Below are 916,702 nucleotides of genomic sequence, written 5' to 3' on the forward strand. Positions count from 1 at the left end.
CAATAAGAGGGCCTGGCTGGGTATTACCGCCAATCCCGCCGGATGCCAGCCACAGCATGGCGATCACCGCCACGCCGCCGATTAACACCATCAGCGCCTGCGAGAAGGCCGTCAGTTCCGACTGGCGGCGCTGGGCTTCATGCCAGTTCAGCTCCGTACTTTCCATTCGGGTACGGTAGCGCTTGCTGGCACCAAAAATGGTCAGCTCCGCCTGGCCCTGAAGCCAGGAGGTCAGCTGCTGGCGGTAATCCCCGCGCAGCCGCGTCAGGTTTTCCCCGGTGGATTTCCCGGCGCGATAAAACAGCGGCGGCAGAATGATAAGCGTCAGCAGCATGATCCCGCCCAGCGTCAGCGCAACGGGAACATCCAGAACGGACAGCCCCAGCGTAACTACCACAATCACCACAAACGCGCCCACTATCGGGGAGATCACCCGCAGGTAAAGGTGGTCCAGCGTGTCGACATCCGCAACGACACGGTTCAGTAATTCGCCCTGGCGAAAACGCGCCAGCCCGGCAGGGGAGAGGGGAAGCAGTTTGCTGAAGGTGTAAATGCGCAGGTGCTGCAGGACGCGGAACGTCGCGTCGTGGCTGACCAGCCGCTCGAAATAGCGTCCGGCAGTACGGGTAATGGCGGTACCCCGCACGCCTGCCGCCGGCAGCATATAGTTGAAGCTGTATAATCCGGCGAACCCGGCTACGGCGGAGGCCGACAGGAACCAGCCGGAAAGCGTGAGCAGGCCGATGCTGGCAAGCAGCGTGACAATCGCCAGCACGATCCCCAGCGTCAGCATCCACTTGTGGCGTTTATAGAGCGCAAGATAAGGCAGCAGAGCGCGCATCAGATGTCCTCCTGACGGTTCGCCAGCAGGGCGGCGAACGGCCCCTGCGCGGCAACAAGAGCGGCGTAATTGCCTTGCTCAACAATATGACCGTTTTCCATCACCCAGATCTCATCCCAGTCAGCAATGCCTTCCAGCTGATGGGTAACCATCAGGGTGGTTTGCTGCAGGGAAGCGGCGCTCAGGGCCGCCATGACGCGCTGCTCGCTGTGTGAATCCAGGCTGGCAGCAGGCTCATCCAGCAGCATCAGCTGGCACGGGTTCAGCAGCGCACGGGCGACGGCCACGCGCTGTGCCTGGCCGACAGACAGCCCGGCAGACTGATCGCCTACCACGGTATCGACACCCTGCGGGAGCAGCGGCAGAAATTCACTGACCCACGCGCGGTCGAGAACGGACTGGAGTTCATCTTCACGAGCATCCGGGCGTGCCAGGAGCACGTTTTCGCGCAGCGTGGAAGCAGGAAGCTGCGGGTTTTGTCCGACCCAACTGAGCTGCTTACGCCAGGCGTCGGGATCGAGATTACGCAGTTCAGTTTTGTTTATCCGCAGCGAACCGGTGTAGGCCATAAAACCGGATAACGCATTCAGCAGAGAACTCTTCCCTGAACCGCTGGTGCCGACCAGCACCACGCGTTTCCCAGCGGGCAGGCTAAAGTTCAGCGGGCCAGCCAGTACTTTTCCTTCCGGCGAGAGAATGCAGAAATCGCTCGCGTCGACGGTTACCGGCTCTTTAGCGTTCAGCGCCACGTCACCACGCTCCGGGTGCGCCAGCGGCGTCTCCAGGAAGGTTTTCAGGCTGTCGGCCGCGCCAACGGCCTGCGCTTTGGCATGATAGAAGGTCCCCAGGTCGCGAAGCGGCTGGAAAAACTCCGGAGCCAGGATGAGCGCGAGGAAACCGGCAGAAAGGGTCACCGCTGTGCCGTAGTGGCCGAAATCCAGCGCGCCGAGATAGGAGAAACCGAAATAAACCGCCACGAGGGCAATCGACAGCGAGGTAAAGAATTCCAGCACGCCGGATGAGAGGAACGCCAGGCGTAACACTTCCATCGTGCGCTGGCGGAAGTCCTGTGATGCCAGGCGAATGTTCTCGGTTTCCGCTTCACCGCGACCAAAAATACGCAGGGTTTCCATCCCGCGCAGACGATCGAGGAAATGTCCGCTCAGCCGGCCCAGCGCCAGGAAATTGCGGCGGTTGGCATCAGCCGCACCCATGCCGACCATCGCCATAAACAGCGGGATCAGCGGGGCGGTCCCCAGCAGGATCAGCGCCGCCACCCAGTTAACCGGGAAGATGGCAATAACAATCAACAGCGGCACAAAAACCGCCAGCGCCATCTGCGGAAGATAGCGCGCGTAGTAATCGTGCATATCGTCGATCTGCTCAAGGATCAGCGTCGCCCAGCTTCCGGCCGGTTTACCCTGGATCCACGCGGGCCCGGCTTCCTGCAGGCGGTCGAGCACCTGACGACGGATCTCGTAGCGGATATGCTGTCCGGCGTGGAAGCCGACACGTTCACGCAGCCACACCACCCAGGCGCGCAGGACAAAAACCAGGATCAGAACAATAAAGGGCAGCAGGAGCGCTTCGCGGGGAATGTTCTCCATGATCATGTGATTAAGAATGCGGGCCAGCAGCCATGCCTGGGCAACAATCAACAGACCGCTAACGAACCCCAGAAGACGGGAGATCGTAAGCCAGCGGCGGGAAATAACGCTTTGCTGTTTCAGCCAGCGTGTTAACTCTTGTTGACGGGTTTTTTCCATTGCGTATTTTGCAGGTGACGTTATAAGAAATTAGACATCTGCATGTTACACGCGAGCAAAAATAAAGGCGACCTGTGGCCGCCTTTATTTACGTTTGTTACTGACTTGTAAAGATTATTTACCTTGTTCAGCCAGTCCATCGAGGTAGCGTTCAGCGTCCAGCGCGGCCATACAGCCGGTGCCCGCAGAGGTGATCGCCTGACGATAAATATGGTCCATCACGTCACCGGCAGCGAACACGCCCGGGATGCTGGTCTGGGTTGCGTTACCGTGAATGCCGGACTGCACTTTGATATAGCCGTTTTCCAGCTCCAGCTGGCCTTCGAAGATTGCGGTGTTTGGGCTGTGGCCGATTGCGACAAACAGGCCCGCCACTTCCAGCGTTTCGACGTTATCGGTGTTCTGGGTATCACGAATGCGCAGACCCGCAACGCCCATCTGATCGCCGGTGACTTCTTCCAGGGTACGGTTGGTGTGCAGCACGATGTTGCCGCTCGCTACTTTATCCATCAGGCGCTTAATGAGGATCTTCTCGGCGCGGAAGGTGTCACGACGGTGGATCAGATGCACCTCAGAGGCAATGTTCGCCAGGTACAGCGCTTCTTCCACCGCGGTATTACCGCCGCCGATAACCGCGACTTTCTGGTTACGGTAGAAGAAACCGTCGCAGGTCGCACAGGCAGAGACGCCGCGGCCTTTGAACGCTTCTTCAGACGGCAGGCCGAGATAACGGGCAGAGGCGCCGGTGGCAATGATTAGCGCATCGCAGGTGTATTCACCGCTGTCACCCGTCAGGCGGAACGGACGGTTCTGCAAATCCACTTTATTAATGTGGTCGAACAGGATTTCGGTTTCGAATTTGGCGGCATGCTCATGCATGCGTTCCATCAGCAGCGGCCCGGTCAGATCGTTCGGGTCGCCCGGCCAGTTTTCCACTTCCGTGGTGGTGGTCAACTGACCGCCTTTTTCCATGCCGGTGATCAGTACCGGCTGCAGGTTTGCGCGTGCAGCATAGACCGCCGCGGTATATCCCGCAGGTCCAGAACCAAGGATTAACAACTTACTGTGTTTGGTCGTGCCCATGAGATCCCCATTGTTGTTGGCAGGCAATGGGCTGGATTGTAGGGAATTTGTTGCCGTAAAAAAAGAGCACTGGGATTTTGCTTTCGATATATGCAATAGCTGCGCCCGATGAATCCCGTGCCGTTACGTCACGTTTTCTACTGAAAACCGCTCGTTTATAAAGCAGTAAAATGAGGATTAATACCCCCCCGTAATGAATATCCGGCATCTTGTACTAAAAAACGATGTTTTGCTTTGACAATCCCCTGCGCATTTGCGAAAACATTCAAGGAAGAAAAAAAACCGCGTTAACCGTATGCCGCATAGGCATGCACGTAAATGCCATTTTTACCGTGTCAGTGAAATCTACGCATGGCGTGGACAGACGCCATACGTGATGTCGGTGACAGCCTTCGGGCAGCGGTCTTCTTACCAACAGAACCCGAATCCGCATCGCGTCTAATACATAAACAGGCGATGTGATGACTAACGGGTACAGGCTCTGAACAGTGATGTGCACAGGGTCCAGGCAGGAGTAGGGAAGGAATACAGAGAGACAATAATAATGGTAGATAGCAAGAAGCGCCCTGGCAAAGATCTCGACCGTATCGATCGTAACATTCTTAATGAATTGCAAAAGGATGGGCGTATTTCCAACGTCGAGCTTTCAAAACGTGTGGGACTTTCCCCGACGCCGTGCCTTGAGCGTGTGCGCCGACTGGAAAGACAGGGTTTTATTCAGGGCTATACGGCTCTGCTGAACCCGCATTATCTGGATGCCTCACTTCTGGTATTTGTTGAGATTACTCTGAATCGTGGTGCGCCGGATGTGTTTGAGCAATTTAACGCCGCTGTACAAAAACTTGAAGAAATTCAAGAGTGTCATCTGGTGTCCGGTGATTTCGACTACCTGTTGAAAACCCGTGTGCCTGATATGTCCGCCTACCGTAAGCTGCTGGGGGAAACCCTGCTGCGTCTGCCAGGCGTGAACGACACCCGTACCTATGTGGTGATGGAAGAGGTCAAACAGAGCAATCGTCTGGTTATTAAGACGCGCTAACACGGAACAGGTGCAAAATCAGCGTAGTTTGATTACACTCCTGTTAATCCATACAGCAACAGTGCCGGGGAGCCCCGGCGCTGTTGTCCGTTTTAGCAAACAGGCAGGATATGCCTGATACCTGGAGAGCCTTTCTTGAGCCAGGAATACACTGAAGACAAAGAAGTCACACTATCGAAGCTAAGCAGCGGACGTCGTCTCCTCGAGGCTTTGCTGATCGTTATTGCCCTTTTTGCCGTCTGGCTGATGGCAGCCTTACTCAGTTTCAACCCCTCCGATCCCAGCTGGTCGCAAACCGCGTGGCATGAGCCTATCCATAATTTAGGCGGCGTACCCGGAGCCTGGCTTGCGGACACGCTCTTTTTCATTTTCGGTGTGATGGCCTACACTATTCCCGTCATAATCATTGGTGGATGCTGGTTTGCATGGCGTCATCGTCAGAACGATGATTACATCGACTATTTTGCAGTTTCCCTGCGCCTGATTGGCGCCCTGGCGCTGATCCTCACCTCCTGCGGGCTGGCGGCGATTAATGCCGATGATATCTGGTACTTCGCCTCCGGTGGGGTGATTGGCAGCCTGCTGAGCTCTGCGCTACAGCCGATGCTTCACAGCAGCGGCGGTACGCTGGCGCTGCTCTGCATCTGGGCGGCCGGGCTGACGCTGTTTACCGGCTGGTCATGGGTGAGCATTGCCGAGAAAATCGGCAGCTTTATTCTGACGATCCTGACCTTTGCGAGCAACCGTACCCGCCGCGACGACACGTGGGTCGATGAAGAAGAATATGAAGATGAGTACGAAGAGGAAGACGATGCGCCGGTGCAACGTCGTGAATCTCGTCGTGCTCGTATTCTGCGCGGTGCCCTGGCGCGTCGCCAGCGCGTTGCTGAAAAATTTGCCAACCCGCTTGGACGTAAAACCGACGCGGCGCTCTTCTCCGGTAAGCGTATGGATGAAGACGAGCAGGTGGAGTACCGCGCGGCGGGTAGTACAGTCGATCCTGATGATGTGCTTTTCTCCGGCAACCGTGCGATGCCGGGTGATTTCGATGAATACGATCCGCTGCTTAACGGCCATACCGTTACCGCGCCGGTTGCCGCGGCCGCAGCCGCAACGACAGCATCACAGGCGTATGCCGCGCCTGTCGAAGCCGTGATGCCATCCGCGCCGGTTCCGCCTCCGGAATCCGCTATTCAGCAGCCTCAGGTTGCCTGGCAGACCGCGCCGGGTGTCCACACGCCGGAGCCTGTTATCGCGCCGGAACCAGAGAGCTATATCCCCGTGCAGCAGGAGCAGTGGCAGCAGCCTTATCAGCCGCCGCAACCTGAGTATGAACAGCAGCACTATGAGCAGCCTGTGGCCCAGCCTTATCAGGAGTACGTGCCTGAACCGGTTGAACCTGTGCAGCCTTATGTCGAGCCTCAGCCTGAACCTGAGGTGGTGGAAGAGGTGAAACCGTCTCGTCCGCCAATGTACTATTTTGAAGAAGTTGAAGAACGCCGTGCTCGTGAGCGCGAACAGCTGGCGGCATGGTATCAGCCTGTGCCTGAACCGGTGCAGGAACCTGCGCCAAAAGCCCCGTCGGTTTCGGTTCCACCGGTCGACCCGACGCCTGCTGTTGCCCCCGTAGCGGAAAGCGTGAAGCAGGCTACCGCAGCCGCAGCGGCGGCGGCACCTGTCTTTAGCCTGGCAACGGGCGGTGCGCCGCGTCCGCAGGTGAAAGAGGGAATTGGTCCGCAACTGCCTCGCCCTAACCGCGTCCGCGTTCCAACTCGTCGTGAGCTTGCCTCCTATGGGATCAAGCTGCCTTCCCAGCGGATGGCCGAAGAGAAAGCGCGTGGGACGGACTACGAAGATGATGCTGATGAAATGCAGCAGGACGAGCTGGCGCGCCAGTTCGCCGCGCAGCAGAATCAGCGCTACGGCGAAGACTATCAGCATGATGAACCTATGCTGGAAGACGAAGATGACGCGGCTGAAGCCGAATTAGCGCGTCAGTTTGCGGCAACCCAGCAGCAGCGTTACTCAGGTGAACAGCCAGCTGGTGCGAACCCGTTCTCATTATCGGATTTCGAGTTTTCGCCGATGAAAGATCTGGTGGATGATGGCCCGAGCGAGCCACTGTTCACCCCGAGCGTGATGCCTGAAGCAGAGCCTGTGCGCCAGCAGCCAGCGCCGCAGGCACAGACTTACGCGCAGCCGCAGCAACCTGTTCAGCAGCCGTATGCGCAACCGCAGCAGCCACAACAGCAGCCGCCGCAGTACCAGCAGCCAGCACCGCAGCCGCAGGAGAGCCTGATTCACCCGCTGCTGATGCGTAACGGAGATAGCCGTCCGCTGCAGCGTCCGAGCACGCCGCTGCCTTCGCTGGATTTGTTGACGCCGCCACCGGCTGAAGTCGAACCGGTTGATACGTTTGCCCTGGAGCAGATGGCCCGTCTGGTGGAAGCCCGTCTGGCAGACTTCCGCATCAAGGCGGACGTGGTGAACTACTCACCGGGTCCGGTGATCACCCGTTTCGAGCTGAACCTGGCGCCGGGCGTCAAAGCCGCGCGTATTTCTAACCTCTCCCGCGACCTGGCGCGTTCTCTGTCGACCGTGGCGGTACGTGTGGTGGAAGTGATTCCGGGTAAACCGTACGTTGGCCTTGAGCTGCCGAACAAGAAACGTCAGACCGTTTACCTGCGTGAAGTGCTGGATAACACCAAGTTCCGCGATAACCCATCTCCGCTGACCGTGGTGTTGGGTAAAGATATCGCCGGCGACCCGGTAGTGGCAGACCTCGCGAAAATGCCTCACCTGCTGGTAGCGGGTACCACCGGTTCCGGTAAATCGGTCGGCGTGAACGCCATGATCCTGAGCATGCTCTACAAAGCGCAGCCTGAAGACGTGCGTTTCATCATGATCGACCCGAAAATGCTCGAACTGTCGGTCTACGAAGGCATTCCGCACCTGCTGACGGAAGTGGTCACCGACATGAAGGACGCCGCCAACGCCCTGCGCTGGAGCGTCAATGAAATGGAGCGTCGCTACAAGCTGATGTCGGCGCTGGGCGTGCGTAACCTGGCCGGTTATAACGAGAAGATCGCCGAGGCGGCGCGCATGGGTCGTCCGATTCCGGACCCATACTGGAAGCCGGGTGACAGCATGGATGCCCAGCATCCTGTGCTGGAGAAACTGCCTTATATCGTCGTGCTGGTGGATGAATTCGCCGACCTGATGATGACCGTCGGGAAGAAAGTGGAAGAGCTGATCGCGCGTCTGGCACAGAAAGCGCGTGCGGCAGGTATTCACCTGGTGCTGGCGACCCAGCGTCCGTCCGTGGACGTTATCACCGGTCTGATTAAGGCGAATATTCCGACCCGTATTGCGTTTACCGTTTCGAGCAAAATCGACTCCCGTACCATTCTTGACCAGGGCGGCGCTGAGTCGCTGCTGGGAATGGGTGACATGCTGTACTCCGGCCCGAACTCCACCTCTCCGGTGCGCGTACACGGCGCGTTTGTTCGCGACCAGGAAGTACACGCCGTGGTGCAGGACTGGAAGGCGCGCGGACGTCCGCAGTACGTTGACGGCATTACCTCCGACAGCGAAAGCGAAGGCGGCGGTGGTGGCTTTGACGGTGGCGAAGAGCTGGATCCGTTATTCGACCAGGCGGTTAATTTCGTTACTGAAAAACGCAAAGCATCCATCTCTGGCGTGCAGCGTCAGTTCCGCATTGGCTATAACCGCGCGGCGCGCATCATCGAGCAGATGGAAGCGCAGGGCATTGTGAGCGAGCAGGGGCACAACGGTAACCGTGAGGTGCTGGCTCCGCCGCCGTTTGATTAACCTTCAGCGATTGCAAAGAAGGGTAAATCAGCAAAAATTAAGCATATTCTTCTGTCGCCTGCCTTCTGGCAGGTCCAGAATAGAAACGGAAACCCCATTTCGGGAAGACGTATTTTAAGGAATAACAATGAAAAAAATCGCCATCGCCTGTGCATTACTCACCAGTTTTGTAGCCAGCAGCGTCTGGGCTGATGCAGCCAGCGACCTTAAAAGCCGACTGGATAAAGTAAGCAGCTTCCACGCCAGCTTCACGCAAAAAGTGACGGACGGCAGCGGCAACGCGGTGCAGGAAGGACAGGGTGATTTGTGGGTGAAACGCCCCAATCTGTTTAACTGGCATATGACCCAGCCGGATGAGAGCATCCTGGTTTCTGACGGTAAAACCCTGTGGTTCTTCAACCCGTTTGTTGAGCAGGCCACTGCGACCTGGCTGAAAGACGCGACCAGCAATACGCCGTTTATGCTGATCGCCCGCAACCAGACCAGCGACTGGCAGCAGTACAACATTAAACAGAACGGTGATGAGTTTGTCCTGACGCCGAAAGGCAGCAACGGCAATCTGAAGCAGTTCACCATCAACGTAAGCACCAACGGTACCATTAATCAGTTCGGCGCGGTTGAGCAGGACGATCAGCGCAGCAGCTACCAGCTTAAGTCTCAGCAAAACGGCGCCGTTGACGCATCGAAATTCACCTTTACCCCGCCGCAGGGCGTAACGGTGGACGACCAACGCAATAAGTAAGAGGCGTGAGTGAGCAACCTGTCGCTCGATTTTTCAGATAATGCGTTTCAACCTCTGGCCGCCCGTATGCGGCCAGAAAATTTAGCGCAGTACATCGGTCAGCAGCATCTGCTGGCTGCGGGGAAACCCTTGCCGCGCGCTATTGAGGCGGGGCATCTGCACTCCATGATCCTCTGGGGGCCGCCCGGCACCGGAAAAACCACGCTCGCTGAAGTGATCGCCCGCTATGCCAACGCGGACGTTGAGCGTATCTCGGCGGTAACGTCTGGCGTGAAGGAGATCCGCGAGGCGATCGAGCGCGCGCGTCAGAACCGTAATGCCGGACGCCGCACCATTCTCTTTGTCGATGAAGTCCACCGCTTCAACAAGAGCCAGCAGGATGCTTTCCTGCCGCACATTGAGGACGGGACGATCTTCTTCATTGGTGCGACCACCGAAAACCCGTCGTTTGAACTCAACTCGGCGCTGCTGTCCCGCGCCCGCGTCTACCTGCTTAAATCCCTGACCACGGAAGATATCGAAAAGGTTCTGACCCAGGCAATGGACGACAAAGCGCGGGGTTACGGCGGGCAGGATATCGTTCTGCCTGACGAAACGCGACGTGCGATTGCGGAGCTGGTCAACGGCGATGCGCGCCGCGCGCTGAACACGCTCGAAATGATGGCCGATATGGCCGAAGTGGACGATGCGGGCAAGCGCGTATTGAAGCCTGAACTGCTCACGGAAATTGCCGGCGAGCGCAGCGCGCGTTTCGATAATAAAGGCGACCGTTTCTACGACCTGATCTCGGCGCTGCATAAGTCGGTGCGCGGCAGCGCGCCGGATGCGGCGCTCTACTGGTACGCACGTATCATTACCGCAGGTGGCGATCCGCTATACGTTGCGCGCCGCTGTCTGGCGATTGCGTCAGAAGATGTTGGCAATGCTGACCCGCGCTCCATGCAGGTTGCGCTTTCAGCCTGGGACTGCTTCACCCGCGTAGGCCCGGCGGAAGGCGAACGCGCCATTGCGCAGGCAATTGTCTATCTGGCCTGCGCACCGAAAAGCAATGCAGTGTATACCGCCTTCAAAGCGGCGATGTCGGATGCGCGCGAGCGCCCGGACTACGATGTGCCGGTTCATCTGCGCAATGCGCCAACCAAACTGATGAAAGAGATGGGTTACGGGCAGGAGTATCGCTACGCCCATGATGAGCCTAACGCCTACGCCGCTGGAGAGGAATATTTCCCGCAGGAGATGGCACAAACGCGCTATTATCATCCCACAAACAGAGGTCTTGAAGGCAAGATTGGTGAAAAGCTCACCTGGCTCGCCGGACAGGATCAAAATAGCCCTATAAAACGCTACCGTTAGTTCAATCGTTGCGGTAATGTTGGCAATTGTATCCTTGTGACCGCAGGCTGTGGTCACATTTCCTATTTTAATTCGATAAGCACAGGATAAGCATGCTCGATCCCAATCTGCTGCGTAATGAGCCAGACGCAGTCGCTGAAAAACTGGCACGCCGGGGCTTTAAGCTGGATGTAGATAAGCTGCGCGCTCTTGAAGAGCGTCGTAAAGTACTGCAGGTACAAACTGAAAATCTGCAGGCAGAGCGTAACTCTCGATCGAAATCCATTGGCCAGGCGAAAGCGCGCGGGGAAGATATTGAGCCATTACGCCTGGAAGTGAACAAGCTGGGTGAAGAGCTGGATCAGGCGAAAGCGGAGCTGGACGTTCTTCAGGCCGAAATTCGTGACATCGCTCTGGCTATCCCGAACATTCCTGACGACAGCGTGCCTGTCGGCAAAGACGAGAACGACAACGTTGAAGTGAAGCGCTGGGGTACGCCTCGCGAGTTTGACTTCGAAGTGCGCGATCACGTGACGCTGGGCGAAATGCACGCGGGCCTGGACTTTGCGGCAGCGGTTAAGCTGACCGGTTCTCGCTTCGTGGTGATGAAAGGCCAGATTGCCCATCTGCACCGCGCGCTGGCGCAGTTCATGCTGGATCTGCACACCGAGCAGCATGGCTACAGCGAAACCTACGTGCCGTATCTGGTCAACCACGATACGCTGTACGGTACGGGCCAGCTGCCGAAATTTGCCGGCGATCTGTTCCATACCCGTCCGCTGGATGAAGAAGCAGACAGCAGCAACTACGCGCTAATCCCAACCGCGGAAGTGCCGCTGACTAACCTCGTGCGTGATGAGATCATTGACGAAGACGATCTGCCAATCAAGCTGACGGCACACTCTCCGTGCTTCCGTTCAGAAGCCGGTTCTTACGGTCGCGACACCCGTGGTCTGATCCGTATGCACCAGTTCGACAAAGTCGAGATGGTGCAGATTGTCCGTCCGGAAGAATCCATGGACGCGCTGGAAGAGATGACTGGCCATGCGGAAAAAGTGCTGGAGCTGCTGGGCCTGCCGTATCGCCGCATGGCGCTGTGCACCGGTGACATGGGCTTTGGTGCCTGCAAAACCTTCGACCTGGAAGTCTGGGTGCCTGCACAGAACACCTACCGTGAAATCTCCTCCTGCTCTAACGTCTGGGATTTCCAGGCACGCCGCATGCAGGCACGCTGCCGCAGCAAATCTGACAAGAAAACCCGTTTGGTGCATACCCTGAACGGTTCTGGTCTGGCTGTTGGCCGTACGCTGGTTGCCGTGCTGGAAAACTACCAGCAGGCAGATGGCCGCATCGAGATCCCTGAAGTGCTGCGTCCATACATGAAAGGCCAGCAGTACATCGGCTAATTCTTTGCCTCACAACAAAAAAGCGCCTTCGGGCGCTTTTTTTATGCCTCTGAATTGACACGACGCAATACCCCCTCCCTCTAAAGTAGTAATACTCCTCCGAATGAAAGTCAGCATAAGACGCTGATAACGAAGAAATTCGTTATTTACAAAACTATATAGCGGTTCGTGCCGCCTCTCTTTTCTTTGTGAGCAACCAAAGTGAGTCTCTATGAAAATCAAAGCGCCTGAAGCGTTAATGGCTGCCGAGGTCACTCGCCGTGGGTTGATGAAAACCACGGCAATAGGCGGCCTGGCTGTAGCCAGCAGCGCCTTCACGCTCCCTTTTACCCGGCTGGCGTCGGCGGCGGACGCACTATCCGCAGCCGCAGCTCCGGAAAAAGTGGTGTGGAGTGCGTGTACCGTAAACTGCGGTAGCCGTTGTCCGCTGCGTATGCATGTGGTGGATGGCGAAATTAAGTATGTCGAAACCGACAACACCGGGGACGATAACTACGAAGGGTTACACCAGGTTCGCGCCTGCCTGCGCGGTCGCTCCATGCGTCGCCGCGTCTACAACCCGGATCGTCTGAAATACCCAATGAAGCGTGTCGGTAAGCGTGGGGAAGGGAAGTTTGAGCGCATTAGCTGGGACGAAGCCTACGACATTATCGCCACCAACATGCAGCGCCTGATCAAAGAGTACGGCAACGAGTCCATCTATCTGAACTATGGCACCGGGACGCTGGGCGGCACGCTGACCCGCTCCTGGCCACCGGGTAAAACGCTGGTCGCGCGTCTGATGAACTGCTGCGGCGGTTATCTTAACCACTACGGCGACTACTCTTCCGCACAGATTGCCGCAGGTCTGAACTATACCTACGGCGGCTGGGCCGACGGCAACAGCCCGTCCGATATCGAAAACAGTAAGCTAGTCGTCCTGTTCGGTAACAACCCGGGCGAAACCCGCATGAGCGGCGGCGGGGTGACGTACTACCTCGAACAGGCCCGCGCCAAATCTAATGCCCGCATGATCATTATCGATCCGCGCTATACCGACACCGGTGCCGGGCGCGAAGATGAGTGGATCCCCATTCGTCCCGGTACCGATGCGGCTCTGGTTTCCGCGCTGGCGTGGGTGATGATTACTGAAAACCTCGTCGATCAGCCGTTCCTAGATAAATACTGCGTCGGTTATGACGAGAAAACGCTGCCAGCCAGTGCCCCTGCCAATGGTCACTACAAGGCATATATTCTCGGCCAGGGCAGCGACGGCGTAGCGAAAACGCCGGAGTGGGCCTCCACCATCACCGGTATTCCGGTCGAGCGCATTGTTCAGCTGGCGCGTGAGATAGGTTCAGCTAAACCGGCCTATATCAGCCAGGGCTGGGGACCGCAGCGTCATGCGAACGGTGAAATCGCCACCCGCGCTATCTCCATGCTTTCAATTCTGACCGGCAACGTCGGCGTTCATGGCGGTAACACCGGCGCGCGCGAAGGTTCTTATGAAGTGCCGTTTGAGCGGATGCCGACGCTGGATAACCCGGTACAGACCAGCATCTCCATGTTTATGTGGACTGACGCGATCGAGCGCGGTCCGGAAATGACCGCGCTGCGTGACGGCGTTCGGGGTAAAGACAAGCTGGATGTGCCGATCAAGATGATCTGGAACTATGCCGGCAACTGCCTTATCAACCAGCACTCGGAAATCAACCGCACCCATGAAATTCTGCAGGACGACAAGAAGTGCGAGATGATTGTGGTGATCGACTGCCACATGACCTCCTCGGCAAAATATGCCGATATTCTGCTGCCGGACTGCACCGCGTCTGAGCAGATGGATTTCGCGCTGGACGCTTCCTGCGGCAACATGTCCTACGTGATCTTTACCGACCAGGCCATCAAGCCGCGCTTCGAGTGCAAAACCATCTATGAGATGACCTCCGAACTGGCGAAGCGATTGGGCGTCGAACAGCAGTTTACCGAAGGGCGTACTCAGGAAGGGTGGATGCGCCATCTGCACGAGCTCTCTCGTAAAGCAATTCCCGATCTGCCGGACTTCGACACCTTCCGCAAGCAGGGCATGTACAAGCAGCGTGACCCGGAAGGGCATCACGTGGCGTATAAAGCGTTCCGTGAAGATCCGCAGGCGAATCCGCTGACCACGCCGTCGGGCAAAATCGAAATCTACTCCGAAGCGCTGGCAAAAATCGCGTCTACCTGGGAGCTGCCGGAAGGAGATGTTATCGATCCGCTGCCGATCTACACGCCGGGGTTCGAAAACTATAACGATCCGCTGACGGCGAAATTCCCGCTGCAGCTGACCGGTTTCCACTACAAGGCGCGCGTGCACTCCACCTACGGTAACGTTGACGTACTGAAGGCCGCCTGCCGCCAGGAGATGTGGATCAACCCGATGGATGCCAAAGCACGTGGTATCCGTAACGGGGATCGCGTGCGTATCTTTAACGGTCGCGGCGAGGTACACATTGAAGCCAAAGTGACACCGCGCATGATGCCTGGCGTAGTGGCACTGGGGGAAGGGGCCTGGTACAGCCCGGATGCCAACCGCATCGACCAGGCAGGCAGTATTAACGTCCTGACCACGCAGCGTCCGTCGCCGCTGGCGAAAGGCAACCCGTCTCACACAAACCTTGTCCAGGTTGAAAAGGTTTAAGGAGTAACCGATGACAACCCAGTATGGATTTTTCATTGATTCCAGCCGTTGCACCGGGTGCAAAACCTGCGAGCTGGCCTGTAAAGATTATAAAGATCTCACCCCGGACGTGAGTTTCCGCCGCATTTACGAATACGCCGGGGGCGACTGGCAGGAAGATAACGGCGTCTGGCATCAGAACGTCTTTGCCTATTACCTGTCGATTGCCTGTAACCACTGTGAAGATCCGGCCTGCACCAAGGTGTGCCCGAGCGGGGCGATGCACAAGCGGGAGGACGGTTTTGTGGTGGTGGATGAAGATGTCTGCATTGGCTGTCGCTACTGCCATATGGCGTGCCCGTACGGCGCGCCGCAGTACAACGCCGCCAAAGGACATATGACCAAGTGCGACGGCTGCCACAGCCGTGTAGCGGACGGCAAAAAGCCAATCTGCGTCGAGTCCTGCCCGCTGCGCGCGCTGGATTTTGGTCCGATAGAAGAGCTGCGTCAGAAACACGGTAAGCTTGCCGCTGTGGCACCGCTGCCGTCAGCGCACTTCACCAAGCCGAGTATTGTCATTAAACCTAACGCCAACAGCCGTCCGACGGGTGACACCACCGGCTACCTGGCAAATCCGAAGGAGGTGTGAGATGGGAAGTGGATGGCATGAATGGCCGCTGATGATCTTCACGGTCTTTGGGCAGTGCGTAGTGGGCGGCTTTATTGTTCTGGCGCTGGCGCTGTTAAAAGGGAACCTCAATGCCGAACAGCAGCAGCGTTTAGTGTTGAGCATGTTTGGCCTGTGGGTGCTGATGGGGATTGGATTTATCGCCTCTACGCTGCACCTGGGCTCACCGATGCGCGCGTTCAACTCCCTGAACCGCGTGGGGGCGTCGTCGCTCAGTAACGAAATTGCCAGCGGGGCAATCTTCTTTGCCGTCGGCGGGCTGGGGTGGCTGCTGGCTGCGTTGAAGAAATTGCCTGCGGGCCTGCGCAGCCTGTGGCTGATCGTCACCATGGTACTGGGCGTGGTGTTCGTGTGGATGATGGTGCGCGTCTATAACACCATCGATACCGTTCCAACCTGGTACAGCGTCTGGACGCCGATGAGCTTCTTCCTGACGATGTTTATCGGCGGGCCGCTGCTGGGCTACCTGCTGCTGCGCGTGGCGGGGGTAAACGGTTGGGCAATGCGTCTGCTGCCAGCCGTTTCGCTGCTGGCGCTGGTGGTGAGCACGATGGTCGCCCTGATGCAGGGGGCCGAGCTGGCAACCATTCACAGCTCTATCCAGCAGGCTTCTGCGCTGGTGCCGGACTACGGTTCGCTGATGGCCTGGCGCGTGGTGTTGCTGGCAGCTGCGCTGGCGTGCTGGATCGCCCCTCAGCTTAAAGGTTATCAGCCTGCACTGCCGCTCCTGTCACTGGCTTTTGTGCTGGTGCTGGCAGGGGAGTTAATTGGTCGCGGTGTGTTTTACGGCCTGCATATGACGGTCGGTATGGCTATCGCCAGCTAATTTCATTTTTCGTTATAAAAAGCCGGGACATAGCGCCCGGCTTTTCTTTTTTCATTCATGAAATTTTTCGACTGTCGTTTTGTTTTAATTTCGGTCATTGATAAATAAAAACAGACACATAATTAATATCTATAGCAGGCGCTGCATTAGCAGGATAAGTTTTTTAAATCGACAGGGAACATATTGTGCGAGCCGGTTAAATCTGTGGATTGACTTTGTTTTTGCCAGTGGCATGATGCGCACGAAATCTGAACTTCCTCACGGTTTTTAATCCATGACCACCTATACCCGGCCAGTGCTCCTGTTGCTCTGTGGCCTGCTTCTGTTGACCCTGGCGATCGCCGTGTTAAACACGCTCGTCCCGCTGTGGCTCGCCCATGAAAACTTACCGACCTGGCAGGTGGGTATGGTCAGCTCGTCCTTTTTCACCGGGAACCTGTTGGGCACATTATTAACCGGTAGCCTGATTAAGCGTTTTGGCTTTAATCGCAGCTATTATCTGGCCTCGCTGATTTTCGCTGCCGGGTGCGCCGGTCTGGGTCTGATGGTGGGCTTCTGGAGCTGGATGGCATGGCGCTTTATCGCCGGCGTCGGCTGCGCGATGATTTGGGTGGTGGTTGAAAGCGCGCTGATGTGTAGCGGTACCTCCCGCAACCGCGGACGTCTGTTGGCGGCCTATATGATGGTTTACTACGTCGGTACCGTTCTGGGTCAACTGATGGTCAGCAAACTGCCAACCGACCTGATGAGCGTGCTGCCGTGGGTAACCGGCATGGTGCTGGCCGCTATCCTGCCGCTGCTCTTTACGCGCATTGTTAACCAGAACAGCGAACATCAGGAAGCGACCCACGTCTGGCCGATGTTGAGACTCCGTCAGGCGCGTCTGGGCGTAAATGGTTGTATTATCTCGGGAATTGTACTGGGCTCGCTCTATGGCCTGATGCCGCTCTACCTGAATCATCAGGGCGTCAGCGATTCCGGAATTGGTTTCTGGATGGCGGTGATGGTCAGTGCGGGTATTGTGGGGCAATGGCCGATTGGCCGCCTGGCGGACCGTTTTGGTCGTCTGCTGGTGCTGCGCGTTCAGGTCTTCGTGGTGATCATGGGATGCCTTGCGATGCTCAGCAACGCCGCGATGGCGCCTGCACTGTTTATTCTCGGGGCCGCAGGATTCACGCTTTACCCCGTCGCGATGGCGTGGGCCTGTGAGAAAGTAGAACATCACCAGCTCGTGGCAATGAACCAGGCGCTATTATTAAGCTATACCATCGGTAGCTTGCTGGGACCGACATTTACCGCGATGCTGATGCAGAATTATTCCGATAATTTGCTGTTTATCATGATTGCCAGCGTGTCGTTTATTTATCTCCTGATGCTGCTGCGCAAAGCGGGCGAGCATCCAACCCCTGTGGCGCACGCCTGATTAAATAAAAGCCTGTCGATGACAGGCTTTTTTGTCCCTGTCACATATAAGACTTTTACGCATTGTTTGTTTTCCCCGCCTGGCGATAATTCAAATGAGTTCTACCACAAAAGGCAACAATCATGTCTATACGTCGTTTTTCCACTACCGCACTTGCCGTAGTGTTGTCTTTAACGTTTGCAACGGCTCCGGTCATGGCTAATCCTGGAAACGGGAATGGCGGTGGTCATGGAAACAGTGGCGGACAAGGTAATGGCGGCAATCATGGTAACGGGAATTCTGGTAATTCCGGTAACCATGGTAATAAGCAAAATAGCGGAAAGGAAAACCCTGGAAAATCGGATAAGAGCTTCAAAAACAGCAAAGATGTCGGTAATGACGTCGACGCTCGCGTGAGCTTCGATCATGCCCGCCACCTGGCACTGAATTATGGCTTAACGGGCTATGAGTCTCTGCCTCCGGGGATTGCGAAAAACCTCGCACGCGGTAAACCGCTTCCTCCGGGCATTGCGAAGAAGACCGTACCAGCCTCTATGCTCGGCCAGCTTCCTTCCTACCCGGGCTATGAATGGCGCGTGGTCGGGGACGACCTGGTCTTAATTGCGCTGAGTACGGCAATTGTGACCTCCGTAATTAACGGCGTCTTTAAATAGAATATAAAAAGGCCCGGTTCTTACCGGGCCTTCTCTTTAATACATGACCTTGTGACCGTACTGCTCAAGAATACCTTTCACGCGTTCCATCGTCTCTTTTTTCGGCGGCTTCACGCCATCAAGCTTGTACTCTTCGCCCATCGCCACCCATTTATGTTTACCCAGCTCGTGATAGGGCAGAAGCTCAATTTTCTCGACGTTGCCCATGTCGCGGGTAAATTCACCCAGGCGATGCGCGGAGTCATCGTCATCTGACCAGCCGGGAACAACAACGTAGCGGATCCAGGTTTTGATGCCTTTATCGGCGATGTATTTGGCAAACTCCAGCGTACGGTGGTTAGAAACACCAACCAGATTCTGGTGGATCTCATCGTTCATCTGTTTGAGATCGAGCATCACCAGATCGGTCACGTCGAGCAGTTCATCAATGACCGGATCGTAGCGGCGCACAAAGCCGTTGGTGTCGAGACAGGTATGAATGCCTTCTTTATGGCAGGCGCGGAACCAGTCGCGGACAAACTCAGCCTGAAGAATAGCTTCACCGCCGGACGCGGTCACGCCACCGCCGGATGCGTTCATAAAGTGGCGGTAGGTCACCACCTCTTTCATCAGATCTTCCACGGTGACTTCTTTACCGCCGTGCGTGTCCCAGGTGTCGCGGTTATGGCAGTACAGGCAGCGCATCAGGCAGCCCTGGAAAAAGGTAATAAAGCGGATCCCCGGGCCATCGACGGTGCCACAGGATTCAAAGGAGTGAATGCGACCAATAGTTGACATTGCGGTGATATCTCCGAATTTGGCCCATCCGGGGGCCTGTGTAGTTGCACAGCTCAAAGGCTATGTCGAGTCTGTTTTGGCTGTTATCCATAAAGTATAGATAGCGGACAAAAGAGACTGGTGAAGCGAGGGTGTTAAAAAGGCCCCACTTGCGTGGAGCCTTTATTGTACGCTTTTTAACGCGTGATTTCAGTCAATTCCACTTACATGGACTGAGTGAAAGTACGGGTAATAACGTCCTGCTGCTGTTCTTTCGTCAGGGAATTAAAACGTACTGCGTAGCCAGATACGCGGATGGTCAGCTGAGGATATTTCTCAGGATGTTCCATCGCGTCGAGCAGCATTTCACGGTTCATTACGTTCACGTTCAGGTGCTGACCACCTTCGATGGACGCTTCGTGGTGGAAGTAACCATCCATCAGACCCGCGAGGTTAGTTTTACGCACTTCGTCGTCTTTACCCAGCGCGTTTGGCACGATAGAGAAGGTGTAAGAGATACCATCTTTCGCGTAAGCAAACGGCAGTTTAGCAACGGAGGTCAGAGAAGCTACAGCACCTTTCTGGTCACGACCGTGCATTGGGTTAGCACCTGGGCCAAATGGCGCGCCAGCACGACGACCGTCTGGGGTGTTACCGGTTTTCTTACCATACACAACGTTAGAGGTGATGGTCAGAACAGACTGAGTCGGGATAGCGTTACGGTAGGTAGTGAGTTTCTGAATTTTCTTCATGAAACGTTCTACCAGGTCAACCGCCATGTCATCAACGCGAGCGTCGTTGTTACCAAACTGCGGGTATTCGCCTTCGATTTCGAAGTCTACGGCCAGGCCGTCTTCGTCACGAATTGGTTTAACTTTCGCGTATTTGATTGCAGACAGGGAGTCAGCCGCAACGGACAGACCTGCGATACCACACGCCATGGTGCGGATAACGTCACGGTCGTGCAGCGCCATCAGAGAGGCTTCGTAGCTGTACTTGTCGTGCATGTAGTGGATAACGTTCAGCGCGGTCACGTACTGCTTAGCCAGCCAGTCCATGAAGTGGTCCATGCGCTCCATGACTTCGTCATAGTTCAGCACGTCGCCTTTGATTGGCTCAGACTTAGGACCAACCTGCATTTTCAGTTTTTCATCAACGCCGCCGTTGATAGCGTACAGCATGGTTTTCGCCAGGTTTGCACGCGCACCGAAGAACTGCATTTGTTTACCAACAACCATTGGGCTCACGCAGCAAGCGATAGCGTAGTCGTCGTTGTTGAAGTCCGGACGCATCAGGTCATCGTTCTCGTACTGCAGAGAAGAGGTGTCGATGGACACTTTAGCGGCGAATTTCTTGAAGTTCAGAGGCAGTTTTTCAGACCACAGAACGGTGATGTTCGGCTCCGGAGAAGGACCCATGGTGTACAGGGTGTTCAGGAAGCGGAAGCTGTTTTTGGTAACCAGCGTACGGCCGTCAACGCCCATACCACCGATTGATTCGGTTGCCCAGATTGGGTCACCAGAGAACAGTTCATCATATTCTGGGGTACGCAGGAAGCGAACCATACGCAGTTTCATGACCAGGTGGTCAATCATTTCCTGAGCGTCTTGCTCGGTGATTTTACCTGCTTTCAGGTCACGTTCGATGTACGCATCCAGGAAGGTGGATACGCGGCCGAAGGACATTGCTGCACCGTTCTGAGACTTAACAGCGGCCAGGTAGCCGAAGTAGGTCCACTGAATAGCTTCCTGAGCGTTGGTCGCAGGACCAGAGATATCACAGCCATATTTAGCCGCCATCTCTTTGATCTGACCCAGCGCGCGGTGCTGTTCAGCAATTTCTTCACGCAGACGGATAGTCGCTTCCAGGTTTACGCCGTTTTCCAGGTCAGACTGCAGGGAAACGAACTGCGCGTATTTGTCTTTCATCAGGAAGTCGATACCGTACAGCGCAACGCGACGGTAGTCACCGATGATACGGCCACGGCCATAGGCATCTGGCAGACCGGTCAGAACGCCAGATTTACGGCAGTTCAGAATGTCTTTGGTATAAACATCGAATACGCCCTGGTTATGGGTTTTGCGGTATTCGGTGAAGATTTTTTTCAGCATTGGATCCAGCTCGCGGTTATACGCTTTGCAGGAACCTTCAACCATTTTGATACCACCGAACGGGATGATGGCGCGTTTCAGTGGTGCTTCAGTCTGCAGACCAACAATTTTCTCAAGGGCTTTGTTGATGTAACCAGCATCGTGAGAAGTGATGGTGGATGCAACGGAGGTGTCAAAATCAACTGGCGCGTGAGTGCGGTTTTCCAGTTTAACGCCTTCCATTACGCTGTCCCACAGCTTGGTGGTCGCGTCAGTTGCGCCAGCCAGGAAGGATTCGTCACCTTCATACGGGGTATAGTTTTTCTGAATGAAGTCACGGACGTTGACTTCATTCTGCCAGTCACCTTTCGCAAAACCTTCCCAGGCTGTGGCTAACTTTTCATTAAGCTCGGACATGTAACACCTACCTTCTTAAGTGGATTTTTTATTTACTGCCTGAGACAACCATTAATGATGGTCGCCGCCACGCAGGTAAATGACCCAGTATGTCAACCCAACTAACAGACCCCCACCGATAATGTTCCCGATAGTGACGGGGATCAGGTTATCAGTAATGAAATTCATAATAGTCAGGTGAGAGAAACTTTCCGGGGATGAACCAACTGCGGTCCAGAACTCCGGGCTTGCAAAGTTGCGGATAACAATCCCCATCGGGATCATGAACATATTCGCAATACTGTGCTCGAAGCCGCTGGCAACAAACATCGCAACCGGCAGAACCATAATCATGGCTTTATCCATCAGGCTACGGCCAGAGTAGCTCATCCAGACCGCCAGGCAGACCATCAGGTTTGCGAGGATGCCGAGAGCAACGGCTTCGATAAATGTGTGATGCATTTTGTGGTCAGCGGTTTGCAGGACATTAAGCCCCCAGCCACCGTTGGCGGTCATATACTCGCCAGAGAGCCACATCAACAGAACAAAGAGCAGACAGCCAATCAGGTTACCAACGTAGACGTTAAGCCAGTTGCGCGCCAGTTGACCCCAGGTAATTCTTCCGCTGGCTTTCGCCACAACAATCAGCACCGTTGAGGTGAAGAGGTCGGCGCCGCAAATGACGCAGAGAATCAGACCCAGTGAGAAGCAAATGCCGCCAATCAGTTTGGCCATGCCGAAAGGCATTCCGGCAGTACCGGTGGTGGCGGTGATGTAGAAGACGAAAGCGATAGAGATGAACACACCAGCGGTGATCGCCAGATAGAACGTCTTCATCGGGTGTTTCGTTGCTTTATAGACACCCGCTTCTTCGGCAACTTTTGCCATCGCGGCGGGGAGTAAAAGATCAAAAGGGTTGTCAGCTTTCACACTAACTCTCTCTTTATTAAGTCGGCGACGAGATACTAACAAAGCATTATAGAAGAGAAATTGATATAGATCATATCTCGCCTGGCTTATAGGCCCGCAGTATGTATGGTTTTACAACAAATGCGGTGTAAGTATTTGATTATCCGTATAAAAATAAATTTTAAAAGTTATGAAAAGAGTTGAATTTTTTCGTTCGGCCCCCTTCGAAACAGTTAATTAATATGGAGTATTTACCATAAAAAGTAACAATAAAGCCCAGGCAAATATTATTATATTTACCCGTGTTTAACTTTATTATTACAATCAACAATCATTGCCGAAGAGAATAAAAAACGGGGCAATGAAATTGCCCCGTAATATAGCCCAGACGATTGAATACGCCTACTGCCGTTAATGTTATATGCGCTTATTTTGACCAGTAAGCGGCTTTTGCTCTCTGCAGCTTTTCATAGGCCTTCAGCAGAGACTGATGCGCCGGGAAGGCTTTCAGATCGCTGTCAACCGCCTGCAGACCGTAGAACGGCTCTTCACCGCTCAGCGCCGCGCTGGCGGCTTCAACCGCTTCAGCACCGTACATACGTACAAAAGCGTTCAGGTACTGCAGTGGCTCGCGATCGTCTTCCTGCGCAAGCAGCAGCAGGGTTTGCAGGCAGCGGTAATAGTTGGTGCGCTCGGCGGAGAAGACCGACTGGTTAAACTCCATGGTCCATTCTGTCCAGGCCAGAGCCTGATCCAGATCGCCGCCCGCGAGGGCCAGCATCGCTTTCAGTTCACCGATGCGCAGCGTGTACCAGCCGTTGTCTTTCCCGGTCGCCAGACCCAGCAACTCGCGCACGCGGGTAAAGTCATCGTGGCCTTCATCGTCCAGTTGGGCTATCAGGTTGAGATAATCTTCTTTTTCCCACTCGCTGCCCGGCAGGGAGAGTAGGGTTTCACGCAGGTGCGCGCCCATGCTGTTGTTTGCGAGCCACAGATCTTCCGCCGGGTAGATATCGGACATGCCAGGTACGATGATGCGGCACGCGTAAACGCCCAGGTGTTCGTAGTCGGCAATGTAGACTTCCTGATCTTCGGCGTCGAAGATTGCCATCAATGTAGCGAACTCTTCTTCGGTGGTACCGGCAAAGCTCCAGTCCACGAACGGATAGTCCGCGTCCTGCTTGAACATATCCCAGGAGATCAAACCGCTGGAGTCGATGAAGTGGGTTTCGAGGTTGGTGTGCTCGGCTACTTCTTCATCGTCAAACGTTGGCGGGGTGAATACGTCGAGATCTTTCAGGCTACGGCCCTGCAGCAGCTCGGTCACGGTACGCTCCAGCGCCACGCCGAAGTCAGGATGCGCGCCAAAGGAGGCGAAGCAGGTTCCGTTAGTCGGGTTAAACAGCACGACGCAGATAACCGGATATTTACCGCCCAGCGAGCCGTCATACGCAAAGATTGGGAAACCTTCCGCTTCCAGTTTGGCGATGGATTCCACCACGCCCGGGTAGCGCGCCAGCACGTCTGCCGGAATTTCAGGCAGGCTGATGGATTCGGCAATAATGCGGTTTTTGATATGACGCTCGAAGACTTCAGAGAGACCCTGTACGCGCGCTTCATTGCGGGTGTTACCGGCGGACATACCGTTAGACACATACAGGTTGCCGACGATGTTCATCGGGATATAGACGGTCTGCTCGTCAGACTGACGGGTGAACGGCAGGGCGCAGATCCCACGCTCTTCATTCCCAGACTGCAGATCGATCAGCATGCTGGCGGTCAGTTCGTTTTCCGGATCGTAGAAGGCACGCAGACGGCCATCCAGAATGCCTTCCGGCAGTTCATCGTCTTCGGTCAGCGGGAACCATTTTTCGTTCGGATAGTGAACGAACGGGCCGTTGGCGATGGTTTCACCCAGCCAGAAGTCAGCGAAGAAGTAGTTGGTGGACAGACGCTCAAAATACTCACCCAGCGCAGAGGCCAGTGCCGCTTTTTTCGTCGCACCTTTACCGTTGGTAAAGCAGAGCGCGCAGTCTTTGTCGCGAATGTGCACGGACCAGACGTGAGGCACCGGGTTCAGCCAGGAGGCTTCTTCGATGTTAAAGCCCAGGTCGGTCAGTTTCTGCTGGAAGCGAGCGATGGAATCTTCCAGAGCGGCGTCTTTGCCGGGGATAAACGTTTGAGTCATGGCGTTCACTTTTATCGTACGTAAAGCGCGCAATGATACGGGTTTTGCGTGACGGGTGCTATCTCCGACGAAAATAAATGGCTGAGCTATGCTTAGTAGCAGTAACTGACTGTTAAGGCATAGAAAAATGAAAGCATTTGATCTCCAGCGGATGGCGTTTGATAAAGTTCCACCTGAATTTCTGGGCGAAGTGGCGCTGCGCAGCCTGTATACCTTCGTACTCGTCTTCCTGTTTCTCAAAATTACCGGTCGTCGTGGCGTTCGTCAGATGTCTCTGTTTGAAGTGCTGATCATCCTGACGCTGGGCTCGGCGGCGGGGGACGTCGCGTTTTATGACGACGTGCCGATGGTGCCGGTGTTTATCGTTTTTGTTTCCCTCGCCTTGCTTTACCGGCTGGTGATGTGGCTGATGTCAAAAAGTGAAAAGCTGGAAGATCTGCTTGAAGGGAAACCGGTCGTTATTGTCGAGGACGGTCAGCTGGCCTGGGAAAATGTGCAAAGCGCCAATATGACCGAGTTTGAGTTCTTTATGGAGCTGCGCCTGAATAGCGTTGAACAGCTCGGACAGGTGCGGCTGGCGATCATGGAAACCAATGGGCAAATCAGCGTCTATTACTATGCTGACGACGACGTTAAGCCCGGCCTGTGTATCCTGCCGGATATGTTAGTAGAACGGTTCAGGGTGATACCTGAAACCGGGGAGTATGCATGTATAAAATGTAGTCATGTTGTGGGGATGCATGCGGGCGATCATCAATTATGCCCTCGTTGTGCAAATCCGGAATGGACAAAGGTTAGCCGGGCTAAACGCCTCGTCTGACAGCGATTTTGTCGGTTTTGTGACGACGAGGCGGCAGATTGTTTTGTGTGACGAAGGGCACATTTCCCCGGTCATAAGTTTTAGACATTGCGGCGCGTGTCACTGAATGATAAAACCGATATCCACAGTTATAACTTATGGCTTTTAGCGTGGTGAGGGGAAATGGCTCAAGTCTTTAATTTCAGTTCAGGTCCGGCAATGTTACCGGCAGACGTACTCAAACAGGCTCAACAGGAGCTGTGTGACTGGAACGGTCTGGGTACGTCGGTGATGGAAATCAGCCACCGGGGTAAAGCGTTTATTCAGGTGGCGGAAGAGGCAGAAAAGGATTTTCGCGATCTGCTGAACATTCCCTCGAACTACAAAGTATTGTTCTGCCATGGCGGTGGACGCGGTCAGTTTGCGGGCATCCCGCTCAATCTGCTGGGCGACAAAACCACCGCTGATTACGTCGATGCCGGCTATTGGGCAGCCAGTGCGTTAAAAGAAGCGCACAAATACTGCACGCCGAACGTTATCGACGCCAAAGTGACCGTTGACGGTCTGCGCGCCGTGAAGCCGATGAGCGAGTGGCAGCTGTCTGACAACGCCGCGTATCTCCACTACTGCCCGAACGAAACCATCGACGGCATCGCCATTCACGAAGAGCCAGGCTTTGGCGACAATGTCATTGTGACGGCGGACTTCTCTTCAACCATTCTGTCCACTCCGCTGGACGTCAGCCGCTACGGCGTCATTTACGCAGGTGCTCAGAAAAACATCGGTCCTGCTGGGCTGACTATTGTCATCGTCCGTGAAGACCTGCTGGGGAAAGCCCATAAGTCCTGCCCGTCAATTCTTGATTACACCGTCCTGAATGACAACGACTCCATGTTCAACACCCCACCTACGTTTGCCTGGTATCTCTCCGGCCTGGTCTTCAAATGGCTGAAGCAAAACGGCGGCGTGGCGCAGATGGACAAGATCAATCAGCAGAAAGCCGAACTGCTGTACGGCACGATCGACAAGAGCGATTTCTACCGTAACGATGTGGCGAAAGCGAACCGTTCGCGCATGAACGTACCGTTCCAGCTGGCAGACAGCAGCCTGGACAGCGTGTTCCTGGAAGAGTCGTTCGCGGCGGGTCTGCACGCGCTGAAAGGCCATCGTGTGGTGGGCGGGATGCGTGCTTCCATTTATAACGCCATGCCGCTGGAAGGGGTTAAAGCCCTGACCGATTTCATGATCGACTTCGAACGTCGTCACGGTTAATTTGCTGTTTTTCACCCCCGCAGCTTTGCTGCGGGGTTTTTATTATGTTGAGTTGAGAGTTTAGTTTTCATGGAATCCCTGACGTTACAACCTATCGCGCGGGTAGATGGCACCATCAATCTGCCTGGTTCAAAAAGTGTCTCGAACCGCGCTCTGCTGCTGGCAGCTCTGGCAAACGGCACCACCGTCCTCACCAACCTGCTGGACAGCGATGACGTGCGCCATATGCTCAATGCGCTGAAAGCGTTGGGCGTTCATTACACACTCTCTGACGATCGCACCCGCTGCGAAGTGACCGGCAACGGCGGCGCGCTGCAGGCGAGTGAGGAGCTTGAGCTGTTTCTGGGTAACGCGGGTACCGCGATGCGTCCGCTGGCGGCGGCCCTGTGCCTCGGGAGCAATAACATCGTGCTGACCGGCGAGCCGCGCATGAAGGAGCGTCCGATCGGCCATCTGGTAGATGCCCTGCGTCAGGGCGGCGCGCAGATTGAGTATCTGGAGCAGGAAAATTACCCGCCACTGCGTCTGCGCGGGGGCTTTACCGGCGGTACCGTCGAGGTTGACGGCAGCGTCTCCAGCCAGTTCCTGACGGCGCTGCTGATGACCGCGCCGCTGGCCCCGCAGGATACGGTTATCACGATTAAAGGTGAGCTGGTCTCCAAACCGTATATTGATATTACGCTGCATCTGATGAAAACCTTCGGCGTTGAGGTTGAAAACCAGTCTTATCAGCGCTTTGTCGTGCGTGGGGCGCAGCAGTACCAGTCGCCGGGCAACTACCTGGTTGAAGGCGATGCTTCATCCGCATCCTATTTCCTTGCCGCTGGCGCGATTAAAGGCGGTACGGTAAAAGTGACCGGCATTGGCCGCAACAGCGTGCAGGGCGATATTCGTTTTGCTGACGTGCTGGAAAAAATGGGCGCGGTTGTCACCTGGGGGGATGATTTCATCTCCTGTACCCACGGTGAGCTGAACGCCATCGACATGGACATGAACCATATCCCGGATGCGGCGATGACCATTGCCACGGCGGCGCTGTTTGCCAAAGGCACCACCACGCTGCGCAACATTTATAACTGGCGCGTAAAAGAGACGGACCGCCTGTTCGCGATGGCAACCGAGCTGCGTAAAGTCGGCGCTGAGGTAGAAGAGGGCGAAGATTACATTCGCGTTACCCCTCCGGCAAAACTGAACTTTGCTGAAATCGGGACCTATAACGATCACCGTATGGCGATGTGTTTCTCGCTGGTGGCGCTGTCCGATACCCCTGTGACCATTCTCGATCCGAAATGTACGGCGAAAACCTTCCCGGACTATTTCGAACAGCTGGCGCGCATTAGCACCCTGGCATGATGAAGTCTTGCCGCATCACCTGATGCGGCATTTCCTTACGCTTCCTGACGATCTTTCCCGCTCATTTCTTCTACACTCTGCTTCTATCATTCCGTAATTTGCACGCAAAGGTAACAGTTGCGCACGTTGGCGCGTATAATGCGCGGCGTTCATGTTAACGGTATGCCTTATTTAAGGAGAAAAAGATGACGGCAGTTGCCCCGGTAATCACCATTGATGGGCCGAGTGGCGCAGGGAAAGGTACTCTGTGCAAAGCGATGGCGGAAGCATTGCAATGGCATCTTTTAGATTCGGGAGCAATCTATCGCGTGCTGGCGCTGGCTGCGCTGCATCATCACGTGGATGTCGCCTCTGAAGAAGCGCTGGTACCGCTGGCTGCGCATCTGGATGTGCGTTTTGTTTCTACCGATGGCAACCTGGAAGTGATCCTGGAAGGGGAAGATGTGAGCGGTGAAATCCGTACGCAGGAAGTCGCTAATGCGGCCTCCCAGGTGGCGGCTTTCCCACGCGTTCGCGAGGCGTTGCTGCGTCGCCAGCGAGCGTTTCGTGAAGCCCCGGGTCTGATCGCTGATGGACGCGACATGGGAACCGTAGTCTTCCCTGATGCGCCAGTAAAAATCTTCCTTGACGCCTCTTCGGAAGAACGTGCTCAACGCCGTATGCTTCAGTTGCAGGAAAAGGGGTTTAGTGTTAACTTTGATCGCCTTTTATCCGAGATAAAAGAGCGCGATGACCGCGATCGTAACCGCGCCGTCGCACCGCTTGTTCCTGCAGAAGATGCATTAGTTCTGGATTCAACCAGTTTAACTATTGAGCAAGTGATTGAAAAAGCGCTACAATATGCGCGCCAAAAACTGGCACTCGCGTAATCGCGACCGATTTAGCAGTACCCCCGCTGCAATGGATTGACGGCGGGTATGTGAAACAACCCCATCCGGCACGGAGCCAGGTGGACGTTAATATTAACCTGAAGATTAAACATGACTGAATCTTTTGCTCAACTGTTTGAAGAATCCTTAAAAGAAATCGAAACCCGTCCGGGTTCCATCGTTCGCGGTGTTGTTGTTGCTATCGACAAAGACGTAGTACTGGTTGACGCCGGTCTGAAATCTGAGTCCGCCATTCCGGCTGAGCAGTTCAAAAACGCCCAGGGCGAGCTGGAAATCCAGGTTGGTGACGAAGTTGACGTTGCTCTGGACGCAGTAGAAGACGGCTTCGGCGAAACCCTGCTGTCTCGTGAGAAAGCTAAACGTCACGAAGCATGGATCACGCTGGAGAAAGCTTACGAAGAAGCTGAAACTGTGGTCGGTGTTATCAACGGCAAAGTTAAAGGTGGCTTCACTGTTGAGCTGAATGGTATTCGTGCGTTCCTGCCAGGTTCACTGGTAGACGTTCGTCCAGTCCGTGACACCCTGCACCTCGAAGGCAAAGAGCTTGAGTTCAAAGTAATCAAGCTGGACCAGAAGCGTAACAACGTTGTTGTTTCCCGTCGTGCCGTTATCGAATCCGAAAACAGCGCAGAACGCGATCAGCTGCTGGAAAACCTGCAGGAAGGCATGGAAGTCAAAGGTATCGTTAAGAACCTCACTGACTACGGCGCATTCGTTGACCTGGGCGGCGTTGATGGCCTGCTGCACATCACCGACATGGCGTGGAAACGCGTTAAGCACCCAAGCGAAATCGTGAACGTGGGCGACGAAATCACTGTTAAAGTGCTGAAGTTCGACCGCGAGCGTACTCGTGTATCCCTCGGCCTGAAACAGCTGGGCGAAGATCCATGGGTAGCTATCGCTAAGCGTTACCCAGAAGGTACTAAACTGACTGGTCGCGTAACCAACCTGACCGACTACGGCTGCTTCGTTGAAATCGAAGAAGGCGTTGAAGGCCTGGTGCACGTTTCCGAAATGGACTGGACCAACAAAAACATCCACCCATCCAAAGTTGTTAACGTTGGTGATGTAGTGGAAGTGATGGTTCTGGATATCGACGAAGAACGTCGTCGTATCTCCCTGGGCCTGAAGCAGTGCAAAAACAACCCATGGCAGCAGTTCGCGGAAACCCACAACAAGGGCGACCGTGTTGAAGGTAAAATCAAGTCTATCACTGACTTCGGTATCTTCATCGGCCTGGACGGCGGCATCGATGGCCTGGTTCACCTGTCTGACATCTCCTGGAACGTTGCAGGCGAAGAAGCAGTTCGTGAATACAAAAAAGGCGACGAAATCGCTGCAGTTGTTCTGCAGGTTGACGCAGAGCGTGAGCGTATCTCCCTGGGCGTTAAACAGCTCGCAGAAGATCCGTTCAACAACTGGGTTGCACTGAACAAGAAAGGCGCAATCGTAAACGGTAAAGTGACTGCAGTTGACGCTAAAGGCGCAACCGTAGAACTGGCTGACGGCGTTGAAGGTTACCTGCGCGCTTCTGAAGCTTCACGTGACCGCGTTGAAGATGCCACTCTGGTTCTGAACGTAGGCGACGACGTTGAAGCTAAGTTCACCGGTGTTGACCGTAAGAACCGTGCAATCAGCCTGTCTGTACGTGCTAAAGATGAAGCTGATGAGAAAGATGCAATCGCAACTGTTAACAAACAGGAAGATGCAAACTTCTCTAACAACGCAATGGCTGAAGCTTTCAAAGCAGCTAAAGGCGAGTAATATCAGGTTCTCAGCATCATTTGAGCTGTAACGCATTTACAGCGCGAAGGATGATGAGCAGACTTGACAGATTGCAGGATTCGTCCTGTAATCAATAACAAAGGGCGGCTACGGCCGCCCTTGTTTAATGAGCTGTTCAGCTAATTGGTTTGAAAGGAACCGGAGGAATCATGACCAAGTCAGAATTGATTGAAAGACTTGCCAGTCAGCAACCGCATATCCCTGCCAAGGCAGTGGAAGATGCCGTAAAAGAGATGCTGGAGCATATGGCCTCCACTCTTGCCCAGGGCGAGCGCATTGAAATCCGCGGTTTCGGTAGTTTTTCTCTGCACTATCGTGCTCCACGTACCGGGCGTAACCCGAAAACTGGTGATAAAGTCGAGCTGGAAGGGAAGTACGTTCCACACTTTAAGCCGGGTAAAGAACTGCGCGATCGCGCCAATATTTACGGCAACTGAGTTTAGCCAGCCGGTTAAACTGGGTTCGAAAGAAAGCACCTGCGGGTGCTTTTTTTGTTTCCGTCACTTTCATTCTGAAGGTGTCTCGCATTTTAAGTTGCGTTTTCTGCAACGCGCTAAAAACCTTGCAGCGCTTGCTGTAGATTGCATTTTTCACACCTGACACCCCGCTCGATCTGCCCGCATACTGCCACCCAGAAACAGGGAGGTAGCAATGGGAATTCCCGCTTTAGGTATCTGCGCCATTCTGGCGATAGCCCCGTTACTCTGGTTACCTGAACTGCCATCGCGTTATACCATCTGGATAATGATGGCTGGCGGAGTTGCACTGGCCGCACGCCAAAACGTACGGCTGAAGTATGTGGGGATGACGCTGTTATTTTGCGTGTGGGGCATTCTGGCCGCGCAAGAGAGCGTCTGGCCGATGCAGCATTTAACCGCAGGTGCCGTACAGGCGGAGGTGGAGATCGCCGCGACTGATGGTGCCACTGTGCATCAGGGAAAAATACTCACCGTTGATGGCCAGCGCTGGTGGGCGTCAACAGGCGTAACGCTTTATGGTCATTATCTGCCGCAGAAAGCGTGTGCCGGTCAGCGCTGGGCGATGACGCTCCGGCTCAGGCCTGTACACGGCGAACTGAACGACGGAGGGTATGACCCCCAGCGCAGCGCTATTGCCCGCCATCAAACGCTAAGTGGGCGTTTTACCCATGCAGAACTCATCGATGGACGCTGCAGCTTGCGAGCGCAATACCTGACATCGCTGCAAAACCGACTTTCAGTTTATCGCTGGGGCGCGGTTATCCTCGGGCTGGGCATGGGAGAACGTCTGGATGTCCCCAGGGAAATAAAAGACCTGATGCGTGAAACCGGCACGCTGCATCTGATGGCGATTTCTGGTCTGCATATCGCGCTGGCGGCCTCCATCGTCTGGTTTCTTGTGCGCGGGCTTCAGTTTTTATTACCTTGCCATCAGGTCAACTGGCAGATGCCTCTGCTGGCAGGGGTATTCTTTGCTGCTTTCTACGCCTGGCTGACCGGTCTGCAACCGCCCGCGCTACGCACGGTCATCGCACTTTCTGTGCTGGCGGCGCTGCGGATCGGTTCCCGGCAATGGTCTCCATGGCATGTGTGGATCTGCTGTGTCGCGGCGATCCTGATAAGCGATCCCTTAGCCATACTTTCGCAGAGTCTGCTTTTGTCTGCATTTGCCGTCGCCGCGCTGATTTTCTGGTTTCAGTGGTTGCCGCTTCCTCACTGGCAGTGGGCTCGCCGGATACGTCCGCTGCTGAACCTTGTCTATCTGCAGGTCGGCATGCTGTTACTTCTCATGCCGCTACAGGTTCTGATTTTCCATGGCTTTAGCATTTCATCGTTGATCGCCAATTTCTTTGCCGTGCCGTTGGTGACGTTTGTCTGCGTACCGCTGATTTTACTCGGCATGCTGCTCCATCTGCTGCCGCTGGAGGGGCTGGAAAGCGGCATCTGGTATGCAGCCGATAAGACGCTTGCCGGGTTGTTCTGGTTGCTGATGCGCCTGCCAGACGGCTGGCAGAGTGTGGACCAGCGCTGGCAGTACATGACGTTACTGCCGTGGCTTATCCTCATCGGCTGGCGTTTCCGTGCCTGGAAAACCGTTCCTGCCGTTTGTCTGGCGGGAAGTGTCTTGCTGGCTTCTCCCCTCTGGCGGACGGCGAAAAGCGACGCCTGGACGCTCCATATGCTGGACGTGGGGCAGGGGCTGGCAATGGTTATTGAACGACAGGGAAAAGCCATTCTTTACGATACCGGGCTTGCCTGGCCGGGCGGGGATAGTGCACAGCGGTTAATTATTCCATGGCTGCGCTGGCATCATCTGCAGCCGGAAGGCGTTATTCTCAGCCATGAGCATCTCGACCATGCGGGAGGCCTTGTATCGCTGCAAAAAACATGGCCTGAAATGTGGGTAAGAAGTCCGTTGCACCAGACCGGGCATCGTCCCTGCTTTCGCGGGCAAAGATGGCAATGGCAGGGGTTAACGTTCACCGTCCACTGGCCCACTGAAAATTATCCGGCTCAGGGTAACAATCACTCCTGCGTAGTAAAAATTGACGACGGCGAGCAGAGCGTTCTGCTGACGGGAGACATTGAAGCACAGGCAGAACAGGCTATGCTTAGCCATTACTGGCAGCATCTGACGTCCACCCTCATACAGGTACCTCATCACGGCAGCAATACCTCGTCGTCATTGCCGCTGGTACAGCGGGTTGAGGGGCTGATAGCTCTGGATTCAGCGGCCCGCTATAACGCATGGCGATTCCCGTCTGCTAAAGTAGTCCGGCGCTATCGAAAAGAGGGATATATCTGGCACGATACCCCCCATTCCGGGCAAATATCGGTGACATTTTCGCACCATCGCTGGCAAATCCGGCGCGTGCGGGATCAATTTTTACCCCCCTGGTATCATCAGTGGTTTGGCGCGCCCGTAGATAACGGGTAGAATATGCGGCTATTTCAACAAATGCTGGTTTTTTGAATGCATAACGACAAAGATCTCTCCACGTGGCAAACCTTCCGCCGACTCTGGCCGATGATTGCTCCCTTTAAAGCAGGCCTGATCGTGGCGGGTGTAGCGTTAATCCTCAACGCAGCCAGCGATACTTTTATGTTATCGCTCCTCAAACCGTTACTGGACGACGGTTTTGGTAAAACGGATCGCTCAGTGTTGCTATGGATGCCTCTGGTGGTTATCGGGCTGATGATCTTACGTGGTATCACCAGCTATATCTCCAGCTACTGCATTTCCTGGGTTTCCGGGAAAGTGGTTATGACCATGCGCCGTCGTCTGTTCAGCCACATGATGGGCATGCCGGTCTCATTCTTTGACAAGCAATCCACCGGGACGCTGCTGTCTCGTATTACCTACGATTCAGAGCAGGTTGCCTCCTCCTCTTCAAGTGCGCTGATTACCGTCGTGCGCGAAGGAGCGTCGATCATCGGTCTGTTTGCAATGATGTTCTATTACAGCTGGCAGCTGTCGCTGATCCTTATCGTGCTGGCACCGGTCGTGTCCATTGCTATCCGCGTCGTCTCAAAGCGCTTCCGCAATATCAGTAAGAATATGCAGAACACCATGGGGCAGGTGACGACCAGCGCAGAACAGATGCTGAAAGGGCACAAAGAAGTGTTGATCTTCGGCGGTCAGGAAGTTGAAACCAAACGCTTTGACAAAGTCAGCAACAAAATGCGTCTGCAGGGGATGAAGATGGTCTCGGCCTCTTCCATCTCTGACCCGATCATTCAGCTGATTGCCTCACTGGCGCTGGCGTTCGTTCTTTATGCGGCAAGCTTCCCGAGCGTAATGGAAACGCTGACGGCGGGTACTATCACCGTAGTCTTCTCCTCGATGATTGCCCTGATGCGCCCGCTGAAATCCCTGACCAACGTGAACGCCCAGTTCCAGCGCGGGATGGCCGCCTGCCAGACGCTGTTCAGCATTCTGGATTCTGAACAGGAAAAAGACGAAGGTACACGCGAGGTAGAGCGCGCCCGTGGCGACGTGGAGTTCCGCAACGTGACCTTCACCTATCCAGGCCGCGAAACGCCGGCTCTGCGCAATATCAACCTGACGATTCCGGCAGGTAAAACCGTTGCGCTGGTAGGCCGCTCCGGCTCCGGTAAATCCACCATTGCGAGCCTCATCACTCGTTTCTACGATATTAACGAAGGTGAGATCCTGCTGGATGGTCACGATCTGCGGGAGTACACCCTGCAGTCGCTGCGTAACCAGGTTGCGCTGGTTTCTCAGAACGTGCATCTCTTCAACGATACGGTTGCCAACAACATTGCTTATGCACGCACTGACGAGTACAGCCGCGAGCAGATTGAGAACGCCGCGCGTATGGCGTATGCAATGGACTTTATCAACAAGATGGATAACGGTCTGGACACGATAATCGGTGAAAACGGGGTACTGCTCTCCGGCGGTCAGCGCCAGCGTATCGCCATTGCGCGCGCGCTGCTGCGCGATAGCCCGATACTGATCCTGGACGAAGCAACCTCTGCACTGGATACGGAATCTGAACGCGCGATTCAGTCGGCGCTGGATGAACTGCAAAAGAACCGTACTTCGCTGGTGATTGCGCACCGTCTGTCCACTATTGAGCAGGCAGATGAGATCGTCGTGGTTGAGGACGGCATCATTGTTGAACGCGGAAGCCATGCCGATCTGCTGGAACATCGTGGCGTTTACGCCCAGCTTCATAAGATGCAGTTCGGCGAATGATTGCACGCATCTGGTCCGGTGAATCCCCGCTGTGGCTGCTGCTTTTGCCGCTCTCCTGGCTGTACGGTTTGGTGAGCGGCATTATTCGCCTGTTTTACCGTCTGGGGATCAAGCGTGCCTGGCGCGCGCCGGTTCCGGTAGTCGTGGTGGGTAACCTCACGGCGGGCGGCAACGGCAAAACGCCAGTGGTGATCTGGCTGGTGGAGCAGTTGCAAAAACGCGGCATCCGCCCCGGCGTGGTGTCGCGTGGGTATGGTGGTAAAGCGGCGCACTACCCATTGCTGCTGTCGGCGGAAACCACGACCGCAGAAGCGGGTGATGAGCCAGTATTGATTTTCCAGCGTACCGGTGCGCCGGTTGCGGTCTCCCCGGTGCGCAGCGACGCCGTGCAGGCCCTGCTTGCTGAACACGCGGCACAAATCATCATCACTGACGACGGCCTGCAGCATTACGCTCTGGCGCGTGATAAAGAGATTGTAGTTATCGACGGCGTGCGTCGTTTCGGCAACGGCTGGTGGCTGCCCGCTGGCCCCATGCGTGAACGGGCTTCGCGTCTGAAGTCCGTTGATGCGGTGATTGTTAACGGCGGTGAAGCCGAGGCGGGTGAAATTCCTATGCGTCTGTTACCGGGAATGGCGGTCAACCTGGTGACGGGTGAACGCCGGGCGGTTGCAGAACTGCCTTCGCTGGTGGCAATGGCGGGTATTGGTCATCCGCCGCGCTTCTTCGCGACGCTGGAACAGTGTGGCGCCCGGCTGGAAAAACGCGTTCCGCTGGCTGACCATCAGGCGCTGGTGGCAGAGCAGGTTGAGGCGCTTACCGCGCCTGGCCAGACGCTCATTATGACCGAAAAAGATGCGGTGAAATGCCGTGCCTTTGCGAAAGAAAACTGGTGGTATCTGCCGGTTGACGCTGAACTCAGCGGCGAACAGCCGGAACAATTGCTTAAGGAACTGATTGCGTTGGTGCAGTAGAGGCTTACGCGGTTCTGGTGGCGCTTTGACTGACAGGAAAACGCATGTCTTTACCGCAACTCTCGCTTTCAGCCGCACGTCATTTACACCTTGCCGCGCAGGGGCTGCTCAAAAAGCCCCCTCGCCGCGCGCAGCCTGCCGATATCCTCTCTACCGTCCAGCGCATGTCGCTGCTCCAAATCGACACCATTAACATTGTCGCCCGTAGCCCTTACCTGGTGCTATTTAGCCGCCTGGGGAGTTATCCTCCGCAGTGGCTGGATGAGGCGCTCTCCAAAGGGGAGCTGATGGAGTACTGGGCTCACGAAGCCTGCTTCCTGCCCCGTAGCGATTTCGCCCTGGTGCGTCACCGTATGCTTGCTCCGGAAAAGATGGGATGGAAATACCGGCAGGCGTGGATGGAGGAGCATGAGGCTGAAATAGAGCAGCTTATCAGCCATATTCAGGAAAACGGCCCCGTTCGATCCGCCGATTTTGAACATCCGCGCAAAGGTGCAGGCGGATGGTGGGAGTGGAAGCCGCACAAGCGTCATCTTGAAGGGTTGTTCACGTCAGGCAAAGTCATGGTCATTGAACGGCGTAATTTTCAGCGCGTTTATGATCTGACGCATCGCGTGATGCCTCACTGGGACGACGAGCGGGATCTGCTTACCCAGGAGGTGGCCGAGGCCATCATGCTGGAGAACAGCGCCCGCAGCCTGGGCATTTTCCGTCCGCAATGGCTGGCAGACTATTACCGCCTCCGTCAGCCTGCGCTGAAGCCTCTGCTGGAGATGTGGCAGCGTGAACAGCGAGTTATTCCCGTTATGGTGGAAACGCTGGGAGAAATGTGGCTGCATGCGGATCTTGTCCCTCTGCTGCCCGAGGCTCTGGAGGGGAAACTCCGGGCGACCCACAGCGCGGTGTTGTCACCTTTCGATCCGGTGGTTTGGGACAGAAAACGCGCCGAGCAGCTGTTTGACTTCAGCTACCGGCTGGAATGCTATACCCCGGCGCCAAAGCGGCAATACGGCTACTTTGTTTTACCGCTGCTGCACAAGGGACAACTGGTCGGGCGCATGGATGCCAAAATGCACCGCAAGACCGGCACGCTTGAAGTCATTGCCCTTTATCTGCAAGAAGGCATCAGGGTCACGGCGAGCCTGGAAAAAGGGTTATCGTCCGCCATTAGCGAGTTCGCGCGCTGGCAGGAGGCTCGCGACGTAACGCTTGGCCGGGTACCTGACGGGTTATTCACATCCTGTCGAAGTGGCTGGGAAACAGGCACGCCCTGAAAAGGGAATGTGTTAAGCTTTAGCGATTACCCATACGGAGGAACTATGGATCACCGTTTACTTGAAATTATTGCCTGCCCGGTATGCAACGGCAAACTTTACTACAGCCAGGACAAACAGGAGCTGATCTGCAAGCTGGACAGTCTGGCCTTCCCGCTGCGTGACGGCATTCCGGTACTGCTGGAAAATGAAGCCCGTTCCCTGGTGGCAGAAGAGAGCAAACCATGAGTTTTGTTGTCATTATTCCTGCACGTTATGCCTCAACGCGTCTGCCGGGTAAACCGCTGGTAGATATCAACGGCAAGCCGATGATTGTGCATGTCCTTGAGCGGGCGCGTGAGTCCGGTGCCGACCGCATTATCGTTGCAACCGATCATCCTGATGTCGCCCGTGCGGTTGAGGCCGCAGGCGGTGAGGTGTGCATGACCCGCGCCGATCACCAGTCCGGCACCGAGCGTCTGGCTGAAGTGGTTGAGAAATGTGGTTTCAGTGACGATACGGTCATCGTAAACGTGCAGGGCGACGAGCCGATGATCCCGGCCGTTATTATCCGTCAGGTGGCGGAAAACCTGGCGCAGCGTCAGGTCGGTATGGCGACGCTCGCGGTGCCTATTCACCACGCTGAAGAGGTATTCAATCCGAATGCGGTGAAGGTGGTGATGGATGCCGAAGGCTATGCGCTCTATTTCTCCCGCGCTACGATTCCGTGGGATCGCGATCGCTTTGCGCTCTCTAAAGAGACCATCGGTGATTCTTTCCTGCGTCATATTGGGATCTACGGCTATCGCGCCGGCTTTATTCGCCGCTATGTAGCCTGGGCGCCGAGCCCGCTGGAGCATATCGAAATGCTGGAGCAGCTTCGCGTGCTCTGGTATGGCGAAAAAATCCACGTTGCCGTTGCCCGCGAAGTACCGGGAACGGGCGTTGATACGCCGGAAGATCTTGAGCGCGTCCGCGCCGAGTTGCGTTAATCCCGCCTGCATCCCTCCTTTCGGAGGGATGTCCTCTCCCCGCAAATTCCCCTTTCTTTACCCTAATTGATCTCTTCCGGGTGACATCTTCACGCTGTGCGCTCATTATAAAAGCAGTAGTCTTAATGGGGGTAATCTCATATGGAACAGCTGCGTGCCGAACTTAGCCATCTGCTGGGTGAGAAGTTAAGCCGGGTCGAATGCGTGAGTGAAAAGGTCGATACCGCGCTCTGGTCGTTGTATGACGGCCAGGGCAACCCGATGCCGCTGATGGCACGAAGCTTCTCGTCGCCGGGCGTCGCCAGACAGCTTGCCTGGAAAATGTCGATGCTGGCACGGGAGGGAACCGTCCGTATGCCGACCGTGTACGGCGTGATGACCCACGAGGAACATCCCGGCCCGGACGTACTGCTGATTGAGCGTTTACGCGGTGTGCCGGTTGAAGCGCCCGCGCGTACGCCGGAACGCTGGGAACAGCTGAAAGACCAGATTGTTGAGGCGCTGCTGGCCTGGCACCGACAGGATAGCCGCGGGCTTGTTGGTCCGGTTGACAGCACCCAGGAAAACCTGTGGCCGCTGTGGTATCGCCAGCGGGTGGAAGTGCTGTGGGGGACGCTTAACCAGTTCAACAATACCGGCTTGACCATGCAGGACAAACGTATTCTGTTTCGCACCCGCGAGTGCTTACCGGCGCTGTTCGACGGCTTTAACGACAACTGCGTGCTGATCCACGGCAATTTTACTCTGCGCAGTATGCTCAAAGACTCCCGCAGCGATCAGCTCCTGGCGATGCTAGGGCCGGGGATCATGCTCTGGGCACCGCGGGAATATGAGCTGTTCAGGCTCAGCGACAGCGGGGCGGCGGAAGGTTTACTGTGGCACTACCTTCAACGCGCGCCCGTTGCAGAGGCGTTTCTCTGGCGTCGCTGGCTTTATTTGCTCTGGGACGAAGTGGCGCAGCTGGTCAACACCGGACGTTTCAATCGCGCCAACTTCGATCTGGCGGCTAAATCACTCTTGCCCTGGCTCGCCTGACGAGCCTTTCAGCCACTGCCAGAGGCGTCCGAGCGTCTCGTAGCCGACGCGATCGCTATGCATCAACCACATCGGAGAGGGGATCACCCGTTCCCATGGGTTGAGCGGCGCGCTGATGGCCATCTGGTTTGCCGGTGCGGGAAGCGGGTGCAAACCTTGCTTCTCGAAGAAAATCATCGCTCTTGGCAGGTGCGAGGCGGAGGTCACCAGTAAGAACGGAACATCGCCAATCGCCTGCTTCACCGCGGCAGCCTCTTCCTCGGTATCCTTTGGGCTGTCCAGCGTGATGATAGAGGAACGCGGTACGCCGAGCGATTCCGCGATTCTGGCCCCCGCTTCAGCCGTACTCACCGGGTTGGTTTTGGCCGCTGCGCCGGTGAAGATCATTTTTGATCCCGGATTCGCCAGCCACAGGCGAATACCTTCGTTTAGCCGTGGCAGGCTGTTGTTGATCAGGTTCGAACTGGGGGCCCAGTCAGGGTCCCAGGTATACCCGCCGCCCAGCACAACGATGTAATCAACTTTCTGGTTTCCCTGCCACGTAGGGTACCTGTTTTCGATGGGGCGCAGCAGTCCATCCGCCACCGGCTGCAGGCTCAGCAGCAGCAGGACCAGCCAGCCGAACGTAATAAGCGTTTTGCCACTCTTCTGAAAGCGACTAAACCACACCAGCGCCAGCCCCAGCGCGATGATGATAAGCAGCAGCGGAAGGGGAAGCATCATCCCTCCAACGTATTTCTTAAGGGTAAAAAGCATCCTTTTTGGTTCCTTTTTTGACCATACAGCAGATGATTACCGGTGATATTACACCAGAGAGGTTCATTCTCCGCGCGGGTGTGACAAAATAGCGGTTTTGCAGTTAGCGAGTGGAACTCTCCCAATGCGGGATCGCAATTTTGATGACATCGCGGAAAAGTTTTCGCGCAACATTTATGGCACCACGAAAGGGCAGCTCCGTCAGACGATCCTCTGGCAGGATCTGGATACCATTCTGGCGGGCTTTGGCGGCCAAACGTTGCGCGTGCTGGACGCCGGAGGTGGTGAAGGGCAGACGGCGATAAAAATGGCTGAACGCGGTCATCACGTCACGCTTTGCGATCTTTCTGCTGAAATGGTCGCCCGCGCGACGCGTGCGGCAGAAGAGAAAGGTGTGAGCGACAACATGCATTTTATACAATGCGCCGCTCAGGACATCGCGCAGCATTTGGAAACCCAGGTTGATCTGATATTGTTTCATGCGGTGCTGGAGTGGGTTGCCGATCCGCAAAGCGTGTTACAAACCCTGTGGTCAATGTTACGTCCGGGCGGTACGCTGTCGCTGATGTTCTACAATGCTAACGGCTTCCTGATGCACAACATGGTGGCAGGGAACTTCGACTATGTTCAGGTCGGGATGCCGAAAAAGAAAAAACGCACGCTTTCCCCGGACTATCCGCGCGATCCGCAGCAGGTTTACGGCTGGCTGGAAGAGATTGGCTGGCAGATCGTCGGGAAGACGGGCGTCAGGGTGTTTCATGATTATCTGCGTGAAAAACACAAACAGCGTGACTGTTTTGACACCTTAACAGAATTAGAAACGCGGTATTGCCGCCAGGAGCCGTTCGTCAGCCTTGGCCGCTATATTCACGTCACCGCGCACAAGCCGCAGATGCAAGGATAACCTATGAGTGAATTTTCCCAGACAGTCCCCGAACTGGTTGCCTGGGCCAGGAAAAACGATTTCTCCATCTCGCTGCCGGTAGACAGACTCTCTTTCCTGCTGGCGGTTGCCACGCTGAACGGCGAACGGCTGGATGGTGAAATGAGCGAGGGTGAACTGGTGGATGCGTTCCGCCACGTCAGTGATGCGTTTGAGCAAACCAGCGAAACCATTAGCGTGCGTGCCAATAACGCAATCAACGATATGGTGCGTCAACGTCTGCTGAACCGCTTTACCAGCGAGCAGGCGGAAGGAAACGCCATCTATCGCCTGACCCCGCTGGGCATCGGCATCACCGACTACTACATTCGCCAGCGCGAATTTTCCACGCTGCGTCTCTCCATGCAGCTCTCGATCGTGGCGGGTGAGCTTAAACGTGCCGCCGACGCAGCCGATGAAAACGGTGACGAATTCCACTGGCATCGCAACGTTTACGCGCCGCTGAAATACTCGGTGGCCGAGATTTTCGACAGTATCGATCTCACTCAGCGTCTGATGGACGAGCAGCAGCAGCAGGTGAAAGACGATATCGCGCAGCTGCTGAACAAGGACTGGCGTGCGGCCATTTCCAGCTGTGAACTTTTGTTGTCAGAAACCTCCGGTACGCTGCGTGAGCTGCAGGATACGCTGGAGGCCGCAGGGGACAAGCTGCAGGCCAACCTGCTGCGCATCCAGGACGCGACCCTGGCGCACGACGATCTGCATTTTATCGACCGTCTGGTGTTTGATCTGCAGAGCAAACTTGACCGCATTATCAGCTGGGGCCAGCAGTCGATCGATCTGTGGATCGGCTATGACCGCCACGTGCATAAATTTATCCGTACCGCGATTGATATGGATAAAAACCGCGTCTTTGCTCAGCGTCTTCGTCAGTCGGTACAGACCTACTTTGATGCACCGTGGGCGCTGACCTATGCCAATGCCGATCGTCTGTTGGATATGCGCGACGAAGAGATGGCGCTGCGCGATGAAGAGGTCACCGGTGAACTGCCGCCGGATCTGGAGTACGAAGAATTCAACGAAATTCGTGAGCAACTTGCGGCGATGATCGAAGAACAGCTCGCCGTCTACAAAACCAGACAAGCGCCGCTGGATCTTGGGCTCGTGGTGCGCGACTATCTGGCGCAATATCCGCGCGCGCGCCACTTCGACGTTGCCCGCATTGTGGTAGACCAGGCGGTGCGCCTGGGTATCGCGCAAGCAGACTTCACCGGACTGCCGCCGAAGTGGCAGCCAATTAACGATTACGGAGCCAAGGTACAGGCGCATGTCATTGACAAATATTGAACAAGTGATGCCAGTTAAGCTGGCACAGGCGCTGGCGAATCCGTTATTTCCGGCGCTGGACAGCCAGCTGCGTGCCGGTCGTCACATTGGCCTGGACGAGCTGGATAATCACGCCTTTTTGATGGACTTCCAGGAGTACCTGGAAGAGTTTTACGCCCGCTATAACGTGGAGCTTATCCGCGCGCCGGAAGGCTTTTTCTATCTGCGCCCGCGTTCCACGACCCTGATCCCGCGCTCCGTGCTCTCCGAGCTGGACATGATGGTTGGCAAAATTCTTTGTTATCTCTACCTCAGCCCGGAACGCCTGGCAAATGAAGGCATCTTCACCCAGCAGGAGCTGTACGATGAACTGCTGACGCTGGCGGATGAGAGCAAGCTGCTTAAGCTGGTGAATAACCGTTCGACGGGGTCGGATCTTGACCGTCAAAAATTACAGGAAAAGGTTCGCTCTTCCCTGAACCGTCTGCGCCGTCTGGGGATGGTCTGGTTTATGGGCCACGACAGCAGCAAATTCCGCATCACGGAATCGGTCTTCCGCTTCGGCGCCGACGTGCGTGCGGGCGATGATGCGCGTGAAGCGCAGCTTCGCATGATCCGCGACGGTGAAGCGATGCCGGTGGAAAACCATTTGCAGCTCAATGATGAGCATGAAGAGAATCTGCCGGATAGCGGGGAGGAAGAGTAATGATTGAACGCGGTAAATTTCGCTCACTGACGCTGATTAACTGGAACGGCTTCTTTGCCCGAACCTTCGATCTGGATGAGCTGGTCACGACGCTCTCCGGTGGTAACGGGGCGGGTAAATCCACCACCATGGCGGCGTTTGTAACGGCGCTGATCCCCGACCTGACGCTGCTTCACTTCCGTAACACCACCGAAGCGGGCGCGACAAGCGGCTCCCGCGATAAAGGCCTGCACGGTAAGCTGAAAGCGGGCGTCTGTTATTCCGTGCTGGACGTCATCAACTCCCGTCACCAGCGCGTGGTGGTGGGCGTACGTCTGCAACAGGTTGCCGGCCGCGACCGTAAAGTGGATATCAAACCGTTCGCCATTCAGGGGCTGCCAACCTCCGTACAGCCGACCGCGCTGCTGACGGAAACGCTGAATGAACGCCAGGCGCGCGTCCTGACGCTGCAGGAGCTGAAGGACAAGCTTGAAGCCATCGAAGGGGTGCAGTTTAAGCAGTTCAACTCTATTACCGACTATCACTCCCTGATGTTCGATCTGGGCGTGGTGGCGCGCCGTCTGCGCACCGCTTCAGACCGTAGTAAATACTACCGTCTGATCGAAGCGTCCCTGTACGGCGGTATCTCCAGCGCCATTACCCGTTCCCTGCGTGACTACCTGCTGCCGGAAAACAGCGGCGTGCGTAAGGCCTTCCAGGATATGGAGGCGGCACTGCGTGAAAACCGCATGACGCTGGAAGCGATTCGCGTTACCCAGTCTGACCGCGACCTGTTTAAACATCTGATCAGCGAAGCGACCAACTACGTGGCGGCGGACTATATGCGCCACGCCAACGAGCGCCGCGTCCATCTCGATCAGGCATTAGAATATCGCCGCGAGCTGTTTACCTCCCGTAAACAGCTGGTGGCCGAGCAGTACAAGCACGTCGAAATGGCGCGCGAGCTGGGTGAGCACAACGGTGCCGAGGGCGACCTGGAAGCCGACTACCAGGCCGCCAGCGATCACCTGAACCTGGTGCAGACCGCGCTGCGTCAGCAGGAAAAGATCGAACGCTACGAAGCGGACCTCGATGAGCTGCAAATTCGTCTCGAAGAGCAGAATGAAGTGGTGGCCGAAGCCGCCGAGATGCAGGAAGAGAACGAAGCCCGCGCCGAAGCCGCCGAGCTGGAAGTGGACGAGCTTAAAAGCCAGCTTGCGGACTACCAGCAGGCTCTGGACGTGCAGCAGACGCGTGCGATTCAGTACAACCAGGCGCTGCAGGCGCTACAGCGTGCGAAAGAGCTGTGCCATCTGCCAGACCTGACGCCGGAAAGTGCCGACGAATGGCTGGACACCTTCCAGGCCAAAGAGCAGGAAGCCACCGAGAAACTGCTCTCGCTTGAACAGAAAATGAGCGTCGCGCAAACGGCGCACAGCCAGTTTGAACAGGCTTATCAGCTGGTAGTTGCCATTAACGGCCCGCTGGCGCGTAGCGAAGCCTGGGACGTTGCCCGTGAACTGCTGCGCGACGGCGTCAACCAGCGCCATCTGGCCGAGCAGGTGCAGCCGCTGCGTATGCGCCTGAACGAGCTGGAACAGCGCCTGCGCGAGCAGCAGGAAGCCGAACGTCTGCTGGCCGAGTTCTGCAAGCGTCAGGGTAAACATTACGATTTCGACGAGCTTGAGGCCCTGCATCAGGAGCTGGAAGCGCGTATTGCGGCCCTGTCCGATACCGTATCAAATGCCAGCGAACAGCGTATGACGCTGCGTCAGGAGCTGGAGCAGCTTCAGTCCCGTTCGAAGGCGCTCCTGCAGCGTGCGCCGGTCTGGCTGGCAGCGCAAAGCAGCCTGAACCAGCTCAGCGAACAGTGCGGCGAGCAGTTCGAATCCAGCCAGCAGGTGACCGAATACCTGCAACAGCTGCTGGAGCGCGAGCGCGAAGCCATTGTTGAACGTGACGAAGTGGGTGCCCGCAAGCGTGACGTCGATGAAGAAATCGAGCGCTTAAGCCAGCCCGGCGGGTCAGAAGATCCGCGTCTGAACGCCTTAGCCGAGCGTTTTGGCGGCGTACTGCTGTCTGAGATTTACGATGACGTTGGCCTGGACGATGCGCCGTACTTCTCCGCGCTGTACGGTCCATCCCGCAACGCAATTGTGGTGCCGGATCTGTCGCTGATTTCTGAGCAGCTCGCAGGGCTGGAAGATTGCCCGGAAGATCTCTATCTGATCGAAGGGGATCCGCAGTCGTTCGATGACAGCGTCTTCAGCGTTGACGAGCTGGAAAAAGCGGTGGTGGTGAAAATCGCCGATCGCCAGTGGCGTTACTCCCGCTTCCCGGAGCTGCCGCTGTTTGGCCGCGCCGCGCGCGAAAGCCGCATCGAGAGCCTCCACGCCGAGCGTGAAACGCTGTCTGAACGCTTTGCCACCCTGTCGTTTGACGTACAGAAAACCCAGCGTCTGCACCAGGCGTTCAGCCGCTTTATCGGCAGCCATCTGGGCGTGGCGTTTGAAGCCGACCCGGAAGCGGAAATCCGCAAGCTCAACACCCGCCGTGGCGAGCTGGAGCGCGCGATTGCCAGTCATGAAAGTGACAACCAGCAGAGCCGCGTCCAGTTCGAACAGGCGAAAGAGGGCGTCGCTGCCCTTAACCGCATTCTGCCGCGCCTGAACCTGCTGGCGGATGACACGCTGGCCGACCGCGTGGATGAGATCCAGGAACGTCTGGATGAAGCCCAGGAAGCCGCGCGCTTCGTGCAGCAGCACGGCAACCAGCTGGCGAAGCTGGAGCCCGTCGTGTCTGTACTGCAGAGCGACCCGGAACAGTTCGAGCAGTTAAAAGAAGATTACGCCTGGTCGCAGCAGGTGCAGCGCGAAGCGCGTCAGCAGGCGTTTGCCCTGACGGAAGTGGTGCAGCGTCGTGCGCACTTCGGCTACTCCGATTCGGCTGAAATGCTGAGCGGTAACAGCGACCTGAATGAAAAACTGCGCCAGCGCCTTGAGCAGGCGGAAGCGGAACGTACCCGCGCTCGCGAAGCGATGCGCAGCCACTCCGCTCAGCTGAACCAGTACAACCAGGTACTGGCTTCGCTGAAAAGCTCCTTCGACACCAAGAAAGAGCTGTTAAACGACCTGCAGAAAGAGCTGCAAGACATTGGCGTTCGTGCCGACAGCGGGGCGGAAGAGCGCGCGCGCATTCGTCGTGATGAGCTGCATAGCCAGCTCAGCAATAACCGCGCGCGTCGTAATCAGCTGGAAAAAGCGCTCACCTTCTGCGAAGCGGAAATGGATAACCTGACCCGCCGCCTGCGCAAGCTGGAGCGCGACTATCATGAAATGCGCGAGCAGGTCGTGACGGCGAAAGCGGGCTGGTGCGCCGTGATGCGGATGGTGAAAGATAACAACGTTGAACGTCGCCTGCACCGTCGCGAGCTGGCATACCTTTCTGCCGATGAGCTGCGTTCGATGTCGGATAAGGCGCTGGGTGCGCTGCGTCTGGCGGTGGCGGATAACGAACACCTGCGCGATGTGCTGCGCATGTCAGAGGATCCGAAACGTCCTGAACGTAAAATTCAGTTCTTCGTTGCGGTTTATCAGCACCTGCGCGAGCGTATTCGTCAGGACATTATCCGTACCGACGATCCGGTCGAAGCCATCGAACAGATGGAAATTGAGCTGGGCCGCCTGACGGAAGAGCTGACCTCCCGCGAGCAGAAGCTGGCGATCAGCTCCCGCAGCGTGGCGAATATCATTCGCAAAACCATTCAGCGCGAGCAGAACCGTATCCGCCAGCTGAACCAGGGGCTGCAGAGCGTCTCGTTTGGTCAGGTCAACAGCGTGCGTCTTAACGTCAACGTGCGGGAAGCCCACGCTACGTTGCTGGACGTGCTCTCTGAGCAGCACGAGCAGCATCAGGATCTGTTCAACAGCAACCGTCTGACCTTCTCCGAAGCGCTGGCGAAGCTGTATCAGCGCCTGAATCCGCAGATTGATATGGGCCAGCGTACGCCGCAAACCATCGGTGAAGAGCTGCTGGACTATCGTAACTACCTGGAAATGGAAGTTGAGGTAAACCGTGGTTCAGACGGCTGGCTGCGTGCGGAATCCGGAGCGCTGTCGACCGGTGAAGCGATTGGTACCGGGATGTCGATTCTGGTGATGGTGGTGCAGAGCTGGGAAGATGAAGCGCGCCGCCTGCGCGGGAAAGACATCTCCCCATGCCGACTGCTGTTCCTCGATGAAGCGGCGCGTCTTGATGCCCGCTCGATTGCCACGCTGTTTGAGCTTTGCGAACGTCTCGATATGCAGCTCATCATTGCGGCACCGGAAAACATCAGCCCTGAAAAAGGCACCACCTATAAGCTGGTGCGTAAAGTGTTCCAGAACAGCGAACACGTGCACGTTGTCGGGCTGCGTGGCTTTGCGCCGCAGCCGCCGGAATCATTGCCGGAAACCACGGCGGACGCTTCCTGAGGCGTTTTGTTACAAAGAGCGGCGCAGAAGCGCCGCTTTTTTTATTCTCTTAACTTGTGTTCAGGGCTGCGTTATCTTTAAACTTCTTTACATAAGGTAAGGCAACAGAGTTGTCGTCTACCTATAATAAAAGAAAGCCCCACCGTGATGGGCATGTCGTGAAAACAGGGGGCAAGGGATGTTGCTAAAGAAAGAATGTGGTCGTCAGCTGTCAGCGCTGAGTTTATGTCTGGCAGTGATGTTTGCTCCACTGTTAACCGCCCAGGCCGACGAGCCTGAAATTGTGCCGACTGACAGCACCGCAACGACAGGCGCGCAGCCGACGTCATTATCTCAGCCGCTGGAACAGTCTACGGCAACGGCCATCATGGCCGGGATTAAGCCGCTGCCGGAAGGCATCGACGTTGAATCGCTCAGCCAGCAGCTCCAGACAGGCCTGCCTTCAGGCTACACGCCTGCCTATATCAATCAGCTCACGCTGCTTTATGCTGCCCGCGATATGAAACCCATGTGGGAAAATCGTGAAGCCGTGCGCGCCTTCCAGCAACAGCTGGCGGAAGTGGCCATTGCGGGATTCCAGCCGCAGTTTACGAAGTGGGTTGAGCTGTTAACCGATCCTGCCGTCACCGGTCAGGCGCGGGACGTGGTCCTTTCCGATGCCATGATGGGTTACCTGCAGTTTGTGGCGGGTATTCCGGTCAATGGCAACCGCTGGCTGTATAGCGATAGGCCCTATAAGCTGGCGACGCCAGCCCTGTCGGTGATTAACCAGTGGCAATTAGCGCTGGATAATGGCGACCTGCCGCGCTTCATTGCCAGCCTCGCGCCGGCGCATCCACAGTATGCCACGATGCACCAGTCGCTCCTCGCGCTGGTGGGGGACTCGCGTCCATGGCCGCAAATACGGGGGACCGCAACGCTGCGTCCGGGTCAGTGGAGCAGCGATGTGCCAGCCCTGCGCGAGATCCTTAAACGCTCCGGTATTCTTGATGGCGGGCCGAAGATTGCCCTGCCGGGCGACGATCCGCAAAGCGCGGTGGTCAGCCCGTCAGCGCCCATAAAAGAGAACAAGGCCACTACCCTGAGCAATAAGCCCGAGGCTTACGATCGCGAGCTGGTTGCCGCGGTTAAACAGTTCCAGGCCGCTCAAGGGCTGGGAGCCGATGGCGTCATTGGACCCTCAACGCGTGACTGGCTTAACGTATCACCTGCGCAGCGGGCCGGGGTGCTGGCGCTTAATATTCAGCGTTTGCGTTTGCTGCCGGGCACGCTGTCTACCGGCATTATGGTCAACATCCCGGCCTATTCACTGGTTTATTATCAGAATGGTAGCGAGAAGCTGGCCTCGCGCGTGATTGTCGGGCGTCCGGATCGCAAAACGCCGATGATGAGCAGCGCGTTAAATAACGTGGTGGTTAACCCGCCGTGGAACGTGCCGCCGACGCTGGCGCGTAAGGACATTCTGCCTAAGGTCTGGAACGATCCGGGTTATCTGGAACGTCACGGCTATACGGTCATGCGTGGCTGGAACAGTAAAGAGGCGATCGATCCTTACATGGTCGACTGGTCGACGATCACGGCCTCCAACCTACCGTTCCGCTTCCAGCAGGCTCCCGGAGCGCATAACTCGCTGGGGCGCTACAAATTCAACATGCCAAGTTCAGATGCTATCTATCTGCACGATACGCCGAACCACAATCTGTTCCAGAAAGATACCCGGGCACTGAGTTCAGGCTGCGTGCGCGTGAATAAAGCCTCGGAGTTGGCCAACATGCTGCTGCAGGATGCGGGCTGGAACGATACGCGTATTTCTGACGCCCTGAAGCAGGGTGATACGCGCTACGTGAATATTCGCCACAACATTCCGGTTAATCTTTATTATCTGACAGCGTTTGTGGGTGAAGACGGTCGCACGCAGTACCGTACAGATATTTACAATTATGATCTCACCGCGCGATCCGGCGCACAAATTTTGCCAAAAGCGGAACAATTAATCAGGTAAATGAAGTAGTTCGGGAAAAATGATTGTCGTAAGTTATGGTGAATCGGGGCCAATATCGCTGTAAGCCGCGTATTCACTGGGGTTGGGCGCCTTGACGTACCCTGTTTTGCCAGTTAAGGTGCCCTTCGTGCGCTAAGCATATTACGATTTCCTTGACCTGTAGACCTGATTATCATGGACAAATTTGACGCTAATCGCCGCAAGCTGCTGGCGTTAGGTGGTGTTGCGCTTGGCGCAGCGGCCATCTTACCGACGCCAGCATTTGCCACCCTCTCGACACCTCGTCCGCGCGTTTTAACGCTCAGCAATCTTCACACCGGTGAGTCGCTAAAAGCGGAGTTTTTCGATGGCAGAGGCTATATTCAGGATGAATTAGCAAGACTCAACCATTTTTTCCGTGATTTCCGCGCGAATAAAGTAAAAGCCATCGACCCAGGACTGTTTGATCAGCTTTTCCGCCTTCAGGGCCTGCTGGGCACCAGCAAGCCGGTGCAGCTTATTTCTGGTTATCGCTCAATTGATACCAACAATGAACTGCGCGCCCATAGCCGTGGGGTAGCGAAAAAAAGCTACCACACGAAGGGACAGGCAATGGATTTCCACATTGAAGGCGTTTCGTTAGCCAATATTCGCAAAGCCGCGTTATCTATGCGCGCGGGTGGTGTAGGATATTACCCACGTAGCAACTTTGTGCATATTGATACCGGGCCGGTTCGGCACTGGTAATAACGAAACACAGGAGCAGTATGAACTATCGTATTATTCCGGTTACCGCGTTCTCCCAGAACTGTTCATTAATCTGGTGCGAGCAAACCAAACTGGCCGCGCTTGTCGATCCCGGCGGTGACGCTGAGAAAATCAAGCAGGACGTTGCCGACAGCGGCGTGACGCTGATGCAGATTTTACTGACGCATGGTCACCTCGACCACGTAGGCGCAGCGGCTGAACTGGCTAAACACTACGGTGTGCCGATTATTGGCCCGGAAAAAGAAGATGAGTTCTGGCTGCAGGGGTTACCCGCCCAAAGCCGCATGTTTGGCCTTGATGAGTGTCTGCCATTGACGCCCGATCGCTGGCTGAACGAAGGAGAGCGCGTTAACGTAGGGAATGTGACTTTACAGGTGTTGCATTGTCCTGGGCATACGCCAGGCCATATCGTCTTCTTTGACGACCAGTCCCGTCTGCTGATTTCCGGCGATGTGATTTTCAAAGGTGGCGTAGGACGCAGCGATTTTCCGCGCGGCGATCACGGGCAGCTGATTCAGTCGATTAAACAGAAGTTATTGCCGCTGGGTGATGACGTAACGTTTATCCCTGGACACGGTCCGATATCGACGCTGGGCTATGAACGGCTCCATAACCCGTTCCTTCAGGATGAAATGCCTGTCTGGTAACCGGCATAAAAAAAGCCTGCTTAACGCAGGCTTTTTTGTGGGCGCAAATTACAGGACGGCGACAATAGCTTCGCACAGTGGCGCCATGTTGTCAGGGGTCATGCCTGCAACGTTTACGCGGCCAGAGGCTACGGCGTATACGCCAAACTCTTCACGCAGACGCAGAACCTGCTCTTTGGTCAGGCCGCTGAACGAGAACATACCGTTCTGTTTGATGATGAAGCTGAAGTCGCGGTCAGCGCCTTTCTCAGCCAGGGTGTTCACAAACAGCAGGCGCATGCGCTGGATACGCTGACGCATATCGTTCAGCTCTTGTTCCCAAATCGCGCGCAGCGCATCGTTGCTCAGAATGGTCGCAACAACAGACGCACCGTGTGCCGGCGGGTTAGAGTAGTTTGCGCGGATAACGGACTTCATCTGGCTGAAAGCGCGATCGGCGGTCTCATCGTTAGCCGCAACCAGCGTACAGGCGCCTACACGCTCATTGTACAGACCGAAGTTCTTGGAGTAGGAGCTTGCAACGATCAGCTCCTGATGTACGGCTGCGAACGCGCGCAGGCCTTCAGCATCTTCTTCCAGACCGCGGGCGAAGCCCTGGTAGGCAAAGTCAAACAGCGGCAGCCAGCCTTTTTCTACGGACAGCTTCGCCAGGTGTTCCCACTGCTCAAGCGTTGGATCGATACCGGTTGGGTTGTGGCAGCAGCCGTGGAACAGCACCACGTCACCCGCCTGCGCTTCGCTCAGGCTTGAGAGCAGGCCGTCAAAGTCCAGAGAGTGATTGGCCGCGTCGTAGTAAGCATATTCACGCACTTCCAGGCCCGCAGAGTTAAAGACACTCTTATGGTTCGGCCAGCTTGGATTGCTCACCCATACGCGCTTCACAGAGGTGTTTTTCGCAAGGAAATCCGCCGCCACGCGCAGCGCGCCGGTACCGCCAGGGGTCTGCGCCGTGCGGGCACGTTTGTCACTCACAATTGCGCTGCCTTTACCGAACAGCAGCTCCTGGGTGCAGCGACCAAATTCAGGGATACCATCAATACCGAGGTAGTTTTTGGTGGTTTCGTTTTCCAGCAGATACTGCTCAGCTTTCTTAACGCTGGTCAGTACCGGAGTTTTGCCGGTTTCATCTTTATATACACCAATACCCAGGTTGATTTTGCCAGGGCGGTCGTCGGCACGAAACAGATCGGCCAGGCCCAGAATAGGGTCGGCAGGAGCGGCGGTAATGTTCTCAAACATGACGAAGTTCCATTGTGATTACAGAAGTGAAATCCGCTATCAGGTTAACGGTAGATTTACAAAATGCCAACCGTTTGCGACGAAAAGCGTGCGGCTTTTCAAAAGTCGCCATTATTTTCTGTCAGGCATAAAAAAACAGGGCCGAAGCCCTGTTCATTATGCATATAACAAAGTGGTGTTCTGATTAGAACTGGTAGGTTACACCCACAGCAGCCATATCGTCGTTGCCGTTCAGACCGCCAACAGCTTTCGCGTAGTCGGTGTCTTTATCCAGCAGGTTGATGTAGTAGTCAGCCCACACGTTGAAGTTTTTGTTGAAGTAGTAAGTGGTACCAACCTGGATGAATTTAGCCAGGTCTGCATCGCCACCGCTGAAGCCGCCGACGGCAGCCAGGTCTTTACCTTTGGTCTGCACGTAGGAGATTGCTGGACGCAGGCCGAAGTCGAACTGGTACTGAGCAACCACTTCGAAGTTCTGAGTTTTGTTAGCAAAACCTGCATCACCGCTAGAACCGGTACGGGTGGTGTTACGGGTTTCTGCATAGGTAGTTGCCAGGTAGAGGTTGTTAGCGTCGTATTTCAGACCCACGCCCCATGCTTCAGCTTTATCACCCTGGCCATCAGCTTTCTGGTTCAGAGTACGGTTAGCGTTGCTGTAAGATGCGATTGCACCGAAGCCTTCGCCGAAGTCGTAACCCAGAGAGTAACCTACGCCGTCGCCGTTAGAGGTTTTAACGTCAGCACGGTCATTTTTACCCTGGTACTGTACGCCCAGGCTCAGACCGTCAACCAGACCGAAGAAATCGCTGTTACGGTAGGTCAGCAGGCCGGTGCTGCGGCTGGTCATAAAGTTATCAACGTAGTTACCGCCCCAGGTCATACCGGAGAAGGACGGCGCCATATCGGTGTATGACTCAACGTCGTATACGATACCGTAGTTACGACCGTAGTCGATGCTGCCAGCGTCGCCCGCTTTCAGACCAGCAAAGGCCAGACGGTTTTTGTTAGCCTGAGCGGTGTTCTCAGCCTGGTTAGCCATGAAGCGGTATTCCCACTGGCCGTAACCGGTCAGCTGGTCGTTGATCTGAGTTTCGCCTTTGAAACCGATCTGCGCGTAGGTAGCGTCGTTATTGTTAGTGTCATCGCCGGAGGTCACGAAATCGTGCTCGGCGTTAACTTTACCGTAGAAGTCCAGTTTGTTGCCGTTCTTGTTATAGATTTCTGCAGCGTTAGCTGCACCGGCTACCAGCAGGGCAGGGATTACCACTGCCAGAATATTGCGCTTCATCATTATTTATTACCCTCATTGGTTTTTTTATGACACTCGCCACTGCCGTCAATAAATTCTGTCAATAAATATTTCCGGAACTATTGATGAGAGTTTGGTGTCTTTATGTATCTGACAGGCATCTTTCCATTCACCGAAGCGTTTCGCTAGCCTGAAAGTGCTACAATTCTCAAGATTGAGTTACAGAAAGAAAATATGTGTAACTAAATGTGTATTTTTGGGAACTTTGTGAACCATCTCAAATTTCAGAACCCCCTGGCGAATTAAGCATCGGTTTGTTTCCTATATATATGAATTCCTTATGATTAATTTGGATAAAGGCAATTCCTATAAGCGAATGTTAAACGACTCGTTTTTTCTTATGACCCTAAAAAGACTTCTGGATGGCTGAAAAATTGGTTGAAATTTGTGCTATTACTTCAGAATGTAATAATCGCAATAAGAATGAGGTTAATTTTTTGTGGCTGGATATTTCGCGGAAACAAAACGTAACAGGTAGCGGTTGTGACGGGGTAGTGGTTTAAAAACGCTGACTTTACGCTGACAAAAACTGACAGGGCAGAATAAAATAATGGCCAGCAAATGCTGGCCATTGTCTGTTGCGTTGCTTAGAAGCTGGCGTTGCGTGGTGTACGCGGGAACGGAATTACGTCACGCACGTTCTGAACACCAGTAACGTAGGCGATCAGACGCTCGAAGCCCAGACCGAACCCAGCGTGCGGAACGGTGCCATAACGGCGCAGATCGCGATACCAGCTGTAGTCCGCAGGGTTGAGACCCATCTCTTCCATGCGCGCGTCAAGCACGTCAAGACGCTCTTCACGCTGAGAACCACCAATGATTTCACCGATGCCCGGCGCCAGTACGTCCATCGCTGCCACGGTTTTCCCGTCTTCGTTAAGGCGCATATAGAAGGCCTTAATGTCTTTCGGGTAGTTTTTAACGACAACCGGCGCTTTGAAATGTTTCTCGGCGAGATAGCGTTCGTGCTCAGACGCCAGATCGACGCCCCAGTAAACCGGGTTCTCAAACTTCTCACCGCATTTCTCGAGGATCGCTACCGCGTCGGTATAGTCCACCTGCGCAAAGTCGGCAGAGACGAAACGCTCCAGACGTGCCACAGCATCGCTGTCTACGCGTTCGGCGAAGAACTTCATGTCGTCAGGACGCTCTTCCAGCACCGCTTTGAAGACGTATTTCAGCATCGCTTCTGCGAGACCTGCTACGTCATTCAGATCGGCAAACGCCACTTCCGGCTCCAGCATCCAGAACTCCGCCAGGTGGCGGCTGGTGTTGGAGTTTTCGGCGCGGAAGGTTGGGCCGAAGGTATAGATCTTAGACAGCGCACAGGCGTAGGTTTCGCCGTTGAGCTGGCCGGATACCGTCAGGAAGGCTTCTTTACCAAAGAAGTCTTTGTCGTAGTCGACTTTACCTTCCGGCGTGCGCGGCAGGTTTTCCATGTCCAGCGTCGAGACGCGGAACATTTCGCCTGCGCCTTCCGTATCGGACGCGGTGATCAGCGGGGTAGACACCCAGAAATAACCCTGCTCATCGAAGAAGCGATGCAGCGCCTGGGCCAGCGTATGACGCACGCGAGCCACCGCACCAATCAGGTTGGTACGCGGACGCAGGTGTGCGACTTCACGCAGGTATTCAATGCTGTGACGTTTTGCCGCCATCGGGTAGGTGTCCGGATCTTCAACCCAGCCGGTCACTTCAATGGCAGAAGCCTGGATCTCGAAACTCTGGCCCTGGCCCGGGGATGCCACAACCACACCGGTGACGATAACGGAACAACCCGTTGTCAGGCGCAGAACGTCATCATTGTAATTGGGCAGAGAATTATTAATGACGGCCTGTACAGGATCAAAGCAGGAACCGTCATAGACGGCAAGGAAGGAGATGCCAGCTTTAGAATCTCGGCGAGTACGCACCCATCCGCGCACGGTGACCTCCTGGTCAACGGCGACACGGCCCTGGAGTACGTCGGCTACAGGCACAACGCTCATAATATTCTCTCTGTTAATAGTCGGAAAAAATAAACACTTGTCCACCCCAAGACGGGGGGATATCTATGTTACCTGCCAACCGCTATCAGACAAGTAAATTTCGCAGTCAAAAGAGAAGAATTGAGAAATAAATAAGGGAAGGGAGCCCTGAAGGCTCCCGTAAGCGCTTAACTGGCTTTTTTGATCTGGGGGAGATCGAACGCTTTGCGCAATGCGCGAACAAACGCTTTGTCATGGCAGATGGTTTTACCCGGGCTGTCGGAGAGCTTTGCCACCGGCTTGCCGTTACATTCCACCAGCTTTATCACGATATTCAGAGGTTTTACCTGAGGAATGTCGCAGGTCAACCGGGTACCGATCCCGAAGCCCAGATTAATTCTGGCATTGAAATGACGATACAGTTCGACGGCTTTCGCCAGGTCGAGATTATCGGAGAAGACCAGTACCTTGCTCATCGGGTCAATGCCGAGTTTTTGGTAATGGGCAATCGCCTTTTCGCCCCATTCAACCGGATCCCCTGAGTCGTGGCGTAACCCCTGGTAACGCTCAGCAAACTCGGGACCAAAGTCGCGCAGGAAGGCATCCATCGTAATACAGTCGGTCAGGGCGATCCCGAGTTGATTCGGGTACTCTTCAAGCCACGCAGCCAGCGCCGCACGCTGGCTGTTAGCCAGGTCCGGGCTAATTTGCTGATGCGCCTGGAACCACTCGTGCGCCTGAGTGCCCATTGGCGTCAGGTTGAGGCGACGCGCCAAATCGTAGTTGCTGGTACCCACGAACCACGGCTCCTGCTGCAGACGTTCAACGATAGCCTGCTGAACCTCGCGAGAGAAGCGGCGACGGGTGCCGAAATCCATCAGGCGGAAGCGGGACATATCCAGCCCTTCGGTCAGCGTTGAGAATGCCTCAAGTTTGTTCTCCAGCGAGGCGACCGCCTGTTCGACGCCCGTTTCAGGCGAACGGTAGCGGTGAGCCAGCTCGCTGATGACGGCCAGAAGCGGCACTTCCCACATGATCACTTCCCGCCACGGACCTTCAAGACGAATATCCAGCTTGCCGTTCTCGTTGGTCACGGTGACCTGTTCAGGCTTATAGCGGAAGTCGCGCAGCCAGTTCAGATAGTCCGCTTTAAAGAAAGGCAGGCCAGAAAGCCACTGATATTCGTCATCGGTGAGCGCCAGATGCTGCATCGCATCGACCTGTTCACGAATGGAGTCTGCGTAGATACCGAGCAAGTCGTCACCACGGCAGCGGAATTCCGCCGCGACGTGAACGTCATAGTAATGGTGGAAAACGGCTTGCTGCATATGCAGTTTATACGCGTCGGTATCCAGCAACGTATGCAGAACCGGAGAAGCGAATTGAGTCATAGGTGCGCTGTAGCATCCTCTCACGGGGGCGTTTAGTACAATAAACAACTCCGGAGTATACCTTGTTTAGTGATTTATTGAACCCCGATCACAACATAAGCACACTTTATGGTCGAGAGCATTTCGTGCCCCGTGTTATACAAATGTAGCGAAAAAGGTGTTTAAGCCTGAAAAGATGAACATTCTGCATAGCGCGTTTTACGCAACAGGAATATATTGAAACGTTACTCGACAAACGATGCATAAGGTTTTCTATGACACAACAGCCACAAGCCAAATACCGCCACGACTACCGTGCGCCGGAATACCTGATTAGCGATATCGACCTGACTTTTGACCTGGATGCCACAAAAACCGTTGTAACTGCGGTAAGCCAGGTGACGCGCCACAGCGCGACTGCCGTACCGCTGCGTCTGGATGGCGAAGACCTGACGCTGGTCTCCCTGCACATTAACGATGAAGCCTGGTCAGATTATAAAGAAGAAGGCAACCAGCTGGTCATCGACAACCTGCCGGAACGCTTTACGCTGCGCATCGTGAATGAAATCAGCCCTGCCGCCAACACGGCGCTGGAAGGGCTCTACCAGTCAGGCGTGGCCCTGTGTACCCAGTGTGAAGCCGAAGGCTTCCGCCACATTACCTGGTACCTGGACCGCCCGGACGTGCTGGCGCGCTTTACCACCAAAATCATTGCCGATAAAACCCTCTATCCGTTCCTGCTCTCCAACGGTAACCGCGTGGGTGAGGGCGAGCTGGAAAATGGCCGTCACTGGGTGCAGTGGCAGGATCCGTTCCCGAAACCGTGCTACCTGTTTGCGCTGGTGGCGGGTGATTTCGACGTGCTGCGCGATACCTTCAAAACCCGCTCTGGCCGCGAAGTGGCGCTGGAGCTGTTCGTTGACCGCGGCAACCTTGACCGCGCGCCGTGGGCGATGACTTCACTCATTAACTCCATGAAGTGGGATGAAGAGCGTTTCGGCCTCGAATACGATCTCGACATCTATATGATCGTCGCCGTCGACTTCTTCAACATGGGCGCGATGGAGAATAAAGGCCTTAACATCTTTAACTCCAAGTACGTGCTGGCGCGTACCGATACCGCCACCGATAAAGACTACCTCGATATCGAACGCGTTATCGGCCACGAGTATTTCCATAACTGGACCGGTAACCGCGTCACCTGCCGCGACTGGTTCCAGCTGAGCCTGAAAGAGGGGCTGACCGTCTTCCGCGATCAGGAGTTCAGCTCCGATCTGGGCTCGCGGGCGGTCAACCGCATCAACAACGTGCGCACCATGCGCGGCCTGCAGTTTGCGGAAGATGCCAGCCCAATGGCGCACCCGATCCGTCCGGATAAAGTCATTGAGATGAATAACTTTTACACCCTGACGGTGTACGAGAAGGGCGCTGAAATTATCCGCATGATCCACACCCTGCTGGGTGAAGAGAATTTCCAGAAAGGGATGCAGCTTTACTTCGAACGTCACGACGGCAGCGCGGCTACCTGCGACGACTTTGTGCAGGCGATGGAAGACGCGTCTAACGTTGATCTTTCTCACTTCCGCCGCTGGTACAGCCAGGCCGGGACCCCGATTGTCACCGTTAAGGACGACTACAACCCGGAAACCGAGCAGTACACTCTGACCATCAGCCAGCGCACGCCGCCAACCGCGGAGCAGGAAGAAAAATATCCGCTGCACATTCCGTTCAGCATTGAGCTGTACGACAACGAAGGCAACGTTATCCCGCTACAGAAGGGCGGCCACCCGGTGCACCACGTGCTGAACGTGACCCAGGCAGAGCAGACCTTTATCTTCGATAACGTCTACTTCCAGCCGGTGCCTGCGCTGCTGTGCGAGTTCTCCGCGCCGGTGAAGCTGGAGTACAAGTGGAGCGACCAGCAGCTGACGTTCCTGATGCGTCACGCCCGCAACGATTTCTCCCGCTGGGACGCGGCGCAGAGCCTGCTGGCAACCTACATCAAGCTTAACGTGAACCGCTACCAGCAGGGCCAGCCGCTGACGCTGCCGGTGCATGTGGCAGACGCGTTCCGCGCTATCCTGCTGGACGAGAAGATTGACCCGGCGCTGGCGGCTGAAATTCTGACGCTGCCGTCCGCGACTGAAATTGCGGAGCTGTTCGACATCATCGACCCGATTGCCATCGTGGCGGTGCGCGAAGCGCTGACCCGCACGCTGGCGACCGAACTGGCGGATGAATTCCTGGCGCTCTACAACGCTAACAAGCTTGACGCGTATCGCGTGGAGCATGCGGATATCGGCAAGCGTACCCTGCGCAATACCTGCCTGCGCTATCTTGCGTTTGGTGAGGCCGAACTGGCGAACGCGCTGGTGAGCAAGCAGTATCACGAAGCGGATAACATGACTGATGCGCTCGCGGCCCTGGCAGCAAGCGTTGCCGCTGAACTGCCGTGCCGCGATGCGCTGATGCAGGAGTATGACGACAAGTGGCACCAGGATGGTCTGGTGATGGACAAGTGGTTTATTCTGCAGGCGACCAGCCCGGCGGCCGATGCGCTTAGCAAAGTTCGCAGCCTGCTGAAGCACCGTTCGTTCACCATGAGCAACCCGAACCGCGTTCGCTCGCTGATTGGCGCATTTGCCAGCAGTAACCCGGCCGCGTTCCACGCCGAAGACGGCAGCGGATACCAGTTTATGGTGGAAATGCTCACCGAGCTGAACAGCCGTAACCCGCAGGTTGCATCACGTCTGATTGAGCCGCTGATCCGCCTGAAACGCTATGATGCGCAGCGCCAGGCGAAGATGCGCGCCGCGCTTGAGCAGCTGAAAGGGCTGGAAAATCTGTCTGGCGATCTGTACGAGAAGATTGCTAAGGCGCTGGCCTGATGTAAAAAGCCCGGTGGCGCTACGCTAACCGGGCCTACGTGGGGGCGCGGGGCATCGGTTTTCTCCCTCTCCCTGTGGGAGAGGGCATCAGGCATTGGCCTTTATCCGCTGAATCTCCGCTTCCCCACGTTTCATCACCCGATTCAGCACTTCGGCTTCCAGCTCCGCCAGTCTCGCCGAGCCCACGCGACGAGGGCGCGGGATGTCCACCGTCAGATCCAAACCGATTTTCCCGTTTTCTATAAGCAATACCCGGTCCGCCATCGCCACGGCTTCGCTCACGTCATGCGTCACCAGCAGTACCGTAAAGCCGTGCGCCTGCCAGAGGGATTCAATCAGATCCTGCATTTCTATCCGCGTCAGGGCATCAAGAGCGCCGAGCGGCTCATCAAGCAGCAGCAGGCCGGGACGGTGAATCAACGCTCGCGCCAGCGCCACGCGCTGCTTCTGGCCGCCCGACAGCGCCGCAGGCCATTCACCTGCACGGTTTTCCAGCCCGACGGCGGCCAGCGCCTGACGGGCTTCATCCCGCCAGTTGCCTTTGAGCCCCAGCCCGACGTTATCAATCACCGTTTTCCACGGCAGCAGGCGCGCATCCTGAAACATCATGCGCGTATCGTCCTGAATATTGGCCAGCGGCGTGGTTCCTGCCAGAATCTCTCCACCGTTGGGGGCCTCCAGCCCGGCTAAAAGACGCAGGAGTGTGCTTTTCCCGCCGCCGCTGCGCCCGACTACAGCCACAAACTGGCCGGCGGGAATGTGCAGATCCAGCCCGTTAAGGATGGTGTTTTCGCCGTAGCGTTTGGTTACGCCGTTCAGCAGCAGCGGCGTGCCCAGATTTAGTCGTGCGGTATTCATGCTTTCGCCTCCTGAAGGGTATAGGCCGGGTTCCAGCGCAGCCAGCTGCGCTCCAGCCACTGTGCGCTGACGTCGGCGAGTTTGCCGAGCAGTGCATACAGAATGATGGCGACCACCACCACGTCCGTTTGCAGGAATTCGCGGGCGTTCATCGCCAGGTAGCCAATACCGGAGTTGGCTGAGATGGTTTCCGCCACAATCAGCGTCAGCCACATCAGGCCGAGCGCAAAGCGCACCCCGACCATAATGGAGGGCAGGGCGCCCGGCAGAATCACGTGAGCAAAGAGGGAAAAACCCGATAAGCCGTAGCTGCGCGCCATCTCCACCAGACCGCGATCGATATTGCGGATGCCGTGCCAGGTGTTGATGTATATCGGGAACAGCGTGCCCAGCGCCACGAGGAAGATTTTGGCGCTCTCATCGATCCCAAACCACAAAATGACCAGCGGGATCAGCGCCAGATGCGGCACGTTGCGCAGCATCTGGATGGAGGTATCCAGCAGCCTTTCCCCCCAGCGTGAAAGGCCGCTGATCAGACCCAGCACCAGACCGATGCTGCCGCCGATGGAAAACCCAATCACCGCGCGCCAGGAGCTGATCGCCAGATGTTGCCACAGCTCTCCGCTGACGCTCAGCGACCAGAACGCTTCGATAACGCCCTCCGGAGAGGGCAAAATGCGGCTCGACAGCCAGCCGGTAGACGATGCGAGCTGCCAGAGCGCCACAATGCCGACGGGTAAAAACCACGGCGCGGCGCGCAGCAGCCATTTTTGTGAGGTGGCAGACATGGTCACTCCTTAGCTCTGTGCGGCTTTACGGGGAATGAATTCGTTCGCCACGGCTTCGCCCTGCAGCTGGAGCCGCTGCGGCTGCGGAACCTCCGGAATGGCGACATCCAGGTGCGGGAACAGCAGTTCGCCCACCTTGTACGCCTCTTCCAGGTGCGGGTAACCGGAGAGAATGAAGCTGTCGATGCCCAGCTCGGCGTATTCATTGATGCGCGCGGCCACGGTCGGCCCGTCGCCCACCAGCGCCGTGCCCGCACCGCCGCGCACCAGGCCGACGCCTGCCCACAGGTTCGGGCTGATCTCCAGATTCTCGCGCTTGCCGTTGTGCAGGGAGGCCATCCGGTGCTGTCCGACGGAGTCGGTTTTGGCAAACGCAGCCTGCGCCTTTGCGATGGTCTCGTCGTCCAGATGGGAAATCAGGCGGTCTGCGGCCTGCCAGGCTTCTTCATTGGTTTCGCGCACAATCACGTGCAGGCGAATCCCGAAGCGCACTTTGCGGCCATGGGCGGCGGCTTTGGCGCGGACCTGGGCAATTTTCTCTTTCACCAGCTCGGGCGGCTCGCCCCAGGTCAGATAGAGATCGACCTGCTCGGCGGCCAGATCCTGGGCCACATCCGACGATCCGCCAAAATAGAGCGGAGGGCGCGGCTGCTGCACCGGCGGGAAGTAGAGCTTCGCGTCGCGAACGTGAATATGCTTACCTTCAAAGGTGACGGTTTCGCCTTCCAGCAGGCGTCGCCAGACGCGGGTAAATTCGGCGGAGGCTTCATAGCGCTCGGTATGGTCGAGGAACACGCCGTCACCCGCCAGCTCCTGCGGATCGCTGCCCGTCACCAGGTTAAACAGAGCGCGGCCGTTGGAGAGCCTGTCCAGCGTTGCTGCCTGACGCGCCGCCACGGTGGGTGAAACGACGCTCGGGCGCAATGCAACCAGGAATTTAAGGCGCTGGGTGACCGGGATCATCGACGCGGCCACCAGCCAGGCATCCTCGCACGAGCGTCCGGTCGGGATCAGCACGCCGGTAAAACCGATTCGGTCCGCCGCCTGGGCAATCTGCTGAAGATAGCCATGGTCAACCGGGCGCGAGCCCTCTTCTGTACCAAGATAGTGTCCATCACCGTGGGTGGGTAAAAACCAGAAAAGATTCAGACTCATGATTTAGCTCCTTCTTTGCCAGCGGGCTGCCAGATGCGTTCGCGAATATCGACCTGTTTTGGTACCAGGCGGTTTTGATAGAAGAGGTCAGCAGTCTGTTGCTGAAGCGCGGCGACGTGCGCGTCGACAGGCGCAATGGTGGTGGGCGGACGGTGGCTGAGGTAGCTCGCGATCACCGGCTCAGGTAAGCCCATGGTTTTTGCCAGCAGGGCGATGCTCGCCTGACGCTGACTCTGGGTCAGGGCATCTGCCTGCGTAAAGGTATCCAGTACGCCCTGAATAAACGCGCCGTTTTTTTCGGCGTAAGGGCGTGAGGCGAGGTAGAACGAACCGGTTTGCTTCAGCGTGGTACCGTCTTTCAGCACCCGTACGCCACCCTGCAGTAATGCCGCAGAGTAGTACGGATCCCAGATAGCCCAGGCATCAACGTTCTTCTGCTGGAACGCGGCGCGCGCGTCGGCGGGCGTCAGGTAAACGGGCTGAATGTCGGTGAACTTGAGCCCGGCTTCCTGTAAGGCGCGCAGCAGCAGGTTGTGCGAGCTGGAACCTTTCTGGAAAGCGACCTTACGCCCTTTAAGGTCGGAGACGCTTTTAATGTCACTGTTTTCAAGTACCAGGATGACTTCGGCTTTCGGCTTAGCGGGTTCTACACCGACGTATACCAGGTCTGCCCCGGCAGCCTGAGCGAAAATAGGCGGGATGTCGCCCGTACTGCCCAGATCGATACTGCCGACGTTCAGGGCTTCAAGCATCTGCGGCCCTGCCGGGAATTCCACCCATGAGAATTTGGTGTCCGGGAAGCGTTTTTCCAGCAGTTGGTGGCTTTTTGCCAGCACCATACTGACGCTGCCTTTTTGGTAGCCAATCCGTAAACTGTCCGGTGCGGTTTCTGCGGCATGTGCCAGCGCGGTAAACGCCATCAGGCCAGCCAGTCCGAGGCGGGTTAAGGTTTTAAACATGTGCGACTCCCTGCAGCGGATTAAAAGAAGGAACCTGGATATCCCGGCGATGCAGCGCGTGCCAGAAAGTTTCCAGCGAGGCATCAAGGCGCGTTTGCAGATTCGGCGTGAAGTGCGGCTTATGCTGGTAGTCAATGACCTGCGAATCATCCGCGAAAACGCCGTGAAGGATCTCCTGCGCCTTCAGGGCGTTCAGCACCGGCTTCAGGGCGTAATCTACCGCCAGTAAATGGGCCACCGTGCCGCCCGTTGCCAGCGGCAGAACTACTTTGCCGTCCAGTGCGCGCTCGGGGAGAAGATCGAGCAGCGTTTTCAGCGCGCCCGAAAAAGAGGCTTTATAAATCGGGGTCGCAACGATGAGGCCGTCCGCTTCCTTGAGCTGCTCAGTGAGGGTTTTCAGCGCGGGGCTGTCGAAGCGGGCATACAGCAAATCTTCAGGTTCGAAGTTATGCAGATTCCAGTGGCACACTTCCACGTCCAGGGCATTGAGCTTGTCGCGGGCATATTCCAGCAGGGCGCTGGAACGCGAAGGGAATCGTGGACTTCCGGCCAGGGTAATGACGCGCATACTTCCTCCTTATAACTAATTGTTTGCTTTTATCTAACATTCATAACAATTTTCAGGAGTGTGACACCGCGCGGTTATTCCACTAAATGATTTATCCGCAATTAAACTGCGAAAAACTGCATAAGAAAGAGAGGGGGGAGGTAAACGATTGCGTTTTACGCCGATTTTTTTGCCGCAGGTCAATTCCCTTTCGTGACGGGATCGCCCATAATCCCCTCCCGGTTTGCACACCGGGAATCCAGGAGAGTTCATGTACTACCCCTTCGTTCGTAAAGCCCTTTTCCAGCTCGACCCCGAGCGCGCTCATGAATTTACATTCCAGCAATTACGTCGTATTACAGGAACGCCTCTGGCGGCCCTGGTGCGTCAAAACGTGCCGGAAAAGCCTGTGCAATGCATGGGGCTGACCTTTAAAAATCCATTGGGTCTGGCGGCCGGTCTGGACAAAAATGGCGAGTGCATTGATGCCCTGGGTGCGATGGGCTTTGGCTCCATCGAAATTGGTACCGTCACGCCGCGCCCGCAGCCGGGAAATGACAAGCCGCGCCTGTTCCGCCTGGTCGAAGCCGAAGGGTTGATCAACCGCATGGGCTTTAATAACCTCGGCGTTGATCATTTGGTAGAGAACGTGAAGAAAGCCCATTTTGATGGGGTGTTAGGCATCAATATTGGCAAGAATAAAGATACGCCGGTTGAGCAGGGTAAAGATGACTACCTGATTTGTATGGAAAAAGTCTACGCCTATGCCGGGTATATCGCGGTGAATATTTCCTCGCCCAATACCCCGGGGCTGCGCTCCTTACAATATGGCGAAGCGCTGGACGATCTTCTGAGTGCCATTAAAAATAAACAAAATGAACTCCAGGCGATCCACCATAAATATGTTCCGGTCGCGGTGAAGATCGCGCCGGATCTTTCTGTCGAAGAATTGATCCAGGTTGCCGACAGTTTGGTTCGCCATAATATTGACGGGGTGATTGCAACGAATACCACGCTCGATCGTTCGCTCGTTCAGGGAATGAAAAACTGTGACGAAGCGGGTGGGTTAAGTGGCCGTCCGGTACAATTAAAAAGCACCGAAATTATTCGCGCGCTGTCTGCGGAATTAAAAGGCCGTTTACCGATTATTGGCGTCGGCGGTATCGACTCGGTGATTGCTGCGCGCGAGAAGATGGCGGCCGGTGCGTCACTGGTGCAAATCTATTCCGGCTTTATTTTTAAAGGCCCGCCTTTGATTAAAGAAATCGTTACGCATATCTAATCTTTTTTCTTAATCAGACAACCAGGGCTTTATTTCCAGCCCTGGTTGTTTTATATTCCGTCACTGTTGCTTATTTAGACATTATCGTCTTTTATTACTAGTGTTATAAACGAAGCGGCGAACAGGACATTTTTAGTACAGGACGTTTGGGGACGGGAGAGACACATGCGAATTAAACCTGACGATAACTGGCGCTGGTATTTTTGCGACGAGCATGACCGTATGATGCTCGATTTAGCCAATGGCATGTTGTTTCGTTCTCGTTTTGCCCGCCGAATGTTAACCCCGGACGCGTTTTCTCCATCGGGCTTTTGCGTTGACGATGCGGCGCTTTATTTCTCCTTTGAAGAAAAATGCCGCGACCTGATGCTCTCTAAAGAGCAGCGTGCCGAACTGGTATTAAATGCGCTGGTGGCTATCCGTTTCCTGAAACCGCAAATGCCGAAAAGCTGGCATTTCCTGCCTCATGGCATGGACTGGACGCCAGCAACGGGCGATGCGGCCAGCGTTAACCTGAGCGATACCGCCGAAGAGGTGAGTTTGTTAGTGGTTGAACCGGGCGAAAACGCCGCACTCTGTCTGCTGGCGCAGCCCGGCGTAACGATTGCCGGGCGCGTAATGCAGTTAGGTGATGCGATCAAAGTCATGAATGACAGGCTGAAACCACAGCTGCGCGTCGATGCCTTCAGCCTCGAACAAGCGGTTTAAGCTTCCAGTTGTACCGACGTTTTCGGTACGCAGCTACAGCACAGGATTGTGCCGTCATTTCCAATTGCAGATTTTTTCAGCGCACTCACTTCTCCCTCCAGCAGCTTGATGCGGCAGCATCCGCAAATTCCCGCGCGGCAGGAATACGGTACGCGAATACCGGCTTGCTCCAGCTGCTCCAGTAAAACCTGCTGATTATTGCCACGAATAACCTTGCCCTGCCAGTGAATATCTACCGCAGTGGCGACATTCGTCTCAACCTCGACCATTTCTTCTTCCTGGCCTGAGCCGTACACTCGCGCCGGCCCGCGGGCGAGAATTTCAACCTCATCACCTACGCGGATTGCGCCGCTGGATCGCGGGATCAGGTTCTGGCCGAAATCGACATCGCCGTTATCCTGCGCGGTACGGAACGATTGCAGCGTTTTCAGCGGCTCGCCGGAAGGATGCTTTTGGCCTTTCTCAGGGCTTACCGTGGTGAAAATGCAGCGGCTGCAGGGTTTGACGACATCAAAGATGACGCTGCCGATGCGGATGACTTTCCAGGTATCTTCATCCCAGGCGTCCGCTCCGGTCACGACCAGATTCGGGCGGAACTGTTCCATCTGTACGCTGGCTTTACAGCGATTCTGTAAATCACGCAGAGAGGCTTCGTTGGTGAGCAGGAACGGGAAGCCATCCGCGAAGGAGAGGGGAACGGCGTCGTGGCGCTTTACGCGACGCGTCAGTTCCGGCCCAACCCACCGCAGCTGCACGTCGCGGGAGAAGAAGCCGCTCAGCCAGCGGTTAATTTCATCCGGCGCGATGCGTGCGGTAAAATGGTTGCCCCATACTTCCGTTGGCGCGTCGACAGCCGCAAAATCCGCAAAGCGAATCACCGCGCTGGAACCGTCCGGCGCGGTAAGGTGCAAACCGTCGTGAAGCGGGGAAGGGGTAAAGCGAACCATCTGAGGGAACTGGCGTGCGGTGATAAACGTACCGTCAGGCTCGGTGACCATAAAAATACGATCGAAGGCGAACCCGCTCATGTCTGCCAGCGCGTGAGTGACGCCGATGCCGCGCATGGATTTCACCGGATGAATAAAAAGCCTGGATAACGTCGCCACTGCACACTCCCTCGAATGAAAATAAGCCTTCAACTTTATGACATACACGCCATATTAGCTATAATGCGCGACAATTTTCTAAGAGTAAAAGTGACGATATGAATTCTCTGTTTGCCAGTACGGCCCGTGGGCTGGAAGAGCTGTTAAAAACTGAACTGGAAGCCCTGGGCGCGCAAGAGTGCCAGGTGGTTCAGGGTGGTGTCCATTTTGAGGGCGACACGCGGCTTATTTACCAGAGCCTGATGTGGAGCCGTCTGGCGTCGCGCATCATGCTGCCGATGAAGGAATGCAAGGTCTATAGCGACCTGGATCTCTACACCGGCGTACAGATGATCGACTGGACAGAGATCTTCACGCCTAACGCCACCTTCGCGGTGCATTTCAACGGCGTGAACGACGAGATCCGCAACAGCCAGTACGGCGCCCTGCGCGTAAAAGACGCCATTGTGGACTGCTTCACGCGTAAAAATAAGGAACGTCCGAACGTCGATCGCGAAAACCCGGACCTGCGTATCAACGTCTGGCTGAACGGCGACACGGCGAGCATCTCCCTCGATCTGAGCGGCGCGGGTCTGCACCTGCGTGGCTACCGCGATCGCACCGGTATGGCACCGATCAAAGAAACCCTGGCCGCCGCCATCGTGATGCGCTCCGGCTGGCAACCGGGCACGCCGCTGCTCGACCCAATGTGTGGCTCCGGTACGCTGCTGATTGAGGCCGCAATGCTGGCAACCGACCGTGCGCCGGGGCTGCACCGCGGCCACTGGGGCTTCAAAGGCTGGGCGCAGCACGACGAAGCGCTCTGGAAAGAGGTTAAAGACGACGCGCAGACCCGCGCGCGTAAGGGCCTGGCGGAGTATACCTCTCACTTTTACGGTTCGGATAGCGACCCGCGCGTAATAGAACGCGCGCGCAGCAACGCCCGTCGCGCCGGTATCGGCGAGCTGGTCACCTTCGAGGTGAAAGACGTAGCGAACCTGACCAACCCGCTGCCGAAGGGCCCGTACGGGACCGTAATCAGCAACCCGCCATACGGCGAGCGTCTGGACAGCGAGCCTGCGCTGATTGCCCTGCACAGCCTGCTGGGCCGCAATATGAAGGACTACTTCGGCGGCTGGAACCTGTCTCTGTTCAGCGCCTCGCCGGAGCTGCTGAGCTGCCTGCAGCTGCGAGCCGATCGCCAGTTTAAAGCGAAAAACGGCCCGCTGGACTGCGTGCAGAAAAACTATCATCTGGCAGAGAAAGCGGCGGACAGCAAGCCAACCGGCGTGGCAGATGATTACGCCAACCGCCTGCGCAAAAACCTGAAGAAATTTGAAAAATGGGCGAAGCAGGAAGGGATCGAGTGCTATCGCCTGTACGATGCCGACCTGCCGGAGTACAACGTAGCGGTTGACCGCTATGCGGACTGGGTGGTGATTCAGGAATATGCTCCGCCGAAAACCATCGATGCGCAAAAAGCGCGCCAGCGCATGCTGGACGTCATTGCGGCCACCATTGCCGTGCTGGGGATTGCGCCGAACAAGCTGGTGCTGAAAACCCGCGAGCGTCAGAAGGGTAAAAACCAGTACCAGAAGATGGGCGAAAAGGGCGATTTTATCGAAGTGGGCGAATACAACGCTCGCCTGTGGGTGAACCTGACCGACTATCTTGATACCGGCCTGTTCCTCGACCACCGCATTGCCCGCCGCATGCTCGGCCAGATGAGCAAGGGCAAAGATTTCCTCAACCTGTTTTCCTACACCGGCAGCGCCAGCGTGCATGCCGGTCTCGGCGGCGCGCGCAGCACTACCACGGTGGATATGTCCCGCACCTATCTGGAGTGGGCCGAGCGTAACCTGCGTCTGAACGGCTTAACCGGACGTCAGCATCGCCTGATGCAGGCCGACGTGCTGGGCTGGCTGCGCGATACCGACGAGCAGTTCGACCTGATCTTTATCGATCCGCCGACCTTCTCTAACTCCAAGCGCATGGAGGATAGCTTTGACGTTCAACGCGATCACCTGCGCCTGATGACCGACCTGAAGCGCCTGCTGCGCAAAGGCGGCACCATTATGTTCTCGAACAACAAACGCGGCTTCCGTATGGATCATGACGGCCTGGCAGCCCTGGGACTGAAAGCACAAGAAATCAGTCAAAAAACGCTGTCTCAGGACTTCGCCCGTAACCGTCAAATTCATAACTGCTGGTTGATTACCGCGGTCTGAAAGGAAAAATAAATGTCATTAATTAGTATGCACGGCGCGTGGCTCTCTTTCAGCGACTCACCGCTTCTCGATAATGCGGAACTGCATATCGAAGATAACGAGCGCGTCTGTCTGGTGGGCCGTAACGGCGCGGGTAAATCCACGCTGATGAAAATCCTCAACCGCGAGCAGGGGCTGGATGACGGCCGCATCGTATACGAGCAGGATCTGATCGTCTCCCGCCTCCAGCAGGATCCGCCGCGTCATGTGATCGGCAGCGTGTACGATTTCGTGGCGGAAGGCATCTCCGAGCAGGCGGAGTACCTGAAGCGCTATCACGAGATTTCGCATCTGGTGATGACCGACCCGAGCGACAAGAATCTCAACGAACTGGCGAAAGTGCAGGAGATGCTCGATCACCACGGTTTGTGGCAGCTGGAAAACCGCATTAACGAGGTGCTGGCGCAGCTCGGGCTGGAACCCGACATGGAGCTGTCGGCGCTCTCCGGCGGCTGGCTGCGTAAAGCGGCGCTGGGGCGCGCGCTGGTCAGCGGCCCTAAGGTACTGCTGCTGGACGAACCAACGAACCACCTGGACATCGAAGCGATTGACTGGCTGGAAGGGTTCCTGAAAACCTTCAGCGGCACCATCATCTTCATCTCGCACGACCGTTCGTTTATTCGCAATATGGCGACGCGCATTGTCGATCTCGACCGCGGCAAGCTGGTCACCTATCCCGGCGATTACGACACCTATCTGCTGGAGAAAGAAGAAAACCTGCGCGTGGAAGAGCTGCAGAACGCCGAGTTCGACCGCAAGCTGGCGCAGGAGGAAGTCTGGATCCGCCAGGGCATCAAAGCCCGCCGTACCCGTAACGAAGGCCGCGTGCGTGCCCTGAAGGCGATGCGTCGCGAGCGCAGCGAGCGCCGCGAAGTCATGGGCAGCGCCAAAATGCAGGTGGAAGAGGCGTCCCGTTCCGGCAAGATTGTCTTCGAAATGGAAAACGTTAACTACCAGGTTGACGGCAAGGTGCTGGTGAAAGATTTCTCTGCGCAGGTTCAGCGCGGGGACAAAATTGCGCTCATCGGCCCGAACGGCTGCGGCAAAACCACGCTGCTGAAGCTGATGCTGGGCCAACTGCAGGCCGACAGCGGCCGCATTCACTGTGGCACCAAGCTGGAAGTGGCCTACTTCGATCAGCACCGCGCGGAGCTGGATCCGGACCGCACGGTGATGGACAACCTCGCCGAAGGTAAACAGGAAGTGATGGTAAACGGCAAGCCGCGTCACGTTCTGGGCTACCTGCAGGACTTCCTGTTCCACCCGAAACGCGCCATGACACCGGTGCGCGCGCTGTCCGGCGGGGAGCGTAACCGTCTTCTGCTGGCCCGTCTGTTCCTGAAGCCAAGTAATCTGTTGATCCTCGATGAACCGACGAACGATTTGGATGTCGAAACGCTGGAATTACTCGAAGAGCTGATCGATGGGTATCAGGGAACCGTGATGCTGGTTAGCCACGATCGTCAGTTCGTGGATAACACCGTGACCGAGTGCTGGATCTTCGAAGGTGAAGGGCGAATTGGCCAGTACGTGGGCGGTTATCACGACGCAAAAGGGCAGCAGTCGCAGTCTCTGGCGCAGAAACAGTCGAAGTCCAGAACAAGTTCTGAACCTGCTGTAACAAAAGCAGAAACTGTCAAGAAAACCTCGGCTAAACTAAGCTATAACCTGCAGCGCGAACTGGAGGGGCTACCTCAGCGTCTTGAAGAGCTGGAGGCCGCGCTTGAGGAGCTGCAAGCGCAGGTTGCTGATGCCTCATTCTTTACCCAATCGCATGACTATACTCAGAAAGTACTGGCTGAAATGTCCGCGGCTGAAAAAGCCCTGGAAGAAGCATTTGAGCGCTGGGAGTACCTTGAGTCTCTGAAAAACGGCGCATAACAGGGATTAAATATGTGTGACCAGCACCATGCCGACAGGCATATATTATGCTCGCAATGCGATATGCTCGTGGCGTTGCCAGAGCTTGGTCACGGACATAAAGCCCAGTGTCCACGCTGTGGCGCGACGTTGACAACCGAGTGGGACGCGCCGCGGCAGCGTCCCACCGCTTACGCGCTGGCAGCACTGTTCATGCTGCTGCTCTCCAATCTCTTCCCCTTCGTCTATATGAAGGTGGGCGGGATGACAAGCCAGGTGGATCTGCTTGAAATCCCGGGCGTGATGTTCTCGGAAGATTACGCCAGCCTCGGCACCTTTTTTCTGCTATTCGTCCAGATAGTCCCGGCGTTTTGCCTGGTCATCATCCTGCTGCTGGTTAACCGCGTCAGGATGCCGTCACCGCTGAAAATCCGGCTCGCGCGCATCCTTTTTCAGCTCAAAAGCTGGGGGATGGCCGAGATCTTTCTCGCAGGGATACTGGTCAGTTTCGTGAAGCTGATGGCGTACGGCGACGTGGGGATAGGCAGCAGCTTTATTCCCTGGTGTCTGTACTGTGTCCTGCAGCTGCGTGCTTTCCAGTGCGTGGACAGGCGCTGGGCCTGGGACGATATCGCCCCGGCTCCGACGCTCGCGCAGACGGTGAAGGTCGGCGTGCCGGGTATCCGCCAGGGGCTCCGTTCTTGTCCGTGCTGTACCGCCGTGCTGCCCGCCGATCTTGAGGTTTGTCCGCGCTGCGAAACGAAGGGCCATGTTCGCCGTAAAAATAGCCTGCAGTGGACGATGGCACTGCTGGTCACGTCCGTCATGCTGTATCTGCCCGCTAATATTCTGCCGATTATGATCACCGATTTGCTCGGCGATAAAATGCCCTCGACGATCCTCGCCGGGGTCATACTGCTGTGGAGCGAAGGATCCTATCCTGTCGCCGGCGTGATTTTCATCGCCAGTATCATGGTGCCCACTTTAAAAATGATCGCCATTGCCTGGCTCTGTTGGGATGCAAAAGGCCACGGAAAACGCGACAGTGAACGCATGCATCTGATTTACGAAGTGGTCGAATTTGTCGGTCGTTGGTCAATGATCGACGTGTTTGTGATTGCCGTTCTCTCTGCGCTGGTGCGGATGGGCGGTTTGATGAGTATTTATCCCGCGATGGGGGCTTTAATGTTTGCACTGGTGGTGATTATGACCATGTTTGCGGCCATGACCTTCGACCCTCGTTTATCGTGGGATCGTGAGCCTGAATCAAGCCATGAGGAAGAGTAAGAGCATGGAAAATAAGAGTGGAGAGGCGAAAGTGCAGAAGGTCAAAAACTGGTCGCCGGTGTGGATTTTCCCCATCGTGACCGCGCTGATCGGTGCATGGATCCTGTTTTATCACTACAGCCATCAGGGACCGGAAGTGACGCTGATTACCACCAATGCCGAAGGAATTGAGGGCGGTAAAACGACCATCAAAAGCCGCAGCGTGGATGTGGGCGTGGTGGAAAGCGCAACCCTGACCGACGATTTAACCCATGTGGAGATTAAGGCGCGTCTTAATGCCGGCATGGAAAAACTCCTGCACGGCGATTCTGTTTTCTGGGTGGTTAAACCGCAGGTGGGACGTGAAGGGATCAGCGGCTTAGGAACGCTGCTCTCAGGTGCCTACATCGAACTGCAGCCGGGTGCAAAAGGCAGCCAGCCGGCGCAGTACCAGCTTCTGGATTCACCGCCGCTAGCACCGCCTGATGCAAAAGGTATCCGCGTGATCCTCGACAGTAAAAAAGCGGGCCAGCTCACGGCGGGCGACCCGGTACTTTTCCGCGGCTATCGCGTGGGTTCGGTGGAGAAGAGCACCTTCGATCCTCAGAAAAGATCCATCAGCTATCAGCTGTTCATCAATGCGCCTAACGATCGTCTGGTTACCAGCAACGTCCGTTTCTGGAAAGACAGCGGCATCGCGGTGGATCTGACCTCGGCGGGCATGCGTGTAGAAATGGGCTCGCTGACAACACTGTTTGGCGGCGGCGTGAGTTTTGACGTACCCGAAGGTCTGGACCTGGGACAGCCGGTTGCGGAGAACACCGCTTTCCGCCTGTTCGACGATCAAAAAAGCATTCAGGATGCACTCTATACCGATCACATCGACTACCTGATGTTCTTTAAGGATTCTGTTCGCGGCCTGCAGCCTGGGGCGCCCGTTGAGTTCCGCGGTATTCGTCTGGGGACGGTGGGACAAGTGCCTTACTTTGTTCCAGGCCTTAAGCAGATGCTTGATGATGATTACCGTATTCCGGTGCTGATCCGCATTGAGCCTGAGCGCCTGATCAACCAGATTGGTGAGAATCAGGATATCGGCGAGCACATCACCGACCTGATGAATCGCGGTCTGCGCGGCTCGTTGAAAACCGGTAACCTGGTGACCGGCGCACTGTATGTCGATATGGACTTCTATCCAAAAGCGCCGCCGATTACCGGTATGCGTGAATTTGGTGGTTACAAGATCATCCCAACGGTAAGCAGCGGTCTGGCCCAGATCCAGCAGCGTCTCATGGAAACGCTGGATAAAATTAACAATCTGCCGCTGAACCCGATGATTGAGGCGGCGACAGGTTCGTTACATCAAAGCCAGGCGACAATGCAGCGCCTGCAGACCACGCTGGATAACATCAACAAGATTACTGCAAACCAGAGTATGCAGCAGCTGCCGCAGGATATGCAGAAAACGCTGCGCGAGCTGAACCGCAGTATGCAGGGCTTCCAGCCTGGCTCGGCGGCGTACAACAAGATGGTGGCAGATATGCAGCGTCTCGATCAGGTCTTGCGTGAACTGCAGCCGGTTCTGAAAACGCTCAACGAGAAGAGCAACGCGCTGGTGTTCGAAGCGAAAGATAAAAAGGATCCTGAGCCGAAGAGGGCGAAACAATGAAAAAATGGCTAGCGATTGCAGGAGCGATGGTACTCACGGCCTGTAGCTCCGGGAGCGAAACGAAAAGCTACTACCAACTGCCTCTGGTGACGCAGGCGGTTACGCAAAGTTCCGCCTCGCAGGGCAACCGTCTGCTGTGGGTTGAGCAGGTCGCCGTGCCGGATTACCTGGCCGGCAACGGGGTGGTCTATCAGACCAGCGATGTACAGTACGTTATCGCCAACAACAACCTGTGGGCCAGCCCGCTGGACCAGCAGTTACGCAATACGCTGGTGGCGAATCTGGGCAGCCAGCTTCCGGGCTGGGTTGTTGCCTCCCAGCCTTTGGGAAGCGATCAGGACACGCTGAACGTCACGGTAACGGGCTTCCACGGCCGTTATGACGGTGCCGTTGTCATCAGCGGCGAGTGGCTGTTGAATCATCAGGGACAGCTGATTAAGCGTCCTTTCCATCTGGAGCTGAAGCAGCAGAAGGATGGCTATGATGAAATGGTGAAAGTGCTGGCTCAGGGTTGGGCGCAGGAGTCAGCCAGTATCGCCAGGGAAATTTCCCGACTGCCATAAGTAAAATTCATCGTCAAAAACCGCAATCGGCCTGGTGCTGATTGCGGTTTTTTTTTCGTTTTTGCGTCAGGTTGTTACTTGTGCCGGGTCACATTTTTTGTACAAATGATCTTCTGGCTAGCTCACAAATATGACACCCGTATGAATTTTGAACATTGACGCTGGGACTAATTCGGGGTATTCGTTATCTGTGCCTGCGCATCTGGCGCGGACACTGTTTTCTTTCCACCAGACAAAAGAATGAGGGAAACGAGGCATGAAGAGACAGAAACGAGATCGCCTGGAACGGGCTCATCAACGTGGTTATCAGGCCGGCATCGCTGGACGTTCGAAAGAAATGTGTCCTTATCAGACGATAAATCAAAGGTCACAATGGCTTGGAGGCTGGCGAGAAGCCATCGGCGACAGGGCACTTATAGCCTGATAACGTCTCTTTAAAAAAAGAAACCTCCGCACTGCGGAGGTTTCGCCTTTCCGGGGTCGCTTAAAGCGATATCAGAACGCGGAAGTGTCCTGGAACAGACCCACTTTCAGGTCGTTCGCGGTATAGATCAGACGACCGTCTACCAGCACTTCGCCATCCGCCAGGCCCATAATCAGGCGACGGTTAACGATGCGCTTGAAGTGAATACGATAGGTGACTTTCTTCGCCGTAGGCAGAACCTGACCAGTGAATTTCACTTCGCCCACGCCCAGCGCGCGGCCTTTACCTTCACCACCCAGCCAGCCCAGATAGAAGCCAACCAGCTGCCACATGGCATCCAGGCCCAGGCAGCCAGGCATTACCGGATCGCCAATGAAGTGGCAACCGAAGAACCACAGGTCCGGGTTGATATCGAGTTCTGCTTCTACGTAACCCTTATCGAAGTTGCCGCCGGTTTCGGTCATTTTCACGACACGGTCCATCATCAGCATGTTCGGGGCCGGTAACTGTGGGCCTTTCGCGCCAAACAGTTCTCCGCGACCAGAGGCAAGAAGATCTTCTTTTGTATAGGATTCGCGTTTATCTACCATGTTCTCAGTAAGCCTTATTTTAGTGAAGGACGCAGGATAGCTAACACGTGTACGCTGAACAAGTCCGATCAGTTCGAACTGAACCAGCCCAGCCAGCGTAACGGCCATGGATAACGATGGCGAGCATCCTGCTGCGTCGCCTGAGCAATGCGCTCCTGGATAGTCTGCATCAAAGTTGTCTGACCTTCGCCATCCCAAACCAGGTTTGTCAGTAAGGGTAGTGCATCCTCAATCCCTTCGATGGCCCAGATGGCGAATTGTTCCTGTTCAACCGCGTCCAGAATATCCTGGCACAGGCTGAGATGGCGTACGTTAGGCGCCGGAATAATCACACCCTGTTTGCCGTTTAAACCGCGCTGCTGACAGACAGAGAAGAAGCCTTCAATTTTTTCGTTCAGACCGCCAACGGGCTGAGCACGACCAAATTGATCGACCGAACCGGTAATAGCAATGTTCTGGTTGATCGGCACGTCCGCCAGGGCGCTGATTAAGGCGCACAGCTCCGCCATTGAGGCACTATCGCCATCCACTTCGCTGTAGGACTGCTCAAACGTCAGCGAGGCGGAGAAGGGGATTTGCTGCTCAAGCTGCAGCTCAGACATCAAAAATGCCTGCATGATCATCATGCCTTTGGCGTGAATGTTGCCGCCCAGTTCGGCCTTGCGTTCAATATCGGTAAACTCGCCGTCGCCAATATGCACAACGCAGCTGATTCGCGAGGGTTCACCGAACGCGCGCGGATGGCCAGGAAACTCGATCACCGAGAGGGCGTTGATCTGCCCAACGCGTTCGCCTTCTGTCTCGACCAGAATTTGTTCCAGCAGAATTTCATCCTGCATGCGGTCAGCAAGATAGCCTTCGCGCCACTCTCGCTGCGCCAGCATCTGCGTGAGCTGTTCGCCAGTAAACGCACCGTTACCGCTGATCGTACCGACTTCACGCAGCTGCTTGCCGATCCAGAGCGGGCAGAGCGGCAAGGTTTCCTGGTCACCGGTATAGCGAACGGCTTCGCGGATTAAACCCGGCCACGCGTCGGCGGCAGGCGCTGGCAATGCAAAACGTTCCGCCACGGCCATCACCCACTGACACCACTGCGCCATGTCGTCCGCATCGGCAATCTGAATGTTGTCTTCGTATTCGCTGTAAACTGCCTGTTCGGCCAGTTCCGGCTCCATCTCCTGGAAGTCCGCCAGCGATTCGCGGTCACCCATCAACACGACGGTCAGCGACAGCGGCATTGACGGCACGGAGACAGGAAGAGGACGAGACTCGTCGTAACCGACCCAGTCAAAGCGCTGTTGGGTCACAACGGTTTTCAGACGCATCCACAGCAGCGGCTGCGAGAGCAAAGTGCGCAGAGAGATGATGAGCACGCCGCCGTTTGCACGATGCACCAGCCCCGGCTGCAGGGAAAGCTCGCCGTTAAACTGGCGCAGACAGCCAAACAGCTGTTCAGCCTCGACCCAATTAGCGGTAATTACCTCGCCGTTAGCAGCAAAACGACCGTCGGCCTGGTCCGCCGGTCCGAAGGTAATATTATGCCCCGCGATACGATACTGGCCGCCAAATACCGCAGTGGTGTCTGGCCGCAGCTGGCGCGTGGCATCCCCAAGCAGCGACAGATATTCCGCTTCTTCCGGGGCTTTCAGCAGCATGAAGGGCGATGTCGCCCACGGGCTTAACGTCTGCTCCAGCGCATAATGTAAGCGTGGTTGCGTATCGCTAAGGATGAATTCGTGTTCTTTTGCGAGATCGGGCTGTGCAAACAGTTCCTGATAGCTCTCGGCATCCGGAACAAGGTCACGCCATGCTAGTTTCGTAATGGTCAAAGTTGATGTTTTTTAGTCAGATGTAAAAGAGTGGAGTATACCGTAAGCGGGGGGCTCTACCCAAGCAGGATTGGTGTTTCAGCAGGCGGATTGGCTGCAGTCACTCACAGGATATGATTTCTTTTCAGCAGATTGCTAAAAAACTGATATTCTGAACAGAGTTACGTGGTAACACTGAGATCGCAATGAAATATCAACAACTGGAAAATCTCGAAAGCGGCTGGAAATGGAAGTACCTGGTCAAAAAGCACCGTGAAGGGGAGCTGATCACCTGCTACATCGAAGCCAGCGCTGCGCAAGAAGCCGTGGATATTTTGCTGACCCTCGAAAATGAACCGGTACAGGTCAATGGCTGGATTGAGAAGCACATTAATCCTGCGTTGTTAAACCGGATGAAGCAAACTATCCGCGCGCGACGTAAACGGCATTTTAATGCTGAGCATCAGCATACCCGGAAAAAATCCATCGACCTGGAGTTCGTGGTCTGGCAGCGTCTGGCCGGGCTGGCACAACGGCGTGGTAAGACCCTGTCGGAAACCATCGTGCAGCTGATTGAGGATGCCGAACATAAAGAGAAGTACGCCAACCAGATGTCGTCGCTGAAAAACGACCTTCAGGCGTTGTTGGGCAAAAAATAGATTTTAGTTTTCTTCAGACAATAAAAAACCCCGCATGGCGGGGTTTTTTTATAAGACGATAACTTATGCCGCTGGCTGAGTTACAACGTCTTTAACGCCTTTAACTTCGATCTCTACGCGACGATCTGGTGCCAGGCAGTCGATCAGTGCAGCGCGAGCTTTAACGTTGTCACAGGTGTTGCCAGTAACTGGGTTAGATTCGCCCATACCACGTGGGGAGATCTTGTTAGCTGGGATACCTTTAGAGATCAGGTAATCAACAACAGACTGAGCACGTTTCTCAGACAGTTTCTGGTTGTAAGCGTCAGAACCGATGCGGTCGGTGAAGCCCAGAACCACTACAGAACCGTCTTTAGGATCCAGGTTGCTCAGCTGGGTGTACAGCTGATCCAGTGCCTGCTGACCTTCTGGTTTCAGGGTCGCTTTGTTGAAGTTGAACAGAACGTCAGACTTCAGAGTGAAGTGCTTGGTCTGTACTTCTGGAGCTGGAGCCGGCGCTGGAGCAACAACTGGTGCTGCATCTTCCTGCTGGCCGAAACGGTAGGAAACACCTACGCTCAGCATGCCGTTGTCTGGACGAACGCCAACGGTAGCACCGTCACCGATGTTGTTAACCCACTGGTATTCCAGACGGGTAGCGATGTCACGGGTCATAGCCCACTCAACGCCACCAGCGAATACTGGGGAAACGCCAGTGTCATGGTCGTCGCCAGCGATGTTGTTGCTGGAGTCTGCACGCCATACCATGCCGCCCAGACGGGTGTACACGTCCAGATCGTCAGTTACTGGGTAACCCAGTTTAGCGGTCAGCTGAACGCCCTGAGCTTTGAAAGCGCCATTGATGGTGTCGCCTTTGTATGGCATACGACCTAACCAGTCGTAACCCATTTCAAAGCCAACATACGGGTTAACCTGATAGCCACCGAACGCACCTGCACCAAGCTGGCTCTCGTGAGTAGGGCCATCGTTGTTCAGGCTGCTGTTGTACCAGCCAGTGTCATGGAACTGAGACCAGCCCAGTTTACCACCTGCATACCAGGTATTATCTTTCGGAGCGGCCTGCGCTACGGTAGCGAAGCCAGCCAGTGCCACTGCAATCGCGATAGCTGTCTTTTTCATTTTTTGCGCCTCGTTATCATCCAAAATTCGCCATGAAGGTCTCAAGAGAGAATCACGGTTAAATCCTTCACCGGGGGGCGTGGTCAAATATAAATCTACCGATATCTTCGGCTTAGGCCGAGCACCCCTGGCGATGTAAAGTCTACAACGTAGCTGAAAACTTACAAGTGTGAAGTCTGTCAGGCATATGAAAAAAAAAGTTCCGTATACCTATTATTTAACATTTTTAGAACGAATTTTGTGCAATAAAATTAAGGAGAACCGCACCAGACAAGCCTTGCCGCAATTTTGAGGCCGGGAACTAAAACCGCATCCTGCGGTCAAAAAAAATTCCAGGAAAAATCTTAATTTCACTCAATGATACAAATTTGAGTGAATTTTTAGCCCAGAAAGTTGTCCTCTGCGATAAGAATCTGGACGAACCGGGCGCATGATAAACCCGATCGCATTCCCTTCTTCAGCCGCTTCGGTCAGACGAAAATGTTCCTCTTCCGTCAATTCTTCCGGTAACCACCCGATCACCACGCTGTAATTTCCGGTGCGTAACGCGCGAATCATCGATTCGACGGTATCGCAGGGAGAAAGCTGGTTGATCTGCATAACCTTTGCCAGCGGCAGGCCTGCAGACTGCACCCATTGGCGGCTCAGTTTCTGCTGTGGCGACAGCCAGAGCTGCCAGCGTGATTGCTGACCAAGCTGCTGTAATAACGGAAGCAGCAGGAGTTGGGTCAACAGAGGCTGGTCTTCACGGTAAACCACTTCACTAATAAGCCCCGTCGAAGCACCCCCAACGGTGTTCTGCGCGACAGTGCCCGCGGTAGAGGAGAGATAAGTTGAGCGATTTGCATAGCCTGAAGTGTACATATTCATTCCAGCCCTGTAGTTACTGTATGGATATACAGTAACCCCTGTATGCATAAAGATCAACCTCATTTTCGGAAAGCGACTCGCAAAATTCATTCAATGTTGATGCCCTTCGAAAAATCATCTTGCTCAACGACGCTAAGTTGCCTATTTTCCTGCTAACGGATCCGCTAGTAAGAAATTTCGTTGTTACTTTATGATTTTGAAGGGAAATATCATGAAAAAGATATCTTATGAACGGATTTATAAATCCCAGGAATACCTGTCACCGCTGGGTGAAATTCATCATCGCGCGCTGTTCGGCGGCTATACCCTGGCAGTGGATGATGCGGTTTTTGCCATGGTGTCAGAAGGTGAGCTCTACCTCCGTGCCTGTGAAGAAAGTGCGAAATACTGTGTGAAAAATGCCGCGTCTTTTTTGACCCTGATGAAGCGGGGCCGTCCGGTGCTTCTCAACTATTACCGGGTGGATGAGGGGCTATGGCAGGACAGGGAGCGTCTGCTTCAGCTCTCCACTTTCGCACTTAATGCGGCAAGAAAAGAGCGTTACCAGCGGCATCAGCGCAATCGACTTAAGGACCTGCCAAACCTGACCTTTCAGCTGGAAGTGTTGCTCTTTGAAGCGGGCATCACCAACGAAGAAACACTGCGGGCGCTTGGCGCAAGGGAGAGCTGGCTGAAGATGCGGGCGAAAAATAAAGCGCTGAGTATCAAAGTGCTATTCGCGCTGGAAGGAGCGATCGAGGGGCTGCATGAGGCGGCACTCCCGGCCGGCATTCGCCGGGAGTTGACGGAGTGGTTTAATGCGCTGCCTGAGCCACTGGAGAATCACTCCTCCAGGTAGCGATTTGCTGTTGCAGCCGGCAAATTTCTGGCAGCAGGGCGATGAGCAGGCCAATCTGCTGCAACACCAGAGGCGCTTTGCTGTCGTTTCCAGGCTCAAGATGCGCAATACGTTGGGTAAGTTCATCCAGCGCCTGTCTCACGCGCGGTTCATCGGCTGGCCGGTGATGCAGTGCATCATCGACATAACAGACCGCGTCATCCAGCAGGTTGAGGATGCCCGGGTTGGTGAGTTTTTCGCGGTGGGCGCCCAGCGTGGAAATATAGCTGGTGAAGGTATGGTTCAGGCAGAGCAGCCGGAAAGCCGTCTCACGAATCTCGGCCGTGGCGCGAGGCTCCGTTGACATGTTAGAGACCACCGAGGCCAGTTCCGCATCGCTGTTGTGCGCATCGCGGCGCGCTATCCGGTAAGCCAGGCGGTTATCGCGGCCCTGATGATACTGCTCAAGGATGGCGTCCAGGTATCGGCAGTTGGCGTTCATAGCCCTGTCTAACACGCGCGGTAGATTACGGAAACGCCAGTCCGGCCAGATAAAGCTGACGGCGGCCCAGGCGATAGCGCAGCCAATCAGGGTATCGAGTACGCGGGGCAGGGCGACCTCGAACCCTTCACCCAGCAGGTTAAAGCAGAGCAGAACCAGCAGCGTGATGAACATTGTGGCATGGGCGTACTGCACGTTGCGAAACGCGAAGAACAGCACGCCGGTGATCACTATCAGGATCAGCTGTCCTTCAATGGACGGCACGAAATAGAGCACCGGAAGGCCAATGGCGACGCCGACCAGGGTGCCGATAATACGCAATGCCAGGCGGTGTCGGGTGGCGTTATAGTTCGGCTGACAGACAAACAGGCTGGTCAGCAGGATCCAGTAGCCGTGGTGCAAACCGGTTATCTGGATAAAAGCATACCCCACGCATAAGACCAGGGACATTCGCACCGCGTGACGAAACAGCGCCGACTCCGGCGTGAAGTTGCGGCTCAGCCTTAGCCACATATCGCTCACGCTGTGCACGCTGTCATCTGCAAGCTGGTTATCCATCTCGCTGCCCGGCAGTGCCATTGCCTGCTCGGACTCAATCGTCGCCAACTGAGCATCAATCGCCCGCAGGTTGTTGAGCAGAAAACCCAGCGCTTTGATCTGTTCCGGTGACGTTCCGCTGGCCTGCACGCGGTCGAGCGCCGCATCAAGATGGCTAAACACGCGTTCGAAGCGGGAGTCGTGCTGATAGGGCGTGCGCAAAAGAATGGAGCGCGCGAGCTGCTGGCATGCCTGTGACTGCATGGACAGCAGGCGCTGAAAGCGGAACATGACGTCGCTGTAGCGGAACTTCTCGCGCAGGGCGGCATACTGAACGTGTGAGGAGCTGGCGCGCTCATGAATGTCCTGAGCGGCAAAATAGTAGTGCAAGGTTCTGCGCGTGCCGCGCTGGCCGCGATCGCCGCGCAGACGGGTAAGCAGCGAGGCTTTCGTCTGGTTAAGGGTGGCGACCAGCTGGCCGTTTGCCAGCGCCAGATCGTAAAGCGGCGCCTGGCTTTCTTCCTCAATATCCGGGTCGAACAGCCGGGATTTCAGTTCCAGATAATGGGCTAGCTGCTCATAGCTGCGGGCAAGGTTATCCTGCAGAGGACGAACCGGGAAGATTAGGTGGCCGGTTAACGTCAGCAGGTTATACCAGATGGCGCCCAACAGCAGCAGCACAGGCTGCTGATACCACTGGTCGTACAGGGAAACGCCCAGCATGGTGTAGATGGCGATCAGCAGGGCCCCAAAGGCGATAGTGGCATAGCGCTGCCCCAGACCGCCCAGCAAAATAAACCCGCTGGTGGAGAGGGTAAGGCCAAGGGCAAACAGCCACGGCCAGGGGAAAAGTAACTCAACGGACGCGGAGGCGATAAAAAAACAGACGAGCGTAATAACCAGATTCCGCAAACGCCCAGCCAGGCGATCGTCCAGATCCGCCAGCGCTCCGGCCACCACCCCCAGCGTGAGGGGGATGGTGAGCTTGACATCATTCAGCCACCACGGCAGGGCAGCCGTGCCGCAAAGCGCGATAAATATCCTGACGTTGTAGAGCCAGGCGCTGTTCCAGGTATAACGGCGAAGCAGTGGACTTAGCATAAACGCGGCCAGCCCTTATTTACTGAAAACGACGACGTGCGTTCGCTTCACGCGCCGCCTGGGCCACTTCGACCGGAACCACCCTGCGCCCGACGGGCCAAAGGGCGATGGCGGCGATCTTAAAGTTCGCGAGCCCGACCGGAATACCAATTATTGAGATGCACTGCGCAATACCGGCAAAAATATGCATGATGCACAGCCACCAGCCGAAGAAAATCAGCCACAGAATGTTCAGCAAAGTTCCCCCCGTATTCATCAGGGCGCTTTTGCTTTCCGGGTTCAGCTCGTTAACGTGGATAGCTTCATTACCGTAGGGGATGAACGAGAGTTTCGTGATTTCCCAGCAGGAACGGGTCAGGGGAAGGGTGAAGATCAGGACGATGCTCACCAGCGTGGCAAAAAGCCAGGAAAGGGTGGTGGCAAAACCGCCCAGCACAAAATTCAACACATTCAGAACGGTACGCATAAACCCTCACTTCCTTTCGATAAAATTAACGCCCAATGATTGTAACGTTTTTTTAGGCTGGAGCACCTTAAAACTGGCAGTTAAACTGTCAGGTAAATTATCTCTTCGTGGATTTGGCGGGACATGGAACTGAAAGCAACTTCTTTAGGCAAACGCCTGGCGCAACACCCCTATGACAGAGTTGTTCTGCTCAACGCCGGGGTTAAAGTCTCCGGAGAACGCCACGAATACCTTATTCCGTTTAATCAGCTTCTGGCTATTCACTGCAAGCGCGGGCTGGTGTGGGGCGAGCTCGAGTTCGTTCTGCCTGACGACAAAGTCGTGCGCCTTCACGGTACCGAGTGGGCGGAAACCCAGCGTTTCCACCATCACCTGAACGCGCTCTGGCAGCAGTGGAGCCACGACATGAGCGTGATTGCCGCTCAGGTGCTGCAGCAGGTGCTGGACGATATCGCGCAAAGCAACGCGCAGCAAACGTGGCTGACGCGCCAGCAGACCGCCGGTCTGCAGCAAAAGATTCGACAGGCACTTTCGGCGCTGCCGCTCTCCGTGACGCGTCTTGATGAGTTCGACAATTGTCGCGATGCCTGGCGTCAGTGCCAGGCCTGGCTGAACGATATGGATAAAAGCCGGCTGGCGCATAACCAGGCCTGGACGGACGCCATGCTCACCCAATACGCCGACTTTTTCAGTACGGTGGAGTCTTCACCGCTCAACCCTGCTCAGGCGCGCGCGGTGGTGAACGGCGAGCAGTCGCTGCTGGTGTTGGCGGGGGCCGGAAGCGGTAAAACGTCGGTGCTGGTGGCGCGTGCGGGCTGGCTTCTCACCACCGGGGAGGCCGTTGCCGATCAGATCCTGCTTCTGGCTTTTGGCCGTAAGGCGGCACAGGAGATGGACGAACGCATCCAGGAACGGCTGCACACCCGGGATATTACCGCCAGAACCTTCCATGCCCTCGCGCTGCATATCATTCAGCAGGGCAGTAAAAAAGTGCCAGCCATCAGTAAACTGGAAAACGACGCGCAGGCGCGACAGGCGTTGTTTATTAAAACGTGGCGTCAGCAGTGCAGTGAGAAAAAGGCGCAGGCGAAAGGGTGGCGTCAATGGCTGGAAGAGGAACTCAACTGGGAGGTGCCGGAGGGCAGCTTCTGGCAGGATGAAAAACTGGCGCGTCGGCTCGGCTCGCGTCTTGACCGCTGGGTCAGCCTGATGCGGATGCACGGCGGCTCGCAGGCAGAGATGATTGAAAGCGCGCCGGAGGCGATCCGCGATCTGTTTTCAAAACGGGTCAAGCTGATGGCTCCGCTATTGAAAGCCTGGAAAACCGCGCTGAAAGAGGAAAATGCCGTTGATTTCTCCGGTCTTATCCATCAGGCGATCGTCATTCTGGAGAAGGGGCGCTTTGTCAGCCCGTGGAAGCATATTCTGGTGGATGAGTTCCAGGATATCTCACCCCAGCGTGCGGCACTGCTCTCGGCGCTGCGGGCGCAAAATAAACATACCTCGCTGTTCGCGGTGGGGGACGACTGGCAGGCCATCTACCGCTTCAGCGGGGCGCAGCTTTCACTGACGACCGCCTTCCACCACTATTTTGGCGAAGGCGACCGCAGCGATCTGGACACGACATACCGCTTCAATTCACGGATTGGTGAGATCGCCAACCGCTTTATCCAGCAGAACCCGCACCAGCTGGCCAAGCCGCTAAACAGCCTGCGGGCAGGGGATAAAAAAGCGGTCACCCTGCTGGCGGATGACCAGCTGGAGCCGCTGCTGGACAAGCTCAGCGGCTATGCGAAACCCGATGAACGTATCCTGGTGCTGGCGCGTTATCATCATCTTAAGCCTGCTGCGCTGGAAAAAGCCGCTACCCGCTGGCCGAAACTGCAGCTTGAATTTATGACCATTCACGCCAGCAAAGGGCAGCAGGCCGATTATGTGATTGTGGTGGGGCTGAAGGAGGGCAGCGACGGATTCCCGGCTCCGGCCCGCGAGTCGGTCATGGAAGAGGCCCTGCTGCCGGTGCCGGAAGACTTCCCGGATGCCGAAGAACGGCGTTTGCTGTACGTGGCCATCACCCGCGCGCGTCACCGCGTGTGGCTGCTGTTCAATAAAGAGGAGCCATCCGTGTTTGTCGATATATTGAAGTGTATTGATGTGCCGGTGGCGCGGAAGCCATAACGACCAAGGCAACGAGGGGGAGGCCGGGTAAGACGTAGCCGCTACCCGGCAAAAAAGCTACTTCAGTCTCTCGGAAAGATAGCGCTGATAGTCCGGAATAAGGATCTCAACCGGCGAGTTAAACTGCGGTGATTCAATGATAAAATCCGCCGTCGACAGGTTCGTCGCCACCGGAATATTCCACACCGTTGCCAGACGCAGCAGCGCTTTGACATCCGGATCGTGCGGAACCGCATTCAGCGGATCCCAGAAGAAGATCAGCACATCAATTTTCCCTTCGGAAATCTGCGCCCCGACCTGCTGATCGCCGCCCATCGGGCCGCTCAGCATCGCATTCACCTCCAGACCCGTTTCGCGCTGGATCAGGTTACCGGTAGTGCCGGTCGCCGAGAGGGCATGCTTTTCCAGCAGCGGCTGATGGCGGCGAACCCAGTTAAGCAGCATTTGTTTACAGTGATCGTGCGCCACCAGCGCAATGTGTTTGCGTTCAGGCAGCGTGCGTGTTGTCAGTTCCATAATCATATCCATCAGGTTAACTGACTACACGATGACGGGAACCGTCTGACGCTGCAAGAGAAAGGCGTAAAAAATGTGGCTTAAGATGAAGGTTGTTGCTTTGCCCACTGTAAAAACCGGGCCCGCGTGTCGGGATCGGCCTGCTGGAACCAGAATTTAAGGCGCTGTTCCGTCAGGCTCTGGGACTGCGGCGGAATGACGTCCAGTTCCGAGACGCCGGATAGCAGCGTACTGTCGTCCGCCATCATGGTGGCAAACTGCGGAAGGGAGGCGCGTTTGCCGGCTTTGTTATAGACCTGCGTTGCGGCCTCGTAGTCCGGGCTTTTTGTGGCGCTGGTCAACGCCAGAATATCCAGCTTGACCGAGATCGGCATTGCATTCCCGTCCAGCAGCTCAACGCGCGGCGAGGCGTCGAAGGCCGCTGATTCCTTCTCCGTTTCAAGGCGAGGCAGGGTAATGTTCACCTGGCTGATTTGCCGGGTATTAAAGCTGACAATCAGCGGCGGAGAGATGTACATCCGCTGCTCATGGTTAGTCAGGCCGATCGCTTTTTCGACCCGGAACACCAGCTGATGCGGCCCGTTATCTAACTCAATGCTGTCAGCCCCGCGCAATAACGAGCTGGAGACCTTTTTCCCGTCCAGAACCAGGAGATCAATGTCGCCAGAGAGCCGAAGCGTGGTGGCAAAAACGCAAACCGGCATCGCTAACGCAATCAGAGCAGTGGCAAAACCGGTTTTCATAGAAGGCTCCCGTCAGAGATACTGTCGCCGCATTAATGTATCTAAATCTTTCGATAATCACGTTTACTAACATATAGACATATTTTGCCGTTTTGCCCTCATACATCTGTATGGGATGGATGGTTGAGATGTGCGCTTTGGCGTACACTTTTAAAAAAGCCAGGAGAAAAACCATGAAAGAGAACGATATTGCCGAGATTCTGACATCCACGCGTACCATTGCGCTGGTGGGCGCGAGCGATAAACCCGACCGTCCCAGCTATCGGGTGATGAAATACCTTCTCGATCAGGGCTATCACGTCATCCCGGTGTCGCCAAAAGTGGCGGGGAAAACCTTACTGGGCCAGCAGGGTTATGCCACGCTCGCTGACGTGCCGGAAAAAATTGATATGGTCGATGTCTTCCGTAATTCCGAGGCGGCGTGGGAAGTGGCGCAGGATGCGATTGCCGTCGGGGCGAAAACATTGTGGATGCAGCTGGGTGTGATTAACGAGCAGGCTGCCGTGCTGGCGCGGGATGCGGGATTGAAGGTGGTTATGGATCGCTGTCCGGCGATCGATATCCCCCGTCTGGGGCTGGCGAAGTAATAAAAAAAAGCCCGTTCATCGGGCTTTTTTTACACGCTTAGTTCCGCAGGCGCGGAGCCTGTAACTGTTTGCGGATAGTCTGAGCAAGTTCATCCATCGTGGGTTGTTCCGGATGCTCTTCCTGCAGCTCGCTACTTAGCTGCGCTTCGGCAAGGTAGGTATGTACGGGTTGTCCGTCGTCACCTTCCATCACCACATGGTACCAGGGTGCAGCGCGAAGCTCTGCGTTCACCGCCAGTTCGTCTGCTGACGGTTCATCAAGGGAATACTCCGGGTCGATATCCACGACCACACCCAAATACCCAAGCAAAGTGTGGCGGACCTGCTGGCCGATACCGAATTTGCTGGCAATCATAGTCACCTCCCGGGAAATACGACTTACACATTAAGTGCGGGCAATATTTCTCTTTTCAAGTTACATGACGCGACAGGCAAACCCTTTCAGATACAGTCCTTCCGGGTAGGTAGCAATCACGGGGTGATCGGCTGCCTGACGGAACTGCTCTATAAATTGTACATCACGACCAGCATCTATTGCGGCATCGGCGATGATTTTTTGGAATAAATCGGTGGTCATCAGCCCGGAGCAGGAGAAGGTGAGCAGCACCCCGCCCGGGTTCAGCAGCTGGATCGCCAGCATGTTGATATCCTTATACCCACGGCAGGCGCCCATCAGCTGGCTTTTGTTTTCCACAAACTTTGGCGGATCCATCACGATGACGTCGAACTTCTCGCCCTGATCGCGATATTTACGCAGCAGCTTGAAGACGTCGTCGCGTATAAATTCGGCTTTGCTCAAGTCCAGTTTGTTCAGCTCGACGTTCTGTTTTGCCACGTCCAGCGCTTCCTGCGAGGTATCCACGCTGACCACCTGGGCACAACCGCCCATCAGCACCGAAACGGCAAAACCGCCGGTGTAGGAGAAGCAGTTCAGCACGCGTTTGTCGGCAACGTACTGACGCGTAGCCAGGCGGCTGTCGCGCTGGTCAAGGTAGTAACCCGTTTTGTGCCCGCCCTGAATATCCACCAGCAGCTTCATACCGTGCTCTTCAATCGGCAGCAGGGCAGGCGGCAGCTCACCCGTGACCGGGCCCTGCGTCAGCTCCATGCCCTCTTTTTTGCGTACCGCCACGTCGCTGCGGTCGTAAATAGCGCATTCCGGGAACAGGGTTTGCAGCGCGCTAATCAGCGCGGCACGCTGGTATTCCGCCCCGGCGCTCAGCAGCTGCAGCACCAGGAAATTGCCGAAGCGATCGATGGTTACGCCCGGCAGGCCGTCGGACTCACCGGCAATCAGGCGATAGCTGTCCAGCCCGTCGCGCTTTGCCAGCCACTCGCGCCACTGCTGCGCCTGCTGCAGGCGGCGGACAAAGAAGTCGATGTCGATGGTTTCGTCTTTATCGAAGGTCCAGACGCGCGCGCGGATCTGGGAGGCTGGCGAGTAAGCGCCTCGCGCTAACCATTTCCCCTGATGGTCAACAATATCAATGGTTTCACCGAGGCTGGCTTTGCCTTCCATACGGGCAACCGCGCCGGAAAAGACCCAGGGATGACGGCGCAGTAATGATTTCTCGCGCCCTTTGGCTAACACTAAACGTACACTCATAATTTGCTGTTCTGTCGATTTCAGGGAAATGGCGCGTAGAGTAGCACATTCAGCCAGGCGCAATCATCTGCGGATGTCGTTGAGCGTTTCGGCAGATCGTGGAGGAGGTGAGAATGGCCGTGGCGCTGTCACAGTTACAGTCGACTCGCTTACCGATCGGTGAAATCGCAGTACAATGTGGGTATCTTTCCAGCTCTCGTTTCACCGCCCGTTTCCGGCAGCACTATGGCTGTTTACCGAAAACGCTACGTTAAGGAGAAGAAAAATGTCAAAAGTCTGCACCATTGCCTGGGTCCACGGCCTTGTTCAGGGCGTCGGGTTCCGCTACAGCACCCAGCGCGAAGCGATGACGCTTGGGCTAACGGGATACGCGCGAAATATGGACGACGGCAGCGTTGAGGTGGTCGCCTGCGGCGACGCGGAGCAGGTTGAAAAACTGATGGCGTGGCTGAAAGCAGGCGGGCCGCGCAGCGCCCGGGTTGATAAGGTCTTAACGGAACCGCATCAACCCGGCAGGGAATATGTGAACTTCGGTATTCGGTATTAAATACACTTCACCGGTTTAGGAAGGCCGGCAATTTTGGTGGCCTGTTTTGCCGGGCCCTTCGGGAACAGGCGATACAGATAGCGGCTGTTGCCTTTTTCTTCGCCAAATTTGTTGGCCATCGCCTTGACCAGCATGCGGATGGCCGGAGAGGTGTTGAACTCGAGATAAAACTCGCGCACAAAACGGACCACCTCCCAGTGTTCGGGGGAGAGGGCGATACCTTCGTTTTCGGCGATTTTCTCCGCCAGCGGCTCGCTCCATAGCGTGGTGTCTTTCAGATAGCCTTCGCTATCGGTCTCAATTTCCTGGCCTGCAAAAATGAACATAGTGCTCTGTCGATAAAGTAAAAACCGCCCCTAGTCTAGCAAATAAGGGGCGGCGTGAGAAACCTCGACCTACAGAAGAAGCTGGAGCAGAATGTTGGCATTAAGCTTTTTCAGCGCGTTGCATTTATACGTCGATACCTGTTTTTCGCTCATCTGCGTCATATGCGCGACATGCTGTACCGATTGTCCGTTCACCAGCCTGTGCAAAACCATTCGCTATAAAAGCGGAGCAGAAAAATGAAAATGAGACTTCTGTTCGCCGCGGGCGGTGCGCTTGTCGGCGGCGCGCTGGCGCTTTTCATCTATTCGGGCGGCCTGTATAAACGCGATGCGCTGGCCTGCAGTACGGAATTTAACTTTACGCGCAACGAGGGAAAAGCGAATGAGAACCGGGTCAATACCGTGGCCCAGTTCTATTTTCATCGGGACAGGACCGGCTCTTTCCCACCTATATTTGCCGCGGTGACTAGGGCATAAAAAAAAGGAGAATGCCTGAGGCATTCTCCTTTTTGTTTCAGCAGGTCTGCTTAATCGCGGCTGGCGAAGCCCAGGATGCTCAGCAGGCTGACGAAGATGTTGTACAGCGACACATAGAGGCTCACGGTCGCGCGGATGTAGTTGGTCTCACCGCCGTGAATGATGTTGCTGGTTTCATACAGGATCGCGCCGGATGACAGCAGGATAAACACCGCGCTAATCGCCAGGTGCAGGGCAGGCAGCTGCAGGAAGATGTTTGCCACCATACCAATCAGCACCACTACGATACCCGCCATCAGCATACCGCCGAGGAAGGACATATCCTTGCGCGTGGTCAGCACGTAGGCCGAGCAGCAGAAGAACACCAGCGCGGTACCGCCCAGCGCCATGCCAATCACGTCACCCATACCGGCAGACAGGTACGCGTTCAGGATCGGCCCCAGGATATACCCCAGGAAGCCGGTGAAGGCGAACGCGGAAAGAATACCGACCGGTTTATCAGCGGTTTTGTAGGTCAGGAACATCAGACCGTACATCCCCACCAGCGTCAGGATCAGGCCCGGAGACGGTAGCATCAGCACGGTACTGGCGGTAGCGGTGATCGCTGAAAACGCCAGCGTCAGGCTGAGCATGAAATAGGTATTGCGCAGCACCTTGTGGGTGCTGAGTAGCGATGTGCGGTCGCGTGAGGAAGTAATTATACGATCCATGAGTCACTCTCTTATGACAGATGTAATTAACGGAAAGAATAGGAAACGGCGCGCCAGTCTCAAAGTGGTTTTACCCATCTTTACTCAGCACGTTAGCGCTGAAGGTGGTCATTTCTTCTGCAAAAGCATGTGTAACCAGTATGAACGGCGGTTTAAAAGTATTTACCAGATCAACCTCTTATAGGTTACTGAAAAATATTGCGTTATTGCCTTTCGGGCGCTAAGAGTTATCTCCGGATCGTCATAAAACAGACAATAAGGCGAAGGAAATGAAACCACAAACACGCACGCGCTTTACGCTCTCTTTACTCACCGCCGGGATCCTGTGCGCCAGCACGGTGACCTGGGCGGCTAACGTGCCAGCAGGAACAGCGCTGGCCGAAAAACAGGAACTGGTCAGAAACAATGGCAGCGAACCGGCCTCGCTCGACCCGCATAAAGTCGAAAGCGATGTCGAATTCAATATTATCAGCGATTTATTCGAAGGGCTGGTGAGCGTCTCCCCGTCAGGAGAAATCCAACCCCGGTTGGCTGAAAAATGGGAGAACAAGGACAACACCGTCTGGACGTTCCACTTACGTCCGGGCATCACCTGGAGCGACGGGACGGCCATTACCGCAGAGGATGTGGTCTGGAGCTGGCAGCGCCTGGTTGATCCAAAAACCGTTTCACCGTACGCCAGCTATCCCGGCAACATGCATATCGTCAACGCGGCCGATATCGCTCAGGGGAAAAAATCCCCCGACACGCTGGGCGTAAAAGCAATTAACGATACCACGCTGGAAGTGACGCTCACCCAGCCCAACGCGGCGTTCCTGGCGATGCTGGCGCACCCGTCGCTGGTGCCGGTGGATAAAGTGCTGATTGGCCGCTTCGGTGAAAAGTGGACCAAACCGGAGCATTTCGTCAGCAGCGGAGCGTATAAGCTGTCCCAGTGGGTGGTCAACGAACGCATTGTGGCGGAGCGTAACCCGCGCTACTGGGATAACGCGCATACCGTTATTAACAAAGTCACCTATCTGCCGATCACCTCCGAGGCCTCGGATGTGAACCGCTATAAAGCGGGCGAAATTGATATTGTTTATACGGTACCCATTAACCAGTTTGCTCAGCTGAAGAAAACGCTGGGCAGCCAGCTGGACGTCTCCCCGCAGCTGGCGACCTATTACTACGAATTCAACACCACCCGTCCGCCGTTCAACGATGCCCGCGTGCGCAAGGCGCTGAACATGGCGCTGGATAAAGACATCATCGCTGAGAAGGTGATGGGGCAGGGGCAGCGCCCGGCGTGGCTGATTAGCCAGCCGGACATCGGCGGGGTCAAGCTGCAGAATCCGGATTACGCCAGCTGGCCGCTGGACAAGCGTATTGCTGAGGCGAAAAAACTGCTCAACGAGGCCGGGTATAACGAAAGCCATCCTCTGAGCTTCAACCTGCTCTATAACACCTCTGAATCGCACCAGCGCATCGCGATTGCGGCCAGCTCTATGTGGAAGAAAAACCTCGGCGTAGACGCGAAGCTGCAAAATCAGGAGTGGAAAACTATGCTGGATACCATGCACACCCACAACTTTGACGCGGTGCGCTACGCCTGGATTGCCGACTACGACGACGCGGCGACCTTCCTGAACAACTTCCGTACCGGCGACAGTGAAAACACCAGCCAGTACAGCAACCCGGACTACGATCAAGCCTTGATCAACGCCGCAAAGGCCAAAACGCCGGCAGAGCGGGGTAAGTTCTACCAGCAGGCGGAAGACCTGTTGGGCCGTGATGTGCCTGCCATTCCGGTTTATCACTACGTCCGTACGCACCTGGTGAAACCGTGGGTGGGTGGCTTTACGCCGGATAAGCTGGGGTACTATTTCACAAAAGATATGTACATCAAAAAGCACTAAGCGAGAGGGCTGGATTTTATGCTGATAAAATCGCCGATGTGTTGTCAGTTCAACCGATTAAGCACATTTTGGCTAATTTTAAAGCGAACGATTGCAGCCACTCTTTACAGCATGCGGTGAGGTGTTTATAGTTCGCCTCACTCAGGAAGTGTGGCCGAGCGGTTGAAGGCACCGGTCTTGAAAACCGGCGACCCGAAAGGGTTCCAGAGTTCGAATCTCTGCGCTTCCGCCAGATATAAACCCCAGCTTACTCGTTAAGCTGGGGTTTTTCTTTTTGCGCGTATCTGTAAACCTGACGTCTATGAGCGGATAAAGGCCAGAATGTCCGCGTTAATGGTATCCGCGTGGGTGGTATGCATCCCGTGCGGGAAGCCCGGATAGATTTTCAGCACGCTATTCGCCAGCAGCTGGTCCTGCAGAAGGGCGGCATTCTTATAAGGCACGACCTGATCGTCATCCCCCTGCATCACCAGAACGGGAACCGTAATGGTTTTCAAATCCTCTGTCTGATCGGTTTCTGAAAACGCCTTAATTCCCTCATAGTGGGCTTTGGCGCTGCCGATCATGCCCTGACGCCACCAGTTCTGAATGGTGCCCTGTGAAACCTCGGCCCCCGCCCGGTTAAACCCATAAAAAGGACCGCTGGCGACGTCGAGATAAAACTGGGCGCGATTCGCGGCCAGCGCTTTACGGAAGCCGTCGAAAACCTCTACAGGTGTCCCGCCAGGGTTGTTTTCTGTTTTCACCATCAACGGTGGAACGGCGCTCACGAGCACCGCTTTGGCAACGCGCCCCTGCGGCTGGCCGTACTTCGCAACATAGCGGGCCACCTGGCCACCGCCGGTAGAGTGGCCGACGTGCACCGCATTGTGCAGATCCAGGCTTTCAACCACGGCCGACGCGTCAGCCGCATAATGATCCATATCGTGCCCTTCGCTGACCTGGTCCGAACGCCCGTGACCACGGCGGTCGATTGCGATAACGCGATAGCCTTCCGCAAGGAAGAAGAGCATCTGGTTATCCCAGTCATCGGCACTCAATGGCCAGCCGTGATGGAAAACAATGGGCTGAGCCTCTTTCGGACCCCAGTCTTTGTAGTAAATATTGACGCCGTCTTTCGTTGTTACGAATGCCATACCGCAGACTCCTCTGTTAAAGACGCAACGATCGCTGGCTGAGCGCAGAGCGAACCATTATTGTCTTCATGATGTTGGCTTGTTTAGTTTCCCGTACCGACAGTACCCCTAAAGTGTAGGAGAAATAGTAAAACCGGTGGGTTTCATTCGTGTGAATGGTATCCAGAAGGGGAAAGCGAATGATGGGCTCTGGAGGGAGTCCCAGAGCCATCAGAGGAGGGGGCGTTAACGGTTCTCTTCAATATAACGGGCGAGATCGGCCGGGGTTTTCAGCACCGTCGCCACGTCGGTAGGCGGGATCATACAGCCGTAAACGTCCTGCACCTCCAGCACCATGTCGACTGCCAGAATGGAGTCGAGAATGTCGGATTCAATCAGCTCATCGTGAAAGCCAACCTTGCGGGATAACACTTTTTCAAACAGGGCGAGAATATCGTGTTCCATCATTTTTCCTGGAATAATTAATGTGTGCGGGCGTAAGCGTCCAGCAGCTTGCGGTCAATTTTGCCGTTAGGATTTAGCGGCAAAGCGTCTTTTACGATAATTTGTGAAGGCACCATGTAGTGGGGCACCACGTTTGCCAGCGAGGTTTTGATTGCCTCCGGTGCCAGCTCCGTCACGCAGAACGCGGCGATGCGCAGCACGCTGCCGCAGGGTTTCATCAGCGGCATCACCACCGCTTCGCTGATGCCGGACATGGCCAGCAGGCGGTTTTCAATCTCGCCGATCTCGATGCGGTAGCCATTCAGCTTGACCTGGCTGTCGTTGCGGCCCTGGCAGTAGATGAGCCCGTCTTCATAACCCAGATCGCCGGTCCGGTAGCCGCGGAACGCATCATTTTCCCGACGCAGCAGTTTTGCCGCGTTCTCCTGCGGCAGGCCTAAATAGCCGCGCATGACGTTTTTGCCCCAGATAATCAGCTCGCCCTCGGCGGAAATTTCCATTCTGCTGTCCGGCATCATCACGCCCACCGGCAGCACCGCGCTGTCGCTGTTGAGGATCTCATCCGTGATCTCAACCACGGTTGTCGCAATGGTCGCTTCCGTTGGGCCATAGGAGTTGATGATTTTGGCCTGCGGGAAACGGCGGCGGAGCTGTTTCACCAGCGCTTTATTGAGCACTTCACCAATGAAGATAAAGACGTTGAGTGCAGGCAAATACTCGCTGTTAAAGTGCGGAGAAAGCAGTTGCTGGTAGGCAAAAGAGGGGGTGGAAACCCAGGCGGAGACCGCGTTGCTTTGCAGTCGCTCGAGCCAGTTCTCTTTCTGGATATCCTCTTTGGCATTCAGCACGATGTGGCCTCCCATCGCCAGGTTCGCCAGCAGAGGGATCAGGGAGAGGTCAAAGCTGAACACCGCGTGGTTCATCAGCACCGGTTTTTCCGGCAGCGAAAAGTCCTGGCTGACCCACTTCATGAAGTGCCATACGCTTTCACGTCCAATCTGCACGCCTTTCGGTTTTCCAGTGCTGCCTGAGGTAAACATGATATAGGCCAGATCCTGCTCCTCCAGCACCTTGCCCGCCTCGCCGGTGGCGATGAACTGCCGCGTCGCCACGTCGTAGTAGTAAGGGGCGCCGGTCAGGTTGCAGATCTCGCGAAGCCGCTCCTGCGGGTAGATGCAGTCCACCGGGATGTACGGAATGTTGTGCAGCAGGCAGCTATAGATTGCCACGGCAAACTCGGCCTGCTGATGGCCGTACAGCACGATCGGCGTACCGTCTGCGGGCTGGCATCGTCGATAACGCTCTGCCCAGTTCGTCACGGCAGAGGAAAGCTGGAGCCAGCTTAAGGTTTCGTCGCTGCCGCTGATGGCCAGCTGCTGCGGGGAGGCGGGATCGCGCAGTGCCGCACGCAAGAAATCCTGCAGTTCCTGAAGATCGGAGTGATTTTTCATAGAGGTGACATTCCACTGAAGATGTAAAGGGATCCTGCGGCGCTTCCCAGCGTCAGAATTCGTCCCAAAAACGCAACGGCCGGATACTGCAATCCGCGGTGTAACGTTGGGCTGCGTTTGGCTGACCACAGCAGCATGTTGTGCGCGACGGAAATCGCGCCAAACAGCGCGCCGCTGATGACGTAATGGCGTTCCAGGCCATTCCACGCCCCCATGCAGAACAGGGTGCAAAAAATACCGATATTTTGCGCCAGCGTTTTGTTCTGGCGGAAAAAGTTAGACTTCATCAGATTCATATAGACGGGCATAAAGACCACGTCGCGCAGCCATTCGGACAGGCTGATGTGGAAGCGGCGCCAGAAATCCTGCGGGTTCTTCGCAAGAAGCGGCATGTTGAAGTTTGCCGGAATATTCAGCCCAAACAGCCGACCCGCGCCGATGGCCATATTGCTGTAGCCCGCAAAATCGAAGTACAGATAGGCGCTGTAGGCAATCGACATCACCACGCCCACGGTCAGGGTAAACGGCTTATGGCTCCAGGGCTGCACGACGAGCGAATCGATCAGCATGGCAAACAGGAACTTCTGAATGATGCCGGTAATAATTTGCTCCAGCGCCGTTAAAAACTGCTCGCGGTTCAGGACAAATGCCGGCTTATTCACATCGCTCATCCATGTCCGCCAGCGATACATCGGGCCGGCCAGAATAATAAAGGGCATAAAGAGATAGCAGAAATAGTGCAGGAAATTCTGGCCCTCTTTTTTACTGCGATACAGCAGTACATCCACAGCGCGGAAGGTCATAAAAGAGAGACCGATTGTGCCGAGGTGATAATTAAAATGTAATTTCACCAGAACCAGAGGCAGCAGCGTTAAAACGACCGCCTGCCAGGTTTTTAATCTGCCTTTTTCTTTTAACGTGGCGACAAGATAAAACCAGCAAAAGACGGCTACGGGAACACCGTAATTGCCCTGAAAAATATAACTCCAGCCTAATGCTGTCACCACGGATAAGGAAACTAGCCAGGTCAGACGGTGGCGTAAAACACGATTAACCATCGCAAACGCCAGCGCGGATGAAAATAAACAGACAAAAAATATTCCTGAGCTGTACATCATTTCGCCTCAGAATTTTTGATATTCAAAATGCAGCTGCATACTCATGCTGTCATCGACAGCGGTCCATGCAACGACGGTGATCGCCAGCAGTAAATAAAGGCAAAAAAGACGGATCGCGATTTTCATTATTTAAAACTCTGTGCAATAAAGCGAAGCATTGGCACCCAGGCCAGTTCGGTAGGGTGCAGACGATCCCAGTTCCAGCCGTTCTGATACGGCATGGCGTACATATCCAAATACGGGATCTGGTTCTCTTTCAGAATGGTTTGAATCTGCTTATCGAACGGGCGGAAGGTGTCGGTATTGTAAAGCGCCCAGGGGTTAACCGGGTCGACGATAGCAATCACCTGCACGTGATGCGCTTTCAAAAGCTGAACGGTTTTCCTGAACGCGGCGAACTGCCCCGGCACCACCGGCGTGTCATCCCACTGCTGCGGCTTACCGTCCTCGTCGTAAATCGTTTTGTCCATCCACAGCGTGGCCGCGCTCTGATGGCGCTTTTTATTCAACTCGCGGGCATTCGCCAGCGCTTTATCCCAGTCAGGGGAAAGACGGGCGGTTGGCTGCTGAGGCCAGGGCTGCGCCGTCTGTGGCCTGATGTTGAGCAGCGACAGCCAGTCGTTTTTAATCAGGGTGCAGAAGTTTGCAAACTGAAAACTCAGCTCGTCCCATACCAGCGCCGGATGCCAGCCATACACACGCATTTGCCCGAAGGTTAAATGGCTTATCTCTTTCGCATCAATATGCTTCAGGTAATTAACCAGGAACGGGCGCGCCTGCGGATCCTTCATCAGGGGATTAAAAATCGAGCCCGGAAAATTATCCGCATAGATAGCGGGCGGCAGGCCTTTTGAATAAAAGCCGTCAGGCGCCAGAAGCAGCACCACTTTGCTGTTTGCGTTAAGGCTATCTTTAAAACGCGAGAGAAGTAAAAATTGCGTTTCGTCATCGACAAACGCATCGCCATAGGCCACGACGGGCTGGTGCAATTGCTTATTAAAATAATTAAATACGGCGTAATGTTCCTCTTCTGAGGTGGCGACCTCAGACGCACCAAGGAAGAAAATAGCATTCCCTTCTAAAGCATGGGAAATTGTGGCTATTTTTTCCGCCTGTTCTTTTGTCGTCCCTGCCATAGACTTGATCAGCGGCTGGAATTTAAGCGGCGGATCAAAGCTTGTCACCAGCGGGTGAAAACTCAGGACTAAAATGGCCAAAACGGCCATCAGGATATGTAAGCAAAACGTATTTTTGATTTTCATCATCAACCAGTAAGGCGCTATGACAGTAATGCGTTAAAACCCGCATTACCCGGATTTATTACCATTACAAAACACATGGCCGTCTATTTTTTTTGGCATTCTATACCACGGTGATTTAAAAGGATGAGCGTTGCTGTGTAACGGTATGTACAAGGGGGGAAGGGGGGAGGGCAGGAAAGCGTCCGGGTGACTTTTTGCGCAGTCAAACGCCTGCAGGCAAAAATAGAAAAATTCCTGCTTTACAAGGCGCTAATAGATGTTTATAGTGCGCCTCACTTTGGAAGCGTGGCCGAGCGGTTGAAGGCACCGGTCTTGAAAACCGGCGACCCGAAAGGGTTCTAGAGTTCGAATCTCTACGCTTCCGCCAAATTCGAAAACCCTGCGATAGCAATATCGCAGGGTTTTTTCGTTTTACAGCGCAATTACCAGCTCCCCGGAGTGACTCCGCGAACAGCAGAGCGCCACCTGCTGGTCAGCCGCGCTTTTTTCTGCCTCCGACTGCACGCTATCCCTGTGGTCCACCACGCCGTCAATCACCGGCGTCAGGCAGGCGCCGCAGATCCCCATTTCGCAGGACAGCGGCACGTCCACGCCGTTTTCCTGTAATACCTGAGCGATGGTCTTATCCGCAGGCACCGGCCAGCGCTCGCCGGTAGAAGCAAGTTTGACCGTAAAGATCTCACCTGCGACGCCGCTTGTGACAGGGGGAGCGGGCTGAAACGCCTCGCTGTGGATATGGGCGTCATTCCATCCCTTCGCCGCCGCCACATCGCGCGCTTTCTCCATAAACCCCGCAGGTCCGCACACCCACGCGTGCAGCCCCGCTTCAGGTGCAGGGAAATGCTCCGCCAGCGTGGTTCGTGGGGTGGTGGTATGAATAATGCAGTCACCGCACTGCGAGAGTTCGCGCGCAAACGCCGCGCTTTCCCGGTTTCTGACGTAATAGTGCAGCGTAAACGGCGTTCCGGTCGCTTTCAGCTGCAATGCCATCGCATACAGCGGCGTAATGCCAATCCCTGCTGCCAGCAGCAATACCCGCTCAGCCTGATGCAGCGAAAACAGATTGCGCGGGGCCGAGATTGAAAGCCTCTGGCCCGGACGCAGCGTTTCATGAACGTAGCGCGACCCGCCGCGCGAGGCGGCTTCTCGCCCCACGCAGATAAGATAGCTCTCGTCGCCACATGCCCCGGTCAGAGAGTACTGGCGGACCACGCCGCAGGGCAGGTGGACATCAATGTGCGCGCCGGGTTGCCACGCCGGTAGCGCGTCGCCGTTTTCGGCCACCAGCCTGACGGCGAGGCTTTTATCCCCCTCGCGCCACAGCCCGTCAACGATCACGTTCAGCATATTGGCCTCCGTCATACCAGGAAAAATTCGCCAAAGCCCATCTTCTTCAGTCCCCGACGGTAGGCAATCGAACTCTTATCTGCCGGAATATGGGCTTCCAGAGTGAGATCCAGCGGCAGACTTTCCGGGCGCTGGGTTTCGACCATCAGGCGATCCTCTTCAAAAATGCGCAGGTTAAAGGCATGCACGTCCTCCACCGGAATATGCAGATCAAAGTTGCGCGCGATGGGCGCGAACATGCGGGTCACCCGTGACGAGACGGGCGAGGCGGCGTTCATAATCACCAGCCGTGATTCACCCGGAAAATGAATCGTCAGGGTGGCGGTAAAAGGCAGATGCATTTCAAAATGGCGCAGCCACTGGAACCCTTCTGGCGCCTGCACGGGTGAACTGGCGGGATAGTTGCTCACGGAACTCCAGTAATCGGCCACGAAACCGAAGGCCGTCTCCTGCGGCTGATAGCTAGGGACAAGCTGATTATTGGGATCGGCAAAGGTATCGGTATGGATCCACGCAAAGTGGGCAACATCCAGAAACCCTTCCACCTGGCGCCCGGCGAAGCCGTTCACCTCAAACGCCGGGCAGTTGATCTGCTGAAATCCGTCGTCGCTCCAGTGCGGCATGGTGGGCAGCGGCACGGGATTGTCCGGGTCAAACGCCAGGCAGGTCCAGATCAGGCCGAAGCGCTCTTCCACCGCGTAGTTAATCAGGTTCAGCTTCGCCGGAACGGGCTGGTCGGGGCTGGACGGAATGCGGTTGCAGCGGCCGTCTTCACCAAAGCGTAAGCCGTGGTAGGGGCAGATAATCCCGTGATCGTCGTGAAAGCCGAGCGTCAGCGGCACGCCGCGGTGCGGACACACGTCCCGGGCAACCACGACCCGGTCGTTAATTCGGTAAATCACCAGCTGTTCATCCAGCAGGGTGGCCTTGACGGGGGCCGGGCCGACGTCGCAGGCGCGCGCAACCGGATGCCAGCATTTCGCCAGGCGCAGCCAGTCCTCTGGCTCAAACGTGCAGTGGGCGGGTGGTGTCGGTTCTCTTTTCATCGTTGTCCCTCTTGTTCAGCCTAACGGGCCGCCCTGAATGGTCTCGCACAGACCGTTGATAATGCGTTCCCCGGTCTCCTCTTTGAGTTCCTGATACCAGGCCTGCGTCAACGCCATATCTTTCCCGTGGGTGACGTCGCAGCGTTTACGCGCTTTCAGCACCAGGTCACGCACCCGGTCGCAGCGCAGGGCTTCGTACTGCCGCAGCGCCAGCGTAATGTTGTGGTTTTCACGCAGGCATTCGCCCAGCACCACGGCGTCCTCCATGGCCGCGCAGCCGCCCTGGCCGATATCCGGCGTGGTGCTGTGCCCGGCATCGCCGAGCAGCGCGACGTTGCCGCGAACCAGGCTGTCGAACGGCTCGATGTCATGGATTTCAATGCGGTTGGTGGTATCGGGATCCAGCGCGGCGATAAGCTTCTGCACCGGCGGCGCCCAGCCGCGGAAGTAGCCCGTGAGATCGGCGCGCAGGGTGGTGCGATCCTCCGCCAGGCCCGCGGGCAGCGGCACGTCAAAAAAGAAATAGAAGCGTCCGTTGGAGACGGGCATCAGCGACACGCGTTTACCCTCGCCAACGAAAGTGGTCCACTGGTGCGCCGGGGCAATCTCTTCATCAATCTTCACCAGCCCGTTCCAGTTCACGTAGCCGGCGTAGCGGCGCTCCGGGGTATAGCCCAGCACGTACGGACGAACCGCCGAGTGGCTGCCGTCGGCGGCAATCACAAAATCGCCTGTTGCCGTGGTGCCATCGGTAAAGGTCACGCTTACGCCCGCGTCGTCTTCGTGGACGTGTTCCACGCGCTTGCCGAACTGCACCTTGTCGCGCCCCCAGAAGTCCAGCATTTCGCGCTGGAGTTCAGCGCGCGAGACGGGGCAGGGGCGCCCGCCGGTACGCTCAACCAGCGGGGCGAGGCTGAAGCGGGTCAGGGTGTCGCCGCGCCGGTAATCCTTGTAGGCCATAAAACGCATCGGACCGCCGTAGGTTTCGATAATGTCGCCCATGCCGAGGTGCTGCATACACTTCACGCCGTTAGGCCAGATGGAGATGGCCGCCCCGACGGGCCGGATCTCTTTTACGGCTTCGAACACGGTACAGTCGATGCCCGCTTTCTTTAGCGCGACGGCAGCGCTCAGGCCGCCAATACCCGCGCCAATGACGATTGCTTTCATGCTTCTCTCCTTTTGCAGGGTGTAAAAACATTCAGCAATTTGCGTACCAGGCTGCAGAGTGGCGAAAACGGCGTTGTGGGAGGTGAGTTTGCACTGCTAAGGTGCGCAAACACGGTGAATATGCCTTTTTATGAATCAATAATTTCCTGTCCAGCCATACAGAATCGACTGTTTCACATCGGCGACAAGAGTGGCGTGGTTTGTGCAACAACCCGGAGGAGGACAATAAAGGAGACACTATGATCGCACTGCACGACTTCAATCATCTTCCTGAGAAAGAGGCTCTCGCGCTGCTCACCCCCTGCGTGGCGCTCCCCGGCTGGGCTGAGGCGCTGGTTTATGGACGGCCTTACCCGAGCCGGAGTGAATTGACGATCGCGGCGCAGGCGCTGATGCAGCGCTGGGATGAGGCGTCGTTAGCGCAAGCCCTGAGCGCGCACCCGCGCATCGGGGAAAAGCCCGCGGGTGAAGAGGTGGAGGCGGCGCTGTCGCGTCAGGAGCAGGGCGCGGTGAATGACCGTGACGCGGCGCTTGCGCAGGCGCTGCGCGAGGGTAACGCCCGCTACGAGGCCCGCTTTGGGCGCGTATTTCTGATCCGCGCGAAGGGCCGCAGCGGCGAGGAGATATTACAAGCCCTGCGCGCGCGGCTGGAAAACAGCGACGCGCAGGAAATCCATGCTGCGCTGGAACAGCTGCGGGAAATTACGCTGCTGCGGCTGGAAGGAGTGATTAGCGAATGAGCACGCTCAGCACCCATATTCTCGATATTTCAACGGGCAAACCCGCCGCGGGCGTGACGGTTCACCTAGAACGGGAGGGCGAAATCATGGCGACGGGCGTTACCAACGTTAATGGTCGCATCACCGAATTTGTCCCTTTCCTGCCCGCAGGCCACTATCGGCTGGTGGCGGAGATCGGCGGGTGGTTTCGCGCAACCGGCCGGGAGACGATTTACCCCTGCGCGCAAATTGATTTTGTGACGGGAGAAGCGGCAGACGAGCACTTCCATCTGCCGTTTGTGATTGCACCTGGCGGGTGGTCAACCTACCGGGGCAGTTGACCATACCCGCTCGCCGTTGACCCAGGTCTCGCTGATGTTGCGCTCGTCGCCCAGGGTCATCAGCACAAATAGCTGCTCGTAGATATCCTGACAGCGGCGATTGCGCAGGCGCTGCAGCGGCGTGACGTTGGGGTCGATAACCACGAAATCCGCCTCTTTGCCTGCCGCGAAGTTGCCAATCTTATCGTCCAGCCTGAGGGCGTGCGCGCCGCCCAGCGTGGCGTGATAAAACGCCTCGCTGGCACGCAGGCGGTAGCTCTGAAGCTGGCCGACCTTGTAGGCTTCTCCCAGGGTGCGCAGCATGCTGAAGGTCGTCCCCGCGCCGACGTCGGTGCCGATGCCCATCCGCACCTTGTGCTGCCAGCAGGCGGGCAGGCGAAACAGCCCGCTGCCGAGAAACAGGTTCGAGGTGGGGCAAAATGCCACCGCCGAACCGGTGTCGTGCAGGCACTGCCACTCGCTGTGGTGCAGATGAATCGCGTGGGCAAACACGCTGCGCTCGCCGGTCAGGCCGTAGTGGTGATACACGTCCAGATAGCGCTCGTGCTCCGGCCAGAGATCGTTCACCCAGGCCACTTCGTTTGGGTTTTCGCTGAGATGGGTCTGCAGCCAGGTATCCGGAAACTCCTCTCTGAGCAGGCTGACCGCCGCAAGCAGCTCGGGGGATGAGGTCGGCGCAAAGCGCGGCGTAATGGCGTACCCCAGCCGCCCCCGATGGTGCCAGCGCTGGATCAGCGCCCGCGTCTGCCGGTAGCTCTGCTTCGCGTCTTCGCTCAGGTAGTCCGGCGCGTGCCGGTCCATCATCACCTTTCCGGCTATAAGGCGCATGTTGAGGCGCAGGGCTTCGGTAAACAGCGCTTCGACCGATTGCGGATGCAGCGTGCAAAACACCAGCGCGGTGGTGGTGCCGTTGCTCACCAGTTGGTTAATGAAAAATTCGGCGATCTCTTTCGCGTAGGCTTCATCGGCAAACTGGCTCTCCACCGGGAAGGTGTAGGTGGTCAGCCACTCCAGCAGCTGTTCGCCAAAGGCGCCGATCATCTCCGTTTGTGGATAATGAACGTGGGTGTCGACAAAACCGGGCAGCAGCAGCCTGCCTCGCAGGTCCGTGTAGCCTTTGTGAGGGTCGAGATACTGCTCGCCCTCCTGCCACGCCATGTGCGCCAGAATTTTTCCGTTCTGGATAAACAGCAGCCCGTCCTCAAGGTAGCGGGCGTGTTGGGCAATCGCGTCTGCGCTGTCGCAGACCCGGCCAATATCAAAAAATGCACCGCGTATCGCAGTCTGGTATTCCATCGTGGGTCCTGCCTTAGTGTTTGCGTAGCGGGGTGAAAAAGCTCAGCAAGAACGATGCCAGAATGAACGGGCCGCAGATAAACTGCGGCCGGAGGGAGGGGTTACTCTTTTTGCGTCGCCACGCGGGAGCTGAACGAGGCCGCGCCTGCCGTCTCGCGCTCTTCCCGCGCCAGCCAGCGGTAGGTCACGCCGCCGAGGAAGACGCCGATAAACCAGCTGAAGTTTGCCACTTCATGCAGGGCCGGGATAAAGCCAATCACCAGACCTACAGCAACGGATGGGATCAGCGCGCCAATGGCCTTCGGGTTAAAGCCGTTGCGGTACCAGTATTTGCCCTTTGGCGTGTCGTCGAACAGATCGTCTACCGACACCTTGCCGCGCTTAATCAGGTAGAAATCGGCAATCAGAATGCCGAACAGCGGGCCGATAAACGCCCCGAGCACGTCCAGGGTGTAATGGATGAGCTCCGGCGAGTTGAACAGGTTCCACGGGGTGAGCAGGATCGAGCCGACGGCGGCAATCATGCCCCCGGTGCGGAAGCTGATCTTCTGCGGCGAGCAGTTAGAGAAATCAAACGCCGGTGAGACAAAGTTCGCGACGATGTTGATCCCGATGGTGGCGGTGATCATCGTCAGCAGGCCAATTGCCACGGCCAGATCGTTACCTACGCGGCTGACGGTTTCGATCGGGTCGGTGATCATGCGGCCAAACAGCGACTGGGTGCCGGAGACAATCACCACGGTGACGATGGAGAATAGCAGGAAGTTAAACGGTAGCCCCCAGCGGTTGCCGCGGCGGATCTCACCCATGCTTTTGCCGTAGCGGGAGAAGTCGCCAAAGTTGAGCAGCGGGCCGGAGAAGTAGGAGACCACCAGCGCGGTCGCGGTGATCATCTGCCAGGTCTGCTCGCCCGCGCTCAGGGATTTGCTGGCGAGGGTGAAAGAGATCCCGTCAAAACCGGTCTTGTATACAATCCAACCCGCAAGGGCCAGCATCACCACATAGACCGCCGGACCGGCGATATCAATAAAGCGCTTAATGGCGTTCATGCCGTGCCAGAAGACCATCGCCTGGAGAACCCACATGATGGCAAAGCAGATCCAGCCCAGCGGCGACAGGCCCAGGAAGGCACCGGTGGTAAGACTTGCCAGAGAAGGCCAGAACTTCAGCACCACCAGCATCAGCGCGTTGGCGGCAAGCCAGGTCTGAATGCCGTACCACGCAAAGGCGATAAGCCCGCGGATCACCGCCGGAATATTGGCCCCGAAGACGCCAAACGCCTGACGGCTGATCACCGCATAGGGCACGCCCGCCATCTGGCTCGGTTTGGCTACCAGGTTGGCGCACAGCTGCACAATGCAGATCCCCACCAGCAGGCAGAGCAGCACCTGCCAGCTTGCCAGCCCGAGCGTAAAGAAGCTCGCGGCAACAACGTAACCCCCCATGCTGTGAACGTCGGACATCCAGAAAGAAAAGATGTTGTACCAGCTCCAGTTCTGGTCACGCGTCGGTGCCAGATCCTCATTGCAAAGACGTGGGCTGTAAACCGCACCGGAATCAGCGGCCGTACCCTGCTGTGCGTTTTGACTGTTTGGCATGAAACCTGCTCCTGTGAATGAAAACCCGTTGAGTGGGAGTGCAAACGGTGTTGCAGGATCCAGGCCAAAATAATAAATCTTGTATGCAATATTTTATTTTTATGTATACGATTCGATAACGGAAAGTAAAATTCGGAGTGGTGAATGAACAACATAAACGCCCTGCAGACCGCGCCAGACCTGCATGACAAAGACGAAACCATCTTCCAGGCGCTGATGACCGCGATTGTCGAACATCAGCTGCTGCCGGGGAGCAAATTGCCGGAAGAGGCGCTGGCCGAGGTGTTTGGCGTGAGCCGCACGGGCATCCGCAAGGTGCTTCAACGACTCGCCGCTGTGCAAATGGTCACCCTGACGCCCAAACGTGGTGCACACGTCGCCAGTCCGGCGGTGGAAGAGGCGCGGCACATCTTCCGCACCCGCGCGCTGCTGGAGGTCGCTAACCTGCCGGACGTGCTGGCGCACTGTCAGCCGCCGCACCTTGCCGCGCTGGAGGCCATTATTCGTCAGGAGCAGCAGGCGCACGAGGCGTACGACGGCCCGGCGGCAATCCGACATTCCGCCAGTTTCCACATACAACTGCAGGCCATCTCCGGTAACCAGGTGCTGACGGAGATGGTGACAAGCCTGAGCCAGCGCTCCTCGCTGGTGATTGCTACCTGGGGTGCGCCGTGGCGTCAGGGCTGCCGCTGCAACGATCACGAACAGCTTGTGGATCTGTTGCGTCAGAAGGCGCTGCAGCCGCTAAGCGATGCCCTCATGCACCATTTTGAACACATCGTTGCCAGCCTTTGCTTCGAGCGGGCGGGCGAGTGCCTGCCTGATTTTGCCCGGCTGTTTGCCGGCCACAAGGAGTCGTAATGTCTGTCTGTATACAAGTGATCAACCCCAACACCAGCCTCGCGATGACGGAAACCATCGGCGCGGCGGCCCGCGCGGTGGCGGCACCGGGAACGGAGATCCTCGCGGTTTGCCCGGGCGCGGGCGTGCCGTCTATCGAGGGCCACTTTGATGAGGCCATCGCCGCCGTTGGTGTCCTGGAACAGATCAAAAAAGGCAGGGAGCAGGGCGTGGACGGTCACGTGATTGCCTGCTTTGGCGATCCGGGACTGCTGGCGGCGCGCGAGCTGGCGCAGGGGCCGGTTATCGGTATCGCCGAAGCTGCCATGCATATGGCGACGCTGGTCGCGACGCGCTTTTCGGTGGTCACCACGCTGCCGCGCACGCTGATTATTGCCCGCCATCTTCTGCACCAGTATGGCTTTCAGGACAAGTGCGCGGCGCTGCACGCTATCGATCTCCCGGTGCTGGCGCTGGAAGACGGCAGCGGTCTGGCGCAGGAGAAGGTGCGCGCGCGCTGTATACAGGCGCTGAAGGAGGATGGCTGCGGCGCCATCGTGCTGGGCTGCGGCGGCATGGCGACGCTGGCGCAGGAGCTGACCCGCGAGCTGCGCGTGCCGGTGATCGACGGCGTCAGCGCGGCGGTGAAGATGGTGGAATCGCTGGTGGCGCTGGGGCTCACGACCAGCAAGCATGGGGATCTGGCCTTCCCGGAGAGCAAACCGTTAAGCGGGCATTTTCAGGCATTGAATCCATTTTAACTTTTGGGGGTGGTATGGGGCTTTTCGAACAGGATTATCCGCGGGATCTGCGCGGCTACGCGGGCAACCCGCCGCACGCGCGGTGGCCGAATGAGGCGCGCATCGCGGTGCAGTTTGTGCTCAATTATGAAGAAGGGGCGGAAAACCACGTTCTGCACGGCGATGCCGGGTCCGAGCAGTTCCTGTCGGACATCATCGGCGCGGCCAGCTATCCGGACAAACACATGTCGATGGACTCCCTTTACGAATACGGCAGCCGCGCCGGGTTCTGGCGGATCCACAGTGAATTTCAAAAACGCGGCCTGCCGCTGACGGTCTTTGGCGTGGCGATGGCGCTGGCGCGTCACCCGGAGATTGTTGAGGCGATTAAAGCCGCGGATTACGACGTGGTCAGCCACGGCTGGCGCTGGATCCACTATCAGAACATGGACATCAGCCAGGAGCGCGACCACCTGCATAAGGCGGTGCAGGTTCTTACCGACCTGTTCGGCAAGCCGCCAACCGGCTGGTACACCGGGCGCGACAGCCCCAACACCCGCCAGCTGGTGGTGGAGCACGGCGGCTTTGACTACGACAGCGACTACTACGGCGATGACCTGCCCTTCTGGACGGAAGTGACCTGCGGCGACGGCACCCAAAAGCCGCACCTGATCGTGCCCTATACGCTGGATGCGAACGACATGCGCTTCGCGACCGCGCAGGGGTTTAACACCGCCGAGCAGTTTTATACGTACCTGAAGGACAGCTTTGACGTGCTGTACGAGGAGGGGGAGAGCGCGCCAAAGATGATGTCCATCGGCATGCACTGCCGCCTGCTGGGAAGGCCGGGGCGTTTTCGCGCGCTGCAACGGTTTCTGGATTACGTGCAGCAGCACGATCGGGTGTGGGTCTGTACCCGCCAGCAGATTGCTGACCACTGGCGGGAAGTGCATCCGTTTCAGAAGTAATTGTGCGATGTTTTGCCGGGTGGGGGCTGCGCCTTACCCGGTCTATACCATCAAACTCACCTGCGCCGCAACAATGCGCCACACGTAGGCAAACCGCACCTACGGAAACCTAAAAGATCGGCCTGACGTTGGATGCTCCGCTAGCCATTTTTAGGTGTACCCATTATGTGGGTATTAGGTTTTTTTGCCTGAATGATAGACTTTTCGTCACTTCAGCCGGAAAATCCCTCCACTTTAAAGGGAAAAGGGACGGAACCGGATGTTCACGCTCTACATGAGATGGGAAGCCCAGCGAATACTGGCGCCGGATAATATTCAGTTCATCCTCACGCCACGTGAAGCGCTGGAGATGGCGAGCATATTCTACGAACTGGATTACCTGGATTACGACTATCAATGTAATCTCCTTCACCGTAATAGCGTCCCGAAACGGCGGCAAGGTGTTCACCATCGCCACGCGGCGCAGCCCTACAGACGCAAGCAGCGTTCCGAATATGACGGACTTTATGATGAAGTGAGATGGAATCTTGAGCACGGCTGGATGGTCGGCGTGGACACGGGGGAAAAGTGGAATAAGTTCCGCAATCCATTCTCCTTTGATGGCGAAGGTAATCTGGTTTACGACTGCTTCATGGATACCTACAGCGAGAGCTTCCCGCAGGTTGTGCGTCAAATCTACGAGTACGCCCTTAACGAACACCAGGGCAGGAAGCCGCCTCCGACCGTTAAGGAGCACTATTTCGATGCCCCGATACAGCACGCTCAGGCCACAAAAACCATAAACAGCAAAGCCGCGGGAAGGCTTCTTGCGGCGGGTGGCATCTACAACGGCAACATAGAGGGGTTTCATAAGACCGCACAGCAACTAGGCGCCGATGCTCCAGCAGGTTACGATCAGGTTATGGGCAACAAAGGGTTAATCATTGCTGGCGCTTCTGTTGCTGCGGGTCTTGGTCTTGTTCGATTAGGGGCTGCTGGTGAGATAAACGATCTCCACGTTCTGGGAAAAGTTGAGGGTGAATATTCGATGATAAAGCCCGGACCATTACCTAAAGAGCTAGCAGAAACCTTTTCCAGTGGTACATACAAAGAGATCTCTCTATCAACAGATACACGTTTTTATAGAGGTGGTGTTGAGGGGCGACCATTAGGTCAATTTTTCGGATATGAACAACCTCTGGGTGTACTTCAAACCAGGGTAGATAAGGCGCTACTACCCAAATGGCCCAATGGAAGTGAATCTCCTCTTGATAGCTATCATGAGATTCAAATACCCGCAGGAACAAAAGTATATGTTGGAAAGGTAGGTTATCAAACAGACCTTTATTCCGGTGGAACTGAGCAAGTTATAGTACCTACCCCCTGGAAAATACCTGGCATTAAGATACTTGGACGTGGCGGTTTAAAATGAAAAATGAAATAAAGAAAACGGTAATTGATATCATCACCATACTGTCCTCAAATGATGAGGACTCATGGGCAAAAACATTTGAAAAACTGGGCTTCGAGCTCGATGTTGATTATGAGTCATCCATTTACTCATTGAAAAAACTCTACGGTGGAATGGGATCATTTAACGATATTGTTCTTCATAAAAATGGAATACCTCTCATTCGAGAAAATGACGAGTTAGAAAATTTGAGACACAAACTCTACAAGCAACTCGATCATGCCATCGGCTTGTTAAAAGCAGGTTAATTAGCATAACTGCTTACAACGCGCATCGCTAAAACAGCGCTCAGGGCGATTTCCCGCCCTGAGCAGCAAATCATTACACCATCAAACTCACCTGCGCCGCAACAATGCGCCACCCGTAGGCAAACCTTACCCACGTCTGCTGCTGGCGGCCAATCCGCTCCGTACCTTCACGGGTAAACTCGGTGCTGCACACGGCATAATCCTCCCCGAAGGTGGTAATCACGGTGTGGCGCAGCGTCCGCTGAAGCCCGGCAGACGGGCGCGCCGCCCTAAAGGCGCGGATTTCATCGATCCCGTACAGGTTTTCACCCGCCCCCAGCCGCACCGTGTTTTTGTCGTGCCAGAACAGCTCGTCCAGCACGGCAATGTTGTTACTCACCAGCGCGTCTTCATAGCGATAAAACGCGGCGGTCACCTCGGCAACCACCCACGGCAGGTTAATGTCATCGTGATTGATCATGCTGCAACCTCCGCCGGGCGGGCATCGGTGATGCCGCTCTCTTCCAGCACGCGCGCGACGCGCAGGCAGGCCTGCTCGTTTAACGGCGCGGCAATCAGCTGCAGGCCAATCGGCGCGCCATGTGCGGTGCGCAGCGGAACGGTGGTCACGGGCAGGCCCAAAAATGAAATCGGCTGGGTCAGCATCCCCATGCTGGCGCGGATGGGGAGCGGCTGACCGTTAATCTCCATGGTTTGCTCGCCGATCCGCGTGGCGCTGCGCGGCGTCGCGGGTGCGATCAGCACGTCGGCCTGGGCAAACAGCGCGTGAAACGCCTGCCGCGCCTGCGCGCGGAACCGCTGGGCCTGAATATACCAGGCGGAGGGGATCATCGCGCCTGCCAGCAGTCGCTCCCGTGAGTGCGGCTCAAAGCGCTCGGGCTCGCGGCGAAGCGCGGGCAGGTACTGATTTCCCCCTTCGGAGGCGCTGATGATAAACGCCGCGGAGCGCGCCAGCTCGGCGTCCGGAAACTGCAGCTCATCCTGCACGTCGAGCGCCTTCGCCACCCGCGCCACGGCGTCTCTGGCCTGTGCGTCGCACCAGGTGGTGAAGTAGCCGCCGAGCACCGCGCAGCGCAGGCCGTCAAGCCCGCGGTCTAGCAGGGGGCGCGTTTGCTCGCGCGAGCTCTCTGCCTGAAAACGGTCGCTGCTGTCCCGGCCCTGCAGCGCGTCGTACACGGACGCCAGGTCGCACACCCGGCGGGCGAAGGGGCCGATATGATCCAGGCTCGCGACAAACGGATGGCTGCCGGATCGTGACAGGCGGCCAAAGGTGGGCTTGAGGCCATAGATGCCGCACAGCGAGGCCGGAACGCGAATCGACCCGTTGGTGTCGGTGCCGAGCGAAAAGTGCACCAGCCCGGCGGCTACGGCGGCGGCTGAACCGCCAGAGGACCCGCCCGCAATGCGCGTCAGGTCGTGCGGGTTACGCGTCGCGCCGTAGTGGCTGTTCTCGGTGGTAAAGCCGTAGGCGTAGGCGTCCATATTCACCATCCCGGACAGCAGCCCGCCCGCGCTGCGCAGCTGGCGCACGGCGAAGCTGTCAACGGCCGCAGCGGGACGCTGGCTGAACAGCCCGGCGCCCGCGAGGGTGGTGTGTCCGGCAACGTCGAACAGGTTTTTCACCGCGTAGGGCACGCCTGCCAGCGGCGGCAGGGGGCGCTTTTCGCGGCGCAGGGTGTCGATGTTCTCGGCCTCGGCGAGCATGCGTGCTTCCGTCACGGTGGTCCAGGCATTGATCTGCGGATTAACGCGCCCAATCGCCTCCAGCGTCTGGCGGGCAATCTCATGGGCGCTCAGCTCGCCCGCGCTCAGCGCCTGTTGAATGTCGCTGATACTCATCTCGTGTAGCGTCATGCTTTATACACTCCTGCGATCTCCAGACGGTCGTCGAGCGGCAGCGCCATCAGCGGGGCGGCCATGCTGGCAATGCGGCTGAACTGCAACTGCAGCTCGGCGCGGCGGGCATCGTCCAGCGTCACGCCGAGCACGGACTCCATTTGCGCAAGATACGCCTGCCAGTCGGGTTGTTGTGTCGTCATTGTTTTCTCCTCAGTATCCGGCGGCCGCGCCGTTGCTGCGCGGGTCAAACGCCCCTTCATACAGCCCGTTGGGGTGCCGGACAATCGCGCCCGCGTGGCCCATCGCTTCGCTAAAGTCCGGGAAGCGTTCGACCTCATGCCCCCGCGCCCGCAGTTCAGCGACCGTCTCAGCGCTAAAGCGTCCTTCCAGTTTTAAGGTGTCTGAGGTTTGTCCCCAGGTGCGCCCCAGCAGCCAGCGCGGGCGGGAAATGCTTTCCTGCAAGGGCACGCCCTGAACCACGTAGCGGGTAAAGAGCGCGGCCTGGGTTTGCGGCTGTCCGTCACCGCCCATCGATCCGTAGACCATTACGCGCCCGTCCTTAAGACGCGCCGCCGCCGGGTTCAGGGTATGGAAAGGCTGTTTGCCCGGCGCGAGGGCCAGAAGATGAGCGGGGTCGAGGCTGAACGACGCCCCCCGGTTCTGCCAGACGATGCCGGTATCGGGCAACACCACGCCGCTGCCGAACTCGTGATAAATACTCTGGATAAACGACACGGCAAGCCCGCTGTTATCCATCACCCCCATCCACACCGTATCGCCGGGACCTTTTCCGGTTCCCCACGGCGCGGCGTGGCCGTCGTCAACCCTGTCGGCAAGCGCCTGCAGGGCGGCGGGATCCAGCAGTTTCTGAATCTCGGTTTTCAGCTCACGCGGGTCGGTAATGTGGGCATCGCGCAGGCCAAAGGCCAGCTTGGTGGCTTCAACGATGCGGTGAATGGTGTCCGCGTCGTCGGCCTCCGCCATATTCAGGCGGTCGGTGATGCCGAGTATCGCCAGCGAGACCAGCCCCTGCGTCGGCGGGGCGTGGTTAAAGATCTCCCCCTGCTGATGCTGCAACTTCAGCGGCGCGGTGCGCCGGGCAACGTGCGCGTTAAGATCGGCCAGCGTCACGGGCATTCCCAGCGTCTCCAAGCCGTGCGCCAGCACGTTCGCCAGCGGGCCGCGATAAAAGCTGTCCAGACCGTCCTCCGCCAGGCGCGTCAGGGTTGAGGCCATGGCGGGCTGGTAAAAACGGCTCCCGACCTGGGGCGGCTTACCGTTCACCAGCCACGTTTCCGCGAAGCCGGGGATGGCCTTAAGCTCGTCGAATTTACTGGCCGTGGCATGGGCCTGTGAGGCCGTGACCGGGGTGCCGTTCTGCGCATAGTCAATAGCGTCGGCCAGCAGGCGGGCCAGCGGCAGCGACTTGCCGGTCATCTCGCGGGAGACCTTCAGCGCCTCGTCCCAGCCGCTCACCGTGCCGGCGACGGTCAGCGCCGCCTGCGGTCCGCGATGGGGAATGTGCGTGAGCCCGTCGTAGGCGGCAAGCGTCGCGCGCGATCCCGCCGCGCCGCTGGCATCAATGGCGATGGGGTCGCCTTCTGGCGGCACGATAAGCCAGAAGCCATCGCCGCCCAGCCCGTTCATGTGGGGGTAAACCACGGCGATGGTGGCCGCCGCCGCGACCATCGCTTCAATCGCGCTGCCGCCTTCGCGCAGCACCGCCAGCGCGCTCTGGCTGGCAAGATGGTGGGGCGCAACGGCCATGCCGTGCGTGGAGACGTTGCTTTGCATGAGAAGTCCTCGTAACACTGAAAGTCACAAGGCGCTGCAAAAGCTGTTCCAGTTCTGAAAGAAAAGTTTCAGTAAACTGGCACGTATAATGAATACGTATAAAGAAAGGTATAATGTGATGAAACAAAAGTTACAGAGGCGCTATGGAACAACTGGATGAACGTCTGAAAGCACAATACCCGTCGCTGTCGCCGCAGGAGCAGCGGGTGGCAGACTTTATATTCGACCATTTTGACGACCTGATCAGCTACAACAGCGCCGAGCTGGCGCAGCTGAGCGGGGTGTCGAAAGCCACGGTCAGCCGCCTGTTTAAGCGTCTGGGCTATGAGAAATATAAGGATATGCGCGACGAGCTGCGCACCCTGCGCCAGAGCGGGATGCCGCTCACCGATAACCGCGACGCGGTGCAGGGCAACACGCTGCTGGCGCGCCACTACAAGCAGGAGATGGCGAACCTGACCCAGTGGGTCAATGCCCTTGACGCGCAGCAGTTTGCCGACGCCATGGCCTGCATGGTCAAGGCGCGGCGCATCGTCATTATCGGCATGCGTAACGCTTATCCGGCGGCGCTCCACCTGCGCCAGCAGCTACTGCAGGCGCGCGGTCAGGTGCTGGTCCTGCCGCAGCCGGGCCAGAGCCTGAGCGAGGAGCTGGTGGACTTAACGCCGGACGATCTGGTGGTGATGATGGCTTTCCGCCGCCGCCCGCGCATCATCCGTCCGCTGATGCAGCAGCTTCAGAGTCGCGGTATTCCGGTGCTGCTGATGTGCGAGCCGCAGGCCCACAGCTTATTTCCGCTGGCGAGCTGGCATCTCTGCGCCCCGCTGGACAGCGTCTCCGCCTATGACAGCTACTCCTCGGTCAACAGCCTGATCAACCTGCTGGCGAACGCCTTCCTGCATGACATTCTCGATAAAGGCCGTCCGCGCATTCACGAGATTGCCTCCCTCTACCAGCAGCTGGACGAACTCGAACAACGATAATGGGGCATCAGACTGGTGCTTTGCATTGAAATGGTGCAATTGAACGGGGCGAAAATAGAGAGTATTTTCGCCCCGTCCGCGTTTTATCAGGCTTTAAGAGAAAATTCCCCGCTTCGCCTTATCTGGCACATTAGTTGCAAAATCACATTCAAAGAATATTTTGTTTCATGTTAACGTTACGGGGAAGCACCATGAAAAAACTGTTAATTGCACTGGCCGGGGCCGCCTGTCTCTTCACTCAGATGCCCGCAAAGGCTGACCAGCTTCAGGATATCGAGAAGCGCGGCACCATTCGTATTGCCGTTCCGCAGGATTTCCCGCCGTTTGGCTCGGTAGGGACCGATCTGCAGCCGCAGGGCTACGACATCGATATGGCGCGCTATCTGGCGAAACAGATGAAGCTCAAGCTGCAGCTGGTGCCGGTGACCAGCGCCAACCGCGTGCCGTACCTGCAAACCGATAAGGTGGACCTGGTCATTTCCAGCCTCGGTAAAAACCCGGAGCGCGAGAAGGTGATCGACTTCAGCCGCGCCTACGCGCCGTTCTTCCTCGGCGTGTTTGGCCCGAAAGGGGCCGAGCTGAAGGACGCCGCCGCGCTGAGCGGAAAAACCATCGGCGTGACGCGCGGGGCGGTGGAGGACATGGTGCTGACCGGCCTGGCACCGAAAGACGCCAACGTGAAACGCTACGAAGACAACAACACCACGCTTTCGGCCTATCTCTCCGGCCAGGTGCAGTACGTGGCGACCGGCAACCTCGTGGTGGCGGCCATTTCGCGCCAGAACGCGGATAAAGCCCCGGTGCCGAGCTTTATGCTGAAAGACTCACCGTGCTTTATCGGCCTGAAGAAGAACGAACCGGCCCTGAAGGCAAAAGTGGATGCGCTGATTGAGCAGGGCATCAAGGACGGCACGCTGAACGGCCTGTCCGAGCAATGGCTGAAGGCCCCGCTGCCGGCAAACCTTGGCGCCTGAGCCGATGACGGAGCAACTTGATTTTTCAGCCCTCTGGCCGCACTGGCCGGAGCTGCTGGCGGGGCTGTGGGTCACCATTCAGCTGACGGTAATGGCAACCGTCGGCGGGCTGGCAATCGGGATTTTCGGCGCGGCGATCCGCAGCGGACGCACCACCTGGTACAGCCGGATCTGGGGCGGCTACGTGGAGATCATCCGCAACACGCCGTTTGTGGTGCAGCTGTTTTTCATCGTCTTCGGCCTGCCGAATCTTGGCCTGAAGATGACGGCGGGGGAGGCGGCGCTGCTGGCAATGGTGGTGAACCTGGGCGCGTACAGCACCGAAATTATCCGCGCGGGCATTCAGGTCACGCCGAAAGGACAGTGGGAGGCCGGGCGCGTGCTGGGGCTGACCCGTCTGCAGACGTTTATTCGCGTGGTGCTGCCGCCCGCGCTGCAGCGCATTTATCCGGCGCTGGTGAGCCAGTGCATCATCGTGATGCTCGGCTCGTCGGTGGTGTCGCAGGTCTCGTATGAAGAGCTGACCTTCGCCGCCAACCTGATCCAGTCCAGAACGTTTTTGAGCTTTGAGGTCTATCTGGTGACAACCGGGATTTACTTAGCGCTGTCGATTACCCTGCGCCAGCTGATGATGGCGGCAGGACGCAAATGGCTGGGGGTGCAGGCATGATGACCACCTTTACCGACTGGGACATTATTCGCAACCTGCTGCTGGCCGGACGCTGGACGGTACTGCTGTCGCTGGTGGCGTTTGTCGGCGGGGCAGTGGTAACGCTGCCGCTCCTGCTGCTGCGCCTGACGGGCGGGTGCACGGTGAAGCGCATTATCCGCGGCTATATCGAGCTGTTTCAGGGCACCCCGCTGCTGATGCAGCTGTTCCTGGCCTTCTTTGGCGTGGCGCTGTTCGGCATCGACGTTTCGCCGTGGACCGCCGCCTCGCTGGCGTTAACCTTCTACACCAGCGCATTTCTGCTCGATATCTGGTGCGGCAGCATTCGCGCCCTGCCGAAGGGGCAGTGGGAAGCCTCGCGCTGCCTGGGCCTGACCTTCGGCCAGACCCTGTTTCGCGTGGTCGCTCCGCAGGCGCTGCGCATCGGCATCGCCCCGACGGTGGGCTTTGCGGTGCAGGTGATCAAAGGTACCGCGCTGGCGTCGATTATCGGCTTCATCGAGCTGACCAAGGCCGGCACCATGCTGACCAACGTGACCTATCAGCCGTTTAAGGTCTTTGCGCTGGTGGCGCTGGGCTACTTTATTCTGTGTTATCCGCTGTCGCGCTACAGCCGCTATCTGGAGACCAAATTCAATGCCTCTCATCACCATTAATCAGGTGCAGAAGTACTACGGCGATAACCACGTGCTCAAGGGCGTCGATCTGGATATCGATATGGGCCAGGTGATCTCCATTATCGGGCGCAGCGGATCGGGCAAAAGCACGCTGCTGCGCTGCATCAACGGCCTGGAAGGGTATCAGGACGGGAGCATCAAGCTGGGCGGCATGACCATTACCGACCGGGATTCTCAGGCGCGCGAAATCAGCCGCTCGGTCGGGATGGTGTTCCAGAGCTTCAACCTGTTCCCGCACATGACGGCGCTGGAGAACGTGATGCTCGCCCCGCGTCGGGTGCTGAAGAAAAGCGCCGCCGAATGCCGCGAACTAGCCCAGCGCATGCTGGAGAAAGTGGGGCTTGGCGATCGTCTGGATTACTACCCGTCGAGCCTCTCCGGCGGCCAGCAGCAGCGCGTGGCGATTGCCCGCGCGCTGGCGATGTCGCCGAAAGTTTTACTCTGCGACGAGATCACCTCCGCGCTCGACCCGGAGCTGGTGGGCGAAGTGCTCAAGGTGCTGGAGCAGCTGGCGGCCGAGGGGATGACCCTGATTCTCGTGACCCATGAAATGAATTTTGCCCGCGAAGTGGGCGACCGCGTGGTGTTTATGCACCAGGGGAAAGTCTGGGAGCAGGGCGACAGCAAAACGCTGTTCGCCAACCCGCAGACCACGGAACTGAAGCAGTTCATCTCCTCCGTGCGCGGCCTCAACTGATAAGGACTTAACAATGGATATCGCACACTTTCCGCAAATCAACCCGCCCCAGCGCCTGCTGATGGGGCCGGGGCCGATCAACGCCGACCCGCGCGTGCTGCGCGCCATGTCGAGCCAGCTGATTGGCCAGTACGATCCGGCCATGACCCACTACATGAACGAGGTGATGGCGCTCTATCGCGGCGTGTTTCGCACCGAGAACCGCTGGACGATGCTGGTGGACGGCACCTCCCGCGCGGGGATTGAAGCCATTCTGGTCTCCGCCATCCGCCCCGGAGATAAAGTGCTGGTGCCGGTCTTTGGCCGCTTTGGACACCTGCTGTGCGAAATTGCCCGCCGCTGCCGCGCGGAGGTGCACACCATCGAGGTGCCGTGGGGCGAGGTGTTTACCCCGGACCAGGTGGAGGATGCGATTAAGCGTATTCGTCCGCGCCTGCTGCTGACCGTGCAGGGTGACACCTCCACCACCATGCTGCAGCCGCTCGCCGAGCTCGGCGCCATCTGCCGCCGCTACGACGTGCTGTTTTACACCGATGCCACCGCGTCGCTCGGCGGCAACGCGCTGGAGACCGACGCATGGGGGCTGGACGCCGTCTCGGCCGGGATGCAGAAGTGCCTCGGCGGCCCGTCGGGCACGTCGCCGATCACCCTGAGCGCGCGCATGGAGGAGGCGATCCGCCGCCGCAAATGCGTTGAGGAGGGCATTCGCACCGACGCCCACCGCGACGGCGATGAGGAGATGATCTACTCCAACTACTTCGATCTCGGCATGGTGATGGACTACTGGGGGCCGGAGCGCCTGAACCACCACACCGAAGCGACCACCGCGCTGTTTGGCGCCCGCGAGTGCGCGCGTCTGATCCTGCAGGAAGGGCTGGATAACGGCATCGCCCGCCACAGGCTGCACGGCGATGCGCTGCTGAAGGGCATTCAGGCGATGGGGCTGGAGACCTTTGGCGATCTGAAGCACAAGATGAACAACGTGCTGGGCGTGGTCATCCCGCAGGGCGTTAACGGCGACCAGGTGCGTAAGCTGATGCTGGAGGATTTCGGGATTGAAATCGGCACCTCGTTTGGCCCGCTGCACGGCAAGGTGTGGCGCATCGGCACCATGGGCTACAACGCGCGCAAGGACTGCGTGATGACCACCCTGAGCGCGCTGGAGTCGGTGCTGAACTACCTGAAATTCACCACCACGCAGGGTGCGGCGATGCAGGCCGCGTGGGACCACTATCGCCGCGAGACGCCGCAATGAGCCCGGCGGCAGAACGGGTGATGGCCCGCGCCGACGCGCTGGCCACCATCAGCGAAACCCCGGATGCGCTGACCCGGGTCTATCTCTCCACGCAGCATCAGCAGGCCAATCAGCTGGTGGGGCAGTGGATGAGCCAGGCGGGCATGACCGTCTGGCAGGACAGCGTGGGCAACATCTGCGGACGCTATGAGGGGGCGCAGGAAGGGGCGCAGGCGGTGCTGCTCGGATCGCATCTGGATACCGTGCGCAACGCGGGACGCTACGACGGTATGCTTGGGGTGCTCACGGCCATTGAAGTGGTGGACAGCCTGCATCAGCAGGGTATGCATCTGGCGCAGGCCATCGAGATTGTCGGCTTTTGCGATGAAGAGGGCACCCGCTTCGGCATTACGCTGTTAGGCAGCCGGGGGCTGACGGGCAGCTGGCCGCAGGGCTGGCTGGAAAAAACTGACGCCAGCGGCATCAGCGTGGCGCAGGCGATGACCCAGACGGGGCTCGATCCTGCCCGCGTGTCGCATGCCGCAAGGCGTCAGGAAGATTTCAGCGCCTATCTCGAGCTGCATATTGAGCAGGGGCCGTGCCTTGAGCAGGAGGCACTCGCGCTTGGCGTGGTGGAAGCCATTAACGGCGCCCGTCGCCTGAACTGTCGCTTCACCGGCGAGGCCGGACATGCGGGAACCGTGCCGATGCACCACCGCAGGGACGCGCTGGCCGCCGCCGCCGAGTGGATGGTTATCATTGAAAACGCTACCCGACAGCAGGGCGGCAACCTGGTGGCGACGGTAGGGGAATTGCGCTGTCTGCCGGGAGCGGTCAACGTGATCCCCGGTGAGGTTCAGCTCTCGCTCGATATTCGCGGCCCGCAGGATGCACCGCTGGACAGGTTGCTCAACGACCTGCTGGAACATGCCCGGGCAATCGCATCGCGCCGCGGGCTGGCATTTAGCGCCGAGGAGTTTTACCGCATTGCCGCCACGCCGTGCGATCTGCACCTGCAGAACGTGCTGGGGGAGGCCGTAAAATCGGTACAGGGACGCTCGCTGTCGCTGCCCAGCGGCGCGGGCCACGATGCGATTGCCATCGCGGAACGCTGGCCGGTGGGCATGCTGTTCGTGCGCTGCAGGGGCGGAGTCAGCCACCACCCGGCGGAATCGGTGATGGCTGAGGATGTTGCGCTGGCGATTGAGGCGTTTTCGCGTGCGGTGATTCAGCTGGCGGATCGCGTTACTCCAGCCCCAGCGTATACTGCGCGATCTTAAAGTAGATAATCAGCCCGGTACCGTCGATAAGCGTCGCGATAAACGGCGCGGAGACGACCGCCGGGTCAATGCCGCAGCGCTTGAGCACCATCGGGATCACTGACGACACAATCGCGCTCCAGAGCGTAATGCATACCAGCGTCAGGCTGACGATAAGCGTGATTTCCAGCCCGATACCCATCATCCAGGCGCGGATGCACCCGGCAATACCGAGCGTCACGGCAATCATCAGCGAGGTGGTCATCTCTTTGCGCAGCACGCGGCCTACGTCGCGCAAATGCACTTCACCCAGCGCCATGGCGCGCACCAGCGTGGAGGTGATCTGCGTTCCGCTGTTGCCACCCGTGCCGATCAGCAGCGGAATAAAGAACGCCAGCGCGATGGCAGACTCCAGCGCCTCTTCGAAGTGCTGGATCACCGAGCTGGTGTAGGCTTCCGCGACAAACAGCAGCAGCAGCCAGACGGAGCGTTTCTTCCACAGGCTGAAGGCGCTGGTTTCCAGATAGGGCTTCTCCAGCGGCAGCGTCGCCCCCTGAAGCTGGGCGTCTTCGGTGACGTCATCTTCCAGCAGATGGGCGATTTCGCGCTCGGTCAGGCAGCCGACGAGCTTGCCGTGGGTCACCACCGGCACGACGTCCGCGTCGCCGTGGGCCAGAAGTCCGGCGACATCGGCTCGTTCATCTTCCGGTTTGACCTGCAAAAACTGTGAAATCATCAGGCTTTTAATTGGCTGCACGGTATCCGTGACCTGCAATAATTTGCGTACCGCAATCATGCCCGCGAGGCGTCCATGGTCTTCAATAAAAATATGCGACGGAATATCATCGTCTTTTAATTTTTCGAAGAATTGCTCGCGCGCCAGCGCCACGCATAATGAAACGTCGAGGACAATAAAATCGGTATTCATATATTGCGCGACCGCGCTGTCATTGAATGCCAGGTTGTGGTTGTGAATAGCGTAAGACATAGTGAATTCCCTTTGAATAATAAAATCTCTCAGGGGCGAGCAAGACAGGGCATGTCGGAAAGGAGATCCCCACGTCCTGGGTTCAGCACTGTACACCGTATCCCGCTAGGGAAGTTATACTGACAAAGCCTTGATTCGACAGTGCCTGTTTTACCCTGTGCCGGTTCTCTCGAACCCACCAGAGCGATAACGTGTATTTGTACAGGAGCCTCGCCATAACGAGATCGTTGTAAAGCGTGAGGAATAATACGCTTGTTTAAATTTATCGCTCAGGAAATTAAATAATGTTTAAGGAAGGTTTAGGTAAATCTTATTAATAGAATGTTGAGGGTTTATTTAAGGTTATTCCTTTTAAATGGAGGATTAATTAACGGGGGAAGGAAAATGGCGTGGTTTGATAATCTGCTGAATCATTTTGCGCTTTATCCGGCACATCTGTTCGCGCTGTTATTCGTAATGGCGCTGAGCAAGTCCACGGTGCTGATCTCCTCCGTGCTGCCACCCGCCTCGGTGATGCTGCTGGCGGGCATCGGCGTCAGCCAGGGGAGCATGCACCCGGCGCTGGCGTGGCTCGCCGTGGTGCTGGGGGCAACGGCGGGTTCGGTGCTGAACTACCATATCGGCCAGTTGATGGGGCACACCCGGCTTGTCGCGCGCTTTACGGCGAAGCATGCCGCTACGTTTTTACGGGTTCAGCATCAGCTGCAAAAAAACGGTGTCATCGTACTGTTTACGTCGCGCTTTCTGGCGGTGTTGCGTTATGTCGTGCCGCTGGCGGCGGGGATGCTCAGGCTGAACGCCGTCAAAGTTTACGTCGTCAGCCTGCTTTCCGCCTGTGCATGGGCGGCGCTGTATCTCGGTGCGGTCACCGGCATCAGCGCCTTTTGAATTACAGACTCCCCATTCCGCCGTCCACCAGCAGCTCCGTTCCTACCGTGTAGCTCGACTCGTCGGACGCCAGATAGAGCGCGGCTTTTGCCAGCTCCGTCGTCGAGCCCATTCTGCCGAGCGGCACCAGCTTGATGATCTCCGCCATCATCGCGTTAAGCGTCTCTTCGCTTAAGCCCGTCTTCGTAAATGCCGGCGTTTCCACCGGACCGGGGCTCAACCCGTTGACGCGGATCCCGCGCGGCAGCAGCTCCGCCGACAGCGTGCGCGCCAGCGACAGGAGGGCGGCCTTGCTCGCGGCATACACGCTGCTGGTGGGCAGGCCGATGCGTGCGCTCACGGAGCCGCAGAGGATCACCGACGACGGGTTATTCAGCAGCGGCAGCAGCGCCTGAATTAAAAAGAACGGGCCCTTCAGGTTGATGCCCATCAGGCGGTCCCACGCATCCTCCTGCCAGGCTTCCAGCGGCGCGTGCGTCACGTCGCCAGCGTTGAGAAACACTGCGTCCAGGCGTGGCCAGCGAGCGGCGAGAGTTTCCGCCAGCGCTTTTTGCGACGCGATATCGCCTGCGTCGGTTGGAATCACCCAGGCCTTATCGCCCAGAATGCGCTCTGCTTCGGCGAGGGTGTCCGGGTTGCGTCCGGTCACGGCGACGCGCGCCCCTTCGGCGATAAACGCCTGCGCGGTGGCAAGACCAATGCCGCTGGTACCGCCGGTAATCAGCGTATATTTATCGGTTAAACGACCCATGTTCTTCTCCTGAAATGTCACTGGAGAAAGCACTATAGAAACGTTAGTATCGAAAGGAAACCAGGTACCAAATGGATACTAACGAGGCAAGAGGTGTGCTATGGCAGAAATGCTGGAGGTGTGCTGCGAAAAAAAATCTGAGGCGTATACCTGCCCGATGACGCAGTTTGTCAACCTGATATCCGGTAAATGGGCGATCCCCATTCTCTATCGCCTGATTGTGTTCAACACGCCTGTACGCTTTGGCGATCTGCTGCGTGCCGCTGCCCCCATCACGCAGAAAGAGCTGACGAAGCAGCTCCGCCTGTTTGAGCAGCGCGGGCTGGTGACGCGGACGGTCTACCCGGAGATCCCCCCGCGCGTGGAGTATCAAATTACCGAGCTGGGGTTAACCCTCCAGGATGCGCTCTCGCCGCTGGCCGCCTGGATGAGCGAGTACGGCGACCAGCTTGAGCGTTAGGCTACTGTTTCACGTAGCGCGGTGCCGGAACCCCGGTGCGCGCGCTGTTAAACAGCTCAAGGCGTGCCGCTTCGTAGCGATCCCACAGGGCGGCGTCATGCATCGGCGGAATAGTGATCTGTTCGCCCTGATCCAGACCCGCCAGTGACGCATCGACCATATCGTCGGTGGTCATCACCGACCCTTCCGGCAGATCGTTCACCGTAACCCCTGAATGGCTCCAGATCTCCGTCGCCGTCGCGGCGGGCAGCACGGCCTGAATGTGCACGCTGCTATCGGCAAATTCTTCCTGCAGTCCGCGGGTAAAGCTCAGTACCCAGGCTTTGGTGGCGCTGTACAGCGCGCTGCCCGCACGGACATGGAGCGATAACACCGAGGCGATATTGATCAGCGTCCCGCGATTGTTCTGCGCCAGGCGGGGCAGGATGGCGTAGGTCAGACGCATCAGCGCCGTGGTGTTGAGGGTGTTGATGGCCTGATGCTGCGCCACATCGCCCGCGAGGAACGGGGCCATCTGCGCGGTGCCCGCGTTGTTTACCAGCGTATCGATGGCGGTATTGTGACGCAGTTCATTTTCCACGGCGCGGATCCCGGCTTCATCGCTGAGATCGGCCACCAGTATAGCGACGGCCACGCCATAGCGCGCGCGCAGGTCGGCGGCGAGGGTTTTCAGGCGATCCTCGCGGCGGGCGACCAGGACCAGGTTAGCGCCGCGCGCGGCCAGGCGATCGGCATAGACGGCCCCGATCCCGGAAGAGGCGCCGGTAATTAAGGCGGTGGTGATTTGCGTAGTCATCATGTGTTATCTCAAAGCAAAGTGGGTTATTTGGTTTCAATATGAAACTGAATTAACTCTCTGCTATTTGGTTTTATAATGCAACTATTTTGCCGGGCATTTTGTGCTTTTGCCGTTGGGAACGATCAGGAGGGGAGTTTAGCCACGATCTCTTCAGGCGTCAGTTCGCGCCCATCGTCGGCGATAAGCGCCAGTTTACGCAGGGGTTTGCGCTGTTCGCTATCGACGAGAACGGTGCCGCATTCGTTTTCCGCGAACAAAAATTCATTGCCCCACTGGGAGAGAGCAACCAGCACCGTCTGGAGCGCGCGTCCCTTGTCGGTCAGAACGTATTCCTGCCAGGCGCTGCCGTCGGAGGCGGGCTGAAGCCGGAGGATGCCTTCATCGACCAGCAGCTTCAGCCGCGAGGTGAGCATGTTTTTTGCGATACCGAGGCTTTTCTGAAACTCGCCGAAGCGTTTAATCCCGCGCAGCGCGTCGCGAACGATCAGCAGCGACCACCAGTCGCCAATGATATCCAGCGAACGGGCGACGGGGCAGGTGCTCTCTTCAAGGCGGGTGCGTTTCACGGTCAGGTCTCCGGTGGGGTATGGTTTTATTATAAAACTAATTAGCGCCCACCGTAAGCACGTTAATCATCAGTTTGAGAAATGCTTCCCGAAAAAACTGTCACGAATCTGTCACACTCCCTGGAACATTAAAAAAACGTGAGGAACGAGGGATGAGAAAAGCACTACTCGCAGTGGCCGTGGCAGGTACCCTTTCAATGACCTTTGGGGCACAGGCGCAGGAGACGCCGAAAGGCTATCAGCTAGAGCAGGTGTTAATCATGAGCCGTCACAACCTGCGCGCGCCGCTCGCTAACAACGGCAGCGTGCTGGAGCAGTCCACGCCGAAGCAGTGGCCGGAGTGGGACGTGCCGGGCGGTCAGCTCACCACCAAAGGCGGCGTGCTGGAAGTCTATATGGGCCATTACATGCGCGAGTGGCTGGCAGAGCAGGGGATGGTGAAGACGGGAGAGTGTCCGCCAGCGGATAGCGTTTATGCTTACGCCAACAGCCTGCAGCGTACTGTCGCCACCGCGCAGTTCTTTATCACCGGCGCGTTCCCGGGCTGCGACGTACCCGTGCATCATCAGGAAAAAATGGGCACCATGGATCCGACCTTTAATCCGGTGATTACCGATAACTCGCCGGAATTCCGCGAAAAAGCACTCAAGGCGATGGAGTCCGAGCGGCAGAAAATGCAGCTTGGTGAAAGCTATAAGCTGCTGGAGCAGATGACGAACTACGCTGACTCTCCGTCCTGCAAAGAGAAAAAGGTCTGCTCGCTGGCAGACGCGAAAGATACCTTTAGCGCCGACTATGAAAAAGAGCCTGGCGTATCCGGGCCGCTGAAGGTGGGTAACTCGCTGGTGGATGCGTTCACGCTGCAGTATTACGAAGGGTTTCCGGCCGACCAGGTGGCCTGGGGTGAAATCAAGACCGACCAGCAGTGGCGCGTGCTGTCGAAGCTGAAGAACGGCTATCAGGACTCGCTGTTTACCTCCACCGAGGTGGCGCAAAACGTGGCGAAGCCGCTGGTGAAATATATTGATAAAACGCTGGTCACCGAACAGGCGAAAGCACCTAAGATTACTCTGCTGGTAGGGCACGATTCGAACATCGCTTCACTGCTCACCGCGCTGGATTTCAAGCCGTATCAGCTGCATGACCAGCAGGAACGGACCCCGATCGGCGGCAAGATTGTCTTCCAGCGTTGGCACGACAAAAACAGCAATCAGGAGCTGATGAAAATTGAGTATGTCTACCAGAGCGCGGAGCAGCTGCGCAACGCCAGCGTGCTGTCATTGCAGTCACCCGCGCAGCGCGTGACGCTGGAGCTGAAGGGCTGTCCGGTGGACGCGAACGGCTTCTGTCCGGTTGATAAATTCAATGCGGTCATGAATAACGCGGCGAAGTAAAAGAGAACCCCCCGCTGCGGCGGGGGGAAACGCTTAGACGTTTTTACGTTCGATGGTTTGCTCGCCCCAGAAGAGCGAGTCTTTGTCCGTTTTTTCGAAGGCGCGAATCAGCACTTCATCGTTGCCTTCTTCCCAAATCTGCTCGGCCAGCTTTTCGTCGTAGTTCGCGACTTCAAAGATGGCTTCGGCAATCTCCGGAGAGGTGTTGCGTAAACTTGCCCATTCGCCCACGTGGTGAGCTTTGGATTCCTGTGTTGGCATACTTTTCCTCCTGTTGGGTTAGCCGTTCAGTTTTTTAGCGAGACCCGCGACGTATTCACCCTGATAGCGGGCGATGGAGAGTTCTTCATTGCTTGGCTGACGTGAGCCATCCCCACCGGCAATGGTGGTTGCGCCGTACGGCGTCCCGCCGCGCACCTGGGAAACGTCAAACAGCTCCTGCGCGCCGTAGCCAATTGGCACAATCACCATCCCATGATGAGCAAGGGTAGTCCAGGTTGAGGTAATCGTCTGCTCCTGGCCGCCGCCGGTACCGGTAGAGCTGAATACGCTGGCGAGTTTGCCGTACAGCGCCCCGGATGCCCAGAGCCCGCCGGTTTGATCGAGGAAGGTACGCATCTGGCCTGACATATTGCCGAAGCGGGTCGGGGTGCCGAAGATAATGGCATCATACTCCGCCAGCTCCTGCGGGGTGGCGACCGGGGCATTTTGTGTTTTTCCCCCGGCTTTGGCGAACGCTTCCGCCTGCATGGTTTCCGGTACGCGTTTTACCACAACCTCAACGCCGTCCACTCTGTTTGCACCTTCTGCTACCGCGTGAGCCATGGTTTCAATGTGTCCATACATGGAATAATAGAGCACCAGAACTTTTGCCATTTTGCATCACTCCTCGTTGGTTTTTCTGACAGCGGATCGCTGCGTTCATTTAAAGATATGACATCACGGCCAGACTGCAAAAATGAACGGCATTTCTTTGATTTATAACAACATGGTTACAATAAGGTGCTGTAGCAAAATGAAACAACTTTCTGGTCGTCGAATTTTAAAATGATAAGAAAGGCTTATGGATTTCCGTCGCGTTATCTGACCCGAAAGACGGATATCATGTTGCAGAATATTACCTTTGGCTTGCCGGATAGCCTCAGTCCACTAAGCTTAGTTTCACGCGGCACAGATAAAGGCCCTGTCCTTTAGCCGCGAGGTGAAAGAATCCTCTTTTACTGAATGCAATATGATGTCTAATGTTTCACACTCTGGAGGTTAGAGATGGCAAACCATCGTGGTGGTTCAGGTAATTTCGCTGAAGACCGTGAAAGAGCATCAGAAGCAGGTCGTAAAGGTGGCCAGTCTAGCGGGGGTAACTTCAAGAACGACCCTCAGCGCGCATCAGAGGCTGGTAAAAAAGGGGGTAAAAATAGCCACGGCAGCAATAAGTAGTACGCCGGGTTGACTCCCTGCCGCCGGGTTTCCCGGCGGTTTTTTTATGTCTGCAACATTGAACTGTAACCAAAGGCAACGCACACTACAGAATTGATCTCACTTGTTGGTGTCGCATGTCCGTCTCACGCTTTAAATTCTCCATAAAACCGCAGGAAGCCATCCTTATTCTCATCACCATGTTCTGGGGCGGGACCTTTCTTGCCGTCCAGTACGCGGTGACCCTCAGCGATCCGTTCTTTTTTGTCGGCCTGCGCTTTGCGACGGCGGCGATAGCCGTGGGGCTGATCTCCCTTAAAACGCTGCGGGGTCTGTCGCTGAAGGAACTCAAGGCCGGCGTGGCGATTGGAGTTGCGATAGCGATGGGCTACAGCCTGCAGACGTGGGGATTGCAGACCATCTCCAGCAGCAAATCCGCTTTTATTACCGCCATGTACGTGCCGCTGGTGCCGCTGCTGCAATGGTTATGCCTCGGGCGGCTACCGGGGCTGATGTCCTGCATTGGCATCGTGCTGGCGTTTATCGGCCTGATTTTATTAGCCGGGCCGGAAAATAACCTGCTGGCGCTGGGGCCGGGCGAGATCATTACCCTCGTCGGGGCCATTGCCATCGCGGCGGAAATTATTCTGATCAGCGCCTGGGCTGGGAAAGTGGACGTCAAGCGCGTGACGGTGGTGCAGCTCGCAACGGCGTCGCTGGTGGCCTTCGCGACGATGGTGCCAGCCGGGGAATCCGTGCCGCCGATGTCCACGGGGCTGGTGGTGGTCGCGCTGGGGCTTGGCATCTTCAGCGCCATTATCCAGGTGACCATGAACTGGGCGCAGCGCAGCGTATCGCCAACGCGAGCGACGGTGATCTACACCGGTGAACCGGTCTGGGCGGGGATTTTCGGACGACTGGCCGGCGAGCGTTTACCGCTGCTGGCGCTGGTGGGCGCGGCGTTTATTGTCGCCGGGGTGCTGGTGAGCGAACTAAAGCTCAGAAAGCGGGGGCGTGAAGCGAGTCATTTGACTGCTGAAAAAGGTTTAGATTGAAAAAAAGCGCAACGTTACTTAGGATATGTACGGATTAAAACCGTACACGGTGATGTAAACCATGCCAGCACTTAAAAAACAGCGTATCGATCTTCGCTTAACGGACGAAGACAAAACAATGATTGAAGAAGCGGCGGCGATGACGAATCAAACGATCACCCAGTTTATGGTGAACAGTGCGTCAGAGCGTGCTGCAGAGGTCATCGAGCAGCACCGTCGTCTCGTGTTAAACGAAGCCTCCTGGAATGCGGTGATGGATGCTATCGACAATCCGCCAGAGCCAAATGAACGCCTCAAGCGAGCGGCAAAACGTCTTCGAAACATGGAGTGAAGCGTCTTGGCAAATCTCACGATTGAAATGTTTTCAGAGGGAACCGACTATGATTTCGGGGATTTTGATTGTGGTGAACCCTCGCTAAATGCCTTCCTGAGAGAACACCTGGTACGCCAGCACAATGGACGTATTCTACGAGCCTACCTGCTTAAAGAGCGCGACCATCCGCGCGTGCTGGGCTATTACACGCTATCGGGAAGTTGCTTTGAGAGAGCGATGCTTCCTTCTAAGACCCAGCAGCGTCGGATCCCTTATCTCAACGTACCCAGCGTGACGCTGGGACGTCTGGCTATTCATAAAGAACTACAGGGAAACGAGTGGGGAACAACGCTTGTTGCACACGCTATGCGGGTGGTTTACCTGGCGTCGCAGGCTGTGGGAGTACATGGAATATTTGTTGATGCCCTTAGCGAGCAGGCTAAACGATTTTATCTGAAGCTGGGGTTCATCCCGCTGGCAGGCGAAAACAGCCATTCTTTGTTCTTCCCGACAAAAGCTATCGAACGACTGTTTGAGCAGGCGTGATCGCTCTTAAGGAGCATGCAGGTCGGGTAAGGCGTAGCCGTCACCCGACATATCGATTTCACGAATCCTGATGCGCCGCGGCGGCCTGCGGCGCGGCAGCCATCCGGCGGCTCAGCAGGGCGTTAAGCAGGATCGCGCCGAAGGTCGCCGTACCAATCCCGCCAATCGTAAACCCGCCCAGCGTCAGGGCAAAATCGCCCGCGCCCAGCACCAGCGTGACGGCCACCATGATCAGGTTGCTGTTCTGGCTAAGGTCAACCCGATGCTGCACCCAAATGCGCGCTCCGGCCACGGCGATCAGCCCGAACACCACAATCGACGCGCCGCCGATGACCGGTGACGGAATGGTGTGAATCAGCGCGCCGAACTTCGGTGAGAAACCAAGAAGGATCGCCATTACCGCCGCCGCCACGAAGACCAGCGTTGAGTAGACCTTGGTCACCGCCATCACGCCGATGTTTTCCGCGTAGGTGGTCACGCCGCTGCCGCCCACGGAGCCTGAGAGCATGGTCGCCAGCCCGTCGCCGACGAACGCGCGGCCCATGAACGGATCCATGCTGCGCCCGGTCATTCCCGCGACCGCCTTCAGGTGCCCTAAGTTTTCCGCCACCAGGATCACCGCCACCGGGGCGATAAGCATCATCGCCTGCGTGTTAAAGGTGGGCGAGGTCACCTGCGGCAGACCGAACCAGGCGGCCTGATGAAGCAGGGTAAAATCGACCGGCTTGCCCATGCCGAACACGTTCGCCAGCAGGGCGTAGATCAGACAGGCGACAATCAGCCCGACCAGGATCAGCAGACGCTGGATCATCCCGCGCGTAAAGACTGCCACCAGGCCGATGCACAGCACCGTGATCACCGCCATCCAGCTTTCAAACGGCGAAGCGGAGACGCTTTTCACCGCAATCGGCGCGAGGTTCAGGCCTATCGCCATCACCACCGCGCCGGTGACGACGGGGGGCATCATCCGTTCGATCCAGCGCGTGCCGATCTTCATCACAACGAGACCAATCAGGGTATAGACCAGCCCGCAGGCGATGATGCCGCCGAGGGCCACGCTCAGGTTGGGGTTGATCCCCTGGCCGTTAAAACCGGTAGTGGCGATCACCACGCCGACAAAAGCGGCACTGGAGCCCAGATAGCTGGGCACGCGCCCGCCGGTAACAAAAAAGAACAGCAGGGTGCCGATTCCCGACATCAGAATAGACAGGTTGGGATCGAGCCCCATCAGCATCGGCATCAATACCGTCGCGCCAAACATCGCGACTGCATGCTGGACGCCCATCACCATGGTTTGCCCGAGCGGGAGGCGTTCATCCGGCGCGACCACGCCTGCTTCAGTGGAGGTCGATTTCAACTGCCAGTGGGGAAATCCGAACATGGTCTGTCTCCTTAAAGCGCCTTAGCAGGCGGGTCGCATAAGCGCGTGGTAGCTGCGGTCAAACCACACCAGACCTTGCGGTGCGGGGTGGCGAATAATCGATACGATGTCGCAAAACAGAATGTCGTGGGTACCGACGCTGACCACCTGGCTGATGCGGCAGTCAAACGAGGCCAGCGCATCCTCCAGACGCGGGCAGCCCGTGTCGCCCGTCTGCCAGCGGGCGGCGGTAAAGCGTTCCGCCATCGGCGTTTTGCCGCCAAACAGATTGGATAAAGGCTCCTGTCCGGCACTCAGGGTATTCACGCACAAGGTGCGGTTTTCGCTGAACGTGGGCCAGACCGACGCGCCGCGGTTCAGGCACACCAGCAGGGTGGGAGGGGAATCCGTGACGCTGCATACCGCGCTGGCGGTGAAGCCCGCCATCCCCGCCGGGCCGTCGGTGGTGATGATGTTGACCGCCGCGCCGACGCAGGCCATGGCGTCGCGAAAGGTTTGTTTATCGGGTGTCATCACGATCGCTCCTTACGCCAGTCCGCAGGCATCGTCGAAGGTCAGGCGCGGCAGGCGCCCGTAAAGTTTGCGCGTATCGCCATAGCCAATGTTGATCAGCAGGTTGCTTTTAAGCGTTGTGCCGGTGAAAAAGGCCTCGTCGACCTTTTGTCGGTCAAAGCCCGACATCGGCCCGGTGTCCAGGCCGAGTGCGCGGCAGGCGAAAATCAGATACGCGGCCTGCATTGAGCTGTTGCGAAAGGCCGTCTCTTCCGCCAGCGCGGGGCTTGCGGTAAACCAGCTTCTGGCATCGCCGTGCGGGAACAGCTCGGGCAGGCGCTCGTAGAATTCCCCGTCCCAGGCAACAATCGCTGTCACCGGGGCGGTAAGCGTTTTCTCGAGGTTGCCGCTGGAGAGCGCCGGGCGCAGCTTCTCTTTTCCCTCTGCGCTTCGCACAAAGACAATGCGCGCCGGTGAGCAGTTGGCAGACGTTGGGCCCCATTTCATCAGGTCATACATCTCGCGCAGCGTCTCGTCGCTGACCGGCATATCCAGCCAGCCGTTGTGGGTGCGGGCACCGGTGAACAGCGTTTCCAGCGCGGCGGGGGTAATGGCTTCGCTCATTAAAGCTCCTTATAAAGCGGGTTCAGGGCTGTGCAGCAGGCTGGCAAGCCCGTTCAGCAGCAGGGTGTTAAAGGTGTCCGGCTCGGTGACGTTGCAGGCATGTCCGCCCTGGCGCATGACCGTTTTGTGGGCGTGCGGGAGGGCGGCGTGCAGTTCAGCGGAACAGACGGACGGCACCAGCACGTCGTCGGCGGAACAGATAATGTGAACCGGGCAGCGAATGCGTGCGGACTGGCGGCGGAAGTCGGCTTTTTTCAGGGCGCTGAGCCTGCGCAGCAGGTTGGTTTTACCCTGGAAATGGGCCAGCGCCAGCGCTTCTTCGGCCTCCAGACGCGGCGCGCGGGCGGCCATCCAGTCTGCCGGGTAGAGAAACAGCGGCTGCGCCTCGACCCACGCCTGCGCGCCGCCGGAATGCAGCAGCCGCTCGCGAACGTCAAAACAGCGGCGGGTGTGGGCATTGAGGGTCAGCCAGCCGTTGACGCACACCAGCGCGGTGAGGGCGTCGGGCCTGTCGAGGGCCAGTTGCAGGCCGACCAGCGCGCCGAGCGCGTGCCCGACGACGCTGTAGCGCGCAATGCCTGCGTCAGCCAGCGCCTGGGCGAGCTCGTCTGCCATCTGCGCAAGGCTGTAACCCTCCGGCAGGGTGTCGGGGTTATTGCCCGTTCCCCGCTGGTCATAGCACACCACCTGATACTCCGGCTCCAGCGCGGCCTGCTGGGGCAGCCAGTAGCTGCCGCTGCCGCCGAGACCGGAAATAAAGACCACCACGGGCGCACCCTCGTACGGCGGCGGCGAGACGGAAAGTTTCATGCCTGCCTCACTTCGCGATGTGCGCAACGGTGGCGATCTCAACCAGCGCGTCCGGTTTTACCAGCCCGCACTGAATGCAGAACCGCGCCGGTTTATCGCCGGGGAAGAACTCGGCGTATATTTCGTTAATCGCGGCGTAGTTTTTCCAGTCGGTGATAAAGATGCTGTTGAAGGTCACATCCTCCATCGTGCCACCTGCCGTTTCGATCACGGTTTTGATCGTCTCCAGCACGTGGCGGGTTTGCGCCTTTGGGTCGTTGATAAATACCACGTTGTTGTCTTTATCAAACGGCAGCGTGCCGGAGACATACACCACGTTGTCGGCGAGGGTGCCGGGGACGAACGGGGCGATGGGCGTGCTGGTGCCAGGCGGGATGATTACGGATTTCGGCATCGTGTGTCTCCTCAGGCGATACGGGCGAGCGGAGGATTCAGGGCGTCGCAGAAATCCGCAACGTTACTGACCCAGCCAAAAAAGGTTTCGATATTGAACAAAGCTGCCTTTTGGGCGAATTCCGGCCCGGCCTGATGGGTCGCGTCTTCCAGCACCACGCCGAAATACTCGAGGAAAAAGCCGTCGCGCAGTGTCGATTCCACGCAGACGTTGGTGGCAATGCCGGTGAACACCAGGTGGCGAATGCCCCGGCTGCGCAGCAGGCTGTCGAGCGGGGTGTTGAAAAAGCCGCTGTAGCGCGGTTTCGGCAGGACGATATCGCCCGCCTGCGGGACCAACTCATCCACCAGCTGATAATCCCAGCCGCCTTTGGCCAGCAGCTTGCCCTGCAGTTCGGGCCGCTTGCGCATGGTTTTCAGGGCGTTCGACTTGTGGAAGTTGGGCGAGCCGGGGCCGCCTGCCTCGACGTACTGGTCATCCCAGCCGTTCTGGAACCAGATGATGAGCATTCCCGCCGCGCGCGCGGCGGCGACGGCGGTTTTGATGTTCTCGATCACCGGCCTTGTGGCGGAGACGTCGAACCCCGCCAGATCCAGATAACCGCCCTGGCTGGCATAGGCGTTTTGCATGTCCACCACGATCAGCGCGCTCTGCTGCGGCGCAAAGGTGATGGCTTCCGGGCGAGCGTTTAAGGTCGTCATTACGCCACCTCCTTCGTGACGGCAGGGATATGGGCGCGGCACTGCATCAGCGGCTGGATGCGCTCGCCGAAGGTTTCCACGCCGGTGAGGAAATCATCGAAGGTCAGCAGGACGCCCTCCGCCCCTGGAACGGCTGCCACTTCGTCGAGCATCCTGGCAACGCTGGCGTACGAGCCAACCAGCGTGCCCATGTTGATATTGACGGCGGAGGTCGGGTCGGCCATCTGACGCACGTTGGTGTCTGCGCCGGAACGGGTGTCTTTCTGGCTCTGCTCGGTAAGCCAGCTCAGGGCTTCGTCGTCAGCGCCGTCCTTATACCGCTCCCATTTGGCGCGTGCGGCGTCGTCGGTTTCGTCGGCAATGACCATGAACAGCACGTACGAGCCCACGTCGCGCCCGGTTTTGTCGGCGGCCTCCTTCATGCGTGCCGCGGTCGGGGCAAAGGCGGCAGGGGTGTTAACGCCTTTGCCGAAGCAGAAGTTGAAGTCAGCATATTTCGCGGAGAATTCCATGCCCGCGTCGCTCTGCCCGGCGCAAATCACCTTCATCGGTACCGACGGCTGCGGGCTGACGCGGCAGTCGTTCATGGTAAAGAAGTCGCCTTTGAAGTCGCTTTTGCCGGTGCCCCACAGATCGCGCAGGACCTGCACGTATTCGGTCAGGTAGTCGTAGCGACGGGAGAAGTAATCGTCGCCCGGCCAGAGTCCCATCTGCTCGTACTCCGGTTTTTGCCAGCCGGTGACCAGGTTAACGCCAAAGCGCCCGCCGGAGATGGAGTCGATGGTGGAGGCCATGCGTGCCACGATCGCGGGCGGAAGGGTGAGGGTGGCCGCGGTGGCGTAGATCTGGATCCGCGAGGTAACCGCTGCCAGCCCGGCCATCAGTGTGAAGGACTCCAGGTTGTGATCCCAGAATTCCGTTTTGCCGCCAAAGCCGCGCAGCTTGATCATCGAAAGCGCAAAGTCGAAATGGTAGTGCTCCGCTTTCTGCACGATGGCTTTGTTCAGCTCAAAGGTCGGCATGTACTGCGGTGCAGTGGTCGAGATAAGCCAGCCGTTGTTGCCGATGGGTACAAATACGCCAATTTTCATCACGAACCTCTCTTCATTACGTCGCAGGTGTAACGGTGGTTTTGCAAAGGCAATGCCAGTTTTGAAAACGCTTGTGTTATTAATGTGTTAATCAAAGGTTGGAGGATTGATGCCGCTAAATGTGGACTAAATGGTCAAAAACATTGCACAGAAAACAGGCACTCATGCGCGATGGGAGTGCAGAAGGTCGTGGCGAGGCGGGGGTTTTGCTATGCTGAGCGCAGGAAAGAAAATGGAGAGCGGAAATGACACAAGGCGCAGTGAAAACACCCGGAAAACGTTCGCAGGCGGTGAGCGCCAAGAAGCAGGCGATCCTCAGCGCCGCGCTGGAGACCTTTTCACAGTTTGGCATCCACGGCACGCGCCTGGAGCAGGTGGCGGAGCAGTCCGGGGTGTCTAAAACCAATCTGCTCTACTATTACCCGTCGAAAGAGGCGCTGTATGTGGCGGTGATGCAGCAGATCCTCGATATCTGGCTGGCGCCGCTCAAGGCATTTCGCGAAGAGCTGGCCCCGCTGGTGGCTATCGAGGAGTACATTCGCCTGAAGCTCGAGGTGTCGCGCGATTACCCGCAGGCGTCAAGGCTGTTTTGTCTTGAGATGCTGCAGGGCGCGCCGCTGCTACAGGCGGAGCTGACGGGGGATTTAAAGCAGCTGGTGGACGATAAGTCGGCGATTATCGCCGGATGGGTTGCCAGCGGTAAGCTGGCCCCGGTCGACCCGCAGCACCTGATCTTTATGATCTGGGCCGCTACCCAGCATTACGCTGACTTTGCGGCCCAGGTTGAGGCGGTGACCGGTAAAACGCTCCAGGACGAGGCGTTTTTCCAGAGCACACTCGAAAACGTGCAGCGGATGATTACCGAAGGGATCCGCGTGCGTTAATTGCCCGGCGGGAGAGGGCAGCTTAAGTCACCCTCTTCACACTGCATCAGCGAGGCCAGAAACGCCTCGCGCTCCACGGTTTTTTCCGCCAGGCACTGGTTAACAATCATTGGCTGGACGCTCCCGCCTTCCGTCCCCGAACCGATAAACGCGCAGTCCGCGTCGCGCAGGGTAATCCACGCCTGCTGCGCTTTTTTCAGCAGGTCGCGCTGGGGGGCCGCCGCGCGTTTGATGGCGGCCTGATAGGTCTGGTTGAGTTTTTTATCGGCTGCCTGGTACTGCTGCGCGCTACAGGTATTCAGTTCAAGCTGCGTAGTGGCGTTGTCGCACTCGTTGGCAAGCGCGCTGGTGCTGAGCAGCAGTGCCGCACCGGCGATAAGATATCGTTTCATATACTCCCCAATAAAATAAGGCTCCGTCTCCGGAGCCTTATTAGCACAGCGTTAGCCGATTGTCATCAGGCTGGCGTTACCGCCCGCCGCTGCAGTGTTGACGCTGAGCGAGCGCTCCACGTACAGACGCTCCAGCAGCAGGTTGGTTTCCCCGCGGGCGAAGCCCTGCACGGAAACAATCGCCCCGCTGCGGGCCGCCACCTGCTCGCACAGCTCGCGCAGCTGGTCGGAATCACCGTGGTAGATCACCGCGTCAAACGGCTGGGTCAGCAGGGCATCGGCCTTCGCAAAGCGAATGCGGGCCGAGACCGCTTTCGGCAGCTGTTTGGCGAGATCGCGATGCAGCGCATCGTCCGGCCACAGCACTTCACACCCGGTGGCCATCGCCGCGGCTAGCTGTACCAGCGCGTCCTGCTCGTTATCCGCCACGCACAGTACGCGTTCGCGCGGCATCAGCGTCCAGGTGTTGCGCTCGCCGGTTGGCCCCGGCAGCAGACGCTGGGTACCGGCCTGCGCCAGCTCGCCGTACTGCTGCGCAATCGCACGCAGTTCAGGACGGTTATCAGCCCACTTAATCAGCGCCTCCAGCGGCTGGGTCAGCACGGTTTTCAGCTGCGCATCCACCTGATACTCCGCATCCTGACGCGCCAGGGTGACTCCCAGTGCGTTCTCAGGACGGTTCGCCAGCAGACGATACAGGTAGAGCGGGCCGCCCGCTTTCGGACCCGTACCGGAGAGGCCTTCGCCGCCGAACGGCTGCACGCCCACGACCGCGCCAACCATGTTGCGGTTGACGTACAGGTTGCCGACTTTGGCCGTGCCGGTGACCTGCGCAATGGTCTCGTCGATTCGGGTATGCACGCCGAGCGTCAGGCCGTAGCCGGAGGCGTTGATCTGGTCGATAAGCGCGTTGAGGTTGTTACGGTTGTAACGCACCACGTGCAGCACCGGGCCGAAGACCTCTTTTTTCAGCTCGTCGAAGCTTGCCAGCTCAATCAGCGTAGGCGGCACGAAGGTGCCAGTCTGCCACTCGCGGGCATCTTCGCTGTTCTCGCGCACCGCCTGGAACACCGGACGGCCTTTGGCGCGCATGGCCTGAATATGGTTTTCAATGTTGGCTTTGGCTTCCGCGTCGATCACCGGCCCGATGTCGGTGGTGAGACGGCCCGGGTTGCCCATGCGGCATTCCGCCATCGCGCCGCGCAGCATCTTCAGCGTGTGGTCAGCCACGTCATCCTGTAAGCACAGCACGCGCAGGGCGGAGCAGCGCTGACCAGCGCTGTCGAAGGCGGAGGCCAGCACGTCAACCACCACCTGCTCGGTGAGGGCGGAGGAGTCAACGATCATGGCGTTCATGCCGCCGGTTTCGGCGATAAGTGGGGTAGGACGACCCTGCGCATCCAGACGGGTGGCGATGTTGCGTTGCAGCAGGGAGGCCACTTCGGTCGAACCGGTAAACATCACGCCGCGCACGCGGTTATCGGAGGTGAGTTTGGCGCCCACCGTTTCACCGCGCCCTGGCAGCAGTTGCACCACGCCCGCCGGAACGCCTGCTTCAAGAAGAATGTTGATGCCCTGGGCGGCAATCAGCGGGGTTTGCTCTGCCGGTTTCGCCAGCACGCTGTTGCCTGCGGCAAGGGCGGCGGCAATCTGGCCGGTGAAGATCGCCAGCGGGAAGTTCCACGGGCTGATACAGACCACCGGACCGAGCGGACGGTGCGTTTCGTTGTCGAAATCATCGCGCACCTGACCGGCGTAGTAGTGCAGGAAGTCGACCGCCTCACGCACTTCGGCGATGGCGTTGCTGAAGGTTTTCCCCGCCTCACGCACCAGAATGCCGATGAGCTGCTGCATCTGATCTTCCATCAGCACCGCGGCACGTTCCAGAATGGCGGCACGCTCCTGCGGCGGGGTGGCGAACCAGATTGGCGCGTTATTCACCGCGCTCTCCAGCGCCTGGTCCACTTCCGCTTCGGTTGCTTCACGCGCGTAGCCGACGATGTCCTTCGGCTCTGCCGGGTTGATCACCGGCTGCATTTCACCGTCCTCAACGGACTGCTCAAGGATCGGTTTAGCCTGCCATTTCTGCAATGCGCTGTTGAGCAGGGCAGAGGAGAGCGACGCCAGACGGTGTTCGTTCGCCAGATCCAGGCCCGCTGAGTTGACGCGGCCCGCGCCGTACAGCTCGCGCGGCAGGGCAATTTTCGGATGCGGCAGACCAATCTGGCCTTCCTGCGCCGCCAGCTTCTCAACGGCCTGCACCGGATCGGCCACCAGCTCGTCGAGCGGCAGGGTGGTGTCGGCGATACGGTTAACGAAGGAGGTGTTCGCCCCGTTCTCCAGCAGACGACGCACCAGGTACGCCAGCAGGGTTTCGTGGGTGCCCACCGGGGCATAGATGCGGCACGGGCGGTTCAGCTTGCCGTCCGCCACTTTACCGGTGACCTGCTCGTACAGCGGTTCGCCCATGCCGTGCAGGCACTGGAACTCGTACTGGCCCGGATAGTAGTTCTGCCCGGCCAGGCTGTAGATCGCCGCCAGGGTATGGGCGTTGTGGGTCGCGAACTGCGGATAAATCAGGTTCGGCACGCCGAGCAGTTTTTTCGCGCACGCGAGGTAAGAGACATCGGTGTAGACCTTGCGGGTATAAACCGGATAGCCTTCCAGACCTTCCATCTGGGCGCGTTTGATTTCGCTGTCCCAGTAGGCGCCTTTCACCAGGCGGATCATCAGGCGGCGACGGCTGCGGCTGGCCAGGTCAATCAGGTAATCAATGACGAACGGACAGCGTTTCTGGTAGGCCTGAATAACGAAACCAATCCCGTTCCAGCCTGCCAGTTCCGGCTCGAAGCACAATTTTTCCAGCAGATCGAGGGAGATCTCCAGACGGTCAGCCTCTTCGGCGTCGATGTTGATGCCGATGTCATACTGGCGCGCCAGCAGGGTCAGGGACTTCAGGCGCGGATAGAGCTCTTCCATCACCCGGTCGTACTGCGCGCGGCTGTAGCGCGGGTGCAGTGCGGAGAGCTTAATAGAGATGCCCGGGCCTTCATAAATACCGCGACCGTTGGACGCTTTACCGATGGCGTGGATCGCCTGCTGGTAAGAGACCATGTAGGCCTGCGCGTCGGCGGCGGTGAGCGCCGCTTCACCCAGCATGTCGTAGGAGTAGCGGAAACCTTTGTCTTCCAGCTTGCGGGCATTCGCCAGCGCTTCGGCAATGGTTTCCCCGGTGACGAACTGCTCGCCCATCAGGCGCATCGCCATGTCCACGCCCTTGCGGATCAGCGGCTCGCCGCTCTTGCCGATAATGCGGTTCAGAGAGCGTGACAGGTTGGCTTCGTTATGGGTGGAGACCAGCTTGCCGGTAAACAGCAGACCCCAGGTGGCGGCGTTGACGAACAGCGACGGGCTGCGGCCAATGTGGGAGTGCCAGTTGCCGTTGCTGATCTTGTCGCGGATCAGCGCATCGCGGGTAGCTTTATCCGGAATACGCAGCAGCGCTTCCGCCAGGCACATCAGCGCCACGCCTTCCTGCGAGGAGAGGGAGAACTCCTGCAACAGGCCCTGCACCATCCCGGCGCGGCCGGTGGCGGTTTTCTGGTTGCGCAGCTTGTCGGCTAACTGATATGCCAGGCTGTGCGCCTGGGCGGCAATGGCTTCCGGCAGGCGGGCCTGCTCCAGCAGCATTGGCACGGCGTCGGTTTCGGCGCGGCGGTAAGCCCCGGTAATGGCGGCGCGGCTGACGGACTGCGGCAGGATCTGCTCGGCAAATTCGAGGAACGGCTGGTGGTTTTCTTCCACCGCCGTCGCGGCGTCTTCGCTTTCGTTCGCTGCGCCCGTCAGCAGGGCAGGCAGCTCAGGCAGGCCGTCTTCACTCTCCAGCCTTTCCAGATAGTTAAAAATCGCCTGCTTGATTAACCAGTGCGGTGTGCGGTCAATGCGGGTTGCTGCGGTCTTAATCCGTTCGCGGGTCGCGTCATCCAGCTTAACCCCCATGGTGGTCATCCCCATGCCAAAACTCCTGTTGTTCTGTAATAGCGTTCTGTTGATAGCGTGAAATATCCACCATGTTGCAACTTTGTGCAACCGTGTTAAATGTGACCTGGTTTGCAAGCTGGAAAATGAATGGATTGTTAACGAATGGTTAGCTGGAAAAAAGCGCTGGCTTCTGCATGCGAAGCCTGTTTTTATGCGGTGCTTAACACTTTTCAAAGGTGCAACCCGTATAAATGTGAGCGAGTGCAACCTATAGGAAAGACGTATAAAACCAGGGATGAAATTCATGTAAATGCAGTGTTAAATCGTTTGTCAGTGGGAAGCGTATACGGCAGGATAGCGCGCCCAACGGAAACACATACACACATCACTACGTTCCGGTGATGACATAACAAGGCAACCCGGACGGTTGTCGCTCGACATTTTGGAGAATTTGAATGGCTATTAGCACACCGATGCTGGTGACATTTCTCGTTTATATTTTTGGCATGATCCTGATAGGGTTTTTGGCATGGCGTTCCACTAAAAACTTTGACGACTACATCCTTGGCGGGCGCAGCTTAGGCCCAATGGTCACCGCGCTCTCTGCGGGCGCATCCGACATGAGCGGCTGGCTGCTGATGGGGCTGCCGGGCGCGATTTTCATCTCTGGTATTTCCGAAAGCTGGATCGCCATCGGCCTGACCGTCGGCGCGTGGATCAACTGGAAGCTGGTGGCAGGCCGTCTGCGCGTGCATACCGAAGCCAACAACAACGCCCTGACGCTGCCGGATTACTTCACCGGACGCTTTGAAGATAACAGCCGCATTCTGCGCATTATCTCCGCGGTGGTGATCCTGCTGTTCTTCACCATCTACTGCGCCTCCGGCATCGTGGCGGGTGCGCGACTGTTCGAAAGCACCTTCGGCATGAGCTATGAAACCGCCCTGTGGGCCGGTGCCGCGGCAACCATCCTCTATACCTTCGTGGGCGGGTTCCTGGCAGTAAGCTGGACCGACACCGTGCAGGCGAGCCTGATGATCTTCGCCCTGATCCTGACCCCGTTGATTGTGATTTTCACCGTTGGCGGCTTTGGCGATTCACTGGAAGTGATCAAGCAGAAGAGCATCGAAAACGTCGATATGCTGAAAGGGCTGAATTTCGTTGCCATCGTCTCCCTGATGGGCTGGGGCCTGGGCTACTTCGGTCAGCCGCACATTCTGGCGCGCTTTATGGCGGCGGATTCTCATCACACCATCGTTCACGCGCGTCGCATCAGCATGACGTGGATGATCCTGTGTCTGGCGGGCGCGTGTGCGGTCGGCTTCTTCGGTATCGCCTACTTCAGCAATAACCCGGCGCAGGCGGGCGCGGTGAACCAGAACGCCGAGCGCGTGTTCATTGAGCTGGCGCAGATCCTGTTTAACCCTTGGATTGCCGGTATTTTGCTCTCCGCGATCCTGGCTGCGGTGATGTCCACCCTGAGCTGCCAGCTGCTGGTTTGCTCCAGTGCAATCACCGAAGACCTCTACAAGGCCTTCCTGCGTAAAAATGCGAGCCAGAAAGAGCTGGTGTGGGTAGGGCGCTTTATGGTGCTGGTGGTGGCGCTGGTAGCCATTGCGCTGGCAGCCAACCCGGAAAACCGCGTGCTGGGTCTCGTGAGCTACGCGTGGGCGGGCTTCGGTGCCGCGTTTGGGCCGGTGGTGCTGTTCTCCGTCATGTGGTCACGCATGACCCGCAACGGCGCGCTGGCGGGGATGATCATCGGTGCGGCGACCGTCATCGTCTGGAAGCAGTTCGCGTGGCTGGGCCTGTACGAAATCATTCCGGGCTTCATCTTCGGCAGCATCGGTATTGTGGTGTTCAGCCTGCTGGGTAAAGCGCCGTCTGCCTCTATGCAGAAGCGCTTTGCGGAAGCGGATGCGCACTACCACACTGCGCCGCCGACTAAGCTTCAGGCAGAATAATTTTCCCCTCACCCTAACCCTCTCCCAGAATGGGAGAGGGGACAGACCGTTCACCAGTTCGAGATGATAAATGATGATTAAAACAGGGTTAATGGTGGCAGCATTAATGCTGCTGGCGGGCTGCAACGCACCATCGCAACACGCGGCGGTGGAGACCTGCAAAGCGGATAACCAGATGCAGCAGACCACGCTCTATTTTGGCTTGAATCGCCCGGCAGGGGCGCAGATTACCGGCAGCGAATGGCAGCAGTTTGTTGATCAGGACGTGACGCCGCGTTTTCGCGATGGCTTAACGGTGTTTGATGCGCGCGGGCAGTGGCTGGGGAACGACGGGAAAGTGGCGCGTGAATCCAGCAAAGCGTTAATGCTTATCCACGGTAAAGATGCGCAAAGCGAGAAGAACATCGAAGCATTGCGCGGGATCTATAAGTCTCGTTTCGCGCAGGAATCGGTGATGCGGGTCGACCAGCCGGTGTGCGTACAGTTTTAACAAAAACGGCGGGATAACCCGCCGTTGTTGTTTTGTAGCAAAGCTATTTACAGCACTAATCCCGCAAAGCTCGCCGACAGCAGGCTCACCAGCGTCGCACCGTATACCAGGCGCAGACCAAACCGCGACACCACGTTGCCCTGCTGCTCGTTCAGCCCCTTAATCGCCCCGGCGACGATGCCGATGGAGGCGAAGTTGGCAAACGAGACGAGGAAGACGGACAAAATACCCAGCCCGCGCGGTGACATTTCATGAGCAATTTTTTGCAGCTCAATCATCGCCACAAATTCATTCGCCACCAGCTTGGTTGCCATAATGCTGCCCGCGTTTAACGCATCGCTGAGCGGAATCCCGATAAGCCACGCCAGCGGATAAAACACATAGCCCAGGATCTGCTGGAAGCTCATGCCGAATACGCTGGAGAAGAGGGCGTTAACGGCGCTGATGAGGGCGATAAACCCAATCAGCATCGCCAGAATAATCATCGCCACCTTAAAACCGGCCAGAATATACTCGCCCAGCATTTCAAAGAAGCTCTGGGATTCGTGCAGTTTTTCCAGCTTGATATCCGGCTCGGCTTCCGGACGTACCGGGTTAATGACCGAGAGAATAATAAAGGTGCTGAACATATTCAGGATCAGCGCGGCAACGACAAATTTGGCGTCGAGCATGGTCATATAGGCACCGACAATCGACAGGGAGACCGTCGACATGGCCGTGGCCGCCATGGTGAACAGACGACGCGAGGAGAGATCCCCCAGCACGCCTTTATAGGCAATGAAGTTTTCCGACTGGCCGAGGATCAGCGAGCTCACCGCGTTGAACGATTCCAGCTTGCCCATGCCGTTCAGCTTTGACAGCAGCGTCCCGATGATTCGAATAAAAATCGGCAGGATCCGCCAGTGCTGGAGAATACCAATCAGTGCGGAAATAAAAATAATCGGACACAGCACGCCGAGGAAAATAAACGCCAGCCCTTTTTCACCCATTCCGCCAAAGACGAAATTCGTCCCTTCCGAGGCAAATTTCAGCAGTGACTCAAAGAAGCCGGAAACGTATTTAATCAGGAATAGCCCGCTTTCGGCGTGCAGGAAAAAGAACGCCAGAGCAATTTCAATAACAATCAGCTGTAAAACATAACGAATGCGAATTTTTCGGCGGTCGAAACTCACCAGCCAGGCAAGCGCAAGAATAATCACCAGCGCCAGCAGGAAATGGACAATCTTAAACATGGGATATTTTCGGTTGGTTTTTGAGGCGGATATTTAGCCACAGCACTGGTTAACCGTAAATGGGCATTTTTATTATAACTTATAAACTTAACGGTAACGGCGGCAACTATTAACAGGCTTTACGTTTACAACTCGTCATCAAATCACCACACATTTCGCTTGTGTTTCCTTTCGCCGTAATGATAATCACTATCACAAGAATTTACCTTTCTTTGCATCAGTTGACCGCGATAAACATTTAAGGTGTCGGCATGTTTGTTCCATTTCTCATTATGTTACGTGAAGGCCTTGAAGCGGCCCTGATTGTCAGCCTTATCGCCAGCTATCTGAAGCGCACCCAGCGTGGGCGCTGGATTGGCGTGATGTGGGTTGGCGTCTTCCTTGCCGCGGCGCTCTGCCTGGGCTTAGGTATCCTCATCAATGAAACCACCGGCGAATTCCCGCAGAAAGAGCAGGAGCTGTTTGAAGGTATCGTCGCCGTGATTGCGGTGTTCATCCTGACGTGGATGGTCTTCTGGATGCGCAAAGTTTCCCGCAACGTGAAGGTGCAGCTGGAGCAGGCGGTGGATAACGCCCTGCAGAAGGGGAATCACCACGGCTGGGCGCTGATTATGATGGTCTTTTTCGCCGTGGCACGCGAGGGTCTGGAATCGGTTTTCTTCCTGCTGGCGGCATTCCAGCAGGATGTGGGCATCTGGCCGCCGCTGGGTGCCATGCTCGGTCTGGCAACGGCGGTGGTGCTGGGCTTTCTGCTCTACTGGGGCGGCATTCGCCTCAACCTGGGCGCCTTCTTTAAGTGGACCAGCCTGTTCATTCTGCTGGTGGCCGCGGGGCTGGCAGCAGGGGCGATCCGCGCCTTCCACGAGGCGGGCCTGTGGAACCACTTCCAGGACGTGGCGTTCGATCTTAGCAACGTTCTCTCCACCCATTCACTGACCGGCACCCTGCTCGAAGGCATCTTCGGCTACCAGGAAACGCCGAGCGTCAGCGAAGTGGCGATGTACTTTATCTATCTGGTTCCGGCGCTGGTGCTGTTCGCGATGCCGCCGCGTACCGGTTCGCAGGCGTCGCGCGTTGCGCCGTAATTATTGTTTTAGTTACAACATACTTTTTAAGGGAAGAGTCATGGCAATTCAGTTTCGTCGTAGTGCATTGTGCGCAGGCATTGCCGCGCTGTTCGCTTCTGCATTCGCTGCGCAGGCTGCGGATATTCCGCAGGTAAAAGTCACCGTTAACGATAAGCAGTGCGAGCCGATGACCATCACGGTTAACAGCGGTAAAACCCAGTTTATCATTCAGAACCACAGCCAGAAGGCGCTGGAGTGGGAGATCCTCAAAGGCGTGATGGTGGTGGAAGAGCGCGAGAACATCGCGCCAGGCTTCAGTCAGAAGATGACCGCCAACCTGCAGCCGGGTGAATACGACATGACCTGCGGCCTGCTGACCAACCCTAAAGGCAAGCTGATCGTCAAAGGTGCAGCGACGGCGGACGCGGCCAAAGGCACGGCCCTGCTGAGCCTGGGCGACGCTATCACCGCCTATAAAGCCTACGTCACCAAAGAGACGGCGGACCTGGTCACGGGTACCAAAGCCTTCACCGACGCCGTGAAAGCGGGCGATATCGAAAAAGCGAAATCCCTGTACGCGCCAACCCGTCAGCACTACGAGCGCATCGAGCCGATTGCCGAGCTGTTCTCTGACCTCGACGGCAGCATTGATGCCCGCGAAGATGACTACGAGCAGAAGGCCGCCGATCCGAAATTCACCGGCTTCCACCGTCTGGAAAAAGCCCTGTTTGGCGATAACTCCACCAAAGGAATGGAGAAATACGCCGGGCAGCTGAACACCGACGTGCTGGAGCTGCAAAAGCGCATCAGCGAGCTTGCCTTCCCGCCGTCGAAGGTGGTGGGCGGCGCGGCCGGTCTGATTGAAGAAGTGGCCGCGAGCAAAATCAGCGGTGAAGAAGATCGCTACAGCCACACTGACCTGTGGGACTTCCAGGCCAACGTCGACGGTGCGCAGAAGATTGTCGAGCTGCTGCGTCCTCAGCTGCAGAAAGAGAACGGCGAACTGCTGGCGAAAGTAGATGCCAACTTCAAAAAGGTCGATACCATCCTGGCGAAGTACCGTACCAAAGACGGGTTCGAAACCTACGACAAGCTGACCGACGCCGACCGTAACGCGCTGAAAGGCCCGATTACGACGCTGGCGGAAGATCTCTCCCTGCTGCGCGGCGTACTGGGTCTGGACTAAGCACGATGAACAAGCATGACGAGTACGACGTCGCTGAACCTTCACGGCGTCGGTTGTTAAAAGGGGTAGGGGCGCTGGGCGGCGCGTTTGCCCTGGCGGGAGGTTGCCCGGTGGCGCATGCGGCGAAACCGCAGAGCGCACCCGGTACGCTCTCGCCGGATGCCCGCATGGAGACCCAGCCGTTTTATGGCGCGCACCAGGCGGGTATTCTCACGCCGCAGCAGGCTTCCATGATGCTGGTGGCCTTTGATTCGCTGGCCAGCGATAAGGCGGATCTGGAGCGTCTGTTCCGCCTGCTGACGGCGCGCATCGCGTTTCTTACCGCGGGCGGGCCGGCACCGGATACGCCGAACCCGCGTCTGCCGCCGATGGATTCCGGTATCCTCGGGGCGTTTATCGCGCCGGATAACCTGACCATTACCGTGTCGGTAGGGGAGTCGCTGTTTGACGGCCGCTACGGCCTGGCAAAACAGAAGCCGAACGCGCTGCAGAAGATGACGCGCTTCCCGAATGACTCCCTCGACGCGGCGCTGTGCCACGGCGATCTGCTCCTGCAGATTTGTGCCAATACACAGGACACGGTGATCCACGCCCTGCGCGATATCATCAAGCACACGCCGGATCTGCTGAGCGTGCGCTGGAAGCGGGAAGGGTTTATCTCTGACCACGCCGCCCGCAGCAAAGGCAAAGAGACGCCGGTTAACCTGCTGGGCTTTAAGGACGGCACGGCCAACCCGGACAGCAGCGATGCGGCGCTGATGAAAGACGTGGTGTGGGTGACGGCAGATCAGGGGGAACCCGCATGGGCGGTGGGCGGCAGCTACCAGGCTGTGCGCATTATTCAGTTCCACGTGGAGTTCTGGGACCGCACGCCGTTGAAAGAGCAGCAGACGATTTTTGGCCGCGACAAGCAGAGCGGGGCGCCGCTGGGCATGAAGCACGAGCATGATGTGCCGGACTACGCGAACGACCCGGATGGCGACGTTATCGCGCTCGACAGCCATATTCGCCTTGCCAACCCGCGCACCAAAGAGACGCAGTTCAGCCTGATGATGCGCCGTGGCTACAGCTATTCGCTGGGCGTGACCAATTCCGGCCAGCTTGATATGGGGCTGCTGTTCGTCTGCTATCAGCACGATCTGGAGAAAGGCTTCCTGACCGTGCAGAAGCGGTTAAACGGCGAAGCGCTGGAAGAGTACATTAAGCCCATCGGCGGCGGCTATTTCTTTGCCCTGCCCGGCGCGCGCGATGCTGGCGCGTATCTCGCACAAGGTCTGATGGAAGCCTGATAATCGTCCCTGCGATAGTTCGCGGGGACATTATTTTTTCATATGACTATCTTATTGTTATATTTCTGTAATATTCATATATAAGACTGATTCCGCTGCAGGAACAGTCTTAAAAGTTGCATTCAGGTAAAATAAATGTTGCATTTATGATAACTCCTGATGTACTTAAGATAAGACAGCGGTAGTTCCCGGCAGTGATGCTGAATCACTATGGAGATCGCGAATGGTTGCGTCCTGTACTGGACAAGGTAAACATAACAACCGCAGCACCCGGCGCGGAGGCTCAGACTCCGGCAGCGATTTCCTCACCACTAAATTCTCCCCCACACCTCAAGAATCTGATTCGACCGACGTGCAGACCGGTGCGCGTAGCCGCTCTGTATCGTCATCTGATAAAGCAAGCAATGGCTTACAAGGAAGCCAACCCTCTGATGTTCGTGCGCATAATCGTGCCGAAGCTGGCGCGTGTGATGAATACCAACAACTCAAGGTGCTATCCATGGGAAGACAAAAAGCAGTGATCAAAGCTCGTCGCGAAGCAAAACGTGTGCTGAGACGGGACTCACGTAGCCATAAACAGCGTGAAGAAGAATCGGTCACCTCGCTTGTGCAGATGAGTGGCGTAGAAGCAATTGGCATGGCCAGAGACAGCCGTGATAATTCTCCAATTGTGGCGCGCAATGAGGCTCAGGCGCACTACCTGAATGCTATCGAGAGTAAACAGCTCATCTTTGCAACCGGTGAAGCCGGATGCGGGAAAACCTGGATCAGTGCAGCCAAAGCAGCGGAAGCGCTGATCCATAAGGACGTGGAGCGCATTATTGTTACCCGTCCTGTACTGCAAGCTGATGAAGATCTCGGCTTCCTGCCCGGCGATATTTCGGAGAAGTTTGCTCCGTACTTCAGGCCCGTCTATGACGTGCTGGTGAAGCGACTGGGTGCATCCTTTATGCAGTACTGCCTGCGACCAGAGATTGGCAAGGTGGAAATCGCGCCGTTCGCCTATATGCGCGGACGTACATTTGAAAATGCGGTCGTTATTCTCGACGAGGCTCAGAACGTGACCGCTGCGCAAATGAAGATGTTTTTAACGCGCCTCGGGGAGAACGTGACGGTTATCGTTAACGGCGATATTACCCAGTGTGACCTGCCGTCGGGCGTGAAGTCCGGCCTCAGCGACGCCATGTCACGTTTTGAGGAAGATGAGATGATTGGGGTGGTACGCTTCACCAAAGAGGACTGCGTGCGTTCGGCGCTCTGTCAACGGACGCTGCAAGCGTATTACTGAGTGTGCTGTTGCGTTCAAGGCCCGGGAAACCGGGCTTTGTTTTATGTGCAGGCATAAAGAGCGCAGGGAGTCTCAAGGTTCGAATCCCCAGGTGCGATCCAAAAGAAAAAAGCCCGTACTTTCGTACGAGCTCTCATCTCAAATATGGCGGTAAGGGGGGGGATTGACTCGCTTCGCTCGCCCTGCGGGCAGCCTGTTCGCTTTGCTCACAGTCTGTCCAACTGGCTGCGCCAGTTGTCGAACCCCGGTCGGGGGTTCTCATCCCCCGCAAAAAAAAAGCCCGCATTTTCATGCGAGCTCTTCTTAAAATATGGCGGTGAGGGGGGGATTCGAACCCCCGATACGTTGCCGTATACACACTTTCCAGGCGTGCTCCTTCAGCCACTCGGACACCTCACCATATTGTTTTGCTGCCTGACCGCTTGGGGGGCAACGGGGCGCTACTATAGGGAGTTGCGCGAAAGCGGTCAAGCAGATTTTCTGCATTCGTGCTTGTTCGGTTAAGCCTTAATCAGCTTATGTCGCACAGCGCAGGATTAACGCTGCGAATCGAGCACTTCGCTGTTTTTCACCACCTCCTGCGCTTTGCCGTAGCTTTCGATCAGCAGCTGGTAGGCCGGGAAGATGTGGGTGTATACCTCAGCCCATTCAGCCGCATCTTCACGGTTCCAGGTTCGCTGGATCTCAGAGGCCACAGCGGCGGTATCCATCGGCACCACGCCTGCCTGGACCACGCGGGCCAGGGTGATCTCCTGCGCCATTTTGCTGTAGGTGCCGGAGGCATCAATCACCGCAAACACTTTATATCCGTCCGCCACCGCGCTGATGGACGGGAAGGCCATGCAGACGCTGGTGATCGTGCCTGCAATAATTAACGTCTTGCGACCGGTAGCTTTTACCGCCGCCACGAATTCCGGGTTATCCCAGGCGTTGATCTCACCTTTGCGGGCCACATACTGCGCATGCGGCGCGTTGGCGTGGATCTCCGGGATAAGCGGGCCGTTCGGTCCCTGTGGAACGGAGGCGGTGGTGATCACCGGGATCTTCGCCAGCGTGGCGATCTTTGCCAGCGCCGCCGCACGGGCGCGCAGCTCCGGCATGGGCATGTCGCCGACGGTCTGGAACAGACCGCTCTGGTGGTCGATAAGCAGCATGACGGCATCATTTACGTCAATGACGGGACGTGCACCGTTGAAGTTTGCAGGGGTAGACATATTGCGCTCCTTAATTACGTTCAGATCTGGCCAAAGCGGCCGGAGTTGAAATCACGGATGGCTTCCGCGATCTCGGTTTTACTGTTCATCACAAACGGGCCGTAGCCCACAATCGGTTCATTCAGCGGCTCACCGGCCATCAGCAGCAATTTCGCGTCGCTGTTCGCTTCCAGATGCAGCTTTTCACCGCTCTGACTTAGCACAACCAGCTGCGCTTCACCCGCTGGCGTGGTGCCGTTCACCGTTACGCTGCCCTCAAGTACCACCAGCGCCGTGCTCCAGCCTTCGGGCTGGTTGAGCGTCAGATGGCTGCCCTGGTTAAGCGCGATGTCCCAGACGTTCAGCGGTGAGAAGGTATGGGCCGGGCCCGTCACGTCCTCAAGGCGACCGGCGATGACCCGCAGCGTGCCGCTGTTATCCGGCAGCGTGACCACCGGGATATCCGCTTTGGTGATGCTCTGGTAGCCGGGCGTCGCCATTTTGTCTTTGGCGGGCAGGTTGACCCACAGCTGCATCATTTTTAGTTCACCGCCTTTCTGCGCGAAGGCGCTGGAGTGGAACTCCTCGTGCAGGATGCCTGCGCCCGCCGTCATCCACTGCACGTCGCCGGGGCCAATAATGCCGCCTCTGCCGGTGGAGTCGCGATGCTCCACTTCGCCGGCGTAAACGATGGTCACCGTTTCAAAGCCGCGATGAGGATGCTCGCCCACGCCGCGTTTCGCGCCGTCCGCCGGGAAGGTGTACGGTCCGGCATAGTCCAGCAGCAGAAACGGGCTCAGCGGCTCGCCGTGCGTCTGGTAAGAAAACATTGAACGAACCGGGAAACCGTCACCGACCCAGTGCGGACGAGGTGCGGTATAAACGCCTGTTACGTTTTTCATGATGAACTCCTGATGTTCTGTTGATGTAATTAGCTTATATTCAGGGTTAATATCCCGGTAGATAGTGAAAATGACATTCACTGTTCTGAATATGGAACGATGAGGGCGTATGCAGGATCTCAATGATTTCGCGTGGTTTGTGAAGGTGGTGGACCATGGTGGATTTGCGGCGGCGGGTCGGGCGCTCGATCAGCCCAAGTCAAAACTGAGCCGCCGGATTGCCCTGCTGGAAGAGCGCCTTGGCGTGCGGTTGATCCAGCGCACCACCCGGCAGTTTACGGTGACGGAAGTGGGGCTGACGTTCTATCAGCACTGTAAAGCCATGCTGGTAGAGGCCGAAGCTGCGGAAGAGGCGGTGGCGGCGTTGCAGGCCGAGCCACGCGGCGTGGTCAGGATCACCTGTCCGGTCACCTTGCTGCACGTGCACGTGGGGCCCATGCTGGCGCGGTTTATGGCGCGCTATCCGGGGATCAATCTTCAGCTTGAGGCCACCAACCGACGGGTTGATCTGGTGGGTGAGGGCATCGACGTGGCGATCCGCGTTCGTCCACGTCCGTTTGATGACAGCGACCTGGTGTTAAGAGTGCTGGCAGACAGGGGACACTGCCTGGTGGCGAGCCCTGCGCTGATTGCGCGGATGGGTCACCCTGCCGTGCCCTCTGAGCTGAGCGAGTGGCCGGGTTTGAGCATGGGGGTGGGAAAGCAGCTGCACAGATGGGAACTGAGCGGGCCGGAAGGAGCGAAAGCCGCGATTCATTACACGCCGCGCTTTATTACCACCGACATGCTGGCGCTGCGTGAAGCGGCGATGGCGGGGGTGGGCGTGGTGCAGCTGCCGATTTTGATGGTCAAGGATCAGCTGGCATCCGGGGAACTGGTAAGGGTGCTGGATGCATGGGAACCCCGACGGGAAGTGATTCACGCTGTTTATCCTTCCAGGCGAGGTTTGCTGCCGTCCGTCAGAACGCTGGTGGATTTTCTTACTGAAGAGTATGCGCGGATGGTGGAGGAGTAACGATCCCCTCGCCGCTTTGGGGAGAGGGTTAGGGTGAGGCGCTCAGGCTGCACCGAGCTGAATATAGCACCGGGGGGGATTGACTCGCTTCGCTCGCCCTGCGGGCAGCCTGTTCGCTTCGCTCTCAGTCTGTCCAACTGGCTGCGCCAGTTGTCGAGCCCCGGTCGGGGGTTCTCATCCCCCCACAGACTTTCGTACGAGCTCTCATCTTGAATATGGCGGTGAGGGGGGGATTCGAACCCCCGATACGTTGCCGTATACACACTTTCCAGGCGTGCTCCTTCAGCCACTCGGACACCTCACCATATTGTCATCCCGTTGTTGCTGGGACGGGCGCTAATGTAAGGAAAAGCCGAACTGCCGTCAACCCACTTTTTCAGTAATTTAGCGCGTTTAGACAAACTTCAGGCAACATGATTCTTAAATGTGCTGAAAGCGTCTTTTTTATCAACAACACGATCACGCAATAAATTTGCTATGCTGACCGTCCAGTTAAAAAGCAAAATAAATCAGCGCAATAAAAGGCAGGATTGACTATGGATATACTCTTCTATCACCCCACTTTTGATACGGCTTACTGGATTAAGGCACTTTCTGCGGCACTGCCGGGCGCTCGCGTTCGTGAGTGGAAGCGGGGCGATAACGAACATGCTGACTACGCGCTGGTCTGGCATCCGCCGGTAGAAATGCTCCAGGGCCGTAAGCTGAAGGCCGTGTTTGCGCTTGGAGCCGGCGTGGATTCCATTCTGAGCAAGCTGAAAGCACACCCTGAAATGCTGCCGGAAGATATTCCTCTGTTCCGCCTGGAAGATACCGGTATGGGCCAGCAAATGCAGGAATATGCCGTCAGCCAGGTGCTGCACTGGTTCCGCCGCTTTGATGACTATCAGGCGCTTAAGCAGCAATCCCGCTGGGAGCCGCTGCCTGAATATCCGCGCGAAGCGTTTACCGTTGGTATCCTCGGCGCAGGCGTGCTGGGTTCGAAAGTGGCTGAAGCGCTCGCGCCGTGGGGCTTCCCGCTGCGCTGCTGGAGCCGCAGCCGTAAAGACTATCCGGGCGTTGAGAGCTTTGCCGGAACGGATGAGCTTCCGGCCTTCCTGAACGGCACGCGTGTGCTGATTAACCTGCTGCCCAATACGGCGGAAACGGTGGGGATTATCAATGAAGGCCTGCTCAACCAACTGGACGACCAGAGCTACCTGATGAACCTGGCGCGCGGCGTGCATCTGGTCGAGCCGGATCTGCTGAAGGCGCTGGATAGCGGGAAGCTTAAAGGCGCCATGCTGGATGTCTACAGCCGTGAGCCGCTGCCGGAGGAAAGCCCGCTGTGGCGACACCCGCGCGTGGCAATGACTCCGCACGTTGCCGCCGTGACGCGACCTGCCGAGGCGGTGGCCTATATCTCGCACACGATCGGTGAAATAGAGAAGGGTAACCCGGTCACCGGACAGGTCGACCGACAGCGCGGCTACTGAGAGAAACCCGGCGTTCGCCGGGTTTTTGCTAATATTCGCCGCTGATAACTGCTATCCTTTGGAAAAAACGCAGAGGAGAGAAAGATGTATCCCGTTGACCTGCATATGCACACCGTCGCCAGCACCCACGCGTATAGCAACCTCCATGATTATATCGCCCAGGCGAAGCTTAAGGGCATCAAGCTGTTCGCGATAACCGATCACGGCCCGGATATGGCGGATGCGCCGCACTACTGGCATTTTGTGAATATGCGTATCTGGCCACGTCTGGTGGACGGCATTGGGATACTGCGCGGCATTGAGGCGAACATCAAAAACACCGACGGTGAAATTGACTGTACCGGCCCGATGCTGACCTCCTTAGATCTGATCCTTGCCGGCTTCCATGAGCCGGTTTTCCCGCCGCAGGATAAAGAGACCAATACCGCGGCGATGATTGCCACTATTGCCAGCGGCAATGTGCACATCATCAGCCATCCGGGCAATCCGAAATACCCGATTGATATTCAGGCCGTGGCGCAGGCCGCGGCGAAACACCGCGTGGCGCTGGAGATTAATAACTCCTCGTTCGTGCACTCGCGTAAAGGCAGTGAAGCCAACTGTCGCGAAGTGGCTGCCGCCGTGCGTGATGCGGGTGGCATGGTGGCGCTGGGCTCTGATTCGCACACGGCCTTCACGCTGGGGGATTTTAGCGAGTGCCTGAAAATATTGCAGGATGTGGATTTCCCGGAAGAGCGCATCCTGAACGTCACGCCGCGTCGTATGCTTGATTTCCTCGAGTCGCGCGGCATGGCGCCGATTGATGAATTTGCCGATCTTTAATTGAATAACGGAATAAAACAATGAATGAATTTTCCATCCTTTGCCGCGTGCTGGGCTCCCTGTATTACCGCCAGCCGCAGGACCCGCTGCTGGTGCCGCTGTTTACGCTGATTCGAGAAGGTAAACTGGCGCAGAACTGGCCGCTGGAACAGGATGAGTTACTGGAGCGCCTGCAGAAAAGCTGCGATATGCAGCAGATCTCAACGGACTACAATGCTCTGTTCGTGGGCGAAGAGTGCCGCGTGTCGCCGTATCGTTCCGCCTGGCAGGAAGGCGCGACCGAAGCGGAAGTGCGGGCATTCCTTTCAGAACGCGGGATGCCCCTGAGCGATACCCCAGCCGATCATATCGGTACGCTGCTGCTGGCCGCGTCCTGGATCGAAGACAACGCTGGCGACGATGAAAATGAAGCCATCGGGATCCTTTTCGAAACGTATCTGCTGCCGTGGGTGGGGACCTTCCTGGGTAAAGTGGAAGCTCATGCCACCTCTCCGTTCTGGCGAACGCTGGCCCCGCTGACGCGTGACGCCATTGCAGCAATGTGGGATGAGCTGGAAGAAGAGAACGAGGAGTGATGTAAATCACAAAAATCCTGCAACGATACATTTCAACTTGCACATAATGTGCTTCTGATCGCATTTCTATGGCGCGCTTCTGCTAAGATGCGCGCCATGAACATATTACTTTGTATTGCAATCACGACGGGCATCCTCTCCGGTATTTGGGGATGGGTAGCGGTGTCTCTCGGTCTGTTAAGCTGGGCTGGCTTCCTGGGTTGCACGGCCTATTTCGCCTGTCCTCAGGGCGGGCTGAAAGGGCTCTTTATCTCAGGCTGCACGCTGATGAGCGGCGTTATCTGGGCGCTGGTCATCATGAAAGGCAGCGCGCTGGCGCCGCATCTGGAGATGCTGGGGTACGTCATGACGGGTGTCGTCGCCTTCCTGATGTGTATCCAGGCGAAGCATCTGCTGCTGTCGTTTGTGCCGGGAACCTTTATGGGGGCCTGCGCAACCTTTGCCGGGCAGGGGGACTGGAAGCTGGTGGTTCCTTCCCTGGCGCTGGGGCTGCTGTTTGGCTACGCCATGAAGAACAGCGGTCTTTGGCTGGCGGCGCGACGGGAAAAAACGCAAAACATCACCGCGGTGAGTGAATAAAAAAAAGGCGAGATAATCATCTCGCCTTTTTTATGCGCTGCCCGTCAGGATTCCGGAGGCACCGACATATCACGGTATTTCACCAGGATCGGGTTCTGCACCTCCGCTTTGTTTTGCAGATCCCACAGCCCGCGATCGATACCATCGTTGATTAAGAAGATCACGCCGGTTTCAATGGCTGACATCAGACACATCATGACCGGTTCGTTAGAGGTGTAGCCAATTTCTCCCTCCAGCAGGCGCTGGTAATCAATAAAGCGGAATACCCCAGCCTGAACTTCATAAGACAATATCGTTTTGCTGGTGTTGACCGAAGAGAGCACTTCACCGGTACTGACGTTCACGACGCGCAGGTTAACCGCAATTTGGTCGAGCTGGTACTGGGTATCTGCGCCGATACCGAAGTAGCGCGCGCCCACGCCACCCGATTTCACGTTGCTCTCGTAACCGATAATCGACCCTTCAATCATCACGTTTGCGGCGGCCAGAGACTGCAGAGGCATCCGGTTATTGTCCGCAACGGTGCCATTCTCCTGCGCGGCACGAATGATTTTTCGTTCATTTAACAGGTTCTGAAGCCCCTGGCGTTCCAGCGGAATAAACCAGTGCGAATCTTTAAGTGCAGTCACCAGCATGGCGGTGGCGCTTTGCGGCACCGCGGTGGAGAAGTTACTTGCCGGATAAGGCTTAAATTGTCCGGTTTCATCCTGAATGTTGTATACCGAGACAAATATCTTGCCCGTAGGTGAAGGCAAATGGGTTAAATCACGGTAACTCTGGGCCCGCGGCATTAATGTGGGTTTTGCAGCTTCTTTAGGCGGAGCAGTTAAACAACCGCTCAATAAGCACACTGCAACAAATATCAGGAAGCGCTGCATGGTCGTTGTCCTTATTTAGCTATTGTTTAAAAGTCAGTTGAATTATTTTGCAGGCCGGAAACCTCTATGGTGGAAGTTTTTCCGGTTTTACGATCGGTCACATTCAACTGGAGCTGTCCGTCCCTGTTGGCGATGTCGACGATAAAGTCGTTGGTCATCATTCGGCCGGGTTTGCCGGTATTAATGTTGGTCAGCAATCCCCCTAAAATCTGCGACTGGATAGCCTGGGTGAAGTTATCCAGTGCGGAAGGGGTATCAACGGTAAAATCCTGAAAGCTCGGATCTTTATAGGAGTTTTGTGCCTGAGCTTGATTCAGCAGAAAGGCACCGTTGTTAGGGTTACCGCCAAAGTTAGGGTTACGGAACTGGAAGGTCATATTTCCGGCCCAGCTCAGGGGAGCAATAAGCATGATCGAAACAACTGCATATGCAATACGCATGACAGCCTCCGCATATCGGTTCGCTAGAACTCATCTTTTGCTAAATCGCTGGTGCTTAATAGGGCTTTATCTATTTGCAGGCGATTAATAGCGTCTTCAGTTTGAGCCAGTGCTAAGGCTACGTTTTTTTCGAAGTCTGTTTTCGAGGGGAATAAAAACGTTTGATAAATAACGTCCTGATTGGCCGTTATGGTTATCCAGCTTCCCCATCGTGCACTGGGCCGCTCGTTGATTGTTAAATTACCCGTGTAGGGACTGTCCCATTTATCGCTGAAGGCCCGGTAAAAACTGTGCCCGATCGATGAGACAGTGTGGTCAGTTAACAATCCGGGAACTTCGACCTCAACGGCCTGCAGGTTCCCTGCAGCGAGCAGGAGACTCGCTGCGGCGATCCAACTCAACGTGCGCTTCATGTGATTAACGCCTGAGGTTATCGTTTGCCCATGAAACCGCCTGAGTTCGGTTTTTAACAGCTATCTTCTTGAAAAGATTATAAAGGTGCGTCTTTACCGTATTTTCGCTGATAAATAACGAACGGGCGATTTCAATATTTGAAGCACCAATGCGTAATTTGTTCAGGATCTCTTTCTCACGGTGGGTGAGCAGCGCTGATTCCGAACTGTTATAGCGGTAATTTCCGGAGTGCGTGATGAGGTAGCTGGCCAGCTTTTGCGAGAAATAGCATTCGCCGCGCAATATGCCTTGCAGACCATCTACCACCCGAACCTCTTCTTCAGTGACGTAGAACACGCCATTGATATGCGGCCAGCTTTCAATATCTCTGAAAGGATATTCATCAGGCGTATTCAATAATAACACGCGGATATTATTGTTTTTCCTGCTTAAGTTATCTTGCCAGTAATGGATAAGCTTTTTATCGGCTTCCATCATATCAAACAGAATGATGCTGCCAGGCGCAATATCATCAAAAGAACGTTGAATATTATGCAATTTCCCGTTCAGTGATAGAGATTGCTTTAAATGTTGTAATAAAGCTGTCGCTTGCAGAGAAGGTTTTGTGATCAACAGTAATGTATGACCATGTAAACTATGGACTTCATTATACATGATGAAACCCCACTTATTTTTGGCACCTGACAGCCGCCCTCTCTGTAAAGAATAGGGCACCAGAAGTACTGACAGATGTTGCACTGCTGTGTGTAGAATCAGAACATAACCTCCACAGGGAGGTAAATATAAAACCAATTTCGTACATCTAATTTCAATCTAGCTTTTACGAATTTTAAAGCAAGTGTTAATCATGTAACAGGATGTAAAAATCAATATTAATTTGTGAAAATTGCAGATTTTGAATGTTGCTATTTGATATGAAAGTTGTACATGGAAATAGTAGTGCATAGATTTTAAAAATCATACAAATATAATTAACTAGTTAATATTTATAAGTATTTATTATTTTATTTAGTTTGTACCCAGGTATGAGTAACTGATACTTTCTAAGTCATGCCGTTCTGGTTTTTCTGGCTTAAGAAAACTCGCCTTGTGTCACGCCCTGAAGAAAATGTCATCCTGGCGTTACGCTTAAACAACGCGGGAAGGAGCATGGACGGCTTTCTCGCCGTTGTACAACATGTCGCGCATAAATATTTCATAAAAAATAAAAACGGCCTGTGTCATGCCTTTTATGGTGCAAATTACAACTTTGTGGTGACCTGAAAAATAAAAATAAGCCACGCGGGTGAGATATTTAAAATGTTTCAGCGGACATACTCTTCACCGTAACGACGCGTTAACAAAAACGAGTCGTTTAATACGAAATACGATCAGGGTGTTTTCAGGTAGCCGGGTCCAGGGTGACAACATGAAAAACACATCGTTATTTTTGATGTTTACATTACTGGGTGCGCCTGGATTTGTAACCGCCGCGAATTCAGATTTAGCAAACGCTGAATATAATTTTGCGGTTAATGAATTAAGTTATTCATCATTAAATCAGGCAGCCATTATTGGTCAACAGGGCGTATTTAATGACGCTCAGCTTCGCCAGGAAGGATCGAAACTCTTGTCCGTCATTTCTCAGGATGGGGCAGGCAACAGAGCGAGAGTTGATCAATCAGGGACTTACAATATTGCCTGGATCGATCAGAGCGGTAACGGGAACGATGCAGGTATTACGCAGGATGGATATGGTAATAGTGCGAAAATTATCCAGAAAGGGTCGGGTAATAGAGCAAATATTACGCAGTACGGTACGCAGAAAACCGCAGTTGTAGTGCAGAAACAGTCGCAGATGGCAATTCGCGTTATTCAGCGCTAGCTATTTCGCGACGACGTTAATCAATCCGATGGGGGTTTACCATGAAATTTATCAAAGTGGCAGCACTTGCAGCAATCGTCGTTTCTGGTAGTGCTATGGCTGGTATGATTAATCAGGGCGGATGGGGTCATGGACACGGTCATGGCGGAAACAGTGGTCCAAATTCAACCCTGAATATTTATCAGAACGGTGGCGGTAACTCCGCGCTGGCGTTGCAGACAGATGCCAGAAATTCCGTTCTTAATATTAGCCAGACCGGTGGCGGTAACGGGGCTGATGTCGGTCAGGGTTCTGACGACAGCAAAATCAACCTGACCCAGAACGGCTTTGGCAACAGTGCGACACTCGATCAGTGGAACAGCAAAAAATCCGTTATGAATGTTAGCCAGTACGGCGGCCTTAACGGTGCGCTCGTAGACCAGACGGCGTCTAACTCCACCGTCAACGTTACCCAGATCGGCTTTGGTAACCACGCGACAGCGCATCAGTACTGATACTGAAATCTGTACTACAAAAAAACAGGGCCGATGCCCTGTTTTTTTTCGGGAGTTCCTCATGAATACCTTCATTCTCCTTGCCGCGCTTTCCGGCCAGATAACCTTTCAAACGTCACAGCAGGGAAATATGACGACCATTATTCCGCAGGTCATTTTGACGGAACCGTGTGATTGTCAGGTTCAGATCCTCTCTTTGAAGGAAGGGCAGAGTGGGCAAAGTGCTTCGCGACAGCAAAATACCCTTTTTATTCCCGCTAATCAGCCGATTGATTTAACGCGGTTGAGTTTAACTATTTCTGCGGAAGACACGATCAACATCGTTGTCACCGTCACGGATGGAAAAGCGCTTCATTTATCACAGCAGTGGTCGCCAGCCGGGGGTGCGCTGTAAATATTCATGAAATCAATGCATTGTGAATATTTGCCGTTGAACTAAGCTGTTATCAGGAACTGCGTTGTTAGGTTCCGTAACGTCAGCCTTCGTTTGCATAATGAAGCGCGTTTGCCCCTCATGGACGATTTTCATTGAGGAGTACATATCGTGACCCACTCGTTTGCACATCTTATTTCAGGTCTGGGCCTGCTTGTTTCGGCATTTATCGCTCCAGCTTATTCGGCCACGCTCGCGCAGGGCGGCGTTATTCACTTTCGCGGCGCAATCGTTGCTGACCCTTGCGAAGTTACCCAGCGGCAGCGGCAGCTGGCGGTGTCGTGTCCGGAAAAAAATCGTATGCAAACGCGTATGGTGAGTTACGGCGACGCGCTGAACGGCAAGGCGACGGCTTCCGGCCTGGCGACAGTGAATATGACGTACCTGAATCCTGAAAAAACGCTCGCGGTTGTTCAGATCCAGTACCGTTAATACCCGTGCGCGCCCGTCGGCGGGCGCGGTTTTATGCCTATCGTTTTTCTCAATAACCCCTCTGCGATACACTTATAAAAAAGGCGGGCAGCAGAGGGGCTTTATGAAACCGCAAATTGAAGTTATTCATGGCGATATTACGACAGTTCATGTCGACGTCATCGTCAATGCGGCCAATCCTTCCCTGATGGGGGGAGGAGGCGTAGACGGCGCTATTCACCGGGCTGCCGGACCGCAGTTACTGGAAGCCTGTAAAATCGTGCGTCAGCAACAGGGTGAATGCCCACCGGGCCATGCGGTGATTACGCTGGCGGGCAACCTTCCTGCTAAAGCGGTGATTCATGCTGTCGGGCCCGTGTGGCACGGCGGAGACCAGCATGAAGCGAGCCTTCTGGAGGAGGCATACCGAAACTGTCTGCGGCTTGCCGCCGACAACGGCTATAAAACGATGGCGTTCCCGGCCATCAGCACCGGCGTGTATGGATATCCTAAGGCGGCAGCGGCGACCATCGCCGTCGAAACGGTTTACCGCTATTTGTCGCTTAAACCGCTGCCAGAGAAGGTGATTTTTGTCTGCTTCGATGAAGACACCACGCATCTTTATCAGCGGCTTCTGACTCAGCGCAGACAAGAGCTGGAGAGCTGAAGTGAAGGCGGCGCACCGTGAGTGCGCCGCGCTGCTCAGGCGGCTTTCGGCTGAGGTTTTCCTGAAAACAGGAAGCGCAGAAGAGGGATCCGCAGATGGATCTCGTAGAGTACGACGGCAATCCCCACCACAAACACCAGCCCGGTAAAGAAGCCCAGCGTGTTGGATGCGATATGCGGCGTGATGTATGCCCCGAAGAACAGCGTCAACGGGTGGTGCACCAGATAGATAAACAGTGAGGCATTGACGAAGTAGGTCACGCGGCTGGACTTAAAGTTCAGCAAACGGTGGCCGAGCGCGAACACTACGTTCACCATCCACAAGCCCAACAGCATGGTGATCACGCTTTCCGTTTCATACATCCAGGCGTCGCCGCTCCCGTAGCGCTGGTTCAGCAGGTAGGCCGCAAACGCGATGGCCGCACCCACCGCGCACCACGGTGACGGGGTGGTAAACAGCGCTTTAAGCCTCGGATGAATAAAGGCCAGCGCGCCAATTAAAAAGAACGGAATGTAGAACAGCGACTGCATCACCACAAAATTGAACAGGCCGTCGCTCAGTATTGGTGGATAGACGATAAACAACGTGCGTCGCACCGCGGCATAGGCGATCCCCAGCAGTAAAAAGAGCACCGACAGTTTGCCCAGCGTGACGTTAGCGAAGAAAGAGTCTGCTGTCGTGCTGAGATGACGGCGCAGGCGGCTGAAAATCACCAGACTGACCGTGGTCAGCACCACCAGAACCAGCAGGAACCAGAGGTGAGACACGAGCTCCCAGACCAGCGTGTTGTACTTTTCATACAGCGAGAGATTCGGCCAGTTCTCCGCCTTGCCTTTAACGTATTGCAGCATAATGAACTGCGGCAGCGTCAGGAGCGGTATGGCGGTTAACATGGGAATACCTACGCGCTCCACGCGCACTTTCCACCAGCGCTTAAGCGGATAGCGTAAAAAAAGCATGTACGAGAAATAGCCGGAGATGACAAAAAACACCTGCATGCGGAAGGCGTGAATAAAGTCATTAAACAGCGTCAGCCACCAGGAGGGCATCTGGCTATTAACATGCCACGTGTGGCTGGAGTAAATCAGTGAAATATGAAAGGGGATCCCCAATAGCATCAGCCATGCCCGGATCGAGTCGAGGAAATATTCCCGTTGTATCGGTGTTGTGCTCATATAACGTTGCGCATTCTCAGACTTTTCGCCTTATCCCTAAGGCTCATAATGGTTACATTCGACGCCAACCCTACACCAAGACCGACACACTGTCTCCAGGATAAGCACGCAAAGTGAATAACGGGTTCTTTCATTTGCTTAATCCATGAGCCAGCAGCTGAACAAAGCAGTGATTATGTTGTCGGATTGCCTGAGTTTCCATTAAAATGGATCGGATCGATATAAGCACACAAAGGGGGAAGTGCTTACTTATTATGAAACATAAACCACAGATGATGAAAATGCGTTGGTTGGGTGTTGCGGTGGTGTTATCACTGTATACCTCATCGGCACTGGCCTTTAACATCGACGATGTCGCAAAACAGGCAAAATCGATGGCAGGCAAGAGCTACGAAGCGCCGAAAAGTAACCTGCCCTCCGTTTTCCGCGACATGAAGTATGCGGACTATCAGCAGATCCAGTTCAACCACGATAAAGCGTACTGGAACAACGTTAAAACCCCGTTCAAGCTTGAATTTTATCATCAGGGTATGTACTTCGACACGCCTGTTGCCATCAATGAAGTGACGGCGACCGCGGTACGTAAGATCAAGTACAGCCCGGATTACTTCAATTTTGGCAATGTGCAGCACGACAAAGATACGGTGAAAGACCTGGGCTTCGCAGGCTTCAAGGTGCTTTACCCGATCAACAGCAAAGATAAAAACGACGAAATCGTTAGCATGCTTGGCGCCAGCTACTTCCGCGTGATTGGCGCGGGGCAGGTGTACGGGCTTTCTGCGCGCGGTCTGGCTATTGATACCGCGCTGCCATCAGGTGAAGAGTTCCCGCGTTTCCGCGAGTTCTGGATTGAGCGTCCAAAACCAACGGACAAACGTCTGACTATTTATGCGCTGCTGGATTCCCCACGCGCAACCGGTGCCTATCGCTTTGTGATTATGCCAGGTCGTGACACGGTCGTTGACGTGCAGTCTAAGGTTTACCTGCGTGACAAAGTGGGCAAACTGGGCGTCGCTCCGCTGACCAGTATGTTCCTGTTTGGGCCGAACCAGCCGTCACCGGCAACCAACTTCCGTCCGGAACTGCATGACTCCAACGGTCTGTCTATTCATGCCGGTAACGGTGAGTGGATCTGGCGTCCGCTGAATAACCCGAAACATCTGGCGGTCAGCAGCTTTGCGATGGAAAACCCGCAGGGCTTTGGCCTGCTGCAACGTGGCCGTCAGTTCTCTCGCTTTGAAGATCTCGACGACCGCTATGACCTGCGTCCAAGCGCCTGGGTTACGCCGAAAGGCGACTGGGGTAAAGGCAAGGTAGAGCTGGTTGAAATTCCAACCAACGACGAAACCAACGACAACATCGTCGCATACTGGACGCCGGATCAGCTGCCGGAAGCCGGTAAAGAGATGAACTTCAAGTACACCATTACCTTCAGCCGCGACGAAGATAAGCTGCATGCGCCGGATAACGCGTATGTGACGCAGACTCGCCGCTCTACGGGTGACGTGAAGCAGTCTAACCTGATCCGTCAGCCTGACGGTACGGTAGCGTTTGTCGTGGACTTCACCGGCCAGGATATGAAGAAACTGTCTCCTGATACTGCGGTGTCGGCCCAGGCCAGCATCGGTGACAACGGTGAAATCGTAGAGAACACCGTGCGTTACAACCCGGTAACCAAAGGCTGGCGTCTGACCCTGCGCGTGAAAGTGAAAGATCCGAAACAGACCACTGAAATGCGTGCTGCGCTGGTCAGTGAAGATCAGCCGCTGAGTGAAACCTGGAGCTACCAGCTACCTGCCAATGAATAATACATCTGAATATATTGATGCCATGCCGCTGACGGATATCGAAAAAGCGGCGCTGCCTAAGAGCGACATCCGCGCGGTTCATACCGCGCTGGATGGCGAACATCGTCAGTTTTCCCGTGATGATGATACGCCGCTGGGGTCAGTCAAGGCGCGTCTGGAGCAGGCCTGGCCGGACTCGCTGGCAGAAGGGCAGTTGATTAAAGACGACGAAGGACGCGATCAGCTTCAGGCGATGCCGAAAGCGACGCGTTCCTCAATGTTCCCCGATCCATGGCGCACCAACCCGGTTGGCCGCTTCTGGGATCGCCTGCGCGGGCGTGACGTCACGCCGCGCTATCTGTCGCGCCTGACGAAAGAAGAGCAGGCCTCCGAACAGAAATGGCGTACCGTGGGGACAATTCGCCGTTATATCCTGCTGCTTCTGACGCTGGCGCAGACGGTTGTCGCGACCTGGTATATGAAAACCATTCTGCCTTACCAGGGCTGGGCGTTTATCAACCCGACGGACATGATGGGCCAGGATCTCTGGGTCTCCTTCATGCAACTGCTGCCGTATATCCTGCAGAGCGGCATCCTCCTGCTGTTCGCGGTCCTCTTCTGCTGGGTCTCGGCCGGTTTCTGGACCGCGCTGATGGGCTTCCTGCAGCTGCTGATGGGACGGGACAAGTACAGCATTTCGGCGTCAACGGTCGGGGATGAACCCCTCAATCCCGAGCACCGTACCGCACTGATTATGCCTATCTGTAACGAAGACGTTGACCGCGTATTTGCGGGGCTGCGTGCAACCTGGGAGTCCGTAAAGGCAACCGGTAATGCGGCGCATTTCGACGTTTACATCCTGAGCGACAGTTACAACCCGGATATCTGCGTGGCAGAGCAAAAAGCCTGGATGGAGCTGATTGCGGAAGTGCAGGGCGAAGGGCAGATCTTCTACCGCCGCCGCCGCCGTCGCGTGAAGCGTAAAAGCGGCAACATCGATGACTTCTGCCGCCGCTGGGGTAACCAGTACAGCTACATGGTCGTGCTGGATGCTGACTCCGTCATGAGCGGTGACTGCCTGAGCGGTCTGGTACGTCTGATGGAAGCCAACCCGAATGCGGGGATCATTCAGTCTTCGCCAAAAGCATCCGGCATGGACACCCTGTACGCGCGCTGCCAGCAGTTCGCCACCCGTGTTTACGGCCCGCTGTTTACCGCAGGTCTGCACTTCTGGCAGTTGGGTGAGTCGCACTACTGGGGCCACAACGCCATTATCCGCGTGAAGCCGTTCATCGAACACTGTGCGCTGGCGCCGCTGCCGGGCGAGGGTTCGTTTGCCGGTTCGATTCTGTCGCATGACTTCGTGGAAGCGGCGCTGATGCGTCGTGCTGGCTGGGGCGTCTGGATTGCCTACGACCTGCCGGGATCGTACGAAGAGCTGCCGCCGAACCTGCTGGACGAGCTCAAGCGCGACCGCCGCTGGTGTCACGGTAACCTGATGAACTTCCGCCTGTTCCTCGTAAAAGGGATGCACCCGGTTCACCGTGCGGTGTTCCTGACGGGCGTGATGTCTTATCTCTCTGCTCCGCTGTGGTTTATGTTCCTCGCGCTCTCCACTGCGCTGCAGGTCGTCCATGCCCTGACGGAGCCGCAATACTTCCTGCAACCGCGCCAGCTGTTCCCGGTGTGGCCGCAGTGGCGTCCGGAGCTGGCGATTGCGCTCTTTGCTTCCACCATGGTGCTGCTGTTCCTGCCTAAGCTGCTCAGTATCATCCTGATCTGGTGCAAAGGCTCGAAAGAGTACGGCGGATTCTTCCGCGTAACCCTTTCGCTGCTGCTGGAAGTGCTGTTCTCCGTGCTGCTTGCGCCGGTGCGTATGCTGTTCCACACCGTGTTTGTGGTCAGCGCGTTCCTGGGCTGGGAAGTGGTCTGGAACTCACCGCAGCGTGATGACGACTCCACGCCGTGGAGTGAAGCCTTCATGCGCCACGGCTCTCAGTTGCTGCTGGGCCTGGTGTGGGCGGCCGGGATGGCCTGGCTGGATCTGCGCTTCCTGTTCTGGCTGGCGCCGATTGTCTTCTCGCTGATCCTGTCGCCGTTTGTGTCCGTGATCTCCAGCCGTTCAACGGTAGGGCTGCGTACCAAACGCTGGAAACTGTTCCTGATCCCGGAAGAGTATTCTCCGCCGCAGGTACTGGTGGATACCGATACCTATCTGGAGCAGAACCGTAACCGCACGCTGGACGATGGCTTTATGCACGCCGTGTTTAATCCGTCATTCAACGCTCTGGCGACGGCAATGGCCACCGCGCGCCACCGCGCAAGCCAGGTGCTGGAGATTGCCCGCGATCGTCACGTTGAGCAGGCGCTTAACGAGACCCCGGAAAAACTCAATCGCGACCGTCGTCTGGTGCTGCTGAGCGATCCGGTCACGATGGCAAGACTCCACTATCGCGTATGGTCCGCTCCGGAGAAGTACTCTTCGTGGGTGAACTACTACAAAGAGCTGAAGCTGAACCCGCTGGCGCTGAAGGCGAAGTAAGCGGTTAAGCAAGGCGGGTAAGCAAAGCGCCACCCGCCAGATAAAATACCGGCTGTGAGGCCGGTATTTTTTTAGAGGTTACTGATGAAAATAATCATCGTCGTCATGATGGCATGCCTGCTGAGCGGCTGCGGCAGCATCATCAGCCGCACCATTCCAGGTCAGGGCCATGGCAACCAGTACTACCCGGGCGTAAAATGGGATGTCCGTGATTCCGCATGGCGCTACCTGACGGTGCTCGATCTGCCGTTCTCGCTGATTTTCGACACGCTGTTGCTGCCCATCGATGCCAGCCACGGCCCGTACGAGTAGCGTAAATTAACGCTCGTCCCATTCATCGGCTGCGGTTTGACCTTCTTCCGTATCCAGCGGTGGCTCGAGCTGAAATTCGCCCTCATCCCACTCGTGCAGCGTATTCTCCTCCAGCCATTCCTGGCGTAACTCGATTTCATCATAGTCGCCATCAAACACGGCCTGCGCACCTGCACCGCTCAGGACCGGCAAACATTCTCCTTCTTCGCCTTCATCGGCAAAGAATTCGGCCTGCCACATAATATCCCCATCCTGCAGAACATATTTTTGGATATTAAGTTGTTGCACGTCAGCATCTTCTTCCTCAACGCCGGGATTATCGGCAAGGAACTCTTCACGAGCGGCATCAATAGCTTCTTCCAGCGTGGCGTACATGGTCATTGGTGTCTCCCTGTTTTCCAGAAGGTTTCAGGGAAAGAATAGCTGAATATCAGATTCTGCAAGTATGAATGCGAAAATAAGCCGTCAGGCGTTCTTCTTATTCCGTCACCGGCCGTAACGCGCGGGATAAACTGAACCACGAGTAAATCGCGTTGAACAGCACCACGCCTGCCGTCACGATAAAGACGGCGCGAAAACCGAAGCTGGCGGAAATACCCGCCCCGAGAAGCGGCCCGGTGACGTTACCGATATCGCGAAACGACTGGTTATAGCTAAAGATACGCCCGGCAATCTGGTTCGTGGAGTTGTAGACCAGCAGGGTCTGTACGGCGGGCAGCAACGCCCCGTCGGCGGCGCCCAGCAAAAAGCGAAGCACGCCCAGCTGCCACGGAGAGTGCACCATCGACATGGGGATAAGCAGCAGGACGGAAATGATCAGTGCGCAGATCAGGATCTTTTCCGGGCCGACCCGGTCACCCAATTTTCCCAGTCTCGGTGCGCTAACCAGCGCCGCCACGCCGGGCACAGAGGCAATCAGTCCGCTGATAAACGCAATATTGCTGACGTTACCCGCCAGGTCGCGAACGTATAGGGTGAGAATAGGAGCGATCGATCCGGTTGCCACCTGAATGATCAATGTCGTTACGAACAGGCTCAGCACCAGCCTGGGATTTTTAAGCGAGGTCAGCACGTCTCTGGCGTGAAGCATCTCTTTTTTGGCGACGGGCGTAAATTTTTCACGGATGCAGACCAGGGTGACGATAAAGCACAGGAACAACACGCTGGCGGTGATGAAAAAGACCGGGCGCAGGCCGTAGTTATCCGCCAGTAATCCCCCCGCCAGCGGCCCAAGCAGGGCGCCGCTCACGCCACCGGTTGAGAGCGTGCCAAGCGCCCAGCCGCTCTTATGGCGAGGAATTTGCGTGGCGATCAGGGCGTTCGCGTTGGGAATAAATCCGCCCAATAAGCCCAGCAATGCGCGCAATATCAGGAACTGCCAGACGTTCTGCGCCACGCCCATCAGCGCCATGATAATCGCCATCCCCAGCGCCGAACGCAGCAGCATGATTTTACGTCCCTTGCGGTCGGCAAGGCCGCCCCAGAAGGGCGAGGCGATGGCGGAAAAGAGAAACGTGATGCTGAATACCAGGCCAGACCACATGTTGAGTGCGCTATGGCCCGTCACGCCCAGCTGTTCGACGTAGAGCGGCAGGAAAGGCATGACCAGGCTAAACGCCGCGCCGGTAAGAAAACAGCCAAGCCACGCAACCGTGAGGTTACGCTTCCAGTTTATGGGGGCATCTGAGGGTGTCATAACAATCCGCATAGTGAGGTGCAGAGCACCTGAGGCATGAAGTAATAAGCCTGCTAATTATGCGCCTGGGTTATGATTGCCGCAATGAGGGGGAGCTTTTAAAGCTAAAATAGCATGCGGCCCTGAGGGCCGCATGAGGATCAATAGCGGGAAGGCGTGCCTTCTGGCCGCGTTTTAAAGCGTCGATGCAGCCACATGTACTGCTCGGGTGCCAGCATGATGCACTTCTCCACAACGGCGTTCATCCAGCGCGCGGTGGTTTCCGCATCTTCCAGCGGCGGCGCGAGTTCCGGCTCAAGCATCATCAGTTCGTAGCCTGAGCCATCCGGCATACGGCGGGGAACAAAGGGAACGATGGCGGCTTTGGACATCCGCGCCAGCATCCAGGTGCCGGTCGTGGTAGCGGCCTCATCAACGGCGAAGAAGGGGACAAAGACGCTGGCCTGGGGGCCATAGTCGTGATCGGGGGCATACCAGACCACTTCACCGGCCTTCAGCGCGCGAATCATGCCCTTCAGATCCTTACGGTCGATCATGCTTTTGTTGGAGCGCATGCGGCCGTTGGTCTGGATGAGATCGATCACCGGGTTGTCGTTAGGACGATAAACCCCGATGCCGGGCGCCTGCATGCCAAACATACGCGCCCCGATTTCGAGCGTCAGGAAATGGACGCCGATCAGCAGCACGCCGGTCTGATTGGCCTGAAGCGTATGCACCGGCTCCATGCCGGTGCCTGTAACCTTGCTCCAGCGGGCCATACGTTTGTCCGACCAGAACCACGCCATTCCGGTCTCCATGAGACCCATGCCGACGGATTCGAAATTCTTCGAGACCATATCATGGCGCTCCGCCTCGCTCATCTGCGGAAAGCACAGCTCAAGGTTACGATACGCGATGCGGGCGCGGCGCTTCATAAGCGTTTGCGCGAGTCGGCCTAATGATGTACCTAACCGGAAGATAACAGGGTAGGGAAGCTGTACCAGTAGCCATAAAAAGCCAATGCCAAGCCAGGTCATCCAATAGCGGGGGTGCAAAAGGGCGACGGTAAATTTTGGTAACTGGGTCATGTCTTTCCTGTGTTCAAACGTCCTGTTTCGCTATTGTCGCATTTTTTGAGACGTAGCCAAAATATCTGCCGTCGAACCTGCACGACGACGGCGATTGTTAAGCCTGATTCATCAGGGTGTGTGAAATGTAGCGTAAATTGTGTGGATGTAAATTGGTTTTTTTTGCTATATGATGCCGACCGATTTTTCATTCTCTCTGACGATTGCAGGACTTGTACACCATGCCAGTGTTACACAACCGCGTTTCGAATGAGATGTTAAAGGCGCGCATGTTGGCTGAAACCGAACCGCGCACGACCATCTCCTTCTACAAATACTTCACTATCGACGATCCGCAGGCGACCCGCGATGCGCTTTATCAGGCCTTCACGGCGCTGAACGTATTCGGCCGCGTCTACCTTGCCCGCGAAGGGATTAACGCGCAGATCAGCGTGCCGGAAAGCAAAGTGAATGCGTTCCGCGACGCGCTTTATAGCTTCGATCCTGCCCTCAACGGCTTACGCCTGAACATTGCCCTGGATGACGATGGAAAATCGTTCTGGGTGCTGCGCATGAAGGTGCGTGAACGCATCGTGGCGGACGGTATTGACGATCCTGAGTTTAACCCGGCGGACGTCGGCGAATATCTGAAGGCCGCGGAAGTGAATGCGATGCTGGACGATCCGGATGCCGTGTTCATTGATATGCGTAACCACTACGAGTACGAAGTGGGGCATTTCGAAAACGCGATGGAGATTCCGGCCGATACCTTCCGCGAGCAGCTGCCTAAAGCGGTGGAGATGATGCAGGAGCATAAGGATAAAAAAATCGTTATGTACTGCACCGGCGGTATCCGCTGCGAGAAGGCCAGCGCGTGGATGAAGCACAATGGGTTCAACAAGGTCTGGCACATTGAAGGCGGTATTATTGAGTACGCCCGCCGCGCCCGTGAGCAGGGCTTACCGGTACGCTTTATCGGTAAAAACTTCGTCTTTGACGAGCGCATGGGCGAGCGCATTTCAGAAGATGTGATTGCCCAGTGCCACCAGTGCGGCGCGCCGTGCGATACCCACACCAACTGCAAAAACGACGGTTGCCACCTGCTATTTATTCAGTGCCCGGCCTGTGCCGAGAAGTTTAACGGCTGCTGTAGCGAGCTGTGCAGCGAAGAGAGCGTCCTGCCGGAAGAAGAGCAGCGTCGTCGTCGCGCGGGGCGTGAAAACGGTAATAAGATTTTTAATAAATCACGCGGCCGTCTGAATACCAAACTGGGTATTCCTGACCCGGAATGATAATAACGCCCGGCACGGCGAAAGCCTGCCGGGCGAATCTATTACGACTTCTGCTGCACACCTTCAACGGAAATAACCAGCTCAACGTCCTGCGACGCCGGGCCTAAATCCGTTGTGATATTAAAATCTTTCAGGTGAATTTTACCCGCCGCTTCAAAACCTGCGCGTTTTCCGCCCCACGGATCGTCGCCCTGACCGATCAACTTCGCATCCAGAGTAACGGGTTTGGTTACGCCATTCAGCGTCAGATTCCCGGTAATAGCCAATTTATCACCGTCTTTCTTAACTTCCGTGGAGGTGAAGGTGGCCTGTGGGAATTTTGTGACGTTGAGGAACTCTGCGCTGCGCAGGTGTTTATCGCGCTCAGCATGGTTCGTGTCGACGCTGTTCGTATTAATGGTCACATTGACTTTATCTGCCGCAGGATTTTTCTCGTCAAAAGTAAATGTGCCGTCGAAATCTTTAAAGGTGCCGTACAGCCAGCTGTATCCCAGGTGCTGAATGCGGAAATTGACGAAAGCGTGCTGGCCCTCTTTATCAATTTTATAGTCAGCCGCTACGGCAGAACCGGTGGTGAATAACAGAGAACCGAGGGCAATACCCAGCAGGTGTTTTTTCATTTTATGCTCCAGAGTCAACTGACGAGCGGCCAAGCATGCGCTTAAGCGTATCGTCTTTATCAATAAAATGGTGTTTAAGGGCGGCGAGCCCGTGCAGTACGGACAGGATCACCACGCTCCAGGCAAGCCAGAGGTGAACGACGCCTGCCGTATCGGCCTGAGCCCCGGCATCGCTGAGCGTTGCCGGAACCTCGAACAGGCCAAAAACGCTAATCGGTTTGCCGTCTGCCGTTGAAATGAGATAGCCGCTGATCAGAATGGCGAAGAGCAGCGCGTAGAGCGCAATATGCGCGGCAACGGCGCTGACGCGGGTTATTTTTCCATATGTCTTTAGTGGCGCGGGCGGTGGGGAAATATGTCGCCAGATGGCGCGAAATACCAGCCCCAGCATCAGCAGAACCCCGATGCTTTTATGCAGCTCGGGTGCCTGATGATACCAGCCATCGTAATAGCTGAGCGTGACCATCCAGAGTCCAAGTCCGAACATACCATAGACGGCAATGGCAAATATCCAGTGCAAACTTATGGATATTATTCCGTAGCGCCGGGAGGAGTTACGCAATTGCATCAGAATGTCCATTTTCAAATTAACCGAAAGGTAAAAATGAACGGGAAGACGCGATATTGCAACTGAAATAATTGACTATTGATTTTTATTTTATTTATTTCAGCGATTTTGAAAAGAAACGGCGAGATTAATTCAATGGCTTCGTGCAAGACGTATTTAGCAGAAGAAAAAATCTTAAATAAACATAAAGTAACGTCAGTTAACGTCAATTGTCACTTTCAATAAAACACAATGTATATAACATCAACGATAGCGAGCAGCGCCCACAATAAGATATAGAGCATAAAGTGTTCGCGAATGTTATTGATGAGGAAATCCACTATCCTGCGCATAACGCCCCACAATTGAGTACGAAGAAAACGGGCCCCGATACCGCCGGAGCCCGTGGCCGATTATCCGTTAAAACGCGAGAGTGAGAACGGCGTCAGATCAAACTGCGGCGTGATACCCTGGGCAAACTGCGCGGCGATTTCACCCAACACCGAAGCGAACTTAAAGCCGTGGCCACTCAGCCCGGTAATCAGCAGGGTGTTGTCATGTCCCGGCAGCGTATCAATGATAAAGTCTTCATCCGGCGTGTTGTCATAGGTGCAGGCCGCGCCATAAAGCAGGCCACCGACGCCCGGGAGAATATTGCGCAGGAACGAGAAGGCTTCTGAGCCGTCCTGCGGGCAGGCGCCAAACGGCTTGCGCTCCTCAGGTGAGGAGATGACCTGCCCGCCGTTGTGTTTTCCAATCTTGAGAGCGTCCTTCTCGGAAGGGAAACCGTAGAACTGATCGCCGTTGGGTAACTCGCCGGTAAACGCCGGGAATTTATTTTGCGCGCTGTAACGCCCGTCCGACTGGAACCAGGAGAAGACCTTGCGTACCGGCTGGATCGGCAGGTCCGGGAGCAGGCGGGTAACCCAGGTTCCTGCGCTAATAAGCAGGCGGGAAGCCGAATTTTCCCCGTCTACGGTTTTCACCGTAACGCCGTTTGCATCATGCGTGATGGCCTCTACGGGGCAATTGAACAGCTGCGCACAGCCCGCTTTGGCGGCAAGATCGACCCAGGTTTTGATCGCCGTTTCACAGTGCAGCACACCGGAGTTGGCTTCAAAGAGGCCGATATAATCCTCCGGGACGGTAATTTCAGGCCAGCGCGAGGTAATGGCCGCCGCGTCCAGCTTCTCAACGTCAAGATTAAAGGCTTTCGCGCTGCGTTCGACGTTGGCGAGAAATTCTGAACGGGCCGGACCGAGGTTGATGATCCCTGTGCGTTCGAAAATGCGCTCTTCAGTCTGTTTCGCCAGCTCGTCCCACAGCGTCTGGGCGCGAAGCACCAGCGGAACGTAGCGCTCCCCCTCGCCATAGGCATGGCGAATGAGACGGGTGTCGCCATGATGGCTACCTTCGCTATGCGGCGGCAGGTGGGCGTCAATCATCAGGACGTTTAGCCCTGCCTGCGTTGCGTAATAACCGGCGGCCGATCCAACGGAGCCGCTACCAATAATGATTAAGTCGTATCTCATATGCATCTCGTAAACTTACGGTTTGTTAGCAGAGTAATTAACAACGCGGGCGTAAACAAGCGGGAAATAAATAAGGCACCGCGAGGGTGCCTGTTGAGTGAAAAGTGGGCATAAGGTTAGTGCCGTTTATACTCATTTTCCTGATAGTCGCCAGATTCTATTTTTGCAATGCCTGCCTCTAAAATAGAAATAAACTGACGGGCGACGTCTGTTGTTAGCCACAGCGTCTGTCCCACTTCCGCTTCGTCACGGTTGAGTTGATTTGGGGTCTGGTAGTGCAAACGCAGCATCAGTGCATCGTAGCTATCTACGGTACTGATATCCCAGCCTACAAGCGGATGGGTCTGGATGACTTCGTTATTCTTTTCCATTATAACCCCCTTAATGCGTGTTAGAAGACAACGGCTCTGAGGTTCAATGCATGTTTTTCTGAAAGCTTCTTCAGTATACCAAGTAATAAGGGTTCCAACGGGAAAAATAAACAGGTAGCAACACATTTTTCTGCTTTTTAGGATTGTTCGAACAATAAAACACCATCTCGTTCACGATTTTTTAAGAACACGCTGAATTAATTTGAACTTTCGAAATTACAGGCAAAAAAAAGCCGGGGCGACCCGGCAAAAAACACAATGAGGGAGCAGTGTTAATCGGTTATGAACCAGTCGTCTGCGCTTTCCCACGTTTCCTGCAGGATTTCGCTAATGCGATCTTTATCTTCTTTTGCGGCACCCATGACGGAGAGGTTGTTCGCTGCGGCGTAACGCACCGTTACGGCACCCGAGTTGTCGGGAAAGGTGTTGTTAATACGACGGGATAATTCGCCTGCCAGAGCGTCAAGCGCGCCGGCAGGCAGAACGGTAGTTTTGGCTATGGTGACTTCAATACGCATAAATGCCCCCTGTGTAATATACTGTTTATTTATACAGGCATATTGTCGGTTTGACAACAAGGGGCGTTGATTTTTTAGCGTTTTACCGTCCAGCTTACGGTTTCACCTGCCAGGAAGGGGATCAGCGTGTCATCCGTCAGCGCGATAGACTCCTCAACCTGGCTCGCTTTGCGCTCCAGCTCAATGAAGGTGTCATTGACCGGCAGGCCGTAGAAGCGCGGGCCGTTGAGGGAGCAGAACGCTTCGAAATGTTCCAGCGCGTTCATCTCTTCAAATACGGTTGCGTAGCTGGCAAGCGCCGTTGGGGCGTTGAAACAGCCCGCGCAGCCGCAGCTTGCCTCTTTGCGATGGCGGGCGTGAGGCGCGGAGTCTGTGCCCAGGAACGCACGAGTGAATCCGCTGGCGACCAGCTCGCGCAGCGCCTGCTGGTGAACGTTGCGCTTGAGGATCGGCAGGCAGTACAGGTGAGGGCGCACTCCGCCCACCAGCATATGGTTACGGTTAAACATCAGATGCTGCGGGGTGATAGTCGCAGCGATCAGTTCGTTACCGTCGCGAACATACTCTGCCGCGTCTTTGGTGGTGATATGCTCAAAGACCACCTTAAGCGCCGGCAGGCGCTGGCGCAGGGGCTCCATCACGGTTTCGATAAAACGGGCTTCACGGTCGAAGATGTCAATCTCCGCATGCGTTACTTCACCGTGTACCAGCAGCGGCATGCCCAGTTTCTGCATGCGCTCCAGCACCGGCATGATGGCATCAATACTGGTGACGCCGTGGCTGGAGTTGGTGGTGGCGTTCGCAGGGTAGAGTTTCGCCGCCGTAAATACGCCTTCGTTAAACCCGCGTTCCACTTCGTTCGGATCCAGTGAATCGGTCAGGTAGCAGGTCATCAATGGAGTGAAATCATGTCCCGCCGGAACGGCATCCAGAATGCGCTGACGGTAGGCAATGGCGGCATCGACGGTGGTGACTGGCGGAACCAGGTTTGGCATGACAATCGCGCGGCCATAAATTTCACTGGTATAGGGCACGACGGTTTTCAGCATATCGCCATCGCGCAGATGGATATGCCAGTCGTCTGGGCGGCGGATTTTAAGAACCTGGGGTTGTGCAGTCATGGAAGCTCCGGCTTGTCAGGAATCAGTCATAAGGATGGCTGTTTTTGCCGGACACAAATCATAAGCGGAAACGTTTTCGTTTGCACACTTTTCCGTAAAAAAAAGGGCGCCGCAGCGCCCTTCAGGTTAATCGGTGAAAGGAATAACGATCTCTCCCGGTTTCACCTCTATCCCTTTTGCGTATTTCTTCGCGAGAGCTTCACCCTGGCTGTTGTCTTCGCTTAAGACGTACGCCGGCTGCTGGTTAAAGTAGTTTCGCAGCGACTGGTTCAGATAGGGCATCAGGGTTTGCAGTACCGGCGCCATTTTGTCCGGCGAAACCTGTGCATCGACCACTTCCATCTCCTGCAGGAATATCGCCCCTTTCTCTTTGTTGAAAACGGGGAGCGCCTTCAGCTTGAGCTTGATGTTGGCTTTCTGATTGCCAAAAAGGGACGTCATATCAAGCGCGGCATCGCCTGCGAGAGTGACTTTATTCGGCTCTTCGCGACCAATCTGGCTGGTGAGATTGGTGAGCACGATGTGGGCATCGGCCAGCCCCGGCACGCCAATGTCTTTAGAGAAATTGTTATGTTTTTCCAGCGCCTGATTAATTTCCTGCTCACTGACGGTATATTGCGTAAGCTGGTTACAGCCCACCAGCAGACCGCTGACAACGAATGCCGCGGCTAAGACAATTTTCTTCATAGTGCTCCTCAACGAAAAATCGGCGCTTCTGTCCTGTTACGCCAGTATGTCAGCGTGAATGGGCAGAAACCAGCAGAAAAAACTGAGAAGTGGGGCGGGAGAGGCTCCCGCCCGAGGGAAAGGCTACGCGCCAGGCTCCAGCATGCCGCTCGCGCTGCGCTTCTGGCTGAACTGCCACCACAGGGCGAGAAGCGTCATGACGCCCACCACGCCGAGCATCATCCAGGGGAGTTCCGGCTGGTTCAGCGCTTTGCCGGCATCGAACAGCCAGCCGCCGCCGGCGTAACCCAGCGCACCGCCAAAGGCCAGACCCAGGCGGCTGAAGCCCATATAGCTGCCGCGCGCACGCGCATCCGCAAGCGAGGCGCTCAGCGTTTCGCGGGCGGGCTCGGCGATGATGGAGCCGATATAGAAGGTGCAGATCAGCGTAAAAAGCTGCTGAAGCGTGTTTACCAGACCGATCGGCATCATGCTCAGCGTCATCAGAAATAGCCCGGCCATCAGGCGATGCTCCAGGCGAAAACGCCGTTCACTCCAGCGGGCAATCGGATAAAGCAGCGTTAATGACAGGCAGGCTTCGATGGCGTACATCCATTTTACGGCAGCAGGCGTGCCCGCAATATCGTTCACCATGATTGGCAGCATCAGCATCACCCTGTACGGCGAGCATGTAATAGCCGGTCAGGGTCAACACGTAGGTGACAAAACGCCTGTCGCGCAGGACGCGTCCTAGCCCCTCGCGCACTGGGGCTTTTACCGTCGACAGCTTCCAGGCCGGAAGGTAGAGGCCGTTAAACAGGGCGCACAGAATAAACAGCACCGCCCCGGCCGCGCAAACCAGACGGAAATCGTACTGCAGCAGCCAGCTGCCCAGCAGGGCGCCAACAACCGCCCCGGCGCTGTCCTGCATCATCAGAATGGAGAAGAAGCGGCCGCGGTGCTGAGGACGAATCAGCTTGACCACCAGCGCGGTGCGCGGCGGGTCAAACAGCGTGCCACCGATACCGGAGAGAAAGCAGGAGAACCACAGCAGCCAGGGCTCGTGGGCGATCGCCATCGTGGCAAAGCCTGCCGCGCGGAGCAGCATACCGGTCACGATCATCGGTTTAGCGCCAAAGCGGTCGGCAATAGCCCCGCCAAAGACGCCCAGCCCCTGCTGGACAAACTGGCGTAACCCCAGGGCAATCCCAACCATTAATGCCGCCCAGCCCATTTGATCGACAAAGCGGATCGAGATGAGGGGGAACACGACAAAAAAGCCGAGCACGACCAGCAAGTTATCGACGAGCAGGAAATATTTACCCAGGCTCCTGGCCTGTGATACGCGGGACATTTTCCCTCCAGGGAAAATAAGAAGGTGAGCACGCTAACATTCTGCGGTGTCGCCGCGTTTTTTCCCACCCCCGGGCGCGACAATATTTTTTTATCAAAACGGTGCTTTGATAGAGAGTTCTCATCGAAAAATGTGAAAAGAGGTCAAAATGGTATGTCACTGTTTTCACAGACGGCACGGGCGCAGGTATAGTAAAGCTAATGGGTAAGCTGAAGTGACGGGAAGGAGTGGTATTGATGTTTGGCTATCGCAGTAATGTGCCAAAAGTGCGTCTGACAACGGACAGGCTGGTCGTTCGTCTTGTGCATGAGCGTGATGCCTGGCGTCTGGCGGATTATTACGCCGAGAATCGCCAGTTTTTAAAACCCTGGGAACCCGTTCGGGATGAGAGCCATTGTTACCCCTCCGGCTGGCAGGCACGCCTCAGCATGATCGCTGAATTTCATAAGCAGGGCAGCGCGTTTTATTTCGCGCTGCTGGATCCAGAAGAGAAAGAGATTATCGGGATCGCCAATTTTTCAAATGTGGTGCGGGGATCGTTTCACGCCTGCTACCTTGGCTATTCCATCGGCCAGAAATGGCAGGGGCAGGGGCTGATGTACGAGGCGTTAACGGTAGCCATCCGCTATATGCAACGCACGCAGCATATCCATCGCATTATGGCGAACTACATGCCGCATAATCAGCGCAGCGGGAATTTGCTGGCGCGTTTAGGGTTTGAGAAAGAGGGTTATGCCAAAGACTATCTGCTGATAGACGGAGAGTGGCGCGACCACGTTCTGACGGCATTAACCACCCGTGACTGGACCGCAGGTCGTTAAGGAGAAAAGATGAAGTATCAGCTAAACGGTACGGAAGCGCGCGTGATTGGGTGCTTACTCGAAAAACAGGTCACCACGCCGGAGCAGTATCCGCTCTCTGTTAACGCCGTGACCATGGCCTGCAACCAGAAGACCAACCGCGAGCCGGTGATGAATCTCAGCGAGCATGAGGTTCAGGACGTGCTGGATGCGCTGGTGAAGCGCCACTATCTGCGCACCGTCAGCGGCTTCGGCAACCGCGTGACCAAATACGAGCAGCGCTTCTGTAACTCCGAATTTGGCGATCTGAAGCTGAACAGCGCGGAAGTGGCGGTTATTACCACGCTGCTGCTGCGCGGGGCGCAAACGCCGGGGGAACTGCGAACGCGCGCTTCCCGAATGCATGAGTTCAGCGACATGCAGGAAGTCGAGCAGACCCTGGAAGGGCTGGCCGCGCGTGAGGATGGCCCTTACGTGGTGCGCCTGGCCCGTGAGCCGGGTAAACGTGAGAGCCGCTACATGCATCTCTTCAGCGGCGACGTTGACGCCGCAAGCGTGGCGACGGAATCGAGCCCTGCAACCCGTGACGACCTTGCCGCGCGCGTAGAGGCGCTGGAAGACGAGGTGGCCGGGCTGAAACAGCGTCTGGATGCATTGCTGGCACATTTGGGAGACTAACGGTGAAAAAATTACGCATTGGCGTGGTGGGGCTGGGCGGTATTGCGCAGAAAGCCTGGCTGCCCGTATTGGGCGCTGCGTCAGACTGGACGCTGCAAGGGGCATGGTCACCCACCCGAGAAAAGGCAGCACGTATCTGTGAAACCTGGCGTATCCCGTATGCGGCATCGCTCCAGGATCTGGCCCGCGAGTGCGATGCGGTCTTTGTGCATACCTCAACGGCAACCCACTATCAGGTGGTGAGCGAGTTGCTCAATGCGGGGGTTCACGTCTGCGTGGATAAACCGCTGGCGGAAAATGTTCAGGACGCTGAACGGCTGATTGAGCTGGCGGCACGTAAAAAACTGACGCTGATGGTCGGTTTCAACCGCCGCTTCGCGCCGCTTTACCAGCAGCTGAAGGCGCAGTCCGGCAATATCGCCTCGCTGCGCATGGATAAGCACCGCACCGACAGCGTGGGTCCAAACGATCTGCGCTTTACCCTTCTCGATGACTACCTCCACGTAGTGGACACCGCGCTGTGGCTGACTAACGGCGAAGCGCTGCTGAAAAGCGGCACTCTTGTCACCAACGAACAGGGGCAGATGGTCTATGCGGAACACCATTTTGCCGTTGAGCATCTTCAGGTCACCACCAGCATGCACCGCCGCGCAGGCAGCCAGCGGGAATCCGTGCAGGCGGTAACCGACGGCGCGCTGTACGACGTTACCGACATGCGTGAATGGCGGGAAGAGAAGGGCGGCGGCGTGGTGATGCAGCCGGTCCCCGGCTGGCAAAGCACTCTGGAGCAACGAGGTTTCGCTGGATGTGCCCGCCACTTTATCACCTGCGTGCAAAATCAGACGGTTCCTGAAACGTCCGGCGAGCAGGCCATTCTGGCTCAGCGCATTGTGGAACGGCTCTGGCGCGAGGCCATGAGTGAATAACTCGCTGTAACATCTGCGGATAGTAATTCGTTGAAATCGGGTTAGACTAAGCGCCGCTTGTTGGCTTTGCCGGGTGGCGCTTGTGCGTTCCCGGTCTATAAATCCGTATGGTTCTGGAAATTCACGTTAATGAACTTATTAAAATCGCTGGCTGCCGTCAGCTCGATGACCATGTTCTCTCGCGTTCTCGGTTTTGCGCGCGATGCCATTGTGGCAAGGGTCTTTGGTGCAGGGATGGCAACGGACGCCTTTTTCGTGGCGTTCAAACTGCCGAACCTGCTGCGTCGCATTTTTGCTGAAGGGGCGTTCTCCCAGGCGTTTGTGCCCATTCTGGCGGAATATAAAAGCAAGCAGGGTGAAGACGCGACGCGCGTGTTTGTCTCTTATGTCTCCGGGTTGCTGACGCTGGCGCTGGCCGTGGTGACGGTAGTCGGTATGCTGGCCGCGCCCTGGGTCATTATGGTGACCGCGCCCGGCTTTGCCGACACGGCGGATAAATTTGCCCTGACCTCGCAGCTTCTGCGCATTACCTTCCCCTATATTCTGCTGATCTCGCTGGCCTCGCTGGTGGGGGCGATCCTGAACACCTGGAACCGCTTCTCCGTTCCGGCGTTTGCGCCGACGTTTCTCAACGTCAGCATGATCGGTTTTGCGCTGTTCGCCGCGCCGCACTTCAACCCGCCGGTGCTGGCCCTGGCCTGGGCGGTCACCGTGGGCGGCGTGCTGCAGCTGGCTTATCAGCTGCCGCATCTGAAGAAAATCGGCATGCTGGTGCTGCCGCGCATCAACCTCAAAGATGCCGGGGCGATGCGGGTGATTAAGCAGATGGGGCCCGCCATTCTTGGCGTCTCCGTCAGCCAGATCTCGCTGATTATCAACACCATCTTTGCCTCTTTCCTGGTGTCGGGTTCCGTCTCGTGGATGTACTACGCTGACCGCCTGATGGAGTTCCCCTCCGGCGTGCTGGGCGTGGCGCTGGGGACCATCCTGCTGCCGTCGCTGTCGAAAAGCTTTGCCAGCGGCAACCATGACGAATACTGCCGCCTGATGGACTGGGGCCTGCGTCTTTGCTTCCTGCTGGCCCTGCCAAGCGCGGTAGCGCTGGGGATCCTCGCCAAGCCGCTGACGGTGTCGCTGTTCCAGTACGGGAAATTCACTGCGTTTGACGCCGCGATGACCCAGCGCGCGCTGGTCGCTTACTCGGTGGGATTGATGGGGCTGATTGTCGTCAAAGTGCTGGCGCCGGGCTTTTACTCGCGTCAGGACATCAAAACGCCGGTGAAAATTGCCATTGTAACGCTGATTATGACGCAGCTGATGAACCTGGCATTTATCGGCCCGCTGAAGCATGCCGGCCTGTCGCTGTCTATTGGTCTGGCGGCCTGTCTGAATGCCGGGCTGCTTTACTGGCAGCTGCGCAAGCAGGATATCTTTACGCCGCAGCCGGGGTGGGCAAGTTTCCTCGTGCGTTTGGTCGTGGCGGTACTGGTGATGTCTGCGGCACTCATCGGGATGATGTACGTCATGCCGGAGTGGTCTCTGGGCACAATGCCTTATCGTCTGATGCGGCTGATGGCCGTGGTGGGCGTTGGGGTGGTAGCGTATTTTGCCACGCTCGCCGTGCTGGGCTTCAAAGTGAAAGAGTTTACCCGCCGGACGGCATAAACGCCAAAAGGGGAGTTCACCTCAGGGTGCTCCCCACTGCAAGATTTGTCGCTTACGCGTCAAATCGAAATCTTTTTTACACCCGCAATACGTGCCGTCGCTGTCTGACCATCCGCGCCGTACAGTCCGGTTTCTTTATGCGGCTTCAGCACCTCAAGCGCCTGCTGATTACGCTCTATCTGGCCTTCAAGCAGCCAGCCGTTATGCTGGTTGAGATCGCGCAGATGCTGGGTTTTTTCGGTAATGGTCTGCCAGCGCTCGGCAATATCGTCATTGGCGCTGCGCTTCGAGTCCTGCTCGGCGCGGCGCTGCTGCTCCAGATAATCCAGCGTGGCCAGCAGCGAACTCTTATCTTCAGTAATACGCTGCAGCGCGCTGCCGTTAATGTGACCGGAAGAGAGATGCTGTTGTTCAGCATCCATTACCGTTTTCAGGTCGTTCAGGACAACCGTCATTTGATCCAGTATTTCTGACAGTCGACTCATACGGTTAGTTACTCTGTAAGAAACTCTGTGCTTCCTGAATCAGGGCATCAGCGATTTTGCTGGTGTCCATTTTCAGCTCACCGTTGCGAATAGCCGTTTTCAGCGCTTCAACACGTTCCATATTGATATCGTTGCTGCCTGGCTGCATCAGTTTTGCCTGGGCATCGCTCAGGGTCACGCTGGTGCTGTTAGACGTTGACGGTTTTTCCAGACGCGTTTTCTGAGGGGTAGCGTCGTTCGTTTCGCGAGGCTGTACAGCGCTTACCGGCTTCAGGGCTGATGTACGATCAATGCTCATAGTGTTGTCCTCATCGAGGGTTCGCGGCGTTTGCGCCTGACATCATCATTAGTGGAATATTTATCGGCACGCGCCGCGAAATCTTTAAAAAGATTATAGGTTAATCAGAATATTCCCATCAGAATCGACGGTTCCGCTCACCACCTGGCCTGAGGACATTCTGACGCGGGCGTTTTGCGCTACCGCGGCATTGTTTAACGCTTTCCCTTCACTGTTGATGCTAAAGCCGTCTCCGTTGGCAACGACCATCACCTGCTGTCCCGCTTTGACACGCCACGCCTGGCGCAGCATGGAGAGCTGAATCGCTTGGCCCGGCGCGACATCGCGCAGGCTGACGGCGTCCTGTGCCTGGTTAATGTCCAGCATTGTCCGCGGCGGGAGCTGATCCAGACGCCCGCGCTTTAACGTCACGCTGTTTGCCTGCAGCGCGCTGCCACGCACAATGGGTACGGCGGCGACAACATAATTGCCCGTCGCCTGAACTGCAACCTGTAAATAGCGTTTTTCATTGGCGCAGCGTGCCAGGACGTTCACATTGCCCCACAGCTTCGTGGTCCCCGTCACGCTGAAGGACGGTTGCTCGCAGGTCGGATACAGATTCGGCGGCGTGCGGATGGTCACGTTAACGTCATCGCTAAAGCCCGCCAGCTTCTGGGCAAAAAAATTCGTCAGCGCATCCTGTAAATCCCCGGCATTCACCAGAGGGCTAAACAGCAAGAAGGTTGCCATCAGGCCACGTTTTAACGTTTGCATCGCAAGTTCCACCGTTTCCAGAGTTGGATGAATTCTACCTGCAGTGGTTTTGCATCAACGGAATAAATAGCGACGCATTTTGTGCTTATTCCGTCGATAGGGGAGACCGGGTGAGATTTAAGCTGTGAACTGAAATTTTGCCATCAGCGGAGGAGACATGCTCGATAAACTCGACGCCGCGTTACGTTTTCAGCAGGAAGCGCTCAATTTACGCGCCCAGCGGCAGGAGATTTTAGCCGCCAACATCGCTAACGCCGATACACCCGGGTATCAGGCGCGCGATATTGATTTTTCCAGTGAGCTCAAAAAGGTGATGGAGCGTGGACGTGCCGAAGGAACGGGTGTTGCACTCGCCATGACATCCTCTCGCCATATTCCCGCTCAGGCGATGACCGCGCCAGCGACCGATTTACTTTATCGCATCCCTGACCAGCCTTCACTCGACGGTAACACCGTGGATATGGACCGGGAGCGTACGCAGTTTGCCGATAACAGCCTGAAATACCAGACGGGCCTGACCGTACTCGGCGGACAAATCAAAGGCATGATGAACGTCCTGCAGGGGGGCAACTGATAAATGGCCTTGCTGAATATTTTTGATATCGCCGGCTCGGCGTTAACCGCCCAGTCCAAACGTCTGAACGTGGCCGCCAGTAACCTGGCGAACGCCGACAGCGTGACCGGACCTGACGGACAGCCTTATCGTGCCAAACAGGTTGTGTTTCAGGTCGACGCTGCGCCAGGCGCGGCAACGGGCGGCGTGAAGGTGTCTGACGTGGTTGAGAGCCAGGCGCCGGACAAGCTGGTGTATGAGCCAGGTAACCCGCTCGCGGACGCTAACGGATACGTGAAGATGCCAAACGTGGATGTGGTGGGTGAGATGGTGAACTCCATGTCGGCGTCCCGTAGCTACCAGGCGAACGTCGAAGTGCTTAATACCGTGAAGAGCATGATGCTCAAAACACTCACTCTCGGCCAGTAAAGGAGACATGCATGTCCATCGCCGTAAATGTGAATGATCCGACGAACACGGGTGTTAACAACACCAAAAGTTCGACAAGCTCCAGCTCCCTGACGGGAAGCAATGCCTCCGATTTGCAGAGCAGTTTTCTGACGCTGCTGGTGGCGCAGCTTAAGAACCAGGATCCGACTAACCCAATGCAGAACAACGAACTGACTACGCAGCTTGCGCAGATCAGTACCGTGAGCGGCATTGAGAAACTGAATACCACCCTCGGTTCCGTCTCCGGTCAGATTAACAGCGCTCAGTCCCTGCAGGCGGCAAGCCTGATTGGTCACGGCGTGATGATCCCGGGGACCACGATCCTGGCGGGCACCAGCACCACCGACGGTACATCGACCACCACCACTACGCCGTTCGGCGTTGAATTGCAGCAGGCGGCTGACAAAGTGACGGCGACGATCACCGACTCAACCGGCGCCGTGGTTCGCACCATCGACATCGGCGAGCTGAAAGCGGGCGTTCACACCTTTACCTGGGACGGCAGCCTGACCGACGGCACGAAAGCACCAAATGGCTCCTACAAAGTCGCGATTAGCGCCAGCAACGGGACGACCCAGCTGGTGGCGCAGCCGCTGCAGTTCGCGCTGGTTCAGGGCGTGATTAAAGGGGGCGACGGCAACAAACTGGATTTGGGTACCTCCGGTACCACCACACTCGACGAAGTTCGGCAGATTATCTAAGCCTTAACACTTATCAGGAGTAAGTCATGGCCTTTTCTCAAGCGGTCAGCGGCCTGAATGCTGCGGCCACCAACCTGGACGTCATTGGCAACAACATCGCCAACTCCGCGACCTATGGTTTCAAATCCGGTTCTGCGTCTTTTGCAGATATGTTTGCCGGTTCCAAAGTGGGTCTGGGCGTAAAAGTTGCGGGCATCACTCAGGACTTTACCGACGGTACCACCACCAACACCGGTCGTGGCCTGGACGTTGCCATCAGCCAGAACGGTTTCTTCCGTATGGTCGATGCAAACGGCTCGGTGTTCTACAGCCGTAACGGCCAGTTCAAGCTGGACGAAAACCGTAACCTGGTGAACATGCAGGGGATGCAATTAACGGGATATCCGGTTGCCGGAACGCCATCAACGGTTCAGACCGGTGCGAATCCGCAGGCGATTAATATCCCGACCACGCTGATGGCCGCGAAGTCCACCACCACGGCTTCCCAGCAGATTAACCTCAACTCCACCGATGCCGCACCAACCGCCGCCTTCGATCCGGCCAACCCGGATACCTACAACAAAAAAGGTACGGTAACCGTCTTTGATAGCCAGGGTAATGCGCACAACATGAACCTGTTTTACGTCAAAGATGCGACCCCGGCTAACTCCTGGAAAGTGTATGCCCAGGACGGCAGCGTGGCAGGCAGCGCGGCGGCAGTGGCCACGACCTTGACCTTCGATAATAACGGTACGTTGATCGGGGGTGGAAACATCAACATCACTACCGCGACTATCCCAGGTGCGGACCCGGCGACCTTCGCGATGAGTTTTGCTAACTCCATGCAGCAGAACACCGGTGCGAACAATATCGTGGCGACCAACCAGAACGGCTTCAAGCCGGGCGATCTGGTCAGCTATCAGATTAATGATGACGGCACCGTCGTCGGGAACTACTCCAACGAGCAGACTCAGGTGCTGGGCCAGATCGTGCTGGCAAACTTCGCCAACAACGAAGGCCTGAAGTCCGAAGGGGATAACGTCTGGTCTGCCACGCAGTCTTCCGGTGTTGCCCTGCTGGGCACCGCGGGCTCCGGTAACTTCGGCACGCTGACCAACGGCGCGCTGGAAGCCTCTAACGTGGACCTGAGTAAAGAACTGGTGAACATGATTGTCGCACAGCGTAACTATCAGTCGAATGCGCAGACCATCAAGACCCAGGATCAGATCCTCAACACGCTGGTTAACCTGCGTTAAGCGGCTAACAGGAAAGCGCAATGGATCACGCAATATATACCGCGATGGGCGCGGCAAGTCAGACGCTCAGCCAGCAGGCCGTTACCGCCAGCAACCTGGCAAATGCCTCTACGCCGGGCTTTCGCGCGCAGCTGAATGCGCTGCGCGCAGTGCCGGTGGAGGGGCTCTCCCTGCCGACCCGTACGCTGGTGGCGGCATCCACCCCGGGCGCAGACATGACGCCAGGGCAGATGGATTACACCTCACGCCCGCTGGACGTTGCTCTGCAGCAGGACGGCTGGCTGGCGGTGCAAACGGCGGACGGTGGCGAAGGCTATACCCGTAACGGGAATATCCAGGTCAGCGCGACCGGCCAGCTGACGATTCAGGGGCATCCGGTGATGGGTGAAGCGGGCCCGCTGACCGTGCCGGAAGGCTCTGAGCTGACCATCGCCGCGGACGGCACCATCTCGGCGCTGAACCCGGGCGATCCGGCCAACACCATTGCCCCCGTCGGGCGTCTGAAGCTGGTCAAAGCGGAAGGCAAAGAGGTGCAGCGCGGCGACGACGGCATGTTCCGTCTGACCCAGGCAGCTCAGGCTACCCGTGGTGCCACATTACAGGCCGATCCGAGCATCCGCGTGATGTCCGGCGTTCTGGAAGGCAGCAACGTTAAGCCGGTAGCCGCTATGAGCGACATGATCGCCAGCGCCCGTCGTTTTGAAATGCAGATGAAAATTATCAGCAGCGTGGACGAAAACGCGGGCAAGGCTAACCAACTTCTGTCGATGAGTTAACAGGACTCTTTATGATCAGTTCTTTATGGATCGCGAAAACTGGCCTGGACGCGCAGCAAACCAACATGGATGTGATTGCCAACAACCTGGCAAACGTGAGCACCAATGGTTTCAAGCGTCAGCGCGCCGTTTTCGAAGATTTGCTTTATCAAACCATCCGCCAGCCGGGCGCGCAGTCTTCTGAACAGACGACGCTGCCGTCAGGCCTGCAGATCGGCACCGGCGTTCGCCCGGTGGCGACCGAGCGTCTGCACAGCCAGGGCAACCTGTCTCAGACCAACAACAGCAAAGACGTGGCGATAAAAGGCCAGGGCTTCTTCCAGGTGCAGCTGCCTGACGGGACCTCTGCCTACACCCGTGACGGTTCCTTCCAGGTCGATCAGAACGGCCAGCTGGTAACGGCGGGTGGTTTCCAGGTTCAGCCTGCGATCACCATTCCGGCGAACGCCCTGAGCATTACCATCGGCCGCGACGGCATTGTGAGCGTGACCCAGCAGGGGCAGGCCGCGCCGGTCCAGGTCGGACAGCTCAACCTGACCACCTTCATGAACGATACCGGTCTGGAAAGCATTGGTGAGAACCTCTACACCGAAACGCAATCCTCCGGTACGCCAAATGAAAGTACGCCAGGCCTGAACGGTGCCGGTCTGCTGTATCAGGGGTATGTCGAAACCTCCAACGTGAACGTGGCGGAAGAGCTGGTGAATATGATCCAGGTCCAGCGCGCGTATGAAATTAACAGTAAAGCAGTCTCTACGACCGATCAGATGCTGCAGAAACTGACGCAACTCTAAGGTGTAGCCCGGTGCGGTAAACCCCGCACCGGCTCCCTGTTTTCGAAGATGAAGGCAATGCAAAAAAACGCGGCGTTTCGTTATCCGATACTGACTGTTCTGGCCGTCACCCTCAGCGGGTGCGCTTTGATCCCGTCTAAACCATTGGTCCAGGGTGCGACGACTGCCCAACCCGTTCCTGGCCCTGCGCCAGTTGTAAACGGCTCCATTTTCCAGACCGCGCAGCCGATTAACTACGGCTATCAGCCGCTGTTTGAAGATCGCCGCCCGCGTAATGTCGGCGATACATTGACCATTGTGCTGCAGGAAAACGTCAGCGCGAGCAAGAGCTCGTCGGCGAACGCCAGCCGCGATGGCAAAACCAATTTTGGCTTTGACACCGTTCCACGCTATCTGCAGGGCCTGTTCGGCAATGCCCGTGCGGATGTTGAGGCCTCCGGCGGCAACACCTTTAACGGTAAAGGTGGCGCGAACGCCAGCAACACCTTCAGCGGTACGCTGACGGTCACGGTTGACCAGGTGCTGGTTAACGGCAATTTACACGTCGTGGGTGAAAAACAGATCGCCATTAACCAGGGCACTGAATTCATTCGCTTCTCGGGCGTGGTGAATCCACGCACCATCAGCGGCACCAACACCGTTCCGTCCACCCAGGTGGCGGATGCGCGCATTGAGTACGTCGGCAACGGCTACATTAATGAAGCGCAGAATATGGGTTGGCTGCAGCGCTTCTTCCTTAATTTATCGCCGATGTAAGCGAGGTGACCCATGTTTAAATCGATCTTCGCCGCGGCGCTGGTTCTTGTCGCAACGTTTGCCCAGGCCGATCGCATTCGCGATCTCACCAGCGTTCAGGGCGTCCGCGGGAACTCGCTGATTGGCTATGGCCTGGTGGTGGGGCTGGACGGTACCGGTGACCAGACCACCCAGACGCCGTTTACTACCCAAAGCTTAAACAACATGCTTTCCCAGCTCGGCATTACCGTGCCGGCGGGAACCAACATGCAGCTGAAAAACGTGGCCGCGGTAATGGTCACTGCCTCCTACCCGGCGTTTGCGCGCCAGGGGCAGACCATTGACGTGGTGGTCTCCTCAATGGGTAACGCCAAAAGCCTGCGCGGCGGTACGCTGCTGATGACCCCGCTGAAAGGCGTCGACAGCCAGGTCTACGCGCTGGCGCAGGGGAACATCCTGGTCGGCGGGGCAGGCGCATCCGCTGGCGGAAGCAGCGTCCAGGTGAACCAGTTGAACGGCGGGCGCATCACCAACGGTGCGATCATCGAGCGTGAACTGCCGACCCAGTTTGGCGCGGGCAACACCATCAACCTGCAGCTGAATAATGAAGACTTCACGATGGCGCAGCAGATTGCCGACACCATCAACCGCAGCTATGGCAATGCCACGGCACTGGATGCGCGTACCGTGCAGATCCGCACCTCCACCGGCAGCAGCAACCAGGTGCGCATGCTGGCGGATATCCAGAATCTGGAAGTGAACGTGCCGGTGCAGGATGCCAAAGTGATCATCAACTCCCGTACGGGCTCCGTGGTGATGAACCGGGAAGTGTCGCTGGATAGCTGTGCCGTGGCGCAGGGTAACCTGTCGGTGACGGTTAACCGTTCCGCCAACGTCAGCCAGCCGGATACACCATTTGGTGGCGGCCAGACGGTAGTGACGCCGCAAACGCAGATTGATTTACGCCAGAGCGGCGGTTCCCTGCAGAGCGTGCGCTCCAGCGCCAACCTGAACAGCGTGGTGCGTGCCCTGAACGCCCTGGGCGCGACGCCGATGGATCTGATGTCCATTCTGCAATCGATGCAAAGCGCTGGCTGCCTGCGCGCCAAACTGGAAATCATCTGATGCTGACCGATAGCAAACTGTTGACCAGTGCCGCCTGGGACGCCCAGTCGCTCAACGAACTGAAAGCCAAAGCAGGTAAAGACCCGGCGGCGAATATCCGCCCGGTCGCCCGCCAGGTGGAAGGGATGTTTGTACAGATGATGCTGAAGAGCATGCGCGAAACCCTGCCGAAAGACGGGATGTTCAGCAGCGATTCAACGCGTCTTTATACCAGCATGTACGACCAGCAGATTGCGCAGCAGATGACCGCCGGTAAAGGCCTCGGTCTGGCTGACATGATTGTCAAACAGACCGCCGCCGCACAGGGTGTTCAGCCAGAAGAGCAGCCGCCGCAGGTGCCGATGAAGTTCGACCTTGAAACGGTGACCAGTTATCAGAATCAGGCGCTGACGCAGATAGTGCGTAAAGCGATACCGAAGGCAACGGGCAGCGGCGACGAGGCGCTCTCCGGTGACAGCAAAGACTTCCTGGCGCAGCTTTCTCTGCCGGCACGGCTTGCCAGTGAACAGAGCGGCGTGCCTCACCACCTGATTCTGGCCCAGGCCGCGCTGGAGTCGGGCTGGGGCCAGCGCCAGATCCGCAAGGAAAACGGCGATCCGAGCTTCAACATCTTCGGCGTGAAGGCCACCTCCAGCTGGAAGGGGCCGACCACGGAGATCACGACTACGGAATACGAGAACGGCGCGGCGGTGAAGGTGAAAGCCAAATTCCGCGTTTACAGCTCTTATCTGGAAGCGTTGTCTGACTATGTGGGTCTGCTGAGCCGAAATCCGCGCTATACCGCCGTTACGCAGGCGGCTACGGCGGAGCAGGGCGCTCAGGCCCTGCAAAACGCGGGCTACGCGACCGACCCGAACTATGCACGTAAGCTCACCAGCATGATCCAGCAGCTGAAATCCATGGGCGAGAAGGTCAGCAAAGCCTATAGCACAGATATCGAAAATCTGTTCTGAAAGTTCTCAAGTCCCGGTGGAGGTTGCCGATAACCTTCATCAGGACTCGTGTCTGAACGTATAAAAGGAACCCCCATGTCCAGTTTGATTAACAGCGCCATGAGTGGCCTCAGTGCCGCGCAGTCGGCACTCAATACCGTCAGTAATAATATTTCAAGCTATAACGTGGCAGGTTACACCCGCCAGACGACGGTTCTGGGTGCATCTAACAGCACGCTGACCGGCGGTGGCTGGGTGGGTAACGGGGTGTATGTCTCCGGTGTCCAGCGTGAATATGACGCTTTCATCACCAACCAGCTGCGCGCCGCGCAGACCCAGAGCAGCGGCCTGACCACGCGCTATCAGCAGATGTCAAAAATTGACGATGTGCTCTCCGATACCACCAACTCGCTTTCCACCACCCTGCAGGATTTCTTTAAGAGCCTGCAAACGCTGGTGAGCAACGCGGAAGACCCGGCTGCGCGTCAGACGGTGCTGGGAAAAGCGGGCGGCCTGGTCAATCAGTTCAAAACCAACGATCAGTATCTCCGCGATCAGGATACGCAGGTGAATACCGCGATCGGGACCAGCGTTTCGCAAATCAACAACTATGCCAAACAGATTGCCAATCTGAACGATCAGATTTCCCGCCTCACCGGCGTCGGCGCGGGCGCATCGCCTAACGATCTGCTCGACCAGCGCGATCAGCTCGTCAACGAGCTGAACAAAATCGTGGGTGTGGAAGTTTCGGTTCAGGATAGCGGCACGTTTAACATCTCTTTCGGCAACGGCTACAGCCTGGTGCAGGGCAGCAAAGCTAACCAGCTGGCTGCCGTGAAGTCCAGCGCCGATCCTTCCCGCACCACTATCGCCTACGTCGATGAAGTTGCGGGTAATGTCGAGATCCCGGAAAAGATGATCACTACCGGTTCGTTAGGCGGTTTGCTGACCTTCCGCGCGGAAGATCTGGATAAGGCTCGTAATAACCTGAACCAGATGGCGCTGGCGTTTGCCGACGCGATGAACAAGCAGCACGAGGCCGGCTTTGATGCCAACGGCGATGCGGGCGGCAAGCTGTTCGGCTTCGGTTCTCCGGCTGTGCTTTCCAACAGCAAAAATAGCGGCACGGCGGTCGTCAATGCCACCGTTGCGGACAGCACCAAAGTTCAGGCAACGGACTATAAGCTGCAGTTTAACGGCACCGACTGGACCATCACCCGCACGTCGGACAAGACCAGCTTTACCATGAGCCCGGATGCCAGCGGCAATCTGTCGTTTGATGGTCTCAACGTGAACGTCAGCGGTTCGGCCAACGCCAAAGACAGCTTTACCGTGAAGCCCGTCTCTGACGTCATCATGAATATGGAACTGTCCATCAGTGACGAATCCAAACTGGCCATGGCCGCGGTGCAGAACGGCGGTGAGAGCGATAACCGCAACGGGCAGAAAATGCTCGATCTGCAAAACAGCAAAGTGGTTGGCGGGAACAAAACCTTTAACGATGCCTATGCCTCACTGGTGAGCACCGTAGGGAGCACCACCGCTTCACTGAAAGTCAGTAGCCAGACGAAAGCCAATGTGGAAACGCAGTTAATTAAGCAGCAGCAGACCATCTCTGGGGTAAACCTCGACGAAGAGTATGGCAACCTGCAGCGTTATCAGCAGTATTACCTCGCCAACGCGCAGGTGCTTCAGACTGCCAGTACGCTCTTCGATGCAATTATCAACATTCGTTAAGGTTGAGGTGAAAAATGCGTATTAGCACCCAGATGATGTACGAACAGAACATGCGCGGGATCACCGATTCCCAGAGCAGATGGCTGAGCTACGGTGAGCAAATGTCCACCGGCAAGCGCGTTAACCGTCCGTCGGACGATCCTATCGCGGCTTCGCAGTCTATTGTGCTGTCACAGTCTCAGTCTCAAAACAGCCAGTTCGCGTTAGCGCGCACCTTTGCCACGCAAAAAGTGTCGCTGGAAGATAACGTGCTGACCCAGGTGAACACCGCGTTATCAAGCGTGCGTGAGAAGCTGGTCTACGCGTCAAACGGCACCTTAAGCGATGACGACCGTCTCTCTCTGGCGACCGATATCCAGGGGATCCGCGACCAGCTGATGAACCTGGCTAACACGACGGATGGCAATGGTCGCTTTATCTTTGCGGGATACAAAACCGAGAGTGCACCGTTTGATGCCGCAACCGGCACCTACAATGGTGGTACTGAGGCGATCACTCAGCAGGTCGATACGGCGCGAAACATGGCGATCAGCCATACCGGCCAGCAGATCTTTGAGAGCATTACCAGCAATGCACAAGAGCTGCCGGGCGGTGGGTATGGCGATACCAACATGTTTAAAATCCTTGATTCCGCCATTGCTTCGTTGAAAACGCCGATTGAGAACGATCCGGCCGCGGCCGCCGCGCAAGGCCAGGTGATTTCCAACGCGCAGATCGGTATTAAAAACGCTCAGAACAACGTCCTGACGGTCGTTGCGGATGTGGGTACTAAACTGAACGAACTGGAAAAACTCGATACCCTGGGTGACGACCGCGCGCTGGGTCAGACTAAGCAGATGAGCGACCTGGTGGACGTGGACTGGAACGAAGCGATTTCCTCTTACACCATGCAGCAGGCGGCCCTGCAGGCTTCTTATAAAGCGTTTAGCGATATGCAGGGCATGTCTCTGTTCCAGCTGAACAAATAACATCTTGACCTCTTGGAACATGTCTTGAAACTGGGCATGTTTTACTGCCCAATCCGTCTGGATTGGGCATTTTTTTTATGCCATTTCTGCTGGTGCCGAGGCGACCCGCGCGCTTTCAATCATACGGATTGCCAGCGCAATGATGCCGCAAACCGTTGCCAGCGCAACCACGCCCGTCCAGCCAGCCAGCGTGTAAATATTGCTGCCTAACGCGGAACCCAACGCCATACCGATAAAGATCACGGTAAAGAGCAGGGCGTTCAGACGACCCCGCGCCTGTGGCTCAAGGCTGTAAACCAGATTCTGGTGCGCGACCAGGCTGGACTGCAGGCCCAGATCGAACCCGATAGCAGAGACGGCAATCAGAATCAGCTGTCCGTGAACTCCCAGGGCGGGCATCAGGAACATCAGGGCAAACGAGACGGTCACAAGGACGGCACCAAGCTGCGTGACTTTCCCGGCACCCAGTTTATCCGCCAGGCCGCCTGCCAGCGGGGCTGCCAACGCACCGGCTGCACCTGCGATACCAAAACCACCGGCGACGGCACTCCCGAGGTGATAGCGTTCCAGCAGCATGACCGCAAGCGTAGACCAGAAGGCGCTAAAGGCTATCGACAGAAAACCCTGGGCCAGCGCGGCACGGCGCAGAGCGGGATAACGACGCCACAGATGCTCCATCGAGCGCAGCAGAGCGGGATAGCTCAGCGTGGAGTGAACGGCGAAACGAGGGAGTACGGCCCACATCACCACGCCGATAAACGCAATACTTGCCGCAGCCAGTTGATACATCACGCGCCAGCCAAACGCTTCGCCCACCACGCCGCTGACGGTTCGGGAGAGCAAAATGCCCAGCAGCAGACCGGTCATCACCGTACCCACGGTTTTCCCCTGTTTGCCTTCCGGCGCAAGGATCGCCGCAGCCGGGACAATATCCTGCGCCATGGTGGCGGCCATGCCGATGAGCAGGCTTGCCAACAGCAGGGAGTGGATCTGTCCGGTCAGGCTACAGCCCAGCAGGAACAGCGCCAGGGCTGCGCTCTTTATCAGGATTAACGTTCTGCGGTCGTGGCGATCGCCGAGCGGCAGCAGGAACAGGATCCCTAAGGCATATCCCGCCTGGGTGAGGGTCGGGACCAGGCCCATTCCTTCGATACTCAGGTGAAGGTCGGCGCCCATCAGAGGCAGCAGAGGCTGGGCATAATAGATGGATGCCACGCTGAAGCCTGCACCGAGCGCCAGCATTAAGATTACCCAGCGGCTTACGGCATGGGCGCCGGTTGTTGTATTCATAAGACGTTCCTCATTCATCGTGTGAGGCTATTTTTCATCAGTACGCCTTGCGGCGGTAGCGGGCGCGGTGGTAAAACGCTTATACGTTGAACGTATAGATGAAAAGTAAATGAAAAGAGCTGAGCGTATAGACAGGGTAGAGCTGATGCGGACGTTTGTCCGCATTGTGGAGGCGGGTTCCCTTTCTGCGGCGGCACGGCAGCTGGACACCACCCAGGCCACGGTGAGCCGGCGGCTGCAGTCGCTTGAGACTATGCTGGGCGTGCGTCTGATGTTGCGCACCACCCACACGACGCGGTTGACGGATGACGGGGAGCGCTGCTATCAGCATGCCCGCCGGGTAATTGACAGCTGGCTGGCGCTGGAAGATGAGGTGGGGCAGACGGAAGATGAACCTGTAGGCGTGCTGCGGGTGCGGGCGCCGCATGCGTTTGGTCAGGATCAGCTCCTGAAACCACTAACCGAATTTCTACAGCGTTATCCGCAGCTTTCTATTGAATGGATGCTCAACGATCGGTCGGCTGATTTTCTGGGCGACAACCTTGACTGCGCTATTCGGGTGGGAATGGAAGTCGACCCGGCGACCGTGTCCGTGCTGCTGGCCGAAGTGCCGCGCTCGGTGGTGGCTTCTCCGGCATTGCTGGACCGCTTTCCGACGGTTAACGCCCCGGAGGATGTGCAGCAGCTTCCCTGGATTGCCATCAGCTCTTTCTACCAGCGCCATGTGGAGCTTTTTCACGAGGCATCATTCGCCACCGCGCGCGTGATAATTACCCCACGCCTGAGCACCGACAGTCTGTATGTCGCACGCAATACGGCACTCACCGGCCTTGGCGTGGCGGTAGTATCCAGCTGGACGGTACAGGATGATATCCGGGAAGGTCGGCTGGTACATTTGCTGCCAGAGTGGCAGCCGGCGGCGTTACCGGTGCATCTGGTTTACCCCTGGTCCCGGTATTATCCTGCGCGCTTGCGGCGATTTCTGGAGCTAATGCGGCAGATCATGCCGGAGGTCACCGGGATGAGAAAGCCCGTGCAGCAGCCATAAAAAAAGCCGACCCGAAGGTCGGCTTTTTACTTTCTGCGTCGTTATTCTACAGACTGCGGACGCGTCGCTGGTGCCGTCGCCTGATGCGTTGCACTGTGGCCGCCTGCAGCGCCTTTACCGTCAAAGCTGAACGCCGGGCGAACCCAGTCGCTGTGACGCGGTGCTTCAGGCACATACTCTGGTGCCGGAGCGCGCGTCATCGGCGCTGTCGCAACGTGAGCAGGCACAGGAGCGGCGGCAACCTTAACCGGCTCTGGCTCCACTTCAGGCGCTTTCGCTTCTTCAACAACCGGTTCAACCTGAATCTCAACGTCCTGAACGATTTCTTCAGTGGTGGTTTCGACGAGGGTATCAGCGGCTTCTTCCACTGCGGCTACAGGTTCAGCCTCTTCAGCGACTTCCTCTGCCACCACGACATCTTCTTCGGCGATAATCTGCGGTGCGGCATCAACCGGCGCGGCAATCACTTCAGGATGGGTGGTTTCGACGTCCACTGCGTGTGGTTTTGCCGCTTCAACAACCTGAGGTTCAACCACGGTTGCTGCTTCGGTCATAGCATCTTCAACCGCGGCTACAGGAGCAATCACCTCTTCGGTCACAGCCTGCTCTTCAACAGCCTGCTCCAGGCGAGCGACCGGATAACGGATCCAGACTTTGCCGGATGCCATTTCTGGTGACGCGCACGCCACGGTCAACGGCATTGGAGACTGAGTCGGATAACGCTCGTCACGGTAGCGACGACGACGCTGGCCACTCACGCGCAGATGACGCGGAGAACGGCGGGAGCGACGCGGCATACCTGCGTTGTCACGGTTTTCACCGTTTTCATCTTGCTCAACGTTATTGTCCACGACGGCTGGCAGGTCAACTTTTGCAACCTGCGTGCCTGTTGCGGTTTCTGCCGCTTCAGCTGCAACTACGGTGGTTTCTTCTACCGGAGCCGCACCAACGCGCACTTTCTGTGACAGCTGGCGCTGCTTACGACGAGGCATCACCTGAGTACGTTCTTCCTGCTCGCCGTCCTGCTGCTCAGCGGGCTCTTCGCGGTTCAGGTTTTTAACTTCCTGCTGCGCCTGACGCTTCTCGTCGTTACGACGACGGTTACGTTCGCGGCGTGGCTGCTGCTCGTCGCGCTGTTTGCTCTTCTCAGACTCATCGCCCGCCTGCTGGCGAATTTCACGATCTTCAACATTCTGCTGCTGTTTCTCGCGACGGTTGCGACGGTTGTCTTCGCGCTGCTCACGGCCTTCGTTATTGTCTGAGCGGCTGTCACGACGCTCGTTACGGTCGCTGCGGTCGTTACGATCGCGGCGGTTGTTCTGACGCTTGCGACGGTCCTGCTGACGTTCAGGTTTGGCTGCTTTAGGTTCTTCTTTCGGCTGCTCTGGCTGAACTTCTTCACCCGCAAACATCTTCTTCAGCGCGCCTAAGAAGCGGCTCAGCAGACCCGGTTGCGCCGGCTGGGCTTTCACTGCCGTTGCTTCTGGTTTCTGCGCCGCCGGTTTGGCTGCCGTTTTTTCCAGCGCCGCTTCCGGTGGTGCTTCAGGCATAATGAAGGTCGCTAACGCAGGCTGCTCTGGCAGTTTGCGCTCGGCAGGTTCTTCATCGGAAGGCAGCGCCATCTCTTCTTCATGCAGCTTCGGCAGCAGGTAGCTGAGGGTGCTGGTCTCTTCGCCCTTACGGACACGCAGCACGTGATAGTGCGGGGTTTCCATCTGGTCGTTTGGCACGATGATGCAGCGAACGCCGCCCTGACGCGCTTCGATTGCGCTAACCGCTGCACGTTTTTCGTTCAGCAGGTAGGAGGCAATCGGCACAGGCACAATGGCGTGAACCTCTTTGGTGTTCTCTTTCAGCGCTTCTTCTTCAATCAGACGCAGGATAGAGAGAGACAGAGATTCGTTATCACGCACGGTACCAGTGCCGGAGCAGCGCGGGCAGACGTGATGGCTGGACTCACCCAGCGACGGGCTCAGACGCTGGCGGGACATCTCCAGCAGGCCGAAGCGCGAGATGTGGCTAATCTGGATACGCGCGCGATCCTGACGCACCGCTTCACGCAGGCGGTTTTCAACCGCGCGCTGGTGGCGAACAGGGGTCATGTCGATGAAGTCGATAACAATCAGACCGCCCAGGTCGCGCAGGCGGAGCTGGCGGGCGATTTCATCAGCGGCTTCAAGGTTGGTGTTGAAGGCCGTCTCTTCGATGTCCCCGCCACGGGTTGCACGCGCGGAGTTGATGTCGATAGCGGTCAGCGCTTCTGTGGTATCGATAACGATAGAACCGCCAGACGGCAGGCGCACTTCACGCTGGAAGGCGGACTCGATCTGGGATTCGATCTGATAGTGGCTGAACAGCGGGATTTCACCGGTGTACAGTTTAATTTTGCTGGTGAAATCCGGACGACCCAGCGCGGCGATGTGCTGGCGAGCCAGCTCAAGCACTTTCGGGTTATCGATCAGAATCTCACCGATGTCCTGACGCAGGTAATCACGGAAGGCACGCACGATAACGTTGCTTTCCTGGTGGATCAGGAACGGAGCAGGGCGGCTTTCTGCGGCTTTCTGGATAGCTTCCCAGTGCTTCAGACGGAAGCTCAGGTCCCACTGCAGCGCTTCGGCAGATTTGCCCACGCCCGCGGTACGCACGATAAGCCCCATGCCATCCGGCAGCTCAAGGCTTGCCAGCGCTTCTTTCAGCTCGGTACGGTCATCACCTTCGATACGGCGAGAGATGCCCCCCGCGCGCGGGTTGTTTGGCATCAGCACCAGATAGCTCCCCGCCAGGCTGATAAAGGTGGTCAGTGCGGCACCCTTGTTGCCGCGCTCTTCTTTATCAATCTGAACGATAACTTCCTGACCTTCACGCAGAACATCTTTGATGTTTGGGCGGCCATGGGCGTTGTAGTTTGCAGGGAAATATTCGCGGGCGATTTCTTTCAGAGGGAGGAAACCATGACGCTCAGCACCGTAATCGACAAATGCAGCTTCAAGGCTTGGTTCAATGCGGGTGATTTTACCTTTGTAAATGTTCGCTTTTTTCTGTTCGTGTCCAGGACTTTCGATATCCAGATCGTACAGGCGCTGCCCATCCACAAGGGCGACACGCAACTCTTCTTGCTGAGTTGCGTTGATTAACATTCTTTTCATCGTAACTTACTCGTTATTCTTACATTGACGACAAAGCTGCGGGCAAGGTGACGCTTTCCGGGGTATGAACCGATGGCCTCGTGTCTGTTCACGTCGCCAACCTCACGGTTGTCGCTCGCTTAAGAGGCGCAGAGTGTCGGTTGCCTGTATTTCATACGGAAACACAGCGCAATTATCAGGGGAATTGCCTGGGTAGAACTCTCCAGAGAACAATCCTTATACCGGGAAGTACTGCAACCCGCAGCCCGCTAACTGCCTGAAAGATCAATACGTCTTACGCCATTGCTGCGTGGATGATCGGTCAGACAAAATTGGTCATTCCGTCGACATCCTTACAAAACCCGGATTTAACGCGGAAAACAGCCCCATTATTCCACTGCTCGCCGGGTTATAGCAAGATGACTTTTACCAATTATCACCCGGTTACTCACAGTTTCTTCACCTCAAGGTGGTGATTGGTTTAATAACCACCAAATCGATTGCGTGAAACGGGGCGCAGGCCGGATAAAAGTAAATATAAGCATAGAAAAATGAGTGGCGCTAATGGCTGACGATATTTAGAATCGCCAACCATGAAAACAGAGACTCCAGCCGTAAAAATGGTTGCTATCGCGGATGACTACGCGGGGCAACGCATCGATAACTTCTTGCGCACCCAACTGAAGGGCGTGCCAAAGAGTATGATTTACCGCATCCTGCGTAAGGGCGAGGTGCGGGTGAATAAAAAACGCGTGAAGCCTGAGTATAAGCTCGAAGCCGGTGATGAAGTGCGTATTCCACCGGTTCGCGTGGCTGAACGTGAAGAAGAGGTGGTGTCGCCGAAGCTGCAAAAAGTCGCGGCCCTGAGCGATGTCATCCTTTATGAGGACGATCATATTCTGGTGCTGAATAAGCCATCGGGTACCGCGGTCCACGGTGGTAGCGGTCTGAGCTTCGGCGTGATTGAAGGGTTACGTGCGCTGCGTCCGGAAGCCCGTTTCCTCGAACTGGTTCACCGCCTGGACCGTGATACCTCAGGCGTGCTGCTGGTAGCGAAAAAGCGTTCAGCGCTGCGTTCCCTGCACGAGCAGCTGCGCGAGAAGGGCATGCAGAAAGATTATCTGGCGCTGGTGCGCGGTCAGTGGCAGTCCCACGTGAAGGTGGTGCAGGCCCCGCTGCTGAAGAACATTCTGCAAAGCGGCGAGCGCATTGTGCGCGTGAGCCAGGAAGGGAAACCGTCGGAGACGCGCTTTAAGGTTGAAGAGCGCTACGAGTTTGCCACGCTGGTGCGCTGCAGCCCGGTGACGGGACGTACCCACCAGATTCGCGTGCATACCCAGTTTGCGGGCCATCCGATTGCGTTTGATGACCGCTACGGCGATCGCGAGTTCGATAAGCAACTGGCGGGCACGGGCCTGTCGCGTCTGTTCCTGCATGCGGCAGCGCTGAAGTTTACCCATCCTAATACCGGGGAAGTTATCCGTATTGAAGCGCCGCTGGACGAGCAGTTGAAACGCTGCCTGAAGGTTCTGCGCGGCTGATTATGTGCCGGGTGGCGCTGCGCTTACCCGGCCTACGAAACCCGTAGGCCCATGCAAGCGAAGCGCCGCTGGGCATAACTTACACGATCAGCGGATTACACTCTTCTCGCCGTAACATCTGACACAAGGCAATCAGCGGCAATCCCACCAATGTGTTCGGATCCCGCCCATCCAGTTTGTCGAACAGCGCAATCCCCAGTCCTTCACTCTTAAAGCTTCCTGCGCAGTTCAGCGGACGTTCCCGGCGCACGTAGTCCATAATCTCCTGCTCGCTAAGATGGCGGAAGTGCACGTCGAACGGCTCGCATTCGGTTTGCAGATGGCCGGAGGCGGAGTTATAGAGCGCCAGGCCCGTGTAAAAGGTCACGATAGTGCCCCGCGCACGCAGAAGCTGCTGGCAGGCATTCTCCTCCGTATGGGGCTTGCCGGTGATTTCACCGTCCAGCACGCAAACCTGATCGGAGCCTATAATCAAATGTGCAGGATAACGTGCGGCCAGCGATTGCGCTTTCTCCTTAGCGAGACGCGTTACCAGATGACGCGGTGATTCACCCGGCTGCGGCGTCTCATCAACGTCCGGCGCGGCGCATTCAAACGGGATCCCGAGCTTTTCCAGCAGCGTTCGACGGTAGGGAGAAGTGGAAGCAAGGACGAGATTTGGCATATTTTTATCACCAGATATAGCGTATCGATGCCAGCCATTTTAAACTACAGGCCGCAATGTGTGCGAATAATTGGCAAAAGGCAGCTCTGGTTGCCTTTTTCTTTGACTCTATGACGTTACAAAGTTAATATGCGCGCCCTATGCAAAAGGTAAAATTACCCCTGACTCTTGATCCGGTTCGTACGGCTCAAAAACGCCTTGATTACGAAGGTATCTATACTTCCGATCAGGCCGAGCGTATTGCCGAATCTGTAGTCAGTGTGGACAGTGATGTAGAATGCTCCATGTCGTTCGCTATCGACAACCAGCGTCTCGCCGTTTTAACCGGTGATGCAAAGGTAACGGTAACGCTCGAGTGTCAGCGTTGCGGGAAACCGTTTGTACAGCATGTTCACACAACGTATTGTTTCAGTCCGGTTCGTTCTGACGAACAGGCTGAAGCACTCCCGGAAGCGTATGAGCCGATTGAGGTTAACGAATTCGGTGAAATCGATCTTCTGGCTCTGGTTGAAGATGAAATCATCCTCTCCTTGCCAGTCGTTCCGGTGCATGATTCTGAACACTGTGAAGTGTCCGAGGCGGACATGGTCTTTGGGGAACTGCCTGATGAAGCGCAAAAACCAAACCCATTTGCCGTATTAGCCAGCTTAAAGCGTAAGTAATTGAGGAGTAAGGTCCATGGCCGTACAACAGAATAAACCAACCCGTTCCAAACGTGGCATGCGTCGTTCCCATGACGCGCTGACTGCAGTTACCAGCCTGTCTGTAGACAAGACTTCTGGTGAGAAACACCTGCGTCACCACATCACCGCTGACGGTTTCTACCGCGGCCGCAAGGTTATCACTAAGTAATCGCGCGAAAGCGTGATTAGGCTTAGTGAGGATTTCCCCGTGCAAACGGGGAAGTTACCGAACCAGGCTGCGACGATACCTTGACACGTCTAACCCTGGCGTTAGATGTCATGGGGGGAGATTTTGGCCCTTCCGTGACAGTGCCTGCAGCATTGCAGGCACTGAATTCTAATTCGCAACTCACACTTCTTTTAGTCGGCAATCCCGACACAATCACGCCATTACTTGCAAAAGCTGACTTTGAACAACGTTCGCGTCTGCAGATTATTCCTGCGCAGTCAGTTATTGCCAGTGATGCACGCCCCTCACAGGCGATTCGTAATAGCCGTGGCAGCTCTATGCGCATGGCGCTGGAGCTGGTAAAAGAAGGACGAGCGCAGGCTTGCGTCAGCGCCGGCAATACCGGTGCGCTGATGGGGCTGTCGAAATTACTGCTCAAGCCGATTGAGGGCATTGAGCGCCCGGCGCTGGTGACGGTGTTACCGCATCAGCAGAAGGGGAAAACGGTGGTGCTCGATTTGGGCGCTAACGTGGATTGTGATAGTACCATGCTGGCTCAGTTCGCCGTGATGGGGTCGGTGCTGGCAGAAGACGTGGTCGGGATCAACAATCCCCGCGTTGCGTTATTGAATATTGGTGAAGAAGAGACCAAAGGCCTGGACAGCATTCGCGACGCTGCTGAAATGCTCAAACAGGTTCCCTCCATCAACTATATTGGTTATCTCGAAGCCAATGAGTTGCTGACGGGAAAAACGGATGTTCTGGTGTGCGATGGCTTCACCGGAAACGTAACGTTGAAGACCATGGAAGGGGTCGTGCGCATGTTCCTTTCTCTGCTGAAATCTCAGGGAGAAGGCAAAAAAAGCGCCTGGTGGTTGATTTTATTGAAGCGTTGGTTACAAAAGAGCCTGACGCGGCGATTCAGTCACCTCAACCCCGACCAGTATAATGGCGCCTGTCTGTTAGGATTGCGCGGCATCGTGATTAAGAGTCATGGCGCCGCCAATCAGCGAGCATTTTCTGTCGCCATTGAACAGGCAGTGCAGGCGGTGCAGCGACAAGTCCCTCAGCGGATTGCCGCTCGCCTGGAATCTGTATTAGCTAAAAGTGACTGAGCGTACATGTATACGAAGATTTTAGGTACCGGCAGCTACCTGCCAAAACAAGTGCGTACCAACGCCGATCTGGAAAAAATGGTAGATACGTCTGACGAGTGGATTGTCACGCGCACAGGTATCCGTGAACGTCGTATCGCCGCGCCAGACGAAACCGTGTCCACCATGGGTTACGAAGCCGCACAGCGCGCTATCGAAATGGCGGGTATCGATAAAGAAGAGATTGGCTTGATCGTGGTTGCCACGACGTCTGCCACGCATGCTTTCCCAAGCGCGGCGTGTCAGGTGCAGAACATGCTCGGTATTAAAGGCTGCCCGGCGTTTGACGTTGCCGCCGCGTGCGCAGGTTTCACCTACGCGCTGAGCATTGCCGATCAGTATGTTAAATCTGGCTCCGTCAAATATGCGCTGGTTATCGGTGCTGACGTTTTGGCGCGTACCTGCGATCCAACCGATCGCGGAACGATCATTATTTTCGGTGATGGTGCCGGTGCGGTGCTGCTGGGGCAGTCCGAAGAGCCGGGTATCATCTCCACGCATCTGCATGCCGATGGCCGCTACGGCGAGCTGTTAACGCTGCCTAACGCCGATCGCGTTAATCCGGACAGCTCCATCTACCTGACCATGGCGGGTAACGAGGTGTTCAAGGTGGCGGTGACCGAGCTTGCGCACATTGTCGATGAGACGCTGGAAGCAAATAACCTTGAACGCACCGCGCTCGACTGGCTGGTGCCGCATCAGGCGAACCTGCGTATCATCAGCGCCACCGCTAAAAAGCTGGGCATGTCGATGGATAACGTTGTGGTGACGCTGGATCGTCACGGCAACACCTCTGCGGCGTCGGTACCGTGCGCATTTGATGAAGCGGTACGCGACGGACGAATCAAACGGGGCCAGCTGGTCTTGCTTGAAGCCTTCGGTGGCGGGTTCACCTGGGGTTCCGCGCTGGTTCGTTTCTAGTATAAGGAATAAAAAATGACGCAATTTGCTTTTGTGTTCCCGGGCCAGGGTTCTCAAACCGTTGGGATGTTGTCTGAAATGGCAGCAAACTACCCGGTCATTGAAGAGACTTTTCGTGAAGCTTCTGATGCGCTGGGTTATGATCTATGGGCGCTGACCCAACAGGGTCCGGCCGAAGAGCTGAACAAAACCTGGCAAACTCAGCCAGCGTTGCTGACTGCGTCCGTTGCGCTGTGGCGCGTATGGCAGCAGCAGGGCGGTAAAGCGCCAGCGCTGCTCGCGGGCCATAGCCTGGGTGAATACTCTGCGCTGGTGTGCGCCGGTGTGATTGCGTTTGCTGACGCGGTGCGCCTGGTAGAACTGCGCGGTAAATTCATGCAGGAAGCGGTGCCAGAAGGAACGGGTGGCATGTCTGCCATTATTGGTCTGGATGATGCCGCGATTGCAAAAGCGTGTGAAGAATCTGCTGAAGGGCAGGTGGTTTCTCCGGTTAACTTCAACTCGCCGGGCCAGGTTGTTATTGCTGGTCATAAAGAGGCCGTTGAACGTGCCGGTGCTGCCTGTAAAGCCGCGGGCGCCAAACGCGCACTGCCGCTGCCGGTCAGCGTACCGTCTCACTGCGCACTGATGAAGCCCGCAGCCGAGAAACTGGCGGCTGAGCTGGAAAAAATTACCTTTAACGCACCGACGATTTCCGTTGTGAACAACGTCGATGTGAAATGCGAAACCGCGCCGGAGGCTATCCGTGACGCACTGGTTCGCCAGCTCTATAGCCCGGTACAGTGGACCAAAACCGTTGAGTTTATGGCCTCTCAGGGCGTTGAGCACCTTTATGAAGTCGGTCCTGGTAAAGTCCTCACCGGTCTGACGAAACGTATTGTTGACACCCTGACTGCCTCGGCGATTAACGAGCCGGAAGCGATGTCAGCGGCACTCTCGCAATAAAAGAGGAATACCATGAGTTTTGAAGGAAAAATTGCCCTGGTTACTGGCGCAAGCCGCGGTATCGGGCGTGCAATTGCTGAAACACTGGTCGCGCGCGGCGCGAAGGTGATTGGTACAGCAACCAGCGAGAATGGCGCTCAGGCCATCAGCGAGTATCTGGGTGCGAACGGTAAAGGTCTGGTACTGAATGTGACCGAACCTGCATCTATCGAATCTGTTCTGGAAAATATTCGCGCAGAGTTTGGTGAAGTGGATATTCTGGTCAATAATGCCGGGATCACTCGCGACAACCTGCTGATGCGAATGAAAGATGATGAGTGGAACGATATTATCGAAACCAACCTGTCATCTGTATTCCGTCTGTCAAAAGCGGTAATGCGCGCTATGATGAAAAAGCGTCATGGTCGTATTATCACTGTTGGTTCTGTGGTTGGTACCATGGGAAATGCTGGTCAGGCTAACTACGCTGCGGCGAAAGCAGGTCTGATCGGTTTCAGTAAGTCGCTGGCGCGTGAAGTCGCGTCCCGCGGGATTACTGTAAACGTTGTTGCTCCGGGCTTTATTGAAACGGACATGACGCGTGCGCTGACTGATGATCAGCGTGCGGGTACGCTGGCGGCAGTTCCGGCGGGTCGTCTTGGCGACCCTAAAGAAATCGCCAGTGCGGTTGCATTTTTAGCCTCTGACGAAGCGGGTTACATCACTGGTGAGACCCTCCACGTCAACGGCGGGATGTACATGGTTTAATCACGATCGAAAATATTTGCGTTATTAGGGCAAATGGCCTCAAAATAACGTAAAATCGTGGTAAGACCTGCCGGGATTTAGTTGCAAATTTTTCAACATTTTATACACTACGAAAACCATCGCGAAAGCGAGTTTTGATAGGAAATTTAAGAGTATGAGCACTATCGAAGAACGCGTTAAGAAAATTATCGGCGAACAGCTGGGCGTTAAGCAGGAAGAAGTTGTGAACTCCGCTTCCTTCGTTGAAGACCTGGGCGCAGATTCTCTTGACACCGTTGAGCTGGTAATGGCTCTGGAAGAAGAGTTTGATACTGAGATTCCGGACGAAGAAGCTGAGAAAATCACCACCGTTCAGGCTGCCATTGATTACATCAACGGCCACCAGGCGTAAGTGAACATCTCCAGGCGGTCATTCGACCGCCTGAGTTTTATCTTTTTTAGTCCCACGTATCTCTTTTTTTATCCCTCCCTGGAGGACAAACGTGTCTAAGCGTCGTGTAGTTGTGACCGGACTTGGCATGTTGTCTCCTGTCGGCAATACCGTAGAGTCCACCTGGAAAGCTCTCCTTGCCGGTCAGAGCGGCATCAGCCTAATCGACCATTTCGATACTAGCGCCTATGCAACGAAATTTGCTGGCTTAGTAAAGGATTTTAACTGTGAAGAGATCATCTCGCGCAAAGAACAGCGCAAGATGGATGCCTTCATTCAATATGGAATTGTCGCTGGCGTTCAGGCCATGCAGGATTCTGGCCTTGAGATTACGGAAGAGAACGCAACCCGTATCGGCGCCGCTATCGGCTCCGGGATTGGTGGTCTTGGCCTGATCGAGGAAAACCATACATCGCTGATGAATGGCGGACCGCGTAAGATCAGCCCGTTCTTCGTTCCGTCCACGATTGTTAACATGGTGGCAGGTCACCTGACCATTATGTTCGGCCTGCGTGGGCCAAGCATCTCTATCGCTACCGCGTGTACGTCTGGCGTACATAACATCGGCCAGGCCGCGCGTATCATTGCGTACGGCGATGCAGATGCTATGGTTGCGGGCGGTGCTGAAAAAGCCAGTACCCCACTGGGTGTTGGTGGTTTCGGCGCAGCGCGTGCGCTCTCAACCCGTAACGATAACCCTCAGGCGGCGAGCCGTCCGTGGGATAAAGACCGCGATGGTTTCGTGCTGGGTGACGGCGCAGGTATGCTCGTACTGGAAGAGTACGAACATGCGAAAAAACGTGGCGCGAAAATTTATGCTGAAGTCGTTGGCTTCGGGATGAGCAGCGATGCGTATCACATGACGTCTCCTCCGGAGAACGGCGCGGGTGCTGCGCTGGCGATGGAAAATGCGATCCGTGATGCGGGTATTACCCCTGCACAGATTGGCTACGTTAACGCACACGGCACTTCTACTCCTGCAGGCGATAAAGCAGAAGCGCAGGCGGTTAAGTCTATCTTCGGCGAGGCTGCCAGCCGCGTAATGGTCAGCTCCACGAAATCCATGACCGGTCACCTGCTGGGTGCGGCGGGTGCAGTAGAGTCAATCTACTCTATCCTTGCGCTGCGCGATCAGGCTGTGCCGCCAACCATCAACCTGGATAACCCGGATGAAGGTTGCGATCTGGACTTCGTTCCGCACGAAGCGCGTCAGGTTAGCGGTATGGAGTACACCCTGTGTAACTCCTTCGGCTTTGGCGGCACGAATGGTTCTCTGATCTTCAAAAAGGTCTGAGCCTGACTGCCTGAAAGCTATAAAAAAAGGTCCGCTTGGCGGGCCTTTTTTATTAGGGAAAATCCCCTTGTCCGGCTTTTAACATCCTGCCAGACTGAGCCTCCACGCATAAGGAGCCACCATGTTTTTAATTAATGGCCTTGAGCAAGAAACGCTGCCGGCAAGCGACAGGGCAATCCAGTTTGGCGATGGTTGTTTCACCACTGCGCGTATTCTTGACGGTGAGGTGAGCCTGCTTGACGCCCATATCCGTCGTTTACAAAAAGCCTGCGAGAAATTGCTGATTCCCTTCATGCAGTGGGACATTCTCGAGCGCGAGATGCGCCGGCTGGCGTCAGGTAATACAAACGGCGTTTTAAAAGTTATTCTTAGCCGCGGCAGCGGCGGGCGAGGGTACAGCGGTTCCGCCTGTCAGCATCCCACGCGTATTCTTTCCGTGTCAGCGTATCCTGCTCACTATGCGCGCTGGCGTGAGGAGGGGGTAACGCTGACGCTGAGCCCGGTACGGCTGGGGCGAAACCCTATGCTCGCCGGAATAAAACATCTTAACCGCCTTGAACAGGTGCTTATTCGTACTCATCTTGAACAGACGGACGCCGATGAGGCGCTAGTCCTTGACAGCGAAGGGTTCATTACGGAATGCTGTGCGGCTAATTTACTCTGGCGGAAGGGCCGTGAGGTCTTCACCCCTTCGCTGGAGCAGGCTGGGGTTAACGGCATCATGCGCCAGTTTTGTTTGCAACAGCTGGCACATGCAGGCTTTCGCGTTGTCGAAGTAAACGCGAAGGAAGAGGCGCTGCTGTCCGCCGATGAAGTTGTGATCTGCAATGCGCTGATGCCTGTTATACCCGTTCGGGCGTATGGTCAACAGCGCTGGTCTTCGCGAGAGCTCTTTACGTTTTTAGCCCCGATATGTGAGCAAATCAAAAAGTCATGAAGAAAATGTTGCGCTTTGTCCTTCTCCTGATTGTTGCGCTGGGTATTGCCGGCGGAGCGGGAGTATGGAAGGTTCGCCAGCTGGCGGACAGTAAAATCCTGATTAAAGACGAGACGATTTTTACCCTGAAAGCCGGTACCGGGCGGATGGCGCTGGGCGAGCAGCTTTACGGGGATAAAATCATCAACCGTCCACGCGTGTTCCAGTGGTTATTGCGTATCGAGCCTGAACTGTCTCACTTCAAGGCTGGTACCTATCGCTTTACGCCCGGCATGACCGTCAGAGAGATGCTGCAGCTGCTTGAAAGCGGTAAAGAGGCACAGTTCCCGCTGCGCTTTGTTGAAGGGATGCGCTTAAGCGATTACCTCAAGCAGCTGCGTGATGCGCCTTACATCAAGCACACGCTAAAAGACGATCGCTATGAGACGGTCGCCGAGGTGCTGAAATTTGAACATCCTGAGTGGGTGGAAGGCTGGTTCTGGCCAGACACCTGGATGTATACGGCGGGCACGACCGATGTGGCGATTCTTAAACGGGCACACAAAAAGATGGTTGAGGCAGTTGATTCCGCCTGGGAAGGGCGCATGGACGGTCTGCCTTATCAAGATCAAAACCAGTTTGTGACAATGGCCTCGATCATTGAGAAAGAGACGGCCGTGGCGGCCGAGCGCGACCGGGTCGCGTCGGTATTTATCAACCGCCTGCGCATCGGCATGCGTCTGCAAACCGACCCGACCGTTATCTACGGCATGGGCGAGAGCTATGCCGGTAAGATCTCCAGAAAAGATCTGGAGACGCCAACCGCGTATAATACCTACGTGATTAACGGCTTACCGCCGGGCCCGATAGCCACGCCGAGCGAGGCTTCGCTCAAAGCCGCCGCGCACCCGGCCAAAACACCGTACCTCTATTTTGTGGCTGATGGAAAAGGGGGACATACCTTTAACACCAACCTTGCCAGCCATAATCGCTCTGTTCAGGACTATCTGAAGGCACTTAAGGAAAAAAATGCGCAGTAAATACATTGTCATTGAGGGACTCGAAGGGGCGGGTAAAACCACCGCCCGTAACGTGGTAGTGGATACGCTGAAATCGCTTGGCGTCGCTGACATGGTCTTTACCCGTGAGCCGGGCGGTACTCAGCTGGCGGAGAAACTGCGCAGTCTGGTGCTGGATATTAAATCCGTTGGCGACGAGGTTATTACTGACAAAGCCGAAGTGCTGATGTTCTATGCGGCGCGCGTCCAGCTGGTTGAGACCGTGATTAAACCTGCGCTGGCCGACGGCAAGTGGGTGATCGGTGACCGTCACGATCTGTCGACTCAGGCCTATCAGGGTGGCGGACGCGGTATTGACCAGGCGATGCTGGCAACCCTTCGCGATGCCGTACTGGGGGATTTTCGCCCGGACCTGACCCTCTACCTGGATGTGACCCCGGAAGTGGGCCTCAGGCGCGCCCGCGCGCGCGGCGAACTGGACCGCATTGAGCAAGAGTCATTCGATTTCTTTAACCGCACGCGCGCGCGCTATCTTGAGCTGGCCGCACGGGACAGCGCAATTCGTACCATTGACGCCACGCAATCTCTGGACGACGTCACGCGCGATATTCAACAGACCGTTACGCAGTGGCTACAGGAGCAGCAGGCATGAAATGGTATCCATGGTTGCGCCCGCACTTTGAACAGCTGATCGCCAGCTATCAGGCCGGTCGGGGGCATCATGCGTTACTGATTCAGGCGTTGCCGGGAATGGGGGATGATGCGTTGATCTACGCCATCACTCGTTTTCTGATGTGCCAGCAGCCGGAAGGGCATAAAAGCTGCGGTAAATGCCGCGGCTGCCAGCTGATGCAGGCTGGCACGCATCCTGACTATTACACGCTTGAGCCTGAGAAGGGCAAAAGCGCGCTTGGCATTGATGCCGTGCGTGAAGTCAGCGAGAAACTGTACGAACATGCGCGTCTGGGCGGGGCAAAAGTGGTCTGGCTCAACGACGCTGCGTGGCTTACCGAGGCGGCGGCGAACGCGCTGCTTAAAACCCTGGAAGAGCCGCCGGAAAAGACGTGGTTTTTCCTTTCCTGCCGGGACCCGGGACGTTTACTGGCGACGCTGCGCAGCCGTTGTCGTCTTCATCATCTCGCGGTGCCTCAGGAATCGTGGGCGTTGAGCTGGCTTGAGCGAGAGGTGACAACGTCACAAGAGAGTGCGTTGTCTGCGCTGCGCCTCAGCAGCGGCGCCCCCGCGGCGGCGCTGGCATTACTACAGCCTGACGTCTGGTCGCAGCGAGAAACGCTCTGCCGGGCCGTTGAGGCTTCACTTAACAACCAGGACTGGCTGAGTTTACTGCCTGCGCTGAATAGCGATCGGGCCGTCGAGCGTCTGCACTGGCTGGCCTCCTTATTGCTCGATGCGCTAAAAATCCAGCAAGGAGCTACGCTGCTGACTAACCCGGACGCGTGGCCCCTGGTGAACATGCTGGCGAGCCGCCTTACAGGCGCGTCTCTGCACGCTATCCTTCATGATGTTTGCGAGAGCCGCGAACAGCTTTTAACCGTGACGGGTCTTAATCGCGAGCTTTTGCTGACCGACCAGTTACTGCGTATTGAACACTACCTGCAACCGGGCGTTACGCCGCCTGTTTCCCATCTCTGAGAGAGACATTATGTTTTTAGTCGACTCACACTGCCATCTTGATGGCCTGGATTATCAATCCCTGCACAACGACGTGGATGACGTGCTGGCAAAAGCCGCTGCCCGCGATGTGAAATTTTGTCTTGCGGTGGCGACGACGCTGCCGGGGTATCGCTCAATGCGTGAGCTGGTGGGCGTTCGCGATAACGTGGTGTTCTCCTGCGGCGTTCATCCGCTGAACCAGGATGAAGAGTATGACGTAGAAGAGCTGCGCCGACTGGCAGCAGAAGCGGGCGTCGTGGCGATGGGTGAAACCGGGCTGGACTATTTTTACACGCCGGAAACGAAAGCGCGCCAGCAGGCGTCTTTCCGCAACCATATTCGCATCGGCCGCGAACTGAATAAACCGATCATCGTACATACGCGCGATGCGCGCGCCGATACGCTGGCGATCCTCCGGGAAGAAAACGTGACGGATTGCGGTGGCGTACTACACTGTTTCACAGAAGACAGAGAAACGGCGGGTAAACTGCTTGATTTGGGGTTTTATATTTCGTTTTCCGGGATCGTGACGTTCCGTAACGCTGAGCAGCTCCGTGATGCTGCGCGCTATGTCCCGCTCGATCGCATTCTGGTGGAAACAGACTCTCCGTATCTGGCGCCGGTACCGCATCGCGGTAAAGAGAACCAGCCGGCCATGACGCGAGACGTCGCAGAGTACATGGCCGTGCTTAAAGGCGTCAGTATCGAAGAGCTGGCCCGCGTCACGACGCAAAACTTCTCTGCGCTGTTCCATATCGACCCCGCCCGCCTGCAATCCGTCTGATAAGCCTGTTTTTTTTAGGCTCGTAATTAATAAATAAAACGAGTAAAGTTCACCGCCTCATTTGGGGCGGTGACGGTGTTCTTAGAAACATCCAGACATGCTTTTTGTAAATTACTGAAAGTTTTTCGACCGTCTTAAGCTGAAACGTGATAGCCGTCAAACAAACTCAGAGGGAATTATTTTACTCTGTGTAATAAATAAAGGGCGCTTAGATGTCCTGTCCACGGCACGGTACTCCCCCCGGGCCAATGCGTGAAAGCGTAAAAAAAGCACAAATACTCAGGAGCACTCTCAATTATGTTTAAGAATGCATTTGCTAACCTGCAAAAGGTCGGTAAATCGCTGATGCTGCCAGTATCCGTACTGCCTATCGCAGGTATCCTGCTGGGTGTCGGTTCTGCTAACTTCAGCTGGCTGCCAGCCGTAGTTTCCCATGTGATGGCTGAAGCAGGCGGTTCCGTCTTTGCTAACATGCCTCTGATCTTCGCTATCGGTGTGGCGCTGGGCTTCACCAATAACGACGGCGTTTCTGCGCTGGCTGCAGTGGTTGCTTACGGCATCATGGTGAAAACCATGGCTGTGGTTGCGCCGCTGGTTCTGCATTTACCTGCAGAAGAGATTGCCGCGAAACACCTGGCAGATACCGGTGTTCTGGGCGGTATCATCTCCGGTGCGATTGCAGCGTATATGTTCAACCGCTTCTATCGCATCAAGCTGCCTGAGTATCTGGGCTTCTTCGCGGGCAAGCGTTTTGTTCCGATCATTTCTGGTCTGGCAGCGATTTTCACTGGCGTGATCCTGTCCTTCATCTGGCCACCAATCGGTTCCGCTATCCAGACCTTCTCTCAGTGGGCTGCTTACCAGAACCCGGTTGTCGCGTTCGGTATCTACGGCTTCATCGAGCGTTGCCTGGTGCCATTCGGTCTGCACCACATCTGGAACGTTCCATTCCAGATGCAGATTGGTGAATTCACCAACGCAGCAGGTCAGGTGTTCCACGGCGATATCCCACGTTACATGGCGGGTGACCCAACTGCAGGTAAACTGTCTGGTGGCTTCCTGTTCAAAATGTACGGCCTGCCGGCTGCTGCGATTGCAATCTGGCACTCTGCTAAGCCAGAAAACCGTGCAAAAGTGGGCGGTATCATGATCTCTGCAGCGCTGACCTCGTTCCTGACCGGTATCACCGAGCCGATCGAGTTCTCCTTCATGTTCGTTGCGCCAATCCTGTACATCATCCACGCTGTACTGGCTGGCCTGGCGTTCCCAATCTGTATCCTGCTGGGTATGCGTGACGGTACGTCCTTCTCTCACGGCCTGATCGACTTTATCGTTCTGTCCGGTAACAGCAGCAAGCTGTGGCTGTTCCCAATCGTGGGTGCGTGCTACGCCGTTGTTTACTACACCATCTTCCGCGTGCTGATCAAAGCACTGGACCTGAAAACTCCGGGTCGTGAAGATGCAACTGAAGACAGCAAAGCAGGCGCGACCAGCGAAATGGCTCCGGCACTGGTTGCTGCGTTCGGCGGTAAAGAGAACATCACTAACCTGGACGCGTGCATCACTCGTCTGCGTGTGAGCGTTGCCGACGTTGCGAAAGTGGACCAGCCGGGTCTGAAAAAACTGGGTGCAGCGGGCGTGGTTGTTGCAGGTTCGGGCGTTCAGGCTATCTTCGGTACTAAATCCGATAACCTGAAAACCGAAATGGATGAGTACATCCGCAACAGCTAAGCTGTGACCTGGGGAGACTAAGGCAGCCGAATGGCTGCCTTTTTTATTGCTGTGGTTTGTTGTGCCAACACTCAGAAGTCGTAGCTTGCGCTCACTGAAACGTTCAGCGGTGCGCCATAAACCACGTAAGAGCCGACGTAATCGTAATACTCTTTGTCGAACAGGTTGTTGACGTTCGCCTGAATAGCAAAATCTTTGGTGACCTGATAGCGGCTGAACAGGTTAACCAGTCCGTAGCTGCCTTGCTCTGCGCGGGATTGTCCCGCCGGGCCACCGTCCACATCCGTCCACACTTTGTTCTGCCAGTTTACGCCACCGCCCACCGTCAGCGCCGGCAGCATTGGCAGTTGATAACGGGTAAACAGCTTCATTGTCGTGCGCGGCTGATCGGAACTGACAGCGCTGCCGTTCTTATCTTCCGCAATGTAGCGGGTCGCGCCGAACGTCAGCTGCCAGTTATCGGTCAGGGCGCCGTTCAGCTCGAACTCAATCCCTTTGCTGACCACGCCGTCCAGCGATTCATAAATCGACTCACCGCTCGGCATGTAGGTATAGGTGTTGCTCGCCACGTTATCCTGCTCGATGCGGAAAATCGCCAGCGAGGTGGTCAGACGGGTATTAAACCAGTCTGCTTTAACACCGGCTTCGTAGCTTTTGCCCGTGGTTGGATCGAGATAACGTCCGCTGGCGTCGCGCTTGTCCTGCGGCTGGAAGATGGAGGTATAGCTGACGTAGGTCGACCAGTCTTCGTTGATATCGTAGACCAGGCCCGCGTAAGGCGTTACGTCATCTTCAGTGCTTTCCAGACGGGTGTCAGGAGAGCCCGCCGGGTTATAGCGAATGTTGTAGTTGGTGTAGCGCGCCCCGAGGATCAGGTGCAGCGGGTCAGCCAGCGAGAAGCGGGCGGAGGTGTACGCTGAGGACTGGCGAATGTCATCCTGGCTGTAGAGCTTCCAGGGCGTCCACTGCGGATCGGCGATATTTCCGTTCCAGTTTTTGAAATTCCCCACGTCCACCATGCCGTACAGCGCATCCGGCATTCTGTTGTCATAGTGGTTGCGCTGTCGGCTGAAGCTGCCGCCAAACATCATCTCATGCTGGCGGCCGAAAAGATCGAAGCCGCCGCGCAGGAAGGCATCAACCGCATCCTGTTTGCGTTCACCTCTGTTCCAGCCGCCGTAGCCAACCATGCCCGCCCCGGTCTCTTTTTCCGGATAGCCGGACATATACATCAGCTTGCTGTCGAAGTTGGTCTCCGCGTGCATGCCGTTGACGTGCGCTTCCCAGCCGTTGTCGAAACGCTGGGTCAGGTTAGCGAAGATGCGGGTGCTATCCTTGTCTGAGTAGGCCCAGTCAGGCGCGACGGTCTGGCTGCGATTGTAGTCGGTTTTACTCCCGTCGCTGTACCAGGTCGGCAATCCGCCCCAGGTTGGATCGGCGGTGTGGCTTTCCTGATATTCATACCCTACAGAGAGGGTGGTGCTGTCGGTGACGTCCGCATCCACCACGCCGTAGAGGAACTTTTTCCGGTAGTGGTAGTTATCAACGAAGCTGTCGTTGTCCTGATAGCCCGTAATCAGGCGTCCTCGTACCTTCCCGGACTCTACCAGCGGTGCCTGGAGATCCAGCACGTAGCGCTGTTTGTCCCAGCTGCCGTAGCTGGCCGAGACATTGCCTTTGAACTCATTGCTGTCCGCATGCTTACGCACCATATTGACGTACGCCGCCGGGTTACCGGTGCCGGACATCAGCCCGGTCGCGCCGCGAACCACTTCGATACGGTCGTAAATCGCGGTATCGGCGGCGGTGTCGCCGAAGTTCCACACTTCGCTGATGGAGGTTGGCAGGTCGTCAAAAGCGTAGTTACTGACGAAAAATCCGCGCGAGTAAAATACGGTACGATCGCTGTCCTGCACCTGCGCTGTTACGCCAGTCGTGTTGGTTAACACCTGGCCGATAGACTGCAGGTTCTGATCCGCCATGCGCTGTTGGCTAATGACGCTAACGGACTGTGGGATATCACGGGGAACCAGCAACAGCTTTGTGCCGGTGGTGGTGGTTTTTACGCTGTAATCCCGGTCCTGACTTGCGGAAGGATCCTGCGTATTGTCAAAACCTCCATCCACGACGACGGTGTCTTCGGTTGCTGATGCAGCGAAAGCGGTGGCTGGCGTCAATGCCATAGCAATACAGGCTGCCAGCAACGAAGGCGTTGCGACAGGCTGACGTTGCCCATCCCTGGTATGATCAATGAAAGACATTATCAAACCCTTATGAACGGTGAAGAGTGTTTGCGTCAGTCCCACAAATACGGTCTGACGTCGTTTTCTATGTTAAAAATGCGCATGAAAATGCAAATGCGAAATATACGCATTGCCATTAATGCTGTAAACAGATGTGTCGTGCGAAACTGAAATAATGTTTCAGCCCGTTAAGGCACGCGAGCGGTCACTCTTCAGTCAGCTGATGAATATTCAGCAAAGAATTCGGGGGAGAAGGTTGAAAGGACAGGAGAAACTCGCTCATACTCTTGAATTGTGTCACACAGTCCTCCAGAGAGTGTGTTAACAGCGGACGCACCTAACAAAAAAGGAAAAGGTCATGGCTGAAGAAACGATTTTCAGTAAAATTATTCGCCGCGAAATCCCGTCGGATATCGTCTATCAGGATGAACTGGTAACGGCTTTCCGGGACATTTCCCCTCAGGCACCGACACACATCCTTATCATTCCTAATATTCTGATTCCGACCGTAAACGACGTAAAAACCGAGCACGAAGTGGCGTTAGGTCGTATGCTGACGGTGGCGGCGAAAATTGCCGAGCAGGAAGGCATAGCGGAAGACGGTTATCGTCTGATCATGAACTGTAATCGTCATGGCGGCCAGGAAGTTTATCATATTCACATGCATCTGCTGGGTGGACGTCCGCTGGGACCGATGCTGGCTCACAAAGGTCTGTAACATGTTTAAAGGGCGTATTGCAGCGCTGGTAATGACGATGATGGTTGTGGGGTGCAGCACGCGTCCGGCGATCCCCGTCAGCGATGAACAGACGCTGGTGATGGAATCCTCCGTGCTGGCTGCGGGCATCACGGCGCAACAGCCCGCACTGACCATCAGTGAAATTAAATCTTCTGCCTCCTCTACGCTCTATAACGAAAGAAATGAACCGGTGACGGTCCACTACCGTTTTTTCTGGTATGACGTAAGAGGTCTTGAGATGCACCCGCTGGAGGCGCCGCGCAGCGTCACTCTTCCGGCAAGGTCGTCGGTAACGCTCTATGACAGCGCCAGCTATCTGGGTGCGCATAAGGTGAGACTTTATCTTTATCTCTAAGGGGTGAACCTTGATTAAAAATATGAGCCGTTATGCGCTCGTGACCGCATTCGCGCTGTTCCTCGCAGGGTGTGTGACCCGTACAGAACAGCCAGCACCTGTGGAAGAGGCAAAGCCGGGTACCGAGCAGCCGACACCGCCAACGCAGACCCAGCCAACCGTGCCGTCTGTACCGTCTATTCCGTCACAGCCTGGCCCGATTGAACATCAGGACCAGACGTCACAACCTGCGCCGCGCGTGCGCCATTACGACTGGAATGGTGCGATGCAGCCGATGGTCGGTAAAATGCTGCAGGCTCAGGGCGTGACGGCAGGCAGCGTGCTGCTGGTCGATAGCGTGAACAACCGTACCAACGGTTCGCTGAACGCGGGCGAAGCGACAGAAACGCTGCGCAATGCACTGGCAAACAACGGTAAGTTTACGCTGGTCTCTGCTCAGCAGCTCGCGTTAGCCAAACAGCAGCTGGGCCTGTCGCCGCAGGATAGCCTCGGCACCCGCAGCAAGGCGATTGGCATTGCCCGCAACGTTGGCGCCCAGTATGTGCTGTACTCTAATGCGACCGGTAACGTGAATACCCCAGCCCTGCAGATGCAGCTGATGCTGGTTCAGACAGGCGAAATTATCTGGTCAGGTAAAGGTGCGGTTACGCAACAATGACACCACGCGTGAAGAGATTCTGACGCGTTATTTTCCACAGTACCGCCTTATCGCGCCGCAGGCCCACTCCGGGCTTAGCGGCGCGAGTTGCATTATAGCGCGGGGCGCGCACCGTCTGGTCTTGCGGCAGAACCATGATCCCTTCGCCCCGGCTTTCCAGTTTCGCCGTCAGTTTCGCGCCCTCAAACGCCTTCCGTCGGATCTCGTGCCTGAACCCCGATTTTTCAGCAAGGGCTGGATGGCCGTCGACTATCTGGAGGGGGAGGTGAAAAGCGCGCTGCCGGACACCCCAGCGCTTGCGGCGATGCTGTATCATCTGCACCAGCAACAGCGTCTGGGATGGCGAATCGCCTTACTTCCACTGCTGGAAAACTACTGGCAACAAGCCTCTCCAGCAAGACGTACCCCAGTGTGGCTTGCGCATCTCAAACGGCTGCGTAAAGCGGGCGAGCCGCAACCGATTCGGCTCTCGCCGTTACATATGGATGTGCACGCCGGGAACATCGTGCATACGCCACAGGGCGCCAGGCTTATCGACTGGGAATATGCCGGAGACGGCGATGTGGCGCTGGAGCTGGCCGCGGTCTGGACGGAAAGTGAAGCCGCGCGGCAGAAACTCATCAGAGAGTATGCCAGCGTTGCGCACTTTAACGCCGATGCGCTGGCATACCAGGTGAGACGCTGGCGGCCCTGGGTCATCATGCTGATGGCGGGCTGGTTTGAGATGCGTTTGCAGCAGTCCAGAGATAAACAATTTATTGCGCTGGCAGACGATGCCTGGCGCCAGTTACAAACGAAAGGATAAGAGAGGTGAGTGTGGGTCCAGTCATGTTGGATGTAGAAGGGTTTGAGCTGGATGCGGAGGAGCGTGAAATTCTGGCGCATCCGCTGGTGGGCGGCCTGATCCTGTTTACCCGCAACTATCACGATCCGGCGCAACTGCGTGAACTGGTGCGCCAGATCCGCGCCGCGTCGCGCAATCATCTGGTGGTGGCCGTCGATCAGGAAGGCGGCCGCGTGCAGCGTTTTCGCGACGGTTTTACCCGCCTGCCGGCAGCCCAGTCTTTCGCCGCGCTGCTCGGCACGGAAGAGGGTGGGAAACTGGCGCAGGAAGCCGGCTGGCTGATGGCCAGCGAAATGATTGCCATGGATATCGACATCAGCTTTGCCCCGGTGCTGGATGTGGGCCATATCAGCGCCGCGATTGGCGAGCGCTCCTACCATGAAGATCCGCGTATTGCGCTGGAAATTGCGACCCGGTTTATCGACGGGATGCACGAGGCGGGAATGAAAACCACCGGGAAACACTTCCCGGGCCACGGGGCGGTGACGGCGGATTCCCACAAAGAGACCCCGCGCGACCCGCGTCCGGAAGCGGAAATTCGCGCCAAAGATATGTCGGTGTTCCGCTCGCTTATCACCGATAACAAGCTGGACGCCATTATGCCAGCACACGTGATTTACAGCGACGTTGATCCGCGTCCTGCCAGCGGCTCCCCGCACTGGCTGAAAACCGTTCTGCGCCAGGAGCTGGGTTTCAACGGCGTCATTTTCTCCGACGATCTGTCGATGGAAGGGGCGGCAATCATGGGCAGCTATGCTGAGCGCGGTCAGGCCTCGCTGGAAGCAGGTTGCGATATGATCCTGGTCTGCAATAATCGTAAAGGTGCCGTTAGCGTGTTGGATAACCTGTCACCGATCAATGCAGAGCGTGTTACGCATTTGTATCATAAAGGTTCATTTAGCCGTCAGGAGCTGATGGATTCGGCGCGCTGGAAGTCGGTCAACGCCCGGCTTGAAGACCTGAATGAGCGCTGGCAGGCACATAAAGCCAGCCTGTAAACCCTCCCGGAAGGCGTAGCGTGGTGAGAAGACAATGATCATCTATTTACACGGTTTTGACTCAAACAGTCCTGGTAATCATGAGAAGGTGCTACAGCTGCAGTTTATCGATCCCGATGTACGGCTGATTAGCTACAGCACGCGCCATCCGAAGCATGATATGCAGCATCTGCTCAAAGAGGTGGACAAGATGCTGCAGCTTAACGTCGACGATCGCCCGTTGATTTGCGGCGTGGGGCTGGGCGGCTACTGGGCGGAGCGGATTGGCTTCCTGTGCGACATCCGCCAGGTGGTCTTCAATCCTAACCTTTTCCCGAATGAGAACATGGAAGGCAAAATTGACCGCCCGGAAGAGTATGTCGATATTGCGACCAAGTGCGTGAGCAACTTCCGTGAGAAAAACCGCGATCGCTGTCTGGTGATCCTCTCGCGTAATGATGAAGCACTGAACAGCCATCGGGCCGCAGAGCTGCTGCATCACTATTACGAGATCGTCTGGGACGAAGAGCAGACCCACAAGTTCAAGAACATCTCCCCGCACCTCCAGCGCATCAAAGCCTTTAAAACGCTGGGCTAAACCACAGCCTGCCACTTCAGAAACCCGGTCGCGAACGCGCACCGGGTTTCTTTTTGTCCAGAATTGTCTACTTTTAAGCCATCAAAACTTGATGCATATCAATTTTGGTATGACCAATGCGCCTGACGTGTTATTCTCAATGCACCTGAATGGTTTCAGTGCTGTAACCTGTTGTTAATTAAGGGTTATTTTCATAACTTTTAATTAACAATTGGTTAATAATTTGAGGGGGTCACGTTGACTACGCCATTGAAAAAGATAGTGATTGTAGGCGGTGGTGCTGGCGGGCTGGAGCTGGCCACACAGTTAGGCAAGAAGCTGGGGCGCGGTAAAAAAGCCAAAATCACGCTGGTGGATCGTAACCACAGCCACCTGTGGAAACCGCTGCTGCACGAAGTGGCGACCGGCTCACTGGATGAGGGCGTGGACGCGCTGAGCTATCTGGCGCACGCGCGCAACCATCATTTCCAGTTCCAGCTGGGCTCGGTGGTTGACATCAACCGTGAGAGCAAAACCATTACACTGGCCGAGCTGCGTGATGAAAAAGGCGAGCTGCTGGTCCCCGAGCGCAAGCTGGCGTATGACACGCTGGTGATGGCGCTCGGCAGTACCTCCAACGACTTCAACACGCCGGGCGTTAAAGAGCACTGTATCTTCCTCGATAACCCGCACCAGGCGCGTCGTTTCCATCAGGAAATGCTGAACCTGTTCCTGAAGTACACCAGCAATCTGGGTGCGAATGGCAAGGTTAACATTGCCATTGTCGGCGGCGGCGCGACAGGCGTTGAGCTGTCCGCAGAGCTACACAATGCGGTTAAACAGCTGCACAGCTACGGTTACAAAGGGTTAACGAACGATGCGCTGAACGTCACGCTGGTTGAAGCCGGTGAACGCATTCTGCCTGCGCTGCCTCCGCGTATTTCCGGTGCGGCGCACAATGAACTCACCAAGCTGGGCGTGCGGGTGCTGACGCAGACCATGGTGACCAGCGCCGACGAAGGCGGCCTGCACACCAAAGACGGCGAGTATATCAAAGCGGATCTGATGGTCTGGGCGGCCGGTATCAAAGCGCCTGACTTTATGAAAGATATCGGCGGCCTGGAAACCAACCGCATTAACCAGCTGGTCACCGAGCCGACGCTGCAAACCACGCGCGACCCTGAAATCTTCGCTATTGGTGACTGTGCTTCCTGCGCGCGTCCTGAAGGGGGCTTCGTGCCGCCGCGCGCTCAGGCCGCGCACCAGATGGCAAGCCTGGTGCTGCACAACATCCTGGCGCAGTACAAAGGCAAGCCAATGAAGGCGTATGTCTATAAAGACCACGGTTCGCTGGTATCGCTGTCAAACTTCTCTACCGTCGGTAGCCTGATGGGTAACCTGATGCGTGGCTCGATGATGGTGGAAGGGCGCATTGCACGCTTCGTGTATATCTCCCTGTACCGTATGCACCAGATCGCGCTGCACGGCTACTTTAAAACGGGCCTGATGATGCTGGTGGGCAGAATCAACCGCGTCATTCGTCCACGTCTGAAGCTGCACTAATCTTTCACTCCCTCCGGGCCATCCGGAGGGATTTTTTAGCATATCATGCTGCTCGTCGTGGATTAGGTGCCTAAGAGTTCTCCTAAACGCGATATATCTCTCCCCGATGTCCACTTTTTGATCCTTTGTCTTATTGGCGAAGCCGCGCCTCCATAGCAGAATTGTTACCAATAGCAACAAAGGAGGAAGTCCCGTGAATAAATCAATGTTGGCGGGTATAGGGATCGGCGTCGCAGCTGCGTTAGGTGTGGCTGCTGTTGCCAGTCTCAACGTTTTAGATCGCGGCCCGCAGTATGCGCAGGTGGTTTCTGCAACGCCTATTAAAGAAACCGTAAAAACCCCACGTCAGGAGTGCCGTAACGTCTCCGTAACCCACCGTCGTCCGGTACAGGATGAAAACCGTATTGCCGGCTCTGTTCTGGGTGCGGTAGCGGGTGGGGTGATTGGTCACCAGTTTGGCGGTGGCCGGGGTAAAGATGTCGCGACCGTGGTCGGCGCGCTGGGTGGCGGCTATGCCGGTAACCAGGTGCAGGGCGCAATGCAGGATAACGATACTTACACCACGACCCAGCAGCGCTGTAAAACCGTCTATGACAAGTCGGAAAAAATGCTGGGCTATGACGTGACCTACAAAATTGGCGATCAGCAGGGCAAAATCCGCATGGATAAAGACCCGGGCACCCAAATTCCACTGGATGGAAACGGCCAGCTGGTACTGAATAACAAAGCGTAAAAAAGATGTTCTCTGAACTTAGCTCCTCAAGCGCTCAGGCTGAGGAGCTTTTTTTTTGCGTCAGATTTTGAGCAGTTCAGGCCACAGGCGCAGCGTGGTGTCGGAAATGTTCTGCAGTTTTTCCAGCGTCGCCCCTTCACGGGCGCTGATCGACATTCCCTGTAAAATACAGCTCAGGTATTGCGCCAGCATCTGAGGCTGGCAGTGCGCGGGAATTTCACCGCGCTGCTGGCGCTGAGCCAGAAATGCGCTGAGCGTCTCCTCCTGCATCGCATGACGCGATTTCACCGTATTGGCGATCTCTTTTGATGCTGCCGCCAGGGTGGCAGAGGTGTTAATCATAAAGCAGCCCGCGGGCGTATCTTTACTGGTGAAGCAGGTGGCAACGGCGGTGAAGTAATCCCGTAGCGCCTGTTCAACGCTTTTCTCTTCACAAAATAGCTGGGCTTCGTGTTTCGCCGCAAAGCGCGAAATGTACCTGTCCAGCACCGCCCTGAACAGCCCCTCTTTATTGGTAAATTCAGCATAAAGCGTCGGCGCTTTAGCTCCGGTGGCTTCTACCAGATCGGAAAGCGAGGTCGCTTCATACCCATGTTGCCAGAAGAGAGTCATGGCCTTATCAAGCGCTGCATCCCTGTCAAACACTTTTGGTCGGCCACGGCTTTTCTTCACACAACTCGTGACGTCGGTTGTCATTTGCCGTTGGTCCTCTGTTGGTTTGTTGAATAACCATTATAAAAATAAACGCAACCCACCACCAGTGCAGAATGCTTAAAAATAAATTAATCATATATGTATGAAAAATAACAAGTTTAAAAATTAATTAATACTCGTTATAAAAATATGTTGACGCGTGAGCTGGATCACATTTATTATTTACCTATCGATCGTTAACTAAATAGATAACGACCAAAAAATTCATCTGCCAAAGGTAAACATTATGAAAAACGTAAAAACCCTCATCGCTGCTGCTGTACTGAGTTCACTCTCTTTCGCAAGCTTTGCTGCTGTACAGGTACAATCCACTCCAGCCGATCAGCATAAAGTCGGGACGATTTCTGCGTCTGCCGGGACTAACCTGGGCTCTCTGGAAGATCAGCTAGCACAAAAAGCGGAAGCAATGGGTGCAAAATCTTACCGCATCACCTCTGTGACCGGTCCTAACACCCTGCACGGCACCGCTGTCATCTACAAATAAGCCGGGCATAAACCCTCATTTATGCCACTGCAATAAAAAACGCCCTGCTTAGCAGGGCGTTTTACTTTCCGTCTTACATGGACTGCTGGACGACATCGTGATGCCGGGTGACATCGGTCGGCATGCCTGACCGCGCTTCCATCGCGCGCTCCATCACCAGGCTATCGGTATTCGCATTCGTTTTGAAGCTCACCATCGCGGCATTCAGGTTAATGGGTAACGTCTGGGGATCGTCGCCGATATTTTTTGATAGCGGCTGGTGAATCTCAACCAGCCGCACGCCGCCTGGCTCTTCAGAGACCTTAATCGGCGTATTGATAATATTCACCTTCGTTCCCGGCGTAACGACGTTAAACAGCGTTTTGATATCGTCATCGCGCAGACGAATGCAGCCGGAGCTGACGCGCATGCCGATGCCAAAATCCGCGTTCGTACCGTGCAGCAGGTACACACCGCCATATGCGGCAAGGCGGATCGCGTGATGACCCATCGGGTTATCCGGGCCTGCCGGAACCACGGCAGGAAGATCGATGCCCTGGGCCTTATAGCGGGCGCGAATGTTGGCCGTCGGCGTCCAGGTTGGGTTGGCGCGTTTATCCGAGACGGTGGTGACCATCGTCGGCGTCAGCGTATCGCCGCCCAGTTGACCAATACCGATAGGGTAGACGGTAACCTCATTTTTACCCGGCGGGTAATAGTACAAACGCAACTCCGCCAGGTTGATCACGATCCCCTCCCGCGGAGCGTCCGGCAGGATAGTCTGTAACGGAATGGTCAGTACGCTGCCCGCGCGCGGGACGTACGGATCGACGCCGGGGTTCGCCTGCAGCAGGGCCAGAAAACCGACGTTATATTTTTTGGCTATCGCTTCAAGAGAGCCACCATTGTTTTCAACCACATGAAAACGGTTTTCGCCCACCACCTTGCTGCCGGGCGGGGGAAGGGGCCAGGTGTTTGCCCGAGCAGGAAGCGCAACCGCGACGGTGGCTGCCAGCGCAAACAGGGTTATCCAGCGGGTAAAACGCGAAGAGGTCATCATCACCATAATCCATAAAAATGATAAGGTTATTGTTTTATAAGGGGTTAAAGATAATTATGGCGAATGGGTGTGTCGGGAAGATCGGGTGAAGTGCAAAGAGTTTGTAAATTGTCCCCCCGCCAGCACTGCGCTAACGGGGGGAAGGGCGAGTTACGCGACAGCGTTCTCTTCCAGCTGTTGCATAAAGTTACGCACCCAGTCCATGCGCGTTTTGCGCTCCGTCAGCTCCTGGGTAAATTTCAGTCGCGTCGGGCCATCAAGACGGAAGTGCTGCGGCTGTTTTTGCAGCAGGCCGATCAGCCACATCGGGTTGACGTGGTTCTTCTCGGCAAATTCAATGACGCCGCCTTTTTCGTTGCCCTCAAGCTTGCGAATGCCCAGCTTCTGCGCCTGCTGGCGCAGGCGCGCGATATCCAGCAGGTTACGCGCAGCATCTGGCAGCAGGCCGAAGCGGTCGATCAGCTCAACCTTAATTTCTTCCAGCTCGTTTTCCGTCTTCGCGCTGGCGATGCGCTTGTAGAACGACAGGCGGGTATTCACGTCCGGAATGAAATCGTCCGGCAGCAGGGAAGGCATTCGCAGCTCGACCTCGGTTTGCTGGCTGGTCAAATCTTCCAGAGACGGCTCGCGCCCGGCCTTCAGGGCGTCCACCGCGTTTTCCAGCAGCTCCATATAGAGCGAGAAGCCGATGGTCTCCATGGAGCCGCTCTGGTCCTCACCCAGCAGTTCACCCGCGCCGCGGATCTCCAGGTCGTGCGTGGCAAGCGCGAAGCCTGCGCCGAGGTCTTCCAGCGAGGCGATAGCTTCCAGGCGCTTTTGCGCGTCGGTGGTCATCGCTTTCGGATGCGGTGTCAGCAGCCAGGCGTAGGCCTGATGGTGCGAACGCCCGACGCGGCCGCGCAGCTGGTGAAGCTGGGCCAGGCCGAAGTGATCCGCGCGTTCGATGATAATCGTGTTCGCCGTTGGAATGTCGATCCCGGTTTCGATGATGGTGGTACACACCAGCACGTTAAAGCGCTGGTGGTGGAAGTCGTTCATCACCCGCTCCAGCTCGCGTTCGCGCATCTGTCCGTGACCGATGGCAACACGCGCTTCCGGTACCAGTTCCGCCAGCCTGTCGGCGGCTTTCTGGATATTTTCCACGTCGTTATACAGGTAATAGACCTGACCCCCACGCAGCACTTCACGCAGAATGGCCTCACGCACCACCAGATTGTCGTACTCGCGGACAAAGGTTTTTACCGCCAGACGACGCGCCGGCGGCGTGGCGATAATCGACAGATCGCGCATACCGCTCATCGCCATGTTCAGCGTGCGCGGGATCGGCGTGGCGGTCAGGGTCAGGATGTCGACGTCCGCGCGCATCGCTTTGATGCGCTCTTTATGGCGCACCCCGAAGCGGTGCTCTTCGTCGACGATCAGCAGCCCCAAATCTTTCCACTTCACGTCGCTTTGCAGCAGCTTGTGGGTGCCGATCAGAATATCGATCTTGCCTTCGCTTGCCTGCTCCAGGATCTGCGTCTGCTCTTTGGTGCTGCGAAAACGCGACAGCATCTCGATGCGTACCGGCCAGTTGGCGAAGCGGTCGCGGAAGTTGTCGAAGTGCTGCTGGGCGAGCAGGGTGGTCGGCACCAGCACCGCCACCTGCTTGTTGTTTTCCACCGCAAGGAAGGCGGCGCGCATTGCCACTTCGGTTTTGCCGAAGCCGACGTCGCCGCAGACTAAGCGGTCCATTGCCAGCGGCTGGCACATGTCGCTCAGCACGGCATTAATGGCCTGGGCCTGATCCGGCGTAGTTTCAAACGGGAAGCTGTCGCAGAACAACTGGTACTGTTCTTTGTCGTGCTTAAAGGCGAAGCCCTCTTTGGCCGCGCGCTGGGCGTAGATATCCAGCAGTTCGGCCGCCACGTCGCGCACTTTTTCCGCCGCTTTCTGGCGTGCACGCGCCCAGGCGTCGCCGCCCAGCTTGTGCAGCGGCGCATTTTCCTCCGCGCCGCCCGCATAGCGGCTGATCAGGTGCAGCGACGAGACCGGTACATAGAGTTTGGCGTCGTTGGCGTAGGTCAGCATCAGGTACTCACCTTTGATACCGCCCGCTTCCAGCGTGGTCATCCCCTGATAGCGGCCAACGCCGTGCTCCAGGTGAACAATCGGCTGGCCTGGATGCAGCTCGGCCAGGTTGCGGATCAGCGTGTCCGGGTTGATGGTCCGACGGCTGTCCTGACGGCGGCGCGCGACGCGCTCGCCCAGCAGGTCGCTTTCGCAAATCAGCGCCAGGTTGTTGAGCGTGTCAATGAACCCGTGCTCGGCGGCGCCAATCATCAGGTAACGACCGTTTCCGGTCGCTTCGCTCAGGCGAAGAATGCGCTTCGGCGCCACCTTAATGCGTCCCAGCAGCTCACCGAGCGCCTCGCGGCGGCCTTCACTCTCAACGGAGAACACCACCGGCCCGGTAAAGGATTCCAGGAACTTGCGCAGATTATCCAGCGGCGATTTCTGCTGAGCTTGAACGGCCAGCTCCGGCAGCGTGCGGAAGGCGAGGTTGGTGTTGGCGGCCTTATCGGCAAGCGAATCGGTTTTCAGCTGCATGCGCGGCCAGCGCTTCAGCTCGGCGTTGAGTTCGTCGGTGCGCAGCCACAGCGCTTCCGGTGGCAGGAGCGGACGCATCGGGTCAACGCCCCGGTTTTCGAAGCGCGCGCGGGTTTCGCTTTCAAAGCGGCTGGCGCTGGCGTCGATATCGCCGGTGTTCACAATCAGGGTATTCGCCGGGAAGTAGCTGAACAGGGCGGGCAGCGGCTCGCTGAAGAACAGCGGCTGCCAGTATTCGATTCCGGCCGGGAGCGTGCCTTTGCTGACCTGCTGATAGATATGTTCTGCATCACGCTTTACGTCGAACCTGTCGCGCCACTGGCTGCGGAACAGCTCGATGGCGGTTTTGTCCGTCGGGAATTCGTGGGCAGGCAGTAAATTGATGGATTCCACCTCTTCCAGCGTGCGCTGGGTGTCGGCATCGAACACGCGCAGGCTGTCGATTTCATCATCAAAGAAATCCAGACGATACGGCTGGTCGCTGCCCATCGGGTAAAGGTCGAGCAGCGCGCCGCGGGTGGCATATTCCCCGTGCTCCATGACCTGATCGACATGGCGATATCCGGCACCGTCAAGCTGGTCTCGCAGGGTGTCGCGAGACAGGCGCTGGCCTTTTTTCATCACCAGCGCGTGGCCGTGCAGATAGCTGTGCGGGCAGACGCGCTGCATCAGGGTATTCACCGGCACAATCAGCACGCCGCGCTGCATGGTCGGGAGTTGATATAGTGTCGACAGGCGCGAGGAGATGATCTCCTGATGCGGGGAGAAACTGTCATACGGCAGCGTTTCCCAGTCGGCCAGGCTGAACACCAGGCTATCGGTGAACTGGCGGATTTCATCGTGCAGGCGCAGGGCGTTTTGCATATCCGGGGCAACCAGCACCACCGGGCCAGGGTGCCGCTCAGCGATTTCTGCCACCAGCGTGGCGCAGGCCGCGCCCGTGAGTTCACCCAGCTGGCGCTGGTCGCCCGCTTTGACGGGCAAGGAATAACGATAGTGTTCAGGCATGGCTATGTCAGAGTCTCTTATGGATATACCAACAGTATTGGGGCATATCACTGATACGCAATGTCTTTATTATCCTCGATCGTTTTACATAAGCAAATTGTAACCGCACGGCAGGGCTAAACGCCCCCAAAACGGGGGCGGAGAGGGCATTAACGGGTGGCAGGTGACAGGCTCCGCGCAGACGGAGGAGAGAAGAAAAGGTCCCCGAACAGCGCGGTGGAAATTTTACGCACCCCGAGCCCGGCAAGGGTACAGATCAGCAGGCTGGCAAACGGGTAGATCAGAATTAAGCACAGCTCTGCCCAGACCGGCCAGTAAGCGGCATTCATCTCGCCGATCAGGATCAGGCTGAAGGCCTCAATTAAGATGCGGTGGGTGGTATAGATCGCAATGGTGTTTGAGCCAATCACGTTCAGCAGGTTGTTGGGATGTACGGCATAGCGCTGCTCAAGGCTGTAGAACAGCTTCATGATCAACACGATCGACAGCAGAGAAAGCAGGAGAGGAACGTTAGCAAACCACAGCACCACGGAGACGGCCGCGAAAGCGCCAGTAGCCAGCCAGGTGCGGCGCAGGTTGAAGCTTTTCATCCACGCCATCAGCTCGGCGCCATACCACGCCCCCAGGCTGTAGTAGATCATGTTGCGTACCACGCTGTTCATTCCCCACCACGGCAGCGGCAGGAAGTTGATCGCGATGCTCGCCAGCGCAAGCAGTCCGAGTACCGGCAGCTTCCAGCGGCTCAGCAGTTTACACAGCGTGAAGTAGACCACCAGAGCATACAGATACCACAGGCTGGTGCTGGCGGTGAGCATGCCCCGCACAAATCCTGCCAGGGAATCGGCGTAGGCCGCGTTCGACGAGGTGGCAAGCTCGCGATCGGGCGCCAGCCAGGCGTTCAGGTGGGTCAGCGCCTGCCATTGCAGGATCCCCCACAGCGCCAGAACCCAGACAATGCTCCAGATCCGCTTGTCGAGGCTGGTGCGCCAGTCTACCTCATCAATATAACGACGGATCAGATAGCCGGAGATAAAGAAGAAAACCGGCATCCGGAACGGGGCGAGATAGAGGTTAAAATAGACCCAGCATTTGGCGAGGAGACCGGAGAGCGGATGCTGTAGCCCGCTGAGATGAGGATAAAAGGTGATAACCGAGTGGTAAATCACCACCAGACAGATGCACAGCCCTTTTATCTGGTTTATCCATAATGCTTTTTGCTTCATTGTTCGCAACTACCTTATTGCCATAGACGAACGAGCAATTGTTGTTAAACGAAACCGTGATGTAATGGGTAACAGTCTGTATCAGGAGGTTTTTCGGAAAAGGTGGAGGTTGCGAGGCGCGGTTTCAGACATTAGTACCCTGATTTATCTGAATTTTTCGGAAAAATGATTACCAAAGCTTACGGTTTCAGTCATTTACCCTTAACGGATTCGCTTATATACTCGTGGGTCTGCTATCAGCAAACAGACGGACTTCATGTATCAACCTGTCGCACTCTTCATAGGCTTACGTTACATGCGTGGGCGCGCCGCGGACCGCTTCGGTCGCTTTGTCTCCTGGCTTTCGACTATTGGCATTACGCTCGGCGTGATGGCTCTGGTGACGGTGCTTTCCGTCATGAATGGCTTCGAGCGCGAGCTGCAAAACAACATCCTGGGGCTGATGCCGCAGGCCGTTCTCTCATCGAATAACGGTTCCGTTAACCCGCAACAGCTGCCGGAAAGCGCGGCGAAGTTACAGGGTGTCACGCGCGTTGCGCCCTTAACCACTGGCGATGTGGTGCTGCAAAGCGCCCGCAGCGTGGCGGTCGGCGTGATGCTGGGGATTGACCCGGCGCAAAAAGACCCGCTGACGCCGTTCCTGGTTAACGTGAAGCAAACCGATCTGGAAGCCGGAAAATACAACGTGATTCTGGGTGAGCAGCTTGCCGGGCAGCTTGGCGTCAACCGCGGCGATCAGCTGCGCGTGATGGTGCCGTCCGCCAGCCAGTTTACGCCAATGGGGCGCCTGCCGAGCCAGCGCCTGTTTAACGTGATTGGTACTTTTGCCGCCAACAGCGAAGTTGACGGCTATCAGATGCTGGTGAACATTCAGGATGCGTCACGCCTGATGCGCTACCCGGCGGGAAATATCACCGGCTGGCGCCTGTGGCTCGATCAGCCCCTGAAGGTCGATACCCTCAGCCAGCAAAAACTGCCGGACGGCACCAAATGGCAGGACTGGCGCGAGCGTAAAGGCGAGCTGTTCCAGGCCGTGCGCATGGAAAAAAACATGATGGGGCTGCTGCTGAGCCTGATCGTCGCCGTGGCTGCATTTAACATCATCACCTCGCTGGGCCTGATGGTGATGGAGAAGCAGGGCGAAGTCGCCATCCTGCAAACCCAGGGGCTGACGCCGCGCCAGATCATGGCGGTCTTTATGGTGCAGGGGGCCAGTGCAGGCATTATCGGCGCGCTGCTGGGCGCCGTGCTCGGCGCGCTGCTTGCCAGCCAGCTTAATAACTTAATGCCGATCATCGGCGCGCTCCTTGACGGCGCGGCGCTGCCGGTGGCTATCGAGCCGCTGCAGGTGGTCGGAATTGCGCTGGCCGCGATGGCCATTGCGCTGCTTTCTACGCTTTATCCTTCCTGGCGCGCTGCCGCCACTCAACCCGCTGAGGCTTTACGTTATGAATAAGATCCTGTTGCAATGCGACAACCTGTCCAAACGCTATCAGGAAGGCACTGTGCAGACTGACGTGCTGCACAATGTGAGCTTCAGCGTGGGCGAGGGCGAGATGATGGCGATTGTCGGCAGCTCCGGCTCGGGCAAAAGTACGCTGCTGCATCTGCTGGGCGGGCTGGACACGCCAACCAATGGCGACGTGATCTTCTCCGGTCAGCCGATGAGCAAAATGTCCTCTGCGGCGAAGGCCGAGCTGCGTAACCGCGAGCTGGGCTTTATCTACCAGTTCCACCACCTGCTGCCGGATTTCACGGCGCTGGAAAACGTGGCGATGCCGCTGCTGATTGGCAAAAAGAAACCGGCAGAGATTAACGCCCGCGCCAGCGACATGCTGAAAGCGGTAGGGCTGGGCCATCGCGGAAACCACCGTCCGTCGGAGCTGTCCGGCGGCGAGCGCCAGCGCGTGGCAATTGCCCGTGCGCTGGTCAACAACCCGCGTCTGGTGCTGGCGGATGAGCCTACCGGTAACCTCGACGCGCGCAACGCGGACAGTATTTTCCAGCTTCTCGGCGAGCTAAACGCCTCGCAGGGCACCGCGTTTCTGGTGGTGACCCACGACCTGCAGCTGGCAAAACGCATGGGACGCCAGCTTGAGATGCGCGACGGCCATCTGAACGCGGAACTGACCCTGATGGGAGCAGAGTAATGGCGTCACCGTTATCCTTACTCATTGGTTTACGCTTTAGCCGCGGCCGCCGACGCGGCGGCATGGTGTCGCTGATCTCCGTGATCTCCACCATCGGTATTGCGCTGGGCGTGGCGGTGCTGATTGTCGGCCTGAGCGCCATGAACGGCTTCGAGCGCGAGCTGAATAACCGCATTCTGGCGGTGGTGCCGCACGGGGAGATTGAGCCGGTTAACCAGCCGTGGACGAACTGGAGCGATGCGCTCGCCAAAGTGGAAAAAGTGCCGGGCATTGCCGCGGCCGCGCCATACATTAACTTTACCGGGCTGGTGGAGAGCGGGGTTAACCTGCGCGCCATCCAGGTTAAAGGGGTCAACCCGGCCCAGGAAGCGCGGCTCAGCGCGCTGCCGAAATATGTGCAGAACGGCGCGTGGGCGAACTTTAAGGCCGGCGAGCAGCAGATCATTATGGGTAAAGGCGTTGCCGATGCCCTGAAGGTGAAGCAGGGCGACTGGGTGTCAATCATGATCCCGAATGCCAGCGCCGATCACAAACTGCAGCAGCCAAAACGCGTGCGCCTGCACGTCACCGGTATTCTTCAGCTGAGCGGCCAGCTTGACCATAGCTTTGCGATGGTTCCGCTGGAAGATGCGCGCCAGTATCTCGACATGGGCGACAGCGTGACGGGCATTGCCATTAAGGTGAACGACGTCTTTAACGCCAACAAACTGGTGCGTGATGCCGGCAGCGTGACCAATAACTATGTCTACATCAAAAGCTGGATCGGCACTTACGGCTATATGTACCGTGATATCCAGATGATCCGTGCGATCATGTATCTGGCGATGGTGCTGGTGATTGGCGTGGCGTGCTTTAATATCGTCTCGACGCTGGTAATGGCGGTTAAGGACAAGAGCGGCGACATCGCCGTGTTGCGTACCCTCGGGGCAAAAGACGGTCTTATTCGCGCCATCTTCGTCTGGTACGGTTTGCTGGCAGGGCTGTTCGGCAGCCTTTGCGGCGTGGTGATTGGCGTGGTGGTTTCTCTGCAGCTGACGCCGATTATCAACGGGATTGAAAAGCTTATTGGTCACCAGTTCCTGTCCGGTGACATCTATTTTATTGACTTCCTGCCGTCTGAACTGCACTGGCTGGACGTTTTTTATGTGCTGGTTACAGCACTTTTACTGAGTCTGCTGGCAAGCTGGTATCCGGCGCGTCGCGCAAGCCGAATTGATCCGGCGAGGGTATTAAGTGGCCAGTAATTACGTCATGGTGTAGCGGTCCTGAGGCCGCTATGTCAGAAAGAGGAATGCGTTATGTATTATGGATTTGATATTGGCGGCACCAAGATTGCGCTCGGCGTGTTTGATAAAGACCTCAAACTGCAGTGGGAAACCCGCGTTCCCACGCCGCGCGAAAGCTACGATGAATTTTTAACCGCCATTGCCGCGCTGGTGGCGCAGGCGGATGAACGATTTGGCGTGAAAGGCAGCGTCGGCATTGGTATTCCGGGCATGCCCGAAACCGACGACGGTACGCTGTACGCGGCCAACGTGCCTGCCGCCAGCGGTAAACCGCTCCGCGCCGACCTATCGGCCCTCCTAGAACGCGACGTGCGTTTAGATAACGATGCCAACTGCTTTGCCCTCTCTGAAGCCTGGGACGATGAATTCCGCCGCTATCCGCTGGTGATGGGGCTGATCCTCGGTACCGGCGTAGGCGGGGGGATTGTCATCAACGGCAAGCCGATTACCGGGCGCAGCTACATCACCGGGGAGTTTGGTCATATCCGTCTCCCGGTGGATGCGCTGGAGGTGGTAGGGCGTGATTTCCCGCTCACCCGCTGCGGCTGCGGCCAGCACGGCTGTATCGAGAACTCTCTCTCAGGACGCGGGTTTGCATGGCTTTACGAACACTTCTATCATCAGAAACTTGAGGCCCCTCAAATCATTACCCTGTGGGAGCAGGGGGATGCGCAGGCGCGTGAGCACGTCGAGCGCTATCTGGATCTGCTGGCGGTGTGCCTGGGAAATATTCTCACCATCGTCGACCCGGATCTGCTGGTGATCGGGGGAGGGCTGTCAAACTTTACTGCGATTACGGAACGGTTGTCCGGGCGTCTGCCCCGACATTTATTGCCGGTCGCCCGCGTGCCGCGCATTGAACGCGCGCGACACGGGGACGCGGGAGGCATGCGCGGAGCCGCATTCCTTCATCTCACCGATTAGTTTACGAGGTCTTTATGCTGTCGCGTCGCCAGGGTCGACTCAGCCGTTTTCGCAAAAACAAACGCCGCTTACGAGAGCGCTTGCGCCAGCGGATCTTTTTCAGAGACAGAATCATGCCAGAAGCGATGGATAAACCCAGAGTGGTGGTACTGACCGGGGCGGGGATTTCCGCCGAGTCAGGAATTCAAACCTTCCGTGCGGCAGACGGGCTGTGGGAAGAGCACCGCGTCGAGGACGTGGCGACGCCTGAAGGCTTTGCCCGCGATCCGGATCTCGTGCAGGCGTTTTACAACGCTCGCCGTCGGCAGCTTCAGCAGCCTGAGATTGCGCCGAACGCGGCGCATCTGGCGCTGGCGAAGCTGGAAGAGGCGCTCGGGGATCGTTTTCTGCTGGTGACGCAGAATATCGACAACCTGCACGAGCGGGCCGGTAACAAGAACATCATCCACATGCATGGCGAGCTGCTTAAAGTTCGCTGCGCCTGGAGCGGCCAGGTGCTGGACTGGAAAGAGGACGTGCTGCCAGAGGACAAGTGCCACTGCTGCCAGTTCCCGTCGCGCCTGCGTCCGCACGTGGTCTGGTTTGGCGAAATGCCGCTGGGGATGGATGAGATCTACAGCGCGCTGGCGATGGCGGACGTGTTTATCGCTATTGGCACATCAGGGCACGTTTACCCGGCGGCGGGGTTTGTTCACGAAGCGCGACTGCACGGGGCGCATACGGTGGAGCTCAATCTGGAGCCGAGCCAGGTGGGCAGCGAGTTTGAAGAGAAGCAATATGGCCTGGCGAGCGAGGTGGTGCCAGCGTTTGTAGATAAGCTTCTGAAGGCGCTGTAAGAGTAACGGGCGACGTTGCGTCGCCCGTTATGTATTGCATTAACGACCTGCTTTTAACTTCTGATAATACTCTTCGTAAAGGCGGCTCGCGTCGCCTACATCGTTCTGCCATTCTCCTTTGCTGATGGTTTCGGCATCCGGATAGAGTGACTTATCGTTAGCCACGTCAGGCTTCAGCAGCTTGCGGGCGGCCAGGTTTGGCGTCGGGTAGCCAATCGTCTCGGCTACCTGTTTCGCCACGTCCGGACGCAGCAGGAAATTAATCAGCTTCAGCGCACCGTCCACGTTCTTCGCGTTGGCCGGGATCGCGAGGCTATCCATCCAGAAGATCCCGCCTTCCTTCGGCCAGACCACCTCCAGCGGCGTCCCGGCCTGACGGGCAACATACGCAGAGCCGTTCCACACCATCCCCAGGTTTACTTCGCCTTCCATATACGGGTTTGCCGGGTTATCAGAGTTGAATGCCGCCACGTTAGGCATCAGCTTTTTCAGCTCGTTGTAAGCCGCGTCGATCTCTTTCGGATCGGTGGTGTTACCGGAATAGCCAAGTTTACGCAGCGCGATCTGGAACACTTCACGCGCGTCATCGGTTAACAGCAGGCTGCCTTTGTATTCCGGTTTCCACAGATCCGCCCAGCCGGTGACCGTTTTCGGATCGATGGCCTCGCTGTTCACGCCAATCGCCGTCGCGCCCCAGATGTACGGAATGGAGTAGTCGTTATTCGGGTCGAAAGGCTTGTTGAGCATCTCAGGATCGAGGTTTGAAAAATTAGTTAGCTTCGTTTTGTCGATCTTCTGGATCATGCCCTCTTTGCGCATTTTGTCGACAAAGTAGGTGGAAGGAACCACCAGATCGTAGGCGCCGTCCTTGTAGGTTTTGAGCTTGGCGTACATGGTTTCATTCGACTCGTAGGTCGAATAGATAACCTTGATGCCCGTCTCCTTTGTGAACTGCTCCAGCAGGCCCGGCGGCACGTATTCCGTCCAGTTGTAGAAGTAGAGCGTTTTGCTGTCATCAGCGTGCGCGGCACCCATGCCAAGCACCAGCGCCGCAGCGGCGAGCATTTTTTTCATTTCATTGTCCCCTGAGATTTTGTTTTATCACGAGCAAGAACCTGGCTGGCGATCACCAGAACCAGCGAAAACAGCAGCAGTATGGTCGCCAGCGCGTTCACCTCCGGTGAGACGCCAACTTTTACCATCGAATAGATCTTCAACGGCAGAATTTCGTAGCTCGGCCCGGTCACGAAGGAGGAAACCACGACGTCATCCATCGACAGGGTAAAGCTGAGCAGCCATCCGGCGGCGACGGCAGGCATCGCCAGCGGCAGGATGATTTTGCGCAGGATGATCATCTCGCTGGCACCCAGATCTTTCGCCGCTTCCAGCATGCGCACGTCGAACCCTTTCAGACGCGCGTAGACGGTGACCACCACAAACGGCAGGCAGAAGGTGATATGGGAAAACAGCAGCGACCAGAAGCCAAGCTGTACGCCCAGCAGCATAAACAGCACCAGCAGCGAAATCGCCATCACGATGTCCGGCGACATCATCACTACAAACAGCATGCCGCTGACGAACGGCTTGCCGCGAAAACGGTAGCGATACAGCGCCACGGCGGTCAGCGAGCCAATCAGCGTGGCGAAGGTGGCGGAGACGATCGCCATCGTCAGCGAGTGCTGTGCGGCCTGCAGCAGGCTGTCATTGTTCATCAGCAGGCTGTACCAGTTGGTGGTAAACCCCTGCCAGTTAATCCCGAACCGCGAGCTGTTAAATGAGTTCACGATCAAAATGATAATCGGGATATAAAGGTAAGCGTAAATGGCGGTCATAAAACCGCCGCGAAGCTGTCGACCGATCATTCGAGTTCCACCTTCTTGTTGAGCAGGCGAGAAGCGCGCCAGTAGACCAGCAGCATCAGCCCCATCACCACCGTGAGCGTAATGCTGGTCGCGGAGCCGAACGGCCAGTCGCGGATGTTCAGGAACTGGCTCTTAATCACGTTGCCGATAAGCAGGTTTTTCGCCCCGCCCATCAGGTCAGACACGTAGAACAGGCCCATCGCCGGGAGCATCACCAGCAGACAGCCTGCAATAATACCGGGCATGGTCAGCGGAATGATAATGCGGATAAAGGTCTGCAGCTTGCTGGCCCCCAGATCTTTTGCCGCTTCCAGCAGCGGTTTATCGAGCTTCTCAATGCTGGAGTAGAGCGGCATCACCATAAACGGCAGCAGGATATAGACCAGGCCAATGATTACCGCACCTGGGGTAAACATGATGCGCACTGGCGTATCAATCACGCCCAGCCACAGCAGAAACGCGTTGAGGTAGCCTTTGGTGCTGAGGAAGATTTTCAGCCCGTAGATGCGAATCAGCGAGTTGGTCCAGAACGGCACAATCAGCAGAAACAGCAGCAGCGGGCGCACCTTTTGCGGCAGTCCCGCCAGGAACCATGCGAAAGGGTACCCCAGCAGCAGGCAGGCCACGGTGGCAATCAGCGCCATATTGAGCGAGTGCAACAGCACGTCGAAATAGAGCGGATCGAGCAGGCGCGCGTAGTTGTCCAGCGTAAAGACCAGCGAAACGAAGTTTGCATCGTCGCGGGTCAGGAAGCTGGTGGCGATGATCATCAGGTTGGGTAAAAAGACAAATAACACAAGCCAACCGACGATAGTGGCAATAACCACCTTCTGGAACTTACTTGTGTTCTTCATCAGCCAGCACAACCTCCCAGCTTTCTACCCAGTTGATAACCATTTTCTGGTCAAGAGAGTGGTCAAAGTCAGGATCGTCCTCGTTAAAGAATTCGCTGACCATCACCATTTTGCCGTTCTCCAGTTCCACAACGGACTCGAGGGTCATCCCTTTATAGTTACGTTCGCGCACGTAACCGATCAGACCTTCGACGTCGGCCGTGTCGTGGATCTCATCAACGCGGAGATCTTCCGGGCGCAGCAGGACGTTGAGTTTTTGTCCTTTCTCGACGGCAAAGTTCACGGTGATAATGCAGTCGCGCCCCTCGACGTTCGCGCGAACGCGCTGTGCATCCAGACGCTCAAGCACGGTGGCGTTGAAGATATTGATCTCGCCAATAAAGCTGGCGACAAACAGGTTTTTCGGCTCTTCGTATATTTCACGCGGCGTACCGTCCTGTTCAATCTTACCGTCACGCATTACCACGATACGGTCTGACATGGTCAGCGCCTCTTCCTGATCGTGGGTGACGAAGACAAAGGTGATACCGAGCTTGCGCTGTAGCGCTTTCAACTCGTTCTGCATCTGCTTGCGCAGCTTGTAATCCAGCGCGGAGAGGGATTCATCCAGCAGAAGCAGGCGCGGTTTATTGACGACCGCGCGGGCAATGGCCACGCGCTGCTGCTGACCGCCGGAGAGCTGGTGGGGCTTTCGCTGGGCAAACGTCTCCAGCTGAACCATGCGCAGGGCTTCGGTGACGCGCGGTTCGATCTCATTAGCCGGGGTTTTTTGCATCCGCAGGCCAAACGCCACGTTCTCAAACACGGTCATGTGCGGGAACAGGGCGTAGCTCTGAAAAACGGTATTGACGTGGCGATCTTCGGCAGGAACCTGGGTTATGTCCTGGTTCTCAAGATGGATGCGGCCATTATCAACGCTTTCCAGCCCGGCGATAAGGCGCAGTACGGTGGTTTTGCCGCAGCCGGAAGGGCCAAGCAGCGTAAGAAACTCACCATCATTGATGGTCAGGTTGAGGTCGGAAATGACGTCTTTGCCATCAAAGCTTTTACGAATTCGTTCCAGTTGCACTAGCGGTGAACGAGAACGGGATTGTGTATTCAATTTTTGCGCTGTCCCATATAGACGCCTCAGGCAGCAGACTGAAGCGGGGTTTGTGTGTAACCACCTTGGTGACTCGTAATGAGGGCGGACATTCTACGGCAATCCCCCGTAATCGCCAATCCTTGTCACTGATTCATAAGCTACATTTATTAACGCATAAAGATATAAACGTAAAAAGTTCTCGTTTGCGGGATAAAAGTGACCTGACGCAATATTTGCGTTTTGATGCTTACTGATAATGTTGTCACAAAAAGTGAGGGTGACTGCATGGATAAATTACTTGAGCGTTTTTTACAGTATGTTTCGCTGGATACCCAATCTAAGCCGGGTGTCCGCCAGGTGCCAAGCACCGAAGGCCAGTGGAAGTTGTTAAACCTGCTTAAAGAGCAGCTTGAGGCCATGGGGCTGGTCAACGTCACGTTAAGCGAAAAAGGCACTGTGATGGGAACGCTGCCGGCGAATGTGCCGGGTGATATTCCGGCGATTGGCTTTATTTCTCATGTCGATACCTCACCTGATTTTAGCGGCAAACACGTGAACCCGCAGATCGTGGAAAACTACCGCGGCGGTGATATCGCGCTGGGGATTGGCGACGAAGTGCTCTCTCCGGTGATGTTCCCCGTGCTGCACCAGCTGCTCGGGCAGACGCTGATCACCACCGACGGCAAAACGCTGCTTGGGGCGGATGACAAGGCGGGCATCGCGGAAATCATGACGGCGCTGGCGGTGCTGAAAGGTAAAAACATCCCGCACGGGGACATCCGCGTTGCTTTTACCCCAGATGAAGAGGTGGGTAAGGGCGCGAAGCACTTCGACGTGGACGCTTTTAACGCGCAGTGGGCGTATACCGTCGACGGCGGTGGCGTGGGCGAGCTGGAGTATGAAAACTTCAACGCGGCGTCGGTGACCATAAAAATTGTCGGAAACAACGTTCACCCAGGATCTGCCAAAGGGGTGATGGTGAACGCGCTGTCGCTGGCGTCGCGTATTCATGCGGAAGTCCCGGCGGAAGAGAGCCCTGAACAGACAGAGGGGTACGAGGGCTTTTATCACCTCACCAGCATCAAAGGCACCGTGGACAGCGCGCAGATGCACTACATCATCCGCGATTTTGACCGTAAAGCTTTTGAGGCGCGCAAGCGCAAAATGATGGAGATCGCCAAGAAGGTTGGGAAGGGATTGCATCCTGACTGCTATATTGAGCTGATCATTGAAGACAGCTATTACAATATGCGCGACAAGGTGATGGCCCATCCGCACATTCTGGATATCGCCCAGCAGGCGATGCGAGACTGCGATATTGAACCGGTCTTAAAACCGATTCGCGGCGGAACTGACGGCTCGCAGCTATCGTTTATGGGGCTGCCGTGCCCGAACCTGTTTACCGGGGGCTATAACTACCACGGCAAGCATGAGTTTGTGACGCTGGAAGGGATGGAAAAGGCGGTGAAGGTGATTGTGCGCATAGCCGAGTTAACCGCTAAACGCTAAAAAAATGCCCGGTGGCGCTGCGCCACCGGGCATTGTCACAACTCAGTCCTCAAAGAACCAGTACCCGCTGTTGACCAGCGCGGCCAGCATCGCGAGGAAGGATGGGTCTTCCAGCGCGTCGCCAAAGGTTTCTGCAGTCAGTACCATATGGCTGGCAATGGCTTCCAGCGCCGGGCGGTGCGGGGAGTCGAGCTTCTCACCGTTGACGAAGACCTCTTCACCAATGCGCAGCACGCGTAATCCGCCCAGACGAACCAGCTTGTCACCCTGCTGCAGCGCATCATAGATCTCATCTGCCTGATACGGCGGCTCCGGCGGTGCAACGTCCAGCTCGTGGCGTGACTGACTGATAAATTCGCCAAACCACTGCCTGAAATGTTCCGGCTCGTTGATCAGATCCAGCATCATGCCGCGCAGCTTATCCAGCTCTTCTGGCACGATGTCTGCCGGATGCTCGCGTGCAGGCACATCCGGATCGCTGTAGCGATAGCTGCCCAGCTCGCGCTGCAGGACATAGTCGGCAAAGCCGCTGATCATTTCGCGGCCGCTCGGCGCGCGGAACCCGACAGAGTAGTTCAGCGAGTTCTCCAGGGAGTAACCTTCGTGAGGGAATCCTGGCGGAATGTAGAGAATATCGCCTGGCTCCAGCTCTTCGTCGATAATGCCTTCGAACGGATCCACCTGAAGCAGATCCGGGTGCGGGCAGTGCTGCTTCATCGGCACTTTTTCGCCCACGCGCCAGCGGCGGCGGCCCGTGCCCTGAATGATAAACACGTCGTACTGGTCCAGATGCGGACCCACGCCGCCGCCAGGTACGGAGAAGGAGATCATCAGATCGTCCATTCGCCAGTCTGGCAGGGCGCGGAACGGGCGCATTAGCGCGGCAGTCGGCTCGTGCCAGTGGTTAACCGCCTGCACCAGCAGCGACCAGTTGCTTTCGCCGAGATGATCGTAGCTTTCGAAAGGACCGTGGCTGACCTGCCATTTCCCGTCCTGGTGGCTGACCAGACGGCTGTCGACTTCGTTTTCCATGGCCAGACCGGCCAGCTCGTCAGGTGAGATAGGGTCGACAAAGTTGCTGAACCCGCGTTTCAGAACCACCGGGCGCTTTTGCCAGTAACGTTCAATAAACTCGGGCCAGTTAAGTGTTAAGTGATAATCCATATTTTTTTATCCGCAGGCTCTTACTGACTCGGATTATAACGGAAGCTCAGCCCCCCGGCTGCGAGATCCTCGCATTTTTCACATAACGGGTTAACTATCGTCCGATGTGGGCTGCTGACGACCAAAAATCACTTCCATTCTGGCCCCGCCGAGCAAGCTTTCGCTGGTTTCGATTTTTCCGTCATACTGGTCGACAATCTCGCGGGCGACGGCTAAACCCACGCCCTGACCGGGGCGCAGCGTATCCGCTCGCTGACCGCGATCGAACACCACATCACGTTTATTAAGCGGGATCCCGGGGCCATCATCCTCAACGATAATGTGTAACTCGTTATCCGTCTGGCGCGCCGATACTTCAACAAACTCCAGGCAGTATTTACAGGCGTTATCCAGCAGGTTGCCCATCACTTCCATAAAGTCATTTTTTTCGCCTACAAAGCTAATTTCAGGCGAAATATCGAGGCTGATGTTGACCCCTTTACGCTGATACACCTTGTTAAGGGCGGACGTGAGATTATCCAGCAGCGGGGCCACCGGGTGCAGCTCGCGGCTCAGGAGCGCGCTGCCGGAACGCATGCTGGCGCGGTGCAGATAGTAGCCAATTTGCTGCGAGATTCGGCTGATTTGTTCCAGCATCACCGGCTCGGCATCGTCGACGCTCAGCCTTGAGCTGCGCATGGAACGCAGGGTGCTTTGCATTACGGCCAGCGGCGTTTTCAGGCTGTGGGTGAGGTCGGTCAGGGTCGTACGGTACTTATCATAGCGTTCACGCTCGCTTTTCAGCAGGCGATTGAGGTTACGCACCAGACTGGTCAGCTCACGGGTGGTTTCCGGATTGAGCTTTTCACGATGATGTTCCTCAAGCTCGCGCACCTCTCGCGCCAGGGACTCAATAGGGCGTAAGCTCCACCACGCCGCCACCCAAAGCAGCGGGATCACCAGCAGCAGGTTTGCGGCCAGAACATAAACGAACCAGCCCCAGACCTTATAGGAACGTTTTAGCTCAACCGGAATGGTGTCGATCACCACAATAGTTAACTGCGGCATGTTCATGGTCGCCGGGTAGATATTGATCGCCACCGAATGCGTCATTTCCGTCTCGGCATCGTCAGCCCGGATTTCATTGAGCTTTTGCTGCATCGAGCGATCTTCGCGAATCAGCGTGCTGGTGGTATTGAGATCGGCTTCTATCTCATGAAACCCGTTGGTTTTGAGCCACTCCGGACGAATGCTTTTCGCCAGCCACGGAATATCGCGTTGCGCCCAAAGCAACTTTCCCTTTTCATTGTAAATCAGGGCTAAAGTAGGACTCTGTTGATCCAGGTTCTCCGGCATTTCAACGGTGATGTGGTTGTCTTCCCATGTGGCCAGGGTATAAAACAGATTACTTTCGCCGCGTAACAGTCGAAAGGTCGTTTTATCGAAGCTGACGCTGTAGCCCACCAGGGCGACCAGACCGTAGGAGAGCGACAGCACCAGCACCACCGCGGCTGTTGCCAGTAAAAAACGAACCCGCAGCGAGAGGGGCAGAATGTGGCGCAAAATCCGTCTCATTTAGCGTAATTCGAACAGGTAGCCCTGGCCGCGGACGGTCGTAATCACGTCCTGCGGATACTGCGCCTGAATTTTCTTACGCAAACGGCCCATCAGCACGTCTATGGTGTGACTCTCGCGCAGCTCAGCGTCAGGGTAGAGCTGGAGCATTAAGGAGTCTTTGCTCACTACTTTTCCGCTGTTACGGATCAGCGTTTCCATAATGGTGTATTCGAACGCGGTGAGCTTGATCACTTCATCGTTAATCGACAGCTCGCGACGGGAGAGATCCACCTGGAAAGGCGGAATGGAGATAACCTGTGAAGCCAGCCCGCTGTTGCGGCGTAACAGCGCCTGCATGCGCGCCGCCACTTCTTCAATGTGAAACGGTTTGGTGACGTAATCATCCGCACCGGCGCTGAGCACTTCAACTTTGTCCTGCCAGCCTTCGCGGGCGGTGAGAACCAGAACCGGCAGGGAAACGTCATGGCTGCGCCAGCGACGAATTAACGACAGGCCGTCTTCATCAGGCAGGCCTAAATCGACAATGGCGATGTCCGGCAGGTGTTCATTGAGATAATAATCGGCTTCTTTTGCATCTTCAGCATCATCCACCTGATGTCCCATCTCCTGAAGCTGAACCTTCAGGTGGTGGCGTAGCAATGCGTTATCCTCAACAACCAGTACGCGCATCATCTTTTCTCCCAGAATAAATAGTATGAATAGTTTAACGCTGATTATGTTGCTGTGGGGATAAACATTCAGTAAACCGGGGAAAAGCAACCCCCTTTCCGGGCGGAAAGGGGGGGAAGGAACGTTACTTCAGCTCATCAACCATGGTGATGGCGCGGCCAATGTAATTCGCCGGAGTCATGGCCTTCAGGCGGGTTTTCTCTTCTTCCGGCAGTGCCAGACCGTCGATAAACTGTTTCATGCCTTCGGCATCGACGCGTTTACCGCGTGTCAGCTCTTTCAGCTTCTCGTACGGTTTTTCGATACCGTAGCGGCGCATCACGGTCTGAATCGGCTCTGCCAATACTTCCCAGTTGTGATCCAGCTCGTCAAGAAGACGATCACGGTTCACTTCGAGCTTGCTCACGCCCTTCAGGGTGGACTGATACGCGATCAGCGCGTAGCCAATGCCCACGCCCAGGTTACGCAGCACGGTGGAGTCGGTCAGGTCGCGCTGCCAGCGGGAAACCGGCAGCTTGCTCGCCATATGCTGCAGCACGGCATTCGCCAGGCCCAGGTTGCCTTCGGAGTTTTCGAAGTCGATTGGGTTCACTTTGTGCGGCATGGTGGAGGAGCCAATTTCTCCGGCGATGGTCTTCTGCTTGAAGTGGTTCAGCGCGATGTAGCCCCACACGTCGCGATCGAAGTCGATCAGGATGGTGTTGAAGCGCGCGATGCAGTCAAACAGCTCTGCAATGTAGTCGTGCGGCTCAATCTGGGTGGTGTACGGGTTCCACTGGATCCCCAGAGAGGTCACGAACTCTTCGCTGAACTGATGCCAGTCCACTTCCGGGTACGCGGCAATGTGGGCATTGTAGTTACCGACCGCGCCGTTGATTTTACCCAGAATTTCAACCTGCTCCAGCTGACGATACTGGCGCTCCATACGGTACGCCACGTTCGCCATCTCTTTACCCATCGTGGATGGGGTGGCTGGCTGGCCGTGAGTACGGGAAAGCAGCGGAATGTCACGGTATTCCACGGACAGCGCTTTCACCGCGTCGATGATTTTACGCCAGTAAGGCAGCACCACTTCTTTACGCGCGGTGGAGAGCATCAGCGCGTGAGACAGGTTGTTGATATCTTCGGACGTACAGGCGAAGTGAATGAATTCGGATACCGCATGCAGGGCCGGGACGCTTTCCACTTTCTCTTTCAGGAAGTACTCAACCGCTTTCACGTCGTGGTTGGTGGTGCGTTCAATGGTCTTGATGCGCGCGGCATCTTCTTCGCTAAACTCAGCAACGATTTTATCAAGGTAATCGTTTGCCTTTTCGTCAAAAGCAGGAACTTCCTTGATTGCTGCCTGGGCGGCCAGCTTCTGCAGCCAGCGTACTTCAACCTGAACACGGAACTTCAGCAAACCATATTCGCTGAAGATCCCGCGCAGCGCGCTGACTTTATCGCCGTAGCGTCCATCGACAGGGGATACGGCGGTCAGTGAGGATAATTCCATAATTCGCAACTCCGGGAGGTTAACAATGAGCAAGAATTTGTTTTGCCTGAGTGGTCAGGCGATTACGAGAAAACATTAACTGCAGGCGGCCACCGCCAACCTGATGCCACAGCACGGCGGCGCGGATCCCAGCCAGCAGGGAAGCGCGTACCTTCGCCTGCACCTGCGGGCTTTGCAGTACGGCAGGGGAGCCGGTGACCTGAATGCGCGGGCCCAGCGGGCTGATGACGTCAACGTAAATGCCCGCCATGGCGCTCAGCAGCGTTTCAGACTGCAGGTCAAAATGGTCGAGCTGACGCTGTAGCCCGGCAATGCGATCGCCCAGGGTATTGAGCGCGCCTTTTGCCGCGCTCAGCTTACGCTCAAGCACCATCAGGCTTAAGGTGTAGCGGGTCAGTTCCGCGTTTAACCCCTGACGGCTACTGGCGTTAAGCACGCCAAGCAGGGTTTCAAGACCGAGACGAAGATTGGTTTCGCTGCCGCCGAACACGCCCAGGGTTGAACCGGGGTTGAGGTCGATAACGCTGTTGAGCGAAACGTGCAGGGCATCAGCGTCACAGTGACCCTGATGCGCCAGCTGTTGCACCAGACGAGCAGACTGGCAAATTCCTGCCAGCGCCAGGGTGATGTCATAATAATTCTTCGCCACACGGTCTCCTTTATGTGTGCAATCGGTTAAACAGCGGGCAGCGGAAGGCGCTGTTCAATAATCCCGCCGCCCAGGCAGATTTCGCCGCTGTAGAAGACAGCAGACTGGCCCGGGGTAACGGCGGCGACCGGCTCGTCGAAACGGACGTCAATACGGTCGTCATCAAGCGCGGTGATGGTGCAAGGAATATCGGTCTGGCGGTAGCGCGTTTTCACCGTGCAGCGCAGCGTGCCTTTCAGGGGCTCGCGATCGACCCAGTGCAACTGCTGTGCGATAAGGCCAATGGACATCAGACGCGGGTGGTCGTGACCCTGAGCCACCACCAGAATATTGTTTTCGACGTCTTTGTCGACCACGTACCACGGATCTTCGCTGCCTTCTTTCGTCCCACCAATACCCAGGCCTTTACGCTGGCCTAAGGTGTGGTACATCAGCCCCTGATGCTGACCAATCTCGTCGCCATCAACGGTGACAATTTTACCTGGCTGTGCAGGCAGGTAGCGGCCCAGGAAATCACGGAATTTGCGCTCGCCGATAAAGCAGATACCGGTGGAGTCTTTTTTCTTCGCGGTGATCAGGTCCAGCTCTTCGGCAATTTTACGCACTTCCGGCTTTTCCAGTTCGCCGACCGGGAACAGGCTTTGCGCAATCTGTTCGTGGCTCAGCGTATAAAGGAAGTAGCTCTGATCTTTATTGCCGTCGAGGCCGCGCAGCAGCTGGCTTTTGCCATTCACGTCCGCACGACGCACGTAGTGACCGGTCGCAATGTAGTCAGCGCCCAGATCTTCCGCGGCGAATTCCAGGAAGGCTTTAAATTTGATCTCTTTGTTGCACAGAATATCCGGGTTCGGGGTACGGCCCGCTTTGTACTCTTCAAGGAACAGTTCAAAGACGTTGTCCCAGTACTCTGCGGCAAAGTTAACGGTGTGCAGTTCAATGCCGAGCTTGTCGCATACGGCCTGCGCGTCGGCGAGATCCGCTGCGGCAGTGCAGTATTCCTCGCCATCGTCTTCCTCCCAGTTCTTCATGAACAGGCCCTCCACCTTATAGCCCTGTTGCTGCAACAGGTAGGCGGAAACGGAGGAATCGACACCGCCGGACATGCCGACGATCACTTTTTTCTGGCTGTTATCTGACATGGAATACTCACGACATTGAACTTCAAGGCGGCGTATTCTATCACGCCCCCCCACCGTTGACACCCTCTGTAAACGGCCAGTTAAATTCTCCGATGACACCCAGCGGCAGGCGTGCGCCTGACTGCCAGCAGCGGATGCTTTCCGCAACCAGCGGCGAGCGCAGGTTTGGCGCGTTCAGGATCTCCTCGGCGGTGACCCACAGGCAGCGATCGATATCGTCATCATGCGGTTCTGTGGCGCACGTTTCGCTAAGCTCAACGGCGAATAAAAAGCGCAGGAATGGGGTGCTGTCGGGCGCAATCCACTGGTGCATGCGAATGAAGTGCTGGGGCTCAGCGCGAATGCCGGTCTCTTCCCAGAGCTCGCGCTTCGCGGCCTGCAGCAACGTTTCATTGGCTTCAAGATGCCCGGCAGGCTGATTCCACAGCGCCCTGCCGTTGATGCTCTCTTCCACAACGAGGAATTTTCCCTGCGCGTGCACCACGCAGGCGACCGTAACATGAGGTTTAAACATCGTTTCTCCTTAAGGGGCAGCGTCGCGCCATTCGCCGTTTGCCAGCGTATCCAGCGTGTAGCTGCCCATGGCGTAGCGAATCAGACGTAGGGTAGGGAAGCCGACGTGCGCGGTCATTCGCCTCACCTGGCGGTTGCGGCCTTCATACAGGGTGATTTTGAGCCAGCTTGTCGGGATGGATTTGCGCTCGCGAATGGGCGGGTTACGCGGCCACAGCCACTCCGGCTCATTCACGCGTTCAATACCGGCGGGCAGGGTGGGACCGTCGTTCAGCATCACCCCGCTGCGCAGTTTCGCCAGCGTCTCTTCGTCCGGCTCGCCTTCAACCTGCACAAAGTAAATTTTGCCGGTGCGTTTGCCCGGCTGCGTAAGCTTTGCCTGTAGGGCGCCGTCGTTGGTTAGGACCAAAAGTCCTTCGCTGTCCCGGTCCAGGCGACCAGCGGCGTAGACGCCCTGAACGGGGATGTAATCCTTCAGCGTGCTGCGTCCGGCCTCATCGGTAAACTGCGGCAAAACATCGTAGGGTTTATTGAACAGAATAACCCGCTTTGGCTGGGTTTCTTGCGGTCGTCTGGCGGCTTGTCGCGAGCTGAATCGCTCAACCCGGTGTTTTGTAAAAGAAGTTTTCTTCATGGTATTTTCAGGCGTTATCAATTGCCGCATTATAGCCTAATAACGAAGACCTTTCATGGCGCAGGACAATCAGGTACTATCGAAGGGCTCATTACAATTTATTAACATAAGATCAGTAACAACCAGAAGCGCTCGAAGGAGAGGTTAATGGAAAGCAAAGTAGTTGTTCCGGCGGAAGGTAAAAAGATCACCCTGCAAAACGGCAAGATTAACGTTCCTCACAATCCGATTATTCCGTTCATCGAAGGCGACGGTATCGGTGTAGACGTTACCCCGGCAATGCTGAAAGTGGTTGATGCCGCTGTTGAGAAAGCCTACAAAGGCGAGCGTAAAATTTCCTGGATGGAAATTTACACCGGTGAGAAATCAACGCAAGTTTATGGCCAGGACGTCTGGCTGCCAGCGGAAACGCTGGACCTGATCCGCGACTACCGCGTTGCTATTAAAGGCCCACTGACCACTCCGGTCGGCGGCGGCATCCGTTCTCTGAACGTGGCGCTGCGTCAGGAGCTGGACCTGTACGTGTGTCTGCGTCCGGTTCGTTACTATCAGGGCACCCCAAGCCCGGTTAAGCACCCTGAACTGACCGACATGGTTATCTTCCGCGAAAACTCAGAAGACATCTACGCGGGTATCGAGTGGAAAGCGGACTCTGCTGATGCAGAAAAAGTGATTAAATTCCTGCGCGAAGAGATGGGCGTGAAGAAAATTCGCTTCCCTGAGCACTGCGGTATCGGCATTAAGCCGTGCTCTGAAGAAGGGACCAAGCGCCTGGTGCGTGCGGCCATCGAATACGCGATCACCAACGACCGTGATTCTGTGACCCTGGTTCACAAGGGCAACATCATGAAGTTCACCGAAGGCGCGTTCAAAGACTGGGGCTACCAGCTGGCGACCGAAGAGTTCGGCGGTGAGCTGATCGACGGCGGCCCGTGGCAGAAGATCAAGAACCCGAACACCGGCAAAGAGATCATCATTAAAGATGTGATCGCCGATGCGTTCCTGCAGCAGATCCTGCTGCGTCCTGCTGAATACGACGTGATCGCCTGTATGAACCTGAACGGTGACTACATTTCTGACGCCCTGGCGGCACAGGTTGGCGGTATCGGTATCGCCCCTGGCGCGAACATCGGCGACGAGTGCGCCCTGTTCGAAGCAACCCACGGTACTGCACCAAAATACGCAGGCCAGGACAAAGTGAACCCAGGCTCTATCATCCTCTCCGCAGAGATGATGCTGCGTCATATGGAATGGTTCGAAGCCGCAGACCTGATCGTTAAGGGTATGGAAGGCGCGATCAACGCGAAAACCGTAACTTACGATTTCGAACGTCTGATGGAAGGCGCTAAGCTGCTGAAATGCTCAGAGTTTGGCGACGCGATTATCGCGAATATGTAATCCAGATTCTGGGTTAAACAAGAGCGGGGGCCTGAGGGTTCCCGTTTTTTTTGCCTCTGCCTACGGGAAATAACACGATGCTCGCTACTGTTCTTATCGCTGTCGTTGCATTCATCCATATCTACATTCTTGTGCTGGAAATGTTCCTGTGGAACACCAGAACGGGGCACAAGGCCTTTAATCTGCGTCCCGATTTTGCGCGCGACACCCGCGTGCTGGCCGCGAATCAGGGGCTGTATAATGGTTTTCTGGCTGCGGGTCTGCTCTGGAGCCTCTGGCTTGGTGAAAAGGGTATATCTTTGGCCATCTTCTTCCTGACCTGCGTGTTGATTGCCGGACTCTTTGGCGCAGCGACCGCCAGCCGAAAGATACTGTACGTTCAGGCCATACCTGCTCTTGCAGCCCTGCTTGCCCTGCTTATCTGACGCAACGCGTTGGTTAACCGTACGTCGTCGGATATACTTGTGGCTTCACCCTCAAAGGTTAACGCTGTTATGAATAACGAAATCCCACTGAAGTATTATGACATCGTCGAAGAGTACGCGACGGAAGCCACAAAGCCCGTGAGTGAGTCAGAGCAGGACTCGCTGGCGCATTATTTCCAGCTGCTTCTCACGCGTTTGTCGAATAATGAGGAGATCGATGAGGAAGCTCAGCAGGAGATGGCGCGTGAAGCCGGGGTTCGTGCCGAACGTATTGATGATATTGCGAACTTTCTCAATCAGTGGGGAAACGAGTAACCTACCGCGCGATCCCAGCGAGTCGCTTCGCAAGCTCGCTTCGGGTGACGGATTTTGAGAAATACCATCCCTGAATCAGCGCCTCGGGGTATCTTTCAGCAATAAAGCGATACTGTATTTCGCTCTCTACGCCTTCGAAAACAAGCGTTTTATTCAGTTTTGCGAGGGCGTCGCTAAAAATGACAAAAATGTTCTGCTTGTAATGTTCACTGATGCCATCGACCAGCGACTTGTCGATTTTGATCTCATCATATTCAAGCAGCGAAAGCCTTGCCAGGTTTGAGTTTTGCACCCCGAAGTCATCAATGGATATTCTCACGCCAAGGTTTTTTAAATCCTTGCAGAAATCTTCCAGAATATTCCCCGTTGAAATGGCTTTTTCAGAAAGCTCGATTTTGATCAGAGAGAGCGGAATGTTATTAGCTAAACAGCTACGGCGCAAAATGCTGATAAACTGTCCGTCTTCAATTTCCGTTCGGCCAACATTGAGCGAAACAACCAGATGATATTTAATAATAAGTGGCGCGATATCCGAAAGGGATTTTTGGAGAATATTAATATAGTAATTTTTATACAGGCCAATTTTTTTGATTAATGGAATAAACAGTTCCGGGGAGACGTCACCGTATCTTGCGTCACGCCATCTCGACAAGACCTCCACACCTACAATTTTTTTATCCTCAATCCGAACAATGGGCTGGTAATGAACGCCGATAGTATTAGTGATAACAGCTTTGACCAGCGTCCGCTCCAGGGAGAACCGGTCCTCGTTGAGTCGAAAGAAAAAGAGCGTTATCGCAATCCAGATAAAACATAAAATGACCGCGAGAACGATAAATAGAACGGGAGATAACGAGGCCAGTCCCGCGTTGTGATGCTTCACAATGACGCACAAATCCCACGTGGTGCTGCACCGGGTGAGGGTCAGGGTAAACAAGGAGGAATTCAGTTCGCTCTGTTGGTTTAATTCAGGCGTAGCCGAAAAAAACGTTCTGCTTAAGTCCCTGGTGGTGGTGCTCAGAGAATAGCTCTCCGTAACCGGGGTGAATTTATCGTAAGCATAGCGGGAGGTGAAGATAATGTGATTATTATAGATGGCCGCATTGCCGGTAAAAAAATCCTTTCTCGAAAATTGCGCGAGGAGAAATCCTCTGGGCGTTTCATGGAGCTCTTCAGGAAGCGGGACAGGATTAACGAGTTTACCCCAAAAAGCGGTACAGACTATTTTTCCCTTTTCAATAAAACCGACGTCAGCGACATAGCGGCTTTCGAGCTTGACCTGCCGGTAGCGATCGAGGCTGTCTCTGTCGCATCCCTGTGTGGTCAGGTTTTTGAGCGTCTGCGCCATGCTCTGGGTCAGACTTTCTGAATGCTGTAAAAGGGTTCGGGAAATCTCAAGCTGTTTGCTTTTCTGCTGGCTCCCGATAACTGCATTAACCGCAAAAAGAGACAGGAAGACCAGAAACGCTGAAACGATAGTAACGGCAATGATCTTTTTCATTTTCCAGATACCCTGTCCGCTCCCTCATCTCTCAAATCTTATCACAGGCAGTGCAAGCTACAAGCCTGATAATAACGGCAGCCGTTATGCTTAAGTGCAATTTGTTTTCCTCTTAACCTGAGCTTTGTTACAGTGACAAGAGTTGTCAGCCAGGGATGCCAGGCGTGATAAGGTGGAAAAGCTCGTGCATGTGAAAAATACTTTTTACACAACAACCATTACCGTCATCATTGTCTCATTGATTGTTTCATTGTCGCTTGCCGTCCAGATTGCCACGTCCCGACAGCAGTCAATCCAGCAAATCAATACCAGCGTTGCCAACCTGAGCCATACCCTTAACGTCTACACGGAAGGGATCATTCGCCAAAGTGAAATGTTGATTACCACCGTTTCCGACACAATTGAAATTTATGGTATGACCCCCCAACAGGCGATCAATATTCAGCGAATGATAAGCAATCAGGATAATCTTCTTACTCAGATTAATAATGTGGTTGTCTATGATGCGCATGGGGATATCTTCACTGCATTGCACAAAAATTTTGCGGGCCCCCATAATGGCGCGGACAGGGCATTTTTTGTCTATCACAAGGAAAATAAAAGTCAGCAGATTTATATTGGTGAGCCGGTGATAAGCAGAACCAATGGTAAATGGGTTATTACTCTTAGCCGACGCCTTGAAACACACACCGGTGCATTTAACGGTGTTGTGGTGGTGACGCTGGGTATCGAAAATTTTCTGGCGCTTTATGGACAGATTAATATTGGTCACGCGGGCGTTATTGGTTTAACGACGCAAGCAGGCGTTTTACTGATTCGTTATCCCTTTAAAAATAACTATATCGGTACGATTTTTTCTGACTCACCTCTCTTCAGAAAATACCTCAAGGTACAAAATACAGGGATAGCCAGCTCTGTCTCCAGGTTTGATAAAATCGAACGCATTTATGCCTATGAGAAAAACAGGCGCTACGGACTGGTTACGACGGTAGCGGTAAGCATTGATGAAGCCCTTTCACCGTGGCGCAAGCAGGCGATTCAGCTTGCCGCACTTATTTTGGTGTTTACCGCGACGCTCATCGTGGCGTCCTGTTTCCTCTATTCCGACTTATCCAGAAAAGCACGGGATAACAAAGTGCTAAAGATTATTGCCTCGGAGGATGCGCTGACAGGGCTTTATAACAGGCGCATCTTTGATGAAAAAATCGTCTCGGAAATTGCGGCGTGTGCGGCAAAGGACGCGCCGGTTTCGCTGCTCCTTGTGGATGTGGACTACTTCAAAAAGTACAACGATAACTACGGTCATCCGGAAGGGGACAGATGCCTGGCGTTGCTGGGAAACTGCCTCAGGGAAAGTCTCACCCACGACAACCAGATTGTGGCGCGCTATGGCGGGGAGGAGTTTGCGCTGATTTTGCCTGAAACGGATATCCAGGAGGCGCTCCGCCTTGCGCAGACGATTATTCGCTATGTTTTCTCTCAGCAAATTGAACACGCGTTTAGCCCCTTCGGGCGGGTCACGGTAAGCGTAGGGGTCTCCAGTGCGCGTGCTGTCAACATCGCGGGTAGCCAGCAGAATATTATTAATGCTGCCGACCAGGCGCTCTATCAGGCAAAACGCGGCGGGCGCAACCGGCACGCTTTCGTTGGGGCTTGATCAAAAAAAAGCCCACTCATGAGTGGGCAAGAAATGAAGAATGTGAGCAATGTCGTACTGAATACCTGAGTGTTTATCTCAATTATTCAGTGTTGAGAAAGATAATCTTTCTCAACAAAAGATGCAACCCCACAGTTCTTGTGGAAGGGCATGTTGATGAAGAAATGCGCAGACTCTCTCTGTGAGGCTTATCACAAATTTCCTTTCTCAGATCCTGTGCTATCCTTTTTGTGTCGTTGATTTAATGACAAAAACCATACAGAGAGGAAAGTTATGGGAATTTTATCCTGGATTATCTTTGGGCTTATTGCGGGTATTCTGGCGAAGTGGATCATGCCGGGCAAAGATGGCGGTGGGTTTATCGTCACCATAATACTGGGTATTGTCGGCGCGGTAGTCGGCGGTTGGATCAGTACGCTGTTCGGTTTTGGTAAAGTCGATGGCTTTAACTTCGGCAGTTTCGCGGTCGCGGTGATCGGCGCGCTGGTTGTGCTGTTTATCTACAGAAAGATCAAAAGCTAATACTGAAGCGTTAAAAAGGCTGCCATATGGCGGCCTTTTTACGTAACGGGTTTACCACCAGCCAAACTGCGTGCCGGCAAACGCCACGACGGCAACGATCAACATAATGAGGGTGGTTTTTCTCATTTATGCCCCCGGAGCAGCGTAACCACCGACAAAAAACCACGCCAGAAATACCACCGCCGTTATAAAAATAACGACCGGGAAGAGGATCCCTATTCTCATATCATCACCTGTTTCGGTTTTTATAACACCGTAGAGTGTACGGGGTTAATCCATCGCGAGAAAGCCTGTTTTGCTTTTTCCTTTCTTATCCTGATACATCGCGATATCTGCGGCACGTAACGCACTGTCCGGATCGGTTACGCCGGGATCCACTTCGATAACGCCGAGGCTGGCGCCAGGATAAATGATGCTGATGCTACCCAGCCAGTATTCCCCCGCAATTCGGGCGCTGAGGCGCGTTCTGAGAAGGTGGATTTGCTCCTCATTCTCGACGTTGCTCAGAGTGGCCACCAGGAACTCATCGCCGCCCAGCCGGCCGATGATATCGTCCTGCTGTTTTTCTGCGGTCAAACGTTTGCCCACTTCAATCAGGAACTGGTCGCCTGCTTCATGCCCGTATCGATCGTTAATCAGTTTAAAATCATCCAGATCGATAAAGGCAATGATGGCGTTACGTTTCAGATGCCGCGCCAGCGAAAACAGGGTGGTCAGATCCTCAAAAATGGCGCGACGGTTGGGTAACCCTGTAAGGGCATCTGTGTAGGAGTGGGCGATAAGCGCCGCGTTGGCTTCACGGAGCTGGGTCACCAGAGACTCTTTCTGAATGTACTGACTAATCAACCCGGCGAAGAGTTTTAGCATCTGCTCGCCGCGCGCGCTGAGCGGTTTTTTTGCCGTGCTGGTGGCGCAGAGCGTACCGTAAAGTGAGCCATCGGCAAGATGAACGGGGATGCTCATATATGTGGTGATGCCGAGAGCTTTCGCCGCTTCACACTCCGGCCAACGTTCGGGGACATCGTTACTGAATAATGTGTCGCTATCCAGCGCGCGCTTACACAGCGTTTCATCCCATGGCACGCTTAACCCTTCCGGGATAGTCATCTGCTTGCTGTTTCGGGCATAGAGGATATGCTGCAGCCGGGCTGTTATATCCACCTTCGTCAGATACGTCGACTCCATGTCGGTGACGATTTCCAGCATCTCCAGCAGCTGACGAACGAGGCTTTCAAGGGATTGCTCGGTGGCAAGGGTTTCTGAAACGCGAGCGAGGATAAGATCCGACATGACGTAGAATGACTCCCAGGCAGAAGACGTCTGCATCTGCATGTTATGCTGAATTTTTAGGCTTCCGGCATAGTAAAACATGAATATAGAAAATTTAATATATGGAGAGGTAGGCAGCAGGCGGGAAAAAAAGCCCCGTTGTTGAGAACGGGGCAAAGACATCTTGATTACGGAATGATGTTCTCTGGTCAAAGTGAGAACATGCCAGACTGTAGCGTTGAAAAGTGCAGTTAGAATGGAGAAATCATGGAGAAAGCGGCGACAAGCCGTTACCCTTAGCCAATGATGATGTCAAAAGGATCAACAAGATGAGATTTCTGCTACTGGCGCTGGCGCTTCCCCTGGTTGCCTGCACCGCAAAAACAACCCCACCCGATGCCCCGAAACCGCCGCACGCCGTGGGCATGGCGAACCCGGCTTCCGTTTACTGCCTGGAAAAGGGCGGGGAACAGGTCCCGATTCAAAGCCCGCAGGGGGTCCGCACAGAGTGCAAGCTGCCCGGTGGCGAAGTGATCGACGAATGGACGCTCTATCGTCGCGATCATCCGCAACCTGCCAGGTGACAGAGGGACAGTAGCTGCGATACACTTCTCTTTAGGATTATTCTTAGCCAATTTCTGGCTACCGTTACCGCGAGAGAAGTATGTTTCAGCTTAAACCGGGCAGCGTGGCGATGATCGTCGGTGCCCGCACGGCGTCAGGCCGTCGCAATATTGGTAAATCTGTGGAGCTATTTGGTCTCTGCCAGCCCGGCCAGCGTTTCGTTAACCCGGTCAACGGCGTGATGACGCAGTTACCCGCAAGCGCGGACCGCGCGCTCTGGCTGGTGACGGGAGACGTCTACGCCTTTGATAATCAGCACGGCTTTGCGTTTGTTCGCGCCGAACACCTGATGCCGCTCACCCCGGACGAAGCTCCGCAAATTCAGGATGAGCTGACGGTCGGCTGATCACAGATGGCGCAGCCAGTCGGCTAAGACCAGAGCGTGATTCTGCTTCGTGTCCTTCGCGCCGTAGAGCAGTGTTACGGTCTGCTTTTTCGCCAGCGCCGCCAGACGCTCTCCTTCGTCCTTATGCTGCGCCAGCTCTTCCTTGTAGGCTTTAGTGAAGGCCGCGAAATCAATCGCTTCGCTATGAAAGTCCTTGCGTAACGCGCTGGACGGTGTGAGCGTTTTACACCATTCGTCATATGCGAGGTCTGTTTTTTTCACCCCACGGGGCCAGAGCCTGTCCACCAGAACCCGATAGCCATCGCCCGGGCTCGCCTGTTCATAGACGCGTTTGCACTGAATCATGATTCCACCCTCCCAATTTAAGGTATTGTGATAATTGCAGAAGATCGGTAGTCTGAGGTTCCTTATGTTATCTGATAATACTCTGGCATAAGGAACCTTTCATGGAACACCTCCCGGTTAAAACGACGCTGCGCATTGCGCTGGTTGGCGATTACAATCCTGATGTTATTGCACACAAGGCGATCCCGCTGGCCATTGACGACGCCGCCGCGGTCCTTGACCTCACCGCCGATTACGACTGGCTTGCCACCACGGAATTAACCAGTTCTGAGGATCTGGTGGGCTACGATGCCATCTGGCTGGTTCCCGCAAGCCCCTATAAAAATACCGAGGCGGCCTTTATTGCCGCACGCTACGCGCGTGAAAACAGCATTCCGTTCCTGGGCACCTGCGGTGGGTTCCAGCATGCGTTAATTGAGTATGCCCGTAACGTGCTGGGCTGGAGCGACGCGGCACATGCTGAGACGGATACCGAAGGTACGATGGTGATTGCGCCGCTGACCTGCTCGCTGGTGGAGAAAACCGATGCCATTGAGCTGCGCAATAATACGTTGATCGCGAAGGCCTACGGAAAGCCGGAAATCGTAGAGGGTTATCACTGTAACTATGGCGTATCGGCGGCGTTTGCTCAGGAACTGGAGAGCGGTGATATGCGCGTGACGGGCTGGGACGAGCAGGGGGAAATTCGCGCTGCGGAGCTGGTGACCCATCCGTTCTTTGTGATCACCTTATTCCAGCACGAGCGTGCTGCGCTGGAAGGGCGTCCGGTGGTGCTGGTGCAGGCAATGCTGCGCGCGGCGCGCGGGTAAAAAAGGCAGACCCGATGGTCTGCCACTGTGTTTATCGGGGCGCGATTTCCCGGTCGCGCCCGGCAAGTACGCCGCAGATGGCCATGACGACAGCGGCCAGCGCGCAGGCGAGAAGCGGGATCCGCCAGTCTCCAGCCGAATCGTGAATTTTACCCATCAGCGGCGGACCGCAGGCGGCGAGCAGATAACCAATAGACTGTGCCATACCGGACAACGCTGCCGCCTGGTGTGCGGAGCTGGCGCGCAGGCCGATGAACGTCAGGCCGAGGATCATCGTTGCCCCGGTACCAAAGCCAAACACCAGCGTCCACATCACCGCCATCTCAGGCATAAACCACAAACCCGCCGCGCTAACCGCGCACATCAGCCCAACCGCTCCGGCGATGGTTCGCTGATCCTTCAGGCGCTGGAGGACGAGCGGAACGGCAAGCCCCGGCACGGCCGTGGCAAGCTGTAAAAGACCGTGCACCGAGCCGGCCTGCGCTTCGCTAAAGCCATGGCTGAGTAATATGGCCGGCAGCCAGCCGATGATGACGTAATAAATCAGCGAGTTAATCCCCAGAAAGAGCGTCACCTGCCAGGCGAGTGCCGAGCGCCAGATCGCGCGGTTATGCAGCGCGCCTGCGCCCGTTACCGTTGCGACGTGTTTCTGACGCCACTGCGGCAGCCAGAGCAGCAGCGCGATCAGCGGAAACGCCATCAGCATCAGCAGCGCGCCATGCCAGCCCGCATCACCCTGAGCCAAAGGTACGATCAGCGCCGAGCCTAACGCGGCAGAGACACCCATCGTCAGGGAATAGGCGCCCGTGAGTTTTGCCACCTGACCCGGAAAGTCACGCTTAATTAAGCCGGGCAACAGCACATTCCCCAGCGCGATCCCGCAACCAATCACCGCCGTTCCGATGAAAAGCAGGGTAGCGGAAGGCAGGGAGCGAACCGCAATCCCGATGCAAATCAGCATCAGGGCGATAAACAGGCTGCGCTCCATGCCGATACGCCGGGCAACGCCTGCCGCGAGCGGGGAGACAAGAGCAAAGGCCAGCAGGGGCAGGGTGGTCAGCAGACCGGTTTGCGCCGTGCTTAAGCCATAATCAAGGCGAATAGTATCGAGCAGCGGCGCTGCGCCGGTAAAGGTGACGCGAAGCGTGGTGGCAATCATCAGAATGCCTGCGATCAACAGCGCGCCCTGTTTTCCTGAGGTGCGAAGAGCAGTAGTCATTGTGTTCTCATACGTTCAAGCGAGCGCACACAATACCGATTTTCTCAGCGGTTGAAATCAGGCTAAAATGACAGTTTATCGCTAATATCGGACAACCTGATGATTGGTCTGGGACTGGACGGCTACGATCCTGATAGCCAGCACGATGCGACCGTCGCGTTTCGCATCCGCGTGGTGACGGAAGAACAATATATTCCGCAGCATCAACACCGTAAGGGGCAGCTGATTCTGGCCCTTGGCGGCGCGATCACCTGCGAAGTGGAAAATGCGATGCTGATGGTACCGCCCCAGTATGCCGTCTGGATCCCAGGCCAAATGCCGCACAGCAACAGGGCCACGCCGGGGGCGCAGCTCTGCTTTTTGTTTATTGAGCCTGGTGCCGCCAGCCTGCCCGACCGCTGCTGCACCCTGAAAATCTCTCCCCTGGTGCGGGAGCTGATTTTATCCCTGGCGGAGAAATCACGTGAACAGCTGCATCTAGCGGCCACATCGCGTCTGGTGGACGTCTTGTTTGACGAGCTGCCGCTCCAGCGCCAGGAGCATCTGCAGCTGCCCGTCTCTCCCCACCCTAAAATCCGGCTGATGAGCGAGAAGATGGCGGAAGAGCCCGCCGCCTGGCAGACGCTGGCACAGTGGGCGAGCCATTTCGCGATGAGTGAACGCAACCTGGCGCGGCTGGTGGTCAAAGAGACCGGTTTAAGCTTTCGCCGCTGGCGTCACCAGCTTCAGCTGATCGTGGCGTTACAGCATTTGATTAGCGGGAAATCGGTGCAGCAGGTGGCACAGTCTCTGGGCTATGACTCTACCACCGCGTTTATCACCATGTTCAAAAAGGGGTTGGGCCAGACGCCGGCGCGTTACATGGCCAGCCTGACTATGACTTCCCGATAAACAGGGACACCAGCCCTGCCGCAATCAGCGGGCCTACCGGCACGCCGCGGAAAAGCGCCACGCCGAGTACCGTGCCCACCAGCAGGCCCGCCACCAGCGAGGGCTGGCTGCTCATCAGCGTAACGCCGCGTCCGCCCAGCCACGAAACAAAAATCCCCACCGCGATCGCCACCAGAGATTTCCAGTTCACAAACGAGTGCAGCAGCGTTGAGGCGGGAAGGGTGCCGCTGGCGATGGGAGCCATCACCCCGATGGTTAAAATGATGATCCCGATGGTGAGGCCTTGTTTTTCTATCCATGGGAAAAAGGTATTTAACGGGGTCACGCGCACAATAATCAGCACCAGAATCGAGATGGCGACGGTGGTGTTATGACTGATAAAGCCGAGCGCGGCGAGCGCCAGAAGAATGAGCAGAGTCGGGTCAAACATGGGGGGATCCTTGCCAGAATAATTATCCTGCTTACTGTACGCGCAAACGCGGCGGAGGACAGCGTTTAAAAGATTTTATCGCTGTCATTACCCTGTCATTTACGCGGATTAAAACGAAGGCAGGTATCGCAAAGGGATCGCCATCATGAACGATCACATGTTTGTTGAAACGCTCATTATCTCCTCATCGTTTTTCGCTATTGCCGTGATTCTCGTCGCCTCCGTGCTGTTTCTGGAAAGAAGAGGCTAGCGCCGTCACGACGACGCCTTATGGAAATTTACAAGCTCAGGACGGGCGATGCGCAGGTAATCCTGGGTGTCCATGATCACGGATTTCTCCAGTAAACCGGCGTTAAAGGCAATTTCGTCGAAACGCTCGAACAGCAGCGGGTCGGCCACCAGCGCCAAATCAGGATGGAAGCTAAAGGGCGGGATCGCGCCAAAAACGCAGGCGGTAAGGGTATCGACCTCGGCCGGGCTGGCGAGGGAGGCTTTAAGCCCGCCAAAATGGCTGGCAAGCTGGCTCAGATCGGCCTGCAGGTCGGCGGCCAGAATCGCCAGTACGTGTTTTTTAACGCCGTTGCCCTTCACCTTGCAGACCAGGGCTTTTGCCCCCTGGCGCAGATCGGTCCCGCGAATTTCACTCACCGCTTCGCATTTCCCCACCGCCTCGTGCTCCATGACGCGAAAACGCGCGCCCTGCTCGGTGAGTAAGGTAATCAGCTGATGGTGGGTACTTGTCCCCATAACGTCGTCAGTCATCACAATTTTCCCGGTGATAATCCAGTATGCAGCTTGCTACATTAGCACGGGATAAACGGGGTCGAAAGAAAACAGCCAGCGGATTCGCTGGCTGTTGGGTTATGCGTTGCTGGTAGCAGATTGCTTGTGGAACAGCTCCCTGAACACAGGATAAATATCATCCTGATCGCGGATATGCTGCATGGCAAAGTTATCGAACATGGACTGCAGATGTTCATATTCCCGCCACAGGGTTTGGTGGGCACGACGGGTGATTTCGATATAGCTGTAGTAACGCACCACCGGCAGAATTTTCTTCGCCAGGATCTCGTGACATAGCGGTGAGTCGTCGGCCCAGTTGTCGCCATCCGATGCCTGCGCCGCATAAATGTTCCACTGCGCCGGGTCGTAACGCTCTTTCACTACTTCATCCATCAGCTTCAGGGCGCTTGATACGATGGTCCCCCCGGTCTCCTGGGAGTAGAAGAACTCATGTTCATCCACCTCTTTGGCCTGGGTGTGATGGCGGATATAGACCACTTCCACGTTCTTATAGGTTCTGCTCAGGAACAGGTAGAGCAGGATGTAGAAACGCTTCGCCATATCCTTGGTGGCCTGATCCATCGAGCCGGAGACGTCCATCAGACAGAACATGACCGCCTGGCTGGAGGGTTCAGGACGTTTTTCGTAGTTCTTGTAGCGCAGGTCGAAGGTATCGATAAACGGCACGCGGTCGATCTTCGCTCTTAGCTCGGCAATCTCTTTACGCAGGCGCTCCTCTTCCAGCAGCTGCGCCGGCTCCGTGTTTTCCACGACCTTCAGGCTGCTCTCCAGCTCGCGCAGTTCGCGACGTTTGCCTGCCGTCATGGCCGTGCGGCGCGCCAGAGAATTCTGCAACGAACGCACAACGCTGATATTGGCGGGCACGCCGTTAGCGGTATAGCCCGCGCGATGGGTTTTATACTCGTTAAGCTGACGATGCTGATTCTTTTTCAGATTCGGCAGCGCAAGGTCCTCAAACAGCAGGTCGAGATATTCATCTTTCGAAATCTGGAAAACGAACTCATCCTGGCCTTCACCGTCCTGGCTGGCCTGCCCCTGACCGCTTCCTGAACCACCGCCGCCGCCCTGAGGGCGCTCAATCCTGTCGTTCTGAACGAAGTGGTCGTTACCTGGATGAACGCGATGGCGCAGGCCGCCACGCCCCTGATGAAACATCGGTTCGCTGATGTCATCGGTAGGGATGGAGACAGACTCGCCGCTGTCGACGTCGGTCACCGAGCGTTTGTTGATGGCCTCGGAGATCGACTGTTTAATTTGCGCTTTATAACGGCGCAAGAAGCGCTGGCGGTTCACCGTGCTCTTGTTTTTGCCGTTAAGACGCCGGTCAATAAACCAGGTCATATACCCCCCGTACTGCATTTGCCAACTTGCGTTTTTGTTGGCCCGGCAGGCGCAGGCGCTACCGGGCACTTGTTTTAGGACGATTTACGCACGCGCAGATACCATTCGCAGAGCAGGCGAACCTGTTTGCGGGTGTAGCCTTTTTCCATCATACGGTCGACAAAATCGTCGTGTTTCTTCTGCTCGTCGGTTGAGGTTTTGGTGTTAAACGAGATCACCGGCAGCAGCTCTTCGGTATTGGAGAACATTTTCTTCTCAATAACCGTGCGCAGCTTCTCGTAGCTGGTCCAGTTCGGATTGCGCCCGTTATTATGCGCTCTGGCGCGCAGAACGAAGTTCACAATCTCATTACGGAAGTCTTTCGGGTTGCTGATCCCGGCAGGCTTCTCGATTTTTTCCAGCTCCGCGTTCAGGGATTCACGATCAAACAGCTGGCCGGTATCCGGGTCGCGGTACTCCTGATCCTGGATCCAGAAGTCAGCATAGGTGACATAGCGGTCGAAAATGTTCTGCCCGTATTCTGAATAGGATTCCAGATAGGCCGTCTGGATCTCTTTGCCAATGAACTCGGCGTATTTCGGGATCAGGTAGCCTTTCAGGAACTCAAGGTAGCGTTCAGCCTGCTCCTGCGGGAACTGCTCGCGCTCGATTTGCTGCTCCAGGACGTAGAACAGATGAACCGGGTTGGCCGCCACTTCCGCGTGGTCGAAGTTAAAGACCCGGGAAAGGATCTTAAACGCGAAACGCGTGGAGAGGCCGTTCATCCCTTCATCAACCCCGGCGTAATCGCGGTATTCCTGGTACGATTTCGCTTTCGGGTCGGTATCTTTCAGGCTTTCACCGTCGTAGACGCGCATTTTCGAATAGATGCTGGAGTTTTCCGGCTCTTTCAGACGCGACAGGATGGAGAAGCGCGAGAGCGTTTCCAGCGTGCCCGGAGCGCATGGCGCATGCACCAGCTCACTGTGGTTAAGCAGTTTTTCGTAAATTTTGATCTCTTCGGAGATCCGCAGGCAATAAGGCACCTTGACGATGTACACGCGGTCAAGGAAGGCCTCATTGTTTTTGTTATTACGGAAGGTCACCCATTCCGATTCGTTCGAGTGGGCGAGAATAATCCCGTTAAACGGCAGGGCGGAGATACCTTCCGTCCCGTTGTAGTTCCCTTCCTGGGTCGCCGTCAGCAGAGGATGCAGCACTTTGATCGGTGCTTTAAACATCTCGACGAATTCCATAATCCCCTGGTTGGCGCGGCACAGCGCACCGGAATAGCCATAGGCATCCGGGTCGTTTTGTGCGAAGTTTTCCAGCTTACGGATATCGACTTTACCCACCAGCGCCGAGATATCCTGGTTGTTCTCATCACCCGGTTCCGTTTTTGCGATAGCGATCTGCTCCAGTATGGATGGCCACACTTTCACGACGCGGAATTTGGTGATATCACCGCCAAATTCGTGCAGGCGTTTTGCCGCCCACGGCGACATAATGGTGCCGAGGTAGCGACGCGGGATGCCAAACTCTTTATCCAGAATTTGCGCATCTTCCTGCGGGTTAAACAGGCACAGCGGATGGTCGTTCACCGGGCTGCGTTCGCCGTTGGCGCTCAGCACATAAATCGGTACGCGCTGCATCAGCGACTTCAGGCGTTCAGCCAGCGAGGATTTACCGCCGCCGACGGGGCCGAGTAAATAGAGGATCTGTTTCTTCTCTTCCAGACCCTGGGCGGCATGCTTAAGATAGGAGACAATCTGTTCAATGGCATCTTCCATACCATAGAACTCTTCGAACGCCGGATATCGGGCGACCACCCGATTCGAAAATAGACGGGAAAGCCGTGGCTCCAGGGCAGTATCAACCATGTTTGGCTCACCGATAGCCATCAATAGCCGTTCTGCCGCATTGGCATAGGCACTGCGATCTTGCCGACAAATGGTAAGAAACTCCTGCAGTGTGAACTCTTCGTCCTTGGCAGCTTCGTAGCGCTGGCGATAGTGATCGAATATATTCATGGCATGCCGTCCTTTCGTTTTTTAGCACAGGATAAGAGCCGTTCGTATGAGTAGTGGAGGCTCCCGGAAGAGAATCTCTCGCACCCCACTGCCAGAGCAGCAACCTGTGTGCCAGGTCAGACGCTAAGAACCGCAGGTGTTCAGGAAAACTCTTCTTAAATTTAAGCGTAGATGGCATTTGCCAAACTTGCATGCTGAGAAAAACTAATTTCAATGACATATCAATAACTCATCCAAAAATTTCCACCCTGGTTATAAGGCTTAAGCACGTTTTTCATTCAGCGGTCATATAAATGAAAGCGGGTTGTCATCTGAAAAGTTAAAAATAATGGGTTAATCAGACTGATTAGCAGGCAAAAAATTTTGGGATGTACGGGAATGGCGGTTACACTTCACCCGCTGATTATTTGACTACAGGAAAGAATGGATTGTGACCAAACTCAAACTTCTGGCATTGGGCATCCTTGCCGCGACCGCAGTTAGCACCGCTCAGGCGGAAAGTCAGTGGACGGTGGGTGCGGGCGTTGGCGTCATTAACAGCCCATACAAACAGTATGACCGCGATGTTTATCCTGTACCCGTTATCACCTATGAAGGCGATAACTTCTGGTTCCGCGGTCTCGGCGGCGGCTACTATCTGTGGAACGATACGGCCGATAAGCTTTCTATCATGGCCTACTACGATCCAACGCACTTCAAGCCAGGCGACAGCGACAGCCACGCGCTTCGCCAGCTCGACAAGCGCAAAAGCTCCATGATGGCCGGGCTTTCATACGTGCATAACACCCAGTACGGCTTCCTCCGTACGGCCCTGGCGGGTGATACGTTGGATAACAGCAACGGCTTTATCTGGGATCTGGCGTGGTTGTATCGCTATACCAATGGTGGGCTCACCCTGACGCCGGGTATCGGCGTGCAGTACAACAGTGAAAACTACAACGACTATTACTACGGCGTCTCTAAAAACGAGTCCCGCCGCAGTGGGCTGAAAAGCTACAGCGCCGATGATGGCTGGGATCCTTACCTGGAGCTGACCGCGAGCTATAACTTCCTTGGCGACTGGAACGTCTACGGTACCGGCCGTTACGAGCGTCTGAGCGACGAAGTGAAGGATAGCCCGATGGTTGATAAGTCCTGGGCTGGCATCTTCTCGGTGGGTGTGACCTACAAGTTCTGATTGTGCATTATCGCGGTGCAATCATTGCATCAAAACGGGGCGCTTGCGCCCCGTTTGCTTTGGTGTGGTGCAGCGACCTTATCGCTTAACGATGCGAATTGTCTGCCCTAAACGAGACGGCTTTTCCTCGCTTGCTTTCTGCGGGGTGGTTACGCAGGCCGTTTCCACGCAGACGAACGTTTTGTAACCGTCATCAGGGATGTCGGCCATGCTGATGGAGAGTGCAGGCCCCGGGTTCCAGCCCACCACGTTGCTGTGATGGTGATGAACCACCTCAATGCCGCGGTTCAGAGCACCGTCGTGGATCACGCTGCACGCTTCCGGATGCAGATAGACGCGGTCAGTACGGTCAGGGAACGCCTGAACGCCGTCGCTCAGCTTACCTTCCTTCGCGTTATCAACTTTGTCGATAAAGGTATCGCCCAGGCCGCTCACCTTCACTGCATTGATGTCACCCACGTTGAAGTAGGTATGCAGGGCAGATGTGGTCTCGAACTCGCCATGAGCTTCCAGCTCAATCTCGCAGCTCTGACCCAGTTTGAAGCGGGCATACAGGGTGAAATCATGCGGCCACAGGGCGCGAGTTTCATCATTAGCCTGCAGCTCAAAGGTCAGCACTGCGCCGTTGTCATCTTCGTTATGCGCTTTCAGCGTCCACTGCTGGTTACGGGCGAAACCGTGAGAAGGCAAACCCGGCTGTGCGGACGGGCCAAACCACGGCCAGCAGATCGGTACGCCGCCGCGAATCGCATCCCCTTTTTTGAACGAGGTGGCGTCACTCAGCCACAGCGCTTCCGCTTCGCCTTCCGGTTTCCAGGAGAGCAGGTGCGCGCCGTTCAGCGCCACGGAGGCTTTAACGCGCGGGTGGTCAACGACGATAACGTCAGCACCGTCAATCTGACGGCGGGAGAGCACAGGGGTAAGTTGTTCGACTACCGGAAGTGCAAAAATTTTATTTATCATTAAGCAATCCTCTGTCTAAAAAACAATAAAAAAGGCGACCGAAGTCGCCTTTATGGATCAATCACTCATCTCAACTTATTTGGAGATGTGAGCGATCAGGTCCAGTACTTTGTTAGAGTAGCCGGTTTCGTTGTCGTACCAGGAAACCAGTTTCACGAAGTTGTCGTTCAGTGCGATACCTGCTTTAGCATCGAACACGGAAGTGCACACTTCGCCGTTGAAATCGGTAGATACAACGTCGTCTTCGGTGTAACCCAGAACGCCTTTCATTGGGCCTTCGGAAGCAGCTTTGATTGCTTTCTTAATTTCTTCATAAGAAGCAGCTTTTTCCAGACGAACGGTCAGGTCAACAACGGATACGTTAGGAGTTGGAACGCGGAACGCCATACCAGTCAGTTTGCCATTCAGTTCTGGCAGTACTTTACCTACAGCTTTAGCAGCACCGGTAGAGGATGGGATGATGTTCTGAGCCGCGCCACGGCCGCCGCGCCAGTCTTTGTGAGAAGGGCCGTCAACGGTTTTCTGAGTAGCGGTGGTCGCGTGAACGGTAGTCATCAGACCTTCGATGATGCCGAAGTTGTCGTTGATCACTTTAGCCAGCGGTGCCAGGCAGTTGGTGGTGCAGGATGCGTTAGAAACGATGTCCTGGCCAGCGTAAGTTTCGAAGTTTGCACCGCGAACGAACATTGGGGTGTTGTCTTTGGAAGGGCCAGTCAGAACAACTTTCTTCGCACCCGCAGTGATGTGTTTACGTGCAGTTTCGTCGGTCAGGAAGATACCGGTTGCTTCAGCAACAACGTCAACACCGATTTCGTTCCATTTCAGGTTAGCTGGGTCTTTCTCAGCAGTAACGCGGATGGTTTTGCCGTTAACAACCAGGTGGCCGTCTTTCACTTCAACGGTGCCGTCGAAACGACCGTGAGTTGAGTCGTACTTCAGCATGTACGCCATGTATTCAGCGTCCAGGAGATCGTTGATACCAACGATTTCGATGTCAGAACGTTTCTGAGCAGCACGGAAAACAATACGGCCGATACGGCCAAAACCGTTGATACCTACTTTGATAGTCATATATTCCACCAGCTATTTGTTAGTGAATAAAAGGTTGCCTGTAAAATTACAAAAACCTTACGCAGCGTCAAGCGGAATCGTGTCAATCATTGCGACAAATCAATCCTGTGACTAACGTTTGTGCGACTGACTCGCCTCACTTTCCCTTTGAGCTTGCAACCACATGGGGGCTGCGCCCGGAATTTTAAAGTCCTCGCAGGATAAAAATGTGAACGTGATCACAATTGCCTGACCGCCTTTTCGCGACACATAAGTTTAGAACAAAAGTGCACGCAAGGGTGTTAATGTTTTGTTAGAATCCGGGTTAAAAGATGTCTGTTTCTACAGCGAGATGTAAGCATATGTCGAACCAACATAACCCTGACGATTTGAAAAAAAACCTCACCGAAATGCAGTTTTACGTGACCCAGAATCACGGCACGGAGCCGCCATTTACCGGGCGATTACTGCACAACAAGCGAGACGGTGTCTATCACTGTCTGGTCTGCGATGCCCCGCTGTTCAATTCACAAACGAAATACGACTCCGGCTGCGGCTGGCCGAGCTTTTACGAGCCGGTGAGCGATGACGCAATCCGCTATCTGACCGACTCGTCGCACGGTATGGTGCGCACGGAAATTCGCTGCGGTAACTGCGACGCGCACCTGGGGCACGTCTTCCCGGACGGTCCTCAGCCAACGGGTGAGCGTTTCTGCGTGAATTCAGCCTCAATGAGCTTCACCGATGATGAAAACGGCGACCAGATTAAGGGTTGAAAAAACGATTCAGCAAATTATTCCTTTGAAAGGGAGAGATCGTGAATATTGAGGACATGATTAACGGGATGACCCCGGAAGTTTATCAGCGTCTGGTGACCGCCGTTGAGCTGGGAAAATGGCCGGACGGTGTGGCGCTCACGCCTGAGCAAAAAGAGAACAGTTTGCAGCTGGTGATGCTGTGGCAGGCGCGCAATAACACCGATGCGCAACACATGACTATCGACACTAACGGTCAGATGGTGATGAAGAGCAAGCGCGAGCTGAAGGAAGATTTTGGCATCACGCCGAAGCCGATTGCGACAATCAAAATGCAATAACGGTGCGGGTTGATGCTCTCACCAGGCCCTCTCTCTGTGGGAGAGGGCCTGGTGTCTTACTACTTATGCGGGATCCCGAGCGACTCCGCCAGCTGTTTCGCTAACTGATTATTGTCGTCCGCTCCGTACTCCCAGAACATCGCCCCGGCGAGACCTTTCTCTTTGATGTAGTCCGCCTTGATCGCGACAGAACGCGGATTCTCATACGAAATCGCAAACAGCGCGTTGCCATCGGCACCCTTTACCGAGAGCCACGGTACCTTCGCCCGGTCGTCCCAGTGCTCGGTAAAACGTTTCTGCGGATCGTTCAGCAGCTTCTTCACGATATCGTTGTACTTCACGTAGGTATCTTTAGTCAGGTCATAGCCGAGCGACTTAAACAGGGCGATCTCCTGCGGTCCAAAGTAGGGCTGTGTGACCGGATTTTTTTGCGCGTCCGGCTTGCTCCAGTCAATCCCCGGTTCAACCGCACGTTTCGGTACGCGGCCGTAAAAACCGATCCCGAGGTTCATCTGCTTCGGCTTAAGTCCGGCGGCCAGATAGTTGTTCACCACAAAATCGACGCTGTATTTGTCGGCGGCAGCCACCGTTGGCCAGGCGCTGGAGTCATACAGGTTCGCGTTGAAGTACTGTGTCCCGTACGCCATGTCGTAGGTCATCAGGTTGATGTAGTCGAGGAGCGGGGCGATGGCTTTGACATCCACCCAGCTTTTCGGACTTTCCGCATTCGCGCCCACCGCAATGGTCACCAGCTTTTTCTGCCCGAACGCGTCGCGCATCTCTTTCAGCAGGGCGGTGAAGTTATCTCTGTCGGCGGGCTGGCTTGCAACCAGCCCCCACGCGCCGTTGACTGGATATTCCCAGTCGAGATCGATCCCGTCCAGACCGTATTTCTCAACAATTTCCTTCGCGGAGCGGATAAACACCGCGCGACTCTCCTGGGTTGCCGCTGCGCCAGAGAAACCGCGTGCCCCCCAGCCGCCAACGGAGAGCAGGACTTTCAGGTTAGGGTTTTGCTTACGCAGAGTGGGGATTAAGGCCAGATCGGACGCCACTTTTGGCGACAGCCAGATTTGATGCAGCTTCGCCGGATCTTTCAGCGCGGGGTTGGTCTCGTCTTTCTCGTTGTTATAAACAAGCCCAAACGAGTAGTTCAGATGGGTGATCTGACGAACGTCCAGTTTATTGATATCGCCACCCGGTCCGGCGGTGACGTCGCCACCCCCGTTAAAGTAGCCCACGGACATCAGAGGTGCGGCGGAAGCAAGCGACGCGCAAAGCAAGGGTAATGCTGCCAGCAGGGGCAAACGTTTCATACAAGTTCCTCTTTGACTTAATAAAATAACCACGCCACAGAAAAGGCGTGGCGAAAAAACAGCCTGAAGAGAATAGCATTGCCGCTTCGCTGAGGATGCGAGGGAGTTCACTTTATGGGGATTGGGGAGGGGTTTTGCCGGGTAAGCGTCAGCGCCACCCGGCTTAAAAGGCTACGCCTGCGTTTCCTGCCAGTCTGCCAGCGTATACAGCGTGGCACCTTCGGCGGCCATATCCATAAATGCCTGAGCGCTGTCCTGTGGTTGGATGTTCACCCCGCGACAGCCGTCGGTGATGACGCTAACGGTATAACCCAGCTGGAGCGCGTCCAGCACGGTAAACTTCACGCAGTAATCCGTCGCCAGACCCAGCACGATCAGCTCCGTGATTTCATGGTGACGTAACCACGCGTCCAGCGCCGTCTTCTGGCGATGCCCGTTATCGAAAAATGCGCTGTAGCTGTCGATAGCCGGATTTTCACCTTTATGAAACACCGCGTCGATGGCCTTCTGATTCAGGAGCGGGTGCAGCTCCGCTCCTTCGGTCTGCTGTACGCAGTGATCCGGCCAGAAGGTTTGCGCCAGACCGTCGAGTTCACCCTGGGTGAAAGGCTCAACGTTGTGCTGGCTGGCAAAGCTGCCGTGGTTCGCCGGGTGCCAGTCCTGGCTGGCGACAACCGCTTCACCACGGGCTTTGCACCAGTCAATCAGGGTATTTGCCACGTCAACGGTGCTGTCACCTTCGGCGACGGCCAGCGCGCCGCCCGCGCAGAAATCATTTTGCAAATCGACCAGTAGCAGGGCGCGTTGCTTCATGAGAGCTCCTTATTCGTCCGGGGTCAGCTCGCCGCGAAGGTTTTGCATCATTGCGCGGCGAATGGACTGAATGTCCAGATCCTGACTCAGTAAATAGTGAAGTTTAGTCAGCGTCGCCTCAACGGTCATATCGAAGCCGCTGATCACCCCCGCGTGCGCCAGCGCGTTGCCGGTGGCATAGCCGCCCATATTGACCTTGCCAGACATGCACTGGGTCAGGTTTACCACCACAATTCCGCGCTCGCTGGCTTCCTGAAGCTCCTTCAGAAATTCGCCGTTCTGCGGAGCGTTGCCGACGCCATAGGAACGGAGGATCAGCGCTTTCACCGGCTGGCGCAGGAAGTTGCGCACCACGTCCGCGGAGATGCCCGGATAAATGGTGACCACGCCAATCGGCTGCGGGGTAATCGGATGCACAATCAGCTCGCCGGCGGTGTTCGGTGCCGGAGGCGTTCCCAGACGACGGATATGAATACCCGCTTCCAGCAGCGGCTGCAGGTTAGGGGAGGCAAAGGCATCAAAACCGTCGGCATGGGCTTTGGTGGTGCGGTTGCCGCGATACAGGCGATTGTTAAAGAACAGCGACACTTCGTTGATCGGGTAATTCGCCGCCACGTACAGGGAGTTCAGCAGGTTGATCTGCCCGTCCGAGCGCAGCTCCGCCAGCGGTATTTGCGACCCGGTGACGATCACCGGCTTGCTCAGGTTCTCCAGCATGAAGGAGAGCGCCGAAGCGGTGAACGCCATGGTGTCGGTGCCGTGCAGGATCACGAAGCCGTCGTACTGGTCGTAATGGGCTTTAATGTCATCCGCGATGTGCTGCCAGTCTTCCGGCGTCATATCGGAGGAGTCCATCAGCGGCTCGTATTCATGGATGGTGAAGTCAGGCATTTCCGGACGGTGGAATTCAGGCATCAGCGCAAGCTGACGCTGCAGATGGCCGGAGACGGGGATATAGCCATTTTCAGAGCGCTGCATACCGATGGTACCGCCAGTGTAGGCTACATAAATCGATTTCTTCTGCATGGTAGTGAGTTCTTGTTCTTCAAAAGAAAAAAATCCCCTCTTCACGGGAAGAGGGGATGGTTTTTAACGGACGTTCGCGCAGGTCAGGCAAAACGCGTAACGACTTTGTGGATCGTTAAAGGCCGCAAGCTTATCGCTTTCCGCCTTCATCGCTTTCGCAGCCGTGGTCACCGGGGCCGGCAGGTACGCCTGCAGCGCCTCCGGCAGCATGGCGCGTACGGAGACGGACATGCTGTCCATCACCATATCGAAGAACGACGGTTCGTCCTGATAATACTCAACGTGCCACTGCTTGAGCTTCGCCAGTTCGGCGGCTTTCTTCACCGCGTCGTCGAAGTCGCCCAGGCTGTCGACCAGACCGTTACTCTTCGCATCCTGTCCGGTCCAGACGTGGCCCTGAGCAATCTGGTCGATCTGTTCCGGCGTCTTCTTACGCGAGTCGGCAACCAGCGTGATAAAGCGTTTATAGCCGTTCTCAATGCTCAGCTGCATCATCTCTGAAACTTCCGGCGGCAGAGATTTGGTCATCGACACATCCGCCAGCGGCGACGTGGAAACACCATCGGTATGCACGCCCAGATAATCCAGGCTGTTTTCCACGGTGTTAATCACCCCGAAGATGCCAATCGAGCCGGTCAGCGTGCTTGGGTTCGCCACAATATAGTTGGCAGGCGTGGAGATCCAGTACCCACCAGACGCGGCCATGCCGCCCATGGATACGACGACCGGCTTGCCAGCGGCACGCGCTGCGGCCAGCTCGGCGCGGATCACTTCGGAAGCGCTAACGCTGCCGCCAGGGCTGTTCACCCGCAGGACAATCGCTTTCACTTTCGGGTCAAGGCGTGCATCGCGAATTTGCGACGCGGTAGTATCACCCCCAACGTTCCCCGGGGTTTCCTGACCGTCCATGATAGCGCCGTTAGCAAACACCACGGCTACGCTGTCGCCGCTGTCGTCCGGCTTTTTCGCAGCATAGTCATACATGCTGATGGCGCTGTAGTTTTTGTCCTCTTTGCTCCAGCCAAACTGTTTGGTCAGGGCTTTTTCGATATCTGCACTGGTGCCCAGCGCGTCAACCAGCTTGTTGTCGAGCGCATATTTCGCGGTATCTCCGTCGACCTTGCGCAGTCCATCCAGCACGCCGCGAGCGCCAGGGAACACCTGCTCAGCGGTAATTTGACGGTTAGCGGCAACGGTACCCAGATAGTTCTGCCACAGCTCGCCAATCCAACGGCTGTCCGCTTCACGGGCGGCAGGGGACATATCGTCGCGGATAAACGGCTCCACGGCAGATTTATAGGTGCCGACGCGGAAGACGTGGGTGGTGACCTTCAGCTTATCGAGCAGCGATTTGTAGTACAGGCCGTTGGTGGCAAAACCGTGCAGATCGACCGTTCCCTGTGGCGAAAGCCAGATCTTATTGGCGAAGCTTGCCAGATAATATTGCCCCTGGCTGTAGCTGTCGCCCACGGCAATCACCGGCTTGCCGCTGTCGCGGAATTCGCGCAGCGCTTTACCGATGTACTGCATAGAAGGCTGGTCGCCGCCGGCAAAATCTTTCAGATCCAGAACGATCCCGGTGATGTTTCGGTCGTCTTTGGCCTGACGGATAGTATCGACGATATCGAACAGGGAGTTCTCCTGCAGGCGGTCTGACGTCGCGCCAAACAGCTGGCGGCCGATCACCCCCAGACGGTTGCTGGTGGACGGTTTATCAACGATCACGCCGGTGATATCGAGTAACAGGGCCCCACGAGTCGAATGCTGCGCCTGATTCGCGTTGCTGATATGCATCCAGATGCCCGCGCAAACCAGAACCAGCAGGATGAAGAAGATGTTCATCACCAGGTTGCGGACGAAGTTGAGCAGTCGCCACGTCCATTTAAAGAAACCGGCAAAGATTCGCCAAAGGGTTCGCATGTATTCTCCCTAACCAGAAAATGACTGTTTCCGTCGCCACTGGACGGTAATGTTGGGTTATCGTAATGACCCAACCGCCACTTGTCAGCAGGAATCGCCTGCCAGGCTGTAACAAAATCTGCCGTCGTGTTAATTTTGTGAGTAAATTTCAAGAAAGGAGTTAACCAATGGATGCACTCGAACTGCTTGTTAACCGTCGTAGCGCGTCACGTCTGGCCGAACCCGCCCCTGCGGGCGAGCAGCTGGAAAACATTCTGCGTGCCGGTATGCGTGCGCCGGATCATGGCACGCTGCAGCCGTGGCACTTCTTTGTGATTGAAGGCGAAGGCCGCGATCGCTTCAGTCAGCTGCTGGAGCAGGGGGCAGTTGCCGCCGGGCAGGATGAGAAAGGTATCGACAAGGCGCGTAACGCGCCGTTCCGCGCCCCGATGATTATCGCTGTCGTGGCGAAATGCCAGGCCGACCATAAGGTGCCGGTCTGGGAGCAGGAAATGTCTGCCGGCTGTGCGGTGATGGCGATGCAGATGGCCGCCGTTGCGCAGGGCTTTAACGGTATCTGGCGCACCGGGCCGCTGACCGAGAGCGCCGCAGTGCGGGCAGGATTCTCCTGCGGTGAGCACGACAAAATTGTCGGTTTCCTTTACCTCGGCACCCCGCAGCTTAAAGCCTCCAGCACCATTAGCGTGCCGGACACCACGCCTTTCGTCAGCCGTTTTTAATTACACGCGCTAAACTGTCTGGATTCTGAGCATCCGCCGCAGAATTCAGACAGTCATACTTACCTCTTTATGGAATGAGCGCTACCATAGCGCGATTGAGATGACAGGAGACGTCCATGAGCGAGCAAACCATTCGTTTAACGCAGTACAGCCACGGAGCCGGTTGCGGTTGTAAAATTTCCCCGAAAGTGCTGGAGACCATTCTGCACAGTGAACAGGCGAAGTTTGTCGACCCGAACCTGCTTGTCGGCAACGAAACGCGTGACGATGCGGCGGTTTATGACTTAGGTAACGGCACCAGCATTATCAGTACCACTGACTTCTTTATGCCGATTGTTGATAACCCGTTCGACTTCGGGCGCATCGCGGCCACCAACGCCATCAGCGATATCTTCGCCATGGGCGGTAAGCCGATCATGGCCATCGCCATTCTGGGCTGGCCGATCAACACCATTCCACCGGAAATCGCCCGCGAGGTGATTGATGGCGGGCGTTTCGCCTGCCAGCAGGCGGGGATTGCGCTGGCCGGCGGCCACTCGATTGATGCGCCAGAGCCGATCTTCGGCCTGGCCGTTACCGGCGTGGTGCCGACCGAGCGCGTGAAGCGCAACAGCACCGCGCAGGCGGGCTGCAAGCTGTTCCTCACCAAGCCGCTGGGCATTGGTGTGCTCACCACCGCTGAGAAAAAATCCCTGCTCAAACCGGAGCACAAAGGTCTGGCGACGGAAGTCATGTGCCAGATGAACCTCGCCGGCGCGGCGTTCGCCAATATCGACGGCGTAAAGGCGATGACCGACGTCACCGGTTTTGGCCTGCTGGGGCACCTCTCTGAAGTCTGTCAGGGCGCGGGCGTGCAGGCGCAGGTCTGGTATCAGGACGTGCCGAAGCTGCCTGGCGTGGAAGAGTACATTGCCCAGGGCGCGGTTCCGGGCGGTACCCAGCGCAACTTCGCCAGCTACGGGCACCTGATGGGCGAAATGCCTGAGGCGTGGCGCAACCTGCTGTGCGATCCACAAACCTCCGGCGGCCTGCTGCTGGCCGTCACGCCGGAATCCGAAGCCGAGGTTCAGGCAACCGCCGCCGAGTTTGGCATCACCCTGATGGCGATCGGCGAACTGGTGACCGCCCGCGGCGGCCGACCGATGATTGAGATCCGTTAATTCGATGCGGTTGTTTATTGCCGAAAAGCCGAGCCTGGCCCGTGCCATCGCCGACGTGCTGCCTAAACCGCATCGTAAAGGCGACGGCTTTATCGAATGCGGTAACGGGCAGGTGGTCACCTGGTGTATCGGCCACCTGCTTGAACAGGCGCAGCCGGACGTCTACGACAGCCGCTACGCCCGCTGGAACCTCAACGATCTGCCCATCGTGCCGGAAAAGTGGCGTCTTCAGCCTCGTCCGTCCGTCACCAAACAGCTCAACGTCATTAAGCGCTTCCTGCATGAGGCGACGGAAGTGGTCCACGCAGGTGACCCGGACAGGGAAGGGCAGCTGCTGGTGGACGAAGTGCTGGACTATCTTGAGCTGGCGCCGGAAAAGCGTCAGCAGGTGCAGCGCTGCCTGATCAACGACCTCAACCCGCAGGCCGTTGAGCGAGCGATCTCGCGCCTGCGTTCCAACAGCGAGTTTATTCCGCTGTGCGTCTCTGCTTTAGCGCGCGCCCGCGCCGACTGGCTGTACGGCATCAACATGACCCGCGCCTACACTATCCTCGGGCGTAACGCGGGCTATCAGGGCGTACTCTCCGTGGGCCGCGTGCAGACGCCGGTGCTGGGGCTGGTGGTGCGTCGCGACGAAGAGATCGAGAACTTCGTCGCCAAAGATTTCTTTGAAGTGAAAGCGCATATCGTCACCCCGAAAGACGAGCGCTTCACCGCGGTCTGGCAGCCGAGCGACGCTTGCGAGTCGTACCAGGATGAAGAGGGGCGTTTGCTGCATCGTCCGCTGGCGGAGCATGTGGTTAACCGTATTACCGGCCAGCCGGCCATCGTTACCAGCTATAACGATAAACGGGAATCAGAACCCGCGCCGCTGCCGTTCTCCCTTTCTGCTCTGCAGATTGAGGCCGCGAAGCGCTTTGGCCTCAGCGCGCAGAACGTGCTGGATATCTGCCAGAAACTCTACGAAACCCACAAGCTGATCACCTACCCGCGTTCGGACAGCCGCTATCTGCCGGAAGAGCACTTTGCCGGACGCCACTCGGTGATGAATGCCATCGGCGTCCACGCGCCGGATCTGCTCCCGCAGTCCGTCGTTAACCCGGACACCCATAACCGCTGCTGGGATGACAAAAAGGTCGATGCCCACCACGCGATTATCCCGACGGCGCGCGCCAGCAGCGTCAACCTGACCGACAACGAAGCGAAGGTCTATAACCTGATCGCCCGTCAGTACCTGATGCAGTTCTGCCCGGACGCGGTGTTCCGCAAGTGCGTCATCGAGCTGGAAATTGCCAAAGGCAAGTTTATCGCTAAAGCGCGTTTCCTGGCGGAAGCGGGCTGGCGCACGCTCCTCGGTAACAAAGAGCGCGATGAGGAGAACGACGGCACGCCGCTGCCGGTGGTCGCTAAAGACGACGAACTGCTGTGCGAGAAGGGCGAAGTGGTTGAACGTCAGACCCAACCGCCGCGGCACTTCACCGATGCGACGCTGCTGTCAGCCATGACCGGGATCGCCCGCTTTGTGCAGGATAAAGATCTCAAGAAGATCCTGCGCGCCACCGATGGACTGGGTACGGAAGCAACCCGCGCGGGGATCATCGAGCTGCTCTTTAAGCGAGGTTTTCTTGAGAAAAAGGGGCGCTACATCCACTCAACGGAACCGGGCCGGGCGCTCATACACTCCCTGCCGGAGCTGGCCGCAAGGCCGGACATGACCGCGCACTGGGAATCCGTGCTGACGCAAATCAGCGAAAAGCAGTGCCGCTATCAGGACTTTATGCAGCCGCTGGTGGGGACGCTTTACCAGCTGATCGATCAGGCGCGCAGCACGCCGGTGAAGCGGTTCAGAGGCATGGTTGCACCCGGTGGTGGCGCGAAGAAACCGTTCAAAAAGAAAAAGAGCGCGGCCTGATACGCCCTGTTTTCTCCCTCTCCCTGTGGGTGTACAGTCCGGGGACATGGTAGACAGGTGTTCGGGGACATGGTGAACACTTTTTAACATCCTTTACCCATGGTGATCGACTTTTTCTTCAGGTCGATCACCCCCACTTTCGTGCTGTACCACCACACTTCATAGCAGCCGTCATCCTGCGTCTCCCTCAGCCCGACCCGTTCTCCCCTGAACGCCTTGCCTGCGCTCAGACTGACACCCTGTATGCTCAGCTTTCCGCTGACATCCACTTTCCTGACCTTCACCCCTTCATCGTATTCAGGTGGCGTTACGCTGCCGCTGTACTGCCGGGCAGACGGCTGATAACGCGAGGCCGGTACCGCCATATCCAGCGCCTCGTGCGGGCGTTCAAGGTTGTACACCGTGCGCCAGTGATCGAAAGCGCGTTGCAGCTCTCCGCTGTCGCGAACCATTTTCCCTGCAGCACTTCCGCCTTCAGGCTGCGGTGAAAACGCTCCAGCTTGCCCTGCGTCTGCGGATGATAAGGCCGGGAGTGCCCCACCCGGATACCGTGGCGCATCAGCCACAGCTCCAGCGCCGTCCAGGTGCCGGTGGTGTCGCCCCACGGTGAGCCGTTGTCCATCGTCATCCTGTCCGGCAGGCCGTAGCGTTCAAACGCGCTGACCAGCTGCTGCTGCACGGTCTCGCGCCGTTCATCGGTACAGTGCGCCAGGCACAGGGAAAAACGGGAGTGGTCGTCCAGCAGGGTGAGCGGATGGCAGCGGCCACCGCCAAAGGGAAAGTGGCCCTTAAAATCCATCTGCCAGAGCCGGTTCGGCGCGTCATGTTCGAAGCGTCCCGTAGCCGGAACGCCCGGTGATGCGCCCGGCAGCAGACCGTGACGGGCCATCAGATTATGGACGGTGCTGAAGGCGGGCATACGGTGCCCCTGGTCTTCAAGCCAGCGCTTAATCTTGCGGGCGCCCCAGCGTTGATGACGGTCATGCGCCATGCGCAGCAGGGCCGTGATGTCGTCAGATGAGCGGTTCGGGGAATGATGAGGTGCGCGAGAGCGGTCCTGAAGACCGGAGGCACCTTCCTCAGCCCAGCGCTGAAGCCACTTGTAGCCGGTGGCAGGAGAAATGCCGAACTGACGGCAGAGGAAACGGATGTTCGCCCCGTCCTGCGAGGCGAACAGCACAAACTCGGTACGTAATGACATGGTATCTCTCGCATCCCAGGGCATAAGCGACTCCATAAACGGGTTCTTATGCCTCATTTGTAAGTGTCTACCATGTCCCCGAACAAGTGTTCACTATGTCCCCGGACCGTACAGTGGGAGAGGGCCGGGGTGAGGGCACCCGGCACCCGGCCGCACGATATAAACCTTAAATCACACCCTGCCCAATCATCGCATCCGCCACCTTCACGAACCCGGCGATATTCGCCCCGCGCACGTAGTTGGTTTGCGATGCCTCGCCGCCGTACTCGACGCAGGCATGGTGAATATCCAGCATGATGTGGTGCAAACGGGCATCCACTTTCTCCGCCTTCCAGCCGAGCCGCGCCGCGTTTTGCGCCATCTCCAGGCCGGAGGTCGCCACGCCGCCCGCGTTCGCCGCCTTGCCTGGCGCAAACAGCACGCCCGCCTCCAGGAACAGATCCGTTGCCTCGATAGTGGTCGGCATATTCGCCCCTTCCGCTACCGCCTTCACGCCGTTGCTAATTAGCGTGCGCGCGGCGTCCGCGTCCAGTTCGTTTTGCGTGGCGCACGGCAGGGCGATATCCACCGGCACGCCCCACGGCTGTTTGCCTTCCAGATACGTCAGGCCAAACTCCGCGGCATAATCGACAAGTCGGCCATCGCGGCTGGCTTTGATTTCGCACAGGCGCGCCAGCTTCTCCGCCGTAAAGCCCGCTTCGTCCACTACCGTCCCTTTAGAGTCGGAGGCAGTCACCACGCGGGCACCAAACTGCATCGCTTTTTCGATAGCGTACTGCGCCACGTTACCGGAGCCGGAGACCGCCACGCGCATCCCCTCAAAACCTAAGCCGTGACGCTTGAGCATTGCCTCGGTGAAGTAAACCAGGCCGTAGCCGGTCGCCTCCGGGCGGATCAGGCTGCCGCCAAACGATAACCCTTTGCCGGTAAAGACGCAGGCGCTGTTGTTGGAGAGTTTTTTCATCATCCCGGCCATAAAGCCCACTTCGCGGGCTCCCACGCCGATATCCCCCGCCGGTACGTCGGTGTCCGGGCCGAGGTGGCGGTAGAGCTCGGTCATTAGCGCCTGACAGAAACGCATCACTTCACCTTCGCTTTTGCCTTTCGGGTCGAAATCGCTCCCGCCTTTACCGCCGCCCATTGGCAGGGTGGTGAGTGCGTTTTTAAACGTCTGCTCAAAGCCAAGGAATTTCAGAATCGACAGGTTCACGGAAGGGTGGAAGCGCATGCCGCCCTTAAACGGGCCGATGGCGGAGTTAAACTGCACGCGCCAGGCACGGTTGACCTGTACCTGGTTGCGGTCATCCACCCAGGTCACGCGGAACTGGATCACACGCTCGGGTTCAACCAGACGTTCCAGCAGCGACAGTTGACGATAGCGCGGGTTTTCTTCAAGGAACGGCCAGAGGGTAGTCATTACTTCACGAACGGCCTGAGCAAATTCGCTTTGATGCGGGTCGCGCTGCTGAACATAGGCAAGGAAACTTTCCAGAGAGCGTGTCTGATCCATAGATATAAGAACCTCTTATAGTCATTAATGTATGTTGCTTATGCGATTTGTGTTGTTTTTTTGACTATACCACCCGTACCGCTTTGTGAAGCAAGCAGAAATGTGGACCGAAAGGGAAATTAATGACCCGGGCCGCGTCATAACAAAAAGCGATGGCGCGCTAAATTAAAGATTCTGTCCGATTTACCGTTATAGTCATTATCAGGACACAACAGGAAGAGAAGTCTATGAACCGTTACGTGATGGCCGCGTTATCATTGATGTTGACCGCAGGCGCGCAGGCTGACCGCATTCGCCCGGATGTAGAAGTGAACGTGCCGCCGGAGGTGTTTAGCTCCAGCGGCCAGCGCGCGCAGCCGTGTAACCAGTGCTGCATCTACCAGGATCAAAACTATTCTGAAGGGGCCGTCGTGAAGGCGGATGGCGTGCTGCTGCAGTGCCAGCGCGATGAACGTACCATCAGCACGAATCCGCTGGTCTGGCGTCGCGTAAAAGAATAAACGCCTCCAGCAGCGGAATATCCGCCGGAGCTAACGCATAACTGAAAGCCTCTTCCGGCGTACACCACGCCAACGCGCTGTGGTAGTGCGCCGTTAACTCTCCGCTGAAGCGGGTTACGTGCCAGGCGTGCAGGTTGATTAAGCGCTGTGATACCTCGCGCTGATGGCTCGCCACGTACTGCTCAGGCTGAGCCTCGATACCCAGCTCTTCACGCAGCTCGCGGATAAGCGCCTCAGGCTGGGTTTCTCCGGCCTCCACTTTGCCGCCAGCGAACTCCCACATTCCCGGCTGGTCGGCGTGAGCAGGGCGCTGTGCCAGTAAAATTTTGTCGTCTTTTTCGATGATGGCCGCAACGACATCGACTGTTTTTAGCATGGTCGTCAATACTTGATAGCGAAAAACGCCATATTATCGTGCCCTTTCAAAGAGTCCAGCCATCAGGAGAATCAGGTGAAAGAGACGTCCACCTGGGTAGAGCCCATCCCAACCCTTCCGGCGAGCGTAAAACCTATTGCCGCCATGCAGCAAAAACACTTCGGTGCCATGCTGAACCCCACGCGCTGGTGGGGACGCATGCCGCGTCTGTTCTGGCTGGTCGCTTTGTTTGTGGGGTTTCTGGAGCGCAGAAAAGCGCGCCTGACGCCAGTGCTGCGCTCGCTGCTTATGACGCGCGTATCGCAGCTGTGCCACTGTGCGTTCTGCATTGACGCCAACAGCCTGCGCCTGGCCGAGCGCTGCGGCGCGCTGGATAAAGTCCAGGCCGTAAGCGGCTGGGCTGATTCTGACGTGTTCAGTGAACAGGAGCGCGCGGCGCTGGCCTATGCGGAGGCGGTGACCGCCACGCCGCCCCGGGTGGATGAAGCAATCAAAACGGCGATGCAACGCCACTTTACGGATGATGCCATCACTGAAATGACGGCGCTCATTGCCTTTCAGAATCTCTCGGCCCGGTTTAATGCCGCGCTGGATATACCGGCACAGGGGCTGTGCGCCACGTTTAAAGGGAAGCCTGATGCTTGACCGTCACCTGCACCCGCGGGTAAAGCCCGCTCTGGACTGTCTGGTATCCGTGCTGGATAAGCCGGGCGTTACGCCCGACGGATTAACGCTTGCCGGGTTTGCCATCGGCCTGCTGGCGTTGCCGTTTCTGGCCCTCGGCTGGTATTCGGCGGCGCTGGCCGCCATCGTCCTGAACCGCCTGCTTGATGGTCTGGACGGCGCGCTGGCGCGTCGGAGAGGGCTGACGGATGCGGGAGGATTTCTCGATATCGCCCTCGATTTTCTGTTCTATGCGCTGGTGCCGTTTGGCTTTGCGCTGGCTGCACCCGTAGAGAATGCGCTGGCGGCGGCCTGGCTGTTGTTTGCGTTTATCGGCACCGGCAGCAGTTTTCTCGCCTTTGCCGCGCTGGCGGCGAAGCACGATATCGACAACCCCGGCTATGCGCATAAGTCGTTTTACTATATCGGCGGGTTAACGGAAGGGACGGAGACCATCGCGCTGTTCGTGCTGTGCTGCCTGTTTCCGGCACAGTTTACGCTGTTCGCGTGGATATTCGGCGCGCTGTGCTGGCTGACCACCACAACGCGCATCTGGAGCGGCTACGTGACGCTGAAGTCACTCACCCATTAGAGAGCACTCTCTGGTCCGCGCTCTCCGGCGGTGACCGGGTTCTGCGGGTGACTGCTCCATTCGTACCAGCCGCCGTCATAGACGGCGATATTTTTCCAGCCCATCGCCCGGGCGTACATAAAGGCTTCGGACGCCCGCCAGCCGGTGCCGCAGTAAAACGCGACCTGCTGTTCCGGCAGAATATTCCAGCGCTTCCACTGGGCGGTGATGTCGTCAGCGCTGCGCATGGTGCCATCCGGGTTATGGAAATCCTCCATGTGGGTGGCATCGCTGCCCGCGTGACCCCAGCGGGCACCGGCAATTTCACCTTTTGGCTTGATGTAGCTGTAGCCGCTGGTTTCGCCGATAAACTCCGGCCACGAACGAATGCTGACCAGGGAGGCATCCTGACGGTGCAGCATGCCGCGCGCCTGTTCCATATCCACCATCAGCTGCGGCTGGCCGGGGATCGGCGCGCCAAAATCAGGGGCAGGAGCCACTTTGCCGGGCGTACCGCGCTCAACCGGCAGACCGGCATCTGACCACGCCTTCCAGCCGCCATCGAGAAGGCGCACATCCTTCACGCCCGCGTAGAGCATGATCTGCGCCACGCGCGCGGCGGCATACACGTCGCGCCCGTACAGAATGACGGTGGTATCGTGACGGATCCCGTGCTTTGCCAGCATTGCTTTCAGCCTGTCGTCGGAGACTTTGTTCCACAGCGGCTCGCTTTCCACCTCGTTGGTGTCAATGTAGCCCGCGCCGGGAATGTGGTTAAGCAGGTAAAACTTCGGCGCGCCCCAGGCCGCTTCTATGACTTTCCATTCGCCCGCCGGCGCGGAGGTCACCGGTTTGCCCTGCTGAAGCCGGTGGATCCACTGCGGGTAGACGAGCTGTTCAAAGTGGGGCAGGCGCTGAAGGCGGTCGGGCGTCCGCAGAGCATCGCTGAGCAGCGAAACGTGGCGGTAACCAGCTTTCTCCAGACGGGCTTTCACCGCCTGGTTATCGTTCTCGTCGCCATACAGCGCGATGGACGTCGCAGGGGTAAGCTGATGCTGTTTTGCCCAAAGTGCAATCTGCTCGTCGCTCATGGCGCTAAGCCAGGCGGCTGCCAGGTTGAGCGCAGCGGGTTCGTGCCCGGAAGGACCGCTGAGGGTCTGCGGCCAGCCGTTATAGAAGGCGCTGGGGCGGGTGTCGATTGCCGCGCCGTGCTGCGCCTGAAGCTGAGACAGCGTCATCGCGTTGGCCATATCAGCAGCCTGAGAGGAAAAAGAGGCGAGGCCGCAGATCAGGGCCAGCGCGGTCAGTTGAGAAACACGTTTCATCGAATAACCTGACGTCAGTAAAAGAGGGGGGCATTGTCGTCTCTCCCGAAACGGAAAACATTGCGTTAGCACATTATTGCCAGCGAGAAATCTCAATCACCTCGCCGCCGGGCGGAATATCGTCCTCGTCATGGGTGACCAGCACCACCGGAATATTGCGCGCGCGGACGGCGTCAAATACCCATGCCCGGAACGTCGTGCGTAACGCTTTATCAAGGCGGCTGAACGGTTCGTCCAGCAGCAGCGCCTGCGGCTCTGCGAGCAGGGCGCGCAGCAGGCTCACCCGGGCGCGCTCTCCGCCGGAAAGGGTGGCCGGATCGCTGGCGTAATGACCGCCAAGCCCGGCGGAATCCAGCGCCTGCTCGACCGCTTCCCGCCGTGCGCGTCCCGCGATCCGCTCAGGCAAGGCCAGCAGCAAATTTTGCCCAACGCTGAAAGGGTCGAACAGCAGCGCGTCCTGAAAAAGAATCCCCAGACCGCGGGATTCGACGGGCAAACCGTCGCAGCGGCGTTCGCCGATCCACAGCTCGCCCCGCGCCTGAAAATCCTCTGACAGCGCGCCGACCATCCAGGCAAAGAGGGTCGATTTGCCGCTGCCGGACGGCCCCATCAGGGTGACTATCTCCCCGCGGGGTACGCAAAAATTGACCTTGCGGAAAAGCGGTTCGATGGTGAGATCGTTGACCTTCAGCATTAACGTAATCCTTGACGGTAGCGGCCCGCGAGCCGGGATAACAGCGCAGCAAGACCGAATACGACGCCCGTGACCATCAGTAATCCCAGGGCACGGTTAGCGAGAACCGGGATGCTGCCTCCGCTGCTGAGCGCGACGGTCTCGGTGGTCAGCGTGGCGAAACGTCCCGCGCCCAGCCACAGGGTCGGCATATATTGGGCCATGCTGACGGAAAAACCGGTGGCAAAGGCCAGCAGCGCAGGACGCACCAGCAGGGGACATTTCAGCAGGCAGAAAATTTTTGCCCGCCGCCAGCCGAGCGTTCTGGCGGTAAGGATAAGCCGGGGATCGATCCGCCGCCAGGCGGGCTGCAGCACCAGCAGCATCCACGGTAGCACCCACAGCAGATGGCTCCAGAGGACGGCGATAAAGCCTCCGTCGAGACCCAGATGCAAAGCAATCGCGTATTGCCCGGTGACGAGCGGGAGTGCCGGAAGGGCGAGCGGTAGCCACACCCATGCCGCGCCGCGCTGCGGCCCCCATTCCAGCCAGAGAAAAATGACGATCAGGGCGATAAGGCTCGAAAGCAGACCGAAGGAGAAGCTGGTTCCCATGGGACCTACGTCGTCCCGCTGCGCCAGCATCAACAGCACGGCGGCGCAAAGGAGGCCGCATGCGGGCAAAAAGCCGCTGAATGCGCGTTCAGGCAGGACGAGATGCAACCTGCGGCGCGTCCCGCTCAGGTCCGGAATCGCGCGACGCCAGACTTTCCACAGGCCGTACCCCAGCGCGGCAAGCGCGGCCAGCAAAAGAAGGAGCACCAGACACAGCAGCGTTCCTTTCACCTGCTGCTGCGCGTCGCCCTGGCTCAGCCACTGCCAGGCCAGCACGGCCAGCGTGGGCGGGTTGCCGGGCCCGAGAACGATCGCCACGTCCACAACCGACAGCGACCACGCCAGCACCGCCAGCATCACCGCCCCGAGGACGGGCGCGATCGCCGGAAGGATCAGCCAGCTGAGCGTCTGAAAACGTCCGTAGCCAAAGGTTTGCAGGACGATCTTCTGCTGCGCGAGCCCTTTTTCCGGCAGCACGGCGTAAATGGCCCACAGCACGAATGCGCTCTCTTTGACCGCGAGCGTCAGGCCCAGCCCTACGCCGTAGCGGTCAAACGGCGGCGAACAGACGGTACAAACCTGATAAAACAGTCCGCCCTCGGCAAACAGCAGTAGCGCGCTGGTGGCGAAGGCCACGTGGGGGATCGCCAGCAGCCACGGCAGGCGCGTGCTGAGGCGCCGCCAGCGGGTGCCGGGCCAGAAAAGAGCCACGAGGGAAAGGGCGATAAACAAGGTCCCCAGCGTAGCGATAAGCGTTGAGACCAGCGTGGCAACGGCTGCCTGCGGCAACTGAGGATCGTTTAGCAGCCGCTGCCAGTTCGTCACGGAAAAGGCCGGCGCGAACAGCACGGTGCCAGCGGGCAGGATCGGCAGATAAATCACCGTCATCGCCAGCCAGACAAGCCAGCCTAAAGGGTGCCGTAACGACGCAGCCATTCCTGCTCCAGCGCGTTCACCCACGCGGACTGCGGCTCCGGGAGCACCTTCGGCAGCCCCTGAGGCGTGTGGGCCTGCAGCTGTTTCGCTTCACCTTCGGGCAGCGTTTTCGCATCCAGCACGCTCGGATCCCCCCAAATGGCCGGGTCGGCCTTGCGGATCTGCGCCTGCGGCGACAGCAGGAAATTGGCGACCACTTTCGCCCCCGCGCTCGCGCTGGCATTAGCCGGAATAGCGACAAAATGCACGTTGCCGAGCATCCCGTCGCGAAAACCAAAGCTATAGCTGTCGGCAGGCAGTTCGCCGCTCGCCACTTTTTGCTGCGCATGCGCCGGGTTAAAGGTCAGCGACAGGTTCAGACTTCCGCTGGCGAGCAGGGCATCCATCCGGGCGGGTGAGGGAGGGAAGTCTTTTCCTTCACGCCACAGCAGCGGGTGCAGTTTATCGAGGTAGGCCCAGAGCGGCGCCGTAACCTGGGCAAACGTATCATCAGGCGCTTTTTGTAACGCCTCGGGATTCGCCGTAAGCGTCAGCAGCAGCTGCTCAAGAAAGGCCGTGCCGGTAAAATCGGGTGGGCGAGGATAGCTCACCTTGCCCGGGTGCTGCTGCGCGTACGCCAGCAGCGCCTGCGGATCCTCCGGCGGCATTGGCATGCTGGCTTTGCGGGCGATAAAAGTCAGCTGCGCGCCGCCCCACGGCGATTCCGCCCCGTCGGTTGGAATCGCAAAATCTTCCGTAACGGGTTTACGGGTATCGACATAGCGCCAGTTGGGCAGACCCTGCGCCCACCCGGTTTGCAGCAGGTTCGCCTCTTTTAGCGTGCGGAAGTTCTCGCCGTTCACCCACAGGAGGTCGACCGAGCCGTTGGTCTTACGCCCTGCGGCGGCTTCCGTCTGAATACGTTTGACCGCATCGGCGGCATCCGCCAGCGGGACGATTTTTAGGGCGATGGCATAGTGCGTTTGCATCTCACCGCTGACCCACTCAAGGTAGCGGTTAACCGCCGGATCGCCGCCCCAGGCGTTAAACCAGACGGTCTGGCCTTTGGCCTGCTGTTGAATAGCTTGCCAGCCGTCGGCGGCATAGAGGGGGGCTGCCAGCAGCAGACCGGTCAGAAACGTGCAAAAACGCACACGGCGCATAATGCCTCACTTTTTATCAGCAGGGAGATAGCGGGAAAACAGCCGGCGCGTAACCAGCGGTAATAACCCCAGTAGTGTAAAGGCGAATACCACGCCCGGCGACAAAATATCGCGCAGCGATGCCACTTTTCCCAGTTCCCGCCCGGCGTTCAGAAAGATAACCGTCGCGGGCAGCATGGCGAGCTGGCTGACCCACCAGTAGCGCCGGACCGTGATGCGGGTCAGCCCCATCAGTAAATTCACCAGGAAAAACGGGAACAGCGGCATCAGGCGCAGGGCAAAAAGATAGCCCGCGCCGTCGCGCGCCATGCCCGCATTTACCGTTGCCATCTGTCGGGCAAACCGCCGCTGCACCCAGTCGCGCAGCAGGTAACGGCTGGCGAGCATCGCCAGCGTGGCCCCGAGCGTGGAGGCAAACGAAACCAGCACGGTGCCTTCCCACAGCGTAAATAACGCCCCGCCCAGCAGGGTCAGAACCGCCGCGCCGGGTATCGAGAGAGCGGAAACCGCCACGTAAAGCGCAAAGAAGATCAGCGCGCTACGCAGCGGCGCGTGGTCGACATGGGAGAGTAGCGTCTGCTGGTGGGTTTTAATTCCTGCCAGAGAGAGCGTGTCAGGCGGCAGAATGACAAATGTCATAAGAAATGCGCCCAGAAGGGCGCACAGGAAGAGTATTTTTCGTATATTCACGCGCGATTACAGCTTGAATTTAGCCCATACCGGCGCGTGGTCCGACGGTTTTTCCATGCTGCGGATGTCGTAGTCGATGCCGGTTTCGATGCAGCGCTCCGCCAGCGGCGTACTCGCCAGCAGCAGATCGATACGCAGGCCGCGGTTGTCGTCAAAGCCCTTCGAGCGGTAGTCAAACCACGAGAAGCGGTCCTGCGTTTCCGGGTTGGCATTGCGGAAGGTATCCACCAGGCCCCAGCCCAGCAGGCGCTCCATCCACTCACGCTCTTCCGGCAGGAAAGAACATTTGCCGGTGCGCAGCCAGCGCTTGCGGTTTTCTTCGCCGATGCCGATATCCAGATCCGTCGGGCTGATGTTCATGTCGCCCATGATCAGCACCGGATTCTCTTTTTTCAGTTCGGTCGTCAGATAGTTCTGCAGATCCTGATAAAACTTCGCTTTGGCCGGGAATTTTGTCTCGTGATCGCGGCTCTCACCCTGCGGGAAATAGCCGTTAATGACCGTAATATTCCCGAGCGCGGAAGGCACTTCCGCCATGATGATGCGGCGCTGGGCTTCTTCACCGTCGCCGGGGAAGCCGCGGCGCACGGAAACCGGCGTGTCTTTGGTGAGCAGCGCGACGCCATAGTGACCTTTCTGACCGTGGTAAAAGACGTTGTAGCCGAGTTTCGCCACCTCTTCGAGGGGGAACATGTCGTCGTGAACCTTGGTCTCCTGCAGGCCGATCACATCTGGCTGATGTTGCTCAACGATGGCTTCTAGCTGATGAGGGCGGGCGCGCAGGCCGTTGATATTAAAAGAGACAAATTTCATAGTCGCTGCCAGTGCAAGGTGAATAGTGCATGGATGGTAGCAGAATTTGCGTCAACTGTTACCGGGTTCGACCAATAACTGCGACAGATATTGCCGGTGGTGCAATATTTGCACCATTCTGACGCGCTTCGCCCTCAAACAGGGCGTAAAGGGCCGATAAATTTCGCGAGCGATCACAATTCCAGAATTATATTTGGCCTGTGCATACTCTTTCTGATTTTCATGCGGCAAAGCGCCGCTTGTCGTAAAAATATTCACTTTTTATGCACTAACAGTGAATAACTCCATATTGTAACCTATTGATATTCTGTTACCTCACCCCGTTTATGCATTTTTATCGCTGGCTGGCACGAAGGCTGCAATCTACATTCACAGTGCAAACACTCAATTATTTAACATTCAAATAACTTTTTATTTACCGGATGAGGTCGCTATGTCTCTGTCAATTACGCGTGAAAATTTCGATGAATGGATGATGCCGGTTTACGCTCCGGCGGCTTTTATTCCGGTTCGCGGGGAAGGCTCACGCCTGTGGGATCAGCAGGGTAAAGAGTATATCGACTTTGCCGGGGGGATTGCGGTGAATGCGCTGGGTCATGCCCACCCGGCGCTGCGTCAGGCGCTGAACGACCAGGCGGCGAAGTTCTGGCATACCGGCAACGGCTTTACCAACGAGCCCGCACTGCGCCTGGCGAAAAAGCTGATTGACGCGACCTTCGCTGAAAAAGTCTTTTTCTGTAACTCCGGCGCGGAAGCCAACGAAGCGGCGCTGAAGCTGGCGCGCAAATATGCCCACGACAAGTTTGGGGCGCACAAGAGCGGGATTGTGGCGTTTAAAAATGCCTTCCACGGGCGCACGCTCTTTACCGTGAGCGCGGGCGGCCAGCCTTCTTATTCGCAGGATTTCGCTCCGCTGCCGCCGGATATTCGCCACGGCATTTATAACGATCTGCAGTCCGCCAGCGAGCTGATTAACGACACCACCTGCGCGGTGATTGTCGAACCGATGCAGGGCGAGGGTGGCGTACTTCCGGCGCAAAAGGCATTCCTGCAGGGGCTGCGCGAGCTGTGCGACCGTCACGACGCGGTCCTGATTTTCGACGAAGTGCAGACCGGCGTGGGCCGCACCGGCGAGCTGTATGCCTACATGCACTACGGCGTGACGCCGGACGTTCTCTCTACCGCCAAAGCGCTGGGCGGCGGCTTCCCGATTGGCGCGACGCTGACCACTGATAAATTCGCCAGCGTGATGACCGTGGGCACCCACGGCACCACCTACGGCGGCAACCCGCTGGCAACCGCCGTCGCCGGACAGGTTCTCGACATCATTAACACCCCTGAGGTGCTGAAGGGCGTTAAGCAGCGTCACGAGTGGTTCGTTGAGCGCCTGAACGCCATTAACGGCAAGCTTGGCCTGTTTAAAGAAATTCGCGGCCTGGGGCTGTTGATCGGCTGCGAGCTCACGGCTGAGTTTGCCGGAAAAGCGAAGCTTATTTCACAGGAAGCGGCAAAAGCGGGCGTGATGGTGCTGATTGCCGGTGCCAACGTGGTGCGTTTTGCCCCTGCGCTGATTGTCAGCGAGGAAGAGGTGCAAACCGGTCTGGATCGTTTTGCGCTGGCGTGTGAGAAGGTGAAATCCGGGGTGTCATCATGATGGTCATCCGTCCCGTTGAGCGCGGCGATATTGCAGGGCTCATGCAGCTTGCCGGTAAGACGGGAGGCGGGCTGACCTCGCTTCCTGCCGATGAAAAAACGCTGTCGGCGCGCATTGAGCGCGCCCTGCAAACCTGGCAGGGGACGTTGCCAAAAAGCGAACAGGGTTACGTGTTCGTGCTGGAAGACACCGAAACGGGGAGCGTGGCCGGGATCTGCGCCATTGAAGTGGCCGTCGGGCTTAACGACCCGTGGTACAACTACCGCGTCGGCACCATGGTTCACGCCTCGAAAGAGTTGAACGTCTATAACGCGCTGCCCACGCTGTTTCTTTGCAATGACCACACGGGCGCCAGCGAGCTCTGTACGCTGTTCCTCGACCCGGCGTGGCGCAAAGAGGGCAACGGCTATCTGCTCTCCAAATCGCGCTTTATGTTTATGGCCGCTTTTCGCGATCGCTTTAACGAAAAAGTGGTGGCAGAGATGCGCGGCGTGATCGACGACAAAGGCTACTCGCCCTTCTGGGAGAGCCTGGGCGAGCGCTTCTTCTCGATGGAGTTCAGCCGGGCGGACTATCTCTGCGGCACCGGCCAGAAGGCATTTATCGCGGAGTTGATGCCTAAACATCCTATCTATACCCATTTCTTAACGCCGGAAGCGCAGGCGGTAATTGGCGAAGTGCATCCGCAAACCGCGCCTGCCCGCGCGGTGCTGGAGAAAGAGGGCTTCCGCTACCGTAACTATGTCGACATCTTTGACGGCGGGCCAACGCTTGAGTGCGATATCGACCGCGTGCGCGCCATCCGTAAAAGCCGCCTGGTTGAGGTATCCGAAGGCCAGCCCGCGCCGGGTGACTGGCCGGCATGCCTGGTGGCGAACGAAAATTACGCCAACTTCCGCGCCATGCTGGTGCGGACCAACCCGAAATGTGAACGTCTGGTGCTGACGGCTGCAGAGCTGGATGCCCTGAAATGTAACGCCGGCGATACGGTTCGCCTGGTGCGTCTCTGCCCTGAGGAGAAAACAGCATGACATTATGGATTAACGGTGACTGGGTAACGGGCGAAGGCGAACAGCGCGTAAAAACCAATCCAGTTGGAAAAGAGGTGCTGTGGAAGGGAAATGACGCCAGCGTCGCGCAGGTCGAGCAGGCCTGCCGTTCCGCACGACACGCGTTTCCCGCGTGGGCAAAACGGCCATTCGCCGAGCGCCAGGCGCTTATTGAAAAATTTGCCGGACTGCTGGAGGCCAACAAGGCCGAGCTGACGCGCATCATCGCGTCCGAAACCAGCAAACCGCGCTGGGAAGCGGCGACCGAAGTGACGGCGATGATCAATAAAATCGCTATTTCGATTAAGGCGTACCACACCCGCACCGGCGAGCAGCATACTGAGATGCCGGACGGCGCGGCCACGCTGCGCCACCGTCCGCACGGCGTGCTGGCGGTGTTTGGCCCGTATAACTTCCCTGGGCATCTGCCGAATGGTCACATTGTCCCCGCGCTGCTGGCGGGCAATACCGTCATCTTCAAACCGAGCGAGCTTACGCCGTTAACCGGCGAGGCGGTGGTGAAACTGTGGGAGCAGGCCGGGCTGCCGCCGGGCGTGCTGAACCTCGTGCAGGGCGGGAGGGAAACCGGTCAGGCGCTGAGCGCGCTGAGCGATATCGACGGCCTGCTGTTTACCGGCAGCGCCGGAACGGGCTATCAGCTGCACCGCCAGCTGGCGGGGCAGCCGGAGAAAATTCTGGCGCTGGAGATGGGCGGCAACAACCCGCTGATTGTCGAAGATCCTGACGATATCGATGCCGCGGTGCACCTGACGATCCAGTCCGCCTTTATTACCGCCGGACAGCGCTGCACCTGCGCCCGTCGCCTGCTGGTCAAGCGCGGCGCGCAGGGGGATGCCTTCCTGAAGCGTCTGGTAGAGGTGAGCGCGGGGCTGGTGCCTGCCACGTGGGATGCCGACCCGCAGCCGTTTATCGGCGGGTTGATCTCCGAACAGGCCGCGCTGAACGTGCTCAACGCCTGGCAGGACCACGTTGCACGCGGGGCGAAAACCCTGCTGGAGCCGAAGCAGGTTCAGCCGGGTACCTCGCTGCTGACGCCGGGCATCGTAGAGATGAGCGGTGCGAGCAGCGTGCCGGATGAAGAGGTGTTTGGCCCGCTGCTGTGCGTCTGGCGTTACGACGATTTTGATGCGGCCATTGCGATGGCGAATAACACCCGCTACGGCCTGTCGAGCGGGCTGATATCGCCGCATCGCGAGAAGTTTGAACAACTGCTGCTGGAAGCGCGTGCCGGGATCGTCAACTGGAATAAACCGCTGACCGGGGCGGCGAGCACCGCGCCGTTCGGCGGCGTGGGCGCCTCGGGCAACCATCGCGCCAGCGCCTGGTATGCCGCCGATTACTGCGCGTGGCCGATGGCGAGTCTGGAAACCCCGGCGCTGACGCTGCCGGAGACGCTTAACCCGGGGCTCGATTTTACGAAGGGAGAAGGCCATGAAAGCGCGTGAAGTCAACTTTGACGGGCTGGTGGGGCTGACGCACCACTATGCCGGTCTCTCCTTTGGTAATGAAGCCTCGACGAAGCACCGCTTTCAGGTCTCCAACCCGAAGCTGGCGGCGAAGCAGGGGCTGCTAAAAATGAAGGCGCTCGCGGATGCCGGCTTCCCGCAGGCCGTGATCCCGCCGCAGGAACGCCCTAACGTGGCGGTGCTGCGCCAGCTAGGATTTAGCGGTACGGACGAGCAGGTCGTCGAAAAAGCGGGTACGCAGACGCCGCATTTGCTCTCTGCGGCAAGCTCTGCCTCTTCAATGTGGGTGGCAAACGCGGCCACCGTCGCGCCGTCAGCCGATACGCTGGATGGTAAAGTCCATCTGACGGTGGCGAACCTGAATAATAAGTTTCATCGCGCCACCGAAGCGGACACCACCGAGCGCGTGCTGCGCGCTATTTTCAAGCATGACGCCCATTTTGAGATCCATCAGGCCCTGCCGCAGGTGGCGATGTTTGGCGACGAAGGCGCGGCCAACCATAACCGGCTGGGTGGCGATTACGGCGATCCCGCCGTGCAGCTGTTTATCTACGGGCGGGAAGAGGGCGGCCACGCCGCGCCAACCCGTTATCCAGCGCGTCAGACGCTCGCGGCCAGCCAGGCGGTTGCGCGCCTGAACCAGGTCAATCCTTCCCAGGTGATTTTTGCCCAGCAGAACCCGCACGTGATCGACCAGGGCGTGTTCCATAACGACGTGATTGCCGTGTCCAACCGCCAGGTGCTGTTCTGCCATGAGCAGGCCTTTGCCCATCAGGATAAGCTGCTCGCCACGCTGCACGAACGCGTGCCCGGCTTTATGCCGATCCAGGTGCCAACGCAGGCGGTCAGCGTGCAGGACGCGGTCGAAACCTATCTGTTCAACAGCCAGCTGCTGAGCCGCGATGACGGCAGCATGATGCTGGTGCTGCCGCAGGAGTCCCGGGATCATCGGGGCGTGTGGCGCTACCTCACCGAACTGGTGAAGGCTGATAACCCGATTGACGAGCTGCGCGTGTTTGACCTGCGCGAAAGCATGGCTAACGGCGGTGGTCCCGCCTGTCTGCGCCTGCGGGTCGTGTTAACGCCAAATGAAATACAGGCCGTTAACCCCGCAGTCATGATGAATGAGACGCTCTTTAACACCCTGAACGACTGGGTGGACCGCTACTATCGCGACCGGTTGACGCAGGCCGATCTGGTTGACCCGCAGCTGCTGCGCGAAGGGCGCGAGGCGCTGGACGCGTTATCGTCAATCCTGCAGCTGGGCTCGGTTTACCCGTTCCAGCGCTAAAGGAGTGGATATGGAAAATTTACTGGCGCTGACCCTGGCCGATGAAACGCCGGACCAGAGTGAGGGGGAAGGCCCCTCATTCCGCTGGCGGTGGCTGGGGCGCGGGGTGCTTGAGCTGACGCCGAAGTCCAGCAGTGCGTTATCGCTGCTGCTTTCCTCGGGGATCCATGGGAATGAAACCGCACCCGTTGAGATCGTCGATGGGCTGCTGCGCGCACTGTATCGCGGCGAGATATCCCTTGCGTGCCGCGTGCTGGTGGTGCTTGGCAATCCGCCTGCGCTGGCGCAAAACAAACGGTACCTGGTTAGCGACATTAACCGCATGTTCGGCGGTCGCTGGTCGCAGTTTCCGCAGAGTGACGAAACGGCGCGCGCGCAGTGGCTGGAGAACGTCGTGACGACGTTTTTTGCCGTGGCGGGACCGGCGCGCTGGCATCTGGATCTGCATACGGCGATCCGCGCCTCTTACCATGTCAGATTCGGCGTTCTGCCGCAGCGCAATCAGCCGTGGGATGAAGCGTTTCTGAGCTGGTTGGGGGATGCCGGGCTGGAGGCGCTGGTGTTTCATCAGTCGCCGGGTGGGACCTTTACTCACTTCACTTGCGAACGGTTTGGCGCGCTGTCCTGTACGCTGGAGCTGGGAAAAGCGCTACCGTTCGGACAGAACGATCTCACGCGCTTTGCGCCTACGGAGCTCGCGCTTCGGGCGCTGCTCGGTGGGACGGCTACCGAGCACGCACATCAGCCCGTTGAGCGTTACCGGGTCGTACAGCAGATCACCCGCCGCAGCGAGGCTTTCCAGCTTCACATGGCCGCGCACACTCTGAACTTCACGCCGTTTCGCAAAGGGGCTCTGCTGGCGGAAGATGGCGAAGAGCGTTACGAGGTGCAGAAAACCACCGAATATGTGCTGTTCCCCAACCCCTCCGTAGCGTTTGGCCTGCGGGCCGGTCTGATGCTGGAAAAACTCACCTGAACCTTTCCCCTCTCACCATCCGGGAGGGGAAGTAAATATGTTTTCTTAGCGATTAAAGCGCTCTGATTTCTTTTACGGAATATTCCTGGCGAATTGCTTTATTATTCACCGTCACTTCGTTATACTTCTGCTAAATAGCTTTAAAATCATCGTATTGAATATTTCTTGTTGCAACTCTCCACGCTTTATCCTTATTTCCTCCACATTTGGCGAAAAATTGTTTTTTACACTTTCATTGTTTTACCGTTGCTCTGATTAATTGACGATAAACCCCGTAAAGTTAATCTCGTCAACACGGCATAGCGCCGAAGAATAACTGAAAGAAAGGAAATAAATTATGCGTAAGTTTACTGCACTGTTTGTTGCTTCTACCCTGGCTCTGGGCGCTACCAGCATGGCGTTCGCCGCAGATACCGCAACCACCACCGCCGCGCCAGCTGAAGGCAAAATGATGATGCATCATAAAGGCAAGCCGGGTATGCACCACGAGATGATGATGTTCAAAGATTTGAACCTGACGGACGCGCAGAAGCAGCAGATCCGCGACATCATGAAAAGCCAGCGTGACCAGATGAAGCGTCCTCCGCTGGAAGAGCGCCGCGCAATGCATGACATTATTGCCAGCGACAGCTTCGATAAGGCGAAAGCCGAAGCGCAGATCGACAAAATGGCCGAGCAGCACAAAGCCCGCATGCTGGCCCACATGGAAACCCAGAACAAGATCTACAACATTCTGACCCCGGAACAGAAAAAACAGTTTAATGCCAATTTTGAGAAGCGTCTGACAGAACGTCCGGCGATGGAAGGTAAAATGCCAGCACCAACCGAATAATCGGTTCACTCTCTTAAGACCGCCGGGATCCTGTCCACAAAAGCGAAATCGCTGTGGACAGGACCGGCGGTTTTTCTATTCTGCCCTCTTGCCTGCCGCCGCCAGCGCGGTATTCTCCTGTAGTCGCTTCAGAGAATGTCTGTAGAGTCATGGCGTTAGCATTTTTATTAACGTTCCGCTAAGGCCTGCCCGCTCTGCTGCCGATACTGTGTCTGTGAATACCTAACGATAACAAACAAGACTGCAGGGGTAGCGATATCCTTGCCCTGGCACGGGTTGTGCCATTCAGGAGTGGTGATGGAGTTCTTTGATATTCGTAAGATGCCGGTCAGCCTCTGGCGCAATGGTGCCGGCGAAACGCGAGAAATTTGCTGTATCCCTCCCGCGACGCGCGATTTTTTCTGGCGTGCCAGTATCGCGACCATCGCCAGCAACGGCGAATTCTCCTCGTTTCCCGGTGTCGACCGGGTCATTACCCTGCTGGAAGGCGGGGAGGTGACGCTGGATGCCGGTCAGGCGTTCTGCCATACCCTTAAACAGTATCAGCCTTACAGTTTTGCTGGCGATTTGCCGGTGAAGGCGCTGCTTTCCGATGGCAGGATGGCGATGGATTTCAACATCATGACCCGGCGCGATTGCTGTCAGGCGAAGGTGCGGGTTGCCGATCGTACTTTTACCACCTTTGGCTCGCGCGGGGGCGTGGTGTTTGTATTAAGCGGTGCGTGGCAGCTGGGTGATAAATTGCTGACGGCCGATCAGGGCGCCAGCTGGCAGGAGGGGACCCATACTCTGCGTCTGCTGGAGTCTCAGGGCACCCTGCTGTTCAGTGAAATTAATTGGCTGCCGGGTCACTGAGTGCGATGATCTCGAACTTGCCCGCTAATACGGGCTTGCAGAGGATTTTGTAGCCGTCGTGGTCGAATCCCGCGGGTGTGCGCAGCAGGGTTGCCGCGTCGCTTAAATCATCGACAGCCCCCAGCCAGAGCCAGTTATTGACGATGTGATACTGCGTCATGGTTTCACCCACTTCTTTTAGCGCAACGGCGCCGTCCCACGGCCAGCAGTTGACGCTGATCCCGGCCAGTCCCGCGAGGAGCCGGGCGTGATGCGCCTCAACGCTCTCTTTTCCGCAGCAGGCGCCCGCGCAGCGCTTCAGAGCGGAGCGGAAACAGGCGCGGCCCCGCGTGGTGCCCTCTAGCCCTAAAAGGCTATAGCAAAGCTGCAGCTCGTCCGCGAGCGCCTGCAGAGACTGCAGGGCGGCACGCTTGTTTGCGAACAGCCCGAAGAGATTCGGGGCGTGGGAGAAATCGACCTCGCGGGCGTAGACGACCTGCGGCTTGCCGTCGGCGATCTGCAGGGAGCAGAGCTGGCGGTTGCGCCGCAGGCGCTTATTGAAGAGCGGCTGCTGCTCTTTTATCAGCCGGGCTTCCAGCAACAGCGCGCCCATTTCTCCCGCCGTCTGGAACCAGGTAATGCGTCGCGACTGGCGCAGCATGGCGGCCTCGTCCGGGGTGCGCAGGTGGGATAACACCCGGCTGCGAATGTTAACGCTTTTGCCGATGTAGAGCGGCAGGGTCTCGCTTTCACCGTGAAAGATGTACACACCCGGCTGTTTGGGCAGCGCCTCAAGCCAGGGGCGAAGATGTTCGGGATATTCATAGATAGCCGCCGCTTCAAACTCAAGACGCGGGGCTGATTGACGCCTGCTCACATACTGCTCCATATACTGTTCAGGTATACAGTGTAGCAGGTATGCTGTGGTTAAAAAAGAGCCGGGTGGCGGCTACGCCTCACCCGGCCATGACGTGCGGCCTGATGCCCTCACCCCAACCCTCTCCCACGGGAGAGGGCGCAAACACAAAAAACGGTAACCTGGGTTACCGTTTTGCGTTTATTTCCAGAAATCGTCAAACACCGTAATTGGCGTGTGGCGCTTGTGCTCGGTTTTCAGGTACCAGCCCTCGATAATTTTCGCGGTACCTTCATCCAGCGTTTTGCCTTCCAGATAATCATCAATGTTGTCATAGGTGACGCCAAGGGCCGCTTCATCCGGCAGGGAAGGGCGATCGTCTTCCAGATCCGCGGTTGGCGCTTTCTTGTACAGGTGCTCAGGGCAGCCCAGCGCGGCGAGCAGCTGCTTGCCCTGACGCTTGTTGAGACGGAAAATCGGGTTGATGTCGGTGCCGCCATCGCCGTATTTGGTGAAGAAACCGGTGATCGCTTCTGCCGCATGGTCGGTGCCTACCACAACGCCTTTGGTCATCCCGGCGATGCTGTACTGGGCTTTCATGCGCTCGCGCGCTTTCTCGTTGCCGCGCACAAAATCACTCAATTCAATGCCCGCTTCGCGCAGCGCCTGCTCGCTTGCCAGCACCGAGCCTTTGATATTGACGGTAAGCACGCGATCGGGCTGGATGAACGCGATGGCGTCCTGGCAGTCCTGTTCGTCCGCCTGAACCCCGTAAGGCAGACGCACGGCGATAAACTGCAGCGCTTCGTCGCCCGTCTCTTCACGAAGCTCTGAAATCGCCATCTGGCAGAGTTTACCCGTCAGGGTAGAGTCCTGCCCGCCGCTGATGCCCAGCACCAGGGATTTCAGGAAAGCGTTCTTTTTTAAGTACGACTTTAAAAAATCCACGCTGCGGCGGATCTCTTCCTGTGCATCTATCGCAGGCTTAGCGCCCAGCGCCTGAATAATCTCTTGTTGCAGAGCCATCATGCCCTCCGTATGCAGAACATAAACAGAATGTGTTAACTGTTAAAACTAACCCTTTGGGCGGAAAACGACAAGGATCACAGTTTCGAGTGCGTTAATTTGCGGCGATTTAGCAGCTTATCGTTGTTTTATTAGAATTTTCCGAAATTCGTCTGGCGTAAATCACAAAGTTGAACAATAGTACTTTTTATCCCATGCTTAGATAACACGCTGATAAACAAGAGGACGGAATATGAACAAGAACGTAGCAGGAATTCTTAGCGCAGCGGCGGTACTGACGATGCTGGCAGGGTGTACGGCTTACGATCGCACCAAGGATCAGTTTACCCAGCCCGTGGTTAAAGACGTTAAAAAAGGGATGACACGTTCGCAGGTGGCTGCGATCGCCGGCAAGCCTTCTTCTGAAGTGACCATGATTCACGCGCGCGGTACGTGTCAGACTTATATCCTGGGTCAACGTGATGGTAAGGCAGAAACCTACTTCGTCGCGCTGGATGATACCGGACATGTGATTAACTCCGGCTATCAGACCTGTGCTGAATACGACACCGATCCGCAGGCACCTAAGGCGCAGTAACCCTGCTTGCCTGAAGATGTTAACAAACCGGCCTCTGGGCCGGTTTTTTTATTCATACGTTAATCTTATTTCTTTGCGCGAATTATTTGCCTGAAATGTGAAGGTAGTCAACAAGCCAGGTCAATGAGAGACAATTTAGGCCTATCCAGAATTATCTCCCCTCTGTACCATTGCGTATACTCACTTCAACGATAAACAACAGTACGCAAGCTACCTGTCTGCCGGGACAGCGAGTCGAGTGATAGCGCGACGGCAGGTAGTCATACAAGAGGGAAATTATGATGGAAAAGAAACATATCTACCTGTTCTGCTCAGCGGGCATGTCAACCTCGCTTCTGGTGTCAAAGATGCGCGCGCAGGCTGAAAAGTATGAAGTTCCTGTGGTGATTGAAGCGTTTCCGGAAACGCTGGCGGGCGAAAAAGGCCAGAAAGCCGATGTTGTGTTACTGGGGCCGCAAATTGCCTATATGTTGCCCGAAATTCAACGACTGCTACCGAATAAACCGGTCGAGGTGATCGACTCGGGGCTGTACGGCAAGATCGATGGTTTAGGTGTACTTAAAGCTGCTGTGGCAGCCATTAAAAAAGCTGCTAATTAATTTTTATTTTTCCCGTCAAAGAGTTATTTCACACACAATTACGCCGTAACATGCGTTACGGCATTTAAGGGTATTTTCCTATGAGTAAAGTCATCGCTTCACTTGAAAAGGTACTCCTTCCTTTTGCTGTTAAAATAGGAAAGCAGCCTCACGTTAATGCCATCAAAAACGGTTTTATTAAATTAATGCCGTTGACGCTGGCCGGGGCCATGTTCGTTTTAATTAACAACGTTTTTCTGAGCTTTGGTGAAGGTTCCTTCTTTTATTCATTAGGAATTCGGTTAGACGCTTCCACTATTGAAACCCTTAACGGTTTTAAAGCCATCGGCGGCAACGTATATAACGGTACGTTGGGTATTATGTCGCTGATGGCGCCTTTCTTTATTGGGATGGCGCTGGCTGAAGAGCGGAAAGTGGATCCGCTGGCCGCCGGATTATTATCCGTTGCCGCGTTTATGACCGTCACGCCTTACAGCGTGGGTGAAGCCTACGCCGTTGGCGCAAACTGGCTGGGCGGAGCCAACATCATCTCCGGTATTGTTATCGGCCTGGTGGTGGCAGAAATGTTCACCTTTATTATCCGTCGCAACTGGGTTATCCGCCTGCCGGATAGCGTGCCGGCCTCCGTTTCTCGTTCATTTTCCGCGTTGATCCCAGGCTTCATTATCCTCTCCATCATGGGGATTATCGCCTGGGCGCTCTCTCACTGGGGCACGAACTTCCACCAGATCATCATGGACTCTATCTCTACGCCGCTGGCGTCGATGGGTGGCGTGGTCGGTTGGGCGTATGTGATTTTTACCTCTCTGCTGTGGTTCTTCGGCGTGCATGGTTCACTGGCACTGGCCGCGCTGGACAGCGGAATTATGACCCCATGGGCACTGGAAAACGTTGCGCTTTACCAGCAGTACGGTTCCGTTGACGCGGCGCTGGCGGCAGGTAAAACCTTCCATGTGTGGGCGAAGCCGATGCTTGACTCCTATATCTTCCTGGGTGGTACCGGGGCGACCCTGGGTCTGATCATCGCGGTCTTTATTGTCTCTCGTCGCGCTGACTATCGTCAGGTGGCGAAACTGGCCCTGCCATCAGGCATCTTCCAGATTAACGAGCCGATTCTGTTCGGTCTGCCAATCATCATGAACCCGGTAATGTTTATCCCGTTCATCCTGGTGCAGCCGCTGCTGGCAGCGATCACCCTGACGGCCTACTACATGGGTATTATTCCACCGATCACCAACATCGCTCCGTGGACCATGCCGGCAGGTCTGGGTGCCTTCTTTAACACCAACGGTAGCGTCGCGGCCTTCCTGCTGGCGATATTCAACCTCGGGATTGCCACCCTGCTGTACATGCCGTTCGTGGCGATTGCGAACAAAGCTGCCACCATCATTGATGAAGAAGAGAGCGAAGAGGAAATTGCCCTCTCACTGAAATTCTAAGATTGACCGGCGCGGGGAAGCCCGCGCCAGCCACAAGGAGCTAAAACATGTTAGATTTGGATAGTATCGTCGCAGACGAAGCCGCAGAGAACGATCTCGAAGAAGTGGTGATGGGCCTCATCATCAACTCCGGGCAGGCGCGCAGCCTGGCGTATGCCGCACTGAAGCAGGCCAAGCAGGGCGATTTCGCCGCCGCGAAAACCATGATGGAGCAGTCCCGCACGGCGCTGAACGAAGCGCACCTGGTGCAGACAAAGCTGATTGAAAGCGACCAGGGCGAAGGGAAGATGAAGGTCAGCCTGGTGCTGGTACACGCTCAGGATCACCTGATGACGTCCATGCTGGCGCGTGAGCTGGTGGCGGAGTTGATTGAGCTTCACGAGAAAATGCACTAGGTCGGATTGAGCAGCAGGAGGTCAGCACGATGGAAATCAAAACCGCATTTGAACAGCAACTGTTTAATGGCAAAAATTTTCACGTGGTTATCTACAACAAGACGGAGAGCGCCAGCGGTCTGCACCAGCATGACTACTATGAGTTCACGATTGTTCTGACCGGCCGCTACTACCAGGAGATCAACGGTAAGCGCGTCCTGCTGGAGCGAGGGGATTTTGTCTTCCTGCCGATGGGTTCCTATCACCAGAGCTTTTACGAATTTGGCGCGACCCGCATTCTGAACGTGGGCGTCAGCAGACGCTTCTTTGAGAAGCACTATCTGCCGCTGGTGCCGTTCTGCTTTGTGGCGTCCCAGGTATATCGTGTGAAAAACGAGTTCATGACCTGGATTGAAACGGTCATCGCCTCGCTTAACTTCCGCGACAATGAGTTTGATGAATTTATTGAAACGGTGACCTTCTACGTGATGAACCGGTTGCGGCATCACCGTGAAGAGCAGCAGGTGACGGATGATGTTCCACAGTGGCTGCGCAGCACCGTGGAACTGATGCACGATAAAGGCCAGTTCAGCGAAAATGCGCTGGAAAATATGGTATCCCTCTCGGGGAAATCCCAGGAATATCTGACCCGCGCAACGCAGCGTTATTATCGTAAAACGCCGGTGCAAATAATTAATGAAATCCGCATTAATTTTGCCAAAAAACAGCTGGAGATTACCAACTATTCTGTCACCGATATTGCCTATGAGTCAGGATATAGCAGTCCCAGCCTGTTTATTAAAACTTTTAAGAAGTTGACCTCATTCACACCGAACAGCTACCGGAAGAATTTAACGGTAATTAATTAACTTTCGGCGGATTACCCGCCATAAATATTGCTTTAATGGCTTGCCCAAATAGCGGGAAGAGTACGCTATACCTTGCAGGCGATTAACCTGATACGCTAAGGGAGATATTATGCAAAAGAAATTAAAAGTCGTAACCATTGGTGGCGGCAGCAGCTATACCCCGGAATTACTCGAAGGTTTTCTGAAACGTTATCATGAATTACCGGTCAGCGAATTATGGCTGGTGGACGTTGAGGAAGGTCAGGAGAAGCTGGATATTATTTTCGACCTGTGCAAGCGCATGGTTGAGAAAGCGGGCGTGCCTATGACCGTGCATAAATCCCTCGATCGTCGCCTGGCGCTGAAAGATGCGGATTTCGTTACCACTCAGCTGCGCGTCGGCCAGCTAAAAGCGCGCGAGCTGGACGAGCGTATTCCGCTGAGCCACGGCTACCTGGGGCAGGAGACCAACGGCGCGGGCGGCCTGTTCAAAGGCCTGCGTACCATTCCGGTGATTTTTGACATCGTCAAAGATGTGCAAGAGATCTGCCCGAACGCGTGGGTGATTAACTTCACTAACCCGGCCGGAATGGTGACCGAGGCGGTTTATCGTCATACCAATTTCAAACGCTTTATCGGCGTCTGTAATATCCCGATCGGCATGAAGATGTTTATCCGCGACGTGCTGGAGCTGACCGACAGTGACGATCTCTCAATCGATCTGTTCGGCCTGAACCACATGGTGTTCATTAAAGACGTCATCGTGAACGGAAAATCGCGCTTTGCCGAACTGCTCGACGGCGTGGCTTCCGGTCGCCTGACCGCGGCCTCCGTGAAGAACATCTTTGACCTGCCGTTCAGCGAAGGGCTGATCCGCTCGCTGAATCTGCTGCCGTGCTCGTACCTGCTTTACTACTTCAAGCAGAAAGAGATGCTGGCTATCGAAATGGGCGAGTACTATAAGGGCGGCGCGCGTGCGCAAATCGTTCAGAAAGTTGAGAAGCAGCTGTTCGATTTATATAAAGATCCGAACCTGAACGTCAAACCGAAAGCGCTTGAGCAGCGCGGTGGGGCCTATTACTCCGATGCAGCGTGTGAAGTGATCAACGCCATCTACAACGACAAGCAGGCGGAGCATTATGTTAACGTGCCGCATCACGGCCATATCGACAATATCCCGGCGGACTGGGCCGTCGAGATGACCTGCATTCTCGGGCGCGAGGGGGCTAAACTGCATCCACGTATCACCCACTTCGACGACAAAGTTATGGGCCTGATCCACACCATCAAAGGCTTTGAAGTGGCGGCGAGCAACGCGGCGCTGAGCGGTGAACTCAATGACGTGCTTCTGGCGCTGAACCTCAGCCCGCTGGTGCATTCCGACCGCGATGCGGAGCAGCTGGCCAGCGAGATGATCCTGGCGCATGAAAAATGGTTGCCGAACTTTGCCGCCACGATTGAGAAGCTGAAGTTCAAACAACACTGAGAGGACGCACAATGGAAAACCTGCTGATCGTTAATGCTGATGACTTTGGCCTTTCGAAAGGCCAGAACTACGGCATTATTGAAGCCTGTCGCCGGGGGGTAGTGACCTCTACAACGGCACTGGTGAACGGTGAAGCGGTTGAACACGCGGCGCAGTTGAGCCGCGAGGTGCCAGAGCTGGGTGTCGGCATGCATTTTGTGCTGACGCTCGGGATGCCGCTTTCGCCCATGCCGGGCCTGACGCGTGACGGTCTGCTGGGCAAATGGATTTGGGATCTGGCGGAGCAGGACGCTCTGCCGCTCGAAGAGATTGCCCGTGAGCTGGACTGCCAGTACAACCGCTTTGTTGATCTTTTTGGCAAGGCGCCGACGCACATCGACAGCCACCATCATGTGCACATGATCCCGGCGATTTTCCCGATTGTTGCGGCGTTTGCCCAACGCAAAGGCGTGGCGATGCGCGTGGATCGTGAGGCGCAGGGCGTGCTGGACTGTGCCGTGACAACAACAGAGGGGTTCAGCAGCGCCTTTTACGGCGACGAGATCGACGAAGCGCTGTTCCTGAAGGTGCTGGAGGATTCCGCCGCGCGGGGGGAACGGTCGCTGGAGGTCATGGCGCATCCTGCATTTGTCGATAACACCGTGCGTAAGAGCGCCTACTGCTGGCCGCGCCTGGCGGAGCTGGATGTCCTGACGTCGCCGTCGCTGAAATACGCCATTGCCAAGCGTGGGTATCGGTTGGGGACGTTTGGGGATCTGTAAGAAGTGCCGGGTGGCGAGGTAAAAGCAAAACGGTAACCTGGGTTACCGTTTTTATTGTTTTCTCCCTCTCCCGTGGGTGAGGGCATCAGGCCGCACAACCGGGAATGGTTTTTACGCCGGAATCTGATCGATCTTACTGCTGCGCGACCAGACGCGGTGCGCGGCGAGCAAATCAAACAACTTCGTCATAAAGGCATCGTCAACGCTATCGCCCTCGACAATGCCGTCCTCACCCTGATCGGCTACCTTCAGCTGTGCTTTAAACTGTCGTCCGTCGCCGGACAGCGCAATGGGCTTCAGGTGCTTATAGGCTTCCAGCAGATAATAGACGGCGTCGCCGTTGGTCAGCAGGCTGGCAATATCCCCGCACGGCACGATCACCGCATCGACGGTCAGCGATGGCGCACCGGCAAAGGTCGCCGCGACCGGCAGCACAGAACCATCGTCGGCGGTCACTTCACCCATGCGGGAATAGAGCAGTTTGGCGTGTACGCCCTGGGTTTTTAGCGCCTGCATAATCCCCAGCACGTCGCTGGCGCGGGTTTTGTCGTTCAGCAGGATGGCGACCACGCGGCCTTTAATTGAACCCCCCGGCACCGCATACAGGCTCAGCGATGGATCTTTCTTCACGCCGTTAACCTCTTTCGGTGGCGCAAGGTTGCGCTGTTCGTCCGTTAGTGTGATACCAAGGTTATCCGCCACGCTCTGGGCAAGCTGAATATCAATGTGCGCCAGCTGATCGACCACGCGCTCGCGGATGTAGGTGCGCACCACTTTGCTCAGTTCGAAGCTAAAGCCGCCGATGATGTGCTGTTGCTCAATCGGCGTCTGGCTGTTCCAGAACAGGCGAGGGTGGGCGTAATACTCACCGAACGAGGGGCTGCGCTCGCGAATTTTGTTGCCGTCGATACGCTCCTGGTACGATTCGAATCCGCCGCGTTTCGGCCCCGGCGGGGTTTCTCGCGGCCAGTTGTCGTTGATGGAGTTCGGCTCATAGTTTGCCGGGTTGGTATCAATATCCTGACGGTGCATCCCGTCGCGCTGGAAGTTATGGTACGGGCAGGTTGGGCGGTTAATCGGGATCTCGTGGAAGTTCGGCCCACCAAGACGGCTAATCTGCGTATCGGTATACGAGAACAGACGTCCCTGTAAGAGCGGATCGTTGGTGAAATCCAGTCCGGGGACGATGTGGCCCGGGTGGAATGCGGCCTGCTCGTTTTCGGCAAAGAAATTATCCGGGTTGCGGTTAAGCACCATTTTCCCCACCAGCTGAACGGGCACCAGCTCCTCAGGGATGAGTTTTGTCGGGTCAAGCAGGTCGAAATCGAACTTAAACTCGTCTTCTTCCGGGATCAGCTGTAAGCCCAGTTCATATTCCGGGAAGTCACCCGCTTCAATGGATTCCCACAGTTCGCGGCGATGGAAGTCCGGATCGCGTCCGGTGAGCTTCTGCGCCTCATCCCATACCAGCGAGGCTTTGCCCGCTACCGGCTTCCAGTGGAAGCGCACAAACGTGGCTTTTCCTTCCGCGTTGATCATGCGGAAGGTATGAATACCGAACCCTTCCATCGTGCGATAGCTGCGCGGGATCCCACGGTCGGACATCGCCCACATCACGTTGTGTAAGGTTTCAGGCTGCAGGGAGACATAGTCCCAGAAGGTATCGTGCGCACTTTGTCCCTGGGGTATGGCCCAGTGGGGCTCCGGTTTTACCGCATGGACAAAGTCAGGAAATTTATGCGCATCCTGAATGAAAAACACCGGGGTGTTATTGCCCACCAGATCGAAAATACCCTCTTCGGTATAAAACTTGGTGGCAAAGCCGCGGATATCACGCACCGTATCTGCCGAACCTGCGCCACCCTGCACGGTGGAGAAACGCACAAAGACCGGCGTGATTTTATCCGGGTCGGAGAGGAAATCCGCTTTGGTGATCGCTTTCAGGCTTTTATAGGGCTTGAAGTAGCCGTGCGCCGCAGAACCGCGCGCGTGAACGATGCGTTCCGGAATTCGCTCATGGTCAAAATGGGTAATTTTTTCCCGCAGGATGAAATCTTCCAGCAGGGTCGGTCCGCGCGCGCCTGCGCGAAGGGAGTTTTGATCGTCAGCAATGCGCACGCCCTGATTGGTGGTGAGTGCAAAACCTTCGCCGCCTTTACGGTGTGGCTCAAGCGATTTCAGCTTCTCGTTTCCGGTGTCCGGCGATTTCATGCTTCCCGGCGCGGATGGTTGTTCGCCAGGGGCTGATGGGCCCGGCGAGGGGCGGTGAGAGCCGTCAGCAGGGGCGAGAGAATCCATACCCGGTTGAGATTCTTCAGTGCCATGAATCGGTGATTGCTGTGATTTATCTTTGTTCGACATTGCACGCTTCTCCTTTATCCATTGCTAAAAACCCTATTAAGGATAGAACAATGTCGTGAGATAGCTCGCTAACTAAGCGTTTTTCACATGACGTTATTAACGAAAGGAGCCATCTCACCCACTCGGAGCGCGACGTAAGGCAGCAGGATCGGCTATCATAGAATTTTCCTGCTTCAAGAATTTGCTTTAGTGAATCCGTCGCTTATGAAACCTCTTCGTCAACAAAACCGCCAGGTTATTAGCTATGTGCCCCGCGTTGAGCCCGCGCCGCCTGACCATGCCCTGAAAGTGGATGGTTTTCGTGATGTCTGGCTGCTTCGCGGTAAATATGTGGCTTTTGTCCTGGTGGGGGAACATTTCCGCCGGTCGCCGGCGTTTTCCGTGCCGGAGTCAGCCCAGCGATGGGCGACGCAAATCCGCCAGGATGAAGAGGTTGAAGAATAACAGCCATAAAAAAACCGCCATCAGGCGGTTTTTTTATTTCTATCGAGATTAACGGTGCGCCAGCTCGGCGTCGTCTTCACTTTCCAGAATGGTTTTGTCGGTCTGCTTCAGCCACTGGCTGGTCAGCGTACCGGCAGTCATGGAGCCGCTCACGTTCAGCGCGGTACGGCCCATATCGATCAGCGGTTCAACGGAGATCAGCAGGGCGACCAGCGTGACGGGCAGGCCCAGCGCGGGCAGCACAATCAGCGCGGCGAAGGTTGCACCGCCGCCGACACCTGCAACGCCGGCGGAGCTGATGGTAACAATCCCGACTAGCGTGGCGATCCAGACCGGATCCAGCGGGTTGATACCCACGGTTGGGGCAACCATCACCGCCAGCATCGCCGGGTAGAGACCCGCGCAGCCGTTCTGACCGATGGTAGCACCAAAGGAGGCAGAGAAGCTGGCGATAGATTCCGGCACGCCCAGACGACGGGTCTGTGCTTCAACGTTCAGCGGAATAGACGCTGCGCTGGAACGGCTGGTGAAGGCAAAGGTCAGTACCGGCCATACTTTGCGGAAGTATTTCAGCGGGCTGACGCCGTTCACGCCCAGCAGGATACCGTGCACCACGAACATAATGCCCAGGCCCAGATAAGAGGCGACTACGAAGCTGCCCAGCTTAATGATGTCCTGCAGGTTAGAGCCGGCTACCACTTTGGTCATCAGTGCCAGAACGCCGTATGGCGTCAGCTGCATGACCAGACGGACCAGCTTCATCACCCAGCTTTGCAGGGTATCAATCGCCGTCAGCACGCGTTCGCCTTTCGGCACGTCGTCTTTCAGCAGCTTAAGCGCAGCCACGCCCAGGAATGCCGCGAAGATCACCACGCTGATGATAGAGGTTGGGCTTGCACCGGTCAGGTCAGCAAACGGGTTCTTCGGAATGAAGGAGAGGACCATCTGCGGAACCGTCAGATCAGCCACTTTACCCACGTAGTTGGTTTGAATTGCGGTCAGACGCGCCGTTTCAGCGGTACCCTGAACCAGACCTTCGGCCGTCAGGCCAAACAGGTTGGTGACCAGCACCCCCACCAGCGCGGCAATCAGCGTGGTAAAGAGCAGCGTACCAATGGTCAGAAAGCTGATTTTACCCAGCTGAGTTGCGTTGTGCAGACGGGCTACGGCGCTCAGAATAGAGGCGAACACCAGCGGCATAACGATCATCTGCAGCAGTTGGACGTAGCCGTTACCGACAATGTTGAACCACTGAATGGACTCTTTCAGTACCGGATTATCGGAGCCGTAGACGGCGTGTAAGGCCAGACCAAACGCCACACCCATGACCAGACCGACCAGTACTTTTTTCGCCAGGCTCCACTGTTTGTGGCGCGCCTGCGCGAGAAGCAATAGTAATACGACGAACACGACTATGTTCGCGATGAGTGGAAAATTCATCCCCGTTCTCCTGATTTATTATGTGGGATCGGTTTTTCCCGATCCTGTTGGCGGAAGGTTAGCAGAAGTGTGATGTGGCGCTTATATCCAAATGGAATGGTTTATGACAAATGGAATGATTTTGTTGGTTTACTGTTCAATCTGGTGATGAATAAAACGATTGAACTGAAATTGCAGCGAATTGATCATCTGGGAAGACCAGCGCACTGCACTGTTTTCGGGCAAAGTTTGCGGCATCCAGACGGCGTAGGCGAACAGCGCCATGCACAGCACGCGTTCAAGCTGATTCCCTTTCTGCGGCGCAAGGATCGGAAAACGGAAACGCCAGCGGCAGGGCCAAAGCAACGGCACGCCCGCGGGCGTCAGCATATCGGCGAGGATATGGCTTAAATAACCCAGCACCATGCCCTGAATGGCATCGCCCGGCACTATCCAGCTTTCAGGGACTTTTAAATAGAAAAGCGTGAGCAGGCCAAAAACGGCCAGCAGGCTGTGGGTAAACCCGCGGTGGCCGAACGCGCGGGCGATGGGCTTCGACACCCACTTCAGGCGCTGTCCGAGGAAGGATTTTGGGTGGTCAATATCGGGCAGCAGACAAGTTAAAACGGCGGAAGGGACAATATGCCACCAGTCTCCCTGTGCAAGCACGGGAGTAAGTTCTGCGTTTTTGGCAAATACTGCGCACGCAATTGAAAAAAGCAGGTGGCCTTCCGCCGTCATGATAAAACCCACGAAACTGTCAATTTATACAGTATAGGGTTTTTATACAGTGGACGAAAGAGGTGACGGTGTAACTGTTTGTCACAAACGCGCCTCAGCGCGCCAGCCAGCCGCCGTCGACGGCTAAGGTGTGACCATTCACGTAATCTGATGCGGGGGAGGCTAAAAAGACGACCGGCCCCTGAAGGTCATCCGGTACTCCCCATCGACCCGCCGGGATGCGGTCAAGGATCTCCGCGTTACGCTGTTCGTTATCGCGCAGCTGCTGCGTGTTGTTCGTCGCCATGTAGCCCGGCGCGATGGCATTCACGTTGATGCCATGTAGCGCCCACTCATTTGCCAGCAGGCGCGTGATCCCCAGTACGCCGCTTTTCGAGGCGGTATACGACGGCACGCGAATGCCGCCCTGAAAGGAGAGCATAGAGGCGATATTGATAATTTTGCCGCCCTGGCCCTGGGTGATAAATCGCTTAGCGACCGCCTGAGAGAGGAAAAAGAGCGACTTGAGATTCAGGTTCATAACGTCATCCCAGTCTTTTTCGCTGAACGTCAGGGCCTCCTCCCGGCGAATCGTCCCGGCATTGTTCACCAGAATATCAATTCGTCCCATCTCCGCCACGGCGGTGTCCACGACGTACTGAAGATTTTCCTGCTGGCTCAGATCGGCCCGAATAGCCACAAAACGTCTTCCCAGGGCGGTGACGGCGCTGGCCGTTTTCTCTGGAGCTTTGCGATTTACCCCAACGATATCGCAACCTGCCTGCGCCAGCGCAATAGCCATACCTTGCCCCAGCCCGGTATCGCACCCGGTGATGAGGGCTACTTTGCCTGAAAGAGTAAAGGTGTCCAGTATCATACGCGCCTCAGAAGCTGGTTATCGTCGTGTTGACGTTAAAGATAGGAGGCCGGGATGAGAAAAGCAAACAAAATGAAACTGTGTTTTGTTTTTATCAGGCAGCATGACGCTGCCTGTAGGAGGGGCGCTATTCGCCGCGCAGGTGTTGTACCGTCAGTTCAGCCAGCGAATTCAGCTTAACGTCGGCAAGAGCATACCGCGGATCGTGGCGGTTTTCTTCATCGGGAACCACAATGGAGCGCATACGCGCGGCTTTGGAGGCCACCATGCCGTTTACTGAATCTTCCAGCGCGACGCAGGTAAGCGGATCAAGACCCAGCTTCGCGGCGCAGTCCATATAGACCTGCGGATGTGGCTTGCTGTAGGGCAGTTTTTCCGCAGACGCCAGGGCGTCAAAACTGTCGCGCAGCTCAAACATGATCAGCACTTTTTCCAGCATATGCAGCGGTGAAGCGGAAGCCAGGCCAACCTTCAGCCCCTGAGACTTGCACAGCGCGACAGCCTCATGTACGCCCGGCAAGAGCGGCTTGTTCTCCTCCACCAGCGCGATGGCGCGGCTGATAATACGCGAGGTGACTTCGTCGCGATCGGGCCCAACCCACGGCTGTTGGGCGTACCACAGGTCAACGACCATATCAATACGCAGGCCCAGCGTGTCGGGAAGTTCATTACGGCGACTGATATCAACGCCCAGGCTGGCCATCACGTCCAGCTCGGCGCGATCCCACAACGGCTCGGAATCAATCAGTAATCCATCCATGTCAAAAATAGCGGCAAGTATCTGGCGCGGTGTCGACATCACAACGTCTCCTTATCCAGGTGTTCGACAGACGATAAGTGCTAAGCACAGTCTGCAATTTAGCATATTGCTTTTAAAGAGCGGGCGAAATTGATGTCCAGCAGGTAGACTTAGGCTCAAATCACGCGTCTTTATGAAGAGGAACTGATGACGTATCAACAAGCTGGACGCATTGCTGTCTTAAAACGTATTGCAGGCTGGGTGATTTTTATTCCCGCCGTCATTTCTACGCTGATATCCGTGCTGAAGTTTATGTACGATCACAGCGAAAAACAGCCGGGCATTAATGCGGTAATGCTTGATTTTGCGCATGTCATGATTGAGATGGTGCGGTTTAATACCCCGTTCCTGAACGTCTTCTGGTTCAACTCGCCAACGCCGGACTTTCACCAGCAGCTGAATGTTGGGTTCTGGATTATCTATGCGCTGATTTTTATTGCGATGGCGCTGCAGGCATCGGGCGCACGAATGAGTCGCCAGACCCGTTTTTTACGCGAAGGGGTGGAAGATCAGCTTATCCTTGAGAAGGCGAAAGGTCCTGAAGGAATGAGCCGGGAGCAGATTGAATCCCGCATTGTGGTGCCTCGTCACACCATTTTCCTGCAAATTTTCCCGCTCTATATCCTGCCGGTTATCATCATCGTGGCGGGATATTTCTTCTTCTCACTGCTCGGTTTTCTGTAACGAATTAGGGTGGCGGCAAGGCCACCCGTTTTGTCTTTAAGCCGCAAGCACGCGTTCAAGCGCACGCTGGACGTTGACCAGATGTTGCCCGCCAAAAAGAATGGCTCGGTTCATCAGCGTATAGAGCTGATACACGGGCTGGCGCTCAAGGAAGTCCGGCGGCAGAGGGGAGACAGACTGATAGCCATCGTATATTTGCGGCGGTTGTTCGGGATGCAGGGGCAACATGGCCAAATCGCACTCTCTGTCGCCCCAGTAGCAGGCCGGGTCGAAGATATACGGGCCGTTGGGGCCCAGCGCGCAGTTATCGGACCATAAATCACCGTGCAGTAAAGACGCCTGAGGCTGGTGGGAGGCCAGGCGCTGTTGCACATGCTCGACGATGGCATCAATGTTGCCAAATTCCAGCCCTTTCTCTGCGGCCAGCTCAAGCTGCCATCCGATGCGCTGCTCGGCAAAGAACGTCGACCAGCGGCGTTGCCAGGCATTGGGCTGCGGCGTGGTGGAAAGGTCGTTGTCGAAGTCGAGACCAAACTGGGGCTGGTCGCTCCACTGGTGCAGGCGCGCTAACTGTTGCCCGAGAATAAAGGCATTATGGGCGTCCAACGGGCGGGCAGGGAGATAGTCCATCACCAGAAAGCTGTAGTCCCGGTCACTGCCCACGGCCAGCACCTCAGGTACCGTCACCGTTTTACTGCGGGACAACAGTTCAAGCTGATCGGCTTCAGCGGTAAAAATCGGGAGCAGCTCTCGCTCGTCGCATTTAACGAACAAATCGCGTCCTGCGTAGCGTAAATGCCACGCGGCGTGAATTTCCCCGCCCGGCAGCTCGTTACGCAGTTCAATTTCACCTTCACCCAATTGCTCATGTAAAAGATGACTGATAGCCTGCCACATGTTGACTCTCCCATGTTGTCTGCCAGATCATAAAGTTAGCGCATAACTGCGGTAAAAAAATACGAACTAACGCACACCTGAGCGGATTAATTTCATGCAGGGCACTTATTGTTCTTTTTTCTGCCAGCGTTCCCACGTCTCCACGGTGATGTCGGCAGGCTTGTCGGTCACGCTTTCCACCAGGCTGGCGGCCAGCGCATGTACCTCTTCTTCACTCAGGGCTGCGATCAGGCCAAACGCCAGGGTGCCTAAATCATGAATATGACCTTCGTCATCCGTTAGCGTGAGCAGGAAATTCGCCCGTGTAAAGGCATTGTTGAGCTCGTTAAGCTCGGTCAGCGATGCTTCATGAAGGCTGATGGTCACGACGTAGCGGGTGATATCACCACTGCTCATAATTCACCTCGTTGTTATCCTGAAAGTTTTTTTAGCATAGTCGATACGCCATATTTGGCGACTTCCACCGATATATCCCCCTCCGTCAGGAGGGGGATATATCGGTTAGCTTCGTGACAGGTAATCGACGATTTTCTGCGTATCGGCAAGCGAACACAGGCGCGTTCCCTGATTGATGGTGGCGGCACTCCCCGCCGCGACGCCATAGCGCGTCATCTCCAGAAGTGATGCGCCCTGCGCCAGCTTCAGCGCCATCGCGCCGACCATACTGTCGCCTGCGCCGACGGTGCTCTGGCTCTTCATTGGGGGCGGAACAACCTGCACAAAGCCCGTCCTGTCGACGGCCAGCGCACCCTGAGGACCGAGAGAGACGACAACGCGGTGCGCTTTGCCGCTGCGAACCAGTTCTTCTGCGGCAGTACGCACGTCATCCGGCTGGCTAAGTTCGCGATTAACAAGCGCACTCAGCTCTTTCTGGTTAGGCTTAACGAGCTCAAGCTGTCCGGGTTCTAATGCCGCCTGCAGGGCTTCGCCTGAACTGTCGACAATGCAGCGAATGCCGCGCTGAAGTACGGCATCAACCAGTGCTGTCAGCTTTTCTGTTTTGACACCTGGCGGCAGGCTACCGCTGATGACCAGCAGCGAGCCGCTTTCAATGGTTAGCACCTTCTCTTCCAGCTGACGAAACTCATCGTCACTCAGCCTGGCGCCTGGCATAACGAAACGATACTGTTCCCCGCTGGACTCAACGTGGACATGCAGGTTCTGCCGGGTCCAGTCTTTGGCGTCTACGGTATCCACGGCAACCTGTTCATCGGCCAGCAAGGTAACAAGATGCTCCCCCGTGGCACCACCGGCCGGAAAGATGGCAGTCGCTTTACCGCCGAGGTGGGTAATCGCGCGCGCAACGTTAATCCCGCCGCCGCCCGGCTCAAATACGGGTGCGCTACAGCGTAGTTTACCTTCCGGGTAAATCTGCGGCGTTATGGTCGCGGAGTCGAGGGAAGGGGAGAGCGTCAGCGTATAAATAGAAGCCATCATAACCTCCTTTTAGCATGGGTTCTTTTAAGCCTGGCACCGATCGACAGGAAGGCAATGTAAATAACAGTATGATTTTAAAAATGAATGCTGACATAAATGCGATGAGGGATATATAAAATAAAACGCGTTTTGAGATCGTTCTTATTCAAAAAATGAAATAAGAAAATATTGCTATGTTATTTGCGCCTTTTTATAATTTGTTACCTTTCTCTGGACGCCTTGTCATTGATCCTCAAGAAAGTTTCCGAGACCGTGGTGGTCTCTTTTTTTGTTGTACGGACTCCTTAAATAAAATGAAGCTTTTGAAGACAGTACCCGCAGCACTGATGCTGGCGGGTGGCGTTTTTGCATCACTGAATGCAGCCGCCGATGACACCGTTTTTACTGTCATGGACGATCCCTCCACTGCCAAAAAACCGTTTGAAGGTAACCTGAACGCCGGGTATCTCGCCCAATCGGGTAATACGAAAAGCTCTTCTCTGACGGCGGACAGCACCCTGACCTGGTACGGCAATACCACTGCATGGTCGCTGTGGGGGAATGCCAGCAACACGTCCGCTAACGATGAACGCTCATCCGAGAAATACGCGGTGGGTGGACGTAGCCGTTACAACATGACCGACTATGACTACATCTTTGGTCAGGCAAGTTGGTTAACCGACCGCTTCAACGGCTATCGCCAGCGCGATGTGTTCACCGCCGGTTATGGTCGTCAGTTCCTGAATGGTCCGGTACACAGCCTCCGTTTCGAATTCGGTCCTGGTGTCCGCTATGACGAGTACACCAATGGCGAAAATGAAACCCAGCCGCTGGGCTATGCTTCCGGCACGTATGCCTGGCAGATGACCGACAACACCAAATTTACGCAGGGTGTTTCTGTGTTTGGTGCCGAGGATACGACGCTGAATTCCGAAAGTGCTTTGAATGTGGCTATCAATGAACACTTCGGTTTGAAATTGGCCTACAACGTGACCTGGAACTCTTCACCGCCAGAAACGGCACCGGATCATACCGATCGCAGAACCACGATTTCGCTGGGCTATAAAATGTAATCATAGCGGGCCGATGAAAGTGTCGGCCCGTTTTCATTATTATGGTTAACCCGCGCCAATAAATTCTCATCACGCGCAACGGCATTTATTTTTATTTGTACTTAGCCCCAAATCATTGCCGCCCACCGAAATAACAGCATTGCACCGCAGATGGCAACCAGCACCAGCACCATTTTCCAGTGTTTTACGGCAAATCGTTTTGTTGGCATAACTTAATCCTTGTTCGTTGATACGCATAGTCTATCAAACGGGGCCAAAAGATGCGCCTTCCCGGGAGCGATCGAGTTATGCCAACAAGGGGTCGGCTTAGAACCAGTGGAATCGTTCGGCGAGGATCAACACTAGACCTGTTGCGGAAAGGATGTTCAAAATCACAACCGTTCTACTGGATACATTCATGGTATGCACCTGTTGATATAAAAGGCATGTTCAAGAGTAGCCCAGCATGTCTGAAATGCGAGCGCCGGAGAGATGCAATCTGCAAATTTACGCTACGTGCCAGCCCATCATTCTGGCTGCAGAGGGTGCAATCTCCTTGCTGATAGTGTTAACATTACGTCGCTTGCCGTAAATCCGCATTAATCTGAATTCGGCAGGTGCATGATGACGAACCAATTTGACGATTGTTGGTCAGATGGTGTCGTAATCTATTGTCAAATCACGATTATTTTCTTTGTATATGCTCTTATGTGTGGGGCATCACTGCAAATAAGGATATAAAATGCCTGTAATTACTCTTCCTGATGGCAGCCAACGCCATTTCGACCACGCTGTTAGCCCTATGGATGTCGCCCTGGACATCGGTCCTGGCCTCGCGAAAGCGACCATCGCCGGCCGTGTGAACGGTGAGCTGGTTGATGCGTCCGATCTGATTGAAAACGATGCGACGCTTGCAATCATCACCGCGAAAGACGAAGAAGGTCTGGAGATCATTCGTCACTCCTGCGCACACCTGTTGGGTCATGCTATCAAGCAGCTGTGGCCAAACACCAAAATGGCGATCGGTCCGGTTATCGACAACGGTTTCTACTACGACGTTGATCTTGACCACACCCTGACCCAGGAAGATATCGACGCGCTCGAAAAACGTATGCACGAGCTCGCCGAGACCAACTATGACGTCATCAAGAAGAAAGTCAGCTGGCACGAAGCGCGTGAAACCTTCGTCAAGCGTGGCGAGAGCTATAAAGTCTCTATTCTCGATGAAAACATTGCTCATGATGACAAGCCTGGCTTGTACCATCACGAAGAATACGTCGACATGTGCCGTGGACCGCACGTGCCGAACATGCGCTTCTGTCATCATTTCAAACTGATGAAGATCGCCGGCGCCTACTGGCGTGGCGACAGCAACAACAAGATGTTGCAGCGTATCTATGGTACCGCATGGGCGGATAAGAAAGCCCTGAACGCGTACCTGCAGCGCCTGGAAGAGGCCGCGAAGCGTGACCACCGTAAAATCGGTAAGCAGCTTGACCTGTACCACATGCAGGAAGAAGCGCCGGGTATGGTGTTCTGGCATAACGATGGCTGGACTATCTTCCGTGAACTGGAAACGTTCGTACGTTCCAAGCTGAAAGAGTACCAGTATCAGGAAGTGAAAGGCCCGTTCATGATGGACCGTGTGCTGTGGGAAAAAACCGGCCACTGGGACAACTACAAAGATGCGATGTTCACCACCTCGTCCGAGAACCGTGAATACTGCATCAAGCCAATGAACTGCCCGGGCCACGTTCAGATCTTCAACCAGGGTCTGAAATCCTACCGCGACCTGCCGCTGCGTATGGCGGAATTCGGTAGCTGCCACCGTAACGAGCCATCAGGTGCGCTGCACGGTCTGATGCGCGTGCGTGGCTTTACGCAGGATGATGCGCATATCTTCTGTACTGAAGATCAGGTTCGTGATGAAGTTAACGCCTGTATTCGTATGGTCTACGATATGTACAGCACCTTTGGCTTCGAGAAGATCGTGGTCAAACTCTCAACGCGTCCGGAAAAACGTATCGGTAGCGATGAGACCTGGGATCGCGCAGAAGCGGATCTCGCCGTAGCGCTGGAAGAGAACGGTATTCCGTTCGAATACCAGCTGGGCGAGGGTGCATTCTACGGTCCGAAAATTGAATTTACCCTGTATGACTGCCTCGATCGCGCATGGCAGTGCGGTACTGTACAGCTGGACTTCTCCCTGCCGCAGCGTTTAAGCGCCTCTTATGTTGGCGAAGACAACGAGCGTCAGGTACCGGTCATGATTCACCGTGCTATTCTCGGTTCTCTGGAGCGCTTCATCGGCATCCTGACCGAAGAGTTCGCGGGCTTCTTCCCAACCTGGCTTGCGCCAGTGCAGGTCGTGGTGATGAACATTACCGATTCTCAGGCAGATTACGTTAAAGAATTGACGCAGAAACTACAAAATGCGGGCATTCGCGTAAAAGCAGACTTGAGAAATGAGAAGATTGGCTTTAAAATCCGCGAGCACACTTTACGTCGTGTCCCGTATATGTTGGTCTGTGGTGATAAAGAGGTGGAAGCAGGCAAAGTTGCCGTTCGCACCCGCCGTGGTAAAGACCTGGGCAGCCTGGACGTAAGTGAAGTGATTGAGAAGCTGCAACAAGAGATTCGCAGCCGCAGTCTTCAACAACTGGAGGAATAAGGTATTAAAGGCGGAAAACGAGTTCAAACGGCACGTCCGAATCGTATCAATGGCGAGATTCGCGCCCAGGAAGTTCGCTTAACAGGTCTGGAAGGCGAGCAGCTGGGGATTGTGAGTCTGAGAGAAGCGATCGAAAAGGCTGAAGAAGCTGGAGTAGATTTAGTTGAAATCAGCCCTAACGCCGAACCGCCAGTTTGTCGTATCATGGACTACGGCAAGTTCCTTTATGAAAAGAGTAAGTCTTCTAAGGAACAGAAGAAGAAGCAAAAAGTTATCCAGGTTAAGGAAATCAAATTCCGTCCTGGTACCGACGATGGCGATTATCAGGTAAAACTCCGCAGCCTGATTCGCTTTCTGGAAGATGGCGATAAGGCCAAGATCACGCTGCGTTTCCGCGGTCGTGAGATGGCCCACCAACAGATTGGTATGGAAGTGCTTAACCGCGTCCGTGACGATCTGAGTGAACTGGCAGTAGTCGAATCCTTCCCTACGAAGATCGAAGGCCGCCAGATGATCATGGTGCTCGCTCCTAAGAAGAAACAGTAAGGCCTTCAAGCAGCAAAATCTGTGGAGCCTTCGGGTTTCATAGGTTTTGTTCGCCTATGTTTCGTTTATTTAACAATGCGAAGTGGAAGTTATTAAGATGCCAAAAATTAAGACCGTACGCGGTGCTGCTAAGCGCTTCAAAAAAACCGGTGGTGGTGGATTTAAGCGTAAGCACGCAAACCTGCGTCATATTCTGACCAAAAAATCTACTAAGCGTAAACGTCACCTGCGTCCAAAAGGCCTTGTTTCTAAAGGCGATCTGGGTCTGGTTATCGCGTGCCTGCCGTACGCATAAGCCGTTAACGTTTAATTTTTTACTAAGAATATAGATACAGGAGAGCACATATGGCTCGCGTAAAACGTGGTGTAATTGCACGTGCACGTCACAAGAAAATTTTGAAACAAGCTAAAGGCTACTACGGTGCGCGTTCACGCGTATACCGCGTTGCCTTCCAGGCTGTTATCAAAGCAGGTCAGTACGCTTACCGTGACCGTCGTCAGCGTAAGCGTCAGTTCCGTCAACTGTGGATTGCGCGTATCAACGCAGCAGCACGTCAGAACGGTATTTCTTACAGCAAATTCATCAACGGCCTGAAAAAAGCCTCTGTTGAAATCGACCGTAAGATCCTGGCTGACATCGCAGTATTCGACAAAGTAGCGTTCACCGCTCTGGTCGAAAAAGCGAAAGCAGCACTGGCATAAGCCAGTTGAGAGAGGGGGCCTGGCTCCCTCTTTTCATTTAACACCATCAGAAGATTGACATTTATCCGTGCAGGCTTTTCAATAAGGTCTTACCGGTTTTTACCCAACAAGGTAACGCAAGCATGAATGCTGCTATTTTCCGCTTCTTCTTTTACTTTAGCACCTGACTCCAGGAGGCTAGCGCGTGAAAGATGAAACGAAAAACAGCGCCAGATAAGCCTCCCGATGGAGGCTTTTTTTGTGCCTGAATTTGAGAGAATAACTCCACCAAATCGGTGTCTGCACCGACATAATGAGGAAAATCATGTCACATCTCGCAGAGCTGGTTGCCAGTGCAACAGCCGCCATTAATCAGGCCTCAGATGTTGCCGCGTTAGACAATGTCCGCGTCGAATATCTTGGGAAGAAAGGGCACCTGACCCTTCAAATGACAACCCTGCGTGAACTGCCGCCAGAAGAACGCCCGGCAGCGGGTGCGGTGATTAACGAAGCCAAAGAGCAGGTTCAGCAGGCGCTGAACGCGCGTAAGGCCGAGCTGGAGAGCGCGGTACTAAACGCGCGTCTTGCGGCAGAAACCATCGACGTTTCTCTGCCGGGTCGCCGTATTGAAAACGGTGGTCTGCATCCGGTTACCCGTACTATCGATCGTATTGAAAGTTTCTTCGGTGAGCTCGGCTTTACCGTGGCGACTGGCCCGGAAATCGAAGATGATTACCACAACTTCGACGCCCTGAACATTCCTGGCCATCATCCGGCACGCGCTGACCACGACACTTTCTGGTTTGACGCGACGCGTCTGCTGCGTACCCAGACCTCTGGCGTTCAGATCCGTACCATGAAGGATCAGGAACCACCAATCCGCATCATCGCGCCGGGCCGCGTCTATCGTAACGACTACGATCAGACCCACACCCCAATGTTCCACCAGATGGAAGGTCTGATTGTTGATAAAAACATCAGCTTCACCAACCTGAAGGGCACGCTGCACGATTTCCTGAACAACTTCTTTGAGGAAGATTTGCAGGTTCGTTTCCGTCCGTCCTACTTCCCGTTCACTGAACCGTCTGCGGAAGTTGACGTGATGGGTAAAAACGGCAAATGGCTGGAAGTGCTGGGCTGCGGCATGGTGCATCCAAACGTGCTGCGCAACGTGGGTATCGATCCGGAAGTATACTCCGGCTTTGCCTTCGGCATGGGCATGGAGCGTTTGACCATGCTGCGCTACGGCGTGACCGACTTACGTGCATTCTTCGAAAACGATCTGCGTTTCCTCAAACAGTTTAAATAAGGGCAGGACAGAACAATGAAATTCAGTGAACTGTGGTTACGCGAATGGGTTAACACCACGCTGGACAGCGAAGCGCTTTCAAACCAGATCACCATGGCGGGCCTGGAAGTTGACGGCGTTGAGCCGGTTTCCGGTGCCTTCAACGGCGTCGTGGTGGGTGAAGTGGTCGAGTGCGGCCAGCACCCTAATGCTGACAAACTGCGCGTGACAAAAGTGAACGTAGGCGGCGACCGTCTGCTGGACATCGTCTGCGGTGCGCCAAACTGCCGTCAGGGCCTGAAGGTGGCCGTGGCGACCGTCGGTGCCGTACTGCCGGGTGATTTCAAAATCAAAGCGGCCAAGCTGCGCGGTGAGCCGTCTGAAGGCATGCTGTGCTCTTTCTCCGAGCTGGGTATTTCCGACGACCACAACGGCATCATCGAGCTGCCGCTGGATGCGCCAGTGGGCACCGATATCCGTGAATACCTGAAGCTTGATGACAATACTATCGAAATCAGCGTCACGCCAAACCGTGCCGACTGCTTAGGTATCATCGGCGTGGCGCGCGACGTTGCCGTACTGAACCAGACCGAGCTCAACGCGCCGGAGATTGTGCCGGTTGAAGCGACCATCAGTGACGTGCTGCCGATTCAGGTTGACGCTGCTGATGCCTGCCCGCGCTACCTCGGTCGCGTGGTAAAAGGCATTAACGTTAAAGCGCCAACCCCGCTTTGGATGAAAGAGAAACTGCGCCGCTGCGGTATCCGCTCAATCGACGCCGTGGTTGACGTCACTAACTACGTTCTGCTGGAGCTGGGCCAGCCGATGCACGCGTTCGATAAAGATCGTATCGACGGCGGCATCGTTGTGCGCATGGCGAAAGAGGGGGAAACCCTGGTGCTGCTGGACGGCACAGAAGCCAAACTGAACGCCGACACCCTGGTGATAGCTGACCACAGCAAAGCGCTGGCGATGGGCGGTATCTTTGGTGGCGAACACTCTGGCGTCAACGACGAAACGCAAAACGTCCTGCTGGAATGTGCGTTCTTCAGCCCGCTCTCCATCACCGGCCGCGCGCGCCGTCACGGCCTGCACACCGATGCGTCTCACCGCTACGAGCGCGGCGTTGATCCGGCGCTGCAGTACAAAGCGATGGAGCGTGCAACCCGCCTGCTGATCGACATCTGCGGCGGCGAAGCCGGCCCGGTTATCGACGTCACCAACGAAGCGACCCTGCCGAAGCGTGCGACCATTACCCTGCGCCGCAGCAAGCTGGATCGCCTGATTGGTCACCACGTTGCCGACGCGCAGGTGACCGACATCCTGACGCGCCTGGGCTGCGAAGTGACCGAAGGTCAGGACGAGTGGAAGGCCGTTGCGCCGTCATGGCGTTTCGACATGGAAATTGAAGAAGATCTGGTGGAAGAAGTGGCCCGTGTTTACGGCTACAACAACATCCCTGACGAGCCTGTGCAGGCGGGTCTGGTGATGGGCACCCACCGTGAAGCCGACCTTTCCCTGAAGCGTGTGAAAACCATGCTGAACGACAAAGGCTACCAGGAAGTGATCACCTACAGCTTCGTTGATCCTAAGCTGCAGCAGCTGATCCACCCGGGTCAGGAAGCGCTGATCCTGCCAAGCCCAATCTCCAGCGAAATGTCTGCGATGCGTCTGTCCCTGTGGACGGGCCTGCTGGGGACTATCGTTTACAACCAGAACCGCCAGCAAAACCGCGTGCGCATTTTCGAAAGCGGTTTGCGCTTTGTGCCGGATAATCAGGCAAATTTAGGCATCCGTCAGGATCTCATGCTGGCTGGTGCCATCAGCGGTAGCCGCTACGAAGAGCACTGGGACCTGGCAAAAGGTACGGTTGATTTCTACGATATGAAGGGCGATCTGGAAGCGATTCTGGATCTGACCGGTAAATTATCTGAAATTGAATTCCGCGCGGAAGCGATTCCTGCGCTCCATCCGGGCCAGAGCGCGGCGATTTATTTAGACGGCAAACGCGTTGGTTTCATTGGCGTTGTCCACCCGGAGCTGGAGCGTAAGCTGGACCTGAACGGCCGTACCATTGTGTTCGAGCTGGAGTGGAGCCCGGTTGCAGACCGCGTCATTCCTCAGGCGCAGGACGTCTCCCGCTTCCCGGCGAACCGCCGTGATATCGCGGTTGTGGTCGCTGAAAACGTGCCCGCAGCAGATATTTTGGCCGAATGTAAGAAAGTTGGCGTAAATCAGGTAGTTGGCGTAAACTTATTTGACGTGTACCGCGGCAAGGGCGTAGCAGAAGGTTTCAAGAGCCTCGCTATCAGCCTTATCCTTCAGGATACCAGCCGTACACTCGAAGAAGAGGAGATTGCCGCTACCGTCGCCAAATGTGTAGAGGCATTAAAAGAGCGATTCCAGGCATCATTGAGGGATTGAACCTATGGCGCTTACAAAAGCTGAAATGTCAGAATATCTGTTTGATAAGCTTGGGCTTAGCAAACGGGATGCCAAAGAGCTGGTAGAGCTGTTTTTCGAAGAGATCCGTCGTGCTCTGGAAAATGGTGAGCAGGTAAAACTCTCCGGTTTTGGCAATTTTGATTTGCGAGACAAAAACCAACGTCCGGGCCGTAACCCGAAGACGGGGGAAGATATTCCCATTACAGCCCGCCGCGTGGTGACCTTCAGACCCGGCCAGAAGTTAAAGAGCCGCGTCGAAAACGCAACGCCTAAAGCAGAGTAATATGAACTAACCAAAAAGGCCGCCCACGCGGCCTTTTTTCTTTGCGCTCTCCGGCAAACACGCCGTAAAATCAATTACATCACTCGCTAACAAACCGTACACATGCTTGATTATGCTCATCGCCAGCACCGTTCCGATCGGCGTCGCCTGCTTCTGCTGGTGCTGCTGCTTATTCTTGCCGCGGGTATTAGCCTCTGCGCAGGCGACAGCTGGATCGGGCCTGAAAGCTGGCTGGGGCCTGACGGTCAGCTCTTCGTCTGGCAAATTCGCCTGCCGCGCACCGTCGCGGTGATCCTGGTCGGCGCCGCGCTGGCGCTGTCTGGCACTATTATGCAGGCACTGTTCGAAAACCCGCTGGCGGAGCCCGGCCTGCTGGGGGTGTCGAACGGTGCAGGCGTCGGGCTGATTGCGGCGGTGATGCTGGGCGGGGGAGGACTCTCCGGCTGGAGCATTAGCCTGAGCGCCATTCTCGGCGCATTGCTGATCACAGTCATTCTTCTTCGCTTCGCCAGACGTCACCTGTCGACCAGCCGGCTGCTGCTTGCCGGCGTCGCGCTGGGGATCATCTGTAGCGCGCTGATGACCTGGGCGGTCTACTTCTCGACCTCCTTTGACCTGCGTCAGCTCATGTACTGGATGATGGGCGGCTTTGGCGGCGTTGACTGGCACCAGGGTTGGCTAATGGCGTTGCTGGTACCGGTCATCGCGTGGGCTGCGCTGCAGGCCCAGCCGCTGAATCGGCTCGCGCTGGGGGAAATCTCTGCCCGCCAGCTCGGCATGCCGATTGGTTTCTGGCGTAACGTACTGGTCATTGCCATTGGCTGGCTGGTAGGCGTGAGCGTGGCCCTGGCGGGGGCGATTGGCTTTATCGGGCTGGTCATTCCGCACATGCTGCGTCTTTGCGGCTTCACGGATCATCGAACCTTGCTTCCGGCCTCGGCGGTTGCCGGGGCTGCCACGCTGCTGGTGGCCGACATCATCGCCCGTCTCGCCCTGACGGCCGCAGAATTGCCTGTTGGCGTGGTGACCGCAACGCTGGGCGCGCCAGTCTTTATCTGGCTACTATTAAAAGCTGGACGTTAAATCGACAACCTGAGGAAATGCTATGCAGTCAGATATCCTGAATACCGAAGTGACCACCATTGATGGGGATAACACCACGCTGGAAAGCTACAAAGGCAAGGTGTTGCTCATCGTCAACGTGGCATCGAAATGCGGCCTGACGCCGCAGTACGAGCAGCTGGAGAATATTCAGAAGGCCTGGGAGAAAGACGGTTTTACCGTGCTGGGCTTCCCGTGCAACCAGTTCCTGGGCCAGGAGCCGGGCAGCGAAGAAGAGATCAAAACCTTCTGCAGCACCACTTATGGCGTGACGTTCCCGATGTTCAGCAAAATTGACGTCAACGGTGAAGACCGCCATCCGCTGTATGCGAAGCTGATTGCCGCCGCGCCGAAGGCCGTTGCGCCGGAAGAGAGCGGTTTTTACGAGCGCATGGCCAGCAAAGGCCGCGCGCCGCTCTATCCGGACGATATTCTGTGGAACTTCGAAAAATTCCTGATTGGCCGTGACGGCCAGGTCGTTCAGCGTTTTTCGCCGGATATGACGCCTGAGGACCCGATCGTCATGGAATCTATTAAGTTGGCGCTGGCGAAATAATGTCGCTGCTGATGCAGCTCACGGACGTCGCCGAGAAGGGGCGTCTGGAGCCGGTAACCTGCGACATCAATTCGGGTGAAATCCTGCATCTCGTCGGGCCAAACGGCGCGGGTAAAAGCACGCTGCTGGCGCGGATGGCGGGGCTAACCACCGGGCCAGGGCAGATTACGCTGCTGGAACATGCTTTGGTCGACTGGTCACCCGCCTCGCTGGCCCACCGGCGTAGCTACCTGGTGCAGCAGCAGGTACCGCCTTTTGCGATGCCGGTCTGGCATTATCTGATGCTGCATCTGCACGACAAACAGCATACGGCACTGCTGGAGGAAGTGGCTGCGGCGTTAGGGCTGGAAGATAAACTGTCCCGGCTTGCCAGCCAGCTTTCCGGGGGGGAATGGCAGCGGGTGCGTCTGGCGGCGGTCATTCTGCAGATCCATCCCGCGGGCAATCCTCACGGGAGGATGCTGCTGCTGGATGAACCGATGAGCGGTCTGGATGTTGCCCAGCAGGCGGCGCTGGATAGCCTGCTAAGCGCTCTGAGCAGAAAAGGTATCGCCGTAGTGATGAGCAGCCACGATCTTAACCATACGTTACGTCACGCCCATCGCGTGTGGCTCCTGTCGCGCGGCAGGATGATCGCCAGCGGTACGCGGGATCGGGTCCTTACGCCGCCAAATCTTGCCCGCGCCTACAACATGTCGTTCCGCAGGCTGGATATAGAGGGACATAAGATGCTGATTTCTACCGGGCAGGAGTAACCGTTTCTTGCCTGTTAACACAATTGCACGCTAAATTACCAAAAGAACAATAAAAGCAGAGGATTCGTCTGAAAATGCGATTCTGGTTTCTCTTCGTGGCGGCACTCTTTCTTGCGGGATGCAGCAGCCATCGTGCACCGCCGCCTAATCCGCGGCTATCGGATTCTATCACCGTTATTGCCAGCCTTAACGATCAGCTGAGCAACTGGCGCGGCACGCCTTATCGCTACGGCGGCATGAGCCGCGGTGGGGTGGACTGCTCAGGCTTTGTCCTGATGACGTTTCGTGACAAGTTTGATTTACAGCTTCCGCGAGACACGCGCAAGCAGGCGGAAATAGGCACTGAAATTGATAAAGACGATCTCCTTCCCGGTGACCTGGTCTTTTTCAAAACCGGCTCGGGAGAAAGCGGCCTGCATGTTGGGATATATGATACAGACAATCAGTTTATTCATGCCTCTACCAGCCGCGGCGTGATGCGCTCTTCTCTCGATAACGTGTACTGGCGTAAAAATTTCTGGCAGGCGCGACGTATTTAGACTGCCCGAACACGTTTCTTATGTCGGCATGGTAACTATTAAACCATGCCGTTTTTCTCAAATAAGCTGATTAAAGTTAAATTTACCTAAATTAGCAACATCCTTATGTGTCTGTTTTATCTAAAACTGGCTATTATTCAGTAACCAGGATAAGATTATTTTAGATTCAGGGATAAATCTGAAAATTAATACGGAACTAATGAAATTAAACTTATTAAAATCAAGACAGTGGAATTGTGTCAGCAATTGCTCCAGGATGTCCTCTCTCATCTTTAATGCGGGGCGAGTGCAATGATTATTACGCTAGATAATGCTTACCAGTCTGAACTGATGCTTCTGCCTGCCCGTAATAGCGCAGGCGAGCTAAAAGGTTTAGAAATACTGGTTAACTTTACTGGCGTCGGCACCGATGTGAGGATCCCCACTGAGCTCGTTATCCCTCGGCTTTCAGCGGCAGAGGAGTTAGCGCTGTTTAACGAAAAACTGCAATTGCTTGATACCTGTAAACTGTTTTTTATTCAGCATCAGTTAATTGCATGGATCAATATTACACCAGCAATTGTTGAGTTTTTATTAAGTAATGGGAATGCTGTTTCAATTCTTGAGCGTTATCCGTTTCTTGAGTTTACTGTTAATGAGAACTATCCAGGTTTAAATAACGGAAAGGACGATCTGCAGCTGGCAAGAATGGCGATCCATTTTCCGCTGGTGCTGGCAAACTTTGGAGCCGGTGCTGCATCGCTCAAGGCCGTCTATGATGGATTATTTAAACGGGTTATTCTTGATAAAGGATTCATTCAGCAGCGTGCTTCTGAGCTTTCTTTCGAGCCTTTTATGCGCGCGATCCTCTGGCAAATAACGCCGCACTGCCAGTCGGTGATCGTCTCCGGCATTGACGACCACGGTTTGCTGCAGCGCGTTCTGTCCTTCAATTTTGGTGCCATGCAGGGTGCGCTCTGGCCAGCCGTCTCGGCGGAGCACGTCACGACGCTGGTTCAGCAGCGATAACCCTGCCTTTCGCCCGTGTTTAAGTCCGGGTAAACCCTCTACACTAAAGGCAGGAGGACTTATGACCCTGTCTTTTACTGCTCACTGGCATGACGAGTTGCCTGGCTTTTACACCGCACTCAAACCAACACCGTTACATAATTCACGTCTTATCTGGCATAACGATCGGCTGGCCGATGAGCTGGCCATTCCGCCCGATCTGTTTCAGCGTTCAGACAGTGCTGGCGTCTGGGGAGGCGAGACGCTTCTCCCCGGTATGCAGCCTCTGGCTCAGGTCTATAGCGGACACCAGTTTGGCGTCTGGGCGGGGCAGCTGGGTGACGGCAGGGGGATCCTGCTCGGCGAACAACGGCTTCCCAACGGGGAGACGGTTGACTGGCATCTGAAAGGCGCAGGTCTTACCCCTTACTCACGAATGGGCGACGGGCGCGCGGTATTGCGGTCAACGATACGCGAAAGTCTGGCATCCGAAGCGATGCATGCGCTGGGGATTCCCACCACCCGCGCGCTGTCGATCGTCACCAGCGACACGCCGGTGACGCGCGAAACGGTGGAAAAGGGGGCGATGCTGATGCGCATTGCGCAAAGCCATCTCCGCTTTGGTCATTTTGAGCACTTTTACTATCGCCGCGAGCCGGACAAGGTTCGCCAGCTCGCGGACTTCGCCATTCGCCACCACTGGGCGCATCTGCAGGATGAGGCGGATAAATACGTTCTCTGGTTCCGGGACGTGGTTGCCCGTACCGCCACGATGATTGCGCGCTGGCAAACGGTGGGCTTTGCTCACGGGGTGATGAACACGGACAATATGTCGATTCTCGGCCTGACCTTTGATTACGGTCCGTTTGGTTTCCTGGACGATTATCAGCCGGGGTATATCTGCAACCATTCCGACTATCAGGGGCGTTACAGCTTTGATAATCAGCCGGCGGTTGGGCTGTGGAACCTCCAGCGGCTTGCACAAACCTTATCGCCGTTTATCGACGTTGATGCCCTGAACGATGCGCTCGACAGCTATCAGGACCTTTTGCTGCGGGAATACGGCACGCTGATGCGTAACAAGCTGGGGCTGATGACCCAGGAGAAGGGCGACAACGACATCCTCAACGGCCTGTTTGCCCTGATGGCGCGTGAGGGAAGCGATTACACCCGCACCTTCCGAATGCTGGGCCAGACGGAGCAGCACAGCGCCGCCTCGCCGCTGCGCGACGAGTTTATTGACCGTCAGGCGTTTGACGACTGGTTTGCACAATACCGCATGCGGCTGCAGCAGGAGCAGGTAGACGACGCTACCCGTCAGGCGCAGATGAACGCAGCGAATCCCGCGATGGTATTACGCAACTGGCTGGCGCAGCGGGCGATTGAGCAGGCAGAGCAGGGTGAGTACGACGAGTTACACCGGCTGCATCTGGCGTTGCGCACGCCGTTTGCCGACCGGGATGATGACTACGTCAGCCGCCCGCCCGACTGGGGCAAGCGGCTGGAGGTCAGCTGCTCAAGCTAGCGATTTTAGCCGGGCGGCGACGTTGCCTTACCCGGCCTGTTCATCACTGAGCAACCCAGCCGCCATCCATATTCCACGCAGCGCCGCGAACGTTCACGGCGCCGTCGCTGCACAAAAACAGCGCCAGCTCGCCCAGCTGTTCCGGGGTAACAAATTCCCCTGAAGGCTGTTTCTCCGCCAGAAGCTGTTTGCGAGCCTGCTCCGGCGGTACGCCATCCGCGATACGTTTGTCGATTTGCTGCTGCACCAGCGGGGTCAGTACCCAGCCGGGGCAAATCGTATTGGCGGTAATACCCGTGCGGGCGGTTTCCAGCGCCAGGGATTTGGTAAAGCCCACCACGCCGTGCTTGGCCGCAACGTAGGCCGATTTCTCTTTCGACGCGACCAGCCCGTGAACGGAGGCGATATTGATGACGCGCCCCCAGTTTTTATCCCGCATGGTCGGCAGCGCCAGCCGGCTGGTGTGAAACACCGCGGAAAGATTAATGGCGATAATGTCGTTCCATTTCTCCACCGGGAAGGCGTCAACCGGGGCCACGTGCTGGATCCCGGCGTTGTTCACAAGAATGTCCACGCCGCCAAACTGCGATTCGGCGTAGCGCATCATGGCCTCAATCTGCAATACGTCCCGCAGATCCGCATCGTGATAGCCCGGCTTTTTGCCCAGTTGCGCAATCTCTTCCCGTGCCGATCCGCTGTCGCCGAAGCCGTTGAGGATCAGCTGCGCGCCCGCCTTCGCCAGCACGCGGGCGATCCCCAGACCAATGCCGCTGGTTGAGCCGGTGACCAGGGCGGTTTTACCGTTCAGATTCATTTTTCTCTCCTTACACAATGCCGGTCAGATAGAACACGGCAATGACAAAAAGTACTGCCAGACTTTTAATGATGGTGATAGCGAAAATGCCGCCGTAGGCCTGGCGATGGCTCAGGCCGGTGATAGCCAGCAGGGTAATCACCGCGCCGTTATGGGGAAGGGTATCCATCCCGCCGCTCGCCATCGAGGCCACGCGGTGCAGCACCTCAAGCGGGATATTGGCCGCATGGGCGGCGGCGACAAACGAGTCGGACATGGCGGCAAGGGCAATACTCATCCCGCCGGACGCCGAACCGGTGATCCCCGCGAGCACGGTCACGCTGATGGCCTCATTTAGCAGCGGATTCGGAATGGCAGCCAGCGCTTTGGATAACACCAGGAACCCAGGCAGCGCCGCGATAACCGCGCCGAAACCGTATTCCGAGGCGGTATTCATCGCCGCCAGAATGGCTCCGCTCACCGCCGTTCGGCTGCCTTCAGCCAGACGCTCCCGGATATTGCGAAAGCCAAAAATAAGCACCAGCACGATACCGGCGATCAGCGCCGCCTCCACGGCCCAGATGGCGGTGATCTTGCCCACCTCGGTCACAATCGGTTTCGCCAGGCCAGGCAGGGTAAGCTCGTGACTCACGCCGTACCAGCCGGGGATCCAGCGGGTAAACAGCAGGTTCAGTATGCCCACCACCAGCAGCGGGGAGATAGCAATCAGCGGATGCGGGAGATTAATGTTATCCGGCGTCTCGGGTTCATTTTTCAGATCCGTGCCGTAACCCTCGTTGTTGCGGAGCGCCTTCCGGCGCTGGCGCTCCAGCCAGAGCAGGCCAAAGATGATAATAAACAGAGAGCCGATAAGCCCCAGCCATGGGGCCGCCCAGGCGTTCGTGCCGAAGAAGCTGGTGGGGATGATATTCTGGATCTGCGGCGTGCCGGGCAGGGCGTCCATGGTAAACGAGAATGCCCCCAGCGCCACGGTGGCCGGGATCAGCCGCTTAGGGATGCCGCTCTGGCGAAACAGCTCGGCGGCAAACGGGTACACCGCAAACGCCACCACGAACAGCGAAACGCCGCCGTAGGTTAACAGCGCGCATACCAGGACAATCACCGGGATGGCGTGTCGACGCCCGAGGATCTGGATTGCGGCGGCGACGATGGAGCGTGAGAAGCCGGAAAGCTCAATCAGCTTGCCAAACACCGCACCCAGCAGGAACACCGGGAAGTAGAGCTTGACGAAGCCCACCATCTTTTCCATAAACAGGCCGGTAAACGTCGGGCCGACGGCACCCGGATCGGTCAGCAGCACGGCACCGAGCGCCGCGATCGGCGCAAACAAAATAACGCTGTATCCGCGGTAGGCCGCCAGCATCAGCAGAGCCAGCGCCGCCAGGGCTATTAACACACTCATTATGACTCCTCACTTTACTTATTATTCGGGTACCAACGAGAGGTTTAACGCTCGACGGTCAGGGCAATGCCTTGTCCGCCGCCTACGCACAGGGTGACGAGCCCTTTTTTAACGTCACGGCGCTGCATTTCGTACAGCAGGGTCACGAGGATTCGGCAGCCGGAAGCACCAATCGGATGGCCCAGGGCGATGGCACCGCCGTTAACGTTGACCTTGTGCTCATCCCAGCCGAGCTGCTGGCCCACCGCCAGCGCCTGGGCGGCAAAGGCTTCATTGGCTTCAATGAGGTCCACCTCGTCGAGCGTCCAGCCCGCCCGCGCCAGCGCCGTCCGGCAGGCGCTGACCGGGCCCATGCCCATTACTGACGGGTCAACGCCCGTCACGGCGTAACTCACGATGCGGCCAAGGACAGGCAATCCGCTCTCCCGCGCCTTTTCCTCGCTCATCAGCAGCACCGCGGCGGCACCGTCGTTGAGCGTGGAGGCATTCCCCGCCGTGACGGTGCCTTCCTCGTGCAAAAAGGCGGGACGCAACTGCGCAAGCTGCTCTGCGGTAGTGCCTGGTCGGGGCTGTTCGTCACGATCAATAACCAGCGGCGGCTTTTTACCCTGTTTCACCGTCACCGGCGCTATCTCGGCGTCAAGCCGGCCGGACTCAATGGCGGACGCCGCTTTTTGCTGCGAGCGGGCGGCGAAGGCGTCCTGCTGCTCGCGGGAAATGTCATACTCGCGGGCGACGTTTTCAGCGGTGATCCCCATGTGGTAATTGTTGAATGCGTCCCACAGGCCGTCGGTAATCATGCAGTCCTTGAGGCCCGCATGCCCGAAACGCAGCCCGGCACGTGCGCCGTCCAGCAGATATGGGGCGTTGCTCATGCTCTCCTGACCGCCGGCGATAACCACCTCCGCGTCGCCGCAGCGGATCGCCTGGGCGGCGAGCTGGACCGCTTTTAAGCCCGCGCCGCACACCAGGTTGACGGTGGTCGCCGGCGTGCTGACGGGCAACCCGGCGCCGATGGCCGTCTGGCGGGCGGGGTTTTGCCCGCATCCGGCCGTCAGAACCTGGCCGAAAATCAGTTCGTCTACCTGTTCGGCGCTGAGACCACTGTTCTCCAGCAGGTGCCGTACCGTGACGGCCCCAAGCTCAACCGCAGAAAGGGACGAGAGCGATCCGCGAAAACTGCCAATGGGGGTTCGCGTTGCCCCGACAATCATGACCTTTTTCATGCTGTCCCCTCAGGTGAAGCGCATCTCGCGCACGTCGTCCGCCACAATGATTTTCCCTGCCGTTTTACGCACGATTTCGTCAATACTGACGCCCGGGGCGTATTCCCGCAGGATGAACGCGCCGTCCTGAATTTCCAGCAGCGCGAGATCGGTCAGGACCCGACGGATACAGCCCGCGCCCGTGAGCGGCAGCGTGCAGCGCGGCAGCAGCTTCGACTCACCGCTCTTTGAGGCGTGGGTCATCACCACAATGATGTTCTGCGCCCCGGCAACGAGATCCATCGCGCCGCCCATGCCCTTCACCATCTTTCCGGGGATCATCCACGAGGCGATGTTGCCCTCCACGTCCACTTCAAATGCGCCCAGCACGGTCAGATCCACGTGGCCGCCGCGGATCATGGCAAACGACTGGGCCGAGTCGAAAATGGCCGCGCCGGTCCGCGCGGTCACGGTCTGTTTACCGGCGTTGATCATGTCGGCATCAAGGCTCTGCTCGTCTGGAAAAGCCCCCATCCCCAGCAGGCCGTTTTCCGACTGCAGCATCACGTCCATCCCGTCCGGAATGTAGTTCGCCACCAGGGTAGGGATGCCGATCCCCAGGTTGACGTAATAACCGTCGCGCAGCTCGCGGGCGACGCGCATGGCCATCTGTTCACGGGTTAACATCGTCACACTCCTTGCGCGCGCAAGGTGCGCTGCTCAATGCGTTTTTCAAACTGGCCGACAATCAGCCTGTCGACGTAAATTCCCGGGGTGTGAATAGCCGACGGGGGCAGTTCACCCGGCGGAACAATCTCTTCCACCTCCACCACCGTGATCCGGCCCGCCGTTGCCATCAGCGGATTAAAGTTTTGCGCGGTATGGCGATAGATGACGTTGCCGTACCAGTCCGCTTTCCACCCCTTGATCAGCGCGAAATCGCCGACGATCGCCTCCTCGAGGATGTAGTGCTTCCCCGCGAACTGGCGCACGTCCTTGCCGGTCGCCACGGGCGTGCCGTAGCCGGTGGCCGTATAAAACGCCGGAATACCGGCTCCGCCCGCGCGCACCTTTTCCGCCAGCGTGCCCTGCGGCGTAAGCTCAATTTCCAGCTCGCCACTCAGCACCTGCTGCTCAAACAGCGCGTTCTCGCCGACGTAAGAGGCCACCACTTTGCGAACCTGCCGCGTTTCGAGCAGTATCCCCAGGCCGAATCCATCCACGCCGCAGTTGTTTGACACCACGGTCAAATCTCTCACCTGACGGCGCCGGACCTCCGCAATCAGGTTCTCCGGAATGCCGCACAGGCCGAAGCCGCCCGCCAGCAAGGTCATTCCGTCCGTCAGCCCGTCCAGCGCCTGCGCATAGCTGCCGACGCGCTTATCCAGTCCTGCCATAGTCATCCCTCCCGTTAACCGTGCCGGTATCATTAGGGGCGGCGACTCATTTGTTAATTTTGAATTTGTGACCCACTCATTTGGTTTTCTTATTAATTTCCTGTTAACTAATTCTTTTCAATTAGTTAACAGGATGAAAAATGAGAATGAGTGTCAAACAGTTACGCGCGTTTTTAGCGGTAGCTCACACTCTCAATTTCGCGCACGCCAGCGAACGCTTAAATCTCTCCCAGCCGGCCCTGAGCCTGACGATTAAAAGTCTGGAAGACGCGCTCGGCGGCCCGCTGCTGCAGCGGAGCACGCGCAAGGTTGCCCTCACGCAGGAAGGGGAGACGTTTCTGCCGATGGCGCGGCAGCTGCTTGCCGACTGGGATAATGTGGAGGAGGCGATGCACCAGTGCTTTACCCTGCAGCGCGGCAAAATCTCGGTCGCGGCGATGCCGTCATTTGCCGCCAACGTTTTACCGGAGGTGCTCAAGGCGTTTCGTGATCGCCACGCCGGGATCAACGTCACCGTGCATGACGTCATTAACGAGCAGGTGATTGAGATGGTGCGGGAAGGGCGGGTTGAGATGGGGATCGCCTTTGAGCCGGCCCCCACGCACAACCTGCTGTTTACGCCGCTGGGGCTCGACAGGTTTGTCGCCATTGTGCCGAAGGACTCCGCGCTGGCGGGCAAAAAGCGGCTGGCCTGGGAAGAGCTACTGACGCTGGATTTTATTACCCTGCAGCGCCCGTCGGCGGTACGTCTGATGATGGAGGAGGAGCTGGCCCGAAGCGGCAGAAAGCTGGACGTGGCGCTGGAGAGTCATCAACTGGTGACGGTAGGTCGCATGGTCGCCAGCGGGCTGGGAGGCAGTGCCGTACCGGCGCTCTGCGAAGCGCAGATGACGGCGCTGGGCGCGGTCTGTATACCGCTGGATAACCCGCCCATTGAAAAGTGCATCGGAGCAATCCATCCGGGGCACACGCAGCTCTCTAAAGCGGCGCATGCCCTGCTGGAAACGCTGAAGGATTTTTACCAGCCCGCTCACGGGGCGAGAAATACCTGCGGTACGGGGTGATCCGGATGGCTGCCGACGCGCACCTGTGCGCCGTACCAGCGCGCCAGCGTCCCGGCCTGCAGCACGTCCTCCGGTGTGCCACTGGAGACCAGCCTGCCGTTGTGCAACAGCAGAATGCGATCCGCCCACAGCGCCGCCAGATTGAGATCGTGCAGCACCACGCACACGTGGAGATGACCCCGACGGGTCAGGGATTTCATCAGGCGCAGCAGATGCTGCTGGTGGTAGAGATCCAGCGCGGAGGTGGGCTCATCAAGAAACAGCCAGCCGCGCGGGGCTCCGTCGCACCAGAGCTGGGCCAGCGCGCGGGCGAGCTGGATCCGCTGCTGCTCGCCGCCGGAGAGCGTTGAATAGCGTCTGCCCGCCAGCGGTAGAGAGCCCGTTATCGCCATCACTTCCTCAACTACCGACGCTTCAGGGGAGCGAGTCCAGGGCGCGCGTCCCATACCGACCACCGCGTCCACCGGCCAGTCGAATCCGGGCTGTGTATTCTGGCGCATCACCGCCCGGTAGCGGGCGAGGGTATCCGGCGGCCAGTCCGCAAGCGGCGTCCCGGCCAGAGTGCAGCGTCCGCTTGCGGGCTTGAGATAGCCGGTAAGCAGCCGCAATAACGTCGATTTCCCGGCACCGTTGGGGCCAATCAGGGCGACCAGCTCACCCTGAGAGAGGGTAAGCGACACATCGTCGATCAGCGTCCGCTGCCCGGCGTGAAAGAAGATTTTCTCTGCACAATAGCGTTCAGCCATGCGTACCTCCGCGACGAAAGATAAGCCACAGGAACCACGGCGCGCCGAGAAGGCTGGTCAATAACCCGACGGGCATCTCCGCCGGAGAGACCAGGGTGCGCGCCAGCGTGTCGGCAACCAGCAGCAGCAGCGCACCGGCCAGCACCGAGCCGGGTACGACGGCCCGGTGGTCGGCCCCCAGCCACATGCGCATCAGGTGCGGCACCACAAGGCCAATAAAGCCGATCACGCCGCTGACGGCTACCGCCGCGGCAACCAGCAGGGCGCTGCACAGCAGCAGGATCCGCTGTACCATCGCGACATCCACCCCGAGATAGTGCGCCTCTTCATCGCCCAGCAGCAGCAGGTTGAGCGGGGCGGCCAGCCGCCAGATAATCAGCACCGCGGGCACCATCAGCGACGTTATAGCCAGCAGGGTGGACCACTGCGCCTGCCCGAGGCTGCCCATTCCCCAGAGGGAAAGCTGGCGAAGCTGGGCATCATTGCTGAGCCATGAGAGCACCCCGACGGCCGCGCCGCACAGGGCGTTGATGGCGATCCCCACAAGCAGCAGGCGGGACAGGGAGCCGTGACGCTGCTGGCTGAGCAGGAAGATAATAACGGTTGCGGCCAGCGCGCCGAGGAACGCCGCGAGCATCGGGGCATACAGCATCAGCAGGGCAGGTAACGCGGCGGGAATGACCACCCACAGCGCCACCGCCAGCGCCGCGCCGCTGCTGATCCCCAGCAGACCCGGGTCTGCCAGCGGGTTGCGGAACAGCCCCTGCATCACACAGCCGGCCAGCGCCAGCGCTCCGCCAATCACCAGCGCCAGCAGTACGCGGGGCAGGCGAATGGTAAGCCAGATCTGACGCATGGCCTCATCGCTGCCGCTCCACAGCAGGCTGACCGGCAGGTGCAGTGCCCCAAACCCGGTCGCGGTGAGCGTCATGATGCTCAGGATCGCGGCCAGCATCCACAACGACAAGGCGATCCGCCGGGACATCAGGGCAGTTGCTCCGCTTTGGCGCGCAGCTGCTGGATGGCATCCGGCGTTCGCACGCTGAAGCCCAGCAGCGCCATATCATCAATCGCCAGCACCTGCCTGTTCCGTCCCGCCGGGGTTTGCGCCAGACCGGGCAGCTTCCACAGGTTTTCTTCGCCGCCCAGCGCGTTCACGCCGTCCTGCGAAATCACCACCAGATCGGGCTGGCTGGCAATGACCCCTTCCTGAGACAGCGGCTGATAGCGGGTGAATCCCTGCATCGCGTTCTGCAGCCCGGCGGCACGGATGGCGGCGTCTGCGCCGGTCTGCTGCCCGGCGGCCATTGCGGTCATTCCCCCGTGGTTGAGGATAAACAGCACCCGCTTGTTGAGGGGCGCGGAGGGCAGGGCCGCCAGCGCCTGACGCAGCGTGTGGCGCAGGGCTTCCCCCTCGGCTTCATGGTGCGTAGCGTTGGCAATCACCCGAACCTTTTCGTCAATGACGCTCAGATCGTTGCGGCCGGGAACGGTTACTACCCTGACGTGACTTTGTTCGACCTGCTTCAACGCCAGAGACGGCTGCGCCTGGTCGCTGGCCAGCACCAGCGTGGGGCGCATGGACAAAATGCCTTCGGCGTTAAGCTGGCGTAAATATCCCACGTCAGGCAGATCGTTTGCCGCCTGCGGCCACTGGCTGGTGCTGTCGCGCGCGACCAGCGAAGACTGCGCGCCAAGCGCGTAGACAATCTCCGTCACGTCGCCGCCAAGGGCGACAATTTTCTCCTGCGCGGCGGCAAACGCCACCAGAGGCAGGGCGCTCAGCAGGGCTAACCACGTTTTCATGCGGCCAGCCCTTTTGGCGTCAGGGCGTCAATCTGGCTGCGCCACTGGCTCTGCTCCGGCTCACCTTCGGTACGCTGGCCGTAAAGCTGGGCGATTTGCGTGCCGTCGGCGGCAAACAGCTCCAGGCTGGTGACGTGGCCGTCAGCCGTGGGCTTGCGCGTCACCCAGCTCTCTGCGATCGTCTCCTCCAGCAGATGCAGGGTAAAGGCAGGGTTAAAGACGTTCAGCCAGCCTTTCATCGGCACGACTTTTTCCACCGCGCCGGTGAAGATCTGCACGCAGCCGCGGTTGCCGACGAAGACCATGATTTCGTTGCCGTCCCGACGTGCCGCTTCCAGCAGCTGTGCCAGCGCGCTGTTCTCCACCTTACAGGCCAGGTCGTCGCCCACCAGGCGAAATGCCTGCTGACGGCTGAGATTGTGGCGTTTGAGCAGGCTGAAGAACTGATGCACGTCGGTCATGGCGCGCCACTCCTTGTCCACGAGAGCGGCATCCGCGTTTTCGGCGTGAGCCGGGACATCCCCAGCGCTCAGCTCAAGCGGCGGGTTATCGGCAAAGATAAAGCGGGTCAGCACGTCGCCCCAGGCGGCGAGGTCGGTGTTGTCCGTGGTGTAGACCTTCAGCACCGCATCGCCCTGACGATCGAAGAACTGAATGCTCTGTCGCTCGCCGCGGGCGGTGGTTTCGCTGAGGTGAAACGCGCTCGCCCACTGGTTGAGGAACAGGCGCAGATCCAGCGCGCGCGGGTTCAGCACCAGCCCGGCGTGGCCGTTCAGGTGCTGGTTGGTGAAGCTGCCCACCTGCTCGTGAACGGCATACTCGTTGCGGCAGATGCACTTGGTTTCACCCACGGCTTCCAGCGCGCCCAGGATATCGCGGATTTCGCCGCGCAGTCGCCAGGCGTCATGGCCCACGCGGGAAAAGGTCAGCTCCGCTTCGCTGATGTTCATTAACCCTGCGATGTCTCGCGCATACTTACCCGGATTTTCTTCTTTTAGCTCAAGCCAGCGTGCGTAGTGATGCATTGTCTTATCCTTCTGAAGAGTGGCCCCGAAGGGAATTACCACTGATAGCTTACGAAAATCTTGCCGTTACGACCGTCCTGCGGAATACCCTGCGGAGACCAGTACTCCTTATCGAAGGCGTTGCCGAGCACCAGCGTGGTGGTGACGCCCTTGAGCTGCTCCTGGCCCTTATAGCTGACGTAGAAATCGTTAACCGCATAGCCCGGCTGCTTGCTGTAGCTGCTGCTGACGTGGGTTGAGCGATCGGCAAAGGTGCCGATCCAGCCCACGGAGAAACCGCTTTGCGCCACCGGAACGTCCAGCTTGCTGGTGACGGTATCCGGGTTAATGCTGGAGATGTACTCGCCCGTATCGGTGTCTTTCCCGCGCGTGCGGTTATAGGCCACGTCGAGGCTAAACAGATCGGCCGAGTATTTTGCCATCATGTCCCAGCCCCAGATTTTGGCGTTCGGAACGTTGTACGACATGGTGGTCGCCGCGGCAAAATCGACGGTTGTGGAGATATAGTCTTTGGCTTTGGTATCGAAATAGCTGGCCTTAAACTCCAGCGCATCGTTGGCAAGCATCAGATCGTCAAAGCGCAGGCCAAAACCAAACTCCTGCGTTTCGTTGGTTTCCGGGCGCAGGTTCGGGTTCGGCACCCAGTAGTTGGTGTAGAAGCGGCCAATGGAGAAGTGTTTGGCGTCGTTATACATCTCACCCATGGTCGGCGCGCGGAAGGCCTGCGCGTAAGATCCGAACAGCATCAGCCAGTCGGTGGGGCTGACGGTTAACCCGGCACGGGAGGACCATTTATCGGCATCGACATCGTCGTAGCCATTGCTGCTGCCGCGGTAGTTGTCATACCGCGTGCCGCCCAGCAAGGTGATCGGCAGATCGCGCAGGGTGATTTCATCCTGCAGCCAGCCGGAGCTGAAGTCGATTTTCGCCTCCGGGAAGCCGGTCGTGGACCCGCCCGGACGCTGCTCCTGACGATAATATTCTCCGCCGTAGGTCAGAAGGTGAGAGGCAAAGGAATCGCTGAACAGGCGGGTACGGTTTTCCACCTTGCCGCCTTTGGTGGTCTGCTTGCGGAACTCGCCGGTGCTGTCGATGTTCTGGGCATTAATGCGCGCTTCGGACCAGTAAACCTTCGCATCGGCGTTCAGCCAGTCGTATCCTTCCGGCGCAATGTGGTAGCCAACCTGCGCATCGCGCTGGATGGTGGAGCGGTCAGTCATCGGGTTGCTGCTATTGGCATCAGAGGTTTGCGGGTTTTTCGGCTCCTGCGCGGCGTTGTTGTAATAGCGCAGGGCGCCGCTCAGGGTCTGGGCCTGGTCGATTTTCCAGCTGCCTTTCGCCAGCATGTTATTGATGGATTCGTCGTTCGGCGCCGTCGCACCGTCGCTCTGGCGGATATCGCCGCGGTCGCGGCTGGACCACGATACCAGGCCGTCCAGGGTATCGGTACGGCCATAGGCGCTGGCCCCCAGGCCGAGGCTGTGGTCCCCCGTTGCGCCAGTACCAAACACGCGATAACCGCTGTTTTTGCCCGGTTCCAGCAGATCTTTGGCGTCAACGGTGTCATAGGAGATGACGCCACCCAGCGCGCCGCTGCCGTAGAGCAGCGCAGACGGACCGCGCACCACTTCAATACGTTTAATCAGCGCCGGATCGAGGAACGTGCTGTTGAGGTGCCCGGTGTCGGTACCCTGGCGCACGCCGTCGACCAGCACCAGAACGCCGCGGCGGTCATAGCCGCGCAGGTTAACGTCCTGACCGTTGGTGCGGCCGGTGCCGTCCAGCGTCAGACCGGGCACGTTGCGCAGCAGGTCGGCGGCAGAGCTGGCGGTCTGTTTTTCCGGGGCGGTGGCGTCAACCACGCTCACCATCATCGGGGCTTCGAAGGCGCTACGGGCATTGCCTGTGGCGGTGACGGTTATTTCATCTGCGGCAGCAAACGCGGCGCCCGGCAGGGTGCTGACAATCGCCAGCGCCAGAAGGGACGGGCGTAAACGTTCGGTATGCAGGTGTAGCATAGCAACTCTCCATAAAGTATCGAAAGCGCTGGCTGCCTGGGGATCACCTGGGTGGCTGGCGAAAGTTTTGGTTTATTTTGTGAGGATCAGTTTTCCGGCATTCGTCTGGCGCAGCAGATACTGCTGGCCGTCATGCTCGATAATCACCCGGCCTTCCTCACCCAACAGGCTTTTGCTGTCGATGCGGCGATCGGTGGAAGCAGGGGATGGCGCTGTGTGTGTTTTTACTGGCGTTGCCGCGCTGTTATCGGTCGGTGACATAATGTTTATAAATAACAATCAATGTAACAATGATAATCATTATCAATAAACTGCAAATTCACGGCAAGCGTTTTTGTGAAAATTGTGTGACGGGATCAAATTCAGGGGAAGGCGATGCGGCCTGATGCCCTCACCCCAACCCTCTCCCACCGGGAGAGGGAGAAGGGCGAGAACCGTAGGTCGGGTAAGCGCAGCGCCACCCGACAATAACATCAGAAGCGAGAATCAACCGCAGCTGCCAGCTTCTCCAGCAGCAGCTCGCTGTCTTCCCAGCTCAGGCATGGGTCGGTGATCGACTGGCCGTATACCATCTGCTGGCCGGCAACGATTTTCTGCGTGCCTTCTTTGATAAAGCTTTCGGCCATGATCCCGGCAACGGCGGTCGAGCCGCTGCGGATCTGCTGACAGACCTCATCGCAGACGTCAAGCTGGCGGCGATGCTGCTTCTGGCAGTTGCCGTGGCTGAAATCCACCACCAGATGTTCCGGCAGGTCGAATTCGGCCAGCGTTTCACAGGCGGCAGCGATGTCTTGTGCATGGTAATTAGGCTTCTTCCCGCCGCGCATAATGATATGCCCATACGGGTTACCGCTGGTCTGGTAGATGGTCATATGGCCGTTCTTGTCCGGCGACAGGAACATATGGCTGGCACGCGAGGCGCGGATCGCATCGACCGCAATCCGGGTGTTGCCGTCGGTCCCGTTTTTGAAGCCGACCGGACAGGAGAGGGCTGAGGCCATCTCGCGGTGGATTTGGCTTTCGGTAGTGCGCGCGCCAATCGCGCCCCAGCTGATCAGATCGGCGATAAACTGCCCGGTCACCATGTCGAGAAACTCGGTGGCCGTCGGCACGCCCAGCTCGTTGACCTGCAACAGCAGCTTGCGCGCCAGCTCGATGCCGTGGTTTACGCGATAGCTGCCGTTAAGGTCAGGGTCGGAAATCAGCCCTTTCCAGCCCACCACGGTACGCGGTTTTTCAAAGTAGGTGCGCATCACAATCTCAAGGCGATGCTGGTATTTTTCCCGCAGCCCCTGAAGCCGTTTTGCATAATCCATCGCGGCATCCAGATCGTGGATGGAGCAGGGCCCAATCACCACCAGAAGACGCTTGTCTTCACCATTGAGGATTTTTTCAATGCGGCGGCGGGAGGCCGTCACATGTTCCGCGACCGCGGCGGAAACGGGGTGCCGCTCGGCCAGTTCAGCCGGGGTGACCAGGCTGTCTATGCGCGCCGTGCGGAGTTCATCGGTTTTATTCATGACTTGTCTCAGAAAATTTTTGCTTCATCGGCAGACTACCGGGAAGTGATGGGCATCACATTAAACCAATCCCTGCTGATTTCAAGTTCGGGGCGACACCGCCCCGCTGTTGAAAAGGATGATACATGAATCTGAGCTAATGTACTAGCTTATTAGTACATGCGGCGGTTAAGCCCCATGATGTCGAGAATTTTGGTGGCGATCTCTTCTACCGAATAGTTCGTACTGTTCAGCCACGGGATCTGGTTTTTGCGGTACAGGGCTTCCACTTCGGAGACCTCCATGCGGCACTGGCGCATCGAGGCGTAGCGGCTGTTCTCGCGGCGCTCTTCGCGGATCGCCGCGAGACGTTCCGGGTTAATCGTCAGGCCAAACAGCTTGTGCTGCAGCGGCTTGAGCGCAGCGGGCAGCACCAGGTTATCCATATCGTCGGCAATAAAGGGGTAGTTTGCGGCGCGGATGCCGAACTGCATCGCCAGATAGAGGCTGGTCGGCGTTTTGCCGCAGCGCGACACGCCGAGCAAAATCACCTGCGCCTGGTCGAGGTTGCGCAGCGAGATCCCATCGTCGTGCGCCAGGGTGTAGTCGATGGCGGCAATACGCGCGTCATATTTGGTCAGGTTGCCGGGGTTCAGCCCGTGGGTGCGGTGCGCGATAGGCGTCGGGTCAAGCTTCAGTTCGCTCTGGAGCGGGGCCACCAGCGCCTGCACGATATCCTGGCAAAAGCCTTCACTTTGCAAAATGATGTGGCGAATCTCAGGAATAACGATGGAGTAGAACACCAGCGGGCGCACGCCGGTCTGCTGGAAGATGGCGTCAATCTGGTCCTTCACCGCTTTGGCACGGCTCTCATTTTCCACAAACGGCAGCGTGATGCTGTTAATCGAAACGGGGAATTGCGACATCACCGCGTGGCCCAGCACCTCGGCGGTGATCGCCGTACCATCAGAAATATAAAAAACGTGACGATCGACAGCATTATCCATTTTACCCACCCTGAATATCATACCTAATTGTCTGAAAGCATAAATTAAAAAAGTTAATTGCACAGCAAAGAAGTTATCTGAATTTAAAATGAAATGATGTTTTTGATTTTCCTGAAAAGCGGATTTCATTTTTCAAATAGCGACTTTATTTTTGTGGTTTCTGGCTGAATATAGAGGAATCATCAGCTTATTGGCTGGTGGGAAACTATCCGAAAAGTTGAAAATTTAAATTGCTTACACGATTCACCGTTTTTTTAGCGCAAATAATTATGCCAGTATAAATACGTAGTCAGGTGTTACTTACTCCGATCAAATATCACAAAAGGATTGTTTCGATGTCCAACAATGGCTCGTCACCGCTGGTGCTTTGGTATAACCAACTCGGCATGAATGATGTAGACAGAGTTGGGGGCAAAAATGCCTCCCTGGGTGAAATGATTACAAATCTGTCCGGTATGGGTGTCTCCGTACCAAACGGGTTTGCCACGACCGCCGACGCGTTTAACCTGTTTTTAGACCAGAGCGGTGTAAACCAGCGCATTTACGACCTGCTGGATAAAACGGATATTGATGACGTCACCGAGCTTGCCAAAGCCGGGGCGCAGATCCGCCAGTGGATCATCGACACACCTTTCCAGCCGGAACTGGAAAAAGCTATCCATGACGCGTACAACCAGCTCTCCGCTGACGACGCGCAGGCCTCCTTTGCCGTACGTTCTTCCGCGACCGCAGAAGACATGCCGGACGCGTCGTTTGCCGGACAGCAGGAAACCTTCCTGAACGTTCAGGGCTACGATGCGGTACTGGTGGCGGTGAAGCACGTATTTGCTTCCCTGTTCAACGACCGCGCCATCTCCTATCGCGTGCACCAGGGCTATGACCATCGCGGCGTGGCGCTCTCCGCGGGCGTGCAGCGCATGGTGCGCTCGGACGTGGGTTCCTCCGGTGTGATGTTCTCCATTGATACCGAATCCGGCTTCGACCAGGTGGTGTTCATCACCTCCGCGTGGGGCCTGGGTGAGATGGTCGTGCAGGGCGCGGTGAACCCTGACGAATTCTACGTACACAAGCCTACGCTTGCCGCGGGCCGTCCGGCGGTGGTGCGCCGCACCATGGGCTCGAAAAAAATCCGCATGATTTATGCCCCAACCCAGGAGCATGGCAAGCAGGTTAAGATTGAAGATGTGCCGCAGGAGCAGCGCGACCGCTTCTCCCTGACCGACGCCGAAGTGCAGGAGCTGGCGAAGCAGGCGGTGCAGATTGAGAAACACTATGGCCGTCCGATGGATATCGAATGGGCGAAAGACGGGAACACCGGCAAGCTGTTTATCGTTCAGGCGCGCCCGGAAACCGTTCGCTCTCGCGGCCAGGTGATGGAGCGTTATACGCTGCACGCGCAGGGTAAAATCGTGGCGGAAGGCCGCGCCATCGGTCACCGCATCGGTGCCGGTCCGGTCAAAGTGATCCACGACATCAGCGAGATGAACCGTATTGAGCCAGGCGACGTGCTGGTGACCGACATGACCGACCCGGACTGGGAACCTATCATGAAGAAAGCGTCGGCCATCGTCACCAACCGCGGCGGCCGTACCTGCCACGCGGCGATCATTGCCCGCGAGCTGGGGATCCCGGCGGTTGTCGGCTGCGGTGACGCCACCGAGCGCATGAAGGACGGGCAGAACGTGACCGTCTCCTGTGCCGAAGGCGACACCGGCTACGTCTACGCCGATATCCTTGACTTCAGCGTGAAGAGCTCCAGCGTGGATACCATGCCGGATCTGCCGCTGAAGATCATGATGAACGTGGGTAACCCGGACCGCGCGTTTGACTTCGCCTGCCTGCCGAACGAAGGCGTTGGCCTGGCGCGTCTGGAATTCATCATTAACCGCATGATCGGCGTTCACCCGCGCGCGCTGCTGGAGTTTGACGACCAGGACGCGAAGCTGCAGAACGAAATCCGCGAGATGATGAAAGGTTACGACTCGCCGAAAGAGTTCTACGTCGGCCGTCTGACCGAAGGGATCGCCACGCTGGGTGCAGCGTTCTACCCGAAACGCGTGATCGTGCGTCTGTCTGACTTTAAGTCTAACGAATACGCTAACCTGGTGGGCGGCGAGCGCTACGAGCCGGAAGAAGAGAACCCGATGCTGGGCTTCCGCGGGGCCGGACGCTACGTGTCCGACAGCTTCCGCGACTGCTTCGCGCTGGAGTGCGAGGCGGTGAAACGCGTGCGCAACGACATGGGGCTGACCAACGTCGAAATCATGATCCCGTTCGTGCGTACCGTGGATCAGGCGAAAGCGGTGGTGGACGAGCTGGCGCGTCAGGGCCTGAAGCGCGGCGAAAACGGGCTGAAGATCATCATGATGTGTGAGATCCCGTCCAACGCCTTGCTGGCCGAGCAGTTCCTGGAGCACTTCGACGGCTTCTCTATCGGCTCGAACGACATGACTCAGCTGACGCTGGGCCTGGACCGCGACTCCGGCGTGGTTTCCGAGCTGTTCGACGAGCGTAACGAGGCGGTGAAAGCGCTGCTTTCCATGTCCATCCGCGCGGCGAAGAAGCAGGGTAAATACGTCGGGATTTGCGGTCAGGGTCCATCCGACCATGAAGACTTTGCCGCCTGGCTGATGGAAGAGGGGATTGACAGCCTCTCCCTGAACCCGGACACGGTAGTGCAAACCTGGCTGAGCCTGGCGGAACTGAACAAGTAACGGCAACACGATCGCAAAAAGGCGAGGATTTTATTCCTCGCCTTTTTTATTTCACCTCTAATTTGCTCCCCATCACAAATAATCTAAAAAACCAAATATCATAATTTGTCTGTTAATTAAGACAATTGTTAGTGCGCAACGCGTTGCTAATACTTGAGCCTTACTGCGCATTTCCCTTCAGATGATGCGCAACTGGTTGAAATACGTTTTAACCTGATAAAAAGGCAAATAACAATGACACTTTCCTCTGTATTGCGTACCAAAGATAAAATAGGTTATGGCTTAGGTGATATGGCCAGCGCGCTGGTCTGGCAAACGGCCACATTATTTCTTGCTTATTTCTATACCGACGTTTTTGGTTTGCCTGCCGCAATCATGGGTACCATGTTTTTAGTGGTGCGCGTGGTTGATGCGTTTGTCGACCCGTGTATTGGCGCGCTGGTTGACCGCACGCAGACGCGTCACGGCCGTTTCCGTCCCTGGCTGCTGTGGTTTGCTATTCCCTTTGGCGTAAGCTGCCTTATTACCTTCTACGTACCGGACGTCGGGCCGACGGCAAAAATTGTTTATGCCTGCGTGACCTACGCGATTTTAAGTCTGATTTACTCCGCCATTAACGTGCCTTACTGCGCCATGCCGGGCGCGCTGACGCTGGATCCGCGCGAGCGTCACTCCCTGCAGTCCTGGCGTTTTGGCCTGTCATTTATTGGCGGGTTGATCGTAACGGTTATCGCTCTGCCGCTGGTCTCATTGTTGGGCCAGGGCAACGTGCAGAAAGGCTATTTCTTTGCCATGAGCCTGATGGGGCTGCTGGGAATTGTGCTGTTCTTTTGCTGTTTCCTGATGACCCGTGAGCGTTATTCCCCGCGCAATGATACCTCCGGCTCCATGCTCACCGATTTAAAACTGCTGGCCGGTAACAGCCAGTGGCGCATTGTGTTTGTGTTTAATATTTTGCTGTTAACGGCGGTGGTGACGCGCGGCTCTGCCACCATGTATTACGTCAACTATGTACTGTTGCGCCCGGAGCTGGTTTTTGCCTTTATTGTTTCTGGCATGGTGTCCTCGTTAAGCGGCGCGTTATTATCTGAACGCCTGCTGGGGAAATTTGACCGCGTGCGCGCTTATCAGTGGACGATAATGTCCTTCGTCATTTTCGGCGCGCTGATTTTCTTCCTGCCGCCTTCGCAGGTGTGGCTAATCTTTGGCCTTAATATCGTCTTTAGCTTTATTCAAAACCTCACCACGCCGCTCCAGTGGACCATGTTCTCTGATGTGGTCGACTACGAAGAGCATCGCAGCGGCCGCCGTCTGGACGGGCTGATCTTCTCTACCGCGCTGTTCGCCATCAAGTTTGGCCTTGCGCTGGGCGGGGCGGTGGTCGGCTGGGTGCTCGGCATGGTGGATTACGCCCCTGGCCAGGCAGCCCAGGCGCCGCACGTGCTTTCCACCATCAACGCGCTGTTCACCCTTATTCCGTGCGCGCTGTTCCTCTGCATGGTGGCGCTGCTTTCCATCTACAAGCTCAACAGCAGGCTGGTGGATTCCATCGCCCGGGAGCTGGCCAGCAAGCGTGAGGTAAGACCCGACGCGGGGCAGCTCAGCCCGGCAACCCCTTCCGCACTACAGGAGTAAAATATGACTGCTATCTATAAGGACGCGGGACGTCCCGTGCACGAGCGCGTCGCTGATTTACTGGCGCGCATGACCCCCGAAGAGAAGTTCGCCCAGATGCACGCCTACTGGCTGATCCTTGATGAAAACGGCAACCACCGGGAGCGCAGCGATTTGAGCGACGAATTCGCCGGCGTCAGCGAGCAGGCGGCGCTGAGCGAACGGCTAAAACTGGGCGTCGGGCAGATCACCCGTCCGCTCGGCACCCACATCGTTGACGCGAAAACCGGGGTGCGCGCGGCTAACCGCCTGCAGCGCATGATGATGGAAGAGACGCGGCTTGGCATTCCGGCGTTGTTCCACGAGGAGTGCCTGGTGGGGCTGCTGTGCAAAGACGCCACGCTGTTCCCGTCCTCGCTCAACTACGGCTCGACCTGGGACCCGGAGCTGGTGCAGCGCGCGGCAGAGCAGATCGGTAAAGAGGCGCGTTCCGTCGGTTGCCAGCAGGGGCTGGCCCCGGTGCTGGACGTTTCCCGCGACGTCCGCTGGGGGCGAACCGAAGAGACCTTCGGGGAAGATCCCTGGCTGGTGGGCGTGATGGCAACCGCCTGGGTGAAAGGGTTACAGGGCGACAAGCGCGATCTGCTGGCGACGCTCAAACATTACGTGGGCCACTCGTTCAGCGAAGGGGCGCGCAACCACGCCCCGGTGCATCTTGGTTTTAGCGAGCTGAACGACACCTTCCTGCTGCCGTTTGAAATGGCGGTCAAGCTGGCAAATGCCGGTTCGGTCATGCCCGCCTACCACGACATCGATAACCAGCCGGGGCACAGCGACAGCTTCCTGTTGACCACCGTCCTGCGCGAACAGTGGGGCTTCGACGGCATTATTGTGGCGGACTACGGCGGCGTCAGCCTGCTGCACCAGCACCACGGGATTTCCCACGACGCAGCGGAGTCCGCCGCGCTGGCGTTTAACGCCGGGCTCGACGTCGAGCTGCCGAAAGATGACTGCGCACGCCATCTTGCGGAAGCGGTAGAGCGCGGGCTGATTTCCATGGCGAAAGTCGATGAGATCGTGGCGCGTACGCTGACCGAAAAATTCCGTCTCGGCCTGTTTGAGAACCCGTATGCCGATGAAAACGGCATCGATCTGCAAAATGAGAGGACCCGCCAGGTGGCGCGGGAGGTGGCGACAAAATCGGTCACGCTGCTGGAAAACAACGGCATTCTGCCGCTGAACGGTAAACCCCGCGTGGCGGTAGTTGGGCCGACGGCAGACGATCCGCTGGCGTTACTCAGCGGGTATAGCTTCCCGGTCCATCTGATCATCAGCGATATGGTTGAGGAAACCTCGCAGGTGACGACCCCGCGCGCGGCGCTGGAGCAGTACCTGGGTGCATCGAACGTGCGCTACGCGAAAGGGTGCCACATTATCGAAAAACGGATGGCGGGCGCGCCGGTCTTCCCGGGCGACAGCGGCGGCAAGCCAATGCAGCAGTCTCCGGTGTCGCAAAGTACCGCACTTATCCCCGAGGCGGTCAGCGCCGCACAGGAGAGTGACGTGGTGGTGGCCTGCGTGGGCGATCTCGCCGGGCTGTTCCAGAGCGGCACCGTGGGGGAAGGCTCCGATACTGACTCCCTGAATCTGCCGGGCGTGCAGCAACAGCTGCTGGAGGCGCTGGTGGCGACGGGCAAACCGGTGATCGTCGTGATGACCGGCGGGCGTCCGTACAACCTTCAGGGGCTGGAGGAGAAGATTGCCGCGCTGATGATGGCCTGGGCGCCGGGACAGGAAGGGGGCTGGGCGATTGCCGATGTGTTAACCGGTCGCGCGGAGCCGCAGGGCCGGCTGGTGGTCAGCGTGCCGAAAAGCGCCGGGGCGATGCCGTTCTACTATAACCACAAGCTGAAAAGCGGCGGCACGCCGTTCGCGTTCCATTTCGGTGCGCGTTACCCGTTTGGTTTCGGCCTCGGCTGGACGCAGTTTAGCTGGGGCACTGCCCGCGTCGCTGAAAGCAGCGTGCCGGTCGACGGTGAGGTGACGCTGAGCGTGGATATCACCAATACCGGCGAGCGCAGCGGCAGCGAGGTGGTGCAGGTCTACGTGCGGGACAAGGTCGCCACCCAGGTGCGCCCGCTTCAGGAGCTTAAGGCCTTCCAGCGCGTCACGCTCTCGCCGGGCGAAACCGCCACGCTCACCTTCACGCTGCCAGTTGAGATGTTCAACTTCACCCGCCGTGACGGCAAGCGCATCGTTGAGCCGGGCGAGTTTGAACTCCAGATTGGCGCATCGTCGGCGGATATCCACCAGGCGGTGACGGTCAATGTGACGGGGGAAACGCGGGTGCTGCCTGATGAGTGGCGGATGCTCAGTACCTGTGAGGTTACGCGCGCGTAGTCAGGATAAAAAAAGCCCATCGTGGGAGATGGGCAAATTTTCTTTGTATAAACAAGAGGGTGAAGCACTCCCAGCTTAGAGCCAATGTTCATACGGGTTTATCATGAAACTCTTGATTCATGAGGCTTAGCAATGTCTACACAAGTAATACACACTGCATACATTGATAGAATGGCGTCAACGTTATGCAGGTTTTGAGCTTTCAATCAGTCTCAAATCCAAAGATGAAAAGGAAACTGCTCACGTAGCGGGGCTATGTCTATTCGCTTCACGCAGCTTGAACAGCAAGCTGTTCCTTTTACATCCATGATAGAAACCCCTAGAGCTTATTGTGATGATCTTTACAGAATGGCTAAGCTTGCTTTCCTGAACATGATGATGAATCTCGTAGAGGGAAATCCCGCTTTACTTTCCCAAGGCCAAAATTTTGACTCTGGGAATTCAATTGCTCAGATTCCAGCAGTTATCACAACTTCATCAGAAGCTCTGCAAGAACCTATAAGCATTCAACCAATGAATACCATAACCAACACTCTAAAGTGCTTGTAGCTACCGTACAGAAAGAAGATGAGTCTGGATATATAGGGTCAAATCCAATAGCTGGCGTAATTAAAATTATTGTACAGGAATGTACATTACTTTCTAAAAATACATTGGTAATTAAAATGAGTAAGATTTTTAAAGTTGCTAAGGTAGCAATTGCTATCTCTGTTCTATGTGCAGGCGTTGGTTACACTGGTAATAAGTGGAGGGAGGAAGGATATCAATCAGGGGCTTCTATTCAGATTGAAAATGACTCAATCAATAAGCAGGGTGATCTTTGGCATAGGGATAATAAGATTATAGATGGTACATACTCTGTTATTGATGGTTCAGGAACTACGTTTAGTAATATTCCTGTAGGCACATCTAACAAAGGTTTGATTAAACATTTTCGGTCTAAAGATGAATACAAAAATCATAAATTTTTCCCTGAGAAATATACTACTATTAAATGGGCTGATCTAGCTGATGGTAATCCTGCTAGCAAATGGACTAAAGATGTTGGTAGTGATAAAGGCTGTGTTCCTTTTCAGTATTATGTTGATAATAATAATTGGTCTGTTCGTTATGATGGGTTAGAGAAAACTAGGAGTGATTATATCAAAGCTTGTGGATGGAATGATTTTGTAAACATGTCCTATAAAGTTTCTGAAGGAATAATGTTTAAATTTAAAGCTTCTCATTATCTTTGTTTTGCATGGTTCGGGCTAGTGGCTCTGTTTGCTTGTATCCCTGCTGCATGGATTTTATTTTCCGTGGTATTGGTAAAGCATACCGTTCAGCACGTAATGAAATTAAAGGTGATAAACAATGAAACGTATAGCCCTTGTATCTCTGTTAGCCCTTGCTAATGCTAATGCTAATGCTAATGCTAATGCTAATGCTAATGCTAATGCTAATGCTATTGCTGATAGCTCTTATACATGTTCAGGGCATGGAGTAACTAACATGGTGGAATTTAGCCCTTATGATTCATATATTAAAATTAATGGGATTGAATTTAAACCTTCTGGATCTGGTAAGGATGTTGGTAATGGTCAAACACAAGTCGATTTAGTGTCGGTCTATGCTGCGTTAGATGGTAATCATCAGATTATAGAGATATATAAAAAGGATTTTAAACATCCTTTGATTTTAGCTAATACTGACACTATCACTCCTGTTAATGGTACTTTCATGAGGGATGATTTAATCAGTGTTTCTACTGATTGTCCTGCTAACCATGATAAGCCAGTGGTACACCATAAGCCAAAGAAGCTACCGACAGTTAATTTAGATGACTTAGTAGATGGTGGATATGTTAAGAAGAATCAAGCACAAGAGGTTACTGATCCTAAACTTCTTAAAAAACTAAATGAAAAGGATGCTAGTCAATGGTAATTAAAAAAGTATTAGTTTTTATTTTAATGTTCTTCTGCGCTACTGCCCGCCCTAGCGGGAAACTCATCTACAGTGGTTACGGTAATCACCATACAGGAGGCTATTGCAGTTACTAACATGGGAATATTATCACTATTGAAGTTGTGGAAAGCTGAAACAATCACCCTCTATCCTTGTGCTATTGACGATGAGGAAAGCTGGAAAACGAGCTACAAGGGAGATAGTTATTATGTTACTGACTATCATAATGATATTAATGATGTAGTTTTCAAGTGGTTCCTTGTTAGTAACTCTGGTAAGAGGATTTATATAGATCGTATTAATAATCTCCACTATATGAAAGCTTGCTCTAATGAAAAGGGAATATTAATTAGATTGAAAGTTATTCATTATACTTGATGAAATTTGCAATGCTATATTTTATCATTTAAATCAAAAGTTTACTCATTATAAGCAATAATTGTTAATATACCAATGATACATAACTAATACACTAAGCCCCTACAGAAAACCCGTGATCATTGATTTATAAGCAAAAAAGAGCCCATCGTGGGAGATGGGCAAAAAGGATACTTGCCCTCTTTTAAGGGCAACATCTAAAGCTAAGAAGTCTGTAATGGCGATGCTTACAATGAATCCATAGTAACCTCGGGGTTTAGTGATGAGCACACAGTTTGCACACTTAATGCACACAGACAAGAAAGGCTACTTTTGGAAGAAGCGTTACGATAAGAGCATGAATGAAATCGTACAGCATACCAAAACACAGGGATTAGCCACGCCCAGAGCAGCAGCATTAACAATTCGACTCATGGAACTTGAAGTGCTTGCTGCTCCTTTCCAATCCATGCGGGAAACACTGAAAGACTACAGAGACAATCTAATCAAAAAAAGCATTCTTGTAGCCCTGCTAATAATAAAATGCATGAGCAGGGCTTACAGTTTGTTTAATGGCATTTGCAGGGAATAGAAATGAATAAGAGTATTTTGGTTTTATTAATGGCTATGTCAACAGCAGCTACAGCTTCTGATTTCTGCCGCGTCGTTACTTTTAATGACTGGACCGTAAGTAATGCTAAGGGTGTCAGTAAGGAGGATTTGCATAAAAACATATCCGCTGAGATTTTCATGAAAACAAATGGCAAGCTTTTTTATGAGCCAGTTAACCCTGTAGACCATACAATGTTAATGGGAATCACTTATCTGGGTGCTATGCCTGACTCTCATATTATTAACACTGTGGATTCAAGTAACTCTAATACATTCACCTTTGAGCCTCACACCAATAGCTTCTACGAAGCTGATGTATTTATACCTAATGAAGAGCAACGTGAGAAAGGATTTCATTCTAGTGCCCAGATAATCAAAGGGAGTTATAAGGGTTGCTCAGATAAACAGAAAATGCGCTTACGTGCAGATTTTGATAAGTTCATCAAAGACTTTCCTTTTGTTGTTGAGGGTTAAGATGAAGCATTTTATTATTGCCGCCATACTCCTTGCTTCCTTTGGTGCTAACGCTTCTGCTTATGTCTGTAAGGATATGAACGGTAATAAAGCAACTATTAAAAATGGAGTTGCTAAACAGGGTGAATTTATGGGGTACGCTGGAAAGCAATACTATCACTCTGGAACCGCTGAGGATGGTAGTAGCGTCTTTACCTTTGATGAACAGAATAGACTTTATGTCCATTGGGTGAATGATGGTTTAACTATTGTCACTGTGTTTGGTCCTTTTATGCCTAAGATTAATGAATTTGAATGCAGGGGAACTTTCTAGACAATGGAAGAGCGGGAGTTCAAAGAAATTTAGAAGCCTCCATTTTTTGGGGGCTTGTTGTGTTTGTCACACAACCAAAAACAATGTGTGCATAGCGTAAGCTATTGATATTTTATAAGAACAAGAATGGTTGCGCTTTTTATTCTTCACACAGTTTGCATACTAAAACCCTGCACAGCACCGTAAGTTACTGAAAAAAAAGCCCATCGTGGGAGATGGGCAAAGACTACACACAGCAATTCGTTGTTTCACTCAGGGGATTTCCATGCTTATAAATCAAGGTGTTGATTTATAACCGTGAGCTAATAGTAGGCATTGTAATTTTTAGCGTCGATCAGATTCGTCTCAATAGTTAAAGAGACGTAAAGATTTCTTGAGAATAATAGCGGACTTAGTGCTGAAATGGCGGGTCTGACCAGTGTGCAACGAATAAATACTTTAGCAGTGTTAAAGTATTGTGCGGGATAATGTAGGCCGGGTAAGCGTAAGCGCCACCCGGCAACAAGGCTTAATGGGTATTCTTTTCTTCCAGCTCTTCCAGCTCGCTCAGAATCACGTCCGGGTCGGTTCCAGGCGGTGGCACTTCATGAACCCAGGCGGAGAACAGACGCCAGGTAACGGCGAGCAGCACCGGGCCAATGAACAGACCGATCATCCCGAAAGCAATCAACCCGCCGATAACCCCGGAGAGGATCAGGATCAGCGGCAGGTCTGCGCCCATGCGGATGAGGATGGGGCGAATCACGTTATCCATGGTGCCAACCACGCAGCTCCAGACCAGCAGAACCGTTCCCCACGTGGTATCACCCGTCCAGTAAAGCCAGATAATGCTCGGAACCAGTACCAGCAGCGGCCCCAGTTGCGCAAGGCAAGTCATCAGCATGACTACGGTAAAGACGGTGGCGTACGGTACGCCGGAAATCGCCAGGCCGATACCGCCCAGCACCGCCTGCACCAGCGCCGTCACCACGACGCCCAGGGCGACCGCGCGCACGGCCTGCGCGGCCAGCAGCACCGCGGCGTCACCCCGTTTTCCCGCCAGGCGGGTGGCAAAGTGACGAACGCCTAAAGCCACCTGCTCACCGCGCCAGTAAAGCAGGGCGCTGAAGACCAGCATCAGGGTACAGTGCATCATAAAGCGGCCGATATGTGCGGCCTGACCGACAAACCAGGTGGTGGTGGTGCCAATATACGGACGCACTTTCGCCATCAGCGCGCTGCCGCCCATCTCCAGCAGGCTATGCCAGCCGCTGTAAAGCTTAGCGCCCACGACCGGAATGCTGTTCAGCCAGCCGAGGTCCGGCAGCGTCAGGTCGCCGCTTGTCACGGCGCGGATCACCGGGCCGCTGGAGTCGACAAGGCTGTTTACCAGCAGCGCAATTGGAATAATAAACAGCAGGAACAGCAGCAGCGTCATCACCAGCACGGCCAGTCCGCGGCGGCCAAACAGCAGTTTCTGCAAGCGCAGCAGCAAAGGCCACGTGGCGACGACAACGGTCGCAGCCCAGGCGAAGCCGAGAATAAAGGGTTGAACAATCCACAGACACGCAATAATCATGAGGGCCAGGAACAGCACCGACAGCAGAATTTGCGCAACATCTCTGGGCTGGCGAAGATTGACCATAAATGAAACTTTCCTTAAAAGAACGCCAGTACCACTGGCGGGAATGGAAAACCGCGTCTCTCTTATCATTAGCGATCGCAGCGGTTTTTGACAGGCGAATTCTGCCTGTAATTCAGCAGAGATTATAAGAAAAAAATGTGATAAAACTTTTAAGATACACGCAAACGATTCCCACAACTCTAATTAGGGTCGACAGTAATGATCCCACAGATTTCTCAGGCACCTGGCGTCGTTCAGCTGGTGCTTAATTTTTTGCAGGCACTGGAGCAACAGGGTTTTACAGGTGATACCGCCACGAACTATGCCGACAGGCTGACGATGGCAACCGATAACAGTATCTACCAGCTTCTTCCCGATGCGGTCGTTTTCCCTCGTTCCACGGCCGACGTGGCGCTTATCGCCCGGCTGGCAACGCAGGAGCGGTTTGCCTCTCTGGTCTTCACGCCGCGCGGCGGTGGCACCGGAACTAACGGTCAGGCGCTGAACCAGGGCATCATTATTGATATGTCGCGCTATATGAACCGCATCATTGAGATCAACCCCGAAGAGGGATGGGTGCGGGTTGAGGCGGGCGTTATCAAAGATCAGCTTAATCAGTACCTCAAGCCTTACGGCTACTTTTTTGCCCCTGAACTCTCCACCAGCAACCGCGCAACCATCGGGGGGATGATCAACACCGATGCCTCCGGGCAGGGGTCGCTGGTCTACGGTAAAACCTCCGATCACGTGATGGGCGTGCGGGCAGTATTGTTAGGCGGAGATATCCTTGATACCCAGCCGATGCCGGTCGAACTGGCGGAAACGCTGGGTAAAGATAACACCACCAGCGGGCGCATCTACCGCACCGTGCTGGAGCGCTGCCGCGACAACCGCCAGCTTATTCTCGACAAATTCCCCAAACTGAACCGCTTCTTAACGGGCTACGACCTGCGCCACGTGTTTAACGACGACCTGACGCAGTTTGATTTAACCCGCGTGCTGACCGGCTCCGAAGGAACGCTGGCGTTTATTACCGAGGCGCGGCTGGATATCACCCGCCTGCCGAAGGTGCGTCGCCTGGTGAACGTCAAATATGACTCCTTCGACTCCGCGCTGCGCAATGCGCCGTTTATGGTGGAAGCGCAGGCGCTGTCGGTGGAAACCGTCGACTCTAAGGTGCTGAATCTGGCGCGGGAAGATATCGTCTGGCACTCCGTGCGCGAGCTGATTACCGACGTGCCGGACAAAGAGATGCTTGGCCTCAACATCGTGGAATTTGCCGGTGATGACGCGGAGCTGATTGAAAGCCAGGTGACGACGCTCTGCCAGCGCCTGGATGAGCTGATTGCTCATGGCGAAGGCGGCGTGATTGGCTGGCAGCTTTGTCACGATCTGGCCGGTATCGAGCGTATTTACGCCATGCGTAAAAAAGCCGTGGGTCTGCTTGGCAATGCGAAAGGGGCGGCGAAGCCGATTCCGTTTGCCGAAGACACCTGCGTGCCGCCCGAGCATCTGGCGGATTATATCGTCGAGTTTCGCGCCCTGCTGGACGGCCACGGCCTGAGCTACGGCATGTTCGGCCACGTGGATGCCGGGGTGCTTCACGTGCGTCCGGCGCTGGACATGTGCGACCCGCAGCAGGAGATCCTGATGAAGCAGATCTCCGACGACGTCGTGGCCTTGACCGCCAAATACGGCGGTCTGCTGTGGGGGGAGCACGGGAAAGGGTTCCGCGCGGAATACAGCCCGGCGTTCTTCGGGGAGCAGCTTTACGCGGAGCTGCGCAAGGTCAAAGCGGCGTTCGACCCGGATAACCGCCTCAATCCGGGGAAAATCTGCCCGCCTGAAGGGGTGGACGCGCCGATGCTCCAGGTGGATGCCGTTAAGCGCGGTACGTATGACAGACAGATCCCGATTGCGGTGCGCTCGTCCTGGCGCGGCGCGATGGAGTGTAACGGCAACGGCCTGTGCTTTAACTTTGACGTGAAAAGCCCGATGTGCCCGTCAATGAAAATCACCAGCAACCGCATTCACTCGCCGAAAGGGCGTGCGACGCTGGTGCGCGAGTGGCTGCGTCTGCTGGCGGACCGCGGCGTCGATCCCCTGAAGCTGGAGCAGGAGCTGCCGGAAAAACGGGCCAGCCTGCGCTCGCTGATTGAGCGCACCCGCAACAGCTGGCATGCCAATAAGGGCGAGTATGATTTCTCCCATGAGGTGAAAGAGGCGATGTCCGGCTGTCTGGCCTGTAAAGCCTGCTCTACCCAGTGCCCGATTAAAATCGACGTGCCGGAATTCCGCTCGCGTTTCCTGCAGCTCTACCACACCCGCTATCTGCGCCCGGTGCGCGATCATCTGGTGGCGACGGTGGAAAGCTACGCGCCACTGATGGCGCGCGCGCCGAAGACCTTTAACTTCTTTATCAATCAGCCGCTGGTGCGCAAGCTTTCCGAAAAGCATATCGGCATGGTCGATCTGCCGTTGTTGTCGGTGCCGTCGCTGCAGCGCCAGCTCGTCGGCCACCGCTCGGCGAACATGACCCTGGAACAGCTCGAAGCGCTTACTCCTGAGCAAAAAGCGAAGGTGGTGCTGGTGGTCCAGGATCCGTTCACCAGCTACTACGACGCGCAGGTGGTCGCTGACTTCATCCGCCTGGTTGAAAAACTGGGCTATCAGCCTGTAGTGCTGCCGTTCTCGCCAAACGGCAAGGCGCAGCACATTAAAGGCTTCCTGAACCGCTTTGCGAAAACGGCGCAAAAAACCGCTGATTTTCTCAACCGGATCGCCGAACTTGGGATGCCGATGGTCGGCGTCGATCCGGCGCTGGTGCTTTGCTATCGCGATGAATACAAGCAGACGCTGGGTGATAAGCGCGGCGATTTCCACGTCATGCTGGTGCACGAGTGGCTGCCGGCAGCCCTGGAAGAGAAGGCCATTCAGGAGGCGGGCGGTGAACCGTGGTATCTGTTCGGACACTGTACGGAAGTGACGGCGCTGCCCGGCGCCCCGGCGCAATGGGCGTCTATTTTTGCGCGTTTCGGCGCGCAGCTGGAGAGCGTCAGCGTGGGCTGCTGCGGCATGGCGGGCACCTACGGCCACGAGGTGAAAAACCACGCCAACTCGCTCGGCATTTATGAGCTGTCGTGGCATCAGGCGATGCAGCGATTGCCAAGAAACCGCTGCCTGGCGACGGGCTACTCCTGCCGCAGCCAGGTGAAACGGGTTGAGGGTAACGGCGTACGCCACCCATTACAGGCTTTACTGGAGATAATTGGATGATCTGGAAACGTGCCGTCACGCTGCAGGCGCTAAACGCCATGGGCGAGGGGAATATGGTGGGGCTACTGGATATCCAGTTCACCCGCATTGGGGAAGACAATCTGGAGGCGACGATGCCTGTCGATAGTCGCACCCATCAGCCGTTTGGCCTGTTGCACGGCGGGGCTTCCGTCGTGCTGGCGGAAACCCTGGGCTCCGTCGCGGGATATCTCTGCACCGAAGGCGAACAGAAGGTGGTCGGGCTTGAGGTGAATGCCAACCACATTCGCTCGGTGCGCAGCGGGCGCGTGCGCGGTATCTGCCGCGCGCTGCATGCTGGTAGCCGCCACCAGGTGTGGCAGATTGATATTCTCGACGAGCAGGATCGCCTGTGCTGCTCGTCGCGTCTGACGACGGCGGTCGTGTAAAGTTTTCAGATGAATTGCCTTTGGTCAAAAACTAGCCAGCATGTTGTGATATACTGGTCAGGATTTGTACATAAGCGAGGACATCATGGATACTGAAATAACCCCAACACAGCTGGCAATTGAATATTTACGTCGCGATAAGAGCAACCTGTCTCCGGCGCAGTACCTGAAAAAGCTGAAACAGCTTGAGCTGGAGTTCACGGATCTGCTGGCGCTCTCTTCGAATGAACTGAAAGAAGAGATCTACTTTGCCTGGCGGTTGGGCGTTCACGTCCATTGAGTGAGTGTTGTTGAACAGGCCGCGAGTGCGGCCTTTTTTGTGTCTGACATTCAGTATTTAGCGGGGAGCTTGTTGATTTTAATAAGCCTGCCTTCTTCCATTTCGATAAATCCGCCGGTTTTTAAATCCGCCAGAATGCGCATTACGCCGCTGCGGGAGAGCTGGGTTTTCTCCCGAATATACCTTTCCGCCGTTACGCTGCTGCGATAACTTTCATCTTCCTCCATCAGCTTTATCAGCTGCTGGCGAATCATCTCATATGCCGTCGGTGCGCCCTGCGGCATCACGTTGTTATAAAGCCGGCTATAGACAAACATCAGTTGTTTTGAGAGCAGGCCCCATAGCGCCTTTTCCTTGATAATCTCATTCACCCGCTCGGTGGTGAGTGTTCCTATCAGGCACGGGCTAACGGTCTTCAGGTAATCATTGAAATAGATATCTGTCAGATTAGCGAGACCGAAAAGGGCGGGGCTGCGGGCCGTGGAGAGCATCATGTCGTCGCTTCTTCTGTAGATAGCGACCGTCCCCTCAAGAATTAAATAGCACATTCCCTGACCGTTGATCTGAAGATCGAGCCGCTCACCGCGAGCGGTGCGTCGCGTTGTGCAATCAGGCAGTAAGTGAGAAATAAGCTCTTGTGCGTAGGGCGAGCCACGGTGAGACTTTTCTGGAAGGGACATGGTAGCCGGTAACCTTAAAAATAACCTGGCTAATTATAGCGTTTCTCGCCGGGACAGGCACGGTGGCAATCAATATTTGCGTGGCAGATGGTGAATTTCAAGCAGCACGCCGCGCTCCATGGTGATGTACTTGCCGGTCCGCAGTTCCGACAGAATACGCATAATTCCGCTACGTGAAAGATACGTCCGGCTTTTGATGTAGGCTGCCGCCGTTGTATTTTGCCGTATGGCGTCCGGCTCTTGCATCAGCTCAACAAGCTGGAAGCGGATGATATCGTAAGCAGACATTTGCGATATTTGTGCACAATGTTCGTATACCCGCGAGGCGGTATAAATAAGCAGTTTTGAGAAGTGCTCCCATAAATCGTACTGGGACACTATTTGATTGAAACTCTCCAGCGAGACGCGCGCGATCTCGGCAGTCTCCAGTGCCCTGACGTACAGGTGCTCAGAGGAAAACTGGCTGCTGACGCCCAGAATAAAAGGCGCAGATTCAGAATTTAACACAATACCGTCGCCGCGACGATGAAGCGCCACGCTGCCCTGGATTAACAAAAAACACTGCCGGACATTATCTTTATAATAATGTATCGTCTCCCCCCGACCGATGATCATTCTGCTGGCGGCTGGCAGCACATGTTTAATCAGGGTGTCTATATCGGCGAAGGGCTTTAAATCCAGAACTGAGGATTGATAATTATTCAGTGGGGTGGTTAAACGTGTATTCATAAGATACCTCACATCGACTTCTTGTGTGATCAATTTTTGATCTGCAGAGGGAATTATCTTAAAAACGAAGAACTCAGGGAATATTCTGGTGAGGTCTAAAAGTAGACCGGGAGTCCTTATGGGGCTAACTGGTTGAATGTAAATAAAAAATGCGCAAGGTCTAATAATAGACTTCTGCAATATAAGATAAGATTTTGCTGACGTAAATGTTGAGTTTTCGTTAAATCAGAGTCTACAGCTAGACCATCTAAAAGTTGTACTCATTAAAATGATTATATAAATTTTGACCAGTCAGTCAGGAAGACCTTAAGCCATTCAGCGAAAAATAAAAGAACCCTTAGCGATTCTTTTATCGGTCTTCTGTTGCTTGAATTTCAATAATAAATAAAGTTATCCCGTGAACAGGAAAATGAACATTATGAAAAAGAGTATTATTTTAGCGATGGTTGCGACGGGTTCAGCCTTAATGATGGGCAATGTTCTCGCCGCCGCAGGAACCGTTAATTTTTATGGTAACATCCTGGATTCAGCCTGCGACGTGGCTGTTGCTTCTCAAAACCAAGTGGTCGTATTAGGCGATTATTATAAAACAGAATTCCCGACAACGGGTTCCAGAACGGCGGCAACGAAATTCGATATTATTCTGAAGAACTGCCCGGTTACGGTCACCAGTGCCAAAGTTCGTTTTGACGGTACGCCTGACCTGACCAACGCCGATCTGCTGGCGATTGATACCTCTGTCGCCGGGGCGGCAACGGGTGTTGCCATTAATTTGATGACCGCTGATAAAGCCGATCTGCCATTGCACGGCAGCAACGGCTACAACTATGTACTGAGCAGCACCGCAGACAATACGCTGAATTTCTATGCACAGTATATTTCAACGGCGGCATCGGTAACGGCGGGTCCTGCCAACTCCGTCGCTAACTTCTCCGTTGTTTACAACTAGTCATTAAGCAGAACAAGAGTCAGCTCCGCGAGGCGCTGCGCGGGGGCATAAACTGCCCCCTTGTTTTAAGAGGTCCAAAATGAATTTTATTAGCAAAACCCTGCTGAGTGCGGCGGTTATTACTGTATCTGTTTCGCATGCTTATGCCGGGGTTATTATTGGTGGTACCCGCGTAATTTTTGATGGCGGGAAAAAAGAGGCATCCATCAGTGTAAACAATGCGGATGCCGCCCCTTATTTAATCCAGTCCTGGGTCGACATGCCAGAGGGTAATGCTAATAAAGCACCTTTTATCGTCACGCCACCTTTGTACAGACTGAACGGCGGCCAGCAAAATATTGAACGGATTTTAATTTCCGGCTCACTGCCGCAGGATATAGAAAGCCTCTTCTGGTTAAATATTAAAGCGATACCTTCAGCGAGCAAACAGGCAAACTCGTTACAAATTGCCGTTAAAACACGTATTAAGCTTATTTATCGCCCGACAAGCCTGAAGGCGTCAACACCGGAAGAACAGGCGAATAAATTAACCTGGTCCCGGAGCGGAAACAACCTTCAGGTCACAAATCCTACACCGTATGTGATCAACTTTAATGAAATAAGCGTCGGCGGTAAAAAGCTGGAGGATGTTTCCTGGGTTGCACCTGGCGCAGTGGCAGCATTTCGCTTACCGCCAGGCGTTAATGGCAATCAGATCGTATTTAAAGTGATTAACGATTATGGCAGCCCGGGAATAATACATCAGGCCAGCTTTTAGTTCCTGAGAAAAGTGGCATCCGCAATATCGAGTCAGGTTTATGATGATGGTAACAAGCAATATAAAAATGCAGCCCGCGCGTCTGGCAATGTGTATTGCCTTCGCGCTGGCGAATGCAGTCCCCGTGGTTAACGCCCGTGATTCCTTTAACGCCGAACTGGTGGAGTTGGATAATCCGGGAATGGCTAAAGCCGATTTATCTGCATTTGAATCAGGTTCGCAGGCACCAGGGAAATACCATGTTGACATCATCCTCGACGATCAGCTTATTGAGACCAGCGATATTGATTTTGTTGCCCGGAAAGATGGGCAGGAAAACGATAGCCTGCAGCCCTGCCTGAGCATGGATCAGCTAAAAAAATGGGGCGTTAAAACGGCGCTGTTCCCCAACCTGGCGGTTGAAAGCACCTCCTGCGTCAACCTCCAGGCAATTCCTCACGCCACTACGGATTTTCAGTTTGGTGCACAGCGGCTTGTTATCAGCATTCCCCAGGCCGCGATCGACCTGCCTGCGAGAGGGTATGTCCCGCCAGAACAGTGGGACGAGGGGATCGCCGCTGCGATGCTCAACTACAGCCTGAGCGGAGCCAACAGCTGGGCGAAACAGAGCGAGAGTAAAAACAGCAGCAGTCAGTACGCCAATTTACGTCCAGGCCTCAACGTTGGGCCATGGCGACTGCGCAACTACACCACCTGGTCGCGTGATGAGAACGGTCAGGACAAATGGGATACCGTCTACACCTATGCACAGCGGGCGATTATTCCGCTCAAGGCGGAGCTCACGCTGGGCGATAGCTCCGCGCCCGCCGACGTGTTCGACAGTATACCGTTTCGCGGCGGACAGCTGGCTTCCGATGATGACATGCTCCCGGATTCGCTCAAAGGCTACGCGCCTGTCGTGCGTGGGATTGCGCGTACGAATGCTCAGGTCATTGTTCGCCAGAATGGCTATCAGATTTACCAGACCTATGTCGCGCCCGGCGCCTTTGAAATTACCGATATGTATCCCACCGGCGGGGCAGGCGATCTGGACGTCACCATTAAGGAAGCTGACGGCAGCGAGCAGCATTTCACCCTGCCTTATGCCTCACTACCGGTTTTGCAGCGCGAAGGGCGCCTTAAGTATGCGGTGACCGGAGGGCAGTATCGTTCTTACAGCAGCAGCGTGGATAAGACCCCGTTTGGCCAAATCACGGGGATTTATGGTCTGCCATATGGCCTCACGCTCTATGGCGGGCTGCAGGAGTCGAGCAAATATCAGTCGATCGCCACTGGGATCGGGAAAAACATGGGGGATTTCGGCGCGATTTCAGCGGACATGACCCAGGCCTGGTCAACCCCGCAGGGGGAAGAAAAATCCAACGGGCAGTCCTGGCGTGCGCGTTACAGCAAGAACTTTGTCGGGACAGGGACCCAATTTTCGATTGCGGGCTACCGCTATTCGACCAGCGGTTACTACGGCATGCAGGAGATCCTTGATTCCTGGGGAGACAGCTCTGCGCTCCAGGACCGTCGTCGTAACCGTGCCGAGCTCACGATGAGCCAGACGTTGGGCAGCAATCTTGGCTCGCTGACGCTGAGCGCGGTCCGTGAAGATTACTGGAATTCGGGCAAAAGGATGGCGTCTTACAGCCTGGGTTACAACAACTACTGGCACAACATTAGCTACGGACTCACCTGGACTTACAGTAAAAACGGCAGCGCGGGTTCATATGACGGCAATAAACGCTACGACAACGATCAGCTGCTGGCCTTTAACGTCAGCATTCCGCTTGAAAAATTCCTGCCGCAGACCTGGGCTAACTATAGCGTGAGCGCCAGCAAGAATAACGGCACCACGCAGAACATTGGTCTGAACGGCGTGGCGCTGGAAAACCATGGGCTGAACTGGAACGTGCAGCAAGGGTATGGGTCGGACGGCGTTAGCTATACGGGCAACATGAACGGGGATTACAGGGGCACGTACGGCGAAGTGACGGCGGGCTATAGCTACGACAAAAACAGCGAGCGTCTTAACTATGGTTTGCAGGGGGGCATTCTTGCTCACAGAGAGGGGATTACGCTTTCTCAGCCTCTGGGGGAGACTAATGTTCTGATTAGCGCACCGGGCGCGCATGACGTAGATATTCGTAATCAGCCGGGGGCAAAAACAGATTTCCGGGGATATACGGTGGTCAGTAACCTTTCCGCGTACCGTAAAAATGACATCACGCTTGCCCCGGAAAGTATGCCGGATGACGTTGAGCTGGATATTAATACCCGCACGGTAACGCCGACGCGCGGTGCAATTGTCCTGGCCGACTATAAGGCGAAAGTGGGAAGGCGGGCATTATTCACGTTAATGCATAACGGCCATTTTGTTCCTTTTGGCGCAATCGTGAGCCTGAAAGGCAGCGACAACAGCAGCTTTATTGTTGGCGACAAAGGGCAAGTCTATCTCACTGGCCTGGATTCGGAGGGGACAGTATTCGTTACGTGGGGAGTGGAGAGCGATCGGCAGTGCCGCGCACCGTTCCGGCTTTCACAGCAATCTTCGGCAGGCGGAATTACTGAAATTAACGTCACTTGTATCTAGGGTTTTTAAAATGCGCATACTTAACATCCTGTTCCTGCTGTGTATCACCGCTGCCTGGAATAGTGCTCATGCAGGAACCTGCACAACGATTACGCCACAGGAATCCACTTTGTCCATCGGCACAATTACGGTGCAGCGTGATGTCGCGGTTGGCACGGTATTATTTTCAAAAAATGCGTCGGTCACCGGGTCCTATTTAAGCGGCTGTACCAATCCGTTAATGCTCGGGTTTAGCATGCGGTACCTTAATGCAACGCCGAGTAGTTACGGTAATCACGTTTATAACACCAATCTAAGCGGTATTGGCGTGCGCTTTTCATCAGGTAATTATTTTGAAAACCCGACCTATACCTTTTCTTATAACGCGCAGACAAGTTATGTCGAATGGTGGGGCGGTAAAATAGAACTTGTCGTTACCGGCCCCGTTGCCTCTGGCTCGCTGACGCCCGGCGTACTGGGTGTCGTTATGCTGCAGGGGAGCGATGGTGTGTATCGCGATGGCCTTACGACGACGCTTCTGGACGGGACCATCAACGTGCTGGCCTGCAGCATAACGACGCCGCAGCTGACGTTTCCCATCGGCGATATTTCTGCCGCGACGTTTGGCTCAACGGTCGGAACCACGCCGACGGGCGCTCAGAATACGCAAAACCTGGGTCTGAACTGCGACCCGGGGGCAAACGTCAACGTTTCGCTCAGTGGCATTCAGAACCCGGACGTAGCAACAACGAGCGTGCTCGCGCTGACGGGGCAGGGTAATACCGGCACGGCGAAAGGGGTTGGCGTTCAGCTCCTCTATAACGGTACGCCTCTCTCGTTAAATACCCGTCTGCCGTTAAATGCCGCCGCGGGTGGGCAGCAGGCATTTCCATTAACAGCGCGTTATTACCAGACCCAAACGACGGTTGAACCCGGTACTGCCAATGCGTCTGCAACCTTAAATTTGACGTATCAGTAAAGGATAAATGATGAATATTCTGCGCACGGCAGCGCTTGCCACCATATTAGTAAGCTGCAATACCTTTGCGACGGACAGCGTTAGCGTCAGCGTTACCGGAAATATTGTGGCCTCTCCCTGTATCTTTAATGGGGGAAATAACAGTCTGGATATCAACCTTGGCAATATTCAGGCATCCAATATGGCTACGCCGGGGTCATCGTCCGATCCTGTGCCGTTTAACCTGCTGTTTACCCAGTGTCCGACAGGGACGCGCAGCGTGACGGTCTTCTTTACCGGAAACCCCGATCCGGTCGCCGGGGCGGATTACTACATGAACAGCGGTTCGGCCACGAACGTCGCGATTGCGATGAGTGAGGCCGCAACGGGTGCAATGAAGGGAACCGGAACAAGTATTACACAAACTATTGCAGCAGACAGAACCGCAACGATGGCCATGCTGGCATCGGTCAGATCTTCCACGGGCGGCGCAACGCCGGGGAGCATCAGTGCCGTCGTCGTCATGACGATGCAGTACAACTAATCAGTACATGGGTTGATATTTCTTAATGATTGACAGATGTCGGTAACGGTAATGTTGAATATTCTGATAAAAGAGACAGATTCATTTTTTCGAGATGGCCTAAAGCGTTTTCTGGGGGAGTTCTTCTTTCATAATTTCAGACACCAGCTTCATTTTGAGGTTGAACTTACGCCGGAAAATGTCAGCGTTGCGGATATCATTTTTCTCTCTTTATGCCAGGGGGAAACGTTGACCTGTTATCCCGAGCTACAGGCGCGGAAAAAAGGGATTGTGATCGGCCTGGTTGATGATGAGCAGCGTTTCTCGGCATTTCCCTCCTGTTTTCAGGATATGATTTTTATCTCTCGCCGGGCCTCGCTCGATCGGATCGGTGAGGCGCTCTTTATCGCATGGTATCGCACGCAATTACCGGGCTATCGCTGGAAGAATAAAAGCTGCTACGAATGCCAGCACAAAATATTATCGCCGCAGCAGATTCGCGTTATGGTCAATTTCTACCGCGGGTTATCGGTAGGGCAGATTGCGAATAAACTAAACACCAGTGATAAAACCATTTTTACGCATAAATATCTGCTGATGCAGAAATTCGATCTGCGCAGCGATTTTGAACTTATGGCCTTGATTCACCGGATGGTAGAGAAAAATGCCTGTCCGAACCGGCTGCGTGACTATCTGATTAACAGCTTATAACCAGCAATAACGCTAAAGCGTGGCGCTGTTGCCGGGTGGTGCTGACGCCACCCGGCAGGAGCATCAGACGTTCACGGCATTGATCAATCGCGCTTTCATCGTCTGGTAAGACGACGCAGCAAATTCCTCCGCCCAGCGCTGATCCTCAATCGCCTCCAGCTGCACCGCGCAGTACTTCGTTTCCGGGGTTTTCGATATGGGGTCGAGATTATCCTGCGTCAGCTCGTTGCAGGCCCCGATCCACCATTGATAGGTCATATAAACCGCCCCGGCGTTGATGCGCTCGCTAATGCTGGCGCGGGTGATCACTTTACCCCGGCGCGAACGTACCCAGACCAGTTGACCGTCGCTAATACCTAGTCTGTCCGCATCGGCAGGATTCACCTGCACCCGTCCCGGCTCATCGGCGAGGCTTTGCAGCGCGGCGCAGTTACCCGTCATCGAGCGGCAGGAGTAGTGCCCAACTTCGCGTACCGTGCAGAGTACCAGCGGATAATCATCATCGGGCGTCTCGGCCGGCGCGCGCCACGGTGCGGCAAAGAGCTGCCCTTTACCGCTCGGGGTATCGAACTGATTATCTTTGTAGAGGTACGGCGTGCCGGGGTGATCGAGCGTCGGGCACGGCCACTGCACGTGGCCCATCTCGCCCATTTTTTCATACGTCACGCCGTAGAAGAGCGGGCACAGCTCGCGCATTTCATCCCAGATCTGCTGGTTATCGTCGTAATGCATCGGATAGCCCATCTCGGTGGCGAGCAGGCTGATGATCTCCCAGTCGCGCTTCACGTTGCCTTTGGCCTCAATAGCCTGGCCAAAACGCTGGAAACCCCGGTCGGCGCAGGTAAAGACGCCGCCGTGTTCGCCCCATGAGGTGGCAGGGAGCAGAACGTCCGCCACTTCCGCCGTTTTGGTCATAAAGATGTCCTGAACCACCACGAAGTCAAGCGCCTCGAAACCGCTGCGGACCAGGCCGAGATCGGCTTCCGTCTGCAGCGGATCTTCCCCCATGATGTAATAGGCTTTGACCTTGCCTTCCAGCGCAAGGTGAGGCACTTCGGTAATGCGCGTTCCGACGCGATCGTCCATGTTATTGACGTCAATCCCCCAGGCATCGGCGAACTTCTGCCGGACAGCCGGATCGGTCACATCCTGATAGCCGGGGAACATATTCGGCAGAACGCCCATATCGCAGGCGCCCTGAACATTGTTTTGCCCGCGCACGGGACCGACACCGACGGCAGGGCGGCCGAGGTTGCCGGTCAGCAGTGCCAGGCTGGAAAGCCCTTTGACGACATCGACGGCCTGGCCAAACTGGGTCACGCCCATTCCCCACATTACGGTGGCGGAAGGGGCCGCCGCGAAGGTGCGCATTGCCTGACGAACGTCGCGGGCGGGGATGCCGGTGAGGTGTTCTACGCGCTCTGGGGCATACTCTTTCACCGTCTGCCGATAGGCCTCAAGTCCTTCGGTAAACCGCGCGACGTAGTTCTTGTCGTACAGCTCCTCTTCCAGAAGCACATAGCCAAAGGCGTTCACCAGCGCCATGTTGCTACCGTTCTTCAATTGCAGATGCTGATCGGCAATGCGCGCCGTTTCGATACGGCGCGGGTCGCAGACGATGATTTTCGCGCCGTTTTCACGGGCTTTTAGCACGCGCCGGGCGACGATAGGGTGGGAGTCTGCGCAGTTATAGCCAAATACAAGCAGGCATTTGGAGTGTTCAATATCGTTGATAGAGTTGCTCATTGCACCGTTGCCGAGGGTCTCCTGAAGTCCGGCGACGGAAGGACCGTGACAAACGCGCGCGCAGCAGTCGACATTGTTGGTGTGCAGCACCGCGCGGGCAAATTTTTGCATCACGTAGTTGGTTTCATTCCCGGTACCGCGCGACGACCCGGTGGTCATAATCGAACGCGGGCCGAACTGGGCTTTAATGCTGCTGAGCTTCCGGGCGGTGTAGCGGATAGCCTCTTCCCAGGTCACGGGAGTGAATGTCTCTCCCTTGCGGTAGCGGATCATCGGCTGGGTCAGGCGTGGGGTGAGCAGGCGGGTATCGTTAAGGAAATCCCATCCGTAAAATCCTTTCAGGCATAGCGTGCCCTGGTTTGTGGCCCCCTCTGCCGCTTCGGCACGGATGATACGGTTATTCTCAACGACAAGGTTTAGTTTGCAGCCTGCACCACAGTAAGGGCAGACGCTGGCGATTTTTTTCATCAATAACAGACCTGTTAAGAAATGAAGCAAAATGACTGGTAAGCCCAGTCCCGTAACAGGGAGTAAGCAGAAACCATGCCATCTTTATAACGCTTCTTTACAGGGGGTTATGAAAGGAGGGGGGTGTCATCGTCAGCCTGTTCGACAATTCTGACGATGACACGATCGCTGAATGGCAGGGCGTTTAAACGTCATCCATGGTGTAGCCCACAACGATCTCAAGCGTCTTACGAATAACATCCGCCTGCACAACGTCTCTGGTAGCTTCCAGCGTCTGAATGAGCCACAGGATGATCGCTTTATTGGAAATATGACCTTCAGAGGCCAAAACACAGCGTACTGCAGTAGAAAAAATAGCGGACTCTTCAGCAAAACGATCGCCTGCGTGACGGAAATATTCCGCCAGCGCACTGTCTAAAAAAGCAGAGTGGTATTCGGGTTGAAGCTGAATATTTTGTCTCATTTGTTCTCACCGTAGCTGTTAAAATGCAGTCAATGTATTTTTTTGGGATCGGACGGCTTTCCCTTTCCAAACAACGACACTACATTGCCTCTGTTATCATTGAGAGGTCCCTCTCTGCTCATTCGTCCTTGCGCGGTTCTGCGACGTTTTAATCCGAGGCTTTTTGATCCGATATCGGCAATCGCCTTCGCCAGTGTCTCCCGCCGCCGGGGATTCTTTTCATGTGTTTTCATCTGCCGCAGACGCTGAACCAGAGCTTCAGTTGTAACGGGGCCACGCTCTCTCAAAAGAGAAAGAACGGCTTCGCCAATCAGCTGATCGGTCAGTTTGTCTGCGTCACTGCTGTTCATCACGTTATCGTTCGAAGAGCAAGCCAAGCAGCATATGGTAATGCTGTTCCTCTTCGGGGCCCTCGGCCCTTTCAAGGCGACTTAACAGTTTGGTACAGAGCGATTTGCGATTGAGATTTCGCCCGTCGCTAAGGATCTCAACAACGACCTGACCCAGCGTTTCCTGTTGGGTGGGAAGCGTGGCTTTTTCGAAGTACTGTGCGATTGCTGCTGCGGAATCTGCGACGTAACCTTTCTGCTGCATGTTTCGCTCCTGTAAAATTTTGTAATCAGTAACGTTACATTTAAGGTATACACTTTTTCTAAATCTGTACATTAAAAATGTACAGATTTTTAATAAAATCAGGATATATTTTATAAATACTCTATTTTTCAATTAGTTGTTTGTTGTTCATGAAACGGTAATGCTACAGAATATATTGTACAAATCGCACAGCCGCTGTTAAGTTGTACAACACTTGTGAGAGTGCCATTAACGGGCGTAAATGATTGAGATGTAAATTATTTGTGAGGCAATTAATGTGCTATAAGAGAAGTCTCTCCACATGTTTTTGTGGTCAAAACCCTTAACCCCCAGGAATCGCATGCTTACAACCATCATTTACCGCAGTCATATCTGCGAGGACGTTCCAGTGAAAGCACTGGAAGCTATGGTCGCTGCTGCAAATAATAAAAACCGGCAAGCCAACGTCACGGGGATCTTGCTGTTTAACGGCACACATTTTTTTCAGTTGCTTGAGGGGCCAGTGGAGCATGTTTCTGCTATTTATGAGGAGATCTGCAACGACCCGCGACACCATAACGTAGTCGAGCTGATGCGCGATCACGGCCCCGTCCGGCGTTTTGGCAAGGTGGGGATGGAGCTTTTTGATTTGCGCCAGTTCGACAGGAACGAGGTGCTGCAACAGGTGCTGAACAAGGGAACAACACGCTATCAGCTGACTTACAATGACCGTCCGCTGCAGTTTTTCCGTACCTTTGTCGAGGCCACGGAAAAAGCGAACTATTTTGAACTGCCGCCTGCGGATTCCTGGGAGTTCGTTCGCGAAGAAACACGCTTGTCAGCGCAACCCGAGGTAGTCGCGAAAGGAGCGGATTGCAGCTTTGCTTTCCAGCCGATAGTCGATCCGTTTATGCAGCAGGTTGTCTCCTGGGAGGCGCTTCTCCGCACGCCTGACGGCGGCGCTCCGGGGATCTACTTCGCCAATCTGCCGCGTGACGACGTGTATACCTCTGATTTGCACAGCAAGCAGGTGGCACTCTCAATGGCCAGCGCACTCGGGTTGCAGAACCAGACGTTATCCCTCAACCTGCTGCCTATGACGTTGGTTAACATTCCTAACGCCGTTGATTTCCTGCTCACCGCGATTGGAGCAAACGGTTTTGTTCCTGAGCAAATTGTGGTGGAGTTTACCGAAAGTGAAGCCATTTCCCGTTTTGACGAGTTCACGGATTCAGTCAGACAGCTAAAAAGTGCAGGCATCAGCGTGACGATCGATCACTTTGGTGCCGGCTTTGCGGGACTACAGCTACTGGCCCAATTCCAGCCCGACAGAATTAAGATTAATCGCGATCTCGTCGCGAACGTGCATAAAAGTGGCCCTCGACAGGCCATCATTCAGGCGATTATCAAATGCTGTTCCTCGCTTGAAATTCAGTTCTGCGCGGTCGGCGTGGAGAAGGCAGAAGAGTGGATGTGGCTGGAATCTGCGGGCATTTCCCAGTTCCAGGGCCATCTGTTTGCAAGCCCCCGGCATGGCGGAATTCCGGCGATTGCATGGCCGGAGAAGAAATTCGATTTTTGATAAAGCTGTACAAAATTCGGCGTACTTAGCTGTACGAGAAGCAAACTTTAGACAACAATGTATTAACAGGTGAAGGGAGAACGACCCCTTTCACCTGAGCAAAATGCGGTCTTAGTTATACAAATGGTTTGTACAATCTGATAAGGTTGGTGTAGTTAGGTATGGAAGTTCTGAGCGTGAGGGAGTTAATGGCCTATTACAGTATCGGCGAAGTGGCCGAACGATGCGGTATCAACCCCGTTACGCTGCGTGCCTGGCAGCGACGTTATGGATTGTTGAAGCCGCAGCGCAGCGAAGGGGGTCATCGTCAGTTTGACGATGAAGATATCCTGCGTATTGAAGAGATCAAACGCCTGATGAAAAGCGGCGTTTCGGTCGGAAAAGTAAAAGCCTTGCTGGAAAATAAAGAAGTCCTGACTCAGGGTAACTGGGTCTCGTTCCAGGAAGAGATGATGACCGTTCTGCGTTATGCCAGCCCGGCAAAGCTGCGCGCCAAAATCGGTGAGTTCCGCCGGGATCACGCCATGGATGCGCTGATTGATAACATCATTTCCCCCGTCCGCCAGCGAATGAATCAGGATCAAAATACTGTACGCCACATGGCGAGCATGCTTGACGGCGTCCTGATTGAATTCGCGGTTCTAAGCCTGGCGGAGTCGCGCAAGAAAGCGGGTAAAGATGCGTTGCTTATCGGCTGGGAATGCGATGACCGTACCCATCTTTGGCTTGAAGCCGCGCGGCTGGCGCAGCAAGGCTGGCACATTGACGTGCTGGCGGACCCGATTGATTCTCCGCGTCCTGAACTTTTCCCGGGGCAAAAAATCTTCGTCTGGACGGGAAAAACGCCAACACCGCGTCAGCAGGAACAGCTGGATCACTGGCGTGAGCAGGGTTTTAGCGTTTCATTTCACCAATAATAATCAGAGGCCTTGAGGGCCTTTTATTGTTTTAGACACTTCCAGAACAAAAGCTATCTCAAAAATAGGCATTTCCGATACATATTTTACTTTTCCTCTCTTCGCTGTTTTCTCCAACAGATAATCCATTAATTTTCAAAGTATTGAACAATTAAATCCATCCCGCCCGCATCTTCTGACAGGGTCTATGCTTAATAAAAGTAGACAAAAAGGGCGGTTTAGCCGAATGCCCCTGCTGACAGAGGGTTGAAGTGATAATCGTTATCACTAACATGGTGTTATGCCCTGATGGCTAATCAGATGAGGTGGACCTATGGAACTGCATTCAGAAACCTTCAATCCTGCCGATTTTGCCTGGCGAGGATTAACGCTCACGCCTGCGGCGGCGGCGCATATCCACGAGCTGGTGGCAAAAAATCCCGACATTCTCGGCGTGCGCTTAGGCGTTAAGCAGACCGGCTGCGCGGGCTTTGGCTACGTGCTGGATACCGTCACCGCACCGGAAAAAGATGACCTGGTGTTTGAAACCGACGGCGCAAAGCTGTACGTCGCGCTGCAGGCTATGCCGTTTATCGATGGAACCGAAGTGGATTACGTGCGGGAAGGTTTAAACCAGTTATTCAAATTTCATAACCCGAAAGCCCAGAACGAATGCGGCTGCGGCGAAAGCTTTGGGGTATAGGCGGTACTATGTCTCGTAATACTGAAGCAACGAGTGATGTAAACACCTGGAGCGGCGGACACCTCAACTATAAAGAGGGTTTTTTCACGCAGCTGCAGACCGACGAGCTGGCGAAAGGCATTAATGAAGATGTGGTGCGCGCCATTTCGGCTAAACGTAACGAGCCCGAGTGGATGCTCGAATTTCGCCTGAGCGCATTCCGCGCCTGGCTGGAGATGGAAGAGCCGCACTGGCTGAAAGCCCACTACGACAAGCTGAACTATCAGGATTACAGCTACTACTCCGCACCCTCCTGCGGCAGCTGTGACGATACCTGCGCCTCGCAGCCCGGCGCGGTCCAGCAGACCGGTGCCGAGAACAGCTTCCTGAGCAAAGAGGTTGAAGAGGCGTTTAACCAGCTGGGCGTGCCCGTGCGCGAGGGGAGAGAGGTGGCGGTGGACGCCATTTTCGACTCCGTCTCGGTGGCGACCACTTACCGTGAAAAGCTGGCCGAGCAGGGGATCATTTTCTGCTCCTTTGGCGAAGCCATTCATGACCATCCCGATCTGGTGAAAAAGTACATCGGCACCGTGGTACCGAGCAACGATAACTTCTTCGCCGCGCTGAATGCCGCGGTAGCCTCTGACGGCACCTTTATCTACGTGCCGAAAGGCGTACGCTGCCCGATGGAGCTCTCCACCTATTTCCGCATCAACGCCGAAAAAACCGGACAGTTTGAACGCACCATTCTGGTAGCGGACGAAGGCAGCTACGTCAGCTATATCGAAGGGTGCTCCGCCCCGGTACGCGACAGCTACCAGCTGCACGCGGCGGTGGTAGAGGTCATCATTCACAAAGACGCCGAGGTGAAATACTCCACGGTGCAGAACTGGTTCCCCGGCGACGGCAATACCGGCGGTATCCTGAACTTCGTCACCAAGCGCGCGCTGTGCGAAGGCGAAAACAGCAAAATGTCCTGGACGCAGTCGGAAACCGGCTCCGCTATTACCTGGAAATACCCGAGCTGTATTCTGCGCGGGGATAACTCCATCGGTGAGTTTTACTCGGTGGCGCTGACCAGCGGGCATCAGCAGGCCGATACCGGCACCAAGATGATCCACATTGGGAAAAATACCAAATCGACGATTATCTCGAAGGGGATCTCTGCCGGGCATAGCCAGAACAGCTATCGCGGGCTGGTGAAAATCATGCCGACGGCCACCAACGCGCGTAACTTCACCCAGTGTGATTCAATGCTGATCGGTGCCGACTGCGGGGCGCATACCTTCCCGTACGTCGAGTGTCGCAACAACACGGCTCAGCTGGAGCACGAGGCGACCACGTCGCGCATTGGGGAAGATCAGCTCTTCTACTGTCTGCAGCGGGGCATCAGCGAAGAAGATGCCATTTCGATGATTGTGAACGGCTTCTGTAAGGACGTGTTCTCTGAACTGCCGCTGGAATTCGCCGTTGAAGCACAAAAACTCCTCTCCATTAGTCTTGAACACAGCGTCGGTTAAGGAAAGCACATGTTAAGCATTAAAGATTTACAGGTTAGCGTGGAAGAGAAAGCGATCCTGCGCGGTCTCAATTTTGACGTCAAGCCGGGTGAAGTTCACGCCATCATGGGGCCGAACGGCTCCGGGAAAAGTACGCTTTCAGCGACGCTGGCGGGACGCGAAGATTACGAAGTGACAGGCGGCTCGGTCGAATTTAACGGCAAAGATCTTCTGGAGATGTCGCCGGAAGACCGCGCGGGCGAGGGCATCTTTATGGCCTTCCAGTACCCGGTGGAAATTCCGGGCGTCAGCAACCAGTTTTTCCTCCAGACGGCGCTGAATGCGGTGCGCAAGTATCGCGGCCAGGAGGCGCTGGATCGCTTCGACTTCCAGGATCTAATGGAAGAGAAGATCAAACTGCTGAAAATGCCAGAAGACCTGCTGACCCGCTCGGTCAACGTCGGCTTTTCCGGCGGCGAGAAAAAGCGTAACGATATCCTGCAGATGGCGGTGCTGGAGCCCGAGCTGTGCATTCTTGATGAGACCGACTCCGGTCTGGATATCGACGCCCTGAAGATTGTCGCCGACGGGGTGAATTCCCTGCGCGACGGCAAGCGCTCGTTCATTATTGTCACCCACTACCAGCGCATTCTGGACTACATCAAGCCGGACTACGTCCACGTGCTTTACCAGGGACGTATTGTGAAATCCGGTGATTTTACGCTGGTTAAACAACTGGAGGAGCAGGGTTATGGCTGGCTTACCGAACAGCAGTAATGCGCTCCAGCAGTGGCACCGGCTGTTTGAGGAGCAGGGTAATACGCGCTCCGAGCAGGCGCAGCAGCACCTGCAGCAGATGCTGCGCCTCGGCCTGCCGACGCGGAAGCATGAGAACTGGAAATACACCCCACTCGACGGCCTGCTGAACGGCGAGTTTGTGACGCGTCTGGCGGAGATTGACCCGGCCCGGCGCGACGATCTGGCGCTAACGGTGGATGCGGTGCGTCTGGTCTTTGTCGACGGCGTCTGGCGTCCAGAACTGAGTGACGACGCCCGGGATAGCGGGTTCGATATCGTCATTAACGACGACCGCCAGAGCCTGAGCGCCCCGGTTCAGCCGGAAGTCTTCCTCCACCTGACCGAGAGCCTGGCCCGCAGCGTGACGCATATTCAGGTCAAGCGTAACCAGCGTCCGGCAAAACCGCTGCTGCTGATGCACATCACACAGGGCGTGGAGGGCGATGAGATCAACACCGCACACTATCGCCATCACCTTGAGCTGGCGGAGGGGGCGGAGGCCACGGTAATCGAACATTACGTCAGCCTCAACGAGACCCGCCACTTTACCGGGTCGCGGCTGACGATGAACGTTGCCGCCAATGCGCAGCTTCACCATATTAAGCTGGCGTTTGAGAATCCGCAGAGCCACCATTTTGCCCATAACGATCTTCTGCTGGGCCAGGATGCCGCGGCGTACAGCCACAGCTTCCTGCTCGGCGGCGCGGTGCTGCGCCACAACACCAGCACGCAGCTTAACGGTGAAAACACTACGCTGCGGATCAACAGCCTGGCGATGCCGGTGAAGGCAGAAGTGTGCGACACGCGCACCTGGCTTGAGCACAACAAAGGCTACTGCAACAGCCGCCAGCTGCACAAAACCATCGTCAGCGATAAAGGGCGGGCGGTGTTTAACGGCCTGATTAACGTGGCCCAGCACGCCATCAAAACCGACGGGCAGATGACCAACAACAATCTGCTGCTGGGGCGCCTGGCGGAAGTGGACACCAAGCCGCAGCTGGAGATCTACGCCGACGACGTAAAATGCAGTCACGGCGCGACGGTCGGTCGGATCGACGACGAGCAGATGTTCTACCTGCGCTCGCGCGGCATCGACCAGCAGGCGGCGCAGAAAATGATCATCTACGCCTTTGCGGCGGAGCTTACGGAAGCGCTGCACGATGGCGTATTGAAGCAGCAGGTGCTGGCCCGCATTGGTCAGCGTCTGCCCGGAGGCGAAGCATGAGTTTTCCCGTAGAGAAAGTGCGGGCCGATTTCCCGGTTCTGACCCGTGAAGTGAACGGCCTGCCGCTGGCCTATCTCGACAGCGCGGCCAGCGCGCAGAAGCCGAATCAGGTGGTGGATGCGGAAGCCGAGTTCTACCGCCACGGCTACGCCGCCGTGCATCGCGGTATTCATACCCTGAGCGCCGAGGCGACCCAGCGCATGGAAAACGTGCGCACGCAAATTGCAGCCTTCCTCAATGCACGCCTGCCGGAAGAGCTGGTATTTGTGCGCGGCACAACCGAGGGGATTAACCTTGTCGCCAACAGCTGGGGCAACGCCCAGGTGCGCGCGGGGGATAACATCATCATCACCCAGATGGAGCACCACGCCAATATTGTGCCGTGGCAGATGCTCTGCGAGCGTGTCGGCGCACAGCTGCGGGTCGTTCCGTTGAACGACGATGGCACGCTGCAGCTGGAGCAGCTTGACGCCCTGCTGGACGATAAAACGCGGCTGGTGGCGGTCACCCAGGTCTCTAACGTGCTGGGCACCGAAAACCCGGTGACAGAGATTATAGCAAAAGCCCATCAGGCCGGCGCGAAGGTGCTGATTGACGGCGCGCAGGCGGTAATGCACCACGCGGTGGACGTGCAGGCGCTGGACTGCGATTTCTACGTATTCTCCGGGCATAAGCTCTATGGCCCGACCGGGATTGGCGTGCTGTATGTGAAAGAGGACATCCTGCAGGCGATGCCGCCGTGGGAAGGGGGCGGATCGATGATCGCCACCGTCAGCCTGACGGAAGGGACGACCTACGCACGTGCGCCCTGGCGCTTCGAGGCGGGCACCCCCAACACCGGCGGGATTATCGGCCTGGGGGCGGCGGTGTCTTACGTCTCCGCAATCGGCCTCGACGCCATCCAGGAGTACGAACAGCTGCTGATGCACTACGCGCTGCAGGAGCTTGCCAGCGTGCCGGACCTTACCCTGTATGGCCCGGCTGACCGACAGGGCGTGATTGCCTTTAACCTGGGGAAACACCACGCCTATGACGTGGGCAGCTTCCTCGATAATTACGGCGTGGCCGTCCGTACCGGCCACCACTGCGCCATGCCGCTGATGGCTTTTTACCAGGTGCCGGCAATGTGCCGCGCATCGCTGGTGATGTATAACACAATGGAAGAGGTCGACAGGCTGGTGGCGGGGCTTAAGCGCATTCACCAGCTGCTGGGCTAAGAAGAGGCAAAAGATGGCAGAACTGCCGGACAGAGACAAATTGCTGCGCAACTTTGGGCGCTGTGCAAACTGGGAAGAGAAGTACCTTTATATCATCGAGCTGGGGCAGCGTCTGCCGCCGCTCGGAGAAGAGGCGCATAACCCGGAAAACATTATTCAGGGCTGCCAGAGCCAGGTGTGGATTGTGATGGAGCAGTCTGACGACGGCACTATCGCCCTGCACGGCGACAGCGATGCGGCCATTGTAAAAGGACTGATTGCGGTCGTCTTTATTCTTTACCACCGGATGTCGGCGCAGGATATCGTCGCGTTCGATGTCCGCCCGTGGTTTGAAAAAATGGCCCTGACCCAACACCTCACCCCGTCCCGCTCCCAGGGGCTGGAAGCGATGATTCGCGCCATTCGCGCCAAAGCTGCAATCCTTAGCTAGACTTACAGAACAGCATTCATTCTGTTTCGCGAGGTGGTTCCCGCCTCGCTGGTTTTTCAGCTTTCTGGCATCCTGCCAGTGAATAAGGAATCTCAGCATGAAGCGCGCGTCTCTAATAACTCTATTACTCCTCAGTTCGCTCGGTACGTTTAATTCGGCCCGCGCGATGGACTATCCGTTGCCGCCCGCAGGCAGCCGTCTGATTGGGCAAAATCAAACCTACACGATACAGGAAGGGGATAATAAGCTTCAGACTATCGCCCGTCGGTTTAATACGGCGGCGCAGGTGATCCTTGAAACGAACAATACCATTGCGCCAGTAAACCCGGCACCGGGTACCGTTATCACGATCCCGTCGCAGATGTTGCTGCCGGATACCCCGCGCGAAGGCATTGTGGTTAACCTGGCCGAGCTTCGGCTCTACTACTTCCCGCCGGGAGAAAATATTGTCCAGGTCTTCCCGCTCGGCATCGGACAGCTGGGGCTGGAAACGCCGGTGAGCACCACCCGCGTCAGCCAAAAAATCCCTAATCCAACCTGGACGCCAACGGCGGGCATCAGAGCGCGTTCCCTGGCCCAGGGAATTAAATTGCCACCCGTCGTCCCGGCAGGGCCAAATAACCCGCTGGGGCGCTATGCGCTGCGTCTGGGAATTGGTAATGGGGAATATCTTATTCACGGTACCAGCGCGCCGGACAGCGTAGGTCTGCGCGTCAGTTCCGGCTGTATGCGAATGAACGCCCCGGATATTAAAGCCCTGTTTGAACAGGTGCGGGTCGGCACGCGGGTACAGATCATCAACGAGCCGGTGAAATTCTCGGTTGAGCCGGACGGTAAGCGCTATATTGAGGTCCACCGTCCGCTGGCGCAGGTGGAGGGCGAGAACCCGCAGATTTCGCCCATTACCCACTCGGCAGACTTTGCCACCTTTGTTTCTCAGGCCGGAAGCGATAAGGCGTTAATTGATAAAGCCCTGGCGCGCCGTGCCGGGATCCCGGTTGTCGTATCCGCGGGTAGCGGCCCGTCGGCCAGCAATAGCGTGTTGTCAGTGCAGAACAGCCGGGTGTCTGCTGCGGTAGCAGAAGAGGAAGGGGAAAAGGTAACGCAGTAGCAGTTTGACGCAGGCAAAAAAAATGGCGCACAATGTGCGCCATTTTATTAACAGGTACTATTACTTACGGTATTTAGTAGCCTGGTTGTCCAGACGCTGGTTAGCGCGAGCTGCGTCGTCTTTAGCAGCCTGAACGTCGGAACGCATTGCGTTCACGTCGTTGCTCAGCTGGTCAACTTTAGCGTTCAGAGTCTGAACGTCAGAAGACAGCTGATCGATTTTAGCGTTGCTGGAGCAACCAGCCAGCAGAGTAGAACCCAGGATTACCGCGCCCAGTACCAGTTTAGTACGATTCATTATTAATACCCTCTAGATTGAGTTAATCTCCATGTAGCGTTACAAGTATTACACAAACTTTTTTGGGTTGAGAATATTTTTTTGATGGGAATACGCCTATTTTTGATCGTTCGCTCAAAGAAGCATCGAATCAGTGCGTTTTGAGTAAAAAGCTATGTAAAAAAAGGCATTTTTCATCGGATTCATCTTAGATAAATCGCATTTAAATAGAAAAACCCGATTTGCTTTTTGAATGAATTTGGCTAATGCCGGGAATAAAAAAAGCGCCCATTGGGCGCTTTTTATCAAATTTAATTCGTTCGTGAATTATTACAGCACGTGAACGGAGGCAGTATTGGTTGTTCCGCTTGGTACCAGAGCACCAGAAACCATTACAACCACGTCGCCCTTCTGCGCCAGACCGCTTTCCAGAGCCATTGCTTTACCCTGAATGTAGAAATCGTCAGTAGAGGCGATCTCTTTGACCAGGTGCGCAACCACGCCTTTGCTCAGCACCAGCTGACGTGCGGTGGTTTCGTTGGTGGTCAGGGCCAGGATGGTGGCATCCGGGAAGTATTTACGCACTGCGCGCGCAGATTTACCGCCCTGGGTCGCAACAACAATCAGTGGCGCTTCCAGTTTCTCAGCGGTTTCTACCGCACCGCGGCATACTGCTTCAGTGATGCGCAGCTTGCGGCTGTCGTTGTTGAAGTCCAGACGGCTGGTCATCACGCGGTCAGTACGTTCGCAGATGGTCGCCATGATGCCGACCGCTTCCAGAGGGTATTTCCCTTTCGCGGATTCACCGGACAGCATTACTGCATCGGTACCGTCGAGGATGGCGTTCGCCACGTCGCCTGCTTCAGCGCGGGTAGGGCGTGGGTTTTTGATCATGGAGTCCAGCATCTGCGTGGCGGTGATAACCACTTTACGCGCGCGAACACATTTCTCGATCATCATCTTCTGCGCGAAGATCACTTCTTCAACCGGGATTTCAACGCCCAGGTCGCCACGAGCAACCATGATGCCGTCAGACGCTTCGAGGATTTCGTCGAAGTTGTTCAGGCCTTCCTGGTTTTCGATTTTGGAGATGATCTGGATCTTCTCGCCGCCGTGGGCTTTCAGGTGCTCACGGATTTCAACTACGTCGGAACGCTTACGGATGAAGGACGCCGCAACGAAATCAACGCCTTGTTCGCAGCCGAAGATCAGGTCCTGTTTGTCTTTCTCCGCCAGTGCTGGCAGCGCGATAGAAACGCCCGGCAGGTTAACACCTTTGTTTTCGCCCAGGTCGCCGTTGTTCAGCACTTTACAGATAACTTTGTTACCTTCGATAGCGGTGACTTCCATACCGATCAGACCATCGTCGACCAGCACGGTGTTACCCACGGACAGATCGCTGGTGAAGCCTTCATAGGTGACCGCAACGATTTCGCTGTTACCAACAACGGATTTGTCGGTAGTGAAGGTGAAGGTCTGGCCCGCTTTCAGAGAGACGTCGTTACCGCCCTCCAGTTTGATGGTACGGATTTCCGGACCCTTGGTATCGAGCAGGATCGCCGCTTTTTTACCGGTCTTGCTCATCACGTTGCGCAAGTTCTGGATACGCTGACCGTGTTCTGCGTAGTCACCGTGGGAAAAGTTCAGACGCATCACGTTCATGCCGGCGTCCAGCATTTTGCTCAGCATCTCTTCGGATTCGGTTTTCGGGCCGATAGTACAAACAATTTTCGTCTTTTTCATGACAGTCTTAGTCTTTAAGTTGGGAAGGATATGGAAATCTCGCTCCGGGGGCGCACCGCCGCGGAGTCAAACCTGTGTTGCAAAAGAGTATATGACACGCACTAAGGATAGGAGACATCAAATGAGCGTGCAGAAGAAAGTGTGCCTGAGTGACAGCCCAACGAAGGAGAGGAGAAGTTGTACGTTGTTTTTTGTATTCCAAGCGCTGAAACCATTCACCAGGGATTTGGCGCGCATTATACGCTAATTTTAAGATAAAAGGAAAATGGAAACGGTGTTTCAGAATTAATCAATGCCGTTTCACATAATATTGTTATCAAGGCGTTAAGCCATGATGACAACTTTTGGCGGCAGGTGAGCGACCTGCCTCCGTTTGCTTATTTTTGCAGCGCCTGGCTGAGGTCGGCAATCAGGTCTTTCGGATCTTCAATCCCCACCGACAGGCGGATCAGCTGCGGCACAATGCCGTTTGCCAGCCGTTGTTCCAGCGGAATCGAGGCGTGCGTCATGCTGTAAGGCTGGCTCACCAGGCTCTCCACGCCGCCCAGGCTTTCCGCGAGGGTGAACAGCTTCAGGTTGCGAATCACCTCGCTGGCGCGTTGCGCATCGCCTTTCACCACGACGGAAATCATGCCACCGGGGAGCGCCATCTGGGTGCGGGCTAGCTGGTACTGCGGATGCGATTCCAGGCCGGGATAGAACACTTTTTCGACCAGAGGATGCTGCGCCAGCCATTGCGCAATCTCCAGCGCGTTGCTGCTGTGCTTTTCTACCCTCAGCGCAAGCGTGCGGATACCGCGCAGGGTCAGGAAGCTGCTGAACGGATCCAGGACACCACCGACCGCATTTTGCAGATAGCCAAGCTGGTCCGCCAGCGCCGGATTATCTCCCACCACTGCCAGCCCGGCCACCACGTCAGAGTGCCCGTTAAGGTATTTGGTGGCGGAGTGCACCACGATATCGAAACCGGACGCCAGCGGGCGGTGGATCACCGGCGATGCGAACGTGTTATCCGCCACGCTGATGACGTTATGACGACGGGCGATCGCCGCAATGGCCGTCAGATCCGCCAGCTTCAGCAGCGGGTTGGTCGGCGTTTCGACCCACACCATGCGGGTCTCCGGGCGAATGGCGGCCTCAAGCCCGGCTAAGTCGTCCGGCTTAACCCAGCTGACCTGCAGGCCCGTACTGCGTTTGCGCACGTTTTCAATCAGGCGATACGTCCCGCCGTAAACGTCATCAATGGCGACGATATGGCTGTCTTTATCCAGCAGTTCGAGCACCGTGGAGATGGCCGCCAGACCGGAAGCAAAGGCGTAGCCGCGCGTGCCGCCCTCCAGTTCGGCGATGGCGGTTTCCAGCGCATGGCGCGTTGGGTTGCCGCTGCGGGAATATTCATAGCCGGTATGCTCGCCCGGTGACGGTTGCGCAAACGTCGACGTGGCGTAAATCGGCGGCATGACGGCGCCGTGCGGGTCGTTGAATGCGCCGCTGTGGACGCTCAGGGTTGCCAGGTTTTTCATCGTTTAATCCTTTATTGCTGTAGACGATTGCGCCACGCGGTCAGGACGTCGCTGCGCGTAATCAGGCCGAGAAAATGGTCATTGTCGTTAATCACGGCCACCAGACCGCGGTCGAAGATGGCGTGCAGGGCGCTCTCCGGGGCACGTTTATCAAGAAATTCCACCTGACGGGTCATGGCCGCCGTGACCGGCAGGGTAAAGCGGTCGCCGTCGCCGCCGATATGCCGCAGCAGATCCCACTCGTCGATAATGCCCACCACCTTGCCGTTCTCCAGGACCGGCAGCTGAGAGATGTCATACAGGCGCATGCGTGCCAGCACGGTGGAAAGCGTATCGTCCGGCGCGGCGGTGACGGTAGCGCCTTCATCATGGCGCAGGGCAATGTAGTCGGAGAGATCCCCCGCCTGAGGGCGCGTGATAAGCCCCTGCTGGCGCATCCAGTCGTCGTTAAACATCTTCGATAGATACTTATTGCCGCTGTCACAGGCAAAGGTCACCACGCGCTTCGGCGTGGTCTGCGCCTGGCAATACTTCAGCGCCGCCGCCAGCAGCGTGCCGCTGGAGGAGCCCGCCAGAATGCCTTCCGTTTTCAGCAGCTCGCGCGCGGTGGCGAACGCTTCGCGGTCGGAGATGCGCCAGGCGCGATTCACCCCTTCGATGTGGGCCAGCGGGGGAATAAAGTCTTCGCCAATGCCCTCTACCAGCCAGGAGCCCGCGTCGCGGTAGCGTCCGGTTTCCACCTGGTCAGCGAGAACGGATCCGGCCGGGTCAGCCAGGACAAACTCCGTGTGCGGAGAGTGCTCGGCGAACCACGCCTGCAGGCCGCCCAGCGTGCCGCCTGAGCCGACGCCGACCACGATGGCGTCAATTCTGCCGTCAAGCTGCTCGTACAGCTCCGGTGCCGTGGTGGTGCGGTGCGCCAGCGGGTTGGCCACGTTATTAAACTGGTCGATGTAAAACGCGCCGGGCAGCTCGTTAGCCAGACGCCGGGCGTAATCCTGGTAATAGGCGGGGTGGCCCTTATTCACGTCCGAGCGGGTCAGCACCACCTGGGCACCCAGCGCGCGCAGGTGGAAAATCTTCTCGCGGCTCATTTTGTCGGGCACTACGAGGATCAGCGAGTAGCCTTTCTGGGCGGCGATCAGGGCCAGGCCGAGGCCGGTATTGCCCGCCGTGGCCTCAATAATCGTGCCGCCCGGCTGCAGCTGGCCGGTGCGTTCCGCTTCGTTAATCATCGACAGCGCAACGCGGTCTTTAATCGAGCCGCCGGGGTTCTGGTTCTCCAGCTTCAGAAACAGCGAGCAGGGACCGGTATCAAGCTTATGCAGCTGGATCAGCGGCGTGCGGCCAATCAGTTCGGTGACAGAGTGGTAAATCGTCATGATGTTTTCCTTTCGGGATGTCATGACGGGATGATAGGGCGGTGAAATTTTCTCAATAAAGAACCATTCACTGCCGTTTAGAACAGAAAGGAATATAAATGCCGTTTTTGGATGTCAGGACAGCAAGACGTAAAGTTGTCTGGATGTGGGGATGGCTATATCGGGATAAAATGCTGCAAAAATGACCATTTTTTGCGCGCGTCCGCCAGCAGATATGCATCCTGCAGATAATCATTGCTGAAATTGGTCTAAATGCTTCCCACCCGGTAAATCCGCTGTTTATTTCCGAAAGTTATAACACATTCTTTTTTGTTCATTTAAAAGCTGATAACGCCTGTTTACTATCGTTTGGACATCCATACTGCTAAACCGCCGAGGGCGGCACGGATAACGAATAAGAATGATTGTACTGAGCAATATTTCGAAGATTTTTGACAACGGAAAGGTGGCACTCACAGCCGTTGATAACGTCAATTTGACGATAGAGCAGGGACAGATTTACGGAATTATCGGTTACAGCGGCGCCGGGAAAAGCACGCTGATTCGCCTGCTGAACGGTCTGGAGAAACCCAGCGCCGGGAGCGTCACCATTAACGGGCAGGATATCTCCGCCGCAAAAGGTGAAGCACTGCGCCAGGCGCGTCTGAAGATAAGCATGGTGTTTCAGCACTTCAACCTGCTGTGGTCGCGCACGGTGAGTGAGAACATTGCTTTCTCTATGCAAATTGCCGGTGTGCCAAAAGCGAAGATTAAGGCGCGCGTCGCCGAACTGGTTGAGCTGGTTGGCCTGAAGGGACGCGAAAATGCGTATCCGTCGCAGCTGAGCGGCGGGCAAAAGCAGCGCGTGGGGATTGCGCGCGCGCTGGCCAACAACCCCGATGTGCTGCTCTGCGATGAGGCTACGTCCGCGCTCGACCCGCAGACCACCGATCAGATCCTCGATCTGCTGCTGGACATTAACCGCCGCTTCAAACTCACCATCGTGCTGATCACTCACGAGATGCACGTGGTGCGCAAAATCTGCGACCGCGTGGCGGTGATGGAGAACGGCAAAGTGGTGGAAGAGGGCGACGTGCTGAGCGTCTTTACCCATCCACAGCAGCCGATTACGCAGCAGTTTGTCCGCCAGGTGAGCCAGTACGCCGAGGAAGAGACCTTCAACACCGAACTGGCAAGCGATCTGGAAGGCACGGTGATCAGGCTGACCTTTACCGGACACAGCACGCACAAGCCGATTGTCGGGGAACTCACCCTGCGCTACGGCCTGCCGTTTAACATCCTGCACGGAAAAATGACGCAGACCGCCCACGGTGTTTTCGGGCAGCTCTGGGTCCACGTGGCGGCATCCGATGAACAACTGAACAATATCCTCGCCGACCTGCAGCACAGCGATATTGAAGGCAAGGTAATTAAACATGTTTGAGAATCTCTTTCCGCATCTCAAGTGGGATCAGCTCTGGGCTGCAACGCTGGAGACGCTGTACATGACCGCGCTGTCCGGCGTGGCGACCTTTGTTCTGGGCATCGTGCTGGGGCTGGCGCTGTTTTTAACTGCGCGCGGTGGCTTGTTCCACAACCGCACGGTCTACAGCGTCATTTCGATTGTGGTGAACGTGTTCCGCTCTATTCCGTTCATCATTCTCATCGTTCTGCTGATCCCGTTCACCAAGACCGTCGTCGGCACCATCCTTGGCGCTAACGCGGCGCTGCCGGCCCTGATTGTCGGTGCCGCGCCGTTCTACGCGCGTCTGGTGGAGATCGCCCTGCGCGAAGTGGACAAAGGGGTCATTGAAGCAACGCGCTCGATGGGCGCACGACTGAGCACGCTCGTGTTTCGGGTTTTACTGCCGGAATCATCACCTGCACTGGTATCAGGTATTACGGTGACGCTGATTGCGCTGGTGAGCTACAGCGCCATGGCGGGGGTGATTGGCGCCGGTGGTTTGGGAAATCTGGCTTATCTGGAAGGATTCCAGCGCAACCATGGTGACGTCACGCTGGTGGCAACGGTGACCATTTTAATCATCGTTTTCATTATCCAGTTCTGCGGCGATGTCATTACTTCACTGTTAGATAAACGCTAATAAATACACACAGGAACCACATCATGAAAAAGACACTGACACTGATCGCCGCCGCAACCCTGAGCGCCCTGAGCTTCGCCTCCTGGGCCGACACCCTGACCGTGGGCGCATCCAACACGCCGCACGCCGAAATTCTGGAGCAGGCCAAGCCGATTCTGGCGAAGCAGGGTATCGACCTGGAGATTAAACCGTTCCAGGACTACATTCTGCCGAACACTGCGCTGGCGGGTCATGACATCGACGCGAACTATTTCCAGCACATTCCTTACCTGAACAGCGTGCTGAAAGATCATGCTGGCGATAAAGACTACGATTTTATCAGTGCGGGCGCGATCCACATTGAGCCAATCGGCATCTACTCAAAAAAATACAAATCCCTGAAGGACCTGCCGGAAGGCGGCAAGATCATCATGCGTGATGCGGTTTCCGAGGAAGGCCGTATTCTCTCCATCTTCGAAAAAGAGGGCGTGATCAAGCTGAAGCCGGGCATCGACAAAGTGACGGCGCGCATCAGCGATATCGTTGAGAACCCGAAAAAACTGAAGTTCACGCCGAACGTGGAAGCGTCCCTGCTGCCGCAGATGTACAACAACGACGAAGGCGACGCGGTGGTGATTAACGCCAACTATGCGATAGACGCCGGTCTGGATCCGGTTCACGACCCGATTGCGGTAGAGAGCGGTGAAAACAACCCGTACGCCAACATCATTACCGTGCATCGCGGCGACGAGAAAAAGAAAGACATCGTCGCGCTGGTGAACGTGCTGCACTCCAAAGAGATTCAGGACTGGATCCGCACCAAATACAAAGGCGCGGTCATTCCAGTAAACAACTAATTATTTGATTTTCCAGATGAAGCCCGGCGAGATCCTCGCCGGGCTTCTTTTTTGTATCCGGCGGGAGAATCATTTAAGCTCAACGTTTAACAGGCAATGGAGTGATGACGATGGGTAACGTGACCAAAGATGAAGCGCTGTACCAGGAGATGTGCCGGGTGGTCGGAAAGGTGGTGCTGGAGATGCGTGATTTAGGGCAGGAGCCGAAGCATATTGTCATTGCGGGCGTGCTGCGCACGGCGCTGGCGAACCAGCGCATCAAGCGCAGCGCACTGACAACCGAAGCGATGGAAACGGTGGTTAAGGCGCTGGCCGGCTAACGCGCCAGCGTTTCGCGACCTGTTCAAGCGAGCAGCAGAGCAGGTAATAGACCGCACCCGTAAAGATAAAGATGGCCGCCGGGTAGATTTGCACCCGGTTGTTGACCTGTCCCGCCACCGTGGTTAGCTCCGGGACGTTGACGATGAATGCCAGCGACGTATCCTTCAGCAGGCTGATAAAAATTCCCACCAGCGACGGCAAAATATTTCTCAGCGTCTGCGGCAGCAGCACGCGCCACAGGGTTTGCTGCGTGCTGAACCCCTGAGACAGCGCGGCCTCGTTTTGACCCGCTGGGAGCGCCCTGAGCCCGGCAAAAACCGAATGCATCACCGATGCCGCCGTAAACCAGGCCAGCGCCAGCGTCACGGTCAGCGCCCCCGGCAGATCCCCGCCGGTGATCAGCGGCAACAGGTACCACATCCAGAAAATCACAAAAATCAGGGGAATACCGCGAATCAACTCCGCCCACAGAAAAAGCCCCCTGCGCACCAGCCCAGGATAGCGCCAGGCGAGGCACGCCAGCGCCACGCCGCCGGGAAGCGCAAGCAGGACGGCCCCTGCGGCCATCAGCAGCGAAAGCAGTACGCCGCCGGGTTCACCCGCTGCCGTTCGTCCCCACAGCAGATAATCCAGGTTTTCGACAATAACGTTAAATCCTGCAATCATCTTTCTTCCTCCCTGAATGCGGACCGACGCGCACCAGCACCATCCCCGTGACAATGCCGGTAAGCAAATAGAGCACCGTACCGACGATAAACGCCTCCATGGCGTGGGCGTTGTAACTTTCAATCTGCCGGACCTGGTAGGTTAGCTCAGCGAAGCCAATCCCGCTGGCGAGCGAGGAGAGCTTCATCAAGTTGAGGTACTGGCCGACAACGGGCTGCCAGGCGTTGGCGAGCCCCTGCGGCAGAAGGATGTAGCGAAATAAACGCCACGACGAGAACCCTTGCGCCAGTGCCGCCTCCTGCTGTCCGGCAGGAACAGAACGCAGCCCCGATGCCGCTTCCTCAATTAAAAACGCCGAGGTAAAAACGCCCAACCCCCAGGCAGAACATAAAAACTCAGGGGTAAACCACCAGACGTCGCCGGGCAGAATTGACCAGCTGTGATCCGCATTCACCGCGTCTCGAAAGCCCTGCGGTAATCCGTTCCAGGCGGCGAAATACCAGAACAGCAGCTGCACCAACAGCGGCGTATTGCGAAACAGCGATACCCAGCCGCTGACGACCGCATTCCCGATGCGTCCACCGGAAAGACGCAGGAGCAAAAAGGTCGGTGCAAGCAGGCTGGCGATCAGGCCCCCCGCCAGCGTCACCCACAGGGTGGTGAGAAATCCGGAGAGTATCCACTGCAGAGGCTGTCCGGCCAGCCCGCCCTGCCAGTCGAGGGCGGGCATCAGAGGTGCTCCTGGTGCAGCGGGTTCAGCACTTTTTGCAGGAAACGCTGCGCCCGGGGATGCGACGGTTGACGGAAAAATTGCCCCGGCGGCGCGGTTTCAAGAATCTGCCCGCCGTCGATAAAGACAATCCGGTCGGCAATTTCCCGGGCGAACTGCATCTCATGAGTCACGACAATCATGGTGATCCCGCTATGGGCAAGGGCTTTCATGACGAATAACACTTCGCCAATCATCTCCGGATCGAGCGCCGACGTCGGCTCGTCGAAGAGGATGATCTGCGGCGACGAGGCCAGGGCGCGGGCAATCGCCACGCGCTGCTGCTGGCCGCCGGAAAGCTCCGCGGGGAAGTGGTGAGCCTTTTCCTGCATTCCGACCTTCTCCAGCAGCGCCAGCGCGCGCTCCTGAGCTGGCTTTGGCTTCCAGCCGTGCACATGCTCCAGCGCCAGGGTGATGTTCTGGCTGGCGGTGAGGTGGGCATACAGATTGAACTGCTGAAACACAAATCCAACGCGGCTGCGCAGCTGACGCAGCCTGCTGCCGGAAAGCTGCCCGGTCGGCTTGCTGTCGACCAGAATTTCCCCGCCGCTCAGGGTTTCAAGCTGATTGATAAGACGGATCAGCGTTGATTTACCCGAACCGGAAGGGCCGAGAATAGCAACCACTTCACCGGGCGTAATGGTGAGGTTAATGTCGCGTAAAACCTGATGGTCGCCGTAGCGTTTGTCCACGTGACGAAACTCAACGCTGGCCTGTTCCAGATGTGAAAAATCCGCGGCACCGGCCGCGGAGTGGGAAAATAAACCTGAGAGCATAATTACCTGGCTTCTATTTTAAAGGCGCGAGGCTGTGGAGCGGGCGTGTTTGGGCCAAACCAGACGTCATAGATTTTTGCCGCCTGACCGTTCTTCTCGAGATTAACCAGCTCATCGTTGACGGCTTTCAGCAGCGCCGTTTCACCTTTCTTCACCCCGACGCCAATTTCTTCTTTACTGAGCAGATCGGGCAGGATTTTAAAGTTCGCTTTATCCGGGGCCTGTGCCAGCAGGCCTGCAAGAATTGTGCTGTCCTGGGTAATGGCCTGCACGTTGCCGTTGCGCAGCGCCGTCAGCGCCAGAGGAATGTCGTCATAAGCCAGTACGCGGGACTGGGGGAAACGCTGGTGGAGCGCCTGTTCACCCGTGGTGCCTTTGACCGCGCCAATGCGCGCCCGGCTGTATTCATCCAGCTTATCGGGCGATTTGGCGGGAACCAGGAACTGTTGTCCGGTCACGAAATAGGGGGTGGAGAAGTCAATCACCTGCGCGCGTTCCGGGGTGATGGTGATATCCGCTACGATCAGATCTGCTTTACCGGACTGAAGCAGCGGAATTCGGTTGGCCGGATTGGTGGCAACCAGTTCAAGCTTCACGCCGAGTGATTTTGCCAGTGCTTTGGCAAAGTCCACGTCGTAACCCACGATCTCGTGCGTTTTTGCATCAATTGAGCCAAACGGTGGGTTGGCGTCAAACGTGGCGACTTTCACCACCCCCGCGGCCTTAATATCCTCCAGCCGATCGGCCAGCGCCTGCGCTGAAAACAGGCTCCCGGCGGCCAGTAATCCCAGAACTGCCGTCCCTTTTTTAAACCTTTTCATCTTTGCTGCCATAGTCATCGTTCGTCCCGTTGTTTTTGTTTTGCACCGTTACGCTCCCATAAGCAAAAGCTATCGCCAAATAAGAAAATGTTCTTTGCTCTATACAAAAAAGCATTAGTGAACAGTGTGTTACCGGCAGGTAAATGTAAGGAGCTATTTGCGCGTCCTGCACATCGACTGCCGGAATTGATATTTCCGCGGCCAGGAAACGCGTGCTTAACTCAAGGCTGGTGAAGCGAGAGGGGTAAAGGCAATGAAAAAATGGATCGGCACGCTACGGCGGTTTTTTGCGACCCGGCCAGCGAATGCGGAGAACAGCGCGCAGCGTGTTCTGGAGTCAATACTGCCTGTTGCCAGCCTGTATGGCGTGGACGTCGCTAACATCGACCCGGAGTGGTTCCATGATAAAACGTCACGCTGAACTTCGCCGCACGCGCGAAACGTACTGGAATGAGCTGTGCGTGATCCGTGTAAAGCAGGGATGAACGGAAAAATACGCGGGCAAATCCTCGGTAAACCCTGGCCGTTTTGATACCAATATCTCCTTTCTCAGAAGGAGATGATAATGAAACGGACAGTATTAACCCCGGCACTTTCTGCCACCGCACTACTGATTGCCATGCAGGCGGCGCATGCTGCGCCACAGGCGCACGTCGTCTGCGGTTACTCCCACACGCTCGGCGACGATGCCATTATGATGCACGGCATGCCCAACGAGGCCATGCTGCACGATTTTTTTGGCAACGTGCAAACGGATGCCTTCTCCAGCCGTGAATCGCTGCGTAAAGATGAAAAGACCACCTGCGATAACAAAGCAGACAGCTCGGCCTACTGGGCACCCTCTCTGAAATTGCCTGACGGAACGGTGGTCAAACCCGCCTATCAAAAAACCTATTATCAGGCATCGAACGTCGACGCCTGGCCGCTGCACCCGTTCCCGGCGGGGCTGTCGCTGCTGGCGGGCGATCATCACGGCACCGCGCCGAATCCACATATCACCTTCCTGTGCGCTAACGGCAAGGGCTACACCACCAAAACGGGTGAGGTCTGCGGCTTACGCAAGGCGAACGATGCCGTGCAGTTTAATATTGGCATTCAGTTTCCGAACTGCTGGGACGGGGTAAATCTTCAGCCCGCTCACGGTCTGGCCAACGCCACCTACGACACCAAAGGGCAGTGCCCGTCCGACTTCCCGGTGAAAATTCCCACCGTGAACATGAACATTGCGTACGTGCTCCCGACGATTAGCTCGCTTGATACCAGCAAAGCGCAGCTTTCCCTCGATCCCATCATGCACGGCAACGAGCGTGAAGAGCGGTGGGGGAGCCTGTATACGGCGCATGCTGATTTTATGAACGGCTGGACGGAAGACGCCGCGCGCTTTATGACCGACCTGTGCATGAACCGCGGTCTGGACTGCGGCACCACCGTTCCGTATGGTTATTCAAAAGCGAAGGCCAACGTCTGGCTCAGCAGCCTGGAGCCCGCGCTTACCCAGCCAGAGCCCCAGGTCCTGCTGGTGCAGGATAACTGGCAGAACGGCGGGCGCACCAAAAACAGCGAAACGCTGTCGCTGGTGAAGTTTCACATTCCCCCGCTGCCTGCCGGACAGGATCCTTCGCAGTTTAAATACCGCGTGCGGATTTATGGCGGGAAAGTGGAAACCAACGGCGCGGATCAAATTTTCTTCTATCCGGCAAGCAACGACTGGGATCCGGCCAGCGTGAGCTGGCAGTCGCGGCCAGCCTGTAACTACCGCTCGGATGCGGTGCTTTACCTTAACCACTCCCGCGAATACCGGATGGTGGATGTGGATAAAGCGGTGCGCAAGGCGCTGGCAGAAGGGAAAACCGAGATTTCGTGGTACATCGGCGGCGATCGTCAGGGAAATCACTACCAGTTTGAGACGGCGTCTTCCCCGCAAAGCCTGATCCTGATGCTGACCGGCTTTAGCAAAACGCCTGAGATCTGATTACGCCCGCGTTTTTTTGTTCTCATCAACGTTAACTGGTAATGTCGACAGCCTGAATGACGGGCCAGTTAACGCGATGAGCATAAAAAAGATGATAAAGCGCAGCATCGCTGCGTGGGTGGTGGTCTGCCTGATAAGCGGCGTGCTGTTGTATGCGGAACAGATACGCCGCCAGTTCTGGGAGCGCGATCGCGAGTTTACGGCGCTGTATTCGGGGATCGGCGCCGTGCTGACGCAAAACGAGTCGGTACTTCCGCTTCTCACCGGCGATGAAGACCTCACCGCGTTACGCAAAAAATTCCCCCACATTAAGGCTCTGGAAAAAACCACCGGTCGCGCGCTGGACGCCGCCCGCGTGGAGCCTTTTCGTGGCGTTCAGTACTGGCTATACAACCCGTGGCGGCAGATCCGCATCCTGATCGACTTAAGCGCGCTGCTTGCGCCGATCCATAGCTTTGCAGAGCTGCATCTGAATCTCTCGAATGACGATCGTCCGCGGTCAACGGGCGCTTTCTGGCACTGGCAGCGCACCTTCCCGCAGCATACTCAGCCCTTTATTCTCACTGCCGCGGCAGATCCGGACTGGTTCAGGGTCTCCTGGCTGGCGTATCCGCTGCTGTTTCTGATTTGGGGGATAGTGATTGCGGGCGCGGGAACCGTGCTCTGGCAGCGCAAACAGCGCCAGCAGGCCGAACAGCGTGCGCTCTATTATCAACACGCCAGGCTTAACACGCTGGGAGAGATCACCGCGGGCATTGTCCATGAAATCAACCAGCCGCTGACCGCCGTGCAAACCTGGATCCAGGGGGCGCAGCGACAGCAGCAGGATAATCCGCAGGCCGTGTCGCAGGCGCTCGCGGCCGCGCTGCTGCAAACGCAGCGTATCAGCGCCTTGCTGACCCGGTTTCGCGAGCATGTGGTACAGGAAAAGGTGACCCTGCGCGAAACCGATCTGGTGCAGTGCTGGCAGCAGGTGGAGAATTTACTGGAGCACGAGCGTAAATCCCGACGTATCGCAGTTATTCATGCGTTTGCTGTGGGTGCTACGACTGTAATGGCGGACCGACTCTGGCTGGAGCAGATCCTGCATAATCTGCTCAGCAATGCGATTCAGGCGCAGCAGGAGAGCGCGGACGGCTGGGTGCGAATCGACAGTCAGAAAAATGAGAAGGGCATTCTGGTTACCCTGACCGACGGCGGGCCCGGGTTTAGCCCGGATGCCCTGCAGAACGCATTTATGCCATTCTTCAGCGGACGCCCCGGCGGAATTGGGCTGGGAATGACGTTAACGGAAACGCTGATGACGCGCATGAACGGCTCGATCGCCCTGGGCAATGCCCCGCAGGGTGGGGCGCAGATCCGCTTGCAGCTGGCAGCAGGAAAGGAGTTAAAACATGGATAAGGTGGTCTGGCTCATTGATGACGACGAGTCCATCAGAGAATCCCTGTCGTTTTTACTGTCGGGGATGGGCTGGCAGGTTAAGACGTTTGCGAGCGTCGAGGCTTTTACTCAGGCGCAGAGCGGTGAATCGGCGCTTGTCGGCTGTCTGCTGCTGGATATGCGCATGCCGGGTAAAGGCGGGCTGGCGTGGCTGGAAGAGGGCGAATGGCCGTGGCCGCTGCTGCCGGTCGTTGTCATGACCGGACACGGAACGATCGATGCCTGCCGTCGCGCGTTTCGCAACGGCGTATTTGAGTTTTTCACCAAGCCGTTAGACGCCGATAAGCTCATCGAAACGGTTGGGCTGGCCTTTGAGGAGAGCCAGCGACGGTCTGCTGCCTGGCAGGATATTTCGCAGATCAAAGCACGCTTTGAACAGCTAACCGCGCGGGAGCACGAGGTACTGACCGTACTGATGGAAGGGTGCAGTAATAAAGAGGTGGCTGCACGCCTGAATCTTTCCCCGAGAACCGTGGAAGCGCACCGTGCGGCGGCGTTTGCCAAGCTCGGCGTCACCAGTCTGGTACAGGCGAGCCGGGCGTACGACAAATTGCAATCCGTATAACTACCAGGTGGAGTGCGTAATCAACCGAATTACGTTTCATCGCGCCGTTAAGTAACCTCCGGGATGTCTAACAACACGCGAGGAAGTGCGATGAAAAAAGTCATGATGGTTGCGGCACTGGTCGCAGGTAGCGTAAGTCTGGCCGCACAGGCCGAGACGTTGACCCAAAAAAATCTCTCTCTGACGCAGGCTAACGCACTGGCAACATCCGCCATTCAGTCCTGTGCAGCGAAAAATTACCAGGTCGCGGTCACGGTGGTTGACCGTGCGGGCGTGGTAAAAGCGGTGCAGCGTATGGATAACGCCGGTCCTCACACGGTTAAAGCCAGCGAAATGAAAGCGTTTACGGCGCTCAGCGCAAAGAATGCGTCAGGCAAAGTGATGGAAGCGGCGCAGAGCAATGCGGGCGCACAGAACATGCGTGATATCCCTGGCTACTTGCTGCTGGCAGGTGGTCTGCCGGTAAAAGAAGGCGATGAGGTGATTGGGGCGATCGGCATCGGCGGCGCGCCGGGCGGTCATCTTGATGAAGCCTGCGCTCAGGCGGCCATTGACGGGCTGAAAAAGTAATATAAAAAAAGCACCGGTTTACCGGTGCTTTTTTTATCAAATCTTGCAGGCATCACCGCAGTCGTCGTCGGCAACAATCGCCTGCGCTTTTTTATCCGCGTCGTCCAGACGTTCCGCGTTACGCTCTTCCGCTTCATCCAGACCGTTAAAAACTAAGTTATCGAGATCAATTTCCATGTTGCACCTGCTCTGTTCGGTTTTTGATACTGGCACAGTATAGGGTAAAAAACGTCGGCAATGTACCTCGCAGCACATAAGGATAATCCCTGCCATACTCAGTGCTTTATCACCGAGGAGCGCTCATGATTACACTCTGTAAAACCTGCGGTACCTCCTATGATGGAAAGCCGGAGAGATGTCCGATTTGCGAGGATGAACGCCAGTATGTCCCGGTCAGCGGTCAGGCGTGGATTGATTACGCGACGGTGACGGCCACGCACGTGAATAAATGGCAGCAGCTGGAGCCCGCGCTGTTCAGTATCAAAACGGTTCCCGCTTTTGCGATTAACCAGAGGGCGCTGCTTCTGCGCACCCCGCACGGCAATATTCTTTGGGACTGCATTGCCAACCTTGACCCGGCAACCCAAACGCTCATCGCCGCGCTCGGTGGCCTTCACGCCATTGCGATTTCGCATCCGCACTATTACACCACGATGCAGGAGTGGGCCGCGGCTTTCGATGCGCCGGTCTACCTGCACGCCAGCGACCGCGAATGGGTGATGCGCAACAGCCCGGCGATTCATTTCTGGGAGGGGGAGGCGCTGGAGATTTGGCCGTCCGTCACGTTGCTACGTCTCGGCGGCCATTTTGCGGGCGGAACGGTACTGCACTGGCAGGAGGGTGAGGGCGTTTTGCTGGCGGGGGATATTTTGCAGGTCACCCCGGGGAAAGATGCGGTGTCGTTTATGTGGAGCTACCCGAATATGCTCCCGCTGCCTGCCCGTACGGTTGAGGACGTTACCCGGCGCCTGGCGGGAAAATCGTTCGCTCGTCTCTACGGCGCATTCGAAGGGCAAAACATCCCGGCGAACGCCGACAACATTGTGCAGCGGTCGGGCCAGAAATATATTGCTTGTCTCAGGTAAAGTACGGTGGGTAAACTTTACGAGTGTGATCGCGATCATACCTAAACGAAAACAGATAAAAGAGAAATTGCTATGCAACATATCATTGAAGGTTTTCTCAGCTTTCAAAAAGAGATTTTCCCGCAACGTAAAGAGCTCTTTCGCAGTTTAGCGTCCAGCCAGAATCCCAAAGCGCTGTTCATCTCCTGCTCCGACAGCCGTCTGGTTCCTGAACTGGTCACCCAGCAAGAGCCGGGACAGCTTTTTGTCATTCGTAATGCTGGCAACATTGTCCCGCCTTTCGGGCCGGAGCCGGGCGGCGTATCTGCAACTATCGAGTACGCGGTGGTGGCGCTGGGCGTGACGGATATCGTGATCTGTGGCCACTCCAACTGCGGCGCGATGAAGGCGATTGCCGATAACGCCAACCTGGAGCCAATGCCAGCCGTATCGCACTGGCTGCGCTATTCCGACGCGGCGAAAGCCGTGGTAGAGAAGAAAAGCTGGGACAAGCCTATCGATAAAGTGAATGCGATGGTGCAGGAGAACGTGTTTGCGCAGCTGAGCAACATCAAGACCCATCCGTCCGTCGCGGTGGGCCTGCGTAATAACTCACTTCGTCTGCACGGTTGGGTGTATGACATTGAAAGCGGCAAAATCCTTGCCCTGGATAAGAACACCAAAACGTTCGTATCGCTGTCGGAAAACCCGGAGGTCTTCTTCGAGTAATCACCGATAGCAGGGCATGGAAGCCCTGTCAGTTCTCCACGTACGGTAACCGACGCCGTCTCCCCGAGGCAGGTTTTTCAGCCGCCTTCGCCATCGCCTCTGCAATCTCCGCACACTCCGCCAGCCCCTGAACGAAGGGACTATCGTGCATCAGCCACGGTATCGCACCGAAAGCAATGCGCCCGCGAACCGTTTCAGGCGCTTTAAGCGTGTAATCCTCACCAATGTCGGGTATCTCGTCGCCCGTCTCTGCCAGCTGTTTACGCAGCGTCGGGAAAGGCAAGTCCTTTGTTTTGAGCGGCTTTTGTCCGCGCGCGTCAATAAACACGTCGAAACGATAAACGCTCTCTTTGGTGGTAATTACCGTCCGATCGCTGCCGGCATCGAGCGTGTAATCATCGCCAAGCGCCGCCACGCTAATGATGCCGGCCTCGCGAAGCGCAAGCAGCCTGCGGATAGACTGCGGCGGAATGGCGGCATAGTTGTCGATAAACACGCGGGCGAGGCCCTGCTTAAAGCGCTCTCTGTCCTCTTCGTTGAGGTGGGGCACAATCTCCTGAACCACCTCATGCAGTCGAAGGACGGTATAGCGCCAGGCCACGGTGCGCCGTTCGCGTTTGTTGCGTTCAACCTCACTGAGGTTCTCTTCCGCCCAGGTAAAGGGCCCGTGCCGTTTACGGTCCTCAAACCATGCCTCACGAAGGCTGTCGGCATCCTGGTTACGCAGAGAAATTTTCTCGCACCACGCCGGGTCAGCGAGCTCGAGCTCTTTCACCATCAGGGAAAATATGCGGTCAAGCAGGCCGTCCGATCCTTTGGCTATCTCGTGTTCAACCACAAATTCGGTCAATACCGACAGCGGTTCGTAAGGGATTGGACAGTAAAAATCGGCTTCCGGCAGAATGCCCGTGCGGGACATCAGCGTAATGTTTAACCCTTCACTGCCCTTGTCGAGGAGGAATTTACCGTCACGAAACTCACCGTGCTGCATTACCACCGCCATAGCCGCGTCCAGACCGCTCAACGACGTTCCCATAATGCCCACGCGGCAAGGGGGAATGCTGGCGTCCATCAACCCCGACCACGGGCTGGGGAAGAACGTGCGCGTGGCTTCCTCCTCATCTGGCCAGACGTGGCCGGTGGCGATAACCGCCAGGTCAAACCGATCGGGCAAAGTGGTGTCGTTGACGGAAAGCGTTACGCCGGTTGTCGAGGGGATGATGTCCGTTACCTTCGCGGATTCATGGACCGTAACCTGGAACCCCAGCTTTTTTGCCTCTTTCACGATTGAACGCAAGCTGTCGCGAAAATACTCTCCCAACAGGAGTCTGGGCAGGAACTGCCGGTCATGCAGGCTGGCTTTATCAACCTTAAAGCGCGCCAGATGGGTGTCGCTCTGTTCCTTGAGCCAGTCGAGGTAGGTCATAAAAATGGGCGGAATTTCTATGCCTCGCAATGTTCGCCAGCATCAGCCGGGAATTATTGTCGTCGTTATAGGGCATGCCCACGCCGGCTTCATCGGCCTGTTCGAAGACGGATACGGAGAGCGGGGTGCTGTTATTAAGCAGATGATAAAAGGTGTAAATCCCTGTAGGGCCGGAGCCGATAATCGCGATATTCTTCATTGACGCGCTTCCTGTATTTATTCCATAAGAAAAGCGTAGCAGGAGAATAATGATGAAAATAAGCGATTAAGAAAATTCAGGGTAAAAGGAGAGAATTTGCACCATTTCAGGACTGAAATGGTGCGTCCGAGTGGACTCGAACCACCGACCCCCACCATGTCAAGGTGGTGCTCTAACCAACTGAGCTACGGACGCAGAATGGTGCGTTCAATTGGACTCGAACCAACGACCCCCACCATGTCAAGGTGGTGCTCTAACCAACTGAGCTATGAACGCAACGTGTTGTCGGTGACAACGGGGACGAATATTAGCGGCACAGCATCAAGGAGGCAAGAGGGAAAACGCATTTTTCTCTCTGATTTCACGCGATTGCTTCATTACCGCGCAAAGTGAAGAGAAAGTAGCCGCCAGCTGGCGGCTACTGCGTAGTTAACGCGCAGCGCGCTGCAAAATTACCGTTGACGGCTGGCGCTGCAGGAAGCGCATGCGCATCATCATCATGATCGCCGCCGACGTCAGTCCGATGATAAAGCCCATCCAGAATCCGGCTGGCCCCATGCGATCAACGACCAGATCGGTCAGCGCCAACACGTAGCCAGTAGGCAGACCCAGCACCCAGTAGGCGATAAAGGTAATAAAGAAGATCGAACGCGTGTCTTTATATCCGCGCAATACGCCACTGCCAATCACCTGGATGGAGTCAGAAATCTGATACACCGCAGCCAACAGCATCAGGTGCGAAGCCAGCGCCACCACGTCCGGGTTGTCGTTATAGAGCAGGGCGATCTGCTCGCGCAGCGCCACCGTAAACAGCGCCGTACAGATGGCCATGCAAACACCGACGCCGAGCCCGGTGCGCGCGGCCGTTTGCGCATCCAGGGTGGAGCCCTGTCCCAGGCGGAAGCCAACGCGAATCGTCACCGCCGCCGCCAGCGACATCGGCAGGACGAACATCAGGGAGCTGAAGTTGAGCGCGATCTGGTGTCCGGCCACGTTAACAATCCCCAGCGGGGAGACCAGCAGGGCAACCACGGCAAAGAGCGTCACCTCAAAGAACAAGGCCAGCGCAATCGGCAAGCCTAGCTGCACCAGGCGCGTCATGATGCTCCAGTCCGGCGTGCTGAATCTGTTCTCGTTACGAATATCGCGCATTGAACGGGCGCGTTTCACATAAGCGATCATACTGAAGAACATTACCCAGTAAACCGCAGCCGTCGCCACGCCACAGCCGACGCCGCCCAGCTCCGGCATGCCGAAATGGCCGTAGATAAAGATGTAGTTCACCGGAATATTCACCAGCAGGCCGATAAAGCCCATCACCATTCCGGGCTTGGTTTTCGCCAGCCCTTCACACTGGTTACGGGCGACCTGGAAAAAGAGGTAGCCGGGCGCACCCCAGAGCAGGGCGCGCAGATAGCCCACGGCTTTGTCTGCCAGCGCCGGGTCAATATTATGCATGGCGCGGATGATATGACCCGCGTTCCAGAGCACGACCATAATCAGTACGGAGACAAACCCTGCCAGCCAGAAACCCTGACGGACCTGATGGGCAATACGCTCGCGACGACCCGAGCCATTAAGCTGAGCGATAACCGGGGTGAGGGCGAGCAGCAGACCGTGGCCGAACAGGATGGCCGGCAGCCAGATTGACGTGCCGATAGCAACGGCCGCCATATCGGTGGCGCTGTAGCCACCCGCCATTACCGTATCCACAAATCCCATTGCGGTCTGGGCCACCTGCGCGACGATCACTGGTATAGCCAGTGCCAATAGCTGGCGCGCTTCATTCATGTACTTCTGCACGTGAACACCTTTATTTTGTAGTTATATGAGAGACTAAAAAAGCCGCCGAAACGGGCAGCAAGAAGAAAATGCAGGGGGGTGCCAGCTATTGTAGCGGGCTTTAGCTATTTATCTAGTGAAAAAATCGCCAGAAAATGCGCTCCGCTGGCAACCTGTTTTTCCAACTGTTATTGTGGTGGGATTAAACGGTGTCACCACCGTCCGGAAAAAACAGGAGTTGTAAGCATGTTTACTGGTATTGTGCAGGGCACCGCCAAAGTGGTGTCCATTGATGAAAAACCTAATTTTCGTACTCATGTTGTAGAGCTGCCGGAATATATGCTCGACGGCATCGAAACCGGCGCCTCGGTTGCCCATAACGGCTGCTGCCTGACCGTCACCGAAATTAATGGCAACCAGATTAGCTTTGATTTAATGAAAGAGACGCTGCGTATTACCAACCTGGGCGAGCTGGTGGTGGGGGACACCGTCAACGTTGAGCGCGCGGCGAAGTTCAGCGACGAGATTGGCGGCCATCTGATGTCCGGGCACATCATGACCACCGCCGAAGTGGCGAAAATCGTTACATCAGAAAATAACCGTCAAATCTGGTTTAAAGTGCAGGACCCGTCATTAATGAAATACATCCTCTATAAAGGGTTTATTGGCATTGATGGGATTAGTCTGACGGTGGGAGAAGTTACTCCGACGCGTTTTTGCGTGCATTTAATTCCCGAGACGCTGCAGCGCACCACGCTGGGTTCGAAAAAACTGGGGCATCGCGTGAATATCGAAATCGATCCGCAAACCCAGGCGGTTGTAGATACCGTTGAGCGCGTGCTGGCCGCAAAAGAAGCCGCAATAATTAAAGCTGTAGAAGAAGAATAAAAAATAACCCCGGCTGGCCGGGGTTATTTTTCTAGCGTGCGACCCGCAAGCCGTGTTCAATCCCACGGCTAAAAACAACCTGCCAGAGCTGAATATCTCGCGCGCGAAACGCCCCCGCGCAGGCATTCAGATAATAGCTAAACATCCGCTTGAATCGTTCAGAATAGTTGCCCGCAATTTCAGGCCAGGCTTCCTGAAAACGTGCATGCCACGCCATTAACGTGGTGTCGTAATCCGCGCCGAAGTTATGCCAGTCTTCCATCACGAAATGGGATTCGCTGGCGTTGGCAATCTGGCGTACGGACGGTAAACAGCCATTCGGAAAGATGTATTTGTTGATCCACGGGTCAACGTTATTGTCGGTCCGCTTAGAGCCGATGGTGTGCAGCAGGAAAATACCGTCCGGTTTCAGATTACGGTCCACCACCTCGAAATAGGTGTCGTAATTTTTCGGCCCGACGTGCTCGAACATGCCCACGGAAACGACCCGGTCAAACTGTTCGTTCAGGTCCCGGTAATCCTGCAGGCGGATATCCACATCAAGCCCCAGGCACCGCTCCTGCGCCATTTTTTGCTGTTCAGCGGAAATGGTGACGCCGACCACGCTGACGCCGTAGTGCTTCGCCATAAAATACGCCAGCCCGCCCCAGCCGCAGCCAATATCCAGCACGCGCATACCGGGCTGCAACTGCAATTTCTCGCTAATCAGGCGCAGCTTGGCCTGCTGAGCCTCTTCAAGCGTCGACGCCTCTTTCCAGTAGGCGCAGGAGTATTGCATGAAGGGGTCCAGCATGCGGCTGAACAGATCGTTGCCGAGATCGTAATGCTCTTTGCCGACGATCCAGGCACGCTTTTTACTTTGCAGGTTAAAGAGACGGGCAGAGGCGACACGCAGGGTGTCTTTAAGATTACGGGGGAGCTGTTTTTCCAGACCAGCACGCAGCACGCTGGCGAAAAAAGTGTCCAGCCGTTCGCATTCCCACCAGCCGTCCATATAGCTTTCCCCCAGGCCTAGCGACCCCTCGCGCAACACGCGTTTAAAAAAATCGGGATGTTTAACCTGAGGATCCGATGGGGATGATCCGTTGATAGTGATGCCTGCCCGACCTAACAGTTCACTGACGATCCGGGACCAGTTATCGTCCGGAACGCTGACTTCTTCTATACACGATGAACTCATAGCTTCTCCATCACCCTACTGTGATCAGAACCTTAAAACAGCGTAGACGCTTTTTTGGTTTGTGAGAAATCTCACGGTAAATACCGCGAGGCTAGTATCCGACGTAGAACAGAGGAAGGGAGATAACCCTTGCCGAAATGCCTTCCATGGTAAAACGGGAGCACTCCGGCTCCCGTTAACACATAATATTTATCGTATTTAATCGAACCAAATTTAGTATAGGCCTCAAAATTTGGTGATTCAATAGAAAATTCTTAGCAACCTAATCACTGAAAATTAACATAGTTTCTGGCGCGATTAGGCATGCGAGGTTTCTACCTGCGTGCTCTCATCCTGCGCGGAAGCCTGCATGCGATAGCCTATGACGGCCAGCGCAACGGTAGCCAGCATCACGCTGGTTGTCGTCAGCAGCGGCGTGGCAATCAGCGCGGAGACCACCAGGCTTGCCAGGAAGCACAGCCCCAGCTGCAGGGTGTTCTGCAGCGCAGCCGCACGGCCTGTCGCCTGCGGGAACGGACGCAGCGCCTGCGCCACAACGATAGGGTAGATCGCCCCGTTCGCGATGGCCATCACGCAGAATGGAATCAATATTTCGGCCAGACCCGCGCCCGGAATAAACCCAACGGCCCAGGTGCCAATGACGCTCAGCGCATAGAGCACCAGCAGCCACGGCAGCATCTGCTGGCCTTCCCATTTTTGCAGCGCCGCGCGACAGCCGTACCCGCCCACCAGGAACGCGATGGTCTGCGGAACGTAGCTCAGGCCAATGGCCGCCGGGCTATAGCCCATATCGTGCAGAATAAACGGCGAGCCGGTCAGCCACGCGAAGAAGCTCGCCGAGCAGGCGGCATAGATCAGAACGTTGCCGCGATACGCTTTCGCGCTCAGCAGGGAGGTGAAGGTAATCGGCTTCGCGTCTGCGTGCGCCTCTTTTTTATGCGCGGGCTTGAGGGCGAACGCCGGCAGCATCAGCACCAGCGTGATGGCAAACAGTGTGGCAAAGATGGCCTGCCAGTCAAAGTGCGCGAGGATCCAGCTTCCCAGCAGCGGGGCGAGGGCCGGTGAGAGCCCTACCAGCGGCATGATGGTGGCGAAAATACGGTTAGTGCGGTTCGCCGGATAGTAATCGGTGACCAGCGCCTGCCAGGTCACGGCCGCGGCACAGACGCCGACCGCCTGAACAAACCGCAGCACCAGCAGCCAGGTGGCATCGCGCACCCATAGCATCCCCAGGCAGCCCACGGCAAAAATGGCCAGCCCCAGCAGCAGCACCGGTTTACGCCCAAAGCGATCCGAAAGCGGTCCCCAGAGCAGCTGCGCGAAGGCAAAACCGGCCAGGAACAGGCTCAGGCTGGCGCTGATGGCGGCAGCAGGGGTTTGCAAATCTTCCTGCATGGCGGCAAACGCCGGCAGGTACATATCGGTGGCCAAAAAGCCCAGCACGCTTAAGCCGCCGAGCCAGACTAAAAAACCTTTCCTGGGTTGCACTGTTTTATTCTCCTGAGGAGGCAGGTATATGTTGGCGCTGAGTGTAGGGAGTGCAAAGCCGCTTGTGAAACGCTAATATTTGGCGGGTGCATTCAAATTTTTTGCAGGCAGAAAATGTGGTCCGATTATTCTCTTGAAGTGGTCGATGCTGTCGCGCGTAACGGCAGCTTTAGCGGAGCGGCGCAGGAGTTGCACCGCGTCCCTTCAGCCATCAGCTATACGGTGCGACAGCTTGAGGAGTGGCTGGCGGTACCGCTGTTTGAACGGCGGCATCGTGATGTTGAATTAACGCCCGCAGGGGCGTGGTTTTTGAAGGAAGGACGTTCTGTTATCAAAAAAATGCAGATCACCCGCGAGCAGTGCCAGCAGATCGCGAACGGCTGGCGGGGGCACCTTTCCATTGCGGTGGATAATATCGTTAAGCCCGAGCGCACCCGGCAGATGATTGTCGATTTTTATCGGCATTTCTCTGACGTAGAACTGCGGGTCTCGCAGGAGGTGTTCAACGGCGTCTGGGATGCGCTGGCGGACGGCAGGGTAGAGATGGCGATTGGCGCGACCCAGGCGATCCCGGTCGGGGGACGTTACGCCTTTCGCGATATGGGGATGCTGAGCTGGAAATGCGTGGTGGCAAGCGATCATCCGCTGGCGGCGACGGAAGTGCCGCTGAGCGATGATACGCTGCGCAGCTGGCCGTCGCTGGTGCTGGAAGATACCTCCCGCTCGCTGCCGAAGCGAATTACCTGGCTGCTGGACAACCAGCGGCGGGTTGTCGCCCCTGACTGGGGATCGTCGGCGACGTGCCTCAGCGCCGGGCTCTGCGTAGGCATGGTGCCCGCCCATTTTGCACGTCCGCGAATCGACACCGGTGAGTGGGTTGAGCTAACGCTGGAGAATCCGTTCCCGGATGCGGCCTGCTGCCTCACCTGGCAACAAAATGATGTCTCGCCGGCGATGGCCTGGCTGCTGGACTATCTGGGGGACAGCGAAACGCTTAACCGGGAGTGGCTGCGGGAGCCAGACTGACTGGCTCCGCAATGAGATTAACGACGGTAGTCGCGGAACGGGCCATCCGCAACGGAACGGCGTTCGATGAGGCGAGGATGAACTTCAATGGACTGCGACTCTTCACGCTTGTTGACGATCCTGTCCAGCAGCATATTGAAGGCGGTTTCACCCAGCGAATCTTTCGGCTGGTGAATGGTGGTCAACGCTGGCGTGAAGAAGCGCGCGTTGCGCACGTTGTCATACCCGATCACGGAGATGTCCTGCGGTACGCGCAGACCCAGCTCGTCGGCCGCACAGAGGGCGCCCATCGCCATGATATCGCCCCCGCAGAAAACGGCGGTTGGACGGTGCGGCTGGGAGACGATCTGCTGCATCGCGCGGTAGCCTGATTCCGGCTCAAAGTCGCCCTGCACGATCCAGTTTTCCGGCACGGTGATTAGCGCTTCTTCCATCGCTTTCATAAAACCGGCCAGGCGGCCCGCGCCGGTGTTGCGTTCCAGCGGACCCGGGATCACGCCAATCTCGCGGTGGCCGCGTTCGATCAGATAACGGCCCGCCATGTAACCGCCTTCGAAGGCGTTATCGATAACGGAGTCGGTGAAGTCGGCGCGCGCTTCGCCCCAGTCCATCACCACCATAGGGATATGGCGATACTCTTCCAGCATCGACAGCACGGATTCCGGGTACTCTGAACACATCACCAGCAGGCCGTCCACGCGCTTTTGCGCCATCATCGACAGGTAGGCGCGCTGTTTTTCAATGCTGTTCCAGGCGTTGCCGAGAATCAGGGTATAGCCTTTCTGGAAGCAGTTTTTTTCTACCGCTTCAATGATCTCGGCAAAATAGGCCGCTTCGCTGCTGGTCGCCAGCAGACCAATAGACTTGGTGTGATTAACCTTGAGGCTGCGCGCAACCGCGCTTGGCGAGTAGTGCAGCTCTTTGATCGCTGCCCAGACGGCGTTGCGCGTCTCTTCCGCCACAAAACGGGTTTTGTTAATTACATGTGATACGGTTGTAGTGGAAACGTTTGCGCGTTTTGCTACGTCTTTAATTGTTGCCATTAAATGTCACTCCAGACCATATCCTAAACTCCTGAAAAACTTGAAGGTAAACGTTTGCCTTCTCTCACCCTTATCACGCAATTTTGAATTGCGGCACGCCGGGAAAACGACACGGGACGTCAGGAGGGGGTCAATGGCCGGTACGCTAATAAATTTAGCGTGGAATTTTGGCCTATCTTGATGAAAAGGGGAAGAGGTAAAGTGTTTATCAGCTTAAATCCAGGAAGATTTTTGACGTAAACTGTGCAAAAATGAGCAAGCTCACTTTTCGTGGGGGGATTAAAAGGAGAAAAATTGATGAGTTCCGATCTGAAGTTTTCGCTGTTCACCACCGTTATTGTGCTGGCGCTGATTGTGGCGGCTGGCCTGACGGCTGCGCTGCATTGATTTACGCGGGGGGAGAGCCTTCTCCCTCCCGAACGCTCCGATTGTTACTTCTCTGGCAAAAATCTTTTGCCATTTTGTTAACTTCTCATTTTTTGTGATTGATGTCATGCTTTCCGCTTCTTTGTTCTGTGTCACCACATGACACGGCATCCGGAGTTGACGCATGAAAATCAATTTTCCCCTGCTGGCCCTGGCGATTGGCGCTTTTGGGATTGGCACCACTGAATTCTCCTCGATGGGGTTACTGCCCGTTATCGCCCGGGGCGTGGACGTCTCGATCCCGGCCGCCGGGATGTTAATCAGCGCCTACGCCATCGGCGTGATGGTAGGAGCGCCGCTGATGACGCTTCTGCTTTCGCACCGTGCGCGCCGCAATGCGCTGATTTTCCTGATGGCGATTTTCACCCTGGGCAACGTGCTTTCGGCCATTTCGCCGGATTACACCACTCTGATGCTGTCGCGCATTCTGACCAGCCTCAACCACGGTGCCTTCTTTGGTCTGGGCTCGGTCGTGGCCGCAAGCGTGGTGCCAAAACACAAGCAGGCCAGCGCCGTGGCCACCATGTTTATGGGGCTGACCATCGCTAACATCGGCGGTGTTCCTGCGGCAACCTGGCTGGGCGAGGTCATTGGCTGGCGGATGTCCTTCCTGGCGACGGCCGGACTGGGCGTGGTCGCGATGGTGGCGTTATTCTTCTCCCTGCCAAAAGGCAGTGCGGGTGAACGCCCTGATGTACGCAGAGAGCTGTCGGTGCTGATGCGCCCGAAGGTACTCTCCGCGCTGCTGACCACCGTGCTGGGGGCAGGAGCGATGTTTACCCTCTACACCTATATTTCGCCGGTCTTACACGACATTACCCACGCAACGCCACTCTTTGTTACCGCGATGCTGGTGCTGATTGGCGTCGGCTTCTCGATTGGCAACTATCTCGGCGGGAAATTTGCTGACCGTTCCGTGAGCGGCACGCTGAAGGGCTTTTTAACCCTGCTGATTGTCATTATGGTCGCGATCCCGTGGCTGGCGCAGAATGAATTCGGCGCGGCGATTGCGATGGTTGTCTGGGGCGCTGCCACCTTTGCCGTGGTGCCGCCGCTGCAGATGCGCGTGATGCGTGTCGCCCATGAGGCGCCGGGTCTCTCGTCTTCCGTGAATATCGGGGCGTTCAACCTCGGCAATGCGCTGGGTGCCGCCGCCGGAGGCGCCGTGATTTCAGGCGGTCTGGGGTACAGTTTTGTGCCGGTGATGGGGGCGATTATTGCCGCGCTCGGCCTGCTGCTGGTGATGATGTCCGGCCGAAAACAGCCTGAAGCGGTTTGCACGGCTGAATAAGCAAAAACGCAGAAGGGTTACCCCTTCTGCGTGTCTCTTACGCGGCGAAGTTCTTCGCGACAAAGTCCCAGTTAACCAGAGCCCAGAAGTGCTCCAGGTAGTTCGGGCGCGCATTGCGGTAATCAATGTAGTAAGCATGTTCCCACACGTCCACGGTCATCAGCGGCGTAGCGCTGGTGGTCAGCGGGGTGCCCGCGTTAGACGTGGACACGATAGCCAGTTTGCCATCCGCCTCTTTTACCAGCCACGTCCAGCCAGAACCGAAGTTCTTAATGGCGGCATCGGTAAACTTCGCTTTAAACTCAGCAAAGCTGCCAAAGGCGGCGTTGATGGCGGCTGCCAGTTCACCGGCAGGTTCGCCACCGGCATTCGGTGCCAGGCAGTGCCAGTAGAAAGTGTGGTTCCACACCTGAGCCGCGTTGTTAAAAACGCCACCCTCTGAGCTGCGAACGATCTCTTCCAGCGTTTTGCCTTCAAAATCGGTGCCCTTGATGAGGTTGTTCAGGTTAGTGACGTACGTCTGATGATGCTTGCCGTAGTGGTATTCCAGGGTTTCCGCAGAAATGTGCGGTGCCAGGGCGTCTTTTGCATACGGTAGTGCAGGTAATTCGAACGACATTGCTTCTCTCCTTATTGTATTTTGTGTTGCCAATAACCCTACAGACAACAAGGACAGGTTAGCAAATTGAAAGGGTATGCAAAAGAGGAACTTAACCTGCCGCAGATGCGGCAGGGCAGGGATTAACGAATGGTTTTTGGCGTCATGACGCGACGCGCGCCGACGTAATGACGTACCCAGTAATCTTCGCTGAGCGAGGTGATCTGAATGTCCTGACCGCTGCGCGGAGACTGGATGAATTTCCCGTTGCCGACGTAGACGCCCACGTGGTCAGCCGTACCGCGACCCTGCGTGCGGAAGAAGACCAGGTCGCCGTTTTCCAGCTCACCCCGGTTAACCGGTGACGCATCGCGCAGGTGATACATCTCATTGGCGGTACGTGGAATACGGAATTTAACCAGATCTTTATAGGCGTAATAGACGAGGCCGCTGCAGTCGAAACCGGTACGCGGCGAACTGCCGCCCCAACGATAAGGTTTGCCAATCTGCCCCATCAGTTTATTCATCGCGGTTTTTTGCGCTTTTTGCACACGCACTTTATGCACATCCGCCAGCTTTGTTACCTTCGTGCATTTTGCTTTATGGCCTTTACGGGTAATGCATTTTTCTGTAACGAGGTTAGCGGCGGTCTGCGAAGCTTTATTTTTGGCGGTGCGGGTAGTGCGGGAAGATTTTGTTTTCGTCTTGCTGGAAGCGGTTTGTTTAGTCTGAGCGGTGGTTTTTTTCTTGTCGTTCTTGTTGCTGGTTTTTTTCTTACGTTCTGTGGCTTTAACCAGATGGCTTTTTTGTACAGCAGATTGCCGCGCCTGCTGAGAGGCGTTTGCCGCTGGCGTTAACGTGAGTGATGTAAACAGTAAAGCACAGAGCGTGATCGAGATTTTAGTTATCCGCGCCACTGGGCAGTCCCCTGATATATGCAGGTCATCAATAATACCCGCGTGTGATTTACAAAGCCCGTCGATTCTAATCCATAAAAACCCGAGAAGTTAATAGCATTTTTCAATCTAAAAACGTGTTTCGTTAGCAAGTGCAAAAAAATTCATCGTTCTGACGCACAATTGTTCACTCCCTAAGCAAAACCCTGACGGGCGAAGGGGTAAACACCATTTGCAATGCAACTTTTGTGGAGTCGGGGTAAAATATATAAACGTGACGAAAATGTTATTTTCCGATGCCAGCCTGACCCGCTACAATGTCAGACTATTGCCGTAACAGAAGTTAAAGGAAGCAAGACATGAGCACCACTATTGAAAAAATCCAGCGCCAGATCGCTGAAAACCCGATTCTGCTGTATATGAAAGGTTCTCCGAAGCTGCCAAGCTGCGGCTTCTCCGCGCAAGCGGTTCAGGCGCTGTCAGCCTGTGGTGAGCGTTTTGCTTACGTTGATATCCTGCAGAACCCGGACATCCGCGCTGAGCTGCCAAAATACGCTAACTGGCCGACCTTCCCGCAGCTGTGGGTAGACGGCGAGCTGGTGGGCGGCTGCGATATCCTGATTGAGATGTATCAGCGCGGCGAACTGCAGCAGCTGATCAAAGAGACGGCGGCGAAGTACAAAACGGAAGAACCGGACGCTGAATAATTTTCTGCGTTAATAAAAAAGCGACCTGAAGAGGTCGCTTTTTTTTATTCTTCACTGTCGCCCATCGGCAGCGGCCAGCCGCCCAGACGCTTCCAGCGGTTGACGATCTCACAGAATAGCTCTGCGGTGCGCTCCGTATCGTATAAGGCGGAGTGCGCCTGGGTACCGTCAAACGGTATACCCGCCGTAATGCAGGCTTTGGATAAAACCGTTTGTCCCAGCGCCAGGCCGCTTAGCGCGGCGGTGTCGAAGGTCACGAAAGGGTGGAAAGGGTTGCGTTTGAGCGATGCGCGTTCGGCTGCGGCCATGGTAAAGCTGTGATCAAAGGTGGCGTTATGGGCTACCATGATGGCGCGGCTGCAGTTGCTCTCTTTAATGCCTTTACGCACCATTTTAAATATGGCGTGCAGCGCATCATATTCACTGACTGCACCACGCAGCGGGTTATGCGGATCGATACCGTTAAACGCCAGCGCCTCCGGCTGTAAGTTTGCCCCTTCGAAAGGTTCAATGTGGAAATGCAGCGTGGTGTCCGGTGTAAGCCAGCCCTGTTCATCCATCTTCAGCGTGATGGCGGCAATTTCGAGCAGCGCATCGGTTTTAGCGTTAAATCCGGCTGTTTCTACATCAATGACAACGGGATAAAAACCACGAAAACGGTCGCACAGACCGCTAAATTGAGCGTTATCGGACATCAGGGTCTCTTACAAGGGGAAAAAGCAGTGCGCATTATGGCAAATTTTGCAGGGTGATGCAGTAAAACTACGGGCGCATGTTGCGCCCTGAAGGATCAGTTGCCCAGACCGCGACCCGCGTCTTTGGCTTCAATCAGCTCGATCTTGTAACCGTCCGGATCTTCTACAAAGGCAATAACGGTGGTGCCGCCTTTTACCGGGCCGGCTTCGCGCGTGACGTTACCGCCGTTGCTGCGAATGCGTTCACACGCCTCGGCCGCGTTATCCACTTCCAGCGCGATATGGCCGTAGGCGGTGCCCAGCTCATAGCTGTCCACGCCCCAGTTGTAGGTCAGTTCAATGACCGCTTCATCCGTTTCCGGGCCGTAACCCACGAACGCCAGCGAGTATTTATATTCCGGGTTTTCGCTGGTGCGCAGCAGCTTCATGCCCAGGACGTTAGTGTAGAAATCGATAGAACGTTGCAGATCGCCAACGCGCAGCATGGTGTGAAGTAGGCGCATAATTTCCTCATTAACCAATGGAATAGACTATTTTTTTGAACAGAAACGATGTTTTAGTATAGCGGCGAAGTGTCGCCGCTATCAATGAACAATGGCGAGATTACAGAGAAGGGTAGTCGGTGTAGCCTTCGGCGCCGCCGCCGTAGAAGCTCTCAGGACGCTGCGGGTTCAGGGCCGCTTTCTGCTGCAGTCGAGCAACCAGATCCGGGTTGGCAATATAGTCGCGGCCAAACGCCACGGCGTCGATCAGCCCTTTATTAATCAGATCTTCGGCTTTCTCAGGGGTATAAGCACCCGCACCGATGATCACCCCGTGGAAGCGCTCGCGCACTTTCTGACGGAAGGCTTCCGTATAAGGCTTACCGCCGGCCCAGTCCGGCTCGGACATGTGCAGATAGGCAATGCCGCGCTTCGCCAGCTCTTCAATCAGATACAGCGCGTCCGCTTCTTCATTCGGACCGTTGTCGACGTTCTGGAACGTACCGATTGGGGAGACGCGGATACCGATGCGGTCCGGGTTCCACTCCTGACAAACGGCATCAACCACTTCCAGCACCAGGCGGGCGCGGTTTTCGACGCTGCCGCCGTACTGGTCGGTGCGATGGTTAGACGACGGTGACAGGAACTGGTGCAGCAGGTAACCGTGCGCGGAGTGCAGCTCAACCAGGTCAAAACCGGCTTCGCGGGCGTTAGCAACGGCCTGGCGGAAGTCGTTCACGATACCCGGGATCTCATCCAACTCCAGCGCGCGTGGCGTAGAGGTGTCGACGCGGATCGCGTTGCCGTTTTCATCGCGCAGGGAGGTGCGGGTGTTCGCGTTCAGGGCAGACGCTGAAACCGGCGCCTGACCGCCAGGCTGAATGCTGCTGTGGGAGATACGACCGGTATGCCACAGTTGGACCGCAATGCGACCGTCTTCAGCGTGAACACCCGCGGTGATTTTCTGCCATGCGGCGATCTGCTCCGGGCTGTGCAGCCCCGGCGCACCCGCATATCCCTTGGCCTGAGCAGAAATCTGCGTGGCTTCAGTGATGATCAGGCCAGAGCTGGCGCGCTGACGATAGTATTCACCCATCAGTGGGGTTGGGATATCACCCGGCTCAATGCTGCGCAGACGGGTAAGCGGAGCCATAAACACGCGGTTTGGCGCGGTGACGGCACCCACTTTTAAGGGGGTAAATAATTTTTCAGCTGACATAACGACTCCTGAGTAGACCAGTCGACTAGTAATAACGTAAATAAAAACGCCTGCTAAGCGCCAGGCGCAGTAATCGTACTTATCACATGTGCCAGCGCGCTTTCGAGCGGCACGGCACTGCGAGAAATTTTAGCCTGCAGGTTGGCGCCTAACCAGAGGGAGTAGAGCACCTGAGCCTGCGTTAAGGGATCCCCTGGGAAGGCGAGCGTATTTTCTTCGCGCCCCTTCGCCAGCGCCTGCGCCAGCAGGGCGATAACGCCGCTGGCGCCTTTATCCATTGCAGTGCGCATATCTTCTGAGAGATCGCACACTTCGGCAGAGAGTTTAACCGTCAGGCATCCGCTGATAATGCCCTGCTGACAGAACTGGTTCAGCGTTTCCTGGTAGTAGTTCAGAACACGATCCCGATAGTTACCTTCCCCCGTGGCGAAGTGGGTCGCGAGGCGCTGGTGGTAAGCAGCATAGTGCCGCTCCAGCATCGCCACGCCAAAGGCCTCTTTGGACCGAAAGTAGTGATAGAACGACCCTTTCGGTACCTCAGCGGTTTTTAATAGCTCGCTCAACCCCATACCGGTGAAGCCGCGGTGCATGCACAGCCGCTCGCCGGTCGCCAGGAGATGTTCGCGCGTGTCGTGTTCAGTATTTCTGCTCATGGATTCACTCTAATAGACCGTTCGGTCTAATGCAAGCGCTGTTATCGGCGACACGCATTCAGAATGTCCAACTGTTGCTGATAAACACTTGATTTAACGTCCATCATGCCCAGCACCGTCGAGAATAAATTGTCCTGCGAAACCGCATTTTTTGCTGCGTGGTCGCGTAAACACTGCGCGTTGATGCCAAAGTTTTTCGCATAGTCCGGGGACAGCCAGAACATAAACGGAATGTGCGTCTGCTGCTCCGGCGCCAGCATGTACGGCGTGCCGTGCAGATAAATACCGCTTTCACCGAGCGATTCCCCGTGATCCGAGAGGTAAATCAGCGCGGTGTTCATGTTCGCCTGACGGGCTTTCAGCGCATCAATGGTTTTGCTGACCATGCTGTCGGTATACAGGATGGTATTGTCATAGGTGTTCATCAGCGCCTGATGGTCGCAATCCTGAATTTCGTTGGTGTCGCAGGTGGGGGTGAATTTACGGAAATTATCCGGGTAACGGCGATAGTACGCCGGGCCGTGGCTGCCCATCAGGTGGATAACCAGCACCGTGTCCTGCTTCAGACCGTCCAGCACGTTGTCCAGGCGGTAGAAATTCACGTCATCAATACAGGACTGGTCTTTGCAGAACTGATCCAGCTTCCACTGCGTCATGTCGGTATGGGGAATACGATCGCAGGCACCTTTACAGCCACCGTCGTTGTCGCGCCACAGGAGGTTGATACCCGCATGGTTGAGCACGTCGAGCAGCCCTTCCTGATGGTGCGCCAGGTCGGCATCGTATTTGCTGCGCGTCATACCGGAGAACATGCACGGAACGGATACAGCGGTTTCAGTGCCGCACGAGGAGGCCTGCGGGAAGTTAATCACATCCTGCTTTTTCAGCTCGGGGTTGGTTTCACGCCCGTAGCCATTGAGGGAGTAGTTCGCCGCGCGCGACGCTTCGCCGATGACCAGCACCAGAACGGTTTTCTTCTGCTGACCCGTAATCAGCGCGCCTTTGTGCGCATCTTCGCCAATCCGCACCAGCGTTTTATCGCCGGCAAACCAGCGCATCTTGCTGTATTTCACCACGGCGCTGACGTAGTTCGCCGGAGTGACCATTTTGACGATGCTTTTGTTATTGCGGAACAGCGACGCGTAATCTTTATAAAACACCGCGGCGATAAGAATAATCACCAGCAGGGCACCGAGCATCGCGGCAACACGCGTCAGCAGGGCGTACCACCATTTGCCGGTACGAATGCGGGTCAGCGCCAGCACCAGGGATGGAACAAGACCGGCTATGACAATCCACAGAATCATCTGCGGGGTCACCAGCGCGGTGGCTTCCTGGGAGTTAGTTTCGAACACGTTCACAATCATGTTCTGATCGATGACCGCGCCGTAGGTAAACATAAAGTAAGTTGCCGCAGCGCACCCGACAGTTAAGACGATCATCAGCGGCTTACGGATATACGGGATATTGAGCAGGCTAAATACAATGACCCAGCCACAAAACAGCACCACCGGCACGGATGCGGCGAAGAGAATATCGTGCAGATGCGCAGGGGCAATAATGGCCCAGCTGCGCTGGATAAACAGCCCGTTAAGCAGCGTAAAAAAGAGTGCACAGCCCAGAGTAAATTTTATGTCGTTACATTGTAACTTTTTACTTAACCACATCGATCGTAAAACCTGTCATTGTCATGATGTGGCGAGTATAAAGAGGGAAGATTAGTGAAACCTTAATGCCACAAAACTGTGGTAAAGCCCTTGCACGCGGCGCTTTTAGCGTCTTCACTGTAGGTGAGAGAGGTTAACCGGAGGTGAGTGTGGCAGAGCAACTGGAGTTTTTCCCCATCCAGAGCCCGTGCCGGGGGATTTGTCAGTCAGATGAACGCGGTTATTGCCGCGGGTGCATGCGTACCCGTGACGAGCGTTTTAACTGGCAAAACTTCAGCGACACGCAAAAGCAGGATGTGCTGCGCCTCTGCAGACAGCGACTTCTGCGCAAAATCCGCGCAAACAAAGCCTCTGAGACCGAAGAACCCCAGCAACCTTCACTGTTTTAATGCGGTAATTGCGTATACTCATGACATCACGTCCTTGAGGAAAATGTTATGGTTCAGCGTATTACCCTTGCCCCCCAGGGGCCAGAATTCTCCCGTTTTGTGATGGGCTACTGGCGCCTGATGGACTGGAATATGTCCCCCCTCCAGCTGGCAAGCTTTATTGAAGAGCATATCGATTTAGGGGTAACAACCGTCGATCATGCGGATATTTACGGTGGCTATCAGTGTGAAGCCGCCTTTGGCGAGGCGCTTAAGCTGGTTCCGGCACTCCGGGAGCGCATGGAGATCGTTACCAAATGCGGTATTGCCACCACGGCCAAACCGGAGCATGCCCTCGGCCACTACATCACCGACAGCGCCCATATCATCAAGAGCGCCGAGCAGTCGCTGGTCAATCTGGCAACCGATCATATCGACCTGCTGCTGATTCACCGTCCGGACCCGCTGATGGATGCCGACGAGGTGGCGGAAGCCTTCCTGAGTCTGCATCAGAGTGGGAAGGTGCGTCACTTCGGCGTCTCCAACTTTACCCCGGCCCAGTTTGCCCTGCTTCAGTCTCGTCTGCCGTTTACGCTCGCCACTAACCAGGTTGAGATCTCCCCGGTGCATCAGCCGCTGCTGCTGGATGGCACGCTCGACCAGCTGCAGCAGCAGCGCATTCGCCCGATGGCCTGGTCGTGCCTCGGCGGTGGACGCCTGTTTAATGATGATGCGTTCCAGCCGCTGCGCAATGAGCTGGAAACCATCGCCCTCGAGCTGAACGCCCAGAGCATAGAGCAGGTGGTTTACGCCTGGATCCTGCGTCTGCCGTCAAAACCGCTGCCGATTATTGGCTCCGGGAAAATTGAACGCGTCCGTTCCGCGCTGGCCGCCGAAGAGCTGCAGATGACCCGCCAGCAGTGGTTCCGCATCCGCAAGGCCGCGCTGGGTTACGACGTGCCTTAAACCGCAAGAAGGTGACTTTCCGGTGAAATCTGTGCCCCTGGTATACACTTAAGGGGCAAAAAATAACCAGCGGAGGTCATATGAAGCGTTTTACTCTGGCATTGGTCACGCTGGTTGTTTGCGCAGGGGCGCAGGCAGCCAGCGACGAAGTAGAAATGAATCTCGTCACCTCACAGGGTGTGGGTCAGTCCATCGGGACGGTGAAAATCACCGAGACCGATAAAGGGCTGGAATTCGCACCCGATCTTAAAGCACTCCCGCCGGGCGAACACGGCTTCCATGTTCATGCCAAAGGGAGCTGTCAGCCAGCCATGAAAGAGGGTAAACCGTCGGCAGCGGAAGCAGCAGGGGGCCACCTTGACCCGCAGAATTCAGGTAAACATGAAGGGCCTGATGGTATGGGACACCTGGGCGACTTGCCGGTGCTGGTGGTTAACAATGACGGTAAAGCCACGGATCCGGTCGTGGCCCCGCGGCTGAAAAAGCTGGATGAGGTCAAAGGCAAAGCGCTGATGATCCATGTGGGCGGCGATAACATGTCCGATCAGCCTAAACCGCTTGGCGGCGGCGGGGCGCGCTATGCCTGCGGCGTAATCTGATCCCCAATCGTTCCCGGCGGTGGCGCCTGTTCCAGCTGCGACAGCGAGCAGTGCAGGCGCCAGATTATCGAGGCCAAATCGCGGGCTGCGGGAAGATGATGCCGGGCAAGGGTGTCGCAGATCCGCTGCAGTTCAGCCAGTGTGGCCTCCAGAGGCCGCTGCTGAACGCCGCGCTCGCTCATCACATCGCGTAGCAGAGAGATACACACATCACGTACCTGCGACAGCGGATCGGAGCGCGTTTCCCATGCGCGAAGCTGCCAGACCACGTGCGAGCAGTTCAACAGCACCACCCCCCAGCGCAGCAGCCAGCGTCGGGACAGCGCGTCCTGGCTGTTATTTAACTGGCTAACGTGGTGATAAACCAGCGATTCATACTCGCTTTCTTGCAGATGCGGCTTGCGGCTGAGCTGGTCGACAAACCCTCTGCGCAATTCACGGATATGTCGACGGCTTTTGCGTGCGTCAGAGCCGGGACGCAACACCGCGAAGGCCAGCCACGCCAGCCCGACGCCAAGGATCTTTGCCAGGTTGTCATTCAGAAAAGCGGCGTAATCATACACCGGCGGATTCGTCACGGAGATAAACGAGCCCATAAAGACAATCAGCTGCCCCCACAGACCCGCCAGTTTCGGCATTTGCAGCTTAAGGAGCTGCATCGTAGTTAACAGCGGAAACAGGAACAGCAGAAACTGCCAGAGATCGCTTATCTGCACCATCAGGCCAAACTTCACCACAAAACTGAACAGTGATAGCAAAACAAGCGTTCGCAGCAGCAGTGTAAGCGAGTTAAACGGCGAGGCCGCGACGGAGTAAAGCACGCAGCTGATAGCGGCAAGCGTTAACGCCGCAGAACCTGACTCCCACTGCGTGGTAATGCTCCACGCCCCCACCAGCATCAGTGCGCTGAAGGTGCGAAAACCGCTCCACAGCGCTTCCAGATAATCGGTGTGACGTGCGAGAGCCGGGCTGCCGGGAACGGCGAACTCCGTGACCGGGGTAGCATTCTCTACCGCCTTAATCCAGCGGCTGCTGCGCAAGTATAGCCGACAAAAGTAATTCAGCCGCTGCCAGAAGGCGCGATGGCGATAATCAAATTCATCCATCGGGGCGAGCGGGGCGATGATCTTCGCGACGGTATAGATGTCCGCATCCGGTCGCGCGAGCGCCGCGAGCAGGGTTTCGATTACCGCGCGGGTGTTTTCTGGCGGTGTCGGCCAGTTGAGCAGCATTCGGCGCAGGCTGGAGATAGCGCTGGTCATACGCAGCTGCTGGTGCAGTAAATAGTTAAGCAGCGTGTTCTGACGGCGAAAACGGTAATGGCTCCAGAACGCCTGAATTCGCAACAGATTCATGGTCAGGATCTGCCCGATAACCTTTTCATGCGCGAGGCGGATGTCATCGCTGGTATCCGGTTGCCACAGCAGGCTCGCATGTTCCAGCAGCCGGGTATGCATGGTTTTCAGCGCAGTGATAAGCGCAGTGCCGTCAGAGGTGCTGGGCAGGATCATCATCATAAATCCGCCGCAGAGGATCCCGACAATGACTTCGCAGACGCGCGCCTGTGCGATATCCCATAGCTCGGTGGTGTCGAGCACGTTGACGACCGGGAAGGCGATAATGGCGGCGGTATAGCCCGCCAGCTGGAAAGCATAGGCCACGTTATTGGTGAAATGGGCGCAGGCCCAGGTACAGCAACCCAGCCATGCCGCCATGCTCAGCAGGAACAACCACGGATCGTTCAGCGTGTGGCCCGCGATAATTAACGCCGCGGTGGCGCCCAGCAGGCTACCTGCGATACGGCCAAGGCTTTTGCTGATCACCCCGCCAACGGTGGGGAAGCTTACCACCGCCGCGGAGGTCATCGCCCAGTAGGGTTCATCCAGGTTCAGATAATAGGCAACAGTCAGCGCCAGGCACATGGCAATGCCGTTACGCAGCGCGTAGCGCCACTGGGGGCGCGTCGCTTTCATCCATGGCGTGTTTTGCCAGGAGAGCGCCTGCAGCTTCATTAACGGGTTCCGATAGAGACAGTGCAGGTGGTGCCGGAAACCAGCGTGATGTCCTCGGGTAAACGGTCAAACTCCACGCGCACAGGCACGCGTTGAGCCAGGCGCACCCACGGTACGTTCGGCTTGATGTCCGGCACCAGCCCGGAATCCGTTTCAACGCTTTGATCATAAATGGCGCGGCCAATGCTGGAAACGTGACCCTGTAACTTTTGCGGGCCACTATACAGCGTTATGGCGGCGGGTGCGCCTTCATGTATATGACGAAGCTTAGTCTCCTCGAAATAGCCCACGACGTAAAATGAGTGGCTGTCGACGAGAGCAAAAACCGGCTGACCGGCGGAGGCATAATTTCCCACCCGGGCGGAGAGGTTGGTCACCCATCCGTCGACGGGGGCGGTGACCACGGTTTGGGTTAACTCCCACTGCGCCTGCTTCAGCGTGGCCTCAGCCACGTTGACGCTCGCCTGCATGGCCTTGACGTTGATATTGGCGGTATCTAAATCTTCCGCGGAGATGTAGTTTTTCGACAGGTGACGGCGGCGATTGGCCTCATTATTGGCCTTTGCAAGGTCAGACTGGGCTTTTGCCAGCTGCGCCTGGGCGTTCAGAATTGCAATGTGATACGGGGTGTCGTCGATGCGGAATAACACCTCTCCCTTTTTAACGTACTGGTTATCCTTAACCAGCAGCGTTGTGATACTTCCCGAGACCTGGGGGGTGATGCTGACCTGCTCAGCGCGAACTTTGCCGTCACGGGTCCAGGGGGACTGCATATAATAATTCCACAACCACCAGCCAGCAGCCAGGGCGAGGACAAGAACGAACAGGGTGGAAAAGTACTTCAGCGTTTTCAGAGGCATATTCACCACACGATCAGAACAGCAAGGCCCAGGCATACGGAGAGGGCAAACAGGGAGAGATCCATCAGCATGGGGTGCCAGATTTCGCCGGAGTACATCCAGTCGCGAAGCAGGCGATGCGCGATGAGCCAGAGAACAAAGCCCACCAGCACGGCTTTAAACAGGGGAGGAAAGTAGACTGACGCACCGAAGATCAGGTCCTGAAGGGGTAAACCTTCTGAGCGATGAAAAAAGATCACAGGCAGAAATCCTTTGCAGTGAACAGAATGCCGCGTTGGCTTGTCTGAGTATGAAGAAGCATCATAATTCAGTGTAAGTCATACTTTTGAGTCCGATGAATGCAGTATTGCATTTGTTTTGCCAATACAAATGCTGCACACTATTCTAAAATCAGTATAATAACTTAGCAAGCTAATTATAAGGAGATGAAATTGGAATCGCCATTAGGTTCTGATCTGGCAAGGTTGGTACGCGTCTGGCGTGCTCTGATTGACCATCGCCTGAAACCTCTGGAACTGACGCAGACGCATTGGGTCACGTTGCACAACATTCATCAGCTGCCGCCCGACCAGTCGCAAATTCAACTGGCTAAAGCGATAGGCATTGAGCAACCGTCGCTGGTGCGCACGCTTGACCAACTGGAAGAGAAGGGACTGATCTCCCGGCAAACCTGCGCCAGCGATCGTCGCGTCAAGCGCATTAAGCTGACGGAGAAAGCGGCGCCTATCATCACTGAAATGGAAGCGGTGATCACCAAAACGCGCGGTGAAATCCTTTCAGGCGTTTCACCGACGGAGCTGGAAATGCTCATCAGCCTCATTGCGCGCCTTGAGCAAAACATTCACGAGCTACAGTCTCGCGACTGACCAGACAACAGGGCCTTGCATCTGCAAGGCCTTGTTTTTACTTAAAGACAACGACGCGGTTACGGCCCGTCTCTTTCGCTTCATACATCGCCTTATCGGCACTTTCCACGCACGCTTCTGCGCTTACCGACGAAGAGGTTGCCGTAAACACCCCCATGCTGATGGTAATCGGCTCTGGTAACTGACCCTCGCTGCTAATTTTATCAAAACCGCTTAGCTTCAACCGAATGCGCTCCGCCACCTGATATGCGTCTTCTGCGGAGGTGTTTGCCAGCATCAGGACAAACTCTTCGCCGCCGATTCGCGCTGCGATATCCTGCGGACGTACGGAGTCCATCAGCAGATTGGCGACAAACTGCAGGACTTTATCTCCCTGCAGGTGACCGTAGTTGTCGTTGATACGCTTGAAACGATCGAGATCGCTGACGATAACCGAAACCGGACGGCTGGGTTTGGCGATGCCCAGCGCCTGGTTTAACGATTCATAAAAATAGCTGCGGTTATAAAGGCGCGTGAGCGGATCGCGAATCGAATTTTGATACGACTGCTGATACTTCAAATGGGAGTCACGATACAACCTGAAGACATCATAGAGCAGCACAAAAATAATAATCAGCGTCGCGACGGTTTCAAATAATCGGGCGCGATACCAGGATATATCTTCTGCATGTCCGCCTACCAACAGCATAGAGAGCGTGACGACATAGCAGACACACAGAAAATTACCGCCTACCCAGAACAGATTACGCACGCGCGTAATAAACATCAGCGTGGCTAGTGTCACGACCCAGAGAACGATTAATGAAATATTAATGCTGTGGCTCCAGAGAACCATAAACTGCCGCGTTTCATTATCAACCAGATCGAGGGATAGAAACGGGGAATGGCTGGAATACATCCAGGCCAGAATCACCATACATGCGGTAAAAAGAAATGAACCGCTAACGATGATGATATGCGCCAACCGTGAAAGGGGCAGATTGCGCGTGGGATAAAGTAATGCCGAAACGATCATCAGCACCGCCATTAAGAGGTGGCGGAACATATAGTAGATCATCGCATCGTTGTAGTTCACAACGTTGAATTGATAGAGATCCAGCCACGCCGGAAAGCTGGTCAATGTTCCGACCATCAGCAAGGCCGAACCGGCAAAGGCAAATGAGATGGCAATCAGATAGAGCCGCCGCTTATCACACCAGTATTTCATTGCCATAAAACAGGCAATAAACAGGTGAAACACGAGTAAAAAAATGGTGAGTGTGGGGAACAAAAGAGGCGAAAAGGATGGAACCCAGTCAACCAGTTTTGAAAATAAAGCCTGTAATATTCCGATGACGACAAAGCAACCGAAACAGAACGAGATATAACGACCTTTTACAGAACGACTATTCGCAAGCATATAAAGTTTTACAAATTAAAATAATTATGAAGAGATGATTGCGAAGAGTTTAATCAATTAGCACGCTAAATACTTTGCGCAGAAACAATATATGGCGCGTTTAATAATGTGTGGGGTGAATGTATTCTGTAAATATATTTGTGAGGGTGATATATATTGTAAATGGATGTGGCCTGATGACCACATCCATTTTTAATTAACGCGGAGAAACGGTAACCTGGCTGCCATTGCTCGCCAGCACGACGCGTTGACCCGCAGAGAAGCGGGTGTTGCCCTGCTTCTGAACAACCATAATGGTGCTGCCGTCGTCTTTACGAATTTCCAACTCTACGCCCTGGGTTTTGTTCATCGCGCCCTGAACGCCCTGACCCGCGACACCACCCGCTACAGCGCCCGCTGCGGTTGCCAGAGAACGGCCCGTGCCGCCGCCAACGGTATTACCCAGGAAACCACCCAGTACAGCACCGCCGATTGCGCCCATCACGTTGTTTTCATCACCACCCTGAATTTGTACAGGACGGGCGTTAACAACGGTACCGTAAGTCACGCTCTGAACCTGTTTTGCTTCAGAAGCGCTGTAAACGTCGCCAGACAGCGAGCTGTCGTTCACACAGCCAGCCAGGGTTAAACCAATCAGCGAAACGCCCAGTACACGTACAATCATTTGAATCTCCTGTTCACCAAAAACGCCCATCTGGAGGCATCCGTTATGGCTAAATTATATGGCATAAAGAGCCATAGTTCATATCTTTGCACTAACAATAAGAAAATTGTACTTGAATTTGACTTAACGAGACATAAACAGGAGCCACTCGCCATACCGGCAAGACATTGTTAAAAAATATTATCGTCGGATGGCAAAGGAGCGCTGTTTATGGTTGAGTGGATATCCTTAGCCCACGCAACGTAAGGAAAGCGCATGAAATCGGGTCGCTACATTGGTGTGATGTCGGGCACCAGTCTGGATGGGGTAGATGTCGTTCTGGCCGCCATTGACGAACATATGGTGGCACAGCAGGCGAGCCTGACCTGGCCAATCCCCCTTTCGCTGAAAGAGGACATTCTGAGCATCTGTCAGGGGCAGCAGTTAACCCTCTCCCAGCTTGGTCAACTTGATGTTCGGCTGGGGGCGCTGTTTGCGGATGCGGTGCAGGCGTTAATGCAAAAAGAACACCTTCGTCCCCAGGATGTGGTCGCCATCGGGTGTCACGGACAAACCGTCTGGCATGAGCCGACTGGCGACGCGCCGCATACGTTGCAAATCGGCGATAACAACCAGATTGTGGCGAAGACGGGCGTAACGGTCGTCGGGGATTTTCGTCGCCGCGATATTGCCCTTGGCGGCCAGGGCGCGCCGCTGGTGCCTGCCTTCCATCAGGCGTTGCTGGCGCACCCTACAGAACGCCGCATGGTGCTCAACATAGGCGGGATTGCTAACCTCTCGATGCTTATTCCGGGGCAGCCCGTTCGCGGCTACGATACCGGCCCGGGGAATATGTTAATGGATGCCTGGATCTGGCGGCAGTGCGGTCAACCGTACGATAAAAACGCCGAGTGGGCGAGCGAGGGTAAAGTGGTTCTCCCGCTGCTGCAGTCCATGCTCAGCGACCCTTATTTTGCCTTACCGGCGCCGAAAAGCACGGGACGAGAATACTTCAACTTTGGCTGGCTCGAGCGCCAGCTTGCGCTGTTCCCGGCACTCGCCCCGCAGGATGTCCAGGCGACGCTTGCCGAATTAACGGCCGTGTCGATCTCTGAGCAAGTGCTGCTCAGCGGCGGCTGCGAACGCCTGCTGGTGTGCGGCGGGGGAAGCCGAAACCCGCTGGTGATGGCGCGTCTTGCCGGGCTGCTGCCGGGCACTGAGGTGACCACGACGGACGAGGCCGGCATCAGCGGAGATGATATGGAAGCGCTGGCTTTCGCCTGGCTTGCCTGGCGCACTATCGCAGGGCTGCCAGGGAATTTGCCGTCGGTAACCGGCGCGCGCGAGGCCAGCGTCCTCGGAGCGATTTTCCCTGCAAATCCTCGTCATAATCAGAGTTAACTGAAATTCAGCGCGGCGCCTCGTCGTTAGAATGGAATAAAACAGGGGGCAGCCATGCCCTCCAGGACCAGGAAAGTCTTCGGAATACGCCCATGAAAAAACTTCTTCTTATTGCCGCGCCTTTATTGCTGTCAGGATGCAGCGTCTATAATCAGTTCCTTGAGCGCATGCAGACCGATACGCTGGAGTATCGCTGCGATGAAAAACCGCTGACCGTGAAGCTGAATAACCCGCGTCAGGAAGCCAGCTTCGTTTACGATAACAAGCTGCTAACCCTTAAACAGGGTATCTCGGCCTCCGGGGCGCGTTATTCGGACGGCATCTATGTCTTCTGGTCGAAAGGCGACAGCGCCACGGTCTACAAACGCGACCGCATTGTGCTGAACAACTGCCAGCTTGAAAATCCGAAGCGTTGAGATTTTTACAGGGGCGGCGCACAATAGCGCCACCCAATCTCAAGATCAGCTAACGCCATGTCAGATAACGACGAACTACAGCAAATTGCGCATCTGCGCCGTGAATACACCAAAGGCGGCCTGCGTCGCCAGGATCTTCCCGCTGAACCCCTCGTGCTTTTTGAGCGCTGGCTGAAACAGGCCTGCGACGCGAAGCTGGCCGACCCAACGGCCATGGTCGTCGCGACGGTAGATGAAAACGGTCAACCGTATCAGCGCATCGTCTTGCTTAAGCATTACGACGAGAAAGGGCTGGTGTTCTATACCAATCTGGGCAGCCGCAAGGCGCACCACTTAGAAAACAACCCGCGCATCAGCCTGCTGTTCCCGTGGCACATGCTGGAACGTCAGGTGATGGTCACCGGTAAAGCGGAACGTCTCTCGACCCTTGAGGTGGTGAAGTATTTCCACAGCCGCCCGCGCGACAGCCAGATTGGCGCCTGGGTATCAAAACAGTCCAGCCGGATCTCTGCCCGCGGCGTGCTGGAAAGTAAATTCCTGGAGCTGAAACAGAAGTTCCAGCAGGGGGAAATTCCGCTGCCAAGCTTCTGGGGCGGCTTCCGCATTCCGATTGAGCAGATGGAATTCTGGCAGGGCGGTGAGCATCGCCTGCATGACCGCTTTTTATACCAGCGCGAGAATGGCGGCTGGAAAATCGACAGACTGGCCCCGTAATCCCCGAAATTTGTTGATTTAAGCGCTAGCGCACACCGCGCTTGCGCTTTATTCTATGGTCCTTTCGCATCAGGCGAAAAGTCGTGTACCGGCAAAGGTGCAGTCGTTTATACATGGAGAATTTGATGGCAAGCAGTAACTTGATTAAACAATTGCAAGAGCGGGGCCTAGTGGCCCAGGTGACGGACGAGGAAGCGTTAGCAGAGCGACTGGCGCAAGGCCCGATCGCGCTCTATTGCGGCTTCGATCCCACCGCTGACAGCTTGCATTTGGGGCATCTTGTTCCATTGTTATGCCTGAAACGCTTCCAGATGGCGGGCCATAAGCCTGTTGCCCTGGTGGGCGGCGCGACCGGTCTGATTGGTGACCCGAGCTTTAAAGCCGCGGAGCGTAAGCTGAATACCGAAGATACCGTGCAGGAGTGGGTGGATAAGATCCGCAAACAGGTTGCACCGTTCCTCGACTTCAACTGTGGTGATAACTCTGCCATTGCTGCTAACAACTACGACTGGTTTGGCGGCATGAACGTGCTGACCTTCCTGCGTGACATCGGCAAGCACTTCTCTGTTAACCAGATGATTAACAAAGAAGCGGTTAAGCAGCGTCTGAACCGTGACGATCAGGGTATCTCCTTTACCGAGTTCTCCTACAACCTGCTGCAGGGCTATGACTTTGCCTGCCTGAACAAGCTGCACGGCGTCTCTCTGCAGATCGGCGGCTCTGACCAGTGGGGGAACATCACCTCCGGTATCGACCTGACCCGTCGTCTGCATCAGAACCAGGTCTTCGGCCTGACCGTTCCACTGATCACCAAAGCAGACGGCACCAAATTCGGTAAAACCGAAGGCGGCGCGGTGTGGCTCGATCCGAAGAAAACCAGCCCGTACAAATTCTATCAGTTCTGGATCAACACGGCGGACGCCGATGTTTACCGCTTCCTGAAGTTCTTCACCTTCATGGACATTGCAGAGATCAATGCGCTGGAAGAGGAAGATAAGAACAGCGGTAAAGCGCCGCGTGCCCAGTACGTGCTGGCGGACGAAGTGACCAAACTGGTTCATGGTGAAGAGGGCCTGGCTGCGGCAAAACGCATCACCGCAAGCCTGTTCAACGGTACGCTGAGCGATCTGAGCGAAGCGGACTTCGAACAGCTGGCGCAGGACGGCGTGCCGATGGTTGAGATGGAAAAAGGGGCTGACCTGATGCAGGCGCTGGTGGACTCTGAGCTCCAGCCTTCCCGTGGTCAGGCGCGTAAAACCATCGCCTCCAACGCTATCACCATCAACGGTGAAAAGCAGGCTGATCCGGAATACACCTTCGTTGACGGCGATCGTCTGTATGGCCGCTACACGCTGCTGCGCCGCGGTAAGAAAAACTACTGTCTGGTCTGCTGGAAGTAAGTAAAAGTCTCGAGGGGCGTGGGAAACCACGCCCTTTTTGTTTGTTCAGGGTTTGGTAAGAAAAAGATGAAGAACATCCTCGCCATTCAGTCCCACGTTGTGTTTGGACATGCTGGCAATAGCGCAGCGGAATTCCCGATGCGCCGCCTCGGTGCCAACGTCTGGCCTCTCAATACCGTGCAGTTCTCTAACCACACGCAATACGGCAAATGGACCGGCTGCGTGATGCCGCCTTCGCACCTCACAGAGGTTGTGCAGGGTATTGCGGATATCGACCAGCTCAAGCGCTGCGACGCCGTTCTGAGCGGCTACCTCGGCTCAGCGGAGCAGGGGGAACACATCCTCGGCATCGTGCGTCAGGTGAAAGCGGCAAACCCGGCGGCAAAATACTTCTGCGACCCCGTCATGGGACACCCGGAGAAAGGCTGCATTGTGGCGCCTGGCGTAGCGGAATTTCACGTTCGCCATGCGCTGCCCGCCAGCGATATCATTGCGCCCAACCTGATTGAGCTGGAAATCCTCTGCGAGCATCCGGTTAACAGCGTAGAAGAGGCTGTACGCGCGTCTCGCGAGCTGATAGCCCAGGGGCCGGAGATTGTGCTGGTAAAACATCTCGCCCGCGCAGGGCTGACCCAGGAGCGTTTTGAGATGCTGCTGGTGACGAAAGATGACGCATGGCATATCAGCCGTCCGCTGGTGGATTTCGGCACGCGTCAGCCGGTGGGCGTGGGTGATGTGACCAGCGGGCTACTGCTGGTGAAACTGTTGCAGGGTGCAACGGTGAGAGACGCGCTGGAGCACGTGACGGCAGCGGTGTACGAAATCATGATTGCGACGAAACAGATGCAGGAATATGAACTGCAGGTGGTCGCGGCACAGGATCGTATCGCGAAGCCGGAGCACTATTTCAGCGCCACACGGCTATAATCGTCCAGAGTTCGTAGGCCGGGTGAGCGTCAGCGCCACCCGGCAACACAGACGGCTCGCTTAATTCAACCCTTCCGCTTTTAGCGCAGCGGCCACTGCTGGACGCTCCGCCACGCGCGCCATATACGATGCGATATGGTCCAACCCTTCCAGGTTCAGCTTAACCGCACGCGCCCAGCGCAGTACGGTAAACAGGTACGCGTCGGCAATGGTGAAGCGTGAACCACAAATCCACTGATCGTCTTTCAGCGATTCGTTAACATACTGCAGCTTTTTCTCCAGCAGAGCTCGCACGGTCGGCTTGTACTCTTCCGGCGTATCCGGGCGGAAGAGGGGGGTAAAACCTTTGTGCAGCTCGGTGGCGATATAGTTCAACCACTCCAGCGTTTTATAACGTGCGACGCTGCCGGTAGGGGCAAGGAGCTGGCGATCCGGTACGTTGTCCGCCAGGAACTGCATAATCGCCACGCCTTCGGTCAGCAGAGTTCCGTCATCCAGCAGCAGGGCCGGAACCTGCCCTTTTGGGTTAATCGCAAAAAAGTCATCCCCGTTTTCCAGGCGCTTTTTCATCAGATCAACGCCATCCAGCGTGAAATCTTTGCCGCTCTCGCGCAGGGTGATATGGGAAGCAAGAGAGCACGCGCCCGGTTTGTAGAACAGTTTCATCGGTAACTCCTTTTTGCTGAGGTTTCAGCTATGTTAGTGCGCGAAGGGACAAAAAAAAAGCCGCTAATCTCTTAGCGGCTTCTGTTCTGTCGTTTCTCTCAGATATCACGCGGTAGCGGTTTTGTTCGCTTCCGCCGTCTTGTCGTCGTCCTGAGTCATTCGATTCAGTTTCGGCGCGGTCAGCAGCATCAGCGCCGCGATAACCGCCGTAGCGATACCAATCTGCATGAACACGGTACCGTAGACGTTCAGGGAGAGCAGCGGATCGGTCACGTTTTCTGGCACAGCCATCAGGTTCGCGATCTTACCGGCGATGATCGCCGCACCAGCAGTGGTCAGGAACCAGCTACCCATAATGAAGCCCATCAGACGCTGTGGAACCAGCTGTGCAACCATCGCCAGACCCAGACCGGAGATCATCAGTTCGCCGATAGACTGCAGCGCGTAGCTCAGGATCAGCCAGTTAACGGACACGATACCGGCGTCGGACGCAAACTTAGTCCCCAGCGGCAGCACCAGGAACGCACCAGAACAGAGCACCATACCCACCGCGAACTTGTGCGGCATTGGCAGACGATCGCCCATCTTGTTATAGATTGCGGCCAGAATCGGGGAACCGATCATGATCCAGAAGGGGTTCAGCGCCTGGAACTGCTCGGGTTCGAATGCGATACCCAGGATAGAGTGCTCAACGTTACGAATAGCGAAGAAGTTCAGAGAGGTTGGCATCTGGCTGTACAGCACGAAGAAGATAATCGCTTCCAGCATCAGAATGAACGCCACAATCATCTTACGACGGGCTGCACCCTTCATAGCGAACGCTTCTTTTGCGAAGATGACCACGATGCCCAGCGCAACTACGCCCAGAACGGCACGAGCGATACCCTGGTTGTGCAGCAGCCAGGTGGCGATCGCCGCCAGGACGACAACGCCCACGATGGTAGCCAGCAGCTTGCCCATGTGGACAGGCTCGAAGTCAGGTTTTGAACCGTAGTCTTTCACCCAGTTGCGGCAGAACAGGAAGTTTACCACGGTGATCAGCATACCCACGAAGCTCAGCGCAAACGCCACGCTCCAGCCGAATTTCGCGGCCAGCCATGGGGTTGCCAGCATGGAAAAGAAGGAACCGATGTTGATGGACATGTAGTACATGGTAAATGCACCGTCCAGACGTGGGTCATCTTTGCTGTAGCAGGTTGAGAGCAGGGAAGACGGGTTCGCTTTGAACAGGCCGTTACCCACGGCGATGGTTGCCATGCCCATGTAGACCACAGCCGCATCATGTCCTGACCATGCAACCAGACCATAGCCAATAGCCAGAACAATGGCACCCAGCATAATGACGCGCTTAGTACCGAGAACTTTATCACCCAGCCAGCCGCCGATAGCAACCAGACCGTAAACGAGGGCACTAAAGGAGGAGAACAGCGTGATGGAATCGGCTTCGGACATACCCAGCTGTTTAACCAGGTAAACCGCCATGATCCCTTGCAGGCCGTAGTAACCAAAACGCTCCCATAACTCGATAGAGAAGATGAGATAAAACGCTTTCGGTTGTTTAAAAGCGTTCAGACTCACGCTTTCATCTGTTGGTTTATTGTTTGCAGTCGACACATATACCTCTTTTTTTACATCCCATATTAACGGGGGTGTTCATAGCGTGATGGCCGTAGCCCATCCGCCTTATAGTTATATTGGGAGGAGAAACGGCGGGTAATGTTCACTATCCTGCCCCGTCTGGCAATACGTTTGTAATAATCTGTTACATATATCTTGAGCGGTATAATTGTCGGCTTCTACAAATGTTATTTAGCGTTAAATTTTATACGATAACTAAAGGTAGTTTTTTCGACTGGTATACACCCATTGCGATGGGGTTTTGGCGATATGTTCTGCTATTTGCCGCTTGTTGTAGTGATATAGCCCATATTCTGAAAAATAGCTGGTCTGATCTTCCGGGTAAACGCATTTAAATCTTGCCCGGCAAAGGGTTTGCGATGACTTTGACTACAAAAAATCAACATGACGTTATCAGAGTGATCGCGATCACAGATGTATAGAAATTTTTGGCTATGAAAAAAGTATTAACCTGTTTGAGCGTTATAGAGCCGAACAAGTGACAAGTCAGAAGAAAGTAAGAGCGGACAAATAACGGCCAAAAGAAGAACGAACGGTAGTCCTTCTTTTGGTAGGGGATTATGACGATCAGGGATAGACTTTTTCTTTATATTCGCAAAGATCTTCAATAACGCAGGAGCCGCAGCGCGGCTTTCGGGCTATGCAGGTATAACGACCGTGCAAAATCAGCCAGTGGTGGCAGTCAACCTTGAATTCGGCAGGAACCACTTTTAACAGCTTCTCTTCTACCTGCTCGACATTTTTCCCTGGGGCGAAATTTGTCCGGTTTGAGACGCGGAATATATGCGTATCAACGGCGATGGTCGGCCAGCCAAACGCGGTATTGAGCACAACGTTCGCGGTTTTACGCCCCACGCCCGGCAAGGCTTCCAGCGCGGCGCGATCTTCCGGTACTTCGCCTCCGTGCTGTTCCAGCAGGATCCGACAGGTCTTAATCACGTTCTCGGCTTTGCTGTTAAACAGGCCGATGGTTTTGATATAGGACTTCACGCCTTCCACGCCCAGCTCCAGCATGGCCTTCGGCGTATTGGCGACCGGATAGAGCAGGGCAGTGGCTTTATTGACGCTCACGTCGGTCGCCTGCGCAGAGAGCAACACCGCGATCAGCAGCTCAAACGGGGAGGTAAAATTCAGCTCCGTCGTCGGGTGCGGGTTCTCGTCCCGCAGACGGGTCAGGATCGCAATGCGCTTTTCTTTATTCATGAGGCCTTCTCGGGTGTCCCTTCCAGAACGCTGCGCTCAGCCGCGCGGCGCTTACGTTTCTCATCAATCAGGTATTTTATTGCCAGCATCATGCCGAGGCCAATAAACGCGCCGGGCGGCAGCATCGCCAGCAGGAACGGCGTATCGGTGTGAAACACCTCAACGCGCAGCGCTTTAGCCCAGCCGCCCAGCAGCGCATCTGCGCCGTCGAACAGCGTACCGTTGCCGAGGATTTCACGCAGCGAGCCCAGCACGAACATGGCGCACGTGGCGCCCATGCCAATGGAAAAACCATCCAGCGCCGACATGGCCGGGCTGTTTTTCACCGCGAACGCTTCCGCACGCCCGACCACGATACAGTTGGTGACGATAAGAGGAATGAAGATCCCGAGCGACTGGTACAGACCAAACGCGTAGGCGTTAATCAGCATCTGGACAATACTGACCACCGACGCAATGATCATGACGTAAATCGGAATACGAATTTCCGACGGCGTCCAGCGTCGCAGGGCAGAGATGGAGAGGTTGGTCAGGGTCAATACCAGCGTGGTTGCCAGACCCAGACCGAGCGCGTTAGTGGCGGTGGATGTCACCGCCAGCAGGGGGCACATGCCCAGAAGCTGTACCAGCGCGGAGTTGTTTTTCCACAATCCCTGGACAATAACCTCTTTAACCTGGCTCATGATTACTCCTCACAGGCCGGAAGATTGTTGATCTGCGCGGGCAGCGTTTCAGCGTACAGCCCGGCTCGTTTTACAGCGTTTACCACCGCCCGCGGGGTGATGGTTGCGCCCGTGAACTGGTCAAACTCGCCGCCGTCTTTCTTCACCGCAAACGCGGTGTCATCTTCACCATGGATCACTTTACCGGCAAAGTGCAAAATCCAGTCGCTCAGACGGGTTTCGATTTTATCGCCCAGGCCCGGCGTTTCATGATGTTCCGTCACGCGGGTGCCCAGGATGGTACCGGAGAAATCGCTGCCCACGAGCAGCTGAATGGCGCCGGAATAGCCGTCAGGCGCGGTCGCTTCCATCACCGCGCCGACGGGTTTATCCCCTTTGCGGGCGATAAAGAGGCGGTGCGGGCCTTTCCCAAGCTGCGGCGCGTCTACCACAAAGCAGCTTTTTTGCAGGTCATTATCGTAGAAATCGGACGGGATCACCTGATCGAACAGCGCCTTTTGCTGCTTCGAGGCCTGTTCTTCGATGGTCGTTTTGGTCAGCGCATTAACCAGTGCCGTCAGCCCCGTCAGGACCGCGGCGAAGACAGCCAGCGTGACGCCGTGTTTTTGCATCGTTTTTAACATGGCGAAACCCTTAGCGATGGCCGTACACGCGCGGACGCGTGTAATAGTCGATGAGCGGAACGGTAATATTGGCGAGCAGGACGGCAAAGGCCACGCCGTCCGGGTAGCCACCGAAGCTGCGGATGAGCCAAACCAGCAGGCCAGCCAGCGCGCCGAAGATCAGGCGTCCGCGGTTAGTCGTTGAGGCCGTCACCGGATCCGTCAGGATAAAGAAGGCACCCAGCATGGTCGCGCCGGAGAGCAGGTGCATCTGCGGGCTGGCCAGGGATTCAGGAGAGAATACCCAGCCCAGCGTGGCACAGACCGCCAGCGTCACGAGGAAGCTGACCGGAATATGCCAGCGGATGGCCTTCTGCTGCAACAGGAACAGGCCGCCCAGCAGATACGCCAGGTTGACCCACTGCCAGCCGGCTCCCGCCAGCACGCCGCTGTAGATGGCGGACTTCATGATTTGCTCAACGCTGTGCCCGGCGTGCAGGGACGTTTTAAACGTATCGAGCGGCGTCGCCTGGCTGATACCGTCCACGCCCATACGCAGCGCGTTCATATCAGCACCCAGCGCCGTATGGCCGGTAAAGATCACCTGCAGAGCATCCATAAAGCCGGGAACCGTGGCTGCAATCTCGTGCGGTGGCAGCCAGCTGGTCATCTGTACCGGGAAGGAGATCAGCAGCACCACGTAGCCAATCATCGCCGGGTTAAACGGGTTATGACCGAGGCCGCCATAGAGCTGTTTGGCAATAATCACGGCAAACACGGTGCCGAGCACCACCATCCACCACGGGGCAAGCGGGGGAATGCTGATGGCCAGCAGCAGGCCGGTCAGCAGAGCGGAGTTGTCCGCCAGGATGCGGGAAACCGCCATCTTGCGCAGCTTCAGCACGAGGGCTTCCGCGGCGACGGCGCTGGCGCATCCAAGAGCTATCTGGAACAGAGTTCCCCAGCCGAAAAACCAGCACTGAACGGCAATGCCCGGCAGCGCGGCCAGGCAGACCAGCATCATGATGCGCGAGGTCTGGCGCTGATTGTGGGTGTAAGGGGAACTTGCGATTCTGAAAACCATTTAATCCTCGTTTACGGCTTGCTGTGCGGCTTTCTTTGCCTGAACGCGCGCAATGGCGGCGGCGACGGCGGCCTTGCGCGGGTCATCGTTGGCGGCCTGCGGCTGCTCTTCCTGCTGTGCTGCTTTGCGCGCTTTGGCGCGGGCTATCGCCGCTTCAACGGCGGCTTTGCGTGGGTCGACCGGTGCTTCAGGTTCTGCGGCTGGCGCCTGCTGCGCTGCTTTGCGCGCTTTGGCGCGGGCAATCGCCGCTTCGACGGCGGCTTTACGCGGATCGACCGGTTCCTGTTCAACCACCACTGGCTGCTCCCCAGCCTTGCGCGCTTTGGCACGGGCAATCGCCGCTTCGACGGCGGCTTTGCGTGGATCGATTTCAGCTTCCGGCTGCGCCGCTTGCGCTTTTTCCGCCTGACGGGCGCGGGCCGCAGCTTTACGCGCTTCGCGGGCGGCAATCGCTTCGCTGTTATCCGGTTTTTCACCGGCCTGGATCACCAGCGTCTGGGCGGCACTGGCTTTTTTCTCGCGAACGCGCGCCAGTGCGGCGTTGATTGCATCCTGATCCTTCCCGGCAGGCTGAACGGCGGCCTGCTTATGTCGCTCCTGACGAGCCATCTTCTCACGTTCGAGACGCGCCTGACGCGCTTCGAAACGTGCCTTGGCTTCCGCGGCGCGTTTTTCTTCCATGGAGATGGCATTAATCTCGGCCTTCTCCTGGCGGAAGTACTGCACCAGCGGAATGTTGCTTGGGCAGACCCAGGCGCAGGCGCCGCATTCGATGCAGTCGGCCAGGTTATGGGCTTTGGCTTTATCGTGCTGCTGGCCTTTGCTGTACCAGTACAGCTGCTGCGGGAGGAGATCCGCCGGGCAGGCATCGGCACAGGCGCTGCAGCGGATGCAGCCTTTCTCTTCCTGCTCCTCCCCCATTTCGGTTGGGGAAGGGGCGAGCAGGCAGTTGGTGATTTTCACTACCGGAACGTCGAGCCACGGCAGGGTAAAGCCCATCAGCGGACCGCCCATGATCACCATCTGGTCGCTGGCAGGGCAAAAATCAGCCTGTTCCAGCAGATGGCGCACCGGCGTGCCGAGGCGCGCCCAGACGTTACCCGGACGAGAGACAGACTCTCCGGTCAGCGTTACCACGCGCTCGGTCAACGGCTCGCCGTCAATCACCGCACGCTTGACGGCGTAAGCGGTGCCGACGTTTTGCATCAGCACGCCGATATCCGAAGAGCGTCCGCCGTGCGGGACCTGCTTACCGGTGAGGATTTGCGTCAGCTGCTTTGCGCCGCCAGAGGGGTACTTGGTCGGAATAACGCGCAGGGCGATATCATGGCTACCGGCCAGTACGGCGCGCAGCATTGAAATAGCCTGCGGTTTATTGTCTTCGATACCGATCAGCACTTCCCGCGGCTGCAGAATATGCGCGAGGATGCGGATGCCTTCCACCACCTGGGCGGCGCAGTCCTGCATCAGACGATCGTCGGCGGTGATGTACGGTTCGCACTCGGCGGCGTTGATAATCAGCGTCTGAATCTTATCGCCACCACCGCGCAGCTTGACGCCGGTCGGGAAGCCCGCGCCGCCAAGCCCCGCGACGCCGAACTGATGAATACGCTCAATGAGCGCTTCGCGGCTCTGGCTGCGGTAGTCGCTCCAGCCGTCACGGTCAATCCAGCGATCTTCGCCGTCGGCTTCAATAATCACGCTCAGTTCCGACAACGCGGACGGATGCGCCACCGTATGAGGGGCAATTGCCACCACTTTCCCGGAAGTAGGGGCGTGTACCGGCAGCATACGTCCGCGTCCGAAGGTCAGCGGCTGACCGCGCAGCACCGTATCGCCTTCTTTCACGCACAGCTCGCCCTCAGCGCCAATATGCTGCTTGAGCGGCATGACGTAACGCGTCGCCAGCGGAATTTGACGCAGCGGCGTGCCGTTGGACTGGGTTTTCATCTCTGGCGGATGGATACCGCCGTCAAAGTCCCAGATCTTCTCTTTTCTGAAAGCAGAAAATAACTTAAGCATGTTGTTCCACAGGAATATTACGAACCGGAATGGTTTGAAGATCCCACTTCCAGCTTTCGGTAGTCGTTTCAACCGGGCGCAGCTCTATACATTGCGTCGGGCAGGGGGCCACGCAGAGGTTACAGCCGGTGCAGAGATCCGCCACAACGGTGTGCATGGCGCGCGTTGCGCCAACAATGGCGTCGACCGGACAGGCCTGAATACATTTGGTGCAGCCGATGCAGTTTGCTTCGTCGATCACCGCGAGGGCACGGACCGGCTCCTGGACTTCCGCATCGCCATCAACGGGCTGCGGATCGACGTTAAGCAGGGCGGCAATTTTCAGCATCACCGCTTCGCCGCCGGGCGCACAGCGGTTAATTTTTTCACCCTGAATGCCTACCGCTTCAGCGTAAGGGCGGCAGCCTGGGTAGCCGCACTGTCCACACTGACTTTGCGGCAAAAGCTCATCAATTTTTTCAACAACAGGATCGTCCTCTACCGCGAAACGGCGGGAGGCGTAGCCCAGGATAAGGCCAAACACCAACCCCAGGACGCTGATAGAGGCGATGGCAATCCAGATAGCACTCATTACAACTTCACCAGACCACTAAAGCCCATAAAGGCCAGAGACATTAAACCCGCGGTCACCAGCGCAATGGCATTACCGCGAAATGGCGCAGGGATATCCGCTGCTGCCAGACGTTCGCGAATCGACGCGAACAGCACCATAACAAATGAGAAACCGACAGCGGCGGAGAAGCCGTACAGCGCCGACTGCATGAAGTTATGGCCAAGGTTGATGTTCAGCAGCGCCACGCCAAGCACCGCACAGTTGGTGGTGATCAGCGGCAGGAAGATACCCAGCAGGCGATAGAGCGCCGGGCTGGTTTTGCGTACCACCATTTCGGTAAATTGCACCACCACCGCGATAACCAGAATAAAGGCCAGCGTACGGAGATAGGTTAACCCCAGCGGGATGAGGATCCAGGTATCAATCCACCACGCGCAGATGGACGCCAGCGTCATGACGAAGGTCGTCGCCAGCCCCATGCCCATCGCTGTTTCCAGCTTTTTGGAAACGCCCATAAACGGGCACAGGCCAAGGAACTTCACCAGAACGAAGTTGTTAACCAGCACGGTGCCGACAAAGAGCAGTAAGTAATCGGTCATTATTTAGCCTGAAATAAAAAAGCCGCCTATTATCGGACAAACCGGGGCAGGCGACAACAGGTTATCTGTAAGGTTATTACGGGTTCACGAAGGTGTTTTTCACACGCGTTGAACGTTTGAAATAGGGCACCAGCAGCGCCGCGGCCAGTAACGGGAAAAGCAGCTGGCGGACAGCAAGCGCGTCAGACACGGGCGAGAAAGCAAACGCTTTAACCGCCAGCAGGACCGAGACCAGCAGCCAGATAATGTAGTGCTTAGGCACACTCTTGCGGCGCTTAAAGAAGGCGATAGTCAGCCACAGGGTGTAGTACCACATCCCAATCGCGAAAACGAACGACACAAACCACATCGCTATATTCAGCACGCTTTGCGACATCAGGGTCTGAATAGCGTGAGGGGTAATCAATGCGGTGGTATAAAGCAGCAGCGCAAGCGATGCGCTTAATAAGGCAACCAGCAGCCATGCCAGTGGGGCGATTAACCAGCCTCCGATGCGTTCTCCAGGCGTTGCGGTCATGAACTCTCCCATTATCTGCGCGAAATGTTGTACAGCCAGTTTGCAGGGCGGAGAGTATATAACATTTCGCGCGGATGGCTACTTTCTTATAAAACGTAACGCCATACGGACTTCGGCACCTCGCCGACGTTAAACAAGCGTCCGCCGGAGACCAGCTCCGCACGGCGATGGTCAGCGGCGCGATACATATTGATAATGTCCTGATTATCCGACAGGGTGTAGTTCAGATGGTCAAACAGTTTTTCCAGGCTCTCAAGCGAATTGATCTTGCGAAATTTTAATAAATAGTCCTGAACTGTCATATTAATAATTTTCCATATAAAAGTGAGTAATACCAGTTAAGGTAATTCGGTCAAATAATAAACGGATTAATACAGACGTAAACAGCCCACTCAGATAACGCGACGAAATTAGGAGTTTTCTTTGCTGAAATTCAGGCACCGAAGGTGATGCCTGGAAGAGAAGGTTAACCGCGTTCACCAGGGCTGGCAATACGAAACTGACACATTATGTCACTCTTTAAAGCAGCAACCGGTTACTTAGGATGGGTGACGGCAGCAGGCTCCGGCGGCTGGTAGTTATCAATATGGCTGGCTACGCCGAGCAAAATGACCGAAACCCCAAGAACAATCCATCCCGCTAATTCAATGATTCGATTAATAATTGATGCCATGATTCACTGTTGTAATTTATCCATAAATACAGGTCGCAAATGTTACAGCGCTGTTTCTCTGACGGCAAGCGCTTTGGGAACGATTCCCTTAAACAAAATCAGAAGGTTAATACTATGTAACAAAAATAGCCGGTACAGCCTGCTATTTTAAGCGCCATGGCTCATTATTAATGAGGACAATGCCAGAAAAGCCAGTATGAAATAAGAAATGCAAAAAGAGGACAACACGATGAGTGATAACATCCGCGTCGGGCTTATAGGCTACGGGTACGCGAGCAAAACGTTTCATGCGCCTCTGATAGCCGGAACGCCGGGAATGGCGCTGGCGGCGGTATCCAGCAGCGACGCCGCCAAAGTCCACGCTGACTGGCCCGCAGTGCCGGTTGTCTCCGAGCCTAAACACCTTTTCAACGATCCGAATATCGATTTAATTGTTATTCCCACCCCGAACGACACGCACTTCCCGCTGGCGAAAGCCGCGCTGGAAGCCGGGAAGCACGTCGTTGTTGACAAACCCTTCACCGTGACGTTGTCACAGGCGCGTGAGCTGGAGGCGCTGGCAAAAAGCCTGGGCAGAGTGCTGTCCGTTTTCCATAACCGCCGCTGGGATAGCGACTTCCTGACGGTAAAAACGCTTCTCGGGGAAGGCACGTTAGGAGAGATTGTTTTTTTTGAATCACATTTTGACCGCTTCCGTCCGCAGGTGAGAAACCGCTGGCGCGAGCAGGCCGGTCCGGGCAGCGGCATCTGGTACGATTTAGCCCCGCATCTGCTGGACCAGGCCGTGAATCTGTTTGGGCTGCCGGTGAGCATGACGGTCGATCTGGCCCAGCTGAGGCCCGGTGCGCAGACAACGGATTACTTCCACGCGGTGTTGAGTTACCCGCAGCGGCGGATTGTGCTGCACGGCACGATGGTCGCGGCCGCGGAATCTGCCCGCTATATCATCCACGGCACGCGCGGGAGCTACGTGAAGTTTGGCCTCGATCCGCAGGAAGACCGCCTCAAAAACGGTGAACGTCTGCCGCAGGAAGACTGGGGCTATGATATGCGCGACGGCGTCGTGACACGGACGGAAGGTGAGGAGCTGGTTGAGGAAACCCTGTTAACGATCCCGGGTAACTATCCGGCTTATTATGCTGCCATCCGCGATGCGCTTAACGGCACGGGGGAGAACCCTGTTCCGGCCAGCCAGGCGATTCAGATTATGGAGCTGATTGAGCTGGGGATCGAATCTGCCAAACATCGCGCCACGCTCTGTCTGGCATAAGTTTTGACGTTGTTGTAGGCCGGGTAAGGCGTAGCCGCCACCCGGCAAAAGGGTTTACGCGGTTGCCACCTTATCCCGCAGCGCCTGCTTCTCTGCAGGCGTAAGGAAGGCGATCTCCAGCCCGTTGATCTGCGCCTGGCGGATCTGCTCGCGGCTCAGGCCCGCCTGCGGTGCGGCGATGTTGTACTCGTGGATGATATCCACGCCCTGAACCGCCGGGTCGTCCGTGTTCAGCGAGGCCAGCACGCCGTGCTCAAGGAACGTTTTCAGCGGGTGCTGCGCCAGCGTTGCCACGGTGCTGGTCTGAATGTTGGACGTCAGGCACGACTCAATGCCGATGCGCTGCTCCGCCAGGAAATCCATCAGCGCGCGGTCTTCTACCGCCTTCACGCCGTGGCCGATACGCTCGGCGCCCAGCTCGCGGATGGCCTGCCAGATGCTTTCCGGGCCCGCTGCTTCACCCGCATGGACGGTAATGTGCCAGCCGGCATCGCGCGCGCGGTTGAAGTGGGAGAGGAACAGGCTGCCGGGGAAGCCCAGCTCATCGCCGGCGAGGTCGACGGCGGTGATGGCATCGCGGTGCGCCAGCAGCGCTTCGAGCTCCTGCAGGCAGGCGGCTTCGCCGAACGTGCGGCTCATAATGCCGATCAGGCGGGCCTGAACGTCGAACGTTTTACACCCTTCGCGGACGCCTTCAATGACGGCCTCCACCACGCCTGCAACGGGCAGGCTGTGGGTCATCGCCATATAGCCCGGCGAGAAGCGCAGCTCAACGTAGTGCAGGCCGTTACGGGCCGCGTCTTCAATGTTCTCAAACGCCACGCGGCGGCAGGCATCCAGCGAGGCCAGCATCTTCACGCCCCAGTCGAGTTTGCTCAGGAAACTGACCAGGTCCGGTTCATTGGAGGTGACCTGTACGTGTGGGATCAACGACTCAAGCGTCTGAGCGGGAAGCGTTAAGTTGAACTGGCGGCCAAGATCGAGGATGGTTTGGGCACGAATGTTACCGTCAAGGTGACGATGAATATCAGTTAAGGGCAGGCGTGTATCAATCATGGTCGCACTCTTTTCGGGTTAAAGTGCGCCATATTATAAAAACAAAACGGGGTAAAAAGCTATTTGCGCAAGGGAATATTCCGTTGCGCAAACAAATTACAGGAGCGTGTTGATCCCGGCGATGAGGCGCTGCACCCCTTGTTCCAGCTTGCTGCGTGGGCAGCCGGCGTTAAGGCGCACGAAGCCGTTACCCTCGTTTCCGTACGTGTATCCCGGCATGATGGCGACTTTTTGCTGCTCGATCAGCACTTTTTGCAGTGCCCTGTCGTCAATGTTCTGCGGGCGCAGGTCAATCCAGGCCAGATAGGTTGCTTCCGGCGGCTGCCAGTTCAGTTTCGGAAAAGCACTGTTTAATTCCTGTGCGATATACAACAGATTCTCTTCCAGATAACGACGCAGGGCATCAAGCCACGGCTCTCCCTGCTGATAGGCGGCGATATGGGCCGTCAGCGCCAGCACGGAAGGGGAAGATAGCCCATCCCGTCCTTTTAGCGCGCTGAGATAGCCGTTACGGCTCTCTTCATCGCCGATCAGGCCGTATGCGCCCGTCAGTGCCGGAATATTAAAGCTTTTCGAGCCGGAGGTGAGAAGCGCCCATTTGCCGCGCGCTACCGCATTCCACGGGGTGTGGCGATGCGCCCCCCACACCATGTCCATATGAATTTCATCGCTGATAACCGCCACGTCATAGCGTGCGCAAAGCTCTGCCATATGGGTCAATTCTTCAAGAGTCCATACTTTTCCGGTCGGGTTCTGCGGGCTGCACAGCAGCAGAATTTTGTTTTCCGGTTTCGCCAGGGCCGCTTCAAGCGCCGCTATATTGCCCTGCCAGCCAGTCGCCTGCTTTTCCATCTCAACAGCCACTACCTGACGCGCATTGCCTCCAATGGCGTTGTAAAACGCATCGTACGCCGGGGTGTGAACCACCACGCCGTCACCGGGCTTTGACCAGAGGCGGATCAGCTCTGACACCATGTAGATGACGGAAGGGCCATAAACGATGGTTTCTTTATCAATGCGGCTGTTAAAGCGCTGCCGAAACCAGTGCTCAACAGCGGCAAGAAACTCGTCGTTTTTCCAGCGGCTGTAGCCCAGCACGCCGTGGTTGATGCGCTGATGCAGCGCGTCGGTAATGCAGGGGGCGGTGGCGAAGTCCATATCCGAGATGGTGAAGGGCAGCAGATCCGCCGCGCCAAAGCGGTCGGCGACGTAGTCCCACTGCGTACACCAGGTGCCGTGACGATCCACGACGGTAGAAAAATCAAACATGACGTTAATCCTTAAAGTAAAACCCCCTCATGAGAGGGGGTTGAGGCATCAGGCTTCTACTGTTCGCATCAGGGTTGCCAGCTCATCTTTCACCGACTGAACCTGCGGGCCGATAACCACCTGCAAATTGTGCTGATTTAACTGTACCACGCCGATGGCCCGGTTGGCTTTCAGGGCGTTGGTATCTACTTTTGACATATCCGCCACCGACAGACGCAGGCGGGTGATGCAGTTATCCAGCGAGGTAATGTTATCCGCACCGCCCAGCGCAGCCAGAATGGCAGGGGTGTTATACCCGGATTTGCCCACAGTACCGGCCACCGCCTGCTCAACGCTGGTGGCGGTATCGGTATCGCGGCCCGGCGTTTTCAGGTTAAAGCGGGTGATGGCGAAGCGGAAGATACCGTAGTACACCGCGAACCAGATAGCCGCCACGACCGGCACCAGATACCACTTGGTTGACAGGCCGTGCAGGATCCCGAACACCACGAAGTCAATCACGTTGCCGTCGGTGTTGCCGATGGTGACGCCCAGCACCGCCATCACGGTAAAGCCGAGGCCGGTCAGCAGCGCGTGGATGAGATACAGCACCGGCGCAACAAACAGGAACAGGAATTCGATAGGCTCGGTGGTGCCGCCCACGACGCAGGCAATCACGCCGGAGATCAGCAGCCCTTTAATTTTATGTCGGTTTTCCGGGCGCGCGCAGTGATACATCGCCAGCGCGGCACCCGGCAGGCCGCCGAGGAAGGCCGGCATTTTACCCTGAGACAGGAAGCGGGTGGCGCTTTCAGAGAAGCCGTGGGTAGTCGGACAGCTCAGCTGCGCCTGGAAGATGGTCAGCGCACCGCTCACGTCGTGACCGCACACCTCCATGGTACCGCCCGCTTCGGTGAAGCGAATCAGGGCCACCAGGATATGCTGCAGGCCGAACGGCAGCAGCAGACGCTCGCCGGTGCCGAAGATCATCGGACCAAAATCTCCCGCGCCGTTGATGATGCGGCCAATGCCGTTGATGCCCATCGCAAAGACCGGCCAGATCAGCGGAATGATCAGGCCGAACAGACCCATGACCACCAGGGTGACAATCGGCACGAAGCGGGTACCGCCGAAGAAGGCCAGGGCATCCGGCAGGCGGATATTGTGGAAGCGCTCGTGCAGCATCCAGATAATGACCCCGGCGATCACCGCTCCGAGGATCCCGGTATCAATAGACTGAATACCAATCACGCTCTGAATGTTGTTGGCCTTCAGCACGGCAGCATCGGTCGTCGGCAGAATGCCTTTCGCGGTCAGCCAGAAGTTAACCGCCAGGTTCATCACGGCGTAACCCACAAACCCGGCAAACGCCGCGACACCTTTATTCTCGCGGGCCAGGCCCAGCGGGATGGCGATGCAGAACATCACGGGCAGGAAGCTAAACGCGAAGGAGCCGACCTTACTCATCCAGATAAAGATCGCCTGCAGCACGGGAGTACCGAGGAACGGGATCAGCGTGATGACGTCTTTACTGCTCAGCGAACTGCCGATCCCGAGCATGATCCCGCAGAACGAGAGGAGCGCCACGGGCAGCATAAAGGTTTTACCCAGTTGCTGGAAAAACTCCCACAGCGATATTTTTTGTGCTGTTTTCGCCGTCATAAAACGACTCCTTTATAGTTAAAATCAGTTTGCCTGCTTCAATGCTGCGAGAAGATAAAACGTTTTATCAAAGTTTAGTGCGCGCTAAATCACATTCTCAGGCTTTGACTGGTAGTATAAAGATAACGTATTGATAAAACGTTTTACCGATCTCATTTCAGGGAGTCACGCTGACACATGGCTGTAGCGAAAAAAGTCACCATCAACGATGTCGCGCTGGCGGCGGGGGTTTCCGTCAGCACCGTTTCTCTCGTGCTCAGTGGTAAAGGGCGCATCTCGCCCGCAACCGGTCAGAGGGTGAACGAGGCGGTTGAACAGCTGGGCTTTGTGCGTAACCGTCAGGCGTCGGCGCTGCGCGGCGGGCAAAGCGGGGTGATTGGCCTGATTGTCCGTGACCTGACGTCACCTTTTTATGCGGAGCTGACCGCCGGGTTAACCGAAGCGCTGGAAGCGCAGGGGCGGATGGTCTTTCTGCTGCACGGCGGGCGCGAGGCCGGGCAGCTTCTCTCCCGTCTCGATATGCTGCTGACCCAGGGGGTTGACGGAGTGATCGTCGCCGGAGCGTCGGGCGTGGGTAGCGAACTGTGCGAGCGTGCCGCCGAAAAAGGCGTGCCGCTGGTGTTCGCCTCGCGCGCCAGCTATCTGGACGAGGCCGATACGCTGCGCCCGGATAACATGCAGGCCGCGCAAATGTTGACCGAACATCTTATTCGCCGCGGGCATCAGCGCATTGCCTGGCTGGGAGGGAAAAGCTCCTCCCTGACGCGCGCCGAGCGGGTCGGCGGCTACTGCGCGACGCTGATTAAATACGGCCTGCCGTTCCACAGCGAATGGGTCGTGGAGTGTGAATCCAGCCAGAAGAAAGCGGCGGAAGCGATAGGCGCGCTGCTGCGAAGCAATCCGACGATCAGCGCCGTGATTTGCTACAACGATGTGATTGCCATGGGGGCCTGGTTTGGCCTGATCCGCGCCGGGCGTCAGAGCGGCGAGGGCGGGGTGGAAACCTTCTTCGGCCATCAGGTGGCGTTAGGGGCGTTCGCCGACGTTGGTGAAAACGCGCTGGACGATCTCCCCATCGTCTGGGCTACCACCCCTGCGCGGGAGATGGGCTACACGCTGGCAGACAGAATTATGCAGCGCATCGACAACATGGATGTCCAGTCCGGGCACCAGATTGTGGCGGCGCGGCTGGTGACGGTGAAATAACTCAGCTCTGCTGCGTAAGCGGGTTGAGCGTCAGATGTGTCTCCAGGGCTTCTACAAATTTTCGTACTTTTGCCGGGATCAGCCGGGAGGTCGGGTAAACCGCCCAAATGGCCAGCGATTCCGGCTGAGCATCTTCCAGGACGATCCGCACGAGTTTACGCTCAGCAATGGCAGGCTCTACGTACCAGCGAGATAAATTTGCGATGCCGAGTCCCCCCAGACAAGCCTCGAAAATCGCCTCAATAGAGTTAGCCGAGAATCGGCCTGACACCTTTTGTTTGTAGCGCTGTTCACCCTTTTCAAATGACCAGTGTGTCGTATCTGAGGTGGTCAGGCAGCTATGTCCAGCCAGATCGTTAAGCAATTTCGGTGAACCGTACGCGGCGAGATACTCCGCGCTGGCGCAAAGCTCGCGGGGGTTATCACAGATGCGGTGTGCGACTAACCGGTTATCGCGCAGCGGTGCAATGCGTAACGCCACGTCTATGCCTTTCCCGACAATATCAATTTGCTCATCGGTTGCCAGCAGGTCGACCTGCAGGGCAGGATGTTGCTGCATAAACAGCGGCAACATCGGTGCAACGATCTTGCGTCCAAACGCCGCTGAGGCGGTAATGCGAAGGCGTCCGGACAGGTGCGTACCATCAGGAAACAGATCGGCCAGCGCGTTATTTTTATCTTCCAGCAACGCCTGCGCATGAGGCAAAAAAACGTCACCATCGCTGGTGGGTGAAAGGGATCGCGTGGTGCGATGCACCAGCCTGACCCCCAGCTCAGCCTCAAGATTGTTAAGAGAGCGTGACGCCGCCATGGCACTCATTGAGAGCCGACGCGCGGCGCCCGCCAGGCTACCCGCCTTAATCGCTTCGACAAACACTTCAACGTCTTCCAGTTTCATTGTATCGCTTTTCGTTATGCTGCCTTATCAAAGTACATATCTACAGTATTTATCGTTACGCTGCCATAGTCTCTTCACAACCTGAAAAATATCAATCTGGAGTGAAGATGAAAAAGTTGAAAACGGTTCTGGCATTCAGCAGCCTGTTACTGGTAAGTGCCGCCTGGGCTGACGCACCTGCGCAGGTGAAGCAGCAGGTCCCCGGATATTATCGTCTGGCGGTAGGGGAATATGAGGTCACGGCGCTGTTCGACGGCTATAACGACCTTTCGCCGTCATTACTCCACGGTCTTTCAGACGACAAGGTTCGTAAACTGCTGGCTCAGCATAAAATCGATGCCGAACGCATGCCGACCGCTTTTAACGCTTTCCTGGTTAATACCGGTAAACATCTGGTCATGATTGACAGCGGAGCGGGGCACTGCGTGCCGGAAACGGCCGGCCAGCTGGTTAACAATATGAAAGCATCAGGCTATCGTCCCGAGCAGGTTGATACCATTTTCCTGACTCACCTGCATCTTGACCACGTGTGTGGCCTGAGCGATGCAGACGGTAAAGCGTTGTTCCCCAATGCCACCGTCTATGTACCGCAGGGGGAGGCCGACTACTGGCTTGATCCTGCAAAAGAAGCGAGCGCGCCGGCTAATGCGAAAGAGTATTTTGCTATCGCCCGAAAAGCATTGTCTGAGTATAAAGCCTCCGGACATCTTAAAACCTTCGTTCCGCCAGCTTCGCCGATCCCGGAAGTCCAGACGGCCTATGCCGTTGGCCATACGCCCGGCAGTACCGTTTATCGCTTTGCGTCGCAGGGGACGGCTATTAACTTCATTGGGGATCTGATTCATGCGCCAGCCGTCCAGTTCCCGCATCCTGAAGTGTCTATTCGCTTTGATGTCGATTCGAAAAAAGCCATCTCGTCCCGGGCGCAGGAATTTAACGCCCTGGCGAAAGACGGCGAGTGGATGGCCGCTGCGCATCTGCCTTTCCCCGGTATTGGGCATATCACCGCCTGGCAGCAGGGCTATAGCTGGAACCCTGTAAATTACGGTCCTTATCAACGTGCGGCCAACGTGCCTCTGCTGAAATAAAGTAAGGTTATGAATATGAAAAGTTACACCGTAACGGCAAACGGCATTCGCCAGTTTGTGGTTGAAGAGGGTGAAGGCGCGCCGGTTATTCTTCTGCACGGTTTTCCTGAAACAAACTATGCCTGGCGCTACCAGATACCTGTATTGTCCCGGCACTACCGCGTCATCGCGCCGGATTTGCGAGGATATGGCGAAACGGATAAACCGGCTTCTGGCTATGATAAACGGAACATGGCCCGGGACATCCGTGAGCTGATGCGTGCGCTGGGGTTACAGAAGGTGGTGCTGGTGGGGCACGATCGCGGGGCGCGCGTCGCGACGCGGTTTGCAAAAGATTACCCTGAGCTGGTGGATCGTCTGGTGGTCATGGATAACGTGCCAACGCGTATAGTGGCGCGCGATTTGAATGCGTCCATAGCCCGCGCATACTGGTTCTTCCTGTTCCATCTTGTGCCCGATCTGCCGGAAGCGCTGATTGCAGGACGTGAAAATATCTGGCTGCGCCACTTTTTCTCAGACTGGACCTACGATCCGTCAACCATCAGCGGCGAGGCGTTTGACACCTATGTTCGCGCGTATCAGGCGCCCGGAGCCGTGCGAGGCGCGATGGCTGACTATCGCGCCAACGCGGAAGACGTGGCGCAGGATCTTGCCGACGCTGACGTGAAAATCGCCTGTCCGGTAATGTCGCTGTGGGGCAATGATTTTCACGCGGTCGGAAAGCTCTTCGATATGCAAAGCGTCTGGGCTGAAATGGCGGATAACCTGCGGGCGCACGGTATCGACGAGTGCGGCCATCTTCCTCAGGAGGAACAGCCTGAGAAAGTTAACGCCTTGCTGCTGGATTTCCTGGAGGGATGGAAAGGTTAAGGGCAATAAAAAACCCCTCTTGCGAGGGGTTTTGAGGTTTACTGCTGCGGTGCCGCCGGTACGGCTGGCGCTGCGGGTTCAGCCGGTTCCGGCATTCCCAGCGTCGGCATACCAAACATGCCAACAAACTCTTCCAGCGGCATTTTGTCGCCGTTCAGCGTTACCTGGCCGTTGGCATATTGCAGGCTGGTGGAAATGGTGTTGTCTTCCACTTTGGTGATGCGGAACATCTGACCCATCGCCGCCAGACCTTTCACCTGCTGGTTCGCCAGCTTGCCGGCATCTTCATCGCCGTAGCCTTCCAGCTTCGCAATCTGGGTCATAAACTCGGTCGCCATATCCATCGGGATGGTCAGCTTGCTGTCGAGCGACTTCACGCTGCGATCCACTTCCTGCGCCAGCGTCTGCGGTTCACCCGTGGCGGCTGCAGGATCTTTCAGGAACAGCGACAGGTTAAAGCTGGTTTCGCCTTTGCTGTTTTTCCAGCTCAGCGGCGCAACGGTGACCACCGGCTGGCCTTTCAGCAGGATTGGCAGGTTATTGAAAAGCACCGCCATCGCCTGCTGCTGGTACACTTCCGGGTTCTGCTGCAGCGCGGCGTCGGTCAGCAGCGCCTGGCTCTCTTTGCTGTATTTCTGGCTAAATTCGTGCCATGCCTGGCCGTCGATATTGCCGATCTTCAGCGACAGCTTGCCGGTGCCCAGATCCTGATTCTGCACTTTCAGGCTCTTCAGCGTGTAATCCAGCTGGGTATTGATGCTCTTACCGTCTTTGGATACGTCGGATTGACCGTTAACGTCCATGCCTTCCAGCACGGCCATCTCTTTTCCTTCAATTGCGATAGCAATCTTATCCACGGAGAGCTTCTGATCGCCGATACGCTCTTTAAAGTCGGTCATACGGCTGTTGCCGTCGGCTTTCAGGTTGTTGAAGGTGAGCTGAACTTTTTGGTTATATTCGTTCACGGCGTTGACCAGGCCGCTTTCCGCTTCACCCGTCATGGAGAAGACGTTGCCGTCCCGATCCGCATCAAGTTTGAAATGGCCACCGCTGAAGGCGACTTTTTCGTTCTCTTTCTCGTAGTTCAGCGGTTTCAGCGCGATATCAGAGCTGGTATCACCGGAGTAGCTAATACGGGTGTTAATGTCGAAAGGTGATTCATTCTTCGCCAGGTCAAACAGCGGTTTAGTGACGTCGTTATTCACCAGTACGGTATGAACGGACGCCATGGACGGGATCAGGTTAAACGACTTTAGCTGCGCCAGCGGCAGCGGACCGTGGCTTACCACTTCATCCAGCACCACGCTCTGTCCCGGCTTCAGCCAGCCGTTTGCCGCACCGGCCACCGGCTTCACCACCAGCTGCATGCGGCTGGTGAACACGCCGCGCTGATAGTTCTGGTAGCTCAGCTCCAGACCCGCCTCCGGCGCGCTGCGCTTAATTTCTCCGTTAGCCTGCGCCACCATCTCAGCCAGACGGCCTTCCAGCTGTTTCCCGGTAAACCAGGAGGCACCCGTCCAGACCACGCCTAACGCTACAATCACTCCAACCGCTACGACCGATTTTTTCATTGCGACTATCCCTAAAATGAAACCAGGCGGTAAAAACCGCCCGGAGATATTAAGCCTTCAACTAGCTTAGCAAGAGTTGTTAAAAAATTCAGTAAGTGCTTAAAGCTTATTAAAAACGCGCGCCAGGCGACCGGTGCCGCTTACGCTGACCGGGGACTCATTGGCTGCAACGAATGCTGACTCGCCAGGCTGGAGAACCAGACGCTGCTCGCCTTTGCGCAGCGTTGCTTCGCCCTCGACGCAGAACAGGATCGCCGCGCTTTCCTGTGCGATTGTCGTTTCCGTCTGATTGAGGTCGTGCAGGGAGAACGCAAAATCCTCAACCGGAATCGGGAAGTCCAGCTCTGCACCGTTTTTCACCGGCTGAGTCAGCAGCTCCGCGGCAGGCTTCGCTACAAACTTCACGTTGGCAACCAGCTCAGGGATGTCGATATATTTCGGCGTCAGGCCCGCGCGCAACACGTTGTCAGAGTTGGCCATCACCTCCAGCGCTACGCCCTGCAGGTAGGCGTGCGGGGTTTCCGCGAACAGGAACATCGCTTCGCCCGGGTTCAGCTTCACCACGTTCAGCAGCAGAGGGGAGAACAGGCCGCTGTCGTCAGGGTAAAACTCGGAAATCAGGCGGATGGTCTCCCACGGTTCCCCTTGCTGGCTGTTCAGGGCCGCTTTCAGCACCGCCAGCGCGTGAGATTTCTCTTCACCCTGCATATTCAGCAGGCTGGCAAACAGCTGGCTGAGCGCGTCCGCGTTTGGGTTTTCGAGGAAGTGGGCAATAGCCTTGTTGGCACCCGCGACCGGCTGCAGCAGGGAGATAATCTCTGAAAACTCGCGGAAGGCGTTCATCGCCAGGAACGGGGTCAGCGCAAAAACCAGCTCCGGCTTGTGGTTAGGATCTTTGTAGTTACGCTCGGCGGCGTCCAGCGGGATGCCCGCCGCGTTCTCTTTGGCAAAGCCGATTTCAGACGCTTTTTTGTTCGGGTGAACCTGGATGGAGAGCGGCTGGTCGGCGCACAGCACCTTAAACAGGAACGGCAGTTCGCCAAAGCGCTGAGCCACCTTGTCGCCCAGCAGTGCGGCTTTATCGGCATCAATCACGTCACGCAGGCTGCGTACCTGGCCGCTGGCGTCTTCAATTTTTGAGCTGCTCTTCGGGTGCGCCCCCATCCACAGTTCCGCCATCGGCAGGTTGTTCGGGTTCGCGATACCGTAGAGATCCGTTAACGCAGTTTTACTTCCCCAGGCGTAGTTTTGCACTGAGTTAATGAGTTTTTGCATTATCAAGCCCTGATTCAAATGTGGAATTAACTCCGGGTATTAAAGCAATAAACTACGTGGAAGTAACCTGTGGATGTAAAAAGTCGTACTAGTCTCAGTTTTTGTTAAAAAATTGTGTAGGATAAGCTGACTCGCTTTTAAGCCGGGCAGCGGAACATCTGCCCTGAATAAACAGACCGAAGCAGTAAGTGAGAGAACAATGTCGAATAAACCCTTCCATTATCAGGATCCTTTCCCCCTCAGTAAGGATCAGACCGAGTATTACCTGTTAACCCGCGATCACGTCTCCGTCTCTGAGTTTGAAGGACAAGAGATCCTCAAGGTGGATCCGCAGGCGCTGACGCTGCTGGCGCAGCACGCTTTCCACGATGCCTCCTTTATGCTCCGCCCCGCGCATCAGCAGCAGGTTGCCGATATTCTGAGCGACCCGGAAGCCAGCGAAAACGACAAGTACGTTGCCCTGCAGTTCCTGCGTAACTCCGATATCGCGGCGAAAGGCATTCTGCCTACGTGCCAGGACACCGGCACGGCGATCATCGTCGGTAAAAAAGGCCAGCGCGTCTGGACCGGCGGTGGTGACGAAGCGGCGCTGGCGCACGGCGTCTACAACACCTACACCGAAGACAACCTGCGCTACTCGCAAAACGCGGCGCTCGATATGTACAAAGAGGTCAACACCGGCACCAACCTGCCCGCGCAGATTGACCTCTACAGCGTCGACGGTGACGAGTACAAATTCCTCTGCATCGCCAAAGGCGGCGGTTCAGCCAACAAAACCTATCTCTACCAGGAAACCAAAGCGCTGCTCACTCCGGGCAAGCTGAAAAATTACCTGGTTGAGAAGATGCGTACCCTCGGCACCGCGGCGTGCCCGCCGTACCATATCGCCTTCGTGATTGGCGGAACCTCGGCTGAAAGCACGCTGAAAACCGTCAAGCTGGCCTCAACCAAATACTACGACGGACTGCCTACTGAAGGTAACGAGCACGGTCAGGCGTTCCGCGACGTGCAGCTTGAGCAGGAGCTGCTGGAAGAGGCGCGTAATCTGGGCCTCGGGGCGCAGTTTGGCGGCAAATACTTTGCCCACGACGTGCGCGTGATCCGTCTTCCGCGCCACGGTGCCTCCTGTCCGGTCGGGATGGGCGTCTCCTGCTCTGCGGATCGCAACATCAAGGCCAAGATCAACCGCGAAGGCGTGTGGATCGAAAAGCTGGAAAATAACCCGGGCAAATACATCCCGGAAGCGCTGCGTAAAGCGGGTGAGGGTGAAGCGGTTCGCGTTGACCTGAACCGTCCGATGAAAGAGATTCTGGCGCAGCTTTCTCAGTATCCGGTCTCGACCCGTCTCTCCCTGAACGGCACGATCATCGTGGGCCGCGACATTGCGCACGCGAAGCTGAAGGAGCGTCTGGACAACGGCGAAGGGCTGCCGCAGTACATTAAAGATCACCCGATCTACTACGCGGGCCCGGCGAAAACGCCTGAAGGCTATGCCTCCGGCTCGTTAGGCCCCACCACGGCAGGGCGTATGGACTCGTACGTTGATCAGTTGCAGGCCAACGGCGGCAGCATGATCATGCTCGCTAAAGGCAACCGCAGCCAGCAGGTGACGGACGCGTGCCACAAGCACGGCGGCTTCTACCTCGGCAGCATCGGCGGCCCGGCGGCGGTTCTGGCGCAGGGCAGCATCAAGAGCCTGGAGTGCGTGGAATACCCGGAGCTGGGTATGGAAGCGATCTGGAAAATCGAAGTGGAAGACTTCCCGGCGTTTATCCTGGTGGATGACAAAGGCAACGACTTCTTCAAGCAGATCCAGTCGTCCCAGTGTTCGGCGTGCGTGAAGTAAATTGAAAAAACCGGGTGGCGCCGCCGCCACCCGACATCAAAAAGAGCGCACAAAGCGCCATACCGTTTCTCAGAAGTCATCAATACTTATCCCTTAAGCATGTGAGCAATCCCTCTTTTGCTATCAAGGAGAAAGTAATGACCACGGTACGCCATGAGAAAGACTCGATGGGCGCCATCGACGTCCCGGCCGACAAGCTATGGGGCGCGCAAACCCAGCGTTCGCTGGAGCACTTCCGTATTTCGACCGAAAAAATGCCCGTCTCGCTGATTCAGGCGCTGGCGCTGACCAAACGCGCCGCCGCGAAAGTGAACCAGGATTTGGGCCTGCTGGACGCCGATAAAGCCACCGCCATTATCAACGCCGCAGACGAAGTGCTGGCGGGCAAGCATCCTGACGAATTTCCCCTCGCTATCTGGCAGACCGGTTCCGGTACCCAGAGCAACATGAACATGAACGAAGTGCTGGCGAACCGGGCGAGCGAGCTGCTGGGCGGCGTGCGCGGCATGGAACGTAAGGTCCACCCGAACGATGACGTCAACAAAAGCCAGAGCTCTAACGACGTCTTCCCGACGGCGATGCACGTGGCGGCGGTAATCGCCATTCGCGAGCAGCTTATTCCGCAGCTCAACGTGCTCAAATCCACGCTTAACGAGAAAGCGCAGGCCTTCCGCGACATCGTCAAGATTGGCCGTACGCACCTGCAGGACGCCACGCCCTTGACGCTCGGCCAGGAGATTTCCGGCTGGGTGGCGATGCTGGAACACAACCTGAAGCATATCGAGAACAGCCTGCCGCACCTGGCGGAGCTGGCGCTCGGTGGGACGGCGGTCGGTACCGGGTTAAACACCCATCCAGAATACGCGGTGCGCGTGGCGGAGGAGCTTGCTGCCATCACCGGACAGCCGTTCGTCACGGCGCCCAATAAGTTCGAAGCGCTGGCGACCTGCGATGCGCTGGTCCACACCCACGGCGCGCTGAAGGGACTGGCGGCCTCGCTGATGAAAATTGCTAACGACGTGCGCTGGCTGGCCTCGGGCCCGCGCTGCGGCATCGGTGAAATCAGCATCCCGGAAAACGAGCCGGGCAGCTCCATCATGCCGGGTAAAGTGAACCCGACCCAGTGCGAAGCCATGACCATGCTCTGCTGCCAGGTGATGGGCAACGACGTGGCCGTCAACATGGGCGGTGCGTCCGGCAACTTCGAGCTGAACGTCTATCGCCCGATGGTGATCCACAATGTGCTGCAATCTGTTCGTCTGCTGGCGGACGGGATGGAGAGCTTTAACGAGCATTGCGCGGTGGGGATTGAGCCCAATCGCGAACGCATCAGCCAGCTGCTCAATGAATCTCTGATGCTGGTCACCGCGCTCAATACCCATATTGGCTACGACAAGGCCGCCGAGATCGCCAAAAAAGCCCATAAAGAGGGGCTGACGCTGAAAGCCTCCGCCCTGGCGCTGGGCTATCTCACGGAGGCGGAGTTTGACGCCTGGGTTCGCCCGGAAGCGATGGTCGGTAGCCTGAAATAATCATCCCGCCACGTACAGGTGCAGCCGAGGAATAATCAGCTGTAGCGGCTGCGCCTGAGGTCTGTAACGGTGCTGAACATTGTCAGCATCGTAATTCAGCAGTTCCCCGATATCGGGTACTACCGCGCCCTGATCGGCATCGTAAAGCGCAATCAGCGGCGTCGGGCAGGCATACTGCACCTGCTTTTGCTGACCGGAATACCAGACGCGAGCGATAGGCTGCACCTTCACCGGGCGCTTTATCTTCAGGCGCGCATCCACCGGCAGCGAGGCGATGCTGTGGTACTCCTGCTCCAGGCGCTCAATCCACTGCTCCCGCGACCAAGGCGCGACGGTGCGCGGCGTCTTCAGGCTTTTTTCCAGCTGGGCCAGAATCTCATCCCGGGTGAAGTTTTTAATGATGTGCTTATTCGCCCAGCCGAAGCGCAGCGTAGCGGGGTGACGCAGTACCGTCAGCGTCCGATAGGCATTCAGGGTAATCAGCCCCGGAAGCTGTCGGTGCACCCACTCAAACCGCGCGGCAGGGGCGAGGCCGGACTCTTCGGTGATGATCTTTTCAAAGGCCGCTTTCAGGGTGTTGATATGCGCAATCTGGCTTTCCAGCGCTTCGCGCGATGTCGCATCGGTTTGCAGGCAGATGACCCCCGGCAGGCGCACGGCGGCCTTGCTGCTGCGGTTTTCTGACTGCTGCTGGATAAACAGGCGACGATAGTGTTTTAGCGCCAGCTCAAGGGCCGCGCTGCCGATGTGCTGTTCGACCTCGATGGTGTCCAGCGGATCGTGCTCGGCTCCCTTAGCCACTTCCGGCAGGGTAAAGACGCGCGCGGCCAGCAGGCGGCAGGCCTGCAAACGCTCGGTCAGGGTCAGGAGTTCGTGTTCTATTTCCCGAAACGTGCCGTTAAGCCGTTCGATGAGATCGTAGTTCGCCATAAACACTCTCATTAGTTACAACATACTTATCATATAGCACAGCACGCCGGGTCCGGCCAGCGTGCGGTTGAGGTCAGACAGGAACGGGAAGGGCGATGTTATGGTACACCGGCCAGCTAAAGCAGAAGCGCGCGCCGCCGAGCTCGCTCTCCTCGCAATGCACCGTGCCGCCCATCGCCTGCGCGATAGAGTAGACAATCGCCAACCCCAGGCCGCATCCGCCGGTGGCGCGATCGCGGCTGGGATCGAGGCGGACAAACGGTTCAAACACGGTCTCTCGCGCTTCCGGGGCAATTCCCGGTCCGTCGTCCTCCACCGTCAGGCTGGCCCGGTTGCCCTGCAAATCCAGGCCAATCTGGAGCGTACTTTCACTGTAGCGCATGGCGTTGTTCATCAGGTTGTCCAGCACGCGCTCCATCAGGCGCATATCGAGCGCGCCGTAGTCACCCGGCGTGACGCGCGTCAACAGCGTGCGCTGCGGGTTTACGCTCTGAACGTCATCAATATGGGTTTGCAGCCAGGCGGGCAGATCCGGCGTGGTGAGGTTCAGCTCGTTTTGCGGGCGGTCGAGACGCGCGTAGGTCAGCAGCTCCTCAATCAGCGCTTCAAGCTGGCCAATGTCGCGGTTAAGCGCCTGATTCTCTGCCTCGGTCAGATTTTCGCTCATCTCCAGACGGTAGCGCAGGCGAACCAGCGGCGTGCGCAGCTCGTGCGCAATTCCGTCGATCAGCTGCTTCTTACTGGCGATCAGGGCGTTGATGTTATCGGCCATCTGGTTAAAGGCCACGCCCAGACGCTCAAAGCTGGAACCGCTGTCGAAGTGAATGCGTTCAGTAAAATGCCCCTCGCCAAAACGCTGCGCGGCGGATTCCAGCTTCAGCATGTCTTGCCAGTGGGGCCGCATCCAGATAAAGACCGGAAATGCGAGCGAAATGGCGATAAAGGCCATCAGCGCCATGTCCAGCAGGCGCATCTGATGGAGATAATAGAGATAGGGCACCGGCCCGACGGCCAGCACATAATGGCTGCGAGGAATGCGCTGGATAAAGGTGTATTTCTCATCCAGCGCGACGATGTCCCCGTCGCGCAGACGCTGCATGGCGGGCGGATCCAGCTCAAAATCTTTCAACGGCTCAATGCGTAAATCGAATGACAGATTAAGATCCAGCTCTTTCAGGGTTTTCGCCCAGTCGTGTGGCGGGATCTCTCTTAGCTCGCTGCGCATCAAATAGAGCGAGCTTTTCATCAGATCGTCCAGCGACTGCCGGCCCGCACGTTCGGCGGTGAATTTATAGACCAGCCCGACCAGCATGGTCATCACCAGGAAGCAGACAAACAGTAAAAGATAAAACTGCACAAACAGCTTTTTCATTAAATATCACCGGGACATCAAGTAATTAACTACTTTGTTTTTACCTTCAGGGGCACTATAGGGGCATTTGCATATCCGCCAAAGCGCTGATTCAAAAATGGTACATGATCGCTATCGAGAACATTTATCCTCGCAGAGTATACATGGAAGACCATCTCTGCATTCTCATCACCCATCTGATTCGCTATAAAAGCAGGATTAGCACCTGCCGACAACATCCAGCACGCGTATGTATGACGCAGCTGATAGGGGCGTCTGCGGCGAATGCCCGATCGTTTTATCGTTCGGTAGGCCTGTCTTCTCTTTGAGTTTTGAAGCAATTTCTCGGCTGAACAAGCTTGATCATATTATTAATACCGAAACGAAAGAGGTTAGTCATTGCGCCAGCAAAATGGGCCGGTGGGAAGCTGGTGGTAGGAAACAATTTCTTCATGTGGCTCGTGAGTGGGTGTAGAGCGCAGTTCAGATTTATTTGCCAGGCTTCAAATAAGTATTCACAGAGAGCCATTTTCACAACGGCTCCCGGATAAAATTACTTCCTGTAAAGGTCGCCTTGACCGGACCTTGCTCTTTCCCAGATTTCATCATCAGAGAGTGTAGTTTCTATGAGTTCAATCGGTGCGCCATTGTCATTAATCATGGCAACAAAGAAACCGTCAATGGGCTCATAGGGACCAAGAATTACTTCTTCATCTTCGATAGCTCTTAGCAGGTTGTCCACTTTGAAGGCGACGTGAGGCACAGTTTTTATCAGATTGTGGAGTGGAGAACTGTCTTTAAATCTATGCCACTGCACACGAAACTGACCTGGATTATCAACTGTATACATCCCGGCTTTTTCGCTGTATGCACCTTCAAAAACGCCATCCTGTAACGGGATGCCGAAGTGATGAAAAGTATACTTTACATTTGATTTCATTCTTATCTCGCTAACTAATTAATGACAATGTAATTGAGCATAGGATGTAACTACTGTGGGCAATGTACTAAATATAAACAACTAAAGAATACCATACATGAAATTCTTCCAACACGAGCGCATTTGTAAGTGGATTTAAAAGGGATATCCCTACAGCGGATAAATCACCTGCTATTCCCTTGAGTGGATAAATAGACGTTCAAGACTTACATCGACAGATGCATTAAACCTGTAAGGGAATCGATTTAACTGCTGGTAATTTTGAAATGATCAATCTGATGCGAGCGTTTGTTTCTGAAGGTGTTGAATTTTTTACAAACTTATGCAGCAAGCGGTTTGGTTCAGTTTGTACGGGGGCATTACTCCTGGCGCTCACCGGAAAGCTAAATGGAAAAAGAGTGACCACGCATTGGGCATGTGCGAAAACCCTTTCCGCCAGGCATCCCCAAATAATCGTAGAGGCAGATGCGTTGTAACGAGCCGTTAATAGCTTTGCGAACGGGAGAGAAGCTATAGCCTTTCCAGTAAATTGCAGGTTTTCTGCACACTAAACTGCACAAACAGCTTTTTCATTGGATCTCACCGAAAAAACGCTATGTGCAGAATATACATGAAAACCCTTCGGGTTTTTCACGTCTGTTGAGCGTGTTATATGGCTTTCGCGCTGTTTTTTACCTTGGCGATGAGTTTTTCGGTCACGGCCAGGCCTTCCGCAATGTGCGTATCAATCACATCCGCCCCGTATTCGCTGATGAGATCCAGCAGTATTTCGTAAGACTGGATGAGTTCCAGCAGGTCAAAGAGCGCTTTTTGATCGGTGCGTGAGGGTGAGGTGTGGTTAAGGGTTGCCTGATTAACAATCCACTCAAGATTGGTTTTTATCGCTTCTACCTGATCGTAGCTATACATAATTCATGGGCTTAAATCCTCATTTCAAGATTTCTGGGAGCGATGTCGTGAAAGCTTCACGGCGAAAATGAGTAAAACGATCGCAAGAGCGGGATGAGCTGAAGAAAGGAGAGTCGAGAAGCTAATTATGGAATAGTTTGCGTGCTTAGCAAGTTAAATGTTGCGCAAACGTAAAAATAAATGCGCGAAAGGAGGGCGTTTTCGCGCAATGCCTTCAATTCGCGCAGATTATCCTATCCGACGATCAGGTTTCCCAGGCGTGTGGGGCGAACAGATAACCCTTGTTACGCACGGTTTTAATGCGGTAGGGCTCGGTGGCGTTATCCTGCAGTTTTTTGCGTAATCGCGAAATCGCCACGTCAACGCTGCGATCCATACCGTCATAGCTCACGCCACGGAGGTTTTTCAGCAGCGCGTCGCGGTCCATGATTTGCCCGGCATGCGTGGCCAGCTCCCAGAGCAGGTCAAAGTCTGCGGTAGAAAGGGCGATAAGCTCGCCGGAAAGCAGGACCTGGCGGTTAACCGGGTCAATAGACAGCGTACCGAAGCGCAACGCTTTGTGCGGCGTCAGGGACGGCGCGGGCGCTTCGCGTTCGATGCTGGCGTGCTGGCGCAAATGCAGGCGCAGGCGGGCCAGCAGGACGGCAGGCGGTGTGGTTTTCAGAATGTAATCATTGGCGCCCATCTCCAGCGACAGAATATGGTTCATATCGCTGTCCAGTGAGGTAAGCAGAACGATAGGACCATCCCAGCGGGCGCGCAGGTCCCGGCAGAGCGTCATGCCGTCTTTGCCTGGCAGCATGATGTCCAGCAGCACTAAATCCGGGTTTTCACGGACGACCACCTCTTCGGCACGATCGCCGCGAGGCTCAACAATGACGTCCATATCATGTTTACCCAGATAGGCGGCGATCAATTGCCCGACTTCGGGTTCGTCTTCAACATATACAATCTTATTCATACAGCGTCTGTTTTCGTGAAAAAAGCCAAAATACACCGCGGAACCTTAACCTTCCATTAATCTTTCAAAATTAACGCCGCTTCCGTTATTCTGACGTTTCTTGTTATTTGATTGTTATAGGAAAAAATATGGGGCTGGTGATCAAAGCCGCGCTGGGGGCGCTGGTGGTGTTACTGATTGGCATTCTGGCAAAAACCAAAAACTACTATATTGCCGGGCTGATCCCGCTATTCCCGACCTTTGCGCTGATTGCCCACTATATTGTGGCCTCTGAGCGGGGTACGGAAGCGCTACGCACGACCATCGTGTTTGGCATGTGGTCAATCATTCCGTACTTTCTCTACCTGCTTTCCCTGTGGTATTTCACCGGTTTTCTGCGGCTTCCCCTGGCGCTGGGCGGGGCAGTGGTCTGCTGGGGGCTCAGCGCCTGGGTGTTAATCTTCTTCTGGAGCCGCTTTCATTAGCGCAGCGGGCGGCCGCCGTCCACGGCAAAGGTTCTGCCGGTGACGTAGCAGCTGGTGAGCAGGTAATCCACCAGGTCGATCACCTCTTTCTCACCGGGCGCTATTTTCATGAGCGACTTATTCAGCGCCTGCTGGCGATACTCCGCATCATCGTGTTCGTTAAACAAAATCATCGCCGGGGCGATGGCGTTCACCTTTACCTCGGGCGCGAGCTTGCGGGCAAAGGAGCGCGTCATGTTATCCAGCGCGGCTTTGCTGGCCGCGTAGGCGATATGCTTGTCGCTGCCGCGCTCCACCACATAATCGGTAAAGTGAATAATGTCGCCCGCCGCATGCCCGTGGCCGCGCAGCAGATCCTGCAGCGCGTGATTAAGCAGATAAGGGGCGTTAACGTGGATCTGCAGCATGGCGGAGAGCGTATCGCTGAGGGACGTGCCGGGCTTCTCGGCACACCATGCGCTGGCGTTATGGATCACAGCGCGCAAACCCGTCGCGGTGGATTTAACCTGTTCGGCAAAGGCCAGAATGCCTTCGTCGGTGGAAAAATCAGCCTGAATGCAGATCGCTCCGGCTTTGCGCAGCCCCTCAATCGACGGGTATTCCGTACGGTAGCTGACAATGACCGGATGGCGAAGGTTGAGAAAGTGATGGGCGAGGGCGAGGCCGATACGGCGGCCTCCACCGGTGATCAGTATTGGGCGAAGCGGTGCATTTCCCATCGTATTCTCCTTTACAGTTCAACAATGGGAAAGACAGTGCTATCCCATTAACATCCAGGTTGCCGGTACGGCAGCAACCAGTAACAGCCCGATTAAGGCCATTTCACGGCGTTTCAGCGCGTTCTCCAGCTGATGCGTGCGGCGGGCATAGATAAACACCAGCAGACCCGGCGCATACAGCACAACCGACAGCAGCAGATGCATCGGCCCGGAAGCATACAACAACCACAGGCCGTAAATACAGGCCCCTACGCCCACAACATAGTGCGCCGGACGCGTGGCGATTTTTAACAAATACGCACCCACTAAGAAATAGGGTACCAGAATCATCTCCGAGGCGATGGTCAGCAGGGTGTTATAGTCTGAACCTGTGAGCCAGATCAGCACCAGACAGACCTGAACGCTGATGTTGGTCAGCCAGAGTGAGGCTGATGGCGCATTATTTTGGTTTTGACGGGCAAACAAGCGTGGAAACGCCTTGTGCGTCGCGGCCAGGAACGGCACTTCAGCCGCCATGATGGTCCAGCTCAAATAAGCGCCGCAGACGGAGACGATCAGCCCTGCGGCAATCACCACGTCGCCCCACGGGCCGAGCATTTTCACCATCAGTCCTGCCATGGACGGGTTACGCATTTCGGCCAGTTCAGGACGCGCTACCACGCCCAGCGAAAGCAGGGTCACCAGCAGATACACGCCCAGCGCCGCCAGGACGGCCAGCAGCGTGGCGCGGCCCACATCGCGCTTATTGCGCGCGCGGGCAGAAACCACGACGGCACCCTCAACGCCGATAAATACCCACAGGGTAATCAGCATCGTGTTTTTCACCTGCTCCCAGACCGGAACGCCCAGCGCAATGCCGCTGAAATCAAGCGAAAACACGTCAAGACGAAACGCGATAAAGGCCAGCACGATAAACAGGCCAAGCGGCACCAGCTTCGCCAGCGTCGCCACCAGGTTGATGCTGGCGGCGGTCTGGACACCGCGCAAAATCAGCCAGTGAACAATCCACAGCAGCACCGAGGCGCCGACGATAGACTGCCAGGTATTGCCGTCGCCAAACAGGCGCAGCTCAGGGGTATCGGTAAAGAAACTGAGCGCCGAGAAGACAATCACCAGATAAGAGACGTTGGCGATGACCGCGCACAGCCAGTAGCCCCAGGCGGAACAGAAGCCGATCAGCTCGCCGAAACCTTCACGTGCATAGGTGAAAATGCCGCCGTCCAGATCCGGGCGAATGCGCGTCAGCAACAGCATGGCAAACGCCAGCAGCAATATCCCGACACCGGTAATGCCCCAGCCAATGAGCAGGGCGGCAGGGCTTGCGACGGCCGCCATGTTCTGCGGTAAACTGAATACGCCCGCGCCCAGCATTGAGCTCAATACAAGTGCAGTTAAAGCACTCAGGCCAAGTTTCTTTTCCATTGGCTTCCTGTTATGAAAAGTCCCAATCCAGAATAATTATTTCGCTAAGGCGCATAAAAATGGTGGATCACACTAAGGCGCGGGATTTTACGGAGTGTAACGAAAGCATGCAATGATGTGTGGCAGATTTTCAAAAAAAGTAACAAAAAAGGCGGCATTGCGCCGCCTTTCATCAACGGTTTTGTTACTTGTACAGATCGGCGCTGATGGTCACGTTGTTACCACGTTCCTGCCACTGGCGGGTGATGTGGTAATACTTCGCCCCTTTCTTCGCCGCACGCTTCGCGACCTGATAAGAGACTTCCGTCATATTGCCGTAGTTGCCGGTAAACTTGATGCTGTCGAACGGCACCATCTGCGCGGCAGTGGCTTTGTTCAGCTCTTCAATTTTGGTGCCGTCCGGCAGCGTCACGGAGTAACGGCCACCTTTCGTGGACTGCGTTTCAAAGAAACGGCCCACTTCAGCGCTTGGCGCCGCAGAGGTCGCTACGCCCGGAATTTCAACTTTCTTCGCTTCTTCGCCGCCTTTGGCTATCGCCGCGCGACCCGCTTCAGAATCCGCAGGGATGGCATCCGGGCTCTGCAGAACGCGTTTTTTCGCATCTTCTTTGTAGATGAATGCGGTAATGCGCTGGTTGCCGCCCTGGTTAGCATCCACCTGACGCACGATATAGAAAGAGTAGGCACCTTTTTCTTTCGCGGCTTTGGTGATGGCATCGTTCACTTCTGGCTGGCTGCGATAGAAGCCCTGAACGGTAACGGTGTCGTAAGGTTCCAGCTCAATGGCCTGGTCTTTCGGCAGCTCAACGATACCGTTGATCACGCGATTTTTCGGCGCGTCAGCCTTTGGTGCATTATCTTTATACAGCGCAATGGTCACGCGCTGGTTACCGCTGTTGCCGTAATCGGACTGGTCAACTACGTAAAACGAGGCCGCCCCGTTTTTATCCGCGGCTTTTGATGCGGCGGCGACGGCATCGCCAATAGAATTATAACGACCCACAATGACCGTATGGTCAAAAGGTTTTAACGCTGCCGCTTGCTCTGGCGTTAACTCTGTTGCGGCATTCGCAGACAGGGCGGTCGCACAGAGAAGTGCGGACGCCAGGAGTGTGTTCTTAAGCTTCATAAAAATAATCCTTCGCCTTGCGCAAACCATGTACTGGTATTGTTGTTAATTTGAGACGGCCCCGATTATGGCATTTAAAACCCGTCGCTGTCTGCGCCATTTTTCACTGCCTGTGCTCACTCAATTACCGAATTCGATAACATTTAGTGATATGTTGAAAAAACAGGCGTTTGACAAGCAAAACTGATAAAGCATATGACTTTTACAAGTTAATTTAATGTTAATAACTTGTTCTCTTATGGCGCTATATCATGTTTTTACCGCTTCGTTTGCGCGATTTATCGGTTCTGGCGATGAATTTAAGGTAAATATCACTGTCAGTGACGCCGATCGCTTATTTTTCACAGATAAAGTAAGAAATAGTGTTTTCTGGCGGTAGATCACAAGCGCTATTTTCAGTAGGTTATAGACAGTTTGTTACTGTTTTATTTTGCGGGGTTACTCATTTCTCGTCGCTATCATGCTGGCGAAAATTGATACAAACCGCGGGCATTTATCGACAAACCATCATCAAAAACCGATGGAAGGGAAAACTATGCGTATTGGGGTACCAAAAGAACGGTTAGCCAATGAAACCCGCGTAGCGGCAACACCGAAAACGGTGGAGCAACTGCTTAAGCTGGGTTTTACCGTCGCGGTTGAAAGCGGCGCAGGCAAGCTGGCGAGTTTCGATGACGAAGCCTTTATTCAGGCTGGCGCGGAAGTGGTGGACGGTGCTGAAGTCTGGCAGTCGCCCGTGATTCTGAAGGTCAACGCGCCGGAAGAGAGTGAGATTGCGCTGCTGAATCCAGGCACCACGCTGGTGAGCTTCGTCTGGCCTGCACAAAATCCTGAACTGATGGAGAAGCTGGCGGCCCGTGGCGTGACCGTGATGGCGATGGACTCCGTGCCGCGTATTTCGCGCGCGCAGTCGCTGGATGCGCTGAGCTCCATGGCAAACATTGCCGGCTACCGCGCCATTGTTGAAGCAGCCCACGAATTTGGACGCTTCTTTACCGGCCAGATCACCGCGGCGGGGAAAGTCCCACCGGCGAAAGTGATGGTGATTGGCGCGGGCGTGGCGGGTCTTGCCGCAATCGGTGCGGCAAACAGCCTGGGCGCTATCGTGCGCGCGTTCGACACCCGTCCCGAAGTGAAGGAACAGGTTCAGAGCATGGGGGCCGAGTTCCTTGAGCTGGACTTTAAGGAAGAAGCGGGCAGCGGTGATGGTTACGCGAAGGTGATGTCCGAAGCCTTTATCAAAGCCGAAATGGAACTCTTCGCCGCGCAGGCAAAAGACGTCGACATTATTGTTACCACCGCGCTTATTCCGGGTAAACCGGCGCCGAAGCTGATCACCCGCGAGATGGTCGACTCCATGAAGCCGGGCAGCGTGATTGTCGACCTGGCGGCGCAAAACGGCGGTAACTGCGAGTATACCGTTGCCAATCAGGTGACCACGACCGCTAACGGCGTGAAGGTGATCGGCTATACCGACCTGCCTGGCCGCCTGCCAACCCAGTCGTCTCAGCTGTACGGCACCAACCTGGTTAACCTGCTGAAGCTGCTCTGCAAAGAGAAAGACGGCAACATCACCGTCGATTTTGACGATGTGGTGGTGCGCGGCGTCACCGTCGTTCGCGAAGGTGAAATTACCTGGCCTGCGCCGCCTATTCAGGTTTCAGCCCAGCCCCAGGCTGCGCCAAAAGCGGCACCCGAGCCAAAAGAACCGGCAAAACCGGCCTCTCCGTGGCGCAAATACGCCATTATGGCGCTGGTCATTATTCTGTTTGGCTGGCTGGCTGACGTCGCGCCGAAAGAGTTCCTCGGCCACTTTACCGTCTTCGCACTCTCGTGCGTTGTGGGTTACTACGTGGTGTGGAACGTCTCCCATGCGCTGCATACGCCGCTGATGTCGGTGACCAACGCTATCTCCGGGATCATCGTGGTAGGGGCGTTGCTGCAGATTGGACACGGCGGCTGGATCAGCTTCCTGAGCTTTATCGCGGTGCTGATCGCCAGTATCAATATTTTCGGTGGCTTCACCGTGACTCAGCGCATGCTGAAAATGTTTCGTAAAGGCTAAGGGGTAGCATATGTCTGGAGGATTAGTGACAGCCGCATACATTGTTGCTGCAATCCTGTTTATTTTCAGTCTGGCGGGGCTTTCCAAACACGAAACGTCTCAGCAGGGAAATAACTTTGGTATCGCCGGGATGGCGATTGCGCTGATTGCCACCATCTTCGGGCCGGATACCGGCAACGTGGCGTGGATCCTGGTGGCGATGATCATCGGCGGCGCGATTGGTATTCGCCTGGCGAAGCGCGTTGAAATGACCGAGATGCCGGAGCTGGTGGCGATTCTGCACAGCTTCGTGGGCCTGGCAGCGGTGCTGGTGGGCTTCAACAGCTACCTGTATCACGAACCGGGCATGGAGCCGATTCTGGTCAACATTCATCTGACCGAAGTGTTCCTCGGTATCTTCATCGGTGCAGTAACCTTCACCGGTTCTATCGTAGCGTTCGGCAAGCTGCGCGGTAAGATCTCTTCTAAACCGCTGATGCTGCCTAACCGTCACAAGCTGAACCTGGCGGCGCTGGTGGTGTCGTTTGTGCTCCTGGTGGTCTTCGTGCGTACCGAAAGCGTGGGCCTGCAGGTACTGGCGTTGCTGGTGATGACCATCATCGCGCTGGCGTTTGGCTGGCATCTGGTGGCGTCCATCGGCGGTGCGGATATGCCGGTGGTTGTCTCGATGCTGAACTCCTACTCCGGTTGGGCAGCGGCGGCTGCGGGCTTTATGCTGAGCAACGACCTGCTGATCGTCACCGGTGCGCTGGTCGGTTCTTCCGGTGCCATCCTGTCTTACATCATGTGTAAGGCGATGAACCGTTCGTTCATCAGCGTTATCGCCGGTGGCTTCGGTTCTGACGGTTCTTCTACCGGCACTGACGAAGAAGTGGGTGAACACCGTGAGATCAGCGCGGAAGACACCGCGGAAATGCTGAAAAACTCGCATTCTGTGATCATCACCCCAGGCTACGGTATGGCGGTGGCGCAGGCGCAGTATCCGGTGGCGGAAATCACCGAGAAGCTGCGCGCGCGCGGTATCAAAGTTCGCTTTGGTATTCACCCGGTGGCCGGACGTCTGCCGGGCCACATGAACGTACTGCTGGCGGAAGCGAAGGTGCCATACGACATCGTGCTGGAGATGGACGAGATTAATGATGATTTCGCCGACACCGACACCGTGCTGGTTATTGGTGCTAACGACACCGTTAACCCGGCGGCACAGGACGATCCGCGCAGCCCAATCGCCGGGATGCCGGTTCTGGAAGTGTGGAAGGCGCAGAACGTCATTGTCTTCAAACGCTCGATGAACACCGGCTATGCTGGCGTGCAGAACCCGCTGTTCTTCAAAGAGAATACCCATATGCTGTTTGGCGACGCCAAAGCCAGCGTGGATGCGATTCTGAAAGCGCTGTAATTCGCTTTCTCCTGACAAACCGCCCTTTCGGGGCGGTTTTCCTATTTCTGCGGCCAGCGTTTCTCCTCTGTCTATACTTTACCCTTTGTGTAATACGAGGAGGTGTAATGCAATTTCTGTCCCGCTTCGACATCATCGCGCTGATGATGACGCCGACATTCTGGATAGGCGCCGCCACGGTTGTCTTTGTGACGCTGCTGGTGTACTGGCTGCTAACGCGCCTGATCGCATTCGTTAAGAAAGGCATCACCACCTGGGGCGACAAGCACCCGACCACCAACCGGATGCGTTTTATCCTGACCGATATGCTTAACCGCACCAGCCGCTTCCTGCTGTTTGTGGTGGCGCTGCTCTTCAGCCTGCGTTTCGTTGACTTGCCGGATCATCTCTTTGGCACCGTGAGCCACGCCTGGTTCCTGGTTTTCGCCATCCAGGTGGCGCTGTGGATGGATCAGGGGGTGGTGTCGTGGCTTCGTCACGTCATGCTGGCGCCCGGAAGCCATAAAAACCCGGTCACGCTGGTGATCACGGGGCTTATTCTCCGTGCCATCGTCTGGTCAGTGATGCTGCTGTCTATCCTTGCTAACGCGGGCGTCAACATCACTGCTCTGGTTGCCAGCCTTGGGGTAGGGGGTATTGCCATCGCCCTCGCCGTACAAACGATCCTCAGCGACGTGTTTGCCTCGCTCTCTATCGGCTTTGATAAGCCGTTTGAAATTGGCGATTTTGTGGTGTTCAACGACGTGGCGGGGACGGTAGAGCACATTGGCCTGAAAACGACCCGCATCCGCAGCCTGAGCGGGGAGCAGATCGTCTGCGGTAACGCCATTTTGCTTCAGCAGACGCTTCACAACTACAAACGCATGCAGACGCGTCGCATCGTCTTTACCTTTGGCGTTGCCAGCGACACGCCGCCCGATAAGTTGCGCTACGTGGGGGATATGGTCAGGCAGATCATTACCGATGTCGGCGAGACAAAATTCGATCGTGCCCATTTTCTGGGATTCGACCGCGACCGCCTGACGTTTGAAGTCGTCCATATTGTTAATACCGCGGATTACAATAAATACATGGACATCCAGCAGGAGATCAATATCCGTATTCTTGAAGGGCTGAACGCCCAGGAGATTAAGCTGGCGCTGCCCAGCATGGTATTGCACGCGCCGTGGATGCAGGATGAGTCAGGTGAACAGCCGAAGCCGGTAATGGAGAGCTGATGAGAAAAGCCCGCCGGAGCGGCGGGCTTTGATGTTTACGTTAATCGTCTTCCGGGTCGTCCAGCTCAATCGGCGTCTGATACTCATCCGGCTTGATGACCAGCAGGTCGCAGCGCAGATGGTCGATCACCTGTTCGGCGGTATTGCCGAGGAAGGCAGCAGAGATACCGGTCCGGCCAATGGTGCCCAGCACCACAATCCCGGCCTGCAGATGTTCGGCTAAATCCGGGATCACCTCTTCAGGCAGCCCTTTTTCCACGTGCGTCATGTTCTCGTCAATGCTGAACTTCTGGCGCAGCGCTTTCATCGCCAGCAGGTGCTGACCGCGGATCGCGTCGTTATAGACGCTAGGGTCAAATTCCGGCAGCTCAATGGCGATATTGATCGGGGTAACCGGATAGGCGCCCACCAAATGCACTTCGGTATGGTTAACCTGATCGGCAAGCTGGATGGTCTCCTTCACCAGCTTCTCGTTGAGCGAATTGTGATAATCCTCTTCGCTCGCGAGATTCACCGCCACAACGGCTTTCCCGCCTTCAGGCCACGGCTGGTCTTTCACCATCCAGACCGGGCAAGGGCATTTACGCAACAGATGCCAGTCGGTCGGAGTGAAGATTACGGACTCCAGCTTGTCGTGCTGGTGCGCCATCTTCAGCAGCAGGTCGTGCCCACCGGCAACCACTTCCTGGATAATGGCCTCAAAAGGTCGGTTATGCCAGACCACTTTAATATCAATAGGCACGCCCGCTTCCAGGTAATACTTCGCCTGTTCACGGATCCACGCGGTACGCTGGCTGATGACGCCCTGACGCATAGCGGTGCGCTCGTCAGGCGACAGAAGGGTGGTCATCTCATACGAGAAGTCATAGATCGGCAAAAACGCTTTGATTTTGCCACCAATCCGTTGATGTAAATACACAGCACGTCGTAATGCCGGCTGATCGTCCTGATTCGGATCGATAGCTACCAGCATGTTTTGATACTTGGCCATACAGGTCTCCTTACTACTGTCACCACAGTCTGTAATTAAAAGAGTAACCTATATATCCTGAATGAAACAGAGGGGAGCTTTTGCCAGATCAATAATTCATGAAAATTTATCAGAGGAAAAGCACGGTGGATGTCACCGCGATAAACGCAATGAACAGCAGCACCATCACAGCTATCGCAAAGGTCGTGGAATCCTGAACGTAGGTTTTTTCCTCCCCCTTCATCGGACCGACAAGCATGATCCAGATGAATATAAAGGTCACTGAGGCGATCACGACTGAAACGAAAAACAAACTTTCTCTCAATTCATAACCTCAACGACAACCTTTCAGGCGCTGTGTGGGGACGTGCTACGGTGAAAATGTCTTAAAGCGGAAGCGATGATACCAGACCAATAAATCACGTGTATTTATCAGTCTGGTTATCAAAAGGCGGAGAGTTACGCCACGTTGCGGGCGTGTCCGGCAAGAACGGCCAGCGCTTCGCCGTTTTCAATAGTGATGTATTTACCCTTAACGGCCAGCATTCCGCTCTTCTGGAAACGACCCAGCAGACGGCTGATGGTCTCAACGGTCAGGCCCAGGTAGTTACCGATATCGCCACGGGTCATGGTCAGACGGAACTCACGCGGCGAGAAACCGCGCTCGGCGAAGCGGCGGGAGAGGTTGTAGATAAACGCGGCCAGGCGCTCTTCTGCGTTCTTTTTGGAAAGCAGCAGAATCATGTCCTGATCGCCTTTGATCTCGCCGCTCATCAGACGCATCATCTGCTGACGCAGGTTAGGCATCTTACCGGACAGATCGTCCAGGGTTTCAAACGGAATTTCGCAAACCATTGAGGTTTCGAGTGCCTGAGCAAAGCTCGGGTGGTGACCAGTACCGATGGCATCAAAGCCCACCAGATCGCCTGCCAGGTGGAAGCCGGTGATCTGCTCGTCACCCTGTTCGGTGATGGTGTAGCTCTTGATGGTGCCAGAGCGGATAGCATAGAGCGATTTCAGTTCGTCTCCCGCTTTAAACAGCGTCTGCCCTTTCTGAATCGGCTTTTTGCGCTCGATGATATTATCAAGCTGATCGAGTTCATGCTCATTCAGGGTAAACGGGATACAGAGCTGGCTGATGCTGCAATCCTGGCAATGGATAGCACAACCGCCAGACTGAATGCGTCGTATAATTCGCTTTTCCGGGATCATAGGTTTGCTCAAGCCTTAATTGATATTGGTCAATTTTAACATCTTTTTGGTAAGTACGTAAGCCTGACAAACCCTCAATAAGGACAAGAGACGGCAACGTGTTGCCATCTTCTTGAAATTCCACAGCTTGATTATGGATTTTTAGCCTAACCGGTAGAAAATTAAGCACAAAAAGCCTGGGATCTACAGCAAGAGATACCCTTCGTGACGCAGTAACCACTCCTTGCGCTGCACGCCGCCGGCATAGCCGGTCATGGTGCCGTTACGGCCAATGACCCGATGGCAGGGCACCACAATGCTGACCGGATTAGAGCCATTGGCGGCACCCACCGCGCGTGCGGCGCCTGCGCGGCCTAGCTGCTCCGCGAGCTGGCCGTAATGCATGACCTGCCCGCACGGAATCGACCGCAGCGCCTGCCACACTTCGCGCTGAAAAGGGGTACCTGCCGTGGCGGTTGGCAGAGTGTCAATGATGCTGAGATCGCCTTCAAAATACGCCGCCAGTTTGTCGCTCAGCCCGCCCGGGTTGGTGGCGCTGATGCGTTCATAACCCTGTGCGCGGTAATGAATATCAAGCAGTTCCTCCATGCGGTCGCTGTGCTCTTCCCACTCAACGGCGCGCAGGCAGAACTGCTCGTCCGCGATCACCCACAGCGGCCCGAGCGGCGTCGCAATTTTATCTTCGAGTAATCTCAGCATTTTCAATCCCTTAATTTTGCCTCGGGTATATCCCCGGCCCAATCGGCAGGCCGACAAGATACCATGCCACCAGCATCACCAGCCATACCCCTAAAAAGATAAGCGGGTAGGGTAAAACCAGCGAATAGTAGGTACCCAGTCTGGCCTCGGGCTTATAGCGCTGCAGGAAGCCTAAAAACAGCGGAACGAAAGGTGAGACGGGCGCCAGCGGGATCACTGAGGAGTCCGCGATGCGGAACAGGATCTGGGCAAACGCCGGGTGGAACCCGAGCATCATGAACATCGGCACGAAGATCGGCGCCAGAATTGACCAGATGGCGGAGCCGCTGGCAATAAACATGCACAGCAGGGATGACAGCAGCGCCAGCCCGACAAACGCCGGTACGCCGCTTAATCCGGCAGCCTCCAGCGCGTCGGTCAGGCCCACGGCCATAAACTTGCCCATGTTGCTCCAGTTAAACATCGCCACAAACTGCGCCAGCGGGAATACCATCACGATAAAGCCCGCCATCTCTTTCATCGGCTCGATCATCAGTTGCGGCAGATCGCCCTGACGGCGGATTTTGCCGGTAGCGATACCGTAGGCGAGCGAAACGACAAAGAAGAAGAGAATAATCAGCGGCACGATGCCCTGAATAAACGGCGACGGCAGGACGGTATGCTTAACCGGATCGCGCAGTATGCCGTTTTCCGGCACCACCATCAGCGCCACCAGCGCGATAAACGCCAGCGAGACCAGCCCGGCCACGCGCAGGCCGAAGCGCTGCTCTTTGCTTAGCGTCTCCAGCTTTTCATCGCTACGGCCTTCCCATTTGCCCAGACGCGGCTCGACGATCTTATCGGTAATCAGCCCGCCGACAATCGTCAGGACAATCACCGAGCTGGCCATAAAGTACCAGTTGTCGATCACGCTGACGTGCATGGCCGCATCAATGGTTTTCGCCGCCTCCGTGCTGATGCCCGAGAGCAGCACGTCGGTGGTGACGATCAGCAGGTTGGCGGTAAACCCGCAGCCCACGCCCGCAATGGCCGACAGCAGACCCGCCACGGGATGGCGCCCGACGGCGAGGAAGATCAGCGCCCCCATTGGCGGCATAATCACCAGCGCGGCATCGGATGAAATGTGGCTGAAGAAGGCGATAAACAGCACCATGTAGCTGGCATAGCGCGCGCTGACGTGGGACGCCATTTTTACCATCAGTGCGGGTAACAAGCCCACGCGTTCAGCCAGCCCGGCGCCCAGTACCAGCGCCAGAATGGCCCCCAGCGGAGCGAAACCGCTGAAGTTTTTGATGACGTTCGGTAAAAACCAGTGCAGCCCGTCAACGCTAAGCAGGTTTTTCACCGCCACCAGGCTGCCGTCTGCCGGGCTGCGCACGCTGACGTCAAAGGCCGAGAGCACGGCGGTGGCAACCATCAAAATCACAATCAGATAGATAAACAGCAGGAAAGGGTGCGGCACTTTATTGCCGATCCTTTCAACCCAGCCATAGAGCTTACCGGATGGGGAATGCGAAGGTATGGATGACATACTCATGGGCGTTCCTCGGGAGTGTTGTGTTGTTGTGTTGTGTTTTTTTATTTTAAAGGTGACGGTGTCACGCCCGGTGGGATCGGACACGCGTACGGTTTTTCTTCTATTTGTTGTTCGAACTCTTCACGGCATGTTTTCAGCAGGTCTGCATCCTGCAGCAGATTGAGCGCGGTTGCGCCCATCACTTTCCCGGCCAGCAGCATGCCTTTGTGGGCGATGGAGGTTCGTCCTTGCGCCACCAGTTGCCAGGTGTGCAGCGGCGTGCCGACGGTAAAGCAGGGGCTGAAGCACTGGGCGACCGGCATTTTCCAGCTGACGTCACCCACGTCCGTTGAACCCGCCAGCACGTTATCGGTGATGGCATAGGGCGCGACTTCATCCACCAGCAGCGTCTCCTGATGGCGGCGGGCAAAGGCTTTGCCTGCTTCTCCCCCCGTGGCGGCAATGTTTTTCAGGCTGTTCTGCAGATCGTTTGGCGTCAGCGTGGCGCGGATTTCGCGGGCAAAGTCGCGCTCTTCATCGGTCCACTCCGGCGTGCCGTAGTGCTGCAACGCGCGGTACATCGCAGCCTCAAGCGTGCGGTTCGGCAGGTAGCTGGAGCAGGCCTTATCAAAGCGGCATTCCACGGTGGTTTCGGTCATCATTGCCGCGCCCTGGGCAATTTTTTCGATGCGTTGGTAGATCTGCTGCGCGTCGGCCATCTCCGGGGCGCGGATCAGGTACAGCACTTCAGCCTGCGCCTGCACCACGTTGGGCGAAATCCCGCCGGTGTCGGTGATGGCGTAATGGACGCGCGCTTTCTCTATGATGTGCTCGTTAAGGAAGTTGGTGCCGGTAGTCATCAGCGTCACGGCGTCCAGCGCGCTGCGCCCTAAATGGGGCGAGTTGGCTGCATGTGCCGCCACGCCGTGAAAACGCCAGGCCGCCTGAATGTTGGCGAGTGTGCTGACGTTAAACATCCCGGCAAAGGCCTCCGGGTGCCAGGTGACAGCGGCATCAACGTCATCAAACAGACCTTCACGTACCATAAAGGTTTTCCCGGAGCCGCCTTCCTCACCGGGACAGCCGTAAAAACGCACCGTTCCGCTGCCGCCGTGCTGCTCCAGCCAGCTTTTTACCGCCACCGCGCCCGCAAGCGCCGCGGTACCCAGCAGGTTATGCCCGCAGCCGTGGCCGTTCGCCCCCGGCGTGGCGGATTGCGCCGTCGCGCAGTGCGCCTGCTGGCTTAGCCCGGCCAGCGCGTCGTACTCGCCCAGCAGAGCGATAACCGGTTTTCCGCTGCCGAAGCTGGCGATAAACGCGTTGGGGATACCGCCTGCCTCGCGGGTCAGCGTAAAGCCCTCGGCTTCCAGCTCGTCAGCGAGCCGTCTGGAGGACCAGAACTCTTCAAAGCGAGTTTCGGGATGATCCCAAATTGCGTCGGCAATATCGGTTAGCGTCTGACATCGCGTATCGATTGCATCGGCAATAAAAGCGTAGTTCTCCTGCATTACACACCTCGCGTCCACGGGAAATTGAGCGCAGTTCGCGCCAGCGTTTCAATGGCGACAGCCATGACCTGCTCATCGAAGTCGAATTTTTCGTTGTGATGTCCGGCGCTCAAATCCGTGCCGAACACCATATACGACGCCATGCCGCCGTTCTGCTGCACGCGGGCCATCATCAGCGTGGCGTCTTCAGAGCCTGCTGGCGCTTTCACCTTATCGATTGCGTGCACAATTCCGGAAACCTGGCTCGCCTGTTCACGCAGGTAATCAACCCAGGCCGGCGTCGGTGCGCTGGAGGTGGCGGCCCCCATCAGGCGCATCTCCGCGCTCACGCCATAGAGCGCGGCCGCGCCGGTAATGACAGCCTGCGCGCGTTCAAAGACATACTGGTTTATTGCTTCGCTTTCGCCGCGGGTTTCAACCTTAATCAGTGCATTTGCGGGCACCACGTTGCGGCCGCTACCCGCCTGCATCACGCCGACGTTGACGCGGGAAGCGCCTTCGCTGTGCGGGGCGATGCTGTGCAGGGCGAGGGCGGCCTGCGCGGCGGCAAGCAGGGCGTTACGTCCATCCTCCGGTTTGCCGCCCGCGTGTGCGGCAACGCCGGTAAAGTTCACGTCGAACTTGGTGGTTGCCATAAAGTTATCGCTGCCGCAGATCGCCGTTCCGGCGGGGACGCCGGTACCAATATGGATGGCGGTAAAATAGTCCACGCCGTCCAGCGCCCCGGCGGCGACCATGGCGCGCGCGCCGCGGGTGCCTTCTTCGGCAGGCTGGAAAATCAGCTTGACGGTACCGTTGAGCTGCGCTTCGTTCTGCTTAAGCACCTTTGCCAGCCCCAGGCCAATGGTGGTGTGGCCGTCGTGCGCGCAGGCGTGCATCATTCCCGCGTTGCAGGAGGCAAAACCGTCGCGGAACGGGCGATGGCTGTCGTCGAGCGCTTCGCTTAAATCAAGGGCATCCATGTCGACGCGAAACGCCAGCGTCGGGCCCGGTCGTCCGGTATTCAGGGTCGCCACAATGCCGGTAAATCCGCCTTCAAACGGTGCCAGCCATTTCTCAGGCGCGCCCTGTGACCGCGCACGGGCAAACTCTCGCGAAAGGGTGGCGTCATCGGGCAGCCCCATACGGCTTTCGGCATCGATCACGTCGCGACCCATCGCCAGTTCGTAGCCCAGGGAGTCAAGGATTTCCGCGACCTTTGAGGCGGTACGGAACTCTACCCAGCCGGATTCCGCAAAATGGTGAAAATCGCGACGCCATGCGATCATCTGGGGGGCTAATGTCTGGATGTACTGCGCCAGTGTGTCCATATCTGTTCCTGTCATCATTAAAAAATGTGAACTGCTTCACGTCATGATAGTTTTTACTTATCACTAACCGTTTTTTCACAGTTTTAACCGTTCAGGAATTACCCTCGCACATCCCTTTCCATTAAAGTAGATGACAGTTTCTTTACTCTGATAAACAACGGTTATCGGTTGGGCTATGTCATTTCAGATTAAATTTCATCAAATCCGGGCGTTTGTTGAAGTGGCGCGTCAGGGCAGCATTCGCGGTGCCAGCCGGACGCTGAATCTCTCGCAGCCGGCGCTGACCAAATCCATCAAAGAGCTGGAGGAGGGCATGGCGGCGCAGCTTTTTGTTCGCCGGAGTAAAGGCGTTGCGCTGACGGAGTGCGGGGAAGGGTTTTACCAGCGCGCCAGGCTGATTCTGGAAGAGCTGCGTGCGGCGCAGGATGACATTCGCCAGCGGCAGGGAGATCTGGCCGGGCAGATCAATATCGGGATGGGGGCCAGCGTGTCACGCAGCCTGATGCCCGCCGTCATCACCCGTTTTCACGCCCAGCACCCGCAGGTTAAAGTGCGAATTATGGAAGGGCAGCTGGTGTCGATGATCAATGAATTACGCCAGGGCGAACTGGACTTCACCATTAACACCTATTATCAGGGGCCTTACGACCATGAATTTACGTTTGAAAAACTCTTCGAAAAACCGTTTGCGGTATTTTGCCGGGAAGGGCATCCGGCGACAGGGGCAACATCCATTAACGATCTGCTGCATTATAACTGGACAATGCCAACGCCGCGGGGAAGTTATTATAAACAATTAGAAGATCTATTTAGCCACCGCTCGCAAATACCGCGGATTGGCGTAGTGTGCGAAACCTTTTCTTCCTGCATTAGCCTTGTTGCACAAAGTGATTTTTTAAGTATCCTTCCGCAGGAGTTAGGCTGTGATCCGCTGCTGGCGCACCGTCTGGTCATTCTTCCGGTTGCCGAGTCGCTTCCAAAAGCCGCATATTATTTAATTCAGCGCCGGGATTCTCGTCAAACTCCGCTTGCCGAATCATTAATTACGCAATTCAGAAGGGAGGCGAGGAAAATAGTTTCAGAGTGAATGTCGCATAATAAAAAAACAGAGTCTGCCCGACATCAGACAGACCCTATAGTACACACAGCAGTGCGTCCTTTCGCAAGTCCTGGGTATTATATCCATGAGGCAGGTAAATTTAGTTATAACACCTTTCCCGAAAAATGAAAGGAAGGTGAATGACTGATTTTAGAAAAATTTAACGCAAATCACCTATTTTACTGTTGTTGGGGTTTTAGTTAAGTCAGGTTTAAGTACATTTTATAATGACTATATATATTCATCGGGTTAATATTTATCTCGTGCCTCATCTTCTAAGGGTTATTGAGACACCTGTCTGGCGCAGGTATAGTACAAGCCCAGATGTAGCCGGAGGATTTCCATGAACCCTGACGACAAATCCCTTTTTCTTGACGCCATGGAGGATGTCCAGCCCCTGAAACGCTGCACCGATATCCACTGGCAGCAAAGCCGTAATACCCGGGCTCGCCAGGACATCGATACCGAACAGCTCGACAACTTTCTGACCCTGGGTTTCCTTGAGCTATTGCCGCTTGACGAGCCGCTGGCGTTCCAGCGCGAAGGCGTCCAGCAGGGCGTTATTGATAAGCTGCGTTCGGGTAAATACTCCCGACAGGCCAGCTTAAATCTGTTGCGTCAGCCCGCTGAACGCTGCCGCCAGATGCTGTATTCCTTTATTCGCCAGGCCAGTCGTGACGGATTACGTAACCTCATCATCATCCACGGGAAAGGGCGCGAGCAAAATTCGCATCCTAATGTGGTGCGTAGCTATCTGGCACGCTGGTTAACCGAGTTCGAGGAAGTGCAGGCGTTCTGCGTGGCGCTGCCGCATCACGGCGGCAGCGGGGCTTGCTATGTTTCCCTGCGAAAATCCGACGACGCGAAGCAGGAGAACTGGGAACGGCACGCCAAGCGTAGCCGTTAGCGGGCGATATCTTCGCCCGCCTGAGGCTTAGAAGGTTTCCCAGTTACTGTCGGGGGTGGCGTTAGCCGTTGCCGGACGCAGCAGCTGCGGTGTTTTAACGTTGGCCGGGCGCGGGGCGGTGGCGTTTGCTTTACCGTTCAGACGAAACGCGGCCACGGCCTGACGCAGCTGTTCGGACTGATCTTCCAGCGCCGCTGCCGCCGTGGCGGACTGCTGCACCAGCGCGGCGTTTTGCTGCGTTACGCTGTCCATCTGCGACACGGCCAGGCTCACCTGCTCAATTCCGCGGCTCTGTTCATCCGATGCGGACGAAATCTCGCCCATGATATCGGTGACGCGGGTGACGGCGGCGACAATCTCCTTCATGGTCGCGCCCGCTTCGCTGACCTGCTCAGAACCGGTGTTCACCCGGCTGACGGAGTTCTCAATAAGCCCTTTGATCTCTTTGGCCGCCTGCGCGCTGCGGCTGGCCAGCGTACGAACTTCACCGGCGACAACCGCAAACCCGCGGCCTTGCTCGCCTGCGCGCGCGGCTTCCACCGCGGCGTTAAGCGCCAGAATGTTGGTCTGGAACGCAATGCTGTCAATCACGCCGGTAATATGAGCGATTTGCTGCGAACTGTCGGCAATTTCGTTCATGGTGCGCACCACGTTATCCACGACGTGGCCGCCGCGAGCCGCTGTTTCAGAGGCATTCTTCGCCAGCAGCGTCGCCTGACGGGCGTTATCGGAGTTCTGTTTAACCGTTGCGGTCAGCTCTTCCATGCTGGCGGCTGTCTCTTCGAGCGAGGAGGCCTGCTCTTCGGTGCGGGCGGAGAGATCGTTGCTCCCTGCGGCAATTTCACCCGCGCCGGTGTAGATGGAGTCGGTGCTGCCGCGTACGGCGCTGACGGTCGTCACCAGCGACTGCTGCATCTCGTGCAGGCCAGCCGCCAGTTGGCCCATCTCATTGCGGCCAGAGAGGGTGATATCCTGCGTCAGATCGCCTCCCGCAATGGCGCGAATATGGTTCATGATGGCGTTGAGCGGTTTTAACAGCAGGTGCTGTAAACCCTGCCAGATCACCACCAGCACGGCGATAACGGCCAGGAAAATGGCTGCCAGCGTCCACTGCATCTGCGTGAAGCTGCTTTGGTTCTCTTCGGTTGCCGCCTTCAGCAGCGTGTTGTTTTCGGCGCGCCAGCGGTTATAGACCGCTTCCATGTCGTCCTGGGCCTGCTGAGCGTCCAGATCGCCATAGGCCTGGTAGTTGTCGGCACGCAGATACTCAATCGACAAACGCATCACCTCGTGCATCTGATTCCATGACTTCTGCATCTCGTCGGTTAACGCCGCATTCTGGCCGTTAACCTGCGGCATTTTCTGCCATTCTTTGTTATAGGCTTCAGCTTTAGCCAGCGAGTCGCCTGCGGTGCCGAGCAGTTTGTTAATCGCGGCAAGGGATGCCGGGTCGCGCTGGTTCTTCAGGTAGCGGATTGCCACGCGGGTGACGGTAACGCGCGTTTTCACCAGCGTGTTCACGCTGTCGCTCAGGCTTTCCTGCTGGGCATTCAGCACGCCGGAGTTCTGGAAGTTATGGCGATCGTTGCTGACGGCAGAGTAGAACAACCCTCCCGTGACAACTTGCAGCAGACAGAATATGGTGAGGGCAAAGATAATTCCGGTAATCACGTGCAGATTTTTCAGCATAGCGGTCGTCCGTTAGAAAAGATGCAGAGGTACACCCATACTATCGTCGTATAGAATTTAAACTTTAATTTAACTCGCGCTTAACTTAGGGCTTCGGTCAGGAACCTGTTGTAAATCCGGATCATTTTATGAGGAAGGTTAACATGAGCAGCATTGATAAAAGCGGGACGTACGCGCTAGGAACGCGAACGGTTAAACGACTGGGCTACGGGGCAATGCAGCTTGCCGGGCCGGGCGTATTTGGCCCGCCGAAGGATAAACAGGCCGCGCTGGACGTGCTGCGCGAAGCCGTGGCGGCGGGTGTGAATCATATCGATACCAGCGATTTTTACGGCCCGCATGTGACGAACCAGCTGATCCGCGAGGCGCTTCATCCTTACCGGGACGATCTTACCCTCGTCACCAAGATCGGTGCCCGTCGCGATGACAAAGGGGCCTGGCTGCCGGCCTTTTCCGCGCAGGAGCTGACCCAGGCGGTGCATGACAACCTGCGCAACCTGAAGCTGGATGTGCTGGACGTGGTGAACCTGCGGATCATGTTTAGCGCACACGGCCCGGCAGAAGGATCGATTGCTGAACCGCTTTCCACCCTCGCAGAATTACAGCAGCAGGGGCTGGTACGCCACATTGGTCTGAGCAACGTCACGGCCACGCAGGTGGCGGAAGCGCGGAAGATGGTGCAGGTCGTCTGCGTGCAGAACATGTACAACATTGTGAACCGTGGCGACGATGCGCTGGTGGATTTACTGGCGCAGCAGGGGATTGCGTATGTGCCGTTCTTCCCGTTGGGAGGCTTCACGCCACTGCAGTCCACCGGCCTGCAGGCCGTCGCGGATTCCCTGGGCGCAACGGCGATGCAGGTTGCGCTGGCATGGCTGCTGCAACGGTCGCCGAACATCCTGCTGATCCCCGGCACGTCATCCGTGGCGCATCTGCGGCAAAACCTCGCGGCGGGAGAGGTGCAATTGCCGCCTGAAGCACTTGAAAAACTGAATGCGCTGATGGGTTAATCACAGCATGGGCAAAGCCGGAAGGACACTTCCAGGCTTTGCCTGCTCAGACTCCGCATTGACTTTTTTGTCTGTGAAGCGCTAACGCTTCTGCCACAATTTCCTGCTTGCTTTTTCGCGTCTCAAAGGCGGTGATTCTGATGTATTCCATCAGGTCAGGCTCAATGCGGGCGCTCAACATCCTGAGATCGGCCTCCTTTGCTAAACCGCGGGCAACTCGCTTGTCGGGATAGTCACGGGCTGGCATAGAAAACGTCCTCCAAAAGTCTTGATAATTCGTGCCCTAAAATATGCGTCATTCTGATATCGAAGTCAATTAATAGTGTTTGCATAGTGATTTTATGATCTTTTTTCACATAAAGTGATTTTGAAGTGTTTTCTAATGACTTTTTTATGACTTTTGGTTGGCCCATCTGCGATCGCCAGCAGGAGAGGTTGCTAAATTAAATCCGCTCAAACTTCAACGCGTTTGCGGTCTTTGTCGGAAATGACCTTGATCCTGTGCCGTAATCCGTAATACTGTGTTTATATACAGTATCTGGCGGGAAAGGCATTTATGGACACTCTCTTTTCTTATCATCCAAAGCAACTTATTGAATTACCTTTATATCTTGAGCGTGTTGCCTGTGGCTTTCCAAGCCCTGCGCAGGATTATGTGGAGGATCGTCTCGATCTTAACCGGCTGGCGGTCAGGCACCCCAGTGCGACCTACTTTATCAAAGTGAGCGGGGACTCCATGATCGGCGCAGGGATTAGCGACGGCGATCTGCTGGTGGTAGACCGCTCGTTAAATGCCGAGCACGGGGACATTGTTGTGGCGTCGGTCGGCGGCGAGTTTACGGTGAAAGAGCTACAGACCCGCCCGGTTCTGCGGCTGCTGCCGCGTAATGCCCGCTATCAGCCGATCGCCTTTCAGTCCGAAGAGGAGCTGCAAATCTTCGGTGTCGTCACTCATACGCTCAAAACGCATAAACATGTTCGCGCTGGTTGATGTGAATAGCTTCTATGCCTCCTGCGAGAGGGTGTTTCGCCCCGATCTGGTGGGTAAGCCCATCGTGGTGGTGTCCAATAACGACGGCTGTATTATTTCGCTGTCGCGGGAGGCAAAGCAGTTCGGCATAAAAATGGGGGAGCCCTATTTTAAATTCAAAGAGAAGGGGTATCCGTCGCGGGTTTACGTCTTTAGCTCCAACTATGCGCTGTATGCCGATCTCAGCAGCCGGGTGATGCAGACGCTGACCGATCTCGCGCCGGCCATTGAGATCTACTCCATCGATGAAGCATTTGTGAACGTTTCGGGTGTCAGCAACTGCATCTCGCTGGAAGCATTCGGTCATCAGATGCGTACGCAGGTCTTTAAAAACACAGGCTTAAGCGTGGGCGTCGGGATTGCGCCGACTAAAACGCTGGCGAAGCTGGCCAACTATGCGGCGAAGCGGTGGTCAGCCACCGGTGGCGTGGTCGATCTCTCGGATCGTGGACGGCAGCGTAAGCTGCTGGCAAAGGTTCCGGTGGAGGAGGTGTGGGGCGTAGGACGACGCATCACGAAAAAGCTTAACGCGATGGGGATAACCACGGCGCTGGAGCTGGCGGAAGCGTCATCCTGGGTCATCCGCAAACATTTTAACGTGGTAATGGAGCGCACGGCGCGCGAGCTTCGAGGTGAGCCCTGCCTCGATCTGGAAGAGTTTACTCCCACGAAGCAGCAAATTATCTGTAGTCGTTCGTTTGGACACCGTATTACGCAGTACGAGGAGATGCATCAGGCCATTTGCGCCTATGCAGAACGTGCTGCGGAAAAACTGCGTGGCGAGCATCAGTATTGCCGCTTTATCAGCGTGTTTGTGCGCACCAGCCCGCATGCCGACAACGAAATTTATTACGGGAATCAGGCTTCCGTCACCCTGATGACGCCCACCAATGATTCGCGCGATATCATTCGTGCCGCCACTGAGGCGCTGGGTCGTATCTGGCTTGACGGATATCGCTATATGAAAGCGGGGGTGATGCTGGCAGACTTTTTCAGCAGCGGCGTTGCCCAGCTGAATTTGTTTGACGATAACCGCCCGAGCGCCAACAGCGCCGCGCTGATGCAAACCATCGACAGCTTAAATCATTCCGGCAAAGGGAAAATATGGTTTGCCGGGCAGGGGATTGAGAAAGCCTGGGCGATGAAGCGGGAGATGCTGTCACCGGCCTATACGACGCGGTACGCGGATTTGCCGGTAGCGAGATGAAAGGCGGCTATGTGTGACAAAGAGCCGAAGACGGTTTACGGACGCCGCTCCTGTGCAGCGTCCATAGCATCAGGGTTAAGGGCTTACTCAACCGTTAACGCATCGACAACCTCGACCACGCTTCTCACGCTGCGGATATTCCCGATCCCCGTGCCGAGCGCGATATAACCTTCATCGGTGTTATTTTCCAGCATGCCCAGGCGCAGGCCCCGCAATCCTCCCATCGCCTTGCCCAGCGCTTCATTGCTTGCGCCAGCTTTATCCATCGCCGCCAGTTTATCCGCCAGCTTGCCGGGGAGAGAACAATAGTAGTGAGGGACGGTGCGGAAAAGCAGCAGGTCCAGGCCGTTGGCGGCAACAATTTTCTCTTTGACCTCCTGCGGCACGCGGCTTTCTACGGTACTGATAAAGACCGAACCGGCAAACACGCCTTCCGCACCTAACGCATGCGCCGCTCTGGCGGTGCGGCGATCGGTAATACCGCCCGCCGCCATCACCGGAACATGCTTCACGGCATCGGCAATCAGCGGCACGATGGAAAAGGTACCCAGCGCCGTTGCGGGTAGCGTCCCGCCCTCGTCAAAACCGGTGGCGACGATAATGTCTGCTCCCATTTTTTCAGCCAGAAGGGTGTTCTCCGGCGTGGGATTGATGTCGCGGTAGATAATGGCGATACCCGCCTCTTTTAACTCATTGAACAGCGCAGGAATAATGCTGCCTTCACCATAGCCCGTATACACCACGGCCCTGACGCCTTCCTCTTTTATCACCTTAAGAATTGGCCCGGTCCAGACGTCGTTAACGGCGGTGGGGATCAGGTTCACGCCGAAGGGTTTTTCGGTCAGCCGTTTGGTTTTGCGAATTTCTTCCCGCATTTTTTCGGCGGTTTCTTCCGGCGTGGAGACCGCGGTATCGGCGGTTAACCCTGCGTTGGGGCCGAGCACGCCGAGTCCTCCTGCATTGCTGACCGCGGCCACTAAACGGGCATCAGTAAGCCAGGATAACGGTCCCTGAATAACAGGCTTTTCGATCCCCAGGATCTGACAGATACGGTTATTTTTCATAGCAGAACATTCCTCACGTTTGAATGGAGGAGAGTGTAGGGCGGAAGATTGTTAGGAAAAATAGCCAAAAAGATTCATCACTGTTATAAAATAAGTAACAATCCTGACATTCCTGTGACGGCAAAAGAGACAACCAATGCAACTAAATCTCTTTGAATCGATTAGAGTTTTCATTGAAATTGTCGAGTCGGGCAGCCTGACCCAGGCGGCGGAAAATCTGCAGATCCACCGTCCGGCGGTCACCAAAGCGTTACAGCATCTGGAGCAGCACAGCGGCACGCGTTTGCTGCAGAGAACAACGCGGCGGATTAGCCTGACGCCGGACGGCGAGGCGTTTTATCGCCGAAGTAAACCCCTGCTGGCGCAGGCGGACGATTTACTGGAGTCGTTTGGCACTGGCCGGGCAATACACGGTCAGTTGCGGGTGGATATGCCCATCGCTTTTGCGGCGCTGAGGGTCATACCCAACCTGCCGGATTTTTATCGGCAGCATCCTGAAATCGACATCATACTGAGCAGCTCTGACCGCCGTCGGGATATGCTGCGCGATGGCCTGGACTGCGTGCTGCGAGTGGGGGAGCTGGACGATGGTGACTATGTCGCGCGCAAAATCGGGAACATTAAAATCACGACCTGTGCCAGCCCGGCCTGGCTGGCAAAACACGGTACGCCAGAAACGCTGGATGATTTATACAAACATCAGGCCATCAACTGGATTAATAACAACAGCAGAAAAATTCAACCCTGGACGTTTACTACGCCAGAAGGCATTGCGGAAATAACGCTGCCCGGCAAGCTGGTCGTGGATAACTCCGAAGCCTACATCGCGGCGGGCCTGGCCGGGTTAGGGTTAATACAGGGGATGAATCTTTTTCTGCAGCCCTATATTGACCGCGGCCAACTGGTTGAAGTGTTACCGGAGCATCGCTCCCCGGATCGTAAATTGTCGCTTCTCTATCCACACCGCCATCTCTCCCGCAAGGTGCGGGCCTTTACCGAGTGGCTGGAAAGTTTAGTGTAAAACCGCCACCGGAGAGGAGCCCGCCAGTTCATGACACCGCGCGCCAGTCTGTTTCATGGCATTCAGCAGGTGAGGCGTGGGTTCGTTTGCGCAGTTTAGCCGCAGCAGCTGACGGAGGATGAGATCCCCCGGATCCTGAGGAACCGTTTTGCGCTGACTGCTGTGTAATCTGCCGGGGAACGATTGAGCCTCAGCTCACCTTTCTTCTGCGGCTTTGCGCTGACTCCCCCACTGTAACAGCAGGCTAAACGACGCGGGTAATACGGTCAGCGTTACCAGCGTCGCGACCAGCAGCCCGCCGATAATCGCATAGGCCATTGGCCCCCAGAATACCTGATGAGAGATCGGAATCATGCCCAGAATGGCGGCGCAGGCGGTCAGACAGATGGGTCTGGCCCGATGCTCCGCGGCCGCCACAATCGCGGCATCGTTTGCCATCCCTTGAGTAAGATTACTGTCTACCTCGCTAATCAGTATCACCGCGTTACGCACGATCATCCCCGCCAGGGCGATGACGCCCAGCAGCGCGACAAATCCCATCGGCGTGCCGCCGGGCAGCATAGCCAGCACGATCCCCGGTAAACCAAACGGGGCCATCAGAAGCGCCAGCAGCATCCGGGAATATCGGCGCAACTGAAGCATCAGCAGCATCAACATGATGACAAGCGTCACCGGAAGAACGCTAAAAACGGAGCTGTTCCCCTTATCTGATTCGGCAACCGCGCCGCCTTCTTCTATGCTGTAACCGGCAGGCAGCTCCGCGCGCAGCGTGTCGATCGCCGGACGCAGCGCCGCCGATACCGCTTCGGCCCTCAGCCCCGGCGCGAGGTCAGTTTGCACCGTAATAAAAGGCAACCGCTGTCGACGCCAGATGACCGGATCGTCCACGTTCCAGACCAGCGTCGCGACGGCGCTGAGCGGAATTTTTTTACCGTCATTCCCCTGAACGGTCAGCGAGGAGAGGGTGGCGGTGCTGTGACGTTCATTGTCCGTGGCCCGTAGCACCACGTCGACAAGGCGATCGTTATCCCTGACCGAGGTGACAACGCTGCCGGACCAGAGGGTATTCAAGGTGCGGGCGAGAGCTTCTGACGATATTCCTGCCGCCCTGGCCGCCGTCTGATTCACCTTCAGAGTAATGATCCTCTCCGGCTCTCCGGCCGTCTGGTTAACCTCGCGCGACAGCGGCGATTGGCCAATCGCGTCGGCCAGACGGTTCGCAAGCGCCCGGACCTGCCGATAATCAGGCCCGCTCACCCGGTATTTGATTGGCCAGCCGACGGGCGGCCCAAGCTCCAGGGGCGACACGCGCGTGATGATGTCGCTAAACTGCGCCGCCAGCAGCCTGTTCAACTGCCCATGCAGACGATCCCGCGCCTGAAGATCCTTCGCCACCACCACAATCTGGGCGATGTTTTCATTTTCCAGCAGCACGTCCATCGGCAGGTAAAAACGGATGGCTCCTGACCCGACGTACGTCGAGTAGCGCTCGATATTGCTGTTGCCGGCCAGCGCGTGTTCCAGCTTTTCCACCTCTCTTAACGTTTCGGGCTGCGACGCGTTGGCCGGAAGCGTCAGGCTGACCAGCAGCTCAGGCCGGTCCGACGCGGGGAAGAACTCACCCTGCATAAACGTCGTGCCGTACACGGACAGCCCCAGCGCGGAAAGCGCAATCAGCACGGTGGCGAGCCGGTGACGTAGCGCCAGCCCTAAAAGCCGCCCGTACCCGCGCGCGATCCTTCCAGGGCCTGCCGCGCGATGTCTGACCTTCTCCGGCAGCAGCCACGTACCCGTCAGCGGCGAAAACAGGATCGCGACAACCCAGGAGCAGAGCAGGGCAATCAGCACTACCGCAAACAGGGAAAAACAATATTCACCGGCGCTGGAGGCCGCAAAACCAACGGGAATAAACCCGGCAATCATCACCAGGGTTCCGGTGAGCATCGGGAAGGCCGTCGTTTTGAATGCATGGGTGGCCGCATGCCGACGGGAATCTCCGGCTTCCAGACGGGAGACCATCGTTTCGACGGCGATCATGGCGTCATCCACCAGCAGACCCAGCGCAATGATCAGCGCCCCAAGCGAGATACGCTGAAGCCCGATGCCGGCGAGCATCATGCCGGCAAATGTCATGGCGAGCACCAGCGGAATGGCCGCAGCCACCACCAGCCCCGCCCGCAAACCCAGCGAGACAAATGAAACCGCCAGCACGATAACAACAGCTTCAATAAGCACCCGGACAAAACCACTTACCGCGTCACTGACCACCGCCGACTGATCGGCAACTTTCACCATCTCAATACCGTGCGGCAGCCCGGCGCTGAGGACTGTCATTCTGGCGTTCAGCGCGGCGCCAAAACGCAGCATGTTGCCCGTTGGCGCCATTGACACCGCCAGCCCGATGGCCGGTTTGCCGTTTACCCGGTACGCGGGGGCCGGTGGCTCGGCGGCTTCCCGGGTGACAGTGGCGATATCGGTCAGCGGAATATAGCGATTGTTAATGTGCAGCGTGACGGCGCGTAAACTCTCTTCGGACGTGAGCGCCCCGCTGACCTTGATCGCGATGTTCTCCTGCCCGGTACGCATAACGCCAGCTGGGACAACCGCGTTTTGCGCCCGCAGCGCATCGGCGACCGCCTGAATATCCAGTCCCATACCCGCCAGACGGGCCGGAGAAAAGGCGAGAACCATCTGATCCTGCTGTTCGCCCAGCAGGGTGGTTTTGCCGATATCTGGCAAGGAGGCGAGCTCACGACGTATTGTCTCAACGCGATCCCGCACTTCCCGTAAGGTATAGCCGTCGGGAATAAAGCCGTAAATCGTGCCGAACGTATCGTCAAATTCGTCGTTCACGGCCGGGCCCTGAACGCCTTCCGGTAAAGACGGCGCGATGTCCTGCATTTTTTTGCGGATCTGATACCAGATGTCCTGCACCTTTTGCGGTGGGGTATTGTCACGGAGATTCAAATGGATAACCGTGCTCCCGGCACGGGTTTCACTTTCGAGATAATCAAGCCAGGGCGTTTCCTGCAGCTTTTTTTCAAGCGTATCGGTCAGCAGACGGGTGGTGTCCGTTACGGACGCGCCCGGCCACTGCGCGGAGACGACCGCCGTTTTAATGGTAAAAACCGGATCTTCATTACGCGGCAGTTTTTCATAGCAGAACACGCCCATCGCCACGATCAGCAGCATGAAGAAACTGACCATCTGCTGATGGTTAAGCGCCCATGCGGACAGGTTAAATTTCGCTTCCGGTTTCGTGTTCATGGCTGAACCTCCCCGGGTACCACCGGCTCTCCGGAACGGAGTTTGCTCACGCCAGCCGTAATCACCCGGTCGTCTGGCTCAAGGCCGGAGGCGATAATCACCGAGGAGGCCGTATAGCAGGCAGGCACCACCGCGCGCAGCTGCGCCTGCGAATGCGGGTTAATCACGAACACCGCCGGTCTATCTCCTGTTCGGCTCAGCGCCGATGCGGGAATGACGTAACCTCGCGGGCCAGTCGAGGGCAGGGTGACGGTGACGCTGGCACCCAGCGCTAGCGCCGCTGGCGGGTTTATCAGGGTGGCTCTGACGCGCCAGGTGCGGGTCTGAGGATCGGCCTGCGGGGTGATATCCCGCAGCACGGCAGATGCCTGTATCGACGGGGCGCTGAGCAGGGAAACCCGCAATTCCGCCTTATCCAGCGGCGGTATCGCATCGGGCGTGGCGATATCAAACGCTACGTCGCGGGCTTCGCCGGTTGCCAGCGTAAGCACCGTCTGTCCCGCGCTGACAACCTGGCCCGCAGAGGCGCTCACCTCGGTGATCGTGCCGGTTTGTGGAGCGATAAGGCGCGTCCAGCCAAGGCTTTCGCGGGCGTTACGCCACGCGGCCTCGCTACTTTTTAATCGCGCGCGGGCGACAAGCCAGTCCGCGCGGGCGCTGTCGAGTTGCGTGCGGGCTATTGCGCCCGTCGGCATGAGCTTTTGCATTCGGCTGACGTTAAGCGCGGCAACCTGCGCTGAGGCTGTGGCCCCTTCATAGTCGGCCGTTGCGCTGTCGAGCTGATTTTGTCCGGTGGTATTTTCAAGTGTGGCCAGCAGCTGTCCGGCATTAACCCGATCGCCAATATCAACGCTGCGCGTCAGTATTCGCCCCCCGGTTTGAAAGCTCAGCGTCGTTTCATCGCGGGCATGGATCTCACCGGTCCTTTCCAGCGCGGGGAGGGTTTGGGCTGTACGTACGACGACGTAGCGCACCTTACGCACTGGGGCAGGCTTATTTTCCTGTTTGTCACCGCAGCCGGTGAGCGGAAAAATCACCAGCGCGAGCAGGACCAGAGGGAGAAAATTTACCCAGGAAAGAGTGCGCGCCACGCCGTACAGATGGTGCAGGCAGTGGCGGAGGGAGAGAACAAATTCGTCTGACATAACGCCGCTCCATAAAGATGAGGGCGTTATTAAATGTGCGCTACGTCGAGAAAGATTCGATGTTCTGTCAAGGGTTTATCAAGAGTGGATATTTTTATTACCGGACGGCTGCCAGGGTAACAAAATACGCACAGCAAGGCCGCCCGTTTCCGGTAATGAGGCCTCGATCGTGCCCCTATGTGCCTGACAAATCGCCCGGGCGATAGACAAACCGAGGCCGCTGCCGCCGGAATGCCGCGCGCGGGACTGCTCCTCACGGCTAAAGCGCTTAAACATGTCCGGTAAGAACTGGGGGGATACGCCCGGTCCGTCATCGTGAAATTCAATGGCGTAATGCCTGCTGGCGTAGTGCAGCGCCACCTCAAGATGGCCGCCTTCGCGCCCGTAGCGTAGTGCATTTTCAATAAGGATAGTAAATACCTGCCCCATGCGGAACGCATCGCCTCTGAACGGGCACGTACGCGGGTTACGCAGCGTAATCGTAAAATGATGCGCTTCGGCCTGCGGCATGATCCAGGCCGCCCGCTCCTGAATAAGCTCATCCAGAGAAAAGGCCTGCTCTTCCAGCACCAGATTTCCCGCGTCCGCTAACGAGAGAAGGTGAAGCTCATCGGTCAGGCGATTAAGATGCTGAAGCTGTTTCATCACCATTTCCAGCTGCATCGGGCTGGCATCAAACACACCGTCCAACATGCCCTGCAGACGACCAATGGCGGCCGTCAGGGGCGAACGCAGCTCGTGCGCCATCGCGACGTGCGAGGCGCGGAGCTCTTTTTCATAGCGGGCGAGTTGCCCCGTCATGGAGTTAAAGTCGTTTGCAAAGCTGACCATTTCCGCTGGCGCATCCTTGACCAGTTCAGCCTGACGGCCAAACTGCCCGTCGGCGACATCTTTGGCGGCATCGCGAAGACGGCTGAACTGCAGCGCCAGCGGTCGGGCGTGTTTTAACCCCATCACCACAATAAACGGGATCATCACCAGCACCAGCAGGGCCACCGTAACCCAGTCCGCAGAGGCGATGGATGGCGTGGAATAACTCAGCCCCCACCAGGTATCCACAATGCTGTGGAAGCGGGCCGGATCGGCCTGTGGGTTCTGGCTGAGCGTCAGAAATTCCTGCCGGACCGCCGCTGGCATTCTGCCCATTATCCAGTAGTTCTGTACCGCATAACGTAGCCACATGCAGGTGGCAATGACGATCACGCTGCCGATGGCCAGTGCCAGGATACGCGCGCAAATCCAGCGCCAGAGAGAGGAGTGCCGGTTTTTTATCATGGTTGTCTGAACCTGTATCCCACGCCGCGAACGTTAATCAACACGCCGGAAATACCCGCCGCTTCGAGTTTTTTACGCAGGTTATAAATATGGGTGTCCACCACGCGCTCCAGCGCCTCGCTTTCCGGCAGACAGTGTTCCAGCAGGTACTGACGGGAAAAGGGGCGTGCGGGAGAGCGCAGCAGCGTTGCCAGAAGCGAGAATTCCGTTGGCGTAAGATCGAGCATCACGGGCGCGTCGCCGCCGTTATCCACGCTCGCCACAATGGCGGCCACATCCACCTCCAGCGTTTGCCAGCGAAGGATCTCGTCGTCTGTCTCTTTTTTACTGCTGCGTCGCAGCACCGCCTGTACGCGAGCCACGACTTCTCCCGGATGATAGGGTTTCACAACATAATCATCGGCACCGTACCGCAGGGCACCAATGCGATCGGGGGTGTCGCCCATGGCGGTGACCATGATCACCGGTACATCGCTTTTACGACGCAGTCCGGCCAGCACTTCGGTGCCGTTAAGCCCGGGCAGCATCACGTCCAGCAGGATGAGGTCGGGTTTCCACCGCTGCGCCATATCCAGCCCGGAAAGACCGTCTCCGGTAATGGTGACATCGTAATTTTCACGACGTAAATAGGCTTCAAGCACGCCAGCCGCATCGGCGTCATCTTCAATAATCAGCACTCTTCTGGACAACATCCGTTCACCTTGACCGTTTCTTAACACTATCCCGACGATTCATTGATTTAGCCAAACCATACTGCGCCAACATTGTGTGGCAGACCCTGAATCAGCAGACGCCAGCGTCTGCGTGGAGAACAGTATGATAGCGATAAAAAAAGGCCTGTATATGACCGTTCCGCTTCTGATGGCCGTTGCCTCAGGTGTGCAGGCGGATGATGACGCCGCTTCCGGCTCTTTAACCGTCGGGCTGGGCGGTCACTATGCCCCCCGTTATTCAGGCTCAGACAAGCAGGTGTGGCAGGTGGTTCCTGTGCTGCAGGGGCGCAAGGGTGCTTTCTTTATTGATGCACAAAAAGGAGTGGGATATGACCTGCAAAACGACAGCGGTTGGTACCTGGAACATACGCTGGGTTACGACCTCGGGAGGGCAGAGAAAAATTCTGGCTGGCGTGAGGGCGCAAACAATCTGAAGGGGATGGGGGACATTGATGCCACCCTGAATACCGGCCTGGCCGTCGGCTGGCAGGCTGCGTCCTGGCTAAGCGTTGAGGGTAAGGCGACGCTACCGTTAACGGACAGCCAGGGCGTAAGTTATCAGGCGTCCGTTACGTTGATTCCCCTACAAAACAGCGAGGACACGATCGCCCTTCAGTCTGCGGCTCTGTTTGGCGACAGCCGTTATCTGAATACCTGGTATGGGGTCAGCGAGCAGCAGAGCCGCCGCACCGGCTATCGCCGCTATTCAGCGCCGGGGGGATTTTATGGCGTCGACACCAGCCTGACCTGGAGCCATCAGTTCGATGCTCACTGGGGAACGGTCCTGAGCGCGGACTATACCTGGCTTGGCGACCATGCGAATGAAAGCCCAATAGTGATGCGGCGTAATGAGGGGTCTGCAACCGCCGCTATCACCTGGACATTTTAAAATCGCGGAGCACGAGCGGACGAGAAGATTATTTCTTCTTATCCATCATCGTTTTTAAATCGGCAAACGGGTTAAACGTGGCGACACCCACGTCTTTTTGCGCGTCTTCACCGGCGACTACGGTGGTGCCGTACTGATCCGCTTCGGTGTATTTTGAATGCTCGTGATCGTGGCAAAACAGGCACAACAGCTCCCAGTTGCTGCCATCTTCCGGGTTGTTAGTATGGTCATGATCGATATGGTGAACCGTCAATTCACGCAGGTTGGAATAGACGAACTCCCGCGAGCAGCGTCCGCAGACCCAGGGATAGATTTTTAATGCTTTCTCGCGATAGCCGCTTTCCAGTCGCGCGTAGTTTTTAGGGATCAGAGCCATTGCCGGTTTTACCTGCCATGAAAAAAGTGGGGGATATTATATCCATTATGGAGCGGAATGACGAACCCCGCTATTCCGTCAATTTATTTGATGCTTTCCGTTAAATAAACGGCATTTATTCTTACCGGGTAATGCGTAAAGTGGACAGAACGCAACGCATTATCAGGACACAGGGTTATGAAAAAGATCGGTTTTTTATCGTTTGGTCACTGGACGCCTTCTCCGCAGTCCGGCACGCGCTCGGCGGCAGACACGCTGCTGCAGTCCATCGACCTGGCCGTGGCCGCTGAAGAACTGGGCGCGGACGGTGCCTATTTCCGCGTGCACCACTTCGCCCGTCAGCTTAGCTCGCCGTTCCCTCTGCTGGCGGCAATAGGTGCGAAAACGAAAACCATTGAAATCGGTACGGGCGTGATTGATATGCGCTATGAAAACCCGATGTATATGGCCGAGGATGCGGGCGCGGCGGACCTGATTTCCGGCGGCCGTTTGCAGCTTGGCATCAGCCGCGGCTCTCCGGAGCAGGTCATTGATGGCTGGCGTCATTTCGGCTATGTCCCGCAGGAAGGGGAAAACGAAGCGGACATGGCGCGCCGTCATACCGAGGTGCTGCTTGAGGTGCTGCGCGGCGAAGGGTTTGCAAAGCCGAATCCACAGCCGATGTTCCCCAATCCGCCTGGGCTGCTGCGCCTGGAACCGTATTCTGAAGGGCTGCGGGAGCGTATCTGGTGGGGCGCCGGTTCAAATGCGACGGCGGTATGGGCCGCTAAGCTCGGCATGAACCTGCAAAGCTCAACCCTGAAAGACGACGAAACCGGCGAACCGTTCCATATTCAGCAGGCAAAACAGATCCGCGCGTACCGTCAGGCGTGGAAAGAGGCAGGGCATGCGCGCGAGCCGCGCGTCTCGGTCAGCCGCAGTATTTTTGTCCTGATGGACGACCGCGACCGGATGTACTTCGGCGCCAGCCGCAACGACAGCGATAGCGTTGGGTATCTTGATGAAAAAACGCGCGCGATCTTCGGGCGCAGCTATGCCGCGGAGCCGGACAAGCTGGTTGAACAGCTGAAGAAGGACGAGGCGATTGCCGAGGCTGATACGTTATTACTGACCGTACCGAACCAGCTCGGTGTGGATTACAATGCGCACGTGATTGAGTCCATTCTCAAACATGTCGCACCGGCAATGGGCTGGCGCGATTAAGTATTCCGCCGTCAGCCGTGAGATCGTAATGGAAAATCTGGCCCTCTGGTATCGCCGTTTTGGCGAGCCAGAATCTGTTCTGCAACCTGAAACTGCGCCGCCGGGCGCGCTTGCGCCAGGATACCTCCGTGTGCAAATGCTGTATGCGCCGGTGAACGCGTCCGATCTCATTCCCATTACCGGCGCTTACCGTCACAGAACCCCGCTGCCCGCCGTCGCGGGGTATGAAGGCGTCGGCGTTGTCATTCAGGCGCCCGCGTCTTTTGCGCATCTGCCGGGTAAACGCGTTCTGCCGCTGCGCGGGCAGGGCACCTGGCAGCGCTATGCGGATTGCCCGGCAGAGTATGCGATCCCCGTGCCTGATGATGTCGATTCACGCCTGGCCGCGCGGGCCTATATCAACCCGCTGGCGGCGCAGATGATGTTGAGCCACTATCCACCGCGGGGAAAGCGGGTGCTGCTCACGGCCGCCGGTTCGGATTGCGCCATCCTGCTCGGGCAGTGGGCGCGTCTGGCGGGGGCAGAGGCGGTGTACGGTATTCATCGTTCGCCCGTTCACGCTGAACGGCTGGCGGCGATGGGGATCGTTCCTGTCGCACAGCATGACATGCAGCGGATTCTCTCCGTTGCCGCGCGTGCCGACGTCGTTTACGATGCAACCGGCGGGGCGCTGGCGGAAGCGATCCTGAGCGTGCTGCCGGAGCAGGGCATATTTGTCTGCTACGGGCTGCTCTCCGGGCAGACCTTCCGCCAGCAGCGGCCCCTGCCGCGCGTGGCGTGGTTCCATATTCGTAACTATCTGGATGGGCTCAGCGCAGAGGCGTGGCGCGCGGAGTTCGATCAAATCTGGCCCCGGATGCGCGCCAGTGAATACAGCCCCGGAACGGTGTACCCTCTGACGGACTGGCAGAGGGCGCTCAGGGCTTACCGTGAAGGAGGAAGGGCAAGCAAGCCCCTCATGTCGATGGCGGAATGACGGCTATTGATGGCTCATATCGTTCAGCAGCACGGCGATGCTTTGCCCGCCCGCCGTCTGTTCCAGACCAATCTTCACGATGATGGTCAGCGGAACGGAGAGCAGCATGCCTACGGGACCGAGCAGCCAGCCCCAGAAAATCAGGGACAAAAAGACGACCAGCGTCGAAAGCCCCAGCCCACGCCCCATCATTCGTGGTTCAAGAATATTCCCGAATACCAGGTTAATCGCCAGATAGCCGGCCAGCAGAATCAGCGCATCATAAAATCCACTGAACACCAGCACCTGAAGAATAGGGGGGATTGCCGCCAGCACGGAGCCGATGTTAGGAATGTAATTGAGCGCAAATGCCAGTAACCCCCAGACGAACGCAAAGCGGACGTCCAGCGCCACCAGCATTCCCCAGACCACCACCCCGGTGACCAGGCTGATGACGGTTTTCAGTACCAGATAGCGTGAAACGCTGTCCAGCGCGCGCTGAATAGCTCCCATTCCTTCAACCGGACGAACCATGATTTGCTGTAACTTTGCGGGCAGCTGTGGCACCTCCAGCAGCATGAACACCACCGTTAAAAACAGCAGGAAAATGGAGGTCATGGCATTGGAAAGCTGCGTCAGCAGGCCTGTGACGATGGTCATGGCCGCATTAGGGTCGATATATTTAAGAAGCTCCTCAACCGAAACTTCTATTCCCGCGCGCTGAAGCCAGGGCTCAAGCTGCAGCAGCGGTATCGCCAGCGAGGAACGGTATTTCGGCAGCGTTCGCGCCAGTTCGTTCAGCGAGGTACCCAGATACGCAACCAGTAACACCATGGCGAAAATAATGATGCTAATTAGCAGGGTAATTGCCAGCACGCGCGGGATGCGCAGCCGCGTCATGCGCCGGACCAGTGGGTTAAGGATCACCGCAACAAACAAGGCCAGAATAAAGGGCACAATGATGTCGGCGGCAAAACGAACGCCCGTGAGTATGATCACCAGCATGCCCAGCATGATGACAATTTTTAACCCGTTGAGGGTAATAATGGGTTTAGCCATGGTGACTCCAAAAAATGCTTTTTATTTATAATAGAGGGTAAACGTCCTGCAATAAACTAACCAAAATCAAACGGGATGGGTAAAGAATTGAAAAGACTTTGAGTAAAATTTTCAGTTATGGTACAAATTTGGCGTGTTCAACTACCGAGGACAATTTTCATCCGCAAAGACGAGAAGCAACAACGCGGATAATTGTAATTTTATGGACAATTTGTTCAGGACCTATTCTTCAAACAACGCTGCTCTATTTTCTACCTCCTTCTGCCTGATTGCTGGTGAGCAACACTGGCGCACCGCACTATAGTCATCTCTTCTGCCTGAGCTGGCGCTACGCGCTTAGCTGTCTGATTTAATTTCATATTTTTTTGGTTTGCTGCATGCAGCGGGCCACGATGGATTATATTCTCAAGCAGGAGAAAAACATGTTTTACTGGATCTTATTAGCCCTGGCTATCCTCGCTGAAATTACCGGCACGCTGTCAATGAAATGGGCAAGCGTCAGCGAGGGCAATACCGGTTTTATTTTAATGCTGGTGATGATATCCCTTTCCTATATTTTCCTCTCATTTGCGGTGAAGAAAATTGCGCTGGGTGTGGCCTATGCGCTGTGGGAAGGGATCGGTATTTTATTGATTACGCTGTTCAGCGTTCTGATATTCGACGAAACATTAACAACAATGAAGGTCGCCGGGTTAACGACGCTGGTCGCGGGTATCGTGCTGATTAAATCAGGTACCCGTAAACCGACAAAACAGCAGAAGGAGCAGAACCATGCAACAGTTTGAATGGGTTCATGCGGCCTGGCTGGGCTTCGCCATCGTGCTGGAAATTCTGGCGAACGTTCTGCTGAAATTCTCTGACGGTTTTCGCCGTAAGGTTTATGGCCTGATGTCGATTGCCGCAGTGCTGGGGGCGTTCAGCGCCCTGTCACAGGCGGTCAAAGGTATCGATCTGTCTGTGGCCTATGCGCTGTGGGGCGGTTTTGGTATCGCCGCCACCCTGGCCGCAGGGTGGGTGCTTTTCGGGCAGCGTTTAAATAATAAAGGCTGGATAGGACTGATTTTGCTGCTGGCGGGCATGATCATGATAAAACTCGCCTGATCAATCGGTAACCCTGATTCACAGACAGCCGCGCTGGCTTACTCTTTAGCCAGCGCTTCCAGCTTATCGCGAAAACCGGTGACGGATAAGGCCCGGTTATCGGCTCGCCAGCGGTCTTTCGCCGCCGGGGCGGAGCTTTGAACCCCAATCAACTGCCAGCCGTTATCGGTTTTCAGCATCAGCGGTGAACCGCTGTCGCCCGGCAACGTATCGCACTGATGGGAAAGCACGCTGGTCTGCGCCCAGCCTGTCACGATACAGTCCGTGTGGGTGTAAAGCGAATCCAGATGATCGACCGGGTAGCCTGACTGCGTTACCTTGCGGTCGGCGGCTTTCAGCGCGGCGGTGAGCGCCGCTTTATCGCCATCAAATAACGGCAGCGGCGTAATGCCCGAAGGCGGGTAGCGCAAAATAATCAGGCCAAAATCCCATGAGGCTGCCGCGGGCGGCACAATCCAGCCGTCTCCATCCGGTTTAAGACGCTTCCCAAGAGAAGCATCAACCCGGCCTTCAATGCCGTGGATTTCATAGCGCCAGATCCCTTTTTGCGACACAAATCGTAAGACAACCGCTTTGTCTGGCTTACCGTTGGGTGGCGTCAACAGGCAGTGGCCCGCCGTCAGCGCTAATTGCGGGGTGATTAACGTCGCGGTACACAGGTTGCCGCTAGCGGTTTCCAGTTGGCCTATAGCATCCCAGGGAGCCTGGGTAGGATCGGTGACGCGAGTACGATCGTCATGACCGAAAAAAAGCGTCTTTAGCTCTTTCGCGCTAATGGCGTTATCACCGCCATCATCCGCCTGTGAAAATCCAGAAAAAAGGCCAAACGTTCCCAGCAACAACACAACAGATTTACGCATATCACACTCTGGTGGGGGTAATTATGATTATTAAAAGTGAACCCTATGAAAATACTATAGACGGGACGGCGCTAAAGTGGGAGTAAAATCAGCGTGCTACAGTCAGGAAAGATAAAAGCGGCTTGCGATGAGCGCGCATAAAATAAGCAGGATAAGAATCAGCTCAAACCGATAGCGTCGCAGCATACGCCCTCCGGATAAAAAAAACGGCGCAGAACCTTTTCCGGTTCAGCGCCGGTTTACCAACGTGCCCCGCAGGGCCCGGTTAAGCTTGTACGCTTACGCAGCTGGCTGTGCAGCTGGTTTAGCAGCTTCGTGTTTTACTGCTTTTTTGTGATGCTTTTTCGCAGCCTGGGCTTTCTGCTCTACGGCTGGTTTAGCGGCTTTCTTGTGGTGCTTTTTCGCAGCCTGAGCCTTCTGCTCTACGGCTGGTTTAGCGGCTTTTTTGTGGTGCTTTTTCGCAGCCTGCGCTTTTTGCTCTGCAGCCGGTTTAGCGGCTTTGTGGTGTTTCTTGTGATGTACGGTTTTTGCTGGTGCCGCGGTGGTCGTTGCAGCAGGCGCCGCAGCAGCTGGTGCAGCAGTGGTTTCAGCAGCAAACGCAGCAGAAGACAGACCCATAGCAGCGGCAACAACCAGAGCTAATACTTTTTTCATGTTCATACCCTCGAATTTGGTTTTTCATTTAACCCCACTGCGGGGCCGTTGAAATAACTATATCCCTGTAAATTCGGGGTTTCCGTGAGTGATTGGTATCCGCGTGTAACCATATGTACAAGGCCGGGGAAGAACCCCGGCCTTATCATTACAGGTAGCGTGAGGTCAGGTGTTCGCGGAAGTAGCGGATATTCAGATCTTCCCCCGTCGCCTGGGTGATTAACTGCGATGTGCTAAAGCGGCTACCGTGCTGCCAGATGTTCTGACGCAGCCACTCAAAGAGGGCGGAAAAATCCCCTTCAGCGATGGAGGGCGCCAGTCCCGGAAGCGCGGTCTTTGCAGCATGGAACAGCTGCGCGGCATACATCGCGCCCAGCGTGTACGACGGGAAGTAACCAAACCCGCCGTCGGTCCAGTGGATATCCTGCATGCAGCCGTTGCGGTAGTTATCTTTGGTGGATAATCCGAGCCAGGCCTGCATTTTCTCGTCCCACAGGGCGGGGATATCGTCCACCTCAATCTCGCCGTTGATCAGCGCCCGCTCAATCTCATAGCGCAGCACCACGTGTGCCGGGTAGCTCACTTCGTCCGCATCGACGCGGATATAGCCCGGCTTCACGCGCTGGTTCCAGGCGATAAAGTTCTCTTCGCTGAACGCCGCCTGGCTGCCAAAGCGGGCGTGCACCGCAGGGAGAAGATGCTTGAGGAAGGCTTCACTGCGTCCCAGCTGCATCTCAAAGAACAGACTCTGGGATTCGTGGATCGCGGTTGAGCGGGCCAGGGCAATAGGCTGTCCTGCCCACGCGCGCGGCAGGTTTTGTTCGTAGCGCGCGTGTCCGGTTTCGTGGATCACGCCAAACAGCGCGCTGAGCAGCTCGTCCTCATCATAGCGCGTGGTGATGCGCACATCTTCCGGTACGCCGCCGCAGAACGGGTGCGCACTTACGTCGAGGCGACCGCCGTTAAAATCGAAGCCGAGCATCTTCATGGCTTCCAGACCCAGTTCGCGCTGGGTTGCCGTCGGGAAGGGGCCCTGCGGCGGAACGAACGACCGCTGAGCCTGTTTCTCCACCGCGCTTGCCAGCAGGTCCGGCAGCCAGGTTTTCATATCACCAAACAGCACGTCCAGGCGCGCGCTGGTCATGTCCGGTTCAAAAATATCCAGCAGCGCGTCGTACGGCGTACAGCCTTTGGCTTCTGCGCGCAGGCGGGCTTCTTCACGGCTGAGTTTCACCACTTCTTTCAGGTTGGCGGAAAAGCCCTGCCAGTCGTTGGCGGGACGCTGCGTACGCCAGGCGTGCTCGCACCTGCTGCCCGCCAGGGATTTGGCTTCCACCAGCGATTCCGGCAGCAGGGTAGCCTGCTGATACTGTCGCGTCATTTCCCGCAGGTTGGCCTGTTCGACGTCATTCAGATCTTCCCCTGCTGCGGCCGCTAACAGGTCGCCGACTTTTTTATCGGTCAGGATCTGATGTTGCAGGACGCTCATCTCTGCCAGCGCTTCACCGCGCGCGGCGCTGCCGCCGGGCGGCATCATGGTGAACATGTCCCAGCTGGCGATGGAGGAGAGGTGCGAGAAGCGTGAGAGGCGCTGGAAGGTTTTCACAAGTGACTGATAGGCTGATGTTTTTTGCAATTCTTATTTCCTCATGCCGGGGATGTGTTTCAGGGAGCATACAATGAAACAGACCAAATTCCCCAACATTTCCCACATGGAGGAAATCTGTGCCGATCTCCTCCGTTGAAACCGTCCCCGGCATTCCGGGTGACGGTTTTCGGTGGGCACTCAGGACTTATCACGCATAACCTGTTGCAGGATCGCCAGTGCCTGGTTGAACTGGGCATCCGGAATGGTCAGCGGATAAAGGAAGCGGATCACGTTGCCGTACTGGCCGCAGATCAATAACAGCAGGCCCTGGGCGAGCGCCTTTTGCTGTATCGCCTGCGCGATGGCGGCCGAAGGCTCACGGCTCTCGGGATCAAAAAACTCCGCCGCAATCATCGATCCTCTTCCCCTTATCGCCACGAGCGCAGGGAAGGTGCCCTGAATCTCCTCCAGTGTGGCTTTCAGTCGATCCCCCAGATGGCAGGCGCGGGCGCACAGTGACTCGTTGTCGATAATCTTCAGCACCGCGTGCGCGGCGGCCACCGCAAGCGGGTTGCCTGCATAGGTCCCCCCCAGACCGCCGGGCGCCGGCGCGTCCATGATTTCGGCGCGACCCACCACGCCAGACAGCGGCATTCCGCCTGCCAGGCTTTTCGCCATCGTCATCAGGTCGGGCTTGTCCACGTAGTGTTCCATGGCAAACAGTTTACCCGTACGGGCGAAGCCGCTCTGCACTTCGTCGGCAATCATCACGATCCCGTGCTCATCACAGATTCGGCGGATGGCGGCCACCAGCTCTGGCGGGGCGACGTTGAATCCGCCTTCACCCTGAATGGGTTCAAAAATAATCGCCGCCACCTGTTTCGCCTCAATATCCGCTTTGAACAGGCGTTCTATCGCCGTGATGGCATCCTGCGTCGTGATGCCGTGCAGCTCTGAGGGATACGGCACGTGATAAACCGACCCCGGGAAGGGGCCAAATCCCAGCTTATAAGGCGCGACCTTGCCGGTTAAGGCCATGGTCATATAGGTTCGGCCGTGGAAGCCTCCGCCGAAGGCAATCACGCCCGGTCTGCCGGTGTGAGCCCGGGCGATTTTAATGGCGTTTTCCACCGCTTCCGCGCCCGTGGTGAAGAACGCCGTTTTGGCCGGGCCCTGCACCGGGGCCAGCTCGTTAAGTTTCTCGGCTAATGAAACATAGCTTTCATACGGCACAATCTGGTAGGCCGTGTGGGTGAACTGGTGAAGCTGTTTTTCCACTGCGGCCACCAGTTCAGGATGACGATGGCCTGTATTCAGCACCGCGATCCCGGCGGCGAAATCAATATAGTCGTTGCCTTCCACGTCGGTGAGGGTGGCATTCTCCGCCGTGCGGGCAAAGAAATTACACATTACGCCTACGCCGCGCGGGGTGGCAGAAAGTCTGCGCTGATGAAATTCCTGGTTACTCATGTCAGATACCCTTTTGTCGAAACGATCATACGCCAAGACGATCGCGCAGGCTGTAGTACGCCGCGCCCATCGCCGTGAATGGAATCCGCAGGCTGCGGCCGCCCGGGAAGGGGTAGTGCGGGAGGTTGGCAAACGCATCAAAGCGCTCAGCGTCACCGCGCAACAGTTCCGAGATCAGCCGCCCGGCCAGATGGGTGCAGGTCACGCCGTGGCCGCTGTAGCCCTGCATGTAATAGATGTTTTTATCCAGACGACCAAACTGCGGCATACGGGACAGGGTCAGCAGGAAGTTGCCCGTCCAGCGGTAGTCGATTTTGACGCCTGCCAGTTGAGGGAAGGTTTTCAGCAGCTTTGGCATCACCAGGCGCTCGACATCGTCCGGATCGCGCGCGCCATAGACGACGCCACCGCCGTACAGCAGGCGGTTGTCGGCGGTGAGGCGGTAGTAATCCAGCAGATAATTGCAATCTTCCACGCAGTAGTTATTGGGGATCAGCGTGCGGGCGACCTCTTCCGGCAGCGGAGCGGTGGTCACCACCTGGGTGCCGCAGGGCATGCTGCGTTTTGCCAGCTCCGGTTCTATCTTATCGCCCAGATAGGCATTCCCGGCGACGATCACGTAGCGGGCCGTGACCTGGCCATGCTGCGTGCTTACTACTGCTGGGCTGGTGTGCTGAATGGCGGTCACCGGAGACTGTTCATATACACGCCCACCGTTCAGGCGAATGGCGTCCGCTTCGCCGATCGCCAGGTTCAGCGGATGAATGTGCCCCCCGCTGCGGTCCAGCAGCGCGCCGGTATAGCGGTCGCTGTCGACTTCCCGGCGGATGGCGCTGGCGTCCAGCAACTCCAGCTGCGTGTTGCCGTAGCGTTCCCAGTTGGCTTTTTGCTCCTCCAGCGTCTCCAGCTGCTTATGGTTTAGCGCCACAAACAGCCCGCCGGGACGATAGTCGCACTGGATCTGATAGCGCTGGATACGCTCCCGAATAATTTCCCCGCCTTCAAACATCATGCTCCCGAGCACTTTGGCGGCATCGGGCCCGTAGTTTTTCTCGATCACGTCGATATCGCGGCTGTAGGAGTTAACCAGTTGGCCGCCGTTGCGTCCGCTGGCGCCGAAGCCGATGCGCGCACCTTCAAGGAGCACCACGTCGTAGCCCATTTCGGCGAGATGCAGCGCGGAGGAGAGGCCGGTATAGCCGCCGCCCACCACGCACACGTCACAGCTGATCGACTCGTTAAGCGTCGGGAAAGGTTCATAAGCATTCGCGCTGGCCGCGTAGTAGCTGGTGGTATGTTCGGTCATGATTGAGGCTCCAGGGCAATCCAGATGGTTTTCAGTTCGGTAAATTTTTCCAGCGCGTGCAGGGACTTATCGCGACCGTTGCCGCTCTGCTTATAGCCGCCAAAGGGGACGGTCATATCACCGTCGTTGTAGTTATTGACGAAGACCGAGCCGGCTTTCAGGCGGCGGCTCATGCGGTGCGCCCGGGAGAGATCGCGGGTCCATACCGCCGCGCCAAGCCCGTATTCACTGTCGTTGGCCAGCGTTAAGGCTTCCTCTTCGGTTTTAAAACGGGTGACGACCAGCACCGGCCCGAAAATCTCTTCCCGGCACAGCGGGGAGGCAGGGTCGATGTCGACAAAAATGGTGGGACCGACTGCGGAAGGCCATGATTGTTCCCGCCCGTCCAGCAGCAGCGTACCTTTCCGGGTTCCCTCGCGAATAAACGTGTGGACGGTATCGGCGTGCGCAGCGTCGATGAGCATGCCCATCGTGCTGTCGGGGTCGAGCGGATCGCCCGGCTGCCAGTGGCGGGCCTGCGCTTTCAGCCTTGCCAGAAAATCATCGGCGATGCTGTCTTCGAGCAGCAGGCGGGTACCGGCGATACAGACTTGCCCCTGGTTGTAAAAAATCCCGGCGGCGGTCGCGCTCACGGCCTTGTCCATGTCCGGACAGTCGGCAAAGATAATGTTGGCGCTCTTGCCGCCGGCCTCCAGCCAGACGCGCTTCATGTTGCTTTCTCCCGCGTCCTTCAACAGCTGCTTGCCGGTACGGGTAGAGCCGGTAAACGTCAGCACTTCGACCTCCGGATGCAGTGCCAGCGCCTGGCCCGCTTCATGGCCGTAACCGCTTATCACATTCAGCACGCCGTCCGGCAGGCCCGCCTCTTTCGCCAGCCCGGCCAGGCGCAGGGCGGTGAGCGGTGATTTCTCCGACGGTTTTAATACCACGCTATTGCCCGCGATCAGCGCCGGGCCCAGCTTCCAGCAGGCCAGCAGCAGCGGGAAGTTCCAGGGGACGATGGCCGCGACAACCCCGATCGGCTCGCGCACGATCATCGCCAGCTCGCCCGGACCCGTAGGCGCCACTTCGCCGTAGACTTTATCCGCCGCTTCGGCGTACCAGCGAATGGCGCGAGCCGCGCCGGGAATATCGTCGCGCAGGCTGTGGCGGATGGGTTTACCGGTGTCCAGCGTTTCCAGTAAGGCCAGCTCTTCGCCGTGGCGCTCCATCAAATCGGCGAGCTTATTCAGCACGGCCTTGCGCTGCGCCGGAGACGCCTGTGACCAGTCGCCGCGCTCAAATACCTCACGCGCGGTCTGAACCGCGCGGTCCACGTCCGCCTGCTTGCCACGGGCCACGTTCGCCAGCGTCTGTTGGGTAGCGGGATTGACGGTTTCAAACGTGGCATTATCGGCGGCGTCACAATAGGCACCGTTAATAAATAACCGGGTCTCAATGGCGCTGTTTTTTGCTTTATCCTGCCAGTAAGTCAGGTGCTGAAAATGCATATTCACTCCTTTCTTTCGCAATCAGATAAATAAAGGCATGGCCGTTTCAGGCAATACGAAGCCGTGGGGCATCCCGGGAATTAACCCGTTGAATGCCGACATTGATCGTTTTTATTTGTCCCGGCGTAAGCGCGCTTACGCCGGGACTGAGTGGTAATTAGAACGTGGTGGGGGTGTGGGCACTGATAATGCGGCAGATGCCTGCCGAGGTATTGCTGAAGCTGTGCGGTATGCCGGTATTGATGGCATAGCTCTGCCCTGCAACCAGGTGATAAGGCTGGCCATTAATGGTCAGCACTATTTCACCTTCCAGTATCGTACCGATCTCCTCACCCTGATGTTTGATCCTCTCTCCGGTCGTGGTTCCAGGCTGGTAAGTTTCAAAAATCATCGCCAGCGTACGGTTCGGATTTCCGTTATGAACCAGCTTCATCGAAACCCCCTGACTGCCTATTTCGATAAGGTCTTCCTGATTAATAACCACCTGCGGTTCATCAGGTTTTTCCGGTTCCGAAAAGAATTCCGAGAGCGACAGCCCATAGACTTTCAGCAGCTTTTGCAGCGTACTGATGGCAGGACTCACTTTGTCCTGCTCAATGGTGCTGATGGCACTGTGTGTTAACCCAGACAGTTCGGCGGCACGCCGCTGCGAGAGACCCAATTGCTGGCGGATCTCAGACAGACGTTTCCCTGGCGCCAGTCCGTCATCGCTCATAGTTGCATTTCCTTTACGGTAGTGGTCAAAGCCGTTGCTTCTCGGCAATGTGGCTTTGACAGGCGGTGATAAAACCATCAAACAACATACGTGAGAGGGCGTACTCGCTGCTGTTCCATTCGGGGTGCCATTGCACGCCGAGGGCAAAAGGGTGGTCATGAACGCTGACCGCTTCCACCAGCCCGTCCGTCGAACGGGCCTCCACGCGAAGCCGTGGTCCTAACGTTCGTGCACCTTGCCCGTGTAACGAGTTTACCCAAAATGTGTTACAGCCAGGTATTAATTGAGACAGCAGTCCTCCCTCCTGAACCTGAACCTCATGAGAAGGGGCGTATTGTAGCTCAACCGGCAGTTCAGGATCTTCCCGGTGTTCAAGCAGGTCGTTCTGCTCGAACAGGCGGCGATACAGCGTTCCTCCCGTCGCAACAACCAGTTCCTGCAGCCCCCGGCAGATGGCGAAAATGGGGATGCGCCTTTCGAGCGCGGCGGCAATCAGCGCCATACTCAGAAGATCTCGCCCGGGATCGGCGTCAGGCTCATCGCCGTTTTCACCATAAAGGTGCGGCTGCACGTTACTTGGGCTGCCCGGCAGGTAAATCCCGTCCAGTTGGCAGCAGAGCGGTAAGTAGCTCTGGCTCTGCCAGCGCATGGGGTAAGGCAATCGGTAAGCCCCCCGCGTTAATAATGGCATTCAGGTACTTTTCTTGCAGGGTCTGGGTCTCATGACCCTTAAGCCTGTTTCTGCACATCACTACGCCAATAACTGGCTTGTTCATTATATTTTCCATGATCGCCCTCACAAAGTGGACTAAATTTAGGCCATTCTCGCCTGTGAAACGGCCTTTTCGTTCAATATTTTCTCAATCTAGCAACGGGATCTGCCTTTTGCAAACTTAATTTAACATTTGACAAACAATTTGTTTGCATACAGATTCGATAGGGTGGACATTATATTTGACAGTCCAGAGCAGCGAACGCAAATCCCAAAAACGGTGGTAAATCATGGAAACCAATATCGTAGAAGTTGAGAACTTTGTGCAGCACACGGATGAGAGGCGGGGCAGCGCCTTTACGCAGGAAGTGAAGCGCTATTTAGAAAAGTATCCTGACACCCAATTTATTGATGTCCTTCTGACCGACCTGAACGGCTGTTTTCGCGGCAAGCGCATCCCGGTTGCCGGACTGAGCAAGCTTGAAAAAGGCTGCTATTTCCCGGCATCGGTTTTCGCCATGGACATTTTGGGTAACGTCGTGGAAGAGGCGGGCCTGGGGCAGGAGCTCGGCGAGCCGGACTGTATCTGCGTGCCGGTGCCGGGTACCCTGACGCCGTCCGCCGCCGACCCGGAATACATTGGTCAGGTGCAGCTCACCATGGTTGATGAAGATGGCGCTCCCTTTGACGTTGAGCCGCGGAACGTACTCAACCGACTCTGGCAGCAGCTGCGCCAGCGCGGTCTGTTCCCCGTGGTAGCGGTAGAGCTGGAGTTCTATTTACTTGACCGTAAACGCGATGCCGACGGCTATCTGCAGCCCCCCTGCGCGCCGGGCACCGACGTGCGCAACACGCAGAGCCAGGTCTACTCGGTTGATAATCTGAACCACTTTGCTGACGTGCTGAACGACATTGACGAACTGGCGCAGCTGCAGCTGATCCCCGCCGACGGGGCCGTGGCTGAGGCCTCCCCGGGCCAGTTTGAAATTAACCTGCATCATACGGAAAACGTGCTCGACGCCTGCGATGATGCGCTGGCGCTAAAACGTCTCGTCAGGCAGATGGCGGAAAAACATAAGATGCACGCCACGTTTATGGCAAAGCCGTATGAAGAGCATGCAGGCAGCGGGATGCATATTCACATCAGCATGCAAAACAACCGAGGCGAAAACGTGCTCGCAGACGCCAGCGGCGAGGATTCCGCGCTGCTGAAACGCGCGCTGGCCGGAATGATCGATCTGATGCCCGCGTCCATGGCGCTGCTGGCGCCGAACGTCAACTCCTACCGCCGCTTCCAGCCGGGAATGTACGTACCGACGCAGGCGTCATGGGGACACAATAATCGCACCGTTGCCCTGCGTATCCCCTGCGGCGATCGCCATAACCATCGGGTCGAGTACCGCGTGGCGGGAGCAGACGCGAACCCGTATCTGGTGATGGCGGCGATTTTTGCCGGCATTCTGCACGGGCTGGATAACGATTTACCCCTGCAGGAAGAAGTGGAAGGCAATGGTCTGGAGCAGGACGGACTGCCGTTCCCGATTCGTCAGAGCGATGCGCTGTGGGAATTTATGCAAAACGATCATCTTCGCGAGCGGCTGGGCGAACGTTTCTGCCACGTCTATCACGCCTGCAAAAATGATGAATTGCTGCAGTTTGAACGCCTGATTACCGAAACAGAAATTGAGTGGATGCTGAAAAACGCCTGATGACGTGCCCCGGTTAGGGGCCGCTTTGTTTCACCGCATACGTATCACCAAACGGCCTGCGCGGAGCCTGGCCGAAACGTTCGCTGGCACGCCAGCTATCTCCCGGGAGTCGCGTTATGGAGCGCAGGCGGCACAGGGACTTTCTTAACGACACTGTGTGACGAGGTAGGAAATGATGCAGATGTTCAACTATCCGCAGGGCGAAGGGGGCCAGTCAGGCGCCTGCTGTGAGTGCGAGCGAGAGACGCTGCGCTGGTACGATCGCGTATGTTCTTTACAACTTCCCCCTTTGCTAAGCAGGTTTGCGTTACGGTCAGCGCGATTGCAAACCACGGTAAGCATGGGGGGGATGGTTTATGGCGACTAATACCTCTCTTGACTCGCCGCGCATGGCCGGAAGAACCCGGCTGCGCAGTTCCCTCAAGCTCTGGCAGGTTGTCATGATGGGGCTGGCTTACCTCACTCCCATGACCGTGTTTGATACCTTCGGCATTGTGTCCGGAATCAGCAACGGCCACGTGCCCGCCTCGTATCTGCTGGCGCTGGCGGGCGTCATGTTTACCGCCATCAGCTACGGCAAACTGGTGCGGCAGTTCCCGGAAGCGGGCTCCGCGTATACCTACACGCAGAAATCGATCGGCCCCCACTTAGGCTTTATGGTCGGCTGGTCATCGCTGCTGGACTATCTCTTCCTGCCGATGATCAACGTGCTGCTGGCGAAGATCTACCTTTCCGCGTTGTTCCCTGAAGTCCCGCCCTGGGTCTGGGTGGTGGGGTTTGTGACGATCCTGACGCTGGCGAACCTGAAAAGCGTTAACCTGGTCGCCAACTTTAACACCCTGTTTGTGCTGGTGCAGGTCGCCATCATGGTGGTGTTTGTCATACTCGTAGTGCATGGCCTGCACAAGGGTGAGGGGGTCGGCACCGTCTGGTCGCTCCAGCCGTTTATCAGCGAGAACGCGCACCTGCTTCCTATCATTACCGGCGCGACTATCGTCTGCTTCTCTTTCCTCGGCTTTGACGCGGTCACCACGCTGTCGGAAGAGACGCCAAACGCGGCGCGGGTGATCCCCAAAGCCATTTTCCTGACCGCACTGTATGGCGGGCTGATATTTATTGTTGCCTCGTTTTTCATGCAGCTCTTTTTCCCGACGATCGCGCGCTTCAAGAACCCGGACGCCGCGCTGCCGGAAATTGCGCTGTACGTGGGCGGCAAGCTCTTCCAGTCGGTGTTTCTGTGCACCACGTTTGTGAATACGCTCGCTTCAGGCCTGGCCTCGCACGCCAGCGTCTCACGCTTATTGTACGTGATGGGGCGTGACAACGTCTTTCCTGAGCGGGTGTTTGGCTACGTGCATCCGAAGTGGCGCACTCCGGCCCTGAACGTGATTATGGTAGGGATAGTGGCGCTGTCGGCCCTGTACTTTGATCTGGTGACCGCGACGGCGCTGATCAACTTTGGCGCGCTGGTGGCGTTTACGTTTGTTAATCTCTCGGTGTACAACCATTTCTGGCGGCGTAAGGGGCTGAACAAAACGTGGAAAGATCGGCTCCACTATTTCCTGCTGCCACTCATTGGTGCCGCAACGGTCGGCGTGCTCTGGATCAACCTCGAAGCGACGTCCCTGACGCTTGGCCTCATCTGGGCGGCACTGGGTGTCCTTTACCTGACCTGGCTCACGCGCCGCTTCCGAAAACCGCCTCCACAGTTTGAAGCCGGTAAGATAGAGCAGGCCTGGGATTCCTGAACGTGAAACGGCACCAGTAAGCTGGTGCCGTTTATCTGGATCGGGCATCAGCCCGCAGGATGATTATCTCAGGCGTTTATGAAGGCTTGCGCCCACCAGCAGTGCGGCACAGAGCATCAGCGCGATAAACCCGCCCACGCCGTTCCAGCCGTAGTGATGCCAGAACACGCCGCCCAGCGTCCCGGCGATGCTTGAGCCCAGATAATAGCTAAACAGATACAGCGACGATGCCTGGCCTTTGGCGCGACGCGCGCGCGGGCCAATCCAGCTGCTGGCGACGGAGTGAGCGGCGAAGAACCCTGCGGAGAAGAGCAGCATCCCGGCAAAGATAAGCCACAGGGAAGAGAAGAGCGTCAGCAGCAGGCCGAGCAGCATCACTGCGGTAAACACCAGCATCACCGGCCCGCGGCCAAAGCGTGCCGTCATCGCCCCGGCTTTCGGCGAACTCCACGTACCGGTGAGATAGGCCACGGAAAGCAAACCCACAACGGCCTGATTCAGATGCCACGGCGAGAGCATCAGGCGGTAGCCAATATAGTTAAACAGCGTCACGAAGGAACCCATCAGCAGGAATCCCATCAGAAACAGTCGCGGTAAACCTTTGTCACGCCAGTGCAGGCGGAAGTTGATAAACAGCGTTTTCGGGCGCAGAGACGTCGGGCGAAAATGGCGCGATTCCGGCAGGATTTTCCAGAACATCAGGGCCGATGCCAGCGCAAAACACCCGATCACCGCCAGCGCAATGCGCCAGCTAAAGAAGTCCGTGAATACCCCGCTCAGCAGACGCCCGCTCATGCCGCCAATCGAGTTCCCGCTGATGTACAGCCCCATCGAAAAGGCAACAAAGCTCGGGTGGATCTCCTCGCTGAGATAGGTCATCCCGACTGCCGCCACGCCGCTGAGCGATAGCCCGATCAGCGCGCGCATCATCAAAATGCCGTGCCAGCTGGTCATCATGGTCGAGAGTAACGTACAGACCGAGGCCAGCATCAGGGCGGTTACCATCACCTGTTTACGGCCAACGGCGTCGGAGAGCGGGCCGGTAAAAAGCAGGCCAATTGCCAGCATCCCGGTTGAAATGGAAAGCGAAACGCTGCTGCTGGCGGGCGATACGCCAAACTCATGGGAGAGAACGGGCAGAATCGGCTGAACGCAGTAGAGCAGGGCAAACGTTGCCAGACCGGCGGAAAAGAGCGCCAGCGTGACGCGCATAAACTGGGGGGTACCACGTTTGATGAACTGAACCGGCTGCGATGCTACAGGCAAATCATTAATATCTCTGGCCGGCTCGATATCAATGGTAGATGTACGACTCACACAGTTTCCTTGCTTAAACATCCCCGTGATTTCTGGTGACGGGTATGACCACACCTTCAGGGTAGGAAAATGTAAATATTCTGTCTAATATATTAATAATCTCAAATGATACTTTAAAAATATGAATATCGAGCTGCGTCATCTTCGCTACTTTGTCGCCGTCGCCGAAGAGCTGCATTTTGGCCGCGCGGCGGCACGACTGAACATTTCTCAGCCGCCCTTAAGCCAGCAGATTCAAATCCTCGAACAGCAGGTCGGGGCGCGTCTTCTGGCCCGCACCAACCGCAGCGTGAGCCTGACGGCAGCGGGTAAGCAGTTTCTGATCGACAGCCGACAAATTCTGAGCATGGTCGACGACGCCGCTGCCCGGGCGGAACGGCTCTATCTTGGGGAAGCCGGGGAGCTGCGGATCGGGTTTACCTCGTCCGCGCCGTTTATCAGCGCCGTCTCGCAGACGCTTTCGTCATTCCGCCGTCATTTTCCGGACGTGCATATTCAGACGCGCGAAATTAATACCCGCGAGCAGATTGCGCCGCTGAACGAAGGTGCGCTCGATCTGGGGCTGATGCGTAATACCCAGCTGCCGGACACGCTGGCGTGGGAGGTTATCCTGCGCGAACCGCTGATGGCCATGATCCCGAACGATCACCCGCTGGCGTCGCGTCCGATGGTTTCGCTGGCAGAGCTGGCAAAAGAGCCGTTTGTCTTTTTTGACCCGCAGGTCGGGACGGGCCTGTATGACGATATTCTGGGGCTGATGCGCCGCTACGATCTGGCGCCGGTCATTACCCAGGAAGTGGGAGAGGCGATGACCATTATCGGCCTGGTCGCCGCCGGGCTGGGCGTGTCGATACTCCCGGCCTCCTTTAAGCGGGTACAGCTACGCGAGATGCGCTGGGTTGCTATCGCCGAGGAGGATGCCGTTTCGGAGATGTGGCTGGTGTGGTCAAAACATCGCGAACAGAGTCATGCTGCCCAGCGCTTCAAACAGCGGTTAATCCAGGCTTCCGCGGTCTGATATTTCCCTGGAAAACGGGTAAAAATGTGCGGTAAATCACAAGGCTAAGTAAATATTTGACGACACCCATGGAAGTGCTTCACCATAGCCAACAGTTTATTTCGAAGCTCGAAAATAAGGGAGTACGAGGTGGTTGCTGATAGTCAGCCAGGGCATATTGATCAGATTAAGCAGACCAACGCTGGCGCGGTGTATCGCCTGATTGATCAGCTTGGTCCGGTTTCGCGTATCGATCTGTCGCGCCTGGCACAGCTGGCACCTGCCAGTATCACCAAAATTGTCCGCGAAATGCTGGAAGCGCACCTGGTCCAGGAGACGGAAATTCAGGAGCCGGGCAGCCGTGGTCGTCCGGCGGTCGGTCTGGTGGTCGAGACGGAAGCCTGGCACTACCTCTCGCTGCGCATCAGCCGCGGAGAGATCTTCCTTGCACTACGCGATCTCAGCAGCAAGCTGGTGGTGGAAGACCGGCTTGAGCTGCCGCTCAACGCCGAGGAACCGCTTCTCGATGCGATTGTCTCCCATATCGATCGCTTCTTTATTCGCCATCAGCAGCGGCTTGAACGCTTAACGGCGATTGCCATCACCATGCCCGGCATTATTGATACCGAAAATGGTATTGTTCACCGCATGCCGTTTTACGACGATGTTAAAGAGATGCCGCTGGGCGAAGTGCTGGAAAACCATACCGGCGTCCCGGTCTATATTCAGCACGACATCAGCGCCTGGACGATGGCGGAAGCGCTGTTCGGCGCGTCGCGCGGTGCGCGGGATGTCATTCAGGTGGTCATCGACCATAACGTCGGGGCGGGGGTGATCACCGACGGACGGCTTCTCCACGCCGGGAGCAGCAGCCTGGTGGAAATTGGCCATACCCAGGTCGACCCGTACGGTAAACGCTGCTACTGCGGGAACCATGGCTGTCTGGAGACGATCGCCAGCGTGGAAAGCGTGCTCGAACTGGCGCAGGTGAGGCTCAGTCAGTCCATGAGTTCCTCGCTGCACGGCCAACCCTTAACGGTGGATTCCCTTTGCGCCGCCGCGCGTCAGGGGGATCTGCTGGCGAAGGACATTATTACCGGGGTGGGTAATAACGTAGGCCGCATTCTGGCGATTATGGTGAACCTCTTCAATCCGCAAAAAATCCTGATCGGCTCACCGCTCAGCCAGGCGGCGGAGATCCTTTTTCCGGCGATTACGGCCTGTATTCAGCAGCAGTCGCTTCCCGCCTACAGCAGAAATATTGCGGTAGAAAGTACCCAGTTTTCCAACCAGGGCACGATGGCCGGCGCGGCGCTGGTCAAAGATGCCATGTACAATGGCTCGCTGCTTATCCGCCTGTTACAGGGTTAACTCTTTTCCGCAGATGTAAGAAAAATTGCGCTATCTCAAGCCGGGTAGCGCACGCATCCCGTAGACTTCCTCCACTGAATTATTTACCTGGTTGATATTTTCGAAGCATACCCAAGAGGTGGAGTGAGTCATGCTTAAGCGTTTCTTTGTTACTGGTACAGATACCTCTGTCGGCAAGACCGTTGTATCCCGCGCATTGCTGCAGGCTCTGACAGCAAGCGGTAAACGCGTCGCTGGGTACAAACCGGTCGCAAAAGGGAGTAAAGAGACGCCAGAGGGATTGCGAAATAAAGACGCCCTGGTGCTGCAAAGCGTCTCGTCACTGGAACTGCCTTACCACGCGGTCAATCCTATTGCGTTAAGCGAAGATGAAAGCAGCGTGGCGCACAGCGGCCCGATCAATTATTCCCTGTTATCCGACGGGCTGGCGAACCTGAGTGAGCAGGTCGATCACGTAGTCGTCGAAGGAACGGGCGGCTGGCGCAGCCTGATGAATGATTTACGCCCGCTGTCTGAATGGGTCGTGCAGGAACAGCTGCCGGTAGTGATGGTAGTGGGGATCCAGGAAGGGTGTATCAACCACGCGCTGCTGACGGCGCAGGCGATTGCCAATGACGGCCTGCCGCTGGCTGGCTGGGTGGCAAACCGTATTAATCCAGGCCTCGCGCACTACGCGGAGATCATCGACGTACTGAGCACCAAACTGCCTGGCCCGCTGGTGGGCGAGCTGCCTTATCTGCCTCGCGCCGAGCAGCGCGAGCTAGCGCAGTACATCGATCTCTCTGCCCTCGGTGGCGTGTTGACCGTAGATCGAGTCGTGGCGTAACGTCCGCGACAGTACGGACGCTATCACGCAGGCGACCAGTAAACCGGGCAGTAAAAAATACTGCCCGGTCATTTCACAGACCATCAGCGCCGACATAATGGGTGCATGCGTGGTCGCAGCGAGCAGCGTTGCCATCCCGGCCAGCCCCAGCAACATGGCCGTCTCAGAACCCGGCAGCCACAGCGCGAAAAGCTGCGCGAACAGCATCCCCGTAGCCATACCGACAAACAGCGTAGGCGTAAATACCCCGCCCGGCGCACCCGAACCGCTGCTTGCCAGCACCGCCAGCAATTTACAGATGAACACGCCAGCAATCACCGACAGCAGCGGCGGGGCGAGCAGAAAAGCCTGAACCACGCTGTAGCCGTTTCCCCAAACCTTCGGCGTCAAAAGAGAAAGCAGTCCAACAATCAAGCCGCCGAGCGCCAGCTGCCACGGCGGCGAAAGCCTGAGGCGCAGGAACAGCCCGTGGCTGAACGCCATCAGCCACATCAGCAGCGGTCCGCAGAGACCTGCCAGCAGCCCCATCGCGACCAGCAGGGCATAATCTGCCGCGGTGAGAATGCCGCTCAGATGGACCTCGTAGAGCGTACCGGCACCCGGTGCCAGGAGTTGCGTCGTAAGAAGCGCCACCACCGCCGCAATCACCACGGGGCCGAGCGAGGCCAGCATCAGCGTGCCAAACAGAATCTCTGCAATGAACAGGCTTCCCGCTAACGGAGCATGGTAGGCGCTGGCCATCCCGGCGGCGGCGCCACAGGCGATCCAAAGCTTCCATTCCGATTTGGGCGTAAAGCGCCGGGCAAAAAAGGAGGCGGCGAGGGCGGCAAGCAGGATCATGGCCCCTTCGCGGCCGATGGCGCTTCCGCTGGCAACGACCAGCAGCGAAGCAAGAGATTTAACGAGGCTCGCGCCGTAATCAAACTGACCGTCGCCGGTCTCCAGCGCTTCCATATAATCGGTGGGGGCATGAGGCCGCTGGGCGGTCAGGCGCTGCCATCCCCAGAGCAACAGCCCGGCAGCCAGCCCGCCCAGCGCGGGCGTCAGCGCGCGCCTCCAGGGGGAGAGCGACGCGGCGGCATTCACCAGGCTGCCGCTGTCGTTGCTCAGAAGCAGCCACTCCAGCAGGTACATGCTGTGGCGGAACACCGCAACGGCCAGCGCGGCCAGCACGCCGGTGACGGTGGCAATCAGGAGTCGGCGAAACATCGCACGGATGTCGGGGTACGTATGAAGACGTTGCATGGGTCGCGATTAAACGGGGACGATACAATATTGTGGCGGGAAATCGTGGGGTTAGCAAAAGGTATGCGTGCGAAAAAGCCGGGCGATGCCCGGCCGGAAAAATTAGCTCTCGCTATGAATATTCAGCGCCCGGCGCGTACGCCCTGAACTCAGATACTCGGCAATATAATCCTGCGAAATCTCGCCGTTGTAGCGCCCGTCCTCATCCACGATCGGCATCCAGCTGGTGTTGCTCTCATACAGGCGTGACAGCACCACGCGCAGGTTGTCTTCGGCTTTGCCGGTCATGCGGAACGGATGCAGGATGTCGGCGCAGGTCCCGCTGGCGTTACGCGCTTCGCGACGCTTCACAAAGCCCAGCGGCTTGCCGTGCTCGTCAACCACGGTAATCGCGCGAATATCGTTATCATCCATGGTTGCAAAGGCTTCCGGGAGCGGAGTCGAACCGCGTACCGTAATGGTCGGCTGCTGGTCGGTGACGTCGCCGGCGGAGACCAGCAGCAGGCGCTTCAGCGTGCGATCCTGACCGACAAACGAGCCGACAAACTCGTTCGCCGGTTTCGCCAGCAGTTCATCCGGGCTGGCACACTGGACGATTTTTCCCTGACGGAATACCGCAATGCGGTCGCCGAGCTTAAGGGCTTCGTCGATATCGTGGCTCACCAGCATGACGGTTTTTTTCAGCTTGCGCTGCATCTCGAGGAACTGGTTCTGGATCACCTCACGGTTGATCGGGTCCACCGCGCCGAACGGTTCATCCATCAGCAGTACCGGAGGATCCGCCGCCAGGGCGCGAATAACGCCAATACGCTGCTGCTGGCCGCCGGACATCTCGCGCGGATAGCGGTGGAGGAACTTGTGCGGATCCATTGCCACCATATCCATCAGCTCTTCGGCGCGGGCTTTGCAGCGCGCTTTATCCCAGCCCAGCATGCGCGGCACGACGGTGATGTTCTCTTCAATGGTCATGTTCGGGAACAGGCCAATCTGCTGGATCACATAGCCGATGTTGCGGCGCAGGGTGACGGTGTCCATCCCGTTGGTGTCCTCGCCATTAATCAGGATGTTTCCGCTGCTTGGGGTGATGAGGCGGTTAATCATCTTCAGGGTGGTGGTCTTTCCGCAGCCAGACGGGCCGAGCAGGACGCACATTTCTCCTTCGGGCACGTTCAGGTTGACGTTATCGACGGCCTTAAAGGTCTGGCCGTGCTTCTGTGAAAATTGTTTGGTGAGGTTTTCCAGTTTTATCATTATCGAATCCCCTTTGGAGTCAGAACCACCTGCAGACGGTGCAGCAGCCAGTCGAGCACAATCGCTAAAAGACAGATCATCAGCGCGCCCGCAATCAACATACGAATATCGCTTCCGCCGATGCCGTTAAGCAGCAGAAGGCCAAGTCCGCCCGCGCCAATCACGGCGGCAATCGCCATCACGCCGATGTTCATCACCACGGCGGTGCGGATCCCGCCGAAAATCACTGGCAGCGCCATCGGAATTTCCACCCAGCGCAGACGCTGCCAGAACGTCATGCCGATGCCGCGTCCGGCTTCGCGCAGGCCCGGCGGCAGGCTGTCGAGCGCCGTGTGGGTGTTACGCACGATCGGCAGCAGCGAGTAGAGAAACACCGCCGTGATTGCGGGCAGGGCGCCAATCCCCTGACCGATCAGCGAAAACAGCGGGATCATCAGGCCAAACAGGGCAATGGACGGGATGGTCAACACAATGGTGGCAATCCCCAGCACCGGCGTCGCCAGCCACTTGTGACGGACAATCAGAATGCCCAGCGGGACGCCGATGATAATCGCTAAGCCCACGGCCAGCGCCACCAGCCACAGATGCTGCAGCGTCAGGGTTAACAGATAGTCCCAGTTGTCCAGAATGTAGTGAACGGTATCCATAGCGCCTCCTACAGCAGCTGTTTGCTACGCAGGAAATCGCGGGCGACCTGCTGCGGTGACTGATGGTCAATATCCACCTTCTTGTTCAGCTCGGTGATAACGTCGTTGTTGAGCTGGGCCGAGAGGGTATTAAGCGCCTCTTCCAGACCGGGATTGGCCTCCAGGGTGTCCTTGCGCACCACCGGGGTGACCGCGTAGCTCGGGAAGAAGCCTTTATCATCTTCCAGCACTTTGAGATCAAAGCCCTTCACGCGCCCGTCGGTGGTATAAACCAGCCCGGCGTCGACGAAGCCGTCGCGCACAGCGTTATAGACCAGACCCGGGTCCATCTGGCGGATTTGCGGACGGTCCAGATCCATCTTATAGGCCTCCTGCAGTGGCTTCATGCCGTCGCTGCGCCCGGCAAATTCAAGGTCTAAGCCCAGCAGCCAGTTTTTGTCCGGGTTGGTTTTGCGAACCTGTTCAATTTTCGCCACCATCTCCGACATGGTGTTGATATGCTCCGCCTCGGCGCGCTTGCGCTGCATGGCGAAGGCGTAGGTGTTGTTCATGTCGGCGGGTTTGAGCCACACCAGACCGTGCTTCGCATCCAGGCGCTTCACCGTCTCCCAGGACTCCTGCGGGGACATGCGCTTGTTGATGTGGTTGAAGATGATCAGCGACGTGCCGGTGTACTCCCAGGTCATATCAATCTGCTTGTTGATCATCGCGTTGCGGGAGATCACCGTGGCAATATTGGTTTTTGGCTGAACCTGAAAACCTTTCTTTTGCAGGTACTGTACGGTCATCGCCGAGAGAATGTGCTGCTCGGTAAAGCTCTTGGTCGCCAGGATCAGCGGGGCTGCCATCGCCTGGCCGGTGAACAGCGCCGCGGCACACAGCGCCGCCAGGCTGGATATCAGTCTCATAAAAGCTCCTTGTTATTGTTATCGAGCGAGATGGGGACTCATCACGCGACCCAGCGCCGCCAGCAGGGTGTCGAGGATCAGGGCGAACAGGGCGGTGGCCGCCGCGCCGAGGATCAGGGTTGGGAAATCGTTCAGGTAAATGCCCGGGAAAATCAGCTCGCCGTAGCTGCTGGCGCCAATCAGAAACGCCAGCGGCGCGGTACCGACGTTAATGGCGGTGGCGATGCGGATCCCCGAGAGCATAACCGGCCAGGCGTTGGGCAGCTCAACCTGGCACAGGCGCTGCCATTTGGTCATCCCAATCCCGTTTGCCGCTTCCAGCAGCGACGACGGGACCGAGCACAGCCCGGCGTAGGTATTGCGCACAATCGGCAGCAGCGAGGCGAGGAACAGGGCGATGATGGCGGGCGTATCGCCGATACCAATCACCACCATCGCCAGCGCCAGCACGGCCAGCGGCGGCAGGGTGTTGCCGACATTAAAGATTTGCATCACGTATTCGGCGACGCCCCGCGCGGCCGGACGGCTCAGCAGAATACCGGCCGGAATGCCCACCAGCAGGGCAAAAAACATCGACGAGAAAACCAGAATCATGTGCTGTTGCCCGAGGTAGACCAGGTCAACCTGGCGCGCCTTGATTGTCTCAAGCCCGATTCCCCAGACGAGGAGGGCTAGGACCACGAGAATGGCGCCGACAAACAGCAGCGAGCGTTTGAGTAATGGGTGCATTGCGGTGTGTCTCCCTGTGCGCATGCGTTATAGCAACCACCGGTTGCCTGTTGTTATGCCATGTTTCGGCAGGGGTAATTGACCTATAGCAAGCGTTTGGGAAGGGTTCCAGCGAAGGGGGAAAATCAGTAACCCTATGAAATTAGTGACAACCTTAATTAAAGCCTTATGGCGTAAGGGCTGGTTGCGTGCCGGGCAGAATAGTCCTAAAGCGAATTTTCAATAGTGACAGTGTCACATATCAAAGGGCGCCCTTACGCCGAGAGTCGTTGGTTATTTAGATAGAGGCACGAACCCGGCGAACGCGAACCGAGATGCTAATGATAGAAAAAATGGCAACAATCGCGAGCATCAGCCCAAGCGCCAGCATGGCGTTAAATCCAATCCATCTGAACAGCAGCAGCCCAGCAATCCCTCCGCTCATAAACGAGAAAATAGTGGTTAAGTGAGTTTTCAGCTGACTTTTTTGTGCCGCGGTATCCTTCGAGTAATCCCTGCGAAGCATCGCCACCAGCACGGAGGCCAGTGATATGCCTGCATCCGTTAGCGTGCCGGTAATGTGCGTCGATCTCACCCGCCCTCCGGAGAGCTGCGTGGAGGTTGAATTATGAATGCCCATCAGGCCGCACAGAAAAATAATAATCTCGCGGTTGCTCGTGAGGGCGTGGAAATACATCTCGTAGAGAGAGATGCCGGTCAATAGTACCCCCTCGACGAAAAGGATTTGGCAAAAAACCAGCCTGATATTGTGGATAATGCCCCAGAGTACAATAAGACGGGCAAGGATGGCGCCGGTGACAAAAGAGAGAATAATCGAGCCAAAGAAAATCATATCGCTCAGATCGGTGGAGGAGACTTCGCTGGATAATTGTGAGGTATTGCCGGTCATGTGAGAGGGGAAAAAGCCAAATGCCCCAAGGGCGATGGCGTTAAGCAAACCTGCCGAGGTCGCCAGCCAGAGGGCAAGCCGACGATCCTCCTTATGCGTTCGTTCTTTCTTGAGTCTAATCAGCAAGAATACCTCCGGGTTGAGCTTTGCCTGAATAGTCAGGCTAGCAAAGCGGTGCAACGGGCTGTCCAGGATATGGCTTAATTATTATTCCCTCTGACGCCAATCAGGGTTTAGTAATTAAATAAAATATCCTTGCTCAAGGTGGGGGCGTAAATAATTTATATCATGCCGTTATTGCCGTGACGCAAAAACGCCGGGCGCTGGTTGAGGCGCTCATACCAGGTCTCAATCGCCGGCACGTGGGGCTTGTCAAACGGCGTCATCTTCCAGCGATTCACTGACAGCCCAAGCACCACGTCCGCAAGGGTAAACGTCTCGCCCGCCGCAAAGGCCCCGGTGCGCTGCAGCTGGTTTTCCAGAATGGTGATGCAGTGATTCCACTCTTTTATTCCCGCCGCAATGCGCGCAGGGTCGTTAAAGTCCGGGTTTTTTCGTCCCAGCGCCGGGAAGACATAGCGCCAGGCGTTATTGAATTCAGTTGCCTGCCAGTCCATCCAGCGCTCAACGTTGGCGCAGGCCTGCGGCTCTGCAGGCAGCAGATCGTGACGTCCGGCCTTGCGCACCAGATAGCGGCAGATGGCGTTGGACTCCCACAGCACGAAATCGTCATCCATCAGCACCGGCACCATGGCGTTGGGGTTCAGCGCGCGGAAATCATCCGTTTCTGTTGAGGCAAAACCGCTGCCGTAGTCTTCCTGCAGGTAAGGGATGCCCGCTTCTTCACAGGTCCAGAGCACTTTACGAACGTTGATGGAGCTGGTTTTACCGAGGATGTTAATCATGACGCCGCTTCTCTTCAGGGGGATTAATCATTTAAAAACAATACACCCTTTGCGCGAAGAGGGAGGGATAATATTGAGTGAGGAGTGCTCTGTACGGGCAGGTCAGCGCGTTTTAAGCGGAAACGTTACGTCTTCAGGGGGCGTAATGGCGGTTATTCCGCGCCGTTTTCTCCAGAGGCGCCTGCTTGCTTAATGCCTGGAAAAAATTTAGGCTAGCCTCAGAGATATGCTTGCTCATTAAAGGCTTAGAAATGGAAAAAATAACCCCTGAATATACGTCCGTTGACTTATCTCGTTGGGCAAGGAAGGAACATTTTGAGATTTTTCAGGGGTTCGCTCAGTCGACGTTTAACCAGACGGTTTTAATCGATATTACTGCGCTGTTAAAACATATCAAAGCGGTCGGCTGGAAATTTTACCCGACTATTATTTTTCTCATTTCGAAAATCGTCAACAGTCATCCGGAGTTCCGTATGGCCATGAAGGACAATGAGCTTATTATATGGAACGAAATTCATCCAAACTATACCATTTTCCATAATGAAACAGAGACCTTTTCATCATTATGGAGCCATTATGATGGCAATATTCAGCACTTCCAGAAGACCTACGCTGAAGACATTGCGCGCTACGGTAATAATTTTTCTTATTGGCCTAAAGAAGAATCCCGGGAAAATATTTTTTTCATATCGGGTATTCCCTGGGTGAGCTTTACCAGCTTTAACGTCAACGTTGCGCACATGAAGAACTTTTTTGCCCCTATGTTTACGCTTGGAAAATACTATGAACAAGATGGCAAAGTATTATTGCCCCTTGCCGTTCAGGTTCATCATTCCGTGTGCGATGGTTTCCATGTGGCAAGACTGTACAATGAATTACAAGAGATGATTGATGCCTTGCCGCAATCCGGCGCGTGACGTTAATAAAAAGCCGCAAGCAGCATGCTGCTTGCGGCGTCAGGCTCGGTGACGATGTGGCAATCAGGCAGCTTTTACCGCTCTGATTTTTTTACTGTCAGCCGCAGGGGCATCGAGAGCAGGGAGCTTGCTGGTGCGCAGAATATGCTGCACGGTCTCTTTCTGCTCGGCGAGATACAGACCTAGATTTTCAGCCTGCGTTTCATCCATCTGCATTCCGCTTTGCAACAGCCAGTCGGTGAACGCGTCTGCCATATCGAGCAGCTTGTCGTGAGCGTCAGCCTCTTTCTTACTGGCAAATGTCATTTTCTCTTCACCTTTTCTTACGACAACATATTTTATTTCAACAGCCATCACGCACCTCTCATACTGTATTTATATACAGTATAACAGCTTCGGGATGATGTTGCAGTAAAAAGTGAGCTACTGGTGCATCGGCTGCGTTTCACGGCCGCCGATACTGCGTCGCCATGCGCCAGGTGCCTGACCGAATTGGCGCTTAAAGCTGCGGTTGAACGACTGCTGAGAGTCAAACCCGAGCGCGATTGCCACGTTCAGGATGGGCTCATCGCTGTGGGCTAAGCGCTCAACCGATTTTTGCAGCTTTTGCGCGCGAATATAGCCGGCAAGGGGATAGCCCGTATGCTCTTTAAACAGGCGCTGGAGGTGCCATTTCGAGTAGCCGGAGCGCCTGGAGACGGTCTCAATGTCCAGGCGACTGTCGAGGTTGTTATCAATCCAGTCGAGTAAATCATGCATAAATGCGCCAGTGTTCATCAGGTTTCCCCCACGCAGCGATAGAAAGGTATCTTTGTCTGTTGCATTTTAAGGTGGCCTGGTTTCGCGATAATTGCAAGTTTTATTGTTGCATTTAAATCCTTGCCCGAAACGGGCCTTTTAACGCCGCCTCAAATAGCACATAAAGTGCAACAATTATTCTTGCACTTAGTTAGGCGCATTCCTACAATCGCCGCGATAGTGTATTCGAAACTGTTACAGTTTTGTGGCGATGAACGACACAAATGGCCTTAAGCCAGCCCGGACAAAGGAAGTGGCGCGGCACCTCCCGCTGCGTCTTGCCCGGCGGCTACAATTACCGGAATAAAAATAATGAGCCTGCAAAAAACCTGGGGAAACTATCATCTGAATGCGCTGGGAGCGATGATGCTCTCCGTGCTGCTCGTCGGATGTGATGACAGCGTCGCGCAAAACGCCGCGCCGCCCGCGCCCGCCGTTAATGCTGCAGACGTGGTTGTGAAATCCATTAGCCAGTGGGATAGCTTTAACGGACGGATTGAAGCCGTGGAAAGCGTGCAGCTTCGTCCCCGTGTCTCTGGCTACATCGACAAAGTGAATTTCACCGACGGCCAGGAGGTGAAAAAGGGTGAGGTGCTGTTCACGATTGATGACCGAACCTATCGCGCCGCGCTGGAGCAGGCGCAGGCGACGCTGGAGAGAGCCAAAACGCAGGCCAGCCTGGCGCGAAGCGAGGCTAACCGTACCGATAAACTCATCAATACCAACCTGGTATCCCGTGAAGAGTGGGAGCAGCGCCGTTCGGCCGCCATTCAGGCGCAGGCCGATATTCGCGCAGCCCAGGCTGCGGTAGACGCCGCGCAGCTGAATCTCGACTTCACCAAAGTGACGGCTCCTATTGATGGCCGCGCCAGCCGGGCGTTAATCACCAGCGGCAATCTGGTCTCCGCGGGCGACAGCGCCAGCGTGCTCACCACCCTGGTCTCGCAGAAGACGGTTTACGTCTACTTTGACGTAGATGAGTCAACCTATCTTCACTATCAAAATCTCGCCCGCAACGGGCAGGGGGCGTCCAGCCACCATACGGCGCTACCGGTTGAGATTGGCCTTGCCGGCGAGGAGGGCTACCCCCATCAGGGCAAAGTGGATTTCCTTGATAATCAGCTCACGCCGAGTACCGGTACGATCCGCATGCGCGCGCTGCTGGATAACGCGCAGCGTCAGTTCACGCCGGGACTCTTTGCCCGCGTGCGCCTGCCGGGCAGCGCGGAATTCCAGGCCATGCTTATTGACGACAAAGCGGTACTGACCGATCAGGATCGCAAGTATGTCTATATCGTGGATAAAGAGGGTAAAGCGCAGCGTCGCGATATTACGCCGGGGCGTCTGGCCGACGGTTTACGCATCGTGCAGCAGGGGCTGAAACCTGGCGATAAGGTCATCGTTGACGGTCTACAGAAAGTGTTCATGCCGGGTATGCCGGTGAACGCGAAAACCGTCGCCATGACCGCCAGCACCGCCCTCAACTGATCACTTGACCTGAGAATCCTTCCCATGGACTTTTCCCGCTTTTTCATCGACAGGCCGATTTTCGCTGCCGTACTGTCGATTCTGATTTTTATCACAGGATTAATCGCCATCCCGCTTCTGCCGGTGAGTGAATATCCTGACGTCGTACCGCCAAGCGTACAGGTGCGCGCGGAGTATCCGGGCGCCAACCCGAAAGTGATTGCAGAGACCGTGGCGACGCCGCTGGAAGAGGCGATCAACGGCGTCGAGAACATGATGTACATGAAATCCGTTGCCGGCTCGGACGGCGTGCTGGTTACTACCGTCACGTTCCGTCCGGGTACCGATCCGGATCAGGCGCAGGTGCAGGTGCAAAACCGCGTAGCGCAGGCCGAGGCGCGTCTGCCGGAAGACGTGCGGCGCCTGGGCATCACGACGCAGAAGCAGTCGCCAACGCTGACGCTGGTGGTGCATCTGTTCTCGCCCAACGGCAAGTACGATTCACTGTATATGCGCAACTACGCCACGCTGAAGGTGAAGGACGAGCTGGCGCGTCTGCCCGGCGTCGGCCAGATTCAGATTTTCGGCTCCGGTGAATACGCGATGCGCATCTGGCTGGATCCGAACAAGGTCGCGGCCCGCGGGCTGACCGCCTCGGACGTGGTCACGGCAATGCAGGAGCAGAACGTGCAGGTCTCTGCCGGGCAGCTTGGCGCCGAGCCGCTGCCGAAAGAGAGCGATTTCCTGATCTCCATTAACGCCCAGGGTCGTCTGCATACCGAAGAAGAGTTTGGCAACATTGTCCTGAAAACGTCGGAGGACGGTTCGGTCGTCCGCCTGCGTGATGTGGCGCGTATCGAAATGGGTTCCGGCAGCTATGCGCTGCGTTCCCAGCTTAACAATAAAGACGCGGTCGGGATTGGTATCTTCCAGTCACCGGGGGCGAACGCCATCGATTTGTCTAACGCGGTGCGCGCCAAAATGGACGAGTTGTCCACCCGTTTCCCGGAAGATATGAAGTGGGCGGCACCTTACGATCCGACGGTTTTCGTGCGCGACTCCATCCGTGCGGTGGTGCAAACCCTGCTGGAAGCGGTGGTGCTGGTTGTACTGGTGGTGATCCTGTTCCTGCAAACCTGGCGCGCGTCGATCATTCCGCTGATCGCGGTGCCGGTGTCGGTGGTGGGGACGTTCAGCATTCTCTATCTGCTGGGCTTTTCGCTTAACACCCTGAGTTTATTCGGGCTGGTGCTGGCGATTGGTATCGTGGTGGACGATGCCATCGTGGTGGTGGAAAACGTCGAGCGAAACATTGAAGAGGGGCTTGCGCCGCTTGCGGCGGCGCATCAGGCGATGCGTGAAGTCTCCGGGCCCATTATCGCGATTGCGCTGGTGCTGTGCGCGGTGTTCGTGCCGATGGCGTTCCTCTCCGGCGTAACCGGTCAGTTCTACAAGCAGTTTGCGGTGACGATAGCGATTTCCACGGTGATCTCCGCCATCAACTCGCTAACGCTCTCTCCGGCGCTGGCCGCGCTGTTGTTAAAACCGCACGGCGCGCCGAAAGACTTCCCGACCCGGCTTATCGATCGCCTGTTCGGCTGGATTTTCCGTCCGTTTAACCGCTTTTTCCATCGTAGCTCTAACGGCTATCAGGGGCTGGTGGGCAAAACGCTTGGCCGACGCGGCGCGGTGTTTGTGGTGTATCTGCTACTGCTGTGTGCCGCGGGCGTCATGTTTAAAGCGGTACCCGGCGGGTTTATTCCGACACAGGATAAGCTCTACCTGATTGGCGGCGTGAAGATGCCGGAAGGCTCGTCGCTGGCGCGCACCGACGCGGTGATCCGCAAAATGAGCGAAATCGGCATGAATACCGAAGGCGTGGACTACGCGGTAGCTTTCCCGGGGCTGAACGCGCTGCAGTTTACCAACACGCCGAATACCGGGACGGTGTTTTTTGGCCTGAAGCCGTTCGACCAGCGTAAACATTCCGCGGCGGAAATTAACGCGGAAATTAACGCGAAAATCGCGCAAATCCAGCAGGGCTTTGGTTTTTCCATTCTGCCGCCGCCGATTCTGGGGCTGGGTCAGGGGTCTGGCTACTCGCTGTATATTCAGGATCGCGCGGGTCTGGGCTATGGCGCGCTGCAAAACGCGGTGAACACCATGTCTGGTGCGATTATGCAGACGCCGGGAATGCACTTCCCGATCTCAACCTATCAGGCTAACGTTCCGCAGCTGGACGTGCAGGTTGACCGCGATAAGGCGAAAGCGCAGGGCGTGTCGCTGACCGATCTGTTCGGTACGCTGCAAACCTATCTGGGCTCGTCGTACGTGAACGACTTCAACCAGTTCGGGCGCACCTGGCGCGTGATGGCGCAGGCAGACGGGCAGTTCCGCGACAGCGTGGAAGATATTGCGAATTTACGCACCCGGAATAGCCAGGGCGAAATGGTGCCGATTGGCAGTATGGTGAAAATCACGACCACCTACGGACCGGATCCGGTTATCCGCTACAATGGCTACCCGGCGGCGGATCTGATTGGCGATGCCGACCCGCGCGTACTCTCGTCCGCGCAGGCGATGACGCAGCTGGACGCGATGTCTAAGCAGATCCTGCCGAACGGAATGAACATTGAATGGACGGATCTGAGCTTCCAGCAGGCCACGCAGGGCAATACGGCGCTGATCGTCTTCCCGGTCGCGGTACTGCTGGCGTTCCTGGTGCTGGCGGCGCTGTATGAGAGCTGGACGCTGCCGCTGGCGGTGATCCTCATCGTTCCGATGACCATGCTTTCCGCGCTGTTTGGCGTCTGGCTGACCGGGGGCGATAACAACGTCTTCGTGCAGGTGGGGCTGGTGGTGCTGATGGGGCTGGCCTGTAAAAATGCGATTCTTATCGTGGAGTTTGCCCGCGAGCTGGAAATTCAGGGTAAAGGCATCATGGAAGCAGCGCTGGAAGCGTGCCGCCTGCGTTTACGTCCGATTGTGATGACCTCCATTGCCTTTATCGCCGGGACCATTCCGCTGATCCTCGGCCACGGCGCGGGCGCAGAAGTGCGCGGCGTCACCGGGATTACGGTCTTCTCCGGGATGCTGGGCGTGACGCTGTTTGGTCTGTTCCTGACGCCGGTCTTTTACGTGACGCTGCGTAAGTTCGTGACGCGCGGCAAAGAGGAAAGAGAGGTTCTGCCTGCGTAGGGATATCGCAGATAACAAAAAACCGCACTCACTATGAGGGCGGTTTTTTTTTGCGTAAATTACTAGGCTTTTTTGTACTGGGCAATCAGTTCAGGTAAAGGATCGCACCCGCTGGTATCGGCTTTTTTGACCTCGTCCAGCGCGCTTGCCACGGTGTGGCGCGCTAATACCGCGAGCGAGGCCTGCTCTGCTTCTTCGGAAATAGATTTGAAGTACCAGCAGGCGTTCGCGCTGACCACGCAGCGGGCCGGCACATCCGGGCGCGACGCCCAGAGTTTTTTATCTTCGGTGACTGAAAGGTAGATATCGCGCAGGGTAATCTCTTCCGGCGGACGTCCAAGATGAATTGAGCCGTTGCGGCCAAGCGTTGAGACGATAATGCCGTCACGCGTGAGTGGAACCATCAATTTGCGGATAAAGCTCGGGTTGGCTTCCAGGCCGTAGGCCAGAATCGCACTCGTCGAACGTTCACCTAGTTGCTCCGCCATCGCTACGCTGAGAACCATCTGCAAAGCTGTCGGGAAGCGGTAATCTAACATTTCTCTTTCCTGGGTTGCGGTGAATCTTGTTCTTTTTGGCACCGCAGAGGTGAATAAGCAATAAACAACAATATAACAAATACGGTAATTTTTTTGAAGCAATCTGCGGCATTTGCGATCAAACACCCTGTTCCGGTTTAGCTATACGTGCGGTTCGGGAAGTCAACCGTCACCAGCAGGCCACCTTCTGCGGAAGTACTCAGGTTTACGCTGCTGCCGTGCTGCTGTGCAACGGCTTTGACAATGGCAAGCCCCAGTCCGCTCCCGCTTTGCAGCTGATTGGGGTCGCGGAAAAACCGGTCGAATACGCGCTCGCGCAATTCAACCGGGATACCCGGCCCTCGATCGGAGACGCGTAGCTGGGCTGATTTATCTGCTGAGCGTACCTCTACCTGAATCCGCCCGCCCTCAGGACTGTACTTCACGGCGTTTTCAATGAGATTGTCTATAAGCGACATCAGACGCTCCCTGACGCCAGCGATCCAAATCTCATCCTCAGCGAAGAATTCCAGCTCAATCTTGCGCCCGGACGCTAGCGGCTCCAGCGCAGCCATCCGCTCTTGTATGAGCGAGGTTAGCGGCACGGGCTCCATCGCGGTGTCAATGCGCGCTTCACTGTGCATCATCAGCAGCAGCTGGTTGACGAGACGGGCCGCCCGGCTATTGCTGCGCACAATCCCTGCGAGCAGTTGCCGCTGGCTCTCGCTGCTCACCCAGGACTGCAGCGCCTCCACGTTGATGCGCATCGCGGCCAGCGGCGTACGCAGTTCGTGCGCGGCGTCCGCAATGAAAACCCGTTCGCGTTCCGCGCTTTCCCGCACTCTGGCAAGAAAGTCATTAATCGCGTCCACCATCTGGCGGAGTTCCTTATGCCCAGGAACAGCCTTTAAAGGGGAGAGATCGTCAGGCGAACGTAATGAGATCTCATTAACCACCTTGCTCCAGGGGCGCATCGCAATGCGGATTGACAGCCACGCAGGAAACAGAAGAAAAGGAATGCACACCAGCAACGGCATAATGTAGTAGCCCCGCGAGTTCAGGTAGATAAAGAAGTTCCAGCTTCCGGCAGGGGTGAAAAGGGTAACCTCCACGTCGGAGTGGGGGGATTTAAGCGTGCGGCTCGTCCAGGCGTGGCCTTCACTCTGAACGCGCTGCAATTCGCCCAGTCTGGTGTTTTTTACCCCCGTAGGTGCACCATCAGAAGAAAAAATAACCTCGTTGTTTTCGCGAACGAGCAGGTTAATCGACAGCTCCGGATCTTCACCGCCGCCATAGCCTTCCCGCAACGCTTTGCTGAATGCTTCCAGGACGTCATTACGATCCTGCGGGCGCTCGTCACTGAGATCAACCAGAGTAAAAATGGTTTCGTAAGTTTTACTTCCCGTGAGTATCGGAGGGCTACGCAGGTCTTCCAATAATATAAAGGTTAAAAAAAGACACCACAGCAGGGTAAGCAGCAGCATCTGGGCGATGATAATTCGCCGTACCAGCGTTGGGCGCCTCAGTTGGTGCCAGACATTTCGCATTAATCTGTCACCTTCTGGATAGCGACGGTATCAATGACATACCCGACGCCCCGCACCGTTCGTACATAGCCGTCACCAATTTTTCGCCGCAAATTCCCCATATGCACGTCGAGGGCATTGCTGAGATTTTCCTTCGCGCCAAATATCCTCTCTTCCAGGAACCGCCGCGTGATCACCCGGTCAGCGCGCAGCATCAACGTTTCAAGCAGCGCATATTCACTGGCCGTCAAATCAACGTGACGCGCGTTCACCGTTACGCGACGCGTCGGGATATGAAGCGATAAGCTCCTGATTTCTATCGCTTCATTTTCAAAACCGTAGCTGCGTCGCGCAAGGGCTCTGACTCGCGCCAGCAGTTCAGCGAGAACGAAGGGTTTGACAAGATAGTCGTCTGCGCCAGCATCCAGCCCGCACAGGCGATCCTGCAGGGTGCCTCGCGCCGTCAGGATAATGACGGGGATCCCCTTAAGCTGCTGGCGCAAACGCGTCATCAGGCTCATGCCGTCGCCGTCGGGCAGCCCCAGGTCGAGAAGAATAAGTTCCGGCACGCCGACCTCAAGCTGATGCAGCGCATCCTCTTTACGGCGAACCCATATGACATCAAATCCTTGATCTGAAAGGGCGATACGTACGCCATTGCCGAGATCCAGGTCGTCTTCGATTAGTAAGATTTTCACATTGGTAACTGTATCAACAGTGAATGAAGAACAACTTAAGAAAAAAACGGTAGCAGGAAATCCGTTCGGTTGACAGCGCCCGCACGCGCTTCAGCCTTTCTTCATTTTCGGCTCATAAGAACCTCAGGGTGAGTATTCAGAATGAGTGCTCTGGCGTGTAAACCGCTTGCATTGCAATCATTTGAATCCAAAGGACTTCTTCAATGAGTAACATCGAACTGCGTCATACTATCCCCTATTTACTTCCGAGCCGCAGACTGAAAAACATCGTGCCGGGCGTTATTCTGGCGTTACTGGCTACCCCGGTACTGGCGGCAGAGCAGAAACAGGGCAATGTCTTAACCCTGGGGGGAGGCGTGGACGTCGCGCCACGCTACTCGGGTTCGGATAAAAGCCGGGTCTCGGCAGTTCAGGTAGTAGATTATTCCATGGCAAATGGTTTCTTTATCAGCACCACGCGGGGTATCGGTTACGGAAACAACATTGGCAACCTGGATTACAACGCCGCAGTGAGCTACCGAACAGGCCGTAAAGATAAAGACGTGAGCAGTGATTCGATCAGCTCCGGCAGCGACTACCTGCGGGGGATGGGCGATATCAAAGGTTCCGCTATCGTGGTGCCGGGGCTGGGGTATAAGGTGACCGACTGGCTCAATCTGCAGCTGCAGGCTGAGATCCCGGTTTCTGAGAGAGACAACGGTGAGGCGGTGCATTTCGGCATTTCCAGCCCGCTCTACACATCGTCGAAAAATGCGGTGACGCTGGGGCTGACGGGCAGCTGGGGTTCCGGCAAGTACATGCAAACGTACTATGGGGTTAATGCTGCCCAGTCCGCCGCATCGGGGTTTGCCCGACATGACGCCGGAGCGGGAATTTACGCCTGGTCGATAAACCTTGACTGGACCTACAGGCTCACTTCGCGCTGGAGCGTTCTCACCTCCGCGGGCGTAACGCAGTTGACGGGGGATGCGGGTGATAGCCCGATCGTGCAACGTAAAACGTCGCCAACGGGAAGCCTGAAGGTGACATACAGTTTCTGATTGCGGGTTGCTTATAAATATGAGCGCGCAATAGCGACGAATTTGAACCGCCCCGGAAAGATGATGGGGCGGTAGTTTTTAAATGATGTTTAACAGCAGTTAGAATAATGAGTTGACTGACGTTTTATTAAGAACTGAGAGGCATCGACCTGACTCCGGAGCATTTGGAAACCAGAACCTCACTGAGAAGTGTGCCAATATTACGTGGCTATCATCCCTGTCCGGAGAATAAAGTGCTCGGAAAATTATTGTTAAAGTACATGCCAGGGTTACAAAATTTGTTAGCCTACGATAAAAGCTGGCTAAAACATGATGTTAAAGCTGGATTATCCGTTGCGGCTGTAGCGCTACCCGTTGCTATTGCTTATGCTGAATTGGCGGGTGTTGGGGCAATCGTGGGGCTCTATTCCTGCGTTTTACCGATGATAGCTTATGCACTGTTTGGTTCTTCACGTCAGCTTATTGTTGGCCCTGATGCAACGACCTGCGCCGTGATTGCAGCCGTCGTGTTTCCTCTTTCTGCAGGCAATCCTGAACTGCACTGGCAACTGACGATCGTCATGACATTGATGATGGGCGGGTGGTGCCTGCTTGCCAGTAAATTCCATCTGGGTGCACTTGCCGATCTCCTTTCTCATCCCATTCTTACAGGGTTGCTTAATGGCGTAGCCGTAACGATTATTGTCGGGCAATTAGGCAAGGTTTTGGGGATCAAGCTCGATGAAGCGCAGGTTATTGAGAAAATACTGGCCTTGCCAGGCCGACTTTTAGACAGCCATGTATTAACAATAGGGATATCACTTTTAACGTTAATTATTTTAATGGTTATCAAAACGTATCGCAGCCACTGGCCAGCACCTCTGATTGCCATTGTGATAACAACGATACTGGTATGGGGAACATCTGCGCAACAGTATGGTATTGCCACGATTGGGGGGGATGGCTTCCAGCCTGGTTTACCCGTCGTTAACTGGGGGGCGTTCCAGCCCGGTCCGATGCGAGAATTAGTGATCCCGGCGCTGAACCTGGCTTTAGTAAGTTTTGTCAGTCTGATGCTGACCGCTCGCAGTTTCGCCGCGAAAAATGGCTATGAAATTAATGCTGATGCAGAGTTCCGGGCACTGGGTATTGCGAACATTATGTCTGGGCTATCTCAGGGATTTGCCATCAGTGGGGCCGATTCCCGGACCGCGGTTAATGATTCCGTTGGGGGGAAAAGTCAGCTGGTTTCCATAGTCGCAGCCTTACTGATAGGTTTAGTGGTGGTATTTTTCACGCAGCCATTACAATTTATTCCGGTATCTGCATTAGGTATTGTTCTAATGTATGCATCGTGGTCATTAATTGATTTACGTGGGTTATGGAACCTGAGGCGAAGAAATAAACAGGCATTTCGCCTGGCCTTCTTTACGTTTGGCTGTGTTTTAATCATCGGTGTAATTCAGGGGATCGGCCTTGCGGTGTTGCTTGGCCTGTTACAGTTCCTGCGTACGGTATTTCGTCCCTCTGAGCACTTACTGGGGACTGACGAAAATGGAATGATCCACTCATTAGGGAATACAACCGATATTAAAATGGTCCCGGGCGTGCTGATGTATCGATTTAACTCACCGTTGACCTATTTTAATGTGGCTTATTTTAAACGTCGGGTATTGAACCTGGTTGATGGTGCAGCAGTACAACCTAAATGGGTGGTTATTGATGCCGTGGCTTGCTTCACCTATTCAGATATCAGTGTCCTGGCAACCATTAATGAGTTAAAGCGTGACCTGAAAGCCCGACAGATTATGTTAATCCTTGCGGGCAGGAAAACGGAATTAACACGTTGGTTTAAAGAAAGTCGGCCAACGATGAATGATGATGACATGATTCTGGCGCCAGACCTCTATTTGGCACTCCGGTTCATTCAAAGCAAAGAGAGTGTGAGTGAATCAGGTGGTGATGCACAACCAAACCCTGGTTAAAGGCTTGCTCGCCACCCGCGAGCAAGCCATATCCCTTAGCGGTACAGCGTCTTTTCCGCAACCGGAACAACCAACGCCGATCGCCAGTCCGCCAGTGTCAGCTGCGCAAGCCTGCCGAGCGCGATATAGAACGGATGCCCGGCGTTGTCGACAAACACCGACAGAAAGCGGGTGCTCCACGGCAGCAGATGCCACGCCAGAAGCCGATCGCACTCAGATTCGCGGCCATTCTCGGCCAGCCATGCCGCCAGCAGCAGCAGGGTGCCGAAATGATCTTCCGGTTCATTTTGCTGCATCTGAAACGCGATATTGTTTTCCCGCATCCACTGGCGCAGCGCGAGGGTCGAATCGCCAAACAGCACGGATTCACGGTCCAGCCAGACGGAACTCCACGGCGGAGCGGGCAGGGCATAAGGACCAATAAACAGCCGTTGCCAGGCATCCATCAGCGGCTCATCGGAAGATGAAGCAAAGGTTTCGGCAACGGGCAGCAGCGTTTCCGGCGGCAGGGGCCAGTCCTCTATCCATTCGCCAGCGGTAAGTGCCTGCACCAGCGGGGCTGTCTGCTCGCTGTCAGGCGCGAAGTAAAACAGCGCGCCCAGTACGCGAGCGCTGAACGCGAACGAGTTACGGTGTGAGACGTCTTTCATTAAACCTTCCTTGCTCGCGCGGTTATGTCCGCGCGACGTGATTAACCATTAATACAGACCAAAGCATAAACCAGGGTCATAGAATTCACCTTTTACACCTTCTCAATCTGTACCAGATTGGTGTGCTGCGGGTTGCCTTTTGCCAGCGGTGACGGGCGGTGCGTGGTCAGGGTGTTGATACACGAGCCGTGGTCGATACGATCGCCATTCATATTGGCATCGTGCCAGGCTCCCTGGCCCATAGCGCTTACGCCTGGCATGATGCGCGGCGTGACTTTCGCTTCTATTCTCACCTCACCGCGATCGTTAAAGACGCGCACCGTATCGCCGTTTTTAATGCCACGCTTCGCGGCATCAACGGGATTCAGCCAGACCTCCTGGCGGCAGGCCGCTTGCAGCACGTCGACGTTACCGTAACTCGAGTGGGTGCGGGCTTTAAAATGGAAGCCAAACAGCTGCAGCGGGAACTGCGCGCGCTCGGGCGCATCCCAGCCGTCAAAGGTGGATGCATAGACGGGCAGCGGGCTGATGGTCTCATCTTTTGCCAGCTCCCAGGTCGCCGCAATATCAGCCAGCTTGCTGGAATAAATTTCAATCTTGCCTGAGGGCGTTTTAAGCGGGTTGGCTTCCGGGTTCTCGCGGAATTTTTTATAGGCCACAAAGTGTCCGTTCGGATCTTTGCGCTTATAGATGCCCATTTTTTTCAGCTCGTCATAGGACGGCAGTGTGGGATCTTTTGCGAGCATTTTGGCATACAGATACTGCAGCCACTCTTCCTGCGTTCGCCCTTCGGTAAATTTCTGATGGATATCCGGTCCGAGGCGTTTCGCCACTTCGCTCATGATCCAGTAGATAGGCTTGCGCTCAAACTTCGGCGCGGTCACGGGCTGGAGAAAAATCAGGTAACCCATGTTCCCGGCGTAATCGTTAGGGATAATGTCTTCCTGCTCGACGGTCATTAAATCTGGCAGCAGGATATCGGCGTATTTCGCCGATGAGGTCATAAAGTTGTCGATCACCACGATGGTTTCGCACTTGCTTTCGTCCTGCAGAATATCGTGGGTTTTATTGATATCGGAGTGCTGGTTAATAATGGTGTTGCCCGCGTAGTTCCAGATGAACTTAATTGGCACGTCCAGCTTATCTTTACCGCGCACCCCGTCGCGCAGAGCGGTCATTTCCGGGCCGCGGGCGATGGCGTCCGTCCAGCTGAAGCAGGAAATTTGCGTTTTGACCGGGTTTTCCGGCAGCGGCATACGTTCGATAGTGATGGTGTAGGTCGACTCACGGGCGCCGCTGTTGCCGCCGTTGATCCCCACGTTGCCGGTCAGAATCGGCAGCATCGCGATGGCGCGGGAGGTCAGTTCACCGTTCGCCTGACGCTGTGGTCCCCAGCCCTGGCAGATATAGGCCGGCTTCGCGGATCCAATCTCGCGGGCCAGTTTAATGATGCGGTCTGCAGGAATGCCGGTGATGCGCGAGGCCCACTCCGGCGTTTTCGCCGTGTTGTCCTCACCCTGGCCGAGAATATACGCTTTATAGTGACCATTCGCGGGGGCACCTTCCGGCAGCGTTTTTTCATCGTAGCCAACGCAGTATTTGTCCAGGAACGGCTTGTCAACCAGGTTTTCGTCGATCAATACCCAGGCAATCCCCGCCACCAGGGCGGCATCGGTACCCGGACGGATCGGGATCCACTCGTCTTCGCGTCCGGCTGCCGTATCGGTGTAGCGCGGGTCGATGACAATCATGCGTGCGTTAGAACGCTCGCGGGCCTGCTCCAGATAGTAAGTAATCCCGCCGCCGCTCATGCGCGTTTCCGCCGGGTTATTGCCGAACATCACCACCAGTTTGGTATTTTCGATATCCGAGGTGCTGTTGCCGTCATTGCTGCCGTAGGTATAAGGCATCGCGCAGGCGATTTGCGCCGTGCTGTAGGTGCCGTAGTGGCTCAGGAAACCGCCGTAGCAGTTCATCAGGCGCGCCACCAGCGAAGCGTAAGGGGAGGAGCGGGTGATATTGCCGCCGACAATCCCGGAGGAGTAATTAATATACACCGCTTCGTTGCCGTACTTACTGACCACGTCTTTCAGGCTGGCGGTGATGGCGCTCAGCGCTTCGTCCCAGCTGATGCGCTCGAACTTGCCTTCACCCCGCTTACCCACGCGTTTCATCGGGTAGTTCAGACGGTCAGGGTGGTTGATGCGGCGGCGAATGGAGCGCCCGCGCAGGCAGGCCCGCACCTGGTGATTGCCGTAGATATCCTCACCGGTGTTATCCGTTTCGACCCAGTACACTTCGTCATCGCGGACGTGCAGACGCAGCGCACAGCGGCTGCCGCAGTTGACCGAACAGGCGCCCCAGACCACTTTATCTTCTGCCGGTTTCATTGCATTTTGTACCGCGGCTGCGGCGCTTTTCAGTCCAAAAGGCAACGAAATTCCGCCAGCGGCAAGCGCCAGAGAACCTATCGCCGTAGATTTCACGAGTGTTCGACGGCTAATCCCGCCGTGATGTTCGATATCGGACATGGCTCACCCCACCATTGTGATTACATATTATTTTTCCCGAAACGATAACCGGGCTAATGATGGGGTGAGTGTTACTTATTTGGAGGTATTAAATATTAATCCTTGTCAAATCAAAGGGGATTGACGGTGATTTACTGAGGTTCAGCCGGTGCATTATCCTGATTGCCGGCCACCGCCCCGCTGCCCGTACGGGTGTACAAAATTTTAAAGGTGTCGTTGGCACAGTGGCCCACCACCTGAGCGTCCGGCTGGTCAGCCTGATCGTTCGGCACAATGTTCAGCGTAAAACCTGACTCCGGCACGCCGTTGTTGATGATCTTCTGCTGAATGTCGCTTTTCACGCGCTCGCAGGAGTCCGGTGCCGCCAGCGCGGCCGTTGAGGCACTCATTAACAGCAGGGCGGTAATCCAGGGTAACCGTTTCATCTGTAGCTCCTTTTCTCTGTGTAGAGATTAATTTTAGCAGGCTTCGTGTAAACAACTGTATTTGCTAATATGATTGGGAATAATCTCTCTGTATTGGTAAAGAATGTGAAGAAATATGCAGCGATAACGCTCCTGGCAGCTACTCTCGCAGGGTGTGATAACAACTCCGCGCCGCTGTCGTTTACGCCCGAGATGGCGAGTTTTTCGAACGAATTTGATTTCGACCCTCTTCGCGGCCCGGTCAAGGATTTTACCCAGACGCTGTTCAACGAGAAGGGTGAAGTGTCCAAACGAGTCACCGGCACTGTGTCGGCGGAAGGGTGTTTCGATACGCTGGAGCTGCACGACCTGGAGGCTAACACGGGCGTAGCGCTGGTGCTGGATGCCAACTACTACATCGATGCAGAAACCCAGCAGCGTAAGGTGAAGCTGCAGGGCAAATGCCAGCTGGCCGAACTGCCGTCAGCTGGGGTGACGTGGGATACCGACGACAACGGCTTCGTGGTGGCCGCACATGGTAAAGAGATGGAGGTGAAGTACCGCTACGATGCGGATGGCTACCCGCTGGGCAAAACCACCGTCTCCGGGGATCAGCATTTATCGGTACAGTCGACGCCGTCTAAGGATCTGCGCAAAAGAATGGATTACTCGGCCGTGAGCCTGTTAAACGATAAGCCGCTGGGCAACGTGACGCAGAGCTGCGACTACGATCGCCACAATAACCCGGTGAGCTGCGATCTGACGATCACGGACGACAGCGTCAAACCCGCCGTTGAGCGCAAGTACACCATCAAAAACACGATTGAGTATTACTGAGAATGAAACCGCGCAGGCTACTGCGCGGTTGGTTTCAGCAGGCTGGCACCTGACGGCTTGTGACCGGCCAGATGCTGATGCTGGAAAATGCACATGCGGATGGTATTCCGGTATTCACCATTGATAAAGAACTCATGAATCAGCTCGCCTTCTACCATAAAGCCCAGCTTGCGGTAGATATGGATCGCTTTTTCGTTCTCTTTATCCACGATCAGATAAAGCTTGTAGAGATTAAGGACGTTGAATCCGTAATCCATCGCCAGCTTCGCCGCCCGGGAGGCCAGGCCTTTCCCCTGGTGCTCCGGCGAAATAATGATCTGGAACTCCGCCCGGCGGTGAACATGGTTGATCTCAACCAGCTCCACCAGCCCGGCTTTGTCGCCTTCACACTCCACCACAAAACGACGCTCGCTCTGATCGTGAATGTGCTTGTCGTAAAGATCCGACAGCTCGACAAAGGCCTCGTACGGCTCTTCGAACCAGTAGCGCATCACGCTGGCGTTATTGTCGAGCTGGTGGACAAAGCGCAGGTCTTCACGCTCCAGCGGCCGGAGTTTTACGTCACAGGGCGCCGACATTATGGGGCTACCGTACGACCAGTGCGGCGATCCAGGCAGCGCAGGGTGTTCGGCTCCCAGTAGGCATTGACGTTCGCACTTTGCTGACACTTATCGCGTGCGTCAAAGGCGACATCTTCTTTGTCCCATTCTTTTTCAGCACGTTTGTTGACCTTCTGACGAAGGCTGCGGGTGTCATTCCATTGTTCTTTGTCCATCGCGGCGTTCTGGCGGCTTTGCGCGCTGTCACCAGACTCAATAATGAGCTTGCTGGTTTCCGCTGTCGCAGAGGCGGCAAAGGCGAACGATGACAGCGCCAGCAGGGCTGTCAGACAAAGGCGTTTGCTTAATGTAGTCATAGCGTTTCCTTTTAAATGGGTGCAGATGAGCAAGTTTCCCCGTTCAGATTCTACACCAAAGAGCAATAACGGCATACCCGCGACACGGGTATGGAAAAGTAAAAGATATCTTCAGGTACGCTGCCTAAATGAATCGTCACCTGAAGTGAAACAGGCACAAAATGATGGGTTTTAGGGGGACGAGCAGGCGACCGTTTTTGTGATCGTTAGCCGATTTTATGATCATCATACTTGTATGGTAGTTATATGAGTGGGTAAATTTCCGTCATCACAACGAACGATGTAAGGAAAGGAATTATGAAGATTGTCGCGGCTGACGTGTTTGTTACCTGCCCGGGGCGGAACTTTGTCACCCTTAAAATCACTACCGATGAAGGGATCGTTGGCCTCGGTGACGCCACGCTGAACGGGCGTGAGCTCTCCGTTGCTTCCTACCTGAAAGATCACCTCTGCCCGCAGCTGATTGGCCGCGACGCGCACCGTATCGAAGATATCTGGCAATTCTTCTATAAGGGCGCCTACTGGCGCCGCGGGCCGGTCACCATGTCGGCAATTTCCGCCGTGGATATGGCGCTCTGGGACATCAAAGCCAAAGCGGCCAATATGCCGCTCTATCAGCTGCTGGGCGGCGCATCCCGTGAGGGCGTAATGGTCTACTGCCACACCACCGGGCACACCATTGACGACGTGCTGGAAGATTACGCCCGCCATAAGGAGATGGGCTTTAAGGCGATCCGCGTCCAGTGCGGCGTGCCGGGTATGAAAACCACCTACGGCATGGCTAAAGGGAAGGGGTTGGCCTACGAGCCCGCCACCAAAGGCGACTGGCCGGAAGAGCAGCTCTGGTCCACCGAGAAATACCTCGATTTCACGCCAAAACTGTTTGACGCGGTGCGCAGTAAATTTGGCTTCAATGAGCATCTCCTGCATGACATGCACCACCGCCTGACGCCCATCGAAGCGGCGCGCTTCGGCAAGAGTATCGAAGCGTTCCGCATGTTCTGGATGGAAGACCCAACGCCTGCGGAAAACCAGGAGTGCTTCCGCCTGATCCGCCAGCATACCGTCACGCCAATTGCGGTGGGCGAGGTGTTCAACAGCATCTGGGACTGCAAGCAGCTTATTGAAGAGCAGCTTATCGACTATATCCGCACCACTATCACCCATGCGGGGGGGATCACCGGGATGCGCCGCATCGCGGACTTCGCGTCGCTCTATCAGGTGCGTACCGGCTCGCACGGCCCGTCCGATCTGTCGCCGATCTGCCACGCGGCCGCGCTGCATTTCGACCTGTGGGTGCCGAACTTCGGCGTGCAGGAATATATGGGATACTCCGAACAGATGCTGGAAGTCTTCCCGCACAGCTGGCGCTTTGATAACGGCTATATGCACCCGGGCGAGAAGCCGGGGCTGGGCATTGAGTTTGATGAAAAGCTGGCGGCGAAATACCCGTACGATCCGGCCTATCTGCCGGTGGCCCGTCTCGAAGACGGCACGCTGTGGAACTGGTAACCGAGGAGCGAACGATGAAAAGCGTAGTGATTCAACAGCCGAACCAGCTGGTGATTGAAGAGCGTCCGCGCCCGGAGCCAGGCGCAGGGGAAGTCCGCGTCAAAATCAAGCTGGCCGGGATCTGCGGGTCAGACAGCCACATCTACCGCGGGCATAATCCGTTTGCAAAATATCCGCGCGTGATTGGCCACGAGTTTTTTGGCACGATCGACGCCGTGGGCGAGGGCGTAGAACCGTCCCGGTTAGGGGAGCGCGTTTCGGTGGATCCGGTGATCAGCTGCGGGCACTGCTACCCGTGCTCCGTCGGCAAGCCTAACGTCTGCACCTCGCTGGTGGTGCTGGGCGTCCACCGCGACGGCGGATTCAGCGAATATGCCGCCGTGCCCGCTAAAAATGCCTGGCGCATCCCGGATGCGATCCCGGATAAACACGCCGTGATGGTTGAACCTTTCACCATTGCCGCCAACGTGACGGGGCAGGCTAGCCCTACCGAACAGGACGTTGCGCTGATCTACGGTGCAGGGCCGATGGGACTGGTCACCGTACAGGCACTGAAGGGCGTCTACAACGTGAAGCAGGTTATCGTCGTCGACAGAATCAATGAGCGTCTGGCCATGGCCCAGCGCAGCGGCGCGGACTGGGTCTTTAATAACGGCGAAACGTCGCTGCAGGCCGCGCTGGACGAAAAAGGCATCAAGCCGACGCTGATTATTGATGCCGCCTGTCATCCGTCGATTTTGCAGGAGGCGGTCACCCTGGCTTCCCCGGCGGCGCGCATCGTGCTGATGGGCTTCTCCAGCGAGCCGAGCCAGATAGCCCAGCAGGGGATTACCGGTAAAGAGTTGGCGATCTTCTCCTCGCGCCTCAATGCCAACAAATTCCCGGTCGTCATCGACTGGCTTGAAAAAGGGCTGATCGACCCGGAAAAACTGATCACCCATACCTTTGACTATCACCATGTAACAGACGCCATCGAACTGTTTGAAAAAGACCAGCGGCAGTGCTGCAAGGTTTTACTGACGTTCGGGCAATAACCCTACACGCGGTTAAGAGCCCGCGAAGACGGGCTCTCAGTGGTACGCATCTTACCTTTTAGAGATAGCCATTATGACGCAAGCACAACCTCAAAGAACCACCTCAGATCTGGTGAAAGCCGCCGTCTCCGGCTGGCTGGGCACCGCGCTGGAGTTTATGGATTTCCAGCTCTACTCGCTGGGGGCGGCGCTGGTATTTCATGAAATCTTCTTCCCGGAACAGTCGGCCGCGATGGCGCTGATTCTGGCGATGGGAACCTACGGCGCGGGCTACATCGCGCGTATCGTCGGGGCCTTTATCTTCGGCAGAATGGGCGACAGCATTGGCCGTAAAAAGGTGCTGTTTATCACCATCACCATGATGGGGATCTGCACCACGCTGATTGGCGTGCTGCCGACCTACGCGCAGATCGGCATTTTTGCGCCCGTACTGCTGGTGACGCTGCGTATCATTCAGGGGCTGGGCGCCGGGGCGGAGATCTCCGGGGCCGGGACCATGCTGGCGGAGTACGCCCCGAAAGGGAAACGCGGCATCATCTCCTCGCTGGTGGCGATGGGGACTAACTGCGGGACGCTGAGCGCCACGGCGATCTGGGCCATTATGTTCTTCGCCCTCGATCGTGAACAACTGCTCGCCTGGGGCTGGCGCGTGCCGTTCCTTGCCAGCGTCGTGGTGATGATCTTTGCCATCTGGCTGCGAATGAACCTCAAGGAGAGCCCGGTCTTTGAGAAAGTAAACGATGCAGAAACCGTGCAGCCGGACACCTCGCTGGGTTCAATGGTGAAAAGTAAATCCTTCTGGCTGGCGACCGGCCTGCGTTTCGGTCAGGCGGGCAACTCGGGGCTGATCCAGACCTTCCTCGCGGGCTATCTGGTCCAGACGCTGCTGTTCGATAAAGCGATTCCTACCGACGCGCTGATGATAAGTTCCATTCTCGGGTTTATCTCCATCCCGCTGCTGGGCTGGCTTTCCGACAAAGTGGGGCGCAGGCTGCCGTACATTATCCTCAATTTCTCCGCCATTATTCTGGCGTACCCGATGCTGTCGATTATCGTCGATAAGAGCTATGCGCCGGGGACAATCATGCTCTCGATCATCGTTATCCATAACTTCGCCGTGCTGGGGCTGTTTGCGCTGGAAAATATCACCATGGCGGAGATGTTTGGCTCGCGAAATCGCTTTACCCGTATGGCTATCTCCAAGGAGGCGGGCGGTCTGGTGGCGGTGGGCTTTGGCCCGGTACTGGCGGGGATTTTCTGCAATATGACGGGTTCCTGGTGGCCGATTGTAGCCATGCTGGTGGCTTATTCCGTGATTGGGCTGGTTTCGGCGTTCCTGATGCCGGAAGTCCGCGACCGCGACCTCAGCGCGGCTGAAGATGCCGCCGAGGCCGCGCCGAAAGAGCGCGTGGGTTACGGCGCGGTTTCCACGCGACGCTAGCGGTTTATATCTTTCGTGACTTATCACACAACTTTTTGTTTATGTCACACCACCTGAGCAAAAGTTAATATAAATCAAAAACTCAAACGGCAGTATCAGTATGGTTGATGGCAGTAATTTTTTACCCCGACTGCCATTCTAGTTGGTGTAGTCAGCAGGCGCTGCCGCTCTGGACTGGGGGCGGCAGCGATCCACAGCTTTCTAATTAGCGAGTCTTAATCATGGAAAACACCTTATTACAGGCCAATGCGACGCTGCCTCAGTACGATCGCGACAGCCTTAAAGCACGCATTGTACATTTAGGCTTCGGCGCATTTCACCGCGCGCATCAGGCGGTGTATGCGGACATCCTCGCGGCTGAACACGGCAGCGACTGGGGCTATTGTGAGGTTAACCTGATTGGCGGCGAGCAGCAGATTGCCGACCTGAAGGTGCAGGATAACCTCTACACCGTAGCGGAAATGTCTGCCGATGCCTGGACGTCCCGCGTGGTTGGCGTAGTCAAAAAGGCCCTGCACGCGCAGGTCGACGGGCTGGAAAGCGTGCTGGCGGCAATGTGTGAACCGCAGGTGGCGATTGTCTCGCTGACCATCACCGAAAAAGGCTACTGCCACTCTCCGGCAACCGGGCAACTGATGCTCGATCATCCTTTCATCGTTGCCGACCTGCAAAACCCGCATCAGCCGAAATCTGCGCCGGGCGTGGTGGTGGAAGCGCTGGCGCGCCGTAAAGCGGCAGGGCTGCCCGCGTTTAGCGTGATGTCCTGCGACAACATGCCGGAGAACGGTCACGTGATGCGCAACGTCACCTGCGCGTACGCCCGGGCGGTAGACGGCGAGCTGGCGGACTGGATCGAGGCTAACGTTACCTTCCCGTCAACCATGGTGGACCGCATCGTACCGGCGGTCACACCCGATACGCTGGATAAAATCGCGCAGCTGACCGGCGTACGCGATCCGGCGGCGGTGGCCTGCGAGCCGTTCCGCCAGTGGGTTATCGAGGATAACTTTGTGGCCGGGCGTCCGGAATGGGAAAAAGCCGGAGCCGAACTGGTTTCAGACGTGATCCCGTTTGAAGAGATGAAGCTGCGCATGCTCAACGGCAGCCACTCTTTCCTGGCCTACCTGGGCTATCTGGCGGGTTATCAGCACATCAATGAGTGTATGGAAGACGAACACTATCGCGTCGCCGCGCACGCGCTGATGCTCAACGAGCAGGCGCCGACCCTGAAAGTGAAGGGCGTCGATTTAGAACGCTACGCTGACCTGCTGATCGCCCGTTACAGTAACCCGGCCCTGCGCCACCGTACCTGGCAAATTGCGATGGACGGCAGCCAGAAGCTTCCGCAGCGGATGCTGGATCCCGCGCGCTGGCACCTGGTGCACCAGACGCCTTTCCCACTGCTGGCGCTGGGCGTGGCTGGGTGGATGCGCTATGTCGGCGGCGTGGACGAGCAGGGTAACGCCATCGACGTGAGCGATCCGCAGCTGGCGGTGATTCAGGCGGCGGTGAAGGGAAGTGCCGAAGGGGAAAGCCGGGTTAACGCGCTGCTCGGCATTGAGGCCATTTTTGGGAAAGAGTTGCCGCGAGAAAAAGCCTTTACAGATGCCGTGATGAGCGCGTATCAGACGCTGCTGCAGAAGGGGGCAAAGACCACGGTGGCGGAGTACGTGTCCCACCTGTAATTCAACACATGCCGCCGTTCGCGGCGGCATGTTGGCGCACAATTTAGTGCATACCCAGACGAATCAGTTCAATTGGTTCGAACTTACCTTCGCATCCTTCCACTTCCACCGTTTTGCCACGGCGCACCTGCGCGGCATCCAGCCCGTCGCTGTGGATCGCCTTAATCACGCCGGTTTTGCCGGTGCCGCTAATCATGACGCGGCTGCCGGTGGTGATTGCATTGCGGTTACGGTCGTATGTCATCATGGTATTTTCTCCTCTCTAAACTATCCGTTACGGCGCTATTTCAGGTTTTGCCGTTCACGGGGCACTATAAATACGCCTGTCTGCCAGTCATGTTTTTGTTTTTGATCAAACTCACACTTTTTTCTTTATTACATGGGGCATTGACGCTTCACGACGGCAATTTACAAAGCAGACCGTAATTTTCACTTATTGATAGTTTCTACGGGGAAGCGTTGAGGATTGGTTTATATTCCCGATGCCATTCTGGTTGCAGGAAATAACCCTTCATCGGAATAAGGAGTCAGGCTTATGTATAAGAAGATTTTGATGCCTGTTGACGTGTTTGAAATGGATTTAAGCGACAAAGCGGTTCGCCACGCGGCTAACCTCGCGAAGGCCGAGGGCGCGTCGATTACCCTGGTCAATATTCTGCCTGCCAGCAGTCGGTCTCTGCTGCGCGGATTCAACGCCGATATTAAAAAGTTTGAAGAGTATATGAGCGCAGAATCCGGGAAGAAAATGAACGAGTTAAAACGACTGTTCGATATCTCCCCGGAGAATATTCACACTCTGGTTCGTTTTGGCAGCGTCCGCGATGAAATTATCAAGCTGAGCAAAGAAGGGGAATATGACGTGATTGTCATCGGGTCAAAAAAACCGGGCATCACCACTCATCTGCTGGGGTCAAATGCGGAATCTATTCTGCGCTACGCCACAATTCCGGTGTTAGTCGTTCGCTAATTACGGCGCCGCCCGCGAAAAGGGCGGCAAATATCACTCTTCGCTAAACCACTCGCTATTTTCCTGACGAATAAGCTGCACGGATTCGCCTATCTCCTGCAGATGCAGGGTCATCGCTTTTTCCACGCCGTCCGGGTCGCGTTTTTCCAGCGCGCTGAAAATATCGTGATGCTGGCGGAGCAGCATTTCCGGCGGGGAGACGTGATCGAGGCTCATGTAGCGCACCCGGTCAATGGTGGCCTTGATATTCTCGATGGTATCCCAGGCCAGCTGGCAGTCTGCAATTTGCGCCAGCTTCTGGTGAAACTCATCATCAAGCTGGAAGAAATCGTTGAGCTGTTTACGGTCAATCGCAATGCGCTGCTGATGCAGGTTTTGCTCCAGCAGGTAACACTGGTTGTCATTAATGAGCGTCGCGGCACGGCGCACCACAGCGCATTCAATCGCCTGGCGTACGAAACAGCCGTTGCGCACCTGTGAGAGTGAAATTTTGTTCACGTAGCTGCCGCGCTGCGGGCGGATCTGAATCAGGCCGTTCTCCGCAAGCTTAATAAACGCTTCACGCACCGGCTGACGGGACACGTCAAAACGCACGGAGACCTCTTTTTCAGAAAGCGGCGTTCCCGGTGGGATCAGGCAATGGACAATATCACGTCGCAAAATGCGATAGATTTGCTGGTTTACGGGCTGGGTGGGATTGAGTTGCGATTCAGCGGCCATGAGTTGTCATTTCTCAGAGAGTTAGCCCGAACATACTACCATTCTTTTATGACCCGAAACAGACCCGGCCCGCGGGCCGGGAAGGGCTTATTTAGCCACGATGGACGCTAAGTCCGGCAAAACTCTGGCTGACCGGCATCATTTCCACGGTATTGATGTTGACGTGTTTTGGCAGCGTTGCGACCCACCAGACCGTTTCGGTGACGTCTTCCGGCGTCAGGGCGTTGGCGTTTTCGTAGGTTTTATCCGCTTTCGCATCATCGCCCTTGAAGCGCACGTTGGAGAATTCGGTGCCGCCTACCAGCCCCGGCTCGATATCGGTGACGCGAATGGCGGTACCGTGCAGGTCGGTGCGCAGGTTCAGGCTGAACTGGCGCACAAACGCTTTGGTCGCGCCGTAGACATTACCGCCCGCGTAAGGCCAGCTCCCGGCGGTAGAACCGATGTTGATAATGTGGCCGCGGTTGCGCTCGACCATGCCCGGCAGCACCGCGCGGGTCATGTAGACCAGCCCTTTGTTGTTGGTGTCGATCATGTTTTCCCAGTCTTCAACGCTGGCTTTGTGGGCAGGCTCCATGCCCAGCGCCAGACCGGCGTTGTTGACCAGCACGTCGATGGCACGCCACTCTGCCGGCAGGCTGGCAATCATCTCTTCAATGGCCGCACGGTTACGCACGTCCAGCTGCGCGGTCAGGATGCTGTCACCTAAATCGTCCTTCAGCTCCTGCAGGCGCTCCTGACGACGGCCCGTTGCAATCACCTTATGCCCGTTGGCGACGAAGCGACGCGTGATGCTTTCACCAAAACCTGCCGTTGCCCCGGTAACTAAAATAATCATCTCACTGTTCCTCAACGCTTTTTGTGTGGTACTAACATAGCACGCCCGCAGAGGGTGCGTTAAGGCAACATTTGTATGACGGCGTTGCAGGCGATGGCGGCCTGGCCTACTCTGGGAAGATATTCGTTCGGAGGAGTGAAAGATGACGGCCACCAACCCCTTTTTTGACATCAGCCTGCTGCCTTACCAGGCTCCCCATTTTGATACCATCAAAGACGAGCATTATCGTCCGGCCTTCGATGAAGCGCTTCGCCAGAAGCGGGCGGACATAGAGGCGATAGTCTCTCACACCGCTGCGCCAGACTTCACTAACACCGTGCTGGCGCTGGAGAAAAGCGGCGTCATGCTTGCGCGCGTCAGCAGCGTTTTCTTCGCCATGACCTCCGCGCACACTAATGCGTACCTGCAGGAACTGGAGGAGCAACTCTCCACCGAACTTGCCGCGCTGGCGAACGACATCTGGCTGAACGACACTCTTTTCGCCCGCGTCGAGAGCGTCTGGCAGGACCGCGCCGCGCTGGATGCCGAATCCCGTCGGCTGGTCGAGGAGACGTACCAGCGCTTTATTCTGGCCGGCGCGCGCCTGAATGAAGCGGAAAAAGCCGAGCTGAAGGCGCTGAATACCGAGGCCGCGTCCCTGACCAGCCAGTTTAACCAGCGCCTGCTGGCCGCTAACAACGCGGGCGGGCTGGTGGTGGATTACGCGCACCAGCTTGAAGGCCTTAGCGCCGAAGAGATTGCCGCCGCGGCGCAGGCCGCCGCGGAAAAAGGGCTTAACGACCGCTGGCTGATCCCGCTCCTGAATACGACACAGCAGCCTGCGCTAGCCGCGCTGCGCAATCGGCAGACGCGCGAAAACCTGTTCAACGCCGGCTGGACGCGCACCCAGAAAGGGGATGAAAACGACACCCGCACGCTGATCCTGCGCCTTACGGCGCTGCGGGCGCGCCAGGCCCGTCTGCTCGGCTTTGAGGATTACGCCAGCTGGAGCATCGCCGACCAGATGGCGAAAACCCCGGCCGCCGCGCTGGAATTTATGCGCGGGATTGTGCCCGCCGCGCGTGCCCGCGCGGAACGCGAGCAGGCCGATATTCAGAAGGTCATTGATGACGAGCAGGGTGGCTTCACCGTGCAGGCCTGGGACTGGGCCTTTTATGCCGAGCGCGTGCGTCAGGCGAAATATGCCCTCGATGAATCGCAAATTCGACCCTATTTTGCGCTCAATACCGTATTGCAGGATGGCGTATTCTGGGCGGCCAGCCAGCTGTTTGGCATTCGTTTTGTGGAGCGTTTCGACATTCCGGTTTATCACCCTGACGTCCGCGTATGGGAAATTTTTGACCATACCGGTGAGGGCATGGCGCTGTTTTACGGCGACTTCTTCGCCCGCGATTCCAAGCAGGGCGGGGCCTGGATGGGCAATTTCATCGAGCAGTCCTTTGAGTTTGCTGCCCGCCCGGTGATCTACAACGTCTGCAACTACCAAAAGCCGGGTAACGGCGGCGTCGCGCTTCTCTCCTGGGATGACGTGATAACCCTGTTCCACGAGTTTGGCCATACCCTGCACGGTCTGTTTGCCAGCCAGCGCTTCGCCACGCTGTCCGGTACCAATACGCCGCGTGATTTCGTTGAATTCCCGTCGCAAATTAATGAGCACTGGGCCAGCCATCCTCAGGTGTTTAGCCACTATTCCCGTCATTACGAAACCGGTGACCCCATGCCGGACGCGCTGCGGGAAAGCATGCTCAACGCAACCCATTTCAACAAGGGTTATGACATGACGGAGCTGCTGAGTGCGGCGCTGCTGGACATGAACTGGCACGGCATCAGCGAGGCCGTGTCGAGCGTTGAAGAATTCGAAGCCGCGGCGTTGAAAAAAGAGGGGCTGGATCTGCCCGCTGTACCGCCGCGCTATCGCAGCAGCTACTTTGCCCATATCTTCGGCGGCGGCTACGCGGCGGGGTATTACGCCTACCTGTGGACGCAAATGCTGGCGGACGATGGCTATCAGTGGTTCGTGGAGCAGGGTGGATTGACGCGTGAAAACGGGCAGAAATTCCGTGAGGCGATTTTGTCTCGCGGCAACAGCGCTGATTTAGCCGAACTTTATCGAAACTGGCGCGGACACGATCCGAAGATTGAACCGATGCTGGAGAATCGCGGGCTGAGCGCATAAAGTCACTTTTAGCTAAGAAGATAACCGGGCCTCGCGCCCGGTTTTTTTATAGGTCTGAAAGCCCAAAAATGGTCAAAAAAAGAACTAAAATTTACATTTATTAATGCTTTGAAATATATTTATATTAAATGTGCTTAAATTTAGGCGCTTTTACCAATCTCAATTTTATAATGCTCGCAAGTTTATTTAATTATTTATGCTGACTGAAACATGGCCGTTAATTGCATATAAGAATCATCGCAAAAAGATGATTATTATATTTTTATCTCAGCCTAAAGTATTAATTTTCTCTGCCGATTAGCATGGGTGTGGTCGTGGTGGAAACCCATTTCCATTAACCACAAAAAATAAGCCGTTATTAAAATTCATCTCCAGAAGATGAACCTATGCTAATTATTAAGGAAGAGTCATGTTTAAAAATCTCAACATCGGCACCCGGCTTACCATAGCATTTGGCGCAATTGTGGTTTTAATGTCAGTCGTCTGCGGGCTGCTCTATTTGAGCTTTGACAGAGTGACGGCCGTCAGCAAGCTCAACGTTCATAGCTATAAAGTGGTCGATAACCTTCGCTCCGTAACCGAAAACCTGATCAACATGGAAACCGGCATTCGCGGTTTTGCGCTCACCGGTAATCAGGACGTTCTTCAACCCTTCACGCAGGGGGATGAGAGGTTTAAAAGCAAAGTTGACGAAATTGCAGGGCTTACGCGTGATAACCCGTCGCAGCAGCAAAAATTAACCACCCTCTCCAGGCTTGAAGAAGAATGGAAAAGGTCATTTGCGCTGCCGTTAATCCAGCGAAGAGAGAGTGTATCCCGCGGGGGCGAAGAGATGGATGCGTTCATCAGTAGCCTGGAGCGTAATACCGGAAAAGAGCAAATGGACGCCATGCGGGGTGTTATTCAGCAAGCGCTGAACGACGAGTACCGCATTATGGCTGAACGTCAAACCCGACTGGCTGAAGAACGCTTCCGTACGCGCATGATGATAATCCTGGGAATGATTGCGGCGGTTGTCACCGCGCTGCTGACGGGCATTTTGCTGTCGCGCAGTATTCTCCGACCGCTAAAGCAGGCCGTGAATACGGCGAACACCATTGCCGCCGGCGATCTCACCTCAACCATACGTATTACCCGGATGGATGAAACCGGCACGCTGCTTGCGGCTCTGGACAACATGCAGACCCAGTTGAAAACCCTTGTCACTGAAATCAAAGAGGCCGCGACGTCGGTGGATCTGGCTGCCGGTGAGATCGAGCAGGGCAATATGGAGTTATCGTCTCGTACCGAGGAGCAGGCCGCGGCGTTGCAGCAGACTGCCGCCAGCATGGAACAGCTGACGATGACCGTTCGGAACAATACCGAGGTCGCGGAGCATACGGCAACGTCAGCAAGAAAGACGGAAGCACTGGCACGTGAAGGTGAGTCTGCCGTGGGCGAAATGAGCGAAACGATGCAGAATATCTCGGCTAACGCCCTGAAGATAAAGGAAATCACCAGCGTTATAGAAGGGATTGCTTTCCAGACTAATATTCTGGCGCTGAATGCGGCGGTCGAGGCTGCACGTGCCGGTGAGCATGGTCGTGGCTTCGCCGTGGTGGCGACGGAAGTCAGAAATCTCGCTCAGCGCAGCGCAACGGCGTCCAAAGAAATTGGGGCGCTGATTGAGCATGCCGTTGAGGATGTCGATAACGGTGTGTCGGTGGCATCCAGAACGGCAGAGACGATTTTGCGGGCTGCGAGCAACGTGGCTACGCTTGCTGAAACTATGGACAGTCTTTCAATGGCCTCGGTTGAGCAAATGCAGGGCATCATGCAAATCAGCGCAGCTGTCACCCAGATGGATGGCGTGACGCAGGGTAATGCGGCGCTCGTTGAGCAGTCCGCAGCGGCATCGCAGGCGCTGACCGAGCAGTCCAGGGCACTGAAGCAGATGACGGAAAACTTTGCTATTTGAGCAGCAAAAGCATAATCAAAAGGTAAAGCTCCGGCGTTTTAAACGCGAATTTTAATCAAACCAGCAACGGGGGCGCTAATAAAAAGGGGCGTCCCCGTGAATAATGAAGAAAATAGCCGAGCGTCAGTGACAAATTAAAAATACTGACTACGATTTCGTAATACGAAAATTTAAAAGGAGTTTCTGATGGCGATTGCTGTGGTGACAGTTTTACTCTTCCTGTTGATGTTCCCGGCGGCTATTCACATTTTGCTACAGCTCGTTGGAGGCTGGTGTGACGCGTAGCTTCCCTGGTTAATCCGGTCTTTTGGGCCGTCATCTGATTTTCAATAAGCAGCGCTACGCTACATTTTTAATTTTATTGTACGATCGTCTGGACGCGGGTCATCGCGAAACGCGAGCCGGATAATTTACAGGCAGGAAGTATGTCTCTTCGTTCGCTGCGGGCGTTATGCCTGACAAGTTTTTTCATTGCGGATGTCCGTGATGGCCTTGGTCCTTTTCTCGGTATCTTTCTGACAGAACGCCACTGGAGTCCCGATGATATCGGCATCCTGATGACTGCCGGTGGGCTGGCGGGATTGCTGGCTACGCTCCCGGCGGGGGTAATTACTGACACTTCGCGGAACAAACGCGCCGTACTGGCGCTGCTCTGCACTTTGATCACTCTCAGCACGCTGCTGCTCTGGTTTAGCCAGCAGACCAGCGTTGTTGCCGTCTCACAAATGGTCACCGGCATCTGCGCGGCGTTTGTCGGGCCGCTCATCGCCGGGATTACGCTGGGCCTGACCGGCCAGCGCGGGTTCAGCGTGCAGATGGGCAAAAACGAGGCGTTCAATCACGGCGGTAATTTTGTCACCGCAGTGATAGCAGGCGGTATTGCCTGGTACTGGGGCGTCGGGGGGATTTTCCTGCTGATGACCAGCACGACGCTGCTGACGCTCTGCGCGCTGCTTGCCATCCGCAATGGGGACATTGATAACGATGCGGCGCGAGGGCTTTCATCCTCAGGTAGCGTTCCTGTCCCCGGCTTCGCGGTGCTGATTAAAAACCGTGCGCTGTTTGTGACCGGGCTGACGCTACTGCTGTTCCACCTGGCGAATGCCGCACTGCTGCCGATGCTGAGCATGAGGGTGGCCGCGGCACCCGCCTCGATCAACCCTGGCCTGTACGCGGCAGGCACCGTCATCATCTCGCAGGCGGTGATGATCCCCGTTGCCATCTGGGTTGCAGGCCGAATAGAACGCTACGGCTACTGGCGCTTGATTATGCTGGCGCTGCTGGTTATGCCGGTGCGCGCGGCGCTGGCGGCATCGACCGACGCGCCGTTAATGATGATCCCGGTACAAATTCTCGACGGTCTCGCCGCCGGGATCCTGGGTGTCGTCGTACCGTCGTTTATTGTGGTGCTGCTGCGCGGAAGCGGGCACGTAAATGCCGGGCAGAGTGTGGTGATGCTGATGCAGGGAGTGGGGGCAGCCATGAGCCCGGCGTTAACCGGCACGATCGCCGGTCATTACTCGTTTGCGACGGCATTCAGTGTCCTGAGCGCGATTGCGCTGGCCGCCGTCCTGCTCTGGTGGCGCGTTGCTCACCGAAGCTGGGAAACAAACGCGCCGGATGAAGCTTAGCCCCACCCGGCGTAGCATTTAAGCCAGTTCGTTAGGGCACGGTTCACCCTTTTCTAACTGCTGAAGATTCCCCAGCGTGGTTTCCGAAATGCTGATCAGCGCTTCGGCAGTCAGAAACGCCTGGTGGCCGGTAAACAGGACGTTATGGCAGGCAGACAGACGGCGGAACACGTCGTCCTGGATCACATCGTTGGACTTGTCTTCAAAGAACAGATCGCGCTCGTTCTCATACACGTCCATCCCCAGCGCGCCAATTTTCTGGGTTTTCAGCGCTTCGATAGCAGCCTGAGAGTCAACCAGACCGCCGCGGCTGGTGTTGATGATCATCACGCCGTCTTTCATCTGGTCAAACGCCGCCTGGTTAAGCAGGTGGTAGTTTTCCGGCGTCAGCGGGCAGTGCAGGGAGATCACGTCGGACTGCGAGAACAGCGTTGGCAGGTCGACGTACTCCACGCCCAGATCCAGCGCTGCGGCGCTCGGGTACGGATCGAATGCCAGCAGACGCATGCCGAAGCCTTTCAGAATGCGCAGGGCAGCCACGCCAATTTTACCGGTGCCGATCACGCCCGCGGTTTTGCCGTACATGGTAAAGCCGGTCAGCCCTTCCAGCGAGAAGTTGGCGTCACGCGTACGCTGATAAGCGCGGTGAATACGACGGTTGAGCGACATCATCATGCCAATCGCATGTTCTGCTACCGCTTCCGGGGAGTACGCCGGGACGCGAACCACCTTCAGACCCAGCTCTTTTGCCGCGTCGAGATCCACGTTGTTAAAGCCGGCGCAGCGCAGGGCGATATACTTCACTCCCTGCTTTTTCAACTCTTCCAGCACCGGACGACTGCCGTCATCGTTAACAAAAATGCAGACGCCTTCACAGCCGTGCGCCGTTTTGGCGGTTTTTTCGGACAGCAGAAAGTCGAAAAATTCAAGCTCAAACCCGTAAGCTTCGTTAACATGTTGCAGATACTTTTTGTCGTACTGCTTTGTGCTATATACCGCGAGTTTCATAAGACTTTCTCCAGTGATTTTGCATTCACGTTAGCATGATTAAAATTATCTTACAATTTCTAAAATATTATTGAATTCAATAAGTTCTATCAATTATTCTAGAGCATATATACACCCTAACTCCATGATATTCTTAGTACGAGAAATCTTCGGCGCGACTCGGTTCAAATTAGGTTGGGCAAAACGGAGTGGGTAACGGGTGCGAAAAACGCATATCGGTATTACTTGAAAGAATGGCAATAGGGTATGAAAACTGCAATCCTTCCGGATGTGATGGGACGATATTAGGAACCGGATGAGTTTCTGAAAAGAGGGAGAATGATGCATGTCGCAACAAGTGGAGTTATCCTTATCTGCGCCGATGTTGCCTGTTTTGTACTATTTTATAGCATCTATTGCGGTTTTCTTCTTACTGTTGATTGGAAAACTCAAGGTCAATAGGCTCCGTAAATATCCATTGTTCATTGCCTATACGCTGTTTGTGATAGCGATTGCAGCCATCCAGATTAATGTTTTTGCCAACGGCTATGAGTTTGTTCGCGGTTTTTTACATATCGATTTTGATCCATGGCGGTACGATTCAGTGTATTGGGGGTCGTTGATATTTGCCATGCTCTACCTATTGGCAATGCCCAGGAACAGGTATTAGTTACGCAGTGTTTTCCCGTTTTTACGTCTGAGATAATGCGTAACCCACTGAATCTAAAATGTGTTCTTTAGGTTACGCATAGCAAAAAGTTTTCTCATACTCTTTACAGCATCTATCCTTTATCTTGTGGTTAACTTCAACTCAACCGCCAAACATGCGACAATATTCGGCATTGCCGGCTTAATTCTTTCGAAAAATCAGGACATTAACTGCCCATGAAGGGTAAATACAAAGCCGCCATTGCGGTTTTACTGCTGTTGATTTTGGTGCCGCTGACGCTGCTGATGACGCTCGCCCAGTGGGTGCCGACGCTCGCCGGGATCTGGCTCCCCGTCGGGACGCGCATTGCTTTCGAAGAAAGCCCAAAACTGACTCGCCACGCGCTGGTGATCCCCGATCTTCTCTATCTGGTGGAAGACTGCGAAATTGCCCGCATCGATAACGTGACACTGTCACATCCTAGCCGCTGGAAACTGGATATCGGCGCGCTGGATCTTAACACCGTCTGCCTGAGCAAAATTCCCCAGTCTGCACCCTCAACGGTCGCCCCCAAAACGCTGGCACAATGGCAGGCTGTGTTGCCCAATACCTGGCTCACCATTCACCGTCTGACGCTCTCGCCCTGGCAGCAGTGGCAGGGCGAGCTCAATGCGTCACTGACGCCCTCCAGCCAGGAGATCGCTTACCGAGGCGAACAGGTCAGCATCAAAGGCACGCTTCGCGGCCAGACGCTCTCGGTCAGCCAGTTTGATGTTCAGCTCCCTGACCAGCCGCAGCCGATTAAGCTGGTGGGCGAGTTCATTTTGCCGCTGGTGCCGGACGGCGTGCCGGTGAAAGGCCATGCGGTCGCGACCTTTAACGTGCCACAGTTAACGTCTCTGGTCGATGCCGATCTCGACTGGGAAGACAATCAGGGACAGCTGGTGGTGATGGCGCGGGATAACCCCGATCCGCTTCTCGACCTGCCGTGGCAGATCACGGCGGAACAGCTGAACATCAGCGACGGGCGCTGGAACTGGGATCTTTCGGGTATGCCGCTGAGCGGGCGCGTGTCCCTTCGCGCCGACAACTGGCAGCAGGGGCTGGAGAAAGCCACCCTGACCGGACGACTGAACGTGTTGACGCAAGGCGATGCGGGTAAAGGTAACGCGGTACTGAACATTGGGCCCGGCAGGCTCAGCATGGAAAACAGCAACATGCCGCTGCATCTGAGCGGCGAGGCGAAGCAAAACGATCTCATTCTTTACGCCAAATTGCCCGCCACACTGACCGGCAGCCTGTATGAACCGCAGCTTGCTTTTGAGCCCGGCGCGCTGCTCCGCTCGCGCGGGCGCATTATTGACTCACTCGATATCGATGAAATCCGCTGGCCGCTGGCGGGCGTGAAGCTCACCCAGAAGGGCGTGGACGGGCGTCTGCAGGCTATTCTGCGTGCCCATGAAAACGAGATGGGCGGTTTTGAACTCCACCTGGACGGTCAGGCCAACGACTTTTTACCTGATAACGGCCTGTGGCAGTGGCGCTACTGGGGAAAAGGCGGCTTTACGCCGATGCATGCCCGCTGGGATGTCGCCGGGAAAGGCGAGTGGCGCGACAACCTTATTGAACTGACGGCGCTCTCCACCGGTTTTGACAAGCTTCAGTACGGCACCATGGAGGTCAGCAAGCCGCGTCTGGTGCTGGATCGGCCTGTACGCTGGCTGCGCGATGCCGAAAAACCTGCATTCAGCGGCGCGCTGTCGCTGAATGCCGGGCAAACCCGGTTCTCCGGCGGCAGCGTATTGCCGCCCTCGGTCCTGACCTTCAGCGTCGACGGTACCGACCCGACTGTTTTTCAGTTTAAGGGCGACCTCCATGCGGACAACATCGGCCCGGTACAGGTGAACGGACGCTGGGATGGCGTGCGCCTTCGCGGGCAGGCCTGGTGGCCGAAACAGTCGCTCACCGTCTTCCAGCCGCTGGTTCCGCCGGACTGGAAAATGACGCTGCGTGATGGACAACTCTATGCGCAGGTTGCCTTCTCGGCGGCCCCCGATCAGGGCTTTGAGGCGGGCGGACACGGCGTGCTGAAATCCGGCAGCGCCTGGATGCCGGACAACCAGATCAACGGCGTCGATTTTGTGCTGCCGTTTCGCTTCAGCGAGGGGACCTGGTCCCTGGGCACGCGCGGCCCGGTCACGTTGCGCATTGGCGAAGTGGAAAACCTGGTGACCGCGCGCAACATTACCGCGGACCTGCAGGGGAATTACCCCTGGACGGAGGACAACCCGCTGCTGCTCACCAACGTTAAGGTGGAAACGCTCGGCGGGAAGATCACCATGCAGCAACTGCGGATGCCGCAGCACGATCCGGCCCTGCTGCGCGTGGACAATATCTCCTCAAGCGAGCTGATCAGCGCCGTCAACCCGAAGCAGTTTACCCTGTCGGGCCCGGTGAGCGGGGCGCTGCCGTTCTGGCTGGACAATGAAAAATGGATCATTAAAGATGGCTGGCTGACCAACCCGGGGCCAATGACGCTGCGCATCGACAAAGATACGGCAGACGCCATCGTGAAGGATAATATGGTCGCGGGCGCAGCGATTAACTGGCTCCGCTACATGGAAATTTCGCAGTCGTGGACGAGAATCAATTTAGATAACCTGGGTGAATTAACCATGCAGGCGACCATCAAGGGGACCAGCCGCGTGGACGGCAAAAGCAGCTCCGTCAATCTGAACTACACCCATGACGAGAATGTCTTTACCCTGTGGCGCAGCCTGCGTTTTGGCGACAACCTGCAAACCTGGTTTGAGCAACACGCGGCGATTCCCGGTCTCCGCAGTTCGACTGGCAAGGAAAGTGAGGAACAACAATGAAAAAGATGGCTGGTGCGCTCACCGTTGCCGCGCTACTGACTGGCTGTACGCCGCGCATTGAAGTCGCTGCGCCAAAGGAGCCGATTACCATCAATATGAATGTCAAAATCGAACACGAGATCCACATCAAGGTCGATAAAGACGTTGAAGCCCTGCTGAAATCGCGCAGCGATCTGTTCTGAGGATGCCATGAAACGATTAGCGTTGATTTTACTGGCCCTGAGTATAAACGTGCAGGCGGCTGCGCTGACCTTAAACGATGCCCGCGCGCAGGGGCGCGTGGGTGAAACCCTGAGCGGCTATCTTGCTCCGATCCAACAGGATGCCGAAACGCTGGAGCTGGTGAATCGCATTAACGCAGCGCGCACGGAGAGCTATCAGAAGCTGGCCGACAGCAATAATTTGCCGGTTGATGAAGTGGCGAAAATGGCGGGGCAAAAGCTGGTGGCCCGCGCGCAGCCGGGCGAGTACGTGAAGGGCATTAACGGTAAGTGGCTGAAAAAATAGCTAGCGGTAGCGCTTGCGGTATTCACCCGGCGAGACGCCAAAACGCTGCTTAAAGGCCGTTGAAAAGTGGCTATGGTCGGTGAATCCCCAGCTGTAGCCAATGCCCGCCAGCTTTTCATCGTCGCCGGTTGACTGCAATTCCTGCGCGCAGAGATCCAGACGACGGTTTTTAATGTACTGCGCTACCACCAGCCCCTTCTCGGCAAACATGCGGTAGAGGCTGCGTACGGACATTCCGCTCTCGGCGGCAATCCATTCCGGACGCAGCGATTCAGACTGAATATGGTTGTCAATCAGCGCCACAACGTGCTGAAACTGGCGCTCCTTGCGCGGCTGAATCACGTCGCGCTGCTGGAACGCGGGGCGCAGCAGGCAGACCATCGCCTCAAGCGCCGCTTCACTCTCCCGGTCACTCAGGTCGGGGTTGTTCATACTCTCCATCAGCAGGCGATGGCTCAGCTGTACCGTGGGTAAGGTGCGGGAAAGGGCGAGCGCGCAGCTTACCTCCTGAAAGCGGCACTGCTGCTCGATAATCTGACGGGGAACCAGCAGCGAAATCTGGCGGGACTTTTCCAGCCAGTTGATCGAGCAGGGACGAGAGGCGTCAATCAGCGTGATATCCCCGGTTCTGAGCACCGCGCGACGCTCATCCTGCTCAATTTGCGCGCTGCCTTCAAGCTGGAAGACGGTGTAGAACCAGGCATCATTACTCTGTGCGATCTCCCGTCGGGAGCGGAACAGGTTAACGCCGCCGGCGGTGACGGTACTGAGCTTCAGGCTGCGCGCGTAGCTGGTCTCCAGTTCGCCGAAGAATTTGCCTTCGGTGGGCTGGGCGTTGAAACGCCCGCAAACCTGGTTAATTTGCGCCAGCCACTGCTGGTACTGTTCCTGCTCGCTTGCACACGCCATCGTTTCTCTCGCTGCACCGTCAACGTTTTCGCATTGTTGCATTTGTGTTGCATTTTGTCAGAGCTATGAGGCTGACTATAGGAAAGAACACTCACCGGTAACAGCGATATAAGCGGCGATTATCGCGATTTGCGGCACCTGTCACAGGTGGCAAAGCGAATGTCACAGAGACAAAAGCGAGAATGCAAAACCCCACATAGACTGGATGAACACCCTGCGAAGAATAACGAAGGAGTATCCTATGTCTGAATCACAGGTGGCTGTTCTGCCTGCCGTGCAGCAGTTTTTAGACCGACACCACGGCCTGTGGATTGAAGGGCGTCAGGCCGCGTCGGACAGTGAAAAGCGGCTGAATGTCTACAATCCGGCCACGGGCGAGGTGATTGCCTCGACCGCCGATGCCAGCGTCGATGACGTTGACCGGGCCGTTATGTCCGGCTGGCGCGCCTTTGTCGCCCGCAGCTGGGCCGGAAAATTACCGGCGGAGCGCGAGCGGATCCTGCTCCATTTCGCCGATCTGGTCGAACAGCACGGCGAGGAGCTGGCCCAGCTTGAAACGCTGGAGCAGGGCAAATCAATTAACATCTCCCGGGCTTTTGAAGTGGGCTGCACCCTCAACTGGATGCGCTATACCGCCGGGCTGACCACCAAAATTGCGGGCAAAACCCTCGATCTTTCCATCCCGCTGCCGCAGGGTGCGCGCTACCAGGCGTGGACGCGTAAGGAGCCGGTTGGTGTGGTGGCCGGGATTGTGCCCTGGAACTTCCCGCTGATGATCGGGATGTGGAAAGTGATGCCAGCGCTGGCCGCGGGCTGCTCTATCGTCATTAAGCCGTCTGAAACCACGCCGCTAACCATGCTGCGCGTGGCGGAGCTGGCCAGCGAAGCGGGCATCCCTGACGGGGTGTTCAACGTGGTAACCGGGAGCGGCGCGGTGTGTGGCGCAGCGCTGACCTCGCACCCGCATATTGCAAAGGTGAGCTTTACCGGCTCGACGGCAACGGGTAAGCAAATTGCCCGCGCGGCGGCGGACACGCTAACCGGAGTGACCCTGGAGCTGGGCGGGAAAAACCCGGCAATTGTACTCAAGGATGCGGACCCGGCGTGGGTGATCGAAGGACTGATGACCGGCAGCTTCCTGAACCAGGGGCAGGTGTGCGCGGCGAGCTCGCGCATCTACATTGAAGCGCCGCTGTTTGACACGCTGGTGAGCGGGTTCGAACAGGCGGTGAAATCCCTGAGCGTCGGGCCGGGCATGTCGCCGGAGGCGTTTATCAACCCGCTGGTGTCGCGCGCCCACTGCGATAAGGTGCAGACCTTCCTCGACGAGGCGACGTCGCGCAATGCGGAGCTGATCGTCGGTAATCGCGGCCCGGAGGGCAAAGGCTATTACGTGTCGCCTACGCTGGTGGTGAACCCGGATGCCGCGCTGCGGTTAACCCGAGAAGAGGTGTTTGGTCCGGTGGTCAACCTGGTGCGGGTATCCGACGGAGAAGAGGCGCTCCAGCTGGCAAACGACACCGAATATGGCCTGACGGCCAGCGTCTGGACGCAGAATATCAGCAAGGCGCTGGAGTACACCGACCGGCTGCAGGCGGGTACCGTGTGGGTGAACAGCCATACGCTGATTGACGCCAACCTGCCGTTCGGCGGGATGAAGCAGTCCGGTACAGGACGTGATTTTGGCCCGGACTGGCTGGACGGCTGGTGCGAAACCAAGTCGGTTTGCGTGCGGTATTAAAAAACAAGCCGGGTAAGGCGTAGCCGCCACCCGGCTTTATTTACAGCGACCACCGATCCCGCCCGGCCTCTTTCGCCCGGTACAGCGCCGCATCGGCGCGGGCAATAATCTCGGTACCCGCAAGCCCCTCGACCATGCCCGCAATCCCCATACTCACGGTGACACGATCGCTGACGGATGACGCGCTGTGCGGTATCGACTCCGCGCGCAGGCCGTCCTGAATGCGTACCGCAACTTTTTCCGCGATATTTTCCGGGCAGTTAAACAGGATCACCACAAACTCCTCGCCGCCGTAACGTGACACCACATCGTCAGGCGTTCGCACTGACTGCTTCAATACCCGCGCCACGCGCGTCAGACAGTCGTCACCCGCCTGGTGACCGTAGGTGTCGTTGTAGCGTTTGAAATAGTCAATATCCAGCATAATCAGCGAGAACGGTTTCTTCTGCTCAACCGCGTTCTCCAGCACCACTTCCATCTTCCGGCGGTTGGCGGTTGTGGTTAACGGATCCTGATGCGCCAGCGCATCCAGTCGTGAGATCAGCAGCTGGTTTTGCTGGTTACGTCGCCAGGCCTCGTCAAACCAGCTTAAGAGGATGAAGCGCCCGCAGATCAGGATCAGCGAAAAGACGCTCCAGATGATAACGAAGTGAAGATTAAGGCCATCATTCAGTGCCCAGCTTGCAATCGGCAGGGTTATCCAGAGCGGGAGCACGAAGGCGAGCAACCCCACAGGGTAAAAGTAGAGGGCCGTTAACCCAGCGAGTAATAAAATAACGCACAGCGGCCAGACGTGGGGCAGCAGTAAATCGGTGATAAACCAGAAGCATGATATCGACCAGATAGCGCTACAGATACACAGCACTACGCTGATACCGGCGATGCGCCGCCAGCCCATAAGGATCAGTGCAGCCGAGAGGATAATAATGCCGAGCATCGAAGCGTCGACCATTTTCATCATATGCGGCAAGTGGGGATAAAGGGGATCGCTGGCGTTAAGCAGAACATGGCGCAGCAGAATCATCACGGCGAAGCTGATGTTGACGAAAGCCAGCCAGGGCAGGTTCATCGCCAGCCCGTGCATAACCATGGCGTGGCGCGTCGGCCAGGTTGCTCGTTCCAGCGTCGGTTTTTTTCTTTTTTCCATAAAGCCCTTTCCCGTCCGGGGGAAAAATCATGCAGGTGAGATATCAGTAACTATAAGCAAGCCAGGACGATCCTCAAACGCCAGGGCAAAAAAAACCGGGCAATTGCCCGGCGGATGGTTATTTTTCGTCTTTTTTCTTCCCGAGCGTTGGCGTCTCGTCGAAGAAGTTCCACGGTTTAAGCAGGGTATGCACCCATTCCGTCGGCATGATCGGCCACTCTTCCGCGCGTGCGACGTGGGTGGTGCCAGTGGTCATCCACACCACGTCGTCCTGGTCGTTGAGCGACTCGTTATCCTTGCTGTACTGGCCCAGACCCGTATCGTGGATGGAGCGGTTAGGGAATTTCCCTTCCGGATACAGCTCGTCCGGGTGGTAACGCGTCACCCACAGCTGTTTATCCATAAAGCTCAGACGATGGTAGATCCACTCGTCCGGCGCAAATTTCGCGCCGGTCGCCACCGGATGGGTACCGCCCGCGTAAGGGATAATCTGGTACGAGACCGGGTTGCCCATGCGGTTCTCCTTGCTGGTGTTGCTCAGCAGTCGGATGGTGCCCGGGTCAAACTTCTGTGCCGCCTGCTGTTCGGTATCAATATCGTACTGATTGACCTGCATGGTGCTGGTGCGCGGGCCGCCGGCGGTATTCGGCTTCACTTCCGGGTCCATCGCCACCAGCTTGTTGTTGATGCCGTCCACGTCCATATCAAGACGGAAGTTATAGATGTGCTGGTGCGTGGTGCCCACGATATTATGACCGATCAGCGTGCCGTACTTTGTGTCGTCTTTGGCGGTGGCATCATGCATGGTTTTCGCCTGCACGCCTTTCACCGCCTCGATACCCGTTGCACCGGCGTCAATGCCGATGGTGCCGTTTTCGTGGAACACCCAGTCGAAGATGTAATCGTAGTTGCCCACGGTACTCACCCAGCGCACCACCAGCTCGCGGCGTTCGGCGCTGACGTTCGGCTTGCCCATCTCCTGATGTTTATATTCTGGCCCCGCGTAGCGTTCGAAAATGGCGATCGCGCGCGGGATCTCCATCGGCGTGCCGGTGTAGTCCGGGATGGTTTCGTTGAGCATCACGGCGTTGGACGGCACATCTTTACCGCGCACCAGCGGCGAGGTCAGGGTGCCCATGCCGTAGTCGCCGGAGTCGAGATAGGCCTTGAAGTACCAGCCCACTTCCGGATCGCCGTAAGGGACAATCATGCCGCCGAGCGATCCCTGATACATCACCTGACGCTTTTTCCCGTTGTCGTTATACGTGACGGTCGAAATCATCGGGCCGACGCGGGAATCCAGGCTCAGGTGGAAATCCCAGTTCTGCCAGTGCACCATGTCGCCGGTAATGGTGTAGTTCTTGCCTTCCGGCTCAATGATGTCGAGCGGCTTTTTCGGCGTCTCGACACGGTCGCGGCCGTCATAGGGGCGCGGAGTCATCGGAACCGACACAACAGCACCTTCTTCAATCTTCTGGATTTTTTTCTGCTCAAGATCGACCACGGCCACGAGGTTCTCGATCGGGTGCGCCCAGTAGTTGCCGTCGCCGACGTCCAGATAGCTCACCACCTTAAGCAGGCGGTCTTCCTGCTTCAGGCCGTCTTTACCGTCGAAGTAGCCGACGGTAAGCGGCGTGGTGATCACTTTTTTCGGGTCGGTGATGCCGTGTTTTTTAAGCACCTCGGCAAACTCCGGGCTCTCGTTAATGATCTGCTGAACCGCGGTGAAATCATCCAGCAGCACCATGCCATGCGCGTCCTTCACCGGCTCCCAGCGCAGGATTTTTTTATCCTTCAGGTCCACTACGCTTTCGATAACGTGCTTGCCGTCGAGCATGACGATCTTCGCCTGGCGAGGGGCGTCCACTGCCGTACCGTTGAGCACAAAGTCCCACACTTTGGCTTTCTCTGGTTCCGCAAGGGCGATCTGAGTAAAGCGGGTATTGGGTTTAAAATCCGCAGAGGCTTTCACAACCCCGACAGCCTGCTTAATTTCGTCCGCCGTGAGCGCGTTTAGCGGGTGAGGACGTTTTTCAACCTGGAAGGTCTGGTCAAGACCAGACTGGAAAACATCGTTGATGAAGGTCTCTGAGATAAAGGCTTTTTTGTCCTTCATCACTACCGGCACTTCAAGCTTGAGGGGGTGACCGTTGACGATGGCCGTCTTTGCGCCCGGTTTGACCTTCACGAAGGCGCCGTCTTTCGCAATGGTGAACATCTGTGCGTAATCATCCCACTGAACGTCCGCGCCAAAATCCTGCAGTGTTTTGTCCATCGGGACCATATGCGCCTCGCTGCCGTGGGCGAAAGCAGGGGATTGCCAGGCGCAACAGAGCGCAACGGCCATGGCCAGTGCCGTTCTACGGGCAGAAAAAGAAGAATTGCTTCCCATCGTAGACCTCATCTTGTTGTGTTTTTAGGGTTTATTGTGTTGTGACAGCCTTATCCTGACAGGCGCCTGAGAAAAGCGTTTGCCTGCATCTGCCAGGTTATTTGTTGGTCTTGCCAGGTTAAAAAAGGCGCTGAGATAAATCACAGGTCGTGCAGAGCGATCTCCTCTCCCCGTTGGGGAGAGGGGCAGGATGAGGGCGAACGTTAGCTGAAATCACCCCGCTGGCGCGCCACCAGCGTCAGAATGGAGTAGAGCGCCACGGCCTGCTGGTGCTGGTTGAAAATCTCTACCGCCCATTCCACCACGCCGGTCGGTTTTTCCTCGGCAGTACGCTGTTTCTTCAGCGTTTTGCGCTTGCAGGTCAGACGCACCTGGATGGTGTCGCCCGGCTTGACCGGCTCGATAAAGCGCAGGTTTTCCATGCCGTAGTTGGCAATCACCGGCCCGACGCCTGCATCAACGAACAGTCCCGCCGCGGCGGAGATCAGGAAGTAGCCGTGAACCACGCGCTCGCCAAAGATCGACTCTGCCGCCCCGATCTTGTCCATATGGGCGTAGAAGTGGTCACCGCTCAGGCAGGCAAAATTGACGATGTCCGCCTCCGTCAGCGTGCGGCGCGGCGTCAGCAGGCTGTCGCCCGGCTGCAGTTCCTCAAAGTATTTACGGAACGGATGGACGCGATCTTCCTGCACCGCTGCGCCACGCACCCACTGTTTGCCGATGGCGGCCAGCATCGTCGGGCTACCCTGAATTGCGGTGCGCTGCAGGTAGTGCTTCACCGCGCGCAGGCCGCCCAGCTCTTCGCCGCCGCCCGCGCGGCCAGGGCCGCCGTGCATTAGCTGAGGAAGCGGGGAGCCGTGGCCGGTAGACTCTTTTGATGATTCTTCGTTAAGGATCTGAATACGCCCATGGGCGCGCGCCGCGCCGGCAATAAACTGGCGGGCAATGTTCAGGTCTGCGGTGACAAGCGTCCCCGCCAGGCTGCCGCCGCCCGCGCGGGCAAGCTGCATGGCGTGCTCTGCACTGCGATACGGCATCAGCGTGGCGACCGGGCCGAAGGCTTCAGTATCGTGCACCGCCGGGGTTTCATCCGGCTGCGGGCAGAACAGCAGGGTCGGCGGGAAGAACGCCCCCGCGGCCTGCAAATCCGCTTTGCCGCCCAGACGGATCTGGCAGCCTGCGGCGACCAGCCGATCCACTTTCTCCTGCACGTCTGCGCGCTGTTCAGCGTTGACCAGTGCTCCCATCTTCACTCCTTCCTGCGCCGGGTCGCCCATTACCACCTTTTCCAGACGGGCAATCAGCGCCTGGCTCACGGCATCAACCTGGCTTTGCGGGACGATAATCCGGCGAATGGCGGTACATTTCTGCCCGGCCTTGGCGGTCATTTCGCGGACCACCTCCCGAATGAACAGGGCAAACTCCGGCTGCTCCGGCGTGACGTCTTCACCCAACACGCAGCAGTTCAGGGAGTCGGCTTCCATGGTGAACGGAATCGAATTCGCCACAATATTCGGGTGCACGCGCAGGCTTTGCCCGGTGCTGGCGGAGCCGGTAAAGGTCACCACGTCCTGGCTGTCGAGCTGGTCGAGCAGATCGCCCGCGCCGCCGCAAATCAGGCTGATGGCGCCGTCCGGCACCAGTCCGCTGTCCACGATGGATTTGACCATCGCCTGCGTCACCTGCGCGGTAGCGGTGGCGGGCTTGATGATGGCGGGCATCCCGGCAAGCCAGGTCGGCGCGAGTTTTTCCAGCATTCCCCAGCAGGGGAAGTTGAAGGCGTTGATGTGTACCGCCACGCCGGATTTCGAGGTCAGAACGTGGCGCGCCGCAAAGCCGCCTTCTTTCGACAGGGTGATTAGCTCATCTTCCGGCCACAGCGTGTCGTCCGGCAGCTCGCGGCTGCCCAGGCTGGCGTAAGTGAAGAGGGTGCCGATGCCGCCTTCAATATCGACCCAGCTGTCCGCCTTCGTCGCGCCCGTCTGGGCGGACAGGGCATAAAACGCCTCTTTTTCGTCGAGCAGGTGTTTCGCCACCGCTTTCAGCATGGCGGCACGTTCAATAAAGGTCATGGCGCGCAATGCCTCGCCCCCATGCTCAATGGCATAGCGACGGGCGGCCGCCATGTCCAGCCCTTCGCTGGTCACTTCCCAGAGTGCTTCGCCGCTGATGGCGTGATGAATCGCGCGTTCGCGGCCCCGGCCAGACTGCCAGGTACCGGACAAGAAGCTGGCTAACTGCTGCATCGCTTATCTCCAAATGTTTCGTGATTTCACTATTAATAGTTTGATCGCGAATCATAAAAATCAAGCTGTGTTTTTAATGAATTGTTAACGTTGTGATCTAGCTGGACGAATCGCGTCGCGTAAAGGCGCTTTGTAAAAGGCATGGCGTAAAAGCCTTGCGAGCAGCATCACAAAACCGGGAAACAATTCTTGGGGTTATATTTAACCTTTGTGTAACTTTTAAAAAACAAAGTGATTCAACATTTCGCTTTAATTTGCAAACTAACGAATCATAAAGGTGATGACGTGACGCAAGAACAACGGTTTGAGCAGCGCATAGCGCAGGAGACGGCGATTGAGCCTCAGGACTGGATGCCGGAAGCCTACCGTAAAACGCTGATCCGCCAGATTGGTCAGCACGCGCACTCCGAAATTGTCGGCATGCTCCCGGAAGGGAACTGGATTGCCCGCGCGCCGACGCTGCGCCGAAAAGCGATCCTGCTGGCGAAAGTGCAGGACGAAGCCGGACACGGGCTTTACCTCTACAGCGCGGCGGAAACGCTGGGCTGCGCGCGGGAAGACATCTACCTGAAGATGCTCGACGGCAAGATGAAATACTCCTCCATCTTCAACTATCCGACCCTGAGCTGGGCTGATATCGGCGTGATCGGCTGGCTGGTGGACGGCGCGGCCATCGTCAACCAGGTGGCGCTGTGCCGAACCTCCTACGGCCCGTATGCACGGGCGATGGTGAAAATCTGTAAAGAAGAGAGCTTCCACCAGCGTCAGGGTTTTGAAGCCTGCATGGCGCTGGCGCAGGGCAGTGAGGCTCAGCGTCAGATGCTGCAGGACGCCATCAACCGCTTCTGGTGGCCGGCGCTGATGATGTTCGGGCCGAACGACGACAACTCGCCGAACAGTGCCCGCAGCCTGGCCTGGAAAATCAAACGCTTCGGTAACGACGAGCTGCGCCAGCGCTTTGTCGACAACACGGTTCCGCAGGTGGAGATGCTCGGCATGACGGTGCCGGATCCGGACCTGCGTTTCGATGAAGAGAGCGGACACTACCGCTTCGGCGAGATCGACTGGCAGGAGTTTGACGAGGTCATTAACGGGCGTGGCATCTGTAACCACGAACGTCTGGCCGCGAAACGCAAAGCCTGGGACGACGGGGCGTGGGTGCGGGAAGCCGCGCTGGCGCACGCCGAAAAACAACGTACCCGTCAGGCCGCATAAGAGGAAATAACCATGAGCAATGTCTACTGGCCGCTGTACGAAGTGTTCGTACGCAGCAAACAAGGGTTATCCCACCGTCATGTGGGCAGCCTGCATGCCGCCGACGATCGCATGGCGCTGGAAAATGCCCGTGATGCCTACACCCGCCGCAGCGAAGGGGGTTCTATCTGGGTGGTGAAGGCGAGTGAAATTGTGGCCTCCCAGCCAGAAGAGAGCGGCGAGTTCTTCGACCCGGCGGAAAGCAAGGTTTACCGCCATCCAACGTTCTACACCATCCCCGACGGCATCGAGCATATGTGAGGCAAAGAATGAACTCAGTGACTGCCTATGCCCTGCGTCTGGGCGACAACGGTCTGGTGCTCTCCCAGCGTCTCGGCGCCTGGTGCGGCCACGCGCCGGAGCTGGAAATCGACCTCGCGCTCGCCAATATCGGCCTCGACCTGCTGGGGCAGGCGCGCAATTTTCTGACCTATGCCGCGGAATTAGAAGGCCAGGGCGATGAAGACACGCTGGCGTTTGGCCGCGACGAGCGCCAGTTCCGCAACGTCCTGCTGGTGGAGCAGCCGAACGGCAGCTTCGCCGACACGATTGCCCGTCAGTACCTGATGGATGCCTGGAACGTGGCGCTGTACGAACGCCTGACTCAGAGCAGCGACGGCCAGCTTGCTGCCATCGCCGCCAAAGCCATTAAAGAGGCACGCTACCATCTGCGCTTCAGCCGCGGCTGGCTGGTGCGGCTGGGCGACGGGACCGAAACCTCCGCGCAAAAAATGCAGCAGGCCATCGACAGCCTGTGGCGGTTTACGGCGGAGCTGTTTGACGCCGATGAGGTCGAGCTTGAGCTGATTGACGCCGGCGTGGCGGTGGATCCGCGAACCCTGCGCCAGCCGTGGGAAAGCGAAGTGTTTGCTGGTCTGAAAGAAGCCTGTCTGCAGGTTCCCGCAGAGGTGGCGTACCGCACCGGGGGCAAGAAGGGGCTTCATACCGAACATCTGGGTCCGATGCTGGCGGAAATGCAGTATCTCCAGCGCGCGTATCCCGGTCAGCAGTGGTAAAGGAGAACGCTATGCAACGCCTCGTCGACATCGCGCCTGCGCAAATCCCGCAGATCTGGTCGCTGTTAAGCCAGATCCCCGATCCGGAAGTGCCGGTGTTAACCATCACCGATTTAGGCATGGTGCGCAGCGTGAAGGCGCAGGGGGAAGGCTGGGTGATTGGCTTCACGCCAACCTACTCGGGCTGCCCGGCAACGGAACACCTGCTGGGGGCGATCCGCGAGGCGATGACCGCGCATGGCTTCACTCCCGTGCACATCGTGCTCCAGCTTGAACCCGCCTGGACCACCGACTGGATGACCGCCGACGCGCGCGAGCGCCTGCGGGCGTACGGCATCAGCCCACCCGTGGGGCATAGCTGCCACGCGCACGCCCCGGCAGAGGTGAGCTGCCCGCGCTGTGCCAGCACCGACACCTCCCTTATCAGTGAATTTGGCTCGACGGCCTGCAAAGCGCTCTACCGCTGCAATACCTGCCGCGAGCCCTTCGACTATTTCAAATGTATTTGAGGCTGCCATGACAACGTTTCATTCATTAACAGTGGCAAAAGTGGAACCCGAAACCCGCGACGCGGTAACCATCACCTTCGCGGTGCCGCAGGCGTTGCAGGAGGCCTACCGCTTCCGCCCCGGCCAGCACCTGACCCTGAAAACGACGCTGGGCGAAGACGAGCTGCGCCGCTGCTACTCCATCTGCCGCAGCACCGCGTCGGGTGAGATCAGCGTGGCGGTCAAAGCCATCGACGGTGGGCGCTTTTCCCGCTATGCCCGGGATGAGATCAAAGCGGGCATGGCGCTGGAGGTGATGGTTCCTCAAGGGCAGTTTGGCTACCAGCCGCAGCCTGAACGTGAAGGCCACTACCTGGCAATTGCCGCAGGCTCCGGGATCACCCCGATGCTGGCGATTATCTCCGCCACGCTTTCGATCGAATCCAACAGCCATTTCACCCTGATCTACGGCAACCGCAGCAGCCAGAGCATGATGTTCCGCCAGGCGCTGGCGGACCTGAAGGACAAATACCCGCAGCGGCTGCAGCTGGTCTCCATCTTCAGCCAGGAGCGGCTGGACAGCGACCTGCTCTTTGGCCGCATCGACGGGGAAAAGCTGCAGGCGCTGGCGAAAACCCTGATCAACTTCTGCCAGTACGACGAGGCATTTATCTGCGGCCCGTCGGCGATGATGGACGACGCCGAAGCGACGCTGAAGGCGCTGGGGATGCCGGAAAAATCCATTCACCTTGAGCGCTTTAACACCTCCGGAATCACCGTTAAGCGCGCGGTGCACGTGCAGGCGGAAGGTCAAAAAGTGACCGTGCGCCAGGACGGGCGCGACCGTGAAATCACCCTGACGGCGGACGACGAAAGCATTCTTGATGCCGCCCTGCGGCAGGGGGCAGATCTTCCGTATGCCTGCAAGGGCGGCGTGTGCGCCACCTGCAAATGCAAAGTGCTGCGCGGCAAGGTGGACATGGCAACCAACTACAGCCTGGAGCCGGACGAGCTGGCCGCCGGGTACGTACTGAGCTGTCAGTCGCTGCCGTTAACCGCCGACGTGATTGTCGACTTTGACGCGAAGGGGATGGCATGAGCGAGCTGATTGTTACCCGTCATGGCCGCGTGCTGCAGCTGACGCTGAACCGTCCGGCGGCGCGCAACGCCCTTAACAACGCGCTGCTGGCGCAGCTTGCGGAACAGCTTGAGGCTGCCGCCGTGGATGCCGATATCGCCGTCTGCGTAATTTACGGTAGCGAGCGCTGCTTTGCCGCCGGGGCCGATCTCAACGAAATGGCGGAGAAGGACCTGCCCGCCACCCTGAACGATATCCGCCCGCAGCTATGGGCGCGCATTAACGCGTTTAACAAACCGCTGATTGCCGCCGTGAACGGCTTCGCGCTGGGCGCAGGCTGCGAGCTGGCGTTGCTGTGCGACGTGATCATTGCTGGCGATAACGCCCGTTTCGGCCTGCCGGAAATCACGCTGGGCATCATGCCCGGCGCGGGCGGCACCCAGCGTCTTATCCGCAGCGTCGGTAAATCCCTTGCCAGCAAAATGGTGCTGACCGGCGAGAGCATTACCGCAGAGCAGGCGCTGGGCGCCGGGCTGGTGAGCGATCTCTTCCCGGCGTCTCTGACACTGGAGTACGCCCTGAAGCAGGCGGCGCTGATGGCGCGCCACTCTCCGCTGGCGCTGCAGGCGGCGAAGCAGGCGCTGCGCCAGTCTCAGGAGGTGCCGCTCCAGGCCGGGCTCGCCCAGGAGCGCCAGCTGTTTACGCTGCTTTCCGCCACCGAAGACCGCCGGGAAGGTATCGACGCCTTCTTACAAAAACGCACCCCCGACTTTAAAGGACGCTAATTGTGGAATTTATTCTCAGTCACGTAGAACAGGGCGTAATGACCATTACGCTGAACCGTCCGGAGCGTCTGAACAGCTTTAACGACGTGATGCACCAGCAGCTTGCCGAGTGCCTGAAGCAGGCCGAACGCGATGATGCCATCCGCTGCCTGCTGATCACCGGGGCAGGACGCGGGTTCTGCGCCGGTCAGGATCTGAACGACCGTAACGTCGACCCCAACGGCCCGGCGCCGGATCTGGGGATGTCCGTGGAAACCTTCTACAACCCGCTGGTGCGCCGCCTGGCAAAGCTGCCGAAGCCGGTCATCTGCGCGGTTAACGGGGTGGCGGCTGGCGCGGGAGCTACGCTGGCGCTCGGCTGTGACATGGTGATTGCCGCCCGGTCGGCCAACTTCGTGATGGCCTTCAGCAAGCTCGGCCTGGTGCCGGACTGCGGCGGCACGTGGCTGCTGCCGCGCGTGGCCGGACGCGCCCGCGCCATGGGGCTGGCGCTGCTCGGGGACAAACTCAGCGCCGAGCAGGCGCAGGCGTGGGGGATGATCTGGCAGGTGGTGGACGACGACCAGCTCTCCGCCACGGCGCAGCAGATGGCGCTGCACTTTGCCTCGCAGCCGACCTTCGGCCTGGGCCTGATCAAGCTGGCGATCAATGCTGCGGAAACCAACACCCTCGACGCGCAGCTTGACCTGGAGCGCGACTATCAGCGTCTGGCCGGTCGCAGCGACGACTACCGCGAGGGCGTCAGCGCTTTCCTCGCGAAGCGCGCGCCTAACTTTACGGGGAAATAAGATGCTCAACATACGGACTGTCGCCGTGATTGGCAGCGGCACGATGGGCGCGGGGATTGCAGAAGTGGCGGCCAGCCACGGGCATCAGGTGCTGCTCTACGATATTTCCAGCGATGCGATATCCCGCGCTATCGACGGGATCCGCCAGCGTCTGGCCTCCCGGGTGACGCGAGGAAAACTTTCCGCCGATGCCGGGAGCCAGATCCTCGCCCGGCTGCTTCCCGTCACGGATATCGACGCGCTCTCCGCGGCCGAACTGGTGATTGAAGCGGCCTCGGAACGGCTGGAGGTTAAAAAGGCGCTGTTTTCGCAGCTGGCGGAAATCTGCCCGCCGCAGACGGTGCTGACGAGCAATACCTCTTCGATCTCCGTCACGGCGATTGCTGCGGACATCCACCATCCGGAGCGCGTCGCCGGGCTGCACTTCTTCAACCCGGCGCCGGTTATGAAGCTGGTGGAGGTGGTCAGCGGGCTGGCGACCTCCCCGGAAGTGGCCGACGCGCTGTGCGAGCTGGCGCTGAACTGGGGCAAGCAGCCCGTGCGCTGCCAGTCGACGCCGGGGTTCATCGTCAACCGCGTCGCCCGTCCGTTCTATTCCGAGGCCTGGCGCGCGCTGGAAGAGCAGGTGGCCGCGCCGGAGGTGATTGACGCCGCCCTGCGCGAAGGCGGCGGCTTCCCGATGGGGCCGCTGGAGCTGACCGACATGATTGGTCAGGACGTTAACTTCGCGGTGACCTGCTCGGTATTTAACGCCTTCTGGCAGGAGCGTCGTTTTCTGCCCTCGCTGGTGCAGCAGGAGCTGGTGCTGGCGGGCAGGCTGGGCAAAAAAAGCGGGAAGGGCGTTTATGACTGGCAGGGCGACAGGCCCGGGGTGCGCTGGGCTGATACCGTGAACGACAGCTACAGCCCGATGCGCGTGGAAAAAAGACGTGACGGTGTCACGGAAATTGATGATGTGTACCTGATTGAAACGCAGGGCGAAACCGCGCAGGCCCTGGCGCTGCGGCTTAACGGCCCGGTGGTGGTGGTGGACCGCATCGAGCGCGATGTCGCGGTCATCGCCGCAGCCGCCAGCAACCCGCATACGGCGACGCAAAAGACCATCCGCTTCCTGCAGCAGCAGGGGCTTCGGGTGGTGCAGATTGCCGATTATCCCGGCCTGCTGGTCTGGCGCACGGTGGCGATGATTGCCAACGAAGCGCTGGATGCTCTGCAAAAAGGGGTCGCCAGCGAGAAGGACATCGATACCGCCATGCGCCTGGGCGTCAACTACCCGAGCGGGCCGATCGCCTGGGGCGAGCGTCTGGGCTGGCAGCGCCTGCTGACGCTGCTGGAGAACCTGCAGCGCCATTACGGCGAAGAACGCTATCGCCCCTGTTCCCTGCTGCGCCAGCGCGCGCTTCTGGAGAGTAGCTATGAGTCATAACGCCTGGCACAACGCCCGCGCCATGTACGAACGGGACGCCTGCGCGCAGGCGATGGGGATGGACATTGTCGATATGGACGACGGCTACGCGGTGGTGTCCATGACCATCACCCCGCAGATGCTCAACGGCCACCAAACCTGCCACGGCGGACAGCTGTTTTCGCTGGCAGACACCGCCTTTGCCTACGCCTGCAACAGTCAGGGGCTGGCGGCGGTGGCCTCCGGCTGTTCGATTGATTTTCTGCGTCCGGGCTTTGCCGGGGACACGCTCACCGCCACCGCGCGGGTGAAGCATCAGGGCAGGCTGACCGGCGTGTACGACATTGAAATTCAGAACCAGCAACAGAAAACCGTCGCCCTTTTTCGCGGAAAATCTCACCGCATCGGCGGCAATGTGACAGGAGAGGCCTGATGCGTGACGCATTTATTTGTGATGGCGTTCGAACCCCGGTGGGGCGCTACGGCGGGGCGCTTTCCGCCGTTCGGACTGACGATCTTGGCGCCGTGCCGCTGCGCGCGCTGCTGGCCCGCTATCCGCAGCTCGATCTGGAGCGGATTGACGACGTGATCTTCGGCTGCGCGAACCAGGCGGGTGAAGATAACCGCAACGTGGCGCGTATGTCGTCGCTGCTGGCCGGGCTGCCGCAGACGGTGTCCGGAACCACCATTAACCGCCTGTGCGGGTCGGGGCTGGACGCAATTGGTTTTGCCGCACGCGCCATTATGGCGGGCGACGGCGACCTGCTGATTGCGGGCGGCGTGGAGTCCATGTCCCGCGCGCCGTTTGTGATGGGCAAAGCCACCGCCGCGTTCCAGCGACAGGCGGAGATCTTTGATACCACCATCGGCTGGCGATTTGTGAATCCGCTCATGCATCAGCAATTTGGAACTGACAGCATGCCGGAAACGGCAGAGAATGTAGCGGAATTGTTAAATATCAGCCGTGCCGATCAGGACGCGTTCGCGCTGCGCAGCCAGCAGCGTACCGCGCAGGCGCAGCAGAACGGCATTCTGGCGCAGGAGATTGTGTCGGTGCAGGTGCCGGGGAAAAAAGGGGCGGTCAACGAGTTCAGCGAGGATGAACATCCCCGCGCGGACACCACGCTTGAGCAGCTTGCCGGGCTAAAAACGCCGTTCCGCAGGAACGGGGTGGTCACGGCGGGAAATGCCTCCGGCGTCAACGACGGCGCAGCGGCGCTGATCGTCGCCAGCGAGCAGATGGCGCTGGCGCAGGGGCTGGTCCCGCGCACGCGTATCGTGGCGATGGCGACGGCAGGCGTGGAGCCACGTCTGATGGGACTCGGCCCGGTACCGGCCACGCGCAAGGTGCTGGAGCGCGCCGGACTCAGCATTAACGAGATGGACGTGATCGAGCTTAACGAAGCTTTCGCCGCGCAGGCGCTGGGCGTGCTGCGTCAGCTGGGATTGCCGGATGATGCCGCACACGTCAACCCGAACGGTGGCGCGATAGCGATTGGTCACCCGCTGGGGATGAGCGGCGCCAGACTGGCGCTGGCCGCGAGTAATGAACTGCACCGACGCGGCGGGCGCTACGCGCTGTGTACGATGTGCATCGGTGTGGGTCAGGGCATTGCCATGATCCTTGAGCGTGTTTGAGCATAAAAACAATGTGAGTACCCTACAATGACAAATACAACAAAGCTTGATCCGATCGAAACTGCGTCCCTTGACGAACTGCAGGCGCTGCAGACCGCGCGTCTGAAATGGACGCTGCACCACGCCTATAACAACGTGCCGATGTACAAACGCAAGTTTGACGCCGCGGGCGTTCACCCTGACGATTTCAACGAGCTGGCGGATATCCGCAAATTCCCGTGCACCACCAAGCAGGACCTGCGGGATAACTACCCGTTTGATACCTTTGCCGTGCCGATGGAGCAGGTGGTGCGCATTCACGCGTCATCCGGCACCACCGGCAAGCCGACGGTTGTCGGCTACACGCAGGGCGACATCGACAACTGGGCCAACCTGGTGGCGCGCTCCCTGCGCGCGGCGGGCGGCAGCGCGAAGGACAAAATTCACGTGGCCTATGGCTATGGCCTGTTTACCGGCGGGCTGGGCGCGCACTACGGCGCCGAGCGTTTGGGGGCGACGGTGATCCCGATGTCCGGCGGCCAGACAGAGAAACAGGCGCAGCTGATCCGTGATTTCCAGCCGGACATGATCATGGTGACACCGTCCTACTGCCTCAACCTGATTGAGGAGCTGGAGCGCCAGATGGGCGGCGACGCCAGCACCTGCTCCCTGCGCGTTGGCGTTTTCGGCGCGGAGCCGTGGACGCAGGCCATGCGTCGCGAAATCGAAAAACGCTTAGGCATTACGGCGCTGGACATCTATGGCCTCTCCGAGGTGATGGGGCCGGGTGTGGCGATGGAGTGTATCGAAACCGCCGACGGCCCAACCATCTGGGAAGATCATTTCTACCCGGAGATCGTCAACCCGAACGACGGCACGCCGCTGGATGACGGCCAGCAGGGCGAACTGCTGTTCACCACGCTGACCAAAGAGGCGCTGCCGGTGATCCGCTACCGCACCCGCGACCTGACGCGTCTGCTGCCGGCAACCGCGCGCAGTATGCGCCGTATGGACCGGATCGGCGGCCGCAGCGACGATATGCTGATCATCCGCGGCGTCAACGTTTTCCCGTCGCAGCTGGAAGAGGAGATCGTGAAGTTCGAACACCTTTCTCCGCACTATCAGCTGGAGGTGAACCGTCGTGGGCATCTTGATTCACTTTCCGTGAAGGTGGAGCTGAAAGAGAGCAGCTTAACGCTGACGCACGAGCAGCGTTGCCAGGTGTGCCACCAGCTGCGCCACCGCATAAAGTCGATGGTCGGGATTTCCACCGACGTGATGATTGTGAACTGCGGCAGCATCCCGCGCTCGGAGGGAAAAGCCTGCCGGGTGTTTGATCTGCGTAAAGTTGCGGCCAACGGTTAAAACACCTGGCCTTCTCCCCTTTGGGGAGAGGGCCAGGATGAGGGGCTTATGCTATGATTCATCCAGGACAAAAATAACAACAGAATGAATCACATGAATAAACTCGACGCCTTTATCCAGCACGCGGTCAGCTCGGTTCCCGTCAGCGGAACGTCGCTTATCTCCTCGTTATACGGTGACGCGCTTTCCCACCGCGGCGGCGAGATTTGGCTCGGCAGCCTGGCCGCCTTACTGGAAGGCATGGGATTTGGCGAGCGCTTCGTGCGCACCGCGCTGTTTCGCCTCAACAAAGAGGGCTGGCTGGACGTCTCCCGCATCGGGCGGCGCAGCTTTTACCGCCTGAGCGATAAGGGGCTGCGGCTGACGCGTCGCGCGGAGAATAAGATTTATCGCGCAGAGCTGCCCGCCTGGGACGGCAAATGGCTGCTGCTGCTTTCCGAAGGGCTGGATAAAACTACGCTCGCGGATGTGAAAAAACAGCTCATCTGGCAAGGATTTGGCACGCTGGCACCGAGCCTGATGGCCTCGCCGTCGCAGCATCTGGCGGACGTGCAGTCCCTGCTTCACGATGCCGGCGTGGCGGAAAACGTGATCTTCTTCGAAGCCCACTCGCCGCTGGCGCTCTCCCGCGCAGCGCTGCGTTCGCGGGTGGAAGAGTGCTGGCAGTTAACCGAGCAAAACGCGATGTACGAGTCGTTTATCAACTCGTTCCGCCCGCTGCTGCCTCTGCTGAAGGAGGCCGCGCCGGAGGAGCTGACGCCGGAGCGCTGCTTCCAGATCCAGCTGCTGCTGATTCACTTTTATCGCCGCGTGGTGCTGAAAGACCCACTGTTGCCGGAGGAGTTACTGCCCGCGCACTGGGCGGGGCAAAGCGCCCGACAGCTCTGCATTAATATCTATCAGCGTGTCGCGCCGGGGGCGCTGACGTTTGTCAGCGAGAAGGGCGAAACCTCCGTGGGCGAACTGCCCGTGCCCGGCACGCTCTACTATCAACGCTTTGGTGGTCTTACAAGCGCATAAGGAGTGAAGATGCCAGTTTATCAAATTGACGGTCTGACGCCGGTGGTACCTGACGAGAGCTATGTTCATCCAACGGCGGTGCTGATTGGCGACGTAATTCTGGGTAAAGGCGTTTATGTTGGCCCTAATGCCAGCCTGCGCGGTGATTTTGGCCGTATCGTGGTGAAAGATGGCGCGAACATTCAGGATAATTGCGTGATGCACGGTTTCCCGGAGCAGGACACGGTGGTAGAGGAGGAGGGGCATATCGGCCACAGCGCCATCCTGCACGGCTGCATCATCCGCCGCAACGCGCTGGTGGGTATGAACGCGGTGGTGATGGACGGGGCAGTGATTGGTGAAAACAGCATCGTCGGCGCGGCGGCGTTCGTGAAGGCGAAAGCGGAGATGCCTGCCAACCACTTGATTATCGGCAGCCCGGCGAAAGCGATTCGCGAGCTGAGCGAGCAGGAGATGGCGTGGAAGCGGCAGGGCACGCGGGAGTATCAAGTGCTGGTGGAGCGCTGCAAGCTAACTATGCACCAGGTTGAGCCGCTGCGCGAGGCTGAGCCTGACCGGAAACGGCTGGCGTTTGACGAGAACTTAAGGCCGAAGTCGGCGATGTAGGGGTAAGGCCGTCTTTTTTCGCCATATCCATCAGTAGCGCGATGCCAATATAGTTGCTCCAGTTAAAGATATTTTGCAGCACCACCACCGCATTGCCTTTCTTTTTGTCATAGCCGATGAAGCTGGAGTAGCCGCCGATATAGCCGACCTGATAAGTGATTTTTTCCAGACCGATAAAGTCGGTGGTCCAGGCAATGCCCTGCACCCCGTCGGGGCGTTGAATATCGGTATTTCTGACTTCGTCAAAGACGCTGTCCAGCAAGGAATTGTGGGTCGTAGAGACGTGATAGCGAGCATAGGCCGCCAGATCTTCGGCGTTACTGTACAGGCTTGCCGCCGCCACCATGTTGTTGGAAAAATGCCAGTCTGGCGTAAGCTGCCCGCGCGGGATGAATTTTGGCTGATCGCCCGCGTGGCCGAGCGCCCGCTGGGGGTATCCTTTGAGCTTCTGGGGCGTAAAGCTGCTGTTAACCATGTGCAGCGGACGGAAAATATAGCGCGAGGCTAAACTCTGAATATCTTCGCCGGTTTTGTGCTTCAGGATATAGCCAATCAGGGCGTAGCCGGTATTCGAGTATTGCGGCGTTTTATCTCTCGGCGCGCGCCAGTTCGCCAGATAACGCAGCACGTTATCGCTGTCCAGTTCACCGTAGAAATTATCACCCGTGCCTAAGTAGCGGATGAATTTTCCGAGCATCGGAACGTCCATATTCTGGCGCGGAAGGCCGGAGGTGTGGGTTACCAGCTCCAGCAGGGTGATTTTTTGTGCATCCTTACTTAGCGGCGTTCCCGGCGGTAGCAATGTCGCCAGGCTGTCGTCCCAGTTCAGTTGCCCCTCACTCACCAGACAGGCCACCACTTCCGCCGTGATCCCTTTGCTGAGCGAGCCGAGCGCAAACAGGGTATCGGGCCTGACCGGGTAGCGGTTGACCGCATCGGTAACGCCCCAGGTGTAAAACTGAGGCGAGCCGTGATTATGGATTACCGCGACCGTCATTCCTGGAACAGACTTTTGCGCCATGTAGTGACGCACCACGCTGTCAACGTCGCCATCCAGCGATTCATGGGTGAGGAGTTCCTGGGTACCTTCCGGGGAGGACATTTGCGAGAGCGTGCCACAACCGCTGAGGAATGGGATAGCAAGCAGAAGCCAGCGAATTTTTTTTGTGATGTTCTGCATACCTGATAGCGAGTGTGGTGGTCATTGGCGCGGCGGGAATGTATCACACTTAGCCTGTTTGAATGTAAACTTTCTGTACGGAGGCCGCCGCGTGGGTGGTCATAGCAGCTTTTCGGCCTGCTTTGAGGATTTCAGCATGACACGCTTTCATCAGCTTACCGCCACCCGCCTGGATGGCAGTCTTATCTCAATGGCCGACTATGCGGGGAAGGTGGTTTTGGTCGTCAATACCGCCAGCCAGTGCGGCTTTACGCCCCAGTATGCGGGTCTCGAAGCGCTATACAAGAAATACGCCGAGCAAGGGTTAGTGGTGCTGGGCTTCCCCTGCAACCAGTTTGGTAAGCAGGAACCCGGCGACGCCGATGAAATCTCAAAGACCTGTTACATTAACTACGGCGTCAGTTTTCCCATGTTCGGGAAAGTTGAGGTCAATGGCGCCGCAGCACATCCGATTTTTCGTTATCTGAAAAGCGAATTGCCTGGCGTGCTGGGTGGGCGGATCAAGTGGAACTTTACTAAGTTTCTGATCGGACGCGACGGTAAGCCGCTCAAGCGTTTTGCACCGATGACGACGCCAGAGAAAATGGAGGGGGCAATTGTTGCGGCACTGGGAAGATGAGTGTTTTTGTCGCCAGAGCCATCCATTTGCCGGGTATAGCCGAAATTCATTATGTCCGCTCTGTGCCAGGAGCGGACGTTGGTACAGGTAGCCCAGTAGTCGCCGCGATGGATGGGGTTACTGGAGCAGCATCGCCAGTAGCACCAGGCACAGCAGTATTACATAGATTCGTGCGTGCCATATGTCAGGTAAAGCAGGTATAACCCGACGGCTAAAAACTATTCCAGCCCAGCCCGTCAGTACCAACAGGCCTAAAATTTTCAGGCTGATAAAACCGAGAAATCCGCTTACCGGAATATTTTGCCAACCAATGACTGCATACGTCACGGCACCACACAGCGCGACAGGCAGAGAAAGCGGGTTAGAAGCGCTAATACATTCACCCATCGCATAGCCGTGTCGCCGTAATAATGGCACTGTCATCACGCTGCCACCCACGCCCAGCAATGCGGCTATCATGCCGATGATCACTCCGCCGCCCGTTACCACAGAAAGTGACAAGCGACGCGGGGAACTGCAGCTAAAAAAACCTTTGCGCAACAAACAATCGCCAATGGTTACCAGCATATAAAGAATGAACAGTGCGCGAACAATATTCTCGCTGAAGACTCCCGCCAGACAGGAACCCACGACAGCCCCGATGGCGATAAACCATAATAATGGGAACAATGTCTGCGCTGAAAGTTTGCCGGCGCGCCAGTTTCGATAGCTGACCCAGCCCGCGTTAAATATCATCACCGCCGTTGAGGTAGCAACCGCGATATGCATGGCGTTTCCTGCCAGCTCAGACTGCCGCAGCATCAGTTGATAAACAAATGGCACCACGACAAAACCGCCCCCAAAACCAAATAGCACCGTGGTGATACCGGTAGTAAAGCCTGCCAGTGCAATAATTGCGATATCGTTCAAGAGATTATCCCCGACCAGAAAATGAGCGAGCAGCTTATACCGGTAGCATCCTGCTTCCCATTTGCGCAGCGCTCAATTACCTTTGTAAATCGTTCAGACGGAGACCGGTGTGCGCAACGTAAAAATTGAAGATGTCGATAAGCTCGATCGTGAAGTGGTGGCGTTAGGCAATGACTATGCGCAGGGATTTATACTGCCACAACACCAACATCGCCGCGCGCAGCTGCTGTATGGCGCAACGGGTCTCATGTACGTCTCAACCTGTAACGGAGAGTGGGTTGTTCCCCCACAACATGCAGTATGGATCCCACCCGAAACCCCTCACGCTGTCCGGTTTGTAGGCGTGACCACGCGTAGCTTATATATTGAACCAACATGCGTGACGGGATCGATTAAGTATCGACACTGTAAGGTGATCAGCGTATCGCCATTGTTACGTCAGTTGTTGCTTGATGCCGTGGATTTGCCGCTGATGTATGACAGCGCACGCGACCGTGCGCTGGTAAATCTGCTGTTACTGGAACTGGCGGAAATGCCGGTTCGCGAATTCGATATTCCGCTGCCACAACATCCGGCACTGTTGGCTCTTTGTCAGGCGTTTTTACTCAACCCCTCAATCCATGACCCTGCTGAGCGCTGGGCCAGTACGCTGTTTATGAGCGCCAGTACCTTTCGTCGACTTTTCTTACGGCAAACCGGCATGTCATTTTCTGCATGGCGACAGCGAGCCTGTGTCGTCAGTGCACTGACGTTGCTGATAACAGGTAAACCGGTGAATGAAGTGGCACTCACTCTCGGATACGACAATGCATCATCTTTCGCCACGATGTTCCGCCGTGTCACGGGACAGCCGCCTTCGTATTATAGGCTTGATTTCAAAAGCTTCACAGGGCACCGTTCATAACGTCAGTTATGTGACCACAGCGGACGTTCTGAGCTATGTTAGCGTTAATCAGGTTATCTTGTGCTGAGTGCAAGTTTAGCCGCAAAGCACAAAAACAATCCTCCTGTAGCTCTGTCCATTCCCCTGACAACACTGCTTTTCTTCAGTATGGCTGATGCAAAGTGCGTGGATAAAATGAGCGTGACTGACCACATTGTCCCTATTGCGACATGAATGCTGACAAGTATAAAAGTCCATACAAAAGGGGAATGCCCGGCAGGTATGAATTGAGGTAAAAAAGAGACATAGAAAATACCCATTTTAGGATTGAGTACATTTCCCAGCATTCCTTTTATAAACCAGTTCCCCGCTGAAGGATTAACGCCATCGCCGTGATTGAAAGATGAACGTGGCCGCCTCAGCAGTTGTAAACCCAGCCAGCAAAGGTAAGTCGCACCACAAATTTTCAGCATGGTATAAGCGAGCTCTGACACCGCCAGCAGCGCTCCCAGTCCCAGCGCAACAAGTGCGCCCCAGATAAAACAGCCAGTATCAATTCCAAGAGCTGCCTGAAAAGCCTTCTTTCCACCTTCAGCACATGCCGTTCGTAGAATGAGTGCCGTATCCAGGCCCGGAGTGAGGGTGAGCAGTAGTGCAGCGAGAGAGAAGGCAAGGAGAGAATCAGTAACAGACATTTTCTTTATCCGAAAGAGTGGATGTTACCCCCTTACTTTGCGCCAATCAATTAGACAAAGGCAGTTATGTGAATAAATTGTAAATTGCTTTAATGAGACAAGCCCTGCTGGCATACCGGGCTACAACTCAGGACGCTTTCTCATGCACTGTCATGATGAATACCAATGGGTTCTTCTCCCGGTTTTCATAGAAATGAGGAACGTCCGTTCTGGCAGTTGCCGAACAGCCAGTTTTTATCTGATACACGTGATCCTGTACGCCGAGTGTGAGCGTGCCCGACTGAACATAAAACAGTTCAAGCGTTCCTTCCGCGTGGCCGGGTGACGCAAACTTTTCCCCGGGCTGCATTTCCCACATCCAGAGCTCGGTCATATCAGGGCCACCCGATCCTGCGAGCAATCTTGCTCTCCCGCCTGTTTCACCTTGCCACAATTCTGGGATCTCATCTTCAGCAATGAGATGCACGGTCGGTTTGGCACTGACATCCACAAAATCAGCCACCGAAACCCCCATCGCGGCAGCCAGGCGACATAACAGGGCAATGCTGGGATTCGCCCGGCATCCCTCTATCTCAACCAACGCTCCCTTACTTACACCCGCCTGACGCGAGAGTTCATCCAGGGAGATTTTCTTTTGCTTACGATACAGTTTAATTCGCTGCGAAACGGCTTCATTCACGGAGCTGGCGATCGAATTTGCATCGGTCATTAAATTGACTTTTTTGGTCATTGGTCATTATCATGGAATAAATTGGTCATTACAGGATTATCACGTGTTAACAGTATCTCCGTCAATTTCTCCTGAAATTTATCGTATTGCTCCCGGTTTTCGGGCGCTCAGTATCCGCGTAAAAGCTGCGCCAGTGCTTAATCCCGGCACTGGAGAAACGGCGCTGCGAGAAGCCTGTGAGGCGGTTCTGGCCGGTGAGCCTGCCTGGGCGGAATCTCATCTGGCGGCATGGGCCGACGTTTTTCAAAAATTTGGGGCTAAACCTAAACGCACCCCTTGCTCAGCGGATGCGTTACGCAAGCGCGTCTTACGTGACGGAACGATGCCAGCGCTCGATCCTGTCGTTGATCTTTATAATGCCGTCAGTCTCCGCTATGCCGTTCCGGTTGGTGGAGAGGATCTCTCTGCCTATCAGGGGGCGCCGCGTCTGACTGTGGCAAAAGGAACAGAACCTTTTGATACGGTCAAAGAGGGAGAGACCACCGTTGAGTATCCTTCACAAGGTGAGGTTATCTGGTGTGATGATATCGGCGTGACCTGCCGTCGCTGGAACTGGCGACAGGGGATCAGAACCCGCTTAGGCGTGGAAGCGCAGCAAATGTGGTTCATTCTGGAGAGTCTCCCGCAGATGCCGCTGGAGACGCTTCACGAAGCCGGAAAAATGCTGACCGACGGCCTGGAAAAAATGATGCCCGGTCTGTGGTTTGACGTTGCTCTCATCGAAGAACAACAGCAGTAATATCCTTCAGGAGAAACATGTATGTTTACCGGCTTGTCGGCATTTCCATTAACCCCAGTCACCGCCAGCGGCGTGGATGAAAAGGGTTTCAGCCATATCCTTTCCCGTCTTACAGACGCTCGGGTTGATTCTATGGGCATCCTGGGGTCAACCGGAAGCTACGCCTATCTGACCCGGGAGCAGCGCAAGCGCGTAGCAACGCTGGCCAAACAGCATGCAGGCAACATCCCCATGATGGTGTGTGTGGGAGCGGTCAGTACCGATGCCATTCTGCATCTGGCAGATGATGCACAGGCCGCTGGTGCAAATGCGCTGTTACTCCCGGCGGTCAGCTACCAGCCACTCCGTGACGAAGAAGTCTTCTCACTCTTTGAGACCGTTACCCGGCACGTGTCTGTACCGGTGTGTATCTATGATAATCCGGGCACGACGCATTTTACCTTTACGGATGAACTCCACGGTCGTCTCTCATCACTTGAGGGGGTTCGCTCGGTCAAGATCCCTGGCGTCCCGAATAGCCCCGCTGCAGCGACTGAGCGGGTAAAGGCGTTACGTCAACATCTGCATCCTGGCGTAACAATCGGTATCAGTGGCGACGCTTATGCGGGACTGGGATTAAACGCCGGTTGTGAAGTGTGGTATTCCGTGTGTGGCGGTCTGTTCCCTGAGATGGCGAAACAAATCACTGAAGCTGCGGCGGCAAACGATCGTCAACGCGTTACAGCCCTGACAACCCGCCTTGAGCCATTGTGGTCGCTGTTCCGTAAACATGGCGGAAGTATTCGCGTTATTGCTGCTGCGGCTGGCGTGCTTGGTCTTACCGACATGGATTGCCTGCCTCGACCTCTGCAACCATTGTCGGCTGGCGACATCGCGGATATTTCCCATGTAATAAGCATGCTGGAACTGAAGTGATCTCCGCAGGACTGGGTGTCTACCGGTCCTTACCGAAAAATTTTATTATTGAAGTGACTCTTCTTCGCCTGATACCTTATCTGCATCAGGAGAATAATGCTGGCAAACGCACGCCAGTTTATGTCCGTCAGGATCGCGCAGATAGGCAACATAAAAGTCGGGGCCGTAGGCGGTTCGTATACCGGGTACGCCTTCATTTTTCCCACCCGCACGGAGGCCCGCTGCATGGAAGCGTCTGACAATGTCCGCGTTATCTGCTCTGAAAGCGAACATTGTCCCGTTTCCCGCCGTCGCGGGTTGCTGGTCAAAAGGAGGACAAATGCAGAAGCTAAATTCGTCATCCGGATGATTTTCGTTTCCCCACATTGCCCAGCTATCAGTCCAGGCGGGCAGACGTGTATAGCCCAGCACGTTAAAAATAGCGTCATAAAAGTTCACGGCGCGCTGAAAGTCATTTGTCCCAATCGTGATATAAGCCAGCACTTTAAACATCCTCTTTTCCGTCAGTCTGAACAGAGATTATCTCAAAGTAGCTATCCTCATCACCACCCAGGCCAGGATCATCGGCATGCCTCAGCAGGAAGCCTCGGCGATAAAAAATGTTGGCTGACGTCATCATGTGCCGATAATACAAAAACTGTATGATTACACCTTCCAAAAAGGGAATGTATGTCTTTACCGCCACTGTATGCGCTGCGCGCGTTCGAAGTTGCCGCACGGCTGAACTCGTTCAGCAAAGCGGCTGAAGTCCTGAATATCACGCCGGGGGCGGTCAGCAGGCATGTCCGCACGCTTGAGATGTGGTTCGACTGCGAGCTGTTTAAACGGCAGGGACCGAGAGTGGAGGTCAGCGACGCCGGGCGTATTCTGGCCGGGCAGCTTAGCGAAAGTTTCTCGAATATTGAGTGGGCCTGTCGCGCATTCAAAAGTGAAAACCATCTTCTGCGCCTCAAGGCCCCCAGCACACTGACGATGCGATGGCTTCTCAATGTGCTTAAATCCTTTCGGGAGAATCATGCGAAGCCGAAAATCGAAATCGCCAGCGTCTGGATGGACTTCGACACGGTTGACTTCAGCCGCGAGCCCTACGATTGTGCGATCCTCCTCGGTAACGGCTATTTCGGCGAGTCAACGGAGAGCAGGCTACTGTTCAGTGAATGGCTTATTCCGGTTTGTACGCCGTCTTTGCTGGAGCCTGCCCGGTATCAGCTTCCTGAGTGCGATCTTATTCATCCGTCACCGGACCGACGGGACTGGAAGCGCTGGCTGAAAAGGACGGGCTTATTCCCCGGCCTCGACATGAGCGGCGGGATCGTGTTCGACACCCTGGAGCAGGGAAGCCTTGCGGCCATGCACGGACACGGCGTGGCGATGGCCGATCTCCGGCTCACGCTCGACGCGCTGAAAAGCGGCCTGCTCGCGCTGCCCTTCCGGGAGGCGATAGCAACAGGGGACGGTTACTATCTTGTCTGGCCGAAAAATTCGCTCAGAGGACAGAGTATTGAACGGTTGCTGGCCTGGCTTAACCTCAATTCGCCGGTCGTTCCTTCGCTGGATATCGTCTGTCTTGAGTATAATGAAAAGCGGCTGTCTTAAATCAAACAGGATATTCCTTACGGACTATCCTGTTTAATAAGTTTACGCGTAGGGTATATTCGCCATCTTTTTATATCTTTCCGGCAGTGCGCTATTCAGGTTAAGTAATTTATCCAGAATATAAAGCGCTGGCGTCCCCTTTGCGCGCTCTTCGTCGATCAGCGAAGAACGTAGCACATTGGCAGCCGAGGTCATTTTACGAAAATACTCTTCTGATTCCGGCGTCTGTACTTCACCGGACTCGGCGTAACGCACCCGTGGCCAGTCCGCGAAGTCAGGCTGGGGGAAGAGTCCGACGTCTTTTGTAATATGTGCTGAGAGTAGCTCCTCGGCATTGCCAGGAGCGTTCTGGGCAAATGAGAGCAGGTGCAGTCGATGTATAAATGGCGAAAGCGCTTCTGAACGATGACTTTCTGAGGAAAGTAAGGTGATTAGCGCAGGTATTTTTTCATCAGCGGTGCTTTTTTCTGGTGAGAGGGTTTTCAATAAATGGAATAAAACATCGAGTGTCATAGGTGCTCCATATCCGCACATTATTATTTATTGTTTTTACGTCGCTATCTGTTTTTGACAGCGGTATACCAGGGGTAAATGGATGGTATTTCAGTGCGGTTATGTTTGAAAAACGATAAATAGTTGGCATTAATGTGAGTTTTACTCAATGTGGCGCTCTGGGCTCCAACATTGCAGATCCTCTCACGGCAGCGTTTTGTTTCACAAATGCCTTAGCTTATCGGCTTTTCAGGATGGTATAACGTCGTGCAGCAATCGGCTTGCCGTTAATCGCCACATTCTCAAAGGCTTATATGAAACAAATTACTTTTAGTGACCTGCAGCAGCAAAGCGAGCAGGCCGCACATTCTCCTCGCTTACGCGCACACCGTAATTTACACCCTGACCTGAGCGACCCGGTGCAGCGCCTGGCCATTGCAATGGAACCCGGTACCTATGTCCGCCCCCATCGCCATCCGCACACGTTTGAACTGCTGACGGCGCTGAGCGGCCGCTTTCTGGTGCTGAATTTTGACGACAGCGGAAACGTGACCCGGCGCGTGGTGTTAGGCGAAGAGTGTAAAGTCCTGGAGATGGATGCCGGAACCTGGCATGCCGTGCTGTCGCTGGATAAAGGCGGCGTCATTTTTGAGGTAAAACACGGGGCGTATCAGCCCGTGCCTGAGCACGATACCGCCCCGTGGTCGCCTGCTCAGAACGCGCCAGGTACTGTAGAGTTGATGAAATGGTACGCCCAGGCGCAGGTGGGTGATAGGCGTTTTACCCTGTAATTTTCCTGTAGTGTTCCCGGCGCGCAGAAAAGCGCGCCAGCACCGTATGGTTTACTGGATGTCGCCGAGTCTTTGCAGGAATTCCTCAACCTGCTCAGGCGTAGCCGTGTCTGCCTGGTAAAGGATTTCGAGCTTAACGTTCTTCAACCCGCAGAAGCCAAATACCCCTTCGATTATCTGCGTCTGAATCGCCGTCGAATAGCCGTGTTTGTCGAAGCCGGTAAGATCGCTACCGCCGGTGGCAATCAGGCGGACGGGAACATCACGTAAGTTGCCCACAATCCGGCCGTCGTCGGCCACCTTATACGCCCAGTTCAGGGTTAACACGCGATCGAACCAGCCTTTCAACAGCGCGGGAACCGACCACCAGTACACCGGGAAGACGAATACCAGCATATCCGCGCGCTCGACGCGCTTTTGCTCGCGCAGAATATCGTCGGGAAGGGCGCTCGGATCGCCGTGATACAAATCGAGATCGGCGCGGGTCATCGCCGGATTAAACCCTTCAGAATGCAGATCGGCGATCTCAACCTGCGTACCTTCCTCGCGTAATTTCCCGGCAATACGGGCTGCCAGCGTATGGGATAACGAATTGTCGATCGGGTGTGCCGTCACGATCAGCGCGTTTTTAATGGCATGGGTTGCAGACATAGCGACCTCCAGATGGGGGAGAAGTGATGCCTATATTACTATTGGTAACTTAGGTGTCAATCCGCCCCCGGCGATCATTTTGTGCTATTCGCGTAGGTCTCCAGCACCCCGGTCATGGCGCCGCAGAGCATATCTTCTGCCACATTCCGGGCGAGCACGCCGTTGCCAGCCGAGGTGCTGAGCGCCTCCGCCGCGCCAATGATGGCCGTCAGTACCGCTTCTCCCTGAACGCCTTTTAAGACGATAAAAGGAGAAAGCGCGGTGCGCAGGCAGTCGGCGCATTCGGCCACGCATGCTTCCCGAAACGTCTGCAGCGCGCGAGAACCAGACAGCGCCGCGGCGATTGGCCCGGTTTCAGGTCCGGCGGCAATGGCACAGTCGATATAGGCGGCGCTGAAAAAGCGGATCGTCTTCTCCAGCGTTTTGCTGTCCACCGCCAGCGTCTCCCTGAATTTCGCCAGCTGCCGATCGCTATAGTCCTGATACAGTGCCATCAGCAGCCCCTCACGATCGCCAAAGTGGTCGTAGGGGATAGGCTTGGTCACGTTGGCCCGTTCTGCCAGATAGCCAAGGGTCAACGCCTCCGTGCCTTGCTGACGCACGATCCCTCGCGCAACCTCCAGCAGCTGCACGCGGCGGTCCTCTTTTCTTAAGCGCTTAACAACCATGCTTTCCTCGGTTTTATTATCTACTCATGGTAGTTTACACGTTTTCGGCAGGCTGCTGCACCCGTTGTTCCACAGAGCGGATCCGGCACTTTATAGCCCCAGATCGCTCAGAGAAGGGTGATCGTCCGGGCGTCTGCCCAGCGGCCAGTGGAACAGGCGTTCAGATTCTTTTATCGGTATATCGTTAACGCAGGCAAAACGGCGCTTCATCAGTCCGTCCGGTTCAAACTCCCAGTTTTCATTGCCGTACGAGCGGAACCAGTTGCCGGAATCATCATGCCATTCATAGGCATAGCGCACCGCGATCCGGTTGCCCGTAAATGCCCAGAGCTCTTTAATCAGACGATAGTCGAGTTCTTTTTTCCATTTCCGCGCCAGAAACGCCTGGGCTTCTTCACGGCCATTGGCGAATTCCGCACGGTTGCGCCATTGGGTATCCAGCGAATAGGCCAGCGCGACTTTCGCCGGATCCCGACTGTTCCAGCCATCTTCTGCCAGTCTGACCTTTTCGATCGCGCTTTCACGGGTGAAGGGCGGTAAGGGTGGGCGTGTGTTCATGGCGATTACCTCTGTATGATGGAGTAGACAGGTCTGTCTACTTGCGCTAATCTATGCCTGAAAAATAACGCTGTCAACATCCGTTTTGAGGCTACCGAAAAGTGAAAACCGAGCACGCAGGCAACGAAGCAAAAATCAGCGTCAGGGATAAAATATTACTGACGGCGCACGATCTTTTTTATTCCAATGGCTTCAGGGCGACGGGGGTGGATACGCTGATTAAAGAGGCGAAGGTGACCAAGGTGACGTTTTATCGCCATTTTCCGAGTAAAAGTTTACTGATTCTCGCCTACCTGCACTATCGACATGAAATATGGATTAACTGGTTTGAGACCACGCTGCGTCGACATCTTGATGAAGGCGAAATACCTTCTGATGCGATATCTGCAACCCTTTATGAATGGTTTATTTCGCCCGAGTTCCACGGCTGCGCGTTTATTAATGCCAGCGCAGAAGCCAAATCCGAAGATATAGAAAGCGAAATAAAAGCGATATGCCGCGGTCATAAAATCGAAACTAAGAATATGATTGCGTTGCTGACGAAGATCGCTGATGAGCGCGTCGTCAATGAAATCATGCTGCTTATTGACGGCGCCATTATTCATGCACAGATGGGCATGGATTCAGAGACGGTAATAAATGTGCTAAAAAGGGGATTAGAGGCGTTGACCGGTCAGAAATAAGTCCTGAATCTGCCGCAAGTATTACGGTAGCTGGAATATCGACTCACCGAATCGGTAAGCTATTTATCCAAAGGAAACGAAAAATATGAGAACGCAGAAACGATGCCTGGGATGCGTGGCTATCGTGGTTGATGACTACGATCGCGCCATTGAATACTACACCGACAGGCTGGGTTTTACCCTCGTAGAGGATACGCCCCAACCGGGGAAACGCTGGGTCGTCGTCTCACCCAACCCGGAAAGCGACTGCAATATCCTGCTGGCTCGTGCCTCCAACGAAAGGCAGGAAGGTTTTATCGGTAATCAAAGCGGTGGAAGAGTTTTCCTGTTCCTTCAGACGGATGACTTTTGGCGCGATTACCATGCCATGAAAGCAAAAGGCGTTCATTTCTGCGAAGAACCGCGTGAGGAAGAGTACGGTACGGTGGTGGTGTTTGAAGATATTTACGGCAACCGCTGGGATCTTTATCAGAATGCGCAACCGTGAATATCACCATAAATGATGTGTCATTCGCCTTTCGTCGTGCACGCTTCCCAGCAGAGCGTACTCAACATTATGGGGACGTCTGGCTCTCGTCCCGCTGTGCAAGCGACAGCGCGCTGGCGCTGGCAGGATCGAACAGCGATATGCTCTCAATCTGATTAAGCAAAATCACCTTGCGGAATGACATGGCGCTGCGGGGTTCAGAGTCGAGCGTAATGTCATGCTCCGCATACCACCTGCTGTAATTATTCTCGATACGCAGATTCATCGTCTTCGCATCCCGGTACCCGCTCAACATTGGGATCAGCACGATATTGGCCGTTTTTTCATATTCCAGCGTCGCGGTGTGGATCATGCCGACGTAAATCCGCCGCGACCGGAGTGTGACCTGCGCCAGCTCGCCTTGCTCCATACACTGATAGAGCAGTTGTTCAATCCCGCTCGCCTGCGCAAGCCGTTTGTAGAGCTTTTTCCGGCTCTCGCCGTCCAGCCTGGCGCTGCCTGCCCAGTTAGAGCGGTAGAGGCAAAACAGGATAGCAAACGCCAGCATCACGACCACCGGAGCCTGAATGCCTAAAAAACTCCAGTTCATAAAGTCGATTTGCCAGTCGGTGTATTTCGGTGAGGCAAAGTGAAAAGCGTTGTTGGCGGCGGAAAGGGCGAACAGCAGCAGCCAGAGCAATCCCGTGGCGATTACGCCCTGCAGAACGAAAATACAGCCGTAAAGCGCGACGAGAAAATAGACGTCCCAGCCAAAGGAACGCTTGATTTTAAAGCGGGTCGACAGGTCGCGGCTGGTGTACCAGTACCCGCAGACCATCAGCACCATAAATATCGCCGTTCCCATATCAGGCCCTCTTCAGCGTGTTGACGTGACGCAGAAAGTCCTGCCGCACCTCGTTGCTCTTGTAGTTAACCGAGGCGTTCCCGTCCTGGTCGATAATGATGCGATCGCCATCTTCCACGGCTTCAATAATTTCCTGCTGACTCATCACCTGCAGTAAGGATTCCGGGCTTGAGAATAGGGAGAGAAAGAAACGTTTCATGTCAGGCATCCTTATGAATAAAAAGGATAAGCCTGGAAGATGACGGCTGAATTTGCCTTAAGGATAACCTGAAAGTGAAAGCCGGGTGGCGGCTACACCTTACCCGGCCTACAAAAGCGTCAAATGATCGAGTTTTCAAATTGTTGATATTTATGGGTAATAAAAAATAAACTTGCACAAACTTGGACAAATAACGTTAATTGTGTAAGTTTTAATTATGCGATTACGCCACGTTGTTTACAGCCAGGATGTGACCCATGAGCACTTTGCCCTCTGTCGTGAGTCGGTTTATTGAGTACTACGCCGCACTGGATAGTCAGCCGCCGACCGCGCTGGTCGGGCTTTACCATTCGAATGCCACTCTTATCGATCCGTTCGGGGAGCACAACGGTATTTTCGCGCTTCAGCGCTATTTCACCCATCTGCTGGCAAACGTCGAGAAATGCCGTTTTGTCATCGATCCGCCGCTGTGCAGCGGGAACCGGTTTGTTGTCACCTGGGTAATGCACTGGTCGCATCCGCGCATTGCCGGAGGCGAGCCGCTTGAACTGCCCGGATGTTCGGTGGTGGACACCGAAAACAATCTCATCACCCGTCAGCGGGACTTCTACGATGCGGGAGAGATGATCTACGAACACCTCCCTCTGCTGGGCTGGGCGGTACGCGGCGTGAAGCGGAGGGTCAAATCATGAAGACGGTGCTGATTACCGGCGCAAGCTCGGGCATCGGCGCGGGGCTGGCGAAGTCCTTTGCCGCTGACGGCTACCACGTGATTGCCTGCGGGCGCGATCCTGCGAGGCTTGAAGCGCTACATCAGACCTGCCCCAATCTCACCGTTCGCCTGTTCGATATGACAGACAGGGACGCCTGTCGCCAGGCGCTCAGCAGCGTTTACGCCGATCTGGTTATTCTCTGCGCCGGTACCTGCGAATATCTCGACGGCGGCGTGGTGGATGCGGCGCTGGTGGAGCGGGTCATGACCACCAATTTTCTCGGGCCGGTGAACTGCCTGGCCGCGCTGCAGCCGCAGCTGGTTGCCGGTAACCGCGTGGTGCTGGTGAGCTCGATGGCCCACTGGCTTCCCTTCCCGCGGGCAGAGGCCTACGGCGCGTCCAAAGCGGCGCTGAGCTGGTTTGCCGACAGTCTGCGTCTGGACTGGGAGCCAAAGGGGATTGCCGTGACGGTCGTCTCTCCGGGATTTGTCGATACCCCGCTGACGCGGAAAAACGATTTTGCCATGCCGGGCAGGGTGAGCGTTGACGAAGCGGTCAAGGCGATCCGTACCGGGCTGGCGAAGGGCAAAATGCATATCGCGTTTCCGGCCGGGTTTGGCCTTATTTTGCGGCTGCTCTCCGGGCTGCCCGCGTTTTTGCAGCGCACGCTGCTGCGCAGGATGGTGCGCTCATGAACATTGCAATTATCGGCAGCGGCATCGCCGGGTTGACCTGCGCCTGGCGGCTGGCAGGGCATCATCAGGTAACCCTGTTTGAAGCGGGCACCACGCCCGGCGGCCATACCGCGACGGTTGACGTCTCAACGCCGCAGGGCACATACGCGATCGATACCGGGTTTATTGTCTACAACGACCGCACCTACCCGCGCTTTATGGGCCTGCTCAGCGAGCTCGGCATCAGCGGGCAAAAAACACAGATGAGCTTTTCAGTACACAACCCCGAGACGGGGCTTGAGTACAACGGCCACACGCTGACATCGCTGTTTGCCCAGCGCCGAAACCTGGTAAATCCGGCATTCTGGCGGCTGCTCGGTGACATCGTCCGCTTTAACCGCCTGGCGAAACAGGCCCTTGAAGGGGAAGTCGATCCGAACGCCACGCTGCAGACGTTTCTGGACCAGCACGGCTTCACGCCGTTTTTTGCGCGCCACTACATTCTGCCGATGGGGGCCGCGATCTGGTCGTCGTCGCTGCAGGAGATGAAGCGTTTCCCGCTGCCGCTCTTCCTGCGCTTCTTTCACCATCACGGCCTGCTGGATATCACCCAGCGTCCGCAGTGGTACGTGGTGCCGGGCGGCTCGCGGGAGTATATCCGCGCCATGCTGGAAAAACTGGGCGACCGCCTGACGCTGCGCCTGAACGCGCCTGTTCTGCGGGCGAGCCGCCACGCGCACGGGGTCACGCTCCAGCTTGAAAACGGCAGCCACACCTTCGACCAGGTGATATTTGCCTGCCACTCCGCCCAGGCGCTGGCCATGCTTGACGACCCAACCGCCTCAGAGCGCGAAGTGCTGGGCGATATCGGCTGGCAGCGCAACGAGGTTGTTTTGCACAGCGATCCGCGCTGGCTGCCGGTGCGGCAGCGCGCCTGGGCCAGCTGGAACTACCGCCTGAGCGCGCAGGAGCAGGCCAGCGCCTGCGTCACCTACAACATGAACATTCTGCAGGGTCTGCCTGCGGGCAGCCCACTGTTCTGCGTCACCCTGAACCCGGACGAGCCGGTGGATGAACGCTTCGTCCTGCAACGCTTTGTCTATGAGCATCCGCTGTTTAACCCGCAAAGCTGGCGTGCGCAGGCGCGCCGTGGGGAGATCAACGGTCATCACCGGAGCTGGTTCTGCGGCGCTTACTGGTACAACGGTTTTCATGAAGACGGCGTGCGCAGCGCGCTGGACGTGGTCAATGAAATAGCCGCCGGGGAGGGGAACTGACATGAACAGCTGCCTCTATCACGGCGTATTGCGCCACCGCCGCCTTCAGCCGAAAACGCATGAATTCAGCTACGGCGTTTTTATGGCCTGGCTGGATCTTGATGAACTGCCGCTGCTGGCGTCCGTCGGCGTGCGGCGCAACCGCTTTGCCGCCGCCGCGTTCCATGACGCGGACTATCCGCTCGGCACGCCGCTTAAAGAGAACGTGCTGAACAGGCTGGAGAGCCTGACCGGGGAACGTCCCGCAGGGCGGGTCATGCTTCTGACGCAGCTGCGCTACTTCGGGTTTCATTTCAATCCGGTCAATTTTTACTACTGCTATGACCAGGAAAACACGCTTCGCTGGGTGCTGGCGGAGGTGCGCAATACGCCGTGGAACGAGCGCCATTATTACGCGGTCGACGGGCAAAATGCCCGGCCCACGGAAAAAGCGTTTCACGTTTCCCCCTTCAACCCGATGGACATGGTCTACCACTGGCGCTTCAACAACCCGGACAACACGCTGCATATGCACATTGAAAATCATCAGGAGGCGAAGGTCTTTGACGCCACGCTGGCCCTGCGCCGGGAGCCTCTGACCCGTCCGGCGCTGCGCGCGCTGCTGCTGCGCATCCCGCTGATGACTCTGAAAACCGTTTTCGCCATTTACTGGCAGGCGCTGAGGCTGTGGCTCAAGCGCGTGCCGCTGTATAACCATCCCGTCAGCAGGAGTGAACGCTCATGACCGATCCCGTCTTTGCGCTAGAACCCGATATCCCGCGCAACGTCCGCATCGCGCGATGGCTGCTGTTTCGTCTGTTAAGCGGCATTCGCGGCGGCTCACTCACCCTGCGTGAAGGGGCGCAGACCTTCCATTTTGGCGAGACATCCTCCGCGCTGCACGCCGACGTGCAGATCCTCACGTCCGGCGTCTACTGGCGCGTCTTAACGGGCGGGAGCCTTGCCGCCGCAGAAGCCTGGATGGACGGCGAATGGGAGACCGCGCAGCTTACGCCGCTTCTGCAAATCCTGGCCCTCAACGGCGAGGTGCTTGGTCGTCTGGAGAACGGGTTCCGGCTGCTTGGCCGACCGCTGGAGCGGCTGCGCCACTGGACGCGGCGCAACTCCCGCGCCCAGGCCCGCGAAAATATTGCCGCCCATTACGATCTGGGCAACGCTTTCTATGCCCATTTTCTGGATAAGGAACTGCTTTACTCCAGCGCACTGTTTACCGCGGACGAGCAGGATCTGACGGCGGCTCAGCAGGCCAAAATGGCGCGCCTGTGTGAGCAGCTGGCGCTAAACCCGGGTGATCACCTGCTGGAAATTGGCACCGGCTGGGGGGCGATGGCGGAATACGCCGCCCGTCACTACGGCTGTCGGGTGACCACCACCACGCTGTCGCAGGAGCAATATATCTGGGCGACCGAGCGCATTGCCCGCGCCGGGCTGCAGGATCGGGTTGAGGTACTGCTCTGCGACTATCGCGACCTCACCGGGCAGTACGACAAGCTGGTCTCGATAGAGATGATTGAAGCCGTCGGGCAACGCTATCTGCCCACGTTCTTCCGTACCTGTCAGGCGCGGCTGCGCCCCGGTGGACGGATGGCGATTCAGGCCATCACCATTCAGGACCAGCGCTACCGCGACTACAGCAAAAGCGTCGATTTTATCCAACGCTACATTTTCCCCGGCGGCTTCCTGCCGAGCATTACGGCGATGAACGAACTGATGACGCGCCACACCGATTTCGTGGTGCGCAATCTCTTCGACATGGGACCGGACTACGCCCGCACGCTGGCCCACTGGCGGCAGCGCTTTGTCCACGCCTGGCAGGAGATTGAAAAGCTTGGCTTTGATGAACGGTTCCGCCGCATGTGGCTGTACTACTTCGGCTACTGCGAAGCCGGGTTTAACGCCCGCACCATCAGCGTGGTGCAGCTGACCGCCGAGCGCGTATGAGACGCTACCTTCAGGTCTTTCTGCTGGCCGTCGCGTTCGATCTCTACTGGGCGCTGGTAGTACTGTTTCGCGAACAGGGCCTGATTATCTGGCTCGGGCTGGCGATCCTGGCGTGCCTGCTCTTGCCGTCAGCATACCGTCTTTACGCCATTGGGCTGGCCGCGGCGGGCAGCCTGCTGGATGCGCTCTGGGCGCTGACGGGGCTGATTGCCTTCACGGGCGACTCCCTGATGCCACTCTGGATGGTGGCATTGTGGTTGATGTTCGCCGTGGTCTGGACGCAGCTTGCGCGTACCACCACGTTACCCGGCTGGCTGCTGACCCTGCTGGCGGCCGTGGGAGGCCCGGTAGCCTACCTGATTGGCGAGCGGTTGGGCGCCATCACGTTTCTGGAGCCAACCTTTATCGTCGTCAGCTGGATGGCGCCGGGCTGGCTGGTGCTGATGCTGTTTTTCCACCTGCTGATGGGGAGACAAAAATGAGGACTGCGATTCTGCTGTTTTGGCTCATGCTGGTTGTTCCTGGTGCTCAGGCCGCCGACTGGCTGGCCTGGCGCAAGGTGGGCGACGCCACGCTGACCTGGGGGCCGTTCACGGTCTATACCTCTCAGCTCCGCACGCCGGATGGCCGTTACAGCCGGGACGATCAGGATCAGGCGCTGATTATTACCTACGCGCGCGACATAGATCGCGATGAACTGGTTGAGGCGACCCGTGACCAGTGGCAGGCGCAGGGGATCCTGACGCAGGAACCGCAAAGTGAAGCCTGGCTAAGGATGCTCCAGTCCCTGTGGCCGGATGTCCGGCCGGGTTCACAGCTGGCGTTTGTTCTCAACGATAAGCAGGGGCAGTTCTGGTACCGCGCGTCGTCGGCGCAAAAATCCTTTATTCCGCTCGGTCCGCGCCAGTCAGAAGCGTTCAGCACCCGCTTTCTGGCCATCTGGCTCGATCCCCGCACGCAATATCCTGAGCTGCGTCAGCAGCTAATCGGAGGTAAAAAATGAAACGAATCCTGACGCTGGCGCTGGCGCTGGCATTCACGATGCTGCTGGCCGGCTGCAGTACGGAGGTGTCCGAGTATCGTCAGCAGCAGCCGCGGCTTGATATCTTCCACTACTTCCAGGGCAAAACCGAAGCGTGGGGCATGGTGCAGGATCGCAGCGGCAAGCAGATCCGCCGCTTTCACGTTGAGATTGCCGGGGACGTCATCGGCGATACGCTGACGCTGAACGAGCGCTTCGTTTACGACGACGGCGAGAAGCAGCAGCGGGTATGGCACATTCGCCGCGTGGGGAACGACCGCTACGAGGGAACGGCAGGTGATATTGAAGGGGTTGCCACCGGGCAGGCCGCAGGGAACGCCTTTAACTGGCATTACAGCATGAACGTGAAGGCCAACGGCAAAACGTGGCTGCTGAACTTTGATGACTGGATGTACCTGCAGGATGAGACGCATCTGTTCAATAAAACAGAGATGAAGAAATTTGGCGTCACCGTCGCCACGGTGACGCTGTTCTTTACCCGGAATACGGAAGCTTAGTCGCGAACATCGCCGGTTTTGCTGCTGGAGTAAATGAAGTACAGGGCAATCCCCAGGCACACCACCGCGCCCAGACGGCTCGGTGAAAACGGAATAGCGGGATTGTTCAACCAGCCAAAGTTATCTATCAGCATGCTCATGGCGAGCTGGCCGAATATCACCGCCACCGTGGCGACGGCGGTGCCGATGCGCTGCACGGCGAGCACCATGATCACAATGTAGGGCACGCCGAACATCGCCCCGAGAAGCTGCCATTTCGGCACGTCCAGCAGCGTGACCGTCTGCTTAGGCTCAAAGAAGAAAATGAGCAGGGCGGTCACCAGCGCGCCGACGGAAAACGTCAGAAACGCGCTCTTGAAAACGCCCACGCTGCTGCCGAGCTGTCCGTTAATTGCGGCCTGTATGCTCAGCGTCGCGCCGCCGCAGATGGCCAGAATTATCATCATCAGTGTCATGTGCTTACCCCTTTGCGACCAGTACCAGTGCGGCAATAATAAAAACCAGCGCCACGATGCGTCTTGCGTTTATCTTCCTGTGCGGCGTACCCAGCAGGCCAAAGTGGTCAATGATCAGGCTTTTAAAAACCTGACCTGCCAGAATGCCGATCATCGTCAGAGCGATGCCGATAGCGGGGGTGGCGATAGTCAGAATGATAACGTAAACAGGACCCAGCACGCCGCCGAGCAGCTGCCAGCCGGGCTGTGCGAAAAACGACGGACCGTTGCGCGGGCTAAAAAACAGCATCAGCAGAAAGGTCAGCGCGGCGCCGACCCCGAAAATGCTGAACGTGGCCCATAAATCGCCTACTTCTCCCCCTAACGGCCCCAGCAAACCCGCCTCGACGGAGAGGCCCATCCCGCCGGCAATCACCAGTAAAATCAATACAAACTGCATTATGCTTCCTCCATTATCAGGCGAAGAAGATTACGTCGGTAGACATGTGAGAAAAATGCCATAATGCAGGAAACACCTTTGCAGGAAATGCATTAATGTCAGATGCCGGAAGCATGAACCTTCGCTCACTGCTGCTGTTTATTGCCGTCTATGAAACGCAGAACTTTTCCGTCGTTGCGCGACGGGAGGGAATTTCTGCCTCGCAGGTGTCGCGGATTATTCATCAGCTTGAGGACGCGCTCGGCCAGCAGCTGTTCTATCGCAATACCCGGGCGGTGATCCCCACGGAAAACGGGCATCTTTTTATCCGCTATGCCCGGGCGATGGTGGATAACTTCGAAGAGGCGCGTCGGGAGCTGGATGAACGTTCGACCGAACCCTCCGGCACGGTACGCATTAACGGGCCGGTATTTTTTGGACAGAGGCACGTTGCACCCGGCCTGGCAGGCCTGGCCGAGCGTTATCCACGGTTAACCATAGAGCTGACGCTGACCGATGACTTTATCGACCCGCACCGGGATGCCGCCGACCTCATTTTTCGCATCGGCACGCTGACGGACTCGACGTTCCACGCCCGCATCTTCGGGCAGCAGCGCTACCATCTTGCCGCGTCGCCCGCGTATCTGCGTCAACACGGCGTACCGGCCGACCCGGCCGAGCTGAGCCAGCATAAATGCCTGGTGTATCGCGGTTCGTCTGGCCCTAATCGCTGGCTTGTGCGACGCAAGGGGGAGAATTGGGTGCACTATCCCGTCGCGCCGCTGATGACGTCCAATAATGCGGAGTCGCTGCTCATTGCCGCGCTGGGTGGAATGGGGATCGTCCTGTTTCCGGACTGGCTGATTGGCGACAGGCTGCAGCGGGGGGAGCTGGTCGCTCTTATGCCGGAAATGGCGTGCGCTATCAATACGGAGCCGCTGAATATTGCGGCGATCTATCCTCACGCACGTCATCCGCCCCTGAACGTCAGGGCGGTGATTGATTATTACGTGGCGTTTTTCGGCTCGCCGCCGTACTGGCAAACGTAAGGCAATTACGCGCCGAGCTCCTTGCGGATAATTTCTGCGCCGGCGCTGAGCGCTTTCAGCTTACCGTTAGCCACCTGACGGGAGAGGGGAGCCATGCCGCAGTTGGTTGAGGGGTAAAGCTTGTCGGCGTCGACGAACTGCAGCGCTTTACGCAGGGTGTCGGCGACCTCTTCTGGCGTTTCGACGGTGTTGGTTGCCACGTCAATCGCCCCAACCATCACCTTTTTACCGCGAATCAGCTCCAGCAGATCCATCGGTACGCGGGAGTTGTGGCACTCCAGGGAAATGATGTCGATGTTAGAGGTTTGCAGCTTAGGGAAGGCCTCTTCATACTGGCGCCATTCTGAGCCGAGCGTCTTTTTCCAGTCGGTATTGGCCTTGATGCCGTAGCCGTAGCAGATGTGTACCGCGGTTTCGCATTTCAGACCCTCAATGGCGCGCTCGAGTGCGGCGATACCCCAGTCGTTGACCTCATCAAAAAAGACGTTAAACGCCGGCTCGTCGAACTGGATAATATCCACGCCCGCGGCTTCTAATTCGCGCGCCTCCTGGTTGAGGATTTTGGCGAATTCCCAGGCCAGCTTTTCGCGGCTTTTATAATGCGCGTCGTAAAGGGTGTCGATCATGGTCATTGGCCCAGGCAGGGCCCATTTGATCGGCTTGTCCGTGAGCTGGCGCAGGTATTTTGCATCGTCCACGAATACCGGCTTCTGACGCGCAACGGCAGAAACCACGGTCGGCACGCTGGCGTCGTAGCGGTTACGAATGCGCACGGTTTGGCGATTTTCAAAATCGACGCCGCTCAGGTGTTCAATAAAGGTGGTGACGAAGTGCTGACGGGTCTGTTCCCCGTCGCTGACAATATCGATTCCCGCACGGATCTGCTCGTCAAGGGACAGGCGCAGTGCATCCTGTTTACCTGCCAGTAATTCCTGATCCTGCAATTTCCACGGAGACCAGAGCGTTTCAGGTTGCGCAAGCCAGGTCGGCTTAGGCAGGCTGCCAGCCGTAGACGTCGGGAGCAATGTTTTCATAATAAAAGACCTTTTTTGATGAATTAAAGCGTGTAGTTATCAGACCACTGCTCGAGAATGTGTTTATAAGGCTTAATGAAATATTCTTCGGTAAATCGACCCTGTTCAATCGCCAACCGGCTTCGCTCTTCGCGGTCATAAACAATTTTGGTTAATGAATGATCCTGCTGGTTCAGGTCCGGGCGATAAAACAGTCCCGCCGCCGAGTTCGCGTTATAAATTTCCGGGCGATAGATTTTCTGGAACGTTTCCATCGTGCTGATGGTGCCGATCAGTTCCAGATCGGTGTAATCGCTCAGCAAGTCTCCGGTAAAGAAGAACGCGAAAGGCGCCACGCTGTTCTCAGGCATGAAGTAGCGGACCTTCAGGCCCATTTTGGCGAAGTACAGTTCCGTTAACGATTCGCCATCCGGCGCGTACTCAATACCCAGAACAGGGTGCTGGTTACCGGTGCGGCGATAGGTGTCTTTGCTCGAGACGCTCAGGCAGATCACCGGGCCCTTTCTGAAGTTCTCTTTGTATTCCGGCGAGTTCACAAAATGGCGGAAAATATTGCCGTGCAGTTCGCCAAACTTTTCCGGAATACTGAAGTGCTGCTGGTTCTTGTTGTGCTCCAGCAGCAGGACGCTGAAATCATAATCCCGCACGTAAGAGGAGAAGTTATTCCCGACAATGCCTGCGATACGCTGGTTATTTTTTTTGTCGACAATATACGTCTGCAAAATCTCGATGGCCGGGAACGGCTTTTCCGCGCCAATGTTCAAATCGACAGAGATGATTTCAAGCTCAACCGCGTAGCGATCGGCGGTCGGGTTATCCCAACGCGCCAGGGCGTTAAAGCGGTTGTTGATCATCACCAGCGTATTGCGCAGGTTTTCCTGACGTTTTTCCCCACGCGCCAGGTTGGCAAAGTTGGTGGTTGTACGCGTATTTTCTGACGGGTTGTAATTCTCATCGAAGCAACTGCGCTTAAGGGTATATGTGAAAGCTTTGCTCATTGTGGTTATGCATCCTAAGTTCATGTTGCTAAGAAGTTACTAATGCATAATTTATGCCTGAGCCCGCGGCGTAGGGGAAGTGACTTAATTTCAATGCAACATGAGCGAAGTTCATGAAGTGTAATGCTCGCGGTGTTGCTGCCTTTCTTGCCGGGTGGCGCTGCGCTTACACGGCCTACGATTCTCCTAATGTCGCACTCTTTACTCAATTCCCGCTATAATCCCCAAAATTTCCAACCGGTTTAGAAACGATCATGACAAAACTCACCTTACAAGAGCAGATGCTGAAAGCGGGCCTGGTCAGCAGCAAGAAAGCGGCGAAAGTGCAGCGCACGGCAAAGAAATCACGCGTTCAGGCACGTGAGGCTCGGGAAGCGGTAGAAGAGAACAAGAAGGCGCAGATCGAGCGAGACAAGCTGCTGAGCGAGCAGCAGAAGCAGGCCGTACTCGCTAAAGAGTTTAAAGCGCAGGTGAAGCAGCTGATCGAGATGAACCGCATCACCGTGGCGAAGGGTAACATCACCTTTAACTTCACCGACGGTAATCTGATCAAAAAAATTGAGGTCGACAAGCAGACGCAAACCCAGCTGATCAACGGCCGTCTGGCCATTGCGCGCCTGGTGCTCAATGCAAACGGCGATTGTGAATACGCGATCATTCCGGCGGTGGTGGCTGATAAAATTGCCCAGCGCGATGCCGACAGCATCGTGTTAAACAGCGCGCTCAGTCAGGAAGAGCACGACGAAGACGATCCGTACGCGGACTTCAAAATTCCTGACGATTTGATGTGGTAAACCGCGTTCAAAACAGGGCGGCGTGGCGGGCGTTAACCGGCTCTCCGCTCACGGGATGAATAAAATTCAGCTCGCTGGCATGCAGCATCAGCCGGGGCGTTTCCTTAGCCCCCGGCGCGTCAAGACCGCCATACAGATCGCAGCCCAGAATAGGGTGCCCCAGCTGTTGGCAGTGGATGCGCAGCTGGTGGGTTCGCCCGGTTTCCGGCGTCAGTTCCACCCGCGTTAACGGCACTCCTGTTCCCCGATAAAAACGTTCCACCACCCGATAGCGGGAACGGGCGGGTTTACCGTTGATGGCGCAGATCGACATCAGCGGGAACAGCGCCGGGTCTTTGGCAATGGGCGCGTCTATTATTCCCTCGTCGTTTCCCAGATGTCCATAAAGCAGGGCGCTGTAGACTTTCTCCACGCTGCGCTGGCTGAACTGCTGGCAAAGCGCCGCATTGATGGCCTTATTGCGCGCAACCACCATCAGCCCGGACGTGCCGAAATCCAGACGGTGCACCAGCGTGCAGCCGGGGAACGTCTGGACCAGACGATAATGGACAGAATCGAGGTTTTGCGGGTTTTTGCCCGAGAGGCTGAGCAGGCCAGAAGGCTTATTAATCAGCAGCAGATGTTCATCCTGCCAGAGGATCTCAATGTCGTCGTGACACGGTGGGGCAATAAAAGAATCGATAATCGCAGACATCAGGCCGTCCGGCTGGAGAGTGGAAGCGGATGATAGCGAAATGCGGGGAAAAGAAAAACCCTCCCACCGGGCGGTGAGAGGGGGAAATCTTACGCGGCTACCAGGCTGTCGATGGCGGCTTTCGCGTCGGACTGTGCTTTGGTCGCCACTTCCGGACCGTAAGCGATACCTTCCGCGAACACAAAGTTCACGTCGGTAATGCCGATGAAGCCCAGGAACAGGCTCAGGTACGGCGCAACCAGGTCAGTTGGGGTATCTTTATGGATACCGCCACGGCTGGTCAGGACGATCGCACGCTTGCCTTTTACCAGACCTTCCGGGCCGTTCTCGGTGTAGCGGAAGGTTACGCCAGCGCGCGCCACCAGGTCGAAGTAGTTCTTCAGCTGGGTAGGAATGTTGAAGTTGTACATTGGGGCGTTGATGACGATAACGTCGTGCGCCTGCAGCTCAGCAATCAGCTCGTCGGACAGGGCCAGGGCTTCCTGCTGACGCGGGGACAGTGGCGCATCGCTTGGGCGCAGCGCGCCAACCAGCTCGCCGTCCAGGACAGGAATGGGGTTTGCTGCCAGGTCACGCACGGTGATTTCGTCTGCAGAATGCTGTTCACGCCACTGTTCAACGAAGTAATCAGACAGCTGACCAGACTGAGAGTACCCTGCCAGAATACTGGATTTCAAAACTAATACTTTGCTCATGGGTGATTCCTGTTGTTGCATTTGATTGAAGGGGGGTGCCCCGTTGCTTGTTGACACTTTATTCACAATCCTGCCACAGAGATAGCGCAATATATCGAAGTCTATGTTCGAATTTTTTGAATAAGGCGCTAAAAGCGTCAATGTGGTACTCTATAGCAATCATTAAAAAGAGATTTTATCCGGCAGAGCACTGCCCGTTAACGCTATGACAGAACAACAAAAATTCACCTTCCCGATGCTCCTGCAACAGCTCGATTCTCTGACGCTGCGCGATAAACAGCGCTTCGCCCGCCGTCTGCACGGCGTGAAGAAGGTTAAAAATCCTGATGCACAACAGGCCATTTACCAGGAGATGGCCAAAGAGATTGAACAGGCGGCAGGGAAGGTTGTGCTGCGCGAAGCCGCGCGTCCGGCGATCACCTACCCGGAAAACCTGCCCGTCAGCCAGAAGAAACAGGACATCCTTGAGGCCGTCCGCGATCATCAGGTGGTGATTGTCGCGGGGGAAACCGGTTCAGGCAAAACCACCCAGTTGCCGAAAATCTGCATGGAGCTGGGCCGCGGGGTGAAGGGGCTGATTGGCCACACCCAGCCGCGTCGTCTGGCGGCGCGCACCGTGGCGAACCGTATTGCCGAAGAGCTGCAGACGGAGCCGGGCGGCTGCATCGGCTACAAGGTGCGATTCAGCGACCACGTCAGCGACAACACCATGGTCAAGCTGATGACGGACGGTATCCTGCTGGCGGAAATACAGCAGGACCGCCTGCTGATGCAGTACGACACCATCATCATTGACGAAGCGCACGAGCGCAGCCTGAACATTGACTTCCTGCTTGGCTATCTTAAAGAGTTGCTGCCACGTCGCCCTGATCTGAAAATCATCATCACCTCCGCGACCATCGACCCGGAGCGTTTCTCAAAACACTTCAACAATGCGCCGATTATTGAAGTGTCGGGCCGCACCTATCCGGTGGAAGTGCGCTATCGCCCGATTGTGGAAGAGGCGGACGATACCGAGCGCGATCAGCTGCAGGCCATCTTCGACGCCGTTGACGAGCTGGGCAACGAGAGCGCGGGCGACATCCTGATCTTCATGAGCGGCGAGCGCGAAATTCGCTATACTGCCGATGCGCTCAGCAAGCGCGACCTGCGCCACACCGAGATCCTGCCGCTGTATGCCCGCCTGTCCAACAGCGAACAGAACCGCGTCTTCCAGCCACACAGCGGACGCCGCATCGTGCTGGCGACCAACGTGGCGGAGACCTCGCTGACCGTACCGGGGATTAAATACGTGATCGACCCGGGCACGGCGCGCATCAGCCGCTACAGCTACCGCACCAAGGTTCAGCGCCTGCCGATTGAGCCGGTCTCCCAGGCGTCTGCTAACCAGCGTAAGGGCCGCTGCGGCCGCGTGTCGGAAGGGATCTGTATTCGTCTTTATTCCGAAGACGATTTCCTGTCGCGCCCGGAGTTTACCGACCCGGAAATTCTGCGCACCAACCTGGCGTCCGTAATCCTGCAGATGACGGCCCTGGGGCTGGGCGACATCGCGGCGTTTCCGTTTGTCGAAGCGCCGGATAAGCGCAACATTCAGGACGGCGTGCGTCTGCTGGAAGAGCTCGGAGCGATTACCACCGACGAGCAGGCAACGGTCTATAAGCTGACGCCGCTGGGCCGCCAGCTCAGCCAGCTGCCGGTCGACCCGCGCCTGGCGCGCATGGTGCTGGAAGCGCAAAAGCACGGTTGCGTGCGCGAGGCGATGATCATCACCTCGGCGCTCTCCATTCAGGACCCGCGCGAGCGTCCGATGGACAAACAGCAGGCGTCGGACGAAAAGCACCGTCGCTTCCACGACAAAGAGTCCGATTTCCTCGCCTTTGTGAACCTGTGGAACTACCTCGGCGAGCAGCAGAAAGCGCTCTCCTCGAACCAGTTCCGCCGCCAGTGCCGCGTGGATTTCCTTAATTATCTGCGCGTGCGTGAATGGCAGGATATCTACACCCAGCTGCGCCAGGTGGTGAAAGAGCTGGGCATTCCGGTGAACAGTGAACCGGCGGAGTACCGCGAAATTCATATCGCGCTGCTGACTGGCCTGCTGTCCCATATCGGGATGAAGGATGCGGATAAGCAGGAATATACCGGCGCGCGTAACGCGCGTTTCTCCATCTTCCCGGGTTCCGGCTTGTTCAAGAAGCCGCCGAAGTGGACCATGGTCGCGGAGCTTGTGGAAACCAGCCGCCTGTGGGGGCGCATTGCCGCGCGCATCGACCCGGAATGGGTTGAGCCGGTGGCTCAGCACCTGCTGAAACGCTCGTACAGCGAGCCGCACTGGGAGCGCGCGCAGGGCGCGGTGATGGCGACCGAAAAAGTGACCGTTTACGGCCTGCCGGTGGTCGCCGCGCGTAAGGTCAACTACAGCCAGATCGATCCGGCGCTCAGCCGCGAGCTGTTTATCCGCCACGCGCTGGTGGAGGGGGACTGGCAGACGCGCCACGCGTTCTTCCGTGAAAACCTGAAGCTGCGCGCCGAGGTGGAAGAGCTTGAGCACAAGTCCCGACGCCGCGACATTCTGGTGGACGATGAGGCGCTGTTTGAGTTTTACGACCAGCGCATCAGCCATGATGTTATCTCCGCCCGCCACTTTGACAGCTGGTGGAAGAAGGCCAGCAAAGCGACGCCGGACCTGCTCAACTTCGAAAAGAGCATGCTGATTAAAGAGGGGGCGGAGTCGGTCAGCAAGCTCGACTACCCGAACTTCTGGCATCAGGGCAACCTCAAGCTGCGTCTGACCTACCAGTTTGAACCGGGCACCGACGCGGACGGCGTAACCGTCCACATTCCGCTGCCGCTGTTAAACCAGGTCGACGAGAGCGGGTTTGAGTGGCAAATTCCCGGCCTGCGCCGCGAGCTGGTGATTGCGCTGATCAAATCCCTGCCGAAACCGGTGCGGCGCAATTTTGTGCCAGCACCAAACTATGCGGAAGCGTTTCTGGGCCGCGTCACGCCGCTGGAACTGCCGCTGCTGGACGCGCTGGAGCGTGAGTTCCGCCGCATGACCGGCACCACTATCGACCGCGAAGACTGGAACTGGGATCAGGTGCCCGATCACCTGAAAATCAGCTTCCGCGTGGTGGATGATAAAAACAAAAAGCTGCTGGAAGGGCGTTCTCTCAGCGAGCTGAAAGAGGCGCTGAAAGGAAAAGTTCAGGAGACGCTTTCTGCGGTGGCGGACGACGGCATCGAGCAGAGCGGGCTGCATATCTGGAGCTTTGGCCAGCTTCCGGAAAGCTACGAGCAGAAGCGCGGCAACTATAAGGTCAAAGCCTGGCCGGCGCTGGTGGACGAACGTGACAGCGTGGCGATCAAACTTTTTGATAACCCGCAGGAACAGCAGCAGATGATGTGGCGCGGGCTGCGCCGCCTGCTGCTGCTCAACATCCCGTCGCCGATCAAGTATCTGCACGAGAAGCTGCCGAACAAAGCCAAGCTGGGGCTCTACTTTAACCCGTACGGCAAAGTGCTGGATCTGATTGACGACTGCATCTCCTGCGGCGTGGACAAGCTGATCCACGAGGCGGGCGGCCCGGTCTGGACGGAAGAAGGTTTTGCGAAGCTGCATGACAAGGTGCGCGCCGAGCTGAACGACACCGTGGTGGAGATTGCCAAACAGGTCGAGCAGATCCTCACCGCCGTGTTCAACATCAACAAGCGCCTGAAGGGGCGCGTGGATATGACCATGGCGCTGGGGCTGTCGGACGTGAAGGCGCAGATGGCGGGACTGGTGTACCGCGGCTTTGTCACCGGCAACGGCTTTAAGCGTCTGGGCGATACGCTGCGCTATCTGCAGGCGATTGAAAAACGGCTGGAGAAAATGTCGATCGATCCGCACCGCGATCGCGCGCAGATGCTGAAGGTCGAAAGCGTGCAGCAGGCGTGGCAGCAGTGGTTAAACAAGCTGCCGCCGGCGCGCCGCGACGATGAAGATGTGCAGGAGATCCGCTGGATGATCGAGGAGCTGCGCGTCAGCTTCTTTGCTCAGCAGCTCGGTACGCCGTATCCGATTTCGGATAAACGTATATTGCAGGCGATGGAGCAGATTTCCGCTTAACGTCCTTGCCCGGTTTTCTCCCTCTCCCACAGGGAGAGGGTCGGGCTGATGCCTTCACCCATTCACAATCGCCAGCGTAAACCCATCCCATCCCTTAACCCCCACCGTTTGCAGCGCGGTGGCGGTTAAGCGCGGGTTATCCCCCGTCATCTCGATAAAACGCCGCACGCCCAGCACGCGCGCGTCGTCGCTTTGCCCGTTAATGACCTCGCCGTCGCGGACCACGTTATCGCCGATGATCACCGTGCCGGGACGGGAATAGTGCAGCGCCCACTCCAGATAGCCGGGATTGTTTGGCTTATCGGCATCAATAAAGATCAGGTCGAACGGTGGAACGTCACCGAAATTCTCCAGCGAGTTCAGTGCCGGGCCTTCAATTAATTCAATACGATCGTTCAGCCCCGCGAGGCGAATATTCTGGCGGGCAACATCGGCATGCGTTGGGTCCGCCTCGAGCGTAATCAGCTTTCCGTCCGGCGGCAGGGCGCGCGCCATCCAGATAGAGCTATAGGCACCCAGCGTACCGATCTCAAGAATGCGTCTTGCCTGCGTCATGCGCACGAACAGCGCCAGCAGCTGTCCCTGATTGGCCGCAACATCGTGTTCGGGTAGCCCGGCGCGTTTATTGTTCTCAAGAACCTTCTGTAGAACCTCATCCTCAGGGATAAGCGAAGAAATCATGTAATTATCTACTGCAGACCATTGTTGTTGCATAGATTGACTCCTTAAGAGGGATTGCCGGGTGGCGGCTACGCCTTACCCGGCCTACGGGTGCGAAATGCAGGTCCGGTAAGCAAAGCGCCACCGGGCAGGTTTTCAGGCACTGACCCATCCTCCGCCCAGTGCTTTATACAAATCAATCTGCGCCAGCAGCAGGTTATTTTTGACCTGCACCACGCTGGTCTGGACCGAGTACAGCGTGCGCTGCGCGTCCAGCACGTCAAGATAGGATGAATAACCGTTGCGATAGCGGTTCTGCGCAATGCGCAGCGTCTCCCGGGCCACATCCTGCTGGGCAAGCAGCTCCGTCAGCTGTTCCTGATAGCGCGTAATGGCATCAAGGCTGTTGTTCACTTCGGCAAACGCGTTACGCACGGTTTTTTCATACGCATACAGCGCCTGGTTACGCTGGGACTGGGAAATATCCACCTGCGCGTTCAGCGCCTGGCGGTTCAGCAGCGGGGCGAGAATGCTGCCGCCTGCGCTCCAGAGCTGGAGCGGGTTGTCCAGCAGGCCGGAAAGGGTGCGATCCTGGATCGATCCGGTTGCGGTCAGGTTGATCGACGGCAGCAGGCTGGCGCGTGACGCGGCAAGCGAGGCGTCAGCCGCGACCAGCTGTCGCTCGGCCTGCACGATATCTGGCCGACGATTCAGGAGCGTGGAGGGCAGCTGTGACGGCAGCGTGAGCGGCGTCAGCGCCGCAAAGCTTTCGCTACGCGCTACCGCACCGGGATTGCTTCCCAGCAGCAGGCTCAGGGCATTCTCCTGCTGCGCAATCTGATGCCGCAGCACGGGCACCTGCGCTCGCGTTGAGCGAAGCTCGGAATCCGACTGCATCAGCTCCAGGCGCGAACTGTAGCCCGTCTCAAGCTGGCGTTTGGCAAGATTAAACGCCTCTTCGCGCGATTTCAGCGTGGATTCGGTCACGCGCAGCTGTTCATCAAGCGAGAGCAGGGTGACGTACCCGGAGGCAACGGACGAGGCGACGGTGAGATCCGCAGCCGCGGCGGCGGCTTTTTGCGCCTCCAGCGAGGCTTCGGCGGCATTGGCCACGCTGCGGTTGACGCCCCAGATATCAACGTCATAGCTCGCCGTCAGGCTGCCTCTGTACAGCGTGCTGTAAACCGGAAGCCCAGTGGCGGCGGATTGAGAACGGGCGCGCGTCCCGGTTACGCCCGCGTCGAGCGAAGGAAACAGGCTGCCGTCGGCGGCAAAGACCCGCGCCTGATATTCGTTTATCCGCTCGCGGGCAATCAGCACATCGCTGTTATTTTTTAGCGCCTGGTCCACATAGCGGTTGAGGTTGTTGTCATGAAAATTGCGCCACCAGAGCTGTTCCGTCGGGCTGGTTGGCCCTGAGACGGCGCGCCATTGAGCCGGAATTTGCAGGGTCGGCTGCGCCGGCTTGACGTCAACGGACTGGCATCCGGCCAGCATGAGCGCCCCCACCAGCGCGGCTATCGGGCGAAGGATCATGGCTTCGCCTCCCGCGTATCAATCGTCACCTGTACCGACATACCCGGACGCAGCAGCGCAGACTCTTCAGGCTTACCGAGCACCTCAATGCGCACCGGAATACGCTGGGCGATTTTGACAAAGTTGCCGGTGGCGTTGTCCGGCGTGATAGCGCTGAATTCAACCCCGGTCGCCGGCGAGATGCTCTCTACGCGGCCCTGATACGCTTTGTTGTTTAAGGCATCGACGGTAAACTTCACCGGCTGACCGACGCGCAGCTCCGCCAGCTGGGTCTCTTTGATGTTGGCAATCACCCAGTGCTGCGGCGGTACCAGCGTAGTGAGGTGCGTTCCGGCAGTCACGTACGCGCCGAGACGCACGGCAATCTGGCCGAGCTGGCCGTCCCGCGGGGCGATAATGCGGGTGTTTTGCAGGTCAATCTGCGCCAGCTCCAGCGCCGCTTTGGCGTTTTCAACATCTGCCTCCAGCGCGCCGCGGTTCACAATCACCGTCTGCAGATCCTGACGCGACATCTCAAGCGTGGCTTTCGCCTGGTCGATATCCGCGCTGCCCTGAGCCGCACTGGCCAGCGCGGCATCGCGCTCGCGAATGGAAAGCGACCCATCCGCCGTCAGATCCTTCACGCGCTTTAAATCCGCCTGGGTTTTCAGGCTCTGGGCGCGGGCATTTTTCAGCGCGGCTTCATTTTTGGCAATGGTCGCTTCGGCGCTTTTCCGCTGCTGCAGGTTGTTATTCAGCGCGGCAATTTTCATCGCCAGCTGCGCCTCGGCCTGATGCACGCGCTGACGATAGATGCGGTCATCGATCTGCAACAGCAGATCGCCTTTTTTAACCTGCACAAAGTCCTGAACCTTCACCTCGGTGATATAGCCGTTAACCTGGGGGCTAATGAACGTCGTCTGGCCGCGCACGTAGGCGTTGTCGGTAAACTGCGCGTGGCGGGTAAACGGCGGCAGCTGCCAGGCGTAAAGAATGACCAGCACGCCGACAATACCGATGGCAGCGGCGGTGAAAACGGAAACAATGCGCACATTTTTGCGGGTGTTGGCCTGCTCTTTGGCGGCATCCTGCTGACTCATAAACTCTCCAGAAATATTACAATTATTTGTTGCCGGTGGCGTTCTTCAGCGCCATACGGGCAGTAATGCGCAGGCGCAGCAAGCGCCATAAAATCCAGACCAGCGTGGCGGCAGCGATGCTTGCCGTCAGCAGATAAGTATCGTTATAGGCCAGAATATTTGCCTCAAGGGTGGTCACCGTCTGTAGCTGGGTAATGGCCTGCGTTCCCAGCAGCGTACTGTCGCCAATCAGGCTTTTATACATCTGGGTATAAAGCTGAATCCGCTCGTTGACCAGCGGGTTAAGCGTGGTGAGCTGATCCGCCAGCAGGCTGGAGTGGTATTTCTCGCGCCAGGTCTGGAAGGTGCCGAGAATCGCCGATCCCAGCAGGCCGCCGAGGTTCTGGCTCATGCCAAACATGACCGAAAAGCTGACCAGGTTACGCGGGTCGGCAATTACCCCGCCAATGGCGGCCAGCATGGCGGGCGCCAGGAAGAAGGCGCTGCCGAAGCCCAGCAGGAACTGGCTGACCATCAGCTGATCCGGGCGGGTCAGATTATTGGACTGGCTGTCCAGCAGCGAGGCAACAATCATCAGCGCCAGAGAGGTGATAATCGGCCACGCCAGCTTTGTGGGCTTGATGGTGAGGCAGCTGGTGACGATCCCGCAGACGATCCCGGCGAAAATGGACCACGCCAGATGGGTCATCTGCTCATTCTGTAACCCCACGTACTGCAGCCAGCCGATGACGCCGGTATTTTGCTCCGCCAGCACGATGCGGATCAGCAGCATGATCAGCCCCAGGCGAACGATGCTGCCGCTCGACAGCCAGCGGGTGTTCAGCAGTGGGTTGGCGCGGTTATGTTCAAACACGATGGCGGAAACAATCAGCACCAGCGATAGCGCCAGCGACCAGCCGATCCACGGCGCCTCGAACCACCAGTCCAGACGGCCTAAAGAGAGCACGGCGCAGAGCAGGGCCATTCCGGGAGCCAGTAAAAAGAAGGTGACAAAGTCTTTCTTCTCGAAGACCTTGCGTCGGTCACCCGGCGGCAGTTTTAAGGCGATTACGCAGGCCAGGGAGATCAGCGCCAGCCCCAGTTCAAAGAAATAGAGCCCGCGCCACTCGTCCAGCTGGAGAAGCTCAGTGGAAAACAGACGCGCCAGCGGAATAGCGAGCGACGATCCGGTGATCCCGATGGTAAGCGCCTTCAGGCGATGCTTCGCAGGCCAGGCCTGGATTTGGTAGTAAATCCCCAGCGAGCTGAGCGCGGCGGCCACCATCCCGTGCGCGGCGCGTACCATCAGCGCGGAGCTGAGGTCGTTAACGAACAGGTGGAAAAAGGTGACCAGCACGTAGAGCACCAGAAAACCTTCCGTAAAGGCGCGCAGGCCGTACTGTTGACGAAATTTGACCAGCAGCAGGTTAATGGAGATGTTGGTCATCACATAGACTGCGGGCAGCCAGGCGATTTCGGTCGACCAGGCCCCGAAGGTTCCCTGCAGGTTTTGCAGGTTGGCGGTGACCACCGCATTGCCCAGTGCCCCCGTCAGGCAAACCAGCAGCCCAACGACGCCATAGGCGACGCGTTTTGGCGTACTGTGCTCGGGGGTGGAAGGCGAACCCAGCAGGGCGGGTTTCTCATGGGGCTGCCACTCGCGAGGAGCATAAGGGTCGCGTTCGGGCAGGCGCATAACGTCATTACCTTAGAAATGATTGAATAATTAGCGGGCTAGCGATTCTACGTCTGCCGCAAATGATAATTCAAGTGAATATGATTTGCGCATGTTAATCAAATGTACGAAAGAAATTTAAGGAAAAAGAGCGGCCCGATGTCGCCGTTGTGTTGAGAACCTGAAGTCGCTACCCTGAAGGGATAGCGAGAAGGAGTTCATCATGGAACAGACCCATTTTCCCATCCTGCCGGATGCCACGCTGGCGGCCATTAATACTGTCGGTGAATGGCTGGCGCAGGACGACCTGAGCGGCAGCCGCCTGCACCCGGACGTCGATGCGGTAATTCTGGCAGGGAACGCGGTGATCCCGACCATTGAGGCAGCCTGCCGTATTGCCGCTCAGCGAGAAATCCCGCTCCTGATTAGCGGCGGTATTGGTCATTCAACCGCGTTTTTATATTCAGCTATCGGCAATCATCCGCGTTATCACACCTTACAAGTCGAAGGGCGGGCCGAAGCGAGCATTCTTGCCGACGTTGCGCGGGCGTTCTGGCAGATCCCCGAGGCGCGCCTGTGGGTTGAAGATCGCTCCACCAACTGCGGTGAAAACGCGCGCTTTAGCTGGAACATGCTGAAAGAGCGTCAGCGGACAAGCGGGCGCGTGCTGGTGGTGCAGGACCCAACGATGCAGCGCCGCACGATGGCGACGTTTGCCCGCGTGTGCCGCGATGAACCCGCATCACCGCAGTGGATCAGCCATCCCGGGTTTACGCCAGTGCTGCAAAACGGCACAGAGGGCGTGGAGTTTAGTGGGGGCAATGCCGGGCTGTGGCCCGTTGACCGTTATCTTTCACTGGTTATGGGGGAACTGCCGCGCCTGTATGATGACGTTAACGGCTATGGCCCGGCCGGGCGGGATTTTATCGCCCACGTTGAATTCCCTGAAACCGTCACCGCCGCATGGAGACAGCTTCAACAGGACCCAGTCCTGAAGGTGGCGCGTAAAATCATCTGAGCACGGAACAATCCCCTCGCCCCATTGGGGAGAGGGTTAGGGTGCGGGGAAAATCATAGCGCCGCAAACTTATCCAGCGTCCGCACCAGCTGCGTCACAAACCCATACTCATTGTCATACCAGGCAACGGCTTTCACCAGCTGCAGATCTCCCGCTTCTGACACCTCCGTCTGCGTGGCGTCAAACACCGAACCATAGTGCGAGCCAATCACATCTGACGACACAATCTCGTCATCGGTATACCCGAACGATTTATTCCCCTGGGTCGCCTTTTTCAGCGCGGCGTTGATCTCCTCGACCGTCACTTTTTTACCCAGAATCGCTACCAGCTCGGTTACCGATCCGGTTTTCACCGGCACGCGCTGGGCGTGACCCTTTAGTTTGCCGCTGAGCGCGGGGATCACCAGGCCGATGGCTTTCGCCGCACCGGTGGTATTCGGAATAATATTTTCTGCCGCCGCCCGCGAGGCGCGCAAATCTTTCCCGCGTGGGCCATCCACCAGCGCCTGGGTGCCGGTATAGGCATGAATGGTGGTCATGGTGCCCACTTTAATTTCAAACGCGTCGTTCAGGGCTTTTGCCAGCGGGGCGAGGCAGTTGGTGGTGCAGGACGCGACGGAAATAATGGTATCACTGGCGTCAATGGTATCGTCATTCACGCTATAGACGATGGTCTTCATCTCACCCGCGGGCGCCGAAATCAGCACTTTCTTCGCACCGGCGTCCAGGTGCGCCCGCGATTTTTCTTCTGAGGTATAAAAGCCGGTGCACTCCACGACGATATCCACGCCCGCGGCTTTCCACGGAATGTGCTTTGCCTCTTTTTCGGCGTACACCGCGATGGTTTTACCGTCGACAATCAGCGCATCCTCGGTGAAGTCCACGCTCCAGGGGAAGCCACCGTAGTTGGAATCATGCCTGAGCAGGTAGGCCAGGACTTTCGGGGAGGTGAGGTCGTTGATGGCGACGACGGTATTACTGTCCTGGGTTTCAAGAAGGCGGCGCAGCACAAGGCGTCCAATGCGTCCAAATCCGTTAATGCCAATTTTACTCATGGTGTTCTCCTGTGAACGTGTCGATACGACAGTTTGAACTCATCCAGGCTTAGACCATCACGGGCAGGGCAGCAATTGAAGATGCTTCATGCGAGGGGAAGTATTTGAAAAACCATACAGAAAAGTTAATGAATTTTTAAGGAAAGGAGATTATGTTGGCGCGGTGACTGTTTTATTTCAGGAAATCCCATGCGCACTAAATATACAAGCCTGCAAATCACGATTCACTGGCTGGTGTTTTTGTTAATCGTCGTCGCTTACTGCGCGATGGAATTCAGGGGCTTTTTCCCGCGTTCCGACCGACCGCTTATTAACATGATCCACGTCTCCTGCGGCATCTCGGTTCTGGTGCTGATGGTGGCGAGATTGCTGATCCGCCTGAAGTTTCCCGCACCGCCCATTCAACCTAAACCTAAAGCGATGATTACCGGTATGTCCCACCTTGGGCATCTGATCGTCTATCTGCTGTTTATTGCGCTGCCGCTGATTGGCATTGTAATGATGTATAACCGTGGAAACGACTGGTTCGCCTTTGGTCTGACGATGCCTCACGCGGCGGAGGGGAATTTTGACCTGGTGGATGTGCTGAAGGAGTGGCACGTTACGCTGGCAAACCTGGGCTATTTCGTGATTGGTCTGCACGCCTTTGCGGCGCTGATGCACCACTATTTCTGGAAAGATAATACTCTTTTGCGCATGATGCCGAATAAGCGTCAGTAGTCTTTAACTCTTGCCGGGCGGCGCAGCGCCACCCGGCTTGTTTTTTAACCCAGAAGAACACGCTCTTCATCAGTTAACGCCAGCGTCTGCGTTGACCCCGTCTCTGACGATTTCACCGCCGCTTCCAGAACAGCCATGACCGCTAACGCCTCGACAGGATGAACGGGATTGGCGATCTTCCCGAGCATCGCATCCCGCACGTTGATGTAGTACTGCCGCTGATCGCCCTTTGGCGTGGCAATCGTTTGGGGTTCACCATCAACTCCGAAGAACACCATGCTGTCGTCGTCTTCGCCCCAGGCGTCGCTGCCGGGGATTACGCCAGCCAGCAGCTGCGCTTCCTGCTGATCGATTCTGGCTTTCACCACGCTGCCTTTGTCCCCGTGAACGGTAAAGCGCGCCGTACCGCCAGCCACCAGCATGCTGGCGTGCAGAACCACCTTATGAGCCGGGTAATTGAGGACCACGTGCGCCCAGTCGTTAACCTCTGCGCCGTCGCGCAGCGTGGCGATATTTCCCTGAACAGACTCTGGCAGGCCAAACAGCTGAAGCGTCTGGTCGATCAGGTGAGGGCCCAGGTCAAACCACAGGCCGCTGCCGGGACCGTTCTGCTCGCGCCAGCGCACGCGCACTTCCGGGCGGAAGCGGTCAATATGCGACTCCAGATGTTTAACCTTGCCAACCGTGCCTTGCTCAATAATCTGCTTAATGCCGAGGAAATCGCTGTCCCAGCGGCGGTTGTGGAAAACCGAGAGCAGAAGCTGCTTTTCATCCGCCAGGGCAATCAGGTCCCGGGCTTCCTGCATATCCAGAGTGAAAGGCTTATCCACGACCACGTGTTTTCCCGAGTTCAGGGCCAGCGTCGCCAGCGGCGCGTGGGTGGCGTTAGGGGAGGCAATGACCACCAGGTCGACATCAGGATGTTGAATGGCTTCTTCGGGCGTGGCTACCACCAGCACATCCGGAAGATCGCGCTTCACTTTCTCTTCATCACGGGAAGAGACCACCGCCAGCTTGAGCCCGTCCACGGACTGGATCAGCGGGGCATGGAAGGTTTTACCGACAAAACCGTACCCGATCAGCGCAATGTTGATTGTTTGAACTTTACTCATGACCTTCTCCACGTTATTGCGCGCACACCGTGACCCGTAATGCGCCAGGGTCCCCAAGCTCAGGCCAGGGACGATCTAAAAAGAGTTGATGAATATCGGTGAGCCCGGAGACCAGATACGGCTCGCAGCGGTTAACTTTCAGGTGATCGGCAACAATCCAGTGCGCATGGCTTGCGGCGAGCATCGCGCGTTTCACCTCGGCATCCGCTTCTTTACCGGCACTCAGACCGAGTTCGGCATGAAGGGCGCACGCACCGAGAATGGCGATATCGGCCCGATAGCGTGACAGCAGGGACAACGTGGCGCTGCCGGCAAACAGGCGCTGCTTCGGGTCCCATTTTCCACCGAGCAGAATAAGCTCAATGTCTTCCCGGTCGCTAAAATGCTGGGCGATATCCAGCGAGGTAGTGATCACGGTGTGAGGTCCCTGCAGAAAAGTAGCGACGGCCATCACCGTACTGCCGGCATCCAGAAACAAGGTGGAACCCGGCGGAACCGCCTGCGCAACCTGTTTCCCCAGACGCTGCTTGGTTTCCGGCAACAGGGTATTGCGGCCCTGACGATTCATGGCCGAAAGATTCAGAGCAATAGCCCCGCCGTGATTCTTCTGGGCAAGCCCCTGATTTTCCAGATCGGTCAGATCCCGACGAACGGTATCCGCCGAAACCTGCAGCTTTTCTGCCAGCTCGGTGATGCTGGCCTGACCTTGTTCACTGAGAATATCAAGGACATAGCGTTGACGTGCGGTTTTGTGCATGGGCAGCAATCCTGCAAAATGTCGCAATAAATCGCATAATACAGCATTTTGACGCAGAAGGAAGGAGTATCGTAAACCAGGTTGATGTTTAATTATTGGAATTATATTAAGCGGATATCATTAAGCCGTTCTGAATGTTAACCACAGTGTTAATGTTATGTTTTAATCAACGATTTGGGTTATGTAACCAACGCATTGTCATTAACTGGTGGAATATGCTGATATGTAATTAAAATAAAGCATTTAATGTCTGATTTATGTTTTTTATTAGAATTATTTTTCAACAAATCGATGGCTCTTACTTAAGTTGACACTTCTTTGAAAATCTTTGTGTCTGACCCGCTCAGAAATTAACGCAAAAATGTGCGCAGAGGAGATTAAGAATTTTCCTTAAATTACAGTGTGTTTTGATGTTTCATCTGAAAGGCTATTTTCGGAGTTTTGTCCAGAAACCCCATGTTTTTTCTTATATGTAACACTGCATTAACATTGTGGGTGTAGTGGCCTATACCACATTTTGTTATGCTGCAAATCAACTTATGAAATAAGTAATTTCTTAAATTTAATAAGACAAAGGCGGATCTCATCTCCATCGGAAATGGGTATGGGGAGCTTTACCTGAAATTTAGCGAGGAAGTTAAATAAGATATTTGTCTAATTATCTGTACCTCTTTTTGGGTAATTGCTTGAGTATCACTCAGAGTCAGGGAGATAAAATGACGATATTACGCAAGCCTGTTTCACGCCAATTTATAGCTACGCTGGCGTTAATTTCATTAGCCCTAAATACGGCTTATGCCAATAGTGGCGCGGTAGGTATTGCCCCGATGGCAACGACGACCTTAAAGGAAAGTATTCTTTTCGCTATCGATCGCGATCCGTCAATTAGCCAGCAGGCCGCGCAGTTAGGTATTGGTCAGGCGCAAATAGACGAGGCGCGCAGCGGCTGGATGCCGCAAATAGCGTTGAACGGGAGTACGGGGCATAGCCAGACCACCGATTCCAGCGGTTCGCTGAAGAACTCTGCGGCCTGGGGGGTGAGCCTGACCCAGCTGATATACGATTTTGGCAAGACCAACAACAGCATCAGCCAGTCTTCCGCCCAGCGCGATAGCTACCGCTACCAGCTGATGAGCACGCTTTCTGACGTGGCGGAAAAAACGGCGCTCGGCTACGTGGAGGTCAAACGTTATTCCGACCTGCTACAGGCGGCAAAAGAGAATGTTCAGGCACTGAAAAACGTGGAGCAGCTGGCCAAGCTGCGCGCCGATGCGGGCGTGAGTTCCACCTCCGATGAACTCCAGACCCGCACGCGTATTGCCGGCATGCAGGCGACGGTGGCGCAGTATAACGCCGCATTGAACAGCGCCCGCGCAAGGCTCGCGGTATTAACCGGAATGCAGGCAGATCATTATTCGCCGGTCCCCGCAAACCTCGCCGTTGAGCCGGATTCGCTTAACCGCATTGATTATTCGTTAATACCGGCGGTAATGGCCGCGCAGAATATGGAACGTTCGGCCCAGTATGGCGTTGAAACGGCGAAGTCCCAGCACTGGCCAACCCTGAGCCTGAAGGGGGGACGCACGCGTTACGAATCGGACAACCGCTCATACTGGGACGACCAGATCCAGCTCAATATTGACGCACCGCTTTATCAGGGCGGCGCGGTATCCGCACGCGTGCGTCAGGCTGAGGGTGCACGAGCGATGGCGTCCTCTCAGGTCGATCAGGCGCGTTTCGACGTGCTGCAAAAGGCCTCCGTCGCGCAAGCTGACTGGACCGGCGCACGGGGAAGAATGGAGGCCGGGAAGCGGCAGCTGGAAAATGCGCTGCGGGCCCGCGAGGTTTATAAAAATGAATACACCCTGAGCAAGCGGAGCATTAATGATTTGCTCAGCGTTGAGCAGGATGTCTGGCAGGCCACGTCGGCGAAAATAATCGCCGAGTATGATGGCTGGAGTTCGGCAATTAATTATGCTTCCGCGGTTGATAATTTAATGCCGCTTATTGGAATAGAGAAAAACGCTGCCGCAAAATTACCCGATTTGAGTTAACAAAAGCCACGCATAGCTGCACGAAATAAGTCTGAAAATAATGGGTGTTTTTTCCCAGGGATAGCTACATCCGTCTGGTGGATATATCCACAGGGATCCGTACACCTGCAAGGAGAGGAATATGAGTAACGTAAAGGTTGTTGATGTCATCATTCGCAAAACGGCGGAGAAAACGAAATTAACCGGCGAAGGGAATCTGTCGGTCTCTATTTCATCGCCGAGCGTGCTTGAAATTCAGGGCTCTGCTCAGGACGTGGTGCGTTATGTCCGCCAGGGTAAAGACCTTCTCATTTATATGAAGGACGGCAGCGTTATTCGCTGCAATAACTATTTTGTTGAAGATCCTGAAACCCAACATCAGTCAGAGCTGGTGTTCAACGACGGGCAGGAACTGACTCATCTCTCTTTTGCCGATGCCGGGGAAGCATCAGGCGTTGCCGCTACTGAATTAACCGCGCAGGCCACACCCATTAGCAGCATTGAACCCTTCCTGGAGCAGGGAAGCGCCCTGAGCGATGCCCCGTGGGGCTGGATTGCAGGGGCGGCGTTAGGCGGCGGTGCTATCGGCGCACTGCTGGCCCACGGCGGTGACGGCGAAACCAAAACGAAAGTCATTGATAACACAAAAGAAGTGGAAAGCGCCACGCCGACCTTCCTGCTGTCGGACAAGGTGGGCGACAAGCAGGGAGTGCTGAGCGCAAACGCCCTCACGGACGATAACGCGCCGACCTTCAGCGGTACCGGTCAGCCGGGCGCGACCATCCAGATTAAAGACGGCAGCGGCAGCACCATCGCCAGCGCGATGGTCGGTAAAGACGGCACCTGGACGGTAAAACTCCCGACCCAGGCCGACGGAGAGCACACCTGGTCGGTGGTGCAGATCGACGGCAGTAAAACCACGTCAGCGGGCAACATCACCGTGACCGTTTCTACGTCCGAGGCCACGCTTACGCTGGCGACAACGGCGGGTGACAACGTGATTAACGCCAGCGAACAGTCCGCAGGCTTTACGCTGTCCGGCAGCAGCCAGCATCTGGCGCAGGGAACCGACGTTTCCGTAACGCTGAACGGCAAAGCCTACACCGCTCAGGTGGGAGCAGACGGCGCGTGGAGCGTTAACGTGCCTGCGGCAGACGCGCAGGCGCTCAGCGACGGTACCTGGACCGTCAGCGTCAGCGGCAAAGACGCGGCGGGTAACACCGTGAGCGGAAGCCAGACGATTGGCGTGGATACCGCTGCGCCAACGCTCTCCGTCGATACGCTCGCGCAGGACAACATCATTAATGCCGCTGAGCACAACCAGCCGCTGACGCTGAGTGGTAAAACCAACGCGGAAGCCGGGCAGATTGTGACGGTGACGCTGAACGGCAAAAATTATAACGCCACGGTGGGCAGCGACGGCACCTGGTCCGTCACGCTGGCGGCCAGCGAGGTGCATGCCCTTAATGAGGGTCACCACACCCTGACGGTGAACGTCAGCGACAAAGCAGGCAACGGCTCGTCCGTGACCGCGGATTTCACGGTAGATACCAACGCGCCGGTCGTCACCATCAACACCGTCGCGGGCGACGATATCCTCAACACCAGCGAGCAGGGACAGGCGCAGATTATTTCCGGGCAGGCGAGCGGCGCGGCGGCAGGCGATGTCGTCACCGTGACCGTTGGCGGCCAGACCTTCACCGGCGTCGTACAGGTAGACGGCAGCTGGAGCGTGGGCGTTCCTGCCTCCGTCGTCGGCGCGCTGGGTGAGGGCAACCACACCATTGCCGTCTCCGTCACCGACGCAGCGGGGAACACCGGTAGCGCCATGCACGGCATTGCGCTGAGCGGCAACCCGCCGGAATTTACGATTGACGCCATCAGCCAGGACAACGTGCTGAATGCCCGGGAGGCAATGCAGCCGCTGAGCCTGAGCGGCACCAGCAATCTGCCGGACGGCAGCGCCGTTACCGTGACGCTGAACAACGTCAGCTATCAGGCGACCGTCGAAAACGGTATCTGGACGGTTCAGGTGCCGGTATCCGACGTCCTGAATCTGGCGAACACCCTCTATAGCGTCAGCGTCAGCGGCACCGACAGCGTGGGTAACAGCGGCTCCGCAGAGGCGAATCTGCTGGTCGATACCGTGCTGCCGAAGGTGATCATTAACACCTTTGCGGGGGATAACCTGGTTAATAACGCCGAAGCGGGAGTGGACCAAACCCTCAGTGGCCGCGTTACCGGCGCGGCGGCGGGCGATACGGTGTCTGTTACCGTTGGCGGTAAGAGTTACAGCGCCACGGTGGGCAGCGATCTGACCTGGAACGTCACGATCCCTTCAGCGGATCTTCAGGCGTTCGGCGACGGGGATTTGACCTTTACCGCCTCCGTGACCAACGGGCACGGTAATACCGGCACCGGCGAGCGCGATATCAATATCAACGCGGAACTGCCGGGTCTGCGCGTAAATACCATTTCCGGCGATGATGTGATCAACGCCATCGAGCAACAGCAGGATCTGACCGTCACCGGCGCCAGCACCCATCTGGCCGCAGGTACGCCGATTGTCGTCACCATCAACAACGTCGACTATCAGGCCGTGGTGACCGCCAGCGGCGGCTGGAGCATTGGCGTTCCTGCTGCGGATCTGCAAGCCTGGACGGCCGGAGGTATGACGGTCAGCGTCAGCGCGGAAGATGCCTGGGGCAACACCGTTGCGGCTGAACACCCGATTGAACTCGATCTCAACGCCGTGGCGGTCACCATTGATACCGTCTCCGGTGATGACCTGCTGAACGCGGCAGAAAAAGGGAGCGACTTAACCCTCTCCGGCCAGACGCAGGGCGTGGAGGCGGGGCAAACCGTGGTGGTGAAATTTGCCGACCAGACTTTTACCGCGCAGGTGCAGCAGGATGGCTCCTGGAGCCTGACCGTCCCGGCGAACGCCATGGAAACGCTGATTGACGGGCGGGCGCAGGTAAGCGTCAGCGTGACTAACGTCAGCGGCAACAGCGCGGACGCCTCACGCGTGGTAACCGTCGATACGCAGCCGCCCGCCATTACGCTCGATAATCTGACCGACGACAACATCATCAATGCGGCAGAAGCGCAGCAGGATCTGGTGCTCAGCGGCAGCACAACAGCTGAAACGGGGCAGACGGTCACCGTGACGCTGAACGGCAAAAACTATCAAACTACCGTGCAAGCTGACGGCACCTGGACGCTGAACGTGCCTGCCGCCGACGTTGGCGCGCTGGCAGACGGCACTGTCACCGTGACGGCCTCCGTCAGCGACGTGGCAGGTAACAGCAGCAGTACGGACCGCGTTGGGCTGGTGGATGCCACCGTGCCGCAGGTGACCATTAATGACTTTGTCACCGACACCAACACCGTTAACCAGCTGGCCCATTCTCAGGCGCAGATCCTGAGCGGCTCCGTCACTGGCGCGGCGGCGGGCGATTTGGTCACCATCACTATTAATAACGTGGACTACACCACCGCGGTGGACGCGGCGGGCAACTGGAGCCTCGGCCTGCCTGCATCCGTCGTTCAGGGGCTGACGGACGGCACATGGACCATTAACGTCTCCGTGACCGATCGCTCCGGCAACACCGGCAGCAGTTCTCTGGATGTGGTGGTGAATACCGTGACGCCTGTTATCGGTATTAACACCCTGGCCGTAGATGACGTGATCAATGCGGCAGAGAAGGGTGAAGATCTGCTGCTTTCCGGTACCAGCAACCAGCCGGAAGGGACCACCATCACTGTAAACCTGAACGGTATCAACTACACCACCACCACTAACGCTAGCGGCAGCTGGAGCGTCACCGTGCCTGCCTCTGCGGTGAGCGCGCTGGGCGAAGCCAATTACACCGTGACGGCGAGCGTTACCGATAATGTGGGCAACAGCGCCTCAACCTCGCACGATGTGCTGGTGGACAGCGCGTTGCCGGTCGTCACTATCAACACTTTCGCGACCGACAATATCGTCAACGCGGCGGAAGTCACCGCAGGGCAAACCCTGACCGGGAAGGTCTCTAACGCGGCATCGGGCGATACCGTCACGATTATCCTCGGTGGTCAGACATACACCGCTACCGTGCAGGACGATCTCTCATGGAGCCTGCCGTTAACCGAGAGCCAGTTAACCGCGCTCGGCAACGGCGAACTGGCCGTATCGGCCAGCGTCACCAACGCGCACGGCAACACCGGTTCGACTTCGCTGGACTTCACCATCGACGCCCAACTGCCGGGCCTGCGTATTGATACCGTGGCGGGTGATGATGTCATTAACGTCATTGAGCACGCTCAGAACCTGATTGTTTCCGGTTCAAGCACCGATCTGGCAGCGGGCAGCACCGTCACGGTGACCATTAACGGCAAGATCTATTCCGCAACCGTACTGGCGGACGGTACCTGGCAGGCGGCGGTTCCGGCAGCGGACGTGTCCCAGTGGGCGGACGGTTCGCTGGATATCAAGGCAAGCGCGCAGGACCCTTCCGGCAACCCGGTGACTATCGGCACCGTCGTGGACGTCGATCTCGCGCCGGTCGCCGTCAGCATCAACAGCGTGACCGCGGACAACGTGCTCAACGCGGCAGAAAAAGGTCAGGATCTGGTGCTTTCCGGCTCCTCCGCGAACGTAGAAGCGGGCCAGACCGTCACCATCACCTTTGCGGGTAAAACCTACACCACGACGGTGAACGCCAACGGCGACTGGACGTACACCGTACCGGCAGCCGATTTGAGCGGCCTGAAGGACGGCGACGCCAGCGTGCAGGTCAGCGTGAGCAACCTGAACGGCAACGCGGCGTCGTCTGCGCAGGAGTTCAGCATCGATACCGCCGCGCCAACGGTGACCATCAATACCATCAGCGGCGACAACATGCTGAACGCGGCTGAGGCAGCGCAGGATCTGACCCTGAGCGGAACGTCCACTGCCGAAGCGGGCCAGACGGTTACCGTAACCTTCAACGGCAACCAGTACACCGCGCAGGTGCAGGCCGACGGCAGCTGGACGCTGGTCGTGCCGGCAGCCGATCTGGCGGGCATCACCGACGGCAGCGCGGCGGTCACGGCGACCGTGTCCGACAAAGCCGGCAACCCGGCCAGCGCGGATGCCTCCGTGCTGGTGGATACCACCGTACCGCAGATTAGTTTCAACATCGTCGCGGGCGACGACATTGTGAATATTGCCGAGCACGGCCAGGCGCTGATCGTCTCCGGCAAGGTCACGGGCGCGCAGGCGGGTGACGTCATTACCGTCACCCTGAACGGCAAAGACTACACCGCGATGCTGGACGCGTCCGGAAGCTGGAGCGTGGGCGTTCCGGCGGCAGACGTGGGCACGCTGGCTAACGGCGAGCAGACGATCTCCGCGACCCTCACCGACAAAGCGGGTAACAGCACCACCGCCACGCATGAATTTGACGTCTCCCTGGCCGCGCCGGAGATTGCCATCAATACCCTGGCGCTTGACGACGTGATTAACGCGGTCGAGAAAGGCCAGGATCTGCTGATTTCGGGCACCAGCAACCAGCCGGAAGGTACAGCCATTACGGTGATCCTGAACGGCATCAGCTACGCCGCGACCACCAACGCCAGCGGCGGCTGGAGCGTAACCGTTCCGGCGGCGAACGTCTCTGCGCTGGGCGAAGCGAGCTATACCGTCACGGCAGGCGTGACCGATAGCGCAGGCAACGGCGCGAACGCCAGCCATAGCGTGCTGGTCGACAGCGCGCTGCCACAGGTTACCATTAACGTAATCGCCATCGATGACGTGATTAACGCGGCGGAAGTCGCTTCCGGACAAACCCTGAGCGGGAAGGTGAGCGGCGCGGCGAGCGGTGACACTGTCACCCTTTCAATCGGCGGCAATACGTATACCGCGACGGTTCAGGACGATCTGAGCTGGTCGGTCAACGTGCCGTCCGCGGTCTTAACCGCCATCGGTAATGGCGATCTGACGGTGTCAGCCAGCGTCACTAACGGCCACTGCAACACCGGCTTCGGCGAGCGCGAGATCACCATCGACGCCAATCTGCCGGGCCTGCGCGTCGATACCGTGGCGGGCGACGACGTGATTAACAGCATTGAGCATGCGCAGAACCTGATTATTACCGGCTCCAGCGACGGCCTGGCAGCGGGCGCGGCGCTGAGCGTGATCGTCAACGGCAAAACCTACGCGGCCACGGTGCTGGCAGACGGTACCTGGACGGCGGCCATTCCGGCGGCAGACGTCAGCGCGCTCGGCGCAGGCACGGTCACCGTGAAGGTCGAGGGAAATAGCGCGGCAGGCAACCCGGTCTCCATCAGCCACGACGTGAAGGTCGATCTGGCGACGGTTGCTATCAGCATTGACGCGATTGCGACCGACGATGTGATTAATGCGGCAGAAAAAGGCGCAGATCTGGTGCTTTCAGGTTCTACCAGCAACGTGGAAGAGAACCAGACGGTTTACATCACGTTCGGCGGCAAGTCCTACACGGCGAAAGTGGATGCCAGCGGCAACTGGACGGCGACCGTGCCGTCGGCAGATCTGGCTGGCCTGAAGGATGGCGACGCCAGCGTGCAGGTGAGCGTCACCAACGTGAACGGCAACAGCGCCTCGGCGGGACGCGAATACGGCGTGGACGCCACCGCGCCGACGGTCTCCATCGAAATCGTCAGCGACAACAACATCATCAATGCCGCCGAAGCGCAGCAGGATCTGGTCGTCAACGGCGTCTCTAACGCCGAAGCGGGCCAGACCGTGACCGTCACGCTGAACGGCGTGGATTACACCACCACCGTGCAGGCAAACGGCAGCTGGAGCGTGACCGTGCCTTCTGCTGATGTGGGCGCGATTACCGACGGGAACTATACCGTCAGCGCCGCCGTGTCGGACAAAGCGGGCAACCCGGCCTCCGCGGCTCGCGATGTGCTGGTCGATACCACCGTGCCACAGCTGACCATCAACACCGTTTCCGATGACGACGTGATCAACAGCGCCGAGCACGGGCAGGCTCTGATCGTTACCGGCTCAGTGACCGGCGCGGCGGCGGGCGACGTGGTGACCGTCACCATCAATAACAAAGATTACACGGCGACGCTGGATGCGTCCGGCAACTGGAGCGTGGGCGTGCCTGCGGCGGACGTCGGTGCCCTGACCGCCGGGGATTACACCATCACCGCGGCGCTGACCGACAAAGCCGGAAACAGCAACAGCGCGACGCGCGAGGTGGAAGTCAACCTGAGCGCGCCAGTGCTGACCATCGACACCGTCTCCGGTGACGATGTGATCAACAGCAGCGAGAAAACGCAGGATCTGACCATCACCGGTACGGCTTCCGGACTGGCGGCGGGCGCGGTGGTGAACGTGATGCTCAACGGCAAAGCCTACAGCGCCACGGTTGAGGCCAACGGCCAATGGTCCACGACGGTTCCGGCGAGCGAAGTGGGGCAACTGGGTGAAGCGCTTTACACCGTCACTGCCTCCGCAACGGACAGCGTCGGCAACGGCACCAGCACCTCGCACACCGTCAACGTGGAGTCCGTTCTGCCGGGCGTCACGATCAACACCGTGGCAGGCGATGACGTCATCAACGCGGCGGAGCTGGCTGCCGGCCAGACCATTAGCGGTAAGGTGGTGAATGCCGAGGCGGGCAACACCGTGACCGTAACGATTGGCGGCAACAGCTACACCGCAACGGTGCAGAGCGATCTGACCTGGTCCGTCGATGTACCGGAATCGGTCCTGACGGCGCTGGGCAACGGCGATCTGACTGTAACCGCCAGCGTGACGAACGGCGTGGGCAACAGCGGCAGCGGCGAGCGTGAGATCGCGATAGACGCCAGCCTGCCGGGCCTGCGCGTGGACACCGTGGCGGGCGACGACGTGATCAACAGCATCGAACACGGACAGAACCTGATTATTACCGGTTCCAGCAATGGCCTGAGCGCAGGCACGGCGCTGACCGTTACCGTCAACGGCAAAACCTATCCCGCGACGGTACTGGCGGATGGTACATGGAGCGCGGCTCTCCCTTCTGCGGACGTAAGTGCCCTGGCAGCGGGCACGGTCACCGTGACCGTTGAAGGCCAGAGCAGCGCGGGCAATCCGGTTTCCATCAGCCACGATGTGACGGTGGATCTGGCGAACGTCGCTATCAGCATCGACGCCATTGCCACCGATGACGTGATTAACGCGGCGGAGAAAGGGGCGGATCTGGAGCTCTCCGGCACCACCTCAAACGTGGAGGAAAATCAAACCGTCACCATCACCTTCGGCGGCAAGAACTACACCGCCACGGTGGACGCTGAGGGTAAGTGGACCGCCACGGTGCCAGCGGCAGATCTGGCGGGCCTGAAGGACGGTGACGCCAGCGTGCAGGTAAGCGTCACCAACGTCAACGGCAACAGCGCCTCTGCGGGCCGCGAGTACAGCGTGGATGCCACCGCGCCATCCGTCACCATTAATACTATTGCGACCGATGACATTCTGAACGCCACGGAAGCGCAGTCTGACCTGGCGATTTCCGGCAGCAGCACCGCCGAAGCGGGCCAGACCGTGACTGTGTCGCTGAACGGCAAAGACTACACCTCAACCGTCAGCGCGGACGGCAGCTGGACGCTGAACGTTCCGTCGGCGGATCTGGCGGCGCTTAATGACGGCAGCGTCACCGTTACCGCATCGGTCAGCGACAAGGCGGGCAACCCGGCATCCGTAAACCATAACCTGACGGTGGACGTGACCGTCCCTGCAGTCACCATCAACGCCGTGGCGGGCGACGACGTGATTAACGTCGCCGAGCACGGTCAGGCGCAGATTATCAGCGGCACCGCCACCGGCGCGGCAGCGGGCGATAAGGTCACCGTGACTATCGGCGGCCAGACTTACACCACCGTACTGGACGCGGCGGGTAACTGGAGCGTGGGCGTTCCGGCGAGCGTGATTTCCGGCCTCAGCGACGGCACCGTGACCGTCACTGCGTCTGTTACCGACGCGGCGGGCAACACCGGCAGCGGCACCCATAACGTGACCGTCGATACCGGTCTGCCATCGGTCAACTTCAACGCCATCAGCGGCGATAACGTTCTGAATGCGGTGGAAAAAGGTCAGGATCTGAGCGTCAGCGGCACCAGCGCCAACCTGGCGGAAGGCACCGTGGTGACCGTGACCCTCAACGGTAAAAACTACACCGCAACGACCGCTGCGGACGGCACCTGGAGCCTGACGGTTCCGGCTGCGGATCTGGCCGGTCTCGGTCAGGCAAGTTACACCCTCAATGCGACCGCCACCAACGGCGTGGGCAACAGCGTGAGCAGCGCTGCGAACCTGCTGGTCGACACCGCGCTGCCGACCGTCACCATCAACACCGTGGCGGGCGATAACGTTATCAACGCGGCGGAAGTGGCGGCAGGCCAGACCCTGAGCGGTACCGTGGCGAATGCCGAAGCGGGCAACACCGTAACCGTGACCATTGGCGGCAACAGCTATACCGCAACGGTGCAGAACGATCTGAGCTGGTCCGTGAACGTGCCGTCTGATGTGCTGACCGCACTCGGCAACGGCAGCCTGAGCGTGACGGCAACCGTCACCAACGGCCACGGCAACACCGGCAGCGGCGAGCGTGAGATCGCGATAGACGCTAACCTGCCGGGCCTGCGCGTGAACACCGTGGCGGGCGACGACGTGGTCAACAGCATTGAGCATGCGCAGAACCTGATCGTCACCGGCTCCAGCGACGGGCTGGCGGCGGGCACTACGCTGACCGTTACCGTGAACGGCAAAGACTATGCGGCGACGGTGCTGGCGGACGGCACCTGGAGCGCGGCGGTTCCGTCTGCGGACGTGAGCGCGTGGCCGGAAGGCACAGTAAAAATCAGCGTCACTGGCGACAGCGCGGCGGGTAACCCGATTACCATCAGTCACGATGTGACCGTCGATCTGGCCTCTGTTGCCATCAGCATCAACGCCATTGCCACCGACGACGTGATCAACGCTGCGGAGAAAGGGGCGGATCTGGTGCTGTCCGGCGCGACCACCAACGTGGAAGCCGGGCAGACCGTCACCCTGAGCCTGAACGGTAAAATCTACACCACTACCGTAGAAGCAGACGGCAACTGGACCTATACCGTGCCGGCTGCGGATCTGGCGGGCCTCAAGGACGGCGACGCCAGCCTGCAGGTGAGCGTCACCAACGTGAACGGCAACAGCGCCTCGGCGGGCCGCGAGTACAGCGTGGATGCCACCGCGCCATCCGTCACCATCAATAAGATGGCGACTGACGACATCCTGAACGCCACGGAAGCGCAGTCTGACCTGACGGTTTCCGGCACCAGCACCGCCGAAGCGGGCCAGACCGTGACCGTGTCGCTGAACGGCAAAGACTACACCACAACCGTCGGCGCGGACGGTAGCTGGACGCTGAACGTTCCGGCAGCGGATCTGGCGTCGCTCAGCGACGGCAGCGTCACCGTGACCGCGAGCGTAAGCGACAAGGCGGGCAACCCGGCATCCGTAAACCATAACCTGACGGTGGACGTGACCGTGCCTGCGGTGACCATCAACACCGTGGCGGGCGATGACGTGATCAACCTCGCCGAGCACGCGCAGGCGCAAATCATCAGCGGCACCGCCACCGGCGCAGCAGCGGGCGATAAGGTCACCGTCACGATTGGCGGCCAGACGTACACTACCGTGCTGGACGCGGCGGGGAACTGGAGCGTGGGCGTTCCGGCCAGCGTGATTTCCGGTCTCAGCGACGGCACCGTGACCGTCACTGCATCTGTTACCGACGCGGCGGGCAACACCGGCAGCGGCAGCCATAACGTCACCGTGGACACCGGGCTGCCGTCCGTGGGCTTTAACGCCATCAGCGGCGATAACGTCCTGAACGCGGTGGAAAAAGGTCAGGAACTAAGCGTCAGCGGCACCAGCGCCAACCTGGCGGAAGGCACCGTGGTGACCGTGGCCCTCAACGGTAAAAACTACACCGCAACGACCGCCGCAGACGGCACCTGGAGCCTGACGGTTCCGGCGGCGGATCTGGCGGGTCTGGGCGAAGCGAATTACACCCTGAGCGCAGCCGCGACCAACGGCGTGGGCAATAGCGTCAGCAATACGGCGAACCTGCTGGTCGACACCGCGCTGCCGACCGTCACCATCAACACCGTGGCGGGTGATAACGTCATCAACGCGGCAGAAGTGGCGGCAGGCCAGACCATCACCGGTAAGGTGGCGAACGCGGAAGCCGGTAACACGGTGACGATGAACATTGGCGGCAACAGCTACACCGCGACGGTGCAGAGCGACCTGACCTGGTCCGTGAGCGTGCCGGAGTCCGTCCTGACGGCCTTGGGCAACGGCGATTTGACCGTGTCGGCGACCGTCACCAACGGCCACGGCAATACCGGCGCGGGCGAGCGCGAAATCGTTATAGACGCCAGCCTGCCGGGTCTGCGTATCAATACCGTGGCGGGCGATGATGTGATCAACAGCATCGAGCACGGACAGAACCTGATCGTCACCGGTTCCAGCGACGGGCTGGCGGCGGGCACCACGCTCACCGTGACCGTTAACGGCAAAACTTATGCGGCCTCCGTGCTGGCGAACGGTACCTGGAGCGCGGCGATCCCGGCCGCAGACGTGGGTGCCCTGGCAGCAGGCGCGGTGACCGTCACCGTGGCAGGCCAGAGCAGCGCGGGTAACCCGGTCTCCATCAGTCACGACGTCACCGTCGATCTGGCGGCCGTGGCGATCAGCATCGATGCGATCGCCACCGACGACGTGATTAACGCGGCGGAGAAAGGCGCGGATCTGGTGCTCTCGGGCAGCACCTCGAACGTGGAGGAAAACCAGACCGTCACAATCGCCTTCGGCGGCAAAACCTACACCGCGAAAGTGGATGCCGACGGCAACTGGACGGCCACCGTGCCTTCCGCGGATCTCGCGGGCCTGAAGGACGGCGACGCCAGCGTGCAGGTGAGCGTCACCAACGTGCACGGCAACAGCGCGACGGCAGGCCGCGAGTACAGCGTGGACGCGACCGCGCCGACCGTGACGATTGATACGGTGGCAGGTGATAACGTGATTAACGGCAGCGAAGCGGCTGCGGGCGTGACCATCTCCGGCACCACCACGGCGGAAGCCGGGCAGACGGTCACCGTGACGCTGGGCGGCAAGAGCTATAGCGCTCAGGTGCAGCAGGGCGGTATCTGGAGCGTCAACGTGCCGGGCACCGACCTCTCCGCACTGGCCGATAACGGTTACACCCTGCAGGTCAGCGTGAGCGACGCCGCGGGTAACCCGGGCAGCGCGGGCAAAGCGATTACGCTTGATACCACACCGCCGTCCGTCAGCTTTAAGGCTGTGGCGGGCGATGACGTCATCAACAGCGTGGAGCACGGGCAGGCGCAGATCGTGAGCGGAACGGCAACCGGCGCGAGCGTCGGCGATAAGCTGGTCATCACCATCGGTTCGAACCAGTACACCACCACCGTTGACGCCAGCGGCAACTGGAGCGTGGGCGTTCCGGCCAGCGTGATTTCTGCCCTGACCGACGGCACCGTGACCATTAGCGCGACCATTACCGACAGCGCGGGCAACAGCAGCACCCAGACTCACGATGTGGTGGTGAACACGGCTTCCGTGGCGCTGACGGTGAACACCCTCAGCGGTGACGACGTCATCAACGCGACAGAAGCGGGTAGTTCGCTGGTGATTAACGGCTCCAGCGCCCAGTTCGCCAGCGGGACGCAGGTCACCGTGACGCTGAACGGCAAGACCTATACGGCCACCATCCAGAACGACGGCAGCTGGACGACCACCGTTCCGGCCGCAGACGTGGGTGCCCTGGCCGATGGCGCGAGCTATCAGGTATCCGTGTCGGCGCAGGACAGCGCGGGCAACAGCGCCTCGGCGACGCACGGCATCAGCGTGGATACCACCGCGCCTGTCGTGAGCATTGCGACGCTGTCGGGTGACGACATGCTGAACGCGCTGGAAGCGCAGCAGCCGCTGACGGTACACGGGTCGTCCAGCGCGGAGGCGGGCCAGACCGTCACCGTGACGCTGGGCGGCAAAACCTACACTGCGCTTGTGGGCAGCGACGGCACCTGGACGCTCGATGTGCCGGCGGCAGATCTGGCTATCCTGAGCCAGGGGGCGCTGACGGTCACCGCTTCGGTCAACGACAAAGCCGGTAACGGCGGCCAGACCACGCACACCTTAACGGTGGATACCGCTGCGCCGACCGTGACCATCAGCACCGTGGCGGATGACGATATCGTCAACAACGCGGAGCAGTTGGCGGGTCAGACCATCCGCGGCACCACCACGGCAGAACAGGGCCAGACGGTGACCGTTTCCTTCAGCGGGCACAGCTATCAGGCGACCGTCGGGGCGGACGGAACGTGGTCGGTCTTCGTGCCGGGGCGTGATTTCCTCGGCCTGAGCGACGGGGATTACACCATTACCGCGTCGGTAAGCGACAGGGCGGGCAATCCGGGTAGCGCAACGCATGACGTGACGCTGAACGGCGATGTCCCAACCATCACCATTAACACCTTTGCGCAGGACGATGTCGTCAACGCGGCCGAACACGGTACGCCGCTGGTCGTCAGCGGCACCACCGACGCGCCTGCGGGCCAGACGGTGACCATCACCCTGAACGGCAAAACCTACGCGGCGACCGTGCAGAATGACGGCACCTGGAGCTACACGGTGGGCAGCGCAGACGTCACCGCGCTGGCAGACGGCGGTTCGTACGTGATTAAGGCGCAGGTCAGCAACGCCATCGGCAACAGCGGCAGCGATAACCACACCGTCACCGTCGATCTCACCGCGCCGTCGATGGGCATCAGCATTGATTCGCTGCAAAACGACACCGGCCTGAGCGCGACGGATTTCATCACCAACGATAAGCAGGTAGTGGTCAACGGCTCCCTGACCGCGCAGCTCGGTAATAACGAGAAGGCGCAGATCAGCCTCGACGGCGGCACCACTTGGATTGACCTGACGGTGACCGGCACCACGTGGCGCTACACCGATGGCCGCACCCTGACGGACGGTACGTATCAGTACCAGGTACGGGTGATCGATAGCGCGGGCAACGTGGGGGCAACGGACAGCCAGGACGTGGTAATTGACCTGACGAAGCCTGCGGCAACGACCATTACCGTGGATTCCGTCACCCAGGATACCGGCCTGTCCGGCAGCGACTTTATCACCAGCGACAACCAGATCAGCCTGAAAGGGACGCTCGGCGCGGCGCTGGGCAGCGGCGACCACGCGCAGATCAGCCTCGACGGCGGCGTCACCTGGACCGACGTCAGCGTGAGCGGCCTGACCTGGACCTACGTGGACGGTCGTACGCTGGCCGACGGGGATTACAACTACCAGCTGCGCGTGATTGACGACGCGGGCAATATCAGCGCCACCGCCAGCCAGGTCGTGACGATTGATACGGTTGCGCCGGACGCCAGCAAAACGATCGCTATCGACAGCATCAGCGACGATACCGGCCTGAGCAGCAGCGACTTTATCACCAACGATACGTCCCTGACGCTGCACGGCTCGCTCGGCGCGACGCTGGCCGACGGCGAGTATGCCCAGATCAGCATCGACGGCGGCGTCACCTGGCAGAACGTGATTGTCACCGGCAACAGCTGGTACTACGTGGACGGACGTACGCTGGGTAACCAGACCTATGACTACTACGTGCGCGTGGTGGATGCGGCGGGCAACGTGGGCGCCAGCGCCCATCAGCAGGTGACCGTCGATACGGTCGCCCCGGATGCGGCGATTACGGTGACGGTGGATAACATCACCGTGGATACCGGCTTCGACAATAACGACTTCCTGACCAGTTCGACCTCGTACACCCTGCATGGCACGCTTGGCGCAGAGTTAGGAGCGGGTGAGTACGTGCAGGTGAGCATGGACGGCGGCAGCACCTGGGTGTATGCCACGGTAAGCGGTACCCAGTGGCGCTATAACGACACGCGCACCCTGGCCGACGGCGATTACAGCTATCAGGTGCGGGTAGTCGATCAGGCGGGCAACGTCGGTGCCACTACCACCCAGACCGTGACGGTGGATACCCAGGCGCCGCAGTACGGCATCACCATCGACAGCATCAGCGATGATACCGGGCAGTCCGGGAGTGATTTCATCACTATGGACACCACCCTGACCATCAACGGCTCGCTGGGCAGCGCGCTGGCGAGCGACGAACGGGTGCAGATCAGCCTCGACGGCGGGAATACCTGGTCAGACGCTACCGTCACTAACCAGCGCTGGAGCTATACGGATACCCGCAATCTGGCGGACGGGGATTACACCTACCAGGTGCGGATCATCGACCAGGCGGGCAACGTCGGCTCCACCGCCTCTCAGGTGGTGACGGTGGACACCACGCCGCCAGCTACGGTAGGCACGGTGGTCAGCTATACCGACGGGGAAGGCGAGCGTCAGGGCACCTTTGGTAGCGCGGTGGCAACGGACGATAACGCACCGCTGATCAACGGTACGCTCAACCGCGCCCCTGAAGACGGCGAGATCGTCCAGCTATACCGCGACGGCGTTCTGCTCGGTCAGGTGACCATGAACGGCAGCGCAAGCTGGTCCTTCCAGGATAACGGCCTGAGCGATGGCAACCACACGTACATCGTGCGTGTGACCGACAAAGCCGGTAACTACACGGAATCGGACGGCTTCGTGCTGAACGTTGATACCAGTATCCCGACCACCACGGCGGCGATTACCGCCCAGACCACCTCGGATACCACCCCAATCGTCAGCGGTACCGTCTCCGCCGACCTGGTGAACGGTGAATACCTGGTGGTGACGGTGAACGGGAAAACCTACACCTCCCAGACGGGTGGTGCCGTAGTAGTCGACCCGGATCACAATACCTGGTACCTGCAGATCCCGGACGGCGATGCCCTGAGCGTGGCGGGCTACAGCGTGACGGCGCAGGTGAAGAGCAGCGCGGGTAACGGCAATACCACCGGTACGGCGACCGGCAGCCTGGTGATTGATACCACCTCGGTGAATACCGACTGGGCAACCACGGCGGGGAACAGCAACAACTCCACCATGACCCTCGGCATGAACAGCAGCGGTCTGTGGAATATCATTGCGAACACTCAGGCTTACTCCAGTAGCGATAGCTCGACCTATGCCGGCAATACGCTGACCAACACCCGCGGCTACTACGTGGTGAGCCAGACCGCCGCCGACTTTGACCGTAACGGCACGCAGGATATCTTCGCGACCGAGAATACCTACGCCGGGTCTACTCAGGTGATGTGGACCTACGATGGCAGCACCTATAACGCCAGCCAGCTGGCGATGGGGACCACCATCTGGTACGGCGGCGTGATTGCGTACGATAAAACCGGCGATGGCTATCTGGATCTGGCTTACGGCGATGCCGGTATGGACTCACTGACCTACCTGGTGAACAACAACGGCGTTCTGTCGCCGGACGGCACCGGCGGGGAGGGCGGTTTCTACGGTCATTTCGACTCCGGGCGTGAAATCTCCGGCGTCGACCTGAACAACGACGGTACGGTGGATATCGTTCAGCACACCAACCGCAGCGGCGCGTACTCGCTCACCGTGATCAACAACAATGGCAACGGCACGCTCTCCATCGGCCAGAACCTGACCAACGTGTTTGTGGTAAACGCCGCGAATACCACCACGGCGGCGTCTATGACGTGGGCGGATTTCAACGGTGATGGCTACATGGATCTGTACCTGGGCAGCAGCTACAACAACAACGGCGGGGTGATCTACTACAACGACGGTACCGGGAAGCTCTCAACCACCAAGAGCGCGGTGGAAGCCTCTAACGCCACGGCGGGGTATCTCTCGGTGGCGGTGGACTGGAACGGGCGGGCAGATGGACATCGTCAAGCTCAGCACCTACGGCGGTTCACAGACGGCAACCCTGTTCACCAACAACGGCTACGGTTCCAGCTGGACCGCCAGCCTGCTTAAAACTGGCCTGGCCTACGCCACCGGCGTGGCGGCAGTGGACTACAACTGGGACGGCGCGAAGGATCTGCTGGTGTCGCAGCAGAACGGCAAGGTGGTGCTGGTGCAAAACAGCGCCAAAATTGCTGACGGTACCGCGATGCACCTGCACATTGTCGACAGCGAGGGCATCAATGCCTTCTACGGCAACACGGTCAATCTGTACAACGCCGCGGGCGTGTTGGTGGCTTCGCAGATCATTAACGCCCAGTCTGGTATTGGTTCGAACGATACCTCTGCGCTGGTGAGCTTCTACGGGCTGGATCCGAATGAAACCTATTCGGCCGAGATCCTGAAGATCACCAACGGCGTGTCGGATAACGTCACCTGGAGCGGTCTGGAAGCGGGCAACGGCAAAGAGGGCTACGTCCTGACGGCCGAAGCGGCCACCGGCGGCCACAGCGGGACCCTCACCGGGACCGGGTATAACGACACCTTTATCGCAGAGGATGGCACCTATACCTACAACGGCTCCGGCGGCTGGAATACCCATTCCGACTACGACACCTGGAGCAACACCGGCGGGATGGACGTGGTGGATTACCGCAATGCGACTTCCGGCGTAACCGTTGATTTGCGTCTCTCTACCGCGCAGGACACCGGGTTCGGTACGTCACGACTGCTCAACATTGAGGGCATCAACGGCTCGAACTTCGACGACGTCATTACCGGCAACAGCGGTGATAACCAGTTCGAAGGCCGAGGCGGGAACGACACCTTCAATATCGGCAGCGGCGGTCACGATACGTTGCTCTACAAGCTGATCAACGCGTCGGACGCGACGGGCGGTAACGGTCACGACGTGGTGAACGGCTTCACCGTCGGCACCTGGGAAGGGACCGCGGACACGGATCGTATTGACCTGCGCGATCTGCTCTCTGGCAGCGGCTATACCGGCACGGGCTCGGCGAGCTATGTGAACGGCGTGGCCACGCTGGACAGCAGCGCGGGCAACATCACCGATTACGTCCGCGTGGTGCAGAACGGCAGCAATACCGAAATCCAGGTGGATCTGGACGGTACCGGCGGCCAGTTCTCGCCAACCACCCTGGTGACGCTGAACGGCGTGCAGACGGACCTGGCGACGCTGCTGGCGAATCATCAGCTGTTAATTGCGTAAACCAACGCCGCGGGGAGTAATCCTCGCGGCCTTTTGGCGTTTCTTTACACGAATGGCGTTAACCCGGAGATTATGAAGACACATCCACAGTACGAACCCTGGCTGCAGGGCATGCTCATCATCGCGAAGCACTACCGGCTGGACTTTTCGGTGGAGCACGTTCGGGTCACGATTAACCATGAAAGTCAGTCTCCGCGCCAGCTGGTGCTGGAGGAGATGGCGCGCCAGCTAGGGCTGGGAATGCGCGTGGCGACGGATGCAACATCTCTCGATCCGTGGCGCCTGCCGCTGCTGGCGGAATTCACTGGCGGTCAAATCGCGGTCATTAACCGCATGGACAACGAAGGCAACGTCAGCCTGCAGTTCAGCGGCGACGGCGGGCTGGAGACGACGCTAACGCGGGACGCGCTCGGCTCACGGTTGAAAACGCTGCTGGTGCTGCGCCCGCTAGAGTCCACGCCGGATGCCCGCGTGGACGACTACATCAAACCGTATGAGAAAAACTGGTTCTGGCAGCTGGCGCTGAAGGATTGGCGCCGCTACAGCGACATCATGCTGGTGGCGCTGGTCGCTAACGTGCTGGCGCTCTCCGGCATGGTTTTCTCCATGCAGGTGTACGACAGGGTGGTGCCGTCGCAGTCGGAGGCCACGCTGTGGGTGCTGTTTGGCGGCGTCATGCTCGCCATCGTGTTTGAATTCATCATGCGCATGCTGCGCGTGCATATTTCGGACGTGGTGGGGAAACGCGCCGACCTGCGCATCTCAGAACGCGTCTTTGCTCACGCGCTGCGAATTAAAAACGGGGCGCGCTCCAAATCAACCGGATCGTTTATCGCCCAGATCCGCGAGCTGGAGTCGGTGCGCGAGCTCATCACCTCGACCACCATTGCGGCGATCTCCGACCTGCCGTTCTTCCTGCTGTTCGTCTTTATTCTGTGGATGATTGGCGGCCCACTGGTGCTGGTAGTCCTGCTCGCCGTGCCGCTGCTGCTTATTCCGGGCCTGCTGGTGCAGCGCCCGCTGGGGAAACTCTCCAGCGAAGGGATGCGTGAATCCGCCATTCGTAACGCGACGCTGGTGGAGGCGGTGCAGGGCATTGAAGACATCAAGCTGATGCGCGCCGAGCAGCGTTTCCAGAACCAGTGGAACAACACCAACGACGTGGCCGCCAGCGTCGGCATGAAGCAGCGCTGGCTGACGGGGCTGCTGTTGACCTGGACCCAGGAGGTGCAGTCCATCGTCTATGCGGTGGTCCTGCTGGTGGGCTGTTACCTGGTCATCAGCGGCGACATGACCACCGGTGCGCTGGTGGGAACCTCGATTCTTGCGTCTCGCACCATCGCGCCGCTGTCGCAGATTTCTGGCGTGCTGTCGCGCTGGCAGTCGGCAAAGGTGGCCCGAAAGGGGCTGGACGACCTGATGCAGCGCCCGATTGACGATCCGCAGCACGGGAAGAAGGTGCATAAAGCGCACCTGCGCGGGGATTACCGGCTGGAAGACGTCGGCTTCTACTATGACGAGGAAGAGAAACTCACCGTGCTGAACATCGGCAAACTGCACATTCGCGCCGGTGAGCGCGTGGCGGTGCTCGGGCGTAACGGCTCCGGTAAAAGCACGCTGCTGCAGCTTCTGGCGGGCATGCAGGAGCCGCAGCAGGGGAGCATTCTGCTGGACGATATTGCTCTCAATCATCTGGACCCGGCCGACCTGCGTCGCGACATGCAGCTGCTTAGCCAGCAGGCGCGGCTGTTCTTTGGCTCCGTGCGGGACAATATCCTGATGGGGAACCCGCTCGCCACCGACGATGAAATTCATCAGGCGCTGGTCAATAGCGGCGCGCTGGAGTATGTGCGTAAGCAGAAAATGGGGCTGAACACCATCATCAACGAGGGCGGAACGGGCCTCTCCGGCGGACAGCGTCAGGCGCTGCTGCTGGCGCGCGCGCTGATCACTGCCCCGAATATCCTGCTGCTGGATGAGCCTACCGCCTGGCTGGACGAGATGAGCGAGAAGCAGTTTATTCAGCATCTTCACAAATGGCTGGGTAAGCGCCGGACGCTGGTGGTAGCAACCCATCGCCTGCCGATTCTGGATTTGGTCGACCGCATTATTGTGCTGGAAAACGGCAAGGTGGTGATGGACGGTCCACGCGACGCGATCCTGCATCAGCACGGGCTGGCGCCGCAAAAGGCGGCACAGCGCACCGTGACCATGAAGCCGGCGGCTGTTGCAGAGGAGGGGGCGGCATGAACGATTTCTCCCGTTATAACAGCCGTCTGAAAGAGCCGCTCCTGCCGCGATCCTCGCTGGTGGCATGGTCGCTGTTCGCCCTGCTGGCGGTGTTTATCGCCTGGGCGAGCCTGTTCCAGCTGGACGAAGTCACGACCGGCAGCGGCAAGGTGATCCCGTCCTCCCATGAGCAGGTGATTCAGTCCCTGGAAGGGGGGATTATCCATAGCCTGCTGGTTCGCGAAGGCGATATCGTTGAGCGCGGTCAGCAGCTGGCACAGCTTGACCGGACTAAGACCGAGTCCAGCGTGCTGGAGAGCGAGTCTCGTCTGAACGCGGCGCTGGCAACGGCTGCGCGACTGAAGGCCGAAGTTAACGACACGGAACTCGCGTTTCCCGAGGAACTGGACGATGACGTTGAGCTGGTCAAACAGGAAACGGCGCTCTATCAGTCCCGTCGCGAGAGCCTTGAAAAAGGGCTGGCCGGCTTACGTCAGGGCGCCGAGCTGGTGCAGCGCGAGCTGTCGTTGACCCGTCCGCTGGTGACCCAGGGGGCGGCCAGCAAGGTTGAGGTGTTACGTCTTGAGCGTCAAAAAAATGAGCTTGAGAATAAAATCACCGAGATGAAAAATCAGTATTACGTCCGCGCCCGTGAAGAGCTGGCGAAAGCCAACGCGGAGATTGAAGCCCAGCGTTCGGTGATGAAAGGGCGTGAGGACTCCCTGACCCGGCTGACCTTCAACGCGCCGGTACGTGGGATTGTGAAGGATATTGACGTGACGACCGTGGGCGGCGTTATTCCCCCGAACGGCAAGCTGATGAGCCTGGTCCCGCTGGACGACCAGATGGTGGTTGAGGCGAAAATCTCGCCGCGCGATGTCGCGTTTATCCACCCCGGCCAGAAAGCGCTGGTGAAAATTACGGCCTATGACTACTCCATCTATGGCGGGCTGGAGGGCGAGGTGACCATGATTTCGCCGGACACCCTGCAGGACGAGGTGAAAAGAGATGTCTACTACTACCGCGTCTATATCCGCACCGACAGTAACCACCTGACCAATAAGCAGGGCAAAGACTTTCCGGTCTTTCCAGGGATGATTGCAACGGTAGATATTAAAACCGGCAGCAAAACCATCCTGGATTATCTGTTGAAACCGCTGAACAAGGCAAAAGAGGCGCTGCGCGAAAGATAAAGATTGGCGTTCGGGATACCGAACGCCATTTGTATTATACCGTTGACGTTACGTTGTTTGGGTGGCGTCGCTCCTTCGGCACCACGTTAATGTAATGAGTAACATAGGCGAAATATAATCCGGCATAGTTTTCGACCAGTTCGAAAAACGCCGGATACACCGACAGGCGACCGTCACCACGATCTTTAAGATAACCTGCCTCATGCGCCGATTTGATAATCCGGTTGACGTGGATCCGGGAGACAAAGAATTCTTTAGCGAGCGTGCTGGCGGAGTATTGAATAACCGCGCCGTGGGCGGATTTGTTTTTTATGGCCTGCAGGTAAAGATACAGCATAATCATGCGGCCTCCATCCTTATCAATAAATAACCCCACTTCCGGTAAAACTTTTCTGAACGTTAATCCCCGAAAAAGATATTCTGCCGCGCGGCGGAAGAAATTATTTCTCAATGTGTCATTATCCAGCAGGTTTACATCAATATTAAACGTCGGGTAAAGAATGCTGACGGGTAAAAATGCACCGGACATATAGCGTTTGAGTTCATTCAATCCTTTTTCGGTTGGGGCAATTCTCGTTTTTCGCCGGTCTTCCGTACAGCGCCAGGTCCTGATGCGTCCCGTGGTTCTGAGTAACGTAATGATCGCAATAACGCTGTTGGGGCTGGCTATTTTATAGCGGGAACATAACTCTTTTATCTCTGAGACGGATTCGGCCTGATTGCCAAATATAAAACAACACATGGAAAGAATAATGTTAAACCGTGATTCCTGAAGCATTGTCTTGTAGAACAAGGGTTGTTTTTTGTAGATGGCGTCATTGATTGTGTAGTGCTCTAATATTGCCTCACTAAACCGCGGGTTGCTTTTTATAACATCCCTTCGATGTAGCAAGGCCCTGGATGAGATGTGATTATCCATAGCATTTTTCTCGTATTTGATGAGCCGATAGATGAAGTATCCAGCCTTCTTTTTCGGAATTTTCATTATACCTGAGAAAAAGTGGCTTGCGGTCGGTATTTTAAAAGAAATATAGAGTTATATTTATGCGTGGAAAAGGGTGATTAACGCAAAGATGTTACAGTGCATGGCGTTGATAACAGTATCTTAACCTGATGGTGTATTGTAAAATTATTATACACACCGCTGTTGGTTTACATACTCATAATAATAATGGCGCTTTCGTGCCCAGGAGCAGGTTATGACCCACCCAATTTCTCTCAGGAATGATGCGCGCAACGAGCAAAGATTTGTCATTTCAACCTGCGGCTTTACGTTTCAGGGATATCACCTGCTGCTCAAAAAGTATGGCATAGAGACTGCGCATATTCACTTTGATGGAGATGCGTTATCTGATCCTGACAAGGAAAATATCCTTATTCATCAAAACGCTCACATCGTAGTGTTCCTGGGAAAAGGTACGGTAGCTCTCCTGGAGAGCCTGACGCGACTGGCATCCGTACTCAATGCACTTCCTGTTATTCGTCGTGTTACCCTGTATGGTGATATACCGGACAGCTGGCTGTATCGAACCCTGGGTAGTCTTCTAAATAACAGTCATCAATTATCATTGATTCGCATAGCCAGCGTATCTGATGTAATAACCTGTTTCCACACCCACAATAATGGCTTTAAGGACCGCTCGCGCTTATTACGCGATTACTATCTGGACTGTTCTTCGTCAGAAAAGCTCAAATGGCTGACAAGAAGAGAGGTTGATGTTTTATTGAACTTCTATCGCGGCATGTCTATAAAAGACCTGTGCGACAAACTGAGGCTTTCTAATAAAACGGTTTACACCCATCGTAAAGAAGGTCTGCAGAAATTACATTGTATCAAGCGATGGTTGAATGAACCGCGCAATGTAAAAGTGGAAAGGCGGATTAAAAGCCAAAATCAAAGAGTGGACTTCACGGATAAAGAAGCGGAAGTTTTTAATGCGCTGGTGAAAAGGGAGATATTTCCCGCCTACCAGATCATTACCGATCGTGACAAGAAAGGAGTGGGGTTTGAGATACTTATTCGCTGGAATAAGAACGGTAAAATAGTCAAGCCAGCCCGTTTTCTGAATGATATCGCTAATTATGAAGTATGGTTAAAGATTACGGCTATGGTGATCCACGCCGCCGTGTCCGGGATTAATAAATATAACGGTAAATTCTATTTTTCCGTTAATATTCCGCCTCGCCTGGCGTCCGGGAACGCGTTGCCAGAGATGGCCAGGAAAGCCATCGGCATGCTGCTTAACCCCCAGTGGGCAGAAAAGCTGGTCTTTGAATTCGCGGAAGATATTGATGTAACGAAAGATAAAAGCATCCCAGAAACCATGCGGCACCTGCGTAAAACGGGGTGCAGACTGTTTCTTGACGACTGCTTCTCAAGCCATCATGCCATGTTCCCCGTGAGGCAGGTGCATTTTGATGGGCTGAAACTGGATCGGGACATCGTCGATCATTTTGTGGCGAACGACAACGATTATAATCTGATTAAAGCGATACAGATTTACAGCGATATGACCGGAACAGCTTGCATTGCAGAGGGCGTTGACAGTGAGGAGAAGTTTGAAAAATTAGTCGAGCTGGGTGTGAAAAACTTTCAGGGATATTATCTCTCGCGCGCCGTGAAAGAGGAGGAATTAGACCGCATGGTGAGATTGTTCAGCTAAAAAATAAAGCCCCGAAGGGCCTTGTTTATTTGCGTCCCAGCAACAGGCCAAGCACAATACCAACCGCACCCGCGGCGATAAGACCGGTGAGCGGGTTATTTCTGACCGCTTCAGTCACGTCAGAGACAGCATCGCTGGCCTGTGCGGCATATTTTTTCGCAGCGCCTTTTACCTGATGCTTCGGTGAATCAACGAATTCACCGAACTGCTGCTGGGCTGAACCTGAAAGTTCATCAAATTTATTTTTTGCTTTGTCTTCTGCAAACTGGGTGTTTTTATCAGTACCGAAATCAGACATTTTTGCCTCCTTTTGTTGATAGTTAAAGGATAGCCTCTCTTTGAAAAGATGAGAGGCGGAACGCTAAATTTCGGAGGGAATTGGCCGGTTTTCGGATATATCTACACCAGAAGAGGCCGTTATTTTTCGTTCTCATCATGGCCGTAATACAGTTTGCCAATGCGGATAAGCGGGCGGCCCTGAGACTTGCGGTGCAGGTTGCTGTCCCGAAGGGAATACACGCAGCCGCAATATTCCTGCTGGTAAAACTGTTCCCGCTTGCTGATCTCAATCATGCGTGATGAGCCGCCCTGTTTGCGCCAGTTGTAGTCCCAGTAGACCATCCCGGGATAGCGCGCTGCCGCACGCTGGCCGCAGTCATTGATCTGCTGCATATTCTTCCAGCGAGAGATCCCCAGCGAGCTGCTGATTACGCTGAAACCATTTTCCGCCGCGTAGAGCGCCGTACGCTCGAAGCGCATATCGAAGCACATGGTGCAGCGGACGCCGCGCTCGGGCTCCCACTCCATGCCTTTTGCACGCTCGAACCAGTTATCGGTATCGTAATCGGCATCAACAAACGGCACGCCGTGTTTTTCTGCAAAACGAATGTTTTCTTCCTTACGGATGAGGTATTCCTTTTGCGGATGGATATTGGGGTTATAGAAGAAAATGGTGTAGTCAATGCCCGAGGCCTGAATAGCTTCCATGACTTCACCGGAGCAGGGGGCGCAGCAGGAGTGCAGCAGAAGTTTATCGGCGCCGTTTGGCAGGGTGAGCTGCGGGCGGATGAAGGGGGTTGTACTCATGTTGTTCTACAATATGTTAATGAAATTTATGGAATTGTAGCACAAGTTATTAATGTCTTCAGACTGTACTGGCGGGAATCGAGGATCCGCCTGGTCGGGATCCTCGCGCTGAGCGGTGCCGCTATTCGGCAAATTTGAGCAGCGCTTCGCCGTCAAGACGGTAGCGCACCCATTCGGACTGCGGCAGCGCGCCAATGCTCAGATAAAAATCGATGGCGGGCTGGTTCCAGTCCAGCACGCTCCATTCAAGGCGGCCACATTGCCGTTTTACCGCGAGTTGAGCGATATGTTTCAGCAGCGCTCTGCCTGCGCCTTTACCGCGGTAGTCCGGGGAAATGTACAGGTCTTCCATATAAATCCCGTTGCGTCCAAGCCAGGTCGAATAGCTGGTGAAGAACACGGCATAGCCGGCGATCCTGCCGTCAAACTCAGCGATCAACGCCTCGGTTTTACTGCCCGCACCAAAGAGGGTTTCCCGGATCTCGTCCGGCGTGGTTACGACCTCTTCGGGGGCTTTTTCATATACCGCCAGCTCATAGATCATGGCGTAAATAGCCGCTGCATCTTCGGGACGGGCCTGACGAAGGGTTATGCTCATTGTTTTTCCTGTTATTTGCACGGTTCGCGATTGATGGCGTTAAGCATACGGAGTATTGTCCGAAGAATTAAGTGCAATGAACTCAACAAATGATGAATATTATGCATCTGGCGCTGAGACGTCTTGATTTAAACCTGCTGCCCGTTTTTGACGCCATTTACCGCCACCGTTCCGTTCGCCTCGCAGCCGACGAGCTGGCGATGAGCACCTCGGCGCTGAGCCATGCGCTGTCGCGTCTGCGCACGGCCCTTAACGATCCGCTCTTTTTTCGGGAAGGGCATCGTATGTCCCCCAGCGTGTACGCCTCTCAGCTTGCGCCTTCTATTGCTTCCGCATTGTCGTTCCTTAATCAGGAGCTGACCCCGCAGCCGGAGTTTGACGCCGGCAGCAGTACCGAAAGCTTGCAAATTGGGATTACGGATTTTACCGCGCTATGTATTTTTCCCGCCCTGATGCACAAGCTGCAGACTGCTGCCCCGGGCTTGCGTTTCGAATTGCGCTATCTGCCGCACAGCCCGGCGCTGACGGAGCTGCTGGCGGGCGAGGTGGATCTGGCGCTCGGTTTCAGCACCGAGGACGATATCCGCCATCCGGAACTGGAAGAGATCGGCTGGTTTGAGGATGAGTATGTGGTTATCAGCAACGCAAGCCGGACCCGGCTGACGCTGGAGGATTACCTCGCTGCCCGACACCTGGTGGTGACGCCGTGGAATGAAAAGCAGGGCGTCCTGGACGTGCGGCTCGAGCAACTGGGCTATACGCGGCACATTGCGATCAAAACGCCGTCGATGCTGAGCGCGCCATTTATCGTTGCGGAAAGCGACCTGCTGATGGCCATTCCTCGTTACGCCGCCGAGAAGCTGGTTGCGGCGGCGGAACTGAGGATTTTTGCCTTGCCGTTCTCTATTCCCAAATTTGAGGTGAAAATTTACTCGCATAAGCGCAGCGGCCAGCGGGGGGCGACCCGATGGCTTCAGGAGGAGCTGCAAATGCTGGCGCAAGATGGCAGGGGGATGAGTGCCGGATAAGCTCAGCCCGATCTAGATTTCACGTTAAAAGTAAGTTTACATATGTAAGATAACTCATATACCATACCCCCCTATAGTATCAGGAGGGCATATGCCGCACTCACCCGAAGATAAAAAACGTATTCTGACGCGCGTCCGCCGCATTCGGGGCCAGGTTGATGCCCTTGAACGCGCGCTGGAGTCGGGCGACCCCTGTCTGGCCATCCTGCAGCAAATTGCCGCCGTGCGCGGCGCTGCCAATGGCCTGATGGGCGAAATGGTTGAAATACATCTCAAAGACGAGCTGGTGACGGGAGACACAACGCCGGATCAGCGAGCCGTACGCATGGCGGAAGTCGGCCATTTGCTGCGCTCTTATCTAAAATAAATCCACACACCTGACAAAAAGGGAAGACATGATGAAATCTCGCGCAGCTGTTGCATTTGGCCCCGGCCAGCCGCTGAAAATCGTCGACATCGACGTCGCACCGCCGAAAAAAGGCGAAGTGCTGATCAAAATCACCCATACCGGCGTGTGCCATACCGATGCGTTTACCCTCTCCGGTGACGATCCGGAAGGCGTCTTCCCGGCTGTGCTGGGTCATGAAGGCGGCGGGATTGTGGTGGAAGTGGGCGAGGGCGTGACCAGCCTGAAGCCAGGCGATCACGTTATCCCGCTGTACACGGCGGAATGCGGAGAGTGTAAGTTCTGTAAATCCGGCAAAACTAACCTCTGCCAGGCCGTGCGCGCCACTCAGGGGAAAGGGCTGATGCCGGACGGCACCACCCGTTTCTCCTACAACGGTGAGCCAATTTATCACTACATGGGTACCAGCACCTTCAGCGAATACACCGTTTGCGCGGAGATCTCGCTGGCGAAGGTCAACCCGCAGGCGCCGCTGGATAAAGTCTGCCTGCTGGGCTGTGGCGTAACTACCGGCATTGGCGCGGTGCATAACACGGCAAAAGTCAAAGAGGGCGACACCGTGGCGGTGTTTGGTCTCGGCGGCATTGGTCTGGCAGTGATTCAGGGTGCGGTGCAGGCGAAGGCCGGGCGTATCATCGCGGTCGATACCAACCCGGAAAAATTCAAGCTGGCGGGTGAAATGGGCGCGACCGATTTCGTGAACCCGAAAGATCACGAGAAACCGATTCAGGACGTCATCGTTGAGATGACCGACGGCGGCGTGGACTTCAGCTTCGAGTGTATCGGCAACGTCAACGTAATGCGTTCTGCGCTGGAATGCTGCCACAAGGGCTGGGGTGAGAGTATCATCATCGGCGTGGCCGGGGCAGGCCAGGAGATCAAAACCCGTCCATTCCAGCTGGTGACCGGACGCGTCTGGCGCGGCTCCGCGTTTGGCGGCGTGAAGGGGCGTACCCAGCTTCCCGGCATGGTGGAAGACGCGATGGTCGGTAAAATTCGGCTCGACCCGTTCATTACCCACCGTTTACCGCTGGAACAGATCAACGAGGCGTTCGATCTGATGCACGAAGGAAAATCCATCCGTACCGTCATTCATTTCGGCGACAAGTAACTCTTCTGCCAGCGGTTTTTAGCCGCTGGCATTTCTTTAATAATCTTCTCTAAAGTGTGACCAGTGCGGCGTTTTTAGCCGTAATCTAAATCTCTGCCGTGCCGATGACTATCTAACAGGCGTGTTTTTGCGCATCTTACCTATAAGAGAGTCGACGGTCATGGACAACACTTCTTCGATGCAGGCGCAGCGCAAGCTGAGCTTCCTGCATCACATCAGGCTGGTTCCGCTGTTTTCCTCCATTCTCGGTGGCATTATTCTGCTGTTTGCCTTGAGTTCGGGTCTGGCGGGGTATTTCCTGCTACAGGCCGACAACGATCAGCAGGACGTTACGTCCGAAATTCAGGTGCGTATGGGGCTGTCGAACAGCTCAAACCATCTGCGCACCGCGCGTATCAATATGATCCACGCCGGCGCGGCAAGCCGTATCGCGGAGATGGAGGCCATGAAGCAGAACATCCGTGAGGCGGAAACTCGCATTAAACAGTCCCAGGATAGCTTTACCGCCTATATGCATCGTTCCGTGCGCAGCGCTGCGGACGAAGCGCTGGATGCAGACCTGAAGGCACGCTACGACGCCTATATTGCGGGCCTCCAGCCGATGGTCAAATTTGCCAAAAACGGCATGTTCGAGGCGATCATCAACCACGAAAATGAGACCGCGCGCCCGCTGGACGACGCTTACAACGCCGTTCTGCTGAAGGCGATTAAGATCCGCACCGACCGCGCCAATGCGCTGACGGCGCAGGCGCACAGCCGCACGCAACTGGGCCTGATGTTTATGGTGGGCGCGTTTGCGCTGGCGCTGGTGCTGACCGCGATGACCTTCGTTGTGCTGCGCCGCACGGTCATTAATCCGCTGCAGCGTGCAGCGAAACGTATCGAGAATATCGCCAAAGGCGACCTGACGATGCCGGACGACGTGGCCGGACGCAGCGAAATTGGCCGCCTGACGCGCGATCTGCAAACCATGCAGCACTCCCTTGAAACAACGGTCGGAACCGTCCGTCAGGGAGCGGAGGAGATCTACCGGGGTACCAGCGAGATCTCTGCCGGTAACACCGATCTCTCATCACGAACCGAGCAGCAGGCCGCGGCGATTGAGCAGACTGCCGCCAGCATGGAGCAGCTGACCGCGACGGTGAAGCAGAACGCCGATAACGCCCATCATGCCAGCAAGCTGGCGGAAGATGCCTCCGGGAAAGCCAGCCGCGGCGGCCAGATGGTCTCCGGTGTGGTCAAAACTATGGGCAATATCTCAAGCAGTTCGAAGAAAATCTCTGAGATTACCGCGGTGATCAACAGCATCGCCTTCCAGACCAATATCCTGGCGCTTAACGCGGCGGTGGAAGCGGCGCGGGCGGGCGAGCAGGGACGCGGGTTCGCCGTGGTGGCCAGCGAAGTCCGTACCCTGGCAAGCCGCAGCGCCAACGCCGCAAAAGAGATCGAAAGCCTGATCAACGAATCGGTCTCGCTGATAGATCAGGGTTCCGGTGAGGTCGTTGCCGCAGGCAATACCATGAATGAGATCGTCGAGGCGGTGAAGCGCGTCACCGACATCATGCTGGAGATTGCCGCCGCGTCTGACGAGCAGAGCCGCGGTATCGTGCAGGTCAGCCAGGCTATTTCGGAGATGGATAAAGTGACTCAGCAGAACGCCTCGCTGGTGGAAGAGGCCTCCGCGGCGGCGGCGTCGCTGGAAGAACAGGGCGCGCGTCTGACAGAGGCGGTCGGGGCGTTTCGTCTGAGCGGCAAGGCTCAGGGGCGTACTCAACAGCAGAACTCTGCGGCAGTAAAACCTGCCGCACTACGTCCGGCGGTAGCGAATAACGGTGATAACTGGGAAACGTTCTGAGTCGCCGGCCGTGTCGGGTGGCGCTTCGCTTTCCCGACCGACAAAAAAGGGACCTTTCGGTCCCTTTTTTCATCCGTTACTGCTTATCGGGTAACGCGTACGCGATAACGTAATCACCACGATCCGGCGACTGGCGAGCGCCCCCGGCGTTAATGACGATGTACTGCTTACCGGTTTTCGGCGAGACGTAGGTCATCGGGCCGGACTGGCTGCCGACCGGCAGGCGGTCCTTCCAGATCTCTTTCCCGGTGGCGGTATCAAACGCGCGCAGGTAGAAATCCTGGGTACCGGCGAAGAACAGCAGGCCGGACTGGGTTGACAGCGACGCGCCCAGCGTTGGCATCCCGATTGGGATTGGCATGTGCATGCGAATGCCCAGCGGGCCGGTATCTTCCACGGTACCAACCGGTACCTGCCACACCAGCTTGCCGGTTTTCAGGTCAACGGCCGACATGGTTCCGAACGGCGGCTTCTGGCACGGAATGCCCAGCGGCGACAGGAAGCGCTCGCGCATTGCGCCGAACGGCGTGCCGTCCATCGGGACAATCCCCATCTCAATGCCGCTGGCGTTTTTCGCGACGTTCGCGCGCGGCACCATGTAGTTTGCCAGCCCCAGACGCATATCGTTGACGAACATCAGGCTGTTGTTCGGGTCAACGGAGACGCTGCCCCAGTTCATTCCGCCGAGCGAGCCGGGGAACTGCAGGGAACGGTCGAGACCCGGCGGGGTGAAGACGCCCTGATGACGCATCTCTTTAAACTGAATGCGGCACAGAAGCAGGTCGACAGGCGTCGCCCCCCACATGTCGGACTCGGTTAACGTCTGGTTGCCAATCATCGGCATGCCCACGGAGTACGGCTGGGTCGGAGAGTAGCGTTCACCTTCAACGTTACCCGCCGGAACTGGACGTTCCTCCACCTTCGCCACCGGCTTGCCGGTTTCACGGTTGAGCATAAAGATCATGCCCTGCTTGCTGGTCTGCACCAGTACAGGCGTGGTGCCGCCTTTGCCGTCCGGCAGGTCGTACAGCAGCGGCTGGGAAGGCAGGTCGAAGTCCCACAGGTCGTGGTGGGTGGTCTGGAAATGCCAGCGCACCTGTCCGGTGGCGGCGTCGACCGCGACGATGGAGGAACTGTACTTATCGTCCAGCGCGGTACGCTCGCCTGCCCAGAAGTCTGGCGTGGCGTTGCCGGTTGGCAGGTAGATCAGGTTCAGCTTAGCGTCGTAAGACATCGCAGACCAGACGTTCGGCGTGCCGCGGGTATAAGTCTGGCCTTCCGGCGGCAGGCCGGTCAGGTTCGGATTACCTGGATCCCACGCCCAGGCCAGTTTACCGGTGTGAACGTCGTAGGCGCGCACCACGCCCGGCGGCTCGCCGGTGGAGAAGTTATCCGCGACGCGACCGCCGACAACAACGACGTTCCCGGCAACCAGCGGCGTGGAGGTCTGCTGATAATAGCCCGGCTTGATTTCGCCCATGCCAACGCTCAGGTCAACGGTGCCATGGTCACCAAAGTCATCGCAAACCTTGCCATTATCCGCATTGATGGCAATCAGACGGGCGTCGGTGGTCGGCAGGAACAGGCGGCGAGGGCATGCCGCTGGCGACGTCCCGGTCTGTGACGCTGTCACGTTTGCATGATCTTCAAAGTAGCCCAGACCACGGCAACGCTGCCAGTTCGGCGCGGTGGCTTTCGAATCATAACGCCATTTTTCTTTACCTGAATCCACGTCCAGCGCCAGCACTTTACTGTACGGGGTACAGACATAGAGCGTGTCGCCAATCTGCAGCGGCGTGTTCTGATCTTCCGCACCGGAGCCGTTGCTCTGCGGAATATCCCCGGTGTGCGCCACCCAGGCGACTTTCAGATCGCTGATGTTTTGCTTGTTAATCTGGTCCAGCGCGGCGAAGCGGTCGCCGTGGGTGGTGTTGCCCCAGTGTTCCCAGTTTTTCTGCTGTTCGCCGGGAGCAACGGGTTTCACCGGAACGGGCTCGTTCGCCGCCACGAGGGTTTGAGGCTTAAACATCCAGCCGAGGCTGACCAGCATCGCCAGTGCGAGAACCGCCGCAACGCCATAAGCCGGGGCTTTATTCGCTGCGCCGCGGTTGGCCGCGCGCAGGAAAGGCCAGACGATGGCGCAGAGGAAGGCCAGTACGGCGAAGGTGAACAGGCGCGAGAAGAGCGGCCAGAAATCCCAGCCCGCATCGCTTACCGCCCAGAACAGCGAGGCAATAAACGCGATGCCGTAAAGCACGATCCCGCTGCTGCGATTGAGGAAAATCAGGAGCGCGGCAATGACCATCACCACGCCCATTATCACGAAGTAAAAACTTCCGCCTACGGCGGCGAGCTTGAAGCCCAACCCGCCAACCGCCAGACCGATGAGCAACATCAGTCCGGCAAGGAGCCACTGCAAAATACGAGGTATCCCGCGCGGCGCGCTGCCAAATGCCATTTCTGTCTCCTTTGAATCTCTCCGCATTGCCGGGTGTGTACCATCTGGGTAATAAGTGCGGGGAGAGTAATGATTAAAACGAGTGAATTATTGTTTATGTAACGATTCGCGAACCAAATGGTGAATTCGCCGTTATGATAAAACTGTTAATTTGTTTTACGCAATTGTTAATGAATCATTCCGCATTATTTGATTAACGCACAGCCCAGTTCCCTCTCCCACAGGGAGAGGGAACTGGGTGAGGGGGGAAGGGAATCAGACAGGCATAGATTTACGGATAGCGCTCAATAGCGTTTGTGCGCCCGTGGAAAGGGGAGTATCCACCCGGGTCAAAATACCGATGGGTTCACCCGCACCCGGGGAGGCGATCGGCAGGGTGGTCAGCGTGCACTGACGCAAATCATCTTTTACCGCACCGGATGGGACGAACCAGACGTAGTCATAATCCAGGGTAAGCTGGCGCGAAAGAGAAGCCGAAAGCGTTTCGATGCACCCTGAGGGTAGCGTACACCCCTGCATCTGCAGCAAGGTTTCGGCGGCCTGGCGCGGTACGGTCCCTTTCGGGCAAACCACCACCGGCCACTCCATCACCCGGCTTAACGTCACCGTGTCCTGCAGCAGAGGATGATCGGGTCGAACCACCAGCTTCAGGGATTCCAGGAACAGCAGTTCATAATTGAGACCGCCCATCAGCTCGGGGTCGGACATTCGACCGATACCAAGATCAAGCTCACCCGATTTCAACCCCGCGAGCAGCATGGTGTTATTCATGGTGGCAACCTGAATAGTGGTATTTCGCTGCTGCTTGTGGAACTGACCAATAACGGGCGGTAGGATCCCCAGCGCCGCGGTTGGCAGGGCGCCGACGCGCACCACCTCGCTGGTCTGCTCTTCTTTTCGGTGCAGGGACTGGCCTGCGGTGTTGAGCGCATCCAGCACCTTCACGGCGTGCGTCAGGAACTGTTCGCCCACCAGAGTCAGCTGTGCCCCCAGCCGACCGCGGTCAAATAGACGGGCACCGGTCAGCTGTTCCAGCTCGTTAAGGGTTTTTGAGAGCGCGGGCTGGCTCAGGTTAAGAGTTTCAGCCGCGCGCCCCAGCGTTCCCTGTTGAGCGACGGCCACAAATGTATGCAAATGGCGCAAGCGTATGCGCTGACTGAACAGACCATTTTTTTCCATAGGCGATGTTAAAAACAGAGCGATGCGGGTGACAAGTTAAGTTGTTTAATTTTGATAACTTGATAGCAAAATATTTTTAACATTTGATCTGTTTGAGTTACAACATGTTTTTTCAGGCGAGGTGGGTGATGAACGTCCTTGTTCATTTATTGCTCACTGCGGAGGGATAAACTACAAACCGGTTTAGATCACGCCGTCGCCGCCGTCAGAGCACCATACCTGACCGGAGGTAAAGGAACACTCATCCGAGGCCAGCGTGACGTACAGCGGGGCAATCTCGACGGGCTGTCCCGGACGACCCAGCGGGGTATCACCCCCGAACTCCTTCACTTTCTCCATCGGCTGGCCGCCGCTGGACTGGAGTACCGTCCAGTACGGGCCGGGGGCGACCGCGTTGACGCGAATGCCTTTCGGACCCAGCTGTTTGGCTAAGGATTTGGTAAACACCGCCAGACAGGCCTTCGTCTGGGCGTAATCCAGCAGTACGGGGCTGGGCTTCACCGCCTGAACGGAGGAAGTGTTAATGATCACGGACGACGCTTTCAGGTGGCGCAGGGCGGCCTTGGTGATCCAGAAGGGGGCGTAAACGTTGGTTTTAAACGTCGCGTCAAAATCTTCAGTGGTCAGCTCTTCAAGGGATTCCCGGAACTGCTGGCGGCCTGCGTTGTTGACCAGAATATCCAGCCCGCCCAGCTTCGAAACGGCTTCTTCGACCAGATTCTGGCAAAAGGTCTCGTCCCGGACGTCTCCGGGCAGCGCGATGGCCTTGCGGCCTTCCGCTTTGATCAGGTCGATGACCTCGGCGGCATCTTTCTCTTCTTCAGGCAGATAGTTGATGGCGACGTCTGCCCCTTCACGGGCGTAGGCGATAGCCACTGCGCGTCCAATCCCGGAGTCACCACCGGTGATCAGCGCTTTTTTGCCGGCAAGGCGGCCATGCCCTTTATAGCTTGTTTCACCGTGGTCGGGTACAGGCTGCATTTCAGACGCCAGTCCCGGCGGCGTTTGCGGCTGTTCCGGGAACGGGGGTTTCGGGTAAGCGTTCGTACGTTGTGTAGTATCACTCATAGCTGACTCCTTAAGCCAAGGGGTGAGATTTGATGGATAGTTGCAGCGTTAACGCTTCGCTGAATTATTTCTGCAAACGATCAACACGAACGACGGCAGGCGATGATTTTTTATCAAGCGAACCGTTGATACTGATCATCTGATCGGGTTTTACCGTTCTGCCGTCGAAGACTGCCTGGGGAATAATAACGTCGATTTTTCCGGTTTTATCCTGGAATACAAACTTATCGCCGCTACCGTCAATAAGATTACCGCGCAATGAAATTGTCGCGCCATCGTGCAATTGTTTTGCCTGATCGATGGTCATAATACGCGCGTCATCGGTTCCACGATATCCGCTGTCCAGCGCGTGGGGCGGTGGCGGTGCTTCACCTTTTTGTAACCCTCCGTTATTATCTGCCCATGCAACTGGAACCAGAAATATCAAAAAAGCGGAAATAAGTGATAATTTCATCTGATATCCTTCATTTTTGAGTGTCTTGACATATTAAGTATTGTTGCTATTCCTTTATGTGGCAAATGTGATAAGTCTTAAAAAGATTTTCTTTGGAAATCAAAACTATCTTGAAATAAGCGAAACGGTGACAACGACTATGAAGCATGAAAATGAAAAGTTACCCGGGATAGATGAGAGTTATCGCTTGTTGAGGTTTGAATATTCATTTCGCCAGGTGGGTTTTGTGGTCCTCCTGGCTATTATCATCGCAGCGGTTGCTGGTCTGTTTTCCAGCGGGGTAGTGAGCGATACGGCCAAAACCAATTCCGCTAACTCATTGAGCATAAACTATGAACGCTTCGGCCGGCGGGAGACGGAGTCAAGAATGCAGGTCACCTTCCCGGTGAAGACGGAGGGCAGCTATACCCTCAGCCTGACCACCGACAGCAGCGACGTGTACGAGCCCGGCAGCGTCTGGCCGCAGCCAGACAAAATGTATAGCCACGGCAAAACCCTCTATTTGGTCTATGACGAACTGCAAAAATCAGACAACTTCTCTGTTTTATACTTCACGACACCTTCCAGAGCCGGTAAATGGAACACCGTCATCCGCGTCAACAACGAGCCGGAGATTAACCTCTGGCAATTTATTTACCCCTAGGAGGCTGATATGGATATGGTCTTTCGCGCGCTGGCGATTTATCTGTTTCTCGTGGTGGTATTTAAAGTGGCAGGGCGACGGGCGCTGCTGCAGATGACCAGCTTTGATCTCATCCTCCTCTTAATTATTAGTGAGGCGACGCAACAGGCGCTTTTGGGGCAGGATTTCTCGGTTACCGGTGCAATGATTACCATTACCACGCTGGTGGTTGTTGACATTATATTTGGCCTGATGAAGAAATATTTTTCCCCGGTGGAGAATATTCTTGATGGGACCCCTGTGATTCTGGTTGAGAATGGCGTTCCATTAGCGGATAAGCTAAAAAAAGTCGACGTATCTTGTGATGATATTCTGGTGTCAGCGCGTCAAAATAATGGCATTACAGAACTTGGCGAAATTAAATATGCCATACTTGAGCGCAATGGACATATTTCAATCATTCCTGTTGAAAAATAAGAGGCGGCAAGATGAGCAATCTTTTACACGACAGTCATTATACCGTGAGTGAACTCACCAAAAAGCTGGCGAGTAAATTAACCGATGCCGGGCTGCGCTTAACCACCGCGGAATCCTGCACGGGAGGAAAGCTCTCGGTGGCGCTGTGTGCAGAGGAAAACACGGCCGATTTTTATGACGTCGGGCTGGTTGTGTTCAGCGATGAAGCCAAATCGCGGATCCTCGGCGTGCGTCCGGAGACGCTGGCGCGCTATACCGCCGTCAGTGAACAGACGGTGACCGAGATGGCCGCCAGCATCCGCGACATTGCCCAGGCGGATATCAGCATCGCCATCAGCGGCTACGCGGGTCCGGAAGGGGGCGATGACGGCACGGCGGCGGGAACGGTCTGCTTTGCCTGGAATATCTGCGGTGAGACGAAAACCCGCACCGTCCTTTTCTCCGGCGACTGCCAGGATGTGGTGGAAAAAGCGGTGCAATTTTCGCTCGCTGAACTGGTGACAACATTGTCGGACGGCAATAACGGCTAAATTCACGCGGAGGTTCTATGGCGGTCATAGTGATTACCGGCGGGACGGCGGGCGTGGGAAAAGCCACGGCGCTGAAATTTGCAAAGGCAGGTTACGATGTGGGGCTTATCGCCCGCGATGAAGCCAGCCTGCACTCCACCCAGGAAGAGCTGCGCCGCTTCGGCGTTAATGCCCACGCGGTGCAGGCGGACGTCGCCGACAGCCAGGCGGTGGTGGATGCGGCTAACGAGATCGAGTATCGCCTCGGGGCGATTGATGTCTGGGTCAACAATGCGATGGGGGCCGTACTGGCGCCGTTTCGTACCCTGACGCCGGATGAGTTTCGTCGCGTGACAGATGTTACCTATCTCGGTTTTGTTAACGGCACCCGCGCCGCGCTGGAGCTGATGGTGCCCCGAGACAGGGGGGTGATTATTCAGGTGGGGTCCGCGCTGGCCTACCGTTCCATCCCTTTGCAGTCGGCCTACTGCGGGGCCAAAGCGGCGATCCGCGGGTTCACCGATGCGGTGCGCACGGAGCTGATGCACGAGAACAGCCGGGTTCAGCTTTCCATGGTGCAGATGCCGGGGCTCAATACGCCGCAGTTCGAATGGGCAAGGAATAAGTTCGCCTGGGCGATGCGACCGGTGCCGCCGGTCTTTGAGCCTGAAGTGGCCGCCAGCGCCATCTTTAAGGTTGCGCAGAAACCGGTGCGCGAGCTGTGGGTGGGCAGCAGCACTATCCAGTCCATCGTCGGGCAATTCTTCTTTCCGGGCTACCTTGACCGTCTGATGGTAAAAAAAGCCTGGGAAGGCCAGATGACCGACGATCTGAACGCAGCGGATCGGCGGGACTATCTCGACCAGCCGATTGACGACCTGCACAAAATCCATGGTCGTTTTACCGACGAAGCGAAGAACCGCGCTACGTCCGTCACCTCCGGTATGCCGGGCAAGGTGGCGCTGGGGGCCCTCGCGGTGGCGGGGATTATGCTGACGCGTCTGATAACCCGCCGGAAACGCTAATCAGCGCAGCGCGCTGCGGTGCGTCCAGAACCAGCGGTAGCCGTAGGCGCCAATACTGAGTTCGACGGTTTTGCCGCAAACCAGCGCGTCGTCGTAGCGTTTGTCCGCGAGGCAGGCGGTCCAGGTGGCGTTGCGGATCCCTCTGGCGGTGAACTGCACCGGCTGGTCGCTGAAGTTAACGAAGGTCAGAATGCTGCGCTCGTCGGTCTCGTAATAGATCCCCAGCACCGCGTCATGATTGAGGGTGATGAGGCGAAAGGGCGCCACGGCAATTTCGGGGAACTCCGAGCGGGTATTGGCAATATCAATAATCCGGTGGAGGAGCGAGTTGCGGTGGAGCAGCGAATCGGCGACGTTGATTTTCTGATAGCGGTAGGGGCCGTGGTCGATTATCGGCGCAATAAATTTTTCAGGATCGGCCGCCGAAAAACCACCGCCCTGTGAACCTGCCCACTGCATTGGGGTGCGGACGGCGTAGCGCTCCTCCAGTTCAAGGTCGTCACCCATGCCGATCTCATCCCCGTAGCGCATCACCGGGACGCCCGGCAGGGAAAAGAGCACCGCGTGGCAGAACGCCAGCCGCTTTGGATCGCCATTCAGCATCGGAGCCAGACGTCGGCGGATCCCACGCTGGTAGACGTTCATCTCCTCGTCAGGGGCGAAGGTGTCGAGCACGAACTGTTTATCTTTCTGGCTAATCCCTTCCAGATCCAGCTCGTCATGGTTGCGCAGCCAGTTGGCAAAACAGCATGAATCTGGCGGGACGATCATTTTCTTCACCGCGTTGCGCAGCGGGCGGGCGCTTTTTCTGGCCAGGCTGACGTAGAAATACTTGTTGAGCCAGAAGTTGAGCACCAGATGCAGGCGGTCGTTATTGCCGAAATAGTCTTTATAAACCTCAACGTCTACGTCCACTTCGCCGAGCAGGATCGCGTCCGGATTACGCTGCTCGATAAGACGGCGCATGTGCTCCAGGATCCACAGGCCCTTTTTCTCGTCACCGCTGCCCGCCTGCTTCGTGAGGTGTGATGCGGCATCCAGTCGAAATCCCGATACCCCCAGTTTGAGCCAGAAGAGGATAATATTCTCAATCTCCTTAAGCACGGCGGGCGAGGTCAGGTTCAGGTCCGGCTCGTGGCGGTAGAACATGTGCCGGTAATACTGTCCCGCCTCGTCGTCCCAGCTCCAGACGCTCTTTTCCACGCCGGGAAACATGGGGGGCGTATCGTCGTCGTCGTTATCCGACCAGATATAGTAATCGCGATAGGGCGAGGCGGGGCTGCGTCGGGCCTGCTGGAACCAGGGATGGGCGTCCGAGGTGTGCTGGATCAGCAGCTCAATAATAACCTGCATGCCCAGCTCCCGGGCCTGTTCGATAAAGGCGATGATATCGGCCAGTTTTCCGAAGCGGGGATCCACCTGCAGATGGTCGCTGACGTCGTAGCCCTCATCGAGAAAGGGCGTGAGGTAAAACGGGGTGATCCAGATAACCGTCGCCCCCATGCGGCGAATATAGCGCAGCTTGGCCGCGATCCCGGCGATGTCCCCGCAGCCATCGCCGTTCATATCGTAAAAAAGCGCGGTATCAATCTGGTAGATAATGGCCCGTGTATGCCAGTCCGTCATAGCGTTCCTCAGTGATAGCCTTCAGTATCCGAAACTTTGCCCCGGAAGACGTAGTAGCTCCAGGCGGTGTACACCAGAATCACAGGAATTATCAGCAGGGTCCCGACCAGCATAAACAGCTGGCTGGCGGGGGGCGCCGCGGCTTCCCACAGGGTGATGCGCGGCGGAATAATGTTTGGCCACAGGCTGATACCCAGGCCGCTAAATCCGAGGAAGATCAGACCCAGCGTCAGCAGGAAGGGGCGCGAGTGGCTGGCCGGGTTGCGGGTCAGCCGCCAGATCAGCACGCTAAACAGGCCTACCAGCAGGGGAACCGGCAGGAACCAGAAGAAGTTGGGCAGGGTAAACCAACGGTCGGCCACGTACTGCCAGCCGAGCGGCGTCCAGACGCTGACAACCGCGATCACCACCATCAGGGCCAGCAGCACGTGGCGGGTTAGCTCGCGCATGCGGCGTTGCAGGGCGCCTTCACTTTTCATGATAAGCCAGGTGGTGCCCAGCAGCGTGTAGGCGACCACCAGGCCGATACCGCAGAAAAGGTTAAAGGGCGTCAGCCAGTCAAGCGGCGAGCCCGCAAAGCGTCTTCCCTCTACCTCAAAGCCGTTGATCACCGCCCCCACAACGATCCCCTGGCTGAAGGTGGCGAGCAGAGAGCCACCGGCGAAGGAGTAGTCCCAGAACTTGCGGTGCGAAGGCGTCGCTTTAAAACGAAACTCAAAGGCGACGCCGCGAAAGATGAGACCGATCAGCATCGCTGTAAGGGGGATAGTGAGCGCATCAATGATCACCGCGTAAGCCAGCGGGAACGCGCCGAACAGCCCCGCGCCGCCGAGCACCAGCCAGGTCTCGTTGCCGTCCCATACGGGCGCTACGCTGTTGACCATCACATCGCGCTCTTTCGCATCGCCCACGAAGTTAAACAGCAGGCCGATGCCCAAATCAAAGCCATCCATAATGATGTACATCAGCGTGGCAAAGACGATGATGGCAAACCAGATAACAGAGATATCGACGCCCATCAGTTTCTCTCCTGTTCCGGAACAGACTCCGCGGCAGACAGCGGACGGGCGGGGGTGCCCGACGTGTTTGACGTCAGCGTATCGACGGGCTGCGGGCCTTTCTTAATCAGCCGGATGAGGTACACATAGCCCACGCCAAACACCGACGAGTAGACAACGAAGAACGCCAGCAGGCTGATGCTCATCTGCAGGGTGCTGTGCAGGGAGACCGCGTCAATCGTGCGCAGATAACCGTAAACCACCCACGGCTGGCGGCCCACTTCGGTGGTCACCCAGCCGGCGAGCAGCGCCACCAGACCCGCGGGCCCCATGCAGAGGGCAAACCACTGGAACGGACGCGAGTGGTAGAGCCGATGGCGATAGCGGAGCCAGAGGCTGACCAGACCGAGGGTAATCATCAGCAGGCCCATTCCGACCATGATGCGAAACGACCAGAAGACGATGGTCGAGTTTGGGCGATCCTCTTTCGGGAAGTCCTTCAGCGCTGGGACCTGCTTATCGAGGCTGTGCGTCAGGATAAGGCTGCCGAGCGCGGGGATCTCAAGACCGTATTTGGTGCGCTCCTCGTCCATATCGGGCAGGCCAAACAGCAGCAGCGGCGTGGCCTCGCCGGGCGGATTTTCCCAGTGCCCCTCAATGGCGGCAATTTTGGCTGGCTGATGCTCAAGCGTGTTCAGGCCGTGCATATCGCCCACGACGGCCTGAATGGGGGCAACCAGCAGCGCCATCCACATCGCCATGGAGAACATGGTGCGTATGGCAGGGGTATCGTTACCGCGCAGCAGGTGCCATGCGCCCGACGCGCCGACAAACAGCGCGCTGCTCAGAAATGCGGCGATGGCCATATGAATCAGGCGGTAAGGGAAGGAGGGGTTAAAGATAATCGCCAGCCAGTCCTGCGGAATGACCTGCCCGTTCTCGATAGTAAAACCCTGCGGGGTGTGCATCCAGCTGTTTGAGGCAAGGATCCAGAAGGTCGACATCAGCGTGCCGAGCGCCACCATGCAGGTTGAAAAGAAGTGCAGCCCAGGGCCAACCTTGTTCCAGCCGAACATCATTACGCCAAGAAAGCCGGCTTCCAGGAAGAAGGCGGTTAACACCTCGTAGGTCAGCAGGGGACCGGTAATACTGCCTGCGAACTGGGAGAACCCGCTCCAGTTGGTGCCGAACTGATACGCCATGACCAGTCCGGAAACGACACCCATCCCGAAGTTAACGGCAAATATCTTGAGCCAGAAGTGGTACAGCGAGCGCCAGACGTCGTTTTTGGTGCGCAGCCACATGCCTTCAAGCACGACCAGATAGCTGGCAAGACCGATGGTGATCGCCGGGAAAAGAATGTGAAACGAGACGGTAAAAGCGAACTGAATTCTGGCGAGATGAAATGCATCAAGTTCGAACATGGTCCGTACCTCTGAAGCGATGGGGCACGAGAATTGCCGGGCAGGTCAGGATGCCCGGCAAAACCGATTACGGTTTACTCTTTCCGGCACCCAGCTCGGCACCGGTCAGCGGGTCGGAATGGGGATCGGACTTGGTGCGGGCAGACATCGCCTTAATCAGGGTTGCCTGTTCAGCTGTGAGCGTCACGCTGGCGCTACCGTCTCCGCCATCAACCGCAGGCTGGGGGGACTCAACGTAATCAAAGTGCTTATCGCTGTTCCAGCTTCCGCGAACCTCTCCACCTTCAGACATATTGTAGTACTTGTTGGTGAATTCCTCGATTGGCGGCAGTTTTCCCGGCGGGAAATTATTACGAATGGACTGCAGCGCCTTCTCAAAGGAGAGCTGATGCGCCGCCTCACGCGTCATCAGAAACGCCAGCGCATCCTTCACTCCGGGATCGTCAGTGACGTTAATCAGCCGTTCATAGATGATTTTCGCCCTGGCCTCTGCCGCCACGTTCGAGCGCAGATCCGCCGTCGGCTCGCCGATGGTATCGACGTAGGCTGCCGTCCAGGGCACGCCCGCGGAGTTAGTGAGCGGGGTACCGCCGCCGTAGAGCAGGGAGGTGATGTGGCTGTCGTTACCGTTTTCGGTCATGGACCGATACAGTTCAGCCTCATTTTCCACCCCTTCCGCCAGCGCGCCTTTGGCACCTTTGTTCAGCATACCAACCAGCGTACCGATGATTTCGAGGTGGCTTAGCTCCTCGGTGGCGATATCCATCAGCATATCCTTGCGGCCCGGATCGTCATCGCTCAGGCCCTGAGTGAAGTAACGGCAGGCGGCAGCCAGTTCGCCCTGCGGCCCGCCAAACTGTTCCAGTAAAAGGTTAGCAAGACCGGGGTTGGGTTCGGCGACGCGAACCGTATATTGAAGCTGTTTGACGTGTCGAAACATAGGCACTCTCCTGTGGATTATTTTTTCGCTTCGACACCGTCTGCGTCTGAACGCAGCAGGAACTGTTCCGTCGTTTGCGGGATATGGCGAATCAGCCAGTCGGCCATTTCGCGCTCTTCTGCGAGGATCGTCTCAATGGCAGGCACGGAGGCGGTATCGCCCGCTTTTTTCGCCGCAGCGAGCAGGGAGGTGTAGCAGGCGATTTCAAACTGTTCGAAGACATAGCCGCTGATCGAGCCCTTAACGATCTCATCGGACGGGAACATACCGCCGATGGATTGACCCAGGGCCGCCATTTTGCTCATCGAGTCTTTTAAGACCGAACGAGAAATATCATTACGGTCGAGGATTTCCTCCAGCAATGTAATTTGCCGTTTTGTCTCATTAATATGTTGCTCAATTCTGGCGCGAACATCAGGATAATTATCAATACGGCTGGCCATGGACTCCAGCATAGATTCGGCTTGCTTTTCCATTGCATGGGCATCGCGTAGCCAGTCATGGTAGTGTTCTACGTGATTCATCATTGTATCCTCATTAGGGGTTCGCTTATTTGGTCTCACTTTCAGCAGCCTGATCGGCACGTGCGGCACTGTAGCCAGATAAGTGGCCGACAATATTGGCGTAAATGCTGATGATAATGACCCATAGTACGCTATTCTTCCACCATATTACGGAAGGGATAGCGAGAATGAACCATATTATTGCTGCCGCTAAATGGCACCGTTTAATTGTCCTGGGACTGATGCTCATTTTATTTAACCTGTCTTATCGCGTCATTTCTGCGCTTTTTGGTTAATATTGCCAACGGCCAGGTCGGTGAGTTTAAGGTCGGTCTCTTTCTCTTCTTCCAGCGTTTCGGCAAGAAGTTTAACGGCTTTTTTGTAGCCCAGTTGTTCTGCGAGGGTCGCAAGGGTACCGTAGCTGGCTATTTCGTAATGCTCCACTTTTTGCGCAGCGGCAATTAACGCGGCATCACGCACTTCATTTTTTTCCGTACTTTCGATAACTTCGTTGGCTTCTTCAATTAAGCCTTCCATTGCCACGCACTTCATGCGCTTGAGCTTAATACCGTCTTCCTGTTCGACGATCTGGTCAATACGTTCAATCTGACCCTGCGTCTCCTCCAGGTGCGCGGTGAAGGCGGCGCTCAGCTTCTCGCTGGAGGCGGCGCGAGCGAGTTTGCTTAACGCTCGGGTAAGTTGTTTTTCAGCGCTGTAGGTATCGGACAGAAGATGAATAAATACATCCTCAACACTTTTCATATTCATAATAATTACGCTCCGGTAAAATAAGGAAAGGGTACTGCGAGCTTTTCAGCCCGCAGCATGCTCTCAGGTTTTATTAAAAGAGTACTAAATAAGATCAGGAGTTATCAGATTTACGGCCTCCGCCGTGACTGTTCTGTCCCCCTTTCTTACCCGCTTCAGATGCGCGTTGCGGATCGTTTTTGAAATTACCACCGCTGTGCTGGCCGCCTTTACGTCCAGCTTCTGATGCTCTTTCACGGTCTTCAGCGAAATTACCGGAACCACCACGATGCTCTGCCATATTAAACCTCATAGTCATATATTGGTTATGTCAGTACGATACGAAAATATTCCGTATCACTCGTCGTTCGAGTAATAACTCTAGTCGCTATGAGGCATACGTCAAATTCGTTTCGCCATTAGCGGTTGCGTTATATTTAATTATTGCTGCGTTTGCGCTTCGCTTGGTTTGGAAATATGGAAGTGTGGGAAGGACTTGTAAACAAATGTTCGGATTAGTCCTAAGTTTCATTTAAAAATCGGAAGGTTGAGGCCAATAATAATGGCGTAGCAAAAACGAATAATTTGCAAGCGGTGATTAGGAGAAAATTACCCCTTAAGGGCTAGAAAAAAATAGCCGCTACGAATCATAAGGAAAATCCTGGAAAAAGATGACGAGGCGGCTAACAGGGGTCGGTAGCACACGGTTTAACCACTGGCGTCTTAAGATCACAAATCAGAAATTCTTCCCCCCGGAAGGAACGGCCTTCTCTACACTCCAGGTAATATTCACTGGAGGCATGACATCATGGCGAACACCATCACGGCTGATGATATTCGGGAACATTTTTCGCAGGCTATGTCGGCGATGTACCAGCAGGAAGTTCCGCAGTACGGCACCTTGCTTGAGCTGGTCGCGGACGTAAACCTGGCGGTTCTGGAAAATAATCCACTATTACATGAACAACTGGCGAACGCCGACGAGCTGGCACGCCTGAACGTGGAGCGTCACGGGGCGATCCGCGTCGGTACGGCACAAGAGCTTTCCACCCTGCGTCGCATGTTTGCCATCATGGGCATGTTCCCGGTCAGCTATTACGATCTTTCTCAGGCGGGGGTACCGGTCCACTCAACGGCGTTTCGTCCGGTTGACGATGCGGCGCTGTGCCGCAATCCGTTTCGTATCTTTACCTCACTGCTGCGCCTTGAGCTGATTGAAAACGTGGCGTTACGCGAGCGGGCGGCAGAAATTCTTTCTCAGCGGAACATCTTTACGCCGCGCTGTCTGGAACTTATTGACCTCCATGAGTCGGAAGGGCACTTTACCGAAGCGCAGGCGCACGAGTTTGTGCAGGAAGCGTTAGAAACCTTCCGCTGGCACCGTCATGCAACGGTCGACCAGGAGACCTACCTGGCGTTGAGTAACGAGCACCGCCTGATAGCTGACGTGGTCTGCTTCCCGGGGTGCCATATCAACCACCTCACGCCGCGCACGCTGGACATTGACCGTGTGCAGGAGCTGATGCCGAAGTACGGGATTGAGCCCAAAATTCTGATCGAAGGGCCGCCGCGTCGTGAAGTGCCGATCCTGCTGCGTCAGACCAGCTTTAAAGCCCTCGAAGAGCCGGTGCTTTTCGCCGGGGAACATAAAGGCACCCACACCGCGCGCTTCGGTGAAATTGAACAGCGCGGCGTGGCACTGACCCCGAAAGGCCGTGAACTGTACGATAGCCTGCTGGCCCAGGCCGGAACCGGAAAAGATAACCTCACGCACCAGCTGCATTTGCGGGAGATTTTCAGCGCCTTCCCGGACAGCGAAATGTTCCTGCGCCGTCAGGAGCTGGCGTATTTTCGCTATCGCCTGACCCCGGCGGGAGAAGCCCATCGTCACGCGTTTCGTCCGGGGGATGACCCGCAGCCGCTGATCGAGCGCGGGTGGGTGGTGGCCCAGCCGATAATTTACGAAGATTTCCTTCCGGTCAGCGCGGCGGGGATTTTCCAGTCCAATCTCGGGAATGAAACCCAGGCGCGCAGCCACGGGAATGCCAGCCGCAATGCGTTTGAAGCCGCGCTCGGCTGCCCGGTGTATGACGAATTTACGCTCTACGAGGAGGCGGAAACGCGCAGCAAACAGCGTTGCGGTTTGCTCTGAAATCGTTACTCTTCAGGGGTGTGATGGAAAAAATAAGGTCGTTATGCAAAATCCTTCCGCCCCTGTGGTTGAAACGCGCCAGGGCGCACTGTCTGGTTTAACCGATGAAAACGTTCACCTCTGGCGCGGTATTCCTTATGCCGCACCGCCCGTTGGCGACTGGCGCTGGCGCTCACCCCGGCCGCCGGAACGCTGGGATGGCGTGCATGCAGCTACCGACTTTTCGCCCTCAAGCTGGCAAAGCACTGAATATTGTCAGGAGCTGGGCGGGGGCGATCCCGGCCAGTTTTCTGAAGACTGCCTCTATCTGAACGTCTGGTCCCCTATCGACCGTACCGGGCCGCTGCCGGTCATGGTCTGGCTGCACGGGGGGGGGTTTACGATCGGCGCCGGAAGCCTGCCGCCGTATAACGGCAAAGCCCTGGCATCCCGCGGGGTGGTTGTCGTCACGATTAACTACCGTCTCGGCCATCTCGGCTTCTTCGCCCATCCCGCTCTGGAAGGTGAAGAGGAGCGGGTGGTGCATAATTTTGCCCTGCTGGACCAGATCGCCGCGCTCGAATGGGTGAGGGATAATATTGCCGCGTTTGGTGGCGACCCGAATAACGTGACCCTGTTTGGTGAATCCGCCGGCGCGCGCAGCGTGCTGTCGCTGCTGGCCTCGCCGTTGGCGAAAGGACTATTCCATAAGGCGATAGTGCAAAGCGGGTACACCTTGCCGGACACGCCGCGCGCGCAGGCCCTGCAAAAAGGGGAAGCGCTGGCCGCCCACTTCGGGCTGGAAAATGCGACGGCAGAGCAGCTGCGCGCGATCCCGCCCGAGGCGTTCTGGCCGCTGACCGCGCCGCTGAACGTCGCCCCGGCCCCTATCGTTGGGGATTGCGTTCTGCCGGAAGCGATGCTGGACGTCTTTTTCGCCGCCCGCCAGCATCCCGTGCCGGTGATGATTGGCTCCAACAGCGATGAAGCCAGCGTGATGGCGGTGTTTGGTGTCGATCTCGCCGGGCAGATCCAGAAGCTTCGCCGGGAGCGCCGCTTCGGGCTGGGGCTCATCAAGCTGCTTTATCCGGGCGTGAAGGGCGACGAGGAGCTCGGCAGGCAGGTGTGCCGCGACATGGCCTTCACCACTATGGGCTACGTGGTGATGCAGGCCCAGCAGCGTGTCGGCGGGCTTTGCTGGCGCTACTGGTTTGACTATGTGGCCGAAGCGGAACACGCCACCTATATCAACGGTGCCTGGCACGGCAATGAGGTGCCGTACGCGTTCGATACCCTCGGGCAGGTGGAGCCTTCGCGCCAGTACGTTAACGAACGGGATCTGGCGTTTGCCGCCCAGGTGGCTGATTACTGGGTGAGTTTTGCGCGCGATGCCGGAACGCATGACACCCTTCACGGGCCGACGCGCTGGCCCGCCTGCCGCAAAGGACGGGACGTGCTGTTACGTATTGGTGTGAATAAACATGCAGGTTTCAGGCTTGAAAACCGCTTTATGCGCGCCCGCATGAGCCTCTTCAAGCGCGTGATGAAGCACCACGTCAGCCTCGATTAAGCAAACAGGCGCGAAACGCCGCCAGACCATTCTCCTGACAAGGCGTTTCGCGCAGCACCAGCCGGTAGCTCGCGCCGGTTTTAATGCTGGTCTCATAGGGCCGCATTAGCCTTCCGGCGCGGATATCTTCTGCCACCAGCGTTTCGTCGGCAATGGCTATGCCCAGCCCCTGAATGGCGGCGGTAATGGCGAGATCCATCGTATCGAAGTGTTGATTTTTGTGCATAGCAAAGCCCGGACCTTCCTGATTCGCCAGCCACAGTGACCAGTCTGTCTTATCCCTTGTCGGATGAAGAAACGTCAGCGAACCCAGCGCGGCACCCGCTCGCACGGGGCTGAACACCGGCGTCAGCGCCTCTTCGAACAGCAGATCGCCTGCGCTCATGTGCGTGCCGAAGACGATGGCGGCATCGTAAGATTCGGTTTTGAAATTGACGTTATGATCGGTCGTGGTGGTGAGCGCGATCTGCAGATCCGGCTGCTCGCGCTCCACTTCCAGCAGGCGCGGCACCAGCCAGCGCATCGCGCAGGTGGGGGCCTTGAGGCGGATCACCGTGTGCTGGCTGCGGGCCTGGTCGGCCACGCTCAGCAGCTGTTCGAAGGAGGACTGCAGTTCGGGAAGCAGTGCGCTGCCCTGCGGGGAGAGGCGCAACCCGCGCGCGTGGCGCTCAAACAGCGGAAAGCCAAACCAGGCTTCAAGGGAGGCAATCTTACGGCTCACGGCCCCCTGCGTCAGGCAGAGTTCCGCGGCGGCGTGGGTAAGATTCAGATGACGCGCGGTGACTAAAAATGCGTCGATGGCATTGAGCGGGAGCGAACGGCGTGACATTGAAACACCTCAGCTATGCATTTTTCTCATGGCTATTATGACAACAATTCGATTGTCCCGGCAACGGAGTTGTTGTTTGAATAGTTATGCAATATCCATGAGAAGGGAAAGAGGATGACTTTACGAACGCCGGTGCAAACGCGCTCCAAGCTGCCAGACGTGGGGACCACCATTTTTACCGTTATCGGCCAGCTTTCGGCCCAGCATAACGCCATCAACCTTTCTCAGGGGGCACCGAATTTTTCCTGCGACCCGAAGCTGATCGCCGGCGTTACCCGCGCGATGGAGGCAGGGCATAACCAGTATGCGTCGATGACCGGCCTGCAGCCGCTCAAAGAACGCATCGCCGATAAGATTGCCGCGCTCTACGGCACGCAGTATAACCCTGCCAGCGAGGTGCTGGTCACCGCCAGCGCCAGCGAAGGGCTCTATTCGGCGATAAGCGGGCTGGTGCACCCTGGCGATGAGGTGATCTACTTTGAGCCGTCGTTTGACAGCTACGCGCCGATTGTTCGTCTGCAGGGGGCAACGCCTGTCGCCATCAAGCTCACGGTGCCGGATTTTGCCGTCAACTGGGATGAGGTCCGTGCGGCAATCACCCCGCGCACGCGCATGATCATCATCAATACGCCGCACAACCCGAGCGGCCAGGTCTTCTCCGCTAATGACCTGCAGCATCTGGCAGCGCTGACGCGCAATACCGACATCATTATTTTGTCTGACGAAGTGTACGAACACGTCGTGTTTGATGGGGAACCGCACCACGGGATGGCCACGCACCCGCAGCTGGCGGAGCGTAGCGTGATTATTTCTTCTTTCGGAAAAACCTATCACGTCACCGGCTGGCGCGTGGGTTATTGTGTGGCGCCAGCAGAGCTGATGGACGAGATATGTAAAGTCCATCAATTTTTGATGTTCTCTGCCGATACGCCAATGCAATACGCGTTTGCAGAACACATGACCGATCCGCAAACCTGGCTGTCGCTGTCGGCGTTTTACCAGCGTAAGCGCGATCTGCTGCACGGCCTGCTGGCCGATTCGCCGTTTACCCTGCTGCCGAGCGCCGGGTCGTTCTTTATGCTGGCGGACTACAGCCAGTTCAGCGACGAGCGCGACAGCGAGCTGGTGAAGCGGTTGATTGTTGAGTACGGTGTTGCCACCATTCCGCTGTCGGCGTTTTATGCCGACGGCACGGATAATAAATTGATTCGTCTCTCTTTTGCGAAAGATGAGGCGACGTTACGGGCAGGTGCTCAAGCCCTGTGTCGGGTTAAACCACGCTGAGCCTATCCCATTAGGCTATTTTATTCGCCATTTTGGCACCGGGCAGTGCTCGAAATCCTCACGTACTACATGTACGTTCCGGTTTCTGTGCGCTGTCCGGTACCAAACTGTCTTCAACAATTACGCCTACTGGGATAGGCTCTGAGGAGTATGAGATGAAATTACGCGCGTTAGTTGTCGGCATGGGATTGCTGTGTACCTTTTCCTCCTTCGCGGCCACCGAGCTGCGCTACGGTCTGGAAGCGGAATATCCGCCGTTTGAAAGCCGTAATGCGGCAGGCGAACTGGAAGGGTTTGACGTTGAGCTGGGAAATGCCATCTGCAAAGCGGCAGCGCTGAAGTGCAGCTGGGTCGAAACCTCGTTTGACGCGCTGATCCCGGGGCTGGTGGCGAAGAAGTTTGACGCCATCAATTCGGCGATGAACATTACCGAGCAGCGCCGCAAGAGCATCGATTTTACCCAGCCGATCTACCGCATTCCGTCTCAGCTGGTGGGCAAGGCCGGTACGGCGGTCGAAGCAACGCCTGAAGGGCTGAAGGGGAAAACCATCGGCGTGCTGCAGGGGTCGATTCAGGAAACCTATGCCAAAGAGCACTGGGAAAAGCAGGGTGTCACCGTGGTGTCGTATAAAGATCAAAATATGGCCTGGGGTGACCTGCTGAATGGCCGCATTGACGCCTCGCTGGTCATGTCCGCGGCCGGGCAGGCGGGTTTCCTCAGCAAGCCGCAGGGAAAAGGGTTTGGCTTCATCGGCAAACCGGTGTCTGACGACACTATCCTCGGCAGTGGGATCGGCTTTGGGTTGCGCAAAGGTGACGAGGCCACCAAAAAGCAGCTTGATGCCGCCATTGATAAAGTACGTGCCGACGGCACGATCGCCAAACTCGCTGATAAGTACTTCCCGGGTATCGATGTCAGCGTAAAATAACCGCCTCATTGGCCCCGTCAGCTGATGTCCTGACGGGGCATTTTTCTACACATTTTCCAGGCTTTCTTTACACCACTTTCGGGCCGTTCTGGTCGACAGAAAATATTTCTCACTTTGTTCAGATAATCACCGGCCAACAATTGGATTCTTAACCATTTTTGTTTAGGCTGTGCGTTCTTTCTTGCCGTCATTTCGCCGAGCGCGAAACACATTCACACGACCATAAGGACGTTTTTCCAGGCATGAATCGCAGACGTTTTCTAAAAGGCTCGCTGGCTGTGGCAGCCCTGAGCGGCACCTCCGGCCTTGCTTCCCTGTTTTCCAAAGCGGCATATGCGGCTGACTCTGACATCGCTGACGGTCAGAGCCGTCGGTTTGACTTCTCCGTACTGCAATCCATGGCGCATGACCTGGCGAAAACCCCGTGGGGTGGCGCGCCGCGTCCGCTGCCGGAGACGCTGGCGACCATGACGCCGCAGGCGTATAACGCCATCCGCTACGATGAAAAACAGTCTCTGTGGAACAACATTGAAGGGCGTCAGCTGGACGTGCAGTTCTTCCATATGGGAATGGGGTTCCGCCGCCGCGTGCGGATGTTCTCGCTGGACCAGTCTACCTCTATGGCGCGCGAGATCCACTTCCGCCCTGAGCTGTTCAGCTACGGTGACACGGGTGTCGATACCAAACAGCTGGAAGGGCAAAGCGACCTCGGCTTTGCGGGCTTCCGCGCCTTTAAAGCGCCTGAGCTGGCGCGCCGCGATATCGTCTCTTTCCTCGGGGCGAGCTATTTCCGCGCGGTGGACGACACCTACCAGTACGGGCTTTCCGCGCGCGGTCTGGCGGTAGATACCTTTACCGACACCCCGGAAGAGTTCCCGGACTTCACCTCCTTCTGGTTTGAAACCGTCAAGCCTGGCGATACCACCTTTACCGTCTATACGCTGCTGGACAGCCCGAGCGTCACCGGTGCCTATAAATTCGTGATCCACTGCGAGAAGAGCCAGGTGATCATGGAGGTGGAAAACCATCTCTACGCGCGTAAGGACATTAAGCAGCTGGGCATCGCGCCGATGACCAGCATGTTCAGCTGCGGCAACAACGAACGCCGCATGTGCGACACCATTCACCCGCAAATCCACGACTCCGACCGCCTGGCAATGTGGCGCGGCAACGGGGAGTGGATCTGCCGTCCGCTCAATAACCCGCAGAAGCTGCAGTTTAATGCCTATCTGGACAAAAACCCGAAAGGGTTCGGCCTGCTGCAGCTCGATCGCGATTTCTCCCACTATCAGGACGTGATGGGCTGGTATAACAAGCGCCCGAGCCTGTGGGTTGAGCCGCGCAATGACTGGGGGAAAGGATCTATCGCGCTGATGGAGATCCCAACCACCGGTGAAACGCTGGATAACGTGGTCTGCTTCTGGCAGCCGGAAAAACCGGTGAAAGCGGGCGACGAGCTGGACTTTAAATATCGTCTCTACTGGAGCGCGCAGCCGCCGGTGCGTTCCCCGCTGGCCAACGTTTACGCGACCCGCACCGGCATGGGCGGCTTCCCGGAGGGCTGGGCGCCGGGCGAACACTATCCGAAAGTGTGGGCCCGTCGCTTTGCGATTGATTTCGTTGGCGGCGACCTGAAGGCCGCTGCGCCGAAGGGCATCGAACCGGTGATTACGCTCTCCAGCGGTGAAGCGAAGCAGGTTGAGATCCTTTACGTTGAGCCGTTTGACGGGTATCGCATTCTGTTTGACTGGTACCCAACGTCGGATTCGACGGAGCCGGTGGATATGCGCCTGTTCCTGCGCTGCCAGGGCGATGCCATCAGCGAAACCTGGCTGTATCAGTATTTCCCGCCAGCGCCAGATAAACGTCATTACGTTGATGACCGGGTAATGCGTTAACGATCGATTCCCTCTCCCTGTGGGAGAGGGTTAGGGTGAGGGGCAATGACCGCAACACAATCCGAAACTATTCCCGTATCTGACGCGCTCGAGCTTCGCGCCGTCGAAGAGCGTTACACCGCCGAACTGCATAACCTCGTCGTCAAAAACAGAGCCTATCTGCAAACCGCCTTTGACTGGGCGCAGCACGTGGGCAGCGAGGACGATACCCGACGCAACGTGCAGAGTAACCAGTTGCTGCACCAGCGCGGCTACGCCAAAATGTTTTTGATCTTCAGGGAGGATGCGCTGGTCGGCGTCCTGTCGTTCAATGCGATTGAGCCTGCCAACAAAGCCGCGTATATCGGCTACTGGCTGGATGAAGCACATCAGGGGCAGGGGATCCTCTCGCAGTCGCTGCAGGCGTTTATGGGCTACTACGCTGAGCGCGGTGAGATCCGCCGTTTTGTGATCAAGTGTCGGGTGGCGAATCAGCACAGCAACAGCGTGGCCCTGCGCAACGGTTTTACGCTGGAAGGGTGCCTGCGGGAAGCGGAATACCTCAATGGCGCCTATGACGATGTGAACATCTACGGCAAAATTTATACCCTATAGCGCCCCCAGCAGCGGCGTGCGGGTGATGCGCTGGTCGCCGTTGATCACCTTTTCACCGCGCAGGTGAATGCTCTCACCAGCAAAGGCCTCTATCACCGCATCGTCGGTGATTTCTACCCGATGCTCAATCAGCACGTCGCCGCTGATCCGCGCGCGTCCCTGAATCACCACTTTATCATCCAGCATGATCGGCCCGCCGCGCAGCCATGCCTGACCGCCGATCAGGACGTGGTGCTTGATGATGCAGTTTCCTTCCACCACGGCGTTCTCGGCAATCTGAGAGCTGTAGCGCACGGTAGGGATGGCGTCATCGTCGAAACCGGCTATCACGCGGGCGTTGCCGTACACTTTGGCGCAGTCGCACACCCAGACGTTGTTGAGTTCGTTACCTTCGAGGATCGCGCAGTCGAACACTTCGGCGCGGTGCTCAACAAACGCGTTATTCACCATCGCCTCGCCGTATATTTGTGCCTGATGCACAATGCGCGATCGGCTTACCGTCGCCTTGCCGTAGATTTGCAGGATCTGGTCGTGGTCCGGCGTGAGGCCTTTAGCGGCAATGATGACGCTGTTGTGCAGGACGCGTGCGTCGCCGTAAAGATGGCACTCACCCCGTACGCAGGAGTGCTGAATAGTGACGTTGTCACTTATTCGCGCCCCGTGGCTGACCTCTGCGGCGTCAAGCCAGCAGTTATCGCCGATATGCGCGTCATGGCTGACGGTGCACGGCAGGGTCAGGCGCGCGTTGCCGGACACGGTTGCGCCAGCGAATACCACGCTGTTTTCATCGTAGATCCAGCAGTCTCCGTCCTGCGCAAGGGCGCGCTCATCGTCAATCCAGCCGCCTTTCGTGCCGGCCTTCACATCGTTAAAGTCCACCGTAGCGATAATCTGCCGCAGCGTCGTTGAGTGGGATGTTTCGCCATTTTTCCATTGCCAGAGCCGGGTTTCATCGTTGAGCCGATACTTATTCATCGTGGGGTCCCTGATATGCGTCTTCACTAAACGTAGCAAACTTTCGGCTTTCCGTTGTGCTGGCATCCGTTGCTGAAACTCCTTAAAATGGCATTTAAAATACATTTTAAAAATTCAAATTAATGAATAAATTAAACAAACCTGAACAGGCGCTTAACCTTCCCGCAGGCTATTTTGGCATGGTGCTGGGCATCATCGGCATGGGTTTCGCCTGGCGATACGCCAGCACCCTGTGGCCGGTGACGCGCTGGCCGGGTGAGATTCTGGTCGCTCTCGCAGTTGCCTGCTGGTTTTTACTGACGACGGCGTTTATTACCCGTGCGATCCGTTTCCCGCACAGCGTGCTGGCAGAGATGCGCCACCCGGTAATGAGCAGCTTCGTCAGCCTTTTTCCGGCGACCACCATGCTGGTCGCCATCGGTTTTGTGCCCTGGTTCCGCCCGGTATCGCTGGCGCTGTTCGGCGTGGGTGTGGTGTTACAGCTTGCTTATTCCGCCTGGCAAAGCGCCGGGCTCTGGCGAGGCAGGCACCCGCAGGAGGCCACCACGCCCGGATTGTATCTGCCGACGGTGGCGAATAATTTCATCAGCGCGATGGCGTGCGGTGCTCTGGGGTTCAACGATGCAGGGCTCGTTTTTCTCGGCGCGGGCGTCTTTTCCTGGCTCAGCCTGGAGCCGGTGATCCTCCAGCGTCTTCGCAGCGCCGGGGAGCTTCCCACCGCGCAGCGCACCGCTTTAGGCATTCAGCTGGCGCCCGCGCTGGTGGCGTGCAGCGCCTGGTTTAGCGTCAACGGTGGGGAAGCCGACACCTTCGCCAAAATGCTGTTCGGCTACGGCCTGTTGCAGTTGCTCTTTATGCTGCGCCTGCTGCCGTGGTATGTGTCTCAGCCGTTTAACGCCTCCTTCTGGAGTTTCTCGTTTGGCGTGTCGGCTCTGGCTACCACCGGGCTGCATCTGGGTCACGGCAGTTCGTCTGGATTCTTCCACGCCATTGCCGTGCCGCTGTTTATCTTTACCAATCTCATCATTGGGATGCTGTTGGTCCGTACGTTTATTCTGCTGATTCAGGGCAAACTTCTGGTGCGCACTGATAAGGCACTGCTTATGCAATCTGAGGAAAAATAATGGCTGTCGATGAAAATTACTTCACAGAGAAATATGGCTTAACCCGTACGCATTCAGAGGTGCTGTACAGCGCGGGGATCGTAAAGCCCGGCAAGACATTGGATCTGGGCTGCGGAAATGGCCGCAACAGCCTTTACCTGGCGGCCAACGGCCACGAGGTGACCGCCTGGGATAAAAACCCGATGAGCGTTGATAACATTGAGCGTATCAAGGCGGCAGAAGGGATTGAGAATCTGCACACTGCCGTCAAAGATCTTAACAGCCTGAGCTTTGACGGCGAGTACGACTTTATTCTCTCCACCGTGGTGCTGATGTTCCTGGAGGCGAAAACCATTCCGGGCCTTATCGCCAACATGCAGCGCTGCACCAAACCCGGCGGCTACAACCTGATCGTTGCCGCGATGGACACGGCGGATTACCCGTGCACCGTCGGCTTCCCGTTTGCGTTCAAAAGCGGTGAGCTGAGCAGCTACTACGAAGGCTGGGAGCTGCTCAAATACAACGAAGAGGTTGGCGAACTGCACCGCACCGATGAAAACGGCAACCGCATCAAGCTGCGCTTTGCCACCATGCTGGCGCGCAAGACCGCTTAACGGGCGGCCAGCAGGCAGATCTGCAGGGCAGTCTTGTAAGACGCCTCGAACGACGACAGCGGCAGGAACTCAAACTTCGAGTGGAAATTATGCGCGCCGGTGAAGAAGTTCGGGGTGAGTAGCCCTTTTGCCGACAGCGCCGCACCGTCCGTGCCGCCGCGCATAGGGATCGGTTTTGGGGTGATGCCGAGCGATTCCATCGCCTCAAACATCAGGTCGATGGCGCGCCGGTCTTCACCAATCGCATTGCTGATATTGCTGTAGGTATCTTCAATGCGATAGTCGACCTTCGCCGTCGGGTGTTGGGCGGCAATCAGCGCGGCGACGTCCGCAATCTGCTGCTTGCGGGCGTCAAAGCTGGCTTTATCAAAATCGCGAATATTAGCCTTTAGCACGGCGTCGTTCTGTCCGGCCTGAATGCCGTTAAACCAGATATAGCCCTCGCGGCCCTCGGTGCACTCCGGGGTTTGCTGGCGGTCGAAATGGCTAATGAAGTCGGTCGCCATCAATAACGGGTTCACCAGTACCCCTTTGGCGGACATCGGGTGCGCCGTCACGCCGGTGAAGTGGATCTCTGCCGCTGCCGCGTTAAAATTCTCGTAAACAATTTCTCCCAGCTCACAGCAGTCGATGGTCCAGGCAAAGTCCACGTCGAAGCGTTTCAGATCCAACGCCTTGGCGCCGTTCAGGCCAATCTCCTCGTCGGGCACAAACGCGACCACAATGTCGCCATGCTGATGCGCAGCGGTGAGGTTTTCCAGTACGGTCATTACCACCGTCACCGCCGCTTTATTGTCTGCGCCCAATACGCTGGTACCGTCGCTGAAAATAATCTCCTCATTCGGATAAGCCAGAATTTCCGGGTGCTCGTTCACGCGCAGCCAGATGTCTTTTTCCTTATTCAGACAGAGATCTTCACCATTAAACGTTAATATTTGCGGATGAATATTCGGTGATAAACCGACGTCTACGGTATCAATGTGGGTAATAAAGCCGATGCGCGGCGCGCCGGGCACGTTGCCTTTTTTCACTGCCGTCACGGTCGCGAATTCGTCAATCACGATGTCGTCTAATCCCAGCTGCGCCAGCTCCTGTGCCAGCTCGCGCGCCATGTCGTGCTGGCCCGGCGTCGAGGGCAGAGTTTTCACTTTCGGATCGCTCTGGCTGGTAATCGCAAGATAGCGGAAAAAACGGTGCGTTAATTGTCTGGAAAGCGGCGAGCCCATAGTGTTTTCTTCCTTATTTATTTTTCGGGTGTTTGCCACTTCACTTTAATGTTATTTATGAAATGGCAAAAGAATTAATTAGCCGTCGAATTAAAAAGACAGGAATAAATGATGACAAGCAAACGCACAACGTTAACGCTGGCACTCGCTGCGCTCACGGTCAGTTCCACCGTAGCCGCGAAAACGCTGGTGTATTGCTCCGAAGGGTCACCGGAAAACTTTAATCCCCAGTTATACACCTCGGGCACCAGCGTGGATGCCAGCGCAGTGCCGGTCTACAACCGGTTGGTCGATTTCAAACCCGGCACCACGGAGCTGGTGCCGAGCCTGGCAGAGCGCTGGGAGGTGAGCGACGACGGCAAGGTTTATACCTTCCATCTGCGTAAAGGAGTGAAGTTTCAGAGCAATAAATTCTTCACGCCGACCCGCGATTTTAACGCCGATGACGTGATCTTCTCGTTTATGCGCCAGAAGGACGTGAACCATCCCTATCACAACGTCTCAAACGGCAGCTATTCCAACTTCGAAAGCCTGGAGTTTGGCAGCCTGATTACCGCTATTGATAAAGTCGATGACCACACGGTGCGCTTTACCCTGGCGCACCCTGAAGCGCCGTTTGTTGCGGATCTGGCATGGTATTTTGCCTCGATCCTCTCCGCGGAGTATGCCGATGCAATGTTGAAAGCGGGCACGCCGGAGAAGGTGGATATGCAGCCCATTGGCACCGGGCCGTTTAAGCTGGCGCAGTATCAGAAGGATTCCCGCATTCTGTTTACGGCGTTTGCCGACTACTGGCAGGGGAAATCAAAGCTGGACAGGCTGGTCTTTACCATCACCCCGGATCCCTCCGTGCGTTTTGCCAAAATTGAGAAAAACGAATGCCAGGTGATGCCGTTCCCGAACCCGGCGGATCTGCCGCGTATGAAGGCTAATAAAGATATTACGCTGATGAGCAAGGCCGGGCTGAACACGGGTTTCCTGGCGTTTAATACCCAAAAACCGCCGCTGGATAACGTGAAGGTCCGTCAGGCGCTGGCGATGGCCATCAACAAACCGGCCATTATTGACGCGGTGTTCCACGGTACCGGCACCGCGGCGAAAAACCTGCTGCCGCCGGGCGTCTGGAGTGCTGACAGCGAGCTGAAGGATTACGATTACGATCCTGAAAAAGCGAAAGCGTTACTGAAAGAGGCCGGTTTAGCCGGCGGCATGAGTATTGACCTGTGGGCGATGCCCGTCCAGCGGCCCTATAACCCGAACGCCAGACGGATGGCGGAGATGATTCAGGCTGACTGGGCGAAGGTGGGGGTGCAGACCAAAATTGTCACCTACGAATGGGGCGAATATCTCAAGCGCGTGAAGGACGGTGAACATCAGGCTGCCCTGATGGGCTGGACGACGGCCACCGGCGATCCGGACAACTTCTTTGGCCCGCTGTTTACCTGCACCTCGGCCAACGGCGGTTCGAATTCGGCGAAGTGGTGCTATAAGCCGTTTGATAAAATTATCGCGGAAGCAAAATCAACTACCGATCGCGACAAGCGCGTAGCGCTGTATAAAGAGGCGCAGCAGATCATGCATGACCAGATGCCGGCGGTCATGATTGCGCATTCAACGATCTTCGAACCGGTGCGCAAAGAGGTGACAGGTTACGAAATCGATCCGTTTGGCAAACATTTGTTCTGGCAGGTGGATATTAATCAGTAATTTTCTCTGCCCGGTACGCTGCCGGGCACTCTTTTCGCAATTTGTGCTCCCCACGTCATTTTTTGTCACAACAAACTCACCGAACTTTTGCTATAACTTCAAATGCATACTTGCAGATTACATGGAAAACTATCATGCGTACTCAAACTTTTTTTAAAGTTGCAGTGCTTACGGGTTTATTGGCAGTGGCGGGCTGTTCTTCAAAAGTCGCGGCTCCAGAACAATATTCAGGCTTTTTAAAAGATTATTCCGGCTTGCAGCAGACGACGTCTGCAACGGGTAAACCAACGCTGCGTTGGGTTGACCCTTCCTATAACGAAGCCAACTATGACAGCATTATCTGGACGCCAATCACCTATTATCCAACGCCAAAACCGACGACTCAGATCGGGAAACAAACCCTTGATGAGCTGCTGAATTACACCAATAACAAAATGAAAACGGCTATTGGTACCCGTAAGCCGATTGTGACCACGCCGGGTAAACACAGCCTGATTTTCCGCGGTGCTATCACCGGGGTGAGTTCGCAGAAAGAAGGACTGCAGTTCTATGAAGTGGTGCCGGTCGCGCTGGTAGTAGCAGGTACGCAGATGGCTACCGGCCATCGCACCATGGATACCCATCTCTACTTTGAAGGTGAGCTGATCGACGCGGCCACCAATAAACCGGTGATGAAGGTGGTTCGTAAAGGTGAAGGTAAAGAGCTGAATAACGAAAGTACGCCGATGACCTTTGCGACGCTGAAGCAGGTTGTTGACGACATGGCGACGGACGCCACCATGTTTGACGTGCATAAAACAGCGAAATAACGTTAAGCGGCCTGCATTGCGCAGGCCGTTTTTTTTTACGCCGTACGCAGGCGCCTGAACCAGGTCTCTGGTTTCGTGAACATCACCATATTCCCGCCCAGAATCAGCAGCAAACCGACGATACCGTTGATGTGCCAGACGTAGCCTTCATACACCGTTGAGATAGAGAGCGCCACCAGCGGGAAGAGCAGCGTACTGTAGGCCGCTTTCCCGGGGCCGATACGTCCCACCAGCGTGAAGTAGGCACCAAAGGCAATCACCGAGCCGAAGAGGGCCAGATAGAGCAGCGCGCCCATATAGGTGACCGTCCATTCCGGGGTAAAACTGTCGCCTCTGAAGAGCGCAATACCCCCCATCACCAGCGTGCCGTAAAGCATAGCCCAGGCGTTGGTGGTCATGGTTTCCAGACCTCTGCGCTGATGGCGCATGCTGATCATATTGCCCAGTGAGAAGCCGTACGTGCCGAGGGCGGAAAGGCCAATGCCCGTCAGGAGCGATACGCTCCAGCCGCTGGCCAGCAGGTCGTCCCAGAAAAGGGTCACGATCCCCACAAGACCTAGCGCCGCCGCCGTCCAGAAACGCGCGGGCGGGCGCTGTCCAAAGAAAATAAAACAGTTAATGGCGTTGTAGAGCACCGCCATGGAGAAGATCACCGATTCCAGCCCGGTGTTGATGTGTGCCGCCGCGGTATAAAAACACCAGAAGTTAAAGCAGAAGACGCAGCATCCCTGAAGCATGCAGAACAGATGATCCCGCAGCGCCAGCTTACGCAACCGGCGCAGGGCAAGTAACACCACCATCATCGTGGCGCTGGCCACCGCGAAACGCCAGAAAATAGAGACGGGGGCGGGTACGGGACCCTGCTGCAGGAAAATGGCAATCCAGGTGGTTCCCCAGATGATCACCACCAGTCCGTATAATAACGCGTTCATATTTTTTCTCTTCTCAAACCACGGAAGCCCGCAGTATGGCGCTGTCCTCGGTCTGGGGCTTTCACCGGCTTGCGGTAGACTTGCAAAATCTTGCGCTTTTTTCTTTTCCGGGGGCTGGCAACGGGGGACAACAGTTCTTAGACTGACAGTTCACTCAATAACGCGCTAACGGTTATGTCTCACGCTTACGATACCTTTGAAACGCTTCGCCAGCAGAATGCGGTCCTGCGGGAAACGGTCGCGCTCAATTCCGGCATTCAGCTGGCGGCGTGGTACAACAAGCACGATACGATAACGGTTAAAAGCAATCATCATACCCTTAGTCTGTACGTCGCCGACGGTTATGAGAGCTATCAAAAGACGCCGGGCGGCTGGAAGAACGGCGGGGGACCGGACCGTTTCTGTCTGATGCCGAAAGAGAGCGAATCGACGTGGGATATCCGCGATGACCTGTCGTTTGTCCATCTCTACTGCACCGATGAACACCTGCGCGATGTGGGCGAAAAAATCTGGGATAAACGGCCCCTGTCGCTGACTCTGGACGAGCGCATTTTTGGCAGCGACCCGAAGATCACCGCGCTGTACCGCCAGTTTCTGCTCGGCTGCGACTGGCAGCAGCAGGCCAACCAGCTCACCCTGAGCACGGCCTCTACGCTGCTGTTGACCCACCTGCTGCAAAACTACGCCAACGTTCAGTGGAAGCTCCCGGTCGTTACCGGCGGGCTATCGCCGTTTGTTCTGCGCAACGTGCTGGCTTTTATTGAAGAAAACCTCGGACAGCCCCTGACGCTGGCCGATCTGGCGGCGCAGGCCGCACTCAGCGAATACCATTTTGCCCGCATGTTCCGCCAGTCGACGGGGCTGGCGCCGCATCAGTACGTTATGCAACGGCGCATGGAAAAAGCGAAAAACCTGGTGCAGCATACCTCGACGCCGCTGACGGATATCGCGCTGGCCTGCGGGTTTAACTCCGCCAGCCACTTCAGTAACCGTTTTCGCAGCGTCATGGGCATCACGCCGTCACAGTTGCGCGCGGCGAGCGCGTGAAAACAGGGCATAGCTTACGCCGCCCAGCACCAGCCCCCAGAATGCCGAGCCGATGCCCAGGATCGTGACGCCGCTTGCGGTCATCAGAAACGTGACGATAGCCGCGTCGCGCTCCGCTTCATGATTCAGCGCCTGATATAAACTCCCGCTGATGGTACCCAGCAGCGCCAGACCGGCCAGCGTCTGGATCCAGCTGAGCGGCAGCGCAGCCATTATCCCGGTGATGGATCCGCCGAACACTCCCGCCAGCAGATAAAACCCGCCGGCCGCGATGGCCGCCAGCCAGCGTTTACCGGCATCGGGGTGGGCATCCGGGCTTTGACAGATAGCGGCGGTAATGGCGGCTATGCAGATGGAAAAGACGCCGAAGGGGGACAGCAGCAGCGCCAGCCCGCCCGTAAAAATAATGAGCGGTGAGACCGCCAGCGGATAGCCGGACGCTTTCATGGTCGCGAAACCGGGCGCATTTTGCGAGGCCATGGTCACCAGGAAGAAGGGCAAGCCGATGCTCACCAGGCTGGTGAAGGTGAACGTGGGCGCAATAAACTCAGGTGTCACGAAGGAAATGGTGATTTTATCCGTGACAACGTCACCTCCCGCCCACGCCACGATCCCGCCCACCAGCAGCGTAACGACGATTGCATAGCGCGGTGCCAGCGCTTTCGCCAGCAGCCACGCGGCAATCATGCTGCCGCACAGCAGAAAGTGCCCGTCCAGATGGGCAAACGCATGCAGCCCAAACTGCAGGAGTACGCCTGCCAGCATGGCCGCAGCCAGTGAGTGTGGGATCAGCTTCATCAGGCGGGCGAAAAGCCCGGTCATGCCGCAGAGTAAAATGAGCGCGTTGGCGAAGATAAACACGCCGATTGTCTCGGCCAGCGTCACGCCGTGCAGGCTGGTGGCGAGTAGCGCCGCGCCGGGCGTAGACCAGGCGGTCAGCACCGGAGCTTTATACCACCAGGAGAGCGCCAGCGTGCTGACGCCCATCCCAACCCCCAGCGCGGTCATCCAGCCCGCAATCTGCTGCGCGCTGGCGCCTGCCGCCGCGGCGGCCTGCCAGATGATGGCTGCCGAACTGGCGTAACCGACCAGAACGGCGACAAATCCAGCCAGTACGACTGGAACGAGATGAGAGGTAGGGCGCATAGAAACTCCGCTGTGCGTTATAACGTCCGAGATAAGGTAACACTGTGCGCTATAGCGTACAAGTGGTATGCTCAGGGCCATCAGGAGGGAGCATGGACATTACACAACATCTTGCAGCAACGCTGAAAACGCTGCGCCAGGCGCGCGGCTGGAGTTTGTCGAAGCTGGCGGACGAAACGGGCGTGTCGAAAGCGATGCTCGGGCAAATCGAGCGCAATGAGTCCAGCCCGACGGTGTCGACGCTGTGGAAAATTGCCACCGGGCTGAACGTCCCGTTTTCCGCTTTCATTACGCCCGAGGCGGACAGGCCGGCTGTGTTTGATTCACAGCAGCAGGCGATGGTGGTCAAACCGCTCTTTCCCTGGGATGAGACGCTCCGGTTCGATCATTTCTCCATCACGCTGGCACCGGGTGCCCTGAGCGAGTCCACGCCGCATGAGGCAGGCGTGATTGAACATGTGGTGGTCATCAGCGGCGAGCTGGAGATGAACATCAACGGTGAGTGGCAGACGGTGCATGCCGATTCGGGCGTCCGTTTTGCCGGTGATAAACCGCACGCCTACCGCAACAGCAGCGACAGGCCGGTGCATTTTCACTCTCTGATCCATTATCCCCGCTGAGGCTACGCAAAACTGTTTCGCTGGCGCATACTTCTGACTACAATAGCCGCCATTTTGACCATAACGGATAACGACGAAGTATGCGCCTGCAATCCCATCATCTTGAACTTTTAAGCCCGGCCCGCGACGCCGCCATTGCCCGTGAAGCGATCCTTCATGGCGCTGACGCCGTCTACATCGGCGGCCCTGGCTTCGGTGCCCGCCATAACGCCAGCAACAGCCTGCGCGATATTGCCGATCTGGTGCCGTTCGCCCACCGTTTCGGGGCGAAAGTGTTCGTGACCCTGAACACCATTCTTCATGATGATGAGCTGGAGCCCGCGCAGCGTCTGATTACCGATCTCTACCAGACCGGCGTCGATGCCCTGATTGTTCAGGATATGGGCGTGCTTGAGCTGGATATTCCGCCTATCGAACTGCATGCCAGCACCCAGTGCGATATCCGCACGGTTGAGAAGGCGAAGTTTCTCTCCGACGTGGGTTTTTCGCAGATCGTTCTGGCCCGCGAGCTGAACCTCAATCAGATCCGCGATATTCACCAGGCAACCGACGCGACGATTGAATTCTTTATCCACGGCGCGCTGTGCGTGGCCTATTCCGGCCAGTGCAACATTTCCCACGCCCAGACGGGCCGCAGCGCCAACCGCGGCGACTGCTCGCAGGCCTGCCGTCTTCCGTATACCCTGAAAGACGATCAAGGTCGCGTGGTGGCGTTCGAAAAACACCTGCTTTCCATGAAGGATAATGATCAGACCGCCAACCTGGGCGCGCTGATCGACGCGGGCGTGCGTTCCTTCAAGATTGAAGGACGTTACAAAGATATGAGCTACGTGAAGAACATCACCGCGCACTATCGCCAGATGCTGGACGCCATCATCGAAGATCGCGGTGACCTGGCGCGCGCCTCGGCCGGTCGTACCGAACATTTCTTTATTCCGTCAACGGACAAAACCTTCCACCGCGGCAGCACGGACTATTTCGTGAACGCCCGCAAAGGGGATATTGGCGCGTTTGACTCACCGAAGTTTATCGGTTTACCGGTCGGTGAAGTGCTGAAAGTGGCGAAAGATCACCTGGACGTTGAAGTGGCCGAGCCGCTGGCGAACGGCGACGGCCTGAACGTGATGATTAAGCGTGAAGTGGTGGGCTTCCGCGCCAACACGGTCGAAAAAACCGGCGAGAACCGCTACCGCGTCTGGCCGAATGAAATGCCTGCCGATCTCTACAAGGCAAGGCCGAACGCGCCGCTCAACCGTAACCTGGATCATAACTGGCAGCAGGCGTTGCTGAAAACCTCCAGTGAGCGTCGCATCGCGGTGGACATTGAGCTGGGCGGCTGGGAAGAGCAGCTGATCCTGACCATGACCTGCGAAGACGGCATCAGCGTAACGCATACCCTTGATGGTCTGTTCGAGGTGGCAAACAACGCGGAGAAAGCGCTTAACAGCCTGAAGGACGGCGTAGCGAAGCTGGGCCAGACGATTTACTACGCGCGCGCCATCGAGGTTAATCTGCCGGACGCGCTGTTCGTGCCGAACAGCCTGCTGAATCAGTTCCGCCGCGAAACGGCAGAGATGCTGGATGCCGCACGCCTGGCGCAGTATCCGCGCGGCAGCCGTAAGGCCGAATCCGTTCCTGCGCCTGTGTATCCGGACACCCATTTATCGTTCCTGGCCAACGTTTACAACCATAAAGCGCGTGAATTTTATCATCGCCACGGCGTGCAGCTTATCGACGCGGCCTATGAAGCGCACGAAGAGAAGGGCGATGTGCCGGTGATGATCACCAAGCACTGCCTGCGCTTTGCTTTTAACCTGTGCCCGAAACAGGCGAAAGGGAATATTAAAAGCTGGAAGGCCACCCCCATGCAGCTGGTCAACGGTGACGAAGTTCTGACCCTGAAGTTTGACTGCCGTCCTTGTGAAATGCATGTTATCGGCAAAATGAAAAACCACATTTTCAAAATGCCACCGCCGGGCAGCATCGTTGCGTCCGTGAGCCCGGACGATCTGATGAAAACTCTTCCGAAACGCAAAGGCAGTTAATTACCTTACGTGCGTGTCCGGTTTGCGCGATTTCTGCCACAGGTGGTGTTCGCGCAAACCCTCCGCTGACTCTTCCGCTACACTGCGTAACTCGTCACTGTCGGCCTCATGCCGCAGCTGATGCTCCACATTCTTTACCCAAACATATTCATGGCCTTTGTGCCCGGCCATCAGCTGGCCAGAAAAGAGGGCACAAATAAGCATGATAAAAGATAGCCCTTTTTTGAACATAAATTCACCCAATAAGAACAGCGCGGGTTAATCATGCCAATTATTGTTTGGGGTTATTATTCAATATTTCAAAATAGCGCAAAGAAAATGTCAAATAACGTGGGTTCATAATACCGATTAGGATTTTTCTTAAAATATATGTGCGTTTTTGTAAACCTCCTATTTCTGGTCCATAGTTGGATGTTCGCTTTAAGGATAAATCCTATATAATAGTGAATCTCTGGCTAAGGAATGGGTCATTCATAAATGAAAAAAATAATAGCGTTTTCGCTTCTGGCTGTTGCGGTAGGTGCCGTTGCAGCGATTCGTTATGCAGGTAATGACGAACCAGAATATATTCAGTCCGCTGAAATTCGCGTTGGTTCCTATTTAACCAGCGACTATGGACGCGTAGCCTGCACTAGTAAAAGAGTAAATGAACAGCGCTGGGAATTAGACTGCACCCATCCGGCACGGGGAAAAACATTCCAGTTTGCGGTATATCCCTCTGAAAAGGCTCCCTATGGCGTATCGCGATCGTTTTATCTCGAGGCCCTTAACGATGATGCCAGGCAGAGCGCTGAGCAGGGCCTGATGCGCTATTTGCAAATCAACACCAGCGCGAGTTAACTAGGCTGTTTAGCTTTCGTTGAGACAGCCAGTGTTAGTTTGTATGAGATCCGCTGCCCGACCATGGAGCGTCGGGGACGTAGAGACCAAAATACAAATCTATCCATGCAAGCATTTACCGCCAGATAATGGCGGTTTTTTTTGGCGCTTTTGCCGCTAGCGGGCAGTATCAGAACGTGAAAATTGTTTGCGATACTGAGCCGGGGAAAGCGCAAACTGCTGACGAAAATGATGACGCAGCGTCGACGCCTGACCAAACCCGGTCTGTTCCGCGATGCTGTCGATGCTTAAACGGCTGCTCTCCAGATAATCTTTTGCTCTCAGCAGGCGTTCATTAAGCAGCCAGCGAGCAGGCGTCGTGCCCGTTGCCGCCTCGAAGCGACGAAGAAAGGTGCGCTGGCTCATGCCGACCCGACGAGCCAGGGAGTCGACGCTGTGCGGCTCGACAAGATGCGTGTGCAGAAAATCAAACAGCTGGCCCAGGCGCTGGCTCTCACGCAGCTGCGCCACCGGGCGACTCAGCTGCTGCGGCTGTGAACCATCCCGGTGAGGGGGGATCACCAGCCGACGCGCCACGCTGTTGGCGGTTTCCAGCCCATAATCCCTTCGTACAACATGAAGGCAGAGATCGATCCCCGCCGCGCTGCCCGCGGAGGTCAGGATATCGCCCTCGTCCTGGTAGAGCACATCCTCAACCACCTCGATGTGAGGGTAGCGGACCTTAAGCGCGTCAATGTAGCGCCAGTGCGTCGTGGCTTTACGTCCGTTCAGCAGCCCCGTAGCGGCCAGCACGAACACGCCCGAGCAGATGGACAGCAGCTGACATCCGCGCGCGCTGGCCTGGCGCAGCGCCTCGCAGAGCGCCGGAGGAACCGGTGAGTCCAGCCCCCGCCAGCCGGGAACCACGATCAGGTCCGCCGACGCAAGCAGGCTCAAGTCCCCATCGGTAACGATGCGGATCCCGCCGGTCGCCCGCAATTCTCCGCTATCCACGCTCGCCACCGCAAAACGATACCAGTCGTCGCCCAGCTCCGGACGCGGCAGGCCAAAAATCTCAACCGCCACGCCAAACTCAAAGGTACATAGCCCGTCATACGCCAGCACCACCACCTGCGGGCGGGTAACCTGTCTTAAGTTTGTCATCTTTTTGCTGTTTTCTGGCATAAGCGAGCGCATTCACGGGCTGAATTTGTGGATAGAGTAGTGTTAACACAAACGCCAAAGATGAGGAAGGATCATGAGCTATGTTACTGAATTTCCGGCTGCCGAGCCGCAGGAAGCCGTTACCCATTTTCTGCGTCGCCTGAGCGTCGAAACCGACTGCGCCGACGTGCATCACGCCATCGCCAATAATGAGCAGGACTTCGTGCTGCTGCACGTGGTGGGGAGCCCGGAACAGTTTGCCCGCCGCCACGTACCGGGCGCACTGCATATGCCCTGGAGCCAGATGACCGCTGAGCGGATGTCTCAATGGCCGGAAGGGACGCTGTTTGTCGTCTACTGTGCGGGGCCACACTGTAACGGCGCGGACAGGGCGGCGCTGAAGTTGGCGCGTCTCGGGCTGCCGGTCAAAATCATGCTCGGCGGCATCACCGGCTGGGAAGATGAACGCTACGCCTTTGCCAGCCAGGCGCACGCTGACGCGCTGTGAAGATGAATTTTTTTCAACACCCGTGAAATTTTCTCGTTTGCCGGAAACGGTCAGGTATGACATCTTTTTTGGACATTTAGACATCCAGAAGTCTAAAGATTCAAATAATGAATTATCACTGCGGGCAATTAATACCGGCAGACTGAGGAGATTTCCATGCAACGACAGCACGCCCCATACCGCGCCGACGTAGTCGGCAGCTTTTTACGCCCGGATGCCATCAAGCAGGCTCGCCTGAAGTTCGCCAGCGGCGAGATTGATGCCGGACAGCTTCGCGCGGTGGAGGACGAGGCTATTCGCCACGTCGTCGAGCAGCAGTGCGCGTGCGGCCTGCATGTGGTGACCGACGGTGAATTTCGCCGTGCCTGGTGGCACTTCGATTTCTTCGACGGTCTTCAGGGCGTTGAGCGTTACGATTCCCAGCAGGGGATTCAGTTCAACGGAGTACAAACCAAAGCCCACGGCGTGCGCGTGACCGGCAAGCTGGGCTTTGGCGACCACCCGATGCTGGAAGACTTCCGCTATCTGAAAAGCATCAGCGGCAATGCCCAGCCGAAGATGACCATTCCCAGCCCAAGCGTGCTCCATTTCCGCGGCGGGCGCAAAGACATCGACGCGACGGTGTATCCGGATCTGAACGACTATTTCGACGATCTGGCAACCACCTGGCGCGACGCCATCCGCGCATTCTACGACGCGGGCTGCCGTTATCTGCAGCTGGACGACACCGTCTGGGCCTATCTCTGCTCGGACGACCAGCGTCGTCAGATCCGCGAGCGCGGCGACGATGCCGATGAGCTGGCGCAAATCTATGCCCGCGTACTGAACAAGGCCCTGGAAGGCAAGCCGGAGGATCTGACCATCGGGCTGCACGTCTGCCGCGGTAACTTCCGTTCAACCTGGATTTCCGAAGGCGGCTACGAGCCGGTGGCGGAAGTGCTGTTCGGGACGGTCAACGTTGACGCATTCTTCCTGGAATACGATAACGACCGCAGCGGGGATTTCGCGCCGCTGCGCTTCGTTCGCCCGGGCAAGCAGCAGGTGGTGCTGGGCCTGATTACCACGAAAAACGGTGAGCTGGAGAACCCGGAAGGCGTGAAGGCCCGTCTGGAAGAGGCGGCGAAATACGTGGCGAAAGAGCAAATCTGCCTCAGCCCGCAGTGCGGTTTTGCCTCCACCGAAGAGGGCAACAGCCTGAGCGAGTCCCAGCAGTGGGATAAGGTCCGTCTGGTGACGCAGATCGCCAGCGAAGTCTGGTAAAAGCGCTTCCTCAGCGCTGCATTATAAAAGTGCAGCGCTGTGCCATTCTGAGTCGTTCTCTTTACATCCTGCCGTCTGTCTCCTGCAATAGCGCTTCCTCCATTCTGGCATCCTTTTTGCTCCTGCTTCGCTGACACCTTTATTTCCGCGTCCATGCCGTAACGGACGTTTTCGCACAGCGTTCTTTTTCAGGAGTGAAAATATGCAGCGTCGTACCTTATTAAAAGCCTTTGCGTTATCCGCGTCCGTCGTGGCGATGGGAATGAGTTTTGGCGTGCAGGCGGCCGACACCATCAAAGTGGGGATCATGCACTCTCTGTCCGGCACGATGGCCATCTCCGAAACCCCGCTGAAGGACGTCGCCCTGATGACCATCGACGAGATCAACGCCAAAGGCGGCGTGCTGGGTAAGAAACTGGAGCCGGTGGTGGTGGATCCAGCCTCAAACTGGCCGCTGTTTGCCGAGAAGGCACGCCAGCTGCTGAGCCAGGATAAAGTGGCAGTGGTGTTCGGCTGCTGGACGTCGGTTTCGCGCAAATCCGTGCTGCCGGTGTTTGAGGAGCTGAACGGCCTGCTGTTCTATCCGGTGCAGTATGAAGGCGAAGAGATGTCGCCAAACGTCTTCTATACCGGCGCGGCGCCGAACCAGCAGGCCATCCCGGCGGTGGAATACCTGATGAGCGAGGACGGCGGCGGGGCGAAGCGCTTCTTCCTGCTGGGTACCGACTACGTTTACCCGCGCACCACCAACAAGATCCTGCGCGCGTTCCTGCATTCGAAAGGGGTTGAGGATAAGGACATCGAAGAGGTTTACACCCCGTTTGGTCACAGCGACTACCAGACCATCGTCGCCAGCATCAAGAAATTCTCCGCAGGCGGCAAAACCGCCGTGGTGTCGACCATCAACGGCGACTCCAACGTGCCGTTCTACAAAGAGCTGGCTAACCAGGGGCTGAAGGCCACCGACGTGCCGGTGGTGGCGTTCTCCGTCGGCGAAGAAGAGCTGCGCGGGATCGACACCAAACCGCTGGTGGGTAACCTGGCGGCGTGGAACTACTTTGAGTCCGTGGATAATCCAACCAACCAGGCGTTCGTCGCGGATTACAAAGCCTATGCGAAGGCGCACAAGCTGCCGAATGCCGATACCGTGGTGACCAACGACCCGATGGAAGCGACTTACGTGGGGATCCATATGTGGGCACAGGCGGTGGAAAAAGCGGGCACCACCGACGTGGATAAGGTGCGCGCGGCGATGGCCGGTCAGTCATTTAAGGCGCCGTCTGGCTTTACGCTCACCATGGATGCTACCAACCATCATCTGCATAAGCCGGTCATGATCGGTGAAATTGAAGGCAACGGCCAGTTCAACGTGGTCTGGCAGACGGAACAGCCGGTGCGCGCCCAGCCGTGGAGTCCGTTCATCGCCGGGAATGACAAAAAGCCCGACCAGCCGATGAAAACCGCCAGCAACTAGGCCATTGCCTCAGGGAGAAACGTCATGAACGCCATGCGCATGTTCATCGCTCTTGTATGGCTTTCCGGACTGCTGCCAGGGATGGCGCAGGCATCGGATGCCGATCGTTTTGTTGCCGCCAGCCGCGGCCAGCAGGCGGAGCTCCTCACGCAGTGGGCCGCCGCGCCGGATGCCGCCAGGCTTCCGCTGCTTCAGTCCCTGCAAAAGGAAAACCTGTATACCGACAGCCAAAAGCACGCCTTTGCGAAGCGTAATGGCGAAATGGTTTCGCTCGGTGACGCCCGCGCGGCAGTAGGGCAAACCAAAGCCGTACGCCTGACAAACCGGCTGCGCGTGCTGGCTGCAACGGCCATTGCCACGCATCAGCTTGTTAGTGACAGTGTCACCGAAAGGCGGGCGGCAGCCCGGCAGCTGCAGCGGGATGCTCAGCTCGACATGCTCGCTTTTCTGGAAAAGCGCGCCGGGGATGAAGCGGACGCTGTGGCGCGGCAGGCGCTCCTGCTGGCGGTAGCGAATCTCCAGCTGGCGAGCCCGCAGCCGGAGGTGCGCCGCAGGGCCGTCGAACTGCTGGGCCAGTCAGACGATCCGGACGTACAGTCCAGACTCACGCCGTTTACCCAGGCGCAGACCGAGCCGGACGCCGGCGTGCGCGCGGCCGCAGAAGAGAGCCTTAGCCAGATTACGCATCGCCTGATGTGGGGCGATCTGCTGGGCCAGGCGTTTATGGGGCTTTCTCTGGGGTCGGTGTTGCTGCTGGCCGCGCTGGGGCTCGCGATCACCTACGGCCTGCTGGGCGTCATTAACATGGCCCACGGCGAGATGCTGATGCTGGGGGCGTACGCCACGTGGATGGTGCAGCAGGCAATGGCCGGGCTTGCCCCTCAGTGGCTGGCGCTCTATCCCGTTATCGCCTTGCCGGTGGCATTCTGCCTGACTGCGGGCATTGGAATGGTGCTGGAGCGCACCGTGATACGTCACCTGTACGGTCGTCCGCTGGAAACGCTGCTGGCGACCTGGGGGATCAGCCTGATGCTCATCCAGCTGGTGCGCATGACCTTTGGTGCCCAGAACCTGGAGGTGGCAAACCCGGCATGGCTTTCCGGCGGGGTGCAGGTTTTTGCAAACCTGACCCTGCCGTGGAACCGCATTGTGGTGCTGGGCTTCGTGCTGCTGGTGCTGTTCTTCACCTGGCTGATTCTGAATAAAACCCGTCTTGGTCTGAACGTGCGCGCGGTGACGCAAAACCGCAGCATGGCCGCCTGCTGCGGGGTACCGACCGGGCGCGTCGATATGCTGGCGTTTGGGCTGGGCTCAGGGATCGCCGGGTTAGGCGGCGTGGCGTTATCCCAGCTTGGTAACGTCGGGCCGGAGCTTGGTCAGGGGTACATCATCGACTCGTTCCTCGTAGTCGTTCTCGGTGGCGTAGGCCAGCTGGCAGGCAGCGTGGCCGCCGCGTTCGGGCTGGGCATTTTCAATAAAATCCTTGAGCCGCAGATGGGGGCGGTGCTGGGCAAGATCGTGATTCTGGTGGCGATCGTCCTGTTTATCCAGAAGCGCCCTCAGGGGCTGTTTGCGCTAAAAGGGAGGGTGATTGACTGATGAGCCAGCCGCTGACCTTAACGCTGGCGCGTAAAGCGCCGCGAACGACACAGATTGCAGGCAGCCTGCTGGTGGCGTGTTTGCTGATTTTACCGTTTTTCGCCTTGCTGCCCGCGACGCATCCGCTGGCGCTGTCGACCTGGATGCTGACGCTCATTGGCAAGATCCTCTGCTATGCCATCGTTGCGGTGGCGCTGGATCTGGTGTGGGGCTACGCCGGCATGCTCTCTCTTGGACACGGCATCTTCTTCGCCCTGGGCGGCTATGCGATGGGCATGTACCTGATGCGCCAGGCGTCAGGCGACGGCCTGCCCGCGTTTATGTCGTTTCTCTCCTGGAGCGAGCTGCCGTGGTTCTGGTGGGGCACCCAGCACTTTGCCTGGGCGCTGGTGCTGATCGTGATGGTGCCGGGTTTGCTGGCGCTGGTGTTTGGCTGGTTTGCCTTCCGCTCGAAGATCAAAGGGGTTTACTTCTCGATTATGACCCAGGCGCTGACCTACGCGGGCATGCTGCTGTTCTTTCGTAACGAAACCGGCTTTGGCGGCAATAACGGCTTCACCGGTTTTACCACGCTGCTTGGGTTTTCGGTGACGGAAACGACCACCCGCATCGCGCTGTTCCTGGCGACGGTGCTGTTGCTGCTTCTGGCGTTGGGCACCGGATTTGCGCTGGCGAAGAGCAAGTTTGGCCGCATCCTGACCGCCGTGCGCGACGCGGAAAACCGCCTGACGTTCTGCGGGTACGATCCGCGCGGGTTCAAGCTGCTGGTGTGGACGCTCTCCGCCGTGCTGTGCGGCCTGGCGGGGGCGCTGTACGTTCCGCAGGTGGGCATCATTAACCCCGGTGAAATGTCGCCGACCAACTCGATAGAAGCCGCCATCTGGGTGGCGCTGGGCGGGCGCGGCACCCTGGTGGGGCCGGTGATTGGCGCGGCGCTGGTGAACGGGGCGAAAAGCTTCTTTACCGTTGCCATGCCGGAGTACTGGCAGCTGTTTCTGGGGCTGATTTTTATCGCCGTCACGCTGTTCCTGCCGCGCGGCGTCTACGGTCTGTTGCGTAAGGGAGAGAAATAATGCAGCCAACGGAAGAGTTATTTACCCGCCAGTTGCCCGGCGATCGCTACCGGGACCAGACTGACCCGGTGCTTCAGCTTGAGGCCATTAACGTCAGTTTCGACGGCTTCCAGGCGCTGACCGATCTCACCCTGAATATCGGCGTGGGCGAGTTGCGCTGCGTGATTGGCCCCAACGGGGCGGGTAAAACCACGCTGATGGACGTGATTACCGGCAAAACCCGGCCCAAAAGCGGGAGAGCGATTTACGACCAGTCTATCGACCTGACCGGGCTGGAGCCTGCGGCCATTGCCCGTCAGGGGATTGGCCGAAAATTCCAGAAACCCACGGTCTTTGAAGCGCTGACGGTGTGGGAAAACCTTGAGATCGCCATGAAAACCGATAAATCCGTCTGGGCGAGCCTGTGGGCAAAACTCAACGGCGAGCAGCGGGACCGCATTGACGAGATGCTGGTTCTTCTGCGTCTTGGTAGCGAGCGGGACCGTCGCGCCGGGCTGCTTTCGCACGGGCAGAAACAGTTCCTGGAGATCGGCATGCTGTTGGTGCAGGACCCGCACCTGCTGCTGCTGGATGAACCCGCCGCCGGGATGACCGATGCGGAAACGGAATACACCGCCGAGCTGTTCAAAACCCTGGCGGGCAAGCATTCGCTGATGGTGGTGGAGCACGACATGGGCTTTGTTGAAACGATTGCCGACCACGTCACGGTGCTGCATCAGGGGCGCGTGCTGGCGGAAGGCTCGCTTCGCGAGGTGCAGGCCAACGAGCAGGTGATTGAGGTCTATCTGGGCCGCTAAGGAGCGATGATGTTACAGGTTAACGAACTGAATCAGTACTACGGCGGCAGCCATATCCTGCGCGGCGTGAGCTTTGAAGCCGCTGCCGGCGAAGTCACCTGTCTGCTGGGGCGCAACGGCGTCGGGAAAACCACGCTGCTGAAGTGCCTGATGGGGTTGATCCCGGCGAAAACCGGGGAGGTCATTTGGCAGGGTAAAACGATCACCCACAGCAGGCCGCACCAGCGGGTGCAGTCCGGCGTGGCGTATGTCCCGCAGGGTCGCGAGATTTTCCCGCGCCTGACCGTGGAAGAGAACCTTCTGCTCGGGCTGTCGCGTTTTTCCGCCCGCGAGGCGAAGCAGGTTCCTGACGAGATCTGGCAGCTGTTTCCGGTTCTCAAAGAGATGAAGCACCGCCGCGGGGGCGATCTCTCCGGCGGGCAGCAGCAGCAGCTGGCGATTGGTCGCGCGCTGGCGAGCCGTCCGCAGCTGTTGATTCTGGACGAACCGACGGAAGGCATACAGCCTTCCGTCATCAAAGAGATTGGCCAGGTGATCCGCACCCTGGCAAACAGAGGCGACATGGCAATCCTGCTCGTCGAGCAGTTTTACGACTTTGCCGCCGAGCTGGCCGACAGCTATCTCCTGATGTCCCGCGGCACTATCATTCAGCGCGGGAGGGGCGAAAATATGGAGCAGGAGGGCGTTCGCGGGCTGGTTGCGATCTGAAATGTTATAATATAACATCCTCATTCTTATAAAACGGAATGAGGGCGTTACTTTGGCTGCACATATTGGAAAATTTGCCATGACTCTGGGGGCGCTGCTGGTCAGTGGCCAGCTGTTTGCTCACTCGCACGGCCATCAGATGACCGAAGCGGAACAGAAAGCGGCGAACGGCGTGTTTGAGGATAAAGACGTGAAGGACAGAACGCTGTCCGACTGGGATGGCACCTGGCAGTCGGTGTATCCGTTCCTGCTGGACGGTTCGCTGGATCCGGTCTTCAAACAGAAAGCGCAGAAGGATAAAAGCAAAACCTTTGACGAGGTGAAAGCGTACTACCGCAAGGGATATGCCACGGACGTGGATGCCATCGGTATTGAAAATAACGTAATGGAATTCCACAGAGGCAAGGCGGTCAGCAGCTGTCAGTATGACTACAGTGGCTACAAAATTCTGACCTACGCATCGGGCAAAAAAGGCGTTCGCTATCTGTTTGAGTGTAAGGATGCCGACAGCAAGGCGCCGAAGTTCGTGCAGTTCAGCGACCACATCATCGGGCCGAAAGCCTCATCGCACTTCCATATTTTTATGGGCAATACCTCCCACGAGGCGCTGCTGAAAGAGATGGACAACTGGCCAACCTATTATCCAAACGAGATGTACAAAGAGCAGGTGGTGGAGGAGATGCTGCACCACTGATGCGTTATTGCCGGGGGGCGGCTTCGCCTTACCCGGCCACTATTTTTTACGCCGCTTTGGGGGATTCGTTCCACGCCTTCACGCTCATTCCCCGCAAAATCATCAGCCAGGCAACGACGATGGCAACCATCATGATTGCAAACAGCGACCAGTGCGGCAGGTTGGTCAGGATAATGCCGGTGATCATCGGGTTTGCCGCCGCGCCGAGCCAGCCCAGCGCCTGCGCGGAAAAATAGCTCGCCTTCATCCCCGGCGGGGCGATGTTGTCGATCAGCATGTATTCACCCGGTGCGTAGATAATCTCACCCAGCGTAAAGATGGCGGCGGCGATGCCCCAGTAAATCAGGTTCTCCCCGGAGAGCATAAAGCCTCCCAGACCCAGGATAAAAAACAGCGTTGCGGCGGTCATTAAAGGCCGAATATTGCTGGCGGAGATCTTCCGCCCCAGCGCGTACTGCAGCGTCACCACCACGGCGGCGTTAACGGGCAGCACCACGGCGACCACCTTCTGGGCAAAATCGCTGTCGGCATTGGCGGCCAGTACGTATTGCGAAATGCAGCTGGCGAACGATCCGCCCACGTAAGACGCGAGCAGGCCGGAGAGGGTGAACCAGAACAGGGCGCGATCTTTCAGCAGCACCGACGGCTGCCAGGGCATCTTCTCCTCGGCGGTATCCAGCGCGACGCTTTTTTGCACGAAGAAATGTATAAACCCGAGCGGCAGCGCTGCGCAGAAGGCCGCCAGCCAGAACGGCAGCTGCAGGCTGTACATCACCAGCAGGGTGCCAATCGGCGGCCCTATCGTCCAGCCAATGTTCAGGAAGCTGTAGTTGAGCGAGAAGACGCGCGCTTTCTGGCTGGAGGTCAGCACGTCCGAGAACCAGGCTTTCAGCACCGTCGAAAAGACGGAATAGGCGCAGTTGATCAGGGAAAAGAACAGCACTACCAGGGTGACGTTATCCACCAGCGGAATCGCGACAAAACCGGCGATAAAAGCCACGATCGCGATCAGCATATAGCGTTTTTTATCAAACTTATCGGCCAGAATGCCAAATCCCAGGCTGAACACCACGCCAACGGTCAGCGCAATCGTCAGGGCATAACCAATATTCTCGACGCTCATATTAAACACGCGCGTGAGATAAATGGTCATGAACGGCAGCGTTGCCCCCCGACCGATGGTTAATAACAATGACGATGCCAGCAGCGCTGCGGTTGAGCGCCTGAGAGATGGTTTCATATTCCTTCCCGACGGTTGCTTATGCTTTTTTTAGACGAGTGTTAACAGGATTACCATGACATAAGGGGCTTGTATAGCACCCGATTTATCCCTAAGTGCTTCAGCTGCCTGCCAGAAATAATGATCTTCTCGCGGCACACTTTTTTCTGTTACCTTGAAGTGTTAACAAATTATTAATAATTCAGGGGCAGGGTATGACGCGTAAAGACGGACTGCTGGCGTTGCTGGTGGTCGTGGTATGGGGGCTCAATTTTGTGGTCATCAAGCTGGGATTGCACAACATGCCCCCGCTGATGCTGGCCGGTTTGCGTTTTATGCTGGTGGCGTTCCCGGCGCTCTTTTTCGTCGCCCGTCCGAAAATCCCGTTAAAACTGCTGCTGGGCTACGGTCTGACCATCAGCTTTGGCCAGTTCGCGTTTCTCTTCTGCGCCATCAAGTTCGGCATGCCGGCCGGTCTGGCCTCGCTGGTTTTACAGGCGCAGGCGTTCTTTACCATTATTCTCGGCGCATTTGTGTTTGGCGAACGCCTGCAGGGCAAGCAGCTGGCGGGGATAACGCTGGCGGTATTTGGCGTGCTGGTGCTGATTGAAGCCAGCCTGAACGGTCAGGATGTGGCGCTGCTCGGGTTTATGCTCACGCTGGCGGCGGGGCTGAGCTGGGCGTGCGGCAATATTTTCAACAAGCTGATTATGCAGCACGAGGCGAGGCCTCAGGTGATGTCCCTGGTGGTCTGGAGCGCATTGATTCCGATAATCCCGTTTCTGGTGGCGTCGTTTATTCTGGATGGCCCGGAGGTGATGCTGAACAGCCTGGTCGAGATCGATCTGACCACGATCCTTTCTCTCATCTATCTGGCGTTTGTCGCCACCATCGTGGGCTACGGGATCTGGGGTTCGCTGCTGGGGCGCTATGAGACCTGGCGCGTCGCGCCGCTGTCTTTGCTGGTTCCGGTAGTGGGGCTTGCCAGTGCGGCGATACTGCTGGATGAAACGCTGAGCGCGCTGCAGCTGCTCGGTGCCGTGCTGATCATGGCCGGGCTGTACATCAACGTGTTTGGCCTGCGGGTTCGCCGGGCGGCGCGGGTAAGGGGATAGGGCATAAAAAAGCCCCGCGGCTGCGGGGCAAAAACGAATCAGAGGCCGTGCTGATTATAATAAGGCACGCCTAATTCGTCGGATTTGTCGCTACCAGCACCCATGTGGTTGAAATCATAAGGCGACTGGTCATGTGCTGACGGCAAAATCATCGTGTCATGATTATTTTGCTGCGTTGCACCTGGGGTTTGCTCCGCGAAGGTCTGGCTGGAAAACAGCACCAGCAAGGCGAGGGCGGCGGAGGCGGTAACTTTCATTTTTTCCTCGGTTACGTCTTTTACAGGCGATGATTAACTACAGTGTTTTAACGGATACAGGTAACGGGATTCACCCGGCACGCTGGTAATTCGGTACTTATGAGGCGGCACGTCAAAATAGTTCTTGAACGTACGCGTGAGGGTTTGCTGTGATTCAAATCCGTAACGCTCCGCCAGATAAAGGATCGGTTCATTGCTTTCTTTCAGTTTCTGGGCAATTTCCGTCAGCTTGCGGCTGCGAATATATTGACCTAATGAATGACCGGTCTCTTTTTTGAACATCCGTTGCAGGTGCCATTTGGAGTAACCTGAACGCTCAGACACTTTTTCAAGGGAGAGCGGCGATTCCAGGTTATCTTCGATCCAGTCCAAAATGCTATGAATAGTGATAGCGTCAGTATTGCGTCTGGACATCGTCATACCTCTTTTTCTGTTTACGGCAGTATTTTCTTCAGCAAAAGCTCAAGGGTAGCCACTTCATCTGCCGTTAAGTTTTTTGTTAGTTCCTGATGCAGTGTTTGTCCTACTAATTGATGACATTGCTCGCACATAGCCGCACCATCGCTGGTGAGCCTGACCAGTACGCCGCGTTTGTCATTCGGGTTAGGGCTTCGTTCTACCCATCCTTTGCAGACGAGACGATCGAGCATGCGGGTTAACGCACCCAGATCGACAGAGAGCACCTTTTTCAGCTCAACCGGCGTGATACACACTTCGCAGCGAATGGAACACAGCACTTTGAACTGTGTTGCGGTGATATCCAGCGGTGACAGGTAGTCATTGAGCAGGCGATCTTTTTTCTGGTTAACCATATGAATAAGACGACCCAGCGGAACAACGTCGTTAAAGATATCACTGGTGCTTTTCACAATGGTTGCCCTGGCAAGTAGTTTAATCACGGCAGATATTATTGCTCAGGCAAGTATAAGTCAACTGAATGAATCAGCCGATGCCACGAATTGCTAAAACGTTTCATGAACGTTTTTTGCAACCTTTCAAATCAGGAAGATAACAAACGGGTATCGTTCCCAAAGGAAAACTATCGTTACGTTGCGCCGATGGCTGAACGTCACACTTTCACCCTATAATTGCGATGTTAAATGTGGATAAGGACAACGACGCACTATGTTGGATTTGATTAAAGCAATTGGTCTCGGGCTGGTGGTACTGCTGCCGTTAGCTAACCCGTTAACGACGGTGGCGCTGTTCCTGGGGCTGGCAGGGAATATGAACAGCGCCGAGCGCAACCATCAGTCGATGATGGCTTCGGTGTATGTGTTTGCCATTATGATGGTGGCCTACTACGCCGGACAGCTGGTGATGAACACCTTCGGGATTTCAATTCCCGGGCTGCGTATAGCGGGCGGGCTGATTGTGGCCTTTATCGGCTTCCGCATGCTGTTCCCGGCGCAAAAAGCGCACGAGTCTCCGGAGGCAACCAGCAAATCTGAAGAGCTGGAGTCCGAACCGAGCGCGAATATTGCTTTTGTACCGCTGGCCATGCCGAGTACGGCCGGGCCGGGTACCATCGCGATGATCATCAGTTCTGCATCGACGGTGCGCGACAGCTCTACCTTCCCGGACTGGGTACTGACCGTTGCGCCACCGCTAATTTTTGCACTTATTGGGGTTATCGTGTGGGCGTCTCTGCGCAGTTCCGGTGCGATCATGCGCTGGGTGGGCAAGGGCGGAATCGAGGCGATTTCCCGTCTGATGGGCTTCTTACTGGTCTGTATGGGCGTGCAGTTTATTATTAACGGCGTGCTGGAGATTATTAAGACCTACCACTGATGTCAGTGCCGGGTGGCGGATTACCCTTACCCGGTATGTAAAGTATTTATTAAATGAATACAAATAAATTCCGGAAAAATACTTTTTTAATTCAAACCGGGTTAAATGAGCATAGCCAGACTTGTCGCTCGTTAGTTCTTAAAGTAATGTACTGCACTCATTTCTTTTCAGGATAGTGTCATGCGTGCAAAATATTCTTTTATCGTACTCAGTACGTTGCTGTTTTCATTTACTGCCACTGCAGGCTTGTTCGATTCTGCGCCCGAATTTAAATGTGGTCGTGAGGATGCCGTTGCTGCTATGCAAGCAAAAATCAGAGATGATGCAATGAGTAAATTGCAGGAAACGTATCTGGCAACGCCTTCGCAATTTTATGGAAAACCACTTAAATCATACCAGGAAAAAGCAAATCAAATAGCCATTCATCTGGAGAATGTTACAACTAAACCATTTGATAAAAATGATTCAAACCGCAGTTGCTCCGCTAAGGTCACGCTCGCCATACCTACGGAAATCCTTGGGTTTATTGCAGCCTATCCTCAGAAACTAGAGCGGATAAATCAAGGTGGTGGCAAGGTGCTTAATAACAGTGTTCAATGGGATAATTTTGTATATATATTATCCCTGGCGGACAATGAGAAAGACATTTCAGCATCCTATGAATATTCTGACAGAGATTATGTCTCCCAATCATTGGTCGATATGACTATGCTGGCCATGAATAAATCCGAATTTGAGAAAGCCGATCTCAACAACAAATTAAACGATGCAGTGCTGGCCTATTCTGAGAACGATAGTCAACTCAATAATCTCTGGAAATCTCTTCCAGAGTCAGTCAGGGCCTCTATGAAAAAAGAACAGAATCTCTGGATTAACGAGAAAGCTAAAAAATGCGGGAAGATCAGTGATGCGTCTTCCACTGCCACGCCTGTTGAAACAAGAATTAATATCTATCAGTGCCAGGCTGACATAACCCATGAAAGATATGTCTATCTGGGTGGAGAGGAAGAAAGACAGTATTAATACTTATACTGTGGGTCAATCCGACCTGCTGATGTTGTCGATACGGTTATGCCACGCAAGTAATTTCCCCATGCAGTATGGCATCGTACGGGCGTCCTGATTTCAGGACGCCATGCGCCACCCGGCATAAATAAACCTCACCCGTGCTGCCCTTGTTCCTCCAGCGCCACCGGCCACTTGCGGAAGATGAGTACCGACCAGACGAGCGCGACGAGCGCCGGAATCGCCCCCAGATAGCCAATCGCCGACATCGATACGTGCAGGCTAATCTGATTGCCCACCAGCGCCCCCGCGCCAATCCCCAGATTGAAAATCCCCGAGAACAGCGACATCGCCACGTCCGTGGCATCCGGCGCCAGGGCCAGGACTTTCACCTGCATGCCGAGACCAATAATCATGATCGCCACGCCCCAGAACAGGCTCAGGATCGCCAGCTGGCTTTCGCTGCCTGACGCAGGCAGCAGCAGCACCAGGCACGCCAGCAGCAGGCCGATGGCGCTGCTCACCAGCAAGGAGGCATGCTGGTTACCCAGTTTACCAAACAGCACGCTGCCAATAATGCCCGCGCCGCCGAGAATGAGCAGTAAGAGGGTGGCAAAGTTTGCGCTAAAGCCCGCGACCACCTGCACAAACGGTTCAATGTAGCTGTACGCCGTGTAGTGCGCGGTAACCACGATAACGGTAAGCAGGTAGATACTCAGCAGCGCCGGGCGACGCATCAGCAGCGGCAGGCTTTTCAGCGAGCCGGAGTGTTCGCTTGGCAGCGCGGGCAGCAGCTTAATCAGACACACCAGCGTCACCAGCGCGCCCATGCCGATGGCAAAGAAGGTGGTACGCCAGCCGAAGTACTGTCCTACGATGCGGCCAATGGGCAGCCCCAGCACCATCGCCAGCGCGGTACCGGTGGCAATCAGGCTCAAGGCCTGGGCGCGTTTACCCGCCGGCGCGAGCCGAATAGCCAGCGACGCGGTGATCGACCAGAATACCGCGTGGGCAAAGGCAATGCCGATGCGGCTAATGACCAGCACCGTAAAATTCCACGCCATAAACGACAGGACATGGCTGGCAATGAACAGGGCAAACAGGCCGATCAACAGCCTGCGCCGCTCCATCTGGCTGGTCAGCAACATAAACGGCAAAGACATCAGAGCCACCACCCAGGCGTAGATAGTTAACATAATCCCCACCTGCGCCGTTTCCATCCGGAAGCTTTCTGCTATGTCAGACAACAGCCCAACCGGAACAAATTCTGTGGTGTTAAAAATAAATGCGGCAATGGCCAGCGTGACCACGCGTAGCCACGCGACCCTGCGGGAAACTGTGTTCGTTGTCATAGGGATGTCGGAGATTCGTTGCTGGAAAGATGAGAAGGCGATCTTAAAACGTCATACGGCGAAAACTCAACCATTATGTGACGCAGATCTCAATATTTACCTTATGAAAGCGGTAGCCGGGGGCGTTGTTTTCATTGAATATAAAAGTACGACACAGCAAAGACAGGCGGTAAGACAATGCAGGAGATTGATTTTTATCTGGTAGATGCATTCAGCAATACCTCGTTCGGCGGCAATCCGGCAGCGGTTTGCCCGCTGAACGAATGGCTGCCGGATGAGACGTTACTGAAAATGGCGCAGCAGCATAATCAGTCGGAAACCGCATTTTTCGTCTGCACTAAGGGCGGCATTGAGCTACGCTGGTTTACCACGCTCACTGAAGTCAATCTCTGCGGTCACGCCACCCTGGCCGCCGCGTACGTTCTGTTTAATGAACTCGATTACCCCGACTCGCGGATCCACTTTGATACCGCCTCTGGCCGACTGACGGTCAGCCGGGAGGGAGAGTGGATGACGCTGGACTTCCCGGCGTGCCCGACCCGTGAAGAGACGCCGCCGCCGGAGATGCTCGCGGCGCTCGGTATCCGCCATTACGTTGAAGCCCGTAAAGGCCGCGCCTGGGTGATTGTGCTGGAAAATCCCCGGCAGGTTGAAGCGCTTGCGCCGCGCTTTTCGGCAATGACGCCGGGCGAGCATAAAGTGAGCGTGACGGCACCGGGTGAAGGGGAATATGACTTTGTCAGCCGCTTCTTCTCACCGGGCGTTGCCGTTCCGGAAGATCCGGTGACTGGATCCGCGCACACGATGCTGATCCCCTACTGGAGCGAAAAGCTGGGGAAAACGGCAATGTTTGCCCGTCAGGTTTCGGCGCGCGGCGGGGATGTGCGCTGCGAGCTGAAAGGGGAGCGCGTATTGATGAGCGGTCAGGCGTCGTGCTACCTGAAAGGCACTGTGTATCTGCGCTAAAACTGATAACAAAAGAGGAAGAGACAATGCGGGAAATTGATTTTTATCTGGTGGATGCCTTCAGCGACAAAACCTTTGGCGGCAACGCGGCAGCGGTATGTCCTCTGGAAGAGTGGCTGCCGGACGAGACGCTTCTCAAGATGGCACAGCAGCATAACCAGTCGGAAACCGCGTTTTTAGTGCGAACCGACGGCGGATTTGAACTGCGCTGGTTCACCACGCTGCATGAAATTAACCTCTGCGGCCATGCGACCCTCGCGGCATCACACGTCATTTTTGAGTATCTGGACTATCCGCATACGGAAATCCACTTTACCACGCGCTTCGTAGGGGAGCTGACGGTCAAACGCAGCGGCGACTGGCTGACGCTGGATTTCCCCGCATGGTCCACGGAGGTTGTCGATAACCCACCGCCTGCACTGTTTAGCGCGCTGGGCATCCCGGCGGCAAAAGAGGTGCGCGTCGGGCGAGACTACTGCGTGGTGCTGGAGAGCCAGCAGCAGGTGGAGGCATTAATGCCGGATATTGGCGCGATGGTTCCGCTGGGCAAAATGGTCTGCGTAACCGCGCCGGGCGAAGGGGAATATGACTTCGTCAGCCGCTTTTTCTGCCCGGGCGAAGGGGTGCCGGAGGATCCGGTTACCGGGTCCACGCACAGCATGCTGATCCCCTACTGGAGTGAAAGGCTGGGTAAGACGTCGCTTAACGCCCGCCAGGTGTCGTACCGCGGCGGGGATCTTCGCTGCGAGCTGAAGGGCGACCGCGTACTCATTGCTGGTCAGGCCACCCTGTACCTGAAAGGGCGGATCTTTTTACGCTAGCGGCTGCGCGATAAGTTAATACTATGAAGTAGCCTGGCAGGCCTGCGCTATGTTGACATTGAGTTTCACAAATAAAGCAAGGAGCCTGCCATGTATTCCATTACCTCTGAATCTGCACGTCACCCGGACATTCTTATGCTGATTGCGGCCCTCGACCGTTATCAGAGCGAACTCTATCCCGCCGAAAGCAACCATCTGCTCGATCTTTCAGAACTGCCCGCGACATCCCTTATCCTGATGATCGTCCGCGACCCGCAGCTTCAGGCCGTTGGCTGTGGAGCTATCGTGCTCAACGGCGACGGAACGGGGGAGATGAAGCGGGTTTATATCGATCCGGCCCATCGCGGGCAACATCTGGCTGAGAAGCTGCTGGCCGCGCTGGAAGATGAGGCCCTGAGCCGTCACTGCCATACCGTACGGCTGGAAACGGGCATCAAACAGCATGCCGCGATTCGTCTTTATGAACGAAGCGGCTACGATCGGCGTCCGGCGTTTGCCCCATATGTGGACGATCCGCTCAGCCTGTTTATGGAGAAGGCGCTGGTTGAAGACGTTCGTTTAGCAGCGCTATAAAGGCTTCCAGCTGGCGGGTCATCGCCCCGCGTCGCCACACCAGCCAGGTAGTGAGCCAGCGCCAGTTTTCCGCCAGCGGCCAGGCTTCAACCTGATGGTGGCCCGGCATACTTTCCAGCATTGAGCGCGGCATCAGCGCGATGCCCGCGCCCGCGATGACGCAGGCGAGCATGCCGTGATAGGACTCCATCTCATGAATGCGTCCCGGCGCGGCTCTGTCTGCATGAAACCAGCTCTCCAGGTGTCGGCGATACGAGCAGTTTGCGCGAAAGGCATAAACATCGCTGCCGCTCACCTGCGCAGCGCGCGTTACCTCCGTCTGCCCGGCAGGGGTGACCAGCATCATCTCTTCCCGGTAGACCGGCATCCCCTCCAGCTCCGGGTGCGACAGCGGCCCGTCGACAAAGGCGGCGCTCAGGGTTCCCTCCAGTACGCCATCAATCATCGTCCCGGACGGCCCGGTAGACAGGGCAAACTGGATGCGCGGATAGCGCTGGTTAAACTGCGCCAGCGTCTCAGGGATGCGCACGGCGGCGGTGCTCTCCAGCGCGCCGAGGGCAAACAGCCCCTGCGGCTCATCGCCCGCGACGACCATGCGCGCTTCATCCACCAGCGCCATGATCTGCCTGCTGTAGCGCAGGAAGTTATGCCCGGCGGGAGATAAGCGTAAACGCTGGTTCTCACGAATAAACAGCTCCACGCCAAGATCGGCCTCTAGCTGGCGGATGCGGGTCGTCAGATTCGAAGGAACGCGATGCACCTTCTGCGCCGCCTGGGTGATGCTGCCCGTCAGCGCGACGGCGTTGAACATTTCAAGCTGGGTTAAGTCCATAGCATTCTCGTTTCGTGAATAAGGTGGTCAGTATTATTCATTTTTAAGAAATAGCAGAGTGAGCCACACTTAATCAACCGAAATGCGTGGAGAACATCATGAAATATTCATCTGCTACACATGCTCTGTCCGTTAACCCTGCAACGGGCGAAACGCTCGCCTCGTATCCGTGGGCGACGCAGGAAGAGGTTGAACGTGCCATCGCGCTGGCTGATGCGGGCTTTCGTCACTGGCGGTGCGAAAGCGTAGCCCACCGGGCGCAGAAGCTGCGCGATCTCGGCACCGCGCTGCGCGGTCGCGCGGAAGAGATGGCCCGGATGATGTCCCGCGAGATGGGAAAACCCATTCAGCAGGCGCGGGCGGAAGTGGCGAAATCAGCGGGCCTTTGCGACTGGTATGCCGAACATGGCCCGGCGATGCTGAATGCTGAACCCACGCAGGTCGAGAATGACAACGCGGTCATCGAGTATCGTCCGCTGGGGCCAATTCTGGCGGTGATGCCATGGAACTTCCCGCTCTGGCAGGTGCTGCGCGGCGCGGTGCCGATCCTGCTGGCAGGTAACAGCTATCTGCTCAAACACGCGCCCAACGTGCTCGGCTCGGCGGAACTTATCGCGCAGATTTTTGCGGACGCCGGCTTCCCTGAAGGGGTATTCGGCTGGGTGAACGCCACCAATGACGGCGTAAGCCAGGCGATTAACGATCGTCGCATTGCGGCGGTAACCGTCACCGGCAGCGTGCGCGCCGGGGCAGCCATTGGCGCGCAGGCGGGGGCGGCTCTGAAAAAATGCGTTCTTGAGCTGGGGGGTTCTGACCCGTTCATCGTTCTCAACGATGCCGACCTGGATCTTGCCGTGAAGGCGGCGGTAGCAGGGCGCTACCAGAATACCGGGCAGGTGTGCGCGGCGGCCAAACGGTTCATTGTGGAAGAGGGTATTGCAGACACCTTTACCCGACGCTTCGTTGACGCCGTCTCCGCGTTAAAGATGGGCTCGCCGGATGAAGAAGAGAACTACCTTGGCCCGATGGCGCGCTATGATCTGCGCGATGAACTGCATCAGCAGGTGCAGGCGAGCCTGGCAGAAGGGGCAACGCTGCTGCTGGGGGGAGAGAAAATCAGCGGTGAGGGGAATTATTACGCGCCAACCGTGCTGGCGAACGTCACCCCGTCGATGACGGCCTTCCGCCAGGAGCTGTTTGGTCCGGTCGCGGCCATTACCGTTGCGAAAGACGCGGCGCACGCCCTGACGCTTGCCAATGACAGCGACTTTGGCCTGTCTGCCACGGTCTTCACCGCCGACGCAGCGCTTGCGGATAAATTCTCTCGCGAGCTGGAGTGCGGCGGGGTGTTTATCAACGGATACAGCGCCAGCGACGCGCGCGTGGCCTTTGGTGGCGTGAAGAAAAGTGGCTTTGGCCGCGAGCTTTCCCATTTTGGTTTGCACGAGTTCTGTAATGTGCAGACGGTGTGGAAGGATCGCGTGTAATTTATTCGGCCCTCATCACGAGGGCCGTTGTCATTTATCTGCAATGGTTCTGTCATTTTCGTTTCGTAGACTCGCACGCGTCTAACGTCTTGTTACTGAAGAAAATTATGAACCTAACGCAAATTTTTCGCCGTATTGCGCAGCGTCTTATCCCTCGCCAGTTTGGCCTGCTGACGGGTATCTTTTGTATTATTGGCCTTTTCTCCGCGCTGCAGCTCTCCTCATCCTTTCTGCTGAACGCCTCCCTGAAGGAAGCTCAGCGCAATGAACGGCAAAACCTGCTGGCGTATCAGCAGCAGAGCAAGCTGGATCTGGCGCGCGTCTCCCTGCTGGCGGCGAGCGATCTGCTCAACCGCTCCGGCGTCTGGTTTATGCAGGATAAAGAAACCGGCTCGGAAGGAAGCTGGCACAGCCTGATGGACGACGCACAAAAGTCGCTGGCGGTTTCTCAGCAGGCATGGAAAGCCTGGCTGGCGCTCAGCCCGCCAAAAGATGAGGCGCTGATTAACAGTTACCAGCTTTTCTACGATGCCATTAAGGAGCAATCGGAAGCGCTTGTCAGAACCAACTCGATTGATGCCTTTTTTGCCGTGCCGGCACAGGCGTTTCAGACCGACTTTAACGACAACTACGCGCGCTATCAGCAGGCCAGCGAGACGCAGGCCATGCAGGGGCGTCAGGCTTTAATGGCGCAGCTCTCCGGTCTGCAAACGTTGTTCCTGCTGGCGCCGGTTCTGCTGCTCGCCATCGCCGCAGCCGTCTGGTTCGGTATGTCCAGGTGGGTGATTACGCCGTTGCGTCGGCTTATTGCACATATTAACCGGCTGGCCGCTGGAGATCTCTCCGGCACGCCGCCGGACGTGATGCGCTTTAACCGGGAGACGGGACAGCTTAGCGACAGCGTTGCCACCATGCAGCGCGGCTTGCAGCAGCTGGTGACGCAGGTCAGCCACGCCACAGCCACGATGGTGGAGAACATTGGCTCCCTCGCCGAGGGAAACCAGAAGCTGTACCAGCAGTCGGCGCGTCAGGCAAAGGAGCTGGAGGAGGTCACAGCGCATATCGCGGCGCTGGAAACCCACGTGGAAGGGAATACCGGCTATGCCCGCCTCGCCAGCTCGCGCGCGGATGAAGCGCGTCAGGCTGCCGTAGGAGGCGACCAGATGATGTCGACCGTGAATGCCTCCATGCAGGCGATCGTCGAGCGATCGTCAGAGATGCGCGGGATCGTGGCGATGATCGACAGCGTGGCGTTTCAGACTAACATTCTGGCGCTCAACGCCGCCATTGAGGCCGCCCATGCCGGAAACCAGGGGCGCGGGTTTGCCGTCGTCGCCCGGGAAGTCGGGCTCCTGGCGAGAAAGAGCAGCCACTCGACGCAGACCATTCAGGAGTTGATCAACCGCTCCGTGCAGGGCATTGAAGACGGCTCCCGCGCCGTGAATCTGATGGAAGAGAACCTGCAGCAGGTCACCGGTCTGGTGGGCAATTTAAGCAGTTTGCTGAATGAAATCTCGACCGCCACGCTCAGTCAGGGAGAAAGTATTCACCAGATGACGCGCCAGCTTCAGGCGCTGAATCAGGTCTCGCGCCAGACGGATCTGCTGGTTTCTGACGCCTCGGAGGCCTCTGAACGCCTGCAAAAGCAGTCCGATCTTTTATTGCAGGCCGTTTCGCGTTTTCGTCTTAGCGCCTGACGCAATACATTAGCCTCTGTTATACTCGCAGCCCGTTTTAGCCTGAGGGCAAGGAGCAAAGAGTGGCTGCGGTCATCCATAATGAGATGCTGGACGAGATTCTGGCGCAGGTTCGTCCGTTATTGGGAAAGGGGAAGGTGGCCGACTACATTCCGGCCCTTGCCTCGGTGAGCGGGAATAAGCTGGGCATCGCTATCTGTACCATAGACGGACAGCGATACCAGGCAGGCGATGCCACTGAACGCTTTTCTATTCAGTCTATTTCTAAAGTGCTGAGTCTGGTCGCGGCGATGCGCCAGTATGAGGAAGAAGAGATCTGGCAGCGCGTGGGAAAAGATCCGTCCGGTCAGCCCTTTAACTCACTGCTTCAGCTCGAAATCGAGCAGGGTAAACCGCGTAACCCCTTTATCAACGCCGGGGCGCTGGTGGTCTGCGATATGCTGCAAAGCCGCCTCAGCGCACCGCGTCAGCGAATGCTTGAGATTGTTCGTCAGCTTTCTGGCGTGGACGACATTGCCTATGATTCGGTGGTGGCGCGCTCGGAGTTTGAACACTCTGCCCGCAACGCGGCTATCGCCTGGCTGATGAAATCCTTCGGTAACTTCCACAACGACGTGGCGACCGTGCTGCAAAACTACTTCCATTACTGCGCCCTGAAGATGAACTGCGTTGAGCTGGCCCAGACGTTTCTGTTCCTTGCGCACCAGGGGCACGCGCCGCATCTCGATCAGGAGGTGGTTTCCCCGCTTCAGGCGCGTCAGGTTAACGCCCTGATGGCTACCAGCGGCATGTATCAGAACGCCGGGGAGTTTGCCTGGCGGGTTGGCCTTCCGGCCAAATCGGGCGTTGGCGGCGGGGTGGTGGCGATTGTGCCGCATGAAATGGCGATTGCCGTCTGGAGCCCGGAGCTGGATGAAACGGGAAATTCACTTGCCGGCGTGGCGGTTCTGGAGAAGCTGACCCAGCGCCTGGGACGTTCTGTATACTGATGTCTGACCTGGATCCCCTTTTTTCCCGCCTGGCGCGATCAACGTTTCGCTCGCGCTTCCGCTTGGGCAATAAGGAACGACAGTACTGCTGGGACAAAGGCCCCGAAACCATTGACCAGCATGCCGCCGATTTTGTCGCTAAACGCCTTGCACCCGCGCAACCCGCAAACGACGGCAAGCAGACGCCCATGCGTGGCCACCCGGTGTTTATCGCCCAGCATGCCACCGCGACCTGCTGCCGGGGCTGTCTGGCAAAATGGCATAACATTCCCCAGGGCGTGCAGCTGAGCGCGCAGCAGCAACATTATATCGTCAGCGTGATCCACCGCTGGCTGGTGATACAGATGAACGCCCAAAAATGATATTTAATGCGTTCTGCGCTTACCGCCTGCAGCCTCGTACCCGGCTGGCGGACGAGCAAATCGTCATAACGCATTGACGTGAAATGGATAGCGGCTTAACAGGACGTCGAACGCTGACAATGTCTCGGTTTAAGCTACGCTTTGAGTAACGCTTTACGTCAGGAGACATTATGAAAGCACCTGCAACACCTGAAAATGAAATTGACAGACTTAACGCGCTGCGCGAATCGGGTCTGCTTGAGATTGACAGTTCCCCGGCGTTTGACCGCTTAACGCGTCTGGCAAAACGCTTTTTCCAGGTACCGCTGGCCATGGTCAACCTTATTGATGAGCATACGCTGATCGTTAAGTCGGCGGATGGGCAGGCACCCGATTCCGTTCCGCGCAACATCTCTTTTTGTGGCCATACCATCCTCACCGAAGCACCGCTGATCGTCGGGGATATGCTTCAGGACGATCGTTTTGCGGATAACCCGCTGGTGGCCGGCGAACCTCGCGTGCGGTTTTACGCAGGCTTTCCGCTGCGCTTACGCAACGGCGCAAGCGTTGGCTCGCTTTGCCTGATTGACTACGCACCGCGGGAGTTCTCAGCGACCGATCTCGCCGTGTTGGGGGATTTGGGCGCGCTGGCTGAAGATGAGTTTGCGGCAATCAGCGCGGCGACCACGGATGAATTGACCGGATTATTCAACCGACGGGGCTTTAACCAGCTCGTGCGGTTCACGCTCTCCATCGCCCGACGCCGGGCTGAGCCGTTAACGCTCGGCTGGCTGGATCTGGATCGTTTCAAGGAGATTAACGATCGCTACGGGCACGAAGAGGGGGATAAGGCGTTAAAGACCATGGCGCAGCTGATGCGCGCTTCTTTCCGCGAAGCGGATATGCTGGTTCGTTTTGGTGGCGATGAGTTTGCCGTGCTGTTTGCTGATACGGATGAGAAGGGCGCGTGGATAGCCATGCAGTATCTCGCCGAGCAGGTCGAAAACTACAATGCACGCAAGCTACATCCGTGGTCGCTTCTGTTCTCCTGGGGGCTGAGCGAATTCGATCATAACGGCAACGACCTGCAGCAGTGGCTCAAAGATGCCGATGAAAAAATGTATGCCATGAAGCAGCAGCGGCAGCGGGCCAGATGACATAACAAAAGCATATGACTGTTCCGTTTGCGTTAATAAAATGTTAAATGCAAAGTGAGGGTATTCAACGTAAGGACAAAAAAATGAATACCTCACTGCAAATCAAAAACCTCACCCGCGACGACATTCTCACTCATCTTGATGCGCTGGCCGGGATCCTCGAAAACTGCGTAAACGGCGGCGCATCCGTCAGCTTTATGCTGCCCTTTAACCTGGAGAAGGCCCGTTCATTCTGGCTCGGCATAGCTGACAGCGTAGGGCGCAACGAGCGCGTGGTGCTGGCCAGTATTGATCCGCAGGAGGGCGTCATCGGCACGGTGCAACTGATTACCGACCAGCCGGAAAACCAGCCGCACCGTGCGGACGTGGCAAAGCTGCTGGTTCATGAAAAAGCGCGTCGAAAAGGGGCCGCAATGGCGCTGATGGAAGCGCTGGAAGCTGAGGCCCGGGCCAGAAACATTTCGGTTCTGGTGCTCGATACCTCCACCGGCAGCGGCGCCGAAACCTTCTACCAGCGTGCCGGCTGGCAAAAGGTCGGTGAGATCCCGCGCTACGCCCTGATGCCGGACGGCGCTATGACGGCCACGTCGGTGTTCTATAAATTCTTATAATTTTTACACAACCACGCCGGGGATTGATCGAAACAGGGTTTCTGGTCGTAAAGTTTTGATAAGTTATCGTACCAATCTTATCAGGCTGTATGACTAATCATAAAAGGAACCCTCTTGTGAACACGCTCAACCGTCGTGATTTTCCCGGTGCGCAGTATCCCGAACGCATTATTCAGTTTGGCGAAGGCAATTTCCTGCGTGCGTTTGTCGACTGGCAAATTGACCTTTTGAATGAACATACCGATCTCAACGCCGGTGTGGTTATCGTTCGTCCTATTCAGAGCGACTTCCCGCCGTCGCTGAACACGCAAGATGGGTTATACACCACCATTATTCGTGGCCTGAATGAGCAGGGCGAAGAGGTGAGCGAAGCCCGACTTATCCGCTCTGTTAACCGTGAAATCAGCGTCTACGACGATTACGACGCCTTTCTGAAACTGGCACACAGCCCGGATATGCGCTTTGTTTTCTCGAACACCACCGAAGCCGGAATCAGCTATCACGCGGAGGATAAGTTCGACGATGCGCCTGCCGTCAGCTACCCGGCGAAGCTAACGCGCCTGCTGTTTGAGCGCTTTAGCCACTTTAACGGCGCGCCTGACAAGGGCTGGGTTATCATTCCGTGTGAACTGATTGACTACAACGGTGACGCATTGCGTGAACTTGTGTTGCGCTATGCCCAGGAGTGGGCGCTGCCTGCCGCCTTTATCCAGTGGCTGAACGAGGCAAACCACTTCTGCTCAACGCTGGTTGACCGTATCGTAACCGGTTACCCGCGCGATGAAGTGGACACGCTTGAGGCCGGGCTGGGTTATCACGATGGGTTCCTGGACACGGCTGAACACTTTTATCTGTTTGTAATTCAGGGGCCAGCCTCGCTGGCTGGTGAACTGCGCCTGGATAAGTACCCGTTAAACGTGTTGATTGTCGACGACATCAAGCCCTATAAAGAGCGTAAAGTCGCCATTCTTAACGGTGCGCACACGGCGCTGGTACCGGTGGCCTATCAGGCCGGGCTGGACACGGTTGGCGAGGCGATGAATGATGAAGACGTGTGCGCTTTCGTCGAAAAAGCAATTTATGAGGAAATTATTCCGGTTCTCGATTTGCCCCGCGACGAACTGGAGTCGTTCGCCAGCGCGGTAACAGGGCGTTTTCGAAATCCCTACATCAGACACCAGCTGCTTTCCATCGCGCTCAACGGCATGACCAAGTATCGCACGCGTATTCTTCCGCAGCTGCTGGCAGGGCAGAAGGCCTCAGGTCAACTGCCAGCGCGTCTGACGTTTGCGTTAGCGGCACTGATCGCATTTTATCGCGCGGAGCGTAACGGAGAGAACTATCCGGTGCAGGATGATGCGTTCTGGCTGGAACGTTATCAACAGCTATGGGCGCAGCATCGCGATAATCAGCTCGCTACCCGCGAACTGGTGCACGCCGTGCTGAGCGTAGAAGCGCACTGGGAGCAGGACCTGACGAAGGTGGACGGTCTGGTTGACCAGGTGACGCGGGATCTTGATGCCATTCTGCTGAAGGGCATACGCGCAGCGGTGAAGCCGCTTTGCTAATTACGTGACCCGGCTTCGGCCGGGTTTAAACAGGCATTATTTTAGTTACAACATACTATTTACCCTGTTTTTAAAATCAAATGCAGCACCGTGCGGTTTTCATTCTTCAGGTGAGAGAGTGCAATGTTCCGTTAACATGCTTGCAACCGTGATGGGGATCACGTTTAATAGCCACGCTCTTTTCTTGCCTGAAACTCACTATGATTGTTCGTCCTAAACAGCACTGGCTACAACTGATTTTTGTCTGGCACGGTTCGGTACTCCCCAAAATCTATACCCGACTGCTGCTCAACTTCCTGCTTTCTATCGCCGTTATCCTGATGCTGCCGTGGTATACCTCGCTGGGCATCAAATTTACCGTGGCGCCATTTAGCATTCTCGGCGTGGCGATCGCAATCTTTCTTGGTTTCAGAAACAACGCCTGCTATTCACGCTACGTTGAGGCTCGCCAGCTGTGGGGGCAACTGATGATAGCGGCACGCTCGCTGTTTCGCGAGGTAAAAAACACCTTGCCGGACGATAAGCACCTGGGGGAATTTGTCCGCCTGCAGATCGCCTTTGCCAACTGCCTGCGCATGACCCTGCGCCGGGAAATGAACGCTGACCAGCTCTCTCGCTATCTTGCCCCGGACGTTTTAGCTCAGGTAATGGGCGCCAACTCGCCGGCGAACCGTATTTTGCTGGTCATGGGGGAGTGGCTGGCCGTGCGGCGGCGTAACGGGCAGCTTTCGGACATCCTGTTCCACAGCCTGAACAACCGCCTGAACGATATGTCCATCGTCCTTTCCGGCTGTGAACGGATTGCGACAACGCCAGTGCCGTTTGCCTATACGCTGATTTTGCACCGCACGGTGTATCTGTTCTGCATCATGCTGCCGTTCGCGCTGGTTGTGGATCTGCACTACATGACGCCGTTTGTCTCGGCGCTGATCTCATACACCTTTATCTCGCTGGACACCCTGGCGGAAGAGCTGGAAGACCCGTTTGGCACAGAAGATAACGACCTTCCGCTGGACGCCATCTGCAACATGATGGAACGCGATCTGCTGCAGATGAACGATGAAGAGAACATTCCGGAAAGGCTGATGCCGGATAAGCACTATCAGCTGACCTGATGGGCGTTCCACTCGTCGCGGGTGATCTCCCACAGTTCGGAGTCCAATATCCCGCTGACGTAGGCTTTCTTTTCCGTTCTGATGAGCCGCATGCCGCTGCTGTCTGAAATACGACGGGAGCGGCTGTTCGCGGCGGCCTTCGGCGCCCGCAAAACGGGTTTGTTGAGCGTATTAAACCAGTAATCCGTCGCGGCAATGCTGGCCTCACGCATATATCCCTGTCCCTGAAACTCCGGCGCCAGCCAGAATCCGCGGTTATTATCGTCAACATCGTACAGACAGATAATCCCCATCAACGCATCCGGCACCTCACGACGGCGGATGCTCCAGATCCAGGCTATCCCTTTTGCCATATCCGGCAGCGCGACATTATTCACATAGTTTTCCGCGCCATTATCCGGGTAGGGCCAGGGCACGGAAGAGACCAAATAGCGAACGATCTCCCAGCGCGGATACAGCTTTTGAATCTGAACCGCATCTTCGGCGACCAGCGGTTTCAGCAGGAGACGTTCTGTCGTGAGGGTCGGTATTGTCATCTGCGGATCTCCTTATTTAAGCGTTATGTTTTTGTTTGCGTTCTGGTATTTTCATCTCTATCACATTCTGGTGAGGCGTGCTGTGGTTATTCACTACCAAAAATGGGCAACGTCTCTTTCATGGCGAAATATTGAAGAGGTGATATGACGTTACGAACTGCTCATCCACAGGAAGCCGAAATACTCTGGAATATACGCAATCAGGCGATTCGTCACGGCTGCAAAACCAGCTACGACGCTGACGTGATTGCACGCTGGACGCCGGATCTTATGCCCGAGCATTACCGTCAAATGGTCATTGAATACCCTTTTTACGTGGTGGAAGACGAGAAGGGCGTCATTGCGGCTACCGGCTATCTGGATCTCGATACCCATTGCCTGGAGGCCATATTCACCTTGCCTTCAGCCACCGGAAAAGGCATGGCGACCCGAATTATCGAGGCGCTTACACACGAGGCGCGCAGCCGGGGGATAACCCGCCTGAGGCTGGATGCAACGCCTAACGCCCACGCCTTTTATCAGAAGCTGGGGTTTGTGACGCTGCGCGAAAACTATCATCACTCGCGTATGGCGGGGGCTGATTTACGCTGTTTTGAAATGGCAATCGACTTGTAATGTGAGGAACGCATGGCTGTCACGGTAAGACCTCTACGCGAAGATGACTATCCCCAGTGGCGACCGCTGTGGGATGGCTATACCCATTTTTATGATTGCTACCTCGAGGAGTCCGTTACCGCATCGACATGGGAAAGGGCGCTTTCAGCGCATTCACCGATGTTCTGCCGCGTGGTAGAGAAAGACGCAAAGGTCATCGGTTTCGCAATGTGTGTTCTGCACGAAGGAACCTGGTCAACCGCGCCCATCTGCTACCTGGAAGATCTGTTTGTTGATGCAGCCGAGCGCGGCGCGGGAGCGGGTAAGGCGCTTATTGATGCCTTGATAGCGGAAGGCAAGCGCGAAGGGTGGTCAAAGCTCTACTGGGTTACCCGGGAGAACAATCCGGCACGTAAACTCTACGATCGATACGGTGACGCTGACGATTACGTCCGCTATCGTCTCTCCCTTTAAGGCAACAGCGCCTGTGTTTGTATCACACTGTATCCGTGTTCCAGATACATACACAGGCTTGCAATAAACGCGTTTCCGCACATATCCGCTATACATTGAACTGTTGTTATATCCCCGTGAATTGTACTCAACCGGAGATACCAACATGTTCAGCAAACTCGCTTATTCAACGCTTGCTCTCACCGTTTCCCTTGGCACCGTCATGTCATGTCAGGCCGAAGTCACCGGCACTAACTTAGCGGCGGCTTTCGATCGTCCACAGCAAATTAACGCCGGCGATCTTAACGTCGGGTATGTCGACATTGGTCCTAAAGACGGCCAACCGGTCATTTTGTTACACGGCTGGCCCTACGATATTCACAGCTACGCTGAAGTCGCGCCTGCGCTGGCGGCAAAAGGCTATCGCGTGATCGTGCCTTCTCTGCGCGGCTACGGTACTACGCGCTTCCTGTCGGCAAAAACGCCGCGCAACGGCCAGCCTTCCGCGATGGCGAAAGATATCGTGAACCTGATGGACGCCCTGAATATCAAGCAGGCTGTGTTTGCAGGCTATGACTGGGGTGCCCGTACGGCCGATATCGTTGCGGCGCTGTGGCCAGAGCGCGTTAAGTCGCTCGTTTCGGTAAGCGGTTATCTCATCAGCAGCCAGCAGATTGGCAAACAGCCGTTGCCGCCAAAAGCGGAGCAGCAGTGGTGGTATCAGTTCTATTTCGCTACCGAGCGCGGCGCTGAAGGCTATGCCAAAAACACGCATGACTTCGCCCGTTTGATCTGGTCTCAGGCCTCACCTGACTGGAAATTTAGCGACGCTGTCTTTAACGCCAGCGCCAAATCCCTTGATAACCCGGATCACGTTGCGGTAACGCTCAGCAACTATCGCTGGCGCTTAGGGCTGGAAAAAGGCGAGCGCAAATACGACGCCTACGAGCAAAAACTGGCCACGCTGCCGAATATCACCGTTCCGACGATCACCATCGAAGGCGGAAACAACGGGGCGCCGCATCCGGCACCGCAGGCCTACGCGGGTAAATTCACCGGTAAGTATGAACACCGTACCTTCGGCGCAACCGTGGGGCACAATCCGCCTCAGGAAGATCCGCAGGATTTCGTCAAGGCAGTAGTTGACGCTGACAAACTCTGAAATGTGCTATTTTCAGTACGTTACCCTTCGGTCTGGAGATTTCGGTGGAGCATATTGATCATATCCTTGTCGTCGATGACGACAGGGATATTCGTGAACTGATTATCGACTATCTCGTTAAGTCCGGTTATCGCGCCTCCGGCGCGGCAAACGGCAAAGAGATGCGCGTCGTGCTGGACAAGCAGCATATCGACCTGGTGGTGCTGGACGTTATGATGCCCGGCGACGACGGGCTTACGCTGTGTCGGCAATTACGCGTCGGGAAATATAAAGATCTGCCCATCCTAATGCTGACGGCGCGCAACGAGGAGACGGACAGGATCCTGGGTCTGGAAATGGGAGCCGACGATTACGTCGTAAAGCCTTTCGTCGCGCGAGAATTACTGGCGCGTATCAAAGCGATTTTACGCCGTTTTCGCACGATGCCGCCCAATTTACAGGTGACGGAAGCAGGGCGGCTGGTGACGTTCGGCGAATGGCAGCTCGATACCGTTGCCCGCCACCTGATCGACCCGGAAGGGGTGATTGTGGCGCTCAGCGGGGCGGAGTATCGCCTGCTGCGCGTTTTCCTTGACCACCCGCAGCGGGTGCTGACCCGCGATCAGCTGCTCAACCTGACGCAGGGGCGTGACGCCGAGCTGTTTGAACGCTCAATCGACCTGCTGGTTAGCCGGGTTCGCCAGCGTCTGAATGAAGATGCCCGCACGCCCGCGTATATCAAAACCGTGCGCAGCGAGGGATATGTGTTTACCATGCCGGTCACCATCATAGAGGCTAACGAATGACGCTCTGGCCTCGCTCGCTGCTGGCCCGCTTGCTGATCGTCGTGCTGCCCGGCCTGTTGCTCGCCAATGCCCTGAGCCTGACGCTGGTCATGATAGAGCGAATGCACAGCGCCCGAACGGTAATGCTCGGTAATCTGGAATACGATGTCGCGACCAGCGTGGCTATTTTAGACCGCTTACCCGCCAGCGAGCGCGCGGCCTGGTTGCCGCGCCTTGAACGGGGTAACTACCGCTATATTCTGGGGCCGGGAGATCCTGGCAACGCGCCGACGGACAAGCGTTCCCGGGACGCCATCCGAACCTTAAAAGCGACGCTTGCAGCACAGTACCCGCTCAGCTTCACCGCCGTTCCCGGCGCCATTTCACATATCCAGGCGCATCTCACGCTACATGATGGCGCGCCGCTGACCATTGACCTGATCCCTCGGATGCCGCCGGTCGCCAGCTGGCTGCCCGTTGTTCTTATTCTGCAGTTGCTCGTGCTGGCTGCCTGCTCCTGGATCGCCGTACGCCAGGTGATACGGCCTTTTTCACAGTTTACCCGCGCGGTAGACACCCTGGACCCGGCCGCCAACACGCCAATGACGGAAAAGGGGCCGGTCGAGGTGCAGCGGGCAGCACATGCCTTCAACGCGATGCAGGCGCGCATTCAGTCCTATCTCAGGGAGCGGGCGCAGATCCTGGCATCCATATCGCACGATCTCCAGACGCCCATTACCCGCATGAAGCTTCGTGTTGAAATGGCGGATCAGCCTGACCTGCGCGACAAGCTCTTAAACGACCTTGATAATATGTCTCGTCTGGTGCGTGAGGGTATTGCGTATGCCCGGTCATCAGAATCACTGGAAGAGACCTCGCTGAAGCTGGAGCTGAACGCCTGGATAAACAGCATCGCCTGCGATTACCAGGACATCGGTAAAAACGTGCAGTTTCAGGCAGGCGAAAACCGTTTGCCCATCGTCACGCGTCCACAGGCGCTGCGCCGGGTGATGACCAACCTGCTGGATAACGCCCTGAAATTTGGCGACTATGCCACCATTAGCATTGATGACTCGACTGCCGGAGAGGTGGTGATTCACATCATAGACGGCGGGCCTGGGATACCGGATGCCGAGCTGGAGGCGGTATTACAGCCGTTTTATCGGGTTGAAACATCACGCAACCGCGACACCGGCGGGACAGGACTCGGCCTGGCGATCGCAGCGCAGCTCACCGCTCAGCTGGACGGAAAGCTAAAGCTGGAGAACCGCGCAGAGGGCGGGCTGGACGTTTCGATTACTCTCCCGCGCCTTTAATTGTACGGTTCTGTATCTCCCTGCGTGGCCGATACAGAGCCAGACAAAAACCCACGCTTTTACACATATCCTGAACACATCCGCACGATGAAATAGCCTCACTGCAGCATCGCAGGACTTGTATTGTGAGGTGTCTATGTTTCTGATAATTGCTTTCCTGGGCGGGATGATAAGCTTGCTCAGTCCATGTACGCTCCCGGTAATTCCTCTCCTGTTCGCCGGTTTTCAGGGGCAGCGGCGACATATTCTGGCGCTGCTCGCGGGGATGATCGTCATGTTCACCCTGGTGGCGATGGTCGTCACCGTCGCCAGCGAGTGGATAGCAGAGGCAACTATCGTCGGGCGCTGGATCGCGCTTATCGTCCTGGCCACGGCCGCGCTGGCCTTAATTTTTCCGGCCTTTGCCCAGCGTATCGCCGGGCCGGCAGTCATCGCGGGAAATGTCCTCAACACCCGAAGCGGGCAAACGCGTGGTATGGCATCGGCTTTTCTGGCCGGGCTTGCCGTCGGGCTGCTCTGGTCTCCCTGCGCGGGACCGATTCTGGGCGCCATTTTCAGCATCAATATTGCCGGACACTCGGCCATTGCCACAGGAGCCTTGCTGGCCGCCTATGGTAGCGGCTGCGCGCTGATGCTGGGCCTGCTCGTTTTCGGAGGCCGCACGCTGATGACGCCGCTGAGAGCAAGATCGGCGCTGATGGAAAAATTACGTCAGGGGGCAGGCGTGGTGATGTTAGCGGCAGTCGTCTTCAACGCAACGGGGATGACGTCTGTTCTGCAAGGCGCAAACGGCGTCGCGAATCGTCTTGAAACCGCGCTGCTGAATCTGGCAAAGCCCGCCGCGCAACCGGCGAAGCTTCAACCGGTCGTCATGACCGAGCCCAGCAGCCAGCTGCCTTCATTAAGCGGTGGGACAGGGTGGGTAAATGGTGACCCTGTCACGTCTGAATCGTTGCGCGGGAAGGTGGTTCTGATCGATTTCTGGACCTGGGACTGCATTAACTGCCAGCATACGCTTCCGCACGTGCGCGACTGGGCAACAAAATACCAGTCTCAGGGCCTGGTCGTCATAGGGGTACACACGCCTGAATACCCCTGGGAGAAACCGATCGCCTCGGTGAAAAACGCGGTAAATAAATGGCAACTGCCGTACCGGGTTGTGACGGACAACAACTATCAGATCTGGAACGCTTTCGGCAACCAGTACTGGCCCGCGCACTACTATTTCGATGCTAAAGGTCAGCTACGCTATACCTCGTTTGGCGAAGGCAATTATGAGCATCAGGAAAAGGTTATCCAGCAGCTGCTCAAAGAGGCCCGTTCATAGCGCCGTTCAGGGCTGACGCTGGGCAACCATAAACAGTCGAGGAAAAGCCAGCAGTATCTGCCCGTTTTCCTGGAGCGGATACTGCTCTTCCAGCAGTTCATGGTAGCGTTTCAGGAAACGTTGCTGCTCGCTCTCGTTCAGTTCCTGAAGCCACGGGCGTAAACCGGTCGCGCTGACCCAGTCAATAATGGCCTGGTGCGAACTCATTTTATGGAAATAGGTTGTCCGCCAGATATCCACATCGCAGCCGGCCTCCGACAGGATATCGTAATACGCATGCACGCCAGGCAGCGGCTCGCGGCCACGGTCCGGGTAGCCTTGCTCCAGCGCCACTTCACGCATCGCTACATGCGTGGGCTCAAGCCAGTTATCCGGCATCTGGATCGCCAGCACGCCATTGAGCGCGAGCAGTGACGCCAGATGCGGCAGGAGATCGTAATGGTCAGGTATCCACTGTAGGGATGCGTTCGCATAGATGAGGTTCAACGGCTGGCCTGGCCTGAACTGGCGGATATCGGCCTCAACGAACTGACAGTCGGGCAGTGCGCTGCGAGCCTCTTCCAGCATAGCCGGTGAGTTATCGACGCCGACAATCTGCGCTTTTGGCCAGCGATGCTGCAACAGCGCGGTGCTGTTTCCCGGCCCGCAGCCCAAATCGGCAATGGTGGCAACGTCACTCAGGGGAATTCTGGCAAGCAGCTCGGCGGCAGGGCGCGTTCGTTCAGCGCCGTATTGCAGATAAAGCGAAGGGTTCCAGTCGGCCATCTTTAGATCTCCGTTTTGCGTGTTTCAGCAAGGATAGCACAGGCCGACACCTGCACCGGGACAGGCGTCGGACGAGCGGCAGGTTACAGAATGCCTTTCAGTGCAATATGGTAGAGCAGCATGATGGTTTTTCCGTCGACGATTTTGCCCGTATCAATTCCCCGCAATGCCTCTTCAAAGGGCATTTCCAGCACGTCGATATCTTCTCCCTCCGCTTTGATACCGCCGCCTGCGCTGGTTTTGTCCTTCGGCTGATACTCGGCAAGATAGAAATAGAGTTTCTCCGTGACGGAGCCTGGGCTCATGTAGGCTTCAAAGATTTTCTGCACGCTCGACACGTTAAACCCGGTCTCTTCTTCCGCCTCTGCTTTAATGCGGCTTTCCGGATCCATGTTATCAAGCAGACCGGCCGCCGCCTCAATCAGATTGTCCTTATGGCCATTTATGAAGACTGGGAAGCGGAACTGGCGGGTCAGAATCACCGTTTTTTGGTCACGGTTGTAGAGCAGGATCGTGGCGCCGTTCCCCCGGTCATATACTTCACGCGTTTGCCGCTGCCATTCGCCATCGCGTCTTTGCAGGTCAAAGGTATATTTTTTAAGTAAGTACCAGTTATCGGACAGGGTTTCACTGTCAATGATGCGCACATCTGCACGTTTTGATTGCACGTTTTGTCCTCCTTACGTAGAGTAACTATCAATATCAGCATTATCGTGCATTTTCAAGATTAAACATGCAACATCAGGAATACATCATGCTCACCAGTCAGCGAAAACAGTTGATCCTTGAAAAGCTCGGCGCCGAAGGACAGGTCCAGTCTAAAGCACTTAGCGTTCTCTTCGACGTCTCTGAAGACACCATCCGACGCGATTTGCGCGAGTTGGCGGCAGAAGGGCGTTTACAGCGGGTTCACGGCGGCGCGCTGCCGTCGTCTTCCGCTACTGTGCCTTTCGCGGAACGACAGTCCGTTAAAATGGATGCCAAAAGAAAGGTGGCGCAGAAGGGGGCACAGCTGATTTCTTCGGGCCAGGTGGTGATCGTTGACGGTGGAACGACCACCTCAGAATTGATCGCTTTTTTACCGCGTGACCTTCGTATTACCGTGGTGACGCACAGTCCGAGCATTGCCCTGGGGCTTGTTAATCATCCTTTTATTGAGGTGATTCTGATCGGCGGCCGTTTGTATAAACACTCGATTGTCGCCGTCGGCGCGGCGGCCATCGAAGGAATCGAAAACATTCATGCGGATCTGTTCTTTATGGGCGTGACCGGTATCCATCCGGAAGCAGGGCTGACGACCGGAGATTTCGAAGAGGCGTGCATCAAACGTGCATTTTCCGGCAGAGCCGCCGAGACGGTTGTCCTGGCGTCGCCGGAAAAAATAAATACGGCGTCATCATTTGTTATTGGCGATGTGGCGCTGGCGAATACGATTGTCGTCGAAGGCGATACCGACCGCGGCTGGGTCAATGCTTTATCGGAAAAAGGGGTATCGGTCGTATTGGCCTGAGCGTGAGCCAGCCAGAAAACTGGCTGGCGCGGGTTATCTTTCTTCGGGGGCATGGCATACCGCTTCGATATTATGACCATCAGGCGCAATGACAAATGCGGCATAGTAATTTTTACCGTAGGAGCGCAATCCCGGTGCGCCATTGTCGCGTCCGCCTGCGCGCAGCGCGGCATGGTAAAAGTCATCAACCTGCTGGCGTGTCGTGGCCACAAAGGCCAGATGAAGCGGAGCGGGTTTATCATTCGACTGAAAAAGGCAAAGAGAAACATCGCCGGAACTCATTTCGACGCCATAGTAAGGAGAGCCTTCATCGACGAGTTCGACACCGAGCGGTTGAAGCGACATGAGGAAGAAGGTTTTACTTTTCTCATAATCGCTGACGCCGAATTTTACATGATCAAACATTATGGACTCCTCAAAAGTGATGGTGAAATGAGAAGTATAGAAAGAGAGTGGAGTCCAACACGATCAAGGGGTTGCGAATGTGACCGATATCAATACTCGCTACACAGCAGACCGTTTACTCCCTACGAATGTCCAACGCAGATAATCATAGAGCCAGTTAAAAAGCATCGTGTATGGCAGGAAAAACAGTACAAGGCCAATCTCAACAAAAAATGCCTCCGCGATCGTTAAATTCAGCATGAACATGGCCACAGGGATTAAGGAGATGATAAGGCCCGTTTCAAACCCAACTGCATGGATGGCGCGAACGAGAAACGTTCGTTGAAACTGATGTTTTTTCTGAAGGGCGTCAAAGAGCTTATTGAAGAAAAAATTCCAGACCGTTGCGGTAAGTGCAGATATCACCGACAACGAACCCGACTGGAGTACCGAAACGTTCATCAGCCACGCAAGAGACAGAGCGATGATAACGTTGGCCGTCACTTCAAAAATGACAGCGTGGAAAATCCTTTCTTTAAAGCTTTTATTGAGTTCGATTTCCATAGTCTACAGCAGCGGTGGTCAAAGCCAGGAGTATATCAAACGTCTTTTAACATTGGATAAACGTAGAGGTTGGGATTTGACAAGCTTTCAATGAACCGGGGCAATCACGACCGTAGAAAGGCAGATTTTGACTGGCATTACATTGGTGCGCATAATGTATATTATGTTAAATAAGAATGTTGCCGTGCCTCAGGAGGTATCCCTCCTCAGTCTTGAGGATTCACCGTTGGCCACGCAGTTTGTATGTAAAACCCACTGACGATTACGCCCATCTGTGAAAAAAACTCATAACACCATTCGATGGCGCATGCTGGTTCCCTTCATGTCAGTGCAATACCCTTTCACATACAGAATTGCTGGCAATAAAAGAAGGAACACAGAATGAAGTATGTGAATCTGGGTCGTAGCGGTTTGCAAGTCTCCCGTCTTTGTCTCGGTTGTATGAGCTATGGTGAACCTGAACGCTTGCCTCAACCCTGGTCCCTGGATGAAAAGGCGTCACGTCCGCTCATTCGTCAGGCGCTTGAAGCGGGCATTAATTTTTTTGATACCGCGAATATCTACTCGGGCGGAAGTTCTGAAGAGATCACTGGAAAAGCGCTGAGAGAAATGGCCAGACGCGATGAGATCGTTGTGGCGACAAAGACCTTCTTTCCGTGGCGCAACTCCCCCAATACCGGGTTTCTTTCCCGCAAGGCCATTTTTCAGTCTATTGACGATAGCCTGATGCGCTTAGGCATGGATTACGTGGATCTCTTTCAGATTCACCGCTTTGACCACTCCACGCCTGTTGAAGAGACCATGGAGGCTCTGCATGACCTCGTTAAATCAGGAAAAGTACGTTACATCGGCGCATCATCTATGGAAGCCTGGCGCTTTGCAAAAATGCAGCATACGGCAGAGCGTAACGGCTGGACCCGATTTATTACGATGCAACCGCAATACAACCTGCTTTACCGGGAAGAAGAGCGCGAGATGCTGCCCCTGTGTGAAGACCAGGGCGTTGGTGTGATCCCCTGGAGTCCGATGGCACGCGGCAGGCTCACGCGCGACTGGAGTGTCACGTCCCGACGAACGCAAAACGATGCCTTTGCGTTAAAAATGTATGAGAACGCAGCCCTTCTGGATAAGCCCGTTATAGATGTTGTTGCCAGCATTGCTGAAAAGCACCATGTGCCAAGAGCCCATGTTGCAATTGCCTGGTTGCTATCAAAAACAGTCATCACAGCACCGATCATCGGCGCGACGAAACCAGAACATCTTTCCACGGCTATCAGCGCACTGGACTTTTCACTTAGCGATGCCGAAATCATGGAACTCGAGGCACGCTATCTGCCGCACCCCGTCGACGGGATCATTCCTCCGCTTCCGGATACGCCACCTTCACTCACGCCGCCTTCAGCAATACAGGACTGTTAATGCCCTACCCTGGCCCGGCGTTGGTTCGGGCCCGCTGTTGGTGACAATGAACAACTCTTGATGTCCGGGTCGGATCGCCAGACAGGGAGACTTTACCTACAGTCTCCCTGTGACAGTAAGTATAAAGGTGGCCATCACCGTTTAACTTTTATCAAACTGACTTTCGGTAAACGGATCTGCGCGACCACCCTGCAATGGGATCCTGGCAAGCGCTGCATCGATTTCGCGTAACTCGCTGTCCGTCAACCGGACTTGCGGTGCACCGCTATTTTCTATCAGGTGCGGATATTGCGTCGTACCCGGGATGGGGACAATCCATGGCCGTTGTGCCATCACCCAGGCCAGCGCGAACTGAACCGGAGTGGTGTTTTTGCGGCGGGCCCACGATTGCGCAAATTCAAGCAGTACCATGTTTTTGGCCAGGGCATCGGGCTGGAAGCGTGGCAGGTTATGCCGCCGATCTGTGCTGTCGAACCGCTGATCTGGATTGACTGCCCCGGCAAGGAAACTCCGGGCGGTCGGGCAGTAAGGTACAAAGCCGATACCCAGCTCTTCGAGCGTTGGAAATATCCGCGTCTCCGGTTCACGCCACCACATGGCATACTCACTCTGTACTGCAGTCACAGGGAGTACCGCATGTGCGCGGCGGATTGTCCTGGCACTCGCTTCCGACAATCCCCAGTGTTTCACTTTACCCTCCTGGATCAACGCCTTCACGGTTTCCGCCACATCCTCAATCGGCACATTCGGATCGGGGCGATGCTGATAAAGAAGATCGATATGGTCCGTTTTCAGACGCTTCAGCGAGCCCTCTACGGCACGGCGAATATGGTCAGGATGGCTGTTGAGTGAGGTTGGCTTCCCCTCCTCCACGCCGAAACCGAACTTAGTGGCAATCACCACACGATCGCGAACGGGGGCCAGTGCTTCCCCGACAAATTCTTCACTGAGATGGGGGCCATACACCTCGGCAGTATCAAAGAACGTAATGCCTTGTTCGAAGGCGGCCCGGATGAGCGAAACCATGGCTTTACGATCGCGCGGACCACCGCCGTAATACCCCACCATAGGCAGACACCCGAGTCCCATGCTTGAAACCTCCAGCGAGCCGAGTTTACGCGTGGTTAAGGTCTCCTTCTGGACGGGAACAGCACCCGAAGGGGCGCCCGACGTGTCCTGACCAGCCGGTTTAGCCATCACTGCTCCGCTCCTGCCAAGGGTGGTGGCGGCCAACGCCAGACCGGCGCCGGCGATCAGAAAATTGCGACGATCCCGGGAAGCGGGTACGGAAGCAGAATGCTGGTCATGCATCATCTTGCTCATAAACTGGAACTCCCTATAGCGAAGAAAGGATTCATTAATTTGGTCATTACCAGGCATAAGCCTGGGGCGCTTCTCCCCCGGGTCCGGGCCAGATTTCGTCGAGACAGCTCATGGTGTCGTCTGATAGCGTGATTGTCGTTGCGTGAAGCGCCTCCCGGAGTTGCTCGACCGTACGAGGCCCGATAAGTGGCGCAGTAACGACAGGATTCTGCAGGAGCCACGCAAGCGCCACATCGGAAGGGGTTTCGCCGAGGTCCTCACATAATCCTTCGTAGGCTTCCAGCTGCGGACGATACTGTTCGATTAGACGGGCAAACGCGGGCCTCGCACGGCGCCCGCTGGCCATCTTTTTCAGTACGCCGCCAAGCAACCCTCCGGCAAGTGGACTCCAGGGAATCAGTCCCAGGCCAAAATGACGGCATGCGGGAATGACCTCCAGCTCAACAGTTCGGGCAGTCAGATTGTAGAGACTTTGCTCAGCAACCAGGCCCAGGAAATGGCGGGCCGTGGCCACTGACTGCGCAGTCGCAATGTCCCAGCCTGCGAAATTGCTGCTACCGATATAAAGCACTTTTCCCTGCTGAACAAGGAGCTCCATGGCCTGCCAGACCTCTTCCCATGGTGTATAACGATCGATGTGATGCATCTGATAGATGTCAATATGGTCGGTCTTAAGCCGTCGCAAACTGTCCTCGCAGGCCTTGCGAATATGATAAGCAGAAAGACGGCGATCGTTCGGACCCGGTCCCATAGGCTGATAGGCTTTCGTCGCCAGAACGATACGGTCACGGTGGCCACCCTGCTGGAGCCAGCGACCAATAATCTCTTCAGACAGCCCCGAACCTTGCTGGATATCGGGTGATTGCTCGGTGCCATACACGTCTGCTGTATCAATGAAATTGATACCCGCCTCAAGCGCTTCATCCAGAATGCGGGCGCTGGTTTTCTCGTCGGTGACGTCACCAAAATTCATGGTTCCGAGACAAAGGCGGCTGACTTTCAGGCCGGTGCGGCCAAGATGCGTATAGTTCATACACGGCTCCGTTAGGTGAATGTTCCGCCCTGACTGACGGCCAGAGCGCATAATTTTCAAGAATAACGAAGCACAATGTGTTCAGTGAGAGGCGATGGGTGGATGGACTTGTGAAAAAAATTCAGCAACGGATTAGCCCTGGTCGGTCTATGGTGTATATCATTTCCGTATCAACGCATTCGGCCTTAACGCACAAGGAAAACGATTCTGTATGCAAATAAGCAGAGCTGATGTCGCCGATCTCATTTATTTCATGGCTATTGCACGTCATCGCAGTTTCAGCCGTGCGGCGATTGAATTAGGTGTCAGTGCATCAGCGCTTAGTCATGCCCTGAAGGGACTGGAAACCCGGCTCGGGGTTCGCCTCCTTAATCGCACGACCAAGAGCGTTACCCCTACGGCTGCAGGTGAAGAACTGGTTCAGTCTGTTCTTCAGCCTTTCGACAAGATAGAAGGCGCGCTTGAATCGCTTAACCGGTATCGTAATACGCCTACCGGGCGTATCCGCATCAATGCAGCCGTTGAAGCGGCCAATCTTTTGCTTGCGCCGGTTATGCCCGCGTTTATGGATCGCTATCCCGATATTGAAATCGATATTGTGGCCAGCAACCGTATGGTTGACGTCACTGATGCGGGCTTCGATGCCGGTATCCGCTATGGTGGCACCGTCCCGGAAGACATGGTTGCCCGGCGTTTATCTGCCGATATTCGCTGGGTTATCGCCGCATCCCCCGACTACCTTGAACGTTACGGAACGCCTGAACATACGGATGATTTGTTACACCATCGCTGTATAAGCAATCGTCTCGGCGACGATCGGATTTATCGCTGGGAACTTGAGCGAGATGGCGAAACGTACCAAATCACTGTGCCTGGCTCAGTGACGGTCAACCAGGCTGAAACGGGTCTTGTGGCCGTATTAGGCGGGGCCGGCCTGATGTATTTTCCGGAGCCTCTTGTTGCACCCTATGTGAAGGATGGACGGCTCCGCCTGGTGCTTACGGAATGGTCCCCGCTGGAGGAAGGTTTTTATATCTATTATTCAAGCCGCCGGCAACTGCCAACCGGGCTTCGCCTTCTGATTGAGTTCATACAGGAGGCCAGGCCGCTGGGGTTGTGAAATAGCGCTTCCATACGGGACGATGCGTTATCGTCTTTATCGCCCCGTAGCGGATATCAGAAAATCAATCAGGGCCTTCACTCTTTTCGTTTTACCCGCGTTTTTGGGATAATAGAGATACACTGGCGGGTAGGTTTTCCAGTAGCTCTCCATCACGGGTATAAAGCGCTCCCTGTCCGGCTGTAACTGCCAGATGGGTTCAAACAAACGTCCAATTCCCAGGCCGTTACGGATCCCGTCTGCCATAACGTCAATATCGTTGCTGATTAACTGTCCGGGCATCTCAACCGTCAACTGCTCTCCGCGATCGTTCAGAATCAACGGAAGGATGCGGTTGTTAGTAATAAAACGGTAGCCAATCAGCTTGTGTTGACTGAGATCTGACGGCACCTCAGGCGTTCCATGCTCGCTGAGATAGGCTGAGGATGCATATAACCCTTCACGAAAGGGTTTCATTAACGGCCGCGCTACCACCCCACCCTCGAGGATATCGCCAAAACGGATCCCAAGATCAAAACGCTCTTCGATAACATTCACAGTACCGTCGTAAACCGAAATTTCCAGCTGTATACCCGGATATTGCTGACAGAATTTCGCCATTGCAGGCTTAAGAATTAACAGATAGGCAAAACGCGAGAGCGTGATTCGCACGATACCAGAGGGCTCCTGATTCTGGTCGCGAATGCTTTCAAGCGAATTTTCCAGCGACTCCACCGCCGCAGCGGTCTGTTCCAGCAACAGCTGCCCGGTTTCCGTCAGCTCAATACGGCGGGTCGTACGCACAAAAAGCGGATGGCCAATATGATCTTCCAGCAGCTTAAGCGCATTGCTGACGGAGGGAGGCGTAATTTCCAGTTTTCTTGCGGCTGCCGAAATATTGCCCTCACGTGCAATGCTCTGAAAGATCCGTATCTGGTTATACAGGGCGTTATTCATAATGTGTTCCTTAAGCAATTACTGCTTAATTATTAACTACAGCCTAAAGATGCTTAAGTCAATAATATCCCTTTAGTTCGTTTTTACTGATGCTGCGATCCACTGTTAACCACGTATTTTGAAATACACCTGTACTCATTCAGATGACATTCACGGCACAGAATGGATTAAGGTATTTATGTTTTTTTACTTTTGTTTAGTGCGGGATAGTCAGTGTAGCCCACCGCATCGTTCTGTCCCGGCGCATAGAAGGTTGCAGGGTCCGGAACGTTAAGATCGCTGCCGCACGCAAATCTTGCGGGTAAATCGGGATTGGCAATAAATGGAACACCATAGGCGATGAGATCGGCCTCACCCTTGTTAATTGCATCCTCACCGGTCTGAGCATCATATCCACCATTCAGAATAAATGTTCGCGAGAAACACTGACGAAGATAAGGTGCAATTCGCTGTGAACCTGCCACCGGAGCATCGGGCCCGGCAATACCTTCGGTTACGTGAAGGTAGGCGATGCCAATAGCGTCGAGTTGAGTCGCTAAATAACTGAATGTTTCAACCGGCGAAGAATCAGACATACCATGTAGCGACATGTTTGGACCAACCCTGAAACCAACGCGATCGGCGCCGAGCACTTCGCTCACTGCACTGACGACTTCCAGAGGAAAACGTGCACGGTTTATAATAGTCCCACCATAATGATCTTCTCGTTTGTTAGAACCGTCACGAAGGAACTGGTCAAGGAGATATCCTGAACTACCATGTATTTCTACTCCATCGAAACCGGCTTCAGAAGCTTTTTCAGCACCCTGACGAAACTGTGAGACGACATCGGCGATTTCACTTGTTAAAAGCGCGCGAGGGACAGGAGTTTGTGCTATTCCATTAGACGTAAAAACGTCTGCCTCTGCATTAATTGCAGATGGGGCAACCGGAAGGACACCATCATGGAACTCAGGATGCGAAACGCGTCCGACATGCCACAGTTGCGCAAAAATAATTCCCCCGGCTTCATGAACTGCATCTGTTACGCGACGCCATGCCTCAACCTGAGCGAGGGAATATATTCCCGGTGTTCTTATATATCCGGTACCTTGACGGCTAACCTGCGTAGCTTCAGATATTATCAACCCTGCCTGCGCCCGCTGCGCATAGTAAACAGGAGCCAGAGGAGCCGGGATCCATTTGTTACGGCTGATGTTATCGGGCGCATTTGATAAATATCCCCACCTGCAGGTAATCAGTGGCCACTGGGGGGAGATGCTACCCTTCTGGCTGCAGCGTCTTGATGACAGCCTTCCGCTGGCTGCAACGGGTCTGTCACGCACGCTAACGAGAACCTTCCAGGAACACGTTTACGTTACCCCGTCAGGTATGCTGACACTGCCGCACTTCCAGTTTATCTACGCGTTAATGGGGGCAGACAGGATCCTGTTCTCCGTTGATTACCCCTATCAGACCCTCGACGGTGTAAAAACATTTATCGACAGTCTGCCCGTCAACAAGGCTGAAAAAGAGGCCATCGCGTTTCGCAATGCGGAACGTTTACTGGGCATCATGGCGTAGTTCACGGGTTCATGATGACCGGGCACAATGAGAACAGTCGACCATTATTAGTTTTTGTCTAAAAGTGAATGAGCCTTTACTGCTCTAAAAAAAATAATGGTGTCACTCTATACTGGACTAAAAATTCACCAGCCTCTTTAACGTATTGAAATGAAAAATATCCTTGTTATTTCAGGTCATCCTGAGCTGAACCATTCCGTCGCTAACGCCACTATCCTTGATGAAGTGGCGACCGCCCTTCCCGATGCTGAAATTCGTCGTCTGGACTGGCTCTATCCGGACGGCAAATTCAATATCGCGGCGGAGCAGGAAAGTCTGCTCAGGGCCGATGTGATTGTCTGGCAGTTTCCTTTTTCCTGGTATGGGCTGCCCGGGTTAATGAAACAATGGCTGGACGAGGTCTTTGTCCACGGCTTCGCGCATGGCTCAGCGGCGAAACTGGGCGGTAAAAAGCTGCTCCTCTCCTTCACTACAGGGGCGCCACAGGCGCTCTATACCGCTGACGGTTTCTTTGGCCATGCCATTGAAGAGTATCTTATTCCGTTCGAGACCACGGCAAGACTGTGCAATCTTGAGCTGCTGGCGCCGGTTTATACCTGCGGTATCAGCTATGCAGACCGGGATGTCGACAAAATCGCGCAGCAAAAAACGCTTGCCCGGGAACACGCTTCAAGGCTTGTCGATCTGCTCAATTCCGTCGTGAATAATCCAGAGGGAGAATAACGATGCAGTATACCCGGCTCGGTAAAAGTGACTTACTGGTCTCCCGCATCTGTATGGGATGTATGGGGTTTGGCGACCCGTTAACGGGCCAGCATCGCTGGACGCTGGACGAAACAGCAAGCCGGGACATCATCCGCTACGGTCTCGAAAAGGGTATCAATTTTTACGATACCGCCATCGCCTATCAGAACGGCTCCAGCGAGCGATACGTTGGCCGGGCGCTGCGGGAGATGGCAAAACGCGAGGACGTGGTGCTGGCCACCAAGTTTCTGCCACGAACCGCCGCGCAAATTGCCGCGGGGATCGGCGGAAAAGAGGCAATAGCCCGATCGCTCGACCAGAGCCTGCAGAATCTTGGGATGGACTACATCGACCTCTACATCTACCACATCTGGGATTACAACACGCCAGTTATTGAGGTGCTTGAAGCGCTGCATGCCGCCGTTACTGCGGGCAAAGTGCGCGCTATTGGTATTTCCAATTGCTATGCCTGGCAGCTGGCGAAAGCGAACGCGCTTGCCGAACGCGAAGGGCTGACGCCCTTTGTTTCCGTGCAAAGCCACTACAACCTGATTATGCGTGAAGATGAACGAGAGCTCTTCGGTCTGTGCGCTGAAGATGATATCGCCATGACCCCCTATAGCGCGCTGGCCAGCGGTCGTCTCGCCCGGAAAGAAGGCCACACGCGGCGAGCCGCGGAGGATGATTATGCGCGCGGGAAGTATGACAGCACGGCTGAACAGGATCGGATCATTATCGAGCGCGTCGCCGAACTTGCTGAACGACATCAGGTGTCCATGACGGAAATCTCACTCGCCTGGCTGCTGACAAAGGTCACGTCACCTGTCGTAGGGGCCACAAAAAAAGATCACGTTGATGGCGCGGTAAACGCCGTAAATCTTCAACTGAGCCTTGAGGAAATCCGGTTTCTGGAAGAAACCTACCAGCCGCACGTTCTGACGGGGATTATGGCGCAAAACACGCCGCAAACGAAAGACGTTAAGCAGGTCTGGACGCGGTAGCAAACAGTCATTTCAGTAAAAGGATCAACGTGAAAAAGCCCCTTATGCTTTTAATTTGCATGCTAATAAGCACCTCTGTCTTTGCAACAAAACCGGACGCACCGGATAAGGTAGTGATGAATATCTTTGAGCTCGGCGTCAGACCCGATCGGGACAAAGAGTTTGAAGACGTGGCCAGGCAGACGATTTCCGCTTCGGTTGATCATGAAGCAGGTACGCTGGCGATGTACGCCCTGCAACGAAGCGACAATCCACGTAAGGCATTCATGGTCGAACTCTATGAAAACGAGAGTGCTTACCGCAAACATCTGAATGCCGAACCATACAAGGCATTCGCTGCCCGGGCACCTGACATTATCGATCGGAAAAATAAAATCACTCTGGAGCCACAGTTTCTGGGCGACAAACACATCATACCGAATGAGCGAACCATTAATAATCTGGTGATCGTCGAGGTAAAGCCTGAATTTCAGACCGAATTTAAAAACATCGTCCTTCCTGAAATGGCCGAGTCGCTCAAAGTAGAGAAAGGCGTGTTAGCCATGTATGCCGCTACAGACTCACAGAGTCCGAACCGCTGGTATTTCTATGAGATTTACGCCAGTGAGGAGGATTATCAACTGCACCGACAAACGCCGCACTTCCTGGACTATCTCAGGCAAACGGCGCATATGAGCGCCAGGAAGGACGCTATCCCGGTAAAACCGGTATTTCTTCGTAACAAAGGCGGAATCAAACAGGATCCGCACCGTTGACCAGTGAGGATTAACATGAAAAGCGTAATTGCAGCGGCGGCCATGTCGCTTGTTATTTCTGATTTTGCTAATGCTGAGGAAACAAGAGGTAAAGCGATGATGAAAATTGAACCTTCAGCGATTCCTGAAGCTGATATTCGTTCTGTCTCACCGGCTCTTGCGCGCTTTGGTCGAGAAGCGATTACTGAAGATCTGTGGACACGCGATGCCCTCTCGCCCAGAGATCGTAGTATGGTGACCGTCGCCATGCTGATTGCCCGTAACCAGCCTGCCGAGCTTAAGCACTATATTGACGTCGCTCTCGATAGCGGCGTGACGCCAGCGGAATTATCAGAAATCATTACCCATCTGGCGTTCTACTCAGGTTGGCCAAATGCCATGTCAGCCGTCAGCGTGACCAAAGCAGTATTTGAAACTCGTGGCGTCACGGCAGATGCACTTCCTGAAGCTTCTCCGGACCTGCTTCCTCTCAATCATGAAGCAGAAAAGCAGCGTTCAGAGACAGTGGAAAAAAATGTAGGCCCAATATCTCCAGGCCTGGTTAAATTTACTGCTGACCCACTGTTCCTGGATCTCTGGCAAAGACCCGCGCTGAAACCCCGCGACAGAAGCCTGATTACGGTCAGCGCGTTAATCGCATCCGGGCAGAGTGCGCAGATTGGCTATCACCTCAACAGAGCGATGGATAATGGACTTTCTGCTGAGGAAGCTGGGGAGATCGTTACCCAAGCCGCGTTTTACGCTGGCTGGCCAAACGCATTTACCGCTGCTCCTGTTGTCGGAGAGGTATTAAGCAATCGCTCATCGAGTAAAAGGTAATATTACTGAACACTAAAACCTGACGCACATCACAAAATTAGAACGAACAGTTCATGAACCAACAGGCGTAACATCGAGTGATTTATGGACAGCGTTTAACACAGTTATGAACCAAAACTGAGTTCATAACTGTGAGTTTGAATCGCCATTTGATTAATATCCATTTAAAACAGTTTGTTATACTGTTTCTGGTGCTGAAGTAAATTATGTATATCCCTCAAACCCAGAATAATTAAATGAGATATTGATGCCACATATCTTTCCTTGCCTATAACCAACATGTCATCAATTCCTGCCCTCTTGCTGCAACCTGCTAAAAATCCCAGCATACCCAGGCGGGATTCAAGTCCATTATCCCAGACGTGATATCCTCGACCTCGCCTCGTCAAGATGTGCGCGTAACGCCGTCATGCATGGTGTAAAGCTGGCAGAGAAACGTTCGCAACCGCTGACTAAAGCAAAAAAGCGTTCAGCCAGTTCCAGAGCTTCATGCCAGATCTCTCCCTCTATCGCATTAAGTAGCGATGCCGGACGAAGCGTATTCACAATCTCACCACCTGACTTAGGCGCGAATCCCATGGGCAAAATGTCATAGGCCGGCGCAAGATGATATGGACGACCATGCGCACTGATAAAGGACAGATTACCGTGGTGCATGTCGGTATTACCGATCAGCATACCAAACGCCCAGAGCCGTGCCGTTCCGGTCACTGCATCAGGGTGAACGCAGCCCTGCTTTACCAGCTCATTAACCAGAACAGGCCACGCCTCTCTCGCACGGCCTACAAACTCCGCCTCGAGAGCTCGCAAAGAAAAAAGCCCCTTACGCCCAAGCAGTCCTGTGCGATCGAAGCGCGGAATTTCAAGAAAACGCCGTCCACCGAAATCAAATACCTCTGTTTCGACACCAAGCACGTTTAAAGCAAGATGTTCGGCGAGTAACAAATCTCGCCAGCGCTCACTGACGGGATTTTCGTCCGCGGCTGTAAATTTGACTATGACGTGGCCACGTTCTGTATAGGTGCAAAATTTTGGTTGCTCGCCGCCAGCAGACGAACCCGGAACATCTCCGGAACTTACGGCCAGAGCCAAAGACGGGTATGCCGTGGCCCTGTCCACTGCAACAGGCAACGGCATCTCCACGAAATGATTTCGTGCCTGTTCTCCAATTAACAGATTTCCAACCGCATCGTGCCCATGCGCCAGCAAGGCCCTGATAACATCAGAGTCACTCCAGATCTCTGGATTTGCCGGCAGGCCAAGTTCGGATGAGAATCGGGATGCATACGCGCGGCCAAGATATCCCTGAGGCCGCATATCAAACAACCACCACGGCAGCCCATCGCTATGGAGACAAACATTGTCCGTTTGTTCCATCACAAATCCATCGGGATAAACCGGAATGAGCCGTCCAAGCGGTTTGACCTGCCCCTCTTCAGTTATGCGATATATGGGTGCCGAACTGAACCCACGAAACGGGTCTCGCAGCACATAGTGAATAGATGGACCTGAGCCAATGCGTACAACCTCATCACCCAGTGTTTTTATCGCTCTGGAGATGGTTGGCTGACTAATCCCCATAACATCAGTAAGTTGCCTTACTGATGTTGGGCCTTGTCTCAGCAACTGTCGTATCGTCTCGGACCGGTTTGTCATGAAGATGAATCACTTTATGAATAGGTAATTGAATAGCTAATTTATCAGCTAATGTTTACCCTGTCATCTTCAGTAAATGCTGTCATTTTTCTCTGCCTGCGCAACCAAATTAACTTATACGCCGCAGGAATAATAAACAGCGATAGCAGCGGCGCCGTGATCATCCCACCTATCATGGGCGCGGCTATCCGGCTCATAACTTCCGACCCAGCCCCCGTCCCCCAGAGTATCGGCAACAGGCCCGCAATAATCACTGCCACGGTCATCGCTTTTGGCCGCACGCGCAGCACGGCACCATGATAAAGCGCGTCATCAAGACGCTTTTCTGTGAACGTTTGCGGGCACGACAGCGCCGACTGTGCTTCAATGGCATGACGTAAATACATGAGCATGACGACGCCAAACTCAGTCGCCACTCCGGCAAGGGCGATAAATCCGGTGCCGGTCGCGACAGACATATGGAAGCCCTGCCAGTACAGGAACCAGATGCCGCCGACCAGGGCAAACGGCAGACTCATCAGGATCAGCAACGCCTCATCCACGCGCCAGAACGCCAGAAAAAGCAGAATGAAGATGATCATCAGCGTCATTGGCACCATCAGCTTCAGCTTCTTATTGGCGTGTTCGAGCAGTTCAAACTGCCCGGAGAATGTGACGCTGGTACCCGGTCTTAACTTCACGTTTTGGCCGATGGCCGTCTTAATGTCGTTCACCACTGAGACCATATCCCTGCCCCGTGCATCGATGTAAATCCAGCTGGCAGGACGCGCATTCTCCGTTTTCAACATGGTCGGACCAGATACGACCTTAATATCAGCCACATCGCCCAGCGTGATTTGCTGCTTCATCGGCGTAAGAATCGGCATCTCTCTCAGCGTCTGCGGGCTGTTCCGGTAGTCCTGAGGATAGCGAATGTTTATCGGGTACCGGGCAACGCCCTCTACCGTTTCCCCCACCGTCGCGCCGCCGATGGCCGAGGAGACAAACAGCTGCACGTCACCCACCGTCATCCCATAGCGGGAGGCTTTTTCCCGATTAATATCAATATCAATGTAGCGACCGCCCTCCAGACGTTCAGCCAGGGCTGACACCACGCCGGGCACGGTTTTCGCTACCGCCTCGATGCTTTGCGCCGTCGCGTCGATATCAGACAAAACGGTACCGGACACCTTGATACCTATCGGGCTTTTGATCCCGGTTGAGAGCATATCAATGCGGTTACGTATGGGCGGCACCCAGAGGTTAGCCAGGCCGGGCAAACGAACGGTTTTGTCCAGTTCGTCAACGATCTTGTCCATCGTCATGCCTGGCCGCCACTGATCCTCAGACTTAAGCTGAATGGTGGTTTCCACCATTTCGAGCGGCGCAGAATCCGTTGCCGTTTCAGCCTTACCGGTCTTACCAAAAACTGACGCCACCTCAGGCACGGTTTTGATTAATTTGTCCGTTGTCTGTAACAGTGCCGCCGCTTCTGCCGGCGACACGCCGGGCAGCGTGGACGGCATATAGAGCAGATCCCCCTCGTTGATCTTCGGCAGAAACTCGCCGCCCACCTGACTCAAAGGCCAAATAACAGTAAAGATGGACAAGACGGCAACGATCAGCGTTGTTTTTGGCCAGTGCAGCACCCGAACCAGAAGCGGGTGATAGGCTTTAATCAGCAGTCTGTTCAGTGGGTTACTGGTCTCGGCGGGGATTTTACCCCGGATCCAGAATCCCATCAGAATAGGGATAACAATGATGGCCAGCGCGGCTGCACCTGCCATGGAGTACGTTTTGGTAAAGGCCAGTGGACCAAACAGCCGCCCTTCCTGCCCCTCCAGGGTAAAGATGGGAATGAACGACAAGGTAATAATCAGCAGGCTGATAAACAGCGCTGGCCCCACTTCCACAGAGGCGTTGGTGATCACCTTCCAGCGAGTCGCATTATCAATCTGCTCTCGCGGATGCTGATGATCCCACTCCTCCAGCCGTTTGTGCGCGTTTTCAATCATCACGATGGCGGCATCCACCATCGCGCCGACAGCAATCGCAATCCCGCCCAGCGACATGATATTGGCGTTCAGGCCCTGGAAGTGCATGACGATAAAGGCAATACACAGGCCCAGCGGCAGAGAGACAATCGCCACCAGCGCGGATCGGACGTGCCAGAGGAACAGCGCGCAGACGATGGCCACCACAATAAACTCTTCGAGGAGCTTATAGCTCAGGTTATTAATAGAACGATCAATTAACTGGCTGCGATCGTAAGTGGTCACGATCTCAACGCCATCCGGCAGGCTGGCCTTGAGGGTCTCCAGCTTATCTTTCACCGCGGTGATAACGTCGCGTGCGTTTTTGCCCGAACGCAGGATCACCACGCCGCCCGCAACTTCCCCCTGCCCGTTCAGCTCGGCAATACCGCGCCGCATTTCCGGCCCCGTCTGTACGCGGGCAACATCACGAAGGTAAATCGGTACCCCGTTCTCGCCGGTTTTCAGGACAATGTTATTGAAATCATCCAGCGTCTGCAGATACCCGCTGGCGCGGACCATATACTCCGCTTCCGCCATTTCAACCGACGATCCCCCTGCTTCCTGGTTCGACGATTCAAGCGCCTGCTTAACCTCCGGCAGGCTAATGCCGTACTGAGCCAGTTTTAACGGATTGACCTGGATCTGATACTGCTTAACCACGCCGCCCACCGACGCGACCTCGGCCACGTTCGGGATAGTTTTCAGCTCAAATTTCAGGAACCAGTCCTGCAATGAACGCAATTCGGCGAGATCGTGTTTTCCGCTGCGATCCACCAGCGCATACTCAAATATCCAGCCCACGCCCGTGGCATCAGGGCCGATTTCAGAGCTCACCCCGGCAGGCACTTTGCCCTGAACCTGATTCAGGTACTCCATCACGCGAGACCGGGCCCAGTAGAGATCGGTGCCATCTTCAAAAATGACGTACACATACGAATCGCCAAACTGAGAAAAACCGCGCACGGTCTTTGCGCCGGGAACCGACAGCATGGTGGTCGTGAGCGGATAAGTCACCTGGTTTTCAACAATCTGCGGAGCCTGGCCGGGATAGCTTGTTTTGATAATCACCTGAACATCAGACAGATCGGGCAAGGCATCGACCGGCGTGTTGATGATGGTCCATGTCCCCCAGACACTGAGGAACAGCGCCCCCAGCATGACCAGGAAACGGTTGGCGACCGATCGCCGGATAATCCATTCAATCATCATCGTCTCCTTAATGGCCGGAATGCGCGTCGTCAGTGGTTTCAGCCTGACGCATGCGCTCCAGCGCGCCGGTAATATTGGCCTCCGAGTCAATCATGAACAGGCCGCTGACCACCACCGACTCCCCCTCTTCCAGTCCGCTACCAATGCCGGACTGCTGCTGAGATTCATGCAGTACGTGGATCGGTTTCGGCACAAAGCGCCCGTCTTCATCAACGGTAATAACGCGCTGTTCTTTTCCGGTATCAATCACGGCCTGAGAGGGGATCAGCAGCATCTCCTGACTTTGTGTATTCAGCTTCAGGTACGCATTCATGCCCGGCTTCAGCAGCTCGTCCTTGTTAGAAACCTGCAGGCGAACCTGCACCGTGCGGGTGGTCTGGTCCACGCTCGGCAGGATGTTCCATTTTTCAACCGGGAAGGTTTTATCCGGATAAGCCGGTATCGAAACAGCAAATTGTGAGGTGTCTTTCAAAAGATAAGCGATGGATTCAGGTACCGACGCGCCGATCCAGGCCGGATCCATCCCCTGTATTTGCGCTACCACCTTATCTTTGGAAATATTCATGCCGGTACGCAGGTCAAAGGCCGTAATGACCCCGTCGATGGGGGCCCTGATGGTAAACCGGGTCTGTATAGTACGGCTCGCGCGCAGCCTCTGGATATCCTCATCCGGCATACCCGCCAGCCGCAGCCGCTCAAGCACCCCTTTTATTTGCCTCGGCGTTCCGCCAGTGCCGGATAACAGCAAAAATTCACTCTGTGCCTCGACCCAGTCAGGAATAGTAATATCAATCAGCGGCGCGCCTTTCTTCACGCGATCGCCGGTGGTCAATGAGTATACTTTTTCAACGAACCCTTCCGCGCGCGCCTGCACAATTACAAACTGATAGTCGTTATAGCTGACGTTAGCCGGGATCGTCTGGGCATAATTCAGCGTTCCGCGCGTCACTTTTTGCGTTTTTATTCCCAGGTTCTGAACCTGAGCCGGGTCGATACGTATACCGGCACTGCTGTTATCCTCGTTTTCATCCGCATATTTCGGCACCAGATCCATATCCATAAATGGCGATTTACCGGGCTTATCGAATTTAACGTCGGGTTTCATCGGGTCATACCAGAAAAGCACCTCTCTTTCCGACGCGTTATTTGCCGTTTTTTCAGATGAATGAAGAGCCTGCCATGCCGTCACGGATATCAGCCCTCCTGCAATAAGGCTGCTGACTACCATGGCAGCATATTTTATTTTTAATGAGGCCATGCCGTATCTCGCTATTTAATGCTTTTGAGTAAAGAGATATTGCCCTGCTGAACAAATGAAAAATCAACCTGACTACCGGGCTTTAGTGCGTCAATACTCTCGTCAGCATTGGTAAAGGTGAAACGCATGGTCATCGCGGGCCAGCCAATAGCCGGAATAGCGTCATGAGAAATGGTGATTTTTTTATTCGTCAGATCAACCGCTTTCACAACGCCCTTACCGTGGATAATTTGCTCTGATGCTGCGTCACTGGCGGCGTTCATTGCATCGTGCTGATGAGCCTCAGCCTGGAGGCTGGCAGAAAAAACAACGGAGATCGCACCGAATAAAACGGCTTTGAGTGAATTACGCATTTTTATTTTCCTCTATGATTAAATTATTCGACCCAACCACCGCCCAGCGCGGTGAAGAGATTAATTTCATTCACCTGCCGGGCGTAAATAAGGTCGAGAATGGTTTGCTGCGTGGAAAAAAGAGAACGTTCCGCGTCGAGCACCTCGATATAGTTGACCGCACCGCTGGCATATAATCCTCTGGCACGCTGCAGGGTGACTTGCAGCGAAGCAAGATAATGCTGCTGCGCTTCAATTTGCTGGTTAATACTGCCCCGCAGCGCGAGCGCGTCGGCAACCTGTTTAAAGGCGGACTGAATTTTTTGTTCGTAATTAACAACCGACTGCTGCTGGCGAATTTCGGCCAGCGTCAGGTTGGCCTTATTCCTGCCAGCATTAAAAATGGGAAGTTCAATTTTAGGAATAAAACTCCATATTCCGCTGCCCGAGCTGAACAGGCTGGACAACTCCGTACTGCCTGCTGAAAGCTCGCTGGTCAGCGAAATGGACGGGAAAAAGGCAGCACGCGCCGCGCCGATATCCGCATCGGCCGCCTTAAGCTGATACTCCGCCTCCATAATATCCGGGCGCTGCAGCAGTATCGCCGATGAAAGATGGGAAGGCAGTTTCACCGGCGCAACGTCGCTGCCGTTCATGCCGCTGCCGCCCGGCAGTGCGCGATACGTGCCGAGGACCAGCTGCAATGCATTATTGGCCTGCGCCAGTTCCCCCTCTCTTTTGGCAATCTCTGCCTGCGTGCTGTCGATCTGTCCCCGGGCCTGTTCCAGCGCCAGGACGTTCGTGCTGCCCGTCACCAGCTGCTGCTCAACGAACGCATATGACTGCCGGTAATTCGCCAGCGTATCCCGCGCAATACGCAGCTGTTTATACGCCAGCTGCTGGTTGAAATAGCTCTGCGCCACGTTAGAGACAAGCAGGATATGCACCGCGCGGCGGGCTTCCTCGCTGGCGAAATAGCGCTGTCGGTCGGCCTCGCTCATGTTTCTGAGTTTGCCGAAAAAGTCGAGATCGTAGCTAAGTCCAAGCCCCGCGTCGTACTGCTGTGAGGTGGGTTTATCACCTTTCAGCCCACCGCTGTAGGTGATACCCGAATCTGCATTCAACTGAGGATAACGGTCCGCATCCGTCACGTTGAACTGCGCCCGGGCTTCTTCAACCTTCAGGGCGGCCATTTTAATATCGCGGTTGTTCTTCAGGGCTTCCGCAATCAGCCCGGCAACCTGAGGAGCGACAAAAAAGCGGCGCCAGCCGGTGTCCTGATACCCCGGCATCGCTGGCGTCAGGCCGTTACGCGAGAGCGAAAACTGCTGGGGTACCGGCAACGCGGGCCGCTGGTATTCAGGCGCCAGCGAGACGCAGCCCGCCAGGATAAATACCGTACTGATGCTTAGTCGTTTTAACAGGAACATAACGCTTCTCGTCCAGAGTTTGACGAGGGCTACTCTACGGAACGCATCCTGTTTGCCGGGTGACAGGATAATGACAATGTTGTCATTTTTAACGTAAGTCATTGTTAACGTCGGTACGCTCACTAGAATGTCATCAGCAGCCAGTCAGGGGGAGCACGATGAAAATACTGATCGTTGAAGACGAAATGAAAACCGGTGAGTACCTCAGCAAAGGGCTGACTGAAGCGGGGTATGTCGTGGACCACGCTGACAATGGCCTGTCCGGATACCATCTCGCCATGACCGCCGAATACGATCTGCTGATCCTGGATATCATGCTGCCCGATGTGAACGGCTGGGATATTGTCCGCATGCTCCGCTCGGCCGGTAAAGGGATGCCGATACTGTTACTCACGGCGCTCGGCACGATTGAGCACCGGGTTAAAGGGCTTGAGCTGGGCGCGGATGATTATCTCATCAAGCCTTTCGCCTTTGCTGAGCTGCTCGCCCGAGTAAGGACGCTGCTAAGACGCGGGAATACGGTGATCGCGGAAAGCCAGCTTCATACTGCCGACCTGACGGTTGACCTCGTGTCGCGAAAGGTGAGCCGGGCCGGAAACCGCATTTTACTGACCAGCAAAGAGTTCATCCTGCTGGAGTTTTTCCTGCGTCATCAGGGAGAGGTGCTGCCCCGCTCCCTGATTGCCTCCCAGGTGTGGGACATGAATTTTGACAGCGACACGAACGCGATTGACGTGGCGGTTAAGCGGCTGCGGGCGAAAATCGATAACGATTATGAACCGAAGCTGATCCAGACGGTGCGCGGCGTGGGCTATATGCTGGAGGCGCCCGATGCGCGCTAAGCCCTTCAGACGCCCTTTTTCGCTTGCCCTGCGACTGACCTTTTTTATCAGCCTCTCCACGATACTGGCCTTTTTCGCCTTCACGTGGTTTATGCTGCATTCCGTTGAAAAACATTTCGCCGAGCAGGACATCAGCGACCTGCAGCAGATCAGCACCGCGATGCACCGCATCCTGCAGTCCCCGGCCGATCCCGACCAAAAGAAAATCAGCAAGCTTAAAGAGTCGATTGCCAGCTACCGCAACGTGGCCGTTCTGCTTCTGGATCCGCAGGGAAAGACCCTGTTCAGCTCGGCGCAAGGGGCGGCGTTACGCCCTGCAATGAACGCGGCAGACTTTAGCGCACACCGTCGCGCGCAGGATGTTTTTCTCTGGACGGTTGAAGACCCTGCCGCCCCCATGCACGCCGGGCCCGACATGAAAAGGGAAACGTACCGGATTATCGCCTCTTCGGGCACGGCGACGCTGCAGGGTGAAGCCCGGAACTACGTTATGCTGATCGGCCTTTCCATTAATTTTCATCTGCACTACCTGGAAGCACTGAAGAAGAATCTGTTTGCCATTGCCGCGGTAATCAGCCTGCTGATTATTCTCATTATTCGCATCGCGGTGCGCCAGGGTCACCTGCCCCTGCGTAACGTCAGCAACGCCATTAAAAATATCACCTCAGAAAACCTGGACGCGCGGCTGGAACCCTCCCGCGTGCCCGTTGAGCTGGAGCAGCTGGTTATCTCCTTCAATCATATGATCGAAAAGATTGAAGACGTCTTTACCCGGCAGGCGAATTTTTCCGCCGACATCGCGCATGAAATAAGAACCCCCATCACCAACCTGGTAACGCAAACCGAAATTGCGCTGAGCCAGAACCGCTCTCCTAAGGAGCTGGAAGATGTGCTGTACTCCAGCCTTGAAGAGTACAACCGGATGACCCGGATGGTCAGCGACATGCTATTCCTGGCGCAGGCGGATAATAATCAGCTGATCCCGGACCGGGTGATGTTTGATTTGCGTGGCGAGGTCGTGAAAGTGTTCGATTTCTTCGAAGCCTGGGCGGAAGAACGTAACATCACGCTGAACGTTAACGGGCAGCCCTGCCTGACGGAAGGCGATCCGCAGATGTTCAGAAGAGCGATTAACAATCTGCTCTCCAATGCCCTGCGCTATACGCCGGAAGGAAACGCGGTGACCGTCTCGCTCAGTGAACAGGAAAACGATGTTGAACTGGTGGTTGAAAACCCCGGCACGCCGATCCCGCAAGAACATCTGCCGAGGCTGTTTGACCGTTTTTATCGGGTGGATCCTTCCAGGCAGCGCAAAGGCGAAGGGAGCGGAATTGGGCTTGCCATCGTGAAGTCCATCGTCGCTGCGCATCACGGAAAAGTTCGCGTGGAATCGGATGCGGTATCGACGCGCTTCATTCTCTCCGTGCCGAAAAAAGTGGCCTGAGCCGTCAGCGTACAGCGCGGCACACCTCCAGCACCTTTTCCCTGAGCCAGCGATGCGCCGGGTCCTTTTCCATGCGCGGATGCCACATCTGTGACACCGTAATGCTCCGGGTTTTAAACGGCAGTTCAAAGACGTGCACGCGCTCGGTCATTGGCTGATTGAGCAGATAGAGCGCCGGCACCATGGCAACGAGATCGGAGACCATCGCCACCGATAACGCCGTCGGGAACCCTGGCACCACGCTGGCAATTTTGCGCTTCATCCCGCGTTCCGCCAGCGCCTCATCGACAAACCCGTGTAACGAGCCGTCGGGCGAGGCCACCACGTGCCCCCAGGCGACATAATCCTCCAGGCTGACTGACGACAGCGAGGCCAGCGGATGCCCCTGGCGCACCGCGCCAACAAACCGGTCCTGAAAGAGCCGTTGCAGACGAATTTCAGGCCCCATATTGCTCTGCACGCCGATCTCCAGGTCAACCAGCCCCTCACGCAGATAGCGCGACGTTTTCTCAGGTTTCGGCGAAAAGCGAATGCAGACGTCGGGCGCCACCGCCGCCACTGCGGCAATGAGCAGTGGCCCAAACGCCACCACAAAGCCGTCGTTGGCTCGGATGGTGAACAGGCGCTCCATACGCTCAACATTCAGCGTTTCCGTGGAGGGTTGCAGTACCGCCCTTGCCTCATGCACGGCGCTTCTGGCCCGGTCCCGGGTGGCTTCGGCCCAGGGCGTCAGCACCATCTGCCGACCGGCCCGCACCAGGATAGGATCGCCTGTCACCTCCCGCAGCCTGCTCAGGGTGCGGCTCATGGCGGAGGTGCTCAGGTTTAAGCGCCGCGCCGCGCCAGCCACGCTGGCTTCGGCCAGCAGAACGTCGAGCGCAACCAGAAGGTTAAAGTCAGGATCGGACACGATGGCTCCTCCAATAAGGCGTTATATGCAACGATAAAGTGCAAGCGCTGCGTCTTCCGCCCTGTATACCCCATGATTATAGTTTCGTCATCACTATTCTTATGCGGAGTAACGACGATGACGCTCTTTTCAAACCAGCCCGGCGATGAAGGCTTACCCGGTCATGAACGCGCCCGGGTGATGGCCGCCGTCATGACCACCACGCTGATGGGCGTCTTTGACGGCACCATGATCAACATCGCGCTGCCCTCCATGGCAAGGGCGATGCAGGTCCCCGCGAACGTTGCGGTGTGGTTTGCCAACGGTTATCTACTATCGGCGGCAATGACGCTGGCCATCTTCGCGGCGCTGGCGGCGCGTGTGGGCTTTCGACCGGTTTTTCTTGCCGGGCTTGCCACCTTTACGCTCACCTCGCTCGGCTGCGCGCTGGCGAAAACGCCCGACATGCTGATCGGGATGCGTATTCTGCAGGGCATCGGCGGCGCGGCTACCCTGAGTATCGCCCCGGCGATCCTGCGTTCCGTTTTTCCGGGGCGACTGCTTGGGCGCATTCTGGGGCTGCACGCCCTGCTTATTGCTTCCAGCACGGCGATTGCCCCTGTGCTGGGGGGAACGATACTGGACGCGCTGAGCTGGCAGTGGCTTTTCGCCATTAACCTTGTTCCGGGCAGTATTGCCCTGTTTCTGGCATGGCGGGCGTTGCCGCGCCAGTCGGACGTTGACCGCTCCCCCTTTGATGCGCCGGGCGCCGCGCTCTCCGCCGTGCTGTTAGGTTCTGCAATCATGCTGGCCGACAGCCTTCAGCACATCACGCAAGGCATTAACCCGGCAGCCGCAGGCTGGGGGCTTCTCACGCTGGTCAGCGCTATCGCCTTCGTCTGGCGTATTCGGCGCGCGCGCAGTCCCATACTGCCGCCCGTTATGTTCAGAAATGGACGCTTCACCCTCGCCGCCCTGACCTCGCTGGCCTCGTTTGTCAGCCAGGGGATCACCTTTGTCGCGCTGCCGTTCCTGTTTCAGAGCGTGTATGGCTTCAGCCCGGTGGTTTCGGCGCTGCTGTTCACCCCGTGGCCAATGGGCATCGTGCTGATCGCACCGCATGCGGGGCGCTGGGCAGATACCCTTTCCGCGCCGCTGATCTCGACTATCGGCCTGATGATTTTTGTCGGTGGGCTGGTCCTGCTGGCGACGTTGCCGGAAAATCCGTCCGTATGGAATATCTGCCTGCGCAGTCTGGTTTGCGGGATTGGGTTTGGCTGCTTCCAGAGCCCCAATAACCGGGAAATGCTCTCTAATGTGGCACGGGAATATGCCAGCTATGCCTCAGGGGTGTTGTCTATCGTCAGGACGTTCGGGCAATGTCTGGGGGCCGCCACCGTGGGGGTGCTGCTTGCGACGACCGGATCAGACCACGATCGGGCCGTGCATCTGGCACTGTGGATCGCGGTCATCGCCTCGACGGGATCGGTTTTGTTTAGCCTGAGCAGGCTGCGCCCTGCGGTTCGGGCATCAGCCTGAATCGCCCGGCGGCGCTACGTTTGTACGGGACAACGGCCGGGTAAGGCATAGCCGCCACCCGGCAAAAATGACAACTCGTTCGTTTACTCCAGCGCCAGCAACGCAAAGCTCGCCAGCCAGTGCCCGCCGCTGTAGTGGCTGCCCACCACGTGCCCGACGCTTGCCGCCAGGTGTTTTGCCACGGCATCACGCAAGGCCTGCTGGGCCGGGTGGTTTACCGGAAGCGCCCTGGCAATATGCTTCATACACCAGGCGCGGCTGAGGTTTAACCCATCCAGATGGGCAATTTTCGGGTCGGTACGGTCGCTCACTTGCGCCGGGTTCATCAGCGCCGCAATGGAGCCGATATCCGGCAGAAACGCGTCAAACCAGGCCGGGAAATTCTCTGCGACCTTGCTCATCAGCAGCGCTTCCGTCAGCGCACCAGAGATGTACTCATCGCCACCCGGCTCGTAATGGGCCGGGTAGCGCGTGTCGGCGAGATAAAACCGCTCCGCCGCCGTCACAATCGCCTGCTCAAGCGCGCTATCTTCCACGGCTCGGGCGTAGTCCAGCCCCAGCGCGAGGGCAAACGCCGTGTTGTAGTGCGTTCCGACGCGGATCGGATAGGTTAGCTTGCTGAGGTAACCCACCAGTCGGTTGCGAATATCCTGGGTGAGCGGCTCCAGCGTCTGGTACCAGCCTGCGGCCTGCGGCAGCGACGATTGTTTCAGTTCCTGGGCCAGCGCCAGCAGCCATCCGTAGCCATACGGCCGCTCAAACGAGGCGCGGAACGGCGCGGTGAAATAGTCTAGCTCCTTCGCCACGTTCTCGTCGGTCAGGTGCTCGTCGAAAAGCGCGACGATGTCATTCCGACACGGTAGATCAGGATAGAGGCGCACGCAGCGCAGCAGCAGCCAGTAGCCGTGCACCGCCGAGTGCCAGTCGAAACAGCCGTAGAAAATCGGGTGCAGCTCGCGAGGCGGCAGAACGTCACCGTCATCATTCAGCAGATGCATGATGTGGTTCGGGTATTCCTGGCGCAAATAGGTCAAAGGCATGCGGGCAAACGCGTCAGCCTGATGTTGCGTCAATTCCATAACAGCTCCTTAGCGAAACACGAGGAAATACATGAGGAACACGTTCACCACCAGCAGGGTTAACGCGGTCGGGATCTGGATCTTGATCACCTGATATTTGTCTTTCAGCTCCAGCAGCGCGGCGGGAACGATATTGAAGTTCGCGGCCATCGGCGTCATCAGCGTGCCGCAGTAGCCCGCGTACATGCCGATCGCCAGCAGCGGCGCCGGGTTGCCGTGATGCACGTTGATCAGGAACGGCAAGGCGATCCCCGCGCTCAGCACCGGGAAGGCCGCAAAGGCGTTACCCATGATCATGGTAAACAGCGCCATCCCCACGCAGTAAATGACCACCAGCATGAAGCGGCTGTCCGGGTTCACGAACAGGCTCACCACCTTCTGCACCGAATCACCGGTATTGGCCGCCACGAACACGCCGCCGAGCATGGCCAGCATCTGCGGCAGGATCACCGCCCAGCCGATGGTATCGACAAGACGACGGGACTGGCGAATGGCGTGCAGCGGCGTGCCTTTGGTCAGCCACCAGCCGGTGAGGATCGCCGCGACGCAGGCCACGCACAGCGCCGCCAGAGTGAGCTGTTTCTGGTCGAGAAGGTAAACGCCGCCAATCGACACCCCCTTCAGGAACAGCGTCCCGATTACCGTCACCACCGGGATCATCAGCGCGGGCAGGAACAGCCAGTTTTTAAGGCGGTTTGACGAGGCAATGCGCTCCTCGTCGGAGGCCATTTTATAGTGGCCTTTCCCGACCAGGCCAAAACCCGCCAGCAGCGCGATAGCGATAACGCAACCGCCAACGATCCGGTACGCCAGCGATTTGCCCAGCTCCTGAACCATCAGGTCACCGAACAGGAAGATACCGCCGAATAAAAACCAGAACAGCGCGGTGGTAAAACGCTTCGGATTAGCGCGGTCGCGCAGGGTCATGACAACCAGCAGCATCACAACAAAGCCGATCAGGTAATACACGCGGTTAATGGTGATAAGCGTCATCATTGCGCGGCCCCCTGCGTACCCTGCTCTGCACGCCAGGCCATGACGTCGCGGCGGATGCTGGCATCCAGGCGCAGCAGGCGCGTCATATGAATAATCAATGCCGCAATGGCGGTGGGAATGGCCCACAGGCCGATGTGCAGCGGCTCGATCCCTTCGATCCCGTTTTCCTTCAGAAACGCGTCAATCAGCAGCACCGCACCGAAGGCGATAAAGATATCTTCCCCAAAGAAGACCGCGATGTTGTCGCACGCCGCGGCATGGGCCTTGATTTTGTCGCGAATGTGCTGCGGCAGTTCGCCGTATTCGTTCAGCGCTGCCCCTTCGGCCATCGGGGCCAGCAGCGGGCGTACCGTCTGGGCATGGCCGCCCAGCGACATCAGCCCCAGCGCGGCGGTGCCTTCACGCGCCACGAAGTAGAGCATCAGAATACGCGCCGAGGTGGCGCTGGCGATCTTCGCCACCCAGGCCTGGGCGCGCTCTTTAAGCCCGTAATATTCCAGCAGACCAATTACCGGCAGGATCAGGATGAAGGTCGCCAGCGATCGGCTATTGACGAACTTCTCGCCAAAGGTCTCCAGCAGCATCCCGAAATCCATCCCGACCAGCAGGCCCGTTGCCAGCCCCGCCACCACGACGACCAGCAGCGGGTTGAAGCGCAGTGCAAAACCAATGACCACGATCGGTATCCCGATCAGCGGCAACAGCGTAGTACCGTCCATAACGTTTACCCTATCGAAAGTGAGCGTTGCGCGCCGACGGCTATTTTTTTAATTTGCGGCGAGCGATGTTGTGTTTTTCGTCAGGCTTCACAAAACCTGCGCTAAAAAGCTATATCTGAACCTCAAAAACATGTAAACAAATTATCAATAAAATGTTCTTATTTTATCGACGAGTTTACATTTCTGGCTAAGGAACGTTATGACCTCGAAAAAGAGTGCTTCACCCGATTGCAACGATATCAACGATGGCCGGATCGTCTCCTCCCGCCATCTGGTGTCGGAGCGCTGCGCGGAACTGTCAGAGCTGGAGTACGCGCTGATCATGACCGGCAACGCGTTTAACAAGTGGATGGTGCGCTGCATGGCCGCAGCCGGAGAGCCGGATATGGGCGCTTTTGACGTCTCGCTGCTGCATCACGTGAACCACCGCGACCGCAAGAAAAAGCTGGCCGATATCTGCTTTGTTCTCAACGTGGAAGATACGCATGTAGTGACATATGCCCTGAAAAAGCTGGTTAAAGCGGGCTACGTGACGAGCGAGAAAGCGGGTAAAGAGCTCTTTTTCTCCACCACGGAGGAAGGGAAAGCGTTGTGCATGAAGTACCGAGACGTGCGCGAAGCGTGTCTGATCGCCATTCATGCGGAGAGCGGCATTTCCGGGAAATCCATCGGCGAAACCGCGCAGCTGCTACGCGCGATCTCCTCCCTGTATGACACCGCCGCCCGCGCGGCGGCATCACTCTGAATTACGGACGTCTGAACAGGGTAATGCTGCGTCCGGCCAGTTCGTACTCTACGGTTTCGGTGAACGCTGTTCCGGCGGCAGCGTCATCCGCCGTAGACAGCTCCAGCACCCATCCCCCTTCGCCAAACTGCGGGATCTGGAACGGCACGGTACCTTCAAACGGATTGAACAGCATCAGCACGTCGTGCCAGATGCCGTCCTCCTGCTGAAGATCCGGCCTGCTGATGGAGACCCCGAGCGTTGAGCCTTCATCCCACTGCTCGGCCTGCTGCGGACCGCCTCCGGCATTGAACCAGCGGATCTCCAGCCCGTCGCGCCAGCTCTCACGACGCAACAGCGGCTGCTGCGCGCGCAGGGCAATGAGCCGGCGGGTGAACTCGCGCAGCGCCGCGTCGTTTTCGGACAGCCCCTTCCAGTCGATCCATGAGATCTCGCTGTCCTGGCAGTAGCCGTTGTTGTTGCCCTTCTGCGTGCGGCCAAACTCGTCCCCCGCCAGCAGCATCGGCGTACCGTGGGAGAAAAGCAGCGTGGTCAGGAAATTACGCTTCTGCCGTTCGCGGGTGGCGATAATGTCCGGGTTCTCCGTCGGCCCTTCTTCGCCATAGTTGTACGACCGGTTATCGTTATGCCCGTCGTTATTGTCCTCGCCGTTGTCGGCGTTGTGCTTCTCGTTGTACGACACCAGGTCATTCAGCGTAAAGCCGTCGTGGGCGGTGATAAAGTTGACGCTGGCCCACGGGCGACGCCCGCGCAGGTCGTACAGATCCCCGGAGCCCAGCAGACGCGCGGCAAAGTCCGTCGAGACGTTGTCCCCCTTCCAGTACTCGCGCACGGTATCGCGGTATTTGTCGTTCCACTCTCCCCAGCCTGGCGGGAAGCCACCGACCTGATAGCCGCCGGGGCCAATATCCCAGGGCTCGCCAATCAGCTTGAGCTTAGAGAGCACCGGATCCTGGGTAACGGCGTCGAAAAAGCCCCCGCGCGGATCGAACCCCTCAGGCTCGCGGCCCAGAATCGTCCCCAGGTCGAAACGAAAACCGTCAATGTGCATGGATTCGGCCCAGTAGCGCAAGGAATCCATCACCATCTGCAGCACGCGCGGGTGCGAGGTATTCACCGTGTTCCCCGTCCCGGTGTCGTTAATGTAATACCGGTGCTGGTCCGGCAGCGTGCGATAGTAGCTGTAGTTATCAATGCCCTTGAATGAAAGCGTCGGCCCCAGCTCGTTACCTTCCGCCGTGTGGTTGTAGACCACGTCCAGAATCACCTCGATGCCCGCGTCATGATAGGCGCGCACCATGTCGCGAAAGCCCTGGATCCCCGCCGGGCCGTAGTAGCGTGACGCCGGAGCAAAAAAGCCGAGCGTGTTATAGCCCCAGAAGTTCTTCAGGCCACGGTCGAGCAGATGCTGGTCGTCCGGGAACCAGTGAACGGGCAGCAGCTCCACCGAGGTAATGCCCAGACTCTTGATGTAGTCGACCGAGGCTTTGTGTCCCATCCCCTCGAAGGTCCCGCGCAGCTCGGGCGGGATGGCCGGGTTCATCTGGGTGAAACCCTTTACGTGGCTCTCATAGACGACGGTATGTGGCCAGGGCACGTTTGGCCGGTTGTTGTCCTGCCAGTCAAAAGCGTTCGGGTCGATAACCTTGCATTTCGGCGTGAACGGCGCGCTGTCCCGCGTATCGAAGCTAAGATCCAGTTCGTCGTGCCCCAGCTCATAGCCGAAATGGGCGTCGTTCCAGTCGATATCGCCCACCAGTTCACGGGCATACGGGTCAATAAGCAGCTTATGCGGGTTAAAGCGGTGACCGTTTTCCGGATCGTAGGGGCCGTAGACGCGATAGCCGTACAGCGCACCGGGTTTCAGGTCAGGCACATAGCCGTGCCAGACCTCATGGGTATACTCCGGCAGTTCCAGCCGGGCGATTTCTGTTTTCCCGGACGGGTCAAACAGACAGAGCTCCACCCGCTCCGCGTGCGCGGAGAACAGCGCGAAGTTAACGCCCTTCCCGTCATAATTCGCACCCAACTGCTGGCCATGACCGGCCCGAATTTCAAACGTAGTTTCCTTTGCCATTTTCGTTCTCCACGATTATTCGCAGGTAAGCAGAACCAGTACACATCCCTTTTCTGACGTTAAATCCAGCGTCTCTTGCAGAATGCGGCTTTCACCGCTGAACAGATCCCGATAGCGCTTCCCGGCCAGTTCGTCGGGTATCGCTACCGTGGTATTGACCCACAGCTGATGATTATCGGTGATGCCAAAAACCAGACGCGGCACGGCAACTATCAGCGCCTCCTCGTCTTTAACGCGCGCATAGACAATCAGGTTCTCCTCGCGCTCGCCGGAAACCTTGAGCGGCAGCCAGTCGCCGTAGCGGAAAAGCGCGTCGTAATGCGGTCGAAGCCGCAGCAGCGTGGCGGTGACAAACTGCTTTACCCTGCCGTCCCGCCAGCACGCCGGGTTTTCAAACACTGGAGCATCCGCCGCGCTGAGGTTTTGCACCAGCGCGTTGAAGTCCGGCTCCCGCCGGTTATCCGGGTCGACGAGGCTAAAGTTGAGCGCCTCGCTGCCCTGATAGATATCCGGCACGCCGGGCGCCGTCAGCTTGATGACCGTCTGGCTGAGGCTGTTCATCAGCCCGGCGCGGATAAAGGGCTGCATCGCCTCGCTGAAATCATGCAGGAACGGGGCGTTATCCGGGGAAAGCAGATGCCGCGCATAGCTCAGTACCACGCTCTCATAGCTCTCGTTGCTGTCGATCCAGTCGGTGCGCTGCTTCGCCTCGCGAAGCGCTTTCTCAAGGAAGCCGAGGAAACGCGTCTCCAGCGATGCAAGCCCTTCGGCATCGTCAGGCGACAGCGTGGCGGGCCAGACGCCCGCCAGCGCCTGATAGATCATCCACGTATCTGCGGCGTTCGGCGCGGTGCCGTCGTTGAGAAAACGCACCTGAGTCTGGTTCATCTGCCGCCAGCGGGCGAGATTTTCTCCCCAGCGTTCCGGCGCCTCCGTCAGGGTGTAGAGCCGCGCCCGGGCGTCTTCTCCGCGCTTGGTATCGTGCGTGGAGGTGCCCAGCAGCGCGTCGGGCTGACGGGCGAGACGAATGCGCATCTCCTGGTGAAAGCGGGATAACGAGAACGCGCGCGGCGTCGGGTCAGCGCCCACTTCATTGAGCGCAAGCTCAAGGTTCAGACGGAAAAACAGCGTATCTTCCACCGACTTCGCCATCAGCGGCCCGGTCAGCTGCTGGAAGCGGGTTCTGAAAAGCGCGGCGCAGTCGCGGCAATCTTCCGGCAGATCGCCGGTAAGAATGCGCACAATCAGGCTGAGCGCCGCTTCCGACGTCTCCACGCTGGCGACTACGCAGTTAAGCAGCGCCACGTCAGGCGGGGTTAGTCCCTCGCGAGTGCCGTAGGTGCGGTACACCGGAAAAGCGATAAGCAACTCGCGCAGCGCGTGGCGGATCTCCTCGCGCGGCAGCGCAACGTCATTGCGGCGGGCCAGATCGTCCGCAAGGTTTAGCAGCGTGGTGAACTCGCCCTCAAAATTACGATCGGTCATCAGACCCTTGGCATCGCGCAGTTCGGCGTGGCGATCGACCGTGACGCCCAGCGTCTCGTCGTGGATTGTCTCCAGGCGCGAGAGGTTATCGTCGTCGACCAGCACCTCTGCCAGCGAGGCGATAAACTCGTAGCCGGTGGTGCCGGAAACCGGCCAGTCGGTGGGGAGCTGCTCTCCCTTCGCGAGAATTTTTTCGACCGTGATGTAACAGTCAGGTCCGGCTGCCTGCCGCAGCTTCTGCAAATAACCCAGCGGATCGGCCAGGCCGTCAATATGGTCAATGCGCAGGCCGTCAACCACGCCCGCGTGAACCAGCTCAAGAATGAGACGGTGCGTATCGTCGAAGACCGCCTCGTCTTCAACTCGTACACCTACAAGACCGGTGATCTCGAAGAAGCGCCGCCATGAGAGCTGCTTCGGCGCTTCCCGCCAGGACATAAGCCGCCAGCTCTGCAGCTCATGCAGTTCGGCGATACTTTTGTCCTCGCTGTACGTGCCCGGATTAAGCGGGTACGCCGTGTCGTAATAGACCAGAGAGACTTTATTCGTGACAGTGTCACGTTTTAACGTAATGGCACCCTTCTCCAGCTCCGCCTCAAAGGTGTCTCCGAGAAACGGCAGCGTAAGCGGGCGCGACGCGTCGATATCGAAATAGCGGAAATAGCGGCTCTGCTGGCCATATTCAATCACGTCCCGCCACCAGGCGTTTTCCAGCGAGGTGGACATATGGTTCGGGACAATATCCAGAATCAGCCCCATGCCAGCCTGCCTGAGCGCCGCGGCCATGCGGTCAAACCCTGCCCGACCGCCAATCGCGGGGTCAATTTCATTCGGGTTGGTCACGTCATAGCCGTGGGTGGAACCCGTTGTAGCGGTAAACACGGGCGAGGCGTAGAGGTGGCTGATGCCGAGGTCTTTCAGATACGGCACCAGCTCGACAGCGCGGTCAAACGTCATGCCGTTGCGGAACTGAATACGGTACGTGGCGGAAGGGATCATAACGATGCGTCTCCATCAGCAAAGCGAACGACAATACTGTTCGGCGGCAAAACGTCGTTTACCTCCGGCCAGGCGAAGCGCGTCTCCCCTGCAAGCGCGGGCACGTCGACAGGCTTATGGCCGATATTGAGCGCCAGAGAGAGCGTCCCGGACGGGAAGCGCCAGCTCACCGTCACCATGCCGGGCGCGGTCTCGATCGCCTTGCCTTCAACGATGCCACCCTGATGCAGAAGCGGAACGATATAGCGATGGCGCAACGTCAGCAGGTGGCGGGTGAAGCGCAGCCACGTTTTCCCTTCGTCGGTAGCAATCTTATGCCAGTCGAGCTTTGAGCGAACGAAGGTGTTAACGTCGTTCGGATCCGGGACGGCTTCATCGTGCCCGGCGTGGCCGGTAAACTCTTTCGCGCGCCCTTCCCGCACCGCTTTTGCCAGGTCGCCGTGAAAATCGGTGAAGAACAGGAAAGGATGCGTTTCACCGAACTCCTCGCCCATAAACAGCAGCGGGATATGGGGAGAGAGCAGCAGCGCGGCAAGCAGCACCCGCGTCCTGTCGGCCCCCGCGAGGGTGATGAGCCGCTCCCCCTGGGCGCGATTCCCGGTCTGATCGTGGTTTTGAATGAAATCGACGAAGAACTGCGGCGGCTGGGTACGGCACTCCACCCCGCGAGATTCTCCGGTTTGCAGCGAAATCTCGCCCTGGTAGACAAACCCTTCCGCCAGCGCACGGGCGAACTTTTTCTCCGGCTCACACGCAAAATCCTGGTAGTAGGCGTGCGTTTCGCCGGTGGCAAACACGTGGGCAGCATTGTGGAAGTCATCATTCCACTCGGCGGTGAACAGCGGCGTGTTGCCCTCTTCATCGCGCGGATGCAGGAAAATCACGTTGCGGCTGTCTTCCGTTGTCAGGTGAACGTGACGATGCGGGATCGCCTCGCGGATCTTCGCGGCAATCTCCTCCAGAATGTGCGTCCCGGAGCTGTCTTTAATCTGGTCGATGGCATCAAAGCGCAGGCCGTCCAGACGGTACTCCGTCAGCCAGTAGAGCGGTGCGTCGGTGATGTACTGCCTCACCGGCTCGCGCTCGTAAGCGATGCCGTTGCCCCACGGCGTCATTCGATCCGCATCAAAAAACGCGGGCGACAGCAGAGGGAGATAATTCCCCTCCGGGCCGAAGTGGTTGAGCACGATATCCAGCACCACGGAAAGCCCGAGCCCGTGCGCGGCGTCGATAAACGCGTGAAACTCCTCCGGCGTGCCGTAGGCCACGTGCGGGGCATACAGCAGCACGCCGTCGTAGCCCCAGCCGCGGGTTCCTCCAAACTGGGAAACGGGCATCACTTCAAGCTGGGTGATACCGAGCTCCGCCAGATAGGGCAGCTTGTCGATGGCCGCCCGGAAGGTGCCCTCCGGGGTAAAGGTGCCGACGTGCAGCTCGTAAATGACCGTCTCTTCCCACGGCCGCCCTGCCCAGTCCCGGTTAACCGGCTGATAGCGTCGGGGATTGATAACAACCGATGGCCCGTTAACGTCGCCCTTTTGCGCGCGCGATGCCGGGTCGGGTACCGCCATGCCGTCCTGCAGGACAAACTGATACTCTGCACCGTGCGTGACGCCAGAAACGTCTGCCTGGAACCAGCCGTGCCCCACCGCCGTCATCGGCACGTCGGTGGCGGCCAGACGTAGCGTAAGTTCTTTCTGTCCTTCTGCCCAGACGCGAAAACGTACCACGTCATCGGAAATAAACTCAGCACCCCACTGCTTTTGAAATGTCCTGAATTCCATTCATTGTCCTCGAATGACCCACATTTTACGCGGAACGAAGTACAAGCTTAGTTCAGGATCACAAGTGCGTGAGCTCAGCGGATTTAACCGCGTCGTCTATTCTTTATGAAATAACTCACTATCGGGAATACTATGCAGATTCGAAAAGGATTAAATACGGACCTCGTCCGTCTTGAATGTTGTGACTTTTCTTTCACCATTAGCCACATTGCGCGAGAGCCCTTTATCCATTGTGATTTGCATATTGAAGCCGTCGCCGAGCCCTGGATAAAAACCTACGAACTCGACATCCAAACGCTTGAAAACCATTGCGTTAATCCGGACGCCATATTTCTTGTTGCGGAAACCGATGACGGTGAATTAGCCGGATTTATTACCGCGTCAATCGGCTGGAATAAATTTATTTCAGTGGATTATATTGCCGTTGATCGCACCAGACGCAGAACCGGCGCCGCGCAAAAATTAATGGCTGCCGCGCACGTGTGGGCCCGCAGCGTAAACGCGCCGGGATTACGGCTTGAAACACAAAATGTGAACGTCTCTGCCTGTCTGTTTTACCGTAACTACGGGTTCACCCTGGGCGGGTACGATCGGTATCTCTACAACGCCTTACCGGAAAAAGACGAGGTTGCCCTGTTCTGGTATTACATGCTGGTGTAGCGCCGCAGCCTTCATATTTCTGTCATTGAACTTCATTACGCTTTCGGGATTTTAACCACGGTGTTGAGGAAAGAAGTGTGAATTCAATGGCTAAGGCATTACTGCTGGCATTACCCGTTTTGAGTGCAGCGGCGACGGCCGCTGAGCGCGAGCTGTGTGAACCCAAAGCGTACGAAATGGCGCTGCGCTATCAGCAGAAATCGGCAGAGATTCTGGCCCTTCAGCTGCAGACGTATCGGTTTGCCACCGAGCGTTTCGACGAAAAATTAAAAGATCTAAAAACACCTGAAAATTACGCCGTGGTGATGGACCTGGATGAAACGGTGCTTGATAACACCCCTCTGCTGGTGCGCGACATGGCGCAGTGTCACGACTATACGAAATGGGATACCTGGAGCGACTGGGAAAAACAGGGAAAGCCCGGCTTAATCCCGGGAGCGAAGGCGTTTCTTGACCATGTGAATCAAAGCAAGGTCCGCATCTATTATGTTTCGGACCGTATGCAGGAAAACAAAGCCGACACGCTGAAGACGTTAAACGCTCTCGGCCTGCCGCAGGTGTCTGACGAAAGCGTGCTGCTGGATACGGTCAGCAAGGAAGAGCGCCGTCAGAGCATCCTCAAAAAGCAGCAGATCGTGATGCTGTTCGGCGACAGCCTGCCGGACTTCGCCGTGCAGTTTAAAAACAAAAAGCCGAGCGAACAGCAGCGTGAACTGGTTGAGGCCAGCGCGGAACACTTCGGCAACGACTGGATTGTGCTCCCAAATGCCGCTTATGGTGCCTGGTCCAGGGCCACGCTGGATAGCTGGAACGCACCGCTGAAAAAATAACGCTTTACGGGCCGGGAAAGGCTTCACCACCACCCGGCTGTTGCGCTGTGCTATTTATCTCGTTTATAGGTCCTATCATTTCTGAGCAGGTTCTTATAATTTTACGGAGCAGTAAGATGAGCACTTTCAAAGGAGACTCGTATGCTTACCGTGAAAAAACTTGCTCTTTCCACGCTGATTTCCAGTTCATTGCTGTTCTACCCTGCGCTGCAGGCCTCGGCAGAAACGCCGCAGCACGTCGTTAAACAACCGGCGGGCGGTTACAGCGTGCAGGTCGGTGACGTTCTGGTAACGTCGTTTACGGACGGGACCGTTGCGCAGGATCTGCACAAGCTGCTGCGCCGGACAACGCCGCAAAACATTGATGCACTGCTCGCGAAAAACTTTCAGACCAACCCGGCGGAAGTGTCCATCAACGCGTTCCTGATTGCGATGCCCGGACACAAAATCCTGGTGGACACCGGTTCCGGTCAGCTCTTTGGCCCCGGCAACGGCGGACGTCTGATTGAGAGCCTCGCCACCCAGGGAATCAAACCCGAGGACATCACTGAAGTTCTCCTGACCCACGCCCACTCCGACCACGCGGGTGGCCTGGTGAAAGACGGCAAGGTGGTGTTCAGCAACGCGCGCGTTTTCGTTGGCAAACCGGACATCGACTTTTTCTTTAACGACGACAATCAGAAGAAAACCGGCTACGGCAAGAGCTACTTCGATGTCGCACAGAAGACCTTAAAACCCTATCTTGACGCGGGTAAAGTGGTGCCGTTTAGCGGCACATCGGAGATTATTCCGGGACTGACCGGCACGGTTCATCCCGGACACACGCCGGGTTCAGCCTTCTACACGCTGACAAGTAAAGGCGAGAAGATCACCTTTGTCGGCGACATCATTCACGCAGCGGCGGTCCAGTTCCCGCAGCCTGCGGTGACCATCACCTACGATGAAGATGAGAACAAAGCGGCAAGCGTACGCGAGCATGCGTTCGCTGACTTTGTGAAAAATAAAGACCTTATTGCCGCGCCCCATCTGCCTTTCCCGGGCATCGGCTATGTGACGAAAGGTGAGAAAGGCGGCTATGCCTGGGTCCCTGTTACCTATACCAACCGGGACGCCAGCGGCGCGAAGTAGAGTGATGTCGCGTATATCTGACATGGACATCGACCTGCTCCTGGCGCTGGACGCCCTGCTTCAGGACAGGAACATTACTCATGCGGCCACGCGGCTGGGCATCAGCCAGCCCGCGCTCTCTGCCCGTCTCGCGCGTCTGCGCACGCTGTTTGGCGAGCCGCTGTTTATTCCCTCCCCACATGGACGTGGGGTATTACCCACGCCGAGAGCGGAGGCGTTGAGGCCACAGGTTGAAAGCGTGCTACGCGGCATCCGCGCGATGTTTGCCCCCACCGCGTTTGAGGCGCACACCAGCAGCCGGACATTTGTTATCGCGCTACATGAAAACCCGGCGCTGATGCTCGGCACCGCGCTGCTTAACCAGGTGAGTACCGATGCCCCCGGCATCCGCCTGCGCTTCGCCCTGCCGGAGATGGTAGACCTGCCGCAGCAGTTGGAAAACGGTGATGTGGATATCTACATCGGCGTGAGCGCGGGCGCCCATGACGGATGGGTGAGGCGCAAACTTCTCGAAGACGCGTTTGCCACCGCCCAGCGCAAAGCTCATCCGCGTGGAACAGGTTCGTTAGATTTGGAAAGTTACTGCGCGCTTTCCCATCTGGTGGTGTCGTCGGCGGGAGATCCCTTTACCGGATTTATCGACCAAACCCTCGCCGGGCTGGGCTATCAGCGACACGTTGCCATGTCCACCCAGAGCTACGCTATGGCGCCTGCGCTGGTTGCCGGTACCGACCTGGTATGTACCCTGCCGGAACGGATGCTGAAGCAGTTTGCCAGCACGCTGGATATTTTCCCACCGCCGCTGCCGCTCCAGCCGATAACCATCAACATGTACTGGCACCCGAAAAACAGCCAGGATCCGGCGAACGCCTGGCTGCGCGGGCAGCTGCTGCGGGCTGCCGGACGTCAGGTGTGATCGAGCGTGACCAGAAACTTTTTAAGCACTTCTGAACGAATAATCCGGTGGCAAACCAGGGTGAGTTCGCTCTCCCGCAACCGGTCGAGGATGTCCACGTAGACGACATTCTCAACGCTCACTGCCTTTGCCGACGCGGGCAGCAGCGCCAGCCCAAATCCGGCCGCAACAAGGCTTATCACCGTGGGCACGTCGGTCGCATTTTGCACCACGTCCGGCTGAAAGCCCGCCCCGCTGCAGGCGTCATAGAAGTACTGCTCCAGCCCCATTCCCTCCGGATCGCGCAGCGAGATCCATTTTTCGTCTTTCACCGACGAAAGCGTCAGCGCGGATGATCCGGCGAGCGGATGCTGACGAGAGAGCGCCAGCACCGTTTTCTCCGAGGTGAACGGCCGGCTTTGCAGATCGTCAGGCAGCGACGGCAGCGGCGCGCGGATGATGGCCACGTCCAGCTGGTTGCTCTGCACGGCGGCGTAGAGCGTCTGCACATTTCCCGTCATCAGGGACATGGTAATGGCCGGCCAGCGGCTGTGCATCTGGCGCAGCGCGGCGGGTAGCCTGCCGTCAAACATCGCACTCGACACGCACCCCAGGTTTAACTCCCCCTGCTCGCCCCGTGCCGTTTGTCTGGCATCCAGCACCGCCTGCTCGGTCAACGAGATGGCAAGCCGGGCTTTGACCAGAAACGCTTCGCCCGCGGGCGTCAGGGTTAAGCGGCGGTTCGCACGGCTGAAAAGCGTGACGCCTAAACGTTCTTCCAGCGCCTTTATCTGCTGGCTCAGCGCCGGTTGGGCGATGTTCAGACGCTCGGCGGCCCGGTGCATGTGGAGCTCTTCGGCTACGACAATGAAGTGGCGCATCTGACGAAACTGCACGAGACGTCTTCCTGTATTGATATAAATTTACTTATCAATTTAACAGAAATGATGAAATTGATGCTATTGGTCTTTGCCATAAAAATGGAGGTATTCAACCGAGGGAGAAAAATATGGAAAACCAAGTCAACGATCTCCGCAGCGCCATCGCCTTACTGCAGCGCCACGAAGGGCAGTATATTGAAACCGATCATCCGGTCGATCCCAACGCGGAACTTGCGGGTGTCTATCGCCATATCGGCGCAGGCGGCACGGTCAAACGTCCGACCCGCACGGGTCCGGCCATGATGTTCAACAGCGTTAAGGGCTATCCGGGCTCCCGCATTCTGGTGGGCATGCACGCCAGCCGCGAGCGCGCGGCGCTGCTGTTAGGCTGCGAACCGTCTGAACTGGCAAAACACGTTGGCCATGCGGTGAAAAAGCCGGTCGCACCGGTTGTCATTCCGGCCTCGCAGGCCCCCTGCCAGGAACAGGTCTTCTACGCTGACGATCCTGACTTCGATCTTCGCAAATTGCTTCCGGCACCGACCAATACGCCAATTGATGCCGGTCCGTTTTTCTGCCTGGGACTGGTGCTGGCAAGCGATCCGGAAGACAGCTCGCTGACGGATGTCACCATTCACCGCCTCTGCGTGCAGGAGCGCGACGAGCTTTCCATGTTCCTTGCCGCCGGGCGACATATCGAAGTCTTCCGTAAAAAAGCGGAGGATGCCGGAAAACCGCTGCCGGTGACGATCAACATGGGTCTCGACCCGGCCATCTATATCGGCGCATGCTTTGAGGCCCCTACCACGCCATTTGGCTACAACGAGCTGGGCGTCGCCGGGGCGCTGCGCCAGCAGCCGGTCGAGCTGGTGCAGGGCGTGGCGGTCAAAGAGAAAGCCATCGCACGGGCGGAAATCATCATCGAAGGCGAACTGCTTCCGGGCGTGCGCGTAAGAGAGGATCAGCATACCAACACTGGCCACGCGATGCCGGAGTTCCCGGGCTACTGCGGTGAGGCGAATCCCTCCCTGCCGGTGATCAAAGTGAAAGCCGTGACCATGCGCAACCACGCGATCCTGCAGACGCTGGTGGGACCGGGGGAAGAACATACCACGCTGGCCGGACTGCCGACCGAGGCCAGCATCCGTAATGCCGTTGAAGAGGCAATTCCGGGCTTCCTGCAAAACGTCTATGCCCATACCGCGGGCGGCGGTAAGTTCCTCGGCATATTGCAGGTGAAAAAACGCCAGCCGTCAGACGAAGGACGCCAGGGCCAGGCGGCGCTCATCGCCTTAGCCACCTATTCGGAGCTGAAAAACATTATTCTTGTCGACGAAGATGTGGATATTTTCGACAGCGACGACATCCTGTGGGCGATGACGACGCGCATGCAGGGCGATGTGAGCATCACCAATATTCCGGGGATCCGCGGCCACCAGCTGGATCCGTCCCAGTCGCCGGATTACAGCACCTCGATTCGCGGCAACGGCATTTCCTGCAAGACGATCTTCGACTGCACGGTGCCGTGGGCGCTGAAGGACCGCTTCGAGCGCGCGCCGTTTATGGAAGTGGATCCACGTCCGTGGGCGCCGGAGCTGTTTGCCAATAAGAAATAAAATCACGCGCGTATGGCCCGCAGATCATACACGTATTTTCTTTCCAAGCGTGGCGATATTTTCACCCGCCACGCGTTCAACAGTGAAACGATCGACGCTCAGCAATATGAGCATCAGCCCCCTGCCGCTCTCCAGCAGCGGCGACATTTCGCAGAAACGGTCTCGCCGGGCGATCTCAAGACGCTCCTGCGGGAACGCGTCACCCGCGTCGGTAAAAACAAGGCAGACGTCATTGCCGCGGATGGCGAACTGTACGCTAAAGACGCTCGAATTATCCTCATGAAGCGCGTAGCGGATGATATTCGTTGCCACTTCACAAACGGCGAGATCGAAGGCGAAACGCCACTCGTCATCGACGGGAAGCGCGCTCAGCCTGTCTCTCAGCCAGTCGGACAGCGGCGTCAGGGACGCGATCGCCGCCGGAAATTCAGCATGCTCTGGCCTCTGCATCTACTGCCCCAGCTGTGCAAGCGCGCTATGTTTATCCGGATAGATACGGAAGATGCGATCCATTCGGGTCAGGGTGAACATGTTCATGATCCCGGGGTTCAGAGAGCACAGCGCCATGTCGCCTTTCCCGTTCATCAGCTTAAACAACGACACCAGCATCCCCAGCCCGCTGCTGTCGATGAAATCCACTTTGCTAAAGTCGACGATTAAGGCTTTATGATCGCTGCCGATTTCCTCCGTCACGGACGCTTTAAACGTCGCAGCAACGGAGGCGTCCAGCCGTCGGACCGCAGGCGTGAGAATGTTGGCATGCGGTAATCGTTCGGTGTTAATTATCATTCTGTTCTCCCTGACGCTCAATCACGAGCAGTGACACGTCATCGGTTAAGGCGATCGGTTCATCACGATTTGCATTGCGCCAGCCGGTCAGGTGGTCACCGAACCGTGGCAGGAGCTGGTCAACGGGGAGCCGGGCATGCTCATGAAGCCAGCGTTCGAGACGTTGCGTGCCAAACTGCTCGCCGCTGACGTTCTCACACTCGGTAATACCGTCACTGAATAAGCATAAGCGATCCCCCGGATGGAGGGTAAACGCGACGTCTTCCCAGCTCAGATCCGGGATTAGCCCGACCGGCGGTCCGCCATCACCCACGGACGTGACGGCGCTGTCCGCATTTACAATGAAGGGAGTAGGATGCCCGGCCTGGCACAGCCACCCTTCACCAGTCTCTGGATCGATCACGCCGTAAATGAGCGTGAAATAACTGGTGATGTCGCTCTCTTCACTGCAAAAGCGGCTGTTCAACATCCTGACAACCTCCGCAGGTGACTGAATCCCCCCCTCTTCGGTAAACAGAAAGCGATCCACCACCCGGCCATGTAAAAACTGGCGAGCCACCGCGAGGGACATCATCGCGGCCCCCACGCCGTGACCCGAGACATCAACGCAATAGAATCCCAGATGTGAATCCAGAGGGAAAATATTGAACACATCGCCCGAAACCCAGGCTGACGGCAGGAAAAGCCAGTCGGAGAAGTAGTCGCCATAGCGTAAGCGGCGTGAAGGCAGCACCGAGTGCTGAACGCGCGCAGCCAGTTCCAGATCTTTTTCAATCTGATGCAACGCTTCACTCAGGCGCTTGTTGTGCGCCGCGAGGGTCGCCTCCAGCGTCAGAATACGGACCCCGGCATGGAGCCGCGCCCGCAGTTCAGCCTGCTCAACGGGCTTACTCAAAAAATCATCCGCTCCGGCATCAAACCCCTGCGTCACGTCCCCGGCATTCTCGCGGGCCGTCAACAGGATGATATACACGTAGCGGCCAAACTGACGGTTGCGGATGGTCTGACACAGCGTCAGTCCGTCCATTTCCGGCATTTCCCAGTCGCTTATCACCATGCTGACCGGCTGGCTGGACAAGATTTCCAGCGCGTCGACACCATTTTCCGCCTCGCTCACGATATATCCCCACTGGGTGAGCATTCGGGAGAGTAACCGACGATAAATCAGCGAATCTTCAACGATTAACACGTGCAGCGCCGACATACATCCCTCCTAAAGCGGTAAGAACCAGATGAGGCTCACGGTCCCTTCCCTGAATTTTGCATTCCCGTTGCCGTGCCCCGGATAGCGCGTTCCCGCATAGTTCGCGTACTGGATGGAGAACGAACCCGGCGTATAGCCGGCATAACCGAAGCTGTAGCTGTAATCGCCGTTCCAGGGCTGCTGCTGGCTGCTGTCCGGGAACCAGAATGCCGTCGCGCGAACGAAGAAATGTTGTTTGAAGGTGTAGCCGCAGCCGCCGAGCATGACGTTTTTATTTTTGCGGATGTCATCGCTGCTGAGGTCGTAGTAGCGCGGTACCCAGCTGTACCCGACCTGGCAAATGATGGAATCCCCTTTATTAATCAGGAGCGTGTTTTCAACCGGTTTCGGTAGTGAAAACTTATAGGCCAGCGTGAAGGCGCCCTGTTCGAAATAGGTGTGTCGTCGGCTGCCCGATGTCCAGAAATGGTTATCGCCGTAGTTGCTGTAAACCAGACTCACGGTGTTGGCGTGCCAGTCATCGTAGCCGAAGCTGTAGCGAAAATCGGCGGAATAGCGGCTGGTGTCTCTGACCGGCAGTCGGGACGTAATGTTGGCAAACCAGAAGCTGTAGGGGGAATACTGAAGGCTGAGATTCAGCGTCTGGTTAATCTTTTTCTTTTCCGTGGCGGTGTCTGAACTGTTAGGAATGCTCATCCACTGCTCTTTCAGTCCCGAGCTAAAGCTCAGCGCACCTGAGAATTTCTTGTCGTTACCCGAGAACAGGCGCCCCCAACGGCTGGTAAAAACGCCTGCCTGAACGGGTTCACCGTTCTTATCGCGCAGGGTTTCTTTATCACTGCTTTGCGCCGCCTCCGCGGCGGGTATCGCGGCAAGCAGCACGCCCGCCAGAAGCCATTTTTCGCGCATAACCGCCATCCTTAGTTAGGTATCCAGCGTGCGCCGACGTCGTATTTTGCCATCAGCCACAAAATACCCAGTGCCGCCGCATGCACTAACGTGTTCTCTATCCAGGCGTGACGCCATAAATCGAAGGTGATGAACTGACTCACCAGCAGCACCACGTAAACATGCAAAATAAAGGTATAGAGCGAGTGCTGCCCTAGCGGGATGAGGAACCATCCCAGCAGGCGGTTGAGCGGCGTCCAGCAATACGTCAGCACCAGGTAGACGGTGACCATCAGGGCGATATCGTTCAATACCCGCACCGGGCCCAGCCCATTCTTCGCCGCCCAGGTGTGATAAAACGAATTGAAGCTGTCAGGCGGGATGACGTGCATCAGCAGCGCGGGCGGCATAAACGGGTTGGTATGGTTCTGGGCAACAAATCCCAGCACCAGTGACACCATGACCAGCGCCACCACCACCCCTTTGCCCGGGGGCGTCCGGGCGAACGAGAGCAGTTCGGCTTTATACCAGCCGCTGGCCATGCCCAGCACAAAGATGAACTGCCAGGCGAGCAGCGGGAAGGCAAATTCGAATTCCGACGGCGTCAGCCGAAGCGGCCACCGCTGCCACAGGCTGTACACCAGCAGCGACATCCCTAACAGCCACCAGACTTTTCCTTTCTGCAGCATCCCTAAAAATAGCGGGCTGAGTAGCAGCAAAAAGATATACAGTCCGAGAATTTGCGTCTGGTGGGGGCCGATCTGCAAATAGAGAATAATGTTGAACCAGGTCTCTTTAATTTGCGGCGTCACAGGATAAAGCGACCAGCTTTGACCTGAAAATCGGTCGGTAAAATGGGTGACCTCGAAAACGTTAATATGTGGGATATAGGCCAGCAGAATAAACGACACTATGATAATGATATTTACGCGATATATTTTCCATGCCCTGAGATAAAGCCCCCAGGAAACCGTAAGCAAAACCACTTTTTGCAGACGCGCGCGATTCAGCATTCCCAGCATAAACCCGGAGAGAATGACAAAGCCTTCTGCACCTGTTGTTAACCCAAAACGCTCCCAGGAGAATATATTAAATATCGACATCACCTCCGTATGCGCCACGACCATCATGACGAGGGCAATGCCGCGCATAAAGTCAATTCTCAGGTCACGGGCACCTGCAACGGAATACCTCCATGTTATTGATTTAGCGTCATCTTCTTGCGCAATCGACGGCGCAACATGGCTCATAGGGTGTCCTTTGCCTGAAAACGAAAATTAAGGTCTAAATAAAGTAGATAGTCTAAAGGAATAGTAACTGCAATTTATCACCGGCAGATGAAACATATTAAGCAGAATTAAATCCAAATTAATCACCACTTCATATTAATAAAAACGACGCTGGACACTTTTATTCGGCGTTCTACACTTATCTTAAATCTTGTTTACTCGCTATTTTCTTTCGCTTTTGGGCAACTGTCTGCGCAGCAGAATGGGTCTGCATTTTCACGGAATCAGGAACGCCGGAACTATGGATTTTTATTTTTCCCGTTTTGAACATCGTCGTCCTCCGGAACCGTTAACAACACCGCGTTGGGTCATGATGACCTGGCAGGTATTAGCGGTCGCGGCGCTTATTCTGGGTGCAAATTATATTTACTGGCGCTGGACCGCCTCCCTGAATACTGACGCACTATGGTATGCCATACCGCTGGTCCTCGCCGAAACGCTGGCGTGGATAGGGACCGTGCTGTTTACCATCAACTTATGGAAAGAACAGGATCCCCCCCAGTGTCCGCCCCCCGGCGAAATCAACGAATGCCTGTTTCCGGAAGAGGCCGTAGAACCTCGTCCTGTTAAAGTGGATTTGTTCATTGCCACCTACTCGGAAGACACCGAGCTGGTCAGGCTGTCCATTCGCGACGCCCTGAAGATGGCCTACCCGTACCCGATTGACTACCGGATCCACGTGCTTGATGACGGCCGCCGCCCGGAGATGAAAGCCGTCTGCGACGAGGAAGGCGTTAACTATATCAGCCGCCAGACCAACATCGGCTTTAAGGCCGGCAACCTGCGCAACGGTCTTGAGCAAACCGACGGTGATTTCATTGTTATCTGCGACGCCGATACCCGCGTATTTCCCACCCTGCTCAGCCATACGCTGGGCTATTTTCGCGATCCGGACGTGGCCTGGGTGCAGACGCCGCAGTGGTTCTTCGACCTTCCGGAAGGAGAAAATCTTTCACGCTGGGGCCAGCGAAAAGCCGGAAAAGTGGGCTACGGTCTGGGCTGGCTGATTCAAAAGTGTGTTGGCCCGGTGACCGTAGGCCGCGACCCGTTTTTTAACGATCCGCGCATGTTCTATGACGTGATCCTGCGGCGGCGCAACTGGGCGAACGCGGCTTTCTGCTGCGGCGCGGCCTCCATCCACCGGCGCGAGGCGGTCATGCAGGCCGCGCTGAGAAGCTACGTCTGGTCCGTCGAAGAGGAGATCCATCGCCATACCCGCGACATCCGCGATGAAGAAACCCGCGAAGCGCTGCAGGAGGCGATGCGCCCGCACGTGGCGTTTGACACCGAGCTCACCCCCTACAAATTTCACGTCTCCGAAGATATTTACACCTCGGTGCTGCTGCACGGTGACGCCGCGCGACGCTGGCGCTCGGTCATGCATCCGCGGGTGGAGTCGAAGATGCTCTCTCCGCAGGATATGCTGACCTGGATGATCCAGCGCTTTAAATACGCCGCCGGCTCGCTGGATATTTTGTTCCATGACAATATCTTCAGCCGTCGCCGCTTCCGGCTTTCCCTCCCCCAGACGCTGATGTATGCCACCACCTTCTGGTCTTACATGGCCTGCGTGTGGAACACGGTATTTTTGATTTCGCCCATTATCTATCTGTTCACCGGCATTCCGCCGGTATCCGCATGGTCGACGCCGTTCTATCTCCACTTTCTCCCCTTTTTTATCTTCTCTGAACTGGCGTTTATGTTCGGGACATGGGGGATCTCGGCCTGGGACGGCAGGGCCTCTTACCTCTCCTTCTTTTCCATGAACCTGCGCGCGCTCAATACCGTGCTGCGGGGCGAGCAGATCAAATTTCACGTCACGCCAAAAGAGCGGCAGACGGGCCGTTTTCTCTACCTGGTGAAGCCGCAGATTGCCATTGTGGTGCTGACCCTCGCAGGGCTTATCTGGGGCGGTATTCAGGTGGCGCGTGGACAGGTGGACGACCCCTCCGGCTACGTCATCAATATTTTCTGGGGAGGGGTGAACATCGCCGCCATGCTGCCGCTGATTTTCGCGGCCATGTGGACGCCCGCCGAAGAGGATGAGGTCACCCAATGAGGATACGTGATGCCCTGCTGCCCGCGCGCAGCTACCTCACCATTTTGCTCGGGTTCCTGCTCGGCTTTGCCATTGTGGTCTGGGTGGAGAAACAGCTGCCCACGCGCGTGGAAAGCAGCGGCGGCATCGCGCTCAGCAAAGACTTCCCGCCGCTGCCTGCGAAACGCGCCCTGACCTATGACGAAGCCATCTGGGCGCGGGTCGCCTGGCAATACTACGTGAATAATACCCAGCCAAACGGGCTGGCGAATGCCAGCGACGGTGAACCCTGGCTGAGCCTATGGAGCGTGGGAAGCTACCTGTTGGCGACCGCTGCCGCAGAGCAGCTCAACATTATTTCCGCCGATGAGTTCGACGAGAGGATCGGTACGGCCCTGTTCGCGCTGGGGCAGCTGCCGCTCAACGAGCGAGGCCTCCCAGCCGCGTATTACCATGCCGACACCCTGAAAATCCTCGGCAAACCCGACGCCTCGGCAATTGGGCTGAGCCGCCTGCTGACGGCGCTTCAGACCCTCCTGTGGCGCTATCCTCAGCACGCGGCGGCTATCCACGATCTCTTCAGCCTCTGGAACACCGGCGCTCTGATTGAACATAACGTCCAAAGCCAGGCGGCCGTGCCGCTCCATCATTGGACGCTGACCGATGACGAACAGCGAGACAGCTTTGGCTACCGTCTCTATGCCAGCCATACGCTGCGCCTGATTGACAGCGCTGCAGGCCTCGCGGTGACCAACCCGCCTGAAGGGCAAAAGATGATCGATCTGGACGGCGTGATGGTGCCGGATGAAGGGCTACGCACGCCCTGGGGCAAGCAAACCTCCCTGATCAGTCTCCCCTACCTGTTAACCGGCCTTGAGCTGGGCTTTGACGCGCAGAGCGCTGAGATTGCGTGGCGGATTATGCAGATCCAGCAGCGGCGTCATAGCCTGCGCAGCCCAAAACAGCCTGTCAGCACGGATTACGCCGAACCGGCGCCGGATTACGTCAACGATCTGCCGAACAGGCAGCCGGTACAGGCGCGCAACCTGCGCGACGAGGTGCCGGAGAAAGTGGCAATTACCTCCACCCGCACCGCGTTTGCCTGGTATGCCCTGTTCCGCAACAGCTGGAGCGAAGCGCTGCGCCAGCAGGTTCTGCCGCTTCAGGTACCGGGTAAAGGCTGGCAGCGCGGATTAAATCTTAACAACAGCGTCAATGCCGTCGTGGACGCCGATACCAATGCCATTGTGCTGGAAAGTCTGTCTTACATCGCGCATGGTCAGATGCTCTGTCTGGCCTGCCTCTACACTTCCCCCTCAGCAGGAGCAACGCCATGAAGCCACGATCCCCGATCCTTTTCCACCTGCTCACGGGAATAACGATCTGCTGGCTGGCGTTATCGACCGTGCGTGCGGACACCGAGCTTCCTGCATCAGGTTACTCCCCGCGCAGCGGCGAGCTGACGGTCCGAGAGATGACCATCGCGAAAAACGCCTGGCAGTATTTCGTCACCAACTATCAGCCCACGACGGGCCTGGTGAATGCGGTCAACAAATTTCCCTCCACCACCATGTGGGACAGCGCCTCCTATCTGGCCGCCCTGACGGCGGCGCGCGAGCTCGGGATCATTGATAAAGCGGAATTTGACCGCCGGATGCTGAAATTTCTCGCCACGTTAAACACCCTGGTACTGTTCCGCAACGAGCTACCCAACAAGGCCTATAACACCATCAGCGCCCAGAAGGTGGACTACACCAACAAGCCCGGCGAAATTGGCTTCTCGGCGCTGGATATCGGGCGAATGCTGGTCTGGCTGAAAATCGTCAAAGAGCGCTATCCGGAATACGGCAACAGCATTGATAACGTGGTGCTCGGCTGGGATTTCAGCCACGCGATCGACCCCTGCGGCACGCTGTACGGGGCCTATCTCGAGAACGGCCAGCCGAAGTACGTTCAGGAAGGTCGGCTGGGCTATGAAGAGTACGGCGCGGCCGGGTTCCAGCTTTGGGGGTTTAATACCTGTAAAGCCAGCCGTCCGCAGCCTTATGAGCTGGCCGAAATCTACTGCGTGCTGGTCCCGTACGATACGCGCGACCCGCGCAACACGTCGCAGCATAACTACGTGGTGACGGAATCCTACCTGCTCTACGGGCTGGAGTTCGGCTTTGATAAACCGACCGACCGGGATAACGCCCCGCGCGACTACTCCCTGACGTGGATGAAAAACTTTGCTGACCGCGTTTATCAGGCTCAGGAGAACCGCTATACCATTACCGGCGTCCTCACCGCGCGCTCCGAGCACCAGCTCGATAAGGCTCCTTACTTCGTCTATGACACCGTCTTCAGCGACGGATACAACTGGAACACCATTACCGATAAAGGCCAGTTCGTCCCCAACGCTGCCGCGATATCGCTGAAGGCGGCGCTGGGCATGTGGGTGTTGTGGAACTCCCCCTATACCGACCGCCTGCTGAATACGATTGAGAATGCCAACGAAGAGGGAAAAGGCTACTACGAAGGGCTGTATGAAAACGGTGACGGCCCGATCAAAGAGTTCACCGCGAATAATAACGGCATCATGCTGGAAGCCCTGCTGTTCAAGAAAGAGGGAAAACTGCTGGCCTTCAACACCGACAACCCAAAGAGCAAGGATTTTGCCCCGTCGCTGTGGGATCGCAAGCTGCTCGATCAGTTTGAAGAGAACAACGCGCTGCGCAGCCGTCCGTTCCTTAGCAGCACACCGGCCGTAAAAAGCTGGTGCGACCGGACCGGCGTCACGCAGCGTACCAAACCCGCCTGTCAGGCCTGTCAGTGCGCGTCATGCAGCGTGGACGAGCCCGTTAAACTGCCTCCGGTGACTGCGCAATGCTTAAAACCTTAGCCAGAGGGCTCGCGGGAATACTCCTTGCAGGCGGGGTCATCTATGCCCTGTTTGGCCATCAGGGAGCAGGCTGGCGCTGGCTAATCCACGGCGGCTGGCACTCCAGCGCGCGTATCGCCGCCCTGACGCCGGAAGAGCAGACGTGGGCGACGATCGCCTGGCGCTATTTCGTCAATAATACCCAGCCGCAAACGGGCCTGGTCAACGGGAGCGACAAACAGCCTCGCGTCACGCTCTGGCAAATGGGCGATACGCTTATCGCCCTGCTGGCGGCAAAAGAGCTGGGGCTGATTGAGGACGCCGAGTATGACGCTCGCTTAACCCGTCTCATGGGCACTCTAAACCGCCTGATGCTGACCGATGCCCGAACGCCGGGTCGACTCTATTCCAGCCAGACGGCGACGCCAGTCGACTTTAGCGGCAAGCCCAGCAAAAACGGCTGGTCCGCGCGCGACATGGCGCGTCTGATGCTCGCCCTGCGCCTTACCGCACAGCGGGAGCCGCAGTACAGCGAATACCTGGATAAAATTATCCTGCGCTGGAATTTCTGCCCGGTCATCGATAGCGAAGGCGAACTGTGGTCCTCTTCCCTGCAAAACGGTCAGCCGGTCGTGCGGGAGGAACTGCGGCTGGGCGAAAGTGAATATGCCGCGACGGCGTTTCAGCTGTGGGGATTTTCCCCGGATAAAGCGTTTACGCCCCCGGCGCACCACGTCATCATCGCCCAGCGGCGTCTGGCCGTCGATGCCCGCGATCCGCGCACCACGTGGCAGCCCTCTCTGATTACCACCCTTCCCTATATGCTGCCGGGCCTGGAGTTTGGCTGGGAACCAGAAGGCGTTGCGGCCGATCTGCAACAGCGTCTGCGCAAGCAGGCCGAAAACGTCTGGCTGAGCCAGAAGACCCGCTGGGAGACCGACAAAATCCTGACGGCCAGGGCAGATTTCACGCTCTCTCAGGCGCCCTGGCATATCCAGGATACCGTCTGGGGAAATGGCTATGCCTGGAACTCTGTCGGAGACGATGGCCGGGACTACACCCGTTTCGCGCAGGTATCGACCAAAGCGGTTTTTGCCCTGTGGGCCCTGTGGGACACCCCGTACACCGACGTGCTGATGACGGTCACCAAACACCTTAACGATCCGCAGAAAGGCTGGTATGAAGGCCGTCAGGAAGCCACGGGCGATACCAACGCTGCCTTAACCCTCTCGACCAACGCCACGGTGCTGGAAGCCCTCTTCTTTAAACACAACGCCGGGCCTCTGTTTGACGTGCGTCGGTCGAAGAAAGAGAGCTACTTCTCACGCCGTCTGGCAGAGCAATACACGCCCATCGGGCACTGTCTGCCGGGCGAAAGCACCATAAGGAGGACGCCGTGAAGTTCTATCGCGATCTGTTTGAATCCAGTCTGAACCGCGTCTTTCCGAATAATGAAAAAACCGCGTTTTTTCAGACGTTCTATGACGCCTTCGTCCATATGTCACCCGAAACCGAGGCACATTTTTCTCGTCTGCCGGATCGGGAGGGCCAGCAGACCCTGTTTAAAAGCTTCTTCGCCATGCTTGCGGTCGACGGCGCCCTGATCGTCCCTGATTTTCTCGAGCGCCTGGCGCGTGAGCAAAGCGACGACGGCCTCCACCTTCCCCCGCGGTTTTTTGCCCTTTGGCGCGAAGCGATGTTGAACGCGGTGAGCCTGCGCGATCCGCAGTGCGACGATGAGATCCTCACCGCCTGGGCCATGGCGATCGCGCCCGGGCTGGAATACCTTCGCCGACAGGCAGAACTGCACTACCGCGCGTAGGGGGAATCACGATGAGTTCATTCACGTACGATCTTAACGCGCTGCCGGCCGCCGTCATGATTTATGACCGCGAGGAACGCCTTCAGGCCTGGAATCACAACGTGGCCCTGTTTTATCCGGTCATTACCCCGTGGCTGACGGTGGGAACGACTCTTGAAGCGCTGGCGGAACGCTTTATCGACGCCGTTTACAACGTCGACCCCGGCCTGCGGCAGACGCTGCGCGAGTCGATCGTGCGCAACTGTCGGCAGGATAAACACTGCGAGGTGCGCCAGGCGGGCCAGCGGCGGATCTTCGTCCAGCATCAGCGGCTTGCGGACGGCGGTATTGTCAGCCTGCACAGCGATGTTACAGAGCTGGATGAAGCGCAGCGCGCGCGCCACCAGCTGCATGACGACTTTCTGCTGACGGCGGAATCCATTCATATCGGGATTTGGGACTGGCAGGTTTCCGGCGACACACTCCAGGTCAACGATACCCTGCTTGCCATGCTGGGCCAGTCGCGCACACAGTGGCGATATCCGGTGCGTTTTCTCCTCAATCAGGTCCACGAGGACGATCGCGCAGCGCTACGCAAGGCGCTGCACGCTTCGAAGCAGGATCATCGTCCGGTCTTTGAATGTGAAATTCGCGTGCATCACCCTACCGAAGGACTGCGCTGGATGCTGCTGTCCGGCCAGGTGGTTACGCTCTCCATTGAGGGGAACGCCGAGCGCGTCATTGGTACGCTGCAGGATATAACGCGGCGCAAAGAGGCTGAAATTCAGGCTTTCGCCTCGGCCATTGAGGCACAAAAAGCCAATGAGGCAAAAAGCGCGTTCCTGGCGAATATGAGCCATGAAATTCGTACCCCGATGAACGGCATTATTGGCATGACCCAGCTGTGCCTGGATACGTCTCTGAGTGCCGATCAGCGTGACTATCTGACCCTGGTGATGAGCTCCGCCCAGTCGCTTCTGCATATCATCAACGATATTCTCGACTTTTCCCGAATTGAAGCCGGAAAAGTGGAGCTGGAGTCGGAACCCGTACCTGTCCGCCCCTTTATTCAGTCGCTCATTCGCCCGCACATGCCGGGGGCGAGCGAAAAAGGCATCGAGCTGCTGGTTGATATTGCGCCCGACGTTCCCGACGTGCTGCTGGTTGACGGCGCGCGGCTGCGCCAAATCCTGACCAATCTGCTGGGCAACGCGCTGAAATTTACCCATCAGGGAGAAGTTATCCTGGTGGTTGAGCCCGGCGATAGCGCGGGCAGATGGCGTTTTCGCGTGCGCGACAGCGGCATTGGCATACCGGCAGATAAGCAGAAGGCCATTTTTGAAGCCTTCAGCCAGGCGGACAACTCAACCACCCGCCGCTACGGCGGTACGGGGCTCGGGCTAACCATCTCGGCAAGACTGGTTGCGGCCATGGGGGGCGAATTAACGGTCTCCAGCGAGCCGGGAAAAGGAAGCGAATTTTCGTTCTCGCTGCCGCTGGCAGCGCAGACCCTTGCGTCCGGAGAGCGCCCACATAGCCAGCGCTTTAACGGTGAATCCGTACTGGTGGTTGATGATAACGCGACCAACCTGCGGCTGCTGTCCGCGATGCTCAGCCAGATGGGACTGAAACCCACCTGCGTTAACAACGCCAGCGAGGCCATTGATCGGGTTAGAACGGGAACAGCGTGGCCCCTGATCCTGCTGGACGCGCAGATGCCGGATATGGACGGCGTGTCTCTGGCCCTTGAGCTTTCGGTTCTGCCGCAGGTTGCTGAAAGTCATATCATCATGCTGAGCTCCATGAGCCGACATTTTGATATCAATATGCTGAAGCGGATCGGAATCAAGAACTATCTGCATAAGCCTATCGCCCAGGATGAATTACATCAGGCGATTGCCGCCGCGTTTGAACGTTCGCCAGCACCCGTGGGTGAAAGCACGCCCGCGCCTGTCGCCTCGCCTGCAGCCACGGGCCTGCGGATCCTGCTGGCTGAAGATAATCTGGTCAACCAGAAGGTCGCCGCGCGCCTGCTCGAGCGGCTCGGTCATAGCTGTCAGATCGTCGACAATGGCGTCGCGCTGCTTGAACGCTGGCGCGCGGATACGTGGGACGTTTTACTGATCGACCTTCAGATGCCAGAGATGGACGGTGAGACCGCCATTCGCCTGCTTCGTGAAGAAGAGCAGTCTCGGCCCGGACCGCCTCAACCCACCGTCGCCATGACCGCACACGCCATGCAGGGGGATAAAGAGCGCTGCCTGAACATGGGGTTCGACGGCTACATTGCCAAACCCATCAGCCAGGAGCGTCTCGCTGAAGAGATTGCCCGCGTGCTCCAGCACCACGAAGACGCCTCCGGTTTTCCGGATGAAGCACGCCTGCTGAAGCAGTGCGCTGACGATCCCGCCCTGGTGCAGGAGCTGCTGGCCCTGTTTGGCGAAGGGCTAAATGAAGCAATCAAGACCATTACCCAGGCGATCGACAGCAACGACCGCGAGGCGCTGCGACGCGCGGCCCACAAGCTGCGCGGAGAAGCCGTCACCCTGGACTTCAGCACGCTCGCACAGCAGCTGCAGGTGCTGGAAAGCGACGCGCATGCGCTGGATGGGCACCAGCTTGCGGCCCTGAATGAACATCTTCGCCAGGAATCGCTGCGCCTGATGGCGTGGCTCAACGCGCGGGGGGTAAACGAATGAACGCTCGCAACTGCACCCTGCTCGTTGCCCTGTTGACCACCCACGCGGTGGCGAACTCTGCGCCGGTCAGCTGGTCTCTGGCCGGAGAATGGCAGGTACAGGATGCCAATGACAGCGCACATCCTGCCGCATCAGGTTGGCACCCGCTTCAGGTTCCTGCCAACTGGTACAGCGCCGGGTACGATCATCAGGGCGCGCTGTGGTACAAGCACGCGTTTTCCCTGCCCGTGCAGGCCCCCGACGTGATGAGTACCCTGGTGTTTGACGGCGTCGATTACTTGGCAGAGGTGACCCTGAACGGCCAGCCGCTGGGCAAGCATGAGGGCTACTTTCAGCGCTTTTCGCTGGACGCCAGCCCGGCGTTACAACGTCACAATAGGCTCGTCGTCAGGGTAGACAGCCCCTACGAAGATCCGCACAAGATCTGGCCTTTGCATAAAACGGTCATGAAGGGGGTTCTGAATCAGCATGACACGCGTCCCGGTGGCGCCTGGTCGCCGGAAGGACAGGATGCTAACTCGGGCGGCATCTGGGCCCCGGTCCGGCTGCACCTTAGCCGGGGCGCCACCCTTGATGAGACCATCCTGCGGCCCGACTGGTCGCAGGGGCTGACTCGCCCGACGCTAAAAGCGGATATTCGCTATCGCGCGCTCGATCAGGGCCCGGCGACCGTGCGGCTCACCGCCACGCCCGCCAACTTCAGCGGCAGGCCCTATCAGGCTGACTTTCCGGTTACTCTCGAAAGCGGTGCCCATTCCGTGCAGGTGACGCTGCCCATGCCGAAGGCAAAGCTGTGGTGGCCGATCGGCACGGGGAAACCCCACCTGTATACCGTTCGCGTGGCGTTGCGAGATGCAAACGGCTTAATGGACACGGCGGTAACCCGCACCGGGCTGCGCAAAATAGTCGAGCAGCCCGACAATAAGGGCTGGCTCATAAACGACAGGCGCCTTTTTATTAAGGGCAGCAATTACATCGGTTCCCCCTGGCTCGGCACCATGACGCGGAAAAAATACCGACGCGACCTTCGTCTGGTGGAAGCCATGAACGCCAACGCCATACGCGTGCACGGACACGTTGCCGGACGTGCGTTGTATGACGTGGCCGATGAGATGGGCATGATGATCTGGCAGGATGTTCCGCTGCAGTGGGGCTACAATAACAGTGCGGCTTTCACGGAAAATGCGGTTCGACAGACGCGGGAGATGATCGAACAGTTTGGCAATTCCCCCGCCATCATCGTCTGGGGCGGGCATAACGAACCGCCGTGGAATTCGCCGTGGATGGAAAAACGCTTCCCGGACTGGAATAAAGATCTGAATCGCGAGCTCACGCAAAAGGTGGCGGATACGCTTGCCGAAGATACCTCCCGCATCGTGCACCGCTTCTCCGCCGTTGAGGAGCATTACTGGGCGGGCTGGTACTTCGGTACCGTGCGCGACCTGCTGGCCCCAGCCAAAACGGGGATCATCACCGAGTTCGGCGCGCAGGCGCTTCCCCGCCTGTCAACGCTAAAAACCATCATCCCGGCGGCGTCGCTCTGGCCAAAAACGACCGCCGCCGACGATCCCGGCTGGACCGTCTGGAAATACCATAATTTTCAGCCCTTCCAGACCTTTAAGTTCGCCGGTATTTCGCGCGGAAAGAATATTCAGACGATGATACGCAATACCCAGGCGTACCAGTCTCAGCTGGTGGCCACGGCGGCCGAAAGCTATCGCCGACAGCGATACCAGCCGGTGACGGCCCTGTTCCACTTTATGTTTGTGGAAACCTGGCCCTCCATCAACTGGGGCGTAGTGGACTACCTTCGTAAACCTAAAGCCGGGTTTTACGCACTCCAGCGCGCGTACCAGCCTGTTTTGCCGTCCATCGAACCGGTCACCGCGCAGTGGCAATCCGGCGCGGCGGCGACCGTGCGCCTCTGGGCCATCAACGACACCTGGAAACCGTGCAGCGAATGCCGCCTGACCTGGCGTATCACGCAGCGCGACAAGGTGCTGGCTAAAGGCACGACGACGATGATGATCGCAGCAGACTCGGGAACGATGGTCAAAACGCTGACGGCTACGCCCGTGGGCCAGGACGACGTGTCGATTCGGTTTACGATTGAAAACAGCGCGGGAAAAATTGTCGGTGAAAATCAGCGCACGGAGTCCGTCATAAAGTGAGCGAGGGGAAAAGGAAAATTGCCGCTTCCCCTGCTTTCTTGTACCCTTTCAGCGTTTAACCCAATCCCCAAAAAATCGAGACATCCGGACGCCTATGACTGCACACATTTCCAAAGATCCTTTACATGGCGTAACGCTGGAGATGATGGTCAACGCCCTGGTGGCGAAGTATGGCTGGAGCGAATTGGGCGACCGCATCAAAATTAACTGTTTCAGAAAAGATCCCAGCGTTAAATCGAGCCTGAAATTCCTGCGCCGCACCCCGTGGGCGCGCGCGGAAGTTGAAGCCCTGTATCTGGATTCCCTCAACGATGAGGAAAGCGCAGAACAGGCGGCGCCCGCCTTTAATCCCTGGGCTAACAGTCGGATTATCAAGAGCTAATACGCAAATGACGCGACACGTAAAACGGATCGGTGCGCTGGCTGCCTGCGCGCTTTTACTTGTAAGCTGCTCCTCAAAACCACCTAAATCACTGGTTACCCCTCTTCCCACCGCCAGCAAACCGACGCAGCAGGCAAACGAGCCGATGCGCGGGGTCTGGCTGGCGACCGTCTCTCGTCTCGACTGGCCGCCGGTGGCCTCGGTGAACGGCCGCAGCGCCGACCAGCGTATCACCATGCAAAAGCAGGCGCTGATCGGCAAGCTCGACAACCTTAAGCGCCTCGGGATTAACACCGTATTTTTCCAGGTGAAGCCGGACAGCACCGCGCTCTGGTCATCAAAAATTCTACCGTGGTCAGATATGCTGACGGGCAACATCGGCGAATACCCGGGTTACGACCCGCTGCAGTTTATGCTGGATGAAGCGCACAAGCGCGGCATGAAGGTTCATGCCTGGTTCAACCCTTACCGCGTGTCGACCAATACTAAGCCCTCAACCATCGCCGCCCTGAACCGGACTTCATATCTGACCCCGTCCAGCGTCTATGTTCAGCACCCGGAATGGGTACGCGTCTCCGGCGATCGTTTTGTTCTCGACCCGGGCATTCCCGAAGTGCGCGACTGGATAACCAAAGTGGTGACCGAAGTGGTGGCAAACTACCCGGTAGACGGCGTGCAGTTTGATGATTACTTTTACGCTGAATCCCCGGGATCCGCGCTCAACGACGCGCAAACCTGGCGGCAGTACGGCCAGGGATTTGCCTCAAAAGCCGACTGGCGCAGACACAATACGCAGCAGCTGATCGTGCAGGTGTCCCGCGCGATCAAGCAGACCAGGCCCAACGTGGAGTTTGGCGTCAGCCCGGCGGGCGTGTGGCGGAACCGCTCCTTTGACCCGGCGGGTTCGGACACGCGCGGCGCCGCGGCCTACGATGAATCCTACGCCGATACGCGTCAGTGGGTGCAGCAGGGCCTGCTGGACTACATTGCCCCGCAGATATACTGGCCCTTCGCCCGTGATGCCGCGCGCTACGACGTGCTGACCAAATGGTGGGCCGACGTCGTCAAGCCGACCCACACCCGCCTGTATATCGGCATTGCGTTCTACAAGGTGGGCGAACCGTCGAAGAATGAGCCGGACTGGACGGTACAGGGCGGCGTGCCGGAGCTGAAAAAGCAGCTCGATCTCAACGATTCGCTGCCCAACGTGAACGGCACCATCCTGTTCCGGGAAGATTACCTGAACCAGCCGCAGACCCAGCAGGCGGTGAACTACCTCAAAGGACGCTGGGGTAGCTAAGTGACTATCAGGCAGAAACACCCCGTTTCTGCCTGATTTCTTACGGCTTCGGCCCGAACATTGCCTCAAGCTGCTGCGCGTCCGGCATACCGACCACCTGCTGCAGCTCGTTTTCCGCATTCAGATAGTAAATGGCTGGCGTGGCGTTTGCGCCCAGGCTGTCCATCAGCGCCTGGTGTTTCTGCAGGATCGCTACCGTTTCGCGGGATGCGTCCCCTTCAGGTTTTGGCAATTTTTTCCCACCGGAAAGCTCGTATTCGCGCCAGGCCGAAACCGGATCTTTCGCATTCAGGATCGCAGAGGCGTTGCGCCCGCTGTTGGGGTTAAGAAACGCCACCAGCAGCGTGTTGAGCTGAACCTTGCCCGCCTTCACCCACGGCTGCGCTTCGGCCCAGAACTGCTTGCAGTACGGGCAGAACGGATCGGCGAAGACGAAGACCTTACGCGGGGCGTTATCTGCCCCTTCCTTCAGGGGATGCGCCGCGTTGAGATTCTTCCACATCTCGCGTCCCATCGGAGCGTAGATCTCTTTCTGGAAATAGCCTTCGCTGAGGTTATTTCCTTTGTCATCGTACAGATAGCCCGAGATGACGTGCTTGCCGTCCGGCGTTAAAAACAGCGTCACGCCCATGTCCTGATATTGCCCCAGCCAGGCCGGTGCGCCGCCGGGGGCATCCAGTTTCTTAATGATTTTGATCTGCTGCTGCTCGCTGAACTGCTTCACCACATCCGGTATGGCATCAGCGGCCTGGGCCAGCCCTGAGGTCGCCAGCGCCGAAAGTAACAGTAATTTTTTCATTTCCCTCTCCGGTTTGTCGGGGGCATTCCGCCCCCTTCAGGTTAGCGGTTTTTCAGTGCGTCACTGACCATTTCGTCGAACTGTTCAAAAGGAACCCAGCCGGGCAGCAGCCCTTCGCCGATAAGCGTGGCGGGCGTGCCCTGAATTCCCATTTTTTCCGCGACGATCAGGCTGCGTTTGATCGACACCATGCTCTCATCATCAGGCGCGGTGACGCTCACCCCCGCGCGCTTTTGCGCCTCCTAAATGCTGGCGTCATCGTGGTATCCCTTTTTGGCCATCAGGGTATGGTTAAATTTCATAAACTGCTCGGGATGCGCGCGCCAGACGGTTAACGCGTCGCGCGCGGCGGTCAATGAACTTTCCGAGCGGAAAGGTAAAAACTTAAAGACCACCGCCACATCAGGGTGTTTTTCGACGATCTTCTCCAGGTAAGGATCGAATTTCTTACAGTACGGGCAGTTATAGTCGGTAAACACCACCAGGGTAAGCTTTGGATTTTTCGCGCCAATACGCGGCGAATCCGGATCGTTAAACAGGAAATCAGCGATCATCTTCTGCGCGCGCTGCTCCTGGTCCGGCGTCAGCTGCTGGGCTGCCATCACCTGAGTCGAGGCCAGCAGGAGCATAAGCGTAATAAGGAATTTTTTCATAATGCATTAGCCTTTTGCGTTATTCAGGGTGGTGACCAGGGTGCGCTTGTCCAGCAGCGGCGAGAGGATTTCGCCATCAGGCGTGCCGGGGCCATAGACCTCATTAAACGGAATGGCGTAGCGGTTTCGCTTCGCGAGAAACTCCGCGATAAGCGCGGAGGGCTGGCTCCAGTCTCCGCGCAGGGCCACCACGTCCGGCTGACTCAGCGCGGCAATAACGTCCGGCTGACGCAGTACCCGGTGCTCGTTAACTTTGCAGGTCACGCACCAGTCCGCCGAGATATCCACAAACACCCGTTTCCCCTGCGCCAGCGCCTGCTCAATGGCCTCCTCGCTGAGCGGCTGCCACGGGATGGTCTGTGCGACGCTTTGCGTGGTGGCGTCAGACGGTGAGTTGAGCAACCCGCGCAGCTGATACCCGCCGAACACCGACAGCGCGATGACCACGACCCAGAATAACGGCGAGGAGGTTTGCCCCTTCTTCGCGAACAGCGCCAGCCCGATAGCGATCAGCACCAGCATCACGATCTGGCTGACCGCCTCGCCGAGATGCAGGCTCAGCAGCGTGACCAGCCAGAGGCTGGAGGCCAGCATCATCAGGCCCAGGATCGTTTTGAGCGTGTTCATCCAGCGGCCGGGTTTTGGCAGCAGCATGGCCGTTTTCGGCACCAGGGCCACAAACAGCCACGGCAGGCTCATGCCCACGCCCAGCATCAGGAAGATAAGCCACAGGGCGTGCAGCGGCGCGCCAAGGGCAAAGGCAACCGCCGTGCCGAGGAACGGCGCGGAGCACGGCGTGGCAAGCAGCGTGGCGAACATCCCTTCGCAGAAGCTGCCGCCAAGCCCTGTGCCCCCTGCCATTGCCAGCCGCCCGGCGGCAGCAGAAGGGAGCAGCATCTCAAACGCCCCAAACAGGTTCAGCGCAAAGAGGAAGGTGACGGCGACCATCAGGCCGATAAACCACGGGTTCTGGAACTGAATGCCCCACCCCAGCGACGCTCCGGTCAGCTTAAGCGCGGTCACCATCGCGGCCAGCAGCGCAAAGGAGGTGAGGATCCCGGCGCTGGTGGCCAGGAAGCGCAGCCTGATGGCGCGCCTGTCCGATCCCGCCTGCAGGATGCTGTTAAGCTTCATGCCCATTACCGGCAGCACGCAGGGCATCAGGTTCAGGATCAATCCGCCAAGCAGGGCAAAAAGCACCATTTTACCCGTTCCTTCAGGCGCGGAAGGCTCTGCGGGAGTTGCCCCAACGGTCATGGTGGTTTGCTGCGCGTTACCGCCATTGGTCAGCACAAACGACAGCCTCTTGCCTTCCAGCGAGGCGGGTTTATCGCCCCATTCGTCGGTCACGGGTACCGTCACCCGAAGCCTGTTGCCGTCGTGCTTAATGGCCGGCTCGCCGGGGAGAATGTCACCCTCCAGCGGGTCAAAGTAGATCCCCGGATTGTCCCACTTCCCGTCCGTCGTGCCGGTAATCACCAGCTTGTCGCCAGCGAGCCATGCGGAGAGATCCGTGGATACGCCAGACGTGCCCGGAACGGCGCGCATCGCTTGCTCGAAGGCGGCCTGGAAGCCGTCATCCACCGGCTGGGTAAAATTGAGATGCAGCGGGTAGTCCGTCAGCAGGCAGACGTTGCTGCAGGTGGAGAGCGTGAGCGTTCCATTGAGCGCGTCGCTCTTCACCCCGTCGAGAACGATCGGAATCGTGACCTTATCGTGATACCCCTGCGTGGTCATGCCGGAGATATCGAAGCGCGAAGGAACCGGCCAGGACCAGCTATCCGTTACGCCTTCCGGCCAGCTGATTTTTGGCGCGACGCCGCCCTCGCCCGGAGATCGCCAGTAGGTTTTCCAGCCGGGCTTTAGCTCAACGGTGAGCAGGCCTTTAATGTGCGTTTGTTCCCTTTCCGCCTGAAAGCGGATGCGGGCGTGATCGTTTTGAGGGGAGACCAGCCAGCCGGTGTCTGCCGCATGGGCAACGCCGATGCAGGACAGCCACAGGAAGACGAATCCCCTGAAGAGATTAACCATGTATTACTCCGTGAACAGTGAAAAATTATCGTGTGGTGACGATGATTTTCATTCACGGAAAACGCAGTTTTTAAGGTGTATTCGGGGAGGCGGTGCCTGAACCGGCTGTTCCGCGGGAGCGAATGCCCGCCCTTGCGTCAGCAGCTGTAACAGCGCGAAGAAGATAATGATAGCCGGCAGCGCGCCGTCGAAGAACAGAGGCTGGGCACAAAGAAGCGACTGGGCGCCCAGCTGGCAGGGCGATGGCCCGGACTGCTCGGTGCTGCTTTGGGTTGGGGCATCTGCACTCAGTGAAATCTGCGGATCCAGTCCCTGTAAAAAATGGTTGAGCATCACCGCACGCTGCACGAGGCAAATCGCCATCGCGAGACAGGTGATGATCAGAAGCCATTTTCCGAGGAGCTGACGGTTGCGCATAATATTCCAGAGTAACAAGACGCCCCGATCATAAACGATAGTGATGAATCTACAAGTGCCGGAAGTGTAAGGTTTTGTCTGTCGCCGCTATTCCCCCGTCAGCGCGTCGTAAATATCCCGCAGCCGCGTGCGCAGAAACAGCACCGCCTTGTGCTTGCGGGATAGAAGCGCCTGCTCGCTGGCCCCCGTCTCCTCTGCCAGCATTTTAATGCTGTACCCGTGCAGCTCGGTCTTTTCAAACACTTCGCGCTGCGGTGGCGACAGTTCAGACAGCGCCTGCCCCAGCTCTTCCCACAGCAGCGTTTTGAGATACTCCTCCTCCGGCGTTTGCGGTACGCCGAACAGGGTTTCGGCCAGCTCGTCCTCGGGAAAACCCTCTTCGTCTTCGCCCGTAAAATAGCCGGAGAGCGGCACCTCGCGCTTTTTACGCGCCCGGTCTGTCATCTCGTTACGCGCCGCGCGGAACAGCCAGGCCGCGACGTTTTCGACCGGCTGCTCCACTTTCATCAGCTGATACGTGACTTCCTGCAAAATGTCGTCGGCATCATCGCGAACGGACGTCCGTCCGCGAATGAAGGCTTTCAGCCGGGCGCGGCAGGCGTTGAGCGCCGATATCAGCATGGATCCGCCCGCCTCCCCGGCTTTCATTTCGCTCACTCTGCTTCCGGCGTTTTGGGCGCGGCGTCATCGCGCTTATCGTCACGATGACCGTGCCAGCCGCAGTGACCGCGACCGTGACGACCAAAGCCTTCGCGACGTTGCTGAATAAACGCCTCGCGCTGCTCGGGCGTCATTTTCATCCAGCGCTCGTGCATCCGCCGGTGCGCGCCAAACATCCCCGGGCGGAAACCTAACCCGCCAAACAGAATGCGGCTCAGCACCAGAATCCCCAGCGCCTGCCAGAAACCAATGGCCTTCACGCCGAGGATCGCCGGGAGCAAGGCGTTCCACAGGGACATCACCAGCAGACCGAGCACGATGAAAATCACCGCGCCGATGACTAAGCCCTTGCCCATACGGTGGCGCCCGAATCCGCGCCCGTGACCTCTGCCGTGCATTTCAAAATCTCTCATGGTGTTTACCTCGTTTACCGTAACTGATTATGGCTTGTGATGAGGTAGACGGATGAGGAAGGGAAATATTGCTGGGGTGAATGAAATAATTACTCTGGCCGCACATTCGCGGTTATTGCCCGGTGGCGCTGACGCTTGCACGGGCCTGCAGGTTTCGTAGGCCGGGTAAGCGTCAGCGCCACCCGGCACGTGTCAAAGACTTACGCCTGCACCGGCAACCTAAAACTCGCAATACTCCGCGAAAGCTGCTGCGCCTGCTCTTCCAGCGAGGCAGCTGCCGCCGCGGACTGCTGCACCAGCGCGGCGTTCTGCTGGGTCACACCATCCATCTCGGTTACCGCCTGCCCGACCTGGCCGATCCCGCGGCTCTGCTCTTCGGAGGCGACGGAGATTTGCTCCATCAGCGTATTCACCTTATTCACCGACGAAATAATCGAATCAATCACCTCGCCCGAGCGGCTCACCAGCTCCGCACCGTTTTTGACGCTGGAGACCGACTGCGCAATCAGGCTCTCGATGTCTTTAGCCGCCACCGCGCTTTTCTGCGCGAGAGTACGCACTTCGCTGGCCACCACTGCAAAGCCGCGGCCCTGCGTACCGGCGCGCGCCGCTTCAACCGCCGCGTTAAGTGCCAGAATGTTGGTCTGGAAGGCGATGCTGTTGATCACGCTGGTGATGTCTTCAATGCGCTTCGAGTTCGCCGCGATGGTGTTCATCGTGTCGATGACTTCGCGGGTCACCGCTTCCCCGGTGTGGGCATTGTTCACCGCGTCCTGCACCAGTTTTCCGGCCTGATAGACATTATCGGTATTGTTCGCCACCGTCGCGCTCAGCTCCTCCATGCTCGCCGCCGTCTGGGTCAACGCGGAAGCCTGCTGCTCGGTACGCGAAGCCAGATCGATATTCCCGGCGGCAATCTCCTGCGCCGCGTGCGTCACGGTATGGCTCGCATCGCGCACCTGGGCGATGGTCGCCAGCAGCGCCTGACGCATCTGCTCCATCGAGCCCATCAGGTGGTCGATTTCGTTGCTTGAACTCCCCTTCACCGGCACCGGAACATCCAGCTTGCCCGCCGCAATCTGGCTGCAGTGCTCGCGCGCCAGGTTGACCGGGGCAAAGACAAAGCGCTTCATGAAGATGCTGACTGCAACGATCACCACCACAAACAGGCAGGCAATAACGGCAATCATCACCAGGCCGGAGACGAAATTGCTGCTCGCATCCTCGTTCAGGCTTTTGGCGTATTTCTGGTGGACCGAAAGCACCTGGTCGAGAATGATTTCGTACTGACGATCGAGACGGGAAACTTCCGGGATCAGCGCGTCAAACTTGGCGACATCGTGCGCCGCTGCGGCATCGATCAGCGGCGCCAGTCCCTGGTTGCGGTAGTTTTGCCAGGCGTCCTGATAGGCACTCACCATCGGTGCTTCATCCGTCAGACGCGGCGAAGCCATAAACGCCGCAAAGGCATTGTCCGCTTTGGTCAGCGCCTCTTTCACTGCGGCAAGCTTTGCAGACTCGTCCGCCGCGTTGCCCGCTTCCACCATCTTCACGTACTCCATCACCCGCACGCGCAGCGTACGGCTGTGGTTGATGGGGTCAATAATCGACAGCACCACCTGGATCTCTTTGTTGACGTTATCCAGCGAGTTATTACTTTTAATGATGAGGCCAACGCTCGTCACGGTGCTGACGATAAAGAACAAAAGCAGCGAGAACAGGACAATCAGGGACGACTTTTTCAACGACATAAACCAATACCTCAAGGAGAATTATTCCTTATGGTTATCGGCGCTTCCAAAACTTAAATTAATTAAAGTTATTGATGTATCGCCTGGGGCTATACCGCTGACTTATAGCGCCGCTGCAGGGTGGCATCCAGCTTGCGCTGCAATGGCTGCGGCGTCTCCCCTTCGATCAATTTGCCAATCAGATCAAAGCAGTGCCACGCCAGCTGGCGGTTGTCCTGACGAATGGTATCCACCGGGATCGTCAGTGAATCGTAGAGATAGTGATCGTCAAAGCTGGCTAATCTGATATCGCTTTGCAACAGGTTATGCTGGCCCATATAGCGCAGCACCCCTTCCAGCAGCCCGCAGGCGGCGGTGAAAAGCGCTTTTGGCGGACGCCCCAGGCGGGCGCAGAGTTCGGCAAACATCTCGTATCCGGAGCTCGGGTGATAGTTACCGTGAATGATCCACTCGGGGCGAAGCTCCACGCCGGCCTCTCGCAGACCTTGCTTAAAACCGTCCAGACGGTCGCGCGTCGGAGACAGGCGCGGCTGGCCGCCGAGGAAGTAGAATTCATTCGGATGCTGGCGCGCAATGTCCGCTACCAGCGCCGCTGTCGGGGAAATGGAGTCGGTGATCACCAGCGGCAGTGCGCTGTCGTTCATGTGCCGGTCAAAAAGCACCACGGGCAGCTGCTCGCTGAGCTTCAGGTAGTCCGCATCGTTCAGCATGCTGGAGGCCACAATCAGCCCGTCCACCTGACGCGCCACCATATTGTTCACCACCACCGTCTCCTGCCCCGGATTTTCATCGCTGCAGGAGATAAGCAGCTGAACGCCGGCCTCGCGGCACAGCGTTTCCAGCTCGTGAGAAAAGACGGCGAAACCGTAGTTGGTAATCTCAGGAACGACAAGTCCAATGGTGTGGCTGCGGTTATCGCGCAGCGAGCGGGCGTGAATGCTGGGCTGATAGTGGTGCTCTTTTGCAATCGCCAGCACGCGCTCGCGCGTCTCTTCCGCCACGCGAAGCTCTTTGCTGCGCCCGTTCAGGACCAGGCTGGCGGTGGCTTTTGACACACCCGCCAGCTCCGCGATGTCTTTTATGGTGACGCGTTTTGTTTTTCTCACAACGACTTAGATCCGGCTGCCAAAACCCTCATTCTATCATGCAGGCGCGCAGCGACCAGTAGCGTAATGTGATGTCGGACGCACCTTCGAATCGCACCCGGGCCGGATGGTCAGGAAAATAGCGGCTGCTCATCACCCCTTCACCGTGGTTGATGAAAATTTCAACGCTTGAGCAGTCGCACAGAACGCGTAAATGACGAACCTCACTCTGCCAGTAGCGGGTCAACGTTTCACCGGTTTTCAGGCTCGCGCGTTCAAGGCGTAAACCCTGCTCATCGACCGTGAGGCGCAGCGCGCCTGCGAAATCGACATTCACCTGCGATGCGCCCAGCTCAAACTCCAGGCGCGTCGCGTCCAGTTCCGGCGCCTCGCTGGCGCGCCCCTGCCAGTGCTGCTCATCTTCACGCAGCGCCGCCAGCTCGCGCGCCGGGGTCTGCCAGAGCCTGCCGTCACGATAGCGTAATTCACGCGGGCAGGTCATCTGGTGCATCCAGCCGTGCGTCCGCGTCGGCTGAAGCATCTCTTCCCCGTCCGGTACGCCCATCCAGCCGATCAGAATGCGGCGTCCGTCTTCCGCCAGCGTGGTTTGCGGGGCGTAGAACTCAAAGCCCGCGTCCAGCTCGTGAAGCTCGCCGTGATCGAATGCGGCGCTGGCATAGTCAAACGCCCCGCTCATCCAGGTGGCCGGATAGGTATTGAGGTAGCGATGCGGCTCGCGCGCCAGCCCCTGCGGGCAGCAGATCAGGACGTGCGTTCCGTCGAGGGCGAACAGGTCCGGGCACTCCCACATATACCCCGCTTCCGTCAGGCCGTTGACGCCGTGACCAGCGATCTCCCCGCAGGACGTCCAGGCATGCAAATCGGCTGATTTAAACAGCAGCACTTTGCCGCGCTTTTGCACATCCTGCGCACCCAGCACCATGTACCACTCCCCGCCGTGCTGCCATACCTTCGGGTCACGCACGTGGCCGGTGTAGCCTTCCGGCAGCGCCAGCACCGGCCCCAGCTTCGTAAAGGTTCCGTCCGGCTGCTCCACGGCGAGGCACTGCCAGGCGGTGCGGCTACCGTCATCAAACTTAACGTTGCCGGTGTAGCACAGCGTGAGAACGCCGTGGTTGTCCACGGCGCTACCGGAGTAGCAGCCGTTGCGGTCATACTCTTCGTCGGGCATCAGCGCCAGCGGCTCATGCTGCCAGTGTACCAGGTCTGCAGAGCTCCAGTGCCCCCAGCATTTAAAGCGATGCTCGCAGGCCAGCGGGTTCCACTGATAAAACAGATGGTAGCGTCCTGCAAACCAGATAAACCCGTTCGGGTCGTTCATCAGCCCCGTCACCGGCGCGGGGTGCCACTGCGGATAATGGCTGTCTGCCAGCGCCCGCGGCTGCCCTTTCATAACGGCCTGCAGGATCGCAGGCCAGCGGGAAAGTTGCGTCATTATTCAGAGTCCGTTTTATATTTCAGCAGCAGCGAGACGGTAAACGCCACGCCGAAGGCAATCACCATGCCGATAATATAGTTAAGGAGCGAGCTCGCCTGAACGATAGCCATGCCCGGAATAGCGGTCAGCCCGACGGCGGTCATGTAGACATGCACTGACACCACCCAGGCTCCGCCCGCCGCGCCGCCGATCAGCGCCGCGATAAACGGCTTCACGAAGCGCAGGTTGATACCAAAAATGGCCGCTTCGGTAATGCCCAGCATCGCAGAAAACGCCGACGGTAAGGTAATGGCTTTGATTTTCGCGTCTTTGGTTTTAAACCACACCGCCAGACAGGCGCCGCCCTGCGCCACGTTCGCCATGGCCCAGATCGGCAGCAGGAAGTTTACGCCAATCGACGGGTTACCCAGCAGCCCGGCTTCAATCGCGTGGAAGCTGTGGTGAATACCGGTGATCACAATCACCGAGTACAGCCCGCCGAACAGCAGCCCGGCCAGCCAGCCCGCGTGTTCAATCAGCGTGCTCAGAATAAAGGAGATGCCGTCGCCCAGCGCGCGCCCTGCCGGGCCGATAACCAGCAAGGCGATGAAGCCAGAGATAACGACGGTAAGGAACGGCGTCAAAATCAGATCCAGCGCGTCCGGGATCGCGCGGCGCAGGTTTTTCTCGACGATGCTCATAAACCAGACGGCCAGCAGCACCGGGAATACCGTGCCCTGGTAGCCAATCATCGCGATCTCAAGGCCGAAGAAGTTCATGGTGTGGAAGCCGGAGGCCACGCCCCAGGCGTTGGTCAGTGCCGGGTGGGTCAGAATGCCGCCCAGCGTCGCGCCCAGATACGGGTTCCCGCCAAATTCCCGCGCCGCGGTAAAGCCGATCAGGATTGGCAGAATGATAAACGCCGCTGAGCTGCACATGTCCAGCATGATGTAGAGGGCGTTATCCGCATTGACCCAGCCATAGGTTTTCACCATGCCGAGCAGGCCCATCAGCAGGCCGGACGCCACAATGGCGGGAATGATCGGGACAAAGATATTGGAAAGCAAACGCGCAATGCGCTGGAACGGGTTCAGCTTGCGCGCCGCGATATCCGCCGCTTCAGACTTGCTGGACTCGCTAATCCCCGCCGCCTGAATAAACGCGGCGTAGACCTTATTCACCACGCCCGTGCCGAAAATGACCTGCATCTGCCCGGCGTTATGAAAACAGCCCTTCACGCCCTCGACCTTGCCAATCGCCTGCCGATCGGCAAGCGCGTCGTCGACCAGCACCAGACGAAGACGCGTAGCGCAGTGCGCAGCGCTGGCGATATTTTCCTTGCCGCCCAGCAGCGGAATAAGCTCGCGGGCGATTTGATTAACATCCATAGATACCTCTGCCTGACTTCTTTTTATGATGTGCGAAACGCTCCCGCCGGGCGGGAGCGTGATGGGTTAAAACCAGGTTTCCATCTGGACCCCAAAGTTCCATTCCCCGCCAGCGTTGAAGCCGCTGCTGCCAAAGGCATCATCGCTGGCGTAATTATCCAGTTTGCTGCTCCAGTCCATCCAGGTGGCAAACAGGCGCAGCTCCGGGCGGCTGAAGAAATCGCCGATTTTGCTCGCTTTTAACGTTGGCGCAAAGGTCAGCTTGTAGAAACTGCCGTTAACGGCGTTCCGGTCCTTATAGCCTTCCGGATGTAAATCCATGTACTGATAGCTTCCCTCAAACGCCAGCGCGAAGTTCTGGGTCACCTCTTTAATCAGGCGGGTGTTGAGCGTCACCCACTCATAGCTGTCGCCCTTGACGTAGCGATCTTTGCTGCTCTGCGCCAGCACGGCAGGCGCGATACTCCAGCCACCGCCAACAGGCGTGACACCGTAACTTGCGAAGCGCCAGGTATCGGCATCAGACAGCAGCGCCCCGTCGGAACCGATGCTCTTAACTTCTGCGCCCAGGCCGTGACCGTACAGCAGCGCCGTTTTGGCACTCCCTTCCCGCAGGCCATAGAAGCTCTCGTTGTGCAGCCCCACCAGGGCATGAACGCCGTTATTGGCCGCGTCGGTTTTGATGAGATCGCCGTTAGCGTCTTTACGGTCGTCGTTATCCTTCGCCCGCAGGCCGCTCACCATCACCTGCAGCGGGCCGGCGAAGTGGTTCATGCTGAGGATGTAGTTCTGAACGTTATTGTCGGTCTGCTCCACGCTGCCGAAGTTGCGGCCGTAGATCGAGAAGTTGCTGCGCAGCGAGTCGTTCCACTTCACGTCGTAGACGCCGCCGCCGGTACCGGCCAGGAATACCACGTCGGAATCCAGCCAGTGAATGTCAAAGTTGTCGCGGTCGAAGCGTTTACCCGCCCAGAAGGTGCTGCCCTTTAGCGCGCCGGTAAAATCAGGCAGGTTACCCAGCTCCGCAAAGGCCTGGCGAATATTGAGATCGCTGGTATCGGCTGACCAGTCGTTATAGGTTCGCTGACCGTCGGCCAGCATCGCCTTGAAGCGCGTGGTCGCCCCGTTATCCAGGGTTTGCTTGTGCTCCAGGTTCAGCTCGACGTAGGTGTCGGCTTCGTTACCCAGACGCCCTACCGCACCGCCGGTTTCCCCGGCTGGCGTCAGGTACGGGCCGCTTTTGCTGCTGGAGGCCGCGTCGTTCATCAGCAGGCCGGAGCGGGCGTAGCCGTGGAACTCAAATCCGCTGCTCTGATCCGCTTTTTTCTCCAGCGCGGCGGTACGCTGCGCCACCGCCTGGGTTGTGGTTTGCGTCTGCTGCTGGGCGGCGACCAGCTGCTGCGTTTTTTGTTCGGCTTCGGTGGCGCGTTTTTCAGCGACCTGCGCACGCGCTTCAGCAGCCTGAAGGCGCTGCTCCATCGCGGCAAGGCGCGCTTCGATACTTGTCATATCCGTCTGGGCAAAAACAGAGGTACTGCCGGCCAGCATGCCTATCATCACGGCAAGTCTGCGTTTTTTATACATTTTGTCGCATCCCTAAAAGTATTAATCGAACGTGCTAAATTGCTAAACCGGTTTAGGCTGCTGATACTAAACCCGGGAATTTTGGATCGGCAATCTTTTTTGCTAAACCGATTTAGTAAGTGTGATCGAGGCGACAATTCAGGCCGCCGGACGGCGGCCAGTGGAGGAAGGATTACAGGTCGTGCTGCCAGGGCAACGCGGTCATCGCCCCCTTTGCCGTGGTGGCTAACGCGCCGCAGCGCTGGGCTAAGGCGATTGCCGGGACCAGCTCCTGACCGGCGGCCAGCCCGTAGAGCAGCCCGGCGACAAAGGCATCGCCCGCGCCAGTGGTATCGACACATTGCACAGGAGTAGCCGGATAGTGTTTCACCGCGCCCTGATCCCAGGCGATAACGCCCTCTTTTCCCTGGGTGACCAGCACCAGGCGCGCCGGGCAGCGCTGCATCAGCGTGTTCAGACCTTCTCTTACATCCGCATCGCCGGTTAAAAATGCCAGTTCCTCAATGGAGAGCTTGACCACGTCGGCGCTTTGCAGGGCCTGTTCCAGGCAGCGACGCAGCGCGTTCTCATCCGGCCAGAGATCCGGGCGAATATTGGGGTCAAAGCTGACGTAGCCTCCCGCCTTCCGGATGGCGTCCATCGCCTGAAAAGTCGCCGTGCAGCTCGGCTCTGCGCTTAGCGCGATGGAACAGACGTGCAGCCACTCGCCCGCGCTGAAGGTCGGCAGGTCGGCGGGTTCCAGAAACAGATCGGCGCTCGGGCGCACCATGAAGGTAAACGAGCGTTCGCCGTGGTCATCCAGATCCACCACTACCGTAGAGGTACGGTGGGCCGGGTCAAGGCGCATATGCTTCACGTCGACCCGCTCGTCAGCGAGCGTTTTCGCCATAAAGCGCCCGAAAGGATCGTCGCCAACCCTGCCGATAAACGCGCTTTTGCCCCCCAGCCGGGCAATGCCCACCGCGACGTTTGCCGGTGCGCCACCGGGGCACTGCAGTAATTTCCCTTCGCCATCGGGCAATAAATCCACCACCGCATCGCCAAGTACCCAGATTTTTTCCATGTGATCCTCTTAGCTAAACTATGTTAACCCGTTTTAGCTATTTAAGCACAGGCAGGGAAAAGGGGAAATAACGCGGGAGGAAAATTGCCTAACGCTTCAGATGCGGCCAGCGAATATCGCCAACACCGTTTAGCTGCGGACGGGCAAACAGGAAGCCCTGGAAGCGGCGGATCCCGGCAGATTCTAACCAGCACCACTCCTCTATTTTCTCGATCCCTTCGGCCACCAGGGTAATTTCAAGATCGGAGCAGCAGCTGATGATGGAGCGCACAATCGCCTGCTTCGGGCCGCTGAGATGGATATCGCTAATGATTTCGCGGTCGATTTTGATTTTATCCGGCTGGAAGCGGGTCAACAGCGAAAGACCGGCATAGCCCGAGCCAAAATCATCGATCGCCAGGCCAACCCCCTCACCACGAAGCCGCTTGATGGCGCTGTTAAACTGGTTGAACCCGGAGATCATCTCGTTTTCAGTGACTTCAATGACCACCTGCTCCGGCTGAAGGCCATGTTTTTTAATCTCATCGACCAGAAATTCCACCGCGCCAGGGACATTCACCAGCGACATGGGCAGCAGGTTTACCGCGATTTTATGGCTACCAATGCCCAGCTTTTCCGCCAGCGCGAAGGCATACGCTTTCGTCTGGAGATCGACTTCATAGATTTTCGCCGGGTCCAGGGAGCTGAAGAAATGTTCCGGGCTGCCGCCGTCATTGCTACGGATAAGCGCCTCAAGGGAGCTGATTTTCCCTTCCGAGGGCTCGACAATTGGCTGCAGCGCAAACTGGCAGGTTTGCCCGGCAATCAGGCCCAGATGTTCGCCAAAGGGTAGCGCTTCGGTCGAGAGCGTCCATTTGTCCGAGGTGTAACGCGTCCCCGACGGGGCCGGACGTTTACCGGTTATAAAGGTCTGAATAAATTTGAACACCCGGTCATCAGATGTCAGATAGCTGTCCAGCTTGCTGTAGCGCAGCACCGACTGCAGCACCTCTTTCGGCGACTGCGTTTGCAGGTCGAACAGCAGCATACCGACGTTTTCGAAGCGTCTGCGCGGACCATAGTCCCGCAGCAGTTCAACCACCCCACTGTGACGCTTGTCCTCACGGATGGTGTGGAACAGTTTGACCACACTCTCTTCCGACCCTTCGAGGATCTGCAGAACGTCATTCCCTTTTGCCAGGAGGACGCCGGTAATATCCAGTTTTGTGTTGCGGCCCCTGGCGCGCTCCACCAGCTCCCGCAGTTCTGTGGACGGGCGGGATAAATTCAATTGGCTTCGGTAGATCAGCGTCGTCAGCACAAAAAGGGGTTCCAATGATGATGAGAGGTGCCTTGAAGCTACTATGTAACATACTTAATCAATGCGACCTAACATATTCACGCCACAAGGGAACATTACTTTTCCCCATCGCCAATCCTGCTGTCGATCCTCTCCTGCATATAGTCGTAAAACGGGTTCGAGGTGACCCGCATCAGCGCCTCTTTTCCGACGCTCAACACGGACGTTTCTCCCCACAGCGCAATTGTCCCCAGGCTTATCCCGTAGCGGTTTTTCACCCCAGGCTCACGGCCATAGAGATCGTCATCCGGCGGGAACGGCACGGCGATATGCGACAAGGAATAGACATCCTGCGGCCAGGTCTGCACAAGCGGCACAACCGTCTCCCGCGTGCTGCCTGCTGGCGTTGTTTTCGCCACCGTCGAGAAGCTGTGTGCGTCCGCATTGGTAATAATCGTGACACCGTAACGCCTCTGCGCAACCGGCAGCAGCGCCGAGGTTGCCGTCCACGACGACGGCTTGAACAGCGGGCGGAAGCTCGCCGCCTGGTTGATGTCAAACACCACGAGCTCGCTGCCGTTTGCCGGAAGCTGGTCAAACAGGCCGGTCACCACCGCGCGGGTGCTGACCGTAGAATCCATCACCGACTGGAACGCCAGGATCGGCGGCAAATTCGCCAGCCTGTTCTCCCGCGCCTCGCGGCCAATCTGCTCCTGCAGGGCCTTCGTCAGCAGCCACGACTGGCGGGCGGCGTTCACCGGGAACGAGTTGTATTTATACGGGTTATATTCCGGAGAGATATTCAACCACGCCGCTTTGGCAAACGCCGGCAGCAGCGCGGGTAGCCCTGCAAAACCGGCAAAGCGCGCAAAGGCCGTCACGCCGATCATCGGTGAGAGCAGGATTACCTGCTGCGGCCGACGAAGCGCAGAGGAATCCAGCGCATCGAGAGCATATTTCATCGCCAGCGCCCCGCCGTTAGAGTACCCCACCAGATGCAGCGGCACGTTATCCCCCGTCAGGCGCGTGGCTTCCCGCACGGCAAGACGCGTCGCCGCGAGCCACATCTCCCAGTCAACGTCCGTCAGCGCGCCGGGCGCGGTGCCGTGTCCGGGCAGGCGCGGAACCACGGCCACGAAGCCATGCTGTTGATAATTTTCGGCAAGGTGCCTGACGCTGTAAGGCGAGTCCGTCAGTCCGTGCAGCAATACCACCGCGCCACGGGGTTTTCCTGCTGGCATCAGCACAAACGAACGGTTGGCATCGGGCGTGAACTGTCCCGGCCAAACCAGGCTCTGGCGATAATAGCGGTTTAGCGGCGTTTGTTCCTCGCCCGCTGTTTTCGCCGTCACCGCCCTACCAAGCTCGGCGAAAATGGCGTTTTCCCGGGCAACATACCCGGCAAAGTTGGTGTTATCGAGTTCACGGACGGACATCTCGTCCGCCCGCCAGGTGTGCCAGAGGTGCAGGTCCGGCCCCTGCTGCGAGAGATAGACCCGCACCGCCAGCAGGACGACCAGGACGATCCCCACGACCATCCCTGTTTTCTTTGCCAGCGCCGCCAGGCGCACGCTGATTCGCCAGGGCAAATTCGCCATGCCGGGATCCCTTTTATGTTCACTGTCCTTTTATCTTATCAAAAATGTGAACGGACTGACGTATTCATCAAATTCATACCTGCCGCGTCAGCCGCTGCACCAAAAGTGAACTACGCTGCACAAATGTTGATCATTGGTTAACTAAATATTGCGTGAAATTAACAGCACGGCGGGTTTTTACCTCACCGTGAACATGGCACGCGTCGTGCATTGTTAACCCGGTAACACAAATCCAGCTTTTGACAGCCAGTTAACAGCGAGGCGGTATGACGACGAAACCCGAGATGTTGAGCCGTATCGAAGCGACGTTCAGCCAGCTCACTCCCAGCGAAAAGCGGGTCGGGAGCTGGCTGCTGGCGCACGCCGCACAAATCCCGTTTGAAACCGCTGAGAGCGTCGGTCTGGCGAGCGGGACCAGCGGGATCACCGTCGGACGCTTCCTGCGCAAGCTGGGGTATCGCAACCTGGAAGATGTCAAAAAGAGCCTGCGCGATCCGTATCAGCCCTGGGGCATGAACGAGCGGCTGGACTCCTGGCAGCAGCAGCGTCCCCTCCCCAACCGCCTTCAGCATGCCCTCTCGCTGGAGGTGGACGCCATTACGCAGGTGTATCAGCTGGCGCAAACGGATGCCTTCCGTCAGGTGGTGCACAACCTGGCTCACGCCGACGCGGTGTTTGTGCTGGGGATCCAGTCCACGCGCGGGATCGCCAACGCCTTCTTCAGCCACCTCGAGTACCTTCGCCCGCGCGTGAGCTATTCCGAAGGCGCGTCCGGCAGCTGGGTGGAATCACTCAACTCCGGGTTTTCGCACCCTTACGTTGTGCTGACCGATACGCGCACCTACTCCACGATGGCCCGCCAGTACTGCCGCGTGGCGAGCGAAAAAGGGATCCCGCTGGCCTTAATCACCGACATCTGGTGCCCGTGGGCACGGGATTACCCGATGGATTTACTGCAGGTGAAAACCGATACCGGTCATTTCTGGGATTCGCTTGCCCCCGTGAGCTGTCTGTTCAACCTGCTGCTGTCGGGCGTAGTGGAAGCGCTGGGTGATGCGCTCCCGGCGCGTCTGGCGGAAAACCGACAATTACAACAAGAGTTTGGTCAATTCGAACGCTAAAGGAGCGGAGCTATGCCCGATGAGAGTGAACTGATTAACGTGGCGAAGACGTTTCCCTCGCTGCATATCGATCTGAAGTACGCCACCGCCGACAACATCACCGGCAGGCCGATCTATCAGGAGGCGCTGTGCCTGCTGCATACCGACGCCGCCACCGCGCTGGCAAAAGCCATCAGCATTGCCGCCCTGGCCGGGCTGAAGCTGGTGGTGTATGACGCCTACCGGCCGCAGCAGGCGCAGGCCCAGCTGTGGGACGCCTGCCCGAACCCGGAGTATGTGGTCGATGTGGCAATTGGCTCCAATCACAGCCGCGGTACGGCCATCGACGTCACCCTGATGGACGAGCATAACAGCGTGCTGGATATGGGCGCCGGCTTTGACGAAATGCATGACCGTTCGCATCCCTATCACCCTTCCGTACCCCCGCACGCCCAGCGCAACCGTCTGCTGCTGAATGCCATCATGTTCGGCGGCGGTTTTGTGGGGATTAGCAGCGAATGGTGGCACTTCGAACTGCCGAACGCCGCCAGCTACCCGCTGCTTGAAGACCGTTTTGCCTGTTTTCCCCTGACGCACACCTCTCTTTAACCTGGAGCACTGCCATGAAAACATCGCTTCTCACGACTCTGATTGCCGCCACGCTGGCGTTGAGCGCCCCGCTGGCGCTGGCCGCCGTCCCGAAAGACATGCTGGCGATCGGTAAAGCCGCCGACCCGCAAACGCTCGACCCTGCCATCACCATCGATAACAACGACTGGACCGTCACCTATCCGTCCTACCAGCGTCTGGTCAAGTACAAGCCCGGCTCTACCGAGGTGGAGGGCGATCTGTCGACGGGCTGGAAGGCGTCCGACGACCAGAAAGAGTGGACCTTTACCCTGACGGATAACGCCAAATTCTCCGACGGCACGCCGGTCACCGCCGAAGCGGTCAAACTCTCCTTTGAGCGCCTGCTGAAGCTCGGCCAGGGGCCGTCTGAAGCCTTCCCGAAAGATCTGAAAATTGATGCCGTCGATGACCACACGGTGAAATTCACCCTCAGCCAGCCGTTCGCGCCTTTCCTCTACACGCTGGCAAACGACGGGGCGTCCATCATTAACCCGGCGGTGCTGAAGGCCAATGCCTCGGACGACGCGCGCGGTTTTCTGGCGCAAAATACCGCCGGTTCCGGGCCGTTTATGCTGAAGAGCTGGCAGAAAGGCCAGCAGCTGATCCTGGTGCCGAACCCTCACTGGCCGGGCGACAAGCCGCACTTTAAGCGCGTCTCGGTGAAAATTATCGGTGAAAGCGCCTCGCGCCGACTGCAGCTTTCCCGCGGCGATCTGGACATTGCCGACTCCCTGCCGGTCGATCAGCTTGCGGCCCTGAAGCAGGAAGGCAAAGTCGCCGTCGCGGAATACCCCTCCCTGCGCGTGACCTATCTCTATCTCAACAACAGCAAACCGCCGCTCAATCAGGTGGATTTACGCCGGGCCATCTCCTGGGCGACAGACTATCAGGGAATGGTAAAAGGCATTCTGAGCGGCAACGGCAAGCAGATGCGCGGCCCGATCCCGGAAGGCATGTGGGGCTTTGACGCCGCGGCAATGCAGTACAGCTTCGACGAGGCCAAAGCCAAAGCGGCGCTGGAGAAGGTCAAAGACAAGCCCGCCAGCCTGACCTTCCTATACTCGGACAACGATCCGAACTGGGAGCCTATCGCCCTCTCCACTCAGGCGAGCCTTGGCAAGATCGGCATTAACGTCAAGCTGGAAAAACTGGCCAATGCCACCATGCGCGACCGCGTCGGCAAAGGCGATTACGACATTGCCATCGGCAACTGGAGCCCGGACTTTGCCGACCCGTACATGTTCATGAACTACTGGTTCGAATCGGACAAAAAAGGGCTGCCGGGCAACCGCTCGTTCTATGAGAACAAAGAGGTGGATTCGCTGCTGCAGGCCGCGCTGAAAACCACCGACCAGGCGGAACGCACCAAAGATTACCAGCAGGCGCAAAAGGTGGTGATTGACGAAGCGGCCTACGTCTATCTGTTCCAGAAGAACTACCAGCTGGCGATGAACAAAGAGGTCAAAGGCTTCACTTTTAATCCGATGCTCGAGCAGGTGTTCAACATCGCCACCATGAGTAAATAACGGTTCTCGTCGGGGGAAAGCGTATGACGTTCTGGAGCATCGTGCGCCAGCGCTGCTGGGGGTTACTCCTGGTGGTGGCCGGTGTCTGTATTATTACCTTTATTATTTCACACATGATCCCCGGCGACCCGGCGCGTTTGCTGGCGGGCGATCGCGCCAGCGACGAAATCGTGCAGAACATTCGCCAGCAGCTGGGGCTGGATCGGCCGCTGTATGTGCAGTTTGGCCGCTACGTGGACGCCCTGGCCCACGGTGATTTAGGCACATCCATCCGTACCGGACGCCCGGTTGCGGAAGACCTGAAGGCCTTTTTCCCCGCCACGCTGGAGCTGGCCTTTTGTTCTTTGCTGCTGGCGCTGGTTATCGGCGTGCCGCTGGGGATTTTGTCGGCGGTGTACCGCAACCGCTGGCTGGATCACCTGGTGCGTTTAATGGCGATGACCGGGATTTCCACGCCTGCATTCTGGCTTGGGCTGGGCGTGATTGTCCTGTTCTACGGGCATCTGCAGATTCTGCCGGGCGGCGGCAGGCTGGACGACTGGCTCGATCCGCCGACGCACGTCACCGGGTTTTATCTGCTGGACGCCCTGCTGGAAGGCAACGGTGAAGTCTTTTTCAACGCGCTGCAGCACCTGATTTTACCCTCGCTGACGCTGGCGTTTGTTCACCTGGGCATCGTGGCGCGCCAGGTGCGCTCGGCGATGCTGGAGCAGCTTAGCGAGGACTACATCCGCACCGCACGCGCCAGCGGGCTGCCCGGCTGGTACATCGTCCTGCGCTACGCCCTGCCAAATGCGATGATCCCGTCCATTACCGTGCTCGGGCTGGCGCTGGGTGACCTGCTTTACGGCGCCGTCCTGACAGAAACCGTCTTTGCCTGGCCGGGTATGGGCGCCTGGGTGGTGACGTCCATTCAGGCGCTGGACTTCCCGGCGGTGATGGGCTTTGCCGTCGTCGTTTCGCTGGCCTACGTGCTGGTTAATCTGGTGGTCGATCTGCTTTACCTGTGGATTGACCCGCGAATCGGGCGCGGAGGTGCCGAATGATGTTAACGCAGGAAACACCCGTCCCGGTGAAAACCACCAGACAACGCATCAACTGGGCAAAGCTGTTCTGGATGCTGCGCCAAAGCCCGCTCACGATCGTCGGCGGCGTCATTATGATCGCGATGCTTTTGCTGATGGTGACCTCGCCGTGGATAGTGCCGCATGACCCGAACGCGCTGGATCTCACCGCCCGCCTGCAGGCACCCTCTGCGCAACACTGGTTTGGCACCGATGAGGTGGGACGCGACCTGTTCAGCCGCGTGCTGACGGGCAGCCAGCAGTCGATTACCGCCGGGCTGGCGGTGGTGGTGATTGCGGGCGGCATTGGCTCGCTGCTGGGCTGTTTGTCCGGCGTCCTGGGCGGGCGCGGCGACGCCGTCATCATGCGGGTGATGGACATTATGCTCTCCATTCCTTCTCTGGTGCTGACCATGGCGCTGGCCGCCGCGCTCGGTCCGAGCCTGTTTAACGCCATGCTGGCGATTGCGATTGTCCGCATACCGTTCTACGTGCGGCTGGCGCGCGGGCAAACCCTGGTGGTGCGACAGTTCACCTACGTTCAGGCCGCCCGCACCTTTGGCGCCTCCCGCTGGCATTTGATCCGCTGGCATATCCTGCGCAACGCCCTGCCGCCGCTGATCGTGCAGGCGTCGCTGGATATCGGCAGCGCCATTCTGATGGCCGCCACGCTGGGGTTTATTGGCCTGGGGGCGCAGCAGCCCACCGCCGAATGGGGCGCGATGGTGGCCGTGGGCCGTAACTACGTCCTGGACCAGTGGTGGTACTGCGCCTTTCCCGGTGCGGCGATTTTGATTACCGCCGTGGGCTTTAATCTGTTTGGCGACGGTATCCGCGATCTGCTGGATCCGAAGTCAGGAGGCAAACAGTAATGACCGAACCGGTACTCAATATTGAAGACCTGCATCTGAGCTTCCCGGTTTTTCGCGGGGAGGTTCATGCGCTGAACCACGTTTCGCTTGAGATCGGCAGGGGCGAAATTGTCGGCGTGGTGGGCGAATCAGGGTCGGGCAAATCCGTTACCGCCATGCTCGCCATGCGCCTGCTGCCGGAGGGCAGCTACCGTATTCATCACGGTCAGGTGAGATTACTCGGTGAAAACGTCCTGACGGCGTCCGAGAAACAGCTTCGCCAGTGGCGCGGTGCTAAAGTGGCGATGATTTTTCAGGAGCCCATGACCGCCCTCAACCCGACGCGGCGGATTGGCAAACAGATGGTGGAGGTGATCCGCCAGCATCAGCCGCTTTCCCGGCGCGAGGCGCAGCAGAAGGCGATCGCCCTGCTGGAAGAGATGCAAATTCCGGACGCGAAGCAGGTCATGGCGCGTTATCCGTTTGAACTCTCCGGCGGCATGCGCCAGCGGGTGATGATCGCCCTTGCCTTTTCCTGCGAGCCGGAGCTGATCATCGCCGACGAGCCAACCACCGCGCTGGACGTTACCGTCCAGCTCCAGGTGCTGCGTTTACTGAAGCATAAGGCGAAGGCCAGCGGCACCTCGGTGCTGTTTATCAGCCATGATATGGCCGTGGTATCCCAGCTCTGCGACAGAATGTACGTAATGTATGCGGGCAGCGTGATAGAGAGCGGTGCCACGCAAACGCTGATCCACCACCCTGTGCATCCCTATTCTATCGGCCTGCTGCGGTGCGCGCCGGAAAACGGCCAGCCGCGCGACCTGCTTCCCGCCATCCCCGGCACTGTGCCCAACCTCAGCCAGCTTCCGCAGGGGTGCGCGTTCCGCGAGCGCTGCTTTGCCGCGGGGGCGAAATGCAGCGAAACGCCGCGCCTGCAGCCCCAAGGCGCAGAGGGCCAACAGGCTGCCTGCTGGTATCCACAACGGGAGAAACACCATGTCTGATGTACTGCTGGAACTGGATAGCGTGCACGTGAACTTTGCGTCGCGCAAAAACTGGCTGGGCCGCGTGACTGAACGGGTCCATGCGCTCAACGGGCTGGATCTCCAGATCCGTCGGGGCGAAACGCTGGGCGTTGTCGGGGAATCCGGCTGTGGGAAAAGCACGCTGGCGCAGCTGCTGATGGGGATGCTTAAACCCAGCACCGGCGCATGCCAGCGTGCCCACCACGCCGGTGGCATGCAGATGGTGTTTCAGGATCCGCTCTCCTCGCTCGACCCGCGATTGCCGGTCTGGCGCATCATTACCGAGCCGGTGTGGGTGCAAAAACGCAGCAGCGAGCGCGAGCGCCGCCAGCTGGCGGCGGATCTGGCGCTGCAGGTGGGCATTCGCCCGGAATATCTCGACCGCCTTCCACACGCCTTCTCCGGCGGGCAGCGCCAGCGCATTGCCATCGCCCGGGCGCTTTCGTCCGACCCGGATATCATCGTGCTCGATGAACCCACCAGCGCGCTGGATATCTCCGTGCAGGCGCAAATCCTCAACCTGCTGGTGACGCTACAGCAGCAGCGTAATCTGACCTACGTACTGATCTCGCATAACGTCTCGGTGGTCAGACACATGAGCGACCGCGTGGCGGTGATGTATCTCGGACAGATTGTGGAGCTGGGCAGCGCCGCGCAGGTACTTGGCGAGCCGCGCCACCCCTATACCCGCCTGCTGCTCGATTCGGTTCCCCGCACCGGAGAGCCGCTGGATGAAACGCTGGCGTTACGCAAAACGGAGCTGCCCGGCAACCGTCATCTGCCCGAAGGCTGTTTTTTCCGCGACCGCTGCCCGATGGCCGCGCAGGGGTGCGAACGTCCTCAGCCGCTACAGCCCTCTCGCGAGGGCCGTCACGTTCGCTGCTGGCGCAGCCTGGATTAAATTTGCGCCATCCCGCCGTCCACAAACAGCTCGGTGGCGTTGATAAAGCTGGCCGCGTCGGAGGCCAGAAACGCCACCGCTTTACCCACCTCGCCCGGCGCGCCTAAACGTCCGAGCGGCACCTGCGCGGCCAGCGCGTCGTACAGCCCCTGGCGATGTTCTTCCGGCACCAGATCCCCTAAACCTGGCGTTTTGATCGGGCCCGGGCTTACGACATTGACGCGGATCCCACGGCCCTGCAAATCCAGCGCCCAGGAGCGGGCAAAGTTACGCACCGCGGCCTTACTGGCGCTGTAGACGCTGAAATTGGCCGTCCCCTTAATCGACACCGTCGAGCCGGTCAGAATGATCGACGAGCCGGTTGATAACAGCGGCAGCGCCTTCTGCACCGTGAACAGCACCCCGCGAACGTTGGTGCCAAAAATCCGGTCAAACTGTTCTTCGGTGATCGCGCCCAGCGGCAGCATATCGCCGCCACCCGCATTGGCGAACAGAATATCAAGACGGCCTTCTTCTTTTGCTATCCGGGCATAAACCGCATCCAGATCGGCAAGCTTAGAGACGTCCGCGCGAATGCCCACTGCGTCAGAAGCAATCTCTGCTACCGCGGCGTCAAGTTCGGCCTGACGACGCCCGGTGATGTACACCTTCGCGCCCTGTGCCGCCAGCTCCTGCGCCGTGGCAAGACCAATACCGGTGCTGCCGCCGGTGACCAGTGCAATTTTTCCTGAGAGAGTCGTATTCATGTCATTTACCTTTTTGTGTTTGCGTTGGACAGACTTTATCCCTTGCGGCATTTATGAAAAATGGGCAAAAATGAAAATGACTATTCACCTATGGAAATAATCAGAGGTCATCATGGATCAGCTAATGGCGATGCGCGCCTTCACGCGGGTGGTGGAATCCGGCAGTTTTACCCGCGCGGCGGACTCGCTGAATATGCCGATCGCCACGCTGAGCAAACTGGTTAAATCCCTTGAGGCGCACCTGGCGATACGTCTCCTTCACCGGACGACTCGTCGGGTGGTCACGACGCCTGAAGGGCTGGAATACTATGAAAAAGCGCGCCGGGTGCTGATTGATATCGAAGATATCGACACCTCGTTTCGCGTTTCCCGCGCGACGCCCAAGGGACATTTGCGGGTTGACGTGGGCGGTTCCACCGCACGGGACGTGCTCATCCCCCTGCTGCCGGATTTTATGCAGCGCTACCCGGATATCCGTATCGATCTTGGCGTGGCCGATCGTCCGGTCGATCTTATCAGCGGTAACGTAGACTGCGTGATCCGCGGCGGCCCGCTGAACGATTCAACGCTTATCGCCCGTCATCTCGGTGACGCTCAGATGGTCACCTGCGCGACGCCGGGTTACCTTAAAAACCACGGCGTTCCGGCTTATCCGCAGGAGCTGCGCAACGGCCACAAGCTTGTTAGTTATCTCTCTCCCGTCACCGGGCGGCCGTTTCCGTTTCGCTTCCGGCAGAACGGCGAGGCGCTGGAAATCACTCTTCCGCACTATCTCGGCGTCAATGAAAGTAACGCTCATCTGGCGGCTGCCGCGGCGGGTCTGGGGATCGTTCAAACCTTTGAGTATTCAGCAAAGACCTATTTGCAGACGGGAGCGCTGGTGGCGATTCTGGGTGACTGGCAGCCTGCCGCGTACCCGTTTCACGTGGTCTACCCGCAGAACCGGCATTTAACGCACAGACTGAAGGTGTTTATCGCCTGGCTGGCGGAGGTGTTCCCCGCCGCGCTGAAGGGATAGCCGGGCACAAACCCGGCTGTGATTTAGTTAAGCTTATAGTCCAGGGTAATTTCGGCCTTGAGCAACTGCGACACCGGGCAGCCCGCTTTGGCTTTCTGAATAATGCCGTCAAACTGCTGTGGCGCAATGCCCGGTACGGTGACCTTACTTTGCAGCGCAACCTTAGTGATGGCAAAGCCGCCGTCGGTTTTATCCAGAGAGACGTCCGCGGTCGTATCAATCGAATCAGCGGTATAGCCCGCTTCACCCAGCATCAGCGACAGCGCCATGGAAAAACAAGCCGCATGTGCCGCGCCGATCAGCTCTTCCGGGTTGGTCCCCTTTTCACCCTCAAAGCGGGTGTTAAAGCCGTAAGGCTGTTGGTTGAGAACGCCGCTCTCGGTGGAAACCGTTCCTTTCCCGCGCTTAATGTCGCCAGACCAGTGTGCCGAACCGTGCTTATGAATCGTCATTCTTGCTCTCCTTTTGGCTTACAAAGGGTTAAGTATAGACTACGCATCTGACACGCCCTGGAACACAGACGATTCCGTGTCTTTCACCTGCTGTACCGACAACAAGGATAATGATATGACGCTAAAAATCAGGATGGCCGTCGCGGTAGCCACGCTGGCTCTCTCTCTTTCTTCACTGGCCAAAACGCCGGAAAACTTTATCTATACCAGCTCAGGCGATCTCGACGCGGCGCTCCCGCTGGTTGCGCGTGGCGACATCGGCGGCGTGCAGATCGTGTACAACTGGCGCCAGCTTGAACCCGAGAAGGACAGCTATGACTTCTCGCGGATTGAGCAGGATCTGGCGCGTCTTAAGGCCGCCCGGAAAAAACTCTTTATTCAGATCCAGGATCGTTTCTTTGAGCGGGACGCCCGCTACGTTCCGGACTATCTGATGCACGATAAGCAATACAGCGGCGGGATTGCGCCGCAGTTTGATAACCCCGGCGAGGGCAAGCCTGTCGGCGCGGGATGGGTAGCGCGTCAGTGGGACCCCACGGTGCGCCAGCGCTACCAGGCACTGCTGGCAGCGCTCGCAAAACGCTTTGATGGCGAGGTGTATGGCGTAAACCTGCCTGAAACCGCGATTGATATTGACGAGAAAAATCCGCCAGCGGGCTTCACCTGCGACAGCTATTTCGCGGGTGAGATGGAAAATCTGGCCTTTGCGCGCAAGGTTTTTCAGAAATCACATGTGGTGCAGTACGTGAACTTCTGGCCGTGCGAGTGGGATAACGACCACAACTATATGGGGCGTCTTTTTGCGTATGCCAGCGCCAACAATATCGGCCTGGGCGGGCCGGACATTGTGCCCAACCGCAAGGCGCACATGAAGAATGCCTATCCCTTCTTCCATAAAAATAAACAGGCGCTGCCGCTCATTGCCATGGCGGTTCAGGAGCCGACTCTGACCTATAAGGATCCTCAGACCGGAAAACCGTTCACCAAAGCCGAGTTTGTCCGCTTCGGCGAAAATTATCTCGGGGCCGATATTATTTTCTGGAGCACGGCCTCTCCCTGGCTAAAGGCAAAATAATCGCCCCTCAGGCAAGGTGGCGGGACAGTTCGTCAAGAAACACGCGCAGCGCGGCAGGCTGGTATTCCCGTGACTGATAAATGCCGTGGATGGCAAGCGGTTTCGGCTCCAGCGACGCCAGTACCGGCACCAGTAATCCCTGCTCCAGCGCGGCGCGCGCTTCGCGCTCCGGCAGCATGGCGATGCCGCAGTGCTCGATCGCCGCGTTCATGAGCAGTGAAGAGATACTGGCGCTCAGGTTGCCGCTGACGGCCACGCTCAGGCTTTCGCCTTCCGGCGTCAGGAAGTGCCAGGACTGCCCGGCGAAAAAGCTGTAGTGCAGGCAGTTATGCTGCGCCAGTTCTTCGGGGCTGACGGGCGTGCCATGCTGTGCCAGATACGCTGGCGAGGCGCAGAGCACCGATCGACACTCCCCCAGCCTGCGGGCGATCATGCCGGGCTCCGGGTTATCGGTAATGCGCACCGCGACATCAATGCGCTCTCCCACCAGGCTGACCGGATGGTTGTTCACGTCCAGCTCAATGCGCAGCTGCGGATAGCGCGAGAGCAGGCCGGGCAGGACCGGCGCAATCAGGTGCATGGCGGTAAAGTGCGCGCAGGCTACCCGCAGCGTGCCGGACGGCAGATCTTTTTCCGACTGACCTTCGATTTCCTGCGAGATCTGCGAGAGCGTCCGCGTTTTTTGCAGCACCTTTTCCCCTGCCGCCGTCAGCGTCAACTTGCGCGTGGAGCGGTTTACCAGCCGCGTCCCCGCCCACTTCTCCATTTGTTCAAGGTAACGGCTCACCATCGGCCGGGAAATGCCCAGCGCGCGGGCCGCCGCGCTCAGGCTTCCCAGCTCGCATATCCGGTTATAGACCTGAGCGGCAATAACGCGATCCATATAAGCTCCATCTGCTCGATTTATGAAACTAAGCATGTCTTGTTTCAGGAATTCTGGCAAATGAGAATATCCGTACAATAGAGGCATTCCTGAACAACAGAGACAACAGCATGAAACTCACTCATATTGCCCTGCTTTCCACCCTTTTCGCTCCGGCCGTTTTTGCCGCGCCGTTGACGATTGATACCTATAACCCGCAGGAAAAAGGCATTTTCGCGGTCTCCTCCACGCTCGTTTCCGGCCCGAAAGAGGCGGTGCTGTTTGACGCCCAGTTCAGCGTGAAGGATGGCGAAGCGCTGGTAGAGAAAATTCGCCGCAGCGGTAAAACGCTGAATAAGATTGTGATCACCTCCGGCGATCCGGATTTCTATTTTGGCCTGCAGCCGCTGGTGAAAGCCTTCCCGAATGCCAAAGTGGTGGCCACGCAGCAGGTGGTTGACCATATTAAGGCCACCAAAGACGCCAAGCTCGCCTTCTGGGGCCCGCAGATGAAAGACGGCGCGCCAACGGAACTGGTGGTGCCGCAGGTGCTCGCCTCCACCACCTTTATGATTGACGGGGAAAAGGTCGATATCGAGCAGCCGGACAGCTACGCGGCCTACGTGTGGATCCCGTCCGTGAAAACCATCCTCGGCGGCACCGGGGTCTCCTGGGGGATTCACGTCTGGACGGCTGATACCCAGACGCCGGCTCGGCGTCAACAGTGGCAGCAGACCCTGGACAACATGGCCGCGCACAAGCCGGAACGCGTGATCCCAGGCCACTATCTGGGCACACCACCGTCCGGAACCGGGGCTATTGATTTTACCCGTGGCTATCTGCAGCATTTTGAACAGGCGTTGTCGGCACATAAAAACTCTGCGGGCGTCATCGGTGCACTGAAAAAACAGTATCCGGATCTGGCAGAAGAGAGTTCTCTGGAATTAAGCGCCAAAGTGAATACCGGCGAAATGAAGTGGTAATTTAAAAACGGCTCCTGCTATATTCCCGCGATAGCAGGAGCACCGCCATAATATCCGCACTGCCTCACGCCAATATATCCCTCCGTTTTAAAAGCACATAAAAGCATGTACTTATGTCATTTTTATTTCTAAGATGAATCTGAGACACAACCGGGGAAATATTTGCCATTCTGTTTGTGAATTAAATTTTTGCGAGCCGTACCATTAAACAGACAACGACACGGAGGCAGCATGTTTACTTATTACCCGGCTAATACCGCAGCAGCACAACCTGAACTCGTTAACGCGATTGCACAGGGACTTCACGCCGAGCACGGTGCTGTGACTGAAGATGACATTTTGATGGAACTGACCAAGTGGGTGGAATCCACGGATAATGACATCCTCAGTGACATCTACCAGCAGACCATTAACTACGTCGTCAGCGGACAAAACGCACCCTTGTAAAAACCTGCTAAGCTGGATCTGCAACCTAAGGGGTTACATTTCGTTTGCGTAAGCAAACTGGTCCTTAAAACTATCAACAGGATTGAGGAGTTAATATGAAATCGAACCGTCAGGCACGCCATATTCTGGGACTGAACTACAAGCTTTCAAATCAGCGCAAAGTGGTGATTGAAGGCGACCATGAAACACAAGTCACTCACGCCACCGGCAGAAAACGCCACGCAGGCAAGTAAGTTCCAGACTGAGATCCAGAACACCATCGGTAATCCCGATGGTGTTTTTATTTATGTGTTGCGGTAATTCATATTTAGCTCCTTTATAATACCGCCGGACCGCACCCCATCGCACAGGCCAGAAAGATGACAAACAGCAGTGTCAGGGACGGATCTTCATAAAAAGAGTGAGTGACATGGACAACAAACTGAAAAAACATCGTTCCTTATACATCCCATACGCCGGACCGGTTTTACTCGAATTCCCCCTGCTCAACAAAGGCAGCGCCTTCAGCATGGAAGAGCGCAGCAGCTTTAACCTGCTTGGCCTGCTGCCGGAAGTGGTTGAAACCATTGAAGAGCAGGCAGAGCGCGCGTGGATCCAGTATCAGGGCTTCAAAACCGAGATCGACAAACACATCTACCTGCGCAACATCCAGGACACCAACGAAACCCTCTTCTATCGCCTGGTGCAAAACCATCTCGAAGAGATGATGCCGGTGATCTACACCCCAACGGTGGGTGCGGCGTGCGAACGCTTCTCTGAGATCTACCGTCGCTCACGCGGCGTCTTTATCTCTTATCAGAATCGTCACAACATGGACGACATTCTGCAGAACGTGCCGAACCACAATATTAAAGTGATTGTGGTGACAGACGGGGAACGTATTCTTGGCCTCGGCGACCAGGGCATTGGCGGGATGGGGATCCCAATCGGTAAACTCTCTCTCTACACCGCCTGCGGCGGCATCAGCCCGGCGTACACCCTGCCGGTGGTGCTGGATGTCGGCACCAACAACCAGCAACTGTTGAACGATCCGCTGTACATGGGCTGGCGTCATCCGCGCATTACCGACGACGAGTACTATCAGTTTGTCGACGATTTCATTCAGGCCGTGAAGCACCGCTGGCCGGACGTTCTGCTGCAGTTTGAAGACTTTGCGCAGAAAAACGCGATGCCGCTGCTGAACCGCTATCGTGATGAGATCTGCTCCTTTAACGACGACATCCAGGGCACCGCAGCGGTGACCGTGGGCACGCTTATCGCCGCCAGCCGCGCAGCCGGCAGCCAGCTGAGCTACCAGAAAATCGTCTTCCTGGGCGCAGGCTCTGCGGGCTGCGGCATCGCCGAGCAGATTATTGCCCAGACGCAGCGCGAAGGCTTAAGCGAAGAGCTGGCCCGCTCCCGCGTCTTTATGGTTGACCGTTTCGGCCTGCTGACCGACGGTATGCCGAACCTGCTGCCGTTCCAGACCAAGCTGGTGCAGAAGCGCGAGAACCTGAAGAACTGGGACACCGACAACGAAGTGCTCTCCCTGCTGGACGTGGTGCGCAACGTGAAGCCGGATATTCTGATCGGCGTTTCCGGGCAAACCGGTCTCTTCACCGAAGAGATTATTCGCGAGATGCACAAGCACTGCGAGCGCCCTATCGTGATGCCGCTGTCTAACCCAACCTCCCGCGTGGAAGCGACGCCGCAGGACATCATCGCCTGGACCGAAGGTAACGCGCTGGTTGCCACCGGCAGCCCGTTCGATCCGGTGGTGTGGAAGGATAAAACCTATCCGATCGCCCAGTGCAACAACTCCTATATCTTCCCGGGCATTGGTCTGGGCGTGATCGCCTCCGGCGCATCCCGCATTACCGATGAAATGCTGATGTCGGCGAGCGAAACCCTTGCGGGCTATTCGCCGCTGGTCAACAACGGCGAAGGGCTGGTGCTGCCGGAACTGAAGGACATTCACAAGGTGTCGCGCGCTATCGCGTTTGCGGTGGGTAAAATGGCGCAGCAGCAGGGCGTGGCGGTGAAAACCTCTGCCGACGCGCTGCAGCAGGCTATTGATGATAACTTCTGGATGCCTGAATACCGCAGCTATCGCCGTACCTCGATTTAATTCTGCGCCCGAACCGTTCCCTCTCCTCATTGGGGAGAGGGTTACGATGAGGGGCAACAGACCGCACCATCGAATACCCACTAGCCAAACCCCCTTTCCCCCGCTACACTCCTTTCATCCATTAACCCACTGAATATATAAGGAGGCCAATTATGCTGTATCGTGAAATTTTCAATGTTTCACATACATTTGGTGATCGCACCAGCTCAAGCGTTATCGGTATCGTGCTGCGATAACTTCTGCTTGAGCGAAGACACCAACCCCTGAAATCCCTTCTCTCGGGCTTACTGAGTTATCGTCAGCGATGTTTGACGAGGCATAAACATGCCTTTAACTCTTGGGTAAGCAACAATGAGCACTTTACTCACTGCACAATCTTTACGCGTTGATACGGCGTTTGGCACGCTCTTCGACTCACTCTCCTTTACGCTGAAAAAAGGCGACCGCATCGGCCTGCTGGGCGACAACGGCTGCGGCAAAAGTACGCTTTTAAAGGTGCTGGACGGAACAGATATCCCAGCCGCCGGAACGGTAGCGCTGGCCGGGCACTGCCTGATGGCGCGCGTGGAGCAACATCTCCCGGACGCCATTTTCCCGCTGACCATGCTGGATGCCGTACTCGCGCAACTGCCTTTAGCTGAGCACGACAGTCTGCGCTGGAAAGCTGAAACGCTGCTGGCGAGCATGGGCTTCACGCCGCAGGATATGACGCTGCAATCCGCCACCCTGAGTGGCGGACAGCACACCCGCCTGCTGCTGGCGCGGGCGTTGATTCACGAGCCGGATCTGCTCCTGCTGGATGAACCCAGCAACCACCTGGATCTGCCGACCATGCTCTGGCTGGAACACTTTTTACAGAACTGGTCAGGCAGCTTCGTGCTGGTTTCGCACGACAGACAGCTGCTGGATGCCGTCACAAACGGCAGCTGGATCCTGCGTGATAAGACGCTGCACTACTTTGCCCTTCCCTGCACGGCCGCCCGTAAAGCGCTTGCAGCAAAAGACGAAAGCGATGCGCAGCGCCACAAGGCGGAGCAAAAGGAGATCGACCGCGTGACCGCCAGCGCAAAGCGGCTGGCGACCTGGGGTAAGGTTTACGACAACGAAGACCTGGCCCGCAAAGCCAAGCAGATGGAAAAACAGGTCGAACGACTCAAAGAGAGCCAGACTGCGCTCACGGCGGGCAGTCCATGGACGCTAACCCTGCGCGGCGACGCGCTGCGGGCGGACCGTCTGCTGGAGATGGAAAACCTCAGCGTCCCGCCTGCGCCCGGGCTACCGCCGCTGTTTAACATCGAAACGGCGCGGCTGAAAAGCGGCGATCGCGTGGCAATTGTCGGTCGTAACGGCTGCGGTAAATCGTCGCTGATGAAGCTTATCTGGCGACATTTTGTGGATGAACCGACGGACAGCGGGCTGAAAATCCATCCGCGCGTCTCGCCGGGCTACTACGACCAGACGCTGCATCAGCTGCCGGATGAGGCCACGCTGCTCGACGCGCTGGAACCTTTCGCCCCCGATCCGCAGCACAGGAAGATGGCGCTCATCAGCGCCGGGTTCCCGTGGGCGAGACACGGGCAAAAAGTCAGCACGCTCAGCGGCGGCGAGCGCTCTCGCCTGCTGTTCGTCGGGCTGACGCTTGCCCGCTACAGCCTGCTGATGCTGGATGAGCCCACCAACCATCTCGACATGGAAGGCAAAGAGGCACTGGCGGAAACGCTGCAACAGTTCGAAGGCGGCGTGCTGCTGGTCAGCCACGATCGCCAGTTAATTAGCCAAAGCTGTAACCGCTTCTGGCTGATTGAGGACGGCTGGCTGAGCGAGTGGCACGATGCTGAAGCCGTGTTTGAGCGGCTGCGTGAAAGCGTGGGGCTCGGGACATCCGGCGCGCCCGTTGTCAGTGCTGGGGAAGTTCACCCCTCGCCGTACGATGATCTGCTTGAGCGGCTGATCGCGCTGGAAACGCTGCTGGAAGACGATCTGGCGCGTAAGCCGAAACATCAGAAGCCGCAGCTGCAGGCGCAATGGCGTAGAGAAATTGAGGAGATTGAAGCCCAGCTGTAAATCTGCGCCCGGCGAGCACCTCGCCGGGCCAGCATTTTCCCCCTTAATTATTAGAGGATCGCCGTATTCTTAATCCGAAATCGAATCAAATGATGACATTATGTTGCCGCAGCCTTGCATTACCAGGCTAATGTATTAATCCTTAAGGGGTACTACACCTGCTATGCAGATTCTTATTATGAACAAGGAGATACACATGAAGGCTGCTGTTGTTACTCAGGATCATCAGGTCAATGTCACTGAAAAAACCTTACGCCCGCTTAAGCATGGGGAAGCCCTGCTGAAAATGGAGTGCTGTGGTGTATGCCATACCGACCTCCACGTGAAGAACGGTGATTTTGGCGATAAAACCGGGGTAATCCTGGGCCATGAAGGTATTGGTATCGTGAAAGAAGTCGGCCCTGGCGTGACGTCGCTGAAAGTCGGCGACCGCGCAAGCGTGGCCTGGTTCTTTGAAGGATGCGGTCACTGCGAATACTGTAATACCGGTAACGAAACCCTGTGCCGTGACGTGAAAAACGCCGGTTACTCCGTTGACGGCGGCATGGCGGAAGAGTGCATCGTCACCGCGGATTACGCGGTAAAAGTGCCGGATGGTCTGGATTCGGCGGCGGCCAGCAGCATCACTTGCGCCGGTGTCACCACCTACAAAGCGGTGAAAATCTCCGGTATAAAACCGGGCCAGTGGATCGCGATTTACGGTCTGGGCGGGCTGGGCAACCTCGCGCTGCAGTACGCCAAAAACGTGTTTAATGCCAAAGTCATCGCTCTGGACGTTAACGATGAACAACTGAAGCTGGCGGCAAGCATGGGTGCGGATTTAACCATCAACTCACGCAGCGAAGATGCCGCTAAGATTGTTCAGGAAAAAACCGGCGGCGCGCATGCCGCAGTCGTCACCGCCGTCGCAAAAGCGGCCTTCAACTCGGCGGTGGATGCCGTGCGTGCCGGTGGCCGCGTGGTCGCCGTTGGCCTGCCGCCGGAAGCGATGAGCCTGGACATTCCGCGCCTGGTGCTGGACGGTATTCAGGTGGTAGGTTCGCTGGTTGGCACCCGTCAGGATCTGCAGGAAGCCTTCCAGTTTGCGGCCGAGGGCAAAGTGGTGCCGAAAGTAACAATGCGTCCTATCGAGGACATCAACGCCATTTTTAAAGAGATGGAACAGGGCCAGATCCGTGGCCGTATGGTGATCGACTTACGCTCGTAAACACCTTTTGCCGGGTAGTGGCTACGCCTTACCCGGCTCATTGCTACGACGAACGACGAACTGAAATCCACTCCTGAACCTCAATCTGGAAGGTGTCCGGCGCTTTTCGGTACATTTTACGCGCCAGGTCGAGAATAGTATGACGCGCGAGCTCCTCTTCCATCCGCTGCTGGGCGCTATCCATGACTGAACGTACTCCGCACGGGCCGTCGCAGACCCAGGCAGGCGGAGCTTCATCAAACACGGCCAGCCGCTGGCGCACTTCACGACATTCGAACATGTTTTTCTCGCCGTCAATGGCATGCGCCACATCCAGCACGCTGATCAGCTCCGCCGGACGCGCCAGCTTAAAGCCCCCGCCCTTACCTTCCGTACTGATGACCAGCCCGGCACGTGACAGGCGTGTGAAGATTTTGCCGAGGTAGTCATACGGCACGCCCTGCAAGGCAGCCATCTCCCGGACGCTCATCTCACGCTCGTTGCCCTTCGCATCCACCATACACATCAGGCTGTGAATGCCGTATTCCACACCGGAACTGTAAAACGCCATGGTTAACTCCGAATTAGTGTTCGGAGCATTATAACGATTTTTAACTCAGAAAGAAGTTGTCGGAGTTAACTCCGACAAGTATAGTGGCAGTTATGTCAGGCATGAAGCCTGGCGGGAGAAAGGATCGAATATGAAAAAGCAGATTTTAATCGTAGGCAGTGGTTTTGCGGGTATGTGGGCAGCCGTGAGCGCGGCACGTCTCTCTGAGCAGCAGGGTAATAACAGTCTGGAAATTGCGGTTCTGGCCCCCTTACCCGAACTGCGCGTTCGGCCACGCTTCTATGAGGAGAAGGTGTCAACGCTGGTTGCCCCGTTGACTGACCTGTTTGCCGAGCTTGATATCACATTCATTGCCGGACACGCGGAACAAATTGATACCACGGCGAAAACCGTTTTATACCGGATGTCCAATGGCGCGCATGCTACGGCTTCCTACGATAGGCTGATCCTCGCTACGGGCAGCCAGACCAAACGCCCAGCGATTGCTGGCCTGGCTGACTGCGCCTTTGATATCGACCAGCTGGAATCCGCACAGGTATTTGAGCGTCACCTTGATTCACTGGCGTTACGTCCCTCCACGCCCGAGCGCAACACCGTGGTAGTCTGCGGAGGCGGCTTTACCGGCATCGAGCTGGCAACGGAGCTACCTGCCCGACTGCGTGCCCGTTTTGGTGACAATACGGAGATTAAAATAGTCGTAGTTGAGAGAGGGCCAGTCATTGGCGGCCGTTATAGCGACGCATTGCGTAAAACAATTGCAGAGGCGAGTGAGGCGCTGGGCGTTGAATGGCGGCTGAAGAGTGAAGTTGAAGCCATTGATGCTCACGGCGTCACGCTGAAAAACGGTGAACGTATTGCTGCTGCGACCGTCGTCTGGACCGCAGGCGTCGAGGCAAATCCCCTCAGCCTGCAGATAGACGGTGAACGCGATAGCCAGGGCCGCCTGGTTGTGACAGAGACGTTGCAGGTCCCCGCACATCCTGACGTCTATGCCACCGGCGATATGGCTCACGCCAAAACAGACGATGCGGGCAACACGGCGCTGATGACCTGCCAGCATGCGATCCAGCTAGGGAAATTTGCCGGTCATAACGCTGCCGCCAGCCTGCTGAACGTTGCTCCTTACCCTTATCGTCAGGTGAACTATGTTACCTGCCTGGATTTAGGCGCGTGGGGCGCGGTCTATACCGAGGGCTGGGAACAGGCCGTCAAATCCGTCCGCGACGAGGCGAAGAAGATCAAAATCGCCATCACGAATGAGCTGATCTATCCGCCATTAGCAGACAAAACGGTCGCCTTTGCCGCCGCCGACCCGCTGGCGAAATTCGTTTAGGTCCCCGCCATCGCCCCGCTAACGGGGCGTTTTTATTTTCAGTTTCCGGCAATCCTTATCTTAATTCCTTTGTTCCCTTGTTTTCCCCCGCGCCCGATGATGAATCCGACTCTAACAAGAAGATAACAAAGGAATTCACCATGCAAACCCCATTTCGTCTGCCGCTGCTGACGGCGCTGATTCTGACGACAACTGCAGCCTGGTCCGCCGATGCGCCGGTCAAAGGCGGCACGCTGATTTATCTTGAACAACAGGCGCACACCAACCTCTATCCGCCTGCCGGCGGCTTCTACCCGAACGGCGGCATCCTGAACCAGATCACCGACAAACTGACGTGGCAAAATCCAAAGACGCTGCAGGTCGAACCGTGGGTGGCCGAAAGCTGGACCACCAACGCTGATAAAACTGAATACACCTTTAAACTGCGTCCCGGTATTACCTTCTCCGACGGCACGCCGCTGGACGCCAACGCCGTAGCAAAAAACTTTGATACCTACGGTTTGGGCAATAAGGCGCAGCGCCTGCCGGTGTCAGAAGTGATCAATAACTACGATCGCAGCGAAGTGATCGACCCGCTGACCGTGAAGTTTTACTTCAAAAAACCGTCGCCGGGGTTCCTGCAGGGCACCGCCACGATTGGCTCGGGTCTGGTCTCGCTCAGCACGCTGAAGCGCAACTTTGAAGAGCTGGGGGATGCCCGGCATATCATTGGCTCCGGCCCGTTTGTGGTGAAGGACGAGAAGCTGGGCCGCGAAGTGACGCTCGAAGCCCGTAAGGACTACCAGTGGGGGCCCAAAAGCCTGACGCAACAGGGTCCAGCCAATCTGGATGGCATCAAGTTTATCGTCACCCAGGAAGACAGCGTGCGCGTCGGTGCCCTTCTGGCCGGTCAGGCTGACTTTATTCGCCAGGTGCAGGCGTATGACGAAAAGCAGGCGACAGACCAGGGCTATAAAATCTACGCTGCCCCAACGCGCGGGGTGAACGACAGCATTAGCTTCCGCCCGGATAACCCGCTGGTCTCCGATATTCGCGTGCGCCAGGCGCTGCTGCATGCCACGAATGCAAAGCAGGTGGTCGAGACCCTCTTCTCGGCCAACTATCCGCAGGCGAAGTCGGTGATTGCCGATTCCGCCGCAGGCTTTGTCGATCTCAGCGACAAATTGACCTTTGATCCGGCAAAAGCCAACCAGCTGCTGGACGAGGCGGGCTGGAAAGCGGGCAGCGACGGGATCCGCGCCAAAGACGGCCAGCGGCTGGCGCTGACGGTATATGAATCCCTGCCGCAGCCGCAAAATAAAGAGGTGCTGCAGCTGGTTGCCCAGCAGTGGCGTCAGGTGGGCGTAGTGCTGAACGTAAAAGCCGGTGACGCTGGCAGCCGCACGCTGGATAACCTTGATCCACAGAAAACCCCGTTAACCGTCTCCGAAGTGGGCCGCGCCGATCCGGACGTGGTGAAAAGCATGTTCTACCCGGCTAACCGCGACGCGCTGCTGCAAAAAGGCGGCTCCAGCGACAAGGTCAAAAACTTCCGTGACGACAAGCTGAATGCGCTGCTGGTAAATATCTCCTCAGAGGTCGATCCGCAAAAACGCCTGCAGCTGACCGGCGATGCCCAGCGCTACCTGCTGGATAACGCCTACGTCATTCCGATTTTCGAGGAGCCGCAGGTCTTTGCTGGTGCGCCGTGGCTGAAAGGCGTCAATTTTGAAGCGGTCGGCCGCCCGTCGTTCTACGGCGCGTGGATTGAGAAACACTAAGGAGCTGACGATGCGCCACGCACTTCTTCAACGTCTTGGGCACGGGCTGCTGGTGCTGTGGGCCGCCTTTACCCTCTCGTTCGTGTTGCTCCAGGTGCTGCCTGGCGACGCGGTGCTGATTAAATTTCAGAACCCGGACCTGGGCCTAAGCCCGGCGCAAATCGAGGAGATGCGCGTGGCCTACGGCGCGGACAGCCCGCTGTGGCAGCAATACGGCCACACGCTGCTGGCGATGCTGCGCGGAGATTTCGGCTATTCATTACAGGCAGGGGTGCCGGTCAGCGAGCTGATTGCCAGCAATCTGCCGGATACCCTGAGCCTCGCCCTGCCCGCTTTTTTACTCGCGGTCCTGCTGGCGTTTGCGCTGGCCTTTGCGTCGCGTCTGCCGGGTCTGCGCTGGCTGAGTAATACCCTCCAGTCTCTGCCGGTTCTGTTTATCTCCTTACCCACGTTCTGGCTGGGGATTGCCCTCATTCAGCTTTTTTCTTTTCAGTTGCGGCTGATCCCGGTGATTAATCCGACGCCGCTGCAGGGGCTGATCCTGCCGATCGTGACCGTCGCGATCCCGATCTCCGCCCCGCTGGCGCAAATTCTGATGCGCAGCCTGGACCAGGTGGCGACGCAGCCGTTTGTCGCCGTCGCCCGCGCCAAAGGGCTGAGTGAAACCGCCGTCCTGTGGCGTCACGTCACCGGCAACGCGCTGCTGCCGGTACTCAATATTGCCGGGCTACTTCTGGGCGAACTGATTGCCGGAGCGCTGATCACCGAAACCGTATTTGGCCGCAGCGGGCTCGGGCAGCTGACCCAGCAGGCGGTGAACAACCAGGACATCGCCGTGCTTCAGGCGGTGGTCATGATTTCCGCTCTCGGCTTTGTCCTGATCAATCTGCTGGTGGACCTGCTGATGCCGCTGCTGGATCCCCGTCTGCAAACCGTTACCGGAGGTGCATCATGAGCCTGGTCGATTACGCTGCCGCCGCGCGAAAACGCGTTCCCGGCTGGCAGGGCGTCGCGTGGCAGCCGGGACTGTGGCTGGCGTGGGCGGTGATTATTCTCGCGATTTTTGCTGCCGTAGCCCCCGGCCTGTTAACCCACTACAGCCCGATTGAGGGCATCGCCGGAGCGCAACGTCTGGCACCGCAGGCGGGCCACTGGCTCGGCACCGATCAGCTTGGCCGCGATGTTTACGCGCGTATTGTGTATGGTGCGTCCCACTCCCTGAGCGCAGCGCTCGCTGCCGTCACGATGGGACTGGTGGTGGGCACCGGTCTGGGGGTTGTCGCCGGGGCGTTCGCGGGACGCGTCGAGTCTTTCCTGATGCGTTTTGTCGACGTGCTGCTGTCCATTCCGTCTCTGCTGCTCTCGCTGACGGTCATTATTCTGCTCGGGTTTGGCACCGTTAACGCCGCCATTGCCGTCGGCGTGGCCTCCATCGCCAGCTTCGCCCGCCTCGCGCGCGGTGAAGTGGTGCGCATCCGCCATACGGATTATGTCGAGGCGGCGTTTGGCAGCGGTGGGACGTTCCTGGCGGTCCTGTGGCGACACATCCTGCCCAACGCCTTAACCGCCGTCCTCGCCTTTGCCACGCTGCAGTTTGGTCAGGCCATTCTGGCGCTTTCCACGCTGAGCTTTCTCGGCTACGGCACCCCGCCGCCCGTTCCGGAATGGGGCTTATTGATTGCCGAAGGCCGTAACTATCTCTCTACCGCCTGGTGGTTAACTACCTTCCCCGGCGTGGTCGTCATCGCCGTCGTGCTTGCCACCAACCGTATCAGCCAACAGTTCAGCGGAGGCCTGAAATGACCGTACTCTCGGTAGAAAACCTGACCATCAGCTACCGTACCGCGCGCCAGTGGCGCGAGGTGGTGCATAACGTCAGCTTCACCCTCCGTCGGGGGGAAATGCTGGCCTTTGTCGGCGAATCCGGCTCAGGCAAAACCACCACGGCACAGGCGATTATCGGTCTGCTGGCGGATAACGCCCGACGCGATGCCGGGAAAATCGTGCTCAACGGCGAGGAGATTAGCCGGTGGTCAGCGAAGCGTCTCGATACCCTTCGCGGCGCGCGAATCAGCCTGGTTCCGCAGGATCCGGGTAATTCACTCAACCCGGTTAAGACGATCGGCGTACAGGTCGGGGAAATTATTCAGCAGCACCAAAAGGTAACGGCACTCCAGCGCGACGCGCAGGTGCTCGCCCTGCTGAAAAAGGTCGGCCTGAGCCATCCCGAACAGCGCATGAAGCAGTATCCGCATCAGCTCTCCGGCGGGATGAAACAGCGCGTGCTGATTGCCATCGCCATTGCCCTGCGCCCGGACGTGATCGTCGCCGATGAGCCCACCAGCGCGCTGGACGTGACGGTGCAAAAACGCATTCTCGATCTGCTGGATATCCTGCGCCGGGAATCGGGTACTGCGGTTCTGTTTGTCACTCACGATCTGGCGCTGGCCGCGCAGCGCGCGGACAGGCTGCTGGTGTTTCGCAACGGTGAGGTTCAGGAGCACGGCGACACCGCCGACATTGTCCGCACCCCGCAGCACGCCTACACCCGCCAGCTGTTGAGCGATCTCCTGGGCCAGCGCCTGACCATCGCCCCGGTAGCTGGCCTTCCGCTGGCGTCACCGGCCATTCGCGCCCGCGCCATCAGCAAACGGTTCTCGCTGGGCAAAGGTCATCACCTTCAGGCGCTGGATCGGGTGACGTTTGACGTCAGGCGCGGCAGCACGCATGCGCTGGTCGGGGAATCCGGCTCCGGGAAAACCACCCTCGCCCGTATTTTGCTGGGTTTTGAACAGGCGGACAGCGGACAGGTCATTATTGATGATATTGATGCCACCGACCTCAGCCGCGAGGCCCGCCGCCAGCTGCGCCAGAAGATCCAGTTTGTCTACCAGAACCCGTTCGCCTCTCTCGACCCGCGTCAAACCCTGTTTGACATCATCGAAGAGCCGCTGAAGAACTTTGCTCGCCTCAGCAAGGCGGAGCGCAAGGTCCGGGTGGAGACCGTGGCGCAGCGGGTTGCCCTGCCCGTCGAACTCCTGACCCGCACCGCAAGGGAGCTTTCAGGCGGGCAGCGCCAGCGCGTAGCCATCACCCGGGCGCTGATCCTGGAGCCGACTATTCTGGTGCTGGACGAGGCCACCTCCGCGCTGGACGTCACCGTACAGGCGCAGATTCTGGCTCTGCTTCAGCAGCTGCAGCAGCAACTGGGATTAACCTACCTGTTCATCACGCACGATCTCTCTACCGTTCGCTGTATCGCCCACAGCGTCACGGTGCTGCGCAGCGGTCAGGTAGTCGAACATGGTGACGTCGAGACCTTATTCACGTCGCCGCAGAACGACTATACCCGCGAGCTGATTGCCGCCATTCCCCATTTTTCACCCGCTACGGAGGAGTTCGCATGACGCGAAAACGCCTGGGATTTTTCACCCGCCTGCTTGACGACGCCACGCCGAAGGAACGCTATCGTCTGGCAACCGAACAGATCCGCCACGCCGAACGCCACGGTTTTGACAGCGCCTGGATCGCGCAGCACCACTTCCACGAAAGTGAAGGCGGCCTGCCGTCGCCGCTGCTGTTTCTGGCCCACGTTGCGGCGCATACCGAAACCATCCGCCTGGGGACGGCCATCATTACCCTGCCGATGGAAAACCCGCTGCGCGTGGCGGAAGATGCGGCGGTGCTGGATTTACTCGCCGATGGACGTCTCGAAGTCGGTTTTGGTTCGGGCGGCACGCCGACCTCTTTCCTGCCGTTCGGACTGACGTTTGAACAGCGCGGCGCGGCCTTTGCTGACCATTTGCATGTGATTCAGAGCGCCTGGCGCGGGGATTCGCTCACCCATCCGGATAATCACCTTTACCCGCCAGCGCCACAGCTGGCTGAACGGATCTGGATTGCCACCTTTTCCGTCGACGGTGCCGTTCGCGCCGCGCGGGCCGGACACGGTTTGATGCTCTCCCGCACGCAGCCGCGCCCGGCAGACCAGTTGGATTTGACGCTCGACGCGATCCAGAACCCGATTGTGGATGCCTACCTTGAGGCACTGCCTGCGGGCATTGCGCCGCGTATTCTGGCCTCCCGCACGGCGTTCGTCGCCGACAGCGATGACTACGCGCTGAAGGTCGCCACGCCGGGTCTTACCAGGCAGGCCCAGCAGCATCGCGCTACCGGACACGCGGTTAAAGGTGACACCGTCACAGATTTTCGTCGCCAGTTCGACGCCCATATCGGTTCGCCAGATACGGTGCTGCGTTCACTGCATGCGGACTCCGTTCTCAGGCGCGCCACGGATATCTCGTTCCAGGTTCATTCGGTCGAGCCCACCCATCGCGACACGCTGCGATCCATCGAACTGATCGCCGAACATATTGCCCCCTATATACGTTGAGGAGATACCTATGTCATTAAGTAAGGACATTCTCGCCGAGCTGGCGGAAATTAAACCCGGTTCCCCTCTGGCAGAGGCGCGCGCCACGCGGGACGCCGCCACGCGCCACGCACAGGGCAGCTACGAAATCTTATTTACCCAGCAGGATAGCGATTTTGCGCTCGACGAGCGCTTCGCCGTCGCGGCAAAAGTCGCCAGGTGGCACAACGCGGAGGCGCTGGCCGCGCACTATGCGGGGTTTGGCCTGGCCGACCCAACATCCGAACGCCTGACCCCTGCGCTGCACTTCGCGCGCCTGCTGACGTTCTCTCCCGTCGAAGCCACGCCGTCCGCGTTGACGGCGCTGACCCGGGCGGGCTGGAGCAAGGAAGGCATTGTTACCCTGGCGCAGCTTGTTGCGTTTGTCAGCTTTCAGAGCCGACTCGTCGCCGGGCTGCGGCTGCTAAATGACAAGCCGGTGGTGGCAAGCGATGCGCCGGTGGCGGCAGGCATCTGGCATACAACCGCAACCACGGTCTCCGGGAAGACGGCTCCCGTCGCGTTCACCCAGCAGGAGCTGGGCTGGGAGCCGTGGATCGACGCCAAACCGCTGGCTGATTTTCGTGATGACGAGATTGCGATCCTGGCGAAGTTTGGCCACACCGATTCCGACTATTTCCGCCTGCTGGGGCGCAACCTGCCGGTGCTTGAACAGCGCACGCTAACGGATAAAGGAATTTTTTATACACCGGGGGGATTACCGCGCGCCGAGCGCGAGCTGGCCGCAACGGTAGCCAGTAAAATCAACGGCTGCATCTACTGCGCCTCTGTCCATGCGCGTAAAGCCAGCCAGCTGTCAAAGGATGATGCTGCGGTAGAGGCTCTGCTGGCCGTGCGTCCGGGACGATCCCTGAGTGAGGGGCAATCTGCGCGCTGGCAGGCGGAAATTAATTTTGCGGCGGCGCTGTCGGTTACCCCGCCTGCCGCCACGCCGCTGAACCTTGCCGCTCTGGAAAAAGAGGGGCTGGACACCTTAGCCCAGCTGGACCTGGTGCAGTCCGCCGCGTTCTTCGCCTGGGCCAACCGCCTGATGCTGACGCTGGGTGAGCCCTGGCTTGCCTGAATGCAATCAGGCTAGCGCGCGAGCGTTAGCCTGAGCCTGTCTGGCCCGCAGGTAACCGTAGATCAACAATGCACTCATGGCCGAGAACGAGAGGAACGCCGCAGGCAGTGTGACGTAGCGCCAGCTAAAGCCGAGGGTAATCATCATCCCACCAAAGTACGCCCCGATCGCGCTGCCGAGATTAAACGCCATCTGCCCTCCGGCCGCCCCCAGCATCTCACCGCCCTTCGCATTTTGCAGAAGCAAAATTTGCAGCGGTGCAGAGAGCGCAAACAGCCCGGCACAGCAGATAAAGCCCATCACCAGCGAGGCCGTTTTCAGTTCGCCCAGGGCGAAAAGCAGCAGCAGCGAGGCGACAATCACCATATCGGTGATGGCCGCAATGCGCAGCGGGCTAAAGCGCCCCGAGAGTTTGCCGCTCAGCAGATTGCCCAAGACCATGCCAAGGCCCATCAGCATCATGATGGCCGTCATCATCCCTTCGGAAAAGCCAGAAACGTTGACCATAAACGGCTTAACGAAGCTGAACCACGCGAACACGCCAGCATTGCCAAACATGGTGGCGGCAAAAATCAGCCAGGGTTCCGGTTTCTTCAGGAAGTGGAACTGCTCGGACAATTTGATTTCTGATTTGTCATGGATATCCGGCACCCAGAGCAGAACCGAGAGGATAACCAGCGCGTCGAACGCAGCAATCAGGAAAAAGGTATAGCGCCAGCTGAACTGGTGCCCCAGCCAGGTGCCGAGCGGGACGCCCACCAGGTTGGCCACGGTCATCCCGGCGATCATCCCGGCCACCGCGACCGTCACCTTCCCGGGTGGCGCAATTTTAGAGAGGATAATCGCCCCGACGCCAAAAATGGCCCCGTGCGGAAAACCGGAGATCAAACGCCCCAGCGCTAGCCAGAAATACGACGTAGAAAACGTAAACAGGGCATTTCCGACTGCGCACATGGCAACCAGAAACAGCAGCGTCGTTTTTAACGAGAACTTGCCGGAGAACAGCGCCACAATCGGCGCGCCAATCACCACGCCGAACGCATAAAACGAGATCATATTCCCGGCGGAGGGAATCGAAATACCGGTGTCATGCGCCAGCTCGGTTAACACCCCCATAATGCCAAATTCAGCCATACCCAGGCCAAATGTGCCAAGCGCCAACGAAAATATTGTCTTTTTCATGCCTCAACCACCGGTTAATCAATCGCGAGGGCATTATTAAATAATCTTGTATGGTGAGCCAGTTCAAATCAGCTGGCTGACACATTAATCCATTAATTCAGGAGTTTTCTCCAACCGCGACACGGGGGAATGGAAAACAAAAAGCCCTGGCAGGTGTCAGAGCTTTAAAGGGTTTAAGGTCTGGCTTTTACGGTGTGCTTTCTTCCGCTGCTTTAGCGCGTGTAATAGCGCCAGCATTGAATATTGGGTGCTCGTAATTGTTCGTTACGTCACGAACGCGATAGATTTTCCATGCATCATCTTCACGACGAAGAAATACCTCAAGGTGGATGCTTCTCCCGTTACCCACCCCTTCAATAACCTGGACAACTTCACCGTTTAAAAATGGCCTGGCGTTTTCCACTCGTAACGCCGGTATCCATTCACGAGAGTAATCTTGGGTATACGTAAAATAGTCAGACTCTATTAACTCTTGTTCAAAGATTTCCTGAATAGCATTGATGCGAGCAATAGTATCAGCAGAAACATATTTGCGCAGTTCATCGGCAGGATAAGGCCTGGCTTCATCGCTGCCGAATGCAGAAAGATAGGATTTATAAAATGATACAGTAGCGTCTTGTGCGCTACGTCCTTGATTGGCAGCCGAACTACAGCTCACCAGCAACATAACGAATGATAAAAATATCCTTTTCATCTATGCATCCATAGCACGTTCATTACGAGAGCGCCCCAGAGCATGTGAGCGGAGATACGAAACCGCAGCGTCTTTATTCCAACTCATTCTTAGTTCCTTTTAGTAAATAAGAATGAATCATTACATTAACCACACACAAACAGTGGTATTAAAAATGCTTTTATTACATCCGCGGCGTTCTAATAGTGGAACGGGTGCTAAGCACCTGCGTAAATACCTCAGTAACTTCTTAAAAAAGCATTGTGATAAAAACAATACGCATAATAACAAGTGGATTACACTTCATAGTGCGGCCTCGCTTTTTCCACGCCGGACAACCTGAGGATGACAATCATGGGAAGCAAAAAGAAAACCCCTGTCGCTGTTGATGTCGCATCGAATGCCCCCCTTAAGACCAAAGAGTATGAAAAAGAGCTCCGCCGCCTGCACGTCGAACTGGTTAAGCTCCAGCAGTGGGTCGTCGCCAAAGGGTTAAAAGTGTGTATTGTTTTTGAAGGACGCGATGGTGCCGGCAAAGGCGGCACCATTAAAGCGATCACCGAGCGCGTCAGCCCCCGCGTGTTTCGCGTTGTTGCGCTTCCTGCCCCAACGGATAAAGAGAAAAGCCAGCTCTACTTCCAGCGCTATGTGCCTCACCTGCCCTCGGCGGGCGAAATCGTGATCTTCGATCGCAGCTGGTACAACCGCGCGGGCGTGGAGCGGGTGATGGGGTTCTGCACGGAGGAACAGGCGGAGAAATTTTTGGACGGCGCGCCGGTTATGGAAAAAGCGATGGTTGATGCCGGGATTATCTTGCTGAAGTACTGGCTGGAGGTGACGCCGAAAGAGCAGGAGCGGCGCCTGCGCGACCGCATTAACGATGGGCGTAAGATCTGGAAGCTGTCGCCGATGGATATTAAATCCTTTAACCTCTGGGACGAGTACACCCGCGCGCGCGACGCCATGTTTGAAGCCACTGACACCGCCTGGGCACCGTGGTTTGTCGCGCGTTCTGAAGATAAAAAACGCGTGCGTCTGAATATTATTTCGCATCTGCTTTCGCAGATCCCGTATAAAGAAATTCACGTCGACAAGGTGGATTTACCGAAGCGCAAAATCGGCAAAGTTAAACCCACAAAATACCCGTTCCGGTATGTAGAGGAGCGATTCTGATATAATTGGAAGGCGGCTCGCAGAATATAGATTACCAGGGGATACAGTATTGTTTTTTGTTGGCGGCGGTTGAAAATGACCGCACCAACAAAGGAGATAACGATGAAACATACCACAGAAGCAGAGCTGGGCCAGAACATCACATCGCGTAAGCCCTTGTGTCATGCAGAACAAAACTCAACCAGGCGGCGGCAGCCATCAGAAGAGGATCGTGCATTTATACGGGCAATGAATGATTTTGTGGAGAAACACGGAACCATCACTGATGATGAGTTTTTCAGGGTGCTTTAATGCTGAGACAATTTAATGTTTACCGTAATACATCTGCGGCTACACGGGACAAACTTCCCTATTATATGCTCATTCAGGATGATTGTTATGATGATCTTGCCACACGCGTAATTGTACCGCTCGCGAGAAATAATAAGTTGCCGTTATGGCAAAGCCATCTGGCTCCGGGGATAAATATCGACTTTGAAACGTTTCTGATTTATTCACCGATGATAACAAACATTAACAACAATAAAATCAACCCTAAAGACTTTGTTTGTAATTTACGCAACGCACGTCATGACGTTATAGCGGCAATTGATCGTTTATTGACTAACACATGAAGGCCCGCGCAAGCGCAGCGCCGCCGGGCAGAGCCGACGGCGCAGGTCTTACTTCATCCCTTCCGTACTTTCCTGTTTCGCCTCCAGCCGTTCCACATCACGATACCAGCGCGGGTGATGTTTCTGCGCCCAGCGGCGGCTCACCTTCCCTTCAATCATCCCTTTGATCGACCCTTTTACCCAGAACGCCATATACATATGGATCAGGATGGCATGAATCAGGATGATGGCAGACGTCGCGTGAATTAGCAGCGCGTAACGCACCACCTGGATCGGGAAGTACTGTGCAAAATACGGACGCCAGATCATCACCCCGGTCACCAGCAGCACAAAAATCATGCTCATGATGGTCCAGAACATCATCTTCTGTCCGGCATTGTATTTCCCCACCTTCGCGACTTTATGCTCGTTACCCTTCAGGACTTCGACAATCCCTTTCACCCACGGAATGTCCTGCTTGTCTGGGATGTTGTGGTGCACGAAACGCACGAACATAAACATCAGCACCACGAAAATCAGCACGCCGAAGAACGGGTGCAGAATGCGCCCCATTTGTGGCGTCCCGAAGGTTTCCGTAAGCCACTGTAGCGTCGGGAAAAAGAACGAAATGCCGGATACCGCCACCAGGAAGAAGCAAATGACCACCGTCCAGTGACAGGCGCGATCGACAAATTTGGTGCGCACTATCATTTTCGACTTACTCATGATGCTCCTCCTCGTCGTCATCCGCCTCTTTATTCGGGCCGATACCGATGTAGTGATAAATCAGCCCCGCAAAGGTCGCGATAAAGCCCGCCGCTGAGAGCGGTTTAAGCGCCCCTTTCCACAGGTTGATGGAGGTATCGATCGCCGGATCTTTCGGCAGGTTGTGATACAGCTCCGGCTGGTCGTTGTGATGCAGCACATACATCACGTGCGTGCCACCCACGCCCTGCGGGTTGTAAATGCCCGCCTTGTCGTAGCCGCGCGCTTTCAGCTTATCCACGCGCTCTTGCGCCACGTCGAGCATCTCTTTTTTGCTGCCGAAGTGGATAGCCCCGGTCGGACAGGTTTTCACACAGGCAGGCTCCTGCCCGACGCTGACGCGGTCCACGCACAGGGTGCATTTGTATACCCGGTTATCCTCTTTATTGAGGCGCGGGATATTAAACGGACAGCCCGCGATGCAGTAGCCGCAGCCGATACAGTTGTCCTGCTGGAAGTCGACGATGCCGTTGGCGTACTGAATTATCGCACCGGCAGACGGACACGCCTTCAGGCAGCCCGGATCTTCACAGTGCATACAGCCGTCCTTGCGGATCAGCCACTCCAGCCTGCCGTTCTGGTCGGTTTCGCTAAAGCGCATCACCGTCCAGGATTTGGCGCTCAGATCCGCCGGGTTATCGTAAACCCCGACGCAGTGCCCCACCTCGTCGCGGATATCGTTCCACTCCGAACAGGCCACCTGGCAGGCCTTACAGCCCACGCAGGAGGAGACGTCGATAAGCTTGGCGACTTCAGCCTTGTAGTCCCGCGCGCGAGGCGCGGGAGTGATCGGGTTAGTCGCGGAGCGTTTAATAATGTCTTGTGTTTCCATCGCCATTTAATCGCTCCTTACGCTTTCTCGATGTTGACCAGAAACGCTTTGTACTCCGGCGTTTGCGAGTTGGAATCGCCGACGTTTGGCGTCAGGGTATTGGCGATATAACCTTTCTGCGCCACCCCTTCAAAGCCCCAGTGCAGCGGAATACCGACGGTTTCCACCTGCTGGCCGTGCACGTTCAGACTTTGCAAACGACGGGTCACCACCGCCACGGCGCGAATAAAGCCGCGCTTGCTGCTCACCTTGACGCGATCGCCGTTGGCAATGCCTTTCGCCTTCGCCAGCGTTTCGCTTATCTCCACAAACTGTTCCGGCTGCGCGATGGCGTTAAGCCGCGCGTGCTTGGTCCAGGTATGGAAATGCTCGGTCAGGCGGTAGGTCGTCCCCACGTACGGGAATTTGTCCTTTTTGCCTAAGCGCAGCACGTCCTCTTCGTAGATGCGCACCACCGGGCTTGAGACCACGTTCGGGTGCAGCGGGTTGGTCCCCAGCGGCGTTTCCATCGGCTCGTAGTGTTCCGGGAACGGCCCTTCTGCCAGCTTGTTGAGGGCGAACAGGCGCCCCAGCCCTTCCGGCTGCATGATGAATGGCCCGGTGTTGCTGCCCGGCGCGGCGGTGTTGTAGTCCGGAATGTCGTTCCCCGTCCACTTCGCCCCGTTCCACTGGATCAGCATCCGTTTCGGATCCCACGGCTTACCGTTCACGTCGGCGGACGCGCGGTTGTACAGCACGCGACGGTTCAGCGGCCACGCCCATGCCCAGCCCAGCGTGTTGCCCAGGCCTGACGGGTCAGCGTTATCGCGGTTCGCCATCTGGTTACCCTGCTCCGTCCAGCTGCCGGTGTAGATCCAGCAGGACGATGCCGTGGTACCGTCGTCACGCAGCAGCGCAAAGCTGTTCAGCAGCTGGCCTTTCTTCGCCACCAGGCTACCGTTGGCGTCGTAGAGATCCGCCAGCGCCACGCCGTTGTTCTCTTTCGCGACTTCCTCAGACTCAGGACGATCCGGCTGCTTGTAGTGCCAGCTCATCTTCAGCAGCGGCTCAGCGCCTTTGCCGCCTTCGGTGCGGTACATTTCGCGCAGACGATGATAAATGCCGGCCAGGATTTCGCCGTCGTTACGCGCTTCGCCCGGTGCGTCCTGCCCTTTCCAGTGCCACTGCAGCCAGCGGCCGGAGTTGGCAATAGAGCCGTCTTCTTCTGCAAAGCAGGTGGACGGCAGGCGGAACACTTCGGTCTGAATCGACGCCGGATCGACATCGTTAGATTCCCCGTGGTTCTGCCAGAAGGTGGAGGTCTCGGTCACCAGCGGATCGATAACCACCATGTACTTCAGCTTGCTCAGGCTGCGCACGACTTTGTTTTTATCCGGGAATGACGCCACCGGGTTAAAGCCCTGGCAGATATAACCGGTGACGTCGCCCTTATCCATCATGTTGAAATACTTAATGACGTCGTAAGCCTGGTCCCACTTGGGCAGCCACTCAAAGCCCCAGTCGTTCTCCTTCTGCGCCGCGTCGCCGTAGAAGGATTTCATCAGGCTGACGTAGAACTTCGGATAGTTGCTCCAGTAGTTCACCTGGTCCGGCAGCGTTGCTTTTGGCGTATTAGCTTCAAGATACGCTTGCAGACTGGCCTGCTTTTCCGACGGCAGCGTCAGGTAGCCCGGCAGGCTGGTGGAGAGCAGACCGAGATCGGTTAAGCCCTGAATGTTAGAGTGGCCTCGAAGAGCGTTCACGCCGCCGCCGGCCATGCCCATGTTGCCGAGCAGCAGCTGGATCATTGCCATGGTGCGGATGTTCTGCGCCCCAACGGTGTGCTGTGTCCAGCCCAGCGCATACAGGAACGTGGTGGTTCTGTCAGCGGCGCTGGTGGAAGCCAGCACTTCACACACCTTCAGGAAATCGGCTTTTGGCGTTCCGCAGATGTTTTCAACAACGTCCGGCGTGTAGCGGGAAACGTGCTGCTTCAGCAAATTCCACACGCAGCGCGGATCGGTCAGGGTGTCGTCGCGTTTCGCGTAGCCGTTTTCGTCGAACTGGTAGTTCCAGGACGATTTATCGTACTGACGTTTTTCCGCGTCATAGCCGCTGAACAGGCCATCTTCAAAGGCGAAATCATCCCGCACCAACAGGCTGGCGTTGGTGTAGTGCTTAACGTATTCCGCGTTGATTTTGTTGTTTTCAATCAGGTACAGCAGCACGCCGGAAAGGAACGTAATGTCCGTACCGGAGCGGATCGGCGCATAGATATCGGCCACCGATGCCGTACGCGTAAAGCGCGGATCGACGACGATAAGCGTCGCATCGTTGTTGTTTTTCGCTTCCATCGCCCAGCGGAATCCCACCGGATGGGCTTCAGCGGCGTTACCGCCCATCACCACCACGACGTTTGCGTTTTTAATATCAACCCAGTGGTTGGTCATCGCACCGCGACCAAATGTTGGAGCAAGACTTGCTACCGTTGGTCCGTGTCAGACGCGCGCCTGGTTGTCTACCGCCAGCATGCCGAGAGAGCGCACAAATTTTTGCGTCAGCATGCCGGTTTCATTGCTTGCCGCAGATGCACACAGCATCCCGGTAGAGAGCCAGCGGTTGACCGTCACGCCCTGCTCGTTCTTTTCAATAAAGTTGGCGTCACGGTCAGCTTTCATCAGTTTTGCAATACGGGAGAACGCCTCATCCCAGGAGATACGCTGCCATTTGTCGGAGCCCGGCGCGCGGTATTCCGGGTAGCGGAGGCGGTTTTCGCTGTGGACATAGTCCAGCAGTCCCGCCCCTTTCGGGCACAGCGCCCCACGGCTCACCGGATGATCCGGATCCCCTTCAATATGGTAAATCGCTTCTCTGGCGTTCTTCGCGCCATCGCCCAGGCTATACATCAATAGCCCACAACCCACGGAGCAGTATGTGCAGGTGTTACGGATCTCTTTCGCACGCAGCAGCTTATAGTTGCGTGCCTGAGCCAGCGCCATTTTGGGAGCAAATCCCAGCATTGCGGCTGTGGTTCCGGCCATACCGCCCGCGCAGATTTTGAAAAATTGTCTGCGGCTGACGTCCATTGTTGTCCTCGTTATCTGATAAGACTTCGCGCCGCAAACTAACATTAAAGCCCCTGTTTTTTTTGCGTCAAATCAAGGTCGCCTGACGTCGCCCCCTTAATAGTCACCGCTGCCGCGTTTGAATACCCCTTAAGGGTTAAACACGTAAGAGAATAATTCGCGACAGGGTCAGAATTAATGCTATACATTTTCCCTTTGATTTTATTAGCGATGAAAACGTAATGGACAGAAAGAGAGCAACGCTCACGGGACTGGCGGCGATACTGCTATGGAGCACAATGGTGGGCCTGATTCGCAGCGTAAGCGAGGGGCTGGGGCCCGTCGGCGGCGCGGCGATGATTTACACCCTCAGTGGGTTATTGTGCCTGGTAACGGTAGGATTTCCTGATATTAAACGTTTTTCACCCGGGTATCTTATTGCAGGCAGCGTACTGTTTGTCAGTTATGAAATTTGTCTGGCGCTGTCGTTAGGCTATGCCGCCACGCGAGCGCAGGCCATAGAAGTCGGTATGGTTAATTATCTCTGGCCGAGCCTGACGATCGTCTTTGCTATTTTATTCAACGGACAGAAATCAACGCTGTGGGTCGTCCCCGGTTTAGCTATCGCTCTGCTCGGCGTGTGTTGGGTATTAGGAGGTGAGCAAGGATTACACATTGATGAAATAATCCGCAATGTCGTCTCTAATCCCCTTAGCTATACGCTTGCTTTTGCCGGAGCATTTATCTGGGCCGCCTACTGCACCGTAACCGCCAAATTTGCCAAAGGGCAAAACGGTATTACCCTCTTTGTTTTGCTCACTGCGCTGAGCCTGTGGGTGAAATATACCATTAGCGATCAGCCAGAAATGGTGTTCAGCTTTCCGGTTATCGTGAAGCTCGTTATGTGCGGCATTGCGCTTGGGTTTGGCTATGCGGCATGGAATATTGGCATTCTGCACGGTAACGTCACGGTGCTGGCTGCCGTATCCTATTTTACTCCCGTGCTCTCCGCCGCGCTTGCAGCCGTGCTGCTAAGCTCGCCCCTCTCTTTTTCGTTCTGGCAGGGCGCGCTGATGGTCTGCGCCGGGTCATTGCTCTGCTGGTACGCTACACGAAAATAGGGTTCAGATTTATGCCGGGTTCGATTAAATCCGGCAGAAAAATTAACATAAATTTAATATGTGATCACATCGTAATATATTAATCAGAACATTAGTGCATTTGTTGATGTTCTGTTTATATTAGCTTCCTTCGTCAATTCCCCCGACATCAAATTGACATAACCTGACACCGCTGCGTAACTACTTCCCTGCGAATATTACCGCTGTTAATAACACGAAATGCAATAATATTCGCCATCATGGTTGCCAAAAAAATAAACTCACCCTGATTAAATAATCGCCACAACATTTTATTCAGCCGTCATTAACCCGATCTCGATCACACTAAATGAAATTATTACTCATATTTTGAAACTTATTATTGAAAGACAACTACAAGATTTTTAAAAATAGCACGCCGTTGACGAACAGCCTCGTTTAGAAATCGTTCGCGATGGTTCAGGAAATACTGAAAAAAATTATAAGGAATATTTAAGATGAAACTTAAATTAGTTGCAGTGGCAGTCACTTCCATGTTGGCAGCAGGCGTTGTAAACGCAGCTGAGATTTATAACAAAGACGGTAACAAGCTGGATCTGTACGGTAAAGTGACAGGTCTGCACTATTTCTCTGATGACGCAGGCGCAGACGGCGATAAAACCTACATGCGTATCGGCTTCAAGGGTGAAACCCAGGTTAACGACCAGCTGTCCGGTTACGGCCAGTGGGAATACCAGATTCAGGGTAACAAGGACGAAGGCGACAACCAGTCCTGGACCCGTGTGGCCTTCGCAGGTCTGAAGTTCGCTGAAGCCGGTTCATTCGATTACGGTCGTAACTACGGCGTGATTTACGACGTGACCTCCTGGACCGACGTTCTGCCAGAATTCGGCGGTGACACCTACGGTGCCGACAACTTCCTGCAGTCTCGTGCAAACGGCGTGGCAACTTACCGTAACCAGGACTTCTTCGGTCTGGTTGACGGCCTGAACTTTGCCCTGCAGTACCAGGGTAAAAACGGCAGCGTAAGCGGTGAAAACACCAGCGGCCGCAGCCTGCTGAACCAGAACGGCGACGGCTACGGCGCGTCCCTGACTTACGATCTGGGTGAAGGCTTCAGCGTCGGTGGTGCAATGTCTTCCTCTCGCCGTACCGCTGACCAGAATGCGGCTGGCGTATACGGTGAAGGCGACCGCGCTGAAGTGTACAGCGGCGGCGTGAAGTACGACGCGAACAACGTTTACCTCGCGGCGCAGTACTCTCAGACCTATAACGCAACCCGTTTCGGCACCTCTAACGGTAACCGCAGCGACATCTACGGCTTTGCAAACAAGGCGCAAAACTTCGAAGTTGTGGCTCAGTATCAGTTCGACTTTGGCCTGCGTCCATCCATCGCCTACCTGCAGTCTAAAGGTAAAGACATCGAGAACTTCGGCGACCAGGATCTGGTTAAATACATTGATGTCGGCACCACCTACTATTTTAACAAAAACATGTCCACCTACGTGGATTACAAAATCAACCTGCTGGACGACAACCAGTTCACTCGCCAGGCAGGTATCGGTACCGACAACATCGTTGCGCTGGGTCTGACCTACCAGTTCTAAGATTTGTCAGTACAAAAGCCAGCGTAACACGCTGGCTTTTTTTATCTTCCGCTTTTACCCGACAGACAACTCCCCGCCTGCCGCCCGACGCAGCCAGGTTTGCAGCAGCTTGCCGTCTTCGGTCATTTCTGAATCTGAGCGCACGCAGAGGTAATAATCGCGCCCGTCATCAATCGGTAAGTCAAATATCTTGACCAGCTCGCCGCTCTCAAGATATGGCGCAATCAGCGGCTCACGCATGAGCGCACATCCCAGCCCTGCCTGAACGCCCGCCAGCGTCAACAGCCCGTCTTCAAACAGCGGGCCGCTGCGCCGGAGTGGACGTTTTACCCCCTGCAACAAAAACCACTGCGTCCAGCTCGTACGCTCTTCATCGTGCAGCAGCGGCATTTGCAGCAGCTGTTCAGGCGTGTCGATATGGCCATGTACGCGCAAAAACGCGCGGCTGCACACCGGCACCATCTGGCCGGAAATCAGCTTTTCACTCTGATACCCCGCCCACTGCCCGTTACCAAAACGAATCGACATATCCGACGCGTCGCTCAGATAGTTACGGTGATTGGCATACACCACATTGATCTCGGTTTGCGGATTGGCGCGCATGAACGCAGGCAAGCGCGGGATAAACCACCCCATACCAAAAAGCGGAATCAGGCTGATGGTGACCTGACGCGTTTGCGCCTGCTCCGCCAGGTGCTCCGTCGCCTGGCGCAACACGTTAAAGGCCGCTCGGATCGAGCGGTAATATTCCCGCCCGTGCTGGCTCAGCACCAGCCTGCGTCCCTGACGTTCCGTGAGCGGCATTTGCAGGTATCCTTCGAGTACCTTGAGCTGATGGCTGACGGCCGACGGAGAGATATCCAGCTCCTGCGCGGCCAGCGTGACGCTCCCCAGCCTGGCGATGGCCTCGAATGCACGTACGGCCCGAAGCGGCGGATCGTTTGCCAGGCGGCTCTCTGCAAACGCCGTCAGGCTCACCAATTGTTCTGTTTTATTCATATGTTGATTTCTTTAGGCTTTTTACCCAAAAGCAGGCATTAACTATTTTCATTTAAATCATAAACATAAAACAATATTTATTTATCATAAGAAATAATAGATGCGTATTTTACAATTTTATTCATTTATTGGATGGTAGCCGCAGAACGAGCACTTTGCGGGAACAGACGTTGGATACACTCATACAACAACTGATCAACGGTGTGATGCTGGGAAGCATCTACGCGCTGATCGCGCTGGGCTATACCATGGTGTATGGCATTTTGCGCATTATTAACTTTGCCCACGGCGATATTCTGATGGTCGGCGCGCTCACCACGCTCTCCGCCATTAACGCCCTGAATACCACCTTCCTGCATATGCCGCTGCTGTTGCAGCTCGGCGTTGCCCTGATGATTGCCATGGCCGTGTGCGCCCTACTGGCCATGGCCGTGGAGCGCTTTGCCTACCGTCGACTGCGCAACGCTCCGCGCCTGGCGCCGCTGATCTCGGGTATCGGCGTCTCCGTCCTGCTGCAAACCGTGGCGATGATTATCTGGACGCGCAACCCGCTGATGTTTCCGCAGATCTTGCCCATGGATCCGATTACCGTGACGTCAGGAAGTGAAATGCACCCTCCCGCCATCGTGACCGTTACCGGTATTGTCACCGTGGCGCTGGCGCTGGCGGTGATGACCGGGCTCTGGCTGCTGGTGGAATACACCCGCCTGGGGCGCGGCATGCGCGCCGTGGCGGAAAACCCGCGCGTGGCCACGCTGATGGGGGTTAACCCAAACGCCATTATCACCCTGACGTTTGCCATTGGCGGGGCGTTTGCCGCGCTGGCAGGCGTAATGATGGCCAGCAACTACGGTAACGCCAGCTTCTCGATGGGCTTTTTACCCGGGATCAAGGCCTTTACCGCCGCCGTGCTGGGGGGCATTGGCAACATTCGGGGTGCCATGATTGGCGGCATCCTGCTCGGCATTATCGAAGCGTTGGGCGCAGGCTACCTGGGTGAACTGACCCACGGTGTATTTGGCAGCAACTATCAGGATGTCTTTGCCTTTATGGTGCTGATCCTGGTGCTGGTCTTCCGTCCGGCTGGCCTGCTGGGCGAGCGCGTAGCGCACAGGGCGTAAGGAATACCATGACAACACTTCAAATTCAGGCCCCGGCGACGACGCGCAAATTCTGGTCAGGTATGAGCCTGTTCTGCCTCGCGCTGCTGATTGCACCCGTGGTGGCCACGCAGCTCGGCGGCAACTACTGGGTGCGCGTTATCGACTTCGCCCTGCTCTACATCATGCTGGCGCTCGGGCTCAATATTGTGGTCGGCTATACCGGCCTGCTGGACATGGGCTTTATCGCCTTTTACGCCGTCGGCGCCTACCTCGCGGCACTGATGGCCTCCCCACACCTGCTGGAGGTGTTTCCGATCCTCAGCGTCTGGTTCCCGGACGGGCTGCACACCTCGTATCTGCTTATTATTCCGCTGGCGGCCCTCGTGGCGGCAGTCTGCGGGATTTTACTCGGTGCGCCCACGCTGAAGCTGCGCGGGGACTACCTGGCGATAGTGACCCTCGGCTTTGGCGAAATTATCCGCATCCTGATGCGCAACCTCGACCGTCCGGTAAACATCACCAACGGCGCAAAGGGCATTACCGGGGTGGATACGCTGAACCTGTTCGGCCTGAAGTTTAGCGGCGTCTACCACTGGTTTGGTTTCAAAGTGCCCGCCCTGTGGCTGTGGTACTACCTGCTGATGCTGGTGATTGTAGCGATTATTTTTGTCTGCCTGCGCCTGCAGCATTCCCGTATTGGCCGCGCCTGGCACGCCATCCGCGAGGATGAAGACGTGGCCCGCGCGATGGGCATCAACGTGCGTAACTATAAGCTGCTCGCCTTTGCGATGGGTGCCTCCTTTGGCGGCATAGCAGGTGCGCTTTTCGGCGCGTTTCAGGGCTTTGTCTCCCCGGAATCCTTCACGCTGCAGGAGTCCATTGCCGTACTGGCGATGGTGGTGCTGGGCGGTATGGGGCACATACCGGGCGTGATCCTGGGCGCGGTACTGCTTACCGCCCTGCCGGAACTGCTGCGCAGCCAGGCAGCGCCGGTTCAGCAGGCGCTGTTCGGTACGGTACTGATTGACCCGGAAGTGCTGCGCCAGCTGTTTTACGGTCTGGCACTGGTGCTGGTCATGCTGCTGCGCCCGTCAGGCCTCTGGCCGGTACGCCACAAGGGGATGAAGGCATGAGCCTGTTAACCGTACGCAACATGTCAAAACGCTTCGGCGGGCTGACTGCCGTAGATGACGTTTCGATTACCGTGAACAGAGGGGAAATCTACGGGCTGATTGGCCCCAACGGCGCGGGAAAAACCACCTGCTTTAACCTGATCACCGGGCTTTATCCGGCGGACAGCGGTGAGTTTTCGATTGCCGATAAGCCCTACTTCCCAAAGCACATAGAGAAAGTCACCGCCGCCGGGATTGCCCGCACCTTTCAGAACGTGCGCCTCTTCAACGAGATGTCGGTGCTGGAAAACGTGATGGTGGGCCGCCACGTGCGCACCCGTAACGGCCTGTGGGCCGCGCTGAGCCGCCATAAACGCGCCCGCGACGAAGAGAAGCAGACCCGCGAGCTGGCCTGGCACTGGCTGGACTATACCGGCATTGCGCAGTTCGCCCACTATCGCGCCTGCGATCTGGCCTATGGTCATCAGCGTCGCCTTGAAATCGCCCGCGCGCTGGCGACGGATCCGCTGCTGCTGGCGCTGGACGAGCCCGCCGCAGGAATGAACGCGGCGGAAAAAGTGGCGCTCGGCGAGCTGCTCATCCGCATCCGCGATGACGGCAAAACCCTGCTGATGATTGAACATGACGTCAAGCTGGTGATGGGCATCTGCGATCGCCTGACGGTGCTTGATTACGGTAAAACGCTCGCCAGCGGTACGCCGGAAAGCGTGCGGCGCGACCCGGCAGTGATCGCCGCCTGGCTTGGAGGTAACGCCCATGACTGAATTACTGAAGGTAGAACGTCTGGACGTGCATTACGGCGGCATTCAGGCCGTACGCGATGTCTCCTTTACCCTGCACGAGGGCGAACAGGCTACGCTGATCGGCGCTAACGGCGCGGGGAAAAGCTCCACCGTGCGCGCCATTACCGGGCTGGAAAGCTTTAGCGGCAGTATTGAATTCAACGGTAAGCCGGTCCGTAAACAGAGCCCGGAGACCCTGCTTCGTGACGGGCTGGTCATGGTCCCGGAGGGCCGCGGGATCTTCTCCCGCATGACGGTACTGGAAAACCTGCAGATGGGCGCCTGGCTAAGACGTGACACTGTCACCATTAAGCGCGAGATGAACGAGATTTTCGAACGTTTCCCGCGTCTGGGCGAGCGCCAGCATCAGCTTGCCGGGCTGCTGTCCGGCGGCGAGCAACAGCTGCTGGCCCTTAACCGCGCCCTCCTCAGCCGCCCGCGCCTGCTGATCCTCGACGAGCCGTCGATGGGCCTTGCCCCGAAGATGGTCGAGAACATATTTGCCGTTATCGCCGGGCTGCGCGAGCGCGGCGTCGCCCTGCTGCTGATCGAACAAAACGCCCGGCTCGCGCTGGAAGTGACCGACAGCGCATGGGTGATGGACAGCGGCAGCATTGTTCATCATGGCGAATCGACAGCACTGCTTCACGACGACCAGATTGCACACATTTATTTGGGCGAAATGCCCGTTTAACCACATCAGCCAACATCAGGGAAATACAATGAAAACAGTAAAAATCAGTGCGCTCAGCGCCGCTATTCTGCTCGGCGGTCTTGCCTCAACGTCCTCGTGGGCCGCCGACGGCGAAACCGTGGTTATCGGTCTGGCAGGCCCGCTCACCGGCCCGTCCGCCCGTATCGGGAAAGATCTGCAGAACGGCGCGCAGCTGGCCATCGACGACATTAACAAGCAGCAGCCGACCATCGGCGGCAAAGCGGTCACCTTCAAACTGCAGTCCGAAGACGATCAGTCTGACCCGCGCACTGCCGTAGCCGTCGCGCAGCGTCTGGTGGACAGCGATGTGGCGGGCGTGGTCGGCCACTGGAACACCGGCACCAGCATTCCAGCGGCCCGCGTTTATCACGATGCCGGCATCGCCCAGGTGGCACCGGTCGCGACCGGTCACGCCTATACGCAACAAGGTTTTGATACCAGCTTCCGCGTGATGGGACACGACGATGACGGCGGCCAGCTCGCCGGTCAGTACGCGGTTAACACCCTGAAAGCCAAACGCATTGCGGTAATCGACGACCGTACCGCCTTCGGTCAGGGGCTTGCAGACCAGTTTATTAAATCGCTGGAAGCCCAGGGCGTGAAAATTGTCGACCGTCAGTACGTGGATGACAAAACGGTCGATTTCAGCGCCGTGCTGACCGCCATCCGCAGTAAAAACGCCGATCTGATCTTCTTCGGCGGCGTCGACAGCCAGGCCGCACCGCTGGCTCGCCGCATTAAACAGCTGGGCATGAATGCCACGCTGATGGGCGCAGGCGGATTCGTCAGCCAGACGTTCCTGAAGCTGGCGCAGAAAGAAGGCGAAGGCGTTGTGGCGCTGGAGCCGGGCCTGCCCGTTGACCAGATGCCGGGTGGAAAGGCATTCGAACAGGCCTACCAGGCCCGCTACCACACCCATATCGAACTGCACGCCCCGTTCGCCTATGACGCCACCCGCGTGCTGGTTGCGGCGATGGAAAAAGCAGACTCCGTTGAGCCATCAGACTATCTGCCCGCCCTGCGCGCCATCAGCTATTCCGGCGTTACCGGACAGATCGCGTTTGATAAAGAGGGCAACCTGAAATCGCCGTCGTTCACGGTCTATAAGGTTGTCGACGGCAAATGGCAGCCGCAGACCGTGCTGGGCGGCGCAAAAGCGAAGTAACGCAGCGAGGCAATGTGATGAGTGATAATAATGAGCTGGGCATTCTCGCCCGCCGCAAAATTGAAGCTGAAATTATTAAGCCAATTTATGAAATCCTGGTGCGCGAGATAGGGAAAGCCCGCGCCCAGGCGGTGATTGGCGAAGCCATTGAGCAGGCCGCGATTGATGCTGGTAAAGGGTTTGCCAGCAAAGAACCCAACGGCGCGAACATCAAGAGCTTTATCGCCCTGCAGTATCTGTGGGAGAAAGATAACGCCCTGGACGTGAAGGTGATCGACGCTGACGACCAGCAGTACAACTACAACGTAACCCGCTGTCGCTACGCGGAGATGTACCACGAGATGGGGCTGGGCGAGATTGGTCATCTGCTCTCCTGCGCGCGCGATGAGAAATTCATCGTTGGCTATGCGCCGGACGTAGAGCTAACCCGCACCACGACCATTATGCAGGGCGGTGCGTGCTGTGATTTCCGCTACCGCAGCGGTAAGGACAAGCCATGATCCGCGTCAACGCCGAACGGCTGTGGTCAACGCTTGAGATGATGGCGCAGATCGGCGGCACGCCCGCCGGTGGCGTCACCCGTCTGGCACTGAGCGAGGAAGATCGTATTGCGCGTAACCTGCTGCGCGACTGGGCGCTGGACGCCGGTTTTACCTGTGACGTCGACAGCATGGGCAATATGTTTATCCGCCGCGCGGGGAAAAACCCGCAACTCGCGCCGGTCATGACCGGTTCGCACGTGGATACCCAGCCGCTGGGAGGGAACTACGACGGGGTTTACGGCGTGCTGGCCGGGCTGGAGCTGCTGCGCACCCTCAATGACCATCACCTTGAGACGGAGCGTGACATCGTGCTGGTCAACTGGACCAACGAAGAAGGCGCGCGCTTTGCGCCAGCCATGCTCGCTTCAGGGGTCTGGACGGGGCAATTTAGCGAAGCATACGCCCACGCCCGCGCGGATAGCGACGGTATCAGCGTGGGTGAAGCGCTGGAAAGCATCGGCTACCGGGGTGAAGCCCCTGCCCGCGCGTTTCCGGTTCACGCCTGCTACGAGCTGCACATCGAACAGGGCCCGATTCTGGAAGACGAAGCCCTGGATATCGGGTTAGTCCGCGCGGCAATGGGCCAGCGCTGGTTTACCCTGACGCTGGACGGGTTTGCCGCCCACGCGGGCACTACGCCGATGCACAGCCGACGCGATGCGCTGACCGCGTTCTCGGAGCTGGCGCTGAAGGTGGAGGAGATTGGCTATCGGCACGCGCCGGACGGACGTGCGACCATCGGTATGGCGCAGGTTACGCCAAACTCGCGCAACGTCGTGCCGTCTCGGGTGGTCTGCAGCGTGGAGTTTCGTCATCCGGCGCTGACGGCACTGGAAGCCATGGAGGCGGCGCTGCATAAGGTGGCTGAAAGCCTGAGCCTGCGCGGGGTGGCGGCTGTCGTTGAACGCATTTTTGACTACGCCCCCATCGCTTTTGATGCCGAATGTCTGGCCCGCACGGAGAAGGCCGTGGCGGAACTGGGCTACTCGGCGAAACCGATGGTCTCCGGCGCGGGACATGACGCCTGCTATGTCAGTAAAATTGCCCCTGCCAGCATGATTTTTATCCCCTGCGTGAAGGGCATCAGCCATAACGAAGCGGAAAGGATCCTGCCAGAGTGGTCGGAGAAAGGGGCGAACGTGCTGTTGCACAGCGTCCTGTCCGCGGCCCAGGAAAAATAAACCGGGTGGCGCGGCTCGGACAACCGCGCCCGTAGGCCCGGTAAGCGCAGCGCCACCGGGCGTGTTTTAAGGCTTCGGCACCTTCGCCAGGCTAAACCAGATCCCCACTGCCAGCAACAGCAGCATTCCGCCCGCACTCCCCAGCGCCACGCTGTGGGAGGTAATAAACGCACTTTTCGCCGCCTCAATCACCGGCTCCGCGAGGGACGGCGTCAGCTCCTGCGCCACCTTCATCGCTTCACCAATGGATGACGAGGCTTTATCGACGAGCGAGGCATTCAGCCCCTGCGGCAGGTCAATGGACGCCGAGAAGCTGCGGGTCAACAGCAGACCGAAAATGGCGATCCCCAGCCCGGCGCCCAGTTCATAGGACATGGTTTCAATCGCTCCTGCGGCAGCGGCTTTCTCCTTCGGCGCGGCAGCCATAATGGCGGAGGTCGAGGCCAGCAGCGCGCTTGCGGCGCTAAAGCCAAGCAGCACCATCAGCCCCCACGCCTGCCACTGCTGCGTACTGAAGTCGAGCATCGACAGGCCGATGAAGCTGACGGCGCTGAGCCCCATCCCCCCGGCAGCGACAATGCGCAGCCCCAGGCGGCCCACCAGCACACCGGCAATCGGCCCGCTGAATCCGCTTGCCACCATCACCGGGAGCATAAACATGCCCGCCTCGAACGGCGTAAAGCCGTGGACAAACTGTAGCTCCTGCGCCATCAGCAGCTCAAACCCGACCAGGGCAATCATGGCGGTCATCGCCATTACCACGCCGCTCAGAATGATGCGATGGCAGAACAGGCGCATATCGATCATCGGCACGCGGGCGCGCAGCTGGATGCGCACAAAAATAAACAGCATTACGGCACCCGTGAGCAAGGTACACGCCACCAGCCACGGCGACATAACGCCTTTTAGCGCGGTTTTGGCACTGTAGACCAGCAGCAAAATCGCCACAATCAGCATGATGGCATGACTGATATTCAGCGGCTGCTCCGGTCGGCCCTGCTGACGGGGCACAAAACGCGCGGCCAGCGACACCACTACCAGCACAATCGGCACGTTGATTAAAAACACCGATCCCCAGTAAAAATGCTCGAGCAACATACCGCCAATCAGCGGACCAAACGCCGCCCCGCCGGAACCCACTGCCGCCCAGACGCCGAGCGCGATGTTGCGATCTTTCGCGTCGGTAAACAGCGTGCGGATCCCCGCAAGCGTAGCCGGAATGATCATTGCCGCACCGATCGCCAGCGAGGCGCGCGCCGCTATCAGCCACCCTGCCGACGGTGCAAACGCGGCCGCCAGGGACGACAGGCCAAACAGCGTGCTGCCGATCATCAGCAAGCGTTTAAAGCCAATGCGGTCACCCAGGGCACCCATCGGCAGCACCATCCCCGCCATCACCAGCGAGTAAATATCAATGATCCACAACAATTCGTTACCGCTGGCACCCAGCGTCATGCTCAATGTCGGCGCCGCCACGTGCAGCACCGTCGCGTCAATCGCCACCGGGATGTACACCAGCACGATAATTACTAACGCTAACCACTGACGAAACATAAATTTCCTTTTCATTTTAAACATGGACACATGTCCAGAATCCGATCCTACGTAAAGTTGAACGACTGTCCAGCTTTTTGTTACACTCGTTTCGGTCTTATTGAGAGTAGAGAAAAAATGCGCTATTTGAGCAAGGAAGAGCGGCGGGAAGCGATCTTACAGGCCGCGATGCGCGTGGCGCTGGCCGAGGGGCTGGCAGCCATGACGGTACGGCGCATTGCCGCAGAAGCGGGCGTCGCGACCGGGCAGGTCCACCACCACTTTGCCTCCGGCGGCGAGTTAAAATCGCTGGCGTTTGTGCGCGTGATCCGCGAGCTGCTGGATGCCGACGTGGTGGGTGAAAACGCGGGCTGGCGGGAACGGTTGCACAGCATGCTCGGCAGTGACGACGGTGGGCTTGAACCTTACATTCGCCTTTGGCGGGAAGCCCAAATTCTCGCCAGCCGTGATCCCGAGATCAAAGCGGCTTATGTCCTGACCATGGAGATGTGGCATCAGGAAACCGTGGCGATTATCCGCGCCGGGGCTGATGCCAACGCGTTCACGCTTACCGATCGAGCGGAAAATATCGCATGGCGTTTAATAGGGCTGGTTTGTGGCCTGGATGGGATCACCGTATTAAATATGCCTGAAATGGACGATGCGGCATTTAATAAACATCTCGACAAACTTATCACGCTGGAATTGTTTTAATACTCCTTCAGGAGTATAAATTACGCAAAATGTTACAATTAGTAACACATTAAGCGAGCCCTTATTTTCATTCTAATCTCGGGGGTTCGCTTTTTTATCTATCCTTTCAGATGTATCCCAAAGCATCCCAAAAAACCAATAACACTTCTTTAATCATCTTTTTGTTTTTACTTCATTTTTCTCTCAAACATGGTAAGCAAGAGGGCGATATGTCGCAACAAAGTGATAAAAGTAATCCCCATCTGTTGAGTAACTGGAAACCTGAAAACGCGCAATTTTGGGAGAATAAAGGAAAACATATCGCACGAAGAAACCTATGGATTTCTGTAGCTTGCCTGCTATTAGCGTTTTGCGTGTGGATGTTATTTAGCGCCGTTGCGGTCAATCTGAATAAAGTCGGATTTAATTTCACCACCGATCAGCTTTTTATGCTAACGGCATTACCTTCACTCTCTGGCGCGATATTGCGCGTGCCCTACTCGTTTATGGTGCCAATATTTGGCGGACGCTACTGGACGGTATTGAGCACCGTTATCCTGATTATCCCCTGCGTCTGGCTGGGGATAGCCATTCAGGACACCGCGACACCTTACTGGGTCTTTATCGTGATTGCCCTGCTCTGCGGTTTTGCCGGGGCCAACTTTGCCTCCAGCATGGGTAACATCAGCTTCTTCTTCCCGAAGGCCAGACAGGGCAGCGCGCTGGGCATCAACGGCGGGCTGGGAAATCTGGGCGTCAGCGTGATGCAGCTGTTTGCTCCGCTGGTGATTTTCCTGCCAATGTTTACCTTCCTCGGCGTGCACGGCGTACCGCAGGAGGATGGCTCAACGATGTGGCTGGCCAATGCGGCCTGGGTCTGGGCGCCGCTGCTGCTGCTGGCAACCCTTGCGGCGTTTTTTGGCATGAACGATATCGCCAGCTCTAAAGCCTCTATCGCCAGCCAGCTGCCGGTACTGAAGCGCTTTCACCTCTGGCTGCTGAGCCTGCTTTATCTTGCTACCTTCGGCTCGTTTATCGGCTTCTCGGCGGGCTTTGCCATGCTGTCGAAAACCCAGTTCCCGGACGTGAACATCCTTCACCTCGCTTTCTTTGGCCCCCTGATCGGCGCACTGGCGCGTTCGGCGGGCGGGATGGTCTCTGACAGGCTGGGCGGCGTGCGCGTCACGCTGATTAACTTCGTCTTTATGGCTATCTTCAGCGCCCTGATCTTCCTGACGCTCCCCGGCTCTGGCTCCGGCAGCTTTATCGCCTTCTACCTGGTCTTTATGGGCCTGTTCCTCACCGCCGGGCTGGGCAGCGGTTCGACCTTCCAGATGATCGCGATTATCTTTCGCCAAATCACCCTCGACCGCGTCAAAAAGCAGGGCGGCACGGAGGAGCAGGCGCAGCATGAAGCGGTGACGGAGACCGCCGCCGCGCTGGGCTTTATCTCCGCCATCGGTGCCGTTGGCGGGTTCTTTATCCCTAAGGCGTTCGGCACATCGCTGGCAATGACCGGTTCGCCGGTTGGGGCCATGAAGGTCTTCCTCGTGTTTTACATCGTCTGCGTGTTCGTCACCTGGCTGGTGTATGGCCGTAAATCCTCAAAAAAATAAAAACTACATCTTCGCCGGAGCGTGATGCATCGCACTCCGGCCATGCTATCGAAGCAGGAGAAATGTCATGAGCAAACTGCTGGACCGCTTCCGTTACTTCAAAACAAAAGGCGACAGTTTCGCCGATGGGCACGGGCAGGTGTATCACACCAACCGCGACTGGGAGGACAGCTACCGCCAGCGCTGGCAGTTCGACAAGATTGTGCGATCCACCCACGGGGTAAACTGTACCGGCTCCTGTAGCTGGAAGATTTATGTCAAAAACGGCCTGGTGACCTGGGAAACCCAGCAGACCGACTACCCCCGCACCCGCCCTGACCTGCCCAATCACGAGCCGCGCGGCTGCCCGCGAGGCGCAAGCTACTCCTGGTACCTCTACAGCGCCAACCGCCTTAAGTACCCGCTGGTGCGCCGCAGGCTGATTGAGCTCTGGCGCGAGGCGCTGGCGCAGCATACCGATCCGGTTCTGGCCTGGGATGCCATCCAGAACGATCCGCAAAAGGCGCAAAGCTACAGGAAGGCGCGGGGTAAAGGCGGGTTTATCCGCTCAAACTGGAAAGAGCTGAACCAGCTGATCGCCGCCGCTAACGTCTGGACCATCAAAAACTACGGCCCGGACCGCGTGGCCGGTTTTTCGCCTATTCCGGCGATGTCGATGGTCTCCTACGCTGCCGGAACGCGCTATCTTTCCCTGCTGGGCGGCACCTGCCTGAGCTTCTACGACTGGTACTGCGACCTGCCGCCGGCGTCGCCGATGACCTGGGGCGAGCAGACCGACGTGCCGGAGTCCGCCGACTGGTACAACTCCAGCTATATCATTGCCTGGGGCTCGAACGTGCCGCAGACGCGTACTCCGGACGCCCACTTCTTTACCGAGGTGCGCTACAAAGGCACCAAGACCGTTGCGATTACGCCGGACTTCTCGGAGGTCGCCAAGCTCAGCGACCAGTGGCTGTCCCCCAAACAAGGCACCGACAGCGCCCTCGCCATGGCGATGGGCCACGTCATCCTCAAAGAGTTCCACCTCGATAACCCGAGCGATTACTTCCTTAACTACTGCCGCCGCTACACCGACATGCCGATGCTCGTGCTGCTGGACGAGCAGGCTGACGGCCGCGTGGTGCCTGGGCGTATGCTGCGCGCCTCGGACCTTGTCGACGGGCTGGGGGAAGCCAATAACCCAGAGTGGAAGACCGTCGCCTTCGATATCGCCGGTAACCTGGTGGTGCCAAATGGCTCGATCGGCTTCCGCTGGGGGGAAAAAGGCAAATGGAACCTGGAGCCTCAGGCTGCGGGCCATGAAACAGAACTCACACTCTCCCTGCTGATTACCCACGACAGCGTGGCGGACGTCGCCTTCCCCTACTTTGGCGGCAACGAAAACCCGCATTTTCGCAGCGTGAAGCAGGAGCCGGTGCTGACGCGCCGCGTGCCGAGCAAAACCCTGACGCTCGCCGACGGCAGCCAGAAACGAGTGGTCAGCGTTTACGATCTGGTGCTGGCGAACTACGGTCTCGATCGCGGCCTGGAAGACAGTAACGCCGCAGACAGCTATGACCAGATCAAAGCCTACACGCCCGCCTGGGGCGAGCAGATCACCGGCGTGCCCGCGTACCTGATCGAAAAAATTGCCCGCGAGTTCGCCGACACGGCGCACAAAACGCACGGTCGCTCGATGATCATTCTGGGTGCCGGGGTAAACCACTGGTACCACATGGACATGAACTACCGTGGGATGATCAATATGCTGGTCTTCTGCGGTTGCGTCGGGCAGAGCGGCGGCGGCTGGTCCCACTATGTCGGCCAGGAGAAGCTGCGCCCGCAAACCGGCTGGCTGCCGCTGGCCTTCGCGCTGGACTGGAACCGCCCGCCGCGCCAGATGAACAGCACCTCGTTCTTCTACAACCACGCCAGCCAGTGGCGCTACGAGAAGCTCACCGCGCAGGAGCTGCTCTCCCCGCTGGCGGACGCGTCGAAGTTCACCGGACATCTGATCGACTTTAACGTTCGCGCCGAGCGCATGGGCTGGCTGCCGTCGGCCCCGCAGCTCAACCTCAACCCGCTGCACGTCAAGGCGCGTGCGGACGCGGCGGGCATGACGCCGCAGGAGTACACCGTTCAGGCGTTGAAATCGGGCGATATCCGCTTCGCCTGCGAACAGCCGGACAACGGCAAGAACCACCCGCGCAACCTGTTCGTCTGGCGCTCTAACCTGCTCGGCTCGTCCGGGAAAGGCCACGAGTACATGCTGAAATACCTGCTCGGCACCGAGAGCGGCATTCAGGGTGAAGATTTAGGCTCAACGGATGACGTGAAGCCTGAAGAGGTGGAGTGGCAAACCGCCGCCATCGAGGGCAAACTCGACCTGCTGGTGACGCTCGATTTTCGCATGTCCAGCACCTGCCTGTTCTCCGATATCGTCCTGCCGACCGCCACCTGGTATGAAAAGGACGACATGAATACCTCGGACATGCACCCGTTTATTCATCCGCTTTCCGCCGCCGTTGACCCGGCGTGGGAATCGCGCAGCGACTGGGAGATCTACAAAGGCATCGCCAAAGTCTTCTCCGAGGTGTGCGTTGGCCATCTGGGCACAGAAACCGACGTGGTGCTCCAGCCGCTGCAGCATGACTCCCCGGCGGAGCTGTCGCAGCCGTTTGATATTCAGGACTGGCACAAAGGGGAATGTGACCTGATCCCTGGCAAAACGGCGCCGAACATCGCGGTGGTGGAGCGTAACTACCCGGAAACTTACGAACGCTTCACCGCCCTCGGCCCGCTGATGGACAAGCTCGGCAACGGCGGGAAAGGCATTTCGTGGAATACGCAGAACGAGGTCGATTTCCTCGGCAAGCTGAACTACGTCAAGCTCGACGGCCCGGCGAAAGGCCGCCCGCGCATTGAAACCGCCATTGACGCCTCGGAGGTGATCCTCGCCCTCGCCCCGGAAACTAATGGACAGGTGGCGGTGAAGGCCTGGGAAGCGCTCGGGGAACTGACCGGGCGCGACCACACCCATCTGGCGCTGAACAAGGAAGATGAGAAAATCCGCTTCCGCGACATTCAGGCGCAGCCGCGCAAAATCATCTCCAGCCCGACGTGGTCCGGCCTTGAGAGCGAGCACGTCTCCTATAACGCGGGCTATACCAACGTCCACGAGCTGATCCCGTGGCGCACGCTGTCTGGTCGCCAGCAGCTGTATCAGGATCATCCGTGGATGCGCGCCTCGGGGAGAGCCTGGTGGCTATCGCCCACCGATTGATACCCGCAGCGTGACCCACATGCGCGAGATCCCGCCGAACGGCTTCCCGGAAAAAGCGCTGAACTTCCTGACGCCGCACCAGAAATGGGGCATCCACTCCACCTACAGCGAAAACCTGCTGATGCAGACCCTGTCGCGCGGGGGGCCCATCGTCTGGATCAGCGAAACCGACGCCCGCGAGCTAGGCATAGAGGACAACGACTGGATCGAAGCCTTCAACGCCAACGGCGCCCTCACCGCCCGCGCGGTGGTCAGCCAGCGCGTGCCGCCAGGCATGACCATGATGTACCACGCCCAGGAGCGCATCCTGAACATTCCGGGGTCAGAAGTGACCGGACGGCGCGGCGGGATCCACAACTCGGTCACCCGCGTCTGCCCAAAACCGACGCACATGATCGGCGGCTATGCCCAGCTGGCGTACAGCTTCAACTATTACGGCACGGTCGGCTCGAACCGCGACGAGTTCATCATGATCCGCAAAATGAAAAACATTAACTGGCTGGATGGCGAAGGTCGGGATCAGGTACAGGAGGCGAAAAAATGAAAATACGCTCACAGGTTGGCATGGTTCTGAATCTCGATAAATGCATCGGCTGCCATACCTGCTCGGTCACCTGCAAGAACGTCTGGACCGGGCGCGAAGGGATGGAGTATGCGTGGTTTAACAACGTGGAGACCAAACCGGGGATTGGCTACCCGAAAAACTGGGAGGATCAGGAGGAGTGGCAAGGCGGATGGATCCGCGGCATACACGGCAAGCTGACGCCGCGCCTCGGCGGCAAAATGGGCGTGCTGTCGAAGATTTTCGCCAACCCCGTCCTGCCGCAGATTGACGATTATTACGAACCCTTCACCTTTGACTATCAGGATCTGCACCGCGCGCCGGAGGGGGATCACCTCCCTACCGCGCGCCCCCGCTCGCTGATCGACGGTAAGCGGATGGACAAAATCGTCTGGGGGCCAAACTGGGAGGAACTGCTGGGCGGCGAGTTCGAAAAGCGCGCCCGCGACCGCAACTTCCAGAAGATCCAGAAGGAGATGTACGGCCAGTTTGAAAACACCTTCATGATGTATCTGCCGCGCCTGTGCGAGCACTGCCTGAACCCGAGCTGCGTGGCCACCTGCCCGAGCGGCGCGATCTACAAGCGCGAAGAGGACGGCATTGTGCTGATCGACCAGGATAAATGTCGCGGCTGGCGCCTGTGCATCAGCGGATGCCCGTACAAGAAAATTTACTTCAACTGGAAAAGCGGCAAGTCAGAAAAATGCATCTTCTGCTACCCGCGCATTGAGTCCGGCCAGCCGACTGTCTGCTCGGAAACCTGCGTCGGACGCATCCGTTATCTCGGCGTGCTGCTCTACGACGCGGACCGTATTGAAGAGGCCGCCAGCACCGAGCATGAAACCGATCTGTACGAGCGCCAGTGCGACGTGTTCCTCAACCCAAACGATCCGGCGGTGATTGAGGAAGCGCTGAAACAGGGCATTCCACAGAACGTGATTGATGCCGCCCAGCGTTCGCCAGTCTACAAGATGGCGATGGACTGGAAGCTGGCCCTGCCGCTGCATCCGGAATACCGCACCCTGCCGATGGTCTGGTACGTGCCGCCGCTGTCGCCGATTCAGTCCTACGCGGATGCGGGCGGCCTGCCGCAGAGTGACGGCGTCCTGCCTGCCGTGGAAAGCCTGCGCATTCCGGTGCAGTACCTGGCAAACATGCTCAGCGCGGGCGATACCGGCCCGGTGCTGCGTGCCCTGAAGCGCATGATGGCGATGCGTCACTATAAACGCTCCCAGACCGTGGAAGGCGTGACCGATACCCGCGCCATTGAGGAAGTGGGCCTGACCGAAGCGCAGGTTGAGGAGATGTACCGCTATCTCGCCATCGCTAACTACGAAGACCGCTTCGTGATCCCGACCAGCCACCGCGAAATGGCGCGCGACGCCTTCCCGGAGAAAAACGGCTGCGGCTTCACCTTTGGCGACGGCTGCCACGGCTCCGACACCAAATTCAACCTCTTCAACAGCAGCCGCATCGACGCGATTAACATCACCGAGGTGCGCGAACACGGGGAGGGAGAATAATGCAGATCCTTAAAATCATCGCGCTGCTGATTGAGTATCCCGATGAGCTGCTGTGGGAAAACCGCGATGAGGCGCTTTCCCTGGTTGAGCAGGACGCGCCCATGCTGCTGCCGTTTGCCCGGCAGCACCTGAGCGCCCCGCTGCTGGATAAACAGGCCGAATGGTGCGAAGTGTTTGAACGCGGGCGCGCAACGTCGCTGCTGCTGTTCGAGCACGTTCACGCCGAGTCCCGCGATCGTGGTCAGGCGATGGTCGATCTGATGAGCCAGTATGAGAAAGCCGGGCTGGAGCTGGACTGCCGCGAGCTGCCCGACTATCTGCCGCTCTACCTGGAATACCTAAGCCTCGTCACCGACGACGAGGCGCGTGAAGGATTGCAAAATGTCGCGCCGATCCTTGCGCTGATTGGTGGTCGCCTCAAGCAGCGCGGCGTGGCGCATTACCAGCTGTTTGACGCCCTGCTGACGATGGCCGGTACACGGCTTTCCAGCGACAGCGTGGCGAAGCAGGTGTCCGGTGAAAAACGGGATGATACCCGTCAGGCCCTGGACGCCGTATGGGAAGAGGAACAGGTGAAGTTTATCGAAGACAACGCCACATCGTGCGACAGTTCGCCGATGCAGCAATATCAACGACGCTTTAGCCAGGACGTTGCGCCGCAGTACGTAGACGTCAGCGCCGGAGGCCCAAAATGACGTATTACCTGAACGTGTTTTTCTATGATATTTACCCGTATATCTGTGCTACCGTTTTTTTCCTCGGCAGCTGGCTGCGCTACGACTACGGGCAGTACACCTGGCGGGCCTCATCGAGCCAGATGCTCAGCAAGCGCGGGATGAACTGGGCCTCTAACCTGTTTCATATCGGGATTCTGGGGATCTTCTTCGGGCACCTGTTCGGCATGTTAACCCCGCACTGGATGTACGCCTGGTTTTTACCCGTCGCGGTTAAACAGCAGTTGGCCATGATTGCGGGAGGCATTTGCGGCGTACTGACGCTGATTGGTGGGTCAATGCTGCTGATCCGCCGCCTCTTCAACCAGCGGGTACGCGCCACGTCCACCACGCCGGATATTATCATCATGAGTATCCTGCTGCTTCAGTGCATCCTGGGGCTGTCGACCATTCCTTTCTCCGCGCAATATCCTGACGGAAGCGAGATGATGAAGCTGGTCGGCTGGGCGCAGGGGATCGTAACGTTTAAGGGGGGCTCGTCGGAGATGTTGAGCGGCGTCGCGCCGATCTTCCGCGTGCATCTGGTGCTGGGGATGACGATCTTCCTCATCTTCCCGTTCACCCGTCTGGTACACGTGTGGAGCGCGCCGTTTGAGTACTTTACCCGTCGGTATCAGGTGGTGAGATCGCGCCGTTGATTTTGTCGGGTGGCGGCTTCGCCTTACCCGACCTACGTTCACACTCCCGTAGGCCCGGTAAGGCGTAGCCGTCACCGGGCTATTTCCCTGCCTGCGGATGCGTATCAAACCCCGCCATCACTGCCGTCAGCTCGGCCAGTGTAAAGCCGTGCTTCGGATCATCAACGCCAAGGCCAAACCGCTCCTGCATCAGCTTATACAGCGCCTCCGCATCCGGCAAATGGATCTGCTCCTCCACGTGACCGTTCTGCCAGTGGGTAAAGTTGAAGTTAGTCAGCGTCAGCTTGCCGCCGTCCGGCAGGTGGCGACACATCAGCAGATGATGACGAAAATGGGACTGCGGCCAGTGCGCCGACCAGAAGTTCCCCATCACGTAATCGCTGAAATACTGCGTCGTCAGGTCAAAGTGGTACATCGACTGCCAGTGCTCGTGGTGACGGAACTGTAATACCCAGTCGTTACCCTCGCTCAGAAGACGGTACATGCCGTGCGGGGTTTCCTGTTCCTCGTTGGCGAGCAGGCGAATCGGCGCCGTCAGCGTCTGTCCACCAAACCCCACGTCGGCAATCCAGCGCTCGCCGTTCAGCTCAACCAGCAGCAGGCGGTGCGTGCGCGGCGGCATCTGCGATGGATTTGCCAGTACGACCCGCCCCAGCACGCTGCGCACGTTAAACCCGACTTCACGCAACACGCGCTCGAAAAGGCCGTTTTGCTCAAAGCAATATCCTCCGCGTCGCGCCGTCACCAGCTTGTCGACCAGACATTGATCGTCAAGATGGATTTCGCGCGGCAGGACGACATCAATATTTTCGAACGGGATCGCACAGTTGTGGTGTAAATGCAGCGCGCGCAGGGTTTCGATATCAACCCGTGTCGGTTGCGCCCACCCAATGCGGGCAAAATAGTCAGTCAGAAAGGGGGACATACATCATTTTCCTTTGATTGTGATGTTCTGTTTATAAACTAATTTTACGCACTCACTTTGATTTACGTGCTTTTTCGTCATACTCATCGTTACAGATGAGGAGATCCTATGAGCCACTTTCGCCCTGTTGAATTACGTCATGCCAGCCGTCTGCTGAACCACGGCCCTACCGTGCTGATCACCAGCCGCGATGAAACCCTGGACAGACGTAACGTTATGGCCGCCGCATGGTCAATGCCCGTTGAGTTTGAACCGCCGCGCATCGCGATTGTGGTGGATAAAAGTACCTGGTCACGTGAGCTGATTGAGCACAGCGGGAAGTTTGGCATCGTCATCCCCGGCGTGGCGGCAGCTAACTGGACATACGCTGTCGGCAGCGTCAGCGGGCGCGACGAGGACAAATTCAACTGCTACGGGATCCCGGTCGTGAACGGCCCTGAGCTCGGGCTGCCGGTGATTGAAGAAAAATGTCTGGCGTGGATGGAGTGCCGATTACTTCCCGTCACCTCTGCGGCAGAGAAATACGACACGCTGTTTGGAGAAGTGGTTTCAGCGGCAGCCGATGAGCGCGCGTTTGTCGCCGGGCGCTGGCAGTTTGACGGGGATAAGTTGAATACCCTGCATCATTTAGGGGCTGGGACGTTTGTGGCGAGCGGAAAGATGGTGAAGGCGCTGGATTGATTTCCTAAATTATATCCTACTGAATTATAGCGAATTTCTATGGCATTTTATGTTTACTATTGCGTTCTAAAACGGAGGATATTTCCTGAGTTGCAGCATTAGCACTCTCGCGTTAAGGAAATATCAATGACATGGAATAAAGATGGCGCAATCTCATATGCTAAATCACACGCCCAACCGAAGAGCACGGGGTATTGTGCTCACTACGTCTTTTTCCTTCTTGCCCTGTCTCCGCTCGCGGTCGCTGAAAGCGCCAATGCCCCAGGGCTGGCAGCGCTAAAATTCAATCAGTGGTATATGGCTCAGCTAAATGAGGACAAACCGCCCGTTCTGAATCCAGACATCATGAATGAATACGTTGCGTCAGGGACAATTAATGCAATTAAAGAAATGTACTCAGGAGAAAGTAACGAAAAAGACATGCCCGATACGGATATGTTCATCAAATCACAGGATTGGGATGAGGACTGGAATCAGATAACCATCCTGCACTCTGATTTTGACGCCGTTTGCACAACCGTTTATATCGCGTTTGGTAAGAAGCAAGATCACGTTGTTGCAGATTGTCTTATTGAAGAACAAGGGAAATGGAAAGTCCGCTCGGCAACGCTAATTAAATAACATGGGTAATCTCCGTGTCGTAAAAAAAGCACATGGTAGCCCACCGACTACCATGTGCAATTAATTAACTACTTCGCACGCCGCGCAATAATCTCATCCGCCACATTTCGCGGTGCCTCTGCAAAATGATGGAACTCCATCGTGTACGTCGCGCGTCCCTGGGACATCGAGCGCAGCGTGGTGGCGTAGCCAAACATCTCGGCCAGCGGCACATCGGCGCGGATAATCTGGCTTCCGTACTGCTCCGCCATTCCCTGCACCATGCCGCGGCGGGAAGAGAGATCGCCCATGATGTTCCCGGCGTACTCTTCCGGCGTTTCCACTTCCACGTGCATGATCGGCTCAAGGATCACCGGATCCGCCCTGCGAGCGCCCTCCTTGAAGCCGAGGATCGCCGCCATGCGGAACGCCATCTCCGAGGAGTCGACGTCGTGATACGAGCCAAACGTCAGCGTCGCCTTAACATCGACGACCGGATAGCCCGCCAGCACGCCGCTGTTCATCGCTTCCCGCAGCCCTTTCTCCACGGACGGGATATACTCGCGCGGCACCACACCGCCCTTGGTGGCATCTTCAAATACAAAGCCACTTCCGGGCTCCAGCGGCTCCAGGCTCAGGACCACATGACCGTACTGCCCTTTCCCGCCGGACTGTCGGACAAATTTCCCTTCAATATCCTTCACCGCCTTGCGCAGGGTTTCCCGGTAGGTTACCTGCGGACGACCAATGTTCGCCTCGACGCCAAACTCACGCTTCATGCGGTCGACGATAATCTCGAGGTGTAGCTCACCCATCCCGGAGATAATGGTCTGACCGGACTCCTCGTCAGTGTGCAGGCGGAAAGACGGGTCTTCCGCCGCCAGACGCTGCAGCGCAATGCCCATTTTCTCCTGATCGCCTTTGGTTTTCGGCTCAATCGCCAGCGAGATCACCGGATCCGGGAACTCCATGCGCTCAAGCGTAATGACGGCGTTCGGATCGGTGAGCGTGTCACCGGTGGTCACGTCCTTCAGCCCCACGCAGGCCGCGATATCGCCCGCGCGCAGTTCGTCCACCTCATGGCGATCGTTGGCATGCATCAGCACGATGCGCCCGATGCGCTCTTTCTTCTCTTTCACCGGGTTATAGACCGCGTCGCCTTTGCGCAGCACGCCAGAGTAGACCCGGATAAAGGTCAGCTGCCCGACGTACGGGTCGCTCATCAGCTTGAACGCCAGCGCCGAGAACGGCTCATCATCACTCGGATGACGCTCCGCGTGCTGCCCTTTTTCATCCACGCCGTCAATGGCTGGCACGTCAAGCGGCGACGGCATCAGCTCAATCACCGCATCCAGCATGCGCTGCACGCCTTTGTTTTTAAAGGCGCTGCCGCACAGCATCGGCTGGATTTCGCCCGAGATAGTGCGAATGCGCAGCCCCTGGATAATTTCCGCCTCCGTCAGGTCGCCCGTTTCCAGGTATTTGTCCATCAGTTCATCGCTGGCTTCCGCCGCCGCGGAGACCATTTTTTCCCGCCACTCCTGGGCGGTACTGACTAAATCGTCCGGCACGGGGGCATAGGTAAACACCATACCCTGCGTCGCATCGTCCCACAGAATGGTGCGCATCTTGATGAGATCCACCACGCCGGTGAAATGATCTTCGGCACCCACCGGGATGACAATCGGCACCGGATTGGCCTTCAGGCGCTCCTGCATCATCCGCACGACGCGGAAGAAATCGGCACCCGGACGGTCCATTTTGTTGACGAAGGCCAGACGCGGTACGTGATATTTATTGGCCTGACGCCAGACGGTTTCCGACTGCGGCTGCACGCCACCCACGGAGTCATACACCATCACCGCGCCGTCGAGCACGCGCATGGAACGCTCCACCTCGATGGTGAAGTCCACGTGCCCCGGGGTGTCGATGATGTTGATCCGGTGCGGCTCAAAGCCTCTGTCCATGCCTGGCCAGAAGCAGCTGACCGCCGCGGACGTAATGGTGATCCCGCGCTCTTGCTCCTGCGCCATCCAGTCGGTGGTTGCCGCGCCATCGTGTACTTCACCTAACTTGTGGCTCATCCCGGTATAAAACAGGATGCGCTCAGTGGTGGTGGTTTTACCGGCATCGATATGCGCGGAGATACCGATGTTGCGATAACGTTCGAGAGGAATGGGTCGGGGCATGATATTTCCTTAGTCACTATGACGTGTTTGTGACGACCGGGATGGTCGTGCATTGGTTCGTTTGCTATAATAGTCCTATTGTACGAGTATTATCGAACTATTTTTTAAGGGTTGACCTATTGTTGATATAGCTCAATCTGACATCACGCGCAGGAAAACGATGATCCCTAACCACCCTGAAACTGAACAAATACTGCTGGAAAATGTGCTGTTTGCCCTCGGCAACCCGCTCCGGCTATCGATTATTCGCCGGCTCGCCGACGGCAGCGAACTCAGCTGTAACGCGCTGCGCCCGGAAGATGTGGTGAAGTCCACGATGACCCACCACTGGCGCGTGTTGCGCGACAGTGGGGTCATCTGGCAGCGTCCGCAGGGACGAGAAAATATGATTTCACTGCGTCGGGAGGATCTGGATGCCCGTTTTCCCGGGCTGATGGAAATACTGCTAAAGGTCAAAAGCGCTGCCGGAAACTAGCTCCAGCAGCCTTTTGCGTGGCGTTTTAGTGCTGCATGCCCGACTGCTGCGAGAATTCATCGTCGGTTAAGCCAGCCCGAGGGGGCGCGGAGATTTTTTTACGGGCATATCTGTCCGGCACGCCCTCAGGACGCGTCTTGAAACGACGGTGCAGCCACATATACTGCTCCGGCGCCATCAGCACCGCGCGCTCGATCGCCCGGTTCATCTGGGTTGCAACAGACTCTTTATCCGCACCCTGCAATGACGCGCTGATATCTTCAAGAATAATCAGCTCGTACCCTGTACCGTCCTCTCTGCGGCGTGGCACAAACGGAATAACCGCAGGCTTAGCGCTTTTGACCAGCATATAGCTGCCCGCCGTCGTGGCGGCATCCGGGACGGCGAAGAATGGCGCAAACACGCTGTTGGCTTTGCCATAGTCATGATCCGGCGCGTACCAGAGAATTTCATTCTGCTTCAGGGCACGGATCATGCCTTTTAAATCATGACGATCCAGCATGGTTTTATTCGAACGCAGACGACCGCGCGTTTGTAGCCAGTCCAGGAGCGCATTATTGTTGGGACGATAAACCCCAATACCGGGGTTAAGCATGCCAAATATCCGCGCGCCCAGCTCAAGCGTCAGAAAATGCATGCCAACCAGCACCACGCCCTTTCCCTGCGCCCTGGCCTGCTCCATATGTTCGTAACCGCGCACGGTAAAGCATTTACGCACCCGCCATTCAGGCCAGAACCACGCCATGCCGGTTTCGATAACCCCCATTCCCACGGATTCAAAATTTCGCTGCAGCAAAGATTCACGCGCTTGTGCTTCCATCTGCGGGAAGCACAGTTCCAGATTACGGCGGGCAATCTCGACACGGCGCGGTAGAAGGCGCATGGCTAAACGGCCCAGAGCGTGTCCGAGTCTGAACAACAGCGGGTAAGGCAGCAGCATGATAAGCCACAGGGCGGCGATGCCTGTCCAGCTTAGCCAGTATCGCGGGTGGAAAAAAGCAGGTGAAAACCGGGGTAATTTTGTCATGAGAAAATTATCCTTTAATGTGACTGTCCTTAATTGATTCTGTTGTCGATCTTTCCTAAGGATTGATTAAATGTCGGTCATGAACGTTAAGTGTAACGGATCAGATAAAACTTAGTTTTATCGTTTTTTGCGAAAAGAAGGCGTAAGCGGCAGGAGAAACCGGGTAAGACGATGACCTCACCCGGCGAAAGATTACATTGAATACCCGGGCTTTTTAATCAACTCGTCCAGCTTCGGTCCGATTTCGGTATCCCAGACCTGTGCCTTCCAGTCTTCCGGGTTTACCTGGTTCAACGCCACCGATACTGAACCGTCTTTGCTGTTGAAATGGCGAATTATCACCTCGGCGATATCTGCCGCCAGCGCGTTTTTTTGCTCGTCGTTAAGATCGCGGGGAAAACATTTGATATCTACGTGTGGCATATGCAGGCTTCCTGTTATGTGTGAGCAATCCACGTTATCAGATAATGTTGTTTGCCTTTAACACCTTGTGCAGTTCCGGCAGCTGACACACGGTATCCGCAATCGCCGTAAGCTTCGGCGTATTTGTCGCAAACCACTCATGGCGAGGCCCCCAGGTGCGCGCCACCGCAATATACACATCCAGCAGCGTCAGCCGTTCACCCAGCGCAAACGGCGCGGCCTTAAGCTGATTTTCAAACCACAGATAGAGGGATTTCCGGTACTCAATGCAGTTTTTCTGCAGCTGTTCCGGCGCATCAGGCACCCAGCGTTCGGGATAATCGGCATAGGTAAAGGTGGGATAGACGTTCGCCACAAACCAGATAAGCAGACGCTGAAACTGCTGACGCTCGGCCTGCCCCACGGGCGGGGCGAGATCGGGACAACGGTCGAGCACCATCAGAGCAATCGCCGCCGTTTCGGTCATGATGGCGCCATTTTCCAGCTCCAGCGTGGGCACCTGGCACAGCGGGTTGAGTTTTTGCAGCAGTTCACGCTGCGGGCCGGGCTGGTCAAACCCGTCAACGTTCACAAATTGATAAGGGATATCAGCCAGGGTCAGCATCACTTCACTGATTGCCGAGCCCCAGCCGGGTACGCCATAGAGTTTCATCATGTTGCCCCCTCAGGAGTGAAAATCCTAAGTGTAGAGCACCATTAGTAGGTTATCCCAGGCGGGTTGACCTCCGATTGCGCCACCGCTTCGCCCTGTTCGCCCCAGCGCGCCAGCACTTTCTGGTACTCTCCGCGCTCAATCGCCCCGTTCAGCGCGGCCTGCAGCGCGTACACCAGCCCATTGCCTTTTTTGGTCGTGGTGGCGACATAAGCTTTTTTCGGACCTAAACCGACCACGCGGGTTTTGCCGGTGAGCGCCGCTTTGTAAGCTGAAACCGACTGAGGGCCAAAGAACACGTCCGCCCTGCCGGACTGGATATAGAGATTGCCCGAGGCATCGTCGTGGAGATAGACCGGCAGCGCAGGCGCTCGCCCCGCCTTTTTATTCTCTTCGTTCCAGCCCAGCAGGATGCGCTCCTGATTGGTGCCCGAGCCGACAATCACCTTTTTTCCGGCCAGATCTTCCGCGCTTTTGATTGATTGAATCTCGCTGGTGGACTTCACTGAAAACGCCAACGAATCGACGCGGTAGGTCGCAAAATCAAACTTCTCTTTACGCTGTTCGGTCACCGCAATGTTCACCAGCGCCACGTCGTAGCGCCCGGAAGCGATGCCCAGCGGCCAGTCTTCCCACGCCGTTGGCACCAGCTTTAGCTTCAGCCCCAGGCTGCCCGCCAGCAGGCGGGCGATATCCGGGTCGCTGCCAATCCGCGTGCGGTTATCGCTGGCCAGCAGCGCCAGCGGCGGGGAGTTCAGCATCGAGACGGCGACCGTCAGCGTACCCGGCTCAACGAATTTATAACCGGCGGGGATCTTCGCCACGGCCTGCCGATCCACCGTCACCGGCAGCGGCTGCTCGTTGGCTTTCAGATCGATGCTGGCGTGGCTTGCCGTTGTGAAGACCAGCCCCGCCAGAAGTCCGTATTTCATCTGCGCTCCTTACAGCACTTTTGACAGGAACTGGCGCGTTCGCGCATGCGACGGACGGTTCAATACCGCGTCGCTGCTGCCCTGCTCCACGATTTTCCCGTCGACCATAAACACCACCTGATCCGCCACCTCGCGGGCAAAGCCGATCTCGTGGGTGACCACCACCAGCGTAGTGCCGGACCGGGCCAGTTTTTTGATCACGTCCAGCACCTCTCCCACCAGCTCCGGATCCAGCGCCGAGGTAGGTTCATCAAACAGCATCACGCGGGGGCGTAACGCCAGCGCGCGGGCAATCGCAATGCGCTGCTGCTGCCCGCCGGAGAGATGGCGAGACCAGGCATCGGCTTTATCCCGTAGCCCAACCACGTCCAGCAGGCTGTACGCTCTTTCCACCGCCTCTTTTTTGCTGAGCTTCTTATGCGCGATGGGCGCCTCAATCAGGTTTTCCAGCACCGTAAGGTGAGGAAAGAGATTGAAGTTCTGAAACACATAGCCCACGTTGACGCGCTGCTTGAGGATCTCTTTCTCCTTCAGCTCATAGAGCTTGTCGCCCTGACGACGGTAGCCAATGTAGTCCCCGTCGATCTGAATAAAGCCTTCGTCGACGCGCTCCAGATGGTTAATGGTGCGCAGCAGCGTCGATTTGCCCGAGCCTGAGGGCCCGAGAATGACCGTCACGGAACCGGGCGGGATCTCAAGCGAAACGTTGTCGAGCGCCTTATGGCGACCAAAATACTTGCTGACGCCGGTAATCGAGATATGTCCTTCAGGAGAGGCTTGCATGGATAGGCTCCTGTGATGGCGTGGTGGTGACGGAACGGGTGCGACGGGCGGCGCGGTTCTGATTAACCGCAGAGCGGCGTTCGCTGCGGGCGAGTGCGCGTTCAACACCGTACTGAATAGCGGACAAGACGGTGGTAATCACCAGGTACCACGCGGCACCGACCATCAGCAACGGGATCACCTCCTGCGTGCGGTTGTAGATCATCTGGATGGTATAGAACAGCTCCGGCATTGCCAGGACATAGACCATCGCCGTCCCCTTGGCGAGGCTGATAATTTCATTGAACCCGGACGGCAGAATGGTACGCAGCGCCTGAGGCAAAATGATGCGCACCGTACGTCGCCAGGCCGGCAGGCCAAGCGCGGCGGCCGCTTCATACTGGCCGTGATCCACCCCGAGGAAACCCCCGCGAATAATCTCTGCGGTGTAGGCGCTCTGCACCAGCGTCAGCCCCACCACGGCGGTGGAGAACTGCCCGAGCACGTTAATGGTCTCAAAACTGCCCCAGCTAATGCTGGTGAACGGCACGCCGAGGGAGAGCGTGTCGTAGAGATAGGAAAAGTTGTAGAGAATGATCAGCACCACGATCAGCGGCAGCGAGCGAAACAGCCAGATATAGCCCCACGCCAGGCTGCTCAGCAGCCATGACGAGGAGAGTCTCGCCAGCGCCAGCATGCCGCCCAACACCACGCTCAGCGCGGTACCGATCAGGGTAAGCAGCAGAGTCTGCCCTACGCCTTCGAGAATAACCGGGTCGAAGAACCAGCGGGCAAACACCGCCCACTCCCAGCGCGGGTTGAAAGCGACGGACTGGATCACGATCGCCAGGACAAACAGCGCCACCGCGGCGCCGACGGTCCGCAGCGGATAACGCGCCGGGACCACCTTAATGGTTTCAACGTTGCTCATCGTCATTCCTCATGCGGTTTTACTGAACGCTTCGCGTACCAGCGTTTTAGTGAAGCGCAGCCGACCATCAAACGGCGGCTGGCTGTACTCTTCCGGATCCCGGTTCAGATCAAACTGTGGCTGGTAGCCCTGGCTGAGATAGAGCCTGACCGCTTCCGGCTGGCGAAAACCGGTTGTCAGGTAGATCTGGCTGTAACCTGCCAGCACCGCCCTGCGCTCCAGCTCCTGCACTACGCGTCCGGCAAGCCCCTGCTGACGCAGGGTTTTGTCCGTCCAGATGCGCTTGATTTCCGCGGTGCGTTCGTCGAAGGGTTTGTACGCACCGGTGGCGATGATTTTTCCGTCACGCTCCAGGACGATAAACAGCCCCTGCGGCGCTAAATACCACTCGGTGAGTTCCACTTCCGCGTCTTTAGAGAAGTAGTCACCGTAGCGGGCGGCATATTCACCGAACAGCCCCTCGATAATGGGCTGAAGTTCGGCATCTTCCGGTGAAACGTCACGAAATTGTTCACGCATAGCGCCTCCTTAATCACCCAGGCCATCAGGATTCACTTCTGACTGCGGAATACGCTCAACGCCTTCCCCCCAGCGGTTCAGCACTTTGTCGTAATCGCCGTTTTTGATGACGCCGTTCAGCGCGGTTTGCACCGGCTCAACCAGCCCGCTGCCTTTCTTCAGCGTCACCGCAATGTGCGCCGCCTTCGGCCAGCCGCCGTCGACGCTACCCACCAGTTTGGTTTTCCCGTTCAGCGCCGCCTTCCATGCGCCAATCACGTTCGGGCCAAAGTAGGCATCCGCGCGCCCGGACTGGAGCGCCAGCGTTTGCGCCGCATCGTCTTTAGTGTAGATCGGCGTAAACGGTTTCAGCCCCTTCTTCAGGTTTTCAGCATTCCATGCCAGCAGGATGGCCTCCTGGTTGGTGCCGGAGCCGACGATAATCCGCAGCCCGGCGATGTCCTCAGCCTTCTGAAGCGATTCGATCGGGCTGGTCGATTTCACGTAGAAGCCGAGGGAGTCCTTACGGTAGGTAGCGAAATCAAACTTCTCTTTGCGCGCTTTGGTAACGGTAATGTTGCTGATGGCGGCATCGTATTTTCCGGACGCCACACCCAGCGGCCAGTCTTCCCACGACGTTGGCACCACGTTCAATTCAAGCCCGAGGCTGTCGGCCACCAGACGGGCGACGTCAACTTCACTCCCGAGCAGCGTTTTGTTGTCGTCGGAAAATACCGTCAGCGGCGGTTGATTGAGGCCCGCCACCGCCACGGTAAATTTCCCCGGCACGGCGAAGCGATAATCTTTCGGCAGCTGCGCCACTGCATCGCTGTTTTTGGCGGTATTGATCGGCGTTTTATTGGCCTCGATGCTCACGCCGGTGCCGTTAATGTTCACATTCTCTGCCCAGACGGCAGGGGTAAAGGCCAGCGCGAGCGCCAGAATAAGCGATGTTTTTTGCATAGCGGAGTTCTCTTTTATTGTTGTGTGAACTGGTTTTTCGGTTGGTCTAAGCCAAGGCTTTCGCGCAGCGTGGTTCCCGGGTAGTCGGTGCGGAACAGGCCGCGGGCCTGTAAAACGGGCACCACCTGGTCAACAAAGCGCGGAAAGGTATCCGGCGTACCGCCCTGGATGATGAAGCCGTCTGCGGCATAGCCTTCAAACCAGGCCTGCAGACCGTCGGCGACCTCCTCCGGCGTGCCGGAAAAGCGCGGGCGCGGCGATGCGGCCTCAAGCGCCACCTGGCGCAGGGTTAAGTTGCGCTCGCGGGCATTTCGCTTAATTTCATCGGTGGTGCTGCGGAAGCTGTTTTTGCCTAAGTCACCGATATCCGGGAACGGCTCGTCGAGCGGATACTGGCTGAAATCGTGATGTTCAAAATAACGCCCGAGGTAATTGAGGGCATCGGTAACCGACACCAGCGCCGCCGTGGTTTGATACTGGTTTTCTACGTCATCGGCGTCTTTACCGACAATCACGCTGACGCCCTGGAAGATATGTAAATCTGACGCGCGGCGGCCGTTTGTTTCCAGCTGCTGCTTCACGTCGCGGTAAAACGCTTTTGCCTCGTCGAGCGTTTCGTGATGAGTGAAAATGGCGTCGGCATGTTTTGCCGCCAGCTTTTTCCCGTCGTCCGACGCGCCCGCCTGAAAAACAATCGGACGCCCTTGCGGGGTGCGACCAATATTCAGCGGACCGGCGACCTGGAAGAAGTCACCGTGGTGATCGAGCGTATGCAGCCTGGCCGGGTCAAAAAACTGACCGTTCTCTTTGTTGCGGATAAACGCGTCGCCTTCCCAGGAGTCCCACAGCCCTTTCACCACGTCGAGATACTCATCCGCAATGCGATAGCGCAGCGCATGCTCGGGGTGTTTTTCGCGCGAGAAGTTCTTTGCCGACCCTTCCAGCGGCGAAGTCACCACGTTCCAGCCCGCACGTCCGTTGCTCAGATGATCGAGGCTGGCGAACTGGCGCGCTGTGGTAAAGGGTTCGCTGTAGGAGGTGGATAATGTTCCCACCAGCCCCAGCCGCGTGGTGATGCTTGCCAGCGCGGATAATACCGTTAACGGCTCAAAGCGGTTTAAAAAATGCGGAATGGATTTCTCATTTATATAAAGACCGTCGGCAACGAATAAAAAATCGAGTTTGCCCTCCTCCGCTTTTAACGCCGTCTCTTTTACAAATTCAAAATTAATGCTGGCATCCGCGACCGCCGCCGGATGACGCCAGGCGGACATATTGCCCGATGCACCATGCAAAATGGTCCCAAGCCGCAGTTGACGATTTGCAGACATATTTACCTCTCCAGAATTAAACGTGTTGCAGGGCTTTTTCCGCCAGCTGTGCAAAATAGCGGGCTGCGGGCTCAATCAGGGCTTCGTCAGGATTAAACGCCGGGTGATGTAAACCATACGGGCTGTTGCTGCCGATGCTGACAAACGCGCCGGGAACAGACTGCAGGTAGACCGCAAAATCTTCCCCGCCCATATGCAGTTCCGCGTGCCGGGTTTCATAACCGGCCTCACGCGCGACCGAGGTGGCGAAGTCGGCCCAGCGCTCGTCGTTCACCAGCGCGGTGGGCCCGGCATACCAGGTGATGTCGATCTGCGCGCTGAAGGCGCTGGCAAACCCGGCGGCGATTTCGCCCACGCGGGCCTTCACGTTCTGCTGCACCTCCGTGCGGTGGGTGCGAAGCGTGCCCTCCAGCTCGACGCTTTCGGGCAGCACGTTCCAGGTGTTACCCCCTGCGATGCGCGTCACGCTCAGCACCACCGAATCCAGCGTGTTGACGTTGCGGCTGGCGACGCTTTGCAGCGCCGTCACCAGCTGGCTCGCCAGCACAATGGCGTCGTTGCCTTCGTGCGGGCGGGCCGCATGTGCGCCCTTGCCGGTGATGCGGATCACGAAGCGATCGACGTTGGCATAAAACGGTCCGCCGCGGGTGGCGAACTCACCGACCGGCAGGCCGGGCTCGTTGTGCATGCCGAAAATGGCGCTGACGTCACGCAGGGCACCGGCACGCACCATGCTCTTCGCACCGCCAAAGTTCTCTTCGGCAGGTTGAAACAGGATACGCACCCGGCCGTTAAGTGAGGCTTCCCGCTCTTTGAGCTTTAACGCGGCGCCGAGGATCACGCTGGTGTGGATATCGTGTCCGCAGGCGTGCATCACGCCTGCATGCTGCGAGCTAAACGGCACGCCGCTGCGCTCTTCAATTGGCAGGGCATCAATGTCTGCCCGCAGCGCAATCAGCTTGCTACCGGTTCCAATTTCCGCCACCAGCCCGGTCGGCAGATCGTAAGGCTGTGGGGGAATACCGGCATTCGTCAGCCACTGGCGCAGGCGCGCGGTGGTCTCCACTTCCTGGCCGGACAGCTCCGGGTTCCGGTGCAGCTCACGACGCCAGGCAATCAGTTGTTCGCCGAAGCTCATACGGTGACCTCCCTGTTAAGACGCGCCTCAGCCAGCAGACGCAGAGACGCGACGCGCGTTGCCCCCTCCGCGACCGGCGTGTCGATGATAAATTCGTCAATGCCCCACTGTTCGTGCAGCGCGTTAAGCTGTTCCAGCACCGACTCAGCCGTGCCCGCCAGCAGCGACTGGGCCCGACGGGCAATGCGCACCGGCTCGCTCCCCGCCTGACGGGCAAAGGCGTAGGCCTGCTCCTCGCTGGCGACGGTTACGCGCTGGCCGTTTGCCAGCTCAACGCCCCACACTTCGACCTTCTGCGCCAGCGCGTCCGCTTCGGCCTGGGTCGGCGCGACAATCGCCTGCACCGCCACAATCACCTCCCGCGCGCTGTTCTTCCGCCAGATCGATACCACCTCGCGCAGCAGCTCCGGATCGCCGTTCAGGTGCGCGGCAAAGACGAAGTGCCAGTCGAGCGATGCGGCGAGCAGCGCGCTTTCGGTGCTGGCCCCCAGCAGGAAACCTTGTGCAGGGACCGGCGGCAACGGCGTGGCGCGAACGGCCTCTTCCGCCGACTGGTTTTCAGGGCGGATCCAGCGATCGAGCTGGGTCAGCTGTTCGGCAAAGCTGCCTTTTTCCTGTGGATGCAAGCCAGGCTGCAGCGCGCGGGTCGAGAGCGGTAGCCCACCGGGGGCTTTCCCGACGCCCAGATCCACGCGACCCGGCGCCAGCGCGGCCAGCACGTTGAAGTTCTCGGCGACTTTATAAGGGCTGTAGTGTTGAAGCATTACGCCGCCGGATCCGACGCGAATGCGCTTGGTTTGCCCGAGGATCCAGGCAATCAGCAGCTCCGGCGAAGGGCTAGCAAGATGGGGAGTGTTGTGGTGTTCGGCAATCCAGAAGCGGTGATAGCCCAGATTTTCTGCCTGTTGCGCCAGCGCTAACGTCCGCGCCAGCGCATCGGCAGCCGTTTCATTTTCAGCGATGGGGCTTTTATCCAGAATGCTGATTCGCCATGACATGTTGCGTTCTCGTTTGACTTAACATGTCGACATTATTAAAGGCGTATTTCACCACTGAGAAACAATTAATTTACATTTGGTTTGCCGGAAATCAGATATATAAAACCCTACTAAGAATAAGATTTTAAGGCGGCAATCAGCGTTTCCGCCTGCCCGCGGCGGGTAATATGGACGAAGCGGATATGCCCATATTGCGGGTTTTGCAGATCGGCTTCATAACGCGTGCGGTTGTTACGCCACGTTTTCATCGTCCAGATGAGAATCGACTCTTTACTGAAGAACGCGCGCCGGAAACTCTCTTTGTTCCCGGTTCCGGGCCAAAGCTCGTGTTTATGCCAGGCCCGTTTGATTGCCCTGTTGACGGCCTGCCAGAGGGTGCGGACAAACCCATAATCCACCCACACGACAACGTCTACATTACGCCATTTAACGGGCCGCGTGCGGTTATAGTTGCCGTCGAGTACCCAGTCTGGCGACGCCTGTAGCACCTGCTCAAGCTTTTCCTGAAACTCATCGTCCGGCGTTCCCTGCCATTCGGGTCGCCAGTAGAGTCTGTCCATCTCGATATAGGGAATAGCCAGTTCGGTCGCAATCTGCTTCGCCAGCGTGCTTTTTCCACTTCCGCTGGTTCCGATCACGTTAATTTTCACCTCAGCCTCCCTGTATTTACGAAAATGAGACCGAATCATAACGTTTTCATTCTGTTAACGAAATGCTTCCTGGTATTACCGCGGCGGTGTTATTCTCCTGTCTGGCAGTCTATTTATTCCCTGAGAAACGTCTGCAGCTGGCCAGTCTGGTGCTGCTGTTTGATCAACCGCGCCTGCAGCAGGCGATTGCCGTTTTTGGCGGTTAGCCGTTCGGGTACTGTTCGTCGGTCACTTTTTCCAGCCACGTTACCGGGCTGCCGTTTACCGCTTCGGCGATGGCGATATGCGTCATCGCCGTTTGCGCACTTGCGCCGTGCCAGTGCTTCACGCCGGGTGGGATCCAGGCGATATCGCCCTGATTCAGGATTTCCGCCTCTTCGCCCCACGCCTGTAACCAGCCGCGCCCCTGCGTCACAATCAGCGTTTGTCCCAGGGGATGCGTATGCCAGGCCGTGCGCGCCCCCGGCTCAAAGGTCACGGTTGCCCCGCCGACGCTGGCAGGTTCGCTCGCCTGAAAGGGCGCGTCAATGCGAACAGCGCCGGTAAACCAGGCCTCCGGGCCCGTTGCTGAAGGTAATGAACCGCTGCGGATAATTTTCATCTTTTGCTCCTTGTTGACTGTTGCGTTAACAGTAGCGCAAAGCATTCTGGAGCATTAGGGTACATAATGAGATAGAACACATGACTGAAATTCATAAATAGAACCGCAATGCTAAAAGATAATTTCAACGACCTGCTCTCCTTTATGGTAGTGGCCCGCGAGCGCAGCTTTACGCGCGCAGCGGCGCAGCTGGGCGTCTCGCAATCGGCACTGAGTCATGCGATGCGCAAGCTTGAAGCGCGATTAGACGTTCGCCTGTTAACCCGCACAACCCGCAGCGTGGTTCCGACACCCGCGGGTGAGCAGCTCTTTTCGCGCCTCAGCCCGCATCTGCAGGAGATCGAACAGGAACTCACGGCGCTTTGCAGCACCCGCGACAAACCCGCAGGCGCTATCCGCATCGTCGCCGGCGAGCACGCGATGGACGCCGTGCTCTGGCCGGCACTGAAGGCTTTTATGCTGCAGTATCCTGAAATCAACGTCGAAGTGATGGTCGACAACGGCCTGACAGATATCGTCGATGGCCGCTTCGACGCGGGGGTACGCCTGGGTGAACAGGTGGCAAAAGATATGATTGCGGTGCGGATAGCGCCGGACATGCGCATGGCGGTCGTCGGCTCCCCGGATTACCTGGCTCGTTTTGGCGTGCCGCTCGTGCCGGAGCAGCTGGGTGAACACCGCTGTATCAATCTCCGCCTGCCCACCCGAGGGGCAGTGTATGACTGGGAGTTTGAGCGCGACGGGCGCGAGCTTCGGGTGCGGGTTGAAGGACAGCTTACACTGAGTAATCTGTCGCAGCGCATCGACGCGGCGGAGAGTGGCCTCGGATTAGCCTACGTGCCCGAGTCCTCGGTCCTGGACGCCCTTCAGTACGGACGGCTCGTCAGGGTCCTTGAGTCCTGGTGCCCCACGTTTGAAGGATATCACCTGTATTATCCAAGCCGTCGACAGCACACAACCGCGTTCAGGTTGCTTCTCGATGCCCTGCGGCAGTAAAAATTTATACCATCTGGTAATAATTAAGGGAATCTGATGATTAAATAAACAACGTCGCGATTGTTTTGACTAAAAACTCATCACGATTCAGCGCGTTGTAAACCTTGTCTGCTCTGACCACACGATTTCCTTCGACGTGCATCACTTTCGGCACGGTTATATTTTGCGTCGCTTATCAATTGCAGGTAGGATGCCTCGCCATGTTTCGCCTTATCCATACGCAGAATGACTGGGAAGGCGGCATGTGTTTGCGCAGAAGCAATCGTTTGTATTGCGCTCTGCCAGGCAGGACTATCACGATAATGGTTCAGACAGGCAAACAGGTAACTCAATGAAAACAAGCAATAAAAGCGCAGCCGATCATCACGCTGCGAAACGTCGCTGGTTGAACTCCCACGAAGAGGGCTACCACAAAGCGATGGGCAACCGTCAGGTTCAAATGATCGCCATCGGCGGCGCTATCGGAACGGGTCTATTTTTAGGTGCTGGCGCGCGTCTGCAGATGGCGGGCCCGGCTCTCGCCCTGGTCTATCTGGTGTGCGGGATCTTCTCTTTCTTCATTCTTCGCGCGCTGGGTGAACTGGTACTGCATCGCCCTTCCAGCGGAAGCTTCGTCTCTTACGCCCGAGAATTCCTCGGTGAAAAAGCCGCCTACGTGGCAGGCTGGATGTACTTCGTCAACTGGGCGATGACCGGTATCGTCGATATCACCGCCGTTGCGCTGTATATGCACTACTGGGGCGCGTTCGGTGATGTGCCGCAGTGGGTCTTTGCCCTTGGCGCGCTGGCGATCGTCGGCACCATGAACATGATCGGCGTGAAGTGGTTCGCCGAGATGGAGTTTTGGTTTGCGCTGGTCAAAGTGCTCGCTATTGTGATTTTCCTTGTGGTCGGTACCGTCTTCCTCGGCAGCGGCAAGCCGCTGGATGGCAATGCTACCGGCTTCCACCTGATAACCGATAACGGCGGTTTCTTCCCGCACGGTCTGCTGCCTGCGCTGGTTCTGGTGCAGGGCGTGGTCTTTGCCTTTGCCTCTATTGAGCTGGTCGGTACCGCTGCGGGCGAATGTAAAGACCCACAAACGATGGTGCCAAAAGCGATTAACAGCGTGATCTGGCGTATCGGTCTGTTCTACGTCGGCTCCGTGGTGCTGCTGGTTCTGTTGCTGCCGTGGAACGCCTATCAGGCCGGCCAGAGCCCGTTCGTCACCTTCTTCTCGAAGCTCGGCGTGCCTTACGTGGGCAGTATCATGAACATCGTGGTGCTGACGGCGGCGCTCTCCAGCCTGAACTCCGGTCTTTACTCTACCGGGCGTATCCTGCGCTCCATGTCGATGGGCGGTTCAGCGCCGAAGTTCATGTCGAAGATGAGCAAGCAGCACGTGCCTTACGCGGGCATTCTGGCCACGCTGGTGGTGTACGTCTTCGGCGTATTCCTGAACTATCTGGTGCCGTCTCAGGTCTTTGAGATCGTTCTGAACGTGGCCGCACTCGGCATTATCGCTTCCTGGGCCTTTATCGTGGTCTGCCAGATGCGTCTGCGTAAAGCCATTAAAGAAGGCAAAGCCGCAGATATCAGCTTCAAGCTGCCGGGCGCACCTGTGACCTCCTGGCTCACCCTGCTCTTCCTGTTCAGCGTGCTGGTGCTGATGGCGTTCGACTACCCGAACGGCACCTATACCATCGCCACCATCCCGCTGCTGGCCGTGCTGCTGATCGCTGGCTGGTTCGGCGTGCGTAAGCGCGTTCACGAAATTCACAGCACCGCACCGGTTCATCCAGACGATGAAAAACACGACGCGCCGCTGGTGGAAGAGACCTCGCGTTAAGCATCACACAGGCATTAAAAAGGGAAGGCATATGCCTTCCCTTTTTTTTTATTACAGCGCGATACGAATCACATCGTCAGGCTGGGTCGCTTCCTGCTGGCGGGTAGATTTTTGCTTCACCGTCACGTAAAGCGTTTTGCCATCCGCAGAGAGCGCCAGGCTGTTCGGGTAGACCGGCGTATCGAACGTTTTCGTCACTTTGTAGGTCTTCGCGTCAATCACGCTCACCTTGCCGGCCTCACGGTGCGTCACGTAGGCTTCATTGCGAGCCGGATTAAACAGAACGGCCAGGGATTCAGGCGCGGCGATTTTCTCGATCACGCTGCCGTCTTTCAGGCTCACCGCCAGCACTTCCGGCTGTTTTGAATCGGTCAGGAACGCGCGCTGACCGGCGGTGTCCAGGCTCAGGTTCAGATAGAAGTGCTCTTTTCCGTCGTCCTGCACTTTTTTGCGGCTCAGGATTTTGTTGGTGGCGGTATCAATGGTGACCAGCTCACCGTCTGCATTGGTGGTGTACAGGCGTTTCGCCTTTGCATCCAGCGCCAGACCGGTACTGTATGTGCCGGTATTGGCAATGGTCTCTTTCAGCTTCAGCGTTGCGCCATCCACGACCCAAATCACGCTCTCTTTGCCGACACCGGTGATGTAAATCGTGTTGCTCGCGTCATCCGCCACCAGCTGGCGCGGCTGCAGCGGCTTGACGGTTTCACTGCGCTGGCGGCTATCAAGCACCAGTCGGCCTTTCACGTCGCCCGTTTTCGCATCAATGGCCGTCACCGCGCCGTTGATCGTATTACCCAGCCACAGGGTTTGCGTCGCGCCGTCAAGGGTGGCGCCAAACGGTTTGAGATCGCTATGAATGGCCTGCGTCACCTCCAGCGTAGCAGGATCGAGGCGATAGATAACGCCACCCTTGTCGAGTTTACGGCTTTGCGACGTCGCAACCCACAGCGCGTTCTCCTGCTGGCTGACCGCCATTTCATAGGCACCTTTACCCACCGCTTTACGCAGCATCTCTTCGGCGGCATGCGCCTGGAAGGTTCCGGCAAACAGTAAAGCGGCAGACAGCAGAGACGTACTCAGGCGTGGCGAGCACAGATGGCGTAAAGACATAACAATTCCTTTTTTGAAAATTGGGGGTACTGCAGACATCGCTTCCGGCTGGCAACGTCATGGCATTGCCGTTTTGATAATGAGAATAGTAATCATTAATAAGTTAAAAGTGGAGTTTTTCTTTTCCCTATTGCCTTTCATTAACGCAATGTGCGGTTATAGTTTTCAAAACATTTACAAAACCTTTAACATGTATGGACATGTTCCATTTGGTTCGTTTATACATCACAACCGGTTTTACTCATGAAAATCATATCTGCCCGTAAGGCATCTCTCCCGCTGCTGCTGGTTCCCGTTGTTTTTGCGCCTCTAAGCGCGATGAGCGCAGAGGAACAGACCATGATCGTCAGCGCCACGCCGCAAACCGTATCAGAGCTTGATACTCCGGCGGCGGTCAGCGTCGTGAATGGCGAGGATATGCGCCACGCTGCGCCGCGCATTAATCTCTCCGAATCGCTTGGCAGCGTTCCGGGACTACAGATTCAGAACCGTCAGAACTATGCTCAGGATCTCCAGCTTTCGATGCGCGGGTTTGGTGCCCGCTCAACGTTTGGCGTGCGCGGCATTCGCATGTACGTCGACGGTATTCCAGCCACCATGCCGGACGGACAGGGCCAGACCTCCAACATCGATCTCTCCAGCATTGACAGCGTTGAGGTGCTGCGCGGTCCCTTCTCCGCCCTGTATGGCAACGCCTCTGGCGGCGTGATTAACATCAATACGCAAACCGGGCAGCAGCCGCCGACCATCGAGGCAAGCAGCTATTACGGCAGTTACGGGACTTGGCGCTACGGCATGAAAGCCACCGGCGCAATGGGCGATGGTACCCATGCCGGCGACGTGGATTACACCGTATCCACCACTCGCTTCACCACTAAAGGCTACCGCGACCACAGCGGCGCGCGGAAGAATCTCGCTAATGCCAAACTGGGCGTACGCATTGACGATGCCAGCAAGCTAACGCTGATTTTTAACAGCGTGGACATGAAAGCCAACGATCCGGGCGGGCTGAGCTATCAGGAGTGGCAGGATAACCCGCGTCAGTCCCCGCGCGGCGATCAGTACAACACGCGCAAGACCATCAAGCAGACTCAGGCGGGGCTGCGTTACGACCGCCAGCTTAGCGCTCAGGACGATCTCAGCGTGATGATGTACGCCGGCGAGCGTGAAATGACCCAGTACCAGTCGATTCCCTACCAGCCGCAGCTGAGGCCTTCTCACTCCGGCGGCGTGATCGATATGCAGCGTCATTATCAGGGGGTTGATACCCGCTGGACGCACCGCGGCGAGCTGCTGGTGCCGGTCACCTTCACCACCGGTCTGAACTATGAAAACATGAGTGAAGATCGTCGCGGGTACGAGAACTTCGTGATGAACAACGGCGTGCCGGACTACGGCGTGAAGGGTGATAAACGCCGGAACGAACGTAACCTGATGTGGAACGTCGACCCTTACCTGCAGACCAGCTGGCAGCTGACGCAGAAACTGTCCGTGGATGCGGGCGTGCGTTATAGCTCGGTCTGGTTTGATTCTAACGACCATTACGTTACGCCGGGCAACGGCGACGACAGCGGTGACGCGAGCTATCACAAGTGGCTCCCGGCGGGCTCCGTGAAGTATGCGGTGACGGACGCGTGGAACCTCTACGCTGCCGCAGGGCGTGGGTTCGAAACGCCAACCATCAACGAGCTTTCGTATCGCGCCGATAACCAGGGCGGCCTGAATATCGGCCTGCAGCCTTCCACGAACAACACGTATGAGGTGGGCAGCAAAACCCGCATTGGCAATGGCCTGCTGACGGCAGCGCTGTTCCGCACCGATACGGATGACGAGATCGTGGTGGATGCCAGCTCTGGTGGCCGCACAAGCTATAAAAATGCCGGAAAGACCCGCCGTCAGGGAGTCGAAGTGTCTCTCGATCAGCAGTTTGCTGAGAACTGGAAGCTGAAAATGGCGTGGACCTACCTTGATGCCACCTACCGGACCAACGTCTGCGGCGACGCGGACTGTAACGGTAACCGTATGCCGGGCATTGCCCGCAATATGGGCTATGCGTCCTTTGGCTGGCAGCCTGAAGAGGGCTGGTACGCGGGCTCGGACGTGCGCTACATGAGCGATATCATGGCCGACGACGAGAACACGGCGAAAGCGCCATCGTACACGGTGGTCGGGCTGAATACCGGGTATAAATTCAACTACGGCAACTGGGGGATGGACGTCTTTGGCCGCGTAGATAACCTGTTCGACAAAGAGTACGTTGGCTCGGTTATTGTCAACGAATCCAACGGGCGTTATTACGAGCCAGCGCCTGGCCGTAACTACGGTGTGGGTCTGTCGGTGTCTTATCGATTCGAGTAACAAATAAGTAAAGTTTATTTTATACCGAAAATAACGATCCTGATGGCAAAATGCCATCAGGAGTTATTCACCAGATAAATAAATAGACGCGGTATATAGTCGCTCTGTTAAATTATCTCTCAGTTAAAATATTGTCGCTGTAAAAGCGTATTCGCTTCATCAATCGATTTTTCAATCGCCTTCTGGCTGGCGTCGACATCCCGGCGTTCCAGGGCTGAAAGCAGTTCGTCATAGTGATACGTCGCTTCCTTAATGTCATTAAGCTCCTGGTGCAGATAGTTAATGCAAGGCCCGATGCGCACCCATAGCTGTTCAATTAATGCATTCAGCGTGGGCATTTCCGCGTACTGATAAAGCGTAAAGCGGAAGATGCGATTTGCCTGCAATGCCTGCTGAACGTTCCCGTTGCGCATGGCCTCATGAAACGCTTCCGACAATTTGCGCAACGTCTCGATCTTTTGGTCAGACATATTCTGACAGGCTGCGGCAACCGCCATGGGTTCAAGCTGCTTGCGAATAGCGTTGATTTCGTTATAACGGTCCAGCGTCACCTCCGGCACCAGAAATGCCTGTGCCGGCGTGGCATGTAATGCCCCTGCTGACACCAGACGCAGTAGCGCCTCGCGCACTGGGGTAATGCTGGTTCCTAATTTATCGGCGATCTCTTTCGTAATCAGTCGTGCACCCGGTTTAAGGGAGCCTGTAATTAACGCTCCTTTCAAACTGAGTTCAACTTGCATGGTAAGACTGATCCTTTGGGCTTTTTCTAAGTGATCCAAATCAAGCATGTTCAATTCCTGTAGCTAAAACTTAATGCTATTTTTAAACGCCAGTTTTAATAAAACGACGCTGGTCCGATATATCCTGTATCGTCATGCCTGGTGGTGGGAAGTACATAAAACAGCAAAAAATGCAAAATGTGTTTTTTTTATCGGTTTCGGGCTCATCCGGGATGATGGCGCGAAAAGCCATGTCCGTTAATTAAAGACAATATATCGTATCTTCACAAATAAATATGGCGGGAAACCCCGCCATAGTGCCTTTTATTTATTGTCACCCGCGACGCGAATCACGACTTTACCGAAGTTTTTTCCTTCCAGCAGGCCAATCAGCGCTTCAGGCGCGTTTTCCAGCCCGTCCGTCACCTGTTCACGATAGTGAATTTTACCCTCCTGCACCCAGCGCCCCATCTCTTCCTGAAACTCATGAATGCGATGGCCGTAGTCCTGGGCAATGATAAAGCCCTGCATCCGGATGCGTTTCTTCAGAATAGTGCCCATCAGAAGCGGCAAACGGTCCGGTCCGTCAGGCAGCCCCGTTGCATTGTAGCCGCTCACCAGGCCACACACCGGCACGCGCGCGGAGGTATTCAGCAGCGGCAGCACGGCGTCAAACACTTTCCCGCCGACGTTTTCAAAGTAGACATCAATGCCTTTCGGGCAGGCGCGTTTCAGCTGCTCAGCGAAATCCGCCGCGTGGTGATCGAGACACACGTCAAACCCAAGAACCTCAACGGCGTGGCGGCATTTTTCTGCCCCACCGGCTACCCCGACCACGCGACAGCCTTTAATTTTACCGATCTGCCCGACGGTCGCCCCAACCGGGCCCGTCGCGGCGGCGACCACCAGCGTTTCACCCGCTTTCGGTTGTCCGATATCCAGCAACCCCATATAGGCGGTAAAGCCCGGCATCCCAAGAATGCCCAGCGCCCAGGAGGGATGGGTGGGATTATCGCCCAGTTTGACCAGGCCGCTGCCGTCCGAAAGCGCGTACTCCTGCCAGCCGCTGTAGCTCAGCACCCATTCACCCGCTTTAAAGTCGGGGTGGTTTGACTGCTCAACGCGGCTAACTGTTCCCCCTACCATCACCGCACCAATCTCAACCGGCGGAGAATAGGATGGCGCATCGCTCATGCGGCCCCGCATGTAAGGGTCCAGCGACAGCCAGACGGTGCGAAGCAGCAGCTGCCCCGCCTGAGGGGCAGGAACGGGCTGCTCTTCCAGACGAAAATTCTCCGCCACCGGCGCGCCCTGTGGGCGAGAGGCCAGCACCCAGCGGCGGTTTTGCGAAACAGATTGATTCATCGGATTCTCCTTCTGGTACAAATGTCATTACAGCCTGGCTCACGATCGGCATTATCGCCTTAACATTACGAGGCAGACTGGTTAAGCCGGACCACAAGATAGATGCAGGTTTCGTTCGTCTCGTTGATAAAACGGCAGTCGTTTGGCGGCCCCAGCTCCAGACAGTCTCCGGCCTTCATCTCGTGGCGAGTATCGCCCTCCTGAAATACCAGCTCGCCGGACTGCAGCCAGATCAGCTGCCGCGCGAGCGCGTAGGAGGACGCCGGCATCGGGACGTCGCTCCCCGCGGGTAACTCAATCTGAACGAGGTCGATAGGCAGATCGGTACGGGGAGAAACGTGGCGACGAAGGTAGTGGGTTTGCGGATCGCGCCAGACGGGCTGGTTCGCCAGGCGCAGGAGTTTTCCCTCCTGCATCTCGGCTCTGGCAATCAGGGTCGACATGCTGATCCCAAACGCGCCTGACAGGCGGGCAAGCAAGGTTGCCGTCGGGCTGCTGTCGCCGCGCTCTATCTTGTGGATCATGGCGCGAGATACGCCTGCCCGCTCGGCCAGCTCGCTAAGAGACCAGCCGCGTGATTCACGTTCGAGGCGAATTCTGGCGCTAATACGCTGATTCATTGTGTCTGTTATTGTGTTCATAACGTCATACTAAAGCGTATGAAGGCCGTTTCAATGGGGCTCATAATCATTCTCACGTAGCGCTCTGACGATACAGTTGTGTAATATCATATCTATAGCGTAATACTATAGTAAACAACATACAGAGGTTTAATCATGATCGTTCGTCACGCCTGTAAAGAAGACTGCGCTGCGATAGGAGAGATCTATAACCATGCGGTGCTGCATACTGCCGCGATCTGGAACGATAAAACCGTTGATACCGATAACCGAATCGCCTGGTTCGAGGCCCGCACGCTCGCGGGTTACCCGGTTCTGGTGGCTGAGGAAAATGGTGTGGTTACCGGGTACGCCTCTTTCGGCGACTGGCGCGCCTTCGACGGCTTTCGTCACACGGTTGAGCATTCGGTGTATGTCCATCCGGAGCATCAGGGTAAAGGCATTGGCCGCACGTTAATGAAAGCGCTGATCAACGAGGCCCGCGCCATCGGCAAACACGTGATGGTGGCCGGCATTGAAGCGCAAAATAAGGCCTCGATTCACCTTCACGAAACGCTCGGTTTTGTGACCACGGGGCAGATGCCGCAGGTGGGAACCAAGTTTGGCCGCTGGCTGGACTTAACTTTTATGCAGCTGCAGCTGGACGAGCGCAGCGACCCGGACGCAATCCCATGAATCAGTCGCTGACGCTGGCGTTCCTGGTGGCGGCGGGGATCGGTCTGGTGGTGCAAAACACCTTAATGGTGCGTATCACCCAGTCCTCCTCCACCATTCTTATCGCAATGCTGCTCAACTCCCTGGTCGGCATTGTGCTGTTTGTCAGCATTCTGCTGCTGAAGCAGGGCTTCGCCGGGTTCAGTGAGCTGGCCGCAACGGTGCGCTGGTGGACGCTGATCCCGGGGCTGCTGGGGTCGTTTTTTGTGTTTGCCAGCATCAGCGGCTACCAGAACGTGGGCGCGGCAACGACCATCGCGGTGCTGGTCGCAAGCCAGCTGATTGGCGGGCTGGTCCTTGACGTGCTGAGAAGCCATGGCATTCCCCTGCGCGCGCTGATCGGCCCGGTATGCGGCGCGGTGATGCTGGTCGTCGGGGCCTGGCTGGTAGCGCGACGCCAGTTTTGATTACAGTATGGTGCCGCCCTTGGTCAGCTGTTCCTGGCGTGCGTCCATCTCCTCTTTGTGCTGCTTACCGTGGTGCGAAATCGCGGTACGCAGACGCTGCTGTTGGGCGTAACGGTCTTCACGGCTGAGATCGGCATCATCGCTCAATGCAATCAGCAGTTCGTTCATATGGGCGATGACGCTCTCTTCGATGGCGGCATCCACGCGGGCGATAACTTCGTTTAAATGTGACATTGTCACTCCTTGTTTTTGCCGGGTGGTGGCTTACGCCTCACCCGGCAATAAATGCTTAGTTCAGCTTCGCTTTAGAGAAATCGCTGCCCATCAGGCTCACGCTGTATCCGGTCACGTTGCTGCGGCTTGCAAAGAACGTTTTGCCGTTTGCCAGCGCGATCCACGGTGCCTGCTGGTAGAAAATCTCCTGCGCCTGGCCGTACAGTTTCGCACGCTCGGCCGGATCGCTGGTCAGCTTCGCTTTTTGCACCAGGGCATCATAACCCTTATCGCACCAGCGCGCGGCGTTTGACCCGGTTTTAATGCTGTTGCAGCCCAGCAGCACATCGGCAAAGTTGTCCGGGTCACCGTTATCGGACATCCAGCCGAACAGCGCGGAGTCGTGCTCGCCTTTGCGCATCCCGGAGAGGTATTCGCCCCACTCATAGGAGACAATTTTGGCCTTCACGCCGACTTTCGCCCAGTCGCTCTGGATCATCTCCGCGATACGACGCGAGTTAGGGTTATACGGACGCTGAACCGGCATTGACCACAGCGTGACCTCTGCGCCCTTCTCCAGCCCGGCCTGCTTCAGCAGCGCTTTTGCTTTATCAGGATCGTAGCTGTAGTCCTGCAGATCTTTATTAAAGCCCAGCATATTTGGCGGGATCGGCGATTTTGCCACCGTACCGGAGCCCATAAAGACCGCATTAACGATAGCCTTCTTGTCGGTCGCGTAGTTCAGGGCCTGACGCACCAGCACGTTATCGAACGGCTTTTTCTCGGTGTTAAACGCCAGATAGCCGACGTTCAGCGCATCGACAGAGTGCAGCGTCAGGTCTTTGTTCTTTTTAATCACGTCAAACTGAACCGGAGACGGCGCAGGAATAATCTGACACTCGTTGGTCTGCAATTTCGCCAGGCGGGTTTCCACGTTTGGCGTGATGGAGAAGATAAGATGTTTGGTCGGCACCTCGCCATCCCAGTAGTTCGGATTAGCGACGTAGCGGATCAGCGAGTCCACCTTGTACTGCTGGAGCACATAGGGCCCGGTACCGATCGGCCAGGTATCTACGTTCTCAGGCGTGCCTTTTTTCAGCATCTCATCGGCGTATTCGGCGGAGAGGATCGACGCGAAATCCATTCCCCAGTCGGCCAGGAACGCGGCGTTGGGTTCACTCAGGGTGAACTGGACGTGATAATCGTCGACCTTTTTAACGTCCTGAATCAGCTTATCGAGCCCGACATCGTTGAAGTATTCGTAGTTGCCCTGGGACACATTATGGTATGGGTGTTTAGGGTCTTTCTGACGCATCACCGAGAAAATAACGTCATCGGCGTTAAAGTCGCGCGTCGGCTTGAAGTATTTGTTGCTGTTGAACTTCACCCCTTTGCGCAGGGTAAAGGTATAGGTCTTGCCGTCCGGTGAAATCGTCCAGGATTCCGCCAGTGACGGGACCGGGGTATTTTTCACCGGGTCGAAATTGATCAGGCGGTTGTACAGAACCTGAGAGCTGGCCACGAACGACGGGCCGGAGCTGGCGATTTGCGGGTTGAACGACTCTGGCGATGCCTCGGAGCAGTAAATAAGGGTGTCGTTGTTTGCCGCCCATGCGGCACCGGCTGGTAAAAGAGCGCTCAGCGCAAGGGCGAGAAGCGTTTTCCCTGTAGACATAGTTATAACCCTGACAGTTTTATTATATAGGTCAGTAATAACAGCACAGCCCTTATCACCTGGCAAATAACGAAACACTATCAGGTTATTCTAAAGCCGCGTTTTTTGCCGGTTTTGCCGCCAGTGCAAAAAAAGGTGATTTGCCTTAAGTGACGTTATTCGTCAAGCACAACCGTCACGATCTATGCCGCAAGAAATCGGCGCTTTTAGCGTCTCTTCCTCCGTTTGTTTGCTTCCTCGTTTCGTTAAAGTAACGGTGTGAAGAAGTATATGGGATCAAATCGTGGCAAAAACTCTTTTACGCAGCGGTAATCTGGATGATTTTCAGGCCGTTGGCGGCGGCGGACAGGCCGTTTTTGAATCAGCGTTACAAATCCGGGAAGCGCTTCGATTGCGCAAACAGCAGGCCATAGTGGACTGTCTGGCTATTCCTCAGGTCAACGACAGTGGCGACCGCGTGGACTGGTATTCCCCCGTTGAGGGAAGCGTCACCAGCTGGAAGGCGGCCAGTGAAGACGACCGCTACCGCGCCCTGCGCTATCTGGAAAACACGCTTGCCAGCGTTGAGTCGTTAAGCAAGAAATGCCTCCAGTCGCCCAAAACCGCGCAGCAGCTTTTCGGCTCGCTGCTGTCGAAAGCGTTTCAGTTTCCCGGCGAGAATTTTGTTTTCCTGGTCGCAGGAAAGCCGATTATTTGCTTCTGGGGTTTTGTAAACCTGAACGAAAATGCGCGCGACGATGTCCTCGACTGCCTGCGTGAAGCGTTGATACCCGAGCCTGCCCCCGTTGTGATTGAAGAGCCCGAGCCAGAACCCGCGCCCGAACCGTCCATCACCTTTGAAAAAGCAGACGAGCCGCTGATTGCGCCCGTCGCCGCCGTGCGTATTACGCCGGAAGAACTGTATGAGCCGGAACCCGCGCAGGTTGTTGCGCAACCCGTTCAGGAACCTGCGCCTGTTGCCGTCACGAAAAAACGTCGCGTTCCCCTGTGGACCCTGCCGGTTGCCGCCGTGATTGTGGCAGCCATTGCCGCGCCGCTGCTGTGGCCAAAACAGGCCCCTTCGGCAGAGCCCGCTCCGGCACCGGCTCCGGAGCCCGTGGCTATTGCACCGCAGCCGATCAAAGCGGTAGAGCCGCTGGCTATGAATCTCCCCCTGCATCAGGCTGAGGTCGTCGCCAGTAAAGAAAAAGAACCCGCTCCTGCACCTGAAGCCGCACCGGTGGTAATTGTTCCGATCCCGAAAGATGCCATGGTGATGGAAGCCGGTCAGGTGAAAGCCGGGTCGACGCGCTTCCTGAACGGTACCTGGCGCGCGGTTCTCGACGTGAAAGATCCGGTCACCGGCAAGCCGCCGTCAATGCGCTATCAAATCCAGAACAATAAAGGTTTCGCCCGCGTCGTGCACGGCGACAACATTGTCTGCCGCGCGGAGATTTTCTCCGGGCTGCACAGCAATGGCGAGCTGATGATTAAAAGTCGCGGCAATGCCCGCTGCACCGACGGTTCCCGCTATCCGATGCCGGAAGTCGCCTGTAAAGCCGGGGCCAGCGATATCGCAGAATGTCGCGCTCGCTACGATGCCAACACCGTCGTCCCACTGACGTTCAAGAAAGCAGGTGCCTGATTCTATGCTGGTAAATCTTTGCGACTATAAACAAAGCGTCACGCTTATTGCCAACAGCGGCGTGCAGTTCCTGGATTTCGGCCTGACGCCGCAGGACACCGCCAGCAACGGGCGCTTCGTTCGTAAAACCGCGAACGGCCCCCTTTTGCGACTCGATTTCGACCTGGTGAACGGGCGCTATACCCTGCCGGGGACGAACGGCGGTCAGCCTGAAGTGGTTAAACCGGAAACCACCATTCCGCTGCATCAGTCCCTTGCCGTGCTGGACGGCGTCTGGCTTCCCGTGCCGTTCCTGCGCTTCAATCCGCCGCGGACCTTTGTGGAAGGACCGGATAACTGGGCGCGCGTTCAGGTGCGCAAGCTCGAGAAGCCCGACACGGCAGGCAACTCGCACCGCGTCACCCTCGCGCTCGACAGCCAGATCGCGGAGCATGCCACCTCCGCCCTGTCGCCGGTTGAAAACGATATTCTGAATGGAACCCGCTTTGCGCTGGCGTGGCGCGATAGTGAGGTAGAAAGTTTCCTCGACCAGACCTGGATTGACGGCTGGCTGCGTGAGGCATTTACCCAGTATGCCGACGGCGTGGAAAACCGCTCTGAACGCGACCTGCAGCAGGCGATGCGCAGCTTCGAATACCAGGCCCACTGGCTCAACCTGCTGACCATGCTCGGTGAACAGATCACCATTCCGGAAGTGAAATTTGTCACCCATACGCTCAGCACGCCTGCCATTCCTGTCGACCTGATCCTAGACGTGGGCAACACCCATACCTGCGGCGTCATTATCGAAGACCACGGTGATGCAAACGACGGGCTTCGGCAGACCGCCGAGTTGCAGGTTCGTTCGTTAAGCGAGCCGCAGTTCCTGAACGAGCCTCTCTTTACCAGCCGTCTTGAATTTTCCGAAGCGCGCTTTGGCAAACAGCACTTCTCGGTAGAAAGCGGTCGCGAAGATGCGTTTGTCTGGCCGTCGATTGTTCGCGTGGGCGATGAAGCCCGCAAGCTGGCGATGCAGCGCCTGGGAACCGAAGGTAACAGCGGCATCTCCAGCCCGCGCCGCTATCTGTGGGATGAAACGCCTGTCGTGCAGGACTGGCGCTTTAGCCAGATGAACGGCAAAACCCAGCGTGAACCGCTCGCCACGGCGTTTCCGCTGATGAACCTGATGAACGATGACGGTGAGCCGCTGTTTACGCTGCCGCAGGACGAGCGGCTGCCGGTCTTTTCGCCGCAGTACAGCCGCAGCACGCTGATGACGCACATGCTGTGCGAGCTGCTGGCGCAGGCGCTGGGCCAGATCAACAGCGTCGCCACCCGCCTGCGCCTGGGCTTCCCGGCCTCGCCGCGCCAGCTGCGCACCCTGATCCTGACCCTGCCCTCGGCCATGCCGAAGCAGGAGCGCGAGATTTTCCGTCGCCGCATGTTTGAAGCCATTGCCATCGTCTGGAAAGCGATGGGCTGGCACCCGCAGGATGAAGATTTTGCCACCCGCAAGCAGCAGGAAAAAAGCGTGGTGCCGGTCCCTGAGATTCAGATGGAGTGGGATGAAGCCAGCTGCGGTCAGTTGGTCTGGCTGTATAACGAAGCGATTTCCCGTTTTGGCGGCCAGACGGAAGCCTTTTTCGCCTCCCTCGCCCGCACGGATCGTGAACCTGAGCCAGGCGTGCAGCCGGGCCGCGCATTACGCGTCGCGTCTATCGACATCGGCGGTGGCACCACGGATATGGCAATAACCCACTACCAGCTTGATGACGGCTCCGGTAATAACGTCAAAATCACCCCGCAACTGCTGTTCCGCGAAGGGTTCAAGGTGGCGGGCGACGATACCCTGCTGGACGTGATTCAGCGCTATGTCCTGCCCGCCCTGCAAACGCAGCTGCAGAAATCCGGCATTGCGGACGCCTCACTGCTGATGGCGTCGCTGTTCGGCGACTCCGGGCGTATTGATACCCAGGCGGTACTGCGCCAGCAAACGGCGCTTCAGCTCTTTATGCCGATTGGCCACGCCATTCTTTCCGCGTGGGAAGCCAGCGACATTGACGATCCGCTGGCGGGCCTGCATGCCACCTTTGGCGAGCTCCTTGCGCAGAAACCAACCCGCAACGTGATGAACTATCTTCAGCAGGCAATCGATCATGCCCTGCCGGCGGGCTCAGAGGCGTTCGACCTGTTCGCCGTGCCGCTGCACGTGAACTTCCGCGAAATGCAGGATGCAATGCTGGCCGGTCAGTTTACGCTGACCTCGCCGCTCCACGCGGTGTGTGAAGCGATTTCCCATTACAGCTGCGATATTCTGCTCATCACCGGGCGCCCGGGCTGCCTGCCGGGCGTTCAGGCGCTGATTCGGCATCTGCAGCCGGTGCCGGTCAACCGCATCGTCTGGCTGGATAAATATCAGGTTCACGAGTGGTATCCCTTCAGCCAGCAGGGGCGCATAGGCAATCCGAAATCGACCGCCGCGGTGGGGGCCATGCTCTGCAGCCTGGCGCTCGATCTGCGTCTGCCGCGCTTTAACTTTAAGGCCGCGGACATTGGCGCGTATTCAACCGTGCGTTATCTCGGCGTGCTGGATAACACCGTCAATACGCTGCGCGAGGAGAACGTCTGGTATCAGGATATAGACCTGGATAAGCCGGGAGCGAAGCTCGACGCCCGTCTGCACTTCCCGCTGCGCGGTAACGTTACCCTCGGCTTCCGCCAGCTGGCGAACGCGCGCTGGCCCGCCACGCCGCTTTATACGCTCAGCATCAATTCGGCTGAACTGGCAAAAGCGATTGCCGGCGACGGCGTGCTTAACGTGAGGCTTAAGCTCTGCGGCGGCAGCAAATTAGAGGGCCCTGAGTCCTTCGAGCTCAGCGATGCCTGGCTGCAGGACGGCACGCCGGTTGCGCCTGACGCGTTAACCTTCAAACTGAATACCCTGGCCGATCGCCGACACAGCGGTAGCCACTACTGGATCGACAGCGGGAGCGTATACCTGAAATGACAGCGACCACGACCACCACCCAGGCCTTGATCGGGTGGATTAATGAGACGCGCCTGAACGCCCCTGTGCTGGATAACGATGCTGATGCCCTGCTTGCTCGTATCAACGCGGCGCAGGCGCGGGAGCAGGCCATTGAACGCGCCCTGACCCGCCGGAGCAGCATTGGGCTTTACGGCCATTCTCAGAGCGCCAAAGCGCACCTGCTGCTGTCGCTATGCGGCAGCGGTAACGGGCGCCTGAACGTGATGCCGGGCCAGCGCACCTTTGACTATTTTTCGCATATTAACCCAGGGCATGCCCTGACCAACATGGCCGTGCGCTTCACCCGAGACACCCCGGAGGTAGCGGATGAGGCGTTTCCGCTGCGTCTGAGCCTGGTCACCGAGGCCGAACTGGTACAACTGTTTATTGCCCGCACGACGCTGCACCCGCAGATGCGCGCGGTGGATAAGGCGGTCATTGAGACGCGTCTGGAGAAATGGCGCGGCCTTCGCCAGCCGCAGAGCGTGCCCGGCATCACGGCGCAGGATGTGGGTGCGATTTCGCGTTTCTGGCAAAGCACGGTACCCGCCGCGAGACAGCAAATTGATGACGCCCTGTGGCATGAGTTTGCCCAGCTGGTGCCATCGCTCGATCTCAGCACCCGCGCCAGCGTCTGGTCGCTGCTGTGGGGCGAGCAACAGGAGTTAACCCAGCAGTGGCTGAAGCTTGCCCACGTGCTGCATCAGACCAGCCATGCGAGCGAGCTGGCTGCGCCGCTGAGCCTGCTGGTGGACAGCTTTGGTCTGCCTGGTGAAGGGTTCCTGACGCACGGCACCTTAACCCAGCAGGAAACTCAGGAGACGCTGCTTCATCCGCTGAACAACGGTGAAATGCTCAACGCCATCAGCATCCCGGTCGACGTGCTTGCTTTCCTTACCCGCGAGCTGGTCTTGCCGGTTGAGAATGGCGCGCTGGATAACGTTGATATCATTGATATTCCGGTCTTTGAAGACGGCAGCGCCGATCCTTTAGTACAGGCTAAATGCCAGTGGCTGCTTGAACATTACCGCCAGCAGCTCCAGCCGGATGTGCTGGTTATCTGCAACGCGACAGCGCGGCACGAGCAGACGGCCCAAAAAGCAAAAGTGTTAATTAACTGGATTAAAGAGACCCAGCCTGCCGAGGAGTCTGCCCTGCCGGGGCTGGTGTGGGCGATCACACCGCATGACGCTCGTTTCACTACCCGACAGAATCTCGATGAAGCCGTACAGCATCTGCTGGGCAAGCCAGGCCTGCGCTGGGGAACTCTGCAGGCGCTGGACAGCCACAGCATGCAGCGCGTCATTGAGTGGTTGTCTCAGGCGACGCTCCCGGCACAGCGGCAGAAGCGCCTTGGCACGCTGAAAAACCTGCTGCGGCAGGAGATCGCGTCGCTGATGCAAAGCTATCTGGCGCCGCTGGTTGAGGAACCGGGTACACGACGTGCTCAGGCCGAAAACATGGTGCGCACGCTGCAAAGCAGCGCCGCCCGTCACGGCGAGCTGCTTGAGGGCCTGCTGCCGCCGCTAAAAGCCTTTGAAACGCTGCTCGCCGTTCAGCAACCGCGCGAGGAGCAGGTGAACGGGCTGTTCACGGACACCATCGATCTGTTCGCCGATAACGCCCAGGAAAGCGCAGGACGATTCCAGACAAAAGACAAAGCGCGCCTGGCGCACAGAGTATGGATAAATCATCTGCGCCAGTGGAGCCGCAATGAAGCTACCGCCGCCCGTCTTGGTCTGGAGCCCGCGGTGCTGCAGCAAATCGCGGATGTGCTGGTGGTAACCAGCTACCGGCTTAATCTCCCGCAACAGCTTCAGCGAATTGTCGACGCGGATAAAAGCAGCGCGGCGCAGCTGCATGCGGTGATAGGGAATTTCGTTGGCTGGCTGGGTTACGACCAGACCCCGTCAGCAGAACGCCCCGCAAGCCGCATTCGCAAAGGTCAGGCAATCTTTGTTACGCCCGTCGTCAGCAGTGCCGCACCGCGCCTGACGCGTCTGGGGGAGCAGCCTGTTCATGCGGCCACCGCGTACGTTTACGACTGGCTGGTTGCCCTCTATAGCCGGGCAATCGAAAACATTAATTATCAGCACCCGCATGATGTTCAGCCTGACGCACGTCGGGCACTGCGGGCTTTAATCCTGTAGCGGCCTTTCTTGCCGGGTAGCGCTGCGCTTACCCGGCCTGTATTCCGCGACGATAATTACGCCGCCATACACTCCGCTAACGCCTGCGCCAGTGCCGACGGGTTTTCCCACGACATGGAGTGCCCCGCCGCAGGGATGATTTTGACCTCAACGCCCTTCAGCTTCAGATTATCCACATCGTCATCCGGCAGTGAGAGCTCACCAAAAATCAACGTCACCGGGCAAGGCAGCGACAGAAATTGCGCTTCCCAGTCCGGCTCAACACCGGCGACCAGGCTTGATGCGCCGCGCCAGACGGCATAGGGTGCATTGCTTTGCAGGCACCCGGCCCAGGCGGTGGTCTCTTTACGGAGCATGGCATTATAGCCCTGCGCCACAAACTGGTGTTCGGTTTGCGCCGCAATAGCGCGGCTAAACATCCCCCCACCGGCGTGAAAATTGGGCTCCGACACTATCAGTCCCTTCACGCGCGGTGCCAGCAGCCCCGCCGTTTCTATAGCAATGCTGCCGCCCATGCTGTGACCGTATAACCAGAAAGCATCCAGCTGAAGATGGTCAATCAACTCCGCCACGACGCGCGCCTGTTCAGTCGTTTTATAGCTGTAATGTTCAGGCTTATCGCTGTAACCGCTGCCGGGTAAATCGATGAGAATAGCTCTGCGCCCGCCAAACTGAGGGTCTCGGACGACGCGAGGATATTCATAGGAAGAGGCGCAGCCCAATCCGTGGATAAAGACTACGGGATCGCCAGAGCCGGGCAAATCATGCCAGCGCACGGTGCAACCCGCATGCTGCGAGTAAAAACTGTTCATAAGCACTCCTTTTACGATGCACTGTGTATTTATACAGCCATCGTAACTGGAATGCTATGTTCATCTTTCGAACTTGGAAGGATGCTTCAGAAAAGAGAAATCAGCAGCGCAACGGGGAAACTCATCGGCCAGGTCGACCCGACCAGAAACGCGCTAAGCAGGCGGATGCGCTTGCGGTCTTTAGAAAGGAACCAGGTAATTAATGCACAGATGGAAGCCATCACTGCGTAAAAAACCAACATCTTTTGATACAACGTCATTCTGTATACCAGAGCCGAAAAAATAACCGCACGCAATATGCGTCATATGTTGATACAGATCAAGTTTTTTCATTACATAATAACCACTTAAATATTAAGGCTAATAACAACTGAGTATTTTGTATTACAAACAGGGGGAGCCACCCATTATCTTTATTGATAACATGCAACTTAAATGCACTTTTTGATAAATCCTCTCTTCCGCAAAGGCGTCTAATAAATGCAGACATACATGGGAGGCAATATGCTACGCATTCCGCAAAGCTGTATTCATACCCGCTCTACCCCTTTCTGGAATAAAGAAACCGCCCCCGCCGGGATCTTTCAGCGTCATCTCGATACGGGTACCCGTCCGGGCGTTTATCCACGCCTGTCCGTTATGCAGGGTGCCGTCCGCTACCTGGGTTATGCTGATGAACATGCCCCTGAGCCTGACAGCACACTGATTATCAGGGCCGGCCACTTCGGTGTTTTTCCCCCTGAGAAATGGCATCACATCGAGGTGATGAGCGACGACACGCTGTTTAATATTGAATTTTTCGTCGAACCAGAGGTGTTGAAGTCGCTTTAAGCGGCTTTTATTTACGAGGTAACCTTTATGCTACGTATCCCTGAGAATTTTGTTCATACCCGCTCCACGCCATTCTGGAACAAAGACACCGCGCCAAAAGCCCTTTTCACCCACCATAATACGAAAGCCAGCGTATATGGCCGTTTGTCGGTGATGCAGGGTGCGGTGCGCTATTTTGGTTTCCCGAACGCTGACGCGACCGAACCGGATCTGGAACTGGTGATTGAAGCCGGATCGTTTGGCATCTCGCCGCCAGAGAAATGGCACCGCATCGAGCTATTGACCGACGATACCTATTTCAATATCGACTTTTTTGCCGATCCTGACGTTACGCTTCAGGGCGCGGGCATCGGCAAAGTGGTCAATACACATAAGGAGTAACCGCGTGGGTAAAGCAACGTACACAGTGACCGTGACCAACAACAGCAACGGCGTCTCGGTGGATTACGAAACAGAGGCCCCCATGGAGTTGCTCATCCCCGACGTCGCCGCAGACGTAGTAAAAGATCTGGTGAATACCGTCCGCGCTTACGACACGGAAAATGAGCACGAGGTGTGTGGCTGGTAAAGCAAACGCCCGGCGATGCAGACCGCCGGGCATGATTTTCTAGTGTTTAATCATAACGTGCCGGACAACCGTATAATCCTCAAGCCCGTACACCGACATATCCTTTCCATAGCCAGACAATTTCATGCCGCCGTGCGGCATTTCGCTCACCAGCATAAAGTGGGTATTGACCCAGGTGCAGCCGTACTGCAGGCGCGCGCTCAGGCGATGGGCGCGTCCCACGTCTTTCGTCCAGACCGACGACGCCAGGCCGTATTGCGAATCGTTCGCCCAGGCCAGGACCTGCGCTTCATCGTCGAATTCGGTGACGCTCACCACAGGTCCAAACACTTCTCGCTGAACGATGGCATCCTCCTGTTTCGCCCCGGCCAGCAACGTTGGCTGGAAGTAGTAGCCCGCCCCCTCTTTTTTGCTCCCGCCCGTCACCACGCGGATATGGCCGAGGGCTTTCGCCTCGTCAACCGCCTGACAGACGCGTGAAAGATGGGCAGCCGAGCTGAGCGGACCGAGTTCAGTAGACTCATCCTCCGGGGCACCCATTTTGAGGCTGGCCACCGCGGCACCGAGCTTTTCCACCAGCCGGGTGTAGATCCCCTTCTGGGCATAGATACGGCAGGCCGCCGTACAGTCCTGCCCGGCATTGTAGAAACCAAACGTCCGCACGCCTTCTACAACCGCATCCAGGTCGGCGTCATCGAACACGATAACCGGCGCTTTACCGCCCAGCTCCATGTGGGTGCGCTTAATGGAGGACGCCGTGTGGCCGATGATATGCTCCCCGGTGGCAATCGAACCGGTCAGCGACACCATGCGCACTTTTTCATGTCCGGTGAGCGGGTCGCCCACCGTTTTTCCACGGCCAAACAGCACGTTGAGAACGCCAGCCGGGAAGATATCTTTCGCCAGCTCCGCCAGCTTTAACGCCGTTAGCGGCGTGATTTCAGACGGCTTGATGACCACACAGTTACCGGCCGCCAGCGCAGGCGCCAGCTTCCATGCCGCCATCATTAGCGGGTAGTTCCACGGCGCGATAGAGGCAACCACGCCCACCGGGTCGCGGCGGATCATCGACGTGTGGCCGTCAAGATACTCACCCGCGGCCAGCCCGTTCAGGCAGCGGGCCGCCCCGGCGAAGAAACGGAAAACGTCGACCACTGCGGGAATTTCATCGCCCAGCGCACAGTGCAGCGGCTTGCCGCAGTTGAGGGATTCGAGCCGGGCAAACTCTTCGCCATGCGCTTCAATCGCATCCGCGAGCTTCAGCAGGCACTCGGCGCGGGTTTTCGGCGTCGTTTGTCCCCACGCCTCAAAAGCACGGTCGGCGGCCTGAACCGCCGCGTCGACCTGTGCCGCTGACGCTTCAGCAATCTCCAGCAGCACCTCTCCGGTGGCCGGGTTATAGACAGGCTGTTTCTCTCCCTCTCCGGCAACCAGTTCACCCTTTATCAGCAGATGTGTTTGCATAGCATTGTCCTGTTCAAATCAATGTTATTTCCCGCCGCCGGCGATGTTTTCGCCGTCGCGGGTTAGCCACCAGGCTCCCAGAATGGGGATGGTTGTTACCAGCATCACCAGCAGTGCAACGACGTTGGTGACCGGCACGTCGCGCGGACGGCCTAGCTGATTGAGCAACCACAGCGGTAACGTGCGTTCGTGTCCCGCCGTAAAGGTTGTGACGATAATTTCGTCAAACGACAGGGCAAACGCCAGCATTCCCCCGGCCAGCAGCGCGGAGCCCAGGTTGGGCAGCACCACATAGCGGAAGGTTTGCCATCCGTCGGCCCCGAGATCCATCGACGCTTCCACCAGACTCCAGGAGGTGCGTCTGAACCGGGCAATCACGTTATTGAAGACCACCACCACGCAAAACGTGGCGTGCCCAACCACAATGGTGAAAAACCCCGGCTCAAGGTTGATTGTTTTGAACGCTGTCAGCAGCGCCAGGCCGGTGATGATCCCCGGCAACGCAATCGGCAGCAGCAGCAATAGCGAGATCGCGTTCTTGCCAAAAAACTCGCTTCGCCAGAGCGCCGCTGCAGCAAGCGTGCCAAGCACAAGGGCTATCGCGGTGGATAGCGCGGCAACCTGAAGTGACAACGTCACCGATTCGATGATATCCCCGCGCCCCGCCGCCGCAGTAAACCACTTCAGCGTCAGCCCCTGAGGCGGAAAGCTGTAGGCAGCATCTTCGGTATTAAAGGCATAGACTGCGATAATCAGCAGCGGGAAGTGCAGGAAGATGACGCCTCCCCACGCTGCCACTTTCAGGAACAGCGGTGCGCGTTCAGAGTGCATCGAATGCTCCCAGACGCTTCACGAACGCCAGATAGAGTGAAATCAGCACGATGGGAACCAGCGTGAACGCGGCGGCCATGGGCATATTGCCGATCGCCCCCTGCTGGGAGTAGACCATGTTACCGATGAAAAACCCCGGCGGCCCGACCAGCTGCGGTACGATGAAATCCCCCAGCGTCAGGGAAAAGGTGAAGATTGAGCCCGCGGCAATGCCCGGGATAGCCAGCGGCAGAACGACATAGCGGAAGGTCTGGCGCGGGCGGGCGCCGAGATCGGCAGAGGCCTGCAGCAGCGAAGCCGGCAGCCGTTCCAGCGCCGCCTGAACGGGCAGGATCATAAACGGCAGCCAGATATAAACGAAGACCAGAAACCGTCCCAGCCCGGAGGTGGATAAGGTGTTGCCACCTACCGCGGGGAGCGTAAGGATCGAGGTCAGGAGCGGCTCCAGCCCCAGGTGGTTGAGGAACCATTGTGCCACGCCGTCCTTCGCCAGCAGCAGCGTCCAGGCGTAGGCTTTGACGATGTAGCTCGCCCACATTGGCAGCATCACGGCGATATAGAAAAACGCTTTCCACTTGCCGCGGGTGTATCTCGCCATGTACCAGGCCATCGGGAACGCCAGAATTGCGCTGGCAATCGTCACCGCAATCGCCATCGTTAACGTGCGCAGGATGATGTCGTAGTTTGCCGGGTTGAAGAGCGCCAGAATGTTCGCCAGGGTCAGATCCGGCGTGACCGCCATGGTGAAATCGTCAAAAGTGTAAAAACCCTGCCACAAAAGGGTCAGCAGCGATCCTAAATAGACAATGCCAAACCACATCAGCGGTGCAAGCAGAAGCAGGAACAGTCCGAGCGACGGTTTACGCCAGAACAGTGCGGTCATGCGGCTTATGCGGCCGCGCGGGGCGGGAGGGTGCGCGACACTCATAGCCATTTCACCTCTCCTCCTGCAGGCGAATCATCGCCTCGCGCGACCACGACGCCGTGACGGCCTGCCCCGGCGCAATGCCGCTTAGCGGCGAGAAATCGCTGAGATTGGCCTGGCTCACCAGCAGTTTGGCACCGTCGGCGAGCCTGATCTCAAGGCGCGTGGCAGCCCCCTGATACTGAACGGCCTGGACGACGCCCTGCACCTGAACCTCACCGCCCTCATTCAGGCGGATATGTTCCGGACGCAGGGAATAGCTGCCCTCCATGCCGCAGACTTTATGCGCAAGGCCTGCATCGAAGACGTTCGAGGTGCCGACAAAACCGGCGACAAACGGCGTGCGCGGGCGCATGTAGAGATCGCGCGGGGTATCGACCTGCTCGATGCGCCCATTATTGAACACCGCCACCCGGTCCGACATGGAGAGGGCTTCACCCTGATCGTGGGTGACGAAAATAAAGGTGATGCCGAGTTCCTGCTGAAGTTTCTTCAGCTCGAACTGCATCTGCTCCCGCAGCTTGAGATCGAGCGCGCCTAACGGCTCGTCGAGCAGCAGGACGCGCGGTTCATTCACCAGCGCCCGCGCGATGGCCACACGCTGGCGCTGGCCTCCGGAAAGCTGCGAAGGCTTGCGGGCGACGGCAAAGCTTAAGCCCACTTTTTCCAGCGCGTCGCGAGCCTGCGCGTGGCGTTTTTTCTTGTCGACGCCTTTCACCATCAGCCCGTAGGCGACGTTATCGAGGATCGACATATGCGGGAACAGCGCGTAATCCTGGAATACGGTGTTCACGTCCCGCTCCCACGGCGGCAGCGCGCTCGCCTCTTTGCCAAAGATAGATATCGTGCCGCCAGACAGCTGCTCAAAGCCGGCAATCAGACGCAGGCAGGTGGTTTTGCCGGAGCCCGAAGGCCCCAGCATGGAGAAGAATTCTCCGTCACGAACGGCAATGGTGACCCCATCCACCGCCCGCACGTCGCCGTACAGACGGGAAACGTCATTAAACTCTACCGCGTACGTCATGTTCTGCTCCCGGATGATTAACGGCCACCCATGATGGCGATGTAATCCTGCGTCCAGCGGCTGTAAGGCACATATTTTCCGCCTTCTGCGATGGGGGTTTTCCAGAACATGATTTTGTCAAAATAGTTATAGCCGTTGGTTTCACAGCCCTTGTCACCCAGCAGCGTGCTGGCCTTACACCCTTCAGGCACGACGGGCAGCGAGCCAAACCATGCCGCCAGATCGCCCTGCACTTTCGGCGTGAGCGACCAGTTCATCCACTTGTAAGCGCACATCGGGTGTTTTGCCTGTGCATGCAGCATGGTGGTATCCGCCCAGCCGGTCACCCCCTCTTTCGGGAAGACGGTGGCAACGGGCTGGTTCTCGCCCTTCAGGGCATTCGCCTGATACGGCCAGGCGCTGGAGGCCACGACGCCTTCATTTTTGAAGTCGCTCATCTGGACGGTGGTGTCATGCCAGTAGCGGTGGATCAGGGCATGCTGGTCGCGAAGTACCTTGAGCACGGCGGCATACTGTTCTTCAGTGAGCTGATACGGGTCGCTAATACCCAGCTGCGGCTGCGTGGCTTTGACGAACAGCGCCGCATCGGCGATATAAATCGGGCCGTCGTATGCCTGCACGCGTCCCTGATTGGTTTTGCCGTCCGGCAGATCCTGCTTCGTAAAGACCACGCTCCAGCTGTCCGGCGGCGTCGGGAAGGTTTTGGTGTTGTACATCAGCAGGTTTGGCCCCCACTGGTACGGCGTGCCGTAGACCTTGCCGCCCACGTTAAACCACTCGCCCTTGACGATGCGCGGGTCAAGGGTTTTCCAGTTGGGGATCAGTTCCGGGTTAATCGGCTGAACGCGTTTTCCCATAATCAGGCGGAGCGAGGCATCACCTGACGCGGTGACAAGGTCGTAACCTCCCTTCGCCATCAGGCTGACCATTTCATCGGACGTGGCCGCCGTTTTAACGTTGACCGCGCAGCCGGTCTCTTTTTCAAACTGGGTAACCCAGTCATAATTTTTATCCGTCTGTCCGCGTTCGATGTACCCCGGCCAGGCGATAATATCCAGTCGGCCTTCCCCGTCGCCAATGGCCTTTGGTGGTTCTGCGGCTTGCGCGGTCATGATAGTCATGCCGAGCGCGCACAGGCTGCTGCGGGCAAATTTTTTGCTCATAAGAGTTACTCCTGTCGCAATGAAATTTAGCGGCAGCCGTGCCGTAAAAATATCTCCCTTATTAAACGTAGACCGCGCAAATGCGCCGCACCGTTCGGCTTAAGGAAATTTCATCAAGGTGTGACCGAGGACGCATTCCCCGTTAACTGGATTATAGACAAGGAGTTAGCCGCGAAAGCCGGTATGCAGATTTCATATGATACGGCACCGCAAAATATTTGCCGTGCCGTCGTCAGGATAAGAAATGATTATTTAAATAAAGGGGAAAAGTTATTCCATCATTGTGCTAATTAATTTACCTAACTGAATGACCGCCTGCTCTTCCCGCTCGCCCCACGCCCAGGACGTATTAAACCGGAAGAACGGCGTCCACGCGTCAGAGGTGGAAAACATCTTTCCGGGCGCAATGCTGATGTGGTGCGTTAAGGCCTTTTCGCTCAGCAGCCCCGCGTCCAGGCGCGCAGGTAGCTCCAGCCATAAAAAGTAGCCGCTGTCGCTGTGATGAATTTTGACGCCAGCGGGCATATGGCGCAGAAGCGACTGCCACGCCTGCTGTTTTCGCTCTGCGAGGGTTCGTCGCAGGCGGCGCAGATGGGCGTCGTAGCGTTTTGTCGCCAGATAGTCCACCAGCGCCAGCTGCATGGGGGAACTGGTTGAAAGCGTGCTCATCAGCTGCAGCTGCTGAATGCGGCGCGCGTGTTTTCCTGCCGCCACCCAGCCGATGCGAAACCCCGCCACCAGGCATTTTGAAAAGGAAGAGCAGTGAAGCGTCATATCTACCCGGTCCCAGGCTTTGGCCGGAAGAGGTTTTTCTCGACCAAAATAGAGCTCGCTGTAGACATCGTCCTCGATCAAGGTGACGTTGTGCTCCGTCAGGAGCGCGACCAGACGCGCTTTTTTTTCCGCACTCAGCGTGAAGCCAAGCGGGTTTTGGCCGTTGGTCATGAGCCAGCAGGCTTTTACGGGGTAGTCGTTCAGCGCCTGCTCCAGCGCATTCAGATCGATCCCCTCCCGAACGTCTGTGGCGACCGACAGCGCTTTTAGCTTCAGACGCTCCAGCGCCTGCAGCGCGCCGTAAAAACACGGGTTTTCAACAATCACCCAGTCTCCTGGCTCCGTCACCGCCTGCAAACTCAGGTTGAGGGCCTCAAGGGCGCCTGCGGTAATGACGATCTCGTCCGGCGAGATGTTCATCCCCTGCTGCGCATAACGGCGCGCAATGGCGTGACGGAGTTCAGCGTTACCGGGCGGCAGGTTCTCAATCACGCTCATTGCGGTAGCGGTTTTACTGACGTTTGCCAGCGAGCGGTTGAGCTGCTGAAGCGGGAAAAGCCGGGGGTCGGGAAACGCGGAGGCGAAAGGAACAACGGACGGATCGCGGCTGGCCTGTAAGACCTCGAAGATATAGGTGTTGATATCTACCGCTTCATCACGCATTACCTGGGCAGGCGGCGCAGGCTGTTGTGCGGTCGGGCGCGAGGCAACGTAATAGCCCGACTGCGGCCTGGCGACAATGCGCCCCTGACTTTCCAGCATCTGATACGCGTGGCCAACGGTCATAAAGCTCATGCCGCTGCTTGCCACCTGCTCTCGGAGGGAAGGCAGCTTATCGCCCGGCAGCCAAACGCCAAGCTCAATCTGCGAGATAATTTGTTGCGCCAGACGCTGGTATTTTTTCATCAGATTCTCCTTATTGCCGACAGTGTATATCAGCAGGAGAAAAAGAGAAGATTTTGCTAACTGTTATAGTTTAAGTAAAAATTACTTACGGTACTCGGTAACGTGGCTTTGCGCCTGACGCGCAGCGGCCAGGTGATCGAGCGTAATCATTGACGATTTGCAAAAGATGCATTTCGCACCGAGCGGGTTTTTCTCAGATACATCAAAGACTGAGGTACGGTACTGCGAGCCATGACAGCATGGGCAGCGGAAATGGATATAAGAAGTCATAGGATTCTCCTGTGAACGTAAAAACGTAAATTACTCATGAGCCGATCAGGCAATAATGGTTTTAAACAAAACTAATCGGAATGTAGATAAAGACCCAAGGGAGGCTGCGGAGAGGCACAACGTGATGAGAACTGCTTTATGAAACTACGTCAGATATTTTTTTGGACTCAAAACCAGAAGACCATTAACGCACGGCGATGACGACAAAGCAAGCGGTTTAATGCGGAAAATTCATAAAAAGAATATTTTTATTCCTCGTTGGCGAGGTATATCTGATAGCTAAAGCATACGTTTTATGCCAACTGTTATGGTTAAAAATCACTTTTCTGCGTCTGAAAGTCCGAACGTTGCCCCTATAGCATAACAGTACACCGTTTGACATTGAGGCTGTGCATGTTTGGTTTAGATGCTTTTCACCTTGCGCGGATACAGTTTGCCTTTACCGTATCCTTTCACATTATTTTCCCGGCCATCACCATCGGCCTGGCCAGCTATCTTGCCGTGCTCGAAGGGCTGTGGCTGAAAACGAAAAATCCAGTCTGGCGCTCGCTGTACCATTTCTGGTCGAAAATTTTCGCCGTCAACTTTGGTATGGGCGTGGTCTCCGGGCTGGTGATGGCCTACCAGTTTGGCACCAACTGGAGCGGCTTTTCGCAGTTTGCAGGCAGCATTACCGGCCCGCTGCTGACCTATGAAGTGCTTACCGCCTTCTTCCTCGAAGCCGGGTTCCTTGGCGTGATGCTGTTCGGCTGGAATAAAGTGGGGCCAGGGCTGCACTTCTTCTCCACCTGCATGGTGGCGCTGGGCACCATTATCTCAACCTTCTGGATCCTCTCCTCGAACAGCTGGATGCAGACCCCGCAAGGCTACGAGATCGTCAACGGGCAGGTGGTACCGGTGGACTGGTTCGCCGTGGTATTTAACCCCTCCTTCCCCTACCGCCTGCTGCATATGTCGATTGCGGCATTCCTGAGTAGCGCCCTGTTTGTCGGTGCATCCGCGGCATGGCATCTGCTGCGCGGGAATAATACCCCTGCCATTCGGGCGATGTTTTCGATGGCGCTGTGGATGACGCTGATTGTTGCCCCCATCCAGGCCCTGGTTGGCGATATGCACGGGTTGAACACCTTAAAGCATCAGCCCGCCAAGATTGCCGCTATTGAAGGCCATTGGGAAAATCCGCCGGGCGAGCCTACCCCACTGCTGCTGTTTGGCTGGCCTGACATGGAGCAGGAACGCACCCGCTTTGGAGTGGCGATCCCGGCGCTGGGTAGCCTCATCCTGACGCACAGCCTGGATAAACAGGTTCCTGCGCTAAAAGAGTTTCCAAAGGAAGACCGTCCTAATTCCACCATCGTCTTCTGGTCGTTCCGCATTATGGCGGGTTTAGGGATGCTGATGCTGCTGCTTGGGGTAGTGGCGCTTTGGCTGCGTTATAAAAAGCGGGTTTATTCTTCGCGTCCGTTCCTGTGGTTTGCCCTGCTGATGGGGCCATCCGGGCTGATTGCCATTCTGGCCGGATGGGTCACCACCGAAGTCGGCCGCCAGCCGTGGGTGGTCTACGGACTCCAGCGAACGAAGGATGCAGTTTCAGCCCATGGTGACCTTCATATGAGCGTGAGCCTGCTGGCCTTCTTCGTCGTCTATAGCTCGGTATTTGGCGTGGGCTACAGCTATATGGTGCGCCTCATCCGAAAAGGCCCGCAGCCGCATGAATCGTTCGCCACCGAGTCCGATGGTCGCCCGGCGCGACCGCTTTCTGCCGTCACAGCTGAACATAAGGAGCAGCCATAATGGGTATCGATCTTTCCATTATCTGGTTTGTCATCATCGTCTTTGCCACGCTGATGTATATCGTCATGGACGGGTTTGATCTGGGAATCGGTATTCTGTTCCCGGCAACACAAAACGCTGACGATCGCGACGTGATGGTCAACAGCGTCGCACCGGTCTGGGACGGCAATGAGACCTGGTTGGTGCTGGGTGGTGCCGCCCTGTTCGGTGCATTCCCACTGGCCTATGCGGTGATTATCGATGCTCTGACCATTCCGCTGACATTAATGCTGATCGGACTTATATTCCGCGGCGTGGCGTTTGAATTTCGCTTTAAAGCCACGCCGGCCCACCGTCCTTTCTGGGATAAGGCGTTTATTGGCGGTTCCGTTCTGGCGACCTTTACCCAGGGCGTGACGGTAGGTGCCGTCATTAACGGCTTTAGCGTCACTGGCAGAACGTATACCGGCGGACCGTTTGACTGGTTTACCGCGTTTAACCTGTTCTGCGGCGCGGGTCTGGTGGTGGCCTACGCGCTGTTAGGCTCAACCTGGCTGGTGATGAAAAGCGAAAATGCGCTGCAGCAGCGGATGCGTGAGGTGTCGAAAACGCTGTTAATCGTGCTGCTGGCATTTATCGCAGCGATCAGCCTCTGGACGCCGCTGGCGCACCCGGCCATCGCGGCGCGCTGGTTTACGCTGCCGAATCTGTTTTATCTGCTGCCAGTCCCTGCCCTGGTCGTCATGTTTAGCTTCTACCAGTGGCGCTGCCTGAGTAATCCTGAGAGCCATGCTCGGCCGTTTATTCTGACGCTGGGGCTAATATTTCTCGGCTTTAGCGGGCTTGGGATCAGCATCTGGCCGCATATCATACCGCCGTCGATCACCCTGTGGCAGGCCGCCGCGCCGACGCAAAGCCAGGGCTTTATGCTGGTGGGCGCGCTGTTGATCATTCCCGTTATTCTGGTCTACACCTTCTGGAGCTACTACGTATTTCGCGGCAAAGTTCAGCCTGGGGAGGGTTATCACTGATGCAACAACCTGTCTGGAAAAGATTGCTGTGGCTGGCCATTATCTGGGGCGGCAGCGTACTTGCGCTGGCAGCAGTCAGCATGCTCTTTCGCATGCTGATGACGGCTGCCGGGTTTAAATCGCATTAAACTTCATTCCGGGCAGCCCTGCGCTGCCCGGCACCACCCCGCACTTTCAGATAAACCCCATTAACGCACCGCAGAGTATCGTTACACTGGTAAAAGATTCACAGAATTTATTATTTGAGAAGAAAAATGAAAAAGCTCATCGCGTTAAGTGTTATCAGCCTTGTCCTCAGCGGCTGCGTTAATCCGGGCAAAGCATCCGTTCAGCCGGATCAGCTGAAGAGCCACCGTTTTGTTCTGGAAAACGTGGACGGCAAATCCGTGAAGGGCATGACAACGCAGCCTGAGATCGCTTTTAACGCGCTTCCCGACATTAGCCTCATTGATAACATTAGCGTTTCGGGCCAGATGTGTAACCGCTTCAACGGGCAGGGAAAGCTGTCCGAAGGTGAGCTGAAAGTGAAAACGCTGGCGATGACCCGCAAACTTTGTACCGAACCACAGCTTAACGAGCTGGATCAGGCCATCGGCGACATGCTGCGCAAAGGGGCGCAGGTCGACCTGACTGAAGACCAGCTGACGCTGGCGACGGCCGATAAGACGCTGATGTTTAAGCGAGCAGAATAATCAGTAGCTACCGCAGCTTCCAACGGCAAGCGACTGTTCACTGCAGCGTTTGCCGTTTGGCAAGGCGCACATCCCAATAGCCGAACCATCAAGCTGGCGGGCAACAGACAGCGAGCCGCCAATCATGGCGCAGTTGGCCTGGCCTGAACTGGACATTGCCGCTTTCATTCCCGGCGCCACGTGGGCCGCCGTGGCCTGCTGCACAGGTTCACTGCTACATGCCGACAACAATAACGCGGCACACCCTACCCAAAATGCTGAACGCATGCTCTCTTCCCCGTAATTAGTGCGAAACCTAAGCATAATAGGCATCACATCCCGTGTCGTCGAGAGCGGAAGTGCGTATTTATGCGCCGCTGAAACAATTTCTCGCAATTTTTTCGCCCTAAGTTTGATCTAACCATTGATGGTGGGAATACCGAGGACACAAAAGCGAAAATCGTAAAACCCCCTGTTTGCTAGACTACACAGATAATATTCAGGGTTTGTCGCCTTATGACAGCCCCCTATTTTTTGCGCAATGTAAGGGTGTCGTCCTATGCAAACTATTGACGGTAATGGTGCAGTTGCCTCAGTCGCGTTTCGCACCAGTGAAGTTATCGCCATCTATCCGATCACGCCAAGTTCAACTATGGCCGAGCAGGCGGATGCCTGGGCGGGAAACGGGTTAAAAAACGTCTGGGGCGATGTCCCGAGAGTGGTTGAAATGCAGTCTGAAGCGGGTGCGATTGCTACGGTCCACGGTGCGCTGCAGACTGGCGCGCTTTCCACGTCGTTCACCTCCTCTCAGGGATTGCTGTTGATGATCCCAACGCTGTACAAACTCGCGGGACAACTGACCCCCTTCGTCCTGCACGTCGCGGCGCGTACCGTGGCCACCCACGCACTCTCAATTTTTGGCGATCACTCAGACGTGATGGCCGTGCGCCAGACCGGGTGCGCGATGCTGTGCGCCAGTAGCGTTCAGGAAGCGCAGGACTTTGCCTTAATTTCGCATATCGCCACGCTTAAAAGTCGCGTGCCGTTTATTCACTTCTTTGATGGTTTCCGCACCTCTCACGAAATCAACAAAATCGTCCCGCTGGCGGACGAGACTATCCTTGAGCTTCTGCCGCAGGCGGAAATCGACGCGCATCGCGCCCGCGCCCTTAACCCGGAACATCCGGTAATTCGAGGGACATCGGCAAACCCGGATACTTATTTCCAGTCACGCGAGGCCACAAACCCGTGGTACAACGCGGTTTATGACCACGTCGAGCAGGCAATGAATGACTTTGCCGCCGCAACCGGACGCGAGTACAAGCCGTTCGAATACTACGGCCATCCGCAGGCCGAGCGCGTGATTGTGCTGATGGGATCTGCTATCGGCACCTGTGAAGAGGTGGTCGACGAGCTGCTGACCCGCGGCGAAAAGGTCGGCGTGCTTAAAGTGCGTCTTTACCGCCCGTTCTCGGCTAAACATCTGCTCTCTGCCCTGCCGGAAAGCGCGCGTACCGTGGCGGTGCTCGATCGAACCAAAGAGCCTGGCGCACACGCGGAACCGCTGTATCTTGACGTGATGACCGCCCTCGCTGAAGCCTTTAATAACGGCGAACGTGAAACGCTACCGCGCGTTATCGGCGGTCGCTATGGCCTGTCTTCCAAAGAGTTTGGCCCGGACTGCGTGCTGGCCGTGTTTAACGAGCTAAGGGAAGCGAAACCTAAGCCGCGTTTCACGGTCGGCATTTATGATGACGTAACGAATCTTTCCCTGCCTTTACCGGAAAATACCCTGCCTGCGACAGCCAAACTTGAAGCGCTGTTCTACGGCCTGGGCAGCGACGGCAGCGTCTCGGCCACCAAAAACAACATCAAGATCATCGGCAATTCAACCCCGTGGTACGCGCAGGGTTACTTCGTCTACGACTCCAAGAAAGCCGGCGGTCTGACCGTTTCTCACCTGCGCGTCAGCGAGCAGCCCATCCGCTCGGCCTACCTTATTTCTCAGGCCGACTTTGTTGGCTGCCATCAGCTGCAGTTTATCGACAAGTACCAGATGGCTGAGCGCCTGAAGCCCGGCGGTATTTTCCTCCTTAATACGCCATACAATGCGGATGAGGTCTGGGCACGCCTGCCGCAGGAAGTACAGACGGTGCTGAATCAGAAAAAAGCCCGATTCTATGTGGTTAACGCGGCGAAAATTGCCCGCGAATGTGGCCTGGCCGCGCGTATTAATACCGTCATGCAAATGGCCTTCTTCCATCTGACCAATATCCTGCCGGGCGACAGCGCGCTGGTGGAACTTCAGGGCGCCATCGCCAAAAGCTACAGCAGCAAGGGGCAGGAGCTGGTAGAGCGAAACTGGCAGGCGCTGGCGCTGGCGCGCGAGTCCCTGTTCGAGGTGCCGCTGCAGCCGGTCAATGACGCCAGCCCGAATCGCCCTCCGGTGGTCTCGGATTCCGCACCTGATTTCGTGAAGACCGTCACGGCCGCCATGCTGGCCGGGCTGGGTGACGCCCTGCCCGTCTCTGCGCTGCCGCCGGACGGAACCTGGCCGATGGGCACCACCCGCTGGGAAAAACGCAACATCGCCGAAGCGATCCCCATCTGGAAAGAAGAACTCTGTACCCAGTGTAACCACTGCGTCGCGGCCTGCCCGCACTCAGCCATTCGCGCCAAAGTGGTGTCACCGGAAGCAATGGAAGAGGCCCCGGCCAGCCTGCACTCTCTGGATGTAAAATCCCGCGACATGCGCGGCCAGAAATACGTTCTGCAGGTCGCACCGGAAGACTGCACCGGGTGTAACCTGTGCGTTGAGGTCTGCCCGGCAAAAGATCGCCAGAACCCGGACATCAAAGCCATCAATATGATGTCGCGCCTTGAACACGTTGAAGAAGAAAAATTGAATTATGACTTCTTCCTGAACCTGCCGGAAATCGATCGCAGCAAGCTGGAACGCATTGATATTCGTACCTCGCAGCTGATCACGCCGCTGTTCGAGTACTCCGGCGCCTGCTCCGGCTGCGGTGAAACGCCGTACATCAAACTGCTTACCCAGCTGTATGGTGACAGGATGCTGATTGCCAACGCCACCGGCTGCTCGTCTATCTATGGCGGTAACCTGCCCTCCACGCCGTACACCACCGATGCGAATGGGCGCGGTCCGGCATGGGCAAACTCCCTGTTCGAGGATAATGCCGAGTTTGGCCTGGGCTTCCGACTCACCGTTGACCAGCACCGCGCGCGTGTGATGCGCCTGCTTGAACAATTTGCCGATAAGATCCCGGCTGAACTTAACGCGGCGCTACACGCAGAAGCCACGCCAGAGGTTCGTCGCGAGCAAGTAGCTGCACTTCGCAGCGCACTCAAGGGAACTGACGGCGCTGAACAGCTTCTGACCGACGCTGACGCCCTGGTCGAAAAATCGATCTGGCTGATTGGCGGTGACGGCTGGGCTTACGACATCGGCTTTGGCGGGCTGGATCATGTGTTAAGCCTGACCGAAAACGTCAACATTCTGGTTCTGGATACGCAATGTTATTCCAATACCGGTGGGCAGGCATCGAAAGCCACGCCGCTGGGCGCCGTCACGAAATTTGGTGAACACGGTAAACGCAAGGCACGTAAGGATCTCGGCGTGAGCATGATGATGTACGGCCACGTTTACGTCGCGCAAATCTCGCTGGGGGCGCAGCTTAACCAGACGGTGAAAGCCATTCAGGAGGCTGAAGCGTATCCGGGGCCGTCGCTGATCATTGCCTACAGCCCGTGCGAAGAGCATGGCTACGACCTGGCCCTCAGCCACGATCAGATGCGTCAGCTGACGGCCACCGGCTTCTGGCCGCTCTACCGGTTCGATCCGCGCCGTGCGGACGAGGGCAAATTACCGCTGGCGCTGGATTCACGTCCGCCGTCAGATGCCCTGGCAGAGACGCTGATGCAGGAACAGCGCTTCCGCCGTCTGAATGCGCAACAGCCTGAGGTGGCAGAACAGCTCTGGAAAGACGCCGCCGAAGATCTGCAAAAACGGTATGACTTCCTGGCACAAATGGCGGGTAAAGCCGAAAAATCAACCAGCGACTAACTCCACTGCCCGGCTTGTCCGGGCATTTTTTTGCCATAAAAAAAGCCCGATGTCTTCACATCGGGCTAATCCAGATAATTAATGAATCTCTCTTTAGTTTCCCAAATGACATTCACGATAATTATGGATAAATAATCTTAAAGGCATATAACGGGGCAGAGATTACCTGATTCAACCGCTGATTAATAATTTTTATTTAATATGAATCATTTTCAATCATTCACCACAACAATGATCATTTCCGCGGATTTATTCATTTGAGATTTTACTCAATTAGTAACAATTATATTTTATTACTCTTTCGCAGGAGTGATTTAGCATGAGACAACTTTCTTATCCGGGAAGTTCAACAGGTAATCAAATAAAAACAACTGCAAAGGAATATCACGATGCAAAGAAAAGTACTGGCTCTGATGATTCCAGCTCTGTTAATGGCTGGTGCCGCGCATGCGGCAGAAATTTATAATAAAGACGGCAACAAATTAGATCTGTACGGAAAGGTAGATGGTCTGCACTATTTCTCCGACGATGCCTCTAAAGACGGCGATCAGACCTACATGCGTCTGGGTTTCAAAGGTGAAACGCAGATTAACGACATGATGACCGGCTACGCGCAGTGGGAATATAACATTCAGGCGAATAACACCGAAGGGTCTGATAATCAGTCCTGGACGCGTCTGGCCTTCGCGGGTGTCAAAGTGGGTGACTACGGTTCCTTCGATTATGGTCGTAACTATGGCGTGCTGTACGACGTGGAAGGCTGGACCGATATGCTGCCTGAGTTCGGCGGCGACTCTTACACCTATGCGGATAACTTTATGACCGGCCGCGCCAACGGCGTGGCAACCTACCGCAACACTGACTTCTATGGTCTGGTGCAGGGTCTGAACTTCGCGCTGCAGTATCAGGGCAACAATGAAGATGCCAGCAACAATCAGGAAGGCACCAACAACGGCCGCGACATGCGTTATGAGAATGGCGACGGCTTCGGTATTTCAACCACCTATGATTTCGGCATGGGGTTCAGTGCCGGTGCCGCCTACGCCTCATCTGACCGTACAAATGACCAGGTAAGCGCAGGTACTGGCGCTGCGTCTCAATATGCGGGTGGTGATAAAGCGGATGCCTGGACTGCAGGCCTCAAATATGACGCAAATAATATCTACCTGGCGGCGATGTATTCTGAAACCCGTAATATGACGCCGTACGGTTCAGGTGATAGCAAATCAGGCGGTGGTATTGCCAACAAAACTCAGAACTTCGAAGTGACCGCACAGTACCAGTTCGATTTCGGTCTGCGTCCGGCCATTTCTTACCTGCAGTCTAAAGGGAAAGACCTGGGCAACGGTCAGGGCGATCAGGACCTGGTTAAATATGCGGACGTAGGCGCGACCTACTATTTCAACAAGAACATGTCCACCTATGTTGATTATAAAATCAACCTGCTGGATGAAGATGACAGCTTCTACAAAAACAACGGTATCAGCACCGACGATGTCGTTGCATTAGGCCTGGTTTACCAGTTCTGATGGTCAGAGCCCGCAGCGTCATGCGGGCTCTCCTTTTTTTGATGTTTGTCTCACAACAGCGCTTTATCGCGATATTGTTGAGGATAAGTTGAAAGAAAGCGGGTTAGACTGCGCCGATATCCCCCTCTTCATTAAGGATACCTGCGTTGTTTGGTCGTATATCCGTTACCATTCTGACACTTTTAGCATGCTTGTGGATGGCGTTAATCTTTGATTTTCGAGATATTGTCGGGCATCTCGGCACGCTGCTAAACCATCTGGATCACCATTAACAGTGATTCCCAGAAAAAAGCCACCAGCAGTGCCGGTGGCGGTCATACGCATTTCGAGCGTTATTTTTTCACGGGTTGAGGTTTTTTATCCCCTGATTCCGGGGCCTCACGCGGATCGTCTTTTTCTACACAGAGCATAATTTCTCCTGTTTTAGAAACCCACTTCCCACTATAGCCAGGCTGTTAAAAAAAAGGCCAGGCGGTAATTAATCTTGATTGGTCTCTTTTTTGCGAAACGAGAGATAGCCAAAAACGCCGCTTTCGCCGTCGCTCGGATGGTTTACGCCATCCATCACCGTCACTTCAGGGAAATCAAACGGCGACACATTTTTAAAACAGGCCACATTGACACCGTATTCATTTGGGTTAGAGCGACGCTGATGGAACGTGTAAATCCCGCAGACCGAGCAGAAGAAATGGCGCGCCGTCCCCGTGTTGAACCGGTACTCCGTCAGCTTATCCTCACCTCTGGTCACGGTGATACCCGACAGCGGTGCAGAGACCACAACCGCGCCCCGCATACGGCAAAAAGAGCAGCTGCAGCGCCGCGCGGTATTCAAGCCGTCAGTCAGTTCGACGGTAAAAGCCACCGCACCACAGTGGCACTGTGCATGACGAATGTCAGCCATTGGCTATACCCCTTTTCTTACCAGTTCGGCAGCTTTGAGAAAAACCTCATCTTCTACACCATCGCCTTTCTGCCTGCCCAGCCTGACAAGTTCGTTGACAATGCTGTCACGATCGATCGTTTTTTGCGATGAAACCAGCCCTATAACGGCGGCCCCAATCGCCAACCCCACTAATCCTGTTTGTTCGTCTTTGTTCTTCATACTCATGCTCCTGATACAACAAACAAGCGTAGCAGGATTTTTCAGACCGTTTTCAGGCGTTTTACTATTTCGCCTGGATCGCTGTTATTCCGACACGCTGGCCGTATGAGAGCTCTAAGGTATTACCATCAGGATCGGCAAAAAAGACATAATAGCCGACGGGATCACCCAGATCTTCCGGCGCTTTCCTCAACACCCCTTCTTTAGCGGCCATCGCAGTTTTTCTGTCAATTTCTTCGCGCGTGGCGCAGGCAATCCCAAGGTGGCCAAAATGCCCCAGCGGCGTATCGGTCACGGTGTCCGCCTGCACCAGAACCAGCGCAAAAGGACGCGTATGGTCAGTTAGCCACGCCACTTTACGGGCAGTTGGAAGATCGGGCTCACGCGAATGGATGACGTCCATCCCGGCATATCGGCGATAGAAAGCAAGGCTCTTCTCCAGATCCCTGACCATAAACGCAACATGAGTGAATCCTACATCAATGTCTTTCATTTTAAGATGTTACTCCTGTATCAACATGTCGTAGCCATCTTAAAAGCTCAAGTTAACTTGAGGTCAACGGTGAATTTGTGCGGTCCTGATGATGTTCATAAAAGAATAAAGGGACAGAAATGATAAAGCGCCGCCGTGGCTGAAATATTCACAACGATGCTCAGCAAAAACCAGGTTTTGAAGGGTTGCTTCTGCGTTTTATGGCGAAAGAGCTGTTGGCCCAATATGGCGCCTGGCCACCCTCCCACAGTACCAAACGTCAGTAAAGTGACCTCCGGTATCCTGCGCATCGCTTTTCGTGCCGCCGTTTTGTCGACACCATAAATCGCTATCGTCAGCATATTAATCAGCAGAAACCACATGGCAAAAGGATACGAGGAAAAAAAGCTGCCGATCGCAGCGAAGATCAGCAGAACAAAACAAAAGCGATTTAATGTCATAGGGTCAGTCACGGAATATGTAAGCGTATGTCGGGAAAGCATTATACGCTATCTTACGCATTATCCGGTCAGGTGCTATCAGCCCGCTTTTGCATGCGGCCTCAAAATGAATGACCTCTTCGACGCACCGAATTGCATTTTGTGAAGCTTCGCATACGCGCCATCATGAGCAAGCAGTACCTTATGGCTTCCGCGTTCAACGATAACGCCAGTTTGTTTTGGTCCCCCCCTCCCGGATGGCGAACAGAAAGCCGACTACGCTTTATTAGCTATTGCGCAGAGTGTAAAACGTGCTGGCATTCGCCGCCGGAATCCGTACCATACGCGGCATACTTTTGCCTGCTGGCTATTATCTGCCGGCGCTAACCCGTCTTTCGCCGCTACTGGCTCCGAAGGTAGTAATAAATGCAAGAAAATCAATCAAATACAAAGAAAGAACAATACAACCTGAATAAGCTACGCTGATTTTTCCAACCCATTGATATCATTTATTTTATCATTTAATTCAATTAGTTATAGCATAATAGCTTCTCCCTAAAGCTACCCAGAACTACATTTTTAGTGCCCTTTTTTTGCCCCTATTTCGCATTTTTGCCCCTAAATTTGCCCCCAAATAACCTTCTTTTGCGTAGCTCCTTCCAGTTTCGCAACACCCCCCTTTACGCTTACCAAGCTGATCAGCATAATCGCCACGAATCCGTTTGTAAGACTTAACCAGCGCGCTACTTTCTCTCCCTGCCCTATACTTCAGTCAAGGTCATGACTGGAGGTTTCTATGTGTGGACGTTTTGCACAAGCCCAAACCCGTGAAGAATATCTGGCATACTTGGCCGATGAAGCCGATCGTGACATTGCGTTTGATCCGGAACCGATTGGTCGTTACAACGTGGCGCCAGGAACCAAAGTGCTGCTATTGAGCGAACGCGACGAACAACTGCACCTCGATCCGGTATTCTGGGGCTACGCGCCCGGGTGGTGGGATAAGCCGCCATTGATTAACGCGCGCGTCGAAACTGCGGCCACCAGTCGAATGTTTAAACCTTTGTGGCAGCATGGCCGGGCGATCTGCTTTGCGGATGGATGGTTCGAATGGAAGAAGGAAGGCGACAAGAAACAGCCGTATTTCATCCACCGTGCCGACGGCCAGCCAATATTCATGGCGGCGATCGGCAGCACGCCATTCGAGCGCGGCGATGAAGCGGAAGGCTTTCTGATAGTGACGTCTGCAGCCGACAAAGGCCTGGTCGACATTCACGACCGCAGGCCGCTGGTCCTGTCACCTGAAGCGGCGAGGGAGTGGATGCGGCAGGATGTAAGCGGCAAAGAAGCTGAGGAGATAGCGGCCGACGGAGCTGTGCCAGCCGACAAGTTTATCTGGCACGCCGTGACACGCGCCGTGGGCAATGTAAAAAACCAGGGTCCGGAGCTAACTGAGGCATCACAATAGTAAGGTCAAAAGAGACCTGTCACGTCCGAAATGAGCGAGGTGCGGACGTCTCATCCCAGGAAGAAAGTAAAAAAAACCGCCTCACGGCGGCTTAAGTGTCCAGTCAGGAAGTTGCGCTTGCGAGTCTTGCGGCAAATCCAATGAAGAACATCCCTACCAGCGCGTTTCCGATTGCAGAAAGACGTCGGTTGCCTTTAAGACGGCTAAGCAGATAAGAGCCGCAGAAAACGAGAAAGCCGAAATAAACGAGAGTAATTGCGAACATTACTGCTGCCAGAATGATAAAAGCCATCCAGGAGTGTTCAGCCTGAACATTAATGAACTGGGCGAAGAAGGATATATAGAACAGCAGCGTCTTTGGATTCAATAGCGTAACCAGCATTCCGCGTCCGATGATCCCCCCGGTATCAGATGAAGATTTCTTTTCCTCACTCGTTTCGACAGCCGGCTTAAAGATAGCGCGTATTGTCTGGACACCGAGATAGAAAAGATAAGCAGCGCCTGCGTACTTGATGGCGTTAAATAAGGCAGGGGTTGAGCTTATGACCGCCGCCAGCCCACACCATGCCAGAAGAACCAGAATAACGTCGCTAAGCAGAATGGAAAATATTGCAGCAAAGCCCCGCTTGATGCCGCTGGTAATGCTCGTTTTAATCACGAACATGGTTTCAGGGCCTGGCACAAGGACTATCAGCGTCGCACCAAGCAGGTACGTCCAGAAATTCACGACACCAAAATCAGCAAACATTTTCACTCCAGTTCTCTCGTTTTCAACGAGGCTATTCTAATGGAACCAGCGAAGATGAAAACACATCACGGCTACTTTCTTGTTAAGCCAATGTCTGCTGTTGGCACAGAGCGGACCAAGACATCAGGAAAATTTATCGGACTCTAAGCAGATCTGAGTATCTCGTCGTATACCGCGGCGAAAGCATTTCTCGCTTCATCTGCCACTGCTGTTGTATGCCCTGCCCGGCAAAGTAGAGCGTGCCTTTTCCATCTTTAGCGTTCAGGTGATCGAGCACTTCCATCAACCTTTCGCTACCTGCCCGCGGTGCGTTTTCGTCGAACAAGTTTAGCTGTGCCACGCCCTGGCTGAAGAAATCACCCAGCATAATGCCGGCTTTCTGGTACCGGTGACCATCCTTCCAGATTTTGTCGAGACATTTTACGGCCGCATTGATGATGTCGCGGCTGTCTTGAGTTGGTGTCAGTAATTTTATCGACGAACTGTTGCCGTAATATGGCTCGTTCAGTGCAAACGGCGACGTCTTAACGAAAGCAGAAATAAAACGGCAATACTGGTGCTCGCCGCGTAGTTTTTCAGCCCCACGCGCTGCGTAGCTGCAGATAGCCTGCCTCATTTCTTCATAGTCAGTGATACGGCTACCGAAAGATCGTGAACAGACGATTTCCTGTTTTGCGGGCGCGAACTCCTCCAGATCGAGACATGGCTCGCCGCGCAACTCCCGGACCGTTCGCTCGAGTACCACGTTAAAATGTTTACGGATAATCCATGTGCTTTGTTCTGAGAGATCCAGAGCCGTTTTGATGCCCATGGCGTTCAGCTTCTTACTGATGCGCCTGCCGACGCCCCAGACGTCCTCCACCGGAACCAGAGCAAGCAGTCGGCGCTGGCGATCGAGATTGGATATGTCCACTACCCCACCCGTTTGCCGCTGCCATTTTTTGGCGGCATGGTTTGCGAGCTTAGCGAGGGTTTTGGTCTGCGCGATGCCGACCCCAACTGTCAGGTGCGTACGCTTTAGAACCGTAGAACGGATTTCTTTGCCGAAGTCAGTCAGGTCCCGGCAGTTGCGAACACCAGTCAGATCGCAAAAGGCCTCGTCAATGCTGTAAATTTCTACTCTGGGGCTCATTTCTTCGAGCGTCGTCATTACACGGTTCGACATGTCCGCATAAAGCTCGTAGTTACTGCTGAAGCAAACAACGCCAGCACGCCGGAAAAGCTCTCTTTGTTTGAAGAAAGGCTCTCCCATGGTAATTCCAGCGGCCTTGGCCTCGGCGCTGCGCGCGATTACGCAGCCGTCATTATTCGAGAGAACAACTACTGGCCGCCCTCTCAAATCGGGCCGAAACACCGTCTCGCATGATGCGTAGAACGAATTCACATCACAGAGCGCAAACATACTCAGCTCGCCGATTTAACAATGAAAGTCACGACGCCGAATACGTCGAGCGTGTCCTCACTCCCGACAATAATTGGCGAGTATGCGCTGTTCATCGGTATGAGTTGGACGGTTGGACGAAGCTGCAGACGTTTAACAGTGAACTCCCCTTCTACTGCGGCAATGACAATGTCACCATGCTCAGCAGTCCTGGAGCTGTCCACCACCAGCAGATCACCGTCGCTTATCCCGGCTTCGATCATTGAATCACCCGCGGCTTTGACGAAATATGTAGAGCTCGGATGAGCGACAAGTAACTCATTGAGATCGATACGCTGTTCAACATAATCAGCTGCGGGGCTTGGGAAACCACATTGTACTAAGTCACTGAAAAGCGGAAGAGCGATAATTTCTCGCAGTTCTGTTGGCCTGATGAATTCCATTGCACACACCTCAAATACTGTTTTTATATACAGTAGTTTTATTTGTAAGTGTCCGCAAGATACAGGCACTATCGTCACTGCTTAAAGCTTCGCCGTTTCGTTTCTAAGTTTCTATGTCGCTTCGAATTATGAGTTTTGTAAATTTTATGGCAGTAACTCTTAATGAGCAGATTTAAGCCGCCGCAAATTCTTGCATGCGATGTCCGGCGTTTTACTTATTAGATGCCTGAGTAATGTTTACAAACCTGACTGGCTAGGCTTAGTGGCTTCTTTGACCACGTTGATTACATCACGTGCTTTTTCCGGATCGATAAGTACCAGTTCCACCAGGGTAAAAAGTTCTTTGATTGCTTCGGTGTGGTATGCTGCAGACACGCCTGATGTGTCGAGAAATTTGAAATTCTCAATCACAGTGCCATCACTGAATTCACGATCTCCATATGTCTTAACGGCATCCGGACACCAATTTTCTACATCCTGGGCAATAAGTCCTACACCCCGACCACCATCCTGAACGTCATACGTGACACCCCGCATGGATAGTACGGCGGCGAGTGGGGTCGACACCGGCTTTATATTGGACTTGTGGCGCTCGTCAGAACCATTAACCCAGGCCCCCTGAGAAGTGGCGGAACCATCATAATTGAAGCTCCATCGTTTATCCCCTGTACCATAAGATGCACCGTTATAGTAAATCGAATACGTCAGCGTGTTAGTTCCTGAACCACGGGTAATCCCTGTAATCCAGCCATCGGTATACCAGTTATACTGGAATGCACCTACATATCCCGTCGCGCCTGTATCACCATCTCCAGATACCACCAGTATATTATTGTTTTTGCCCGCCCCCTGCTGCACTCTTCCTCTTAACGCTAGTCCTTTTGCTAAATCAACATCAAGACCACCATTTGCAACAATAACCGAGTTACCGTCTGCCACAAGCGGTGCACTTACCAAATCCAGTTGTCCTGTAAGTTTCCCGCCAGTTTTTTGAAGGGCACCAGTGATGCGAGAATCATCGCCAGCAGCTACGGTACCAGTTACCGTCCCAACACTCCTGGTGGCGCTGTTTCCCAAACCGAGGTTTGTGCGAGCGTCTGCATCATTCGTTGCGCCGGTTCCGCCGTCTGCGACAGCAAGCGCACCGTTGCTCCCTTTCTGTGCCAGTTTACCGATGCCAGGGATGGTTACGGAGGTGCCGTTGATGGTTACAGTGATGCTCTGATTGGCTGAGGTTGTGGCGAACGTCTCCCACGCGCCAATATTCTCGTCATACTCTTTGATGAGCTGCGACATTGCCTGTGCCAGTCCGTCGACAGAGATATTGTCGGACACCAGGATTCCATACTTCTGGCCACTAAGTGCCGGAGCGGCGGCAGGTGTAACCGTCATCGAGGTGGAACTGTCCACGGATGAAATCTGGAACATCTGAACCGGGTTAGACATGACGATAATCGTCTGGCCAGCGCGAACCTGGCTGGCCGGTGCCGTCCAGTTCGTGCCCGTGCCGGTGGCGGTGTTTCCGTTAATGGCGATGGTGCCAGTGTTATAAAGCATATTTTCTCCAGGCAATAAAAAACCCCGCCGAGGCGAGGTTTGCATTCAAAGTCGTGAGTTATTTACATGTCGTGCTTGTGAATGTGTTCGCACTTACCCAACGCCAGTTGAAGGGATATCCGGCCCGGTATTGAGTCTGGTTGTTTTGTTTTCGAACGCCGTAAATCATAACGGTATTCTCATGGTCACCCATATATGCCGTGCCGCTGCAAATAGGTTCCTGTTTCTCAAGTACACCAGCACAACCAGACAGCATTAAAGCGATCGCCATGCTGATAATTAGCCTTTTCATTTTGAAAGTATCCAGAGGAATTCAGTAGGTTCGAAGATATCAATACAAAATCGATGGGTATAATTGATTATGTAGATCAATTATTTGTTATTGATCGCTCAAAACGATCAATCAGTCATAGGCTGCGGTGTTGATGGCCGTCAATGCTATTCCTGTGGTTGTCCCTCCCGCTGCAGAACCAGTAGCTGTTGTCGAAGGCGCGGCATTTATCCTGGTCGACGAACCGTTAAAGCGGCAGCCTGCATAGGCTGTTATATTCACGATTGTTGGAGGCCTGGTATTGTTGTTCTGTACGATTTGTGAGCCCAGAATTGCAGGTGCTACCGCATAACTACCCTGCAACGTAACATCAATGTTAATCCCTCCCGTTGAGGCTCCTGGTGTTCCGACAGTAACGAGGTCAGTAAGCACGCGGCTTTCGTTTGTCAGTACCAGCTTTCCAGCTTCATCCCAGACAGCAAATCCCCAGTCGGGCAACGTTTGTGGAAAGATGGCAAAGATGTACGCCGTCAGAGTGTGTGACTGACCATAAGCGTTGCTTGAACCAACAAGAATGTTTCCTCCTGACCGGGTTGCCCCGACTGTAGTGGGCTGGGCTGTATTACTCGTTTTGCAAAAAACCATCGCCGGATAAGAAGCATCCAGAGCTACCGTCGCAGAAGCACCGTGGTATGCCCCATTTGCCACTGAGTTAACCACTACCTTTCTGTACAGACAAAACGGCGTTGACTGAGGAGTAATAAACGGATTTCCGCTTTCCAGCGCAATCAGTGCACCATAATCTGCCATCATGCATTCTCCACGAAGACCACCAGTTCACATTCCGAGGCCGGATAATTACCAATACCAACTTCGCTGGCAGTGCTGAGAGTGATGGTGTTCCCGTTAGCGATAATGCGTCGACCCACCGAGACCGCGCCTTTATCAAGGGACACCGCAAATCCGACCTTCATCCCCGCCGGAATGGTAAAGGACCAGTTGCCCGAGGTTTGCCCCTCGGAAAGCTGAATACGCCCTACCACTGATACGGGTTTGATACCGTAGTTGTTCGGGATGCCGTTGGCGTCCCAGGTCTGAATACCCCAGGCCATTAAAACACTCCTGTAAGTTTGCCTATCTGAACACGGAGCCTGTTAGCATCCCGAATGCTGATGGTGACGTTAGTCTGCTTCATGCCTCCGGAACTGTCGCTCCCGTAGTTCTGCATCGTTCCGTCTTTACCCCAGCGCCAGCCAGCGCTTCCGGCAACATAATTATTAGACTGCAGAGAATCCGTAATTTTGCCGAACTGGATACTCGCATCACGGAAGAACGCATCATTGATGAATGTCTGCCCGTTCTGGATAACAAATGGCAAAGAAACAGTGCTGCCAGCTTGGGAGGTAACAGCAAAACGGTCGGCCAGGAAGATAACCTGTGACTGCATCCCTGATGGCGTATTCTCCACCCCGATCCCCATGCCTGCGGCGTAATACTGGCCATTACTCGTTACCCCAACTTTGATGTTGTACATCGCGCTGAGTTGGCCGTTTACGTTCGCAATGGCCTGGGCATTCGTTGTTATCGAGGCCGTATGCCCATTGACGGTCGCAGTGATGGCATTTATCTGCGTCGCCGTGGCCTGCTGATAATTCGAAACCGTCTGGCTCAGACTATTGATCGATGCCGTATTACCGTTGACGTTCGTTTGCAGGCTCAGCAATGCGCGTGCCGTTGCCTCCCTGTCAGTGACAATCACCTCATCAATACGGTCCAGATTCGCGCTGTTGCCGGCGACCGATGCAGACAGGGTTTTACGCGCTGCCACCTGCGCCAGCCCGTTCTGGATAATGGCAATGGCTGAGTTCTTCACCCCGCCCGTCATGCCGTCCATAGACACAGAAATCTCGTCGATCTTCATTTCAGCCTGCGCCAGCCCGTCAGCGTTCTCCTGGATGTCTTTCGCCTGCCGCTCGAGTTCGTCGGCATGCTTTTTGATGTCATCTGCCATGCCTGCAACTTTTTCGTTGCTGTCCACCACGTTCTCGATCAGGTCTTTGAACGTATCGGAGCCTTTCATGTCCTCCAGGATTGCATCGGTGATATCGGAAACATCGATGCTGGCCTGACCGCGCACCCATTCTGTGTAACCTGATTCGTTGCCGCTGCGGTCCACCAGCTGCGCGCGGTACCAGAAAATCTGCCCAGCCTTAAGGCCCATCTGCTGATATTTGCGCTGCGGGTAAGGCACATCGGCCAGCAGCATCGCATCGTCTTCGGTACCGGTCAGGCTGTACTGAATTTCCGTCTTCAGCGTGTCGTCGGTATTCGCGGGGAATCCCCAGTTCAGTTCGATACCGAATACCACGTTTTCAGAAGCGATGAAGCCAACCGGCTTCGGTGGGTTGCCCACTTTACCCGTCAGCGTTTTCTCTTCTGAATAGCCCCATCCGGACGAGATTTCTGCAGCATTGATTGCGCGTACGCGCACCAGGTAGCGCCCGGCATAAATCCCGGGGACGTCGAATGACGTGGTGGAGCTGCGCGGCACGTTAACCCAGTTACCGTAGTTGCGGCGCCATTGCGCTTCATAGGCGATGGCATTTTGTGCCTGGCCCCAGCTTACGCGCATGGTTTCGACGCTGATATTTTGCTGAATCACCGAAAACGAGCTGATCGCGATGTTGACTGGCGGCGACTGATTACCTGGAGGGATGACACTTACCGGCCGCTGATCTATAACGGCACCTGTATCGATACGGGCATATTTATCCGGATCGTGATTTGCCCCCGTGATGGTATATGTCCCGTCATTGTTATCGGTGACACTAATTACCCTGTACTGCTGCGCATAAAGTTCATCAGATTCAATAACCCATACAGCCTCAGTCTGCGGAAATTCGCTAAAGGCGGTTGTCACGGTAACCATTCCACCTGACAGGGACTGAATCGTCCGGGATTGGGTAATACCCGACGGCAGGTTTACCATTATCCTGTCACCGGCCTTAGCACTTGGCACCCGGTCAAGTTTGAGTACACGACCATTAACCGCGGATAATCGACCGCCTAAATCTCGACCAGAGAGATTGCGATCAGAAACAGCAATTATGTAGCCCGGCTGAGGAATATTACCGTCCAGACCAACGTCAAACGTTACAATCCTATCTTTATTGTTGGTCAGGATTCCCCAGCGCCCTTTTCTGTTAGCCTCAGACTGCCGGGTGCAACCGATGGCGGTGATCTCAAGCTGGTTGAAACCATAGCGCGCCACCAAAGCCTGCTCGAAGACGGGCTCCATTGCATCAGCATAGCCATTTGCCGGATCTGACCAGGAAACAAGAGCATTTGTGTAGCGACTTTTGGTTGTGCTGCTGGAATAAACAAATTTGCCGTCGACTACGTTAGCGTGCGTGTAGGTAAAATCGACATCTCTGGGCATGTCTGCAAGGGCAACAATCTGCTCGTCTCCCCAGTAGGTCATGCCTCGAAAAATGGCAGCAAAGTCACGCAGGACAGTGTAAGCGTCATTTCGATCCTGAATGTAAACGTTGCAGGTGTAACGCGGTTCAGTTCCGCTACCACCCTTACCGTCCGGTACCGATTGATCACAATATTGAGCGACCTGATAAAGAGTCCATTTGTCGATGTTGGCTGCCGTTAGCCGATTACCAAGGCCGAAGCGGTCAGTGACCACCAGATCGTAAAATATCCACGCAGGGTTATCCGTCCATGCCCACTTAAATGCGCCCGTCCAGGTGCCGCTGTACGTTCGTGTTTCCGGGTCATAGGTATCGGGCACACGAATAACACGTCCGCGAGGCTCGCAGGAAATTTGCGGAATTGAGCCATTGAACTGGCTCGAGTCAAATTCAATGTACAAAAGCGCAGTGTTCGGATATCGAAGTTTGGCGTCGATTACTTCTGTGAAGCTTTGCAGCGTCATCGTGTCGCCAATCTTCGCGCTATTGGCATCGGCTGTAATTTTGCGCAGCCTGATGGTCCAGGTGCTGCCCGCCTGAGGTAAATCAATACGGTGGCTGCGCTCATAACCTGACGTCGTTTTCCCGGTCACGCTGGTATTCAGCACTGTCTGCCAGGAGCCGCCATCTGTCTGCAGGTCAATTGCATAGTTGACCGAATAGCCAACCAGATCGCCATCATCCTCCTGTTTGAAGAGAGAAGGCCATTTTAGACGCAGGCGAACAGCTGAAAGTTGCGTATTAGTGAACGTGCGCGTCCACGCTGTAGAGCTGGAAACTTCGGAGCCTACATTGATTTCATTTTCGGTACCCGGGATCCCTTGAATGTATTTTTGCGCCTGAGTTCCAGAACGAAACTCCCACGCCACACCGCTGAAGTTCTGTGAACCATCTGCGTTCTCAAGTGCGGTGCCATCGAGATAAATATCGCGCGCAGTAAGGCCACCAGCAAACTCCCCCTCTCCCAGCGCGAGAAGGATTTTTGCCTTGGCTACTGACTGCAGATCGTCTGGCTGTTCTGTAGGAGTTCTTGAGCTTGAACTGCCGCCCTTGCGGCCTTTAATAGCGGTTGCTATAGCCATATTGCGCCCATAAAAAAAGCCACCCGGAGGTGGCCATAATTAGAACAATGTTGAATTAAATATTATTTGATAAGCAAACCAAAATAATAGTGCTCATCGAAAATACGGAGAAAGCGAATTGCACAATTACGAACGTACTCTAATTGTTCCGAACGAGGAATGTCACCGTGTCGCGGATAGTTCAGGTAATAATACCCAACCTCATATTCATAATTATTTGTAAAATCATCATGCAATGCGCTCCAGTACGTCATTACTCTATATAAAAGGCCATTTGGCAAGTCATACCATTTAGCAAAAGTTCTAGTTAATTCACTCCAGACATCATCCTCAAGTTCAGAATAGGCGAGCTTTTTGAATGTTAGTCGCATTGCCAATATGAACGCGACTCGTTCAGTAGGCAACACTTCCCCAATCTCATCAACGTAGCCATCAAAGTAGCGAAATACCTCATCTTTCGAGATTTCCTTATCTAATCCCAAAGATGCCAAAATCAAAAGATTTGAAGACTCATTGCCAGCAGAAATCTGGTTTTCAGCCCAGTCTGTGAACGCCCTTCTGTCCAAACCAGGCTCGTTTAATTTTCTTAATCCAAGTAAATCTTGAAAGTCTATAGCATAACCATCCATAAGCATTTCCAGTCTTATAATGCGTTCTTTCAAGAAGATACTCTTAGCTTGGCACTATAGCTACTGCTGATCGTCAACATAAATGCCAGCAGAAATGATCGCACCACCGATTCGTCGCTTGCCGTAAAGAAGCGGTACCGGATTTCCCTGGGCTGTCGTATTGGTTACTCCACCAAATGCGTAGCTGGCCTTGTTGTCTGCCGATTGCTTGTTGGCAAGTCCGGTTGTCTGTGGAGAAAGCATTTGTACGACACCGCCAAGGGCCATCGCAGCGCCAAATTGGATTAGAGGAACGCCGACAGCACCACCGCCAAAGTATGACGCCACAGCACCAACTGCGACCAAAGCCACGCCTAAGATGGTCTGGAATACTCCACCACGTTTACTCCCGAGGATAACCGGCGCAATACGGATATCAGCACTACTCTGATCCATAGAGAGTTCGTCATCGTTCAGGTTACGCTTACCGCTGAAAACAGCGTAGGTTAGGCCGCGCTGCTTGCTGGTATTCAAAAAACGCTCGAAGCCTGGCACGATAACGCACAATGCGCGGATGGCTTCTTTTGGTGAGGCTACCGAAAGTTGGAATTCGCGGCCAAACGTAGTACCCAAAACACCATATAGACGAACAGTACGGACGGATTCGCACATTATCCCTCCTGCATGATTAGGCTTTTATGCCTGACAATTTTCATGGTTCTCTCCATCCAGTAACCTCCATATGGGACACGTTGACTGAGGTGACCATAAAGATGATGGAGAAGCATGTTCCCCTCCAGCAAGATCCCTGAATGGTTCCACTTATTCGATTCCACCTGCATGATGATCAAATCGCCCGGCATTGGTGATCCACTGAATTCTCGGAACCCACATTCGTACCAGCAATCCTGATAGAAATTATCCGGATAGGAGTCCTCCCACCACGGATAATCAACACGGTAATCCTGAAGTTCGACATCATGCTCCTGCCGGAAATAGCTCATCACCAGCCCCCAACAGTCGTAGTGTCCGAGCACAAACGGGCGCCCGAGCAACGGCAATTCACCTCGGGGAGTAATGGTACGAAAGTCTCCTTCAGGCCAACTGACAATATGCCAGGGCAGCAACGTTGCATCGCATTGAGCCTTGTCCAGTTCGCTTGGTTGGGTCGTCGCGTCAGGGTGACTATGTACGATTCCCGTTATCGTCCCCCAGTCTTCAGCAGCGGCGTAATCCTCTGGTGAAAGGTGAAACTGTTCCGTTGGTTCAGCAGCCAGATTACGGCATGGGAAATAGCGTTCCACCCGGCTTTTCTGCGCTATCACACCACAGCATTCGCGGGGATATTCTTTCGCAGCATGCGCCAGGATGGCCTGAATCGTTTTCTGACGCATATTAGCTCCTGATCAAAGATGTTCCCGGAAAACCACCGAAAGGAAGTTCATTGTGTTCACCAAACCGAAGCTTGCAGGCGGTGAGCGTGCCGTTGCATTGATCCAATGAGGGATCGCTTACCGGATTGTTGTTTTTGTCGAAGTAAAGCGTGCCGGCATAATCGCACCCATCGCCGGTGCGGTACCTATTCCGGATGCACCATGTGCAAAGGGAATGCAGCTGCCTGGTCGGGATCATTAACCCCTGCAGATCCATCGGGCTGGTAAGAACAAACTCGATACTTTCATCGGGAAGCTCGCTATTTTTACCGTCGATATAGAAAACCCGCTTTCTCACCTGCAAGGGATCTGCTGTTGGATTTCCATCCGGGAAATTGCGCGCATCCAGGTAATGCGCAAAAGTGTCATGAATCGTAACTTTGGCCTGCAGCATATCGTCATAGGCCAGACAGAGCGCAGTGATCGAGCTGTCAATGTTGGCAACGGTGAGCGTCGGCTGGGCGCTACTGCCATCGGTTGAAGCTTCAAGTCCCTCGAGCTTATATGGCCAGGCACCATACTCTTCGCCCTGCCACCAGATACTCTTCGCCTTTAACTTTGATTCGTCGCCACCAGCAGCAGCAATATCTTCTTCAGTATGCGGGAGGTTATAAGCGTGAAAACGCAGAACGTCGTCCAGACCGAA

General features: G+C 56.6%; 869 protein-coding genes, 6 tRNA genes, 1 other RNA gene, 14 pseudogenes, 1 riboswitch and 1 other annotated feature (2 of these 892 only partly in view). Of the genes and pseudogenes, 468 read left to right on the forward strand and 422 right to left on the reverse strand.

The genetic code is table 11. The annotated features are described in order from the left end of the window. From cydC to trxB, 3 genes are all read right to left on the reverse strand, one after another. A protein-coding gene (gene cydC / locus DG357_RS07760) for a heme ABC transporter ATP-binding protein/permease CydC (RefSeq protein ID WP_088204938.1) crosses the window boundary here: on the reverse strand, positions 1-841 show its 5' portion. Its footprint begins 881 nt before the window's first position; only the first 841 of its 1,722 coding nucleotides appear in the window; the start codon lies at positions 839-841; its stop codon lies beyond the left edge, outside the window. Further along, positions 841-2,607 carry a heme ABC transporter permease/ATP-binding protein CydD gene (cydD, locus tag DG357_RS07765; RefSeq protein ID WP_028012554.1) on the reverse strand — a complete coding sequence of 589 codons (1,767 nt, stop codon included), beginning with the start codon at positions 2,605-2,607 and terminating at the stop codon, positions 841-843. Before cydD ends, cydC begins: the two co-directional genes overlap by 1 nt. Before the next feature lie 114 nt (positions 2,608-2,721). Then, positions 2,722-3,690: a thioredoxin-disulfide reductase gene (gene trxB, locus DG357_RS07770; RefSeq protein ID WP_028012555.1), complete on the reverse strand. Its 969-nt coding sequence runs from the start codon at positions 3,688-3,690 to the stop codon at positions 2,722-2,724. Positions 3,691-4,234: 544 nt separating this feature from the next. On the opposite strand from trxB, the gene lrp reads away from it, so the two are divergent. From lrp to DG357_RS07825, 10 genes are all read left to right on the forward strand, one after another. Continuing rightward, positions 4,235-4,729: a leucine-responsive transcriptional regulator Lrp gene (gene lrp, locus DG357_RS07780; RefSeq protein ID WP_000228469.1), complete on the forward strand. Its 495-nt coding sequence runs from the start codon at positions 4,235-4,237 to the stop codon at positions 4,727-4,729. Positions 4,730-4,864: 135 nt separating this feature from the next. Further along, a complete protein-coding gene (locus tag DG357_RS07785; protein WP_049136503.1) occupies positions 4,865-8,560 on the forward strand; it encodes a DNA translocase FtsK 4TM domain-containing protein in 3,696 nt (1,231 codons plus the stop codon). Between the two features lie 127 nt (positions 8,561-8,687). After that, positions 8,688-9,302, forward strand: coding sequence for an outer membrane lipoprotein chaperone LolA (gene lolA / locus DG357_RS07790; RefSeq protein WP_028012557.1), 615 nt, complete (start codon positions 8,688-8,690; stop codon positions 9,300-9,302). A gap of 9 nt (positions 9,303-9,311) precedes the next feature. Then, positions 9,312-10,655, forward strand: a complete 1,344-nt coding sequence (gene rarA, locus DG357_RS07795) for a replication-associated recombination protein RarA (protein WP_088204939.1) — start codon at positions 9,312-9,314, stop codon at positions 10,653-10,655. Between the two features lie 92 nt (positions 10,656-10,747). Beyond that, the gene (serS, locus tag DG357_RS07800) at positions 10,748-12,040 is read left to right on the forward strand and encodes a serine--tRNA ligase (RefSeq protein WP_008499983.1); all 1,293 of its coding nucleotides are present in this window, start codon (positions 10,748-10,750) and stop codon (positions 12,038-12,040) included. A 211-nt stretch (positions 12,041-12,251) separates the two neighbouring features. Next, positions 12,252-14,696 carry a dimethylsulfoxide reductase subunit A gene (gene dmsA / locus DG357_RS07805; protein ID WP_028012559.1) on the forward strand — a complete coding sequence of 815 codons (2,445 nt, stop codon included), beginning with the start codon at positions 12,252-12,254 and terminating at the stop codon, positions 14,694-14,696. Between the two features lie 10 nt (positions 14,697-14,706). Further along, positions 14,707-15,324 (forward strand): DMSO/selenate family reductase complex B subunit, encoded by a 618-nt coding sequence (locus DG357_RS07810; RefSeq protein WP_088204940.1) that lies wholly within the window; start codon positions 14,707-14,709, stop codon positions 15,322-15,324. Between the two features lies 1 nt (position 15,325). Then, positions 15,326-16,189 carry a dimethyl sulfoxide reductase anchor subunit family protein gene (locus DG357_RS07815; protein WP_088204941.1) on the forward strand — a complete coding sequence of 288 codons (864 nt, stop codon included), beginning with the start codon at positions 15,326-15,328 and terminating at the stop codon, positions 16,187-16,189. Positions 16,190-16,463: 274 nt separating this feature from the next. Continuing rightward, the gene (locus DG357_RS07820) at positions 16,464-17,612 is read left to right on the forward strand and encodes an MFS transporter (protein ID WP_045261768.1); all 1,149 of its coding nucleotides are present in this window, start codon (positions 16,464-16,466) and stop codon (positions 17,610-17,612) included. A 122-nt stretch (positions 17,613-17,734) separates the two neighbouring features. Further along, positions 17,735-18,265, forward strand: a complete 531-nt coding sequence (locus tag DG357_RS07825) for an anti-virulence regulator CigR family protein (protein WP_047368209.1) — start codon at positions 17,735-17,737, stop codon at positions 18,263-18,265. 36 nt (positions 18,266-18,301) lie between these two features. On the opposite strand, the gene pflA is transcribed toward DG357_RS07825, so the two are convergent. The 4 genes from pflA to ycaO form a co-directional block, all read right to left on the reverse strand. Continuing rightward, a complete protein-coding gene (pflA, locus tag DG357_RS07830; protein ID WP_028012563.1) occupies positions 18,302-19,042 on the reverse strand; it encodes a pyruvate formate lyase 1-activating protein in 741 nt (246 codons plus the stop codon). A 203-nt stretch (positions 19,043-19,245) separates the two neighbouring features. Further along, positions 19,246-21,528, reverse strand: coding sequence for a formate C-acetyltransferase (gene pflB / locus DG357_RS07835; RefSeq protein WP_023338210.1), 2,283 nt, complete (start codon positions 21,526-21,528; stop codon positions 19,246-19,248). Between the two features lie 51 nt (positions 21,529-21,579). Continuing rightward, on the reverse strand, positions 21,580-22,437 hold the full coding sequence (gene focA / locus DG357_RS07840; RefSeq protein ID WP_028012564.1) for a formate transporter FocA: 858 nt from the start codon (positions 22,435-22,437) through the stop codon (positions 21,580-21,582). A gap of 406 nt (positions 22,438-22,843) precedes the next feature. Continuing rightward, a complete protein-coding gene (gene ycaO / locus DG357_RS07845) occupies positions 22,844-24,604 on the reverse strand; it encodes a 30S ribosomal protein S12 methylthiotransferase accessory factor YcaO (RefSeq protein ID WP_162497077.1) in 1,761 nt (586 codons plus the stop codon). A gap of 127 nt (positions 24,605-24,731) precedes the next feature. Here ycaO and DG357_RS07850 point away from each other — a divergent pair, with 127 nt between their 5' ends. The 13 genes from DG357_RS07850 (at position 24,732) to DG357_RS07910 (ending at position 39,658) form a co-directional block, all read left to right on the forward strand. Then, positions 24,732-25,424, forward strand: coding sequence for a DUF421 domain-containing protein (locus DG357_RS07850; RefSeq protein ID WP_028012566.1), 693 nt, complete (start codon positions 24,732-24,734; stop codon positions 25,422-25,424). Positions 25,425-25,586: 162 nt separating this feature from the next. Further along, on the forward strand, positions 25,587-26,675 hold the full coding sequence (gene serC, locus DG357_RS07855) for a 3-phosphoserine/phosphohydroxythreonine transaminase (protein ID WP_088204943.1): 1,089 nt from the start codon (positions 25,587-25,589) through the stop codon (positions 26,673-26,675). A gap of 69 nt (positions 26,676-26,744) precedes the next feature. Next, positions 26,745-28,028: a 3-phosphoshikimate 1-carboxyvinyltransferase gene (aroA, locus tag DG357_RS07860; protein ID WP_047362721.1), complete on the forward strand. Its 1,284-nt coding sequence runs from the start codon at positions 26,745-26,747 to the stop codon at positions 28,026-28,028. Between the two features lie 185 nt (positions 28,029-28,213). Then, on the forward strand, positions 28,214-28,897 hold the full coding sequence (cmk, locus tag DG357_RS07865) for a (d)CMP kinase (RefSeq protein WP_013097305.1): 684 nt from the start codon (positions 28,214-28,216) through the stop codon (positions 28,895-28,897). A 111-nt stretch (positions 28,898-29,008) separates the two neighbouring features. Further along, positions 29,009-30,682: a 30S ribosomal protein S1 gene (rpsA, locus tag DG357_RS07870; protein ID WP_008499966.1), complete on the forward strand. Its 1,674-nt coding sequence runs from the start codon at positions 29,009-29,011 to the stop codon at positions 30,680-30,682. Between the two features lie 170 nt (positions 30,683-30,852). Then, on the forward strand, positions 30,853-31,140 hold the full coding sequence (ihfB, locus tag DG357_RS07875) for an integration host factor subunit beta (protein WP_008499965.1): 288 nt from the start codon (positions 30,853-30,855) through the stop codon (positions 31,138-31,140). Positions 31,141-31,354: 214 nt separating this feature from the next. Then, the gene (locus tag DG357_RS07880; RefSeq protein ID WP_088204944.1) at positions 31,355-33,619 is read left to right on the forward strand and encodes a ComEC family protein; all 2,265 of its coding nucleotides are present in this window, start codon (positions 31,355-31,357) and stop codon (positions 33,617-33,619) included. Positions 33,620-33,655: 36 nt separating this feature from the next. Then, positions 33,656-35,404 carry a lipid A ABC transporter ATP-binding protein/permease MsbA gene (gene msbA / locus DG357_RS07885; RefSeq protein WP_028012570.1) on the forward strand — a complete coding sequence of 583 codons (1,749 nt, stop codon included), beginning with the start codon at positions 33,656-33,658 and terminating at the stop codon, positions 35,402-35,404. After that, on the forward strand, positions 35,401-36,378 hold the full coding sequence (gene lpxK / locus DG357_RS07890; RefSeq protein ID WP_047368212.1) for a tetraacyldisaccharide 4'-kinase: 978 nt from the start codon (positions 35,401-35,403) through the stop codon (positions 36,376-36,378). The genes msbA and lpxK overlap by 4 nt, the downstream gene beginning before the upstream one ends. A 44-nt stretch (positions 36,379-36,422) precedes the next feature. Beyond that, a complete protein-coding gene (locus DG357_RS07895) occupies positions 36,423-37,652 on the forward strand; it encodes a winged helix-turn-helix domain-containing protein (protein ID WP_088204945.1) in 1,230 nt (409 codons plus the stop codon). Positions 37,653-37,697: 45 nt separating this feature from the next. After that, positions 37,698-37,880, forward strand: coding sequence for a protein YcaR (gene ycaR / locus DG357_RS07900; RefSeq protein ID WP_006174474.1), 183 nt, complete (start codon positions 37,698-37,700; stop codon positions 37,878-37,880). After that, a complete protein-coding gene (gene kdsB / locus DG357_RS07905; RefSeq protein WP_047368214.1) occupies positions 37,877-38,623 on the forward strand; it encodes a 3-deoxy-manno-octulosonate cytidylyltransferase in 747 nt (248 codons plus the stop codon). Before ycaR ends, kdsB begins: the two co-directional genes overlap by 4 nt. Positions 38,624-38,764: 141 nt before the next feature. Continuing rightward, positions 38,765-39,658 (forward strand): YcbJ family phosphotransferase, encoded by an 894-nt coding sequence (locus DG357_RS07910; RefSeq protein WP_028012574.1) that lies wholly within the window; start codon positions 38,765-38,767, stop codon positions 39,656-39,658. On the opposite strand, the gene elyC is transcribed toward DG357_RS07910, so the two are convergent. Continuing rightward, complete coding sequence (gene elyC, locus DG357_RS07915) at positions 39,635-40,414, reverse strand: envelope biogenesis factor ElyC (RefSeq protein ID WP_028012575.1); 780 nt, start codon at positions 40,412-40,414, stop codon at positions 39,635-39,637. The genes DG357_RS07910 and elyC overlap by 24 nt on opposite strands. 124 nt (positions 40,415-40,538) lie before the next feature. Here elyC and cmoM point away from each other — a divergent pair, with 124 nt between their 5' ends. From cmoM to DG357_RS07955, 7 genes are all read left to right on the forward strand, one after another. Next, positions 40,539-41,318, forward strand: a complete 780-nt coding sequence (gene cmoM, locus DG357_RS07920) for a tRNA uridine 5-oxyacetic acid(34) methyltransferase CmoM (RefSeq protein ID WP_047368216.1) — start codon at positions 40,539-40,541, stop codon at positions 41,316-41,318. Between the two features lie 3 nt (positions 41,319-41,321). After that, the gene (gene mukF / locus DG357_RS07925; protein WP_041910621.1) at positions 41,322-42,644 is read left to right on the forward strand and encodes a chromosome partition protein MukF; all 1,323 of its coding nucleotides are present in this window, start codon (positions 41,322-41,324) and stop codon (positions 42,642-42,644) included. Next, positions 42,625-43,329 carry a chromosome partition protein MukE gene (gene mukE / locus DG357_RS07930; protein WP_008499954.1) on the forward strand — a complete coding sequence of 235 codons (705 nt, stop codon included), beginning with the start codon at positions 42,625-42,627 and terminating at the stop codon, positions 43,327-43,329. The genes mukF and mukE overlap by 20 nt, the downstream gene beginning before the upstream one ends. Further along, the gene (gene mukB / locus DG357_RS07935; protein ID WP_088204946.1) at positions 43,329-47,780 is read left to right on the forward strand and encodes a chromosome partition protein MukB; all 4,452 of its coding nucleotides are present in this window, start codon (positions 43,329-43,331) and stop codon (positions 47,778-47,780) included. The genes mukE and mukB overlap by 1 nt, the downstream gene beginning before the upstream one ends. Before the next feature lie 178 nt (positions 47,781-47,958). Continuing rightward, positions 47,959-49,782 (forward strand): L,D-transpeptidase, encoded by a 1,824-nt coding sequence (gene ldtD, locus DG357_RS07940; protein ID WP_088204947.1) that lies wholly within the window; start codon positions 47,959-47,961, stop codon positions 49,780-49,782. A 174-nt stretch (positions 49,783-49,956) separates the two neighbouring features. Beyond that, positions 49,957-50,508 (forward strand): YcbK family protein, encoded by a 552-nt coding sequence (locus DG357_RS07950; protein ID WP_028012580.1) that lies wholly within the window; start codon positions 49,957-49,959, stop codon positions 50,506-50,508. A gap of 20 nt (positions 50,509-50,528) precedes the next feature. Next, positions 50,529-51,176 carry an MBL fold metallo-hydrolase gene (locus tag DG357_RS07955; protein WP_049136519.1) on the forward strand — a complete coding sequence of 216 codons (648 nt, stop codon included), beginning with the start codon at positions 50,529-50,531 and terminating at the stop codon, positions 51,174-51,176. Positions 51,177-51,224: 48 nt separating this feature from the next. Here the strand turns inward: DG357_RS07955 and DG357_RS07960 are convergent, their stop codons facing one another. From DG357_RS07960 to pncB, 4 genes are all read right to left on the reverse strand, one after another. Then, positions 51,225-52,415: an amino acid aminotransferase gene (locus DG357_RS07960; RefSeq protein WP_049136520.1), complete on the reverse strand. Its 1,191-nt coding sequence runs from the start codon at positions 52,413-52,415 to the stop codon at positions 51,225-51,227. 184 nt (positions 52,416-52,599) lie between these two features. Continuing rightward, positions 52,600-53,706, reverse strand: coding sequence for a porin (locus tag DG357_RS07970; RefSeq protein ID WP_028012583.1), 1,107 nt, complete (start codon positions 53,704-53,706; stop codon positions 52,600-52,602). A gap of 605 nt (positions 53,707-54,311) precedes the next feature. Beyond that, positions 54,312-55,712, reverse strand: coding sequence for an asparagine--tRNA ligase (asnS, locus tag DG357_RS07980; protein WP_048960458.1), 1,401 nt, complete (start codon positions 55,710-55,712; stop codon positions 54,312-54,314). Between the two features lie 167 nt (positions 55,713-55,879). After that, complete coding sequence (pncB, locus tag DG357_RS07985) at positions 55,880-57,082, reverse strand: nicotinate phosphoribosyltransferase (RefSeq protein WP_045630030.1); 1,203 nt, start codon at positions 57,080-57,082, stop codon at positions 55,880-55,882. 254 nt (positions 57,083-57,336) lie between these two features. On the opposite strand from pncB, the gene pepN reads away from it, so the two are divergent. After that, positions 57,337-59,949: an aminopeptidase N gene (gene pepN, locus DG357_RS07990; protein WP_048960456.1), complete on the forward strand. Its 2,613-nt coding sequence runs from the start codon at positions 57,337-57,339 to the stop codon at positions 59,947-59,949. 87 nt (positions 59,950-60,036) lie between these two features. On the opposite strand, the gene ssuB is transcribed toward pepN, so the two are convergent. Genes ssuB through ssuE form a run of 5 tightly spaced genes read right to left on the reverse strand, consistent with a single transcriptional unit; the run spans position 60,037 to position 64,277 of the window. Beyond that, complete coding sequence (gene ssuB / locus DG357_RS07995; RefSeq protein WP_088204948.1) at positions 60,037-60,807, reverse strand: aliphatic sulfonates ABC transporter ATP-binding protein; 771 nt, start codon at positions 60,805-60,807, stop codon at positions 60,037-60,039. Continuing rightward, positions 60,804-61,595 carry an aliphatic sulfonate ABC transporter permease SsuC gene (gene ssuC / locus DG357_RS08000; RefSeq protein ID WP_047368223.1) on the reverse strand — a complete coding sequence of 264 codons (792 nt, stop codon included), beginning with the start codon at positions 61,593-61,595 and terminating at the stop codon, positions 60,804-60,806. The genes ssuB and ssuC overlap by 4 nt, the downstream gene beginning before the upstream one ends. 9 nt (positions 61,596-61,604) lie before the next feature. Then, positions 61,605-62,750: an FMNH2-dependent alkanesulfonate monooxygenase gene (ssuD, locus tag DG357_RS08005; RefSeq protein WP_045330795.1), complete on the reverse strand. Its 1,146-nt coding sequence runs from the start codon at positions 62,748-62,750 to the stop codon at positions 61,605-61,607. Beyond that, positions 62,747-63,709 carry a sulfonate ABC transporter substrate-binding protein gene (locus DG357_RS08010; RefSeq protein ID WP_088204949.1) on the reverse strand — a complete coding sequence of 321 codons (963 nt, stop codon included), beginning with the start codon at positions 63,707-63,709 and terminating at the stop codon, positions 62,747-62,749. The genes ssuD and DG357_RS08010 overlap by 4 nt, the downstream gene beginning before the upstream one ends. Beyond that, positions 63,702-64,277 (reverse strand): NADPH-dependent FMN reductase, encoded by a 576-nt coding sequence (gene ssuE / locus DG357_RS08015; RefSeq protein WP_088204950.1) that lies wholly within the window; start codon positions 64,275-64,277, stop codon positions 63,702-63,704. The genes DG357_RS08010 and ssuE overlap by 8 nt, the downstream gene beginning before the upstream one ends. A gap of 250 nt (positions 64,278-64,527) precedes the next feature. Between ssuE and pyrD the strand changes: the two genes are divergently transcribed. Both pyrD and zapC read left to right on the forward strand, forming a co-directional pair. Next, positions 64,528-65,538, forward strand: coding sequence for a quinone-dependent dihydroorotate dehydrogenase (gene pyrD, locus DG357_RS08025; protein WP_045261711.1), 1,011 nt, complete (start codon positions 64,528-64,530; stop codon positions 65,536-65,538). A 165-nt stretch (positions 65,539-65,703) separates the two neighbouring features. After that, positions 65,704-66,246: a cell division protein ZapC gene (zapC, locus tag DG357_RS08030; RefSeq protein ID WP_028012593.1), complete on the forward strand. Its 543-nt coding sequence runs from the start codon at positions 65,704-65,706 to the stop codon at positions 66,244-66,246. Here the strand turns inward: zapC and DG357_RS08035 are convergent. Next, positions 66,243-67,352, reverse strand: coding sequence for a YcbX family protein (locus DG357_RS08035; RefSeq protein ID WP_045261710.1), 1,110 nt, complete (start codon positions 67,350-67,352; stop codon positions 66,243-66,245). The two genes, zapC and DG357_RS08035, sit on opposite strands and share 4 nt — an antisense overlap. Before the next feature lie 98 nt (positions 67,353-67,450). On the opposite strand from DG357_RS08035, the gene rlmKL reads away from it, so the two are divergent. The 6 genes from rlmKL to rmf all read left to right on the forward strand — a co-directional run bounded on the left by rlmKL (position 67,451) and on the right by rmf (position 75,377). Then, the gene (gene rlmKL / locus DG357_RS08040) at positions 67,451-69,559 is read left to right on the forward strand and encodes a bifunctional 23S rRNA (guanine(2069)-N(7))-methyltransferase RlmK/23S rRNA (guanine(2445)-N(2))-methyltransferase RlmL (protein WP_088204951.1); all 2,109 of its coding nucleotides are present in this window, start codon (positions 67,451-67,453) and stop codon (positions 69,557-69,559) included. 12 nt (positions 69,560-69,571) lie between these two features. Next, positions 69,572-71,479 (forward strand): ABC transporter ATP-binding protein, encoded by a 1,908-nt coding sequence (locus DG357_RS08045; protein WP_088204952.1) that lies wholly within the window; start codon positions 69,572-69,574, stop codon positions 71,477-71,479. A 12-nt stretch (positions 71,480-71,491) separates the two neighbouring features. Beyond that, a complete protein-coding gene (pqiA, locus tag DG357_RS08050) occupies positions 71,492-72,745 on the forward strand; it encodes a membrane integrity-associated transporter subunit PqiA (protein ID WP_045261707.1) in 1,254 nt (417 codons plus the stop codon). A 4-nt stretch (positions 72,746-72,749) separates the two neighbouring features. After that, on the forward strand, positions 72,750-74,390 hold the full coding sequence (pqiB, locus tag DG357_RS08055; protein ID WP_028012598.1) for an intermembrane transport protein PqiB: 1,641 nt from the start codon (positions 72,750-72,752) through the stop codon (positions 74,388-74,390). Next, positions 74,387-74,953, forward strand: a complete 567-nt coding sequence (gene pqiC / locus DG357_RS08060; RefSeq protein ID WP_028012599.1) for a membrane integrity-associated transporter subunit PqiC — start codon at positions 74,387-74,389, stop codon at positions 74,951-74,953. The genes pqiB and pqiC overlap by 4 nt, the downstream gene beginning before the upstream one ends. A 256-nt stretch (positions 74,954-75,209) precedes the next feature. Then, on the forward strand, positions 75,210-75,377 hold the full coding sequence (gene rmf / locus DG357_RS08065; protein ID WP_013097261.1) for a ribosome modulation factor: 168 nt from the start codon (positions 75,210-75,212) through the stop codon (positions 75,375-75,377). A gap of 71 nt (positions 75,378-75,448) precedes the next feature. Here the strand turns inward: rmf and fabA are convergent, their stop codons facing one another. Both fabA and DG357_RS08075 read right to left on the reverse strand, forming a co-directional pair. Further along, positions 75,449-75,967 carry a bifunctional 3-hydroxydecanoyl-ACP dehydratase/trans-2-decenoyl-ACP isomerase gene (gene fabA, locus DG357_RS08070; protein ID WP_000227926.1) on the reverse strand — a complete coding sequence of 173 codons (519 nt, stop codon included), beginning with the start codon at positions 75,965-75,967 and terminating at the stop codon, positions 75,449-75,451. Between the two features lie 68 nt (positions 75,968-76,035). Next, positions 76,036-77,796, reverse strand: a complete 1,761-nt coding sequence (locus tag DG357_RS08075) for an AAA family ATPase (protein ID WP_045261706.1) — start codon at positions 77,794-77,796, stop codon at positions 76,036-76,038. A gap of 185 nt (positions 77,797-77,981) precedes the next feature. Between DG357_RS08075 and matP the strand changes: the two genes are divergently transcribed. Continuing rightward, positions 77,982-78,434 (forward strand): macrodomain Ter protein MatP, encoded by a 453-nt coding sequence (matP, locus tag DG357_RS08080; protein ID WP_023332611.1) that lies wholly within the window; start codon positions 77,982-77,984, stop codon positions 78,432-78,434. A 63-nt stretch (positions 78,435-78,497) separates the two neighbouring features. On the opposite strand, the gene ompA is transcribed toward matP, so the two are convergent. Continuing rightward, positions 78,498-79,553 (reverse strand): porin OmpA, encoded by a 1,056-nt coding sequence (gene ompA / locus DG357_RS08085; RefSeq protein WP_108780329.1) that lies wholly within the window; start codon positions 79,551-79,553, stop codon positions 78,498-78,500. Positions 79,554-79,907: 354 nt separating this feature from the next. Next, positions 79,908-80,417 (reverse strand): SOS-induced cell division inhibitor SulA, encoded by a 510-nt coding sequence (gene sulA, locus DG357_RS08090; protein WP_088204953.1) that lies wholly within the window; start codon positions 80,415-80,417, stop codon positions 79,908-79,910. A 217-nt stretch (positions 80,418-80,634) separates the two neighbouring features. On the opposite strand from sulA, the gene DG357_RS08095 reads away from it, so the two are divergent. Then, positions 80,635-81,261, forward strand: coding sequence for a TfoX/Sxy family DNA transformation protein (locus tag DG357_RS08095; RefSeq protein ID WP_088204954.1), 627 nt, complete (start codon positions 80,635-80,637; stop codon positions 81,259-81,261). On the opposite strand, the gene yccS is transcribed toward DG357_RS08095, so the two are convergent. After that, positions 81,218-83,380, reverse strand: coding sequence for a YccS family putative transporter (yccS, locus tag DG357_RS08100; RefSeq protein WP_045261705.1), 2,163 nt, complete (start codon positions 83,378-83,380; stop codon positions 81,218-81,220). The two genes, DG357_RS08095 and yccS, sit on opposite strands and share 44 nt — an antisense overlap. Before the next feature lie 19 nt (positions 83,381-83,399). After that, positions 83,400-83,846 carry a YccF domain-containing protein gene (locus DG357_RS08105; RefSeq protein ID WP_041910601.1) on the reverse strand — a complete coding sequence of 149 codons (447 nt, stop codon included), beginning with the start codon at positions 83,844-83,846 and terminating at the stop codon, positions 83,400-83,402. Between the two features lie 123 nt (positions 83,847-83,969). On the opposite strand from DG357_RS08105, the gene helD reads away from it, so the two are divergent. After that, the gene (gene helD / locus DG357_RS08110; protein ID WP_088204955.1) at positions 83,970-86,024 is read left to right on the forward strand and encodes a DNA helicase IV; all 2,055 of its coding nucleotides are present in this window, start codon (positions 83,970-83,972) and stop codon (positions 86,022-86,024) included. Positions 86,025-86,081: 57 nt separating this feature from the next. Here the strand turns inward: helD and mgsA are convergent, their stop codons facing one another. Together mgsA and csgI are read right to left on the reverse strand one after the other, a co-directional pair. Continuing rightward, entirely contained in the window at positions 86,082-86,540 is a 459-nt protein-coding gene (gene mgsA / locus DG357_RS08115) for a methylglyoxal synthase (protein WP_041912035.1), read from the reverse strand. Positions 86,541-86,620: 80 nt separating this feature from the next. After that, positions 86,621-87,283 carry a curli synthesis inhibitor gene (gene csgI / locus DG357_RS08120; protein ID WP_088204956.1) on the reverse strand — a complete coding sequence of 221 codons (663 nt, stop codon included), beginning with the start codon at positions 87,281-87,283 and terminating at the stop codon, positions 86,621-86,623. 173 nt (positions 87,284-87,456) lie between these two features. Here csgI and DG357_RS08130 point away from each other — a divergent pair, with 173 nt between their 5' ends. Next, complete coding sequence (locus tag DG357_RS08130) at positions 87,457-87,870, forward strand: CoA-binding protein (protein ID WP_028012609.1); 414 nt, start codon at positions 87,457-87,459, stop codon at positions 87,868-87,870. 37 nt (positions 87,871-87,907) lie between these two features. On the opposite strand, the gene hspQ is transcribed toward DG357_RS08130, so the two are convergent. Beyond that, positions 87,908-88,225: a heat shock protein HspQ gene (hspQ, locus tag DG357_RS08135; protein ID WP_008499919.1), complete on the reverse strand. Its 318-nt coding sequence runs from the start codon at positions 88,223-88,225 to the stop codon at positions 87,908-87,910. Positions 88,226-88,285: 60 nt separating this feature from the next. Next, a complete protein-coding gene (rlmI, locus tag DG357_RS08140; protein WP_088204957.1) occupies positions 88,286-89,476 on the reverse strand; it encodes a 23S rRNA (cytosine(1962)-C(5))-methyltransferase RlmI in 1,191 nt (396 codons plus the stop codon). Between the two features lie 22 nt (positions 89,477-89,498). Here rlmI and DG357_RS23295 point away from each other — a divergent pair. Together DG357_RS23295 and yccX are read left to right on the forward strand one after the other, a co-directional pair. Then, positions 89,499-89,730: pseudogene (locus DG357_RS23295) on the forward strand (helix-turn-helix transcriptional regulator); the annotation flags it as partial. Positions 89,731-89,741: 11 nt separating this feature from the next. Then, the gene (gene yccX / locus DG357_RS08150) at positions 89,742-90,023 is read left to right on the forward strand and encodes an acylphosphatase (protein WP_048999181.1); all 282 of its coding nucleotides are present in this window, start codon (positions 89,742-89,744) and stop codon (positions 90,021-90,023) included. Here the strand turns inward: yccX and tusE are convergent. Both tusE and DG357_RS23255 read right to left on the reverse strand, forming a co-directional pair. Continuing rightward, on the reverse strand, positions 90,020-90,349 hold the full coding sequence (gene tusE, locus DG357_RS08155) for a sulfurtransferase TusE (RefSeq protein WP_028012611.1): 330 nt from the start codon (positions 90,347-90,349) through the stop codon (positions 90,020-90,022). The two genes, yccX and tusE, sit on opposite strands and share 4 nt — an antisense overlap. Positions 90,350-90,418: 69 nt before the next feature. Continuing rightward, on the reverse strand, positions 90,419-90,562 hold the full coding sequence (locus tag DG357_RS23255; protein ID WP_224222670.1) for a LuxR C-terminal-related transcriptional regulator: 144 nt from the start codon (positions 90,560-90,562) through the stop codon (positions 90,419-90,421). Between the two features lie 24 nt (positions 90,563-90,586). On the opposite strand from DG357_RS23255, the gene DG357_RS08165 reads away from it, so the two are divergent. Next, positions 90,587-90,826 (forward strand): hypothetical protein, encoded by a 240-nt coding sequence (locus tag DG357_RS08165; protein ID WP_224222671.1) that lies wholly within the window; start codon positions 90,587-90,589, stop codon positions 90,824-90,826. A gap of 50 nt (positions 90,827-90,876) precedes the next feature. Here DG357_RS08165 and yccA read toward each other — a convergent pair whose 3' ends face one another. Then, complete coding sequence (gene yccA, locus DG357_RS08170; protein WP_013097244.1) at positions 90,877-91,536, reverse strand: FtsH protease modulator YccA; 660 nt, start codon at positions 91,534-91,536, stop codon at positions 90,877-90,879. Between the two features lie 269 nt (positions 91,537-91,805). Here yccA and DG357_RS08180 point away from each other — a divergent pair, with 269 nt between their 5' ends. After that, positions 91,806-93,434, forward strand: coding sequence for an ABC transporter substrate-binding protein (locus DG357_RS08180; protein ID WP_063437626.1), 1,629 nt, complete (start codon positions 91,806-91,808; stop codon positions 93,432-93,434). 144 nt (positions 93,435-93,578) lie between these two features. Beyond that, a tRNA-Ser gene (locus tag DG357_RS08185) sits at positions 93,579-93,666 on the forward strand. A 67-nt stretch (positions 93,667-93,733) separates the two neighbouring features. Here DG357_RS08185 and DG357_RS08190 read toward each other — a convergent pair. The 5 genes from DG357_RS08190 to DG357_RS08210 form a co-directional block, all read right to left on the reverse strand. Next, a complete protein-coding gene (locus DG357_RS08190; protein ID WP_088204958.1) occupies positions 93,734-94,570 on the reverse strand; it encodes an alpha/beta fold hydrolase in 837 nt (278 codons plus the stop codon). Positions 94,571-94,795: 225 nt separating this feature from the next. After that, on the reverse strand, positions 94,796-95,014 hold the full coding sequence (locus tag DG357_RS08195) for an acyl carrier protein (RefSeq protein ID WP_028012621.1): 219 nt from the start codon (positions 95,012-95,014) through the stop codon (positions 94,796-94,798). Positions 95,015-95,031: 17 nt separating this feature from the next. After that, the gene (locus DG357_RS08200) at positions 95,032-96,465 is read right to left on the reverse strand and encodes an AMP-binding protein (RefSeq protein WP_088204959.1); all 1,434 of its coding nucleotides are present in this window, start codon (positions 96,463-96,465) and stop codon (positions 95,032-95,034) included. Beyond that, positions 96,462-97,580 carry an MBOAT family O-acyltransferase gene (locus tag DG357_RS08205; protein ID WP_088204960.1) on the reverse strand — a complete coding sequence of 373 codons (1,119 nt, stop codon included), beginning with the start codon at positions 97,578-97,580 and terminating at the stop codon, positions 96,462-96,464. Before DG357_RS08205 ends, DG357_RS08200 begins: the two co-directional genes overlap by 4 nt. 128 nt (positions 97,581-97,708) lie before the next feature. Then, the gene (locus DG357_RS08210) at positions 97,709-98,845 is read right to left on the reverse strand and encodes a D-alanyl-lipoteichoic acid biosynthesis protein DltD (RefSeq protein WP_088204961.1); all 1,137 of its coding nucleotides are present in this window, start codon (positions 98,843-98,845) and stop codon (positions 97,709-97,711) included. Positions 98,846-99,124: 279 nt separating this feature from the next. Between DG357_RS08210 and DG357_RS08215 the strand changes: the two genes are divergently transcribed. Continuing rightward, positions 99,125-99,212, forward strand: a tRNA-Ser gene (locus tag DG357_RS08215). Between the two features lie 44 nt (positions 99,213-99,256). On the opposite strand, the gene DG357_RS08220 is transcribed toward DG357_RS08215, so the two are convergent. Genes DG357_RS08220 through hpxO form a run of 3 tightly spaced genes read right to left on the reverse strand, consistent with a single transcriptional unit; the run spans position 99,257 to position 102,408 of the window. Continuing rightward, entirely contained in the window at positions 99,257-100,192 is a 936-nt protein-coding gene (locus DG357_RS08220; protein ID WP_088204962.1) for a PDR/VanB family oxidoreductase, read from the reverse strand. Between the two features lie 11 nt (positions 100,193-100,203). After that, the gene (gene hpxD / locus DG357_RS08225; RefSeq protein ID WP_088204963.1) at positions 100,204-101,238 is read right to left on the reverse strand and encodes a molybdenum cofactor-independent xanthine hydroxylase subunit HpxD; all 1,035 of its coding nucleotides are present in this window, start codon (positions 101,236-101,238) and stop codon (positions 100,204-100,206) included. Positions 101,239-101,253: 15 nt separating this feature from the next. Continuing rightward, entirely contained in the window at positions 101,254-102,408 is a 1,155-nt protein-coding gene (gene hpxO / locus DG357_RS08230; protein ID WP_088204964.1) for an FAD-dependent urate hydroxylase HpxO, read from the reverse strand. A 239-nt stretch (positions 102,409-102,647) separates the two neighbouring features. Here hpxO and uraD point away from each other — a divergent pair, with 239 nt between their 5' ends. After that, the gene (gene uraD / locus DG357_RS08235; protein WP_088204965.1) at positions 102,648-103,148 is read left to right on the forward strand and encodes a 2-oxo-4-hydroxy-4-carboxy-5-ureidoimidazoline decarboxylase; all 501 of its coding nucleotides are present in this window, start codon (positions 102,648-102,650) and stop codon (positions 103,146-103,148) included. Beyond that, entirely contained in the window at positions 103,145-103,468 is a 324-nt protein-coding gene (gene uraH / locus DG357_RS08240) for a hydroxyisourate hydrolase (protein ID WP_088204966.1), read from the forward strand. Before uraD ends, uraH begins: the two co-directional genes overlap by 4 nt. On the opposite strand, the gene guaD is transcribed toward uraH, so the two are convergent. Together guaD and DG357_RS08250 are read right to left on the reverse strand one after the other, a co-directional pair. After that, entirely contained in the window at positions 103,448-104,764 is a 1,317-nt protein-coding gene (gene guaD / locus DG357_RS08245) for a guanine deaminase (protein ID WP_088204967.1), read from the reverse strand. The two genes, uraH and guaD, sit on opposite strands and share 21 nt — an antisense overlap. Positions 104,765-104,865: 101 nt before the next feature. Continuing rightward, positions 104,866-106,362: an NCS1 family nucleobase:cation symporter-1 gene (locus tag DG357_RS08250; RefSeq protein ID WP_088204968.1), complete on the reverse strand. Its 1,497-nt coding sequence runs from the start codon at positions 106,360-106,362 to the stop codon at positions 104,866-104,868. A 144-nt stretch (positions 106,363-106,506) separates the two neighbouring features. Here DG357_RS08250 and DG357_RS08255 point away from each other — a divergent pair, with 144 nt between their 5' ends. The 5 genes and pseudogenes from DG357_RS08255 (at position 106,507) to DG357_RS08275 (ending at position 110,608) form a co-directional block, all read left to right on the forward strand. Continuing rightward, the gene (locus DG357_RS08255) at positions 106,507-107,223 is read left to right on the forward strand and encodes a GntR family transcriptional regulator (protein ID WP_088204969.1); all 717 of its coding nucleotides are present in this window, start codon (positions 106,507-106,509) and stop codon (positions 107,221-107,223) included. After that, a pseudogene (gene hpxA / locus DG357_RS08260) lies at positions 107,223-108,057 on the forward strand (allantoin racemase). Before DG357_RS08255 ends, hpxA begins: the two are co-directional and overlap by 1 nt. Beyond that, positions 108,011-108,910, forward strand: coding sequence for an allantoinase PuuE (gene puuE / locus DG357_RS08265; RefSeq protein ID WP_408608539.1), 900 nt, complete (start codon positions 108,011-108,013; stop codon positions 108,908-108,910). The pseudogene hpxA and the gene puuE (DG357_RS08265) overlap by 47 nt, the downstream one beginning before the upstream one ends. A 259-nt stretch (positions 108,911-109,169) precedes the next feature. Further along, positions 109,170-110,321, forward strand: a complete 1,152-nt coding sequence (locus DG357_RS08270; protein ID WP_088204971.1) for a hypothetical protein — start codon at positions 109,170-109,172, stop codon at positions 110,319-110,321. Further along, the gene (locus DG357_RS08275) at positions 110,318-110,608 is read left to right on the forward strand and encodes a DUF6966 domain-containing protein (protein WP_088204972.1); all 291 of its coding nucleotides are present in this window, start codon (positions 110,318-110,320) and stop codon (positions 110,606-110,608) included. Before DG357_RS08270 ends, DG357_RS08275 begins: the two co-directional genes overlap by 4 nt. Positions 110,609-110,681: 73 nt before the next feature. Here DG357_RS08275 and hpxZ read toward each other — a convergent pair whose 3' ends face one another. The 4 genes from hpxZ to hpxW are packed head-to-tail and all read right to left on the reverse strand — an operon-like array spanning position 110,682 to position 114,241. Beyond that, entirely contained in the window at positions 110,682-111,068 is a 387-nt protein-coding gene (gene hpxZ / locus DG357_RS08280) for an oxalurate catabolism protein HpxZ (protein ID WP_048960335.1), read from the reverse strand. Beyond that, positions 111,065-112,462 carry an AtzE family amidohydrolase gene (locus tag DG357_RS08285; RefSeq protein WP_088204973.1) on the reverse strand — a complete coding sequence of 466 codons (1,398 nt, stop codon included), beginning with the start codon at positions 112,460-112,462 and terminating at the stop codon, positions 111,065-111,067. Before DG357_RS08285 ends, hpxZ begins: the two co-directional genes overlap by 4 nt. After that, positions 112,459-112,647 (reverse strand): oxalurate catabolism protein HpxX, encoded by a 189-nt coding sequence (hpxX, locus tag DG357_RS08290; RefSeq protein ID WP_028012637.1) that lies wholly within the window; start codon positions 112,645-112,647, stop codon positions 112,459-112,461. Before hpxX ends, DG357_RS08285 begins: the two co-directional genes overlap by 4 nt. Positions 112,648-112,657: 10 nt before the next feature. Then, positions 112,658-114,241: an oxamate amidohydrolase gene (hpxW, locus tag DG357_RS08295; protein WP_088204974.1), complete on the reverse strand. Its 1,584-nt coding sequence runs from the start codon at positions 114,239-114,241 to the stop codon at positions 112,658-112,660. A 143-nt stretch (positions 114,242-114,384) separates the two neighbouring features. Here hpxW and hpxU point away from each other — a divergent pair, with 143 nt between their 5' ends. From hpxU to hpxK, 7 genes are all read left to right on the forward strand, one after another. Continuing rightward, positions 114,385-115,224, forward strand: coding sequence for a MurR/RpiR family transcriptional regulator HpxU (gene hpxU / locus DG357_RS08300; protein ID WP_088204975.1), 840 nt, complete (start codon positions 114,385-114,387; stop codon positions 115,222-115,224). 191 nt (positions 115,225-115,415) lie between these two features. Further along, the gene (locus tag DG357_RS08305) at positions 115,416-116,198 is read left to right on the forward strand and encodes a transporter substrate-binding domain-containing protein (protein ID WP_028012640.1); all 783 of its coding nucleotides are present in this window, start codon (positions 115,416-115,418) and stop codon (positions 116,196-116,198) included. Between the two features lie 4 nt (positions 116,199-116,202). Continuing rightward, positions 116,203-116,868: an amino acid ABC transporter permease gene (locus tag DG357_RS08310; protein WP_041912033.1), complete on the forward strand. Its 666-nt coding sequence runs from the start codon at positions 116,203-116,205 to the stop codon at positions 116,866-116,868. After that, positions 116,868-117,524 (forward strand): amino acid ABC transporter permease, encoded by a 657-nt coding sequence (locus tag DG357_RS08315; RefSeq protein ID WP_162497084.1) that lies wholly within the window; start codon positions 116,868-116,870, stop codon positions 117,522-117,524. The genes DG357_RS08310 and DG357_RS08315 overlap by 1 nt, the downstream gene beginning before the upstream one ends. Continuing rightward, complete coding sequence (locus DG357_RS08320) at positions 117,505-118,242, forward strand: amino acid ABC transporter ATP-binding protein (protein WP_008499843.1); 738 nt, start codon at positions 117,505-117,507, stop codon at positions 118,240-118,242. The genes DG357_RS08315 and DG357_RS08320 overlap by 20 nt, the downstream gene beginning before the upstream one ends. Before the next feature lie 13 nt (positions 118,243-118,255). Next, a complete protein-coding gene (locus DG357_RS08325; protein ID WP_025912976.1) occupies positions 118,256-119,497 on the forward strand; it encodes a pyridoxal-phosphate-dependent aminotransferase family protein in 1,242 nt (413 codons plus the stop codon). Next, positions 119,494-120,756 carry an allantoate amidohydrolase gene (gene hpxK, locus DG357_RS08330; protein ID WP_088204977.1) on the forward strand — a complete coding sequence of 421 codons (1,263 nt, stop codon included), beginning with the start codon at positions 119,494-119,496 and terminating at the stop codon, positions 120,754-120,756. Before DG357_RS08325 ends, hpxK begins: the two co-directional genes overlap by 4 nt. Here hpxK and DG357_RS08335 read toward each other — a convergent pair. After that, positions 120,722-121,723 (reverse strand): magnesium transporter, encoded by a 1,002-nt coding sequence (locus DG357_RS08335; protein WP_045630063.1) that lies wholly within the window; start codon positions 121,721-121,723, stop codon positions 120,722-120,724. The genes hpxK and DG357_RS08335 overlap by 35 nt on opposite strands. Before the next feature lie 60 nt (positions 121,724-121,783). After that, a riboswitch (M-box (ykoK) riboswitch) is annotated at positions 121,784-121,953 on the reverse strand. 154 nt (positions 121,954-122,107) lie between these two features. Between DG357_RS08335 and DG357_RS08340 the strand changes: the two genes are divergently transcribed. Further along, entirely contained in the window at positions 122,108-122,611 is a 504-nt protein-coding gene (locus DG357_RS08340; RefSeq protein ID WP_088204978.1) for a DedA family protein, read from the forward strand. 1 nt (position 122,612) lies between these two features. Here DG357_RS08340 and DG357_RS08345 read toward each other — a convergent pair whose 3' ends face one another. After that, positions 122,613-123,362 carry an SDR family oxidoreductase gene (locus DG357_RS08345; RefSeq protein ID WP_028012645.1) on the reverse strand — a complete coding sequence of 250 codons (750 nt, stop codon included), beginning with the start codon at positions 123,360-123,362 and terminating at the stop codon, positions 122,613-122,615. A 100-nt stretch (positions 123,363-123,462) separates the two neighbouring features. Between DG357_RS08345 and DG357_RS08350 the strand changes: the two genes are divergently transcribed. Beyond that, the gene (locus tag DG357_RS08350; RefSeq protein ID WP_023335206.1) at positions 123,463-123,822 is read left to right on the forward strand and encodes a winged helix-turn-helix transcriptional regulator; all 360 of its coding nucleotides are present in this window, start codon (positions 123,463-123,465) and stop codon (positions 123,820-123,822) included. A gap of 1 nt (position 123,823) precedes the next feature. Here DG357_RS08350 and DG357_RS08355 read toward each other — a convergent pair whose 3' ends face one another. Together DG357_RS08355 and DG357_RS08360 are read right to left on the reverse strand one after the other, a co-directional pair. Then, positions 123,824-124,618 carry an SDR family NAD(P)-dependent oxidoreductase gene (locus DG357_RS08355; protein ID WP_088204979.1) on the reverse strand — a complete coding sequence of 265 codons (795 nt, stop codon included), beginning with the start codon at positions 124,616-124,618 and terminating at the stop codon, positions 123,824-123,826. 125 nt (positions 124,619-124,743) lie between these two features. Continuing rightward, the gene (locus tag DG357_RS08360; RefSeq protein ID WP_028012647.1) at positions 124,744-125,187 is read right to left on the reverse strand and encodes a winged helix-turn-helix transcriptional regulator; all 444 of its coding nucleotides are present in this window, start codon (positions 125,185-125,187) and stop codon (positions 124,744-124,746) included. A gap of 152 nt (positions 125,188-125,339) precedes the next feature. Between DG357_RS08360 and agp the strand changes: the two genes are divergently transcribed. Continuing rightward, entirely contained in the window at positions 125,340-126,581 is a 1,242-nt protein-coding gene (gene agp / locus DG357_RS08365; protein ID WP_088204980.1) for a bifunctional glucose-1-phosphatase/inositol phosphatase, read from the forward strand. A gap of 33 nt (positions 126,582-126,614) precedes the next feature. On the opposite strand, the gene DG357_RS08370 is transcribed toward agp, so the two are convergent. Beyond that, entirely contained in the window at positions 126,615-126,842 is a 228-nt protein-coding gene (locus DG357_RS08370) for a YccJ family protein (RefSeq protein WP_028012649.1), read from the reverse strand. A gap of 18 nt (positions 126,843-126,860) precedes the next feature. After that, on the reverse strand, positions 126,861-127,457 hold the full coding sequence (wrbA, locus tag DG357_RS08375) for an NAD(P)H:quinone oxidoreductase (RefSeq protein WP_041910554.1): 597 nt from the start codon (positions 127,455-127,457) through the stop codon (positions 126,861-126,863). Positions 127,458-127,847: 390 nt separating this feature from the next. On the opposite strand from wrbA, the gene DG357_RS08380 reads away from it, so the two are divergent. The 4 genes from DG357_RS08380 (at position 127,848) to DG357_RS08395 (ending at position 129,911) form a co-directional block, all read left to right on the forward strand. After that, the gene (locus DG357_RS08380; RefSeq protein ID WP_001273664.1) at positions 127,848-128,018 is read left to right on the forward strand and encodes a con-10 family general stress protein; all 171 of its coding nucleotides are present in this window, start codon (positions 127,848-127,850) and stop codon (positions 128,016-128,018) included. Between the two features lie 116 nt (positions 128,019-128,134). After that, positions 128,135-129,052, forward strand: coding sequence for a DMT family transporter (locus tag DG357_RS08385; protein WP_088204981.1), 918 nt, complete (start codon positions 128,135-128,137; stop codon positions 129,050-129,052). A 61-nt stretch (positions 129,053-129,113) separates the two neighbouring features. Beyond that, positions 129,114-129,383, forward strand: a complete 270-nt coding sequence (locus DG357_RS08390) for a type II toxin-antitoxin system TacA family antitoxin (protein WP_008499829.1) — start codon at positions 129,114-129,116, stop codon at positions 129,381-129,383. Positions 129,384-129,410: 27 nt separating this feature from the next. Beyond that, on the forward strand, positions 129,411-129,911 hold the full coding sequence (locus DG357_RS08395) for a GNAT family N-acetyltransferase (protein ID WP_172616463.1): 501 nt from the start codon (positions 129,411-129,413) through the stop codon (positions 129,909-129,911). Between the two features lie 58 nt (positions 129,912-129,969). Here the strand turns inward: DG357_RS08395 and rutG are convergent, their stop codons facing one another. Genes rutG through rutA form a run of 7 tightly spaced genes read right to left on the reverse strand, consistent with a single transcriptional unit; the run spans position 129,970 to position 135,404 of the window. Beyond that, positions 129,970-131,292 (reverse strand): pyrimidine utilization transport protein G, encoded by a 1,323-nt coding sequence (rutG, locus tag DG357_RS08400; protein WP_048959639.1) that lies wholly within the window; start codon positions 131,290-131,292, stop codon positions 129,970-129,972. Positions 131,293-131,313: 21 nt separating this feature from the next. Beyond that, positions 131,314-131,805 (reverse strand): NADH-dependent FMN reductase RutF, encoded by a 492-nt coding sequence (rutF, locus tag DG357_RS08405; RefSeq protein WP_032644856.1) that lies wholly within the window; start codon positions 131,803-131,805, stop codon positions 131,314-131,316. A gap of 12 nt (positions 131,806-131,817) precedes the next feature. After that, a complete protein-coding gene (locus DG357_RS08410; protein ID WP_041910551.1) occupies positions 131,818-132,408 on the reverse strand; it encodes a malonic semialdehyde reductase in 591 nt (196 codons plus the stop codon). A 9-nt stretch (positions 132,409-132,417) separates the two neighbouring features. Next, positions 132,418-133,218, reverse strand: a complete 801-nt coding sequence (gene rutD, locus DG357_RS08415) for a pyrimidine utilization protein D (protein WP_028012656.1) — start codon at positions 133,216-133,218, stop codon at positions 132,418-132,420. Positions 133,219-133,225: 7 nt separating this feature from the next. Then, positions 133,226-133,612 carry a pyrimidine utilization protein C gene (gene rutC / locus DG357_RS08420; RefSeq protein WP_088204983.1) on the reverse strand — a complete coding sequence of 129 codons (387 nt, stop codon included), beginning with the start codon at positions 133,610-133,612 and terminating at the stop codon, positions 133,226-133,228. Positions 133,613-133,623: 11 nt separating this feature from the next. Continuing rightward, the gene (gene rutB, locus DG357_RS08425; RefSeq protein ID WP_028012657.1) at positions 133,624-134,313 is read right to left on the reverse strand and encodes a pyrimidine utilization protein B; all 690 of its coding nucleotides are present in this window, start codon (positions 134,311-134,313) and stop codon (positions 133,624-133,626) included. Then, positions 134,313-135,404 carry a pyrimidine utilization protein A gene (gene rutA, locus DG357_RS08430; RefSeq protein ID WP_041910549.1) on the reverse strand — a complete coding sequence of 364 codons (1,092 nt, stop codon included), beginning with the start codon at positions 135,402-135,404 and terminating at the stop codon, positions 134,313-134,315. The genes rutB and rutA overlap by 1 nt, the downstream gene beginning before the upstream one ends. Positions 135,405-135,649: 245 nt before the next feature. Between rutA and rutR the strand changes: the two genes are divergently transcribed. After that, on the forward strand, positions 135,650-136,288 hold the full coding sequence (gene rutR / locus DG357_RS08435) for an HTH-type transcriptional regulator RutR (RefSeq protein WP_088204984.1): 639 nt from the start codon (positions 135,650-135,652) through the stop codon (positions 136,286-136,288). Here rutR and DG357_RS08440 read toward each other — a convergent pair. Beyond that, a complete protein-coding gene (locus DG357_RS08440) occupies positions 136,285-136,680 on the reverse strand; it encodes a lysozyme inhibitor LprI family protein (RefSeq protein WP_041910548.1) in 396 nt (131 codons plus the stop codon). The two genes, rutR and DG357_RS08440, sit on opposite strands and share 4 nt — an antisense overlap. Before the next feature lie 51 nt (positions 136,681-136,731). Next, positions 136,732-140,694 carry a trifunctional transcriptional regulator/proline dehydrogenase/L-glutamate gamma-semialdehyde dehydrogenase gene (gene putA, locus DG357_RS08445; protein WP_088204985.1) on the reverse strand — a complete coding sequence of 1,321 codons (3,963 nt, stop codon included), beginning with the start codon at positions 140,692-140,694 and terminating at the stop codon, positions 136,732-136,734. A 422-nt stretch (positions 140,695-141,116) separates the two neighbouring features. On the opposite strand from putA, the gene putP reads away from it, so the two are divergent. Beyond that, the gene (gene putP / locus DG357_RS08450) at positions 141,117-142,625 is read left to right on the forward strand and encodes a sodium/proline symporter PutP (protein WP_108780330.1); all 1,509 of its coding nucleotides are present in this window, start codon (positions 141,117-141,119) and stop codon (positions 142,623-142,625) included. A 70-nt stretch (positions 142,626-142,695) separates the two neighbouring features. After that, positions 142,696-143,115 (forward strand): DUF3574 domain-containing protein, encoded by a 420-nt coding sequence (locus DG357_RS08455; RefSeq protein WP_088204986.1) that lies wholly within the window; start codon positions 142,696-142,698, stop codon positions 143,113-143,115. 47 nt (positions 143,116-143,162) lie between these two features. On the opposite strand, the gene DG357_RS08460 is transcribed toward DG357_RS08455, so the two are convergent. Further along, positions 143,163-144,347: a NupC/NupG family nucleoside CNT transporter gene (locus tag DG357_RS08460; protein ID WP_047368266.1), complete on the reverse strand. Its 1,185-nt coding sequence runs from the start codon at positions 144,345-144,347 to the stop codon at positions 143,163-143,165. A 251-nt stretch (positions 144,348-144,598) separates the two neighbouring features. On the opposite strand from DG357_RS08460, the gene efeU reads away from it, so the two are divergent. The 4 genes from efeU (at position 144,599) to phoH (ending at position 149,177) form a co-directional block, all read left to right on the forward strand. After that, entirely contained in the window at positions 144,599-145,432 is an 834-nt protein-coding gene (gene efeU, locus DG357_RS08465; protein WP_028012665.1) for an iron uptake transporter permease EfeU, read from the forward strand. A gap of 40 nt (positions 145,433-145,472) precedes the next feature. Continuing rightward, complete coding sequence (gene efeO / locus DG357_RS08470) at positions 145,473-146,600, forward strand: iron uptake system protein EfeO (protein ID WP_028012666.1); 1,128 nt, start codon at positions 145,473-145,475, stop codon at positions 146,598-146,600. Positions 146,601-146,605: 5 nt separating this feature from the next. Further along, complete coding sequence (gene efeB / locus DG357_RS08475; RefSeq protein ID WP_088204987.1) at positions 146,606-147,889, forward strand: iron uptake transporter deferrochelatase/peroxidase subunit; 1,284 nt, start codon at positions 146,606-146,608, stop codon at positions 147,887-147,889. A 499-nt stretch (positions 147,890-148,388) separates the two neighbouring features. Then, positions 148,389-149,177: a phosphate starvation-inducible protein PhoH gene (phoH, locus tag DG357_RS08480; protein ID WP_024908976.1), complete on the forward strand. Its 789-nt coding sequence runs from the start codon at positions 148,389-148,391 to the stop codon at positions 149,175-149,177. Positions 149,178-149,488: 311 nt separating this feature from the next. Here the strand turns inward: phoH and DG357_RS08485 are convergent. The 3 genes from DG357_RS08485 to DG357_RS08495 form a co-directional block, all read right to left on the reverse strand. Continuing rightward, positions 149,489-149,576: transfer RNA gene (locus DG357_RS08485), tRNA-Ser, on the reverse strand. Between the two features lie 137 nt (positions 149,577-149,713). Next, entirely contained in the window at positions 149,714-150,391 is a 678-nt protein-coding gene (locus tag DG357_RS08490; RefSeq protein ID WP_025755865.1) for an isochorismatase family protein, read from the reverse strand. Between the two features lie 20 nt (positions 150,392-150,411). Next, positions 150,412-151,272 (reverse strand): pirin family protein, encoded by an 861-nt coding sequence (locus tag DG357_RS08495; protein WP_048999532.1) that lies wholly within the window; start codon positions 151,270-151,272, stop codon positions 150,412-150,414. Positions 151,273-151,381: 109 nt separating this feature from the next. On the opposite strand from DG357_RS08495, the gene DG357_RS08500 reads away from it, so the two are divergent. Then, entirely contained in the window at positions 151,382-152,287 is a 906-nt protein-coding gene (locus DG357_RS08500) for a LysR family transcriptional regulator (RefSeq protein ID WP_088204988.1), read from the forward strand. Between the two features lie 216 nt (positions 152,288-152,503). Here the strand turns inward: DG357_RS08500 and DG357_RS08505 are convergent. Further along, positions 152,504-152,591: transfer RNA gene (locus DG357_RS08505), tRNA-Ser, on the reverse strand. A 232-nt stretch (positions 152,592-152,823) separates the two neighbouring features. Here DG357_RS08505 and ghrA point away from each other — a divergent pair. From ghrA to DG357_RS08525, 4 genes are all read left to right on the forward strand, one after another. Next, positions 152,824-153,762, forward strand: a complete 939-nt coding sequence (gene ghrA, locus DG357_RS08510; protein ID WP_028012670.1) for a glyoxylate/hydroxypyruvate reductase GhrA — start codon at positions 152,824-152,826, stop codon at positions 153,760-153,762. Positions 153,763-153,846: 84 nt separating this feature from the next. Then, complete coding sequence (locus DG357_RS08515) at positions 153,847-154,584, forward strand: phosphatase (RefSeq protein ID WP_028012671.1); 738 nt, start codon at positions 153,847-153,849, stop codon at positions 154,582-154,584. Between the two features lie 20 nt (positions 154,585-154,604). Continuing rightward, entirely contained in the window at positions 154,605-155,159 is a 555-nt protein-coding gene (locus DG357_RS08520; RefSeq protein WP_045630075.1) for a TorD/DmsD family molecular chaperone, read from the forward strand. Positions 155,160-155,255: 96 nt separating this feature from the next. After that, positions 155,256-155,738: a DUF1097 domain-containing protein gene (locus DG357_RS08525; RefSeq protein WP_072201771.1), complete on the forward strand. Its 483-nt coding sequence runs from the start codon at positions 155,256-155,258 to the stop codon at positions 155,736-155,738. 44 nt (positions 155,739-155,782) lie between these two features. Here the strand turns inward: DG357_RS08525 and csgG are convergent, their stop codons facing one another. From csgG to csgD, 4 genes are read right to left on the reverse strand one after another with little or no spacing between them, the layout of a single operon-like run. Beyond that, positions 155,783-156,616 (reverse strand): curli production assembly/transport protein CsgG, encoded by an 834-nt coding sequence (gene csgG / locus DG357_RS08530; RefSeq protein WP_047368272.1) that lies wholly within the window; start codon positions 156,614-156,616, stop codon positions 155,783-155,785. Positions 156,617-156,642: 26 nt separating this feature from the next. Further along, positions 156,643-157,056, reverse strand: a complete 414-nt coding sequence (csgF, locus tag DG357_RS08535; protein WP_028012675.1) for a curli production assembly/transport protein CsgF — start codon at positions 157,054-157,056, stop codon at positions 156,643-156,645. 23 nt (positions 157,057-157,079) lie between these two features. Beyond that, entirely contained in the window at positions 157,080-157,469 is a 390-nt protein-coding gene (gene csgE, locus DG357_RS08540; RefSeq protein ID WP_028012676.1) for a curli production assembly/transport protein CsgE, read from the reverse strand. A 4-nt stretch (positions 157,470-157,473) separates the two neighbouring features. After that, a complete protein-coding gene (csgD, locus tag DG357_RS08545) occupies positions 157,474-158,124 on the reverse strand; it encodes a biofilm master transcriptional regulator CsgD (protein ID WP_028012677.1) in 651 nt (216 codons plus the stop codon). Positions 158,125-158,878: 754 nt separating this feature from the next. On the opposite strand from csgD, the gene csgB reads away from it, so the two are divergent. The 5 genes from csgB to ymdB all read left to right on the forward strand — a co-directional run bounded on the left by csgB (position 158,879) and on the right by ymdB (position 161,339). Continuing rightward, positions 158,879-159,334 carry a curli minor subunit CsgB gene (gene csgB / locus DG357_RS08555; RefSeq protein ID WP_028012679.1) on the forward strand — a complete coding sequence of 152 codons (456 nt, stop codon included), beginning with the start codon at positions 158,879-158,881 and terminating at the stop codon, positions 159,332-159,334. Between the two features lie 41 nt (positions 159,335-159,375). Next, positions 159,376-159,828, forward strand: coding sequence for a curli major subunit CsgA (csgA, locus tag DG357_RS08560; RefSeq protein WP_047368274.1), 453 nt, complete (start codon positions 159,376-159,378; stop codon positions 159,826-159,828). A gap of 61 nt (positions 159,829-159,889) precedes the next feature. Further along, the gene (csgC, locus tag DG357_RS08565; RefSeq protein ID WP_041910536.1) at positions 159,890-160,222 is read left to right on the forward strand and encodes a curli assembly chaperone CsgC; all 333 of its coding nucleotides are present in this window, start codon (positions 159,890-159,892) and stop codon (positions 160,220-160,222) included. Between the two features lie 150 nt (positions 160,223-160,372). Further along, a complete protein-coding gene (locus DG357_RS08570; protein WP_088204990.1) occupies positions 160,373-160,693 on the forward strand; it encodes a type 1 fimbrial protein in 321 nt (106 codons plus the stop codon). Between the two features lie 103 nt (positions 160,694-160,796). Further along, positions 160,797-161,339: an O-acetyl-ADP-ribose deacetylase gene (ymdB, locus tag DG357_RS08575; protein WP_028012683.1), complete on the forward strand. Its 543-nt coding sequence runs from the start codon at positions 160,797-160,799 to the stop codon at positions 161,337-161,339. Between the two features lie 35 nt (positions 161,340-161,374). Here the strand turns inward: ymdB and mdoC are convergent, their stop codons facing one another. Further along, positions 161,375-162,514 (reverse strand): glucans biosynthesis protein MdoC, encoded by a 1,140-nt coding sequence (gene mdoC, locus DG357_RS08580; protein ID WP_041910534.1) that lies wholly within the window; start codon positions 162,512-162,514, stop codon positions 161,375-161,377. 254 nt (positions 162,515-162,768) lie between these two features. Between mdoC and mdoG the strand changes: the two genes are divergently transcribed. From mdoG to DG357_RS08600, 3 genes are all read left to right on the forward strand, one after another. Beyond that, entirely contained in the window at positions 162,769-164,322 is a 1,554-nt protein-coding gene (mdoG, locus tag DG357_RS08590; protein WP_028012685.1) for a glucans biosynthesis protein MdoG, read from the forward strand. Next, the gene (mdoH, locus tag DG357_RS08595; protein ID WP_041910533.1) at positions 164,315-166,843 is read left to right on the forward strand and encodes a glucans biosynthesis glucosyltransferase MdoH; all 2,529 of its coding nucleotides are present in this window, start codon (positions 164,315-164,317) and stop codon (positions 166,841-166,843) included. Before mdoG ends, mdoH begins: the two co-directional genes overlap by 8 nt. Before the next feature lie 84 nt (positions 166,844-166,927). Then, entirely contained in the window at positions 166,928-167,155 is a 228-nt protein-coding gene (locus DG357_RS08600) for a YceK/YidQ family lipoprotein (protein WP_013097162.1), read from the forward strand. 6 nt (positions 167,156-167,161) lie between these two features. On the opposite strand, the gene DG357_RS08605 is transcribed toward DG357_RS08600, so the two are convergent. From DG357_RS08605 to DG357_RS08615, 3 genes are all read right to left on the reverse strand, one after another. After that, the gene (locus DG357_RS08605) at positions 167,162-167,536 is read right to left on the reverse strand and encodes a MysB family protein (protein ID WP_028012687.1); all 375 of its coding nucleotides are present in this window, start codon (positions 167,534-167,536) and stop codon (positions 167,162-167,164) included. Positions 167,537-167,633: 97 nt separating this feature from the next. Continuing rightward, complete coding sequence (gene mdtG, locus DG357_RS08610; RefSeq protein ID WP_045630082.1) at positions 167,634-168,851, reverse strand: multidrug efflux MFS transporter MdtG; 1,218 nt, start codon at positions 168,849-168,851, stop codon at positions 167,634-167,636. 140 nt (positions 168,852-168,991) lie between these two features. Further along, on the reverse strand, positions 168,992-169,918 hold the full coding sequence (locus tag DG357_RS08615) for a Kdo(2)-lipid IV(A) acyltransferase (protein WP_088204991.1): 927 nt from the start codon (positions 169,916-169,918) through the stop codon (positions 168,992-168,994). Between the two features lie 221 nt (positions 169,919-170,139). Between DG357_RS08615 and trhO the strand changes: the two genes are divergently transcribed. Then, positions 170,140-171,189: an oxygen-dependent tRNA uridine(34) hydroxylase TrhO gene (gene trhO / locus DG357_RS08620; RefSeq protein WP_028012690.1), complete on the forward strand. Its 1,050-nt coding sequence runs from the start codon at positions 170,140-170,142 to the stop codon at positions 171,187-171,189. Between the two features lie 41 nt (positions 171,190-171,230). Here trhO and DG357_RS08625 read toward each other — a convergent pair whose 3' ends face one another. The 9 genes and pseudogenes from DG357_RS08625 to mdtH form a co-directional block, all read right to left on the reverse strand. Beyond that, positions 171,231-171,809, reverse strand: a complete 579-nt coding sequence (locus DG357_RS08625; RefSeq protein ID WP_028012691.1) for a YceI family protein — start codon at positions 171,807-171,809, stop codon at positions 171,231-171,233. Between the two features lies 1 nt (position 171,810). After that, positions 171,811-172,377, reverse strand: a complete 567-nt coding sequence (locus DG357_RS08630; RefSeq protein ID WP_028012692.1) for a cytochrome b — start codon at positions 172,375-172,377, stop codon at positions 171,811-171,813. A gap of 218 nt (positions 172,378-172,595) precedes the next feature. After that, the gene (locus tag DG357_RS08640; protein WP_032644857.1) at positions 172,596-172,709 is read right to left on the reverse strand and encodes a YceO family protein; all 114 of its coding nucleotides are present in this window, start codon (positions 172,707-172,709) and stop codon (positions 172,596-172,598) included. 60 nt (positions 172,710-172,769) lie between these two features. Then, the gene (gene solA / locus DG357_RS08645) at positions 172,770-173,888 is read right to left on the reverse strand and encodes an N-methyl-L-tryptophan oxidase (protein WP_088204992.1); all 1,119 of its coding nucleotides are present in this window, start codon (positions 173,886-173,888) and stop codon (positions 172,770-172,772) included. 116 nt (positions 173,889-174,004) lie between these two features. Continuing rightward, positions 174,005-174,259, reverse strand: coding sequence for a biofilm formation regulator BssS (gene bssS, locus DG357_RS08650; RefSeq protein WP_023299782.1), 255 nt, complete (start codon positions 174,257-174,259; stop codon positions 174,005-174,007). A gap of 272 nt (positions 174,260-174,531) precedes the next feature. Continuing rightward, the gene (gene dinI, locus DG357_RS08655) at positions 174,532-174,777 is read right to left on the reverse strand and encodes a DNA damage-inducible protein I (RefSeq protein ID WP_048959419.1); all 246 of its coding nucleotides are present in this window, start codon (positions 174,775-174,777) and stop codon (positions 174,532-174,534) included. Positions 174,778-174,851: 74 nt separating this feature from the next. Then, on the reverse strand, positions 174,852-175,898 hold the full coding sequence (gene pyrC, locus DG357_RS08660; protein ID WP_028012695.1) for a dihydroorotase: 1,047 nt from the start codon (positions 175,896-175,898) through the stop codon (positions 174,852-174,854). Positions 175,899-176,024: 126 nt separating this feature from the next. Further along, entirely contained in the window at positions 176,025-176,585 is a 561-nt protein-coding gene (locus DG357_RS08670) for a lipoprotein (protein ID WP_088204993.1), read from the reverse strand. Positions 176,586-176,708: 123 nt separating this feature from the next. Continuing rightward, positions 176,709-177,918 (reverse strand): annotated as a pseudogene (gene mdtH, locus DG357_RS08675) (multidrug efflux MFS transporter MdtH). Between the two features lie 236 nt (positions 177,919-178,154). Between mdtH and rimJ the strand changes: the two are divergent. From rimJ to murJ, 4 genes are all read left to right on the forward strand, one after another. Then, positions 178,155-178,739, forward strand: a complete 585-nt coding sequence (gene rimJ / locus DG357_RS08680; RefSeq protein ID WP_013097146.1) for a ribosomal protein S5-alanine N-acetyltransferase — start codon at positions 178,155-178,157, stop codon at positions 178,737-178,739. A gap of 9 nt (positions 178,740-178,748) precedes the next feature. Then, on the forward strand, positions 178,749-179,396 hold the full coding sequence (locus DG357_RS08685; protein WP_088204995.1) for a YceH family protein: 648 nt from the start codon (positions 178,749-178,751) through the stop codon (positions 179,394-179,396). Between the two features lie 2 nt (positions 179,397-179,398). Then, on the forward strand, positions 179,399-180,322 hold the full coding sequence (locus DG357_RS08690) for a Gfo/Idh/MocA family protein (RefSeq protein ID WP_088204996.1): 924 nt from the start codon (positions 179,399-179,401) through the stop codon (positions 180,320-180,322). Positions 180,323-180,451: 129 nt separating this feature from the next. Beyond that, positions 180,452-181,987 (forward strand): murein biosynthesis integral membrane protein MurJ, encoded by a 1,536-nt coding sequence (gene murJ / locus DG357_RS08695; protein ID WP_028012700.1) that lies wholly within the window; start codon positions 180,452-180,454, stop codon positions 181,985-181,987. A gap of 59 nt (positions 181,988-182,046) precedes the next feature. On the opposite strand, the gene flgN is transcribed toward murJ, so the two are convergent. From flgN to flgA, 3 genes are all read right to left on the reverse strand, one after another. Next, on the reverse strand, positions 182,047-182,472 hold the full coding sequence (flgN, locus tag DG357_RS08700) for a flagella biosynthesis chaperone FlgN (protein WP_028012701.1): 426 nt from the start codon (positions 182,470-182,472) through the stop codon (positions 182,047-182,049). A 4-nt stretch (positions 182,473-182,476) separates the two neighbouring features. Then, positions 182,477-182,770, reverse strand: a complete 294-nt coding sequence (flgM, locus tag DG357_RS08705) for a flagellar biosynthesis anti-sigma factor FlgM (protein WP_014883360.1) — start codon at positions 182,768-182,770, stop codon at positions 182,477-182,479. A gap of 93 nt (positions 182,771-182,863) precedes the next feature. Continuing rightward, a complete protein-coding gene (gene flgA / locus DG357_RS08710) occupies positions 182,864-183,523 on the reverse strand; it encodes a flagellar basal body P-ring formation chaperone FlgA (RefSeq protein WP_088204997.1) in 660 nt (219 codons plus the stop codon). A gap of 157 nt (positions 183,524-183,680) precedes the next feature. Between flgA and flgB the strand changes: the two genes are divergently transcribed. From flgB to flgL, 11 genes are all read left to right on the forward strand, one after another. Then, positions 183,681-184,097: a flagellar basal body rod protein FlgB gene (gene flgB / locus DG357_RS08720; RefSeq protein ID WP_008500815.1), complete on the forward strand. Its 417-nt coding sequence runs from the start codon at positions 183,681-183,683 to the stop codon at positions 184,095-184,097. A 3-nt stretch (positions 184,098-184,100) separates the two neighbouring features. Further along, complete coding sequence (gene flgC / locus DG357_RS08725; protein ID WP_013097138.1) at positions 184,101-184,505, forward strand: flagellar basal body rod protein FlgC; 405 nt, start codon at positions 184,101-184,103, stop codon at positions 184,503-184,505. Positions 184,506-184,516: 11 nt separating this feature from the next. Continuing rightward, a complete protein-coding gene (gene flgD / locus DG357_RS08730; RefSeq protein ID WP_041910524.1) occupies positions 184,517-185,227 on the forward strand; it encodes a flagellar hook assembly protein FlgD in 711 nt (236 codons plus the stop codon). 26 nt (positions 185,228-185,253) lie between these two features. Continuing rightward, positions 185,254-186,462: a flagellar hook protein FlgE gene (gene flgE / locus DG357_RS08735; protein ID WP_041910523.1), complete on the forward strand. Its 1,209-nt coding sequence runs from the start codon at positions 185,254-185,256 to the stop codon at positions 186,460-186,462. A gap of 20 nt (positions 186,463-186,482) precedes the next feature. After that, on the forward strand, positions 186,483-187,238 hold the full coding sequence (locus DG357_RS08740) for a flagellar basal body rod protein FlgF (RefSeq protein ID WP_088204998.1): 756 nt from the start codon (positions 186,483-186,485) through the stop codon (positions 187,236-187,238). 11 nt (positions 187,239-187,249) lie between these two features. Next, the gene (gene flgG / locus DG357_RS08745) at positions 187,250-188,032 is read left to right on the forward strand and encodes a flagellar basal-body rod protein FlgG (protein ID WP_000625853.1); all 783 of its coding nucleotides are present in this window, start codon (positions 187,250-187,252) and stop codon (positions 188,030-188,032) included. A 57-nt stretch (positions 188,033-188,089) separates the two neighbouring features. Then, positions 188,090-188,788, forward strand: a complete 699-nt coding sequence (gene flgH, locus DG357_RS08750; RefSeq protein WP_023311139.1) for a flagellar basal body L-ring protein FlgH — start codon at positions 188,090-188,092, stop codon at positions 188,786-188,788. Between the two features lie 12 nt (positions 188,789-188,800). Then, positions 188,801-189,892, forward strand: coding sequence for a flagellar basal body P-ring protein FlgI (locus DG357_RS08755; protein ID WP_028012706.1), 1,092 nt, complete (start codon positions 188,801-188,803; stop codon positions 189,890-189,892). Then, on the forward strand, positions 189,892-190,845 hold the full coding sequence (gene flgJ / locus DG357_RS08760; RefSeq protein WP_088204999.1) for a flagellar assembly peptidoglycan hydrolase FlgJ: 954 nt from the start codon (positions 189,892-189,894) through the stop codon (positions 190,843-190,845). The genes DG357_RS08755 and flgJ overlap by 1 nt, the downstream gene beginning before the upstream one ends. A gap of 75 nt (positions 190,846-190,920) precedes the next feature. Next, entirely contained in the window at positions 190,921-192,561 is a 1,641-nt protein-coding gene (gene flgK, locus DG357_RS08765) for a flagellar hook-associated protein FlgK (RefSeq protein ID WP_048956760.1), read from the forward strand. Between the two features lie 14 nt (positions 192,562-192,575). Then, positions 192,576-193,529: a flagellar hook-associated protein FlgL gene (flgL, locus tag DG357_RS08770; RefSeq protein WP_041910520.1), complete on the forward strand. Its 954-nt coding sequence runs from the start codon at positions 192,576-192,578 to the stop codon at positions 193,527-193,529. 75 nt (positions 193,530-193,604) lie between these two features. On the opposite strand, the gene DG357_RS08775 is transcribed toward flgL, so the two are convergent. After that, positions 193,605-194,819 carry an MFS transporter gene (locus tag DG357_RS08775; RefSeq protein WP_088205000.1) on the reverse strand — a complete coding sequence of 405 codons (1,215 nt, stop codon included), beginning with the start codon at positions 194,817-194,819 and terminating at the stop codon, positions 193,605-193,607. A gap of 109 nt (positions 194,820-194,928) precedes the next feature. Between DG357_RS08775 and DG357_RS08780 the strand changes: the two genes are divergently transcribed. Further along, complete coding sequence (locus DG357_RS08780) at positions 194,929-195,867, forward strand: LysR family transcriptional regulator (RefSeq protein WP_088205001.1); 939 nt, start codon at positions 194,929-194,931, stop codon at positions 195,865-195,867. A gap of 41 nt (positions 195,868-195,908) precedes the next feature. On the opposite strand, the gene rne is transcribed toward DG357_RS08780, so the two are convergent. Next, complete coding sequence (rne, locus tag DG357_RS08785; protein ID WP_088205002.1) at positions 195,909-199,016, reverse strand: ribonuclease E; 3,108 nt, start codon at positions 199,014-199,016, stop codon at positions 195,909-195,911. A 572-nt stretch (positions 199,017-199,588) separates the two neighbouring features. On the opposite strand from rne, the gene rluC reads away from it, so the two are divergent. Then, positions 199,589-200,536 carry a 23S rRNA pseudouridine(955/2504/2580) synthase RluC gene (rluC, locus tag DG357_RS08795; RefSeq protein WP_028012713.1) on the forward strand — a complete coding sequence of 316 codons (948 nt, stop codon included), beginning with the start codon at positions 199,589-199,591 and terminating at the stop codon, positions 200,534-200,536. A gap of 79 nt (positions 200,537-200,615) precedes the next feature. Here the strand turns inward: rluC and DG357_RS08800 are convergent, their stop codons facing one another. Continuing rightward, entirely contained in the window at positions 200,616-201,200 is a 585-nt protein-coding gene (locus DG357_RS08800) for a Maf family protein (RefSeq protein WP_041910516.1), read from the reverse strand. Between the two features lie 140 nt (positions 201,201-201,340). On the opposite strand from DG357_RS08800, the gene yceD reads away from it, so the two are divergent. The 14 genes from yceD (at position 201,341) to ptsG (ending at position 213,667) form a co-directional block, all read left to right on the forward strand. After that, on the forward strand, positions 201,341-201,862 hold the full coding sequence (gene yceD / locus DG357_RS08805) for a 23S rRNA accumulation protein YceD (protein ID WP_021240759.1): 522 nt from the start codon (positions 201,341-201,343) through the stop codon (positions 201,860-201,862). A 16-nt stretch (positions 201,863-201,878) separates the two neighbouring features. After that, entirely contained in the window at positions 201,879-202,052 is a 174-nt protein-coding gene (gene rpmF / locus DG357_RS08810) for a 50S ribosomal protein L32 (RefSeq protein WP_003857964.1), read from the forward strand. 80 nt (positions 202,053-202,132) lie between these two features. Continuing rightward, positions 202,133-203,167: a phosphate acyltransferase PlsX gene (gene plsX / locus DG357_RS08815; protein ID WP_028012715.1), complete on the forward strand. Its 1,035-nt coding sequence runs from the start codon at positions 202,133-202,135 to the stop codon at positions 203,165-203,167. A 6-nt stretch (positions 203,168-203,173) separates the two neighbouring features. Continuing rightward, a complete protein-coding gene (locus DG357_RS08820; RefSeq protein ID WP_041910515.1) occupies positions 203,174-204,127 on the forward strand; it encodes a beta-ketoacyl-ACP synthase III in 954 nt (317 codons plus the stop codon). A gap of 15 nt (positions 204,128-204,142) precedes the next feature. Further along, a complete protein-coding gene (gene fabD, locus DG357_RS08825) occupies positions 204,143-205,072 on the forward strand; it encodes an ACP S-malonyltransferase (protein WP_028012717.1) in 930 nt (309 codons plus the stop codon). A gap of 12 nt (positions 205,073-205,084) precedes the next feature. Continuing rightward, entirely contained in the window at positions 205,085-205,819 is a 735-nt protein-coding gene (fabG, locus tag DG357_RS08830) for a 3-oxoacyl-ACP reductase FabG (RefSeq protein WP_010429699.1), read from the forward strand. A gap of 154 nt (positions 205,820-205,973) precedes the next feature. Further along, positions 205,974-206,210 carry an acyl carrier protein gene (acpP, locus tag DG357_RS08835; protein ID WP_003857954.1) on the forward strand — a complete coding sequence of 79 codons (237 nt, stop codon included), beginning with the start codon at positions 205,974-205,976 and terminating at the stop codon, positions 206,208-206,210. A gap of 91 nt (positions 206,211-206,301) precedes the next feature. Continuing rightward, on the forward strand, positions 206,302-207,543 hold the full coding sequence (gene fabF / locus DG357_RS08840; protein WP_045630098.1) for a beta-ketoacyl-ACP synthase II: 1,242 nt from the start codon (positions 206,302-206,304) through the stop codon (positions 207,541-207,543). Between the two features lie 121 nt (positions 207,544-207,664). Continuing rightward, complete coding sequence (pabC, locus tag DG357_RS08845) at positions 207,665-208,480, forward strand: aminodeoxychorismate lyase (RefSeq protein WP_048956769.1); 816 nt, start codon at positions 207,665-207,667, stop codon at positions 208,478-208,480. Beyond that, positions 208,477-209,499 (forward strand): cell division protein YceG, encoded by a 1,023-nt coding sequence (gene yceG, locus DG357_RS08850; RefSeq protein ID WP_041910512.1) that lies wholly within the window; start codon positions 208,477-208,479, stop codon positions 209,497-209,499. The genes pabC and yceG overlap by 4 nt, the downstream gene beginning before the upstream one ends. Beyond that, positions 209,489-210,130: a dTMP kinase gene (tmk, locus tag DG357_RS08855; RefSeq protein WP_041910511.1), complete on the forward strand. Its 642-nt coding sequence runs from the start codon at positions 209,489-209,491 to the stop codon at positions 210,128-210,130. Before yceG ends, tmk begins: the two co-directional genes overlap by 11 nt. Further along, positions 210,127-211,131, forward strand: coding sequence for a DNA polymerase III subunit delta' (gene holB / locus DG357_RS08860; RefSeq protein WP_088205003.1), 1,005 nt, complete (start codon positions 210,127-210,129; stop codon positions 211,129-211,131). The genes tmk and holB overlap by 4 nt, the downstream gene beginning before the upstream one ends. Positions 211,132-211,141: 10 nt before the next feature. Next, complete coding sequence (locus DG357_RS08865; RefSeq protein ID WP_088205004.1) at positions 211,142-211,936, forward strand: metal-dependent hydrolase; 795 nt, start codon at positions 211,142-211,144, stop codon at positions 211,934-211,936. A gap of 297 nt (positions 211,937-212,233) precedes the next feature. Beyond that, positions 212,234-213,667 (forward strand): PTS glucose transporter subunit IIBC, encoded by a 1,434-nt coding sequence (gene ptsG / locus DG357_RS08870; protein ID WP_028012724.1) that lies wholly within the window; start codon positions 212,234-212,236, stop codon positions 213,665-213,667. A gap of 71 nt (positions 213,668-213,738) precedes the next feature. Here the strand turns inward: ptsG and fhuE are convergent, their stop codons facing one another. Continuing rightward, a complete protein-coding gene (gene fhuE / locus DG357_RS08875) occupies positions 213,739-215,928 on the reverse strand; it encodes a ferric-rhodotorulic acid/ferric-coprogen receptor FhuE (RefSeq protein ID WP_088205005.1) in 2,190 nt (729 codons plus the stop codon). A gap of 340 nt (positions 215,929-216,268) precedes the next feature. Between fhuE and hinT the strand changes: the two genes are divergently transcribed. The 8 genes from hinT to DG357_RS08915 all read left to right on the forward strand — a co-directional run bounded on the left by hinT (position 216,269) and on the right by DG357_RS08915 (position 222,356). Then, complete coding sequence (gene hinT / locus DG357_RS08880) at positions 216,269-216,628, forward strand: purine nucleoside phosphoramidase (RefSeq protein ID WP_006809243.1); 360 nt, start codon at positions 216,269-216,271, stop codon at positions 216,626-216,628. A 1-nt stretch (position 216,629) separates the two neighbouring features. After that, positions 216,630-217,004: a YcfL family protein gene (locus tag DG357_RS08885; RefSeq protein WP_041910507.1), complete on the forward strand. Its 375-nt coding sequence runs from the start codon at positions 216,630-216,632 to the stop codon at positions 217,002-217,004. Positions 217,005-217,017: 13 nt separating this feature from the next. Beyond that, positions 217,018-217,662, forward strand: a complete 645-nt coding sequence (lpoB, locus tag DG357_RS08890) for a penicillin-binding protein activator LpoB (protein WP_088205017.1) — start codon at positions 217,018-217,020, stop codon at positions 217,660-217,662. After that, positions 217,643-218,467 (forward strand): thiamine kinase, encoded by an 825-nt coding sequence (thiK, locus tag DG357_RS08895; protein WP_088205006.1) that lies wholly within the window; start codon positions 217,643-217,645, stop codon positions 218,465-218,467. Before lpoB ends, thiK begins: the two co-directional genes overlap by 20 nt. An 11-nt stretch (positions 218,468-218,478) precedes the next feature. Next, complete coding sequence (gene nagZ, locus DG357_RS08900) at positions 218,479-219,504, forward strand: beta-N-acetylhexosaminidase (RefSeq protein WP_088205018.1); 1,026 nt, start codon at positions 218,479-218,481, stop codon at positions 219,502-219,504. A gap of 34 nt (positions 219,505-219,538) precedes the next feature. Beyond that, positions 219,539-220,081 (forward strand): alpha/beta hydrolase YcfP, encoded by a 543-nt coding sequence (ycfP, locus tag DG357_RS08905; RefSeq protein ID WP_008500781.1) that lies wholly within the window; start codon positions 219,539-219,541, stop codon positions 220,079-220,081. A 237-nt stretch (positions 220,082-220,318) separates the two neighbouring features. Further along, complete coding sequence (locus DG357_RS08910; protein ID WP_080327508.1) at positions 220,319-221,623, forward strand: NAD(P)/FAD-dependent oxidoreductase; 1,305 nt, start codon at positions 220,319-220,321, stop codon at positions 221,621-221,623. 193 nt (positions 221,624-221,816) lie between these two features. Beyond that, on the forward strand, positions 221,817-222,356 hold the full coding sequence (locus DG357_RS08915) for a glycine zipper 2TM domain-containing protein (protein WP_028012731.1): 540 nt from the start codon (positions 221,817-221,819) through the stop codon (positions 222,354-222,356). A 60-nt stretch (positions 222,357-222,416) separates the two neighbouring features. Here DG357_RS08915 and comR read toward each other — a convergent pair whose 3' ends face one another. Continuing rightward, positions 222,417-223,052 carry a TetR family copper-responsive transcriptional repressor ComR gene (comR, locus tag DG357_RS08920; protein WP_048959700.1) on the reverse strand — a complete coding sequence of 212 codons (636 nt, stop codon included), beginning with the start codon at positions 223,050-223,052 and terminating at the stop codon, positions 222,417-222,419. Between the two features lie 244 nt (positions 223,053-223,296). On the opposite strand from comR, the gene bhsA reads away from it, so the two are divergent. Next, complete coding sequence (gene bhsA / locus DG357_RS08930; RefSeq protein WP_023332711.1) at positions 223,297-223,554, forward strand: multiple stress resistance protein BhsA; 258 nt, start codon at positions 223,297-223,299, stop codon at positions 223,552-223,554. Between the two features lie 73 nt (positions 223,555-223,627). Here bhsA and ldtC read toward each other — a convergent pair whose 3' ends face one another. From ldtC to DG357_RS08945, 3 genes are all read right to left on the reverse strand, one after another. Continuing rightward, entirely contained in the window at positions 223,628-224,593 is a 966-nt protein-coding gene (gene ldtC / locus DG357_RS08935; RefSeq protein WP_048959701.1) for a L,D-transpeptidase LdtC, read from the reverse strand. A 150-nt stretch (positions 224,594-224,743) separates the two neighbouring features. Then, positions 224,744-228,190, reverse strand: coding sequence for a transcription-repair coupling factor (gene mfd, locus DG357_RS08940; RefSeq protein ID WP_088205007.1), 3,447 nt, complete (start codon positions 228,188-228,190; stop codon positions 224,744-224,746). Between the two features lie 149 nt (positions 228,191-228,339). Continuing rightward, positions 228,340-229,413, reverse strand: coding sequence for an acyltransferase family protein (locus tag DG357_RS08945; protein ID WP_047368296.1), 1,074 nt, complete (start codon positions 229,411-229,413; stop codon positions 228,340-228,342). Positions 229,414-229,669: 256 nt separating this feature from the next. Here DG357_RS08945 and lolC point away from each other — a divergent pair, with 256 nt between their 5' ends. The 5 genes from lolC to cobB are packed head-to-tail and all read left to right on the forward strand — an operon-like array spanning position 229,670 to position 234,609. Further along, the gene (gene lolC / locus DG357_RS08950) at positions 229,670-230,869 is read left to right on the forward strand and encodes a lipoprotein-releasing ABC transporter permease subunit LolC (RefSeq protein WP_028012739.1); all 1,200 of its coding nucleotides are present in this window, start codon (positions 229,670-229,672) and stop codon (positions 230,867-230,869) included. Next, positions 230,862-231,563 (forward strand): lipoprotein-releasing ABC transporter ATP-binding protein LolD, encoded by a 702-nt coding sequence (gene lolD, locus DG357_RS08955; RefSeq protein ID WP_008500772.1) that lies wholly within the window; start codon positions 230,862-230,864, stop codon positions 231,561-231,563. The genes lolC and lolD overlap by 8 nt, the downstream gene beginning before the upstream one ends. Continuing rightward, the gene (lolE, locus tag DG357_RS08960) at positions 231,563-232,807 is read left to right on the forward strand and encodes a lipoprotein-releasing ABC transporter permease subunit LolE (protein ID WP_088205008.1); all 1,245 of its coding nucleotides are present in this window, start codon (positions 231,563-231,565) and stop codon (positions 232,805-232,807) included. The genes lolD and lolE overlap by 1 nt, the downstream gene beginning before the upstream one ends. Before the next feature lie 54 nt (positions 232,808-232,861). Next, on the forward strand, positions 232,862-233,773 hold the full coding sequence (gene nagK / locus DG357_RS08965; protein WP_063153838.1) for an N-acetylglucosamine kinase: 912 nt from the start codon (positions 232,862-232,864) through the stop codon (positions 233,771-233,773). A 14-nt stretch (positions 233,774-233,787) separates the two neighbouring features. Next, complete coding sequence (gene cobB, locus DG357_RS08970) at positions 233,788-234,609, forward strand: Sir2 family NAD+-dependent deacetylase (RefSeq protein WP_088205009.1); 822 nt, start codon at positions 233,788-233,790, stop codon at positions 234,607-234,609. Positions 234,610-234,648: 39 nt separating this feature from the next. Here cobB and potD read toward each other — a convergent pair whose 3' ends face one another. From potD to potA, 4 genes are read right to left on the reverse strand one after another with little or no spacing between them, the layout of a single operon-like run. Next, positions 234,649-235,683 carry a spermidine/putrescine ABC transporter substrate-binding protein PotD gene (potD, locus tag DG357_RS08975; RefSeq protein ID WP_028012743.1) on the reverse strand — a complete coding sequence of 345 codons (1,035 nt, stop codon included), beginning with the start codon at positions 235,681-235,683 and terminating at the stop codon, positions 234,649-234,651. After that, entirely contained in the window at positions 235,680-236,471 is a 792-nt protein-coding gene (potC, locus tag DG357_RS08980; RefSeq protein WP_088205010.1) for a spermidine/putrescine ABC transporter permease PotC, read from the reverse strand. Before potC ends, potD begins: the two co-directional genes overlap by 4 nt. Then, the gene (gene potB, locus DG357_RS08985) at positions 236,468-237,325 is read right to left on the reverse strand and encodes a spermidine/putrescine ABC transporter permease PotB (RefSeq protein WP_041910497.1); all 858 of its coding nucleotides are present in this window, start codon (positions 237,323-237,325) and stop codon (positions 236,468-236,470) included. The genes potC and potB overlap by 4 nt, the downstream gene beginning before the upstream one ends. Beyond that, positions 237,309-238,457 (reverse strand): spermidine/putrescine ABC transporter ATP-binding protein PotA, encoded by a 1,149-nt coding sequence (gene potA / locus DG357_RS08990; RefSeq protein ID WP_167401640.1) that lies wholly within the window; start codon positions 238,455-238,457, stop codon positions 237,309-237,311. Before potA ends, potB begins: the two co-directional genes overlap by 17 nt. Before the next feature lie 237 nt (positions 238,458-238,694). Between potA and pepT (DG357_RS08995) the strand changes: the two genes are divergently transcribed. Continuing rightward, entirely contained in the window at positions 238,695-239,918 is a 1,224-nt protein-coding gene (gene pepT / locus DG357_RS08995) for a peptidase T (protein ID WP_032644861.1), read from the forward strand. A gap of 42 nt (positions 239,919-239,960) precedes the next feature. On the opposite strand, the gene DG357_RS09000 is transcribed toward pepT (DG357_RS08995), so the two are convergent. From DG357_RS09000 to rluE, 8 genes are all read right to left on the reverse strand, one after another. Continuing rightward, on the reverse strand, positions 239,961-241,082 hold the full coding sequence (locus tag DG357_RS09000) for a ribosomal protein uL16 3-hydroxylase (protein WP_047364295.1): 1,122 nt from the start codon (positions 241,080-241,082) through the stop codon (positions 239,961-239,963). A gap of 90 nt (positions 241,083-241,172) precedes the next feature. After that, complete coding sequence (phoQ, locus tag DG357_RS09005; protein WP_045630113.1) at positions 241,173-242,636, reverse strand: two-component system sensor histidine kinase PhoQ; 1,464 nt, start codon at positions 242,634-242,636, stop codon at positions 241,173-241,175. Beyond that, on the reverse strand, positions 242,637-243,308 hold the full coding sequence (phoP, locus tag DG357_RS09010) for a two-component system response regulator PhoP (protein ID WP_025911763.1): 672 nt from the start codon (positions 243,306-243,308) through the stop codon (positions 242,637-242,639). A 124-nt stretch (positions 243,309-243,432) separates the two neighbouring features. Continuing rightward, the gene (gene purB, locus DG357_RS09015) at positions 243,433-244,803 is read right to left on the reverse strand and encodes an adenylosuccinate lyase (protein ID WP_014883421.1); all 1,371 of its coding nucleotides are present in this window, start codon (positions 244,801-244,803) and stop codon (positions 243,433-243,435) included. Between the two features lie 19 nt (positions 244,804-244,822). After that, complete coding sequence (gene hflD / locus DG357_RS09020) at positions 244,823-245,452, reverse strand: high frequency lysogenization protein HflD (RefSeq protein ID WP_013097081.1); 630 nt, start codon at positions 245,450-245,452, stop codon at positions 244,823-244,825. 26 nt (positions 245,453-245,478) lie between these two features. Further along, positions 245,479-246,591, reverse strand: coding sequence for a tRNA 2-thiouridine(34) synthase MnmA (mnmA, locus tag DG357_RS09025; protein WP_059356888.1), 1,113 nt, complete (start codon positions 246,589-246,591; stop codon positions 245,479-245,481). Between the two features lie 40 nt (positions 246,592-246,631). Beyond that, positions 246,632-247,105, reverse strand: a complete 474-nt coding sequence (locus tag DG357_RS09030) for an NUDIX hydrolase (protein ID WP_028012752.1) — start codon at positions 247,103-247,105, stop codon at positions 246,632-246,634. A gap of 9 nt (positions 247,106-247,114) precedes the next feature. After that, positions 247,115-247,768: a 23S rRNA pseudouridine(2457) synthase RluE gene (gene rluE, locus DG357_RS09035; protein ID WP_088205011.1), complete on the reverse strand. Its 654-nt coding sequence runs from the start codon at positions 247,766-247,768 to the stop codon at positions 247,115-247,117. A gap of 117 nt (positions 247,769-247,885) precedes the next feature. On the opposite strand from rluE, the gene icd reads away from it, so the two are divergent. The 3 genes from icd (at position 247,886) to DG357_RS09050 (ending at position 249,876) form a co-directional block, all read left to right on the forward strand. Further along, positions 247,886-249,136, forward strand: a complete 1,251-nt coding sequence (gene icd, locus DG357_RS09040; protein WP_003857898.1) for an NADP-dependent isocitrate dehydrogenase — start codon at positions 247,886-247,888, stop codon at positions 249,134-249,136. A 77-nt stretch (positions 249,137-249,213) separates the two neighbouring features. Further along, entirely contained in the window at positions 249,214-249,561 is a 348-nt protein-coding gene (locus tag DG357_RS09045) for a DUF1304 domain-containing protein (RefSeq protein ID WP_059356893.1), read from the forward strand. 69 nt (positions 249,562-249,630) lie between these two features. Further along, positions 249,631-249,876 (forward strand): DUF2543 family protein, encoded by a 246-nt coding sequence (locus DG357_RS09050; RefSeq protein ID WP_028012755.1) that lies wholly within the window; start codon positions 249,631-249,633, stop codon positions 249,874-249,876. Position 249,877: 1 nt separating this feature from the next. Here DG357_RS09050 and DG357_RS09055 read toward each other — a convergent pair whose 3' ends face one another. Further along, positions 249,878-251,377, reverse strand: coding sequence for an EAL domain-containing protein (locus tag DG357_RS09055; protein ID WP_048959707.1), 1,500 nt, complete (start codon positions 251,375-251,377; stop codon positions 249,878-249,880). 172 nt (positions 251,378-251,549) lie between these two features. Between DG357_RS09055 and DG357_RS09060 the strand changes: the two genes are divergently transcribed. Together DG357_RS09060 and DG357_RS09070 are read left to right on the forward strand one after the other, a co-directional pair. Beyond that, positions 251,550-253,034, forward strand: coding sequence for a sensor domain-containing diguanylate cyclase (locus DG357_RS09060; RefSeq protein ID WP_224222672.1), 1,485 nt, complete (start codon positions 251,550-251,552; stop codon positions 253,032-253,034). 273 nt (positions 253,035-253,307) lie between these two features. Further along, entirely contained in the window at positions 253,308-253,556 is a 249-nt protein-coding gene (locus DG357_RS09070; protein WP_028012758.1) for a GlsB/YeaQ/YmgE family stress response membrane protein, read from the forward strand. A gap of 126 nt (positions 253,557-253,682) precedes the next feature. On the opposite strand, the gene DG357_RS09075 is transcribed toward DG357_RS09070, so the two are convergent. Next, positions 253,683-253,781, reverse strand: coding sequence for a YoaK family small membrane protein (locus DG357_RS09075; protein WP_014883431.1), 99 nt, complete (start codon positions 253,779-253,781; stop codon positions 253,683-253,685). A gap of 45 nt (positions 253,782-253,826) precedes the next feature. After that, positions 253,827-254,846, reverse strand: a complete 1,020-nt coding sequence (locus tag DG357_RS09080; RefSeq protein ID WP_045630223.1) for a sensor domain-containing diguanylate cyclase — start codon at positions 254,844-254,846, stop codon at positions 253,827-253,829. A 308-nt stretch (positions 254,847-255,154) separates the two neighbouring features. Here DG357_RS09080 and DG357_RS09085 point away from each other — a divergent pair, with 308 nt between their 5' ends. Together DG357_RS09085 and DG357_RS09090 are read left to right on the forward strand one after the other, a co-directional pair. After that, positions 255,155-255,409, forward strand: a complete 255-nt coding sequence (locus DG357_RS09085) for a putative hemolysin (protein WP_045261615.1) — start codon at positions 255,155-255,157, stop codon at positions 255,407-255,409. An 80-nt stretch (positions 255,410-255,489) separates the two neighbouring features. Then, positions 255,490-255,795, forward strand: coding sequence for a nuclear transport factor 2 family protein (locus DG357_RS09090; protein ID WP_028012761.1), 306 nt, complete (start codon positions 255,490-255,492; stop codon positions 255,793-255,795). On the opposite strand, the gene DG357_RS09095 is transcribed toward DG357_RS09090, so the two are convergent. Next, positions 255,796-256,140, reverse strand: a complete 345-nt coding sequence (locus DG357_RS09095; RefSeq protein ID WP_041910484.1) for a DUF488 domain-containing protein — start codon at positions 256,138-256,140, stop codon at positions 255,796-255,798. A 101-nt stretch (positions 256,141-256,241) separates the two neighbouring features. On the opposite strand from DG357_RS09095, the gene DG357_RS09100 reads away from it, so the two are divergent. Then, a complete protein-coding gene (locus DG357_RS09100) occupies positions 256,242-256,949 on the forward strand; it encodes a CTP synthase C-terminal region-related (seleno)protein (protein ID WP_028012763.1) in 708 nt (235 codons plus the stop codon). Positions 256,950-256,980: 31 nt separating this feature from the next. On the opposite strand, the gene DG357_RS09105 is transcribed toward DG357_RS09100, so the two are convergent. Next, the gene (locus tag DG357_RS09105) at positions 256,981-258,168 is read right to left on the reverse strand and encodes a CynX/NimT family MFS transporter (RefSeq protein WP_028012764.1); all 1,188 of its coding nucleotides are present in this window, start codon (positions 258,166-258,168) and stop codon (positions 256,981-256,983) included. A gap of 99 nt (positions 258,169-258,267) precedes the next feature. Here DG357_RS09105 and DG357_RS09110 point away from each other — a divergent pair, with 99 nt between their 5' ends. Beyond that, entirely contained in the window at positions 258,268-259,059 is a 792-nt protein-coding gene (locus tag DG357_RS09110) for an AraC family transcriptional regulator (protein ID WP_088205012.1), read from the forward strand. Here DG357_RS09110 and DG357_RS09115 read toward each other — a convergent pair. Then, positions 259,043-259,489: a DUF441 domain-containing protein gene (locus DG357_RS09115; RefSeq protein WP_008500737.1), complete on the reverse strand. Its 447-nt coding sequence runs from the start codon at positions 259,487-259,489 to the stop codon at positions 259,043-259,045. The two genes, DG357_RS09110 and DG357_RS09115, sit on opposite strands and share 17 nt — an antisense overlap. Before the next feature lie 145 nt (positions 259,490-259,634). Here DG357_RS09115 and yoaI point away from each other — a divergent pair, with 145 nt between their 5' ends. Continuing rightward, positions 259,635-259,739: a small membrane protein YoaI gene (gene yoaI, locus DG357_RS09120; protein ID WP_088205013.1), complete on the forward strand. Its 105-nt coding sequence runs from the start codon at positions 259,635-259,637 to the stop codon at positions 259,737-259,739. Between the two features lie 5 nt (positions 259,740-259,744). Here yoaI and DG357_RS09125 read toward each other — a convergent pair whose 3' ends face one another. The 3 genes from DG357_RS09125 to yeaG all read right to left on the reverse strand — a co-directional run bounded on the left by DG357_RS09125 (position 259,745) and on the right by yeaG (position 263,643). Next, positions 259,745-260,251, reverse strand: a complete 507-nt coding sequence (locus tag DG357_RS09125) for a YbaK/prolyl-tRNA synthetase associated domain-containing protein (RefSeq protein WP_028012766.1) — start codon at positions 260,249-260,251, stop codon at positions 259,745-259,747. A gap of 99 nt (positions 260,252-260,350) precedes the next feature. After that, complete coding sequence (locus DG357_RS09130; RefSeq protein WP_028012767.1) at positions 260,351-261,634, reverse strand: YeaH/YhbH family protein; 1,284 nt, start codon at positions 261,632-261,634, stop codon at positions 260,351-260,353. A gap of 74 nt (positions 261,635-261,708) precedes the next feature. Next, positions 261,709-263,643 carry a protein kinase YeaG gene (gene yeaG / locus DG357_RS09135; RefSeq protein ID WP_014883443.1) on the reverse strand — a complete coding sequence of 645 codons (1,935 nt, stop codon included), beginning with the start codon at positions 263,641-263,643 and terminating at the stop codon, positions 261,709-261,711. Positions 263,644-264,073: 430 nt separating this feature from the next. Between yeaG and DG357_RS09140 the strand changes: the two genes are divergently transcribed. Next, positions 264,074-264,820 carry a MipA/OmpV family protein gene (locus DG357_RS09140; protein WP_041910477.1) on the forward strand — a complete coding sequence of 249 codons (747 nt, stop codon included), beginning with the start codon at positions 264,074-264,076 and terminating at the stop codon, positions 264,818-264,820. 78 nt (positions 264,821-264,898) lie between these two features. Here the strand turns inward: DG357_RS09140 and DG357_RS09145 are convergent, their stop codons facing one another. Both DG357_RS09145 and gapA read right to left on the reverse strand, forming a co-directional pair. Then, positions 264,899-265,783, reverse strand: coding sequence for a D-hexose-6-phosphate mutarotase (locus DG357_RS09145; RefSeq protein ID WP_041910476.1), 885 nt, complete (start codon positions 265,781-265,783; stop codon positions 264,899-264,901). 75 nt (positions 265,784-265,858) lie between these two features. Then, positions 265,859-266,854 carry a glyceraldehyde-3-phosphate dehydrogenase gene (gene gapA / locus DG357_RS09150; protein WP_006809136.1) on the reverse strand — a complete coding sequence of 332 codons (996 nt, stop codon included), beginning with the start codon at positions 266,852-266,854 and terminating at the stop codon, positions 265,859-265,861. 341 nt (positions 266,855-267,195) lie between these two features. On the opposite strand from gapA, the gene msrB reads away from it, so the two are divergent. Both msrB and DG357_RS09160 read left to right on the forward strand, forming a co-directional pair. Then, complete coding sequence (msrB, locus tag DG357_RS09155; RefSeq protein WP_028012770.1) at positions 267,196-267,609, forward strand: peptide-methionine (R)-S-oxide reductase MsrB; 414 nt, start codon at positions 267,196-267,198, stop codon at positions 267,607-267,609. 41 nt (positions 267,610-267,650) lie between these two features. Then, a complete protein-coding gene (locus DG357_RS09160) occupies positions 267,651-267,929 on the forward strand; it encodes a YeaC family protein (protein WP_028012771.1) in 279 nt (92 codons plus the stop codon). Positions 267,930-267,988: 59 nt separating this feature from the next. On the opposite strand, the gene DG357_RS09165 is transcribed toward DG357_RS09160, so the two are convergent. The 4 genes from DG357_RS09165 to sppA all read right to left on the reverse strand — a co-directional run bounded on the left by DG357_RS09165 (position 267,989) and on the right by sppA (position 273,004). Beyond that, the gene (locus DG357_RS09165; RefSeq protein WP_047364333.1) at positions 267,989-269,245 is read right to left on the reverse strand and encodes a glycoside hydrolase family 18 protein; all 1,257 of its coding nucleotides are present in this window, start codon (positions 269,243-269,245) and stop codon (positions 267,989-267,991) included. Positions 269,246-269,416: 171 nt separating this feature from the next. Continuing rightward, complete coding sequence (gene pncA, locus DG357_RS09170) at positions 269,417-270,058, reverse strand: bifunctional nicotinamidase/pyrazinamidase (RefSeq protein WP_028012773.1); 642 nt, start codon at positions 270,056-270,058, stop codon at positions 269,417-269,419. A 9-nt stretch (positions 270,059-270,067) separates the two neighbouring features. Continuing rightward, positions 270,068-271,084, reverse strand: coding sequence for an asparaginase (gene ansA, locus DG357_RS09175; protein ID WP_028012774.1), 1,017 nt, complete (start codon positions 271,082-271,084; stop codon positions 270,068-270,070). A 63-nt stretch (positions 271,085-271,147) separates the two neighbouring features. Further along, positions 271,148-273,004, reverse strand: a complete 1,857-nt coding sequence (gene sppA, locus DG357_RS09180; protein WP_063153844.1) for a signal peptide peptidase SppA — start codon at positions 273,002-273,004, stop codon at positions 271,148-271,150. Positions 273,005-273,171: 167 nt separating this feature from the next. Between sppA and DG357_RS09190 the strand changes: the two genes are divergently transcribed. The 3 genes from DG357_RS09190 to DG357_RS09200 all read left to right on the forward strand — a co-directional run bounded on the left by DG357_RS09190 (position 273,172) and on the right by DG357_RS09200 (position 276,795). Then, on the forward strand, positions 273,172-273,723 hold the full coding sequence (locus DG357_RS09190) for an NAD(P)H nitroreductase (protein WP_045261605.1): 552 nt from the start codon (positions 273,172-273,174) through the stop codon (positions 273,721-273,723). A gap of 116 nt (positions 273,724-273,839) precedes the next feature. Continuing rightward, positions 273,840-274,883 carry a selenide, water dikinase SelD gene (gene selD / locus DG357_RS09195; protein WP_088205014.1) on the forward strand — a complete coding sequence of 348 codons (1,044 nt, stop codon included), beginning with the start codon at positions 273,840-273,842 and terminating at the stop codon, positions 274,881-274,883. 4 nt (positions 274,884-274,887) lie between these two features. Beyond that, positions 274,888-276,795, forward strand: coding sequence for a DNA topoisomerase III (locus tag DG357_RS09200; protein ID WP_045261603.1), 1,908 nt, complete (start codon positions 274,888-274,890; stop codon positions 276,793-276,795). 110 nt (positions 276,796-276,905) lie between these two features. Here the strand turns inward: DG357_RS09200 and DG357_RS09205 are convergent. Then, a pseudogene (locus DG357_RS09205) lies at positions 276,906-278,020 on the reverse strand (IS481 family transposase); the annotation flags it as partial. 142 nt (positions 278,021-278,162) lie between these two features. Beyond that, complete coding sequence (gdhA, locus tag DG357_RS09210; RefSeq protein ID WP_048959453.1) at positions 278,163-279,506, reverse strand: NADP-specific glutamate dehydrogenase; 1,344 nt, start codon at positions 279,504-279,506, stop codon at positions 278,163-278,165. A 227-nt stretch (positions 279,507-279,733) separates the two neighbouring features. On the opposite strand from gdhA, the gene DG357_RS09215 reads away from it, so the two are divergent. Beyond that, positions 279,734-280,006: a YnjH family protein gene (locus DG357_RS09215; RefSeq protein ID WP_028012780.1), complete on the forward strand. Its 273-nt coding sequence runs from the start codon at positions 279,734-279,736 to the stop codon at positions 280,004-280,006. Here the strand turns inward: DG357_RS09215 and DG357_RS09220 are convergent. After that, positions 279,966-280,382, reverse strand: a complete 417-nt coding sequence (locus tag DG357_RS09220) for a pyrimidine (deoxy)nucleoside triphosphate diphosphatase (protein WP_088205281.1) — start codon at positions 280,380-280,382, stop codon at positions 279,966-279,968. The genes DG357_RS09215 and DG357_RS09220 overlap by 41 nt on opposite strands. Positions 280,383-280,457: 75 nt before the next feature. Between DG357_RS09220 and DG357_RS09225 the strand changes: the two genes are divergently transcribed. Both DG357_RS09225 and DG357_RS09230 read left to right on the forward strand, forming a co-directional pair. Beyond that, complete coding sequence (locus tag DG357_RS09225; protein ID WP_088205282.1) at positions 280,458-281,027, forward strand: carboxymuconolactone decarboxylase family protein; 570 nt, start codon at positions 280,458-280,460, stop codon at positions 281,025-281,027. Beyond that, the gene (locus tag DG357_RS09230; RefSeq protein WP_088205283.1) at positions 281,020-281,637 is read left to right on the forward strand and encodes a CDP-alcohol phosphatidyltransferase family protein; all 618 of its coding nucleotides are present in this window, start codon (positions 281,020-281,022) and stop codon (positions 281,635-281,637) included. Before DG357_RS09225 ends, DG357_RS09230 begins: the two co-directional genes overlap by 8 nt. Here DG357_RS09230 and DG357_RS09235 read toward each other — a convergent pair. From DG357_RS09235 to xthA, 6 genes are all read right to left on the reverse strand, one after another. After that, a complete protein-coding gene (locus DG357_RS09235) occupies positions 281,634-282,941 on the reverse strand; it encodes a sulfurtransferase (RefSeq protein WP_088205284.1) in 1,308 nt (435 codons plus the stop codon). The two genes, DG357_RS09230 and DG357_RS09235, sit on opposite strands and share 4 nt — an antisense overlap. Before the next feature lie 73 nt (positions 282,942-283,014). Continuing rightward, the gene (locus tag DG357_RS09240; protein ID WP_088205285.1) at positions 283,015-283,635 is read right to left on the reverse strand and encodes an ATP-binding cassette domain-containing protein; all 621 of its coding nucleotides are present in this window, start codon (positions 283,633-283,635) and stop codon (positions 283,015-283,017) included. Further along, complete coding sequence (locus DG357_RS09245) at positions 283,635-285,164, reverse strand: ABC transporter permease family protein (protein WP_088205286.1); 1,530 nt, start codon at positions 285,162-285,164, stop codon at positions 283,635-283,637. The genes DG357_RS09240 and DG357_RS09245 overlap by 1 nt, the downstream gene beginning before the upstream one ends. Further along, positions 285,137-286,297 (reverse strand): ABC transporter substrate-binding protein, encoded by a 1,161-nt coding sequence (locus DG357_RS09250; RefSeq protein WP_408608540.1) that lies wholly within the window; start codon positions 286,295-286,297, stop codon positions 285,137-285,139. Before DG357_RS09250 ends, DG357_RS09245 begins: the two co-directional genes overlap by 28 nt. 15 nt (positions 286,298-286,312) lie before the next feature. Next, the gene (locus DG357_RS09255; RefSeq protein WP_088205288.1) at positions 286,313-286,996 is read right to left on the reverse strand and encodes a TVP38/TMEM64 family protein; all 684 of its coding nucleotides are present in this window, start codon (positions 286,994-286,996) and stop codon (positions 286,313-286,315) included. Positions 286,997-287,002: 6 nt separating this feature from the next. Further along, the gene (xthA, locus tag DG357_RS09260; protein ID WP_032644863.1) at positions 287,003-287,809 is read right to left on the reverse strand and encodes an exodeoxyribonuclease III; all 807 of its coding nucleotides are present in this window, start codon (positions 287,807-287,809) and stop codon (positions 287,003-287,005) included. Positions 287,810-288,242: 433 nt separating this feature from the next. On the opposite strand from xthA, the gene astC reads away from it, so the two are divergent. The 7 genes from astC to ves all read left to right on the forward strand — a co-directional run bounded on the left by astC (position 288,243) and on the right by ves (position 295,953). Next, positions 288,243-289,463 (forward strand): succinylornithine/acetylornithine transaminase, encoded by a 1,221-nt coding sequence (gene astC, locus DG357_RS09265; protein WP_063153851.1) that lies wholly within the window; start codon positions 288,243-288,245, stop codon positions 289,461-289,463. Further along, the gene (astA, locus tag DG357_RS09270; RefSeq protein ID WP_041910463.1) at positions 289,460-290,494 is read left to right on the forward strand and encodes an arginine N-succinyltransferase; all 1,035 of its coding nucleotides are present in this window, start codon (positions 289,460-289,462) and stop codon (positions 290,492-290,494) included. The genes astC and astA overlap by 4 nt, the downstream gene beginning before the upstream one ends. Beyond that, positions 290,491-291,978: a succinylglutamate-semialdehyde dehydrogenase gene (gene astD / locus DG357_RS09275; RefSeq protein WP_088205289.1), complete on the forward strand. Its 1,488-nt coding sequence runs from the start codon at positions 290,491-290,493 to the stop codon at positions 291,976-291,978. Before astA ends, astD begins: the two co-directional genes overlap by 4 nt. Next, positions 291,965-293,290 (forward strand): N-succinylarginine dihydrolase, encoded by a 1,326-nt coding sequence (astB, locus tag DG357_RS09280; RefSeq protein WP_045261593.1) that lies wholly within the window; start codon positions 291,965-291,967, stop codon positions 293,288-293,290. The genes astD and astB overlap by 14 nt, the downstream gene beginning before the upstream one ends. Before the next feature lie 10 nt (positions 293,291-293,300). Beyond that, positions 293,301-294,266, forward strand: a complete 966-nt coding sequence (gene astE / locus DG357_RS09285) for a succinylglutamate desuccinylase (protein WP_088205290.1) — start codon at positions 293,301-293,303, stop codon at positions 294,264-294,266. A gap of 337 nt (positions 294,267-294,603) precedes the next feature. After that, on the forward strand, positions 294,604-295,098 hold the full coding sequence (gene spy, locus DG357_RS09295) for an ATP-independent periplasmic protein-refolding chaperone Spy (RefSeq protein WP_028012795.1): 495 nt from the start codon (positions 294,604-294,606) through the stop codon (positions 295,096-295,098). A 297-nt stretch (positions 295,099-295,395) separates the two neighbouring features. Then, entirely contained in the window at positions 295,396-295,953 is a 558-nt protein-coding gene (gene ves / locus DG357_RS09300; protein WP_088205291.1) for an environmental stress-induced protein Ves, read from the forward strand. On the opposite strand, the gene cho is transcribed toward ves, so the two are convergent. Together cho and nadE are read right to left on the reverse strand one after the other, a co-directional pair. Next, complete coding sequence (gene cho, locus DG357_RS09305; protein ID WP_088205593.1) at positions 295,931-296,809, reverse strand: excinuclease Cho; 879 nt, start codon at positions 296,807-296,809, stop codon at positions 295,931-295,933. The two genes, ves and cho, sit on opposite strands and share 23 nt — an antisense overlap. Before the next feature lie 180 nt (positions 296,810-296,989). Beyond that, complete coding sequence (gene nadE, locus DG357_RS09310) at positions 296,990-297,814, reverse strand: ammonia-dependent NAD(+) synthetase (protein ID WP_048959444.1); 825 nt, start codon at positions 297,812-297,814, stop codon at positions 296,990-296,992. A gap of 232 nt (positions 297,815-298,046) precedes the next feature. On the opposite strand from nadE, the gene osmE reads away from it, so the two are divergent. The 7 genes from osmE (at position 298,047) to chbG (ending at position 303,898) form a co-directional block, all read left to right on the forward strand. Next, positions 298,047-298,391: an osmotically-inducible lipoprotein OsmE gene (gene osmE, locus DG357_RS09315; RefSeq protein WP_003857836.1), complete on the forward strand. Its 345-nt coding sequence runs from the start codon at positions 298,047-298,049 to the stop codon at positions 298,389-298,391. Positions 298,392-298,672: 281 nt separating this feature from the next. Beyond that, complete coding sequence (gene chbB, locus DG357_RS09320; protein ID WP_014883474.1) at positions 298,673-298,990, forward strand: PTS N,N'-diacetylchitobiose transporter subunit IIB; 318 nt, start codon at positions 298,673-298,675, stop codon at positions 298,988-298,990. 80 nt (positions 298,991-299,070) lie between these two features. After that, entirely contained in the window at positions 299,071-300,429 is a 1,359-nt protein-coding gene (chbC, locus tag DG357_RS09325; protein WP_028012799.1) for a PTS N,N'-diacetylchitobiose transporter subunit IIC, read from the forward strand. A 47-nt stretch (positions 300,430-300,476) separates the two neighbouring features. Continuing rightward, on the forward strand, positions 300,477-300,824 hold the full coding sequence (chbA, locus tag DG357_RS09330; RefSeq protein ID WP_028012800.1) for a PTS N,N'-diacetylchitobiose transporter subunit IIA: 348 nt from the start codon (positions 300,477-300,479) through the stop codon (positions 300,822-300,824). Positions 300,825-300,829: 5 nt separating this feature from the next. Continuing rightward, positions 300,830-301,672 carry a transcriptional regulator ChbR gene (chbR, locus tag DG357_RS09335; protein WP_028012801.1) on the forward strand — a complete coding sequence of 281 codons (843 nt, stop codon included), beginning with the start codon at positions 300,830-300,832 and terminating at the stop codon, positions 301,670-301,672. A 109-nt stretch (positions 301,673-301,781) separates the two neighbouring features. Next, positions 301,782-303,137 carry a 6-phospho-beta-glucosidase gene (locus DG357_RS09340; protein WP_088205292.1) on the forward strand — a complete coding sequence of 452 codons (1,356 nt, stop codon included), beginning with the start codon at positions 301,782-301,784 and terminating at the stop codon, positions 303,135-303,137. 11 nt (positions 303,138-303,148) lie between these two features. Further along, the gene (gene chbG, locus DG357_RS09345) at positions 303,149-303,898 is read left to right on the forward strand and encodes a chitin disaccharide deacetylase (RefSeq protein ID WP_088205293.1); all 750 of its coding nucleotides are present in this window, start codon (positions 303,149-303,151) and stop codon (positions 303,896-303,898) included. 111 nt (positions 303,899-304,009) lie between these two features. Here the strand turns inward: chbG and katE are convergent, their stop codons facing one another. Next, entirely contained in the window at positions 304,010-306,259 is a 2,250-nt protein-coding gene (gene katE / locus DG357_RS09350) for a catalase HPII (RefSeq protein ID WP_088205294.1), read from the reverse strand. 189 nt (positions 306,260-306,448) lie between these two features. Between katE and cedA the strand changes: the two genes are divergently transcribed. Next, on the forward strand, positions 306,449-306,703 hold the full coding sequence (gene cedA / locus DG357_RS09355; protein WP_088205295.1) for a cell division activator CedA: 255 nt from the start codon (positions 306,449-306,451) through the stop codon (positions 306,701-306,703). A 48-nt stretch (positions 306,704-306,751) separates the two neighbouring features. Here the strand turns inward: cedA and DG357_RS09360 are convergent, their stop codons facing one another. From DG357_RS09360 to hxpB, 4 genes are all read right to left on the reverse strand, one after another. Then, entirely contained in the window at positions 306,752-308,143 is a 1,392-nt protein-coding gene (locus DG357_RS09360) for an L-cystine transporter (RefSeq protein ID WP_088205296.1), read from the reverse strand. Positions 308,144-308,272: 129 nt separating this feature from the next. Then, entirely contained in the window at positions 308,273-308,863 is a 591-nt protein-coding gene (locus DG357_RS09365) for a metal-dependent hydrolase (RefSeq protein ID WP_032644865.1), read from the reverse strand. Between the two features lie 94 nt (positions 308,864-308,957). Continuing rightward, positions 308,958-309,719 (reverse strand): 2-dehydro-3-deoxy-D-gluconate 5-dehydrogenase KduD, encoded by a 762-nt coding sequence (gene kduD / locus DG357_RS09370; protein WP_041910455.1) that lies wholly within the window; start codon positions 309,717-309,719, stop codon positions 308,958-308,960. A gap of 127 nt (positions 309,720-309,846) precedes the next feature. After that, a complete protein-coding gene (gene hxpB / locus DG357_RS09375) occupies positions 309,847-310,518 on the reverse strand; it encodes a hexitol phosphatase HxpB (protein ID WP_028012808.1) in 672 nt (223 codons plus the stop codon). A 147-nt stretch (positions 310,519-310,665) separates the two neighbouring features. Between hxpB and DG357_RS09380 the strand changes: the two genes are divergently transcribed. After that, positions 310,666-311,202: a YniB family protein gene (locus DG357_RS09380; RefSeq protein ID WP_045261585.1), complete on the forward strand. Its 537-nt coding sequence runs from the start codon at positions 310,666-310,668 to the stop codon at positions 311,200-311,202. A gap of 36 nt (positions 311,203-311,238) precedes the next feature. On the opposite strand, the gene DG357_RS09385 is transcribed toward DG357_RS09380, so the two are convergent. The 3 genes from DG357_RS09385 to pfkB all read right to left on the reverse strand — a co-directional run bounded on the left by DG357_RS09385 (position 311,239) and on the right by pfkB (position 313,533). Next, on the reverse strand, positions 311,239-312,099 hold the full coding sequence (locus DG357_RS09385; protein ID WP_088205297.1) for a fructosamine kinase family protein: 861 nt from the start codon (positions 312,097-312,099) through the stop codon (positions 311,239-311,241). A 105-nt stretch (positions 312,100-312,204) separates the two neighbouring features. Then, positions 312,205-312,495 (reverse strand): type V toxin-antitoxin system endoribonuclease antitoxin GhoS, encoded by a 291-nt coding sequence (gene ghoS, locus DG357_RS09390; protein ID WP_028012811.1) that lies wholly within the window; start codon positions 312,493-312,495, stop codon positions 312,205-312,207. A 105-nt stretch (positions 312,496-312,600) separates the two neighbouring features. Next, positions 312,601-313,533: a 6-phosphofructokinase II gene (gene pfkB, locus DG357_RS09395; RefSeq protein ID WP_088205298.1), complete on the reverse strand. Its 933-nt coding sequence runs from the start codon at positions 313,531-313,533 to the stop codon at positions 312,601-312,603. Between the two features lie 296 nt (positions 313,534-313,829). On the opposite strand from pfkB, the gene DG357_RS09400 reads away from it, so the two are divergent. Further along, complete coding sequence (locus tag DG357_RS09400) at positions 313,830-314,588, forward strand: DUF481 domain-containing protein (protein WP_028012813.1); 759 nt, start codon at positions 313,830-313,832, stop codon at positions 314,586-314,588. Between the two features lie 101 nt (positions 314,589-314,689). Here the strand turns inward: DG357_RS09400 and yniD are convergent, their stop codons facing one another. Then, positions 314,690-314,797 carry a small membrane protein YniD gene (yniD, locus tag DG357_RS09405; protein ID WP_088205299.1) on the reverse strand — a complete coding sequence of 36 codons (108 nt, stop codon included), beginning with the start codon at positions 314,795-314,797 and terminating at the stop codon, positions 314,690-314,692. 97 nt (positions 314,798-314,894) lie between these two features. Next, positions 314,895-314,987, reverse strand: a complete 93-nt coding sequence (gene yncL, locus DG357_RS09410; protein ID WP_071787459.1) for a stress response membrane protein YncL — start codon at positions 314,985-314,987, stop codon at positions 314,895-314,897. A 322-nt stretch (positions 314,988-315,309) separates the two neighbouring features. On the opposite strand from yncL, the gene thrS reads away from it, so the two are divergent. The 14 genes from thrS to selO all read left to right on the forward strand — a co-directional run bounded on the left by thrS (position 315,310) and on the right by selO (position 327,944). Further along, positions 315,310-317,238, forward strand: coding sequence for a threonine--tRNA ligase (thrS, locus tag DG357_RS09415; protein ID WP_028012814.1), 1,929 nt, complete (start codon positions 315,310-315,312; stop codon positions 317,236-317,238). Positions 317,239-317,241: 3 nt separating this feature from the next. After that, complete coding sequence (infC, locus tag DG357_RS09420; protein ID WP_023616141.1) at positions 317,242-317,784, forward strand: translation initiation factor IF-3; 543 nt, start codon at positions 317,242-317,244, stop codon at positions 317,782-317,784. A gap of 97 nt (positions 317,785-317,881) precedes the next feature. After that, the gene (gene rpmI, locus DG357_RS09425) at positions 317,882-318,079 is read left to right on the forward strand and encodes a 50S ribosomal protein L35 (RefSeq protein ID WP_003030583.1); all 198 of its coding nucleotides are present in this window, start codon (positions 317,882-317,884) and stop codon (positions 318,077-318,079) included. A gap of 50 nt (positions 318,080-318,129) precedes the next feature. Then, the gene (gene rplT, locus DG357_RS09430; protein WP_000124850.1) at positions 318,130-318,486 is read left to right on the forward strand and encodes a 50S ribosomal protein L20; all 357 of its coding nucleotides are present in this window, start codon (positions 318,130-318,132) and stop codon (positions 318,484-318,486) included. A gap of 117 nt (positions 318,487-318,603) precedes the next feature. Then, positions 318,604-318,728: a sequence feature (Phe leader region), on the forward strand. Next, entirely contained in the window at positions 318,609-318,653 is a 45-nt protein-coding gene (gene pheM / locus DG357_RS22935) for a pheST operon leader peptide PheM (protein ID WP_001386830.1), read from the forward strand. Its footprint overlaps the feature before it by 45 nt. A gap of 62 nt (positions 318,729-318,790) precedes the next feature. Beyond that, a complete protein-coding gene (gene pheS / locus DG357_RS09435) occupies positions 318,791-319,774 on the forward strand; it encodes a phenylalanine--tRNA ligase subunit alpha (RefSeq protein WP_010426091.1) in 984 nt (327 codons plus the stop codon). A 15-nt stretch (positions 319,775-319,789) separates the two neighbouring features. Beyond that, a complete protein-coding gene (gene pheT, locus DG357_RS09440) occupies positions 319,790-322,177 on the forward strand; it encodes a phenylalanine--tRNA ligase subunit beta (protein ID WP_088205300.1) in 2,388 nt (795 codons plus the stop codon). Positions 322,178-322,181: 4 nt separating this feature from the next. Beyond that, a complete protein-coding gene (gene ihfA / locus DG357_RS09445; protein ID WP_003857805.1) occupies positions 322,182-322,481 on the forward strand; it encodes an integration host factor subunit alpha in 300 nt (99 codons plus the stop codon). A 102-nt stretch (positions 322,482-322,583) separates the two neighbouring features. Next, positions 322,584-323,564 (forward strand): vitamin B12 ABC transporter permease BtuC, encoded by a 981-nt coding sequence (gene btuC, locus DG357_RS09450; RefSeq protein ID WP_088205301.1) that lies wholly within the window; start codon positions 322,584-322,586, stop codon positions 323,562-323,564. 22 nt (positions 323,565-323,586) lie between these two features. Continuing rightward, positions 323,587-324,138, forward strand: a complete 552-nt coding sequence (locus DG357_RS09455; RefSeq protein ID WP_028012818.1) for a glutathione peroxidase — start codon at positions 323,587-323,589, stop codon at positions 324,136-324,138. Beyond that, on the forward strand, positions 324,138-324,893 hold the full coding sequence (gene btuD / locus DG357_RS09460; protein ID WP_088205302.1) for a vitamin B12 ABC transporter ATP-binding protein BtuD: 756 nt from the start codon (positions 324,138-324,140) through the stop codon (positions 324,891-324,893). Before DG357_RS09455 ends, btuD begins: the two co-directional genes overlap by 1 nt. Positions 324,894-324,967: 74 nt before the next feature. After that, positions 324,968-325,432, forward strand: a complete 465-nt coding sequence (locus tag DG357_RS09465; RefSeq protein ID WP_028012820.1) for a C40 family peptidase — start codon at positions 324,968-324,970, stop codon at positions 325,430-325,432. Positions 325,433-325,723: 291 nt separating this feature from the next. Further along, entirely contained in the window at positions 325,724-326,440 is a 717-nt protein-coding gene (locus tag DG357_RS09470; RefSeq protein WP_028012821.1) for an EAL domain-containing protein, read from the forward strand. 61 nt (positions 326,441-326,501) lie between these two features. Then, positions 326,502-327,944 (forward strand): protein adenylyltransferase SelO, encoded by a 1,443-nt coding sequence (gene selO / locus DG357_RS09475; protein WP_088205303.1) that lies wholly within the window; start codon positions 326,502-326,504, stop codon positions 327,942-327,944. A 43-nt stretch (positions 327,945-327,987) separates the two neighbouring features. On the opposite strand, the gene DG357_RS09480 is transcribed toward selO, so the two are convergent. The 5 genes from DG357_RS09480 to DG357_RS09500 are packed head-to-tail and all read right to left on the reverse strand — an operon-like array spanning position 327,988 to position 332,762. Further along, positions 327,988-328,758, reverse strand: coding sequence for a 3-hydroxybutyrate dehydrogenase (locus DG357_RS09480; protein ID WP_088205304.1), 771 nt, complete (start codon positions 328,756-328,758; stop codon positions 327,988-327,990). A 10-nt stretch (positions 328,759-328,768) separates the two neighbouring features. Next, positions 328,769-330,163, reverse strand: a complete 1,395-nt coding sequence (locus DG357_RS09485) for a GntP family permease (protein ID WP_197710708.1) — start codon at positions 330,161-330,163, stop codon at positions 328,769-328,771. A gap of 41 nt (positions 330,164-330,204) precedes the next feature. Further along, on the reverse strand, positions 330,205-331,386 hold the full coding sequence (locus DG357_RS09490) for an acetyl-CoA C-acetyltransferase (protein WP_088205306.1): 1,182 nt from the start codon (positions 331,384-331,386) through the stop codon (positions 330,205-330,207). A gap of 9 nt (positions 331,387-331,395) precedes the next feature. After that, positions 331,396-332,052, reverse strand: coding sequence for a CoA transferase subunit B (locus tag DG357_RS09495; protein WP_088205307.1), 657 nt, complete (start codon positions 332,050-332,052; stop codon positions 331,396-331,398). Positions 332,053-332,054: 2 nt separating this feature from the next. Further along, the gene (locus DG357_RS09500) at positions 332,055-332,762 is read right to left on the reverse strand and encodes a CoA transferase subunit A (RefSeq protein ID WP_028012827.1); all 708 of its coding nucleotides are present in this window, start codon (positions 332,760-332,762) and stop codon (positions 332,055-332,057) included. Positions 332,763-332,902: 140 nt separating this feature from the next. Between DG357_RS09500 and DG357_RS09505 the strand changes: the two genes are divergently transcribed. Further along, complete coding sequence (locus DG357_RS09505; protein WP_032644866.1) at positions 332,903-333,826, forward strand: LysR family transcriptional regulator; 924 nt, start codon at positions 332,903-332,905, stop codon at positions 333,824-333,826. On the opposite strand, the gene DG357_RS09510 is transcribed toward DG357_RS09505, so the two are convergent. The 8 genes from DG357_RS09510 to ppsR form a co-directional block, all read right to left on the reverse strand. After that, on the reverse strand, positions 333,793-334,572 hold the full coding sequence (locus tag DG357_RS09510) for a heme ABC transporter ATP-binding protein (RefSeq protein ID WP_088205309.1): 780 nt from the start codon (positions 334,570-334,572) through the stop codon (positions 333,793-333,795). The genes DG357_RS09505 and DG357_RS09510 overlap by 34 nt on opposite strands. Further along, entirely contained in the window at positions 334,565-335,557 is a 993-nt protein-coding gene (locus tag DG357_RS09515; RefSeq protein ID WP_088205310.1) for a FecCD family ABC transporter permease, read from the reverse strand. The genes DG357_RS09510 and DG357_RS09515 overlap by 8 nt, the downstream gene beginning before the upstream one ends. Next, a complete protein-coding gene (locus tag DG357_RS09520) occupies positions 335,557-336,378 on the reverse strand; it encodes a heme/hemin ABC transporter substrate-binding protein (protein WP_041910423.1) in 822 nt (273 codons plus the stop codon). The genes DG357_RS09515 and DG357_RS09520 overlap by 1 nt, the downstream gene beginning before the upstream one ends. After that, complete coding sequence (gene chuS / locus DG357_RS09525; RefSeq protein WP_045630149.1) at positions 336,375-337,403, reverse strand: hematinate-forming heme oxygenase ChuS; 1,029 nt, start codon at positions 337,401-337,403, stop codon at positions 336,375-336,377. The genes DG357_RS09520 and chuS overlap by 4 nt, the downstream gene beginning before the upstream one ends. A 35-nt stretch (positions 337,404-337,438) precedes the next feature. Next, on the reverse strand, positions 337,439-339,421 hold the full coding sequence (locus DG357_RS09530) for a TonB-dependent hemoglobin/transferrin/lactoferrin family receptor (protein WP_088205311.1): 1,983 nt from the start codon (positions 339,419-339,421) through the stop codon (positions 337,439-337,441). Between the two features lie 72 nt (positions 339,422-339,493). Further along, a complete protein-coding gene (gene hemP / locus DG357_RS09535; protein WP_028012833.1) occupies positions 339,494-339,682 on the reverse strand; it encodes a hemin uptake protein HemP in 189 nt (62 codons plus the stop codon). A 212-nt stretch (positions 339,683-339,894) separates the two neighbouring features. Next, positions 339,895-340,941, reverse strand: coding sequence for a 3-deoxy-7-phosphoheptulonate synthase AroH (aroH, locus tag DG357_RS09540; RefSeq protein WP_028012834.1), 1,047 nt, complete (start codon positions 340,939-340,941; stop codon positions 339,895-339,897). A gap of 152 nt (positions 340,942-341,093) precedes the next feature. Continuing rightward, the gene (gene ppsR, locus DG357_RS09545) at positions 341,094-341,927 is read right to left on the reverse strand and encodes a posphoenolpyruvate synthetase regulatory kinase/phosphorylase PpsR (protein WP_028012835.1); all 834 of its coding nucleotides are present in this window, start codon (positions 341,925-341,927) and stop codon (positions 341,094-341,096) included. Positions 341,928-342,262: 335 nt separating this feature from the next. Between ppsR and ppsA the strand changes: the two genes are divergently transcribed. The 10 genes from ppsA to DG357_RS09590 all read left to right on the forward strand — a co-directional run bounded on the left by ppsA (position 342,263) and on the right by DG357_RS09590 (position 352,355). Next, positions 342,263-344,641: a phosphoenolpyruvate synthase gene (ppsA, locus tag DG357_RS09550; RefSeq protein WP_028012836.1), complete on the forward strand. Its 2,379-nt coding sequence runs from the start codon at positions 342,263-342,265 to the stop codon at positions 344,639-344,641. A gap of 234 nt (positions 344,642-344,875) precedes the next feature. Next, positions 344,876-346,276 (forward strand): MFS transporter, encoded by a 1,401-nt coding sequence (locus DG357_RS09555; RefSeq protein ID WP_088205312.1) that lies wholly within the window; start codon positions 344,876-344,878, stop codon positions 346,274-346,276. 3 nt (positions 346,277-346,279) lie between these two features. Beyond that, on the forward strand, positions 346,280-348,655 hold the full coding sequence (locus DG357_RS09560) for a glycoside hydrolase family 3 N-terminal domain-containing protein (RefSeq protein ID WP_088205313.1): 2,376 nt from the start codon (positions 346,280-346,282) through the stop codon (positions 348,653-348,655). A 255-nt stretch (positions 348,656-348,910) separates the two neighbouring features. Then, a complete protein-coding gene (locus DG357_RS09565; protein WP_088205314.1) occupies positions 348,911-349,204 on the forward strand; it encodes a hypothetical protein in 294 nt (97 codons plus the stop codon). Further along, the gene (locus DG357_RS22940) at positions 349,195-350,049 is read left to right on the forward strand and encodes a hypothetical protein (protein ID WP_159087778.1); all 855 of its coding nucleotides are present in this window, start codon (positions 349,195-349,197) and stop codon (positions 350,047-350,049) included. Before DG357_RS09565 ends, DG357_RS22940 begins: the two co-directional genes overlap by 10 nt. Continuing rightward, positions 350,009-350,578 (forward strand): hypothetical protein, encoded by a 570-nt coding sequence (locus tag DG357_RS09570; RefSeq protein WP_108780333.1) that lies wholly within the window; start codon positions 350,009-350,011, stop codon positions 350,576-350,578. Before DG357_RS22940 ends, DG357_RS09570 begins: the two co-directional genes overlap by 41 nt. A gap of 72 nt (positions 350,579-350,650) precedes the next feature. Beyond that, positions 350,651-350,977, forward strand: a complete 327-nt coding sequence (locus DG357_RS09575) for a hypothetical protein (RefSeq protein WP_131797604.1) — start codon at positions 350,651-350,653, stop codon at positions 350,975-350,977. Between the two features lie 262 nt (positions 350,978-351,239). Then, on the forward strand, positions 351,240-351,548 hold the full coding sequence (locus DG357_RS09580) for a hypothetical protein (protein ID WP_088205316.1): 309 nt from the start codon (positions 351,240-351,242) through the stop codon (positions 351,546-351,548). Between the two features lie 2 nt (positions 351,549-351,550). Continuing rightward, the gene (locus tag DG357_RS09585; RefSeq protein WP_063438343.1) at positions 351,551-352,042 is read left to right on the forward strand and encodes a hypothetical protein; all 492 of its coding nucleotides are present in this window, start codon (positions 351,551-351,553) and stop codon (positions 352,040-352,042) included. Position 352,043: 1 nt separating this feature from the next. After that, a complete protein-coding gene (locus DG357_RS09590) occupies positions 352,044-352,355 on the forward strand; it encodes a hypothetical protein (protein ID WP_088205317.1) in 312 nt (103 codons plus the stop codon). A 191-nt stretch (positions 352,356-352,546) separates the two neighbouring features. Here DG357_RS09590 and rprA read toward each other — a convergent pair. Together rprA and ydiK are read right to left on the reverse strand one after the other, a co-directional pair. Further along, an RNA gene (rprA, locus tag DG357_RS09595) (antisense sRNA RprA) lies at positions 352,547-352,654 on the reverse strand. Between the two features lie 209 nt (positions 352,655-352,863). After that, entirely contained in the window at positions 352,864-353,979 is a 1,116-nt protein-coding gene (gene ydiK, locus DG357_RS09600; RefSeq protein ID WP_041910407.1) for an AI-2E family transporter YdiK, read from the reverse strand. 198 nt (positions 353,980-354,177) lie between these two features. On the opposite strand from ydiK, the gene ydiJ reads away from it, so the two are divergent. The 3 genes from ydiJ to DG357_RS09615 all read left to right on the forward strand — a co-directional run bounded on the left by ydiJ (position 354,178) and on the right by DG357_RS09615 (position 357,921). Continuing rightward, positions 354,178-357,234, forward strand: a complete 3,057-nt coding sequence (ydiJ, locus tag DG357_RS09605; protein WP_088205318.1) for a D-2-hydroxyglutarate dehydrogenase YdiJ — start codon at positions 354,178-354,180, stop codon at positions 357,232-357,234. Then, positions 357,231-357,641 (forward strand): 1,4-dihydroxy-2-naphthoyl-CoA hydrolase, encoded by a 411-nt coding sequence (menI, locus tag DG357_RS09610; protein WP_088205319.1) that lies wholly within the window; start codon positions 357,231-357,233, stop codon positions 357,639-357,641. Before ydiJ ends, menI begins: the two co-directional genes overlap by 4 nt. 85 nt (positions 357,642-357,726) lie before the next feature. Further along, positions 357,727-357,921 carry a YdiH family protein gene (locus tag DG357_RS09615; RefSeq protein ID WP_003857766.1) on the forward strand — a complete coding sequence of 65 codons (195 nt, stop codon included), beginning with the start codon at positions 357,727-357,729 and terminating at the stop codon, positions 357,919-357,921. A gap of 50 nt (positions 357,922-357,971) precedes the next feature. Here DG357_RS09615 and DG357_RS09620 read toward each other — a convergent pair whose 3' ends face one another. Together DG357_RS09620 and DG357_RS09625 are read right to left on the reverse strand one after the other, a co-directional pair. Then, entirely contained in the window at positions 357,972-358,601 is a 630-nt protein-coding gene (locus tag DG357_RS09620) for a helix-turn-helix domain-containing protein (RefSeq protein ID WP_045630155.1), read from the reverse strand. 69 nt (positions 358,602-358,670) lie between these two features. Next, a complete protein-coding gene (locus DG357_RS09625) occupies positions 358,671-359,330 on the reverse strand; it encodes a helix-turn-helix domain-containing protein (RefSeq protein WP_088205594.1) in 660 nt (219 codons plus the stop codon). Positions 359,331-359,748: 418 nt separating this feature from the next. Between DG357_RS09625 and DG357_RS09630 the strand changes: the two genes are divergently transcribed. The 6 genes from DG357_RS09630 (at position 359,749) to DG357_RS09655 (ending at position 365,782) form a co-directional block, all read left to right on the forward strand. Then, positions 359,749-360,279 carry a fimbrial protein gene (locus tag DG357_RS09630; protein WP_049138984.1) on the forward strand — a complete coding sequence of 177 codons (531 nt, stop codon included), beginning with the start codon at positions 359,749-359,751 and terminating at the stop codon, positions 360,277-360,279. A 79-nt stretch (positions 360,280-360,358) separates the two neighbouring features. Then, positions 360,359-361,036, forward strand: coding sequence for a fimbrial biogenesis chaperone (locus DG357_RS09635; protein WP_049138934.1), 678 nt, complete (start codon positions 360,359-360,361; stop codon positions 361,034-361,036). Between the two features lie 46 nt (positions 361,037-361,082). Further along, complete coding sequence (locus DG357_RS09640) at positions 361,083-363,611, forward strand: fimbria/pilus outer membrane usher protein (protein ID WP_088205595.1); 2,529 nt, start codon at positions 361,083-361,085, stop codon at positions 363,609-363,611. Between the two features lie 10 nt (positions 363,612-363,621). Then, the gene (locus DG357_RS09645; RefSeq protein ID WP_088205320.1) at positions 363,622-364,569 is read left to right on the forward strand and encodes a fimbrial protein; all 948 of its coding nucleotides are present in this window, start codon (positions 363,622-363,624) and stop codon (positions 364,567-364,569) included. Between the two features lie 10 nt (positions 364,570-364,579). Then, positions 364,580-365,092 carry a fimbrial protein gene (locus DG357_RS09650; RefSeq protein ID WP_088205321.1) on the forward strand — a complete coding sequence of 171 codons (513 nt, stop codon included), beginning with the start codon at positions 364,580-364,582 and terminating at the stop codon, positions 365,090-365,092. A gap of 51 nt (positions 365,093-365,143) precedes the next feature. After that, positions 365,144-365,782 carry a LuxR C-terminal-related transcriptional regulator gene (locus DG357_RS09655; RefSeq protein WP_088205596.1) on the forward strand — a complete coding sequence of 213 codons (639 nt, stop codon included), beginning with the start codon at positions 365,144-365,146 and terminating at the stop codon, positions 365,780-365,782. 63 nt (positions 365,783-365,845) lie between these two features. On the opposite strand, the gene fdhF is transcribed toward DG357_RS09655, so the two are convergent. From fdhF to ycgZ, 4 genes are all read right to left on the reverse strand, one after another. Beyond that, complete coding sequence (gene fdhF, locus DG357_RS09660; RefSeq protein WP_088205322.1) at positions 365,846-367,996, reverse strand: formate dehydrogenase subunit alpha; 2,151 nt, start codon at positions 367,994-367,996, stop codon at positions 365,846-365,848. A 184-nt stretch (positions 367,997-368,180) separates the two neighbouring features. Then, complete coding sequence (locus tag DG357_RS09665; RefSeq protein ID WP_047368383.1) at positions 368,181-368,459, reverse strand: biofilm development regulator YmgB/AriR family protein; 279 nt, start codon at positions 368,457-368,459, stop codon at positions 368,181-368,183. Between the two features lie 29 nt (positions 368,460-368,488). After that, positions 368,489-368,809 (reverse strand): hypothetical protein, encoded by a 321-nt coding sequence (locus tag DG357_RS09670; RefSeq protein ID WP_047368384.1) that lies wholly within the window; start codon positions 368,807-368,809, stop codon positions 368,489-368,491. Positions 368,810-368,813: 4 nt separating this feature from the next. Then, complete coding sequence (gene ycgZ, locus DG357_RS09675) at positions 368,814-369,053, reverse strand: regulatory protein YcgZ (protein ID WP_028012861.1); 240 nt, start codon at positions 369,051-369,053, stop codon at positions 368,814-368,816. 340 nt (positions 369,054-369,393) lie between these two features. On the opposite strand from ycgZ, the gene DG357_RS09680 reads away from it, so the two are divergent. The 9 genes from DG357_RS09680 (at position 369,394) to ldtE (ending at position 378,472) form a co-directional block, all read left to right on the forward strand. Then, positions 369,394-370,614, forward strand: coding sequence for a diguanylate phosphodiesterase (locus tag DG357_RS09680; RefSeq protein ID WP_047368385.1), 1,221 nt, complete (start codon positions 369,394-369,396; stop codon positions 370,612-370,614). Between the two features lie 188 nt (positions 370,615-370,802). Beyond that, positions 370,803-371,531, forward strand: a complete 729-nt coding sequence (locus tag DG357_RS09685) for a MerR family transcriptional regulator (protein ID WP_069732396.1) — start codon at positions 370,803-370,805, stop codon at positions 371,529-371,531. Positions 371,532-371,844: 313 nt separating this feature from the next. After that, positions 371,845-372,213 (forward strand): Fe-S cluster assembly scaffold SufA, encoded by a 369-nt coding sequence (sufA, locus tag DG357_RS09690; protein ID WP_041910386.1) that lies wholly within the window; start codon positions 371,845-371,847, stop codon positions 372,211-372,213. Positions 372,214-372,221: 8 nt separating this feature from the next. Continuing rightward, positions 372,222-373,712 carry a Fe-S cluster assembly protein SufB gene (gene sufB, locus DG357_RS09695; protein ID WP_088205323.1) on the forward strand — a complete coding sequence of 497 codons (1,491 nt, stop codon included), beginning with the start codon at positions 372,222-372,224 and terminating at the stop codon, positions 373,710-373,712. Positions 373,713-373,721: 9 nt separating this feature from the next. Then, positions 373,722-374,468, forward strand: a complete 747-nt coding sequence (gene sufC, locus DG357_RS09700; RefSeq protein WP_041910384.1) for a Fe-S cluster assembly ATPase SufC — start codon at positions 373,722-373,724, stop codon at positions 374,466-374,468. Continuing rightward, positions 374,443-375,714 (forward strand): Fe-S cluster assembly protein SufD, encoded by a 1,272-nt coding sequence (gene sufD, locus DG357_RS09705; protein ID WP_059356944.1) that lies wholly within the window; start codon positions 374,443-374,445, stop codon positions 375,712-375,714. The genes sufC and sufD overlap by 26 nt, the downstream gene beginning before the upstream one ends. Further along, positions 375,711-376,931, forward strand: coding sequence for a cysteine desulfurase SufS (sufS, locus tag DG357_RS09710; protein WP_028012868.1), 1,221 nt, complete (start codon positions 375,711-375,713; stop codon positions 376,929-376,931). The genes sufD and sufS overlap by 4 nt, the downstream gene beginning before the upstream one ends. 13 nt (positions 376,932-376,944) lie before the next feature. Continuing rightward, complete coding sequence (gene sufE / locus DG357_RS09715; protein WP_028012869.1) at positions 376,945-377,361, forward strand: cysteine desulfuration protein SufE; 417 nt, start codon at positions 376,945-376,947, stop codon at positions 377,359-377,361. A 97-nt stretch (positions 377,362-377,458) separates the two neighbouring features. Continuing rightward, on the forward strand, positions 377,459-378,472 hold the full coding sequence (gene ldtE, locus DG357_RS09720) for a L,D-transpeptidase LdtE (RefSeq protein ID WP_028012870.1): 1,014 nt from the start codon (positions 377,459-377,461) through the stop codon (positions 378,470-378,472). A 60-nt stretch (positions 378,473-378,532) separates the two neighbouring features. Here ldtE and lpp read toward each other — a convergent pair whose 3' ends face one another. The 5 genes from lpp to DG357_RS09740 form a co-directional block, all read right to left on the reverse strand. Next, positions 378,533-378,769: a murein lipoprotein Lpp gene (lpp, locus tag DG357_RS09725; RefSeq protein WP_001082307.1), complete on the reverse strand. Its 237-nt coding sequence runs from the start codon at positions 378,767-378,769 to the stop codon at positions 378,533-378,535. 309 nt (positions 378,770-379,078) lie between these two features. Beyond that, positions 379,079-380,491, reverse strand: coding sequence for a pyruvate kinase PykF (gene pykF, locus DG357_RS09730; protein WP_014883536.1), 1,413 nt, complete (start codon positions 380,489-380,491; stop codon positions 379,079-379,081). 7 nt (positions 380,492-380,498) lie between these two features. Next, positions 380,499-380,693 carry a protein YnhH gene (gene ynhH, locus DG357_RS23370; RefSeq protein WP_418721936.1) on the reverse strand — a complete coding sequence of 65 codons (195 nt, stop codon included), beginning with the start codon at positions 380,691-380,693 and terminating at the stop codon, positions 380,499-380,501. Between the two features lie 175 nt (positions 380,694-380,868). Next, positions 380,869-382,014 carry a trans-sulfuration enzyme family protein gene (locus tag DG357_RS09735; RefSeq protein ID WP_088205324.1) on the reverse strand — a complete coding sequence of 382 codons (1,146 nt, stop codon included), beginning with the start codon at positions 382,012-382,014 and terminating at the stop codon, positions 380,869-380,871. 11 nt (positions 382,015-382,025) lie between these two features. After that, a complete protein-coding gene (locus DG357_RS09740) occupies positions 382,026-383,396 on the reverse strand; it encodes a pyridoxal-phosphate dependent enzyme (RefSeq protein ID WP_088205325.1) in 1,371 nt (456 codons plus the stop codon). 400 nt (positions 383,397-383,796) lie between these two features. On the opposite strand from DG357_RS09740, the gene DG357_RS09745 reads away from it, so the two are divergent. The 4 genes from DG357_RS09745 to fumD all read left to right on the forward strand — a co-directional run bounded on the left by DG357_RS09745 (position 383,797) and on the right by fumD (position 386,636). After that, the gene (locus DG357_RS09745; RefSeq protein WP_088205326.1) at positions 383,797-384,819 is read left to right on the forward strand and encodes a methionine ABC transporter ATP-binding protein; all 1,023 of its coding nucleotides are present in this window, start codon (positions 383,797-383,799) and stop codon (positions 384,817-384,819) included. Beyond that, on the forward strand, positions 384,812-385,480 hold the full coding sequence (locus tag DG357_RS09750; protein WP_049138910.1) for a methionine ABC transporter permease: 669 nt from the start codon (positions 384,812-384,814) through the stop codon (positions 385,478-385,480). Before DG357_RS09745 ends, DG357_RS09750 begins: the two co-directional genes overlap by 8 nt. A gap of 23 nt (positions 385,481-385,503) precedes the next feature. Next, entirely contained in the window at positions 385,504-386,316 is an 813-nt protein-coding gene (locus tag DG357_RS09755; RefSeq protein ID WP_088205327.1) for a MetQ/NlpA family ABC transporter substrate-binding protein, read from the forward strand. Between the two features lie 110 nt (positions 386,317-386,426). Continuing rightward, on the forward strand, positions 386,427-386,636 hold the full coding sequence (fumD, locus tag DG357_RS09760) for a fumarate hydratase FumD (protein WP_028012876.1): 210 nt from the start codon (positions 386,427-386,429) through the stop codon (positions 386,634-386,636). Here the strand turns inward: fumD and DG357_RS09765 are convergent. Genes DG357_RS09765 through DG357_RS09780 form a run of 4 tightly spaced genes read right to left on the reverse strand, consistent with a single transcriptional unit; the run spans position 386,617 to position 389,681 of the window. Continuing rightward, positions 386,617-387,303: an amino acid ABC transporter permease gene (locus tag DG357_RS09765; protein ID WP_088205328.1), complete on the reverse strand. Its 687-nt coding sequence runs from the start codon at positions 387,301-387,303 to the stop codon at positions 386,617-386,619. The genes fumD and DG357_RS09765 overlap by 20 nt on opposite strands. Next, a complete protein-coding gene (locus tag DG357_RS09770; RefSeq protein ID WP_088205329.1) occupies positions 387,287-388,033 on the reverse strand; it encodes an amino acid ABC transporter permease in 747 nt (248 codons plus the stop codon). The genes DG357_RS09765 and DG357_RS09770 overlap by 17 nt, the downstream gene beginning before the upstream one ends. Further along, positions 388,033-388,848 (reverse strand): amino acid ABC transporter ATP-binding protein, encoded by an 816-nt coding sequence (locus DG357_RS09775; RefSeq protein ID WP_069732389.1) that lies wholly within the window; start codon positions 388,846-388,848, stop codon positions 388,033-388,035. Before DG357_RS09775 ends, DG357_RS09770 begins: the two co-directional genes overlap by 1 nt. Positions 388,849-388,850: 2 nt before the next feature. Further along, positions 388,851-389,681, reverse strand: coding sequence for an ABC transporter substrate-binding protein (locus DG357_RS09780; protein WP_071993779.1), 831 nt, complete (start codon positions 389,679-389,681; stop codon positions 388,851-388,853). 241 nt (positions 389,682-389,922) lie between these two features. Between DG357_RS09780 and DG357_RS23025 the strand changes: the two genes are divergently transcribed. From DG357_RS23025 to DG357_RS09800, 5 genes are all read left to right on the forward strand, one after another. Then, the gene (locus DG357_RS23025; RefSeq protein ID WP_032644868.1) at positions 389,923-390,090 is read left to right on the forward strand and encodes a hypothetical protein; all 168 of its coding nucleotides are present in this window, start codon (positions 389,923-389,925) and stop codon (positions 390,088-390,090) included. A gap of 144 nt (positions 390,091-390,234) precedes the next feature. Continuing rightward, complete coding sequence (locus DG357_RS09785; protein ID WP_048960375.1) at positions 390,235-391,641, forward strand: DUF1996 domain-containing protein; 1,407 nt, start codon at positions 390,235-390,237, stop codon at positions 391,639-391,641. Positions 391,642-391,732: 91 nt separating this feature from the next. Continuing rightward, positions 391,733-393,043 (forward strand): sensor histidine kinase, encoded by a 1,311-nt coding sequence (locus DG357_RS09790; RefSeq protein ID WP_224222673.1) that lies wholly within the window; start codon positions 391,733-391,735, stop codon positions 393,041-393,043. Continuing rightward, complete coding sequence (locus DG357_RS09795) at positions 393,036-393,647, forward strand: response regulator transcription factor (protein ID WP_047368399.1); 612 nt, start codon at positions 393,036-393,038, stop codon at positions 393,645-393,647. The genes DG357_RS09790 and DG357_RS09795 overlap by 8 nt, the downstream gene beginning before the upstream one ends. Positions 393,648-393,737: 90 nt before the next feature. Beyond that, positions 393,738-394,217, forward strand: coding sequence for a GlcG/HbpS family heme-binding protein (locus DG357_RS09800; RefSeq protein WP_047368400.1), 480 nt, complete (start codon positions 393,738-393,740; stop codon positions 394,215-394,217). Between the two features lie 36 nt (positions 394,218-394,253). On the opposite strand, the gene DG357_RS09805 is transcribed toward DG357_RS09800, so the two are convergent. Continuing rightward, positions 394,254-394,394 (reverse strand): hypothetical protein, encoded by a 141-nt coding sequence (locus DG357_RS09805; RefSeq protein ID WP_003857665.1) that lies wholly within the window; start codon positions 394,392-394,394, stop codon positions 394,254-394,256. Positions 394,395-394,519: 125 nt separating this feature from the next. On the opposite strand from DG357_RS09805, the gene DG357_RS09810 reads away from it, so the two are divergent. Then, positions 394,520-395,302, forward strand: a complete 783-nt coding sequence (locus DG357_RS09810; protein ID WP_088205331.1) for an MBL fold metallo-hydrolase — start codon at positions 394,520-394,522, stop codon at positions 395,300-395,302. A 72-nt stretch (positions 395,303-395,374) separates the two neighbouring features. Further along, entirely contained in the window at positions 395,375-396,010 is a 636-nt protein-coding gene (locus tag DG357_RS09815; protein ID WP_028012884.1) for a carbonic anhydrase, read from the forward strand. 28 nt (positions 396,011-396,038) lie between these two features. Here the strand turns inward: DG357_RS09815 and DG357_RS09820 are convergent. The 4 genes and pseudogenes from DG357_RS09820 to mdtK form a co-directional block, all read right to left on the reverse strand. Continuing rightward, positions 396,039-397,635 (reverse strand): annotated as a pseudogene (locus DG357_RS09820) (FAD-NAD(P)-binding protein). A 118-nt stretch (positions 397,636-397,753) separates the two neighbouring features. Beyond that, positions 397,754-397,830, reverse strand: a tRNA-Val gene (locus DG357_RS09825). Positions 397,831-397,834: 4 nt separating this feature from the next. Next, positions 397,835-397,911: transfer RNA gene (locus DG357_RS09830), tRNA-Val, on the reverse strand. A 153-nt stretch (positions 397,912-398,064) separates the two neighbouring features. Further along, positions 398,065-399,438, reverse strand: a complete 1,374-nt coding sequence (mdtK, locus tag DG357_RS09835; protein WP_049138896.1) for an MdtK family multidrug efflux MATE transporter — start codon at positions 399,436-399,438, stop codon at positions 398,065-398,067. Between the two features lie 225 nt (positions 399,439-399,663). Here mdtK and DG357_RS09840 point away from each other — a divergent pair, with 225 nt between their 5' ends. Continuing rightward, positions 399,664-400,305, forward strand: coding sequence for a riboflavin synthase (locus tag DG357_RS09840; RefSeq protein WP_028012887.1), 642 nt, complete (start codon positions 399,664-399,666; stop codon positions 400,303-400,305). Between the two features lie 31 nt (positions 400,306-400,336). On the opposite strand, the gene cfa is transcribed toward DG357_RS09840, so the two are convergent. Both cfa and punC read right to left on the reverse strand, forming a co-directional pair. Continuing rightward, entirely contained in the window at positions 400,337-401,485 is a 1,149-nt protein-coding gene (gene cfa / locus DG357_RS09845; RefSeq protein ID WP_088205333.1) for a cyclopropane fatty acyl phospholipid synthase, read from the reverse strand. Positions 401,486-401,782: 297 nt separating this feature from the next. Then, positions 401,783-402,973 (reverse strand): purine nucleoside transporter PunC, encoded by a 1,191-nt coding sequence (punC, locus tag DG357_RS09850; protein ID WP_047368404.1) that lies wholly within the window; start codon positions 402,971-402,973, stop codon positions 401,783-401,785. Positions 402,974-403,087: 114 nt separating this feature from the next. Between punC and punR the strand changes: the two genes are divergently transcribed. Further along, positions 403,088-403,999: a DNA-binding transcriptional activator PunR gene (gene punR, locus DG357_RS09855; RefSeq protein WP_088205334.1), complete on the forward strand. Its 912-nt coding sequence runs from the start codon at positions 403,088-403,090 to the stop codon at positions 403,997-403,999. Positions 404,000-404,016: 17 nt separating this feature from the next. Here punR and purR read toward each other — a convergent pair whose 3' ends face one another. Then, positions 404,017-405,042: an HTH-type transcriptional repressor PurR gene (gene purR / locus DG357_RS09860; RefSeq protein ID WP_008500597.1), complete on the reverse strand. Its 1,026-nt coding sequence runs from the start codon at positions 405,040-405,042 to the stop codon at positions 404,017-404,019. Between the two features lie 297 nt (positions 405,043-405,339). On the opposite strand from purR, the gene cydH reads away from it, so the two are divergent. Then, positions 405,340-405,429, forward strand: coding sequence for a cytochrome bd-I oxidase subunit CydH (gene cydH / locus DG357_RS09865; RefSeq protein WP_020688313.1), 90 nt, complete (start codon positions 405,340-405,342; stop codon positions 405,427-405,429). Between the two features lie 163 nt (positions 405,430-405,592). After that, entirely contained in the window at positions 405,593-406,759 is a 1,167-nt protein-coding gene (locus DG357_RS09870; RefSeq protein ID WP_088205335.1) for an MFS transporter, read from the forward strand. A gap of 37 nt (positions 406,760-406,796) precedes the next feature. On the opposite strand, the gene sodB is transcribed toward DG357_RS09870, so the two are convergent. Together sodB and DG357_RS09880 are read right to left on the reverse strand one after the other, a co-directional pair. Beyond that, positions 406,797-407,378, reverse strand: a complete 582-nt coding sequence (gene sodB / locus DG357_RS09875; RefSeq protein WP_028012892.1) for a superoxide dismutase [Fe] — start codon at positions 407,376-407,378, stop codon at positions 406,797-406,799. Positions 407,379-407,500: 122 nt separating this feature from the next. Beyond that, the gene (locus tag DG357_RS09880; RefSeq protein WP_047368407.1) at positions 407,501-408,274 is read right to left on the reverse strand and encodes a C40 family peptidase; all 774 of its coding nucleotides are present in this window, start codon (positions 408,272-408,274) and stop codon (positions 407,501-407,503) included. 338 nt (positions 408,275-408,612) lie between these two features. Here DG357_RS09880 and grxD point away from each other — a divergent pair, with 338 nt between their 5' ends. Then, positions 408,613-408,960 (forward strand): monothiol glutaredoxin 4, encoded by a 348-nt coding sequence (gene grxD / locus DG357_RS09885; RefSeq protein ID WP_003832760.1) that lies wholly within the window; start codon positions 408,613-408,615, stop codon positions 408,958-408,960. A gap of 44 nt (positions 408,961-409,004) precedes the next feature. On the opposite strand, the gene rnt is transcribed toward grxD, so the two are convergent. From rnt to eptA, 5 genes are all read right to left on the reverse strand, one after another. Then, positions 409,005-409,655: a ribonuclease T gene (gene rnt / locus DG357_RS09890; protein ID WP_088205336.1), complete on the reverse strand. Its 651-nt coding sequence runs from the start codon at positions 409,653-409,655 to the stop codon at positions 409,005-409,007. A gap of 95 nt (positions 409,656-409,750) precedes the next feature. Then, entirely contained in the window at positions 409,751-410,158 is a 408-nt protein-coding gene (gene gloA, locus DG357_RS09895; RefSeq protein WP_013096923.1) for a lactoylglutathione lyase, read from the reverse strand. 100 nt (positions 410,159-410,258) lie between these two features. Further along, a complete protein-coding gene (nemA, locus tag DG357_RS09900; RefSeq protein ID WP_059356951.1) occupies positions 410,259-411,356 on the reverse strand; it encodes an alkene reductase in 1,098 nt (365 codons plus the stop codon). 53 nt (positions 411,357-411,409) lie between these two features. Next, positions 411,410-412,009 carry a TetR/AcrR family transcriptional regulator gene (locus DG357_RS09905; RefSeq protein WP_047368408.1) on the reverse strand — a complete coding sequence of 200 codons (600 nt, stop codon included), beginning with the start codon at positions 412,007-412,009 and terminating at the stop codon, positions 411,410-411,412. A 41-nt stretch (positions 412,010-412,050) separates the two neighbouring features. Continuing rightward, positions 412,051-413,676 (reverse strand): phosphoethanolamine transferase EptA, encoded by a 1,626-nt coding sequence (gene eptA, locus DG357_RS09910; protein ID WP_088205337.1) that lies wholly within the window; start codon positions 413,674-413,676, stop codon positions 412,051-412,053. A 149-nt stretch (positions 413,677-413,825) separates the two neighbouring features. Between eptA and DG357_RS09915 the strand changes: the two genes are divergently transcribed. The 3 genes from DG357_RS09915 (at position 413,826) to sodC (ending at position 415,609) form a co-directional block, all read left to right on the forward strand. Next, positions 413,826-414,065, forward strand: a complete 240-nt coding sequence (locus DG357_RS09915) for a DUF1289 domain-containing protein (protein WP_028012898.1) — start codon at positions 413,826-413,828, stop codon at positions 414,063-414,065. 48 nt (positions 414,066-414,113) lie between these two features. Then, positions 414,114-415,010, forward strand: a complete 897-nt coding sequence (locus DG357_RS09920) for an aldo/keto reductase (RefSeq protein ID WP_088205338.1) — start codon at positions 414,114-414,116, stop codon at positions 415,008-415,010. 80 nt (positions 415,011-415,090) lie between these two features. Further along, positions 415,091-415,609, forward strand: coding sequence for a superoxide dismutase [Cu-Zn] SodC (sodC, locus tag DG357_RS09925; RefSeq protein ID WP_045630184.1), 519 nt, complete (start codon positions 415,091-415,093; stop codon positions 415,607-415,609). Here the strand turns inward: sodC and DG357_RS09930 are convergent. The 3 genes from DG357_RS09930 to DG357_RS09940 are packed head-to-tail and all read right to left on the reverse strand — an operon-like array spanning position 415,588 to position 418,720. Beyond that, positions 415,588-417,621 carry an FUSC family protein gene (locus DG357_RS09930; RefSeq protein ID WP_088205339.1) on the reverse strand — a complete coding sequence of 678 codons (2,034 nt, stop codon included), beginning with the start codon at positions 417,619-417,621 and terminating at the stop codon, positions 415,588-415,590. The two genes, sodC and DG357_RS09930, sit on opposite strands and share 22 nt — an antisense overlap. Further along, positions 417,621-418,481: an efflux RND transporter periplasmic adaptor subunit gene (locus tag DG357_RS09935; RefSeq protein WP_088205340.1), complete on the reverse strand. Its 861-nt coding sequence runs from the start codon at positions 418,479-418,481 to the stop codon at positions 417,621-417,623. Before DG357_RS09935 ends, DG357_RS09930 begins: the two co-directional genes overlap by 1 nt. Positions 418,482-418,483: 2 nt before the next feature. Next, positions 418,484-418,720, reverse strand: a complete 237-nt coding sequence (locus DG357_RS09940) for a DUF1656 domain-containing protein (protein WP_028012903.1) — start codon at positions 418,718-418,720, stop codon at positions 418,484-418,486. A gap of 186 nt (positions 418,721-418,906) precedes the next feature. Here DG357_RS09940 and slyA point away from each other — a divergent pair, with 186 nt between their 5' ends. Continuing rightward, a complete protein-coding gene (gene slyA, locus DG357_RS09945; RefSeq protein ID WP_088205341.1) occupies positions 418,907-419,347 on the forward strand; it encodes a transcriptional regulator SlyA in 441 nt (146 codons plus the stop codon). Between the two features lie 37 nt (positions 419,348-419,384). Here the strand turns inward: slyA and DG357_RS09950 are convergent, their stop codons facing one another. Continuing rightward, entirely contained in the window at positions 419,385-420,746 is a 1,362-nt protein-coding gene (locus tag DG357_RS09950; RefSeq protein WP_047368413.1) for a sensor domain-containing diguanylate cyclase, read from the reverse strand. 196 nt (positions 420,747-420,942) lie between these two features. Beyond that, positions 420,943-421,410 (reverse strand): outer membrane lipoprotein SlyB, encoded by a 468-nt coding sequence (slyB, locus tag DG357_RS09955; protein WP_028012906.1) that lies wholly within the window; start codon positions 421,408-421,410, stop codon positions 420,943-420,945. A gap of 255 nt (positions 421,411-421,665) precedes the next feature. Here slyB and anmK point away from each other — a divergent pair, with 255 nt between their 5' ends. The 5 genes from anmK to pdxY all read left to right on the forward strand — a co-directional run bounded on the left by anmK (position 421,666) and on the right by pdxY (position 426,247). Continuing rightward, the gene (gene anmK / locus DG357_RS09960; protein ID WP_028012907.1) at positions 421,666-422,790 is read left to right on the forward strand and encodes an anhydro-N-acetylmuramic acid kinase; all 1,125 of its coding nucleotides are present in this window, start codon (positions 421,666-421,668) and stop codon (positions 422,788-422,790) included. A 92-nt stretch (positions 422,791-422,882) separates the two neighbouring features. Next, complete coding sequence (gene mliC, locus DG357_RS09965; RefSeq protein WP_028012908.1) at positions 422,883-423,206, forward strand: C-type lysozyme inhibitor; 324 nt, start codon at positions 422,883-422,885, stop codon at positions 423,204-423,206. Positions 423,207-423,263: 57 nt separating this feature from the next. Next, positions 423,264-423,920: a pyridoxamine 5'-phosphate oxidase gene (pdxH, locus tag DG357_RS09970; protein ID WP_028012909.1), complete on the forward strand. Its 657-nt coding sequence runs from the start codon at positions 423,264-423,266 to the stop codon at positions 423,918-423,920. A gap of 125 nt (positions 423,921-424,045) precedes the next feature. Beyond that, complete coding sequence (gene tyrS, locus DG357_RS09975) at positions 424,046-425,320, forward strand: tyrosine--tRNA ligase (RefSeq protein WP_028012910.1); 1,275 nt, start codon at positions 424,046-424,048, stop codon at positions 425,318-425,320. Positions 425,321-425,386: 66 nt separating this feature from the next. Next, on the forward strand, positions 425,387-426,247 hold the full coding sequence (gene pdxY / locus DG357_RS09980; RefSeq protein ID WP_048956288.1) for a pyridoxal kinase PdxY: 861 nt from the start codon (positions 425,387-425,389) through the stop codon (positions 426,245-426,247). A gap of 60 nt (positions 426,248-426,307) precedes the next feature. Here the strand turns inward: pdxY and gstA are convergent, their stop codons facing one another. From gstA to blr, 12 genes are all read right to left on the reverse strand, one after another. Next, a complete protein-coding gene (gene gstA, locus DG357_RS09985; RefSeq protein ID WP_028012912.1) occupies positions 426,308-426,913 on the reverse strand; it encodes a glutathione transferase GstA in 606 nt (201 codons plus the stop codon). Between the two features lie 105 nt (positions 426,914-427,018). Further along, a complete protein-coding gene (gene dtpA / locus DG357_RS09990) occupies positions 427,019-428,527 on the reverse strand; it encodes a dipeptide/tripeptide permease DtpA (protein WP_028012913.1) in 1,509 nt (502 codons plus the stop codon). 591 nt (positions 428,528-429,118) lie between these two features. Then, entirely contained in the window at positions 429,119-429,754 is a 636-nt protein-coding gene (nth, locus tag DG357_RS09995; RefSeq protein ID WP_028012914.1) for an endonuclease III, read from the reverse strand. After that, positions 429,751-430,437: an electron transport complex subunit E gene (locus tag DG357_RS10000; protein ID WP_023617347.1), complete on the reverse strand. Its 687-nt coding sequence runs from the start codon at positions 430,435-430,437 to the stop codon at positions 429,751-429,753. The genes nth and DG357_RS10000 overlap by 4 nt, the downstream gene beginning before the upstream one ends. A 2-nt stretch (positions 430,438-430,439) precedes the next feature. Continuing rightward, complete coding sequence (gene rsxG, locus DG357_RS10005; RefSeq protein WP_045261492.1) at positions 430,440-431,060, reverse strand: electron transport complex subunit RsxG; 621 nt, start codon at positions 431,058-431,060, stop codon at positions 430,440-430,442. 10 nt (positions 431,061-431,070) lie between these two features. Next, on the reverse strand, positions 431,071-432,123 hold the full coding sequence (rsxD, locus tag DG357_RS10010; protein WP_028012916.1) for an electron transport complex subunit RsxD: 1,053 nt from the start codon (positions 432,121-432,123) through the stop codon (positions 431,071-431,073). After that, positions 432,124-434,145, reverse strand: a complete 2,022-nt coding sequence (gene rsxC / locus DG357_RS10015) for an electron transport complex subunit RsxC (RefSeq protein WP_088205343.1) — start codon at positions 434,143-434,145, stop codon at positions 432,124-432,126. It lies immediately after the preceding gene. Beyond that, positions 434,138-434,716: an electron transport complex subunit RsxB gene (rsxB, locus tag DG357_RS10020; RefSeq protein ID WP_032640037.1), complete on the reverse strand. Its 579-nt coding sequence runs from the start codon at positions 434,714-434,716 to the stop codon at positions 434,138-434,140. The genes rsxC and rsxB overlap by 8 nt, the downstream gene beginning before the upstream one ends. Further along, on the reverse strand, positions 434,716-435,297 hold the full coding sequence (gene rsxA, locus DG357_RS10025; RefSeq protein ID WP_063438368.1) for an electron transport complex subunit RsxA: 582 nt from the start codon (positions 435,295-435,297) through the stop codon (positions 434,716-434,718). Before rsxA ends, rsxB begins: the two co-directional genes overlap by 1 nt. A 76-nt stretch (positions 435,298-435,373) precedes the next feature. Beyond that, a complete protein-coding gene (locus DG357_RS10030) occupies positions 435,374-435,814 on the reverse strand; it encodes a DUF2569 domain-containing protein (RefSeq protein WP_025758365.1) in 441 nt (146 codons plus the stop codon). Positions 435,815-435,900: 86 nt separating this feature from the next. Further along, positions 435,901-436,116 (reverse strand): transcription modulator YdgT, encoded by a 216-nt coding sequence (gene ydgT / locus DG357_RS10035; RefSeq protein WP_013096896.1) that lies wholly within the window; start codon positions 436,114-436,116, stop codon positions 435,901-435,903. Between the two features lie 233 nt (positions 436,117-436,349). Then, positions 436,350-436,475 (reverse strand): division septum protein Blr, encoded by a 126-nt coding sequence (gene blr / locus DG357_RS10040; RefSeq protein WP_168733269.1) that lies wholly within the window; start codon positions 436,473-436,475, stop codon positions 436,350-436,352. A 241-nt stretch (positions 436,476-436,716) separates the two neighbouring features. Between blr and DG357_RS10045 the strand changes: the two genes are divergently transcribed. Next, complete coding sequence (locus DG357_RS10045) at positions 436,717-437,757, forward strand: oxidoreductase (protein ID WP_048956290.1); 1,041 nt, start codon at positions 436,717-436,719, stop codon at positions 437,755-437,757. 54 nt (positions 437,758-437,811) lie between these two features. Here DG357_RS10045 and add read toward each other — a convergent pair whose 3' ends face one another. The 3 genes from add to malX all read right to left on the reverse strand — a co-directional run bounded on the left by add (position 437,812) and on the right by malX (position 441,723). After that, positions 437,812-438,813, reverse strand: a complete 1,002-nt coding sequence (gene add, locus DG357_RS10050) for an adenosine deaminase (protein WP_028012921.1) — start codon at positions 438,811-438,813, stop codon at positions 437,812-437,814. Between the two features lie 96 nt (positions 438,814-438,909). Continuing rightward, complete coding sequence (locus DG357_RS10055; RefSeq protein ID WP_088205344.1) at positions 438,910-440,082, reverse strand: MalY/PatB family protein; 1,173 nt, start codon at positions 440,080-440,082, stop codon at positions 438,910-438,912. A gap of 48 nt (positions 440,083-440,130) precedes the next feature. After that, positions 440,131-441,723: a maltose/glucose-specific PTS transporter subunit IIBC gene (gene malX, locus DG357_RS10060; protein WP_028012923.1), complete on the reverse strand. Its 1,593-nt coding sequence runs from the start codon at positions 441,721-441,723 to the stop codon at positions 440,131-440,133. A 177-nt stretch (positions 441,724-441,900) separates the two neighbouring features. On the opposite strand from malX, the gene DG357_RS10065 reads away from it, so the two are divergent. Continuing rightward, positions 441,901-442,929 carry a Mal regulon transcriptional regulator MalI gene (locus tag DG357_RS10065; RefSeq protein ID WP_063438372.1) on the forward strand — a complete coding sequence of 343 codons (1,029 nt, stop codon included), beginning with the start codon at positions 441,901-441,903 and terminating at the stop codon, positions 442,927-442,929. Position 442,930: 1 nt separating this feature from the next. Here DG357_RS10065 and DG357_RS10070 read toward each other — a convergent pair whose 3' ends face one another. Continuing rightward, entirely contained in the window at positions 442,931-443,827 is an 897-nt protein-coding gene (locus DG357_RS10070) for a LysR family transcriptional regulator (RefSeq protein WP_088205345.1), read from the reverse strand. 107 nt (positions 443,828-443,934) lie between these two features. Between DG357_RS10070 and DG357_RS10075 the strand changes: the two genes are divergently transcribed. Both DG357_RS10075 and DG357_RS10080 read left to right on the forward strand, forming a co-directional pair. After that, a complete protein-coding gene (locus DG357_RS10075; RefSeq protein ID WP_048959888.1) occupies positions 443,935-444,915 on the forward strand; it encodes an MBL fold metallo-hydrolase in 981 nt (326 codons plus the stop codon). 15 nt (positions 444,916-444,930) lie between these two features. Continuing rightward, complete coding sequence (locus DG357_RS10080; RefSeq protein ID WP_088205346.1) at positions 444,931-445,785, forward strand: alpha/beta fold hydrolase; 855 nt, start codon at positions 444,931-444,933, stop codon at positions 445,783-445,785. A 38-nt stretch (positions 445,786-445,823) separates the two neighbouring features. Here the strand turns inward: DG357_RS10080 and DG357_RS10085 are convergent, their stop codons facing one another. Both DG357_RS10085 and manA read right to left on the reverse strand, forming a co-directional pair. After that, positions 445,824-447,356, reverse strand: a complete 1,533-nt coding sequence (locus tag DG357_RS10085; protein WP_047365362.1) for a YdgA family protein — start codon at positions 447,354-447,356, stop codon at positions 445,824-445,826. Between the two features lie 99 nt (positions 447,357-447,455). Continuing rightward, entirely contained in the window at positions 447,456-448,631 is a 1,176-nt protein-coding gene (manA, locus tag DG357_RS10090) for a mannose-6-phosphate isomerase (RefSeq protein WP_028012929.1), read from the reverse strand. A gap of 199 nt (positions 448,632-448,830) precedes the next feature. Here manA and fumA point away from each other — a divergent pair, with 199 nt between their 5' ends. Further along, the gene (gene fumA / locus DG357_RS10095) at positions 448,831-450,477 is read left to right on the forward strand and encodes a class I fumarate hydratase FumA (RefSeq protein ID WP_028012930.1); all 1,647 of its coding nucleotides are present in this window, start codon (positions 448,831-448,833) and stop codon (positions 450,475-450,477) included. 137 nt (positions 450,478-450,614) lie between these two features. After that, positions 450,615-452,009 (forward strand): class II fumarate hydratase, encoded by a 1,395-nt coding sequence (gene fumC / locus DG357_RS10100; protein ID WP_028012931.1) that lies wholly within the window; start codon positions 450,615-450,617, stop codon positions 452,007-452,009. On the opposite strand, the gene tus is transcribed toward fumC, so the two are convergent. The 3 genes from tus to DG357_RS10115 form a co-directional block, all read right to left on the reverse strand. Continuing rightward, a complete protein-coding gene (gene tus / locus DG357_RS10105; RefSeq protein WP_041910300.1) occupies positions 452,010-452,939 on the reverse strand; it encodes a DNA replication terminus site-binding protein in 930 nt (309 codons plus the stop codon). It lies immediately after the preceding gene. Positions 452,940-453,012: 73 nt separating this feature from the next. Beyond that, positions 453,013-454,311, reverse strand: a complete 1,299-nt coding sequence (gene rstB, locus DG357_RS10110; RefSeq protein ID WP_088205347.1) for a two-component system sensor histidine kinase RstB — start codon at positions 454,309-454,311, stop codon at positions 453,013-453,015. A 29-nt stretch (positions 454,312-454,340) separates the two neighbouring features. After that, a complete protein-coding gene (locus DG357_RS10115) occupies positions 454,341-454,631 on the reverse strand; it encodes a tyrosine-type recombinase/integrase (RefSeq protein ID WP_088205348.1) in 291 nt (96 codons plus the stop codon). Between DG357_RS10115 and DG357_RS23125 the strand changes: the two are divergent. Continuing rightward, positions 454,625-454,765 (forward strand): annotated as a pseudogene (locus DG357_RS23125) (KilA-N domain-containing protein); the annotation flags it as partial. The gene DG357_RS10115 and the pseudogene DG357_RS23125 sit on opposite strands and share 7 nt — an antisense overlap. Positions 454,766-454,843: 78 nt before the next feature. Here the strand turns inward: DG357_RS23125 and DG357_RS10120 are convergent. After that, on the reverse strand, positions 454,844-455,230 hold the full coding sequence (locus DG357_RS10120; protein WP_047368427.1) for a hypothetical protein: 387 nt from the start codon (positions 455,228-455,230) through the stop codon (positions 454,844-454,846). Positions 455,231-455,556: 326 nt separating this feature from the next. Between DG357_RS10120 and DG357_RS10125 the strand changes: the two are divergent. Beyond that, a pseudogene (locus DG357_RS10125) lies at positions 455,557-455,703 on the forward strand (DJ-1/PfpI family protein); the annotation flags it as partial. 175 nt (positions 455,704-455,878) lie between these two features. On the opposite strand, the gene DG357_RS10130 reads toward DG357_RS10125, so the two are convergent. Together DG357_RS10130 and rstA are read right to left on the reverse strand one after the other, a co-directional pair. Continuing rightward, a complete protein-coding gene (locus DG357_RS10130) occupies positions 455,879-456,139 on the reverse strand; it encodes a hypothetical protein (protein ID WP_047368428.1) in 261 nt (86 codons plus the stop codon). A gap of 244 nt (positions 456,140-456,383) precedes the next feature. Continuing rightward, positions 456,384-457,100 carry a two-component system response regulator RstA gene (gene rstA / locus DG357_RS10135; protein ID WP_028012938.1) on the reverse strand — a complete coding sequence of 239 codons (717 nt, stop codon included), beginning with the start codon at positions 457,098-457,100 and terminating at the stop codon, positions 456,384-456,386. A 128-nt stretch (positions 457,101-457,228) separates the two neighbouring features. Between rstA and DG357_RS10140 the strand changes: the two genes are divergently transcribed. After that, a complete protein-coding gene (locus DG357_RS10140) occupies positions 457,229-457,564 on the forward strand; it encodes a GlpM family protein (RefSeq protein WP_014883596.1) in 336 nt (111 codons plus the stop codon). Here the strand turns inward: DG357_RS10140 and folM are convergent. From folM to ydgH, 3 genes are all read right to left on the reverse strand, one after another. Next, positions 457,561-458,283 (reverse strand): dihydromonapterin reductase, encoded by a 723-nt coding sequence (folM, locus tag DG357_RS10145; protein WP_041910292.1) that lies wholly within the window; start codon positions 458,281-458,283, stop codon positions 457,561-457,563. The two genes, DG357_RS10140 and folM, sit on opposite strands and share 4 nt — an antisense overlap. A gap of 39 nt (positions 458,284-458,322) precedes the next feature. Next, complete coding sequence (locus DG357_RS10150) at positions 458,323-459,705, reverse strand: amino acid permease (protein ID WP_028012940.1); 1,383 nt, start codon at positions 459,703-459,705, stop codon at positions 458,323-458,325. A gap of 184 nt (positions 459,706-459,889) precedes the next feature. Continuing rightward, positions 459,890-460,834 carry a DUF1471 family protein YdgH gene (gene ydgH / locus DG357_RS10160; RefSeq protein WP_028012941.1) on the reverse strand — a complete coding sequence of 315 codons (945 nt, stop codon included), beginning with the start codon at positions 460,832-460,834 and terminating at the stop codon, positions 459,890-459,892. 535 nt (positions 460,835-461,369) lie between these two features. Between ydgH and pntA the strand changes: the two genes are divergently transcribed. The 3 genes from pntA to DG357_RS10180 all read left to right on the forward strand — a co-directional run bounded on the left by pntA (position 461,370) and on the right by DG357_RS10180 (position 465,515). Further along, positions 461,370-462,899, forward strand: coding sequence for a Re/Si-specific NAD(P)(+) transhydrogenase subunit alpha (pntA, locus tag DG357_RS10170; protein WP_028012942.1), 1,530 nt, complete (start codon positions 461,370-461,372; stop codon positions 462,897-462,899). A 10-nt stretch (positions 462,900-462,909) separates the two neighbouring features. Next, positions 462,910-464,298: a Re/Si-specific NAD(P)(+) transhydrogenase subunit beta gene (gene pntB, locus DG357_RS10175; protein ID WP_045261476.1), complete on the forward strand. Its 1,389-nt coding sequence runs from the start codon at positions 462,910-462,912 to the stop codon at positions 464,296-464,298. 107 nt (positions 464,299-464,405) lie between these two features. Then, the gene (locus tag DG357_RS10180; protein ID WP_045261475.1) at positions 464,406-465,515 is read left to right on the forward strand and encodes a mechanosensitive ion channel family protein; all 1,110 of its coding nucleotides are present in this window, start codon (positions 464,406-464,408) and stop codon (positions 465,513-465,515) included. Positions 465,516-465,555: 40 nt separating this feature from the next. Here the strand turns inward: DG357_RS10180 and uspE are convergent, their stop codons facing one another. From uspE to DG357_RS10215, 7 genes are all read right to left on the reverse strand, one after another. Continuing rightward, complete coding sequence (uspE, locus tag DG357_RS10185) at positions 465,556-466,506, reverse strand: universal stress protein UspE (RefSeq protein WP_028012944.1); 951 nt, start codon at positions 466,504-466,506, stop codon at positions 465,556-465,558. Positions 466,507-466,615: 109 nt separating this feature from the next. Beyond that, positions 466,616-466,768, reverse strand: coding sequence for a hypothetical protein (locus DG357_RS10190; protein ID WP_223824746.1), 153 nt, complete (start codon positions 466,766-466,768; stop codon positions 466,616-466,618). Between the two features lie 176 nt (positions 466,769-466,944). Continuing rightward, a complete protein-coding gene (gene fnr / locus DG357_RS10195; RefSeq protein ID WP_006174991.1) occupies positions 466,945-467,697 on the reverse strand; it encodes a fumarate/nitrate reduction transcriptional regulator Fnr in 753 nt (250 codons plus the stop codon). A 183-nt stretch (positions 467,698-467,880) separates the two neighbouring features. Then, the gene (ogt, locus tag DG357_RS10200) at positions 467,881-468,396 is read right to left on the reverse strand and encodes a methylated-DNA--[protein]-cysteine S-methyltransferase (RefSeq protein ID WP_028012946.1); all 516 of its coding nucleotides are present in this window, start codon (positions 468,394-468,396) and stop codon (positions 467,881-467,883) included. Between the two features lie 10 nt (positions 468,397-468,406). Then, positions 468,407-469,933: a p-aminobenzoyl-glutamate transporter gene (gene abgT, locus DG357_RS10205; RefSeq protein ID WP_088205349.1), complete on the reverse strand. Its 1,527-nt coding sequence runs from the start codon at positions 469,931-469,933 to the stop codon at positions 468,407-468,409. A 41-nt stretch (positions 469,934-469,974) separates the two neighbouring features. Next, positions 469,975-471,420: a M20 family metallopeptidase gene (locus DG357_RS10210; protein ID WP_045261472.1), complete on the reverse strand. Its 1,446-nt coding sequence runs from the start codon at positions 471,418-471,420 to the stop codon at positions 469,975-469,977. Then, on the reverse strand, positions 471,420-472,730 hold the full coding sequence (locus DG357_RS10215; protein ID WP_088205350.1) for a M20 family metallo-hydrolase: 1,311 nt from the start codon (positions 472,728-472,730) through the stop codon (positions 471,420-471,422). The genes DG357_RS10210 and DG357_RS10215 overlap by 1 nt, the downstream gene beginning before the upstream one ends. A 175-nt stretch (positions 472,731-472,905) precedes the next feature. On the opposite strand from DG357_RS10215, the gene DG357_RS10220 reads away from it, so the two are divergent. Both DG357_RS10220 and smrA read left to right on the forward strand, forming a co-directional pair. Further along, positions 472,906-473,817, forward strand: coding sequence for a LysR family transcriptional regulator (locus DG357_RS10220; protein WP_047368434.1), 912 nt, complete (start codon positions 472,906-472,908; stop codon positions 473,815-473,817). A 355-nt stretch (positions 473,818-474,172) separates the two neighbouring features. Further along, complete coding sequence (gene smrA, locus DG357_RS10225) at positions 474,173-474,736, forward strand: DNA endonuclease SmrA (RefSeq protein WP_045630204.1); 564 nt, start codon at positions 474,173-474,175, stop codon at positions 474,734-474,736. Between the two features lie 27 nt (positions 474,737-474,763). On the opposite strand, the gene tcp is transcribed toward smrA, so the two are convergent. After that, a complete protein-coding gene (gene tcp / locus DG357_RS10230; RefSeq protein ID WP_028012952.1) occupies positions 474,764-476,425 on the reverse strand; it encodes a methyl-accepting chemotaxis citrate transducer in 1,662 nt (553 codons plus the stop codon). A gap of 143 nt (positions 476,426-476,568) precedes the next feature. Between tcp and DG357_RS10235 the strand changes: the two genes are divergently transcribed. Further along, positions 476,569-477,435 carry an aldo/keto reductase family oxidoreductase gene (locus DG357_RS10235; RefSeq protein WP_028012953.1) on the forward strand — a complete coding sequence of 289 codons (867 nt, stop codon included), beginning with the start codon at positions 476,569-476,571 and terminating at the stop codon, positions 477,433-477,435. 46 nt (positions 477,436-477,481) lie between these two features. On the opposite strand, the gene DG357_RS10240 is transcribed toward DG357_RS10235, so the two are convergent. Beyond that, positions 477,482-477,682 (reverse strand): hypothetical protein, encoded by a 201-nt coding sequence (locus DG357_RS10240; RefSeq protein WP_028012954.1) that lies wholly within the window; start codon positions 477,680-477,682, stop codon positions 477,482-477,484. Between the two features lie 309 nt (positions 477,683-477,991). Here DG357_RS10240 and umuD point away from each other — a divergent pair, with 309 nt between their 5' ends. Together umuD and umuC are read left to right on the forward strand one after the other, a co-directional pair. Beyond that, positions 477,992-478,426 (forward strand): translesion error-prone DNA polymerase V autoproteolytic subunit, encoded by a 435-nt coding sequence (gene umuD / locus DG357_RS10245; RefSeq protein WP_028012955.1) that lies wholly within the window; start codon positions 477,992-477,994, stop codon positions 478,424-478,426. Beyond that, positions 478,410-479,672, forward strand: coding sequence for a translesion error-prone DNA polymerase V subunit UmuC (gene umuC, locus DG357_RS10250; RefSeq protein WP_088205352.1), 1,263 nt, complete (start codon positions 478,410-478,412; stop codon positions 479,670-479,672). The genes umuD and umuC overlap by 17 nt, the downstream gene beginning before the upstream one ends. An 83-nt stretch (positions 479,673-479,755) precedes the next feature. On the opposite strand, the gene DG357_RS10255 is transcribed toward umuC, so the two are convergent. Continuing rightward, complete coding sequence (locus DG357_RS10255) at positions 479,756-480,736, reverse strand: NAD(P)H-dependent flavin oxidoreductase (RefSeq protein ID WP_088205353.1); 981 nt, start codon at positions 480,734-480,736, stop codon at positions 479,756-479,758. A gap of 136 nt (positions 480,737-480,872) precedes the next feature. Here DG357_RS10255 and DG357_RS10260 point away from each other — a divergent pair, with 136 nt between their 5' ends. Then, positions 480,873-481,757, forward strand: a complete 885-nt coding sequence (locus DG357_RS10260; protein ID WP_045261464.1) for a LysR family transcriptional regulator — start codon at positions 480,873-480,875, stop codon at positions 481,755-481,757. Positions 481,758-481,952: 195 nt separating this feature from the next. Here the strand turns inward: DG357_RS10260 and DG357_RS10265 are convergent, their stop codons facing one another. The 4 genes from DG357_RS10265 to DG357_RS10280 form a co-directional block, all read right to left on the reverse strand. Then, on the reverse strand, positions 481,953-485,024 hold the full coding sequence (locus tag DG357_RS10265) for an efflux RND transporter permease subunit (RefSeq protein ID WP_088205354.1): 3,072 nt from the start codon (positions 485,022-485,024) through the stop codon (positions 481,953-481,955). After that, positions 485,021-486,169: an efflux RND transporter periplasmic adaptor subunit gene (locus tag DG357_RS10270; RefSeq protein WP_063153909.1), complete on the reverse strand. Its 1,149-nt coding sequence runs from the start codon at positions 486,167-486,169 to the stop codon at positions 485,021-485,023. The genes DG357_RS10265 and DG357_RS10270 overlap by 4 nt, the downstream gene beginning before the upstream one ends. Positions 486,170-486,247: 78 nt before the next feature. Next, positions 486,248-487,444, reverse strand: coding sequence for a sensor histidine kinase (locus DG357_RS10275; protein ID WP_088205355.1), 1,197 nt, complete (start codon positions 487,442-487,444; stop codon positions 486,248-486,250). Continuing rightward, on the reverse strand, positions 487,441-488,136 hold the full coding sequence (locus DG357_RS10280) for a response regulator (protein ID WP_028012960.1): 696 nt from the start codon (positions 488,134-488,136) through the stop codon (positions 487,441-487,443). Before DG357_RS10280 ends, DG357_RS10275 begins: the two co-directional genes overlap by 4 nt. 124 nt (positions 488,137-488,260) lie before the next feature. On the opposite strand from DG357_RS10280, the gene DG357_RS10285 reads away from it, so the two are divergent. After that, positions 488,261-489,046, forward strand: a complete 786-nt coding sequence (locus tag DG357_RS10285) for a MipA/OmpV family protein (protein ID WP_045630210.1) — start codon at positions 488,261-488,263, stop codon at positions 489,044-489,046. A gap of 28 nt (positions 489,047-489,074) precedes the next feature. Here the strand turns inward: DG357_RS10285 and yajD are convergent, their stop codons facing one another. Further along, positions 489,075-489,422: an HNH nuclease YajD gene (yajD, locus tag DG357_RS10290; protein WP_088205356.1), complete on the reverse strand. Its 348-nt coding sequence runs from the start codon at positions 489,420-489,422 to the stop codon at positions 489,075-489,077. A gap of 177 nt (positions 489,423-489,599) precedes the next feature. On the opposite strand from yajD, the gene DG357_RS10295 reads away from it, so the two are divergent. Both DG357_RS10295 and DG357_RS10300 read left to right on the forward strand, forming a co-directional pair. Then, a complete protein-coding gene (locus DG357_RS10295; RefSeq protein ID WP_088205357.1) occupies positions 489,600-490,625 on the forward strand; it encodes an LLM class flavin-dependent oxidoreductase in 1,026 nt (341 codons plus the stop codon). A gap of 28 nt (positions 490,626-490,653) precedes the next feature. Beyond that, positions 490,654-491,601: a zinc-dependent alcohol dehydrogenase family protein gene (locus DG357_RS10300; protein WP_088205358.1), complete on the forward strand. Its 948-nt coding sequence runs from the start codon at positions 490,654-490,656 to the stop codon at positions 491,599-491,601. A gap of 3 nt (positions 491,602-491,604) precedes the next feature. Here the strand turns inward: DG357_RS10300 and DG357_RS10305 are convergent, their stop codons facing one another. Next, entirely contained in the window at positions 491,605-492,639 is a 1,035-nt protein-coding gene (locus DG357_RS10305) for an AI-2E family transporter (protein ID WP_063153913.1), read from the reverse strand. Positions 492,640-492,772: 133 nt separating this feature from the next. Between DG357_RS10305 and DG357_RS23375 the strand changes: the two genes are divergently transcribed. The 3 genes from DG357_RS23375 (at position 492,773) to mdtI (ending at position 493,740) form a co-directional block, all read left to right on the forward strand. Continuing rightward, positions 492,773-492,943, forward strand: a complete 171-nt coding sequence (locus DG357_RS23375) for a protein YdgV (protein ID WP_088205359.1) — start codon at positions 492,773-492,775, stop codon at positions 492,941-492,943. Between the two features lie 118 nt (positions 492,944-493,061). Further along, on the forward strand, positions 493,062-493,424 hold the full coding sequence (gene mdtJ, locus DG357_RS10310) for a multidrug/spermidine efflux SMR transporter subunit MdtJ (protein ID WP_028012965.1): 363 nt from the start codon (positions 493,062-493,064) through the stop codon (positions 493,422-493,424). Next, a complete protein-coding gene (gene mdtI / locus DG357_RS10315) occupies positions 493,411-493,740 on the forward strand; it encodes a multidrug/spermidine efflux SMR transporter subunit MdtI (protein ID WP_028012966.1) in 330 nt (109 codons plus the stop codon). The genes mdtJ and mdtI overlap by 14 nt, the downstream gene beginning before the upstream one ends. A gap of 38 nt (positions 493,741-493,778) precedes the next feature. Here the strand turns inward: mdtI and DG357_RS10320 are convergent, their stop codons facing one another. The 9 genes and pseudogenes from DG357_RS10320 to puuD form a co-directional block, all read right to left on the reverse strand. After that, complete coding sequence (locus DG357_RS10320) at positions 493,779-494,600, reverse strand: trypsin-like serine peptidase (RefSeq protein ID WP_063153914.1); 822 nt, start codon at positions 494,598-494,600, stop codon at positions 493,779-493,781. A gap of 102 nt (positions 494,601-494,702) precedes the next feature. Next, positions 494,703-494,786, reverse strand: coding sequence for a small membrane protein YdgU (gene ydgU / locus DG357_RS23325; RefSeq protein WP_023617729.1), 84 nt, complete (start codon positions 494,784-494,786; stop codon positions 494,703-494,705). 93 nt (positions 494,787-494,879) lie between these two features. Beyond that, positions 494,880-495,254 (reverse strand): acid resistance repetitive basic protein Asr, encoded by a 375-nt coding sequence (gene asr, locus DG357_RS10330; RefSeq protein ID WP_032642591.1) that lies wholly within the window; start codon positions 495,252-495,254, stop codon positions 494,880-494,882. 148 nt (positions 495,255-495,402) lie between these two features. Then, positions 495,403-496,890, reverse strand: coding sequence for a carboxypeptidase M32 (locus tag DG357_RS10335; RefSeq protein ID WP_063153915.1), 1,488 nt, complete (start codon positions 496,888-496,890; stop codon positions 495,403-495,405). A gap of 150 nt (positions 496,891-497,040) precedes the next feature. Further along, complete coding sequence (puuE, locus tag DG357_RS10340; RefSeq protein ID WP_088205360.1) at positions 497,041-498,312, reverse strand: 4-aminobutyrate transaminase; 1,272 nt, start codon at positions 498,310-498,312, stop codon at positions 497,041-497,043. A 25-nt stretch (positions 498,313-498,337) separates the two neighbouring features. After that, positions 498,338-499,618, reverse strand: coding sequence for an NAD(P)/FAD-dependent oxidoreductase (locus DG357_RS10345; RefSeq protein ID WP_028012971.1), 1,281 nt, complete (start codon positions 499,616-499,618; stop codon positions 498,338-498,340). Beyond that, complete coding sequence (gene puuC / locus DG357_RS10350; RefSeq protein ID WP_088205361.1) at positions 499,615-501,108, reverse strand: aldehyde dehydrogenase PuuC; 1,494 nt, start codon at positions 501,106-501,108, stop codon at positions 499,615-499,617. Before puuC ends, DG357_RS10345 begins: the two co-directional genes overlap by 4 nt. Before the next feature lie 157 nt (positions 501,109-501,265). Further along, positions 501,266-501,823 carry an HTH-type transcriptional regulator PuuR gene (puuR, locus tag DG357_RS10355; protein WP_013096835.1) on the reverse strand — a complete coding sequence of 186 codons (558 nt, stop codon included), beginning with the start codon at positions 501,821-501,823 and terminating at the stop codon, positions 501,266-501,268. Positions 501,824-501,848: 25 nt separating this feature from the next. Further along, positions 501,849-502,611 (reverse strand): annotated as a pseudogene (puuD, locus tag DG357_RS10360) (gamma-glutamyl-gamma-aminobutyrate hydrolase). A gap of 214 nt (positions 502,612-502,825) precedes the next feature. Between puuD and DG357_RS10365 the strand changes: the two are divergent. Next, positions 502,826-504,244 (forward strand): glutamine synthetase family protein, encoded by a 1,419-nt coding sequence (locus DG357_RS10365; protein ID WP_024909135.1) that lies wholly within the window; start codon positions 502,826-502,828, stop codon positions 504,242-504,244. 356 nt (positions 504,245-504,600) lie between these two features. Further along, entirely contained in the window at positions 504,601-505,992 is a 1,392-nt protein-coding gene (locus tag DG357_RS10375) for an APC family permease (RefSeq protein ID WP_063153918.1), read from the forward strand. Between the two features lie 63 nt (positions 505,993-506,055). Here DG357_RS10375 and DG357_RS10380 read toward each other — a convergent pair whose 3' ends face one another. Then, a complete protein-coding gene (locus DG357_RS10380) occupies positions 506,056-507,309 on the reverse strand; it encodes an MFS transporter (RefSeq protein WP_045261454.1) in 1,254 nt (417 codons plus the stop codon). A gap of 121 nt (positions 507,310-507,430) precedes the next feature. On the opposite strand from DG357_RS10380, the gene DG357_RS10385 reads away from it, so the two are divergent. The 3 genes from DG357_RS10385 (at position 507,431) to bioD (ending at position 510,503) form a co-directional block, all read left to right on the forward strand. Continuing rightward, positions 507,431-508,327, forward strand: coding sequence for a LysR family transcriptional regulator (locus DG357_RS10385; RefSeq protein WP_088205362.1), 897 nt, complete (start codon positions 507,431-507,433; stop codon positions 508,325-508,327). Between the two features lie 129 nt (positions 508,328-508,456). Further along, complete coding sequence (gene mlc / locus DG357_RS10390; RefSeq protein WP_041910244.1) at positions 508,457-509,677, forward strand: sugar metabolism global transcriptional regulator Mlc; 1,221 nt, start codon at positions 508,457-508,459, stop codon at positions 509,675-509,677. A 130-nt stretch (positions 509,678-509,807) separates the two neighbouring features. Next, complete coding sequence (gene bioD, locus DG357_RS10395; protein WP_028012980.1) at positions 509,808-510,503, forward strand: dethiobiotin synthase; 696 nt, start codon at positions 509,808-509,810, stop codon at positions 510,501-510,503. Here bioD and clcB read toward each other — a convergent pair. The 7 genes from clcB to DG357_RS10430 form a co-directional block, all read right to left on the reverse strand. Beyond that, on the reverse strand, positions 510,438-511,748 hold the full coding sequence (gene clcB, locus DG357_RS10400; RefSeq protein WP_088205363.1) for a voltage-gated ClC-type chloride channel ClcB: 1,311 nt from the start codon (positions 511,746-511,748) through the stop codon (positions 510,438-510,440). The two genes, bioD and clcB, sit on opposite strands and share 66 nt — an antisense overlap. 102 nt (positions 511,749-511,850) lie before the next feature. Continuing rightward, complete coding sequence (gene osmV, locus DG357_RS10405) at positions 511,851-512,999, reverse strand: osmoprotectant ABC transporter ATP-binding protein OsmV (protein WP_045631630.1); 1,149 nt, start codon at positions 512,997-512,999, stop codon at positions 511,851-511,853. Then, positions 512,999-513,646: an osmoprotectant ABC transporter permease OsmW gene (osmW, locus tag DG357_RS10410; RefSeq protein WP_028012983.1), complete on the reverse strand. Its 648-nt coding sequence runs from the start codon at positions 513,644-513,646 to the stop codon at positions 512,999-513,001. Before osmW ends, osmV begins: the two co-directional genes overlap by 1 nt. Before the next feature lie 8 nt (positions 513,647-513,654). Continuing rightward, positions 513,655-514,554, reverse strand: a complete 900-nt coding sequence (gene osmX / locus DG357_RS10415) for an osmoprotectant ABC transporter substrate-binding protein OsmX (protein ID WP_041910236.1) — start codon at positions 514,552-514,554, stop codon at positions 513,655-513,657. Between the two features lie 18 nt (positions 514,555-514,572). Continuing rightward, positions 514,573-515,283, reverse strand: coding sequence for an osmoprotectant ABC transporter permease OsmY (gene osmY, locus DG357_RS10420; protein ID WP_028012985.1), 711 nt, complete (start codon positions 515,281-515,283; stop codon positions 514,573-514,575). 277 nt (positions 515,284-515,560) lie between these two features. Next, complete coding sequence (locus DG357_RS10425) at positions 515,561-516,298, reverse strand: YoaK family protein (RefSeq protein ID WP_028012986.1); 738 nt, start codon at positions 516,296-516,298, stop codon at positions 515,561-515,563. Between the two features lie 155 nt (positions 516,299-516,453). Then, entirely contained in the window at positions 516,454-517,077 is a 624-nt protein-coding gene (locus DG357_RS10430) for a glutathione S-transferase family protein (protein ID WP_088205364.1), read from the reverse strand. A gap of 251 nt (positions 517,078-517,328) precedes the next feature. Here DG357_RS10430 and catA point away from each other — a divergent pair, with 251 nt between their 5' ends. Further along, on the forward strand, positions 517,329-517,994 hold the full coding sequence (gene catA / locus DG357_RS10435; RefSeq protein ID WP_049137934.1) for a type A chloramphenicol O-acetyltransferase: 666 nt from the start codon (positions 517,329-517,331) through the stop codon (positions 517,992-517,994). A gap of 63 nt (positions 517,995-518,057) precedes the next feature. On the opposite strand, the gene DG357_RS10440 is transcribed toward catA, so the two are convergent. Together DG357_RS10440 and DG357_RS10445 are read right to left on the reverse strand one after the other, a co-directional pair. Next, positions 518,058-518,348 (reverse strand): YebG family protein, encoded by a 291-nt coding sequence (locus DG357_RS10440; protein ID WP_028012989.1) that lies wholly within the window; start codon positions 518,346-518,348, stop codon positions 518,058-518,060. Positions 518,349-518,417: 69 nt separating this feature from the next. After that, entirely contained in the window at positions 518,418-518,771 is a 354-nt protein-coding gene (locus tag DG357_RS10445; RefSeq protein ID WP_028012990.1) for a helix-turn-helix domain-containing protein, read from the reverse strand. Positions 518,772-519,104: 333 nt separating this feature from the next. Between DG357_RS10445 and DG357_RS10450 the strand changes: the two genes are divergently transcribed. After that, positions 519,105-520,280, forward strand: coding sequence for an efflux RND transporter periplasmic adaptor subunit (locus tag DG357_RS10450; protein WP_028012991.1), 1,176 nt, complete (start codon positions 519,105-519,107; stop codon positions 520,278-520,280). 24 nt (positions 520,281-520,304) lie between these two features. Continuing rightward, on the forward strand, positions 520,305-523,457 hold the full coding sequence (gene oqxB / locus DG357_RS10455) for a multidrug efflux RND transporter permease subunit OqxB (protein ID WP_045261448.1): 3,153 nt from the start codon (positions 520,305-520,307) through the stop codon (positions 523,455-523,457). A gap of 62 nt (positions 523,458-523,519) precedes the next feature. Here the strand turns inward: oqxB and DG357_RS10460 are convergent, their stop codons facing one another. The 3 genes from DG357_RS10460 to DG357_RS10470 all read right to left on the reverse strand — a co-directional run bounded on the left by DG357_RS10460 (position 523,520) and on the right by DG357_RS10470 (position 526,199). Next, complete coding sequence (locus tag DG357_RS10460) at positions 523,520-523,996, reverse strand: RrF2 family transcriptional regulator (RefSeq protein ID WP_045261447.1); 477 nt, start codon at positions 523,994-523,996, stop codon at positions 523,520-523,522. A 137-nt stretch (positions 523,997-524,133) separates the two neighbouring features. Further along, entirely contained in the window at positions 524,134-525,522 is a 1,389-nt protein-coding gene (locus DG357_RS10465) for a sensor histidine kinase (protein WP_088205365.1), read from the reverse strand. Further along, positions 525,522-526,199: a response regulator gene (locus tag DG357_RS10470; protein WP_088205366.1), complete on the reverse strand. Its 678-nt coding sequence runs from the start codon at positions 526,197-526,199 to the stop codon at positions 525,522-525,524. The genes DG357_RS10465 and DG357_RS10470 overlap by 1 nt, the downstream gene beginning before the upstream one ends. Before the next feature lie 203 nt (positions 526,200-526,402). Here DG357_RS10470 and DG357_RS10475 point away from each other — a divergent pair, with 203 nt between their 5' ends. Together DG357_RS10475 and DG357_RS10480 are read left to right on the forward strand one after the other, a co-directional pair. Then, a complete protein-coding gene (locus DG357_RS10475) occupies positions 526,403-527,239 on the forward strand; it encodes a MipA/OmpV family protein (RefSeq protein WP_088205367.1) in 837 nt (278 codons plus the stop codon). Positions 527,240-527,472: 233 nt separating this feature from the next. Continuing rightward, the gene (locus DG357_RS10480) at positions 527,473-529,203 is read left to right on the forward strand and encodes a SulP family inorganic anion transporter (RefSeq protein WP_088205368.1); all 1,731 of its coding nucleotides are present in this window, start codon (positions 527,473-527,475) and stop codon (positions 529,201-529,203) included. A 35-nt stretch (positions 529,204-529,238) separates the two neighbouring features. Here DG357_RS10480 and dmsD read toward each other — a convergent pair whose 3' ends face one another. The 3 genes from dmsD to DG357_RS10495 form a co-directional block, all read right to left on the reverse strand. Continuing rightward, the gene (gene dmsD, locus DG357_RS10485; protein WP_088205369.1) at positions 529,239-529,853 is read right to left on the reverse strand and encodes a Tat proofreading chaperone DmsD; all 615 of its coding nucleotides are present in this window, start codon (positions 529,851-529,853) and stop codon (positions 529,239-529,241) included. A 92-nt stretch (positions 529,854-529,945) separates the two neighbouring features. After that, complete coding sequence (gene ynfE, locus DG357_RS10490; protein WP_088205370.1) at positions 529,946-532,384, reverse strand: selenate/tellurate reductase subunit YnfE; 2,439 nt, start codon at positions 532,382-532,384, stop codon at positions 529,946-529,948. Between the two features lie 131 nt (positions 532,385-532,515). After that, the gene (locus tag DG357_RS10495) at positions 532,516-532,809 is read right to left on the reverse strand and encodes a DUF1161 domain-containing protein (RefSeq protein ID WP_088205371.1); all 294 of its coding nucleotides are present in this window, start codon (positions 532,807-532,809) and stop codon (positions 532,516-532,518) included. Between the two features lie 69 nt (positions 532,810-532,878). Here DG357_RS10495 and DG357_RS10500 point away from each other — a divergent pair, with 69 nt between their 5' ends. Next, positions 532,879-533,625, forward strand: coding sequence for a YnfC family lipoprotein (locus DG357_RS10500; RefSeq protein ID WP_032644870.1), 747 nt, complete (start codon positions 532,879-532,881; stop codon positions 533,623-533,625). A gap of 17 nt (positions 533,626-533,642) precedes the next feature. Here the strand turns inward: DG357_RS10500 and speG are convergent, their stop codons facing one another. Together speG and DG357_RS10510 are read right to left on the reverse strand one after the other, a co-directional pair. Further along, positions 533,643-534,203: a spermidine N1-acetyltransferase gene (speG, locus tag DG357_RS10505; RefSeq protein ID WP_041910220.1), complete on the reverse strand. Its 561-nt coding sequence runs from the start codon at positions 534,201-534,203 to the stop codon at positions 533,643-533,645. Further along, positions 534,203-534,541 (reverse strand): DUF1283 family protein, encoded by a 339-nt coding sequence (locus tag DG357_RS10510; RefSeq protein WP_008502414.1) that lies wholly within the window; start codon positions 534,539-534,541, stop codon positions 534,203-534,205. Before DG357_RS10510 ends, speG begins: the two co-directional genes overlap by 1 nt. A 297-nt stretch (positions 534,542-534,838) precedes the next feature. Here DG357_RS10510 and manD point away from each other — a divergent pair, with 297 nt between their 5' ends. From manD to DG357_RS10530, 4 genes are all read left to right on the forward strand, one after another. Continuing rightward, the gene (manD, locus tag DG357_RS10515) at positions 534,839-536,053 is read left to right on the forward strand and encodes a D-mannonate dehydratase ManD (RefSeq protein WP_028013004.1); all 1,215 of its coding nucleotides are present in this window, start codon (positions 534,839-534,841) and stop codon (positions 536,051-536,053) included. A 14-nt stretch (positions 536,054-536,067) separates the two neighbouring features. Continuing rightward, complete coding sequence (locus DG357_RS10520; RefSeq protein WP_088205372.1) at positions 536,068-537,087, forward strand: Zn-dependent oxidoreductase; 1,020 nt, start codon at positions 536,068-536,070, stop codon at positions 537,085-537,087. Positions 537,088-537,160: 73 nt separating this feature from the next. After that, complete coding sequence (locus DG357_RS10525; RefSeq protein WP_088205373.1) at positions 537,161-538,528, forward strand: MFS transporter; 1,368 nt, start codon at positions 537,161-537,163, stop codon at positions 538,526-538,528. 221 nt (positions 538,529-538,749) lie between these two features. After that, positions 538,750-540,213: a mannitol dehydrogenase family protein gene (locus DG357_RS10530; protein WP_088205374.1), complete on the forward strand. Its 1,464-nt coding sequence runs from the start codon at positions 538,750-538,752 to the stop codon at positions 540,211-540,213. 43 nt (positions 540,214-540,256) lie between these two features. Here DG357_RS10530 and ydfZ read toward each other — a convergent pair whose 3' ends face one another. Further along, positions 540,257-540,460, reverse strand: coding sequence for a putative selenium delivery protein YdfZ (ydfZ, locus tag DG357_RS10535; RefSeq protein WP_028013008.1), 204 nt, complete (start codon positions 540,458-540,460; stop codon positions 540,257-540,259). 288 nt (positions 540,461-540,748) lie between these two features. On the opposite strand from ydfZ, the gene DG357_RS10540 reads away from it, so the two are divergent. Next, entirely contained in the window at positions 540,749-541,180 is a 432-nt protein-coding gene (locus DG357_RS10540; protein ID WP_049137926.1) for a universal stress protein, read from the forward strand. Between the two features lie 33 nt (positions 541,181-541,213). On the opposite strand, the gene DG357_RS10545 is transcribed toward DG357_RS10540, so the two are convergent. Beyond that, positions 541,214-541,900: a GntR family transcriptional regulator gene (locus tag DG357_RS10545; RefSeq protein ID WP_028013010.1), complete on the reverse strand. Its 687-nt coding sequence runs from the start codon at positions 541,898-541,900 to the stop codon at positions 541,214-541,216. Between the two features lie 91 nt (positions 541,901-541,991). Next, the gene (ydfG, locus tag DG357_RS10550) at positions 541,992-542,738 is read right to left on the reverse strand and encodes a bifunctional NADP-dependent 3-hydroxy acid dehydrogenase/3-hydroxypropionate dehydrogenase YdfG (protein WP_028013011.1); all 747 of its coding nucleotides are present in this window, start codon (positions 542,736-542,738) and stop codon (positions 541,992-541,994) included. Between the two features lie 142 nt (positions 542,739-542,880). On the opposite strand from ydfG, the gene dcp reads away from it, so the two are divergent. The 3 genes from dcp to DG357_RS10565 all read left to right on the forward strand — a co-directional run bounded on the left by dcp (position 542,881) and on the right by DG357_RS10565 (position 548,502). Continuing rightward, positions 542,881-544,914, forward strand: a complete 2,034-nt coding sequence (gene dcp, locus DG357_RS10555) for a peptidyl-dipeptidase Dcp (RefSeq protein WP_088205375.1) — start codon at positions 542,881-542,883, stop codon at positions 544,912-544,914. Positions 544,915-545,323: 409 nt separating this feature from the next. After that, positions 545,324-546,871 (forward strand): methyl-accepting chemotaxis protein, encoded by a 1,548-nt coding sequence (locus DG357_RS10560; protein WP_063942539.1) that lies wholly within the window; start codon positions 545,324-545,326, stop codon positions 546,869-546,871. Between the two features lie 425 nt (positions 546,872-547,296). After that, positions 547,297-548,502, forward strand: a complete 1,206-nt coding sequence (locus tag DG357_RS10565) for an MFS transporter (RefSeq protein ID WP_088205376.1) — start codon at positions 547,297-547,299, stop codon at positions 548,500-548,502. 18 nt (positions 548,503-548,520) lie between these two features. On the opposite strand, the gene DG357_RS10570 is transcribed toward DG357_RS10565, so the two are convergent. Continuing rightward, positions 548,521-549,510 carry a 2-hydroxyacid dehydrogenase gene (locus DG357_RS10570; RefSeq protein WP_028013015.1) on the reverse strand — a complete coding sequence of 330 codons (990 nt, stop codon included), beginning with the start codon at positions 549,508-549,510 and terminating at the stop codon, positions 548,521-548,523. 325 nt (positions 549,511-549,835) lie between these two features. On the opposite strand from DG357_RS10570, the gene DG357_RS10575 reads away from it, so the two are divergent. From DG357_RS10575 to DG357_RS10590, 4 genes are all read left to right on the forward strand, one after another. Next, positions 549,836-550,159, forward strand: a complete 324-nt coding sequence (locus DG357_RS10575; protein WP_047365301.1) for a hypothetical protein — start codon at positions 549,836-549,838, stop codon at positions 550,157-550,159. Between the two features lie 215 nt (positions 550,160-550,374). After that, the gene (locus DG357_RS10580) at positions 550,375-553,014 is read left to right on the forward strand and encodes a YdbH family protein (protein WP_088205377.1); all 2,640 of its coding nucleotides are present in this window, start codon (positions 550,375-550,377) and stop codon (positions 553,012-553,014) included. Next, positions 553,011-553,196, forward strand: coding sequence for a YnbE family lipoprotein (locus DG357_RS10585; protein ID WP_028013019.1), 186 nt, complete (start codon positions 553,011-553,013; stop codon positions 553,194-553,196). Before DG357_RS10580 ends, DG357_RS10585 begins: the two co-directional genes overlap by 4 nt. A 7-nt stretch (positions 553,197-553,203) precedes the next feature. Next, positions 553,204-553,521, forward strand: a complete 318-nt coding sequence (locus tag DG357_RS10590; RefSeq protein WP_028013020.1) for a YdbL family protein — start codon at positions 553,204-553,206, stop codon at positions 553,519-553,521. On the opposite strand, the gene feaR is transcribed toward DG357_RS10590, so the two are convergent. Next, positions 553,522-554,430, reverse strand: coding sequence for a transcriptional regulator FeaR (gene feaR / locus DG357_RS10595; protein WP_088205378.1), 909 nt, complete (start codon positions 554,428-554,430; stop codon positions 553,522-553,524). A 241-nt stretch (positions 554,431-554,671) separates the two neighbouring features. On the opposite strand from feaR, the gene DG357_RS10600 reads away from it, so the two are divergent. Beyond that, a complete protein-coding gene (locus DG357_RS10600) occupies positions 554,672-556,171 on the forward strand; it encodes an aldehyde dehydrogenase family protein (protein ID WP_047368471.1) in 1,500 nt (499 codons plus the stop codon). A gap of 40 nt (positions 556,172-556,211) precedes the next feature. On the opposite strand, the gene DG357_RS10605 is transcribed toward DG357_RS10600, so the two are convergent. The 3 genes from DG357_RS10605 to paaZ form a co-directional block, all read right to left on the reverse strand. Continuing rightward, positions 556,212-557,318: a GGDEF domain-containing protein gene (locus DG357_RS10605; protein ID WP_088205379.1), complete on the reverse strand. Its 1,107-nt coding sequence runs from the start codon at positions 557,316-557,318 to the stop codon at positions 556,212-556,214. A gap of 118 nt (positions 557,319-557,436) precedes the next feature. Then, complete coding sequence (gene tynA / locus DG357_RS10610) at positions 557,437-559,710, reverse strand: primary-amine oxidase (RefSeq protein WP_088205380.1); 2,274 nt, start codon at positions 559,708-559,710, stop codon at positions 557,437-557,439. Positions 559,711-559,913: 203 nt separating this feature from the next. Further along, on the reverse strand, positions 559,914-561,956 hold the full coding sequence (paaZ, locus tag DG357_RS10615) for a phenylacetic acid degradation bifunctional protein PaaZ (RefSeq protein WP_088205381.1): 2,043 nt from the start codon (positions 561,954-561,956) through the stop codon (positions 559,914-559,916). Between the two features lie 285 nt (positions 561,957-562,241). Between paaZ and paaA the strand changes: the two genes are divergently transcribed. The 13 genes from paaA (at position 562,242) to paaY (ending at position 573,378) form a co-directional block, all read left to right on the forward strand. Continuing rightward, on the forward strand, positions 562,242-563,171 hold the full coding sequence (gene paaA / locus DG357_RS10620; protein WP_231940807.1) for a 1,2-phenylacetyl-CoA epoxidase subunit PaaA: 930 nt from the start codon (positions 562,242-562,244) through the stop codon (positions 563,169-563,171). A gap of 12 nt (positions 563,172-563,183) precedes the next feature. Continuing rightward, on the forward strand, positions 563,184-563,471 hold the full coding sequence (gene paaB, locus DG357_RS10625) for a 1,2-phenylacetyl-CoA epoxidase subunit PaaB (protein ID WP_059354848.1): 288 nt from the start codon (positions 563,184-563,186) through the stop codon (positions 563,469-563,471). A gap of 8 nt (positions 563,472-563,479) precedes the next feature. Next, positions 563,480-564,226 carry a 1,2-phenylacetyl-CoA epoxidase subunit PaaC gene (gene paaC / locus DG357_RS10630; protein ID WP_059357006.1) on the forward strand — a complete coding sequence of 249 codons (747 nt, stop codon included), beginning with the start codon at positions 563,480-563,482 and terminating at the stop codon, positions 564,224-564,226. 11 nt (positions 564,227-564,237) lie between these two features. Beyond that, positions 564,238-564,735 carry a 1,2-phenylacetyl-CoA epoxidase subunit PaaD gene (gene paaD, locus DG357_RS10635; protein ID WP_028013029.1) on the forward strand — a complete coding sequence of 166 codons (498 nt, stop codon included), beginning with the start codon at positions 564,238-564,240 and terminating at the stop codon, positions 564,733-564,735. Between the two features lie 7 nt (positions 564,736-564,742). Then, positions 564,743-565,813 carry a 1,2-phenylacetyl-CoA epoxidase subunit PaaE gene (gene paaE / locus DG357_RS10640; protein ID WP_069732325.1) on the forward strand — a complete coding sequence of 357 codons (1,071 nt, stop codon included), beginning with the start codon at positions 564,743-564,745 and terminating at the stop codon, positions 565,811-565,813. Then, positions 565,810-566,577, forward strand: a complete 768-nt coding sequence (gene paaF / locus DG357_RS10645) for a 2,3-dehydroadipyl-CoA hydratase PaaF (protein WP_048960752.1) — start codon at positions 565,810-565,812, stop codon at positions 566,575-566,577. The genes paaE and paaF overlap by 4 nt, the downstream gene beginning before the upstream one ends. Further along, positions 566,577-567,365 carry a 2-(1,2-epoxy-1,2-dihydrophenyl)acetyl-CoA isomerase PaaG gene (paaG, locus tag DG357_RS10650; protein WP_088205382.1) on the forward strand — a complete coding sequence of 263 codons (789 nt, stop codon included), beginning with the start codon at positions 566,577-566,579 and terminating at the stop codon, positions 567,363-567,365. The genes paaF and paaG overlap by 1 nt, the downstream gene beginning before the upstream one ends. Position 567,366: 1 nt before the next feature. Then, complete coding sequence (paaH, locus tag DG357_RS10655) at positions 567,367-568,791, forward strand: 3-hydroxyacyl-CoA dehydrogenase PaaH (protein WP_088205383.1); 1,425 nt, start codon at positions 567,367-567,369, stop codon at positions 568,789-568,791. Beyond that, positions 568,781-569,203: a hydroxyphenylacetyl-CoA thioesterase PaaI gene (paaI, locus tag DG357_RS10660; protein WP_028013034.1), complete on the forward strand. Its 423-nt coding sequence runs from the start codon at positions 568,781-568,783 to the stop codon at positions 569,201-569,203. Before paaH ends, paaI begins: the two co-directional genes overlap by 11 nt. After that, on the forward strand, positions 569,203-570,408 hold the full coding sequence (pcaF, locus tag DG357_RS10665; RefSeq protein ID WP_088205385.1) for a 3-oxoadipyl-CoA thiolase: 1,206 nt from the start codon (positions 569,203-569,205) through the stop codon (positions 570,406-570,408). Before paaI ends, pcaF begins: the two co-directional genes overlap by 1 nt. Before the next feature lie 27 nt (positions 570,409-570,435). After that, the gene (gene paaK, locus DG357_RS10670) at positions 570,436-571,752 is read left to right on the forward strand and encodes a phenylacetate--CoA ligase PaaK (RefSeq protein WP_041910177.1); all 1,317 of its coding nucleotides are present in this window, start codon (positions 570,436-570,438) and stop codon (positions 571,750-571,752) included. Between the two features lie 84 nt (positions 571,753-571,836). Further along, positions 571,837-572,772, forward strand: coding sequence for a phenylacetic acid degradation operon negative regulatory protein PaaX (paaX, locus tag DG357_RS10675; protein ID WP_088205386.1), 936 nt, complete (start codon positions 571,837-571,839; stop codon positions 572,770-572,772). 9 nt (positions 572,773-572,781) lie between these two features. After that, positions 572,782-573,378, forward strand: coding sequence for a phenylacetic acid degradation protein PaaY (paaY, locus tag DG357_RS10680; protein WP_028013037.1), 597 nt, complete (start codon positions 572,782-572,784; stop codon positions 573,376-573,378). Here the strand turns inward: paaY and DG357_RS10685 are convergent. Beyond that, positions 573,287-574,558 (reverse strand): serine hydrolase domain-containing protein, encoded by a 1,272-nt coding sequence (locus tag DG357_RS10685; protein ID WP_088205387.1) that lies wholly within the window; start codon positions 574,556-574,558, stop codon positions 573,287-573,289. The genes paaY and DG357_RS10685 overlap by 92 nt on opposite strands. A gap of 136 nt (positions 574,559-574,694) precedes the next feature. On the opposite strand from DG357_RS10685, the gene DG357_RS10690 reads away from it, so the two are divergent. Continuing rightward, the gene (locus DG357_RS10690) at positions 574,695-575,177 is read left to right on the forward strand and encodes a glutathione peroxidase (RefSeq protein WP_059357014.1); all 483 of its coding nucleotides are present in this window, start codon (positions 574,695-574,697) and stop codon (positions 575,175-575,177) included. A gap of 117 nt (positions 575,178-575,294) precedes the next feature. Here DG357_RS10690 and DG357_RS10695 read toward each other — a convergent pair whose 3' ends face one another. Then, positions 575,295-576,086, reverse strand: coding sequence for a sulfite exporter TauE/SafE family protein (locus DG357_RS10695; protein ID WP_032674705.1), 792 nt, complete (start codon positions 576,084-576,086; stop codon positions 575,295-575,297). A 109-nt stretch (positions 576,087-576,195) separates the two neighbouring features. On the opposite strand from DG357_RS10695, the gene DG357_RS10700 reads away from it, so the two are divergent. Then, positions 576,196-576,990: an AraC family transcriptional regulator gene (locus DG357_RS10700; RefSeq protein WP_028013041.1), complete on the forward strand. Its 795-nt coding sequence runs from the start codon at positions 576,196-576,198 to the stop codon at positions 576,988-576,990. Between the two features lie 53 nt (positions 576,991-577,043). Here the strand turns inward: DG357_RS10700 and DG357_RS10705 are convergent, their stop codons facing one another. Both DG357_RS10705 and DG357_RS10710 read right to left on the reverse strand, forming a co-directional pair. Then, the gene (locus DG357_RS10705) at positions 577,044-577,664 is read right to left on the reverse strand and encodes a LysE family translocator (protein ID WP_045261416.1); all 621 of its coding nucleotides are present in this window, start codon (positions 577,662-577,664) and stop codon (positions 577,044-577,046) included. 127 nt (positions 577,665-577,791) lie between these two features. Next, positions 577,792-578,394, reverse strand: a complete 603-nt coding sequence (locus DG357_RS10710) for a helix-turn-helix domain-containing protein (RefSeq protein WP_045261415.1) — start codon at positions 578,392-578,394, stop codon at positions 577,792-577,794. Between the two features lie 43 nt (positions 578,395-578,437). Between DG357_RS10710 and DG357_RS10715 the strand changes: the two genes are divergently transcribed. Both DG357_RS10715 and DG357_RS10720 read left to right on the forward strand, forming a co-directional pair. Beyond that, positions 578,438-579,133: a B3/B4 domain-containing protein gene (locus DG357_RS10715; RefSeq protein WP_088205388.1), complete on the forward strand. Its 696-nt coding sequence runs from the start codon at positions 578,438-578,440 to the stop codon at positions 579,131-579,133. A 21-nt stretch (positions 579,134-579,154) separates the two neighbouring features. Further along, complete coding sequence (locus DG357_RS10720; protein ID WP_088205389.1) at positions 579,155-580,048, forward strand: dihydrodipicolinate synthase family protein; 894 nt, start codon at positions 579,155-579,157, stop codon at positions 580,046-580,048. A 45-nt stretch (positions 580,049-580,093) separates the two neighbouring features. Here DG357_RS10720 and DG357_RS10725 read toward each other — a convergent pair whose 3' ends face one another. Beyond that, positions 580,094-580,531, reverse strand: a complete 438-nt coding sequence (locus DG357_RS10725; protein ID WP_088205598.1) for a VOC family protein — start codon at positions 580,529-580,531, stop codon at positions 580,094-580,096. A gap of 186 nt (positions 580,532-580,717) precedes the next feature. Between DG357_RS10725 and DG357_RS10730 the strand changes: the two genes are divergently transcribed. Continuing rightward, on the forward strand, positions 580,718-581,644 hold the full coding sequence (locus tag DG357_RS10730; RefSeq protein WP_088205390.1) for a LysR substrate-binding domain-containing protein: 927 nt from the start codon (positions 580,718-580,720) through the stop codon (positions 581,642-581,644). Positions 581,645-581,686: 42 nt separating this feature from the next. On the opposite strand, the gene DG357_RS10735 is transcribed toward DG357_RS10730, so the two are convergent. After that, on the reverse strand, positions 581,687-582,157 hold the full coding sequence (locus tag DG357_RS10735; protein WP_088205391.1) for a hypothetical protein: 471 nt from the start codon (positions 582,155-582,157) through the stop codon (positions 581,687-581,689). Between the two features lie 293 nt (positions 582,158-582,450). Here DG357_RS10735 and DG357_RS10740 point away from each other — a divergent pair, with 293 nt between their 5' ends. Continuing rightward, entirely contained in the window at positions 582,451-582,927 is a 477-nt protein-coding gene (locus DG357_RS10740) for a WbuC family cupin fold metalloprotein (protein ID WP_088205392.1), read from the forward strand. 51 nt (positions 582,928-582,978) lie between these two features. Here the strand turns inward: DG357_RS10740 and DG357_RS10745 are convergent, their stop codons facing one another. The 3 genes from DG357_RS10745 to DG357_RS10755 all read right to left on the reverse strand — a co-directional run bounded on the left by DG357_RS10745 (position 582,979) and on the right by DG357_RS10755 (position 584,804). Continuing rightward, positions 582,979-583,578 (reverse strand): NAD(P)H-dependent oxidoreductase, encoded by a 600-nt coding sequence (locus DG357_RS10745; RefSeq protein WP_088205393.1) that lies wholly within the window; start codon positions 583,576-583,578, stop codon positions 582,979-582,981. A 74-nt stretch (positions 583,579-583,652) separates the two neighbouring features. Next, positions 583,653-584,246: a TetR/AcrR family transcriptional regulator gene (locus DG357_RS10750; protein WP_028013051.1), complete on the reverse strand. Its 594-nt coding sequence runs from the start codon at positions 584,244-584,246 to the stop codon at positions 583,653-583,655. A 90-nt stretch (positions 584,247-584,336) separates the two neighbouring features. Then, entirely contained in the window at positions 584,337-584,804 is a 468-nt protein-coding gene (locus DG357_RS10755; RefSeq protein WP_088205394.1) for a nuclear transport factor 2 family protein, read from the reverse strand. Between the two features lie 101 nt (positions 584,805-584,905). Between DG357_RS10755 and DG357_RS10760 the strand changes: the two genes are divergently transcribed. Both DG357_RS10760 and DG357_RS10765 read left to right on the forward strand, forming a co-directional pair. After that, positions 584,906-585,487: a TetR/AcrR family transcriptional regulator gene (locus DG357_RS10760; protein ID WP_028013053.1), complete on the forward strand. Its 582-nt coding sequence runs from the start codon at positions 584,906-584,908 to the stop codon at positions 585,485-585,487. Positions 585,488-585,572: 85 nt separating this feature from the next. Next, a complete protein-coding gene (locus tag DG357_RS10765) occupies positions 585,573-585,974 on the forward strand; it encodes a VOC family protein (RefSeq protein WP_028013054.1) in 402 nt (133 codons plus the stop codon). Positions 585,975-586,041: 67 nt separating this feature from the next. Here the strand turns inward: DG357_RS10765 and DG357_RS10770 are convergent, their stop codons facing one another. Together DG357_RS10770 and DG357_RS10775 are read right to left on the reverse strand one after the other, a co-directional pair. Continuing rightward, the gene (locus DG357_RS10770; RefSeq protein ID WP_045261405.1) at positions 586,042-586,818 is read right to left on the reverse strand and encodes a hypothetical protein; all 777 of its coding nucleotides are present in this window, start codon (positions 586,816-586,818) and stop codon (positions 586,042-586,044) included. A 1-nt stretch (position 586,819) separates the two neighbouring features. Then, positions 586,820-587,017 (reverse strand): hypothetical protein, encoded by a 198-nt coding sequence (locus DG357_RS10775; protein ID WP_024908361.1) that lies wholly within the window; start codon positions 587,015-587,017, stop codon positions 586,820-586,822. Positions 587,018-587,274: 257 nt separating this feature from the next. On the opposite strand from DG357_RS10775, the gene DG357_RS10780 reads away from it, so the two are divergent. From DG357_RS10780 to DG357_RS10815, 8 genes are read left to right on the forward strand one after another with little or no spacing between them, the layout of a single operon-like run. Further along, entirely contained in the window at positions 587,275-587,709 is a 435-nt protein-coding gene (locus DG357_RS10780) for a nuclear transport factor 2 family protein (RefSeq protein WP_041910128.1), read from the forward strand. After that, entirely contained in the window at positions 587,706-588,425 is a 720-nt protein-coding gene (locus DG357_RS10785; protein ID WP_088205395.1) for an SDR family NAD(P)-dependent oxidoreductase, read from the forward strand. Before DG357_RS10780 ends, DG357_RS10785 begins: the two co-directional genes overlap by 4 nt. Continuing rightward, entirely contained in the window at positions 588,422-589,681 is a 1,260-nt protein-coding gene (locus tag DG357_RS10790; RefSeq protein ID WP_088205396.1) for an NAD(P)/FAD-dependent oxidoreductase, read from the forward strand. The genes DG357_RS10785 and DG357_RS10790 overlap by 4 nt, the downstream gene beginning before the upstream one ends. A gap of 1 nt (position 589,682) precedes the next feature. Then, a complete protein-coding gene (locus tag DG357_RS10795) occupies positions 589,683-590,405 on the forward strand; it encodes a DUF1365 domain-containing protein (RefSeq protein WP_045630379.1) in 723 nt (240 codons plus the stop codon). Continuing rightward, positions 590,402-591,622: an SAM-dependent methyltransferase gene (locus DG357_RS10800; RefSeq protein ID WP_088205397.1), complete on the forward strand. Its 1,221-nt coding sequence runs from the start codon at positions 590,402-590,404 to the stop codon at positions 591,620-591,622. The genes DG357_RS10795 and DG357_RS10800 overlap by 4 nt, the downstream gene beginning before the upstream one ends. Then, positions 591,619-592,104, forward strand: a complete 486-nt coding sequence (locus tag DG357_RS10805; RefSeq protein ID WP_028013061.1) for a DUF2878 domain-containing protein — start codon at positions 591,619-591,621, stop codon at positions 592,102-592,104. The genes DG357_RS10800 and DG357_RS10805 overlap by 4 nt, the downstream gene beginning before the upstream one ends. Then, positions 592,101-592,625 carry a hypothetical protein gene (locus DG357_RS10810; RefSeq protein WP_088205398.1) on the forward strand — a complete coding sequence of 175 codons (525 nt, stop codon included), beginning with the start codon at positions 592,101-592,103 and terminating at the stop codon, positions 592,623-592,625. Before DG357_RS10805 ends, DG357_RS10810 begins: the two co-directional genes overlap by 4 nt. After that, a complete protein-coding gene (locus tag DG357_RS10815; protein ID WP_088205399.1) occupies positions 592,622-593,161 on the forward strand; it encodes a DUF3833 family protein in 540 nt (179 codons plus the stop codon). Before DG357_RS10810 ends, DG357_RS10815 begins: the two co-directional genes overlap by 4 nt. Here DG357_RS10815 and DG357_RS10820 read toward each other — a convergent pair. Both DG357_RS10820 and DG357_RS10825 read right to left on the reverse strand, forming a co-directional pair. Then, positions 593,158-593,616 carry a DMT family transporter gene (locus DG357_RS10820; protein WP_028013064.1) on the reverse strand — a complete coding sequence of 153 codons (459 nt, stop codon included), beginning with the start codon at positions 593,614-593,616 and terminating at the stop codon, positions 593,158-593,160. The genes DG357_RS10815 and DG357_RS10820 overlap by 4 nt on opposite strands. 4 nt (positions 593,617-593,620) lie before the next feature. Then, positions 593,621-594,055, reverse strand: coding sequence for a DMT family transporter (locus DG357_RS10825; protein WP_048960634.1), 435 nt, complete (start codon positions 594,053-594,055; stop codon positions 593,621-593,623). Between the two features lie 95 nt (positions 594,056-594,150). Between DG357_RS10825 and DG357_RS10830 the strand changes: the two genes are divergently transcribed. Then, positions 594,151-595,083: a LysR family transcriptional regulator gene (locus DG357_RS10830; protein WP_047365246.1), complete on the forward strand. Its 933-nt coding sequence runs from the start codon at positions 594,151-594,153 to the stop codon at positions 595,081-595,083. Between the two features lie 5 nt (positions 595,084-595,088). Here DG357_RS10830 and DG357_RS10835 read toward each other — a convergent pair whose 3' ends face one another. After that, positions 595,089-596,117, reverse strand: a complete 1,029-nt coding sequence (locus DG357_RS10835) for a methionine synthase (protein WP_041910105.1) — start codon at positions 596,115-596,117, stop codon at positions 595,089-595,091. 23 nt (positions 596,118-596,140) lie between these two features. Next, positions 596,141-597,115: a DUF1852 domain-containing protein gene (locus DG357_RS10840; RefSeq protein ID WP_048956426.1), complete on the reverse strand. Its 975-nt coding sequence runs from the start codon at positions 597,113-597,115 to the stop codon at positions 596,141-596,143. 254 nt (positions 597,116-597,369) lie between these two features. Here DG357_RS10840 and DG357_RS10845 point away from each other — a divergent pair, with 254 nt between their 5' ends. Further along, positions 597,370-597,909: a DUF2058 domain-containing protein gene (locus tag DG357_RS10845; RefSeq protein WP_088205400.1), complete on the forward strand. Its 540-nt coding sequence runs from the start codon at positions 597,370-597,372 to the stop codon at positions 597,907-597,909. 7 nt (positions 597,910-597,916) lie between these two features. Here DG357_RS10845 and DG357_RS10850 read toward each other — a convergent pair whose 3' ends face one another. Beyond that, positions 597,917-598,603 carry an RluA family pseudouridine synthase gene (locus tag DG357_RS10850; protein ID WP_088205401.1) on the reverse strand — a complete coding sequence of 229 codons (687 nt, stop codon included), beginning with the start codon at positions 598,601-598,603 and terminating at the stop codon, positions 597,917-597,919. Positions 598,604-598,692: 89 nt separating this feature from the next. Beyond that, positions 598,693-599,298: an FMN-dependent NADH-azoreductase gene (gene azoR, locus DG357_RS10855; RefSeq protein ID WP_048998492.1), complete on the reverse strand. Its 606-nt coding sequence runs from the start codon at positions 599,296-599,298 to the stop codon at positions 598,693-598,695. Positions 599,299-599,503: 205 nt separating this feature from the next. Between azoR and hrpA the strand changes: the two genes are divergently transcribed. Further along, a complete protein-coding gene (gene hrpA, locus DG357_RS10860; RefSeq protein WP_088205402.1) occupies positions 599,504-603,406 on the forward strand; it encodes an ATP-dependent RNA helicase HrpA in 3,903 nt (1,300 codons plus the stop codon). A gap of 54 nt (positions 603,407-603,460) precedes the next feature. On the opposite strand, the gene DG357_RS10865 is transcribed toward hrpA, so the two are convergent. The 4 genes from DG357_RS10865 to DG357_RS10880 form a co-directional block, all read right to left on the reverse strand. Beyond that, a complete protein-coding gene (locus DG357_RS10865) occupies positions 603,461-604,120 on the reverse strand; it encodes an O-methyltransferase (RefSeq protein ID WP_047368505.1) in 660 nt (219 codons plus the stop codon). Between the two features lie 102 nt (positions 604,121-604,222). Further along, positions 604,223-605,602, reverse strand: coding sequence for an efflux transporter outer membrane subunit (locus DG357_RS10870; protein ID WP_088205403.1), 1,380 nt, complete (start codon positions 605,600-605,602; stop codon positions 604,223-604,225). Next, positions 605,599-606,681 (reverse strand): HlyD family secretion protein, encoded by a 1,083-nt coding sequence (locus DG357_RS10875; RefSeq protein ID WP_047368507.1) that lies wholly within the window; start codon positions 606,679-606,681, stop codon positions 605,599-605,601. The genes DG357_RS10870 and DG357_RS10875 overlap by 4 nt, the downstream gene beginning before the upstream one ends. Before the next feature lie 22 nt (positions 606,682-606,703). Then, entirely contained in the window at positions 606,704-608,356 is a 1,653-nt protein-coding gene (locus DG357_RS10880) for an MFS transporter (RefSeq protein WP_048959898.1), read from the reverse strand. 202 nt (positions 608,357-608,558) lie between these two features. On the opposite strand from DG357_RS10880, the gene DG357_RS10885 reads away from it, so the two are divergent. Then, the gene (locus DG357_RS10885) at positions 608,559-609,353 is read left to right on the forward strand and encodes a YdcF family protein (RefSeq protein WP_088205404.1); all 795 of its coding nucleotides are present in this window, start codon (positions 608,559-608,561) and stop codon (positions 609,351-609,353) included. A gap of 53 nt (positions 609,354-609,406) precedes the next feature. Here the strand turns inward: DG357_RS10885 and gap are convergent, their stop codons facing one another. Further along, positions 609,407-610,408: a type I glyceraldehyde-3-phosphate dehydrogenase gene (gap, locus tag DG357_RS10890; protein WP_088205405.1), complete on the reverse strand. Its 1,002-nt coding sequence runs from the start codon at positions 610,406-610,408 to the stop codon at positions 609,407-609,409. 189 nt (positions 610,409-610,597) lie between these two features. Here gap and cybB point away from each other — a divergent pair, with 189 nt between their 5' ends. Beyond that, a complete protein-coding gene (gene cybB, locus DG357_RS10895; protein WP_088205406.1) occupies positions 610,598-611,128 on the forward strand; it encodes a cytochrome b561 in 531 nt (176 codons plus the stop codon). A 44-nt stretch (positions 611,129-611,172) separates the two neighbouring features. On the opposite strand, the gene DG357_RS10900 is transcribed toward cybB, so the two are convergent. After that, positions 611,173-612,240, reverse strand: coding sequence for an oxidoreductase (locus DG357_RS10900; protein ID WP_088205407.1), 1,068 nt, complete (start codon positions 612,238-612,240; stop codon positions 611,173-611,175). A gap of 13 nt (positions 612,241-612,253) precedes the next feature. After that, positions 612,254-612,997, reverse strand: a complete 744-nt coding sequence (locus DG357_RS10905) for a DeoR/GlpR family DNA-binding transcription regulator (protein ID WP_028013082.1) — start codon at positions 612,995-612,997, stop codon at positions 612,254-612,256. Positions 612,998-613,713: 716 nt separating this feature from the next. On the opposite strand from DG357_RS10905, the gene DG357_RS10910 reads away from it, so the two are divergent. The 5 genes and pseudogenes from DG357_RS10910 (at position 613,714) to DG357_RS10925 (ending at position 636,598) form a co-directional block, all read left to right on the forward strand. Further along, positions 613,714-615,051 (forward strand): TolC family outer membrane protein, encoded by a 1,338-nt coding sequence (locus tag DG357_RS10910; protein WP_041910078.1) that lies wholly within the window; start codon positions 613,714-613,716, stop codon positions 615,049-615,051. Between the two features lie 121 nt (positions 615,052-615,172). Next, positions 615,173-631,717: pseudogene (locus DG357_RS10915) on the forward strand (Ig-like domain-containing protein); the annotation flags it as partial. 205 nt (positions 631,718-631,922) lie between these two features. Next, on the forward strand, positions 631,923-633,176 hold the full coding sequence (locus DG357_RS23330; RefSeq protein ID WP_408608530.1) for a type I secretion C-terminal target domain-containing protein: 1,254 nt from the start codon (positions 631,923-631,925) through the stop codon (positions 633,174-633,176). 72 nt (positions 633,177-633,248) lie between these two features. Continuing rightward, positions 633,249-635,426, forward strand: coding sequence for a type I secretion system permease/ATPase (locus DG357_RS10920; RefSeq protein ID WP_088205409.1), 2,178 nt, complete (start codon positions 633,249-633,251; stop codon positions 635,424-635,426). Continuing rightward, positions 635,423-636,598 carry an HlyD family type I secretion periplasmic adaptor subunit gene (locus DG357_RS10925; protein WP_088205410.1) on the forward strand — a complete coding sequence of 392 codons (1,176 nt, stop codon included), beginning with the start codon at positions 635,423-635,425 and terminating at the stop codon, positions 636,596-636,598. The genes DG357_RS10920 and DG357_RS10925 overlap by 4 nt, the downstream gene beginning before the upstream one ends. A 34-nt stretch (positions 636,599-636,632) precedes the next feature. Here DG357_RS10925 and DG357_RS10930 read toward each other — a convergent pair whose 3' ends face one another. Further along, the gene (locus DG357_RS10930) at positions 636,633-637,517 is read right to left on the reverse strand and encodes a helix-turn-helix domain-containing protein (RefSeq protein ID WP_028013087.1); all 885 of its coding nucleotides are present in this window, start codon (positions 637,515-637,517) and stop codon (positions 636,633-636,635) included. A 280-nt stretch (positions 637,518-637,797) separates the two neighbouring features. Here DG357_RS10930 and DG357_RS10935 point away from each other — a divergent pair, with 280 nt between their 5' ends. Beyond that, positions 637,798-639,261, forward strand: a complete 1,464-nt coding sequence (locus DG357_RS10935) for an EAL domain-containing protein (RefSeq protein WP_088205411.1) — start codon at positions 637,798-637,800, stop codon at positions 639,259-639,261. Positions 639,262-639,286: 25 nt separating this feature from the next. Here the strand turns inward: DG357_RS10935 and DG357_RS10940 are convergent, their stop codons facing one another. From DG357_RS10940 to DG357_RS10950, 3 genes are all read right to left on the reverse strand, one after another. Next, positions 639,287-639,559, reverse strand: a complete 273-nt coding sequence (locus DG357_RS10940) for a DUF883 family protein (protein ID WP_028013089.1) — start codon at positions 639,557-639,559, stop codon at positions 639,287-639,289. 119 nt (positions 639,560-639,678) lie between these two features. Next, entirely contained in the window at positions 639,679-640,347 is a 669-nt protein-coding gene (locus DG357_RS10945) for an epoxyqueuosine reductase QueH (RefSeq protein ID WP_059357517.1), read from the reverse strand. A gap of 121 nt (positions 640,348-640,468) precedes the next feature. Beyond that, positions 640,469-640,945, reverse strand: coding sequence for a GNAT family N-acetyltransferase (locus tag DG357_RS10950; RefSeq protein ID WP_045260478.1), 477 nt, complete (start codon positions 640,943-640,945; stop codon positions 640,469-640,471). An 89-nt stretch (positions 640,946-641,034) separates the two neighbouring features. On the opposite strand from DG357_RS10950, the gene DG357_RS10955 reads away from it, so the two are divergent. The 4 genes from DG357_RS10955 (at position 641,035) to DG357_RS10970 (ending at position 645,345) form a co-directional block, all read left to right on the forward strand. Then, the gene (locus DG357_RS10955) at positions 641,035-641,973 is read left to right on the forward strand and encodes a LysR family transcriptional regulator (protein WP_088205412.1); all 939 of its coding nucleotides are present in this window, start codon (positions 641,035-641,037) and stop codon (positions 641,971-641,973) included. A 91-nt stretch (positions 641,974-642,064) separates the two neighbouring features. Next, positions 642,065-642,340 (forward strand): metal/formaldehyde-sensitive transcriptional repressor, encoded by a 276-nt coding sequence (locus DG357_RS10960; protein ID WP_028013093.1) that lies wholly within the window; start codon positions 642,065-642,067, stop codon positions 642,338-642,340. Positions 642,341-642,371: 31 nt separating this feature from the next. After that, complete coding sequence (locus tag DG357_RS10965; RefSeq protein ID WP_088205599.1) at positions 642,372-643,490, forward strand: S-(hydroxymethyl)glutathione dehydrogenase/class III alcohol dehydrogenase; 1,119 nt, start codon at positions 642,372-642,374, stop codon at positions 643,488-643,490. 160 nt (positions 643,491-643,650) lie between these two features. Next, complete coding sequence (locus DG357_RS10970) at positions 643,651-645,345, forward strand: methyl-accepting chemotaxis protein (protein ID WP_048959568.1); 1,695 nt, start codon at positions 643,651-643,653, stop codon at positions 645,343-645,345. Positions 645,346-645,421: 76 nt separating this feature from the next. Here the strand turns inward: DG357_RS10970 and DG357_RS10975 are convergent, their stop codons facing one another. From DG357_RS10975 to DG357_RS10990, 4 genes are all read right to left on the reverse strand, one after another. Beyond that, positions 645,422-647,803: a glucose/quinate/shikimate family membrane-bound PQQ-dependent dehydrogenase gene (locus DG357_RS10975; protein ID WP_088205413.1), complete on the reverse strand. Its 2,382-nt coding sequence runs from the start codon at positions 647,801-647,803 to the stop codon at positions 645,422-645,424. Positions 647,804-648,058: 255 nt separating this feature from the next. Beyond that, positions 648,059-648,982, reverse strand: a complete 924-nt coding sequence (locus tag DG357_RS10980) for a LysR substrate-binding domain-containing protein (protein ID WP_088205414.1) — start codon at positions 648,980-648,982, stop codon at positions 648,059-648,061. A 183-nt stretch (positions 648,983-649,165) separates the two neighbouring features. Continuing rightward, complete coding sequence (locus DG357_RS10985; RefSeq protein ID WP_028013098.1) at positions 649,166-650,050, reverse strand: SDR family oxidoreductase; 885 nt, start codon at positions 650,048-650,050, stop codon at positions 649,166-649,168. A 64-nt stretch (positions 650,051-650,114) separates the two neighbouring features. Next, positions 650,115-650,504, reverse strand: coding sequence for a YdeI family stress tolerance OB fold protein (locus DG357_RS10990; RefSeq protein WP_045630393.1), 390 nt, complete (start codon positions 650,502-650,504; stop codon positions 650,115-650,117). 139 nt (positions 650,505-650,643) lie between these two features. Here DG357_RS10990 and DG357_RS10995 point away from each other — a divergent pair, with 139 nt between their 5' ends. Genes DG357_RS10995 through DG357_RS11010 form a run of 4 tightly spaced genes read left to right on the forward strand, consistent with a single transcriptional unit; the run spans position 650,644 to position 653,137 of the window. Continuing rightward, the gene (locus tag DG357_RS10995) at positions 650,644-651,147 is read left to right on the forward strand and encodes a hypothetical protein (protein ID WP_088205415.1); all 504 of its coding nucleotides are present in this window, start codon (positions 650,644-650,646) and stop codon (positions 651,145-651,147) included. A 9-nt stretch (positions 651,148-651,156) separates the two neighbouring features. Then, entirely contained in the window at positions 651,157-651,603 is a 447-nt protein-coding gene (locus DG357_RS11000; RefSeq protein ID WP_088205416.1) for a DUF421 domain-containing protein, read from the forward strand. A gap of 11 nt (positions 651,604-651,614) precedes the next feature. Beyond that, on the forward strand, positions 651,615-652,133 hold the full coding sequence (locus tag DG357_RS11005; RefSeq protein WP_063154030.1) for a 2-oxo-tetronate isomerase: 519 nt from the start codon (positions 651,615-651,617) through the stop codon (positions 652,131-652,133). Between the two features lie 17 nt (positions 652,134-652,150). Beyond that, on the forward strand, positions 652,151-653,137 hold the full coding sequence (locus DG357_RS11010; RefSeq protein ID WP_028013102.1) for an SDR family oxidoreductase: 987 nt from the start codon (positions 652,151-652,153) through the stop codon (positions 653,135-653,137). Here the strand turns inward: DG357_RS11010 and DG357_RS11015 are convergent, their stop codons facing one another. The 8 genes from DG357_RS11015 to DG357_RS11050 form a co-directional block, all read right to left on the reverse strand. Then, positions 653,138-654,763, reverse strand: coding sequence for an alpha-amylase family protein (locus tag DG357_RS11015; protein ID WP_063942488.1), 1,626 nt, complete (start codon positions 654,761-654,763; stop codon positions 653,138-653,140). Positions 654,764-654,771: 8 nt separating this feature from the next. Next, positions 654,772-655,782 (reverse strand): cytochrome d ubiquinol oxidase subunit II, encoded by a 1,011-nt coding sequence (gene cydB, locus DG357_RS11020; RefSeq protein WP_088205417.1) that lies wholly within the window; start codon positions 655,780-655,782, stop codon positions 654,772-654,774. Further along, a complete protein-coding gene (locus DG357_RS11025; RefSeq protein ID WP_028013105.1) occupies positions 655,782-657,185 on the reverse strand; it encodes a cytochrome ubiquinol oxidase subunit I in 1,404 nt (467 codons plus the stop codon). Before DG357_RS11025 ends, cydB (DG357_RS11020) begins: the two co-directional genes overlap by 1 nt. Positions 657,186-657,252: 67 nt before the next feature. Then, the gene (locus DG357_RS11030; protein ID WP_088205418.1) at positions 657,253-658,125 is read right to left on the reverse strand and encodes a manganese catalase family protein; all 873 of its coding nucleotides are present in this window, start codon (positions 658,123-658,125) and stop codon (positions 657,253-657,255) included. 17 nt (positions 658,126-658,142) lie between these two features. After that, a complete protein-coding gene (locus DG357_RS11035; protein ID WP_028013107.1) occupies positions 658,143-658,649 on the reverse strand; it encodes a ferritin-like domain-containing protein in 507 nt (168 codons plus the stop codon). Positions 658,650-658,674: 25 nt separating this feature from the next. Beyond that, positions 658,675-658,878 (reverse strand): hypothetical protein, encoded by a 204-nt coding sequence (locus DG357_RS11040; RefSeq protein WP_008502273.1) that lies wholly within the window; start codon positions 658,876-658,878, stop codon positions 658,675-658,677. A gap of 23 nt (positions 658,879-658,901) precedes the next feature. Next, entirely contained in the window at positions 658,902-659,396 is a 495-nt protein-coding gene (locus DG357_RS11045; protein ID WP_008502272.1) for a YciE/YciF ferroxidase family protein, read from the reverse strand. 94 nt (positions 659,397-659,490) lie between these two features. Then, positions 659,491-659,676 carry a con-10 family general stress protein gene (locus tag DG357_RS11050; RefSeq protein WP_088205419.1) on the reverse strand — a complete coding sequence of 62 codons (186 nt, stop codon included), beginning with the start codon at positions 659,674-659,676 and terminating at the stop codon, positions 659,491-659,493. 507 nt (positions 659,677-660,183) lie between these two features. Here DG357_RS11050 and hglS point away from each other — a divergent pair. Together hglS and DG357_RS11060 are read left to right on the forward strand one after the other, a co-directional pair. Then, a complete protein-coding gene (hglS, locus tag DG357_RS11055) occupies positions 660,184-661,527 on the forward strand; it encodes a 2-oxoadipate dioxygenase/decarboxylase HglS (protein WP_028013108.1) in 1,344 nt (447 codons plus the stop codon). Positions 661,528-661,570: 43 nt separating this feature from the next. Next, positions 661,571-663,076, forward strand: a complete 1,506-nt coding sequence (locus DG357_RS11060) for a carboxylesterase/lipase family protein (RefSeq protein WP_063438034.1) — start codon at positions 661,571-661,573, stop codon at positions 663,074-663,076. On the opposite strand, the gene DG357_RS11065 is transcribed toward DG357_RS11060, so the two are convergent. Next, the gene (locus tag DG357_RS11065) at positions 663,063-663,905 is read right to left on the reverse strand and encodes a LysR family transcriptional regulator (RefSeq protein ID WP_063942485.1); all 843 of its coding nucleotides are present in this window, start codon (positions 663,903-663,905) and stop codon (positions 663,063-663,065) included. The two genes, DG357_RS11060 and DG357_RS11065, sit on opposite strands and share 14 nt — an antisense overlap. A gap of 114 nt (positions 663,906-664,019) precedes the next feature. Here DG357_RS11065 and DG357_RS11070 point away from each other — a divergent pair, with 114 nt between their 5' ends. From DG357_RS11070 to rimL, 4 genes are all read left to right on the forward strand, one after another. Beyond that, entirely contained in the window at positions 664,020-665,189 is a 1,170-nt protein-coding gene (locus tag DG357_RS11070; RefSeq protein ID WP_047368528.1) for a pyridoxal phosphate-dependent aminotransferase, read from the forward strand. 155 nt (positions 665,190-665,344) lie between these two features. Continuing rightward, the gene (locus tag DG357_RS11075) at positions 665,345-666,118 is read left to right on the forward strand and encodes a transporter substrate-binding domain-containing protein (RefSeq protein ID WP_025756391.1); all 774 of its coding nucleotides are present in this window, start codon (positions 665,345-665,347) and stop codon (positions 666,116-666,118) included. Positions 666,119-666,360: 242 nt separating this feature from the next. Further along, entirely contained in the window at positions 666,361-668,016 is a 1,656-nt protein-coding gene (locus DG357_RS11080; protein ID WP_045260490.1) for a glucan biosynthesis protein D, read from the forward strand. A gap of 45 nt (positions 668,017-668,061) precedes the next feature. Then, complete coding sequence (rimL, locus tag DG357_RS11085) at positions 668,062-668,610, forward strand: 50S ribosomal protein L7/L12-serine acetyltransferase (protein WP_088205420.1); 549 nt, start codon at positions 668,062-668,064, stop codon at positions 668,608-668,610. Here the strand turns inward: rimL and ydcK are convergent. Further along, a complete protein-coding gene (gene ydcK / locus DG357_RS11090; RefSeq protein WP_088205421.1) occupies positions 668,605-669,585 on the reverse strand; it encodes a YdcK family protein in 981 nt (326 codons plus the stop codon). The two genes, rimL and ydcK, sit on opposite strands and share 6 nt — an antisense overlap. A gap of 122 nt (positions 669,586-669,707) precedes the next feature. Between ydcK and tehA the strand changes: the two genes are divergently transcribed. Next, positions 669,708-670,709, forward strand: a complete 1,002-nt coding sequence (gene tehA / locus DG357_RS11095) for a dicarboxylate transporter/tellurite-resistance protein TehA (protein WP_028013115.1) — start codon at positions 669,708-669,710, stop codon at positions 670,707-670,709. Next, positions 670,709-671,302: a tellurite resistance methyltransferase TehB gene (tehB, locus tag DG357_RS11100; RefSeq protein WP_088205422.1), complete on the forward strand. Its 594-nt coding sequence runs from the start codon at positions 670,709-670,711 to the stop codon at positions 671,300-671,302. Before tehA ends, tehB begins: the two co-directional genes overlap by 1 nt. Here the strand turns inward: tehB and pepT (DG357_RS11105) are convergent. Further along, the gene (gene pepT / locus DG357_RS11105) at positions 671,299-672,528 is read right to left on the reverse strand and encodes a peptidase T (protein ID WP_088205423.1); all 1,230 of its coding nucleotides are present in this window, start codon (positions 672,526-672,528) and stop codon (positions 671,299-671,301) included. The genes tehB and pepT (DG357_RS11105) overlap by 4 nt on opposite strands. Positions 672,529-672,639: 111 nt before the next feature. On the opposite strand from pepT (DG357_RS11105), the gene DG357_RS11110 reads away from it, so the two are divergent. After that, a complete protein-coding gene (locus DG357_RS11110; RefSeq protein ID WP_047368531.1) occupies positions 672,640-674,235 on the forward strand; it encodes an ABC transporter substrate-binding protein in 1,596 nt (531 codons plus the stop codon). 134 nt (positions 674,236-674,369) lie between these two features. Beyond that, positions 674,370-675,044 (forward strand): DUF3313 domain-containing protein, encoded by a 675-nt coding sequence (locus DG357_RS11115; RefSeq protein WP_028013119.1) that lies wholly within the window; start codon positions 674,370-674,372, stop codon positions 675,042-675,044. A 35-nt stretch (positions 675,045-675,079) separates the two neighbouring features. Here the strand turns inward: DG357_RS11115 and DG357_RS11120 are convergent, their stop codons facing one another. After that, a complete protein-coding gene (locus DG357_RS11120) occupies positions 675,080-675,976 on the reverse strand; it encodes a DMT family transporter (protein ID WP_047365193.1) in 897 nt (298 codons plus the stop codon). A 174-nt stretch (positions 675,977-676,150) separates the two neighbouring features. On the opposite strand from DG357_RS11120, the gene DG357_RS11125 reads away from it, so the two are divergent. Next, a complete protein-coding gene (locus DG357_RS11125) occupies positions 676,151-677,023 on the forward strand; it encodes a helix-turn-helix transcriptional regulator (RefSeq protein ID WP_047365191.1) in 873 nt (290 codons plus the stop codon). Here DG357_RS11125 and DG357_RS11130 read toward each other — a convergent pair. Next, positions 676,997-678,169 (reverse strand): benzoate/H(+) symporter BenE family transporter, encoded by a 1,173-nt coding sequence (locus tag DG357_RS11130; protein WP_028013122.1) that lies wholly within the window; start codon positions 678,167-678,169, stop codon positions 676,997-676,999. The two genes, DG357_RS11125 and DG357_RS11130, sit on opposite strands and share 27 nt — an antisense overlap. 92 nt (positions 678,170-678,261) lie before the next feature. Between DG357_RS11130 and DG357_RS11135 the strand changes: the two genes are divergently transcribed. Together DG357_RS11135 and DG357_RS11140 are read left to right on the forward strand one after the other, a co-directional pair. Further along, the gene (locus tag DG357_RS11135) at positions 678,262-678,789 is read left to right on the forward strand and encodes a helix-turn-helix domain-containing protein (protein ID WP_048958187.1); all 528 of its coding nucleotides are present in this window, start codon (positions 678,262-678,264) and stop codon (positions 678,787-678,789) included. Between the two features lie 80 nt (positions 678,790-678,869). Further along, positions 678,870-680,834: a peptidase U32 family protein gene (locus DG357_RS11140; RefSeq protein ID WP_088205424.1), complete on the forward strand. Its 1,965-nt coding sequence runs from the start codon at positions 678,870-678,872 to the stop codon at positions 680,832-680,834. Here the strand turns inward: DG357_RS11140 and DG357_RS11145 are convergent, their stop codons facing one another. Then, positions 680,835-681,065 carry a DUF2554 family protein gene (locus DG357_RS11145; protein WP_047368536.1) on the reverse strand — a complete coding sequence of 77 codons (231 nt, stop codon included), beginning with the start codon at positions 681,063-681,065 and terminating at the stop codon, positions 680,835-680,837. Between the two features lie 246 nt (positions 681,066-681,311). Between DG357_RS11145 and DG357_RS11150 the strand changes: the two genes are divergently transcribed. Next, complete coding sequence (locus tag DG357_RS11150; RefSeq protein ID WP_045260501.1) at positions 681,312-681,674, forward strand: hypothetical protein; 363 nt, start codon at positions 681,312-681,314, stop codon at positions 681,672-681,674. Between the two features lie 156 nt (positions 681,675-681,830). On the opposite strand, the gene ftrA is transcribed toward DG357_RS11150, so the two are convergent. Then, a complete protein-coding gene (gene ftrA / locus DG357_RS11155) occupies positions 681,831-682,838 on the reverse strand; it encodes a transcriptional regulator FtrA (RefSeq protein WP_088205425.1) in 1,008 nt (335 codons plus the stop codon). A 73-nt stretch (positions 682,839-682,911) separates the two neighbouring features. Between ftrA and DG357_RS11160 the strand changes: the two genes are divergently transcribed. From DG357_RS11160 to zinT, 8 genes are all read left to right on the forward strand, one after another. Then, a complete protein-coding gene (locus DG357_RS11160; RefSeq protein WP_047365183.1) occupies positions 682,912-683,325 on the forward strand; it encodes a rhodanese-like domain-containing protein in 414 nt (137 codons plus the stop codon). A gap of 156 nt (positions 683,326-683,481) precedes the next feature. After that, positions 683,482-684,585 carry a cobalamin-independent methionine synthase II family protein gene (locus DG357_RS11165; protein WP_041910011.1) on the forward strand — a complete coding sequence of 368 codons (1,104 nt, stop codon included), beginning with the start codon at positions 683,482-683,484 and terminating at the stop codon, positions 684,583-684,585. Between the two features lie 202 nt (positions 684,586-684,787). Continuing rightward, positions 684,788-686,059, forward strand: a complete 1,272-nt coding sequence (gene urtA / locus DG357_RS11170) for an urea ABC transporter substrate-binding protein (protein ID WP_028013130.1) — start codon at positions 684,788-684,790, stop codon at positions 686,057-686,059. Between the two features lie 24 nt (positions 686,060-686,083). Then, a complete protein-coding gene (gene urtB, locus DG357_RS11175) occupies positions 686,084-687,658 on the forward strand; it encodes an urea ABC transporter permease subunit UrtB (RefSeq protein ID WP_063154052.1) in 1,575 nt (524 codons plus the stop codon). Next, positions 687,658-688,731: an urea ABC transporter permease subunit UrtC gene (urtC, locus tag DG357_RS11180; RefSeq protein WP_045630411.1), complete on the forward strand. Its 1,074-nt coding sequence runs from the start codon at positions 687,658-687,660 to the stop codon at positions 688,729-688,731. Before urtB ends, urtC begins: the two co-directional genes overlap by 1 nt. Then, a complete protein-coding gene (gene urtD, locus DG357_RS11185; protein WP_088205426.1) occupies positions 688,731-689,528 on the forward strand; it encodes an urea ABC transporter ATP-binding protein UrtD in 798 nt (265 codons plus the stop codon). The genes urtC and urtD overlap by 1 nt, the downstream gene beginning before the upstream one ends. Positions 689,529-689,537: 9 nt before the next feature. Further along, on the forward strand, positions 689,538-690,236 hold the full coding sequence (gene urtE, locus DG357_RS11190) for an urea ABC transporter ATP-binding subunit UrtE (protein ID WP_048958836.1): 699 nt from the start codon (positions 689,538-689,540) through the stop codon (positions 690,234-690,236). Positions 690,237-690,288: 52 nt separating this feature from the next. Continuing rightward, positions 690,289-690,930, forward strand: a complete 642-nt coding sequence (zinT, locus tag DG357_RS11195) for a metal-binding protein ZinT (protein ID WP_028013135.1) — start codon at positions 690,289-690,291, stop codon at positions 690,928-690,930. Between the two features lie 46 nt (positions 690,931-690,976). Here zinT and ydeE read toward each other — a convergent pair whose 3' ends face one another. Then, on the reverse strand, positions 690,977-692,170 hold the full coding sequence (gene ydeE / locus DG357_RS11200) for an efflux MFS transporter YdeE (protein WP_028013136.1): 1,194 nt from the start codon (positions 692,168-692,170) through the stop codon (positions 690,977-690,979). Between the two features lie 194 nt (positions 692,171-692,364). Here ydeE and eamA point away from each other — a divergent pair, with 194 nt between their 5' ends. After that, a complete protein-coding gene (eamA, locus tag DG357_RS11205; protein ID WP_028013137.1) occupies positions 692,365-693,264 on the forward strand; it encodes an O-acetylserine/cysteine exporter in 900 nt (299 codons plus the stop codon). Between the two features lie 38 nt (positions 693,265-693,302). Here eamA and marB read toward each other — a convergent pair whose 3' ends face one another. Genes marB through marR form a run of 3 tightly spaced genes read right to left on the reverse strand, consistent with a single transcriptional unit; the run spans position 693,303 to position 694,390 of the window. After that, positions 693,303-693,521, reverse strand: coding sequence for a multiple antibiotic resistance protein MarB (gene marB / locus DG357_RS11210; RefSeq protein WP_028013138.1), 219 nt, complete (start codon positions 693,519-693,521; stop codon positions 693,303-693,305). A gap of 33 nt (positions 693,522-693,554) precedes the next feature. After that, a complete protein-coding gene (gene marA / locus DG357_RS11215; protein ID WP_008502237.1) occupies positions 693,555-693,935 on the reverse strand; it encodes an MDR efflux pump AcrAB transcriptional activator MarA in 381 nt (126 codons plus the stop codon). A gap of 20 nt (positions 693,936-693,955) precedes the next feature. After that, the gene (gene marR / locus DG357_RS11220) at positions 693,956-694,390 is read right to left on the reverse strand and encodes a multiple antibiotic resistance transcriptional regulator MarR (RefSeq protein ID WP_028013139.1); all 435 of its coding nucleotides are present in this window, start codon (positions 694,388-694,390) and stop codon (positions 693,956-693,958) included. A 256-nt stretch (positions 694,391-694,646) separates the two neighbouring features. On the opposite strand from marR, the gene DG357_RS11225 reads away from it, so the two are divergent. After that, positions 694,647-695,312: a MarC family NAAT transporter gene (locus tag DG357_RS11225; RefSeq protein ID WP_041909999.1), complete on the forward strand. Its 666-nt coding sequence runs from the start codon at positions 694,647-694,649 to the stop codon at positions 695,310-695,312. A gap of 180 nt (positions 695,313-695,492) precedes the next feature. Next, a complete protein-coding gene (locus tag DG357_RS11230) occupies positions 695,493-696,335 on the forward strand; it encodes a lysozyme inhibitor LprI family protein (RefSeq protein WP_069732968.1) in 843 nt (280 codons plus the stop codon). A 137-nt stretch (positions 696,336-696,472) separates the two neighbouring features. Here the strand turns inward: DG357_RS11230 and DG357_RS11235 are convergent, their stop codons facing one another. Next, positions 696,473-697,669: a sugar transporter gene (locus tag DG357_RS11235; RefSeq protein ID WP_088205427.1), complete on the reverse strand. Its 1,197-nt coding sequence runs from the start codon at positions 697,667-697,669 to the stop codon at positions 696,473-696,475. A 177-nt stretch (positions 697,670-697,846) separates the two neighbouring features. Between DG357_RS11235 and DG357_RS11240 the strand changes: the two genes are divergently transcribed. The 3 genes from DG357_RS11240 (at position 697,847) to DG357_RS11250 (ending at position 700,029) form a co-directional block, all read left to right on the forward strand. Continuing rightward, positions 697,847-698,635 carry a PhzF family phenazine biosynthesis protein gene (locus tag DG357_RS11240; RefSeq protein ID WP_045260510.1) on the forward strand — a complete coding sequence of 263 codons (789 nt, stop codon included), beginning with the start codon at positions 697,847-697,849 and terminating at the stop codon, positions 698,633-698,635. Positions 698,636-698,661: 26 nt separating this feature from the next. Then, the gene (locus DG357_RS11245) at positions 698,662-699,456 is read left to right on the forward strand and encodes a PhzF family phenazine biosynthesis protein (RefSeq protein WP_088205428.1); all 795 of its coding nucleotides are present in this window, start codon (positions 698,662-698,664) and stop codon (positions 699,454-699,456) included. Positions 699,457-699,546: 90 nt separating this feature from the next. Further along, a complete protein-coding gene (locus tag DG357_RS11250; RefSeq protein ID WP_047368544.1) occupies positions 699,547-700,029 on the forward strand; it encodes a GNAT family N-acetyltransferase in 483 nt (160 codons plus the stop codon). Here DG357_RS11250 and ptrR read toward each other — a convergent pair. Further along, complete coding sequence (gene ptrR / locus DG357_RS11255) at positions 699,983-700,861, reverse strand: putrescine utilization regulator PtrR (RefSeq protein WP_088205429.1); 879 nt, start codon at positions 700,859-700,861, stop codon at positions 699,983-699,985. The two genes, DG357_RS11250 and ptrR, sit on opposite strands and share 47 nt — an antisense overlap. A gap of 98 nt (positions 700,862-700,959) precedes the next feature. Between ptrR and sad the strand changes: the two genes are divergently transcribed. The 8 genes from sad (at position 700,960) to DG357_RS11295 (ending at position 709,826) form a co-directional block, all read left to right on the forward strand. Further along, positions 700,960-702,348 carry a succinate-semialdehyde dehydrogenase gene (gene sad, locus DG357_RS11260; protein ID WP_048958829.1) on the forward strand — a complete coding sequence of 463 codons (1,389 nt, stop codon included), beginning with the start codon at positions 700,960-700,962 and terminating at the stop codon, positions 702,346-702,348. A gap of 107 nt (positions 702,349-702,455) precedes the next feature. After that, positions 702,456-704,045 carry a methyl-accepting chemotaxis protein gene (locus tag DG357_RS11265; RefSeq protein ID WP_088205430.1) on the forward strand — a complete coding sequence of 530 codons (1,590 nt, stop codon included), beginning with the start codon at positions 702,456-702,458 and terminating at the stop codon, positions 704,043-704,045. A gap of 62 nt (positions 704,046-704,107) precedes the next feature. Continuing rightward, entirely contained in the window at positions 704,108-705,034 is a 927-nt protein-coding gene (glsB, locus tag DG357_RS11270) for a glutaminase B (protein ID WP_028013148.1), read from the forward strand. Further along, a complete protein-coding gene (locus tag DG357_RS11275) occupies positions 705,034-705,396 on the forward strand; it encodes a DUF4186 domain-containing protein (RefSeq protein WP_045260515.1) in 363 nt (120 codons plus the stop codon). The genes glsB and DG357_RS11275 overlap by 1 nt, the downstream gene beginning before the upstream one ends. A gap of 170 nt (positions 705,397-705,566) precedes the next feature. Beyond that, on the forward strand, positions 705,567-706,532 hold the full coding sequence (locus tag DG357_RS11280) for a sensor domain-containing diguanylate cyclase (protein ID WP_028013150.1): 966 nt from the start codon (positions 705,567-705,569) through the stop codon (positions 706,530-706,532). Between the two features lie 83 nt (positions 706,533-706,615). Further along, positions 706,616-707,143, forward strand: coding sequence for a GNAT family N-acetyltransferase (locus tag DG357_RS11285; protein ID WP_045260516.1), 528 nt, complete (start codon positions 706,616-706,618; stop codon positions 707,141-707,143). A gap of 116 nt (positions 707,144-707,259) precedes the next feature. Beyond that, positions 707,260-708,711, forward strand: a complete 1,452-nt coding sequence (locus DG357_RS11290; protein WP_088205431.1) for a tagaturonate reductase — start codon at positions 707,260-707,262, stop codon at positions 708,709-708,711. A 200-nt stretch (positions 708,712-708,911) separates the two neighbouring features. After that, entirely contained in the window at positions 708,912-709,826 is a 915-nt protein-coding gene (locus DG357_RS11295) for a bestrophin family protein (RefSeq protein ID WP_028013153.1), read from the forward strand. On the opposite strand, the gene DG357_RS11300 is transcribed toward DG357_RS11295, so the two are convergent. Further along, positions 709,814-710,362, reverse strand: a complete 549-nt coding sequence (locus DG357_RS11300) for a GNAT family N-acetyltransferase (RefSeq protein ID WP_028013154.1) — start codon at positions 710,360-710,362, stop codon at positions 709,814-709,816. The genes DG357_RS11295 and DG357_RS11300 overlap by 13 nt on opposite strands. A gap of 144 nt (positions 710,363-710,506) precedes the next feature. On the opposite strand from DG357_RS11300, the gene DG357_RS11305 reads away from it, so the two are divergent. The 6 genes from DG357_RS11305 to DG357_RS11330 all read left to right on the forward strand — a co-directional run bounded on the left by DG357_RS11305 (position 710,507) and on the right by DG357_RS11330 (position 715,978). Further along, positions 710,507-710,977: a GNAT family N-acetyltransferase gene (locus DG357_RS11305; protein ID WP_088205432.1), complete on the forward strand. Its 471-nt coding sequence runs from the start codon at positions 710,507-710,509 to the stop codon at positions 710,975-710,977. Between the two features lie 12 nt (positions 710,978-710,989). Further along, complete coding sequence (locus tag DG357_RS11310; RefSeq protein WP_028013156.1) at positions 710,990-711,430, forward strand: GNAT family N-acetyltransferase; 441 nt, start codon at positions 710,990-710,992, stop codon at positions 711,428-711,430. A gap of 145 nt (positions 711,431-711,575) precedes the next feature. Continuing rightward, entirely contained in the window at positions 711,576-712,571 is a 996-nt protein-coding gene (locus DG357_RS11315) for an alpha/beta fold hydrolase (protein ID WP_048958215.1), read from the forward strand. Between the two features lie 44 nt (positions 712,572-712,615). Then, the gene (locus DG357_RS11320; RefSeq protein WP_049137820.1) at positions 712,616-713,356 is read left to right on the forward strand and encodes a response regulator; all 741 of its coding nucleotides are present in this window, start codon (positions 712,616-712,618) and stop codon (positions 713,354-713,356) included. Then, a complete protein-coding gene (locus DG357_RS11325) occupies positions 713,353-714,651 on the forward strand; it encodes an ATP-binding protein (protein ID WP_088205433.1) in 1,299 nt (432 codons plus the stop codon). Before DG357_RS11320 ends, DG357_RS11325 begins: the two co-directional genes overlap by 4 nt. Before the next feature lie 136 nt (positions 714,652-714,787). Beyond that, complete coding sequence (locus tag DG357_RS11330; protein WP_088205434.1) at positions 714,788-715,978, forward strand: cytochrome c biogenesis protein/redoxin; 1,191 nt, start codon at positions 714,788-714,790, stop codon at positions 715,976-715,978. A gap of 6 nt (positions 715,979-715,984) precedes the next feature. On the opposite strand, the gene tam is transcribed toward DG357_RS11330, so the two are convergent. Together tam and DG357_RS11340 are read right to left on the reverse strand one after the other, a co-directional pair. Continuing rightward, positions 715,985-716,743 (reverse strand): trans-aconitate 2-methyltransferase, encoded by a 759-nt coding sequence (gene tam / locus DG357_RS11335; protein ID WP_045260523.1) that lies wholly within the window; start codon positions 716,741-716,743, stop codon positions 715,985-715,987. Positions 716,744-716,826: 83 nt separating this feature from the next. After that, the gene (locus DG357_RS11340; protein ID WP_088205435.1) at positions 716,827-717,411 is read right to left on the reverse strand and encodes an NUDIX domain-containing protein; all 585 of its coding nucleotides are present in this window, start codon (positions 717,409-717,411) and stop codon (positions 716,827-716,829) included. Between the two features lie 86 nt (positions 717,412-717,497). On the opposite strand from DG357_RS11340, the gene DG357_RS11345 reads away from it, so the two are divergent. Beyond that, a complete protein-coding gene (locus tag DG357_RS11345; RefSeq protein WP_088205436.1) occupies positions 717,498-718,253 on the forward strand; it encodes a DeoR/GlpR family DNA-binding transcription regulator in 756 nt (251 codons plus the stop codon). 33 nt (positions 718,254-718,286) lie between these two features. Here DG357_RS11345 and DG357_RS11350 read toward each other — a convergent pair whose 3' ends face one another. Together DG357_RS11350 and DG357_RS11355 are read right to left on the reverse strand one after the other, a co-directional pair. Next, positions 718,287-718,658, reverse strand: a complete 372-nt coding sequence (locus DG357_RS11350) for a VOC family protein (RefSeq protein WP_088205437.1) — start codon at positions 718,656-718,658, stop codon at positions 718,287-718,289. Positions 718,659-718,757: 99 nt separating this feature from the next. Next, a complete protein-coding gene (locus tag DG357_RS11355; protein ID WP_048958800.1) occupies positions 718,758-719,201 on the reverse strand; it encodes a PACE efflux transporter in 444 nt (147 codons plus the stop codon). Between the two features lie 381 nt (positions 719,202-719,582). On the opposite strand from DG357_RS11355, the gene DG357_RS11360 reads away from it, so the two are divergent. Next, positions 719,583-720,620: an aldo/keto reductase gene (locus DG357_RS11360; protein WP_045260527.1), complete on the forward strand. Its 1,038-nt coding sequence runs from the start codon at positions 719,583-719,585 to the stop codon at positions 720,618-720,620. Positions 720,621-720,761: 141 nt separating this feature from the next. Here the strand turns inward: DG357_RS11360 and DG357_RS11365 are convergent, their stop codons facing one another. Beyond that, positions 720,762-721,943: an aldo/keto reductase gene (locus DG357_RS11365; RefSeq protein ID WP_162497079.1), complete on the reverse strand. Its 1,182-nt coding sequence runs from the start codon at positions 721,941-721,943 to the stop codon at positions 720,762-720,764. Positions 721,944-721,989: 46 nt separating this feature from the next. Beyond that, positions 721,990-722,976: an aldo/keto reductase gene (locus tag DG357_RS11370; RefSeq protein ID WP_088205439.1), complete on the reverse strand. Its 987-nt coding sequence runs from the start codon at positions 722,974-722,976 to the stop codon at positions 721,990-721,992. 211 nt (positions 722,977-723,187) lie between these two features. Between DG357_RS11370 and DG357_RS11375 the strand changes: the two genes are divergently transcribed. Beyond that, the gene (locus tag DG357_RS11375) at positions 723,188-724,096 is read left to right on the forward strand and encodes a LysR family transcriptional regulator (protein ID WP_088205440.1); all 909 of its coding nucleotides are present in this window, start codon (positions 723,188-723,190) and stop codon (positions 724,094-724,096) included. Positions 724,097-724,132: 36 nt separating this feature from the next. On the opposite strand, the gene DG357_RS11380 is transcribed toward DG357_RS11375, so the two are convergent. Together DG357_RS11380 and DG357_RS11385 are read right to left on the reverse strand one after the other, a co-directional pair. Then, complete coding sequence (locus DG357_RS11380; protein ID WP_047368561.1) at positions 724,133-725,032, reverse strand: LysR family transcriptional regulator; 900 nt, start codon at positions 725,030-725,032, stop codon at positions 724,133-724,135. Positions 725,033-725,208: 176 nt separating this feature from the next. Further along, positions 725,209-726,324 carry an alkene reductase gene (locus tag DG357_RS11385; protein WP_456298249.1) on the reverse strand — a complete coding sequence of 372 codons (1,116 nt, stop codon included), beginning with the start codon at positions 726,322-726,324 and terminating at the stop codon, positions 725,209-725,211. Between DG357_RS11385 and DG357_RS11390 the strand changes: the two genes are divergently transcribed. The 5 genes from DG357_RS11390 to DG357_RS11410 all read left to right on the forward strand — a co-directional run bounded on the left by DG357_RS11390 (position 726,227) and on the right by DG357_RS11410 (position 729,914). Further along, the gene (locus tag DG357_RS11390) at positions 726,227-726,595 is read left to right on the forward strand and encodes an amidohydrolase family protein (protein WP_088205441.1); all 369 of its coding nucleotides are present in this window, start codon (positions 726,227-726,229) and stop codon (positions 726,593-726,595) included. The genes DG357_RS11385 and DG357_RS11390 overlap by 98 nt on opposite strands. Positions 726,596-726,745: 150 nt before the next feature. Continuing rightward, positions 726,746-727,318: an NAD(P)H-dependent oxidoreductase gene (locus DG357_RS11395; protein WP_088205442.1), complete on the forward strand. Its 573-nt coding sequence runs from the start codon at positions 726,746-726,748 to the stop codon at positions 727,316-727,318. 2 nt (positions 727,319-727,320) lie between these two features. After that, complete coding sequence (locus tag DG357_RS11400) at positions 727,321-728,340, forward strand: aldo/keto reductase (protein ID WP_063438001.1); 1,020 nt, start codon at positions 727,321-727,323, stop codon at positions 728,338-728,340. A gap of 59 nt (positions 728,341-728,399) precedes the next feature. Next, positions 728,400-729,095: a putative quinol monooxygenase gene (locus tag DG357_RS11405; RefSeq protein ID WP_185860349.1), complete on the forward strand. Its 696-nt coding sequence runs from the start codon at positions 728,400-728,402 to the stop codon at positions 729,093-729,095. 15 nt (positions 729,096-729,110) lie between these two features. After that, entirely contained in the window at positions 729,111-729,914 is an 804-nt protein-coding gene (locus DG357_RS11410; RefSeq protein ID WP_088205444.1) for a carboxymuconolactone decarboxylase family protein, read from the forward strand. 351 nt (positions 729,915-730,265) lie between these two features. Here DG357_RS11410 and yjjJ read toward each other — a convergent pair whose 3' ends face one another. Genes yjjJ through DG357_RS11435 form a run of 5 tightly spaced genes read right to left on the reverse strand, consistent with a single transcriptional unit; the run spans position 730,266 to position 737,814 of the window. Further along, positions 730,266-731,570: a type II toxin-antitoxin system HipA family toxin YjjJ gene (gene yjjJ, locus DG357_RS11415; protein WP_088205445.1), complete on the reverse strand. Its 1,305-nt coding sequence runs from the start codon at positions 731,568-731,570 to the stop codon at positions 730,266-730,268. 44 nt (positions 731,571-731,614) lie between these two features. Then, positions 731,615-734,791, reverse strand: a complete 3,177-nt coding sequence (silA, locus tag DG357_RS11420) for a Cu(+)/Ag(+) efflux RND transporter permease subunit SilA (protein ID WP_088205446.1) — start codon at positions 734,789-734,791, stop codon at positions 731,615-731,617. Positions 734,792-734,801: 10 nt separating this feature from the next. Further along, the gene (locus tag DG357_RS11425) at positions 734,802-736,052 is read right to left on the reverse strand and encodes an efflux RND transporter periplasmic adaptor subunit (protein ID WP_088205447.1); all 1,251 of its coding nucleotides are present in this window, start codon (positions 736,050-736,052) and stop codon (positions 734,802-734,804) included. An 11-nt stretch (positions 736,053-736,063) separates the two neighbouring features. Then, positions 736,064-736,405 (reverse strand): cation efflux system protein CusF, encoded by a 342-nt coding sequence (gene cusF, locus DG357_RS11430; RefSeq protein WP_088205448.1) that lies wholly within the window; start codon positions 736,403-736,405, stop codon positions 736,064-736,066. A 23-nt stretch (positions 736,406-736,428) separates the two neighbouring features. Further along, positions 736,429-737,814 carry an efflux transporter outer membrane subunit gene (locus DG357_RS11435; RefSeq protein ID WP_088205449.1) on the reverse strand — a complete coding sequence of 462 codons (1,386 nt, stop codon included), beginning with the start codon at positions 737,812-737,814 and terminating at the stop codon, positions 736,429-736,431. Between the two features lie 158 nt (positions 737,815-737,972). Here DG357_RS11435 and DG357_RS11440 point away from each other — a divergent pair, with 158 nt between their 5' ends. Both DG357_RS11440 and DG357_RS11445 read left to right on the forward strand, forming a co-directional pair. Then, a complete protein-coding gene (locus tag DG357_RS11440; RefSeq protein WP_088205450.1) occupies positions 737,973-738,656 on the forward strand; it encodes a copper/silver response regulator transcription factor in 684 nt (227 codons plus the stop codon). Beyond that, positions 738,646-740,100: a Cu(+)/Ag(+) sensor histidine kinase gene (locus DG357_RS11445; protein WP_088205451.1), complete on the forward strand. Its 1,455-nt coding sequence runs from the start codon at positions 738,646-738,648 to the stop codon at positions 740,098-740,100. The genes DG357_RS11440 and DG357_RS11445 overlap by 11 nt, the downstream gene beginning before the upstream one ends. 4 nt (positions 740,101-740,104) lie before the next feature. On the opposite strand, the gene DG357_RS11450 is transcribed toward DG357_RS11445, so the two are convergent. Next, positions 740,105-741,010 carry a LysR family transcriptional regulator gene (locus tag DG357_RS11450; RefSeq protein WP_045260531.1) on the reverse strand — a complete coding sequence of 302 codons (906 nt, stop codon included), beginning with the start codon at positions 741,008-741,010 and terminating at the stop codon, positions 740,105-740,107. Between the two features lie 117 nt (positions 741,011-741,127). Here DG357_RS11450 and DG357_RS11455 point away from each other — a divergent pair, with 117 nt between their 5' ends. After that, positions 741,128-742,528 (forward strand): MFS transporter, encoded by a 1,401-nt coding sequence (locus DG357_RS11455; protein WP_088205452.1) that lies wholly within the window; start codon positions 741,128-741,130, stop codon positions 742,526-742,528. An 83-nt stretch (positions 742,529-742,611) separates the two neighbouring features. On the opposite strand, the gene DG357_RS11460 is transcribed toward DG357_RS11455, so the two are convergent. The 3 genes from DG357_RS11460 to DG357_RS11470 are packed head-to-tail and all read right to left on the reverse strand — an operon-like array spanning position 742,612 to position 745,322. Beyond that, entirely contained in the window at positions 742,612-743,607 is a 996-nt protein-coding gene (locus DG357_RS11460; RefSeq protein ID WP_088205453.1) for a DUF2891 domain-containing protein, read from the reverse strand. Positions 743,608-743,616: 9 nt separating this feature from the next. Next, positions 743,617-744,603 (reverse strand): DUF979 domain-containing protein, encoded by a 987-nt coding sequence (locus DG357_RS11465; protein WP_041909955.1) that lies wholly within the window; start codon positions 744,601-744,603, stop codon positions 743,617-743,619. Next, positions 744,600-745,322: a DUF969 domain-containing protein gene (locus DG357_RS11470; RefSeq protein WP_028013182.1), complete on the reverse strand. Its 723-nt coding sequence runs from the start codon at positions 745,320-745,322 to the stop codon at positions 744,600-744,602. Before DG357_RS11470 ends, DG357_RS11465 begins: the two co-directional genes overlap by 4 nt. Positions 745,323-745,521: 199 nt before the next feature. Between DG357_RS11470 and DG357_RS11475 the strand changes: the two genes are divergently transcribed. Beyond that, positions 745,522-746,067, forward strand: a complete 546-nt coding sequence (locus tag DG357_RS11475; protein WP_041909953.1) for a winged helix DNA-binding protein — start codon at positions 745,522-745,524, stop codon at positions 746,065-746,067. A gap of 1 nt (position 746,068) precedes the next feature. Here the strand turns inward: DG357_RS11475 and glgX are convergent, their stop codons facing one another. Genes glgX through treZ form a run of 3 tightly spaced genes read right to left on the reverse strand, consistent with a single transcriptional unit; the run spans position 746,069 to position 752,412 of the window. Next, positions 746,069-748,144, reverse strand: a complete 2,076-nt coding sequence (glgX, locus tag DG357_RS11480; RefSeq protein ID WP_028013184.1) for a glycogen debranching protein GlgX — start codon at positions 748,142-748,144, stop codon at positions 746,069-746,071. A gap of 15 nt (positions 748,145-748,159) precedes the next feature. Next, complete coding sequence (treY, locus tag DG357_RS11485; protein ID WP_088205454.1) at positions 748,160-750,628, reverse strand: malto-oligosyltrehalose synthase; 2,469 nt, start codon at positions 750,626-750,628, stop codon at positions 748,160-748,162. After that, positions 750,625-752,412 carry a malto-oligosyltrehalose trehalohydrolase gene (gene treZ / locus DG357_RS11490; RefSeq protein ID WP_088205455.1) on the reverse strand — a complete coding sequence of 596 codons (1,788 nt, stop codon included), beginning with the start codon at positions 752,410-752,412 and terminating at the stop codon, positions 750,625-750,627. Before treZ ends, treY begins: the two co-directional genes overlap by 4 nt. A gap of 132 nt (positions 752,413-752,544) precedes the next feature. Between treZ and DG357_RS11495 the strand changes: the two genes are divergently transcribed. The 4 genes from DG357_RS11495 (at position 752,545) to DG357_RS11510 (ending at position 755,946) form a co-directional block, all read left to right on the forward strand. Beyond that, entirely contained in the window at positions 752,545-753,072 is a 528-nt protein-coding gene (locus DG357_RS11495) for a GNAT family N-acetyltransferase (RefSeq protein ID WP_041909946.1), read from the forward strand. A gap of 86 nt (positions 753,073-753,158) precedes the next feature. Further along, positions 753,159-753,902: a 5'-nucleotidase, lipoprotein e(P4) family gene (locus tag DG357_RS11500; RefSeq protein ID WP_249428656.1), complete on the forward strand. Its 744-nt coding sequence runs from the start codon at positions 753,159-753,161 to the stop codon at positions 753,900-753,902. Positions 753,903-754,043: 141 nt separating this feature from the next. Next, complete coding sequence (locus DG357_RS11505; RefSeq protein ID WP_088205457.1) at positions 754,044-755,030, forward strand: MBL fold metallo-hydrolase; 987 nt, start codon at positions 754,044-754,046, stop codon at positions 755,028-755,030. Positions 755,031-755,034: 4 nt separating this feature from the next. Continuing rightward, on the forward strand, positions 755,035-755,946 hold the full coding sequence (locus DG357_RS11510) for a LysR family transcriptional regulator (RefSeq protein WP_088205458.1): 912 nt from the start codon (positions 755,035-755,037) through the stop codon (positions 755,944-755,946). On the opposite strand, the gene DG357_RS11515 is transcribed toward DG357_RS11510, so the two are convergent. Beyond that, positions 755,937-756,821 (reverse strand): LysR substrate-binding domain-containing protein, encoded by an 885-nt coding sequence (locus DG357_RS11515; protein WP_041909939.1) that lies wholly within the window; start codon positions 756,819-756,821, stop codon positions 755,937-755,939. The genes DG357_RS11510 and DG357_RS11515 overlap by 10 nt on opposite strands. A gap of 113 nt (positions 756,822-756,934) precedes the next feature. Here DG357_RS11515 and DG357_RS11520 point away from each other — a divergent pair, with 113 nt between their 5' ends. Then, complete coding sequence (locus tag DG357_RS11520) at positions 756,935-758,422, forward strand: UbiD family decarboxylase (protein ID WP_088205459.1); 1,488 nt, start codon at positions 756,935-756,937, stop codon at positions 758,420-758,422. Positions 758,423-758,446: 24 nt separating this feature from the next. Here DG357_RS11520 and DG357_RS11525 read toward each other — a convergent pair whose 3' ends face one another. Genes DG357_RS11525 through opgC form a run of 5 tightly spaced genes read right to left on the reverse strand, consistent with a single transcriptional unit; the run spans position 758,447 to position 762,553 of the window. Next, a complete protein-coding gene (locus DG357_RS11525) occupies positions 758,447-758,872 on the reverse strand; it encodes an ATP-binding protein (RefSeq protein WP_088205460.1) in 426 nt (141 codons plus the stop codon). Beyond that, positions 758,873-759,211 (reverse strand): STAS domain-containing protein, encoded by a 339-nt coding sequence (locus DG357_RS11530; protein WP_063942452.1) that lies wholly within the window; start codon positions 759,209-759,211, stop codon positions 758,873-758,875. Beyond that, positions 759,201-760,415 (reverse strand): PP2C family protein-serine/threonine phosphatase, encoded by a 1,215-nt coding sequence (locus DG357_RS11535; protein WP_048958240.1) that lies wholly within the window; start codon positions 760,413-760,415, stop codon positions 759,201-759,203. The genes DG357_RS11530 and DG357_RS11535 overlap by 11 nt, the downstream gene beginning before the upstream one ends. Positions 760,416-760,424: 9 nt before the next feature. After that, positions 760,425-761,324 (reverse strand): hypothetical protein, encoded by a 900-nt coding sequence (locus tag DG357_RS11540; RefSeq protein WP_088205601.1) that lies wholly within the window; start codon positions 761,322-761,324, stop codon positions 760,425-760,427. 11 nt (positions 761,325-761,335) lie between these two features. Next, complete coding sequence (opgC, locus tag DG357_RS11545) at positions 761,336-762,553, reverse strand: OpgC domain-containing protein (protein WP_088205461.1); 1,218 nt, start codon at positions 762,551-762,553, stop codon at positions 761,336-761,338. A gap of 280 nt (positions 762,554-762,833) precedes the next feature. On the opposite strand from opgC, the gene DG357_RS11550 reads away from it, so the two are divergent. The 9 genes from DG357_RS11550 to DG357_RS11590 all read left to right on the forward strand — a co-directional run bounded on the left by DG357_RS11550 (position 762,834) and on the right by DG357_RS11590 (position 775,843). Next, entirely contained in the window at positions 762,834-764,651 is a 1,818-nt protein-coding gene (locus tag DG357_RS11550) for a glycosyltransferase family 2 protein (RefSeq protein WP_028013198.1), read from the forward strand. Further along, entirely contained in the window at positions 764,648-765,967 is a 1,320-nt protein-coding gene (locus DG357_RS11555; RefSeq protein ID WP_088205462.1) for a DUF3131 domain-containing protein, read from the forward strand. The genes DG357_RS11550 and DG357_RS11555 overlap by 4 nt, the downstream gene beginning before the upstream one ends. After that, entirely contained in the window at positions 765,964-767,511 is a 1,548-nt protein-coding gene (locus tag DG357_RS11560; protein ID WP_088205463.1) for a DUF3131 domain-containing protein, read from the forward strand. Before DG357_RS11555 ends, DG357_RS11560 begins: the two co-directional genes overlap by 4 nt. After that, positions 767,496-768,890 (forward strand): DUF3131 domain-containing protein, encoded by a 1,395-nt coding sequence (locus tag DG357_RS11565; protein WP_088205464.1) that lies wholly within the window; start codon positions 767,496-767,498, stop codon positions 768,888-768,890. The genes DG357_RS11560 and DG357_RS11565 overlap by 16 nt, the downstream gene beginning before the upstream one ends. Beyond that, on the forward strand, positions 768,887-769,312 hold the full coding sequence (locus DG357_RS11570) for a globin family protein (RefSeq protein ID WP_028013202.1): 426 nt from the start codon (positions 768,887-768,889) through the stop codon (positions 769,310-769,312). Before DG357_RS11565 ends, DG357_RS11570 begins: the two co-directional genes overlap by 4 nt. Before the next feature lie 11 nt (positions 769,313-769,323). Then, on the forward strand, positions 769,324-771,990 hold the full coding sequence (locus DG357_RS11575; RefSeq protein ID WP_088205465.1) for a hybrid sensor histidine kinase/response regulator: 2,667 nt from the start codon (positions 769,324-769,326) through the stop codon (positions 771,988-771,990). Continuing rightward, positions 771,987-774,161: a glycoside hydrolase family 2 protein gene (locus DG357_RS11580; protein WP_088205466.1), complete on the forward strand. Its 2,175-nt coding sequence runs from the start codon at positions 771,987-771,989 to the stop codon at positions 774,159-774,161. Before DG357_RS11575 ends, DG357_RS11580 begins: the two co-directional genes overlap by 4 nt. A gap of 94 nt (positions 774,162-774,255) precedes the next feature. Then, positions 774,256-774,543, forward strand: coding sequence for a VF530 family protein (locus DG357_RS11585; RefSeq protein WP_041909918.1), 288 nt, complete (start codon positions 774,256-774,258; stop codon positions 774,541-774,543). Positions 774,544-774,550: 7 nt separating this feature from the next. Continuing rightward, positions 774,551-775,843 (forward strand): glycoside hydrolase family 10 protein, encoded by a 1,293-nt coding sequence (locus DG357_RS11590; RefSeq protein ID WP_063942441.1) that lies wholly within the window; start codon positions 774,551-774,553, stop codon positions 775,841-775,843. Positions 775,844-775,883: 40 nt separating this feature from the next. Here DG357_RS11590 and dsbG read toward each other — a convergent pair whose 3' ends face one another. From dsbG to DG357_RS11660, 14 genes and pseudogenes are all read right to left on the reverse strand, one after another. Next, on the reverse strand, positions 775,884-776,642 hold the full coding sequence (dsbG, locus tag DG357_RS11595) for a thiol:disulfide interchange protein DsbG (RefSeq protein WP_088205467.1): 759 nt from the start codon (positions 776,640-776,642) through the stop codon (positions 775,884-775,886). Between the two features lie 41 nt (positions 776,643-776,683). After that, positions 776,684-777,295, reverse strand: a pseudogene (locus DG357_RS11600) (DsbA family protein). A gap of 6 nt (positions 777,296-777,301) precedes the next feature. Then, positions 777,302-779,326: a protein-disulfide reductase DsbD family protein gene (locus DG357_RS11605; protein WP_088205468.1), complete on the reverse strand. Its 2,025-nt coding sequence runs from the start codon at positions 779,324-779,326 to the stop codon at positions 777,302-777,304. 48 nt (positions 779,327-779,374) lie between these two features. Continuing rightward, positions 779,375-779,743 (reverse strand): hypothetical protein, encoded by a 369-nt coding sequence (locus tag DG357_RS11610; RefSeq protein ID WP_028013210.1) that lies wholly within the window; start codon positions 779,741-779,743, stop codon positions 779,375-779,377. Between the two features lie 87 nt (positions 779,744-779,830). Further along, positions 779,831-780,391 carry an RNA polymerase sigma factor gene (locus DG357_RS11615; protein ID WP_088205602.1) on the reverse strand — a complete coding sequence of 187 codons (561 nt, stop codon included), beginning with the start codon at positions 780,389-780,391 and terminating at the stop codon, positions 779,831-779,833. Positions 780,392-780,396: 5 nt separating this feature from the next. After that, positions 780,397-780,816, reverse strand: coding sequence for a hypothetical protein (locus DG357_RS11620; RefSeq protein WP_088205469.1), 420 nt, complete (start codon positions 780,814-780,816; stop codon positions 780,397-780,399). Between the two features lie 200 nt (positions 780,817-781,016). Beyond that, complete coding sequence (locus DG357_RS11625) at positions 781,017-782,567, reverse strand: methyl-accepting chemotaxis protein (RefSeq protein ID WP_069732929.1); 1,551 nt, start codon at positions 782,565-782,567, stop codon at positions 781,017-781,019. Between the two features lie 89 nt (positions 782,568-782,656). Further along, on the reverse strand, positions 782,657-783,673 hold the full coding sequence (locus DG357_RS11630; protein WP_047368592.1) for a LacI family DNA-binding transcriptional regulator: 1,017 nt from the start codon (positions 783,671-783,673) through the stop codon (positions 782,657-782,659). Between the two features lie 28 nt (positions 783,674-783,701). Next, positions 783,702-785,108: a sucrose-6-phosphate hydrolase gene (locus DG357_RS11635; protein ID WP_063437975.1), complete on the reverse strand. Its 1,407-nt coding sequence runs from the start codon at positions 785,106-785,108 to the stop codon at positions 783,702-783,704. Continuing rightward, a complete protein-coding gene (locus DG357_RS11640; RefSeq protein WP_088205470.1) occupies positions 785,108-786,478 on the reverse strand; it encodes a sucrose-specific PTS transporter subunit IIBC in 1,371 nt (456 codons plus the stop codon). The genes DG357_RS11635 and DG357_RS11640 overlap by 1 nt, the downstream gene beginning before the upstream one ends. Before the next feature lie 66 nt (positions 786,479-786,544). Further along, complete coding sequence (locus DG357_RS11645; RefSeq protein WP_028013217.1) at positions 786,545-788,062, reverse strand: carbohydrate porin; 1,518 nt, start codon at positions 788,060-788,062, stop codon at positions 786,545-786,547. A gap of 172 nt (positions 788,063-788,234) precedes the next feature. Next, positions 788,235-789,125 (reverse strand): aminoimidazole riboside kinase, encoded by an 891-nt coding sequence (locus tag DG357_RS11650; RefSeq protein WP_088205471.1) that lies wholly within the window; start codon positions 789,123-789,125, stop codon positions 788,235-788,237. A gap of 88 nt (positions 789,126-789,213) precedes the next feature. After that, a complete protein-coding gene (locus tag DG357_RS11655; RefSeq protein WP_028013219.1) occupies positions 789,214-790,425 on the reverse strand; it encodes a diguanylate phosphodiesterase in 1,212 nt (403 codons plus the stop codon). 95 nt (positions 790,426-790,520) lie between these two features. Further along, positions 790,521-792,002 carry an alpha/beta hydrolase gene (locus DG357_RS11660; protein ID WP_088205472.1) on the reverse strand — a complete coding sequence of 494 codons (1,482 nt, stop codon included), beginning with the start codon at positions 792,000-792,002 and terminating at the stop codon, positions 790,521-790,523. A gap of 266 nt (positions 792,003-792,268) precedes the next feature. Between DG357_RS11660 and DG357_RS11665 the strand changes: the two genes are divergently transcribed. From DG357_RS11665 to DG357_RS11695, 7 genes are read left to right on the forward strand one after another with little or no spacing between them, the layout of a single operon-like run. After that, entirely contained in the window at positions 792,269-793,123 is an 855-nt protein-coding gene (locus tag DG357_RS11665; protein ID WP_063437971.1) for a MurR/RpiR family transcriptional regulator, read from the forward strand. A 12-nt stretch (positions 793,124-793,135) separates the two neighbouring features. Continuing rightward, positions 793,136-793,711: a D-alanyl-D-alanine dipeptidase gene (gene ddpX, locus DG357_RS11670; protein WP_088205473.1), complete on the forward strand. Its 576-nt coding sequence runs from the start codon at positions 793,136-793,138 to the stop codon at positions 793,709-793,711. A gap of 14 nt (positions 793,712-793,725) precedes the next feature. Further along, positions 793,726-795,258 carry an ABC transporter substrate-binding protein gene (locus tag DG357_RS11675; RefSeq protein ID WP_088205474.1) on the forward strand — a complete coding sequence of 511 codons (1,533 nt, stop codon included), beginning with the start codon at positions 793,726-793,728 and terminating at the stop codon, positions 795,256-795,258. 23 nt (positions 795,259-795,281) lie between these two features. Continuing rightward, on the forward strand, positions 795,282-796,304 hold the full coding sequence (locus tag DG357_RS11680; protein ID WP_041909885.1) for an ABC transporter permease: 1,023 nt from the start codon (positions 795,282-795,284) through the stop codon (positions 796,302-796,304). Next, on the forward strand, positions 796,301-797,194 hold the full coding sequence (gene ddpC, locus DG357_RS11685; protein ID WP_088205475.1) for a D,D-dipeptide ABC transporter permease: 894 nt from the start codon (positions 796,301-796,303) through the stop codon (positions 797,192-797,194). The genes DG357_RS11680 and ddpC overlap by 4 nt, the downstream gene beginning before the upstream one ends. Beyond that, positions 797,194-798,180, forward strand: a complete 987-nt coding sequence (locus tag DG357_RS11690; RefSeq protein ID WP_088205476.1) for an ABC transporter ATP-binding protein — start codon at positions 797,194-797,196, stop codon at positions 798,178-798,180. The genes ddpC and DG357_RS11690 overlap by 1 nt, the downstream gene beginning before the upstream one ends. Then, positions 798,173-799,102, forward strand: a complete 930-nt coding sequence (locus tag DG357_RS11695) for an ABC transporter ATP-binding protein (protein WP_088205477.1) — start codon at positions 798,173-798,175, stop codon at positions 799,100-799,102. The genes DG357_RS11690 and DG357_RS11695 overlap by 8 nt, the downstream gene beginning before the upstream one ends. Here DG357_RS11695 and DG357_RS11700 read toward each other — a convergent pair. Further along, positions 799,099-799,848, reverse strand: coding sequence for an SDR family NAD(P)-dependent oxidoreductase (locus DG357_RS11700; RefSeq protein WP_047368601.1), 750 nt, complete (start codon positions 799,846-799,848; stop codon positions 799,099-799,101). The two genes, DG357_RS11695 and DG357_RS11700, sit on opposite strands and share 4 nt — an antisense overlap. A gap of 112 nt (positions 799,849-799,960) precedes the next feature. Between DG357_RS11700 and DG357_RS11705 the strand changes: the two genes are divergently transcribed. Further along, complete coding sequence (locus tag DG357_RS11705) at positions 799,961-800,866, forward strand: LysR family transcriptional regulator (RefSeq protein WP_047368602.1); 906 nt, start codon at positions 799,961-799,963, stop codon at positions 800,864-800,866. 23 nt (positions 800,867-800,889) lie between these two features. Here DG357_RS11705 and DG357_RS11710 read toward each other — a convergent pair whose 3' ends face one another. Then, positions 800,890-801,318, reverse strand: a complete 429-nt coding sequence (locus DG357_RS11710; protein ID WP_028013230.1) for an OsmC family protein — start codon at positions 801,316-801,318, stop codon at positions 800,890-800,892. Positions 801,319-801,433: 115 nt separating this feature from the next. Between DG357_RS11710 and DG357_RS11715 the strand changes: the two genes are divergently transcribed. Continuing rightward, a complete protein-coding gene (locus DG357_RS11715; RefSeq protein WP_048960013.1) occupies positions 801,434-802,393 on the forward strand; it encodes a hypothetical protein in 960 nt (319 codons plus the stop codon). Between the two features lie 7 nt (positions 802,394-802,400). Here the strand turns inward: DG357_RS11715 and DG357_RS11720 are convergent, their stop codons facing one another. Further along, on the reverse strand, positions 802,401-803,276 hold the full coding sequence (locus tag DG357_RS11720) for a LysR family transcriptional regulator (RefSeq protein ID WP_047365094.1): 876 nt from the start codon (positions 803,274-803,276) through the stop codon (positions 802,401-802,403). Between the two features lie 110 nt (positions 803,277-803,386). Between DG357_RS11720 and DG357_RS11725 the strand changes: the two genes are divergently transcribed. From DG357_RS11725 to adhP, 6 genes are all read left to right on the forward strand, one after another. After that, the gene (locus DG357_RS11725) at positions 803,387-804,238 is read left to right on the forward strand and encodes a Vmh family MBL fold metallo-hydrolase (protein WP_063437963.1); all 852 of its coding nucleotides are present in this window, start codon (positions 803,387-803,389) and stop codon (positions 804,236-804,238) included. Positions 804,239-804,469: 231 nt separating this feature from the next. Then, complete coding sequence (bdm, locus tag DG357_RS11730; RefSeq protein WP_013096534.1) at positions 804,470-804,685, forward strand: biofilm-dependent modulation protein; 216 nt, start codon at positions 804,470-804,472, stop codon at positions 804,683-804,685. Positions 804,686-804,780: 95 nt separating this feature from the next. Further along, the gene (gene sra / locus DG357_RS11735; protein WP_008501714.1) at positions 804,781-804,918 is read left to right on the forward strand and encodes a stationary-phase-induced ribosome-associated protein; all 138 of its coding nucleotides are present in this window, start codon (positions 804,781-804,783) and stop codon (positions 804,916-804,918) included. Between the two features lie 176 nt (positions 804,919-805,094). Beyond that, positions 805,095-806,792, forward strand: a complete 1,698-nt coding sequence (locus DG357_RS11740) for an NAD-dependent malic enzyme (RefSeq protein ID WP_028013235.1) — start codon at positions 805,095-805,097, stop codon at positions 806,790-806,792. Between the two features lie 351 nt (positions 806,793-807,143). Further along, positions 807,144-808,856: an ABC-F family ATP-binding cassette domain-containing protein gene (locus DG357_RS11745; RefSeq protein ID WP_088205478.1), complete on the forward strand. Its 1,713-nt coding sequence runs from the start codon at positions 807,144-807,146 to the stop codon at positions 808,854-808,856. A 196-nt stretch (positions 808,857-809,052) separates the two neighbouring features. After that, positions 809,053-810,063, forward strand: a complete 1,011-nt coding sequence (gene adhP, locus DG357_RS11750) for an alcohol dehydrogenase AdhP (protein ID WP_041909867.1) — start codon at positions 809,053-809,055, stop codon at positions 810,061-810,063. A 43-nt stretch (positions 810,064-810,106) separates the two neighbouring features. On the opposite strand, the gene DG357_RS11755 is transcribed toward adhP, so the two are convergent. Beyond that, positions 810,107-810,613, reverse strand: coding sequence for an RrF2 family transcriptional regulator (locus tag DG357_RS11755; RefSeq protein WP_028013240.1), 507 nt, complete (start codon positions 810,611-810,613; stop codon positions 810,107-810,109). 130 nt (positions 810,614-810,743) lie between these two features. On the opposite strand from DG357_RS11755, the gene DG357_RS11760 reads away from it, so the two are divergent. The 7 genes from DG357_RS11760 (at position 810,744) to DG357_RS11790 (ending at position 819,201) form a co-directional block, all read left to right on the forward strand. Further along, the gene (locus DG357_RS11760) at positions 810,744-811,946 is read left to right on the forward strand and encodes an NAD(P)/FAD-dependent oxidoreductase (RefSeq protein ID WP_088205479.1); all 1,203 of its coding nucleotides are present in this window, start codon (positions 810,744-810,746) and stop codon (positions 811,944-811,946) included. A gap of 140 nt (positions 811,947-812,086) precedes the next feature. Beyond that, positions 812,087-813,706, forward strand: coding sequence for a TIGR04028 family ABC transporter substrate-binding protein (locus tag DG357_RS11765; protein ID WP_088205480.1), 1,620 nt, complete (start codon positions 812,087-812,089; stop codon positions 813,704-813,706). Between the two features lie 10 nt (positions 813,707-813,716). After that, complete coding sequence (locus tag DG357_RS11770; RefSeq protein ID WP_047368609.1) at positions 813,717-814,661, forward strand: ABC transporter permease; 945 nt, start codon at positions 813,717-813,719, stop codon at positions 814,659-814,661. Further along, entirely contained in the window at positions 814,658-815,509 is an 852-nt protein-coding gene (locus DG357_RS11775) for an ABC transporter permease (protein ID WP_063437959.1), read from the forward strand. Before DG357_RS11770 ends, DG357_RS11775 begins: the two co-directional genes overlap by 4 nt. Further along, positions 815,506-817,113: a dipeptide ABC transporter ATP-binding protein gene (locus DG357_RS11780; protein ID WP_088205481.1), complete on the forward strand. Its 1,608-nt coding sequence runs from the start codon at positions 815,506-815,508 to the stop codon at positions 817,111-817,113. The genes DG357_RS11775 and DG357_RS11780 overlap by 4 nt, the downstream gene beginning before the upstream one ends. After that, complete coding sequence (locus tag DG357_RS11785) at positions 817,110-818,099, forward strand: putative FMN-dependent luciferase-like monooxygenase (RefSeq protein ID WP_088205482.1); 990 nt, start codon at positions 817,110-817,112, stop codon at positions 818,097-818,099. The genes DG357_RS11780 and DG357_RS11785 overlap by 4 nt, the downstream gene beginning before the upstream one ends. Before the next feature lie 10 nt (positions 818,100-818,109). Beyond that, positions 818,110-819,201 carry an alkylhydroperoxidase domain protein gene (locus DG357_RS11790; protein ID WP_088205483.1) on the forward strand — a complete coding sequence of 364 codons (1,092 nt, stop codon included), beginning with the start codon at positions 818,110-818,112 and terminating at the stop codon, positions 819,199-819,201. Between the two features lie 6 nt (positions 819,202-819,207). Here the strand turns inward: DG357_RS11790 and araJ are convergent, their stop codons facing one another. Next, positions 819,208-820,383: an MFS transporter AraJ gene (gene araJ / locus DG357_RS11795; protein ID WP_041909850.1), complete on the reverse strand. Its 1,176-nt coding sequence runs from the start codon at positions 820,381-820,383 to the stop codon at positions 819,208-819,210. 187 nt (positions 820,384-820,570) lie between these two features. Beyond that, on the reverse strand, positions 820,571-821,077 hold the full coding sequence (locus tag DG357_RS11800; RefSeq protein ID WP_088205484.1) for a YbjP/YqhG family protein: 507 nt from the start codon (positions 821,075-821,077) through the stop codon (positions 820,571-820,573). A gap of 333 nt (positions 821,078-821,410) precedes the next feature. On the opposite strand from DG357_RS11800, the gene ppk2 reads away from it, so the two are divergent. The 3 genes from ppk2 (at position 821,411) to DG357_RS11815 (ending at position 822,843) form a co-directional block, all read left to right on the forward strand. Next, a complete protein-coding gene (ppk2, locus tag DG357_RS11805; protein WP_088205485.1) occupies positions 821,411-822,229 on the forward strand; it encodes a polyphosphate kinase 2 in 819 nt (272 codons plus the stop codon). Positions 822,230-822,331: 102 nt separating this feature from the next. After that, on the forward strand, positions 822,332-822,520 hold the full coding sequence (locus DG357_RS11810; protein WP_045260590.1) for a type II toxin-antitoxin system CcdA family antitoxin: 189 nt from the start codon (positions 822,332-822,334) through the stop codon (positions 822,518-822,520). Next, positions 822,520-822,843: a CcdB family protein gene (locus DG357_RS11815; RefSeq protein WP_047368614.1), complete on the forward strand. Its 324-nt coding sequence runs from the start codon at positions 822,520-822,522 to the stop codon at positions 822,841-822,843. The genes DG357_RS11810 and DG357_RS11815 overlap by 1 nt, the downstream gene beginning before the upstream one ends. Before the next feature lie 48 nt (positions 822,844-822,891). Here DG357_RS11815 and fdnI read toward each other — a convergent pair whose 3' ends face one another. The 3 genes from fdnI to fdnG are packed head-to-tail and all read right to left on the reverse strand — an operon-like array spanning position 822,892 to position 827,484. Further along, positions 822,892-823,548 (reverse strand): formate dehydrogenase-N subunit gamma, encoded by a 657-nt coding sequence (gene fdnI / locus DG357_RS11820; protein ID WP_028013252.1) that lies wholly within the window; start codon positions 823,546-823,548, stop codon positions 822,892-822,894. Continuing rightward, the gene (gene fdxH, locus DG357_RS11825) at positions 823,541-824,425 is read right to left on the reverse strand and encodes a formate dehydrogenase subunit beta (RefSeq protein ID WP_088205486.1); all 885 of its coding nucleotides are present in this window, start codon (positions 824,423-824,425) and stop codon (positions 823,541-823,543) included. The genes fdnI and fdxH overlap by 8 nt, the downstream gene beginning before the upstream one ends. 11 nt (positions 824,426-824,436) lie before the next feature. Next, on the reverse strand, positions 824,437-827,484 hold the full coding sequence (fdnG, locus tag DG357_RS11830) for a formate dehydrogenase-N subunit alpha (RefSeq protein ID WP_088205487.1): 3,048 nt from the start codon (positions 827,482-827,484) through the stop codon (positions 824,437-824,439). Between the two features lie 221 nt (positions 827,485-827,705). Between fdnG and yddG the strand changes: the two genes are divergently transcribed. Both yddG and DG357_RS11840 read left to right on the forward strand, forming a co-directional pair. Continuing rightward, on the forward strand, positions 827,706-828,584 hold the full coding sequence (gene yddG / locus DG357_RS11835) for an aromatic amino acid DMT transporter YddG (RefSeq protein WP_028013255.1): 879 nt from the start codon (positions 827,706-827,708) through the stop codon (positions 828,582-828,584). Between the two features lie 476 nt (positions 828,585-829,060). Continuing rightward, a complete protein-coding gene (locus DG357_RS11840; protein WP_059357602.1) occupies positions 829,061-830,170 on the forward strand; it encodes a porin OmpC in 1,110 nt (369 codons plus the stop codon). Positions 830,171-830,224: 54 nt separating this feature from the next. Here DG357_RS11840 and DG357_RS11845 read toward each other — a convergent pair whose 3' ends face one another. Then, a complete protein-coding gene (locus tag DG357_RS11845) occupies positions 830,225-831,169 on the reverse strand; it encodes a LysR substrate-binding domain-containing protein (protein WP_047368617.1) in 945 nt (314 codons plus the stop codon). A 170-nt stretch (positions 831,170-831,339) separates the two neighbouring features. Here DG357_RS11845 and DG357_RS11850 point away from each other — a divergent pair, with 170 nt between their 5' ends. From DG357_RS11850 to DG357_RS11880, 7 genes are read left to right on the forward strand one after another with little or no spacing between them, the layout of a single operon-like run. Beyond that, positions 831,340-832,290: a branched-chain amino acid ABC transporter permease gene (locus DG357_RS11850; protein WP_088205488.1), complete on the forward strand. Its 951-nt coding sequence runs from the start codon at positions 831,340-831,342 to the stop codon at positions 832,288-832,290. An 8-nt stretch (positions 832,291-832,298) separates the two neighbouring features. Next, positions 832,299-833,405 carry a branched-chain amino acid ABC transporter permease gene (locus DG357_RS11855; protein WP_088205489.1) on the forward strand — a complete coding sequence of 369 codons (1,107 nt, stop codon included), beginning with the start codon at positions 832,299-832,301 and terminating at the stop codon, positions 833,403-833,405. Continuing rightward, a complete protein-coding gene (locus tag DG357_RS11860; protein WP_048999753.1) occupies positions 833,402-834,169 on the forward strand; it encodes an ABC transporter ATP-binding protein in 768 nt (255 codons plus the stop codon). Before DG357_RS11855 ends, DG357_RS11860 begins: the two co-directional genes overlap by 4 nt. After that, complete coding sequence (locus DG357_RS11865; RefSeq protein ID WP_049136441.1) at positions 834,162-834,881, forward strand: ABC transporter ATP-binding protein; 720 nt, start codon at positions 834,162-834,164, stop codon at positions 834,879-834,881. Before DG357_RS11860 ends, DG357_RS11865 begins: the two co-directional genes overlap by 8 nt. Positions 834,882-834,909: 28 nt before the next feature. Beyond that, the gene (locus tag DG357_RS11870) at positions 834,910-836,067 is read left to right on the forward strand and encodes a branched-chain amino acid ABC transporter substrate-binding protein (protein WP_088205491.1); all 1,158 of its coding nucleotides are present in this window, start codon (positions 834,910-834,912) and stop codon (positions 836,065-836,067) included. 17 nt (positions 836,068-836,084) lie between these two features. Continuing rightward, positions 836,085-836,567: an L-2-amino-thiazoline-4-carboxylic acid hydrolase gene (locus DG357_RS11875; protein ID WP_028013263.1), complete on the forward strand. Its 483-nt coding sequence runs from the start codon at positions 836,085-836,087 to the stop codon at positions 836,565-836,567. After that, positions 836,564-837,790, forward strand: a complete 1,227-nt coding sequence (locus DG357_RS11880) for a Zn-dependent hydrolase (RefSeq protein WP_049136446.1) — start codon at positions 836,564-836,566, stop codon at positions 837,788-837,790. The genes DG357_RS11875 and DG357_RS11880 overlap by 4 nt, the downstream gene beginning before the upstream one ends. A gap of 66 nt (positions 837,791-837,856) precedes the next feature. On the opposite strand, the gene DG357_RS11885 is transcribed toward DG357_RS11880, so the two are convergent. Beyond that, the gene (locus DG357_RS11885) at positions 837,857-839,344 is read right to left on the reverse strand and encodes an MFS transporter (RefSeq protein ID WP_049136447.1); all 1,488 of its coding nucleotides are present in this window, start codon (positions 839,342-839,344) and stop codon (positions 837,857-837,859) included. Between the two features lie 117 nt (positions 839,345-839,461). Here DG357_RS11885 and DG357_RS11890 point away from each other — a divergent pair, with 117 nt between their 5' ends. The 6 genes and pseudogenes from DG357_RS11890 (at position 839,462) to narI (ending at position 848,351) form a co-directional block, all read left to right on the forward strand. Next, positions 839,462-840,037, forward strand: a complete 576-nt coding sequence (locus DG357_RS11890; protein WP_028013266.1) for a TetR family transcriptional regulator — start codon at positions 839,462-839,464, stop codon at positions 840,035-840,037. A 209-nt stretch (positions 840,038-840,246) separates the two neighbouring features. Next, positions 840,247-841,632 carry a NarK family nitrate/nitrite MFS transporter gene (locus DG357_RS11895; RefSeq protein ID WP_088205492.1) on the forward strand — a complete coding sequence of 462 codons (1,386 nt, stop codon included), beginning with the start codon at positions 840,247-840,249 and terminating at the stop codon, positions 841,630-841,632. Positions 841,633-841,699: 67 nt separating this feature from the next. Next, a pseudogene (locus DG357_RS11900) lies at positions 841,700-845,438 on the forward strand (nitrate reductase subunit alpha). Beyond that, a complete protein-coding gene (gene narH / locus DG357_RS11905; RefSeq protein WP_008501747.1) occupies positions 845,435-846,979 on the forward strand; it encodes a nitrate reductase subunit beta in 1,545 nt (514 codons plus the stop codon). The pseudogene DG357_RS11900 and the gene narH overlap by 4 nt, the downstream one beginning before the upstream one ends. Continuing rightward, positions 846,979-847,674 (forward strand): nitrate reductase molybdenum cofactor assembly chaperone, encoded by a 696-nt coding sequence (gene narW / locus DG357_RS11910; RefSeq protein WP_048958314.1) that lies wholly within the window; start codon positions 846,979-846,981, stop codon positions 847,672-847,674. The genes narH and narW overlap by 1 nt, the downstream gene beginning before the upstream one ends. Continuing rightward, positions 847,671-848,351, forward strand: coding sequence for a respiratory nitrate reductase subunit gamma (gene narI / locus DG357_RS11915; RefSeq protein ID WP_088205494.1), 681 nt, complete (start codon positions 847,671-847,673; stop codon positions 848,349-848,351). Before narW ends, narI begins: the two co-directional genes overlap by 4 nt. Before the next feature lie 79 nt (positions 848,352-848,430). On the opposite strand, the gene nhoA is transcribed toward narI, so the two are convergent. After that, entirely contained in the window at positions 848,431-849,276 is an 846-nt protein-coding gene (nhoA, locus tag DG357_RS11920) for an N-hydroxyarylamine O-acetyltransferase (RefSeq protein WP_088205495.1), read from the reverse strand. 108 nt (positions 849,277-849,384) lie between these two features. Between nhoA and DG357_RS11925 the strand changes: the two genes are divergently transcribed. Both DG357_RS11925 and DG357_RS11935 read left to right on the forward strand, forming a co-directional pair. Continuing rightward, the gene (locus DG357_RS11925; RefSeq protein ID WP_028013271.1) at positions 849,385-849,957 is read left to right on the forward strand and encodes a flavin reductase family protein; all 573 of its coding nucleotides are present in this window, start codon (positions 849,385-849,387) and stop codon (positions 849,955-849,957) included. Positions 849,958-850,083: 126 nt separating this feature from the next. After that, entirely contained in the window at positions 850,084-850,578 is a 495-nt protein-coding gene (locus tag DG357_RS11935) for a DUF3828 domain-containing protein (protein WP_197710702.1), read from the forward strand. A 68-nt stretch (positions 850,579-850,646) separates the two neighbouring features. Here the strand turns inward: DG357_RS11935 and fusA are convergent, their stop codons facing one another. Continuing rightward, a complete protein-coding gene (gene fusA / locus DG357_RS11940; protein WP_088205496.1) occupies positions 850,647-852,746 on the reverse strand; it encodes an elongation factor G in 2,100 nt (699 codons plus the stop codon). A gap of 160 nt (positions 852,747-852,906) precedes the next feature. On the opposite strand from fusA, the gene DG357_RS11945 reads away from it, so the two are divergent. Continuing rightward, entirely contained in the window at positions 852,907-853,221 is a 315-nt protein-coding gene (locus DG357_RS11945; protein WP_048958324.1) for an ArsR/SmtB family transcription factor, read from the forward strand. Between the two features lie 25 nt (positions 853,222-853,246). On the opposite strand, the gene DG357_RS11950 is transcribed toward DG357_RS11945, so the two are convergent. From DG357_RS11950 to DG357_RS12005, 11 genes and pseudogenes are all read right to left on the reverse strand, one after another. Next, complete coding sequence (locus DG357_RS11950; RefSeq protein ID WP_088205497.1) at positions 853,247-854,248, reverse strand: Kdo(2)-lipid IV(A) acyltransferase; 1,002 nt, start codon at positions 854,246-854,248, stop codon at positions 853,247-853,249. Positions 854,249-854,440: 192 nt separating this feature from the next. Beyond that, positions 854,441-854,671: a tautomerase PptA gene (gene pptA, locus DG357_RS11955; protein WP_045630478.1), complete on the reverse strand. Its 231-nt coding sequence runs from the start codon at positions 854,669-854,671 to the stop codon at positions 854,441-854,443. Between the two features lie 37 nt (positions 854,672-854,708). Next, a complete protein-coding gene (locus DG357_RS11960) occupies positions 854,709-855,326 on the reverse strand; it encodes a glutathione S-transferase family protein (RefSeq protein ID WP_041909801.1) in 618 nt (205 codons plus the stop codon). A 41-nt stretch (positions 855,327-855,367) separates the two neighbouring features. Next, positions 855,368-856,255, reverse strand: a complete 888-nt coding sequence (locus DG357_RS11965) for an ABC transporter substrate-binding protein (RefSeq protein ID WP_088205498.1) — start codon at positions 856,253-856,255, stop codon at positions 855,368-855,370. Positions 856,256-856,264: 9 nt separating this feature from the next. Continuing rightward, on the reverse strand, positions 856,265-857,038 hold the full coding sequence (locus DG357_RS11970; protein ID WP_023292311.1) for an amino acid ABC transporter ATP-binding protein: 774 nt from the start codon (positions 857,036-857,038) through the stop codon (positions 856,265-856,267). Beyond that, positions 857,022-857,948, reverse strand: coding sequence for an amino acid ABC transporter permease (locus DG357_RS11975; protein ID WP_088205499.1), 927 nt, complete (start codon positions 857,946-857,948; stop codon positions 857,022-857,024). The genes DG357_RS11970 and DG357_RS11975 overlap by 17 nt, the downstream gene beginning before the upstream one ends. A gap of 9 nt (positions 857,949-857,957) precedes the next feature. Then, entirely contained in the window at positions 857,958-858,467 is a 510-nt protein-coding gene (locus DG357_RS11980; protein ID WP_028013279.1) for a GNAT family N-acetyltransferase, read from the reverse strand. 9 nt (positions 858,468-858,476) lie between these two features. Further along, positions 858,477-860,740 (reverse strand): annotated as a pseudogene (locus DG357_RS23130) (NtaA/DmoA family FMN-dependent monooxygenase). A 16-nt stretch (positions 860,741-860,756) separates the two neighbouring features. Next, positions 860,757-861,878, reverse strand: a complete 1,122-nt coding sequence (locus DG357_RS11995; RefSeq protein WP_028013282.1) for an amidohydrolase — start codon at positions 861,876-861,878, stop codon at positions 860,757-860,759. Then, positions 861,875-862,876, reverse strand: a complete 1,002-nt coding sequence (locus DG357_RS12000; RefSeq protein WP_088205501.1) for an LLM class flavin-dependent oxidoreductase — start codon at positions 862,874-862,876, stop codon at positions 861,875-861,877. Before DG357_RS12000 ends, DG357_RS11995 begins: the two co-directional genes overlap by 4 nt. 110 nt (positions 862,877-862,986) lie before the next feature. Then, a complete protein-coding gene (locus DG357_RS12005; protein ID WP_028013284.1) occupies positions 862,987-863,526 on the reverse strand; it encodes an AAA family ATPase in 540 nt (179 codons plus the stop codon). A 62-nt stretch (positions 863,527-863,588) separates the two neighbouring features. Here DG357_RS12005 and DG357_RS22945 point away from each other — a divergent pair, with 62 nt between their 5' ends. Then, entirely contained in the window at positions 863,589-863,732 is a 144-nt protein-coding gene (locus DG357_RS22945) for a hypothetical protein (protein ID WP_159087779.1), read from the forward strand. On the opposite strand, the gene DG357_RS12010 is transcribed toward DG357_RS22945, so the two are convergent. Next, positions 863,729-864,127, reverse strand: coding sequence for a (R)-mandelonitrile lyase (locus DG357_RS12010; RefSeq protein WP_045260619.1), 399 nt, complete (start codon positions 864,125-864,127; stop codon positions 863,729-863,731). The genes DG357_RS22945 and DG357_RS12010 overlap by 4 nt on opposite strands. A 108-nt stretch (positions 864,128-864,235) precedes the next feature. Between DG357_RS12010 and DG357_RS12015 the strand changes: the two genes are divergently transcribed. Both DG357_RS12015 and ansP read left to right on the forward strand, forming a co-directional pair. Next, on the forward strand, positions 864,236-865,123 hold the full coding sequence (locus DG357_RS12015) for a LysR family transcriptional regulator (RefSeq protein ID WP_088205502.1): 888 nt from the start codon (positions 864,236-864,238) through the stop codon (positions 865,121-865,123). Positions 865,124-865,454: 331 nt separating this feature from the next. Continuing rightward, positions 865,455-866,951 (forward strand): L-asparagine permease, encoded by a 1,497-nt coding sequence (gene ansP, locus DG357_RS12020; protein ID WP_028013287.1) that lies wholly within the window; start codon positions 865,455-865,457, stop codon positions 866,949-866,951. Between the two features lie 51 nt (positions 866,952-867,002). Here the strand turns inward: ansP and yncE are convergent, their stop codons facing one another. Next, complete coding sequence (gene yncE, locus DG357_RS12025) at positions 867,003-868,064, reverse strand: 7-bladed beta-propeller protein YncE (protein ID WP_047368641.1); 1,062 nt, start codon at positions 868,062-868,064, stop codon at positions 867,003-867,005. A 243-nt stretch (positions 868,065-868,307) separates the two neighbouring features. Between yncE and pqqU the strand changes: the two genes are divergently transcribed. After that, positions 868,308-870,422, forward strand: a complete 2,115-nt coding sequence (gene pqqU / locus DG357_RS12030; RefSeq protein WP_041909791.1) for a TonB-dependent receptor PqqU — start codon at positions 868,308-868,310, stop codon at positions 870,420-870,422. A 119-nt stretch (positions 870,423-870,541) separates the two neighbouring features. Here pqqU and DG357_RS12035 read toward each other — a convergent pair whose 3' ends face one another. The 3 genes from DG357_RS12035 to DG357_RS12045 all read right to left on the reverse strand — a co-directional run bounded on the left by DG357_RS12035 (position 870,542) and on the right by DG357_RS12045 (position 873,147). After that, positions 870,542-871,210, reverse strand: coding sequence for a GntR family transcriptional regulator (locus DG357_RS12035; RefSeq protein ID WP_028013290.1), 669 nt, complete (start codon positions 871,208-871,210; stop codon positions 870,542-870,544). Positions 871,211-871,465: 255 nt separating this feature from the next. Then, positions 871,466-872,506: an NADP-dependent oxidoreductase gene (locus tag DG357_RS12040; RefSeq protein WP_047368643.1), complete on the reverse strand. Its 1,041-nt coding sequence runs from the start codon at positions 872,504-872,506 to the stop codon at positions 871,466-871,468. Between the two features lie 65 nt (positions 872,507-872,571). Continuing rightward, positions 872,572-873,147 (reverse strand): helix-turn-helix domain-containing protein, encoded by a 576-nt coding sequence (locus DG357_RS12045; protein WP_028013292.1) that lies wholly within the window; start codon positions 873,145-873,147, stop codon positions 872,572-872,574. Positions 873,148-873,282: 135 nt separating this feature from the next. Between DG357_RS12045 and DG357_RS12050 the strand changes: the two genes are divergently transcribed. Further along, complete coding sequence (locus DG357_RS12050) at positions 873,283-873,801, forward strand: GNAT family N-acetyltransferase (RefSeq protein ID WP_045260624.1); 519 nt, start codon at positions 873,283-873,285, stop codon at positions 873,799-873,801. Further along, entirely contained in the window at positions 873,798-874,247 is a 450-nt protein-coding gene (locus DG357_RS12055) for a DMT family transporter (RefSeq protein WP_028013294.1), read from the forward strand. Before DG357_RS12050 ends, DG357_RS12055 begins: the two co-directional genes overlap by 4 nt. On the opposite strand, the gene DG357_RS12060 is transcribed toward DG357_RS12055, so the two are convergent. Together DG357_RS12060 and DG357_RS12065 are read right to left on the reverse strand one after the other, a co-directional pair. Then, entirely contained in the window at positions 874,248-874,481 is a 234-nt protein-coding gene (locus tag DG357_RS12060; protein WP_041909781.1) for a YdcY family protein, read from the reverse strand. Positions 874,482-874,536: 55 nt separating this feature from the next. Continuing rightward, the gene (locus tag DG357_RS12065) at positions 874,537-876,135 is read right to left on the reverse strand and encodes an ABC transporter substrate-binding protein (protein WP_088205503.1); all 1,599 of its coding nucleotides are present in this window, start codon (positions 876,133-876,135) and stop codon (positions 874,537-874,539) included. A gap of 283 nt (positions 876,136-876,418) precedes the next feature. On the opposite strand from DG357_RS12065, the gene DG357_RS12070 reads away from it, so the two are divergent. From DG357_RS12070 to DG357_RS12080, 3 genes are read left to right on the forward strand one after another with little or no spacing between them, the layout of a single operon-like run. Beyond that, the gene (locus DG357_RS12070; RefSeq protein WP_088205504.1) at positions 876,419-877,759 is read left to right on the forward strand and encodes an SrfA family protein; all 1,341 of its coding nucleotides are present in this window, start codon (positions 876,419-876,421) and stop codon (positions 877,757-877,759) included. A 4-nt stretch (positions 877,760-877,763) separates the two neighbouring features. Further along, entirely contained in the window at positions 877,764-880,745 is a 2,982-nt protein-coding gene (locus DG357_RS12075) for a virulence factor SrfB (RefSeq protein ID WP_063154234.1), read from the forward strand. Continuing rightward, complete coding sequence (locus DG357_RS12080; RefSeq protein WP_088205506.1) at positions 880,742-882,916, forward strand: virulence factor SrfC family protein; 2,175 nt, start codon at positions 880,742-880,744, stop codon at positions 882,914-882,916. The genes DG357_RS12075 and DG357_RS12080 overlap by 4 nt, the downstream gene beginning before the upstream one ends. A gap of 56 nt (positions 882,917-882,972) precedes the next feature. On the opposite strand, the gene DG357_RS12085 is transcribed toward DG357_RS12080, so the two are convergent. Both DG357_RS12085 and DG357_RS12090 read right to left on the reverse strand, forming a co-directional pair. After that, positions 882,973-883,728, reverse strand: coding sequence for an alpha/beta fold hydrolase (locus DG357_RS12085; protein WP_048959044.1), 756 nt, complete (start codon positions 883,726-883,728; stop codon positions 882,973-882,975). Between the two features lie 86 nt (positions 883,729-883,814). Then, entirely contained in the window at positions 883,815-883,988 is a 174-nt protein-coding gene (locus DG357_RS12090) for a GhoT/OrtT family toxin (RefSeq protein ID WP_014883956.1), read from the reverse strand. A 244-nt stretch (positions 883,989-884,232) separates the two neighbouring features. On the opposite strand from DG357_RS12090, the gene DG357_RS12095 reads away from it, so the two are divergent. Genes DG357_RS12095 through DG357_RS12105 form a run of 3 tightly spaced genes read left to right on the forward strand, consistent with a single transcriptional unit; the run spans position 884,233 to position 885,127 of the window. Further along, complete coding sequence (locus tag DG357_RS12095) at positions 884,233-884,559, forward strand: DUF1971 domain-containing protein (RefSeq protein WP_041912006.1); 327 nt, start codon at positions 884,233-884,235, stop codon at positions 884,557-884,559. Between the two features lie 27 nt (positions 884,560-884,586). Beyond that, positions 884,587-884,940, forward strand: a complete 354-nt coding sequence (locus DG357_RS12100) for a DUF1971 domain-containing protein (RefSeq protein WP_028013302.1) — start codon at positions 884,587-884,589, stop codon at positions 884,938-884,940. A 4-nt stretch (positions 884,941-884,944) separates the two neighbouring features. After that, entirely contained in the window at positions 884,945-885,127 is a 183-nt protein-coding gene (locus tag DG357_RS12105) for a DUF1869 domain-containing protein (protein WP_003856955.1), read from the forward strand. 39 nt (positions 885,128-885,166) lie between these two features. Here DG357_RS12105 and patD read toward each other — a convergent pair whose 3' ends face one another. From patD to ymcF, 7 genes are all read right to left on the reverse strand, one after another. After that, positions 885,167-886,591 carry an aminobutyraldehyde dehydrogenase gene (patD, locus tag DG357_RS12110; protein WP_028013303.1) on the reverse strand — a complete coding sequence of 475 codons (1,425 nt, stop codon included), beginning with the start codon at positions 886,589-886,591 and terminating at the stop codon, positions 885,167-885,169. A 24-nt stretch (positions 886,592-886,615) separates the two neighbouring features. Then, positions 886,616-887,422, reverse strand: a complete 807-nt coding sequence (locus DG357_RS12115; RefSeq protein ID WP_041909768.1) for an ABC transporter permease — start codon at positions 887,420-887,422, stop codon at positions 886,616-886,618. Further along, the gene (locus DG357_RS12120; protein WP_088205507.1) at positions 887,412-888,356 is read right to left on the reverse strand and encodes an ABC transporter permease; all 945 of its coding nucleotides are present in this window, start codon (positions 888,354-888,356) and stop codon (positions 887,412-887,414) included. Before DG357_RS12120 ends, DG357_RS12115 begins: the two co-directional genes overlap by 11 nt. Before the next feature lies 1 nt (position 888,357). After that, positions 888,358-889,371, reverse strand: coding sequence for an ABC transporter ATP-binding protein (locus DG357_RS12125; protein WP_088205508.1), 1,014 nt, complete (start codon positions 889,369-889,371; stop codon positions 888,358-888,360). A gap of 17 nt (positions 889,372-889,388) precedes the next feature. Then, positions 889,389-890,534 (reverse strand): putative ABC transporter substrate-binding protein YdcS, encoded by a 1,146-nt coding sequence (ydcS, locus tag DG357_RS12130; RefSeq protein WP_028013307.1) that lies wholly within the window; start codon positions 890,532-890,534, stop codon positions 889,389-889,391. A 270-nt stretch (positions 890,535-890,804) separates the two neighbouring features. Continuing rightward, positions 890,805-892,214 carry an aminotransferase-like domain-containing protein gene (locus DG357_RS12135; RefSeq protein ID WP_088205509.1) on the reverse strand — a complete coding sequence of 470 codons (1,410 nt, stop codon included), beginning with the start codon at positions 892,212-892,214 and terminating at the stop codon, positions 890,805-890,807. 81 nt (positions 892,215-892,295) lie between these two features. After that, positions 892,296-892,484, reverse strand: a complete 189-nt coding sequence (gene ymcF / locus DG357_RS12140; protein WP_028013309.1) for a cold shock small protein YmcF — start codon at positions 892,482-892,484, stop codon at positions 892,296-892,298. A gap of 393 nt (positions 892,485-892,877) precedes the next feature. Between ymcF and DG357_RS12145 the strand changes: the two genes are divergently transcribed. The 4 genes from DG357_RS12145 (at position 892,878) to hslJ (ending at position 895,980) form a co-directional block, all read left to right on the forward strand. Beyond that, entirely contained in the window at positions 892,878-894,278 is a 1,401-nt protein-coding gene (locus DG357_RS12145) for a cytochrome ubiquinol oxidase subunit I (RefSeq protein WP_088205510.1), read from the forward strand. Continuing rightward, on the forward strand, positions 894,278-895,288 hold the full coding sequence (gene cydB / locus DG357_RS12150; RefSeq protein WP_063154245.1) for a cytochrome d ubiquinol oxidase subunit II: 1,011 nt from the start codon (positions 894,278-894,280) through the stop codon (positions 895,286-895,288). Before DG357_RS12145 ends, cydB (DG357_RS12150) begins: the two co-directional genes overlap by 1 nt. Then, positions 895,288-895,416 carry a DUF2474 domain-containing protein gene (locus DG357_RS12155; protein ID WP_008501283.1) on the forward strand — a complete coding sequence of 43 codons (129 nt, stop codon included), beginning with the start codon at positions 895,288-895,290 and terminating at the stop codon, positions 895,414-895,416. The genes cydB (DG357_RS12150) and DG357_RS12155 overlap by 1 nt, the downstream gene beginning before the upstream one ends. A 126-nt stretch (positions 895,417-895,542) precedes the next feature. Then, a complete protein-coding gene (gene hslJ / locus DG357_RS12160; protein ID WP_028013312.1) occupies positions 895,543-895,980 on the forward strand; it encodes a heat shock protein HslJ in 438 nt (145 codons plus the stop codon). Here hslJ and DG357_RS12165 read toward each other — a convergent pair whose 3' ends face one another. Continuing rightward, entirely contained in the window at positions 895,981-896,247 is a 267-nt protein-coding gene (locus tag DG357_RS12165) for a putative hemolysin (protein ID WP_028013313.1), read from the reverse strand. A 271-nt stretch (positions 896,248-896,518) separates the two neighbouring features. On the opposite strand from DG357_RS12165, the gene nifJ reads away from it, so the two are divergent. Beyond that, entirely contained in the window at positions 896,519-900,043 is a 3,525-nt protein-coding gene (gene nifJ, locus DG357_RS12170; protein ID WP_088205511.1) for a pyruvate:ferredoxin (flavodoxin) oxidoreductase, read from the forward strand. Between the two features lie 389 nt (positions 900,044-900,432). After that, positions 900,433-901,572, forward strand: coding sequence for a porin OmpC (ompC, locus tag DG357_RS12175; RefSeq protein ID WP_028013315.1), 1,140 nt, complete (start codon positions 900,433-900,435; stop codon positions 901,570-901,572). Positions 901,573-901,904: 332 nt separating this feature from the next. Here ompC and DG357_RS23135 read toward each other — a convergent pair whose 3' ends face one another. From DG357_RS23135 to DG357_RS23140, 6 genes and pseudogenes are all read right to left on the reverse strand, one after another. After that, positions 901,905-901,982, reverse strand: a complete 78-nt coding sequence (locus tag DG357_RS23135) for a hypothetical protein (RefSeq protein WP_223239581.1) — start codon at positions 901,980-901,982, stop codon at positions 901,905-901,907. A gap of 68 nt (positions 901,983-902,050) precedes the next feature. Continuing rightward, positions 902,051-902,473, reverse strand: coding sequence for a GFA family protein (locus DG357_RS12180; RefSeq protein ID WP_041909734.1), 423 nt, complete (start codon positions 902,471-902,473; stop codon positions 902,051-902,053). Positions 902,474-902,476: 3 nt separating this feature from the next. Continuing rightward, positions 902,477-902,674, reverse strand: coding sequence for a hypothetical protein (locus DG357_RS12185; protein WP_028013317.1), 198 nt, complete (start codon positions 902,672-902,674; stop codon positions 902,477-902,479). Positions 902,675-902,738: 64 nt separating this feature from the next. Next, entirely contained in the window at positions 902,739-903,167 is a 429-nt protein-coding gene (locus DG357_RS12190) for a VOC family protein (RefSeq protein WP_028013318.1), read from the reverse strand. A gap of 95 nt (positions 903,168-903,262) precedes the next feature. Beyond that, entirely contained in the window at positions 903,263-903,607 is a 345-nt protein-coding gene (locus DG357_RS12195) for a DUF1294 domain-containing protein (RefSeq protein WP_088205604.1), read from the reverse strand. 78 nt (positions 903,608-903,685) lie between these two features. After that, positions 903,686-903,823: pseudogene (locus DG357_RS23140) on the reverse strand (hypothetical protein); the annotation flags it as partial. A gap of 1 nt (position 903,824) precedes the next feature. Here DG357_RS23140 and DG357_RS23145 point away from each other — a divergent pair. Both DG357_RS23145 and DG357_RS12205 read left to right on the forward strand, forming a co-directional pair. Continuing rightward, positions 903,825-903,992, forward strand: a pseudogene (locus tag DG357_RS23145) (site-specific integrase); the annotation flags it as partial. 390 nt (positions 903,993-904,382) lie between these two features. Beyond that, a complete protein-coding gene (locus tag DG357_RS12205; RefSeq protein ID WP_088205512.1) occupies positions 904,383-905,054 on the forward strand; it encodes an SOS response-associated peptidase in 672 nt (223 codons plus the stop codon). Between the two features lie 103 nt (positions 905,055-905,157). On the opposite strand, the gene leuE is transcribed toward DG357_RS12205, so the two are convergent. The 12 genes from leuE to DG357_RS12265 form a co-directional block, all read right to left on the reverse strand. Beyond that, positions 905,158-905,802, reverse strand: a complete 645-nt coding sequence (leuE, locus tag DG357_RS12210; protein ID WP_088205513.1) for a leucine efflux protein LeuE — start codon at positions 905,800-905,802, stop codon at positions 905,158-905,160. 133 nt (positions 905,803-905,935) lie between these two features. Further along, a complete protein-coding gene (locus tag DG357_RS12215) occupies positions 905,936-907,204 on the reverse strand; it encodes a Y-family DNA polymerase (RefSeq protein ID WP_088205514.1) in 1,269 nt (422 codons plus the stop codon). 2 nt (positions 907,205-907,206) lie between these two features. After that, a complete protein-coding gene (locus tag DG357_RS12220; protein ID WP_024907219.1) occupies positions 907,207-907,626 on the reverse strand; it encodes a translesion error-prone DNA polymerase V autoproteolytic subunit in 420 nt (139 codons plus the stop codon). Positions 907,627-907,863: 237 nt separating this feature from the next. Continuing rightward, positions 907,864-909,183, reverse strand: coding sequence for a tail fiber domain-containing protein (locus tag DG357_RS12225; protein ID WP_159087780.1), 1,320 nt, complete (start codon positions 909,181-909,183; stop codon positions 907,864-907,866). Between the two features lie 58 nt (positions 909,184-909,241). Further along, positions 909,242-909,475, reverse strand: coding sequence for a phage exclusion lipoprotein Cor (gene cor / locus DG357_RS23150; RefSeq protein ID WP_022648875.1), 234 nt, complete (start codon positions 909,473-909,475; stop codon positions 909,242-909,244). Positions 909,476-909,586: 111 nt separating this feature from the next. Then, positions 909,587-910,267 carry a hypothetical protein gene (locus DG357_RS12235; RefSeq protein ID WP_224222676.1) on the reverse strand — a complete coding sequence of 227 codons (681 nt, stop codon included), beginning with the start codon at positions 910,265-910,267 and terminating at the stop codon, positions 909,587-909,589. Next, the gene (locus tag DG357_RS12240) at positions 910,264-910,566 is read right to left on the reverse strand and encodes a hypothetical protein (RefSeq protein WP_016063576.1); all 303 of its coding nucleotides are present in this window, start codon (positions 910,564-910,566) and stop codon (positions 910,264-910,266) included. The genes DG357_RS12235 and DG357_RS12240 overlap by 4 nt, the downstream gene beginning before the upstream one ends. Further along, the gene (locus DG357_RS12245; protein WP_088205516.1) at positions 910,566-914,015 is read right to left on the reverse strand and encodes a host specificity protein J; all 3,450 of its coding nucleotides are present in this window, start codon (positions 914,013-914,015) and stop codon (positions 910,566-910,568) included. The genes DG357_RS12240 and DG357_RS12245 overlap by 1 nt, the downstream gene beginning before the upstream one ends. A 62-nt stretch (positions 914,016-914,077) precedes the next feature. Continuing rightward, the gene (locus tag DG357_RS12250; protein WP_063440016.1) at positions 914,078-914,644 is read right to left on the reverse strand and encodes a hypothetical protein; all 567 of its coding nucleotides are present in this window, start codon (positions 914,642-914,644) and stop codon (positions 914,078-914,080) included. 60 nt (positions 914,645-914,704) lie between these two features. Continuing rightward, positions 914,705-915,295, reverse strand: a complete 591-nt coding sequence (locus DG357_RS12255) for a tail assembly protein (protein ID WP_088205517.1) — start codon at positions 915,293-915,295, stop codon at positions 914,705-914,707. Then, complete coding sequence (locus tag DG357_RS12260) at positions 915,295-916,017, reverse strand: C40 family peptidase (RefSeq protein ID WP_088205518.1); 723 nt, start codon at positions 916,015-916,017, stop codon at positions 915,295-915,297. Before DG357_RS12260 ends, DG357_RS12255 begins: the two co-directional genes overlap by 1 nt. A gap of 1 nt (position 916,018) precedes the next feature. Next, on the reverse strand, positions 916,019-916,702 hold the 3' portion of the coding sequence (locus tag DG357_RS12265; protein ID WP_088205519.1) for a phage minor tail protein L. The gene runs 72 nt beyond the window's last position; only the last 684 of its 756 coding nucleotides appear in the window; its start codon lies off the right edge, out of view; the stop codon is at positions 916,019-916,021.

The sequence above is a fragment of the Enterobacter bugandensis genome (assembly GCF_900324475.1).
Taxonomy (GTDB): domain Bacteria; phylum Pseudomonadota; class Gammaproteobacteria; order Enterobacterales; family Enterobacteriaceae; genus Enterobacter; species Enterobacter bugandensis.

Excerpts from the sequence above, each read along its gene's own strand:
- cydD (WP_028012554.1), bottom strand. The coding sequence starts at position 2,607 with ATGGAAAAAACCCGTCAACAAGAGTTAACACGCTGGCTGAAACAGCAA.
- trxB (WP_028012555.1), bottom strand. The coding sequence starts at position 3,690 with ATGGGCACGACCAAACACAGTAAGTTGTTAATCCTTGGTTCTGGACCT.
- lrp (WP_000228469.1), top strand. The coding sequence starts at position 4,235 with ATGGTAGATAGCAAGAAGCGCCCTGGCAAAGATCTCGACCGTATCGAT.
- lolA (WP_028012557.1), top strand. The coding sequence starts at position 8,688 with ATGAAAAAAATCGCCATCGCCTGTGCATTACTCACCAGTTTTGTAGCC.
- serS (WP_008499983.1), top strand. The coding sequence starts at position 10,748 with ATGCTCGATCCCAATCTGCTGCGTAATGAGCCAGACGCAGTCGCTGAA.
- dmsA (WP_028012559.1), top strand. The coding sequence starts at position 12,252 with ATGAAAATCAAAGCGCCTGAAGCGTTAATGGCTGCCGAGGTCACTCGC.
- DG357_RS07810 (WP_088204940.1), top strand. The coding sequence starts at position 14,707 with ATGACAACCCAGTATGGATTTTTCATTGATTCCAGCCGTTGCACCGGG.
- DG357_RS07815 (WP_088204941.1), top strand. The coding sequence starts at position 15,326 with ATGGGAAGTGGATGGCATGAATGGCCGCTGATGATCTTCACGGTCTTT.
- DG357_RS07820 (WP_045261768.1), top strand. The coding sequence starts at position 16,464 with ATGACCACCTATACCCGGCCAGTGCTCCTGTTGCTCTGTGGCCTGCTT.
- DG357_RS07825 (WP_047368209.1), top strand. The coding sequence starts at position 17,735 with ATGTCTATACGTCGTTTTTCCACTACCGCACTTGCCGTAGTGTTGTCT.
- pflA (WP_028012563.1), bottom strand. The coding sequence starts at position 19,042 with ATGTCAACTATTGGTCGCATTCACTCCTTTGAATCCTGTGGCACCGTC.
- pflB (WP_023338210.1), bottom strand. The coding sequence starts at position 21,528 with ATGTCCGAGCTTAATGAAAAGTTAGCCACAGCCTGGGAAGGTTTTGCG.
- ycaO (WP_162497077.1), bottom strand. The coding sequence starts at position 24,604 with ATGACTCAAACGTTTATCCCCGGCAAAGACGCCGCTCTGGAAGATTCC.
- DG357_RS07850 (WP_028012566.1), top strand. The coding sequence starts at position 24,732 with ATGAAAGCATTTGATCTCCAGCGGATGGCGTTTGATAAAGTTCCACCT.
- serC (WP_088204943.1), top strand. The coding sequence starts at position 25,587 with ATGGCTCAAGTCTTTAATTTCAGTTCAGGTCCGGCAATGTTACCGGCA.
- aroA (WP_047362721.1), top strand. The coding sequence starts at position 26,745 with ATGGAATCCCTGACGTTACAACCTATCGCGCGGGTAGATGGCACCATC.
- cmk (WP_013097305.1), top strand. The coding sequence starts at position 28,214 with ATGACGGCAGTTGCCCCGGTAATCACCATTGATGGGCCGAGTGGCGCA.
- rpsA (WP_008499966.1), top strand. The coding sequence starts at position 29,009 with ATGACTGAATCTTTTGCTCAACTGTTTGAAGAATCCTTAAAAGAAATC.
- ihfB (WP_008499965.1), top strand. The coding sequence starts at position 30,853 with ATGACCAAGTCAGAATTGATTGAAAGACTTGCCAGTCAGCAACCGCAT.
- DG357_RS07880 (WP_088204944.1), top strand. The coding sequence starts at position 31,355 with ATGGGAATTCCCGCTTTAGGTATCTGCGCCATTCTGGCGATAGCCCCG.
- msbA (WP_028012570.1), top strand. The coding sequence starts at position 33,656 with ATGCATAACGACAAAGATCTCTCCACGTGGCAAACCTTCCGCCGACTC.
- lpxK (WP_047368212.1), top strand. The coding sequence starts at position 35,401 with ATGATTGCACGCATCTGGTCCGGTGAATCCCCGCTGTGGCTGCTGCTT.
- DG357_RS07895 (WP_088204945.1), top strand. The coding sequence starts at position 36,423 with ATGTCTTTACCGCAACTCTCGCTTTCAGCCGCACGTCATTTACACCTT.
- ycaR (WP_006174474.1), top strand. The coding sequence starts at position 37,698 with ATGGATCACCGTTTACTTGAAATTATTGCCTGCCCGGTATGCAACGGC.
- kdsB (WP_047368214.1), top strand. The coding sequence starts at position 37,877 with ATGAGTTTTGTTGTCATTATTCCTGCACGTTATGCCTCAACGCGTCTG.
- DG357_RS07910 (WP_028012574.1), top strand. The coding sequence starts at position 38,765 with ATGGAACAGCTGCGTGCCGAACTTAGCCATCTGCTGGGTGAGAAGTTA.
- elyC (WP_028012575.1), bottom strand. The coding sequence starts at position 40,414 with ATGCTTTTTACCCTTAAGAAATACGTTGGAGGGATGATGCTTCCCCTT.
- cmoM (WP_047368216.1), top strand. The coding sequence starts at position 40,539 with ATGCGGGATCGCAATTTTGATGACATCGCGGAAAAGTTTTCGCGCAAC.
- mukF (WP_041910621.1), top strand. The coding sequence starts at position 41,322 with ATGAGTGAATTTTCCCAGACAGTCCCCGAACTGGTTGCCTGGGCCAGG.
- mukE (WP_008499954.1), top strand. The coding sequence starts at position 42,625 with ATGTCATTGACAAATATTGAACAAGTGATGCCAGTTAAGCTGGCACAG.
- mukB (WP_088204946.1), top strand. The coding sequence starts at position 43,329 with ATGATTGAACGCGGTAAATTTCGCTCACTGACGCTGATTAACTGGAAC.
- ldtD (WP_088204947.1), top strand. The coding sequence starts at position 47,959 with ATGTTGCTAAAGAAAGAATGTGGTCGTCAGCTGTCAGCGCTGAGTTTA.
- DG357_RS07950 (WP_028012580.1), top strand. The coding sequence starts at position 49,957 with ATGGACAAATTTGACGCTAATCGCCGCAAGCTGCTGGCGTTAGGTGGT.
- DG357_RS07955 (WP_049136519.1), top strand. The coding sequence starts at position 50,529 with ATGAACTATCGTATTATTCCGGTTACCGCGTTCTCCCAGAACTGTTCA.
- DG357_RS07960 (WP_049136520.1), bottom strand. The coding sequence starts at position 52,415 with ATGTTTGAGAACATTACCGCCGCTCCTGCCGACCCTATTCTGGGCCTG.
- DG357_RS07970 (WP_028012583.1), bottom strand. The coding sequence starts at position 53,706 with ATGATGAAGCGCAATATTCTGGCAGTGGTAATCCCTGCCCTGCTGGTA.
- asnS (WP_048960458.1), bottom strand. The coding sequence starts at position 55,712 with ATGAGCGTTGTGCCTGTAGCCGACGTACTCCAGGGCCGTGTCGCCGTT.
- pncB (WP_045630030.1), bottom strand. The coding sequence starts at position 57,082 with ATGACTCAATTCGCTTCTCCGGTTCTGCATACGTTGCTGGATACCGAC.
- pepN (WP_048960456.1), top strand. The coding sequence starts at position 57,337 with ATGACACAACAGCCACAAGCCAAATACCGCCACGACTACCGTGCGCCG.
- ssuB (WP_088204948.1), bottom strand. The coding sequence starts at position 60,807 with ATGAATACCGCACGACTAAATCTGGGCACGCCGCTGCTGCTGAACGGC.
- ssuC (WP_047368223.1), bottom strand. The coding sequence starts at position 61,595 with ATGTCTGCCACCTCACAAAAATGGCTGCTGCGCGCCGCGCCGTGGTTT.
- ssuD (WP_045330795.1), bottom strand. The coding sequence starts at position 62,750 with ATGAGTCTGAATCTTTTCTGGTTTTTACCCACCCACGGTGATGGACAC.
- DG357_RS08010 (WP_088204949.1), bottom strand. The coding sequence starts at position 63,709 with ATGTTTAAAACCTTAACCCGCCTCGGACTGGCTGGCCTGATGGCGTTT.
- ssuE (WP_088204950.1), bottom strand. The coding sequence starts at position 64,277 with ATGCGCGTCATTACCCTGGCCGGAAGTCCACGATTCCCTTCGCGTTCC.
- pyrD (WP_045261711.1), top strand. The coding sequence starts at position 64,528 with ATGTACTACCCCTTCGTTCGTAAAGCCCTTTTCCAGCTCGACCCCGAG.
- zapC (WP_028012593.1), top strand. The coding sequence starts at position 65,704 with ATGCGAATTAAACCTGACGATAACTGGCGCTGGTATTTTTGCGACGAG.
- rlmKL (WP_088204951.1), top strand. The coding sequence starts at position 67,451 with ATGAATTCTCTGTTTGCCAGTACGGCCCGTGGGCTGGAAGAGCTGTTA.
- DG357_RS08045 (WP_088204952.1), top strand. The coding sequence starts at position 69,572 with ATGTCATTAATTAGTATGCACGGCGCGTGGCTCTCTTTCAGCGACTCA.
- pqiA (WP_045261707.1), top strand. The coding sequence starts at position 71,492 with ATGTGTGACCAGCACCATGCCGACAGGCATATATTATGCTCGCAATGC.
- pqiB (WP_028012598.1), top strand. The coding sequence starts at position 72,750 with ATGGAAAATAAGAGTGGAGAGGCGAAAGTGCAGAAGGTCAAAAACTGG.
- pqiC (WP_028012599.1), top strand. The coding sequence starts at position 74,387 with ATGAAAAAATGGCTAGCGATTGCAGGAGCGATGGTACTCACGGCCTGT.
- rmf (WP_013097261.1), top strand. The coding sequence starts at position 75,210 with ATGAAGAGACAGAAACGAGATCGCCTGGAACGGGCTCATCAACGTGGT.
- fabA (WP_000227926.1), bottom strand. The coding sequence starts at position 75,967 with ATGGTAGATAAACGCGAATCCTATACAAAAGAAGATCTTCTTGCCTCT.
- matP (WP_023332611.1), top strand. The coding sequence starts at position 77,982 with ATGAAATATCAACAACTGGAAAATCTCGAAAGCGGCTGGAAATGGAAG.
- ompA (WP_108780329.1), bottom strand. The coding sequence starts at position 79,553 with ATGAAAAAGACAGCTATCGCGATTGCAGTGGCACTGGCTGGCTTCGCT.
- sulA (WP_088204953.1), bottom strand. The coding sequence starts at position 80,417 with ATGTACACTTCAGGCTATGCAAATCGCTCAACTTATCTCTCCTCTACC.
- DG357_RS08095 (WP_088204954.1), top strand. The coding sequence starts at position 80,635 with ATGAAAAAGATATCTTATGAACGGATTTATAAATCCCAGGAATACCTG.
- yccS (WP_045261705.1), bottom strand. The coding sequence starts at position 83,380 with ATGCTAAGTCCACTGCTTCGCCGTTATACCTGGAACAGCGCCTGGCTC.
- DG357_RS08105 (WP_041910601.1), bottom strand. The coding sequence starts at position 83,846 with ATGCGTACCGTTCTGAATGTGTTGAATTTTGTGCTGGGCGGTTTTGCC.
- helD (WP_088204955.1), top strand. The coding sequence starts at position 83,970 with ATGGAACTGAAAGCAACTTCTTTAGGCAAACGCCTGGCGCAACACCCC.
- mgsA (WP_041912035.1), bottom strand. The coding sequence starts at position 86,540 with ATGGAACTGACAACACGCACGCTGCCTGAACGCAAACACATTGCGCTG.
- csgI (WP_088204956.1), bottom strand. The coding sequence starts at position 87,283 with ATGAAAACCGGTTTTGCCACTGCTCTGATTGCGTTAGCGATGCCGGTT.
- DG357_RS08130 (WP_028012609.1), top strand. The coding sequence starts at position 87,457 with ATGAAAGAGAACGATATTGCCGAGATTCTGACATCCACGCGTACCATT.
- hspQ (WP_008499919.1), bottom strand. The coding sequence starts at position 88,225 with ATGATTGCCAGCAAATTCGGTATCGGCCAGCAGGTCCGCCACACTTTG.
- rlmI (WP_088204957.1), bottom strand. The coding sequence starts at position 89,476 with ATGAGTGTACGTTTAGTGTTAGCCAAAGGGCGCGAGAAATCATTACTG.
- yccX (WP_048999181.1), top strand. The coding sequence starts at position 89,742 with ATGTCAAAAGTCTGCACCATTGCCTGGGTCCACGGCCTTGTTCAGGGC.
- tusE (WP_028012611.1), bottom strand. The coding sequence starts at position 90,349 with ATGTTCATTTTTGCAGGCCAGGAAATTGAGACCGATAGCGAAGGCTAT.
- DG357_RS23255 (WP_224222670.1), bottom strand. The coding sequence starts at position 90,562 with ATGGTTTTGCACAGGCTGGTGAACGGACAATCGGTACAGCATGTCGCG.
- DG357_RS08165 (WP_224222671.1), top strand. The coding sequence starts at position 90,587 with ATGAAAATGAGACTTCTGTTCGCCGCGGGCGGTGCGCTTGTCGGCGGC.
- yccA (WP_013097244.1), bottom strand. The coding sequence starts at position 91,536 with ATGGATCGTATAATTACTTCCTCACGCGACCGCACATCGCTACTCAGC.
- DG357_RS08180 (WP_063437626.1), top strand. The coding sequence starts at position 91,806 with ATGAAACCACAAACACGCACGCGCTTTACGCTCTCTTTACTCACCGCC.
- DG357_RS08190 (WP_088204958.1), bottom strand. The coding sequence starts at position 94,570 with ATGGCATTCGTAACAACGAAAGACGGCGTCAATATTTACTACAAAGAC.
- DG357_RS08195 (WP_028012621.1), bottom strand. The coding sequence starts at position 95,014 with ATGGAACACGATATTCTCGCCCTGTTTGAAAAAGTGTTATCCCGCAAG.
- DG357_RS08200 (WP_088204959.1), bottom strand. The coding sequence starts at position 96,465 with ATGAAAAATCACTCCGATCTTCAGGAACTGCAGGATTTCTTGCGTGCG.
- DG357_RS08205 (WP_088204960.1), bottom strand. The coding sequence starts at position 97,580 with ATGTACAGCTCAGGAATATTTTTTGTCTGTTTATTTTCATCCGCGCTG.
- DG357_RS08210 (WP_088204961.1), bottom strand. The coding sequence starts at position 98,845 with ATGAAAATCAAAAATACGTTTTGCTTACATATCCTGATGGCCGTTTTG.
- DG357_RS08220 (WP_088204962.1), bottom strand. The coding sequence starts at position 100,192 with ATGCTGAACGTGATCGTTGACGGGCTGTGGCGCGAGGGGGATAAAAGC.
- hpxD (WP_088204963.1), bottom strand. The coding sequence starts at position 101,238 with ATGAAAAGAGAACCGACACCACCCGCCCACTGCACGTTTGAGCCAGAG.
- hpxO (WP_088204964.1), bottom strand. The coding sequence starts at position 102,408 with ATGAAAGCAATCGTCATTGGCGCGGGTATTGGCGGCCTGAGCGCTGCC.
- uraD (WP_088204965.1), top strand. The coding sequence starts at position 102,648 with ATGATCGCACTGCACGACTTCAATCATCTTCCTGAGAAAGAGGCTCTC.
- uraH (WP_088204966.1), top strand. The coding sequence starts at position 103,145 with ATGAGCACGCTCAGCACCCATATTCTCGATATTTCAACGGGCAAACCC.
- guaD (WP_088204967.1), bottom strand. The coding sequence starts at position 104,764 with ATGGAATACCAGACTGCGATACGCGGTGCATTTTTTGATATTGGCCGG.
- DG357_RS08250 (WP_088204968.1), bottom strand. The coding sequence starts at position 106,362 with ATGCCAAACAGTCAAAACGCACAGCAGGGTACGGCCGCTGATTCCGGT.
- DG357_RS08255 (WP_088204969.1), top strand. The coding sequence starts at position 106,507 with ATGAACAACATAAACGCCCTGCAGACCGCGCCAGACCTGCATGACAAA.
- DG357_RS08270 (WP_088204971.1), top strand. The coding sequence starts at position 109,170 with ATGTTCACGCTCTACATGAGATGGGAAGCCCAGCGAATACTGGCGCCG.
- DG357_RS08275 (WP_088204972.1), top strand. The coding sequence starts at position 110,318 with ATGAAAAATGAAATAAAGAAAACGGTAATTGATATCATCACCATACTG.
- hpxZ (WP_048960335.1), bottom strand. The coding sequence starts at position 111,068 with ATGATCAATCACGATGACATTAACCTGCCGTGGGTGGTTGCCGAGGTG.
- DG357_RS08285 (WP_088204973.1), bottom strand. The coding sequence starts at position 112,462 with ATGACGCTACACGAGATGAGTATCAGCGACATTCAACAGGCGCTGAGC.
- hpxX (WP_028012637.1), bottom strand. The coding sequence starts at position 112,647 with ATGACGACACAACAACCCGACTGGCAGGCGTATCTTGCGCAAATGGAG.
- hpxW (WP_088204974.1), bottom strand. The coding sequence starts at position 114,241 with ATGCAAAGCAACGTCTCCACGCACGGCATGGCCGTTGCGCCCCACCAT.
- hpxU (WP_088204975.1), top strand. The coding sequence starts at position 114,385 with ATGGAACAACTGGATGAACGTCTGAAAGCACAATACCCGTCGCTGTCG.
- DG357_RS08305 (WP_028012640.1), top strand. The coding sequence starts at position 115,416 with ATGAAAAAACTGTTAATTGCACTGGCCGGGGCCGCCTGTCTCTTCACT.
- DG357_RS08310 (WP_041912033.1), top strand. The coding sequence starts at position 116,203 with ATGACGGAGCAACTTGATTTTTCAGCCCTCTGGCCGCACTGGCCGGAG.
- DG357_RS08315 (WP_162497084.1), top strand. The coding sequence starts at position 116,868 with ATGACCACCTTTACCGACTGGGACATTATTCGCAACCTGCTGCTGGCC.
- DG357_RS08320 (WP_008499843.1), top strand. The coding sequence starts at position 117,505 with ATGCCTCTCATCACCATTAATCAGGTGCAGAAGTACTACGGCGATAAC.
- DG357_RS08325 (WP_025912976.1), top strand. The coding sequence starts at position 118,256 with ATGGATATCGCACACTTTCCGCAAATCAACCCGCCCCAGCGCCTGCTG.
- hpxK (WP_088204977.1), top strand. The coding sequence starts at position 119,494 with ATGAGCCCGGCGGCAGAACGGGTGATGGCCCGCGCCGACGCGCTGGCC.
- DG357_RS08335 (WP_045630063.1), bottom strand. The coding sequence starts at position 121,723 with ATGTCTTACGCTATTCACAACCACAACCTGGCATTCAATGACAGCGCG.
- DG357_RS08340 (WP_088204978.1), top strand. The coding sequence starts at position 122,108 with ATGGCGTGGTTTGATAATCTGCTGAATCATTTTGCGCTTTATCCGGCA.
- DG357_RS08345 (WP_028012645.1), bottom strand. The coding sequence starts at position 123,362 with ATGGGTCGTTTAACCGATAAATATACGCTGATTACCGGCGGTACCAGC.
- DG357_RS08350 (WP_023335206.1), top strand. The coding sequence starts at position 123,463 with ATGGCAGAAATGCTGGAGGTGTGCTGCGAAAAAAAATCTGAGGCGTAT.
- DG357_RS08355 (WP_088204979.1), bottom strand. The coding sequence starts at position 124,618 with ATGACTACGCAAATCACCACCGCCTTAATTACCGGCGCCTCTTCCGGG.
- agp (WP_088204980.1), top strand. The coding sequence starts at position 125,340 with ATGAGAAAAGCACTACTCGCAGTGGCCGTGGCAGGTACCCTTTCAATG.
- DG357_RS08370 (WP_028012649.1), bottom strand. The coding sequence starts at position 126,842 with ATGCCAACACAGGAATCCAAAGCTCACCACGTGGGCGAATGGGCAAGT.
- wrbA (WP_041910554.1), bottom strand. The coding sequence starts at position 127,457 with ATGGCAAAAGTTCTGGTGCTCTATTATTCCATGTATGGACACATTGAA.
- DG357_RS08380 (WP_001273664.1), top strand. The coding sequence starts at position 127,848 with ATGGCAAACCATCGTGGTGGTTCAGGTAATTTCGCTGAAGACCGTGAA.
- DG357_RS08385 (WP_088204981.1), top strand. The coding sequence starts at position 128,135 with ATGTCCGTCTCACGCTTTAAATTCTCCATAAAACCGCAGGAAGCCATC.
- DG357_RS08390 (WP_008499829.1), top strand. The coding sequence starts at position 129,114 with ATGCCAGCACTTAAAAAACAGCGTATCGATCTTCGCTTAACGGACGAA.
- DG357_RS08395 (WP_172616463.1), top strand. The coding sequence starts at position 129,411 with ATGTTTTCAGAGGGAACCGACTATGATTTCGGGGATTTTGATTGTGGT.
- rutG (WP_048959639.1), bottom strand. The coding sequence starts at position 131,292 with ATGTTCGGATTTCCCCACTGGCAGTTGAAATCGACCTCCACTGAAGCA.
- rutF (WP_032644856.1), bottom strand. The coding sequence starts at position 131,805 with ATGACACCCGATAAACAAACCTTTCGCGACGCCATGGCCTGCGTCGGC.
- DG357_RS08410 (WP_041910551.1), bottom strand. The coding sequence starts at position 132,408 with ATGAGCGAAGCCATTACCCCCGCCGCGCTGGAAACGCTGTTCACCGGT.
- rutD (WP_028012656.1), bottom strand. The coding sequence starts at position 133,218 with ATGAAACTTTCCGTCTCGCCGCCGCCGTACGAGGGTGCGCCCGTGGTG.
- rutC (WP_088204983.1), bottom strand. The coding sequence starts at position 133,612 with ATGCCGAAATCCGTAATCATCCCGCCTGGCACCAGCACGCCCATCGCC.
- rutB (WP_028012657.1), bottom strand. The coding sequence starts at position 134,313 with ATGACGACCTTAAACGCTCGCCCGGAAGCCATCACCTTTGCGCCGCAG.
- rutA (WP_041910549.1), bottom strand. The coding sequence starts at position 135,404 with ATGAAAATTGGCGTATTTGTACCCATCGGCAACAACGGCTGGCTTATC.
- rutR (WP_088204984.1), top strand. The coding sequence starts at position 135,650 with ATGACACAAGGCGCAGTGAAAACACCCGGAAAACGTTCGCAGGCGGTG.
- DG357_RS08440 (WP_041910548.1), bottom strand. The coding sequence starts at position 136,680 with ATGAAACGATATCTTATCGCCGGTGCGGCACTGCTGCTCAGCACCAGC.
- putA (WP_088204985.1), bottom strand. The coding sequence starts at position 140,694 with ATGGGGATGACCACCATGGGGGTTAAGCTGGATGACGCGACCCGCGAA.
- putP (WP_108780330.1), top strand. The coding sequence starts at position 141,117 with ATGGCTATTAGCACACCGATGCTGGTGACATTTCTCGTTTATATTTTT.
- DG357_RS08455 (WP_088204986.1), top strand. The coding sequence starts at position 142,696 with ATGATGATTAAAACAGGGTTAATGGTGGCAGCATTAATGCTGCTGGCG.
- DG357_RS08460 (WP_047368266.1), bottom strand. The coding sequence starts at position 144,347 with ATGTTTAAGATTGTCCATTTCCTGCTGGCGCTGGTGATTATTCTTGCG.
- efeU (WP_028012665.1), top strand. The coding sequence starts at position 144,599 with ATGTTTGTTCCATTTCTCATTATGTTACGTGAAGGCCTTGAAGCGGCC.
- efeO (WP_028012666.1), top strand. The coding sequence starts at position 145,473 with ATGGCAATTCAGTTTCGTCGTAGTGCATTGTGCGCAGGCATTGCCGCG.
- efeB (WP_088204987.1), top strand. The coding sequence starts at position 146,606 with ATGAACAAGCATGACGAGTACGACGTCGCTGAACCTTCACGGCGTCGG.
- phoH (WP_024908976.1), top strand. The coding sequence starts at position 148,389 with ATGGGAAGACAAAAAGCAGTGATCAAAGCTCGTCGCGAAGCAAAACGT.
- DG357_RS08490 (WP_025755865.1), bottom strand. The coding sequence starts at position 150,391 with ATGTCTACCCCTGCAAACTTCAACGGTGCACGTCCCGTCATTGACGTA.
- DG357_RS08495 (WP_048999532.1), bottom strand. The coding sequence starts at position 151,272 with ATGAAAAACGTAACAGGCGTTTATACCGCACCTCGTCCGCACTGGGTC.
- DG357_RS08500 (WP_088204988.1), top strand. The coding sequence starts at position 151,382 with ATGCAGGATCTCAATGATTTCGCGTGGTTTGTGAAGGTGGTGGACCAT.
- ghrA (WP_028012670.1), top strand. The coding sequence starts at position 152,824 with ATGGATATACTCTTCTATCACCCCACTTTTGATACGGCTTACTGGATT.
- DG357_RS08515 (WP_028012671.1), top strand. The coding sequence starts at position 153,847 with ATGTATCCCGTTGACCTGCATATGCACACCGTCGCCAGCACCCACGCG.
- DG357_RS08520 (WP_045630075.1), top strand. The coding sequence starts at position 154,605 with ATGAATGAATTTTCCATCCTTTGCCGCGTGCTGGGCTCCCTGTATTAC.
- DG357_RS08525 (WP_072201771.1), top strand. The coding sequence starts at position 155,256 with ATGAACATATTACTTTGTATTGCAATCACGACGGGCATCCTCTCCGGT.
- csgG (WP_047368272.1), bottom strand. The coding sequence starts at position 156,616 with ATGCAGCGCTTCCTGATATTTGTTGCAGTGTGCTTATTGAGCGGTTGT.
- csgF (WP_028012675.1), bottom strand. The coding sequence starts at position 157,056 with ATGCGTATTGCATATGCAGTTGTTTCGATCATGCTTATTGCTCCCCTG.
- csgE (WP_028012676.1), bottom strand. The coding sequence starts at position 157,469 with ATGAAGCGCACGTTGAGTTGGATCGCCGCAGCGAGTCTCCTGCTCGCT.
- csgD (WP_028012677.1), bottom strand. The coding sequence starts at position 158,124 with ATGTATAATGAAGTCCATAGTTTACATGGTCATACATTACTGTTGATC.
- csgB (WP_028012679.1), top strand. The coding sequence starts at position 158,879 with ATGAAAAACACATCGTTATTTTTGATGTTTACATTACTGGGTGCGCCT.
- csgA (WP_047368274.1), top strand. The coding sequence starts at position 159,376 with ATGAAATTTATCAAAGTGGCAGCACTTGCAGCAATCGTCGTTTCTGGT.
- csgC (WP_041910536.1), top strand. The coding sequence starts at position 159,890 with ATGAATACCTTCATTCTCCTTGCCGCGCTTTCCGGCCAGATAACCTTT.
- ymdB (WP_028012683.1), top strand. The coding sequence starts at position 160,797 with ATGAAACCGCAAATTGAAGTTATTCATGGCGATATTACGACAGTTCAT.
- mdoC (WP_041910534.1), bottom strand. The coding sequence starts at position 162,514 with ATGAGCACAACACCGATACAACGGGAATATTTCCTCGACTCGATCCGG.
- mdoG (WP_028012685.1), top strand. The coding sequence starts at position 162,769 with ATGAAACATAAACCACAGATGATGAAAATGCGTTGGTTGGGTGTTGCG.
- mdoH (WP_041910533.1), top strand. The coding sequence starts at position 164,315 with ATGAATAATACATCTGAATATATTGATGCCATGCCGCTGACGGATATC.
- DG357_RS08600 (WP_013097162.1), top strand. The coding sequence starts at position 166,928 with ATGAAAATAATCATCGTCGTCATGATGGCATGCCTGCTGAGCGGCTGC.
- DG357_RS08605 (WP_028012687.1), bottom strand. The coding sequence starts at position 167,536 with ATGACCATGTACGCCACGCTGGAAGAAGCTATTGATGCCGCTCGTGAA.
- mdtG (WP_045630082.1), bottom strand. The coding sequence starts at position 168,851 with ATGACACCCTCAGATGCCCCCATAAACTGGAAGCGTAACCTCACGGTT.
- DG357_RS08615 (WP_088204991.1), bottom strand. The coding sequence starts at position 169,918 with ATGACCCAGTTACCAAAATTTACCGTCGCCCTTTTGCACCCCCGCTAT.
- trhO (WP_028012690.1), top strand. The coding sequence starts at position 170,140 with ATGCCAGTGTTACACAACCGCGTTTCGAATGAGATGTTAAAGGCGCGC.
- DG357_RS08625 (WP_028012691.1), bottom strand. The coding sequence starts at position 171,809 with ATGAAAAAACACCTGCTGGGTATTGCCCTCGGTTCTCTGTTATTCACC.
- DG357_RS08630 (WP_028012692.1), bottom strand. The coding sequence starts at position 172,377 with ATGCAATTGCGTAACTCCTCCCGGCGCTACGGAATAATATCCATAAGT.
- DG357_RS08640 (WP_032644857.1), bottom strand. The coding sequence starts at position 172,709 with ATGCGCAGGATAGTGGATTTCCTCATCAATAACATTCGCGAACACTTT.
- solA (WP_088204992.1), bottom strand. The coding sequence starts at position 173,888 with ATGAGATACGACTTAATCATTATTGGTAGCGGCTCCGTTGGATCGGCC.
- bssS (WP_023299782.1), bottom strand. The coding sequence starts at position 174,259 with ATGGAAAAGAATAACGAAGTCATCCAGACCCATCCGCTTGTAGGCTGG.
- dinI (WP_048959419.1), bottom strand. The coding sequence starts at position 174,777 with ATGCGTATTGAAGTCACCATAGCCAAAACTACCGTTCTGCCTGCCGGC.
- pyrC (WP_028012695.1), bottom strand. The coding sequence starts at position 175,898 with ATGACTGCACAACCCCAGGTTCTTAAAATCCGCCGCCCAGACGACTGG.
- DG357_RS08670 (WP_088204993.1), bottom strand. The coding sequence starts at position 176,585 with ATGAAGAAAATTGTCTTAGCCGCGGCATTCGTTGTCAGCGGTCTGCTG.
- rimJ (WP_013097146.1), top strand. The coding sequence starts at position 178,155 with ATGTTTGGCTATCGCAGTAATGTGCCAAAAGTGCGTCTGACAACGGAC.
- DG357_RS08685 (WP_088204995.1), top strand. The coding sequence starts at position 178,749 with ATGAAGTATCAGCTAAACGGTACGGAAGCGCGCGTGATTGGGTGCTTA.
- murJ (WP_028012700.1), top strand. The coding sequence starts at position 180,452 with ATGAACTTATTAAAATCGCTGGCTGCCGTCAGCTCGATGACCATGTTC.
- flgN (WP_028012701.1), bottom strand. The coding sequence starts at position 182,472 with ATGAGTCGACTGTCAGAAATACTGGATCAAATGACGGTTGTCCTGAAC.
- flgM (WP_014883360.1), bottom strand. The coding sequence starts at position 182,770 with ATGAGCATTGATCGTACATCAGCCCTGAAGCCGGTAAGCGCTGTACAG.
- flgA (WP_088204997.1), bottom strand. The coding sequence starts at position 183,523 with ATGCAAACGTTAAAACGTGGCCTGATGGCAACCTTCTTGCTGTTTAGC.
- flgB (WP_008500815.1), top strand. The coding sequence starts at position 183,681 with ATGCTCGATAAACTCGACGCCGCGTTACGTTTTCAGCAGGAAGCGCTC.
- flgC (WP_013097138.1), top strand. The coding sequence starts at position 184,101 with ATGGCCTTGCTGAATATTTTTGATATCGCCGGCTCGGCGTTAACCGCC.
- flgD (WP_041910524.1), top strand. The coding sequence starts at position 184,517 with ATGTCCATCGCCGTAAATGTGAATGATCCGACGAACACGGGTGTTAAC.
- flgE (WP_041910523.1), top strand. The coding sequence starts at position 185,254 with ATGGCCTTTTCTCAAGCGGTCAGCGGCCTGAATGCTGCGGCCACCAAC.
- DG357_RS08740 (WP_088204998.1), top strand. The coding sequence starts at position 186,483 with ATGGATCACGCAATATATACCGCGATGGGCGCGGCAAGTCAGACGCTC.
- flgG (WP_000625853.1), top strand. The coding sequence starts at position 187,250 with ATGATCAGTTCTTTATGGATCGCGAAAACTGGCCTGGACGCGCAGCAA.
- flgH (WP_023311139.1), top strand. The coding sequence starts at position 188,090 with ATGCAAAAAAACGCGGCGTTTCGTTATCCGATACTGACTGTTCTGGCC.
- DG357_RS08755 (WP_028012706.1), top strand. The coding sequence starts at position 188,801 with ATGTTTAAATCGATCTTCGCCGCGGCGCTGGTTCTTGTCGCAACGTTT.
- flgJ (WP_088204999.1), top strand. The coding sequence starts at position 189,892 with ATGCTGACCGATAGCAAACTGTTGACCAGTGCCGCCTGGGACGCCCAG.
- flgK (WP_048956760.1), top strand. The coding sequence starts at position 190,921 with ATGTCCAGTTTGATTAACAGCGCCATGAGTGGCCTCAGTGCCGCGCAG.
- flgL (WP_041910520.1), top strand. The coding sequence starts at position 192,576 with ATGCGTATTAGCACCCAGATGATGTACGAACAGAACATGCGCGGGATC.
- DG357_RS08775 (WP_088205000.1), bottom strand. The coding sequence starts at position 194,819 with ATGAATACAACAACCGGCGCCCATGCCGTAAGCCGCTGGGTAATCTTA.
- DG357_RS08780 (WP_088205001.1), top strand. The coding sequence starts at position 194,929 with ATGAAAAGAGCTGAGCGTATAGACAGGGTAGAGCTGATGCGGACGTTT.
- rne (WP_088205002.1), bottom strand. The coding sequence starts at position 199,016 with ATGAAAAGAATGTTAATCAACGCAACTCAGCAAGAAGAGTTGCGTGTC.
- rluC (WP_028012713.1), top strand. The coding sequence starts at position 199,589 with ATGAAAACAGAGACTCCAGCCGTAAAAATGGTTGCTATCGCGGATGAC.
- DG357_RS08800 (WP_041910516.1), bottom strand. The coding sequence starts at position 201,200 with ATGCCAAATCTCGTCCTTGCTTCCACTTCTCCCTACCGTCGAACGCTG.
- yceD (WP_021240759.1), top strand. The coding sequence starts at position 201,341 with ATGCAAAAGGTAAAATTACCCCTGACTCTTGATCCGGTTCGTACGGCT.
- rpmF (WP_003857964.1), top strand. The coding sequence starts at position 201,879 with ATGGCCGTACAACAGAATAAACCAACCCGTTCCAAACGTGGCATGCGT.
- DG357_RS08820 (WP_041910515.1), top strand. The coding sequence starts at position 203,174 with ATGTATACGAAGATTTTAGGTACCGGCAGCTACCTGCCAAAACAAGTG.
- fabD (WP_028012717.1), top strand. The coding sequence starts at position 204,143 with ATGACGCAATTTGCTTTTGTGTTCCCGGGCCAGGGTTCTCAAACCGTT.
- fabG (WP_010429699.1), top strand. The coding sequence starts at position 205,085 with ATGAGTTTTGAAGGAAAAATTGCCCTGGTTACTGGCGCAAGCCGCGGT.
- acpP (WP_003857954.1), top strand. The coding sequence starts at position 205,974 with ATGAGCACTATCGAAGAACGCGTTAAGAAAATTATCGGCGAACAGCTG.
- pabC (WP_048956769.1), top strand. The coding sequence starts at position 207,665 with ATGTTTTTAATTAATGGCCTTGAGCAAGAAACGCTGCCGGCAAGCGAC.
- yceG (WP_041910512.1), top strand. The coding sequence starts at position 208,477 with ATGAAGAAAATGTTGCGCTTTGTCCTTCTCCTGATTGTTGCGCTGGGT.
- tmk (WP_041910511.1), top strand. The coding sequence starts at position 209,489 with ATGCGCAGTAAATACATTGTCATTGAGGGACTCGAAGGGGCGGGTAAA.
- holB (WP_088205003.1), top strand. The coding sequence starts at position 210,127 with ATGAAATGGTATCCATGGTTGCGCCCGCACTTTGAACAGCTGATCGCC.
- DG357_RS08865 (WP_088205004.1), top strand. The coding sequence starts at position 211,142 with ATGTTTTTAGTCGACTCACACTGCCATCTTGATGGCCTGGATTATCAA.
- ptsG (WP_028012724.1), top strand. The coding sequence starts at position 212,234 with ATGTTTAAGAATGCATTTGCTAACCTGCAAAAGGTCGGTAAATCGCTG.
- fhuE (WP_088205005.1), bottom strand. The coding sequence starts at position 215,928 with ATGTCTTTCATTGATCATACCAGGGATGGGCAACGTCAGCCTGTCGCA.
- hinT (WP_006809243.1), top strand. The coding sequence starts at position 216,269 with ATGGCTGAAGAAACGATTTTCAGTAAAATTATTCGCCGCGAAATCCCG.
- DG357_RS08885 (WP_041910507.1), top strand. The coding sequence starts at position 216,630 with ATGTTTAAAGGGCGTATTGCAGCGCTGGTAATGACGATGATGGTTGTG.
- ycfP (WP_008500781.1), top strand. The coding sequence starts at position 219,539 with ATGATCATCTATTTACACGGTTTTGACTCAAACAGTCCTGGTAATCAT.
- comR (WP_048959700.1), bottom strand. The coding sequence starts at position 223,052 with ATGACAACCGACGTCACGAGTTGTGTGAAGAAAAGCCGTGGCCGACCA.
- bhsA (WP_023332711.1), top strand. The coding sequence starts at position 223,297 with ATGAAAAACGTAAAAACCCTCATCGCTGCTGCTGTACTGAGTTCACTC.
- ldtC (WP_048959701.1), bottom strand. The coding sequence starts at position 224,593 with ATGATGACCTCTTCGCGTTTTACCCGCTGGATAACCCTGTTTGCGCTG.
- mfd (WP_088205007.1), bottom strand. The coding sequence starts at position 228,190 with ATGCCTGAACACTATCGTTATTCCTTGCCCGTCAAAGCGGGCGACCAG.
- DG357_RS08945 (WP_047368296.1), bottom strand. The coding sequence starts at position 229,413 with ATGAAGCAAAAAGCATTATGGATAAACCAGATAAAAGGGCTGTGCATC.
- lolC (WP_028012739.1), top strand. The coding sequence starts at position 229,670 with ATGTATCAACCTGTCGCACTCTTCATAGGCTTACGTTACATGCGTGGG.
- lolD (WP_008500772.1), top strand. The coding sequence starts at position 230,862 with ATGAATAAGATCCTGTTGCAATGCGACAACCTGTCCAAACGCTATCAG.
- lolE (WP_088205008.1), top strand. The coding sequence starts at position 231,563 with ATGGCGTCACCGTTATCCTTACTCATTGGTTTACGCTTTAGCCGCGGC.
- nagK (WP_063153838.1), top strand. The coding sequence starts at position 232,862 with ATGTATTATGGATTTGATATTGGCGGCACCAAGATTGCGCTCGGCGTG.
- cobB (WP_088205009.1), top strand. The coding sequence starts at position 233,788 with ATGCTGTCGCGTCGCCAGGGTCGACTCAGCCGTTTTCGCAAAAACAAA.
- potD (WP_028012743.1), bottom strand. The coding sequence starts at position 235,683 with ATGAAAAAAATGCTCGCCGCTGCGGCGCTGGTGCTTGGCATGGGTGCC.
- potC (WP_088205010.1), bottom strand. The coding sequence starts at position 236,471 with ATGATCGGTCGACAGCTTCGCGGCGGTTTTATGACCGCCATTTACGCT.
- potB (WP_041910497.1), bottom strand. The coding sequence starts at position 237,325 with ATGAAGAACACAAGTAAGTTCCAGAAGGTGGTTATTGCCACTATCGTC.
- pepT (WP_032644861.1), top strand. The coding sequence starts at position 238,695 with ATGGATAAATTACTTGAGCGTTTTTTACAGTATGTTTCGCTGGATACC.
- DG357_RS09000 (WP_047364295.1), bottom strand. The coding sequence starts at position 241,082 with ATGGATTATCACTTAACACTTAACTGGCCCGAGTTTATTGAACGTTAC.
- phoQ (WP_045630113.1), bottom strand. The coding sequence starts at position 242,636 with ATGAGACGGATTTTGCGCCACATTCTGCCCCTCTCGCTGCGGGTTCGT.
- phoP (WP_025911763.1), bottom strand. The coding sequence starts at position 243,308 with ATGCGCGTACTGGTTGTTGAGGATAACGCATTGCTACGCCACCACCTG.
- purB (WP_014883421.1), bottom strand. The coding sequence starts at position 244,803 with ATGGAATTATCCTCACTGACCGCCGTATCCCCTGTCGATGGACGCTAC.
- mnmA (WP_059356888.1), bottom strand. The coding sequence starts at position 246,591 with ATGTCAGATAACAGCCAGAAAAAAGTGATCGTCGGCATGTCCGGCGGT.
- DG357_RS09030 (WP_028012752.1), bottom strand. The coding sequence starts at position 247,105 with ATGTTTAAACCTCATGTTACGGTCGCCTGCGTGGTGCACGCGCAGGGA.
- rluE (WP_088205011.1), bottom strand. The coding sequence starts at position 247,768 with ATGCGGCAATTGATAACGCCTGAAAATACCATGAAGAAAACTTCTTTT.
- icd (WP_003857898.1), top strand. The coding sequence starts at position 247,886 with ATGGAAAGCAAAGTAGTTGTTCCGGCGGAAGGTAAAAAGATCACCCTG.
- DG357_RS09045 (WP_059356893.1), top strand. The coding sequence starts at position 249,214 with ATGCTCGCTACTGTTCTTATCGCTGTCGTTGCATTCATCCATATCTAC.
- DG357_RS09050 (WP_028012755.1), top strand. The coding sequence starts at position 249,631 with ATGAATAACGAAATCCCACTGAAGTATTATGACATCGTCGAAGAGTAC.
- DG357_RS09055 (WP_048959707.1), bottom strand. The coding sequence starts at position 251,377 with ATGAAAAAGATCATTGCCGTTACTATCGTTTCAGCGTTTCTGGTCTTC.
- DG357_RS09070 (WP_028012758.1), top strand. The coding sequence starts at position 253,308 with ATGGGAATTTTATCCTGGATTATCTTTGGGCTTATTGCGGGTATTCTG.
- DG357_RS09075 (WP_014883431.1), bottom strand. The coding sequence starts at position 253,781 with ATGAGAATAGGGATCCTCTTCCCGGTCGTTATTTTTATAACGGCGGTG.
- DG357_RS09080 (WP_045630223.1), bottom strand. The coding sequence starts at position 254,846 with ATGTCGGATCTTATCCTCGCTCGCGTTTCAGAAACCCTTGCCACCGAG.
- DG357_RS09085 (WP_045261615.1), top strand. The coding sequence starts at position 255,155 with ATGAGATTTCTGCTACTGGCGCTGGCGCTTCCCCTGGTTGCCTGCACC.
- DG357_RS09090 (WP_028012761.1), top strand. The coding sequence starts at position 255,490 with ATGTTTCAGCTTAAACCGGGCAGCGTGGCGATGATCGTCGGTGCCCGC.
- DG357_RS09095 (WP_041910484.1), bottom strand. The coding sequence starts at position 256,140 with ATGATTCAGTGCAAACGCGTCTATGAACAGGCGAGCCCGGGCGATGGC.
- DG357_RS09100 (WP_028012763.1), top strand. The coding sequence starts at position 256,242 with ATGGAACACCTCCCGGTTAAAACGACGCTGCGCATTGCGCTGGTTGGC.
- DG357_RS09105 (WP_028012764.1), bottom strand. The coding sequence starts at position 258,168 with ATGACTACTGCTCTTCGCACCTCAGGAAAACAGGGCGCGCTGTTGATC.
- DG357_RS09110 (WP_088205012.1), top strand. The coding sequence starts at position 258,268 with ATGATTGGTCTGGGACTGGACGGCTACGATCCTGATAGCCAGCACGAT.
- DG357_RS09115 (WP_008500737.1), bottom strand. The coding sequence starts at position 259,489 with ATGTTTGACCCGACTCTGCTCATTCTTCTGGCGCTCGCCGCGCTCGGC.
- yoaI (WP_088205013.1), top strand. The coding sequence starts at position 259,635 with ATGAACGATCACATGTTTGTTGAAACGCTCATTATCTCCTCATCGTTT.
- DG357_RS09125 (WP_028012766.1), bottom strand. The coding sequence starts at position 260,251 with ATGACTGACGACGTTATGGGGACAAGTACCCACCATCAGCTGATTACC.
- DG357_RS09130 (WP_028012767.1), bottom strand. The coding sequence starts at position 261,634 with ATGACCTGGTTTATTGACCGGCGTCTTAACGGCAAAAACAAGAGCACG.
- yeaG (WP_014883443.1), bottom strand. The coding sequence starts at position 263,643 with ATGAATATATTCGATCACTATCGCCAGCGCTACGAAGCTGCCAAGGAC.
- DG357_RS09145 (WP_041910476.1), bottom strand. The coding sequence starts at position 265,783 with ATGATAAATAAAATTTTTGCACTTCCGGTAGTCGAACAACTTACCCCT.
- gapA (WP_006809136.1), bottom strand. The coding sequence starts at position 266,854 with ATGACTATCAAAGTAGGTATCAACGGTTTTGGCCGTATCGGCCGTATT.
- msrB (WP_028012770.1), top strand. The coding sequence starts at position 267,196 with ATGTCGAACCAACATAACCCTGACGATTTGAAAAAAAACCTCACCGAA.
- DG357_RS09165 (WP_047364333.1), bottom strand. The coding sequence starts at position 269,245 with ATGAAACGTTTGCCCCTGCTGGCAGCATTACCCTTGCTTTGCGCGTCG.
- pncA (WP_028012773.1), bottom strand. The coding sequence starts at position 270,058 with ATGAAGCAACGCGCCCTGCTACTGGTCGATTTGCAAAATGATTTCTGC.
- ansA (WP_028012774.1), bottom strand. The coding sequence starts at position 271,084 with ATGCAGAAGAAATCGATTTATGTAGCCTACACTGGCGGTACCATCGGT.
- sppA (WP_063153844.1), bottom strand. The coding sequence starts at position 273,004 with ATGCGAACCCTTTGGCGAATCTTTGCCGGTTTCTTTAAATGGACGTGG.
- DG357_RS09190 (WP_045261605.1), top strand. The coding sequence starts at position 273,172 with ATGGATGCACTCGAACTGCTTGTTAACCGTCGTAGCGCGTCACGTCTG.
- selD (WP_088205014.1), top strand. The coding sequence starts at position 273,840 with ATGAGCGAGCAAACCATTCGTTTAACGCAGTACAGCCACGGAGCCGGT.
- DG357_RS09200 (WP_045261603.1), top strand. The coding sequence starts at position 274,888 with ATGCGGTTGTTTATTGCCGAAAAGCCGAGCCTGGCCCGTGCCATCGCC.
- gdhA (WP_048959453.1), bottom strand. The coding sequence starts at position 279,506 with ATGGATCAGACACGCTCTCTGGAAAGTTTCCTTGCCTATGTTCAGCAG.
- DG357_RS09215 (WP_028012780.1), top strand. The coding sequence starts at position 279,734 with ATGAACCGTTACGTGATGGCCGCGTTATCATTGATGTTGACCGCAGGC.
- DG357_RS09220 (WP_088205281.1), bottom strand. The coding sequence starts at position 280,382 with ATGCTAAAAACAGTCGATGTCGTTGCGGCCATCATCGAAAAAGACGAC.
- DG357_RS09230 (WP_088205283.1), top strand. The coding sequence starts at position 281,020 with ATGCTTGACCGTCACCTGCACCCGCGGGTAAAGCCCGCTCTGGACTGT.
- DG357_RS09235 (WP_088205284.1), bottom strand. The coding sequence starts at position 282,941 with ATGAAACGTGTTTCTCAACTGACCGCGCTGGCCCTGATCTGCGGCCTC.
- DG357_RS09240 (WP_088205285.1), bottom strand. The coding sequence starts at position 283,635 with ATGCTGAAGGTCAACGATCTCACCATCGAACCGCTTTTCCGCAAGGTC.
- DG357_RS09245 (WP_088205286.1), bottom strand. The coding sequence starts at position 285,164 with ATGGCTGCGTCGTTACGGCACCCTTTAGGCTGGCTTGTCTGGCTGGCG.
- xthA (WP_032644863.1), bottom strand. The coding sequence starts at position 287,809 with ATGAAATTTGTCTCTTTTAATATCAACGGCCTGCGCGCCCGCCCTCAT.
- astC (WP_063153851.1), top strand. The coding sequence starts at position 288,243 with ATGTCTCTGTCAATTACGCGTGAAAATTTCGATGAATGGATGATGCCG.
- astA (WP_041910463.1), top strand. The coding sequence starts at position 289,460 with ATGATGGTCATCCGTCCCGTTGAGCGCGGCGATATTGCAGGGCTCATG.
- astD (WP_088205289.1), top strand. The coding sequence starts at position 290,491 with ATGACATTATGGATTAACGGTGACTGGGTAACGGGCGAAGGCGAACAG.
- astB (WP_045261593.1), top strand. The coding sequence starts at position 291,965 with ATGAAAGCGCGTGAAGTCAACTTTGACGGGCTGGTGGGGCTGACGCAC.
- astE (WP_088205290.1), top strand. The coding sequence starts at position 293,301 with ATGGAAAATTTACTGGCGCTGACCCTGGCCGATGAAACGCCGGACCAG.
- spy (WP_028012795.1), top strand. The coding sequence starts at position 294,604 with ATGCGTAAGTTTACTGCACTGTTTGTTGCTTCTACCCTGGCTCTGGGC.
- ves (WP_088205291.1), top strand. The coding sequence starts at position 295,396 with ATGGAGTTCTTTGATATTCGTAAGATGCCGGTCAGCCTCTGGCGCAAT.
- nadE (WP_048959444.1), bottom strand. The coding sequence starts at position 297,814 with ATGGCTCTGCAACAAGAGATTATTCAGGCGCTGGGCGCTAAGCCTGCG.
- osmE (WP_003857836.1), top strand. The coding sequence starts at position 298,047 with ATGAACAAGAACGTAGCAGGAATTCTTAGCGCAGCGGCGGTACTGACG.
- chbB (WP_014883474.1), top strand. The coding sequence starts at position 298,673 with ATGGAAAAGAAACATATCTACCTGTTCTGCTCAGCGGGCATGTCAACC.
- chbC (WP_028012799.1), top strand. The coding sequence starts at position 299,071 with ATGAGTAAAGTCATCGCTTCACTTGAAAAGGTACTCCTTCCTTTTGCT.
- chbA (WP_028012800.1), top strand. The coding sequence starts at position 300,477 with ATGTTAGATTTGGATAGTATCGTCGCAGACGAAGCCGCAGAGAACGAT.
- DG357_RS09340 (WP_088205292.1), top strand. The coding sequence starts at position 301,782 with ATGCAAAAGAAATTAAAAGTCGTAACCATTGGTGGCGGCAGCAGCTAT.
- chbG (WP_088205293.1), top strand. The coding sequence starts at position 303,149 with ATGGAAAACCTGCTGATCGTTAATGCTGATGACTTTGGCCTTTCGAAA.
- katE (WP_088205294.1), bottom strand. The coding sequence starts at position 306,259 with ATGTCGAACAAAGATAAATCACAGCAATCACCGATTCATGGCACTGAA.
- DG357_RS09360 (WP_088205296.1), bottom strand. The coding sequence starts at position 308,143 with ATGAATTTTCCACTCATCGCGAACATAGTCGTGTTCGTCGTATTACTA.
- DG357_RS09365 (WP_032644865.1), bottom strand. The coding sequence starts at position 308,863 with ATGACGGCGGAAGGCCACCTGCTTTTTTCAATTGCGTGCGCAGTATTT.
- kduD (WP_041910455.1), bottom strand. The coding sequence starts at position 309,719 with ATGATACTGGACACCTTTACTCTTTCAGGCAAAGTAGCCCTCATCACC.
- hxpB (WP_028012808.1), bottom strand. The coding sequence starts at position 310,518 with ATGTCGACACCGCGCCAGATACTTGCCGCTATTTTTGACATGGATGGA.
- DG357_RS09380 (WP_045261585.1), top strand. The coding sequence starts at position 310,666 with ATGACGTATCAACAAGCTGGACGCATTGCTGTCTTAAAACGTATTGCA.
- DG357_RS09385 (WP_088205297.1), bottom strand. The coding sequence starts at position 312,099 with ATGTGGCAGGCTATCAGTCATCTTTTACATGAGCAATTGGGTGAAGGT.
- ghoS (WP_028012811.1), bottom strand. The coding sequence starts at position 312,495 with ATGAGCAGTGGTGATATCACCCGCTACGTCGTGACCATCAGCCTTCAT.
- pfkB (WP_088205298.1), bottom strand. The coding sequence starts at position 313,533 with ATGGCTTCTATTTATACGCTGACGCTCTCCCCTTCCCTCGACTCCGCG.
- DG357_RS09400 (WP_028012813.1), top strand. The coding sequence starts at position 313,830 with ATGAAGCTTTTGAAGACAGTACCCGCAGCACTGATGCTGGCGGGTGGC.
- yniD (WP_088205299.1), bottom strand. The coding sequence starts at position 314,797 with ATGCCAACAAAACGATTTGCCGTAAAACACTGGAAAATGGTGCTGGTG.
- yncL (WP_071787459.1), bottom strand. The coding sequence starts at position 314,987 with ATGAATGTATCCAGTAGAACGGTTGTGATTTTGAACATCCTTTCCGCA.
- thrS (WP_028012814.1), top strand. The coding sequence starts at position 315,310 with ATGCCTGTAATTACTCTTCCTGATGGCAGCCAACGCCATTTCGACCAC.
- rpmI (WP_003030583.1), top strand. The coding sequence starts at position 317,882 with ATGCCAAAAATTAAGACCGTACGCGGTGCTGCTAAGCGCTTCAAAAAA.
- rplT (WP_000124850.1), top strand. The coding sequence starts at position 318,130 with ATGGCTCGCGTAAAACGTGGTGTAATTGCACGTGCACGTCACAAGAAA.
- pheS (WP_010426091.1), top strand. The coding sequence starts at position 318,791 with ATGTCACATCTCGCAGAGCTGGTTGCCAGTGCAACAGCCGCCATTAAT.
- pheT (WP_088205300.1), top strand. The coding sequence starts at position 319,790 with ATGAAATTCAGTGAACTGTGGTTACGCGAATGGGTTAACACCACGCTG.
- ihfA (WP_003857805.1), top strand. The coding sequence starts at position 322,182 with ATGGCGCTTACAAAAGCTGAAATGTCAGAATATCTGTTTGATAAGCTT.
- btuC (WP_088205301.1), top strand. The coding sequence starts at position 322,584 with ATGCTTGATTATGCTCATCGCCAGCACCGTTCCGATCGGCGTCGCCTG.
- DG357_RS09455 (WP_028012818.1), top strand. The coding sequence starts at position 323,587 with ATGCAGTCAGATATCCTGAATACCGAAGTGACCACCATTGATGGGGAT.
- btuD (WP_088205302.1), top strand. The coding sequence starts at position 324,138 with ATGTCGCTGCTGATGCAGCTCACGGACGTCGCCGAGAAGGGGCGTCTG.
- DG357_RS09465 (WP_028012820.1), top strand. The coding sequence starts at position 324,968 with ATGCGATTCTGGTTTCTCTTCGTGGCGGCACTCTTTCTTGCGGGATGC.
- DG357_RS09470 (WP_028012821.1), top strand. The coding sequence starts at position 325,724 with ATGATTATTACGCTAGATAATGCTTACCAGTCTGAACTGATGCTTCTG.
- selO (WP_088205303.1), top strand. The coding sequence starts at position 326,502 with ATGACCCTGTCTTTTACTGCTCACTGGCATGACGAGTTGCCTGGCTTT.
- DG357_RS09480 (WP_088205304.1), bottom strand. The coding sequence starts at position 328,758 with ATGAATCTGAACGGTAAAACCGCCCTGGTCACCGGCTCAACCAGCGGC.
- DG357_RS09490 (WP_088205306.1), bottom strand. The coding sequence starts at position 331,386 with ATGAAAAAGGTCATGATTGTCGGGGCAACGCGAACCCCCATTGGCAGT.
- DG357_RS09495 (WP_088205307.1), bottom strand. The coding sequence starts at position 332,052 with ATGTTAACCCGTGAACAGATGGCCATGCGCGTCGCCCGCGAGCTGCGC.
- DG357_RS09500 (WP_028012827.1), bottom strand. The coding sequence starts at position 332,762 with ATGGCAGGACTGGATAAGCGCGTCGGCAGCTATGCGCAGGCGCTGGAC.
- DG357_RS09505 (WP_032644866.1), top strand. The coding sequence starts at position 332,903 with ATGAGAATGAGTGTCAAACAGTTACGCGCGTTTTTAGCGGTAGCTCAC.
- DG357_RS09510 (WP_088205309.1), bottom strand. The coding sequence starts at position 334,572 with ATGGCTGAACGCTATTGTGCAGAGAAAATCTTCTTTCACGCCGGGCAG.
- DG357_RS09515 (WP_088205310.1), bottom strand. The coding sequence starts at position 335,557 with ATGTCCCGGCGGATCGCCTTGTCGTTGTGGATGCTGGCCGCGATCCTG.
- DG357_RS09520 (WP_041910423.1), bottom strand. The coding sequence starts at position 336,378 with ATGAAAACGTGGTTAGCCCTGCTGAGCGCCCTGCCTCTGGTGGCGTTT.
- chuS (WP_045630149.1), bottom strand. The coding sequence starts at position 337,403 with ATGCATCACTACGCACGCTGGCTTGAGCTAAAAGAAGAAAATCCGGGT.
- DG357_RS09530 (WP_088205311.1), bottom strand. The coding sequence starts at position 339,421 with ATGCTACACCTGCATACCGAACGTTTACGCCCGTCCCTTCTGGCGCTG.
- hemP (WP_028012833.1), bottom strand. The coding sequence starts at position 339,682 with ATGTCACCGACCGATAACAGCGCGGCAACGCCAGTAAAAACACACACA.
- aroH (WP_028012834.1), bottom strand. The coding sequence starts at position 340,941 with ATGAATAAAACCGATGAACTCCGCACGGCGCGCATAGACAGCCTGGTC.
- ppsR (WP_028012835.1), bottom strand. The coding sequence starts at position 341,927 with ATGGATAATGCTGTCGATCGTCACGTTTTTTATATTTCTGATGGTACG.
- ppsA (WP_028012836.1), top strand. The coding sequence starts at position 342,263 with ATGTCCAACAATGGCTCGTCACCGCTGGTGCTTTGGTATAACCAACTC.
- DG357_RS09555 (WP_088205312.1), top strand. The coding sequence starts at position 344,876 with ATGACACTTTCCTCTGTATTGCGTACCAAAGATAAAATAGGTTATGGC.
- DG357_RS09560 (WP_088205313.1), top strand. The coding sequence starts at position 346,280 with ATGACTGCTATCTATAAGGACGCGGGACGTCCCGTGCACGAGCGCGTC.
- DG357_RS09565 (WP_088205314.1), top strand. The coding sequence starts at position 348,911 with ATGTCTATTCGCTTCACGCAGCTTGAACAGCAAGCTGTTCCTTTTACA.
- DG357_RS09570 (WP_108780333.1), top strand. The coding sequence starts at position 350,009 with ATGAAACGTATAGCCCTTGTATCTCTGTTAGCCCTTGCTAATGCTAAT.
- DG357_RS09580 (WP_088205316.1), top strand. The coding sequence starts at position 351,240 with ATGAGCACACAGTTTGCACACTTAATGCACACAGACAAGAAAGGCTAC.
- DG357_RS09585 (WP_063438343.1), top strand. The coding sequence starts at position 351,551 with ATGAATAAGAGTATTTTGGTTTTATTAATGGCTATGTCAACAGCAGCT.
- DG357_RS09590 (WP_088205317.1), top strand. The coding sequence starts at position 352,044 with ATGAAGCATTTTATTATTGCCGCCATACTCCTTGCTTCCTTTGGTGCT.
- ydiK (WP_041910407.1), bottom strand. The coding sequence starts at position 353,979 with ATGGTCAATCTTCGCCAGCCCAGAGATGTTGCGCAAATTCTGCTGTCG.
- ydiJ (WP_088205318.1), top strand. The coding sequence starts at position 354,178 with ATGATCCCACAGATTTCTCAGGCACCTGGCGTCGTTCAGCTGGTGCTT.
- menI (WP_088205319.1), top strand. The coding sequence starts at position 357,231 with ATGATCTGGAAACGTGCCGTCACGCTGCAGGCGCTAAACGCCATGGGC.
- DG357_RS09615 (WP_003857766.1), top strand. The coding sequence starts at position 357,727 with ATGGATACTGAAATAACCCCAACACAGCTGGCAATTGAATATTTACGT.
- DG357_RS09620 (WP_045630155.1), bottom strand. The coding sequence starts at position 358,601 with ATGTCCCTTCCAGAAAAGTCTCACCGTGGCTCGCCCTACGCACAAGAG.
- DG357_RS09625 (WP_088205594.1), bottom strand. The coding sequence starts at position 359,330 with ATGAATACACGTTTAACCACCCCACTGAATAATTATCAATCCTCAGTT.
- DG357_RS09630 (WP_049138984.1), top strand. The coding sequence starts at position 359,749 with ATGAAAAAGAGTATTATTTTAGCGATGGTTGCGACGGGTTCAGCCTTA.
- DG357_RS09635 (WP_049138934.1), top strand. The coding sequence starts at position 360,359 with ATGAATTTTATTAGCAAAACCCTGCTGAGTGCGGCGGTTATTACTGTA.
- DG357_RS09640 (WP_088205595.1), top strand. The coding sequence starts at position 361,083 with ATGGTAACAAGCAATATAAAAATGCAGCCCGCGCGTCTGGCAATGTGT.
- DG357_RS09645 (WP_088205320.1), top strand. The coding sequence starts at position 363,622 with ATGCGCATACTTAACATCCTGTTCCTGCTGTGTATCACCGCTGCCTGG.
- DG357_RS09650 (WP_088205321.1), top strand. The coding sequence starts at position 364,580 with ATGAATATTCTGCGCACGGCAGCGCTTGCCACCATATTAGTAAGCTGC.
- DG357_RS09655 (WP_088205596.1), top strand. The coding sequence starts at position 365,144 with ATGTTGAATATTCTGATAAAAGAGACAGATTCATTTTTTCGAGATGGC.
- fdhF (WP_088205322.1), bottom strand. The coding sequence starts at position 367,996 with ATGAAAAAAATCGCCAGCGTCTGCCCTTACTGTGGTGCAGGCTGCAAA.
- DG357_RS09665 (WP_047368383.1), bottom strand. The coding sequence starts at position 368,459 with ATGAGACAAAATATTCAGCTTCAACCCGAATACCACTCTGCTTTTTTA.
- DG357_RS09670 (WP_047368384.1), bottom strand. The coding sequence starts at position 368,809 with ATGAACAGCAGTGACGCAGACAAACTGACCGATCAGCTGATTGGCGAA.
- ycgZ (WP_028012861.1), bottom strand. The coding sequence starts at position 369,053 with ATGCAGCAGAAAGGTTACGTCGCAGATTCCGCAGCAGCAATCGCACAG.
- DG357_RS09680 (WP_047368385.1), top strand. The coding sequence starts at position 369,394 with ATGCTTACAACCATCATTTACCGCAGTCATATCTGCGAGGACGTTCCA.
- DG357_RS09685 (WP_069732396.1), top strand. The coding sequence starts at position 370,803 with ATGGCCTATTACAGTATCGGCGAAGTGGCCGAACGATGCGGTATCAAC.
- sufA (WP_041910386.1), top strand. The coding sequence starts at position 371,845 with ATGGAACTGCATTCAGAAACCTTCAATCCTGCCGATTTTGCCTGGCGA.
- sufB (WP_088205323.1), top strand. The coding sequence starts at position 372,222 with ATGTCTCGTAATACTGAAGCAACGAGTGATGTAAACACCTGGAGCGGC.
- sufC (WP_041910384.1), top strand. The coding sequence starts at position 373,722 with ATGTTAAGCATTAAAGATTTACAGGTTAGCGTGGAAGAGAAAGCGATC.
- sufD (WP_059356944.1), top strand. The coding sequence starts at position 374,443 with ATGGCTGGCTTACCGAACAGCAGTAATGCGCTCCAGCAGTGGCACCGG.
- sufS (WP_028012868.1), top strand. The coding sequence starts at position 375,711 with ATGAGTTTTCCCGTAGAGAAAGTGCGGGCCGATTTCCCGGTTCTGACC.
- sufE (WP_028012869.1), top strand. The coding sequence starts at position 376,945 with ATGGCAGAACTGCCGGACAGAGACAAATTGCTGCGCAACTTTGGGCGC.
- ldtE (WP_028012870.1), top strand. The coding sequence starts at position 377,459 with ATGAAGCGCGCGTCTCTAATAACTCTATTACTCCTCAGTTCGCTCGGT.
- lpp (WP_001082307.1), bottom strand. The coding sequence starts at position 378,769 with ATGAATCGTACTAAACTGGTACTGGGCGCGGTAATCCTGGGTTCTACT.
- pykF (WP_014883536.1), bottom strand. The coding sequence starts at position 380,491 with ATGAAAAAGACGAAAATTGTTTGTACTATCGGCCCGAAAACCGAATCC.
- DG357_RS09735 (WP_088205324.1), bottom strand. The coding sequence starts at position 382,014 with ATGAAAAACCTGGCAACCCTGAGCGTCCACAGCGGCGCATTCAACGAC.
- DG357_RS09740 (WP_088205325.1), bottom strand. The coding sequence starts at position 383,396 with ATGACGATTTACCACTCTGTCACCGAACTGATTGGCCGCACGCCGCTG.
- DG357_RS09745 (WP_088205326.1), top strand. The coding sequence starts at position 383,797 with ATGATTGTACTGAGCAATATTTCGAAGATTTTTGACAACGGAAAGGTG.
- DG357_RS09750 (WP_049138910.1), top strand. The coding sequence starts at position 384,812 with ATGTTTGAGAATCTCTTTCCGCATCTCAAGTGGGATCAGCTCTGGGCT.
- DG357_RS09755 (WP_088205327.1), top strand. The coding sequence starts at position 385,504 with ATGAAAAAGACACTGACACTGATCGCCGCCGCAACCCTGAGCGCCCTG.
- fumD (WP_028012876.1), top strand. The coding sequence starts at position 386,427 with ATGGGTAACGTGACCAAAGATGAAGCGCTGTACCAGGAGATGTGCCGG.
- DG357_RS09765 (WP_088205328.1), bottom strand. The coding sequence starts at position 387,303 with ATGATTGCAGGATTTAACGTTATTGTCGAAAACCTGGATTATCTGCTG.
- DG357_RS09770 (WP_088205329.1), bottom strand. The coding sequence starts at position 388,033 with ATGCCCGCCCTCGACTGGCAGGGCGGGCTGGCCGGACAGCCTCTGCAG.
- DG357_RS09775 (WP_069732389.1), bottom strand. The coding sequence starts at position 388,848 with ATGCTCTCAGGTTTATTTTCCCACTCCGCGGCCGGTGCCGCGGATTTT.
- DG357_RS09780 (WP_071993779.1), bottom strand. The coding sequence starts at position 389,681 with ATGGCAGCAAAGATGAAAAGGTTTAAAAAAGGGACGGCAGTTCTGGGA.
- DG357_RS23025 (WP_032644868.1), top strand. The coding sequence starts at position 389,923 with ATGAAAAAATGGATCGGCACGCTACGGCGGTTTTTTGCGACCCGGCCA.
- DG357_RS09785 (WP_048960375.1), top strand. The coding sequence starts at position 390,235 with ATGAAACGGACAGTATTAACCCCGGCACTTTCTGCCACCGCACTACTG.
- DG357_RS09790 (WP_224222673.1), top strand. The coding sequence starts at position 391,733 with ATGATAAAGCGCAGCATCGCTGCGTGGGTGGTGGTCTGCCTGATAAGC.
- DG357_RS09795 (WP_047368399.1), top strand. The coding sequence starts at position 393,036 with ATGGATAAGGTGGTCTGGCTCATTGATGACGACGAGTCCATCAGAGAA.
- DG357_RS09800 (WP_047368400.1), top strand. The coding sequence starts at position 393,738 with ATGAAAAAAGTCATGATGGTTGCGGCACTGGTCGCAGGTAGCGTAAGT.
- DG357_RS09805 (WP_003857665.1), bottom strand. The coding sequence starts at position 394,394 with ATGGAAATTGATCTCGATAACTTAGTTTTTAACGGTCTGGATGAAGCG.
- DG357_RS09810 (WP_088205331.1), top strand. The coding sequence starts at position 394,520 with ATGATTACACTCTGTAAAACCTGCGGTACCTCCTATGATGGAAAGCCG.
- DG357_RS09815 (WP_028012884.1), top strand. The coding sequence starts at position 395,375 with ATGCAACATATCATTGAAGGTTTTCTCAGCTTTCAAAAAGAGATTTTC.
- DG357_RS09840 (WP_028012887.1), top strand. The coding sequence starts at position 399,664 with ATGTTTACTGGTATTGTGCAGGGCACCGCCAAAGTGGTGTCCATTGAT.
- cfa (WP_088205333.1), bottom strand. The coding sequence starts at position 401,485 with ATGAGTTCATCGTGTATAGAAGAAGTCAGCGTTCCGGACGATAACTGG.
- punR (WP_088205334.1), top strand. The coding sequence starts at position 403,088 with ATGTGGTCCGATTATTCTCTTGAAGTGGTCGATGCTGTCGCGCGTAAC.
- purR (WP_008500597.1), bottom strand. The coding sequence starts at position 405,042 with ATGGCAACAATTAAAGACGTAGCAAAACGCGCAAACGTTTCCACTACA.
- cydH (WP_020688313.1), top strand. The coding sequence starts at position 405,340 with ATGAGTTCCGATCTGAAGTTTTCGCTGTTCACCACCGTTATTGTGCTG.
- DG357_RS09870 (WP_088205335.1), top strand. The coding sequence starts at position 405,593 with ATGAAAATCAATTTTCCCCTGCTGGCCCTGGCGATTGGCGCTTTTGGG.
- sodB (WP_028012892.1), bottom strand. The coding sequence starts at position 407,378 with ATGTCGTTCGAATTACCTGCACTACCGTATGCAAAAGACGCCCTGGCA.
- grxD (WP_003832760.1), top strand. The coding sequence starts at position 408,613 with ATGAGCACCACTATTGAAAAAATCCAGCGCCAGATCGCTGAAAACCCG.
- rnt (WP_088205336.1), bottom strand. The coding sequence starts at position 409,655 with ATGTCCGATAACGCTCAATTTAGCGGTCTGTGCGACCGTTTTCGTGGT.
- gloA (WP_013096923.1), bottom strand. The coding sequence starts at position 410,158 with ATGCGCCTACTTCACACCATGCTGCGCGTTGGCGATCTGCAACGTTCT.
- nemA (WP_059356951.1), bottom strand. The coding sequence starts at position 411,356 with ATGTCAGCTGAAAAATTATTTACCCCCTTAAAAGTGGGTGCCGTCACC.
- DG357_RS09905 (WP_047368408.1), bottom strand. The coding sequence starts at position 412,009 with ATGAGCAGAAATACTGAACACGACACGCGCGAACATCTCCTGGCGACC.
- eptA (WP_088205337.1), bottom strand. The coding sequence starts at position 413,676 with ATGTGGTTAAGTAAAAAGTTACAATGTAACGACATAAAATTTACTCTG.
- DG357_RS09920 (WP_088205338.1), top strand. The coding sequence starts at position 414,114 with ATGGTTCAGCGTATTACCCTTGCCCCCCAGGGGCCAGAATTCTCCCGT.
- sodC (WP_045630184.1), top strand. The coding sequence starts at position 415,091 with ATGAAGCGTTTTACTCTGGCATTGGTCACGCTGGTTGTTTGCGCAGGG.
- DG357_RS09930 (WP_088205339.1), bottom strand. The coding sequence starts at position 417,621 with ATGAAGCTGCAGGCGCTCTCCTGGCAAAACACGCCATGGATGAAAGCG.
- DG357_RS09935 (WP_088205340.1), bottom strand. The coding sequence starts at position 418,481 with ATGCCTCTGAAAACGCTGAAGTACTTTTCCACCCTGTTCGTTCTTGTC.
- slyA (WP_088205341.1), top strand. The coding sequence starts at position 418,907 with ATGAAATTGGAATCGCCATTAGGTTCTGATCTGGCAAGGTTGGTACGC.
- DG357_RS09950 (WP_047368413.1), bottom strand. The coding sequence starts at position 420,746 with ATGCTTGCGAATAGTCGTTCTGTAAAAGGTCGTTATATCTCGTTCTGT.
- slyB (WP_028012906.1), bottom strand. The coding sequence starts at position 421,410 with ATGATTGTACGTGTACTGGGCGTTTCGCTGATTGGTTTAACCCTGGCT.
- anmK (WP_028012907.1), top strand. The coding sequence starts at position 421,666 with ATGAAATCGGGTCGCTACATTGGTGTGATGTCGGGCACCAGTCTGGAT.
- mliC (WP_028012908.1), top strand. The coding sequence starts at position 422,883 with ATGAAAAAACTTCTTCTTATTGCCGCGCCTTTATTGCTGTCAGGATGC.
- pdxH (WP_028012909.1), top strand. The coding sequence starts at position 423,264 with ATGTCAGATAACGACGAACTACAGCAAATTGCGCATCTGCGCCGTGAA.
- tyrS (WP_028012910.1), top strand. The coding sequence starts at position 424,046 with ATGGCAAGCAGTAACTTGATTAAACAATTGCAAGAGCGGGGCCTAGTG.
- pdxY (WP_048956288.1), top strand. The coding sequence starts at position 425,387 with ATGAAGAACATCCTCGCCATTCAGTCCCACGTTGTGTTTGGACATGCT.
- gstA (WP_028012912.1), bottom strand. The coding sequence starts at position 426,913 with ATGAAACTGTTCTACAAACCGGGCGCGTGCTCTCTTGCTTCCCATATC.
- nth (WP_028012914.1), bottom strand. The coding sequence starts at position 429,754 with ATGAATAAAGAAAAGCGCATTGCGATCCTGACCCGTCTGCGGGACGAG.
- DG357_RS10000 (WP_023617347.1), bottom strand. The coding sequence starts at position 430,437 with ATGAGCCAGGTTAAAGAGGTTATTGTCCAGGGATTGTGGAAAAACAAC.
- rsxG (WP_045261492.1), bottom strand. The coding sequence starts at position 431,060 with ATGTTAAAAACGATGCAAAAACACGGCGTCACGCTGGCTGTCTTCGCC.
- rsxD (WP_028012916.1), bottom strand. The coding sequence starts at position 432,123 with ATGGTTTTCAGAATCGCAAGTTCCCCTTACACCCACAATCAGCGCCAG.
- rsxC (WP_088205343.1), bottom strand. The coding sequence starts at position 434,145 with ATGCTTAAGTTATTTTCTGCTTTCAGAAAAGAGAAGATCTGGGACTTT.
- rsxB (WP_032640037.1), bottom strand. The coding sequence starts at position 434,716 with ATGAGTGCTATCTGGATTGCCATCGCCTCTATCAGCGTCCTGGGGTTG.
- rsxA (WP_063438368.1), bottom strand. The coding sequence starts at position 435,297 with ATGACCGATTACTTACTGCTCTTTGTCGGCACCGTGCTGGTTAACAAC.
- DG357_RS10030 (WP_025758365.1), bottom strand. The coding sequence starts at position 435,814 with ATGACCGCAACGCCTGGAGAACGCATCGGAGGCTGGTTAATCGCCCCA.
- ydgT (WP_013096896.1), bottom strand. The coding sequence starts at position 436,116 with ATGACAGTTCAGGACTATTTATTAAAATTTCGCAAGATCAATTCGCTT.
- DG357_RS10045 (WP_048956290.1), top strand. The coding sequence starts at position 436,717 with ATGAGTGATAACATCCGCGTCGGGCTTATAGGCTACGGGTACGCGAGC.
- add (WP_028012921.1), bottom strand. The coding sequence starts at position 438,813 with ATGATTGATACACGCCTGCCCTTAACTGATATTCATCGTCACCTTGAC.
- DG357_RS10055 (WP_088205344.1), bottom strand. The coding sequence starts at position 440,082 with ATGTTTGATTTTTCTACCGTCGTGGATCGTCACGGCACCTGGTGTACG.
- malX (WP_028012923.1), bottom strand. The coding sequence starts at position 441,723 with ATGACGGCGAAAACAGCACAAAAAATATCGCTGTGGGAGTTTTTCCAG.
- DG357_RS10065 (WP_063438372.1), top strand. The coding sequence starts at position 441,901 with ATGGCTGTAGCGAAAAAAGTCACCATCAACGATGTCGCGCTGGCGGCG.
- DG357_RS10070 (WP_088205345.1), bottom strand. The coding sequence starts at position 443,827 with ATGAAACTGGAAGACGTTGAAGTGTTTGTCGAAGCGATTAAGGCGGGT.
- DG357_RS10075 (WP_048959888.1), top strand. The coding sequence starts at position 443,935 with ATGAAAAAGTTGAAAACGGTTCTGGCATTCAGCAGCCTGTTACTGGTA.
- DG357_RS10080 (WP_088205346.1), top strand. The coding sequence starts at position 444,931 with ATGAAAAGTTACACCGTAACGGCAAACGGCATTCGCCAGTTTGTGGTT.
- DG357_RS10085 (WP_047365362.1), bottom strand. The coding sequence starts at position 447,356 with ATGAAAAAATCGGTCGTAGCGGTTGGAGTGATTGTAGCGTTAGGCGTG.
- manA (WP_028012929.1), bottom strand. The coding sequence starts at position 448,631 with ATGCAAAAACTCATTAACTCAGTGCAAAACTACGCCTGGGGAAGTAAA.
- fumA (WP_028012930.1), top strand. The coding sequence starts at position 448,831 with ATGTCGAATAAACCCTTCCATTATCAGGATCCTTTCCCCCTCAGTAAG.
- fumC (WP_028012931.1), top strand. The coding sequence starts at position 450,615 with ATGACCACGGTACGCCATGAGAAAGACTCGATGGGCGCCATCGACGTC.
- tus (WP_041910300.1), bottom strand. The coding sequence starts at position 452,939 with ATGGCGAACTACGATCTCATCGAACGGCTTAACGGCACGTTTCGGGAA.
- rstB (WP_088205347.1), bottom strand. The coding sequence starts at position 454,311 with ATGAAAAAGCTGTTTGTGCAGTTTTATCTTTTACTGTTTGTCTGCTTC.
- DG357_RS10120 (WP_047368427.1), bottom strand. The coding sequence starts at position 455,230 with ATGAAATCAAATGTAAAGTATACTTTTCATCACTTCGGCATCCCGTTA.
- DG357_RS10130 (WP_047368428.1), bottom strand. The coding sequence starts at position 456,139 with ATGTATAGCTACGATCAGGTAGAAGCGATAAAAACCAATCTTGAGTGG.
- rstA (WP_028012938.1), bottom strand. The coding sequence starts at position 457,100 with ATGAATAAGATTGTATATGTTGAAGACGAACCCGAAGTCGGGCAATTG.
- DG357_RS10140 (WP_014883596.1), top strand. The coding sequence starts at position 457,229 with ATGGGGCTGGTGATCAAAGCCGCGCTGGGGGCGCTGGTGGTGTTACTG.
- folM (WP_041910292.1), bottom strand. The coding sequence starts at position 458,283 with ATGGGAAATGCACCGCTTCGCCCAATACTGATCACCGGTGGAGGCCGC.
- DG357_RS10150 (WP_028012940.1), bottom strand. The coding sequence starts at position 459,705 with ATGGAAAAGAAACTTGGCCTGAGTGCTTTAACTGCACTTGTATTGAGC.
- ydgH (WP_028012941.1), bottom strand. The coding sequence starts at position 460,834 with ATGAAGCTTAAGAACACACTCCTGGCGTCCGCACTTCTCTGTGCGACC.
- pntA (WP_028012942.1), top strand. The coding sequence starts at position 461,370 with ATGCGTATTGGGGTACCAAAAGAACGGTTAGCCAATGAAACCCGCGTA.
- pntB (WP_045261476.1), top strand. The coding sequence starts at position 462,910 with ATGTCTGGAGGATTAGTGACAGCCGCATACATTGTTGCTGCAATCCTG.
- DG357_RS10180 (WP_045261475.1), top strand. The coding sequence starts at position 464,406 with ATGCAATTTCTGTCCCGCTTCGACATCATCGCGCTGATGATGACGCCG.
- uspE (WP_028012944.1), bottom strand. The coding sequence starts at position 466,506 with ATGGCCAAGTATCAAAACATGCTGGTAGCTATCGATCCGAATCAGGAC.
- fnr (WP_006174991.1), bottom strand. The coding sequence starts at position 467,697 with ATGATCCCGGAAAAGCGAATTATACGACGCATTCAGTCTGGCGGTTGT.
- ogt (WP_028012946.1), bottom strand. The coding sequence starts at position 468,396 with ATGCTGAGATTACTCGAAGATAAAATTGCGACGCCGCTCGGGCCGCTG.
- abgT (WP_088205349.1), bottom strand. The coding sequence starts at position 469,933 with ATGAGTATGTCATCCATACCTTCGCATTCCCCATCCGGTAAGCTCTAT.
- DG357_RS10210 (WP_045261472.1), bottom strand. The coding sequence starts at position 471,420 with ATGCAGGAGAACTACGCTTTTATTGCCGATGCAATCGATACGCGATGT.
- DG357_RS10215 (WP_088205350.1), bottom strand. The coding sequence starts at position 472,730 with ATGGACACACTGGCGCAGTACATCCAGACATTAGCCCCCCAGATGATC.
- DG357_RS10220 (WP_047368434.1), top strand. The coding sequence starts at position 472,906 with ATGTCATTTCAGATTAAATTTCATCAAATCCGGGCGTTTGTTGAAGTG.
- smrA (WP_045630204.1), top strand. The coding sequence starts at position 474,173 with ATGAACCCTGACGACAAATCCCTTTTTCTTGACGCCATGGAGGATGTC.
- tcp (WP_028012952.1), bottom strand. The coding sequence starts at position 476,425 with ATGCTGAAAAATCTGCACGTGATTACCGGAATTATCTTTGCCCTCACC.
- DG357_RS10235 (WP_028012953.1), top strand. The coding sequence starts at position 476,569 with ATGAGCAGCATTGATAAAAGCGGGACGTACGCGCTAGGAACGCGAACG.
- DG357_RS10240 (WP_028012954.1), bottom strand. The coding sequence starts at position 477,682 with ATGCCAGCCCGTGACTATCCCGACAAGCGAGTTGCCCGCGGTTTAGCA.
- umuD (WP_028012955.1), top strand. The coding sequence starts at position 477,992 with ATGGACACTCTCTTTTCTTATCATCCAAAGCAACTTATTGAATTACCT.
- umuC (WP_088205352.1), top strand. The coding sequence starts at position 478,410 with ATGTTCGCGCTGGTTGATGTGAATAGCTTCTATGCCTCCTGCGAGAGG.
- DG357_RS10255 (WP_088205353.1), bottom strand. The coding sequence starts at position 480,736 with ATGAAAAATAACCGTATCTGTCAGATCCTGGGGATCGAAAAGCCTGTT.
- DG357_RS10260 (WP_045261464.1), top strand. The coding sequence starts at position 480,873 with ATGCAACTAAATCTCTTTGAATCGATTAGAGTTTTCATTGAAATTGTC.
- DG357_RS10265 (WP_088205354.1), bottom strand. The coding sequence starts at position 485,024 with ATGAACACGAAACCGGAAGCGAAATTTAACCTGTCCGCATGGGCGCTT.
- DG357_RS10270 (WP_063153909.1), bottom strand. The coding sequence starts at position 486,169 with ATGTCAGACGAATTTGTTCTCTCCCTCCGCCACTGCCTGCACCATCTG.
- DG357_RS10275 (WP_088205355.1), bottom strand. The coding sequence starts at position 487,444 with ATGATAAAAAACCGGCACTCCTCTCTCTGGCGCTGGATTTGCGCGCGT.
- DG357_RS10280 (WP_028012960.1), bottom strand. The coding sequence starts at position 488,136 with ATGTTGTCCAGAAGAGTGCTGATTATTGAAGATGACGCCGATGCGGCT.
- DG357_RS10285 (WP_045630210.1), top strand. The coding sequence starts at position 488,261 with ATGATAGCGATAAAAAAAGGCCTGTATATGACCGTTCCGCTTCTGATG.
- yajD (WP_088205356.1), bottom strand. The coding sequence starts at position 489,422 with ATGGCTCTGATCCCTAAAAACTACGCGCGACTGGAAAGCGGCTATCGC.
- DG357_RS10295 (WP_088205357.1), top strand. The coding sequence starts at position 489,600 with ATGAAAAAGATCGGTTTTTTATCGTTTGGTCACTGGACGCCTTCTCCG.
- DG357_RS10300 (WP_088205358.1), top strand. The coding sequence starts at position 490,654 with ATGGAAAATCTGGCCCTCTGGTATCGCCGTTTTGGCGAGCCAGAATCT.
- DG357_RS10305 (WP_063153913.1), bottom strand. The coding sequence starts at position 492,639 with ATGGCTAAACCCATTATTACCCTCAACGGGTTAAAAATTGTCATCATG.
- mdtJ (WP_028012965.1), top strand. The coding sequence starts at position 493,062 with ATGTTTTACTGGATCTTATTAGCCCTGGCTATCCTCGCTGAAATTACC.
- mdtI (WP_028012966.1), top strand. The coding sequence starts at position 493,411 with ATGCAACAGTTTGAATGGGTTCATGCGGCCTGGCTGGGCTTCGCCATC.
- DG357_RS10320 (WP_063153914.1), bottom strand. The coding sequence starts at position 494,600 with ATGCGTAAATCTGTTGTGTTGTTGCTGGGAACGTTTGGCCTTTTTTCT.
- ydgU (WP_023617729.1), bottom strand. The coding sequence starts at position 494,786 with ATGCTGCGACGCTATCGGTTTGAGCTGATTCTTATCCTGCTTATTTTA.
- asr (WP_032642591.1), bottom strand. The coding sequence starts at position 495,254 with ATGAAAAAAGTATTAGCTCTGGTTGTTGCCGCTGCTATGGGTCTGTCT.
- puuE (WP_088205360.1), bottom strand. The coding sequence starts at position 498,312 with ATGAGTAACCAGGAATTTCATCAGCGCAGACTTTCTGCCACCCCGCGC.
- DG357_RS10345 (WP_028012971.1), bottom strand. The coding sequence starts at position 499,618 with ATGACCGAACATACCACCAGCTACTACGCGGCCAGCGCGAATGCTTAT.
- puuC (WP_088205361.1), bottom strand. The coding sequence starts at position 501,108 with ATGCATTTTCAGCACCTGACTTACTGGCAGGATAAAGCAAAAAACAGC.
- puuR (WP_013096835.1), bottom strand. The coding sequence starts at position 501,823 with ATGAGCGATGACGGACTGGCGCCAGGGAAACGTCTGTCTGAGATCCGC.
- DG357_RS10365 (WP_024909135.1), top strand. The coding sequence starts at position 502,826 with ATGGAAACCAATATCGTAGAAGTTGAGAACTTTGTGCAGCACACGGAT.
- DG357_RS10375 (WP_063153918.1), top strand. The coding sequence starts at position 504,601 with ATGGCGACTAATACCTCTCTTGACTCGCCGCGCATGGCCGGAAGAACC.
- DG357_RS10385 (WP_088205362.1), top strand. The coding sequence starts at position 507,431 with ATGAATATCGAGCTGCGTCATCTTCGCTACTTTGTCGCCGTCGCCGAA.
- bioD (WP_028012980.1), top strand. The coding sequence starts at position 509,808 with ATGCTTAAGCGTTTCTTTGTTACTGGTACAGATACCTCTGTCGGCAAG.
- clcB (WP_088205363.1), bottom strand. The coding sequence starts at position 511,748 with ATGCAACGTCTTCATACGTACCCCGACATCCGTGCGATGTTTCGCCGA.
- osmV (WP_045631630.1), bottom strand. The coding sequence starts at position 512,999 with ATGATAAAACTGGAAAACCTCACCAAACAATTTTCACAGAAGCACGGC.
- osmW (WP_028012983.1), bottom strand. The coding sequence starts at position 513,646 with ATGGATACCGTTCACTACATTCTGGACAACTGGGACTATCTGTTAACC.
- osmX (WP_041910236.1), bottom strand. The coding sequence starts at position 514,554 with ATGAGACTGATATCCAGCCTGGCGGCGCTGTGTGCCGCGGCGCTGTTC.
- osmY (WP_028012985.1), bottom strand. The coding sequence starts at position 515,283 with ATGCACCCATTACTCAAACGCTCGCTGCTGTTTGTCGGCGCCATTCTC.
- DG357_RS10430 (WP_088205364.1), bottom strand. The coding sequence starts at position 517,077 with ATGATTAACATCCTCGGTAAAACCAGCTCCATCAACGTTCGTAAAGTG.
- catA (WP_049137934.1), top strand. The coding sequence starts at position 517,329 with ATGGAAAAAATAACCCCTGAATATACGTCCGTTGACTTATCTCGTTGG.
- DG357_RS10440 (WP_028012989.1), bottom strand. The coding sequence starts at position 518,348 with ATGGCTGTTGAAATAAAATATGTTGTCGTAAGAAAAGGTGAAGAGAAA.
- DG357_RS10445 (WP_028012990.1), bottom strand. The coding sequence starts at position 518,771 with ATGAACACTGGCGCATTTATGCATGATTTACTCGACTGGATTGATAAC.
- DG357_RS10450 (WP_028012991.1), top strand. The coding sequence starts at position 519,105 with ATGAGCCTGCAAAAAACCTGGGGAAACTATCATCTGAATGCGCTGGGA.
- oqxB (WP_045261448.1), top strand. The coding sequence starts at position 520,305 with ATGGACTTTTCCCGCTTTTTCATCGACAGGCCGATTTTCGCTGCCGTA.
- DG357_RS10460 (WP_045261447.1), bottom strand. The coding sequence starts at position 523,996 with ATGTTAGATTACCGCTTCCCGACAGCTTTGCAGATGGTTCTCAGCGTA.
- DG357_RS10465 (WP_088205365.1), bottom strand. The coding sequence starts at position 525,522 with ATGCGAAATGTCTGGCACCAACTGAGGCGCCCAACGCTGGTACGGCGA.
- DG357_RS10475 (WP_088205367.1), top strand. The coding sequence starts at position 526,403 with ATGAGTAACATCGAACTGCGTCATACTATCCCCTATTTACTTCCGAGC.
- dmsD (WP_088205369.1), bottom strand. The coding sequence starts at position 529,853 with ATGAAAGACGTCTCACACCGTAACTCGTTCGCGTTCAGCGCTCGCGTA.
- ynfE (WP_088205370.1), bottom strand. The coding sequence starts at position 532,384 with ATGTCCGATATCGAACATCACGGCGGGATTAGCCGTCGAACACTCGTG.
- DG357_RS10495 (WP_088205371.1), bottom strand. The coding sequence starts at position 532,809 with ATGAAACGGTTACCCTGGATTACCGCCCTGCTGTTAATGAGTGCCTCA.
- DG357_RS10500 (WP_032644870.1), top strand. The coding sequence starts at position 532,879 with ATGATTGGGAATAATCTCTCTGTATTGGTAAAGAATGTGAAGAAATAT.
- speG (WP_041910220.1), bottom strand. The coding sequence starts at position 534,203 with ATGTCGGCGCCCTGTGACGTAAAACTCCGGCCGCTGGAGCGTGAAGAC.
- DG357_RS10510 (WP_008502414.1), bottom strand. The coding sequence starts at position 534,541 with ATGACTACATTAAGCAAACGCCTTTGTCTGACAGCCCTGCTGGCGCTG.
- manD (WP_028013004.1), top strand. The coding sequence starts at position 534,839 with ATGAAGATTGTCGCGGCTGACGTGTTTGTTACCTGCCCGGGGCGGAAC.
- DG357_RS10520 (WP_088205372.1), top strand. The coding sequence starts at position 536,068 with ATGAAAAGCGTAGTGATTCAACAGCCGAACCAGCTGGTGATTGAAGAG.
- DG357_RS10525 (WP_088205373.1), top strand. The coding sequence starts at position 537,161 with ATGACGCAAGCACAACCTCAAAGAACCACCTCAGATCTGGTGAAAGCC.
- DG357_RS10530 (WP_088205374.1), top strand. The coding sequence starts at position 538,750 with ATGGAAAACACCTTATTACAGGCCAATGCGACGCTGCCTCAGTACGAT.
- ydfZ (WP_028013008.1), bottom strand. The coding sequence starts at position 540,460 with ATGATGACATACGACCGTAACCGCAATGCAATCACCACCGGCAGCCGC.
- DG357_RS10540 (WP_049137926.1), top strand. The coding sequence starts at position 540,749 with ATGTATAAGAAGATTTTGATGCCTGTTGACGTGTTTGAAATGGATTTA.
- DG357_RS10545 (WP_028013010.1), bottom strand. The coding sequence starts at position 541,900 with ATGGCCGCTGAATCGCAACTCAATCCCACCCAGCCCGTAAACCAGCAA.
- ydfG (WP_028013011.1), bottom strand. The coding sequence starts at position 542,738 with ATGATTATTTTAGTTACCGGGGCAACGGCAGGTTTTGGTGAAAGCATC.
- dcp (WP_088205375.1), top strand. The coding sequence starts at position 542,881 with ATGACGGCCACCAACCCCTTTTTTGACATCAGCCTGCTGCCTTACCAG.
- DG357_RS10560 (WP_063942539.1), top strand. The coding sequence starts at position 545,324 with ATGTTTAAAAATCTCAACATCGGCACCCGGCTTACCATAGCATTTGGC.
- DG357_RS10565 (WP_088205376.1), top strand. The coding sequence starts at position 547,297 with ATGTCTCTTCGTTCGCTGCGGGCGTTATGCCTGACAAGTTTTTTCATT.
- DG357_RS10570 (WP_028013015.1), bottom strand. The coding sequence starts at position 549,510 with ATGAAACTCGCGGTATATAGCACAAAGCAGTACGACAAAAAGTATCTG.
- DG357_RS10575 (WP_047365301.1), top strand. The coding sequence starts at position 549,836 with ATGTCGCAACAAGTGGAGTTATCCTTATCTGCGCCGATGTTGCCTGTT.
- DG357_RS10580 (WP_088205377.1), top strand. The coding sequence starts at position 550,375 with ATGAAGGGTAAATACAAAGCCGCCATTGCGGTTTTACTGCTGTTGATT.
- DG357_RS10585 (WP_028013019.1), top strand. The coding sequence starts at position 553,011 with ATGAAAAAGATGGCTGGTGCGCTCACCGTTGCCGCGCTACTGACTGGC.
- DG357_RS10590 (WP_028013020.1), top strand. The coding sequence starts at position 553,204 with ATGAAACGATTAGCGTTGATTTTACTGGCCCTGAGTATAAACGTGCAG.
- feaR (WP_088205378.1), bottom strand. The coding sequence starts at position 554,430 with ATGGCGTGTGCAAGCGAGCAGGAACAGTACCAGCAGTGGCTGGCGCAA.
- DG357_RS10600 (WP_047368471.1), top strand. The coding sequence starts at position 554,672 with ATGTCTGAATCACAGGTGGCTGTTCTGCCTGCCGTGCAGCAGTTTTTA.
- DG357_RS10605 (WP_088205379.1), bottom strand. The coding sequence starts at position 557,318 with ATGGAAAAAAGAAAAAAACCGACGCTGGAACGAGCAACCTGGCCGACG.
- tynA (WP_088205380.1), bottom strand. The coding sequence starts at position 559,710 with ATGGGAAGCAATTCTTCTTTTTCTGCCCGTAGAACGGCACTGGCCATG.
- paaZ (WP_088205381.1), bottom strand. The coding sequence starts at position 561,956 with ATGCAGCAGTTAGCCAGCTTCTTGTCCGGTACCTGGCAGTCTGGCCGG.
- paaB (WP_059354848.1), top strand. The coding sequence starts at position 563,184 with ATGAGCAATGTCTACTGGCCGCTGTACGAAGTGTTCGTACGCAGCAAA.
- paaC (WP_059357006.1), top strand. The coding sequence starts at position 563,480 with ATGAACTCAGTGACTGCCTATGCCCTGCGTCTGGGCGACAACGGTCTG.
- paaD (WP_028013029.1), top strand. The coding sequence starts at position 564,238 with ATGCAACGCCTCGTCGACATCGCGCCTGCGCAAATCCCGCAGATCTGG.
- paaE (WP_069732325.1), top strand. The coding sequence starts at position 564,743 with ATGACAACGTTTCATTCATTAACAGTGGCAAAAGTGGAACCCGAAACC.
- paaF (WP_048960752.1), top strand. The coding sequence starts at position 565,810 with ATGAGCGAGCTGATTGTTACCCGTCATGGCCGCGTGCTGCAGCTGACG.
- paaH (WP_088205383.1), top strand. The coding sequence starts at position 567,367 with ATGCTCAACATACGGACTGTCGCCGTGATTGGCAGCGGCACGATGGGC.
- paaI (WP_028013034.1), top strand. The coding sequence starts at position 568,781 with ATGAGTCATAACGCCTGGCACAACGCCCGCGCCATGTACGAACGGGAC.
- pcaF (WP_088205385.1), top strand. The coding sequence starts at position 569,203 with ATGCGTGACGCATTTATTTGTGATGGCGTTCGAACCCCGGTGGGGCGC.
- paaK (WP_041910177.1), top strand. The coding sequence starts at position 570,436 with ATGACAAATACAACAAAGCTTGATCCGATCGAAACTGCGTCCCTTGAC.
- paaX (WP_088205386.1), top strand. The coding sequence starts at position 571,837 with ATGAATCACATGAATAAACTCGACGCCTTTATCCAGCACGCGGTCAGC.
- paaY (WP_028013037.1), top strand. The coding sequence starts at position 572,782 with ATGCCAGTTTATCAAATTGACGGTCTGACGCCGGTGGTACCTGACGAG.
- DG357_RS10685 (WP_088205387.1), bottom strand. The coding sequence starts at position 574,558 with ATGCAGAACATCACAAAAAAAATTCGCTGGCTTCTGCTTGCTATCCCA.
- DG357_RS10690 (WP_059357014.1), top strand. The coding sequence starts at position 574,695 with ATGACACGCTTTCATCAGCTTACCGCCACCCGCCTGGATGGCAGTCTT.
- DG357_RS10705 (WP_045261416.1), bottom strand. The coding sequence starts at position 577,664 with ATGTCTGTTACTGATTCTCTCCTTGCCTTCTCTCTCGCTGCACTACTG.
- DG357_RS10710 (WP_045261415.1), bottom strand. The coding sequence starts at position 578,394 with ATGACCAAAAAAGTCAATTTAATGACCGATGCAAATTCGATCGCCAGC.
- DG357_RS10720 (WP_088205389.1), top strand. The coding sequence starts at position 579,155 with ATGTTTACCGGCTTGTCGGCATTTCCATTAACCCCAGTCACCGCCAGC.
- DG357_RS10730 (WP_088205390.1), top strand. The coding sequence starts at position 580,718 with ATGTCTTTACCGCCACTGTATGCGCTGCGCGCGTTCGAAGTTGCCGCA.
- DG357_RS10735 (WP_088205391.1), bottom strand. The coding sequence starts at position 582,157 with ATGACACTCGATGTTTTATTCCATTTATTGAAAACCCTCTCACCAGAA.
- DG357_RS10740 (WP_088205392.1), top strand. The coding sequence starts at position 582,451 with ATGAAACAAATTACTTTTAGTGACCTGCAGCAGCAAAGCGAGCAGGCC.
- DG357_RS10745 (WP_088205393.1), bottom strand. The coding sequence starts at position 583,578 with ATGTCTGCAACCCATGCCATTAAAAACGCGCTGATCGTGACGGCACAC.
- DG357_RS10750 (WP_028013051.1), bottom strand. The coding sequence starts at position 584,246 with ATGGTTGTTAAGCGCTTAAGAAAAGAGGACCGCCGCGTGCAGCTGCTG.
- DG357_RS10755 (WP_088205394.1), bottom strand. The coding sequence starts at position 584,804 with ATGAACACACGCCCACCCTTACCGCCCTTCACCCGTGAAAGCGCGATC.
- DG357_RS10765 (WP_028013054.1), top strand. The coding sequence starts at position 585,573 with ATGAGAACGCAGAAACGATGCCTGGGATGCGTGGCTATCGTGGTTGAT.
- DG357_RS10770 (WP_045261405.1), bottom strand. The coding sequence starts at position 586,818 with ATGGGAACGGCGATATTTATGGTGCTGATGGTCTGCGGGTACTGGTAC.
- DG357_RS10775 (WP_024908361.1), bottom strand. The coding sequence starts at position 587,017 with ATGAAACGTTTCTTTCTCTCCCTATTCTCAAGCCCGGAATCCTTACTG.
- DG357_RS10780 (WP_041910128.1), top strand. The coding sequence starts at position 587,275 with ATGAGCACTTTGCCCTCTGTCGTGAGTCGGTTTATTGAGTACTACGCC.
- DG357_RS10785 (WP_088205395.1), top strand. The coding sequence starts at position 587,706 with ATGAAGACGGTGCTGATTACCGGCGCAAGCTCGGGCATCGGCGCGGGG.
- DG357_RS10790 (WP_088205396.1), top strand. The coding sequence starts at position 588,422 with ATGAACATTGCAATTATCGGCAGCGGCATCGCCGGGTTGACCTGCGCC.
- DG357_RS10795 (WP_045630379.1), top strand. The coding sequence starts at position 589,683 with ATGAACAGCTGCCTCTATCACGGCGTATTGCGCCACCGCCGCCTTCAG.
- DG357_RS10800 (WP_088205397.1), top strand. The coding sequence starts at position 590,402 with ATGACCGATCCCGTCTTTGCGCTAGAACCCGATATCCCGCGCAACGTC.
- DG357_RS10805 (WP_028013061.1), top strand. The coding sequence starts at position 591,619 with ATGAGACGCTACCTTCAGGTCTTTCTGCTGGCCGTCGCGTTCGATCTC.
- DG357_RS10810 (WP_088205398.1), top strand. The coding sequence starts at position 592,101 with ATGAGGACTGCGATTCTGCTGTTTTGGCTCATGCTGGTTGTTCCTGGT.
- DG357_RS10815 (WP_088205399.1), top strand. The coding sequence starts at position 592,622 with ATGAAACGAATCCTGACGCTGGCGCTGGCGCTGGCATTCACGATGCTG.
- DG357_RS10820 (WP_028013064.1), bottom strand. The coding sequence starts at position 593,616 with ATGACACTGATGATGATAATTCTGGCCATCTGCGGCGGCGCGACGCTG.
- DG357_RS10825 (WP_048960634.1), bottom strand. The coding sequence starts at position 594,055 with ATGCAGTTTGTATTGATTTTACTGGTGATTGCCGGCGGGATGGGCCTC.
- DG357_RS10830 (WP_047365246.1), top strand. The coding sequence starts at position 594,151 with ATGTCAGATGCCGGAAGCATGAACCTTCGCTCACTGCTGCTGTTTATT.
- DG357_RS10835 (WP_041910105.1), bottom strand. The coding sequence starts at position 596,117 with ATGAAAACATTGCTCCCGACGTCTACGGCTGGCAGCCTGCCTAAGCCG.
- DG357_RS10840 (WP_048956426.1), bottom strand. The coding sequence starts at position 597,115 with ATGAGCAAAGCTTTCACATATACCCTTAAGCGCAGTTGCTTCGATGAG.
- DG357_RS10845 (WP_088205400.1), top strand. The coding sequence starts at position 597,370 with ATGACAAAACTCACCTTACAAGAGCAGATGCTGAAAGCGGGCCTGGTC.
- DG357_RS10850 (WP_088205401.1), bottom strand. The coding sequence starts at position 598,603 with ATGTCTGCGATTATCGATTCTTTTATTGCCCCACCGTGTCACGACGAC.
- azoR (WP_048998492.1), bottom strand. The coding sequence starts at position 599,298 with ATGAGCAAAGTATTAGTTTTGAAATCCAGTATTCTGGCAGGGTACTCT.
- hrpA (WP_088205402.1), top strand. The coding sequence starts at position 599,504 with ATGACAGAACAACAAAAATTCACCTTCCCGATGCTCCTGCAACAGCTC.
- DG357_RS10865 (WP_047368505.1), bottom strand. The coding sequence starts at position 604,120 with ATGCAACAACAATGGTCTGCAGTAGATAATTACATGATTTCTTCGCTT.
- DG357_RS10870 (WP_088205403.1), bottom strand. The coding sequence starts at position 605,602 with ATGATCCTTCGCCCGATAGCCGCGCTGGTGGGGGCGCTCATGCTGGCC.
- DG357_RS10875 (WP_047368507.1), bottom strand. The coding sequence starts at position 606,681 with ATGAGTCAGCAGGATGCCGCCAAAGAGCAGGCCAACACCCGCAAAAAT.
- DG357_RS10880 (WP_048959898.1), bottom strand. The coding sequence starts at position 608,356 with ATGCGCCTGCCCGAACGCGACCCTTATGCTCCTCGCGAGTGGCAGCCC.
- DG357_RS10885 (WP_088205404.1), top strand. The coding sequence starts at position 608,559 with ATGGAACAGACCCATTTTCCCATCCTGCCGGATGCCACGCTGGCGGCC.
- gap (WP_088205405.1), bottom strand. The coding sequence starts at position 610,408 with ATGAGTAAAATTGGCATTAACGGATTTGGACGCATTGGACGCCTTGTG.
- cybB (WP_088205406.1), top strand. The coding sequence starts at position 610,598 with ATGCGCACTAAATATACAAGCCTGCAAATCACGATTCACTGGCTGGTG.
- DG357_RS10900 (WP_088205407.1), bottom strand. The coding sequence starts at position 612,240 with ATGAGTAAAGTTCAAACAATCAACATTGCGCTGATCGGGTACGGTTTT.
- DG357_RS10905 (WP_028013082.1), bottom strand. The coding sequence starts at position 612,997 with ATGCACAAAACCGCACGTCAACGCTATGTCCTTGATATTCTCAGTGAA.
- DG357_RS10910 (WP_041910078.1), top strand. The coding sequence starts at position 613,714 with ATGACGATATTACGCAAGCCTGTTTCACGCCAATTTATAGCTACGCTG.
- DG357_RS23330 (WP_408608530.1), top strand. The coding sequence starts at position 631,923 with ATGGACATCGTCAAGCTCAGCACCTACGGCGGTTCACAGACGGCAACC.
- DG357_RS10920 (WP_088205409.1), top strand. The coding sequence starts at position 633,249 with ATGAAGACACATCCACAGTACGAACCCTGGCTGCAGGGCATGCTCATC.
- DG357_RS10925 (WP_088205410.1), top strand. The coding sequence starts at position 635,423 with ATGAACGATTTCTCCCGTTATAACAGCCGTCTGAAAGAGCCGCTCCTG.
- DG357_RS10930 (WP_028013087.1), bottom strand. The coding sequence starts at position 637,517 with ATGGATAATCACATCTCATCCAGGGCCTTGCTACATCGAAGGGATGTT.
- DG357_RS10935 (WP_088205411.1), top strand. The coding sequence starts at position 637,798 with ATGACCCACCCAATTTCTCTCAGGAATGATGCGCGCAACGAGCAAAGA.
- DG357_RS10940 (WP_028013089.1), bottom strand. The coding sequence starts at position 639,559 with ATGTCTGATTTCGGTACTGATAAAAACACCCAGTTTGCAGAAGACAAA.
- DG357_RS10945 (WP_059357517.1), bottom strand. The coding sequence starts at position 640,347 with ATGAGTACAACCCCCTTCATCCGCCCGCAGCTCACCCTGCCAAACGGC.
- DG357_RS10950 (WP_045260478.1), bottom strand. The coding sequence starts at position 640,945 with ATGAGCATAACCCTTCGTCAGGCCCGTCCCGAAGATGCAGCGGCTATT.
- DG357_RS10955 (WP_088205412.1), top strand. The coding sequence starts at position 641,035 with ATGATGAATATTATGCATCTGGCGCTGAGACGTCTTGATTTAAACCTG.
- DG357_RS10960 (WP_028013093.1), top strand. The coding sequence starts at position 642,065 with ATGCCGCACTCACCCGAAGATAAAAAACGTATTCTGACGCGCGTCCGC.
- DG357_RS10965 (WP_088205599.1), top strand. The coding sequence starts at position 642,372 with ATGAAATCTCGCGCAGCTGTTGCATTTGGCCCCGGCCAGCCGCTGAAA.
- DG357_RS10970 (WP_048959568.1), top strand. The coding sequence starts at position 643,651 with ATGGACAACACTTCTTCGATGCAGGCGCAGCGCAAGCTGAGCTTCCTG.
- DG357_RS10975 (WP_088205413.1), bottom strand. The coding sequence starts at position 647,803 with ATGGCATTTGGCAGCGCGCCGCGCGGGATACCTCGTATTTTGCAGTGG.
- DG357_RS10980 (WP_088205414.1), bottom strand. The coding sequence starts at position 648,982 with ATGGAAAAAAATGGTCTGTTCAGTCAGCGCATACGCTTGCGCCATTTG.
- DG357_RS10985 (WP_028013098.1), bottom strand. The coding sequence starts at position 650,050 with ATGAGTGATACTACACAACGTACGAACGCTTACCCGAAACCCCCGTTC.
- DG357_RS10990 (WP_045630393.1), bottom strand. The coding sequence starts at position 650,504 with ATGAAATTATCACTTATTTCCGCTTTTTTGATATTTCTGGTTCCAGTT.
- DG357_RS10995 (WP_088205415.1), top strand. The coding sequence starts at position 650,644 with ATGAAGCATGAAAATGAAAAGTTACCCGGGATAGATGAGAGTTATCGC.
- DG357_RS11000 (WP_088205416.1), top strand. The coding sequence starts at position 651,157 with ATGGATATGGTCTTTCGCGCGCTGGCGATTTATCTGTTTCTCGTGGTG.
- DG357_RS11005 (WP_063154030.1), top strand. The coding sequence starts at position 651,615 with ATGAGCAATCTTTTACACGACAGTCATTATACCGTGAGTGAACTCACC.
- DG357_RS11010 (WP_028013102.1), top strand. The coding sequence starts at position 652,151 with ATGGCGGTCATAGTGATTACCGGCGGGACGGCGGGCGTGGGAAAAGCC.
- DG357_RS11015 (WP_063942488.1), bottom strand. The coding sequence starts at position 654,763 with ATGACGGACTGGCATACACGGGCCATTATCTACCAGATTGATACCGCG.
- cydB (WP_088205417.1), bottom strand. The coding sequence starts at position 655,782 with ATGGGCGTCGATATCTCTGTTATCTGGTTTGCCATCATCGTCTTTGCC.
- DG357_RS11025 (WP_028013105.1), bottom strand. The coding sequence starts at position 657,185 with ATGTTCGAACTTGATGCATTTCATCTCGCCAGAATTCAGTTCGCTTTT.
- DG357_RS11030 (WP_088205418.1), bottom strand. The coding sequence starts at position 658,125 with ATGTTTCGACACGTCAAACAGCTTCAATATACGGTTCGCGTCGCCGAA.
- DG357_RS11035 (WP_028013107.1), bottom strand. The coding sequence starts at position 658,649 with ATGAATCACGTAGAACACTACCATGACTGGCTACGCGATGCCCATGCA.
- DG357_RS11040 (WP_008502273.1), bottom strand. The coding sequence starts at position 658,878 with ATGAGCATCAGTCCCAGGACAATTAAACGGTGCCATTTAGCGGCAGCA.
- DG357_RS11045 (WP_008502272.1), bottom strand. The coding sequence starts at position 659,396 with ATGAATATGAAAAGTGTTGAGGATGTATTTATTCATCTTCTGTCCGAT.
- DG357_RS11050 (WP_088205419.1), bottom strand. The coding sequence starts at position 659,676 with ATGGCAGAGCATCGTGGTGGTTCCGGTAATTTCGCTGAAGACCGTGAA.
- hglS (WP_028013108.1), top strand. The coding sequence starts at position 660,184 with ATGGCGAACACCATCACGGCTGATGATATTCGGGAACATTTTTCGCAG.
- DG357_RS11060 (WP_063438034.1), top strand. The coding sequence starts at position 661,571 with ATGCAAAATCCTTCCGCCCCTGTGGTTGAAACGCGCCAGGGCGCACTG.
- DG357_RS11065 (WP_063942485.1), bottom strand. The coding sequence starts at position 663,905 with ATGTCACGCCGTTCGCTCCCGCTCAATGCCATCGACGCATTTTTAGTC.
- DG357_RS11070 (WP_047368528.1), top strand. The coding sequence starts at position 664,020 with ATGACTTTACGAACGCCGGTGCAAACGCGCTCCAAGCTGCCAGACGTG.
- DG357_RS11075 (WP_025756391.1), top strand. The coding sequence starts at position 665,345 with ATGAAATTACGCGCGTTAGTTGTCGGCATGGGATTGCTGTGTACCTTT.
- DG357_RS11080 (WP_045260490.1), top strand. The coding sequence starts at position 666,361 with ATGAATCGCAGACGTTTTCTAAAAGGCTCGCTGGCTGTGGCAGCCCTG.
- rimL (WP_088205420.1), top strand. The coding sequence starts at position 668,062 with ATGACCGCAACACAATCCGAAACTATTCCCGTATCTGACGCGCTCGAG.
- ydcK (WP_088205421.1), bottom strand. The coding sequence starts at position 669,585 with ATGAATAAGTATCGGCTCAACGATGAAACCCGGCTCTGGCAATGGAAA.
- tehA (WP_028013115.1), top strand. The coding sequence starts at position 669,708 with ATGAATAAATTAAACAAACCTGAACAGGCGCTTAACCTTCCCGCAGGC.
- tehB (WP_088205422.1), top strand. The coding sequence starts at position 670,709 with ATGGCTGTCGATGAAAATTACTTCACAGAGAAATATGGCTTAACCCGT.
- pepT (WP_088205423.1), bottom strand. The coding sequence starts at position 672,528 with ATGGGCTCGCCGCTTTCCAGACAATTAACGCACCGTTTTTTCCGCTAT.
- DG357_RS11110 (WP_047368531.1), top strand. The coding sequence starts at position 672,640 with ATGACAAGCAAACGCACAACGTTAACGCTGGCACTCGCTGCGCTCACG.
- DG357_RS11115 (WP_028013119.1), top strand. The coding sequence starts at position 674,370 with ATGCGTACTCAAACTTTTTTTAAAGTTGCAGTGCTTACGGGTTTATTG.
- DG357_RS11120 (WP_047365193.1), bottom strand. The coding sequence starts at position 675,976 with ATGAACGCGTTATTATACGGACTGGTGGTGATCATCTGGGGAACCACC.
- DG357_RS11125 (WP_047365191.1), top strand. The coding sequence starts at position 676,151 with ATGTCTCACGCTTACGATACCTTTGAAACGCTTCGCCAGCAGAATGCG.
- DG357_RS11130 (WP_028013122.1), bottom strand. The coding sequence starts at position 678,169 with ATGCGCCCTACCTCTCATCTCGTTCCAGTCGTACTGGCTGGATTTGTC.
- DG357_RS11135 (WP_048958187.1), top strand. The coding sequence starts at position 678,262 with ATGGACATTACACAACATCTTGCAGCAACGCTGAAAACGCTGCGCCAG.
- DG357_RS11140 (WP_088205424.1), top strand. The coding sequence starts at position 678,870 with ATGCGCCTGCAATCCCATCATCTTGAACTTTTAAGCCCGGCCCGCGAC.
- DG357_RS11145 (WP_047368536.1), bottom strand. The coding sequence starts at position 681,065 with ATGTTCAAAAAAGGGCTATCTTTTATCATGCTTATTTGTGCCCTCTTT.
- DG357_RS11150 (WP_045260501.1), top strand. The coding sequence starts at position 681,312 with ATGAAAAAAATAATAGCGTTTTCGCTTCTGGCTGTTGCGGTAGGTGCC.
- ftrA (WP_088205425.1), bottom strand. The coding sequence starts at position 682,838 with ATGCCAGAAAACAGCAAAAAGATGACAAACTTAAGACAGGTTACCCGC.
- DG357_RS11160 (WP_047365183.1), top strand. The coding sequence starts at position 682,912 with ATGAGCTATGTTACTGAATTTCCGGCTGCCGAGCCGCAGGAAGCCGTT.
- DG357_RS11165 (WP_041910011.1), top strand. The coding sequence starts at position 683,482 with ATGCAACGACAGCACGCCCCATACCGCGCCGACGTAGTCGGCAGCTTT.
- urtA (WP_028013130.1), top strand. The coding sequence starts at position 684,788 with ATGCAGCGTCGTACCTTATTAAAAGCCTTTGCGTTATCCGCGTCCGTC.
- urtB (WP_063154052.1), top strand. The coding sequence starts at position 686,084 with ATGAACGCCATGCGCATGTTCATCGCTCTTGTATGGCTTTCCGGACTG.
- urtC (WP_045630411.1), top strand. The coding sequence starts at position 687,658 with ATGAGCCAGCCGCTGACCTTAACGCTGGCGCGTAAAGCGCCGCGAACG.
- urtD (WP_088205426.1), top strand. The coding sequence starts at position 688,731 with ATGCAGCCAACGGAAGAGTTATTTACCCGCCAGTTGCCCGGCGATCGC.
- urtE (WP_048958836.1), top strand. The coding sequence starts at position 689,538 with ATGTTACAGGTTAACGAACTGAATCAGTACTACGGCGGCAGCCATATC.
- ydeE (WP_028013136.1), bottom strand. The coding sequence starts at position 692,170 with ATGAAACCATCTCTCAGGCGCTCAACCGCAGCGCTGCTGGCATCGTCA.
- eamA (WP_028013137.1), top strand. The coding sequence starts at position 692,365 with ATGACGCGTAAAGACGGACTGCTGGCGTTGCTGGTGGTCGTGGTATGG.
- marB (WP_028013138.1), bottom strand. The coding sequence starts at position 693,521 with ATGAAAGTTACCGCCTCCGCCGCCCTCGCCTTGCTGGTGCTGTTTTCC.
- marA (WP_008502237.1), bottom strand. The coding sequence starts at position 693,935 with ATGTCCAGACGCAATACTGACGCTATCACTATTCATAGCATTTTGGAC.
- DG357_RS11225 (WP_041909999.1), top strand. The coding sequence starts at position 694,647 with ATGTTGGATTTGATTAAAGCAATTGGTCTCGGGCTGGTGGTACTGCTG.
- DG357_RS11230 (WP_069732968.1), top strand. The coding sequence starts at position 695,493 with ATGCGTGCAAAATATTCTTTTATCGTACTCAGTACGTTGCTGTTTTCA.
- DG357_RS11235 (WP_088205427.1), bottom strand. The coding sequence starts at position 697,669 with ATGACAACGAACACAGTTTCCCGCAGGGTCGCGTGGCTACGCGTGGTC.
- DG357_RS11240 (WP_045260510.1), top strand. The coding sequence starts at position 697,847 with ATGCAGGAGATTGATTTTTATCTGGTAGATGCATTCAGCAATACCTCG.
- DG357_RS11245 (WP_088205428.1), top strand. The coding sequence starts at position 698,662 with ATGCGGGAAATTGATTTTTATCTGGTGGATGCCTTCAGCGACAAAACC.
- DG357_RS11250 (WP_047368544.1), top strand. The coding sequence starts at position 699,547 with ATGTATTCCATTACCTCTGAATCTGCACGTCACCCGGACATTCTTATG.
- ptrR (WP_088205429.1), bottom strand. The coding sequence starts at position 700,861 with ATGGACTTAACCCAGCTTGAAATGTTCAACGCCGTCGCGCTGACGGGC.
- sad (WP_048958829.1), top strand. The coding sequence starts at position 700,960 with ATGAAATATTCATCTGCTACACATGCTCTGTCCGTTAACCCTGCAACG.
- DG357_RS11265 (WP_088205430.1), top strand. The coding sequence starts at position 702,456 with ATGAACCTAACGCAAATTTTTCGCCGTATTGCGCAGCGTCTTATCCCT.
- DG357_RS11275 (WP_045260515.1), top strand. The coding sequence starts at position 705,034 with ATGTCTGACCTGGATCCCCTTTTTTCCCGCCTGGCGCGATCAACGTTT.
- DG357_RS11280 (WP_028013150.1), top strand. The coding sequence starts at position 705,567 with ATGAAAGCACCTGCAACACCTGAAAATGAAATTGACAGACTTAACGCG.
- DG357_RS11285 (WP_045260516.1), top strand. The coding sequence starts at position 706,616 with ATGAATACCTCACTGCAAATCAAAAACCTCACCCGCGACGACATTCTC.
- DG357_RS11295 (WP_028013153.1), top strand. The coding sequence starts at position 708,912 with ATGATTGTTCGTCCTAAACAGCACTGGCTACAACTGATTTTTGTCTGG.
- DG357_RS11300 (WP_028013154.1), bottom strand. The coding sequence starts at position 710,362 with ATGACAATACCGACCCTCACGACAGAACGTCTCCTGCTGAAACCGCTG.
- DG357_RS11305 (WP_088205432.1), top strand. The coding sequence starts at position 710,507 with ATGACGTTACGAACTGCTCATCCACAGGAAGCCGAAATACTCTGGAAT.
- DG357_RS11310 (WP_028013156.1), top strand. The coding sequence starts at position 710,990 with ATGGCTGTCACGGTAAGACCTCTACGCGAAGATGACTATCCCCAGTGG.
- DG357_RS11315 (WP_048958215.1), top strand. The coding sequence starts at position 711,576 with ATGTTCAGCAAACTCGCTTATTCAACGCTTGCTCTCACCGTTTCCCTT.
- DG357_RS11325 (WP_088205433.1), top strand. The coding sequence starts at position 713,353 with ATGACGCTCTGGCCTCGCTCGCTGCTGGCCCGCTTGCTGATCGTCGTG.
- DG357_RS11330 (WP_088205434.1), top strand. The coding sequence starts at position 714,788 with ATGTTTCTGATAATTGCTTTCCTGGGCGGGATGATAAGCTTGCTCAGT.
- tam (WP_045260523.1), bottom strand. The coding sequence starts at position 716,743 with ATGGCCGACTGGAACCCTTCGCTTTATCTGCAATACGGCGCTGAACGA.
- DG357_RS11345 (WP_088205436.1), top strand. The coding sequence starts at position 717,498 with ATGCTCACCAGTCAGCGAAAACAGTTGATCCTTGAAAAGCTCGGCGCC.
- DG357_RS11350 (WP_088205437.1), bottom strand. The coding sequence starts at position 718,658 with ATGTTTGATCATGTAAAATTCGGCGTCAGCGATTATGAGAAAAGTAAA.
- DG357_RS11355 (WP_048958800.1), bottom strand. The coding sequence starts at position 719,201 with ATGGAAATCGAACTCAATAAAAGCTTTAAAGAAAGGATTTTCCACGCT.
- DG357_RS11360 (WP_045260527.1), top strand. The coding sequence starts at position 719,583 with ATGAAGTATGTGAATCTGGGTCGTAGCGGTTTGCAAGTCTCCCGTCTT.
- DG357_RS11365 (WP_162497079.1), bottom strand. The coding sequence starts at position 721,943 with ATGAGCAAGATGATGCATGACCAGCATTCTGCTTCCGTACCCGCTTCC.
- DG357_RS11370 (WP_088205439.1), bottom strand. The coding sequence starts at position 722,976 with ATGAACTATACGCATCTTGGCCGCACCGGCCTGAAAGTCAGCCGCCTT.
- DG357_RS11375 (WP_088205440.1), top strand. The coding sequence starts at position 723,188 with ATGCAAATAAGCAGAGCTGATGTCGCCGATCTCATTTATTTCATGGCT.
- DG357_RS11380 (WP_047368561.1), bottom strand. The coding sequence starts at position 725,032 with ATGAATAACGCCCTGTATAACCAGATACGGATCTTTCAGAGCATTGCA.
- DG357_RS11390 (WP_088205441.1), top strand. The coding sequence starts at position 726,227 with ATGTTATCGGGCGCATTTGATAAATATCCCCACCTGCAGGTAATCAGT.
- DG357_RS11395 (WP_088205442.1), top strand. The coding sequence starts at position 726,746 with ATGAAAAATATCCTTGTTATTTCAGGTCATCCTGAGCTGAACCATTCC.
- DG357_RS11400 (WP_063438001.1), top strand. The coding sequence starts at position 727,321 with ATGCAGTATACCCGGCTCGGTAAAAGTGACTTACTGGTCTCCCGCATC.
- DG357_RS11405 (WP_185860349.1), top strand. The coding sequence starts at position 728,400 with ATGCTAATAAGCACCTCTGTCTTTGCAACAAAACCGGACGCACCGGAT.
- DG357_RS11410 (WP_088205444.1), top strand. The coding sequence starts at position 729,111 with ATGAAAAGCGTAATTGCAGCGGCGGCCATGTCGCTTGTTATTTCTGAT.
- yjjJ (WP_088205445.1), bottom strand. The coding sequence starts at position 731,570 with ATGACAAACCGGTCCGAGACGATACGACAGTTGCTGAGACAAGGCCCA.
- silA (WP_088205446.1), bottom strand. The coding sequence starts at position 734,791 with ATGATTGAATGGATTATCCGGCGATCGGTCGCCAACCGTTTCCTGGTC.
- DG357_RS11425 (WP_088205447.1), bottom strand. The coding sequence starts at position 736,052 with ATGGCCTCATTAAAAATAAAATATGCTGCCATGGTAGTCAGCAGCCTT.
- cusF (WP_088205448.1), bottom strand. The coding sequence starts at position 736,405 with ATGCGTAATTCACTCAAAGCCGTTTTATTCGGTGCGATCTCCGTTGTT.
- DG357_RS11435 (WP_088205449.1), bottom strand. The coding sequence starts at position 737,814 with ATGTTCCTGTTAAAACGACTAAGCATCAGTACGGTATTTATCCTGGCG.
- DG357_RS11440 (WP_088205450.1), top strand. The coding sequence starts at position 737,973 with ATGAAAATACTGATCGTTGAAGACGAAATGAAAACCGGTGAGTACCTC.
- DG357_RS11445 (WP_088205451.1), top strand. The coding sequence starts at position 738,646 with ATGCGCGCTAAGCCCTTCAGACGCCCTTTTTCGCTTGCCCTGCGACTG.
- DG357_RS11455 (WP_088205452.1), top strand. The coding sequence starts at position 741,128 with ATGACGCTCTTTTCAAACCAGCCCGGCGATGAAGGCTTACCCGGTCAT.
- DG357_RS11460 (WP_088205453.1), bottom strand. The coding sequence starts at position 743,607 with ATGGAATTGACGCAACATCAGGCTGACGCGTTTGCCCGCATGCCTTTG.
- DG357_RS11465 (WP_041909955.1), bottom strand. The coding sequence starts at position 744,603 with ATGATGACGCTTATCACCATTAACCGCGTGTATTACCTGATCGGCTTT.
- DG357_RS11470 (WP_028013182.1), bottom strand. The coding sequence starts at position 745,322 with ATGGACGGTACTACGCTGTTGCCGCTGATCGGGATACCGATCGTGGTC.
- DG357_RS11475 (WP_041909953.1), top strand. The coding sequence starts at position 745,522 with ATGACCTCGAAAAAGAGTGCTTCACCCGATTGCAACGATATCAACGAT.
- glgX (WP_028013184.1), bottom strand. The coding sequence starts at position 748,144 with ATGGCAAAGGAAACTACGTTTGAAATTCGGGCCGGTCATGGCCAGCAG.
- treY (WP_088205454.1), bottom strand. The coding sequence starts at position 750,628 with ATGATCCCTTCCGCCACGTACCGTATTCAGTTCCGCAACGGCATGACG.
- treZ (WP_088205455.1), bottom strand. The coding sequence starts at position 752,412 with ATGGAATTCAGGACATTTCAAAAGCAGTGGGGTGCTGAGTTTATTTCC.
- DG357_RS11495 (WP_041909946.1), top strand. The coding sequence starts at position 752,545 with ATGCAGATTCGAAAAGGATTAAATACGGACCTCGTCCGTCTTGAATGT.
- DG357_RS11500 (WP_249428656.1), top strand. The coding sequence starts at position 753,159 with ATGGCTAAGGCATTACTGCTGGCATTACCCGTTTTGAGTGCAGCGGCG.
- DG357_RS11505 (WP_088205457.1), top strand. The coding sequence starts at position 754,044 with ATGCTTACCGTGAAAAAACTTGCTCTTTCCACGCTGATTTCCAGTTCA.
- DG357_RS11510 (WP_088205458.1), top strand. The coding sequence starts at position 755,035 with ATGTCGCGTATATCTGACATGGACATCGACCTGCTCCTGGCGCTGGAC.
- DG357_RS11520 (WP_088205459.1), top strand. The coding sequence starts at position 756,935 with ATGGAAAACCAAGTCAACGATCTCCGCAGCGCCATCGCCTTACTGCAG.
- DG357_RS11525 (WP_088205460.1), bottom strand. The coding sequence starts at position 758,872 with ATGCAGAGGCCAGAGCATGCTGAATTTCCGGCGGCGATCGCGTCCCTG.
- DG357_RS11530 (WP_063942452.1), bottom strand. The coding sequence starts at position 759,211 with ATGATAATTAACACCGAACGATTACCGCATGCCAACATTCTCACGCCT.
- DG357_RS11535 (WP_048958240.1), bottom strand. The coding sequence starts at position 760,415 with ATGTCGGCGCTGCACGTGTTAATCGTTGAAGATTCGCTGATTTATCGT.
- DG357_RS11540 (WP_088205601.1), bottom strand. The coding sequence starts at position 761,324 with ATGCGCGAAAAATGGCTTCTGGCGGGCGTGCTGCTTGCCGCGATACCC.
- opgC (WP_088205461.1), bottom strand. The coding sequence starts at position 762,553 with ATGAGCCATGTTGCGCCGTCGATTGCGCAAGAAGATGACGCTAAATCA.
- DG357_RS11550 (WP_028013198.1), top strand. The coding sequence starts at position 762,834 with ATGGATTTTTATTTTTCCCGTTTTGAACATCGTCGTCCTCCGGAACCG.
- DG357_RS11555 (WP_088205462.1), top strand. The coding sequence starts at position 764,648 with ATGAGGATACGTGATGCCCTGCTGCCCGCGCGCAGCTACCTCACCATT.
- DG357_RS11560 (WP_088205463.1), top strand. The coding sequence starts at position 765,964 with ATGAAGCCACGATCCCCGATCCTTTTCCACCTGCTCACGGGAATAACG.
- DG357_RS11565 (WP_088205464.1), top strand. The coding sequence starts at position 767,496 with ATGCTTAAAACCTTAGCCAGAGGGCTCGCGGGAATACTCCTTGCAGGC.
- DG357_RS11575 (WP_088205465.1), top strand. The coding sequence starts at position 769,324 with ATGAGTTCATTCACGTACGATCTTAACGCGCTGCCGGCCGCCGTCATG.
- DG357_RS11580 (WP_088205466.1), top strand. The coding sequence starts at position 771,987 with ATGAACGCTCGCAACTGCACCCTGCTCGTTGCCCTGTTGACCACCCAC.
- DG357_RS11585 (WP_041909918.1), top strand. The coding sequence starts at position 774,256 with ATGACTGCACACATTTCCAAAGATCCTTTACATGGCGTAACGCTGGAG.
- DG357_RS11590 (WP_063942441.1), top strand. The coding sequence starts at position 774,551 with ATGACGCGACACGTAAAACGGATCGGTGCGCTGGCTGCCTGCGCGCTT.
- dsbG (WP_088205467.1), bottom strand. The coding sequence starts at position 776,642 with ATGAAAAAATTACTGTTACTTTCGGCGCTGGCGACCTCAGGGCTGGCC.
- DG357_RS11605 (WP_088205468.1), bottom strand. The coding sequence starts at position 779,326 with ATGGTTAATCTCTTCAGGGGATTCGTCTTCCTGTGGCTGTCCTGCATC.
- DG357_RS11610 (WP_028013210.1), bottom strand. The coding sequence starts at position 779,743 with ATGCGCAACCGTCAGCTCCTCGGAAAATGGCTTCTGATCATCACCTGT.
- DG357_RS11615 (WP_088205602.1), bottom strand. The coding sequence starts at position 780,391 with ATGAAAGCCGGGGAGGCGGGCGGATCCATGCTGATATCGGCGCTCAAC.
- DG357_RS11620 (WP_088205469.1), bottom strand. The coding sequence starts at position 780,816 with ATGAGAGATTTTGAAATGCACGGCAGAGGTCACGGGCGCGGATTCGGG.
- DG357_RS11625 (WP_069732929.1), bottom strand. The coding sequence starts at position 782,567 with ATGTCGTTGAAAAAGTCGTCCCTGATTGTCCTGTTCTCGCTGCTTTTG.
- DG357_RS11635 (WP_063437975.1), bottom strand. The coding sequence starts at position 785,108 with ATGACGCAACTTTCCCGCTGGCCTGCGATCCTGCAGGCCGTTATGAAA.
- DG357_RS11640 (WP_088205470.1), bottom strand. The coding sequence starts at position 786,478 with ATGGATGTTAATCAAATCGCCCGCGAGCTTATTCCGCTGCTGGGCGGC.
- DG357_RS11645 (WP_028013217.1), bottom strand. The coding sequence starts at position 788,062 with ATGTATAAAAAACGCAGACTTGCCGTGATGATAGGCATGCTGGCCGGC.
- DG357_RS11650 (WP_088205471.1), bottom strand. The coding sequence starts at position 789,125 with ATGGAAAAAATCTGGGTACTTGGCGATGCGGTGGTGGATTTATTGCCC.
- DG357_RS11660 (WP_088205472.1), bottom strand. The coding sequence starts at position 792,002 with ATGGCGAATTTGCCCTGGCGAATCAGCGTGCGCCTGGCGGCGCTGGCA.
- DG357_RS11665 (WP_063437971.1), top strand. The coding sequence starts at position 792,269 with ATGACGACGAAACCCGAGATGTTGAGCCGTATCGAAGCGACGTTCAGC.
- ddpX (WP_088205473.1), top strand. The coding sequence starts at position 793,136 with ATGCCCGATGAGAGTGAACTGATTAACGTGGCGAAGACGTTTCCCTCG.
- DG357_RS11675 (WP_088205474.1), top strand. The coding sequence starts at position 793,726 with ATGAAAACATCGCTTCTCACGACTCTGATTGCCGCCACGCTGGCGTTG.
- DG357_RS11680 (WP_041909885.1), top strand. The coding sequence starts at position 795,282 with ATGACGTTCTGGAGCATCGTGCGCCAGCGCTGCTGGGGGTTACTCCTG.
- ddpC (WP_088205475.1), top strand. The coding sequence starts at position 796,301 with ATGATGTTAACGCAGGAAACACCCGTCCCGGTGAAAACCACCAGACAA.
- DG357_RS11690 (WP_088205476.1), top strand. The coding sequence starts at position 797,194 with ATGACCGAACCGGTACTCAATATTGAAGACCTGCATCTGAGCTTCCCG.
- DG357_RS11695 (WP_088205477.1), top strand. The coding sequence starts at position 798,173 with ATGTCTGATGTACTGCTGGAACTGGATAGCGTGCACGTGAACTTTGCG.
- DG357_RS11700 (WP_047368601.1), bottom strand. The coding sequence starts at position 799,848 with ATGAATACGACTCTCTCAGGAAAAATTGCACTGGTCACCGGCGGCAGC.
- DG357_RS11705 (WP_047368602.1), top strand. The coding sequence starts at position 799,961 with ATGGATCAGCTAATGGCGATGCGCGCCTTCACGCGGGTGGTGGAATCC.
- DG357_RS11710 (WP_028013230.1), bottom strand. The coding sequence starts at position 801,318 with ATGACGATTCATAAGCACGGTTCGGCACACTGGTCTGGCGACATTAAG.
- DG357_RS11715 (WP_048960013.1), top strand. The coding sequence starts at position 801,434 with ATGACGCTAAAAATCAGGATGGCCGTCGCGGTAGCCACGCTGGCTCTC.
- DG357_RS11720 (WP_047365094.1), bottom strand. The coding sequence starts at position 803,276 with ATGGATCGCGTTATTGCCGCTCAGGTCTATAACCGGATATGCGAGCTG.
- DG357_RS11725 (WP_063437963.1), top strand. The coding sequence starts at position 803,387 with ATGAAACTCACTCATATTGCCCTGCTTTCCACCCTTTTCGCTCCGGCC.
- bdm (WP_013096534.1), top strand. The coding sequence starts at position 804,470 with ATGTTTACTTATTACCCGGCTAATACCGCAGCAGCACAACCTGAACTC.
- sra (WP_008501714.1), top strand. The coding sequence starts at position 804,781 with ATGAAATCGAACCGTCAGGCACGCCATATTCTGGGACTGAACTACAAG.
- DG357_RS11740 (WP_028013235.1), top strand. The coding sequence starts at position 805,095 with ATGGACAACAAACTGAAAAAACATCGTTCCTTATACATCCCATACGCC.
- DG357_RS11745 (WP_088205478.1), top strand. The coding sequence starts at position 807,144 with ATGAGCACTTTACTCACTGCACAATCTTTACGCGTTGATACGGCGTTT.
- adhP (WP_041909867.1), top strand. The coding sequence starts at position 809,053 with ATGAAGGCTGCTGTTGTTACTCAGGATCATCAGGTCAATGTCACTGAA.
- DG357_RS11755 (WP_028013240.1), bottom strand. The coding sequence starts at position 810,613 with ATGGCGTTTTACAGTTCCGGTGTGGAATACGGCATTCACAGCCTGATG.
- DG357_RS11760 (WP_088205479.1), top strand. The coding sequence starts at position 810,744 with ATGAAAAAGCAGATTTTAATCGTAGGCAGTGGTTTTGCGGGTATGTGG.
- DG357_RS11765 (WP_088205480.1), top strand. The coding sequence starts at position 812,087 with ATGCAAACCCCATTTCGTCTGCCGCTGCTGACGGCGCTGATTCTGACG.
- DG357_RS11770 (WP_047368609.1), top strand. The coding sequence starts at position 813,717 with ATGCGCCACGCACTTCTTCAACGTCTTGGGCACGGGCTGCTGGTGCTG.
- DG357_RS11775 (WP_063437959.1), top strand. The coding sequence starts at position 814,658 with ATGAGCCTGGTCGATTACGCTGCCGCCGCGCGAAAACGCGTTCCCGGC.
- DG357_RS11780 (WP_088205481.1), top strand. The coding sequence starts at position 815,506 with ATGACCGTACTCTCGGTAGAAAACCTGACCATCAGCTACCGTACCGCG.
- DG357_RS11785 (WP_088205482.1), top strand. The coding sequence starts at position 817,110 with ATGACGCGAAAACGCCTGGGATTTTTCACCCGCCTGCTTGACGACGCC.
- DG357_RS11790 (WP_088205483.1), top strand. The coding sequence starts at position 818,110 with ATGTCATTAAGTAAGGACATTCTCGCCGAGCTGGCGGAAATTAAACCC.
- araJ (WP_041909850.1), bottom strand. The coding sequence starts at position 820,383 with ATGAAAAAGACAATATTTTCGTTGGCGCTTGGCACATTTGGCCTGGGT.
- DG357_RS11800 (WP_088205484.1), bottom strand. The coding sequence starts at position 821,077 with ATGAAAAGGATATTTTTATCATTCGTTATGTTGCTGGTGAGCTGTAGT.
- ppk2 (WP_088205485.1), top strand. The coding sequence starts at position 821,411 with ATGGGAAGCAAAAAGAAAACCCCTGTCGCTGTTGATGTCGCATCGAAT.
- DG357_RS11810 (WP_045260590.1), top strand. The coding sequence starts at position 822,332 with ATGAAACATACCACAGAAGCAGAGCTGGGCCAGAACATCACATCGCGT.
- DG357_RS11815 (WP_047368614.1), top strand. The coding sequence starts at position 822,520 with ATGCTGAGACAATTTAATGTTTACCGTAATACATCTGCGGCTACACGG.
- fdnI (WP_028013252.1), bottom strand. The coding sequence starts at position 823,548 with ATGAGTAAGTCGAAAATGATAGTGCGCACCAAATTTGTCGATCGCGCC.
- fdxH (WP_088205486.1), bottom strand. The coding sequence starts at position 824,425 with ATGGCGATGGAAACACAAGACATTATTAAACGCTCCGCGACTAACCCG.
- yddG (WP_028013255.1), top strand. The coding sequence starts at position 827,706 with ATGGACAGAAAGAGAGCAACGCTCACGGGACTGGCGGCGATACTGCTA.
- DG357_RS11840 (WP_059357602.1), top strand. The coding sequence starts at position 829,061 with ATGAAACTTAAATTAGTTGCAGTGGCAGTCACTTCCATGTTGGCAGCA.
- DG357_RS11845 (WP_047368617.1), bottom strand. The coding sequence starts at position 831,169 with ATGAATAAAACAGAACAATTGGTGAGCCTGACGGCGTTTGCAGAGAGC.
- DG357_RS11855 (WP_088205489.1), top strand. The coding sequence starts at position 832,299 with ATGACAACACTTCAAATTCAGGCCCCGGCGACGACGCGCAAATTCTGG.
- DG357_RS11860 (WP_048999753.1), top strand. The coding sequence starts at position 833,402 with ATGAGCCTGTTAACCGTACGCAACATGTCAAAACGCTTCGGCGGGCTG.
- DG357_RS11865 (WP_049136441.1), top strand. The coding sequence starts at position 834,162 with ATGACTGAATTACTGAAGGTAGAACGTCTGGACGTGCATTACGGCGGC.
- DG357_RS11870 (WP_088205491.1), top strand. The coding sequence starts at position 834,910 with ATGAAAACAGTAAAAATCAGTGCGCTCAGCGCCGCTATTCTGCTCGGC.
- DG357_RS11875 (WP_028013263.1), top strand. The coding sequence starts at position 836,085 with ATGAGTGATAATAATGAGCTGGGCATTCTCGCCCGCCGCAAAATTGAA.
- DG357_RS11880 (WP_049136446.1), top strand. The coding sequence starts at position 836,564 with ATGATCCGCGTCAACGCCGAACGGCTGTGGTCAACGCTTGAGATGATG.
- DG357_RS11885 (WP_049136447.1), bottom strand. The coding sequence starts at position 839,344 with ATGTTTCGTCAGTGGTTAGCGTTAGTAATTATCGTGCTGGTGTACATC.
- DG357_RS11890 (WP_028013266.1), top strand. The coding sequence starts at position 839,462 with ATGCGCTATTTGAGCAAGGAAGAGCGGCGGGAAGCGATCTTACAGGCC.
- DG357_RS11895 (WP_088205492.1), top strand. The coding sequence starts at position 840,247 with ATGTCGCAACAAAGTGATAAAAGTAATCCCCATCTGTTGAGTAACTGG.
- narH (WP_008501747.1), top strand. The coding sequence starts at position 845,435 with ATGAAAATACGCTCACAGGTTGGCATGGTTCTGAATCTCGATAAATGC.
- narW (WP_048958314.1), top strand. The coding sequence starts at position 846,979 with ATGCAGATCCTTAAAATCATCGCGCTGCTGATTGAGTATCCCGATGAG.
- narI (WP_088205494.1), top strand. The coding sequence starts at position 847,671 with ATGACGTATTACCTGAACGTGTTTTTCTATGATATTTACCCGTATATC.
- nhoA (WP_088205495.1), bottom strand. The coding sequence starts at position 849,276 with ATGTCCCCCTTTCTGACTGACTATTTTGCCCGCATTGGGTGGGCGCAA.
- DG357_RS11925 (WP_028013271.1), top strand. The coding sequence starts at position 849,385 with ATGAGCCACTTTCGCCCTGTTGAATTACGTCATGCCAGCCGTCTGCTG.
- DG357_RS11935 (WP_197710702.1), top strand. The coding sequence starts at position 850,084 with ATGACATGGAATAAAGATGGCGCAATCTCATATGCTAAATCACACGCC.
- fusA (WP_088205496.1), bottom strand. The coding sequence starts at position 852,746 with ATGCCCCGACCCATTCCTCTCGAACGTTATCGCAACATCGGTATCTCC.
- DG357_RS11945 (WP_048958324.1), top strand. The coding sequence starts at position 852,907 with ATGATCCCTAACCACCCTGAAACTGAACAAATACTGCTGGAAAATGTG.
- DG357_RS11950 (WP_088205497.1), bottom strand. The coding sequence starts at position 854,248 with ATGACAAAATTACCCCGGTTTTCACCTGCTTTTTTCCACCCGCGATAC.
- pptA (WP_045630478.1), bottom strand. The coding sequence starts at position 854,671 with ATGCCACACGTAGATATCAAATGTTTTCCCCGCGATCTTAACGACGAG.
- DG357_RS11960 (WP_041909801.1), bottom strand. The coding sequence starts at position 855,326 with ATGATGAAACTCTATGGCGTACCCGGCTGGGGCTCGGCAATCAGTGAA.
- DG357_RS11965 (WP_088205498.1), bottom strand. The coding sequence starts at position 856,255 with ATGAAATACGGACTTCTGGCGGGGCTGGTCTTCACAACGGCAAGCCAC.
- DG357_RS11970 (WP_023292311.1), bottom strand. The coding sequence starts at position 857,038 with ATGCAAGCCTCTCCTGAAGGACATATCTCGATTACCGGCGTCAGCAAG.
- DG357_RS11975 (WP_088205499.1), bottom strand. The coding sequence starts at position 857,948 with ATGAGCAACGTTGAAACCATTAAGGTGGTCCCGGCGCGTTATCCGCTG.
- DG357_RS11980 (WP_028013279.1), bottom strand. The coding sequence starts at position 858,467 with ATGCGTGAACAATTTCGTGACGTTTCACCGGAAGATGCCGAACTTCAG.
- DG357_RS11995 (WP_028013282.1), bottom strand. The coding sequence starts at position 861,878 with ATGAGCTTCGGCGAACAACTGATTGCCTGGCGTCGTGAGCTGCACCGG.
- DG357_RS12000 (WP_088205501.1), bottom strand. The coding sequence starts at position 862,876 with ATGTCATGGCGAATCAGCATTCTGGATAAAAGCCCCATCGCTGAAAAT.
- DG357_RS22945 (WP_159087779.1), top strand. The coding sequence starts at position 863,589 with ATGCTTCCTGGTATTACCGCGGCGGTGTTATTCTCCTGTCTGGCAGTC.
- DG357_RS12010 (WP_045260619.1), bottom strand. The coding sequence starts at position 864,127 with ATGAAAATTATCCGCAGCGGTTCATTACCTTCAGCAACGGGCCCGGAG.
- DG357_RS12015 (WP_088205502.1), top strand. The coding sequence starts at position 864,236 with ATGCTAAAAGATAATTTCAACGACCTGCTCTCCTTTATGGTAGTGGCC.
- ansP (WP_028013287.1), top strand. The coding sequence starts at position 865,455 with ATGAAAACAAGCAATAAAAGCGCAGCCGATCATCACGCTGCGAAACGT.
- yncE (WP_047368641.1), bottom strand. The coding sequence starts at position 868,064 with ATGTCTTTACGCCATCTGTGCTCGCCACGCCTGAGTACGTCTCTGCTG.
- pqqU (WP_041909791.1), top strand. The coding sequence starts at position 868,308 with ATGAAAATCATATCTGCCCGTAAGGCATCTCTCCCGCTGCTGCTGGTT.
- DG357_RS12035 (WP_028013290.1), bottom strand. The coding sequence starts at position 871,210 with ATGCTTGATTTGGATCACTTAGAAAAAGCCCAAAGGATCAGTCTTACC.
- DG357_RS12040 (WP_047368643.1), bottom strand. The coding sequence starts at position 872,506 with ATGAATCAATCTGTTTCGCAAAACCGCCGCTGGGTGCTGGCCTCTCGC.
- DG357_RS12045 (WP_028013292.1), bottom strand. The coding sequence starts at position 873,147 with ATGAACACAATAACAGACACAATGAATCAGCGTATTAGCGCCAGAATT.
- DG357_RS12050 (WP_045260624.1), top strand. The coding sequence starts at position 873,283 with ATGATCGTTCGTCACGCCTGTAAAGAAGACTGCGCTGCGATAGGAGAG.
- DG357_RS12055 (WP_028013294.1), top strand. The coding sequence starts at position 873,798 with ATGAATCAGTCGCTGACGCTGGCGTTCCTGGTGGCGGCGGGGATCGGT.
- DG357_RS12060 (WP_041909781.1), bottom strand. The coding sequence starts at position 874,481 with ATGTCACATTTAAACGAAGTTATCGCCCGCGTGGATGCCGCCATCGAA.
- DG357_RS12065 (WP_088205503.1), bottom strand. The coding sequence starts at position 876,135 with ATGTCTACAGGGAAAACGCTTCTCGCCCTTGCGCTGAGCGCTCTTTTA.
- DG357_RS12075 (WP_063154234.1), top strand. The coding sequence starts at position 877,764 with ATGCTGGTAAATCTTTGCGACTATAAACAAAGCGTCACGCTTATTGCC.
- DG357_RS12080 (WP_088205506.1), top strand. The coding sequence starts at position 880,742 with ATGACAGCGACCACGACCACCACCCAGGCCTTGATCGGGTGGATTAAT.
- DG357_RS12085 (WP_048959044.1), bottom strand. The coding sequence starts at position 883,728 with ATGAACAGTTTTTACTCGCAGCATGCGGGTTGCACCGTGCGCTGGCAT.
- DG357_RS12090 (WP_014883956.1), bottom strand. The coding sequence starts at position 883,988 with ATGACGTTGTATCAAAAGATGTTGGTTTTTTACGCAGTGATGGCTTCC.
- DG357_RS12095 (WP_041912006.1), top strand. The coding sequence starts at position 884,233 with ATGCTACGCATTCCGCAAAGCTGTATTCATACCCGCTCTACCCCTTTC.
- DG357_RS12100 (WP_028013302.1), top strand. The coding sequence starts at position 884,587 with ATGCTACGTATCCCTGAGAATTTTGTTCATACCCGCTCCACGCCATTC.
- patD (WP_028013303.1), bottom strand. The coding sequence starts at position 886,591 with ATGCAAACACATCTGCTGATAAAGGGTGAACTGGTTGCCGGAGAGGGA.
- DG357_RS12115 (WP_041909768.1), bottom strand. The coding sequence starts at position 887,422 with ATGCACTCTGAACGCGCACCGCTGTTCCTGAAAGTGGCAGCGTGGGGA.
- DG357_RS12120 (WP_088205507.1), bottom strand. The coding sequence starts at position 888,356 with ATGGCTATGAGTGTCGCGCACCCTCCCGCCCCGCGCGGCCGCATAAGC.
- DG357_RS12125 (WP_088205508.1), bottom strand. The coding sequence starts at position 889,371 with ATGACGTACGCGGTAGAGTTTAATGACGTTTCCCGTCTGTACGGCGAC.
- ydcS (WP_028013307.1), bottom strand. The coding sequence starts at position 890,534 with ATGAGCAAAAAATTTGCCCGCAGCAGCCTGTGCGCGCTCGGCATGACT.
- DG357_RS12135 (WP_088205509.1), bottom strand. The coding sequence starts at position 892,214 with ATGAAAAAATACCAGCGTCTGGCGCAACAAATTATCTCGCAGATTGAG.
- ymcF (WP_028013309.1), bottom strand. The coding sequence starts at position 892,484 with ATGACTTCTTATATCCATTTCCGCTGCCCATGCTGTCATGGCTCGCAG.
- DG357_RS12145 (WP_088205510.1), top strand. The coding sequence starts at position 892,878 with ATGTTTGGTTTAGATGCTTTTCACCTTGCGCGGATACAGTTTGCCTTT.
- cydB (WP_063154245.1), top strand. The coding sequence starts at position 894,278 with ATGGGTATCGATCTTTCCATTATCTGGTTTGTCATCATCGTCTTTGCC.
- DG357_RS12155 (WP_008501283.1), top strand. The coding sequence starts at position 895,288 with ATGCAACAACCTGTCTGGAAAAGATTGCTGTGGCTGGCCATTATCTGG.
- hslJ (WP_028013312.1), top strand. The coding sequence starts at position 895,543 with ATGAAAAAGCTCATCGCGTTAAGTGTTATCAGCCTTGTCCTCAGCGGC.
- DG357_RS12165 (WP_028013313.1), bottom strand. The coding sequence starts at position 896,247 with ATGCGTTCAGCATTTTGGGTAGGGTGTGCCGCGTTATTGTTGTCGGCA.
- nifJ (WP_088205511.1), top strand. The coding sequence starts at position 896,519 with ATGCAAACTATTGACGGTAATGGTGCAGTTGCCTCAGTCGCGTTTCGC.
- ompC (WP_028013315.1), top strand. The coding sequence starts at position 900,433 with ATGCAAAGAAAAGTACTGGCTCTGATGATTCCAGCTCTGTTAATGGCT.
- DG357_RS23135 (WP_223239581.1), bottom strand. The coding sequence starts at position 901,982 with ATGCTCTGTGTAGAAAAAGACGATCCGCGTGAGGCCCCGGAATCAGGG.
- DG357_RS12180 (WP_041909734.1), bottom strand. The coding sequence starts at position 902,473 with ATGGCTGACATTCGTCATGCACAGTGCCACTGTGGTGCGGTGGCTTTT.
- DG357_RS12185 (WP_028013317.1), bottom strand. The coding sequence starts at position 902,674 with ATGAAGAACAAAGACGAACAAACAGGATTAGTGGGGTTGGCGATTGGG.
- DG357_RS12190 (WP_028013318.1), bottom strand. The coding sequence starts at position 903,167 with ATGAAAGACATTGATGTAGGATTCACTCATGTTGCGTTTATGGTCAGG.
- DG357_RS12195 (WP_088205604.1), bottom strand. The coding sequence starts at position 903,607 with ATGACATTAAATCGCTTTTGTTTTGTTCTGCTGATCTTCGCTGCGATC.
- DG357_RS12205 (WP_088205512.1), top strand. The coding sequence starts at position 904,383 with ATGTGTGGACGTTTTGCACAAGCCCAAACCCGTGAAGAATATCTGGCA.
- leuE (WP_088205513.1), bottom strand. The coding sequence starts at position 905,802 with ATGTTTGCTGATTTTGGTGTCGTGAATTTCTGGACGTACCTGCTTGGT.
- DG357_RS12215 (WP_088205514.1), bottom strand. The coding sequence starts at position 907,204 with ATGTTTGCGCTCTGTGATGTGAATTCGTTCTACGCATCATGCGAGACG.
- DG357_RS12220 (WP_024907219.1), bottom strand. The coding sequence starts at position 907,626 with ATGGAATTCATCAGGCCAACAGAACTGCGAGAAATTATCGCTCTTCCG.
- DG357_RS12225 (WP_159087780.1), bottom strand. The coding sequence starts at position 909,183 with ATGCTTTATAACACTGGCACCATCGCCATTAACGGAAACACCGCCACC.
- cor (WP_022648875.1), bottom strand. The coding sequence starts at position 909,475 with ATGAAAAGGCTAATTATCAGCATGGCGATCGCTTTAATGCTGTCTGGT.
- DG357_RS12235 (WP_224222676.1), bottom strand. The coding sequence starts at position 910,267 with ATGATGGCAGATTATGGTGCACTGATTGCGCTGGAAAGCGGAAATCCG.
- DG357_RS12240 (WP_016063576.1), bottom strand. The coding sequence starts at position 910,566 with ATGGCCTGGGGTATTCAGACCTGGGACGCCAACGGCATCCCGAACAAC.
- DG357_RS12245 (WP_088205516.1), bottom strand. The coding sequence starts at position 914,015 with ATGGCTATAGCAACCGCTATTAAAGGCCGCAAGGGCGGCAGTTCAAGC.
- DG357_RS12250 (WP_063440016.1), bottom strand. The coding sequence starts at position 914,644 with ATGGATGGTTATGCTATAGACTTTCAAGATTTACTTGGATTAAGAAAA.
- DG357_RS12255 (WP_088205517.1), bottom strand. The coding sequence starts at position 915,295 with ATGTGCGAATCCGTCCGTACTGTTCGTCTATATGGTGTTTTGGGTACT.
- DG357_RS12260 (WP_088205518.1), bottom strand. The coding sequence starts at position 916,017 with ATGCGTCAGAAAACGATTCAGGCCATCCTGGCGCATGCTGCGAAAGAA.